773 protein-coding genes, 3 tRNA genes, 13 pseudogenes and 2 CRISPR repeat arrays (2 of these 791 cut by a window edge) are annotated in these 922,746 nt (G+C 39.5%); of the genes and pseudogenes, 432 read left to right on the top strand and 357 right to left on the bottom strand.

The window, feature by feature from the left end:
* Both NMK36_RS06075 and NMK36_RS06070 read right to left on the bottom strand, forming a co-directional pair.
* Window positions 1-114, bottom strand: partial view of a ubiquinol-cytochrome c reductase iron-sulfur subunit gene (locus NMK36_RS06075; RefSeq protein ID WP_254173301.1) — the 5' portion only. 249 nt of this gene lie to the left of the window's left edge; 114 of the gene's 363 nt are visible here — the first part of the coding sequence; the start codon lies at window positions 112-114; the stop codon falls past the left edge of the window.
* 447 nt (window positions 115-561) lie between these two features.
* A complete protein-coding gene (locus NMK36_RS06070; RefSeq protein WP_254173300.1) occupies window positions 562-6,033 on the bottom strand; it encodes a CHAT domain-containing protein in 5,472 nt (1,823 codons plus the stop codon).
* A gap of 128 nt (window positions 6,034-6,161) precedes the next feature.
* On the opposite strand from NMK36_RS06070, the gene coaE reads away from it, so the two are divergent.
* The 6 genes from coaE to NMK36_RS06040 all read left to right on the top strand — a co-directional run bounded on the left by coaE (window position 6,162) and on the right by NMK36_RS06040 (window position 11,149).
* The gene (gene coaE / locus NMK36_RS06065; RefSeq protein ID WP_254173299.1) at window positions 6,162-6,797 is read left to right on the top strand and encodes a dephospho-CoA kinase; all 636 of its coding nucleotides are present in this window, start codon (window positions 6,162-6,164) and stop codon (window positions 6,795-6,797) included.
* Between the two features lie 113 nt (window positions 6,798-6,910).
* On the top strand, window positions 6,911-7,540 hold the full coding sequence (locus NMK36_RS06060) for an adenylate/guanylate cyclase domain-containing protein (protein ID WP_254173298.1): 630 nt from the start codon (window positions 6,911-6,913) through the stop codon (window positions 7,538-7,540).
* Between the two features lie 136 nt (window positions 7,541-7,676).
* On the top strand, window positions 7,677-8,027 hold the full coding sequence (gene psb28 / locus NMK36_RS06055) for a photosystem II reaction center protein Psb28 (RefSeq protein ID WP_072717242.1): 351 nt from the start codon (window positions 7,677-7,679) through the stop codon (window positions 8,025-8,027).
* A 46-nt stretch (window positions 8,028-8,073) separates the two neighbouring features.
* Window positions 8,074-8,574: an ureidoglycolate lyase gene (locus NMK36_RS06050; RefSeq protein WP_254173297.1), complete on the top strand. Its 501-nt coding sequence runs from the start codon at window positions 8,074-8,076 to the stop codon at window positions 8,572-8,574.
* 436 nt (window positions 8,575-9,010) lie between these two features.
* Window positions 9,011-9,457, top strand: a complete 447-nt coding sequence (locus NMK36_RS06045; protein WP_072717244.1) for a T3SS (YopN, CesT) and YbjN peptide-binding chaperone 1 — start codon at window positions 9,011-9,013, stop codon at window positions 9,455-9,457.
* 276 nt (window positions 9,458-9,733) lie between these two features.
* Entirely contained in the window at window positions 9,734-11,149 is a 1,416-nt protein-coding gene (locus NMK36_RS06040) for a hypothetical protein (protein WP_254173296.1), read from the top strand.
* Between the two features lie 19 nt (window positions 11,150-11,168).
* Here the strand turns inward: NMK36_RS06040 and NMK36_RS06035 are convergent, their stop codons facing one another.
* The 4 genes from NMK36_RS06035 to prfB form a co-directional block, all read right to left on the bottom strand.
* A complete protein-coding gene (locus NMK36_RS06035) occupies window positions 11,169-13,862 on the bottom strand; it encodes a C1 family peptidase (protein ID WP_254173295.1) in 2,694 nt (897 codons plus the stop codon).
* 155 nt (window positions 13,863-14,017) lie between these two features.
* Window positions 14,018-17,962: an nSTAND1 domain-containing NTPase gene (locus NMK36_RS06030; RefSeq protein WP_254173294.1), complete on the bottom strand. Its 3,945-nt coding sequence runs from the start codon at window positions 17,960-17,962 to the stop codon at window positions 14,018-14,020.
* Window positions 17,963-18,535: 573 nt separating this feature from the next.
* The gene (locus NMK36_RS06025) at window positions 18,536-19,810 is read right to left on the bottom strand and encodes a caspase family protein (RefSeq protein WP_254173293.1); all 1,275 of its coding nucleotides are present in this window, start codon (window positions 19,808-19,810) and stop codon (window positions 18,536-18,538) included.
* Window positions 19,811-19,850: 40 nt separating this feature from the next.
* Window positions 19,851-20,973, bottom strand: a protein-coding gene (gene prfB, locus NMK36_RS06020) for a peptide chain release factor 2 (protein ID WP_254173292.1) whose coding sequence is annotated in 2 segments (ribosomal slippage) — window positions 19,851-20,900 and window positions 20,902-20,973 — 1,122 coding nt in all. Because the reading frame shifts where the segments join, the coding sequence is not laid out codon by codon here.
* A 39-nt stretch (window positions 20,974-21,012) separates the two neighbouring features.
* Between prfB and NMK36_RS28755 the strand changes: the two genes are divergently transcribed.
* Together NMK36_RS28755 and NMK36_RS06015 are read left to right on the top strand one after the other, a co-directional pair.
* Window positions 21,013-21,135: a hypothetical protein gene (locus tag NMK36_RS28755; RefSeq protein ID WP_255528368.1), complete on the top strand. Its 123-nt coding sequence runs from the start codon at window positions 21,013-21,015 to the stop codon at window positions 21,133-21,135.
* A 3-nt stretch (window positions 21,136-21,138) separates the two neighbouring features.
* The gene (locus NMK36_RS06015; protein WP_254173291.1) at window positions 21,139-22,821 is read left to right on the top strand and encodes an ArnT family glycosyltransferase; all 1,683 of its coding nucleotides are present in this window, start codon (window positions 21,139-21,141) and stop codon (window positions 22,819-22,821) included.
* Window positions 22,822-22,892: 71 nt separating this feature from the next.
* On the opposite strand, the gene NMK36_RS06010 is transcribed toward NMK36_RS06015, so the two are convergent.
* Complete coding sequence (locus NMK36_RS06010; RefSeq protein WP_254173290.1) at window positions 22,893-23,588, bottom strand: hypothetical protein; 696 nt, start codon at window positions 23,586-23,588, stop codon at window positions 22,893-22,895.
* Window positions 23,589-23,825: 237 nt separating this feature from the next.
* Here NMK36_RS06010 and NMK36_RS06005 point away from each other — a divergent pair, with 237 nt between their 5' ends.
* The 6 genes from NMK36_RS06005 (at window position 23,826) to NMK36_RS05980 (ending at window position 30,216) form a co-directional block, all read left to right on the top strand.
* Window positions 23,826-24,311: a DsrE family protein gene (locus NMK36_RS06005; RefSeq protein ID WP_254173289.1), complete on the top strand. Its 486-nt coding sequence runs from the start codon at window positions 23,826-23,828 to the stop codon at window positions 24,309-24,311.
* 61 nt (window positions 24,312-24,372) lie between these two features.
* Window positions 24,373-25,569, top strand: a complete 1,197-nt coding sequence (locus NMK36_RS06000; RefSeq protein WP_254173288.1) for a caspase family protein — start codon at window positions 24,373-24,375, stop codon at window positions 25,567-25,569.
* Between the two features lie 13 nt (window positions 25,570-25,582).
* Entirely contained in the window at window positions 25,583-26,026 is a 444-nt protein-coding gene (locus NMK36_RS05995) for a DNA-binding protein (RefSeq protein ID WP_254173287.1), read from the top strand.
* 244 nt (window positions 26,027-26,270) lie between these two features.
* Complete coding sequence (locus NMK36_RS05990; RefSeq protein ID WP_254173286.1) at window positions 26,271-26,495, top strand: hypothetical protein; 225 nt, start codon at window positions 26,271-26,273, stop codon at window positions 26,493-26,495.
* The gene (locus NMK36_RS05985) at window positions 26,492-26,914 is read left to right on the top strand and encodes a type II toxin-antitoxin system death-on-curing family toxin (protein ID WP_026794820.1); all 423 of its coding nucleotides are present in this window, start codon (window positions 26,492-26,494) and stop codon (window positions 26,912-26,914) included. Before NMK36_RS05990 ends, NMK36_RS05985 begins: the two co-directional genes overlap by 4 nt.
* A gap of 113 nt (window positions 26,915-27,027) precedes the next feature.
* Window positions 27,028-30,216 (top strand): CHAT domain-containing protein, encoded by a 3,189-nt coding sequence (locus tag NMK36_RS05980; protein WP_254173285.1) that lies wholly within the window; start codon window positions 27,028-27,030, stop codon window positions 30,214-30,216.
* Between the two features lie 98 nt (window positions 30,217-30,314).
* Here the strand turns inward: NMK36_RS05980 and gap are convergent, their stop codons facing one another.
* A complete protein-coding gene (gap, locus tag NMK36_RS05975) occupies window positions 30,315-31,337 on the bottom strand; it encodes a type I glyceraldehyde-3-phosphate dehydrogenase (protein WP_072717256.1) in 1,023 nt (340 codons plus the stop codon).
* A gap of 323 nt (window positions 31,338-31,660) precedes the next feature.
* Between gap and NMK36_RS05970 the strand changes: the two genes are divergently transcribed.
* A complete protein-coding gene (locus tag NMK36_RS05970) occupies window positions 31,661-32,815 on the top strand; it encodes an ATP-dependent 6-phosphofructokinase (RefSeq protein ID WP_072717257.1) in 1,155 nt (384 codons plus the stop codon).
* A gap of 2 nt (window positions 32,816-32,817) precedes the next feature.
* Here NMK36_RS05970 and NMK36_RS05965 read toward each other — a convergent pair whose 3' ends face one another.
* From NMK36_RS05965 to NMK36_RS05915, 11 genes are all read right to left on the bottom strand, one after another.
* On the bottom strand, window positions 32,818-33,186 hold the full coding sequence (locus NMK36_RS05965) for a cyclic nucleotide-binding domain-containing protein (RefSeq protein ID WP_072717258.1): 369 nt from the start codon (window positions 33,184-33,186) through the stop codon (window positions 32,818-32,820).
* 166 nt (window positions 33,187-33,352) lie between these two features.
* A complete protein-coding gene (locus NMK36_RS05960) occupies window positions 33,353-33,925 on the bottom strand; it encodes a Uma2 family endonuclease (RefSeq protein ID WP_072717259.1) in 573 nt (190 codons plus the stop codon).
* Window positions 33,926-34,025: 100 nt separating this feature from the next.
* A complete protein-coding gene (locus tag NMK36_RS05955; protein WP_072717260.1) occupies window positions 34,026-34,604 on the bottom strand; it encodes a Uma2 family endonuclease in 579 nt (192 codons plus the stop codon).
* A gap of 282 nt (window positions 34,605-34,886) precedes the next feature.
* Window positions 34,887-36,785 carry a CASTOR/POLLUX-related putative ion channel gene (locus tag NMK36_RS05950; RefSeq protein WP_254173284.1) on the bottom strand — a complete coding sequence of 633 codons (1,899 nt, stop codon included), beginning with the start codon at window positions 36,783-36,785 and terminating at the stop codon, window positions 34,887-34,889.
* Between the two features lie 73 nt (window positions 36,786-36,858).
* Complete coding sequence (gene glgP, locus NMK36_RS05945) at window positions 36,859-39,342, bottom strand: glycogen/starch/alpha-glucan family phosphorylase (RefSeq protein WP_254173283.1); 2,484 nt, start codon at window positions 39,340-39,342, stop codon at window positions 36,859-36,861.
* A gap of 156 nt (window positions 39,343-39,498) precedes the next feature.
* Entirely contained in the window at window positions 39,499-40,677 is a 1,179-nt protein-coding gene (locus NMK36_RS05940) for a transaldolase (RefSeq protein ID WP_254173282.1), read from the bottom strand.
* A 304-nt stretch (window positions 40,678-40,981) separates the two neighbouring features.
* Entirely contained in the window at window positions 40,982-41,479 is a 498-nt protein-coding gene (locus NMK36_RS05935) for a DUF1269 domain-containing protein (RefSeq protein ID WP_072717265.1), read from the bottom strand.
* 314 nt (window positions 41,480-41,793) lie between these two features.
* The gene (locus NMK36_RS05930; RefSeq protein WP_254173281.1) at window positions 41,794-45,117 is read right to left on the bottom strand and encodes a DUF4347 domain-containing protein; all 3,324 of its coding nucleotides are present in this window, start codon (window positions 45,115-45,117) and stop codon (window positions 41,794-41,796) included.
* Window positions 45,118-45,693: 576 nt separating this feature from the next.
* Window positions 45,694-46,419, bottom strand: coding sequence for a serine O-acetyltransferase (cysE, locus tag NMK36_RS05925; protein WP_254175166.1), 726 nt, complete (start codon window positions 46,417-46,419; stop codon window positions 45,694-45,696).
* Between the two features lie 379 nt (window positions 46,420-46,798).
* Window positions 46,799-48,685, bottom strand: a complete 1,887-nt coding sequence (locus tag NMK36_RS05920; RefSeq protein ID WP_083579857.1) for a cysteine desulfurase — start codon at window positions 48,683-48,685, stop codon at window positions 46,799-46,801.
* Window positions 48,660-50,105: a family 2B encapsulin nanocompartment shell protein gene (locus tag NMK36_RS05915; RefSeq protein ID WP_254173280.1), complete on the bottom strand. Its 1,446-nt coding sequence runs from the start codon at window positions 50,103-50,105 to the stop codon at window positions 48,660-48,662. The genes NMK36_RS05920 and NMK36_RS05915 overlap by 26 nt, the downstream gene beginning before the upstream one ends.
* A gap of 662 nt (window positions 50,106-50,767) precedes the next feature.
* Between NMK36_RS05915 and NMK36_RS05910 the strand changes: the two genes are divergently transcribed.
* The 6 genes from NMK36_RS05910 (at window position 50,768) to vapC (ending at window position 55,596) form a co-directional block, all read left to right on the top strand.
* A complete protein-coding gene (locus NMK36_RS05910) occupies window positions 50,768-51,790 on the top strand; it encodes an ABC transporter ATP-binding protein (RefSeq protein ID WP_072717270.1) in 1,023 nt (340 codons plus the stop codon).
* 527 nt (window positions 51,791-52,317) lie between these two features.
* A complete protein-coding gene (locus NMK36_RS05905; protein ID WP_254173279.1) occupies window positions 52,318-53,277 on the top strand; it encodes an RNA polymerase sigma factor, RpoD/SigA family in 960 nt (319 codons plus the stop codon).
* Window positions 53,278-53,443: 166 nt separating this feature from the next.
* A complete protein-coding gene (locus NMK36_RS05900; RefSeq protein ID WP_072717272.1) occupies window positions 53,444-53,785 on the top strand; it encodes a DUF760 domain-containing protein in 342 nt (113 codons plus the stop codon).
* A 65-nt stretch (window positions 53,786-53,850) separates the two neighbouring features.
* Window positions 53,851-54,930, top strand: coding sequence for an A/G-specific adenine glycosylase (gene mutY / locus NMK36_RS05895; protein WP_254173278.1), 1,080 nt, complete (start codon window positions 53,851-53,853; stop codon window positions 54,928-54,930).
* Window positions 54,931-54,958: 28 nt separating this feature from the next.
* Window positions 54,959-55,198 (top strand): hypothetical protein, encoded by a 240-nt coding sequence (locus tag NMK36_RS05890; RefSeq protein WP_254173277.1) that lies wholly within the window; start codon window positions 54,959-54,961, stop codon window positions 55,196-55,198.
* Window positions 55,195-55,596, top strand: coding sequence for a type II toxin-antitoxin system tRNA(fMet)-specific endonuclease VapC (vapC, locus tag NMK36_RS05885; protein WP_254173276.1), 402 nt, complete (start codon window positions 55,195-55,197; stop codon window positions 55,594-55,596). Before NMK36_RS05890 ends, vapC begins: the two co-directional genes overlap by 4 nt.
* An 8-nt stretch (window positions 55,597-55,604) precedes the next feature.
* On the opposite strand, the gene NMK36_RS05880 is transcribed toward vapC, so the two are convergent.
* The gene (locus NMK36_RS05880; protein ID WP_072717276.1) at window positions 55,605-56,753 is read right to left on the bottom strand and encodes a histidine kinase; all 1,149 of its coding nucleotides are present in this window, start codon (window positions 56,751-56,753) and stop codon (window positions 55,605-55,607) included.
* Window positions 56,754-57,006: 253 nt separating this feature from the next.
* Between NMK36_RS05880 and NMK36_RS05875 the strand changes: the two genes are divergently transcribed.
* Entirely contained in the window at window positions 57,007-58,686 is a 1,680-nt protein-coding gene (locus NMK36_RS05875; RefSeq protein WP_254173275.1) for a DUF2079 domain-containing protein, read from the top strand.
* Between the two features lie 559 nt (window positions 58,687-59,245).
* On the opposite strand, the gene NMK36_RS05870 is transcribed toward NMK36_RS05875, so the two are convergent.
* The 7 genes from NMK36_RS05870 to NMK36_RS05840 all read right to left on the bottom strand — a co-directional run bounded on the left by NMK36_RS05870 (window position 59,246) and on the right by NMK36_RS05840 (window position 80,057).
* Entirely contained in the window at window positions 59,246-59,992 is a 747-nt protein-coding gene (locus tag NMK36_RS05870; RefSeq protein WP_072717278.1) for a matrixin family metalloprotease, read from the bottom strand.
* An 89-nt stretch (window positions 59,993-60,081) separates the two neighbouring features.
* A complete protein-coding gene (gene secG / locus NMK36_RS05865) occupies window positions 60,082-60,309 on the bottom strand; it encodes a preprotein translocase subunit SecG (protein ID WP_072717279.1) in 228 nt (75 codons plus the stop codon).
* 78 nt (window positions 60,310-60,387) lie between these two features.
* Window positions 60,388-61,986 (bottom strand): 2,3-bisphosphoglycerate-independent phosphoglycerate mutase, encoded by a 1,599-nt coding sequence (gene gpmI / locus NMK36_RS05860; protein WP_072717280.1) that lies wholly within the window; start codon window positions 61,984-61,986, stop codon window positions 60,388-60,390.
* 154 nt (window positions 61,987-62,140) lie between these two features.
* Window positions 62,141-70,894 carry a putative Ig domain-containing protein gene (locus NMK36_RS05855; protein ID WP_254173274.1) on the bottom strand — a complete coding sequence of 2,918 codons (8,754 nt, stop codon included), beginning with the start codon at window positions 70,892-70,894 and terminating at the stop codon, window positions 62,141-62,143.
* A gap of 113 nt (window positions 70,895-71,007) precedes the next feature.
* Complete coding sequence (locus tag NMK36_RS05850) at window positions 71,008-75,840, bottom strand: beta strand repeat-containing protein (protein WP_254175165.1); 4,833 nt, start codon at window positions 75,838-75,840, stop codon at window positions 71,008-71,010.
* Window positions 75,728-76,417, bottom strand: coding sequence for an FG-GAP repeat domain-containing protein (locus NMK36_RS05845; protein WP_254173273.1), 690 nt, complete (start codon window positions 76,415-76,417; stop codon window positions 75,728-75,730). Before NMK36_RS05845 ends, NMK36_RS05850 begins: the two co-directional genes overlap by 113 nt.
* A 70-nt stretch (window positions 76,418-76,487) precedes the next feature.
* On the bottom strand, window positions 76,488-80,057 hold the full coding sequence (locus tag NMK36_RS05840) for a TIGR03032 family protein (protein WP_254173272.1): 3,570 nt from the start codon (window positions 80,055-80,057) through the stop codon (window positions 76,488-76,490).
* A gap of 291 nt (window positions 80,058-80,348) precedes the next feature.
* On the opposite strand from NMK36_RS05840, the gene NMK36_RS05835 reads away from it, so the two are divergent.
* The gene (locus NMK36_RS05835) at window positions 80,349-81,461 is read left to right on the top strand and encodes an IS630 family transposase (protein ID WP_254172743.1); all 1,113 of its coding nucleotides are present in this window, start codon (window positions 80,349-80,351) and stop codon (window positions 81,459-81,461) included.
* Window positions 81,462-81,505: 44 nt separating this feature from the next.
* Window positions 81,506-82,951, top strand: a complete 1,446-nt coding sequence (locus tag NMK36_RS05830; protein ID WP_254173271.1) for a hypothetical protein — start codon at window positions 81,506-81,508, stop codon at window positions 82,949-82,951.
* Window positions 82,952-83,198: 247 nt separating this feature from the next.
* Here the strand turns inward: NMK36_RS05830 and NMK36_RS05825 are convergent, their stop codons facing one another.
* A complete protein-coding gene (locus NMK36_RS05825; RefSeq protein WP_254173270.1) occupies window positions 83,199-84,578 on the bottom strand; it encodes an NB-ARC domain-containing protein in 1,380 nt (459 codons plus the stop codon).
* Window positions 84,579-84,771: 193 nt separating this feature from the next.
* On the opposite strand from NMK36_RS05825, the gene NMK36_RS05820 reads away from it, so the two are divergent.
* The 9 genes and pseudogenes from NMK36_RS05820 (at window position 84,772) to NMK36_RS05780 (ending at window position 92,361) form a co-directional block, all read left to right on the top strand.
* A complete protein-coding gene (locus NMK36_RS05820) occupies window positions 84,772-85,017 on the top strand; it encodes a hypothetical protein (protein WP_254173269.1) in 246 nt (81 codons plus the stop codon).
* Window positions 85,018-85,170: 153 nt separating this feature from the next.
* The gene (gene grrM / locus NMK36_RS05815; protein WP_254173268.1) at window positions 85,171-86,322 is read left to right on the top strand and encodes a cyclophane-forming radical SAM/SPASM peptide maturase GrrM/OscB; all 1,152 of its coding nucleotides are present in this window, start codon (window positions 85,171-85,173) and stop codon (window positions 86,320-86,322) included.
* A gap of 1 nt (window position 86,323) precedes the next feature.
* Window positions 86,324-86,704: a hypothetical protein gene (locus tag NMK36_RS05810; RefSeq protein WP_254173267.1), complete on the top strand. Its 381-nt coding sequence runs from the start codon at window positions 86,324-86,326 to the stop codon at window positions 86,702-86,704.
* 29 nt (window positions 86,705-86,733) lie between these two features.
* Window positions 86,734-87,564: an SAM-dependent methyltransferase gene (locus NMK36_RS05805; protein WP_254173266.1), complete on the top strand. Its 831-nt coding sequence runs from the start codon at window positions 86,734-86,736 to the stop codon at window positions 87,562-87,564.
* An 86-nt stretch (window positions 87,565-87,650) separates the two neighbouring features.
* A pseudogene (locus tag NMK36_RS05800) lies at window positions 87,651-88,196 on the top strand (2OG-Fe(II) oxygenase); the annotation flags it as partial.
* Between the two features lie 102 nt (window positions 88,197-88,298).
* Window positions 88,299-89,153: a hypothetical protein gene (locus tag NMK36_RS05795; RefSeq protein WP_254173264.1), complete on the top strand. Its 855-nt coding sequence runs from the start codon at window positions 88,299-88,301 to the stop codon at window positions 89,151-89,153.
* 1 nt (window position 89,154) lies between these two features.
* On the top strand, window positions 89,155-89,871 hold the full coding sequence (locus NMK36_RS05790) for a hypothetical protein (RefSeq protein ID WP_254173263.1): 717 nt from the start codon (window positions 89,155-89,157) through the stop codon (window positions 89,869-89,871).
* 15 nt (window positions 89,872-89,886) lie between these two features.
* Entirely contained in the window at window positions 89,887-91,623 is a 1,737-nt protein-coding gene (locus tag NMK36_RS05785) for a TrbI/VirB10 family protein (RefSeq protein ID WP_254173262.1), read from the top strand.
* 30 nt (window positions 91,624-91,653) lie between these two features.
* Window positions 91,654-92,361, top strand: a complete 708-nt coding sequence (locus NMK36_RS05780; RefSeq protein ID WP_254173261.1) for a hypothetical protein — start codon at window positions 91,654-91,656, stop codon at window positions 92,359-92,361.
* A gap of 53 nt (window positions 92,362-92,414) precedes the next feature.
* On the opposite strand, the gene NMK36_RS05775 is transcribed toward NMK36_RS05780, so the two are convergent.
* Window positions 92,415-92,690 (bottom strand): lipase, encoded by a 276-nt coding sequence (locus tag NMK36_RS05775; RefSeq protein WP_072717409.1) that lies wholly within the window; start codon window positions 92,688-92,690, stop codon window positions 92,415-92,417.
* 158 nt (window positions 92,691-92,848) lie between these two features.
* A complete protein-coding gene (locus tag NMK36_RS05770; protein ID WP_072717408.1) occupies window positions 92,849-93,172 on the bottom strand; it encodes a helix-turn-helix domain-containing protein in 324 nt (107 codons plus the stop codon).
* 628 nt (window positions 93,173-93,800) lie between these two features.
* Here NMK36_RS05770 and NMK36_RS05765 point away from each other — a divergent pair.
* Entirely contained in the window at window positions 93,801-93,968 is a 168-nt protein-coding gene (locus tag NMK36_RS05765; protein ID WP_254173260.1) for a hypothetical protein, read from the top strand.
* On the top strand, window positions 93,961-97,269 hold the full coding sequence (locus NMK36_RS05760) for a DUF3987 domain-containing protein (protein WP_254173259.1): 3,309 nt from the start codon (window positions 93,961-93,963) through the stop codon (window positions 97,267-97,269). The genes NMK36_RS05765 and NMK36_RS05760 overlap by 8 nt, the downstream gene beginning before the upstream one ends.
* Before the next feature lie 54 nt (window positions 97,270-97,323).
* On the opposite strand, the gene NMK36_RS05755 is transcribed toward NMK36_RS05760, so the two are convergent.
* Genes NMK36_RS05755 through NMK36_RS05745 form a run of 3 tightly spaced genes read right to left on the bottom strand, consistent with a single transcriptional unit; the run spans window position 97,324 to window position 105,258 of the window.
* Window positions 97,324-100,488: an RNaseH domain-containing protein gene (locus NMK36_RS05755; RefSeq protein WP_254173258.1), complete on the bottom strand. Its 3,165-nt coding sequence runs from the start codon at window positions 100,486-100,488 to the stop codon at window positions 97,324-97,326.
* A 2-nt stretch (window positions 100,489-100,490) separates the two neighbouring features.
* Window positions 100,491-103,901, bottom strand: coding sequence for a hypothetical protein (locus NMK36_RS05750; RefSeq protein ID WP_254173257.1), 3,411 nt, complete (start codon window positions 103,899-103,901; stop codon window positions 100,491-100,493).
* A complete protein-coding gene (locus tag NMK36_RS05745; RefSeq protein WP_254173256.1) occupies window positions 103,891-105,258 on the bottom strand; it encodes a hypothetical protein in 1,368 nt (455 codons plus the stop codon). Before NMK36_RS05745 ends, NMK36_RS05750 begins: the two co-directional genes overlap by 11 nt.
* Before the next feature lie 461 nt (window positions 105,259-105,719).
* Between NMK36_RS05745 and NMK36_RS05740 the strand changes: the two genes are divergently transcribed.
* Window positions 105,720-107,135: an ATP-dependent DNA helicase gene (locus NMK36_RS05740; protein WP_254173255.1), complete on the top strand. Its 1,416-nt coding sequence runs from the start codon at window positions 105,720-105,722 to the stop codon at window positions 107,133-107,135.
* Here the strand turns inward: NMK36_RS05740 and NMK36_RS05735 are convergent, their stop codons facing one another.
* A complete protein-coding gene (locus NMK36_RS05735) occupies window positions 107,136-108,467 on the bottom strand; it encodes a hypothetical protein (protein WP_254173254.1) in 1,332 nt (443 codons plus the stop codon).
* Window positions 108,468-108,484: 17 nt separating this feature from the next.
* On the opposite strand from NMK36_RS05735, the gene NMK36_RS05730 reads away from it, so the two are divergent.
* The 4 genes from NMK36_RS05730 to holA all read left to right on the top strand — a co-directional run bounded on the left by NMK36_RS05730 (window position 108,485) and on the right by holA (window position 113,201).
* A complete protein-coding gene (locus NMK36_RS05730; protein ID WP_254173253.1) occupies window positions 108,485-109,357 on the top strand; it encodes a hypothetical protein in 873 nt (290 codons plus the stop codon).
* Between the two features lie 72 nt (window positions 109,358-109,429).
* The gene (dnaN, locus tag NMK36_RS05725) at window positions 109,430-110,824 is read left to right on the top strand and encodes a DNA polymerase III subunit beta (protein ID WP_254173252.1); all 1,395 of its coding nucleotides are present in this window, start codon (window positions 109,430-109,432) and stop codon (window positions 110,822-110,824) included.
* Between the two features lie 14 nt (window positions 110,825-110,838).
* Complete coding sequence (dnaX, locus tag NMK36_RS05720) at window positions 110,839-112,221, top strand: DNA polymerase III subunit gamma/tau (protein ID WP_254173251.1); 1,383 nt, start codon at window positions 110,839-110,841, stop codon at window positions 112,219-112,221.
* The gene (holA, locus tag NMK36_RS05715; RefSeq protein WP_254173250.1) at window positions 112,218-113,201 is read left to right on the top strand and encodes a DNA polymerase III subunit delta; all 984 of its coding nucleotides are present in this window, start codon (window positions 112,218-112,220) and stop codon (window positions 113,199-113,201) included. The genes dnaX and holA overlap by 4 nt, the downstream gene beginning before the upstream one ends.
* A 115-nt stretch (window positions 113,202-113,316) precedes the next feature.
* On the opposite strand, the gene NMK36_RS05710 is transcribed toward holA, so the two are convergent.
* A complete protein-coding gene (locus NMK36_RS05710) occupies window positions 113,317-113,478 on the bottom strand; it encodes a DUF6364 family protein (protein WP_254173249.1) in 162 nt (53 codons plus the stop codon).
* A 215-nt stretch (window positions 113,479-113,693) separates the two neighbouring features.
* Between NMK36_RS05710 and NMK36_RS05705 the strand changes: the two genes are divergently transcribed.
* The 3 genes from NMK36_RS05705 (at window position 113,694) to NMK36_RS05695 (ending at window position 116,976) form a co-directional block, all read left to right on the top strand.
* Entirely contained in the window at window positions 113,694-114,971 is a 1,278-nt protein-coding gene (locus tag NMK36_RS05705) for a ParB/RepB/Spo0J family partition protein (RefSeq protein WP_254173248.1), read from the top strand.
* A gap of 123 nt (window positions 114,972-115,094) precedes the next feature.
* Window positions 115,095-116,237: an AAA family ATPase gene (locus tag NMK36_RS05700; protein WP_254173247.1), complete on the top strand. Its 1,143-nt coding sequence runs from the start codon at window positions 115,095-115,097 to the stop codon at window positions 116,235-116,237.
* Window position 116,238: 1 nt separating this feature from the next.
* Window positions 116,239-116,976: a hypothetical protein gene (locus tag NMK36_RS05695; RefSeq protein WP_254173246.1), complete on the top strand. Its 738-nt coding sequence runs from the start codon at window positions 116,239-116,241 to the stop codon at window positions 116,974-116,976.
* Window positions 116,977-117,202: 226 nt separating this feature from the next.
* Here the strand turns inward: NMK36_RS05695 and NMK36_RS05690 are convergent, their stop codons facing one another.
* The gene (locus tag NMK36_RS05690; RefSeq protein WP_254173245.1) at window positions 117,203-119,104 is read right to left on the bottom strand and encodes a type IV secretory system conjugative DNA transfer family protein; all 1,902 of its coding nucleotides are present in this window, start codon (window positions 119,102-119,104) and stop codon (window positions 117,203-117,205) included.
* A 237-nt stretch (window positions 119,105-119,341) separates the two neighbouring features.
* Between NMK36_RS05690 and NMK36_RS05685 the strand changes: the two genes are divergently transcribed.
* A complete protein-coding gene (locus NMK36_RS05685; protein WP_254173244.1) occupies window positions 119,342-120,319 on the top strand; it encodes a DUF5895 domain-containing protein in 978 nt (325 codons plus the stop codon).
* 63 nt (window positions 120,320-120,382) lie between these two features.
* Here NMK36_RS05685 and NMK36_RS05680 read toward each other — a convergent pair whose 3' ends face one another.
* The 3 genes from NMK36_RS05680 to NMK36_RS05670 form a co-directional block, all read right to left on the bottom strand.
* Window positions 120,383-121,045: a hypothetical protein gene (locus tag NMK36_RS05680; RefSeq protein WP_254173243.1), complete on the bottom strand. Its 663-nt coding sequence runs from the start codon at window positions 121,043-121,045 to the stop codon at window positions 120,383-120,385.
* A 25-nt stretch (window positions 121,046-121,070) separates the two neighbouring features.
* Window positions 121,071-122,594 carry a M23 family peptidase gene (locus tag NMK36_RS05675; protein ID WP_254173242.1) on the bottom strand — a complete coding sequence of 508 codons (1,524 nt, stop codon included), beginning with the start codon at window positions 122,592-122,594 and terminating at the stop codon, window positions 121,071-121,073.
* 81 nt (window positions 122,595-122,675) lie between these two features.
* Complete coding sequence (locus NMK36_RS05670) at window positions 122,676-124,010, bottom strand: IS701 family transposase (protein ID WP_254173241.1); 1,335 nt, start codon at window positions 124,008-124,010, stop codon at window positions 122,676-122,678.
* 142 nt (window positions 124,011-124,152) lie between these two features.
* On the opposite strand from NMK36_RS05670, the gene NMK36_RS05665 reads away from it, so the two are divergent.
* On the top strand, window positions 124,153-124,647 hold the full coding sequence (locus NMK36_RS05665) for a methyltransferase (RefSeq protein ID WP_254173240.1): 495 nt from the start codon (window positions 124,153-124,155) through the stop codon (window positions 124,645-124,647).
* Window positions 124,648-124,679: 32 nt separating this feature from the next.
* The gene (locus NMK36_RS05660) at window positions 124,680-126,437 is read left to right on the top strand and encodes a bifunctional 3'-5' exonuclease/DNA polymerase (protein WP_254173239.1); all 1,758 of its coding nucleotides are present in this window, start codon (window positions 124,680-124,682) and stop codon (window positions 126,435-126,437) included.
* Window positions 126,438-126,528: 91 nt separating this feature from the next.
* Here NMK36_RS05660 and NMK36_RS05655 read toward each other — a convergent pair whose 3' ends face one another.
* Together NMK36_RS05655 and NMK36_RS05650 are read right to left on the bottom strand one after the other, a co-directional pair.
* Entirely contained in the window at window positions 126,529-126,915 is a 387-nt protein-coding gene (locus NMK36_RS05655; protein WP_254173238.1) for an aspartyl protease, read from the bottom strand.
* Window positions 126,912-127,232: a hypothetical protein gene (locus NMK36_RS05650; protein ID WP_254173237.1), complete on the bottom strand. Its 321-nt coding sequence runs from the start codon at window positions 127,230-127,232 to the stop codon at window positions 126,912-126,914. The genes NMK36_RS05655 and NMK36_RS05650 overlap by 4 nt, the downstream gene beginning before the upstream one ends.
* A 137-nt stretch (window positions 127,233-127,369) precedes the next feature.
* Here NMK36_RS05650 and NMK36_RS05645 point away from each other — a divergent pair, with 137 nt between their 5' ends.
* Window positions 127,370-128,230 (top strand): hypothetical protein, encoded by an 861-nt coding sequence (locus NMK36_RS05645; RefSeq protein ID WP_254173236.1) that lies wholly within the window; start codon window positions 127,370-127,372, stop codon window positions 128,228-128,230.
* A 32-nt stretch (window positions 128,231-128,262) separates the two neighbouring features.
* On the opposite strand, the gene NMK36_RS05640 is transcribed toward NMK36_RS05645, so the two are convergent.
* The 3 genes from NMK36_RS05640 to NMK36_RS05630 all read right to left on the bottom strand — a co-directional run bounded on the left by NMK36_RS05640 (window position 128,263) and on the right by NMK36_RS05630 (window position 130,866).
* Entirely contained in the window at window positions 128,263-128,565 is a 303-nt protein-coding gene (locus NMK36_RS05640) for an HNH endonuclease (protein WP_254173235.1), read from the bottom strand.
* Between the two features lie 346 nt (window positions 128,566-128,911).
* A complete protein-coding gene (locus NMK36_RS05635) occupies window positions 128,912-129,805 on the bottom strand; it encodes a DUF4435 domain-containing protein (protein WP_254173234.1) in 894 nt (297 codons plus the stop codon).
* 2 nt (window positions 129,806-129,807) lie between these two features.
* Window positions 129,808-130,866: an AAA family ATPase gene (locus NMK36_RS05630; protein WP_254173233.1), complete on the bottom strand. Its 1,059-nt coding sequence runs from the start codon at window positions 130,864-130,866 to the stop codon at window positions 129,808-129,810.
* 204 nt (window positions 130,867-131,070) lie between these two features.
* Here NMK36_RS05630 and NMK36_RS05625 point away from each other — a divergent pair, with 204 nt between their 5' ends.
* Window positions 131,071-132,177 (top strand): ParB N-terminal domain-containing protein, encoded by a 1,107-nt coding sequence (locus NMK36_RS05625; protein ID WP_254173232.1) that lies wholly within the window; start codon window positions 131,071-131,073, stop codon window positions 132,175-132,177.
* Between the two features lie 245 nt (window positions 132,178-132,422).
* On the opposite strand, the gene NMK36_RS28750 is transcribed toward NMK36_RS05625, so the two are convergent.
* The 3 genes from NMK36_RS28750 to NMK36_RS05615 form a co-directional block, all read right to left on the bottom strand.
* The gene (locus NMK36_RS28750; protein ID WP_302184655.1) at window positions 132,423-132,545 is read right to left on the bottom strand and encodes a hypothetical protein; all 123 of its coding nucleotides are present in this window, start codon (window positions 132,543-132,545) and stop codon (window positions 132,423-132,425) included.
* Window positions 132,526-133,068: a hypothetical protein gene (locus tag NMK36_RS05620; RefSeq protein ID WP_254173231.1), complete on the bottom strand. Its 543-nt coding sequence runs from the start codon at window positions 133,066-133,068 to the stop codon at window positions 132,526-132,528. Before NMK36_RS05620 ends, NMK36_RS28750 begins: the two co-directional genes overlap by 20 nt.
* A 138-nt stretch (window positions 133,069-133,206) precedes the next feature.
* Window positions 133,207-133,602, bottom strand: coding sequence for a DUF4351 domain-containing protein (locus NMK36_RS05615; RefSeq protein ID WP_254173230.1), 396 nt, complete (start codon window positions 133,600-133,602; stop codon window positions 133,207-133,209).
* Between the two features lie 82 nt (window positions 133,603-133,684).
* Between NMK36_RS05615 and NMK36_RS05610 the strand changes: the two genes are divergently transcribed.
* The 3 genes from NMK36_RS05610 to NMK36_RS05600 all read left to right on the top strand — a co-directional run bounded on the left by NMK36_RS05610 (window position 133,685) and on the right by NMK36_RS05600 (window position 136,647).
* Window positions 133,685-135,088, top strand: coding sequence for a Uma2 family endonuclease (locus tag NMK36_RS05610; RefSeq protein WP_254173229.1), 1,404 nt, complete (start codon window positions 133,685-133,687; stop codon window positions 135,086-135,088).
* Between the two features lie 138 nt (window positions 135,089-135,226).
* The gene (locus NMK36_RS05605) at window positions 135,227-135,490 is read left to right on the top strand and encodes a hypothetical protein (protein ID WP_254173228.1); all 264 of its coding nucleotides are present in this window, start codon (window positions 135,227-135,229) and stop codon (window positions 135,488-135,490) included.
* Window positions 135,491-135,534: 44 nt separating this feature from the next.
* Window positions 135,535-136,647 carry an IS630 family transposase gene (locus NMK36_RS05600; RefSeq protein WP_254172743.1) on the top strand — a complete coding sequence of 371 codons (1,113 nt, stop codon included), beginning with the start codon at window positions 135,535-135,537 and terminating at the stop codon, window positions 136,645-136,647.
* Window positions 136,648-136,659: 12 nt separating this feature from the next.
* Here NMK36_RS05600 and NMK36_RS05595 read toward each other — a convergent pair whose 3' ends face one another.
* The 3 genes from NMK36_RS05595 to NMK36_RS05585 all read right to left on the bottom strand — a co-directional run bounded on the left by NMK36_RS05595 (window position 136,660) and on the right by NMK36_RS05585 (window position 140,267).
* On the bottom strand, window positions 136,660-136,860 hold the full coding sequence (locus tag NMK36_RS05595) for a hypothetical protein (RefSeq protein WP_254173227.1): 201 nt from the start codon (window positions 136,858-136,860) through the stop codon (window positions 136,660-136,662).
* Window positions 136,861-137,030: 170 nt separating this feature from the next.
* Entirely contained in the window at window positions 137,031-138,617 is a 1,587-nt protein-coding gene (locus NMK36_RS05590; protein ID WP_254173226.1) for a glycosyltransferase family 39 protein, read from the bottom strand.
* A gap of 39 nt (window positions 138,618-138,656) precedes the next feature.
* Window positions 138,657-140,267 (bottom strand): alpha/beta hydrolase, encoded by a 1,611-nt coding sequence (locus tag NMK36_RS05585; protein WP_254173225.1) that lies wholly within the window; start codon window positions 140,265-140,267, stop codon window positions 138,657-138,659.
* 161 nt (window positions 140,268-140,428) lie between these two features.
* Here NMK36_RS05585 and NMK36_RS05580 point away from each other — a divergent pair, with 161 nt between their 5' ends.
* Window positions 140,429-148,009, top strand: coding sequence for a type I polyketide synthase (locus NMK36_RS05580; RefSeq protein WP_254173224.1), 7,581 nt, complete (start codon window positions 140,429-140,431; stop codon window positions 148,007-148,009).
* 2 nt (window positions 148,010-148,011) lie between these two features.
* On the opposite strand, the gene NMK36_RS05575 is transcribed toward NMK36_RS05580, so the two are convergent.
* Window positions 148,012-149,625, bottom strand: coding sequence for a glycosyltransferase family 39 protein (locus NMK36_RS05575; RefSeq protein ID WP_254173223.1), 1,614 nt, complete (start codon window positions 149,623-149,625; stop codon window positions 148,012-148,014).
* Window positions 149,622-151,364 (bottom strand): hypothetical protein, encoded by a 1,743-nt coding sequence (locus tag NMK36_RS05570; protein ID WP_254173222.1) that lies wholly within the window; start codon window positions 151,362-151,364, stop codon window positions 149,622-149,624. The genes NMK36_RS05575 and NMK36_RS05570 overlap by 4 nt, the downstream gene beginning before the upstream one ends.
* Window positions 151,365-151,384: 20 nt before the next feature.
* Here NMK36_RS05570 and NMK36_RS05565 point away from each other — a divergent pair, with 20 nt between their 5' ends.
* The gene (locus NMK36_RS05565) at window positions 151,385-152,611 is read left to right on the top strand and encodes a glycosyltransferase (protein ID WP_254173221.1); all 1,227 of its coding nucleotides are present in this window, start codon (window positions 151,385-151,387) and stop codon (window positions 152,609-152,611) included.
* 67 nt (window positions 152,612-152,678) lie between these two features.
* On the opposite strand, the gene NMK36_RS05560 is transcribed toward NMK36_RS05565, so the two are convergent.
* From NMK36_RS05560 to NMK36_RS05550, 3 genes and pseudogenes are all read right to left on the bottom strand, one after another.
* On the bottom strand, window positions 152,679-153,233 hold the full coding sequence (locus tag NMK36_RS05560) for an SRPBCC family protein (RefSeq protein WP_254173220.1): 555 nt from the start codon (window positions 153,231-153,233) through the stop codon (window positions 152,679-152,681).
* A gap of 107 nt (window positions 153,234-153,340) precedes the next feature.
* Window positions 153,341-153,961, bottom strand: a complete 621-nt coding sequence (locus tag NMK36_RS05555) for a CurL C-terminal domain-containing protein (RefSeq protein ID WP_438822837.1) — start codon at window positions 153,959-153,961, stop codon at window positions 153,341-153,343.
* Between the two features lie 30 nt (window positions 153,962-153,991).
* Window positions 153,992-155,145, bottom strand: a pseudogene (locus NMK36_RS05550) (type I polyketide synthase); the annotation flags it as partial.
* A 239-nt stretch (window positions 155,146-155,384) separates the two neighbouring features.
* Between NMK36_RS05550 and NMK36_RS05545 the strand changes: the two are divergent.
* Entirely contained in the window at window positions 155,385-156,305 is a 921-nt protein-coding gene (locus tag NMK36_RS05545) for an IS5/IS1182 family transposase (RefSeq protein ID WP_072717485.1), read from the top strand.
* A 99-nt stretch (window positions 156,306-156,404) separates the two neighbouring features.
* On the opposite strand, the gene NMK36_RS05540 is transcribed toward NMK36_RS05545, so the two are convergent.
* Together NMK36_RS05540 and NMK36_RS05535 are read right to left on the bottom strand one after the other, a co-directional pair.
* Window positions 156,405-157,520, bottom strand: coding sequence for an IS630 family transposase (locus tag NMK36_RS05540; RefSeq protein ID WP_254173219.1), 1,116 nt, complete (start codon window positions 157,518-157,520; stop codon window positions 156,405-156,407).
* Window positions 157,521-157,572: 52 nt separating this feature from the next.
* Window positions 157,573-164,913 (bottom strand): type I polyketide synthase, encoded by a 7,341-nt coding sequence (locus NMK36_RS05535; RefSeq protein WP_254173218.1) that lies wholly within the window; start codon window positions 164,911-164,913, stop codon window positions 157,573-157,575.
* A 460-nt stretch (window positions 164,914-165,373) separates the two neighbouring features.
* On the opposite strand from NMK36_RS05535, the gene NMK36_RS05530 reads away from it, so the two are divergent.
* From NMK36_RS05530 to NMK36_RS05520, 3 genes are all read left to right on the top strand, one after another.
* A complete protein-coding gene (locus tag NMK36_RS05530) occupies window positions 165,374-166,486 on the top strand; it encodes an IS630 family transposase (protein WP_254172743.1) in 1,113 nt (370 codons plus the stop codon).
* A gap of 32 nt (window positions 166,487-166,518) precedes the next feature.
* A complete protein-coding gene (locus tag NMK36_RS05525) occupies window positions 166,519-168,774 on the top strand; it encodes a tetratricopeptide repeat protein (RefSeq protein WP_254173217.1) in 2,256 nt (751 codons plus the stop codon).
* 157 nt (window positions 168,775-168,931) lie between these two features.
* Window positions 168,932-170,053, top strand: a complete 1,122-nt coding sequence (locus NMK36_RS05520; RefSeq protein WP_254173216.1) for a CHAT domain-containing protein — start codon at window positions 168,932-168,934, stop codon at window positions 170,051-170,053.
* 42 nt (window positions 170,054-170,095) lie between these two features.
* On the opposite strand, the gene NMK36_RS05515 is transcribed toward NMK36_RS05520, so the two are convergent.
* The 3 genes from NMK36_RS05515 to NMK36_RS05505 form a co-directional block, all read right to left on the bottom strand.
* Entirely contained in the window at window positions 170,096-170,452 is a 357-nt protein-coding gene (locus NMK36_RS05515; RefSeq protein WP_254173215.1) for a HepT-like ribonuclease domain-containing protein, read from the bottom strand.
* On the bottom strand, window positions 170,442-170,732 hold the full coding sequence (locus NMK36_RS05510; protein WP_254173214.1) for a nucleotidyltransferase family protein: 291 nt from the start codon (window positions 170,730-170,732) through the stop codon (window positions 170,442-170,444). Before NMK36_RS05510 ends, NMK36_RS05515 begins: the two co-directional genes overlap by 11 nt.
* Before the next feature lie 77 nt (window positions 170,733-170,809).
* Entirely contained in the window at window positions 170,810-171,397 is a 588-nt protein-coding gene (locus NMK36_RS05505) for a Uma2 family endonuclease (protein WP_254173213.1), read from the bottom strand.
* Window positions 171,398-171,524: 127 nt separating this feature from the next.
* Here NMK36_RS05505 and NMK36_RS05500 point away from each other — a divergent pair, with 127 nt between their 5' ends.
* The 13 genes from NMK36_RS05500 (at window position 171,525) to NMK36_RS05440 (ending at window position 184,711) form a co-directional block, all read left to right on the top strand.
* Window positions 171,525-172,232: a hypothetical protein gene (locus tag NMK36_RS05500; protein WP_254173212.1), complete on the top strand. Its 708-nt coding sequence runs from the start codon at window positions 171,525-171,527 to the stop codon at window positions 172,230-172,232.
* A gap of 137 nt (window positions 172,233-172,369) precedes the next feature.
* Window positions 172,370-173,662 carry a hypothetical protein gene (locus NMK36_RS05495; protein WP_254173211.1) on the top strand — a complete coding sequence of 431 codons (1,293 nt, stop codon included), beginning with the start codon at window positions 172,370-172,372 and terminating at the stop codon, window positions 173,660-173,662.
* A gap of 78 nt (window positions 173,663-173,740) precedes the next feature.
* Window positions 173,741-175,120: a hypothetical protein gene (locus NMK36_RS05490; RefSeq protein ID WP_254173210.1), complete on the top strand. Its 1,380-nt coding sequence runs from the start codon at window positions 173,741-173,743 to the stop codon at window positions 175,118-175,120.
* A gap of 70 nt (window positions 175,121-175,190) precedes the next feature.
* Window positions 175,191-176,507, top strand: coding sequence for a DUF1822 family protein (locus tag NMK36_RS05485; protein WP_254173209.1), 1,317 nt, complete (start codon window positions 175,191-175,193; stop codon window positions 176,505-176,507).
* A 211-nt stretch (window positions 176,508-176,718) separates the two neighbouring features.
* Window positions 176,719-176,982, top strand: a complete 264-nt coding sequence (locus NMK36_RS05480) for a hypothetical protein (protein ID WP_254173208.1) — start codon at window positions 176,719-176,721, stop codon at window positions 176,980-176,982.
* A gap of 129 nt (window positions 176,983-177,111) precedes the next feature.
* Window positions 177,112-177,225, top strand: a complete 114-nt coding sequence (locus tag NMK36_RS05475; RefSeq protein ID WP_438822816.1) for a DUF433 domain-containing protein — start codon at window positions 177,112-177,114, stop codon at window positions 177,223-177,225.
* 104 nt (window positions 177,226-177,329) lie between these two features.
* On the top strand, window positions 177,330-177,584 hold the full coding sequence (locus NMK36_RS05470; protein WP_254173207.1) for a type II toxin-antitoxin system RelN family antitoxin: 255 nt from the start codon (window positions 177,330-177,332) through the stop codon (window positions 177,582-177,584).
* A gap of 40 nt (window positions 177,585-177,624) precedes the next feature.
* Entirely contained in the window at window positions 177,625-177,828 is a 204-nt protein-coding gene (locus NMK36_RS05465; RefSeq protein ID WP_254173206.1) for a DUF433 domain-containing protein, read from the top strand.
* A 17-nt stretch (window positions 177,829-177,845) separates the two neighbouring features.
* Window positions 177,846-178,178 carry a DUF5615 family PIN-like protein gene (locus NMK36_RS05460; protein WP_254173205.1) on the top strand — a complete coding sequence of 111 codons (333 nt, stop codon included), beginning with the start codon at window positions 177,846-177,848 and terminating at the stop codon, window positions 178,176-178,178.
* Between the two features lie 186 nt (window positions 178,179-178,364).
* Window positions 178,365-181,205 carry a pentapeptide repeat-containing protein gene (locus NMK36_RS05455; RefSeq protein WP_254173204.1) on the top strand — a complete coding sequence of 947 codons (2,841 nt, stop codon included), beginning with the start codon at window positions 178,365-178,367 and terminating at the stop codon, window positions 181,203-181,205.
* A gap of 186 nt (window positions 181,206-181,391) precedes the next feature.
* Window positions 181,392-181,913: a hypothetical protein gene (locus NMK36_RS05450; protein ID WP_254173203.1), complete on the top strand. Its 522-nt coding sequence runs from the start codon at window positions 181,392-181,394 to the stop codon at window positions 181,911-181,913.
* 106 nt (window positions 181,914-182,019) lie between these two features.
* The gene (locus NMK36_RS05445; protein WP_254173202.1) at window positions 182,020-183,015 is read left to right on the top strand and encodes a S1C family serine protease; all 996 of its coding nucleotides are present in this window, start codon (window positions 182,020-182,022) and stop codon (window positions 183,013-183,015) included.
* Window positions 183,016-183,277: 262 nt separating this feature from the next.
* Entirely contained in the window at window positions 183,278-184,711 is a 1,434-nt protein-coding gene (locus tag NMK36_RS05440; protein ID WP_254173201.1) for an nSTAND1 domain-containing NTPase, read from the top strand.
* Between the two features lie 22 nt (window positions 184,712-184,733).
* Here the strand turns inward: NMK36_RS05440 and NMK36_RS05435 are convergent, their stop codons facing one another.
* Window positions 184,734-185,945, bottom strand: a complete 1,212-nt coding sequence (locus NMK36_RS05435) for an ISAzo13 family transposase (protein ID WP_072721577.1) — start codon at window positions 185,943-185,945, stop codon at window positions 184,734-184,736.
* A 126-nt stretch (window positions 185,946-186,071) separates the two neighbouring features.
* On the opposite strand from NMK36_RS05435, the gene NMK36_RS05430 reads away from it, so the two are divergent.
* The 10 genes from NMK36_RS05430 to NMK36_RS05385 all read left to right on the top strand — a co-directional run bounded on the left by NMK36_RS05430 (window position 186,072) and on the right by NMK36_RS05385 (window position 206,078).
* Window positions 186,072-189,059 (top strand): WD40 repeat domain-containing protein, encoded by a 2,988-nt coding sequence (locus tag NMK36_RS05430; protein ID WP_367997205.1) that lies wholly within the window; start codon window positions 186,072-186,074, stop codon window positions 189,057-189,059.
* Between the two features lie 232 nt (window positions 189,060-189,291).
* Complete coding sequence (locus NMK36_RS05425; protein WP_254173199.1) at window positions 189,292-189,885, top strand: GNAT family N-acetyltransferase; 594 nt, start codon at window positions 189,292-189,294, stop codon at window positions 189,883-189,885.
* Between the two features lie 132 nt (window positions 189,886-190,017).
* Window positions 190,018-195,285 (top strand): HEAT repeat domain-containing protein, encoded by a 5,268-nt coding sequence (locus NMK36_RS05420; protein WP_254173198.1) that lies wholly within the window; start codon window positions 190,018-190,020, stop codon window positions 195,283-195,285.
* A gap of 31 nt (window positions 195,286-195,316) precedes the next feature.
* Window positions 195,317-195,526 (top strand): hypothetical protein, encoded by a 210-nt coding sequence (locus tag NMK36_RS05415; protein WP_254173197.1) that lies wholly within the window; start codon window positions 195,317-195,319, stop codon window positions 195,524-195,526.
* Between the two features lie 16 nt (window positions 195,527-195,542).
* Window positions 195,543-195,971 carry a PIN domain-containing protein gene (locus NMK36_RS05410; RefSeq protein WP_254173196.1) on the top strand — a complete coding sequence of 143 codons (429 nt, stop codon included), beginning with the start codon at window positions 195,543-195,545 and terminating at the stop codon, window positions 195,969-195,971.
* Window positions 195,972-196,548: 577 nt separating this feature from the next.
* A complete protein-coding gene (locus tag NMK36_RS05405) occupies window positions 196,549-197,898 on the top strand; it encodes a sigma-70 family RNA polymerase sigma factor (RefSeq protein ID WP_254173195.1) in 1,350 nt (449 codons plus the stop codon).
* 5 nt (window positions 197,899-197,903) lie between these two features.
* On the top strand, window positions 197,904-199,100 hold the full coding sequence (locus NMK36_RS05400; RefSeq protein ID WP_254173194.1) for a DUF1822 family protein: 1,197 nt from the start codon (window positions 197,904-197,906) through the stop codon (window positions 199,098-199,100).
* Between the two features lie 148 nt (window positions 199,101-199,248).
* A complete protein-coding gene (locus NMK36_RS05395) occupies window positions 199,249-199,767 on the top strand; it encodes a COP23 domain-containing protein (RefSeq protein ID WP_254173193.1) in 519 nt (172 codons plus the stop codon).
* A 186-nt stretch (window positions 199,768-199,953) separates the two neighbouring features.
* On the top strand, window positions 199,954-201,066 hold the full coding sequence (locus NMK36_RS05390; RefSeq protein ID WP_254172743.1) for an IS630 family transposase: 1,113 nt from the start codon (window positions 199,954-199,956) through the stop codon (window positions 201,064-201,066).
* 125 nt (window positions 201,067-201,191) lie between these two features.
* Window positions 201,192-206,078 (top strand): tetratricopeptide repeat protein, encoded by a 4,887-nt coding sequence (locus tag NMK36_RS05385; protein WP_254173192.1) that lies wholly within the window; start codon window positions 201,192-201,194, stop codon window positions 206,076-206,078.
* 203 nt (window positions 206,079-206,281) lie between these two features.
* Here the strand turns inward: NMK36_RS05385 and NMK36_RS05380 are convergent, their stop codons facing one another.
* Window positions 206,282-207,898, bottom strand: a complete 1,617-nt coding sequence (locus NMK36_RS05380) for a CHAT domain-containing protein (protein WP_254173191.1) — start codon at window positions 207,896-207,898, stop codon at window positions 206,282-206,284.
* 295 nt (window positions 207,899-208,193) lie between these two features.
* On the opposite strand from NMK36_RS05380, the gene NMK36_RS05375 reads away from it, so the two are divergent.
* The 5 genes from NMK36_RS05375 (at window position 208,194) to NMK36_RS05355 (ending at window position 211,955) form a co-directional block, all read left to right on the top strand.
* Window positions 208,194-209,087: an XDD3 family exosortase-dependent surface protein gene (locus tag NMK36_RS05375; RefSeq protein ID WP_254173190.1), complete on the top strand. Its 894-nt coding sequence runs from the start codon at window positions 208,194-208,196 to the stop codon at window positions 209,085-209,087.
* 69 nt (window positions 209,088-209,156) lie between these two features.
* Window positions 209,157-209,846, top strand: a complete 690-nt coding sequence (locus tag NMK36_RS05370; protein WP_254173189.1) for a choice-of-anchor W domain-containing protein — start codon at window positions 209,157-209,159, stop codon at window positions 209,844-209,846.
* 55 nt (window positions 209,847-209,901) lie between these two features.
* The gene (locus tag NMK36_RS05365; protein ID WP_254173188.1) at window positions 209,902-210,105 is read left to right on the top strand and encodes a hypothetical protein; all 204 of its coding nucleotides are present in this window, start codon (window positions 209,902-209,904) and stop codon (window positions 210,103-210,105) included.
* Between the two features lie 54 nt (window positions 210,106-210,159).
* Window positions 210,160-211,272 (top strand): CAP domain-containing protein, encoded by a 1,113-nt coding sequence (locus tag NMK36_RS05360; RefSeq protein WP_254173187.1) that lies wholly within the window; start codon window positions 210,160-210,162, stop codon window positions 211,270-211,272.
* 155 nt (window positions 211,273-211,427) lie between these two features.
* Window positions 211,428-211,955, top strand: a complete 528-nt coding sequence (locus NMK36_RS05355) for a hypothetical protein (RefSeq protein ID WP_254173186.1) — start codon at window positions 211,428-211,430, stop codon at window positions 211,953-211,955.
* A 97-nt stretch (window positions 211,956-212,052) separates the two neighbouring features.
* On the opposite strand, the gene NMK36_RS05350 is transcribed toward NMK36_RS05355, so the two are convergent.
* Window positions 212,053-212,946: a tyrosine-type recombinase/integrase gene (locus NMK36_RS05350; RefSeq protein WP_254173185.1), complete on the bottom strand. Its 894-nt coding sequence runs from the start codon at window positions 212,944-212,946 to the stop codon at window positions 212,053-212,055.
* A 60-nt stretch (window positions 212,947-213,006) separates the two neighbouring features.
* Between NMK36_RS05350 and NMK36_RS05345 the strand changes: the two genes are divergently transcribed.
* The gene (locus tag NMK36_RS05345) at window positions 213,007-213,501 is read left to right on the top strand and encodes a helix-turn-helix domain-containing protein (RefSeq protein ID WP_254173184.1); all 495 of its coding nucleotides are present in this window, start codon (window positions 213,007-213,009) and stop codon (window positions 213,499-213,501) included.
* Between the two features lie 27 nt (window positions 213,502-213,528).
* Here NMK36_RS05345 and NMK36_RS05340 read toward each other — a convergent pair whose 3' ends face one another.
* The gene (locus tag NMK36_RS05340) at window positions 213,529-214,011 is read right to left on the bottom strand and encodes a DUF3368 domain-containing protein (protein WP_083616722.1); all 483 of its coding nucleotides are present in this window, start codon (window positions 214,009-214,011) and stop codon (window positions 213,529-213,531) included.
* Window positions 214,012-214,016: 5 nt separating this feature from the next.
* Entirely contained in the window at window positions 214,017-214,259 is a 243-nt protein-coding gene (locus NMK36_RS05335; RefSeq protein ID WP_231516620.1) for a hypothetical protein, read from the bottom strand.
* A gap of 330 nt (window positions 214,260-214,589) precedes the next feature.
* On the opposite strand from NMK36_RS05335, the gene NMK36_RS05330 reads away from it, so the two are divergent.
* From NMK36_RS05330 to NMK36_RS05300, 7 genes are read left to right on the top strand one after another with little or no spacing between them, the layout of a single operon-like run.
* On the top strand, window positions 214,590-214,778 hold the full coding sequence (locus tag NMK36_RS05330; RefSeq protein ID WP_254173183.1) for a hypothetical protein: 189 nt from the start codon (window positions 214,590-214,592) through the stop codon (window positions 214,776-214,778).
* Between the two features lie 46 nt (window positions 214,779-214,824).
* Entirely contained in the window at window positions 214,825-215,427 is a 603-nt protein-coding gene (locus NMK36_RS05325) for a ParA family protein (protein WP_254173182.1), read from the top strand.
* A 43-nt stretch (window positions 215,428-215,470) separates the two neighbouring features.
* Window positions 215,471-215,761 carry a nucleotidyltransferase family protein gene (locus NMK36_RS05320; protein WP_254175163.1) on the top strand — a complete coding sequence of 97 codons (291 nt, stop codon included), beginning with the start codon at window positions 215,471-215,473 and terminating at the stop codon, window positions 215,759-215,761.
* A gap of 28 nt (window positions 215,762-215,789) precedes the next feature.
* Window positions 215,790-218,213 (top strand): BsuBI/PstI family type II restriction endonuclease, encoded by a 2,424-nt coding sequence (locus NMK36_RS05315; protein WP_254173181.1) that lies wholly within the window; start codon window positions 215,790-215,792, stop codon window positions 218,211-218,213.
* A gap of 4 nt (window positions 218,214-218,217) precedes the next feature.
* Window positions 218,218-218,403, top strand: coding sequence for a BsuBI/PstI family type II restriction endonuclease (locus NMK36_RS05310; RefSeq protein ID WP_254173180.1), 186 nt, complete (start codon window positions 218,218-218,220; stop codon window positions 218,401-218,403).
* A 47-nt stretch (window positions 218,404-218,450) separates the two neighbouring features.
* A complete protein-coding gene (locus tag NMK36_RS05305; protein ID WP_190521038.1) occupies window positions 218,451-218,723 on the top strand; it encodes a papain fold toxin domain-containing protein in 273 nt (90 codons plus the stop codon).
* Window positions 218,724-218,729: 6 nt separating this feature from the next.
* Window positions 218,730-219,107 carry a hypothetical protein gene (locus NMK36_RS05300; protein WP_190525207.1) on the top strand — a complete coding sequence of 126 codons (378 nt, stop codon included), beginning with the start codon at window positions 218,730-218,732 and terminating at the stop codon, window positions 219,105-219,107.
* 173 nt (window positions 219,108-219,280) lie between these two features.
* Here the strand turns inward: NMK36_RS05300 and NMK36_RS05295 are convergent, their stop codons facing one another.
* The gene (locus NMK36_RS05295; RefSeq protein ID WP_254173179.1) at window positions 219,281-219,658 is read right to left on the bottom strand and encodes a hypothetical protein; all 378 of its coding nucleotides are present in this window, start codon (window positions 219,656-219,658) and stop codon (window positions 219,281-219,283) included.
* Between the two features lie 128 nt (window positions 219,659-219,786).
* Between NMK36_RS05295 and NMK36_RS05290 the strand changes: the two genes are divergently transcribed.
* The 6 genes and pseudogenes from NMK36_RS05290 (at window position 219,787) to NMK36_RS05265 (ending at window position 223,723) form a co-directional block, all read left to right on the top strand.
* Window positions 219,787-220,158 carry a hypothetical protein gene (locus tag NMK36_RS05290; protein ID WP_254173178.1) on the top strand — a complete coding sequence of 124 codons (372 nt, stop codon included), beginning with the start codon at window positions 219,787-219,789 and terminating at the stop codon, window positions 220,156-220,158.
* A gap of 63 nt (window positions 220,159-220,221) precedes the next feature.
* Window positions 220,222-220,557: a XisI protein gene (locus tag NMK36_RS05285; RefSeq protein ID WP_072722395.1), complete on the top strand. Its 336-nt coding sequence runs from the start codon at window positions 220,222-220,224 to the stop codon at window positions 220,555-220,557.
* A gap of 149 nt (window positions 220,558-220,706) precedes the next feature.
* Window positions 220,707-221,309, top strand: coding sequence for a hypothetical protein (locus NMK36_RS05280; RefSeq protein WP_254173177.1), 603 nt, complete (start codon window positions 220,707-220,709; stop codon window positions 221,307-221,309).
* Window positions 221,310-221,641: 332 nt separating this feature from the next.
* Window positions 221,642-221,968: pseudogene (locus NMK36_RS05275) on the top strand (AlbA family DNA-binding domain-containing protein); the annotation flags it as partial.
* Between the two features lie 48 nt (window positions 221,969-222,016).
* Complete coding sequence (locus NMK36_RS05270) at window positions 222,017-223,306, top strand: DNA glycosylase AlkZ-like family protein (protein WP_254175162.1); 1,290 nt, start codon at window positions 222,017-222,019, stop codon at window positions 223,304-223,306.
* Window positions 223,307-223,375: 69 nt separating this feature from the next.
* Window positions 223,376-223,723 (top strand): XisI protein, encoded by a 348-nt coding sequence (locus NMK36_RS05265; RefSeq protein WP_254173176.1) that lies wholly within the window; start codon window positions 223,376-223,378, stop codon window positions 223,721-223,723.
* Between the two features lie 18 nt (window positions 223,724-223,741).
* Here the strand turns inward: NMK36_RS05265 and NMK36_RS05260 are convergent, their stop codons facing one another.
* From NMK36_RS05260 to gntT, 4 genes are all read right to left on the bottom strand, one after another.
* Window positions 223,742-224,581, bottom strand: a complete 840-nt coding sequence (locus tag NMK36_RS05260) for an SWIM zinc finger family protein (protein ID WP_254173175.1) — start codon at window positions 224,579-224,581, stop codon at window positions 223,742-223,744.
* Between the two features lie 36 nt (window positions 224,582-224,617).
* Window positions 224,618-227,779, bottom strand: a complete 3,162-nt coding sequence (locus NMK36_RS05255) for a DEAD/DEAH box helicase (protein WP_254173174.1) — start codon at window positions 227,777-227,779, stop codon at window positions 224,618-224,620.
* 226 nt (window positions 227,780-228,005) lie between these two features.
* Entirely contained in the window at window positions 228,006-229,511 is a 1,506-nt protein-coding gene (locus tag NMK36_RS05250) for a DUF2330 domain-containing protein (protein ID WP_254173173.1), read from the bottom strand.
* Window positions 229,512-229,674: 163 nt separating this feature from the next.
* Complete coding sequence (gene gntT, locus NMK36_RS05245) at window positions 229,675-231,024, bottom strand: guanitoxin biosynthesis MATE family efflux transporter GntT (protein ID WP_254173172.1); 1,350 nt, start codon at window positions 231,022-231,024, stop codon at window positions 229,675-229,677.
* A 97-nt stretch (window positions 231,025-231,121) separates the two neighbouring features.
* On the opposite strand from gntT, the gene NMK36_RS05240 reads away from it, so the two are divergent.
* Window positions 231,122-231,487, top strand: coding sequence for a hypothetical protein (locus NMK36_RS05240; protein WP_254173171.1), 366 nt, complete (start codon window positions 231,122-231,124; stop codon window positions 231,485-231,487).
* A 163-nt stretch (window positions 231,488-231,650) separates the two neighbouring features.
* Window positions 231,651-231,803, top strand: a complete 153-nt coding sequence (locus NMK36_RS05235; RefSeq protein ID WP_254173170.1) for a DUF433 domain-containing protein — start codon at window positions 231,651-231,653, stop codon at window positions 231,801-231,803.
* A gap of 1,842 nt (window positions 231,804-233,645) precedes the next feature.
* Here NMK36_RS05235 and NMK36_RS05225 read toward each other — a convergent pair.
* Window positions 233,646-233,918 carry a hypothetical protein gene (locus NMK36_RS05225; protein ID WP_254173169.1) on the bottom strand — a complete coding sequence of 91 codons (273 nt, stop codon included), beginning with the start codon at window positions 233,916-233,918 and terminating at the stop codon, window positions 233,646-233,648.
* 347 nt (window positions 233,919-234,265) lie between these two features.
* Here NMK36_RS05225 and NMK36_RS05220 point away from each other — a divergent pair, with 347 nt between their 5' ends.
* Genes NMK36_RS05220 through NMK36_RS05195 form a run of 5 tightly spaced genes read left to right on the top strand, consistent with a single transcriptional unit; the run spans window position 234,266 to window position 249,027 of the window.
* Complete coding sequence (locus NMK36_RS05220) at window positions 234,266-237,511, top strand: helicase-related protein (protein WP_254173168.1); 3,246 nt, start codon at window positions 234,266-234,268, stop codon at window positions 237,509-237,511.
* On the top strand, window positions 237,501-242,666 hold the full coding sequence (locus NMK36_RS29080) for an Eco57I restriction-modification methylase domain-containing protein (protein WP_438822815.1): 5,166 nt from the start codon (window positions 237,501-237,503) through the stop codon (window positions 242,664-242,666). Before NMK36_RS05220 ends, NMK36_RS29080 begins: the two co-directional genes overlap by 11 nt.
* Complete coding sequence (locus NMK36_RS05205; protein ID WP_254173167.1) at window positions 242,663-242,899, top strand: hypothetical protein; 237 nt, start codon at window positions 242,663-242,665, stop codon at window positions 242,897-242,899. Before NMK36_RS29080 ends, NMK36_RS05205 begins: the two co-directional genes overlap by 4 nt.
* Entirely contained in the window at window positions 242,884-243,246 is a 363-nt protein-coding gene (locus tag NMK36_RS05200) for a type II toxin-antitoxin system PemK/MazF family toxin (RefSeq protein ID WP_254173166.1), read from the top strand. The genes NMK36_RS05205 and NMK36_RS05200 overlap by 16 nt, the downstream gene beginning before the upstream one ends.
* Before the next feature lie 18 nt (window positions 243,247-243,264).
* The gene (locus tag NMK36_RS05195) at window positions 243,265-249,027 is read left to right on the top strand and encodes a DEAD/DEAH box helicase (protein ID WP_254173165.1); all 5,763 of its coding nucleotides are present in this window, start codon (window positions 243,265-243,267) and stop codon (window positions 249,025-249,027) included.
* A gap of 47 nt (window positions 249,028-249,074) precedes the next feature.
* On the opposite strand, the gene NMK36_RS05190 is transcribed toward NMK36_RS05195, so the two are convergent.
* Both NMK36_RS05190 and NMK36_RS05185 read right to left on the bottom strand, forming a co-directional pair.
* The gene (locus tag NMK36_RS05190; RefSeq protein ID WP_254173164.1) at window positions 249,075-251,492 is read right to left on the bottom strand and encodes a S8 family peptidase; all 2,418 of its coding nucleotides are present in this window, start codon (window positions 251,490-251,492) and stop codon (window positions 249,075-249,077) included.
* A complete protein-coding gene (locus NMK36_RS05185; RefSeq protein ID WP_254173163.1) occupies window positions 251,492-252,493 on the bottom strand; it encodes an AAA family ATPase in 1,002 nt (333 codons plus the stop codon). The genes NMK36_RS05190 and NMK36_RS05185 overlap by 1 nt, the downstream gene beginning before the upstream one ends.
* Before the next feature lie 543 nt (window positions 252,494-253,036).
* Between NMK36_RS05185 and NMK36_RS28745 the strand changes: the two genes are divergently transcribed.
* Complete coding sequence (locus NMK36_RS28745; protein ID WP_302184653.1) at window positions 253,037-253,165, top strand: hypothetical protein; 129 nt, start codon at window positions 253,037-253,039, stop codon at window positions 253,163-253,165.
* 129 nt (window positions 253,166-253,294) lie between these two features.
* Here NMK36_RS28745 and NMK36_RS05180 read toward each other — a convergent pair whose 3' ends face one another.
* Together NMK36_RS05180 and NMK36_RS05175 are read right to left on the bottom strand one after the other, a co-directional pair.
* Window positions 253,295-253,588 (bottom strand): hypothetical protein, encoded by a 294-nt coding sequence (locus NMK36_RS05180; RefSeq protein WP_254173162.1) that lies wholly within the window; start codon window positions 253,586-253,588, stop codon window positions 253,295-253,297.
* Window positions 253,589-253,669: 81 nt separating this feature from the next.
* A complete protein-coding gene (locus tag NMK36_RS05175) occupies window positions 253,670-253,858 on the bottom strand; it encodes a ribbon-helix-helix domain-containing protein (protein ID WP_254173161.1) in 189 nt (62 codons plus the stop codon).
* A 277-nt stretch (window positions 253,859-254,135) separates the two neighbouring features.
* Between NMK36_RS05175 and NMK36_RS05170 the strand changes: the two genes are divergently transcribed.
* The 10 genes from NMK36_RS05170 to NMK36_RS05125 all read left to right on the top strand — a co-directional run bounded on the left by NMK36_RS05170 (window position 254,136) and on the right by NMK36_RS05125 (window position 263,393).
* Window positions 254,136-254,375, top strand: coding sequence for a hypothetical protein (locus tag NMK36_RS05170; protein ID WP_254173160.1), 240 nt, complete (start codon window positions 254,136-254,138; stop codon window positions 254,373-254,375).
* A 178-nt stretch (window positions 254,376-254,553) separates the two neighbouring features.
* Entirely contained in the window at window positions 254,554-254,790 is a 237-nt protein-coding gene (locus NMK36_RS05165; RefSeq protein ID WP_190521066.1) for a hypothetical protein, read from the top strand.
* A gap of 68 nt (window positions 254,791-254,858) precedes the next feature.
* Complete coding sequence (locus tag NMK36_RS05160) at window positions 254,859-256,571, top strand: hypothetical protein (protein WP_254173159.1); 1,713 nt, start codon at window positions 254,859-254,861, stop codon at window positions 256,569-256,571.
* A gap of 450 nt (window positions 256,572-257,021) precedes the next feature.
* Window positions 257,022-257,561 carry a RusA family crossover junction endodeoxyribonuclease gene (locus NMK36_RS05155; protein WP_254173158.1) on the top strand — a complete coding sequence of 180 codons (540 nt, stop codon included), beginning with the start codon at window positions 257,022-257,024 and terminating at the stop codon, window positions 257,559-257,561.
* Between the two features lie 56 nt (window positions 257,562-257,617).
* Window positions 257,618-257,974, top strand: a complete 357-nt coding sequence (locus NMK36_RS05150; protein ID WP_254173157.1) for a hypothetical protein — start codon at window positions 257,618-257,620, stop codon at window positions 257,972-257,974.
* A 734-nt stretch (window positions 257,975-258,708) separates the two neighbouring features.
* Window positions 258,709-259,098, top strand: a complete 390-nt coding sequence (locus NMK36_RS05145) for a hypothetical protein (RefSeq protein WP_254173156.1) — start codon at window positions 258,709-258,711, stop codon at window positions 259,096-259,098.
* A 2-nt stretch (window positions 259,099-259,100) separates the two neighbouring features.
* Window positions 259,101-259,730: a hypothetical protein gene (locus NMK36_RS05140; RefSeq protein ID WP_254173155.1), complete on the top strand. Its 630-nt coding sequence runs from the start codon at window positions 259,101-259,103 to the stop codon at window positions 259,728-259,730.
* A 586-nt stretch (window positions 259,731-260,316) separates the two neighbouring features.
* Window positions 260,317-260,832, top strand: coding sequence for a hypothetical protein (locus NMK36_RS05135; protein WP_254173154.1), 516 nt, complete (start codon window positions 260,317-260,319; stop codon window positions 260,830-260,832).
* 5 nt (window positions 260,833-260,837) lie between these two features.
* A complete protein-coding gene (locus NMK36_RS05130; protein WP_254173153.1) occupies window positions 260,838-261,143 on the top strand; it encodes a hypothetical protein in 306 nt (101 codons plus the stop codon).
* A gap of 54 nt (window positions 261,144-261,197) precedes the next feature.
* On the top strand, window positions 261,198-263,393 hold the full coding sequence (locus NMK36_RS05125; protein ID WP_254173152.1) for an FtsK/SpoIIIE domain-containing protein: 2,196 nt from the start codon (window positions 261,198-261,200) through the stop codon (window positions 263,391-263,393).
* 131 nt (window positions 263,394-263,524) lie between these two features.
* Here the strand turns inward: NMK36_RS05125 and NMK36_RS05120 are convergent, their stop codons facing one another.
* Window positions 263,525-264,298, bottom strand: a complete 774-nt coding sequence (locus NMK36_RS05120; protein WP_254173151.1) for a peroxiredoxin-like family protein — start codon at window positions 264,296-264,298, stop codon at window positions 263,525-263,527.
* 206 nt (window positions 264,299-264,504) lie between these two features.
* Here NMK36_RS05120 and NMK36_RS05115 point away from each other — a divergent pair, with 206 nt between their 5' ends.
* Together NMK36_RS05115 and NMK36_RS05110 are read left to right on the top strand one after the other, a co-directional pair.
* Window positions 264,505-264,861: a DUF3768 domain-containing protein gene (locus tag NMK36_RS05115; RefSeq protein WP_254173150.1), complete on the top strand. Its 357-nt coding sequence runs from the start codon at window positions 264,505-264,507 to the stop codon at window positions 264,859-264,861.
* Window positions 264,862-264,956: 95 nt separating this feature from the next.
* Window positions 264,957-265,493, top strand: coding sequence for a hypothetical protein (locus tag NMK36_RS05110; RefSeq protein WP_254173149.1), 537 nt, complete (start codon window positions 264,957-264,959; stop codon window positions 265,491-265,493).
* Here the strand turns inward: NMK36_RS05110 and NMK36_RS05105 are convergent.
* Window positions 265,490-267,082: an AAA family ATPase gene (locus NMK36_RS05105; protein ID WP_254173148.1), complete on the bottom strand. Its 1,593-nt coding sequence runs from the start codon at window positions 267,080-267,082 to the stop codon at window positions 265,490-265,492. The two genes, NMK36_RS05110 and NMK36_RS05105, sit on opposite strands and share 4 nt — an antisense overlap.
* 255 nt (window positions 267,083-267,337) lie before the next feature.
* Between NMK36_RS05105 and NMK36_RS05100 the strand changes: the two genes are divergently transcribed.
* The gene (locus NMK36_RS05100; protein WP_254173147.1) at window positions 267,338-268,030 is read left to right on the top strand and encodes a hypothetical protein; all 693 of its coding nucleotides are present in this window, start codon (window positions 267,338-267,340) and stop codon (window positions 268,028-268,030) included.
* 256 nt (window positions 268,031-268,286) lie between these two features.
* The gene (locus tag NMK36_RS05095) at window positions 268,287-268,712 is read left to right on the top strand and encodes an aminoacyl-histidine dipeptidase (RefSeq protein ID WP_190521094.1); all 426 of its coding nucleotides are present in this window, start codon (window positions 268,287-268,289) and stop codon (window positions 268,710-268,712) included.
* Between the two features lie 726 nt (window positions 268,713-269,438).
* Here the strand turns inward: NMK36_RS05095 and NMK36_RS05090 are convergent.
* The gene (locus tag NMK36_RS05090; protein WP_254173146.1) at window positions 269,439-269,639 is read right to left on the bottom strand and encodes a hypothetical protein; all 201 of its coding nucleotides are present in this window, start codon (window positions 269,637-269,639) and stop codon (window positions 269,439-269,441) included.
* On the opposite strand from NMK36_RS05090, the gene NMK36_RS05085 reads away from it, so the two are divergent.
* The 3 genes from NMK36_RS05085 (at window position 269,638) to NMK36_RS05075 (ending at window position 271,149) form a co-directional block, all read left to right on the top strand.
* Window positions 269,638-270,003 carry a hypothetical protein gene (locus NMK36_RS05085; RefSeq protein ID WP_254173145.1) on the top strand — a complete coding sequence of 122 codons (366 nt, stop codon included), beginning with the start codon at window positions 269,638-269,640 and terminating at the stop codon, window positions 270,001-270,003. The genes NMK36_RS05090 and NMK36_RS05085 overlap by 2 nt on opposite strands.
* A gap of 18 nt (window positions 270,004-270,021) precedes the next feature.
* Window positions 270,022-270,264: a hypothetical protein gene (locus NMK36_RS05080; RefSeq protein ID WP_254173144.1), complete on the top strand. Its 243-nt coding sequence runs from the start codon at window positions 270,022-270,024 to the stop codon at window positions 270,262-270,264.
* Between the two features lie 144 nt (window positions 270,265-270,408).
* Window positions 270,409-271,149, top strand: coding sequence for a DNA-binding protein (locus NMK36_RS05075; protein ID WP_254173143.1), 741 nt, complete (start codon window positions 270,409-270,411; stop codon window positions 271,147-271,149).
* 150 nt (window positions 271,150-271,299) lie between these two features.
* Here the strand turns inward: NMK36_RS05075 and NMK36_RS05070 are convergent, their stop codons facing one another.
* Window positions 271,300-272,730: a hypothetical protein gene (locus tag NMK36_RS05070; protein WP_254173142.1), complete on the bottom strand. Its 1,431-nt coding sequence runs from the start codon at window positions 272,728-272,730 to the stop codon at window positions 271,300-271,302.
* Window positions 272,731-273,049: 319 nt separating this feature from the next.
* On the opposite strand from NMK36_RS05070, the gene NMK36_RS05065 reads away from it, so the two are divergent.
* The 4 genes from NMK36_RS05065 (at window position 273,050) to NMK36_RS05050 (ending at window position 276,692) form a co-directional block, all read left to right on the top strand.
* Window positions 273,050-273,817: a ParA family protein gene (locus tag NMK36_RS05065; RefSeq protein WP_254173141.1), complete on the top strand. Its 768-nt coding sequence runs from the start codon at window positions 273,050-273,052 to the stop codon at window positions 273,815-273,817.
* Window positions 273,807-274,730 (top strand): ParB/RepB/Spo0J family partition protein, encoded by a 924-nt coding sequence (locus NMK36_RS05060; RefSeq protein WP_254173140.1) that lies wholly within the window; start codon window positions 273,807-273,809, stop codon window positions 274,728-274,730. The genes NMK36_RS05065 and NMK36_RS05060 overlap by 11 nt, the downstream gene beginning before the upstream one ends.
* A gap of 325 nt (window positions 274,731-275,055) precedes the next feature.
* Window positions 275,056-275,613 (top strand): hypothetical protein, encoded by a 558-nt coding sequence (locus tag NMK36_RS05055; RefSeq protein ID WP_254173139.1) that lies wholly within the window; start codon window positions 275,056-275,058, stop codon window positions 275,611-275,613.
* Window positions 275,610-276,692, top strand: coding sequence for an ATP-binding response regulator (locus NMK36_RS05050; protein ID WP_254173138.1), 1,083 nt, complete (start codon window positions 275,610-275,612; stop codon window positions 276,690-276,692). Before NMK36_RS05055 ends, NMK36_RS05050 begins: the two co-directional genes overlap by 4 nt.
* Here the strand turns inward: NMK36_RS05050 and NMK36_RS05045 are convergent.
* From NMK36_RS05045 to NMK36_RS05015, 7 genes are all read right to left on the bottom strand, one after another.
* Window positions 276,633-280,511: a sacsin N-terminal ATP-binding-like domain-containing protein gene (locus NMK36_RS05045; RefSeq protein ID WP_254173137.1), complete on the bottom strand. Its 3,879-nt coding sequence runs from the start codon at window positions 280,509-280,511 to the stop codon at window positions 276,633-276,635. The genes NMK36_RS05050 and NMK36_RS05045 overlap by 60 nt on opposite strands.
* Before the next feature lie 42 nt (window positions 280,512-280,553).
* Window positions 280,554-281,108: a DUF6753 family protein gene (locus NMK36_RS05040; protein WP_254173136.1), complete on the bottom strand. Its 555-nt coding sequence runs from the start codon at window positions 281,106-281,108 to the stop codon at window positions 280,554-280,556.
* Window positions 281,105-281,950 (bottom strand): mobilization protein, encoded by an 846-nt coding sequence (locus tag NMK36_RS05035; protein ID WP_254173135.1) that lies wholly within the window; start codon window positions 281,948-281,950, stop codon window positions 281,105-281,107. The genes NMK36_RS05040 and NMK36_RS05035 overlap by 4 nt, the downstream gene beginning before the upstream one ends.
* 80 nt (window positions 281,951-282,030) lie before the next feature.
* On the bottom strand, window positions 282,031-282,441 hold the full coding sequence (locus tag NMK36_RS05030; RefSeq protein ID WP_254173134.1) for a hypothetical protein: 411 nt from the start codon (window positions 282,439-282,441) through the stop codon (window positions 282,031-282,033).
* A complete protein-coding gene (locus NMK36_RS05025) occupies window positions 282,434-283,282 on the bottom strand; it encodes a hypothetical protein (protein WP_254173133.1) in 849 nt (282 codons plus the stop codon). The genes NMK36_RS05030 and NMK36_RS05025 overlap by 8 nt, the downstream gene beginning before the upstream one ends.
* A 13-nt stretch (window positions 283,283-283,295) precedes the next feature.
* Entirely contained in the window at window positions 283,296-284,096 is an 801-nt protein-coding gene (locus NMK36_RS05020; protein ID WP_254173132.1) for a retron system putative HNH endonuclease, read from the bottom strand.
* Window positions 284,093-285,397 (bottom strand): AAA family ATPase, encoded by a 1,305-nt coding sequence (locus tag NMK36_RS05015; RefSeq protein WP_254173131.1) that lies wholly within the window; start codon window positions 285,395-285,397, stop codon window positions 284,093-284,095. Before NMK36_RS05015 ends, NMK36_RS05020 begins: the two co-directional genes overlap by 4 nt.
* A gap of 53 nt (window positions 285,398-285,450) precedes the next feature.
* On the opposite strand from NMK36_RS05015, the gene NMK36_RS05010 reads away from it, so the two are divergent.
* The 7 genes from NMK36_RS05010 to NMK36_RS04985 all read left to right on the top strand — a co-directional run bounded on the left by NMK36_RS05010 (window position 285,451) and on the right by NMK36_RS04985 (window position 294,331).
* On the top strand, window positions 285,451-286,062 hold the full coding sequence (locus NMK36_RS05010) for a hypothetical protein (RefSeq protein WP_254173130.1): 612 nt from the start codon (window positions 285,451-285,453) through the stop codon (window positions 286,060-286,062).
* A gap of 678 nt (window positions 286,063-286,740) precedes the next feature.
* Window positions 286,741-286,863 (top strand): hypothetical protein, encoded by a 123-nt coding sequence (locus tag NMK36_RS28740; protein ID WP_281250378.1) that lies wholly within the window; start codon window positions 286,741-286,743, stop codon window positions 286,861-286,863.
* Window positions 286,863-290,531 (top strand): hypothetical protein, encoded by a 3,669-nt coding sequence (locus tag NMK36_RS05005; RefSeq protein ID WP_254173129.1) that lies wholly within the window; start codon window positions 286,863-286,865, stop codon window positions 290,529-290,531. Before NMK36_RS28740 ends, NMK36_RS05005 begins: the two co-directional genes overlap by 1 nt.
* Before the next feature lie 284 nt (window positions 290,532-290,815).
* Window positions 290,816-291,154: a hypothetical protein gene (locus NMK36_RS05000; protein WP_254173128.1), complete on the top strand. Its 339-nt coding sequence runs from the start codon at window positions 290,816-290,818 to the stop codon at window positions 291,152-291,154.
* A 336-nt stretch (window positions 291,155-291,490) separates the two neighbouring features.
* A complete protein-coding gene (locus tag NMK36_RS04995) occupies window positions 291,491-292,816 on the top strand; it encodes a M48 family metallopeptidase (RefSeq protein ID WP_254173127.1) in 1,326 nt (441 codons plus the stop codon).
* Between the two features lie 48 nt (window positions 292,817-292,864).
* Window positions 292,865-293,638, top strand: a complete 774-nt coding sequence (locus NMK36_RS04990; protein WP_367997170.1) for a helicase-related protein — start codon at window positions 292,865-292,867, stop codon at window positions 293,636-293,638.
* Between the two features lie 81 nt (window positions 293,639-293,719).
* Window positions 293,720-294,331 (top strand): Uma2 family endonuclease, encoded by a 612-nt coding sequence (locus tag NMK36_RS04985; RefSeq protein ID WP_254173126.1) that lies wholly within the window; start codon window positions 293,720-293,722, stop codon window positions 294,329-294,331.
* Between the two features lie 13 nt (window positions 294,332-294,344).
* On the opposite strand, the gene NMK36_RS04980 is transcribed toward NMK36_RS04985, so the two are convergent.
* A complete protein-coding gene (locus tag NMK36_RS04980) occupies window positions 294,345-295,364 on the bottom strand; it encodes an endonuclease domain-containing protein (protein ID WP_254173125.1) in 1,020 nt (339 codons plus the stop codon).
* A 197-nt stretch (window positions 295,365-295,561) separates the two neighbouring features.
* On the opposite strand from NMK36_RS04980, the gene NMK36_RS04975 reads away from it, so the two are divergent.
* The 11 genes from NMK36_RS04975 (at window position 295,562) to NMK36_RS04925 (ending at window position 301,256) form a co-directional block, all read left to right on the top strand.
* Window positions 295,562-296,056 carry a hypothetical protein gene (locus NMK36_RS04975; protein ID WP_254173124.1) on the top strand — a complete coding sequence of 165 codons (495 nt, stop codon included), beginning with the start codon at window positions 295,562-295,564 and terminating at the stop codon, window positions 296,054-296,056.
* On the top strand, window positions 296,040-296,246 hold the full coding sequence (locus NMK36_RS04970) for a ferritin-like protein (RefSeq protein ID WP_254173123.1): 207 nt from the start codon (window positions 296,040-296,042) through the stop codon (window positions 296,244-296,246). The genes NMK36_RS04975 and NMK36_RS04970 overlap by 17 nt, the downstream gene beginning before the upstream one ends.
* 3 nt (window positions 296,247-296,249) lie before the next feature.
* Window positions 296,250-296,939, top strand: a complete 690-nt coding sequence (locus NMK36_RS04965) for a siphovirus Gp157 family protein (protein ID WP_254173122.1) — start codon at window positions 296,250-296,252, stop codon at window positions 296,937-296,939.
* A gap of 164 nt (window positions 296,940-297,103) precedes the next feature.
* Complete coding sequence (locus NMK36_RS04960) at window positions 297,104-297,766, top strand: hypothetical protein (RefSeq protein ID WP_254173121.1); 663 nt, start codon at window positions 297,104-297,106, stop codon at window positions 297,764-297,766.
* A 34-nt stretch (window positions 297,767-297,800) separates the two neighbouring features.
* Window positions 297,801-297,992, top strand: coding sequence for a hypothetical protein (locus NMK36_RS04955; protein ID WP_254173120.1), 192 nt, complete (start codon window positions 297,801-297,803; stop codon window positions 297,990-297,992).
* Window positions 297,993-298,000: 8 nt separating this feature from the next.
* A complete protein-coding gene (locus NMK36_RS04950; protein WP_072722562.1) occupies window positions 298,001-298,249 on the top strand; it encodes a hypothetical protein in 249 nt (82 codons plus the stop codon).
* A gap of 1 nt (window position 298,250) precedes the next feature.
* Window positions 298,251-299,063 (top strand): hypothetical protein, encoded by an 813-nt coding sequence (locus tag NMK36_RS04945; protein WP_254173119.1) that lies wholly within the window; start codon window positions 298,251-298,253, stop codon window positions 299,061-299,063.
* Window positions 299,036-299,743 (top strand): prokaryotic E2 ligase family D protein, encoded by a 708-nt coding sequence (locus NMK36_RS04940; RefSeq protein WP_254173118.1) that lies wholly within the window; start codon window positions 299,036-299,038, stop codon window positions 299,741-299,743. Before NMK36_RS04945 ends, NMK36_RS04940 begins: the two co-directional genes overlap by 28 nt.
* A 134-nt stretch (window positions 299,744-299,877) precedes the next feature.
* Complete coding sequence (locus tag NMK36_RS04935) at window positions 299,878-300,726, top strand: ThiF family adenylyltransferase (protein WP_254173117.1); 849 nt, start codon at window positions 299,878-299,880, stop codon at window positions 300,724-300,726.
* A gap of 48 nt (window positions 300,727-300,774) precedes the next feature.
* The gene (locus tag NMK36_RS04930) at window positions 300,775-301,026 is read left to right on the top strand and encodes a FitA-like ribbon-helix-helix domain-containing protein (protein ID WP_072722566.1); all 252 of its coding nucleotides are present in this window, start codon (window positions 300,775-300,777) and stop codon (window positions 301,024-301,026) included.
* Between the two features lie 5 nt (window positions 301,027-301,031).
* Entirely contained in the window at window positions 301,032-301,256 is a 225-nt protein-coding gene (locus tag NMK36_RS04925) for a hypothetical protein (protein ID WP_072722567.1), read from the top strand.
* Window positions 301,257-301,261: 5 nt separating this feature from the next.
* Here the strand turns inward: NMK36_RS04925 and NMK36_RS04920 are convergent, their stop codons facing one another.
* The 3 genes from NMK36_RS04920 to NMK36_RS04910 all read right to left on the bottom strand — a co-directional run bounded on the left by NMK36_RS04920 (window position 301,262) and on the right by NMK36_RS04910 (window position 302,318).
* Window positions 301,262-301,702, bottom strand: a complete 441-nt coding sequence (locus NMK36_RS04920) for a putative toxin-antitoxin system toxin component, PIN family (protein ID WP_254173116.1) — start codon at window positions 301,700-301,702, stop codon at window positions 301,262-301,264.
* On the bottom strand, window positions 301,656-301,892 hold the full coding sequence (gene vap15, locus NMK36_RS04915; RefSeq protein ID WP_254173115.1) for a type II toxin-antitoxin system VapB15 family antitoxin: 237 nt from the start codon (window positions 301,890-301,892) through the stop codon (window positions 301,656-301,658). The genes NMK36_RS04920 and vap15 overlap by 47 nt, the downstream gene beginning before the upstream one ends.
* A 120-nt stretch (window positions 301,893-302,012) precedes the next feature.
* Window positions 302,013-302,318, bottom strand: a complete 306-nt coding sequence (locus NMK36_RS04910) for an NACHT C-terminal alpha/beta 1 domain-containing protein (RefSeq protein WP_254173114.1) — start codon at window positions 302,316-302,318, stop codon at window positions 302,013-302,015.
* Window positions 302,319-302,680: 362 nt separating this feature from the next.
* Here NMK36_RS04910 and NMK36_RS04905 point away from each other — a divergent pair, with 362 nt between their 5' ends.
* Window positions 302,681-303,730: a ParA family protein gene (locus NMK36_RS04905; protein ID WP_254173113.1), complete on the top strand. Its 1,050-nt coding sequence runs from the start codon at window positions 302,681-302,683 to the stop codon at window positions 303,728-303,730.
* On the opposite strand, the gene NMK36_RS04900 is transcribed toward NMK36_RS04905, so the two are convergent.
* Window positions 303,705-303,953, bottom strand: coding sequence for a hypothetical protein (locus NMK36_RS04900; protein WP_254173112.1), 249 nt, complete (start codon window positions 303,951-303,953; stop codon window positions 303,705-303,707). The two genes, NMK36_RS04905 and NMK36_RS04900, sit on opposite strands and share 26 nt — an antisense overlap.
* A gap of 71 nt (window positions 303,954-304,024) precedes the next feature.
* Window positions 304,025-304,228, bottom strand: coding sequence for a hypothetical protein (locus NMK36_RS04895; RefSeq protein ID WP_254173111.1), 204 nt, complete (start codon window positions 304,226-304,228; stop codon window positions 304,025-304,027).
* Between the two features lie 364 nt (window positions 304,229-304,592).
* Between NMK36_RS04895 and NMK36_RS04890 the strand changes: the two genes are divergently transcribed.
* The 3 genes from NMK36_RS04890 to NMK36_RS04880 all read left to right on the top strand — a co-directional run bounded on the left by NMK36_RS04890 (window position 304,593) and on the right by NMK36_RS04880 (window position 308,048).
* The gene (locus NMK36_RS04890; protein ID WP_254173110.1) at window positions 304,593-305,666 is read left to right on the top strand and encodes an IS630 family transposase; all 1,074 of its coding nucleotides are present in this window, start codon (window positions 304,593-304,595) and stop codon (window positions 305,664-305,666) included.
* Between the two features lie 383 nt (window positions 305,667-306,049).
* Window positions 306,050-307,246 (top strand): hypothetical protein, encoded by a 1,197-nt coding sequence (locus tag NMK36_RS04885; protein ID WP_254173109.1) that lies wholly within the window; start codon window positions 306,050-306,052, stop codon window positions 307,244-307,246.
* A gap of 73 nt (window positions 307,247-307,319) precedes the next feature.
* A complete protein-coding gene (locus tag NMK36_RS04880) occupies window positions 307,320-308,048 on the top strand; it encodes an MORN repeat-containing protein (protein ID WP_072722774.1) in 729 nt (242 codons plus the stop codon).
* A gap of 11 nt (window positions 308,049-308,059) precedes the next feature.
* Here NMK36_RS04880 and NMK36_RS04875 read toward each other — a convergent pair.
* Window positions 308,060-308,322 (bottom strand): annotated as a pseudogene (locus NMK36_RS04875) (zinc ribbon domain-containing protein); the annotation flags it as partial.
* A gap of 260 nt (window positions 308,323-308,582) precedes the next feature.
* Between NMK36_RS04875 and NMK36_RS04870 the strand changes: the two are divergent.
* From NMK36_RS04870 to mdh, 4 genes are all read left to right on the top strand, one after another.
* Window positions 308,583-308,900 (top strand): photosystem I reaction center subunit IV, encoded by a 318-nt coding sequence (locus NMK36_RS04870; RefSeq protein ID WP_072722773.1) that lies wholly within the window; start codon window positions 308,583-308,585, stop codon window positions 308,898-308,900.
* Between the two features lie 3 nt (window positions 308,901-308,903).
* Window positions 308,904-309,773, top strand: a complete 870-nt coding sequence (locus NMK36_RS04865) for a DNA-formamidopyrimidine glycosylase (RefSeq protein WP_072722772.1) — start codon at window positions 308,904-308,906, stop codon at window positions 309,771-309,773.
* Between the two features lie 224 nt (window positions 309,774-309,997).
* Window positions 309,998-310,213 carry an NAD(P)H-quinone oxidoreductase subunit O gene (locus tag NMK36_RS04860; RefSeq protein ID WP_072722771.1) on the top strand — a complete coding sequence of 72 codons (216 nt, stop codon included), beginning with the start codon at window positions 309,998-310,000 and terminating at the stop codon, window positions 310,211-310,213.
* A 120-nt stretch (window positions 310,214-310,333) separates the two neighbouring features.
* Window positions 310,334-311,311: a malate dehydrogenase gene (gene mdh / locus NMK36_RS04855; protein WP_254173108.1), complete on the top strand. Its 978-nt coding sequence runs from the start codon at window positions 310,334-310,336 to the stop codon at window positions 311,309-311,311.
* A 47-nt stretch (window positions 311,312-311,358) separates the two neighbouring features.
* On the opposite strand, the gene NMK36_RS04850 is transcribed toward mdh, so the two are convergent.
* Together NMK36_RS04850 and NMK36_RS04845 are read right to left on the bottom strand one after the other, a co-directional pair.
* Window positions 311,359-312,324: a DUF362 domain-containing protein gene (locus NMK36_RS04850; RefSeq protein ID WP_254173107.1), complete on the bottom strand. Its 966-nt coding sequence runs from the start codon at window positions 312,322-312,324 to the stop codon at window positions 311,359-311,361.
* A gap of 56 nt (window positions 312,325-312,380) precedes the next feature.
* On the bottom strand, window positions 312,381-312,701 hold the full coding sequence (locus NMK36_RS04845) for a hypothetical protein (RefSeq protein WP_072722768.1): 321 nt from the start codon (window positions 312,699-312,701) through the stop codon (window positions 312,381-312,383).
* A 114-nt stretch (window positions 312,702-312,815) separates the two neighbouring features.
* On the opposite strand from NMK36_RS04845, the gene NMK36_RS04840 reads away from it, so the two are divergent.
* Together NMK36_RS04840 and NMK36_RS04835 are read left to right on the top strand one after the other, a co-directional pair.
* Window positions 312,816-313,436, top strand: a complete 621-nt coding sequence (locus NMK36_RS04840; protein WP_254173106.1) for a Uma2 family endonuclease — start codon at window positions 312,816-312,818, stop codon at window positions 313,434-313,436.
* A gap of 10 nt (window positions 313,437-313,446) precedes the next feature.
* Entirely contained in the window at window positions 313,447-314,376 is a 930-nt protein-coding gene (locus NMK36_RS04835) for a 2-hydroxyacid dehydrogenase (protein ID WP_072722766.1), read from the top strand.
* A 19-nt stretch (window positions 314,377-314,395) separates the two neighbouring features.
* Here the strand turns inward: NMK36_RS04835 and NMK36_RS04830 are convergent, their stop codons facing one another.
* The 4 genes from NMK36_RS04830 to NMK36_RS04815 form a co-directional block, all read right to left on the bottom strand.
* Window positions 314,396-314,953, bottom strand: coding sequence for a Uma2 family endonuclease (locus NMK36_RS04830; RefSeq protein ID WP_254173105.1), 558 nt, complete (start codon window positions 314,951-314,953; stop codon window positions 314,396-314,398).
* 71 nt (window positions 314,954-315,024) lie between these two features.
* Complete coding sequence (locus tag NMK36_RS04825; protein WP_254173104.1) at window positions 315,025-316,302, bottom strand: glycosyltransferase; 1,278 nt, start codon at window positions 316,300-316,302, stop codon at window positions 315,025-315,027.
* A 292-nt stretch (window positions 316,303-316,594) separates the two neighbouring features.
* Complete coding sequence (locus NMK36_RS04820; protein WP_254173103.1) at window positions 316,595-318,157, bottom strand: WD40 repeat domain-containing protein; 1,563 nt, start codon at window positions 318,155-318,157, stop codon at window positions 316,595-316,597.
* Entirely contained in the window at window positions 318,154-318,858 is a 705-nt protein-coding gene (locus NMK36_RS04815; protein ID WP_254173102.1) for a hypothetical protein, read from the bottom strand. Before NMK36_RS04815 ends, NMK36_RS04820 begins: the two co-directional genes overlap by 4 nt.
* Before the next feature lie 8 nt (window positions 318,859-318,866).
* Between NMK36_RS04815 and NMK36_RS04810 the strand changes: the two genes are divergently transcribed.
* Window positions 318,867-319,835, top strand: a complete 969-nt coding sequence (locus NMK36_RS04810; protein WP_254173101.1) for an NB-ARC domain-containing protein — start codon at window positions 318,867-318,869, stop codon at window positions 319,833-319,835.
* Between the two features lie 199 nt (window positions 319,836-320,034).
* Here the strand turns inward: NMK36_RS04810 and NMK36_RS04805 are convergent, their stop codons facing one another.
* Window positions 320,035-321,279, bottom strand: coding sequence for a lipid-A-disaccharide synthase (locus tag NMK36_RS04805; RefSeq protein ID WP_254173100.1), 1,245 nt, complete (start codon window positions 321,277-321,279; stop codon window positions 320,035-320,037).
* Window positions 321,280-321,299: 20 nt separating this feature from the next.
* On the opposite strand from NMK36_RS04805, the gene NMK36_RS04800 reads away from it, so the two are divergent.
* Window positions 321,300-321,488, top strand: a complete 189-nt coding sequence (locus NMK36_RS04800) for a hypothetical protein (protein WP_254173099.1) — start codon at window positions 321,300-321,302, stop codon at window positions 321,486-321,488.
* A 22-nt stretch (window positions 321,489-321,510) separates the two neighbouring features.
* On the opposite strand, the gene NMK36_RS04795 is transcribed toward NMK36_RS04800, so the two are convergent.
* Window positions 321,511-322,422, bottom strand: coding sequence for an alpha/beta hydrolase (locus tag NMK36_RS04795; protein WP_254173098.1), 912 nt, complete (start codon window positions 322,420-322,422; stop codon window positions 321,511-321,513).
* Between the two features lie 50 nt (window positions 322,423-322,472).
* Window positions 322,473-323,255 carry a TIGR01548 family HAD-type hydrolase gene (locus NMK36_RS04790; protein WP_254175159.1) on the bottom strand — a complete coding sequence of 261 codons (783 nt, stop codon included), beginning with the start codon at window positions 323,253-323,255 and terminating at the stop codon, window positions 322,473-322,475.
* 157 nt (window positions 323,256-323,412) lie between these two features.
* Here NMK36_RS04790 and NMK36_RS04785 point away from each other — a divergent pair, with 157 nt between their 5' ends.
* Both NMK36_RS04785 and NMK36_RS04780 read left to right on the top strand, forming a co-directional pair.
* Entirely contained in the window at window positions 323,413-323,712 is a 300-nt protein-coding gene (locus tag NMK36_RS04785) for a 30S ribosomal protein PSRP-3 (protein ID WP_072720109.1), read from the top strand.
* Between the two features lie 213 nt (window positions 323,713-323,925).
* Window positions 323,926-324,621, top strand: coding sequence for a Mo-dependent nitrogenase C-terminal domain-containing protein (locus NMK36_RS04780; RefSeq protein ID WP_072720110.1), 696 nt, complete (start codon window positions 323,926-323,928; stop codon window positions 324,619-324,621).
* Window positions 324,622-325,022: 401 nt separating this feature from the next.
* Here NMK36_RS04780 and NMK36_RS04775 read toward each other — a convergent pair whose 3' ends face one another.
* Together NMK36_RS04775 and NMK36_RS04770 are read right to left on the bottom strand one after the other, a co-directional pair.
* Window positions 325,023-325,232 carry a hypothetical protein gene (locus tag NMK36_RS04775; RefSeq protein WP_072720111.1) on the bottom strand — a complete coding sequence of 70 codons (210 nt, stop codon included), beginning with the start codon at window positions 325,230-325,232 and terminating at the stop codon, window positions 325,023-325,025.
* An 80-nt stretch (window positions 325,233-325,312) separates the two neighbouring features.
* Window positions 325,313-325,918 carry a superoxide dismutase gene (locus tag NMK36_RS04770; RefSeq protein WP_072720112.1) on the bottom strand — a complete coding sequence of 202 codons (606 nt, stop codon included), beginning with the start codon at window positions 325,916-325,918 and terminating at the stop codon, window positions 325,313-325,315.
* A gap of 286 nt (window positions 325,919-326,204) precedes the next feature.
* Here NMK36_RS04770 and NMK36_RS04765 point away from each other — a divergent pair, with 286 nt between their 5' ends.
* Entirely contained in the window at window positions 326,205-328,436 is a 2,232-nt protein-coding gene (locus NMK36_RS04765; protein WP_438822814.1) for an ATP-binding protein, read from the top strand.
* Between the two features lie 184 nt (window positions 328,437-328,620).
* Window positions 328,621-329,997, top strand: a complete 1,377-nt coding sequence (locus NMK36_RS04760) for a response regulator (RefSeq protein WP_254173097.1) — start codon at window positions 328,621-328,623, stop codon at window positions 329,995-329,997.
* A 110-nt stretch (window positions 329,998-330,107) separates the two neighbouring features.
* Here NMK36_RS04760 and NMK36_RS04755 read toward each other — a convergent pair whose 3' ends face one another.
* Window positions 330,108-331,994, bottom strand: coding sequence for a methyl-accepting chemotaxis protein (locus tag NMK36_RS04755; protein ID WP_254173096.1), 1,887 nt, complete (start codon window positions 331,992-331,994; stop codon window positions 330,108-330,110).
* 345 nt (window positions 331,995-332,339) lie between these two features.
* On the opposite strand from NMK36_RS04755, the gene NMK36_RS04750 reads away from it, so the two are divergent.
* The 10 genes from NMK36_RS04750 (at window position 332,340) to NMK36_RS04705 (ending at window position 341,032) form a co-directional block, all read left to right on the top strand.
* On the top strand, window positions 332,340-334,745 hold the full coding sequence (locus NMK36_RS04750; protein ID WP_254173095.1) for a dynamin family protein: 2,406 nt from the start codon (window positions 332,340-332,342) through the stop codon (window positions 334,743-334,745).
* 186 nt (window positions 334,746-334,931) lie between these two features.
* The gene (locus NMK36_RS04745; RefSeq protein ID WP_254173094.1) at window positions 334,932-335,693 is read left to right on the top strand and encodes a KGK domain-containing protein; all 762 of its coding nucleotides are present in this window, start codon (window positions 334,932-334,934) and stop codon (window positions 335,691-335,693) included.
* 271 nt (window positions 335,694-335,964) lie between these two features.
* A complete protein-coding gene (locus tag NMK36_RS04740) occupies window positions 335,965-336,453 on the top strand; it encodes a hypothetical protein (RefSeq protein ID WP_254173093.1) in 489 nt (162 codons plus the stop codon).
* A 125-nt stretch (window positions 336,454-336,578) separates the two neighbouring features.
* Window positions 336,579-336,824 carry an HNH endonuclease gene (locus tag NMK36_RS04735; RefSeq protein ID WP_254173092.1) on the top strand — a complete coding sequence of 82 codons (246 nt, stop codon included), beginning with the start codon at window positions 336,579-336,581 and terminating at the stop codon, window positions 336,822-336,824.
* 67 nt (window positions 336,825-336,891) lie between these two features.
* Window positions 336,892-337,164, top strand: a complete 273-nt coding sequence (locus NMK36_RS04730) for a hypothetical protein (RefSeq protein WP_072720120.1) — start codon at window positions 336,892-336,894, stop codon at window positions 337,162-337,164.
* 11 nt (window positions 337,165-337,175) lie between these two features.
* The gene (locus NMK36_RS04725) at window positions 337,176-337,433 is read left to right on the top strand and encodes a cytotoxic translational repressor of toxin-antitoxin stability system (RefSeq protein WP_072720121.1); all 258 of its coding nucleotides are present in this window, start codon (window positions 337,176-337,178) and stop codon (window positions 337,431-337,433) included.
* A gap of 168 nt (window positions 337,434-337,601) precedes the next feature.
* The gene (chlP, locus tag NMK36_RS04720; RefSeq protein WP_072720122.1) at window positions 337,602-338,825 is read left to right on the top strand and encodes a geranylgeranyl reductase; all 1,224 of its coding nucleotides are present in this window, start codon (window positions 337,602-337,604) and stop codon (window positions 338,823-338,825) included.
* 142 nt (window positions 338,826-338,967) lie between these two features.
* Entirely contained in the window at window positions 338,968-339,321 is a 354-nt protein-coding gene (locus NMK36_RS04715) for a histidine kinase dimerization/phospho-acceptor domain-containing protein (RefSeq protein WP_254173091.1), read from the top strand.
* Between the two features lie 44 nt (window positions 339,322-339,365).
* Window positions 339,366-340,478: an IS630 family transposase gene (locus NMK36_RS04710; RefSeq protein ID WP_254172743.1), complete on the top strand. Its 1,113-nt coding sequence runs from the start codon at window positions 339,366-339,368 to the stop codon at window positions 340,476-340,478.
* A 98-nt stretch (window positions 340,479-340,576) separates the two neighbouring features.
* The gene (locus NMK36_RS04705) at window positions 340,577-341,032 is read left to right on the top strand and encodes a sensor histidine kinase (protein ID WP_254173090.1); all 456 of its coding nucleotides are present in this window, start codon (window positions 340,577-340,579) and stop codon (window positions 341,030-341,032) included.
* A gap of 14 nt (window positions 341,033-341,046) precedes the next feature.
* Here NMK36_RS04705 and NMK36_RS04700 read toward each other — a convergent pair whose 3' ends face one another.
* On the bottom strand, window positions 341,047-341,601 hold the full coding sequence (locus NMK36_RS04700) for a Uma2 family endonuclease (protein ID WP_072720124.1): 555 nt from the start codon (window positions 341,599-341,601) through the stop codon (window positions 341,047-341,049).
* A gap of 84 nt (window positions 341,602-341,685) precedes the next feature.
* Complete coding sequence (locus NMK36_RS04695) at window positions 341,686-343,083, bottom strand: NB-ARC domain-containing protein (protein ID WP_072720125.1); 1,398 nt, start codon at window positions 343,081-343,083, stop codon at window positions 341,686-341,688.
* A gap of 418 nt (window positions 343,084-343,501) precedes the next feature.
* On the opposite strand from NMK36_RS04695, the gene NMK36_RS04690 reads away from it, so the two are divergent.
* The 4 genes from NMK36_RS04690 to NMK36_RS04675 all read left to right on the top strand — a co-directional run bounded on the left by NMK36_RS04690 (window position 343,502) and on the right by NMK36_RS04675 (window position 344,881).
* Window positions 343,502-343,660 (top strand): hypothetical protein, encoded by a 159-nt coding sequence (locus NMK36_RS04690; RefSeq protein ID WP_186440395.1) that lies wholly within the window; start codon window positions 343,502-343,504, stop codon window positions 343,658-343,660.
* A 96-nt stretch (window positions 343,661-343,756) separates the two neighbouring features.
* Complete coding sequence (locus NMK36_RS04685; protein ID WP_072720127.1) at window positions 343,757-344,158, top strand: type IV pilin protein; 402 nt, start codon at window positions 343,757-343,759, stop codon at window positions 344,156-344,158.
* Between the two features lie 230 nt (window positions 344,159-344,388).
* The gene (locus NMK36_RS04680) at window positions 344,389-344,631 is read left to right on the top strand and encodes a DUF4160 domain-containing protein (RefSeq protein ID WP_072720128.1); all 243 of its coding nucleotides are present in this window, start codon (window positions 344,389-344,391) and stop codon (window positions 344,629-344,631) included.
* Complete coding sequence (locus NMK36_RS04675; protein WP_072720129.1) at window positions 344,606-344,881, top strand: DUF2442 domain-containing protein; 276 nt, start codon at window positions 344,606-344,608, stop codon at window positions 344,879-344,881. Before NMK36_RS04680 ends, NMK36_RS04675 begins: the two co-directional genes overlap by 26 nt.
* Before the next feature lie 648 nt (window positions 344,882-345,529).
* Here the strand turns inward: NMK36_RS04675 and NMK36_RS04670 are convergent.
* The 5 genes from NMK36_RS04670 to NMK36_RS04650 form a co-directional block, all read right to left on the bottom strand.
* Entirely contained in the window at window positions 345,530-345,826 is a 297-nt protein-coding gene (locus NMK36_RS04670; protein ID WP_072720130.1) for a type II toxin-antitoxin system RelE/ParE family toxin, read from the bottom strand.
* Complete coding sequence (locus NMK36_RS04665) at window positions 345,823-346,053, bottom strand: addiction module protein (RefSeq protein ID WP_072720131.1); 231 nt, start codon at window positions 346,051-346,053, stop codon at window positions 345,823-345,825. Before NMK36_RS04665 ends, NMK36_RS04670 begins: the two co-directional genes overlap by 4 nt.
* A 132-nt stretch (window positions 346,054-346,185) precedes the next feature.
* On the bottom strand, window positions 346,186-346,797 hold the full coding sequence (locus tag NMK36_RS04660) for a PIN domain-containing protein (protein ID WP_254173089.1): 612 nt from the start codon (window positions 346,795-346,797) through the stop codon (window positions 346,186-346,188).
* Window positions 346,794-347,417, bottom strand: a complete 624-nt coding sequence (locus tag NMK36_RS04655; RefSeq protein WP_254173088.1) for a hypothetical protein — start codon at window positions 347,415-347,417, stop codon at window positions 346,794-346,796. The genes NMK36_RS04660 and NMK36_RS04655 overlap by 4 nt, the downstream gene beginning before the upstream one ends.
* A 37-nt stretch (window positions 347,418-347,454) precedes the next feature.
* Window positions 347,455-347,706, bottom strand: a complete 252-nt coding sequence (locus NMK36_RS04650) for a UPF0175 family protein (RefSeq protein ID WP_072720133.1) — start codon at window positions 347,704-347,706, stop codon at window positions 347,455-347,457.
* Window positions 347,707-348,060: 354 nt separating this feature from the next.
* On the opposite strand from NMK36_RS04650, the gene NMK36_RS28930 reads away from it, so the two are divergent.
* On the top strand, window positions 348,061-348,204 hold the full coding sequence (locus NMK36_RS28930) for a hypothetical protein (RefSeq protein ID WP_367997169.1): 144 nt from the start codon (window positions 348,061-348,063) through the stop codon (window positions 348,202-348,204).
* Between the two features lie 42 nt (window positions 348,205-348,246).
* Here the strand turns inward: NMK36_RS28930 and NMK36_RS04640 are convergent, their stop codons facing one another.
* Window positions 348,247-348,501 (bottom strand): DUF433 domain-containing protein, encoded by a 255-nt coding sequence (locus NMK36_RS04640; protein ID WP_367997168.1) that lies wholly within the window; start codon window positions 348,499-348,501, stop codon window positions 348,247-348,249.
* 740 nt (window positions 348,502-349,241) lie between these two features.
* On the opposite strand from NMK36_RS04640, the gene NMK36_RS04635 reads away from it, so the two are divergent.
* The 5 genes from NMK36_RS04635 to NMK36_RS04615 all read left to right on the top strand — a co-directional run bounded on the left by NMK36_RS04635 (window position 349,242) and on the right by NMK36_RS04615 (window position 355,421).
* Window positions 349,242-350,390, top strand: coding sequence for a LamG domain-containing protein (locus NMK36_RS04635; RefSeq protein WP_254173087.1), 1,149 nt, complete (start codon window positions 349,242-349,244; stop codon window positions 350,388-350,390).
* Between the two features lie 119 nt (window positions 350,391-350,509).
* Entirely contained in the window at window positions 350,510-351,298 is a 789-nt protein-coding gene (locus NMK36_RS04630; RefSeq protein ID WP_254173086.1) for a hypothetical protein, read from the top strand.
* A 788-nt stretch (window positions 351,299-352,086) separates the two neighbouring features.
* Window positions 352,087-352,986, top strand: a complete 900-nt coding sequence (locus NMK36_RS04625) for a LecA/PA-IL family lectin (protein ID WP_254173085.1) — start codon at window positions 352,087-352,089, stop codon at window positions 352,984-352,986.
* A gap of 97 nt (window positions 352,987-353,083) precedes the next feature.
* Window positions 353,084-354,178, top strand: a complete 1,095-nt coding sequence (locus NMK36_RS04620) for a LamG domain-containing protein (RefSeq protein ID WP_254173084.1) — start codon at window positions 353,084-353,086, stop codon at window positions 354,176-354,178.
* Between the two features lie 136 nt (window positions 354,179-354,314).
* Window positions 354,315-355,421, top strand: coding sequence for a LamG domain-containing protein (locus NMK36_RS04615; protein WP_072720138.1), 1,107 nt, complete (start codon window positions 354,315-354,317; stop codon window positions 355,419-355,421).
* A gap of 69 nt (window positions 355,422-355,490) precedes the next feature.
* Here the strand turns inward: NMK36_RS04615 and NMK36_RS04610 are convergent, their stop codons facing one another.
* Entirely contained in the window at window positions 355,491-356,045 is a 555-nt protein-coding gene (locus tag NMK36_RS04610) for a hypothetical protein (protein ID WP_254173083.1), read from the bottom strand.
* A 126-nt stretch (window positions 356,046-356,171) separates the two neighbouring features.
* On the opposite strand from NMK36_RS04610, the gene NMK36_RS04605 reads away from it, so the two are divergent.
* The 3 genes from NMK36_RS04605 to NMK36_RS04595 are packed head-to-tail and all read left to right on the top strand — an operon-like array spanning window position 356,172 to window position 359,946.
* On the top strand, window positions 356,172-357,269 hold the full coding sequence (locus tag NMK36_RS04605; protein ID WP_254173082.1) for a polyprenyl synthetase family protein: 1,098 nt from the start codon (window positions 356,172-356,174) through the stop codon (window positions 357,267-357,269).
* A 26-nt stretch (window positions 357,270-357,295) separates the two neighbouring features.
* Complete coding sequence (locus tag NMK36_RS04600; RefSeq protein ID WP_254173081.1) at window positions 357,296-358,882, top strand: hypothetical protein; 1,587 nt, start codon at window positions 357,296-357,298, stop codon at window positions 358,880-358,882.
* The gene (locus NMK36_RS04595; protein WP_254173080.1) at window positions 358,879-359,946 is read left to right on the top strand and encodes a hypothetical protein; all 1,068 of its coding nucleotides are present in this window, start codon (window positions 358,879-358,881) and stop codon (window positions 359,944-359,946) included. The genes NMK36_RS04600 and NMK36_RS04595 overlap by 4 nt, the downstream gene beginning before the upstream one ends.
* 7 nt (window positions 359,947-359,953) lie before the next feature.
* Here the strand turns inward: NMK36_RS04595 and NMK36_RS04590 are convergent, their stop codons facing one another.
* Both NMK36_RS04590 and aroA read right to left on the bottom strand, forming a co-directional pair.
* Window positions 359,954-361,273, bottom strand: a complete 1,320-nt coding sequence (locus tag NMK36_RS04590) for a glycosyltransferase (RefSeq protein WP_072720142.1) — start codon at window positions 361,271-361,273, stop codon at window positions 359,954-359,956.
* Between the two features lie 116 nt (window positions 361,274-361,389).
* Window positions 361,390-362,739, bottom strand: a complete 1,350-nt coding sequence (gene aroA / locus NMK36_RS04585) for a 3-phosphoshikimate 1-carboxyvinyltransferase (protein ID WP_072720143.1) — start codon at window positions 362,737-362,739, stop codon at window positions 361,390-361,392.
* 104 nt (window positions 362,740-362,843) lie between these two features.
* On the opposite strand from aroA, the gene NMK36_RS04580 reads away from it, so the two are divergent.
* Window positions 362,844-363,329: a hypothetical protein gene (locus tag NMK36_RS04580; RefSeq protein ID WP_072720144.1), complete on the top strand. Its 486-nt coding sequence runs from the start codon at window positions 362,844-362,846 to the stop codon at window positions 363,327-363,329.
* A gap of 154 nt (window positions 363,330-363,483) precedes the next feature.
* Here NMK36_RS04580 and NMK36_RS04575 read toward each other — a convergent pair whose 3' ends face one another.
* Window positions 363,484-363,966 (bottom strand): helix-turn-helix domain-containing protein, encoded by a 483-nt coding sequence (locus NMK36_RS04575; RefSeq protein WP_254173079.1) that lies wholly within the window; start codon window positions 363,964-363,966, stop codon window positions 363,484-363,486.
* A gap of 122 nt (window positions 363,967-364,088) precedes the next feature.
* Here NMK36_RS04575 and NMK36_RS04570 point away from each other — a divergent pair, with 122 nt between their 5' ends.
* From NMK36_RS04570 to urtE, 5 genes are all read left to right on the top strand, one after another.
* Entirely contained in the window at window positions 364,089-364,442 is a 354-nt protein-coding gene (locus tag NMK36_RS04570) for a hypothetical protein (RefSeq protein WP_254173078.1), read from the top strand.
* Between the two features lie 142 nt (window positions 364,443-364,584).
* Window positions 364,585-364,923 (top strand): hypothetical protein, encoded by a 339-nt coding sequence (locus tag NMK36_RS04565; RefSeq protein ID WP_254173077.1) that lies wholly within the window; start codon window positions 364,585-364,587, stop codon window positions 364,921-364,923.
* 4 nt (window positions 364,924-364,927) lie between these two features.
* Window positions 364,928-365,407, top strand: coding sequence for a hypothetical protein (locus NMK36_RS04560; RefSeq protein WP_254173076.1), 480 nt, complete (start codon window positions 364,928-364,930; stop codon window positions 365,405-365,407).
* Window positions 365,408-365,600: 193 nt separating this feature from the next.
* Window positions 365,601-365,855 (top strand): hypothetical protein, encoded by a 255-nt coding sequence (locus tag NMK36_RS04555; RefSeq protein WP_254173075.1) that lies wholly within the window; start codon window positions 365,601-365,603, stop codon window positions 365,853-365,855.
* Window positions 365,856-366,011: 156 nt separating this feature from the next.
* Complete coding sequence (gene urtE, locus NMK36_RS04550; RefSeq protein WP_254175157.1) at window positions 366,012-366,713, top strand: urea ABC transporter ATP-binding subunit UrtE; 702 nt, start codon at window positions 366,012-366,014, stop codon at window positions 366,711-366,713.
* Window positions 366,714-366,967: 254 nt separating this feature from the next.
* Here urtE and NMK36_RS04545 read toward each other — a convergent pair whose 3' ends face one another.
* A complete protein-coding gene (locus tag NMK36_RS04545; protein WP_072720147.1) occupies window positions 366,968-367,288 on the bottom strand; it encodes a DUF433 domain-containing protein in 321 nt (106 codons plus the stop codon).
* 119 nt (window positions 367,289-367,407) lie between these two features.
* Between NMK36_RS04545 and NMK36_RS04540 the strand changes: the two genes are divergently transcribed.
* The 3 genes from NMK36_RS04540 (at window position 367,408) to NMK36_RS04530 (ending at window position 370,381) form a co-directional block, all read left to right on the top strand.
* Window positions 367,408-368,055 (top strand): ABC transporter ATP-binding protein, encoded by a 648-nt coding sequence (locus NMK36_RS04540; RefSeq protein ID WP_072720148.1) that lies wholly within the window; start codon window positions 367,408-367,410, stop codon window positions 368,053-368,055.
* Window positions 368,056-368,077: 22 nt separating this feature from the next.
* A complete protein-coding gene (locus NMK36_RS04535; protein ID WP_072720149.1) occupies window positions 368,078-368,884 on the top strand; it encodes an ABC transporter permease in 807 nt (268 codons plus the stop codon).
* Window positions 368,885-369,034: 150 nt separating this feature from the next.
* Window positions 369,035-370,381 carry a glycosyltransferase family 4 protein gene (locus NMK36_RS04530; RefSeq protein ID WP_072720150.1) on the top strand — a complete coding sequence of 449 codons (1,347 nt, stop codon included), beginning with the start codon at window positions 369,035-369,037 and terminating at the stop codon, window positions 370,379-370,381.
* Between the two features lie 249 nt (window positions 370,382-370,630).
* Here NMK36_RS04530 and NMK36_RS04525 read toward each other — a convergent pair whose 3' ends face one another.
* The 6 genes from NMK36_RS04525 to NMK36_RS04500 form a co-directional block, all read right to left on the bottom strand.
* Window positions 370,631-371,374, bottom strand: a complete 744-nt coding sequence (locus tag NMK36_RS04525; RefSeq protein WP_072720151.1) for a HEAT repeat domain-containing protein — start codon at window positions 371,372-371,374, stop codon at window positions 370,631-370,633.
* A gap of 108 nt (window positions 371,375-371,482) precedes the next feature.
* Window positions 371,483-371,956, bottom strand: coding sequence for a GNAT family N-acetyltransferase (locus NMK36_RS04520; protein WP_072720152.1), 474 nt, complete (start codon window positions 371,954-371,956; stop codon window positions 371,483-371,485).
* Entirely contained in the window at window positions 371,949-372,128 is a 180-nt protein-coding gene (locus NMK36_RS04515) for a hypothetical protein (protein WP_072720153.1), read from the bottom strand. Before NMK36_RS04515 ends, NMK36_RS04520 begins: the two co-directional genes overlap by 8 nt.
* Before the next feature lie 100 nt (window positions 372,129-372,228).
* Window positions 372,229-373,098: a lipoyl synthase gene (gene lipA, locus NMK36_RS04510; protein ID WP_072720154.1), complete on the bottom strand. Its 870-nt coding sequence runs from the start codon at window positions 373,096-373,098 to the stop codon at window positions 372,229-372,231.
* A 111-nt stretch (window positions 373,099-373,209) separates the two neighbouring features.
* Window positions 373,210-373,551, bottom strand: a complete 342-nt coding sequence (locus tag NMK36_RS04505; RefSeq protein WP_072720155.1) for a hypothetical protein — start codon at window positions 373,549-373,551, stop codon at window positions 373,210-373,212.
* A 230-nt stretch (window positions 373,552-373,781) separates the two neighbouring features.
* Entirely contained in the window at window positions 373,782-374,687 is a 906-nt protein-coding gene (locus NMK36_RS04500; RefSeq protein WP_072720156.1) for an MBL fold metallo-hydrolase, read from the bottom strand.
* A gap of 238 nt (window positions 374,688-374,925) precedes the next feature.
* On the opposite strand from NMK36_RS04500, the gene NMK36_RS04495 reads away from it, so the two are divergent.
* A complete protein-coding gene (locus NMK36_RS04495; protein ID WP_072720157.1) occupies window positions 374,926-375,876 on the top strand; it encodes a hypothetical protein in 951 nt (316 codons plus the stop codon).
* Here NMK36_RS04495 and NMK36_RS04490 read toward each other — a convergent pair.
* Window positions 375,818-376,408 (bottom strand): hypothetical protein, encoded by a 591-nt coding sequence (locus tag NMK36_RS04490; RefSeq protein WP_139295100.1) that lies wholly within the window; start codon window positions 376,406-376,408, stop codon window positions 375,818-375,820. The genes NMK36_RS04495 and NMK36_RS04490 overlap by 59 nt on opposite strands.
* 414 nt (window positions 376,409-376,822) lie before the next feature.
* Here NMK36_RS04490 and NMK36_RS04485 point away from each other — a divergent pair, with 414 nt between their 5' ends.
* The 5 genes from NMK36_RS04485 (at window position 376,823) to purC (ending at window position 380,779) form a co-directional block, all read left to right on the top strand.
* Window positions 376,823-377,731, top strand: coding sequence for an alpha/beta fold hydrolase (locus NMK36_RS04485; protein ID WP_072720160.1), 909 nt, complete (start codon window positions 376,823-376,825; stop codon window positions 377,729-377,731).
* A gap of 39 nt (window positions 377,732-377,770) precedes the next feature.
* The gene (locus NMK36_RS04480; protein ID WP_072720161.1) at window positions 377,771-377,956 is read left to right on the top strand and encodes a PCP reductase family protein; all 186 of its coding nucleotides are present in this window, start codon (window positions 377,771-377,773) and stop codon (window positions 377,954-377,956) included.
* A gap of 234 nt (window positions 377,957-378,190) precedes the next feature.
* A complete protein-coding gene (gene tpiA, locus NMK36_RS04475) occupies window positions 378,191-378,916 on the top strand; it encodes a triose-phosphate isomerase (protein WP_254175156.1) in 726 nt (241 codons plus the stop codon).
* Between the two features lie 153 nt (window positions 378,917-379,069).
* On the top strand, window positions 379,070-379,951 hold the full coding sequence (folP, locus tag NMK36_RS04470) for a dihydropteroate synthase (RefSeq protein ID WP_254173074.1): 882 nt from the start codon (window positions 379,070-379,072) through the stop codon (window positions 379,949-379,951).
* 96 nt (window positions 379,952-380,047) lie between these two features.
* The gene (gene purC, locus NMK36_RS04465) at window positions 380,048-380,779 is read left to right on the top strand and encodes a phosphoribosylaminoimidazolesuccinocarboxamide synthase (protein ID WP_072720162.1); all 732 of its coding nucleotides are present in this window, start codon (window positions 380,048-380,050) and stop codon (window positions 380,777-380,779) included.
* 140 nt (window positions 380,780-380,919) lie between these two features.
* Here purC and NMK36_RS04460 read toward each other — a convergent pair whose 3' ends face one another.
* Window positions 380,920-381,693, bottom strand: coding sequence for a class I SAM-dependent methyltransferase (locus NMK36_RS04460; protein WP_245824285.1), 774 nt, complete (start codon window positions 381,691-381,693; stop codon window positions 380,920-380,922).
* A gap of 784 nt (window positions 381,694-382,477) precedes the next feature.
* Here NMK36_RS04460 and NMK36_RS04455 point away from each other — a divergent pair.
* From NMK36_RS04455 to NMK36_RS04445, 3 genes are all read left to right on the top strand, one after another.
* Window positions 382,478-383,818 carry a bile acid:sodium symporter family protein gene (locus NMK36_RS04455; RefSeq protein WP_186440396.1) on the top strand — a complete coding sequence of 447 codons (1,341 nt, stop codon included), beginning with the start codon at window positions 382,478-382,480 and terminating at the stop codon, window positions 383,816-383,818.
* Between the two features lie 106 nt (window positions 383,819-383,924).
* Window positions 383,925-384,866, top strand: coding sequence for a spermidine synthase (locus tag NMK36_RS04450; RefSeq protein ID WP_072720165.1), 942 nt, complete (start codon window positions 383,925-383,927; stop codon window positions 384,864-384,866).
* A gap of 264 nt (window positions 384,867-385,130) precedes the next feature.
* A complete protein-coding gene (locus tag NMK36_RS04445; RefSeq protein ID WP_072720166.1) occupies window positions 385,131-385,727 on the top strand; it encodes a M23 family metallopeptidase in 597 nt (198 codons plus the stop codon).
* A 243-nt stretch (window positions 385,728-385,970) separates the two neighbouring features.
* On the opposite strand, the gene NMK36_RS04440 is transcribed toward NMK36_RS04445, so the two are convergent.
* The 3 genes from NMK36_RS04440 to NMK36_RS28735 form a co-directional block, all read right to left on the bottom strand.
* Entirely contained in the window at window positions 385,971-386,435 is a 465-nt protein-coding gene (locus NMK36_RS04440) for a VOC family protein (protein ID WP_072720167.1), read from the bottom strand.
* Between the two features lie 4 nt (window positions 386,436-386,439).
* The gene (locus NMK36_RS04435; RefSeq protein ID WP_083580076.1) at window positions 386,440-386,817 is read right to left on the bottom strand and encodes a hypothetical protein; all 378 of its coding nucleotides are present in this window, start codon (window positions 386,815-386,817) and stop codon (window positions 386,440-386,442) included.
* A 207-nt stretch (window positions 386,818-387,024) separates the two neighbouring features.
* Window positions 387,025-387,150, bottom strand: coding sequence for a hypothetical protein (locus NMK36_RS28735; RefSeq protein WP_281250340.1), 126 nt, complete (start codon window positions 387,148-387,150; stop codon window positions 387,025-387,027).
* 207 nt (window positions 387,151-387,357) lie between these two features.
* Between NMK36_RS28735 and NMK36_RS04430 the strand changes: the two genes are divergently transcribed.
* Both NMK36_RS04430 and NMK36_RS04425 read left to right on the top strand, forming a co-directional pair.
* Window positions 387,358-388,827 carry a CIA30 family protein gene (locus tag NMK36_RS04430; protein WP_254173073.1) on the top strand — a complete coding sequence of 490 codons (1,470 nt, stop codon included), beginning with the start codon at window positions 387,358-387,360 and terminating at the stop codon, window positions 388,825-388,827.
* A 161-nt stretch (window positions 388,828-388,988) separates the two neighbouring features.
* Entirely contained in the window at window positions 388,989-389,876 is an 888-nt protein-coding gene (locus NMK36_RS04425) for a carbohydrate ABC transporter permease (protein ID WP_072720169.1), read from the top strand.
* Between the two features lie 45 nt (window positions 389,877-389,921).
* Here the strand turns inward: NMK36_RS04425 and NMK36_RS04420 are convergent, their stop codons facing one another.
* Window positions 389,922-390,308, bottom strand: coding sequence for a winged helix-turn-helix transcriptional regulator (locus NMK36_RS04420; protein WP_254175155.1), 387 nt, complete (start codon window positions 390,306-390,308; stop codon window positions 389,922-389,924).
* Between the two features lie 426 nt (window positions 390,309-390,734).
* Here NMK36_RS04420 and ppsA point away from each other — a divergent pair, with 426 nt between their 5' ends.
* Window positions 390,735-393,278 carry a phosphoenolpyruvate synthase gene (gene ppsA / locus NMK36_RS04415; protein ID WP_072720170.1) on the top strand — a complete coding sequence of 848 codons (2,544 nt, stop codon included), beginning with the start codon at window positions 390,735-390,737 and terminating at the stop codon, window positions 393,276-393,278.
* 130 nt (window positions 393,279-393,408) lie between these two features.
* Here the strand turns inward: ppsA and NMK36_RS04410 are convergent, their stop codons facing one another.
* The 3 genes from NMK36_RS04410 to NMK36_RS04400 all read right to left on the bottom strand — a co-directional run bounded on the left by NMK36_RS04410 (window position 393,409) and on the right by NMK36_RS04400 (window position 395,876).
* A complete protein-coding gene (locus NMK36_RS04410; RefSeq protein ID WP_072720171.1) occupies window positions 393,409-394,185 on the bottom strand; it encodes an RloB family protein in 777 nt (258 codons plus the stop codon).
* Window positions 394,186-394,196: 11 nt separating this feature from the next.
* Window positions 394,197-395,600, bottom strand: a complete 1,404-nt coding sequence (locus NMK36_RS04405) for an AAA family ATPase (protein ID WP_254173072.1) — start codon at window positions 395,598-395,600, stop codon at window positions 394,197-394,199.
* Window positions 395,601-395,717: 117 nt separating this feature from the next.
* Complete coding sequence (locus tag NMK36_RS04400) at window positions 395,718-395,876, bottom strand: hypothetical protein (protein WP_186440397.1); 159 nt, start codon at window positions 395,874-395,876, stop codon at window positions 395,718-395,720.
* 78 nt (window positions 395,877-395,954) lie between these two features.
* Between NMK36_RS04400 and NMK36_RS04395 the strand changes: the two genes are divergently transcribed.
* Window positions 395,955-396,887: a restriction endonuclease gene (locus NMK36_RS04395; RefSeq protein ID WP_254173071.1), complete on the top strand. Its 933-nt coding sequence runs from the start codon at window positions 395,955-395,957 to the stop codon at window positions 396,885-396,887.
* 64 nt (window positions 396,888-396,951) lie between these two features.
* Window positions 396,952-398,169, top strand: a complete 1,218-nt coding sequence (locus NMK36_RS04390; protein ID WP_254173070.1) for a putative lipase — start codon at window positions 396,952-396,954, stop codon at window positions 398,167-398,169.
* Window positions 398,170-398,198: 29 nt separating this feature from the next.
* On the opposite strand, the gene NMK36_RS04385 is transcribed toward NMK36_RS04390, so the two are convergent.
* The gene (locus tag NMK36_RS04385) at window positions 398,199-399,014 is read right to left on the bottom strand and encodes a carbohydrate ABC transporter permease (RefSeq protein ID WP_254173069.1); all 816 of its coding nucleotides are present in this window, start codon (window positions 399,012-399,014) and stop codon (window positions 398,199-398,201) included.
* Between the two features lie 277 nt (window positions 399,015-399,291).
* Between NMK36_RS04385 and NMK36_RS04380 the strand changes: the two genes are divergently transcribed.
* Together NMK36_RS04380 and NMK36_RS04375 are read left to right on the top strand one after the other, a co-directional pair.
* Window positions 399,292-399,987 carry an aldehyde oxygenase (deformylating) gene (locus tag NMK36_RS04380; protein WP_254173068.1) on the top strand — a complete coding sequence of 232 codons (696 nt, stop codon included), beginning with the start codon at window positions 399,292-399,294 and terminating at the stop codon, window positions 399,985-399,987.
* A 128-nt stretch (window positions 399,988-400,115) separates the two neighbouring features.
* Window positions 400,116-401,141: a long-chain acyl-[acyl-carrier-protein] reductase gene (locus NMK36_RS04375; RefSeq protein WP_072720176.1), complete on the top strand. Its 1,026-nt coding sequence runs from the start codon at window positions 400,116-400,118 to the stop codon at window positions 401,139-401,141.
* A gap of 148 nt (window positions 401,142-401,289) precedes the next feature.
* Here NMK36_RS04375 and NMK36_RS04370 read toward each other — a convergent pair whose 3' ends face one another.
* The 3 genes from NMK36_RS04370 to NMK36_RS04360 all read right to left on the bottom strand — a co-directional run bounded on the left by NMK36_RS04370 (window position 401,290) and on the right by NMK36_RS04360 (window position 402,865).
* Window positions 401,290-401,760, bottom strand: coding sequence for a DNA phosphorothioation-associated protein 4 (locus tag NMK36_RS04370; RefSeq protein WP_072720177.1), 471 nt, complete (start codon window positions 401,758-401,760; stop codon window positions 401,290-401,292).
* Window positions 401,761-401,777: 17 nt separating this feature from the next.
* Window positions 401,778-402,464, bottom strand: a complete 687-nt coding sequence (locus NMK36_RS04365) for a hypothetical protein (protein ID WP_139295102.1) — start codon at window positions 402,462-402,464, stop codon at window positions 401,778-401,780.
* A gap of 71 nt (window positions 402,465-402,535) precedes the next feature.
* Window positions 402,536-402,865, bottom strand: coding sequence for a nucleoside triphosphate pyrophosphohydrolase (locus NMK36_RS04360; RefSeq protein WP_072720179.1), 330 nt, complete (start codon window positions 402,863-402,865; stop codon window positions 402,536-402,538).
* A gap of 241 nt (window positions 402,866-403,106) precedes the next feature.
* Between NMK36_RS04360 and NMK36_RS04355 the strand changes: the two genes are divergently transcribed.
* From NMK36_RS04355 to NMK36_RS04340, 4 genes are all read left to right on the top strand, one after another.
* Window positions 403,107-403,859: a class I SAM-dependent methyltransferase gene (locus NMK36_RS04355; protein WP_072720180.1), complete on the top strand. Its 753-nt coding sequence runs from the start codon at window positions 403,107-403,109 to the stop codon at window positions 403,857-403,859.
* A 124-nt stretch (window positions 403,860-403,983) separates the two neighbouring features.
* Window positions 403,984-405,432, top strand: a complete 1,449-nt coding sequence (gene gltX / locus NMK36_RS04350; protein ID WP_072720181.1) for a glutamate--tRNA ligase — start codon at window positions 403,984-403,986, stop codon at window positions 405,430-405,432.
* A 19-nt stretch (window positions 405,433-405,451) separates the two neighbouring features.
* Window positions 405,452-406,537, top strand: coding sequence for a CAAD domain-containing protein (locus tag NMK36_RS04345; RefSeq protein WP_254173067.1), 1,086 nt, complete (start codon window positions 405,452-405,454; stop codon window positions 406,535-406,537).
* 17 nt (window positions 406,538-406,554) lie between these two features.
* Window positions 406,555-407,052: a hypothetical protein gene (locus NMK36_RS04340; protein WP_072720183.1), complete on the top strand. Its 498-nt coding sequence runs from the start codon at window positions 406,555-406,557 to the stop codon at window positions 407,050-407,052.
* A gap of 88 nt (window positions 407,053-407,140) precedes the next feature.
* On the opposite strand, the gene NMK36_RS28730 is transcribed toward NMK36_RS04340, so the two are convergent.
* From NMK36_RS28730 to NMK36_RS04280, 13 genes are all read right to left on the bottom strand, one after another.
* Complete coding sequence (locus NMK36_RS28730; RefSeq protein WP_281250341.1) at window positions 407,141-407,269, bottom strand: hypothetical protein; 129 nt, start codon at window positions 407,267-407,269, stop codon at window positions 407,141-407,143.
* A gap of 51 nt (window positions 407,270-407,320) precedes the next feature.
* Entirely contained in the window at window positions 407,321-407,965 is a 645-nt protein-coding gene (locus NMK36_RS04335; RefSeq protein WP_072720184.1) for a Uma2 family endonuclease, read from the bottom strand.
* 160 nt (window positions 407,966-408,125) lie between these two features.
* Window positions 408,126-409,571: a mechanosensitive ion channel family protein gene (locus NMK36_RS04330; RefSeq protein ID WP_072720185.1), complete on the bottom strand. Its 1,446-nt coding sequence runs from the start codon at window positions 409,569-409,571 to the stop codon at window positions 408,126-408,128.
* Window positions 409,572-409,646: 75 nt separating this feature from the next.
* Entirely contained in the window at window positions 409,647-411,749 is a 2,103-nt protein-coding gene (locus tag NMK36_RS04325; RefSeq protein ID WP_222425251.1) for an adenylate/guanylate cyclase domain-containing protein, read from the bottom strand.
* A 318-nt stretch (window positions 411,750-412,067) separates the two neighbouring features.
* The gene (locus tag NMK36_RS04320) at window positions 412,068-413,327 is read right to left on the bottom strand and encodes an aspartate aminotransferase family protein (protein WP_254173066.1); all 1,260 of its coding nucleotides are present in this window, start codon (window positions 413,325-413,327) and stop codon (window positions 412,068-412,070) included.
* 221 nt (window positions 413,328-413,548) lie between these two features.
* On the bottom strand, window positions 413,549-413,923 hold the full coding sequence (locus tag NMK36_RS04315) for a hypothetical protein (protein ID WP_072720188.1): 375 nt from the start codon (window positions 413,921-413,923) through the stop codon (window positions 413,549-413,551).
* A 17-nt stretch (window positions 413,924-413,940) separates the two neighbouring features.
* A complete protein-coding gene (ruvC, locus tag NMK36_RS04310) occupies window positions 413,941-414,462 on the bottom strand; it encodes a crossover junction endodeoxyribonuclease RuvC (protein ID WP_072720189.1) in 522 nt (173 codons plus the stop codon).
* Window positions 414,463-414,594: 132 nt separating this feature from the next.
* Window positions 414,595-415,686: a magnesium chelatase ATPase subunit I gene (bchI, locus tag NMK36_RS04305; RefSeq protein ID WP_072720190.1), complete on the bottom strand. Its 1,092-nt coding sequence runs from the start codon at window positions 415,684-415,686 to the stop codon at window positions 414,595-414,597.
* 152 nt (window positions 415,687-415,838) lie between these two features.
* Window positions 415,839-416,048 carry a type II toxin-antitoxin system HicB family antitoxin gene (locus NMK36_RS04300; RefSeq protein WP_072720191.1) on the bottom strand — a complete coding sequence of 70 codons (210 nt, stop codon included), beginning with the start codon at window positions 416,046-416,048 and terminating at the stop codon, window positions 415,839-415,841.
* The gene (locus NMK36_RS04295; RefSeq protein WP_072720192.1) at window positions 416,045-416,263 is read right to left on the bottom strand and encodes a type II toxin-antitoxin system HicA family toxin; all 219 of its coding nucleotides are present in this window, start codon (window positions 416,261-416,263) and stop codon (window positions 416,045-416,047) included. Before NMK36_RS04295 ends, NMK36_RS04300 begins: the two co-directional genes overlap by 4 nt.
* Before the next feature lie 60 nt (window positions 416,264-416,323).
* Complete coding sequence (locus NMK36_RS04290) at window positions 416,324-416,722, bottom strand: helix-turn-helix domain-containing protein (RefSeq protein WP_072720193.1); 399 nt, start codon at window positions 416,720-416,722, stop codon at window positions 416,324-416,326.
* A 116-nt stretch (window positions 416,723-416,838) separates the two neighbouring features.
* Window positions 416,839-417,141, bottom strand: a complete 303-nt coding sequence (locus NMK36_RS04285; protein WP_072720194.1) for a type II toxin-antitoxin system HigB family toxin — start codon at window positions 417,139-417,141, stop codon at window positions 416,839-416,841.
* Window positions 417,142-417,441: 300 nt separating this feature from the next.
* Complete coding sequence (locus NMK36_RS04280) at window positions 417,442-418,671, bottom strand: molybdopterin molybdotransferase MoeA (protein ID WP_254173065.1); 1,230 nt, start codon at window positions 418,669-418,671, stop codon at window positions 417,442-417,444.
* 397 nt (window positions 418,672-419,068) lie between these two features.
* Here NMK36_RS04280 and NMK36_RS04275 point away from each other — a divergent pair, with 397 nt between their 5' ends.
* Together NMK36_RS04275 and NMK36_RS04270 are read left to right on the top strand one after the other, a co-directional pair.
* Window positions 419,069-419,332 (top strand): hypothetical protein, encoded by a 264-nt coding sequence (locus NMK36_RS04275; RefSeq protein WP_072720196.1) that lies wholly within the window; start codon window positions 419,069-419,071, stop codon window positions 419,330-419,332.
* Between the two features lie 354 nt (window positions 419,333-419,686).
* On the top strand, window positions 419,687-419,830 hold the full coding sequence (locus NMK36_RS04270) for a chlorophyll a/b-binding protein (protein WP_072720197.1): 144 nt from the start codon (window positions 419,687-419,689) through the stop codon (window positions 419,828-419,830).
* 556 nt (window positions 419,831-420,386) lie between these two features.
* On the opposite strand, the gene NMK36_RS04265 is transcribed toward NMK36_RS04270, so the two are convergent.
* The 5 genes from NMK36_RS04265 to NMK36_RS04245 form a co-directional block, all read right to left on the bottom strand.
* On the bottom strand, window positions 420,387-420,770 hold the full coding sequence (locus tag NMK36_RS04265; protein ID WP_072720199.1) for a response regulator: 384 nt from the start codon (window positions 420,768-420,770) through the stop codon (window positions 420,387-420,389).
* Between the two features lie 51 nt (window positions 420,771-420,821).
* Window positions 420,822-422,813 carry a PAS domain S-box protein gene (locus NMK36_RS04260; protein WP_072720200.1) on the bottom strand — a complete coding sequence of 664 codons (1,992 nt, stop codon included), beginning with the start codon at window positions 422,811-422,813 and terminating at the stop codon, window positions 420,822-420,824.
* Window positions 422,814-422,896: 83 nt separating this feature from the next.
* On the bottom strand, window positions 422,897-424,759 hold the full coding sequence (locus tag NMK36_RS04255) for a response regulator (RefSeq protein WP_072720201.1): 1,863 nt from the start codon (window positions 424,757-424,759) through the stop codon (window positions 422,897-422,899).
* A 121-nt stretch (window positions 424,760-424,880) separates the two neighbouring features.
* A complete protein-coding gene (locus NMK36_RS04250) occupies window positions 424,881-425,120 on the bottom strand; it encodes a NifU family protein (RefSeq protein ID WP_072720202.1) in 240 nt (79 codons plus the stop codon).
* Between the two features lie 113 nt (window positions 425,121-425,233).
* Window positions 425,234-425,884 (bottom strand): DUF3386 domain-containing protein, encoded by a 651-nt coding sequence (locus tag NMK36_RS04245; protein WP_072720203.1) that lies wholly within the window; start codon window positions 425,882-425,884, stop codon window positions 425,234-425,236.
* A 153-nt stretch (window positions 425,885-426,037) separates the two neighbouring features.
* On the opposite strand from NMK36_RS04245, the gene NMK36_RS04240 reads away from it, so the two are divergent.
* On the top strand, window positions 426,038-427,201 hold the full coding sequence (locus NMK36_RS04240; protein ID WP_254173064.1) for an IscS subfamily cysteine desulfurase: 1,164 nt from the start codon (window positions 426,038-426,040) through the stop codon (window positions 427,199-427,201).
* A 49-nt stretch (window positions 427,202-427,250) separates the two neighbouring features.
* On the opposite strand, the gene NMK36_RS04235 is transcribed toward NMK36_RS04240, so the two are convergent.
* Both NMK36_RS04235 and NMK36_RS04230 read right to left on the bottom strand, forming a co-directional pair.
* Complete coding sequence (locus NMK36_RS04235) at window positions 427,251-427,679, bottom strand: hypothetical protein (RefSeq protein WP_072720205.1); 429 nt, start codon at window positions 427,677-427,679, stop codon at window positions 427,251-427,253.
* Window positions 427,680-428,035: 356 nt separating this feature from the next.
* Complete coding sequence (locus tag NMK36_RS04230) at window positions 428,036-428,917, bottom strand: alpha/beta fold hydrolase (RefSeq protein WP_254173063.1); 882 nt, start codon at window positions 428,915-428,917, stop codon at window positions 428,036-428,038.
* A gap of 147 nt (window positions 428,918-429,064) precedes the next feature.
* Between NMK36_RS04230 and NMK36_RS04225 the strand changes: the two genes are divergently transcribed.
* On the top strand, window positions 429,065-429,499 hold the full coding sequence (locus NMK36_RS04225; protein ID WP_072720215.1) for a GNAT family N-acetyltransferase: 435 nt from the start codon (window positions 429,065-429,067) through the stop codon (window positions 429,497-429,499).
* Window positions 429,500-429,569: 70 nt separating this feature from the next.
* Complete coding sequence (gene map / locus NMK36_RS04220; protein ID WP_072720216.1) at window positions 429,570-430,403, top strand: type I methionyl aminopeptidase; 834 nt, start codon at window positions 429,570-429,572, stop codon at window positions 430,401-430,403.
* 300 nt (window positions 430,404-430,703) lie between these two features.
* On the opposite strand, the gene NMK36_RS04215 is transcribed toward map, so the two are convergent.
* From NMK36_RS04215 to NMK36_RS04195, 5 genes are all read right to left on the bottom strand, one after another.
* Entirely contained in the window at window positions 430,704-431,696 is a 993-nt protein-coding gene (locus NMK36_RS04215; protein ID WP_438822836.1) for a pentapeptide repeat-containing protein, read from the bottom strand.
* Window positions 431,697-431,726: 30 nt separating this feature from the next.
* A complete protein-coding gene (locus NMK36_RS04210; RefSeq protein ID WP_072720217.1) occupies window positions 431,727-432,554 on the bottom strand; it encodes a pentapeptide repeat-containing protein in 828 nt (275 codons plus the stop codon).
* A 267-nt stretch (window positions 432,555-432,821) separates the two neighbouring features.
* Window positions 432,822-433,178 (bottom strand): hypothetical protein, encoded by a 357-nt coding sequence (locus tag NMK36_RS04205; RefSeq protein ID WP_254173061.1) that lies wholly within the window; start codon window positions 433,176-433,178, stop codon window positions 432,822-432,824.
* A gap of 196 nt (window positions 433,179-433,374) precedes the next feature.
* Window positions 433,375-434,016, bottom strand: coding sequence for a TIGR04282 family arsenosugar biosynthesis glycosyltransferase (locus tag NMK36_RS04200; protein WP_072720219.1), 642 nt, complete (start codon window positions 434,014-434,016; stop codon window positions 433,375-433,377).
* A 43-nt stretch (window positions 434,017-434,059) separates the two neighbouring features.
* Window positions 434,060-435,103, bottom strand: a complete 1,044-nt coding sequence (locus NMK36_RS04195; protein ID WP_072720220.1) for an AI-2E family transporter — start codon at window positions 435,101-435,103, stop codon at window positions 434,060-434,062.
* A 292-nt stretch (window positions 435,104-435,395) separates the two neighbouring features.
* On the opposite strand from NMK36_RS04195, the gene NMK36_RS04190 reads away from it, so the two are divergent.
* From NMK36_RS04190 to NMK36_RS04155, 8 genes are all read left to right on the top strand, one after another.
* Window positions 435,396-437,231 carry an APC family permease gene (locus NMK36_RS04190; RefSeq protein WP_072720221.1) on the top strand — a complete coding sequence of 612 codons (1,836 nt, stop codon included), beginning with the start codon at window positions 435,396-435,398 and terminating at the stop codon, window positions 437,229-437,231.
* A 470-nt stretch (window positions 437,232-437,701) separates the two neighbouring features.
* Window positions 437,702-439,192 (top strand): ammonium transporter, encoded by a 1,491-nt coding sequence (locus NMK36_RS04185; protein ID WP_254173060.1) that lies wholly within the window; start codon window positions 437,702-437,704, stop codon window positions 439,190-439,192.
* Between the two features lie 427 nt (window positions 439,193-439,619).
* Window positions 439,620-440,381, top strand: coding sequence for an SGNH/GDSL hydrolase family protein (locus NMK36_RS04180; RefSeq protein WP_083580088.1), 762 nt, complete (start codon window positions 439,620-439,622; stop codon window positions 440,379-440,381).
* Window positions 440,382-440,385: 4 nt separating this feature from the next.
* Window positions 440,386-441,555: an FAD-dependent urate hydroxylase HpxO gene (gene hpxO / locus NMK36_RS04175; RefSeq protein WP_072720224.1), complete on the top strand. Its 1,170-nt coding sequence runs from the start codon at window positions 440,386-440,388 to the stop codon at window positions 441,553-441,555.
* 53 nt (window positions 441,556-441,608) lie between these two features.
* Entirely contained in the window at window positions 441,609-441,971 is a 363-nt protein-coding gene (gene uraH, locus NMK36_RS04170) for a hydroxyisourate hydrolase (RefSeq protein WP_072720225.1), read from the top strand.
* Between the two features lie 2 nt (window positions 441,972-441,973).
* Window positions 441,974-442,492, top strand: a complete 519-nt coding sequence (gene uraD / locus NMK36_RS04165) for a 2-oxo-4-hydroxy-4-carboxy-5-ureidoimidazoline decarboxylase (RefSeq protein ID WP_072720226.1) — start codon at window positions 441,974-441,976, stop codon at window positions 442,490-442,492.
* A 37-nt stretch (window positions 442,493-442,529) separates the two neighbouring features.
* On the top strand, window positions 442,530-443,855 hold the full coding sequence (gene guaD, locus NMK36_RS04160) for a guanine deaminase (RefSeq protein ID WP_254173059.1): 1,326 nt from the start codon (window positions 442,530-442,532) through the stop codon (window positions 443,853-443,855).
* A 35-nt stretch (window positions 443,856-443,890) separates the two neighbouring features.
* On the top strand, window positions 443,891-444,547 hold the full coding sequence (locus tag NMK36_RS04155) for an SH3 domain-containing protein (RefSeq protein WP_072720228.1): 657 nt from the start codon (window positions 443,891-443,893) through the stop codon (window positions 444,545-444,547).
* A gap of 13 nt (window positions 444,548-444,560) precedes the next feature.
* Here the strand turns inward: NMK36_RS04155 and NMK36_RS04150 are convergent, their stop codons facing one another.
* The 3 genes from NMK36_RS04150 to larC all read right to left on the bottom strand — a co-directional run bounded on the left by NMK36_RS04150 (window position 444,561) and on the right by larC (window position 447,456).
* Window positions 444,561-445,088: a Ycf51 family protein gene (locus NMK36_RS04150; RefSeq protein WP_254173058.1), complete on the bottom strand. Its 528-nt coding sequence runs from the start codon at window positions 445,086-445,088 to the stop codon at window positions 444,561-444,563.
* A 144-nt stretch (window positions 445,089-445,232) separates the two neighbouring features.
* The gene (locus NMK36_RS04145) at window positions 445,233-446,018 is read right to left on the bottom strand and encodes a slipin family protein (RefSeq protein ID WP_254173057.1); all 786 of its coding nucleotides are present in this window, start codon (window positions 446,016-446,018) and stop codon (window positions 445,233-445,235) included.
* A gap of 124 nt (window positions 446,019-446,142) precedes the next feature.
* Complete coding sequence (gene larC, locus NMK36_RS04140) at window positions 446,143-447,456, bottom strand: nickel pincer cofactor biosynthesis protein LarC (protein ID WP_254173056.1); 1,314 nt, start codon at window positions 447,454-447,456, stop codon at window positions 446,143-446,145.
* A gap of 68 nt (window positions 447,457-447,524) precedes the next feature.
* Between larC and NMK36_RS04135 the strand changes: the two genes are divergently transcribed.
* On the top strand, window positions 447,525-448,190 hold the full coding sequence (locus NMK36_RS04135; RefSeq protein WP_072720232.1) for an L-threonylcarbamoyladenylate synthase: 666 nt from the start codon (window positions 447,525-447,527) through the stop codon (window positions 448,188-448,190).
* 4 nt (window positions 448,191-448,194) lie between these two features.
* On the opposite strand, the gene NMK36_RS04130 is transcribed toward NMK36_RS04135, so the two are convergent.
* Both NMK36_RS04130 and NMK36_RS04125 read right to left on the bottom strand, forming a co-directional pair.
* Window positions 448,195-449,802, bottom strand: a complete 1,608-nt coding sequence (locus tag NMK36_RS04130; RefSeq protein WP_254173055.1) for a tetratricopeptide repeat protein — start codon at window positions 449,800-449,802, stop codon at window positions 448,195-448,197.
* 83 nt (window positions 449,803-449,885) lie between these two features.
* On the bottom strand, window positions 449,886-450,482 hold the full coding sequence (locus NMK36_RS04125; protein WP_072720234.1) for a hypothetical protein: 597 nt from the start codon (window positions 450,480-450,482) through the stop codon (window positions 449,886-449,888).
* 331 nt (window positions 450,483-450,813) lie between these two features.
* Here NMK36_RS04125 and NMK36_RS04120 point away from each other — a divergent pair, with 331 nt between their 5' ends.
* A complete protein-coding gene (locus NMK36_RS04120) occupies window positions 450,814-451,083 on the top strand; it encodes a zinc ribbon domain-containing protein (protein ID WP_072720235.1) in 270 nt (89 codons plus the stop codon).
* Between the two features lie 13 nt (window positions 451,084-451,096).
* On the opposite strand, the gene NMK36_RS04115 is transcribed toward NMK36_RS04120, so the two are convergent.
* The 5 genes from NMK36_RS04115 to NMK36_RS04095 all read right to left on the bottom strand — a co-directional run bounded on the left by NMK36_RS04115 (window position 451,097) and on the right by NMK36_RS04095 (window position 456,220).
* A complete protein-coding gene (locus NMK36_RS04115; protein ID WP_139295106.1) occupies window positions 451,097-451,627 on the bottom strand; it encodes a hypothetical protein in 531 nt (176 codons plus the stop codon).
* Between the two features lie 275 nt (window positions 451,628-451,902).
* Window positions 451,903-454,119: a DUF3769 domain-containing protein gene (locus NMK36_RS04110; protein WP_254173054.1), complete on the bottom strand. Its 2,217-nt coding sequence runs from the start codon at window positions 454,117-454,119 to the stop codon at window positions 451,903-451,905.
* 3 nt (window positions 454,120-454,122) lie between these two features.
* Window positions 454,123-454,275 carry a hypothetical protein gene (locus NMK36_RS04105; RefSeq protein WP_186440398.1) on the bottom strand — a complete coding sequence of 51 codons (153 nt, stop codon included), beginning with the start codon at window positions 454,273-454,275 and terminating at the stop codon, window positions 454,123-454,125.
* A 52-nt stretch (window positions 454,276-454,327) separates the two neighbouring features.
* Entirely contained in the window at window positions 454,328-454,444 is a 117-nt protein-coding gene (locus tag NMK36_RS04100) for a photosystem II reaction center protein I (protein WP_072720239.1), read from the bottom strand.
* 198 nt (window positions 454,445-454,642) lie between these two features.
* Complete coding sequence (locus tag NMK36_RS04095) at window positions 454,643-456,220, bottom strand: hypothetical protein (protein WP_254173053.1); 1,578 nt, start codon at window positions 456,218-456,220, stop codon at window positions 454,643-454,645.
* Between NMK36_RS04095 and NMK36_RS04090 the strand changes: the two genes are divergently transcribed.
* Complete coding sequence (locus NMK36_RS04090) at window positions 456,201-459,401, top strand: alpha-mannosidase (RefSeq protein WP_254173052.1); 3,201 nt, start codon at window positions 456,201-456,203, stop codon at window positions 459,399-459,401. The two genes, NMK36_RS04095 and NMK36_RS04090, sit on opposite strands and share 20 nt — an antisense overlap.
* Before the next feature lie 13 nt (window positions 459,402-459,414).
* Here the strand turns inward: NMK36_RS04090 and NMK36_RS04085 are convergent, their stop codons facing one another.
* From NMK36_RS04085 to NMK36_RS04075, 3 genes are all read right to left on the bottom strand, one after another.
* The gene (locus tag NMK36_RS04085; RefSeq protein ID WP_072720242.1) at window positions 459,415-459,936 is read right to left on the bottom strand and encodes a phycobiliprotein lyase; all 522 of its coding nucleotides are present in this window, start codon (window positions 459,934-459,936) and stop codon (window positions 459,415-459,417) included.
* 175 nt (window positions 459,937-460,111) lie between these two features.
* Window positions 460,112-460,267, bottom strand: a complete 156-nt coding sequence (locus tag NMK36_RS04080; protein ID WP_186440399.1) for a hypothetical protein — start codon at window positions 460,265-460,267, stop codon at window positions 460,112-460,114.
* Window positions 460,268-460,487: 220 nt separating this feature from the next.
* Window positions 460,488-461,588 carry a YheT family hydrolase gene (locus NMK36_RS04075; RefSeq protein ID WP_254173051.1) on the bottom strand — a complete coding sequence of 367 codons (1,101 nt, stop codon included), beginning with the start codon at window positions 461,586-461,588 and terminating at the stop codon, window positions 460,488-460,490.
* Between the two features lie 215 nt (window positions 461,589-461,803).
* On the opposite strand from NMK36_RS04075, the gene NMK36_RS04070 reads away from it, so the two are divergent.
* Window positions 461,804-462,670 (top strand): DNA adenine methylase, encoded by an 867-nt coding sequence (locus tag NMK36_RS04070; RefSeq protein ID WP_254173050.1) that lies wholly within the window; start codon window positions 461,804-461,806, stop codon window positions 462,668-462,670.
* 5 nt (window positions 462,671-462,675) lie between these two features.
* Window positions 462,676-463,968: a type II restriction enzyme gene (locus tag NMK36_RS04065; RefSeq protein ID WP_254173049.1), complete on the top strand. Its 1,293-nt coding sequence runs from the start codon at window positions 462,676-462,678 to the stop codon at window positions 463,966-463,968.
* A 14-nt stretch (window positions 463,969-463,982) separates the two neighbouring features.
* On the opposite strand, the gene NMK36_RS04060 is transcribed toward NMK36_RS04065, so the two are convergent.
* A tRNA-Cys gene (locus NMK36_RS04060) sits at window positions 463,983-464,053 on the bottom strand.
* Window positions 464,054-464,069: 16 nt separating this feature from the next.
* Window positions 464,070-465,047: a 7,8-didemethyl-8-hydroxy-5-deazariboflavin synthase subunit CofG gene (gene cofG, locus NMK36_RS04055; protein ID WP_254173048.1), complete on the bottom strand. Its 978-nt coding sequence runs from the start codon at window positions 465,045-465,047 to the stop codon at window positions 464,070-464,072.
* 193 nt (window positions 465,048-465,240) lie between these two features.
* Here cofG and NMK36_RS04050 point away from each other — a divergent pair, with 193 nt between their 5' ends.
* Window positions 465,241-467,301: a prolyl oligopeptidase family serine peptidase gene (locus NMK36_RS04050; protein ID WP_072720246.1), complete on the top strand. Its 2,061-nt coding sequence runs from the start codon at window positions 465,241-465,243 to the stop codon at window positions 467,299-467,301.
* 78 nt (window positions 467,302-467,379) lie between these two features.
* Here NMK36_RS04050 and NMK36_RS04045 read toward each other — a convergent pair whose 3' ends face one another.
* The 9 genes from NMK36_RS04045 to NMK36_RS04005 form a co-directional block, all read right to left on the bottom strand.
* Complete coding sequence (locus tag NMK36_RS04045) at window positions 467,380-468,108, bottom strand: hypothetical protein (RefSeq protein WP_254173047.1); 729 nt, start codon at window positions 468,106-468,108, stop codon at window positions 467,380-467,382.
* A 107-nt stretch (window positions 468,109-468,215) separates the two neighbouring features.
* Window positions 468,216-468,887, bottom strand: a complete 672-nt coding sequence (locus NMK36_RS04040) for a Fe2+-dependent dioxygenase (protein ID WP_072720248.1) — start codon at window positions 468,885-468,887, stop codon at window positions 468,216-468,218.
* A 6-nt stretch (window positions 468,888-468,893) separates the two neighbouring features.
* Entirely contained in the window at window positions 468,894-469,178 is a 285-nt protein-coding gene (locus NMK36_RS04035) for a hypothetical protein (RefSeq protein WP_072720249.1), read from the bottom strand.
* Window positions 469,179-469,292: 114 nt separating this feature from the next.
* Complete coding sequence (locus NMK36_RS04030) at window positions 469,293-470,156, bottom strand: SPFH domain-containing protein (RefSeq protein WP_072720250.1); 864 nt, start codon at window positions 470,154-470,156, stop codon at window positions 469,293-469,295.
* A 187-nt stretch (window positions 470,157-470,343) separates the two neighbouring features.
* Window positions 470,344-472,248, bottom strand: coding sequence for a S9 family peptidase (locus NMK36_RS04025; RefSeq protein ID WP_254173046.1), 1,905 nt, complete (start codon window positions 472,246-472,248; stop codon window positions 470,344-470,346).
* A gap of 149 nt (window positions 472,249-472,397) precedes the next feature.
* Window positions 472,398-473,120: a M15 family metallopeptidase gene (locus NMK36_RS04020; protein WP_254173045.1), complete on the bottom strand. Its 723-nt coding sequence runs from the start codon at window positions 473,118-473,120 to the stop codon at window positions 472,398-472,400.
* A 137-nt stretch (window positions 473,121-473,257) separates the two neighbouring features.
* A complete protein-coding gene (purB, locus tag NMK36_RS04015; RefSeq protein WP_254173044.1) occupies window positions 473,258-474,553 on the bottom strand; it encodes an adenylosuccinate lyase in 1,296 nt (431 codons plus the stop codon).
* 455 nt (window positions 474,554-475,008) lie between these two features.
* Window positions 475,009-476,616, bottom strand: coding sequence for an SdrD B-like domain-containing protein (locus NMK36_RS04010; RefSeq protein ID WP_072720254.1), 1,608 nt, complete (start codon window positions 476,614-476,616; stop codon window positions 475,009-475,011).
* Window positions 476,617-477,281: 665 nt separating this feature from the next.
* Window positions 477,282-478,274 carry a ribose-phosphate pyrophosphokinase gene (locus NMK36_RS04005; RefSeq protein WP_072720255.1) on the bottom strand — a complete coding sequence of 331 codons (993 nt, stop codon included), beginning with the start codon at window positions 478,272-478,274 and terminating at the stop codon, window positions 477,282-477,284.
* Between the two features lie 23 nt (window positions 478,275-478,297).
* Between NMK36_RS04005 and NMK36_RS04000 the strand changes: the two genes are divergently transcribed.
* The 4 genes from NMK36_RS04000 to NMK36_RS03985 all read left to right on the top strand — a co-directional run bounded on the left by NMK36_RS04000 (window position 478,298) and on the right by NMK36_RS03985 (window position 482,755).
* The gene (locus NMK36_RS04000) at window positions 478,298-478,444 is read left to right on the top strand and encodes a hypothetical protein (RefSeq protein ID WP_186440400.1); all 147 of its coding nucleotides are present in this window, start codon (window positions 478,298-478,300) and stop codon (window positions 478,442-478,444) included.
* Window positions 478,445-478,626: 182 nt separating this feature from the next.
* Window positions 478,627-479,082, top strand: coding sequence for a GatB/YqeY domain-containing protein (locus NMK36_RS03995; RefSeq protein ID WP_072720256.1), 456 nt, complete (start codon window positions 478,627-478,629; stop codon window positions 479,080-479,082).
* A gap of 213 nt (window positions 479,083-479,295) precedes the next feature.
* A complete protein-coding gene (locus NMK36_RS03990) occupies window positions 479,296-481,302 on the top strand; it encodes a serine/threonine-protein kinase (protein WP_254173043.1) in 2,007 nt (668 codons plus the stop codon).
* Window positions 481,303-481,381: 79 nt separating this feature from the next.
* Window positions 481,382-482,755 (top strand): 2-succinylbenzoate--CoA ligase, encoded by a 1,374-nt coding sequence (locus NMK36_RS03985; RefSeq protein ID WP_254173042.1) that lies wholly within the window; start codon window positions 481,382-481,384, stop codon window positions 482,753-482,755.
* On the opposite strand, the gene NMK36_RS03980 is transcribed toward NMK36_RS03985, so the two are convergent.
* Both NMK36_RS03980 and menA read right to left on the bottom strand, forming a co-directional pair.
* A complete protein-coding gene (locus NMK36_RS03980; RefSeq protein ID WP_186440401.1) occupies window positions 482,733-483,149 on the bottom strand; it encodes a DoxX family protein in 417 nt (138 codons plus the stop codon). The genes NMK36_RS03985 and NMK36_RS03980 overlap by 23 nt on opposite strands.
* 185 nt (window positions 483,150-483,334) lie before the next feature.
* Window positions 483,335-484,234: a 2-carboxy-1,4-naphthoquinone phytyltransferase gene (menA, locus tag NMK36_RS03975; RefSeq protein ID WP_072720260.1), complete on the bottom strand. Its 900-nt coding sequence runs from the start codon at window positions 484,232-484,234 to the stop codon at window positions 483,335-483,337.
* A gap of 325 nt (window positions 484,235-484,559) precedes the next feature.
* On the opposite strand from menA, the gene NMK36_RS03970 reads away from it, so the two are divergent.
* Both NMK36_RS03970 and thiL read left to right on the top strand, forming a co-directional pair.
* Window positions 484,560-486,041, top strand: a complete 1,482-nt coding sequence (locus NMK36_RS03970) for an isochorismate synthase (RefSeq protein ID WP_072720261.1) — start codon at window positions 484,560-484,562, stop codon at window positions 486,039-486,041.
* Between the two features lie 110 nt (window positions 486,042-486,151).
* On the top strand, window positions 486,152-487,153 hold the full coding sequence (gene thiL / locus NMK36_RS03965) for a thiamine-phosphate kinase (protein WP_254173041.1): 1,002 nt from the start codon (window positions 486,152-486,154) through the stop codon (window positions 487,151-487,153).
* Window positions 487,154-487,300: 147 nt separating this feature from the next.
* On the opposite strand, the gene NMK36_RS03960 is transcribed toward thiL, so the two are convergent.
* The 7 genes from NMK36_RS03960 to NMK36_RS03930 all read right to left on the bottom strand — a co-directional run bounded on the left by NMK36_RS03960 (window position 487,301) and on the right by NMK36_RS03930 (window position 496,907).
* Complete coding sequence (locus tag NMK36_RS03960; protein ID WP_072720263.1) at window positions 487,301-488,317, bottom strand: type I glyceraldehyde-3-phosphate dehydrogenase; 1,017 nt, start codon at window positions 488,315-488,317, stop codon at window positions 487,301-487,303.
* Window positions 488,318-488,592: 275 nt separating this feature from the next.
* A complete protein-coding gene (locus NMK36_RS03955; RefSeq protein ID WP_072720264.1) occupies window positions 488,593-492,132 on the bottom strand; it encodes an AAA-like domain-containing protein in 3,540 nt (1,179 codons plus the stop codon).
* A gap of 73 nt (window positions 492,133-492,205) precedes the next feature.
* Complete coding sequence (locus NMK36_RS03950) at window positions 492,206-494,284, bottom strand: hypothetical protein (RefSeq protein ID WP_072720265.1); 2,079 nt, start codon at window positions 494,282-494,284, stop codon at window positions 492,206-492,208.
* A 183-nt stretch (window positions 494,285-494,467) separates the two neighbouring features.
* Window positions 494,468-494,671, bottom strand: coding sequence for a phycobilisome linker polypeptide (locus NMK36_RS03945; protein WP_072720266.1), 204 nt, complete (start codon window positions 494,669-494,671; stop codon window positions 494,468-494,470).
* Window positions 494,672-494,893: 222 nt separating this feature from the next.
* Entirely contained in the window at window positions 494,894-495,379 is a 486-nt protein-coding gene (gene apcB / locus NMK36_RS03940) for an allophycocyanin subunit beta (RefSeq protein ID WP_072720267.1), read from the bottom strand.
* 68 nt (window positions 495,380-495,447) lie between these two features.
* Window positions 495,448-495,933 (bottom strand): allophycocyanin subunit alpha, encoded by a 486-nt coding sequence (gene apcA, locus NMK36_RS03935; protein WP_072720268.1) that lies wholly within the window; start codon window positions 495,931-495,933, stop codon window positions 495,448-495,450.
* A gap of 803 nt (window positions 495,934-496,736) precedes the next feature.
* The gene (locus NMK36_RS03930) at window positions 496,737-496,907 is read right to left on the bottom strand and encodes a hypothetical protein (protein ID WP_186440402.1); all 171 of its coding nucleotides are present in this window, start codon (window positions 496,905-496,907) and stop codon (window positions 496,737-496,739) included.
* A 77-nt stretch (window positions 496,908-496,984) separates the two neighbouring features.
* On the opposite strand from NMK36_RS03930, the gene NMK36_RS03925 reads away from it, so the two are divergent.
* From NMK36_RS03925 to NMK36_RS03865, 13 genes are all read left to right on the top strand, one after another.
* On the top strand, window positions 496,985-497,509 hold the full coding sequence (locus NMK36_RS03925) for a thylakoid membrane photosystem I accumulation factor (RefSeq protein ID WP_072720270.1): 525 nt from the start codon (window positions 496,985-496,987) through the stop codon (window positions 497,507-497,509).
* A 121-nt stretch (window positions 497,510-497,630) separates the two neighbouring features.
* Complete coding sequence (locus NMK36_RS03920; protein WP_072720459.1) at window positions 497,631-497,810, top strand: DUF3285 domain-containing protein; 180 nt, start codon at window positions 497,631-497,633, stop codon at window positions 497,808-497,810.
* Between the two features lie 127 nt (window positions 497,811-497,937).
* Entirely contained in the window at window positions 497,938-498,507 is a 570-nt protein-coding gene (gene ybeY / locus NMK36_RS03915; protein WP_072720271.1) for an rRNA maturation RNase YbeY, read from the top strand.
* Between the two features lie 203 nt (window positions 498,508-498,710).
* Window positions 498,711-498,914: a hypothetical protein gene (locus tag NMK36_RS03910; RefSeq protein WP_254173040.1), complete on the top strand. Its 204-nt coding sequence runs from the start codon at window positions 498,711-498,713 to the stop codon at window positions 498,912-498,914.
* A gap of 10 nt (window positions 498,915-498,924) precedes the next feature.
* Window positions 498,925-499,173, top strand: a complete 249-nt coding sequence (locus NMK36_RS03905; protein WP_222425253.1) for a zinc ribbon domain-containing protein — start codon at window positions 498,925-498,927, stop codon at window positions 499,171-499,173.
* Window positions 499,174-499,390: 217 nt separating this feature from the next.
* Window positions 499,391-499,810 carry a diacylglycerol kinase gene (locus NMK36_RS03900; RefSeq protein WP_245824297.1) on the top strand — a complete coding sequence of 140 codons (420 nt, stop codon included), beginning with the start codon at window positions 499,391-499,393 and terminating at the stop codon, window positions 499,808-499,810.
* 3 nt (window positions 499,811-499,813) lie between these two features.
* Window positions 499,814-500,401 carry an anthranilate synthase component II gene (locus NMK36_RS03895; RefSeq protein ID WP_072720273.1) on the top strand — a complete coding sequence of 196 codons (588 nt, stop codon included), beginning with the start codon at window positions 499,814-499,816 and terminating at the stop codon, window positions 500,399-500,401.
* 59 nt (window positions 500,402-500,460) lie between these two features.
* Window positions 500,461-501,264: an MBL fold metallo-hydrolase gene (locus NMK36_RS03890; protein WP_072720274.1), complete on the top strand. Its 804-nt coding sequence runs from the start codon at window positions 500,461-500,463 to the stop codon at window positions 501,262-501,264.
* Window positions 501,265-501,382: 118 nt separating this feature from the next.
* Window positions 501,383-501,943 (top strand): fasciclin domain-containing protein, encoded by a 561-nt coding sequence (locus tag NMK36_RS03885; RefSeq protein ID WP_072720275.1) that lies wholly within the window; start codon window positions 501,383-501,385, stop codon window positions 501,941-501,943.
* A gap of 27 nt (window positions 501,944-501,970) precedes the next feature.
* The gene (locus NMK36_RS03880; RefSeq protein ID WP_072720276.1) at window positions 501,971-502,567 is read left to right on the top strand and encodes a fasciclin domain-containing protein; all 597 of its coding nucleotides are present in this window, start codon (window positions 501,971-501,973) and stop codon (window positions 502,565-502,567) included.
* 48 nt (window positions 502,568-502,615) lie between these two features.
* Window positions 502,616-503,809 carry a glycosyltransferase gene (locus tag NMK36_RS03875; RefSeq protein WP_072720277.1) on the top strand — a complete coding sequence of 398 codons (1,194 nt, stop codon included), beginning with the start codon at window positions 502,616-502,618 and terminating at the stop codon, window positions 503,807-503,809.
* 132 nt (window positions 503,810-503,941) lie between these two features.
* Window positions 503,942-505,003 carry an N-acetyl-gamma-glutamyl-phosphate reductase gene (gene argC, locus NMK36_RS03870; RefSeq protein WP_072720278.1) on the top strand — a complete coding sequence of 354 codons (1,062 nt, stop codon included), beginning with the start codon at window positions 503,942-503,944 and terminating at the stop codon, window positions 505,001-505,003.
* Window positions 505,004-505,221: 218 nt separating this feature from the next.
* On the top strand, window positions 505,222-507,810 hold the full coding sequence (locus NMK36_RS03865) for an N-6 DNA methylase (RefSeq protein ID WP_072720279.1): 2,589 nt from the start codon (window positions 505,222-505,224) through the stop codon (window positions 507,808-507,810).
* Window positions 507,811-508,000: 190 nt separating this feature from the next.
* On the opposite strand, the gene NMK36_RS03860 is transcribed toward NMK36_RS03865, so the two are convergent.
* Together NMK36_RS03860 and NMK36_RS03855 are read right to left on the bottom strand one after the other, a co-directional pair.
* The gene (locus tag NMK36_RS03860) at window positions 508,001-508,783 is read right to left on the bottom strand and encodes an SDR family NAD(P)-dependent oxidoreductase (protein ID WP_254173039.1); all 783 of its coding nucleotides are present in this window, start codon (window positions 508,781-508,783) and stop codon (window positions 508,001-508,003) included.
* 128 nt (window positions 508,784-508,911) lie between these two features.
* The gene (locus NMK36_RS03855) at window positions 508,912-509,439 is read right to left on the bottom strand and encodes a DUF2062 domain-containing protein (RefSeq protein ID WP_254173038.1); all 528 of its coding nucleotides are present in this window, start codon (window positions 509,437-509,439) and stop codon (window positions 508,912-508,914) included.
* Window positions 509,440-509,607: 168 nt separating this feature from the next.
* Between NMK36_RS03855 and NMK36_RS28925 the strand changes: the two genes are divergently transcribed.
* The 9 genes from NMK36_RS28925 to NMK36_RS03815 all read left to right on the top strand — a co-directional run bounded on the left by NMK36_RS28925 (window position 509,608) and on the right by NMK36_RS03815 (window position 520,855).
* Window positions 509,608-509,745, top strand: a complete 138-nt coding sequence (locus NMK36_RS28925; RefSeq protein ID WP_367997167.1) for a helix-turn-helix domain-containing protein — start codon at window positions 509,608-509,610, stop codon at window positions 509,743-509,745.
* Window positions 509,681-510,820 carry an RNA-guided endonuclease InsQ/TnpB family protein gene (locus NMK36_RS03850; protein ID WP_367997166.1) on the top strand — a complete coding sequence of 380 codons (1,140 nt, stop codon included), beginning with the start codon at window positions 509,681-509,683 and terminating at the stop codon, window positions 510,818-510,820. Before NMK36_RS28925 ends, NMK36_RS03850 begins: the two co-directional genes overlap by 65 nt.
* Before the next feature lie 226 nt (window positions 510,821-511,046).
* Window positions 511,047-511,238, top strand: a complete 192-nt coding sequence (locus tag NMK36_RS03845; RefSeq protein ID WP_190518251.1) for a hypothetical protein — start codon at window positions 511,047-511,049, stop codon at window positions 511,236-511,238.
* Between the two features lie 88 nt (window positions 511,239-511,326).
* The gene (locus tag NMK36_RS03840; protein ID WP_254173037.1) at window positions 511,327-513,771 is read left to right on the top strand and encodes a response regulator; all 2,445 of its coding nucleotides are present in this window, start codon (window positions 511,327-511,329) and stop codon (window positions 513,769-513,771) included.
* Between the two features lie 221 nt (window positions 513,772-513,992).
* On the top strand, window positions 513,993-514,388 hold the full coding sequence (locus NMK36_RS03835) for a four helix bundle protein (RefSeq protein WP_254173036.1): 396 nt from the start codon (window positions 513,993-513,995) through the stop codon (window positions 514,386-514,388).
* Between the two features lie 258 nt (window positions 514,389-514,646).
* Window positions 514,647-519,305 carry a PAS domain S-box protein gene (locus NMK36_RS03830; protein WP_254173035.1) on the top strand — a complete coding sequence of 1,553 codons (4,659 nt, stop codon included), beginning with the start codon at window positions 514,647-514,649 and terminating at the stop codon, window positions 519,303-519,305.
* Window positions 519,283-519,657, top strand: coding sequence for a response regulator (locus tag NMK36_RS03825; RefSeq protein WP_254173034.1), 375 nt, complete (start codon window positions 519,283-519,285; stop codon window positions 519,655-519,657). The genes NMK36_RS03830 and NMK36_RS03825 overlap by 23 nt, the downstream gene beginning before the upstream one ends.
* Before the next feature lie 265 nt (window positions 519,658-519,922).
* Window positions 519,923-520,324 carry a response regulator gene (locus NMK36_RS03820; protein ID WP_254173033.1) on the top strand — a complete coding sequence of 134 codons (402 nt, stop codon included), beginning with the start codon at window positions 519,923-519,925 and terminating at the stop codon, window positions 520,322-520,324.
* Window positions 520,325-520,402: 78 nt separating this feature from the next.
* A complete protein-coding gene (locus tag NMK36_RS03815) occupies window positions 520,403-520,855 on the top strand; it encodes a hypothetical protein (RefSeq protein ID WP_254173032.1) in 453 nt (150 codons plus the stop codon).
* 122 nt (window positions 520,856-520,977) lie between these two features.
* Here the strand turns inward: NMK36_RS03815 and crtD are convergent, their stop codons facing one another.
* From crtD to NMK36_RS03795, 4 genes are all read right to left on the bottom strand, one after another.
* The gene (gene crtD / locus NMK36_RS03810; protein ID WP_254173031.1) at window positions 520,978-522,507 is read right to left on the bottom strand and encodes a C-3',4' desaturase CrtD; all 1,530 of its coding nucleotides are present in this window, start codon (window positions 522,505-522,507) and stop codon (window positions 520,978-520,980) included.
* A 57-nt stretch (window positions 522,508-522,564) separates the two neighbouring features.
* On the bottom strand, window positions 522,565-523,173 hold the full coding sequence (locus NMK36_RS03805; protein ID WP_254173030.1) for an RloB family protein: 609 nt from the start codon (window positions 523,171-523,173) through the stop codon (window positions 522,565-522,567).
* Window positions 523,160-524,578, bottom strand: a complete 1,419-nt coding sequence (locus NMK36_RS03800; protein ID WP_254173029.1) for an AAA family ATPase — start codon at window positions 524,576-524,578, stop codon at window positions 523,160-523,162. The genes NMK36_RS03805 and NMK36_RS03800 overlap by 14 nt, the downstream gene beginning before the upstream one ends.
* Window positions 524,579-524,702: 124 nt before the next feature.
* Window positions 524,703-526,214, bottom strand: coding sequence for a CPBP family intramembrane glutamic endopeptidase (locus tag NMK36_RS03795; protein WP_254173028.1), 1,512 nt, complete (start codon window positions 526,212-526,214; stop codon window positions 524,703-524,705).
* A 145-nt stretch (window positions 526,215-526,359) separates the two neighbouring features.
* Here NMK36_RS03795 and NMK36_RS03790 point away from each other — a divergent pair, with 145 nt between their 5' ends.
* A complete protein-coding gene (locus NMK36_RS03790) occupies window positions 526,360-527,718 on the top strand; it encodes a histidine phosphatase family protein (protein WP_254173027.1) in 1,359 nt (452 codons plus the stop codon).
* Between the two features lie 81 nt (window positions 527,719-527,799).
* A complete protein-coding gene (locus tag NMK36_RS03785) occupies window positions 527,800-529,161 on the top strand; it encodes a dihydroorotase (RefSeq protein WP_254175153.1) in 1,362 nt (453 codons plus the stop codon).
* A 186-nt stretch (window positions 529,162-529,347) separates the two neighbouring features.
* On the opposite strand, the gene lepB is transcribed toward NMK36_RS03785, so the two are convergent.
* Window positions 529,348-529,950, bottom strand: coding sequence for a signal peptidase I (lepB, locus tag NMK36_RS03780; protein WP_254173026.1), 603 nt, complete (start codon window positions 529,948-529,950; stop codon window positions 529,348-529,350).
* A gap of 134 nt (window positions 529,951-530,084) precedes the next feature.
* On the opposite strand from lepB, the gene NMK36_RS03775 reads away from it, so the two are divergent.
* Window positions 530,085-531,422 carry a dihydroorotase gene (locus NMK36_RS03775; protein WP_254173025.1) on the top strand — a complete coding sequence of 446 codons (1,338 nt, stop codon included), beginning with the start codon at window positions 530,085-530,087 and terminating at the stop codon, window positions 531,420-531,422.
* Between the two features lie 15 nt (window positions 531,423-531,437).
* Here NMK36_RS03775 and NMK36_RS03770 read toward each other — a convergent pair whose 3' ends face one another.
* From NMK36_RS03770 to NMK36_RS03760, 3 genes are all read right to left on the bottom strand, one after another.
* The gene (locus NMK36_RS03770; RefSeq protein WP_254173024.1) at window positions 531,438-532,067 is read right to left on the bottom strand and encodes a retron system putative HNH endonuclease; all 630 of its coding nucleotides are present in this window, start codon (window positions 532,065-532,067) and stop codon (window positions 531,438-531,440) included.
* The gene (locus NMK36_RS03765; RefSeq protein WP_254173023.1) at window positions 532,064-533,401 is read right to left on the bottom strand and encodes an AAA family ATPase; all 1,338 of its coding nucleotides are present in this window, start codon (window positions 533,399-533,401) and stop codon (window positions 532,064-532,066) included. The genes NMK36_RS03770 and NMK36_RS03765 overlap by 4 nt, the downstream gene beginning before the upstream one ends.
* A gap of 149 nt (window positions 533,402-533,550) precedes the next feature.
* Window positions 533,551-534,021, bottom strand: a complete 471-nt coding sequence (locus tag NMK36_RS03760) for a DUF2141 domain-containing protein (protein WP_254173022.1) — start codon at window positions 534,019-534,021, stop codon at window positions 533,551-533,553.
* A 60-nt stretch (window positions 534,022-534,081) separates the two neighbouring features.
* Between NMK36_RS03760 and NMK36_RS03755 the strand changes: the two genes are divergently transcribed.
* On the top strand, window positions 534,082-534,255 hold the full coding sequence (locus NMK36_RS03755) for a hypothetical protein (RefSeq protein WP_186440405.1): 174 nt from the start codon (window positions 534,082-534,084) through the stop codon (window positions 534,253-534,255).
* A gap of 70 nt (window positions 534,256-534,325) precedes the next feature.
* On the opposite strand, the gene tsaE is transcribed toward NMK36_RS03755, so the two are convergent.
* On the bottom strand, window positions 534,326-534,787 hold the full coding sequence (gene tsaE / locus NMK36_RS03750) for a tRNA (adenosine(37)-N6)-threonylcarbamoyltransferase complex ATPase subunit type 1 TsaE (protein WP_072720306.1): 462 nt from the start codon (window positions 534,785-534,787) through the stop codon (window positions 534,326-534,328).
* 86 nt (window positions 534,788-534,873) lie between these two features.
* Window positions 534,874-536,250, bottom strand: coding sequence for a gluconeogenesis factor YvcK family protein (locus tag NMK36_RS03745; protein ID WP_083580080.1), 1,377 nt, complete (start codon window positions 536,248-536,250; stop codon window positions 534,874-534,876).
* Window positions 536,251-536,477: 227 nt separating this feature from the next.
* Here NMK36_RS03745 and NMK36_RS03740 point away from each other — a divergent pair, with 227 nt between their 5' ends.
* Window positions 536,478-537,350, top strand: a complete 873-nt coding sequence (locus NMK36_RS03740; RefSeq protein ID WP_083580081.1) for an ABC transporter ATP-binding protein — start codon at window positions 536,478-536,480, stop codon at window positions 537,348-537,350.
* 155 nt (window positions 537,351-537,505) lie between these two features.
* Here NMK36_RS03740 and NMK36_RS03735 read toward each other — a convergent pair whose 3' ends face one another.
* Both NMK36_RS03735 and NMK36_RS03730 read right to left on the bottom strand, forming a co-directional pair.
* Window positions 537,506-538,618: an IS630 family transposase gene (locus NMK36_RS03735; RefSeq protein ID WP_254172743.1), complete on the bottom strand. Its 1,113-nt coding sequence runs from the start codon at window positions 538,616-538,618 to the stop codon at window positions 537,506-537,508.
* A 44-nt stretch (window positions 538,619-538,662) separates the two neighbouring features.
* Window positions 538,663-538,992 carry a hypothetical protein gene (locus NMK36_RS03730; protein WP_254173021.1) on the bottom strand — a complete coding sequence of 110 codons (330 nt, stop codon included), beginning with the start codon at window positions 538,990-538,992 and terminating at the stop codon, window positions 538,663-538,665.
* Window positions 538,993-539,892: 900 nt separating this feature from the next.
* On the opposite strand from NMK36_RS03730, the gene NMK36_RS03725 reads away from it, so the two are divergent.
* From NMK36_RS03725 to NMK36_RS03705, 5 genes are all read left to right on the top strand, one after another.
* Entirely contained in the window at window positions 539,893-541,383 is a 1,491-nt protein-coding gene (locus NMK36_RS03725) for a hypothetical protein (RefSeq protein ID WP_254173020.1), read from the top strand.
* A complete protein-coding gene (locus NMK36_RS03720) occupies window positions 541,383-543,575 on the top strand; it encodes a Cas10/Cmr2 second palm domain-containing protein (RefSeq protein WP_254173019.1) in 2,193 nt (730 codons plus the stop codon). The genes NMK36_RS03725 and NMK36_RS03720 overlap by 1 nt, the downstream gene beginning before the upstream one ends.
* A 759-nt stretch (window positions 543,576-544,334) precedes the next feature.
* Window positions 544,335-545,315 carry a hypothetical protein gene (locus NMK36_RS03715; RefSeq protein WP_254173018.1) on the top strand — a complete coding sequence of 327 codons (981 nt, stop codon included), beginning with the start codon at window positions 544,335-544,337 and terminating at the stop codon, window positions 545,313-545,315.
* 10 nt (window positions 545,316-545,325) lie between these two features.
* On the top strand, window positions 545,326-546,102 hold the full coding sequence (locus tag NMK36_RS03710) for an RAMP superfamily CRISPR-associated protein (protein ID WP_254173017.1): 777 nt from the start codon (window positions 545,326-545,328) through the stop codon (window positions 546,100-546,102).
* A gap of 12 nt (window positions 546,103-546,114) precedes the next feature.
* Window positions 546,115-546,549 (top strand): hypothetical protein, encoded by a 435-nt coding sequence (locus NMK36_RS03705; protein ID WP_254173016.1) that lies wholly within the window; start codon window positions 546,115-546,117, stop codon window positions 546,547-546,549.
* Window positions 546,550-546,788: 239 nt separating this feature from the next.
* Window positions 546,789-547,113: direct repeats of the CRISPR family, unit length 36 nt; unit sequence GTTTCAACACCTTTTCTTCCTAATAGAAGTCGCTAC.
* 184 nt (window positions 547,114-547,297) lie between these two features.
* Here the strand turns inward: NMK36_RS03705 and NMK36_RS03700 are convergent.
* Both NMK36_RS03700 and NMK36_RS03695 read right to left on the bottom strand, forming a co-directional pair.
* Window positions 547,298-548,803, bottom strand: coding sequence for an RAMP superfamily CRISPR-associated protein (locus NMK36_RS03700; RefSeq protein WP_254173015.1), 1,506 nt, complete (start codon window positions 548,801-548,803; stop codon window positions 547,298-547,300).
* A gap of 290 nt (window positions 548,804-549,093) precedes the next feature.
* Window positions 549,094-552,567, bottom strand: a complete 3,474-nt coding sequence (locus NMK36_RS03695; protein WP_254173014.1) for a GAF domain-containing protein — start codon at window positions 552,565-552,567, stop codon at window positions 549,094-549,096.
* 185 nt (window positions 552,568-552,752) lie between these two features.
* On the opposite strand from NMK36_RS03695, the gene NMK36_RS03690 reads away from it, so the two are divergent.
* On the top strand, window positions 552,753-553,175 hold the full coding sequence (locus tag NMK36_RS03690; RefSeq protein WP_254173013.1) for a mannan-binding lectin: 423 nt from the start codon (window positions 552,753-552,755) through the stop codon (window positions 553,173-553,175).
* Between the two features lie 78 nt (window positions 553,176-553,253).
* Here the strand turns inward: NMK36_RS03690 and NMK36_RS03685 are convergent, their stop codons facing one another.
* A complete protein-coding gene (locus tag NMK36_RS03685; protein ID WP_245824289.1) occupies window positions 553,254-555,167 on the bottom strand; it encodes an AAA-like domain-containing protein in 1,914 nt (637 codons plus the stop codon).
* Window positions 555,168-555,338: 171 nt separating this feature from the next.
* Window positions 555,339-555,536 (bottom strand): annotated as a pseudogene (locus NMK36_RS03680) (IS701 family transposase); the annotation flags it as partial.
* Window positions 555,537-555,709: 173 nt separating this feature from the next.
* Between NMK36_RS03680 and bchM the strand changes: the two are divergent.
* Both bchM and NMK36_RS03670 read left to right on the top strand, forming a co-directional pair.
* The gene (bchM, locus tag NMK36_RS03675; RefSeq protein ID WP_072720465.1) at window positions 555,710-556,396 is read left to right on the top strand and encodes a magnesium protoporphyrin IX methyltransferase; all 687 of its coding nucleotides are present in this window, start codon (window positions 555,710-555,712) and stop codon (window positions 556,394-556,396) included.
* A 109-nt stretch (window positions 556,397-556,505) separates the two neighbouring features.
* Complete coding sequence (locus tag NMK36_RS03670) at window positions 556,506-556,922, top strand: hypothetical protein (protein ID WP_072720316.1); 417 nt, start codon at window positions 556,506-556,508, stop codon at window positions 556,920-556,922.
* On the opposite strand, the gene NMK36_RS03665 is transcribed toward NMK36_RS03670, so the two are convergent.
* Window positions 556,884-557,375: a GNAT family N-acetyltransferase gene (locus NMK36_RS03665; protein WP_072720317.1), complete on the bottom strand. Its 492-nt coding sequence runs from the start codon at window positions 557,373-557,375 to the stop codon at window positions 556,884-556,886. The genes NMK36_RS03670 and NMK36_RS03665 overlap by 39 nt on opposite strands.
* Before the next feature lie 12 nt (window positions 557,376-557,387).
* Complete coding sequence (locus NMK36_RS03660; protein ID WP_254173012.1) at window positions 557,388-559,067, bottom strand: glycoside hydrolase family 10 protein; 1,680 nt, start codon at window positions 559,065-559,067, stop codon at window positions 557,388-557,390.
* Window positions 559,068-559,305: 238 nt separating this feature from the next.
* Between NMK36_RS03660 and NMK36_RS03655 the strand changes: the two genes are divergently transcribed.
* Together NMK36_RS03655 and NMK36_RS03650 are read left to right on the top strand one after the other, a co-directional pair.
* Window positions 559,306-559,752, top strand: a complete 447-nt coding sequence (locus NMK36_RS03655) for a hypothetical protein (protein ID WP_072720318.1) — start codon at window positions 559,306-559,308, stop codon at window positions 559,750-559,752.
* Window positions 559,753-559,757: 5 nt separating this feature from the next.
* Window positions 559,758-560,597, top strand: a complete 840-nt coding sequence (locus NMK36_RS03650; protein WP_072720319.1) for an Rpn family recombination-promoting nuclease/putative transposase — start codon at window positions 559,758-559,760, stop codon at window positions 560,595-560,597.
* An 11-nt stretch (window positions 560,598-560,608) separates the two neighbouring features.
* Here NMK36_RS03650 and NMK36_RS03645 read toward each other — a convergent pair whose 3' ends face one another.
* Both NMK36_RS03645 and NMK36_RS03640 read right to left on the bottom strand, forming a co-directional pair.
* On the bottom strand, window positions 560,609-561,328 hold the full coding sequence (locus NMK36_RS03645) for a M15 family metallopeptidase (RefSeq protein ID WP_072720320.1): 720 nt from the start codon (window positions 561,326-561,328) through the stop codon (window positions 560,609-560,611).
* Window positions 561,329-561,391: 63 nt separating this feature from the next.
* A complete protein-coding gene (locus NMK36_RS03640; RefSeq protein WP_254173011.1) occupies window positions 561,392-562,054 on the bottom strand; it encodes a methyltransferase domain-containing protein in 663 nt (220 codons plus the stop codon).
* A gap of 156 nt (window positions 562,055-562,210) precedes the next feature.
* On the opposite strand from NMK36_RS03640, the gene NMK36_RS03635 reads away from it, so the two are divergent.
* A complete protein-coding gene (locus tag NMK36_RS03635) occupies window positions 562,211-563,794 on the top strand; it encodes a DEAD/DEAH box helicase (protein ID WP_254173010.1) in 1,584 nt (527 codons plus the stop codon).
* Window positions 563,795-563,905: 111 nt separating this feature from the next.
* A complete protein-coding gene (locus NMK36_RS03630; RefSeq protein ID WP_072720323.1) occupies window positions 563,906-565,129 on the top strand; it encodes a DUF790 family protein in 1,224 nt (407 codons plus the stop codon).
* Window positions 565,130-565,839: 710 nt separating this feature from the next.
* Here NMK36_RS03630 and NMK36_RS03625 read toward each other — a convergent pair.
* From NMK36_RS03625 to NMK36_RS03595, 7 genes and pseudogenes are all read right to left on the bottom strand, one after another.
* A pseudogene (locus NMK36_RS03625) lies at window positions 565,840-566,933 on the bottom strand (ISAs1 family transposase).
* Window positions 566,934-567,013: 80 nt separating this feature from the next.
* Window positions 567,014-569,951: a CRISPR direct-repeat array (repeat unit 37 nt; unit sequence GTTTCAATCCCTGAAAGGGATTATAGCTGATTTCAAC).
* A 314-nt stretch (window positions 569,952-570,265) separates the two neighbouring features.
* On the bottom strand, window positions 570,266-570,556 hold the full coding sequence (locus NMK36_RS03620) for a hypothetical protein (protein ID WP_072720324.1): 291 nt from the start codon (window positions 570,554-570,556) through the stop codon (window positions 570,266-570,268).
* A 57-nt stretch (window positions 570,557-570,613) separates the two neighbouring features.
* Entirely contained in the window at window positions 570,614-571,606 is a 993-nt protein-coding gene (locus NMK36_RS03615; RefSeq protein ID WP_254173009.1) for an ABC transporter permease, read from the bottom strand.
* Window positions 571,607-571,660: 54 nt separating this feature from the next.
* Window positions 571,661-572,176 carry an adenine phosphoribosyltransferase gene (locus tag NMK36_RS03610; RefSeq protein WP_254173008.1) on the bottom strand — a complete coding sequence of 172 codons (516 nt, stop codon included), beginning with the start codon at window positions 572,174-572,176 and terminating at the stop codon, window positions 571,661-571,663.
* Between the two features lie 71 nt (window positions 572,177-572,247).
* Complete coding sequence (locus NMK36_RS03605) at window positions 572,248-572,643, bottom strand: phosphomannose isomerase type II C-terminal cupin domain (protein ID WP_072720327.1); 396 nt, start codon at window positions 572,641-572,643, stop codon at window positions 572,248-572,250.
* A 130-nt stretch (window positions 572,644-572,773) separates the two neighbouring features.
* A complete protein-coding gene (locus tag NMK36_RS03600) occupies window positions 572,774-574,789 on the bottom strand; it encodes a CHAT domain-containing protein (protein WP_072720328.1) in 2,016 nt (671 codons plus the stop codon).
* Between the two features lie 55 nt (window positions 574,790-574,844).
* Window positions 574,845-575,957, bottom strand: coding sequence for an IS630 family transposase (locus tag NMK36_RS03595; RefSeq protein WP_254172743.1), 1,113 nt, complete (start codon window positions 575,955-575,957; stop codon window positions 574,845-574,847).
* 277 nt (window positions 575,958-576,234) lie between these two features.
* On the opposite strand from NMK36_RS03595, the gene NMK36_RS03590 reads away from it, so the two are divergent.
* Window positions 576,235-576,798 carry an NUDIX hydrolase gene (locus NMK36_RS03590; protein ID WP_254173007.1) on the top strand — a complete coding sequence of 188 codons (564 nt, stop codon included), beginning with the start codon at window positions 576,235-576,237 and terminating at the stop codon, window positions 576,796-576,798.
* Here NMK36_RS03590 and NMK36_RS03585 read toward each other — a convergent pair.
* From NMK36_RS03585 to NMK36_RS03565, 5 genes are all read right to left on the bottom strand, one after another.
* Window positions 576,785-577,639: a GGDEF domain-containing protein gene (locus tag NMK36_RS03585; protein WP_254173006.1), complete on the bottom strand. Its 855-nt coding sequence runs from the start codon at window positions 577,637-577,639 to the stop codon at window positions 576,785-576,787. The genes NMK36_RS03590 and NMK36_RS03585 overlap by 14 nt on opposite strands.
* A 95-nt stretch (window positions 577,640-577,734) precedes the next feature.
* On the bottom strand, window positions 577,735-578,583 hold the full coding sequence (locus NMK36_RS03580) for a diguanylate cyclase (protein WP_254173005.1): 849 nt from the start codon (window positions 578,581-578,583) through the stop codon (window positions 577,735-577,737).
* Window positions 578,584-578,662: 79 nt separating this feature from the next.
* A complete protein-coding gene (locus NMK36_RS03575) occupies window positions 578,663-579,016 on the bottom strand; it encodes a slr1659 superfamily regulator (RefSeq protein ID WP_072720333.1) in 354 nt (117 codons plus the stop codon).
* A 50-nt stretch (window positions 579,017-579,066) separates the two neighbouring features.
* Window positions 579,067-579,642, bottom strand: a complete 576-nt coding sequence (locus NMK36_RS03570) for a slr1658 superfamily regulator (RefSeq protein WP_072720334.1) — start codon at window positions 579,640-579,642, stop codon at window positions 579,067-579,069.
* Between the two features lie 436 nt (window positions 579,643-580,078).
* Complete coding sequence (locus NMK36_RS03565; RefSeq protein WP_254173004.1) at window positions 580,079-582,634, bottom strand: adenylate/guanylate cyclase domain-containing protein; 2,556 nt, start codon at window positions 582,632-582,634, stop codon at window positions 580,079-580,081.
* Between the two features lie 273 nt (window positions 582,635-582,907).
* Between NMK36_RS03565 and NMK36_RS03560 the strand changes: the two genes are divergently transcribed.
* Complete coding sequence (locus tag NMK36_RS03560; RefSeq protein WP_072720335.1) at window positions 582,908-584,026, top strand: glycosyl transferase; 1,119 nt, start codon at window positions 582,908-582,910, stop codon at window positions 584,024-584,026.
* Window positions 584,027-584,073: 47 nt separating this feature from the next.
* Window positions 584,074-584,490 carry a secondary thiamine-phosphate synthase enzyme YjbQ gene (locus NMK36_RS03555; protein ID WP_072720336.1) on the top strand — a complete coding sequence of 139 codons (417 nt, stop codon included), beginning with the start codon at window positions 584,074-584,076 and terminating at the stop codon, window positions 584,488-584,490.
* A 422-nt stretch (window positions 584,491-584,912) separates the two neighbouring features.
* On the opposite strand, the gene hemL is transcribed toward NMK36_RS03555, so the two are convergent.
* The gene (hemL, locus tag NMK36_RS03550) at window positions 584,913-586,208 is read right to left on the bottom strand and encodes a glutamate-1-semialdehyde 2,1-aminomutase (RefSeq protein WP_072720337.1); all 1,296 of its coding nucleotides are present in this window, start codon (window positions 586,206-586,208) and stop codon (window positions 584,913-584,915) included.
* 167 nt (window positions 586,209-586,375) lie between these two features.
* On the opposite strand from hemL, the gene hisE reads away from it, so the two are divergent.
* The 5 genes and pseudogenes from hisE to NMK36_RS03525 all read left to right on the top strand — a co-directional run bounded on the left by hisE (window position 586,376) and on the right by NMK36_RS03525 (window position 590,592).
* On the top strand, window positions 586,376-586,951 hold the full coding sequence (gene hisE, locus NMK36_RS03545) for a phosphoribosyl-ATP diphosphatase (RefSeq protein ID WP_072720338.1): 576 nt from the start codon (window positions 586,376-586,378) through the stop codon (window positions 586,949-586,951).
* A gap of 128 nt (window positions 586,952-587,079) precedes the next feature.
* Window positions 587,080-587,235: pseudogene (locus NMK36_RS03540) on the top strand (IS630 family transposase); the annotation flags it as partial.
* Between the two features lie 234 nt (window positions 587,236-587,469).
* Complete coding sequence (locus tag NMK36_RS03535) at window positions 587,470-588,201, top strand: class I SAM-dependent methyltransferase (RefSeq protein ID WP_072720339.1); 732 nt, start codon at window positions 587,470-587,472, stop codon at window positions 588,199-588,201.
* A gap of 124 nt (window positions 588,202-588,325) precedes the next feature.
* Window positions 588,326-588,850 (top strand): hypothetical protein, encoded by a 525-nt coding sequence (locus NMK36_RS03530; RefSeq protein ID WP_190517979.1) that lies wholly within the window; start codon window positions 588,326-588,328, stop codon window positions 588,848-588,850.
* Window positions 588,851-589,197: 347 nt separating this feature from the next.
* Entirely contained in the window at window positions 589,198-590,592 is a 1,395-nt protein-coding gene (locus NMK36_RS03525) for an NACHT domain-containing protein (protein ID WP_254173003.1), read from the top strand.
* A 595-nt stretch (window positions 590,593-591,187) separates the two neighbouring features.
* Here the strand turns inward: NMK36_RS03525 and NMK36_RS03520 are convergent.
* The 9 genes from NMK36_RS03520 to NMK36_RS03480 form a co-directional block, all read right to left on the bottom strand.
* On the bottom strand, window positions 591,188-591,631 hold the full coding sequence (locus tag NMK36_RS03520) for a DUF29 domain-containing protein (RefSeq protein ID WP_254173002.1): 444 nt from the start codon (window positions 591,629-591,631) through the stop codon (window positions 591,188-591,190).
* 22 nt (window positions 591,632-591,653) lie between these two features.
* On the bottom strand, window positions 591,654-592,469 hold the full coding sequence (lpxA, locus tag NMK36_RS03515) for an acyl-ACP--UDP-N-acetylglucosamine O-acyltransferase (RefSeq protein WP_072720344.1): 816 nt from the start codon (window positions 592,467-592,469) through the stop codon (window positions 591,654-591,656).
* Between the two features lie 41 nt (window positions 592,470-592,510).
* Entirely contained in the window at window positions 592,511-593,014 is a 504-nt protein-coding gene (gene fabZ / locus NMK36_RS03510; RefSeq protein ID WP_072720345.1) for a 3-hydroxyacyl-ACP dehydratase FabZ, read from the bottom strand.
* Between the two features lie 81 nt (window positions 593,015-593,095).
* Window positions 593,096-593,956, bottom strand: a complete 861-nt coding sequence (gene lpxC / locus NMK36_RS03505) for a UDP-3-O-acyl-N-acetylglucosamine deacetylase (protein WP_254173001.1) — start codon at window positions 593,954-593,956, stop codon at window positions 593,096-593,098.
* Between the two features lie 293 nt (window positions 593,957-594,249).
* Window positions 594,250-595,428: a nucleotidyltransferase domain-containing protein gene (locus NMK36_RS03500; RefSeq protein WP_072720347.1), complete on the bottom strand. Its 1,179-nt coding sequence runs from the start codon at window positions 595,426-595,428 to the stop codon at window positions 594,250-594,252.
* Window positions 595,429-595,456: 28 nt separating this feature from the next.
* Complete coding sequence (locus NMK36_RS03495; RefSeq protein WP_367997165.1) at window positions 595,457-596,488, bottom strand: peroxiredoxin family protein; 1,032 nt, start codon at window positions 596,486-596,488, stop codon at window positions 595,457-595,459.
* A 208-nt stretch (window positions 596,489-596,696) separates the two neighbouring features.
* On the bottom strand, window positions 596,697-597,347 hold the full coding sequence (locus NMK36_RS03490; RefSeq protein WP_254172999.1) for a PqqD family peptide modification chaperone: 651 nt from the start codon (window positions 597,345-597,347) through the stop codon (window positions 596,697-596,699).
* 30 nt (window positions 597,348-597,377) lie between these two features.
* Window positions 597,378-597,950 (bottom strand): PqqD family peptide modification chaperone, encoded by a 573-nt coding sequence (locus tag NMK36_RS03485; protein ID WP_254172998.1) that lies wholly within the window; start codon window positions 597,948-597,950, stop codon window positions 597,378-597,380.
* Window positions 597,951-597,996: 46 nt separating this feature from the next.
* A complete protein-coding gene (locus NMK36_RS03480; protein WP_072720351.1) occupies window positions 597,997-598,872 on the bottom strand; it encodes a hypothetical protein in 876 nt (291 codons plus the stop codon).
* 591 nt (window positions 598,873-599,463) lie between these two features.
* On the opposite strand from NMK36_RS03480, the gene NMK36_RS03475 reads away from it, so the two are divergent.
* A complete protein-coding gene (locus NMK36_RS03475) occupies window positions 599,464-600,303 on the top strand; it encodes a 2OG-Fe(II) oxygenase (protein ID WP_245824292.1) in 840 nt (279 codons plus the stop codon).
* Window positions 600,304-600,527: 224 nt separating this feature from the next.
* Here the strand turns inward: NMK36_RS03475 and NMK36_RS03470 are convergent, their stop codons facing one another.
* The 4 genes from NMK36_RS03470 to NMK36_RS03455 all read right to left on the bottom strand — a co-directional run bounded on the left by NMK36_RS03470 (window position 600,528) and on the right by NMK36_RS03455 (window position 605,362).
* Window positions 600,528-601,145 carry a CP12 domain-containing protein gene (locus NMK36_RS03470; RefSeq protein WP_072720353.1) on the bottom strand — a complete coding sequence of 206 codons (618 nt, stop codon included), beginning with the start codon at window positions 601,143-601,145 and terminating at the stop codon, window positions 600,528-600,530.
* 425 nt (window positions 601,146-601,570) lie between these two features.
* Window positions 601,571-602,491 (bottom strand): transposase, encoded by a 921-nt coding sequence (locus NMK36_RS03465; RefSeq protein WP_254172698.1) that lies wholly within the window; start codon window positions 602,489-602,491, stop codon window positions 601,571-601,573.
* A gap of 429 nt (window positions 602,492-602,920) precedes the next feature.
* Window positions 602,921-604,435 (bottom strand): serine hydrolase, encoded by a 1,515-nt coding sequence (locus NMK36_RS03460; protein ID WP_072720354.1) that lies wholly within the window; start codon window positions 604,433-604,435, stop codon window positions 602,921-602,923.
* Window positions 604,436-604,561: 126 nt separating this feature from the next.
* Window positions 604,562-605,362, bottom strand: a complete 801-nt coding sequence (locus NMK36_RS03455) for an RNA methyltransferase (protein WP_072720355.1) — start codon at window positions 605,360-605,362, stop codon at window positions 604,562-604,564.
* Between the two features lie 47 nt (window positions 605,363-605,409).
* Between NMK36_RS03455 and NMK36_RS03450 the strand changes: the two genes are divergently transcribed.
* The 15 genes and pseudogenes from NMK36_RS03450 to NMK36_RS03380 form a co-directional block, all read left to right on the top strand.
* Complete coding sequence (locus NMK36_RS03450) at window positions 605,410-605,583, top strand: DUF2256 domain-containing protein (RefSeq protein WP_072720356.1); 174 nt, start codon at window positions 605,410-605,412, stop codon at window positions 605,581-605,583.
* Window positions 605,584-605,616: 33 nt separating this feature from the next.
* On the top strand, window positions 605,617-606,549 hold the full coding sequence (locus tag NMK36_RS03445; RefSeq protein ID WP_254172997.1) for an isoaspartyl peptidase/L-asparaginase: 933 nt from the start codon (window positions 605,617-605,619) through the stop codon (window positions 606,547-606,549).
* Window positions 606,550-606,924: 375 nt separating this feature from the next.
* The gene (locus NMK36_RS03440) at window positions 606,925-607,344 is read left to right on the top strand and encodes a response regulator (protein ID WP_245824293.1); all 420 of its coding nucleotides are present in this window, start codon (window positions 606,925-606,927) and stop codon (window positions 607,342-607,344) included.
* Window positions 607,345-607,429: 85 nt separating this feature from the next.
* Window positions 607,430-609,559, top strand: coding sequence for a chemotaxis protein CheA (locus tag NMK36_RS03435; protein ID WP_254172996.1), 2,130 nt, complete (start codon window positions 607,430-607,432; stop codon window positions 609,557-609,559).
* A gap of 45 nt (window positions 609,560-609,604) precedes the next feature.
* On the top strand, window positions 609,605-610,060 hold the full coding sequence (locus NMK36_RS03430; RefSeq protein WP_254172995.1) for a chemotaxis protein CheW: 456 nt from the start codon (window positions 609,605-609,607) through the stop codon (window positions 610,058-610,060).
* 155 nt (window positions 610,061-610,215) lie between these two features.
* Complete coding sequence (locus NMK36_RS03425; RefSeq protein ID WP_254172994.1) at window positions 610,216-612,300, top strand: methyl-accepting chemotaxis protein; 2,085 nt, start codon at window positions 610,216-610,218, stop codon at window positions 612,298-612,300.
* A gap of 214 nt (window positions 612,301-612,514) precedes the next feature.
* On the top strand, window positions 612,515-613,018 hold the full coding sequence (locus tag NMK36_RS03420) for a PAS domain-containing protein (protein ID WP_254172993.1): 504 nt from the start codon (window positions 612,515-612,517) through the stop codon (window positions 613,016-613,018).
* Window positions 613,019-613,062: 44 nt separating this feature from the next.
* Window positions 613,063-614,175 carry an IS630 family transposase gene (locus NMK36_RS03415; RefSeq protein ID WP_254172743.1) on the top strand — a complete coding sequence of 371 codons (1,113 nt, stop codon included), beginning with the start codon at window positions 613,063-613,065 and terminating at the stop codon, window positions 614,173-614,175.
* Window positions 614,176-614,204: 29 nt separating this feature from the next.
* Window positions 614,205-614,951, top strand: coding sequence for a HEAT repeat domain-containing protein (locus NMK36_RS03410; protein WP_254172992.1), 747 nt, complete (start codon window positions 614,205-614,207; stop codon window positions 614,949-614,951).
* 93 nt (window positions 614,952-615,044) lie between these two features.
* The gene (locus NMK36_RS03405; protein ID WP_254172991.1) at window positions 615,045-617,126 is read left to right on the top strand and encodes a HEAT repeat domain-containing protein; all 2,082 of its coding nucleotides are present in this window, start codon (window positions 615,045-615,047) and stop codon (window positions 617,124-617,126) included.
* Window positions 617,127-617,359: 233 nt separating this feature from the next.
* A complete protein-coding gene (locus tag NMK36_RS03400; protein WP_254172990.1) occupies window positions 617,360-618,214 on the top strand; it encodes a CheR family methyltransferase in 855 nt (284 codons plus the stop codon).
* A gap of 71 nt (window positions 618,215-618,285) precedes the next feature.
* Window positions 618,286-619,338: a protein-glutamate methylesterase/protein-glutamine glutaminase gene (locus tag NMK36_RS03395; RefSeq protein ID WP_072720363.1), complete on the top strand. Its 1,053-nt coding sequence runs from the start codon at window positions 618,286-618,288 to the stop codon at window positions 619,336-619,338.
* 67 nt (window positions 619,339-619,405) lie between these two features.
* Window positions 619,406-620,035, top strand: a complete 630-nt coding sequence (locus NMK36_RS03390) for a hypothetical protein (RefSeq protein ID WP_072720364.1) — start codon at window positions 619,406-619,408, stop codon at window positions 620,033-620,035.
* A 555-nt stretch (window positions 620,036-620,590) separates the two neighbouring features.
* The gene (locus tag NMK36_RS03385; protein WP_254172989.1) at window positions 620,591-625,603 is read left to right on the top strand and encodes a PAS domain S-box protein; all 5,013 of its coding nucleotides are present in this window, start codon (window positions 620,591-620,593) and stop codon (window positions 625,601-625,603) included.
* Between the two features lie 4 nt (window positions 625,604-625,607).
* A pseudogene (locus NMK36_RS03380) lies at window positions 625,608-626,291 on the top strand (GGDEF domain-containing response regulator); the annotation flags it as partial.
* Here the strand turns inward: NMK36_RS03380 and NMK36_RS03375 are convergent.
* A complete protein-coding gene (locus NMK36_RS03375; protein ID WP_254172988.1) occupies window positions 626,287-629,121 on the bottom strand; it encodes a bifunctional acetate--CoA ligase family protein/GNAT family N-acetyltransferase in 2,835 nt (944 codons plus the stop codon). The pseudogene NMK36_RS03380 and the gene NMK36_RS03375 overlap by 5 nt on opposite strands.
* A gap of 729 nt (window positions 629,122-629,850) precedes the next feature.
* Between NMK36_RS03375 and adhE the strand changes: the two genes are divergently transcribed.
* Window positions 629,851-632,520, top strand: coding sequence for a bifunctional acetaldehyde-CoA/alcohol dehydrogenase (gene adhE / locus NMK36_RS03370; protein ID WP_254172987.1), 2,670 nt, complete (start codon window positions 629,851-629,853; stop codon window positions 632,518-632,520).
* Window positions 632,521-632,600: 80 nt separating this feature from the next.
* On the opposite strand, the gene NMK36_RS03365 is transcribed toward adhE, so the two are convergent.
* The gene (locus NMK36_RS03365; protein ID WP_254172986.1) at window positions 632,601-637,412 is read right to left on the bottom strand and encodes a glycosyltransferase; all 4,812 of its coding nucleotides are present in this window, start codon (window positions 637,410-637,412) and stop codon (window positions 632,601-632,603) included.
* Window positions 637,413-637,886: 474 nt separating this feature from the next.
* Between NMK36_RS03365 and NMK36_RS03360 the strand changes: the two genes are divergently transcribed.
* A complete protein-coding gene (locus NMK36_RS03360; RefSeq protein ID WP_254172985.1) occupies window positions 637,887-644,072 on the top strand; it encodes a pre-peptidase C-terminal domain-containing protein in 6,186 nt (2,061 codons plus the stop codon).
* Between the two features lie 528 nt (window positions 644,073-644,600).
* Complete coding sequence (locus tag NMK36_RS03355) at window positions 644,601-648,365, top strand: beta strand repeat-containing protein (RefSeq protein ID WP_254172984.1); 3,765 nt, start codon at window positions 644,601-644,603, stop codon at window positions 648,363-648,365.
* Window positions 648,366-648,827: 462 nt separating this feature from the next.
* Here NMK36_RS03355 and NMK36_RS03350 read toward each other — a convergent pair whose 3' ends face one another.
* Window positions 648,828-650,054: an NAD(P)/FAD-dependent oxidoreductase gene (locus tag NMK36_RS03350; protein WP_254172983.1), complete on the bottom strand. Its 1,227-nt coding sequence runs from the start codon at window positions 650,052-650,054 to the stop codon at window positions 648,828-648,830.
* Window positions 650,055-650,169: 115 nt separating this feature from the next.
* Here NMK36_RS03350 and NMK36_RS03345 point away from each other — a divergent pair, with 115 nt between their 5' ends.
* Window positions 650,170-651,435: an RNA-guided endonuclease InsQ/TnpB family protein gene (locus NMK36_RS03345; protein ID WP_254172982.1), complete on the top strand. Its 1,266-nt coding sequence runs from the start codon at window positions 650,170-650,172 to the stop codon at window positions 651,433-651,435.
* 59 nt (window positions 651,436-651,494) lie between these two features.
* Here NMK36_RS03345 and NMK36_RS03340 read toward each other — a convergent pair whose 3' ends face one another.
* Window positions 651,495-652,031: a hypothetical protein gene (locus NMK36_RS03340; RefSeq protein WP_072720374.1), complete on the bottom strand. Its 537-nt coding sequence runs from the start codon at window positions 652,029-652,031 to the stop codon at window positions 651,495-651,497.
* Between the two features lie 344 nt (window positions 652,032-652,375).
* The gene (gene glgA, locus NMK36_RS03335; RefSeq protein WP_072720375.1) at window positions 652,376-653,851 is read right to left on the bottom strand and encodes a glycogen synthase GlgA; all 1,476 of its coding nucleotides are present in this window, start codon (window positions 653,849-653,851) and stop codon (window positions 652,376-652,378) included.
* Window positions 653,852-653,872: 21 nt separating this feature from the next.
* Between glgA and NMK36_RS03330 the strand changes: the two genes are divergently transcribed.
* Window positions 653,873-654,142, top strand: a complete 270-nt coding sequence (locus NMK36_RS03330; RefSeq protein WP_254172981.1) for a hypothetical protein — start codon at window positions 653,873-653,875, stop codon at window positions 654,140-654,142.
* Window positions 654,143-654,205: 63 nt separating this feature from the next.
* Here the strand turns inward: NMK36_RS03330 and NMK36_RS03325 are convergent, their stop codons facing one another.
* Complete coding sequence (locus tag NMK36_RS03325) at window positions 654,206-654,463, bottom strand: hypothetical protein (protein ID WP_072720377.1); 258 nt, start codon at window positions 654,461-654,463, stop codon at window positions 654,206-654,208.
* Between the two features lie 168 nt (window positions 654,464-654,631).
* Here NMK36_RS03325 and NMK36_RS03320 point away from each other — a divergent pair, with 168 nt between their 5' ends.
* From NMK36_RS03320 to NMK36_RS28725, 3 genes are read left to right on the top strand one after another with little or no spacing between them, the layout of a single operon-like run.
* Window positions 654,632-654,952, top strand: a complete 321-nt coding sequence (locus NMK36_RS03320) for a DUF433 domain-containing protein (RefSeq protein WP_072720378.1) — start codon at window positions 654,632-654,634, stop codon at window positions 654,950-654,952.
* Window positions 654,936-655,271, top strand: a complete 336-nt coding sequence (locus NMK36_RS03315) for a DUF5615 family PIN-like protein (RefSeq protein ID WP_254172980.1) — start codon at window positions 654,936-654,938, stop codon at window positions 655,269-655,271. Before NMK36_RS03320 ends, NMK36_RS03315 begins: the two co-directional genes overlap by 17 nt.
* Window positions 655,272-655,313: 42 nt before the next feature.
* Window positions 655,314-655,445 (top strand): hypothetical protein, encoded by a 132-nt coding sequence (locus NMK36_RS28725; protein ID WP_302184643.1) that lies wholly within the window; start codon window positions 655,314-655,316, stop codon window positions 655,443-655,445.
* A 126-nt stretch (window positions 655,446-655,571) separates the two neighbouring features.
* Here the strand turns inward: NMK36_RS28725 and NMK36_RS03310 are convergent, their stop codons facing one another.
* Window positions 655,572-656,030, bottom strand: coding sequence for a hypothetical protein (locus NMK36_RS03310; RefSeq protein WP_254172979.1), 459 nt, complete (start codon window positions 656,028-656,030; stop codon window positions 655,572-655,574).
* 214 nt (window positions 656,031-656,244) lie between these two features.
* Between NMK36_RS03310 and NMK36_RS03305 the strand changes: the two genes are divergently transcribed.
* Window positions 656,245-657,606 (top strand): ATP-binding protein, encoded by a 1,362-nt coding sequence (locus NMK36_RS03305; RefSeq protein WP_254172978.1) that lies wholly within the window; start codon window positions 656,245-656,247, stop codon window positions 657,604-657,606.
* Here NMK36_RS03305 and NMK36_RS03300 read toward each other — a convergent pair.
* Entirely contained in the window at window positions 657,603-657,755 is a 153-nt protein-coding gene (locus NMK36_RS03300) for a hypothetical protein (protein WP_186440410.1), read from the bottom strand. The two genes, NMK36_RS03305 and NMK36_RS03300, sit on opposite strands and share 4 nt — an antisense overlap.
* A 47-nt stretch (window positions 657,756-657,802) precedes the next feature.
* Between NMK36_RS03300 and NMK36_RS03295 the strand changes: the two genes are divergently transcribed.
* Both NMK36_RS03295 and NMK36_RS03290 read left to right on the top strand, forming a co-directional pair.
* On the top strand, window positions 657,803-658,066 hold the full coding sequence (locus NMK36_RS03295; RefSeq protein WP_072720382.1) for a hypothetical protein: 264 nt from the start codon (window positions 657,803-657,805) through the stop codon (window positions 658,064-658,066).
* Between the two features lie 2 nt (window positions 658,067-658,068).
* Window positions 658,069-658,500: a putative toxin-antitoxin system toxin component, PIN family gene (locus tag NMK36_RS03290; RefSeq protein WP_072720383.1), complete on the top strand. Its 432-nt coding sequence runs from the start codon at window positions 658,069-658,071 to the stop codon at window positions 658,498-658,500.
* A gap of 93 nt (window positions 658,501-658,593) precedes the next feature.
* Here the strand turns inward: NMK36_RS03290 and NMK36_RS03285 are convergent, their stop codons facing one another.
* Window positions 658,594-659,721, bottom strand: coding sequence for a quinone-dependent dihydroorotate dehydrogenase (locus NMK36_RS03285; protein WP_072720384.1), 1,128 nt, complete (start codon window positions 659,719-659,721; stop codon window positions 658,594-658,596).
* A gap of 246 nt (window positions 659,722-659,967) precedes the next feature.
* On the opposite strand from NMK36_RS03285, the gene NMK36_RS03280 reads away from it, so the two are divergent.
* Together NMK36_RS03280 and recN are read left to right on the top strand one after the other, a co-directional pair.
* The gene (locus tag NMK36_RS03280) at window positions 659,968-662,793 is read left to right on the top strand and encodes a sensor histidine kinase (protein WP_254172977.1); all 2,826 of its coding nucleotides are present in this window, start codon (window positions 659,968-659,970) and stop codon (window positions 662,791-662,793) included.
* A gap of 51 nt (window positions 662,794-662,844) precedes the next feature.
* Window positions 662,845-664,575, top strand: coding sequence for a DNA repair protein RecN (gene recN / locus NMK36_RS03275; protein ID WP_254172976.1), 1,731 nt, complete (start codon window positions 662,845-662,847; stop codon window positions 664,573-664,575).
* 311 nt (window positions 664,576-664,886) lie between these two features.
* Here the strand turns inward: recN and NMK36_RS03265 are convergent, their stop codons facing one another.
* Window positions 664,887-665,201 (bottom strand): HigA family addiction module antitoxin, encoded by a 315-nt coding sequence (locus NMK36_RS03265; RefSeq protein ID WP_072720387.1) that lies wholly within the window; start codon window positions 665,199-665,201, stop codon window positions 664,887-664,889.
* Window positions 665,202-665,215: 14 nt separating this feature from the next.
* The gene (locus tag NMK36_RS03260) at window positions 665,216-665,500 is read right to left on the bottom strand and encodes a type II toxin-antitoxin system RelE/ParE family toxin (RefSeq protein WP_072720388.1); all 285 of its coding nucleotides are present in this window, start codon (window positions 665,498-665,500) and stop codon (window positions 665,216-665,218) included.
* A 444-nt stretch (window positions 665,501-665,944) separates the two neighbouring features.
* On the opposite strand from NMK36_RS03260, the gene NMK36_RS03255 reads away from it, so the two are divergent.
* The 11 genes from NMK36_RS03255 to NMK36_RS03205 all read left to right on the top strand — a co-directional run bounded on the left by NMK36_RS03255 (window position 665,945) and on the right by NMK36_RS03205 (window position 678,795).
* Entirely contained in the window at window positions 665,945-669,064 is a 3,120-nt protein-coding gene (locus tag NMK36_RS03255; RefSeq protein WP_083580092.1) for an adenylate/guanylate cyclase domain-containing protein, read from the top strand.
* 262 nt (window positions 669,065-669,326) lie between these two features.
* Entirely contained in the window at window positions 669,327-669,902 is a 576-nt protein-coding gene (locus tag NMK36_RS03250; RefSeq protein ID WP_072720389.1) for a hypothetical protein, read from the top strand.
* Window positions 669,903-670,076: 174 nt separating this feature from the next.
* On the top strand, window positions 670,077-670,262 hold the full coding sequence (locus NMK36_RS03245; RefSeq protein ID WP_072720390.1) for a hypothetical protein: 186 nt from the start codon (window positions 670,077-670,079) through the stop codon (window positions 670,260-670,262).
* Between the two features lie 123 nt (window positions 670,263-670,385).
* Window positions 670,386-670,904 carry an inorganic diphosphatase gene (locus NMK36_RS03240; protein ID WP_072720391.1) on the top strand — a complete coding sequence of 173 codons (519 nt, stop codon included), beginning with the start codon at window positions 670,386-670,388 and terminating at the stop codon, window positions 670,902-670,904.
* A gap of 59 nt (window positions 670,905-670,963) precedes the next feature.
* On the top strand, window positions 670,964-671,323 hold the full coding sequence (panD, locus tag NMK36_RS03235; protein WP_072720392.1) for an aspartate 1-decarboxylase: 360 nt from the start codon (window positions 670,964-670,966) through the stop codon (window positions 671,321-671,323).
* A gap of 507 nt (window positions 671,324-671,830) precedes the next feature.
* A complete protein-coding gene (locus tag NMK36_RS03230) occupies window positions 671,831-672,739 on the top strand; it encodes an MBL fold metallo-hydrolase (RefSeq protein ID WP_072720393.1) in 909 nt (302 codons plus the stop codon).
* A 72-nt stretch (window positions 672,740-672,811) separates the two neighbouring features.
* Window positions 672,812-673,393, top strand: a complete 582-nt coding sequence (locus NMK36_RS03225; RefSeq protein ID WP_072720394.1) for a hypothetical protein — start codon at window positions 672,812-672,814, stop codon at window positions 673,391-673,393.
* A gap of 166 nt (window positions 673,394-673,559) precedes the next feature.
* Window positions 673,560-674,876, top strand: coding sequence for a HAMP domain-containing protein (locus tag NMK36_RS03220; protein WP_254172975.1), 1,317 nt, complete (start codon window positions 673,560-673,562; stop codon window positions 674,874-674,876).
* Between the two features lie 52 nt (window positions 674,877-674,928).
* Entirely contained in the window at window positions 674,929-676,041 is a 1,113-nt protein-coding gene (locus NMK36_RS03215) for an IS630 family transposase (protein ID WP_254172743.1), read from the top strand.
* Window positions 676,042-677,541: an ATP-binding protein gene (locus NMK36_RS03210; protein ID WP_302184686.1), complete on the top strand. Its 1,500-nt coding sequence runs from the start codon at window positions 676,042-676,044 to the stop codon at window positions 677,539-677,541.
* A 6-nt stretch (window positions 677,542-677,547) separates the two neighbouring features.
* Window positions 677,548-678,795 (top strand): sensor histidine kinase, encoded by a 1,248-nt coding sequence (locus NMK36_RS03205; protein WP_072720396.1) that lies wholly within the window; start codon window positions 677,548-677,550, stop codon window positions 678,793-678,795.
* A gap of 78 nt (window positions 678,796-678,873) precedes the next feature.
* On the opposite strand, the gene NMK36_RS03200 is transcribed toward NMK36_RS03205, so the two are convergent.
* From NMK36_RS03200 to NMK36_RS03170, 7 genes and pseudogenes are all read right to left on the bottom strand, one after another.
* Window positions 678,874-679,071, bottom strand: a complete 198-nt coding sequence (locus tag NMK36_RS03200; protein WP_072720397.1) for a hypothetical protein — start codon at window positions 679,069-679,071, stop codon at window positions 678,874-678,876.
* 105 nt (window positions 679,072-679,176) lie between these two features.
* Window positions 679,177-680,796, bottom strand: coding sequence for a 2-isopropylmalate synthase (locus tag NMK36_RS03195; RefSeq protein WP_254172973.1), 1,620 nt, complete (start codon window positions 680,794-680,796; stop codon window positions 679,177-679,179).
* A 191-nt stretch (window positions 680,797-680,987) separates the two neighbouring features.
* A complete protein-coding gene (locus NMK36_RS03190) occupies window positions 680,988-681,509 on the bottom strand; it encodes a LabA-like NYN domain-containing protein (protein ID WP_072720399.1) in 522 nt (173 codons plus the stop codon).
* 706 nt (window positions 681,510-682,215) lie between these two features.
* Window positions 682,216-682,860: pseudogene (locus NMK36_RS03185) on the bottom strand (response regulator transcription factor).
* Between the two features lie 337 nt (window positions 682,861-683,197).
* Entirely contained in the window at window positions 683,198-683,635 is a 438-nt protein-coding gene (locus NMK36_RS03180; protein WP_139295114.1) for a (2Fe-2S) ferredoxin domain-containing protein, read from the bottom strand.
* Window positions 683,636-683,813: 178 nt separating this feature from the next.
* Entirely contained in the window at window positions 683,814-690,494 is a 6,681-nt protein-coding gene (locus NMK36_RS03175; RefSeq protein WP_254172972.1) for a DUF4347 domain-containing protein, read from the bottom strand.
* Window positions 690,495-690,890: 396 nt separating this feature from the next.
* Entirely contained in the window at window positions 690,891-691,745 is an 855-nt protein-coding gene (locus tag NMK36_RS03170) for a sulfotransferase family protein (RefSeq protein ID WP_254172971.1), read from the bottom strand.
* Between the two features lie 464 nt (window positions 691,746-692,209).
* Between NMK36_RS03170 and groES the strand changes: the two genes are divergently transcribed.
* On the top strand, window positions 692,210-692,521 hold the full coding sequence (groES, locus tag NMK36_RS03165; RefSeq protein WP_072720402.1) for a co-chaperone GroES: 312 nt from the start codon (window positions 692,210-692,212) through the stop codon (window positions 692,519-692,521).
* Between the two features lie 125 nt (window positions 692,522-692,646).
* A complete protein-coding gene (groL, locus tag NMK36_RS03160) occupies window positions 692,647-694,284 on the top strand; it encodes a chaperonin GroEL (RefSeq protein WP_072720403.1) in 1,638 nt (545 codons plus the stop codon).
* 131 nt (window positions 694,285-694,415) lie between these two features.
* Here groL and NMK36_RS03155 read toward each other — a convergent pair whose 3' ends face one another.
* Complete coding sequence (locus tag NMK36_RS03155) at window positions 694,416-695,342, bottom strand: DUF1517 domain-containing protein (RefSeq protein WP_072720404.1); 927 nt, start codon at window positions 695,340-695,342, stop codon at window positions 694,416-694,418.
* Window positions 695,343-695,537: 195 nt separating this feature from the next.
* The gene (locus tag NMK36_RS03150; RefSeq protein WP_254172970.1) at window positions 695,538-696,584 is read right to left on the bottom strand and encodes an SIS domain-containing protein; all 1,047 of its coding nucleotides are present in this window, start codon (window positions 696,582-696,584) and stop codon (window positions 695,538-695,540) included.
* A 297-nt stretch (window positions 696,585-696,881) separates the two neighbouring features.
* Here NMK36_RS03150 and NMK36_RS03145 point away from each other — a divergent pair, with 297 nt between their 5' ends.
* On the top strand, window positions 696,882-697,175 hold the full coding sequence (locus NMK36_RS03145; RefSeq protein ID WP_083580085.1) for a GNAT family N-acetyltransferase: 294 nt from the start codon (window positions 696,882-696,884) through the stop codon (window positions 697,173-697,175).
* Here the strand turns inward: NMK36_RS03145 and NMK36_RS03140 are convergent.
* The 10 genes from NMK36_RS03140 to NMK36_RS03095 form a co-directional block, all read right to left on the bottom strand.
* A complete protein-coding gene (locus NMK36_RS03140; protein ID WP_072720406.1) occupies window positions 697,158-698,258 on the bottom strand; it encodes a hybrid sensor histidine kinase/response regulator in 1,101 nt (366 codons plus the stop codon). The genes NMK36_RS03145 and NMK36_RS03140 overlap by 18 nt on opposite strands.
* Window positions 698,255-700,015, bottom strand: coding sequence for a PAS domain-containing sensor histidine kinase (locus NMK36_RS03135; protein ID WP_186440407.1), 1,761 nt, complete (start codon window positions 700,013-700,015; stop codon window positions 698,255-698,257). The genes NMK36_RS03140 and NMK36_RS03135 overlap by 4 nt, the downstream gene beginning before the upstream one ends.
* Window positions 700,016-700,307: 292 nt before the next feature.
* A complete protein-coding gene (gene acsF, locus NMK36_RS03130; protein ID WP_072720408.1) occupies window positions 700,308-701,384 on the bottom strand; it encodes a magnesium-protoporphyrin IX monomethyl ester (oxidative) cyclase in 1,077 nt (358 codons plus the stop codon).
* 314 nt (window positions 701,385-701,698) lie between these two features.
* Entirely contained in the window at window positions 701,699-703,747 is a 2,049-nt protein-coding gene (locus tag NMK36_RS03125) for a prenyltransferase/squalene oxidase repeat-containing protein (protein ID WP_072720409.1), read from the bottom strand.
* A 19-nt stretch (window positions 703,748-703,766) separates the two neighbouring features.
* Window positions 703,767-706,373: a hypothetical protein gene (locus NMK36_RS03120; protein WP_072720410.1), complete on the bottom strand. Its 2,607-nt coding sequence runs from the start codon at window positions 706,371-706,373 to the stop codon at window positions 703,767-703,769.
* A 169-nt stretch (window positions 706,374-706,542) separates the two neighbouring features.
* Complete coding sequence (locus NMK36_RS03115) at window positions 706,543-708,495, bottom strand: hypothetical protein (protein WP_139295111.1); 1,953 nt, start codon at window positions 708,493-708,495, stop codon at window positions 706,543-706,545.
* Window positions 708,496-708,503: 8 nt separating this feature from the next.
* A complete protein-coding gene (locus tag NMK36_RS03110; protein ID WP_254172969.1) occupies window positions 708,504-711,377 on the bottom strand; it encodes a hypothetical protein in 2,874 nt (957 codons plus the stop codon).
* Between the two features lie 274 nt (window positions 711,378-711,651).
* A complete protein-coding gene (locus tag NMK36_RS03105; RefSeq protein WP_072720413.1) occupies window positions 711,652-713,208 on the bottom strand; it encodes a hypothetical protein in 1,557 nt (518 codons plus the stop codon).
* A gap of 317 nt (window positions 713,209-713,525) precedes the next feature.
* On the bottom strand, window positions 713,526-715,325 hold the full coding sequence (locus tag NMK36_RS03100) for a hypothetical protein (RefSeq protein WP_072720414.1): 1,800 nt from the start codon (window positions 715,323-715,325) through the stop codon (window positions 713,526-713,528).
* Between the two features lie 131 nt (window positions 715,326-715,456).
* Window positions 715,457-717,670 carry a DNRLRE domain-containing protein gene (locus NMK36_RS03095; protein ID WP_139295112.1) on the bottom strand — a complete coding sequence of 738 codons (2,214 nt, stop codon included), beginning with the start codon at window positions 717,668-717,670 and terminating at the stop codon, window positions 715,457-715,459.
* A 539-nt stretch (window positions 717,671-718,209) separates the two neighbouring features.
* Here NMK36_RS03095 and NMK36_RS03090 point away from each other — a divergent pair.
* Window positions 718,210-719,304, top strand: coding sequence for an NAD(P)H-binding protein (locus NMK36_RS03090; RefSeq protein ID WP_254172968.1), 1,095 nt, complete (start codon window positions 718,210-718,212; stop codon window positions 719,302-719,304).
* A 12-nt stretch (window positions 719,305-719,316) separates the two neighbouring features.
* Here NMK36_RS03090 and NMK36_RS03085 read toward each other — a convergent pair whose 3' ends face one another.
* Entirely contained in the window at window positions 719,317-720,636 is a 1,320-nt protein-coding gene (locus NMK36_RS03085; RefSeq protein WP_254172967.1) for a DNA-processing protein DprA, read from the bottom strand.
* An 18-nt stretch (window positions 720,637-720,654) separates the two neighbouring features.
* Window positions 720,655-722,760, bottom strand: coding sequence for a RecQ family ATP-dependent DNA helicase (locus tag NMK36_RS03080; protein ID WP_254172966.1), 2,106 nt, complete (start codon window positions 722,758-722,760; stop codon window positions 720,655-720,657).
* Window positions 722,761-722,960: 200 nt separating this feature from the next.
* Here NMK36_RS03080 and NMK36_RS03075 point away from each other — a divergent pair, with 200 nt between their 5' ends.
* The 6 genes from NMK36_RS03075 to NMK36_RS03050 all read left to right on the top strand — a co-directional run bounded on the left by NMK36_RS03075 (window position 722,961) and on the right by NMK36_RS03050 (window position 728,358).
* On the top strand, window positions 722,961-724,058 hold the full coding sequence (locus NMK36_RS03075) for a permease (RefSeq protein ID WP_072720421.1): 1,098 nt from the start codon (window positions 722,961-722,963) through the stop codon (window positions 724,056-724,058).
* Window positions 724,059-724,082: 24 nt separating this feature from the next.
* The gene (locus NMK36_RS03070) at window positions 724,083-724,868 is read left to right on the top strand and encodes a TIGR03943 family putative permease subunit (protein WP_072720422.1); all 786 of its coding nucleotides are present in this window, start codon (window positions 724,083-724,085) and stop codon (window positions 724,866-724,868) included.
* Between the two features lie 76 nt (window positions 724,869-724,944).
* Complete coding sequence (locus tag NMK36_RS03065) at window positions 724,945-726,468, top strand: hypothetical protein (RefSeq protein ID WP_254172965.1); 1,524 nt, start codon at window positions 724,945-724,947, stop codon at window positions 726,466-726,468.
* 43 nt (window positions 726,469-726,511) lie between these two features.
* Window positions 726,512-727,075 carry a hypothetical protein gene (locus tag NMK36_RS03060; RefSeq protein WP_072720424.1) on the top strand — a complete coding sequence of 188 codons (564 nt, stop codon included), beginning with the start codon at window positions 726,512-726,514 and terminating at the stop codon, window positions 727,073-727,075.
* Window positions 727,076-727,162: 87 nt separating this feature from the next.
* On the top strand, window positions 727,163-728,176 hold the full coding sequence (locus NMK36_RS03055) for a succinate dehydrogenase/fumarate reductase iron-sulfur subunit (protein ID WP_072720425.1): 1,014 nt from the start codon (window positions 727,163-727,165) through the stop codon (window positions 728,174-728,176).
* Window positions 728,173-728,358, top strand: coding sequence for a chlorophyll a/b-binding protein (locus NMK36_RS03050; protein WP_254172964.1), 186 nt, complete (start codon window positions 728,173-728,175; stop codon window positions 728,356-728,358). The genes NMK36_RS03055 and NMK36_RS03050 overlap by 4 nt, the downstream gene beginning before the upstream one ends.
* 75 nt (window positions 728,359-728,433) lie before the next feature.
* Here NMK36_RS03050 and NMK36_RS03045 read toward each other — a convergent pair whose 3' ends face one another.
* Both NMK36_RS03045 and NMK36_RS28720 read right to left on the bottom strand, forming a co-directional pair.
* Window positions 728,434-728,772 (bottom strand): hypothetical protein, encoded by a 339-nt coding sequence (locus NMK36_RS03045; protein ID WP_072720427.1) that lies wholly within the window; start codon window positions 728,770-728,772, stop codon window positions 728,434-728,436.
* A gap of 385 nt (window positions 728,773-729,157) precedes the next feature.
* On the bottom strand, window positions 729,158-729,283 hold the full coding sequence (locus NMK36_RS28720; RefSeq protein ID WP_281250344.1) for a hypothetical protein: 126 nt from the start codon (window positions 729,281-729,283) through the stop codon (window positions 729,158-729,160).
* A gap of 157 nt (window positions 729,284-729,440) precedes the next feature.
* On the opposite strand from NMK36_RS28720, the gene NMK36_RS28715 reads away from it, so the two are divergent.
* The 8 genes from NMK36_RS28715 to NMK36_RS03010 all read left to right on the top strand — a co-directional run bounded on the left by NMK36_RS28715 (window position 729,441) and on the right by NMK36_RS03010 (window position 735,075).
* Window positions 729,441-729,575, top strand: a complete 135-nt coding sequence (locus tag NMK36_RS28715; protein ID WP_281250345.1) for a hypothetical protein — start codon at window positions 729,441-729,443, stop codon at window positions 729,573-729,575.
* Between the two features lie 81 nt (window positions 729,576-729,656).
* Complete coding sequence (mtnA, locus tag NMK36_RS03040) at window positions 729,657-730,712, top strand: S-methyl-5-thioribose-1-phosphate isomerase (protein WP_072720428.1); 1,056 nt, start codon at window positions 729,657-729,659, stop codon at window positions 730,710-730,712.
* Between the two features lie 193 nt (window positions 730,713-730,905).
* Entirely contained in the window at window positions 730,906-731,214 is a 309-nt protein-coding gene (locus NMK36_RS03035) for a BMC domain-containing protein (RefSeq protein WP_072720429.1), read from the top strand.
* 72 nt (window positions 731,215-731,286) lie between these two features.
* On the top strand, window positions 731,287-731,631 hold the full coding sequence (locus NMK36_RS03030; RefSeq protein WP_072720430.1) for a carbon dioxide-concentrating mechanism protein CcmK: 345 nt from the start codon (window positions 731,287-731,289) through the stop codon (window positions 731,629-731,631).
* Window positions 731,632-731,853: 222 nt separating this feature from the next.
* A complete protein-coding gene (locus tag NMK36_RS03025) occupies window positions 731,854-732,924 on the top strand; it encodes a glycosyltransferase family 4 protein (protein ID WP_254172963.1) in 1,071 nt (356 codons plus the stop codon).
* 39 nt (window positions 732,925-732,963) lie between these two features.
* Window positions 732,964-733,863, top strand: coding sequence for a S66 peptidase family protein (locus tag NMK36_RS03020; RefSeq protein ID WP_072720432.1), 900 nt, complete (start codon window positions 732,964-732,966; stop codon window positions 733,861-733,863).
* Window positions 733,864-733,900: 37 nt separating this feature from the next.
* A complete protein-coding gene (locus NMK36_RS03015; RefSeq protein ID WP_254172700.1) occupies window positions 733,901-734,143 on the top strand; it encodes a hypothetical protein in 243 nt (80 codons plus the stop codon).
* Window positions 734,144-734,175: 32 nt separating this feature from the next.
* The gene (locus NMK36_RS03010) at window positions 734,176-735,075 is read left to right on the top strand and encodes an IS982 family transposase (RefSeq protein WP_254172701.1); all 900 of its coding nucleotides are present in this window, start codon (window positions 734,176-734,178) and stop codon (window positions 735,073-735,075) included.
* 202 nt (window positions 735,076-735,277) lie between these two features.
* Here NMK36_RS03010 and NMK36_RS03005 read toward each other — a convergent pair whose 3' ends face one another.
* Window positions 735,278-735,868 carry a PRC-barrel domain-containing protein gene (locus NMK36_RS03005; RefSeq protein WP_254172962.1) on the bottom strand — a complete coding sequence of 197 codons (591 nt, stop codon included), beginning with the start codon at window positions 735,866-735,868 and terminating at the stop codon, window positions 735,278-735,280.
* A gap of 518 nt (window positions 735,869-736,386) precedes the next feature.
* Here NMK36_RS03005 and NMK36_RS03000 point away from each other — a divergent pair.
* Both NMK36_RS03000 and NMK36_RS02995 read left to right on the top strand, forming a co-directional pair.
* Window positions 736,387-738,015, top strand: a complete 1,629-nt coding sequence (locus NMK36_RS03000; protein ID WP_072720434.1) for a glycosyltransferase family 39 protein — start codon at window positions 736,387-736,389, stop codon at window positions 738,013-738,015.
* 353 nt (window positions 738,016-738,368) lie between these two features.
* Window positions 738,369-739,421, top strand: a complete 1,053-nt coding sequence (locus NMK36_RS02995) for a glycosyltransferase family 2 protein (RefSeq protein WP_254172961.1) — start codon at window positions 738,369-738,371, stop codon at window positions 739,419-739,421.
* Window positions 739,422-739,455: 34 nt separating this feature from the next.
* Here the strand turns inward: NMK36_RS02995 and NMK36_RS02990 are convergent, their stop codons facing one another.
* The 5 genes from NMK36_RS02990 to NMK36_RS02970 all read right to left on the bottom strand — a co-directional run bounded on the left by NMK36_RS02990 (window position 739,456) and on the right by NMK36_RS02970 (window position 741,477).
* A complete protein-coding gene (locus NMK36_RS02990; RefSeq protein ID WP_193870817.1) occupies window positions 739,456-739,860 on the bottom strand; it encodes a hypothetical protein in 405 nt (134 codons plus the stop codon).
* A gap of 227 nt (window positions 739,861-740,087) precedes the next feature.
* Window positions 740,088-740,414, bottom strand: a complete 327-nt coding sequence (locus NMK36_RS02985) for a type II toxin-antitoxin system RelE/ParE family toxin (protein WP_254172960.1) — start codon at window positions 740,412-740,414, stop codon at window positions 740,088-740,090.
* Window positions 740,398-740,688: a type II toxin-antitoxin system Phd/YefM family antitoxin gene (locus tag NMK36_RS02980; protein ID WP_190523532.1), complete on the bottom strand. Its 291-nt coding sequence runs from the start codon at window positions 740,686-740,688 to the stop codon at window positions 740,398-740,400. Before NMK36_RS02980 ends, NMK36_RS02985 begins: the two co-directional genes overlap by 17 nt.
* 100 nt (window positions 740,689-740,788) lie before the next feature.
* A complete protein-coding gene (locus tag NMK36_RS02975) occupies window positions 740,789-741,226 on the bottom strand; it encodes a type II toxin-antitoxin system VapC family toxin (RefSeq protein WP_254172959.1) in 438 nt (145 codons plus the stop codon).
* Window positions 741,220-741,477, bottom strand: coding sequence for an AbrB/MazE/SpoVT family DNA-binding domain-containing protein (locus NMK36_RS02970; protein WP_254172958.1), 258 nt, complete (start codon window positions 741,475-741,477; stop codon window positions 741,220-741,222). The genes NMK36_RS02975 and NMK36_RS02970 overlap by 7 nt, the downstream gene beginning before the upstream one ends.
* A gap of 150 nt (window positions 741,478-741,627) precedes the next feature.
* On the opposite strand from NMK36_RS02970, the gene NMK36_RS02965 reads away from it, so the two are divergent.
* Window positions 741,628-741,855: an antitoxin family protein gene (locus NMK36_RS02965; protein ID WP_254172957.1), complete on the top strand. Its 228-nt coding sequence runs from the start codon at window positions 741,628-741,630 to the stop codon at window positions 741,853-741,855.
* Window positions 741,842-742,285, top strand: a complete 444-nt coding sequence (locus tag NMK36_RS02960) for a PIN domain-containing protein (protein WP_254172956.1) — start codon at window positions 741,842-741,844, stop codon at window positions 742,283-742,285. The genes NMK36_RS02965 and NMK36_RS02960 overlap by 14 nt, the downstream gene beginning before the upstream one ends.
* A gap of 123 nt (window positions 742,286-742,408) precedes the next feature.
* Here the strand turns inward: NMK36_RS02960 and NMK36_RS02955 are convergent, their stop codons facing one another.
* The 3 genes from NMK36_RS02955 to NMK36_RS02945 are packed head-to-tail and all read right to left on the bottom strand — an operon-like array spanning window position 742,409 to window position 744,072.
* The gene (locus NMK36_RS02955; RefSeq protein ID WP_254172955.1) at window positions 742,409-742,804 is read right to left on the bottom strand and encodes a hypothetical protein; all 396 of its coding nucleotides are present in this window, start codon (window positions 742,802-742,804) and stop codon (window positions 742,409-742,411) included.
* A 13-nt stretch (window positions 742,805-742,817) separates the two neighbouring features.
* Window positions 742,818-743,165, bottom strand: coding sequence for a hypothetical protein (locus NMK36_RS02950; RefSeq protein WP_254172954.1), 348 nt, complete (start codon window positions 743,163-743,165; stop codon window positions 742,818-742,820).
* Between the two features lie 4 nt (window positions 743,166-743,169).
* Window positions 743,170-744,072, bottom strand: coding sequence for an ATP-binding protein (locus NMK36_RS02945; protein ID WP_254172953.1), 903 nt, complete (start codon window positions 744,070-744,072; stop codon window positions 743,170-743,172).
* A gap of 275 nt (window positions 744,073-744,347) precedes the next feature.
* Between NMK36_RS02945 and NMK36_RS02940 the strand changes: the two genes are divergently transcribed.
* The 5 genes from NMK36_RS02940 to NMK36_RS02920 all read left to right on the top strand — a co-directional run bounded on the left by NMK36_RS02940 (window position 744,348) and on the right by NMK36_RS02920 (window position 753,153).
* A complete protein-coding gene (locus tag NMK36_RS02940) occupies window positions 744,348-745,715 on the top strand; it encodes an ATP-binding protein (protein ID WP_254172952.1) in 1,368 nt (455 codons plus the stop codon).
* 410 nt (window positions 745,716-746,125) lie between these two features.
* Window positions 746,126-747,187, top strand: a complete 1,062-nt coding sequence (locus tag NMK36_RS02935; protein WP_254172951.1) for a ribbon-helix-helix protein, CopG family — start codon at window positions 746,126-746,128, stop codon at window positions 747,185-747,187.
* Window positions 747,188-747,392: 205 nt separating this feature from the next.
* Entirely contained in the window at window positions 747,393-749,786 is a 2,394-nt protein-coding gene (locus tag NMK36_RS02930) for a DUF1565 domain-containing protein (RefSeq protein ID WP_254172950.1), read from the top strand.
* A gap of 213 nt (window positions 749,787-749,999) precedes the next feature.
* Window positions 750,000-751,493, top strand: coding sequence for an IS5 family transposase (locus NMK36_RS02925; RefSeq protein ID WP_254172949.1), 1,494 nt, complete (start codon window positions 750,000-750,002; stop codon window positions 751,491-751,493).
* Between the two features lie 166 nt (window positions 751,494-751,659).
* Window positions 751,660-753,153, top strand: coding sequence for an IS5 family transposase (locus tag NMK36_RS02920; RefSeq protein WP_254172948.1), 1,494 nt, complete (start codon window positions 751,660-751,662; stop codon window positions 753,151-753,153).
* Window positions 753,154-753,285: 132 nt separating this feature from the next.
* Here the strand turns inward: NMK36_RS02920 and NMK36_RS02915 are convergent, their stop codons facing one another.
* Window positions 753,286-753,621, bottom strand: coding sequence for a hypothetical protein (locus tag NMK36_RS02915; protein WP_254172947.1), 336 nt, complete (start codon window positions 753,619-753,621; stop codon window positions 753,286-753,288).
* 455 nt (window positions 753,622-754,076) lie between these two features.
* Between NMK36_RS02915 and NMK36_RS02910 the strand changes: the two genes are divergently transcribed.
* On the top strand, window positions 754,077-755,411 hold the full coding sequence (locus NMK36_RS02910; protein ID WP_072718077.1) for an IS701 family transposase: 1,335 nt from the start codon (window positions 754,077-754,079) through the stop codon (window positions 755,409-755,411).
* Between the two features lie 57 nt (window positions 755,412-755,468).
* On the opposite strand, the gene NMK36_RS02905 is transcribed toward NMK36_RS02910, so the two are convergent.
* Both NMK36_RS02905 and NMK36_RS02900 read right to left on the bottom strand, forming a co-directional pair.
* A protein-coding gene (locus tag NMK36_RS02905; protein WP_139294985.1) for an IS630 family transposase occupies window positions 755,469-756,505 on the bottom strand; the annotation gives its coding sequence in 2 pieces (ribosomal slippage) (window positions 755,469-756,373 and window positions 756,373-756,505; 1,038 coding nt in all).
* 75 nt (window positions 756,506-756,580) lie between these two features.
* Complete coding sequence (locus tag NMK36_RS02900) at window positions 756,581-757,618, bottom strand: IS630 family transposase (RefSeq protein ID WP_072718165.1); 1,038 nt, start codon at window positions 757,616-757,618, stop codon at window positions 756,581-756,583.
* Between the two features lie 179 nt (window positions 757,619-757,797).
* Here NMK36_RS02900 and NMK36_RS02895 point away from each other — a divergent pair, with 179 nt between their 5' ends.
* Window positions 757,798-758,772, top strand: a complete 975-nt coding sequence (locus NMK36_RS02895; RefSeq protein ID WP_254172946.1) for a carbohydrate kinase family protein — start codon at window positions 757,798-757,800, stop codon at window positions 758,770-758,772.
* Between the two features lie 155 nt (window positions 758,773-758,927).
* Window positions 758,928-759,329: a photosystem II protein Psb27 gene (gene psb27 / locus NMK36_RS02890; protein WP_190523507.1), complete on the top strand. Its 402-nt coding sequence runs from the start codon at window positions 758,928-758,930 to the stop codon at window positions 759,327-759,329.
* A gap of 220 nt (window positions 759,330-759,549) precedes the next feature.
* Here psb27 and tgt read toward each other — a convergent pair whose 3' ends face one another.
* Window positions 759,550-760,713: a tRNA guanosine(34) transglycosylase Tgt gene (tgt, locus tag NMK36_RS02885; protein WP_072720442.1), complete on the bottom strand. Its 1,164-nt coding sequence runs from the start codon at window positions 760,711-760,713 to the stop codon at window positions 759,550-759,552.
* Between the two features lie 142 nt (window positions 760,714-760,855).
* Entirely contained in the window at window positions 760,856-761,308 is a 453-nt protein-coding gene (locus tag NMK36_RS02880) for a hypothetical protein (protein WP_072720443.1), read from the bottom strand.
* 168 nt (window positions 761,309-761,476) lie between these two features.
* Between NMK36_RS02880 and NMK36_RS28710 the strand changes: the two genes are divergently transcribed.
* The 3 genes from NMK36_RS28710 (at window position 761,477) to cobS (ending at window position 763,568) form a co-directional block, all read left to right on the top strand.
* Complete coding sequence (locus NMK36_RS28710; protein WP_302184641.1) at window positions 761,477-761,599, top strand: hypothetical protein; 123 nt, start codon at window positions 761,477-761,479, stop codon at window positions 761,597-761,599.
* Between the two features lie 72 nt (window positions 761,600-761,671).
* A protein-coding gene (locus NMK36_RS02875; protein WP_254172945.1) for an IS630 family transposase occupies window positions 761,672-762,729 on the top strand; the annotation gives its coding sequence in 2 pieces (ribosomal slippage) (window positions 761,672-762,064 and window positions 762,067-762,729; 1,056 coding nt in all).
* Between the two features lie 41 nt (window positions 762,730-762,770).
* Window positions 762,771-763,568: an adenosylcobinamide-GDP ribazoletransferase gene (gene cobS, locus NMK36_RS02870; RefSeq protein WP_072720444.1), complete on the top strand. Its 798-nt coding sequence runs from the start codon at window positions 762,771-762,773 to the stop codon at window positions 763,566-763,568.
* Window positions 763,569-763,709: 141 nt separating this feature from the next.
* Here the strand turns inward: cobS and NMK36_RS02865 are convergent, their stop codons facing one another.
* Together NMK36_RS02865 and NMK36_RS02860 are read right to left on the bottom strand one after the other, a co-directional pair.
* The gene (locus tag NMK36_RS02865; protein ID WP_072722640.1) at window positions 763,710-764,930 is read right to left on the bottom strand and encodes a hypothetical protein; all 1,221 of its coding nucleotides are present in this window, start codon (window positions 764,928-764,930) and stop codon (window positions 763,710-763,712) included.
* Between the two features lie 101 nt (window positions 764,931-765,031).
* On the bottom strand, window positions 765,032-765,640 hold the full coding sequence (locus NMK36_RS02860; RefSeq protein WP_072722641.1) for a ribonuclease HII: 609 nt from the start codon (window positions 765,638-765,640) through the stop codon (window positions 765,032-765,034).
* 69 nt (window positions 765,641-765,709) lie between these two features.
* Here NMK36_RS02860 and bchH point away from each other — a divergent pair, with 69 nt between their 5' ends.
* The 10 genes from bchH (at window position 765,710) to NMK36_RS28920 (ending at window position 780,166) form a co-directional block, all read left to right on the top strand.
* Window positions 765,710-769,381, top strand: coding sequence for a magnesium chelatase subunit H (gene bchH, locus NMK36_RS02855; RefSeq protein WP_254172944.1), 3,672 nt, complete (start codon window positions 765,710-765,712; stop codon window positions 769,379-769,381).
* A gap of 77 nt (window positions 769,382-769,458) precedes the next feature.
* Window positions 769,459-769,800, top strand: a complete 342-nt coding sequence (locus NMK36_RS02850) for an ArsR/SmtB family transcription factor (RefSeq protein WP_072722750.1) — start codon at window positions 769,459-769,461, stop codon at window positions 769,798-769,800.
* Window positions 769,801-770,072: 272 nt separating this feature from the next.
* Window positions 770,073-770,306, top strand: a complete 234-nt coding sequence (locus NMK36_RS02845) for a DUF7219 family protein (RefSeq protein ID WP_072722643.1) — start codon at window positions 770,073-770,075, stop codon at window positions 770,304-770,306.
* A gap of 424 nt (window positions 770,307-770,730) precedes the next feature.
* Window positions 770,731-772,083 carry an oligosaccharide flippase family protein gene (locus NMK36_RS02840; protein ID WP_254172943.1) on the top strand — a complete coding sequence of 451 codons (1,353 nt, stop codon included), beginning with the start codon at window positions 770,731-770,733 and terminating at the stop codon, window positions 772,081-772,083.
* A 55-nt stretch (window positions 772,084-772,138) separates the two neighbouring features.
* Window positions 772,139-772,483: a glycosyltransferase gene (locus NMK36_RS02835; protein ID WP_254172942.1), complete on the top strand. Its 345-nt coding sequence runs from the start codon at window positions 772,139-772,141 to the stop codon at window positions 772,481-772,483.
* Between the two features lie 125 nt (window positions 772,484-772,608).
* On the top strand, window positions 772,609-774,174 hold the full coding sequence (locus NMK36_RS02830) for a hypothetical protein (RefSeq protein WP_072722646.1): 1,566 nt from the start codon (window positions 772,609-772,611) through the stop codon (window positions 774,172-774,174).
* Window positions 774,175-774,229: 55 nt separating this feature from the next.
* The gene (locus tag NMK36_RS02825; RefSeq protein ID WP_072722647.1) at window positions 774,230-775,960 is read left to right on the top strand and encodes a cellulose-binding protein; all 1,731 of its coding nucleotides are present in this window, start codon (window positions 774,230-774,232) and stop codon (window positions 775,958-775,960) included.
* Between the two features lie 157 nt (window positions 775,961-776,117).
* Window positions 776,118-777,125 carry a glycosyltransferase gene (locus NMK36_RS02820; RefSeq protein ID WP_367997164.1) on the top strand — a complete coding sequence of 336 codons (1,008 nt, stop codon included), beginning with the start codon at window positions 776,118-776,120 and terminating at the stop codon, window positions 777,123-777,125.
* Between the two features lie 48 nt (window positions 777,126-777,173).
* Window positions 777,174-778,445, top strand: a complete 1,272-nt coding sequence (locus tag NMK36_RS02815; protein WP_072722648.1) for a glycosyltransferase family 4 protein — start codon at window positions 777,174-777,176, stop codon at window positions 778,443-778,445.
* Window positions 778,446-778,576: 131 nt separating this feature from the next.
* Window positions 778,577-780,166, top strand: a complete 1,590-nt coding sequence (locus tag NMK36_RS28920) for a glycosyltransferase (protein WP_367400308.1) — start codon at window positions 778,577-778,579, stop codon at window positions 780,164-780,166.
* A gap of 53 nt (window positions 780,167-780,219) precedes the next feature.
* On the opposite strand, the gene NMK36_RS02800 is transcribed toward NMK36_RS28920, so the two are convergent.
* From NMK36_RS02800 to NMK36_RS02785, 4 genes are all read right to left on the bottom strand, one after another.
* Window positions 780,220-780,308, bottom strand: a tRNA-Ser gene (locus tag NMK36_RS02800).
* Between the two features lie 152 nt (window positions 780,309-780,460).
* Window positions 780,461-782,917: a ComEC/Rec2 family competence protein gene (locus NMK36_RS02795; protein WP_254172941.1), complete on the bottom strand. Its 2,457-nt coding sequence runs from the start codon at window positions 782,915-782,917 to the stop codon at window positions 780,461-780,463.
* 55 nt (window positions 782,918-782,972) lie between these two features.
* Window positions 782,973-783,449 (bottom strand): DUF4079 domain-containing protein, encoded by a 477-nt coding sequence (locus NMK36_RS02790; protein WP_072722650.1) that lies wholly within the window; start codon window positions 783,447-783,449, stop codon window positions 782,973-782,975.
* 381 nt (window positions 783,450-783,830) lie between these two features.
* A complete protein-coding gene (locus NMK36_RS02785; RefSeq protein ID WP_254172940.1) occupies window positions 783,831-785,186 on the bottom strand; it encodes a tetratricopeptide repeat protein in 1,356 nt (451 codons plus the stop codon).
* A gap of 142 nt (window positions 785,187-785,328) precedes the next feature.
* On the opposite strand from NMK36_RS02785, the gene cofH reads away from it, so the two are divergent.
* Window positions 785,329-786,471: a 7,8-didemethyl-8-hydroxy-5-deazariboflavin synthase subunit CofH gene (cofH, locus tag NMK36_RS02780; protein WP_254172939.1), complete on the top strand. Its 1,143-nt coding sequence runs from the start codon at window positions 785,329-785,331 to the stop codon at window positions 786,469-786,471.
* Window positions 786,472-786,540: 69 nt separating this feature from the next.
* Here the strand turns inward: cofH and NMK36_RS02775 are convergent, their stop codons facing one another.
* A complete protein-coding gene (locus tag NMK36_RS02775; protein ID WP_254172938.1) occupies window positions 786,541-788,097 on the bottom strand; it encodes a WecB/TagA/CpsF family glycosyltransferase in 1,557 nt (518 codons plus the stop codon).
* Window positions 788,098-788,668: 571 nt separating this feature from the next.
* Between NMK36_RS02775 and NMK36_RS02770 the strand changes: the two genes are divergently transcribed.
* Window positions 788,669-789,265, top strand: a complete 597-nt coding sequence (locus NMK36_RS02770) for a class II aldolase/adducin family protein (protein WP_072722653.1) — start codon at window positions 788,669-788,671, stop codon at window positions 789,263-789,265.
* 69 nt (window positions 789,266-789,334) lie between these two features.
* On the opposite strand, the gene NMK36_RS02765 is transcribed toward NMK36_RS02770, so the two are convergent.
* The 3 genes from NMK36_RS02765 to NMK36_RS02755 form a co-directional block, all read right to left on the bottom strand.
* The gene (locus tag NMK36_RS02765; RefSeq protein WP_254172936.1) at window positions 789,335-789,727 is read right to left on the bottom strand and encodes a hypothetical protein; all 393 of its coding nucleotides are present in this window, start codon (window positions 789,725-789,727) and stop codon (window positions 789,335-789,337) included.
* A gap of 7 nt (window positions 789,728-789,734) precedes the next feature.
* Window positions 789,735-790,913, bottom strand: coding sequence for an AAA family ATPase (locus tag NMK36_RS02760; RefSeq protein ID WP_072722654.1), 1,179 nt, complete (start codon window positions 790,911-790,913; stop codon window positions 789,735-789,737).
* 142 nt (window positions 790,914-791,055) lie between these two features.
* The gene (locus NMK36_RS02755) at window positions 791,056-791,922 is read right to left on the bottom strand and encodes a DUF4231 domain-containing protein (protein WP_254172935.1); all 867 of its coding nucleotides are present in this window, start codon (window positions 791,920-791,922) and stop codon (window positions 791,056-791,058) included.
* Window positions 791,923-792,180: 258 nt separating this feature from the next.
* On the opposite strand from NMK36_RS02755, the gene NMK36_RS02750 reads away from it, so the two are divergent.
* Window positions 792,181-793,269 carry a nucleotidyltransferase domain-containing protein gene (locus NMK36_RS02750; protein ID WP_254172934.1) on the top strand — a complete coding sequence of 363 codons (1,089 nt, stop codon included), beginning with the start codon at window positions 792,181-792,183 and terminating at the stop codon, window positions 793,267-793,269.
* A gap of 58 nt (window positions 793,270-793,327) precedes the next feature.
* On the opposite strand, the gene NMK36_RS02745 is transcribed toward NMK36_RS02750, so the two are convergent.
* The 3 genes from NMK36_RS02745 to NMK36_RS02735 form a co-directional block, all read right to left on the bottom strand.
* Complete coding sequence (locus NMK36_RS02745; protein WP_072722656.1) at window positions 793,328-794,404, bottom strand: S-layer homology domain-containing protein; 1,077 nt, start codon at window positions 794,402-794,404, stop codon at window positions 793,328-793,330.
* A 269-nt stretch (window positions 794,405-794,673) separates the two neighbouring features.
* The gene (locus NMK36_RS02740; protein ID WP_072722657.1) at window positions 794,674-797,211 is read right to left on the bottom strand and encodes a glycogen/starch/alpha-glucan phosphorylase; all 2,538 of its coding nucleotides are present in this window, start codon (window positions 797,209-797,211) and stop codon (window positions 794,674-794,676) included.
* 603 nt (window positions 797,212-797,814) lie between these two features.
* On the bottom strand, window positions 797,815-798,639 hold the full coding sequence (locus NMK36_RS02735; RefSeq protein WP_072722658.1) for a hypothetical protein: 825 nt from the start codon (window positions 798,637-798,639) through the stop codon (window positions 797,815-797,817).
* Window positions 798,640-798,891: 252 nt separating this feature from the next.
* Between NMK36_RS02735 and NMK36_RS02730 the strand changes: the two genes are divergently transcribed.
* A complete protein-coding gene (locus NMK36_RS02730; RefSeq protein ID WP_254172933.1) occupies window positions 798,892-800,451 on the top strand; it encodes an AAA-like domain-containing protein in 1,560 nt (519 codons plus the stop codon).
* A 16-nt stretch (window positions 800,452-800,467) separates the two neighbouring features.
* The gene (locus NMK36_RS02725) at window positions 800,468-802,171 is read left to right on the top strand and encodes an AAA-like domain-containing protein (RefSeq protein WP_254172932.1); all 1,704 of its coding nucleotides are present in this window, start codon (window positions 800,468-800,470) and stop codon (window positions 802,169-802,171) included.
* 91 nt (window positions 802,172-802,262) lie between these two features.
* On the opposite strand, the gene NMK36_RS02720 is transcribed toward NMK36_RS02725, so the two are convergent.
* Window positions 802,263-802,859: a pseudouridine synthase gene (locus tag NMK36_RS02720; protein ID WP_072717394.1), complete on the bottom strand. Its 597-nt coding sequence runs from the start codon at window positions 802,857-802,859 to the stop codon at window positions 802,263-802,265.
* Between the two features lie 336 nt (window positions 802,860-803,195).
* On the opposite strand from NMK36_RS02720, the gene recA reads away from it, so the two are divergent.
* The gene (gene recA / locus NMK36_RS02715) at window positions 803,196-804,281 is read left to right on the top strand and encodes a recombinase RecA (protein ID WP_072717393.1); all 1,086 of its coding nucleotides are present in this window, start codon (window positions 803,196-803,198) and stop codon (window positions 804,279-804,281) included.
* Window positions 804,282-804,851: 570 nt separating this feature from the next.
* On the opposite strand, the gene purE is transcribed toward recA, so the two are convergent.
* A complete protein-coding gene (purE, locus tag NMK36_RS02710; protein WP_186440288.1) occupies window positions 804,852-805,331 on the bottom strand; it encodes a 5-(carboxyamino)imidazole ribonucleotide mutase in 480 nt (159 codons plus the stop codon).
* A 72-nt stretch (window positions 805,332-805,403) separates the two neighbouring features.
* Here purE and nagA point away from each other — a divergent pair, with 72 nt between their 5' ends.
* The 6 genes and pseudogenes from nagA to NMK36_RS02680 all read left to right on the top strand — a co-directional run bounded on the left by nagA (window position 805,404) and on the right by NMK36_RS02680 (window position 811,306).
* A complete protein-coding gene (gene nagA, locus NMK36_RS02705; RefSeq protein ID WP_254172931.1) occupies window positions 805,404-806,642 on the top strand; it encodes an N-acetylglucosamine-6-phosphate deacetylase in 1,239 nt (412 codons plus the stop codon).
* Window positions 806,643-806,698: 56 nt separating this feature from the next.
* Window positions 806,699-806,911 (top strand): DUF2839 domain-containing protein, encoded by a 213-nt coding sequence (locus NMK36_RS02700; RefSeq protein ID WP_072717390.1) that lies wholly within the window; start codon window positions 806,699-806,701, stop codon window positions 806,909-806,911.
* A 396-nt stretch (window positions 806,912-807,307) separates the two neighbouring features.
* A complete protein-coding gene (locus NMK36_RS02695; protein WP_072717389.1) occupies window positions 807,308-807,658 on the top strand; it encodes a DUF1815 family protein in 351 nt (116 codons plus the stop codon).
* Window positions 807,659-807,829: 171 nt separating this feature from the next.
* Window positions 807,830-808,705 (top strand): alpha/beta fold hydrolase, encoded by an 876-nt coding sequence (locus NMK36_RS02690; protein ID WP_072717388.1) that lies wholly within the window; start codon window positions 807,830-807,832, stop codon window positions 808,703-808,705.
* A 179-nt stretch (window positions 808,706-808,884) separates the two neighbouring features.
* Window positions 808,885-810,209, top strand: a pseudogene (locus tag NMK36_RS02685) (IS4 family transposase).
* A 149-nt stretch (window positions 810,210-810,358) separates the two neighbouring features.
* Window positions 810,359-811,306, top strand: coding sequence for an AAA family ATPase (locus NMK36_RS02680; protein WP_072717387.1), 948 nt, complete (start codon window positions 810,359-810,361; stop codon window positions 811,304-811,306).
* On the opposite strand, the gene NMK36_RS02675 is transcribed toward NMK36_RS02680, so the two are convergent.
* Entirely contained in the window at window positions 811,307-812,338 is a 1,032-nt protein-coding gene (locus tag NMK36_RS02675; protein WP_072719935.1) for a transposase, read from the bottom strand.
* Between the two features lie 119 nt (window positions 812,339-812,457).
* On the opposite strand from NMK36_RS02675, the gene NMK36_RS02670 reads away from it, so the two are divergent.
* Window positions 812,458-812,877 (top strand): AAA family ATPase, encoded by a 420-nt coding sequence (locus NMK36_RS02670; RefSeq protein ID WP_254172930.1) that lies wholly within the window; start codon window positions 812,458-812,460, stop codon window positions 812,875-812,877.
* 11 nt (window positions 812,878-812,888) lie between these two features.
* On the opposite strand, the gene NMK36_RS02665 is transcribed toward NMK36_RS02670, so the two are convergent.
* The 3 genes from NMK36_RS02665 to rsmI form a co-directional block, all read right to left on the bottom strand.
* Window positions 812,889-813,092 carry a hypothetical protein gene (locus tag NMK36_RS02665; RefSeq protein WP_072722659.1) on the bottom strand — a complete coding sequence of 68 codons (204 nt, stop codon included), beginning with the start codon at window positions 813,090-813,092 and terminating at the stop codon, window positions 812,889-812,891.
* 43 nt (window positions 813,093-813,135) lie between these two features.
* Window positions 813,136-814,395, bottom strand: coding sequence for a serine hydrolase (locus tag NMK36_RS02660; protein WP_072722660.1), 1,260 nt, complete (start codon window positions 814,393-814,395; stop codon window positions 813,136-813,138).
* A gap of 81 nt (window positions 814,396-814,476) precedes the next feature.
* Complete coding sequence (gene rsmI, locus NMK36_RS02655; protein ID WP_072722661.1) at window positions 814,477-815,325, bottom strand: 16S rRNA (cytidine(1402)-2'-O)-methyltransferase; 849 nt, start codon at window positions 815,323-815,325, stop codon at window positions 814,477-814,479.
* A gap of 164 nt (window positions 815,326-815,489) precedes the next feature.
* On the opposite strand from rsmI, the gene NMK36_RS02650 reads away from it, so the two are divergent.
* The 5 genes from NMK36_RS02650 (at window position 815,490) to NMK36_RS02630 (ending at window position 825,128) form a co-directional block, all read left to right on the top strand.
* Window positions 815,490-819,815 (top strand): AAA family ATPase, encoded by a 4,326-nt coding sequence (locus tag NMK36_RS02650; protein ID WP_254172929.1) that lies wholly within the window; start codon window positions 815,490-815,492, stop codon window positions 819,813-819,815.
* On the top strand, window positions 819,794-820,975 hold the full coding sequence (locus NMK36_RS02645; protein WP_254172928.1) for a hybrid sensor histidine kinase/response regulator: 1,182 nt from the start codon (window positions 819,794-819,796) through the stop codon (window positions 820,973-820,975). The genes NMK36_RS02650 and NMK36_RS02645 overlap by 22 nt, the downstream gene beginning before the upstream one ends.
* 165 nt (window positions 820,976-821,140) lie before the next feature.
* Entirely contained in the window at window positions 821,141-822,874 is a 1,734-nt protein-coding gene (locus NMK36_RS02640; RefSeq protein ID WP_072722664.1) for a putative bifunctional diguanylate cyclase/phosphodiesterase, read from the top strand.
* 46 nt (window positions 822,875-822,920) lie between these two features.
* Complete coding sequence (locus NMK36_RS02635) at window positions 822,921-823,790, top strand: sugar kinase (RefSeq protein WP_254172927.1); 870 nt, start codon at window positions 822,921-822,923, stop codon at window positions 823,788-823,790.
* Window positions 823,791-823,976: 186 nt separating this feature from the next.
* A complete protein-coding gene (locus NMK36_RS02630; protein ID WP_072722666.1) occupies window positions 823,977-825,128 on the top strand; it encodes a cupin-like domain-containing protein in 1,152 nt (383 codons plus the stop codon).
* 45 nt (window positions 825,129-825,173) lie between these two features.
* Here NMK36_RS02630 and NMK36_RS02625 read toward each other — a convergent pair whose 3' ends face one another.
* Complete coding sequence (locus tag NMK36_RS02625) at window positions 825,174-826,418, bottom strand: MFS transporter (protein WP_254172926.1); 1,245 nt, start codon at window positions 826,416-826,418, stop codon at window positions 825,174-825,176.
* A gap of 104 nt (window positions 826,419-826,522) precedes the next feature.
* A complete protein-coding gene (locus tag NMK36_RS02620) occupies window positions 826,523-827,224 on the bottom strand; it encodes a Uma2 family endonuclease (protein ID WP_072722668.1) in 702 nt (233 codons plus the stop codon).
* 189 nt (window positions 827,225-827,413) lie between these two features.
* Between NMK36_RS02620 and NMK36_RS02615 the strand changes: the two genes are divergently transcribed.
* The 4 genes from NMK36_RS02615 to NMK36_RS02600 are packed head-to-tail and all read left to right on the top strand — an operon-like array spanning window position 827,414 to window position 831,795.
* Window positions 827,414-828,196, top strand: coding sequence for an SDR family oxidoreductase (locus NMK36_RS02615; protein ID WP_072722669.1), 783 nt, complete (start codon window positions 827,414-827,416; stop codon window positions 828,194-828,196).
* 58 nt (window positions 828,197-828,254) lie between these two features.
* On the top strand, window positions 828,255-829,148 hold the full coding sequence (locus NMK36_RS02610; RefSeq protein WP_254172925.1) for a glycoside hydrolase family 31 protein: 894 nt from the start codon (window positions 828,255-828,257) through the stop codon (window positions 829,146-829,148).
* 44 nt (window positions 829,149-829,192) lie between these two features.
* Window positions 829,193-830,305: an IS630 family transposase gene (locus NMK36_RS02605; RefSeq protein ID WP_254172743.1), complete on the top strand. Its 1,113-nt coding sequence runs from the start codon at window positions 829,193-829,195 to the stop codon at window positions 830,303-830,305.
* Window positions 830,306-830,328: 23 nt separating this feature from the next.
* Window positions 830,329-831,795, top strand: a complete 1,467-nt coding sequence (locus tag NMK36_RS02600) for a glycoside hydrolase family 31 protein (protein ID WP_367997163.1) — start codon at window positions 830,329-830,331, stop codon at window positions 831,793-831,795.
* A gap of 88 nt (window positions 831,796-831,883) precedes the next feature.
* On the opposite strand, the gene NMK36_RS02595 is transcribed toward NMK36_RS02600, so the two are convergent.
* The 4 genes from NMK36_RS02595 to bchB form a co-directional block, all read right to left on the bottom strand.
* Window positions 831,884-832,432 carry a hypothetical protein gene (locus NMK36_RS02595; protein WP_254172924.1) on the bottom strand — a complete coding sequence of 183 codons (549 nt, stop codon included), beginning with the start codon at window positions 832,430-832,432 and terminating at the stop codon, window positions 831,884-831,886.
* A gap of 512 nt (window positions 832,433-832,944) precedes the next feature.
* On the bottom strand, window positions 832,945-833,496 hold the full coding sequence (locus NMK36_RS28915; RefSeq protein ID WP_367997162.1) for a type II toxin-antitoxin system Phd/YefM family antitoxin: 552 nt from the start codon (window positions 833,494-833,496) through the stop codon (window positions 832,945-832,947).
* 21 nt (window positions 833,497-833,517) lie between these two features.
* Complete coding sequence (locus NMK36_RS02585) at window positions 833,518-833,976, bottom strand: hypothetical protein (protein WP_254172923.1); 459 nt, start codon at window positions 833,974-833,976, stop codon at window positions 833,518-833,520.
* 57 nt (window positions 833,977-834,033) lie between these two features.
* The gene (gene bchB, locus NMK36_RS02580) at window positions 834,034-835,560 is read right to left on the bottom strand and encodes a ferredoxin:protochlorophyllide reductase (ATP-dependent) subunit B (RefSeq protein ID WP_254172922.1); all 1,527 of its coding nucleotides are present in this window, start codon (window positions 835,558-835,560) and stop codon (window positions 834,034-834,036) included.
* A gap of 275 nt (window positions 835,561-835,835) precedes the next feature.
* Here bchB and NMK36_RS02575 point away from each other — a divergent pair, with 275 nt between their 5' ends.
* Window positions 835,836-835,973: a hypothetical protein gene (locus NMK36_RS02575; RefSeq protein WP_242048842.1), complete on the top strand. Its 138-nt coding sequence runs from the start codon at window positions 835,836-835,838 to the stop codon at window positions 835,971-835,973.
* Window positions 835,960-836,148 carry a hypothetical protein gene (locus tag NMK36_RS02570; RefSeq protein WP_254172921.1) on the top strand — a complete coding sequence of 63 codons (189 nt, stop codon included), beginning with the start codon at window positions 835,960-835,962 and terminating at the stop codon, window positions 836,146-836,148. The genes NMK36_RS02575 and NMK36_RS02570 overlap by 14 nt, the downstream gene beginning before the upstream one ends.
* Window positions 836,149-836,269: 121 nt before the next feature.
* On the opposite strand, the gene NMK36_RS02565 is transcribed toward NMK36_RS02570, so the two are convergent.
* The 8 genes from NMK36_RS02565 to NMK36_RS02530 form a co-directional block, all read right to left on the bottom strand.
* Window positions 836,270-837,391 (bottom strand): Rid family detoxifying hydrolase, encoded by a 1,122-nt coding sequence (locus tag NMK36_RS02565; protein WP_254172920.1) that lies wholly within the window; start codon window positions 837,389-837,391, stop codon window positions 836,270-836,272.
* Window positions 837,392-837,598: 207 nt separating this feature from the next.
* Window positions 837,599-837,964 (bottom strand): Uma2 family endonuclease, encoded by a 366-nt coding sequence (locus NMK36_RS02560; protein WP_254172919.1) that lies wholly within the window; start codon window positions 837,962-837,964, stop codon window positions 837,599-837,601.
* A gap of 3 nt (window positions 837,965-837,967) precedes the next feature.
* Window positions 837,968-838,318 carry a Txe/YoeB family addiction module toxin gene (locus tag NMK36_RS02555; protein ID WP_254172918.1) on the bottom strand — a complete coding sequence of 117 codons (351 nt, stop codon included), beginning with the start codon at window positions 838,316-838,318 and terminating at the stop codon, window positions 837,968-837,970.
* On the bottom strand, window positions 838,290-838,586 hold the full coding sequence (locus NMK36_RS02550; protein WP_254172917.1) for a type II toxin-antitoxin system Phd/YefM family antitoxin: 297 nt from the start codon (window positions 838,584-838,586) through the stop codon (window positions 838,290-838,292). The genes NMK36_RS02555 and NMK36_RS02550 overlap by 29 nt, the downstream gene beginning before the upstream one ends.
* 85 nt (window positions 838,587-838,671) lie before the next feature.
* Complete coding sequence (locus tag NMK36_RS02545) at window positions 838,672-840,240, bottom strand: NAD(P)H-quinone oxidoreductase subunit N (RefSeq protein ID WP_072722679.1); 1,569 nt, start codon at window positions 840,238-840,240, stop codon at window positions 838,672-838,674.
* Window positions 840,241-840,494: 254 nt separating this feature from the next.
* Window positions 840,495-841,727, bottom strand: a complete 1,233-nt coding sequence (locus tag NMK36_RS02540; RefSeq protein ID WP_072722680.1) for an adenylate/guanylate cyclase domain-containing protein — start codon at window positions 841,725-841,727, stop codon at window positions 840,495-840,497.
* Window positions 841,728-842,021: 294 nt separating this feature from the next.
* Window positions 842,022-842,444, bottom strand: coding sequence for a ubiquinol-cytochrome c reductase iron-sulfur subunit (locus NMK36_RS02535; protein ID WP_072722681.1), 423 nt, complete (start codon window positions 842,442-842,444; stop codon window positions 842,022-842,024).
* Between the two features lie 114 nt (window positions 842,445-842,558).
* Window positions 842,559-843,269, bottom strand: a complete 711-nt coding sequence (locus NMK36_RS02530; protein WP_072722682.1) for a rubrerythrin family protein — start codon at window positions 843,267-843,269, stop codon at window positions 842,559-842,561.
* 419 nt (window positions 843,270-843,688) lie between these two features.
* Between NMK36_RS02530 and NMK36_RS02525 the strand changes: the two genes are divergently transcribed.
* Together NMK36_RS02525 and NMK36_RS02520 are read left to right on the top strand one after the other, a co-directional pair.
* On the top strand, window positions 843,689-845,053 hold the full coding sequence (locus NMK36_RS02525; RefSeq protein ID WP_072722683.1) for an NAD-dependent succinate-semialdehyde dehydrogenase: 1,365 nt from the start codon (window positions 843,689-843,691) through the stop codon (window positions 845,051-845,053).
* 94 nt (window positions 845,054-845,147) lie between these two features.
* Window positions 845,148-846,785, top strand: coding sequence for an acetolactate synthase large subunit (locus NMK36_RS02520; protein ID WP_254172916.1), 1,638 nt, complete (start codon window positions 845,148-845,150; stop codon window positions 846,783-846,785).
* A 179-nt stretch (window positions 846,786-846,964) separates the two neighbouring features.
* Here NMK36_RS02520 and NMK36_RS02515 read toward each other — a convergent pair whose 3' ends face one another.
* The 7 genes and pseudogenes from NMK36_RS02515 to NMK36_RS02490 all read right to left on the bottom strand — a co-directional run.
* Window positions 846,965-848,299, bottom strand: a complete 1,335-nt coding sequence (locus NMK36_RS02515; protein WP_072718077.1) for an IS701 family transposase — start codon at window positions 848,297-848,299, stop codon at window positions 846,965-846,967.
* A 790-nt stretch (window positions 848,300-849,089) separates the two neighbouring features.
* Window positions 849,090-850,130 (bottom strand): 4-hydroxyphenylpyruvate dioxygenase, encoded by a 1,041-nt coding sequence (gene hppD, locus NMK36_RS02510; RefSeq protein ID WP_072722686.1) that lies wholly within the window; start codon window positions 850,128-850,130, stop codon window positions 849,090-849,092.
* A 78-nt stretch (window positions 850,131-850,208) separates the two neighbouring features.
* Window positions 850,209-853,415, bottom strand: a complete 3,207-nt coding sequence (locus NMK36_RS02505) for an AMP-binding protein (RefSeq protein WP_072722687.1) — start codon at window positions 853,413-853,415, stop codon at window positions 850,209-850,211.
* A gap of 320 nt (window positions 853,416-853,735) precedes the next feature.
* Window positions 853,736-853,862, bottom strand: a pseudogene (locus NMK36_RS29075) (IS4 family transposase); the annotation flags it as partial.
* Window positions 853,863-854,015: 153 nt separating this feature from the next.
* Window positions 854,016-854,255 carry a Tn3 family transposase gene (locus NMK36_RS02500; RefSeq protein ID WP_437126738.1) on the bottom strand — a complete coding sequence of 80 codons (240 nt, stop codon included), beginning with the start codon at window positions 854,253-854,255 and terminating at the stop codon, window positions 854,016-854,018.
* A pseudogene (locus tag NMK36_RS02495) lies at window positions 854,248-855,581 on the bottom strand (IS701 family transposase). Before NMK36_RS02495 ends, NMK36_RS02500 begins: the two are co-directional and overlap by 8 nt.
* Before the next feature lie 72 nt (window positions 855,582-855,653).
* Window positions 855,654-856,428 (bottom strand): annotated as a pseudogene (locus NMK36_RS02490) (IS701 family transposase); the annotation flags it as partial.
* 305 nt (window positions 856,429-856,733) lie between these two features.
* Here NMK36_RS02490 and NMK36_RS02485 point away from each other — a divergent pair.
* The 6 genes from NMK36_RS02485 (at window position 856,734) to rpmF (ending at window position 861,771) form a co-directional block, all read left to right on the top strand.
* Window positions 856,734-857,144, top strand: a complete 411-nt coding sequence (locus NMK36_RS02485; RefSeq protein ID WP_072718777.1) for a hypothetical protein — start codon at window positions 856,734-856,736, stop codon at window positions 857,142-857,144.
* A gap of 50 nt (window positions 857,145-857,194) precedes the next feature.
* Entirely contained in the window at window positions 857,195-857,998 is an 804-nt protein-coding gene (gene xth / locus NMK36_RS02480) for an exodeoxyribonuclease III (protein WP_072718765.1), read from the top strand.
* A 364-nt stretch (window positions 857,999-858,362) separates the two neighbouring features.
* Window positions 858,363-858,662: a hypothetical protein gene (locus NMK36_RS02475; protein ID WP_072718766.1), complete on the top strand. Its 300-nt coding sequence runs from the start codon at window positions 858,363-858,365 to the stop codon at window positions 858,660-858,662.
* A 219-nt stretch (window positions 858,663-858,881) separates the two neighbouring features.
* Window positions 858,882-860,018: an imelysin family protein gene (locus NMK36_RS02470; RefSeq protein WP_083579968.1), complete on the top strand. Its 1,137-nt coding sequence runs from the start codon at window positions 858,882-858,884 to the stop codon at window positions 860,016-860,018.
* A 90-nt stretch (window positions 860,019-860,108) separates the two neighbouring features.
* Window positions 860,109-861,509, top strand: a complete 1,401-nt coding sequence (locus NMK36_RS02465; protein ID WP_072718768.1) for a di-heme oxidoreductase family protein — start codon at window positions 860,109-860,111, stop codon at window positions 861,507-861,509.
* Window positions 861,510-861,591: 82 nt separating this feature from the next.
* Window positions 861,592-861,771: a 50S ribosomal protein L32 gene (gene rpmF, locus NMK36_RS02460; protein WP_072718769.1), complete on the top strand. Its 180-nt coding sequence runs from the start codon at window positions 861,592-861,594 to the stop codon at window positions 861,769-861,771.
* 260 nt (window positions 861,772-862,031) lie between these two features.
* On the opposite strand, the gene NMK36_RS02455 is transcribed toward rpmF, so the two are convergent.
* The 8 genes from NMK36_RS02455 to NMK36_RS02420 form a co-directional block, all read right to left on the bottom strand.
* A complete protein-coding gene (locus NMK36_RS02455) occupies window positions 862,032-862,517 on the bottom strand; it encodes a hypothetical protein (RefSeq protein ID WP_072718770.1) in 486 nt (161 codons plus the stop codon).
* Entirely contained in the window at window positions 862,514-863,659 is a 1,146-nt protein-coding gene (locus NMK36_RS02450; protein WP_072718771.1) for an AAA family ATPase, read from the bottom strand. The genes NMK36_RS02455 and NMK36_RS02450 overlap by 4 nt, the downstream gene beginning before the upstream one ends.
* Before the next feature lie 147 nt (window positions 863,660-863,806).
* On the bottom strand, window positions 863,807-864,457 hold the full coding sequence (locus NMK36_RS02445; RefSeq protein WP_072718772.1) for a GDYXXLXY domain-containing protein: 651 nt from the start codon (window positions 864,455-864,457) through the stop codon (window positions 863,807-863,809).
* A 27-nt stretch (window positions 864,458-864,484) separates the two neighbouring features.
* The gene (locus NMK36_RS02440; protein WP_254172915.1) at window positions 864,485-865,888 is read right to left on the bottom strand and encodes a DUF2157 domain-containing protein; all 1,404 of its coding nucleotides are present in this window, start codon (window positions 865,886-865,888) and stop codon (window positions 864,485-864,487) included.
* Window positions 865,889-866,083: 195 nt separating this feature from the next.
* The gene (locus NMK36_RS02435) at window positions 866,084-866,929 is read right to left on the bottom strand and encodes an ATP-grasp domain-containing protein (RefSeq protein ID WP_072718774.1); all 846 of its coding nucleotides are present in this window, start codon (window positions 866,927-866,929) and stop codon (window positions 866,084-866,086) included.
* Window positions 866,930-867,172: 243 nt separating this feature from the next.
* The gene (locus NMK36_RS02430; protein WP_072718775.1) at window positions 867,173-867,817 is read right to left on the bottom strand and encodes a hypothetical protein; all 645 of its coding nucleotides are present in this window, start codon (window positions 867,815-867,817) and stop codon (window positions 867,173-867,175) included.
* A complete protein-coding gene (gene coaD / locus NMK36_RS02425; RefSeq protein ID WP_254172914.1) occupies window positions 867,787-868,278 on the bottom strand; it encodes a pantetheine-phosphate adenylyltransferase in 492 nt (163 codons plus the stop codon). The genes NMK36_RS02430 and coaD overlap by 31 nt, the downstream gene beginning before the upstream one ends.
* A gap of 231 nt (window positions 868,279-868,509) precedes the next feature.
* Window positions 868,510-869,724 carry a type IV pilus twitching motility protein PilT gene (locus NMK36_RS02420; protein ID WP_083580239.1) on the bottom strand — a complete coding sequence of 405 codons (1,215 nt, stop codon included), beginning with the start codon at window positions 869,722-869,724 and terminating at the stop codon, window positions 868,510-868,512.
* A 283-nt stretch (window positions 869,725-870,007) separates the two neighbouring features.
* Here NMK36_RS02420 and NMK36_RS02415 point away from each other — a divergent pair, with 283 nt between their 5' ends.
* From NMK36_RS02415 to NMK36_RS02400, 4 genes are all read left to right on the top strand, one after another.
* Complete coding sequence (locus tag NMK36_RS02415; RefSeq protein WP_072722689.1) at window positions 870,008-871,183, top strand: DUF58 domain-containing protein; 1,176 nt, start codon at window positions 870,008-870,010, stop codon at window positions 871,181-871,183.
* Window positions 871,184-871,323: 140 nt separating this feature from the next.
* Window positions 871,324-871,689: a ferredoxin-thioredoxin reductase catalytic domain-containing protein gene (locus NMK36_RS02410; protein ID WP_072722690.1), complete on the top strand. Its 366-nt coding sequence runs from the start codon at window positions 871,324-871,326 to the stop codon at window positions 871,687-871,689.
* A 100-nt stretch (window positions 871,690-871,789) separates the two neighbouring features.
* On the top strand, window positions 871,790-872,206 hold the full coding sequence (locus NMK36_RS02405; protein WP_072722691.1) for a DUF309 domain-containing protein: 417 nt from the start codon (window positions 871,790-871,792) through the stop codon (window positions 872,204-872,206).
* Between the two features lie 232 nt (window positions 872,207-872,438).
* Window positions 872,439-873,512 (top strand): D-alanine--D-alanine ligase family protein, encoded by a 1,074-nt coding sequence (locus NMK36_RS02400; protein ID WP_254172913.1) that lies wholly within the window; start codon window positions 872,439-872,441, stop codon window positions 873,510-873,512.
* Between the two features lie 157 nt (window positions 873,513-873,669).
* On the opposite strand, the gene hpsU is transcribed toward NMK36_RS02400, so the two are convergent.
* The 4 genes from hpsU to NMK36_RS02380 form a co-directional block, all read right to left on the bottom strand.
* The gene (gene hpsU, locus NMK36_RS02395) at window positions 873,670-874,230 is read right to left on the bottom strand and encodes a hormogonium polysaccharide biosynthesis acetyltransferase HpsU (protein WP_254172912.1); all 561 of its coding nucleotides are present in this window, start codon (window positions 874,228-874,230) and stop codon (window positions 873,670-873,672) included.
* Between the two features lie 81 nt (window positions 874,231-874,311).
* A complete protein-coding gene (locus NMK36_RS02390) occupies window positions 874,312-875,253 on the bottom strand; it encodes a glycosyltransferase family 2 protein (protein ID WP_072722694.1) in 942 nt (313 codons plus the stop codon).
* A 64-nt stretch (window positions 875,254-875,317) separates the two neighbouring features.
* A complete protein-coding gene (locus tag NMK36_RS02385; RefSeq protein ID WP_083580240.1) occupies window positions 875,318-876,262 on the bottom strand; it encodes a glycosyltransferase in 945 nt (314 codons plus the stop codon).
* A gap of 48 nt (window positions 876,263-876,310) precedes the next feature.
* Entirely contained in the window at window positions 876,311-879,484 is a 3,174-nt protein-coding gene (locus NMK36_RS02380; protein WP_254172911.1) for a hybrid sensor histidine kinase/response regulator, read from the bottom strand.
* Between the two features lie 415 nt (window positions 879,485-879,899).
* Between NMK36_RS02380 and NMK36_RS02375 the strand changes: the two genes are divergently transcribed.
* A complete protein-coding gene (locus NMK36_RS02375) occupies window positions 879,900-880,784 on the top strand; it encodes a YihY/virulence factor BrkB family protein (RefSeq protein ID WP_193870552.1) in 885 nt (294 codons plus the stop codon).
* A 292-nt stretch (window positions 880,785-881,076) separates the two neighbouring features.
* Here the strand turns inward: NMK36_RS02375 and NMK36_RS02370 are convergent, their stop codons facing one another.
* Window positions 881,077-881,682, bottom strand: a complete 606-nt coding sequence (locus NMK36_RS02370) for a DUF3611 family protein (RefSeq protein WP_254172910.1) — start codon at window positions 881,680-881,682, stop codon at window positions 881,077-881,079.
* A 191-nt stretch (window positions 881,683-881,873) separates the two neighbouring features.
* The gene (locus NMK36_RS02365) at window positions 881,874-883,262 is read right to left on the bottom strand and encodes a hypothetical protein (RefSeq protein WP_254172909.1); all 1,389 of its coding nucleotides are present in this window, start codon (window positions 883,260-883,262) and stop codon (window positions 881,874-881,876) included.
* Window positions 883,263-883,391: 129 nt separating this feature from the next.
* On the opposite strand from NMK36_RS02365, the gene NMK36_RS02360 reads away from it, so the two are divergent.
* The 6 genes from NMK36_RS02360 to NMK36_RS02335 all read left to right on the top strand — a co-directional run bounded on the left by NMK36_RS02360 (window position 883,392) and on the right by NMK36_RS02335 (window position 894,229).
* Window positions 883,392-883,904 carry a hypothetical protein gene (locus NMK36_RS02360; RefSeq protein ID WP_254172908.1) on the top strand — a complete coding sequence of 171 codons (513 nt, stop codon included), beginning with the start codon at window positions 883,392-883,394 and terminating at the stop codon, window positions 883,902-883,904.
* A gap of 4 nt (window positions 883,905-883,908) precedes the next feature.
* Window positions 883,909-888,696, top strand: a complete 4,788-nt coding sequence (locus tag NMK36_RS02355) for a tubulin-like doman-containing protein (protein ID WP_254172907.1) — start codon at window positions 883,909-883,911, stop codon at window positions 888,694-888,696.
* A gap of 6 nt (window positions 888,697-888,702) precedes the next feature.
* Complete coding sequence (locus NMK36_RS02350) at window positions 888,703-890,682, top strand: hypothetical protein (protein WP_254172906.1); 1,980 nt, start codon at window positions 888,703-888,705, stop codon at window positions 890,680-890,682.
* 404 nt (window positions 890,683-891,086) lie between these two features.
* Window positions 891,087-891,680 carry a Uma2 family endonuclease gene (locus NMK36_RS02345; protein ID WP_254172905.1) on the top strand — a complete coding sequence of 198 codons (594 nt, stop codon included), beginning with the start codon at window positions 891,087-891,089 and terminating at the stop codon, window positions 891,678-891,680.
* Window positions 891,681-892,105: 425 nt separating this feature from the next.
* Complete coding sequence (locus tag NMK36_RS02340; protein ID WP_254172904.1) at window positions 892,106-893,287, top strand: HetZ-related protein; 1,182 nt, start codon at window positions 892,106-892,108, stop codon at window positions 893,285-893,287.
* Between the two features lie 174 nt (window positions 893,288-893,461).
* Window positions 893,462-894,229 carry a PHP domain-containing protein gene (locus NMK36_RS02335; protein ID WP_139295195.1) on the top strand — a complete coding sequence of 256 codons (768 nt, stop codon included), beginning with the start codon at window positions 893,462-893,464 and terminating at the stop codon, window positions 894,227-894,229.
* 392 nt (window positions 894,230-894,621) lie between these two features.
* Here NMK36_RS02335 and NMK36_RS02330 read toward each other — a convergent pair whose 3' ends face one another.
* The 4 genes from NMK36_RS02330 to NMK36_RS02315 form a co-directional block, all read right to left on the bottom strand.
* The gene (locus tag NMK36_RS02330) at window positions 894,622-895,359 is read right to left on the bottom strand and encodes a response regulator transcription factor (RefSeq protein ID WP_254172903.1); all 738 of its coding nucleotides are present in this window, start codon (window positions 895,357-895,359) and stop codon (window positions 894,622-894,624) included.
* A gap of 183 nt (window positions 895,360-895,542) precedes the next feature.
* Window positions 895,543-896,937 carry an argininosuccinate lyase gene (gene argH / locus NMK36_RS02325; RefSeq protein WP_072722703.1) on the bottom strand — a complete coding sequence of 465 codons (1,395 nt, stop codon included), beginning with the start codon at window positions 896,935-896,937 and terminating at the stop codon, window positions 895,543-895,545.
* A 605-nt stretch (window positions 896,938-897,542) separates the two neighbouring features.
* A complete protein-coding gene (gene mazG, locus NMK36_RS02320) occupies window positions 897,543-898,367 on the bottom strand; it encodes a nucleoside triphosphate pyrophosphohydrolase (RefSeq protein ID WP_254172902.1) in 825 nt (274 codons plus the stop codon).
* 42 nt (window positions 898,368-898,409) lie between these two features.
* Window positions 898,410-899,081: a metal-binding protein gene (locus NMK36_RS02315; RefSeq protein WP_254172901.1), complete on the bottom strand. Its 672-nt coding sequence runs from the start codon at window positions 899,079-899,081 to the stop codon at window positions 898,410-898,412.
* Between the two features lie 76 nt (window positions 899,082-899,157).
* On the opposite strand from NMK36_RS02315, the gene NMK36_RS02310 reads away from it, so the two are divergent.
* A tRNA-Val gene (locus NMK36_RS02310) sits at window positions 899,158-899,229 on the top strand.
* A gap of 543 nt (window positions 899,230-899,772) precedes the next feature.
* Here the strand turns inward: NMK36_RS02310 and NMK36_RS02305 are convergent.
* The 3 genes from NMK36_RS02305 to NMK36_RS02295 all read right to left on the bottom strand — a co-directional run bounded on the left by NMK36_RS02305 (window position 899,773) and on the right by NMK36_RS02295 (window position 903,407).
* Entirely contained in the window at window positions 899,773-901,164 is a 1,392-nt protein-coding gene (locus tag NMK36_RS02305; RefSeq protein WP_072722706.1) for a serine/threonine-protein kinase, read from the bottom strand.
* A 122-nt stretch (window positions 901,165-901,286) separates the two neighbouring features.
* Window positions 901,287-902,321 (bottom strand): LysR family transcriptional regulator, encoded by a 1,035-nt coding sequence (locus NMK36_RS02300; protein WP_083580242.1) that lies wholly within the window; start codon window positions 902,319-902,321, stop codon window positions 901,287-901,289.
* 96 nt (window positions 902,322-902,417) lie between these two features.
* Complete coding sequence (locus tag NMK36_RS02295; protein ID WP_072722707.1) at window positions 902,418-903,407, bottom strand: LysR family transcriptional regulator; 990 nt, start codon at window positions 903,405-903,407, stop codon at window positions 902,418-902,420.
* Window positions 903,408-903,538: 131 nt separating this feature from the next.
* On the opposite strand from NMK36_RS02295, the gene NMK36_RS02290 reads away from it, so the two are divergent.
* The 4 genes from NMK36_RS02290 (at window position 903,539) to ndhD1 (ending at window position 908,953) form a co-directional block, all read left to right on the top strand.
* Window positions 903,539-904,252, top strand: a complete 714-nt coding sequence (locus tag NMK36_RS02290; protein WP_072722708.1) for an NnrU family protein — start codon at window positions 903,539-903,541, stop codon at window positions 904,250-904,252.
* Between the two features lie 48 nt (window positions 904,253-904,300).
* Window positions 904,301-904,678: a thioredoxin family protein gene (locus NMK36_RS02285; protein ID WP_072722709.1), complete on the top strand. Its 378-nt coding sequence runs from the start codon at window positions 904,301-904,303 to the stop codon at window positions 904,676-904,678.
* Between the two features lie 273 nt (window positions 904,679-904,951).
* Entirely contained in the window at window positions 904,952-907,006 is a 2,055-nt protein-coding gene (locus NMK36_RS02280; RefSeq protein WP_254172900.1) for an NAD(P)H-quinone oxidoreductase subunit 5, read from the top strand.
* Between the two features lie 360 nt (window positions 907,007-907,366).
* Window positions 907,367-908,953: a photosynthetic/respiratory NAD(P)H-quinone oxidoreductase subunit D1 gene (gene ndhD1, locus NMK36_RS02275; RefSeq protein WP_072722757.1), complete on the top strand. Its 1,587-nt coding sequence runs from the start codon at window positions 907,367-907,369 to the stop codon at window positions 908,951-908,953.
* A 71-nt stretch (window positions 908,954-909,024) separates the two neighbouring features.
* On the opposite strand, the gene NMK36_RS28910 is transcribed toward ndhD1, so the two are convergent.
* From NMK36_RS28910 to NMK36_RS02265, 3 genes are read right to left on the bottom strand one after another with little or no spacing between them, the layout of a single operon-like run.
* Window positions 909,025-909,111 (bottom strand): PIN domain-containing protein, encoded by an 87-nt coding sequence (locus NMK36_RS28910; protein WP_367997203.1) that lies wholly within the window; start codon window positions 909,109-909,111, stop codon window positions 909,025-909,027.
* 20 nt (window positions 909,112-909,131) lie between these two features.
* Window positions 909,132-909,521: a PIN domain-containing protein gene (locus NMK36_RS02270; protein ID WP_222425311.1), complete on the bottom strand. Its 390-nt coding sequence runs from the start codon at window positions 909,519-909,521 to the stop codon at window positions 909,132-909,134.
* Between the two features lie 33 nt (window positions 909,522-909,554).
* A complete protein-coding gene (locus NMK36_RS02265) occupies window positions 909,555-909,929 on the bottom strand; it encodes a hypothetical protein (RefSeq protein WP_072722711.1) in 375 nt (124 codons plus the stop codon).
* Between the two features lie 74 nt (window positions 909,930-910,003).
* Here NMK36_RS02265 and NMK36_RS02260 point away from each other — a divergent pair, with 74 nt between their 5' ends.
* The 3 genes from NMK36_RS02260 (at window position 910,004) to NMK36_RS02250 (ending at window position 911,490) form a co-directional block, all read left to right on the top strand.
* A complete protein-coding gene (locus NMK36_RS02260; protein ID WP_072722712.1) occupies window positions 910,004-910,270 on the top strand; it encodes a DUF433 domain-containing protein in 267 nt (88 codons plus the stop codon).
* 100 nt (window positions 910,271-910,370) lie between these two features.
* Window positions 910,371-910,841, top strand: coding sequence for a DUF29 domain-containing protein (locus tag NMK36_RS02255; protein WP_072722713.1), 471 nt, complete (start codon window positions 910,371-910,373; stop codon window positions 910,839-910,841).
* Between the two features lie 265 nt (window positions 910,842-911,106).
* Window positions 911,107-911,490: an HPF/RaiA family ribosome-associated protein gene (locus NMK36_RS02250; protein WP_072722714.1), complete on the top strand. Its 384-nt coding sequence runs from the start codon at window positions 911,107-911,109 to the stop codon at window positions 911,488-911,490.
* A gap of 122 nt (window positions 911,491-911,612) precedes the next feature.
* Here the strand turns inward: NMK36_RS02250 and NMK36_RS02245 are convergent, their stop codons facing one another.
* Window positions 911,613-912,689 (bottom strand): hypothetical protein, encoded by a 1,077-nt coding sequence (locus NMK36_RS02245; protein WP_072722715.1) that lies wholly within the window; start codon window positions 912,687-912,689, stop codon window positions 911,613-911,615.
* 514 nt (window positions 912,690-913,203) lie between these two features.
* Here NMK36_RS02245 and rpsP point away from each other — a divergent pair.
* The 7 genes from rpsP (at window position 913,204) to NMK36_RS02210 (ending at window position 917,920) form a co-directional block, all read left to right on the top strand.
* Window positions 913,204-913,491, top strand: coding sequence for a 30S ribosomal protein S16 (gene rpsP / locus NMK36_RS02240; protein ID WP_072722716.1), 288 nt, complete (start codon window positions 913,204-913,206; stop codon window positions 913,489-913,491).
* A 19-nt stretch (window positions 913,492-913,510) separates the two neighbouring features.
* Window positions 913,511-913,888 carry a KH domain-containing protein gene (locus tag NMK36_RS02235; RefSeq protein ID WP_254172899.1) on the top strand — a complete coding sequence of 126 codons (378 nt, stop codon included), beginning with the start codon at window positions 913,511-913,513 and terminating at the stop codon, window positions 913,886-913,888.
* A 307-nt stretch (window positions 913,889-914,195) separates the two neighbouring features.
* Window positions 914,196-915,155, top strand: a complete 960-nt coding sequence (locus NMK36_RS02230; RefSeq protein WP_072722718.1) for a PhoH family protein — start codon at window positions 914,196-914,198, stop codon at window positions 915,153-915,155.
* A 100-nt stretch (window positions 915,156-915,255) separates the two neighbouring features.
* Window positions 915,256-915,660: a ChuX/HutX family heme-like substrate-binding protein gene (locus tag NMK36_RS02225; RefSeq protein WP_254172898.1), complete on the top strand. Its 405-nt coding sequence runs from the start codon at window positions 915,256-915,258 to the stop codon at window positions 915,658-915,660.
* 100 nt (window positions 915,661-915,760) lie between these two features.
* On the top strand, window positions 915,761-916,573 hold the full coding sequence (locus tag NMK36_RS02220) for a DUF6816 family protein (protein WP_072722720.1): 813 nt from the start codon (window positions 915,761-915,763) through the stop codon (window positions 916,571-916,573).
* A 64-nt stretch (window positions 916,574-916,637) separates the two neighbouring features.
* Window positions 916,638-917,501 carry a transglutaminase-like domain-containing protein gene (locus NMK36_RS02215; protein WP_072722721.1) on the top strand — a complete coding sequence of 288 codons (864 nt, stop codon included), beginning with the start codon at window positions 916,638-916,640 and terminating at the stop codon, window positions 917,499-917,501.
* Window positions 917,502-917,536: 35 nt separating this feature from the next.
* The gene (locus NMK36_RS02210) at window positions 917,537-917,920 is read left to right on the top strand and encodes a Lin0512 family protein (protein WP_072722722.1); all 384 of its coding nucleotides are present in this window, start codon (window positions 917,537-917,539) and stop codon (window positions 917,918-917,920) included.
* Between the two features lie 151 nt (window positions 917,921-918,071).
* Here NMK36_RS02210 and NMK36_RS02205 read toward each other — a convergent pair whose 3' ends face one another.
* On the bottom strand, window positions 918,072-918,581 hold the full coding sequence (locus NMK36_RS02205) for a hypothetical protein (protein WP_072722723.1): 510 nt from the start codon (window positions 918,579-918,581) through the stop codon (window positions 918,072-918,074).
* 649 nt (window positions 918,582-919,230) lie between these two features.
* Here NMK36_RS02205 and NMK36_RS02200 point away from each other — a divergent pair.
* The 5 genes from NMK36_RS02200 to NMK36_RS02180 all read left to right on the top strand — a co-directional run.
* A complete protein-coding gene (locus tag NMK36_RS02200) occupies window positions 919,231-919,536 on the top strand; it encodes a WGxxGxxG family protein (RefSeq protein ID WP_254172897.1) in 306 nt (101 codons plus the stop codon).
* Window positions 919,537-919,551: 15 nt separating this feature from the next.
* On the top strand, window positions 919,552-919,833 hold the full coding sequence (locus NMK36_RS02195; protein ID WP_083580243.1) for a WGxxGxxG family protein: 282 nt from the start codon (window positions 919,552-919,554) through the stop codon (window positions 919,831-919,833).
* 180 nt (window positions 919,834-920,013) lie between these two features.
* Window positions 920,014-921,333, top strand: a complete 1,320-nt coding sequence (locus NMK36_RS02190; RefSeq protein WP_072722725.1) for a YcjF family protein — start codon at window positions 920,014-920,016, stop codon at window positions 921,331-921,333.
* 10 nt (window positions 921,334-921,343) lie between these two features.
* Window positions 921,344-921,775 carry a DUF29 domain-containing protein gene (locus tag NMK36_RS02185; RefSeq protein WP_254172896.1) on the top strand — a complete coding sequence of 144 codons (432 nt, stop codon included), beginning with the start codon at window positions 921,344-921,346 and terminating at the stop codon, window positions 921,773-921,775.
* 137 nt (window positions 921,776-921,912) lie between these two features.
* Window positions 921,913-922,746: the 5' portion of an aldehyde dehydrogenase family protein gene (locus NMK36_RS02180; RefSeq protein WP_254172895.1), read on the top strand. The gene runs 639 nt beyond the window's last position; 834 of the gene's 1,473 nt are visible here — the first part of the coding sequence; it begins with the start codon at window positions 921,913-921,915; its stop codon lies off the right edge, out of view.

Here is a 922,746-nt window from a genome sequence, read left to right as displayed (position 1 = left end):
TGACTTGATCAAGATTTTGCCACTACTTTTTAATTGGGAGACTGTCGCAAGTTGCTTATAGTCAGCTGCATTAGCAGGTTGCTGATCTTTTAGAGAAAAAGTTGCAAGTACCACAGGGAAAGAACTTGCTAGGCATCCAACCCCGACCCAATTTAAAAAAGTTCGTCTATCCATAAAGGTGAAATTTTAGCGATTTTTTAGGTTTCTCAATTATAAAATAAGGGTGATAGAAAATCAAGCCGAAACCTTCAGCAAACAAGGCAAAGAAAATCAAACTTAATGATTCAAAGAATTTGCTAACAACCTCTCAAGCTGATATCAAATTTCCCTCGCTCCTCTGTCCACAGAGAACCCCTTTGATCGCTTTTCCGTTGCCCCAGTTAATAATGCCATGATTCGGGGCGGTTTAGCCTTTGCTAGGGCGAATATGTGGCGACAAGGACAACAATAGAAACCAGAAACCGGGTTTCTGAAGATATCTTGATGGGAAACAATCAATCTCAAAGAGAAACCCGGTTTCTTAAGCTTGGAATTAAAAATAGTATTGAACAAAATTTAATCTTACCAAGGACTACCAATTAACGTAAAACCTGCCCAATAAAAAGGATGAGATAAATTAACATTTCCACGAGAGGCAATTTCTGGGGGAAGAGGAATTTTAGCGGTTTTAGTTCCAGTTTCATCGATTAAATAACCCTGTTGTAAACGAACTTTTCCTTGTAACATTGCCAGTTGAGATTGTCGCAGAGCTTCTGCTTTAATCGGACTCGTTGATAAGGCTTCATAAAAGGTATTCATTAACCCTAATGTGCCCGCATCACTGACATACCATAAACTCGCTAAAGCTGATTTAACCCCGGCTTGAACTGCTAACCCTGCAAAGCCTAATTCTGCTTTTTCATCCCCCACAGCCGTTGTACAAGCACTCAAAACTAATAATTCAACGGGAGGTTGATGTAATTTCAACTTTCTGAGTTCAGTTAAGCGTAATTTTTGATCCCAAAATTGAATATAAGATTGATCAGACCCTCCCGTTTGAAATTCTCCATGTGTTGCTAAGTGAACAATTGAAAATTGATGTTGATTGCGTTGGGATGTGAGATTATCAATTGTAAATTTATCATTTAAAAACGAAAGCCCTTGCCAAATATTTTGATTAATAATTAAGTTCAATTCCAGGGGAACCGCCGGGAGAGGCTGTTGATCAGAATTGGGGAAAATAGAAGCTCCCATCGCTAAAACTTTTGAATTTTTAATATTAACATAGCGCGTATCAGTTAAACTTAAACTCGGAATAAGCCCTAAACTATAGCGTTCTACAAGAAACTGTTTACCATTATATAACGCGGCTAAGGGTAGAGTTCTTAATCCTGTATCCATTGAAAAAACCAGGGTATTAATTCCTTCTGCTTCTAATTGGCTTTCCAGAGGTTTAATTAACCAATCATGTAATTGTTTACCATTCTCTTTATAACGGGTATCTTCTAAATTTTCGGGGGAACGAATTTGATTAGAAAAGGTTCTAGCGGTTTTTAATACGGTTTCTCTGGAAACGGGGATACTTTTAAAGATCGGTTGTCCTTCGGGTAAAATCAACCTTAATTCTAATTGATTAGATTGAGCCGATACATACACAATAGCAGATTTAGAGTTTGTTAATTTATAAATTTCATTTAAGGTTTTACGAATACTTTGATCTGTAACGGGGGGATTTTTTAAGTTTGATCCTAAATAATTAGAAAATTCAATTCCTCGAAACGTATCAATTTGAGCTAAAGAGGAAATCACGGAGCCTGAACTAATTTGATCTGTGGGAATAGTGGGAGTATTTAAAGGAATAATTGGGTTTTCTGAAATTTCTTCTGGTTGGGATGATGGTTCCGAGGTGGAATTTAAGGAAGAATCCGATGTAGAATTGGTTAAAACTGGGGTTGTACTTCCATCTGTTTGAGGGGTTACAGGTGGCGTTTGGTTATCTTGATTATTAACTTGTAATTCGGAATTAATTTGATTGACAATAGCTTGTGTTGATCCGGTTGTTCCCGTAGAATTAGGGTTAGTATTAGTCGGAGGTAAAATCGTAACTAAATTACCATCGGTAATCGCTCCAGTGGTTCCATTTAAAGTTGCATTTCCGACGGTAAAGGGAATATTACTACATTCAGAAGTGCTACAATAATCGCCACCTTGTTGAATCACAATAGATCCCCCTTCTTCTCCGCCTACACTGGAAATACTGGCATTCATTTGATTGCGACTATTAAAGGTTCCTGTTACTCTAAATAAGCCGTGAGTGGCAATTCCAATATCACCACCTTGAGTTTTTCCTTCCCCCCGAATAGAAATAACATCAATATCTTGGGACGCATTTAAACCGATATTGCCACTGCTTCCTTCGGGAGAACTTGCATCAATTGTTCCGGTATTAATGCGATCGCCTGCAACAACAGTAATAGTCCCCCCCCGCGTAATTCCGACGGTATTTAAGTCTCCTGACTGTACACTCCCCGTGAAACTATTAAGAGTAATATTACTACTCATTCCCGAAGGCGTTGTAGTATTAATATTATCCGTTTTAATACCCCTATATCCTGTTAAACTAATTCCTTGACTTTTTTCTATTCCTTGCAAGGTTTGTAGATTTCCCGTGATAATTTGACCTTGAGAACTGGTGAGATTAATCCCCCGATAGGCAGTAATATTTCCGGTTATAATTGCTCCGGGTGCAAACAATTCGATAGCAACTGTATCCCCCTCTAAAGATGAATTATTAATCTCACCATTGACTCTGATAGTTCCATTGCGACTCATTAAATTAATATCTTGACCATTAAGGGAAAGGTTACTATTCCCTGTAATTTTTTCCACAGAATTAACCCGAATTTCTCCGGTTTCAATATTTCCGGCTGCTGATAAATTAATATCTCCAATTCCGGGATTTCCAGAAACTAATTGTAATGCGCCAGTCCGAATATTTCCTTGGGAACTACTGAGTTGAATCGTTCCTCCTTGGGTACTCATATCCCCAATTAAAATATCAGATCCGGCGGATAAAGTCAGAGAAGCGTTATCAATACCAGTGAGACGACCTGTTCCTAAAATAGATTGTGCTTGTAAATTGAGCGGATCAGAAATAGTAGAATTTCCCGCTAAAGTTAGGGTACTGATACTATCTGTACGACCGATTTTAATGGAACTAAATCCGTCGGCAAAAGTTTCTAAATCTCGGCTACTAATATCAAAGCTAGAAGACTGTTCCGACCCCGCTAACGTTATGGCTTGTGTGTTACGACTCGGTTGTAAAAGCAGTGTTCCTAAACCCTGAATAGAATTTAATCCTCCTAATAAATTAATTTCTGTTCCTGTTAATTGAATTGTAGCAGAGGCAGAATTCCCCGTAGATAAGTTTTGAGTAGAAATAGTTCCCAATTCACTGGTAATTAAAATATTTTGACCGTTTGTAACTAAGGTTCCCAAGGTAATATTTTCTGAGGCAAATAGCTTTAAACTAGCATCATCTAATCCTGTAAGCGTATAAAACTGTTCACGCAATGGCGTTCCACTGGCAATTCCGCCTTGAGGAGATTGGATGACAACGGGATCTTGAAATGAAATATTCCCGGCAATAAAAATTGTACCCTTGCTTTGAGCTCCTCCAATAATAATTTCCGTAAACCCATTTTCTAAACTGTTTAAATCACTGGAAGATAAATTTAATGTGAGTTCTGCATTATTATTTTGACCTGCGATTTCAATATCTTGAGCATTAGTTGCAGGTTGTAACAAAATTTGACCTTTGCCTTGAATTGAGTTTTGACCCCCTGTGAAATTAATTTCATCACTGGTAATTTCGATATTACCAGTCGCATTTTCTAAACCATTAAATGTCCCGGTACGCAGTCCTTGAATTTCCGTCGCTAACTCTGCATTTAAGATAATATTTCCTCCGGTTTCCTGACCTCTAGTATCAATTAAATTCGTGGTCAAAGTCCGAGAAGTATTCACCAAAATATTCCCTCCTGAACCCTGACTAGAAGTAGCATCAATACTATAGGAATCTCCCTCTAAAATAATATCTCCTTGTAAACTGCTGAGGGTAATATCTCCAGCTTGAACTTGACCAGAGGTATTAATATTATTGGTTTGAATTCGGTTTAATGTACTTAAATTAACTGTCCCCCCGCTTCCATTTCTATTAGAAAAAGTGGAAATCTTATCGGTGACAATATCCCGATCACTTTTAATTGTTAAATCTCCCCCATTTCCTGAGTTAGAAGTGGATAAATTTTCTGTCCGAATTCCCCCATTATTTGTTGCAGTTAGGTCTAAATTTCCCCCTTGAGTGATTATATCCCCGGTGACTAAATTAACACCTGTAATCGCAATAGCAGCACCGGACGTGCGGAGGTTATCTCCCGAATTCATGGTAAATCCACCACTTCCTGATTGATCTGCATCGGCGGTAAAAGTTAAGGTTCCTGTGGTGGCTGGAAACCTTAATTCATTATCGGCTAGATCCGCAATGGTAATATTATTTTTAGCTTCTATAATCACATTTGCTGTGGTGGCAAAATCTTCTAGGGTTTGATCCGATAGGGTAATATTAGCATTGCTTTGATCCTGATTTCCTATATTAATTTCTGCTGCATTAATCACTAAATTTCCTAGCTTTCCATCGCTTCCTTTGAGGTTAATATTTCCAGCTATATTAAGATTATTTTGACTAAAAATAGTAGCAGATCCTCCTAATCCTTCACTCGTTTGGGAATTGGAAGATCCTTGGGTACTAATATTTCCAAAAAATCGAGTTAAATCATGGGAACCAATGCTTACTCGTCCCCCATTTCCATTGCTCAAGGCATCCGCTACAATTGTGGATTGATCATTAATGAAGGTACGGGAAGCCGTAGGAAAAAAACCATTTCCTTGATAGTCACTCCCAATTCTAATGGTTCCCCCTCCGTTAGCAGCAGAAGCATCAATTTCTGCGTTCGATAATTGAATATCATTACCAATAATATTGATTTGGGGAAGCGTTGAGGATGATGAATCTAAACTGGTATTTCTGGTATTCAAAAAACCTGAAATTAAAGCTACCCCTCCTTGAGGTGGTAAATTAGCACTCGAAGCAGTGAGTTCTACGGTTCCATCGGGTAAAATATTCACAATAGAAGCTTGATTATTTTCTGCTGTTCCTGTTAATAATTCAGGGAGAGAAAGAGGATTAATGGCAGATTGTTCGGTTTCAGAAGTCGGGGTAACGGTGGCAATTTCTAAATTGAGTAAATAGCCATCTTGACTAATTCTAACTAAGTTATTTCCTTCAATCGCTGCAATTGTAATTTGTCCTCCTGGTGCGTTTAGAGTTCCGGTATTAATTACATTTCCTCCGACTAAGGTTAAGGTTTGTCCAGAGGAAACGGTGAGTTCTCCTGCATTAATAATATTACCCGGATTGGAGGTAGAAAAAAGAAAGGTATTCGGTTCACCGGAAAGGGCGTTATAATTATTAGAATCTACAGCATTAAAAAACCCTGAATTAAATCCAATTCCAGTGGCAGTTGTAGCGGTAAATGCAGCAGGAACATCTAAACGGGCTCCCGATCCAAAAATGATTCCGGCTGGATTTAAAATGAAGAGATTAGAATTACCTCCGGTGACTTGAATTAACCCGTCAATTAATGAAGGTTGTCCTCCTACTACACGGCTGAGAATATTTTGAATTGAAGGATTAGAAACAAAATTGACCGTTTGACCTTGGGGAACGTTAAATTGAGTAAAACTATGAAATAAATTTCCGCCATCTCCTGAAGCTTGACCTCCAGTAATATCAACACGATTTCCTACGGAATTGGTTAGGGTATTGGTACTATTCGCTTCAGGAATAATAGATTGTGCTAAAACTTTATTGAGGGAAAAAATAACCTTTTGATTCCCCCTGAATATTTCCCAAACTCCATTCATCCCAACCGTCCATAATCCTGTCAACGGTAGGGAGATTAAAACTAACTTTAAAAAACGTCTAGGCTGCATAGGGGTTTATGCCTTTAACGAACAATCACGAACCGGAAATCTACAACTAATATCTCGACAGAAGCTACCCAAATAGATTATTCTGATTAAAACCGCATTAATAATATTATAGATTGAAAAACCAAAGTATGCGTTTAATTGGTCTGACCGGAGGGATAGGAACTGGTAAAACGACTGTATCCAACTATCTTGCTAACACTTACCAACTCCCCATTTGGGATGCGGATTTATATGCTAGGGAAGCAGTGAAACCCGGTTCACCCATTCTCCAGTCAATTATTCAGCGTTATGGGAACGATATTTTACTTTTTGATGGTAACTTAAACCGCCAACGATTAGCCAGTCTGATTTTTTCAGACTCATCAGCAAGAACCTGGGTAGAACAACAGATTCATCCCTTTGTTCGCCATTGTTTTGTTAACAATATTCAACAATTAAACGCGAAAATCCTCCAAAATCTTGATAGGAACACCCCCCAATATGCGGATGGAGTGTTAGTCATTCCGTTATTATTTGAATCCAAAATGACGGATTTAGTGACTGAAATTTGGGTGGTTTATTCTCCTCCCAAACAACAATATTCTCGGTTGATCCAACGAGAAAAAATGATTTCTAATCGAATTTTAACTTTTGAAGAAGCTCAAGCTCGAATTCAAAGTCAAATGTCATTAGAAGAAAAGTGTCAGCAGGCGGACGTAATTTTATATAATTCTTCAACTCCAGAGGAACTTTTTAAACAAGTAGATGCAGCACTCCAAGGTTAATGAAGTAGTCAAAATCAGAAAATAGGGGGTAAAATAAACATCAGTAAGGTTAGGGATAAACAGTGAGTCTCCTCACCTTCCTGCATGCTTCTATCTCTAGGCATAAATAGCTAATGATGTATATTAATCAAATTCATACCAGTGCTTCTCAAATTCGATTGGAAAAATTAATCAAGGAACGTTTAAACCCTGATGCTGATACCGAAAAAATTGATGCTCAGATCTGGGATTTATTTGGAGAAGTTTGGGCAATCATGTTTACGGATTTATGCGGGTTTTCACGAGGGGTTGAAAAATTTGGAATCATTCACTTTTTACAACTCATTTATGAGTCTGAACGATTATTTGTTCCTTGTATTGATGAACATAATGGAATTTTAATCAAATCTGAAGGAGATAGTTTAATGATTGTTTTTCGCTGGGTTAATAAAGCCATAGATTGTGCGATCGCCATGCAAAAAGCAGCCCAAGCTTATAATCAAGATAAAACCGATGAAGAAAAAATTTTATTATCTATTGGATTAGGGTATGGGAGAATCTTAAAAATTGGCGATGCTGATATTTTCGGGGCTGAAGTTAATGCGGCGAGTAAATTGGGAGAAGATATTGGAAAAGCTTGGGAAATTTTAGCCACCGTAGCCGTTACTGAACAAATCAAAAAACGTTCGGATCTTCAACTCGAACTCCTCTCAACCAGTATCCCTGGTACATCACAAGCCTTTAAAATTATTTATCAATTGTAAATTAACAGGCGGAATTGCTTATCAAAATAGGTCAAATCCGCTCAAATCATGCTTGATTCAATAAGTTTTTTTTCAGTGAATTGAGCTTTTCGGAAAAACAAGATAAGCTAGAATAAAATACTAGAGGGAAAATCCTATGACAACCTCTGTACAATTTATTGATGGATTAGATGAAGAAATTAGTGGGATTAGTCTGCGGAAACTCAAACATTCCCAGACCAAAATCGTTGTCTTGGTATTTGAGCACCTTCAAGCCATAGAACGATTAAGAGCCTATCGCAAGCAAATCACGAATTTGTGGCTTCGGGATGAAGAAGGACAAATTAAAGTCACCCCCAGTGGCGTTAAATTCTTTTTTGCTGAGAATGAGGATCTATCTAAAGTTGAATGTACCTTTGAAGTAGACTCAGAGGAAGTATTTGAACGAGTCATGCGGTTTTTACACCGTTATGCAGATGAAAATGAATTTCAATTTCAGTCTACTTAAAAGAAACTGATTCATTGATATTCAATTCTTAAAAGCTGAGGTTCAAATGCGCGAATTAATCAAAATTCAACAGTTATCTGCTGAATGGATTACTCCTGAACAATTTAAACCCTATGGACAAGTCATTTCAGCCTCGGCTGATGATAAATTATATAACGAGGAGGATGCCCAACTCAATTTAAACAACGGTATCCCTCGTTTTTATATTATGCGGGTTCAACAAAAAGGTTTAAAATTTCATCACATTACTCGCCACAGTCAATGTACTCAATGTTTAGGATCATTAGAAGGAAAAGATTGGTTTATGGCTGTTTGTCCTCCCTCTAAACATGATCAACCCTCCTTAAAGGATTTAGTCGCGTTTCATATTCCAGGCAATTGTTTTATTAAATTAGAAGTCGGAACGTGGCACGCTGGGCCGTATTTTACCCATGAAACCGTTGATTTTTATAACTTAGAATTAATCGATACTAATCTTGTTGATCACTTTACCCACAGTTTTGCTAAAAGTCATTATTTAGAATTTGAAATTTTAGAGAGTAAGTAATAGGCAATAGGCAATGGGTAATAGAAAAGACAGAAAATAAAAGTTTTCTTCCCCATTCCCTATTCGTAATTCGTAATTCGTAATTGCCCATTGCCCATTGCCCCTGTCCTATTTCTCCAATTGTTTCAACGCTTGAAACGTCACGAAGAAAAATCCCAAAGAACCAATAACTGTAATAACTTGAGCAATTAAATTAGCTGTTGCCATTTCATCCATTGTTCATCCTCCCATCAAACTAAACTTAGGATTTCCTATTCTTAAGTTTACCGGATCAAATCAACCTATGGTTTAAGAACTTAGGACAACTCCCTTCTACACAGAACTAAACAAATTGAATCCCGTATTTCATCCCCGTGTTGAGAAATAATACAAACCCTCGTTTTCCTGACCTCAAAAGTGTTACAACAAAGGAAAAATCACCAGGAGAAATCTCACCATGCAATTTCAAACCGCAATGCACGAAGCTTGTTACAACAAAGTTGCCACCTGGATGCGAGAATTATACGGCAAATTCCCTTGCGCTAGGGAAGATGTCCCTGGATTAGCAATGGTCATGGGTTCAGCATTGGTTGAGGTATTTGTGTTTCCTTGGGAAAAAGATGATGCTGTTATTAATGCCCGGTCTTATGTTGTAACCGATGTAGAACTTTCCCCAGATTTACTACATTTTCTGCTTCGAGAAAATAACATTATGAGATTCGGGGCTTTTGGAATTGATGAACACGGAGACATTGTTTTTGAACATACCATTGTTGGCTCAACTTGTGATAAACTGGAGTTAGAAGCTTCTGTGAATGCGGTGTTAGAAATTGCCGATGAATATGATGATAAAATCGTAGAACGTTGGGGAGGAAAAAGAGCATTAGATCGCATCGCTAGTTAAAAAAACTATCATTTTAGGGGCGGTTTTACTTCTATTTTTTCAGTCTTGATTAATTTGATAAATCCGCCCATCGTCATCATATTTTAAAGCGGGAATGGTGCTGAACTTAGCATCATTAAATCATTCAGTCCCCTGAGAACCTCTTCGTCGATATTGTCGAACCGAGCCTAAAAAAATTTAATTAATCCTGAAAACTTCCGTTTAGAATATGAATGATTAATATAACATCAGATTCAATCAACCCTTTAACTTAATATTTAGATTGCACCTTCAACCATGAAAAAATATTTAGCCGGACTGATCTTACCGATTCTTTGTTTCTTATCCCCAACGGTAGCAAATGCTCAAGTGGAAACCACCCTGCAACCCAATCAAATTACAATTACAGGAAACCGCCTCGAAAAACAACCCCCACGTCAAATTTTTGTGCAAACAAATAGCCCAATTCAGGATTTACGGGTGCTGGTATTAGATTTGAATCGTCAAGATGGAACTACTGTTTTTCCAGCATCGGGGATTGTTGCTAATAAGCAAAATTGGCAGACGATTAAATCCAACCAAATGTTAATTCCGCTTGAATTTAATTTAAGTCAAGCTCCCAGTAGTGGCGAATATAATGGAACCATCCGTTTTAGTTATACCGGAGGAGAATTAACCCTACCCATTACCCTACAAGTTAAGGATTTTTGGTTACTTCCTTTATTAGTATTATTCCTGGGAACTGGATTAGGAATTCTCGTCTCCGTTTATCGTGCCCAAGGACGACCCCGTGATGAAATTTTAGTGCGGGTTGGACAATTACAAACTCAGATACAGGAAGATATAGAATTCGGAAAAATTGCTGGATTTAAACAATATATTGAAGGGTGTTTAATTGAAATTAAAATGGATTTACAAACGGAAAAGTGGGAACAAGCGATCGCCACTTTAGAACAAGCTGAAAACGTTTGGAAACGATGGGTAAAAGGACGAAATGATTGGTTACAACAATTCGATTATTGTCAACAACTCAAACATCAGTTAGAAGATAAAAATCCCAACGATTTAGAAGTAAAAGCCATATTACGGGATTTAGAAGCGACAATTAACGATGTTCCAGAACTCGAAACCCCCGAACAATTCCGAGAACGGTTAGAAAAAATTGCTCAACAGATGAATCAGTCCATTTTGGAGAATCAAAAGCAAGATTTAAAAGCGTTAATTGCCGAAATTCCCTTAGAAAAACGGACTACTATCCTTCCTGAATTTGAACAATTAGAAGCAAAAATTGCCACTGAATCTCTGGCTAATCCCAAACAATTTAAAGCGTTAACAACAGAGTTAAATGATTTAACTGTAAAAGCCCAAGACATCGGAAATGAATCTTCAGCAAGAGGAGTAATTTCTAAAAGTCTGTTTGGGTTTACTGGGGTTATGTCTCCGCCTCCAGTAACGAATCGTTCCATAACTTCAACGCCGGAAACAACCAAAGCGGGAGTGCGATTAAAGTTATTTACTTGGACAAGTTATGCGATCGCCGTTATCTTTTTAGCCGGAACCGGATTCAGTCAATTATACATTGATAATCCCACCTTTGGCGCTAATCCCTGGAAGGATTATTTTGCATTAATGGCTTGGGGTTTCGGTGCAGAAGCCACCCGTGATGCGATTACAAAAGTTGTTCAAAGTTGGAATTTACCGGGGTTGAAGTAAAGAATTTTATTAATTAGAACTATTTGCCTTTCTGTTTAGGTTTATCATCCCCTCTGATATCATTATGTTTCCAATCATTAGCCCCTAAACCAAAATTCTTAGTTTCAAACCACTTGGCTTTTAACAAAGACCACCAATCTGATGTTAAGCCCTTAAGAATATAATCATAAGGCAACCAACCATAACCCTGTTCACCCCAATTAGTTCCCCAAGAATTTCTAATCAGTAATGCACCTACTGAGTTTGGTGCGTCTACTGAGTTGGGAACAATTTTATGATCATCATAGCCTACAGCAACAACAGCATGACCCCCTTCGACGTGATCTTTTTTGTTTGGAATCGGGATATAGCCTCTTTTGTAGTTAAATTCTTCATAAATTGAACTGTAAATCGTTAACCCAAACATTGAGGGAATACCCGCTACCAAAGTCATTTTAATTTGAGCCAACAAATCACTAGCAGGAAGACCAGGAGTATCGAGCCTGAAATATTGAATTGTCTGATAATTTTGAGCATAGGAGTAACAAAAACCACTGGGTTCTTCATCAATTTTACTGGGTTCATAAGGCCAATATTCTTCTGGGGGAATTCCAAACAAAACCATCGCTTTCATGGTTTCTCGAATGGATGCACCGACATCTCCCTGACGGTGCATGAGTTTTCGTGCAACTTTATATAAAAAAAGGACTGAAGCATTAGTATATTCATCACAATTTCTATTTTGAAAATATTCAACTAGAGCAATGGCGGCACAGGCGGTACAAGAGTTCAATGGTTCTTGATTTCTAATAGGAGAACACCAATGACTTAAATCGACAAATTCTGGTAAACATAAATAAACAGGAACTATAGAGGCTGGATACATCTTGATATGGGTTTCTAGTTCAGATACTAATGGAATTTGTAATTTATTTTCTTGTCCTTGATTACAAATTCGCAAAACCGTCTTATTATTAGATATCTTTTCCAGACAAAAATCCAAGTCGCTTTCCTCTAATTTAGAGTTGTCTAACATATCTTTTAATTGACATAAAATATTTTTCTTGTTATTCTTAATGGTGGTTATTAACTGTTTCAAATCAATTTTGTTGGTGACTTCAAAAAAATGTTCTTTTATTTCGGAAATTATTGATTCAATTTGATCCAGGGTTATAAAAATCAAAAAAGTCAGCCTTTTTCTTTCAACTTGAGATAGGGAATGATAGATGAGCTTTAAGTCAACTTCACTCTCTCCCGATTTTTTCCCTCTGATAAATTCAAACAAAAATTGTGTACGCTGATCCGTATCATTTGAAAGTTGCTGATCTTGAAGATAATTTTCTACAGAATTATAAGGGTTAGACAATGATGAATTTTGATCAGAAGCTAGAATTGTATTGATTAAGTTTATAGCCTGAGCAATCATTTTTTCATAATCTAATTGACCATGAATACCCATGTCGGATAAATTTTTAATAATTAACTGAATCAATGGATAAATAATGGGTGTAATGATCATATAATCATTATTTTTGATCCCAGGCTTAATAAAATTTAATTCCTTTTTAAAAATGTCTATAATGTTTTTAGAAATAGGTTGCTCGATCATCAATAAAGTAGAATTTTTATGATTATTATTTTTATTGTAATTTTGGGCTAAATCAGAAAAAACAACAGTTTGAGACAAGCAATATTTTTTGGAACTTTCAGCTTTTTCAATTATTGCTATTAAAAACTTTTTAACACTTTCCATCGTAATGCCTGAATCATCCGAAGATTTAATAATTTTATTAATTTCTTGTTTCGTAAAATCATCTAATTCCCCAGTGACTTTAACTTCACTACCAAAATCTTTAGACAGCCTTTTTTGTAAATATGTAATCCCACTTTTATGGATTTTTTCATCTTTTTTTACTTCACTTTCTTCTAATTGCTTTAGTGTTACTTTGCCTACAATACCATCGGCTTGCAAGCCATTAAATCCTTGAAAAAACTCAACGACTAAATCTGTTTTATACCCATAAAAATATTTGGATTCTTTATAGTTTTCTTGCTGTGAAAATGTAAAATAGTTTAATCGTTCTAATTTTTCTTTGATGGCAAATACCTCCTCTCCAAAATTACCAAATTGAATTAGACTTTTGTTATTTTTTGTCTGGGAAATTTCCTGATAAATTGTATTTAAAATTCCATAAATAGTTGTATTTGGAAAATATTGATAATATTTTATTTCTTTTAGATCTGAATTATAATCAAAATCTACAATACTACTTTGACTAGGAAGTTCCCAAATTTTCTTAAAATAGATCATGAGATGATGAGTAGCTTCTCCAAAATAGCCATTTTCAAGGGGTAAATTTTCTAAATACTCAGGATTTAAGTCTAAATATTGATTACAGTTTTCAAAAATTAAATCTAATTTTTTTTGTATATCTTTAATCCAATAATTTTTCATTCTTCTATACAAAAAAACTTTTGTTTCAGACTGATATGGTAAAAACACAATTTGATTCTGATCTTTTTTTATAATTTGCTTCAAATTTTCTATTGTTTTTTTGTGTTCTGGATTATCTAAAACAAGTTGTTCAATTAGTTTTACGATCTGCAATTCTGTACAATCTTGACTTTGAGATCTATTTTCTTTGATAATATTTTCACTCATGTCATTTAGTGTCATATCCCTAGAGTCAGGATAATCCGGTAGCCAGCCTAATGGATTGATGTTTAATGGCATAACTTTATTCCTATTTTCTTCAGTAAATGAACAAAAAATTATGGCTATCTATGTCACTTATTTACGATATTTATACTAATAAATGCGAATTTCTTTTTCATCATATTATAAAATCAAACAAATACCATGAATTTTAATTTTTTCTTCAGCATATCCTAAAAAGAGCAAAGTTTCTGAACTTGATTGGGGTGATTAGAATTTTCCTGGGAACTTTCTAAATAATTTTTGAGCCAATTGCACCCTTGGGTTAAAAGCTGATCTAAACTGGTTACAGTATCAACATTCCAGAGAATCACTGTTTTGTCTGAACTGGCAGAAGCTAAAGTTTGACCACTGTGACTAAAACTAACATCATTCACTTCATCCTGATGCCCCTTAAGAGTCACAATTCGAGTTCCCTCAACTGTCCAAAGGTTTATCGTTTTATCATCACTTGCAGAAGCAATAATTTGACCATTAGGACTAAACATCACACTCCAAATAGCAGCTTGATGTCCGATAAAGGGAGGTTTAATTTGATCACCCTGTAAATTCCAAAGCTGAACCTGGTTATTTTCGCCTCCTGTTGCTAGAGTTTTACCATTAGGACTAAATGCTACACTGTAGACTGAGGTTCCATTATCAATGGTTTTACGTTCGTTCCATCGTTGATCGTTCTGTTCGTCCCAAAGTTTTATTGTACCATCTTCACTCGCCGTTGCCATTAACATCTGAATTGGACTAAAACTCAAACTATAAACTCGGTTTTTACTCTGTCTCAGAGTCTCTATTTCCTGACCTTTTTGGTTCCAAATCTTAATCGTTCCATCATAACCTGTGGCTGCAATGATTTGGTTATCAAAACTAAAATCAATACTCCGAACTTGCTCCCCCTGATCTAGGAGTTTTTTGTAATTTGAATCCTTCTCTATATCCCTAATAAAAGCTGTTCCGTTCGCACTAGCAATTCCTAATAGCTGACTTTTGGCACTAAAGCTTATATCCTTAATTTTACCCTGATTTTCAATAATAGTTTCTTTGAATGTTCCCTCTTTCCAGAGTTTAACCTGGCTATCATCGCCACCTGTTGCAATGATCTGATCAGTGGGACTAAAACTTACACTTCTTACCTCAGCAGTATGTCCTTTTAGTTGTCTAATTTGAGTATTATTAAACTGCCAAATTTTAACCATTTTGTCACTACTGACAGAAACCAAAGCCTGGGTCTTAGGATTAAAATTGAGGCTATTAATTCGGTCTTGATGGGCTTTAATTGTATTCAGAGTTTGGCCTTGTAAGTTCCAAATTTTAAATGTATTATCTCGACCTCCTGAAACTAATGTTTGACTATCAGGACTGAAAGTCACTGCAAATACTTCATTAATATGTCCCCTAAAATCTCGGATAAACCTCCCATCAGATGTCCAGAGTTTTATTGTTCCGGTTGCGTCAGCAGAAGCCAGCATTTCACCATTTGGACTGAAAGTTACACTGTAAACTTCATCCTTATGGTCGGTTAAATTTTTCATTTTAACCCATTCTTTAGGGGTTCTTTTCCAAAGAATAATTGTATGATCTTTGCCCGCCGTTGCTAGAGTTTGACCATTAGGACTAAAACTCATACTATAAACACTTTCTGTGTGTCCTGTAAGTATTTGTTTTGTTTTTCCATCAGGTGTCCAGAGTTTAACTTTACCATCTTCACCCCCCGTGGCAATAAGATTATCCTGGGGATTAATACTAACACTATAAATGGATGTATTATCTTTTAAGGAACTTAATGTATCTTGCCAATTTTTTCCTTGTTTTTTCCACAGCCTAACGGTTTGATCTAAACTAGCTGTTGCAAGTAGGTTACTATTTTTGTTAAAACTTACACTCATCACTGCATCATCATGTCCGTTTAATTCTTGAATTAATTGGTCATTCTGATCCCATAGTTTAACTGTATTATCATAACTACCCGTCGCCAGGGTTTCACCATCAGGACTAAAACTAACCGTCTCAATTGTGTTATTATGCCCCTGCCAACGATTTTGTTCCTTAACCCAATTGATTCCTTGAGCTAATACAGTTAAAACATCAGCCTTCAGTTGAGGGTTATTCCGATTAAAAATCGATTTATTGAAAAGTTCTCCCGCTTCTAATGCTGCGACTAATGAATCAAAACTATCAGGATTTTCCGTAAACCGAGCATTGGCTGTTTCAATTTTAGCAATAATTTGACCTTTATCTGCTTCTTGCCATTGATGTTTTGCAATCCCAGCAACTACAATAGCAACAGTAGCAACTCCTGTAATCACCGTCAAGGCAATTCTAGTAATCCATAAATTTTTTTGGCTGAGTTTTAACTCCCGTTCTTGAGCTTCTATTTCTCGTTGTTTTTCATCCTCTATTGCCGTTTTACTTGATTCAACTAACGCGACTAATTGATCATCACTCCCTAATTCGATTGCATCAGAACTCTCTAACCAATGTTGGGCTTCAGCCAGTTCAAATTCATCTAATAATCCCCCTTTATCTTTCCCTAATCTCACCCATTCTTCCACTTTTGCAATGAGTCGGCGACGGGTTTGTTCAGCATCTCGACGTTGAATAATCCAATCTTGTAACTGGGGCCAACTGCTAATTAAAATTTCATGAGCAATATCAACTTTTCGGGTTTTATCCTCTTTTCCACTTAAGGTTAATAATCGACGATCTGCTAAATAACGTAAGGTTTCTTCAAAGATTTGATCATTATCTCCCCTGGCTTTTAAGGCTTCTACAGATTCTTGTCTTCGGGTATCTGCCCGCCCTTCCCCAAACTGAATTAAACGTAAAAATACCCGACGGGCGATGATTTGTTGTTCATCAGTTAAACGAGCGATCGCAGCATCTGCCCGTTGCGCGATCGCCACTTGAATTCCGGTTAATTTATTATTGGTATTAGAGCTAGTATTATGATAAGATAAAACTAACGCTTCATAGGCTCTTAAGGGTAAATATCGCCGTTCTATTTTTTGCCATAATAAGACTAATGTTTCTTGTAATAACGGTAAAACTCCGGGTTCGCTCGCGGCTGTGATAATTAATCGTTCTAATAATGCCGCTTCGATAAAAACACCCGCCTTTTCCGCAGGCTTAAGAATGGCTTCTTGCAGTCCCGTTTGATCTAAGGGTAACACTTCAGAGCGATGGGCTTTAATTTCTCGCCAGAAAGTAGGAGATTCCATCAGTTGAGGATAAAAATCTGCTCGAACCGTTATAACAACATAAACATTAGGCTGTTTATAGAGATTTAATAGGATTTCTTCAAAGGAATTTGCTTCTTGAGGAGATTGGGTAAAAACTTCTTCAAATTGATCAATGACTAATAGGAATTTTTGGGAAGGATGGAATTTTGTTGTGATAGCTTCATCAGAAGTTGGATCACAGCCTAATGTTGCGGTTAATGTGGTTATCGGTGTTGTGCCCGGACGCATGGAATAGATTTGCCAGGGTTCTTTTCCTAATAAATTAGTTTTTTGCAACTGGGGAATTAACCCAGCAAAAACCAGGGAAGATTTACCGCTTCCTGACGCTCCAATGACGGCTAAAAAGGGAAATAATCGTAACTGTTGAATTAAATCATTAACTTCTCGTTGTCGTCCAAAAAAGCGATCGCTATCTTCTGATTTAAAGGGAACCATCCCCGGATAGGGACAATCAGGAATAGTGGCTAAAGTCGGAACTGGTTTTTTGAAATCTTCACAAATTCGTTGAATGACTTCCTGTTGTTTTGTCGCATCCGTCGCATCCAGATACCCTAACATTTCTAGGCGCATGGGTAATTCTTGAACAGGATGCAAAATAATCACAACAGTCGGCCAAATATCCGTATGGCGTCCGTAGATTTGGGAGAGTAAATTAACAAATTCTGCAAAATTATCGTTTAAATAGGCGGGGGAAATCACTAATAAGGTTCGTTCACTATTTTTAACCGCACTTTCAAATTCAATTAATCGCGGTACACCTAACCGAAACATCGCCTCGGAATGACAGGTTAACCCGGCTTCTTCTAAAGCATTTAATAAATAACCTTCTACCCAGGCGCCATCCTCGTCTGCGTAGGAAACAAATACAGAATATTGTTTTGACATAGCAATCCCTCTGGTTTGTTTGGGGGTGAAAACGGTATTCAATGCGATCAATTCACCTGCTTTCTATTACAGTGCTATAAAAGGAAATTCCTGTACAATTGTTTGCGATCGTTTTTTAAATAGTCTCTCCTAATATTCTGTGTTAACGTTTCTAATCCCTAACTCCAATTATAGGCTGTTACCCATTTAATCTTGATATTCTAGCGAGCGGGGTCACTTACACGACAAGGACTTCACGATTTCAAAATCACTAATTTAGGTACTTAACAGGGTGAGGTAAAGTAGTGCCAGCGTCCTCGCTGGCTGGAATTCGTAGAAAAACCGGGCTGGAATTCGTAGGAAAACCGGGCTGGAATTCGTAGGAAAACCGGGCTGGAATTCCTAAGCTGTTACCCATTTAAACTTTATATCCTAGCGAGCGGGGACGCTCGCACCACAAGGACTTCACGATTTTTATTAATAACCAATTTCGATGATAAACAACTTAGAATAGGCTGACTGGAATTCCTAGAAAAGGGTTAACTCTACCTCTCAACGACAACAATATGCCAAAATTTGCGATTTTTTGATTATTTATTCGTAAAGCCCTGACGCACTGCGATGAGGAAGAGGTTGTTTTAACTGCTCAATTAACTTTTGAAATTCCCGTTCAGCCCGTCGAGGATGATTGAGTTTAGCCATAGACCCTAACTTCAAACGTTCAGGAAGTTTAATGGCATCAACAGCCTCTTTCTCAACACAAAATATACGAGCTTTCCCTTCCTCAATTCCTAAGTTTTGAGCCAGGGTATTCTCAAATTCTGCCATATTATTATCTAAGTATAAATTCGATAAAATGACAAGGGTTCGTTTAGAAAACTTAACACCCCGTTCTATATTAATCACCCGTGCGACCCCTAATAAATCCACATCTCCTGAAACTGCAACTTTTAGGTTTTCTGCTTCTAATTTTGGCACTAAGAAATCCCAAACCCAAGTTGAATCTGGTTCTTCATCCACATAACTAATATAAACATCATAGCGGAATTCTTCTTGAGGTTGAGGAGAAACCGGACTTACCCCTTTTTGCCCGCCTAAATAGAGGGTTAGGGGAAAATTTTCCTCAATATCAGATTTAAAAATCGGGTGTTGATTCGGTTGTTCGGCGGTAACTTTCGGTTGTAAATATTCAAAAATATCAAATATTCTAATTAATCCATCATTGCTAGTAATTCCTCCTTTTAACCCGGCGATTAAATGTTGAGTAAAAACACTATTATTTGCGCCCCGATTCACATAGGATTGTTCTGTATTCCGAGAGGAGGCAAATATAACCCGACCTTTTCCTTGAACTAATTGATCATAATAATTATCCGGTAATCCTCCTTTGATTTCGGGTATGGTTGGATCTTTAGGTTGACCAATTCCTCCAGAGTGACAACAATCAAAAATTACAACTAATTTTCGGGCGGGAATTGCTTTTAATGCGTCTGTAAATTGGGTTCCTGAAATAGCGGTTTCTACTAAGGATGCACCGGAGGTATAAACCGTATCAACGGGTAATAAATATTCTCCAGCAGTCGGGCCAAATTCAACTTGTCCTCCATGTCCTGAATAATAAATTAATACCGTTGAATCTGGGTTTGTTTTGGTTGATAAATCAGTTAAGGCTTGAGTTAATGCTGATTTTGTGGCTTTTTCATCTAATAATAATTCAACATTTTCAATTAAATAACCACAGAATGAAGGTTCTGTTAATAAACTATAAATATCCTTGGCATCGTTGAGAACCGTTGACGGTAAACGATTTATTTTTTGATAATTAGAAATTCCGATAATCAGAGCGTAACAGTTGTTTAGGGTTGTCATATTATTAGGGTGGGCGGGAAAACCCCGCCCCTACAGTAATTTAGGCAGTTTGGGGTTCTAGGAGTTGGTGTTCTTGACGTAAATAAGCTTGAATGAAAGCGTCTAATTCTCCATTCATCACATCTTGAATTGCTGTTGTTTCTTCTGCGGTGCGTAAATCCTTCACCATTTGATAGGGATGAAAGACATAGTTACGGATTTGATTTCCCCAAGCCGCTTCGACTAAATCACCTCGAATTTCTGCGATCGCTTTTGCCCGTTGTTCTTGAGCAATAATTAATAATTTTGCCTTTAACAACGCCAGAGCTTTTTCTTTATTTTGCAATTGAGAACGTTCTTGGGTACAACGTACTGCAATTCCTGTTGGTAGGTGAACGACACGCACGGCTGTTTCCACTTTGTTAACATTTTGACCGCCTTTTCCGCCTGAGCGAGTGGTGGTAATTTCTAAATCCTTATCAGGAATATCTAACTCAATAGAATCATCCAAAATCGGCATAATTTCTACCCCAGCAAAACTGGTTTGTCGCTTACCATTGGCATTAAAAGGTGAAATTCTAACTAAACGGTGAGTGCCTTTTTCTCCTTTTAAATATCCATAGGCATAACGACCTTCAATTTCCAAAGAAGCAGATTTAATTCCGGCTTCATCTCCTTCAGAAATTTCGGTTAAATGTACTTTATACCCCTGAGATTCTCCCCAACGAGTATACATTCTCAACAACATTTCTGCCCAGTCTTGAGCATCGGTTCCACCTGCGCCTGCATTAATCGTTAAAACTGCACCATGTTGATCATAAATTCCTGAAAGCAGTTGTTGTAATTCCCAGTGATCAAATTCTCGGTTGAGTCGAGAAACCGTAGCTGTTGCTTCTTCTAAGAGAGCATCATCGGTTTCTAACTCCAACAGTTCTAAGATGGCTTTGGTATCTTCGAGGGCTTGCTGCCAATCATCCTGTTGCTGCACAATTGATTTAAGATCATTCAACTGTTGAAGGGTTTGTTGTGCTGTTTTTTGTTCATCCCAAAAGTCGGGTTGTGCTGCAATTTGCTCTAAATCTTGAATTTTGGCTTGAAGTGCAGGCAGGTCAAAGATAGTCCTGGGTTTTACCCAGGTGCTCAGATAACAGTTCGATTTCCCGTTTAATTTCTAAAACATCCATTGCGATCGCTAACCGTTTTTCTATGAGTACACTGGCAGGATGCCAATGCTACAAGGTACACTTTTAATTTTAGCGGGAATGATTGCAAATTTGAGTGATCTATTGTTAGTTTTCCCCAGTCGGTCAACCGTCAACCGTCAACCGCCAACCGTCAACACCTAAATTATGTCGCGTCAAATTTTCACTGGGAATCGTCCTTTGCGTCAAATGCGCCCCCTTGATCGTTGGGTTGATTTATTATGGTTTTTGGGTTTATTAATAGCAGCACTAACCCTCTATGGGTTACATTTAGGGGGAGTCCCTTTGCGAGATTGGGATGAAGGATTAGTCGCTCAAGTCGCCCGTGAAATTCCAAGAGGACAACAAAATTGGCTGTATCCAACGCTGCATGGAGTTCCCTATTTTAATAAACCTCCGTTAGTGCATTGGTTAATCGCTTTTGCCTATCAAATTGGGGGTGTAAATGAAGGGATGGCGCGATTTCCTTCTGCCTTATTAACGGCGATTTCTGTGCCTTTATTATATAGCATTGGTTTAGAATTATTTCGCCATCGCACCTCGGCAATTTTTTCGGCTTTAGTTTATCTAACGTTATTACCTGTTATCCGTCAAGGACGGTTAGCGATGTTAGATGGAACGATTCTATTTTTATGGTTAATTTTGGTATGGTGTGTGTTACGTTCCCGACGGGATTTACGCTTTGCACTAGGGTCAGGATTAGCCTTTGGATTATTATGTTTAACGAAGGGTATTTTTTTAGGATTATTGTTGGGATCAATTGCCTTTTTCTTCCTGTTATGGGATACTCCTCGCCTGTTAACAGCACCTTATCTGTGGATGGGTTTAGGATTAGGTTTTCTTCCAGTCGGTTTATGGTATGGGGCGCAATGGCTTCATTATGGACAAGGATTTATTCTGGGAAATTTATTCAATCAATCCCTACAACGAGTTTGGAAACCGGTTGAAAACCATTCTGGGCCGATTTGGTATTATCTATTAGAACTGATAAAATATGGCTGGCCTTGGCTACTATTTTGGCCCCAAGGATTACGATTAGCTTGGCAAAATCGGAATTTAAGTTGGGCTAAATTAATATTAGTTTGGACAGGGATTTATTTGGGTGCTATTTCGGTGATGACAACCAAATTACCTTGGTATGTTTTACCCATTTATCCGGCTTTAGCCTTAGCAGTGGGGCGATATTTGGCGGAAGTTTGGCGGGAAGGAGATCGAGATATTGGACTGTGGAAATTAGGAAAAGTAGAACGCGGAAAGCATGAACATTTTGTTAAACCGACACCGGATCAGCTTGTCCCCATTTTTATTTTATTAGCCATCATTTCTGGCATTGGATACTGTTATTTTGGAGGAATGTTTTATTTTATTAATTCTAATTTTATCCAGATCAGAGATTTACAATTCACTTTCGGATCATTAATGTTAACTTTTTCTTTTGTGGCCGTTTTAATTAGTCAAAAAGATAGACAGTTTTTAATTGTTTTATTTTGGGGAATGTATTTATCTCTGCTGCTATTTTTTACTTCAAATTATTGGGTTTGGGAACTAAATGAAGATTTTCCCGTTAAACCAGTGGCGGCTATTCTTCGGGAAGGAACACCCCTCGGACAAGAAATTTATCTGGATCATCCCCTTGGACGGCCTTCGTTAAATTTTTATAGCGATCGCCATATTCACGCCGTTGATCATACCACCCTTAAAACGAAATGGCAAACCCTGGATCAACCTTACTTTTTAGTCAAAGCAAATAACCTGAATAAATTACAGTTAAACCCGGTTGAAAAAATTTCTCAAACATCAGATTGGATATTAATCACGAAGAAACGTTAGCAGAAAGAGAACATCATTAAATCAAAGGCTTGTCCGCACTGCTTCCCTGAATTCAGGGAGGATAAGAAGTTTTAAACTTTATTTTTCTTCATTAACTCACTGATTTTACCGATTTTTTTCTTAGGGTTTTGGGGGGAGAAGCGTTTAGTTTCAGCAGAATAATTCCAAGGGATGGCTTCTGGGTCACGTTGATAACTCCAGTCAGGAAATTCGGGTTTTGTTTTCCATTTGCTGAGGGTATTCGGATGTACCCCTAACCGTTGGGCGAGTTCCGACTGGTTCAATGTCGAGGGTAAAACGGTACTGGATGTAGGTTTAACTGGAAATAAAACCACGGATTTCGGGTTTTCCACAGGAGGGGAAGGGAGAGGGTCTTCAGCCGTTGCGGAAGGTTGGGCGGTAGGAAAATAATAAATCATTCCCCCAATATCAGTAATTTCATACTGGGCGGCGAACTCGGTGGCGCGTTGGTCGAGATAGGCTTGGACTTTCGTACCCGACTGTTTCGAGTGCATCGCTAAATCTAACGCCGTGATGCGTCCTTGGTTTTCCCGAATGAGTCGATAAAAGACTTCATCCAAGGTCGCTAATTGATGCTGTTGACGCTGTTGATAATATTTCCACATCTGCCAAGACCCCCATCCGCCAACGGTTAAAATGGCTAAGGGGAATGCTTTCTGAAGGACAAACAAAACCACCGCAATGGGGAGGATAACCGTCAGATATCCCCGTTCAGGCGGGTTGAGGTTTGGGTTTGAGTCTGACATGGATAAGACGTTAGCAAAGGTAACATCTTCAAATATTGAATAAAAAGTCTATTTTTGCAAGGTGGGCGGTAAAGACTATATGGTTAAGTGGAACTTGACAAACTGTCTTTTGACGGGTTTATCTAGGGGGTCGAAAATGGGTCGGGTCTATTAAGTTTCTTCTTTTATTTAGCAACTGGCTGTCCTGAACCAGTCCAGCTTGTTGTATCTGCAAGGGTTCGTAGGAGACTAGCTTGTATGAAATCTAAATTGTCTTATGTTTTTGCTGCTTCACTCTTGGCTGGGTTATTAGATTGGGGTGTGATTACAAAACCAGCTTACTCAGAAACCCCATTAGCTCAAACTACGGAAAAGGCGACAGAATCAAGAGCACTGTTTATTAATTTGACCACTGATGATACATGGACGGCAAGTATGGCGATTTCTATTGCCCACAATGCCTTGCGAATGGGACATAAGCCTGTCACCATCTTCCTTAATGTTCGTGGGGTATATCTGGCTGATAAACGGCGATCTCCAGCAACAGAAGGTAATGGTGATTTAACGATTCATCAAAGGTTACAAAAGTTTATAGAGGATGGGGGAACAGTGATTGCTTGTCCCAATTGCTCTCGCAAAGCCGGCTTAACTCAGGAGGATCTTATTGAAGGTGTTGTGCTTGGACAAGAGGGAGGAATATTGCCACTTCTTTTTGCTCCAAATACGGTAACGATCTCATATTGATTCCTAAAATTAGCTCCTCTGAATTGCTACAATTGATTCAGTTGATTCATTGTAAGTTAAAATGACTCGTAATACTCGTCGTCATTTCCTCAAATTTGCCAGTTCAGCACTAGCAACTCTGGGAATTAATCAATTCCTATTCCAACAAAAAGCTGAACAAGCTGGCAAAGTCCTTGCCCAAAGTACACCCCGCAAATTAGCTTTATTAGTAGGGATTAATCAATATCCTTTCTCTCCCTTAGAAGGATGTATCAACGATATTGATTTACAACGCTATTTGTTAATTCATCGCTTCGGGTTTAATCCCAAAGATATCTATATTCTACCCCAAACAGAAGCCACTCGTACAGGAATTTTAACCGCCTTTGAAGAACATTTAATTAAACAAGCCCAACCCGGAGATATTGTGGTTTATCACTATTCTGGGCATGGTTCCCGCATTTTTGATCCCGATCCAATTATAACCAGATTAGGAGATAGACAAGGATTAAATGGAACCTTTGTTCCTATTAATAGTAACTTACCCACCGGATATCCTGAAGTTGGGGGAGTTGTGCAAGATATTATGGGGCATACCTTATTTTTATTAATGTCAGCCCTGAAAACCGAAAATGTGACGGTGGTTTTAGATAGTTGTTTTTCCGGGGGAGCAACCCGAGAAGTCCGGGTGCGTTCCCGCGCAGGAGGCAAGAATATTTTAGTTTCTTCTGACGAAAAAAGCTATCAGCAACAGTGGTTATCTCGATTAAATTTATCTCCTGAACAATTTGTTAAAGGCTATCAAACCGGGGTAGCTAAAGGGGTCGTATTAGCGGCAACTTCCTCCACTCAACTGGCGCATGAAGCAAATATCAATAGTTTTCAATGTGGTCTATTTAGTTATTTACTAACTTATTATCTCTGGCAAGAAGACAACAATATTAAACAGATATTTCAAAATATTCTCCCAGAAATTCCTGAAAAATTTAACCAAGTCCCCCGTTATGAAGTTAAAGTGGGGAGTGGGTATCAACAACAACTGCCCTATTTTATTGATTCTCCCAAATCTCCGGCCCAAGCAGTTGTAACGGCAGTCAGTGGGGACACAGCCCAATTATGGTTAGGGGGAATTGACTTAAGAAAGGTGACAACGGGAACAATATTTACTGCTATTAATGGTACAGGACAAGTGAAAATGATTTCCCGTGATGGGTTAGTAGGACAGGCAAAGATTGAGCAACCCGTAACCGTAGGAACGCTTTTACATTTGATAAGTTAAGAGGAATATTAATATGTTAGAAAAAACCGGATCAAGCCAGGAATTTTTATTAACAACAGGGGAGAAAGAAGAAATTGCCGAAATAGCTCGGTTTTTAAATTCAGAAATAGCACCCGCAAAATTAATATTTAATAATGGTCAGGAAGCCATTATTTCTGAATCAATTTATCGGCTGTTACGACAAATTATTCAAGTAATGGAATCAGGGAAAACCGTTTCAGTTTTACCCCCAGATTATCAAGTGACAACTGAGACAGCAGCGAATATTCTTAAGGTTTCCCATGCTAATTTGTTGCAACTTTTAGAAACAGGAGTTATTTCTTGTGTCGTGGTTAATTCAGAAATAAAAATTCCCTTACAGGATTTAAGGGATTACAAAATAAAACGAGATGAAGCCAGGGAAAAACTGTTAGACGAAATTATGGAAATCAGTCAAGAAGCAGGTTTTTATGAGTAAAGCAGATATAGCAATCCTAAATCAATTGTGATAAAAACCTGTAGGGGTGGCGTCCCTCCCAACCCTCTTTGCGCCTGGGTTGGGAGGGACGCCACCCCTACGATAAAATATTACAACCTATTTAGGGTTGCTATATTTTAGCAATTGATCTAAAAGTTTCTTCGATTTTGTTATAATCATTGTGATTGATGTAAATCAGTAGTGACTCAATCCTTAATAATTTAAAATATCTTATGCAATAACTATGACTCAAGAAATGCGCCAACAAATCGTTACCTTAGCCAGAGAATTACCTGATGAACTGTTAGCAGAAGCCCTGGTGTTTTTGCAGTCTCTCGCAGAGAAAGCACAAAATAATCACTCCGATAATTCTTCAACTATTGATCAATCTGAATTTGACAAAGCAATGGCAGCTTATCAAGTGATTAGCGAAAAGTATAAAAATGCGTTAAGGGAATTAGCCCAGTGAATGAACCCTTATGGATTTTTGAAGAAATTGTTCGAGTTATTCATCAGGATCAAATTCAGCAGCATGGTGGCAGTTTAGGACTCAGGGACGAAAATCTCCTTTCTGCGAGTTTAGCTAGACCCAGACATTTATTTGCTTACGGTCAACCTGATTTATTTGACCTGGCAGCCGCTTATGGTTATGGTTTGGCTAAAAACCATCCGTTTATTGATGGTAATAAACGCACAGCTTTTGCAGTAATGGCAACTTTTTTGTTGGTGAATAGCTATTTATTAGAAGTTCCAGAAATCGAGGTTGTGCAAATCATGGAAGGGTTGGCAACTGACCAAAAAACTCAAGAATCTTTAGCCCAATGGTTAAGGCAAAATTCTGTTAATTCATCTGTTGGAAAATACTTGAAACCGAAAAATAGTTCTTGACATTGGCATAGTTTTATCCCTTCAGCAGTGCGAGTGTCCTGACTCGCTGAAGAATAGGGTAAAAATTAGTGTATAATAATGTTAAATAAAAATCAAAAATATTCCCTAAACTAATGAATAAACAAAATACGTTTTTGGGGACTGTATTACTAACAATTATATTATTCCTTTTCCCTGGAGTGTTAGCGATCGCCACACCCAAACCCATTTTTAATCAAGGCAAAAGACCAATATCAAATATAGCACAACAGCCAGCTACTACCGAACAACAGACAGCTAAAGAACTTGCTGAAAAAGCCTTTGCTGAAGCCTTGCAACTCCAAAATCAAGAAACTGTAGAATCCTTGAAACAAGCGATCGCTAAATATCAAGAAGCGATCCAGTTATTTCGAGCCGCAGATGATCAACATGGAGAAGCTAAAACTTTGGGTAGTATGGGTATTGCTTACTCCCAATTGGGCGAACAACAACAGGCAATTAACTATTTAAACCAGTCATTAAAATTATCTGAAGCTGAAAAAAATATTCCCAATCAAATCACTTCTTTAGTCAGAATTGGGCTGGCTTACCAAGAATTGAATCAACTACAGCAATCTATATCTTACTATGAACAAGCATTACCTCTGTTGCGAACCACAGGAGAAAAAGCTCAAGAAGCTCTCATTTTAGCAAAAATTGCCTTAGTGTACCAATCTCTAAGCAATTTCGAGCAAGCGATCGCTTATTTTAACCAATCCATCACCCTCTATGAAGCCGAAAAAGACTCTGCAAATGCTGCTAATACCCTGAAAGGCTTGGGATTAATTTACACATTATCAGGCAATAATCAGAGTGCGATCACTCAATACGAAAAAGCACTTTTATATTGGCAAGCTATTAACTCCAACAGCGAGGCAGCTCGCGTGCTAACACTTATGGGTAATACTGCCAGCAATTTAGGTAATTATCAGCAAGCGATTAATTACTACAACCAAGCCATTTCTATTTGGCAAGATCTGGGAGAAAAAGATCAGATAGCTCAGTCTTTCCAACTTTTAGGTCAACTTTACAGAGAGCTAGGCGATATTGATACCAGTTTATCCTACCAAAAACAAGCTCTTTCCCTCTGGGAAGCTCTCAACGATTCGGCAGGTCAAGCCCAGATGCTATCAGAAATTGGTTTAACCTATCGCACAATTTTAGACGATACAAAACAAGCTATTTCCTACTATGAACAGGCACGTTCACTCTGGCGATCATTGAATAACCAGTCAGAAGAAGCCCAGATTCTCAATGCTATCAGTAGTATCTATTATTGGTCAAAAAATTACCAACAAGCGCGGGAATATCTAAATCAGTCACTGCAAATATTCCAAGCTCAAAAACTCCCTAGTTGGGAAGCAGAAACCTTGGTAAAACTGGCTATGGTATATAGCTTGTCAGGAGATAAAGATCAAGCACTAATATATCTCAACCAGGCAATTTCAATCATTGAAACCTTGCCCCATCCAGATTTTAAAGCTCTTGAGTTTTCCCGTGCTGCTAATACCTATTACTTGTTAAAAGATTACGAGAAAGGACTTAAATACCATAACCAATCCCTGCAACTATGGCAAGGGATGGGAAATCTTAGTAATCAAGCATTCGAGTTAGCAATAATCGCTCGAATAGAAAGAGATAGAGGAAATTTTAATCAATCTCTGACTAACATTGAAGCTGCAATTAAAATTATTGAAGACCTCCGCACTAAAATCGGTTCTCAGGAACTCCGGCAATCCTATTTTGCCACTGTCCAAGATTATTACCAATTTTACATTGACCTATTAATGCAACTGCATCAACAAAACCCCCAAAAAGGATATGATGCTTTAGCTTTTCACGCCAGCGAACGTTCTCGCGCCAGAAGTCTGGTAGAACTCCTGACCGAAGCCGGTGCTAATATTCGTCAAGGGGTAGACCCCAAACTATTAGAACAAGAACAGAATTTACAACAACAACTCAACACGGTCGAAAATCAACGATATCAACTCACTCAGGGTAACTATACTCAACAACAACTTGATGAAATTAAACAACAATCTCAATCTTTACTCAATCAACTCGACGAATTAGAAGCGAAAATTCGCCTTACCAGTCCCCGTTATGCTAACCTCAAATATCCCCAGCCTCTCACCCTGCAACAAATTCAAGAAAAAGTCCTTGATGATGATACCTTACTATTAGAATATTCCTTGGGAGAAGAGCGCAGTTATCTCTGGGCTGTGACTAAAAATAGTATTACCAGCTATGTTTTACCGAAACAAAGTGAAATAGAAGAAATTGCCCAACCTTGGCGAGAGATGAATGAATCTACTTCCGTAGAAAGCGGACTCCCCCTCAGTGAAATATTACTAAAACCCGTCGCTTCTCAACTGGGAAATAAACGTTTATTAATTGTGGGGGATGGGGTATTACAATATATTCCCTTTGCTGCTTTACCCATTCCATCTCAACCTAATACACCCCTTTTAGTAGAGCATGAAATTGTTACCGCTCCCTCAACTTCAACCATTGCTATTCAACGGGAACAACTACAAAATCGCCCCACCGTAGCCAAAACTGTCGCAGTATTAGCCGACCCCGTTTTCAGCCTTAATGACTCTCGCGTTACTAGAAATGCACCCCAACAAAACCCGCAAACCCTCAACAACTTAGCCCTGACTCGTGCGGCGCGTAATTTAGGTATTGGGGAAGGGGCGAAAACATATAGCCGTCTGGAGTATACCCGCACCGAAGCCGAGGAAATTATAGCATTAGTTCCCGAAAATCAAAGGTTACAAGCCCTAGACTTTCAAGCCTCCCTAGAACAAGCCAAAAATCCCCATTTATCCGAATATCAAATCGTTCATTTTGCTACTCATGGTTTACTGGATTCTGTTAATCCTGAACTATCGGGAGTAGTGTTATCCTTATTTAATCAACAAGGACAAGCTGAGGATGGATTTTTGCGCCTTCAAGATATTTTTAACTTAAATTTACCTGCGGAATTAGTGGTATTAAGTGCCTGTCAAACGGGCTTAGGGAAAGAGACGAAAGGCGAAGGTTTAGTGGGAATAACTAGGGGATTTATGTATGCTGGTGCGCGGCGGGTTGTTGTTAGTTTATGGAGTGTTAATGATGCTTCGACTTCTGAGTTAATGAGTCGATTTTATCAGCCGATATTGAAGGAAGGTAAGAATCCAATTATCGCTTTAAGAGAGGCTCAGTTAGAGATGTGGAAATCGGGAAAATGGCAATCTCCCTATTATTGGGCAGCGTTTACAGTTCAGGGAGATTGGCGGTAGAGTATTAACCTGCACCCAGTTCTTAGAAACCGGGTTTCTGTATTAGATTCATTGTAGGAAATGAAGATATCTTGAGAAACCCGGTTTCTGTGAATTATTTACAGAATTCCGTCTTTTTTCGCCATTGAAATCATCAAATCAACAACACGACAAGAATAACCCCATTCATTGTCATACCAAGCCACAATTTTGAAGAAATTAGAATTCAGTTCAATACCTGCTTTAGCATCAAAGGTACTGGAACTGGGATCTGTGGTAAAATCTGAAGAAACCACTTCATCTTCAGTATAGCTTAAAACTCCTTTCATCGGGCCTTCGGCTGCGGCTTTCATCGCGGCACAGATTTCTGCATAGGTGGTAGCTTTTTCCGTGCGGAAGGTTAAGTCAACCACTGACACATCGGGGGTGGGAACTCGAAATGCCATTCCCGTCAATTTTCCTTTTAACTCCGGTAACACTAAGGTAACAGCTTTGGCTGCGCCTGTAGATGCCGGAATAATATTTTGGGCTGCGCCACGTCCTCCCCGCCAATCTTTCTTACTAGGGCCATCAACGGTGGGTTGAGTTGCGGTCATGGCGTGAACTGTGGTCATTAACCCTTCGGCTAACCCAAAGTTATCTTGAATGACTTTCGCAACGGGGGCTAAACAGTTGGTGGTACAACTGGCATTAGAAACAACTAAATGCGCTTTCGGGTCAAATTCTTCATGGTTGACCCCGACTAACAAGGTTTTCACTTTATCCGGGTCTTTGGTGGGGGCGGAAATAATCACCCGTTTTGCACCCGCTTCAATATGTTTGTAAGCCCCCTCGTAGTTGGTAAATAACCCTGTACATTCCACCACATAATCAACGGTATCTTCTTTCCAAGGAAGTTGGGTGGGATCTTTAATAGCGGTACAGCGAATAAAACGTCCATCTACCAGAATGCCATCTTCTTTCGCTTCTACTGTACCCGGAAACACCCCATGAGTCGAGTCATATTTGAACAAATAAGCTAAGTTATCCGGGGGAACTAAATCATTAATTCCCACAAATTCCACATCGGGGTTATTAATGGCAGACCGCATGACCAAACGACCAATGCGACCAAACCCATTAATTCCTACTCTTAACGGCATATAATTTACTCCTTTTGACCAAATGAAAAGTAACCTGATTGTTCAAGCCACAACTAGGGATAGACTGTAGCACAAGTCTTGATTGTTCAGGTTAATTCTTCCTGTTATCTTAAGAAAATGCCCCTCTGAATCCAGATTTTTTTAAGATAAAATAGAAGAAATTTCAGGAAGAGGAGATATTGTCTGGAAATCTAAAAAAACTTTTTTGACTGAACGTTAAGAAAGGATAAAAAAAACTAATTTTATCGCTTAAGGTGTTAACAAATTGGGAAAAAATCGGTAGGATTCAAGTGTAGACAATTTGGCTTCAGCCAAAAGTAAATATGAACAAACGTAAACGGATTGGCATTTTAACCAGTGGAGGAGACTGTCCCGGTCTCAATGCCGTGATTCGAGCCGTTGTCAATCATGCCACATCTGAATATAACTGGGAAGTGCGAGGCATTCCCTATGCGACTCAGGGGCTCATTGAACGGAAAAGTGTTGTATTAAATTCTTATGGTTTAGAACGGCATGGTACTGATCCTTTATTAAGTATGGGCGGAACGATTTTAGGTTCCATTAATAAAGGAGATACAGAAGGCAATACAGATGATGTTATTCAGGGATATTATGATTTAGGACTTGATGCCCTGATCGCCATTGGCGGTGATGGTAGCCTTGCTATTTTGCAGAAACTGGCTGAAAAAGGCAATTGGAATTTAGTCGGTGTTCCCAAAACTATTGATAATGATGTCGCCCATACAGAATTATCCGTTGGGTTTAACTCCGCCGTTACGACGATTTTAGATTGTTTAGATCGGTTGAGTTATACCGCCGCCAGCCATGACCGGGTGATGGTGGTGGAAGTTATGGGACGGACAACGGGACATTTAGCCTTAAATTCGGGGATTGTTGGGGGGGCGGATGCGATTTTAATCCCAGAAATTCCCTATTCGATTAAAACCCTATGTAAACAGATTCGAGAACTCCGCAACCTCTATGGACGAAAATTCGCCATTGTGGTGGTTGCAGAAGGAGCAAAAACCGCCGACGGGGAAAGTCGATATTATAAAGATGCCCTCGGAGAAGTGCGACTGCGGGGAATTGGGGAATATATTGCCACGGAAATTGAAAATAATATTGGGGTAGAAGCGCGAGTGACTGTCCTGGGTCATGTTCAACGGGGTGGAGCGCCTTCAGCTTTGGATCGATTAATTGGAACAGCCTTCGGAAAAGTAGCTGTAGATTTAATTGCGGAGGAAAAATATGGCGTGATGGTGGCTTGGAAAAACAACACTGTCGCCACCGTTCCCCTGGCGCGGGTGTTTGCAGATAGCCCCCGACTGCTCAATCCTAACGGATTTTGGGTGGAAACCGCTAGATCCCTGGGAATTTATGTCGGTGAAGAAGTCGATTGTAGTGAGGATGGTTCAGGGATCTCAAATCTCAATGGTTTGAAACCCTCTGAATTAGAAGTGATGAATCAGATTAATTAAGTTTAAAGAGAACGTTTCATCCGACGTAAACGATCCGAATAACTTTTGAGAACTTCTAAGGCAAACATGGGCGTTTGCTGAACTGCAAACAAAAATCGAGATTGATCCATAATTGCTAAAAGACAATCGGTTTTAGCAATAGCAGTAGACGCTCGTGTTCTATCGGGTTGAACTAAGGCTCCTTCCCCAAATACATCTCCCGCAATCAAGGTTTCTACCACTTTCCCATTCACCCATAATTCAATTTCACCTTGGAGGATGCCAAACATGACATCCCCCAATTTGCCCTCTTCAAAAATAACTTGACCTGCGGCATAATGTTGTTCGGGTTGTTTAACAAACAGTTTGACGGTTTCGGCGGGTTGCAGCATTGAATTGAAACTCCCATTCAGTGAAAATAGAGATTCTTATTAATTTTTCCTTAATAATATCCCAATTTCATAAATGTTTTTTCGTTAAAATCAACCGCCCAGCGATCGCTGTTGATCCTAAAAAGAGCGATCGCTCTTGAATTGAACTAAAACTGGGGTTTCTTTTTTAATTAAAATTCAAAACCTCAGAAACCTTCAAGTTGAGTTTCCCAAATCCAGGCGATCGCACTAAATCATCGTTACTAAAATTACCTACCGTTGTATAAATATTATCCATCAGTTCTAATACCAAGATAGTTTGAGTTTGGGGATCAATAATCCAATATTCAGGAATACAACAATCTTGATACTGAATTCTTTTAGCAATGTAGTCCCTCTCCCTTTGTATCTCTCCAGGGCTAACTATTTCCATAACCAACAGAGGCGGGGCCATGTTCAGACGAATGGTGTTACGCTTTGATAGTTGTTGAATATGTTCTTCTCGGATAATAGTTAGATCAGGATAGCGGTTTTTGGGTTCGCCTCTGACTTCTAGTTCCAACCCGTGTCCTCTAACGCGATCGCTTCCTAACATTAAGGCAAAAACCATAAAGAGACGATTAGCAATTTGGATATTAAACCCTGATTCTGGCGGCACTTCTATCAATTCTCCATTAAATAGTTCATAGAGTTTTTCCGAATTATCGTCATATTTTAGGTATTCTTCAAAGGTTTCAAAGCGAGGTTTAATCGTTAGCATCTCATATCTATTCCCTGAACGTTTACCCCATTATAGCTTAACTCAATAGCATCCTGTTTTTCTATCACTAGGGAACAGCTTAGAAGACTATTGTGTCATTTTAAAATAGAGGTAAGTTTAAAATAAAGTCTGGTAAGACATTTTCCCCTGATAAAGTTGTGGGTAATTGGACAATTTCAAGAGGTTGATGAAGACGATAAATTTCTACTTGTTGTGCTTGAGGATTAATTAACCAACCTAAACGCAAACCACTGTTAAGATATTCCTGCATTTTTGCTTGAAGTTGGGTTAGGGAGTCAGTACGAGAACGTAATTCAATTACAAAATCAGGACATAAGGGGGGGAATTTTTCTTGTTCTTCTGCTGTTAGTAATTCCCAACGTTCCTTCGCAACCCAAGCCACATCAGGAGAGCGATCGCCACCATTAGGTAAACGAAAGATAGTAGAAGAACTAAATACTTTTCCGAGTTGAGTTTGACGATTCCAAATGACTAAATCAGCATTCAAATCTGATTCTCGATTACCACTGACTCCACCAACGGGGGGCATAATTATCAATTCTCCTTTAGCGGTTCTTTCCAACTGCCAATTTTCATTATCTTGGCAAAGTTGATAAAATTGATCATTGCTTAAGGTAACATTTTTGAAACTTAAAATAATAGGTTCTGAAGTAATCATTTTGCCCTCCCAATACTAGGGTATACATAATAATCGTTTTATTGTACTGATTTTTAATAAATATTGGCTGCAATTTATATATAGCAATCCTATTTGATTTGTGGTAGGGGTAATTCATGAATTACCCCTACAGTAAGGGTTTTAGTCATAGAGGTTATTACAACCTATTTGGGATTGCTATATTGTAACATTTTATTTAAAAAAGTGCTATTCCTTGTGACCCTAAAGAAGTAGAAGAATAGGAGAGAATATTAAAGAATTGAGATGGCACCCTGATTAACTTTAGCAATCCGCTAAAACAATAATCCGATCTTGAGGGGAAAATTTTACCAATTCATCTTTCTTTGGATTCAGTACAATTCCATAACCTCTGGCTAAATTTTGAGCATCTTTTAAACAGCGATAACCAATGGCTGATTCTCCCCGTTGTTTGGCAGCTTCAACAACAGTATAAAAATTAATCGGTTCGTTAAGATTCACATAGTTACTAACCGGTTTGAGGTAAATTTCCGACCCTTCAGGACTAAATAATTCAGCAAATACAGAATTTAAGCTTTTCTGTTCTGAAACTTGGGCTAACATCCGACTAATAATTTGTTCGGTAATTACAAAATCATCGGGACGCGCTACCTGAGCTAAGGCTTGATTGCGGGTATCTAACATTTCAGTGACAATCTGTATATTAGGATTTTTGCGATCAGCAATATCTCGAAGATAGATTAAGGTAATTAACGTTTGAGCGTCGGCTTCTTCCGGGTCTAAATCAGGATTAGACAACACAATAACATGGTGATATTTTTCTAAACTTAGAGACTCTAAAACGTTCCGTTCTGTGATTGATCCTTGATAATAATGGAGGGTTTGTTGTTGCAAATTCAAGGTCTTTAAATAGTCGATGATGTCAGTTTCAGGAAAGGGTGAAACTAGAGTTACACTGGAGTTGCTGGCAACGTATTGATCGAGTTGAAGCACAATCCGAGGAATCCGATCATTCCATCCTAAAATTAATGTATGTTCAGACGTTGCGATCGCTGTTTTTTGGGTGAGTTGAATACCCTGGTGATTAATCGCAGATTTGGAAACACCTGATAAACGAATCGTGCTATCATCTTCACTTAAAAGCACTAATTTTTCTGCGGGTTGTAAGATTCTCTCAATTGACGGATTGAGTTGAATTGTTCCATCCGTTAATTGCATTCCTATCACCGCAGAATCTTTATAAGCTAGGAGAATATCTCCATAGGATTGTCCCTGTAAAGCAGGTTCTTCGTGAATATAAATTTCAACCCCGGTAAAATCCAATAATTCCAAATAAACAATCGATAAACCCGATTGGCGGCAAGTTTGAACAATAATCCGGGAAATTAAATCCTGAGTGAGTAATCCTTCAATTTCATCCTGTCCAATCAGTTGAATAATATCGAGGGTATTAATATCTTGAACTTGTGCTACAATATGATAGGGTTGAGACTCTAACCGAGGTAAATTTTTAATCGCTAAAAGAATCTTAATTAAATTAATATCTGATTTGGCGGGAGACTCATTTAAAATAATAATTGAGCGGGCTGCCTGAATATTCACCATGCCTAAATCAGCTAAATTACTGGGATTTCCCGTGCGACAAACAAGGCGAACTTGACGCAATTTCCCTAACTGATCATACAGATGATCTTCCATCTGAACTTTATCTTCAGGACTGAGAATCACAATGCAAGTATCTGAACGATTAGCATTTGCTAAAATCAGTTGATTAATTAACGTGATAATTTGTAATGACCAACCCAGGATCACAATATGATCTGTTTCAATTACCCGTGAACGTCCCTTCCGTAAATCTTCTAACTTGGTATCAATGCCACTACTGAGCACACCAATTAGGGTACTAATAATAAAGATGCCCCCAAAGGTAACAAATAACATCGCCAGACGAAATGACCAGCCTTCGTCTCCTCCCATGGTTCCCGCGTCCAAGGTACGCATTAAAACAGCCCACATCGCCTCAAAAGGATTCAACCCTGTATCGCCTTGGGGTGCAATTCTGGCGAGACTGACTAAAAATCCCATGAGCACAATAAAGGCTAAGGACACTAATGCTAAACCACTGACTAAAGCAATGGTTCCTTTTGACATGAAATTATCAAATCTGTAGCGAAACTGCTCTGCAAACGTAATCTTACTCATTCGGTTATGATCTCCTCTGGAAATGTCAAATTAGCGGGTTAAACTGGGTACAAAACTTAAAATTAATAATATCCTAAACCGGATGAATCTGCCAAATATTCTCAGAGTAGGTTTGGACAATTGCATCGGAAGAAAAACAACCCAAACGCGCCACATTTAAAATTGACATTCGCGTCCACTTTTCCCAATCTCGATAGGTTTGGCTGACTTGATCTTGACAATCTATATAGGATTGATAATCCGCAAACAGCATATATTCATCATGGTATAATAAGGCATCAATTAAGGTTTTAAATAAATTTGGATCGCCTTGGGAAAAATAACCCGATGCAATTTGATCAATACATTGTCGTAGATTTTCATTCCCATGATAATAACTCCAAGGATTATAACCCTTGGCTTTTAGTGCTTCTGTTTCGGGTAAATTTAAGCCAAAATCAAAGAAATTTTCTTCTCCCACAGCATGGCGTAATTCTGCACTGGCACCATCTACAATTCCCATGGTTAATGCGCCATTGAGAGCAGGTTTCAAAATTGCCAGTCCTCCAGCTTTTTTACCCGCCATCGCTAAATGTTCAGACACATCGGCGGCTGGATAGATACGTTGACTTAAGGTTATATTAACATTGGGAATAAATACGACTTTTAAGCGATCGCCAATGATCGAATCTGAATTCACCACTTGACCCACCGCATGGATTAATTTAATCATTAATTTCCCCATCACATAACCGGGGGCTGTTTTTCCTCCAAAAATAAAGGTTTGAGGAACATAATCAAAGTTGGGATTTTTCCGAATTCGATTGTAAAGAGTAATAATCTTCAAAATATTAAGATGTTGGCGTTTATATTCTTGAATCCGTTCTATTTGAATATCAAAAATAGAATCAGGATTCACTTTTATTCCACAATTTTCTTCAATATAATTTGCAAGTTGTTGTTTGTTTTCTTGTTTAATATTACGCCAAGCCGATCGGAATTCGGGTTGATCTGATTCTGCTTCTAAGCGATGCAAATCCGTCAAGTTTTTAATCCAGCTATTGCCAATTTTAGAAGTGATTAAGTGGGTTAAATTGGGATTAGCTAAGACCAACCAACGCCTGGGGGTAATTCCACTGCTAATTGTTCTAAATTTTTCCGGTGATAATTCATAGAAATCAGGAATAATTGCTTGTTGCAAGCGTTCAGTTTGCCAGTTAGAAATCCCATTAATGGCATAGCTTCCCACACAAGCTAAATGAGTCATCCGCACATAACGTTCTCCCGTTTCATCAATTAAAGATAATCGGGCTAATTTACCAAAATCTGCCGGATATTGGCTGCGAATATTAATTAAAAATCGGTTATTAATTTCATAGATAATTTCTAAGTGACGGGGTAATAAACTTCCTAATAATCCAATCGGCCATTTCTCTTGAAGTTCGGGTAATAGTGTGGGGTTGACATAGGTAAAGGTTTGTCGGGTAATTGACCAAGCTTGTTCCCACTCTAAACCATATTCATCAATCAATAATCGCATTAATTCTGCAATAGCGATCGCACTGGGAGTATCATGAAGTTGAATTGTATAAGACTGATCAAAGGTGTCTAACGTCTTTCCCGTTGCTAAATGATGCCGAATCATATCTTGCAGGGAACAGGACACAAAAAAGAATTGTTGTTCTAAACGCAGTTGTTTTTCTTGAATCGGTTCATCATGGGGATATAAGACTTTTGTAAGTAATTCCACATAGGGTTTTCCCTGAACTGTTCCATAATAATCCCCCATATTAAAATCTTGATAATTCAGGGAAACAATGGGTTCGGCTTTCCATAATCGTAAGGTATTAATCCGATGGCTTTGATAACCGGAAATCGGGGTATCATAAGGAACACCTTTAATCCGACGAGGGGATATCCAACGCACTCGATAGCGTCCTTGCTCATCATAATAAGCTTCCGTATGACCCCCTAATTTAACCTCTACCATGGCTTCTGGACGAGCAATTTCCCAAGGATTTCCATAACGTAACCATTTATCGACTTTTTCGACTTGCCAACCTTGATGAATTTCTTGATCAAAAACGCCAAATTCATAGCGAATTCCATAGGCAATAGCCGGAAGATTTAAAGTAGAAAGAGAGTCTAATTGATCAACAGGTAATTGTGAAACATTTCCATAACCTAAACTGGGTTGGATTTCTTGCTCAATTAAGGTTTGTAATTGTAAGTTGAAGGGTTCAAGAATCTGTTGTAGAGGTTCCCATAAATTGAGATTGATGATATGATTAGCCAGGTGACAGCCAAAGGAATATTCGGTAGAAAAATAGCAAACTCGTTTAATATTGTTTTGAGCATCCCGTTGAATCGTTTTCACCCAATCAGGCATTAATACTTGTCGAACAGTATAAGCTAAGGCTTGATATAACTCTTGGGGGGTTGCTGTTGTCGGTAATTGACCTTGAAGATAGAGAAGATTTGCAGCAAAGTTTCGTTGCAAATCATCTAAAGAGCCTAGCCTTTCAGGATCATCGGCTATTAGATCGTTTAAAATAGAATCGGGAATCGAGGGACTCATCTTGAGATTTAAGTATAGATTTCATAATAATAAAACTTTATGGCGCATCAGTCATCCGTAAAATTACTAAAAAATCGGTTTAAAGCCTGATCTTTCTGGCTATATGTAGAGACGTTTCATGAAACGTCTCTACAACATTTTGAGGGTTTTGGGTATTTAAACAGTGGCTAAATGGAACGATACTCCCAGTCCAGCCGCCATTTCTTCGGCGGTAATTTGACCATCATTATCTTGATCAAGGGCATCAAAAACAGCATCGGTTCCTGACCATTCTTCACGGGTAATATAACCATCTCCATCTAAATCATAGGCGCGAAAAATATCTTCCGCCGCATGACTAATCACTTCTTCCCCTTCAATTCTAGCTAATCGATCTGCTAAGAATTTTTCCAACGCTTCTAAGGCTTTAGAAAATCCTTTAATTCCTTCTTCTAATTTTTCCGAAGCCATCCGATCTTCGGCGTGCATTCGGTTAAAGGTGTCTTGATCAATGGAGATTTTTTCCATCTCAAAAGTTGTAGCAGTTTGGGGATTGAGTTTGCGAGGTAACTCACCCACTGTAGATTGTAATTCTTCTAATAAAGCGGGAGAAATCGTTAGTAAATCACAACCTGCTAACTCGGTAATTTCCCCAATATTGCGGAAACTAGCCCCCATGACTTCTGTTTGATAACCGAATTTTTTATAATAATTATAAATTCGGGTGACAGATAACACACCGGGGTCTTCCTCTGGGGGATAGGAATCTCGTCCACTTTCTTTTTTATACCAATCTAAAATCCGCCCCACAAACGGAGAAATTAAAGTTGCACCCGCTTCGGCACAGGCGATGGCTTGATGAATCCCAAATAAGAGGGTTAAATTACAATGAATCCCTTCTTTTTCCAAAACTTCTGCGGCTTTAATTCCTTCCCAAGTGGAGGCAATTTTAATTAAAATGCGATCGCGAGAAATGCCATTGGCTTCATATTGTTCAATTAAATAACGACCTTTAGCAATGGTGGCTTCCGTATCATAGGATAACCGAGCATCCACTTCCGTTGACACCCGCCCTGGAATAATTTCTAATATTTTTAACCCAAAGGCAACGGCTAATCGTTCAAAGGCTAAAGTGGCAACTTCTGAAGGGGAAGCACTTTTCCCTAACTCCTGACGCGCTTTTTTGAGGGTATTATCCACAATTTCCTCATATTGAGGCATTTGGGCAGCAGCGGTAATTAAGGAAGGGTTGGTGGTTGCATCTCTGGGGGTATACATTTCAATGGCTTGGATATCTCCCGTATCCGCCACTACAACGGTCATTTCGCGTAGTTGTTCGAGTAGAGTCTGTCCCATTGTTTTCCGTCCTCTATAATTAGGTCGTTAACCGTTAACGGTCGGCTATTTTAATATAAATGCTAAAGTAAAGTATATCAAATCTAATTTTTTTGACACTCTACTAAATGCTTGAATTCTGATATAATCTTAACAATTATGATCAAAATTTCTATGATTATAAACGATTATAAAAATTCTAAGGCTAATCTTTATAAAAAAATTAGAATTGTTAAAAATCGGGTGCGTCAGCTTTGTTTTACGCACCCTTAAAGCAATTTTAGCTAATTTTACCTATGACACAGAATCGAATTCAAACAGTGGATTAAACCGTTACGCCTCGGTTGGTGAGAACTTCCTGTAATTGGGCTTCTTCATCTTTACTCAGGGAGGTTCTTAATACTTTCCCCCCATAGGGTGCGACTTCTTCTAACACTTTATCGGGGGTGACTTTCCGCACTAAAACAAACAGCGCAGAGGTTCCGGGTTGCATTGTTTCCCCCAAAGACTTCATAAAGTTATCATCAACACCAATATCACTTAATGCGCCACTAGCAGCCCCAGCAGCAGCCCCGACCGCAGCCCCTAAAACTGGACTCAGGAATAAAGTTCCAATTAATAAACCCCAAAACCCACCACTGACCGCACCAGCCGTTGTTAAGTCAACAGCCTGTTTGAGTTTAACTTTCCCTTCAGCATTCTTGACAACAACTGCTGCGTCTTCTAATTCGATTAAATGTTCTTTTTGTAATTTAATCAAGGTTAGACGCACTTCTTCGGCTTTGTATTCGTCATCGTAAGCGATCGCAATTAAGTCACTCATGGTAAAAAAATAATAAAATTAGTCTTTAAGACTTTAGCACAAAATCGTTTTTCTGCCCCTAACAAAATTATTAATTTAACATCCTCCTTAAGGAAGATTTTATCAATTTTATCTCTCAGTTAGAAAAATGCTATAGCAATCCTAAATGATTTGTGAAAAAGTTTTGTAGGGGTTTGGTTTCCAAACCCAGGCGCAAAGAGGGTTTGGAAACCAAACCCCTACGATAAAATATTACAGCCTATTTAGGACTGCTATATAACCTCAGAAACCCAGTTTCTACCAGAAACCGGGTTTCTCTATCTCTCAATTGAGAATTAGGCTTGAATTACAAATTGAGTTGCTGTTAAGACAGGTTTAGTGGTTAAGGTTAAGAATTGAGCACCTGTGCCAAAACCTGCGGCTGTGCCGTTTTGATTGTAGAATAATCCGCCCGTCGCGGTATTATAAACAATATCGGCGGCACTGGTAGCAGCGAGAGCATCCGTTGTTACCTTAGCAAATTCAGTAGCAACAGAAAACCCAGTTCCCGCAATACTGCTAATACTGGTAAAGGTGGTTTTATCTAATACAATCAGATCCCCTTGGGCTATGGTAAAATCGGTAATAGAATCCAAACCTACCGCAGTAGTCGTAAAGGCTGCATTAGTATTATAGATAAATTTATCCGCACCGAGTCCACCCGTCAGGGTATCATTAGCGGCATCTCCACTGAGGGAGTCGTTGCCATCACCACCTAATAATTGGTCAGCACCGCTACTGCCAATCAAGTTATCATTTCCGGTACTGCCATTAAGAATATTATTAGCAGTATTTCCGGTAATAATATTAGCTAAAGCATTACCTGTACCATTAATAGCAGTAGTTCCGGTTAAGGTCAGGTTTTCGACTTCCACAGGTAAGGTATAAGTTACAGAAGATTGGACTAAATCTGTGCCTCCAGAAGCTAATTCTGTAACAACATCTAAGGCATTATCAACAACATAAGTATCGTTTCCTGTACTGCCTTTCAGTTGGTCGGCTCCGGTACTCCCATTCAGGATATTATTAGCAGTATTTCCGGTAATAATATTAACTAAAGTATTACCAGTACCATTAATAGCAGTAGTTCCGGTTAAGGTTAGGTTTTCGACTTCCACAGGTAAGGTATAGGTAACAGAAGATTGGATTAAATCTGTACCTCCAGAAGCTAATTCTGTAACAACATCTAAGGCATTATCAACAACATAAGTATCGTTTCCTGTACTGCCTTTCAGTTGGTCGGCTCCGGTACTCCCATTCAGGATATTATTAGCAGTATTTCCTGTAATAATATTAGCTAAAGCATTACCTGTACCATTAATAGCTGTGGTTCCGGTTAAGGTCAGGTTTTCCACTTCCACAGGTAAGGTATAAGTTACAGAAGATTGGACTAAATCTGTTCCTCCAGAAGCTAATTCTGTAACAATATCCCCAGCATTATCGACAACATAAGTATCGTTTCCTGTACCGCCTTTAAGTTGGTCGGCTCCGGTACTGCCATTGAGAATATTATTAGCAGTATTACCCGTAATGATATTCGCTACCGTATTCCCTGTACCGTTAATGGCAGTAGTTCCAGTTAAGGTTAGGTTTTCAACGTTGACAGGAAGGGTATAGCTAATAGAAGATTGAACTAAGTCGGTTCCTTCGTTGGCTAATTCTGTCAAAACATCCCCAGTGCCGACAATGTAAATATCATTACCTGCATTGCCTTTGAGTAGATCGTTACCTGCTCCGCCATCGAGAGTATCAATTCCATCACCGCCATTTAAAGTATCATTACCACCATTACCCAAAAGTTGATCATTTCCGCCTAAACCGTTAATGATTTCTGGGTTGGCGGTTCCTGTGAGAATATCATTATTAGCCGTACCGTTAATTGTTCCTGAAGCAGTATCATTTAGATAACGGACAACGGCAAAGTCATTGCTAGAAGAACCAGCCAGAACAATCTTGCCATCAGACTGCAATGCGACACTACCGCCGTACTCAGAACCCCCTAAGTCCGTCGTGAGTTTTCCATCCCCACTCAAGGTGGTGTCGAGACTACCATTACTGTTGTAGCGGACTACAGCAAAGTTACTATCAGAATCACCAGCCACAACAATCTTACCATCGGGTTGTAATTCTACACTTTGGCCAAAGTCATACCAACTCCCTAAGTCCGTCGTGACTTTTCCATCCCCGCTAAAAGTGGTGTCAAGACTACCATTACTGTTGTAGCGGACGACAGCAAAGTCAGCAGGGTGACGAAATGTGCCGTCTCCGGTATTACCAGCAAGAACAATCTTACCATCGGGTTGCAATACTAAGCCTGAAGACCACTCAAACTCATCACCCAGGTCGGTCGTGACGATACCATCGTCGCTAAACGTAGTATCAAGACTGCCATTACTGTTAAGACGTGCCACGACAAAGTTTTCCAGAACAGCGTCGAAAATACCACCAGCGACAACAATCTTACCATCCGCTTGCACTGCTATGCTGATGCCATTATAGCCATCAACTTCCCAGTTCACAGGAAAGGTTTTGATGCCATTCTCACCAAATGTGGTATCGAGAGTGCCGTTACTGTTATAGCGTAATAGTTGATTGCTACCACCGACAATAATCTTGCCATCAGACTGCAATGCGACACTCTCGCCAGACTCATAACCCCCTAAGTCCGTCGTGAGTTTTCCATCCCCGCTAAACGTGGTATCAAGACTACCGTTGCTGTTGTAGCGAACAACTGCAATATCAAAATTAAAATTGGGATAACCCAGGCGACCAACCACAACAATCTTACCATCGGGCTGCAATACCATACTGTTGCCGAACTCCTCACCCCCTAAGTCCGTCGTGAGTTTTCCGTCTCCGCTAAACGTAGTATCAAGACTGCCGTTGCTGTTGTAGCGAACAAGTGCAATATCATCGTTAGAAGTACCAGCAACAATAATTTTTCCATCCGGTTGCAACGTCATAACACTTCCATTGTCTTCAGTCCCGCTACCCAAGTCTGTTGTGACGATACCATCCCCACTGAAGGTTGTATCTAAATCCCCTGCGGCTAAAACTCCCGAATAAGTTGCCATGACTTCGGGTTTAAAAACAGACTTAATTTCTATCGGATGAGTTGTTTGATTCAGTTGCCAATTTTGTCCGAATTCGGTTTGACCAATGGGGTGAGAAGATGCCGCAATTTTAGCGTTTGTGTGGTGATGTAATTGCTGTAAAAACGCCTCTCCGGTTTTCCCATCCGCCACATTGCAAGCATAAATTAACAGTTGACGGATATTCCAAGTCTTCAGGAGTTCGCTAACCGTAGGCAAGGTTTCCTGATGAAAAATAGTATTGCCTAAATATAAACACCCCGGTTTACCATGAGCAACTAAATAAACCGTTTCAATAGCGGCGTGTTGTTGCAGAATTGTCGTAATTTGTGCAATGCCGTTTTCTTGGGGATGGAGAACATAAACGGCTGTATTAGGTTGGACTCCGGCAATGAGTTGATCGATGTCAGAAACATTAGAGTCAATAAAGATCATCTCTTGGGTTTGCTTGAAAGTAGATGAATCTGGGTTAAATGCTAATCCGAAATGACCCAAATTATTCTGGGTTAGATGCGTACTTGAATACATAACCTTAATACCCCCTCCAGTAGTCTTTAAGGTCATAAGCTAACCGTGACAAGGATTATTCAGCTTGGTTTAGAGCCAACTATTCTTATGACCCTTTAAGTATAATTATCTAGTCTGATCTTGTTGACCCGTCAATTCTGTTACCAAACGTTACAAAAAACAGCTAGATTTAGGCTTGAATTAAAAATTGACTTGCTAATCTCAAAGAGAAACCCGGTTTCTAACAACTTAGTGCAGGCTACCAGAAACCGGGTTTCTAAAGTGATCTTGATTTCTGACAACAAATTGAACAGAGAAACCCGGTTTCTAACAACTTACTGCTGACTCACAGAAACCGGGTTTCTGAAGTTATCCTGATTTCTGACAACAAATCTAACCGAGAAACCCGGTTTCTAACAACTTACTGCTGACTCACAGAAACCGGGTTTCTGAAATTATCCTGATTTCTGACAACAAATTGAACAGAGAAACCCGGTTTCTAACAACTTAGTGCTGACTCACAGAAACCGGGTTTCTAAAGTGATCCTGATTTCTGACAACAAATCTACCAGAGAAACTCAGTTTCTAGGAATTGATTTAAATCCCTGCTCCATTCAGAAATTCTTCAATAATTTCGTTAGCCTGAATATTAGCGAGCGCATCTTGTTGCGAGCTATCTGGAACTTCCGTCACAGAATTTAAAGCCTTTAAACTAGCTAATTCCTGTTCTAAAAGTTTAATTCGTTCAAACAAATTCCGAATCACTGTAGCTTCAGGATCAGGTAAATGATCGGATAATTGTAAATCATCCGTTTCTTTAGAATTGCGCGTAATCCGCCCCGGAACACCAACAACTGTACAATGACTGGGAACATCTCTTAAGACCACCGAACCCGCACCAATGCGAACCTGATCCCCAATATAAATATTACCTAATAATTTAGCACCTGCTCCCACCATTACATGATGACCTAAAGTAGGATGTCGTTTGCCTTTTTCCTTCCCCGTTCCGCCTAAAGTTGCCCCTTGATAAATTAAAGCATAATCCCCAACAATTGCAGTTTCTCCAATCACAACTCCCATGCCATGATCAATAAAAACCCCTTTACCAATCTTAGCACCGGGATGAATTTCAATTCCTGTGAACCAACGGCTCAGATGAGAGAGAAAACGGGGTAAAAATGGAATCCCCCAACGATATAAACGATGGGCAATTCGATGCCACCAAATCGCGTGTAATCCAGGGTAACAAAATAGGATCTCTAACCAATTGCGGGCAGCCGGATCACGTTTGGAAATGGTTTTTAAATCTTCCAAAAACATCTGAAAAGCATTGGCTTTATTGGGCAAGCTATCAGAATGTTGGCTGGGAATTGCAGAGGTTTTTTGAGGGGTATTGAGCAAACTGGAATTAGACATAATAGCGGTTTTTCGGTAGGTAATGTACAGAGATTTTTTTCAGAAGCCACAAAGATACAAAGACACGAAGAATGACTCAGGGGGTATTTAAGATTGATTGGGTTTTTTAGGGAAACAGGACTTACGCACTGCCTCTATCAGTAAGGTGTTTTAGTGGAAGTTTAACGCACTAATACACTATATATGGAGTAGCTGCGTAAGTCCTGAGAAAATAATCCTGTTTTTAACAAAAGGAAAAATTTCAAAATCCCCCTAAAAAAGGGGGATCTAATCCTACAAGGGTTTAACGAAATCTAAGAGTTTGTAAAACCTCTATTAAAGTGTCAATTTCTGCACAAGTGTTATAAAACGCTAGAGAGGGTCGAACTGTACCCGTTAAACCATAACGCTGCATTGTCGGTTGAGCACAATGATGACCTGCACGAACGGCAATACCTTCTTGAGCAAGGCGTTGACCCACTTGTTCTACCGGAATGTCATCGAGAATAAACGATAACACACTGACTTTATGGGGGGAAGTGCCAATTTGACGCAAACCCGGTATTTCCGCTAGGCGTTTTGTGGCATAACAGGTGAGCTTGTGTTCATACTGCTCAATATTGTGCATTCCCAGGCGAGTAATATAGTCAATGGCTGCTCCTAGTCCTACCGCATCCGCAATATTGGGAGTTCCGGCTTCAAATTTAGCTGGGGGGTCGCTGTAAACCGTCTTTTCAAAACTAACACTGCGAATCATACTCCCTCCACCTTGCCAAGGAGGAAGATCTTCTAAAATTTCCCGTTTGACATACAATGCTCCAATACCTGTAGGTGCAAACAGTTTATGACCAGACAGGGTATAAAAATCACAATTGATGTCTTGAACATTGACAGGAAAATGAGAAACCGCTTGGGCACCATCCACCAGCACCGGAACACCATGACGGTGTGCCACTTCAGTCATTTCCCGCACGGGGAGAACCGTTCCCAAGGCGTTAGAGACTTGAGTAATTCCCACTAAACGAGTTCGAGGGCTGAGGAGTTGAGCATATTCTTCCAAGAGAATCTCACCGCGATCGCTCACCGGAATCACTTTAATGATAGCCCCCGTTTGTTGGGCTAACATCTGCCAAGGAACGATATTGGCGTGATGTTCCAGGGTGGAAAGCAGAATTTCATCTCCTTCACCAATGTGTTTGCGACCGTAGGTTTGAGCCACTAAATTGATCGCTTCCGTTGTCCCCCGCACAAAGATAATCTCGGAGGCTGAACTCGCTCCTAAAAACCGTTGTACCTTCTCTCTAGCGGATTCGTAGGCATCCGTTGCCCTTGCGGCTAGGGTGTGAGCTCCTCGGTGAATATTGGAGTTGTCTCGCTGATAGAACCGCGATAAACTATCAATAACGCTTTGTGGCTTTTGAGTGGTTGCAGCGTTATCCATCCAGATCAGGGGTTTACCGTTGACGTTTTGGTGCAAGATTGGGAAGTCTTTGCGAATTGCCTGAACATCAAAGGGTTCCCCTGATTCTAACCCCAGGTTTTCTACCTTTGGGGAAGAGAGAAAATAAAAAGACGGTTGAGAGGGTTCCTGGGCTGGAAGCGGATTATCCTGAATCTCTGTAAATACCTGTTTCCAATCCAAGTCGCTAATCGGTGCAATTGCCGTTGGATTCCCAGAAGTTGGAATTCCAGGATCAGGTTGAGCGATGGGCAACAAAGAAGGAATCTCAGTTAAATACTCTTTAGGAACCGGATTGAAGGCTTCGGAAGTAACATCCGGGGCTGGTAAGGCGGTCGGTTGTGAGCCCAAGGATGGACTGATGGGTTCTGGCTGGGTCAAGGCTTGTTTGAAACTGGTTTCGAGTTGAGTCGGTAACAGCGTCGCCACAAACTGTTGCGCCATCCGGGTTAAGGCTTCTTCCGTTAACACTTGGCTGGGTGCTGCACTTCCCAGGAATACGACTCCACCAACATCTGATCCTCTGCTGTCCGGTTGGGGTAGGGGCGGGTGGGTAGGCGCTGCGGACTGAGGGGGAGTCAGGGGGGCAATATTGTTTTCAACGGGTAAGGCAGTATAAAACTGATTTGCCAGGGTTGCCACACTTAGGGGGTCAAATATCTGATTCCCCTCAGAGGGTTCGGGCAAATAATCGAGGTTTTTGCCGTTAGACTCTGGCATATTCATAGTCATGGTAGTATCCCACTTCGACGTTTTCCAGAACAGCTACCGCATCATCGGTTAAGACCGCGCAGGAGAAATATAAGGTGAGCAGGTAAGACGCTAAGGATTGGGAATCAATACCCATAAACCGCACGGATAAACTGGGGAGTTGTTCACCCGGAATCCCGACTTTATGCAAACCGACGACCCCTTGTTCTTTTTCACCCACTCGCACTAACAGAATATTAGTTTTACCGGGGCCTTGGAGGTTGCCATTGTAGCCTTTGATTTCTAATTTATCGCAGGGAACTAATGGCACACCGCGCCAAGTGATGAAGGGTGCTCCAAATATATTAATGCTCACAGGTGGCACACCCCGACGAGTGCATTCCCGCCCAAAGGCTGCGATCGCACGGGGATGAGCTAAGAAGAAGGCGGGTTTTTTCCAAACCCGGGTTAACAGTTCATCCAGGTCATCGGGAGTCGGGACATCATAGCGAGGTTGAACCCGCATTAAGGGCGAAATCGAGTTGAGTAAGCCAAAGTTAGGGTTATTAATGATTTCCCATTCTTGACGTTCTTTTAAGTTTTCGACGGTGAGGCGAATTTGTTCGCGGAGTTGATCAATGGGTTCGTTATAAATATCGGTGACATGGGTATGAACCCGCAGGATATTCTGGGCTAGGCTCAGATCATATTCTCGCGGTTCAATTTCATAGTCAATATAGGAGGCGGGAAGTTCAATTTCTCCTTGATAATCAGAGATCACCGGGATTTTTTCTTCGCCATAAACATTAACAACGGATTTTAACCGACTTTGTTCTTCAATCGCCTTTTGTAAACTTAATCGAATATCTGGAGACTGACTCAGAATTTCGTCAAAGCAGGGTTTGGAAAGGGCTAGTAAGCGACAAGGAGTGAGGGTACGAATTGTGGAATGACTGATTACTTCTGGAGCTAAACCCACCGCCCCAAAGTAGTCTCCGCTTCCGAGCACCGCCACTCGCAGATTTTCTCCTTCATCGCCGGAGGTGGAAACTTCTAATTTTCCTTCAACAACGATATAAAATTTTTCTCCGGGCTGACCTTGTTGGATAATGGTTTCGCCAATATTGAAGGATTCACTTTGGAAACGATTGGCGATCGCTGCTGCATCCGATGGGTCAAGGACGGATAACATCGGAATGGTGCGTAATTCTTCAGGGGAAATACTGGAATGTCCGTTATTATTATTAACCCGAACTTTAGGACTGGGTTTGAGAACAACTTTTGTACGGTTTACACGATAAGTACCCGATTGTACCTGTACCCAAGGCAGAAAATGTAATAGCCACCGAGGGGTAATTCCGGCCATTTGAGGCACGGTGTTGGTGGTGATGGCTAGATTGCGAGCGGCTTTTGTATCGATGCTTTGCCGTTGACGGGTTTGATTTGGGTTGATTGTTACCATAAGATTTCACTCTTTTTTGAGTAGAAAAAGTTTCCAAAACTTTACCTGTCACCTAATATTTTTAGGTGTTTTTTTGTTTAGAAGCTTCTTCTTTATTTTTTCTGACAACTAACAGCTTATAGCAAATAATCAGAATTGATAATCACAATTATCTATTAATAAAAATCTAACCATTCAGAGCTTTTATTGACACAAATATATTAAAAAAAGTTACAATTGTATCTAGGGCTGCAAACAGCCACAGTATAGGCTTTTTAGGCCTTAAAAATCGACGATTTAACTGGGTCTAACCTCTATCTTGGGTCGCCTTTTACTTCATCCCTAGCGGATTATGATAGTTTTTAAGGGGTCAATATCCCTACTATAATTCGTCATCAAGAGCAAATTTCTCAAGGATTTCTTAAGGGTTAGAGATACAAACCCAACTCTCTCTCGTTTAAAAGTAAGGATAGAAGGTTCCCCTGAATAAATTGCACCTGCTTATTCAAATTTTAAGTGATGAAGCTCAATAAATCCGATAAATTAGAGAAAGGGTATGAGACGCATTTCAAATTTGCCTTGGCTTAGAGTTACAGAAGAGCTATAGGATAGTAACTGGGGAGTTGAGTCAAATTCAGACTAAAATTAAAATAGCTAGATATTATTTTATTCTTTATAAAAATATGATAATCAATTCTGAAGAGAAGCTCAAATCTGAGCAAAAAAATACTTTCTTAATTCGGGTTGAAAACTTACAAAAATACTTTCCCGTGATGCAAGGAATTTTGCTACAACGTCAAGTTGCCGCCATTAAAGCTGTTGATGGGGTTACGTTTGATATTCAACGGGGAGAAACCTTAAGTTTAGTCGGGGAGTCGGGGTGTGGAAAAAGTACAACCGGACGACTAATTTTACAACTCACTCGTCCGTCCGATGGAAAAATTTACTTTGAAAATACCGATTTAACTTGTTTAACCGAGAAAGAATTACATCCCTTTCGCCGACGAATGCAAATGATTTTTCAAGATCCCTATTCTTCTTTAAACCCTCGAATGACCGTCGGTAAAATTATTAGTGAACCTTTAATCATTCATCAATTAGCAAATCCAAAAACAGCACAAAATCGAGTCAAAGAATTATTGGAATTAGTCGGATTAAATTTCGATGTGATGAATCGTTATCCTCATGAATTTTCCGGCGGACAACAACAACGCATTGGCATTGCCAGAGCCTTAGCCATGAATCCTGATTTTATTGTTTGTGATGAACCTATTGCTGCCTTGGATGTTTCTATTCAAGCACAAGTCATTAATTTAATGCAAAATTTACAGAAAACTCTAGGATTAACTTATCTGTTTATTGCCCATGATTTAAGTGTAGTTCGTCATATTTCTGACCGAATTGCGGTGATGTATTTAGGGAAAATAGTAGAAATTTCAGATCGGATTTCCTTGTATGAAAATCCACTCCATCCCTATACTCAAGCTTTATTATCCGCCGTTCCCATTCCAGATCCCGAATTAGAAGCCAAACGACAACGAATTTTATTAACCGGGGAAGTTCCTAGCCCGATGAACCCTCCAACAGGATGCCGATTTTGTAGTCGTTGTCCTTATGTTATTGAACAATGTCACATTGAAGAACCTCTCTTAAAAAATATAGGTTCAAACCATTACGTTGCTTGCCATTTGGTCAACTCTAATTAAATTTAAGCTATAGCCATCCGCACCAAGATTGTAATCATTTACAACCGACATGAAACAGCCAGCAGTATTATCTACTGTTCCCTATTCCCTGTTCCCTATTCCCTGTTCCCTGTTCCCTGTTCCCTGTTCCCTGTTCCCTGTTCCCTGTTCCCTGTTCCCTGTTCCCTACTCCCTAACATTTCATGAAATTTGTTCTGTGTGATGCAATCAAAAATGGACTTAAACGCTACCCTCATAGGAGTAGTGCCTTGAGGTTGGGCAGATTAGGCCCTAGGGGGGATAGTCATTATTTTTAAGAAATGTTAAACTTCTTAACATATAATTGAGTTATGTTAAGTGTGTAACTGCAAGCTTGGGTTACAGTCCTTAACATTGGAAAAAATCCCAGGTTGTAACACCTAGGCTAACCGTCCGTACTTTAGACGAAAGAATTGCATCAAAACCTGCTTGCTGTTCTTTCGCGCTTCGAGTAGGGGCTTGACGTATCAAACCTTTATAGGTTAAAGGTATCCAGCCGGAGATGAGCCATGAAAACTGCTAAAATCTCAGACACAGACTCTGTACGCGCTTATCTACGAGAAATTGGTCGTGTTCCCCTGCTAACCCATGAGCAAGAAATTCTCTACGGCAAACAAGTTCAACGCTTGAGTGTCGTTCAAGATGAATGGGAATACTTAGCGACCCGTTTAGGTCGAGCACCCAGCCCAGCAGAATGGGCAGAGGCTGTGGGGCTCTCAGAAGCCGAATTAGAACGAGTGCTTGAACTAGGCCAAAGTGCGAAACGTAAAATGGTGGAAGCCAATTTGCGTCTGGTAGTATCCGTTGCGAAAAAGTACATCAAGCGTAATGTAGACTTGCTGGACTTAATTCAAGAAGGGACTATTGGGATGCAACGCGGCGTTGAGAAATTTGATCCCACCAAAGGATATCGCTTTTCCACCTATGCGTATTGGTGGATTCGTCAAGCGATTACCCGTGCGATCGCTGAAAAAGGCCGTACCATTCGTCTCCCGATTCATATTACGGAAAAACTCAATAAAATCAAAAAAGCTCAACGTCAACTGGCTCAAAAATTGGGGCGAGCCGCTACGATGGGCGAACTCGCGGCGGAACTGGAAATCACTCCCCGACAAATCCGAGAATATTTAGAACACGCTCGTCTTCCCCTGTCGCTGGATCTGCGGGTGGGGGATAACCAAGATACGGAGTTAGGGGATCTTTTAGAAGATACGGGAGCATCTCCCGAAGATTTTGCCCTGCAATCTTCCTTACGCACGGATTTAGAAGTGATGATGGCCGATCTCACCGAACAACAGCGTCAGGTGCTATCCTTGCGATTTGGTTTGGAAGATGGGCAAAGTTTAACCCTGGCTAAAATTGGCGATCGCCTAAATATTAGTCGAGAGCGAGTTCGACAAATTGAACGAGAAGCTTTAACAAAACTGCGAAAACGTAAAAAAGATATTGACGACTATATGGCAAGTTAAACAACGAGTGATCCCTCTGCGGTGACACTTATTAAAGCAGTAGAGATGTTTATCTAAAACGTCTCTACATCCTGCTAGATTAGAGTAAAGAATCACTGGAGTTGAAAATCCTCTTAATTGATCAGATTAAGAGCCGTTTCAACTTTTGCATAAGGGAGAGAAAGGCATGAGCGACGCATCCAATCGAAATTCGGAGTTTTTTCAGGAGGAAGGAGGAGAAATTGGGAACTTATTGTGGCAATATGTCCAATCTATGAGTCCTGATACGGTTTCTCAACTGTCTAAACCCAATTCTCCTGAAGTTTTTCAAGTGATGGAACGAAATATTATCGGACTATTAGGGAATTTACCCTCGGAACATTTTGGCATTACAGTCACAACCAGTCGAGAACATTTAGGTCGGCTGTTAGCTTCAGCGATGATCAGTGGCTATTTCCTTCGCAACGCCGAACAACGCATGGCATTTGAACGATCTATTCAAGTCGGTGAAAAAGCTGCTGACGAATAATGAAAACCCTTGATTTTTTTCCATTCCTTGATGCTCAAACCGACAAAAATTCGGCAGTCTGAACCATGAGTTTGCCGGAATTTGATAGTGTTCAATTAAGGCACTCGCTTCTGAGTTGGTATACTCAAACCGGGCGGAATTTACCGTGGCGAAATAGTCGTGATCCCTATCAAATTTGGATTTCTGAAATCATGCTTCAGCAAACCCAAGTTAAAACGGTAATTCCCTATTACCAACGTTGGTTAGAAACGTTCCCTACGGTTAAAGATTTAGCTGAAGCGGATTTACAAGCCGTATTAAAAGTTTGGCAAGGGTTAGGATATTATGCCAGAGCTCGAAATTTGCACGCCTGCGCTCAACAAATTGTGCAACAATATGACGGGGTTTTCCCGAATCAATTAGAAGCAGCTTTGAGTTTACCGGGTATTGGTCGCACCACCGCCGGAGGAGTTCTCAGTGCTGCTTATAATCTTCCGGTTTCTATTTTAGACGGGAATGTTAAACGAGTCTTAGCTCGGCTCAGGGCTTTATCGGTACCCCCAGCGAAATCATTAAAATCTCTGTGGGAATGGTCTGATAGTTTGCTTGATCCTGACCATCCCCGTGAGTTTAATCAAGCCATTATGGACTTAGGCGCAATGGTGTGTACACCGAAAGCACCCAACTGTTCAGAATGTCCTTGGAAACGGCATTGTCAAGCTTATTTATTAAATCTTCAATCTGAAATTCCCATGCGTGAAATCTCTGCTCCTTTACCCCATAAAATGATTGGTGTTGCTGTTATTTGGAATCAACAAGGACAAATTTTAATTGATAAACGACCTGCTAAAGGATTATTAGGGGGGTTATGGGAATTTCCAGGAGGAAAATTAGAGGCGGGAGAAACCCTAGAAGAGTGTATTAAACGAGAAATTCAAGAAGAATTAGCAATAGAAATAGAAGTTAAAGATCATTTAATCACCATTGAACACGCTTATACCCATTTTAAAGTCACATTAAATGTTTATCACTGTCGTTATATGAGTGGAGAACCCCAACCTTTAGAATGTGATGAAATTCGCTGGGTGACTTTAGATGAAATTGAACAATTTCCCTTTCCTAAAGCCAATGAAAAAATTATTGCAGCTTTGAAAAATAATTCTTAAGTCATCAATAATTAGGATGATTACCCCTATGAATTCTAAAGATCAACTGATTCAAGAACTCGAAAATCTTCCCGATCAACTCATCGATCAAGTCTTAGATTACATTGCGTTTATTAAGCATCGTCATTTTTTACAATTAGAGAAGCAACCGGACTTGAGATCAAGTTTAGACGAAAACTGGTGGAATAATTTATCTCAATTTACACCTGATTTTCTCGATGATCGAGAACAACCTAATCTCCCCCAGCGAGAGGATATTTTTTTATGAAATATCTGCTTGATACGAATATTTGTATCTATATTATCAAACAAAAGCCTATATCAGTTAAGCAGCGTTTTGAAGTGATTAACTCCTCTGATATCGGTATTTCTATTATCACTCTTGGGGAACTTGAGTATGGTGCCGCAAAAAGTCAAAATCCCTCACGCAACCGTAAGACTTTAGCTATATTTTGTGCTCCCTTCGAGATCGTGGGTTTGAATCAAGAAGATGCGCAAATTTTTGGCAATATTCGGGCTGATTTAGAGAGCCGAGGACAGCCCATCGGAAGTTACGATTTGTTGATTGCTGCCCAAGCCCTCAGTCGCGGTCTGACGGTAGTAACAAATAATGTAAAAGAGTTTGGTCGCATTAACAAATTAAAGATTGAAAACTGGGTAGAATGATAGACAGCTTAATGATATACAGGTAAGGTAAAGTGAAAACAACTGCCTTTTGTAAAGCTAGAATCAACCCAAATATTGCCATAATGGGCGACAATAATTCGTTTACAAAGAGATAAACCAATACCATACCCCTCTTGAGCTTCATCCCGTGCTAAACGAAAATGTTCTTGAAAAATGCGATCGCGATTTTCTTCAGGAATTCCTGGCCCACTATCACAAATACTCACCTGCACTTTTTGACTGGTGCGGTGTAAAACACTAACTTGTAAACTTCCCCCTCTGGGGGTATATTTAATCGCATTATCTAATAAATTAACCACCACTTGTCGAATCCGTTCTTGATCTGCATAAACACAGGGCGTATCATGGGGGATATCTGTTTTGAGATTCAGAGATTTAGATTGGAACTGCGAGTCTAATTCCGTTAAAATTTGGTTTAGAAAAACCGTTAAATCTAACTGATTGGGTTGAATTTGTAAGCGAATATTAGGACTGCTTGCTGTTTGGAGAATATCCGTAATCATCCGATCAATAATATGAATTTGAGAGCGAGCCTGTTGAATTAAACGCACTTTCAAAGCCACCGTAATTTGATCAGAAGATAAAGTTTCTAAAGCCAAAGAAGCTGCGGTGAGAGGACTTCGCAGATCATGAGCCAAAATTTCAATAATCCGATCTTTAAACTGTAATTGTTGCTGTAGCAGTTCTTTCTCTTGTTTCAGGCGAAACGTCTCATCACTGAGTTTCATCAGTTCCCCCGCATAAACAACGGAATTTACCGAATTTGTCAGGGGATAAGCGGGAGCCACAGGGGAAGATAACTGTTCATCCGACTCCAATAACTCCGTCGTTTGTTGCCAACGGGGCCACCAATGTTCGAGTTGAGTCACTAAGTTACTTCCGGCCAAAACCTGCCGAGGTTCAGGGTGAATTTTGATTAACGTGGGGGTGGCAATCAGTTTAAAATGTTCAGCCAGATACGGCTGTTCACCCACATCAATAATCTGAAGCTCAAATTCATCTTGAACATTTAACTCCTCTAGGAACTGACGAACTTGCCGAATATGCTCTTGAGAGCTAGGACGTTGATCAACGAACAGGAGAAGTTGTAAGGACACTTCTGGAGACGGAGACTGTTTTTCGGGAAATGCCTGCATGAAATAGGTTTGAAGCAGGAGCGGTAAGCTGTTGTCACTATCGGTGAAAGAGGAAGGATGGTACATGGGCAACTGCTTTTTATCTTATAGTTTAATTTAAGATCTTCTTAAGATTCGATTTTTTTTGGGGATAGGGTAAGTTGGGAGGCTGAAAGAGAGTGGTAGACTATTCGGTGTTTGTTGTTTTGTCCCTCAACGGTCTTGAGTTTTTGGGGGATAAGATCACCGTTGCAAAAATTTGGGTTGATCCAGAATGTTCCTAAGCTGGCAAAACTGGCAGAAAAATTCAGCATTGAGATGGGTCGTAGGCGTTGCGATCACGTTCTTTTTCCTTTGTTTAGGCTTAACTCTACACCGTTATTTCAGTTTTTATGCCTCTTATGACCAAGGCATTTTTAATCAAGTGTTTTGGAATAGTAGTCACGGACGGTTGTTTCAAAGTTCCCTGTCTTCTGCACTATCTACTAATGTTGTCCACCAGGGAGAGTTTCCTAACGTTAGCTACCATCGTTTAGGACAGCATTTTACTCCAGCATTGTTACTGTGGTTACCCCTGTATGTATTATTCCCCTCCCCAGTCACTCTAACGGTATTACAGGTTACGTTAATCACGGTTGCTGGGTTGGTGTTGTACATTTTGGCGCGTCAGTATCTGGAACCTCCTTTAGCCGCATTCATAACGGTCAGCTTTTATGCTGCCAATGCCGTCATCGGCCCGACGTTGAGTAATTTCCATGATATCTGTCAAATTCCCTTATTTATGTTTACAGCGCTACTAGCGATGGAAAAACGCTGGTGGTGGTTATTTTGGGTGTGTGCCGTTTTAATTTTAATGGTTCGGGAGGATTCGGCTATCAATTTATTTGGGATTGGGATTTATCTAATTTTAAGTAAACGTTATCCCGTGCAAGGGGTTTTAGTTTGCTTTCTGAGTTTTGGCTATATTTTAGCTTTAACTAATTTTATCATGCCTTTGTTTTCGGCGGATATTTCTGAACGGTTTATGATGGAACGGTTTGGTCAATATGCCGATGGAGAAGAAGCTTCAACCTTAGAAATTCTCTGGGGAATTGTGAGTAATCCGGGGCGATTAATCGTTGAACTTTTTACACCGTTTTGGGGAACATTAAAATATTTATTAGGTCAATGGTTGCCCTTAGCCTTTATTCCCGCCATTGCTCCGGCTTCTTGGATGATAGCAGGTTTTCCCTTATTAAAACTCTTCATGGCGAAGGGAGAATCCGTATTATCGATTACGATTCGTTATGCCTTAACCGTAGTTCCAGGGTTATTTTATGGAACTATTTTATGGTGGGCAAATCGACAACAACAGTTACAGGATAAATCAAACTTGCAACTGAACTTAGAAGGGGGAGAAATTTCTGAATCTAAAGTTACTTTACCGTCGGTCAAATTCCGTCGATTTTGGCTATTTTGTATTGGCTTATCCTTATTCTTTAGTTTCACCTCTAACCCCAATCGTACCCTCTATTTTATTATTCCCGATTCTATTGATCCGTGGGTTTATATTCCCGTAACCACTCAATGGTCGCACGTTGCTCAATTTAGACCGTTAATGGATGCCATTCCTGCTGATGCCAGTGTCGCCACAACGACTTATATTGTGCCCCATTTATCCGGTCGCCGAGAAATATTAAGGTTTCCCTTATATCAGTTAAGAAATGATGCGGGAGAGGTGATTTCTGTTGAATATATTTTAGCGGATTTATGGCAGTTACAAAAATATGGTCTAGCATTTTCAGGCGATCGCAATTCCTTCAATGAAATTACTCAACGGATTGAACAGTTAACGAATAACAAAGAATACGGCATTATTGATTTTAGAGATGGAGTCATTTTGATGAAAAAAGGTGTTCCCTCTAAACCGGAAGCTGTTAAAAACTACACCTCGTTTCTAGCTTCTAGCCATTGATTATATTACATCCTGAAATGTAGGCTACAATTTTAGTAGGAAAGCATAGAACAACAGTCCATGCAAACATTGATAGTCATCTGTTGAGATCGGGGTCTAAGGTTTGATGAATTATTACGGAATATTAAAGAGTGTCAAATTTAGTAAATTAGGGTTGGCAACCCAGAAACTTATGTTATGTTAATAGTCATAGGGCACAACTCAATAACACGAATATTGAGAACAACCCCATCGGATTAAAAGCTTGTGTCCGTCGTGCTTTAATCCAATTGCAACGCCGTCAGAGGCAATGTGAACTACCAAAACAAGTTGACGTTGTAGAGGGTCTGTGACTCGCTTGAGGCTCTAAAACGATAACGATTTAGTTTGCTTCGGGGTCAATGTCATAAAAAAGGTCTGTATCGACTTTGCTAGTACAATACTCCTGATTGGAATCGTTGCAATGTCTTGTCCACGTTAGTTGAGTATCTTGATTTTTTTATCTAACTTACCTGAAATCTGCTTGAGTCAACTTAGTTTACATTCTAAACGCTAAGGTCTGGTCATTCTGTACCAGGCCTTAAGTCTTGGGAGGAATTAATACCGGCCATCCTAAACGAGTGGGTTGTTGATAAATTCGTTTTAAAGTATTAATATCTCTAACAGAAATTGGCGGAGGTTCTCGAACTTGGGAAAAATACATCACGTCTGTTTTTTCAGGACTATGACCCCAAATTCCTAACGCATGACCAAATTCATGAAGGACGGCGGCTTCAATATATTGTCCGGTTTGGGTCGGACTTAACCAAATGGTGAAGTGATGGGATAAATAGGGAAACCCTTCAGGAGTATAGTTAACGGAAACTTGATACCGAGTTTCTGCGGAACTTGCTCGTTTTTTCTGAGGGTCTAGGGGCGGATTTTTTCTAATAATTTCAATATCCGCATCTTGCGGTTGTTCGACAAGACTTAAAGGTAAATAATTATTCCATTTTAAAATAGCAGATGAAACCGTTTCTTTCCACTGAAGATTAGAATCAGGATTCTCAATATAAACTTTAAGGGGAAATTTTGAAAACACTAAATAACCAACAGTCGTAGATTCAATTTGATCAAAATAATCCCCTTTATTACTTAAATCGTTCCAATTTGCTAAAAGTTCTGGTAATGGATGAGGTTTAAACGGAATTTTATCGTCAGTCCCAAGGGTTGATATTTGGCTAATTAAAATAATCAAGCCTATTATTATAGCAGTCGCTATTCCGCTTAGGGCATAGATTCTCCATTTCGGGGAAATGACACGCTTATATTTTGTCCTAATAGCCATGTCCGTTGCTATAACATTAGTTTAATTGACTCCAAAGTCTTGACTGATAACTGATAACTGATAACTGATAACTGATAACTGATAACTGATTATTTAATCCAACCTGCACTTAAAATAACAGTAATTCCCATAAAAATAATGGCTAACATCCAAGTAATGCGATTTAAGGTAGTTTCAGCACTTTTAGCGCTAGTAAAGAGTTGAGCTTGTCCACCAATACCCCCAATTCCATCTCCTTTAGGACTGTGAAGTAGAACTAAAATAATAATTCCGAGAGCAGATAAAGACCAAATGGCTTGTAAGACTTGAGTAATCATGGTAAGAAGTTGATAATTTGAACGAAAAAAATTAAACCGTCAAACCCTTAAGTTTAAACTATTTTTTCAAGAATTGGGTTACAGTCGCATCCGTATTGGAGTTCGATTTTCTCGAACATCATAGGCTGCCGATTCAATCATAGAACGACCTGTCATTTCCGGGGGTTGGGGAATTCCCAAAATCTGCAAAATCGTGGGGGCGATATCCGCTAAACAGCCATCTGTCCGTAAGGGAACATCAGTTCCATAACCCGGTATTTTGCGTTTTTCCCCTTCTATTAGGATAAAGGGAACCGGGTTTGTTGTGTGGGCTGTCCAAGGATTTCCCTCAGCATCGGACATATATTCAGCGTTACCATGATCAGCAATAATAATCGCTGTTCCTCCGGCTTTACTAATACTTTCTAACAATAACCCTAAACAGTGATCAACAGTTTCAATGGCTTTTACCGTCGCATCGATCATTCCCGTATGTCCGACCATATCAGGGTTAGCATAATTAATTACAATGAGCGAGTAAATTCCCTTTTCAATTCCTTCAATCGCCACATCCGTGACTTCAGCCGCCGACATTTCCGGTTGTAAATCATAAGTAGCAACGGAGGGACTAGGAATTAATTCTCGGTCTTCCCCAGGAAAAGGTTCTTCTAAACCGCCATTAAAAAAATAGGTGACATGAGCATATTTTTCCGTTTCTGCGGTTCGCAATTGTTGTAAACCGTGTTCAGCGATAACTTGTCCGAGAATATTATTGAGATTTTGAGGTTCAAAGGCGACTAATACGGGGAAATGAGGGTCATATTGGGTAAACGTGACAAAGCTGAGGGGTTCAATATAAGAACGTTCAAATCCAGAAAAATTGGGGTCAACAAAGGCTTGAGTTAATTCTCTAGCTCGGTCAGGACGGAAATTAAAGAAAATTACCCCATCACCGGCTTCTACCGCCCCTGGTGCGATGCGAGAAGGAACCACAAACTCATCGTTAATGCCTTCGGCGTAGGACGATAACATTAGATCACCAGCCGATAATCCATTGCCTTCCCCATCAAAGGTCATAATATCATAAGCTTGTTTAACTCGATCCCAGCGTTTATCTCGATCCATTGCATAATAACGGCCACTAATCGTCACAATGCGACCCATCCCAATGGCATCAATTTGTTCTTGAAGCTGCTTAATATATTTAATCCCATCTTTAGGATTGGTATCGCGACCATCCATGATGGCATGAATGCAAACATCTCTAATATTTTTGGCTTTGGCTAAGTGTAAAAGTCCGATTAAATGGTCGATATGGGAGTGAACACCGCCATCGGAACACAAACCGATCAAGTGTAATTTACTATTTCTCTCTAAAACATCTTGACAAACTTGTAACAATGCGGGGTTATTTTGAATGGTGCCATCTTCCACCGCATCGGAAATTCTGACTAACTCTTGAGGAACAACCCGCCCCGCACCAATATTCAAATGACCGACTTCTGAATTTCCCATTTGACCCTGGGGTAAACCCACCGCCTTCCCAGAGGTGCGAATTAAGGTTCTCGGATAAGCTGTCCATAGACTATCCATCACAGGAGTATTTGCAACGGCTATGGCATTTCCGTCGGTTTGTTCACGATAACCCCATCCGTCTAAAATGATCAGTACAACGGGAGATACAGACTTTGGTGCCATGCCAAGTTACCTTTTCGTTTGTTGTGGTAATTTTCCCATCTATCATACCATCGTGAGTTAGTAGAAGAGTGGAGATGGTGAAGAAAACCGTAGAGAGACTAAGCAGGGCTTAATCTCTCTTTTAAAAAATGATTGAGAATAACTTTGAGATTTCTTAGAAAATAGAAGTCGTAAAGTTATCAAAGGTCAACAAGTTAGGATCAACGTTATTAAGAGTTGCCAGAATTTGATTATTGACCTGAATTTGAGTCGAACCATTGACCAGGGTTAGAGTCAGTTGTTCAAAGGTGAGACCATTATCAAGGACAATCATGTCCACCCCAGAAGTAAAGTCAGTAATGGTATCGGGGCCAAATCCTGAAACCAGAACAAAGCGGTCACTGCCTTCGCCTCCAGTCAGGGTATCAGCACCGGAGGCCCCTACCAGGATATCGTTGCCTTTGCCTCCGGTGAGAAGATCGTTGTCTTGGCCACCATCAAGGGTATCATCACCGTCATCGCCCCAGAGTGCATCATTGCCCTCGTTCCCGTCTAGGAGGTCGTTGTCGGCACCACCGTAGATCAGATCTTGACCGGAGTTACCAGAGATTGTATCACTATCTCCGTTACCAAAGAGGGTATCGTCACCGTCGTTTCCTTCAAGTCGGTCTGTTCCTTGGTTGCCGAAGATGATATCATCTTGATTACCACCTTTAACAAAGTCATTATTCTGACCTCCGAACAGTTCATCTTTGTCATCACCACCATCAATCAGGTCATCTCCTTCATTCCCATTAATCGAGTCATTGCCAGTATTTCCAACAATGGTATCGTTACCCAGGTTGCCAAACAAGTCATCATCATCATCGCCGCCGTCGATTTGGTCGTTGTCTTTGCCACCCAAGACGGTATCATTGCCTTTACCAGCATCAATAAAGTCCTCACCTTGATTACCGTTAATGTAGTCATTCCCATCTCCGGTTTGGATGTTGTCGTTACCTTCTAAACCAAAGATTTGATCAGATTCGGCTGTACCTAAGATCTCCTCATTGCCATTAGTGGAAACCTGGGATGGGGAGGTTGTGTTAGGTTTTAAAGCAGGAAAATCAAGGGTTTTAATGAAATTACTAGGCTCATAAATATCATGAGTGGGGTTGGGTGTGGGCTCCGGTGTTGGTATCGGCGTGGGTTCCGGTGTGGGCGTTACCGTTGGTGTTGGTGTAGGTTCCGGTGTGGGCGTTACCGTTGGTGTTGGTGTAGGTTCCGGTGTGGGCGTTACCGTTGGTGTTGGTGTAGGTTCCGGTGTTGGTGTTACCGTTGGTGTTGGTGTAGGTTCCGGTGTTGGTGTTACCGTTGGTGTCGGTGTGGGTTCCGGTGTTGGTGTTACCGTTGGTGTTGGTGTAGGTTCCGGTGTTGGTGTTACCGTTGGTGTCGGTGTGGGTTCCGGTGTGGGCGTTACCGTTGGTGTTGGTGTGGGCTCCGGTGTTGGTGTTACCGTTGGTGTTGGTGTAGGTTCCGGTGTTGGTGTTACCGTTGGTGTCGGTGTGGGTTCCGGTGTTGGTGTTACCGTTGGTGTCGGCGTAGGTTCCGGTGTTGGTGTTACCGTTGGTGTTGGTGTAGGTTCCGGTGTTGGTGTTACCGTTGGTGTCGGCGTGGGTGTTACCGTCGGTGTCGGTGTCGGTGTTGGTATAATGCTCAACAGGAAACTATCGCTAATACTTGCCCCGCTTTTATCGGTAGCAGTAACATTAATAGTCAACGCATCAACATCACTGTTACTGGGTGTTCCTGTAAATTCTCCCGTTGTGCTATTAAACGTTAACCAACTGGGTAAAGTTGTACCATCGGCTAAGGTGGCGGTATAGGTTAAACTATCTCCTGCATCAATATCGTTAAAGTTATTAGCAATATTGAGATTGAAATTGCTATCTTCGTTAACGGTTTGGTTGCCAATAGCAGTCGTAGTCGGAGCATCATTAACGTTATTAACGGTGAGTTGGAAACTATTTTCAACCGTTGCATTACTACTATCGGTTGCGATAACTTTAATGTCAAGATTTCCGACATCACTGTTACTGGGTGTTCCTGTAAATTCTCCCGTTGTGCTATTAAACGTTAACCAACTGGGTAAAGTTGTACCATCGGCTAAGGTGGCGGTATAGGTTAAACTATCTCCTGCATCAATATCGCTGAAATTATTAACAATATTGAGATTAAAATTGCTATCTTCGTTAACGGTTTGGTTGCCGATAGGAGTTGCAGTCGGAGCATCATTAACGTTATTAACGGTGAGTTGGAAACTATTTTCAACGGTGGCATTACTACTATCGGTTGCGATAACTTTAATGTCAAGATTTCCGACATCGCTGTTAGTCGGTGTTCCGGTAAATATTCCTGTTGTGCTATTAAATGTTAACCAACTGGGTAAAGTTGTACCATCGGCTAAGGTGGCACTATAGGTTAAACTATCTCCTGCATCAATATCGCTAAATTTATTAACAATATTGAGACTGAAATTGCTATCTTCGTTAACGGTTTGGTTGCCGATAGGAGTTGCAGTCGGAGCATCATTAACGTTATTAACGGTGAGTTGGAAACTATTTTCAACCGTTGCATTACTACTATCGGTTGCGATAACTTTAATGTCAAGATTTCCGACATCACTGTTAGTCGGTGTTCCGTTAAAAGTTCCCGTTGTGCTGTCGAAAGTTAACCAACTGGGTAAAGGTTTACCATCGGCTAAGGTGGCGCTATAGGTTAAACTATCTCCTGCATCAATATCGTTAAAGTTATTAACAATATTGAGATTGAAATTGCTATCTTCGTTAACGGTTTGGTTGCCAATAGCAGTCGTAGTCGGAGCATCATTAACGTTATTAACGGTGAGTTGGAAACTATTTTCAACTGTGGCATTACTGCTATCTTTAGCTGTCACTTTGATAGCAATATTCCCGACATCACTGTTAGTCGGTGTTCCGGTAAAAGTTCCCGTTGTGCTGTCGAAAGTTAACCAACTGGGTAAGGCTTTACCATCGGCTAAGGTGGCGGTATAGGTTAAACTATCTCCTGCATCAATATCGTTAAAGTTATTAACAATATTGAGACTGAAACTGCTATCTTCGTTAACGGTTTGGTTGCCAATAGCAGTCGTAGTCGGAGCATCATTAACGTTATTAACGGTGAGTTGGAAACTATTTTCAACCGTTGCATTACTACTATCGGTTGCGATAACTTTAATGTCAAGATTTCCGACATCACTGTTAGTCGGTGTTCCGGTAAAGGTTCCCGTTGTGCTATTAAACGTTAACCAACTGGGTAAGGCTTTACCATCGGCTAAGGTGGCGCTATAGGTTAAACTATCTCCTGCATCAATATCGCTAAATTTATTAACAATATTGAGACTGAAACTGCTATCTTCTGTTGCGGTTTGAGCCGTGATAGGAGTCGCAGTTGGAGCATCGTTAACGTTATTAACGGTGAGTTGGAAACTATTTTCAACGGTGGCATTACTGCTATCTTTAGCTGTCACTTTGATAGCAATATTCCCGACATCACTGTTACTGGGTGTTCCGGTAAAGGTTCCCGTTGTGCTATTAAATGTTAACCAACTGGGTAAAGGGTTACCATCGGCTAAGGTGGCGCTATAGGTTAAACTATCTCCTGCATCAATATCGTTAAATTTATTAACAATATTGAGATTGAAACTGCTATCTTCGTTAACGGTTTGGTTCCCGATAGCAGTCGCAGTTGGAGCGTCGTTAACGTTATTAACGGTGAGTTGGAAACTATTTTCAACTGTGGCATTATTACTATCGGTTGCGATAACTTTAATGTCAAGATTTCCGACATCACTGTTAGTCGGTGTTCCGGTAAATGTTCCGGTTGTGCTATCGAAAGTTAACCAACTGGGTAAGGCTTTACCATCGGCTAAGGTGGCGGTATAGGTTAAACTATCTCCTGCATCAATATCGTTAAAGTTATTAGCAATATTGAGATTGAAATTGCTATCTTCGTTAACAGTTTGGTTGCCGATAGCAGTCGTAGTTGGAGCGTCGTTAACGGCCGTAACCGTAATGGAGGCGTTGGCAGTGTTGACGCTAAAGGCCGTTGTACCGCCGTTACTGGTGGTGTCGGCTGTACCTCCGACTGTACCTGTGGACTTATCCCAGGCGCGGAAGGTGAGGGCAGTGGTAATAGTACCGTTGTAGTTGGCAGTGGGCTGGAAGCGGACTTTGTTACCTGCATCTAATAATAGGGCGTTACTGTCGCTGACGGCGGGGAAGTTTGTCCAGGTTGTGCCGTTGTCAGTGGAATATTGCCAAGTACCGTTATTGTCGGCGGCTGTAATCGCAATGGCTTCGGTGATGGTGGGGTTGGTGTCTACATCGGATATAGAAAGAAAATCATTATAGATTTTGCTGATGGGGTTTCCTGAACTATCGTAGCCCGTGAGCAGGATATCGGTGTAGCCATCAGAGTCAAAGTCAGCCGTGGTGACGGAACTATCGTAAACACCAGTGAGGGAGATGTTGGTGTTTTCGCTAAAACCGCCACTGCCGTTGTTGCTATAGATTTTACTGATGCGGTCAGAACCATCGAAGCCCGTGAGCAGGATGTCGGTGTCCCCATCATTGTCAAAGTCAGCCGTGGTGACGGAACTATCGTAAACACCAGTGAGGGAGATGTTGGTGTTTTCGCTAAAACCGCCACTGCCGTTGTTGCTATAGATTTTGCTGATGGGGCCAGAACCATCGAAGCCTGTGAGCAGGATATCGGTGTCCCCATCTTTGTCAAAGTCGGCCGTGGTGACGGAACTATATAAAACACCCGTGAGGGAGACGTTGGTGTTTTCGCTAAAACCGCCACTGCCGTTGTTACTATAGATTTTGCTGATGGGGTTATCAAAACCATCTTTGCCCGTGAGCAGGATGTCGGTGTACCCATCTTTGTCAAAGTCGGCGGTAGTGACGGAACTATAGCGAACACCGGTGAGAGAGACGTTGGTGTTTTCGCTAAAACCGCCACTGCCGTTGTTACTATAGATTTTGCTGATGGGGTTATTAAAACTATCCTTGCCCGTGAGCAGGATGTCGGTGTACCCATCAGAGTCAAAGTCGGCCGTGGTGACGGAACTTCTGTAAACACCGGTGAGGGAGACGTTGGTGTTTTCGCTAAAACCGCCACTGCCGTTGTTGCTATAGATTTTGCTGATGAGGTTATTAGAACTATCTTTGCCCGTGAGCAGGATATCGGTGTCCCCATCTTTGTCAAAGTCGGCGGTGGTGACGGAACTATAACCAACACTGGTGAGGGAGACGTTGGTGTTTTCGCTAAAACCGCCACTGCCGTTGTTGCTATAGATTTGGCTGATGGGGCCAGAACCATCTTTGCCCGTGAGCAGGATGTCGGTGTCCCCATCATTGTCAAAGTCCGCCGTGGTGACGGAACTATAGCGAACACCGGAGAGAGAGATGTTGGTGTTTTCTTTAATACTTCCAGATGGAATTATATCTTTGATAACATCCCCACTAGAATTGTTATCATCTTCGTTAATGGTGGTGAGGGTATAGGTGAAGTTGGTATTATCTAATACAGGCGCGTCGTTAACGTTATTAACCGTCAGTTGGAAGCTATTTTCAACGGTGGCATTATTACTATCGGTTGCGATAACTTTAATGTCAAGATTTCCGACATCACTATTCGTGGGTGTTCCGGTAAAAGTTCCCGTTGTGCTGTCGAAAGTTAACCAACTGGGTAAAGGTTTACCATCGGCTAAGGTGGCGCTATAGGTTAAACTATCTCCTGCATCAATATCGCTAAATTTATTAACAATATTGAGATTGAAATTGCTATCTTCGTTAACGGTTTGGTTGCCGATAGCAGTCGCAGTTGGAGCGTCGTTAACGGCTGTAACCGTAATGGAGGCGGTGGCGGTGTTACTGCTAAAGGCTGTTGTCCCGCCGTTAGTGGTGGTGTCGGCTGTATTTCCGGCTGTACCTGTGGACTGATCCCAAGCGCGGAAGGTGAGAGCGTTGGTAATGGTTCCGTTGTAGTTAGCCTTGGGTTGGAAACGAACTTTATTCCCTGCATCTAATAATAGGGCGTTACTGTCGCTGACGGTGGGGAAGTTAGTCCAGGTTGTGCCGTTGTCGGTGGAATATTGCCAAGTACCGTTATTGTCGGCGGCTGTAATCGCAATGGCTTCGGTGATGGTGGTGGTGTCTACATCAGATATGGGGAAAAGATTGTTATAGATTTTGCTGATGTAACCAGAATTACTGTTGCCCGTGAGCAGGATGTCGGTGTCACCATCAGAGTCAAAGTCGGCGGTGCTGACGGAACTATTGTAAACACCATTGAGGGAGATGTTGGTGTTTTCGCTAAAACCGCCACTGCCGTTGTTGCTATAGATTTTGCTGATGAGGTTATTAGAACTATCTTTGCCCGTGAGCAGGATATCGGTGTCCCCATCTTTGTCAAAGTCGGCGGTGGTCACGGAACTATAGCGAACACCAGTGAGGGAAACGTTGGTGTTTTCGCTAAAACCGCCACTGCCGTTGTTGCTATAGATTTTGCTGATGCGGCCAGAACTACTGTAGCCCGTGAGCAGGATGTCGGTGTCCCCATCATTGTCAAAGTCGGCGGTGGTGACCGCACTATTGGAAACACCGGTGAGGGAGACGTTGGTGTTTTCGCTAAAACCGCCACTGCCATTGTTGCTATAGATTTTGCTGATGGGGCTAGAACTCTTGATGCCCGTGAGCAGGATGTCGGTGTACCCATCATTGTCAAAGTCGGCGGTGGTGACGGAACTATTGTAAACACCGGTGAGGGAGACGTTGGTGTTTTCGCTAAAACCGCCACTGCCATTGTTGCTATAGATTTTGCTGATGGGGATAGAACCATCGTAGCCCGTGAGCAGGATGTCGGTGTCCCCATCTTTGTCAAAGTCGGCGGTGGTGACCGCACTATAGGAAACACCGGTGAGGGAGACGTTGGTGTTGAGGCTAAAACCGCCACTGCCGTTGTTGCTATAGATTTTGCTGATGCGGCCAGAACTATCTTTGCCTGTGAGCAGGATGTCGGTGTCCCCATCTTTGTCGAAGTCGGCTGTGGTGACGGAACTCAAGTCAACACCAGTGAGGGAGACGTTAGTGTTGAGGCTAAAACCGCCACTGCCGTTGTTGCTATAGATTTTGCTGATGCGGTTTCCTGAACTATCCCGGCCCGTGAGCAGGATGTCGGTGTACCCATCATTGTCAAAGTCGGCGGTGGTGACGGAACTCCCGGCAACACCCGTGAGGGAGATATTGGTGTTTTCTTTAATACTTCCAGATGGAATTATATCTTTGATAACATCCCCACTAGAATTGTTATCATCTTCGTTAATCGTGGTGAGGGTATAGGTAAAGTTAGTATTATCTAATACAGGCGCAGCATCGTTAACGGCCGTGATCGTAACTTGGGCGGTAACTGGGGTAGCGGACTCTAAACCATCGTTATCTTTAGCTACCACTTGCAAAGCGTTGACCGTGCCGTTAACGTTAGCATCCGGTGTCCAATAAGCTTTTTTCGTGGCATCTATCGTATCATTACTTCCTGCAACCCAAGCTGTGGCGCTGGCTGCATCGTTGCCAATTTTTAACGTCCCACTACTGACGGCTTTCACAACAAAGGCATCCACCGTGCCATCACTGTCCGCTTCATTTCCTTGGGCAACAAGGTCAGCAAAGGTGAGTTCGACTTCTGTATCTTCGTTGGTGGTGTCAACCGGGCCAGCAAAACTGTTGAAGGTGGGGGGGGTGGAGGTGGGGGTGTTGTTATAGATTTTGCTGATGTGGTTAGATGAACTATCAAAGCCCGTGAGCAGGATGTCGGTGTACCCATCAGAGTCAAAGTCGGCTGTGCTGACGGAACTAAAGGCAACACCAAGGAGGGAGACGTTGGTGTTTTCGCTAAAACCGCCACTGCCGTTGTTGCTATAGATTTTGCTGATGTAGTTAGATGAACTATCCCGGCCCGTGAGCAGGATGTCGGTGTCCCCATCTTTGTCAAAGTCGGCTGTGCTGACGGAACTATAGTAAACACCATTGAGGGAGATGTTGGTGTTTTCACTAAAACCGCCACTGCCGTTGTTGCTATAGATTTTGCTGATGGGGTTATTAGAACTATCCCGACCCGTGAGCAGGATGTCGGTGTCACCATCAGAGTCAAAGTCGGCTGTGCTGACGGAACTAAAGGCAACACCGGAGAGGGAGACGTTGGTGTTTTCGCTAAAACCGCCACTGCCGTTGTTGCTATAGATTTTGCTGATGGGGTTAGATGAACTATCCCGGCCCGTGAGCAGGATGTCGGTGTCCCCATCTTTGTCAAAGTCGGCGGTGGTGACGGAACTTGTATAAACACCGGTGAGGGAGACGTTGGTGTTTTCGCTAAAACCGCCACTGCCGTTGTTGCTATAGATTTTGCTGATGCGGCCAGAACTATCCAAGCCCGTGAGCAGGATGTCGGTGTCCCCATCTTTGTCAAAGTCGGCGGTGGTGACGGAACTATAGCCAACACCGGTGAGGGAGATGTTGGTGTTTTCGCTAAAACCGCCACTGCCGTTGTTGCTATAGATTTGGCTGATGGGTTTCCATGAACTATCCTGGCCCGTGAGCAGGATGTCGGTGTCCCCATCAGAGTCAAAGTCGGCGGTGGTGACGGAACCCTTGTAAACACGGGTGAGGGAGACGTTGGTGTTTTCGCTAAAACCACCACTGCCGTTGTTGCTATAGATTTGGCTGATGGGGTTATTAAAACTATCGTAGCCCGTGAGCAGAATGTCGGTGTCACCATCAGAGTCAAAGTCGGCTGTGGTGACGGAACTTCTGTAAACACCGGTGAGGGAGATGTTGGTGTTTTCGGTAAAGTTAAAACTAGAAGTCATTTTTTTAATCCTCTTTAATGAGGTAGTTAGTTGATGGAAGAATGGGTCTCAAACCTATTCAACTGAAGAAAACCGTAGAGAGACTAAGACCTGCTTAGTCTCTCTCTACTTTGTTAGAAAATAGAAGTCGTAAAGTTGGTGACAGTCAACAAGTTAGGATCAACGTTATTCAGGGTAGCGAGAATTTGATTATTGACCTGAATTTGAGTTGAACCATTGACCAGGGTTAAAGTCAGTTGTTCAAAGGTGAGACCGCCATCAAGGACGATAATATCCACCCCAGAAGTAAAGTCAGTAATGGTATCGGGGCCAAATCCTGAAACCAGAACAAAGCGGTCACTGCCTTCGCCTCCAGTCAGGGTATCAGCACCGGAGGCCCCCACCAAGATATCGTTACCTTTGCCTCCGGTGAGAATATCGTTGTCTTGGCCACCATCAAGGGTATCATCACCGTCATCGCCCCAGAGTGCATCATTGCCCTCGTTCCCGTCTAGGAGGTCGTTGTCCTCGCCTCCGTAAATCAGGTCATCCCCGGAGTTACCGGAGATTGTATCGCGCTGTTCGTTACCAAAGAGGCTATCGTCACCGTCGTTTCCTTCTATTAGGTCAGTTCCCAGGTTGCCAAAAATCAGATCAGTTTCGTTACCACCTTTAATTGAGTCATTATTCTCACCTCCAAAGAGTTGATCCTTGCCATCGCCACCATCAATTAGGTCATCTCCTTCGTTACCATTAATCGAGTCATTGCCAATATTTCCAGCAATGGTATCGTTACCCAGGTTGCCAAACAAGTCATCATCATCATCGCTGCCGTCGATTTGGTCGTTGTCTTTGCCACCCAAGACGGTATCATTGCCTTTACCAGCATCAATAAAGTCCTCACCTTGATTACCGTTAATGTAGTCATTCCCATCTCCGGTTTGGATGTTGTTGTTACCTTCTTTACCAAAGACGGTATCAGCTTCTGTTGTACCTGCTATGGATTGATCGCTGACAACGTTGGCTTTTAGGGTGGGAAAGGCGATGGCTTTCACAAAACGGGTGGGGTCGTAGATATCCCCACTGGAGTTTGCTGGCAAAGTGTCAGAAGTTGGTTCTGGTGTGGGTGTGGGTGTGGGTGTGGGTTGGACAGTTGGTTCTGGTGTGGGTGTGGGTGTGGGTTGGACAGTTGGTTCTGGTGTGGGTGTAGGTGTGGGTTGAGGAGTAGCTTCAACCGTCAGTTGGAAACTATTTTCAACGGTGGCATTACTACTATCTTTAGCTGTCACTTTGATAGCAATATTCCCGACATCACTGTTAGTCGGTGTTCCGGTAAAAGTTCCCGTTGTGCTGTCGAAAGTTAACCAACTGGGTAAGGCTGTACCATCAGCTAAGGCGGCGCTATAGGTTAGGATGTCTCCATCAATATCGCTAAATTTATTAGCAATATTGAGATTAAAACTGCTATCTTTTGTTGCGGTTTGAGTCGTGATAGGAGTTGCCGTTGGAGCGTGGTTAACGTTATTAACGGTGAGTTGGAAACTATTTTCAACGGTGGCATTACTACTATCTTTAGCTGTCACTTTGATAGCAATATTCCCGACATCACTGTTAGTCGGTGTTCCGGTAAAAGTTCCCGTTGTGCTGTCGAAAGTTAACCAACTGGGTAAGGCTGTACCATCGGCTAAGGCGGCGCTATAGGTTAGGATGTCTCCATCAATATCGCTAAATTTATTAGCAATATTGAGATTAAAACTGCTATCTTTTGTTGCGGTTTGAGTCGTGATAGGAGTTGCCGTTGGAGCGTGGTTAACGTTATTAACGGTGAGTTGGAAACTATTTTCAACGGTGGCATTACTACTATCTTTAGCTGTCACTTTGATAGCAATATTCCCGACATCACTGTTAGTCGGTGTTCCGGTAAAAGTTCCCGTTGTGCTGTCGAAAGTTAACCAACTGGGTAAGGCTGTACCATCAGCTAAGGCGGCGCTATAGGTTAGGATGTCTCCATCAATATCGCTAAATTTATTAGCAATATTGAGATTAAAACTGCTATCTTTTGTTGCGGTTTGAGTCGTGATAGGAGTTGCCGTTGGAGCGTGGTTAACGTTATTAACGGTGAGTTGGAAACTATTTTCAACGGTGGCATTACTACTATCTTTAGCTGTCACTTTGATAGCAATATTCCCGACATCACTGTTAGTCGGTGTTCCGGTAAAAGTTCCCGTTGTGCTGTCGAAAGTTAACCAACTGGGTAAGGCTGTACCATCGGCTAAGGCGGCGCTATAGGTTAGGATGTCTCCATCAATATCGCTAAATTTATTAGCAATATTGAGATTAAAACTGCTATCTTTTGTTGCGGTTTGAGTCGTGATAGGAGTTGCCGTTGGAGCGTGGTTAACGTTATTAACGGTGAGTTGGAAACTATTTTCAACGGTGGCATTACTACTATCTTTAGCTGTCACTTTGATAGCAATATTCCCGACATCACTGTTAGTCGGTGTTCCGGTAAAAGTTCCCGTTGTGCTGTCGAAAGTTAACCAACTGGGTAAGGCTGTACCATCAGCTAAGGCGGCGCTATAGGTTAGGATGTCTCCATCAATATCGCTAAATTTATTAGCAATATTGAGATTAAAACTGCTATCTTTTGTTGCGGTTTGAGTCGTGATAGGAGTTGCCGTTGGAGCGTGGTTAACGTTATTAACGGTGAGTTGGAAACTATTTTCAACGGTGGCATTACTACTATCTTTAGCTGTCACTTTGATAGCAATATTCCCGACATCACTGTTAGTCGGTGTTCCGGTAAAAGTTCCCGTTGTGCTGTCGAAAGTTAACCAACTGGGTAAGGCTGTACCATCGGCTAAGGCGGCGCTATAGGTTAGGATGTCTCCATCAATATCGCTAAATTTATTAGCAATATTGAGATTAAAACTGCTATCTTTTGTTGCGGTTTGAGTCGTGATAGGAGTTGCAGTTGGAGCGTCGTTAACGGCCGTAACCGTAATGGAGGCGGTGGCGGTGTTGACGCTAAAGGCTGTTGTACCACCGTTAATGCTGGTGTCGGCTGTACTTCCGACTGTACCTGTGGACTTATCCCAAGCCCGGAAGGTGAGGGCAGTGGTAATCGTCCCGTTGTAGTGGGCAGTGGGTTGGAAACGAACTTTATTCCCCGCATCTAATAATAGGGCGTTACTGTTGCTGACGGTGGGGAAGTTTGTCCAGGTTGTACCGTTGGTGGAATATTGCCAAGTACCGTTATTGTCGGCGGCTGTAATCGCGATGGCTTCGGTGATGGTGGTGGTGTCTACATCGGATATGGGGAAAAGATTGTTATAGATTTTGCTGATGCGGCCAGAACTATCTTTGCCCGTGAGCAGGATGTCGGTGTCCCCATCAGAGTCAAAGTCGGCTGTGGTGACGGAACTACCGTAAACACCATTTAGGGAGATGTTGGTGTTTTCACTAAAACCGCCACTGCCGTTGTTGCTATAGATTTGGCTGATGGGGTTATTAAAACTATCGTAGCCCGTGAGCAGAATGTCGGTGTCACCATCAGAGTCAAAGTCGGCTGTGGTGACGGAACTACGGAAAACACCATTGAGGGAGACGTTGGTGTTTTCGCTAAAACCGCCACTGCCGTTGTTGGTATAGATTTTGCTGATGGGGTTTCCTGAACTATCGGAGCCCGTGAGCAGGATGTCGGTGTCCCCATCAGAGTCAAAGTCGGCTGTGGTGACGGAACTATAGGAAACACCAGTGAGGGAGATGTTGGTGTTTTCGCTAAAACCGCCACTGCCGTTGTTACTATAGATTTGGCTGATGCGGTTTCCTGAACTATCCCGGCCCGTGAGCAGGATGTCGGTGTACCCATCTTTGTCAAAGTCGGCCGTGGTGACGGAACTATAGAAAACACCGGTGAGAGAGACGTTGGTGTTTTCGCTAAAACCGCCACTGCCGTTGTTGCTATAGATTTGGCTGATGGGGTTATTAAAACTATCGTAGCCCGTGAGCAGGATGTCAGTGTACCCATCTTTGTCAAAGTCGGCCGTGGTGACGGAACTGTAGAAAACACCGGTGAGAGAGACGTTGGTGTTTTCGCTAAAACCGCCACTGCCGTTGTTGCTATAGATTTGGCTGATGGGGCCAGAACCATCTTTGCCCGTGAGCAGGATGTCGGTGTTGCCATCAGAGTCAAAGTCGGCTGTGGTGACCGAACCAGTGGCAACACTGGTGAGAGAGACGTTGGTGTTTTCGCTAAAACCGCCACTGCCGTTATTGCTATAGATTTTGCTGATGGGGTTAGATGAACTATCGTAGCCCGTGAGCAGGATGTCGGTGTTGCCATCAGAGTCAAAGTCGGCTGTGGTGACGGAACTTAAGTAAACACCATTGAGGGAGATGTTGGTGTTTTCTTTAATACTTCCAGCCGGAATTATATCTTTGATAACATCCCCACTAGAATTGTTATCATCTTCGTTAATCGTGGTGAGGCTATAGGTGAAGTTAGTATTATCTAATACGGGCGCATCATTAACAGCCGTGACCGTAACTTGGGCGGTGACTGGTGTAGGGGACACCAAACCGTCGTTATCTTTGGCCACCACTTGCAAAGCGTTGACCGTGCCGTTAACGTTAGCATCCGGTGTCCAATAAGCTTTTTTCGTGGCATCTATTGTATCATTACTTCCTGCAACCCAAGCTGTGGCACTGGCTGCATCGTTGCCAATTTTTAACGTCCCGCTACTGACGGCTTTCACAACAAAGGCATCCACCGTGCCATCACTGTCTGCTTCATTTCCTTGGGCAACAAGGTCAGCAAAGGTGAGTTCGACTTCTGTATCTTCGTTGGTGGTGTCAACCGGGCCAGCAAAACTGCTGAAGGTGGGGGGGGGTGGAGGTGGGGGTGTTGCTATAGATTTTGCTGATGGGTTTATTAGAACTATCTTTGCCCGTGAGCAGGATGTCAGTGTTGCCATCAGAGTCAAAGTCGGCTGTGGTGACGGAACCCTTGTAAACACCATTGAGGGAGATGTTGGTGTTTTCGCTAAAACCGCCACTGCCGTTGTTGCTATAGATTTTGCTGATGTAGTTAGATGAACTATCTTTGCCCGTGAGCAGGATGTCGGTGTCCCCATCAGAGTCAAAGTCGGCTGTGGTGACCGAACTAAAGTAAACACCGGTGAGAGAGACGTTGGTGTTTTCGCTAAAACCGCCACTGCCGTTGTTGCCATAGATTTGGCTGATGCGTTTATAAAAACTATCGTAGCCCGCGAACAGGATGTCGGTGTTCCCATCTTTGTCGAAGTCGGCTGTGGTGACGAAACTATAGCCAACACCGGAGAGGGAGACGTTGGTGTTTTGGCTAAAACCGCCACTGCCGTTGTTGCTATAGATTTGGCTGATGGGGTTATGTGAACTATCGTAGCCCGTGAGCAGGATATCGGTGTCCCCATCTTTGTCAAAGTCGGCTGTGGTGACGGAACTATTGTAAACACCGGTGAGGGAGATGTTGGTGTTTTCGGTAAAGTTAAAACTAGAAGTCATTTTTTTAATCCTCTTTAATGAGGTAGTTAGTTGATGGAAGAATGAATCTCAAACCTATTCATGGGAGTTATTAGCGGTTTCCCATTTGTCGAAATGCCGATTCTAAGTGGCTGACAAACCCTGATACATTAAATAACGGGGCATCTCGTTTTTGTAACCGTTGACGCAACTGTTGCAACTTTTGGGGATGGGTGGCCCAGTCAATCGCCTTTTGTTCGTACTCCTCCACACTGTTAGCAATCATTTCTGGGAGTCCGGCGCTGGCACAAATACTCGCTCCCATGCGGGAGGCGTTGGTGTCACCGGGTTTTGTCAGTACAGGTACACCCGCCCACAACGCTGCTACAGTGGTGGAACCGCCACTATATATCCACGTATCTAAGGCTAAATCTGCCAGTTGTAAGCGGGCGAGATATTCGGGGTGGGGCTGTTTTTTGGCAAAAATTAGTCTTTCGGGTGCTACCCCCATTTCCCCAGCACGGCGACGGAGGTTTTGCATTGTCTCTTCTACTGCCAAAGATAACCACAACACACTACCTTCAACTTGCTGCAAAATTCCCATCCAAACGGCAAATAAATCCGGCGTAATTTTAAAGTGTCGGTTGTAGCAAACAAAGACAAAACCATCTTCTGGCAACCCAAATTCAGCCCGACTAAATTGTTTGTTGGAAATCTCCATCGGTGAACAGATAAACTGATGGGGTAAATAGATAATTGACTCGCTGTAATTTTTAGCTAAATCTGCTGGTACTACCCATTCATCCGTTAGCAAATAGGGGATAAAATTCCCTCCCATTGTATTGGGATATCCCAGAAAACTTGCCTGTATAGGTGCAGGTTGATAAGCCAATATTTCCGGTTTACCGTAACCTGTATAACCCGCTAAATCGATTAAAATATCAATGCCATCAGCGTTAATTTGCACAGCAGCATCAGAGGCAGAAAGTTGAGCAATATCTCGAAATTGATCACAGCCATTTTTAATGATTTCTGTGACTTCATCGTTGACATTTAATAGGTTATAGCCAAAGATTTCAAACTCGTCTCGGTTATGAGTTTCAAAAATTTGATAAATTAAACGTCCGACGGCGTGACTATAGAAATCTGGGGAAACATAACCCACCCGCAGTTTATCGGTTTTTTGAGAATAGATGAATTTAGGTTTTTTCTCAGCTATTGATTTCTCAATTCCTGCGGCGTGTTTTTGGGCAACGGCTAGGGATAATTCTGAGGGAATAGGAAGGGCGTTTAACTGAAAGGGAGCTAAGGTAAACCCTTTCTTGTCTTCCTGTATATATTGGGTCGTGGAATTTATCAAATCTTGGACAAAATTATCATAGTTTTCCCAGTCGCAGAGATTCAGTTTCACAAACCCGATATGGGGATATAAATATTCAGCATTAGGGTTGAGGCTTTGCACTCGTTCATAGGCGAGTTTTGCTAAGGTAAATTGACTCTGAAATTCCCAAATTTGCCCAAGTTGAAAATAGGCATCGGCGTAGTTTCGTTGGTGTTTAGCTGCGGTTTGAAAGAGTTGAATCGCCTCGTCTAATTTAGCTTTTTCTTTATACAACAAACCTAAATTGTACAACGCCGGAACAAGCTCAGGGTTTAATTCCAAGGCGCGTTTTAATAACTCCTCGGCTTGATTTAGCTGGGTTTTAATTAGATAAATTGACCCTAAGTTAGTCAAGGTTAACGCTGAATCTGGGTTAATTTTTAGAGCGTTTTGATAACAAGTTATGGCTTCAGATAAGCGATTTTGCTGTTGGAGTAAGGTTCCTAAATTATTGTGAGCAGGAATATAGTTTGGGTCGGCTGTTATAGCGTTTTGGAAACAAGTGATCGCTTCTTCAATTTTTCCTTGTTTTTTGAAATCTTGCCCCCGTTCAAATTCAGCTTTTGCTACTTTTAATTGTGGGTTTTCTAACGTCCTTAAGTGTTGTTCTAGGATGTCATCTAATTCTGAAATTGTCGTCTCATCTTCTCGAAAAATCTGCCCGACATATTCAGTATTTTGACGAGAAAGTGGAAAGGGTTTTCCTTCAGAAAATTCATCATGAACCAAACTTTGATATTGAGCTAAAGGATAAATGACATCGTTCAAAAACAGTTTATCAATGCCTTTTCTTAAAGATTGAGAATGAGTTTTAACATAATTATTGATAGCAGTTTTGATCTCTAAATTTCCTTTAAATCCCCACATTCCTCCCATAATTTTGCTTCGATGCAAAGGATGATCTCGCATAATATGAAAGGGAAAAGGACTGGTTAACCATTCATCAACGGCGGCTTTTTCTCGTTGATTGAGTCGCGAGTCCGTATCCCGAATAATTGTAATTTCGACATCGGGATCATTCAGGGCTAGAAACCGCCAAAATAATCCGGTACAATTTTGAGAGGGGGTTTGCATCGGAATAATTTCAACATGACTCCAAGCCGCTAAACGTTCTAACGTTTCTTTGGGAACAGTTTCATCTACATAAAACCGACAAATCCAACCTGGATAAATTTTAAGCGCTAATTCCGCATTTTTAATCGCACCAATATTGTACATAGGATCATTGCCCCAAATACTAAAAGAGATGACTTTTTTCTGGGTTTTTGTGGGGCTACCAATAGTTACTAATTTAGCAATATTTCCACTTTTAAACCCTAAAGCCATCGGACATTGAACTTGGGGCAAAATCGCCACATCATAAAGTTCTGTGGCTTCGGTATCCATATCTAGCCACTCGACAATATCCCCGGTTTTTATGTCAATAATTAAGATGCCACAACGAGCTTCTGCTTGTTTTTGTTGCAGTTTTTCTCCGAGTAATAAACCGGAAAAATGATAATCTCTAGGTTTAGATAAACCAACAACGGCAAAATCTCCGACAAAAGCTAACCCCCGTCCATAACCGGGACAAAAGGTAACTGCCACAAATTCTTCGTTATCAATGTAGCCAAAATCTCCTGTTCCTGAGTTCAATAACCACAATTTCCCTTGATACCATCGAGGTGAATGGGGCATGGATAAACCCCTAGCGATGATATCGTTGGTTTGAATATCGATTACCACTCCCCCATCACTCCTTCGATGTCGCCAACCCGATGCCACATCCGAACAACTCACCGCCGTTACATAGCGGGGAATACCGTTAACGGCGGCTAACCCGTTAAGGTGACAGCGATCTTCCGGGGCGAGTTTGCTGATAAAATTCGGTTGCCATACAGGGGTAAAGCTGTGTTGGGGATGGAGCGTTGCTAAACAGCTATATTCGGTATTGGCAAAGATGATGTTACCTTGAGGATCAACTACAAGGTCATGTACGTCTAAATCTCCAGTGGTGTAGGCAATTCGAGGGACATAAACGCGATCATATTTCTCCTGTAAAAGTTCCCCGTTTTCTAGGATATTTTCAAACTGCCAAATTTGATAGCGGGTAGCAAGGTAAAAGCGTTCTGTAGTTGCATAAAGTCCCATAGGTCGCTCAAATTCCCAAACGGGGGTGGAAATTTGGCCGTTCGGTTGGACTCCAATCAAACCAAGGCGGTTTGTTTGGTAGGTAGTTAGGGCGAGGCTGACTTGCTGTTGGTGCAGCCATTCCAGAAAGTGCCGCGAGAAAGGAACTGTTAGGGTTTTAGGATTGTTCATGGGTTGTTGCTTGAGCCAAGTCCAAAAAGTTGAATTAGCTCAGATGTTAAGTGCTTATGTAAAATCAATGACCGAGTTGAGAAAAAAACCGGGAAGCTGGAATCACCAAATGTGCAAATAATTATGTTTGGACACTTATTGAGTCCCTAAATAGGCCATTGGGAAATCCTGAAACTCTTGTAATACAAGTGGCCTTGCTTGAAGCAGATACAGAGTTGAAAATGTTGCTAAGCTGTTAAGCATCTAAATAGGGTATAATGAAAAACCAAGTTTAGAAAAATCAATCAAAAGATGCCTGCTAAAAATCATTTAAATGAAAAGCAAGTAGAGAAACTACAGAAAAGATTGAAAGAGGAAGAAAATGGACAAATCCGAGAAAGAATCTTGATTTTATTATTGCTAAATGATGGTAAAAAGCAAAGTGAAATTGCCAAGTTTTTGGGCTGCTCATTAAACAAAGTATGTTATTGGTGTGTACATGGAGACCCTGACAAATTAGAAAGCCTAAAAGATGAAAGAATGAAAGGAAATTATAGAAAAGCCACAGACAAATATATAGAGATATTATTAGAAACAGTAGAAAAAGAACCGGAAGAATTAGGATATGAATTTGGGAGATGGACAGGAGAAAGATTGGCAACTTATTTAGAACAAATCACAGGAATCAAATTAAGTAGTTCACAAGTGAGAAAGATATTAAAGGAAAAAAAGTATGTTTATTTGTGGGCAAAGTATAGCTTAGAAGAGAAAAGAGATCCAGAAAAAAGAAAATTATTTAAAGATAAAATAGAAGAATATTTGAAAATAGCAAAAGAAAGTCCAGAACAATTACAGGTATGGTTTTGGGATGAAAGTGGATTTAATTTAAGAGTGATAAAAAGAAAGAATTGGTGTAAAAAAGGGAAGAGGAAACAGATTAGAGGAGACAGGAGGAAAGGAAGAGTTAATGTGATGGGAGGATTGAGGTACTCGGATAAAAAAAGATTTGTAGAATTTCTGGATAAAGGAAATGCAGATAATTTTTATCAAGTGTTAAAAAGTTTTTATCAAGAGCTAATTTATGAATGGGTATTAGCGGGAAATCAAGCAGAAGAATTTGTAGAAAAAGGAGCTAAGATCCTGATTATTCTTGACAATGCAAGTTTTCACAAAAAAGAAGAGTACCTAGAAAAAATTAAAGCAGAAATGCCGAATGTCTATTTAGAATTTCTTCCAGCATATAGTCCAGATTATAATTTAATTGAATTAGTCTGGCATTCAGCTAAAGAATATATAGCTCATCGACTCTTTAAATCAGTTGATGAGCTAGAGTGTTTATTACATCAGCTTTTAAATGAAGGACAGTTATCTATTAAATGGGGACGTAAACTTAAAAACAAAGGTAATGCTATAATCACAGTTTAAATACACAACAGCTTATCTACGAACGAACAGGCAATGATATCAAAATGCGAAAGGAGGAAATCGGCAAACTTTATGACAGTTATCGAGTTGAAATTGATGAAATTTGGGATACCCCTGAACGGAAAACCAGAGCCGCTCATGCCCTGTTCCAAGCTACCCACACTTGTGATAACCTCAGCAAACACCGGACAGTCGGTCAGAAAGTCGCAGAGGAACTAGAAATTACCTTTTCCCTTCAGCAAGATTACGAGTTACTTCACGAAGCGTTGCCACGAGATGTTTATGTCCTGCAAGTTCCTTTCAAGAAAGTGAAAACTCAAGACGGCCGTAGTATTGACCTTCCTAACCAATGGAAAGATTCACTGGATAGAAAAGGTATTGAATACGAAGCCACTGCTCATCACGAATTACCCTTAGTTGAATTTGCCTTTAAAGATTTACCCCAGAACATGGTAGCGAAACTTGATGCTAAATACGGAGATAACTCCAACGACCATATCGATCCTGACGCTTTGAAAGTGACAAATTACTCAGGTAATGAAACCCGATTGCTCATTGTACCTCCGGTTGATTGTCGCTGGATTGAATCTCAAGATAAAGCGGGTCGAGGCGCACTGGTCTATAAACTATTTATGGATGAAATTTGCCATGCGTTGTCCAATTATCAGGTTAACCAAATCGAAGTTGTTAATGTTAAACATCCTGATAACGACTACTCCCAGGAAGATTTCTGCAAGTCTAAATGGAAAGACCGCAAAGTGACTCTGCAAGTGGGAACCCTAGACTTACCTCCTACTCACGAGAAATATTACCGATTTCAAGGCACTCCTATTATTCAACTGGACGAGAAAAAATTGGGAACCTTCTCCCCCGATAGTCCAAAATTACCCCCTGGAACCACGTTTGAAGCCACGATAACGCTGAATCAAAGTGGCAGGTCACTGATGCTGAAGGTTGATTCTGAATCAATTCAATTGCCTCAAACCCAATTGCCACCCATTGATTCCCCTGAACCTTCTCACCGTTTTGTTTCCATCGTTGACAATGGCAGTCAAAAACCCGCTTTAAAACCAGAAAGAATAGGGAATAACGGAAAGTACAGTCCCACGCCTGCTAACACTGACCACTGGCGGCTTTCTCTCCAAGATCTGCTTTTTAGCGTTGTGTCAGACACATACCAACAACGACAAGGGCAACTTACTTCCGATGGCGACGCCGCCTGTCAGCATGGCACCCAGCACTTCAAGTTTGGGGACAACCAATGGACAGCTTATGTGCAACCCAACGGGGATTGCTTTGTCAGAAACGAGTCTAAGCGCACCGTGTTTAAAGCCAACGTTCATACCGGAGAGGTTCAAATTCCCTTGACAGAAAAAGCGGCAACTCGTTTCCAAGACATGATTATGGCGCGAGAGAAAGCGTTATCCCAACCTCAAACAACTCTCCTGTCTACGGCGAAAGCCAAACCAAAAGAACTAGAACTGGTTTAGGCGAGTCGAGAGGGTTGGAGATCTTAAGGCGATGCCGCAAGGCGGCGGCTACGCCATCGCACAGGAGTCAATGGAAAATTTTCCATTGGCTCTTGTTACATTTGTAGTATAAAAATTACATTTCCCCTCTTTCTTTCCACACAAGTCCAAAAAACGGCTAAAAACAGGTAGGGAAAAGTAGGGAAAAAATGCACTATTTTCTCTCTTATTTCCTACTGTAGCCCGTTGAATATATACTCCAGAAAATTTACTCTAACAATTCTAAATTTTCAAGATTAGTCCTGATATACTGTTTGAATACAGGAGATAAATTAAATAAAATTTTTTCTTTTTCTATTCTTTTGAGCAAATAACGTTGACTCAATGATTGTAATCCATTTATTAAATCCGTTGATGATAACGGTAAAACTTGTTTTAAATCTTCTCGTGATACGGGTTCATCTAGTTTACTAATTTGCACAACAATCTTTTGTTCTAAAATTGATAGCCGATTAAATATTTCTGTTAACCTAGATTTTATGTCTTTAGTTATTATTAAACTATTTTCTTTCAAAAAATCATCAGCTTGACCAGCAAAAACTATTTTAATTAAATTCAAAATGTCTTTTAAGTAAGCCGGATTCCCTTCATATAAGTCTATAATTTTTGCTCCATCATGATTATTTTTTAACCCATTATCTTTTATAAATTCGCTGTTATGTAAACCATTTATTTCTAAAGATTTAATTGGGTATAATTCCTCATCTAAGCAAACCATCTCTTGACACTGTTCCTGACTAATTAAAATTAAACTACTTTGATTTTCTATCTCCGTCATCATCGTAAAGAATTTTTGGTAATTCTTATATTCAGTTTTAAACTGTCCTGCTAATTGTTCACTGATAAATAACTCTTGCACATCATCAAGGATAATTAAACATCTTTGATGACGTAAAACATTAAAGAATTGAGTAATTTTGTTTTCACCGTCAGTCACATCACTATCGATAGCTGTTAAAGTTTCAGTGAAAATACTATCTAAAGATTCAGAGAGCTTGATACTTTTCCAAATAATGATATCAAAAAGTTGCAAGTTTAGATCAACAAACTGTTTAACTAGAGTTGTTTTACCAATTCCTAGTAATCCTAAAATTGAAATTAAGCGAGTATTTTGACTCTTCAAACAATCGGATAGAATTTTAAGTTCTATTTCCCGTCCGTAAAACTGATTTATTTTAGGAGCTAGGGTTAAATTATGATATAAGTAGTGGTTATTATTCTTTGTATTTATACTATTAGGATTATTTTTATTTTCAGCAGATGAGCAAAAATTAAAATGATGATTATTATTCTGGTGATTGTTATTTTGTATAATGATGGGAGATGATGTGAATTTTAACCTTGATAAAGTAGAGCGAAAATTACGTTTATTAATATCTTGCTCTAATTGCTCTGAAAAGACTTGCCACAGTTTATAACCAATGTCCCTAATGTGACTTTCACTTCGATTGCACTCTGCTGCGATTTTCTCATAAGTCTGCCCCTCCCAAACTCCCTTAATCACAATTTCCTGAATATCATCTAAATGCTTTCCGGTTTGGGCAAGCACTAGCTCATTCGCAAATTGTAAAATTTCTGTAACATCCATACAAACTCTATCATTTGAGCATTTCAGGCATTATAGCTGAAATTTGGGCAGGCATGATCAGGCATTTTCGGACAATTAGATTAATATTCTGTAACACAACTCAGGATTTAATCAGGCATTTTCCTCTGGTAGTAACTTAGTTTTTTTGCTTAACTAGATAGCAATCCACCAGTTAGGAGTAACCTACAGTATTATGTCAATCACTACTAATATTCCTCAAACCAGCAATTCTAATAACTCTATTACCGCTCGTGTCTTGCAGTTATATGATAAGGTTACTCAAGATAACAATAGTGCTATCGAGACTTCGCTCCTTAATTTAGCTGGCAGTCAAAATAAAAATATTGATAAATCAGAAATAAATTCAGATAGTTATTTAACAAGATATCAAGGATTTGCTGATTTTAGTAGTTGGGGAAACTTTAGTAGTTGGAAATAGAAAAAGGACTTACATACTAACTTGATAATGCTATTATTGTAGGCAGGTTCAAGTAAGCTATTGCCTTTTTTATAGAGTTTACACTGTATACTGTATAGCAATTGATATTGGGGTTTATGAGTAGAAATAATTAATATGTGGAGTTAAGTACCAATGAATTTAAACATTGAAGCGTTTAGATCGCATAGTCCATTAATTATACTGCAACCGACCCCTTTTTGTAATCTTGATTGTAAGTATTGCTATCTACCTAACCGCAATCTAAGACAACAAATGTCCTTAGAGGTTATGCAACGCATCTTTGATGAAGTTTTAAAAAGTCCATTACCTGATCCGATTGAATTAGTCTGGCACGCTGGTGAACCTCTGGCCGTACCAAAAGATTTTTATAGAGACGCTTTTCGGCTCTTAAATCATATAAACTTAAAATATCAACGTAAGTTACAGCATGGTATTCAAACTAATGCTACTCTAATTGACGAAGAATGGATTAGTATTTTTCAAGCAAATAAGATCAATATAGGAGTTAGTATTGATGGGCCTGAATTTATTCATAATAAATATCGAGTGACTCATACAGGATATGGAACACATAAAAAAACCATGCGAGGGATACGCTTACTTCAAGAAAATAACATTCTATTTACTACAATCTCTGTGTTGACAGATTTTTCCCTTAATTATCCCGATGAAATGTTTAATTTTTTTGTTGATAATGGAATTCAGTGTATCGCCTTTAATATTGATGAGGTTAGTGGTCAAAACCTATCATCATCTTATCAAGTTAATGAATCTATATACCAGTATAAAAAATTTATCAATAAATTTCTTGAACTTGTAGATGCTAATCAGGGTTTCCCAGAGGTTAGAGAATTCCTTCAAATTGCATCAATTATTAAAAATAACCCTCATGGGAAAGGCATACTAATCAATAGCACTAATACCCCTTTGCATATTCTAACTTTTGATTATCTAGGAAATTATACAACTTTTTGCCCTGAACTATCAGCAACACAAAGTTCAAAATTTAAAAATTTCATTATGGGAAATATTTTTGATAATCCCATAAATTCTATTTTTGATAATCCTGTTTTTAAAGCGGTTAATATAGAAGTTAAAGCTGGATTAAAAATTTGTCAAGAATCATGCAATTATTGGTCTTTTTGCGGGGGTGGTTCACCCTCTAATAAGTTTTCTGAAACAGGAAGATTTGATGTTGCAGAGACTCTTCATTGTAAGGTTCATACAAAAGCATTAGTAGATAGTATGTTAGATTATCTTGAGTTAAAGGGGAGACAGATTTAGCATGAGTATGGAAAATACTAAGAATAATAAAGGCAAACATTTTATAGTATATACAATTAATAATAAAACCTATAAGTTCGATGTATTCAACCTTTGGAACTTTGTATCTGGGATGAAGGTTGAAGAAGTACCAATTAAAGATTTTAATTTGGATATAGATATATGGTTTAGAGAGTTTGAATTACCAACAGTTTTAAATGTTATCAAGCACTGTCAGAGGATGCTTGATGCAGATTTAGATTTTCCTATAATCATCGCACCAAATGGAATAATTTTGGACGGAATGCACAGAATTGGAAAAGCGTGGATTTTAGGATATTCTACAATCAAAGCCATTCGTCTTGAAGAATTTCCTATATCTGATTTACTTGATCATTGTTAGTTAACTAGATTTTTTTGAGGTTTTGTATTATGGAAAATGCCATTTTTGAAAATGATTTACCTGACATATCAATAGTAGGTTCTGGAATAAAGTTCCCAGAACATTTGACCTTAGAAACAATTGCAATTTTAGAACACTGTCAATCAGTTTATACAATTGCAACACATCTCAATGATGAAAAAAATACTCCTCTGGGTTTACACAAAAAGATCAAAAACTTATGGCATTTATATAAGCCAGATCGATTGCGTCGAGAAAACTATAAGGCTATGGCTCAAGTAATTTTTGATGCCGCCCATCAAGAGCGTCCAATTGCTTATTTAGCGAGTGGGAATCCAGTAGTATTTGATAGTGTAACTCAGTGGATTATTCAAGGTGCAGAAAAGCAAGGTTTGACAGTTAAGATTTTTCCCGCAATCTCGTCTATTGATACAATAATGGTTGACTTAAAATATGAAGTAGCTCCTGGTTTACAAATTTATGATGCTTCTATGCTTGTGGGTTTTAATCTTGAGCCAAGAGTTAATGTCCCTTGTATCTTATTACAAATAAGCACATTTGGAACTTCTTATACAACAGCATATAGAATTCCCAAAAAAGATGTTTTAAGTCCCTTGAAAACGTATTTACTGCGCTTCTATCCTTCTAATCATCAGCTATTCCTAATTAGTTGTCCTTTAAGTAGCGAAAATACTTCAGAGATTATGCCTATTTGCTTGGAGGAGCTTGATTCTACTAACCCTGAACACATTCGAGGTTCATCTCTTTTTATTCCTAAACTTCATAAACCTAAAGAAAATTTGGAGTTTTTAACTAAAATGCAAGATCAAAATTATTTTAGTAATAATTACTCAATTTAATTTTAATGCGTTAAAACCACTGGTTTTAACGCATAATTGCTCTATTATTCAAGTAAATTAAATATTATAATTAAAAACTATTTAATCATACAAACATGGATAAATTGGCTAATGGTATTTGGCAAATTAAAAAGATGTTAAATACTGAAGAATGCAATTTAATAGTTAAAATAGCTTGTTCGGGGGGCTTTACAATAGCACATAAGCAAGCAATGGGACGTTATAATCAAGAAACTTTTATTGAGTCTTCTGAAGTTTATTTGATGCTTTTTTACCATCTACAAAGGTGTATTTGTGAATGTCATGAAATTGCAAGCATCATTTCTATTCAACAAATTATTGAATGTTATCGTTACTATAAAGGAGATTATATTACTCCACACTACGATAGAGCTAGAGAAATTGAACCTAATATTTGGTCAACCCATACCCTTTTAGTATACTTAAGCGATTCTGTTATAGGAGGAGAAACAGCGTTTCCAAAAAAACACATTAGAGTTATTCCTGAACTTGGAAAAGCACTTCTTTTTGAGCATGGTGTCTTGCACCAAGCAATTGAAGTTTTAGAGGGAGTAAAATATGTATCACGTGCTAATATAGCCTTAGCTAAATATAAGCTTGATTCATTGTAAACACTTTCCCTTGGTGATATTGAAGTCTCTTGTTAACAATATTAGTAATTAAAATTTATCTTGAACTAATTCCGAAGTTGGTGTTAAATTTTCTCATTTTTCTTGGCTAAACCGATTTTTATTAATTTGTTTTATAATCAAATTAGTCTAGCTTTAATTATCGGAGAATCGGGTTCTGGAAAAAGTGTTTTAGGATGGCGATTTGCCACAGAAGCTCAATTGGGAGAACTCACCTTTAGAGATGCAATTACTAACGTTACCCTCAGTAGTATTGGTAAACAGCAGCTTGAAAATCTCTATAGTGAATGTCGAAATCAAGTCGGTGAAGAACTCGTAACCTGTTGGAATTCTAAACGTGAAGCGGCGCAAAAAATTGTTGATGAAGCTGAAAGACAAGCGGCGGGTTCTGTTCCTTTGCAAGCATTACGAACCTTTGGACAAATGCTTTGGAATCGTACTTTATTCGGTGCTGCTGAAGATGCCGTTACTTTCGTCACTGACCCGGGTTCAGTGTTTCGCGAAAAAGCCATACCTATTCTTCGTTTTATTCTGTACAGCATTCAGTGGGCCTTCGTCAACGTTCTTGAAGCGGCTTTACTGCTGACTGGTTTATTTGCACCGATCGCAATGGGGTTGTCTCTTCTGCCTCTGCAAGGTCGTCCGATTTGGGCTTGGACAACAGGTTTTCTCAGTTTATTTGGTGTCCAGCTTGGCTACAACATTATCGTTGGACTGGCTGCCGTTGTTCTGGTGAACTCAGGAGCAGAACTGGCCAGTGATGTTGCTTTCCTGTTCTTCATCAGTATTTTTGCCCCTGCATTAGCTCTTCTCATCGCCGGAGGAGGAGGAATTGCTTTATACAACGGCATTGCGGGTCATGCCAAACAACTGGTCGATTTATTCAGCAATGCGCTTGGAGCCGCAAGTAATCTGATTATTTACAAAGGATTCCGATAATATGAAGCTTCAAAAATTAACACAACCTGCACTACTTCCCGAAGCCAAAAATTGGCTTGCCTTGTGTTTTGTGATTTTAACAGCTATCAATTTTGTCACGCTAATTCTACATTTGTTTATTGCCTCCCGTATGAATTCATTGGCTAGTTTAAGAACAACTCAAGTTCAACTCATCAATGGTCAAACTTATTATGTTTCTGAACGAGACCAACGGTTTCGCTATCCATCAGTTATCCAAAATTTCATCAAGACTTGGGCTGAATTAACCTTTAATTGGGATAGTAAACTTCCGGGTACGAATGAAACTGACTCAGGGATCAAAGTCAATTCAAAACGAGTTCCAACCAGTACCTACTTTGCTTCTTTATTAATGGAACCTGAATTTGGCAAGGCTTCTCTTGATAAAATTGCTGAATTGGTTCCGAGTAACGTTTTTTCGGGTCAAGTTCGCTCGACGATTATTATTTCGTTTCTTTCTGAACCCAGAGAAATTCGCCCTGGAGAATGGGAAGTTGATATGATTGCCACTCGGTTAATTGTTGATCGGAGTTTAGGAAAAGATGAAAGAATTCCGTTCAATCGAACCTTTAGAATTAACGCCGTTGAGATTCAAACGGCCCCATTAGGCGAGCAAGCATCCGCATTTGAGCAAAAAGTTTATGAAATCCGCTCTGCGGGGTTAGAGATTAATAAAATCACTGAATTCAATCCCCAATAAAGTGAGGTCAAAATCATGAGTAATAATGGTTTTCAATATCAACCTGATTTTAATTCTGAACCTGATACGATTGAAGAAGGATTAACTAGGTTTAATTTAAAGCAGCAAAATTCCTCTAAAACATCGATCTCTAGCTTTTCAGAAACAATGGATGAACTTAGCCCTGATGAAGAAAGATTATTAGCGGGCTATGATCAAGATGCTTTAGAATTGTTAGCTTCCGAATACAGAATTAAACAGGATGATGAACCAGTAGAAAGTCGAGAACTTTCTCAAAAACCATCTGTTCGGATGTTTTCTGTTTTGACTGCTACAGGTTTGGTTTTAGGCGTTTTTGGTTTCTTATGGTTTGTCTTTTTTGCTCCTAAACCTGTTGCTCAACAACCGAAAACTTCAAAACCCGAAGTAACAACATTTTCCCCTAAAGATGAATCAGGCGAACTGAAAAGTCAACTCGCTTTTCAAGATCAGCAACGAACCCTAAACGCTCAATCTCCAACGCCTAAAAAACTGCCTACTTCAAATGCAGCGCCACCTTCTAAACCCCAACCTACACCTGCATCTAATGCTGCAACCCCCCAACCTGTAAGACCTGTTCAAGCGGCACCACCACCCAGACCCAGAACAGTACAAGTTGTTCCTCCCCCTGTACCGCCTGTACCTGCCCCTCGTCCTGCACCACCCCCCGCACCAACCGTAGCATCTCGCCCTTCAAATCCCCCATTAGAAGAAGTTGACCCCTATCAACGCTGGGCGGAGTTAGCCTCTTTAGGACAAAGCCAAGCCGATGTTACAGACTATCCAGCGATCGCCCGCAATTCTATTACACCTCCGTCTTTTGGGATGACAACGGCCGTAGCAGCACCAACATCTATTCCTCAAACTGAACAATTTATGCAGATTAGTTCACCCACCATCTCTTCTCCAAAACAGTCTGAACAACATCAAGAAATCAAAACAGTTGTTATTGGTAATCCTAGCCCAGAACGTTTAACTTCTGCTTCAACGGTTGATGAAATGAGTGCCGGAGAAATCGGTATTCTTAACCGCACAATAGTTGACGAGAATGGAACTGAATATACTTCTCCTAAACAGATTGCAATTGGTTCATCTGTTAAGGGAAAAGTGATTGTACCGATGATTTGGGATGAAACAAACCAAAGCCCAACGGCGGGAAGATTTGCAGTGGAATTAACTGAGGATTTGTTAGCTACTGATGGGGCGATCGCTTTACCCACTGGAACTATTTTAATTACCGAAGTTGATAATGTTACGCCTGGTAATCGCTTGGTTTCTCAAAGTGCTGTTGCAATAGTTTATCCCGATTCTACTGGCAATATTCAGCAGATGCCTATCCCTGAAGAAAGCTTACTGATTCGAGGTTCAAATAACAAACCGTTGATTGCTCAACGATTATTTGAGCGGGGTTCTACAATTGCTAAAACCGATATTTTAGTTGGTGTATTAAGTAGTTTAGGACGGGTTGGACAAATTATTAATCAACCCACTCAACGCACATTAAGTCAACACAGTGGGCTATTGGGAAGTAGCAGTGTGGAAACTCTTACTGGACGCTCTCAACCTAATATTTTAGCCGCAGCTTTGGAAGGTTTCTTTACACCTACGGCTCAACGTTTACGTGAACGTTCAGATCAAACGTTAGAAGAACTGATGAAGCGAGGTAATGTGGCAATTGTACCAGAAGGAACGGAAGTTTCAATTTTTGTTAATGCTTTTATTACGGTCAATTAATCACTGAATTTAATTCGAGGTTATTGCATCATGAAAAAACTTCTTCAAAAGATGGGTCTAATTGTACTTTCTCCTGTTCTCTCAACAATTCTAATCACCAGTTTATCTTCCCAAAGTTCTGCTCAAAATCCAGCTTTACAACCGATGAGTCGGGATACGGCAACTCGTACAACCACGAATCTCCCCGTCTGGCCAGGTCGCTTTAGCGTGATTGACTTTAGCCAAACCGATGAAATTGTTACTTATATTCGATTAGCTGACCCTTCTAAAGCAGTTTTTAATACTGATATAGAATTAAAAAGTAATCAAGCTCGGATGGTATTAGTTCAACCCATTCAACCTTTAAATTTTCCAGGGGCAACCACCACTTCTATTACTAATCTTGTCATTAAAACTCGCTCTAGTCAAGGTATTGAACGTCTCTATTTGTTTAATATTATTCCCCATTCAGGACAGCCAACCAGTAATGGAATTGCGATGACTACGGGTACACTAGGGCAGGAATCGACAGTGTTTGTAGATCATCAGCGTATTGCTACACTCCAAGATATTGAACAAGGTTTAAAAATTGCTATTCAAAAAGGTTATACTCCTGCCACAGATCCGGTTGTTTTCAAAGTTCGAGAGTTTCTAACGTTGGTCAGAAATGGCATGGGAATTTCTGAAGCATCAGCCAAAACTCAACTGTCTATGCCGATTCTTATTTCCTTGGGAAAATTGGGGCTTGAGAAGCTATAAATTTGATAGAGCTATAGGGAAGAATATCGTACCTTAAAGTTCTCAAAAACTAATTAAGCAACACCTGGTAAGTTCTGTTGTGTTGAAGAGTTAAATTGTAAATCTTCAATGAGTTGGCTTATGTTGTTTTGGTAAGAGCTATAAGGTAATTTAAAAACAGGTCTTAATTCTTCCCAAGTTTCTACTTGAAAAAGATAAGAAGCAAGTTGTTCTAAGTTGAAGCGAGAAAAATTAAAATTCATGTCTAAATGTCGGATCTTTTCCCACAATTTTTTGGGAATCGTTGTTTTCTTCAAAACCTCAACTTCTGAAATATTCTGAATTGCCATACTGTCTATCAATAAGACAAAAAGCTTCTTACGAGAGCTAAGATTGGGTAATAAATCAGGTTGATTGTATTGTAAAAATAATTCACGTTTTTGAATCTGTTCTGGAGTGAATGTTGTTGTTAAATATTCCAGCAGTTGATCGTTCTCAGTTTCTGTCGTTAAGATGCTTTCTGGTACTGTTGGTATTGGACTTTTTTTTTACGCGCGATCGCTTCATAGGGATCTTCATCCCCTTCCGCATACTGCATGAGTTCTGTCATTGACCAACCAATCGCATAAGCAAACTGCATGAGCTTTTGCAATCTGGGGTCAGATTTTCCTTCACACCAGTTAACTAGCGTATTGAAAGAAACTCCGGTGAGTCTTCCTAACTCTCTAGAACTACCCACACGCTCATCTTCCACTAACGCCTCTATCAACTGACCAATGCGTTTGTGGATTCGGATATCTAATGCTAGGTTTTCTTCTAGTTTTGCTGACATTACAGTTCCCAGGCAGCCAAAAGTTAACAACCGATTGAATGAAGCAATCAAGCAGCATTAATGCGCTTTATAGCCTTATATCGACTATCGGATAGGTTGACACATCTTCCATTATAGCTCATTCCCCACTTATAAGGGAATGTGCCAGCAGAAGTAAATCTATTGACCTGAACCTTAACAATTCTTAACTTGATAAAAGTTTTTATCAATTATAAGATTAGTAAATGAAGAATTTTCTAATCAGTAACGCTGAACCCAGTTCAAATAAGCTGCTTTAGCATTCTACTTGTTTAGGGAATTTTGCCTCACTGAGACTCTGAATAAAATTATCAGTGAGGCTTGGATCAAATTTAAAGCCAACAGTTAATCAGAAAAACAACCTAAGAATCCCCATTCTGAGTTTTTCCTTTACCGTTGCTTTTTATCCATTCAACAATCGGGGTATTTTTACAGTCATCACCACCGATGCCTGTAGTCCTTGCTCTACTGCCAATGTACCGGCAATGGGCAGTAAACCTATGCCAATCTTTTTCAGCAATAGTTTCTATTGCCATGCCAATGCTTGGGCAATCAGCAGTAGCTTCATCATACAGAATCAGAAGCTCTGATGCAATAGGTACATCCCAAAATGTTATCCATCTGGGATATTTTAGCTGGAAACTTTGGCTCCTTAAAAAACCCTTTTGCTGTAGGAGCAAACGTGACTGACATCTGTATCCAAACGAAACAAAGAAAAAGTGCTGTTATTTGTTTTGAAAACTTAAATTTTAATATTGAAGGGGCGCATCATGAGTAATTCCCATTTCCAAAATGACCTCAAAGCCCGTCTTCATCAAGGGCTATCCCGCATTCCCCCCAATTGGTCATTGTGTCTACTCGATGGGAAAAAAGTTCCCCAAGGCATCGGTTGGCAGCAAAATCCCTTAACTCCTGAGCAAATGAAAACAGCCATTATTCAAGGCTGGAAGGTGGATAAAGCTGATGGCACTCAGTACCAATGTTATCCCAAAGGTTATGGGCTGATTACAGGTACACCTGTTGAACTGGAAGGGAACATTTATTATTTAATGGCTCTCGACCAAGATGGCGCCAGTGCCAGAGCAAAAATTCTCGAACTCTCTGGCGGAGAATCTTTACCTGCAACGGTTGCATTTACTTCGGGTCGCCCTGGGCGTTGCCAATACTTATTTTTAGTCCCGCAACAGTATGCTCAATCACTGCGAACTCGCAAATTCCCGACGGTCGTTAGAGGGGATGATGGCAAAGACGAACAGCTTGAATTGCGCTGGGTTGGTTTGCAATCTGTTTTACCTCCGAGTGTTCACCCCACAACGGGAGAGTATGTTTGGGTGAGCGGTTGCGCTCCTGATGAAATTGCAATTGCCATCGCTCCTTTGTGGCTCATAGAAGCAATGCTTCAAGAGGAGACAGAACCTGCTACCGCAGCAAAGCCATATCCCCTTCACAATGAAGTTAACATCTATTATTCCCCAACTTCAAACAACTCTCAACTGCAATGGACTGATGCAGATTGGGCTTTGTCTTATCTAGCCGCGTTATCCCCAAGTCGGGCTGATCATTACGAAGACTGGTGTACCGTTGGTATGATTCTTAAGTCCATTGATGAGTCTTTACTCCATGAGTGGGAAAGTTGGAGTCGCCAATCTTCTAAATATAAACCTGGAGAATGTGATAAGAAATGGAAATCTTTTAACAAAAGTGGAGTAGGAATTGGGACTCTAGCATTGATGGCAAAACAAGATGGCTGGAGTTCACCATTTCGAGGGCAATCGCTGTTTAATGGGAGTCATACTTTTCATCTAAATTCACCTCAAATAATCCGTACTGAAAATGGGCATAACAACCATAATAGTATGTCTGATGCTTCTAATCATTCAGGCGATCGCACTTTAAATAACACTCCGTCTTTATATGATCAAGTTACGACTATTTTAACAAGTGACAATAACCCTCCTCAACAAAGTGCTGCTTTTGTTGAACTCTCATCAGCGAAAGGCTATCCGCTCAGAGGTGTTAAACAGTTAGCCGTTGAGATTGAAACTTATATTGGTAATCAAGAAAGACGTACAGAAGATGCCCGCGAACTGAATAAACTCCTCAATTACCGTCAACAAAAACTTAATATTACCCAAATTTTACCCGCTCCTCTCGCCCAAGCTTTATTAACAAAAGCCGATTCTGACCGACTTGATCCGGCTTATCTTTATCAATATCTCTTAACAGCTTGTGGTAGTGAAATGGGCGGACATATTGGCATTGTTGGTAAACAAGGTGCAACGGTAGCTGATAGTTGGATAGAATACCCTATTTTTTGGACAATGGTTATTGCCTTGGCATCAGGTGGAAAAAGTCAGACGATGCGCTCTATTTTTGATCCCATTAAACATCGCTATAGGCAAAGTAAAACAGAATATAAAAAACTCAAAACCGAGTTACAGGGTTTAGAAGAAGCATGGCAACAAAAGTCATCAGAAGAGAAGGAAGAACTCAAAAATAGTCAACTCAATCCTACGGTATTTAAAGCCACCATGCCACCGCCACCACCCAAAAAGTTAATTGAAGCTGGAACTCCAGAAGGAGCTTTAAGACGATTGAGTGAATTAGCTTCGAGGAGTGGCTGTGTTTGGGTTTTTGATGAATTAGTGCGATTGTTAAAATTAGATCAATATAAAGATAAAGGGGGAGATACCCGTCAAATTTTATTACAAACTTGGAATTCTCCATCAGATCTCGAATTTGAGCGTTCCAATGAAGAAGATTCTTTTGAACTCAAAGATTTGTGTTTAAATTTAACAGGTGCAACTCAACTTTCAAAAATTAAAACCTTGTTTAGTGATCCTGATGATGGAGATGGTCTAATTAGTCGCTTTTTAATTGCGGTTCCTGCCAGTCCCGATAACTTTGCGGTTTGGTCAGATTCAGTCGTTGCAATTAATCAAGAATTACAAGATTTATATGAGCATCTGCGGGTGTTACATCAGCGATTACGAGAATTTTGTAAAGGTAGAAATAAGGAAAATGAATCTTTAATCGGCAGGGATGAAGCAGTTGCAATGCAAGAGGATGGGGATCTGTTCTCAACTTCTTCCGATGATTCTCACGAGGAACAACTGCCTTTTTTATTATCTTTTACTCCCCAAGCACGGCGACGGTGGCAGCGATGGTGGGAGGAAGTTCGGCGCAATCAACAGGGGGTAGAATTTGAGAATCCGGCATTATTTGCCTATTTGGGCAAAATGCTCAGTCAAACCTTGAGATTAGCACTGCTGTTGCACTGCATGGAATTAAAATATGAGCAAAAATCTGACCCCTTGCGGGTGGGTATCGAAACTTTAGAACGAGCTATTTTAGCGGCAAAGTTTAGTATCGGACAGTTCCGTATTATTCAAACGAATAACCATCAATCCGATTCTCTCCCTGGGCGATTGTCTTCAATTCACGCCTATGCTTTAAGAAAAGGAACAGAAGTCTCGGCGGTACAAGTTCAAAATACTGTGTTTAAGCGTTGCAAACCGAAACCCACCCTTGCGGAAATCCGACAGGATTTTGCTACCCTGACTGAGAATGGATATGCAGTTTTATCTGGGAAAGGCAAAGACTTACGAATTAGAGCAATTCCGATTTCTCAAGCAAATGTCGGAATTCCGAATCATTCCGACTGCTATTCCGACACCCCTCAAGTGAATGAAAAACCGAATGGGAGTTCAATCCAACCGTCACTCGTCAAAAATTCCGACAATTCCGACCCAAAAACATTTTTTTCAACCCAGCTTGAAAATAACTCTAGCCAACTGGGGGATGAGGAAACTTCTAAAGTTATTCCAGTAGCCGAAAGCAGTCTTTCCGAGTTAGGGGAAAGGTTATTTGATCAAAATTGTCGGAATTGTCGGAATTCTGATGATGAAAGCTCTCCAGATCTTTATGAGCAAGGAATTTTAGACGATGAAAGGCTGTCGGAAACTTGTCGGAACGATGTCGGAATTTCCGACAATCTGTTGGAAGAAAATTCCGATTCAGTAGAAAATTTGCAGCACAGGGTAGATCCCGATTCGGGGTTTGAACCTAATGGGACTTAGATATTTTCTCGCCGTTAAAGGTGCTGAAAATGATTCTAGTGAAGGAAAGCTACATTATTCTTCTAAATCACCCTGCCCCGTCTCCATTTCCTCATCTTCAATTGCAAATTCGCTAATATAGTCTCGAACAACACGCTCAAAAAAGAGCGGAGCGGGTAAGCTCGACCAATCACTATAATGGCCGAAACCATAACGTAGGGATTCTACAAGCGCAGCAAGGCAATCGGGATTATCTTCAGGTTGTCGTAATGTAACAACGATTTCTAAAGGATTAGGAGTTGGCCATTGACCTGTACATGGAAGATAGGTTCCAAGATTGTGCAATTCTAACCCAGCTTTGTTATAAACTTTGACTTTAAAACCATCAGTTTTCTTAACAGGAGTGTTGATATCTATTCTTCGATAGCAACTTTGCCCACGTTTTTTTCCTGGCTTGTTATTTCTTACGGATAGATAAGCAACACAACCTGTTGAATTAGTTTCACCCTTTTGATTATTTATAGTCAGTTGAAATAACCCATTTACAGGAGAAGCTGAATCAATTGTATGAGTAGTAGTTAGTTCTTTTTTTGTTCGAGTATCTTTCAAAGAAGTTTCTGCTAACTCTCTTACTTTTTTCTCAATAATTCCAGGGGCGAGGTCTTGACGAATGCGAACTAGACGTGCACCTTGCCACTCATCTTGCATTCGCTCGTACTGTTGACCAAGGTTAATTTCATTTGCATTCATCCTGGCATCGGCAAGCCAAGGCCAAAGTTGTACGCAGTTAGAAGAATCGATCATAACTAATGGTTGATTTCCTTCCTCTACAGAATTGGAAATAATTTGCTTAACAAATTCCATGAAACGAGTTTGACGCACTTCTTTTTTATCAGCTAGTTTCACGGGGGAAATTTTGGAGATAAAGGCGATCGCATCAGAAAATTTACTCCAACGACTAATTTGTAAACTATCTCCTTTCTCATAAGCACAGCATAACTCACACTCGCCTGTCTCTATATTGAGTCGCATCGCAATTGGCAAAAATGTGTTGTCAATAAAACCACGAGCGCGCCCTTTCTGTTTACGGACAATGGTAATCCCGATAATTTCTTTTGGTCTGGCTTCTGCTGGAATATCTTTTAGGTATTTGTCAACCTTTTCTTTAACATTATCAATCCGACCACAATGAGCAGAAAGTAAGTCTTTTAGAGCAGCTTGTACTCGATGGAAAAAATTATCAAGTTTGAGAAGTTGTTTCTCTTTAGTTGTTTCAATGGGTAGAAGAAACTGCACGCAAGAACCCGCAAGTTGAGCCAGTGCTTGACGGGTTGAGGGTTTATTCACGCGATCATCAGGTCGATTATTTGGATAAAAGTCTCGTGCCATCACTAGGCAAAAAGTTCGCTGGTTCCGTAAAGCAAGTTGTTTTACAATAGGTTCCCAGGCTTCTATTCGGTGACGTGATCGGGCTTTAGCTTTCAAGTTTGCACCCTCTAATAATTCTCTAGGCCCATGAGTCTTTGCTGGCAAACGATTAGCTATCAGTTCAAACGCTCCACCCCAAAGAAGGTGAATTATTGTTTTTAACAGTTTTAATTCTGTTTGAAATTGTTCTTCATAAAAGACGACGAGCAACAGTTTTTCGTTCGGATAAAGTCGTCGCACCGCTTGTTGATTTGCCTGGATTAAAGCTTTGAGTTCTTTGACTTGACACAGTACTTTACTTGTAAACTGAAGAGATTTTTTACCTCCTTGAATATTGTCTAAATTGAGATTGAAATGCTTATTCAATAAGCTATTTAACTGTGCATCGTCAAAGCTTTCGAGGAATTTTGAAGTAAAACTAGAAACTTTACCTTTTTCCAGATTTTCTAAGGCAGTGCCTAAGAGTGTAGGCAAATTAATCATGCGGGAAGCTGTATCGTCTAATTTGTGGCTTTCACCTCTCTTAAACTTTACTGGTGAGTAATTTTCAAAGGGTTGAAAACCGATTATTTCAACAATTGTGGCGATCGCCTCAAATGCTTCTAACTTATCAATTTCTGGTACGCCCACATTAATTTCGTGTTTTCCTCCTTGTAATCCGTTTCGGTAAGTTAGCATAACTTGGCAGCTATCCGTTGAAGCCTTACCTAATGGAATTTGTTCGCCATCAATATTTTGACCATCAGGCGTTTTTATGGGAAGTTTTAGTTTACGACGCAAGGCTTCAAAATCTTTATCAATTGTCCAACGCCAAATTTTATTTTCACCCTGTTTTTCTTGCTGACAAAGGACTTTGTAGCTAAAGGCGCGATCTTGATAATTATTAGAGAAGACAAAACCACTAAGATTACCAGAGTTAAAACGTGCAGCTTTTAAACTACTAAACCATCGGCGCTTAGAAACATCAATCTTCAATAAAGGCTGGTGTAAAGAAGGATATGTTACCACTTCTAAGCGTATTACCAGACTAAATTTATCTTGATGCTCGGGTAGAGTTATAGGGTTGGTAATCAATTCTGCTATACCCGTCGTGAAACTACCACTACTGGAAATAACGCGCTTCATTGTTCCTAACCCCTGAAAGATCTCTTTTCCAGAAATCGCACGCGCTACATAATCTACTAGAGCTTGAAAATCATGAGTCTTTCCCTGGGTTGTTCCTGTTTCTTCAGACCACTTCCAAGGTATGACTTGAGATTGTAACGGATGAATTGTTAACAACTCTCCTGTGTCAAGCAAATCTTCCAAACGGCCAATAACTTCAGATGGCACATTTTCTTTTTCAGCGAAAGGTTTAATAAAACCTGTGATCCACTCGTTGAGAATTATTCGCAAAGTCTTATGAATATCTTCTAGATTATTCCCATTTAGATAAATAAATGGATTTGGCTCTTTTCCATTTCTTCCGCTCAAATCAAACCGACTCAAACCCAAATCTGATTTAATCCGCGCTACATCATTAAGTCCTACCTCTAACAAACCTCGCAACGATACATAAGGAATATTTTTGATGATTGAACCCCCATCGGAAGTCGCTTTTTGGATTTCTGAAAGCTCCCGCAAAGCAGATTTTGTCCAAGCTATTGTAAAGCCTGTGACTGTTATTGGCTCGACATTATCTGGGACGGTAAAGGCTAGGGGAATCTGTTTAATACTCTTATTTGTTAGAGCAATGTAAAGGGTGTCTGAAACCAAAGTAGCTTTAGTTTCTTCATCATCTAATCCAATTTCGTCAAAAATTTCGTCATTCATGGTTACATCTCCAAAAAAGGTGAATCATCAAAACCGTCTTCTTCATCTGCCAAATCTTCAGAATTGCGTAAGTTTTCTGGGTAAACTACGCCTTGAATTCGTTGTAATGGATAGAGAAATGCCCCGTAAAGTTCTTGATAGATTTCTCGAACTACTGGATCTGAATGTTTGACGCATTCTTCTAAAATAATTCGCATCTGAACTAACATACTGTCTCGTCCAGAGTCAGGTTGATCTTGGGTGGATTTAATCGCCCAAGCTGCATCGACAAAATAAACTTGTACTGGGCATCCATTTCGCATCCCACGTCCAATTGTTTGTAAAATCGCAACCATTTGATTTGCTGTGAATGGTTTAAATAAATCTTCACCCAAACGGCTAGCCATGAGTGGTTCGCGTAAAAGACGATTTGTTGTTTTCCAGAGTTGTTTTCTGGATTGTTTCCAAGCATTAGAAAGTTTTTGCAAATCTTCTTGCTCAGTAAACATTTGACTGTCAAATTCTTGGGTGGCTTTTCCTGCTAGGCTATACAAAAGCTGCATATCATCTGTCGTCGGATGCGGACGAGTCAGAAAATAAATTGTGCCAATTGCTGCATCAAGTTTTCGATAACCTTTGGTGAAAACAATATTCACCCCTCGACCAATTGCCAACATTGGAAAGATTATAATATCACAAGTTTCGTCATCTCCTAAAGCCTCGCACTGAGCCGTTGTCACAAAATCAGTTGGTTTATCTCGGCTTTTGAGGGAGCGAACAATTGCTTTTGTTCGTTTACCAACGTCTGGATGATAATTATTGATAAATTCTTTAATAGTGCGAGCTTGTTCATAGCTATTGACGATTAAAGCGGCTTTGCGGTAAATACCATCTCGCACGTCAAAGTTACGGATGGATTTGTAAATCTCAGATTTAGTGGTTCCTCCCCTTACTAGAGTCTCTACCATTTTTTCTAAATTGCGATCGCGTAGTTCCCCTGCACCACTATATCGAAGCGGTTCCGAACCCCGCTCGCGATCGCTCAACCATTTGAAGCGGTAAATGCTATTTTGTGGAGCGTGTTCTGTTTGGCGGGGTTTGAGCAAATAGTGGGGGCCTGAATTGATATGATAAGCAGGACTTGCTTCTAAAAAAGACGTAGCTGAAGTCATTAAAATTGCTGGCCCTGTACTTCCACTCTCTGCCTCAAACAATCTGTAAAAGCGGTGCATTAACATCCGAGGTGCGCCGACAAAGATAATATAAGAAAGTTCTACATTTCGGGCTTGAGTTCGAGTTGTTTCTGCTGATTTTAAACTATATTTAACACCTGAAAAAGACCCTAAAATATTTTCTGGAATAACTTTTCGCAATTCGGGTGTTGCCGTTGATTCAACAATAGGGTCACGAATTAGTCCTTCAGCTACCATTGTTCTTGTTCCTGGAACAATCCTCTGATAACTTAAAATCACAAATGTAACACAAACAAGTAACGTAATTGTATCATACGCTTCGGCTGATACTGTGCTATCCTTAAAACACAAAGGTATAAATAATTCTGCAATTTCTTTGATAATATTATCACGACGTTCGATCAAATTTTCTGCTAAATAACGGCAGAAATGGCGGATCAAACTTTCCCAACGCTGTTTAAGCGGATCAGAATTTATACCGAGTGTTTTAGCGCACAAATCTAAGTTAAGTCGATCATGGGATTCAATACCAGTGCGATCATAAAAAGCATGGTAAGCTGCTGTTTCCCAAAATTGAGTTAAGGCTCGACTTTTGCTAAATTCTTCTTTGACTTCCTGTTCATCAAGGCGATCACGTTTAGAAGTTTTCTCAAAGCCATCTAGTAAATCACTCACAATTCTTAAAACGGTTAATAACTGATTTTCATACCGTTTGCTGACTCGTGATGATGGCATATTTTGAACGGCAGAAACCAAGCTTGTATTATGATTACCAAATTCTGCTAAATCGCGACTATAAAGTTCTATAGTACGGTCAAAAAGTCGATAGTTTTCACCCCGAGCAAAGCGATTATGAATCTGTTCTTGTATCACTAAATGAATGGAATCTTCTGCACCTGAAAGTCTTAAAGTAGCTGCTCCATAAGTATCGAGAGTTGATTGCACCATATCAGCTTCATCGAAAACTACGACATCGAATGTGCGGGCAATTAATTCAAAATAACGAATGCGTTCTGCAATTGCATGGGGTGGAACTTCTGTATCCATTGAAAGAACGTGACCCACCCAAATATCAGCGTCTATCAAATCACGGGGTGCTTTGTTGCGACCGCACATCGTCCAAACCGGACAAAGGCACTTCTTCATCTGCCCTTTTTTGCCCCCGCTTTGTAAAATTTCTTGGCAGGGTGCATAACCAAATCCCCACAGGGTAGTATCGGCTGTTGAAAATGCGGGTAGGACACAATTTAAGCCAAAAGTTTCTGCTTGCTCTAGACTATAAGCAAAGCCACCATTACCTCCTGAAGCAGCAATGGCTTCCGCAATATTGTCAGCGTGTCGGCGACGAGTTCCATCGCTTTGACCGACTAACATTCCCACTTTGATTTCGTGAAATGCTAGAGTTGCCATATATTGTCTAGCAACTTCAATCGAGGGAAATACAAACATCGCTTTGTAACCCTTTTTTCCCAACCAGATCGCGATCAAGACGAGCAAGGTTGTTTTGCCTGCACCAGGTAATCCAATTAAGTGCTTAATACCTTCTAATTCAATGACTTTTTCTTCCCGCAACCCCTTGCCAATTTCTGGCACCATGAGGGCAAAATGTTGCAACCGTTTTACCCAATTGCCTTGTCTTATTTCGGGATAATTTGCTTCCAGGTCATCCATCTCAACCGCTAACTCGTGTAATTCCGAAAGAGGAATACAGATTTTTTCTTTTGGTATGCGGTTGAGAGAATGGGTGCGACGTTGAGCAAGCGGAACAGTAATTGGGCTGATTGGAACTCTTGTGGCTGTTGTTTCTTCGCCTAAAGCAACTGCCATTGGCTGACGAGCATCGGCAAAAGTTGCACTATAAAATTGGTGTGCTAAAGGCTGGCTGAGAATTTGACGCGCTTTAGTAATCAAGGGATCTTCTAGGGGATCTGTACGTTCAAAGTGAAGTGTTTCTGAGTTAATTTTGTAGGTTCCCTGAGTTTTATTACGGTAGTGGTGATCGTTATAAATCGCAACTGCGTGTTTAATTGATTGCGCTGTGACATAAGCTGCTGAAATTTGCCGCATATTGAAAATGGCTTGACGAGCTTTTTCTAACCTTGGCGCATTGAAAATGCTAGCCATCCCTGACATTACTAAAGGCGCAAACTCTAGGGAGTTAATATCAAGAAATTCTTCCATCAAAATGCAAAGCCAACAGATTCGATCTACCCCTGTCCAAAAATCGAGTTTAATTCTCATATTTCATGCCCTTTAGTAACTGAATAATTTCCGAAACAGATAAAATTTCCAAATTTGCCGGATCGCCCTTTTTATCGAGGGTTGACTGCAAGGTAGAGAGATAATACGGGTTATCTTCGATAAGTTGATCGCTAACGGCGATGATGCGACGGCGGTAGTAACTTAGCCCCCCAATGCTACGGTTGAGGCGCAAGGCAAGAGAAACCGGGCTGCTATAGGATTTGGCATCAATACCAATACTGCGATCGTTGATGGCGATATCACAGAGGTCGGACTCTGGATACAGTTCGGCATTCAGTCCATAATTTCTAGCTGTATCAAAAATTTTTACTTCATCAATTGCAGGCCCAGTCCAATAGGTTAAAATTTGCGGTTTGGCAATGAGCAATGAATCTTTATTGGGATCTAATTTTTCGCCAATTTTTGCGTTTGAAGGCTCATGACCCTCACATTGGCGAATGGGACATCGCCCCTGTGGAAAAAGTTTTTGATTGGGATAGGGTCGCATTAGAGTCCCACAAGAGGCGCAGCGATGAGCAGATCCGTCAATTAACCAGATGTCAGGGACACGATCAAAGAAAGTGTCAATAATCATCCCTTGCAAAGGGGTTAAATCTTTTTCAACTAAGTAATCTAGTAGCTGATGTTCTCCGATTAACGAATTCCTAGCAAATAAATCTCGCAAAGCCGTATAAGCTTTGTGCTGACGACGACTTCCTAATCGTTCTGTTGCCTCACGCAACCTTTCGTGCAGACGATGCTCAATGACATTATCTTCGCCAAAAGTTCCTTTGGAATTGGCAATTTCTGCACAATCTGAGGTTGGTACTCGCAGGTCTGGATCGATGAGAATTGCTTGTCGAAAGCGAAAATCTGGGTGACGAAAAATATCTAAATCCCACTTTTCCAGAGGATATCTACCACGTTCGAGAACAGTATGCACGCAAGCGGCGCGATCAGGTAATCCTTCTTCGATGTAGAGACGACCCAATTTGCACATCGCCCGGTACAGTTCCGCAGGCATACTATCGTCCTGACGCACAATCTCTCGATTGAGAGTTCTTGTGAATTGTCGCACAACTCCCTGCGCTAGTAAGACAACAGCATCTTCTGCCAAATCCTGCGTGCTAGCGTGTCCTATGGGTAATGGTAATGCTGCTGTGTGGATTGGTGGCGACCAAGTAGGGTCTTGGCCGTTAGTCTCAGCCATAATTTGTTGCTCCAAGACTAAATCAGGGAATGATGGTAAAACTTGAGCGATCGCTGTCAGTGTCCAACCTTTCTTGAGCAAAAGTGTTGTTGCCAGTCCTTCTAAAATTTGCCGAAACCCAAATTCTTGGCCTTTTGGTTGTGACAAAAGTTGCTTGGATCTCCACGAGCGCACAGTTCTTACTGCTGGTGGTTCCACTGATAACCCAAGCTGCTCAATCTGTCGTTTTAGTTCTTGTGTCAGGGTCTCAGCAGTTCCTTGCCACTGGCGAACGTCTTCAAAGTACATAATCGAACAAATATATCACTGACTTATGTTTACATTAAACGATGTAAATTAGAAATGTCAATAGAAGTTACTCAAAATACTTGCGTTCAGGGGCAAACAAGCAAACTGTAAGCTACATAGGGTAACAGTTTCAGCTTTTGCAAAAGCTCTGAAGATATAGGTAGGCTTTAAGCTGATGTTAGAGACCTGATAATGTATGAAGCCTACTTTTGGCTCTGTGTCAGCTGAGTTGTTGTTAATTTAGCTTAAATAAAATATTCCATAGAGTATTTCACAGCTAACGCTGAACCTAATTAGTAGTCAACAAAAACCTAACCGTTATGACACCAAATTGGGTTCAACTCTCTTTTCAACTCACCTTCCAACAAGATCAAGCCTTAAAACAAATTGAGCAATTTCTCAACAGTCCTCAACAAATCTTTGGATTATTTGGATATGCAGGCACAGGAAAATCAACGATTATTAATTTAATTGCTCAACAGCTTGTCAATGCAGGAAAACGAGTTGCATTTACCGCTCCCACTAATAAAGCTGTAGGAGTTTTGCAACGCATGGCAACTGAGAAAAAAGTTAGAGGAGTAGATTTTATGACCATTCATCAACTCTTAGGATTAGCTCCTGTTAAACAAGGACAACATAAAATCCTCAAACAAGTTTTACCTTCATTACTGCATTTATACGATCCAATTTTTCTGGATGAATGCAGCATGGTGACAACCGAATTGTGGAATATTATTCAACACCGAATCCAGAATACTTTACTTCTTGGTAAAAATCGCCAACTCATCGTTATGGGAGATCCCGCTCAATTATCCCCAGTTAACGAGGATAATCATGAACGAATATCACCATCTTTTAATGTAGAAAATAAAGTCGTCTTAACCGAAGTTGTTCGTCAAGGCAAAAATAGCCCTCTCCTAGAATTTGTAACCGCTTGTCGAACTGCTGTTAAAAGCAAAACCGTTTTTAAACCCTTCTCCAAATTTGACTTAGAGCGCAAAAATGGAGCTTTCATGGTTCGAGAAGAAAGGTTTCTCAAATACGCATTAAAAAAATTCTCGGCAACCTTTCCTTCAGATCCAGATTGTTTCCGAATTCTCTGCTACACTAACAAACGAGTTGCTTACTGGAACCATAAAATTCGAGCAAAACTCTACGGAAAAAATGCACCTAGATTTGTGGTGGGAGAAAGACTCATTAGTAAAGCTCCTGTGATTGCTCCAGATGGAAAAACCGTTATTCTTTCTACCTCAACAGAAGTAGAAGTGATGGAGGCAGTAGAAGATCGCTATTCGGGTTATAAAGCCTGGAAACTGAAGGTTAAAATCGAGAATAATGGTAGTTTTTATGCTTCCGAGGATCTGCGACAAATCTATCTGCTTCATGAAGACGATGCTCAAAAGTTTCACAAAGATAATATCAAATTATTACGAAACGCTAAAACTAATCCTAGCCTTTGGAAATCTTGGTATAATCATTGTGAAATTTTTGCAGATCTGCGAAATTGTTGGGCTTTAACGGTTCATAACGCTCAAGGTTCTACTTTTCGAGAAGTCGGAATTGATAGCAACGACATCTCTAAAAAAGTTGCGACTAAGTTTTTGTATTTAGCTCAACATCTTCCTAACCAAAAACTTGACTTTTTAAGAGAATATCGCAACAGTGTCTTAGCGTGTAACCAACTTTATTATGTCAGTTGTAGCCGAGCTAAAAATCGAGTTTTCATTATTCATTAATTAGAAGCCACCTACCCAATAGCTTGCAACCAACCAAGCACCAAGCCCTGAGCCAATCCAGCCCAATAAAGCCATTGCAATCAATGCCATGATTGCTTGACCTAACCCTCCAAACGACCCCGCTTCAGATGGCCCTGTTTGACGCTCCTGAAGCTCGAAGTTGTAGTTGCACCAATACATCGCAGCGATCGCCATCAGCACAAACCCAACAATCCCACCGACCGGAATCAACATTAGCCTCCAAGTCAACCCAAATCGCGCCACAGCACCCCAGAGAATCAAAAGGGTTGGACTCAGCAAAATTATCAAACCCACCATCCAAGGCAATAAAGCTCTAATAAAATCGGGGAGAGAGTCAACCCATTCAGTAACCACCCACTTCCAGGGTCGATGCACAACTGGGGCTGTGTCAATCTTTGAGGTAGGACGATCTCCAATTGTTTCTAGTGTTTCGGGGCTAGAATCAAACTTACCAAACCAGCCTCCGGTGTCCCCTCCAGCCCATCCTTCAACGCCAAACGTTTTACGACATAACGCTTTGAATTCTGACACCGCACTGATGTCTTGATTTAAGTAGCCTTCAGGATGAAAAATTCGACCGATATATCTACCCTTAAGCCGAATTTGTCCCACCACATAAATCCCTCCCCCGACTGAATACACAGCATTAGCTGGATCTCGCGAATAAAACGCCACATATCCACCGTCTGCACCCTTGTACTGATTGACGGTCGGTAAAATTCGCGGCTCAACTTCCTGCCCCCCACCTGAAGCAATGCCAACGATGCCACTATCGCTGGTAAAGACGCGGAAATCTTCTGGGAGCCAGTAGGGAATGACATCCGATTGCGATGGTTCTTCTGGGATTAAGCTAGGAATCATCGCATCAGACTGCGGTAGGGAATTGGCGGTTTGTGAAGGTACTTCGGAGCGTGTCCCCATTTCTACAAACGGACTCCCACTCATGAACAAACTGCCATCTTCTTGTACAAGTAGGGTTTCAGTAAAGGGATCGGTTGCCCAAGCTAGTAAAACCGAACGACCATCGGCTAAGATGGTGTACTGACCTCGGCGATCTGTGCTTAATAATCGATAAGAGCCATCGGGTTCAAATAGATAACAGTATTTGTTCTTGTGCAGCCAGATTGAGCGGATCAGTTTCTCCCGAAGACTGTTTTCTGGCTCTGTTGTGAATGAAGGTGAGGAATTGCTAGGCATAGATGACTTGCACTTTTTTCTTCTTAAATCTAGCTCAAACTCAATTAACGGTATTCTAAAATATTTCTGAATCGATAACGTTTCTTCCTCCTGTAATGGTCTATTAGATTTCACTCTAACCCAGATCACTGATGCCACAAATTCCCATCTCGGCAGTTACACCTGGATACCGCTCTCAGTCAGAAGACACCAGCATTGATGCAGATGTGCTGATGTTTCAACTGCTTCGACAACTGACACCCCAACAGAGAACCCAAAGATTTCGACACTTCAATCAAGCTACTCGCGAACTAACGATAATAGCCATTAAAAATCATTATCCTAATGCTTCTTCATCCAAGATTTATCAAGAATTCATCAGAAGGCATTTAGGCTCAGAATGGCTAACCGTTCTAAAATTAAAAGCAACAGAATTTGAAGAAAAATTTAGGATTGAAGATCCTTTGGAACTCGCTATTCAAATGGCAATCCTATTTGAGACTTTAAATATTCCCTATTTAGTGGGTGGGTCTGTAGCCAGTTCCCTTTTAGGAGAAAGCCGCTCAACCCAAGATTTAGATTTAGTCATCAGCATTTCGCTGTCAACAGCACAGCAACTCATTCGAGTAATGGAACAGGAGTTTTATATTAGTGAATCGGCGGTTGTTGAAGCGGTGACTGAAAAACGCTCTTTCAATGTTATTCATTTAACCTCATTAGAAAAAATAGATATTTTTGTGATTGGAGATGATGCTTTTTCTCGTTCTAAAATGAATCGTCGCCAACTTTATAAAATTGATGAATCAGAAAAAGGTATTTACATTTATTCAGCCGAAGATATCATTCTACAAAAGTTGTATTGGTATTTACTGTCTACTACAGAATCTCAAAAACAGTGGAGAGATGTCTTGGGAGTTTTAAAAGTGCAAGGAGAACGTCTGGACTTCAACTATCTTAATCAATGGGCAGAAATTCTTAAAGTCCAATCTCTTTTAGAGTTAGCTTTACAACAAGCAGGGTTATAAAAAATAATAATAATGCCTCAGTTTGTAAGCAGCTATCGCTGCTAGGTTTTGATCTATATATTAATGGGAAAAATGCCAACTAAAACCCGACGTTCGGCAACTCAAAGCCGAATTAAAAAGAATAAATCCTCTGACCTTCAAACTGTTCCTTCTCAAACTTACAAGATTTTAACAGAAGAAAAAAGCCAAGTTGTTAACACCTCTAAAACTTCCCCCTCTTCCTCAACTTCAGATGCTACTCTGCAACTGCTTTGCACACAAAATGATTTAGCAACTCACCTCGAACTCGTTAGCCATGCTGTTCCTGCTAAACCAACCCATCCCATATTAGGTAATGTTCTGTTAGTAGCTTGCGCTAAAACTCAGCGTGTTTACTTAAGCGTATTTAATCTGAGTTTAGCCATTCAAACTTCCTTTGAAGCTAAGGTTAACACTTCAGGAGAAACGACAATTCCCGCCGAACTACTAAGTGAAATTGTTCGCAAGTTTTCTTCGGGTGATCTCCAATTAACTAACTCAATTTCCTTGAACGCTGAAAATAACCAGGATCACCCTTTAAATACAGCTAAACCCGAACAAAATCCGATTTTAACTTTAGTTTCCGCCAGTGGACGCTACCAAGTTCGAGGTTTATCAAGCGATGAATTCCCCTCAATTCCTGAAGTCAACCCTTGCCAAAATCTGGCTATGGCTGCGGAAGCTCTAAAAAGTGGTATTAAAGGCGCATTATTTGCAACAGCGACCGATGAAACGAAGCAAATCTTAACCGGAGTACATCTAAAAATTAACTCTAATACCTTAGAATTGGTGGCAACAGATGGTCATCGGTTAGCGGTGGTGGAAACCTCCATTCAAGGGTTCAAAAAAAAGAAAGAAACGGAGAATACAGAACCTTTGCAATTTACTCTTCCTGCTAAATCTCTATTGGAACTAGAGCGAATTTTAGCGAGTCGGACTTCTGCTGAATCTGTACAACTATCTTATAACCTGACCACGGGTTATGTAGAATTTTCTTGGGGCGTGCAACGGCTGATTACTCGTTGTTTAGAAGGGGAATATCCCGCTTACCCAGATCTATTAAACCACGACTTTAAACATCAAGTTTACCTGGAAAAGTTGCCTTTTGTAAAAGCACTGGAACGGCTCTCAGTCTTGGCGGATAAAAAGGAAAAAATTATCAACATTGACTTTAGCCCTGAAAACCAGCAAGTTTCCTTATCCTTATTAAGGGAGTTTGGAAATGGAAGAGAAGAAATGACAGCGATTATCAACTTTAGTCATTCTTTTTCCATTTCTTTCAATATTAAGTATTTGTTGGAAGGAATTAAAGCGATCGCTAGTTCTGAAATTTCAATTCATCTCATTGATAGTGATCATCCAGCTATCTTAAAACCCTTTGGCAATCGAGAACAACCCCATCTTTTAATCGATAGCCAATACTTGTTAATGCCTGTTGTCAAATCTTAACCCTTCTTGTCATTATGTACACTCCATTTCCTCAGAAATATCGTCCCCGTACCCTATCCGAATTAACCGGACAAAAGTACATCCAAACAACCCTTTCTAACGCAATTCAAGCAAACAAAATTGCTCCTGCTTATTTGTTTACAGGAGAACGAGGGACTGGAAAAACTTCAACAGCACGAATTTTAGCGAAGTCCTTAAATTGCACCGCTACCGACCAACCCACTGTTACTCCCTGCGGTCAATGTCAGTCCTGTCGTTCTATCGAAAAAGGAAGCAGTTTAGACGTCATGGAAATTGATGCAGCTTCCCACAACGGAGTTGAAGACGCTCGGAATTTGATTGAACGAGTCCACTTTGCTCCCGCTATCGGTCGTTACCGAATTTTTGTCTTAGACGAAGTTCATTGTCTCAGTTCCCAAGCTTTTAACGCCCTTCTCAAGTGTCTTGAAGAACCACCCGCTCATGTTGTCTTCATTCTCTGCACAACAGAAGCACACAAAGTGCTACCTACTATTGTCAGCCGATGTCAAGTGTTTCGGTTTCAGCCGCTTTCTGTTGCTGCGATTGTTCAGCATTTAACCATGATTGCTGAAAAAGAAGCTATCTCCATTACTTCATCGGCTAAAATTGCGATCGCTCGCGCCTGTGGGGGTGGACTGCGCGACGCCTTGCAATTACTGGGTCAGTTAAGCTTATTGGGAGACGAAATTACCCATTCTCAAGTTCTAGCGGTATCGGGTCGAATTTCAGAGTCCGACTTGGTAACAATACTGCACTGCATTAACACCGGAGACACCCTGAAACTGCTACAACTGTCTCGTGAACTCCTTGATAGTGGAAAAACGCCCCTAACTTTGCTAACTTCCTTGCTGAGTTGTTATCGAGACTTGTTGCTAGTCGCCAACGTCCCTGACTGTTCATCCTTACTCACCAGTGGTGTTTCTTATTCAAAACTGAAGGCGATCGCAAAAACTTGGAGTCAATCTTCAATTCATCAAGGTTTTGAACAGTTAAGTGCTTCAGAATGGCAGCTTAATAAAAGTGTACAACCGAGTTTATGGCTAGAAGTTTGTTTCCTGGGATTAATTCCTAAATCTTCTAAAAATAAACCTCGTAATAATCAAACTCACAAGCGAAATTCAACCTCTGTTTCCGCCTCAAAACCCATTGATCTAAAAACTACCATTTGGGAAACCGTGCTGTCAAAAGCATCTGAAAAGAACCGAGTTTTCCTGTCCGTTGCTTTCCTTGCTGAACTAACTGAACAAAAAGCCATCTTAGCTGTACCTCCCCCATATCTTAACAAATTTAACCGCAATATTCAGAAGGTACAAAAACTATTTTTGGCAGCAACAGGAATTAACTATCAAGTCTTAATTCAGGAGGGAAATCAATGATTAGTTTGTTAGTCGGCGATGATCGGTATGCAATTTCTAAAAAACTCTTGACTTTCAAAAAAAGCCTTAACCCCGCTTGGCTTAGTTTCAACTATCATCGCTTTCATGCTTCTGCTGTAGATGAAGCCATTTATTGTGCTTTAACTCCAGCTTTTGGTTCGGTTAAAGCTAAATTAGTTATCGTGGAGGACTGCAACTTTAAACAGTTTGATGAAGCGGTGATGGATATTCTTCAATTGCTCCCAAAAGTTCCTCAATCAACTCATTTGATTTTTGTAGCTTCCAGCCTTGACAAACGATTAAAAGTCTCAAAATTTCTGCTCTCCCAAAGCCAACTGTTTGAATTCAATTTGATTGCACCTTGGCGAAGTGATCTCATCACCCAATATATCCGTACCCAAGCCCTTCGCATCGGTTTATCATTAGATCAAAATAGTAGAGAATATTTGGCTGATGCTATTGGCAATGATTCAGCCCGAATTGAATCTGAACTGCAACTTCTAGCTCTCTATAGTAACGGCGCAAAGCTGAGTTTAAAACAAGTTCGTTCTCTTATCCCTTCCACCACCCAAAATAGTCTCCAATTAGCTAAAGCAATTCGAGAAAATAATGCCCAAAAAGCAGTTGATTTACTCCAAAAGCTCTTGACAAAAGAAACGTTTCCTGCTGCTATTTGTGCCACGCTTATTACCCAATTTAGAACTTGGCTGTGGGTTAAAGCAACAATTGTTAAGGGAGTTAAATCTGATGCTGAAATTGCCACGATTTGCCAAATTGCTAATTTCAAACGAGTCTATTTTCTTAAACAAGAGGTGCAAACGATTCCTTTGCAATCTTTAGTAAAAGCTGTATCTTTGTTACTGGATTTAGAAATAGCTTTAAAACAAGGAAAACGAAACTTGCTGCTGTCTTCTATTCTGGCAATTACCCAACTGTTTGCAAGCCAACCTATTAAAACAGCAGCTAAATCGTTTGAATGATTAATATTTCCTTTCTCAATCTCAGGATTTTGTTAGCTAAGAATTAACAAAACTCTGGGATTATTTTTTTATTAATATCAAATTTAATAGAGCTTGAAAGTTTATTGATAAAACATCAACTGGAAACGGATTGAGCAAAATTCTGCTCTGGGGGATAGTGCTTGATCAAGATTCTCTCCACCTCATTACTGATTTTGCGGTCATCTTTTTGCGCCGCTTGTTTGATTCGTTCCAGCAAATCTTCATCTAAAGATAAGGTAATTCGTTTTCTTGCCATTGCATCCTCCTTGCGAATCCTCTGTTACTATATTGCACTTTCTGAGGCATTTTCGCGACATCTCCTGTAGAGACGTGCCATGGCACGTCTCTAACCGTAACGATCACCCTAATGTGCCTAAAAGTATGATCTTTATGAAACGTATGATTATTATGCTATCTTAAGGAGAGACTGGCAGCAAGCTCAATCCCCAGATCAACGTCAGGGCGATAACTATGAATACAAGCCAAACACAATCGCTGAAAAGCTTTGAGGTGATTGAGTACGTTCCGCTTAATCACCTCAAACCCCATCCCCGCAATGAGGCGATCTACGGTCGCAACGAGAATCTGACGGACTTGATGGAGGCGATCGCCCTCAAAGGTTATGTCCGTCCTTTACTGATCAAAACCGATGGGACGATTATTAGCGGTCATCGGCGTTGGCGAACCTTGCTGGCGTTGGGATGGGAAAAAGCTCCGGTTCAAGTCTGTCACTTTGAAAGCGAGGACGAGGAATTATTTATCTTGATTGCAGAAAACCGCCAGCGCCAACAGACAACGGTGCAGAAAATTCGAGAAGGCATGATTGTAGAACCCCTCGCCCGCAAACTCAGAAATTGTTACGCTTTTCAAACTACGCCACGCACTTCCGACTCAGAAATTACAGTTTCATCCCAAAACCCTCAACATTCTTCAATGGAAAATTTTCCATTGGCGAGGTTTAATCTGAATTTGAATGGAAAACAAATGCAACTGACTGAAAATATTGTGGCAGCGATTGTGGGGTTAGGTTGTGGTAGAACTTACCGAAAAGGGCGTGTAGCGATTCAAGCAGCAGATCTCCTCCACATGGATGAACCTAAACTGGCAGAGGTTTGGCTGGAGATGATGAATCAGCAAAGTATTGATGCGGGGTATCAGTTGGTGAAGATACCAGGGGAGAAACGGAAAATGATTCTTGATGCGATCGCCACCGGTGCAGCAAAAACCCCCAAACAAGCTAAAATTTTGCTCAAAGAACAGACAATTTTTAACCCCATTGATATGAAAGCAGAACCCGATTCACAATCCCCAACTTCCGCAGAAAATCAATCCCTAACCGACAAACCCGATGATATTAAAACAACTCAACAAGAATGCACTCCCGCCATTGGAACTTGGGTGATCATTAAAATTCCTTTAGTACCGAAAGAGAGAATTCCTCAACGGAAATGGAATGGATTTTGGGGTCGAATTACGGCCGTAGGAATGACCGTCAAGGTTGATATGGGAAGCGAGATTTTATCGCTGCTTTTATCCGATGTTGAAGTGATTGAAAATCCCCAACCAGATTTTTGCCAAGTTGCAGAGCGAATTCTCAGATTGCAACGCTTTGATACTGTGCATGAGTTTGGAAAAATAATCTTAAACCGAATGCAAAAACGGTTATCCTGGGATGCAGCCACTTTAACTTATCTTGATGCGGTCGAACAAATTGAATTAGCGCATCGAGCTATTGAACAAGCGTTTTAGATATAGTTGTGTTTTCCAGTTAAAAATTTACCTGATTAGGTAAGTTTGCAAACATCAGCAATTTTCGCTTAATATAGGTTTGTTTAAAGTTACTTAGAGATCTAAGCAAAAATTTTAAAATTTATGAAGATTATTTCATTGCGAGTAAAGAATAACTTTTTGGGTTGGGATTTTAATGAAATCAAGTTTTCATCAAATTTAATCCTTTTAGTAGGTATATCAGGTGCAGGCAAAACCCAAATTCTACGTGCCATTATCGATTTAAGACATATTGCAAATGGAAAAGCTATAAATGGGTTTGAATGGGAAATCATATTTTCTACCGTAGATGGGACTGAATTTGTTTGGGAAGGTAGCTTTGCTACTGTTGAAAAAAATCAACTAAATTTTGATTATGCTGAAAAAGAAAACCAAGATGATAAAGAAAAACCATCATTAATTTATGAGAAACTCAGTTCAAAAAATGAAGTTTTAAGTGAGCGAAACCAAGAAGAAATAAAGTTTAGAAATAGCCCCATGCCCAAACTTTCTTCCCATCAATCAATAATATATATTTTTAAAGAAGAACCTATTATTAAGAAAGCCTTTGATGCCTTAAATAAAATAGAATATCGTGACCACACAAGACACGGTGGTTTCCCCCTTAGAATTCAGGAAAAATCTTTGCATTCTCTTAAAAGCAAGTATAAAACTTTAGAGAGTATAGTAAATAGTGATGAAGATATTAGGACTAAACTGTATCTGACTTATGAAAATAAATTAGATATTTTTGATAAAATTAAATTGACATTTATTGAAATTTTTCCACAAGTGGAAAATATAAAGATTGAACCACTTGAAACAGATGATGTACTAAAAAAAATCTCTGACAATGTTCCTGTTATTTATATCAAACAAAAATCTGTCCACAAATGGATTAGAGAAGATAGGATGTCTTCTGGTATGTTACGCACAATTATTCATATTAGTGAAATTTTTCTTGCCAATGAAGGGTCGGTAATATTGATTGATGAATTTGAGAATAGTTTAGGGATAAATTGTATTGACATATTGACTGATGACCTTATTCACGAAAATAAAACCTTACAATTTATTGCCACAAGTCATCACCCTTACATTATTAATAATATTCCGTATGAATATTGGAAAATAGTGACCCGGCAGGGCGGACACATTAGCATTTGTAATGCTTCAGATTATCATCTGGGTAAATCTAAACAAGACGCATTTATTCAATTAACTAGAATTCTCGAACAACAGTCGTAATATGAACCTCTATTTTGTATTTGAAGGGAAGACAGAACCGATTGTTTATAAGAAGTGGTTATCTGTACTTCTTCCAGACTTGACAGAAGTAAATAGTTTTGATGCGGTAATCCAGAATAACTATTATTATGAAAGTGATATGGGCGTTCCTAGTTGCTACAGAGTTGCTGCTAATGCTATCCAAGAAATTAACGAATTTCCTCAATATGATTACTTGGTGCTATTCACAGATGCAGACCGTTTTACTGTTTCAGAAAAAAAAGCGGAAGCTTATGAGCAAATTAAATCAGAATTAAAAGATAAACCTTTTAAAACTCTACCCAAAAATTGCAAATTAGAAATTATTGTACAAAAAGTTTGTATGGAAACTTGGTTTTTAGGCAATAGGAATTTTTTTGTCAGACATCCACAACGTAATCAAATCTTGAAAGAGTATATCAAATATTTTGATGTTAGTCAAAATAACCCTGAAGATTTAGCAAGTGAATTTGTGCAAGATGAAGAGAACTCAAGGGATATTTTTGGCTATAAAACGAAAGCTTTGTTTCACGAAGGCTATCTGAGAGAGATTTTCAAGGAACGTAATCTGTCTTATAAGAAATATAGACCCAAGGAAGTACAAGAAGAATATTACCTTAAACAACTCAGAGCGAGAGTTGAGACCAATTCAGATCACTTACTTAGTTTTCAAGAATTTATAAATTTCTGTTTAAAAATCCATAGGCAACAAAATCAATAACCCATAGCAAAAAAAAACCTTGCTATGGCTTAATTTCAACAGGGGGAAGTTTTACATTTATTAAATTATTTAAAAACGGTAACTGGAAATACGCAAATTCTAAAGTTTTTGAGCTTCGTAACCCGGGTAATGATTTGCACCAGGTTCTTCGGATTCTCAAACATCTTAGCCAAATTGCTCTTAACTAATCCCCAACTCCAATGGAAAATTTTCCATTCGTGAAGGATCAATCGTCTCGTTTCCCAATCCCTCCAGTGGAAAAAACCCGTTTAGAACGTCCTGTCTGATGAGCGATCACATCTAAAGGATCTGAGCCGTAATTGCGGTTTACCTCCAATGTGTCTGGCGATTGCAGGGGAACATTTCCCCCCGGATCAGGTAACGGTAACATCCGTTCAGCCTCCTCAATACGCTCGTATAATGCGGCGGTAAGTCCCTCCAGATCAGTCAATTTAACCCGACTTTCCAAACGAGGTCTAACTTGTTCATCCCACAACGCCTCACTTTCATCTTTGCGCTTCAAATCCGCTTTAGGAATCGGGATAGTTAGTGCGTAAGGAATCGACCCTTCGCCACCGGAACTGTAACCGGGATTGGTAATCACACATCGTCCTTGGGGAAATCGCAAAATTTCATCAATGGAAAATAAAGGCATTTTTTGTAGAGATTCGTTCCAACTAATTGAGCGATTACTGGCAGATTGACCGCCAAAAGACCGACTGGTAGACTTACTTTTAATCAAAATTTCTTGATCACCATAACGCTCTGAATATTTTTTTGCCGTGTCCGTATTTCCCGGGTTAAATAGAATGTGGGTACTGCAAGCAGAGGCGATCGCTGCTCCCATTTTCTCCCCATACCCTTCATAAAGTTGTTCCAAACTTTGAATTCCTAACAGAAAACAAGCTCCATTAGAACGATATTCATTAATCCATTGTGGCATCCGTTCTAATCGAATTGATGGAAATTCATCCAATGAAATAACTAACGGATCTTTTCGGGGACGACTTAAATTAGAAACTACCAACAAGTGAATAGCCGCCGCCAACAAAGGCCCAACAACAGAGCGTCGCTCATCATCAAGTTTAAAAATAATCATTTGACGACCTTCAAGCCGAGTCGGAATATCCGATTTCCCCAAAAAAGCTCGCAGTAAATCAGCTTGAATAAAATTACTAAACGTTCCGGCGGCAGTTGTTAGAATTCCTGAGATGGTTTTTTCAGCATCTTTCGCACTCAAAAATTGATTAAAACTCGTAGCAACCCACTCATCAATTTGCCGAGATTGAATCGCATAATCAAGCCGTTTCACTAAATTCGGCAACCTCAAAATTGCATACAGCATTGCCATATCAGGATACTTTGACCCTTTCACTAATTGTAGTAAAGCTTTCGCTAATAAATCTCCCGCTTTTGAGAAAAACTCATCACTTTTTCCTTGATTAGAACTTGCATTTCGATTAATAACTTGCCCAATTTCTCCCGCCATTACAGAATCTTGAGGAGATTTCATAAAATCAAGGGGATTAATTACGCCTGAATAAGCTTCCCCAGGTGCAAACACCCAAACTTTATAACCGTAACGAGCAGCTAAAGGAGCATGAAGTTTAAGTTGATCTCCTTTTTTATCATAAAGAAGAATCGGAAATCCTTGCACCATTGCACTTTCAATTGCTCGATCAATCGTTGAAAATGTTTTACCAGATCCCGGCGCTCCAATCACTAAAATTGAGCGTTCTGCATGGGGTAACCAAACCGTCGGACTGGCGCCTAAAGCCGTTTGAAGAGTTGCTACAAAACCTCTTAATTTTAATCCCCGCCACCAATAACGAGGACTCCCACACCACAATGTTACTTTATTAGGTTTATTTTCTTTAATTTGTTGAAGTGCTAACCGAGTTGCACCCACTTTTTCCAGGGTTCCACATTGTTTTCCGGTGGTAATTTTACCCCGATTTCCTCCTATAAATCGAGAGGCTACCAGTAGAACAATAAACATCCCTAGGGTTAAATATCCTTCCGGGTTATTATACTCTTGAAACAAACCTTTAAAATCTAGTGAAAATAAAGGAATTGGTTGTTCTGTTTTTTGAGAAGTCTGAGCCAGAACCAAATTAAAATTATTCATATTACAACTCCAATAAATTATCCTTAATTTACTGAATTAAGACCAATTCACTATTCAAACCTAAGACAGATTAAATTGAACTTAGAATTACACCTCAAGAATGAATTAAAATAATTGCTTGATAACTGATAACTGATAACTGATAACTGTTAAGAGGCTACCGCCTTGTAAGGGCGGAAAATTTATCTCTGTTTTTAAATGGTTAAGACGAATGGTAAAGTTAGAGCTAAAAGCTCTATGAATCTAAAAACGGCTGAAGATCAAACTTCTTTACAGCCCGAAACCCTGAATTTTGAAGTTGATCCAGAACTTTTAGAATCCCGTTACAATTTTGTTAGACGACCCATTCTTCCCTATGGGATTGTTGTTAATGAACAAGTGGCAGGTATTTTGATTCCCGAAGATCAATTAGAAAAAGCGAATTGGTTAGTTTTCCCAACCGATGAGGAAATGACAACCATTAGTTTAACAGAAGACGTAACGGGTTTATTACTGTCTAAATGTCGCTTTTGTGTATTAGCATTTATTCCTGAATACATTCGTTATAAAAACGATATTCCTGATTTGGGAGGTAGTGTTGTTGGCTTATATGAAGAATACAAAAGTCAACTGAACAAAAAGACAATGGATGTTGTGAGTGAACACGCGCTCGTCTTTTTAGATGAAATGAACCGTCCTTTACACAATAATCCGATTGTTGTTAGGTTTAAGAACGTTGCACTGTGGAGTTTTAAGGCGGTTCGAGAAGAATTTTATCGCTTACTGGAGAAAGCATTTTCTGACTACTTGCAAATTCCATTTAGTAGCAAAAACGATAAATGGCGCAGTTTGGGTATTCTTGATGTACAATTTAAAGGAGTTAAGGAAGGTGAAGGCTCTAATAAAAGCTACTGCTGTAAAACTGTTAGCTATATTAAGCCAACCGTTAACAATTTTCCTTCCCTCTATTTAGGAAAAACTCAGCAGAAAAAGTCAATTTGGGGGCTGCATGATACCATTTTAGGGTTTACAGAAACACCTTCATTACCGGGAACATCTGAACCTCAAATTCAAGTTCTTCCTCCCTCTTTTGCTGAAGAAGAACTTGGGAAAAAAGCAATCGCTTCCTCTAAACCTCCTCGTAAAATTGTTGCATCTGTTGTTGAAGATGATGATGAGTTTGATGAAGATTTAGATTTGGATGAATTTGATCAATATCTTGATCAGGATGAATAAAGCTAACTCCAATTATCTTAGGCAAAATTCCCTTTTTCCATTAGGATGAGGGGATTTTTTTCTTTACTTTTGTTTAGCAGTAGATTCAATTACAGAAGTTTGTACAATTTGGTATTGATGATTATTAAAACACCATTTACTCTGTCGTATACTCTTTCCAATTGATTGCTGTATCTGTAAGCAAGGTAAATCCGAGGAGAGGGAAGGATCTCGCACGATTTTAAATAATGGAGTTTGGGGAGGTAAGTTAGGGTTAAGATAGGTTGCTAATACACGAACAGGGGTAGTATTTTTAGAAATTAGATAACCAACATATAAACACTTGACTTTTCCACATACTCCTTGATGATTGAAGTTAAAAACAATTAACTGACCTGCTTTTCCTTTAACGGTAAAAGCGTTTACACTGGATAAAACTTCTTGAGGATTGAGTTGAGAATTTTCAGTAATCACTCTTTTGACTAAATCAACTGGAACAATCTCAGTGGCTTTTAACCAAGATACTGATGTCGAGTTTGAACTACAACCGCTTGTTCCTAATAGCATTGATAAGAACAGAAACAACGCCACTCCAAACCGAAACCATCTTCCTACCCATAAAAAAGAACGAGGTGGTTTAGGTTCTATATTTTTAGGTCGATACACAAGCTTTAATGCTCGATATCGAGAATTAATCGAACGATTATAAACAATAATTTTGGGTTTTTGTCTGTTTTTTAGTAACATTTATTTAGCCTCCTTAACAGATTAATCACTGGCTATTCAAGCTTGTATTGCTGCTAATAACGGTTCCACCATTAACTCGATAACGTCCTAAGACATCAAGACCATAACTTTTTAAAGTCAACCGACCAAAAGCATCTGTGGCTTGACCATCAACCTGAGAAGAATCACCGCCAAAGTGTTTTTGAGCGACTCGTTCAATTAAACGTTCACCTTCAAATAATTGCCCTGTTGTTGGGTCAATTTCTGCAACGGTGGCGTTAAGTTTATCACTGAGACTTTGGACAAATACCGCCTCTTGATCCGCAGGGGGAAAATATTGAAATAGTTCTGTTTCTGTCGGTTGATATCCCTTAGCAAGTTGGGCTAAAAATGTTTCTCCTCCAGGTTTTGAGGCAATTACACCGCTTGCATATTCGTTGTAACTCATGAATTGATATTTGCCTAAAGCCATACCACAATTGCGATTGTTATCTGCACAAACATAAGGGCCAATAGCTAAGTCTAAATTGCTGCTTTCTAAACTAGCGATCGCTTCAGACAAAACTTCAATATCAACGCCTTGCACCTGTCCATAAGTTAACTTTGATTGAGTTGGACGAGAACGCGGAGAAAGCGAATTCTTTTGGGACATAACAGAAGATTCTGTTGAAACATCTGCTTGTGTTGGGATTGAGGGAAATCCAGGTGGCGAGGGTTCTAACACTCCAACAAACATGGGAGAATTGACTCGATAGGTGAAGAAGGGAACAGGCCCAATAAAATAGGGAGAGCAACCACAGGGGGAACAGAACCGAAAGAATAAAGCGGTTGATACGGTGTCGGTTTGTTCGTCGGGTTCCATCACAACAACTTTAAAAGCACTACCAAAAGGTAATCTACCTGTGGGTTCCTTACCTCCGTTGATTCCCTGAAGACAACCCCAACCGCCCTCAACTTCTTGGTATTTCCCACTCATCCATTGTTTCCCTTCCAAAGAACCCCGCGCACTGCGACCGATATTTTCTAAATCATCCAGTTCGATGTAAGCACATTGACTCCCCTGACAATTGACAGAAAACCCTTGAACATCAGAACCCGAAATGGTGTTGGTTCGTCGTCCTTCTGCGGGGCCATAAATAGTATCAATTCGCATGACTAAATCACCAAATTCAGTCACAGAATTGGGAAAATCAGACAGAGGTAAAGTGTTCAGTCCTGGTACATCTTGAATGGGAGTGGTTTGCCATCCTGACAACGCACCGAGTTGGGTACTTTCTAAGTTAGGAAGAGAAGACATTGAATAGGAAGACAAATCAATTTGTCCAAGTTTCAATTCTCCAAGTAGGGGGTTGCTACTGAGTACCTGAGTTAACGTTTGATTCCTCCAATTAAGATTAGCAGCTTGGGTAGTGAATAGGTCTGCTACTGGTGCAATTTCTTCAACTTTGAATTGAGCTAAAAGGGGAATTGCTTCAATGAGTTGGTTTAATGTTTGTTGACCGATTAGGGGGAAAGCACTTAAAGCAACCTGCTCTAAATTTAGTCCTGTTTGCTGTGCAATAAAACCCACTGACAAAAGTTCTGGTTTTAATGCTACGCTAATATCCCTCTTCTGTCACTCTCCGAAATCAACAAGTAATAAAAAGTAGAGTTATCCATTGGGAAAATAAGATTGAAATTGATTAATATTCTCAATTAATTTATGAAAACCCACTAATAAATGGCGGTCGGGAAAAATATCTAGCCACGGGACAATCAACCACAATATAATAGTAGGCTGAATTATTAAACGCAGATTATTTAAAACATTTTTCCATCCCTCTTTGTGATTCCATTGTTGATGAGTTGAGCAATCGGTGGTGTTTTTTTTGCTCTCAGATTCTCGGGGACTGCCTTGACTTAAAGACCGGAAAACTTCGGAGTTGAAACTAATCATTAAATACACACAGAAAATGATTTCCCACCATTTTTCTATATCGGGAAAATCCGTCAACCGATAATCAGTCCAACCCAGTTCTTGTTTACATTGTCGAAATCCATATTCCACCCATGTTCTTAACCCGTATAAATTACCTAATGTCTTTTTCATCTGGCTTCTCTTCTCTGTTAAATTTGTCATGACAAACGAAGTTGATGTTTCTGGCATCGTTTCTGGATCTGTGGTAATTTCCCAATAGGTTCTTGTACTTCTTTTCCCAAATATGATTTCTCTAATATATCTGGTTTCTGATTCTTGATTGCTAAAAATCCTCTCAAATTTACACCATTTGTTGGCTCTAACTTTCTGCTCGCTTGACATCCAGACTCCATGATTACTTCTTATTGCTAGTACCCAAGGAATTTGAAATTGATCTAATGTACTGATAAACGAACTACTTTCACCATAAAGGCTATCTGCTAATACCAATTCAATCTGAAATCCCCAATCAACCAATTCTGTTAGAATTTCTGATGCGATTTCAATCTTAGTTTTGTAGACATCTCCTTCTTTTAATGTTCCTTTGGGTTTAAATACTCTAAACACTAAAGGAAAGGTTATATTTTTATAAACACCGTAAGCATTAACTGATACTATTCCCCGATCTGTTTTGCCCACACTTCCCAAGTATTGTCTAGCTATATAGTCGGTTTTTTTTCCCTTTCTCCTATCTCCTGTCTCATCAATTATTACTATAATCTTCTCTCCTTTCAATGCTTTTAGAGTTCGGGCTAATCTTCTTTCCTTTAATTCCCTTGCTGACCAAGGCGAATTGGCTAAGAAATGATGCAGTGATTGTGGCGACCTAATTCCTACTATTTTAGCAATTTCCGGTAAAGATTTTCTCGGAATTGGTGAGATAATTCCTAGATGTAAGTATTTAAAACATTCGTAACTTCTCACTTCTGGGAATAGGTCTTTATAACCTTGACAATATTCATCAATCACTGAAACTGTTGGTTGTGCATCTCGGGCTAAATGTTTGAGCATCTGTAATTCTACATCCATTACCCTATCCCCCTTCTAGCTACCCATCTGGTTTATTTTCTAATTTTACTCCTCGGAGACTGACAGAAGAGGGATATATCAGAAAGTTAAAGAAACTCCACCTTATTCTTGGTTTCCGTCTTCCCCTCAACTGATTGAAATCATGCTGAAAGAAGCACAGATTACCCCAGGATTATATAGTTTAGAACCGATGGCGGGAGATGGGGTTTTAGCTGAAGCAATGGTTCAAGCGGGTGCAATTGTAGATGTGATTGAAATTGACCTTCTATTGCGTCAGATTCTTTTTCAAAAAGGATTTAATTTAGTGGGGAGTGATTTCTTAACATCTCAACCTCAACGCCAATACAACCGGATTTTAATGAATCCTCCCTTTTCTACTAATAAAGTTCGGGGAATTGATTTAGCGATGATTCAACGCGCTTATCACCTATTTTTAGCATCTTCTGGTCGGTTGGTTAGCGTTGTCAGTAATTCAATGAATATCAAAAACGATGAACGAGGGCAAACTTTCCGAGGATTTCTTAAACAAACGAAAGCCAACGTAATCAAACTCCCTTTAGAAATTTTTTGGGGTACTCTTCGTCCGGTTACAGTTGAGACTTACCTCATTGTAATTGATAAAGCTTCTGAATTCTAATTTTTTACCCTTTTCTTCTCCATCTCCTGCTTATGAACTATAACTTTATTACTAATTCTGATCAGCTTAAAAAGGCTTTATTTCCTTTAATGAACGCTCCTGTTCTGGCTATTGATACTGAAACAACCGGACTAGATCCCTTCATAGATCGGATTTGTCTGGTTCAAATTGCTGTCCCTCAACATCCTATTATAATTATTGATTTAACTGCTATAGGAACGAGGGGATGTCAACTGTTAAAAAAACTCCTCAATAGCCGTGCGCTGAAAATTTTCCAAAATGCTAAGTTTGATTGGCAAATGCTAGAAATGGCAAATCTCCGTCCGTCAGGGCCTTTTTTTGATGTAATGTTAGCCAGTCAAGTGTTACGTTCAGGACTTAAGAAAGACCATGATCTTCAATCTTTAGCTTGGGAATTTTTAAAGATTAAACTTGATAAAAGTTTACAGTTTAGTAATTTTGCGGGTAAACTTTCAACGGCTCAGTTAGAATATGCAGCATTAGATGCGGCTGTCTTACTGAAACTGAAAACTCGACTGCATTCTAAACTTGAAAAAGCAGGATTATTAGAAACGGCTCAAATTGAGTTTGATGCGTTGCCCGCCGTTGCCCAAATGGAACTGAATGGAATGCGACTTGATGCAATAGCATGGCAGCAAGTAGGTGCTGAGTTAAAAGCTCAAGAACAGAGGGTATTAACTCAATTAATCAATGCAGGTTTAAAGCCACCCCCTAGTCCCCAATTGTCTCTATTCCCCGAATTAACAGAAACGCTTAATCCTCGTTCTACTTCCCAAGTTTTACAAGCTCTTCGTGCGCTTAATATTCCGGTTCAATCAACTCGTAAAAATGAATTAATTCCTAAAGCTCGTGAATATCCAATTCTACAATTTCTCCTCCACTATCGAAAGTTAGCGTCTTTATGTTCTAACTTTGTCGAAGCTTTGCCTAAACATATTCACCCCAAAACCGGGAGAATTCACCCCAGTTATCGGCAGTGCGGAGCGCGTTCAGGTCGCTTTAGTTGTCAACAACCGAATCTACAAAATATTCCCAGAAATTGTACCGCTCAAGGAATGCGAACCTGCTTTATTTCAGCACCAGGCTATCAAATTATTAAAGCAGATTATAGCCAAATTGAACTCAGAATTGTTGCTGAAATATCGAGTGATCGCCGGATGTTAAATGCTTATTCTAAAGGGGAGGATTTACACGCTTTAACGGCATCTTTAATTACAGGGAAATTGTTAGAACAGATTACACCTGAAGATCGGCAAATTGCTAAATCTGTGAATTTTGGCTTAATTTATGGCATGGGGGCAGCTAAATTGCAAGCTTATGCTGAGGAAAAATATGATGTTTTGTTGACGTTGGAGGAAGCTAAACTGTTTAGAAAAAGGTTTTTTACGGCTTATCAAGGGGTTAAGAATTGGCATGAGCAAGTCAGGAAAACGGTGTATGCTCAAGGACAAAGAGAGATTCGCACCATTGGTGGACGTCGAAGACGATGGGCATCTAAACCCCGTCTGTGTGAGTTGCTCAATCATCCGGTTCAAGGAACTTCAGCCGATTTATTGAAAGTGGCGATCGCTCGTTTGTTTGAAGTTTTACCGGATACAGAAGCTAAGTTAATTGGTGTAGTCCATGATGAAATTCTCTTAGAATGTCCCCAACAAACTCTTAAAAAAACAACTCGCCTTCTTAAAACCGTAATGATTGAGGCAGGACAACAATATTTGCATCAAGTTCCGATTGAAGTGGACGTGAAAACTGCCTTGAGTTGGGGTTAAGAATAGTACAGAGCGGAACATGGTGGAAAATTTTCCACTATGTTTCCCACCCAGAAAATTTGCCAAATGCTATTGGTAATCAACACATTCGTCACCGATTCATATCTATAGACTCTAAAGTTAAGATTCCTAGCTGATAATCTACACTTAACCGCATCAACTTCAACCACTTAACACCGATAAGAATTTCAGGTAAATCTTTTCCCACATGAACGGGAACAATAAATTCTCTGCTATCTATAATTACCTGACCTTCATAAATATCAAACCGACCCACACCTTGAGCCGTTTTCATCCGAATATCCGATTGCAATTTTTGCCATCCTAATGCAATAATATCCTGCTGGTCAATCGCCAAGTAACCTGCCGTAAAACCCGTATCTAACATCACGTCAACTGATATAACTTCTCCATTTTTGGTCATTAACTCAATCTCAAAAATTAACTCATCATTCTCTCCAAATTGTCCCTCAATCATATTTTTCCGCAGGTTCCGGTTTCGTTAATTCCGTAGAGCATCAGTTGGCTTTTAGGACAGTAAATCTTCACTCTCCAGACTAAACGCTCCCAATTTGAATCTAGCAAATAATAACCACTTTCAGGCTCAATAGCAACACACCAATTATAATGGGTTTCAAGTAAACGATTCCGAATCTTTTCAAAGTATTTATAGCATCGTTGATCTAAGTCTTCTTTTTCAGCTTCCCGTTTGTTGATTTCTTCAGGTGTCAGGGAATCGAAATCAAAAATTCGAGACCTAGAACGAGCAGTACGTTTGGCAACTAGAGGAGCCATATCGGTAACGAGTAAGATGTTGGGACAGTTCTATTATAATTGTCATTTGTAGCCAATCAAGGAGAATAACTCCCCATTACTCCGTTAAGTATTGATTGTAATTCTGGCTGATAACTCCTAGCTCCTGATTTCATCTTATGGCTCCAATTCTTCCTAAATTTGCAATCAAACCGGGTTATCGACCTCAATCTTCTGATACAACACCCGAAGCCGATTTATTAGGATTCTGGCTTTTAAAACAACGAACGCCCGAACAGCGACTGTTGATGGGAAGCTCGATGAATCAAAATGCTCGTCGCTTTGCTATTAACTGCTTCCGCCAACGCTTTTTTGAGCTAAAAGAACCAGAATTTGCTCGAAAACTCGCCCAAGCTTGGTTAGCAGAAGATTGTCCACAACATTATATTCCCACCGGAGATGAAATGACTTGGGTTCAAGATTCCATTAGTCTGGCTGAAATTCTCCACCCAATTTTTGAATCCCTATATATTCCTTATTATATTACAGGCGGTGTTGCTGCAATTGCTTACGGGGAAGTCCGCACAACACGGGATTTAGATATTGTCATCTCAATTATTCCTCAACATTTAAGTACATTAATTTTAGAATTAGAACAAGCGGGCTTTTATGTTTCCGGTGTAGATGATGGGGTTTCTGGTCGAATGCAAACCTTGCCAATTACTCATATGGAAACCATTTCCCGGGCTGATTTAATCATAGCCTCTGATTCAGAATTTGAGCGTCTGAAGTTGGAACGACGACAACAATATCAAATTCCCACAGGTGCAACAGTTTTTCTCGCCTCACCTGAAGATCTAATCCTTAATAAGTTGCAGTGGCGAAATTTCAATCAGTCCCAAAAGCAATGGCGAGATGTATTGGGGATATTAAAAGTGCAAGGAGACTCTTTAGATAAAGTTTACCTCAATAACCAGGCTGAATCTTTGGGGTTAGTTGAGGATTTAAACCGAGCTTTAATTGAAGCCGGACTTGAATAAATAAGCACAAAACTTCAGTATTAAATTCTGAATTAGGATAATTTTAAGTTAAGGGATAACTGTCCTGGGGAAATATTTCCTCGGCTTCGACGATGACAAGCTAAATGGCAACTACTACACAACGGAACCAAATTTTCTAAACGATTATCAGCCGGGTTATGATTCCAGTGATGGACTTGCAGTGTATAAGCTCGGCGTCGAGATTTCATAGCATCTGATAACGGTTCTCCCGGCTTGATACAGAATAAACCACATTTTTGACATTGCCAATTCGCTGCTTCTTTAACTGCCAATGCCAGTTCCTTCCAATTTTTCGGATAACGATTTGAAGCCATGAACAGATTGGGTGATTTTCCTTATTTGCTCTTTCTCTATTATTAAATTATCATAACTAGCTTAGAAGAATCGATTGTTTTAACCATTTTTCTATTAATTTATGGGAAAGCGTTTCCACTCTCTGAAAAATATCTGCTAGCATTGGGGGTAAGAGAAGATGCGATGCCTTGGCAGGCGGCTAACGCCATCGCCACAATCTTACCCTTTTTTGATACCAATATCTTCCCGCATTGATGCAGAACTTAAACCATCAAAAATTAATCCGTTTTGAATTAGCAAATCTAACATGATTCTTGGTTCTTTTGATTGTTAGCTGTAATTAATCTTGGTGCAATAAAAGTTAAACTATAACTGTTCGATTCTTGATCGTAATTCCATAATATCGGGATATTGCGTAATGTCAAAATTATTAGTTCCCCAACGAAAAAAATCGGTTAGAGAAATATAGTGATGTTTTTGTTGCTGCAATTGCTTCTGCATTTCCATTTGCTTTTGAATATCTTTTCCATGAAACCATATTAAATACTGTTTCTGTGTCCAGAATTTCTCTTGTTCAAACTGATTTTGATACATGGCAAGGCTCTCTTCAAATTTTTCTGTTGTCGCTGTTTCAACAGCTTGTCTAAATTGGTTAATTAACCCTAAAGCTTCACTTTGACAATCTTGTAAATCCAATGAAGCGGGTAGTATACCACTATTGCCTGTCCATGTCGTTTTGAGTTGTTGTCGTGCTGCACTCATGTTAACCAAGTCACCCAATGCCCAGCGTACAGCTTGGTAAGCTTGCAGGTTCTTGGCACTACTTTCAATCCATTCTGAAATGAGATCAATTCCTGGTGAATCTCGATGTCCCCACTTAGAAAGTTTAGGATTTTCCTGCTTCTCCTTGTACTTTTCTACCCAATAGGTGTGAATTAAATTAGGATCTAAAAGATAGTTTTCTACACAAGCGCGATAAGTTAAATTAATAGATCTATTACCGAGTTGGAGTAATTGACAGTTAGGAGTTGGTTGAACATCAAAATCGCGATCGCGAAAAACAATGTATTTCTGATTTACTGCTTGATTTCTAGAGAAATAGCCTTCAGCAAAACTTGAAAAAGAAAATTTACTACCCGCAGGAATAATCGTGCATTTTTCACCCGGGATACCATCAACGACTTTGTTAAGTAACTGATAGTCTAAGCTGGTCGCCTTCCCTTCACAAAAAATTATTTTTCCGCCGCTAACAACACTCACAATTACACCTCAATGCGGACAATGGATGCTTCAGGTACTAACTGCTCTACATAATCGGAGTGGGTGGTAATAATAAATTGATTATTTTTCCCTAATTTAGGTAAAGCTCTTAACAATGCTTGCTGCATTGGTGGATGTAAATGTAACTCAATTTCATCAATCAAAATAACCGAATTATGAATATTCCAATTGGCAAAGTCCATTAAGATGGGAAAGGTAGCACGCTCACCCCCAGACATCTCAGAAATTTCATACTGATTTTTACCATCGTAGAGATAAAACCAAGGTTCGCTGAGAATATCATCGATACCCTCTCGTGGAATTGAACCTTCAAAGCTACGTTCTGGAAAAACGGCTTTATAAGCTCGTTCAATTTCAGCATATAAGTCTTTCTGCCCAGGACGCAATTGCAGATTTTTATCTTTCACATCTTGATGAAATATTCGCCACTTTGATAGGCGATCGCGTAAAATATCATCTGTGATTTCAATTTTTCCATCCAGGTTTTCAGTAGTTAGGCTAGTTGAAGTTCTTTGCTCTGTGTACCAAAAAACTGTGCCAACTCGTTCAAACACCTGAAAGCCTTCTGAACGAAGTAATTGCTTTGCATATTCTCGCCCTTTGAATTGAAACAATTCAGCCGCCGTGTTTGCTTGAACTCGCTCACCTTGCCATCTTAGAAATATAACATTTTCGTTAGCAGGAGAAACTGGTAAATTCCGCCCTATCTTTTGTAATTCATGGTGAAACTCGCCCACGGCTTCGATTTCTGGGCTAGGAAATTGTACTTTTAGAGTTACTTCTGGTTCAAACCTTCCCCAATTATGCCCAAGTAATTCATAGTTAAATCCTGGCCATTCTAAATCGGGAAGTTTCTGTAATCGCCCAGTGGCTACTCCCAGAGTAGCAGCAATTGCTTGTAAAAGACTTGTTTTTCCAGCACCATTCATCCCTATTATAACTATAATATCTCGTGCTAATCCAGTTTCTGGATCGGTGAAATCGAATGACCGCTCCCGAAATTTTTTGAAATATTTTAACTGGACAGATTGAACTTTCATGTCGGAAGTTTATTGAAAAGGATAGACACTATTTGTATAGAGTTACTTGATGATTATTTTAATCGAATTGGAAAACTGCTGATTCCAGTAGGTCTCAAATTCTTGCACCTTATGAAACACCAGATTCGGTTTGATTCATTTCGTTCAGTGAAGCGATCGCTTAAAATGGCGAGTATACTTTAAACTGTCAACGAACTATCCCGCTTGCCCGCTCTACCCGATACCCACTCCACTGTCACAACCCTAGACCCCAAAACCCTCAAACCCCATCCTCGCTACCTGAAAATCTATGGTCGGATGAACATCGAGGAATTGGTCGAACAAATTCAATTGTCCAATTGGATTAACCCCATTCTCATCACCCCAAAACAGATAATTGTTAGTGGTCATCGACGCTGGCAAGCTGCCCTACAATTAAAGTGGAACACCATTCCCGTTGAAATTCGAGCCTTTCCCAACCGACTGTCAGAACTCGAAGCCCTCCTGAGTGAAAATCTCGCCCGACCCAAAACCCGGGAACAAAAAGTTCGAGAAGCCAACTCTTGGAAAGAAATCGAATCGGCTCGCGCCAAACAACGCCAGGAAGCCGGAATCAAGATTGATGAACCCGACAACCTTATGGATATATTTTCAGAAGGTCGCAAGGGTACCACCCGTGATTTAGTTGCTGCTAAGGTCGGTTTGGGTTCCGGTGTCACCTATACCAAAGCTGCCAAAGTTGTCGCTCAAATTGATACAGAAACAAAAGCCGGAAACCAAGAATGGGCAGAAGTTTGGCGTTCAATTCTCAACACTGTCAGTATTCAAGCGGCTTATTCCTTACTAAAACTGCCTCGAAAACAACAAAAACAAATCTTAGATTTAATTGCCACCGGTGCGGCTCGGACTCCCAAAGAAGCTGCCCTACTGCTCGCCGAAGAAGCCAGTCTCGATGACCCCCGCTTGTTTGTATCGGGGGACTTTGCCATTGTCAACATCGACCCCAACTTAACCTTTGCTCCCTCCGACCAGCGCTGGAATGGGTATTGGGGAAGGGTAGAAGGCACAGGAACTTCTGGGTTGATTTTGATGAACTTGGGCAGTGAAATGCTGCAATTTTATAGCCGAGATTTAGTAGAAATTGATGAGCCTAGTGATGAATTATTACAGGTCGCTTCAAAGGTATTACAACTCCGAAGTTTGGACTTAGATGAACTGGAAATCGCGTTGCTGGATGTGTTGCAACAGCGTGTAGAATTTACGCCTCGACAACTGCTGTATCTGGAATATTTGGAAAAAGTTTTAACGTTACCTCGGCTTTCTGGCTCTTAATTTCTCAAAGAGTGTGAAAACAGCCTTAAGCAACAGAGGAAAGCTGTGTTGCTTGCTTAGGAATAATTAGGGAGAGTTAGGTTAAGATAATACGGCTTATCTTAAGCCGAGTTTTTCATCTACGAAGAGTACGTCAAGAGTGCGGAGTGCGAAGTGGATAGGGGCGAGATGTTATATGCTGCTTTTCTTAAATAACCCTACTCAAACGTTCAATTAAATCAATCACTAAATCTTTCCGTTCCCCACTAGAAGCTGGCAAAAAAGTTAACACCGCTTCCTGTAGCTCCCCCGGTAAACACAAAACGCTCTGGTACAGAAGCCAAAACTGTCGCTACCCTTTCTAAATTCCTAATTTGAGGATGAGTCATACAGCCGTTTTTTTAACTCCTGTGCAGCCAATTCTTGCTCTCGCACCTTACCCACCCGCAAACTATCCACCAAACACAATAACTCATAAAATAAAGGATCATCCCCTACAATCTCTGGTACAGAGCGATATAAAGGCGTAATTTCCTGACCCTTTACCTTCCCCTTAGCAAAGGGCCATACATAGAGATTTTGATCATCCGTCATCAACAGCCCCTTCAACGGTTCCGCAGAATGAGCCGTGGGTACACCCCGTACCAATGCCCCAGGATAGGCTGGAAAAACGTATTTTAAACCATGTATAAGATATTCCTCCACAGCCGATTTTAAGACTTTCCTTCTTTTGCTGTTATACAAATGGCACTGTTCACAACGTTGTAAAGCCTCATACACGACAGAAGCACTGGTCTTTAAACTTTTTGCCAAGTCATCATAAGTCCACATCGAATTTAAACAGTGAACTTTGAGCAAGATGACGATATCTTGAGGTTTTTGAGCCGATTTCATTCGAGAGCTAGTCAGCAATATTCTTTATTCATGAATTACGAATAAAACTATTATAACTTAAATGATTTGACTTGAAATTGACGTTTGAATGGCGGATGAAAACCAATTATAATATCTGAAGTGGGTAAACTTATTTCGACATGATCTCATTCAGGATTAATCGTTGTGAGTCTGCAAATAGGCACTTAGATCTTCCAAAGAGTTAAAATTGAGGACAGCTATACTTAAGTCTTCAAGTTGTTCAATCGATAGTGCCTCCACCTGGGCTTGTATTTCTGGCGGTAGCCCATTTACGAGCAAAGAAAAATCTTGTAATTTATGGTAGAGTTGATTGAGAATAATAGCCAGAGCCGCTTCTTTACGAACAGTAAGCCTCGTTTGAGTAATCAACGCTTTGATATCGCCATTGAAAGAAATCTCTTGGGCAGTAATACTCGCCTCTTCAACAATCCTATTGCCCAGACGAATATTATGGCAAGCATCCCACTCCGTTTCTGCCATCAACTCGGTTTCATAGTGGACAACAATCCAATAACGTTTCAAGTCACTCATACAACTTCACCATTTCAAGGGTTGATATTCTAAACTCTTTAAAAGTAAGGGTAGAACATCAGTACAAAAAATAGATGTGGCAATGACATCAAACCTGTTCAATGAATTTATCGACGCCGGCCCAGAAGCCAAACTAGAATTGATTGAATCCCAGCTAATCGTCGGTAATACCCTAGTTGGTAGCCGTCTGCTACTCAAACAACTTCTCACCGGATGGGGAGCGAGTGCCGCCATCGCCCTAGCCCCCATACAACAATGGTTAGAAGCTCTCCGTCTTACCTATAACGCGCCCATTCCACCTGGATTAGACAGTACAGAAACCATCGCCACCACCTTACAAACCTGGGCGGCTAGTTTCCCCTACCAACCTCAAGACCTGCTACCCGGTTCCAGAGCAGAAGAAAACTATCACAATCCCATCCGCAGTTATATCAGCCACTCCTTCTGGGAAATCGCAGAAAAACTAGGAGGACAATCGTTCAGTCGCGATTTTGTCATGCGTCTAGGCAACAATGGCTTCACCCCAGACATCCTCTTATTTTTAGGGCCGCCGCGCAACACACTCAGAGAATACTACCTTGAAGGGCCAGCCGAAATGGTACTCGAAGTGCTGCGACCCGGACATGAATACGCAGACCGCATCATCAAACGAGACTATTACGCCGCAGGTGGAGTACCAGAATACGTCATTCTCAATCCAGTCCGAAAAGAAATCGAATTTTGGCGCTTAATCGACGGAAAATATGAGCGAATGGCTCCTGACCCATCAGGATGCTACCGACCGCAGAGCGTACCGGGGTTAGTTTTTCTCCCCGATAATCTGTGGAGAGAAGATGAAGACTGGTATCGCTGGCCCCAAGACCCCCCAATTGTTGATATTGAAGGCACACAGCCAGAAGGTCGAAGACTGCGAACGGTAGAGAATGGTTTAGATTGGGGATGTTTACCATTTAATCTGCAATTGCAGTTAGAGCCAGTACCGATTTCCTTTGAACAGTATATTTCTTGGTGTCCAGAAGCCAAGTTTGAGTTTTGGGATGGGAAACCCCAAATTGGCGGTAAAGAAGGCATCCGCAACTTAATTGGAATGTTACTGATGACATGCGGTTTAGCAGATGCTTTAAAGGTCTTGTCGCCCGTTGAGTGGGTAACCGCGTTATTAGAAACAGAAACTTTGAGACAGCAAGATGCCCAACGGAAAGCAGTTTGGTGGGATTTGGCTCGTCAAGCAGCTACCTTATTACGTTCTAAATATGGGGTAACTCGCTTGGGAGTCATTGGAGATTTGGTCAAACCTGAACCCTTAACTTTTTGGTCAGAGATTACGCTAGTTGTTTGGGATTTACCAGAGAGGAAAGGTTACGAGATTTACCAGGATTTGTCTAATTTGAGCAAGGAACCTGAGATTAACTTAATTGAGGCAGAGAGCGAGTATGCTACGCTGGCTCAACAGCAGGCAATTTCTCAATTTTTGGTTGAGATTTAGTTCCCATCGATTTCTTCTTGAAGTGTTTGACCAGAAAATTGGGATAAAATCAAACCTAAATCCTATTTTTGTATTCCTCAACTCTATCTAAATCGCACTCCGCACCCCGCACTCAGAACTCCGCACTCTATAATCCCTATGAACACCCTCCCGTCTCATTCTGCTGTTGAAATTGTTCCAGTTTCTGTTGCTGGGACATTAGCTGAACGTAATGTGATGGAGGATTTGTTAGCTACAAAGCGTTCGGAGAATACTCGGAAAGCTTATAATCGGGATTTGAAGGATTTCTTTTGGACTATTGCTCATCAAGAACCAACCGCTCAGTTGGTGATTGAGTTTTTACAGTTATCTAAAGAACAAGCTTTAAGTTTGGTATTAGGTTATAAGCTGTTAAGCATCTAAATAGGGTATAATGAAAAACCAAGTTTAGAAAAATCAATCAAAAGATGCCTGCTAAAAATCATTTAAATGAAAAGCAAGTAGAGAAACTACAGAAAAGATTGAAAGAGGAAGAAAATGGACAAATCCGAGAAAGAATCTTGATTTTATTATTGCTAAATGATGGTAAAAAGCAAAGTGAAATTGCCAAGTTTTTGGGCTGCTCATTAAACAAAGTATGTTATTGGTGTGTACATGGAGACCCTGACAAATTAGAAAGCCTAAAAGATGAAAGAATGAAAGGAAATTATAGAAAAGCCACAGACAAATATATAGAGATATTATTAGAAACAGTAGAAAAAGAACCGGAAGAATTAGGATATGAATTTGGGAGATGGACAGGAGAAAGATTGGCAACTTATTTAGAACAAATCACAGGAATCAAATTAAGTAGTTCACAAGTGAGAAAGATATTAAAGGAAAAAAAGTATGTTTATTTGTGGGCAAAGTATAGCTTAGAAGAGAAAAGAGATCCAGAAAAAAGAAAATTATTTAAAGATAAAATAGAAGAATATTTGAAAATAGCAAAAGAAAGTCCAGAACAATTACAGGTATGGTTTTGGGATGAAAGTGGATTTAATTTAAGAGTGATAAAAAGAAAGAATTGGTGTAAAAAAGGGAAGAGGAAACAGATTAGAGGAGACAGGAGGAAAGGAAGAGTTAATGTGATGGGAGGATTGAGGTACTCGGATAAAAAAAGATTTGTAGAATTTCTGGATAAAGGAAATGCAGATAATTTTTATCAAGTGTTAAAAAGTTTTTATCAAGAGCTAATTTATGAATGGGTATTAGCGGGAAATCAAGCAGAAGAATTTGTAGAAAAAGGAGCTAAGATCCTGATTATTCTTGACAATGCAAGTTTTCACAAAAAAGAAGAGTACCTAGAAAAAATTAAAGCAGAAATGCCGAATGTCTATTTAGAATTTCTTCCAGCATATAGTCCAGATTATAATTTAATTGAATTAGTCTGGCATTCAGCTAAAGAATATATAGCTCATCGACTCTTTAAATCAGTTGATGAGCTAGAGTGTTTATTACATCAGCTTTTAAATGAAGGACAGTTATCTATTAAATGGGGACGTAAACTTAAAAACAAAGGTAATGCTATAATCACAGTTTAAATACACAACAGCTTAAACCATTAAGGCTCTAGTTCCTTGGAGGTTTAAAGTGTTGAGTTGAGTTGCGATCGCTCTTGATTTTTTATCTAATTGTTGATAAGTTAATGGGGGTAATTCTGTTTCTCCATTTTTTAGGAAAATATAAGCGGTATCGTGGGGTTGATGTTGCGATCGGTATTGAAGCAGTTCAACTAATGTTAAAAATTCAGCCATTATTTTAGCCTAATTTAGTAGGATGAGGTTCGCGCATCATTAAGTTCGTAGTTGGGTTTTAGCCCTTAATAGTAGCGCCAGTGATCGCCCTAAAGCGATACATTTGAATCAGCATTTTAACATAAATTGCATTGTTCTCAATAGAGGCACAAGTGATCGCGCTAAAGCGACTACGAACAGGACTTTTTAACTGTCCAGAGGGAAAGATATATTTCACTGGGGATTAAAAGTTTGGGTTTGTAAACTTGATCTAATTTTAAAGTATTTTGTTTAAGAAGTTCGGTTTGTAACTGTTGGGAAGGATTGAATAGGAATAAGGGTTGGCAAGTATTCGAGAAATTAAACGTTTCAGCATTATAGATTTTGGTATTGGGTTTAAGAAGATAACTTAAGGAGAGAATATCAATCATTTGCGATTTCTCAGTAATGATAATGGGAGACTCAATTTGATTGATGATCTGAGCAATGGGAATATTACTGAGGTTACGGGTTTTTTGATATTTTGGGGAAGTATTCATAAGGTAAATACAGGAAAAAATCCCGATTAATAGAACCCCTATCAAAATAATTTTCCCAATTTTCCGATAGGTCGGGTTTGCTAATTTATTAAAATTTAGCTGATAGCTGAAACAGTAAGCAACGGCTAAGTTAATCCCTAAATGATAGGGGATAATATATCTCGCTGCGGTTGAACGTTGTCCCCCCATGATTAAATCACTTAGAATTAAAATAATATGGGGAATAATCATTAAACTTAGAACATATAACCAAGTTTTTTGAGGGGTTTGACGACAAAGGCAAACCAGGGACGTTAAAACTAAGATGAGTAAATTAAAATCAAGAATAATTCGAGGAATAACGGAAGTATCTAAGCTTACGGGAGATTCAATAAAGAGAATAAATGTATTATAAATCCATAGAGGAATCATGAATAAAAAATCGAGGGAGACTCGCATCCAAATTGTGTTATCTTGTAGATTATCCCAATTTTTTAACATCACCCATAACCAGGGAGTAAAGCTTAAAAAGCCTAACGTGGATGCAATCGCATAGCGTCTAAAAAGTTGATTAATCTTGAATTTCTCTAAAGCTAAAATATAAACGGTTTGGGCAACCCACAGAAAAATTGATAATAAAGAGGTATATAATCCTAATGTTAAGGTTAAAGCATAGAGTCCCCAAGTTTGCAGAGTATTGAATCGAATCGCTTTTAATAAGGTTAAACTGGAGAGAAGAATAGTCACTACCCATAAACTATAGGGACGTGCTTCTTGGGCGTAGGCGACATAAAAGGGGGAAACCGACCATAAAGCAACGGCAATTTTCCCGACTATGGGAAGTTGAAATAACGCTAAACATAGCCCATATAAGCAAGGGAAAGCCAATAAACTCAGAACAATTGATAAGCTACGAATAGCCATCATTGAACTCCCAAAAATCTGAACCCAAAATTTAACTAAAATAAAATACAGTGGGGCGTGTTCGGGACTTTGGGTTAAGGCGTGCATTGTGTCTTGAAATGTTCTTTCTCCGGGTTTCTGATACTGTTGTAAATCAGTAATGGTAATCACAGGTTTTTTAGAGATTTCTTGAACAAATTCCGGTTGAGTATAGCCATAAATTCGCAATGTGGTTGCTACTTCATCCACCCAATACACTTTTTGATCTAAATTAACACAGCGAAAAATTAACCCTAAAATTAAAATAATAATGAGCCATTTTGATTGAAGTTGAGAGATTATTGATTTTAGCTGCATTGGAGAGATGATAATAAGTTGATAGGTAATCTGAAGGATTTAAGGAAGCGATTGCACAAAAACCAACGGATAATTTTTATTACTTAATTGCTTCATATAAGCAGCAGTTAAATAAGCAGAATATTGTTGATCTTGACTTAAATAAACTTTAAAAAAAGCGGTAGTTAAGGTATTATGATACCCTTCACTTAACTGTTTTAAATAGTCCCAAGTAATTCCTTGATTCATCCATCGGTTAAACAGTTCAAAGGTCACTCTCGTATGGGGAATTCCCGTCGCGACTGCAAAGTATTTATTCGGGGTTGCTAATTGCTTAAACCCAGGAACTTGTTCTAACACCAACGGAGTTAAAACATCTTCATTCGTTGCGTGCCAAAATACCGGAACTTGAACGTTACTCATGCCAACTTTTCCAAATATACTTTTCCCAAACGGAACAAATAAAAATAAAGCTTGAATGCGATCATCTTTAAAAGAATAGGTTTTTCGAGGTAATTCTAACGCCCGACATTGATAGAGGAGAGAAATATTAAACCGTTTATTGTCAGGGGTGCAATCTTGTTCTAATTGCTCAAAATTAATTTCTGCCCCTGCTAAGGCTAATGCCGTCGCACCTCCAAAGGAATAACCAAATAAACCGACTTTTTGCAAATTGAGTTGATGATTAAATTGACTTGAATTTAGGGTTTCAAGTTGATCTAAAATAAAGGTAATATCTAACGGTCGATCTATAAATTCCTGCACTTCAAAGTTATCTTGATGAATGCCCGCAAAAAAGTCTTGTTGCCATTTTTGGTTACTCCCAGGATGATCCGCAATGGCAACAGCAAAGCCTTCAGACGCGAGATTTTGAGCAAAATCACTAAAGCGATTTCTAGTAGCACCGATGCCGTTTGAAATGATAATTAAAGGAACTGAATCCTTCTGAATTTGTTGGGGTAAATATAAATCTAAAAAGAGTTGACGATTTCGACTTTTATCAACAAATTCTAAGGTTTGCTTAGTCACTTGAAAAGAACCATTTTGTCGTAAATCCGGCAGTTCATTGAAGTTTTGTACAGGTTGAATCTTCGCTTCCTCAACGGTCATCTCCATTAGAGAGTTAACTGAATTTTTCGTTTCTTGAATTAAGCTGAAAAGCTGCCTTCGCACCTCGATAATTTGATTAACATTAATTAAAATATCCGTGGGAAATTGTGCCAGAATATTAATCGGGGTTAACCCGTCGGGATGAACCGCCGCTGTTGCTAACGCAAGCCGCATTGCTTCTGCCCCATTTTCGCCTTGTTCAGTTTGAATAATTTCTCCAGCATTATCAAATAAACTTCTTCCCGCCTTAGCGACAAAAATGCGATTAATTTTAGTCGCATCCATCTCATAGCGAGTATTGAGAAAATTTCGTAACAATGCTTGCTGTTGAGGGCTTAAAAATTTCAGATAAATGCTTAATTCTTCTTCAGTTTTTCCCGTTTTAGCAAAAGTTTCTAATTCTTCAATCTCAATCGAAATTTTTGCAATACCATATTTAAAATCTATTCTTTCCGCCGTCTTCCCTGGTAAAATACTGAAAACGTTGACAAGCAAGCAGGTAGTGAGAGAAAGTAACAGTTTAGAATATCGCGTTTTCTGAAGAAGTATAATAGGCTTCATAACGATTAATAAATTTTATCTTTCACTGAGTCGCATTTTAGCATTGACAATCGCTCCAAAATCATGTAAGATGGACTGACGCAAAATTAAAAATCTAGTCTCGCCTTGGATTCTTTTAGGCGCTTCCTCATTCGTAAAATTCACGTCAGATTGTCACCCCTATGGAAGTCAAACCCATCGCAATTATTGGAATTGGATGTCGCTTTCCTGGTGCTAATAATCCGCAAGCATTTTGGAAACTATTGCAAGATGGGATTGATGTGATTACAGAAGTTCCGAAATCTCGATGGAACAACGATGAATTTTATCATCCAGATGCTACAATCCCGAATAAAACCAATAGTCGTTGGGGTGGATTTTTAGACCGAATCGATGAATTTGATCCGCATTTTTTTGGGATTTCGCCACGAGAAGCCCTCACCCTTGACCCGCAACATCGTTTATTAATGGAGGTGGCTTGGGAAGCGCTGGAAGATGCACTGCAAATTCCTGAACAGCTTGCCGGAAGCCAAACGGGGGTTTTTGTAGGCATTGGAACCCATGATTATTCGGTGCTGTTGTGGCAAAACCCCGTCAGCGATTCTCATGCTACCACAGGCACCGCTAACTGCATTGCGGCGAATCGTCTCTCCTACCTGTTCGATTTTAAGGGGCCAAGTTTAGCCGTTGATACCGCTTGTTCGTCGTCGTTGGTTGCTGTCCACCTCGCTTGTCAGAGTTTATGGCGCGGCGAGTCAACCTTGGCGTTAGCGGGTGGGGTGAATGGGTTGTTGATGCCAACGATTATGGTTGGGTTTAGCAAAAGCGGATTACTGTCCCCCGATGGCCGTTGCAAAACCTTTGATGCCAGTGCCAACGGCTATGTCCGCAGCGAAGGGGCGGGAATGGTGGTGTTAAAACCGTTGGAACAAGCGTTAACGGATGGCGACCCGATTTATGCAGTGATTCGGGGTAGTGCGGTGAATCAAGATGGCCACAGCAACGGCCTCAGCGCTCCTGATGTCGAAGCTCAGAAAGCGGTACTGCGCCAAGCCTACAGGGTGGCGGGGGTTTCGCCCGGTCAGGTGCAATATATTGAAGCGCACGGAACTGGAACGAAAGTGGGGGATGCGGTGGAATTGCAAGCGTTAGGGGAAGTTCTGGCTGAAAACCGTCCTGATGGGGAGTTCTGCGCCATTGGATCAGTGAAAACAAATATTGGACATTCAGAAACGGCCGCCGGAGTTGCCGGATTAATCAAGGCTGCTCTGATCCTTAAATATCGACAAATTCCGCCGAGTTTGCATTTCCAAAATCCCAATCCTGCGGTGAATTTTGAGCAACTACCACTCCGGGTGCAACAGCAGTTAACGCCTTGGCCCAACCCTTCTGATCCGGCGTTGGTGGGGGTTAGTTCCTTTGGGTTTGGGGGGACAAATGCCCATGTTGTGTTGCAAGCAAACGTAGAAACGCGCCAGAATGTAGAGACGCGCCATGGCGCGTCTCTACAGGGGTTGGGGACACCTCATCTATTAACAATTTCCGCAAAAACACAAGCCGCCTTCAAGGATTTAGCGCATCGATATGAAGTTTTTTTTAGGAATAATTCTGATATTTCTTTAAAGGATATTTGCTATTGTGCTAATACCAGGCGATCGCAATTTTCTCACCGCCTCACGATTATTGCTGACTCTCACCAACAATTTCAAGACCGCCTCAATGCTTTTGTTCATGATCAAGAAACTTCTGGAGTTCGCTACACAACCACCACTCCTAAAACGTCTCCCAAGATTGCCTTTTTATTTACAGGTCAAGGGTCTCAATATCTTAGGATGGGGCAAAAACTCTATGAAACTAATTTGATATTTCGCCAAACATTAGATCAATGTGATCAAATTCTCCGTCCTTATTTACAACAATCTTTATTATCCGTAATTTTCTCAGAAAATAACGATTTACACAAGACGGCTTACACCCAACCCGCTTTATTTTCCCTGGAATATGCGTTAGCTCAATTCTGGATATCTTTAGGCGTTACTCCCTCCGTTGTTCTCGGTCATAGTGTGGGGGAATATGTGGCGGCTTGTTTGGCGGGGGTGTTCAGTTTAGAAGATGGCTTAAAACTAATTGCCACTAGGGGAAAATTAATGCAAGCCTTACCCGAAAATGGGGGAATGGTTGCTATTTTTGCAGATGAAGAAACGGTGCGATCGCTTATTAAAGAAGATGCGACAATTGCCGCCTTTAATACTCCTAATACTCTTGTTATTTCTGGAACCCTTCAAAACCTTTCAAATATTATCGAAAAATGCAATAGCCAAAACATTAAAACCACCCCGTTAAACGTGTCTCATGGGTTCCATTCCCCGTTAATGACTCCCATGTTAGGAGAGTTTAGAAACATTGCATCAGAAATTACTTACCATCAACCGCAAATTCCGATTATTTCCAATGTTACCGGAACATCGATTCATCAGGATATTGCTACTCCTGAATATTGGTGTGAACATATTATTAAACCGGTTCGGTTTGCCGATAGTATTAGCACATTAAAGCAATTAGACGCTAAAATTTGGCTAGAAATCGGCCCTCAACCCGTTCTTTTGGGGATGGCGCGTTCTTGCGGTTCTGATCTTGATCAATCTTTGTTACCCAGTTTGCGTCCTGAACAAGAATTACAGCAAGTTTTATCGAGTTTAAGCGAACTTTATCTTCAAGGAATCTCAATTAATTGGGCTAAATTAGATCCAGATTATATTCCTTATTTAATACAACTTCCCACCTATCCCTTTCAACGTCAATCCTATTGGTGGTCAACGGCTAAATTTAACCCTCAAAAATCTCTGACTGTTTCTCCTTCTCTGCATCCCTTATTAGGAGAAAAGTTACAGTTAGCAGGAACAACAGAAATCCGCTTTCAGTCTCGGTTGAGTTCCCAGTCTCCCCATTATTTACAAGATCATTGTTTGTTTTCTCAGCCTGTTTTACCTGCAACTGCTTATCTGGAAATCATCTTAGCAGCAATCAAGGCAATTCGAGAAGACGTTACCTTATCTCAATTAACCATAGAACAACCGCTAAAGTTATCCCCCACAGAAACAACCGTTCAAGTTATTTTAACTCCCAAATCTCAGGGAGAATATGAATTTAAAATTTATAGTTTTATCGCAGAAGAAAATATCCCCTTAACAGAAACCCTTCACGCTAGGGGACGCTTAACCCAAACTAACTTAGAAAATAGGCAATTCAGGAATAATTCCCTTCAACGAGAAGGGGGAGAACTTGCCTCTATTCCCGACTATTATGAACAAGTCAAAAAACAGGGGCTTAATTATGGTAAATCCTTTCAAGCGATCGCCCAAATTTGGCAAAAAGAAAACGAAGCATTAGGCTTAATTCAATTACCCGAAGGGTTAAGAACTGAAACCGATCCCTATACCTTGCATCCGGTTTTATTAGATGCTTGTTTCCAAGTTTTAGGTACAATTTTACTTAAACAAAGCGATCGCACAACCTATCTACCCGTCAGTATCGAAAATCTGCATATTTATCAACGACCAAGCGATAAGGTCTGGAGTTCTGTTAAAATCAAAACGATTAATTCTCAACAAATCACTGCCCAACTTCAACTATTCGATGATAACGGAACAATATTAGCAGAAATTGAAACGTTAACGCTACGGGCAATTAACCTAAAATCCTTACAAGAACTCATTCAAATTTCCGATAGTTCCTCCCCAGAATTGCCAGATTTATATCGGTTAACTTGGAAACCTAAACCCCGTTTATCTGCTAGCCAAACTCGTAAAACCGCCAATTGGCTGATTGTTTCAGACTGTCCAAAATTCGGCGTGAAATTAGCTAAAAGTTTAGAGGAAAAAGGCGATCGCTGTTCTATTATTTACCCTCAAAACGTCTCAGGACAACTACAACCTTGTGACCAGATTATTTACCTCTGGAGTTCTGATCAAACCTTTGACGAAACAGGCGCGAGTTTACTTAATCTGGTTCAACGTATTACTCAGCAACCAGGGATAACACCCCCTCGACTTTGGATCGTGACTTATTCCTCTCATTTATCCAAACAAACAAAACATTATGCGTTTGGGTTAGCAAAAGTCATCCGTTTAGAACATCCAAATTTACCCTGTATTTGTATTGATTTGGAGTCATTTAAGTTAATTTTACCCGCAAGCCAAAAGACGTTAAAACCAAACGATAGTTCAAACCAAAATTTCCAAACTTTATTAGAAGAATTAGAAAACCCCGACGAAGAAAACCAAATTGCCTACCGTCAGGGAGTCCGTTATGTCCCTCGGTTAAACGCTTATCAACCTGATCGTAAAACTTTAGAACCTTATCAACTCAAAATTGCTAATCTTGGAACCTTAGATCACTTTGATTTTGTTCCTTTAACCCGAAAAAAACCTGGTTTTGGAGAAGTAGAAATCCAAGTTCGGGCGGTGGGATTGAATTTTCGAGATGTTCTCAACGGGTTGGGAATGTTGAATCAATATTTAGAACAAATGGGAATTTCTAACGCTTCAGAAATTCCGTTAGGAGGGGAATGTTCAGGAATGATTGTTGCCGTTGGGACAGGCGTTAAAAACTTAAACATTGGAGATGAAGTGATCGCAGCCCCTGCGTTGGGAAGTTTAGGCAGTTATATTACCGTTAATCATCAATTTGTTATTCCTAAACCGACTCATATTAATTTTGCTGAAGCCGCTACCCTTTCCACCGCCTTTTTAACTGCTTATTATGCCTTAATTGTCCAAGCTCAATTAAAACCTGGCGATCGCATTTTAATTCATGCCGCTTCTGGGGGAGTCGGTCAAGCTGCCATTCAAATTGCCCAACAAATGGGGGCAGAAATTTACGCCACGGCATCCCCAGGAAAGCAAGAGTTTCTCAAGTCAATAGGGATTAAATTTGTGATGAACTCCCGAACTTTAGCCTTTGCTGACGAAATTCGCGAGTTGACAAACAATCAAGGCGTTGATGTCGTTCTCAATAGTTTAAATGGAGAATTCATCCCCAAAAGTTTAGAAATTTTATCTGCCAATGGTCGGTTTATTGAAATTGGGAAAATCGGAATTTGGACTCAACAGCAAGTTCAAGAAAAACGGGCTGATATTACCTATAAAGCCTTTGATTTATTAGAAATTGCGGAACAAAACCCCCAGTTAATCAACCAAATGTTAACGGAATTAATGCCTGGGTTTGAAGAAAAACAATTACAACCTCTTCCTTATACTGTTTTTCCCGTTGAAGAGGCTTCAAATGCCTTCCGATATATGGCGCAAGCAAAACATATCGGAAAAGTTGTGATGACGTTACCCCCACCCATTCAAGACATAACGATTCGAGAAGATAGTACCTATTTAATTACCGGAGGATTAGGGGCATTAGGGTTACAAGTTGCCCAATGGTTGGTGACAAAACAGGCAAAAAATCTATTATTAGTTGGACGCAGTGAACCTTCTCAACACGCTAAAAATGTTATTGAAAAGTTAAAAAATCAAGGCGTTACGATTCAAGTCATCAAAGCAGATATTACGGATTTAGAAGCCGTTGAAACGGTCATTAAACCCTATACCATTTCTAATCAATTACCGCCACTACGGGGGATTATTCATGCCGCAGGGGTTCTGAATGATGGCATTCTGGAAAAACAAACTTGGGAACGATTTAGAGAGGTTTTAGCCCCCAAAGTAACCGGAACTTGGAATTTACACACCGCCACTTTAAATTTACCCCTCGATTTTTTTGTGTGTTTCTCTTCAATTACTGCCTTAATCGGTTCCCCCGGTCAAAGCAATTATGTGGCTGCAAATTCGATCATGGATGGGTTAATGGAATATCGCCGCCAACTCGGTTTACCAGGGTTAAGTATTAACTGGGGTGCTTGGGATGAAGCCGGAATGGCAGCCCAATTAAGCAATCAAAATCAAGGGCGATTATTAGCGCAGGGAATGAAAGCGATCGCACCCCAACAAGGATTAAAAATTCTTGATCAATTACTGTCTGAAACTATCCACCAAATCGGCGTATTTTCTGTTGATTGGTCAGCTTTTACCCAACAAGTGCCGGATAGTGTTGCTTTTCCCTTCTTAGAAGATCTGATTTCCCAGGATAAGGCAACTGAACCCGAAGTTAATTCTAACCCAAAATTAGACTTTTTACAACAGTTAGCAACAACTTCAACGTCTGACCGTAAAACAATTTTATCGGAAAAAATACGAAGCGAACTGGCAACCGTTTTAGGGTATAGTTCCCCTGAATCTATTAACTTAGAAGATAATCTCAGCGATTTAGGAATGGATTCTTTAATGGCGGTTGAATTCAAGAACCGTTTACAAAATTGTTTGGGTAGTACATTTTCCCTCAGTTCAGTCTTTGATTATCCTGATTTAGAAGCATTGGTTGATTATTTCTTAACCGATGTTCTCAGCGAAGATGTATTAAATCAATCTCTTAAAACCCGTCGTATTGTTACCCCAACCCCGCCCTCCAAACCCTTAACCCCGCCACCGCCTACCCCTGAAATAATTGCAGAAGAAATTCCCGCAGAATATTATCAATTTGAACGCTCTCCTGAATATTTAACCTTAGAACGAGATGTGGAAAAAGCCGAAAAATTAGGCAATCCTTTCTTTAGGATTTATGATAGTGTTGCCCGTGAAACTATTCAAGTTGAAGGGCAAGAATTAATTAATTATGCCAGTTATAATTATTTAGGACTCTGTGGTGATCCGCAGGTTTCAGAACTGGCAAAAACAGCCATTGAACATTATGGCACGTCCGTTTCTGCGAGTCGAATTGTGGCTGGAGAGCGATCGCTTCATCAAGAATTGGAGCAAGAAATCGCTCAATTCTTAGGAACAGAAGACTGTATTGTTTATATTGGCGGTCATGCCACGAACGTTTCAACCATTGGGCATTTATTCGGCGAAAAAGACTTAATTCTTTATGATGCCCTCAGCCATAATAGTATTCGCCAAGGGTGTCTGTTATCCGGTTCAACTTCAATTGAATTTCCCCATAATGATTGGCAAAGTTTAGAGAAACTATTACAACAAAAACGGCGACAATTTGAAAAAGTGTTAATTGTGATTGAAGGCATTTATAGTACAGAAGGCGATATTGCCCCGTTACCGGAAATTGTTGCCTTGAAAAAGCAATATAAAACCTTTTTAATGGTGGATGAAGCCCATTCAATCGGCGTATTAGGTCAGCAGGGGCGAGGCATTAGTGAATATTTTAAAATTCCCGCTTCAGACGTTGATTTATGGATGGGAACTTTAAGTAAATCTTTTGCCAGTTGTGGGGGTTATATTGCGGGAAGTAAGCAACTGATTAAATATTTAAAATATACCGCCCCTGGTTTTGTCTTCAGCGTTGGGATGTCTCCCCCTAACACCGCCGCCGCCCTTGCTGCTTTGCGGATTTTGCAAAAAGAACCCCAACGGGTTAGACATTTATGCGATCGCGCTCAACGGTTTTTAACCTTAGCAAAACAACAGGGACTTAATACGGGAATTAGTCAAAATTCTCCGATTATTCCGATTATTGTCGGGGAATCTCAAAAAGCGGTCACACTCTCTCAAGCGTTATTTAAACGGGGAATTAATGTTTACCCAATGGTTTATCCTTCTGTTCCTTATAATGGCGCTCGTTTACGGTTTTTTATGACCGCAACTCACACCGAAGATCAAATTGAATTTACGATCAAAACTTTAGTTGAGGAGATCCAAAAGTAATGTTATCGAATGGGATTCTGAACTTTTTTAATTTTCCAAAGGGCTAGATAACGATCATTTGGGGTTAATAAATCCGGTTTATAAATTTCCTCTAAATCAAACTGACTTTCTTGATTACTTGTATCTTTTAATAGAGAAGAAGGATTAAATAAAAGTAAGGATTGATCAGGATTTAAAATTTGTTCTAAATCCGTTTGAGGTAATAAATAAATGGTTAGATTCGGGTTAAGTTGATAACTTAAGGATAAAATATCAAAAATTTGTTGCGTTTCGGTGATTAATACCGGAGATTCACTTTGGTTAATTAAACGAGCTATTGTCAGATTATGCCGATTTCGACCTTTTTGGTAAATGGGAACCGCCTCTTGATATAAAATACAAGAAATTAAACCAACTGATAGGATCAGTATTAAAATAAACTGCCAAAATTGACGTTTTTTAATCGAATGAAAATCAAAAATTTGAGTAGCGAGTAAGTAAGCAACCGCTAACAATAAACCCAGATAACAAGGAATCAGATATCGAGAGGTTGCTGAAGCTTGTCCTTGGGAAATCCAATCGATTAACAATAATAGTAAAGGATTCACTAAAATTAAACAAAAAACGAATAACCAGATTGATTGAGGTGTTTTTTGATACAGGAAGTAACAAGCGAATGTTATTAACCCTAAAACAAAAATGGTGAGGAGAGATCCTAAGATCATAACGAACAAGCTGGGTTGTTCTGAACTTAGAAAATCAAAAAATAAAATTGAAAGGCTATAAATAAAAATAGCAACTTTTGGTAAAAACTCCATAGGTGCTTTCACCCAGGTCGTATTATCCTGGAGTTGTCGCCAGTTCAAGATAATTATCATCATCCAAGGAAGAAAAGCGAGTAATCCTAAGCCAGAATAAACGCTATAATTCTTAACCAGCTTTGTTAATTTTAATTTTTCGAGGGTTAGAATATAAAGGGTTGAACTGATTAAGGTAAAACCTGAGAATAAAGACGTATATAACCCTAAAATTAAGCTGAAGGTATATGCTAACCAAGATTTAGGATGATTGAGGCGAATTGCTTTTAATAAGGTTAAACTGGATAATAGAAGAGTTAACATCCATAAACTATAGGGACGAGCTTCTTGAGCATAAGCCATAAAAAAGGGAGAAACCGCAAACAACATAACGGCTATTTTTCCGACTTCTACAACTTTAAATAATTCTAAACACAATAGATATAATAACGGGAAACACAAAATATTCAATAAAACCGATAAAGTTCGGATGACGACGACCGAACTTCCAAAGATTTGTTGCCAAATTCTGAGGAGAATAAAATATAAAGGCGCGTGTTCTGGACTTTGAGTTAAGGCAGAAATTGTATCTTTCCAGTTTCGGTCAGGATTTAATTGTTGATATTGTTTTAATTCCTGAATCGTAATAGAATCTCGTTGAGAGATGTCTTGAATCAACGCTTGTCGAGTGTAACCAGAAACTCTTAAAGAGGTAGAAACTTCATCAACCCAATACACTTTTTCTCCTAAATTAATTACTCGGAGTCCTAAGCTGATGAGTACAATAATTAATAGTAAAACGGTCAAGGGTTGATGTCGGATAGCTTTTAGGTGATTCATCTTTTAAGTTCCTTTTGGGTTATACAAGTTGTATCTAATACTTGAAAATTTGAGTGAGTAAAAACTGAACAAGGTTCTATTAAGGGAGTAATCGCTAATTTTTTTTCTTGTTTAAGCTGTTCAACGGTTTCCAAAACTACTTTTTTAAATGAACTGTTCACAAGCCAAGGCTTTTCTAATAAGTAATTGGGGTTATTAAAATTAAATTCCAGTAGCAAAAAATTAATGTTATATTGATTAATAAAATTAGTAATTACCTCTAAATCAGAACTATACTGAGCTTTAATTAAATCAATGGTTCGCTGTTCAATTTCCTGATAATATTTGATATGATGGGGAAGGGCAAACTCTCCACCCACTAAAACGGAACGTTGGGAAAAGGCTGGTAAATTATCGATTTCATCCGCTAAAGATGCAATTAAGGTGTCTTTCGGCTGAGTTGAAAAAAATTGATACAGTTCAGGATATTCACCCATAACCCATCCTTGGAAAATAAACGGAACAATTGGAATAAACGGTAAGATTAAAGAAGCGGTGAGGACTATTGCTGCGATTCTCAAACTGATGATTTGTAAAGGTTGGCTTTTAGGTGATTCTCTTTGCAGTTTGTGGTAAAAATTTACGCCATAATCTAACAAAATAAACAAAACAATCCCTGAACTTATTGCCATTATAAAAATAAAGCTATGGTAAGTATAGCGACTGGGAAAGTAAAGTTTAAATAGGAAAATATGAGCCAGAAAAAACAGACCTAAAGAAGCTAAAATTAGAGAGAATAAAATCTGGATTTTAGAGGTAATGAACTGGGTTAAGGGAAGTTTAAGCTTTAAGAATAACGGTAAAGCTAAACTCAATAAAATCGGGAAAGGATATAAGGGAAGATTTAAGCCACTATTCCCATCGAGAATAAAATAAAGAAGGTTGACCCCGAAATATTCGACCCGTCCGTTTAAACCGAATTCTGGCATTATTTTCATCTGTGCGTTATTAAAGGTTTCACCAAATTCGGATAGTTGGACAGCAAAAATAGAAAGAATAATCGCAGCAATAATGAGTCCTGACATCCAAAAAATATAGTTTTCTTTGTTTTTGGAAAGCCGAAGTGCTTTCCCTTTCAATTGAAATAGTTGAACGGTAAGCAATGCTAACGCAACGAATAAAAACTGGGGAAAAAATAAGCCTAGCAAGGCTAGGGTTAATAGGGTGTAAAAAAGCGATCGCTTAATTAAATAATACATAAAAGCTGCAAAAATTGGATATAAAAAAGCTCTCGGTGTTGCTGAAATTAAATCATCATTCATCCAGAGATTTTCATTTAAAATTAATATTCCTAAAAATGCTGCTTCTGGACGGGGGAAAATATTAAGAGAAACGTGAAAAATATAAACAGTTGTGATTAATGCTAAAACAGTGGGTAAAATTTTCGCAAGCGTAATAGCACCGATTCCCATTTGAGCGATTAACCAATAAATAAACTTATATCCAGCAGGCGCAACACCATAAAAATAATCAGCAATAAAATCTTCCGTAAACAATTGCAAATCAACGAATTTTTGTAACCAAACTACATGATGTCTAGCATCATCTTGAATAAGATAAGGATGAATTAGATAAAAACCTATGGACATTAATCCAAAATAAATCGGAATTAATAAACTGAGTATTAACCAAAATCGAGTTGAGCGATTTTTAAAGAAATTAAAAAGGTAAATCGAAGTTATAATTTTATTTTCGCTCATTGTTTTTAAATGAACTGAACATGAAAATTGCAATCATTAGCTCAGGATTTCTTCCCGTCGTTGATGGCGTGACCATAACAGTTTTTCAGCGAATTCAAAAGCTGAGTCAACTCGGACATCAGGTTTTATTATTTTGTCCTGATTATAGTGCATTACCAACCATTTATCCCCATTGGAAAGATTATACCGGAGATATTTTACCTGGAGTTCGGGTTATTAATTTAGACAGTACCGCCTTTATGGGGGTTGATTTTGAACGGAATGTGAGCCAAAAATCTTATCAAATGGTATTAGAAGAATTAGAACAGTTTCAACCAGAGATTATTCATGTTGATGAACCGGAAAGACTTTGGTTAGGGTTTTTAAAACGACCTGGAATCGATTTTTCTAAACAATATAATATTCCCTGTGTGAGTTTCTTTCATAGTAATTTAATGGAATATTTAGAGGATTATTTACCGTTACCATCCGTTATTATTGCAGGAATTCAGTTTTTATTAAAATTTCATTTTAGATGGACGTATAACGGCTATAATGCCACGTTAACCGCTAGTTCCTCTAGTGCTAAAAAATTGGTTAAAGTGGGACTGCATAATGTAATTTATGGGAATTTATTAGGGATTGATTTAGAACAATTTAATCCCCACAAACGGGAAGACAACTTTTTTGCTAAACATTATCATTTATCTAATGTTGATGACAAGGTTAAACTCATCTTTTTAGGACGGTTAACGCCTGATAAGGGGTGGAAGTTTACCCTTAAAGCTTTAGCAAAAATACAAGAATTGATTGATTTAGATCAAGTTAGTTTTATAATTGCAGGGGATGGGGAATTGAAAGATGAAATTGCTCAGAACTTTAAATTTTTTACCGCTAATATTCATTTTTTAGGACGGCTAGAACCGAGTCAAGTTGCAGGACTTTTAGCGAATAGTGATATCCATATTACGACATCGGAAAAGGAAACCAGAGGGTTAACCATCTTAGAAGCATTTGCATCCGGTATTCCGGTTTTAGCACCTGCTGCGGGTGGGGTTATTGATAGTATTGAATCGGGGAAAAATGGGTTATTATTTACACCTAAAAATGCTGATGATTTTGCTAAAAAGTTAAAGGTTTTAGTGGAGAATTCAGAGTTGCGGGAACAAATGGGACAGCAAGGGAGAGAAACTGTTCAAGATTGTAGTTGGGATGAGGCGGTTCAAAATTTATTAGAGATTTGGAAACAACAAATTGAGCAGAAGTAATACAAGGGAAGTGAAGCAATCTAAAAGGTTTTGAGATTGCTTCGTTTCTCTCACAATGACAATAAAATTAATTACGACGTTCGGATTCTTTCTTAATGGCTTCTAACGTCATTTTCAATGTATTTTCATAGATAGTATAAAATAAAGCTCTGGTGCGGGTTGAACCGGGATCAACATTAACTTGATGCTGAATAATCACTTGTTTAGAGGAAATCGGTTCAATTGTCCAGCTTCCTTGTAACGATTTCACCTCTCCTTCAACAAGTTTAAATGCAATTTGTTTAGGATAAGTTTCGCTGGCTGAAAGGCGAATTCGGCTTGTTTCATCAACAATAAGTGCTTTAATTCTATACACTTGTTCAAAGACTTTTTGATTTCCTTGAACTTTTAACAGTTTGCTACTGGTAACATTGGGTAAAAATCGATAAAAATTATTATAATCTGTTAACACTTTCCAAGCGGTATCCGCAGAGCTATTGACAACAATTTTAACCACATATTGCCCATTTCTTCCGGTTAATATTGCCCGTTGAGGCTGGCTGGCTAACAGAACAGGATTAAGGCGTTCAGCAACTGCAACAGGGCTATTGATCAAGGTGAAACTTAAACCAATAGCAGACATAAAGGTAATCCAAGATTGCCAAGAGTTTTGAGACTTAAAAAACATCTATTGGTAGTGGCGCTGAGAGCGCGGCACACAAAGATTAACCTGGTCAATTATATCAAAAACTAGATCCAAAATTGTTGTCTCTGAAACGGATAATTAGGTAACACCACTTTACAACCTGAATAACCTTGATAGAATTTCTCCCAATTAACCGACCCTCCATTAACGTAAAATTCTGCTAAATCAAATAATAATTTTGCGTCATTTTGTAAGGATAGAAACTCTAGGTCTGGGAAAAAACGATGATTAACTTGATTTTCCCGCACTCGTCCTTGAAATAGTCCTTCTGGGGTTCCTCCACTACAAAATTGAGTGAATTGTTGTTGTAATTCTTGTTTAGATCGGGTAATAATAGCTAATCGATGGTTAAAATGCGATCGCCCGATATTCGCAGTAAAACAAATATCGGCTAAAGCGTGATTCCTATTATTTTTTAAGTAATTTTGATATCGGACAGCTAACTGTTGTAAAGCGGTTGAAGTTTTTGCCGATAAAGTTAATAGATTAACAGGGGGTTCTGTTGTTATTGATTTTGCCTCTAATAACGGAGCTTCTGCTAAGATTACATGGGCATTAGTTCCGCTAAATCCGAAGGAACTGACCCCTGCTATTCGGTCTTGATTTCCTCTCACCCAAGGTAAAATAACGGTTGGAACTTTAACCGCTATTTTATCCCAATCAATATGAGAATTAGGGGTATTAAAATGTAAATGAGGTGGAATTTCTTGATGTTGTAAGGCTAAAATAACTTTAATTAATCCAGCCATTCCTGCCGCCGCTTCCAAGTGACCAATATTAGTTTTAACAGAAGCGATAATTAAAGGAAAATGATTCGCTCTATTGTCGCCATAAACAATATTTAAAGCATTCACTTCAATCGGATCTCCTAATGGGGTTCCAGTGCCATGAGTTTCAATATAACTAACTTGTTCCGGCTTGACTCGACCATTCTCTAACGCTTGCCGAATCACGGTTTGCTGGGCGCGACCATTGGGAACTGTTAAGCCACTGGTACGACCATCATGGTTAACGGCAGAACCCCGAATAATCGCTAATATATTATCATTTGAAGCGATCGCATCGTTTAACCGTTTTAATACAATGACCCCGCAACCTTCCCCTCGAACAAATCCATCCGCCGCCTGATCAAATGTTTTACAACGTCCTTCTGGGGATAACATTTTTGCCCTAGAAAAGTTAATGCTCATTTGAGGAGAAATAATTCGGTTAACGCCTGCTGCGATCGCCAGATTACACTCCTGATTTCTTAAACTTTGGCAAGCGGAATGAACGGCAACTAATGAAGAGGAACAAGCGGTATCTAATGCTAAACTAGCGCCAGTAAAACCAAAGCTATAGGAAATTCGACCCGCCGCCAAGCTATGGGAATTTCCAGTAGCAAGATAGGCGTCAATTTCAGTGTTTTGGCGGCTGAGTAACCGATGCCAATAATCGTTTGCACAGATGCCAACAAAGACTCCGGTTTGGGTTCCCACGAGGCGATCAACGGCTAAACTCGCATTTTCTAATGCTTCCCAACTCACTTCTAAAAGCAGGCGTTGTTGGGGGTCGAGACTGGCGGCTTCTCTGGGAGAAATGCGGAAAAATTGAGCATCAAAATCCTGTAAATTGCCGACAAACCCCCCAGACGGTTACAAATCGTTCCTGGGGTGTCGGGGTTTGGATGATAGTATTCATCGATATTCCAGCGATCTTGGGGAACAGGTGCGATCGCATCAACGCCATTCCGCAGCAGTTGCCAAAATTGTTCGGGACTCTCCACACCCCCCGGAAAACGGCATCCCGTCCCAATAATGGCAATGGGTTGATGGTGGCGGTTTTCCAGCGCTTCTAGTTTGGCTTGCATTTGTTCGAGGGCCAAAAGTGCTCGTTTGGTTGGGGATAGTTCAGTCGGTGGGGTCATGGTTGAGGGTTGATGCAGTTAAAGTTATTTGAATTAAATTATATTAAGCTGTTGTGTATTTAAACTGTGATTATAGCATTACCTTTGTTTTTAAGTTTACGTCCCCATTTAATAGACATCTCCAAAATAGAAAAAAGGAGGGGTAAAAAGATGATAAAATTAAATTTTACCCCGGATTAGAGATGAGTAAATTAAGAGACTATCTGGACAAGAATCCCCAGCAAGCAAAAAGGCTATTAGGGATGGAATATGAACAGATGATAGAACTCATTCAAGCTGCGGAGTTATTAGAAGAAGAAAAACGACAGGAAAAAGAAAAAACTAAAATCAGGTTGATTAAAGCAGGTGGGGGTCGTCGGCAGAAATTATCTGTGGAGGAACAAATCTTACTGACTCTAATTTATCTGCATCAAATGCCGACATTTCAAATGTTAGGGTTACAGTTTGAAGTCAGTGAATCAACAGCGAATGATATTTTCCATAACTGGATAAAAATCTTGAGAGAATTACTACCAGCGAGTTTGCTAGAGCAAGTAAAAAAAAACGAGAGTGATTGGGAGTGGGTAGAAAAAATTCTGGTGGAATTTGAGTTAGTAGTAGATAGCTATGAACAGCCCAGGGAAAGACCAACAGACAATGAAGAGCAGAAAAAATATTACTCAGGAAAGAAAAAGACACATACCTTTAAAAATCAAGTCATTGTCATGCCAAACGGAAAAGAAATAGTGGATGTAGCTGTGGGTTATACCGGAGCAACAAGTGATCTGAAATTGTGGAGAGAAAGAAGCCAGGAATTGGGGAATAATCAAAAATACAGAGGGGATAAAGCTTATGTAGGAGAAACAGCAATTAATACACCGTATAAGAAACCGAGGAATCAAGAGATGTCGGCGGAAAAGCGAGAAGAAAATCGGTTAAAAGCCCAACAAAGGATTGTAGTTGAACATTTAATAAGACTGATAAAAATTTATCGAGTTGCTTCAGAAAGATTTCGGTTAAAGAGGCAAAATTATGAAGCAGTAATCTTGACAGTATGTGGATTAATAAGATGGCGAATAGGAGCGATTGTATTACCATCTAAGAATTGCCCAGAATTCTTTTGAGAAATAATTGTATATCAGAGATAAAATTCATTAGTTATTATTAATGTGACTGAAAAAGCCTATGAATCCGTTACTTTTGGAGAAGCCGGCACAGGAGTGCTAGAGATTCCAAAAGTAGCGATAGAGGGCATTTGGAGATTTTCGGAGATGTCTAATAGATAACTGTCCTTCATTTAAAAGCTGATGTAATAAACACTCTAGCTCATCAACTGATTTAAAGAGTCGATGAGCTATATATTCTTTAGCTGAATGCCAGACTAATTCAATTAAATTATAATCTGGACTATATGCTGGAAGAAATTCTAAATAGACATTCGGCATTTCTGCTTTAATTTTTTCTAGGTACTCTTCTTTTTTGTGAAAACTTGCATTGTCAAGAATAATCAGGATCTTAGCTCCTTTTTCTACAAATTCTTCTGCTTGATTTCCCGCTAATACCCATTCATAAATTAGCTCTTGATAAAAACTTTTTAACACTTGATAAAAATTATCTGCATTTCCTTTATCCAGAAATTCTACAAATCTTTTTTTATCCGAGTACCTCAATCCTCCCATCACATTAACTCTTCCTTTCCTCCTGTCTCCTCTAATCTGTTTCCTCTTCCCTTTTTTACACCAATTCTTTCTTTTTATCACTCTTAAATTAAATCCACTTTCATCCCAAAACCATACCTGTAATTGTTCTGGACTTTCTTTTGCTATTTTCAAATATTCTTCTATTTTATCTTTAAATAATTTTCTTTTTTCTGGATCTCTTTTCTCTTCTAAGCTATACTTTGCCCACAAATAAACATACTTTTTTTCCTTTAATATCTTTCTCACTTGTGAACTACTTAATTTGATTCCTGTGATTTGTTCTAAATAAGTTGCCAATCTTTCTCCTGTCCATCTCCCAAATTCATATCCTAATTCTTCCGGTTCTTTTTCTACTGTTTCTAATAATATCTCTATATATTTGTCTGTGGCTTTTCTATAATTTCCTTTCATTCTTTCATCTTTTAGGCTTTCTAATTTGTCAGGGTCTCCATGTACACACCAATAACATACTTTGTTTAATGAGCAGCCCAAAAACTTGGCAATTTCACTTTGCTTTTTACCATCATTTAGCAATAATAAAATCAAGATTCTTTCTCGGATTTGTCCATTTTCTTCCTCTTTCAATCTTTTCTGTAGTTTCTCTACTTGCTTTTCATTTAAATGATTTTTAGCAGGCATCTTTTGATTGATTTTTCTAAACTTGGTTTTTCATTATACCCTATTTAGATGCTTAACAGCTTAATCCTCCAGTAATTAAATAAGACGAGTCTTCCCAACTGCTTTTAGAACGATCCGAGTTGGTTAGTTCTAGAGGAGGAGTAATAATAATTTTACCAATATGTTTCGCTTGCTGCATGAACCGAAACCCCTCGATTATCTGTTCTGCGGAGAAAGCTTGATAAGGTAACGGTTGAAGTTGAGACACAGCAAATTGATGGATTAATTGAGAAAATAAGGATTGAATTAAACTCGGATTTTGCTGAATAATCTCGATTAAATCAACAATAAAATAAGAAATATTCGGTTTGAAATCAGCAACTTGTTCTGGTTGCCAAATATTTTGTTTTCCAATTTCTATAAAACGACCGTTTTCTTTAAGGATTGAAAGGCTTTTAGGAATAAAATCTCCCGTTAGGGAATTTAAGACAATATCAACGCCTTCACCTTCTGTTAGCGTGAGAATTTGTTCCGCAAAGTCTAATGTTCGGGAGTTCATAATATACTTAACTCCCATAGATTCTAGCAGTGACCATTTACTCGGAGATGCAGTCGCAAAGACTTCTGCACCTGCTTTTTGAGCAATTTGAACCGCCGCTAACCCCACGCCTCCAGTTGCAGCATGAATGAGAATGCGATCGCCTTTGGTAATATTTGCTAAAGAATATAAAGTATAGAAAGCGGTTAGAAATGCACCGGGTATTGTTGCGGCTTCTACAACAGATAAAAATTCAGGTTTGAGGACAAATAATTCAGCATTAATTGTAATATATTGGTTAAAGCTTCCAGGTGCGATCGCTATCACTTGATCACCGATTTTAAAGTGGTTTACTCCATCCCCAATTGCGATAATTTCTCCCGCACATTCTAACCCTAAATCTCCCGCTTCCCCTGGATATAAATCTAAAGCATTTAAAACATCTCTAAAATTTAATCCGGTTGCTTGCACTTTGATTTCCACTTCCCCAAAACTGGGTTGACGGCGAGAAATGGGTTGCCATTTTAAATGTTCTAAGGTTCCTCGTTGCGTAATTTGTAGTTGTAGTGACGTTTGAGGAGATGAATGCTGCTGAGATTTTTTAATCAGTCGAGGAAGCCAGCGATCACCCTTTCTAAACGCAATTTGATCTTCAGAATTTTCTGTTATAATTTCTGTGAATAACTGTTCCGCCTCATCCGCTTGGGGAGAGACATCTAAATCAATTAACCGACACCGAAATTCAGGATGTTCTAAAGCGATGATTTTTCCCAGTCCCCAAAGAGTTGATTGAAGAATTGCGGGTTCTTGAATGATACTATTATTAATGGCTTGTGTTCCTCTAGTGACGATAAAAAGTTGAGGCGGTTCTGACCCTTGTTGAGATGCTAAACTTTGAATTAAATTAAGAATAATTTCCCATTCCGGTTGAGAGGAACTTTCAAGACACCCTAAATAAATCACACCTTGTAAGGGAAAATGCGATCGCCTAAAATTAAATAACGTCTCAAAATCAATCGATTCTGTTAAATCAACTAACTGACAAGTTTGGTTGTGGGACGTTAACAATATTTCTAACGATTTTGCAAGCGTTGAAGGTTGAGTTAAAATTAACCAATTCCCTGCTTTTGTCGTTAAATTAGAAAGAGTTGCAGAGACAGATTGATTTTGTTTTTGCCACTTAATTTCATATAACCAATTTTGCCAATTTTCTAACGGTTGTTGAGGCATTTCTACACCGAGAAGTGTTTGGGAAGTCACTTTTTTAGACGTTAACCCTTTGACTTCCATTACTAAATCACCTGCGGTGTTAAAGAGTTGAACATCAGCAACTAAGGAATTTGAACGTAACCTGACATAACTCCAGACGCAGGTTTGAGGACGTTGATAAATTGTTAACTGTTCAAGCGCGACGGGTAAATACAGATCCGATAAATTAGAATTTGGTAAAATCGTTACTAATACTTGAAAACATCCATCTAATAAAATTGGATGAATGTGATAATTATCAGTGTCCAAACCATCAGGTAATTCTATCCTACCTAACGCTTGTTCTTCCCCAACCCATAATTGTTTTAAAACTTGAAAAGTCTCGCCATATTCTAATCCTTGTTGTTGACAGTTTTGATAATGTTCCTGGGGGTCTTTTTGTTTTAAAAGAGTTATATAGAATTCAAGATTAATCGATTCTAAATTTTGAGGTGGAGAGGGGAAAGTAATTTTTCCTGAACAATTTAAGCTCCAATCCTCTTCTTGATTTGAAGATTGGCTATAAATTTTAAATGAAGATTCTGTTGGATTTTTTTCTAAAATAACTTGAATTGTTGTTTCGATTTCGGTTGGGGTTGGGCAGGGAGACCCTGCCCCTACGGTGTTGAGGAGGTTTTCTGTTAAGAATAATGCTTTTTCAAAGGTAATAGTTTCTAAGCATAGATTTTGATGATTAAAAAGTTTGATTCCTGCGGATAAGGCAATTTCTAAATAAGCCGTTGCTGGTAAAACCGCTTGTTGATAAACTCGATGATCCTTCAGAAATGTAGGATTATTTGGACTAAGTTGGGATTGAAATAAGATTTGCTTTAAAGGGGAAGATAGTTTTTCTCCGAGTAAAGGATGAATCAATCGAGAGGGTTTAATTAAACGTTGTTGGATGACTTCTTTGGGAGGATCAATCCAATATCGTTTCCGTTCAAAGGGATATAACGGTAAACTGACTTTATGATAAGAATAATCTTGATTAAATTTTTTCCAATCAATCACCACACCCTGAATATAAAGTTGACTCAAACTCTTTAAAATTTCTTGCCAATCTGTTCCTTCTGACCATAAGCTAGGACAGCAAATTACCTCCTGATTAGAGTAGGAAAAACGCGCAATTGCTGATAAAATCGGTTTAGCACCGCATTCAATTAGAACATTGTAACCTGCTTGTTTTAAGGTTTCCAAACCCGCAGCAAATTGAACTGTTTCTAAGAGATGGCGACACCAATAGTTAGGTGTGGTAATTTCTTCATGAATGATTTCTCCGGTTAAATTAGAAATCAAGCTCATATTAGGACGGGAAAAGTTAACTTGGCTTAAAATTTGCTTGAATTCATTAACAATCGGTTCCATTAAGGGAGAATGAAACCCATGAGAAACTGTTAAATACTGAGTTTTAATCTTATTTTGGTTACAAATTTCTACAATAGAGTTAACGGCGGATTCAGTACCGGAAATCACGATATTTTCCAAATGGTTAATAACAGCGATCGCCACTTTACCCCCATGGGATTCAATTAATGATTCAACGGTTTTTTGATCGGCAAAAATAGCGAGCATTTTCCCAGGAGGTAATTGTTGCATCAGTCGTCCCCTCGCCACCATTAATTTTAACCCATCTTCTAAACTAAAAACCCCCACCACACAAGCCGCAACATATTCTCCAAGACTATGACCTAAAACGGCTTCTGGTGTAATTCCCCAAGATTTCCACAAGGTAAATAACGCATATTCAATCGCAAATAAAGCGGGTTGGGTGTAGGCGGTTTCGTTGAGGGGAGAAGGTTGATTTTGTTGAGGATAAAGAACAGAAAGCAACGGTTTTTCTAACTCAGATCGAAGAATTTGATTGCAATCATCTAAAGTTTGGCGGAAGGTGGGTTGGGTTTCATAGAGTTGACGACCCATATTAATATATTGAGAACCTTGTCCGGTGAATAAAAAAGCGATTTTGTTCCGGGAATGGCTGATTTTTCCGTGAACCCAGTTGGGATTTGCTTGATGATTTTGAATAGCGGTTAATTGCTGCTGTAAGTTCTCAATAGAATCGGTAAGAATGGCTAATCGATGGTTAAAATGCGATCGCCCGATTTGAGTCGTAAAAGCAATATTTTCTAATGATAGCTGAGGATGATTATTCAAAAAATTAAGATAACGATTAACTAACGCCTTTAAAGCAGTTTCTGTTTTAGCAGAAAGGGTTAAAAGAAAATGAGAAGGTTTAATTTGATCCGCTATTAACGGTTCTGGTGCTTCTTCTAAAATTACGTGAACATTGGTTCCTCCCACCCCCAAAGAATTGACTCCTGCACGACGGGGGCTGTCGGTTCTCACCCAGTCTTTTAAATCCGTATTAACATAAAAAGGACTATTCTTAAAATCAATTTTTGGATTCGGGTTTCGGAAGTGCAAACTGGGGAGTAATTGTTGATGATTCAACGCTAAAACTGTTTTGATAAACCCAACAATTCCCGATGCAATTTGTAAATGTCCGATATTCGTTTTAACTGAACCAATGGCGCAGAAATTCTTGTGATCGGTTGTCATTTCAAACGCCTGACTTAAGCCGCCAATTTCAATCGGATCACCTAAAATTGTTCCGGTTCCGTGCGCTTCGATATAATTAATTGTATCTGCTGTAATATTAGCGATCGCCATTGCTTCCGCCGCCACTCTCGCTTGTCCTTCTCCATTGGGTGCTAAATATCCGACTTTTGTGGCGCCATCATTTCCCATTGCAGACCCTTTTATGACCGCATAAATTTGATCTTGATCGGCGATCGCTTCCTCTAATCTTTTTAACACAACTAACCCGACACCACTGCCGAAAATTGTACCTTTCGCCTCCGCATCAAAGGCGCGACAATGACCATCATTAGAAACGATCATTCCCTCTTGATAAAGATACCCTTGTTTTTCAGGAACTCTAACCGAAACACCCCCCGCTAATGCTAAATCGCACTCGCCATTCAATAAACTTTTACAAGCAACATGAACCGCCACTAATGACGTTGAACAAGCGGTTTGTAAATTCACACTGGGGCCTGTTAAATTTAATTTATAGGAGATACGAGTGGTTAGATAATCTTTATCATTAGCCACCATGAGTTGAAAGCCACCCATCGAATCTAAAGTCAATGTTTGTAAGGTTTCATTCGGATCAAATTGATGGCGATTGGGATATAAATTATTGAAAATATAAGTATTCATTGCCGCGCCCGCATAAATACCAATGGCACCGCTATAATTCAACGGATCATATCCAGCATCTTCTAAACTTTCCCAAGCGCATTCTAATAATAAACGCTGTTGCGGATCAATTAATTCTGCTTCTTTGGCAGTATACCCAAAAAAGTCAGCATCAAACAATTCTATATTGGATAAAATCGGACTAGCTTTAACATAATTGGGATTTTTAACTAAGTTTGGATCAACACCGGATGCGAGGATTTCTGCATCGGTAAAAAAGGAAATGGATTCAATGCCGTTTTGTAAATTTTGCCAAAATTTCTCTAAATTATCCGCCCCCGGAAATCGCCCCGCCATACCAATCACTGCAATATTAAATGGTTGCGAACCCGTCGAATGATTGCGAGTCCGATTAGAAGTCGCTTTCGGTGTGGTTTTAGAGGTGCAGAAATCCGCTAACGCTGCAATGGTTGGATAACGGAAAAAGTCAATAATGGCTAAGTCATGGCCTAATTTGTCTTGAATTTGCTGTTGAACTTGAATTAATAAGAGAGAATTTCCCCCTAACTCAAAGAAGTTTTCCGTTAATCCAATTGAAGATAAACCTAAAACAGCTTGCCAAATTAAGGTAATTTGTTCTTCAAGTTCGGTTGTGGGTAGAGTATTAACAGCAGTTGAACGTTGAAACTGTTGCAGAATCTCGTTAAATTCTCCGGCTTCAAATTGTTGGGTTAACTGTTGGCGTTGAATCTTGCCAATGGCTGTTTTAGGAATACTTGTTTTGTCTAACGGAATAATATAGTCAGGGTTTATCCCAATTTTCGTTAATAGTTTTTCTCGAATTTTCTGACTTAAACTTATAATATTATTACCGCTAATCGGATGAAAGAAAACCGCTAATTTTTCTGTGCCATTCTGATGAGTTGGGCGCACTGCACAAGCCGCCGTATAAGAAACAGCAACTTCTGGTAAAGTTTCTACGACGGCTTCAATTTCATGGCTATAATAATTTACCCCATTGATAATAATCGTATCTTTAGCCCGACCCACTAGCGTGAGTTTGCGATCGCTAATAAACCCTAAATCCCCCGTGATAAACCAACCTTCATTGGTAAATGCTTCTTGATTCGCTTCAAAATGATTATAATATCCTGGGGAAACTACATCCCCTTTTACTTGCAAATGACCGATGGTTTCTTCGGGGATGACGTTATTTTCTTCGTCAACAATTCTAATTTTTACCCCTGGAATCGGTTCCCCTAAATCAACAAACGAGTTAGAGTTAACATCCGTACTTTCTACTCGTTTAATCCTTCCACTTAAACAGGCTTTATCTAGGCAGTGAATTTTAAAAGCTTCGGATTGATTGGGGATAAAATAAGTAATTCCTGATCCTAATTCTGCCATCCCAAACGCTGGACGAATTGCCGTTGCGGGTAAGTTATACCTCACCAAATTTTGTAAAAAAGTTTTAATCGCATCAACGCTAATAATTTCACCCGCCGTTAATAAAAACTTAACGCAGGATAAATCCCAATTTTGGCGAGGATTTTTTTCTAAGTGTTGGTTAATTAAACTATAAGCAAAGTTAGGTGCCCAACTATGGGTAACTCGATATTGATTAATTAATTCAATCCAATTGAGGGGAGAAGCGAGAATATTTTCTTTAGTTGTATAAATCAGTTGACAGCCTAATAAAATTCCCCGAATATGCCAATCGCTAATACTGCCAATATGGTCAAAGGGTAGCCAATTTAAAATAATATCATTTTGGTTATGGTTATTGATAATATTTGCCCCGATTCCCCGACTAATTAAATTCCGATGGGTGAGTTGGATACATTTAGGAATTCCCGTACTCCCAGAGGAAAGGCTGAGAAATGCTACGTCATCAGGTTGGGGAGAATAATAGTTAGAATCTGGGGAAAATTGCCATAAATGTTCAATCGAAACTAACCTTAGATTCTGTCCGGCTAAGTTTTGCAGATCAGGTGCCTGAATTGGGGATGTTAAAATAGTGGGAAACTCTAAAAACTGCCAAATTAAAATCAGTTTTTCTCGAATCGGGTTAGATTCTTGATAACTGGGGGGAACTTCGAGAATAACGGGAATAAACCCACCTAAAATACAACCCCAAAACGCCGGGATTAAATCAAAATTCTGTTCAAGTTGCAGGATAATTTTATCCCCTGGTTGTAATCCTTGGCTTCTTAATCCGGCTAAAATTTTTTCAGCGAGTTCTAACAGTTGACGATAGGATTGATGGATAACTTCGCCCTGGGATTGCCAGTAAACAATTTGTTGTTTGATTGAAGTTTTAGTGGCTGTTTGTAATACTTCAATTAAAGTTTGAGGGGCGTTGAGATCTACGGAAAGAGAACCGCCATCAACAATTGCTGGATTGAGGGGGGGGAAGTATTCTTGCATGAGTTACGGAGTTGGTTTCATCCTTTCGAGATATTTTACCAAGAATAAGGTTAACTTCTCCTCTTCTTTTCCTAATTTTCAGGAAAGATGCGTTGCCATTAGATTTTTAGGATTAATAAAAGTGGAAATTGGTGTGCTTCAGCAATTAACAGGACTCCATAAACAAAAGCCTGACTCATCTAAATATTTTAATCTGACCAAACCTTCTTCTTCATAACGCTTTAACGTCTCCAAGTCTCTTTTTTTCATCGCGGTTTTTTCAGGATTCTGTTTTTTCTTTAAACTTGATTTTGTCCTTTTCCAGCGCCAGTCTTTTTTTTTAAGATTTTTCTAATTCTTTCTGCGCTTAATGCGATCGCTCTCTCTTGGAGAAGTTTTTCTGATAGTTGACGACTGTTAAGCTGTTAAGCATCTAAATAGGGTATAATGAAAAACCAAGTTTAGAAAAATCAATCAAAAGATGCCTGCTAAAAATCATTTAAATGAAAAGCAAGTAGAGAAACTACAGAAAAGATTGAAAGAGGAAGAAAATGGACAAATCCGAGAAAGAATCTTGATTTTATTATTGCTAAATGATGGTAAAAAGCAAAGTGAAATTGCCAAGTTTTTGGGCTGCTCATTAAACAAAGTATGTTATTGGTGTGTACATGGAGACCCTGACAAATTAGAAAGCCTAAAAGATGAAAGAATGAAAGGAAATTATAGAAAAGCCACAGACAAATATATAGAGATATTATTAGAAACAGTAGAAAAAGAACCGGAAGAATTAGGATATGAATTTGGGAGATGGACAGGAGAAAGATTGGCAACTTATTTAGAACAAATCACAGGAATCAAATTAAGTAGTTCACAAGTGAGAAAGATATTAAAGGAAAAAAAGTATGTTTATTTGTGGGCAAAGTATAGCTTAGAAGAGAAAAGAGATCCAGAAAAAAGAAAATTATTTAAAGATAAAATAGAAGAATATTTGAAAATAGCAAAAGAAAGTCCAGAACAATTACAGGTATGGTTTTGGGATGAAAGTGGATTTAATTTAAGAGTGATAAAAAGAAAGAATTGGTGTAAAAAAGGGAAGAGGAAACAGATTAGAGGAGACAGGAGGAAAGGAAGAGTTAATGTGATGGGAGGATTGAGGTACTCGGATAAAAAAAGATTTGTAGAATTTCTGGATAAAGGAAATGCAGATAATTTTTATCAAGTGTTAAAAAGTTTTTATCAAGAGCTAATTTATGAATGGGTATTAGCGGGAAATCAAGCAGAAGAATTTGTAGAAAAAGGAGCTAAGATCCTGATTATTCTTGACAATGCAAGTTTTCACAAAAAAGAAGAGTACCTAGAAAAAATTAAAGCAGAAATGCCGAATGTCTATTTAGAATTTCTTCCAGCATATAGTCCAGATTATAATTTAATTGAATTAGTCTGGCATTCAGCTAAAGAATATATAGCTCATCGACTCTTTAAATCAGTTGATGAGCTAGAGTGTTTATTACATCAGCTTTTAAATGAAGGACAGTTATCTATTAAATGGGGACGTAAACTTAAAAACAAAGGTAATGCTATAATCACAGTTTAAATACACAACAGCTTAGTATCGCAGCTTACCAAGTGTGTTTAGAAATTTATACCCGTGAAGCATTTCCTGAAGATTGGGCAATGACTCAAAATAATCTGGCTGTTGCCTATAAGAATAGAATCAAAGGGGAAAAAGCCGATAATATTGAAAGGGCGATAGAAGGCTATCAAGCTGCTTTAGAAATTTATACCCGTGAAGCATTTCCTGAAGATTGGGCAACCACTCAAAATAATCTGGCTGCTGCCTATTTGGATAGAATCAAAGGAGAAAAAGCTGATAATATTGAATCGGCGATCAAAGCCTGCCAAGCTGCTTTAGAAATTTTCACCCGTGAGGCATTTTCTGAACAATGGGCAGAAACTCAAAATAACCTGGCTAATGCCTATAAAGATCGAATCAAAGGGGAAAAAACTGATAATATTGAATCGGCAATCGAAGCCTGCCAAGCTGCTTTAGAAATTTTCACCCGTGAGGCATTTTCTGAACAATGGGCAACCACTCAAAATAATCTGGCTCTTGCCTATTATAGTCGAATAAAAGGGGAAAAAGCCAATAATATTGAATCGGCAATCGAAGCCTACCAAGCTGCTTTAGAAATTTTCGCCCATGAAGTATTTCCTAAACAATGGGCAACCACTCAAAATAATCTGGCTGCTGCCTATTTGGATAGAATCAAAGGAGAAAAAGCTGATAATATTGAATGGGCAATCGAAGCCTACCAAGCCACTTTAAAATTTTATACCCGTGAAGCATTTCCTCAACAATGGGCAGAAACTCAAAATAACCTGGCTGCTGCCTATAAGGATAGAATCAAAGGGGAAAAAACTGATAATATTGAACAAGCGATCACAGCCTGCCAAGCCGCTTTAGAAATTTTCACCCGTGAGGCATTTCCTCAACAATGGGCAGAAACTCAAAATAACCTGGCTAATAGCTATCAGGATCGAATCGAAGGAGAAAAAGCTGATAATATTGAATCGGCGATCACAGCCTACCAAGCTGCTTTAGAAATTTTCACCCGTGAAGCATTTCCTCAACAATGGGCAAGGACTCAAAATAATCTGGCTCTTGCCTATAAGGATCGAATCAAAGGGGAAAAAGCCGATAATATTGAACAAGCGATCACAGCCTGCCAAGCCGCTTTAGAAATTAGAACCCGTGCAGCTTTTCCTGAACAATGGGCAGACACTCAAAATAATCTGGCTATTGCCTATTCTGATAGAATCAAAGGGGAAAAAGCGGATAATATTGAACAAGCGATTAAAGGGTTTCGGTTAGCATTAGAAATTAGAACACCACAAGCGTTTCCTTTCGGTTGTTTACAGTCGGGTCGAAATTTAGGAAATACAGCGTTTAATGCGGGGTTGTGGGAGATTGCTATAAAAGGGTATGAACAGGCAATTGAAGCGGTAGAAATTAGCCGCAGTTGGGCGATGACGGATGAACGAAGACAGGAAATTATGGCGCAAGCGGTGGGAGTTTATCATAATATTGTCCAGTGTTATATTAATCTGGGTCAAGTTGATAAAGCCATTGAATATGCAGAACGTTCTCGGTCTAAACGCTTAGTGGATTTAATGGCAAGTAATGACCTTTATGCTGACGGTGAAATTCCTCCAGAAGTGCAGAAGTATTTGCAAGATTATGATCTTCTGCAACAACGGATTGATCAAGAACGGGAACGTTTACGGCGAGAATTTGATGGGAATAGAACCTTAGTAGAAAGTGTCAGTCGTCAGCACCAGCGAGAAGCAGTTGAATTCAGTAAAGATACAATTCAACAATTAGAAGAGGAAAAACAGCTACTCTGGGAACAAATTCGCAGTCATGATCGGGTGTTATCAGGACAAATTCAAGTTGTTCCTCTGGATTTTACCAAAATTCAAGCTTTAATTGAAACGCCCAAAACCGCGATTCTAAATTTCTACACCACCAACAACAAAACCCACATTTTTATCCTCTATCAAAACAAACCGCCCCAACTCCATACCTGCAATAATTTAGGTTATGCTGAATTGGTACAATTGGGGGGTTACGAGTGGTTAGTTCCCTATTCAGAATCAAGACAAGACTGGATCACAAACATGGGAGATTTCTTACAAAATCTAGCGCAAGAGTTAGATCTAAACACCTTAATTAATCGCTATCTTTCCGATATTGAAGAGTTAATTATTATCCCCCATCTGTTTTGGCATCAAATTCCCTTTGCTGCGTTACCTATTACTCTGTCTAACCCCCCCCAACCCCCCAGGGCTGTTTCATTCTCGGATCTAAAATGCGATCGCTAAACTCTAAAAGCCTTTTTCTGTAAAGAAAAGGAGAATTATTTCAACAGTTTTGATATTTTCTGTTTAAATAGGGTCTAAAACTTGCCCCAGATCAAAGGTTTAGCGATCGCAAAAAATTAGAATGAAACAGCCCTGCCCCCAACCCCAAGACGGTTTCATGCTACAAACAGATTCCTCTGTGACCTCTCCCCCAACCCCTCTCCTACAAGGAGAGGGGAGAAGAATTTTAAATAACTCCCCCTTCCCTTGCAGGGAAGGGGGTTGGGGGGTTAGGTCACAGGGGGAGTTAGGGGGGGTATCTTCCTTTAACCGACTAGAAAAACCCCAAAAGCAAACCACCCATAGCGATAATGTTCCGGTATCAACTGTTCAAGAAAATTCTAAATATTTCGGAGATAAATTCCGCTTGCGTTATGTTCCGAGTTGCCAAATCTTGAAATTCTGTCAAGATCGACCCCAACTCAATCTATCACATTATGGAACCGTTGAAAACCCTGATGGCACGCTTCCAGGTGCAAGTTATGAAGGAGAAAAAATTGCTCAACTTTATAAAATTCCCGATGACAACCGTTTAAAAGGTCGAGAACAAGGAACCGTTAAAAAATACCGCAACCTGTTAGAAAAAGTCCAGGTATTCCATTCTAGTCATCATGCGTCCTCCCGTTTAGATAATCCCTTAGAATCTCGATTAATCTTAGCCGATGGTACAATTACATTAGGGCAAATCATGACCCCCGGTTGGCGGCTTCCCCAGTTATCGGATATTTTTCTATCCTGTTGTGAAACGAATCTAGGGGTTGCTAAAGTCACCGATGATATTCTAACGTTATCAACAGGTTTCCTCTGTGCTGGGGCGCGAAATGTCGTGAGTACGTTATGGGCAGTTGATGACTTAGCAACGGCGTTATTTTCTATCTTCTATTATAAAAATCGTAAACAGGGTCATAACCGTTCAGTCTCTTTACAAATGGCTCAGGTTAAGTTAAGAGGGTTAACGAAAAAAACGTTAAAAAATCAATATTATGACGAGTTAGAAGCCCGTTTTACTCAACAGTTTAACCAAGCTAACGCCCAGAAAGAACAAGCTAAGATAGAGCGAGATCAACAATCAAAAGGAACCCCAGAATATGAACAATGCCAGAAAGAATATCAATATTGGAATCGAATTGCAACTAAAAATTTTAATGCCAAAGAAAGTTTAAAAGATTTTTGTAATCAAGAATATCCCTTTGATCATCCGGTTTATTGGGCGGGTTTCATTTGTTCAGGATTAGAATAGGGAATGGAAGCCCTGAAGGGCTTACTACTAATGATTTTTAACTTAATTTTCTCTACCTTTCTCCTCTAATAATTCCTGTAATAATGGTACAAGCGGAGGTAAATGATTTTGAATTGTGTTCCAAACTAATCTCTGATTAACTTGAAAATATTCATGAGCGATCACATTTCTCATGTCACCCATCAGTCGCCAGGGAATCTGTGACGAGCGAGATTGAATTGTGATCGGAATATTGACAGCAGCTTCACCGATAATAATAAAGTTGTAGAGAATGCCTTGTAAAATGATTTCTTCTGTTTTTTGAAAGTCAGAAAAGCTCATTTCCTCAGTCGTTTTTTGAATGCGAGCGATCGCTTCTAAAATATCTTGAATCCGCATTGACCATTCCCTAGAAGGCACGAATTGCCTCCTTGAGAACAGGTTCTCGCAAATGTTCTCTCAAAGCATCTTTTGTTCCTAAATCAATAGGAAGTCCCAAAATATCCTCTAAATAGTGTTGTACCCGAAACAAATCAAATAAACTTGCTTCTATGGAAAAATCAACTAAAAAATCTACATCACTATTTGGTTGCGCTTCATCCCGTGCAACTGAACCAAATAAATCTAAAGACTTCACACCCAAAGCTTTTAATTCTTCTGTGTGATTCGCTAAAATTGCCAGTGCTTCGTCTCTTTTCATAAGAGTCTAAAGTGCTATTTTTTCTATTTTAGCATGGATTATGATTTAGATCGTAGCCCTGAAGGGCTTACTACGTTTTACCAAATTAAGGTTAAATCTAAGATAAATCCGGGGAGAACATTTTCCCCGGATAAGGTGGTGGGATTTTCCAGAATTTCTACTTCTTGATCGGGACGATAAATTTCAACTCGTTGGTTTTTCGGATCAATTAACCAGCCTAATTTTGCCCCATTTTCTTGATATTCTTTCATTTTATTTTGTAAGGGTTTTAAAGCATCACTCGCTGACCGTAATTCTACGACAAAATCAGGAGCTATGGGGAGAAATTTTTCCTGTTGTTGGGGGGTTAAATTATCCCAGCGATCGCGTTTAATCCAAGACGCATCAGGAGAGCGATCGGCACCATTAGGAAGTTTAAATCCGGTCGAAGAATCAAACGCTTCACCGAGATTAGTTTTACTACTCCAAATTTCGAGTTGAGTCGCTATTTTAATACTGCGTCTCCCTGTATTTCCTCCCGTTGGTGACATAATCGTTAAAACTCCTGATGCAGTCCGTTCAAATTTTAAATCTCGATTGTTTTGACATAACTCAAAAAACTGATCATCGGTTAAATCAATCGTTAATTGCAGAGGAGTTGATAAATTAATTGTGGCAAATTCCATCACCTTTCCCTCATCGAAATTGACTTATTAATTCAAAAGAAACCCGGTTTCGAGGTTTCTAGTTTCTATTTTGCATAACTCTAACAGATTTCTACGATATAGCAATGTACCCAATAGAAAAACTGTTATGAGTCGCACCTATTCCCGTCGTCACTATCAACCCTCACCCCCAGTTGAGAATCTCCCTTGGTGGAAATCCCCCTTAATCTTAGGATCTATTATAGCAGGAATTGGGATCATTGGTAGTACCCTTTGGATTGAATATACCACTCAACGAGTTATCCATATTCGTGCTGATGATAGTTCCGATTCTGCTGAAAAATATAGCCTAGAACGACAACAACATTGCCGCGCCAGTATTCAACAGTATAAACCCGGTGATGTTGCCATTACTACGGCTTTTGCAGACCGTCCAATTACTACTCAAAATATCTCGATTTTCAATAGTTTATCGCTTTTGGGTCAGTGTAATAAAGCTCAACGTCCAATTAAAAACCAACAACCCGGCACTTCGCTCATTTTACTATTAGAAGACGTTAACAGACTCATTAAAAAAGAGCGCGATCGCCAAAATTATAATCCGGTTGTTGTCACCATTACCTTACAGGATACTGAACCAGGGCCGAATCAACCCCCACCGGATGATCAACGCCTTCAAGAATTAGTACATCAAATTACAGCCGATCAAGGAACAATTATGTTGATGGTGGAAAACCCCAATGTTAATCATCAACTGAGAACAGTTCTAACTGAGGAAACCTCCGCCGAAATCTGCTCCTTTGCCGATATTTCAAATTGTGTTAATAAAGCTTTTGAAATCGGACGGAAATTATAAAATTTTATCAGAGTTAAAACCTTTGCATAACGTCCAAAAGCTTTCTCGATAGTAAGGTAGAACAAAATAATTGTTAATCGATCAAACCTAATCGTTAACGCTCTCAAACATTTGCTAGTCATTAAGGAGTATTGATCATGAGTTCTAATTATTCTCATCACCATCAAAAACAGTTTCAAATTGATCAATTAGTTGATAGTTGGCGACATCTTCCCCAAGAAGTTATCGCCCGGTTGCCAAAAGGTTTTCGTGCTAAAATGAGTGAACGACAACAGCGATCGGGTAAATCTCGTGTGGCAGAATCTCGCATTGATGACTTAAAACCTAGTGCTAACCATCAACCCTCCGACTCTGCTAAAAAAGCCACTAAAATTATTGTTGTGATGATTGGTGCATTAACCTTTAGTGCTGGAACCCAAGTATTAACTTCCCGTTTAGGGTCAATGGCGTTACCTGCGGCAATGGCTGGGGGTGCTTTAGCAAGTTTTCTCGTTGATGACCGTGCAACTAAAGTCACAACAAAAGCTCGTTTAGCTCACAGCACAAATCAAGCACTGAGTAGCATTATTAAGCAAAAAGAATCCCAATCTTTTATTAATGAATTAGGAGAATTATACTACAGCAGTCAAACCGCATTAATCCAAGAAATTGAAGGTAAAAATTTAGGTAAACAACTCTGGATTGATGGGGTTTTAGCGGGGTCATTAAGTGCGGCAGAATTCACCGTTAGTTTTTGGATTGTGGCACAATTAGGATTACCCGGAGGATTGTTAATTGAAGGAATTGCTGCTAGTTTACCTGTAACATTAATTTGGATTGCTGCCGCTTTTCAGAGCGATCACTTTGAATTACCGGAAAAATTTGCTGAGTTAATTAACAAATATGAACCTGCTTTATTTCCCCCTTTAGGAATGACAGAAGAAGAATTGCAAGACCTGCTGACGATGGAAATTGCCCAAGAACAACGGATTGATTATTTAGTGAAATTCGTTGCAGAAGGAGATGATAGCGGACGGTTAAAGAACTTACCAATGGCTGAAGCAGATTATGATATTAATCAAATTCGCAAGCGCAAACATCAGTTAGAACAAGAACGAGATCAGGCTGTTGAGCAACGTTTATTTGCTCATCGCGCTGAAGTTGCTAATCTGCCGAATCAATTCCCTATTCCTGAAGTTAATTTGACGGGTTTGAGTCCCCAACAAATTAAGGAAAAGGAGGAAAGAATTAAACAGCAAAAAGCGATTTGGGTACAGCAAAAAACGGCTGATTTAAAAGCCAATTTAGAGCAAGATTTAAAAATAATCGCTCACCGTTTTGAAACCCAGATCAAGCAATGTGAGGAAGACCTGACAGAAGTTCAGAAGCGGTATCATGAGGGATATGATCGCTGGCAAGAAGACGACGAACCGAGAAGCGACATTGCTTAAGAGAATTGAGAGAGCATTAAGCGAGGGGTGCTTTTCTGATATAATTCCAGCATCCCTTTTTTGCTTGACCTTTCAACTATGCACCCATTAGATGAAAAGCTTGAAGAGTTGGTATTAAAAGCGCAGCAATGTCCGCGATGCGCCAGAGAAAGAAGACAAAGAATTGTACAGGAGTTATGGAACACTATGTTACCATCAGGACACCGACCACCACAGCCTACTGATGATGAGGCAAGGCGTAGATTAAAAGGTCTTAGAACATGGGCTCATGGCAGATATGGAAATCAATTAGCAGGTGATTTTAATCAAGATTGGCCTGATGTTTTACAGGAAGCTCAAACAGAAGTTTTAACGAAAATTGATATTTATAAAAAAGGAGTAGATTTTGAGTTATACAATCTCTGGTATGTTTTATCCGAAATTCAATTCTTAAAAACAAACCCAAATTTGCAAAATCAAAAATTTATTCAGCACCGAAAAGAACTTTGTATTCGCTTTAAAAAAGTAAAAATAAAATCTGTCAATTTTTGTGAAGCGTGCTGCAATCAAAAGGTAAACAATAACGCAGATTTGCTGGGAGTCTGGGATACTTGTTATAATGACATACAGCAAGGTTTTCCTGAAGAAGTCGCAAAATTTCGGAATCGTTTTATCCAAAGACGAACAAAAAAGAAAGACGGAATTATTATTAGACCCTATCCGCCGGAAAAAGCCCAACAGCTATCTCAAATTTGTGAAAATTTTTGCAACAGCATTCAAACTAATGAAATAGATTTACAACAAGTCTGGAATACTTTTTGTGAACAAGTTCAGCAGCTTTTTCAACCTCGCTCTTTTTGGAATTGGTTTGAGCGTTATATAAAATTCCGTTTTTTTGATATTATCCGAGAGCGACAAAGGGTAATTTTAAATGACGGTCAAAATCCACCACCAGCACCACCGTTGCCGCCACCGCCACCACCGAACCCCTTACCCCAAATTATTTCTGAAGATCAAGATGGGATTTTTACAAATAAGCATATTAGAAATTTCCCCGAGGAAAATTTTAGAATTATTGCTATTTTAAAAATGGGGGGAGCTACGTTAAAGGATCTTGATGATTATTTTAAGCATCCTATTGACCCTAAAAAAAGCTATGCTCAACAAACGATTAGCCCTTTTTACAGTCGTTGTGTCAAGTATTTTACACCTATTTTCAAAGAATATATTGAGGAGTGTAATACAGAATTTAAACTTGCTTTAGATTCGATGACTGTAGAGCAAATTATCGATGATGAGCAAGGTAAATTCAAAAATGAAAGACTTCGTAAAACAGATATTAATTTTCAGCAAATCATTTTAATGCAACAAGAACGTCCTCGGCCTTGGAGGGATTTAGCACAAGAGTTGAAAATTGATGTTAAAGATCTAATTTATTTTTACCTTGATTGCATCAGTTATTTTCAACTGGCTACCTAAACCCAAGACCCGAACCCGTAAAAGTGAACCAACACCCAATCTATAGATTAATAATCAGGAGTTCAAAGCCATGACTTACGCAAATCGTTCAATGTTTACAGTCCCCCTAACCTCAAAAGCCTATAAGTTAGCTAAGTCGTTTCAAAGTCAATATGAAAATTCGACGAAAGCTGAACAAGTTTATCTGAATACCCTTGCGGTTTATGCCGTAGAAACCTATTGTCAATGTTTAGGAATTGAGACAGATTTAGAAAATTCTGATAGTCTAAATCCTGTAATGCAGTCGTTAATGAATATCGCCGATTTAGAAATAGAAGGAATTGGCAAAATAGAATGTCGTCCTGTGTTACCAGAAGATGAATTTTGTTATATTCCCGTTGACACTTGGGAAAATCGCATCGGTTATATTGTTGTAGAAATTGATGAACCCTCAAGAGAAGCAACCCTATTAGGATTTTACCCTCCGGTTAATGCTTTAGAAATGATGGAAGAAATTTCTCTTGATAGTTTTCTTTCTTTAGAAACATTCATTGATTATCTAAACCGACTCGAATCAGCTTTGGTTTTTTTTCAGAGTGATGATGAGGTCGTGGAGACAGTTAAAACCCGACTTACAGAACAACCTCTAACAGAAATTATTGCTGGACTTGAACAAATTTATCGCATCCGTCCTAAAGAAGAATGGCCCTATGCTGGTGCTGAATTTTTAGCGAATGCAGCACAAGAAGGTATAGCTTGGCGTGGAGGGAACCGAGAAGATAATTCCAATAATGAGGAATGGCAAGAGTTAGCAGAAGAATTAATGAATAAATTAGATGAGATTTGGAAGGATAAAGTTGATATTTTATCAGAAACTAACGTTGTAAATCAGCCCTTACCTCAACCAATGATTAATGCTCAATTTAACACCATTCCCTCACAATTTATTCGGTTAAATGACTGGTTACAACCGAATCAGATTCAACTAAACGGTGATTTTGTGGCTTTAGAAAGCTTCTTAGAAAATTTAGCCGAAAATTTGGTTTTTAGATATGCGACTGCACCCCGTTCTCGCCGTGCAGAAACCGAAGATATATTGGAGAGTATCAGTGGAATTCGACAATTTCAACTGGCAGAATATCCCTTAGCATTGGTTTTAGCATATCAAGTCGAAACGGAGGAACAACGCACAATTATTGCCCGATTATATTCTAATGGGGAAGATGCTTATTTACCTCCTGATCTGAAATTAACCGTTTTAGAGGATACGGAAGTAGTGTTTTTAGAGGCAACTTCTCGCAGTGCTGATAATTGGATTCAATTACAATTTCACGGAGAACCCGGAGAACATTTTAGTATTAAAATAGAACTGGGAGATATCAGCATCATAGAGAATTTTATGATCTGATAACAGGTGTCGGGTGTCGGGTGTCGGGTGTCAGGTGTTAGGTGTTAGGTGTCAGGTGTCAGGTGTCAGGATTAACAAAAACAACTCTTTAACCTGAAACCCGAAACCCGAAACCCGACACCTGCTATAATCGCTTCTTTCAATTTTCTGCATAACTTTCAATTCGGGTAACGATAAATAGGCATCAGACAAAAATACAAGGAGTTTTAATATGGCTGCTTCGGAAATTGTCATGCACCGGATGTTTGTCGAAATCGTTGACCAGTATCACCCCTTTGCTGAGTATATCGGTTATCAAGAAGCTGAAGATGGATTTATTATCTGCTATCGAGGTGCGAATGGGGAACAATATATGGCAATTGATACAGAAGGGAATGTGTTAGGGGATACCACAATGGGAACAACAAGAACAATGGGAATTGTAGCCATCGGTGCCGCTATTCTCGGTGCAATGTTTGGGGGTTCAAATTCATAGCTAAGTCAAGAAACCCGGTTTCTCGCCTACTACTGAGGGGTTCAGAAACCGGGTTTCTCATGTTATCTCTCGACTCCAATCAAAAGTTTTGTAAAGAAACCCGGTTTCTCGGCTTACACCAGATGTCCAATGACTTATCAAGAGATTCTTGATGATTTTCCTTATCTGACTCAAGAGGATATTTTAGCTTGTTTGAGCTATGCAGCAGATCGGGAGAGACAAATATTATTAATTCAGGCATGAAACTACTGTTCAATCATAATCTATCTCCTCGATTGGTTAATCGACTTGTAGATATTTTTCCTGACTTGATGTGATAGAATAGACGCAAATTTGAGGACAACCAAATGAAAGCTGTTGAAGTCACAGGAACCCTGGATGAAAAAGGTCAATTGTCCCTCGATTACCCCATTGAAAAATTTCCCCCTAGTCGCGTGCGAGTGATCGTACTTTTTCCCGAAGTAACTGAGGAAGTTGAAACCGATCCTGATGATACTCCCATTGAAGAAGTAAAAGCCAGTCTCCGGCGAGCATTAAAGCAAGCTAAATCAGGACAACGCATCCCCCTTTCTGAAATGTGGGAGGGAATAGATGTCGAATAACACGCCTTTTGTCCAGATTTATTTAACACCTGAATACAATATGAACTATCACGAACGGATCACGATTAAACCAGGTATGCGAAGTGGTAAACCTTGCATTCGCGGAATGCGGATTACAGTTTACGATGTGTTATCTTATCTGGCATCAGGAATGACTTATCAAGAGATTCTTGATGATTTTCCTTATCTGACTCAAGAGGATATTTTAGCTTGTTTGAGCTATGCAGCAGATCGGGAGAGATAAATATTATTAATTCAGGCATGAAACTACTATTCGATCATAATCTATCTCCTCGATTGGTTAACCGACTTACAGATATTTTTCCAGAATCAAATCACGTTGATAACTTAGGACTGGCGCAAACAGATGATAGTGATGTATGGGTTTATGCACAAAATAATGGTTTTGCGATCGCTACCAAAGATAGCGACTACAATGAGCTTTTGATGTTGCGTGGTTTTCCACCTAAAATCATTTGGATCAGACGCGGAAACTGCTCAACTTCAGAAATTGAAGCGATGCTGAGAACACACATTAATGATATTCAAACATTGTTTGATGATTCATCGTTGGGGATATTAACCCTGTACTGAACTGCTTATTTTATTTACAAATTTATAACTAACTAACAAAGGTTCAGAAACCGGGTTTCTCATGTTATCTCTCGACTCCTATCAAAAGTTTTGTTAAGAAACCCGGTTTCTACGGTTGACAGTTACTAGCCCTTAAGCTCTACTATAGTATCAATCATTATAAGTCTTTTTATTCCTATCACTAATATGCCTCAAGACTTCTCCGGCCAAAATCTCCGAGGACGCAATTTTAAAGATCGTAAAGACCTAGCAGGTGCAGACTTCAGCAATGCAGATATCCGAGGAGCTAATTTTAACAATGCAATTCTGATAGGAGCTAATTTCAACAAAGCTAAAGCGGGAATGCAACGCCGTTGGGCAACTATCTTGGTAATCTTCTCATTATTACTGTCGCTAATAGTAGGATTCTTTTCAGGATGGGGTGCTGGTTTTATCGGACTGTTTTTCGCTCCTGAAATTAATAAGGAATATGCTATCATTTCCGTCACAATAATCTTAATAATACTTGCAGTTTTCTTTATTGTCACTATCCGCCGAGGTCTGGGGGCAGCGGGAGCAGCAGTGGCAGTGGCAGTTGCAATTGCAGGAGCAACGGGAGCAGCAGTTGCAGGAGCAGCGGGAGTGGCAGGGGCAGGGGCATGGGTAGTGGCAGGGGCAGGGGCACTGGCAGACGCATTTGCAGGGGCAATAGCAGTGGCATTGGCAGTGGCAGCGACATGGGGAGGGGCAATAGCAGTGGCATGGGGAGGAGCAATAGCAGTGGCATGGGGAGGGGCAATAGCAGTGGCAGCAGCATTGGTAGCAGCATTGATAGCAGCATTGGTAGAACCATGGACAGTGGCACTGGCTGAGGCAGTGGTAGTGTTGAGTATTTATATTGCTTGGCGTGCCTTAGTTGGAGATGAGAAGCACGATTTTATTCGCAAAATAGCCGTTTTCTTTGCCTCAACAGGTGGCACTAACTTTCGTAATGCCGATTTAACCGATGCCAATTTCACCCAAGCAACCCTCAAAAGCACGAAATTTACGGGGGCAAATCTAACTCGCACTCGCTTTTATGAAGCAAAAGAACTCCACTTAGCCAGAGTCGGTAAATCTATTTTAGATCCGTTACCCATTCGCTCTTTATTGGTTACAAGAAACGGTCACAATAAATCTTATATTAATGCAAATCTTAGAGGTGCAAACCTCATGGGTGCAGACCTGAGTGGGGCTAATTTAAAAGGCGCAAATATTAGTGATGCGACTTTCCAAAGTGCTAATTTAGAAGAAGCTAACTTAACCCTAACTGAAGCCATTAATACCGATTTTACCCGTGCTTTGATGACGGGTGCTTGTATAGAAGCTTGGAATATTGAAAGTAATACTAAATTAGATCATGTTGATTGTCGATATATTTATCTTTTAGAAGATCCCAAACCAGGCACAGAAGATGACCGTGAAGTCCGTCCTAGCAGTGGTGAATTTGCACCCGGAGCATTTACAAAACTCTTCCAAGAAGTTCTAACAACTGTTGACTTTATTTTTGGTAAAGGCGTTGACTGGAAAGCGTTTATTGCTGCCTTCCAAAAAGTGCAAATTGAGAATGAAGACACTGAACTAACGATCCAAAGTATTGAAAATAAAGGGGATGGGGTTGTTGTTGTGCGAGTGAGTGTTCCTCCCGATACGAATAAAGAAAAGATTCATCGAGAATTTACAGAAAACTACGAACTCGCATTAAAGGCAATTGAGGAAAAATATCAAGCTAAACTAGAAAGCAAAGATGAACAAATTACCCTTTATCGTCAACAGTTAGAAGATTCTCGCCAGAGAGAGATTCAGCAGAATTATCAAATGGATAAAATTATTGATATTCTCGCAGCGAAGACAGCCGTTAATGTTCCAGTTAATGAACGTGAGGTAAAAGCGATCGCCCAACACCAAACAGCTATTAATTTAGTGATTCTCACCTTATTAAAGGGCAATTTTGAAACCGGATTTCCTTCGATCATCGTTCAAGTTTGGACAAAAGATGACCAACTGCCAACCCAACATCCAGGGGAGTTAGAACCCCGATTAGATTTACTTAAAGTTTACCACAGTTGGCAATCAAAATACAATGATTTTATCAAACCTTTAATCGCAACCCGAATAGGGAAATCCTCAGCGAGTATTACAAGTGGTTCTAAAGTAGAAATCGATCAATTCGCTGAACAATTAGAAGAACAACTGAATAAATGGTTGAACACTGACCAATTTCTGGCTATTGATAAAATCTTACGCGAAAAATTCCAACGTTCTGATGAAATTCAAGTGATTATTCAATCCGATGATATTAATGTTCGACGACTTCCTTGGCATTTATGGGACTTTTTCAAACCTTATCGGAAAGCGGAAATTGCGTTAAGTTCTCCGTTTTATGACCGACCTGTTAGAACACCTCCCCAAAGAAATCAAATCAGGATTTTATCAATATTAGGGGATGACAAAGGAATTAATCTTGATAAAGATAAAGCTTCTATTGAAAAAACAGGTGCAGAACCCGTCTTTCTCCCTAAACCCAACCGCCAAGAATTAGAGGAACAATTGTGGTGTCAACAAGGTTGGGATATTCTGTGTTTTTCGGGTCATAGTTCGAGTGATATGGATGGCAGTAACGGCTGGTTTTATATTAATGATATCGATAAAATTACAATTGCTGAATTAAAAACCGCTTTAACAACAGCTATTGAAAACGGTTTACAAATTGCCATTTTTAACTCTTGTGATGGTTTAGGATTGGCAAATCAATTAGCAACGTTACATATTCCTCAAATTATTGTCATGCGGGAACCTGTACCTGATGCCGTTGCTCAGGCATTTTTAACGCATTTTATGAATGCTTTTGCTAGTGGGAAATCGTTTTATTTATCAGTACGAGAAGCGCGAGAAAAATTGCAATCTTTAGAACAATATCTTCCCTGTGCATCTTGGTTGCCCATTATTTGTCAAAATCCGGCTGAAATTCCCCCAACATGGGATTCATTACGCCGTGCTTTATCGTAAAGAAGCCAAATTTCTAGCAGTTGTTTCTGAGCAAAAACTGAGAGTTTAGTCAACAAACCCTATTTCTCGCCACTAGGTGCGATCAGTTGTCACAAAAAGCATCAGCCAGAGTCGATTGCTTCTGCATAATCCCGCCTCACTCACCCGATTAACAAACAGAACAAATCACTCAACGGAGTACAGACGATGAAATTGCTTACTCTGCCCTCTGGCTGGTTGCGACCTCAGTTTAGCTTAGAGAAACTTCCGATTGTCCTATTGGTTGGCAGTTCCTTGACCTTGATGGCAACAAATCCCGCCAAAGCCCAACTCAGGCTAGGCAACCCCATGTCTTGCGGACAAGTGCGGATGCACGGCGGGATGGGAGGAGTAGGCTTCAATGGTCAAGTGATGAATATTTGCATCCCCACAAGTACCCTTGAGCGTTCCTTTCAGCCCACCGCCAACCCAGGTGCTGATTTAACCATCCAGCCCACCCGTTGCGGTACAGGGGCTGCAACTGGTGTCATTCCCATCTCCCTTCCCAACGGTAATGGCTTGTTTGCTGAAGGTGGACTCATGCTTGATCAAATGTTCCCGATGAATCAGATGGGTGGAGGCTGCCCACCGATGTCGGTGATTATGCAGCTTGCAGGCGAATGTAGTCGGGGAGATTCGGACTCTTGCGGTGGGTTAAACAGAATTCGCCGTTCGGGTTGCGCGATCTAAAATTTCCTTAATTACAAACAGAACAATTAGACGGGAAGCTTTTGCAAACGACTAATTGTTTCTTCGCTCAAAAAAACTGATAAATTTGCCATTCCTCGCTGACACTATGAAAGGTAAATCATTGATTGTTACATCCGTTTTTTCGGTAGTAACGATCTCGCTGTGTGCTTGCAGTGAGGCTCAAGCCGCGAGGCTCGAACCCATAGTAGCAACTAACTTCCCTCCCCTGCTAGTTCAGAACCGCCCAACTATACCAGAGTCTACAATAGCTTCTGACTCCGAACAGGTAGGCATCCAAGTTTATCAAAGAGCACTTCCAGCCTTTGTTACCATCAATGCAGGCAGCAGTTCAGGGTCGGGAACTATTGTGCGTGCAGACGGCTTAGTTCTCACAAACGAGCACGTTGTTCGAGGGGCAGGGCGGGGAATAGTGATAGTAGTAACAAATAATAGTGATCGCTATCGGGGACGAGTCCTAGCCACCGATGTAGCTAACGATTTAGCCTTGATTCAACTGAAAACAAACAATCGCTTTCCTGTAGTCCCCCTAGCTGATGCTTCCGGGATTCAAGTTGGTCAGCGAGTGTACGCAATTGGCAGTCCCTTTGGATTGTCAGGAACGCTGACAACTGGAATTCTCAGCCGCATTGGGCGCAATGGCGATTTACAGACCGATGCGAATCTCAATCCAGGGAATTCTGGTGGCCCGCTGCTGAATTCTCAAGGACAGTTGATTGGGGTAAATAAAGCAATTCTTAGTCCTGACGGGCGCAGTAATTCCGGGATTGGGTTTGCCACTTCTGCGCCGATAGCGAGGCAGTTTATCCAACAAGTGATTTCAGCAGTTTCTTTGCCACAGTCGGGTTCATCCCCGCGTTTAGGAGTTAATATTGACCGGGAAACTCTGGTGATTGAATCAGTGGAACCGGGTTCTGTAGCTGCCAGGGCGGGGTTGAGACGCGGCGATCGTTTGGTAGCTGTCAACGGTCGTCGATTGCGGGAGATTGACCAGTTGTTGAGGTTTTTAAACAGTCGCCCTACTCCAGCAGTGCTGACAGTGGATCGCAATCGGCAATTAGGGGAGGTTCGCATCAATTTTTAAGGAAAAACTATTTTGTAGGGCTGGCGCGATCGCAACTCCCAGCCCCTCCCATTTTACACAGTTAGTAACGTTTCACAGTCACAACATAAAAATACTGATAGATCGTAAATATGAGTAAGTTAATCATTCTCACAGTCGCAGAGGGTAACTTTGGTGATGGTTTTCCGGTAACGTTGCAAATTGGGGAAGAGGGAAAATCTCCCAGTATCGAAGTTTCTGGCAAGTTGCCATCAACTCCCGAAATTCCCGAAAGTTACAGTCAGTGGCAGTTAAGACTCCGACTTATAAAGATAAAGTGAGAATTCTGGCTATTCTGGGAAATAGTCAGGGAATTGATACTCACAAAGACCGGGAATTATTAGAACAATTACCCGATGCTGAAATTACTTTTTTAGTCGAACCTGGACGCAAGGAAATTAGCGACCAGTTGTGGGAACAATCTTGGGATATTCTGTTCTTTGCAGGTCACAGTAAAACTGAGGCAGAAACGGGTCGAATTTATATCAATCAAACGGAAAGTTTAACGATTAATGAGTTAAAATATGGTCTAAAAAAAGCCATTCAACGTGGATTGCAATTGGCGATTTTCAATTCTTGCGATGGGTTGGGGTTGGCATGGCAGCTAGAGGAATTGCACATTCCGCAAACTATTGTGATGCGCGAACCAGTGCCGGATTTGGTGGCGCAGGAATTTTTAAAGTATTTTCTGACTGCTTTTGCTGGTAAGAATCAAGCTGTTAGTTATTCCTATTCTCTCTATCAGGCGGTGCGAGAAGCAAGGGAACGATTGCAAGGTTTAGAAAATAGCTTTCCCTGTGCGAGTTTGTTGCCTGTAATTTGTCAGAATTCTACTGCTGTTCCGCCGAAGTGGGAGAATTTGGGGCGACGACCTACGGATATCTGCCCCTATCGCGGTTTGTTTGCGTTCGGAGAAGAGGATGCGCCGTTTTTCTTTGGTCGGTTTGATTTTACCGCTAAGTTGGTGGAAGCTGTGACGAATCAATCTCTGGTGGCGGTAGTTGGGCCATCTGGGATTGGTAAGTCTTCGGTGGTGTTTGCGGGTTTGATTCCCCAGTTGCGGCGAGAAGGAAACTGGCAGGTGGTGCGGTTGCGTCCGGGCGATCGCCCTTTTACAGCGTTAGCTTTTGCGATCGCATCTGTGCAAGAACCCAATTTGCACACAACCCAACAGCGGCAGAAAGTGCAAGACTTGGCGGCATATTTGCGGGATAGAAACGGTGCGTTGCGGGATGCGCTGGAGGGGATTTTGTGGGATATCCCCAACTGTGATTTGCTGCTGGTGGTGGATCAGTTTGAGGAATTGTACACGGTTTGTCAGGATGAGGAGGAACGTCTGTGTTTTCTTGATCGCTTGTTGGAAGTAGTGGGGGCGATCGCTAATTTTAAGCTGGTGCTGACGCTGCGGGCGGATTTTTTGGGACAGGCGTTGTCTTACCGTCCTTTTGCCGATGCCTTGCAGCATCAGGATTTGAAACTTGGCCCTATGAAGTGCCTGGAGTTGGAAGAAGCGATCGCACGTCCGGCAGAAAAACTGGATGTGGCGATCGAGGAGGGGTTGACAAAACGCCTTTTAGATGCGGTGGAAAAACAACCAGGGAATCTGCCGTTGTTGGAGTTTGCCCTGACTCAGCTATGGTCGAAAATGAGTGAGGCGACACTGACTCACGCTGCTTAGGAATGAAAAATCAATAAATGGATTAATGAGTGAGTTGAGGTACGGCTCGATAGTTCCATTTGGGTAAATATTCATCAAAAACAATTTTCAGAGTTTTTTTGAAATGATCAGTTACCTTCCGACCCGTTTGATAGACCTGATCAACGACATTAACAACGACAGATAGCCCTGTATTAGTACGAGTTTTTTCCATGAGAGTTTTGACCAAACCAAGACTGGTAAAAATCACTCCTTGACAAGCTCGAGTTAGATGAGGAAAAAGTCGATGTTCAATGGGATTATATTTAGATGTATAGGGAGGGTAATGAGCAATTCTGATCTCAATTCCAATTTCATCCACTAACTTTTGTAAATCTTGTTTAAAAATATAATGATTAGCATTATTACTGCCACCCCCATCACACTTAGCTAAAATCGAATTGGCATGAGGATAGAGAGCTTTTCCATAATGATTCCACCAATGTTTAAGAGCATTACAAGCAAATTCACTGGTATCTTTACTGTTACCTAATGTTACATATCCTCGGTTTTTTTGAGTATCGTAAATGCCATGGGGAATGACTTTTCCATGACCTAAGCTCCAAAAATCATGATCCCAAGTAGTAACAGGCTCAGTTGTATACAGAGTACCTGGACGATATAAATTCCCTAAAACTTCTTTCTTTTTAGTGTCAAAACTAATAATAGGATTACCGGCTTCTCTATACAGGGTATCGAGTCTAGCAATATTTTCAAATTGAGCATTTCGGTCTTTATTAATTCCTGTAGTTTGCTTTTTTTGTGCTTTTCGCTTGACATACCCATGCTTTTTTAAGAGTTTCTTTACGGTGGGAGGACTGATATTAAATCCGGCTTCCTTAAGTCCCAAAGCAATTTCTTTGTGGGTTAAATTAGTCCATTTAATTGACTCGTTCATAGGATCTCCGGCTGTGCGGGACTTTAACACTTCTAAAAAGGCTTCATCTATTCCAATTTGGGTGGAAAAAATACTTTTTCTTCCTCCTCCTTTTTTTCTAATTCTTACATCATTAATAGTCTGTTCATCCAGTTCTTTTAACTCTTTTATTCCTCGGACGATTGTGTTTCGAGTACAACCCAACAGTTTGATGATATAACTAATTCCTCCCCATCCCAGTTTTTGAGCCTCTATCGCTGCATATCTTCTTTTATCCTTTTCTGATAAAGAGTTATAAAACTTTTTCATTTCTTCCTCAATTGAACTAGAATAAAACATAGGTTTTAAGTTAAGTTGTGTAGTTTAATCGAAAAATCCGTTGCCCGGTTCTCTCAATTTTTGTAAAATCTGCCATCAGTGCCTATACTTCATTATACCTGAAGCCCATCAAGTTATTACTTTTTCATTCCTTACGATGACATCGGTGGGGTGGAAAAGGCGCTGGCGAACCATGCGGAGGCGGTGTTTGCCCAGTTTCCAGAAGAACAGGAACGGATGCGGCGTATTTTCATCCAGTTGGTACATCCGGGGGAAGGAACTTGGGACACGCGCCGGGTGGCAAGTCGCGCCGAGGTGGGGGAAGAGAACTGGGATTTGGTGACGCGGTTGGCATCTGAGCGACTGGTGGTGAGTAGCGGCAAGGAGGCGACAGGTTCGGAAACGGTGGAAATCGTGCATGAGGCGCTGATTAGCGGATGGGGACGATTGCAAGAGTGGATTCACGCCAACCGCCGTTTTCGCACTTGGCAAGAACGACTGCGGGTGAGTTTGCGCCAATGGGAGGAAAATCACCGCGTTGATGGGGCGCTGTTGCAACGGGTTCCTTTAGCTGAGGCGGAAGGTTGGTTGCAAGAACGCGGGGGTGAGTTGAGTGGAGGTGAGCGAGAGTTTATTCGGTTGAGTTTGGAGTTGCGCGATAGGGAACAGGCGGAAAAAGAGGCAACTGAACAGGCGCAGAAGATATTAGATAAAGCTTATCAAAAGGCGAAACGGAGAATTGGAATTGGTTCTGCGATTTTGGCAGTTTCTTTAGTGGGGGCAACTATTGCTACCGTGATAGCAGGTCAGGCTTTACGTCAGCTGAAACAAGGTCAAGAAACTGCAAGATTAGAACAAGAGGCAGTAGCAGCTTTACAGCAGTTTGAATCAAAAACTGGGGAAATTGATGCTTTGATTTCTGCTATGCAAACTGGACAAAATTTGCAAGCTTTAGTCAAAGATGATCGCTCTCTAGAAGATTATCCAACAACTAACACTATTTTTGTTTTACAGCAAATTCTTGACAATATTCGTGAAAAGAATCGCTTTGATAACTTGATGCCTAAACTTAAACTCGAACCACATTTCCTTTGGCCGCCGAGTACGAGTATGCAAGTCGATTGGATTGGTTTTTTTCCTGATGGACAGCGACTCGCCATGAGTCTACCAAATCTCTGGATTCAGATTCGTGATCTTTCTGGTAAGCATTTAACTGCATTGTCTTCAATCTCTGGCAACTTCAGCTTTAGTCCTAACGGAAAACTGCTGACTATCACCGAAGGTAATGATTCTGTTGAAATTCGAGACTTATCCGGTAAGCAGTTAGCTAGGTGGAAAGTGGGTCAAAAGATAAAAGACTGTGATCTATACGGAGATTTATACGGAGCAGATGATTTCGGCTGTGGCCCTAATCGGGTTAGTTTTAGTCCTGATGGTAAGTTGATTGTTACAGGAGGATATGATGGCAGAGTTCGTCTTTGGAACCTATCTGGTAAGCTGCTTCATCAATGGCAAACTGCTAAAAATGGGATTGACCGGATAACATTTAGCCGTGAAGGGGAAATGTTAAGACTAAGGTTTAGTCCGAAAGGGGAAATGTTAGCAACTATTAACAACGGAATTATTACACTATGGAAACTATCTGGCAAACAGATTGCTCAATGGGAAAGTTTGAATCAAAACGACTATCGTCTTGACTTTAGCCCCGATGGAAAATACCTGGTGACAACAGGAGAAACTGATTCAGCAAGAATTTGGAATCTTTCTGGGAAAAAAGTAGCCGAAGTTAAATATCCTTACGGTAATATACACAGTGCTCAGTTTAGTCCGAATAGTCAGTATCTTATTCTAGCTGGAGATAGAGGTGTTCAACGATGGGATATTCAAACACAACAATTTGATCCAATTATCAAGACAATCGATAAAATTACAAGTATTAGTCTAAGTCCAAATGGACAATATTTGGCTACAGCAGGATGGTTTGATTTACCTCGCCTTTGGAAGCTGACAGGACAGCAAATTGCTGATATCAAGCGTCAACCTATTAATCCTACTCACGATGTAATTTTTAGCCCCGATAGCCAAAGAATAGCTGTAAAAGAACAAGATAATTTAGTCAGTATTTGGAATATTTATGGTCATAAAATGACTGAAATTAAAACTTCTAAACATAAAATTGCTGGCTTATTTTTTAGTCCTGATAAAGAACATTTTGTAACTGTTGTGGAGCAAATTATTGCAGAAAAAAGTATCATAAAATCTTTACAACCAAAAAAAATCCAAATTTGGAGTTTGTTAGGACAGCGATTGCTTGAATTTGAAGAGCAGGGTAGTTTATCAGATTTTATATTTAGTCCAGATGGAAAACAGTTCGCGATTCAAGTTAATGTCCCTTCAAAAGGTTCACAAATTCTGCTTAAAAACTTATCGGGAAAACTCATAGCTGAACTGCCAGGTACTAATATCATTATTAGGAAAACTAGCAACTTGCAGGATTACCTAATTACAACAGACGATAATGGCTCCTTAATTAAAATTTGGGATTGGTCAGGAAAACAATTAGCACAATTAAAAATCAACAAAAATAGTCTGGATTTTTTGGCTTTGAGTCCAGATGGAAAGCAAATTGCTACTCTAGAGCATGATGGAACAGTTCTTATCTGGAGTTCATTAGGTGAAAAACTAGAGCAATGGAAAGAGAAAGATGCTTCTACGAGATATCTAAGTTTTAGCCCAGATGGACATAAGTTACTTTTAGGCAAAGAGCATAGTATTGAGGTCAGGACTTTATCAGGAGAACGACTAGCTCAATTTAAAAATAATAATAGTTCTTTTGCAGTTTTCGCTCCAGACGGGAAACGAATTCAGACAATGGGATTAGATGGTACAGCCAGAATTTTAGATCTGTCAGGTCGTCCCTTAGCTGAGTGGAAAAGCAAATTTAGCCTTTTTAGCCCTGATGGAAAGTATGTTGCTACTGTGGAGGAAGATAAAATACGGCTATGGCGGGTTTCTCAAAGCTTAAATGATTTACTCTCCAGAGGTTGTGATTGGTTAAAAGATTATTTTGCCATTCATCCAGAAGCAGCTAAGGATCTTCAAGTTTGTCGATCTCCTCAGTCATTAACTCCATAATATTGATATTAATTAGTAGAAAGCGATCGCACATTTATCACCCGCACCCAAAATGTGATCGCCAATATCAGGCTATTCTGACTCAGAAATAGCCATTATTGCTTTTCCTATCCCTCAATTATCCTATCAATATCAATATTAATATTAACAATTATTCTCAACAAAGCTTTTCCAACTGCATAATCATTCCCAATCTTCGCGATTAAAGGTTAGTTAAGTCGGTACAAAAGCTATGGAAACTAACCCTATAAGTGGATTGAACGCCACTTTACCTCTGCATCAATACCAGCCTAACACTTGGGAAACAGAACGGCTATTTCTCCGGCCTTTTATTGGTGCAGATTTGATGGATCTTCATCGAGTGTATAGCAATTCCGAAGTCATGCGTTTTGTTGTCAATAAAACGAAAAGAAACTTAGGGGAAACAGAGGCAGAACTAAAAAGTTATCTTGACCACTGGCAACAACATAAATTTGGTCATTTTGCGATTATTCACAAAGAATTGGATGTGTTGATTGGTCGTAGTGGACTCTATTTTAATGAACGCTCTCCCTATCCCCAATTCGGTTATATTTTAGACAAACCCTACTGGGGTCAAGGTTTAGCAACAGAGTTAGCTTTAGCTAACTTAGACTATGGCTTTAATATCCTAAAATTTGAAACGATTGCTGCCTTTGCAATGGTGGAAAATTTGGCTTCTCGGAAAATTCTATCAGAGAAATTGAAGATGCGGTTACTAACAGATGAATTTCACTATTTACAGGGGACTTTAGCTTATTACATTATTGAGCGATCGCAATATTTAACCCAGCAAATGTTACATTAGTTTACAGCAATCCTATTGCCTGTTGCGCTCTGATGCTAACATAATAATTACAAGTGAAAGCGCAAAATTTTGCTTATTTAAGTTAGTCAAAGAATTGCGATCGCCCCGCTCACACATTAACTTTACAAGGCTATGGCTATGGGGAAGCTAGTCGTTATCAAAATCGGGTCAGGCAGCTTTGAGCAAGGGTTTCCGGTAACGTTGTACATTGGGGAAGACGGCGCAAGCTTCCACACTTCCCTTGATGGTAACTTACCCCCGAATCCCGAAATCGACTTTCTGTATACGACTTGGCAGTCGGAGTATCGCAACTTTCTCAACCAGCCTAAAGCAGAACGGCCATCGCTGGGAAAAAAGCCAACTACACAACAAAGGACATCATATTCTGTTGCTGATGTCAATGAAAAAGCTGAAGATTTAATTAACAACCTAAATCAATGGCTCAATTCCGATACATTTCGCCCGATTAAAGATAAGTTACTCGAAAAATTAAAGACAGATGACACCGTGCGGGTGATTATTCAGACGGAAAATCACCGGTTACGGCGACTACCTTGGTATTTGTGGGATTTTTTTGCAAGTTACCGTTTGGCAGAGGTGGCGGTTTCCTTACCTACATCTGAGCGGGTGAAGAAGTCGGTGCAACCCAAAGCGAAGGTGAGGATATTAGCTATTTTAGGCGATCGCTCTCACCCGCAGACAGGTATCCCCATTGACATTGAGGCAGACAGGCAGTTTTTGGAGAGTTTACCCGATGCTGAAACCGTGTTTCTGGTGGAGCCAAACCGACAAGAATTTAACGAAACACTTTGGGATGAAAACGGATGGGATATCTTATTTTTTGCCGGACATAGTAGCAGTCAACCCGATGCAACTACCGGGGAAATATATATTAATCCTAATGAAAGCTTAAGGATTCCCGATTTAAACCTTGCTCTACAAAAGGCGATTGAACGAGGGTTGCAGTTAGCAATTTTCAATTCCTGTGATGGTTTAGGAATTGCTAAAAAATTAGCGGAATTACACATTCCTCAAATTATCGTCATGCGGGAACCAGTACCCGATATAGTGGCTAAAGATTTTTTGAAATATTTTTTGAGTTCGTTTTCTAGCGGTCAATCTTTATATATTTCTGTCCGAGAAGCGCGAGAACAGTTACACGGATTAGAGAACTATTTTCCTTGTGCATCTTGGTTGCCTGTTATTTGTCAAAATCCCGCAGAAAATCCCGTCACTTGGCAAGGGCTGCGGGGAATTGAAGCCGTGATTAATTGGCGCGAAGTCTGTCAAAACGCATTAACAGAAAGACAACGACTCACCACTAATCCTCTCACTACTGGCGACGGGGTAGAGTTTACTTTTGATGATATTTATGTGCCCCTGGGATTGGTGGAAAAGGTAAAAAAAGAAAAACGTCCTGGGGAGGTTTCGCCAGAGGAAGGTTCGCAATTTTATCAGCCAGAAGAAGTCACCCGCACTTATAAAAATGATGAGTTTTTCGCGCAAGTGCTGAAACAGGGGCAAAGTCCGAAAAGTCAAGGGCGCAGGTTAGCGGTGACGGGGGAACCAGGCGCGGGGAAAACCACGCTGTTGCAGAAAATAGCCCAATGGGTAGCCGCAGAGACAGAGCAGGATGTAGCAATTTGGGTGTCTTTGGCAGATTTGCAGGGGCGAACTGTTGAGGAATACCTGTTGCAAAAGTGGCTTAAGGATGTTCTGGGGGCGGTGCGGGTAACGCCAGAAATGGAAGACGCGCTGGAATCGCTCTTTAAGAGTGGGCGAGTGTGGCTGTTGCTGGATGGGTTGGATGAAATGGCGGCGGATGGCAACCCCCTGGTAACAGTGGCAAATCAGATTAGTGGGTGGGTTGCTTCAGCGCGAGTGGTGGTAACTTGTCGCCAGAATGTCTGGGATGCGGGGAAAAATGCCCTGGAAGGGTTTGATGTTTATCGCAATCTCGATTTTGACTACCCGGAGGGGGTGGGGCAATTTATTCAGTGCTGGTTTGCGCGTCACCCAGAGTTAGGGGAGCGGTTGCTGGCAGAATTAGCCCAATCAGGAAAAGAGCGGATTCGGGATACAGTGCGAAATCCCCTGCGGTTGGCGCTGTTGTGTCGGGCTTGGCAAATTCGTCAGGGGGGTTTACCGGAAACTAAAGCAGGGTTGTATAGGCAGTTTGCCGAGGCACTGTATGAGTGGAAGCAGGAGGCATTTCCCACGACTTTCCAGCAGCGACGGGAGTTAAATGCGGCGTTGGGCAGGTTGGCGCTGCGGGGGATGGAGCAATCAGAGTCTCGGTTTCGGTTAAGGGAAAGTTTGGTAACGGAGGTTTTGGGAGAAGCGGATGAGCCGTTGTGTCAGTTGGCGTTGCAGTTGGGTTGGTTGAATTTGGTAGGCGTAGCGGTGGAAAATCCCGATGAACGGGTGTATGCGTTTTATCATCCGACGTTTCAGGAGTATTTTGCGGCGTTGGCGGTGGATAATTGGAGTTATTTTTTGCATCATGTACCCAATAATCCCAGTTTAGGGACTTATCGGATTTTTGAGAAGCAGTGGAAAGAGGTGATTTTGCTGTGGTTTGGGCGGGAGAATGTGCAGAAGCAGAAGAAAGAGACATTTATTGAAAAGTTGGTCAATTTTGATGATAGCTGCCATAAATTTTATCACAATCAAGCCTATTTTCTGGCAGCATTATCGATTTCTGAGTTTAAAGATTGCCACAATAAAGATACAATTTTAGAAAAAATTATACAGTTGACCTTTGGTTGCTTTTATACTAATGATGGAAGCATAAATCAGGAGTTAGAAATAGAAGTAGAAGCAGTAAATCAGTTACCTCGAAAAAATATTGTAGATAAAATCCCTTTACTTGAAAAAAAAATCGTAGATAAAATTCCTTATTTCATGGTTGATTTAGGTTCTATTTTTTTCGATGCTAATGTTGTCGATAAAGTAGTTAAAACAGGAGTTGATTTTATTGATGCAGTTAATGGTTTCGTTAGTCAAACCGTCAAAAAAGGCTTAGATATTCTTGATTACGAGAATATCCGATGGGTATATTTTTTACAACCAATTCGAGAAGATGCAAGAGCAGTATTGCTGCAAATGGATCAGGAAAGAACCATTAACTACTTTATCAAACTATTAGATGGAACTTCATCTGAAGATACTTGGAGGTGGATTGTTGAAATTTTTAGCCAAATAGCTATAGGAAATCAAGCAGCCACTACTCGTTTAATTCAACTGTTAGATGAAACTTCCGATGAACGGACTCGTGGGACAGTTGCTAGTAGCTTAAGCGAAATAGCTATAGGAAATCAAGGAGCCATTGCTCGTTTAATCCAACTGTTAGATGAAACTTCCGATGAACGGACTCGTGGGACAGTTGCTAGTAGCTTAGGCCAAATAGCTATAGGAAATCAAGGAGCCATTGCTCGTTTAATTCAACTGTTAGATGAAACTTCCGATGAATGGACTCGTAGGGAAGTTGCTAGTAGCTTAGGCCAAATAGCTATAGGAAATCAAGGAGCCATTGCTCGTTTAATTCAACTGTTAGATGAAACTTCCGATGAATGGACTCGTAGGGAAGTTGCGGAGAGTTTAAATCAAATAGGAGTGGAAAATCTGGGTGTACTCGACGATTTAATCCAACACATGAATGCTATTTTAGCACCAAATTTATTTGTTGATTTTGTGAATAGTTTGGGTGAAATAGTAGTAGGAAATAAAAAAGCAATAAACTGCTTACTCCGATTGCTATTTGAAGCAAAAGATGAAGAGATTTTTAGTAGAGTTACGTCTAGTTTGAGTGAAATAGCAGTAGGAAATAAAACAGTAACTAACTGTTTGATTGAACTTCTTCTTAAAACTTCAGAGCGTGAAAAACAAGTTAATATTGGCATTTGTTTAGGCGAGATAGCTGTAGAAAATCAAGAAGCAATTAATCGTTTAATTCAAATATTTTTTGAAATTTATGATAATGATTTTTATTACTCAGTTGGCTGGATTTTAGGTGAAATAGCTATAGGAAATAAGGAAGCTATAAATTGCTTAATTCAGTTAATCGATGAAAATAAAGAGCAAAATATGCGTTTATGTATTGCTTATATTTTAGGTAAAATAGCAGAGGGAAATGAGCCTGCAATCGCCCGCTTAATTCAATTACTAGATGAAACTTTTGATGAAAGTAGCCGGACAGAGATTGCCAAAAATCTGGGTAATATAGCAACTCTAGGAAATATCGAAGTAATAAATCGTTTGATTCAAGTGATAGATGAAACTCAAAACAAAAAAAATTATCGTTATATGGCTGAGAGTTTAAGTAAAATAGGGGTAGGGAATCAAAAAGCAATCAACTGTTTAATTGGGCTACTCAATGAAACCTCAGATTATTACGAGCGTTGTTATATGGCTGAGAGTTTAAGTAAAATAGGCGTAGGGAATCAAAAGGCAATCAACTGTTTAATTGGGCTACTCAATGAAACTCTACCAAATGATCGTTGGAAAATCGTCCGTTTTTTAGGCGAAATAGCTCCTAATCATCAGGAGAGCATTAACTGCTTAATTCAACTTATAGATCAAACTTCAAATGATTTAACCCGTAGTATAGCTTTTGACAGTTTAGGCAAAATAGCAGAGGGAAATCAGGAGACTACTAAATTTTTAATACAGCTACTAACTCAAACTTTCAACAAAAATACTCGTGACAAATGTACAAATATTTTAGAAAAAATAATTGCTAGTAAACATCAATATTTTCAGGAAGTTTATAATCTTAAATATAACTTAAATGACGAAATTTACAAAACCAACTTCGACCTTTATAAAAAATCTTACAAACTTATTTGGCAATGCGCCCAAAACCTCACCTATCCAGAATTTTATACGGCATGGCATCATCAACTGACAAGCACTCATCCAGAAGCACCCAATAACATTTTCGTTGGCAACACGGTTTTAACTCAATCTTTAGAAACCCAAATTAATAATATTCTCTCCCAACTCCAACCTACTGCCCAAACTTACCCCCTACCTATTAACATTCAATCTTTAGCCGATGAAACAGACACAAGTGCTATTTATCAAGAACTTTGCACCCTAATTTACGCCTTAGCCCTCCCCGATACAGACATCCCCACTGTCAGCAACTTTGCCCAACTCAAACAACAGATTCTCACCGTAAAAAAACAACTGCAAAAACGCCACCTCGCCCTAATTCTCCATAACTGTAAACCTCATCTCCCACTCCTCAACTGCTGTCGCAAAATTGCCGATACTAACCTGGGTTTACACATTCTCTGGATAACCGATGAAGCCCTGGAAGCACCTTTACGGGGTTTTCCTCCCAGTCAGGATAATTTGTTAGGGGCGATTCAAAGTTGGTTGGAGGAATTGTGTTAAAATTATCCCATCCTATCAATCCACATAAACTATGATTAAAACTATTAATATCAGTGGGTTAAAACCCGAACAAATTACCCAAATACAAGCTATTATTGAGGCATTTAAAGCTAAAAACCTACTCGATAATTTAGCCAGTTCTCAAGTCAACATAAAAAACCTAGATATCATTGATACTTTAACAGAAAAGCCGATTAAAGTTAATGGTTTTCTCACTCGCGAAGATATTTATGAACGTTAATCGTGGATGAGGTCTGATGACACTTAGCTTTATTGATACTAATATCTGGCTCTATCGCTTGTTTGACGATCAATCTATAGCAGCAAAAGAAAGAGAAAGAAAGCGAAATATCGCTATTTCGATTACAAACCAATCAAATCTAATTATCAGTACCCAGGTAATTAATGAAATTTCAGCCAATTTAATCAAAAAAGCTAAAATTGATGAAAACCAAATTAAAGCTGTGATTCAATCTCTCTATAATCGTTGTCAAGTTGTAGGATTTGACTTAAATATTCTGGAATCTGCTTCTGATTTACGCACTCAATATAATCTCTCCTTTTGGGATAGTTTGATTGTTGCTAGTGCCTTAGCGGGTAGCGCAGAAACTCTCTATTCTGAAGATATGCAAGATGGGTTAATTGTTTCTCAAAAACTCACGATTATTAATCCGTTTAAATCATAAGTGTAACCCTCATCTCCTACTTTTCACCTGCTCCTTGAAACCAGAAGTATTAGGAAAAAGGCGATCGCCAAGTGGCAACCCTAAAACCATTCTTAACACCCCACCATACCAAATTCCCTCACAAATTTATAAAACTTTTCCAACAAACTGCATAAACTCCCCCACCCGCCACGACAAACCTGTAGCAAACAACAACAGACGAGGTTTTCATGGCGACAGCACTCAACCCAATTGCACAGTATTTCAATAATTTTCCTGAAACCATTGGAACAAGCACTGTCTAACCGCAAACAACTCGGTGCTGCTTAAACGTTGCATAAAACCGACCCAAGTTTACGAAAAGATGATATAGCACTCGAAGTTCAGATTAGGACATTTTGGAGCACTGTGATCTAGATGTATTAAGTGCTACCAGATCCCTGATTCCTGACACCCGACACCTGCTATATCGGCTGAAAAGATTTGCGGAGTAACAGCCCCCATGAAAAAACGTTATACAAATCTTCAAAAGTGCTCCAGCTTCTATCAGGTTCATCCTTCCCCTCGCTGGGTTACTGACCCAGCCCTGGAAAAGAACATGAAAGCATTAATACAGCAGTATCCAGAACAAGACGAAAAATTCTGGGTGCAATACTGGCTAGATATCGCTAAAAACGGTACAGACTCTCTTGCAGCGCGGCACTTGTGTGCTTACTTGGAAGAAACCTGCTGGTACGCTGCCAAAGTGACTTATCGTGAGTTTTCTAGCCCAGATTTTACGGAGTCCGATTATTGGCAAATTGCTAGACAAGTCGCTAGCAACCCTGTGCGAATCTTCAATAATTATAAAGCCGAGCTAAGTTTGCCCCGTGTCTACGCCCAAACAAAACTCAGGGGTGCTATTCTGGATGTTATTCGCAAAGGGCAAGAAACCCAGAGAGCATCTGATTGGGGACTTCTGCGAAAGTCGTCGAAAAAAGCTTTAAAAACTGCCTTGCAAATGGCGGGTATTGGAGAAGCGCAACAGGCTGATTATTTGTTAGCTTGGCAAGGATTTCAGGAAGTTTACAAGCCTCCTGCTATCCGACGCAATCAACCTTTACCTGCACCAACGGATGCACAATTAACGGCAATTGCTGATTATTATAATCAACAGCGATCGCCCGCCTCTGCGGTGAATGCAATCAAAATCCAAGAAATGCTGGAAATTTGCATCAAGGTAGTACGGAAAAAGCACACCATTGAGTTACAATCCCTCGATGCCGATAACCGAGCGTTAGAATGTGAGGTGACTGATTACTCTGAAGTGCAACAGAGGCAACAAGAGACTGATTCTGAGCAATGGGAACAGATTACAAGAGTCTTATCCCATGCGATCGCATCCCTTCCACCGACTGCCCGTCAGATGTTAATTTTAGAGCATGGATTAATCGGACTGAATCAAACAGAAATTGGTAGAGCCTTTGGCATCAAGCAATACAAAGTCTCGCGACAACTCTCGCGCCATAAACGCCCTCTATTAGAAGTGTTGGCAAAATGGAGTGAAAATCAAGGGGGAATAACCCTGGATGTGGAGAAGATTGATGCTCTTTCTCAACATTTAGATTCATGGCTAAATTGGTATTGCCAGACAACAATTTTACACCGATTTTTGTACACAACCCTGTGGCTGCATCCCACACTGTACACAGAAATTTCTCTGTTGAGTTGTTACTATAGCGAGAACAAAAATATCGCTGTTATCAAAGAATTCCAACTTACAGAAACCCAGCTTGAAGAGAAACTAATCGGAATCAAACAAGTTTTACAGGTACAGTTGCAAAAATTCTTTAAACAAACCCTCAATTTTAATCTGAGTTCCCCTGACACAACACAACCTTTGGCTGAACTTGTGGAAACTTGGTTACAAACAGCGCCTTATGGCATTTTAGAACTAGAACGGAGATAATAAAGATGACTTTTACACTTGAACAACTCAATCAAGCTTATCCCGATCAACTGGTGTTGGAATTCACGCCAGAAGAACAAGCACAAGCATTGCCCTCAGCAGAAGATTATTCTTATGATGCTGCTTATTATCGAGCTTATATTAACCGTCTTTGTTTGAATAGTTTATTACCTGTATTGCAAGACGAAGCCGAGCAAAATCAATCTCCTCAAGTGTTTCCTTCTGCGGAATTCTTGCCGAGTATTTGGGAATTTATTAACGGTATGGCGATTAATATAGGAAAAAGCCGGCTTGTTATTATTCCGAGTGAAGCAATGGATACTGAAGAAATTTGTGTCCCTCAAGAATGGGTGGATATTCCTGAATGGGCGGGTGATTATTATTTAGCGGTACAGGTTAATTTAGAAGATCAATGGTTGCGCGTTTGGGGATTTACGACTCATCGAAAACTTAAAAGTGAAGGAAGATATGATCCGAGCGATCGCACTTATTCCCTAGACTCAGAAGACTTGTTTGAAAACCTCAATACTTTGTGGGTTTCTCTGAAACTTTGTCAGGAGGAGAAAGCAGTTATTGAACCTTTACCAAAATTATCGACTAATCAAATAGAAAGGTTCTTGTCTGAACTGAGTAAACCTTCATCTTATTCTCCACGATTAAAAATACCTTTTGTACAGTGGGGGGCGTTTTTAGCGTCGGATAATTTGAGGGAACAGCTTTATTACCGGCGAATAGGAAAAGAATCTACAATGCACAAATTGGTGAATTTGAGTGAACATATTTTTCATCAATTGTGGTTATCATTGGATGAGTTAGTACAGGTACTTAATCTCAATCTTGCTGTGGCTAGATCGAGATCTGGAGATGCTGAAAATCGCACTCCTGAAATCAGTCGCGGACGAATAATTGACTTAGGTATTCAATTAGCGGGTCATCCTGTAGCACTAATATTACGTTTTACGAACGAATCAGACAATAAACGCAACATTCTTTTACAGTTGCATCCAGGTCGCGGTTATCCTTATTTACCGCCAGATGTGGAACTGATTGTGCTAGATGATACGGGGGGTGTGTTTTTGGAAGCGCGATCACGCAAAGCAGACAATTGGATACAACTGGAGTTTCGAGGAGAGCCTGGGGAGAAGTTTAGCGTTAAAGTCGCTTTAGGCGATGCTAGTATCATAGAAAATTTCATCATTTAAACGCTTTGAAGGTTCCCCGGTGAAATATGACGAATGGATGACGATCAAAACTACCATAGGGGAACTTGACTGCATCTTTACCAACCTCAGTTCGCTTTATGATAAACTAAGGTAAAAATCATTATGCCTGAGCCTTATTAATCTTCCTATGAAAACTCGGTTGTTTGCTCAGTTGCTAACGGCTTGCACCTTGGTTTTGGGGTCAGTTCCTTTCTTGGCTCCACCCGGTGCAGCGCAGAATACGACCTATTTTTGTGGTCAGTCCCGTGATGGGGTTCCAACGACCTTTGCCCTGACTTCTACCGCCCGACGAGTTGCAGTGATACGCTGGCAGAAAGACTGGGGAACGATTAGTCGAGAAGCCCGATGTAAAGAGGTTTCGTCTCGGTTTCAGAAAGCTTATAACAATGGAACCCTAAACTTTCTCACTCATGGGGTGATGAGTGGACAAAAAGTGATTTGTACCGCAAGAGAATATGGTGGCCCTTGCAGTAGTTTACTCTTCACCCTTAGACCTGAAGATAATCCTAGAGAAGTCATTAACAGCTTGATAGGTATTGCCTATCGCGCTCGTGGCCCCGTTGTACAATCGGAGGATGGCGAACCTCAGATTTATATTGACATGAATTTTTTACTGCAAAATGCCCCTAACACTACTGAAAAATAATCGGAAAATTGTGGAACAGGCATCTTGCCTGTTAAGCAGGGTGTCGGGTTTTTGGTTATGCTTGATTGTGCAGCCAATGTCCGCAGGGTTAGGAAATTTTAGAAGGCTATAATCCTAAATTGTTAAGCTGTTAAGCATCTAAATAGGGTATAATGAAAAACCAAGTTTAGAAAAATCAATCAAAAGATGCCTGCTAAAAATCATTTAAATGAAAAGCAAGTAGAGAAACTACAGAAAAGATTGAAAGAGGAAGAAAATGGACAAATCCGAGAAAGAATCTTGATTTTATTATTGCTAAATGATGGTAAAAAGCAAAGTGAAATTGCCAAGTTTTTGGGCTGCTCATTAAACAAAGTATGTTATTGGTGTGTACATGGAGACCCTGACAAATTAGAAAGCCTAAAAGATGAAAGAATGAAAGGAAATTATAGAAAAGCCACAGACAAATATATAGAGATATTATTAGAAACAGTAGAAAAAGAACCGGAAGAATTAGGATATGAATTTGGGAGATGGACAGGAGAAAGATTGGCAACTTATTTAGAACAAATCACAGGAATCAAATTAAGTAGTTCACAAGTGAGAAAGATATTAAAGGAAAAAAAGTATGTTTATTTGTGGGCAAAGTATAGCTTAGAAGAGAAAAGAGATCCAGAAAAAAGAAAATTATTTAAAGATAAAATAGAAGAATATTTGAAAATAGCAAAAGAAAGTCCAGAACAATTACAGGTATGGTTTTGGGATGAAAGTGGATTTAATTTAAGAGTGATAAAAAGAAAGAATTGGTGTAAAAAAGGGAAGAGGAAACAGATTAGAGGAGACAGGAGGAAAGGAAGAGTTAATGTGATGGGAGGATTGAGGTACTCGGATAAAAAAAGATTTGTAGAATTTCTGGATAAAGGAAATGCAGATAATTTTTATCAAGTGTTAAAAAGTTTTTATCAAGAGCTAATTTATGAATGGGTATTAGCGGGAAATCAAGCAGAAGAATTTGTAGAAAAAGGAGCTAAGATCCTGATTATTCTTGACAATGCAAGTTTTCACAAAAAAGAAGAGTACCTAGAAAAAATTAAAGCAGAAATGCCGAATGTCTATTTAGAATTTCTTCCAGCATATAGTCCAGATTATAATTTAATTGAATTAGTCTGGCATTCAGCTAAAGAATATATAGCTCATCGACTCTTTAAATCAGTTGATGAGCTAGAGTGTTTATTACATCAGCTTTTAAATGAAGGACAGTTATCTATTAAATGGGGACGTAAACTTAAAAACAAAGGTAATGCTATAATCACAGTTTAAATACACAACAGCTTATCCTAAATTGTTAAGCTTTCTGCTTCCGAAACTCTACTTAATAGGCATCTTGTCTGTTCCACTTTACTTAACAGGCAAGATGCCTGTTCCACATACCCTTGAAAATGCTAATGAAACCTAGTTATTTCTATCAATCTCTGAGTTGGATATTGGGACTGGGAACGTTGTTTTTGTTGCCGATAACAACGGTTCAACTCATGGCTTTTCCCCCGGTTGCGGTTGCCCAATCTTCTCAGAATTCTGCCCGGTCTGAGAATCAAATTCAAGTTATTGCTGAAGGGATTACTGTTAAAGTGATTTCTGGGGAAAGTAGCGGTTCTGGGGTGATTATTAAAAACCAAAATCAAGTTTATACGGTTCTCACCAATCAGCACGTTATTGAACCGAATCAACCCCTACAGATTCAAACCAATGATGGCAAAATTCATCCCGCAACTTTAGTTAATAATATTGATTTCCAAGGCAAAGATTTAACTTTAGTTCAATTCCAAGCTAATGAGAATTATACTGTTGCCAATTTAGCAAATTTAGCGGCTGTCAAAATTAATGACTCTATTTATGCCGCAGGTTATCCCTATGAAAGTGAACCGAATCAACCCTTTGTTTTTACCACTGGACAAGTTTTATATATTCCCCCCAAACCCTTTCGAGAAGGTTATCAAATCGGTTATAGTAATGATATTCAAAAAGGCATGAGCGGTGGCCCGATTCTGAATGTTTACGGTCAGGTAATTGGGATTAATGGTATCCACGCTGAACCCTTATGGGGGAATCCTTATATTTATGAAGATGGCTCTAAACCGACGGCTGCCGAACAGGATTTAATGAGTCGTTATAGTTGGGGAATTCCTATCGAAACCTTTGCAGAATTGGCGGGAAATTTTTCCTCCACTGCCAGTTTACCCCAAACCCCTCAGACTCCAACGGTTCCTAATAATATTGTATCACCGATTGCCAATGATGTTAATAATATTGCCAAAAAAATTACCGTTAAAATTGAATGGCAAAATGGCAATGGTTCGGGGGTCATTGTAGCAAAACAAGGAAACACTTATTATATTCTCACGGCCGAACACGTCGTTAGAAATAAGCTGAATTTTCAAGTTGTTACTCCCGATGGCAAATCCTATCCCGTAACGGTTAATGAAACTACTGTTAAAACTCTACCTGGGGTTGATTTAGCGGTAATTCAGTTTGTCAGTAATGAAATTTATCCCGTTGCAACTCTGGCTAATTATGATTTTAAAAATAGTGGTTTTATCTTTGCCTACGGATGGCCAGCCAATCAATTAACGAATACTCAAACCCCAGATTTTTTTAGTGCAGGTAAGATTTTTAGCCAAAACGATAGCAATTTTTTGGGTCAATATTCCACGTCTTTGAGTTATGGCTATGAATTAGTTTATACGAATATTACCGCCTCCGGTATGAGTGGTGGCCCTTTGTTGGATAATCGGGGACAACTCATCGGAATTCATGGACGCGCCGATGGAGAAATTGCCTCCGAACAGGTGGGACAGGGGGGGATTTCAATTCAGTTAGGTTATAGTTTAGGGATTCCTATTCGTTCTTTTTTAACTCAGCTTCAACCATTAGAAATACAGCCAGAATGGTTAAAAGTGCAAACGGGGATTCCGCCAGCTTTTACGGAAGCAGAAATCAACACAATTATTACAGCCATTCTTAAAAATGTTGCCACTCCTACAGATAGTCAAGATATCGTTGCTTGGTTAAATTATGGCAATCAGTTATGGCGGTTAGGTAAAAATCAAGAGGCTTTAAATGCTTTTGATCAAGTTGTCACCCTGCAACCCAAGTCCTATCTCGGTTGGTATGGTAAAGGATTAACGCTTTATTCCATGTCCCAATATACCGAAGCCTTAAATGCTTTTGACCAAGCTATTCAAAATAGTCCCCAAAACTTTGCCCCTCCTTGGTATTGGCGAGGGCTAGCTTTAATTGGATTAAAACGATATGAAGATGCCTTAGCTGCGATTGAAGAATCTCTAAAACGGGATAGAAACAACTTTACCTTTCATTTCCAAAAGGGTTATATTTTGATAGAGTTCTTAAAACGTTATCCAGAAGCAATTGTTGCTTACACAGAAGCCATTAAAATAAATTCCCATTCCTTTCCCTATATCAGCCGGGGTAATGCCTACTCTAATTTAAAAGAATATGAAAAAGCGATATCGGATTATAACAAAGCCATTCAACTTAATCCTAATTATGCTTTAGCCTACATCGGTCGAGGCTTGACCTACTCTAATTTAAAAGAATATGAAAAAGCGATATCGGATTATAACAAAGTGATTCAACTTAATCCTAATGATGCTGATACATACATTCGTCGAGGCGTTGCCTACTCTGACTTAAAAGACTATGAAAAAGCGATATCGGATTATAACCAAGCACTTCAACTTAATCCTAATTATGCTGATGCCTACAACAACCGAGGTAATGTTTACTTAAAATTAAAAGACTATGAAAAAGCGATATCGGATTATAACCAAGCACTTCAACTTAATCCTAATTATGCTGATGCCTACAACAACCGAGGTAATGTCTACGATGACTTAAAAGAATATGAAAAAGCGATATCGGATTACAACAAAGCCATTCAACTTAATCCTAATTATGCTTTAGTCTACGCCAACCGAGGCAGTGCCTACGATGACTTAAAAGAATATGAAAAAGCCATATCGGATTACAACCAAGCGATTCAGCTTAATTCTAATAATGCTAATACCTACTACAACCGAGGTAATACTTATGTTAGCTTAGGAAATCAAAAAGCAGCTATTGCTGATTTTCAAAAAGCAGCCGAACTTTATAAACAGCAAGGAAGCACAACCGAGTATCAAAGTGCTTTAGATAGAATTACTCAACTCAATAATACAAATCAGACGGCAGAATCTAATTCATCTTTAGCCTATATTCAGCAAGGGAATAATTATTATGGCAAAGGTGATTATCAAGCAGCAATTAATGAGTATAATCAAGCTATTAAGATTCAACCAGATTCTGCTGATGGCTACATCGGTAGAGGCAATGTCTACGATGACTTAAAAGAATATGAAAAAGCCATATCAGATTACAATAAAGCAATTCAACTTAATCCTAATTCTGCTTTAGCCTACAACAACCGAGGCATTACCTACAGAAACTTAAACCAATATGAAAAAGCGATTGCTGATTGTAGTAAAGCTATTGAACTTCAACCTAATAATGCTGATTATTACTTATCGAGAGGTATCGCTTACTTCTATTTAAAACAACATCAGCAAGAAATAGCTGATTATACTAAAGTTATTGAACTCAAATCTGATTATGCTTTGGCTTATGCTAACCGGGGTAATGCTTATGTTAAATTAGGAAATAAACAAGCGGCTATTGCTGACTTTCAAAAAGCAGCCGAACTTTATAAACAGCAAGGAAGCACAACCGAGTATCAAAGTGCTTTAGATAGAATTACTCAACTCAATAATACAAATCAGACGGCACAATCTAATCCATCTTTAGCCTATATTCAGCAGGGTAATAATTATTATGACAAAGGCAATTATCAAGCTGCAATTAATGAGTATAATCAAGCCATTAAGATTCAACCGGATTCTGCCGATGGCTATATTAGTCGAGGCAATGTTTACTCTAGCTTAAAAGAATATGAAAAAGCGATATCGGATTACAACAAAGCCATTCAACTTAATCCTAATTCTGCTGATGCCTACAACAACCGAGGTATTACCTACAGGAACTTAAAAAACTATGAACAAGCGATATCGGATTATAACAAAGCGATTCAAATTAATCCTAATTATGCTCATGCCTACTACAGCCGAGGCATTGTCTACTCTGACTTAAAAGACTATGAAAAAGCCATATCGGATTACAATAAAGCGATTCAACTTAATCCTAATGATGCTATTGCCTACATCGGTCGAGGCAATGCCTACTTAAACTTAAAAGAATATGAAAAAGCCATATCGGATTATAATAAAGCGATTCAACTTAATCCTAATGATGCTATTGCCTACATCGGTCGAGGCAATGCCTACTTAAACTTAAAAGAATATGAAAAAGCCATATCGGATTACAACCAAGCCATTCAACTTAATTCTAATTTTGCTGATGCCTACATTGGTCGAGGCATGGCTTACTCTAACTTAAAAGACTATGAAAAAGCGATATCGAATTACAACCAAGCCATTCAACTTAATCCTGATTCTGCCTCTGCATACAATAAACGAGGCAATGTTTACTCTGACTTAAAAGAATATGAAAAAGCCATATCGGATTACAACCAAGCCATTCAACTTAATCCTAATGATGCTGATGTCTACAACAACCGAGGTATTACCTACAGAAACTTAAAAGACTATGAAAAAGCGATATCGAATTACAACCAAGCGATTCAACTTAATCCTAATTTTGCTGATGCCTACATTGGTCGAGGCAATGTTTACTCTGACTTAAAAGAATACGCAAAAGCCATATCAGATTATAGCAAAGCGATTCAACTTAATCCTGATTCTGCCTCTGCCTACATCGGTCGAGGCTTGACCTACTCTAACTTAAAAGAATATAAAAAAGCAATATCAGATTACAACCAAGCCATTAAACTTAACCCTAATTATGCTTTAGCCTACTACAGCCGAGGCTTGACCTACTTAAACTTAGAAGAATATGAAAAAGCCATATCGGATTATAGTAAAGCTATTGAACTTCAACCCAAAAATGCTGATTATTATTTAATGAGAGGTATTGTATACTTTTATTTAAAACAATATCAGAAAGAAATAGCTGATTACACTAAAGCCATTGAACTTAATTCTACTTTAGCTTTAGCGTATAGCAACCGAGGAAATGCTTATGCTAACAAAGGCAATAAACGAGCAGCTATTGTTGATTTACGCAAAGCAGCAGAACTCTATCAACAACAAGGACAAACAACAGAATATCAAAAAGTATTAAGGAGGATTGCTCAACTTTCATGAACTAACGGCTACCGAAAAACCCCGTTTCTATCCCAAATCTAGGGAATGCAGTAATAAATTGATATGGAAACCGGGTTTTTGACTCCCTGCAATAACAGAAATCATTACAATCTTGTTATTATTGATCTAAATCAGGGAACAAAGATAACACCCGATACCCGACACTACACTTAACAGGCAAGATGCCTGTTCCACATACCCATTTAATTAATTTTAAGCGATCGCATCATCTTTTCTACCTGTTGTTCAAACTGTTCAAACTGTTCAATATCAGCCGTATAAGTAATAATATAAGCCTGATTATTTTTAACCATCCAAATTTGCTTTGTTTTTAACTTTAAATTATCCTTATTGTAATAAACAACTTGATCAGCTTCTAACCCCGCTACTTGTGTTTTGATAGCAGAAATCGGGTCATTTGTCAAAAATTGACTAATCCGTTGCACTATATCTTGACTATAATCTTCCAAAGAAACCATCGACGACGGTAAAGGTTCTATCGTAATTCTCACATTTTCTTGAAACCCATCCGATGACCCCTCAACTGGAACTACAAATCGCGCCACCTCTCCTAAAACTGGATCTTTTTTCAATTGCCAACTTTTTGGATATTTTAACTCTATGCCCTGTTCAGAAAACGGTAAAGCCTGATTAAACTGCTGGCCAACAGCTACCCCAATTACCCCCAGTAAAAACACCCCAGCAATTCCTAAAGAAACCAAGCTTTTTAACGGTGCTTTCGGCCAAACCAAAGGCATCACTGCCGGATTTTGACACAAAATCGGCAACCAAGTACCCCCAGGAATATATTCTTCTAATCCCTCATCCTCTAACCGTTCCTTTGCCGTTCTAATCGCTAAATGTAATGGTTCCCCTTGAGAAAAACTCCGTAAAAAATACTTCAAAAATCCTTGAGCAACTCCATCAGGAACAGGTTCGCGCATCACGATTACCTGGGGAATATATAACTCTTCTAACGCTTGAGCAATTCCCAACCCATCACAGGAATTAAAAATCGCTAATTTTAATCCTCGATTAATGGATTTACTCAAACCATTTTTTAATTCTAATAATCCTAAACTTTCAGTTTCATTAATAAAAATCTTACCCTTCTGTTCTTGGGTCAAACTATGTCCGGCAAAAAATAAAATATCCCAAGCTTGCTCCCACAACTGATCCGTAATTTCCTGACGTTTTGGTTTCACTAAAAAATTGACTTTTGCTCCTGGTAATTTCTTCTCTAAAAATTGTCGATCCGCATCGACATTAATTCCTCGACTATCCCCTAAAATTGCTAAAATTTTCAATTCTTTTTTAGAGGAATTCAAAATCGGTGGCTGGTCGGGATCAAACAGGGGGGCAGCCAGGATCACTTCCGCTTGTTTATAGCTTCTAAAAAGATCCCACAAATGCCAAGGCAACCGCCTCAACTCTACATTATTAGTTTGAATAAATACCCGCACCGACTCAGAACGATTCAAGTTGTGTAATAATCGTTCTTTTAGAGGTCGAAACGTCTCAGAATTTAACCAATCGTTAAGACTCTCTTCCAACTTCTGCGCTGCTTCACGACATTGATCAAGAATCTCCGATGAATTGGTCACCTGATTTTTAGATGCTTCTAACCGCAAAGGACTGGGAAGTTGACGATAACTCGACTGCCAAAGTTGATAAAATTGCAGAACATCAGCACTCCCTGGGAGTTGACCTGGAGGAAAATCAGCCAAGAAACGTTCTCCCTCCGTCCCAATTCGTAACCTCACCGGAAACCCTTGTTCCCAATTCCCCTCTGCGATCTCCAAAATTACAATTTTACTCATCACCCGTTCCCCAAACTCTTGTGTAGTGCCTCAGAATAGCAACTATGTGATCTCCCATTTCTCAAAAATAACTCTAACATCAAACCCATCCTGCACCAGTTTGAATTTTTAAGCATTAACCCATTCACAGAAAACGTTTTGAGAGCCCCCTACCTGAAACCTAACACCCAAACTTTTATTTAGTTTTGTTACAAAAAAGCCAACTCGACGTAAAACCCATGGGTAAACCTCCATAGACAGAATGAACAACATTTGTTCAACGGTTTATTACGTTAATGTAATGAGAAGATCTGCTATGGCATACAAACCTCTGAAAACTCTGGCTTTGGGTTTAATTTCCGCCAGTGTTAGTTTAATTCCTTTTCTGTACCCCCAAGCTGCTCGTGCTGCTACGCTGTCAGGAGATTGGAACTACAGCATCGATTCCTTTAACGATAGTATGTCAGGCTATGACGTCGGTAATACCATCTACGAAATGTACGGCATGGCAATGAAGCAAACCGCCGATGAGGTGATTTTTGCCATTAACACCCACCTACCCAGCGCAGGTGTCACCGATGGCTATGCCCAGGATGACCATATTGGATGGGGTGATCTGCTTCTGAATTTTACAGGACAAGCTTTAGACGCTGCTAGTAGTGCGGCTCAATTAGTGGGAATTCGCTGGGCGAATAATGGTTCCGGTGTTCCTGAACTCGGACTTTATAACAACGTCACCGCCAAAAGCGTTGCTCAAGAAAACGGTTTACTGTTGTGGGATGCCAGTTTACGGGGTTACAACAACTGGATCAGAAGTCATGGCGGCAACCCCACCATCGGCGACTTAGGGGCTGAAGACCCCTACTTTAACCAAAATCACCACATTCAAAACGTCATCGCCTCTGGAAACAAAATTGGTGATGTCAATCTGATCAGCGATATCGGCAGTTTAGGATTAAATTTTGGTCAATTTGGAGCCACCGGAACTCAGACTATCGCCTTCAGTGTCGCCCGTTCTTTACTACCCGATGGTTTGTTCACCGCTCACCTCGCCCCCGAATGTGATAACGACGTGATCGCTTTAGTCAGTGCCATTGAACCGAAACCTGTCCCAGAACCTTCCACGGCTTTACCTCTCCTCGCTCTGGGCTTAGTTTTCGGAGGCTCTCGACTACGACGAGGACATCGCCCCACCCCTAAACTCGGTTAAATCTGCCCTAACCTGACCTTTAAACTCACAATAACAAGGTCAGGTGTTTAAAATTTTGGAGTTCATTTCATGCAAATACAAAAATTTCTGGTTCCATTTCTCCTGAGCACCTTCGGTTTAGGATTCAGCACCCCATCCGTAGAGGCTTTTACCCTAAATCATCTCTCCTCTGATAGCGAAATGAATGCTTTAATGCAAGATATTGCCTTTGTTGCAGAAGGAAGAATTGGCGATCGCAGTGCCACTGCCACCCACGAACTGAATTTACACGAATTTGATCCCGGTCATCCTCAAGTCACAGACCAATTTAACTGGCTTTCAGGAGTTGCTCAACCCTTTGAACTCCTTTATGATGCCGTCTCCCATTTAGTTCATTTTACTGTGGGCGATCGCACCCTCACCCAAGTCTACACCGATCCCTTTTCCGACTTCTTCCTCCGCACCCGTGCCACAAAACCCGGAAGTTCGATGCTCCTGAGTAACCTGCAACTTGATGATATTTCTCTCAATGCTCAATCCCATGCTATTGCTGATACAGGCGGACTCGATATCCTGCGAATTTCTGATGTCATGGGCAGCTTTAAACTCACAGGAGAATCTATCATGACTTGGCAAGGAACTCCCCCCGTTCAATCTCAATTAGCCTTCCAAATTAAGGTCGCTCAAGCCACCCCACCGAAAGAAGTTCCTGAACCTAATTTAGCAATTAGTTTATTGATTTTGAGTCTAATTGGAATCACTTTTCAACGTTCATCTTGAGAATAAATTAACCTCTATATTAATAATTGTTTTGAAAGTTCGAGAAATTCAACAAATGAGCAAAATTTGTGAAGTTATTCAACATAGTCTAAAAACGGGTTACTTAACCCAAGACGCTGAAGAAGAATTGCGACAACTGTTGCAAAATACAAAATATGGAGCCTCTGAACTTAATGCCTTTGCTCAGTTACAACACGCTGCCATGCAAGGTCAAGTGAGGCAACAGTCACGGGAAAACTTAAAGTTAACGTTATCCTGAACGGAAAATTTAAACTCTCTAAATATTTTAAACACTGAACCCCAAAGTCTAACTATGAGCTTAATTCCAGATTTTTCCATTGGTGCTTTAGTCGGAAATGATTCCTCAGAAATGATTTCCCTATTTCCAGGGCAGTTATCCGGCTATCCTGGAGGCGTATTAGTCCTTGATGGTAATGATACTGTCTTTGGTTCAAGTGATGATGATTTGATTTTAGGTAACACAGGCTTTGATCAATTATCCGGTCGTGAGGGTGCTGATACCTTATTTGGTGGTAAAGATGGAGATCTCCTCAACGGAGAAGGTGGCAATGATATTCTATTTGGCAATCTCGATGCGGATACCATCAATGGCGGTGAAGGTTTTGATAGTTTGTTTGGGGGTAAAAGCGATGATGTTCTCAACGGCGATGGCGGAAACGATACCCTATCGGGAGATTTAGGCGCAGATACCCTCACCGGGGGTAGTGGCGAAGATGTGTTTCTATTGCAACAACAAGGTCAAGGTCGTGACTTCATTACTGATTTTGAATCAGGTATTGATTTAATTCAGTTGCCTAATAATGTTGGGGAAGTGCAAGTGCAGGCTGTGGGTAGCACTCAAACTCGTCTTGTGGTGACTGCAAGCAATGAAGAATTAGCACTCCTTGATGGTATTACTCCATCCCAGTTAAATTCAGGAGACTTTATTGGCCAGGGATTTACGTTGCAGCTTGATAATAATCCTCTTAATCCCCCTAATCCCCCTAATCCTCCTAGTCTCCCCAGTTCAGATTTTACACAACAGGTCTTAGAGTTAACCAATAACTTCCGCAGCCAGAATGGTTTACAGCCTCTTACTTTAAATACTCAGTTAAACTCAGCAGCCCAGGAACACAGTGAGGATATGGCACTTGAAGACTTTTTCAGTCACACTGGGTTAGATGGTTCTACTCCCTCAACCCGCGCCCAAGAGCAAGGATACCCCTCTTCGTTTGTTGGCGAAAATATTGGGGCTGGTTATCAGACACCAGAAGAAGTTGTACAAGGGTGGATTGATAGCCCAGGACACCGCGCTAACTTGCTAAACCCTGATTATACCGAAATTGGCATTGGCTATTTCTATTTAGCAAATGATACGGGTGTTGAAAATTGGAACTACTATTGGACACAGGTGTTTGGAGCGTAGTGTTCAGAAACCTTGGAAAATCCTCGCCCTTTTAAACCAGGTGGTGATGCCATTTTTCCCGATTCAAGCGGAGACTTTTGAGTGAGAGATTTTTTGAAGATTTTGTTAGCTTTTAGCCGATAATAAAATCAAGAGACCTCTACAAATCAAAATCAATGCCTAACCAACTTTTCAAACTCTTAGTCGGTATCAGCATCTGTTCAGCACTACCACTTTCCCTGGATTTCACAAATCGTGCTTGGGCAGATGTGCCTTTTCCCGTCGCCGAAGTCGAAAGTTCCTTTGCTGGAAAAATATCAGTTCCCCTCTTTCTGCCAGAAAGCTTACCCTTGGATCGTGACATTTATTTCACAGCCAAAGTCACACCAACAGGCTACAACATTGAAATGAGTGCTACCCCTAACTGTCGAGGCGTAACAGCCTGTTTTATTGGCTCATTGGTTGCAGAACGGGGTGGAAAGCGCTCTGAACCCACATCAGGCCCTAGACAAGAATATCAAGCGTTAACCTTAACAGGTGGGATTGAAGGCTCTTTTTCCAAAGGCTGTGGGGCTTACTGTACGGCTTTGGTGGAATGGGAGTATCAAGGCGTACTGTACCGAGTTTTCATGAAAAATGGGGATTTAGAGACATTACAGGAAATTGCTAATCGGGCGATCGCGTCTGGGCCACGTTCCCTGTAAATCTTGATTTTTTTATCAACATTTCTGATCACCCCCATCCCCAAGAGTAGTATTAATACTCTTGAGTTTAAGGTTAATTAACATATTTTAGGGTCAATTAATCCAGCAACTTATCTAAAGCCGTTTGAGCAATCAATTCCGCTTTCTCTGATGTCACTTTTTGATACTGTAACGTGGTCTGAATACTACTATGTCCCATCAACGCCCGTAATTCTTCTAAACCCATTAATCCGACTCGCTCGGTAGCAAAAGTATGTCTTAAATCATGTAATCTAGCGTCTTGAAGTGGGGGGACAAGAGCGATCGCCTCTTTCCAGTCTTGATAAGCTTGGCTGTAGCTGAGGCGGGTGAGGTGTAGGGTTTTGGGGTGCTGGGCGACGAATAAGGCAGTGGCTTGGGGAGGGCGAGTTCCCTGAATATAGCGGTTTAAGGCTTCGGCGGCATCAGCACTGTAGAAGCACCAGCGTCGTTTATTGCCTTTACCGATGACTTGGAATTTGCGGTCGGAGAAGTTGATTTGGTCGAGATCTAAGGCGAGGACTTCACTGACTCGAGCGCCACTACGGTGCAGCAGGCGCACTAACGCCATCAGTCGCCAGTTGCAGAGATGGCGGATGGCTTGATACAGGGCGTTGAGTTGCTCCGGTTTGAGGTAACGAATTGTGCTGTCTTCATGGTGTTCTCCTTGTTCGGCATCGGGTTTTCTCGGTTTGAGGCGGGCGATGGGGTTGAGGGGGATATAGCCTTCATCGACGGCAAAGTTCATGAAGGCGATGAGGATACGTTGATGGCGACGGTGGGTGGTGTAACTCAGGTGGGTTAAGGAGTCGAGGTAGTCGCGCACTTGTTGACGATCTAGTGTTTTAATCTCCCAATACCCATACTGTTGCAGGAAGGGAATTAGGGTGAGTTCATAAGACTTTTTAGTGGCAGGGGAGAGTTCAGAACGCTGTAAAAATTGGCTGGCAATTGTAGCAATTGTGGTTGTCATAAAATCGGAATTATGCTGAAATAAGAAGAGGTTAATAATTACTGTTTTTAGCATATTTTAATGCACACTTTAACATCGGAATTTCTGCCCCAACCCGAGGAAACGCTGGGAGAATACGTGCGACGGCTGCGAGGACTGAAGCGTCTGAGTCAAGAACAGTTGGCGCAGGGGTGTGGGTTGCATTTGCAAAGTATTGGTAAGATTGAGCGGGGGTTAACGACTCGCTTGAGCCAGAAGGCGAAACGGGGTCTGGCTCAGGTGTTGGGGGTTCCGGTGGCGTATTTGGAGGCGGCGGTGCGGGGGACGGGGGTGGAGTTGTCTCATTCCCTGAAACTGTGTCTGCACTGTTGGACACCGGGGACGGTACCGGAGTTGGGATGGACTGACCCCAGGGCTAAGTTTTGTTTTTTGTGTGGGGAGGGTCTGTGCGATCGCTGTCTAGGGTGTTCTCACCCCATCACGTCTGAGCAATATCGGTTTTGTCCGATGTGTGGTCAGTCTTATCGAGATGGAAAACACAACGCTGTTGAGTTGAGAAAGACAGAGCAGAAATAAGAGTTAGAAAATGTTGAGGTTAGGGAGTTAATTCAAAAAAATCCCCTCAAAAACAGACCGAGACACCCGAAAATTAATGTCCCTAAGTTTTTGATATAATTCATTTTTATCCGCAATATTAATCTTACCCGTTTGGGTTAACTTTTTGATAATTCCTAAAGTTCCTTTAACATTTAATCCTAAATTAATCGCTTGTTTTCGAGCCGCTAAGTCATCTAATATGATATAATCCGCTTGCAGTTCTGTTGCTAAAGAGATCGCTTCCGACTCCCCTTGTCCTAAACTTTGATTGATGCGGTTTAATAAAGACAGTAAAGTTGTACGCCTCACCTGAAGTTTTCCCGTTTCAATTAACGGATTAATCACTGAAATAATCAAATCATCCTTCGCTTGAATTTCTTCAATAACAGCCGTCGGGACATAAAATTCATCCTCCGTTTCCAGAAATAATTCTAAAAACTCTAATTTACCGAGAAAAATTAACGGGGATGAGTTAATCACAATTTTCACAACGTTTACCAGTCCTTTTCCCGTTGAATATCTTCATCCTCTAAATAGGAAAATTCGATTCCTAATAAATCTAAAATTTGCAATAATCCCGCTTCATCTAAATTCATCACTTCCGCAGCTTTCCTCAAACTTATCACTCTAACGGTTAATGCACCCAAAACAAATAAAAATCGTTCTTTCTGTTCCACGTCCGTAAAAACAGGTAAAGAAACTGCGATATTTTGTAAAGCTATTGTAGAAGTCATCATTTACTCCTAAAATTGAACAAATTTATAATTCTCCAAAACGTTCTTGATACAACGCTAACCGTTCTTCTGGCGTTAAATAGCGAACGCCTTGTTGATTATACCAAGATAAAACCTCTAGGGAACAGGGAACAGGGAACAGGGAACAGGGAACAGTAAGTAATGAAAGGGTTTAGAATTGTCCTAACTGTAATGCGTAGCTCTATAGAGTTGCGATGCCGTCCCAGGCGGCGGCTACTAATCGCCTACGAACAAGCTAACGAACGGTGCTACAGTAAACGAGTGGGTGAGTGCTTGTAACTTGCGCGATCGCTATTGGCTTGATATCGATTTATGGATAATTCGCAATTAGAGAGTTTATTACAAGATTTAGAATCTGATATCTTAGAACAAAATCAAAGAACTGTTGAACAACAATTAGCATCAGTTCGGTTTACAACCCGTATCCAAACTCCTATTTTTCCAACTAACTTAGGTGCTTTAGTAATCGGTAAAGAGCCCAGAAGAATGGTCAGGATGTAGGGATAGAAAAGAACGTTCTTTTCGGGTCATTTCTGCTTTTTGGCGATTGCTACAAGCTGCTGGTCAAACCCATCAAGCTGATATTATTTTGGCAGACCTTGGCCCCAATTTAGGAGCGATTAATCGGGCTGCTTTAATTGCATCTGATTATGTTGTTGTTCCTCTATCCCCTGATTTATTCTCACTGCAAGGATTGAAAAATCTCGGCCCCACTCTTAGACGCTGGCGAGAAGAATGGAACGAACAATTAGCAAAGAATCCTGTCTCTGATTTAACACTTCCAACGGGTCAAATACAACCGCTTGGGTACATTGTCCTGCAACATTCTGTAAGGCTAGACCGTCCAGTTAAAGCTTATCAACGATGGATGGCTGGAATTCCTAATGTTTATCGGGAAGCCGTATTAATGGAAGAAGGAAATAGTAACCTATTGCTATCAGAAGATCCCTACTGTTTAGCCTTACTAAAATACTATCAAAGTCTCATGCCTCTGGCTCAAGAAGCTCACAAACCGATGTTTCATCTTAAACCAGCAGATGGAGCGATTGGTGCTCATCTTCAAGCTGTACAAAGTGCTTACCGAGACTTTAATCAACTCGCTCAAAAAATTGCTGCATTAGTAGAAACTCCAATAAACTATTTAACATAAGAAATTATGCTAAAATTGAAAAAAATTATCAAGAGTTTAAATGATGAATTTAAGAAACTTATTACAACAAAAACGAGAAGAAATTCTCAACCTGGCTACTCAATATGGTGCTTACAATGTGTGTATCTTTGGGTCAGTTGCACGAGGGGAAGAACGGGAGGATAGTGATATCGATTTTTTAGTGGAGATTGAACCCGGACGAAGTTTGTTAGATTGGATTGGGTTAATGCAAGATTTGGAAGATCTTTTAGGTAGAAAAGTAGATGTGACAACAGTTAAGGGATTGCAAGAGTATTTCCGAGAACAGATTCTTAGAGAAGCGGTTTTACTATAACGAATGATCTGATATAATATAATTTAAAATGGTTTTAAACTTAACGTCAAGTCAAATTCAAGCCTCCAAACCGATTCAATATTCTTCTAATACCGCCTTCCTTAAGGAAGTTGATTTATTGCGTTTGAGGATTACTCCAAAAATCGATAAGGTGAAGCAAGAGAAATGGGGTCAGTTTTTTACACCTTCTCCAGTGGCAGACCTGATGGCCCGAATGTTTCAAAACTTAAATTCACCTGAGATTTCTTTGTTGGATGCAGGTGCGGGAATTGGGTCTTTATCTGCTGCTTTTGTATCAACGGTTTGCCAACAACCTAAACCTCCTGATTCTCTGCGAATTATTGCTTATGAAATTGATCCCTCTCTCAAGGAATATTTAAAACAAACTTTGAATTTATGTGCCCAGCAATGTGAATCCCACAAGATTTCATTGCATTGGGAAATTCGGACGCTCGATTTTATCGAAGAAGGTGTTAATCAATTACAACCAAATTTATTTAGCGGTTCAGAAAACCTCTCCTTTACCCACGCTATTATTAACCCGCCTTATTTTAAAATCAATGCTCATTCAAAATATCGCTCTTTACTTCGTTCAATTAATTTAGAAACCAGTAATATTTATCCCGGTTTTATTCAAGTTGCAACTCAACTTTTGAGTGATGGGGGAGAACTCGTTGCGATTACCCCTAGAAGTTTTTGTAATGGTTTATATTTTCGGGAGTTTCGGAAGCGGTTTTTAAGGGATATGGCATTACGCCAAGTTCACCTTTTTGATTCTCGACTCTTGCCTTTTAATGACCAAGCTGTTCTTCAAGAAACAATGATTTTTTATGCTGTTAAACAGGTAGAAAAAGAATCTACAGTGTTAATTAATAGCAGTTGTAGTGCAGATGATGATTTGATCAGAACTCATACTGTACCTTACACAACAGTTGTTCATCCTGATGATCCTGAACAGTTTATTCGTATTGTACCGGATGCCTACAGTCAAGAAATCCTAGAACAGATGGCTTCTTTTCAGTGTACCTTATTAGATTTAGGGCTGTGTGTTTCAACAGGACGAGTTGTAGATTTTCGGGCTAAAGAATACTTACGACTTTTACCCGAAGCTGGAACTGTTCCTTTGATTTATCCAGTTCATTGTTCTAAGGGGTATCTTGAATATCCAACATCAACCCAAAAACATCAAGCTTTAGTTCAGACTGAACAGACGGCTAATTTGTTGCTTCCGAATGAACATTATGTTTTGACGAGGAGGTTTTCTGCTAAAGAGGAAAAGAAACGAGTTGTTGCTGTTGTTTATGATGCTAATTCTTTAAATAGTCAATGGGTAGGTTTTGAAAACCATTTGAACTATTTTCATCACCAGGGTAAAGGATTATCTCTTTGTTTAGCAAGAGGACTAACGGCTTACTTAAATTCAACTTTAGTCGATTCATTCTTTCGCTTATTTAATGGGAATACTCAAGTTAATGCAACTGATTTGCGAAATCTCAAATATCCCACCTTAAAACAACTTTTAGAGTTGGGAGAAAAAATCGGCAATTCATTTCCATCTCAGCAAACTATTGATGAACTGATTCAGCAAGACATTTTAAAAATGACAAATTCCAGAGAAAGTAATCCTATTGGCATTAAATCCCACATTAATGAAGCTTTAAGTATTCTTGAGCAATTGGGGTTTCCTACAACACAACGCAATGAACGCTCTGCATTAACATTACTGGCTTTACTCAATTTAAAACCTAATGAAACTTGGCAATCTGCTACATCTCATCTGATAGGAATTACACCTATTATGGAATTTATGGCACAGCATTATGGTAAAAATTATAAACCGAACACTCGGGAAACCGTTCGTCGCCAGACAATTCACCAATTTTTAGATGCAGCCTTAATTCGGGTTAATCCAGACCAACCTCTACGAGCTATTAATAGTCCAAAAACTGTATATCAAATAGAAGATAGTGCTTTAGAATTATTAAGAACTTATGGCACTCCTGAATGGGAACAAAGCCTTAAAACTTACCAAGCTTCTGTACAAACTTTAAAACAACGCTATGCCAATGAACGACAAATGGCTCGAATTCCAATTGTAATTGAAGGAGAAGTAAAAACTCTTTCACCTGGAGGACAAAATGTTTTAATTGAAAAAATTATTCATGAATTTGCGCCTAGATTTACACCGGAAGGTAAATTACTTTATGTTGGAGATACAGATGAGAAATTTGCCTACTTCAATGAAGATGCAATCGCTGAGTTAGGTCTCCAGATTGATTCTCACGGTAAAATGCCAGATGTGATCATTCATTTCATAGAGAAAAATTGGCTGATTTTGATAGAAGCTGTGACTTCTCATGGCCCTATTCATGCAAAACGGAAGAATGAGCTTGAAAATTTATTCAAAAATTCAACAATTCCTCTCGTTATGGTAACAGCATTTTTGAAATAAAGCGATGGTGGGATTTCTGACAGAAATTGCTTGGGAAACAGATGTTTGGGTTGCGGAAGATGCTACACATTTAATTCATTTTAACGGTCAGCACCTTTTACAACTTTATAAAAGTGGTAAGATCGAAAACGCATCTTTAGCCAACAAAAACGGAAACACGATGGAACAAAAGGTAGATTACAAGAATTAAGTGTGATCGCTCAGACGCTACAATAAAACCAACTTATTGCTCAGGAGGTGCTTTGCCTGACAGAACCCGTAGACGATACAGTCATTGCGGAACTTTACGAAACCATCGGCAATATTGTCATTCGATTTCCTCTGCTTCATTGTCAAGAATGTGCCAGCACGCTCAAACGATGGCTTAAACAACGTGAAGTACCGGGAAAACTCTGGCGAATTTCGACCCGATACGATAATGAAGATTTTATCCTTAGCGATCGCCTTGAACAACAGGGTTGCTTTGAAAGCATTACAGAAAATGGTGTTTATTTATGCCAGCCTACTTAATTCAGAATGAGTACATTATTTGAGCTACTAGAAAAAATCAAAAGCAAACCAGGATTATACCTGGGATTATCCTCTATTACAAGTTTGCGGATGTTTATTCAAGGCTATCGCTTTGCACGCTCAGAAGTAGGTATCGTCAATACTGAAGCCGAAAGTGACTTTTACAAAAACTTCCAACCCTGGCTACAAAATCGCTTATCAATTCGTACAGTAAATGCTTGGGACAAAATTATTTTGCTCACCTGTATTGATGAAAAAGCAGGATTTGATTATTTCTTTCAACTTTTGGATGAGTTTATTCAACGAGATAAAAGCCAAGATATCGATCCAATTTTGGCTAAATCAACGGCACAAAATACCGAAAAAGTGGTAAGAAGTGCCTAGGCGCAGCCCAGTGCAGGCATCGCCTGATGGGTTAGTTTGTAGGGTGCGTTAATGAAATATAACGCACCATAATTGTATTGCTTTGACAGAATGCGATCGCCTAAAAACCTCCTCCATCCCAAAGAATATATCGTATTTTTTTTGAATTTCATATGGCTTGACTAAGTTTGAAGTTAATCCCACCAAGCATACAACTTTTGAGAATTGATTTCAATTTCATCGCAACCCCAAACGAATCGCACAAATTCACCCGCGAAATCTAAGTCTTTTACACCAACAACTGTTATTGCATCTATTACTAAATCTGGCGTTACTTCGTCAGGAAATGCTATACCATCAAAAGTTGGTATGACTCCTTGTTGTTGACATCGTTGCCCAAATTCAATACATGAACTTACAGATGGAGCCGCATTAAAATTTGCCGAGGGTGTGGTGTATCCCTCTTCAAGAATCTGTTGTAATGTCTCTAAGGACAAGCCTTGAAATTTAATGGCATTGGGAGTATACTCAGTAATTGTCGTACCCAATATTTCCTCTATCCGTTGAACCATAAAGTTACCCAAAAGTTAAAGCTAAGTTAGGTTTTATTGAGCGTTAAACCTATTTTATTGTAATTCAAGTCCACTATAATTAATAACGACTAACTCAAGTCTCTCTATCAAAACTGTTTGACTAAACAATGGCTCAAATTACCATTGAAGTTCCCGACGATCTCTCCACCCAACTGCTGCAACTAGGAGACCAACTTCCTGAACTGTTGCGTCAATGTTTGGTGAAACCGCCCCTTCCCGCCCAAGTTTATCGCTACATTCTCAATTTCCTTAGTAGTCAACCTACCCCCAGCGAAATTGCCCAATTTCGTCCTACACCGGAAATGCAGTCTCGGTTACTTACTTTGTTAAGTCGTCGTCAAGGCGGAGATTTAACTCCCGCCGAACAACAGGAACTCGATGAATATGAACGCATTGAACATTTGATGATTTTGTTAAAAACAGGTAATTTATCTTTTCTAGCAGGTCAATGTGGAAATCACTTAGATGTTTTCCCATAATGAACAGAACAAATTTTATTTTTATCTAGTACAAATTCTAAATTTAAAAGTGGAGGTTGTAAAATGGATAGAGTAGATGAATATCGAGATATTATTGAACGTATTCTCGAAACGCACCATCGCATTCCTTACAGTCATGGACAGATCGAAAGTAAGTTGATTATTGATCGAGAGCGCAACAACTTCTTACTGATGAATTCAGGTTGGGATGGCAAGCGCAGAATTCACGGTTGTGTTGTTCACGTCGAAATAATTGATGGCAAAATCTGGATTCAAAGAGACGGCATAGAAGACGGTATTACTGGCGAACTGGTTGCTGCTGGAGTTCCCAAAGATAAAATTGTTCTGGCGTTTCATTCACCTGATGTGCGACAACACACTGGATACGCTATTGCTTAAAATTTCAATATGAGTTGGAAAGGAATAAGCCTAAAAATAATACTCGATTAGCTTGTCAAGGAGTTGTATAATTTAGGGCATCAACAATCTGTTAGGAGAGTGTCAAATTCGAGGACTTTTAAATTTATAAACAGATTGGGAAAACTTTTATGCCTTATAGTAAATTTACACTCAGTAAAGCGGTAGATGATTTTCAACTCACCCTCGTTGAAGGCGATCGCTTTCTGCCTGAGATTTCCCCAGTCAATCCAACTGCTTTGCTCAAAGATACGTTGAAAGAAACGTTACCTTGGGCGATTGCAGTGGGGAGTGAAAAAGCTCGTTCTGAAGCAATTATCAATCCCGTTTTGTTAGAAGTCAAACGTCAACTTAAGGGACAAGTTAGTGTTTTTTCGGGTGAAGAATTCAACGTGCAGCCAGAGGTTGATTTGACGGGTTATGTGGATTTTCTAATTAGCCGCTCTCCAGAACAATTGTTTATTAAAGCGCCTGCGGTGGTTTTGGTGGAAGCGAAGAAGGAAGATTTGAAGCCCGGACTGGGACAATGTTTAGCAGAAATGGTGGCTTCCCAACGGTTTAATCAACAGAAACAGCAGCCGATTTCAACGATTTACGGAACAGTGACGAGCGGTACAGTTTGGCGGTTTCTCAAACTAGAAGAGCAAACTGTGACGATTGATTTGACTGATTATCCACTACCACCAGTTGAGCAAATTTTGGGTTTTCTGGTTTGGATGGTGCAAAATGGCTGAGGATTGCGATTTGGTATAATAGCTTGGAACTACACCTCTAGCTCAGAGCGAGGAGAGGAAAAAATTGCGGTGGAAGTTAAAAGTTTTTTGGAGCTTTACATCGGCAATTTCTAAGTTTCATACAGCGTTGGGTACATCATTTTGTAATACATCTTGATATTCGGTTGGCAGAAAATTTGGATTTTTTACAATGGTTTTTGTTGGAGACATAGTATTTGCTTTAAGGGCAATAGTTTGCAAAGTTCTACCAGTTCCTCAAGAATTGAATGGCTCAAACTTAACACAAGGAACAGCGAAAATATCACCTCATAAGAATCAAGAGATAGCCACCCATGACTCCAGCCTTACCCCCCCAGGAAACCCTAACCATTGAATTCAAAAGCGACAGAAACAAACTTTCAGATCGGGACTTGATCGAAGCAATTACCTGCCTTGCCAACACCGACGGCGGCGAACTGTGGCTAGGGGTTGAAGATGATGGCACTCCCACCGGGTTACATCCCGACCATCAAATGGTTGAAGGAGTTATCGGACTGGTCGCAGCACGAACCTCCCCCGCGCTCACCGTACAAGTTGATCGCCTCACCATTCAGAGTGTCCAGGTCGCTCGGATTTTAGTCCCCCAAGCCAAGGGTGAGGTAGCCACCAGCAACGGGGTGTATGTGCGTCGTCGTTTGCGCCCTGACGGCACTCCCGAATGTGTTCCCATGCTGCCCCATGAGCGCACCAGCCGCGCCACGACCTTCGGACTCCTCGATGCCTCTGCCCAACCTGTTTTAGGTAGCACCCTCCAAGATTTTGATCCCATCGAACGCGATCGCTTGCGCCAAGCCATTCAAATCTATGGGGGAGATCGCATCCTCCTCGACCTTGATGACGAAGCCCTGGATGGTGCTTTGGGCTTAACCTCTCGACAGTCCGATGGCAGCCGCATTCCCACCCTAACCGGACTATTACTAATCGGACGGGAGCCAGCCCTGCGGGATCTTGTACCTACCCATGAATTTGCCTTTCAGGTGTTAGCCCAGGAAGCCGTGCGGTTTAACGAATTTCGGCGCTTCCCTCTCCTCAAAGCCTTAGATTGGCTCGAAACTAACTTTCGCCCCTATAACCCAGAAGAAGAGCTACAAATTGGACTGTTTCGGGTGCCTGTCCCTAAAGTTGATCTGGGTGCTTTTCGGGAGGCGATTGCCAACGCCCTCGTTCATCGGGATTACCATCAACGGGGAGCCATCCACGTTCGCCTGGAAGACGAAGCCCTGGTGATCAGTAACCCTGGCGGTCTAGTCGATGGTGTCACCCTTGCCAACCTCCTGACGACTGAACCCCGTCCCCGCAATCCCCGCCTTGCCGATGTCATGAAACGAGTGGGAATTGTCGAGCGCTCAGGTCGTGGCATTGATAACATCTATCGCGGGCTACTCCGCTACGGCCGCACTGCTCCAGACTACAGCCGCACCAATACCAATAACGTCGTCCTCAGCCTCTCCACTGCTGAAGCAGATCTTGAATTTCTCCGGTTAGTTGTTGAAGAGGAAAACAAGCAAACCAGACCCTTACCTATTGATAGCCTGATTGCCCTTTCCGCGTTACGAGAGAGCAAGCGCCTGAGTGCTGATGAATTAGCAACCCGAATCCAGCGAGACACTCATCAAGCTCGAAAAACCCTTGAAATTTTGAATGAAGCTGGGCTCGTTCAAGCGCATGGAATAACGCGCAGCCGTACCTATACCCTTGCTCCCAATCTTTACCAAGCAGCAGGCAACAAAGCAGAGTATACCCGACAAGTTGGTTTTTCAGATCTGCAAAACGAGCAACTGGTGATGAACTATGTAAAACAGTATGGTCAAATTAAACGAGCAGATGTAATGCAGCTTTGTCGATTAACTAAAGATCAAGCAGCCCGCCTTCTGCAAAAACTCTACAACGATAGGCGACTCGTTCGCCAAGGTAAAAGCCGAGCAACTTTTTATGTCTTAGCTCCACCCGATACATGAAGTTATGAGCAGTTATGAGCGGTTATGAGCGGTTATGAGCGGTTAAATTGAATTGGAGCAAATTTCACAATGGAAGGAGTAACGGATAAATTAACAAACTATCAGCAAATTGTGCAGCAGTTGTTGATGGGTTACGCAGAAGTTAAACCGGCTTATGGCGATTTTGAGGTGGAGACTATTTTTGATACCCAGCGAAATCACTATCAAATTGTGCATCTAGGTTGGCAGCATAAACGCTGGGTACATCACTGTATAATACATCTGGATATTCGGAACGAGAAAATCTGGATTTTTTACAATTCAACGGAACATGATATTGGGGCAGATTTAGTTGATTTGGGTGTACCAAAACAAGATATTGTGCTAGGTTTTTATCCTCCTTTCATGCGGGAAATGAGCGACTATGCTGTGGGCTAAAAGTTTTTCATTCCCAAGCTAAATCAAGTTCTTATTTTTAGTTTTAACTCGTTCATAAAACTCTTCCATAACTTGAATAAAAGAATACTCTTTTTTCCAAAAAGCCGGAAAATCTCCTTGTTTTTTAATCAAAATTGCTGGTAAACTCACAGAAGAAGGTTCTTCAACAATTTGAGGAAGTCGATGGGTTCCTAACCAAAACTCTCGCGCACTCATTTTCTCTGGAACCCCTTCTATTTCAACAGTTGTATAGAAAGATATTGAGGGTTGTACAGAAATTTCCTGGGTTGTCAATTCTTGAGATAAAATCTGCCCTAAAGGGGATTGAGATAACTCAGCTTTGAGGACATCTTTCGATAAACCCCTCAATTCAAACAGCAAAAAAGGATCATCATCTAACTGGAATGCGACTAAATAATAAACCCCCGCAATATGTTTACAAGGATTTGACCAATCTGGACAAGAACAAGTCGTTTTAAAGTCTTTTTCGCTTTGGGGAAGTAAATGTAACCCTAACTCTGAAAAAACCTCTTCAATATTATCAGGAACTTCATTCATTAATAATTTAGACACAAAACTCGCTTTTGAAGACAAAACTTTAATCGCTTTCGACCAATCACTAGAACTAATCGGTTTAATTTCAATCGTCGTATTATATCGAGGTTCTTTATAAACCCCAAAGTAGGGATTAATTGAACCTTTAACGGTTGCTGTAATTCGATTTTGATCAATACTCGACTTCAGAATCTTACCATTTCTTGCATAAGAACGTCCTCGACCCAAACGTGCGGGGTCACTAAAAGCTTCTAATGCTTCAATAAATTGTTTTCCCCACCAAGTCCGACTAAATTGAGCCATAATAGATTATACTCCTTTTAAACACAACAAAATTAACTATTCCAATAAAGCAACTTTATTCAATTGAATAAGCTGTTTAAACGCTTCATTATCCAATTCCGTTAACCAGGATTCATCACTCCCAACAACTTGAGAAGACAGTTTTTTCTTATCTTCTATCATCGCGTCAATTTTTTCTTCCAAAGTTCCCAACGCCACAAATTTATGAACAAATACATTTTTCGTTTGACCAATCCGAAAAGCTCGATCCGTTGCTTGATCTTCTACCGCCGGATTCCACCACCGATCAAAGTGAAATACATGATTGGCTTTAGTTAACGTAATTCCCACACCCCCCGCTTTCAAAGAGAGAATAAAGACAGAAGGTTCTGTTTCAGGATTTTGAAATTCAGTAATCATTTGTTCTCGTTTTGTGCGATTTGTACCCCCATGAATATAATAGGTGTTATAATGATAATGATGTTTAAAATGTCGTTCTAAACCATCACAAACTTCTGTAAATTGGCTAAAAATTAATAAACTTTCCCCTTCGGAAATGGCTTCTTCTGCCATCTCTGCTAATCGTTGTAATTTCTGCGATCGCTCTGCTGAAAATTCACTTCCATCCTGTAAAAACTGAGCCGGATGGTTACAAATTTGTTTTAACTTCATCAGCGTTGATAAAATTAATCCTCTTCGTTTAATCCCTTCAACTTCATTAATTTTTTCAGCCACATCCTTGACTAACGCTTCATAGAGAGACGCTTGTTCTTTGGTTAAATTACAATACACTTTCTGCTCAACTTTATCGGGTAAATCATTAATAATTAACGGGTCAGTCTTAACTCGTCTTAAAATTAACGGTTCTACTAATTTCTTTAACGTTATAGATTTCATGCGGTCATTATCCTTTTGAATGGGGATTTCAAAGGACTTCCGAAATTGAGCTTCTTTCCCCAAATAACCGGGATTTAAAAAATTAAATATTGACCATAAATCTAGGAGACGATTTTCAACCGGAGTTCCCGTTAATGCTAATCGATATTGAGCCGAAAGTTTTAATATCGCACGAGTTTGAGCGGTTTTGGGATTTTTAATATTTTGAGCTTCATCAACAACAATTCGTCGCCATTCCAGATGATTGAATAATTTTTCATCTTGACGAATTAAAGTAAAAGAGGTAATCACAACATCACAGTTCAGACAAGTCGATTTAAACGCTTCTAGGTCTTGAATTCGACTGCTACCATGATGTATAATAGTTTGCAAATGAGGAGCAAACTTTTCAATCTCTTTTTGCCAATTGCCAATCACTGAAGTGGGTGCAATTAATAAGGTGGGTAACGTAGAATCTGTTGTTTCTTTTTCCTGAACTAATCGAGCAATCACCTGAACGGATTTTCCCAGTCCCATATCATCCGCTAAACAGCCATTTAATCCTAAGTTTTCTAAGTATTGTAACCAAGATACTCCCCGTTTCTGATAATCTCTTAACGTTCCTTGCAATTGAGGAATATCAGCCACCATTGTCAGTTGACTTTTATCGTGCAATTTCCCCATCAAATCAGATATCATTGAGTCATGTTCGATTTCTAATTCATCTTCTAAGGAAGCCGACATTTTGACGAAATCTAACAGCTTGATTTCCGGTTGTTCTTCGGTATGTTTTTGCCAGAATTCAAGCATTTGCTGCATTTTCTGTTGATCTAATTCCATCCACTGACCCCGAAATCGAATCAGAGGTGTTTTAGCATTAACGAGTTGTTCCCATTCTTTGGGTGTAACAAGTTCACCGCCAATGGAGAGGGAATATTGATATTGAATTAATGTCTCTAAATTAAAAAATCCTTGACTCGCTGATGCTTTTCCTGAAGAACGAGAAGAGGTTTTTAAACGAATTTTAGCACGACGACGACCTTGGGGTGTCCACCAAGCGGGAATGATGACTTTATATCCTGCATCTTCTAGTATCCAAGCACTTTCTTTGAGAAATTCAAAGGCTTCAATCAGATTTAATTGTAATCCAATGGGTTGATCTGTTTCTAATCCTTCCCAAAGTTTAGGATACATTCTCGCTGCATATCCTAAATTGAGTAACAAATATTTCTCGAAATCTTTTCCTACATAATTATACAGTTCTTTTTTCTTTTTTTGAGGTTGTTGCCAATAATCTTTTAATAGTAATTTAAAAGAGGGATCTTGTTTTGAGGAAACTGAAAAATGAATGAGCCAATTGTCTTGTTCGTGAGTGGCTTCTTGGAGTTGAAAGCATAGGTCAAAGGCAGCGGCGGTTTGGCTGTGGGTGAGTTTTTCTTTCCAAGTTAACCATTGTTGATATTCTTCTAAATCTGCTGGATTGGTTCTAGGATTCTGGGAATTTGGACGAATACAATGCTCTACTAAGGTATCAGCAATTTGTTGATTAAATTTAGCGGTTAAGGGAGTTTGGGTAACAATTTCATTCAGTAAAGATTCAGAAAAGTGGCGCAGTAATGTTTCTTTGTTATAAAATTTAATTGGATTTTGAGGAGCGAGAGAACCTGATACACAGGCTAAAGGCATTGAGTTAATCGATTGAGTAATTAAGGATTGATATTGTTCTGATATGATTTCCCAGCCGGAATAAATTTCAAATACAGGAGTTTGGGTTGAACGTTTGCTTTTACCTTTGGTTTTAGCAGCAGTAAGCTGACGATATTTAAGGGCGGGAATATATTGATCTTTGTAAAGGATTTGTTTAAAGGATTGGGTATAATGATACCAAAAGAAGAGGTCTGAACCGAGGCTCATTTCTGAGGGGTTTTGTTGAGCGAAGAAGTGAATTTCTTTCAGAAGTTTTATAATTGTGTTGAGGGCATTAAATCTATTCTGACTTGATGTCAATTGATAAGTTGTAATTTCCCAAGTGGCAAATTCTTCAAACTCTAAGCTCAAGTCAGTTTCTAAGTATTTTGCTAATTCAGGGGAAGGAAGGGGTTCCTGATTAACGGTTGGTAGGGTAAAGTATTTTAGGGAAATTAGACGGGAATCCGGTTCAGAAATCCCCAGTTCATCTCGCACAAATGCTTCTAAATTTGAGGCTGTTAGATGTTGGGGATGAAGTCTATCTGAGTTTTGCTTGGTTTTGCGGGTCGGAGTTTCAACCCAAAGGTAAAATGCACCTTTTTCGATGAAATCACCTGTTGTTTCAGGAATCCAGGTTCCGTGCAGGATTTTCATGGTGGGATGTTATTTTAATTTGTTTATATTTTATATTGGGTTGTAACAATCATACTCGATTTTCTCCGGTTGAACAAATTTTGGGCTTTCTGATTTGGATGGTGCAAAATGGCTGATGCAGGTGATATCAGATCGCCCTGCTTGAAGTGGAACAACGGATCATCTTCCCAATAAACCACTTTTCGTTCTTTTTGTCGAGTTGCTTATTTGAGTGACAGTCTGCAATTTAACGGGATACCATTTTATCGATTTCTTTTATATCCCAACCTGTCAATTTCTTAAGATTCTCTGTCCAATTTTGGTTCCATTTTCGATATCTTAACCCAGCGAAACAATACGCATTTCCTTTAGGACGACGAATCACATATCGCCCTTGAAAAATATCTCCTCTGGAAACTTTTGGGGCGATTGTTTCATATTCAGTAAAGGCATTAACCGAGGTTCCCACCATGCGAAACTCTAAATCTTTGGGAAACTTCTCTTGAGTATAACGAATATGTAAACGAGTTACATAACCCGACTCAAATGGATCAAGTGTTGGCAGTAAATTCAGCAGTTTTTCAATTTCTTCTGGGGGCAAAGTACAGGGATCACATTTGGTAAAGCGCATACTCGGATAGGCTATATTGGGTAAGTTCATTCCGGTACCAATATAACCCGCATATTCTAAGAAAACAGCATTTTTTCCTTGTCGTTCATATTCTTGTTGAAACATCGCGTCATAGAATTGACTAAAATTATTTTGAGTTTTGAGAAAGTAGGGTAATTCTTGCCCTGATGGTTGAAATTGGTGTGAAGTATTATCCGTTGGGATGGGTACAGTTCGATAATTACTAACTTCTGCAAAACCCTCTGGGGACAGAATGTGAACAATTAAATTTTGTTCTCCTGTGGAGTTTAAAGTTCCTAATCGAATCGGAAGCATAAATTTGGGAGATTCATACTCTAAAACAATCGGACGCAGGAACCCATAACCTGTTTTTTCAAATTCGGTTAAGTTAACTTTAACAACAAAAAACTTCATCCCTTCCTCAAGATAAGATTGCAGCATTTGTTGTGCTTCGGTAGGGACTTTATAGCCATTCTGAACAAGCCAAGTGATCAAACCATTTGATTGTTCAGCACTGAGAATAACAACATCATACTCGCCGACTGTGAATTGATCTTCAACAGTGACATTCAACGCGGAATCAGGAAAAGGTTGTTTCGCTTTGTTAGCTTGATGCAAAAATGAAGGCCATGAAATTGCTATCAAGATTCCAATGATAAAAAATACGATTAATAATTCTATCAAACGTCCGGCTCGTCTGGCCCAGATGCTCATCCCAATCAGAATTAATAAACTGATTGCTAAAACGATACCAGTAGCAAATAAGCTGGATTCTGTACGGCAAGGTTCATCAATATATTCTACCAACCGAGGGGCTGTAAAATCATTGAGGGTATTGACCGCATCTAAGTTACCAATTCTAACTTGATTCCGGTTTGGAACAACGGGAATGGGTACAATGCGAGCAAAATCTTTAACATCTCCCTGATAATCATTCGCCATACTAAAAATACTTTTATTACCTTGATGAGCAATAACAACTTGCGAGGAAGAATTTTGGAGTTGCGTATCAGATTGAGCGACAAAAAAACCACAAAATGCTAAGGCAGTTGGTGTATTCCCCAGCAACAGGAAAAATACACATAACAAGATGAGTAGGTAATTAATACAAGGTTTTTTCATGAGGAAAATAGTAATTGAATTATGATTTTAAGCTCTCTTGACAAATTTTAGCTGGCTTTGGCTCTGTCTCGATTATAATTTGGCTATTCTAATTTAGGTTAGTACGCTATCATCCCGAATATTTTCAAGAAATCCTGAATTTTCTCACCTCTGAGAATTTGGATTAGTCCACAAATTCCCGATTGTCAATTAAAGTTTTAGGTACCTGCAAACCCAAAGTAATTGTTCTAGCTGCCATAAAGGAAGATAACCCAAGCCATAACATCTGATTACTACGAAACTGCCAAGCGGCAATAACCCAAGGCGCAAATCCAAATATTGCTGACAGCACCATTGAGGTTCGCAAGATTCGACCTTCTGTTAACCCTAAAAAATATCCATCTAAAATATAAGCGATTGAACCAAATCCCAACACAGGGATTAACCAAACGACATCCGCCTGAATTCCTTCAATCACATCCAAGTGATTCGTTAACAGTTGAAAAATAGAATTGGGAAATACAATAAATACCGTTGCAAAAGTTAAGCCTAAACCCAAACTAACACCACAAGACATTCGCAAAAGATTTGCCTGTTTCTGTTGATCATTTTTACCTTGAAAAATCCCAGCAAAACTTTCAGTCGCAAACGCTAATCCATCAATAAAGTGTGCAGCTAAACTGACAACTTTTAATAATAATGTATTCGTGGCTAACACCAAAGTTCCTAAACCTGCACTTAAATTAGTAAAGACCGCAAAGGTAGAAATTAAAGCTAAGGTTCGCACTAAGATATCTTTGTTTAGTTTGAAATTAGCCAGCATGGCATCCCGTTCAAAAATGCGAAAACTAACCCGTGATACTTGACTAAACCATCCCTCACTCCTAACTAAAATTATCCCTACCAATAATATTAAATATTGACTCGCCGCCGTTGCAGCACCCGCCCCGGCACTTTCCCATCCCCACTGCATCATGAATAAGTAGTCTAGGACTACGTTTCCCCCGTTAGCAACAGCCGACAGCAGCCAAACTTTACCCCCTTGTTCACGACCGAGAAACCAACCCATCAAGACGAAATTAAGGAGTGTAGCAGGTGCGCCCCAAATCAGGGCATCATAATAAGCTCGACCTGATGCTTTTACTTCCGGTGTGGCATTTAATAAAGCAAATCCCAACTCTCGCAACGGATGCTGCAAAATTAAAATAGTTAACCCTAAGCTTAACGCGAGCAATCCATTCCGTAAGCCAGCGAGTAGGACAGCATCGGGGTCGGAACGTCCCACAGCTTGGGCGGTTGTGCCTGTTGTCCCCATGCGGAGGAACCCAAATGTCCAGTAAATATAGCTAAATAAGACAGCAGCGAGCGCTACCCCAGCTAAATGACGAATTTCTGCTAAGTGTCCTAAAAATGCCATGTCTACTAAACCGGACAAAGGAACCATCAGATTAGATAAAATATTGACAACGGATAGTTGGAAGAAGCGATGCTTGAAATCGGGTTCATTAAGATTAGATGTTGGGTGAATGGACATAAAAAAAATTGTTCTAATTTTTCTTTTTAAAATGTTAGAGGAAAACTTGATTTGCTCATGCTCTCTCACAACCTTTTGTAAGGATAACATTAATTTTATGACGGGATATTTTGAAAAGGTTTATGAAGAAGTTTACAAAGGCTATTTAATTGAAATTTATAAGCACTCCAGTTTTGCACCGGGAGGAGTGGGTTCAATTCACTTCACTGTCCGAGTTAATGGTAAGTATTTGCCGGGAAGTTTTGACGGATACTGTTATAATCATTTTCAGCAGTTGGCGAAGATAAACTCTCCGCCAAATCCAGAGGAATCATTCGCATTGATGGAGGCAAAAAAGTATTGCGATGCTGCTATTGAAGCCTTAGAGCAACGCGGAAATGAACGGATTTCCTTGAATTTAGCTGATTTTTTCTCTCATGTATTTAGGAAAATACGTCACTGGATTGGGATTAAGTTCTTCTAAGCACAAGTGCTTTCGTTGGTGTTGATAATTAAAAAGGGCGATGCCGACAGGCGGCGGCTACGCCATCGCTTGATGATTTTGATCAATTTCTAATCGAATCGTGTTGGGATTTTTCCATTGTTATAAAGGTTAGGATGATGGTGTTTAAGCCTAACGAAAAACCATGCGATATCAAGACATCATCACCCTCGAACCTGGAAAGCGAGGTGGCAAACCTTATATTCGTGGAATGCGAATCACAGTTTATGATGTATTGTCCTATTTGGCTTCAGGCATGACCCATATTGAGAACTTACGCAACTCAATAGCTCTCTAAGTTCGGCTTCCTTTTCTACCGAAATCAGTGAATCATCAACAATTTCTAAAAACTTCTTCTTGTCAAATTTATTGTTTTTTACAAAGTTTTTATTGTTTGACAGGAATATTATTACTACTATTAAAACTCGAAGATAGTCAAGCAATTCTATCAAAAATAAATTTGTTTCTTGTTTATTTTTGTTTATCTTCCTTAGCTTCTTATCAAGCTCAAGATCATCCCCATGAACAAAGGTACTTCTAATGTCATATGCTGTTTTCAAATTTTTCTTGACTTCTAAAGGCGAGTAATTTAATAAGCCAAGTATCTTAGCCCCACGCACCCAGAATCGGAAGGAGATTTCCTGATTTTCAGCTAAGAGTAGAGATTCTAAGCCGATAACAGCATTTGTAATTTTTTCTTCTATTCTAATCTGACTTAAAAGAGCTTCAGAATAATGGCGATATGCTATGGCTAAATGAATCATAGCCTTTTCCTGAAAATCTGATTGATAAATTTGTGTTGGAATTTTGTTTTTAATATCTCTATAAAACATAACTAGATCGGAAGCGTTTTCTTTTGTAATCTTAAGCTTTTCTAAAATATCAATCTCTTTATCGCTGCCAAACGTCGCGCCTAGTATGCTATCCCATAAAATGGCTTCAGAATCCATACGGTAAGACTTGTAATCAGTGCTAGAAACTCTAAAAAGCCGTAATACTGTAATTATTTTTTTAATTTCATTGCGAATTTTATAAGGCTCATTACCATATAACTCTATATCAATTATTGCGGATGGAATCAACCATTTTCTCGTTGAAGAGAAAGCTATAGCTGGATATGGATAAATAGGTTGCTTTTTTTCTAAGTCCTCAATTTTAACCTGCCTTATAATGACCTTAAAGATATCAGAATCTAATTCAAGGCTTTCTAAATCAATAACTACTCCTACAAGTTCAACTACTGCACTCGATTGAAATGGTTCTTTATATATGTTCTTTAGGAAGGTTGTTATTGTTGTGTCAATTATTTCTTCAGCATCAGCTTTGTTGAGTATAGATCCAGCTATTACCTCGACAAATCTATCTAATGACTTTCTGCTTACTAGAGGTTGACTTGCATTTATGTCTTGCAATACAGAATTATACTCACAGGTGTTTCTAATTGAGTCAAATATAGTGCTTGGAACTCTATAAAAACTTTCTGTGATGTATTCATTCTGAGTTTTGCTAAAATGTGTTCCTTCTTTATTATACTCAAAATCCAGAATCTTATCGACAATAAATATGTAGGCTTCTGGTTTGACTTCCGAGATATTAGCCTGAAGTTCATCTTTTATCTTTAAGGCTAAAGCTTTTAATTGAACTACTAACGCATCTTGAGTATTCATATCATTTTAAAAAATATTTGTTAATATAAAATAAAAGAATTGAATTGATTGGCGAAGTTGATATACTAGCTAGGAAATAAGCTTTGAACGCATGATTAGGGGAAAGTTCATTTATTTATAGATGAACTTTGCCCATTGTATCTCATCTTTACCTATCCGCTCGCACAGGTAACAGCGTATCGAGAATCTCCATCAGCAGATCTAAACGAGAAGGGCTTGTCAAAAGCGGTATTAAGGTTGGTTGGGCAAGCTGTAGCTGTCTCCAGCAAAAGTGAACGTTCCTACAGGTGCTTGCTATCCTTTCAGTTGGCTCTTTGCTTTAGCAAGTTGATTCCGAATTAATCGAATTTCTTTTTTGCTACATTGCTGTTTTCTAGCCGCATACATTCTCCGAAGGAAGAAAAGGCTATCTAAGCCCTTTGGACTACCAGTTAACTACAAGTAAGAATACTCACTAGATTTTTTTGTTGATTTCACAATCCCAAAACCCCCATAAGCTTTTCAAACGTGCTAACCTGTTTATTTTCTAAAGCCCCTATAGTCCACCGATCTTTGCTTCGCAGCTTAACTTGGTGATACTCCAATTTACCATTTCGATTCAGAAAAAACTCTATACCGTCTATACCTAGTGGTTCTAGACTAATCGAAGCAGCTTTCTCGTTCATGACATCAACCATGCAATGCACAGTCCACCAACCTTCGTAGCGATTGCCCAGTTTGTCTGCTACTCCACCAGCAAATGTCATATCGTTCCTCTCTTTTTTAAGTAAGCTGCTGCTCTTAAATAAGGTTGCGGTATAAAACTTGCCAATGGGCAAATTTGAATACTAGCGTAGCCCAAAAGTCTGGATGGTTGGTTTTGCTCTACTAACCATTGTACGGAACACTTAGTAAATCAACGGCTCGAAGTTTTGCTATTTCGACACCATCTCGGTATGGAATTCAAGCGATATGGCAGAATTTTTCATGAATCGTTGCAATACCCCAAATTCTTGATAATTGATTTACTGTAATCTTATGAATAGCTAATTGTGCGATTGAGAGTCTGCCCTCGCCATCTTAATCAATTCTTTCAAATAAGCATCAATGGAATATGACAAACCTGTTAACTGGTACAGAAGTTGAAGCGCGATCGCTACGCTGGGAAGTCGTAAGCAGTACCCAACTAGGGCAGCAAACACTTTACCGTCTGCGCTGCTTAGAGGGAGAACTGCGCGGGGAAGAATTTGACATCCTCTATCCCTTTGAATCTATTGAACCAGTAATTCGCGATTTGCGTCCAGACCGCGCTGCACCCTTAAGTAATTGGTTGGTTTACCACCAAGCTTTTCTTTTGGAACAAGCACTGGGAACGGATGCGCTGCTGGCAGTTCAACCAGGTCGTCTGTACCTTGAATCTTATCAACTGGTTCCGGTTCTGCGTGCTATTCGCATGAGTCGGGTGCGGTTGCTGTTGGCAGATGGAGTTGGTTTGGGGAAAACTATTCAAGCAGGGTTAATTATTACTGAGTTGATGGCGCGGCGAGTGGCGCATCGGATTTTAATTGTTTCCCCGGCAGGGCCATTGTTGGAACAGTGGAAACTAGAAATGGCAGAACGGTTTGGTTTGCGGATGGATGAAATTAACCGCGCTAGGTTGGAAGAAATTCGCCGGGGGACGGAGTTAGGCGCAAACCCATTTGACCATATTTCCTTGGGCATTGCTTCGATCGATTTTCTGAAACAGGAAAAAATTATTGATTTGCTCGAAAGAGCGAGTTATGACATGGTGGTGTTGGATGAAGCGCATCACTGTATGGACTTAGGTGCGATCGAGGATCGGGAAGATTCTCAACGTCGCCGACTGGCCCAAGTGTTAGCGCGTCGCTGTGATTCGTTACTATTACTAACGGCGACTCCCCATGATGGCAATGACCGTTCCTTTGCCTCTCTGTGCGAACTGTTAGACCCTTCTTTGATAGATGGAAGAGGAAGTTTGAGAGGCGATCGCTATCGTCGCCATGTTGTCCGTCGCTTGAAATCCCATATTCCTGGACGCTTCAAAACTCGCATTGTCCGACCAATATCAGTAACAGCTTCGCCAACATTACATCCTAATTTTGTAGCGTTACAACAGGGGTTACTGGAATTAATTGCACCAGAACTCCGTCGCGCTTTTAGGAATAAGCGTTATAACGATGTGCTGGCATTTATTGCTTTACTCAAACGTAGTGTTTCCACGGTAGCAGCTTGTAAATCAACATTAACCGTGGTAGCAGAACGATTTCAACAGTTGCTAACAGAAGGTTCGGAAACTCAAGAAAGTAAAAGGCAGAGGTTAAAAACATTACGAGATTACTATCGAAAATTAGAACGATTTGGCACGGTTAGTTTTGAAGAAGAACAAGAACAATTTGCCTTAGAAGCAGAAGAGTTAGCGCAAAATTTAGCCGAATTAGAACGGGAAGTTCGGTCTGGTTCGCGGAGTGTGGCTAAAATTTCTAATTTAGTAGAAGCACTGGATAACTTAGTTGAATTAGCTGAGGCGGCAGTTGAACAAGATCCAAAACTGCACCAATTAATTGAAGAAATTCAACAAATTCGCTCTTCTGAACCAAATGCTAACGTACTAATTTACACGGAGTATATTACCAGTCAACGTGCAGCAGTAAAAGCAATTCAAGCTACAAAAATGGGCGAAGTATTGATGCTTTCTGGTAATGATACAGACAAGGTACGCTTAGAAATTACCGATCGCTTTCGCACAGAAACTAATTTAATATTAGTTAGCACTGATACCGCAGCAGAAGGTTTGAATTTACAGCAACGCTGTCATCATTTAATTCATTTAGAATTACCGTTTAATCCCAATCGATTAGAACAACGTAATGGTAGAATTGACCGCTATGGGCAAGAACTCGATCCAATTGTCAGTTATTTGTTTTTACGGGGAACTTTTGAAGAACGCATTTTACTGCGGTTGATTGCTAAGTATGAAAAGCAACGAGCGATTTTAACTTTTGTGCCGAATACTTTGGGTTTAACAACGTCTACAGATGCAACCACTGCTAAATTATTAAAGGGATTGATGGATGAAGATGCAAAACTTTTTGAAGATGATACGCCGTTGTTAGTTAATTTAGAAACGGCAGATGAAAATGAGGGAACCGATCCAGCAACTCGCGAATTATTAGAAGAAATTGACCATTCTTTAAAAGGATTTCGGGAAGCAGCACGCACTCATACTTGGTTAGGCGATGCAGGGTTAAATGCAGAGTCGCGACTGCTGACGGAAGCAGGGGAAGCAAAGGAAAAAGGCGATCGCACCCTATCAGTCAATCTCCTAAGTTTTGTCCGCGATGCCGTTTATCTCGATGGTGGCGACTTTCGGGAAACGTCACAAACTGACATTTTTGAGGTGCGACTTCCCTCAAATTGGTGTTATGGGTTGGAGGAATTACCGGGATATGATGCAAATACGCGCTATTTGCGATTAACTACGAATTTGGACATTACCCGCGATGCCCAAAACCGCCCTGTAGGATTTTTGGGTCGCGCCCATCCTCTAGTCAGACGCGCTTTAGACCGAGTACGAAATTTGTCTTTTGGCAATGGAGATTCCTACAGTCAAGACCCCCGCGCTAGTGTAGTAAAAGCAGATGTTCCAAGTCCTACTTTATTATTTACGTTTTTGGGTCGGGTTGCTAGTGGAGCGGGGTCAGAATTTGAGCGAGTATTGGCAGTGAAGGTGTCAGGTGTCAGGGGTCAGGGGTCAGGGAAAGAAAGCTTAACACCTGACACCCGAAACCTAACACCTGACACCTGCACTGAATTTTATTTGCAAGCTAACCAATGGTTATGTTTGATAGATCCAAAACGGGCAATGAATACGACCGATATTTGGCAAAATTATTTTCAGCAGGGATGGGAAACGGCTAAGAGTTCGGCGCACTCAACTGCTGAAGCAGGTTGGCAGGTAGCAGCGAAAGAATTTGTTCGGGGATATACCCTTGAGTTAGAACGGGAACAAGATGCGATCGCTCAATGGTTACAACTGCGAACTCAGGAAATTACCGGGGAAGTTGTCACTGCTGTTCAGATGAATTTATTTGATACTGCTAACTCGGAAGAGCAAACTTTTCAGTCAGAATGGATGTATCTCAAAAACCCCGTGGAAAGGTTAGCTGCTTATGCCACTGATGTCACTCAACCTGCGAAACTGCGTAGCGAAGCGGATGGGGTGTTACGCATCTATCACCAGCGTTGGGACATGATACAGTCAAGATTAGCACTGAGTAACCCAGAAATTTTGCCCTTGGGTGTTTTGATGCTGGTTCCAGAGGTAAATTATGACGCTTGAACTACTCCAACATTGTACTTTCACCGGGCCAGCACTACCTGAACCTTTTGTGCGGTTTGAGTTAGAAAAGGAACTGACTAAGGCGAAACTTTTACCCAAAACAACGGGGAATGAAGGCAAGGAATTAGACGAAGCTTGGCAAGTTTATCGTCGCAAGTTGCGAGAATTGGCGACGAGAGGCGGTGCATTGCGGGTGAGAAATCATGTTATTACCCCTTTGGTGAAGTTATTGGGGTACGATGGCATTGAGTCAGGCGGTGAAGTGGAAACCCGCGAAGGTTTGGAGTCAGGCGGTGAAGTGCTGGTAACTGCCGATAATTCAACTAAATTAAGGGTTTGGTGTACTGATTTTGAAACAGATTTAGATGCCCCAGCAAGACGGGGTGCTGCTTATCGCTATAGTTATTTACGCATTGCCCAAAGAGTATTACTAACTTGTGGGGAACGGTTGGGACTCTTAACAAATGGGGTGGAATTACGGTTATTAATTTCCGATCCGGCTCGTCCAGATTCCCAAATTACCATTGCTATTGACCCTTATTGGAAACGCAGCAGAAATATTCCCGATTCTTTTTTATTACTGTTGGCGTTAGTGTCTCCCAATGGGGTGAAGGCATTACCGGAATTGGTGGAAAAAGCGCGGTTGCAGCAGGCGCGGGTAACAAAGGAATTACGAGTACAGGCGCGACGTGCGGTAGAAAGGTTTATTCAGGAGATTTTGGAACAGGTGTCAGGTGTCGGGGGGTTAGGTGTCAGGGGTGAGATTTCAGGAACAGAAAACCTGACACCTGACAGCCGACATCTGACACCTGCACTTGATACCTCTTCCTTCGCTAAACAACTTTGGAAAGAAGGATTAATTATTGTTTATCGCTTACTATTTATCCTCAAATTAGAAAGTAGTGATAACCCTGCACAAGCATTTAGTTTTGCTTCTACAAGTTTGTGGCGCAATACTTTTTCTCCAAGTATGGCACTGGCAAATTATGCTCGCAAAGTGCTAGATGATGGATGGGAAACTGGCAGTTTTTTAGAGAATGGATTGCGTTCTTTATTCCGTTTATTTGCTGAAGGTTTATCATGTACTGAGTTAAATGTCAAGCCTTTAAGCGGTGTTTTATTTGGGGCTGATAGTACACCTATTTTGTCGAAATTGAAATGGGGAGAACGGGCAATTTCTCACCTGTTTGACCAACTTTTGTGGACAATGCCACAAGCAGGAAAAGCAAGGGAAAGAGTACATTATGGTTCTTTGGATGTAGAAGATTTAGGGCGCGTTTATGAAGCTTTGTTAGAATTAGAACCTGGAATTAGCACTGAACCAATGTGTCGATTAAGGCGGCAAAAGTTAGAGGTAGTTCTTCCAGTTGATCAAGGTGAAAAGTATCGGAAGCAGGTATCAGGTGTTAGGGATCAGGTGTCAGGTGTTGAAGTTCAGGAGTTAGAAAAAAATGCAGGAGGTCAAAAGTTATCGGGATCTGAAAGTTTGGAATCGGGCGATGGATATGGTAGTAGAGTGTTATCAAGTGACGAAACAGTTTCCGACAACCGAAACTTACGGATTGAGCAGTCAGATTCAAAGAGCAGCAGTATCAGTTCCAGCAAACATCGCCGAGGGAAAAGGGAGGGATCATCTGGGTCAATACATCCATCATCTATCAATAGCGAACGGATCTCTGATGGAATTAGAGACACATCTATTGATAGCGGGGAAACTTTCGTACCTGACACCTCAAGAATTGGAGGAAATTCTGACAATAACAGCGGAAGTGGGTCGGATGCTGAATGGTTTGAGGAAGACACTGAAGGAACGGATGAAGAAGACAACCTGACACCTAACACCCGAAACCGGAAACCTGATAAGGTTGATTGGATAGAAGAAATTCCACCAGGGCGTTTTTATTTACGGGTGGGATTGGGTAGAAAAGCGAGTGGATCTTATTATACGCCTCATTCCTTTGTGCGTTTTTTGGTCAAGGAAACTTTGGAACCGCAAATTAATGAAAAATCGCCTAAAGATGACCCAAAACCAGGGGAAATCCTCAAGCTGAAGGTGTTAGACCCAGCGATGGGAAGCGGTCATTTTTTAGTAGAAGCTTGTCGGTTTTTAGGGGATAAATTATATGAAGCTTGTCGGTTATGTGATGAGTTAGCGACGGAGGCGGAGAAGCAGGCAGAACAGGTGTCAGGGGTTAGGTTTCAGGTTTCAGAACAGGTTTCAGGGGTTAGGTTTCAGGTTTCAGAACAGGTGTCAGGGGTTAGGTTTCAGGTTTCAGAACAGGTTTCAGGGGTTAGGTTTCAGGTTTCAGGTATTAGAAATAATCGCGTTTCAGAAACAAAAAATCTGACACCTGACACCCAACACCTGACACCTGACACCCAACACCTGACACCTGATAGCTATTTACAAAAAGCAAGAGAACTACGTCAACGGATCATAGATTTACCCGATCCTGATGATAAATTGTTGAAATATTTGCCTTCTTCTGCACCGGAGAAAGAGGAAACTGGTTATTCTCAAACTGAGGCGATCGCTTTGTGTCGGCGGTTAGTGGCGGTGCATTGTCTTTATGGTGTGGATAAGAACCCGTTAGCGGTGGAATTGGCGAAATTATCTTTATGGTTAGAGTCTCATGGGGAAGGGTTGCCTTTGACTTTTTTAGATCACCGTTTGGTAGTGGGAGATTCTTTAACGGGGCCATTTTTTGAGCATTTACTGAAGGAACCAGGTTCGCAAGATGATGTACAAAAGTTAATTTGGCAAGGGGTGAATCAACAGTTTAGAAATGCAATTAATGAGGCATTAAAGCACGTCCGAGATTTGGAAGCAACTATCGGGGTAAATATTTCCGAAATTCAGGCGAAGGAAGCTGCAAAGGCAAGGTTAGATCGGGCTTTAGCTCCTTTTAAGATTGTAGCGGCAGCTTGGGCTGGTGGGGTAATGTTAGGTAAGGATAAGTGTGACGATCTTGCTTATTCTCAGTTAGTGCAAATAGTGGGAAAAATGGGAGATTTACCAGAACAGGTGTCGGGTGTCGGGTTTCAGGTTTCAGGGCAGGTTTTAGGGGTCAGTAATCAGGTTTCAGGGATGAGTTTGGATAGTAGAGACTCAATGACAGATATTAGAGATTCAAACCCTGAACAATCAAAACTTTTGGCAATGATTGCGCGGGGGTTGGGTCTGCAAAGTGTACCATCTAAGCGTGAAGATTTAATTGCATTGGTATCAGGCAATAGTAGATATCAAGTTTCAGAAAATACTGACACCAAATACCTGACACCTGACACCTGCGTTCCAGCTTTGTCTTATGATTTGACGTTTGCTGAGGTGTTTTATCCGAGTGGAAATTTAGGAAATAGGCAGGGGTTTGATGCGGTTTTGGGTAATCCGCCTTGGGATGCAATTCAATTTAAAACTAAAGAATTTTTAGCAGCATTTGATATCACCATTCTTGATGCTCCTACCAAGCGGGAAAGAGATAAAATAGAAAAGCAACTTATGGAAGATGAAAGCTGTAAAAAGCTGTTTGAAATTTATCAAGAGGATTTTGAGCAACAAAAACGAGCTAATGATATTATTTACCACTATCAAAAGGTTCGTATAGAAGGAGATTTAGCTGGTAGACAGTTAGATGCTTTTCGCGTCTTTATGGAACGAAATGCACAATTATTGAAAACATTAGGATTAACAGGTGTTGTGGTTCCCTCTGCTTTTCATGCTAATGAAGGTGCAACTGGAATTAGACAACTTTATTTAGAAAAAATGAATTTACAATGTTGTTATTCATTTGAGAATAGGCGGAAATTATTTGAAATTGATTCTCGGTTTAAATTTGCTGTTGTAATTGCTCAGGAAGGAAAACTTACTGATGAATTTCCTTGTGGTTTTTATCTCCATGATGATGAATACTTATTTCGTGATCGAAGAGAAAATTTATCACTTAACTATAATCTCGATTTTGTTAAAAAAACAGGTGGTAATTATCTAAGTTTGTTAGAGTTGCGATCAGAAAAAGATTTAGAAGTTGCTAAGGTTTGTTTTGCTAACGGCGAACCTTTTGGTAACGTTTGTGATCGCTTAGGTATTAAACTAGGCAATGAGCTACACATGACTCATGATTCTTGGCGCTTCACATCCACTTCTAAAATTTTACCGGAAGGCAAAGATCCACGTGAGCCAGATGTAGCCAAGCAACTATTAAAAATGGGTTATCTTGTACTACATGAAGGTAAAACTTTCTGGCAATATAATGATCAATGGGAATCATTACCAAAATATTTGATATCAGTTAAACATATATTTGAGCGAACAACTTGGCAGAAACCGCCTAGTTTTTATAGATTAGCTTTACGAAAAGTATCTAGTTCAACAAATGAGCGGACTTTAATAATATCTCTTCTTCCTACTTTATGGCTATCAGGAGATAGTATTTTTGCAGAATTAGAACCTCATCAGCGTAAATTATCCTATGCCATGATACTATCTGCGTGTTGTTCATCTTACATCACAGATTGGCTTACTCGTCAGTTTGTATCTGCTAACGTTAATCTATTTATTGTCAATCGTATCCCGCTACCTGACACTCAACACCAAACATCTAAAACCTTTCTCTCTCATTCCGCCCTTCGCCTCACTTGCAACCACACCGGATACTTACCCCTTTGGCAAGAACAACTTGGTAACGAATGGCGAGAATATGAAGAGGTGTTAGGTATCAAGGATCAGGTTTCAGAAACAAAACACCTGACACCTGAAACCCGAAACCTGAAACCTAAATTCACTTTTCCGGTTTTATCAACTGATAACGAAAGATGGCAAATACGCGCCGCCATTGATGCAGTTGTTGCTGATGCTTACGGACTCAACCGCGAACAATACGCCCACATCCTATCAACATTCAGCCACAAAAGTTACCCCAAAGCACCCCAACTCTGCCTCGCTTGCTTTGACGAACTGAAAAACATCGGGCTAGAAGCATTCACCCGAAAATATGATCCTTATTGGGATATTCCCCTCAATAAAAATCTACCAAAACCCGTGATAGAGTTACCCATTCCAGAAGTAAATACAAATGCTGTTTCTACCGAGGATGGCAGTTTTCAACTTACCGCACCCCCAACTGAAAAACCTAAATCAAGGAGGAAAAAGAAATGAAAGAACAAACCTTTAAACTAAATGAATCTCAAATCAAATTCCTTGAACGTTGCAAAGAATATGGATTTAAAACACCCAATGAACTCGTCATAACTGCTATTCAGCGATTACAGTCAGAGTTAGAGTCAGAAAATTTGCAAGAATCTGCCGAACTCTATGCAGAAATCTATGCCGAAGATGAAGAATTACAAGAATTAACTGAATCTGGTTTAAAAGAATGGCCACAGGAATAGAAATTAAACGAGGCATGATTATTGATGTGAATCTTGACCCCACGAAAGGATCGGAAACCGGAAAAATTCGCCCTTGTATTGTTGTTACCAATAATACCTACAACGAGCGTGTTCCGGTTATTCAAGTCGTCCCTATCACTGGTTGGAACAGTAAAAAAGCAAAAATTAAAACTAATGTCGAAATTGATACTTCTGAAATGAACAAATTAACGAAAAAATCAATTGCTGACTGCTTACAAACACGACCCATTGATTATCGTTCTCGTTTAGTAAGCATTCGAGGGGAACTTGAACCCGAACTCATGCTCAAAATTGATCAAGCCCTCCGTATTGTTTTTGCCCTATAGTAAATTATTTAAAAAATCATGAGCTTTAGTTTTAAATTGCAAGAAATCATAGAGAAAGGTGACGATTCCCTAGTTGCGACTAGCACTTTTCTCAGCCAAAAAATGGCAATTTTAGATTGTACAGGAGTTGATATAATTTCCCCTAACCAACTCGATTTACTATTTTCAAGAATTCCCGAAACTTGGGATTTTGCCCAACTAGGAGAAATTATTGATGCTTCCACTCTCAGCGACTCTTTAGCATCTCAGTTTTCCCAATATATTAATCAGCAGGTTTCAGGGGTCAGGTATCAGGTGTCAGAGGAGGAGCCAGGGAGCAGGTTTCAGGGTAGGTTTCAGGAATTAGAAACCGAAAGCCTGACACCTGACACCCGAAACCTCACACCTGCACCTGCTCTCCATCCCATTCAAATTCTCGACAAATTAACAGAAGAATACAAAGACTATCTCAAAACCGAATTTCGGGCTAAAGATTACCAACTAAAAGCAGCATTAGAAAGAGAATTAGATACACCCTTATTTTTAGCTCAAGAACCCTTTTATCAAGCCCATCGCCCATTCAAAGACGGTGTTAAATGGCATGATTTACCAATTGATTCCCAATTGGCAACAGTCATGAAAAAAAGGACAAAAAGCGAATATGCTTACTTACACCAAAGTCAAGCAATTTCTCACCTTTTAGGTGCTAACACTTCCCCCTTAGTTGTCACCACCGGAACAGGTAGCGGTAAAACAGAATCTTTCCTATTACCAGTTATTCAAAATGCCATAGAAGACTCGATTCAATTCAAAAAATCGGGATTAACTGCCATCTTAGTTTATCCCATGAATGCCCTTGCCAATGATCAAGAATTGCGGATTAATGATTTCCTGCAAAAATCCGGTTGGCAAAGTGCAATATCTGTTAGAAAATACGACAGGGGAACGAAACAAGCAGAACGGGAAGAACTTCGGAAAAATCCGCCTCATATTCTTTTAACTAATTACATGATGCTGGAATATTTGCTAGTTCGTCCAGCCGATAGAGAAGCAATTTTTGCCAACCATCGTTGCCACTTTTTAGTTTTAGATGAAGTTCATACTTATCGGGGAACACTAGGCAGCAATATCGCCTTACTCGTGCGACGATTAAAAGCGCATTTAACTAATGCCAAACAAGATTATTTTACTAATATTTCTCCCGATATTCAAACCCGTCGCTATCCTCAACTAATTCCCGTTGGTACTTCCGCCACAATTAAAAGGGAGGGTTCAGGTGTCAGGGGTCAGGGATCAGGAATAGAAAACCTGACACCTGAAACCCAAAACCTGACACCTATTCAAGATTTTTTCAGTAAACTAACAGGTGCTAATAAAAATACAATTCGAGTCATTGGTGAAGAACTGCAAGATATTCAAACTCCTGAAACCGCTATCTATTCTCCTCAACCTATCACAATCAAAGACTTCGACCTCACCAACCCCGAAGCCGTTAGACAAACCCTCTGTGCATTAGGCAACCAACCCCCAGACACACCCTTAGAAGTTGCAGTACATCACGCCCGCTTGCTATGGGACTTAAATCGCTGGTTGACGCGATCGCCCCTATCCATATCACAAATAGTCGAAAAAGTCAAAGCAGAAATTCAAGAACGCTCTCAATGTAACGATAGCGAACTCAGAAGCGAAGTAGAAACCGCCCTGCTAGTTGGTGCAGCCTTACCAGAAGGCACCCCCGGCGCATTGCAACTCCGCGCCCATCGCTTAATTCGAGGCGGTTGGCAATTCCACCGTTGTATTAACCCCACCTGCGGCAAACTTTACCCAATGGGCGAAGAACGCTGTCAATGCGGACATCAAACAGCACCTTTATATCTATGTCGTAACTGCGGTGCTGACTACCTACGCTTTATTGGTGAACCCACTTCTCAACCCCTACAACCTTCCGCCGTCCCTGATGATAGCTCAGAATGGATGCTCTACGACCCCAGTCGTTTCGATATCCAAGCAGATAGCGAGGAAGACAGCGAAGAAGAACCCCAACCTCGTACCTCTCGCAAAGGTAGCCAAAAACAAACCAAACAAATCAAAAAACGCCCCGTTCTCCAAGGTTCCTTTGATACCTCGACTCTCTCCTTCAGTACCAACCCCAAAGACTACCCTTGGCAAGTCACCCTCGCCCCCGCCCGTACCCGTTGCCTGTGTTGTGGTGGTACAGCCGGAAGCCGAAACGTAATTACCCCTGTAGCATTGGGAACTTCAGCCGCCGTAAAAGTGCTGAGTGAAGGATTAGTAGAAGCCTTAGCCCAAGCCAACTCTAACCAACCTAACCATGATGGCAAAGAACGCTTGTTAGTTTTCAGCGATAGCCGTCAAGATGCCGCCCACCAAGCAAGATTTATTGTTTTTACCAGTCGGTACGATCGAATGCGACGACGGGTGGTACAAATTTTAAAACAGGTGTCAGGGGTTAGGGATCAGGGGTCAGGGAAAGAAACCTTAACACCTGACACCCAAAACCTAACACCTAATACCTCTTGCAAATCACTTTCCTTACAGCGAGTCGTAGAATTGCTGGGAGAAAGGGGACTGCAAGAACATGATAATCAATACGCCCCAGCTAACCCTAGCGGCTTTCTAACTGATGAAACAAAGCACAGAATTAGTGCTTGGGAAGAAGCACCTTTACTTGATGAACTAGCAGTTAATGCTGGATATCGTGCAACATTAATGAACTTGGGCTTAGTGCAAGTTAAATATCACCGTTTAGATGAATACGTGCAAACTAACGGGTTAGAAATTGCCAAAAATTTAGGTATTTCTCAGGAAATTTTAGAATATATTTCTCGTTGTTTGTTAGATGAAATTCGCATTCGCGGCTGTCTTTCTCGCGAATTATTACGTTATCATCCTCAACATCCCAGTTGTCCCAGCTACACAAAAGCCGCTGAATGGGAAAGACGGATGAAACAACCCCAAGGTTATGCTTTTTTAAGTGAACAACCTGTCCCTTATTTAGATAGTGCCACCATACCTTATGGCATTAAACTAAATAACCCTTGGCGCAAACCAAAAACAGGTGGTAGAGGGCCAAGTTTAGAGCGCATTCTTAAACACTTACTCACTCGCTGTGGCGGCACTGAACCAACAGAAGAACAGATGGTAGAACTGTTAGCGTGGTTGCAAAATGGCAGTTTCTTAGTCGCTTCAGAATTATACGGTGCTAGAGACAAAATCCATCTTTTACAAGTGAATGCGGAAGTAGTTCATCTGCACTTAGCCACCGCACAACAACGCTACCGTTGTGAAGTTTGTTCTACTCATAAGTTAGGAGCAAAAGAAAATTTACCTTGTCCTTATTGTCACGGTAATTTAAAACATTGGTCAGAATCAGAAGTCTTACAAAATCGCAATGTTAAACGGATTCTAGCTGATCAATTTATTCCTTTAGAAGCTGGAGAACATACTGCCCAAGTTCCTAACGATGTTAGAGTAGAACTTGAAGAAGATTTTAAAGCACCAGCAACAGAATCAAAAGTTAATTTATTAGCTTGTTCTCCTACTTTAGAAATGGGCATTGATGTGGGTGGGTTAGATGCAGTAATTTTGCGAAATGTACCGCCTCGCCCCGATAATTATGCTCAACGGGGAGGACGTGCGGGACGGCGCACTCGTATCGGTTTAGTCGTCAGTTATGCCCGCAGTACACCCCATGATCAATATTTTTACGATCAACCAGCAGAAATGATCGCTGGGGAAGTACCTGCACCCGCCTTAGCATTGGGCAACCGAGATGTAATTTTTCGGCATTTGAATGCGATCGCATTTGGTGCAGCCGAACCAGGTTTAGCTGGCAAAATGGTTGAATATGTTTCCCCGCAAGGTGATATTAAACAAGAAGCGGTAGATGCTTTAATTAATGGGGTGCAAGCACAATGCGATCGGGCTGTTACTCTAGCACAAGAAGCTTGGGAAGAAACAGTCTTAAATGAAGCGGGACTGAGTGAAACCCAGTTGCGTGAACATTTAAAAACCTTATCATCACGTATTCAAGATGTCATTAACCGCACCGCCCGACAAGTCAAAGAACTACGAACCGCCCTCGATACCTACTCCGCCGAACTACAAGGAGAACGCGCTGGCACCCGCGCCGCCCAATTAATAGCCCGAATTTTAGGGATTGAAACCGATAAAAAACGCAATGCTAATGAAGCAGATGATCGTTCTGCTGGGTATCCCCTACGCCGTTTCGCCGAATTTGGCATCCTTCCCGGTTACGAATTTCCTACCCAACCCGCAGCACTGCGATTGTTAGGCGACGAACGAGAAGATGACCCCATCAGCGTAGCCCGTCGCTTCGGTATTGGACAATTTCAGCCCAATGCTCAAGTTTTCGCCCGTACCAAACGCTGGAAAGTCATCGGTTTGGATAACGCTTCACCTTGGAATCCCAGAACCGAAAGTGCTACTTGGTTGTATCGATTATGTAATACTTGCGAGTTACGATTTGATGGTAACGAACCGTCTTGTCCCCGTTGTGGAAATAATGCGCCTGGAAAATCATTCCCGGCGGGTGAATTTGCGGGATTTTTAGCACGACGGGACGAAAGTCCAATTCTCGACGAAGAAGAACGCTATGCTACACGCAATTTAGTAAAAACTCATCCGCAATGGAACGGACAAGTAATAGCAAGGTGGACTGTCACCCCAGGATGGGGACTGCGCCTAAGCCGGGATGAAGAAGTTCGCTGGATTAATGAAGGTTTACCTGCTACTGACAAAGAACGTACTGATGGTATTCCTCTACTACACAACGATGCAAAGGGATATTTACTTTGTAGCGATTGTGGACGAATTTTAGAAGATCCCGATCGGCAAAATACCACACAAGGACGGCGAAAAGCACGCAAATCTGGTCAAGATGACCCCTTTGGTCATGCAGATAAATGCCCCCAAGCTGGCAAGTCACCGCAACCATTAGCGATCGCCACTTCTAGTAAAGCAGAAGTATTACGGCTAGTGTTACCCGTACCCAGTTCTATGCCAAAAGAGGATTTCCAGTCTTGGGGATTATCTCTAGGCTATGCACTGAAAGCTGGAATGCAGCATCTATATATGCTAGACGGTTCGGAGGTTGATTTTGAGTTTGAGGGAATGTGGCAAGTTAATAATGGCGGAAAACGTTACGGTCTAGTATCGTTAACATTTATCGATCCGAGTTTAGGTGGAAGTGGTTATCTGCGTCGCATTGCTACTGAGTTTGATCAAGTGGCGAAAGAGGCGATCGCTCATTTAGATCATCCTAATTGCGAAACAGCCTGTTATCGTTGCCTAAAATCTTATCAAAATCAACGCTATCACGAACTACTAAACTGGCTGCAAGTAATCCCCGCATTAGAACAATTAGCACAATCACCCCCGGTTACTCGTCCTTTAGAAACTGGCGACCTTGACGATCCGCTTCCTTGGTTAGAAGCCTATAATGCGGGTGTGGGTTCGCCTTTAGAACTCAAGTTTTTACGCTTATTTGAACAGCATGGATTTCAACCTGAAAAACAAGTTCCCGTGCCAACTAATAACCCAATTTCTATTGCTGATTTTGCTATACCAGAACGAAGATTGGCAATTTATATTGATGGGGCAGCATTTCATAAAGGTGTGAATCGGAGACGCGATCGCTTTATTCGCGACCGGCTTACCAATGATAATCCGCCTTGGCGAGTAGTAGTGTTAGGTGCAGTTGATTTAACAAAGGGTCAAGCATTGGTAGAAATGTTGAAGGCAGAAGAGTTAAGAAAGTGAATGTTTATGCTAAACCTCAAACCGATTTCAACCCACATAACGCCTTTTTATACTCTAGTTCTTGTCTGGATTTCAAGTTGCGTTATGATATTCTGCACTTCTGCATAGACTTGAGCCGTTTGCGTCGTGTCTTCGAGGCGTACAACGACTGCATAAGGTACAGGTTGATTGTCCCATTTCTGATAAGCAGCTATAGCTAATGTGTAGCAATTTTGGCTGTATTCTAACTTATGTTGTTTCCACTCGTACACTCCATGTTGAACCGTTCCTCTAGAACGCAGGTTAATACCTGGAATAAAATCTAAGTCTTTCTGTTTCTTTGCTGTTTCTTCATCATCTTCATCTCCTTCGATAGACATAGATTGAATAATATCCTCCTTATCCACATTTCCTCGATACATTCGCCATTTAAACGTTGTTCCTAAATAGCTTTCCAGACCCCATCTCTGAACTTGAGGTGCGTGAACTACTGTTACAGTTAACCGTTTTATCCCGGTTTGTGCGTCTACCAAACACTCAGGAACAGGAATATCAAAATAAGCAACTGTATTCGGTTCAATTTCACCTTGAAACAATAGAATTGCTGTATAAGGATCGCATTCTGTTGCTCTGATATCATCTGGTATTCCGTAACCAACAACATTTAACCAATGCTTAGACTGTACCTCATCCATTGCTTGTTTAAAATTATCAAAATTTCCATAATAGGGTGGATAAATAGCAGAATTAACAGTTAATGCTTTCAATAAAGAGGCAGAAATATTATCAAAGCCCAAAAGCTGCATATCATAAAGAATACGCGCCATTTTGTGAGCAACACGAGGAGCAGCAAAGCTTGTTCCCGAATGATGAGCAATTGCAGGTGTAAGTTTGTGACTCGCCATCATTACATTCATTCCTGGATTTTCTCGCACTGAGCCATTTTCATCGATTAAATAATTACCACCATATTCGACCAACTCAGGTTTAATTTCGCGGTTAATTCCAGGCCCACAACGAGTAAAAGGAGAGGGTTGATGTTGTTCAGCAATTGCCATCGCTGTTGCTACTTGACCCACTGCTTGAGTACCAGGAACAATAGAGCCTACTGTAATAGCTAATGCTGCTTGACCGGGATCGTAGATTGAGGATTCATCATCTATAAAATATTTAGGATAAGATAATCCATCCTCATGATAATATTTGACATCGTAAGTTGATATATTGCCTGTAACTGTAATAAAAACAACATCGTATTCTCTTGAAAGTTTGTCAATCGTTCGAGCTATCCAAGAACGACGAGGAACGGTTCGTTTAGCTTCTTCATGCCATTTTCGATTAGTAAATTGAAGAGAGAGGTTAAAAATTTTAACATTTAATAAATCGAAGTTGCCTACAATTTCTGCTAAGATTTTGGAAAATAATCTTTCATCTTCAATTTCATTATCTTTATTCAAAATTCTGGCACTGGCGATCCAAATTTTTCCTTTATTTTCTGCATTTGGGTATAAATTCAAGGCATAGTAAGAAACTAAAGAAGCAACACCCGAACCATGTCCACATTCATCATAAGGATTATCCTTGTCAGATTCAGCTTTGAGATAAGAGCGAATCAAATCTTCTCTAACAACAGGTTTCAGGAAAGGATTTCCAATCGTCACTCCCGAATCTACAATGCAGACCATTGGAGCATCTTGAGGAGGGCTAACGAATTCGCCTAAATTTTGAATTTGGAAATTTTTAAGCGTTTGATGAAATGTTTCAAATTCTGGACGGGCATCAAAATACACTATTTTATTCTGCCATTTTTTACCTTCTACTAATTCTTGAAAAATCTTCCCAGTACATCGAATTACAGCACGGCAAGTTCCTTTGATTTCTTCATGCTCAAATAAATTGCCTTTAGTCCCACTCTCAAATAAGTTGCCTATCTCTATTCGTATTTCTAACAATTCTCGGCTTTGTTGGTTTTTTCCTGTTTGTAAAGACATCATTTCAATTTCACAAATCATCAAGTCTTGCTGAATTAATTGGTCATATTGTTCAAAAAATATTTGACAAAGACGATCCTTGGGTGAAGCTTCTTTAATAGTATTAAGATATGCTAAAGATGGATTAAGCGGTTGACCTTTTTTTAATTCCCCCTCTCCAAAATCTTCAATCTTTTTTTCTAGTTGATCTAATTTTTCAGTACGAGGAACGGCAAGGGTAAAATTTTTAGTAGATTCTGAAATTGGCTTTAAACCTGTGCCATCTAAAGAAATTTTTTGTTCATGTTCTAGTTTAATTAATACTGCCTTTCTTTGCTCTTCAGACATTTCTTGCAATTTTTGAGAAAGTCCTTGAACTTGTTGTCTTAAATTGTTAGCTTTCTCTTGTCGCTGCTCAATTTTTTCTAGGGGGAGGGGAACAAAAGAAGGTCTTTCTGAACGACGTTGAGCAGTTTGCGGTTGAGTTAGTGAAAAGAGAGGAAAATCTTGATTCATTATAAAGTATTCCTATTTTTAGCTTGTGCTTCAAAAGTGGCTTTTTTAAAAGCTTTAAGTTGCTCAGAAATATCCTGGCTTTTTAAATTTTCTCTCCCTTCAAGAATCATCGTTTTAATAGCTTCAACAGTAATGCGCTGAATATCTGCATAAGAAAGTGAACTCATATTCTTAACTATATATTCTAGCGAGCCATCAAAATTAACGCCATTTAAAAGGCGTTGAAGATAAATCTCTCGTTCTGTTTTACCAGGTAAAGGAAACTCAATCAGATCATCAAAACGTCTCCATAAAGCGGGATCGAGCAAATACTGATGATTACTAGCAGCAATAATAACACTTTTAGATGAATCAAAAGTATCCATTGCCTGTAGTAAGCTATTCACAACTCGTTTAAGTTCTCCAACGTCGTTGGGATCATCTCTATTTTTTCCCACTGCATCGACTTCATCTAAAAGAAGTACCATTGGAGTTGTATTAGCCAAATTGAAAACCCGATGGAGATGAGAAGCGGTATCTCCTAAAAAACTAGAAATAACTGCATTTAACCTCACAATGCCTACTGGAAGGCCAAGTTCATGAGCCAAATACTTCGCAGTAAAAGTCTTACCACATCCAGGTAGACCCCAAAAAAGTAGCTTGGTCTTAGGCAAGTATCCATACTTACTTAATTCTTGGCGTTTACGATGCTCATCTAAAACTCTCTCGATTTTCCCCTTAGTTTCCTGATTTAAAACGACTTGAGTCGAATCTACGAAGCTTTCTTCTAATATAACCAAATCATCGCCACTGCGACGATCTTTAGGGAGGAGCCTCAATCCATTTTGTGTTATCTGTTTCATCGGTTGCCTTCCTAATGCTTGCTGTAGCTCCTGAGCAAGAGCATGATGATTAGCAATGAGTTCATCTGCAATCAAAGCTTCTGCTGCTCTGTAAAAAGCATTGTCATCCCGCTCTTTGAAAGCTTGAAATAGCCTCTTGAGTTGTTTACTTGATACCATTATCTCATATCATGAATAATAATTTTCAATCTAGGAACTTGTTCAAAAGGTAAAATCTCTCTTTGATGTTTATAATGTCATGTTAAATGTAATCACTTTTTTTATTCAGAAATTAAAATCGTTCAACCTAATTATAGCATTAAAACAGAACATATAAATTTATTTTAGCTTCGTTCTCTTTTGATTTTTTGTTATGGGCATGAGTGTAAATACAGATATCAAGTACAATTCTGATTAAGACTATGGGCAAAAATAGTATCACCAAAACTTAGCTCGATATGAAGATAGTTTCTATATAATTATGGCTCAATACTCTTGTTATCTAGAGTATCATTGAATAGCATTTGAATATTTTACATTAGCTATATTAAAAATACCTATAACTTAGTTATACAAGATCGAAACATTTCTCTTAAATCACTGTTAAAACTATTAAAGTTAAGAATACTGTAAGAATAAAGAAATCGGTTTAGTTAAACTACTTTTCAAAAAAGTAAAACTTTTATTCAAAAAAGAGTTATGAATTATTTGAGTTAAAATCAAATGGAAGATACTTATCGAGAAAAACTTACAGAACAAGCACAGTCAATTTTAATCAAGCAAATTGGACGGCCTACTATTTCAAAACAGAAAAGTGAATACTTTCGTGGGCGTTTTGAAATAGTAGGCTGAGAATGTTGAAAATAATGTGGTAGCAGAGAATCAATTTATAACTATATATCTTTACCGTTTTAGAAGCAAGAGTATATTTACGGAAATTTACAAATTTTAAATTTCAGTGGTTCTACTGAAATCCTAAGTCTATAGAAATAAAATTGCACAAGTGATAATTTCACCATCAGTAGGCATTTCTCCCTCAATCAGTTTATTGATCAGTAGAGTAATCGGTTGAAGACGAGCCTCATCAACTTCACTATCGCTTTGATACGGTTTAACTCCAGGGCGAGGCTCAATTAATCCCCTAGCTACTAAAGCTTCATCAACCAAAAGCCTAATTTGGGCACCTTTAGAACGACGGCCTTCATCAGCCATCTGTCCTATTAGCTCATAGATATCATCAACTTCAACCGTAATTCGTTTTTTTTGCGTTGCCACAGCATTGTTTAGAAAATCTCCAGCTATTCAGTGTAACTCTGTGTGTTTTTGTTTATAAGCATCAGCTTAATCTCCTTAGAGTCATTCATCATCCTCTGCCAGTTCCCCGGTAGTCTTAGCTTGTTTGACAGCCTGCTCTAACAAATAGCAAACCAACGCAGACAGCGAACGGCGCTGCTTCTTCGCCAGTCTTTCAGCATCACGTTTCAACTCAGGCTCAATATATACATTAAATCGGGGCAGACTAGATGGCACTTTTTCTAATTTCATGGATGTTCCTTAACAATCCTACATTGTTATATTCCGTTTCTGGGCTATTACTGAGCTATTGCAGTAATGCTCCAGTAATGTTACTATAGTCGAAGTCCCGCAAAAATAGGTAAATGACTCAAATGAACGTCCTTGTGAGTAGCAATATCAAAGTTAATCAAAAGCCAATGTTGGCTTGCTCAATTTAATACGCAAATTAAGTAAGTAGCAATGGTCTCAATTCCTAAAGCTGTATGATGATAGCGAAACATTTGAAAAGACAACATAAAAAGCCACCTTGGAACCGAAAGAGTTTTGTTTGCGATGGGTTAAAACCCCAAATCCTGGAACAAGAGGGTATTACACAGCCTGTGTTAGAGACCTTGCTAAAGCAACGGGACTCTCTGAACGCACGATTGAAGGTTGGGGGCCAGAATTCCGGGATAGACCAGACTATATATTGGTCGTCTTGGAGAAGGAAAACACAATCCGTCAAATTCGACAGCTTGTTCAGCTTCCCTCCGAAGATCCCTCTTGACTTAAATACGTTTTTTGCGTATATTGTATTCAATCTTGAGCATTGACCCAATCATCAATCAGCTTACTGAAGTTGGCTCGGATTTAAAACGTTAAAGTGTTGACGTATGAGTGTAAACGTATTAGACTATAAACATGGCAGGATCAAGGTAAGCACTATCAATTCAAAATTCAATTTGATGGAAGTTTACGTTGATTTACGTCCTTACTGGCCCAAAGGCTTATCGATCAATGCTGCCTATGAAGAACTCTTACTCAAAGGTCTCAAAGTAGATCGCCGAACTCTATCTGCTGCTAAGGCAGGAACTCTAACCAAAAGCGAGTTCATAACTTTAGTCAAACTTAGAGATTGGATTAGGCAACTCACAGGAAAACCTGAAATCACAATTGACGACTTATTACGGATTGAAGATTAATTCAATACAAAAAGCTGACCCGGCTAGGCCAGCTTTTCACAAAAAATAATTACAAGGAACAACTTAACATGACAGCAGCCACCCTTGCATCTCCCCCGGCTCATCAAGTTGATTTTAACCTTCCGACCCACTTTGAGCTTTCTGACTCGTTTTCCCACAACTACGACTATTCAAGTTTTGGTGAATTGGCTCCCCTTGCCCAACAAACCCTCAATCAAACCTTAAACTTTGTGCAGCGCACCCTCAGCGAAGGGCTTGAACTCGGTCGCCAACTGAGTCAACTCCTGAGCAATTTATGCGCTCGCACGACTCCCCAAGACGGCCAAAAACGCTTCAAAAATTGGCTCAATAGTAGCGACTGGGGAGCCTCCAAATGGATCGCCGAATCCTTAATCAAAATCAGCCAATGGTTTGATTCCCTCAAACCTCGGTTGCAGCAGCGCATCCTCAACAAAGTGCAACACTGGAGTTTAGCAGCCCTGCGAGAGTTAACCCACGCCTCAGAAGCTATTGTAGAATCCCTAACCCAGCGAGGGAAGATCACAAAAAAAGAAGTCCGAAAAGCCAAAGCCGAACAAATCGTTACAGAGCAAGATTGGCAAAAGATTTCTAAACGTTACAACCTCACCCCCCAAGAAGGACAACACCTCCAAACCCTTGCTCAAGAATTTGCTCAGGCTGATACAAAAAATCAAGCTGAAGCCGTCATTAAACTCAAACACCTGGATCAAGCCTTAGCTCAAAAAGGCTACAAAACATCCTCTCCAATACCCCAACAGCCTTCAGAATCCGCCCTTCGCCTAGCTCGTCTCACCCTGCATAAAGTCCAACTTGAACAAGAACTCTCCGAAGCGGTTACTGGGGATGCTCAAGCCCAGTTAATTTATGACATCAAACAAACCGAACGGGAAATCAAACACCTGTGCGCTCACCTTGACCCCCAAACCATTGTTATCCCGCCACAACCTCAAAGCCCTCCCACAGACGACCTTGAAGCTGCATTAGCCACCGAACGTCAGAAAAACGCTGAATTGATGCAAAAACTCGAACAACTAGAGCAAAAACTTTCCCAAACTTATTTGCAACAACTCGAACAATTGCAAACCCAACTTCAGCAAAAAGACGAACTCATTGCTCAACTACAACAACCCACTTCCTCCCCCGACCACGAACCCACCATATTCAAACCGAAGTTCGTCCCAGTGCCTTTAAGTGAATTAAAAGTGGGCGATCGCATTCGAGTTTATTCCCCAGAACACAAAGGCGTTGTTGATGACTTAATCCTTGAATTAGATACCTACAACCGCCCTAAAACCAAATGGCTCGGTGTGCTTGACCAAAACGATGTTAAAGCCGGATGGACATTCGAGCGCATGAGTGGTGTTGAACAAGCTCAAAGTCAACTCAGTCTTCTCAAAAGCGAAAATCAACACCTCAAACAACAGCTTGCTCAACAACAACAGGACTTAGAAACGCTACTCAGTGAACCCAGTCACATCCGACTTGAACAAACCGCTCAAACCCAGCAATTAAAAACCCAACTTGAAGAACTATTGCAATGGCGTGAAAGCCTTAATCAACAAATTCAACCCGACCTACAACCGGGTGTTCAAGTGCGAGTCAACTTTGACCCCAAAAACATCTTCACTGGGATGCAAGGAATTATTCACAAAGCATATCAACAGCGTCCCGGTTATTGGTGGGTCAGCATCACCCATCCCGTTAGCGGACAAACCTACCAAGAACTGTTTGAACCTTGTCAACTCCAACCTCTGGTTTAAGAAAGAGTGCGGGGTGCGGAGTGCTTTAAGAGTGCGGAGTGCTTTAAGAGTGGGATGTGCAGAGTGCGGAGTTGGGGGATTGTTAGTGAGTGCCTGTATATTTAAGGCTAAAGAACAAGGAAAAAGGAAGAGTTAAAGCTTATTAAATCGGCTATATGATTGATTGGAAAATTGAATATTTTTTTAAAATCTGGGCTTTTTAAATTCTTTTTTTCCTTAATTTTACTTTATTTAATTTTCCCTAAATTTAACCTTTATCTTTTCAGCCTTAAATAATATCTTCTTCACCTCTAACTCCTCAGTTCTAACTCAATGATCGACCGTCTACTTCCTGCCCTCCACACTCCTAACTCCGCACTCCGAACCCCCCGCACATCGCACTTCTTAAAGCACTCCGCACATCGCACTCTGAACTCCGTACTTCTTAACACACCTCGTACTCTCTCAATCATGATGTTTGAATCCCCAAATCAAGTTGTTTCTTCGACCCTGATTTCACCTGAACTTTCAGCCGAGTTTTTCTATGCTGTAGATGCTCGAATTTGGCTACCTGGTAAGTGCTATAGCAAACTTAGACCTCGAACTAACTTTAAAACCAAAACCATTCATCTCGATGCTAATTATAAACGCTGGAAAACTTGCACTCAATTAGCAATTAAACGTTCCATTACTCACTGGCAAAACTTAGAGTATGCTCCCGAATTTAACCCAAATTCTATCCAAACCAACCTGAGTTGCTATCATCAATTTCCTCTATCTTCGGCGGAGATTCGGGTTCTATTTGTTGGCAACCATGCCGGAGATCCCGATAATCGCTATGCTGCCTTACTTGATGTATTAGTTGGCATTGCAATTGCTAACGATACAGTGACTTATGCTCCTCATGGAAAATATGAATCCCAAAATTTTAAAAGTAATGGAGTATTACTCGTCATTCAACCCACACAACGGCAAACTTTTGATTGGCATCAAATCCCAACTTGGTTATAAGTTCTAATTTCTTAAAATTGGCACTTCGCACTCTTAAAACACTCTCTATTAAAACTATGCCATCCCCATACTTCCCTAACAAGTCTCCATCAATTCAAACTGAAAAATTACGGCAAATTCGGACAATTCGTCAACTGTTATCGGTTCCTCTCCACCCTACAGAATATTGTGCGCGTTGGGTTCCAATTCTCCACAATATTCAACCTCAAGACTGGGGATACACAGCCGCTTGTGTTCGAGAACTCTGTCAAATTACCGGACGCAAAGAACGCATGATTTACAGATGGGTTGAAACCGATTTTAAATCTTGCCCAGAAAGTGTTCAATTAATGCTGAGACAACAAGACTTACTCCTGCAAATTATTTATCACGGCAGGATTGTTCAGACTGTTACACAACCTCAACCTGAATAAATAGGTAATGGGCAATTACGAATTATGAATTACGAATTACGAATGGGTAATGGGCACTCTTGCAATAGGGTCAATACTTTTGGCTGTTTCATAGATGTTTAAAATTATTACAACCTCCGTCTTGAAGGCGGAGATTTCTATAGGTTAACTTCAATTCTATTGATTCTCAACCTTAACGCTCTGTCTCCTTAAAGCTAAGGAGATTTTTTTATGCCAATCTCTAACTAAAGATCCTTAGCACACCTCCAAGATTAATCACCAAAGACGAGCTTAATTTGAAATTATAAACGTGTTTAGGCGATCGCTTACTCCGTCCCTTGCTCTATCTCCAACAATTATTTCAAATTCTCAATTCCTCCCCCTATTTTCTAATCTGCTGACTCAGCACTCAGCAACACTCCTAATTAACGACAGCCTTTCAACTTGAGAACAACTTCTTGCTGACTCAGCAAATCTTGCATCAATACTCAGCAAGACCCCCAATTAACGACAGCCTTTCAACTCCAAGAATAATTCCTTGCTGACTCAGCAAATCTCGCCTCAATTGAATTAGAAAAATACCGTATTCATGACAGCAATAAATTGACGACACCCTGGTTTCTTTAATAGGATGTTCACCAAGACCAATGGAAATTAGTTTGAACGGGGTTTCTTCTGACCTTCAATTCAATTTCTAAGATTTGAGAAATTAGAATTGACCCAGATTCACCTGAGAACAAACTTAAATCAGTCGAATGAGTGAAACTATCGAAATCTGTTTAGAAATCAAAGAAGCTCAAATTATTGACCCCAGAGTTGTCTTTGTTAACAACAGAGCCTATTACCCCGAACAAGTCATTTATGAGTCGAGCCTGTGGAATGTTAATCGTCCCCAATTCCGTAAAGTCTATCGCCTCTTAAAAGCGGTCATGCCTCAACTTAATGAAGGCGAATACGGAACCTTAATTTCAGAAGAAGGCAAAAAGATTCTTGATGGGTTTCGGATTATGTCCCTAACTCTGGGAGAGAAAAAAGCCCTTGATGAAGTGAAATGGGGTCGATTTAATCCTGATGAATGGCTCGCTTATAGCCCCAATTTATTAAACCGAGTTCGCAATTTTTCTAAACGTCAAAATCGAGGTTAAATATGACAAACACAACTAATGGAACTTCAACGGATTACAGCCAATATGGCATTGATTTAGAACAGTTAGGTCAATCGGTGACCTCTAAAGGACAAGCAGTGGGGAGTAATGTGATTCGTTATATCCTCAGTGAATTGTGCCAAAAGTTTCGGATGAATTTGGAATTAGTAAATTCTGAACAACTAACCATTTGGCTGAATCAAATTATTGCAATTCGTGATAGCCGCAGTGAAGGACGCAAACAACTCCGAATTGAAGAAGCCATTGCATTTTGGATTGAAGAATTACAAAGTCAAGTCAATACCAATACAACAACTCATTCTGTGTATGATTCTTCCGGTGTAGGGTTGTACGAACGTTGGGAGCAGAAAACTTCTCAAATTGCTCAAACGGTGGCTCCCAAAATTCAAGAAATGTTGGATGATAAGATTCTTTTAGAGGTTTTTGGATTTGGGTCTACTGATAATGGCAATGCCAAACTAGAGGATACGGTGTCACAGTTTGTAGCGGCTTTCAATACCGCCGCCGAACAAGGTAAACAAGAGCGCCGTAACTTAGAATCTCCCACTCCACAAACTCAATTGGGAGGGCAAGTGCTCAACTGCTTTCCAGCACTTAAAAGCGCATCTTGAAGCCAGTGAACATCAGACCGATACCATTAACACGTTGTTGGAGGAAATCTTAAGCCTCCAACACACTCAGCTTTCTCAACAACAAGATTTGCTGGGTGTAGTGACTGAACTCAAAAATACCCTTTCTTCCTTGTCTACTTCTACTCCATCTCAGGATATGAAACACCTCAAAAACCTCCTCAATCAATTACAAAGCTATTGCTTACAGCCAACTTCTGTATATCCTGTCAGTATGACCTCAACGTTGATGTTTGGGTTGTCCTAATGAATGAATACACTCGAAAACGGCAAAAATGCGGACAACAGCAAGTTCGACAACTTTCGATAGCAGTTACTTTGATAACGGCTTTGATTGCCTTCATTTGCCAGAAATACAAAGTAGTGTTTCCAACGGCTTTATCATCAATTTTCCACTCAATTTTCCAGATGATTTCTATTCAATGGTTATCTCTGATTGCAGTTAGTGCCATATCAGCCAGTATTGGTTACATTCTGGGACGAAAACAGATTCCTATGACCACCCATCGAGTCTATATCGAGGTTATGGCAACCCTAGTTCTTATTCAAGTTTTAAGGAGAAATATTGATGGGGATTTTAAATCGCATTTTGGAAACCTGGAACCAAAAAACAAGAGACAGAAACGCCGGCTATGGTTCTCATCAAATTGATAAATCTCTAGTCTTACAACCGACAGATTCCACTGTTTTTTCTCCGACTAATCCGGGTAATTTTGCCTCAATTCGTTCAGTTCCTGTTTTAGATTCACCTCGCTATTTTTCTAAAGAGGAGAAAGTGGTTCTCAAACAAGTAGCGAAACAGAGAAAGGAATCGGCAAAACATACTCAAGAATCTTATCAAGCCCTTAAGCAAATTGATGATGCAGATACAACAGTTCATTTAGCTCATTATGCCTATAAAGGTCAACTTGCAGGTAATGAAGTCAAAAAATTAGGGGCTAATTCTAATTATGCTCAGAAATTACATGGACTTCGACCTCAATATGCTCAGATGTCTCTCAATATTGATCAAGCTGACCGACAAGCGGTTAATAAGATTGCTCAGTATCGTCAACAAATCCAAAAATCTTGGGAGAATCAATAAGAGCAATGAATTGGAAACGAGCTTCACTTCTTTGCCAGCTTTTAATCGGAGCTAATTTATTCCTGATCGGAATTAGCTTAACATTAATGTTAGCGATCGCCAGTGAATTCAATACAGCAGGGTTAGCGATCGCTTGCTTCTTTTTAATTGCATTTATTCTAGCTCAAATAGTCGGTTGGGTTGGGGATGATGCTTGGGTCAAGTTATTGAAAATTGAGCCAATGGAACTTTATGGAATTCTCATCTTTACGGGTTTATCGGCTGTGATGGGAATTCTGCTTTGGCTGTTGAGTCGGTGGGTTCAAAACTAATTCAAAAGGGAAAGTCGTTTTTAAGTTTAATCTTGGGTTAGGATTTATGCTGTTATGTTCCAACCTCGACAACTCAATTATCGCAGTCGCTTAATTAATCAAACGCTGGAATCTGCTTATAAAATTAGTGGTTTGTATTTGTTTTTGGGGAGTTTACTGTTATTTATTCCTCCGTTTATTTTACCCAGAAATACCACTACTTTAAAAGTGCTGCAATTAGCGTTAACCGGCAGTGGTATTGTTTTGTCTGGGGTGAGTTTATCCCATGCACTTCGGATTAGTAAACTAGAACCCTTAGTACGGGCTGAAGAGCAACAGGAAGAAGAGGATTATCAACATCAATTGGCGGTGACTCGCTATTACCAAGAAACTCAACGAGAACGGGTGATGGAAGCGATGCTTGAACAGTCTTCTTATCCGACTGAATCTTTACAACCTGCGGCTTCTAACGCTGTTACCTTACCCCCAATTAATCATCCTTTAGCACCTATAGGACAAGCTTTAATTGAAGCGTTACTGCATTACAATTTGCCTTGTGATTGGGTGGAGGGACATCGAGGGCCGACTACTCAACGGTTGGTACTTAAACCGGTGGTGAATGCTCACGTGAAGGTGAAGGTGGCTGACCTAAAAAATCGAGAACGAGATCTTCAAATTGCTTTGGGTTTATCACAACCGCCTTTAATTCAGGCTTTGACGCAGGGGGTGGCGTTTGACTTGAATTTGAGTGAACAAGAACGGCAGTTTTGCTTCCTGGAAAACTATATTTCTTATCGAGTTTTATCGGATGAAGAACCGGTGCGGATGGCGATGGGGGTTGATTTATATGGGCAATTGGTGGAAATTGAATTAGCCAACCCGAATACTTGTCATGTTTTGGGGGGAGGGGCAACGGGTTCGGGGAAGTCGGAAGCACAGAAGGCGATGTTAGCCAGTTTGATTTTACGTTATCCTCCTGAACGGGTTCAGGTGTGTTTAATTGATGTTAAACGAGTTACGTTTGCTAAACAGGAATTTGATGCTTTGCCTTGGTTATGGCATCCGGTTTGTCGGGATACGGATAGTGCTTTGAATTTGTTGGAGGATTTAGATGCCCAGCAGCAAGAACGGTATGAACGGTTTGAACAGTTAGGGGCAAATGATTTGGAGGATTATAACCGGAAGGTGGAACCCCAGTTGCGGTTGCCTCGGATTGTTTGTTTTATTGATGAAATTCAGTATTTGACGAAGGAGAAGGAGGTAAAGGGGCAGTTTGAAGCTTTGGTGGAGGGGTTGGGTGCTTTAGCGAGGGCGGCGGGGATTCATTTGGTGTTGTTTACTCAGTACCCGAAGGCGGATGTGGTCAGTACGAAGATTAAGGTGAATATGGGGGTACGGTTGGGATTGAGATTGCAAAGTGCGAAGGCGGGGGCGGTGATTTTGGATGTGGAGGAATGGGGAAAGCTGTGTACGGGGTTATTAGGTAAGGGGGATTTGATTTTTTCGGATGGGGGAACAATGTTGCGTTTGCAAAGTTTGTATGTGCGCTCAATTCAGGAGTTATTACCGTCTCAATTGAGAGGTGCAGTTTCTCCTTCTCTAAAGTCTGACAATTCTAAACCCTTATCTTCACATTCTCAAGCCCCCAATAGAGTTAGTTCTCCTCAAGCTCATTTTAAATCTCCTGCTAATTGGATTAAGAGGTTGAAGCACATATTGTATCCAGATTCGTCCGATTATACAGTTTATCAATTTTCCGATTCTATTAAAATTCAAGAGATTCTCCCAGAATTGGAACATTTAGATTCAGGTTTAATTCCTGATGATTCTGGGATTTTGATTTTGCATGATGCGGATTTGTTGGAGATTTTTGAATTTCAGACTCGTGAAACCTTACCAACTGTGATTCCGAAAGGAGTTTGTGTTTCTCTATTTCGGTGTGCTGAGGAGGAAATTGAGGCATTTCTTCAACAGTTTGAGCAACAAATTTGGGGAAATGCAACTGAAAGTTTGGCTTCTGTCAGAGATGGAAATTTATCCAAAGGGTTGAGTGAGTTGACTCGTAAGGATTGGGCAATTTATAATTATGCGGTGAGGATTTGTTTGAAGAATCAAACTCCTTCAATGGCAGATCGGGATTTCTTATCGGGACGAGTGGCGAGTAATTTAACGGATTTGTATGACAGTTGGCAGCGATTGGAAGCGAATGGATTAGGCTTAATTGATGGCAAGAGTTTTATTCCTAATTTACCTTCAAGACCGAGAGATTGAGGAATACAGCTATAGCAATCCGTGCCGAGGTTATAATAATTTTAAACGTCTATGAAACAGCCAAAACTATTGATCCCATTGCCCATTCGTAATTCATAATTCGTAATTCGTAATTCGTAATTCATAATTGCCTATTCCCTACCTGTAAGAAAAGATAACGGATTACTCGGATTAGTAGCGAAGCCTAGAATGGCGCGGTCTCGATGCTCATAGAGTAATTCTCCTTGCTGGTTAAATAAGAAAGTTGCCCCTCGTTGGGTTAGATAAGCTGAATCGGGAACGTAACTTTTCCAGTGACTTAGCACTTCTCCCATATTTCGCAGTCGCAACGTGGCTAACTCAAAGGGGCGCTGAAAACCTTGACCTCCTGCTAAGTTGAAGAATGAACCTTTCAATGGGGGTAAAGGAGGAGCTTGAACAATTTCTTCATCCCCAATTAATTGAGGGGCTTTTTTATCACCCCGATAGCCTCGGAACACTTCGGCTAGAGTCCCTGGGCTACCCAGTCCAGCACACATCAGTATTAAGTTGAGCCAAGCGTTAATACCGGGTGACAGACCGGGGAATTTGAGGGATAAACCGGGATAAAGATTTAGGGTTCGGTGCAGTTCGGCGGTGGGATCTATAAATAAAGAATCTGGGGGAAATCCTGTATAGTCACAGAATTGCTGTCCTGAAGTGCGGTTGCCAATTCCTACGGCTCGGATTGCAATTCCTTGGGATTCAAGTTGTTTTGCCTCCCGTTGTAACCACCAAGCATATTCTAAGCTATCGAAATCTCCCAGTTGGGGCCAGATTAGCACGAGTTGTCTGGGTGAGGATTCACAACCGCTTAATAGAGAGGTTACGGCTCCATCACTGACCCGTTGCCGTTGAGTTTGACTTAAGAGGGTATAGATATCCATCTCACCTACCGATTTAATCACCGAATGAGGAGAACAGAAAACGAATACGGTTCTAAAAAGTTCAAACCCGCCTCGTGAATTCTCCTAACTGTTGAATTTTACTGTAATTTATCGATTTCTCTAATTCTTGGCATTCAGGAATCTGTTACTAGGCTCAAACTAACGCGCTAACGCGCCCATTGAGGGTGAAAAGTCAGGAAAAAACAATGAGTGAAACCTTAACAAAATCTGAACAGATTGCTCGTCTTAATGATCAATTACGCGCTCAGAATTCACAAGTCGGGGCTATTCATTTGTCCCGTAGTGTTGGACTTCTGCCTCCCCAACAGCAACAACAACTTCTCCAATTATTGAAAGAATTTAACTCGTTTTCACCGGATAATGATCCTTACGGAGAACGAGATTTTGTGACTTTAGAGTTAGATGGCGATCGCTACTTTTTCAAAATTGATTATTTTGAGAAATCCGCTTGGCTTAACGGGGAAGAAATTGGTGCTGACACTCCTGAAGATGTTAATACCACTTGGAGAGTTGGAACTTTAATGGAGAGCAATGAATATTAATTTCTCAAACAAGCTGTGCTTAGAGAATTGAAATGGAAAATTTTCCATTCCTTCCCCATAACGGGGACTCAGAGGGACAAGTTGAGAGAAATTTTATGCCTGTCCCTCGCACAATTCCGTTTTATGGAACCGTTGATGAAGCTTTAATCCAGTGTGCTTACCACCGAGTTAAAAACTTCCTCCAAGCTGGGCCAGAACATCCTAAAAAATATGATGCCTTAGCTTATTTGGAAATCGCTTCAACCTTAGCAACGGCTCGAAAACATTTAGTGCATTCGATTTTTTGGCAAAAAGCCAGCTACGAAACTCGCCTTCAGATTTCTCTGCAATTAGATTGCCTAAGCGAACAAATTCAGAAGAATATTGAACAGTTTGGAATCCATTGGAACAAATATATTGAAACCTTAGATTACCAACCTGTAGACATCATTGAACTGCCAGATTATATTGAGCCGAATAATACTGAACAAGTGCAACGCTATCAATCTATTACATTAGGGGAGTTGAGCCATTCAATGTCTACTCTTCAAGAATTGACTAAGACTTTCAGCCATCAGATTATCCCTAAAACTATACAACAAATCAAACCCACCCCAACCTATCAACAAAAGAATTTGTTTGAGCAATCCTAGCCAAACAATTCTTGAGGAGGAATCGCAAATTTGGAAACATCTACACCCGCCGCCGGACGAGCATAAGTGGCTTGATTACGAATTGCTAAAATCTGTTCTTCATCTCGAATTAAAGCTGGCGTAAATTGGTCACGTTGCTGTCGTAAATCTTCTAAAGTGATCTTTAATTGTTGCGGTTGCTTGCCTTGCTGATAGTTGCGATAGTAAATTTCCTCGGCGCATTTTTTAACGGCATTGCCAATTTCAGCCGGGGTACAAAGCCGATAATCCCGTAACAAAATTCGCCACTCCTCATCTGTCCAAGGAGATTGAGATCCCTTGCGGAACTCTGGGAAATACTTTTGCAAATGCAGGTTAAAAATTTCATACATTGCCCCTTCATGGGGTAAATCAACGAAGAAAATATCATCAAAGCGACGAATTAATTCTGGAGGTAACATCCCTAATCGATTAACCGTTGCTACCATATAAATCGGCTGTTGTACTTCCTGCATCCAAGTCAACAATTTTCCCGACAAACGCCTTGAAACTCCACCATCTGCATTAGAATTCCAACCTGCAAACCCTTTATCGAAATCATCCCAGTACAAAATTGTTGGGCTTAAAGCTTGGGCCAATTCTAACAACTCCCGCAGTGCCAAATCTGGCTTTTGGGAACCGATAATTGCACCCCAATCAGCCGCTAATAAAGGCACTCCCATCTTCTTGGCAGCTAACTTGGCACTCAAACTTTTCCCAGTGCCAGGTGGCCCCCAAAGAATCATTCCTTTGGGAAATCTAAGCCCATATTTCTCGGCTTCTGGATTGAGTAAAGAAGCAACTTTTGAGAGGAACTCGTCTAGCAATTCTAACCCTCCGGTTTGGGCAACATCCGGTTCAGAAATTAACTCTAACCCTCTCCCTCGCAATTTGTTAACTTTGTAGTTGAGTACCCAATCAGGTATGTCTTCAAAACTGTTAGTAAATGCTAAACTTTGTTGTAAAATTAACTCAATTTCTCCTTGTGCCAATCCTAGACAAGATCGCACTAAACTTTCTTGAATAGCAGTATCTTTTTTTCCCAGCATTAAGGAAGTGTCACGGCAAAATGAAGCCACCTTCTGTTGTACCCAAATGCGATCCGCAATAGGAGCTTTCAACACCGGAATTAAAGGTTGTAAATTGGGAGGTAAATTGATATTATTTTCCAATAAAACCCAGAATTGACGATGCTTATCTCCCGATAAGTGATAGTAGGCGTTAACCAGTTGAAATTCACGCTGTTTATCCGTCATATTTGATCCTGATAACTCTAAAATTCCCTCCATAATAAAAATTCCTTCACTTTGATTTTCTAATAAATCTAAAAGGGGGTCGGAGTTAGCTTGTAAATCAGTGTTCTCTAACCGACACCCGTCTTCATTTTGACAATTAATTTGCTGAAAACATCGGTAGCCACAATTCCAAAAGAAAACAGGCAATTGGAGGTTTTGACCCCATTCATAGAAGTGAGTTAAAATCCTGACTCGATCCGTTGTACAGTATTCTAATCCCACTATCTTGATTCCTCGGTTTGCCAATAAGAGCCAATCTTTAAAAGGATGGATCATAAAAGATTAAGAAGTATTAAGCAGACTAATTTCTATTGAGCTTTCTTAATCGGCATTTTCCATCCCCCTATTGATCTATCTAACTGACTTAGCTTTTATTCCTTAAGTTAGATGAATACTTTAACTCAATCATTTAATGATAAAATCGAAAATAATTTTAATTAATTTAAAATTAACCATTAATAATCAATTGGGAAACTTGAAAGCGCCTAGCGGCGCAGATTGCCACGAAGTAATTAAATTCAATTGAACTTCATGGTAACTACAACGAATAAAAATAACTCTCGCACGTCTAATGGTGCAGCAACTTTCAATGGAAAAACCAACGGTGTGACTCCTAAATCAAAAAGCACCGGATTACCTGTTCCTAGCAATGGGAATGGAACCCGTCGTTCAGTTGCTTCAGTTGAAGAGCAAGCTAACGCACTGCTTGAGCGAGTCAGAACGACCATTGTTAAAAAGTTTGGCGTGAAGCTGCAACTTCGCGAAAAACGTCTTCAAACAAAAATCGGTCATGCCATTAAAGAAAAGATCGGTTTGGATATTGCTGCTCAATTGAAAAAACGCGGCAAAACCATGAACTGGCAGCGTTGGAATAACGAAGTGTTCCCTGCTTTGTTCGGACAACCGGATGCCCTGCGTCATGATATCGAAACTTTAGCTTTGGTTATGGCAAAACTGTACGATGTTTTCGAGTTAGATCCTCAAGAAGCCATTAAAAGCCTCGTTAAATTCAATCAAGAATCCCTTGCCAAACGCAATAGTTATCTTCAGCAAGAGCAATCTAACACTGATGATGATATTGATGATTTGGAAGATGATGATTTGGAAGATGAAGATGATGATGAGGAACCAGAAGATTTTGAAGACGAAGAAGACGATGACTTTGAGGAAGAAGACGAAGATGAAGAAGATGAAGAAGATGAGGAGGAGGAAGATTTAGAATAACTAATTTTCTGCTCTGATTTAATTCATTTGATTGCATATCCATTTTACTATTACTCTACCTTAAGGTAGGGTAATTTTTTTTAGAATGAGAAATTTTAAACTAAATTAATTTAATCAAGAATTGATTTTCATAGTTTCCAGAAAAAGAAGAAAATAGCGATCGCCATCATACAAAAAACTTTAATTTAAAAATTGAACTGAAGAAGACAGCGATCGCTGCTTTGGGTGTGAACAACATTTGAATAGGAAGATCAAAATGATTGTAACTTCTAAAAATCGTAAGTTCGATTCCGTTAAAACCACAAAGTCTCAAAAAGCTTATACCAAGGCTTTAGACCAGTGCATCAGCTATAACGAAAAACTACGTTTGATGGTGCTGGAAGTTTTGAGAGAAGAATGTGGCCGTGAGCTTGCGAGTGCTGCACGTTTTAATAACCACGATTTTGACTGGGAAACCCACAATGCTCAGTTTCGTGAAGACTATGGCACGACTTCCTTGAAAGAACTGATGCGCGCTGCACAAGCTCTTTATGGCTTGAACGATATTGATGCCATTCGAGAACGTCGAGCCAAGCATCGGGGCATCCGCAATGAACGGATGGCTCGCCAAAACATGGTCATTGCCCAAAATGCGTTAACGCTAGATGACGGAATCGATGATCATGAAATTGAGATGGAGTGAACTACCCACACACAGAACCAGCCTTTATGACCAAAAAAATGGGATACAAGCCTCGCCCTTCTAGGGCGGTGAGTGTCAATCCTTAATCATGCTAACTGCCAACTTCCCCACCAGAGGGGAAGCTTTTTTTGCCCACCCACCCGCCACTAAGGACATAGTGAATAATCCCCACAGGCATTGATGGAAAATTTTCCATTAGCTTTGTTACTTTTGTAGTACAAAAAAATACATTTGAGATTGAGTGACTTTCTAATGGGATACACAGCCCAAAAAATGGCTAAAAACAGGTAGGGAAAAGTAGGGAAAAGTAGGGAAAAAATGCACTATTTTCCCTCTTATTTCCTGCTGTAATACGGTGTACTATATCAAATTTGGTATCTTTTGTAACATTTTGCCATTTAATCTAAATCACCAAGAGGGTGAAAATGCACTGTTTTCCCTTCTTTTTCCTTCTTTTTCCTCACCTGTGGAACAGCAAGCCATGTCAAAATTCCGTATTCCAATTTAGTAAGTAAAACTACTCATTTGGCATAGGTCAGAACTTTTGTTTTTTTGAGATTATGGGTTGCAATTGGATCACCGGGAAAATAGTACGACCCTTCACTAACGACTTTAAGACAATACCACTTTCACCCAACACCATGAAATAGCTGTTAGAGGACAAGCGTTCGCCTCATGGTTGCATTCTCCAGTTGATTCATTAACTGAATTCATCGCGATCGCTCGCTAATCCTTCCCATCCAGTTCTTTTCTGACCTGTTGCTCACCACAATTTGCCACAACACTCACCGAGACGCTACCGCGTTGTTTTTTAGATCGCCATTTGAGATCAATTCCCTTGCTGTTTAACCCAAAACCTACCGAACCAACCGACCTAGCTAGCTGTTTTCCGGTTGGTTCTTTATTAACGAAGGAGCTAACTTTCATGACGTCACAACTTAACACTGCTATCAACACTAAAATTGCCCGCAGTTACACTGATGACAACGGGTTCAAAATTGATGTGATTGAGATAGTTTATGCGGATGGGTTGGTTGAGCAACACCTTGGATGGACTGAAGAAGACTTCGACAGCCAAACTGTTTTCTACATCCAAACTTCTAACGGTATCGTTCTCAAATCCACCTTAAAAACAACGGAGAATGAGCAATTAATACTGGTTTATCGTGAGCTTTGGATGAAACGACACAGCCAACAAACTACCCAAACTATTAATCCTGAAGAACAAGAAGAAATCGAACTTATACGAGCAGCGGAACTCGCTAAATTTGACTTCGGGTTTGATTGCTAATTGGAGATACTGAGAACGATGAATCGCATTAACAAATTTGATCGTTCTCAGGTGGCAATGATTCAGCATCTGAGAACAACTAAAACGCTTGATGCAAGATTGCTTTCACTCGACTTAAACCGAATCATTAACCCAGAAGACATTATGATTGGTGCTGCTTTTTACAATGGCTTAGTGGCTTGGTTATTGCGAGATGGAGAGCAAGTTTGCATGACTCAAAGCCAACTTGCACAATACCTTGAGGACTTAGCCGAACTTTAAAACCCTTATGGGGGAAAATCAACCCCCCAACACTTCAAAATATCTACTTCCCAATACTCGCATCTCATCTATTGCAGCAGAGTTTGCACAGAAAATTCTAGAATTCAATCAACACAAACTACTTACCTTAAGGAACTCACTACCTTGAAGACACACAAAACACTATTTTTGGCATGGCAAGATCCAAACAGTCGCTTTTGGTTTCCCATTGGTCGCTTAACTTTTGACGGAGCTACTTATCAATTTGTTTACACACAAGGAGTCAAAGAAGCTCAAGAAAAATCTGGTTTTACCCCCTTATCCTCATTCCCGCGTTTCGATGAAGTTTATACATCAACTTATTTGTTTTCTGTGTTTTCTAATCGATTAATGCCTCGAAGTCGTCCTGATTACTCAAGCTTTATTGAATGGTTAAACATTCCCAAACATGAAGATGATCCAATTACTTTATTGGCTCGTAGTGGTGGACAGAAGAAAACGGATACACTGACTGTTTTTCCTTGTCCCATACCAGATGAAGAAGGGCGTTATCATCTTCACTTTTTTCCTCATGGAATGCAACATTTACCACCATCTTCAATTGAACGAATTAACTGCTTTGTTCCAGGGGAGAAGTTATGGTTAAGCCATGAATTCCAAAATATTTATGATCAGATGGCTTTGACTCTCAACACAGAAGATCACTATATTGTCGGTTATTGTCCCCGATACTTGAATCCTGAAATTTTTGAACTCATTCGCAGGACTACCTACGAGGTTAATGTACAGGTAGAACGGATTAATCAACCTCCTACACCACGACAGTTTCGCTTGTTGTGCCATCTAACGGCAAAAGGGGATGATGGTTTTTCTCCTTTTTCCAGTAAAATATATCAACCTCTCTAGGAAAAGTTACGGGCCAAAACCTTAAACGATTGTTAGGGTTTATAGGTTGCGACTAAGATATTGTTTTCAACCCATCCCAATTTCTTCCAACGATTGAGTTTTATCTTCCCCTGTACCTCTAGAATTAAGGATTCATGCGATCGCAAAAACTCAAAGTTCAATCTCTCTTGAGTGTTGAGCAGGTTGGGATTCAACAGTATTCAAATCGTCTGCCATTTGAAGCCAAAATTCAACATCTTCAGATCGAATTCCTTGAGCTAGAACTAAATGCTCCCCACACACTCTCAACAGTTCTCCTCTGCCAGATGCTCTCAAAGAAGATACAGAAACCCCTTCAACATCTGTGGCAATTAACTGGTAAACCTCGGCAACGGAAATAATAGTCAAATCATCCGTTTCTTCTACCCCTTCATCTCCTAAGTTCAGTTTGTATTCAAATACTTTTTGGGCAATTGGTAAAATCAATTCAGCTTGTTTAACTTGTTCACGCTCTAAAGTGAACATTAACGGTTCAATAGTTGAGTTGGAATTATTGTCTAAAACTTGGACTTCACTCAACAGTTCAGGTGCTTCCTGAGTGAGTTTTATCTTTAACTTTTCTGCATCTAAATTAGATAAAGGATTTTGAACTTCACCCTCTAAATTGATCTTGAAGACCAAGTGATGATCGATTTGAGAAACTACTCGAATTGATTCTCCTTCCTGCGATAATATTGTCCAATCTTCCATCAACTCTAACTGTTCTAATTTCTTAAATTGATGATCCTCTTTTAATAAAAGATCCACCAATAATCTTTCCAGTTCTAATCGTTGCTCTGCTGATCTGCCAACTTCAATCAAACCTTCTCCTTCTTTTGAATCTTTGGGATCATCCTCTAATCTAACTTGTTCGGAGTCTTCAGCATAGTCTGAGTCATTTATTCCCGACTCAATTAGTGTTTCAGAGTTAGTTTCTGGAGAAACTGGAGTTGCTACTCCTGACTGATAAACTGGTAGGAGAGAACTAAATCTTCTGGGTTTTCGAGGTTGAGACAAAGATAGATCTTGAAGGGTAGGACGAGCGACTTGGCGATCGCTTTGGGAAGATAACTCGATAAAATGGGCAGCATTCGTCTTAAGCAAACTAATCTGAGCATAAGCATATTTTTCCTTAGATAAAGATATAGAAAAATCTAAAGCTGCTAGACAACCGTGATAGAAATCTTGAGTTTCAGTAGCAGGAACACAAGCTAATATATTTTCATCAAGTTCAGTAGATAGCCCTCGTTGTTGCAGTTGAGCAATAGACGCTGAAGATAATCGATGAATTACCGTTGAAGGGTTCGGCTGTTGGCTGGGAAGATTATCTAGGTTGATAAAAGTTGCAACTCTAGCCTCTAAGTCTTTTAGCGTTTCTATCCCCTGCTCTTGATCAATCAGTTTAACACCCCAATCTAACCCAACCAATAATCCTTGATAAAAATCTTGAGTTTCTCCAGCCAAATTAGAATCTGTTGCAATTTTTTCAAAAAAGGCTAGTCCAATTTGTTGAAGTTGGTAGATTGATTGGGGAGAAAATCGCTGCATCTGCCTTGTCAACATAAATCTTATATTTCCCGATAATTAACTCATCCCTCAACCTATCACGACGACAAGCCTTCCTAGTCTCTCTTCAGGATTAAACCCGCCAGGATTGAATTCAGAAATAGGGTAGATGGAACTATAAATCTAAAAATTTTTGATTCGCTTCAACATCTTCTCCCAGGATATGAGATATTATTAACACTCATGGAAAATTTATTGTATTTTTCTAGCAAAATATTCTGAAATATTCATCTTAAATCGATATGTGTATAGTCCCAACTGTAGCTCCAAATCTTTTTCTCAACCGCAACATTGGCACGCTGCTGGAGAATAGCCCATGACCCAGACAAAAGTGATTTCGCTGTTCAACCAAGCTGGTGGTGTGGGCAAGACAACGATTACGCTCAACTTAGGCTACCACCTAGCTCAACGAGGGAATAGAATTTTGCTCGTTGACCTCGATCCGCAAGCGTCTTTAACCTTATTTATGGGTCTTGACCCTCACAGCTTGGAAAAAACCGTATTTGATGCCATTGTTAATGAAGAACCCCTCTTCATCCACAAAGCAATTCATCGCATGGATTTAGCTCCCACCAACATTAACCTCAGTGTGGCAGAAATCCAATTGGTGAATATGGACTTTCGAGAACTTCGTCTCAAAGATGCCCTAGAACCCATTCGAGAGAACTATGATTTTATTTTGATTGACTGTCCGCCTAGCTTAGGGTTATTAAGCTACATTAGCCTTGTTGCTGCCACCCATGTTTTAGTCCCCATTGAAACTCATTACAAAGCGTTTGAAGGAACCAACCTGCTCTTACAAACCGTCGCCAGAGTCCGAAAAAAAGGAAATCGCTCTTTGCAGATTGCTGGATTTGTTCCCTCTCGCTATGCTGCCACCAACTCCCAGGATAAACGCACTTTAAACGCGATTCAAGAACAATTTTCCACCGTGGCAACAGTTTATGAGCCGATTCCTCGCTTAACTGCTTTTGTTGATGCTTCTGAACAGCAGGTTCCCTTAGCTGTTTATGACGCGAGAAATGCAGTGGTTAAAATATTAGATCGTTTAGCTGCCAAGATGGAGAAACTCAATGCCAAATAAAAGTAATCAGCCTTACAAAGGAAAAGCCAATTTAACCGTTTTGTTCGGCGATGACGAAGCTGAAAGTCTACCTAACAGTTCAGTTCCTTTTGATGCTATTCAGCTTCCAGCTACTCAACCCCGCCGCTATTTTGATCCTCAAGCGATGCAGTGTTTAGTTGAGTCTGTCAAAATTGATGGAATTCTGCAACCGCTATTAGTTCGTCCTTTACCAAATGGAAAATATGAGTTAGTTGCCGGAGAAAGGCGCTTAAGAGCGGCGAAAGAAGTGGGGTTGAAAGAAGTTCCTGTCATCATTAAAGAACTGACAGAACAACAAGCTTTACAAATTGCTTTGGTTGAAAACCTGCAACGAGAAGATCTTAACCCCGTTGAAGAAACAGAAGGGATTTTAGGGCTACTCGCTAATCGACTAGATTGTTCTATACAGGAAGCTGAACGCCTTCTATATCGAATGCAAAATCAAACACTTCGAGATAATGATAACGTTATCATTCAACCTGAATCTGAAGTTGTCGCCCAACTTTTTCAAGACTTAGGCAAGATGTCTTGGGAGTCTTTTATTAGTAATCGGCTGCCTCTGTTGAAGCTTCCTGAAGAAGTTTTAGCAAGTTTACGAGAAGGCAAAATTGAATATACTAAAGCTCGTGCGATCGCTAAAGTTAAAGATGAACAGGCACGAGTTACTTTACTAGAAACGGCAATTGCAGAAAATTTGTCTTTAACTCAAATCAAAGCTCAAATTTCTGCGCTCAAATCAGAATCCCAATCCGCACCCCCCGAAGATTCTCTTCAAACTCGAATAAAAGTCGCCCTCACACAAGTCAATAAGTCAAAAGCTTGGAGCGATCCAAAAAAGCAAAAACGTCTCCAAAAACTTTTAGTAGACTTAGAATCCCTGTTATCTAGCTAAGAAAAGAAATTGAAATCAACAACTGTCCTTAGATATAAACTGAGGGAAATTTAATATTCTTTTAAAAATGCTCCAGGATGAATGGGGCATTATTTATTTTTATGGTTTCTATTTAAAAAGCGGAAACAAAAGATAGGCACGAAACCGGATGATCGGTTCCTAGATTAACGACTTTTTTTTAAACCCCCAACTTTTTTAATAAATCAGCTTTAAGGTAGAACTTTCTTAATCTATGCCATTGCTAATTTAGGATCTTAGATAGAAAAAGCAACTTCAACCTACCTTTTCCTTCTGAGTAACTTCGATATAAAGGAAGCGACCAATTATGGCATCAATTAAGATCCTCAAACCCAAGCTGCTTTCAGGGACAACTTCTTCCCAAGCTGCCATTGAGCATTTCACTCGATTTCAGAAAAAGCTAAAAAGTTTAATTGACCTCTGGAGCAACTACCCGCCTAATGATGCCCTTTCTCCTTTAAGAAAACAAGATTTAGAATGGCTAATTTCAATGGCAGAACACTATCGGCTTCGTATCCAACCTTCATCTCAATCTCTAGAATTTTGGCAAGGCTATCGAGATGGGAAAAAAAGTAGACGAACCATTCCGGCTCCTGACTCTCGATCCTTAGCTCCAATCTTGCTAAAATCTGTGAATCCCAGCAAAAGCGAGCAAATCTATGCACTGGGGATGCGCCTGGGATGGTGCTATGTGCGATTAAAAAACTACTTACTTCGGGTTACAAAAGAACAAAAACTAAACGCTGCCAAACAATTAAAAAATTCCCAACCGATTTTATCTATCATTCAAGAAATTCAGGCTATGGACAATACAGACTCCCTTGTAAGTTGGGGAGGGTTAGCCGAAAGGAGATTCAATTCATGAAAGATAGACCCAGCCAAATTTTTGCAGCCGATCAGGAAACGGATACCTTATTGATTTTGGAAACGATTTTAACCGAGGAAGGATATTCTGTTAACACCAGTTCATATGGAAAAGAAGCGATCGCCTCTATCAACGCCCACCCTCCCGATTTAATTCTATGGGACGTGATGATGCCAGATGCGGACGGCTATGAAGTCACTTACAAAATTCGTTCTACCCCTCAATTGCCCTTTATTCCCATTGTCCTTCTCGCGCCAGATCCCTCCATTCCTTCTACCAATGGATTAGAATTGGGAGCCGATGATTTTCTCTGGAAACCCATTCACGTTAACGAATTACTGGCCCGTGTCCGCAACCTGCTCCGTCTCAAGCATAGCCTCGATTCAATGCGAGAAATGGCCTTAGCCCGTGAAGATTTTGTTTCTCGTCTAACCCATGATTTGCGTAACCCTCTGATTGCCGCTCAACAAATGCTGACTTTACTAGGGCAAGGAAAATTTGGAACCTTACCCCCCACAGTAAAAGAGGCTCTCCAGACTATCGCTGTTAGCAATGACAACTTAATTACGCTGGTTAATACCCTCCTAGAAGTGCATCGATTTGAAGCGGGTTGCAAACCAATGGCTATTACAACTTTTGATCTTTACAAACTTATTGAGGAAGTGGTTAAAGAGCAAGAGGCGCTTGCGGTCAGCAAAAACTTACGTTTAATTTTTGAAACCCAACAACAGTTTTTTCGGATTCAAGGCGATCGCTTAGAACTGCGCCGAGTTTTAACTAATTTAGTGAATAATGCCATTAAGTTTACCGAGCACGGTCAAGTCAAGATCACTGTTGAGTACAAAGCTCAGAGCGTTTCCATTCAGGTCAAAGATACGGGTTCTGGAATCCCAGAATCAGAGCAAAATGCAATCTTTGAACGCTTTCGCAGTGGAAATCAAAAAGGAGCCGGAAGTGGTTTGGGGTTACATCTGTCCCAACGTATTGCAGAGGCCCATTCAGGTCGTTTAGAAGTGACCTCACAACTGGGGGTTGGAAGTATTTTTACGTTGTATCTCCCTCGGAACCCGAATTGCTAACGTTGAAGTTTCACCCTCAAAATGAAGATTATCTATTTTTAATTTTATAATTTCCATTGTTGGATTTGTTGTAACATTAAACACTCTGGCAATTAGATATTTTTCTGCTATTTCCATTAGTTGAAGTTCGTCTTTTGAAACATAGAAAGGTACTTTTTTCTCTGCACATTTGCCATAAGATGTCGCTTTGCTGTCAATGTAAATTTCTTTTCCATTTTCCACAATTTTAAAATCGTACTCCTTATTTGTATTCTCTGACTTATTCACCCAAATTACTTCTACAATATTCCCTATTTTAAACCCAGTTTTGGTTTCTTGTATAGGAGAACTATATTTTTGACTGTAAATTCTTTTTAGCTCTTCGTAAACAAATTCCTCACCTTTTCTACCTAAAGCTTCATCAGATTCGTTATAAGGTCGGTTTCCTTGATTGATTGCAGCATTCTCAGGCTCTTCTTGATTTAAAAAATGTGTCGGAATAAGTGTTACATCATAACCTTTTTCCCTTAAATACTCTATGCCGTTTGCAAAAGTTTCTAATAGCAACACAATCAAAAGCCTTTCTGCATATCGTATGCCTAAAAATTTACCCAAAGGCTCAACTAATCCATCTAAAACCCTCGGACTCCACCAATTACCTACATAGTAAAAATCATTTTCTTCTGCCCAAGAACTTCGTTTTTGCTTATCATCTTCGTTGCCATAAGATAAATAAATTTCAGAGGTTTCAAAAAAACGAATATTTTTGAGCTTTTTGTTTATACGTTCATATTCTAATTCCCAATCTTTGTGATTTTTAGATTTATTAACAGAAATCAATGCTACTAATGATGAAATACGATTGAGTTTATTTTTCAGAGTTTGAATTTCACTCTTGCTGTTAGGAACTGAAAATGTTATTTTGTCAATTATTACTACTCCCAATAAACGCAATAAATCAATAATTTCAGAATTTATTTTTTCAGTATATGCTAAATTTGAAGCCCTAAAACCTTCAACAGTAACAATATACAAATCTCTTGGATAAAAAAATGCACTTCCGCCTTTAGATAAAAGTTTATTTCCTTGACCCCAAACTTTTATTTTCTCTTTGTCTGAAATATGTAAACTCATTGAGGCTAATTTTTCATAAATCAGCGCTATTCGTTTTTGATTTTCTTTTTTTTCTTCTTCGCTTAAGTTTGTATCCTGCGATATGCTTTTAAGTATTTGCAAATAGTCATTTAATTCTAAATTATTTTTGAAATTCAGATAACTTGACCAATTAGGAGGAATAGGCTCGTTATAATCAAAAATAGGTAAATACTTTCCTGCTATTTCTTTTATTTTAGGTATATCACTGCTAAAAATTTCTGAGGCTTTTAAGCAATTTTGTTGATTGGTGGGAAAAATTGATAAATTTTTTATTATCCAATCACTATATCGCCCTTCATTTAAGTTTTTCCATTTGAAATAGAAGCAATAGCCTTGGTCATCGCCATGTGTTATTGGCAATCCACTTTTAAAAACATTACTCCAAAAAATTCGGCTGAATGAATGCTTATTACATTGTTCTATAAATGAAATTTTATTTATTCGGTAATGTGATATTATATTTGGGTATCCCCAATTTGGAAACCCTCTCTCATTTTCAAAAAAATCTTTGTCGGGTCTATCGGCAGGATAATTAAATTCTTCTTTAATCCAAGATAGATTTTGATTTACACCTATTCTCAAGAAAAATGTTTTCCACTCACTTTTGAGGTCTTTGCCTTCAAAATAATCATCTGAAACATAAAAATCATTTTCATAAATACTTTCTAATCTTAATTCAGGTTCATAAAAATCTGATAAGAAGGCTTTATTTGAGGCAATTAAATTTTTCCCTTTAGTAATAAGTTTAAATTTATACAAACCCTCATAATGCTGTTCTCGTAATATCCCTTTTTTATGAGCATTAAAGAGATATCTACCAATTTGTAAGGCATTTTCTTTTATAATGTAAGTATCTGCTTGAGCAATAATCGTTTTTTCGATAAAACTCAAATCTGAAGGCTCTTTTACTCCTAAAAAATCAAGCCAATTTTTTATACGTTGATTTTGGTTAACTTTTTCTAATATATTACTGTGGATTATGCAAATATCTGAACTAAACTTCTCACAGAACTGTACTGAAGGAAAATAAATATCTTTAGGACTTTTCAGTTTTTGGGATGCGTCAAAAATAAAAGGTATATTTTTTAATTTTTCATTCCAAATGTTATTATCATTTTCTTTTGAACGTTCTGCTTGTTCATGCAAAAATGAAATGAGTTGAAAATTTTCTTCTAATTTGTGTTCCCCTACAAAAATATTAGAAGCAAAAAATCCTTCTAAATCATCAATCTCAAACATTTGAACGCCTATTTTATCTAAGGTGCTTATAGGTTCAAGATAAGGCAAAAAAGACTGAATAGTAAAACTTTTTTGCAGTTTTTGATTGATATAATTGATCAGTGTTAGCTTGCTGATAATATGAGAAATACCTGTTTTGTCAAAAATGCTTTGACTGACTTTGAGCAAATCACCGTTTTGATTTGGAACAAAAGCAATTGTGTCAATAGCTTGTTTGTAGCCTTCGTTAAAACTTTTTTCTAATCCACTATATCCATGTAACTTATGAGGTAAGATACTCAAAAACTGCTTATTATATTTGCTTGATTTATTGGCGATTTCGGCAACCCACCCAAAAAACTTTAAAGGAATTTGTTTAAAAATCCAATTATTCCAAGAAACGTCTTGATGCAAATATTGTCTCCCTGCATCAGTTAAAAAACTTGCATTTACTAAGAAAGGAAAATCGTAGTTAATAGAAGTTGGTAAATAAGTGAATACTAAACGGTTTTCTTTATCAACAGCTTTCAGTTTGCCTTGTTCTAATTGAATAGCAAAAGACATTTCTGTACGCAATGCGTCTTTCAGCTTTTTTGGTGATTTCTCATCTGCGTTTATTTTTTTTCTTACATCTTCGGGAATATCAAACTGTTCTGTTTTGATAATCCATTCGCTTTGTAAAATACCGTTTCTTTTTAATGTGGTATTTTCTCCATTTTTGCATTTTTCAATTATTAATTTTTCGCTACTATTAACTGTAATTTTAACTTCCTTACTACGCAAAAATAGTACAATTTGCGTATCTGAAAGCAAATTAGCCAAATCTTTTTTTAAGTCAGCCAAATCTTTTTTTGATTTTTCAATATTATCGTATTTGATAACCGTTGAAACGTTAAATTCCCTAAAAGCAGAAAGTTGATTTAATTCTCTGGGTAATTCTGTCCAAATAGGTATAATTTGCCAAGGCATTTTAGGCTGTTCATCTTTATGCTTGGATCGTCTTTCATTCTGCCAATCAATTTTATTGCCCCAAGTGTTATTCCAATAGTCTTTCCAATAATTTCTATCATAGCGAAAACAAAATTTTTTGCTTTTGATAATTACACAAGTAGAATGAGAGAAAACAGACTTAAAGCCAATTCCCTTAAATCCTGTTTTATTACAATCTCCTGTTTTTGTTCCATCACCTGCACTTGATATACTTTCAATATCAATTTTTGAAAAAGGCTCTCCCTTATGGGAAACTATCACATAATCACCTACAAAATCTATTTGAACATCAAGACTATTATATTGATTGCTTGCATCATCAGCATTTTGAAGAAGTTCGTAAATAAAACGCTGACTATCAGTATTTATATCTCTTGAGATTGTATCACAGAGATTTGCGGTAGTAATAGCTAATTCAGGATTATTGTAATCTGAATTGTTGTGGGTTAGCTTTTCAATGAATTGTTTTTCTTCCATCGTAAATATCTCTCACAGTTAAGTTAAATTAATTGCTTCCTTCTAGTGGCGGTATAGCTCAAAATTCCCCCTAGCAAACTTCCCTTCAAAAAAGCTAGTCGCCCACCGCAAAGCCTCCGTCTGTTCCTGAGTCAGATGAACCGCTTCCCCCGGTGCAAACCCTCCTTGCGACCAAAGCACACCCATCCATCCCATTAAAGCACCGACACCCAACGTCGTCAACAGGATACCCGTCGCCACCATCAACGAACGAGCAGAAGTCACTATTTTTGTTAATTCCGTCTGACGTACCAGAGAATTCACCGCCTCAGCAATTTGCCCCTCTTGCTTCTCAACGGCTACTCGTTCGTAAGTTACTAGTGTCTTATTAATCCGCCCGACCCAACGCTCAAATGCCAACTCAAAATCTTCTGGTTTCGGGCTTTCTTGAATCAATACTTCCAATCGCCCCGTTGCTAATAAAATCAAAAATATGGGGTCAGTTGGCTCAATTTTCCCCTTAAAAGCCAATTCCAAAACCTTACGCCGATATTCCTCAGATTGACCTTCTAGGGCAATATCCAGTAAAGATTTAGTATCAACAGCACCATAACTCACGGTAACATCCCCGTCGTTTCAAACGCTTCGTAAGCTGACAACATAAACGATTTAATTCGTTGCCGTCCCAACACCCCAAATTCTTGACTATTGCGAGCTAATTCAAACGTAATTCCCCCCGCATCAATAGCATTTCTTTCTCGCGAATAAAGCTTAGGGAAATCAATCACTTTAACATCATATTTTTTAATCGCATTTTGGACTTCCTCCATCTCTTCTATAGAACTCCAATCGTCCTCTAACCCAAAATTACGAACTAAAATATGAGCTATTTTTTTGTCAAAATGTTGCACTGATTTCAAAAATAACTGCACGCTATCATAACCTCCTGTACAAACAAACCACTTACAAAATGTAATTTTGGACTGTTTGCCTAACTCAATTAAGTTATTTTTTTCAATCCAACTCGTCACCACCGGATAAACCTGAGCCGGTAAATTGACAATAATGCTATTGTCAAAAGCCCACTCAAAAATTTTGTCTGCTTCATAAAATTTCTTTTCATCTTCACTAAATAAAGCTTCGCGACAAACACTTTCGTAAATTCGAGAGACATCGGGGTTAGACCTGTCCGCATCTACGGCTAAAAACGGATATTTTTTATCCATAAAATACTGAATTAAAACCCTTGCAAACAAACTCTTACCTACACCGCCTTTTTCTCCATCAATTAAATGAATTCTAGTAGCGTGTTTCTCAACAGTTTCCAATCCATTTTCGCCTAAATGACTTGGGGATTTTATTGTTACTGTCATTGATACTTCTCCTAATGCTTCAGCTTGTTCAGTTGTAGGATCTACCTGTTCTAGTTGAGATTTTGTTCTTCTACTCCGACCTGGCATTTTGCTACTCCATTACTTGATGTTCTAGAAATAAAAATGGGTTTTACTCCTAATCAACGCCTTACTTTTTTAGCTTCTAATCATGAAAAGCCCGAATCATTAAACTCATCGCCTCCTACTAACTCTAATAAATTCTCAGTTGTTAGATTAGGGTGAATCGAACTAGAATCCCAAGTCGCTTTGATTCCATCTTCTCGGCAAAGATTGGGGAAATTGGAAGAATAATCAATACCCACTTGGTCACACAAATACAAAGCGTGCTTCTCCAAGGCATAAACGGCTTTTCTAAATAGTTGTTCCAACAAAACTGGATCAAATTCCCCTGTTTGTTGATAAGCTAATGGTAGCCAGTAAGCTCGCAATGACTGGAGAATCACTTCTCTAACTGGTAAAATTTCATTTTGTTTAATGTAAGTAAGTAACACGGCATCAGCCGTATTTTTTAAGGGTTGATATCGCCAAACGAAATCTATTTTTTCTGGGTTAGCCATGAGCCTTAACCTCCTGCTTCTGGGAATCTTCTGATAAAGACTCAAGCGATTGATAAGATTTAGAATTGAACTGTTTCTTCAAAACCGTTTTAAAGTAGACAAACATTCCATAAACGTCACTGAGGCGATCGCCCAGTCCTTTTTTATCTAAAGCAACTGGAATAGAAATATCCGCATTCCAAATAATCGGGAGACGATCATAGTATTCGTTTAACTCTTTTTTGAAATAAGTCGCCGTTCCTCCACAAAACACCAACTCATCACAATCTGGGGGTAAATTTTCATCTAACCAACTGGTTAAACTTCGGACATATTCAGGACGAGCTTCCTTGATAGCCAGGAGCATTTGCTGCACTTCCTCCGCCCGTCCTTCCCGAGACGTGCTGCGGGCTAATCGCATTAAAGGTGCCGCCTTAAATTCACTTCCTGCTGTAACAATTGCTGGGGTTAATCGCTCCGCAGTTTGTCCCGATGTTTTAACCATGACTTTCTCAACCATCCGAATAAAGCCCAAATCACTCATTTTTCCAGGGGCTACATCTCCCCGTTGAGCAACTAGCAGACTCGCGTTGCGGTAGCCAATCATGGCGATCGCACAAACCCGTTCTTTAATTCCAGAACCCGCTTTCTTGTTGTGCATTAAATAAATGCCACCACCTTCGGGTTTACAATTAAATACCAATAACTCCACACTCATGCGACCCGTCGGAGTTTGATAATCTGCTAATGCTTCGCGCAGTACCCGCTCAAACCGACTTCGGTCTTCATATTCTCCAGGGGGTAACAACGCGGCGATCGCCACTGTAAAATTCCCAGGTAGTTTTTGTTTTTCCTTAATCACCCATAAATTTAAGTTATTCTTTTATCTTCGCAACATTATACTGCTGGTTGAGATAATATAAAATTGCAGCACAAAAAGGTACATATTCACCTTGATCACTAAGTTTATCATATCCTTTAATTAGTTTTTCTAACTGTTGACTGGAAAATTGTTTGGTACGGATCAGTTTTAAAATATGTTGAATTACCTTTTTTCTGGAGCTTTGTAGGTTTGTGTTGTTTAGCCCTAAGTGTTTAATTGTTTCTTCTGCGGCTTTTGTTTTCATTGTTTCTTCTGCGGTTTGTTTTTTCGTTGAATCAACTCTCGGAGATCGAATTTCTCCAGCCCCAGTATAAGTAAAGTATTCAGCACAGTTTTCTATTAAAGGAGAGACTGTAAAATCTTCATCATACCAATCATCTTTTTTAGCTCCACAGGATTCTTGTGCTGGGGCTGGCGTGGCTCGATTTTGTTGTAACTTTTCATTATATTCCGACTCCTGCTCTTCAGTATATCCATTGCAAGACGCTAACAAATTGGAATATGTCACTACTAGATGTGCATAAGAAGGCTTACGCTTTTTAGATTTAGGTTTTAGATGCTCAATGTGGCTATTATCCTTACTTATGCGTCTTCCACAATAGCAACAAATATAACCTTGTTCTCTCCGCAGAACATCAATAAGTTGAGCTTTATGGGGATTTTTAAAATCATCATCCCAATTAAGTTTACTAAATTCCCACAATGGGTCATCTGTCTTTTTCCATTGCAATAACGTTTTCTTGAATTCAGTAAGACAATCAGGCTCATTATCTTGTTTTTTTATGTATCTCATTCCGCTAAAATCTCCTGGCTCCTTATCAACATATCTGCACTAGCAAACTCTGGATCATCATCTCCAATTTCTTTTTCGAGTTGCTCTTGCTTTTGTTTAGCTTCAGTAATTTTACCATCATCAATGAGTCTAAATAGCTCACGAAGCCTGTTCTTGATATCCTGTGGACGATCTGGTACACCCATTAGTTCTTCAAGAATTCGACTGCTATCTTTTCCAAAAGTTCGTCGCTGTTCTGCAACAATCCCTTCTGGTATTGATCTTAAAAGGTAGACTGACTTTACATGACTAATAACCTGTGGTGAATGGGTTGTAATAATAAACTGACAGTTAGGAAATGTATGTTTAAGGCTTGGAATAATTTCACGTTGCAACTTAGGATGAAGGTGTAACTCAATCTCGTCAATAAGAACAATTCCCTCGCCTTGAAGTGGATCTGGAAAGCCGGGATTTGCTATTGCCAAACGTCTTGCCAGATCTCCTGCCATTGCGAGTAAACCTTTTTCCCCATCTGATAGTTGTTGGTTAATAATCAGTTCATAATTTTTTTTCATCATAGTCATTCTTAATGGAGAACGGCGTATTCGCAGCATTGATAATTCTTCCCCTAAAAGTGAATCGATCGCCCTCCTCACTGCTTCTAGTAAAGGATTACAATAACTAGAATTGTAACGGAATAACTCATTTTCCAAATCTTCAAGCTCTTTAAACCAATCGAAAAATTTCTTAAAACTAATTCGTGTTCCTGTAAGAGCTTGATCATAAGCTTCGATTTGATTATATTTATATTCTTTTTTTTCTTGACTCGTATCTTGGCTATCAAAAAACTCTCTATTTACGTGGTAGTAAACTAGCAAAGGTAAATTTTTGTAAGAATCTTTTTCTAGTTCACTTTGTATATGTAAAGCAATCCCTTGTAACTTTGTGACATCCGCTCCATCAGGACGAAAGCGGTTTTTATCTTTTGATCTATAAATATTCCATGTAATTTCTTGAGAGTCAATCAAAATTGAAATTTTATTATCTGTCTTATCTTTTTTATCTGTAATATCCTCATCCTTAAAAAAAGTTCTTTCTAATACTTTTTCTACAGTATATTGATCACTAATAGAAGCTTGATAACCACCAGGATTTTGAATTTCGCTAATAAAATGTGACAATAGAGTTGCGAGGCAGTCAAGAATACTTGATTTCCCCGAACCATTAATGCCAACCAATAGAGTAGGTTCAGTAAAATCAAAGTCTAGAGTTAGATCTCCGATTCCTCGGAAGTTTTTCATTTCTAAGGTTTTAACTTTCATTTAGTTTACATTAAACCTGTAGGATAATATGATTTCGCTTTTTACGAGAAGGATTGATAGAAAATACCAGTTTACCATCTGAATTGATAGATTTGTTACACCACAAGGGATGGATTAATATAGACGAACACAACCGTGCTGTATTTACCCTCCGCACATTGGCTGGAGAGGACACGGGAACTTGTACTTTAGAGTCTAATGGAAAATTTTCCATTAACTCTGATGTCAAAATGCCGTTGGCCAAGACTGAGGATGACGAAACAGGTATTTTCTGGATAGCGACTCAACATAATATTGAACGAGCTATTATTACCAGTAATCCGATAGAAACTTTGTCTGCGATCGCTTTAGATCCTGATTTTAATATTAGACCAACGTTATACTTAAGCCTTGATACTGTATCTTCATTACCCACAGATTTTTTAATAGATATTCCCACTATAGTCGTTGGTTTAAAAGGAGATGAATTCGGTGAACAACTCTCTCAAGAAATTATTGAGGTTCTACCTCAAGCTCAACGAATTAATCCAGGTATTAGAGGCTGGAACCAAATTTTAATCAATTCAGACCGAGAAATAGAAAAAATATTACCTGAAACCGATCAAACTCAGAATCTAGTACAGCAAGAATTAGAGCAATGGACTCAGGGTATTAACTTAAACTAATAAAATATAAACTATTTTGAATTTTAATAAATTTTTTCTATTTTAGGATTATTTTTTTATTTTAAACTAAGTTTAGAATAAAGGGATATCTCAGAGGAGATAATCAAAAATCTTCTTTTAGATAGAGTACATTAAAAACATATTTTTATCTAAAAATATTGTTGTAAAACCTTAAAAAATAGCAAAAGTTCTCATTGATGCCAGAAATTGTGTCCGCTTTCAAAGATTTATAGTATATTGGTAAAAAGAATTCACTATAGCAATCCCAAATAGGTTGTAATATTGGAGCCTTGCTGTGCTTGGGTTTTAGGCTAATTTATCATCATGACTCATTTAGGATTGCTATATTTGTCAAAGCTTATGGCCAGTTCTACTAGGGTTTCATCTGAACTTAATGTCATTCTTGACCTATTTAAGGCATCAACCGGGAAGTCTAACTCACGACCGTTCGGTAGTTGTATGGTCAATCGGCTGGGTCGATTCTGTGATCAAAACAAAACCGTGTAACTGCTACAACAGCTACACGGCCAGTTTTTAACTATTTTCAGAAAAAAACCCAACCTAAAACCTAATCTCTAACAAGCTGTATTAGTTTTGTAGGCTTTTCCAGCAAGTTAACCGAAGGCAAAGGTTTGGGATGTTCATCACCCAAGAAGGGTGCATTAAAAAACCTTAATTATGATTATATACCCTAACACCTCAAAACCGCAACAAAACTCCACAAAAAATTATCCCTGTCCAATTCATCAACGGGATAAAGCACTCACCTCCCTCAATACAACAACCGGAGGTGAAGGCTAATGACCAAAGGTTACTACGTCAATCGCCTTAATCCCTGTCCCGTCTGTGGAAAAGATCACGGATGCCAGATTTTGTCCGATGTCGCTGTCCTCTGTCTGCGAACCGATAAAAATAATGTCCCCTCTGGCTGGGTTTGGAAAAAGGAACTCAAAGGCGGTATGGGTTCCCTGGTCGTCGCTTCTACCTCCCAAACCGAACAAGAGCGCCAACAACAACGAGAACAATGGAAACAGCAACGAGAAGAACGGAAACAACAGCAGAGAAAGCGTCAAGCAACGGCTTTAACCGATGAACAACGAGACAAAGAAGCTCGAAAACTCCTCAAACAACTGGGATTAAGTACCCGTCACCGTCAATCTTTACTCAATCGCGGGTTAACAGATACAGATATTGAAGCAATTGGCTTTAAATCGGTCGAACGCTATCAACATTTAATGATTCCTGTTAACCCTAATTTTCCAGGTATCAGTGTCGATGGACTAACTTTACAAATTAAAAATGATGGATTCCTTATTCCTTTATTCAGTTTTAGTGGGTTAATTATTGGGTTTCAACTCGCATCTGATAATCGGGAGGAGGGGAAATATAAACACCTGATTCAGCCTCACCTAAAAAACGGAGAACTACCGTTACAGTTCTATCCGAGTTGTTCCCAAAATTTAGACATTATTGAAGGAACCCTAAAACCCTTAATTGCTTCACGACGACATCACTTAACCGTAGTCGGTGCGGGGGGAGTCAATTGGCATCATTCTCCTGAACAATTCCAAGCGATTCTTGAAGAAATTCAACCAGAAAAAATTATCTTAAATCCTGATACGGGTTCTCTCCTCAATCCCCAAGTTTTGAGGCAATATCGAGAACTTAATCAGTTTATCAAACGATTAGGATATACCCTTGAAATTAGAGATTGGGGTCAAGGAAACCAACCTAAATCTCAAGGGTTAGATATTGATGAAATTGATATTCAAACCTTTAATCAAGCTACTCTGATCTCCTTTGAAACTTGGGCTGGAATTTCCGAACTTGATTCTCATTCTTTAACTCTTTCTCAAACAGAATGGTTTGAACAGTTCAAGTTTCCACAACTCCAACAGGAATTAACCCAAACCCTAAAACAGTTTTATAGCCACCATCTCCGTAAACGTAAAAAACGTAATCAAAGTACAGAATTTGCAGCTAGTTCAATTCCAAAAACTGCTCCTACTCCAACTCCTCCATCAACAGCAATTGTTCTTTGGAAACCTCAGATTCTAACTTCTGTACCTTATATCCCAGGACAACTCCCAATGGTTGAGGAATGGCAACAATTAGGACATCCTCAATTTATTATTCAACAAGGAGAACGATTAACTTTCTATCAAGAAGCCTATGAAAGAGGATATAAATATCTTAAAGATTCAACTCCTGCTGGACATGGTAAATCTCATGATGCTGGATTAATTAACTTAGAAACCTTTGGAATTGAACCCCATCAAACTGAGAATAAAACTCGCATTTTCTACTTATCTCCTGACCATCGAAACCCCACCAATGCTACCATTGAAGGCAATTATATTGACCTCGAATCACGCCATAATGGTTTAGTTTATGATTTCAGTCGGCGTACTCCATTGGGTAAGCCTTACATCATTCGCGCTACAAGTTTAGATCAAAAAAATGGAACTGTTACTATTCCTTCTAATTGTCCTGAAAATGACACCTTTTTAACGGTTTCTGAACTGGGATTACCTGTTTTTGGAGGGAAAGACTCACCAATTTGTCAATCTTGCCCACTACTGAGTCAGGGCTGTCCTTTTCTACTCAATCGTAGGGAGACTTTAAGCTATGAACCTTTAATTCGAGCCGATATTAATTCGATTCCAACGCCTTCAAAAGATGACATTTTAATTGTTGAAGAATCGGATAAAAACATCAAAAATGCTCATCAAATCACTATTAAAGTTGATGAGATTATTAAAACAGCAGCTAAATTGCAACTTCGAGAGGATGAACGCATTTTCAAGGCATTACGTCCCCTTTTAATGGCAGTTTATCAAGCGTTAGAAGAAGTTGATCAAGAAAAATATAAATGGGGTATTTATCATCATCAAGTGATGGAATTAATGCCATCTATTGATGAGCTAAACCAAACAATCTGGGAACTTTATGCGGATGATTGGTTGAAAGCAGATAATGTTTGGGGTACTCCCATCTGGGATTATGAAATCATTGATGGTGAAGTTACTGCGATTAAAATTAGCGGAACCAATTGGATTGCACCTTCTCTCAATGATTTGAAGAAAGAATGTTATAAAATGTTTGAAAATTATGAAAAATACCTTAATTCTCTGGAAACCCCTCAACAAAAACAAGCAGCAATTAAAGCGAATATTATTCCGGCTTGGTTGCCTATTTTAATTGATTGCATAACGGGAAATAAAAGAATTAATTTAAGGATTAATAATGGTAAATTAATGATAACTAAATTAGCTAAACGCCATCGCAATATTATTAAAAATGCAGGGTTTTCGATTGCGTTAGATGCGACTCAATCTAAAGAAGATTACGCCTTCAGTTTAGGGATTAATCCGAATGAAATTTTAGAAGTAAGAGAGGTTCAACGTTGTACACCTAACTTGCATATTCATCTAATTAAAGGCTTAGGAAATTGCGGTAAACAACGACGAGAAACCCAACAGCAACGGATTAGAATTGGCATTGAAGCGATCGCAAAAATTCACAAAGAACAAGGTCACAATATCGGATTAATTGATCATAAATCCGCCATTGAGCATTATCAAGACTTAGTGGATGATTTGAAATTGGGGTACTGGCATCGGGATACCAGGGGTTCAAACCAGTTCCTCAATACTCAAAGCCTGATTAGTATTGGTAGACCTGTTCCTAATTTAGGGGGAATTGGGGCTGAATATCACATTTTAGGAGGATGGGTTAACTGTCCTGAAAAATTAATCGGGCAATATGGCCAATGGGTCAACCGCAAAATCGCCTCAGAACTTATTCAAGACGTTAGCCGACTTCGCGCCCACCTCCGACCCAATGAACAGCTTCACAGTTACTTAGTTGCAGACTTCGATAACTATACCATCAGTCAAATTCGGTTAGCCTTCCCCGGCGCAACCGTCACCGTTGAGAAGATTGATGATTATGCCCCTCAAGCAGCTTCTAAAGGCGCTCAAACCGAACGGGGAATTATTGAAGCACTTTGGCATTCCATTCAAAGCGGCACCGTCGCCACTATCGACGAAATCGCCTCCTTACTCGGAATTACTAAAAGTGGGATCACCAAGAATCTGAAAGACCGATTGGGTATAGGATTCAGGCTCCTGAAAAAAAGTTTACTTCTGTTATTAGAAAGTATTAATAGCAAAAGTCAACTTTCTGATCTGCCCGATGATGCCCGATGGATTGCTGAAACTTATCTCCCCCTCGTTGTCCAATCTCTCGAAAGTGGAGAAATTACGCCATCGGATGTGGTTGTTGAAGTTGTCACTTGGGCGCAAAGTTATGGCCGAAGGACATTCAGGCGTATTTTAGCGATGGCTTCTATACCAACCCTTTGTAAGTTATTGGGTGCTGTGATGTGCCTGTTGCCCAATGCCATCAAAACTGAAATTCAAAACTATCTTTGCAGTTACCAGTTACCAGCTATTATCAGTAAATAAATTACGAAAAACTCAATTATGCCGATTTATTGATTAACAAAGTTACGCCCTTTGGGCTTAATTCAAATTAGGCTTTTCTCTCAAAGTGATAAAAGAGGGATAACCCACAACCTAAAATAATAAATTTTTATTAAATTTTGGAATAACGGGGATAAATAAATTATAATCGAACACAAGAACACTAAGTATGTCAAGTTACTTTAGTTTTCTTTAGAAAGATTAGCGACCAATAGTATAATACTGGAAAATACTAATTTATGTTTACTTGGGAGTAAAGAAATTATATGGTTAACCAGCCTAAAGACCCAGTTAAAAAGAGCGCTACTTCAAAAGCTGTAAGCTCTGGAATGATATCGCTACCAGGTGAAATGTCTGAAGAAACTAAACAAATGGCTATACGCTATCAGTTTATCTACTCAACACTTGGTTTGTCGCTTGGTCTAATGTGTATGATTCTAGGTACTTTTCTTTTCTTTAATGGTATTGGTGGTTCCACTAGCTGGACAGCAAAAATAATGGGTGCAGACAGTAAGATTTCTGATGCTGCTCCAGGAGCTCTACTTTTTTCTGTTGGCTTGTTCTCTGTAAGTATTACACGATTTGGCATAAAAATCCAAAAGTAGCTATAAGCGAAGAAATTTTTTACTCCTTATTTTAAATATGAAGTCAACTATGAACCTTTACAGCCAAATATTTACTCAAAAACCCAGTTTTAATTTTAATGAGTATTCTATTTACATCATTAAATTTTATCAGTGATAACGTAAATAATATTACTTGTAGTATTTCAAATTATTTATAGAAAAAGATCTCAATAACATCTCTGTAGTATTATGAAGCTTAGATATAATAAGTATTTCAATTTATTGCTATCCTGGTTATACACTTTAACAAGTATAACTATTTTTATTATTTTACAAATATTTGCTTGTATAGGGCCATCGATATTAGGATTTTTGATGTTTTCCACCCTATTAAAAAAAGATTCTCATCGTTATTTTTATCTGGTCGGTAGCTTCTTGACCTCTATTACCATGTTTATTAACCTTTTAAGATGTTTGAAAGATGCTGTTCGTATACCTAAACAAGATAATATAGCCGATAATATAAAAATACTTTCACTTGTGGAACAAGTAGCTGATGATGTTGGCATTTCTCGATTTGAAGCAGTGTACCTCAATTCAGAACTGGATATATCTACTTTCTACATCGGTCGTGGAAGATACTTAAATCTTAGTGTGATTGCCTTAACATATCTCACCGAAGACGAATTAAAAGCAGTCATTGCTCATGAATGTGGACACCATCATCATAATGCAATGCTTATTAATAGGAGTTATTATAGAAGTTTTCTATTTTTTGAAAGCTTTGTAAAGGCTTTGACAGAGACAATATCAACTATTCAGAGACGTGCAAAAGAAATTTCATTCTTTATGTTTTTTTATTGTTATAGCCCTATTGCTCTTTACGGCATTTTACCATCTTTATACATATATGACTTATTTCTCTTTTTCATGGGAATTTTAATAAGAAATTCAGAATACGAGTATTACTGCGATTTGGTTGCCGCTAAATATTCTGGAGGAAATATTCTTGCATCTGCACTTCAAAAGGTTTTTGATTTACATATAGCATATAATACAATTAGTAAAAGATCTATAAATAAGGAATATAAAATCATACCTAATTTAAATTTAAATAATATTGAAAAACTATATTTAGAAAATATGAATCGAGAATTTTTGAATGTTCGTTACCTCAACCCAAAAGAAAGAACTGAAGCAGCAGGAAGAAAAACAGATACACACCCTCCTTTATTATCAAGAATAAAAAAAGCACAATCCATTAGTTTTAAAATTGATCTATCTGAACCTCTATTTTCTGAATCAGAAGCAATTTTATGGTTGAAGAAGCTACCAGGAGCTTCATTTATTGAACATTTTAAACAAGAAATTAAACAAAAAATAGAAAATGAAAGTAGACTAGATTCTATAAATAAAGCTCAAAACAGCACTGGTCAAGTGGTAATTGTCTTAAAAAGGAAAAAAGAATCTATTGCTATATGTAATAAATATAATTTTTTTGATAATAATGATAAAATTGGGAATATTGGTTTTAATAGTACAAAATCTTTTTTTGTTGACCCAGGAGTTCATACTTTTTATATGAAAGCTTTACACAAAAAAAGCAATGAATTGGAGCTAATATTATCGGGTAATGAGAAGATAGAGTTAGAATGTGGGAGCGACTCTACTGCTGAATTATATATAAGGTTGATAAGATAATAATGCCCTTTCCAATTTCAGCATTCATCTTTTCCTAGTTATCTTCCCTTGATTATACAAAGGTTTTGGCAACCGGATTTAGTATTACCTTCTGGGCGACAGAAAATCCAAACCAAAGTGATTAACCAAGGTACTCCCGCTTATAATTTCATTCGTCATCAGGTACTTCAATGTCGCCAAGCCTATATCATTCTGCCTTTGGTAGAAGAATCAGACAAACTAGATCTAAGAGCGGCTGTTGTAGAATATCAGCGACTATCAACCCAAATTTTCCCTGAATTTAGGGTGGGATTGCTGCACGGTCGCATGACATCAGCCGAGAAAGATGACGCTCTCAGGGCATTTAGTGACAACACAACCCAAATCTTGGTTTCTACTACGGTTGTGGAAGTTGGGGTAGACGTTCCCAATGCTACCGTTATCTTAATCGACCATGCCGAGCGCTTTGGTTTAGCTCAACTGCACCAGTTAAGAGGTCGTGTTGGCCGAGGTTCCCATTGTTCCTATTGTTTATTGCTGAATACCAGCCAAACCGCACAAGCCAAAGCGCGGCTTCAAGTCTTAGAAAAATCCACTGATGGGTTCTTCATCTCAGAGATGGATTTGCGATTGCGGGGGCCAGGAGTGGTTATGGGCTATCGCCAGTCGGGAATTTCAGAATTTGCACTAGCTAATATACTGGATGATGAAGACTTACTGAATTTAGCCCGTGAAATGGCAATAGCAATTGTCAAAAGTAACCCGAATTTAGAACAGTATCCCTTAATTGTTGCAGAACTCAAACGACGAAGACTGACAATTTGGGATTGTACCCTTAATTAATCAGTTAACAGCTATCAGTTTCAATTATTGCGGTAATGAACTGATACCTGATAACTGATAATTCTCTATAGGAGTTTTACAATGACTTATACCTTAGAAACACTTTTAACGTTTGAAACATTTCTAGCTCAATATGGTGATAATCCTCGCTATGAACTTGCTGACGGAGAATTAGTTGAAATGGAACCAACCGGCCCCCACGAGACTGTCAGTGGTAAACTTGCCACTCAAATCGGTATTGCCATTACAACAGAAAAACTTCCTTGGTTTATTCCCCGAACTTGTTTAATTCGTCCTTTTACTGATGTCGCAACCGCCCGTCGTCCTGATATTGTTGTTTTAGATGAAACAGCACTTTCCAGTGAACCCTTATGGGAAAGAGAACCTGTTATTACCCTAGGACGTTCTATTAAATTAGTGGTAGAAGTTGTGAGTACAAACTGGGAAACAGATTACGCCCGAAAAGTTGAAGAATATGCTCTTTTTGGAATTCCTGAATATTGGATTGTAGATTATCGGGGTTTAGGTGGCGTCGCTTTTATTGGTAAACCCAAACAACCAACTGTTACGGTTTGTCAACTGATTGACGAAGATTACACCCAGCAACAATTTCGTCTCGGTGAACCGATTATTTCTCCTCTGTTCACAAGTTTGCAACTTCGCTTAGATGATGTTCTTCCTCGTTTTAATTAAATAAAATTCTATACTACAGTAGAAAATTATTTTTTAAGTAAGACTGACGAAATTTAGTCTTAGCCATATAAACAGCTTCTTTATTCTTCCATTGTTTATGAGGGAGTAAATCTTTGATACTTTGTAGTTTAATTAAACCGCTATAATCACCTGTAATTTGAAAAATAACTTGAGCGATCGCTTTACAACACCCCTCTGGACATTTAACAACCTGATACTCAGAAAACCGAATCACAACCCAATTTCGTTCTAAAAAAAATCGATTGCGTTGCTGATCTTTATTTTGATCCACGCAATGATGAGGCTTTCCTGTTTTTCCATCATAAGGTTCATCAATTTCAATATCTATCGCTAAACCTGTTGCTTGATGAATTAGAATAAAATCAGCCGTATAACAGAAAGAGGTATTAGGTATAGGAAACTCAACACCCATACAGAAGTCATAAACACCAGAGAAATAACGACATAAGTAAATAAAAAATTGTTTTTCACTGACTCCTTGCTGTACTCCTGTATTCCCTTGATTAGATGGAGGCTGAACAATTTTACTCAATAAAAATAAAAGCTTCTTAGAACGGTCTTCTAACAAATTATTATATTGTTCAATCTTCTGATTTTGGTGCTGTAAACGGTGTAATAAATTACTTTTAGAGTTAGATATTTTTTGCTGATTTTTAGTAAGTTTAGGCTGATATTGCTGGCACAATTTAAAATTAACAAATCGCAAATAAAAACAAGCTGTTACTGCACTCACTGACGCACATATCAGTGATAACCAAAAAGCTAGAATGCTCATGCCAAATAGTTGATTAACTAACAGAACTATTACAACACTCACGACCCAAATTACAATAACCCCATATAAACAAGAACTAGGATAAATATATTCTTTTGAGGACAATTTTATTTCAGAAGAAAATTCTGCCACTGAATTAGGACTGCTATTCAATACGGGTATTGGGTTATTAATGCAGAAATAACGAATTGAATCAGGAATCAGAATAACGGGATAAAAACCTCTAACTGAATTCATGACATTAAGAATTGCTAAATTTAATAAAAGTTATAGGCTTTATAGTTTAATCAATTCCTACGCTACAACCTATCAGCACCTAACTTGATCATCCTTAAGAATTAAATAAAACTAAACTTCCTGTTGATTTTAATAAATGATTACTGGGCTAACGCCCAAGCCCAGAGGTGAAAATAACATTTTCTTAGTTATTAACTATGTCTACAAATCAAACCCAGAGTACCCAAAGAACTACCTCTGATCCTCTAAAATCTACACGAGAGAAACTAGCCCGAAAAATTAAAACCGCATTGAAGACAACAAGCCCAGAAGAAACACTTCAAATCTGGATGTTAATCAAACAGCAAGAACTTAAGAGAACGACTCCTGGCTTATCTCAACAGCAAATAGAAAGCGTTCTGCAATCTTTAATTTTAGAGTTAGGCTATGATGTCATCGCCATTCCAACTCTACCATTGACTACTTCCCTAACATCAGAAATACCCATCGATACAACAAACTCCAATCCCTTAGAATCGGATGAAGAACAGGAGGATAATCAAACGGATTTGGATAACTCTGATCTTGAGGATGATGAAGAGAGTTACTCAGAAGTTTATAGAGAAAAAACTTCCTCTCGGAAACAACGAGTTCCTGCTTTGAAAAAAGTTGAGTCGTTAAGGGCTTCTAACCGAAATGGAAAACACTCCTAACAGCCGCGAAATTGATGATGTTCCAAATTATCCTGGTGTTGTAATCACTAATTTCTGTGATGATTCATTCGCTTTGGAACCTTTTTTAGAAAGTTGTGAAGCTGATAATGAACTCACACCAGGAACCTTAGCGATTTTTGTCCAAATTGAAACGTTTGATGAGTATTTTCATTGTTGTGGAAAGTGGTAATTTATGTACTTAGCTAAAAATTTGTTAGCCCGATATTCAATCCAATCGGTTGAACTCTGGACTCAATTAGAAATGGCTGAAACTCCTGAACAAGAGGAGGCGATTGTTAAAGCAATTTGGGATAACCAAACAGACCAAGAAACTGCTGTCGATACTCACGCTGAATTAGCTGATCAATTAGATGCTGAAATTTGTGCAATTAAAGCTCGTTTAAAACATTTAGCTACACTGCATAATCAGGCAATTGAACGATTAGAACGGTGGCGTAGTAACCTTGATAAAACCTTACTCTATATTCACCAAATGGGGGTTATTTCTACTAATGTTGTTGGGCGATCGCGTCACATCCAACTAAAAGAAAATCCCCCAAGTTGTGAAGTCTTAATCGATCCTTCTGACTTACCTAGCGAGTATCGCACAGAAAAGCTTGTTGTTGCGCCCAACAAACGTAAAATCATTGAAGACTGGAAACAAGGCATTCCCGTTGATGGCACTCGTATTGAACGGAAACTTAGAGTAGAATACGCCCTAGTTCCGTCTAATCTAACGGGTACAATTGAAGTTATTTCTAATCGTAGCACTTCCTCAACTACCCGGAATTCTGATTCAATGTCAATACCCAAAACCAAGCGAAAAGGAAAGACATTTTCTAAAAAAAATACTGAGAAGTCTAATCAGGGAATAAAAGCATAATGGTTTGATTCAAACTATCCCAAAATTACAAATGATTGTGCTTCATTGATAGCAGATAGCTTTTATAATCATAGAGCTATCTGTTATTTTTTTATCTTCTATCTTTCCTGTAAAAAGGGGCTAACGCCCATCAATAGGGTGATAATTAACCAATAAGCGCAAAAATGAAATGGTTAACCCCACAACGTGCCGTTGCTTCTGCTAATTTATCAATAACGAGTGAGGAGCTAATTGAATATACTCTTCAATCTGAAGAGGAAGAAACAATAGAAGAAAGATTTCAAAAAGTTGGCTTGTTATTTGATCGCGATCGCTGGCAATCTAACAAACCTTATTTAGCTCTACTTTCTTCAGATAATATCCAAAATGAAGTGGCTATAAAACCTTCTAATTCTGCTACTGATTCAGATTTAATTAATGATAAAAGTTTAGCAGAAGAAGATGAAGAAAATACTGTAACTGAACCAGAAGAACCTTACAATTTTGAACAATGTACTATCGAACTCCATCTAACATTTAAACCTGATGATGGTCATTCTGAGGGGCGGATTGTGATTATTTCAGCCAGCAGTCACGGCGACTTCCCAATGGGTGAAAAAATTAGAGCGTCAGCCTTGGGAGAATTACCCCCTCCTATTCAAACATTATTTAAGGAACTTGTTGCTGATTTTCCAAATCGCCAAGCACGACGACAAATGGCTAATATTCGCACCCAAAAGAAAGCAACTTCTAATCCCAATCAACCTAAAAATGAAACCAGTAAAACGGTTAAATCAGAAACTTCTACCCAACCCAAAACTACTGGAACTCAACTAAGTTTATTCTAAAATTTAACCCCTTACTTAACTTTAGGAGAACCCAATGAATTCCAAAAAGAAAGTGCTAATTTCCTTTGAAGGACAACAGCATCCTGTTGATGAAGAAATAGCCAATGATGATCAAGAACTTCGTAAATTGTTAACAAGTTACTACCCAGATTGTGCTAATGCAGATATTATCAGAAAGCCAGGAGAATTGATTACCATTGCTAAACGGAATGGTTCTAAAGGATGAAAATAATCATGAAAATTAGTCCCCTAGAATTTCTGATTAATGCTCCCGAAGAAGTCAATCCAGCGCTTTCTATGTGCCGAAAGCTTCAACGATTAGAGCTTGCTGGAGAACTCGATAGTACCACAATGAAAGAAATGGTAAAAACGATTGAGTTAGCAATTTCCCAAGCAACAGATGACATAAAAGCAGTTGAACAAACGAAAGAACGGTTGTTTAATAGTCAATCTGTTGCTACAGCTATTCCAACAGGGTTTTAAGATGGCTATAATTTGGAACGCTAAATTAGCTCTGCAACTGTTACGCCAATGCCAACCTATCATCGATATTGAATCAGCCATTGACTATTTATGGTCTAAACTGAACACCTATCAGCTTCTAAATCTTTACCAAGAATTGTTTCCTGTTGAATGGGAAAAAAGCCAATCTGAAATTTACTCTGAAAATAACAGTCATAGTCCAAAAGAGTTAGAGTTTATTTCACTGGTGAATGAATATTTATTTCCCATAGATGACTTGATTATCGAGACTGCTTATGAAGAACGCCTGTATCAAATTCCGGTCTCTCCTAAAGGAATAGATTGGCAAGATGAAGAAGAAGGAATTGATGCTTTGCGAACAGGGTGGCAACTCCTTCTCCCCCTCTCAAAGTCAGGTCGATGGTGGTTGGAAACTGTTGAAGGTACTCAAGGAGAAGCTTGGTACAAATGCACGTTTGGATATAGCTTAAAGGACATTACTCATCCTGAAAAAATTAACCTTAAACTTCTCAAAAAATTAGCTTTTCGGGCGACATCTCCTATTAATGCTTTTCCCATTGCATTAGCACTCCTTGACCTAGAAACAGATAATATTTGGTTAGATCAGATTGCTTGTTCTGAAAGTTATTGGAGTCGTAATATTGAATTAAGACCTTGGAAGCTTGAAGAAGTTCAATTTCTCACTCATCAATGGAATCAAGCGACTCAACTCCTCAATCAAGCTTATGAATTAATTGAATGGATTGAAACCGACCCAAACACTAATTTTTCACACCTTTTAGCATTATGGAATCTGACATTGGATCTGAAATAATTCAGGAAATTCTGACAGTTTCCCCTCGGAAATTGTCTGTGATTCAAGCTGAACTTCTTTTTCTTGAGGGTGAGACTTACATTTTCCATTATCAATCCGAAAATGGTTCTAAATACAAATGTTTGTCTCCAGCAACGCTGAGAACTGCTTTTGCAAATACACCCATTGATTCGGGTTGGATAAACCCAGAATTAGGAATAGTACGTTGGGGAACAGGTAGTAGTGGGGAATGGACAATTAAATTCATTCCCCCACAAAAACATGAAATTAATGTATTGGAATCAAAGTTATTCATTCCTTTACCTGCATTGGTGTTTTTAGGTTTAAAATCAGATTACTGGATTTGGGCAATTAAAGGCTCAAAATTTAACCCAGATGCAGAAGCTTTTCATGTTCCGTTGCCTAACGTTTATTCACAGTCTTATCAATCTTGTGGACGCATCTGTTGGGGAGATCATAAACCGCCTATCGCTTCGCCAAATACCATTACAAATGCTTGGGAATTATTCATCTCAAGTTCCTTCAATGAGCATTTGAGCAATGGTAAATCTAAGGCGAAGCCTAATGATATTCGTCAGCAACTTGAAAAAGCCGTTAACCGTTCATCTTATCCGGTTAAAGATTTAATCAGTACCCACCAAACCATTACAAAATTACTCTCGACAATAATTAATGATTGAATTACCCAGTTTTATTACGGATGTCACAGAGGAAAAAAAAGAGGGATAATTTTGTAATTTTTACTCAAATTCTGTTGCACCACCGTTGTTTGATAAACCGATGCAATTGTAAATGAAAATAGGAGATTTAGCTAATGTTTAATTATGATTATTTGAAAGCTTCGCCACTAATCATCAGACAAACTGATTCAATTGATTTTTGGTTAATTGGGGCTGGAGGAACGGGTTCTTGGCTATCGTACCATATTGCGCGACTGGCGCGGAGTTTGGGTAAGTCAGGGAAGAAGGTGCAATTGGCGGTCGCAGATCCCGATATAGTTGAAGAAGCCAACATCAGCAGGCAGGCGTTTTGTGACAAGGAAATCGGACTACCCAAAGCGCAGGCTCTAGCGTTGCGATACTCTATAGCTTGGGGAGTGGAGACGACGGCTTTCGTACAGGAATTTGATCCTAAACTGATCCGAAGAGCTTACGACAAGCTGACCATCTTGGTCGGATGCGTGGACACGGCTGCCGGGAGAGCGGCTATTAACCAGGCGCTTGAGTTAAACCAATACTACAGCCACTCTGAAATCCCCCGTGTGTGGTATTTGGACTGCGGAAATCATGCCACAGCCGGACAAATCTTGCTGGGCAGTTCTTTGGAAACTGACCTGGAGTTCTATCATTTTGGGGGACTCGGATGTGCGAGGTTGCCGTCTCCGATGATCCAAGCTCCTGACCTTTTGAAACCGAAACCTGAAGAGTTGACAAATAACTTATCTTGTGCTGAGATGGCAATGCTAAACTTGCAGAGCGAGAGCGTAAATGTCCGAGTGGCGGCTGAGGCGGCGGATTACCTGTACCGGATGGCTGCGGGTAATCTCAAGCGGTTTGCGACTTATTTTGATTTGGAGAGTGGGACGGGGCGATCGCTTTACATTACTCAGCAGTCGGTATGGGCAGCGTTGAAATCTACAGCAAGTAAAACAACACCATGCTAACCTGATATTAAGCTTCAAAAAAATGTAGCTTTAACAATTGAATCTACTATGAACAATATCACGATTCAAAACTTTGATGATGATCTGAAAAATCGCCTCCAAAAGCGAGCCGAATATTATGGGCGTTCTCTGGAAGAAGAAGCTAAAGAAATCCTCCGCGCTGTCTTGACAAAAAAAACTCTCGAACCCTTAAATCTTGCCTTGGCTATCGAGCGACGTTTTGCCCATTTTGGCGATTTTGAAATTCCGACTATCGCTAGAGAACTTTTACGCGAACCACCTAATTTTGAAGACTTATAAGGACTATGGCAAGCATTACGATTCAAGTTGATGAAGATATTAAGACAGCGTTTGAAGGGGCTAGTTCTGAGACTCAGAAAAAGTTGAGCTACATTGTTCAATTGTTTTTGAGAGGAAATTTACAAAATAAAACTTTAACTGAAGTTATGGCAGAAATTTCGGGTAAAGCACAAGCGCGAGGGCTAACGCCAGAAATTTTACAGGATATCTTAGCCGAAAATGACGAATAGATTTGTCATATTTTTTGTAAAAAATCTTTGTAAGTTAAAATTTCTGTCCCCTCAAAATTTACCAAACTTAATAAATCTCTATCTCCTGTAATTAAAAAATCAGCTTGACTATCTTTAGCTAAAGCTAATAAATAATTATCTTTAGCATCTCTACAAATAGAAACTTCTGAGGTTGTTTCTATAGATAAACCAATAATATTCAACAATTCCAGCAATTCTTGGACTTTCGCTACTGGAAAATATTTTTGGAGTTTTGGTCTTTGAGTTACTAGATTAATTTCCTCTAGGAGTTGGTTGCAAAAGACAACTTGGAGCGTTTTATTGACGATTAATTCTTGGAGATTGGCTAATTCTTTACCAATCAAGAAGCTAATCCAAAGATTCGTGTCTATAATTACTTTAAGAGGCTGGTTTTCTGGCATAAATTTCGCTTCTAACTGCTTCAACTTCTTCGGTAATAGTTTCTAAAGAAAGTTCATCGGTTTTGAAAGACTCTAAAAGGGCTGTTAATTGGCTGTTTAATACTTCTTTTTCAAGTTCTTGGCTTAACAGCAATTTTTCTGAATATGGCAGTTGTTTGACTAAGGCTAAAACTTGCTCAAAGTTCAGGGAAAGTTGATAGTTGGCTGGAGTCATTGTTCGTTACGCTTAGGGTTTATCGATATTTTATCTTAAATTTTTAGATTGAGGATGGGGTATTTATCCCCAAAACCAGAAACTGCCAAAACCGTCTCAGAAACCCGGTTCCTTATCTTCTCACGTCTCCTCTAACCAAGTTTGAATCGCTGATAACAGATTGGGTTGATGGGGGGGAAAGCCTTTTAACGGTGCTTCTAGGGATTTGTCCGTTAGCCAAGCGATAGACAGAATATTGGTGAGTTTGTGGCAAAAGGCAATAAGTTCATCGGTGGGATGTTCGCAATGGGTGAGCAGAAGGTTGAGTTTCGGTTGATTTCGGGTGAGTTTGAGTTTTTTCAGGTGTTCACGCAGTTTGCTGGGGGTGGTGACTTCTTTAGGATAGTCTTGATCGGGAAAGTTTGGGTTTCGGTTAAACCGTGCCATGCCCGGTAGAAGTCAGTTTATAACACCCAGATCCATTGGTCATGGAAGGAAAAGCTGTAGTAATCCAGAACTATAATTTTCTTGAGTCAAACCTGACAAGACACAAAATAAGTGGTAGTTTAGGGTGAGAGCAAGTGTTGATCCCCAATTTGCGGGTTAAGGCTTAGTTGATTCGACGGCGGGAAGCAGAAGTTTATTGAATACGCAGAGAAATCTGTCAAAGTTAACTGTTTCAAGCAAGGATTATCTCCACTGCGAAATCAACATGACGTTGCAACACGGGTTCGGACTCATCTGTTCGACTTAACAGTGATCGCGCGCAGTTGAACTATGCCGTTAGACGTAAATTAAGAGGCAATTTCATGAATAAGAGTTATGTTATATGGAACAACAAGGGTGGTGTCGGTAAAAGCACCATTACCTTTCACATTGCATCTATGTATGCCGAGAAGAATCAAGATCGAAATGTTGTTGTTATAGATATGTGTCCACAAGCAAACTCATCAATGATGTTGATGGGAGGCGGTACTGGTGCAGAATCTCGTCTTCAGGAACTAATTATTGGAGATGTCCCTAAAACCGTTGTGGGTTATCTGACAGATAGTGTGTTAAAGAATGATACTAGCGATGTGAATAAGTATTTACTTCAATTAAAGGAAAGTAACCAAGAGCTACCGTCAAACCTTTTTTTAATGCCTGGTGACGGAAATCTTGAGTTGATAGCTCCTTTGTTGGCAGAAAGAGCTGATGCAACACCGTTGTCAAGCACTGATTCTCCTTGGGTTGAGATACATTCAATTATAAAAAAGTTGACAGAGCGTACTCTATTTGAAAAGCCAACAACATTTTTTATTGATACCAATCCCAGCTTTTCAATTTATACACAAATAGCAATTCTATCAGGACAAAAGTTATTGGTTCCTATCAATGCAGATGATTCATCAATTTATGCTATATCTGGATTGTTTAATTTAATTTGGGGTACTGAGAAATCACATCCAGTTTATGGAAAGTACACTTTTGCAGCGAAAGTTGATAATTTTCAAATAGAAAGACCAAAAATTGCTCTTTTACTAGGTAATAGATTTACTCAGAAAAAGGGCGCAGCGCGGGCTTTCAAAGCACTATCAAATGAAGCAGTGAAGAAAATGTTTGAGGAGTACAAGAAAAATAAGTCCCGTTTTGTCCAGGGAGAGCTACATGATTATACTCAAGAGGAATTTGAAACTGCGTATAGTTGTGAATTGAGAGATTTTAATAGTGCTGGTGTAGTAGCAGCCAATCTAGGATTACCATTAAGTGAAATGCTAAAACGTGGGAAGTATGAACTGTATGGAGAGAACATCCAAATTAATGAATTACAGAGAGAAAAATGCCATGAAGTGATTAAAAATCTTGTTGAAAAGTTGTGAAAATCTGATTGAAGATTGAGTCTTTAGGGTTACAAAATTGCTTTGCAGACGGCTTTTGATGCAGCATCAAACTTTCCCGCAACCGTAACCGCGAAACCTCATCTTTCTGTTCCATCGCCACCAACGCCAACCGCGCCAAGGCTTTATTAATTGCCTCCCGTTGGTCTAAAATCTCCTCATCAGCCTTAATGTAGCGACTTGACCGATCTGAGATATGCCACAATATTCACAACGGTTATTAGCTCGTTGAATCACCTATCGACGGAGAGTAGCTGGAATCTTTGTCATTGATGATTACTGGCTCACCCGTGTTGAGCGTAACTGTAGCAATGATAAAAATTCCATCAAGTCAACCAGTCCCTCGGCTTCCTGTTGTTCTGCTTGAGATAGGCTGTAACCTTCATCTTGACGATCTAAGAGAAATTGCAAACGGGCTTGAACTGCTGGTGACAGTTGAAAGCGAGTGAGTTCCAGGGGAAGTTTGAGGCTTTCGGGCATAGAACAGTTCACCTTAGTCTGTAATTCTGTGACTCTATTTTAGTAGTTTCAGGGGCAATCGGTTCATACTACCCAACAGTCGGTGTGTGCCGTGCTAAAATTGATAGCTAAGTAAAATGATTATACGTGAGAGATTAACAATGAGTGGTTTTTTAACACAAGAAGACTTTGAAACAATTTTTACATCACATTTGAAAATTGAAACTTATTCAAAATCTATTGATTCCCTTTTTAGTCTACGCAGTTTAAATAAAATTAATTACAAGCCGTATTATCAGAGAAATTATGTATGGGATGATCATAAGCTGTTAAGCATCTAAATAGGGTATAATGAAAAACCAAGTTTAGAAAAATCAATCAAAAGATGCCTGCTAAAAATCATTTAAATGAAAAGCAAGTAGAGAAACTACAGAAAAGATTGAAAGAGGAAGAAAATGGACAAATCCGAGAAAGAATCTTGATTTTATTATTGCTAAATGATGGTAAAAAGCAAAGTGAAATTGCCAAGTTTTTGGGCTGCTCATTAAACAAAGTATGTTATTGGTGTGTACATGGAGACCCTGACAAATTAGAAAGCCTAAAAGATGAAAGAATGAAAGGAAATTATAGAAAAGCCACAGACAAATATATAGAGATATTATTAGAAACAGTAGAAAAAGAACCGGAAGAATTAGGATATGAATTTGGGAGATGGACAGGAGAAAGATTGGCAACTTATTTAGAACAAATCACAGGAATCAAATTAAGTAGTTCACAAGTGAGAAAGATATTAAAGGAAAAAAAGTATGTTTATTTGTGGGCAAAGTATAGCTTAGAAGAGAAAAGAGATCCAGAAAAAAGAAAATTATTTAAAGATAAAATAGAAGAATATTTGAAAATAGCAAAAGAAAGTCCAGAACAATTACAGGTATGGTTTTGGGATGAAAGTGGATTTAATTTAAGAGTGATAAAAAGAAAGAATTGGTGTAAAAAAGGGAAGAGGAAACAGATTAGAGGAGACAGGAGGAAAGGAAGAGTTAATGTGATGGGAGGATTGAGGTACTCGGATAAAAAAAGATTTGTAGAATTTCTGGATAAAGGAAATGCAGATAATTTTTATCAAGTGTTAAAAAGTTTTTATCAAGAGCTAATTTATGAATGGGTATTAGCGGGAAATCAAGCAGAAGAATTTGTAGAAAAAGGAGCTAAGATCCTGATTATTCTTGACAATGCAAGTTTTCACAAAAAAGAAGAGTACCTAGAAAAAATTAAAGCAGAAATGCCGAATGTCTATTTAGAATTTCTTCCAGCATATAGTCCAGATTATAATTTAATTGAATTAGTCTGGCATTCAGCTAAAGAATATATAGCTCATCGACTCTTTAAATCAGTTGATGAGCTAGAGTGTTTATTACATCAGCTTTTAAATGAAGGACAGTTTAACCTGCCGCCCCTTTAAATTGTAGAGTTAGATGCCTGAAACTTTTCTATAGCTTAGATCGGTTTAAAAAATAGATGTGTGACAGCTTAGAAGCATCTCCAATTTCTATAATATTCCTATAGCTGTCACTGTCGGAAAATCTTTATAATTGTTTACCTATAGAGCTTTTGTGTAGGAAGGGATTAGATGTTCTGGTGTCGTAGGCAATCGCCCCATTTTTTTCTAATACCCAATACAAAAACGAAGTTTTTTTAAAAGGACAGCTTGCATTGATTGACGCAAGAGGGGATAAGTGAAACGTTGGTGTTGGTTACTCCAGCGTTAATTTGATAATATGAAGTTGATCCAGATTAAGATTGGGTATCCTTAAATTAATATCAACTGTGTTTTGGGGACTGGCAATGCGTCAACTTTGGTTTCTGATCTCCATCGGTATTTTTGCAGTTGGGCTCGGAGGATGCGGTTCAACACCTGAAGAAACAGCCTCTACACCCAGTCCAACAACTTCTCCTGCGGCTTCCCCTGAAGCTACTGCTTCACCCCAACCCAATGCAACACCCACTCCGGGCAAAATTGCTCCGTTTAAAGATCCGTTAGTCAAAGAACAATCAAACGTCGCTGCGGGTGCAGGTTTAATTCAATCGACTAATCCTGAAGAACGGTTAAATCTTCTGGGGAAACGTCCAACAGGAACCCCCGTAGCACCCGCCACAACAACGGCTCCTAATGCTGCGGTAGATGATCCCTTTGGAGTTTTGCCTCCTGTAATCGTAACCCAAACTCCCGACCCTGGAGAAACACCAGAAGCACCCGAACAAAGCACTCGTACTGTGCCAGATTTACCTAAATTACCCGTTGCTGAACCTCCGCTTCGCTGGAGGACTGCAAGTGTGAGCATTCCTTCGCCACAAACCCGTACCCCCAACACCGGATTTAGCCCATCTGGAATGGCTCCCAATAGAGGGTCTAACCCGCCGAATCAGAGAACAACATCGGGCAATGGAGCGGCTCGTAATCCCTCTCAATCCTTATCTCCTAACGCCAGGGGAACAACACCCACTCAGAGAACAACATCGGGTAATGGAGCGGCTCGTAATCCCTTATCTCCTAACGCCAGGGGAACAACACCAACCCCTCGAACCGTTGCACCTCGGAGAACCGTTCCCACGTTACCGACTTTACCCATTGCCCAAGTTCCTGATTTACCAGCCCTTCCCAATACAGTGGCTCCCCCGTCTTGGCGTGATCCGAATCCACCTCCACCAAAACCTGTTGCCGTTCAACCCTTTGTGCCCCCGCCTCCATCTACAGACTTAGCACAGGCGATGGAAGTCACCGGGGTATTGCAGGTGGGAAATCAAACGAAAGTGATTCTTAAAGCTCCCGCAGAACCTACCAGTCGTTATGTAAGCGTTGGACAGCGTGTGTCTAATGGTCAAGTTCTCGTCAAACGAGTCAAGTTTGATACCGGAGGTGAACCCATTGTGATTTTTGAGCAAAATGGTGTTGAGATCGCTAAATCTGTAGGAGCTACGAATCCACCGGCGGATCAAAAAATTAATAATATTAGTCGGCGATCCTCTGCTCCTGTGAGTTAGTCCAGTTAAAAAGGACTTTAATTCAGGTGTCAACTTCAATCAATTGTAGAATTTTTTCATGGTAGGAGTAACCATGTTGTGTTCGATGCGAAAACTGGGTTCTTTAACACTAATTTTATCGACTTTAGCGATTGCAATTGAGATAGCTAATCCACTGGCTGCGATTGCACAGCAAGCTCAAGGCAAGCGTCCTCCCGTTTGTGAAGGACAATTACCCACCGGAAGAGTCAAGTGTAATTATGAGGGAGGAGATAACTATCAGGGAGAGTTTGTTAACGGTAAACCGGAAGGACGTGGCATTTACGTTTATGCCAATCGAGATCGCTATGAAGGCCAATTCCGCAATGGTTTACCCAATGGACAAGGGGTGTTTATTTTTGCTGATGATGCTCGTGTGATTGGGGTATTTAAAGATGGCAATATCAGTCAGGGAACGGTAGTTTTTGCCAATGGCGATCGCTATATTGGCACGTTTAAACTGGTGCGAGAAATTGGCAGTGGTGCGGTCAGTAGTCAACCTAATGGTCGAGGTCAATTTATTTATGCCAATGGCGATCGCTATGAAGGGGAATTCTTCGCCGGATCGCCCTTTGGTCAAGGGGTGTTTACCCGAATTAATGGGACTCGCTGTCAAGGACAGTTTTTTAATCAAGAACTTGATGGGAAAGGAAACTGCACCTTTGCGAATGGCACTCGCTACGAAGGAGAATTTCGAGGGGGAGTTCCTCATGGTCAAGGGACGATTATTGATGCCAAAGGCAAGCGTTTTCCAGGGTCTTTTCGAGACGGCAAAAAGGTTTGACACTCTCGCCGTCAATCGCAAAGCGATGTGACGGGAGATTCTTTGTTCAACGAATCGACTTGCCCCAACAGGATTGCTCCGGTTAAAGTAGAGGTCAATTCTCCCAAAGCATTTATCGGTTCTAAACCGAAAGTTCCCGTATGTCCTGCGGTACTTAATCCCCTTCTTAAAATATTTTTCGCAGCATTTTCATCCCGATCCAACTGAACCCACAACTACAAACATGGGTTCTCGTTGATAGGGATTTTTTTACGGTTTTACCACAATTTGAACAGTTCCCAATTGAAATCAGAAAACGGAATTTTATACAGGAATTTATTCCCGATTACCATTGACAAAATGTTAAGTTTTGTAACTCAATTCCCAAAAAAACTTGACATTTTTATTGCTATGTTATATATACCTCGGTGATTGTTAAATTCAGTTAGCAATAAAACTTAAAGACTGAAATGAACCCAGACAACCGATCCAGTAGTACCCTGAACATTAAACGTCTTTATCCGTTCTTTTCATTAAAAAGGGGAAGATAAACCAATGGTTCAACGTGGTTCTAAAGTTCGTATCCTACGCAAAGAGTCTTACTGGTATCAAGAAGTGGGTACAGTGGCTTCTGTAGACTCCAGTGGTATCAAATACCCGGTTATCGTTCGCTTTGACAAAGTGAACTATGCAAGCGTCAATACCAACAACTTTGCTTTGTCGGAAGTGGTGGAAGTTGCAGGCCCGGGCAAAGGTTCGGGTCAAAAAGTGAAAACTGGCTCTCAAACACCAGTAGAAGCTAAAGATCGTAAAGTCCCTGGTGGTAGTGCAACTCGTGTCGGTGATCCGAACCAAGGAACCGAAGGAAATTAGTCGGTGCCGGAACTACCGGAAGTTGAAACCGTTCGCCAAGGTCTTAATCAAGTGACCTTGAACCAAACCGTTGTGGGTGGGGAGGTGTTGTTAAATCGCACCCTCGCCTACCCTTTTTCTGTGGATGAATTTTTGCAGAATTTAACGGGAATGGCGATCGCTCAGTGGCATCGCCGAGGGAAATATTTATTAGCAGAATTAGTTAAATTAGACCCAGAGAAAACCCCTGGAGGCTGGTTAGGGGTTCATCTACGGATGACAGGACAATTGTTATGGGTTGATCAAGAAAATCCCTTACAAAAACACACTCGTATTCGCTTATTTTTTGCTAAAAATCGAGAGTTAAGATTTGTCGATCAGCGCACCTTTGGTCAAATGTGGTGGGTTCCTCCTGATCAAAAAATTTCTAATATTATTACGGGATTAAATAATTTAGGCCCAGAACCGTTTGCAGCAGAATTTTCCGTTGACTATTTACAAGACCAATTTAAAAAGCGTCAACGGCCCATTAAATCAGCCCTTTTAGATCAAAAATTAGTGGCGGGAGTGGGAAATATTTATGCAGATGAAGCGTTATTTTTAAGCGGTATTGCCCCAACAACGCCTTGCACATCTTTAACTCGTCCACAACTCGAAGCGTTACGAAGCCATATTATTCAAGTCTTAGAAAAAAGTATTCAAGCTGGGGGGACAACCATTCGCAACTTCCTCAACGTTCAAGGGATAAATGGCAACTATGGTGGCACTGCTTGGGTTTACAACCGAACTGGGGAACCCTGTCGCATCTGTGAAACCCCCATTGAACGCTTAAAGCTGGCGGGACGGTCTGCTCATTTCTGTCCTCAATGTCAAGGGAGAGGGAATAGGGAATAGGGAATAGGGAATTACGAATTACGAATTACGAATTACGAATTACGAATGAGATAGAAAATAAAGACTATAAACCTTTATAGCCCTACGAATTACATTTAGAACAATTCTAAATCCAGCAAACCCTTTCACTCCCTACTGTTCCCTGTTCCCTGTTCCCTGTTCCCTTGCGCGTAGTGCTATAAAATTTGAAAAAAGATTCTATTACCACTTTAAGTTAACGAGCTATGGCGATTAAAAAAGGTGACTTGGTTCATGCAGTTCGGGAAAAGTTAGAAAACAGCTTAGAGGCAAAAGCCAGTGATACTCGGTTTTCTCCTTATATTTTTGAAACCAAAGGGGAAATCATGGAACTGCGAGGGGACTATGCTTTAGTTAAATTCGGACAAGTTCCCACCCCCAATATTTGGTTACGACTCGACCAATTGGAAGCAGCGCAATAGTTAACTTATAGCGGTTCTCAGAATTGCGGTGGACTTCAGATACAAGCCCCCACTGTAGTGGTACTTCGCTCAGTGGCGGGTAGTTAACCTTCTCGTGTTTCAAGTTGTGAGAATCTGATTATGCTATTATCTACTCCGTTTTTTCCTGCCTCTTGTCATTCCACACGGGTTTCAATTATTGGTGCTGGGAAAGTAGGCAGTACCCTTGCCCAACGGATTGTTGAACAAAATATTGCTAATGTTGTTTTATTAGATGTTTTAGAAGGAGTTCCCCAGGGAATTGCGTTAGATTTAATGCAAGCGGGTGCTGTTGAACGTCATGACCGACACGTTACAGGGACTAACAATTATGAAGATACGGCGGGTTCAGATATTGTGGTAATTACGGCTGGAAAACCTCGAATTCCAGGGATGAGTCGAGATGATTTAATTAGTATTAATGCCAAAATTGTAGCGGAGGCTGCGAAAAAGTCTATTCAATATTCCCCTGATGCGGTGTTAATTATTGTCACGAATCCTCTTGATATTATGACTTATATTGCCTGGAATGTGACGAAGGTTGAACCCCATCGAGTAATGGGGATGGCGGGGGTTTTAGATTCCGCACGATTTGAAGCTTTTTTAGGAATAGAGTTAGGAATGTCTGTGTCAAATATTGATGCAACCGTATTAGGAAGTCATGGCGATTTAATGGTTCCTTTACCTCGTTATACCACAGTTAACGGCATTCCCATTACAGAATTAATCGAGCCAGAAACGATTAATAAAATTGTTGAACGTACCCGCCAAGGAGGGGGAGAAATTGTTGAATTATTAAAAACGGGAGGAGCTTATTTTGCACCCGCATCTTCGGTGAGAATTATGGTTGAATCAATTTTACGTCAACAATCAAGACTATTACCCACCTGTTGTTATTTACAAGGACAATACGGTTTAAATGATATTTTCCTAGGGGTTCCAGCTTGGTTAGGATGTCGAGGAGTTGAACGAGTTTTAGAACTCGATTTAACAGAATCCGAACATGAAGCCTTAATGAAATGTGCAGAATCTGTTCGAGGAGGAATTAATCAAGCATTGGAAATGTTAACTGACAACTGACAACTGACAACTGACAACTGACAACTGATGATGCGGATACTTGATAACTAATTACTATTTTGGGTATAAGTTGCCATCGGTTCTTTAATCCAGCGAATATAAAAATGTCGGAAAGTGGATTTTAAGACACGAGGTAAACCAAAATCGATGGGAACTAAAGCATCGGGTAATTTCCAGTCGGAAACTTGTAATTCTTTTGGAGTTAATAACGGATAATTAATGTCTGTTAATTCAGAACATAATCCCAATCGTTGAGAAGCGGCAACAGTAGGAACCAAGCTCGGATCAACCTGAAGCAGATCAACAAGGGTTCTATCGAGGGAAAAAACGTGATCAGAAGCGGCTAAAATCCCTAATTCACGGGGTTCACCTCCACTGGGGCCATTACCTTCATGACCGATAATAGCATCTAAAATCGTTAAATTAGGGTTAATGGCTCTTGCGGTTTCTACTAACATTTCCCCAAACCGATTAACATCTTTTCCGGCTTCTAAATGCCACCAAGCTTTCATTTTTCCGGGGACACAACCAAAGAGGTTTTTAACTCCCATGGTTAGGGTAAGTTGAACGTGGGATTTTAGTTTGGGTAAATTAATCACCACATCCGCTTCCATCGCTTCTTTACTTAACCGTAAATGATCAAACCCTTCACTAACAGTTTGATAACGTTTCCCCTGAAATTCTACAATAGGCAAATTTAACGATTCAATCAAGGGTAAATAACCATTAGCACGGGCGACTCCCAAAGCACTCCCAAAGGCGGGACTATCCCCTAAAAAAGGTTTTCCTCCCGCCTCAATCACCAGTTTAGCAACGGCAGCCACCAATTCCGGTCGGGTAACGCATTCTTTTGTAGGACGACTTCCCGTTAATAAATTGGGTTTGAGAAGAACGCGATCACCCGGTTTTACAAAGGCTGTTATGCCGCCCCAAGGTTCCAGTAATGTTTTCAAGGACGTTTCTAGGGCTTGAGGGTGATAAGAATTAGCCCGAATTAAAGACACAGTTGGCATAAATCTGGAATCCTATAGGATGATTTAATCTATTAAGTAAGATGGCACAAGTTGAGTTATTCAGTAACTTTGAAACGACCGACTGCACCCCGATGTAGGGCGGTTACCCGTTGAGAATTCAGGAAAATTCCCTCTCCTTCTAGTTCCATAACCGGGGGTTTCAACTCGACTTTTTCCACTTTTGCCATATTAATCATGACCGTTTGATCAACCAGATGAAAGGTTAGCCAAGCTTGATTTAACAGTTGGGAAAGTAGGGGGGCTAATTCCGCCGAGGGAATGGGAATGCTAAAGGTTTCATCGTGGCCGTTGTCATAATAAAAGGTGATTTGCGTTGCTGTGGTCGCATTGTATTCTGCAAAAGACCCTTTGGGCATAGGTCAACTTCTCCTAAATGGGGCAATTTCACCAAGGAATTGAACGTTCCCACCTTATCTTAGATCGATATAGAATAATATTAATCATAGTTGTTCACTTTTTTGATTGCGAGAATGTCTAAATCTCCTCATCCTGGTAATATCTTTCTGGAAAATGTCCCTTGGCAGGATTTAGAAACGATTATTTTTAAACGGCAAAAAAATGGAGAGACTTTACTCACCTATGATAATGGGCGTTTGGAACTGATTACTCCCTCGCCTCTTCATCAAGAGTATCGTGAAATTTTAGAAGAATTTATTATTGCTTTATTGGATTTATACAATATTAATTATCGGGGTTTAGGGTTCGCCCTTTGGCAAAGACCCGATTTAAAAATTAGTTTAGAAGTGGATAGTTGTTTTTATATCCAAAATTTACCCAGGGTTGAAAAACTATTGACGATTAGTTTACCTGAAAATCCTCCGCCTGATTTAGTTGTGGAAATTGATTTAACTTATAAATCTCTTTCCAGGCGTTCTCTCTACGCCCGTTTAGGGATTCCTGAAGTTTGGCGGTGTGATGAAAATAAACTGAAAATTTATCAGTTAAACGAGGGAGAATATCAACAAATTTCTCACAGTTTCGTATTTCCTGAAATAGCCCTAGAAGGTTTACCGAAAATTATTAAAAATAATATCAAATCCGGGCGGGTTGCCGTGCGTCGGGAGTTTCAGAAATGGTTAATGACGGTTTAGGAAATCAGCAATGACATTACTATTATTAGGAGAATTTGAAAACCCTGAAGTTTGGGTTTCTGCACTCCAAACTTATCAACCGCAGTTAAAGATTGAGGTTTATCCTGATGTTGAAAATTTAGCAGAGATTGATGCAATTTTAGCGTGGATGCACCCATTGGGAGTGATTGAAAAATTCCCTAATTTAAAAGTCATTATCTCAACAGGTGCAGGTGTTGATCATATTTTACGAGATCCGAATTTACCTCCTGATATTCCAATTGTACGGTTAGTGGATGACTCTTTAACCTCGCAAATGTCGGAATATATTTTATTAGCGGTTTTACAGTATCATCGTCAATTGATAGCTTATAAAACTCAACAAAGTCAAGGGGTATGGCAAGGATTACCTCCTAGAAATACAGCTAATTGTACCGTTGGAATTTTAGGGTTAGGGGTTTTGGGTTTAGATATTGCTCAAAAACTCAAGATGATGGGATTTTCGGTGAGAGGTTGGAGTCGAACCCCTAAAGTTTTAGACACTATTAATTGTTTTTTAGGTGAGAAAGAATTTAAGTCATTTTTAAGTGAATGTGAGATATTAGTGTGTTTGTTACCTTTAACCCCAAAAACCGAAGGAATTTTAAATCAAAATACCTTTTCAGCTTTACCTCAAGGCGCCTATTTAATTAATGTAGCACGGGGGAAACATTTAGTTGAAGAAGATTTATTAAATGCTTTAAAATCCGGTCAACTTTCCGGTGCTTGTTTGGATGTTTTTCAAATTGAACCCTTACCGAAAAATCATCCTTTTTGGGCTCATCCAAACATTACAATTACCCCCCATATTGCCGCAAAAACTATTCCGGCTTGTGTAGCACCTCAAATTATTGACGCGATTAACAAAAGTCAAGGGGGATTATTATTAAATAATACCGTTGATGTATCCAGAGGATATTAATTGACTAGATACAATGATTTCAAATAATCCCGGCTTGTTGAAAAATTTGCTGGGGGGTAAATTGCAATCCTTCTAATAAATTATCCGTTAAAATTGCCTCATCTCGTTTTGTTTGAGGTGGTGCATCGGGATAAAAAATAGTAATGATTTTAGCTTTCGGGTCAATAACCCAAACCCTCAATACTCCAGCATTAAGATAATCAATGGCTTTTTCACTCATTTGACCAAAGGTTTGATCCGGCGATATAATTTCTATCACTAATTCAGGGGGAACTGGACAAGCTTCATCAATAAATCGGTCTAAAGGTAGACGACTATAGGAAATATAAAGTAAATCAGGAATTGGAACCCAATCTCGATTATTTTTTTTCAAAATAACCGCCCATTCTATGCCAATTTCTCCTTGATTTTGACACCATTGAGTTAAGAGGGTACATAAAGTTCCTCTAATTCGAGAATGAAAACGTTTGGGTGGTATTTTGGGAATTGCTTCTCCATTAATCAATTCATAATTTAAGTCGGTTTCAGGAAGGGTGAGAAATTCATCGAGAGTAAGTTGAGTTTTGATTGTTACCATCAGTTGATTGCTCAAAGGGGTGTTAGCTTGAGTTCGGGTATTGAATTGATTATAACAAGATTACAGAACATTTATTTTGTAGCCAAGACAGGCTTTCCAGTCAATACAACCTGTTCGATAATATCCGCCGCTTTCTTAACTCCCCCAGAGCGTGCAATTGCTTCTTGGAGGGCGATCGCTCTTTTTTTATAAGAATCTTCTGTTAATACTTTTATAATTGCTGTTCGCAATTTAGGAACACTTAATTTTTTTAAGGGAACCATTTCCCCAACTCCGGTATAAGCAATACGCACTGCAACTCCTGGCTGATCATTTGCTATGGGAATTGCTACCATTGGAACACCATTACTCAAGGATTCTAAGGTGGTATTCATCCCAGCATGAGTAATCGTTAAAGTTGCTTTTTGTAATAGTTCTAATTGGGGTGCATAGCCAACAATAATCGGATTTCCAGGTAATTTCGGTAACGATTCAGGTGTCGTCGAACCACCGAGAGAAATCACTAATTGAGCCTCTAATCCTTCACAAGCGGAAGCAATTTGTTGAAAAATATCTAATAAGCGATTTTGAATGGTTCCCATTGAAGCATAAATTAACGGTTTTCCATTCAACTGTTCAAAGGGAAAAGGAACAGGTTGACGACTAGCAGAATTATGATAAGGGCCAGTGAAATGAAAATACGAGGGTAAATTGGTTCTAGGAAACTCGAATTCCGCAGGTTGTTGACTAATTTGAGCTAGCTTAGAGTAAGCATCATTGGGGTGAGAATGCAATGGTAAATTCCACTTTTGACGATACTCCGCAATGACTTGTCGAATTGGTTTAGTCGCCTGGGTAATTAACTGATAGCCCAATTGATTGCGTAAACGCCCTTTCCAAGTTGGATTATATTGCCAAGTGGTGATCACGGGTGGAATATTAATATTTCGATTCAATACCAACGCACTACAAATTGTTATAAAAGGAATATTCAGAAACTCTGCAACGGTTCCTCCTTCTGGTGAAACTTGGTCTACCAGCAGAGCCTCTACACCTGCATTTTTAATAGCAGTTGGAGCCTCTTTAAGAACGGTATCTGCACTCTCAGCAAGGAGTTTAATCGTATATTGAAAAGCCGCTAATCCATTAAGTTTTCCTAATTGAGTCAGGGTTTCTGTGATCACTCTAGTAGTGGAATTACCTTGATCTAAGGGGTAGAATTCTAACCCACTTGCTAAGGTTTTAGCTTCAGCATCAAGGAAGTTAAAGACCGTCACTTGATGACCGCGACGCAGCAGTTCACACCCTAACGGGATCATGGTGTTGAGATGTCCAGTAGAGGCTGGACAGAGAATACCGAAGTGGGTCATTAGAAACGGCTCCGTGTGAGTTTAAACGATTTTTAGGATTTAATGATGGGGATGAAATGTTAGGAAAAGGGAATATATGACTTGTGTTAATCAGCGACTTTTAATCACTATAACTATAAACGGACTAAAAACAACTAACGGATAACTTATTTTTAAACAAACTCTGGCGTGGGGGGATAACTTATACTTTTGGCTAGGTACAAAAGCGAACTATCGTAGAGTTACGAGAATAAAAGAACAAGTCCTTTTTCCTTGTTCCAATGCTCTGCATTACAATGCTAACTTTGAGGCTCTACCTCAAATTAACAGGTTGCCAAACTCTAATTTTACGGTCTTTTCCCCCGCTAATTAGCTTTTGACCATCAGGGGTAAATACAACTGCGGTAACAGCATCAGTATGGGCTTCTAGTAAATATTTTTCTTTGGATTGTTGATCTTTTACATCCCAAAGTCCAATTTTATGATCGTTAGAACCACTCGCTAATAAACAACTATCAGGACTAAATGCTAATGTATTAATCGCTTCAGAATCCTGCCAATTGACTGAATACTCTTCCCAATTTTTAGTATCCCAAAGTTTAATTTTTCCCTGATCAGTCCCACTCGCTAACATTTTACCATCAGGACTAAACGCTAATGCATTAATCGCTTGTTTTGGAATCTGTAGCGTCATGATTTCTATTTTACTCAGAGTTCTTAAATTCCATAATTTTATATAACCATCGACATCGCCACTCGCTAAAATAAAGTTATTATGATCAACCGCTAAAGCAGAAATTGGGCTGGAATGGCTAGAAAATTCTACTATTTCTAAATTTTCTTCTTGAGTATCCCAGAGCTTAATCTTGCCATTAATAGTGCTAGTAATTACAAATTTGCTATCAGGGGTTAACGCCACTGCTTTAACTCGAATTGAAGCTTTTTCTGTTCTCCCAAAACGATTGAAAAATGAGTCTTTTAAATCAAAAATTCCTCCATACTCTGCTAAAGTTTTAGGTTTTTTTTCTTCTGGACTTTTTTCTTCTAGGTTTTTAATATCCCAGAGTTGAATCAGATTTACTTCTAACCCTCCAACCATAGCACTAACAATAAATTCTTCTGTTGGACTCAGAGCGATGGGTGTAGGAAATTTAAAGCCAGGTGTCATTTTTGAACCCGAAAATCGCTTAATTTTCCCTTTATTTAACAAATCATAAACAATAATTTCTTGATCACAACCTACTGCTATACGATTTCCATCCGAAAAGCTAACAATAGAACAAATTTCACTATCACACTCTAGCATTTGTTCTACTTGCCATTTTTTGCTAACCGTTGATTTTTGGCGAGTTCCCTGAGATGAAGGTTCAGATTGTTCAATATAACGATTAAGCGTAATATATTGTAAGCTACCTTCATTTTGTTCAAGGTTAGTTAACTTAAAAACTTCAGAAGGTTCAGCAGGAACAGGCTTGATAATTTCCCAAAATTTACGATAACATTCCATCAGAGGTTTGTGAATCTCCTCTAACGTTGTTTGACTTAACCTAAAATTAGGTTGAAATTCTTTAATAACAATCCCTTCAATTAAACGAATTTTTCGACCAAAACCATCGGTTAAAACCCCAGTTTTAGGCAAACCTGTATTATCACCTGTTGCTAAAATAACTCGAAAAATTAAGGTTAATTTGCCAACGGAAGGATGATCAATTTCTTGATAATAAGCAGTTTCAGGCTTTGAAACCTCTCCTATTGCCACTTTTGCCAAAATAATAGAAACATCCGCATTACAGATAAAATCAGGAGCAACAATTGTTCTGTAATCCAGGTATTGATTACGACTGACTAGAAATGACCAAGCTGGTGTATAATTCATGGTAATTCAATTTTAGATTCAGGGAAATTTTTATAAAGTTCAGTTTGCAGGAGTAAAAAACAATCTAAGGCATACTTTAAAGCGGTTTGTTCATCTGCAACTTGTGTCAATGTTTGTTCGCGTTCTTGACGTAGTTCTTCAGATCTTCTCTGAGCGAGTTCTTGTTTTTGGTTTGCAGATGATTGAGCTAATTCTGATGTAAAATAAATCATTTTCTGCAAAGAACCTGTAGCAAACTCATATTTTTTAGGTAAAAAGGTTTCAACAACGGCGGGTACAAATTCTGCAACAACTTTTAGACCTTCACCCACAATTTGACCGACTTGCTCAAAAAAATTGAGGTTAGCTTTTACTTCAGTTTTAGCTGCTTTCATCTCCTGTTCTTGTTTCTCTAGCCTATTATATTCAGCTTGAATTAAATCAGGTAAAACACAAGCTAAAGGTAATTCAACTTGAAACGGTTTAGGTAAAACTCCTGGTGTTTTTAACATACTTCCGTCAGGTTGCAGTGTGGCAAAACCTTTACCCACAGCACTAACCGGAATTAAACGAATAGGAACTCCTGCTTTCTGACAATTCTGTACTAAGTTTTTAAACTCATCAATACTTAATAAAAGATCTAAAACTTCCTGAAGCGAATATTTATCTTCAAGCGCAACAACGGGGTCAGGATAGAGTTTGTGTAGATTGGGGAGATGCACCAGAAATATTGACGTTTTATGGTCGTCAAGAAGAAGAAAATTGTTTACAAGAATGGATGATTAAAAAATCCTACCGTTTAATCGCACTTCTAGGAATAAGTGGAGTCGGTAAAACCAGTTTAGCATTACATTGTGTTGAACCCATCAAATCTGAATTTCACACGATTATTTATCGCAGTTTGCGATTTTGCCCAAGTTTAGAAGAGATTTTAACTCATTGTTTAGAAGTATTTTCTGAGTCTTCCATTATTCCTCCCACTTTAGATGCTAAATTGACTCAACTTTTCAAATATCTCCGTCAATATCGCTGTTTAATTATTCTGGATGATGTTCAGATGTTATTTGCACCTCAAGAATTAGCCGGATGTTATCAAGCGGGCTATGAAAATTATCGCTTATTTTTCAAACAAATTGCTGAGGTTTCCCATCAAAGTTGTTTAATGCTCTTAAGTTCAGAAAAACCCAGAGAGGTTGCAGAATTAGAATTAGAACATGATACTATTTTTTCTTTAGTATTAGGAAGTTTAGGACAAGCATCTAAACAAATTTTAAGGGATCAAAAATTAAGGGATGAAACCGAATGGAATGAGTTAATTAAACGCTACGAAGGTCATCCCCTGGGATTAAAGTTAACGGCGGCTTTAATTCAAGAATTTTTTGGGGGATGTGTCTCTGAATTTTTGCAGTGTTCCCCACCGATTTTATGTGAACCCTTGCAATTTCGATTGTATCAACAACTAGAACGTTTAACAACCTTAGAAATGAAAATAATAAATACATTGGCTCATGAAGATCAACCTTTAAATTTATCTGCAATCAATCACAACATTCAGTTATCTTATCCCGAATTTTTGAAAGGTTTGCAATCTTTAAATTTGCGGTTATTTTTGAAAAAGTTTGAACAAAATAATATAAAATTATTTACTCTTGACCCTTTGTTAAGACATTTTTTAAAACATACTATTTCTTCAGAATAAAAGTGATCTTTTGTCTAAAACTAAAAACAGAGTTTATAATCGTTTTAACCTAACGTATATAATCTCCTATCCTGTCTATAGCGCTACTTGAAGAGGGAACAGGGAACAGGGAACAGGGAACAGTAAGAAGTGAAAGGGTTTGAGAATTCATAAATGTCCTAACCGTAATGCGTAGCGCTATACAAAAATTATCATCTGATTATTCTAAACCACAACATTTAATGATAATAGTTGCTAATTTTTGGGCGGCTCCGGGTTTCCCTCTAACTTGTCGTAAACGCTGGCCCATGGCTTCTAATTGTTCAGGATGGTCTAAATAATTTAAGACTAAATTAGCGATATCTTCGGGTTTGAGTTCTCCGACTAATTCGGGTACAATTTCCTGTTTTGCCCAAATATTCGGCCATGCAAATAGTTTACCTTGTTTTAACACGAATTGATTAATAACTTTAGCAAAAATAGATCCTAAACCGGGTAAATTTGCTAAAATTCCGGGTATCCCATCCCAAGAACGCATGGCATCTAATTGTTGAGTGGGTAATAATACAATCATGGGAACAGCTAATGCTCCTAATTCGGCGGTATTGGCTCCCACTGTGGTTAAACAAATTTGACAGTTTGAGAGTAAATCATAAGCGGGAAAGGATGTATAAAGTTCTATTTTGATGCCGTTTTGAGTTTCTAAATAAGCTGGATCTCCTAAATGAAGTTGTGCTGAAATTCCACCAAATTTTGCTATAATGGGGTTATATTGAGGATCGGCAAAACGAGCTAAGGTTTGTAAATCTAAGGTAGGTGCAACAGGAATAATAAATCGAGTTTTAGGTCGTTTTTGGTGTAAATATTCAACAATGGCTAAGGTTAAGGGGATACCTTGGGTTAATTTTGCTGCTTTAGAACCGGGTAATAATCCAATCATTATATCCGAAGAAATAGGAGAGGAAGAAGCCGATAAAGCTACATCCGCCATTAAATCTCCGATGACTTCTAATTTACTTTGATAGGGTTGGGGAATAGTCTCTAAAATCTCGGATTTCATCACCCCAAAACGATTAATATAACGCCACCAACGCGCCTCCCATTCGGCATAAATAACGCTACGATAGCCTAAGCGTTTACTAACAACTACGGTAAAAAATTGATCTCCTCCTAAAAATAAAACGACACCTTGTTGATACCAGTCCCAATTTTCTGCGGTTTTTCCAAATAACAAAAATTGCCAAAAATATTCTGCCCCTTGAACTCGATCAATTTCTGGGTAAGAACGAGCAATATTAACCTCTTTTCCAGTTGCATTGGGACAGGGAGATAATATTAAAGAAATTCTGGCTTGAAATGGTTGATTTTGTAGCTGTTCTCGTAAGGCTTGAACAACGGGACGCACCCAAGTTGTAATTTCACCAGGGCCATTAGAAAGAATTAAAATATCAATATTATTTTCCATATTAAAGCAGAGAATTACGAATGGAGAATGGAGAATGGAGAATGGAGAATGGAGAATGGAGAATGGAGAATGGAGAATGGAGAATGGAGAATGGAGAATGGAGAATGGAGAATGGAGAATGGAGAATGGAGAATGGAGAATGGAGAATGGAGAATGGAGAATGGAGAATGGAAAGGAAAAGACAGGTGTACTTTAGGTTTGAGGATTAATCACGCTGGCGATCACCATAAATCAAATATTTTGTAATTGCTCCAAATTGATTATATCAACAACAGGAGAATGACGATTTAATATAATATCATTATGTCTTTTAAGCAAGATGATCTGAGCTATAAATACCCAAAATAGTTGTGATAGATTACGAGATTTAACATGATTTTTAAGATCTGAAAGTTTGGCTTTTAAAATTATTTTATTTTCGAGTTTATAAACCCAATTCCTTCCCCGTTTAGAAATTTGAAAACAATAACCCGGAAGATAACCGCCTCGATTTGCCCAAAAGGCATAACGTTCTCCTAATGTAAAATAGTGAAAAATGTTATTAATTCCAGCAATTTTTGCTAATTCCGGTGAAATTCCTAATGAATTATAAGTCACCGTTGAGCGAATATAATCTGAATATTTAATCACAATTTGTTGAGCCACTTTTCCTCCTAAACTTTCTCCAATCATATCGGGTTTTTGTCCTTGTTGGGTATGATTTTTTAACCAAGCGATCGCACCTTTTTTTTCAGCCGATTTTAATTGCCCTTCCCAACTAGCAATAAACACATCGGGCGTATCTTCTATAACGCGATAAAACGGATACCATGACCCATAGCCGCGAATTACTAAAACAGGAGGTTGATCAGCTTTTAAGGGAAGACGACCCTCGGCATAAAATCCGGTTTTTTTATCTTCAAATACTTGATCAATAATATAATCTCCTAAAACTTTTTGTCCGATTTTATGGTTAATATAAATAGACGGAGCATCGGGTTCAAAAAGTCCTTTAACTTGGGGTTTTGCAAATTGTTCATAGAGACGATCCAAACTATGCCGCCCTGTTACTGGATCAATAAAACCCTCTTTCAGAATAGCAGAAGAATTTGAACCTTGATTTTTAGAGAAGAAATTAAACCAATTTTTGATCAGAAATTTCACCGCACGTTAAACCCATTGTGACGCTAATTTTTAATAAAAGGGAAATTAGATTAAGAAATTAATTCCTTAATTTTTGCTGGAGTTAATTCTTCTAACTGATTTAATACAATGGTTGCTCCCGCCTTTTCTAAGTTTTGCTGATACCCTTGACGACGTTCTAAATCAGCTTGTTGAATATGGGGCGGAAGCACCCCGACACCCACCCAAAAACGCTCAGGTTGGAGTTGTTTGGCTTGGGTGACAGTGTATAAATCTGCTACGGTATCCCCAACATAAAGAACGGGAGTTTGTTGATGTTCTTCGGTTTCTAATTCTGCAATCACTTCAAATAATCCTGTTGGGTCAGGTTTCCCCGGAACATCTTCCATCGCCCTTAAAACAATAGAACTTAAATTCAGTTTACCCTGCAAAACATAGAGAGCTTCATCTCGCATCGCCCCACTAAAGAAACCCCAAAGGATCTGATTTTCAGTCAAATTTTTAAAATAATTCGGGGTACAAAGTAAGGGTTCTGAGCAAATATAACCTGTCCATTCTTCGGGGTCTAGCCCTCGATAACGGGACTGGAAAAAATCGATTAGCTGTTGATAATTAAGGGAAATGTCAGTTCTTGTTTTCCCTTGGGCTTCAAAATAACGATAAACTAATTCTTGAGACGCTTCCCAATCATTATTCCAAATTCCCTCAGCTTTGAGATAATCAATATCGGTCAGGGTCGGACGATAGGCGCCGTTTGTAAACTGTTCGACGGTATCAGCAATAGCCCGTCGATAGGAACCTCCCACATCCCGAATGACTCCATCAATATCAAAAACAACAATAGCGGTTTTCATCATTGAGTCCGTTGAGCTTATGTCATGCTCAAGGCTACACCCGAACTGGGTACTCCGGCAAATCTCAATCAAAGTATTGGCGGATTTGGAAAAACATAAGGTATTATAGAGGATTGTAATATTTTTAATTAAGCCTGGGATAGACCTGGAGGTGTAATTGTCAAGGTTCGTACTAAAAGTTCTCTGGCTGGATGAGAATGTTGCGCTGGCGGTGGATCAAGTGGTGGGTAAAGGCACAAGTCCTTTAACCTCTTACTTTTTCTGGCCTCGCAACGATGCTTGGGAACAACTGAAAACAGAAATGGAATCCAAACGTTGGATTTCTGAAGGTGATCAAGTTGAGTTGCTCAATAAAGCAACCGAGGTGATCAATTATTGGCAAGAAGAGGGCAGAAATCGCCCCATGAGCGAAGCCCAAGGCAAATTTCCTGAAGTTATCTTCACCGGGAGTAGCTGATCTCCTTCTCGTTGATTTAATTTTTGATTGTGTGAAGTCTCCAACGCCATAGCGACTGCTGGGCGTTGGTTTTGCATGGATAAAATTTGCTGGGTTCCTTTGAGTTGCAGCTAACATAGAAATAAGCAAAAAAGCTTAGTCTTGTTTTTCCGCATAACCCAACGGAAAATAACAGGGACTGAACCATAGGAGATTTGGCGAAGAGGAAAACCTATGACGAGCACATCTCGAATTTCATACACCACAGAACAAAGTCTGGCGTGGATGCGGGGACTGTTAACCCTGGCTTGGGCGGATGGAAGTTTTGGCGAAGAAGAACATGAGTTAATTGATGCGTTAACCCATGATGAATTAGTCGCGGTCACGGATGTTGATAGTTTAGATCCCATTTCACCGGAGGAATTAGGGGCTGTTTTAGGAACCCATCCTAAACTGGCTGAAAACTTCCTGAGAACGGCGGTAATGGTGGCTTTAGCTGATGGGATTTATTCAATTTGTGAGGATGATTTACTCCATCAATTTTGTCAAGCGTTAAACCTGAAAATAGAAGCCTTAGATACCTTACGCAAAACCTTACAAGATTTATCCCAAATTCAATCGGGGGAGTTAGGGGAAATTTGCATAAGTCACAATAGCCATGATGATCATCATCTGGATGTTCTCTCTCCGGTTAAACATTGGTTAGATGACTTAGAAATTCATGATTCTAAAGTTGCCCATGCGGTGTGTAAATTAATTCCGCCTCAGTGTCCTTTTGAACGAGATCTCACCATATTTGGGCGCAAGATTGTTCATATTCCCCCGATGTGCAAATTGAATCCTTTATATGAACAATTTGTCGGGTTACGTTTCCGGGCGTTGTGTTATTTAGCAGATGAATGTCACGAAGATATCTCTAAATATTGTTAGGAAATAGCCGAAGGGAAAGTTGTATAGCACTACTTGAACAGGGAACAGGGAACAGGGAACAGGGAACAGGGAACAGTAAGCAGTGAATCCTTTTGCTGTATTTAGAAATGTCCTAACTGTAATGCGTAGCACTATAGTAGAGATGCGCTAAAAGCCTTGAAATAAATTTCAGGCTGTAGAGACGCGCCATGTAACCCCCTCTACGTCATCTAAAGATGACTGAAGGCTTGCCTTTCTTAACCCGTTTGAACGGGTTTGAGCTTTTAGCCCGAACTTTAGTTCAGGGCATTATGACTTAAGTAAAGACCAATACATGGCGCGCCTCCACTACATTCAGCAAACTATTCCCTGTTCCCTGTTCCCTGTTCCCTGTTCCCTATTCCCTACCCGAAAAATAGAGTTTAACCAAACACTTCATCTTCTATTCCTAACCACCATTCGCCCAAATTCATTAACTCTTGATGCAGTTGGGCTAACTCTTGAATATACTCTTCGTGGGAAATTTCAGATCGACGCTCTTGAAGCTTTTTTAAGCGCAATTGAACTAATAACCAAGGTTTAGAAATACTATCCGTGCTTTCAATATATCGGGCTAGTTCTTGACTATTCATAACTCGGATTTTAATCCATTAATCGGAAATTATAAACCGGGAATAGGGAAAAAATCATCCCTTCCCCACTCCCAGCTTTTCTATGATGCAGAAGCTAAATTGCTGGCTACAAAGTCCCAATTCACCAAGCTACTCAGGAAGTTGTCAATATAACCCGGTCTAGCGTTTTGGAAGTCGAGATAATAGGCGTGTTCCCAAACATCTAAGGTTAATAACGGAGTCGCCCCATCCACCATTGGGTTAGCCGCATTAGCCGTTTTGGTGACTTTCAGTTTGCCATTTTCCAGCACTAACCAAGCCCAACCACTCCCAAATTGAGTCGCCGCAGCGTTTTTGAATTCTGTTACAAATTTGTCAAACCCACCAAAATCGTGATTAATTTTGTTGGCTAAATCTCCTGTGGGTTCACCCCCCCCACCGGGTTTCATACAATTCCAGAAGAAAGAATGGTTCCACACCTGGGCGGCGTTGTTGAAGATTCCGACTTTGGCGGGGTCATTGGCCGTGGCTTTGATAATTTCTTCTAAGGATTTATTCGCCAGGTCAGTGTCTTTGATCAGATTGTTTAGATTCGTAACATAAGCTGCATGGTGTTTACCATAATGGTAGGAAAAGGTCTGCGCCGACATTTTGCTTCCTTCTAAAGCATCAGGAGCATAAGGTAAAGGCGGAAGTTCAAAAGCCATTGTGTTCTATCCTCTTTAAGTAGGTTCCAGTAACTCTAAACAAATCTTTACATCGTTTTGATTTTATATCAAAAATTACAAAATTTTGCGATTGTGCCTCGGATTTTCTGAGAAAATAGAGTTATCGTTGACTGTTGGCTATTGACGGTGAATGGTTGAGCCACTACTCAAATCTGCTTTGGCTCTTCTCGGCTCTAATATCGTTAAGATTTGTTACATTATTTTTATCCACCCTAATCCAACCTAATTGAGTCCGGCTTCCCCCAGAAACACCATGATTGAAGAGATGAGTAATAGCGAGCAACCGCCATTGGCAATGGATGTCCACCAGTTGCGGGAAGAGCAAGAATTAATTCTGAACCAGATTGATAATGCGATCGCTTTATTTAATTCTTCGCATCATTTAGTTTTATTTAATCAAAAATTAGCTGAAATTTGGGGATTATCTCTCAATTTTTTAACTCAACATCCTCCCTTAGAAAGGATTTGTTCAGAAGTGGTTGCTCAGGGCTATTGGAGTGAACAACAATGTCAGCAACTCACGGCTTGTTTACAGCAAACAGAAATTCCTAATTTATCTTTTTGTATTCAGCAAAGTAACGGCATTTATTTAGAAGTTGAAAGTACCTTAACTTCCCAGGGCGGTCGGTTATTCACGTTTCGAGATGTAACTTATTATCGAAATTCTCAAACCCACTTAAATACAGAAGTTCAGCGATTAAAATTTTTATTAGGGTTAAATGAACGTTTACAAGATTCTGATAATTTACAAGAGGTGGCTCAGTTTGCCTTGAATTATTTAGTTTCCGTTATCAATGCGGCTTTTGGGGATGTGAAAGTCATTTATGGAGAGGGAAGAAATCGCCAAGCTGAAACGATTATGAATCAAATTTCGGGTCAATTTATTGCCACCTATGGAGAACCTGCCATTGCTTTAATGCAGGAAATCTTAAAGGATGGAATTCCCTATGGTCAAGGTTTATTATGGGATGTGGTGGCAACGGGTCAACCTATTTTTGTGCAAAATTATGCTCAACATCCTAAATCCGTTCCTGCATTTCGCTCTCCCGGAATTGGTCAGTTAGGAATTTTCCCCATCCCGGCGACTAATGGAAATATTATTGGGGTTTTAACTTTAGAATCACGGGACTTAAATCGATTTCAACAATATCCTCAACGGGATATGTTAGATGCAGCTTGTCGGACGCTGGGTGCGGCGATTGAACGGACACAAGCACAAACTCGCCTGCGTCAAATTAACGAAGATTTAGAACGAGCTTCTCAACTAAAATCCGAGTTTTTGGCGTCCATGTCTCATGAACTGCGAACTCCCCTCAATAGTATTTTAGGGTTTTCCGACTTACTTAAACGCCAGATTGGAGGGACTTTAAATGAACGGCAACTGCATCACGTTCAACTGATTGAAAAAAGTGGTCAACATCTCTTACAACTGATTAATGATATTCTGGATTTATCCAAAATTGAAGCCGGAAAAACCGAACTTGATTTAACAATTGTCGATGTTCACCGCCTGTGTACTGAAGGCTTAAGAATGATGCAGCCTCGTGCTGACAAAAAACGGTTGGCGATGTCTTTAGAATTAGATTATCGATTCAATCAAGCCTTTTTAGATGAGCGACGGGTGCGACAAATTATTATTAATTTACTGTCTAATGCGGTGAAATTTACACCGGAGGGAGGAAGCATTAAACTCAGTGGATTTTTAGCTTATGGCAGCCAAATTGATCAAGATTATCGACCGGATTGTTCCCCAGTAAATTCCAGTACACCTTATCTTTGTTTAGAAGTAAAAGACTCAGGGATTGGGATTCCAGAAGAACGTTGGCATCTTTTGTTTCGTCCCTTTCAACAAGTAGATTCTTCTTTAACCCGTCGCCATGAAGGAACCGGATTAGGATTAGCATTAGTTAAACGACTGGCAGAGTTACATGGCGGCACGGTTTCCTTCCGTTCAACGGTGAATCAAGGCAGCTTATTTCGGGTGTGGTTGCCTTTAACAGAAATGCGTGAAGAATTAAGTCTGAATCGGCAACCTCAAGCTTTATCTAAAGATCAAAAATCTGATGCTTCTGATAGTTCTAATCTGAATTATCCCAATATTCCTCGAATTTTAGTCGTGGAAGATCAACCCTTTAATCAATTATTAGTTTCTGAAATTTTAGAGTTAGAGGGATATCGAGTTGAATTAATTAGTGATGGTCAAACTATGTTAGAAGCCATTCATTCTCCCCTAGTAACTGAAAAATCCTTACCCGATTTAATTTTAATGGATGTGCAGTTACCAGAGATAGATGGGATAGAACTGATGCGTCAACTTCAAAACCATTCTCTGTGGCAATCTGTTCCGATTATTGCGCTGACAGCAATGGCAATGGCAGGCGACCGAGAACGCTGTTTAGCTGCGGGTGCATCTGCCTATTTAAGTAAACCTTTAGATTTAGACTTAATGCTGTCTCTGGTGAAATCTTTTCTGGGGTCTTCATCGAAGAGGGGATAGACAAAATCTATACAATGACGGATGAAAAGCAGGATTCTGATTCGTTGTAATGATAACATCAGGGTGATGTTCAGAGCGACCAGTTTTTTCTTGAGTTTTGCGGAAACCTAATATTAAAAGTAGGGGCAGCAACCTATCAGCAGGTTGGTTTTTTAAACGTTCAATTTTGATTAAAATTAATCTCATGTCCAACCCATCGCCGTGTATTCTTCTCGTCGATGACGAACCGATGAATCTCCGTTTATTAGAAAACTTACTGGCATCAGCAGGCTATCAAACCCAGTCAGCAACATCGGGAATAGAAGCCATACAGTTAACTCAAACCTGTATTCCTGATTTGGTTTTGTTAGATGTGATGATGCCAGAAATGAACGGATTTGAGGTTTGCCATTATTTTCGACAACAAGAATTCTTAAAAACCATTCCGATTATTTTTTTAACTGCTTTAGATGATGAAGAATCGAAATTGAAAGGAATGGAACAAATGGCAGATGATTATATTACTAAACCGTTTAAGAGTCGATTACTGTTAGCAAAAGTTGCGAATTTGCTTCAGTTACAAGAAATTCGCCAAGCTTCGCACCAGACTTTAATGAAGCGGCGGATTCAAGAAACTACAAAACGTCAACTTTCTGTAGCTTGGCAAATTAATGAAGATTTATCAGAAAAATTTCGTTTATTTGTTCCTGAACAATTTTTAAACCGCATCGCCCCTGAAGGGGTTGAATCGATTCGCTTAGGAAATGTTACCGAAGAAGAATTGACGATTTTATTTTGTGATATTCGAGATTTTACCGCCATTGCAGAATCCCAAAATCCTCAAGAAACCTTTGAATGGTTAAATGCTTTTTTTAATAAAATGAGTGGCTGTATTACCTCCCATCATGGATTTATTGATAAATATTTAGGGGATGCCATCATGGCTGTTTTTGACCGACCTCAATTACAAAGCCAGGATGCACTTAACGCTGCATTAATGATGAAAAAAAGTTTACAAGAATTTAATCATCCTCACTTTAAAAAAAGGCAACATCCGATAAACATTGGGATTGGAATTCATACCGGAAAGGGAATGATTGGGACATTAGGTTCAGAAGAGAGAATGGATTCAACGGTGATTGGAGATGTTGTTAATACCGCTTCTCGATTGGAAGGACTCACGAAAGTCTATGGTTGTACGATTATTGTAAGTCAATCGACTTTAGAACACCTGAATAAAGCAACAACTTGGGTGGAGACCGTTTCGGATTCCTTAGTTACTCAATACCCTGTAACACCTGATTTATTTTATTGGCGGTGGATTGATTGTGTTATCCCTAGAGGGAAACAAAATGCGATTGAAATTTATGAACTTTTGGGAACTCTTTCCTCCGCCTTTTCCACCTCAGAAGTTTTAATTTTATCACAATTTGATCAGGGAATTCAAGCGTGGAAAAACCAAAACTATGAAGAAGCATTAGGATATTTCCAAACCGTTCTACAACATAACCCCAACGATACCATTACCTCTTTATATATTCAACGTTGTCATGAGCAATTAGGGTTAACCGTTTCGAGTTAAAGCAAGATGGGGAAAAAGATTACATAGCACTACACAGTACAGTTAGTACACGTCTAAATCCAGCAAACCCTTTCACTCCTTACTGTTCCCTGTTCCCTGTTCAAATAGCACTATAACACTTCTTTTAAGTTATGAGTTGCATCACTGAGTTTTGCACTTCCGTTTTTAATTTGGTTGACACCGAGAGCCGTTTCATTAGCACCTCGTGTGAGATTATTCATAGCTTGATTAACCTGTTGAATAGCGACGGCTTGCTGTTTAGATGTTAAGGCAATTTGTTGACTACTTTCAACGATTTGTTCCATTGATTTTGACACATCGGAAAAGACTTGAGCCGTTTGGTGAGCGACATGAACCCCAGATTCAACATTTTTTGTTCCTTCTTCAGTCACCACAACTGTTGTTTGAATCATCCGTTGAATATCATTGACTAAGGTATTAATTTTTTGGCTGGATTTTTGACTCGCATCGGAGAGTTTTCTAATTTCAGACGCGACAACAGCAAATCCCTTTCCATGTTCTCCAGCGCGTACCGCTTCAACGGCGGCGTTTAACGCTAACATATTGGTTTGATTTGATAAATCACTCACCACATCAGAAACACTACCAATTTGATGGGTTTGTTCACTTAACTGCACAATTTTTTCAGCAATAGATTCTACTTTGATTTTCAGGGTTTCCATTTCTTGTAACGCTTTTTGAATGGCGACTGTCCCCTGTTCTACCCGAATTAAGGCTTGTTGAGCCCCAAAAACAGCCCCTTCTGCTTGTTGAGAAGATTGTTGAGAGGAAGCACTTAATTCATCCATTGTTACGGTTGTTTCTTGAACTGAAGATAATTGTTGATTGGTAATCCGTTCTTGTTCATTAATTGTGGACACAATCTGACTGGAAAAGGAAGTCACAACCCCGACAACTTCCAAAATAGAATTGACTAATTTCTTTAACAGAATGACTCCCAAAAATACAAAAAATCCCCCAATCACAAAGGTAACAATTACAGCTATCCGAATAAACTGATTGATGGGTTCTAAAACAACAGATTTGGGCGTTTCATAGACTAAAATAAAAGGATTTTTGCGATTAACTGAATCGGGAAAGATGGTATTATAAGTCATAATTGAGTTAGATATATCTGTAATCAAGCCATTTCCTCCTGATAGCACTTGCTTAACAATAGGTTCTGAAAAATCATTTTTGAGATTATAATTTTTATTTAATTCAAACCCCCACTGTTTTTCGGGAAGGGGATGGCTTAAATAATATCCATCTTGATTAACTACAAAAAATTGTTGTTGCAATTCCGAACTTAAATTATCATTATCAGCAAGCTCAAACAACCGTTCAATTAAAATATTAGCAACTAAAACGCCTCGTTTCTCACCAGCTTGATTATAAATGGGAACTCCATACCGAACAATGGGTTTATAAGGAATTTCAATTTGATCATTCTCTCGACTCAAGTTTATAGGAGAAACATAAACTTGTCCTGGTTTTAAGCTTAAAGTTTCCCGAAAGTATTCTGATGAAGTTCTGTTTTTTAACTCTTTGCTGGGAACCACTATAACTTGACCATTAGCAACTTGGACTCTCACCAGTTCATTTCCATCTTCATCCAGATATCGTAATTGATCATAATAGGGACGATTTCTTAAGAACGAAGAAAAAATAATCGTTAATCGATTTATCCAGTTTTCATAGCTAGATTTATCTTGAGGATCAATCCCTTTGTTTTCCCGGGCTCTAACAATGCCTTGAATCGGGGGAGTTTCACTTAAATATAAAATATCAGATTTGAAATTGCTCATGAAAAGATTGATGGTTTCCCCACTATTTTGTTCCTCATTTTTCATCGAGCGAGCAACGGAATCAATTAGATATTGGCGGGAGTTAATAATATTGAATGAACTGACAGCAAGTACGGGAAAAAGAATACTGGCAATCAATAAATATAAAAACTTGTTTTGGGATTTTCCCGGCCATCGAAAGTTAAACATACGTTTTTTGGAACTGGATATTTTTGAAACCCTTTATGAGAGTATTATATCATAGTTTTCACTAACCTCTAAAAGTTTAAAAATTATTTACATCTGTTCTTATAACTCCCTTTTTTGTTAAACAACAAATGTAATAAAACCCACTTTAAAGCCTCTCTAGCTTAATTAAACATAAATTAATTGTCCAAAAATTAGCTAACAGAAGTTAAAATCAACAAATTACCTCAAAATTTGATAGCCACTTAGACTGAAACTGTAAATTAAAGTAAAGTTTGATACCCAAGCTATCGCTTTTGAGGGATAATCTAAACTGAGATATTTTTTATCTAAATTAGAGTTTTACACATGAATACTCCACTCTCGCCTCAGTGCCAAAATCTACAACATCAGGTTGAAGGCTTAGTCAAACTTCTGCATCAAGAACCGTCCCTGCGACAACAGGATATTACGGCGGTGCGTGCATCTTTGAATAAAGTAATCTCCCCCAAGTTTGAAATTGTGTTTGCGGGGGCGTTTAGTGCTGGAAAATCAATGTTAATTAATGCCCTTTTAGAACGGGAATTATTATATAGTGCAGAGGGACACGCCACCGGAACCGAATGTTATATTGACTATGCTGAACCGGATCAAGAACGGGTGGTTTTAACCTTTTTAAGTGAAGCCGAAATTCGCGAACAAGTCGCGGCTTTATGTCAGCTTTTGGGCTTAAGTTCTAATGTTAATATTAATCGCAATGATGTGATTGATTTGCTTTTAGAAGGCTGTGACAAAATTATTCAGCAAGAAGGAGGAGTTAATAAATCTGAACGGGCAAAACAAGCCAAAGCGTTAGATTTATTAATGAAAGGGTTTGTGGAAAACCGCGATCGCATTCACACCCTGAATAATGCGACTTATTCTATGGAACAGTTTAACTTTTCTAACCTCAAAGAAGCTGCCAGTTATGCCCGTCGAGGCAGTAATAGTGCAGTCTTAAAACGGATTGAATACTATTGCTATCATCCCCTATTACAAGATGGAAATGTCATTATTGACACCCCTGGAATTGATGCGCCTGTAGAGAAAGATGCTCAATTAACTTATCAGAAAATTGAGAATCCCGATACCTCGGCGGTGGTCTGTGTTTTAAAACCTGCATCGGCGGGAGAAATGACAATAGAAGAAACGGAACTCTTAGAACGAATTCGTCAAAATCCCAGTATCCGCGATCGCGTTTTTTATGTGTTTAATCGCATTGATGAAACGTGGTATAATGCCCAACTGCGTCAACGGTTAGATAACTTAATTTATTCGGATTTTCAGGATACCACCAGAGTCTATAAAACCAGTGGATTATTAGGGTTTTATGGAAGCCAAATTAAATCAACAACGGGACGCGATCGCTTTGGGTTAGATAGTATTTTTGCCGAAAGTATTAAAGGATTTGGGGGAGAAGAAGAAACCCCTCAATTTGTCTATGCTTTTAATAACTATTGTGGCAGTTCCCGCAAACTTCCGATTCAATTCCGAGTCACAATTAACGGGTTTGAATCTCCCAATCAAAACTATGTCAGGATTTTAGCAGATTGGGGACAACCCCTGATTGATCAGTTAATTAAAGATAGCGGAATTGAAGATTTTCGTACCGCCATTACTTACTATTTAACCCAAGAAAAACGTCCCCAACTGTTTAAGAATCTAGCCGATGATTTAGAAGATATTTGTATTCCTCTGCGGAAGTATTACGAATCAATTCAACGGGAATTAGACAGTCAACCGCGTGAAATTGAATCGATGAAAGCCCAGGAATTACAACTGCTGAATCAACAATTGCAAGAAGCTGGACAGGAATTTCGAGATCATATTGCGGAAGAAGTGAATCGAATTATTACCAGTAAATGTGATGGCTTTGAACAGGATTTTAATCAATTACAATCTCGGATGGTGAGGCGTTTAGATGAATTATTGGATAGTTTTTCTGTCAAAGAAGCTTATAGTCGTGCGACCTTCAGCCATCCTCGGAATGCAACTGCGCCGTTATTGGCGGTTTTAGTGGAAGCATTGTATTTTTTAGCGAACCAATTAGAGGATATTTTAGTGGAGGCGGTTCAATCTGTAAATGCAGGGTTTTTCCGTCGTTTAGTTGAACGAGTTCGCAAGACCGAATATTATCGCAAACTCAATCGTTTATTAGGGAATGATGGCGGAATAGAACTGCGGTTAAAACGGTTAGAAGAAGAGGTTAATCAAGCGTTAGTTGCGATGGCTAAAACGGAATGCGATCGCTATGTGCGAGAAAGTCCTAACTTTTATGATGAACGAACCTTTTCAATTTATCAATTTCGCCAAACTTTATTACAAACCTCATCCAGTTATGATATTAAAGCAATGCTCGATGCAGAACCTGCTATTCGTCAATTGTTGAAGTTAGATTTAGAACCTAAAGTTGCAGAAACGATTAATCAAACCTTCCGCCAAACGGTTAACCAAACCCTGAAAACTCAATTATTACCGATGACGGAAATTCAGGGGGAAGAAATTATGCAGCAATACAGTCAAGCGCGAGTTTATTTGGAGAATACCTTGGAACAGGAAGCGGAGGAGAAAATCAAAACGAATGCTCGATTTCAGTCTGAAGTGAATCAAAAAATAGAGGAATACAATCAATTTGTTTCAGCGATTAATAGTTGTTTACAGTCAATGCAACTATTTGAACATCTATTACCAACTATCTCTAATTCTAACATTAGTGATGAGCGTTTCGATTTTTAACGTTTAGACTCGTTACCTCTCTAAAAACCTGGTTTCTTCGAGAAACCGGGTTTTTGGAAAAACTGAATTTTAATGTATAGTTTTATCAGTAATTTAATGCTCAATCCACTAATATTTTTACATTGACAAAGTATTATCATAGTTATAAAATAAATTGATTGATATTTGATAAAATCACTAATCACCATGAGCGATGTTGTTTATTCAGAAAATTGTGAAGATTATGAAGTTTTATTGTTCGGAAATCATACTTGCCTTGTTGAAAAACTAAAACAAGATCTTGAGTGTGCTTTGAAAGATCGTGCAAATGACATTATAGAGTCAATTACTAGAAAACAATCTAATCAATCATTTTATGTGATTAAAGGTGACAGTCGTTATGATTGGCAATGGTTTGAAGAAGGAATAGAGTGTAAACTTTTAAAGTTAGGAGTGAAGGAATGGCAACCCGGAACACTGAAATTCAAAGTTACTCTCCAATTTTGTCCAGAAGAACCGGAAGAAGATGAAGTTGATGATGAGGAAGAAATTAATAAAATGGATGAAATGACAAAATCCTTAGATGATTATGAAGTTCTATGGTTTGGAAATCATACTTGTCTTGTTGAAAGACTAAAACAAGATCTTGAGTGTGATTTGAAAGATCGTGCAAATAGCATTATAGAGTCAATTACTAGGAAACAATCTAATAAATCATTTTATGTTATTAAAGATGACCTTCGTTATGATAAACAATGGTTTGAAGAAGGAAAAGAGTGTAAAATTTTAAAGTTAGGGGCGAAGGAATGGCAACCCGGAAAAGTTAGAATTAAAGTTACTCTCGAATTTTGTCCCGATGAACCGGAAGAAGTAGAAGTTCAAGAGGAAGAAAAAATAGACGAAATGGATAAAGTAGCAAAATCCTTAGATGATATTCGTCAAAAATTAAACCAACAAAATAATAGTTAAATAGAAATAGGGTTTCTTCATGAGATATCTTAGTTTTACCCTCTATATAGCAAGTCTAAATTAGTTGTAGAAATGACTTAAAATCCAATTCATCGTAAGGGCGAGGCGCGCCTAAAGTTCGTCAAAAATCACGCTAAAAGCCTTGAAATAAATTTCAGGCTAAAAGCTCAAACCCGTTAAAACGGGTTAATGATCTTAGTCATCTTTAGATGAGTTTAGCTATTAGCCCGAACTTGAGTTCAGGGCATTATGACTTAATTTTAACAAAAACATGAACAACACAGCCAAAGTATACACCTTATATTTTGCAATTGACGATATTATAACTTCAATGTGCAATATTATTAATCATCGACAAAATTCAAAAAAAGTTAATAGCGATGAACTGTTTAATAAATTATGGACTAAGGGTAGAAATAAATATTCTGAGCTAAACTATGATCTAGTAGCCGAAATTGGAATAGCAAATTTTAAAGCAGAACAAGAATTTGGCAGAATTGCATCAGTTATCGATAATGCTTTAGGAAAACTGGAAAATGATCAGAATTGCTACTTTATTTACTGTCTGTGGTTTGCCTTAAATATTGCTATTGTTGAGTATTCTTTTGTCAACCCATCAGTCAACCAACATAACCTATATTTGGAGATAGAAAATCAGTTAAGATTAGCTCATGAGAAATATCTTTTGTCGTCCCAGTCAAGTCTGGAAAAGTGGCAGAATATTGAGGCGATAGTCAAATCAAAGTTGGGAAATTTTTAAAAGAGTTTTCAGTAAGGCTAGAAGATAATTATTTGAGAAAGGGTAAGTATATAAGCTGATTTTTTTATCATAGAACATGATCTATAATAAAAAAATAGAAGCTTGATTACAGGATGGTTAAATTAATGAAACCTACCCCCAGAATTGTCATTCCTCAAGAAGTTAGAAGATATGTATTTTTACGAGATAATTATCAATGTAAAAGCTGTGGTAAAACCGAAAATGAAACCCAACTGACAATGGATCATATTATCCCATTAGCAAAAGGAGGGTCTAACGATATTAGTAATTTACAAACCTTGTGTTCTCAATGTAATCAGAAAAAGAAAGCTGATTTTGATCCGCGTTTCAAGCGAAACTTTACAATTTAAGAATTTAAACTAAAAATGTTATAATAGTAGAATTAAACGACCGAGTTAGGGATTTTTATTTCTACAAATGATAAATCCTCTGAGAAAAAAACTGCATTACTTAGTTGATCAGATCTCCGAAGAAGACTTAGGAAAAGCCTGGAAATCCTTGCAAACCCTGTTTTATGATACCTATATGCTCAAAGCGATTCAAGAAGCCAAGGAAACTCTAACACCAGGAGACTCCTTAACCTATGATGAAGCCCTAGAACTGTTGCATTTTGAGTATAGTAGACCCAGTGCCTCTCATTCAGAACATCACCATCCCACCTATCGTCCTATTCCCCAAATGAATGACTGAGTAACCCCATCGTGACGCTTGATGTCCGCTATGGTCGATCTTTTATTCATGACCTAATAAGCTTAGAACCATCCGCTTATTCTAAGGTCTATCATTTTGTCTTTGTTGAATTTAAACAGATTAAAACTCTCAAAGACTTACCCGAACTTAAGCCATTAGGTTCAAGTGCTATTTTTTATCGCTTTACTTTAGAAAATTATTTAATTGGAATAGAAGTAACCGGTCAAATTGTTAAATTCGTCCGAATTCTACCCAAACCCAAGATTTAGAGTAGAAGCAGGGGGAGACAAGCAACCCTCAACCGCCCCTACTTTATTACAAACTGTTAAGGTGTATTGCAAAGCGTCACAACTGACGGGGGAGAAATGGTTTCCAGGTGAGTGTCCGTGATACCATCACAAATTAGTAAAAAGACGAGATAGATTGGGAGAAGACCGTTGACACTACGGGTTGCTGTTGTTGGTTCTGGCCCTGCGGGTTCTTCCGCAGCCGAGACGCTAGTTAAAGCAGGCATTGAAACCTACCTGTTTGAACGGAAGCTGGATAACGCCAAACCCTGTGGTGGGGCGATCCCGCTTTGTATGGTGAGTGAGTTTGACTTACCTGCTCATGTCATTGATCGGCGGGTGAGAAAAATGAAAATGATCTCTCCCTCGAACCGTGAGGTTGATATTTTCATTGAAAAAGAAGACGAATATATTGGAATGTGCCGTCGGGAAATTCTCGATGGGTTTATGCGCGATCGCGCCGTCTCTCTAGGGACAATTTTAATAAATGGTACTGTTCATCAATTAGAAATTCCTAAAACCAGTTCCGAGCCTTATGTGATTCATTATCATGATCATGCAACGGCTGAAGGTGGCGTGGGTACACCCAAAACCCTAGAAGTGGATGTGGTGATCGGGGCGGATGGAGCTAACTCCCGCATTGCTAAAGCCATTGATGCTGGGGATTATAATTATGCGATCGCCTTCCAAGAACGCATCCGTATCCCTGAAGATAAAATGGCCTATTATGAAGATCGGGCGGAAATGTACGTTGGTAACGACGTTTCCCCAGACTTCTACGCCTGGGTATTCCCCAAATATGATCACGTTGCGGTGGGAACTGGAACCATGAAACCCAACCAAGCGCTGATCAAACAATTGCAAGCGGGAATTCGCGCCCGGGCAGCGAGCCGCATCGAAGGCGGTAAGATTATTAAAGTAGAAGCTCACCCCATTCCCGAACATCCCCGTCCTCGTCGGGTTGTGGGACGAGTGGCGTTAGTCGGAGATGCCGCCGGAACAGTTACGAAGTCCTCTGGAGAAGGCATCTATTTCGCCGCCAAGTCAGGGCGGATGTGTGCCGAAACCATTGTGGAACGGAGTAATAGTGGTAAACGCATTCCCACAGAAGCCGATCTGAAGGAATATATCAAACTCTGGGATAAGAAATATGGCATTACTTATCTGGTGTTAGATATTCTGCAACGAGTCTTCTATCGCACGGATGCGACCCGTGAAGCTTTTGTAGAGATGTGTGCGGATAGGGATGTGCAGAAGTTAACTTTTGATAGCTATCTGTACAAAACCGTTGTTCCGGCCAACCCTCTAATTCAGATGAAGATTACAGCAAAAACCCTGGGGAGTTTGTTACGCGGAAGTGCATTAGCGCCGTAATCAGTCATCAGTCATCAGTCATCAGTGTAGAGACGTGCCATGGCGCGTCTCTATCTATGAGTTAAGAGTTAAATGATAACTTCTTTTCTTGACTAATAACTGATAACGGATAGCTGATAACTGATTATAAGGAGAATTTAGTATGAGTTTAACAAACCCGTCAGAAGAACAACTCAATGCGACGGATATTTTGGAATTAGTTCAACAAGAAAAAACAGCTACCTTGAGTCATTTGGTTTCAAGTGTTGTCCATGAAATTAATAATCCGTTAGGGTGTATTGCCGGAAATATTACTTATATTAAAGATTATGTCAAAGATTTATTAAATTTAATTGAACTGTATCAAGAACATTATCCCGATCCTGTTAGTGAAATTGCTGATGAAATTGATGCGATTGATTTAGAGTATTTAACGGAAGATGTGCCGAAATTGTTATCGGCTATGGAAAATGGAGCAGAACGTTTACATCAAATTAGTAAGCTGTTAAGCATCTAAATAGGGTATAATGAAAAACCAAGTTTAGAAAAATCAATCAAAAGATGCCTGCTAAAAATCATTTAAATGAAAAGCAAGTAGAGAAACTACAGAAAAGATTGAAAGAGGAAGAAAATGGACAAATCCGAGAAAGAATCTTGATTTTATTATTGCTAAATGATGGTAAAAAGCAAAGTGAAATTGCCAAGTTTTTGGGCTGCTCATTAAACAAAGTATGTTATTGGTGTGTACATGGAGACCCTGACAAATTAGAAAGCCTAAAAGATGAAAGAATGAAAGGAAATTATAGAAAAGCCACAGACAAATATATAGAGATATTATTAGAAACAGTAGAAAAAGAACCGGAAGAATTAGGATATGAATTTGGGAGATGGACAGGAGAAAGATTGGCAACTTATTTAGAACAAATCACAGGAATCAAATTAAGTAGTTCACAAGTGAGAAAGATATTAAAGGAAAAAAAGTATGTTTATTTGTGGGCAAAGTATAGCTTAGAAGAGAAAAGAGATCCAGAAAAAAGAAAATTATTTAAAGATAAAATAGAAGAATATTTGAAAATAGCAAAAGAAAGTCCAGAACAATTACAGGTATGGTTTTGGGATGAAAGTGGATTTAATTTAAGAGTGATAAAAAGAAAGAATTGGTGTAAAAAAGGGAAGAGGAAACAGATTAGAGGAGACAGGAGGAAAGGAAGAGTTAATGTGATGGGAGGATTGAGGTACTCGGATAAAAAAAGATTTGTAGAATTTCTGGATAAAGGAAATGCAGATAATTTTTATCAAGTGTTAAAAAGTTTTTATCAAGAGCTAATTTATGAATGGGTATTAGCGGGAAATCAAGCAGAAGAATTTGTAGAAAAAGGAGCTAAGATCCTGATTATTCTTGACAATGCAAGTTTTCACAAAAAAGAAGAGTACCTAGAAAAAATTAAAGCAGAAATGCCGAATGTCTATTTAGAATTTCTTCCAGCATATAGTCCAGATTATAATTTAATTGAATTAGTCTGGCATTCAGCTAAAGAATATATAGCTCATCGACTCTTTAAATCAGTTGATGAGCTAGAGTGTTTATTACATCAGCTTTTAAATGAAGGACAGTTATCTATTAAATGGGGACGTAAACTTAAAAACAAAGGTAATGCTATAATCACAGTTTAAATACACAACAGCTTAATGCTTTACGGACGTTTGGGAGATTTGAAAGCGATCGCCAAGTATTATTTAATATTCACGATGGCATTGATAGTGTATTATTAATGTTAAAAAGTCGGTTTAAAGGAACTAAAATCCGATCCCCCATTGAGGTGATTAAGAACTATGGAGACATCCCGGAAATTAACTGTTATCCCGGACATTTTAATCAAGCTTTATCTTATTTAATTAATTATAGCGTTAATGCTTTAGATGAAAAAGCCAAAGCTCAACCCTCTAATCCTGAATTTAAACCCACAATCACAATTAAAACCAGCTTAACTTCAGATTCTGTTATTTTATCAATTCAAGATAATAGTTTAGGAATACCTGAGAATGATCAAAATACAATTTTTGAAGCGTTATTAATCACAAAACCCGTAGAACAAGGAACTGGAATTGGTTTATCTGTCAGTCGTCAAATTATTGAAGAGCGACATCAAGGTACAATTAAATGTCAGTCAGTATTAGGAATTGGAACAGAATTTATCATCGAACTTCCCAGATCATCAGATTCTTAGACTTAATCCTAATTTCAATTATTAAAGACATCTTCATAAATTTGCGCCATTGTCAGCGTTAACCCCACAGATTCTAAGATTAAATCGTCTTTTTGTCCTAAAATTTGGATTGTCCAATTTCCTTGATCATCTTGACGATAAATTTCCACTTGCATTTGATTTTGGGAGACTAAAACATATTCTTTTAAACTGTCAAGGGTTTGATAGTTCATTAATTTTTCTCGTCTATCCGTAGTTTCTGTCGTTTCTGAAAGAACTTCTATAATTAAACTAGGTTGAGTTTTAAAATATCTATGATTATCTTGGGGGTTACAAGTGACCAGCAAGTCAGGATAATAGAAAATATCGTCTTGAACTTTAACTTTCATATCCGACACAAACACCCGACAAGAACTTCCCCGCAGATGAGGACGCAATAAGGCAAAAATATTTCCTGCAATAATATTATGTTCCTCACTCGCACCCGCCATCGCAAAGACATAGCCACCGACATATTCATGGCGAGTTTGACTGTTAGCTTCGGCGTTTAGATAGTCTTCAACGGTCAATAGGGGTAAAGGCGATCGCATTTTTTATTCCTCGTCATTATCTTTTATAAACATTCTATTAACATTATAGTCAAGATTATAGAAGTTAGGATATACGGAAAGTAACTAAATTGAGTAAAGCTGATCTGTTGTATGAAACTGAATATATGCTTTGAATACAGGATTTAATAGAAATAGCGATCGCCCTCCTCCTTCAACTTTTTCAATTAAATTCCGTCGAATTAATGATTGTATCGCTTGCATAAATTCAGGTTTTGATAATACCAGGTTAGCAGGTTTTTGGGAAATATTGACGGGTTGAGCTTGAGTCGCTAACCAATATATTACTTGTTTTTCTAATTTCGATAAACGGTCTAAGTGAGATTCTAAACCAGGTTCTAAATCTCCTAAATAGATATCATTTTGTTCGGCTAAAAACAGGGAAACACTACCATTAAAGAGTTCAATAATTGTTGAAGCAATAATCTTTAACCATCTAGGATGACCTTGATAGATTGTAATTAATTCTAACCAATTTTCCTGATCAATTAACCCTTTTTCTCGTAAGATTTCGGTTGCTTCTTCCCCTAATCCTTTGAGATTTAAGGTTTGTGCGGAGCTATTTTCTGTTTCTAAATTGGCGATTTCTATGGGTTTTGTCCAACTCAGGAGAATTAAACAACTTTGATGGGGAGATGTAGTAATTTGTTTAAAAAATTTACTATAATCTTCATATCCGGGTAAGTATTGACCTGCTAATTCACCACTTTTTAAAATATCCTGTAGGTCATCAAGAATCACTAAACAGCGAGAGTTACGAAAATAATCAATAACTGTAGATAAGAGGGTTTGTTGAGATTGAGAAAAAAAGTCTTTAAGTTCGGTTTGTAGTGTTGAAAGGGTAGGAATATTATTAAAACTTTTCCAGATAATATAATCAAATTCACTATTAATTTCTTCTATCAGCTTAACCGTTAGCGCACTTTTTCCAATTCCACTTAATCCATAAATGGTAATTAAGCGAGTATGGTCTTCTAATATCCATTGTTTGAGGGTAGTTAATTCTGAGGTGCGATCGTAAAAGGTCGTTAATTCAGGTGCTTCTATTAAATTGATAATTGTTGATTGATTTTGGGTTTGGGATGTTTCTGGGGGAGAGGGAGCTAATCTATTATTCATAATTTCTAGTTGTTGGATATTACTATAGCAAAAATTAATATTACTAACATTTATGAATTCTTTTGTAAAACTTGATGAAGTTATAGAAAAATTAGGTTTTTGTAAGGTACGGCGAAAATTATATTTATTAACTTCTTCACCTAAAGCACTGGAAATATTTTGCCATAGTTCCGAGGCAACATTTCTGACGTGACCTTCGGTACAATGTTCCGCTTCTGCTATTTCGCTATATTTCTGACCATCCAAGGTTCCTTTCAAAATGCTCTCTTGCAGACTATCTATATGTTTACCAGTCTGTGAAAAAAATAGATAATCTGTAAATTCTAATACATCTTTTATGTCCATTGATTTGAGATCGATAGATTTCTATCATATTATCATAAATTCTCTGACATCTGATGACATTGGGATGATAGATGACATTTTTGCTGACTAAATTAGTTACTCATCCTTACATCATGTCAGTTGTCTTTACAATTTTTATGTTGGAGAATAAATAATATTGATTCAAGACTTTATTATTTAAACTAGAGGGAATAACTGATGTCAAAAATAGTAAAACTTAGTAAAATATCGATAGCAGTCTTCGTTGGTAGTTTGGTTCTTGTGTCTCACACTCAGCCAGCTAATGCTGGGTGGTTTACAAAAGACACATACCTGGGTCGTATGACTGTGAGCGACAACCTGGCTTATTGGCGAGCGCAAGGAAGAATCGGTCTATCTACACCTCCTTGGGATCGTAATCAGCTTTGTCAATGGAAGTATGGTCGTGACAATGTATGGGGTAAGGCTGTTAGTTCGTGGGGTTCAGCAAATTGGCAGACAGATTGTTACCGTTGGCGATGGTTTTGGCAGTAATTTTACGGTCATTTTATCGTGGCTTAAATCTTTATGGTTGTTAGGCAGTCACGACATACACTAATATTAATCAGGGACTATTCGTGCCAGCTACAGACCTCCATTTGTAGTAGACACGAATAGCTCTTAGTTAGCTTGAATACTTTAATAAAAGTGATAAATGAAATATATTTTAAAAGTTATTTTTCCGGTTTATCGAAAAAAAAAATCAGGGTTTACCCTAGTGGAATTATTAGTTGTGATTACTATTATAGGTATTCTCGCCACTATTTCTATAAAGACAATGTTTAATTTAATCCATAAGGCTAAACAATCAGAAGCAATTACTTACATCAACACTTGTCAAAAAAAACAGATGGCTTACTATGCTGAAACTACCTTGTTTACAGACTCATTAAAATTACTAGGATTGCCAAATGAAACCAACAATTATATGTATCAGGTAGAAATATATCCTCCCACCCAACCTGAAGACGGTAATCAAACATTAGCGTGTTGTATGGCTGCGGAAAAAGGAGGCAATAGCCAGATGGTGTTGACCTGTGTATCATCCGGTAGCTAGAGAATTTCTTGTTTCATCGTTCTACCTTCTTAAAATACTAATCCTAGAGCGATCGCTTTTATTGATAAAAAAGAAGCGATCGCTCTAAATTATTATGACAGGTTAAGAATTTCCTCATTCCCAGGCTCATGCTTAAGAATATATGATCACTAATGTCTGTTTGTTCAACTGAAATTGACAAAATCAAATCAATATGATTAAATATATTAGGGTAAAAATATCTATAAAAAATGCCAACAGTTTTAAGATTTGAAAGCTATCGCTTTTATTTTTACAGCCATGAACCCAACGAACCTCCCCATATTCACATTGATAGAGATAATCTCTCAGCTAAATTCTGGTTATCGACCGTATCTTTAGCCAAAAATATAGGATTTAATGCTAAAGAGTTAAGAAAAATACAATCCCTTGTGGAAGTCAATCAACAAAAATTTTTAGAGGCATGGTATGAATACTTTGGCAATTCAAACTGATATTCGTGTAAAAAATGTTCTCATCCATGAAGATGCTTTTAGTGTGGAATTAATGGATGGACGCACTCTCACCACTCCCCTAGCTTGGTTTCCTCGACTATTAAAAGCGAACCCAGAACAATTACAAAAATGGGAAATTTGTGGTGGTGGTTATGGGATTCATTGGGAAGAAATAGATGAAGATATTAGTACCGAAGGATTATTACGCGGTGCTGCTGCACCTCAAAATCAAAGGCAATCCCTAGTATAAATTCTATTGTCGCTCATTTCAAGATTCTACCTTAAAATACTAATCCTAGAGCGATCGCTTTTATTTATTTAAAAGAAGCGATCGCTCTCTATTTTAGCTCGTCAGCAGTTTGCTCTGTGCCGAGATGCTAAGTTAATAATTCAAAGTAATTTGTTAGCTAATCAGAAAAAAATGATAATTGTCAAGATATGTTTTTTTGTAGCTTAGAGTGTTGTGACATTATAGGGGACTTCACCTAGCTCCCAGGCTCCTGCCTGGGAATATATTATAGAGGCTCTGCCTCTGGTTTTAGGTGGCAGAGCCACCCGAATATCATTTCTAGGTAGAACCTAGAAACGAGAAAATATTAATCCTAGAGCGATCGCATTTATTGATATAATGAGGAGCTAACGCTAACTAGGGATGAGGAATTAAAATTTATGTGTATCGTCCTTATAATCGCAACAATTGCAGCATTTATAATTAGTCTTATTTCTGCATTGACAATAATGCAGGATAATAGTTGGGATAGTGAAACTCATCGATTATTGTTGTTTGTGGGATTTATTGGAGGAATAATTTTAGTATTGACATATAAAATGATCTTAAGTTGTTAAAGATCGGTAGAACCAGGGAACTAGGAACTAAGTAACTCCTGACTTTAGGCGGCTACTCTCGTTCAGCCCAGTATTGTGTTCTACGCTTCTGATGTGCAACCGCTAAAATCCGAATCCGATCATCTTCTAGGATACGATAAAATAGAGAGTAAGAAAACTTAGGCAAAATTATCCGACGAGCAGAACTTTTAACCTTTGAACCAGCTTCAGGATATAGCATGAGGAAGTTTACTGCCTCTTCTACTTCTTCTAAAAACTCTAACCCAAGCCCAGGTTTTTGTTCCTCGTAATAGGCGGTGGCATCAATTAATTCTTGTTCTGCTAGTGGATGAAATATCACATTTTTCATTGCAGAAGACCACGAATCTTGTGAAACACTTGTTCAGCCGGAATGCCAGTAACTTCGCCGATATCCATTTCGCGATCGCGTCTTTCAGCTTCCTCACCCCAGCTTAATTCAACTTCTGCATCGTTTTCCCTACTTTGTCCCAAGTGTTTTAGGAGCCGCGAGAGCAATATTACTTGAGAGTCTTGTGGAAGTGCAAGAACCTCAGCTTCAAGATTTTCAAGTGTCATAGTATTTAATTATTTTTTGACACACTAATTCTATCATACTTTGGGACAAAAAACTATAGCTCTGATTTTCTAGTTTCAAAATTATACCTTAAAATACTAATCCTAGAGCGATCGCTTTTATTATAAATAAATTTAAGGTAAGAGTTGAGATTGTATAAAACTTAATCCCTGATCAAATTGTGATATCATTCTGCAATTAAAACTATTCAATTCTGCTTTAATTTCTGGTGTATCGAAATCTCTTGAATTACGGTTTAAAAAACAAGCAATTGTTGGTTGATTCTGCTGTAGATGAAACAGAACTGAAGCATAGACTAAGGCATCTTGAGGCATCAAAGCATAACAGTTTTCATAAGTTGCTGCTTCAGAGAGAATATTGCCATTTAGTGGGATAATATCTGCATGACTCAATAACCTATTTCTATATTTTGCAAATCGTTTTGTTTCTTCCACATCAATTTCAACCAATAAATTAAAAAACTCTCTAATATTATTTTGAATCCGATTTTTATAGGAAACTGTGCGTTCAAGCTGTTTGAATTCTCGATCAAGAGATTGCTGCAAAGCTTTACGATTTCTAGCTTGACGAATTAATTTTTCATGAGGTTCAGCTAAACTATAGGCGGGAATAATTAATGTTGCAGGTTTTTGCTCACTCAGTAACAGAATTCCTTCACAGCTTTTAAACTGTTCTTGCTCGAAAACTAATTCTAGGACAAAATTAGTCTCAACGTAAATATTCACGCAATATCCTCATATTGAAAATAACCACCTGCTATAGCTGTCCCTAGCCCTGACTCAACTAACCATTGTTGAGATTTATCACCCTCTTTACCCAAGGTTTGAGAATGAATTATTTCTCTTAACCAAGAAGTAACAATCATTTCAAAACTCTGGGGATTGATTTGATCTGCGGTAACTTCAGACCGTTCAAAGTAAGGTTGAAAAATCAGAGTTGCATCAATAATATAAGAAGGTTCTGCGATCTGTTTTTGATGATTCAGATTAGACCATAAATAGATTGAATCAGTAAAAACTAACATAATATAAGGGGTTTTTGGGAAATTTTCACTTTCAAAAATTTTCCAGCCTAATTCTATCACCCAAGGGAGTGGAGGATTAGATCGTCGCTTCACTTCAACAATTAATATTAGTTGGTTTTCACGATTATAAACCGATATATCCCAACCAGAACGTCCAGATGGTTTTGATCCTAAATCATTGCGATTAAAGGTAGCAAGTTGAGAGTTTTTTTCAATATTTTCAACCTGAAGTTCTGCTAAAACACGGGTGGCGATCGCATTTTGTTCGTCTTCTGGAAGTTTTTCTAATTCTTCCATAACTTGCTGAAGTAATTTATTCATTTTCATTTCTCCTGTTCTCATTATTGGTGAAGTATTACTAACTACGAGCATAAGTCAAATCATCATCTAATTCTTCTGGTGTGTAGTGTCGTAAAACTCCACGCTCTCCCAAGAGTTGCCCAAATTGATATTTATCCATAACAGCCAGTTCTCGTGCTTTACCAAAGGATAATAGATCCTGACTATAGAGAGCGATCGCTAATTCTTGCCGCAATTCCTGTTCAATACGTTGTTCTGGTAAACGAATTGCTTGCAAAACTGAATCAGAAATTAAAATTTGTAGTCCCATATTCGTTTAAGGTTTATTGAGTTAACACAGAAACTCATCTGCTAATGTCTTGACTTACCGTTTCAGCTAAAGTACCCCACTCTTGATCTGTTGTTTCCTTGCTTCAATATTATACCTTAAAATACTAATCCTAGAGCGATCGCTTTTATTGATCTAAAAGAAGCGATCGCACTTCTTCAAAAACCTCAACTTCACTTTAGGGGATAAAAAGCCGACTTACACCCATATAACTATTAATATTAAGCACAATCTCAATTAGACGCTCAACACAACGTTCTCGATATTCCGAATCATTGAATAATCTATCAGCGTTTCCTATCGTAATCACAGGTTTGGAATAATATCAAGCCAACCTTGATTAGCAATAGAGCCAAAGAAAATCATGGCGTGTCCATTGAGATTATGATCTATCAAAAAAATCATGCTTTAGCCTCACGTTTTGCCTTAGCTGCTCGCAGTTTTTCCCATGCAACTTCGGTTCCAGGTTGGGGAGGTTGAGCGGCAATTCTAGCAATCAGATCGCGGTTTTTTTCTTCATAATTATAGTCGTAGTTCTTCAGCTTCTTTAAGAACAATTTGATACTCAGCTTCAACATCAGCGCGATTGGCTTCAATATAAGCTAAAGCTGCGTTAATTTGTGCCTCTGTCAAATCAAATAATCCCCTGATAAATTTAGATGGATATTGAGCCGTCACATAATCCATAATATCGTAGATAGTGATGCGTGTACCTGCGATTGTTAATCCTCTTTCTGTACGGATAATAGCTGTTCGTTCGTTAGGTACAGTTGTCATACTGATAGTCTCCTAAAAGTTATTTTTATATTACTAACTGATTTAATCACCTACAACAGGAGCTTGAGCGTGGATGATTCTTTGGATAATAAAATCATCCCTCCTGGCATTAATAGGATAATTAGTCTCTCATTTCCAACCCAAGAGAGCTTTAGCCATCTTGTTACCCTGTAAGCTTTTCCACCTTTTCTGCCTATTAGAGAAACTATATATTAAGTTTTGTTAAAATTGAGTCCTATTATTCGCTTTGCTATTTCAATAATCACCTGTTGTTGGTAAACTCTTTAATTAAAGTTTAATTGAAAATCCCCTTCAAAGAGAACACTAAAGTTGAGTGTTTTCCCCTTTGGTTGATGATGTGTTCAAGTCATATCTAAGCTAGAGGGTGCAGATTTTAATCCCAATCATCACACCTTAACCTATCAACACCGGAAAAAGTTATTGATTTTGTGCATCAACCCTAGAGTTGAATCTTGAAGTTTAACGAAAGGGTAAATAACATTATTATTCCAAGTTGGAATCAAAACATTAGGAGTATCAAGCTTTCACATCAGGTTATGGCAGTTGCCAAATCCATGTTTGACAAAAACTGATGGTAAAACCAAGGGCGGTGAAGTTTCTTCCTCCCGGTTCCCTGCTATCAGTCTGTTGTGAAGTCAGCAGTTTTTAGCCGTTGAGATGGCTAAACATTAGGCTGATTAAATTTAAAACTTTTCTTAATATAAGGAGCATTCAGTTTTATGACCAGCACCACAACAGCATCACTACTGTATTTTAATGGTTCCGATGATAAGATTGATGTTGGCTACAACAATGAGTTAAATCCCCAAACTTTCACAATTGAAGCTTGGGCTTTATCCCTCACCTCAAATACAGGAATTGAACGTTCTGTATTAACTTCCCGTCCCGATAGTTATCGGTGGGGGTATATGTTTTATCAAGCTTGTGTTCAAGATAATTGGGAATTATGGCTGTTATCTCCGAATGGCAATTATCAAAAAATTCACGGGCCAAAAGTTCAAGCTAACGTCTGGACTCATTTAGCCGGGACTTTTGATCCCAGTTCATCCGTAGCACGGTTATATATCAATGGTCAGCAAGTCGCTCAAGAAACCGTAGCCTATCAACCCACCGCGCCGACGGGTTATAACAGCCGGAATATCTTACGCATTGGAGCAGGTTCTACCGAGTCGGGGTATTGTGTTGGGGGAACTTATTTCTTTAATGGTTATATTGATGAAGTTCGCATCTGGAATACCGTTCACAGCGCACAAGAAATTCAGGCAAAAATGAATCAGCGCCTCACGGGTCAAGAAGCGAATTTAGTGGCTTATTGGCGGTTAAGCAATATTTCTGGAGCCCAAGTTCCTGACCTCACAGGTCATGGTCATAATGGCAATATTTGTAAAGGTTCGATGGGTGCTAATATTATTAACCCACCCTTTACTCCTCCGTCCACTCCCGCCCCAACTCCCGCCCCAACTCCCGCCCCAACTCCAGTTCCCACACCCCCACCTGCTCCACTGTTCGGTCAATTTGAAGTGCTGAGTACCTCAGAAATTGGTTATAATTTCACTAATACTTATGGTCGGGAACTGACTGTTTTCTTTACCCCGTCAGGAGAATGGAAACCTGCCTATTTCCTCCCCTACTATACCCCCGCAGGTGCACCTGGTTTTCCCTATCAAGAATATATGGTTTATCCCCAAAATACCTCCTTTGCGCTGTTAGCCATTGACTTAGAAACCAATACGGTTTTAGCCGAAATTACCGGGACAACTCAATTAGTCATTAAAGCCGGACAAACAATTGCTTTCCGCATCAATGATGTGGTGGGTTGTTATGCGGATAATTATGGGGCTTTTACTGTTCAATGGTTAGCTACTTAAGTTAATTCTCAAACATTAAAAGCGAAGAGTGAGGAAACCCAAAAAAGATTAGATTTCCCATTCTTCTGATTCCTAAAACGCATTTTTCACTTAATTCAGAATACAAGGAGAAGCAGCAAATGGTTGTTGAATTGCAATTCCGCACACTATTAAATGGTCAAACTTTTGGAACCGGAACCTTTAGTTATAACGGACAATATGCACCGGGTACTATTCTACATCAAGGAGATTTAATTTCATTTACTTATCAGGATGAAATTGTTGGATCATTTGACTTAAGCCACTTAGCAAATTTTGATTTTGTCTATCAAAGTGTTGACACTATTTGCGCTTTTAATATTATTGTAGCCTCTGCGGATCGCACGCGATCGCTAACGGCTGGCCCCGCCCAACCTCACCTGACCCGACCCGGAACATCGGCCGATGTCGCTAAACCCCGTTCTCAAGTCATAGAATTAGAATGGCCGACTCCCAAAACTCCCGCCCCAACTCCCGCCCCAACTCCCGCCCCAACTCCAATTCCCACACCCCCACCCGCTCCACTATTCGGTCAATTTGAAGTGCTGAGTACCTCAGAAATTGGTTATAACTTCACAAATACTTATGGTCGGGATCTGACTGTTTTCTTTACCCCGTCAGGAGAATGGAAACCTGCCTATTTCCTCCCCTACTATACCCCCGCAGGTGCACCTGGTTTTCCCTATCAAGAATATATGGTTTATCCCCAAAATACTTCCTTTGCGCTGTTAGCCATTGACTTAGAAACCAATACGGTTTTAGCCGAAATTACCGGGACAACTCAATTAGTCATTAAAGCCGGACAAACAATTGCTTTCCGCATCAATGATGTGGTGGGTTGTTATGCGGATAATTATGGGGCTTTTACTGTTCAATGGTTAGCCACTTAGGTCAACCCTAATCTAGTTTTTGCACTCTTTCATCTTGTGAAGAAAAAGAAAACTAGAGCGAGGGGATTAAAGTCCAATTTCACAGGAGATTAAATGGCAACACTTTAAAAGAATAATTCCTAATTGATAACGGTTAGTAGGCTCTAGTACAATTCTGTATTAACAAGAGTTATTTTCTTGATAAAGCAGGATAAAATTGTTCTGGAATTTAATTAAAATTCGTAACAATTATTGATTATTTCTCTTAAAGTGTTGGCAACATTTTCGGCTTTATTTAATATAATGAGAAAATCTACTCATCCGATGCGAGCGCTCACCATTAGAACAGTAGAATGTCCCCCTTTTAAAGCAAGCCCATCTACAAGTTCCACTCAACCCTGTTCTGGAACTGTGGAATTAGAATAGTCAACTCAGAAATTCCCCCATTATTCACACCAAAACAACAGAATATATCTTAAAAATAGATCTTTTGTTTTGCTATATATGCAGAAAAAATTTCAATTGAATTGAAATCAATATGAAATCCCATGATGAAGGCTACGGATAATCCCCCCCAACCCCCCTTAAAAAGTAGGGAGATGTGTAGCATACATTTAAGGATTTCATATAAGGTGATTTCTACTGAATTAAAAAATCTGTATAAACCGTTGAACTCTGCCTCAATGAAGTTGTGGTTGATTACTCCGAGAGATGGAGTTTAGCGACGATTAAATAGGAAAGCGCATTCAATTCAATTGTAAGTCTTCGTTCCAGTCTCTCCCTTCATCAATTATCAGGAGTAAAAATCGATGTCTGATGCTCAACAATGGCCTTTCCCATTACCCAATACAAAAGATTTAGTCAGTTTGTTGAATTGGCTGTATCTTCAAGGAAAACGGGATTTTCCCTATAGCTATCTGTATGAAGCCAATCTAACCAATGCCAAACTCCCCTCAGTCAATCTTAGCTTTTCCTATTTGTACAAAGCGAATTTGTTAGGCGTTGACTTGATGGCAGCTAACTTAGGTTATAGCTTTTTTGCCTATAGCTACTTAGGCTATGCCAATCTCACCTATGCCTATTTAGGGTATGCCTATTTAGCTTATTCTAACCTCAGTCATGCCAATTTAAGTTTTGCCAATTTGAGTCATTCTGATTTAAGCTTTGCAGATTTAAGTTATGCAGATTTAACCAATGCAGATTTAAGTTATGCGGATTTAAGTTTTGTGAATCTGACGGGCGCGAATCTCACCAATACCAAATTGACGGGTGTAACCATTATGGGAATTACACTCACCAATATTCAATTGGTTAACACCTATTTTGCCCAAACCCAAGTCATTGCGAGTGGCAAATTTGAAGTTCCAGCTAACTCGGAAGATGGCGTCGCATTAATGAATAATAGTAACCGTGATGCCTCCGTTAATATCATGCCATCAGGTTCGTGGAAAAACGGGCCAAATACAGCATCTTTCTCATCGGCAGGAGATGCTTCTTATGCAAAAGCTGGAATGAAACATCCTCAAAATACAGCTTTTTCGCTATTAGCCATTAATCCCATCACAAATATAGTCCAAGAAATTTATACCCCAACAGTCATTGCGATTAAACCGGGCGAATCATTAATTTTCAGAATGAATGATGCCCCTGGAGCTTACGGTAATAACGTTGGCAGTATAACTGTTAATTGGTCAGAAGTTGGTCGCTAATTCAGGCATTATTCAAGGGGGAAAATTAGCGTTGATTTGTTATTTTCCCCTTGAATAAGGGTAAGTCAGTCTAACTTATTGAAAAGGAATTAAAGATATGACAACCAGTAATTTTCAAACCTCTCTCTTGTGCTTTGATGGTGTTGATGACTATGTAGAAATTCAATACCAAACCCAATTAAATCCTCCCACTTTCACGGTTGAAGCTTGGGTTTTAGATTTGAGTATTCCTGATACAAACTTAGGAATTATCACTTCAGCACCCTCGATAAAAAGTAGCTCTAACAGGGGATATTATGATTTTGTAGAACAGACCGGACGTTCATTTTTTGCACTTCATGTTCCTGGAGGCAGTAACAACGCTGAGGTAAATAATTCTTTACCCAAAAATGTTTGGATTCACCTTGCAGGAACTTACGATCCAGCAACTAAAAGGCAACTTTTCTATATCAACGGTAAACTTGTAAAATCTTATACAAGTAGCTATAAGCCAGAACCCCCCGAATCTGCTAACATCTATAACCTGTTGCGACTAGGAACAGGAATCATTGATCGATCAGGTTTTGGGGGTAATTTCAAAGGATACATTGACGAAGTTCGCATCTGGAATATCGTTCGTACTGAACAACAAATTCAAGAAAGCTTTAATAAACCATTAACAGGGAAAGAACCCAATTTAGTCGGATATTGGCACTTGAGTAATCTTTCTGGGAATAAAGTTCCTGATTTAACTGGGAATGGTTTAGATGGAATTATTTATGGGAATGCTACCTCTCAATTAATTGATCACTCCCCATTTACCACTCCGCAGCCAGAGAAAACAAAAACTTTTGATGTTGATATCAACTCAACCTCTGGTACTCCCTTTAAAAATGATTTTCAACAGGAAGTTAGCTTCAAAATCTCTGCTACAGGAACCTGGAAACCAGCTACTTGGGCTGACTGTACACCTGCCGGATGGCCCGGTTTTGAATATCAAAGTCAAATGAAATATCCAAACAATACTTCCTTTGCTTTGTTAGTTGTTGATGCTGACACTAACACGGTTTTAGCCGAATTAGGAAGCGAAATTACTTTAGTTTTAAAACCCAGTCAAACGATTACCTTTGTCGTCAATGACGTTCCTGTCAATGATGGCTATCAAGATAATACAGGACATCTCAGCATCACTTCTGTTGCACAGATTCCTTGAAATAGCAATCGGTAAAATTAGATAGGGTTTGGTTCTTGGAGCTAGTTAAATTTTAGCTTTTACCCAACTCTTATCTCGGTCTATTGTTGCCTGTGTTAACTCAATTGAACTTAATCTCGTTGGAGTTTATATTATTATGATCACTCACAATCCCAAAAGTCCTCTATTTCGATTTGATGGCAATAAAGACTATGCAGATATTCCCTTTAAAAACGAATTAACCCCACCTAATTTAACCGTTGAACTTTGGGTTTTACAAATAGAAAAGTATAAATATTCGGCGGCGACCCTTCCCCTCATCAGCACGACCGAACAACAAGAGTTAGGATATACCCTTGGGGAATATAATGCAGCCACAGGCTTACAGATGATCTTTCAAGTCGATACTTTGACCGAGCGTTATCCACTGTTTGTAAAAACCCCTTTACCCCTCAATGTTTGGACACATTTTGCAGGGACGTATGACCAGAAATCCCAAATTTCCTGTTTCTATATCAATGGCGAACTCCTGCAAACTTATAATTTCGCAAACACGCACTATAATCCACTTAAACCCCAGACCCCTGCAACTTCTAATATATTGCGACTGGGAGCGCTAGTCAAAAAGTCAAAAGATGGGAAAAATCTTGTATTTTGTGAATTCAATGGATATATGGATGAAGTTCGCATTTGGGATGTCGTTCGTACTCAACAGCAAATTCAGGAAACCATCAATCAAGAATTAACCGGAAAAGAACCTAATTTAGTGGGATATTGGCGGTTTAGTAATCTTTCCGATAATAAAGTTCCTGATTTAACCGGGAAAGGTTTAGATGGGATAATTATTAAGAATGACAATCCTGTCACGCCTATACCCAAAACCCAAACTTTTGAGGCTGACCTCTGCTCACAAGCGGGAGTGAACTTTACTAATACTTTTGCTCAGGAAGTTTCATTCAAAATTTCTGCGTCTGGAACCTGGAAACCCGCGAGTTGGGGTGAGTTAACCCCCGGAGGCTGGCCCGGTTTTGAATATCAAAGTCAAATGAAATATCCAAACAATACTTCCTTTGCTTTGTTAGTCGTTGATGTTGAAACTAAAACGGTTTTAGGTGAATTAGGAAGCGAAATTACTTTAGTCTTAAAACCCAGTCAAACGATTACCTTTGTCGTCAATGACGTTCCTATTTCTGAGGGCTATACTGATGGCTATAAAGATAATACGGGAAATATCAGCATCACTTGTACTGCACTCATTCCCTAAAATTAGGTTTCAGGTTTCAACTCTTGACGGTTAACTGTCAATACCCCTCTTCCCCTCCCGAACCTTTCTCTATTTCAGAGAAACTCGCAGCACATCTTCTGGTATATTTTCAATTAAATAACCGTAGGCAGGATGTTGTTGTTCTAGGGTAGCAGGAATAGGAGAAACAGAGGTAAGCAACCAAATTTCATCAAACTTGTTCCATAAATCTTGTAACTCTGGATGAATGGCACTATCTGCAAAAAGATTCATCACAACTCCATAAATTGCCGTTAAATCTGATAACGTTCCTTGAACATAAATTTGCCCCCGAACAACGGCAGCATCTAACGATAACTTCCCCTGAATAATCGCCCTTAAGGTTTCAGCATCACTGCGAAAATCGTACTGTAGGGTCGAGGTTCCTTCCCCCCTCCTAATGGGTTCAATTTCAACTTGTAATGGTTCACCCCCATGGGCCTGCAATTGTAAAGGAATGCCGTCGAGTTCAATGAGGGCGGATTTGTCTGAAACCGCTAGAACAAAGTGATCCCAAGTTGACCCTCCCTGAGTGCGAATTTGGCAGACTAATTCCTCTAACCATTCCTTTAATTGTTGCTGACGTTCTCTCACAAAATCAACCATCTTTAGGAGTTAAAAATGAATTTTATTTAAACCGAAATCTAAAACCAACATAGCATAAAAATTAATCCAGTTAAACCCCAGTAATCCCTATTAGCTATTCAAATAGCAACGACTGAGTAAGAACCAATGTTTGATAAAACAATTATTAATGAAGCCTTACAAAATTCCCGTTCTGCTATTGTCAGTAAAATTCAAGAGTTTGTCAATAGCAAACGTCAAGGTACAGGTGCTTATGAGCCTTTATATGATTTATTAACCGACTATCCCTTTCGAGTGGGAAAAATGCTCAGGCCCACAATTTGTATTAGTGTCGCTCGTGCCGTTGGAGGAATAGGACAATCTGCCTTAGCAACTGCTGCCGCCTTAGAACTTTATCATAATGCTTTTTTGATTCATGATGATATTGAAGATGGCTCAGAATCTCGACGAGGAAAAGAAACCTTACATTCTCGAATTGGAATTCCTCGTGCGATTAATGTTGGAGATGCGACTAATGTTTTAGCGGTGGGTTTATTATTAGAAAATTTATCATCTTTGGGAGTTACAAAAACCTTAAATATTCTCCATGAAATTGAAGTGATGGCACAACAATCCGTTGAAGGACAGGCAATGGAGTTAGATTGGGTAGCTGATAATACTTCCAATCTAACAGATCAAGATTATTTTACCATGTGCGTTAAAAAAACCTGTTGGTATTCCTTCATGACCCCTTGCCGGATTGGGTTTATTGTCGGAAATCCTAATGCTAACGCCAGTGCATTAGTCAAACCTTTAGCCGATTTAACTCGATTTGGAATGCTACTAGGAATTGCTTTTCAAATTCAAGATGATCTGTTAAATTTAATTGGAGAAATGGAAGCTTATGGAAAAGAAATTGGGGGAGATATTTATGAGGGAAAACGAACAGTGATGTTAAATCATGTTATTAGTCATAGTAATCCCGGAGAATCACAAGAAATTCTTAAAATATTAGCAACTCCCAGAGAAGATAAAACTTCCGATCAAATTGAATTTATTTTGAAATTAATGCAAAAGTATGGCAGTATAGATCATGGTTGGTGTTTAGCTCGTTCTTATGCAAAACAATCCGCAGAACTATTTGAAACCTTGGATTTTCTTGAGGCTGAAACCCCCTTACGTTCAGAGGAAAAATTTATTTCCGAATATCATGACCGACGATTTTTAAAAGAATTGATTAATTATGTAATTTATCGCAATTTATAATTCCCTAAAAATAGGATATTATCATAATGAATTTAGATTTAAAACCCACTTCCGATTTCCCGATTTTAATTGAAGGTCAACCTGGATTAACCGTAATTCTGAAGTTATCCTGTTGTAATGAGCGCTCAGAAAATTTATTAATTCGTCCAATTTTAGAAGATGGATTCACCGATAGCCAACAAGTTGTATCCTGTCATTATCAAGTCAATCCAGCCTATCTTTACTTATTGCCAAAAAAAGCGGAAAATCTAATTTTAACCTTCCAAATTCCTAAAACTATTTCTGATCAAAATTCGGTGAAAATCGGGTTAAGATTTCCAGGGATAGAAGCAGAAGCGATTCCAATTCTAATCACTTTGGTATCCCCTCAACCTAGTTCTGAAACCCTATCGCCAGCTAACTCAATTGAAAAGTCTCTCAAAGTGACCTTTCCTTTTTCTGATCAAAATCTTCTACCCTCAACTCATCTTTCCCCTCAAAAAACAAGTATAATGGGGAAATTTACATCAAGATTAATGGATTTAGATACAATCCCTTCTCGTTGGTTAATCGTTGAAATCTTAACTCTTTTAGCAATCATTGGAGATGATTATTCTCAAACAAAACAAGGAAATAAAACCCTTCAAGACCTTGAAAAAACAGTCTTTTTTCAACAAGGTGCAACAGCATTTAATTCGGGAGGTATTCCTCAATGGATACTCATCACTTTATCTACAATTAAAACCTATTTAGGTCAAAAATTGGTATTAGAACTTTGGGAACAGTGGTTATACAGTTTAGGAGCAACCGATTTAGAACATGAAAAAAATCCAGAAACTATTTTAATGTCTCCCCTGTTCCCTTCCCACTGGATTTCTCAACAAAATAACCAAACAGAACGCTGGTTTTCTAATATTATTTTAGGCTTAAAACAAATTAATCCGTCTTTTTCTGATCAATTAGAAACCTTGATTTCTCAAACCTCAAAATCGCCAAAAAAACCTGCGTTTGGGCTGGGTTTATTGCCGTTTATTAACCCGAAAAATAATCAGGAAACCCCCACGATTACACCGGAAAAAAATATCACTTTAATCACAGGATTATCAAGTTTTGATACCTTACCTGCTCGTTGGCTGGTTGTAGAATTGCTTTTGATAATCGCTGCTCAAGGAAATCAGTATTCAACGGAAAAACTGGGGATAGAATTGAGTTCTAAATTGCAACGTACCCGATTTTTCAAAAATGGGATTCTGGCTTTAGCTTCTGCACAATTTCCCCGGTGGTTAATCGTCACCCATCAAGCCACATCAGCCTTTCATACTGATACCGGAGGAACCTTAGAAACCCAAGGATTACTTTATTTTTGGGAAAAATGGTTATGGAGTTTAAATTCTCAGCCATTGCCTAATCTTGTGAATTATCATACCTTAACAGAAACCTTAATTCAAAACAATGGAATGGATGTTGAAAAATGGTTCCTTGATCTGATTCTAGGACTGGCTTTAATCTCACCTAGAATTTCAGCATTTATTCAGACTTTAGCCGAGATATCGCCTATTATTTCCCCACAACCAAAAATTGTTAAAACTCCCTCAGAAGATATTGTTAATTCTAATCTATCTTTACAACGATGACTTTAGATCCTTCACTGATTAACCAGATTGAATCTTTACGAATTCCTTTAGATAATCCAGAATCTTCTTTAGATTGGAAAGATTGGTATCATTATATTCTGATTCATCCTGAAACCGGGATGCGAATTCTAGTGAATATTACCCTTATGGGTAGACCCCAACGGGGAGAAATTCAAGTCAGTTTGATTATTAATAGTCCCAATGCTTTATTACCCCCTTCCTTACAAACAAAGGATTTAATAGCGACCTTTGCTACGACTGTTGCGATTCCTTGGAAAGCTAATGATGTTGGTTCTCAACCCTTAGAAATTCAAGCAAAAGGAGTTCATTTACAAATTCAGGGAGAACAATCAAAAATTCAAGTTCAGGACAAGCGATCGCAACTTTATATTGAGTTTAAAACTCAAGTTAAAGCCACTCCTTTATTAGTGACTGAAGATGCTAAATTTGGCAGTGGTTTTATCGGCTGGGGGTTAATTCCTGGGTTAGAAGTTTTAGGCCAATTAGACCTGGGTGAAACTCAATTTAACTTAAATTCTGATTGGTTATGTTATCATGATCGCAATTTTGGGCGTTTTCGTTGGGGAGAAGATATCGGTTGGGAATGGTTTGTAATTTTTGCCCAAACTGAAACTAAAATTCCCCTGACCCTAATCTTAGACTGGAGAACAAATAAAACCCATACTCAAGGCGGTTTACCCTATATTTTTATTTATCAAAATCATCAGTTAAGTAAAATCTTTTTAGGGGAAACATTACGCCTAAATTGGCAGTGGTCAACCGTTCCCTATCAACCTTTACGTTTACCCGGAGTTATGGCATCTTTATTTAGCGATCGCGTCTTAAAAATGCCGCAAAGTTTACAAATTGAAGCTGAAGATGAACAGGATCATTTGTTGTTAAATCTTAACTTTGATGCTACCCTAGAACTGATTGTTCCTGATAATCAATCCCGTCAATATACTTTTATTGAAGAACTCTCAGGAACCGTTGAAACCCACCTAAAAATTAACGAAACCCAATTAATAGCTCAAGGATTTGTTTATGCTGAATATGTGCAGTAAACAGGTTTCAGGTTTCAGGTTTTCTGGTCATCAGATAAGTTTCCAGGACATCAACGGCTTTGCAGTTTCCCTGTTCAGTTTGGATATAGCTGCTGACTTCAGCCACACGGGTAGCATAACTTGGATCACCTAATAACACTTTCAGTTCTGCTAAAACCGTAGACGCTTGATAAAGATGGCGGTCTAATGTTCGCCCAACCCCCATTTGTACAACTCGTGTTGCATTGTCGGGTTGATCATAATGATAAGGAATGACTAACATCGGATGCCCGGCTCGTAAGGCTTCCGCCGTTGTTCCCATACCCCCATGATGGACAATAGCCGCGGCGAATGGAAAAATATCGGCATGGGGTGAGTAGTCAATGGCGATGACTCCTGGGGGTAAACCCAAGGCGTTCAATTGGTGTGCCGCTTTTCCCATCATCAAAACAGCCCGATATCCTAACTTTTGGGCTGCTATCATCCCCTGTTCATAAAAATTCCCTGGAGTTAAAACAGCCGTTGACCCCAAGGTAAATACAATCGGAGGTGGCCCAGCGTGCAAAAACTGTTGGAGTTCTGGGGATAACCCCGACTCAGAATTTTGACGGTAAAAGGGAAAACCCGTAATCTGGGTTTGTGGGGGCCAATCAGGTTGGACACTGGCAAAGGTTTGGGAAAATAAACCCAACACCAGAGGTGCAAATTGTCCTTCGAACAAAGGATCAAATCTGGCTTCTAACCCTAATTCTTCTTGTAATTGTTCCAAAGGCGCACTCCAAAGTTGCATATTGCAGCGAAACAGACGCAGCAAAGAATCCCTAGCCACTACCGCCATTGCTTTTTCATAGCGAGATTGAGTGCTTTTTTCCGGGGGGACATCATAGGCAGACATCAAAACACTGGGAGATAAAATTGTAGAAACCCAGGGAATTCCTGTTTTTTCAGCAACTAAAGAGGCGACTAATGTTAAGGGATGGGTTAAGAGTAAATCTGCTCCTTGTACTGCATTAATTAAGTCAGAATAACTGGTGCGTAAATAGGGCATTAATAAATAATTGATAATGTATTCCATCCCCCGTTGGGAGTCCATCATCATCGATAAAAATTCTATCTCTCCGGGTTCTTGGGGCAAACCATTGGGTCTGAGGAGACAAAACTCTATTCCGGCTGTTTCAATGGTTTTTTGATATTGTTCACAGGTAGCAATGCGGGCGGAATACCCTCGATTTTGCAATTCTTGAGCCAGTGCCATATAGGGATATAAATCTCCTAAAGACCCAAAGGTTGCTAAAACAATTGTTTTTCCTGAACCGTTGGAAGTTTGATGTTTTAATCGTCTGTCCATTAGATTACAGTTATAAATATCAGATTTTTAATCGCACTCAGAAGCCGAGTTTCTGAATCATAATCTCTTAGATAACAACTAGAAACCCGGTTTCTCAAGTTTTGAAACTCTTGATTTTAAACGGTACAAATTTGGCTTAACGTTGCCACAAAATTCGGATAGGAAATTCCTGCGGCTTCCGCTCGGTGAATGGTGGTTTTTCCTTGAGCCGTTAAACCAGCAATTGCTAAACTCATAGCAATTCGATGATCCGTATCGCTATCAACTTCTGTTCCCGTTAAAGGGAAACCTCCGGTAATTTCTAAGCCGTCGGAACGTTCAGTAATATTCGCCCCCAGTTGACTCATTTGAGTTGCCATCACGGTAATGCGATCGCTTTCTTTTACCCGTAATTCTTCCGCATCTTTAATAATCGTTTTCCCTTCTGCAAACGCCGCAGCCACCGCTAAAATCGGGATTTCATCAATTAATCTAGGAATAATATCCCCGCCAATTTCACAAGCTTTTAACGTACTATATTTAACTCGAATATCCGCCACAGGTTCCCCCGCCACAACCCGTTGATTTTCTAATTGTAAATTCGCCCCCATTTTTTCTAAAGCTTCTAATATTCCTGTGCGAGTGGGGTTGACTCCGACATTTTCTACCACTAATTCTGACCCTGGAACAATTGCCGCCGCCACTAACCAAAACGCCGCGGAACTAATATCCCCCGGAACGACAACGTGCTGACCGTGCAGTTCTGCTGGCCCATTAACAATTACACTAAAAGTATCCGGTTCAACGGTTAAATTAGCCCCAAAAGCCTTTAACATTCGTTCACTATGATCCCGTGAAAGAGCGGGTTCTGTTACCGTCGTTTCTCCTTCGGTCATTAACGCAGCTAATAGAATACAGGATTTTACCTGCGCCGAAGCAATGGGGGAAAAATAATGAATGGGACGTAAAGCTTGACCTTGAACCGCTAAAGGCGCATAAGACCCCCCTTGACGACCCCAAATATTAGCTCCCATCTGTTGTAAGGGTTTCGTGACACGGGACATGGGACGACGGACTAAGGAACTATCCCCGGTAACAGTAAAAAATTTCCCAGGGTGGGAAGCGAGAATTCCTAACATTAACCGTAGCGTTGTACCGGAATTTCCGGCATCTAAAACTTCAGTGGGTTCTTGAAGATTACCCAGTCCAATGCCTTTGACTTCTACCCGTTCTGAATTTAACTCCGAAATTTCCGCCCCTAAACAAGTAAAACATTGGGCGGTACTACGGGGGTCTGCCCCTAACAATAAGCCTTCAATGGTGGTGACACCTTTTGCTAACGCTCCTAACATTAAGGCTCGATGGGAGATGGACTTATCCCCAGGAATGCGAATTCGTCCTTGTAACGATAAGCCCGATTTTGGGGGTTGTATTGTTAATATTTGCTCAGTTTCTGTATTTTCAGTTGTTACGATAGTCCCTTGCATTTTATGATTTGAGATAAGGTAAGGATTGCCTTAGTTATCCTACCGCTTTCTCGACTCTAACCCAATTAGAAACATCGAGAATTTTATCCTATATGAGATGACTTATGTTAACACACTATCGTGTGCCCGTGAGTCTGTCGTTAGTATCGATAGACTTGCCTATTCGTTCTTTAGTGGAAGGATCGGCAACCCTGTATCAAAAGGATCGAGATCAGTTCCATTTATTGTTACATGAACCTGCATTAGTGGAATGGGAGTCTGATTCTTTTCCCCCAGAGAGGATTATTCCTGCCCAGAAACCCCGTCTATTATGGTTAGAGGTTTCTCCCTATCGGGCGGTGATGACCATGCAGGGTCAGGGAAAATACAGTTATCGTCACCTCTGGCAACAGGGGATGTATGGCTTAAGTCGATATTATCTGCAAACGGATTTACAAGCAATGGCAAGTCAACTCCGTCTGCGGAATTTTACCCGTCAATTAGAATTAGTCGGACATCCTCTACCTGAATATATGCGTTTAGAATACGAACTTTGGTCAGAAAATGTTCAAATGGGTCGTTATGTTTTAAGTTTAGAAATTCATCATTAACGGGTTTCGGGTGTCAGGTTTCGGGTGCTGGGAGAATAGTGCGGAATGTGAATCATTTCCTACTTTCTCCCCGGTTTTTGCTCAATTTATTAAGTTTTTTTGATAGGAATGACCTTGGTTTTTCCTAGGCTAAAGCTGATCAAATTTTAAAATATTAATTATTTTCTTTTTCCTCATTTTCTAAATTATTGGATAATTCTGTCAATTCTGATGTAGGAACCCGCAGATTAATTTGGAATACAATTTGATCTCGTTCAACATTAACAGTCGCAATATTTACAATACTTTTTTCGGGAAATACACTATTAATTGGAATTTGAGGAGATAGACATTTATAACCAGATTGTTCCAACCATTCAGAAATATTTCGCCAATTTTCTATTTTTTCATCAGTTTTATCTAAAAGAAACTTCACATATTTATAAATAGTCGCACAGAGATCAGTTTCTACACCCCTTGAATTTTTGCTAAGTTGTTCTGCAATCTCTGAGGGGCTATAGCCACATAGTAATCCCCTTAAGTGTAATTTTTCAACAGGAGTTAAGTGTTTTCCCTTAGCTGAGGCTAAATCATTATACAAGGTTTCCAAGTCCCAATATTTTACAGCTTGGCTAAACAGTTCATTTTGATTTTCCATAGCACGTTTTATAAAGAACCCTAACAGAATCCTAACATTACTTCTAACATTTGTCAGTAGATTATTAGCTAAAAGAGTATTATTCTACAAAATATACAGTACATTCAAATCACTATTTTTCTATGTCAACATTTGGATTTGATCGAATCAAAACCGCTTTAAGTCAAGCACTGGAAGGGTTGTCCGATTGGAATCAATTAAACCGCTTTACTAAAGGAAAAGTTATTGATAAAACTTTTAAATCTCTGATGAAAGATTTAATGGAACAGTTTGGAATGAAACCTGGTATAGACTATGTTGATAATTTAGATGATAATGCAAGAAGTGCAGATTTTGTAGCTTTATCTCAACAAGCTGATGAATTAATTAGAGGATTACTTAACGGTAAAATCATTGCAATTTCTGGACATAGTAGAATTAGTAAATTAGGTAATGAGTTTGAAGTTAAAGCTCATTTTCGCAAAAAGGCAGCCTAAAATTTTTCTAGTGGTGTAGAATTATATTAGGTATTGATGGTTATATTTATATCATTATTTGTACCTCATAAAATTTGAAGCCACTATAACATTATTTCCCTTTGAACCTTAAATCTGATCATATTTACTTGAGGTAAAGCCAATGAAACCTGTATATTTTAAAGATGGAAACTATATTTATGAGTGCAAATCTTCTCCTGAACAACAAGGAGGCGCTCTTAATAATAAAAGCCTGAGAATATGGACAGAAGATGTTAAAAAGTTATTGGAAGAGCAGCAACCTACAGCGTTTCGTTACATCTTTCCAGTGAATCGTGTTGATAGTAGTAATAGAATCATTTTAGAAAAACTAAAAAAAGATTGTAGTCATGTTGATATACAATACTATGACTGTGATTCGGTAGATAATCTAATTAAAGCTTTGGAAAAAGTCAAAAGCTTATCTGGGTTAGTTGAATATATCAACCAAGCAAGGAAATAAAAAAATGGCTCAAAATCTTCATTTTTTCACAATTCAGTGTTTTAGTGAAAAGTTCACCCAATCTCTTGACTTCAATGATATTCCGAAAATGCTCAAAGTGTGTTTTGAAAATAAAGGCATACTGGAAATTGAAGATTTAATTTGTGTTGAAAAGATTGATACAAAATTTCCGCCCATCTCTGCGTATTACCCCAAAATAGAGAATTTTTTGAGTACAGATTCTCAAATTCAGTTACATAAAGATTTGGGATATTACTTAGTTGATAAAAAACTATGGGAAGCCATTAAAGATATTATTATTGAAGAGTCAGGAAAAAAGTTGGATGAGTTAAAGAACCCTGCTAATTCAAAAAGCAAAAAATCTAAATCTCCCAAAGATGATAGTAGGAATCAACTTCGTGAAGTCTATGATGCTTATTTTAAAGATTTAGCTATATTAGAGAGTTGGTATAACAAAAAAATGTTAATACTAGAGGTTTCTTAGTCTATATCGCATTTCCCAATAGGTTGTAATATTTTATTGTAGGGGTTGGGTTTTCCAACCCTCTTAAGCTGTTGAATGAGGGCTTGATTCAGTAGGCTAGACGGATGAAGCGATCAGATTCTCCGCTTATTAATTCTCTAGTTAAAGCTTAATTTGCCAGAAAAATAACGGACTCAACTTCTGAGTATTGGGGATGATCCGATATAATAACTTTCAAGTTTTTTCATCTACTTCTGCCAGGGAATTATTCAGTGTGAGTTGGAGTCCCGACAGCCAAACCATCGCTTCTGGAAGTTATGACAACACTATCAAGCTGTGGCATTTGGATTTAGATCAATTAATGGTATCGGCTTGTGAGTGGATGAAGGATTATCTGGAGAATAGTTCGAGTGTGAGTGAAGAGGACAGATGTTTGTGTGAGGGGGTGAGAGTGAATCAGCAACCGTGAGAAATTAAGTGATAGTCAGTCTCAATCTGTTATCCAAATGTATTAAAATCCAATTCATCGTTAGATAAAGTTTTAAGTTTAATCAATCAGGAGAATTTCAAAATGATCGGAGGAACACAAGGGGCGGTGATGGAATCTATTGCACCCCCTAATCTGATGTTACAGGTGTCGGGAGTCAATGTTTATTATGGGGAAAGCCATATTTTACGCGATGTGGATTTAAGTGTTGCGCCTGGAGAAATGGTGTGTTTAATTGGACGGAATGGTGTGGGCAAAACTACCCTTTTAAAAAGTATTATGGGGTTACTCAAACCTAAAACCGGGGAGATTTATTTTCAACGAAAACCCCTGAATAAAGTTTCAACGGATAAACGGGCTAGATTAGGCATTGGTTATGTTCCCCAAGGGCGGGAAGTGATTCCCCGTGTTACGGTGAAAGAAAATCTATTATTAGGGTTAGAAGCATTACCCGAAGGACGAAAAGGAAAACCCGAAATACCTGAAGAAATTTTTGAGTTATTTCCCGTTTTAAAAACCATGTTATCTCGGATGGGAGGAGATTTAAGCGGCGGACAACAACAACAGTTAGCCATCGCAAGGGCGTTAATGGGAAGACCTCAATTATTGGTTTTAGATGAACCCACTGAAGGGATTCAACCCTCGATTATTTTCGAAATTGAAGCCGCAGTTCGACATATTATCGAAACCACGGGAATTTCGGTTTTATTAGTGGAACAACATTTACATTTTGTCCGCCAAGCTGACCGTTATTATGCCATGCAAAAAGGGGGAATTGTTGCTTCGGGTGCTACAAAAGATTTAAGTCAAGAAGTGATTCAACAATTTTTAGCCGTGTAAATGTTGACTCTATAGATAGTCATAATGCCCTGAACTAAAGTTCGGGCTGTAGAGACGTGCCATGGCGCGTCTCTACTTCATCTAAAGATGACTAAGATCATTTTTCATTAACCCGTTTTAACGGGTTTGAGCTTTTAGCCTGAAATTTATTTCAAGGCTTTTGGGGTTATTAACGCTGATTTTTCGTTGGCTATAATCCTTAAAATTCGTTTAATTTCCCAAAAGTTACACAAGAGGGATTATGTTTTTTCTTGTTAATTATTTCTGCGGATAGCTGCCTCAATTTCTTCTGGATGAGTATCAGCATAAATCCAAGCATTGACTAAATTTTCTGCTTTCAAATGAGGAAAATCTTGTAAGATTCGAGCATCAGAAGCACCATTCCGGCGATAATTGATCAATGACCAAACAGGGATACGAGTGTTAGCAATTCTAGCATCCCCACCGCACACCCCAGGAGTTTTTTCAATTCCTTGCCAAACATTACTTAAACTTTGGACTAGCAATTGAATAGCCTGTGCTTTTTCCGCTAGACTTAAGGCCAGCAGTTGAGGTTCTAAGTCTTTTAGAGTCATGTTACTGCCTCCTTTATAATTAGGGTGGATCTAGTTAAGAGTTTAACATCTAGCTTTCCAAATTCCCGTTTTAGTCTGGGTTTTTCCATAAATATCTGTTTAATTTTTAGTTACAGAACATGAGTCAATTATCAGCAATCAACCTCGGTCGTAAAATTAACTCTCGATGGGTTTGGCGTGGGGTAAATTTAGCTTTATCCCCTGGCGTTTGTTTAGGTTTAGTGGGGGCGACAGGAACCGGAAAAACACTCTTATTAAGAACATTAGCGGGGTTAGATCCTATTGATAAGGGTGAAATTAAACTGGGAAATCGCCCTTTAAACCAATGTTATATGCCTCAATATCGTTCTTTTGTGATTTATCTTCATCAACGTCCTATTCTATTAGAAGGAACTGTCGAAACCAACTTAAAAAGCGTTTATAACCTATCAATTCATCGTCAAAAATCTTACAATTCTCAACGAGTAGAAAACTGGTTTTTAGACCTAGGGCGATCGCCTAATTTTCTCCAACAATCGGCTCAAAATTTGTCGGGGGGTGAAACTCAACTGGTTGCTTTAATTCGCGCCTTACAACTTGATCCGTTAGTGTTATTATTAGATGAACCAACGGCATCTTTAGACCCCAGAACAACTGAACAAGTCGAGTCCTTAATTCAACGCTGGTTAACTGAAAACCCTGAACGCGCTTGTATTTGGACAAGCCATGATTCTAAACAATTGCATCGAGTAACTCAAGTTCAACAAGAATTAGTTTCTGTTCATTAATTATATTTCATTTTTTTCTAAAATGTCTAGTTCTTATATTCCAATTAGTTTAGAACAATTAGCCTTATCAGTTTTATTTATTCTGATTAATATTGTCCTATCGTTAGGACTCCAATTAGGTCTAGCGCGAACCTTAGTAATTGCTAGTCTGCGAATGGTGGTGCAGTTATTATTAATTGGATATGTCTTAAATTGGTTGTTTACCTTATCCCATCCTGTCCCGATTATTGCCTTAGCATTGCTGATGACCACTATCGCCGGAATTTCCAGTGTAAATCGCACCTCTCGCAGATTTGCAGGAATTTATTGGCGGAGTTTATTATCGGTTTTTATCTCCTCATTTTTGATTACCAATTTAACAACCCTTGGTATTATTCAGGTTCAACCTTGGTATGATCCGCAATACTTTATTCCCCTCTTAGGAATGGTATTAGGAAATACCTTGACAGGAATTTCTTTAGGATTAGATCGATTCATGGAATCTTTAGTTAATCAACGTCAAAAAATTGAAACCTTATTAGCTTTAGGAGCCACTCGTTGGGAAGCAACCCATGAAGAAGTTCAAGCGGCAGTTAGAACCGGAATGATCCCGATGATTAATTCAATGATGGTGATGGGAATTGTCAGTTTACCGGGTATGATGACGGGGCAAATTTTAGCAGGAGCGAGTCCGTTAGATGCAGTACGATATCAGATTATTATTATCTTTGCGATCGCCTCAGCAACAGCATTAGGAACCTTGGGAGTTGTGTTATTAGCATGGCTTTCTCTGCTAAATTCTTCTCATCAAATTTGTTTAGATCGCTTAATCAAACAAGACATTTACTGATTTAATCTACGCCTTAAGATAGTTTTTTTTAGGGAATTAAACCTCATTATTTATCTCTAATGATAGAGGAAAAATTGCTTTATATATTATTAGATAGAGTGAAAGTTTTTCCAGTTTATAAAACCTTGCAACCCTATCTTAGGAATCATTATGAATACCCTCAAAACCCGCGATGTAAATCAATTACGCCTGTTGATAGTCGCAGATAATATATCGCGGAAAATGGGGGGTGAAGCCGGAAAAAATCTGTATTATTTGCAACTTTTGCAGGAACGGAATGTTGATGTGCATATTATTTGTCATGCACGAGTCCGCGAAGAACTTCAGGAGGAGTTGACAAAAGCAGAGTTTAAAAAAATCCGATTTATTGAAGATAGTCCTTTGCAAAGTAATCTTTGGAAAATAACTCAACACTTACCTCCTCGTATTCAAGTGGGAATGATAGAACAATTGATCCGCCTGAATACTCAACTTCGAGCTAGAAAACTAGCCAAGCAAATCATTCAAGAACACAAGATTAACCTAGTATTTGAACCCTCTCCGATTACCCCAAAAGGCATTAGTTGCCTCTACGATTTAGGTGTACCTGTTGTGATTGGGCCCTTATCAGGAGGATTAGATTTTCCTCCAGCCTTTCAATACATGGATGGGTCAAAAACCCGGACAACAGTTGAGCTTATCAAAGAGTATTCTGAGTTTATTCATCAATTATTGCCAGGAAAACTAAAAGCTGATACTATCATTGTAGCCAATTCCCAAACTAAAGCTGCTTTACCAAAAGGTTGCAAAGGCAAAATTTATGAAGTCATTGAATGTGGAGTGGATTTAGAGATTTGGCAACCTAAAATCTATACTCAGCCTGATCCGAATCAACCGATTCGCTTTATTTATACGGGACGATTTGTAGATTGGAAAGGAGTAGAATTTTTACTCGAAGCCTTTAAAATTGTATCCGAACAAACCTCTGCTGTTTTAGAATTGGTTGGAGATGGAATATTACGACCCCAATTACAAGCCCAAGTTGAACAATTAAACCTTCAAAATAAGGTTCATTTTCACGGTTGGATGAAACGGGAACAGATGGCTACTTTTATCCGTGAGTGTGATATTTTTGTATTGCCTGCGGTACGAGAAGCGGGAGGAAATGTCGTATTAGAAGCGATGGCATCTGCGTTACCTGTTATTGTTGCCAATTGGGCTGGGCCAGCTAAAACAGTACACTCCAGTTGTGGAATTCTCGTAGACCCCTGTTCTAAAGCCGGGTTTATTCAAGGGTTAGCCGATGGGATGCTGCGGTTAGCCAACTCCCCCGAATTGCGGTTTCAAATGGGTCAAGCCGGAATAAAACGGGTGAAACAGCATTATTTTGATTGGGATGCAAAATGCGATCGCATTTTAGAAATATTCCAAGAAACCCTTCATGATTATGGTGCTGTCAGTGAGCAGATCACCCCATTACAACCTACATACAGACCTAAAATTTCTTCAGCGACTTAAGCATTCCCTTGTGAGATGAAATCCTGAAATTAATGCTAGAAAAGGGAACAGGGAACAGGGAACAGGGAACAGGGAAGAGGGAACAGAGGGGAAAAGAAAATAGGGAATAGGAAAAAGTTATTAGCCACCATAGCAATTATGTGTAGCAAACGGGGATAAATGTTAAGAATTTGAGATGATGTCAGTGCGATCAGCATCACCTCAAATTTCTATTCGTTTTAAGTAAAACAATTTCATCCCCAAGAGAAACTATAATAAACCGTCCATTTCTAAGTCTTCAATAATTTGTAATCCTCGCGGATCACCGACTCTTAATAGAGAGGATTTAGCATCATCTTTAACCCCCATATCTGCATCTTCTTCCAACGCTTCAATTAAGGCATCAATCGCCACAGCATAAACGACATTGGAAGGCAGTTCTCGACATAATTGTCCTAACGCCCAAGCACAATTACTTCTAACCGCCGCGATGGGGTCTTGACGCAAAGCTTCAATCATGGGGGGAATGGCTCGGATCACAATCTCATAACCGACTTTCGCCATTTGACCAAGAGAACTTGCCGCCCACAAGCGTACCGCCGGAATATCAGTTTTTAGGGCATCTAGTAAGGGTTCTAAGGCTCTGCGATCGCCACAGGTTCCCAAGGCCCAAACAATTCCTTTACGGACATAACCATTCCAGTCGCGGTTGAGTTGTTCAATTAAAGCTTCAACGGCTTGAGAATTAGAGTTGCGCCCTAAAGCATAGGCGACACTCACCCGCACCAGGGGGCAAGCATCCTGTAATAAATTAATCAAATCAGGAATAGCACGCCCGTCCTGAATTTCGCAAAATGCCCGTGCTGCGATCATCCGCCCTTGGGATTCCGGTGATTTTAACAACAGCAACATTTCCTCTGGATCTGGTTTGGCCACTTCGCCATCATCCAATTGATCCAAAGGACTCTCTAACGGGTCTTGGGTATTGATTACGCTCAGTTCTTCATCCTCCATATCATTAATTTACAACAATTTGTAATCGTTGATGCAATTACTCGCAAGGGAGGGGATCACCAGAGCGCAAAGAAGGTCACAACCCAATCACTCACTCTTAATACGGCTTCAAAGCATCTTCTGCATCAATAAAGATTGAGGTTGATAGCCGAGTTTTTTATAGAGGTTGAGGGCGGGTTGGTTATTCATAAACACTTGCAGGCTAATTTTGCGATCGCCTCGTTGCAGTGCCCACTCTTCCCCTCGCAACACTAACGCCGAACCAATTCCCTGTTTGCGGTGTTCTGGAGCCACATACAATAGAAAAATATGGGCTGTGCGTTCTCCATCTGCTTGATCAATGGCATTCCCTAACCATAAACACCCCACAGGTTCGGAGATTGAACCATCAGGATGTAATTGCTCTACCCACCATAAGGGGGCTTGAGGAGAGAAATACTGCTCAACGGTTTGGGTCAGATGACTTAAATCCTGGTTAGGGAACTGTTCCTTATAGGTACGATAGACAAACTTCAGCAATAATGCCCGATCCAACCGTGATCCTTGACGCAGACTATAACCGGGAATTAGAACCTCAGACACGGGGATTATTAACAGAAGATTGAGTCAATATCGGAGAACCTAGAATGGTACTGATGGGTGCAGGAGCCATCATATCTTCTGGGAGGAAAATTCTCGCACTGACGACAAACAGAGCAAAGAGAAATATTAAAACAACAATCAACGGGGCAATATATTGACGAAAGAAAGCCATATTTAGGATCACTCTGAGAAAACGGATAAACGGTATAGAAGAGATTATTAGGTAGAGATGTAAAATATTTCGTCTCTACCCAGTGTTATCGAAACTTAAACTAACGCGGATATTTTTCCATTAACCCTCGAACTTGTTCTGCGTGGTAGGAACTCCGAGTTAAGGGAGACGCAACAACTTGCAGAAACCCGATAGACTCGCCAAACTCTCGCCAAGCCTTAAATTGTTCTGGTGGAATAAACTCCACTAGGGGCAAATGTTTAGGACTCGGTTGTAGGTATTGACCCAAGGTTAAGATATCACAATCAACAGTCCGTAAGTCCTGCATGGTTTCTCGAACCTCTGCATCGGTTTCACCCAGTCCCACCATAATTCCTGATTTGGTATAAACCTCTGGGGTGAGTTGTCGCGATCGCTTTAATAATTCCAAACTACGTTGATAATCTCCTTGAGGACGAACTCGACGATACAGCCGTTTAATCGTTTCGGTATTATGGTTGAGAACTTCCGGCTTCGCTTGTAAAATCAGTTCCAAAGCGTCCCAATTGCCACACAAATCAGGAATTAACACTTCAATGGTGGTTTGGGGAGATACAGCACGCACTTCTTCAATACACCGGACAAATTGAGACGCACCGCCATCGCTTAGGTCATCCCGGTTAACAGACGTGATCACCACATGATTCAGGTTCATGCGTCGTACTGCTTCCGCTAATCGTTCCGGTTCTGTCGGGTCAAGGGGTTGGGGTTTTTTCTCAAAATCAATATCACAGTAGGGACAGGCACGGGTACAAGCTGGCCCCATAATTAAAAATGTGGCAGTTCCGGCGTTGAAGCATTCTCCAATATTAGGACAGGAGGCTTCTTCACAAACGGTGTTTAAGCCGAGATCCCGCAAAATTCCTTTAACGTTTCCAACGCGCTCCCATTGAGGGGCCTTAACTCGCAACCAGTCTGGCTTGACAACCACGCGCTACCTTTTCCTAATTAACTTACATCTTTATTGATCATTTTAGACGTTTTTCTGTGTGGATATTAAAAACCCCCTGGTGGAATCCAGAGGGTGTTGGTTTATTATTGATTATTTAACAATCTCTTTAAGGAGGGCATCGAATAGCATTTCAGCTACTTTGGATATTAAAGAAGCCCTAGCCTTGCTCCGGTGTTTGCCCTTTGAGATTTTTAGTTCCAGGTATCCCCGCAGCTTTTGACCGAGTTCAGTTCCAAGGAACGGTGAGCGGTTTCGTTCAATGACTCGCAGTGACCATAGGAATAGTTGCTCCCGACAAAGTGCTGAACCTGCCCGCCGGAATTTTTTCTGGTCGCCGGAATCCTCTTCCTTGAAAACTTTACGGTAGCTGTCGAATTCCGGTTGCAGCAGGATGCTTTCTAATTCAATCTCAAGTTTCTTGGCAGCATCCATATAATGACAAAAATGATTTGGAAGTCTTGCTCAACCTCCCGAATATTACGGTGTTCAGTTGCCAAGAAAAAGAAGGTTTTGTTATTCTTAAGTTAGAACTATTAAAGGAATTACACCATTCGTTATGAAGAATATATCTATGTTACTGTAGTAAGTGATCTATCAAATGGTTCGTTATTAGAAGTCATTAATTCTCATAAAAGTTCAGAGATTATCGAATGGTGAAACCCTTACAAATTTCCGGTAACAGCTTGTACTTGTGTAGGATTGATGGCATTCAAGGGAGAACTTAACTGAATTGATAATCCTTCCCGCGCGATTAAACTATTGGGAAACTGTTCGGCAACTTGTTCGCCAATTTTATCCATAAAATCATCATTATGAAGCGGATCATGATGAAAAATGACTAACCGTTTTACCTTGGCGGCTTTAGCGATTTTAACAGCTTCTTGCCAAGTGGAATGTCCCCAACCTACCTTACTGGTTTTTTCGGCATGATATTCTTCATCCGTGTAGGTAGCATCGTAAATTAAAACATCAGCATTCCGAGCTAAAAATAATACATTTTCATCTAAGTGATCGGGAAAATGTTCTGTATCCGAGACATAAGCGGCTGAATAGTTTCGCCAGTTAACTCGATACCCCACCGCTTCACCTGGATGGTTTAATAACGCTGTTTCGACGGTAATTTCATTACTAATATTAATCGAATTGCCTACCGAAATATCGACAAATTTTAAGTCGGCTCCCATAATTTGTAACGGAACGGGAAAATTAGGATGGAGCATTTGATCATTTAAACGATGCTGCACCGTTGAACCATCGGGAGCAATTGTACCATAGATATAAAACGTATTAATTTTAATAAAAGCCGGAACAAAAAAGGGAAATCCTTGGATATGATCCCAATGATAATGAGTAAAAAATAAATGGGCAGTAACCGGCATTTGAGCCAGGAGGGATTGTCCCAGGACTCGTAACCCCGTACCTCCATCAAAAATCAATCGTTCCGTACCCACTCGCATTTCGATACAGGGCGTATTTCCGCCATAGCGCACGGTCTCCGAACCCGGACACGCGATGCTCCCTCTTACTCCCCAAAAATGAACCGTGAATTGGTTTTGTAGATTAGACATAGGTGTTATTACTCGTTGGAGTTAGGCGGTTGAGTGGGTTAGGTTGATTCGGATTAAGTTTTGGTGGAAAAACTTAATTGAAAGCCTCAAAGTTAAGATCCATCCTATCTTAACCGAGGTTGATCTTGTATCAATCCGAAATGATGCGACAGAATGACATAAACTATCGTTAATACCACTCTAATTTTAGATCAAATTTGAGATCACATAATACAATACTTTGGTTTGGATGTTCAGTATGGATAAAGTCAGTAAAACTCTTGATCATCTTCAGCTAATTCGGATTAGCCTATCAACTCAGAGTCAACACGTCCTGCATCAAGTCCAAAGGCTATTATATTCTAGGAATCGGACGGTTATTCCGTCTGAGCATTTTTCCCTGACACCCCCCTTGCAATTCACTCGTCTTGTTAAACCTTGGAAGCGGTTAGGCCAACGTCGGTCTGAACGCTTGAAAACTTGGTTATTCCTGCTAATAGGTTTCGGGATTTGGGGATGGTGGAATAGTAAACTTTTATTTTCAACGGCTTTGGCTGTGGGGGTAATGGCTTGGGTTTACCATCTGCGGGAACTTCCGATTAATTTCCAGGGGTGGAACTGGTATCGACGGTTGGAACCTTCTCAGCGTCAGTTGTTCTTGACGGTTGGTAGTGGGGTCAGTTCTTGTATTTTCTTCTATATTTCTCTATCCCTTTGGACAAGTGCTGAAAGTCCTGAAATGGCTTTAAGTCTAATCGGACAAAATTTAGGGATTTTGGGAATTTTAAGCTTGATTTTGTGGCAATGGTATCAACAAAAATATAATAACGTTCAATCTCAACTGAACCAATGGTTGGGAGATTTAACTCAAGATAATCCCCTGAAACGCTTGATTGCTGTGCATCAAATCACTGATTCCTTTCAGCATTCTCCCCAACGTTCAGGAAATCGACAATTATTATTAGAGGCGCAACGGTGGCAACCTTTACCGACTCTTCAGTCCTTTCAAGGCATTAATCAAACTCATATTGTTGAGTATTTTCAATTAATGTTATACCAAGAAAATGAACCCCTTGTGCGTGAAGCGTTATTAGCAGGGTTACAAATTTTGGAACCCGAAAACCACCGAAGGGATTTTGAGGAATTAAGGGTTAGAATTTCACCTGAAGATGATGTAAAATCAATTGACCATCAAAGGTTTCAAAGATAATTTTGTTAATATTTAATTCGCTTAATTCTAATTGAGCATTAGGGAAATTTAGGGAATCGGTATTGAGATGAGGAGAGACGTTCATCCGGGTTTCTGCTACTTTGTTACCTTCGGCATCATAGGCGAATAAAACGGTAGCGTGAGAACTGGTAATCAGTCCCAAGACTTGCTGAATGGGATATTTAAAGTTAATTTCTAAGACTCCCCCTTTGGGTGCGCCCATAATAACTGTTGTGGCAGGTTTTAAGACAAAAGCGGGATTAGAGGGTTGTAAAGCGATCGCATTATGAAACGTAATTCCCCAATGTTGGAATTGATTTTCAACAACTTCAAAACAATTTAATTCTTCTAAAGCTAATCGAATTTCGGTTGAGGCTTTAACGGTAAATTCTGGATCGATATTTTGGTCTTCTCGTTGAGGATAAACAATAATTTCAGATGAATTAGATTCGCAATCCATAGAAGTTTCTAACTCTAAGGATTGAATAAAATCAACAGCCGGAAAGTCTTCGTCTACCATAAAGTTTTTCATAGTTACCCACAACCAAATAATTGATAGAACAGGGTTATTGAACCATTCTGGTGTCAAACTGCTATCTTTTGGGGGAGTACAACTGGATTGACAGACTGAGATCCTTAAATCAGTTGCCCTTAAAAGATGGGTTTAACCCATGAGGGGTGTCACCCCTCATTATAAACCAGCCCAGACTGTTTGCAAACCCAGATTTAGGATTAACTAGATCCTACAAAGGCTTGGAGGGGAAATCAGGAAAAGAGCAGGGGGAGAAGGGGAGAGGGGGACAAGGGGACAAGGGGACAAGGGGACAAGGGGAGAGGGGGAGGGGGAAAAGAGGAGGAGGGGGAAAAGAGGAGGAGGGGGGAAAGAATCACTGCTGTATTCTGTTTCACCCGACATTCAACGCCGTAATTATTGCAGAGGTCAATTATGTTTGAACCGAATGGATTTGGTCAGCGTTCAATGGTGACATCTTTAGGCAGAATGGTGTATTACACCGCCGAGGGTTCACCTTGGAATTTGAATGAAGTTTCTGCGACATTACCTCCGTTAGTCTTTTTACATGGATTTGGGGGAGGTTCTTCTGCTTATGAATGGTCAAAAGTTTATCCGGCTTTTGTAGATGAATACCGAATTTTAGCCCCGGATTTAATCGGGTGGGGTCGTTCAGAACATCCGGCAAAAACTTATAAAATTGAGGATTATCTCACGACCATTACTGAGTTTTTAGAACAAACCTGTTCACCTCCAGCTACAGTCATTGCTTCTTCTCTAACGGCAGCATTTACAATTCGAGTCGCCATTCAACGTCCCGACTTGTTCAAATCTTTGATTTTAGTAACTCCTTCAGGATTATCGGATTTTGGAGAAAATTATGGACGCACATTGTTCAGCCAAATTGTGAAAACACCCATTTTAGATCGGATTTTGTATTTTACGGGAATTGCCAATAGTGGCGGAATTCAAAGTTTTCTGCAAAGCCGTCAATTTGCTGAACCCAATCGAATTTATCCCGAAATTGTAGACGCTTATTTAAAATCGGCTCAACAACCCAATGCCGAATACGCAGCTTTGTCTTTTGTGGGGGGTGATTTGTGTTTTGATTTATCATTGTATATGACTCAACTGATTACACCAACAGCTATTCTTTGGGGTGAAAAATCCGCTTTTACCAGTCCCGAAACTGGCCAACGGTTAGCTAACTTAAATCCAACGGCGATTAAAGTTTTTCAAAAAATAGATAATGTTGGATTAACTCCCCATTTAGAACTTCCGGCGGTCACGATTGGGGTGATTCGTCAATGTCTAAAAATCCTTGAACCCCTTTCAACCCCATGAGTAAAATAAAGACATGATCCCAAAGTAACTGTTAAGTTTATGTCTAACGCTGATTATTTCGGTGAACTTCAGTGGCTTCCTGAAGCCAAAGCCAAATTGAAAAATATCCCCTATTTTGTTCGGACTCAAGCTAGACAACGGATTGAACAACTAGCCAGAGAAGCAGAACAAGGTATTGTTACCGCAGAACTTGTGGAACAAGCCCGATTGGAATTTGGCCAATAGGGGGGACGGGGAGATGGGGGGACGGGGAGATGGGGAAAAAGGGAGACGGGGGGACGGGGAGACGGGGAGATGGGGAAATTATTAACTTCTGACTCTTTTCTGTGCACTCCGCACTCCGCACTCTACACTCCGCACTCTTGTCTTGACGGTCAAGTTCCGACGATAAAAATGTCCCGTAACGCTTTAAACTGAAGGGTGACATTTTTATTGTGTTTAAGGTTAATTGCATTAGCGGTGAGAAAAGTCATTATTGCGGGTAACTGGAAGATGTTTAAAACCCAAACAGAAGCTCAAGAGTTTCTGCAAGGGTTTACCAGTCATTTAGATGAAACCTCGGAAGACCGGGAAGTGGTACTTTGTGTACCATTTACCGCCTTGGGGATGATGTCCAAAAGTTTACATGGGAGTCGAATTCTCCTCGGTGCTCAAAACATACATTGGGAAGATTCTGGAGCTTACACGGGGGAAATTTCTGGCCCGATGTTACTAGAATTTGGCATCCGCTATGTTGTTGTGGGTCACAGTGAACGACGTCAATATTTTGGCGAAACTGATGAAACGGTAAATTGGCGACTCAGAGCGGCTCAACGTCATGGGTTAACGCCAATTTTATGTGTAGGAGAAACGAAACAACAACGAGATGCTGGAGAAACAGAACGTGTGATTTTCTCTCAGTTGGAAAAGGATTTAATCGGGGTTGATCAAAACAATTTAGTGATTGCTTATGAACCGATTTGGGCAATAGGAACCGGGGATACTTGTGAAACCACAGAAGCTAATCGTGTGATTGGTTTAATTCGCAGTAAATTAATCAATCCTAATGTAACCATTCAATATGGTGGCTCTGTCAAACCGGATAATATTGATGATATTATGGCACAGCCAGAAATTGATGGGGCATTAGTAGGAGGGGCAAGTTTACAACCTGAAAGTTTTGCCCGAATTGTTAATTATCAGTAATCAGTTATCAGTAATCAGTTATCAGTTATCAGTCAAAGCGTTTACCCATTAAATTTATATTTTTCCCATTGCAAGAATGCCTATTCCCCATTTCCTTTTCCCCTCTGTTCCCTGTTCCCTGTTCCCTGTTCCCTATTCTCTATTATAAAAATTATGACGGCTGTTCTTAACCCTTTAACCCTTAGAGAAACTTGTTTTCAATGGGGGAAGCGAACTTATATTATGGGGGTTTTGAATATTACCCCAGATAGTTTTAGTGATGGGGGAGATTTTAATAGTTTAGAGATGGCTTTCAACCAAGCGCAAAAAATGGTGGAAGCCGGAGTGGATATCATTGATATTGGCGGACAATCTACTCGACCCGGGGCGGAAACTGTTAGTTTAAAGGAAGAATTAAACCGTGTAATTCCCCTAATTCAAGCGATTAGAAAGAGTTCGGATGAACTGTTAGCTAATATTCCCATTTCTGTTGATACAACTTCCTCCCAAGTCGCCCAAGCAGCCGTTCAAGCGGGAGGAGACATGATTAATGATATTTCGGGTGCAACCTTTGATCCGAAGATGTTATCGGTGGTGGCTCAATTAAACGTTCCTATTATTTTAATGCACCTTCGAGGAACACCGAAAACGATGCAAAGTTTAACGGATTATCAGGATTTAATCGGAGAATTAAGACAATTTTTAGAAGAACGAATTCAAGCTGCTATTCATCACGGAATTCCTAAAGATTATATTATCATTGATCCGGGAATTGGTTTTGCTAAAACTGTTGTCCAAAATTTAAAAATATTGAGAAATTTAACCGAGTTGCGATCGCTCGATTGTCCCATTTTAGTGGGAACCTCTCGCAAAAGTTTTATTGGTCATCTTTTAAACCAACCTGACCCGAAACAACGGGTTTGGGGAACGGCGGCAACTTGTGTGGCAGCTATTGGGAATTCTGCGGATATTTTACGAGTTCATGACGTTAAAGAAATGGTAGATGTCAGTCGAGTTGCTGATGCCATTTATCGGGTGAGTCTTGAAAAAGAGTAGGAATTATTATCACAGCAAAAGTAGCTATCTCGGTTAAAATTAAGGTAGATCTGATTTATCAATAAGCCGTATTTAACGTTTAAACTCCATATTTCTATGTCTACTCCTGAAAAGCTTTACGAAGGCAAAGCAAAAATTATCTATGCAACGGATGACCCGGAAATCTTACTCGCCTACTTCAAAGATGATGCCACGGCTTTTAATGCCCAAAAACGTGGGACAATTCGAGGCAAAGGGGAAATTAACACCGCTATTTCTAGCCATCTGTTTCAACAGTTAGAAGCTCAAGGCGTTCCCACCCATTATATTGATTGTCCTGCACCTAATGAAATGCGGGTGAAACGGGTAAACATTGTTCCAGTAGAAGTCATTGTTCGGAATATAGCGGCGGGAAGTTTATGTAAACAAACTGGAATTGCTGTTGGGACAGTGATTGAACCGCCAATAGTAGAATTTTGCTATAAAAATGATGAATTAGGTGATCCGTTATTAACTCATGAACGCCTGTTATTAATGAAGTTAGCAACGCCAAAGCAATTAGAACAAATCACCCAGTTATCCTTACTAATTAATCAACTTCTCTCTGACTTTTTTAATGAATGTGGGATTACGTTAGTTGATTTTAAATTAGAATTTGGGATGACCTCGGATGGTCAACTGGTACTGGCCGATGAAATTAGTCCTGATACCTGTCGATTATGGGATCAATCGGAAACAGACCCCGACCGTCGAGTTTTGGATAAAGACCGTTTTCGTCGAGATTTAGGAAATGTTGAATCTGCCTATCAACAAGTTCTTAAACGGGTTTTAGAACATACACCCAACTGATCTTAAAAGGGAGAAGAGGAGAGACAGAGTTCGACTAAGATCACGCCAAAGTGTTAACTGTTGACCCCTGACTCCTCTTTTGATCAACAGTTAATACTTAACCATCAACTTCCCTGTTCTTCAGCAATCGCTAATGGGGTTCACTCCTTATTTTTAGTGGCGACAATGCGAATCCGCTTATAGTCCGCAATCCAAGAGCCATTCTTGAATAATTTGGGGCGCAAGCGAGTTTCGATATCAGTAATAATATTTAGTTGTTTAGAAAGGGGAATCCCCTCAAAGAAATTTCCGGCAAACATCTTCAGCCAATTTCTTAACCCTTTGTCTCCATCATTTAATGGAGTTGGACGTTCCATTAATGTTGCTGACTTGAGTTGAAAGCCTTGTGATTCTAAAAGCATTCCATATTCAGCAATACTCGGAAAATACCAAGGATTTAAGGTTTTGTTTTGAGGATATCCAGCCGCATCTAACGCTGCATAAATTGCGGCAATAATGGTATCAATATTCCCTTTGCCTCCAAATTCTGCAACAAAACGCCCGCCGGGTTTTAAGACACGCCAAACCCCATCCACAACTTTTTCAGGTTGTTGAATCCAATGTAAAACTGCATTCGAGAAAACTGCATCAAACTGTTCAGTCCAGGTTAAGTTAGCTCCATCTGCCACTAAAAAATTTAGACCGGGGTAAGTTTGACTAGCGCGTTTAATCATCGTTGAAGCCTTGTCAATTCCGATCACTTCAGCCCCAGTGTTTGTAATTTTATAGCTCAGATGACCTGTGCCACAACCGAGATCAAGAATCTGCTCTCCTATACGGGGATCAAGCAATTCCAATAGATCTACGGCTAAGTTAGAGACAAAGCTATGATGACTGTCGTAGAGTTTTGCATCCCAATGAGGCACAGGAGCCATAGGAGCATAGTTTACGGTCTTAGTGTTCATTAGGCAGTCAGGCAGAATTTGTTTGTCACTTTTTAGTATGCAACATTCTGTTCATGATTTGCTAAAAATTAAGGAAAGTTTAGACTTATTTCAAGAGGGAGAATTTATACTGACGCCCAAAGGTAGATTCTACCGATAAAAGGGTCTTTTGACCTCCTTGGGATGGGAAAATAGGAATCTTTTTATACCGTCTCTGAACCCTTATTTCATCTAGTTAAAGATAGAGATTTACTCAACCCCTTATTTTACTTTTATAAAAGTCTTTAACAGTCTCAGGAAACGGTTATTACCGAGGGGATAGTTTTTTTTAGGGTTAATTAGAATTGACAAAATAAACTCAATATGATAAAGCTTGCTGTTCACAAATTTGAGTTAAACAAATCTGTCGTAAACACATTTTTACTTTACATAGGGGAAACCCTATTAAGCCCTAAGAAGGATGCAATTTTAAAAGGAAATAGTTTGTAGAAGAAATAGGACAAACTGTCATACTGAGATGAACCTCTTGCGTACTGAATGTGAGGATTTTGGCGTTCTCTTGCTAATAGGGCTGATAATATTAAAGCTATAATCTAACTCCATCAAGGTTTTCAGAATTTATTATCCCGACACTTGTACCAGCAGTTACTTTTGATCCTCAGTACCCAGGACAGCTAAATTTATGTTTTTATGGAAATCCCCTCTTATTTCTAAAAGAGTTTCTCGTCCGGTTTTTCTGATCCGTTTTCTTGCCCTGTTTACACTGATCTTGGCAGTGACCCTGTACTCAGGGACACTCACATCCTCTGCCATTACTCAGAATGCCTATTCTCAGGAATTGATCGCCCAGTCTCCAGCACCAACTTCCGATCAACTGCCCCCAAGTGCGTCGCCTCAGATTCCTACCTCAGATACAGCTTTATTGTTTCAAAATGACCGTTATGTGGTGAGAGTATTTCGAGAAGAAAATAAAGCTTATGTCAATATCTATGACAAGGAAAACAAAACCCTAACCCTTAAAAAAATACCTGTTTCTATTACTCTGGCTAAAAACCCTACAAAAGATCCGATTAAATACGTTGCTGTGATCGGTAATCAACAATATATCGTGTTGATTAGTCCGTTGGGTTCTTCAGAGTTAACTATTGTCAAGGGGGGAACAGTGGTCTATCGCCAAGGAAGTAATCAGGTTGAAGTTGCTCAAAAAGTCCCCGGTGTCTCTGACCAAACTGTATCTGTCAATCCCACCGTTGCCCTGATCAAGACAATATTTATTAATTATGCCAAATTAACCCTCTTTGTTCTGATGTTTTCTATGGCAATTCATTGGAAAATTGAGGATGTCGTCTGGATCTGGAAGCAACCGTCTCTCCTGTTGCGATCGCTACTCTCGGTGTTAATTGCAGTGCCATTATTGGGAGCCTTAACCGTATTCATTCCGGGTTTAACCGTGGCACAACGCATTGGTATTGGGGCAATGATAGCCTGTCCCGGTGCGCCCATGATTCCCTTTAAGAGTATAAAAGCTGGGGGACAGCCAAAGTTTATTGCTAGTTTACAGTTTACGGTGTGCGTTCTAGCCATTGTTAGTATCCCCTTAACGGCTGCTATTCTGAGTCAGTTCTATCCGAATCAAGCCTGGTTATCCCCACAAGACATTGCTAACCAAGTGTTGTTTGCTCAGGTGTTACCCATGGGAATCGGCGTTTTACTGGCTCAATATGTACCCCAGTTAGCAGAAGATTGGGTAGAACCCGTCAACAAAATTGCCAAATTGATGCTTTTGCTGGCTCTAATTATCCTGCTCGCCGTCAGCCTAGAAAAAGTTCTCAATGCCGGATTTATTGCTTACTTGGTAATGGGTTTGCTCTCGATTGCTTCGCTGGTCTGTGGTCATGTTTTGGGTGGGCCGAAACCGGAAACAAGAACAGTTCTAGCTTATGCAACCGCAACTCGGAATGCGGGTTTAGCGGTTCTACTGGTTAGCTTGAATTTCCCCAATTTAGATTTTATCAAAAGTGGCATTATCGATACGCTGATTACCTATGCCTTAATTGCTGCGATTGTTTCCATTCCTTATACAGCTTGGCGTAAACGAACAATGGTTAAGAATTAGAGACAATAAAATTAAGCTTCAGTTAAGGGACATTTAATATTTTGTGGTAGCTCCAGAATGTTCTACCCTAGAACATTGGATCTGTATATTTCCAGGAGAAGTGATTATGTCGGGTAGTGAACTAAAAGCTGATTTTTGGGTAAGCGAGTATATCACACCTTGGGATATTTATGTACATGGAATTACCCAAGTATTAGCGTATAAAAAAACCCCGTATCAAGATATGTATGTTGTGGAAACGGGTGCTTATGGAAAAGCCTTGGTTCTCGATGGTAAATGGCAATCTTGTACGGGAGATGAATTTCTCTATCACGAACCCTTAGTTCATGTCGCTTCGGTCTATCACGGTTCTCCCAAAAAAGTTGCGGTTTTGGGGGGAGGAGAAGGGGCAACGATTCGAGAGGTTTTACGTTGGAAAACTATTGAATGTGTTGCCATGATTGACCTGGATGGAGATGTGGTGGAAGCCTGTAAACAACATCTGCCAGAAATGCACCAAAATGCTTTTGATGATCCCCGCACCCAACTGATTATCGGGGATGCGATTGACTTTTTAGAGCAGACTCAGGAAAAATGGGATATTGTGATTTCGGATTTATCCGATCCCATTGAAGAGGGGCCATCCTTCAAATTATTTACCAAAGAATATTTTGAAAAAATTCAGCAAATTTTAACTCCCGATGGTTATGGGGTGATTCAAGCTGGCCCGGTTTCCCCCAATGAAATGAAACTGCACGTTCGTTTGGTGAATACTCTGAAAACGGTATTTCCCCAGGTTCACTCTTATACCAGTTATATTTCCACCTACGGAAGTCCCTGGAGTTTCATTATCGTTTCTAACCAACCGATTAATACCCGTCCTGACCCCGACACGGTGGATCAACTGTTGCAAGACCAAACCATCGGAGGATTACGGATGTTTGATGGGACAACGATGTTAGGAATGTTACAAGTACCCAAACATTTACGCGATGCGATCGCCTCTGAAACAGAAATTTATACTTTAGCTGAACCTCCGAAATTCTTTGGCAAAGGAGCCAATGCTTAATCAATGATACAAGGAAACAGGAGGGCTCTTCTCGTTGTCCTCCTGTCTCCTGATTCTATTGACGAACTTTAACCAAAATCTAGTACAATACACCCTGAACCCTCGGCAAATGTTCTCAGTGAGCTTAGAACCAGGGAGCATCTGTTGTATAAAGTATTTAAGTTGAGTTTTAGTGAACACCCTGAGATAGTGTTTTTTTGAGTGGAAAAATTAGGCAAAATCCGATTAATAAACCCTTCTTGGTGATTGAGGAGTCAAACCTGAATGACAAAATCTAAATTCTTGCGTCCCCACACACTTCTGTTATTAGCGGGATTAATGGGTGTGAGTTTGGTAGGGTTGGGATGGAAACAACAGTTCGCCAAAGCTCAACCGACTGAAGTAGCAACGGGTTTAAACTGGTCAGGAGCATCGTTTCCCGTTGAAAATTTTCAAGAATATACCTCTCCTTTTGGCTATCGGGGGGAAGGGTTTCACTATGGTTTAGATTTGGCAGCCCCTGAAGGCAGTTATATTCGCAATTGGTGGCAAGGAACGGTTGTGGAAGTGTGGCAAGATGGTCGTTGTGGTAACGGGATTGCCATTCAGTCTGGCCAATGGGAACATATTTATTGTCACGTTCAAGGGACTGTGGAAAAAACCAGTCAAGGAACTTATTTTATTGACCGAGAAGGGGGTATTCAACTTTGGGAAGGTCAGCAAGTTCCTTCGGGGACGAGAATTGCCAGAGTGGGAATGACGGGACGGACAACAGGCCCTCACCTTCATTGGGGTGTCAAATATAGTGGCCGTTGGGTTGATCCCGCTCGTGTGTTACGCTCAATGTACAATCAACAAATTCAACAAGCCAGAGGCAGTTAAGGAGATGGTTTCAGGGACTTAGTGAAGTTTTGTAAAAAAATCGCGTTATGTTTGATACAATAAAATTGTGAGATTTGAAAATTTATACCCGCAGGCAGATTAAGAAAACGGCGTTTAGGTTATTCAAATCGCAACAACAACGGTATTTTTGACACTCCCCCGCCAAGCTATGTACTGGGCTGGGGATTCTTTTTTCAGCGAATCAATTTGCTCTGACAAGACGGATTCTACCAAATTTTGGGGTTAGGATGAAGGATCACAACGTATCTCGATCATAAAACCATCGGGGTCATAGAAATAAATGCCACGTCCAGTGGGTCGGGTGACGGGGCCATGATCAATGAGAATAGAATTTGACTGCAAGACTTCTACCGCTTGCTCAAAAAATTCTGCTGGAATATCAAAGGCTAAATGATTCACACGGGTAAACGCTTTTTTGGGATCAGGATCAGGGGGGTTTAAATCCGGTTCAGCAAATAAATCAATGACTGTCCCGTCAGGGGTAATAAAATTAGCGACTTTTCCCGTTTCAACAAGACCTTTTAAGGTACTGGGAACTTCATCCCCAACTAATTCATGTAACCCTAATATTGTACCATAAAAATCGCGAGATTTTTGTAAGTCAACAACATTTAATGCAAGATGATGAACGCGGCGGAGAAGTCCTGGGGGTAAGATTTTGGGGTATAGGGTTGGCGTAGATTCCATGAATTTAATTGAAGGCTACAGTTTGAATTCTACCCATAATTTTTTGAACCCATAAAACGATTTGTCCAATAATATATCTTAAACTTTTAGGAAATTGAACTGCCCAAATATTAATAATTAAACACGTTGTTCCCAAGAGTAATAAAACATAGGTAGGAATCATCACGACACCAATCATAAACCAGGTGAAAACGTGCAGTACCATCAATCCTGAATATAAACTAGCAAACCCAGAAATTAACAAAATTTGAGATGGAGGACGATTTAAACCGATAAAAATTAGGGTTTGTAAGGTAGCCAGTAAATTAAACGGCACTAAAAAAGCACAAATTCCTAAACAGTTATTTCGAGAGAACTCAGCAATTGTTGTGAAATCCATCATGATCAAAACTCTTCTTTTTCTGTTGTTTGAGATCGGGAATTGAATAATTTTTCTGTTTTGGGCTTCTACACTATAGCGTCTTTATTGAATTTGTGAAATATTCTGTTCCTTTTGATTTTACAGAACCGTCACAATTTCTATCAAATGATTGATGAAATGAGTTTTTGGAGATTAATTTCTGTCCTCCTCCTTAATGTCTATGGTTGACTATTTCTTGTTTTTTAAAGCGGTTGTCCAAAAATTGGTAAACATCATTAAGAAACTACCAATAATAATCAATAAAGCAAGTCCAACGGGGATCGCTGTTTCTAAATCTATACTTTCCATTGTCATTGGCTAAATTTATTCAAGAGATACCTTAACACAGATGTTTATTCTTGGGGAAGGTGAAGCTCGTTATTCTCATTTTGGCTATGTACCCGCTTTAGTTCCCCTTTTCAAAGACCTTGAGCAACTTTGGCTTTCTTCTGTTACCATTAAATTTGTTACATATCTTAATCTATAACACCAGTTCCTTAACAAAATTATACGGAGAAGGCAATGACAGAACCACAAAAAGGACAATGGGATGGGGGTCGGTTCCTGAAAACCCTGGCTTATTTTAAGGTTATTCCCTTTATTGGCAATATTAACTGGATACAAAATTTATTAGGGGGAGGGGCAAAAAAACGGCAAGAAAAACCCAATATTATATTAGTCGTGGGTGCCACGGGGGGAGTGGGAAAACGAGTGGTTCAACGGTTACAACAACAAGGCATTAAAGTGCGTTGTTTAGTTCGGGATGCTAAAAGAGGAAGAACAATCTTAGGAAATTCGGTAGAATTAATTGAAGCAGATTTAACCCTTCCTGAAACCTTAACGCCTGCTGTCTTTCAAGATATTAATGGGATTATTTGTTGTAGTGGTACAAAAGTCCAACCCGTTGAAGGAGATACGCCGAACCGCGAAAAATATTATCAGGGAATTAAGTTTTATATGCCGGAAGTGGTTGATGTACCGGAATTAGTGGAATATAAAGGCATTCAAAATTTAATTAATACAGTACCTAGAACCCTGAGAAATGCTGGGGATAAAATTTTGTTTGATTTTACCCAACCTGCTGAAGATGTTAAGGAAATTTGGGGGGCATTAGATGATATTGTCATGGGGGGTATTAGTGAAAGTTCGTTAAAGTTAACACCAGATGGCGCATTGTTTACAGGATATGTTTCAACAGCGAATTCTGGGGGGTTTGTTTCCGTGCGAACCCGCAATTTTGAACCTCCTTTAAATTTATATGATTATCAAGGGATTGAATTACGGGTTAAAGGCGATGGAAAACGCTATAAATTTATTATTCGCTGTAATGAAGGTTGGGATAGTGTAGGATATTGTTATTCGTTTGATACGGTGTACAATATTCCTATTACCATTCGGATTCCTTTTGATAAATTAATTCCGGTGTTTCGTGCTAAAACTTTAAATGAAGGAAAACCTTTTAATGCCAGTCAGGTATTTTCCTTACAATTAATGTTGAGTAAATTTGAATATGATGGCGCATTAAATCCCAAATTTGAACCCGGACTTTTTCAATTAGAAATTGAATCGATTAAGGCCTACGGTGGAACCGTTTTACCTCGATTTGTTCAGGTGAGCTCGGCGGGGGTAACTCGTCCAGGAAAACCCGGATTAAATTTAGAAGAAGAACCTCCGGCGGTGCGTTTAAATGAACAATTAGGGGGGATTTTAACCTGGAAATTACGGGGAGAAGAGGTGATTCGTTCTAGTGGTATTCCCTATACAATTATTCGTCCCTGTGCATTAACAGAACAACCCGGAGGTTCTGCGTTAATAGTTGACAAAGGAGACACAATTAAAGGACAAGTCAGTCGAGAGGATATTGCTGAATTATGTATCCAAGCTTTAACTCAACCGAAAGCTTGTAATACGACTTTTGAAGTTAAAGCAGAACTGGATAGTCCAGCATCAAAAAATTGGGATGAGTTATTTTCTCAACTTAAATCTGATTAATAGGGAATAGGGAATGAGTTTCAGGATTTGGTAGAGACGCGCCATGGCGCGTCTCTACCACTGTAATGCGTAGCACTTAAAATCAAATTATATTTTGACATGAAGCTAATAAAGATTTAAACTGCTTCTGGAAACCTAATCTCTTGTCTGTTCCGTACTATATGCTAAAGTTTAAATCCGTTTTAACGCCTTATTTATTTTTATTTCCTGCTTTATTAATGCTGACCTTAACCGTATTTTGGCCAGCGTTACAAGCATTTTATTTAAGTTTGTTTAGTTATGACTTACTTACACCGCCAGAATGGGTCGGGTTAAAGAATTTTCAACAGTTATGGACAGATGAGGTATTTTGGGAAACCTTAAAGAATACCTTGCTTTATTTAATCATCGTTGTTCCGATTTTAGTTTTTGCACCCTTGGCTTTAGCGATTTTAGTGAATCAAAAATTACGCGGAATTAATGGCTTTAGAACCGCCTATTATGTTCCGGTCGTGATTTCAATGGTGGTGGCGGGTATTGCGTGGAAATGGTTATATGCAGAAAATGGGTTTTTAAATCAACTTTTAAATGCTATTTCTTTTCCTCCTATTCCTTGGTTAACCAGTCCCCATGTCGCCTTGTTTAGTGTGATGGCGGTGACGATTTGGAAAGGCTTAGGCTATTATATGGTGATTTATTTAGCAGGATTACAAGGAATTCCATTAGAACTGTATGAAGCCGCAACGATTGACGGTTCTGATGGGTTAAAAAAACATTGGGATATTACCTTACCTTTAATGAAACCTTACATGGTTTTAGTGGGGGTCATTTCAGCAATATCCTCAACGAAAGTGTTTGAAGAAGTGTATATTATGACCCAAGGAGGGCCAAGAAATAGTTCTAAAACGATTGTTTATTATTTGTATGAACAAGGCTTCCAACAATTAGAATTTGGTTATGCTTGTACCATTGGATTAATTTTATTTTTAATCGTTTTGGGATTATCGATTTTACGATTAGGGATTGAACGGTTTAGCGAGACTGTTAACAGCAATAGTCCGTTGCTGTAACAGACTCGGTACTCGGTACCCGACAGCCAACACCCGACACCGATTTTAAAGCTTGATGGAACAGTGACAGGGTTCTTGCTGTAATAATTGTTCTCCAGCTTGTTTTAAAGCTATTAATACAGGTTGCAGTTGTCGGCCTTTATCGGTTAAGGAATATTCAACATGAGGGGGTATTTCTGCATAGACCTTCCTTTCAATAATACCATATTTTTCTAATTCTCGGAGGCGAATTGTCAAGGTTTTCGTACTTATTCCGGGTAAAGCCTCTAAAAATTCATGGGTACGACAATTCCTGATTAGTAACTCCCGCAAAATTGAGACTGACCATTTGCTGCTGATGATTTGCACAATATATTGAATCGGGCAAGTGTTTTGATTCTGGGAGCTTGCAGAACCAAAGTCTGGTTTTTCGAGACAAGGGGTAACATTCATTTGCAACATTTGTTAACATTAATCCCAAGAGCCTTAAGGATTCAATCTTTTTTAAGAATAGCCTATAATTCCCAGATGGCAACTATCTTTTACTTTTGGTAACTATGTGAATGAAGGGAACCTATATTGAAATCACGATAGAAAGTAGTACGCTTTGAGATAGAGGGAAAACAAACCCTCAGTTGAGGCCGAAAGTTCACACCTAGAGAGAAAAAAACGGAAAAAAATCTTAAGAACTGCCAAGTTCACCGATTCAAGATTCAGAAGTTCTAAACATTCATATTGAGTATCGAGTGATTTAGAACCAGTTAACTCAGAATGTACGGGTAAGGATAAATACATTCTGACCTAAGTTTGAACTTAAATAAACAATAAAGATTGACTGAATTCTAACAAAACAGTCATTCCAATTGGAGGAATTTAAAAATGGTTGACGCTTATGCAACGACGGGAACAGTAAATTCAGAAGCCAAAGAAAAAGCTTTTGTACTTTGGTTTGATGAAGTTGGAATTTCTGATATTCCGTTAGTCGGTGGGAAAAACGCATCTTTGGGGGAAATGATTCAAGAACTCACCCGCCAAGGTGTAAATGTTCCCAATGGATTTGCGACTACTGCTTATGCTTATCGTTATTTTATTGAGTCTGCGGGTTTAGAGAAAAAACTACGAGAACTATTTGCAGACCTCGACGTTGAGGATATGCCGAATTTGCGGCAACGTGGCAAACAAGCTCGTTCATTAATCCTTGACACTCCGTTTCCAGCCGACTTAGAAGAAGCGATTACCAGCGCTTATAAAAAACTTTGTGAACGCTACAGTACAGATGGGGATTTTTGCAACCAATTTGGCGAAGAATATAAGGAAGAATGCAAACGTTATGCCAACGATGTAGACGTTGCTGTTCGTTCCTCCGCCACCGCCGAAGACTTACCCGATGCTAGTTTTGCGGGACAACAAGAAACTTATTTAAACGTTTATGGCGAAGAAGGCGTATTAGAATCCTGCCATAAATGCTTTGCTTCGATTTTCACCGACCGGGCAATTTCCTATCGGACGATTAAAGGCTTTGATCATTTTAACGTAGCTCTCTCCGTTGGTGTACAAAAAATGGTGCGGTCTGACCTCGCCAGTTCTGGGGTGATGTTCTCCATTGATACCGAAACCGGATTCAAAAATGCCGCGTTAGTAACAGCCGCCTATGGGTTAGGAGAAAACGTTGTTCAAGGTGCGGTGAACCCCGATGAATATTTCGTGTTCAAACCGACTTTATTACAAGGCTTCCGTCCAATTTTAGAAAAACGCTTAGGAACTAAAGAACTGAAGATGGTCTATGACATCGGCGGTTCTAAACTGACGAAAAACGTCTCTGTTCCTCAATCTGAACGGGAAAAATATTGTATTAACGACGATGAAATTCTGCAACTAGCGAAGTGGGCTTGTATTATTGAAAACCACTATTCGCAAGTTCGGGGTACTTACACTCCGATGGATATTGAATGGGCAAAAGACGGTATTACCGGACAATTATTCATCGTCCAAGCTCGTCCTGAAACGGTACAATCGCAAAAATCCGGTTCCGTTCTGAAAAACTTCAAACTCAAAGGAACCAGTAACGTGCTGTCACGGGGTCGCGCCGTGGGCGAAATGATTGGTCAAGGGAAAGCGCGAGTGATTTTGGATGTTCATAAAATTGATGAATTCCAAGCGGGTGAAGTGTTAGTCACCAATAAGACTGACCCCGACTGGGAACCGATTATGAAGAAATCCAGCGCTATTGTTACCAACGCTGGGGGACGGACGTGCCACGCCGCCATTATCGCCCGTGAAATGGGAATTCCAGCCATTGTCGGTTGCGGGGATGCCACCTCTGTGATTAAAAACGGACAAGAAATTACCGTTTCCTGTTCCGAAGGAGAAGAAGGTCGCGTTTATGAAGGCTTAGTTCCCTTTGAAGTTCAAGAAACCGTCCTGGATAATCTGCCGAAAACGCGGACGAAAATTTTAATGAACGTCGGGAACCCGGAAGAAGCCTTTGGCTTATCCAGTATTCCTTGCGATGGTGTGGGGTTAGCGCGGCTTGAGTTTATTATTGCCAACCATATTAAAGCCCACCCGTTAGCATTGTTGAAATTTGACCAACTCGAAGACGAATTAGTCAAACGGGAAATTGCCGACCTGACCAAACTTTATCCCAATAAACCCGACTTCTTTGTGGATAAACTGGCTCATGGTATCGGCATGATTGCGGCGGCGTTCTATCCGAATCCTGTGATTGTACGGATGTCCGACTTCAAGAGCAACGAATATGCCAACTTGTTAGGCGGTCGTCAGTTTGAACCGAAAGAAGAAAACCCGATGATTGGCTGGCGGGGTGCGTCTCGTTACTATGACCCCAACTACCGCGAAGCTTATGGGTTAGAATGTGTCGCCCTGAAACGGGTTCGGGACGAAATGGGCTTAACTAACGTGGTTCCGATGATTCCTTTCTGTCGCACTCCCGATGAAGGTCGCAAAGTGTTAGCGGAAATGGAAAAACACGGTCTGAAACGGGGTGAAAATGGGCTGCAAGTCTATGTGATGTGCGAATTGCCCAGTAACGTGATTTTCGCCGATGAATTCGCCCAAGTGTTTGATGGATTCTCCATTGGGTCTAATGACTTAACCCAATTAACGTTAGGGTTAGACCGTGACTCGGCTTTAGTTGCCCATATCTTCGATGAACGCAACGAAGCTGTCCGGCGGATGGTCACGATTGCCATTAAAGCGGCTAAAAAATATGGTCGCAAGATTGGGATTTGTGGTCAAGCCCCCAGCGATTATCCAGAGTTTGCCCGCTTCTTAGTGGAACTGGGAATTGACTCGATGAGTTTGAACCCTGACTCTGTGATTAAAACGATTCTTGACATTGGCAAAATGGAAGAATCTGGCACGTTGTTAGATGAAGTCATGGACGTTGCCAAAGCCAAATAAATAGTCGTAGAGACGTTGTATACAACGTCTCTACAGGGATAGTTTGCTGAATTTTAAGGATTAAAATAATGAGGGTATGGCGATGCTGTACCCTTTATTTATTGGAGTTCGGAATAAATGGATGGAAGCTTTAATCTAATTGTTCAAATAATTCTGAAAACTGTTCTAAAAGTTTATAAACCATTGTACCGATTCTTTGAGGAAAATCCTCATCAGTAGGCTGGCACTCTCCTAGTTTTCTAGCTCGTTCAATTGCAGCAACTAGATACTTACCTTTAATAAATTCTTTATAGTAATTAGATTTAGATTTATCTGGGTGGATATCATCAAGAACCCTCTTACAAAGTTTAGGTCTACCTTTGATTCCTTCATTTTCAATGGATTCCCTGATTGTAGGTTGTTTGACTTTCCGTTTTTTATTAGTTTTAGATTTTTGGGAATTATTACTTTTCCCCAATTGAGTATCAGCATCTACAAAATGGAGAATTAACCAAAGTTCAAAGCAAGGGTTACTCAATCCCATTTTAAAATTTGTGTTGTCGTGACAGAGTTCTATTAATTGCTGAATTTTAACTTTACGGTTATTATAATCATCTGTATCAATAATCATCCATAATTCATCATACTCTTGGATATCATATTTTTTAACTAGCTCATCATAACATTGCTTTAATTGTGCATAAACAGCAGCAGGAGAAGAGTCTCCAGAATAGGTTTTATCAAGATATTTTAACTTAATATTCTTTCTGTTTAACTGTAAACAGTATTGTTGAATGAGTTCTTTAAAATAAAAATATTCTGTCTTGTCACCTTCTGCTGCAATAACATAAATTTTCCACTTACCATCCTTGCACTCATCTGAAATATCTTGGACTATTCGTTGATAATCATTTCTTTCTCTAGGCATTCGTTTATCCCTTATTTAGCCAAAACTGGTTCTTCATCATTTTTAATCTCTGGGAAAGAATGGATAGCTCCAAACCGACCGTTAATATAACCTTTAGCTAAATCTAAATTTTCTACCTGGGTGTTTGCAAGAGAATAGGCAATTGATTGTCCATGTTTATCTTGTTCAATAAACCAAATTTCATCCTTTCTAAAAAGTTCTTTAATATCCAAAAGAATAGCTTGATGTGTTGTAGCAATTAATTGGCTATTATGCAATTTATCATTTTGATTTTGATTCTCTATTTCAAAATTGAGAAAAATCTCAAATATTTTCCGTGCTAACAATACATGAAGGCTTCTTTCTATTTCATCAATCACAAAAACAGCATCGCCTTGAGACAGTTTAATTAACATTGGGATTAAATCTATAATTCTTTGGGTTCCATCTGATTCTTCTTCAATTTCAAACAAAACTTCTTTTTTATTTTTATCATACTTAATTATAACCAATTTCATAACTTTTAAAGCTTTTGAACCTGGAATAGATCGAATCATTAAACTGCTCCCTTTATTTCTCGATAAAACAAATATTGCATTAGCTGTTTCATCATGATAAGGGAATTCTTCTTGAATCATTTCTTTAACTTCTAGTGGAATTCTCTCATACTTTTCTAAATCAATCTCATTAATATCTACTCTTTCTATTCCTAAATCCAAAGATTGTAATAATTTATTAAATTTTTTAAAAAAACCTTGGTTCAATAATTTTTCATTGTCCTTTAACAGTAACGGAAGTGCAAAAGATTTACTTTCAGGGAATAAAATTGTTAATACCTTTGAGAACCAATTATAAATATTTTCAAAATATGTAATACTCCGCTCTTTAGAATTAGTTAAGAATAATAAATTTTCTCTCGTACTTTTAGATTCATATTTAATTCTGCTTTCTTCTTCACCTTCTATTTTATTAAATAGAGAATGTTTAAAGTTGAATTGATAATCATTACCATTTCTTTCATAAATGCTTTTTTCTTGATTAATACCTATTTCAAATAACCATTCTTCATAAACTTGAGTAGCATCAATGATAAATCCGTAAGCATACTGTTTTTTATCATGTCTAAACTCAAATTCAAACCGAGATGGCTTTTTTAAAGAATCTTGATCACGTTTAAATGGACTAACTTTTATATTTTTATTTTTATCAACACCATCTACAATAAAATCTTGAGCAAATTTCATCGCTTTAATCAAGTTAGATTTACCAGAATTACTAGCTCCATAAATTAAAGAAGTTCTTAATAATCTAATAGATTCTTTGTTATCCTCTTGAACAACATGATCAGGATGATTGTCGTCAGGAGAAGCAATCATCGTAAATTCAGTTCTTTCATTAAAGGATAGAAAATTTTCTACAGTAAACCGAATTAACATTGTTTTATTTTTAATTATATTTAAAGTAAAATCCTAGAGGATTCAACTTTAAATATAAAGATAGCTTATTAGCTCACAAGTGTCAACCCGATTTCCACATTTTGAACAGGGAAACGGTTACTTTTGCTTACGCTGAGGAATTAAGGGAGATTTAGCAGGTTCATAAGATTGTAATTCCTCATCTCCTGTTAGAATTTTGACCTTATAACCTAACTTAAGCTTCAGGATAGATACCGCTAACTTATAATGTAGCGTAGCAGTTTGATCTGATTGCATCAAGCTATAATTTTTCTACAGCCTAATTTTATAGTTGAGAAAAATGTTAAGCTAGATCATATTATTGAAAGTTATTAAATGAGTGCGATCGCAACTTCTCAAACAATGAATCAATCCTTAAATATTCCCTCTCATAACGATTTATTTGAACCCACGATTAAAGCTCTTAAATCTTTAGGAGGGTCAGGAACAGTTCAAGAAATTCATGAGCAAGTCTGTCAACTTCAAAGTTTCTCAGAACAACAACAGAGTATTTTACATAAACAAGGGCCACAGACAGAAATTGCCTATCGTTTAGGTTGGGCGAGAAGTTATTTAAAAGTATATGGAGTTTTAGAAAGTGTAGGACGAGGAGTATGGTCACTCACAGAGAAGGGGAGAAATCTACAAGTTATTAATCCTAAAGAAATTAATCGATTTGTCAATCAAACAACCCGAAAGAAAACTGAAAAGGTTAATTCTGAATCTGTTCAAGATTTTAATTTATTACCCCAAGCTACAATTGAAACAATAGAATCTATTTCAGATCAGGATCAAATTCCTGCTAATTCTGATATTTGGACAGAAAGACTATTAGAAATTTTACAACAAATTCATCCTGATAGTTTTGAACGGTTATGTCAACGAATTTTAAGAGAATCCGGCTTTATTAAAGTTGAAGTAATCGGAAGAAAAGGAGATGGGGGAATTGATGGAATTGGAGTCTTAAAAATTGCCCTATTGAGTTTTCAAGTCTTCTTTCAATGTAAACGTTATAAAGGTTCTGTTGGCCCTTCTGAAATTCGAGATTTCCGAGGTGCTATGGTAGGAAGAACCGATAAAGGTTTATTTCTAACCACAGGAACTTTTACCAGTTCAGCCAAACAAGAAGCAACCCGTGACGGTGCGCCTGTATTGGATTTAATTGATGGGGAACAACTTTGTCAAATTCTCAAAGATTTGAATTTAGGAGTCGAAACAAAAATGATTGAAGTCGTTGAAATTGATCAAAATTGGTTTAATCATTTATAATTGCTATACTATAGTTAGCAATAATTGTTTTTTGAGTCATTAAACACTTTACCAATTCTCGATTATGCTTGTATTTTTTATTCATGGTGTCGCCACAAGAGATGCTTGCTACTCATCAAATTTACAACAACTGATCAAAACAGAATTTAGTCACCGGGAAGAAAAGAATCCTCATTTTTACGCTGGTTTTTGGGGTTCTGCCTTAACGGATATGGGGAAAATATGGAATGGTATTGATGAAGATTTAGCAGCCGTTAAAAAGAAATATCCTAAAATTGATACTGAAGAGATTTTTCGATATAGACCGTTTAGAGAAGGTTTATTTTCTCAATTTCTGGGAGATTTCTTTACCTATATGAATCTTGATAAGGGTCGAGAAATTCGTAAAACAATCGCGCAACAACTCTATAATTTTATTAAGCAAAATCCTGATGATTCTGAACTTCATATTGTTGCCCATTCGTTAGGAACTGTAATTCTATGGGATGTTTTATTTTCAGATCGATTTTCAGCGAAAGACCCCGCTTTATCGATTCGAGCTATGATTCGAGAATTGGAAAATCAGACAGATGTAAAACTTAAACATCAGGTTAATTTGAAGAGTATCACGATTATGGGTTCTCCCATTTTATTGATTAACATGATGTTAGATGTGCGTCCCGAAAAAGTTAATCAATTTGCTCATTCCTATTCTTCTGAACAGCCTTTAAGATGGCTGAATTTAATTCATGCTTCGGACTTAATTGCTTATCCCTTAAAAGCGAGTTTACATTTGGATGAAAATAGTTATCTAAAGTTTGAAGATGAGTATTTATTAGAGGATGTTAACTTAGCTGAAAAAACAGCTAGAAGTTTAGGTCAAAATGAATTAGCAATGGTTTTGGGTTCCAGTGATGCCCATAAGAGTTATTGGAATTGTCCTCAAACTGCTCGATTAATTACTAATAATATTTTGAATCAACGAAAAGTGATTTTTCAAAATTTCTTAAAAACCGTAATTCATCATTTATCTCAAGTTAAGGGGATGACCCCTACATCTGACGAAGTTATGGGAATAAAGCTCAATTATCATAGCAAGAATATTCGGAAGGGAGATCTTTATTTGCAATTTCCTGATAAAAGTGGGAAAATTTATTTATATATTAATGCTATTAACGTGCATCATGTTTATGTCTTAGATAGTGATAATGAACTGCAATTCGGTGGCTATGTGGGTTGGATAGATCAAGAAGGGTTAATGGAAAAACTAGAGTTAATCAAGGGTTTGATGATAAACCGTTAATGGATATCATATCGCTTCTAAACTATTGCTTAATTCTTAATCCCAGTTGTGGCAATCCCTCGAATAAATTGTTTTTGCCCGATTAAAAATAATACAATTACAGGAATTGAAGAAATGACAACCGCCGCCATTAATAATTGCCAACTGCTGGTAAATTGTTCTTGAAATTCCGCTAAAACTAACTGCACGGTTTTTAATTGGGGTTTCGTGGTAAATACCAGAGGTTTAAATAAATCATTCCATTCCCCAATAAAAGTAAATAAAAATAACGTCACTAGGGCAGGTTGAGCTAAAGGTAACATGATTTGCCATAAAATCTGCCAGCGATTGGCTCCATCTAAAGCCGCAGATTCTTCTAACTCAATGGGAATTGTCAGGAAATATTGACGCAAAAGGAAAATTCCAAAGCCATTCACAGCTGTTGGTAAAATTAAAGCCCAATAGGTATTGAGCAGATGTCCCCACTTCAACACTAAAAAAATTGGAATTACCAATAACTGAAAGGGAATCACCAGGGTTGCCAGAACGATCAATAATAGAGTTTGTCGTCCAGGAAACTGTAATCGAGCTAAGGCGTATCCGGCTAAAGCCGAAGTGATGACTTGAAATGCCGTTACTCCTAACGCCACTAACGTCGAATTGGCAAAAGCTAACAGAAAGTTCCCTCGATGCCAAGCTTGCTGATAGTTAGCAACGCTGAACTGAGTTTCGCCAACAACGTTGGGCGTTGAGAAGGAAGTCAGCAAGACCACCAATAAGGGTAATAATACAAGCCCAGCCCCCATCAACAACAGACCCCAACTCAATCCCACTAATATTTTTTCCCGTTCAATTGCTGTTTTCATAAGCCTGTAATGGGTTCTAATCCTAAAGACATCCACTCTCCCTCTTAATTTTGCATCAAAGATCATCCCAGATTGAGAAAAACATCAATCAATTTGAGGGGGAACGATATCCCACGCTGAAAAGACGCGGGTTTTGTGCGAGAATCGCTATAAGCTTAATTAAGTAGTTTCTCAAAAAATCGACTCTCCAACCCTATCTTAAGGTTGCCCCAACAAGGGGTAGGGAGTTTGTAAACTAGCTATAATAACTCATTTGCGATGAGGAGATTGTAAATCTATGCCACAGCTTGAAGCTATTCCAGCGATTGACTTCCAATCGGAAACCTATAAGGATGCTTACAGCCGGATTAATGCCATTGTGATTGAAGGGGAACAGGAAGCTTACGACAATTACATCAAGCTGGGTGAAATGTTACCAGAGCATCAGGAAAATTTAGCGCGTTTAGCCAAAATGGAAATGCGCCATCAGAAAGGGTTTCAATCCTGTGGTCGGAATTTAGCCGTGACACCGGACATGGAATTTGCTCGTGAGTTCTTTTCTTCCTTGCACCAAAATTTTAAGGATGCAGCCGCAGAAGGTAAACTGGTCACCTGCTTGCTGATTCAATCTTTAATTATTGAATGCTTTGCGATCGCAGCTTACAACATTTATATCCCCGTTGCGGATGATTTTGCCCGCAAAATTACCGAAGGGGTGGTTAAAGATGAGTATCTGCACCTCAACTTTGGGGAAGAATGGCTAAAAGCGAATTTTGAAGCCTCCAAAGCGGAACTGGAAGAAGCTAACCGCCAAAATCTTCCGATTATTTGGAGAATGCTCAACCAAGTGGCCGATGATGCTCACATTCTGGGCATGGAAAAAGAGGCCTTAGTTGAAGATTTTATGATTGCTTATGGGGAAGCTCTAAGCAATATCGGATTTTCAACCCGCGATATTATGCGGATGTCCGCCTACGGTCTAGCCGCAGCCTAAAATACCCTTTGGATTTTAGAGTAAATTGATGGGAGCATTGGCAGACTGGAAGCGGAGAACGGTTGTCCACCAGTCTGCGGCTTCTGACGCTAAAATCTAAAATCTATCTTAAAATCTACAGTTGAATCATGTTTGGTTTAATCGGTCATCTTACAAGCCTAGAACACGCCCAAGCCGTAGCCAGAGATTTAGGATATCCTGAATATGCTGACCAGGGGTTAGATTTTTGGTGTAGCGCCCCGCCTCAAATCGTTGATGATATTAAAGTCACGAGTATTACCGGCCAAATCATTGAAGGTAAATATGTGGAATCTTGCTTTTTACCGGAAATGTTAGCCAGCCGTCGAATTAAATCGGCGACTCGCAAAATTATTAATGCCATGGCCCATGCTCAAAAAAATGGTATTAATATCACGGCTTTAGGGGGATTTTCCTCGATTATTTTTGAAAATTTTAACTTAGAACAAATTAAAGAAGTTCGTAATATTAAGTTAGAGTTTGAACGGTTTACCACGGGAAATACCCACACTGCTTATATTATCTGTCGTCAGGTTGAAAATGAAGCGACAAAGTTAGGGATTAATTTAGCCAAAGCAACCGTTGCGATTTGTGGTGCGACTGGAGATATTGGCAGTGCGGTTTGTCGTTGGCTTAATCGTCTGACAGAAGCCGGAGAATTGTTATTAATTGCCCGTGATAAGGAACGCCTAAATGCTTTACAGGAAGAATTAGGACGGGGCAAAATTATGGGGTTAGAAGAAGCCTTACCTCAAGCCGATATTATTGTTTGGGTTGCCAGTATGCCCAAAGGGGTAGAAATTGACCCGAATACGTTGAAGAAACCTTGTTTGCTAATTGACGGCGGCTATCCTAAGAATTTAGCCACAAAAATTCAACATCCTGAAATTTACATTTTAGATGGTGGAATTGTTGAACACTCCCTTGATATTGACTGGAAAATTATGAAAATTGTCAATATGAAGTTACCCGGTCGTCAACTGTTTGCCTGTTTTGCCGAATCAATGTTATTGGAATTTGAAAAAATTTACACCAATTTTTCTTGGGGTCGAAATCAAATTACACTGGAAAAAATGGAACACATTGGCAACGTTTCTGTCAAACATGGATTTAAACCTTTAGCTTTACCTTTGTAAGGGGTTGGGACGTTTAAAGCTTTTCAGGTCTTGCTTATCAACTTTTAATCTTAAGGGTTTATAAGCAAGCTAAACTTTTCCCTATAAACAGACACCAATATTAATCATCAATTATCAATAAATTTTCCATCTATCTTAATACAGAAATTTAACCGAGGAAACGACTTAAATCAAATTCACCTTCCGGTTGACATGGGCGATCGCGTTCAGCCATTAAAATTAATAATAATCGATCTGAATAATCAACTGTCCCTCGACATTCCTCTCGTAATATTTCTAACCCGCCATTGGCATATTCTTCAAAAATTAATGCTCGTTGTTCTTCGGCTTCGAGTTCAAAGGGAGATAAAATTTTAGGGTTTTGGGTTTCGGCGATCGCCACTAATTTAATCATAGCATCATATCCCCTGGAAATAAAAACTTCCATTGAAATCGGCCCTGGATCACGTTTAGAAAGTCCATCAACTGGAATTCGTTTTTTTCGTCGTTTTCCTAATAATGCAGCAAAAGCGATAACATCAGCATAGGTTTGAAACGGCCCTGTTTTGCCTTCAATTTCTGTCAGCGACCGCACTAATTCTGCTTTATCTTTCGCAATTCTAATTCGGGTTACTGCCATGACGGTTAGAGTTAAGATTAATCATGAGTTAATAAAGCAGAATCCTGTAATTTTTGTTTGACTTCATCCTTGAGAACCGCCATTTTTTTCTTTTCTCCTTGAATACTTTGAGGAATTCCCAACGCTTTTGCTAAAGATTTTGTTCGGTCTAAGGTTAAACGGTTGATATCGTTTAATTGAGTAATAGAAAAAGACTGTAATAATTTGATCACTCGTTTGCGATTTTCTGATTTTTGTCGAGGCGAAATCGGAAAAGATGGAGGTGAGGTTTCTGTTGAAATCGCAGGACTTTCTACCACTTCAACTGTTAATAGGGTCAAGGGTTTTTCCTCAACAGTGTTACGTTGTTCTAAGATCAGGGAAACTTCTGCTTCCGCTTGGGGAACAATAACAATCGGTTCAACTACGACTGCTGTTTTGGCTATCTCCTCTGCAATTAGGGTAACAACGGGTTCCTCTTCGGAGGTAGAGGGAGAAGATTTTGGAGATAAATTCGATTTCCAATAAGCTTTCCAGAGTTCGCTGGCATAGATCGAAGGATACACCATTGACCACCCAACCAGTTGGGAATAAACAACAGGTAAGGTATAGGAAGCTTTTAACCAGGGTAGGGAATAATAAGTAAACATTAACCGATCTTGAATCAATTGAAATTGACGTTTTCCTGATAATACCGCATTTTTTTGCAAGAGTACATCAGTCAAAACCCAGAATCCTAACCTGTTGTTTTTTCGGATGATTTTTCTGGAATTGAAAGTCAAGAGTCTTTTCAAATTTAGGCGATGGCTTCTGTCCAGAGTAATTTAATTTTGTGTTCAAAGCCTCCTTTTTCTGCCCGTTTATGATCTCGTTCTAATAAAATTCGTTCATTTTCAATCCCGTAACTTTCCATTAAAGCTTCTACTACCTCTAATAAATCTGCTAATTCCTGAACTAATTCCTGATCAGAAGCTTGGACAACTTCTTGAGCTTCTTCCAGAATTTTATCGCGTAAAGCTTGACGATATTCAGTTTCCGATAATGTGGTAATATCACACTGATACCCTGATTTTTGAATCAGTTCAGGAATGCGATCACGCACTAATTTGTTATAGTCTCGACGCAAGGTATAATTCTCCTATAAAATATGGGGGTTTTAGCTCAATGGAACAGGCATCTTGCCTGTCAACCTGTCAAATATTAAATCAAGTATCGGGTGTGGGATTTAAGAAATCAACAATTCCTGATTATTCCCTAGTTCCTAAAACCTAATCTCTCGCACGGGATCTCCAACACCCAAAACCCATTTAAACAATTGCACCCATTCTTTCTAGTTTAACAACAATTTAAATCGAATGTAAACTACTATGAAACCTGTGTATCAATATTTATCCTTTATTATTTGTAGCGTTGCGGTGTTTTTGGGAGGATATTTACTTAACCCCTATGCCACCCTAGCGTTAACGTCTACTCAAGTTACTCCTGTTTACGAATATCGCACTTTACACAATCCTGATGGTATTGGTAAATTTTATTTAGGTCGGGAAATTGCTCAAGTCATGGGTCATGAAGGCGCAGGATGGTTAGAACGCCCCAGCCGAGAAACCTCTGAACGCCCTCAACAAGCGATCGCAGCTTTAAATTTAAAACCGACGGATATTGTGGCAGATATCGGCGCAGGAACCGGATATTTTACCTTTAGAATTAGTTTCTTAGTTCCCCAAGGAAAAGTGTATGCAGTCGATCTACAACCCGAAATGTTAGAGTTAATTAATTTTGTCAAAAATCAGGAAACTATTCAAAATGTAGAACCCATATTAGGAACAGTTGATCATCCTAATTTACCCGAATCTACCCTTGATTTAGTGTTAATGGTGGATGCTTATCATGAATTTCAATATCCCCAAGAAATGATGCAAGGCATTGTAAAAGCCCTTAAACCAGGCGGACGAGTGGTATTATTAGAATATCGAAAAGAAAATCCTTTTATTTTAATTAAGGAACTTCATAAAATGTCAGAAAAACAAGTTAAAAAAGAAATGCAAGCCGTTGGTTTAAACTGGCGAGAAACTAGATCTTTTTTGCCTCAACAACATTTTTTAGTGTTTGAAAAACCTTAACCTTTAACTCGCTTTGGAGAAAATTTTGCGCTGAGAGGACTAAATAATGGTAAAATTATAATATCTGTGTATTTTCACAACCGATGGGGCAATCCTCCCCTGTTAAATTAAAATTGATATTGATATGAGTGTTAGAGTTCGTCTTGCCCCAAGTCCAACCGGGAATTTACATATAGGAACGGCTAGAACTGCGGTGTTTAACTGGTTATTTGCGCGTAACCAAGGAGGTACATTTGTTCTGCGGGTTGAAGATACTGACTTAGAACGGTCTCGCCCTGAATATACTGAAAACATTCTCACGGGGTTAACGTGGTTAGGCTTAACCTGGGATGAAGGGCCATTTTATCAATCTGATCGTTTAGACTTATATCGTCAAGCCATCCAAACCTTATTGGAAAAAGGGTTAGCTTATCGTTGCTATTGTACCCCAGAAGAATTAGATGCCATGCGAGAAGCCCAAAAAGCTAATAACGAAGCGCCTCGCTATGATAACCGTCATCGCCATCTGACTCCCGAACAGCAAGCACAATTTGAAGCCGAAGGTCGTCAAGCGGTAATTCGCTTTAAAATTGATGATGATCGAGAAATTAGTTGGACAGATTTAGTACGCGGAAAAGTCACTTGGAAAGGCAGTGATTTAGGCGGAGATATGGTGATTGCTAGAGCTTCTAATCAAGGTGAAATTGGGCAACCGCTTTATAATTTTGTCGTGGTTGTTGATGATATTGATATGAAAATTACCCAGGTTATTCGGGGTGAAGATCATATTTCTAATACGCCTAAACAAATTTTACTTTATGAAGCGTTAAATGCAGCAACTCCTGAATTTGGTCATACACCATTAATTTTGAATGCTGAGGGGCGTAAGTTATCAAAACGGGATGGCGTTACCTCGATTTCTGATTTTAAAACAATGGGATATACCCCCGAAGCGTTAGCGAATTATATGACGTTATTGGGTTGGACTCCCCCCGATGCAACTCAGGAATTATTTACGTTAGAAGAAGCCGCAAAACACTTTAGTTTTGAACGGGTCAATAAAGCCGGAGCAAAATTTGATTGGGATAAATTGAATTGGATTAATAGCCAATATCTTCATAAAATGCCCATTCCCGAATTAACAGCTTTATTAATTCCCTATTGGCAAGAAGCGGGTTATCAATTTGACCAGAATACAGATCGAGCTTGGTTAGAACAGCTTACGGCATTAATTGGCCCTAGTTTAACCACCTTAAAAGATGCCGTTGAAATGAGTCAATTATTTTTTACCCAAACCGTAGAGTTAGACGAAGAAGCAAAAATGCAATTACAACAAGAAGGTGCGATCGCAATTGTGCAGGCAATTCAGGATAAAATAACCCAACAACGGGATCAACCCTTAACATCAGATGCTGCTAAAGCAATGATTAATAGTGCGATGAAAGAAACAAACGTCAAAAAAGGTTTAGTGATGCGATCGCTCAGAGCAGCTTTGATGGGAACAATGCACGGCCCAGATTTAATTGAATCTTGGTTACTGTTCCATCAAAAAGGGATTGATTTAATTCGTTTTCAAACTGTTTTACAGGGTTAATTTTAACGAGGCAGATATCATGGCAAATTCTCCCAGATCTCGCAAATCATCCGATGCTAAAGGCAATTCTTCCCAATCTAAAAAACCTAAGCCTACCGTGAATTCAACACCCGCCCAAGCATCTGAAGCAGAAACGGGAGCTAATTCCCCCCTATCCCCATCTTCAGAACCTCCGGTTGCTGAAACTCCCGTTGAGGAGTCTGTCACCCCAGCAGAACCCATCACGGATGAAGCAATTGTAGAGCAGGTGCTTGAAGAGTTACCCCCGGTGGAAGAACCGACATCGGAACCTGTAGCCACCGAACATCCGGTTGTGGAAGAACCGACACCGGAACCCGTAGCCACCGAACATCCGGTGGAAGAACCCACATTAGAACCTATAACTGATCAAGCGATAGTGGAACAGGTTCTCGAAGAGTTACCGCTTGTAGACGAACCTACGCCGGAACCTATCGTTGAGGAGCCTGTAGCAGTGGAAGAACCCACGCCGGAACCTGTCGTCGAGGAGCCTGTAACTGATGAAACAGTCGTGGAACAGGTTATTGAAGAGTTACCTCCAGTCATTGAACCGACACCGGAACCTGTGACGGATCAAGCGATAGTAGAACAAGTTCTCGAAGAGTTGCCTCCTATCGTTGAACCAGAACTTGCTGAACCTCAACCGCAATGGGCTAATACTTCAGCAACGGAGGTTTTATTCAATGCTGAACCCGTGACAACCCCTGCCACTAAAGTTGAGGTGGTTATTGATTCTCCAACTTCATTCTCTTATGATTCTGTTAACCAATCTATACAACCTATGAAAGAAGAAATTCTCGCGTTTTTATCTCAACTTCCCGAAAATTTAGGAGGTTTCTTTAAGGAATACAAGCGTCCTTTAACCACTGTGGGTTTATTAATTGCCCTCTTAGTTACCTTTAAAATTTTAACGGGATTAGTGGAAATTATTAATGAAATTCCTCTAATTAAACCCACGTTTGAAACCGTTGGTTTGGGATATTCAGCTTGGTTTATTTATCGTTATCTCCTGAAAGCAGAGACTCGTAAGGAACTCAGCACCGATTTTAATACCCTCAAAGAAGAAATTCTGGGTAAAAAATCATAAATAAAACAGTTCCAACAATGACTAATGCAACTCTAAAACACTTAGCATTGGGCGTTGTGATGATGACGGTTGGGGTATTACTGCCTCGTACAGTTCAAGCTCAACCGTTTAACGCCGCATCCACCCCGATGTTTGAAAACATTACCCTAACTCCTCAGTTTAGCCCTGACCCGATGCTAATTCGAGGATTGAGTGGAGGGCCAGCTTTAGCAAAAGATATCGCCGGACGAGAAGACACTCAAACCGGAACTTGTCAGGGTTATGTGGATCAACAACCCGATCACACTTTAATTTTAACCAGTTTTTTTGATTATTTAAAACTCCAAGTCCAAAGTAGTGAAGATACGGTTTTAGTCATTCGCGGGCCTGGAGGAAGTTGGTGTAGCGATGATTCTAAAGATATTAATCCTAGTATTGAAGGTCAATGGTTATCGGGAAAATATGAAATTTGGGTGGGATCTTATAAACCCAATACCTATCACCCCTATGTGATTTCAATTACAGATAAACAATAGTGTCGGCTTAAACCCTTGTCACTCTAACGATTTCTCGGTAGGTACATACCATTTAATTAAATCATAGGTCTTCTGGATAATCGGTAATTCACTCATTGTCTAATCTGGCATAACAGGAAATCTGTTGTTGATGGGGGTCAATTCCTAAAGATTGTATTAAATTATTAAAGATAGAATCCAGGTTATGATCGTCGCCATTGTCGAGAGGATTATTCATGGCTATAATCCAAAATATTTAACTTTTTATTATAACGTAGTCATCATTTATTCAACAAGGAATGAACTGTCTAACAAAACTTCTAAAGGCTTTTAACGTTGCAGTTTCTCCATCGATTAAACTTTGACGAATATATTGAGGAATGATTTCTAAAGGTAGCCAGGGAAAATGTAAACTTTGAGTGACTTGCTGATAAGATTGAGTCGTTTTATCTAAAATAAAAACTTCTAGTTTTCTGCCATTATAACGCCACAGTTCAGGAACTCCAAAGGCTGCATAAATCGGACGTTTATCTAAAGAACTGCTGGTGATATCAATTTCTAAAACTAAATCAGGGGGTGGGTCTGATACTAAATCAATATTCTGTTGATTTCTAACTAACGATTCATTTTCTAAATAATAACAAGAATCCGGTTCTGCACCTTTTAAGACTTCTTCTCTTTTTAATGTTAAAGAACCCATTTTTTTAAGATTTAGGTTTAATTCATCAGCTATAGCCCGAATTAAATCATCAATAAACCGATTATTATTTTCATGTTCTCCTAATGGGGTCATAATTTCTAATACTCCCTGATCATAATATAACCGAGCCGAGCGATTATTTCCTAAATCGGTTAATAAATTGATAAACGTTTTCCAACTTACCTGTTTTAACAGGGTACGTTGTTCCGGTAAAAATAAAGTAGATGTAGTCATTGTGGGTTTACCTCCATCTATTTAGAATAACCTCAAATCAGGGGTTTGGCAATGGCAGAAATTTTAAGCAAGTGATAACGCTTATTTTATCTCCGAGTTTATCAACACCATTTTTATTCCTAGTCTAACAGATCATGAATAAAATTTAGCCTTCCTGCAATTAAAAACCGGACTGTTTTACTACCTGAATTGCCTTTCTCCGAACTTCTAAAATTTGACCAATCTCACGCGCAAAACTCGGTTGACGTTCAATCATTTGATTAACAACAGTCGAAGGAATAATCATCACTTCTAAATCTTCAATAGCCGTTACAGAAACTGTACTAGGTTCACCGGAAAAAAGAGCCATTTCCCCAAAAAATTCTCCTGCTTTCAGTGACAATACTTCGCATTCAGTTCCCCACGCATCCGGGGTTGTTAAAAGGGCTTTTCCTGAAATAATAATATAGAGATCATTACCGGGATAGCCTTGCTGAATTACTTTTTCTCCTGTACCAAAGTGATGAAGCATAACCCCTTGAGACAGATTATCTAGGTTAGTTTGTTCTTTTTTTAGGGGGACAAATACCGGAATTGATTGTAGGGTTTCAGCAAATTTTTTAGAAGGATCTTCTGCTGGAGAATTCGAGCCACGAACATGATATAACGTCCGAATTGGAAAAGGAATTTTTAAGTTATTGCGTTGGGCTGCATACCAAATTCGAGTCATAAACCGATCTCGAATTTTTTCCAATTCGCTATAGTTTTCAATAAAAAATTTCACTTCATAAGTTACACTAGAATCATCATAACAAAGGGTAAAAATCTGTGGTTCGGGTTCGCTTAAAATTCCCTGAGTTGAAAGGGCTGTACTTTTTAAAACTTGTTTGGCTAAATTGGGTGGATCATTATAGGAAAATCCAATTTGAATGCGTTCTGCATGAAGGCGTAAGGGTTGGCTAAAGTTATGAATGGTTTCTCCACTAATCACTTTATGGGGAATTACAATCATTTCCCGATCAAAGGTTTGTAGGCGAACTGCACGCCAATTAATATCAATAACTTGTCCGACCGTATCTCCTACTTTTAACCAATCTCCAACGGTAAATGGACGCTCAAATAACAGTGCAATTCCTGACATAATACTGCCCAATGTATCTTGAAGGGCTAAAGCAATGACGATGGAACTCACCCCCAATGCGGTTGCTAAACCTGCCAGATCCGCATTCCAAACACTTGATAACGCGATCGCAGTTCCTACCAAAATCAAAAATAGTCGAGAAAGATCAATCAGAAGTTTAGGAAATCTCGCCCGCCAAGTATCAGCTTCTGCTTGTTCAAACAAGATAACATTCAGTAGAGAAAGTGCAGCATGAATCACAAAAACCCATAACAACGTTTGAACTGTTTTGATTAAATTGCTATTAGGATCAAGTTTGAGAACATACTGCATAAACAGCATGAACACCAGCACAGGTAAGACTAAATTTCTGACTACCTGTAACGTTGTTGCTAGAGGTTTACCCCGTCTTTTAAGACGATGAATTATTTCTCCTAAAACGATGATTAAAAAAGGAAACCCTACAGTAAGGATGATTGACCAAATAAATAAATTACTTTGAATCATTGTAAAGTTAATTGATATCAGTTATGGGATAGGAAATAGATATAAGTTTAAATTTGTAATAGCGTATCATCTTATTTATAAAATTCCTAAACCCTCAACTTCTATGGCTGAGTGTTTATTTTTCAATAACCACCCATTCAATTTAGGTTTACCCGTTACTTCTGGCTCAGAGATAGGCTCAAACTGATACAGATCCTGAAGCCGACGATAAACGGTCTGAGATACTAAAATTCTTCCGGGTGGACAGGCATTTTTGAGGGCTGTAGCCCGGTTGATTGTATCACCCCAAACATCAAAAATACAGCGATTTCGACCCACAATTCCCGCAATAATATCTCCAGCGTTAATACCAATTGAAATATTCAAGGATAATCCCCGTTCATGGCTAAATCGACGCACAATAATCAAAATTTCTAAAGCAACATCAAGGGCGCGTTTATCGTGATCCAGATAAGGAATTGAAAGTCCACAAACGGCTAGATAACTATCTCCAATTGTTTTAATTTTTTCCATCCCATATCGTTCAGCAACTTCATCAAATGCAGTGAATAAATCATTTAAAATAGCGACGGATTCATTAGCACTTAAGGAGCTAGATAGTTTAGAAAATCCGGTTAAATCGGAGAACAAAACAGCAACATTTGATACATCTTCAGCCATCTCTTTGTTTCCCCGTTGAAACCGTTTTGCGACTGAAGTAGGAAAAATACTTAACAATAATTCTTCATTTTCTTGATTTTTTTGTTCTACCAGTAAGGTTTGAGCCTGTAGATTCCGTACAATTTGATTGAAGGATTTTGCTAATTCTCCAAATTCATCTTCTGTTTCTAAAGGTACGATCGCATCAAGTTGTCCTGCGGAAATTTTGCGGGTTCCCTTAATCAGTTGATTGATCGGGTTCACAAATAAATTGGCTAAAACCATTGCAATTAATGTTACTAATAACATGAGTAATGTCGCTGAAATTAGAATTTGATTCCGAAAAGAATAAATCGGAGCATACGCTTCTGATATATCTATTTCTGATAAAATTACCCAGTCTAATCCATCAATGCGAAGGGGTGCAAAGGAACTCAAAACCGGAATGTTTCGATAGTCTCTAATAATTCGAGTTCCTTGCTTACCATTTAACGCATCCGCAACGGCTTCTGTTCTTACATATTGTTGTAAAATAGACGTACCATATTGATTAATTCGGTTGATTTCTGTCTCACTCATTCCTAATGATCTCAACGCTTTAGCATAGCCTTTTGGATCTTGTACTAAAAACCTTGAAATGGAACGCATTAAGGTATCTCGTCCGACTAAATAGGTTTCCCCTGTTTGACCTAAACCATCGCTTTCCCAATGCTGATTACCCGTCATCACATTATTAATTTCATTAACCGGAAGTTGAAAAGCTAATACCCCAATTAGCTCAGATTGATTCAAAATAGGAGCCGCGATAAATGCTGCTGGAGCACCATAGGAAGGAGCATAAGCTTGAAAATCAATGATTGTGGCATAATCTCTTGATTGTGATTCTTTTACCTTCTGAAATAGATCAGCGAGATTACTATTTTGATAGGGGCCGTTTTCTAAATTAGTTGTAAAGTCGGTTTCTTTAAAAACGGTATAAACGATATTTCCTTGGGGATCAATCAGGAACATATCGTAATAACCAAACTTCTGAATAATATTGCGAAAAATAGGGTGATAGCGAGCATGAATTTTGCTATATTGGCTTCCATCTTTGGCATAATCTAAGGCATCTTTTTTACTCACTGGATGGGGATTATCAGCGATATAATAATATTGTAAATAGCGCGAAGCGATTGTTTTGGGTAGATAGGATTCTAAAATCGGTGAACCTTCTTCAGTTTGGGTGAGGCGGGGAAGAAATTTGTCACGGTAGTAAGTGATTAATTTGGGGTCAAAACTCTGGGAAATATTAATAGTTTGGAGTTGAGGATAAGCCGTTGCAAATTCTTGCATAGCTGTAATGATTGCTGGATCTTCGCTCAAAGTTTGGGTATGATTGCGAATATTTTTAAAGTAGGATTCAATTTGGTAAGCTTTGGACGCGCGAACACTCGTTAACTGATTAAAAACTCGGTGTGTTAGATTTAATTTTCCACTCCGATACCCTAAATAAGCAGTAACTAAAATTGAACAACTGCTGACGGCTAGCAGCATCATGATCAATTTGGATTTGATACTGACAGAGGTAAGCGATCGCATAATTAAAAAAGTCAAGATAGAGTTTACCTCCATCAATAGAGTATAACCTAAGATTTCAGAACACAATATGTCTTAATCAAAGCTGACCTATTATTATTGTTTTTTTTTAAATTATCAGCAGCACAAGCTACAATTAGAGAAGAAATCAGATGATTCTATTTCTCCGTATCGCTATCTGATTAAAAAGCTAATAAATGATTAAATAGGAAATCAAAAATTATCTGATTATCCCTACCTTCTTTCTCTTCCAGAAAGAAGAATAGGGAATCTATAAAATTAAACTGTTAACTGTTCTAAAGCATTTTCAACTGCTTTTAAGGCTGTATTGACTTCCTCCTCCGTCACAATTAATGGGGGAACAAATCGTAACACTTTCGGGCCAGCCGGAACTAATAATAATCCCGCTTCCATTGCCACTTTTACGACTTCTGGAGACGTTAATTCCACATCTTCTTTTAATTCCAAACCATTAATTAAACCCCATCCTCGCACTTCCGCAATTAAATTAGGATATTTTTGAGCAATTTCTGTTAATTTGCTGCGAAGTTGTTCACCTCGTTTTTGTACATTTTCCAGAATATTTTCTCGTTCTAAGGTTTGACAAACTGCCAACGCCACCCCACAAACAAAAGGATTTCCGCCAAAGGTAGACGCATGACTTCCGGGTTCAAACACATCACAGAATGCTTTACACATCATCGCCCCAATGGGAATTCCACCTCCTAAACCCTTGGCTGAGGTGAAAATATCGGGTTCAATTCCTAAGTTTTCATAACCCCATAATTTACCACTGCGACCCATGCCAACTTGGACTTCATCTAAGATTAAAAGGATGCCTTTATCATCACAAATTTGACGAATTTTTTGGAAATATTCAATATCCCCAGGACGCACGCCGCCTTCTCCTTGCAGTGCTTCTAACATAATTGCGGCAACCCGTCGTCCGTCTTTATCAACTTCAGAAATTGTCGCTTCTAAAGCTTCAATATCATTATAAGGAATATAAACAAATCCCGGTACTAACGGACTAAAACCTTTTTGATATTTCGGTTGTCCGGTCGCCGTAATTGTAGCTAAAGTCCGACCATGAAAACTCGCATGGGCTGTTAAAATAACCGGGTCTTCAATATTGAGTTTTTCATGAGCATATTTCCGGGCTAATTTAATCGCACCTTCGTTTGCTTCCGCCCCAGAATTACAGAAAAAAGCTTTATCTGCACAAGAATGATTTGTTAACCATTTGGCTAATTCTCCTTGCACGGGAACATAATATAAATTAGAAACATGGTGCAAAGTTTTAATTTGCTTTGTCACCGCTTCAATTAACGCAGGATGGGCGTGTCCTAGGGTACAAGTTGCAATTCCGGCGACAAAATCTAAGTATTCTTTACCCTGTGTATCCCAAACCCGACACCCTTCTCCCCGCTCTAATGCAATGGGGAAACGGGCGTAAGTATTCATGACATGAGAATTAAAGTCATCAATACTAAAATGATTGGTAACAGGGGGTTCTTTCACTAAGGTTTCTGGACTCACAAATCACTCCTGAATTCGGTTGGTGTTTGATTCTCAATTTTAGGCTAAAATTTCCCGTTTCGGGGTTATTGTGTTAGCCAATATCTAACTTCGTCAGGGTTTATTAATATTTTTTGCCCGTTCGCCTTAAATAGGAGAATAGACTCTCCTAATTTGGAGTTAATATCCTTAATTTGAGACGCAATAGGGTGCGGACGTTGCCATCTCGTCACCCTGGGATATTACAATTTATATTCTAAGGGTTCACAAAATTCATTAATTCCCGATTTTACCGCATAAAGAACAACGGGAGTAATTAATAAGGCAGGACATTGATTTTCTGCAATTAAAGCTTCTACCATCGCTTTAATATTGCCTTGAATTAATTCTTCTCGGAGGTCTTTATTACACAAACTCACGCGATATCGTTTCGCTAACCCATCTAACCAATTTTCCGAAGTATCGGGTAATTGCCCAACATGAATTGCCATTTCTATAGCCGCATCTTCGAGATCTCCTTCACAATCTTCAATTCGATCTAAAGCTTCTAAAGCAACGGAATATTCAGCCAGTTGTGAGCGAAATTGAGCAATTTCTTGAGACGTTAGAATAATCATAACTAACTCGTTAAACTTCAGGAACTTAATTGGTACTGAAACATGATATCAGGATCAAACCAAGCGGTTAGGGCAACGGCTAAAGCATCAGCAGCATCATCAGGTCTAGGAATTTCTGTTAAATTCAGTTCTCGCGCAACTGCTTGCTGAACCTGATATTTATCCGCATTTCCATAGCCCGTTAAAGCTTGTTTAACTTGACCCGGAGTAAACTCAACTAAGGGAATCTGATGTTGAGCTAAGACTAATAATAACACTCCTTTTGCTTGAGCAACAGCAATAGTATTTGCCATGCGATAAAAAAACAGCTTTTCAACAATGGCTAAATCCGGTTTAATGTGGATTAATAACTGATTTACATCATCATAAATAATACATAACCGTTTCCCTAATTCAGTTTTTGCGGGTGTTTTTATTACCCCAAAATCAATTAAAGAAACCGCTTCTTGTTCCTGAGTTTTATCATTAATTTGACATTCAATTGCCCCAAATCCTAATATTGCCAAACCCGGATCAAACCCTAAAATTACTTTTTTCATAAAGCGAGACAACAATAGGACACTGAACGATTCAGGAACACAGCCATCATTAATATCCTAATTGTCCTAGCTACTGCTATAACTCTTACACTGATAACTGATAACTGATAACTGATAACTGATAACTGATTATTATTCTTCCGGTAAACCAAACACTTGACGGAAAACCTTCTGCACTTTAAAACCAGAATCAATCGTTTCTAAAGGATCTTTCCGCAAACGGTGACGTAAACATAAGGTAATTACCCGTTGAATATCATCTAGGGTGACTTCTGTACGTCCTTCAAAGGCGGCTAAAGCTTTTGCAGCCCGGTTTGTAACAATATCTCCCCGTAAGCCATCTACATCTAATTCTGAACAAACTTGGGAAATTTTGACCCGTAAATCATAATCAATTTGCACAGAAGGAAGAAGGGTTTGAGCCTCTACAATTTTATGTTGTAATTGGTGTTGATCGTTAAGATGATTTTGTAAAAAAACTTCAGGATTTTGATCAAAAGAAGTCCGTTCTTCAACAATTTTAACCCGCAAATTCGGCTCTTTTACCGTTCTAATTTCGGCGTGCATTCCAAACCGATCTAATAATTGGGGTCTTAATTCCCCTTCTTCCGGGTTTCCAGAACCCACTAACACAAACCGTGCGGGGTGACGGATGGAAATTCCCTCCCGTTCAACGGTATTCCAGCCACTTGCCGCCGAGTCTAATAACACATCAACCAAGTGATCATCGAGGAGGTTGACTTCATCCACATATAAAATACCCCGGTTAGCTTTGGCTAAAAGTCCCGGTTCAAAAGCTTTTACCCCTTCCGATAACGCTTTTTCAATATCAATCGTACCGCAAACCCGATCCTCTGTAGCCCCCAACGGCAGATCCACCATGGGGACTTTTTTACGGGATACCGGAACATCCTGATGCTGACTCAGGCGTTCCCGGACGTTATCACTCATCAATTCTGCATCGGTGGGATGGCTATTAAACGGGTCATCTGCAATAACTTCAATTTCGGGGAGTAAGTCGGCTAAAGCGCGGATAGTCGTTGATTTTCCCGTCCCGCGATCGCCCATAATCATCACACCACCGATCTTGGGATCGATAATATTTAAAATTAGAGCCAGTTTCATTTCTTCCTGGCCGACAATTGCGGTGAAGGGAAAAACAGGGCGACGAGCCAGGTTGACCGTTGTTGGTGTTAGATTTGGGGTGACGACAGTTGAACTCACAGTTTACTCTCAATTTCTAAATATTACCGTAATTTATTTTTGCACATTCAGGGGACAATGGATTCAGTTATCAGTCAAACTTCAGCCATTAAAAATTATTTCATTTCTATTTCATCTTTTTAAAAATGCTTAAACATCTCTATGAATATCTACTAGACTTGAATTGTCAAAGGCTTCGGAAGTTCTTTTCCTCTCGCCTGATAATCTTCAATTAAAAGTTCTAATACTTCCTGACCACTTTTTAAAGCTTCTTCATAGGTTTCCCCGTGAGTATGAGCATAAGGCCCAAATTCAGGTAAACTCACTACATATTTTTGATCTGCTTCTGACCATTGAATTAAAATACTATATTGAGAGTTCATTGTTCATCCTCCTGTTGTAACCGTTTTAAATCTCTAAGTGCATTTCTAACGTCTCGTTCTTGATAAGGATCTGCATCACTGCCATCTTTACCAGAAAGGGTTAGACTATATTCCAATAAAGAATGATTCCATACGGTATGACTCCCTTTACCGGAACGATATAAAAATCCTGCTTTGAGTAGCATAGCCTTTAATTCTCGAATTTTCTTGGGCACGAATTCATTTTCCTCCTTAAGACAATTTCCTTAACCTAAAATTTTCATCTACTTCCTAATTTAATTTCTAGGGAAGAAAACAGCCGGAGAAACATGAAAAAATTCAGCCAATTCTTCAATATGTCGTCTCGTGAGTTCTCGTTTTCCATTTAAAACATCGGATACAATAGATTCAGTTTTAAAAATTGAAACCAAATCTTTTTGGCGTAAACCATTATCTTCAATTAAACTTTTGAGCAATTCTACCCCATAAATATCAGGAATGGGCTCTTGTTGTTGTTCATATTCATAAACTAAAGCACCTAAGACATTCAAATAATCTTTCTCATCTTGAGTAAGTTTCCCTTTATCTAATAATTGATCGATAACAGTTTGAGTCAATTCTAATTCTTCCTCAGACGTTATGGGACGCGGAGGAAAATTTGCAAGCAATTTAATATAATCATTATAAATTAGCATTTTTAAACAAGTGGAAATTTGAAATTTTGATAGAAGTAGGGCTGAGTTTGCCTTATTTCTATTACCGAATCAGTGGTTAACATCAACAAAATATACTTTTGAATGAGAATTTCAGCTTACTGATACCATTGATCTTGTTGCCATTTGCCTTTATCATATTCTTCATGAGTGAGAATCTGACGAATAAAGACTTTCCTATATTCATAATCTATATAAGCAATTAACCGATAGTTATTTCCCCCAATATCAAAAACCGTAAAGTTACCTACAAAATCTACAGTTCTGAATGTTAAACGCACATCAGCAGTCGTTTTCCACTCAGCTTTTTCAGTAATTTTGTACCAACTTTTTAAAGAAACTTCAGCTTTAGGGTATTTTGTCCAAAACGGTTTAAGTTTTGATTTTGAAATAATGTGCATATTCTATTAAGGTTAAAAAAAATGTTTCCATAGTAAAACCCTCATCAGTAACTCAACAAATTTATCTTAGCAAAATGCGAATAAATTTGCAACCTTGATCTTGAAGTGGTTTCAGAAAACACCAAAAACCTTGACGGACAAAGATTTTAACCTTGTAGAGTCCCTGCACATTGCTTACGCACCCTATAGAAGTGATTGGCAAAAGGCGATTTACCAGGCTTTTAGATATCTGTCAAGTTTCCTTTACTAAAAGTTACAAACTTGAGAGATTAGTGTTAACGTTTAAGCCCTATCCAAAAATTACCGAACTTTCAACACCTGAACAAAATCACCCGCTTTAACTTCAGATTGACCAATAGGTAAAACCGCTAACCCCGTTGTTTGAGCTAGATTAATTAAATTACCTGAAATCTGACTTCCCGGTGCTAATTGAAATTCATATTCACCCTTGACTAATTGTAATTGACCCCAGAAATAAATTTCTCGTTTCCCTCCCCCTTTTAAATTTTGAAGCGATCGCGCTTTCACAAATTCAGGCTGCCAAAATTTCGGTAATAATCCCGATTTTTTCTTGATGACAGGTTGCACAAATCGCCAAAATGTAACTAACGCTGAAACCGGATTTCCAGGTAAACCAAAATATAAACAATGGGGAAAACTCGCAACGGTTAAAGGTTTTCCGGGTTTAATTGCTACGGCTTGGATATGAATAGTTCCGCCTAATTCGGTTAAAATTTCCTCAACATAATCATAATCTCCAACCGAAACTCCCCCCGTTGATAATACAATATCGGCTTTTTCTATGGCGTGAGCGATCGCATTTTTTAACACCTCTCGTTGATCAGGAATAATTCCAAAAGAAATGGGTTCAGCCCCTAAATTTGCCACCACCGTTGCTAACGCATACTGATTAGAATCTACCAACTGTCCTCGCTTCAACGGTTCATCTGGAGTAACTAATTCATCCCCCGTTGATAATAACGCCACCCGTAACCTTCTATAAACAGGAATATGGGTACATTGAGCCGCTGCTAATACTGCAATTTCTGGTGCTTCTAAGGGAATTCCAGGGATTAACAAAGGTTCCCCAGCTTTATAATATGATCCTTGATAGCGGATAAAGGCATGGGGTTCTGGAGTCGATAAAATTTTAACTCGATTTCCTAGCCGTTCTGCCTCTTCTTGAATCACAATTGTATCTGCACCTTTAGGTAAACAAGCTCCTGTAAAAATTCGTGCTGCTTGTCCGGTTTGGATGGTACATTGGGGAGCATATCCGGCTGGAATTTCTTCAATAATTTCTAATTCTTGAGGATGATCTATCGAAGCATTCACCACATCTTCATATCGAACTGCATACCCATCCATTGCAGAATTATCCCAATGGGGAAAATCTAATTGACTAACTAAAGGTTGAGCTAAAACTCGTCCAGAAGCAGTTAATAAACCTACAACTTCTTGATCAGATTCACCATTTAGAGGATGTACTAAATTTAATAGAATTGATTCCGCTTGGTCTACAGGTAACATTCTGTTTTCTCCCGATGATTAAGGCAATATTTTAAAGGATTTTATTGCTATAACTCTGAATATTATCCTATTATAAGAGAATTTACGCCCAGGAAGAGGAGAAAGGGGATGAGGAGATGGATCATCTTCAACCGTCAACATCCAGTAGAAACGGGCGATGGCGTGTCTCTACACCGTCAATTATCAACAGTAAACCCCCCTCTGCTTCACCTTTTCCGTGACACAGATCACAAAAATACACGAAATTGATCATCGTTCTTGCCCGCTAAATATCACTGAAATTAATTACAATATCTATCATAATTAGACCAATCTCAGGTGAACAGCGAATACATAAAGCCAACTTCTGAGTTTTACAATAAAAATTTATAAACTCCCTCGCTTTAATGTAACTCCTATGAAACCAAACCGTAGCAAAAGTATCATTCCTGATCCGCAAGATTGGATTACAGAGCATTATGTGTTGGCAAGTTTTGCCCATACGCTCAGTACGCTTAAGCATCTTTTAGGGGATGAAGAGACTCAAACCAATCATGAAATTTCCTATACTCATGAAGGAGAATTAGTGATTGGTACTGAAACGATCAATCTCTTAAAAGAAAGTTATGGAGATGATCATTGGCGTTATGTCGAAACTTATCTTTCAGCCTGTAAATTTTAAATCAACCCAGATTCCGAATTGAATTTCCAGGGAAAAACACTGCCACAGAAACCTGAAAAAACCTGGCAAATTCTTCTATGTGTCGCTTCATAATATCTCGTTTTCTATTTAAAACATCCGATACAATTCATTCTGTTTTAACCATAGAAACCAATCCCTAATCCCCTAATCCCCTGTCCCCCTGTCCCCCTGTCCCCCTGTCCCCCTGTCCCCTTGTCCCCCTGTCCCCTCATCCCCTACTTTCCTTCAAATATTTTGGGATTTGTCAAGCTTTCTTAAAGAAACGTTGCAAAATTGCTGAGGTTATGTTAACTTTTATGTAGTTGACTCAAGCAAACAGGAGAGTTATTGATTATGGAAAGCAAAGACACCAAGTTTGGGTTTACAAACTTCGCAGAAACTTGGAATGGCCGTTTAGCCATGTTAGGGTTCGCCATTGGTTTAGCAACGGAATTAATGACAGGCCAAGGAATTCTATCTCAACTCGGCTTAATGTAATTCTTCTAATTTTTTTTACAATACTCAAAGGTTCTGGGATGAATTTCAGAATCCTTGAGGTAAAAATTCTCTAAAAAGCAAGAATCCCTCAAATATGTAGTGTTTGGGGGATTTTTGTTATTGACAATAGATTAATAGTTTACAAACGGAATCAAAATTAACCCAAGTTAATTTCTTCCGGCATATAAAATTTGTACAAGCGCCACAACCCCAGTACAATTAGTAGCTGAATGCTCCAATGTGCAAAGGCAAAACCCCAAATTAAGCAGACAAGCCCACTAACTCCCGCTAAGACAAAAGGGATATCGTTAGAGGTTTGTGTATAAACCCAGATGGAACTTAAAGCAAAGGTCAGAAGCATAAGATAGACTGAGGGCATGGTCTTCACCTCCTAGGTGAGTTGCATATAGTCTCCTGTTAGAAGTACCAGGTGGACTACACTATTAAAGATAAAAGTAAAACATGAAGATCTTGTGAAGGAAATTAAAATAGTGATAGAAGTTTGTGTTTTGTTACAAAAGTTAATAGTTTTCCGAAAAAATCAGGTAGAAAATCTTTAATTCAGAGTCCATCCTAAAATTTTAGCCACCTGTTCTGCCAAAGCCAAAGGTTCAAAGGGTTTCGTAATTAAACCACTGACCCCTAATTCCTTGAACTTGCGTTGGTCAGCAGATTGAACTTTAGCGGTCAGTAAAATAACAGGAATTTCCTGAGTTACGGGGTTAGCTTGTAACTGCTGAAACGTGGCTAACCCATCTAATTCGGGCATCATCACATCCAAAAGAATGGCATCGGGTTGGTGGGTTTGAGCTTGTTGAATGCCTTGACGTCCTGAATTTGCTAAAAGAACCACCCAACCTCCGAGCATTTCTAAACTCAGTTGGGCAATTTCTCGAATATCATCTTCATCGTCAATCAGTAAAATATGTTTTGGGGTCATGGGATAAATCGTGGAAAGAGCAAAAGTTAATATTCACTTAATTTTAACGGGTCAGGCATGAGGGTCTTCTCCTTCCCCCAAAACTGGTAAACGCACAAAAAATGTACTTCCTTTACCCAAGGTACTCTCAGCCCAAATATGTCCCCCATGTTGTTGCACAATAGTACGGCAAATGGCGAGTCCAAGTCCAGTTCCTCCCTTTTGGCGAGAGTCGGACGCATCTACCTGTTGAAAACGACCGAAAATCGTTTCCAGTTTATCAGCCGGAATACCCCGTCCTTGGTCTTGAACGGCAATTAAAACTTCCTGAGAAGAACGGGAGAGGTTTGAGTGATTTAAGGTAGCATTAAACCAAACATAGCTATCAACATTAGAAAATCGAATGGCATTACTTAATAAATTTGTTAAGATTTGAATAATCCGATCTGGTGCAGCCCATAAACGTACTCCTAGGGGTTGGACTAATACATTTACCCCTGCTTTTTCTGCCATTCCCATCATTTCATTCGTCGCTTGCAGCATTAAATCTGCTAAATTACAGACTTTTTTATCGAGGGTAATTTGTCCCGTTTGCATCCGTTCTAAATCGAGAATATCATTAATTAAACGAACTAAGCGGGTTGTATTTGTAACGGCAATATCAAACATTCGTTTCGCGCGTTCCGGTTGGCTATCTAATAATCCACTGGCTAATAATCCTAAAGCACCATGAATTGAGGTTAAAGGAGTACGAAGTTCATGACTGACAACGGAGATAAATTCATCTTTCATTTTCTCCATCGCTTGCCGTTCCGTAATATCTTTAAAGGTTACCACAGCCCCAATAATTTCTCCTTGATTTTTAATCGGAGTGCTAACATATTCAACGGGAAAAGAGGTTCCATCCTGACACCAAAAAACTTCATTGGTGATATGACGAACTCGACCATCTTGTAAGGTAGAAAAAATTTTAGAACTCAGTTCTGAGGGAGCGGTCTGAAAGGGTTTTCCTTGAGTGATTTTTTGCCAATCAGTCATTAACAGTTCTCTCACTGTATATCCCGTCATTCTAGCTGCTGCCGGATTCACAAAGGTAATTTTTCCTTCTCGATTTAACCCACAAATTCCTTCTCCGGCTGAATCTAAAATTAATTCATTTTGATGACGCAGTTGTTCTAAGGTTTTTTCAATTCTTTTCTGATAACTAATATCACGGGAAATCGTAGAAATTCCCATAATATTTCCTTGATTATCTTTAATCGGAGAAATCGTTAAAGAAACATCTATATGCTGTCCATCTTGGCGAATATGAACCGTTTCATAATGATCAATACTGCCTCCTGATTGAATACTCGCTAGAATTTGAGGCACTTCATTAGACCGTTCAGGTAAAGTTAATAAACCCAATGAATGACCTTTAACTTCCGCTTCAGAATATCCATAAATTTGTTCAGCCCCTTGATTCCAACTAATAATTTTTCCTTCTATTGTTTTGCCAATAATAGCATCTTCTGAGGATTCTACAATGGCTGCTAACCGTTTATAAGTAATTTCCGTTTGTTTCTGTTCCGTAATATTTCGTCCTAAAATCACTAATCCCTTTCGCTCTCCATTGGGATTAAATAAAGGAATTTTAATCACATCAAAAATTTGCCAGGTTCCATCCGGTTTTGGAATAATTTCTTCCTGTTGAGACAACTCTTTTTTCTTCCAAGCTTCTTCATCGGATTCTTGACAGGCTATTAAGGCATCTCGATAAAGGCTTGTTCCTTGCACCTGTTCAACTAATTCCGCTAATTGTATATCGGATTTTCCTTGATAATCTAAGGCATTGAGTTGAAACACGTCTAACATGGCTTGATTCGCTTCTAACCAACGCCCTGAACCATCTTTAAAACAGACTAAATCCGGCATGGCATTAATTAACGTTTTCAAGCGTTCTGAGCTTTCTCGCAAGGCTTCTTCAACTCGTTGACGCTCTTGAATTTCTTCAATTAATCGTTGATTAACGGCTTGCAAGGAAGCAATAAATTGAGTTTCGGTTTGAGAATTGTTATTAATCATTTTGATAAATATTATAATAGTTTTGTAAAACTTAATAACTCAACAATGATTCAGAAAATGCTGATTTAATGAGCTAGAAACAATTAAAATTTTGTGGAGGCTTCTCGTAAGCTTTGAGTTCGCCTTAGTCGGTTTAAAATTCGATTGACTAGAATAGACGCTTCGGTGGTTTTGGTTAAATAATCATCCGCACCGACCATAAACACTTGATGTTTAATTTCTCCATTAGTATGGGCTGTGAGAAAAATTACGGGTAAACTTTTCCAACGCGGATCAGCACGAACAACCTGACAAAGTTCAATTCCATCTAAATAAGGCATTTCAATATCTAATATTAATAAATCGGGGGTAGTGGCTTCCAGAATTTCCCAAAAATGTCGCGGATCTTCAACGGTAACGGTTTGAATTCCCCAGGGTTCAAGGAGGAGTTGAAAAGTCTCTAAAATCTGGGAATCATCATCAACAATTAAAACTTTAGCATTTAAGGTACAGCTTTGACGAAGAACATCCATCATCACTTTAATGATTTGTTCTGAAGTTACAGGTTTTTGTAAAAAGGCTTTTCCCCCAGATTGAGCGACTTTAACCCGTTGACTAAAATTCTTTTGTTCTGTTAAAACAATCACGGGAATAGAGGGGGTTTCTTGGGTCAGTTGGATGAGTAACTCATAGGAATAATAAAAATCAAAATCTAAAAACACGATGGGGGGATGTTGCTTTTCTTGAGATGAGGTTTTGAGGGTGGTAATTAAGGATTGAGCCGTGAGAATTTGGGTTTCAATTCCCAAGTGAAAACTAGCCGTTTGTATAGAATGAATTAAGGATTGATCTTGACTTAAAATCCACACTTGATGACTGGATTTGATCGGGGAAGGTTGAGGCGTTGCTGGGGTTGGAGGCGGAGAATGGGGAGCATTATTTTCAACTTCATGTCGCAGTTTAAAAACTAATTGCCTAAAATGGGGGATTTGTTCAGAACTCAAGGTTTTATATTGACATAATTGTTCAATTTCCCTGGCTAAAACCGAACCTCGTCCTAAACCAAAGGTTCCTAAAGATCCGGCTAGTTTATGGGCTTCTTGTTGGGCTTGTTGTTGCAGATTGGGATCGGTTTTTTCTTGTTGGGCTGCGAGAGAAAATTGTTCTAAAATGGTAATGCGATCGCAAATTTTACCTCGATATCGTTCCCAAATTTGAACAAGGGCTTGATTAAATTTAGGTTGATTTTGAGCTTGTTTTGTACTATTTTTTTTCGGTTCGGGTTGCGGAGGAGACTCTTGTTTGAGACGATATCCTAAACCATAAACGGTTTCAATCAAATTTCCGGGTGCGCCTGCACTTTTTAATTTATTTCTTAATCCTTTAATATGCGCCCGAACTGTATTTTCGGTGGGCGTTTCTTCTAAATCCCAAAGTTTTTCTATAATAATATTTAAACTGAAAACCCGTTGATGATGTTTTAAAAATAGCTCTAATAATCCATATTCTTTTGGGGTTAAATTCAAGGGATTATCTTTATAAGTTACTTCACAGGTATTCACGTTTAGACGAAGTTTTTCCCATTGTAAAATAGCGGTTGGGGTTTGTTGTCTTCGGCGTAATATGGCTCGAATTCTAGCGGATAATTCTTGAATATCAAAGGGTTTAACGACATAATCATCCGCCCCAGCATCAAAGCCTTTGACTTTATCTTCTCGATGGTGATAAGCCGTTAACAGCAGGATGGGAGTGGTAATATTTTGCGATCGCAATTTTTGACACAAACTAATTCCATCTAACTGAGGTAATCCCACATCTAAAATCATTAAATCATAACTTGATTTTTGGGCTTGTTCCCAACCTGAAATTCCATCCATGACCACATCCACAGTGTAAGATTGGTGAACTAAAGCTTCCACCAAAGTCTCAGCTAGATTAGGATCATCTTCTACTAATAAAACACGCATGGAAAGGGCATAGGCTAGGGGATAAGGAGCAGAAAATCTAGGGTTCTATAAAGTTAAAGTTCGTTCAAAGTTCAGAATGGTTAACTCTGGAACTTTGAACATGAAGTTAGGGATGTAACTCTTAAGGAACGGCTACAACTTCAGCAATTTCAGGAATTCTTTCGCGTAAACGTCGTTCAATTCCCATTTTCAAGGTCATAGTCGAACTGGGACAAGACCCACAGGCGCCTTGTAGTCGAAGTTGAACAATCGGGCCATCGATGTCAACGATTTCCACATTTCCCCCATCCGCCATCAGATAAGGGCGTAATTCGTCTAAAACCGTCTCTACGTTATCTTCAGTGAGTGCTAATGTTGTCATGGTTTACCTTTAGTTAATCGTGCAGAAATAGCTGTTGGATAATATAATCCTAGCGTTCTTTGTAGGGAATCGAAACGATAAATTCATCACCGAGGATCGATCACTTCCGGGTATTAAACTCCAACGGGTTCCAGTAGTTTCACCTGGGAATAGTTAAACTCCGTTGTGAGTGGCTGACCCACTTCTTGGGAATGAACGATTTGGCGAGTCATAATGTAATAGTTACCCACTTTCTCAAAGCTATCTTCAAACTCCAGTTCTCGCAGGATTTCTTGAGTTTGAGGGTTACGGAATATGGCACTATAACGATGGGCGATGTAACCTTCTCCAGTGTCTAAACTTTCATGGGTATTAATCACAAATGCCATCCGACCCATAACACGGCTAACCCTAGAAATTTCATGACCGCGAACTGAATAGTTTGAACCCATTGCATCGCCTTCAACAAGAATTTCTACCGCCCCGGTTTCGTCGGTTTTCCCTAAACTAAATTTATTCTTTCCATGAGCTTGTTCAAAGGAAGTTCGCTTGCGATGGGTAATCACATCTCGCAGTTGGGTATAGACACTTTGTTTGACATCTTCGTCTTCAATTCCAGTGACTTCTACACTTAAGTCGGGGTGAATCTGAATCTGACCCGTGTAGACTTCATCTCCCTGTTTAAGTTCAATATCAGCACGATAACCGGGGAAGTTAGCATCCCAAGTATAACGATGTTCGTAGGCAGTCCGAAACAGATCTAAAGCGTTTTGTGGTTCCGTCATAGAATTGTTAGCGAGGAATAGCACTTTATACTCTATTATAGAATATTAAGCGGTTTATGGGTTTAGCAAAAACGAAAATCGATTAAAAATTCATGTTAAACTGAATTAAAAAAATAGAGACTTAAAACCTTTCCCTTATTCTTGAAAACTGCTATGTCTCAACGTCCAATTTATCTGGATTGTAACGCTACAACTCCGATTGATCCTCAAGTTTTAGATGCTATGCTTCCCTATTTTACTGAATACTTTGGCAACGCTGCCAGTATTAATCATATTTACGGTTGGGAAGCAGAAGCTGCCATTAAGCAAGCCAGAGAAATAATTGCCCAAGCGATTCATGCAACTCCTGAAGAAATTGTTTTTACCAGTGGCGCAACAGAATCGAATAATTTAGCTTTAAAAGGGGTGGCTGAAGCTTATTTTAATCAAGGCAGACATATTATTACTACTCTCACTGAACATAACGCAATTCTTGATCCTTGCCATTATTTAGAAACTTTAGGATTTGAAATTACTTATCTTCCTGTAAAACCTGATGGTATCGTGGATATAGCCGAACTCAAAACCGCTATTCGTCCCGATACAATATTAGTTTCAATCATGGCAGCTAATAACGAAATTGGGGTATTGCAACCCTTAGCAGAAATCGGAGAAATTTGCCATACCCAGGGAATTTTATTTCATACAGACGGTGCTCAAGCTGTTGGTAAAATTCCTCTGGATGTTCAACAGATGAATCTGGATTTAATGTCTTTAACCGCCCATAAAATTTATGGGCCAAAAGGCATCGGAGCGTTGTATGTTCGTCGTCGCCATCCGAGGGTTAAATTAGCGGCTCAACTTCATGGTGGCGGACATGAACGAGGAATGCGCTCAGGAACCTTATCTACCCCTCAAATTGTCGGTTTTGCTAAAGCCATTGAACTCGCTTTATCCCAAATCAGATCAGAAAATCAACGGTTAATTCTATTGCGAGAAATCCTTTGGAAAAAATTATCAACCCTAGACGGAATTTATTTAAACGGTCATCCCACCCAACGGTTAGCCGGAAATTTAAATATTAGTGTTGAGGGAGTTGATGGTCAAGCTTTACTATTAGGATTACAATCGATTATGGCAGTTTCTTCTGGTTCCGCTTGTACCTCCACAAAAATTGAACCGTCTCACGTTTTAAAAGCATTAGGTTATAGTGATCAGTTAGCTTATGCTTCAATTCGTTTTGGTTTAGGTCGGTTCACAACAGAATCAGAAATCCATCAAGTTGCAGATTATACTGTTAATACCATTCAATCTTTAAGAAGAATTAAATCTCGTTAGGGATTAGCTGTTAACTGTTAAGTGTCAACAATCAAAATCTCCTCTTCTGCTAATTAGACCCCCGTTGTTCTAACCAACCTAAAACTTCTTCCTCCGAGTTTAAATCATAGGTTTGTCCACTTTTGGGATCATAAATATGCCATTGAATGTCACCCAAAGGATTAGAACTTGTCCAAACATACGGTTCTGATGAAGGATGGAAAAGCTCAGAAAGATTAATCGGTTGATTTAAAAACTGCCAAATCGTTTGAAAAAAATTAAATTTTTCTGTTAAATACGGGTCACAATAATCAAGCTGAAAACAGATGTTGAGATGGGAAACTTTTTGCGTTTCGGATAAATTTTTACTCCAGGAATTGACCAATCCTCTCCATAATTCACCTTTATAGAACGCTGATGTTCCTTTATCGGGTGAAGGTAATAAAACCGTATCCGGGATAAGTTCTAATTGCCGATAAATTTGCCATTGAGTTTTCATACAAGACACTCCACCTTAAGAGGGTTCAGACACCACGCACAATCCCGATCCCTCTGGAAGTGAGTATCAAGCCTGTTTCCCTCGTACTGATACTAAACAAAAAGGTATTGATTCCCTGATCTTCCCCTCCTCTTCTGATTAGAGTTGATGAGCATGGAATACCCCTATAAATACTTTTCTTCTGTATTTATTGTTACAGAAATTTTTAAACTCCTCAAGTACCTGTTAAAGTTTCTTGATAAAATCCTTAACTCCCCTCTCTCCCCTCATCCCCTTGTCCCCTTGTCCCCTTGTCCCCTTGTCCCCTTGTCCCCTTGTCCCCTTGTCCCCTTGTCCCCTCGTCCCCCTCTCCCTCCTCACTCCCCCATTGGTTCTGCATTCAAAAATTCCCAAATATATTGATTAACTAATTCAGGACGTTCTTGTTGTACCCAATGGCTACAATTAGGAATATAACGAATTTGAAAATCTCGGACATATTCTTCTGTCCCATAGGTTAATTCTTGACCCAATGCCAGATCATTTTCCCCCCAAATCATTAAAGTGGGGACATTGAGTAAACCTTGGGTTTGTTGAGTAGCAAACAAACTGGGAAAAAGATTCCGATAATAATTCACCATTGCCGTTAAAGCTCCCCGTTTAGCAGCCGCATCTTTATAAGCATTTAAGTCAGCTTCACTAAAAGTATTTTTATTAATTACCATCTTGGTAAAAGCTTCACCCACAGTGCGATAATCATCCGCTTGTAACAACAATTCGGGTAAAAGTGGCACTTGAAAGAAAAAAATATACCAACTTTTTAATAATTGTTGAATCGTTCCTAAACCCTGCTTAAACTTTGTGGGATGAGGAAGATTTAAGACAATTAATTTACTTAACATTTGAGGATAACAATAAGCAAAATTCCAGGCAATAAACCCGCCCCAATCATGTCCTACTAATACACATTCTTCGTATCCTAACCCTTCAATTAATCCCTTGACATCTAAAATTAATTCTTTGATAGAATAAGCCGATAATTCTTTGGGTTTATCACTCTCGTTATACCCTCTTAAATCCACGGCAACCACTTTATAAGCTTGAGCAAATTCAGGAATTTGATAACGCCAAGAATACCAAAATTCAGGAAATCCATGTAACATCAGTATCAACGGCCCTTCCCCTTGGGTGACATAATGGAGTTTTACCTTATTTGTGGTGATAAAGTCGCTCGTCCAATTTTCTGCTAAAATTGACATAAATTTCTCCGAGGGTGAATATATAATGATGATAACCTTAGATTTTAAAAAGCTCTATTCTGAGGAAAATTTGTAACCATTCATTCCTGTAGAGATAGGCAATTGTACAGATAATCAAATATTGCATAGGGTTAAATAAAATTATTCATGCTATTAGAAATTAAACCCGTAACAAATTCTGATTTATTAATCTTAAATCAGTTATATACAGAAATTGATGGGGAATCTCCTCTATCTCTATCCCACGTTGAGCAAATCTTTGAGCAAATTCAACAAATTCCCAACTACAATATTTATATTGCATGGCTCAACAGTGAACCTGTAGGTACATTTAGCTTATTATGGATTCCTATGATTTTACATGATAGCAAATCAGCCTTAATTGATGCTGTTGTTGTCACATCTGCCTATAGAAATCAAGGAATTGGGAAAGCGATGATGCAGGAAGCCCTCAAACTCAGCCGCAAGGCGGGATGCTATAAAGTGATGCTTTCCTCCAATATTAAACGCACAGCAGCCCATCAATTCTATGAATCTTTAGGCTTTAAACAACAGGGTTGGAGTTTTAGCTTGGAACTGTAACCCAAAAGTTGATATTTTAGGGTAACTTATAAAAAGGTCTTTTATCCGAACACACTCAACCCTGAACAAGATGAATATTCTGGCTGATTTTCTGTCTAAACCGGCTCAACCTAACCCCCCTCAAGTTAAAAAAAGTCGTCGAGGAATTTATATTAAATCCCCTCAAGAAATTGAAATCATGCGACAAGCTGCAAAAATTGTAGCTACGGTTTTAAAAGAAATTTCAGAGCAGGTAAAACCGGGAATGACAACGGCTGATTTAGATACTTATGCAGAAAAACGGATTCGAGAAATGGGTGCAAAACCCAGTTTTAAAGGTTATCATGGCTTTCCAGGTTCCATTTGTGCTTCAATTAATCATGAAGTGGTTCATGGCATTCCTAACCGTCGTAAAGTCATTCGCACTGGGGATATTTTAAAAGTAGATACAGGGGCTTATTATGAAGGATTTCATGGAGATTCTTGTATTACAATTGGGGTCGGTGAAGTGTCCCCAGACGCTGCCAAATTGATTCGAGTTGCGGAAGAAACTTTATATAAAGGAATAGAAAAAGTTAAAGCGGGAGCCTATTTACTTGATCTCGCTGAGGTGATGCAAGATCATGCAGAAGCCAATGGGTATAAAATTGTAGAAGAATTTACAGGTCATGGTGTCGGACAAAATTTACACGAAGAACCCTCGGTTTTTAACGCTCGTACCTATTCTTTACCCAATGTTAAATTGAAAGCTGGGATGACCTTAGCCATTGAACCCATTCTAAATGCGGGATCTCGATTTACCCGAACTTTATCCGATAAATGGACAGCCGTAACCGTTGATAATTCCTTATCTGCTCAGTTTGAACATACAGTTTTAGTCACCGAAACGGGTTATGAAATTTTAACAGATCGTTCTAAAATTTAGCCAGACTAGGATTCAGGAAACAGGAGACTGTGAGACAGGAGTAAGATGCTTAATGATTCAGGATAACAGCAATTATTCATGTCCTATTCTTGCTGTTCCCTGTTCCTTATAAAATCTCTAAGAAAGTTAACTCTCAAGAAAGAAAGGAAACCGGATGTTCTCAATGACAGAACAGGCAACTAAACTAGGAGCCGTGTGCGGTGAAAATCGTAAGTACGGTTCTGAATGTGAGGTGAGGGTTGTAAAGCCCTCATCGACCCCTAATAAGACCCTTAAAAATTAAAAGGGGTCAATGACTTTTTAAACTGCATGAAGAGTGCCATTGGGAAGTGTGACCCCCGCTAGATTAACATTTCTTAAATTAACTCCTTGTAGGTTGGCCCCGCGTAAACTCGCCCCAGAAAGGTTTGCACCTTCTAAATTAGCTTCGGATAAATCGGCTTTCCAAAGATAAGCATTTCGCAGGTCAGCACCCCGTAAATCCGTCTTTCTCAAGGTAGCTAAATTTAAGTTGCTTCTGAGCAGAGTGGCACAGGTTAAACTCGCCTGGGATAAATCAGCCCGCATTAACACCGCATCCGTCAAATTTGCCTGGAAAAGCTGGGCTTCAACTAAATTGGCATCTTGTAACTGAGCTTGTTGTAAATTCGCTTGTTTTAATTGAGCTTGGCTTAAGTTAGCAGCCATTAAATCAGACTCTTGTAAATTAATTCGCGTCATTACGGCTTGAGCAAAATTAACCCCACTTAAATCAAATCCTTGAAGATTAACCTCGATTAAATAGGCGGAACTCAAATTAATTCCTGTCATTTGGGTTTCTTGAAGAATCGCCCCACTCAATTTAGCTTGGCTCAAATTTGCCCAGTTTAAATTGGCCCTGGTTAAATTAGCACCGCGTAAATTTACACCGTAAAGATTAGCACCGCATAAATTGACACCCTGCAAATTGGCAGCCCGGAGATTAACTCCCCGCAAAATAGCACCACTAAGCTTAACGCCACTCATCTCCGACTTGACTAAAAACGCCCCTTCTAGGTTTGCTTTTGTCAAATCAGCATTTTTTAATTGCCCTTTTCCTAACTTAACAAAACTTAAATTACTGCCATACAAAAAGGCATTAGTCAAGTTAATTTCATGGAGCAAAGCCCGTGTTAAATCAGCCCGGGCTAAAGATGCTCCAGCCAGATTAGCCCCCACTAAATTAATTTGATGCAGAGAAGCACCAATCAAGTTCGCATTCTGGAAATCTCGTTCTCCAGCTAAATAACGATACAACAGTTCTTGAGAATCGATAATGGACTGCACTGGCACAGAATTCACCGCCTATTTATTGGGTAAAATCGCACCTCTCATATCTGCATCTCTTAAATTCGCTCGATCTAATTTAGTATCAATCATAATCGCTTCAATCAGATTTACACCACTTAAATTTGACCAAGATAATTTTGTGCGGTAGAGTCTGGCTCGACTCATATTCGCCCCGCGTAAGGTTGTCCAAGTCACGTTAGCTCCTCGCAGGTTGGCTTCACTCAAGTTAGCTTCACTTAAATCCGCCCCAATCATTGTCACTCGTGTTAAATCCGCTTCATGAAAGTTAGCTCCAATCATCATTCCCCCACTCAGGGTTGCATTCGTTAAATTGGCCCCTTCCAAGGTGGTTTCTCGCATAATCACGTTGGTTAGGTTAGCACTTTCTAAAATGGCTCCCGTGAGATTGGCTTTCATCAAATTTGTTCGGACTAACGTAGCATGGGTTAGATTGGCACCGACAAAATTTGCTTGGCTGAAATTGGCTTCGGTGAGGTTAGCTTCGGTGAGATTTGCTTGAGTTAAGGTAACATTTTTAGAAGAAGACCCGCGTAAACTCGCCCCGGTCAAGTTTGTTCGGTTAAACTTCGTATCACTCAAATAGCTGCCAATTAAGTTCGCATCACTCAAGTTCGTGTCAGTCAAGTCAACCCCCATAAACTTGGTTTCTCGAAAATTGACCCCTGTTAAATTGGCTCCAATAAAGGATGTATTTTCCAAGGTAGCCCGGGCAATAATGGCTTCACTGAGATCAATCCCACTTAAATCCACTCCAACTAGGCTAACGGCTCGAAACAACCGCTCTCCCTCTGTATAACGCTTTAATAATTCATTAACCTCCATATCATTCGCCTCACAAATAGTCCCGGTATAGGATGACACTATAGAAAAATCCTCTTTCCATCATCCCAGATTACTTAGGTTTATGCAGGAACAATCTATGGAAGTTAATGGTTGACAATAAACACTTGGCTATTACACCCGTCCCCCTGCTCCCCCTCATCCCCCGTCCCCTCATCCCCCCGTCCCCTCATCCCCTTGTCCCCTTGTCCCCTTGTCCCCCAGTAGGGATATTTGAGGATTAGCAGAAATTTGAGCTTGAAAGAATGTTTATGGAGGTATATCGAGAAAAGTACGGATTTGATTAGCGATTTCAAGGGCTTGATTTTGAAGTAAACTATAATTACTAGAAATCTTGATAGTTTTACCAGCAGAAGGGATTTCTAAAACAACAATATAAATGGGTTCTTTTTGACTGATTAAAATTGAAGAATAGGTTTTGACTTGGAAAGAAGTCCTTTGCACCCTAATATTGAGATTATCAAGGGGATATTCTGCTTTTTTTGTTCCGAATAATCTTTTGGTTTTCAGGGTTAGTTTGTTTTGATTTTTATCTAAATAAATAGTTTGATGAGAGGTAAAAAAAACGCCTAAAATTCCGACCAATAAACAATAAACAAAAAACAATAAACAGACTGGGAAATACTTTTTCAGTAATAACGATAAATAATCCCAGAATTCCAAACATTAAAAATGGAGTACAAACCAATCTAATAAGCAAAACTCTTGTGCTGGAGTCTTTAAGAAGCAGTTGAGTTGAAGTCTGTTCTATTAGTTCCATAGATTTTTTGATTAAAAATTAAGGATTTTAACGGACTAAAGATTAAAAATCAACTCTTTTGTTCTCTATTTCCTTTAAAGCAATAAATTCCATAGACTCTAAATCTTCAGGGCGATCAATATCTGATAAAAGGGGTAATTCACTCACTGATAAATTGAGAGTTTGACAACACTTGATGGTTGTTTTAAAAACCTTTGAAGTTCCCCAAGGAATATCTTGAAAAAGTTCGGGGATATAATGATTTAATCCAATTAAATAATATCCCCCATCTTTTGCTGGCCCTAGAACAACTGCATGAGTTTCTAAAGCCTTAAATCCTTGAACTAAAATATCAACGGTTAAAAAGGGGCAATCTGTTCCCACCATAATAATATGGGTGTTTTCTTCATGAAATGCTGTTTCAAAAGCGTTTCTCATGCGATCGCCTAAATTCCCAAAACATTGAGCATCATAAATTAAATCCGATCCTAACCAATTCTGCATGACATCTAAATTTCCCCCGGTAAATCGAACTTCTATCGATAGGGGATCTAATGCTTGTAATTCTCGGACTGTAATCAGGGTTTTTTCGGTCATGTGACGATGCAAATTAGCGGCACCTTTTTCTCCTAAAATAGGAATTAATCGGCTTTTAGTTTTACCGGGTTCAGGATAGCGAGTGAAAATGATTAAATGTTTTTTCATGGTTGATTTTAATTAATAAAAAAGATAGAAAATTGGCAAATATCTAAAAAGCTTCAGAGGAGGGAGTTTGTAGTATTCCAATTAAGGATTTGAAAAAACTAGCTAGAGGAACAGCAACTATTAAACCGAGAAAACCTGCCACTCTAGCACCAATTAAAAGGGAAATTAAAATCAAAACGGGGTTTAATCCGGTAAATGTTCCTAGGAGGCGTGGAGCAATTCCATTTTCTACAATTTGATCAACAATAATCGCTGTAATTAAAACTTTTACTCCCAACCAAATACTATTTAAAGCCACTAAAAAGCAAACCAAAATAATCCCCAAACTTCCTCCAAAGGGAAAGAAAGCCATCATCCCGATGACAATTCCAAATAACAATCCAAAGGGAACCTGAATAATTAAGAATGCTAAGGTCATAAATCCCCCTAAAAGTCCAGCGACGGAGGCTTGACCAATAAAATAATTCTTAAAATTTTTTCTTAAAGCACTACGAACAGGAACCCGGATTTTAGTTGGAAATAGTTGATAGAAATCATCCCAAAGCGACTCTCCATGTAATAATAGATAAAAGGTCATAGCTGCAATGATCACAACATCTAATACTCGACCAAAAACGGTTAGAACTCCTCCAATTACATCTCCTCCTAAGGTTTGAACTTGACTGGATAATCGTTCCAATAGTTGAACAGTTACTCCTCCAACATTAACAGGGATATTCCGACTAATTGCCCAAGCTTCAAAGGTTTTAATTTGTTGGTTTCCTGACTCAATCCAACTGGGAAGACGTTCGATTAAGGTATTGAACTGTTGAATAATAATTGGAAACAAAGTGATCCCTAAAATTCCAAAAATAATCAAGGTAATCAATAATACGGCTAAAATGGCTGTGGTTCGTTGCAGTCCATATCGTTGCAGTCTTTGGACTGGATAATCTAAGAGAAAGGATAATAAAATTGCCGTTACAAAAATATGAATGATAGACTTAAAGTATTCTAAAGTCAGCAAGAAGACCCAACCATTTAAAACCAAGGTTGGAATCACTAAGGCAATCAATAATAATTTCAGCCAGTTAGGTTTAGGATTCATGAAATGCTCAAATCAATTCAATCAATTTAGGATTGAGGGCCAATCATTGCCTTCGGCTGTCCAAGTTATTGAGAAATTATATAGCTTTAATTCAATTTTGATGTCTTAATCTTCGTTAAATTTTTCTGATCCTCAGTCTAACCTCTATCGATGATTTAGGTCGATTAAAGCTCTGTCCATTGGCAGAATTGTTAAGCAGATGACTTGCACGTTAAAAATAGATTTCTTATCCTGTAGAATACCTTAATCATTAGGTTTTAGATGGAACCTAAGTTTACCCTTTTAAGGATCTATGTTCACCCTATCTCAAATTAATCGTTTTCTACTGGGTAAACCGTTACCCACCAGTGCCTATAGTCATGAACGCCTAACCAATTTTGCAGCCTTAGCCATTTTAGCATCCGATGCCTTATCCTCTGTGGCCTATGCAACGGAGGAAATTTTATTGGTTTTAGTCGCTGCGGGAAGTAGTTCTTTAGGACTCTCTTTACCCATTGCGGGGGGTATTATTTTACTGTTATTTGTAATTACCTTATCTTATCGTCAAACAATTCGTGCCTATCCTCAAGGAGGAAGTGCCTATTTAGTGGCGAAGGAAAACTTGGGACTTCATGCTGGGTTAGTCGCCGCCGCTTCGTTATTAATTGATTATGTTCTGACGGTCACAGTAAGTATTTCAGCAGGAATTGCCGCCCTAACCTCTGCCATTCCTGCTCTTGATGGCTACACCATTGAACTGTGTTTACTTGCGGTGGTGTTGTTAATGGTTGCGAATTTACGGGGGGTTCGGGAAGCGGGACGGATTTTTATGATCCCAACCTATAGTTTTATTATCAGTGTGTTTGTGTTAATGGGTTTAGGTTTTTATAAATACTCAACAGGTCAGGTAATAGCAACGGTTCCCATACTTCCTGTCAGTCAACCCTTAAGTTTATTCTTGGTTTTACGCGCATTTGCGGCCGGATGTACCGCTTTAACGGGGGTTGAAGCAATTTCTGATGGCGTGTTAGTTTTTAAACCCCCGGAATGGAAAAATGCCCGCACGACATTATTGTGGATGGGGGGAATTTTAGGGTTAATGTTTATTGGGATTACCTATTTAACCCAAGCGTATCATATTATTCCCGAAGAAGGACAAACAACGGTTTCTTTACTGGCACGAGAAATTTTTGGTAATGGTTTTTTCTACTATTTTCTACAATTAGCCACCTTATTTATTTTGTTACTAGCAGCTAATACCAGTTATGCCGATTTCCCGCGATTATCTTATTTAGTTTCACGAGATGGATTTTTACCTCGTCAATTATCCTTGTTAGGAGATCGTCTGGTTTATGCTAATGGAATTCGGTTATTAAGTCTTTGTGCTGCTGTTCTGATTATTATTTTTAAAGGTCAAGTGAATGCTTTAATTCCTCTGTATGCGGTGGGTGTGTTTACTTCTTTTACCTTATCTCAATCAGGAATGGTGATTCATTGGTTTAAGAGTAAATCATCCCGATGGCAACAAAGCGCCGTCATGAATGGTGTGGGAGCCTTAACAACAGCAATAGTTTTAGGGGTAATTGTTGCTACTAAATTTTTATTGGGAGCTTGGTTAGTGGTCTTGGCAATCCCTTTATTAGTGATCCTATTTTTAAAGATTCATAGTCATTATGAAAATCTTGCTAAACATTTCCGAGATGAGGAACTTTCACCTTATCGCTGTCCTTTACCTGCCCCAGATACCACTATTAAACATTCTGCCATTGTTTTAGTAGGATATCCCAATCGGGGCACCTTAGAAGCCTTAGATTATGCGCGTTTAGTTGCCCAAGAAATTGTAGCAATTCATGTTGATATTGGGACAACGAATCAAACGGCTTTGCGACGACGATGGGAAGATTTAGAAATTCATGTTCCTCTCGTTATTTTGGATTCTCCTTATCGTTCAGTTGTACAACCGATTCTGACATTTGTGAGTGAATTTGAAGCTGAACGTCCTTACGGTTTTTCAACGGTGATTATTCCCTCAATTGTTACTCGCTATTGGTGGGAAGAACTGCTACACAACCAAACGGCTTTATTTATTCGTCAAGCCTTGCGAAGTAATCAATGTCGGATTGTAACTACTGTGCGATACTATGTTTAAAAAGAATGCTACAAAAGGGAACTGGGAACTCGGAACTGGGAACAGACAGCAAAAGAAAATAGGGAATAGGAAAAAGTCATTAACCACCCGCGTTCCCCGTTCCCTTAATCACCAGCCCCTTCAATAACCGAAAAGAGGCTCAAAAACAGTATTGTTGAATACAGAAAATCTGTTAAAAATCTATCAAAAATTGTTAACACTTTAGTTAACAATCAGCCACCTACTAGCACCCCTTTGAAGGTGTTGAACTAGCCGTAACTTCTAGTTGATGATGTCAGCCCTTCATCAACTAGCACAAACTGAGAGTTAAGCACGGGGCTTTTCTCGAAGGGTGATTAACACTATCACTCGGATATAACGTTGAACTCAAAAAATAGAACCCGTGATTGATTCTGTAACTGATTAACCATCACTCCCTAGAATTGTGCGATTCATTTCCTGTACTGACATCAATTCCTAAATCCAACACAATGTTTATTCCGAAAACACCTCAATATCCAGGAAAACGGCGACAGCAAAGGACAAGTCGTTTCACCGCTAAAATCAATAGTCTAATCCTGAAATTACAGCATTCTCGATGGCTGTCTCCAAGTTGGTTAGCCTGTATCCCGTTAACGGCGATTATCGTTGGGGTATGGGGTTTTGCCGCCGTTGCTCAAGAAAATGCTCCCCCCCTCACCCCAGAAATTGTTCAGGGTTATTTAAACATTGCGTGGGTTTTAGTCGCTTCCATTTTGGTGATTTTTATGAACGCGGGTTTCTGTATGTTAGAAACCGGTTTCTGTCGCCAGAAAAATGCGGTTAACGTTTTAGCGAAAAACTTAATTGTCTTCGCCTTAGCGACCCTAATTTTCTGGGCTTTTGGATTTTCCTTTATGTTTGGCGGGGAAAACCCCTTCATTGGAGGTGGTGGCTATTTCCTCACCGGACAGTCAGAAACCTACGGTTTAAGCCCCTTTCCCGCAGGATTACCTGTTCCTTTACTGTTCCTGTTCCAAGTCGCTTTCGCTGGCACAGCTGCAACCATTGTATCGGGGGCTGTGGCTGAACGCATTGAATTTATTGCCTTTTTGCTTTTTAGCTTGCTTCTGGTTGGGATTTCCTACCCCATTACAGGTCACTGGGTTTGGGATAGTGCGGGATGGTTAGCCCAAGCCGGATTTAAAGATTTTGCAGGTTCAACGGTGGTTCACTCCGTTGGTGGTTGGGCGGCCTTAATGGGGGCTGCGTTCCTTGGCCCCCGTTTAGGGAAATATGGGGCTGATGGACAATCTCGCGCCATTCCCGGTCATAACATGAGTATTGCCACCCTGGGCTGTTTAATTCTGTGGATAGGCTGGTTTGGATTTAACCCCGGTTCCACTTTAGCCGCCAACGAACAAATCCCCTATATTGCTGTTACAACCAACTTAGCCGCAGCGGCGGGCGGGGTTACTGCAACGGCTACATCCTGGTTTAAGGATGGTAAACCCGATTTATCCATGATTATTAACGGGATTTTAGCGGGTTTAGTGGCAATTACCGCAAGCTGTGATTCTGTTAGCTATTTGAGTGCTGTGATTATTGGTGGCTTGGCTGGGGTAATTGTTGTCTACTCTGTGGGTTTCTTTGACCGCATCAAAATTGATGACCCCGTTGGTGCAACGTCTGTTCACTTAGTCTGTGGCGTTTTTGGAACCTTAATGGCTGGAGTTTTTGGCGGTGCTAATTTAATAGTACAAATTCTCGGTATTCTCTCCATTGGCGGGTTTACCGTTGTTCTGAGTACGATTTTCTGGTTAGCCCTCAAAGCCACCGTTGGGTTACGGGTTCATCCTGAACAGGAATTTGAAGGCTTGGATATCGCCGAACACGGGATGGAAGCCTACGCAGGATTCCTCAAAGATGACGTTGGCCCCGGTCTAGGCAGTTCGGGCTCTAGTTTTCCCGGTAAAGGGAGTAGCGTTAGTAGTCGTTATTAATTAGAGTGCGGAGTGCGGAGTGCGGAGTTAGGAGTGCGGAGTGCGGAGTGCGGAGTTAGGAGTGCGGAGTGCGGAGTTAGGAGTGCGGAGTGCGGAGTGCGGAACCCGAACCTAATTATTTCCCCCTCGTCTCCCCCTCCCTCTTCTCCCTCTCCCGTCTCCCCGTCTCCCCCCGTCCCCTTGTCTCCCCGTCCCCCCGTCCCCTTGTCTCCCCGTCCCCTTGTCTCCCCCTCCCCAAGCCGGGGTATTTTTTTTGCCCATTTCAGGGAAAGGGATGTTAAATGTTAAATGGACGGATTAGGTTGAGTCAGTCTTGTTTAAGCAGTATTGGAATCCAGTGTTCATTCGCTCAAAAACGATTCCCCATTGGGCTTGGATATCTTTAATCAGCAATGGGTTACTCTTATTGATCATTCTGGGATTGATAATGCAGAGGCAATCTGTTTCAGGTGCGACTACATCATCGTTAACGGATGCTCTTGGGGCTACTCAGTTACAATCAACATCGGACTCGGCTTTAATCAATGCGGTCGGTGTCCCTCGTCATCGCTGGACGTATGAACAGTGGGTTGAACAGTTGAAGCGGGAAGCGAATGCTATTGCGGAACGCTCACCGGAACATTTACGGATTTTGGCGGGAGATTCCTTAAGCTTGTGGTTTCCATCTGAACTTTTACCCCCAGAACAAACTTGGTTAAATCAAGGGATTTCTGGGGAAACTTCCGCCGGATTATTAAAGCGAATTAAGTTGTTTGATATTACTCAACCGGACACTATTTTTGTCATGATTGGGATTAATGATTTAATTCGGGGGGTAGACGATACAACACTGTTAAATAATTATCGGGAAATTATTCGAGATTTACGTTGGGTACATCCTGATACTCAAATTGTTGTCCAATCTATTCTTCCCCATAGTGGTAAACAGTCTAGTTGGGAAGGGCGTGACCGTTTATTAAAAATTTCCAATGAACGGATTCGGAATCTCAATCAATCGTTAAAATTAATAGCGGAGGAAGAAGGAGCTTATTATTTTAATTTACATTCCTTATTTACCGATGCCGACGGCAATTTAAGGCCGGAGTTAAGCACGGATGGTTTACATTTAAGTCAACAAGGTTATTTAGTTTGGAGTTCGGCTTTAAAACTCTATACTCAAATTGCCTTAGAGCCATCTTCTAACCCTTAATATTATGAATCATCTCAAAGTTATTATTATTGGTGCAGGAATTGGAGGATTAACCGCAGGTTTAACCCTGCGACGGGCAGGATATGCCATTGAAATTTATGAAAAAACAAACGAAATTCGTCCCGCAGGTGCCGGAATTTCAATTTGGTCAAATGGGGTTAAAGTTCTTAATAGTTTAGGTTTAGGTGATGAAGTTGCTAAAATTGGGGGACTGATGGATGTGATGGAATATCGCAGTCATCGCAATGAATTATTAAATCGAATTTCTCTACATCCGGTGATAGAAACGGTCGGACAACGACCTTATCCCGTTTCTCGGACGGAATTACAATCTTTACTCTTAAAAGCGTTTAATAACGAGACGGAAACAGTTAAACTCAATGCTCAATGTATTGGAATTGAGCAAGATGAACATCGAGTCACCGCCTATTTTGCTGATGGATATCAAACCAGTGGCGATGTGTTAATTGCGGCGGATGGAATTCATTCTAAGTTGCGCGATTATGTTGTTGGTCATCCGGTAGAATTGCGGTATGCTGATTATGTTAATTGGAATGGTTTAATCAAAATTCAGGAAGATTTAGGCGATAAAAATACCTGGGTAATTTATGTCGGAGAAGGCAAACGTGCCTCGATGATGCCGATAGGAAATAATCGATTTTATTATTTCTTTGGTTGTCCGATGGCAAAAGGAACTTGGGTTGAACCTGAGTATCGTCAACAGGAATTAAAACAGATTTTTATGGGATGGCCGTTCCCTGTTCAACGATTAATTGAACGTCTTAATCCTTATGAGTCAAACCGTTTAGAAATACATGATTTAGATCCCTTAGAAACCTGGGTTCGAGGTCGAGTTGCATTGTTAGGAGATGCGGCTCATGCTACGACTCCAACCCTAGGACAGGGAGGGTGTCAAGCGATGGAAGATGCCGAAATATTATCTCGATTTTTATTAACGATTAATTTAGGCGTAGAATATGCGTTAAAACGATATGAAACAGAGCGCAAAGAACGCACGTCAACCTTGGTTCTGAAAGCTCGAAAACGTGCAGATATGATTTATGGTAAAGACCCAGAATTAACTCAAAAATGGTATGAACAACTGAAACAAGAAACGGAACGTGATGTTACGGATGCTTTATGCAAAACAATTCTGGGAGGGCCATTTAAGTAAACGATTAGAAACCGGGTTTCTGAAACTTATTTTAACCTTTCAATTTTTATCTTATGGTTGCTAAACTCACAACTCATGTATTAGATACGGCTAACGGTCGTCCTGCTGCTAATTTAAGGATTGAATTATGGCAAATTAATGTAGAAACAGGAGAACGAATTCCGTTAAAAACAGTAGTTACCAATTCCGATGGGAGAACCGACAATCCTTTATTAACAGAAACAGACTTAAACAGAGGAATTTATGAATTAGTCTTTGCGGTGGGAGACTATTTTAAAACCCAATATCAATCTCTACCTCAACCCTTATTTTTAGATCAAATTCCCATCCGATTTGGCATTGCTGACCCCACCGTCGCCTATCATGTTCCGTTATTAGTTTCACCTTGGTCTTATAGTACCTATCGAGGCAGTTAGAGATGACAGCTACTATTTTATTATCCCAACTCAATCAAATGTCTCAAACGGAATTTATCTCAACATTAGGAGCTATTTTTGAAGCATCTCCTTGGGTTGCTGAACAAGCTGGGTTAAAACGACCTTTTGAAGATATCCCCTCATTATATCAAACAATGGTTGATATTGTTAAAAATAGTGATTCACAACAACAACTCGCGTTAATTTGCGCTCATCCTGACTTAGGAAGTAAAGCAAAAATGGCAGAAGCCTCGGTTAAGGAACAAGCAGGAGTTGGGTTAAATTGTTTAACCCCTTCTGAATATGAACACTTTTATCAATTAAATAAAAATTACAAAGATAAATTCGGTTTTCCGTTTATTATTGCTGTTAAAAATCATACAAAAGCGAGTATTTTATCAGCTTTTGAACAACGGCTTAATCATTCTATTGAGGAAGAAAAAATAACCGCTTTAGAAGAAATTTATAAAATTGCTCAATTTCGTCTTTATGAAAAGTTGAACCATAACCTATCTTCGTAACATACACTCTAATATTAGATTAGAACATCGCTCTATCATGACAAACTTAAAACTTTTTCGCTCCTCATTTTTAGACTTTATTGCTGATCCCTTTTATGAATCAGAAGAGAACAGCGTTCGTTATATTCCTGATGGATTATTAGTGGTAGAAGCAGGCATTATTAAAGATTTTGATCATTATAGCATTTTAAAAGACAAATATCAAGGATTTCCCCTTACCCATTATCCCGATTTATTAATTATGCCAGGGTTCATTGATACCCATATTCATTTTCCTCAAACCGAAATGATTGCCTCCTATGGAAAACAACTGTTAGACTGGTTAAATCAATATACGTTTCCCACAGAACGGAAATTTAGTAGTCGAGAATATGCTCAAAAAATTGCTGCATTTTTCCTCGATGAACTCCTCAAAAATGGAACCACAACTGCCTTAGTTTTTGCTACGGTTTTTCCCCAGTCCGTTGAGGCTTTTTTTGAAGAAGCTTATCAGCGAAATTTACGGATGATTTCGGGTAAAGTGATGATGGATCGTCATGCACCGGATTATTTAAAAGATACCCCAGAAACCTCTTATCAAGAAACGAAACAATTAATTCAAACATGGCATAAAAAAGGACGTTTACTGTATGCTATTACCCCTCGATTTGCGATTACATCGAGTCCTGAACAGTTGAAATTAGCGGGAAAATTATTAACAGAATTTCCTGATGTTTATTTACAAACCCATCTTTCAGAAAATCTTAAAGAAGTTGAATTTGTGGCTGAGTTATTTCCCGAAGCTCAACACTATTTAGACGTTTATGCTCAAGCGGGTTTAGTGGGAGACCGTTCAATTTTCGCTCATAGTATTCATTTAAGCGATGATGAATTTAAACGGTTATCCGAGGCAAAATCGGCGATCGCATTTTGTCCAACATCTAATTTATTCTTAGGAAGTGGACTGTTTAAACTGCACAAAGCTAAATCTAAAATTCATCCTATTAACGTAGGTTTAGGAAGCGATATTGGTGCGGGAACCAGTTTTTCCCTCCTTCAAACTGCCAATGAAGCTTATAAAGTTGCCCAATTACAAAGCCAAACATTATCCGCCTTTCAAGCCTTATTTTTAGCAACATTAGGGGGAGCAAAAGCATTAAAAGTAGAGCATAAAATTGGCAACTTTGAAATTGCAAAAGAAGCGGATTTTATTGTCTTAGACTGTAACGCAACCTCGTTAATGGACTTAAAAAATCAACAAATTTTAGACAATCAAACCCGCCTAGAAATAGCCGAAAAAGTCTTTACACTGATTATATTAGGAGATGATCGAGCCATTCAAGCAACGTATATTATGGGAGAGATGGCATATACCAAAAAATAGGATAGAATAAATTCAATTAGCTGGCAAATGGTAATATGAATTCTACTGCTATTGTCACAACTTACGGTGATACCCTCAATGTTCGTTCGACTCCAAATGGTGAAATTGTTGAGGTTTTACAAAATGGAACCCCGGTTACAATTAGTGGAGAGTCTGTGAATGTCGAGGGTGAAATGTGGACACCCATCGGGACAAATCGTTGGGTTGCTGCGAAATTTTTAACGATTATTAACTCTGATATTTTAAACCTTCCAGGCTCTAAAATTGTGGCGACACAAACTCAGGAACAAATTGGAGGCGGTTTACAAGTTTATCAAACCCAATTAATCGATAATATCGGCAAAATTATTAATACTGTGCGTTGTGTTTCCGGGCGCATTGGTCAACAAATTCCCTCCGATGAACCGGGTTCTCAAACGCCTTTACCCTTTGGAATTTATACCTTTGATGCTCCGGGTGTTGTAGAAGAAGCACCCGGAGAATTTGGGGGGGTTTGGTCAGGAATTACACCCACTTTTCCCACCCAACGATTAGGGTTAGGGGTACATTATGATCCTTCGGCTTTTTCCTATGTTTCTCAAACGGGAACATCAGGATGTTTAGCCACCCCAACCATCGAAGAACGAGAGATAATGACATCATTTATTCTGCAATATCAACCGACCCATTTAATCGTTCAAAAGGCGGATTAAACTTGAACAGAATTTAAGAGTTAAACTGTTGTAAACGAGCCAGATTTTTGGTGAAAATCTGAATTTCTAGGTTATCATTTTCTCGTTCAATTACAGAACGTTTCACCTGACCTAAATAGAGGGGTTGAGACACTTCTGCATTCGGGTGAACCAGAGTTCGGGCACGAATTAACAACGCTTCTTGGAATTGTCCACCTCGTCCAGGAGAATATAAATTCGCCGCCGCTTGACGTAATGTGGCGTTTAATTGAGTTTCGGTAATATTAGGAGGAACGGCAATTACAATTTGTCTACCACCATCATCAAAAACACGGGTATAAGGTAATGCGCCCGGAATTTCAACATGATAAAATAGACCTAAACTTAAGCCAAAAACTCCGACGGTTAAAACCCCTGTAAAGGCCGTGATTCCAACTAATCTAAACCGAATTCCCCATTTAAAAATAAAAGCTAAAGCCGTAATTCCGGCAAAAGCTAAAGTCGCAATTCCAACCCACTTAGAAAGCTCTAGCCAATCTGTTGTTGATAACGGGAAGTTCATGATGGTGATTCAAGAAAAAACGTCTAAACTTCTAGCTTAATCTTAAACGGGTTCATTTGGGATGAAAATTAATCAATCTCTCTTTAACCCTTAGATTTGTAGCCTATAGTGCTAGGGAATACGAAACAGGGTTGCAAAACCTTTTTATTCGGTTTTCGCAGGAAGAGAAGTTTTAGACTGGGGTTTAACGGCTAAATTTTGAGTTAATGAGGTTAAATCTGAAGGAAGTACAACAATCGTTGTGGTATTATTTTCGGTGCCAATTTCCGATAACATTTGCAACCGTCTTAACTCTAAAGCAGCCGGATTTTTCATAATCAGTTGAGAGGCTTCTGCTAATTTAATTGAAGCTTCTTGTTCCGCTTCAGCTTTAATTAAACGCGCTCGTTTTTCGCGGAACGCTTCGGCTTCTTTAGCCATAGCGCGTTGCATAGAAGTGGGAATTTCAACATCTTTCATTTCCACCCGTTCAATTATAATTCCCCAGGATTCTGTCATCTCATCAACAACTTCTTGAATTTTATGATTAATTTTATCTCGATTTTGTAAAACATCATCCAAACTGTTTTGACCGATGACATTCCTCAAGGTTGTTAAAGCGGCTTGATAAACAGCTTTTCCATAATTTTCGACTTTAACAATTGCCTTAGACGGGTCAATTAAACGGTAATACAAAACTGCATTGACTCGAATGGTAACACTATCCGATGTAATCGTTTCTTGGGGTTCAATGTCAACGGTTTTTGTTCTAATATCGACTTGAACTTTTTGATCAATGGCTGGAATAATCCAATATAAACCCGGCCCTTTCACCGCCTGCACTCGCCCTAATCTGAAAACAACTCCCCGTTGATATTCTCGATCTAATTTAAACCCTGCAATTGTTAAATAAGTCAGTAGAATAAAAGCAGATCCAAACAGGTAACTCATGATTTTGGCTCTCCAATGCTAATTCTAGTATAAAGAGCAACAGAAATTAAGCTCAAATTCTTAATAAATTTTTAGGATAAGACATAGAAGCCTAATTATTGATCTCTCTTCTCTATCGGCAATTTTAAGGCAAATTATACCAACTTTGTAGTGCTAATCGATGCACTTCTAACCAACTAATCTTATGCTGTTTAGCAAGTTTAGCACAATCTTCATATTCTGGTTGAACATTCGTAATCTTTTCTCCCGAAAATCCGACCTTAATGCGAACAACACCATAAGGGGTTTGAACCGTTTGAATATCCCGTTTGAGAATACTGCGATTTTGCAGAGTATGACGAATTCCTAAAGTTGTCGTTTCTCGAAATAATATCGCTTCACAAGCTTGACGGTCTTCGGGATGACAAATAATCGTCAATAAGACTCCTAAACGAGACTTTTTCATGGTAATGGGTTGACTAAAAACGTCAATTGCTCCCGCTTGAAATAACAACTCAAACGTATAAGAAATTACTTGAGGGCTTAAATCATCAATCTGAGTTTTTAAGACCGAAATTGTTTCTGAAATTGTTTGAATTTCTGGATTAATTTTTGAATCAATATCAGAATTATAAAGTTGGTTCTGTTCTCCAATCCAAAGCCGTAAAATATTAGGAATGGCAAAATCCTGAGAACCTGCCCCTAAGCCAATGGTTTGAATCGATAAAGCCGGAGGTTCTCCAAAATATTGAGCTAAAGTCACCGCAATAGCAGCCCCCGTTGGTGTAACTAATTCCCGTTCAATTCCATTGCTATAAATCGGAACTTTCCCCAGTTCAAATAACTTTAAAACCGCCGGAGCCGGAACGGGTAATTGACCATGAGCCGCCCAAACTGTCCCTCCTCCTGTGGGTAATTTTGAGCAGTAAAATTGATCAATATTCAACCAATCTAAACCCAAACAAGTTCCCACAATATCCACAATGGCATCCGTCGCCCCCACTTCATGAAAATGCACTTCTTCTAAGGGAATGCCATGAACAGCCGCCTCTGCTTCTGCTAATTTCCGAAAAATTGCTAAACTCCAAACTTCTACCTGTTTCGGTAATTTCCCTTTAAGAATAATATCTTCAATATCGGATAAATGACGGGTGGGGCTGAGGTCATGGGTGGGATGAATTTCATCTTGATGCAGATGATTGTGAGCCTGATCCTGATTATGATGGGAATGGATGTTTTTTGGGGAGAGTTGCTGTTGAGTTAAATTGACAGAAACTTTAGTGGCCAACTGTCCTTGACGACGAACAGATTTGACTTTAAACTGATATTCCGCCCCAATTCCCAGTAAATCTAACTTTTCCTTTAAATAATCGATGGGAACCCCGGCATGAACTAAAGCCCCTAGGCACATATCCCCAGAAATCCCAGTGGGACATTGAAAATAAGCAATTTTAGCCATAATTTGTCGTTAGTCTGTTAGTCTTAAAATCACTATAAAATTTATTCTCTAAAATACAACATTTGACTATGGCAATTCTGTACGAGCTTCACCCCCAAAACCCTCAAGAACGCACCCTTGAAAAAATCAAAGATGCCCTCAAGGATGGCGCGTTGATGCTATATCCGACGGATACGGTCTATGCCATTGGCTGTGATTTAACCGTTAAGTCGGCCATTGAACGAGTCCGACGCATTAAGCAACTCTCCAATGATAAACCCTTGACCTTCCTCTGTTCGTCCTTATCGAATATTACTGATTATGCCATTGTCAGTGACTCAGCTTATCGGTTAATTAAACGCTTAATTCCAGGGACATACACTTTTTTATTACCCGCAACTAAATTAGTTCCTAAATTAGTTATGTCTCCCAAACGCAAAACCACCGGAATTCGGGTTCCTAATCATCAAGCGTGTTTATCAATTATTGAAACTTTAGGCAATCCAATTATTTCAACTTCTGCCCATATTACCACAGAAGAAGAAGGTCAAGCTCCGATTGCGCTACCCATAGAAGGTCAAATTGATAAAGCCAAATTGTACGATAGTTTAGGAAAATTAGTTGATATTATTGTTGATGATACCTCAGATCCGGGTTATCAAGTTTCAACGATTATTGATTTAACCGCCGATGAACCTGTTATTGTTAGAAAAGGTCAAGGATGGGAAGAAGCAGAAGAGTGGTTGGAAGGATGAGGGCTTAAACCGTTTTTTGAATCATTAACTGATAGCCTTGATGCAAAGTTTTTACAGGTTTAGAAATAGTGTTCAGAAATTTATCAATGCCTTGACGAGTATCTTCTTCGGGATTTTCAGGATCTCGATATTCGTAATCATCAAAAATCATAATTCCTTCCGGTTTCAGTAATTGCCAAGATAGTAACGCATCTTGCAAAACCACTGAGGCTAAATGACAGCCATCAATATAAACAAAATCGTAGGTATGAGGGCAAAGAGTGGGTAATATTTCTTGAGAATAGCCCTCTAATTTAATTACTTTTTCCGATGCTCCAGTTTTAACGATATTTTGATCAAATTCCGTTTTAAAACTTAAGTCTATACAAGTCATTTTTGCCGTTGGGTGGGTTAAAATATGATCCAGTAACCAACAAGCAGACATCCCTTGAAAACTGCCAATTTCTAAGCCTTGAATCTGAGGACGATGAGCGAAAGCATGAAGGGCTTTATCCCACTTCGGAATATTCACGCTAAACCAATCTTTGGTAAAGTGATAATTCTTCTCGCTGCTGGCATTCCATCCCCTTAATTGATGGGATTTCTGATGACATTGAATCGATCTTTCGAGTTCCCCAATTTCTGATAAAAAGTTACCTAAATGGGTATGAGAATGGGGTAAATTAACGTTTATGTTTAAAGCTTTTTCTGAAACGGCGATCGCTTCTTCCCATTGTTTTGTATAACTATAAGCTCGACTTAAAGATAAATAGATAAATGGGTTCTTATCTTCTAATTTTAGAGCTTCTTGGTAAAAGGTGATCGCCATATCCCATTGTTGTAATTTAAACTTAATTTCTGCAATTTGAAAATAAGGTAAATAAGCTTTAGGATTTAAGGCAATCACACGCTTATAAGCCTGAATTGCATTTTCCCATTTGCCTAATTGTTTATTAATATTCCCCAACGCCATATAAGAGGGAAAAAATTGATCATTTCTTTCAACGGCTTGGCTATAAGCTTGAATTGCATTTTCCCATTGTTGCAGTTGATGATAAGCTTCTCCTAGGTTATGATACGCTTCATATCCCTGGGGGTTAGATTGAATGGCATTGCGATAACAAGAAATTGCCTTGTCAATATCCTGTTTTTGAAACAGTCGATTTCCTAAGACTAAATGTTCAGAAAATAGTCCTAAACTGGGTTCTAAATGAAACGCTTTATACCAGAAAATATCCGCTTCATCGAGTTGATTAACTTGAGTCAGAGCTTTTGCTAAATTTCGATAAACAACGGCTATATTAGGATTACATTGAATCGATTTTTGATAATTTAAAATTGCGGTTTCCCAATCTTTTCTTTCAGCAAAAATATCTCCTAAATTTCCATAAGCTTCTGCATAATCCGGCTTTAATTTTAAAGCTTTTTTATACCAAAATTCCGCCTGTTCAAAATCTTCTTGAACTTGCCAAATTACCCCTAATGTTTTACAAATCGGGGCATACTCTGGATCTATATTCATCGCCGCCAAACACACAGACAGCGCTTCATCAACTTGTTGATGTGCTAAATGATAATTTGCCTGTTGATACAAATATTTAACAAAATTCTTGGGATTTAAAGATGAGTCCATTCGATCAGTATTAATCTGGTTTTGGGTCTTGGGTATTAACAGTTGACTGTTAACGGTTAACAGCCAACACCTTTAAAAAGCATTTAACCTAAGCGATGATTACTTTCCATTTGTACAGTCGTTTCTTCAGGAGAAGGAGATGCTAATAAAGGACTATTTTTAGGTTTAAGTACCGCTTGAATTGTTCTTAAAAAACGATTGGGTTTAGTCGCTTGACCATTTAATAATTGACGTTCTTTAACTTTTTTTGCCAAATGTCGCATCACGGATAAATCTAATTCATCAATAAAATGATCCGCAATGCGTTCCCCCATCAATTCAATAGCTTCGGAATACTGTTCCATTAACGATTCTAACGCTTGAGAGGCTTCTGTTGTAATCTCATCAGGAACAGGATTTTGCTGAACAATAGGGGGTTCCGCTTCTACACTCGATTGTACTCGATTTAGGCGACGATTTAAGAAATTTTGATATTCATCAACAGTCATTCCTAAATTATAAACATGATGATGAACGTGATCAATTAAATCCACTTCTGACGGAGTAAATAAACCATCCTGTTTATAAATTCCATGCAAACTTGCCCAAGTTTTTAAGGCGTTGGCATCATGAAGTTGATAACGATCTAACAGTTGAGTGGTTGTCATATTGGTTTCAGGAGTTGGTTTAAAATCACTCATCGATACATCCTCACCAGAATAGGTTAGAGTCAGAAAATTTTAATATAAACTCAATTTTATAGTGTTAGGAAAATTAAAACCCCCGTCAAATTCATTATTTTTTTGTCACCCTGGAAACAAAGTGGATTTTTTCTTCTCTATCAAGATAGAGGATGAGATGTTGTTGAGCAAATGAATGGGAATCACAACCTCAACTTCCGTATTATCTCTGATTTTGGCAAAATTGCATCCGGTTTGGGTCTTGCCTTTTTTTTGGGGGTGAAACTTTGAGCAAAACCCTCCATAATAGAGATATCAATCCTCACCGACTGTGATAATAGAAAGCCTTGCTATGCCAATCTACGATTATTTCTGTCCGAGCAACAACCAAACGATAGAAGTGATGCACTCCTATAGCCGGGAGATCAAAACCTGGGGTGAACTTTGCCAGTTAGCCCAGTGTGAGACCGGAGAGACCCCTGAAGATGCTCCTGTACGTCGTGTCATCAGTGCACCGATGCTTTCGGTTCCCACCTCTAATTCCGATTATAAAAACGCTGGGTTTACGAAATTAGTCAAACGAGACAAAGGAGTCTATGAAAATGTCACCGCATCCGATTAATAGTAGTCTATAATCAATCCTTCTTTTTTTCTTGAGTTTTATCCCCCATAAATCCCTTTAACTTCCTGTAAAAATCAGGATGTTTAAGGGATAATTTATCCGTTTCAGGGGTTTCTAATTCGGAATTGATTTCTGGTTTAATATCTTTTTCTATTGTTTTTTGTTGGGTTTCCTGAGTCGGTAATGATTCGGGATTTTGACTCCTCAGTAATAAATTTTGCGGAAAGCGATGACAAATTAAACGCTCAAAATCAGAAGTAAAATGATAAATGGCTTGTCCCCGACGTTGCCAATAAATTAAGATTTGTTGTACAGAAATCGCTTTATAACGTCCTTGATATAGTGCTTCTAGGATTGCCAAAAACACCCAAGAAGCTTCATATTGTTCTAGCCACTCAGCCACAATTTGTTCAGAAGTCTGATCCGATAAATCAAAACCATAATACTTCAGTAACGCCGAAGCTTCCATAGAAGGCGGGTTCAAAGTTTCGGCTTGGGTTGGGTGGTCTTCCCCATCCGGGAACGGAAATTCTAAAGCAAACACAGCAATCACCTCCTGGGGGTTATCAGTTATCAGTTATCAGTTATCAGTGTAGAGACGTGCCATGGCGCGTCTGTACCAGTTATCAGTTGTCAGTGTAGAAACTTACCATAGTGCCTCTCTACTGAAGTTAATGATTTCCCCCCATCTCCCCTTGTCCCCCCATCCCCTTGTCCCCCCATCCCCTTGTCCCCTTGTCCCCTTGTCCCCCCATCCCCTTGTCCCCCCATCCCCTTGTCCCCCCATCCCCTTGTCCCCCCATCCCCTTGTCCCCCTACTTAAGGTTCCGGTGGAGTTCCAAAATCCGGGTCAGGGGTTCCTACCCAGTTAAAATCGCTAATTCTTAGATTAATACTACCAATGCGGCGCACTGGATTAATGCGTAGAATCACCCCATAGGTGCGACGGCTATATTCTAAAGTGAACTCATTGTTTAATGATAAACCATTCTCTAAATTCACCGCCGATTCAATTCCAGCCCTTAACCCCCCATAAATTTGTTGAACTAATCCCATACTAAGCACTCGTTGATCTACTAAGCGATCAAACAAAAATGGGGATTGTCCATCTAAGAAAACTTGAGTATAAAAGACACTAAATCCTGTATAGTCTAAAAAGTCTTTAGAAAAATGACCCAATTGTCCTTGAAGTCCGACTGATGTACTTAGGTAAGATTGGGAATAATCTTCACTATATTGGGTTGTGACACCCCTCGTAATAAACGCTAATTTCAAAAAGGGAATCACCGGTTGAGGCGTATACCTTAACCCTTCTGTAGCAGTAGGAGGCAATCTTTCTCCTTGCCATAATAAAATCGGATAAATAAAGGTTCCCAAGGCTTCATAGCGATCTAATGTTACCCGATCATTGGGACGAATGGGTTTCAATAATTCAGGGCGATCGGTTTTCGCGTTCACCGATTGATAGGAAGTTTGAAAGCTAAATTGAGCTCCTTGATCATTTAAACGAATCACCGGAGAGGTGAGAACAGCCCCTAAACTACTATGGACGGTACGATAGCCCAAGGTTCCATTAAACAGACGGTTGCGATAACTATATTCTCCGTTGAGGGCAAATCCAGCCCCCAATTGTTGGCGCACTCGAAAACTCCCCCGGATCGCTTCTTCATTGAGATCGGGAAAATTTTCTAAGGTATTGAGGGATAAAAACCCCCTTAATTCCGTTGTCGGGGTAACGGCTCCTGATAATTGGGCTTCTAACCCTAAAGAGGCGGGTTCAAAGGGGGTAAGGTTATCTTGAAAAATTCGTTGGAGTAACAGTCGGGGAGCGACTTGTAAAGTTAATGGGCCCAGGGGAACGGTCGGAAGATTCCCTTGAATAAAATAGCCGCCAAAATCTTTGAGATCATAGCCAATGGAAAAGGGGAGCGGTTGTTTTTCTGTGCGATCGAGGACAGTTCGTTCTCGAAATAAAGGCAGATTCAAGGATTGATCGAGAACTAAGCGCGATCGCGTGGTAATCAGTTCATCTCGCAGGGGGGAAATGCGGTTAAATCGGGCGGTATCAGCCCTGACTTCTAGTTCTGGGGGGGAAAAGGGATCGTTGGTAATTCGGACATTTTGGGCTTCCCATCCCCCATTGCCGAATAAATCAATGCGCTCGGCGGCAAATCTTAGGCGATTAACCGTACCTTGAACCCCAAATAATGACCCCCCTCCGGCGGATACGGTGGCGTTTAATCCGGTATCGGCGGTAACTTTTTGCACCGGTTGGGCGGCGGTAATGCGATCGCTAATGGGGGAGGGAAGGGTGGAGGTCGTACCCGTAACTAAGGGATCAACAATGGCGAGATCGGTGGCGGCGGTGCGGGTGGAAACGGTTCCTTTAGCTTGATACACTGACCCGGTATTCTGCACAAAGTTATAGTCCATGCGATCGCCCCGAATCACCTGATTTCCTCGTGTTAGGGCGACATTGCCTTCGGCGATCACTTGACGGTTGACTAAATTAATTTGGGCTTTATCGGCATCAATTAGGGACTGACGAAACCGCACCATGACGTTGCCTTCGGCGATGACGATTTGCCGTTGTTGATCATATTCTTGCCGATCTGCGGTGATTTCTACGAGATCTTCTGGAGTTGGAACTGGGATAACGGTGGGTTGTTGGGACTGAGGAGGAGGCGTGATGGCAATTTGGTTACAGGTTGGAGTCGGGCAAGAAGCCTCGGTCTGGGGAAAGGAAAAGCTAGAATTAAAGCGATATTGAGTGGGGGAAACGGTTTCGGGTTCCACCGTTGGACTCACAGGCGGGCCGAGTAAGTCTGCGGAGACTTGATAAACTTCCTCTGGTGTAGCTTGAGGGAGGGGATAGGTCAGGGTGGCGTGAGTTGTAACTTTGGGGGAAATTGAGAATGAAGGCGAAGGTTGCCCTAATTCATTGAGAGCCGTTATCTTCCCTGCTTGAATTGTATCTGATGAAGGCAGGGTACGAATCAAAGGAGGCGGTTCAGGGGGCGAGACCGGGTAGGGCATACTTCAGTAACAGAATTCCACACAATAGCCCGAACTCGACGGCATAAGGGACTGGGCTAAAACAATGCCATTAGCCATAAACTCTAGGGGATCATGACTAATGACAATTAAAGGTTTTATCATATCAAGGATTTTGTTCACAGAGGTTGTCGGCATATTAGTTCAATTTTTATGCCCCAACTTCTGTTGAGACAACTTCCACGCTGCTTTATTCTAAGTCTCTGCGTTTGGGGTTCCGCGCCGGGTCATTGGACAAAAATCCAAATACGAATAAAGCAACAAAGAACAGAACGACGATATTAACGATGATTTTTAGCGTCAGCATTGATGAATTTCTCCGGGGCTGCAAGAGTCTATTTAATAAATGTTATGCCGGAAGCACAACTTTATCATCATATCTCAAAATACCCTTTCCTTTAAGGATTCTTTTTCGCCCTCTTGACAAAGGATAACTTTGTGTTACTATTAAACTGGGGGATCTGTGCGCGCCTACAGGGTCTTTTTCCAATCCCCTCGAGTCTATCTAATTTTTCTGATAATGGGTTAACCAATACCAAGCTTTAGCAATTGTCTCTTCAACCTTGACCATAATTTGATCTAACCACCCTAAAATTCTTTCTAGGGGGTGTTTAATATATCCAGTTGAGGTAACTTGGGCTTCTAACCAGTCGGGTTTTGCTTCTGGGGTCGCTGAATTAGAAATGTTGGGGAATTCTATAGCATGATTTTGAGATTTTGTCAAGGGCTTTGAAGCAACGGGAGACGTTAAGGAGAGATGCTCTTCTGGGGTTGGTGATGGGTTGAAGCGGTTTAAGGAAGATTGGACTTTCTCCCAAACTCGGTTTTGGGTACTATTATTCTTATTGGTTAATGGGTTAGGGGAGAAGGAAGCGGGACGGAATTTAGCAGGTTTAGGTTTTTTAAGCTTAGATAAAATATTCTCAGCTAGAATCTCTGGGGTTAAGCCAGGATCTTCCAAGGGAGTCTGGGGAAGGGGGGAGGCGGGAGAAGAGTTTGGAGTTGAAATAACGCCAGAAAATTGTTCAGGATTTTCTTCGGAAGTTAGGGGGGGATGATGTTCCCCAAAGAAATAATCGATGGCGGCTAAAATTAAGGATTGAATCTTATAAAAATATTCATCAAACCCTTGTTCTAAAGAAGATTCTGATTTGACCGCTACATCAGTTTGAGGGGGTTTTTGCCAAACTTGAATAACCGTTTGTCCCCAAGTTTGACTCTGTTGAACAATGTTGTGGGTGGCGTGGGAAAGGGGAACAATTGAATAATCTTCAACTTGTGCGATCGCTCCATCTAAGGTATAAATCAATTGAGGAGAAAGGTAAGGAAAGGAACTAGACTCAGCAAAATTCGCTTCTCCAAAACAATTGATTTTGACCGCAACCGAACTGGTTTGTACCCAACTCATCACCTGCCAAAACCAACGAATGGGAGCTAAAATATGAGGAGAATGGAGAGCGGGTTTTAATTGAGGTTGAAAAGGTTTTTGCTGTTGGGCTAAATGTTGATAAAAATAGTAATAGTTGGCAATTTCTAAAACAATTTGTTGCTGAAGATGATGTTGTTCTTCAACGGTGAGACTATCTAAAATCACATTATCTTTTTGCACGAGAACCAAAGTTTGGGAGTCAACTTGACTAGCTATGCCTTGAAGGTCTAAGGCGACGGGTGCAGAGGTAATCGAATTTTGAAATAGAGATTCGGTTTGGGTGGCGACTGTATTAAGAACCTGAATAATAGGAGTATCAACGTCTGGTGGTTCCGAGGTTTCAGCTTTGACCTGGGATGCGAGTTGGGGGAAATGCTGTTTAACCGCCGTTGCTAATTTTTGGCGAGTGACTCGAACCGTTTGCAGGAGAAAATAAACCGGATACAGTGCCGTTTGCAAGGTCATCTCGGTGGCATACTTAAAATAGCGCCAAGTTCGACTTCCCTCATCGGTCAATTTCTGAGCCGTTTGAGAGATAAAATTAAATAATCGACTTTTGTAGGGCCCGGAGTCAGCAACAGACATGGCAACAATGGGTTTATTTAGGATTCTCCCCCATTTAATATAACAGATCATGTGTTTTTCTACAGCCACCCTCCTCCTCAAACTAACTCAAGTTGCAGAACAATTGCGGGGGTTGACTCAGCTTAATATTCAACCCCAATGGCAAACCATCAACGCCATGCAGCTTGGAGAACCCGTTGAAATCAATGAACGGGGACACATTGCTTGGGCGGCGGGAAAACAGAATTTGAGATTAAGACAAAAAATTATAGTTCCGGCTGAGTTACGCGGTTATCCGTTAACCAGTTTAAGTTTAAGAATTGTCTTAAGTTGGTGGGCGGAAGATGCTCAAATCTATATTAATCATCAGTTTGTCCAAGCTGGAGATTTATTTGATAGTTATACCCGAATTTTATTAAGTCCCTCGGTACAGCCAGGGGATGAGTTTGAGGTGGAATTAAATTTAGTCAGTCCCGGTCATGACCGAGGAGCATTGGTTTCTTCCTTATGTTGGTATGAAGTCTCGGACGCTTACCAAATTGACCCTGCTTTTTTAGCCGATGAATTAGAAATTTTTGGGATAATTTTAAACGCCGAACTCCACAACCCCAATATTGAACCCAGCTTAATTTCCCTATTAGAACTTTTAGAGATTATTTCTGGCTATTCTCTCCCCCAAGATCTTCCAGAATTTAAAAATAGCCTGAACTTACTTCGTCAAACCTTACAGTCGATTATTCCACAAGTTCCATCCTATCAAATTCGCTTACTCGGTCACGCCCATTTAGATTTAGCTTGGTTATGGTCGATAGCAGAAACGTGGATAGCCGCGCAGAAAACCTTTGAATCAGTTCTAAACTTACAAACGGATTTTCCTGAGTTAATTTTTTGTCATTCATCCCCCGTTCTGTATGAGTGGATAGAACAAAACCGTCCTGATTTATTTAGCAGAATTTTAAATAGTGTTCAACACCAAACCTGGGAAATCGCCGCCGGACTTTGGGTAGAACCGGAACTCAATCTAATTAATGGAGAATCTATTGTTCGTCAGGTTTTATACGGACAACGTTATGTTTTAGAAAAAATGGGTCAACTTTCAACTGTTGCTTGGCTTCCTGATACCTTTGGGTTTTGTTGGCAACTTCCCCAAATCTTTAAACAAGGGGGTATCGACTATTTTATTACTCAAAAACAGCGCTGGAACGATACTACAAAATTTCCCTATGGGTTATTTCAATGGCAAGGGTTAGATGGAACTCAAATTATGAGTTTCATGACCGCTTTAATCGGTGAACGGGTTGAACCAGTTAAAATGTTTAAAGCGGCGGTAGACTGGAAAACCCAAACTGGATTAAATCAGAGTTTATGGTTGCCAGGAGTTGGCGATCATGGAGGCGGGCCGACCCGTGATATGTTAGAAATAACTCGACGCTGGAATCAATCTGCAATTTTCCCTCAATTTACCTTTCAAACCGTCGCCGATTATTTACAAGAAGTCCTAAATAATCCCCCCGCACCTCTTCCTATTTGGCAGGATGAACTTTATTTAGAATTCCATCGCGGTTGCTATACCACTCACGCCGATCAAAAACGCTATAACCGTCGCTGTGAAACGCTATTATATGAAGCGGAACTGTTTGCAACTCTAGCAACCCTTTACGCCCAGTCTTCCTATCCCCTACGGGAAATAGAAACCGCTTGGAAGCAAGTTTTATTCAACCAATTTCACGATATCTTACCCGGTTCTTCTATTTCTTCGGTTTACCAACAGGCGAATCAAGAGTGGGAAACCGCCATCACAAAAGCAGAGGAGATTCTACAACAGTCTTTTGATGCGATCGCTAATTTTACGCCTCTTCCTCCCCCACCCCAACTGAATGCTCAACCCATCTTTATCTTTAATTCCCTGAACTGGTCACGCTCAGAAGTCGTTGCTGTCCCTATTCCCAATGGCGATAATTCTTGGGAAATTTACGATACTCAGGGAATAGCCCAACTGTCCCAACTCCGGGGAGAAAGGTCGGAAACGCCACAATTGTTATTTTTAGCAAAAAATGTTCCGAGTGTGGGGTATCGAGTGTATTGGCTGGGGGTGAAGGAGGCTGAAACCCTTGAAACGTCGTGGAAAAGACCCTATATGACCGCAACTATTCCCCATTTTACTAAAAGTTTAGCAGAAAAAAACGAGTTTGTCAATAGTTATCAGTTAGAACCGGAAAAGATTAGCTTTGACAATGGAATTTTGCGAGTTATTATTAATTCCGAAACCGGAAATTTAGAACAGGTTTTTGACTTAATTCATCACCGTAATATCCTTAAACCAGGAGAAGGAAATCAATTACAAGCCTTTCAAGATTCAGGACAATATTGGGATGGGTGGAATATCGATCCGAATTATCAACAACATCCCTTACCGTCTCCGCAACTGAAATCGATTGAATGGATAGAACAGGGGCCTATAGTTTGGAAATTGAGAATGATTAAACAATTCCAGCAATCAGATTTTTGTCAAGATTATACTTTAGAGCAAGATTCTCCCCTATTAAAAATTGAAACAACGGTCAATTGGCAAGAGCGTCATATTTTAATCAAAGCCGCCTTTCCCCTAACCATTTCTGCGGATACAGCCAGTTATGAAATTCCTTGCGGTGTCATCCAACGGTCTACAAATCCCCAAACCGATTCAGAAAAAGCCAAATGGGAAGTTCCGGCGATTCATTGGGCAGATATCAGTACATCAGATTATGGAATTAGTCTTTTAAACGATAGTAAATATGGCTATGATGCTCAACCGAATCAATTACGATTAACGCTATTAAGAGGTTCAACTTGGCCTGACCCAGAAGCCGATTTAGGATCTCATCAATTTAGTTATGCCCTTTATCCCCATGCAGGAGATTGGAAACAAGCCAAAACCGTTCAAAAAGGCTATGAATTTAATCGTCCTTTACAGGTTAAAGTTTATCCTGCTGTTGCTTCTAGTTTATCTAATCAGACTTCTGAATTATCCGATTCCCAGAGTTTCCTAGAATTAGGATCTGACCATTTAATTTTAATGGCATTCAAACAGGCAGAAACCCAACCGCAACGCTGGATTTTAAGATGTTATGAATCCCAAGGAGAAGAGACTATTTTAAAATGCAATAATTCTCTAGGATTAACCATAGACTATCCCGTCAATCTATTAGAAGAATCCCAGGAAACCAGTAATATGATCATATCTCCTTGGAAAATAGCCAGTTTTGCTTTATCAGGAATAGACAACGGTTAACCGTCAACCCCGATTATTTTAATCCCATGCGAATTTCCGAACAAAAAGACGCTTGAGTTAAACCTGAATTATTTTTAACAATGCTGGTACGAAGCCTAAGATTTGGCATCAAATACCATAACCGTTCTTCCACATAAAAATTAGGAGATTCTGTAATTAAAGTTAAGACCTCATCTTCTCCTAAACTATAACGTCCCGATAAAGATTGATTGGGATTTGTGCCTTGATATTGTAATAATTCCCCTTGCTGAGGATGATCAGGATTAATAATCGGAACTAAAATAGCAGACCCTTTTTCTGGATTGGAAGTTCCTTCTATTGTTCCTTCCCACGTTAATCGAAACCCTCCAGAAATTGTAGTTGGGTCAATATTATGTTGCTGACAAACTTGAATCACCGTCCCATCCGTGTTCGGTAAAGGCTCAATGATTAAATTAGACTTACCCGCTTTTAATTCCCCCGATTTTAAATTGTGTAGGGTGCGTTGAGAAAACCATTTTCCGGCACTTAATTCAAAAAAATCGATAATATTCATCGTTAATTATCCCAAAAAAGCAGAACCCCAATCCTTGTGAATTTTACTATAAATGGGGCTGATTTTAATAGTCCCAGAGGTTAAAGTTTATCCCCTGTTAGGGATGCCTGCGCCACGCTTACAGACCCTACATTGACCCCTGAGACAATTTGTCATCTCAAGCTTAAACACAATATTAGTGATTTCGGCGATATTTAATTCGGGTTTTTGTCTCAATTTCCCATTCCTTATCCCATTTTTCTTTAGGAGGTGGTTCAGGTTTGGGTTTATGAAATTGAGCAGCAATGGCGGCTCCAGTCGATAATCCTAAAAGAATAAGCAGGGTTTCCATCTGGATTGCACTCTGGTAATTGGAAATCAACCGTTTCAAATTCTCATTTGAGTCGGACTTCTGATTGTTCCGTTAACGATTGCCTAAATTCTATCTTATCTTAGTTATAAATCCTAGAATCCGATGAGAAATTAAGCTTTGATAAGCTATTCCGAGTGTTTCGTCAACCGTATATTTCGGTAATTGAGAATTTACTTTTATATCAAAATTCCTCTGAAGTTTACGATAATCTACGGTTGTATTTGATATTTTCATCCGTTCTTAAAGACTGTTCTTGCTGGTTAAACCAATCTAAAATACGATTCCACGCCCACCACCGATCTGGATCATTGAATTGACTTTGACAAGATTTACTACTAATATATCCAACATGACCCCCATATTGAGTCGCGACTAAATCAATGGCAGAATTGTGATGACTTGCATCTTTCAACTCAGGAATAATGGCAGGTTCAAATAAGGGATCATCTTCCGCATATAAAATTAATGTAGGTTTATGGATTTGCGGAATTAACTGTAACCCACTACTGGCTTCATAATACTCTTCAACACTCTTAAACCCTAACCGCCCAATGACTAATTCATGGTCAAAGCCCCAGATAGAATTCGCTCGTTTAATCGCTTCTAAATCAATATCATTAGGATGATACTGATACAGATGTTTGGCTAATTTTTTCAGTTCTTTTGTAATCGCCCGTTCTAAATGTTTTCCCCAAGAATGTTGTACTAAATAACTTAAAGAACGATTAGAATCTAAACTGGGACAAATCACTGCCCCCCCAGCAATATCGGAATCTTTTAAGTTTAAATCTATTCCCCATTGATTGACAGTTTGAGCCGTCTTAATTCCCCATAAGGCTAATTGTCCTCCTAAAGAATACCCCGTAAACCAAAAAGGAGTTGGACAACCAATTTGTTTAGATTGTGCTGCAATTCTAACAAAATCTTCTCCTTCTAATAAGCCATCAGATGTTAAACTTGGAGATAATTCTGCTGTTTTTCCATGGGCTCTCCAGTCAAACAAAACCACAGCATAACCCGCCGCAAATGCTTTTCTTCCCCACAGTTTCAAAAACCATTGATTCTCTAAAGTCCCCGTAATTCCATAGGTGGAAACAATTGTTCCTCTAGGATTTTTAGGTTTAGCAATAATCCCGTAAATAGGAACCCCTCCCGCCCCTGAAAATACCACTTCTTGATAGGGAGGCTCAGGTAAGTTAATGGTCTTTTCCCAAGTTCGACTGGCTCTTAAAGCTCCATAAATGGTCATCAAGAAACCATTTTTGAGATTAAAAGGAGGCTGATAAATCGGCTGAGTCATTTAAGTTTTAGATGCTGTTGGTTAGTTTATCTTGAATAGAATAACAAATAATCAAGCATTTTGGGTAAATACTATCTTAGAAAAGGGAAGTAGTTTTTTTGTCCCTTACCCTTCTACCACAAGGATAAAAGAATTTTCAATAAAATATATTGACTAAAATTTCAATTTAATATAAAATAGACTATGCTCCTAAAATTTGAAGGAATTATTAGTTTGTGACTGTGCAAAAAAATCCCTTAGTTAAACCTTTTTTAAAATGGGCGGGAGGAAAGCGACAATTATTACCTGAAATTTGCAAATATCTTCCTAAAAATATAGGTAAGACTACATACTATGAACCCTTTTTAGGCGGAGGTGCACTCTTATTTGAGCTACAGCCTAAAACAGCAATTGTTAATGATAGTAATAAGGAATTAATTAATTGTTATCGAGTGATTAAAGATAAGGTTGAAGAACTCATAGAAATTTTAAAAGTTCACCAAGCAAAAAATTCCAAAGAATACTATGATTATCTTCGGGGAATTGATCGTTTAAAAGAGTATCGTGAATATTCTGATATTCAAAAAGCTGCTCGAATTATTTATTTAAACAAAACTTGTTACAATGGATTATTTAGAGTTAATTCTAAAGGACATTTTAATGTTCCTTTTGGTCGTTATAAAAATCCGAATATATTAGACGAGGCGGTATTAAGGGGAGTCAATGATTATTTTAATCAAAATACAGTAACTTTTTTAAATCTTGATTTTTCCGAAGCCGTTAAAGATGCAAAAAAAGGCGATTTTATCTATTTTGATCCTCCTTATGATCCCGTTTCTAATACCGCTTCTTTCACCGGATATGATATTAATGGGTTTAATCAAAATGAACAAAAACGTTTAAAACAAGTCGTTGATGAATTAACCGAAAAAGGATGTCATGTGATGTTAAGTAATTCAGCCACAGATTTTATCTTAGATTTGTATAAAGATTATAAGGAAACAATAAAAACTGTTTCTGCAACCCGCAGTATTAACTCTAATGCTCTTAAACGAGGTAAAATAGATGAGGTTTTAGTTTTAAATTATGTTCCCAAACCTTAAAATACATGAACAACAAAAAACCAGGAAAAAATGATATTGCTTGGGAAACCTTATTTCAACGATATAGTATTTTAGATATTATTGCTAAACAAGGTTATTTTGAAATAGAAGCGACTCAAATTAATGAAGAACGAGAAAGTCGGTTAATGGCTAAGTTTGATCATTCAGTTAATTTACCCAATATTTTTAAAGATAATAATTTATCTATACTACCTATTTCCCGTTCAAAATATATTATTGGTTGTTTTGATGCTTACTTGAATGTTAAATATTCTACTGATATAGAACCTATTGATATAGAGTTTCCTTCTTATATAGAAAGTATAGACTATACCCATTTATATTCAGAATCATCTGCTATTGGTTGTGCATTTAATACAGGAATTATTAACGACTTATTAGGAGAGGAAACATCTTTTACACTTTCTGGAAGGATGTCCTCTGGTTGCTTTGATTTCACAATTAAAAATCATTTAAACAATCAAATTTATCCCATTTCAGTCATTAATAGTCAATGCGAAATAGATGCAGGTTTTGAAAGTGAAAATTATTTGATTTTAATTGAAGCCAAGAAATATCAAACTGATGATTTTATAATTAGGCAATTATATTATCCTTATCGATTATGGTCACAAAAAATTACTAAAAAAGTCATTCCTATTTTAATGACTTATTCCAACGACATATTCAGCTTTTTTATTTATGAGTTTAAGAATGAATTTGATTATAACTCCATTCGCTTAATAGAGCAAAAAAATTATATTATTGCACCCGAAGAAATTACACAGCAGGACGTTTCTGATATTTTTGAAACTATTACCTTAATTTCAGAACCTAGTAAACCATTCCCCCAAGCAAATAACTTTGAACGGGTCATTGACTTACTATCCCTTTTAGTAGAAAGAGATTTAACGAGAGATGAAATTACAGAAAATTATCAATTTGATCAGAGACAAACCGGGTATTATACAAATGCAGGTCAATATCTTGGACTTGTAGAAAAATACAAAGCTGTTGGTACAGGTGATATAACCTTTCGTTTAACACAGGAAGCCAGAGAAATTTTAAGCAAAAGACAAAAACATAAATATCTTTCTTTGATCAGAAAAATTTTAGAACGTCAAGTTTTTAATACAGTATTTCAATTAAATTTATCTAGGGGAAAAATGCCATCACAAGAAGAAATTTGCGAAATTATCTTGTCTTCTCGTGCTGAACTTAGCAAGCAGACCCCAGGAAGACGCCAATCTACTGTTAGAAATTGGATTTATTGGATTTTTAAGCAAATCCAAGATTAACAAATCATTTTTAAAGGCGGCACCCGGATTTGAACCGGGGATGGAGATTTTGCAGACCTCTGCCTTACCGCTTGGCTATGCCGCCACGACCATGCAGTTACTTAATATAGCACAGGTGTTTGTGAAATTGCAAGCTTTTTTCGCCATTGGCTCACAATCCCTTGTAGGTTAGGAACAACCCAAGTATCGTATTTAGGATAAACAGGTAGACGCCGCACCAATTGCCACCCATTGGGGGCTAAAATGGCTTGTAAGGTTTGATGATCAGGATGAGGATAATCGGGGTTCACCTCGTCACGGGGGCTAATTCCACCGAGATCTCGCGCTCCAGCGTCTAAACAGGCTAATAAAATATCAGGATGGGTGACTAAATTCGGAGGAATTTGTAAGGTGATTTCTGGAGGTAAAATAGAACGAGCGATCGCCACAACTTCGGGTAACTGCTGTAACTCAAAACTGTCTCTGTGTCCTATTTGTTGACTTCCTAAACTGTGGGGTTGTAAAATCACTTCTTGAATATGTCCCCATCGTTGATGAATACTTGCGATCGCATTTAAAGTATCTCGCCAGTCTTGAGAAGTTTCTCCAATTCCTAATAATAGTCCGGTTGTAAACGGTATGTTTAATTCTCCAGCCCATTCTAACTGTTGTAACCGCAATTGAGGGACTTTACTCGGAGCATGGAGATGAGCGGTTTCTAATAACTTAGGGGTAATTTGTTCTAACATTAACCCCATAGAAACATTCACCCGTTTTAATTGTGACATTTCTGCAAACGTTAACGGCCCGACATTGGTATGAGGTAAAAACCCCAAAGATATAGCTAATTCACATAACGCATAAATCCGTTGAAACCACGCTGAACGTTGAGAACTATGCGGATGAACTTCCCCACTTAACACTAAAATCTCAATAATTCCTGAGTTTTGAAGCGGTTTTAAGAGTTGTTCAGCTTGATTTAAAGTTAACCAAGGACTTTCACCGATATTGGTTCTAAAATTACAATAGCTACAGCGATTAAAACAATCATAAGTCGGGACAAGCGTATAAGCAGGACTGTAAGTAATGTTTCCATTCATACATTTTCAATTTAAGTGTGAGGTTTTTCTCGCTTTTTTCTGGGAGAATAATGATCTATTAGAATTATAATAGGATAAGTCGGTTAATTTAATCATCCAGTGGTATGTGAAGTTGCACTTACGCACCCTATAAGTGTGAGATCAGGTTGATTTATCCCGATAACTTTTGGTTTACCCTTTATTGTTTAATCTCATGTCTGAACAAAATCCAATCCTCAGCTATCCTCATACTCGAAAATGTGATCAAGTTGATAACTATCATGGTGTAACCGTTGCTGACCCCTACCGATGGTTAGAAGATTTAGACTCAGAAGAAACGAAAGCATGGGTTGAAGCCCAAAATGCAGTGACATTTGCTTATTTGAATAATATTCCAGCCAAAGAAACCCTTAAAAATCGCCTCACGCAACTGTGGGATTATGAAAAATATGGTACTCCTTTTAAGCAAGGAACTCGCTATTTTTATTTTAAAAATGATGGACTCCAAAATCAAAGTGTTCTGTATGTTTTAGAGTCGTTAGATGGGGAACCGAAAGTTTTATTAGATCCCAATACCCTATCTTCTGATGGAACCATTGCATTATCAGGAATGTCCATTAGTGAAGATGGAAATTTAATGGCTTATGGGTTATCCACTTCGGGTTCAGATTGGCAAGAATGGAAAGTTAAAGATATTAATACTCAAGAAGATTTACCCGATCATTTAAAATGGGTTAAATTTTCAGGAGCATCCTGGACACACGATCATCAAGGATTCTTTTATAGTCGTTATGATGAACCTCAAGAGGGAAAACCGTTAGAAGAAACAAATTATTTCCAAAAACTTTATTACCATCGTTTAGGAACTCCCCAGTCTGAAGATACTTTAATCTATGAACGTCCTGATCATAAAGAATGGGGATTTAACGGATTTTTGACCGAAGATGGCAAATATTTAATTATTTCCGTTTGGATGGGAACTGAACCTAAAAACTTGGTTTTTTATCAAGATTTAACTCAGCCCAATTCCCCCGTTATAGAACTCATTTCAGAGTTTAAAGCCAGTTATCGGTTTATTGATTATGAAGGAGAAAACTTCTGGTTTACAACGGATTTAGATGCGCCTCGGAGTCGCGTTATAGCCATTAATATTAATACCAAAACTCACACCGAAATTATTCCCCAAGCTCCAGAAACATTAGAAGGAGTTAACATTTTAAATAATCAATTTATTACGGATTATTTAAAAGATGCCCATACTCAAATTAAAATCTTTAATTTAGATGGGTCATTTGTTCGAGAAATTGAATTACCGGGAATTGGTTCGGCGGATGGTTTTGGGGGAAAACGATATGATACCGAAACTTTTTACAGTTACACCAGTTTTACCACTCCTAATACAATTTATCGATACAATCTGGTGACAGGAGAAAGTACAATCTACCGCCAAGCTAACGTTGATTTTAATCCCGATGACTACGAAACCCAACAAATTTTTTATCCCAGTAAAGACGGAACGCTGATTCCGATGTTTATTACGGCAAAAAAAGGGTTAGAATTAAATGGAAATAACCCCACAATTTTATATGGATATGGAGGATTTAATATTTCTCTGACTCCCTCCTTTTCGATCAGTCGTTTAGTGTGGTTAGAAATGGGCGGAATTTATGCGATCGCCAATTTACGAGGTGGGGGAGAATATGGAGAAGATTGGCATCAAGCGGGTATAAAACTGAAAAAACAAAATGTTTTTGATGACTTTATTGGTGCTGCGGAATGGTTAATTGAAAAACGTTATACCTCCTCTCAAAAATTAGCGATTATCGGAGGAAGTAACGGCGGATTATTAGTTGGAGCTTGTATGATTCAACGCCCAGATTTATTTGCAGCAGCCTTACCTGCAGTGGGGGTTTTAGATATGCTTCGCTTCCATAAATTTACCATTGGTTGGGCCTGGTGTTCTGATTATGGTTCCCCGGAAAATCCCGAAGAATTTCAAGCTTTATATGCTTATTCTCCTCTGCATAATTTAAAACCTGGAATTACCTATCCTGCAACTTTAATTACAACGGGAGATCATGATGATCGAGTGGTTCCCGCCCATAGTTTTAAATTTGCTGCAACCTTACAGGAAAACCATGTCGGGGAAAATCCAGTATTAATTAGAATTGAAACCAAAGCCGGACATGGTGCCGGAAAACCCACTGCTAAAATCATTGAGGAAATTGCTGATGAATTTGCATTTTTAAAGCAAGTTCTGAATATGAATTCCTAACTGAACATTGATATTAGAAACCCGATTTCTTGGAGAAAGCGGGTTTCTATTTGTATTGAGAGCCTAATTCAATTCAGTTTAAATTGGTGTTGCAACCCGACCTTCAAACTGACCATACAGGGTATAATGAGAAAACGCATTGCTGACAACTCCACTGTTGATGGCTTGCAGAACATCAGGATTCTGTGCTAAATAAAATCCTGTGTTGAACTGGGTGCTGGGGTTTCGTCCTTCCTCAGCACCTGACATCACAAAATGTTCAAAACCTGAATTAAATACCCCAGCTTGGACAGCATTTGCGACATCAGGATTTGTATTTAAGTAGTAGGATTCATCAAAGAATTGATTCGGTGAACGTCCTTCTGTTTCTCCTAAATAAATATACTGTTGTAAACCTGAAGATAGGGTTCCTTGAGTGATGGCTAAATTAACATCAGGATTGGTTTGTCGATAATAGTTCTCGTCAAAAGTTTCAAGTAAATTCTCTTGATATTGAGGATTTTGTAAGACATCATACCAATGGGTTCCTGTCACAATATCCCAATTTGTTGTTGGGATAACACCTGTTACTGAATTGGGTTGATAATAATCATCCGAACTGTTATTGTCCCAACTATTATCATAATGAGTATAATTTGTTGGGGTAACACCTGTTACTGAATTAGGTTGATAATAATCTTCTGAACTGTTATTGTCCCAACTATTATCATAATGAGTATAATTTGTTGGGGTAATACCTGTTACTGAAGTGGGTTGATAATAATCTTCTGAACTGTTATTATCATCGTTAGATTCATACAGACTCATGATCTTTTATCCTGTTGCGTTTAAATCGAAAACATTGGGGAGTTGAAACTATAGCCCTGATGTAGGGACATTTGATTAAACGCCCCTACATTTTAATGAAATTGGGGTTAAATATCAGCCCATTTCCGCAATAAATTGGCGTGACTTTTAGCAATCAAGTCGAATTCTATAGTTTTGCCATATTGTTTGAAAAGACTTCTACGAGCGGTATCTAAATCAAACAATATTTCTCGTTTAGATGGGTCACGAACTAAACTTTGAATCCAAGTAATAGCCGCCCAGCGAGTACCTTCAGTTACTGTTTCCACACGATGTAAGGTCGAAGACGGATAAACAATCGCCGAACCTGCATCTAACTTAAAACTCTGTTCCCCTAATGAAGTTTCAATCACTAATTCTCCCCCTTGATAGGTATTAGGGTCAGAGAGAAATAAAGTTAATGAAACATCCGTTCGAGAAATAAATTCATCTCCCATCACAGCATTATCGAAATGGGAACCATAATACATTCCCACATCATAACGACTGAAAATAATCGGGCGAATTGCTTTAGGACGTGCTGCTATTTGAAACAGTTCGTTACGCTTTAAAGCTTGGAGAACAATAGTTCTTAGTTCGGACGTAATCTCAGTATCGGTTTTGATTTGTTGATTATTTTTAACTTCTCTAACGTACCGTCCAGCCGTTGTTTTTCCATCTATAAACTCAGCTTGTTGAAGTAGCGTCAAAGTTGTTTCTAGTTCTTCTGGTGTGAGAACATCAGCAATACAAAAAATCATCAGATGTTAGCCTTCTCCACCTTCTCCGCTTTCTCCGCCTTCATCACCTTTCTTGTCTTTTCCTTTATCATCTGTTTTCCCATTTTTGTCGCCTTGAGTAGCTGCTTGTAACATCTCAGAATGGGTGAAAGTAGCCCCTGAAGTCGAAATATTGGATGGAATTTCTGGGTTCAAATTATGAGGTGCAGAAGCATTGGCAACATCGGACAATCCGCTTGTTAGAATATAAGCACCCACTCCCATCCAAATCTTAGTACGAGTAGACAGACGGTTATTTTTATTGCTATTCATGGGTTTAATCCTTAGTCCTTGATTTGAAACTAAGCCCATTGTAGTCATGGAATAGTGACAAAGTGGTGACGAAAGAAAAATAAATTTGGGGTCGTTGGAGTATAGAGCAATATCCTAGGTTTTTGGAGTGTTAGGATTAGATTGAGGTTTAGTGACTTCTTCCAAATTCGGTAAAATAATAGAAGGAGGTGTATTTTCGGATTCATTTTCCATTAAATGAGCAATGGGTTCTGTTAATTGATTCGGGTTCATAAAAATAACTTTAGAATTCGGACTTTGACTTAACTGTTGATTGGCTTCAACATATTGCTTTGTAATTAAAAATTTTAAAAATTCAGAACTATCTGTTTTTAATCCCAAAGTTTCAGCTAATACTTTTATGGATAGAGCTTGTCCTTGAGCTTCTAAAATTTCTGCCTGTTTTTTGCTCTCAGCAACCCGCTTGCGTTCCATGGCTTCCTGTAGAGATTTCGGAGGCGTAATATTCTGAATATCAACTCGAATAATCGTAATCCCCCATAATTTTGTTCCTTCTCCTAAAGCCTCTAATAATCTTTTATTCAGTTCTTTAATTTTAGCTAATAAATCTTCAAAATTAATTAAGCCAATTTCTGCCCGCAGGGTAGTTAAAACCAAATTAGAAATGGCTTCTTTCGTTTTATTGGTTTCAACGTTATAATAAAATTTCTGTAAATCTTCAATTTTCCAAAAAACCGCAGCATTAATTTTCAGAGTGATTTGATCTTTTGTAATTACTTCTTGGGGATCAATATCTAATAAACGTTCCCGGTTAGTATCATAATAAACAATCTTTTCAACCACAGGCACAATAAACTGAAGCCCCGGTTTTAGGGTGCGTTTATATTTACCTAATCGTTCAACAATTGCTAGATCACTGGTACTAATCACTTTAACTGAAGAATTCAGTGTAAATCCAATGATAATCGGAAATAAAATACCCAGAATATACTGGAACATAGGATTTTAAAAAATTAAAATTTAGCAGGAAGTATGTATAGCAGGGAACAGGGAGGAAAGCTTTCTGTTTATTAGAGGCTGATGGTTGATTGATTTCCTAACTTATAGTTCATGCTATTTATCATTTTAGCATGATTTTGAGTCAAGATGCCTTGAAGCCCCCTAAAAAAGGGGGATATTTTCAAGGCTAACTTGAGGATTTAATTACACCGCAATGTCCGGCAATTTCGCCAATGGGTTCAAACCGTCCTCCCAAATATTTAGCTAAAAACTCTTCAGCAATGGCATAAAAATGTAAACGATTTTCAGGACGGGCAAAACCGTGACCTTCATCCGTATACAGAACATATTCCACAGGCTTACCCGCTTGTTTCATCGCCTCAAAAATCTGCTCACTTTCTGCCTGTTTAACACGGGGGTCATTAGCCCCTTGACCAATTAATAAAGGTTTCTCAATTCGGTCAACAAAAAATAGAGGCGATCGCGCTTTTAAAAAGTCCGCTTCCGTGTCTAAATTCCCGACTCGATGATAGAAATTCTTGCGAATGGGTTCCCAATAAGGCGGAATACTTTGCATCAAGGTAATAATATTACTCGGCCCCACAATATCCACACCGCAAGCAAAAACGTCAGGCGTAAAAGTTAACCCCACTAAGGTTGCATACCCGCCATAAGATCCCCCCATAATGGCAATTTTATCCGGCTGAGAAATGCCTTGTTCTACTAACCAATTCACCCCATCAATGAGATCTTGGTGCATTTTTCCAGCCCATTCTCGGTTTCCCGCATTCACAAAGGCTTTCCCATAGCCCGTTGACCCCCGGAAATTCACCTGTAAGACCGCATAACCCCGGTTGGCTAACCATTGTGCTTCCGAGTCATAACCCCAGGTATCTCGCGCCCAGGGGCCACCATGCACTAACATCACCGTCGGGGCGGGAAGTGCAACACCCACAGGTTTTGTTAAATAACCCTGAATGGTTAAGCCATCAGAAGCCGTGTAAGAAATGGGTTCCATTGAGGCTAACGGTAAGCCTTCTAGTTTGGGTTTATTACTAAATAAAAAGCTGTGAGTTTGGGTTGGGCGATCGTAAACATAATAATACACCGGGCCGTCATCAACGACAAAACTAATCAGCCATTTTTCATCGGATAACGTTCGACTAATGCCAAATTCACCCGGACGAATTTGTTTGATCGCCTCAATATCTGCGGCAATACTTTCATCAAGAATATGCCATTCTTCTTTATCTTTATAGAAAGAAACCGCTTCAATATTTCGGGTTATAGGATGGGCTAATAATCCCCCAATATCATATTCAGGATCTTCAGCAATTATTGTTTCTTGACGAGTCGATAAATCTAAGGCAATTAATCGTTCTGCATTGGCATTATGGTTGCCCACCATATACAAAATTTTGCCATCATTAGAAAAGAAAGCTGCCCCCCCTTCTTCATCGGGCCCCCAATGACGTAGGGTTTCCCAAGGATGTTCGGTTGTTTCTCGATATAATAAATCAAACCCCCCATCTTCGGTGCTAGAACTCGCTGCCCGAATTTTAAAGTCAGCATCGGCTGTCCACCCTAAAATATTACCGGGATTTTCCGTATGAAAATCAACAGCCCCATTCTTTAAATTCACCTGATAAACATCAAAAACTTGGGGATCTCTCAGGTTCATTCCCACTAAAATTTGATCCGGGAATTTGTGATCTACATTAACCACTTGTGCCCGAACACCTTGAAAAGGCGTTAAGTCCCGGACAATATGGGTTTGGACATCAACTAAATATAAATGCCAATTTTCATCGCCATCGGAGTCCTGAACATACATCAGTTGATCTGGGTTATATGTCCAGAAAAAAAATCGAATTCCCCGTTTTGGATCACGGGTTAAAGCTTGAGTTTCCTCTTGTCCAACAATTTTTAACCAAACCTGTAAAATATTATTGTCATCGGGGGCAATATAGGCTAAATATTTGCCATCGGGGGACAAACTCGGACTCGTGCGTTCTGGGTTGCCAAACAGGAGCTCACGGGGAATTAAAGGCGGAAGTTGAGTTGCAGGTTTCTCTACCGTTGCAGTTGTCATACTTGATCAGTTCAAAATTTAACTGTCTCTATTGTGGCGTAACTGACGGTTGACTGTTAAATGTTGATGCTTGAGCTTTGGAACAACCCCCCAAGGGCTATTTTATCCTGTTCTAGGGGATCAAACAGCCCTGAAATCAGAAATGAGTTCTAACGAATATTTTCTAAAGGAACATCTAAAAGGCCGTATTTATCCCAACCTGGCGCATCAAAATGCCACCATTCTGTAATTAAAGGGATAAATCCTTGTTGTTTCATTTTAACAGCAAGTAAATCACTATTCCGACGAACTTGAGGAGCATTTCCCGTGTAATCTCTAGCCGCTTTGTCGGTAAAATCATCAAAGGCTGTTGGCATTTCTAACTCCGCCCCCGTGCGTAAATCAACTAAGGTTAAATCAACCGCCGCCCCTCGGTTATGTCGAGACCCTTTAGCCGGGTTTGCAACATAACGAGTATCAGGTAAAATTTCCCACATTTGCCGCGTTACAGACAGAGGACGATAACAGTCATAAACTTTTAAACCTAACCCCATATCTTCTAAATCTTGTTGTACCCTTGATAAGCGTTGGGCAACATCAGAACGCAACAAACAACGAGGAACCGAATAGATTTTTTTCTTTAAAAAATTGTTGGTTGTGGCATAGCGAATATCGAGACGAATATTCAGATTAACACTTCTAATATCGACTAATTTTTCAGCTTCTGAAACTTGATTATAATCTTGAACCACAACAGTAGGAGGGGCAGTAGGAGGGGCAGTAGGAGGAGACGTAACAGGGGGGGTTAAATTTTGAGCATTAACGGGATAACAGTTAATACCCAAAATTATGAATAAAAATAAAAATAATCGCATCATGGGTTTAGAAAGCATAAGGTTAAAGTCCGGGTGATGTAATGAGTTAGAAGCGGGGTTAATTCAGAAAATATATCAATTTACAAACTCCTGTAGGGATGAGGCGCGCCTCGCCCCTACGATGAATTAGGTTTAAAAACCCGGTTTCTTGAGGTTTAAATGTCTAACCGTTGATAAATTTGATCAAGGTTTTTTAAGTGATGTTTGGGATCAAAACAAGCATCAATTTCTTCAGGAGATAATTTTGTCTTGACTTGCTCATTTTCCCTAATTAAAGCCTGAAAATCACCATTGGTTTGATTCCAAGCCGTGTGGGCGCAAGATTGAACAATTCTATAGGCTTCTTCCCGGCTAATGCCTTTTTCAACTAAGGTTAATAACACCCGTTGACTAAAGACAACACCACCATAAAGGTTCATGTTGCGCTGCATATTTTCAGGATAAACTAACAGATTCTTGACTAAATCTGTTAGTTCAACTAACATAAAATGAGCCACCGTTGAAGAATCGGGTAAGATCATCCGTTCAACGCAACTATGGGAAATATCCCGTTCATGCCAGATGGCAACATTTTCTAAGGCAGCAACGGCATTTCCCCGAATAATTCGCGCCATTCCCGTTAAGCGTTCACTGCGAATCGGGTTGCGTTTATGGGGCATGGCCGAGGAACCTTTTTGACCTTTGGCAAAGAATTCTTCGACTTCTAAAACATCCGTGCGTTGTAAGTTGCGAATTTCCACCGCAAACCGTTCAATACTTGCGGCTAATAACGCTAAAGTTTGCACATATTCCGCATGAATATCACGGGAAATCACTTGGGTTGAAGCCGTATCCGGTTCGAGCCCTAAATTGCGACAAGCGATCGCTTCTACCCTGGGATCAACATTAGCATAGGTTCCCACCGCCCCGGAAATTTTACCCACCGCAACGGTTTGACGCAGACGCACCAAACGTTCTCGGTTGCGACACACTTCCGCTAACCATCCGGCTAATTTAAAGCCAAAGGTAATAGGTTCGGCGTGAATACCATGAGAACGACCAATCATCACCGTATTTCGATGTTGTTGCGCTTGATAACGAATGGCTTGACTCAAGGCTTCTGTGCGTTCTAATAACACATCCACACTCGCCACTAATTGTAACGCTAAAGCCGTATCGAGTACATCGGAACTGGTTAAGCCTAAATGAATGTAGCGTCCGGCATCCCCAACATATTCGTTGACATTCGTTAAAAAGGCAATCATATCATGGCGGACTTCTGCCTCAATTTCCAGCACCCGCTTGATATCAAAATTCGCCTTAGCTTTAATTTCTTCAACGGCTTCTGATGGAATATATCCTAATTCTGCCTGTGCCTCACAGACGGCAATTTCTACTTGTAACCAAGTTTGCAGCTTGTAAGTCTCTGTCCACAAATTGCCCATTTCGGGCAAAGTATACCGTTCTATCATATTCTAGGTTTAGATGTTATCACTTTGATGTCAAAAGAGACGTTAATCGGTCAACAGGAGACTCTGAGACAGTTTTAGCTCAATTTCCCCTCTGTCGTATCCGAGCGATGTCACTAACATCCCATTCAGCACAACCGTCTTATTTTAACTTTTGATGGGGATCAGCGATAGCCTTCGGCTGGACGGAACCCATCGCAAACTGTGAAAAACCTCTGACATTATAATAACTGAGAAACAAAACAGCAAAATTATCTCCCAGAAAAATAAAGTTTAAATTGATTGCTGTTCTTAATTAATTTCTGAAATCCTCATCATCAATAATAATTTGGAAAAATATCTAATCCCGATAAAAAATATAGAGACGTGCGAACTCGCGCGCCTCTACAAAAGTTATTTGCAAAAAAGAGAAAACAATTATCTCCTTACCCTGACATTTAATTCATCCTGACTTCTCATTAAGCTTTTGCTGGGGGAACGGTTTGAACCCATCCCGGTTGTTGAACTTCCCGTAGGATATAATTCCCTGGCGGAACGTTAGTGAAAACGTAACTGCCATTTGTTCCGGTTACAGTTGTCGGTTCTGTGGCATCCAAAGTGCCGTTACCATTGGCATCAATATAAATTGTCCACCCCTGCAAAGGGGTTTCACCTGCATCAAACAAACCATTAGCGTTTTTATCATTAAACTTTATGCCACTGACGGAACCAAACTGACGGTTGCCAAAGTTGACGATAGCATTCGTGCCACCACTGATGCCAACGGAGCCAGGGTTAGGGGTCGTTTGTGTCCATCCAGTTTGCTGAACTTCCCGCAGGGTATAATTCCCAGGGGGAACATTCGCAAAGGTATAGCGACCATTAGCGCCTGTAACGGCAGCAGCTTCTGTGGCTTCAAGCGTGCCATTCCCGTTGGCATCAATAAAAATCGTCCACCCCTGTAACGGAGTTTCACCTGCATCAAACAAGGCATTAGTATTGGTATCATTAAACTTTATGCCTGTGATGGTTCCAAATTGGTTATTCCCAAAATTAATTCCGGTGATATTTGCACCTCCGGTCACACTCACCGGGCCAGGGTTAGGGGTCGTTTGTACCCATCCCGGTTGCTGCACTTCTCGAACAGTATAGTTACCTGCGGGAATACTGGTAAAGGTATATCCACCATTAGCATTCGTTACGGTTGTGGGTTCTGTCGCTTCTAACGTTCCGTTACCATTGGCATCAATAAAAATTGTCCATCCCGCTAAACCGGTTTCCCCAGTATCAAAGGTGGCATTGTTATTGAGATCATTAAATTTGACTCCGCTAATGGAACCCAACTGACGGTTGCCAAAGTTAACAATGGCATTGGTACCACCACTGACCCCAACGGCTCCAGGGTTCGGCGTGGTTTGTGTCCATCCCGGTTGTTGAACTTCCCGCAGGGTATAATTCCCCGGTGGAACATTGGCAAAAGTGTAACGGCCATCGGCGCCGGTCACTAACCTTCCTTCTCCCGTATCAGGAACGCCATTCCCGTTACCATCGACAAAAATTGTCCATCCCTGTAATGGGGTTTCACCCGCATCAAACAATCCGTTACCGTTACTATCGTTGAATTTAATTCCAGTGATAGTACCTGATTGGTTATTCCCGAAGTTAATTCCGGTGATATCTGCACCTCCGGTTACACTTACTAGCCCAGGGTTAGCAGTGGTTTGTACCCATCCGGGTTGCTGTACTTCTCGAACGGTATAATTTCCCGCCGTTAAGTTGGTGAAGGCATACCCACCACTGGCATTTGTTAGAGTAGTGGGTTCTGTGGCTTCTAAGGTTCCGTTATTGTTAGTATCAATAAAGATAGTCCATCCGGATAAACCCGGTTCCCCAGGGGTGAGCAGGCTATCTCGATTGAGATCATTAAACTTCGTCCCACTGATGGAGCCGAGTTGCGTATTACCGAAGTTAATCCCGTTAAGGTTTTGTCCTGAAGCCAATGTGATGGGAGCCGGGTTTTGGCGACTTTCCCTATCCAAACCGGAATCGAACAAAGGAATCGGATTAGAGTCGTTTGGATCAAACATAAGATAAATTGTCCTATTATGACTGAATAATCAAATTATCCTCTATGGTTTTCTACTCAAAACTGAGAATCTGGCTATTATGTTACTCTATACTTTATTTTTCATCTAGTTAGAAGCCCTAGAATTAAATTTTATGAATTTAAATGCCCAAATGACACCCGTGAGCCGTCAGGAAATCAAATTATTGATCTTAAACATAATTGCGCCCCGACTCCCCCTCATCAATCCTAAAATCCTGATCTGTTACATTTAGTTAAGCTTTATAGAGTTAGTTTTCATAATTATTAAAATTATTAGTTTTATTGAAATTTTTAGGAATCTGAAAAAAGTTAAAATATTAATAAAGCTAAAACGTTATGGATAGAAACAGTTTATCAAGAAAATAAAAATAAATTGTTTTTTTATCTTTTAAACGAATTTATGTTTGCAGAAAATATCTAAAAAGATTAAACTCATTTACGGAGTCTTCTTTTTACCATTCTCCCGAATAAACCGCTACAATCATGATGGGAATCTGCGATCGCTCAATTTACTCAAAATTATTGATTGATGGATAAACCCTTATTCGGACGACCGCACTATAGTAAGTAGTCAAGAATTTACAACGATCAACGATAAAGGGCCAATTTTTGACTGATAACTGATAACTGATAACTGATAACTGATTATCGGAACATACTGCTTACAGAGCTATCTTCGTGAATTCGCCAAATTGTTTCCCCCAGTAAATTCGCAACAGACAAAACTGTTAACTGATCAAACTGTTTTTCGGGAATAACGGGAATTGTATTGGTAACAATCACTTCTTCAAACACCCCACTCGATAAACGTTCAATGGCAGGGGAAGAAAAGACCGCATGGGTGGCACAGGCGTAGACTTGACGCGCACCTTCTCGACGTAATAAACGAGCACCTTCAGCAATTGTCCCGGCTGTATCAATCATGTCATCGACTAAAACAGCCGTTTTCCCCTTGACATCCCCAATCACATTTAAGACTTCTGCAACATTATGCGCTTGACGACGTTTATCAATAATCGCCAAAGGTGCATCATTCAGTTTATTAGCAAAAGCCCTAGCACGGGCGACTCCACCAACATCCGGGGAAACAACAACAATATCGGATAACTGTTTGCTCATCAGGTAATCTAAAATTACCGGAGAACCATAAACATGATCAAAGGGAATATCAAAATACCCTTGAATCTGAGCCGAGTGTAAATCCATGGCGAGAATTCGACTAGCACCCGCTTCAGTAATCAAGTTAGCCACTAATTTGGCAGTGATGGACTCACGACCTGCGGTTTTGCGATCGGCTCTGGCGTATCCATAATAGGGAATAACAGCCGTAATTTGACGCGCAGAAGCCCGTCTACAAGCATCAATCATGATCAACAACTCCATTAAGTTGTCATTGACCGGATAGCAAGACGGTTGAATCAAATAGACATCACAGCCTCGAATCGACTCTTGAATCTGGATGTAAATTTCTCCGTCAGCGAATCGCTTGCGAACCATTGACCCTAAGTCAATTCCTAAATAACGGCTGACTTCCAGGGCTAGGGGAGTATTTGCCGATCCTGAAAAGAGTCGTAACCGACTATGATCAGCAACTAATGGCTCAGAATACGGAAGGGGTAATGTAGCAGAACGGATCACGGCGAACCCTCACAGTTCATGACATGGCAATCAATCTTAATCATTCCAGAAAAGACTGGAATTCGGAACAGGTTTGGCGAATTGAATTTGGCTGTTGTCTGTTGGTACATCTCAGCAGCCAAGCCAACGGAAAACGACGTTTTTCAGTAAGCGGAAGCACTGCTGCTTGAAATTGTGCAAATCAAACGTCCTCTATATTAATTGTGGAGAAAGAGTGATCAAATTAAAATAGGGAAAATACTGAAATTTATGTTAAGACAGTTTAGCCAATAGATCAAGAAGAAACTGTATATTTGCTCTAGGGGTGTCCCTGCTATGATTTGGGGAGCAAATTGAAGTCCCATTAGAAGCCATGAGTCTCAAAGATCGCATTAGTGAAGATATCAAAGCTGCCATGAAGTCTAAGGACAAGGTGCGGCTAGAAACCGTTCGCAGCATTAAAAAAGTGCTGCTAGAGAAAGAAACCAGCCCTGGAGCAGAGGGAAAAGATTCCCTCACCGAAGCACAAGAATTAGAAGTGTTAATTCAAGCGGCGAAACAACGTCGAGACTCCATTGAACAATATCAAAACGCTGGACGGGAGGATTTAGCCGACAAAGAAAAAGCTGAACTTGCCATCATTGAAGAATATCTTCCCAAACAACTTAGCGATGAAGAAGTGAGTGCCATTATTGATCAAGTTATTGTCGAGGTTGGTGCAACTTCTGCTAAAGATATGGGGAAAGTGATGGGGCCAGCCATGCAACGCTTAAAAGGTCAAACGGACGGTAAAAAGGTTCAGGAACTGGTAAAAGCGAAGTTAGGTTGAGCGTTAACGGTTGGTTGTTGACGGCTTTGCACGCTCGCTTGTCGAAGTGTCGAAGTGTCGAAGTGTTAAGGCTTAACAGCCAACCGTGATTACGGAATCGAGACTGTTCTGTTTGTAGTCAGCCGTGACTGAACCTGTGGAATTGTACCTAAGCTTTATAATACAAAAGGTTAATTTTCATCTGGGTTTCTTGATCACTCACCTGCTAGAAGCATGACGCAAACTGCTATTCCCGTTGGGACAATTCTGCAAAACCGCTACCGCTTGATTGGTGTTTTAGGCCAGGGGGGGTTTGGTCGTACCTATTTAGCCGAAGATCAAGGACGATTTAACGAGCGCTGCGCCTTAAAAGAATTTATTCCCGTCCAAACCGGAACCTACGCCCTACAAAAATCTAAAGAACTGTTTCGGCGGGAAGCCCAAATTCTCTACCAAATTCATCATGCTCAAATTCCTCAGTTTGGGGCGGTTTTTGAAGAAAATCAACGGTTATTTTTAGTTCAAGATTATGTAGAAGGGAAAACCTATCACGCTTTATTAATGGAGCGGAAAAAAGCAGCACCTGGTTTTCCTCAAACCTTTACGGAAGCTGAAATAGTGCTGTTTTTACGGCAAATGTTGCCCGTTTTAGCTCATATTCATAGTTTAGGAATTATTCATCGAGATATTTCCCCGGATAATATTATTTTACGTCATCGAGATCAACTCCCTATATTAATTGATTTTGGGGTGGTGATTGAAATTGCAACTCGCATCAATACCCCTGATTTAACCTTACCTCCGGCTACTCGCGTGGGAAAATTAGGGTATGCTCCTTTTGAACAAATTCAAACGGGACAAGCTTTTCCCAGTAGTGATTTATATGCTTTAGCGGTAACGGCTATTGTTTTATTAACGGGTCAAGAACCGCAATATTTACTCGACCAAACCGCTTTATCTTGGAATTGGCAACCTTATAGTAATGTCAGTCCGAATTTCGCTCAAATTATTAATCGAATGTTGAGTCGGCAACCGAGCGATCGCTATCCATCGGCTCAGGACGTTGAACAAGCGTTACAAACCCTGAATCAACCTTTGAGTTTTCCCCCCACTCAAACTCTACCGATTCCCGTTCCTTCCCCCACACCCCAACCCCCAGACCCGAATTTTTCTCAACTCCCCACCCTAGCGGTTGGACGACCCTTAGTTACTCAACAAGGTCAACAGCAAGCCCAGAACAATAATAGTCCCGTTGTTCCGCCTCCGACCCCTTCCCTATCTCCTAATCCTGATCCGATTCTCTCAAGCCCTCAATCCCTTTGGGATAAACCCATCACCGTGATTATAGCGGGTGTTTTAGTGGCTTGTTTAGCAGCTTGGGGATCTTGGGCTTTAGTGAAAGGATTCCTGAAAATTACTGACCGCAAACCTGAAGAACCCCCGTCCCAGGTCAATCCTCCCCTGGCTAGTCCCTCAAATCCTATACCGTCCCTACCCTTACCTAATTTAACCCCGAACCCCACCCCATCGAATCCAGCATTGATTCCTTCTCCGGTTGTACCCACCCCCACTACAAAGCGCTTGAATTTAGTGGTGGGAGAACCAACGGTCGTTGAAGGTAATCTGAAAGCTAATCAAGCCGCTAACTATGTAGTTCCAGCTGAAGCTGGACAACAGTTTTATGCCTCCGTCAGTGGGGAAGGAGTCTTATTAACCTTACTTGGCCCGGATCAACAACCGATTAATCAGGGAGAAGCCGTTTCTTTATGGCAAGGAACTCTACCCTCTAGCGGGGACTATACCGTAATTCTCAATACTATTCCTGGGCTACCCGAAAGTAACTATAAGTTAGACCTGACGTTAATTAATACCCTTTCCCCCATTACGCCTTCAGAACCTCAACCGGAACCTACCCCCCTTCGTGAACCGGAACCTACCCCCCTTCGTGAACCGGAACCCAGCCCTCAACCAACCTTTGCACCTGCGCCAGCCCCAGCCCCTGTTCCAGCACCGGAGCCAGCCCCGACACCAGCACCGACCCCGCCTCCGACACCTGCTCCTACCCCGCCTCCGACACCTGCTCCTACCCCGGAACCCGCCCCAATTCCAGCGCCAGAACCGACTCCAGCACCGCCCTTGGAACCGAGTCCCACACCAGAACCGACTCCAGAGCCAGTCCCAGAATCTACTCCCCTTCCTTCCCCAGAGTCTCAACCTATTACTACACCTAAGTTGGAATGAAATTTATAGCAGGGAACAGGGAATAGGGAACAGGGAACAGGGAATGAGTTTGCTGGATTTAGAAGTGTCCTAGTTTAATATGGATTTTATTGATAAAATCAAAAGCCAAAATCAGGTTAATTTAGAGCAGAAAGAATTTTTAATAGATCTTTCTAAAACTTATTTGCAAGAGATTAATCACTGGGAAAAATTAAATAAAAATTATCCTAAAATACTAATATCAGAATCTGACCCTATTTTATTTTTAGCGGCTTTTGTAGCTGCGGTGACAGCAAAATGTCCTGTGTTTTTAGGTAATCCTCAATGGGGAAAAGAAGAATGGAATCAAGTTTATGAATTAGTTAAACCTAATTTATTAATATCTCAAGGTCGAATTTTAGATTATCAAAATTCTGCCCCTAAGAATCATGAATTGCTTCAAAATTTGATTATGATTCCCACGGGAGGAACTTCGGGAAATATTAAGTTTGCTGTTCATACTTGGGATACTTTAACGGCTTCAGTTTTAGGCGTTCAACAATATTTTCAAACCCCTGCTATTCATTCTTTTTGTACGTTACCCCTTTATCATGTTAGTGGATTAATGCAGTGGATGCGATCGCTTTTAACCGATGGACAATTCATCATCACATCCTTTAAAACGGTAGAAACAGAAGACTGGATTAATTTTAATCCTCATCACTTTTTTATTTCCTTAGTTCCCACCCAATTACATCGCTTATTACAACAACCCTCCTTAACAAATTGGTTATCTCAATTTCAGATAGTCTTATTAGGAGGAGCCCCCCCTTGGTTAGACTTATTAGAACAAAGTCGTTTTTATCAAATTCCTCTGGCGTTAACCTATGGAATGACAGAAACTGCTTCTCAAATTGTTACCTTAAAACCCTCGGATTTTTTACGGGGAAATAATAGCTGTGGAAAGGTTTTACCCCATGCTCAAATTAAAATCCAGGATCAAAATGGAGCCGAATTAAAAACGAATCAACCCGGACTGATTACAATTGAAGCGGATTCCTTAATGTTAGGATATTATCAAGAGAATTTTGATCCTCAAATGCGGATTAATAGTTTTATACCTGATGATTTAGGTTATTGGGATGAACAGGGATATTTAACATTAGTAGGAAGACAGAGTAATAAAATTATTACTGGGGGAGAAAATGTATTTCCCGCAGAAGTAGAAGCGGTTATTCTTTCTACGGGTTTAGTTCAGGATATTTGTGTAATAGGGAAACCGGATCAATACTGGGGCGAAATTGTGGTTGCGGTCTATGTTCCGGGTTTTAAACAGGTGTCTCTGATGGAATTACAACAGGCAATGCTCGGAAAATTATCCAAGTTTAAACATCCTAAATTGTGGATTCCTTTAGAACAGTTACCTCGTAATTTCCAAGGAAAATTAAATCAAAAACTCCTGCAAGAATTCGTTAGGGATTATCAGGATCAGTAAAGTCAGTATTACTCATCGTAATATGTTCATCAACACTTACTGGCCCTGCTCCAAAATAGGTAATCATCAGTAACCCACCCATAATTGATAAATTTTTGAAGAAATCAATTTTTTCTGAAGGGATATCCCAAAAATTATGAAAGACGAAGGTTGCTGGAATTAAGAATAGAATTAAAAGCCAAGCCCCTAAACGGGTTTTATACCCGACCACTAACGATAATCCTCCGACAATTTCGACAATAATGGTTCCTACTAATAATACCCCCGCAAACGGTAAACCTTTTTCTGTCATCATTGTTTGAGTATTGGCAAAATCAAAGATTTTATTAACCGCAGCGTGAATGAAAATTGTTGCTAAAAATGTCCGTCCTATTAACGGAATAAACTGCATCATTATTGAACCTCTTTTTATAGTAGGGAACGGGGAACGGGGAACAGGGAACAGAGAACAGTAAGTCATGAATAAGCTTACTGGATTTAGAAGTGTCCTAACTGTAATGCGTAGTGGTGGTGTATAACCTGGAAATTTTTCTGGTGGGCAAAGCCCACCAAATCAATAAATAACAAAAGGGTGTTCATTTAATGTAAAATTAACCCTACCCCTAAGAATAAGCTACTCCAAAATTGTAGAGAAATCGCAATAAATTTGCAATTGCTGACTAAGTTAGGCTGGTTATGATATTGACTGACATGACGGCAGAGTTTTATAGCAGAGGGAATTCCAACAAAGCTGAGTAACGTCCAAATGGGTAAAATTCCAAATAGCACTAATCCCCCAGTTAACAAAAAAATGCTTCCACAAACCCAAGGTAAAAGTTTTGCACCTCGTTCTGTTCCTAAACGCACAATGGGAGACTTTTTACCCGCCGCAATATCATCATCAACTTGATGAAAATGGGAACAAAATAAAACTAAGGTGATCGGAATTCCGACAATAATTGATGTCGCTAAACAAACCCATGACCAGCTTTGGGTTTGACTATAATAGGCTGCGGAAACCCCCAAGGGCCCAAAAGCAAAAAAACATAAAAATTCTCCTAATCCTTGATATCCTAACCGAAAGGGAGGCCCTTGATATAAATACCCCAACCCACAACACAGGAGAATTAATCCTAAAACGGTTAAATCCTTTTGCCACCAACAAATTGCTAATAATCCTAAAAGAGCTAAAGCTAAACAACCATTCCCAATAGCAAGAATAAATAATTTATTTCCGGTTAAATTGACTAAAGAATGATGCTTATTTTTATCAATTCCTGTTTCTGAATCAAAGACATCATTCAAAAGGTTTTCCCAGGCTAAAATTAAAATAGCAGCCGTGATAAACGTGGTAAAAATTTTCCAATTGAGGGTAGACGTTTCAAAGACGGCAACGGCAGTGCCAACCCAAATTGGCATAATGGCCACACTATACATCGGCGGCTTAATCGCCGCTAACCATAATTTATTTTTTGAGGCTGCAATCAGTTCTGTGGTCATAGCAGGAAGATTTTAAACGATGAAATGCTATCGTCCCATAACAATAACTGATCAGGGTAGAGAACTTCAAACAGGGGGTGTAGGGGAACAGGGGAGGCACAGGAGACCGGGAGTGGGGTGCAGGGGGAGGAAATAATTAGCTTCTGACTTCTGAGACCTGCTATATAAACTTTTTTTACAGACTGAAGGGAAGATTTTTCCAAGAGAGATTATGAATAAAGGGTAAATCGCGCTGAAAGTCGTTAAGTTATATTACGATAATCAAAGTTAACGATTTTTCGGTAATACTTTTCCCTGTTCTAACCTTTTCTTGTTCGTTTTTTATATGCCAGTTTTTCCTTCTGCAACCCCGTTATTGCAAGATCGCCAAGAACTGCATCGTTTTTTGTTAGAGTTTCAGCATCATGGATTACAGGATTACCAGACTAAAATTCTCAGTATTGCTCATGAAATTCAATGGATTGATCCGTTAGCAGTTTTACAGGAGTTTTATCATCCTAATTTAATTCATTTTTATTTTGAGAAACCTCAAATTGAGGAATCCTTTGTTGCGGTTGATACGGCTATAAAGTTCACCACAGGAGGAAAAAATCGGTTTTTAGAAGCTCAAAACTTTATTCAGTCTTGTTTAGATAAAACTGTTATTATTGGTTCTAAAAACAGTAATTTACCTAAACCTTATTTTTGTTGTAGTTTTACTTTTTTTGATCAACATTTTAATTCTAATTTATCGGTGGACTCTTTACCGGATTCTTCAATTCATCAAGAACGAGTTTATTTTCCGCCAACTACCATATTTCTACCGAAATGGCAAGTGATTCGCAAAAAGAATCGCTGCATTTTAATTGTTAATATTGTTTTAAAGAAAAACTCTAAAATCGAAAATATTTTGAGTGATGTTTGGTATAAAAGTCAACAAATTAATGCGTTAGAAAAAACCTCAATTCTCTCGGTCGCCTGTGAAAATTCTAGTTTATTATTAACAAAACAAGTAGAAACTGACCCCAAACCTTATTTACAGTTTAAACAGTCTGTGAATTCCGCTTTAGATTTAATTCAAGCTAAATCTTTAAAGAAATTGGTGCTTTCTCAACCCATTGATGTGGTTTCTAAAAAACCGTTTAATTTGATTCATTCTTTAAATAATTTACGATTTTTGTACCCAGATTGTTATATCTTTTCAACGGGAAATGGCAAGGGTCAACAATTTATTGGTGCGAGTCCAGAACGGTTAATTAGTTTAAAAAATCAGGAGTTAATTACCGATGCCTTGGCGGGTTCAGCCCCCCGTGGCAAAACGCCTTTAGAAGATGTTAATTTAGGTCAAGAATTACTGAATAGTGAAAAAAATCTGCGTGAGCATCAAGTGGTGGTAGATTTTATTGTTGAACGGTTATTAAATTTAGGGTTAACTCCGAATTTAACGGGTTTACCTTGTTTAAGACAACTCACTAATATTCAACACCTATGGACACCGATTCAATGTCAAGTTTCTAGCCAGATTCATCTGTTAGAAATCTTAGCCCAATTGCACCCGACTCCGGCTGTGGCGGGAACCCCTAGAGATATTGCTCAACAACAAATCCATCATTATGAAGCTTTTGATCGCTCCCTTTATGCGGCTCCCATTGGTTGGATTGATCATCAAGGAAATGGAGAATTTGTTGTCGGAATTCGTTCTGCTTTATTAGATGGAAATCGTGCTAGACTTTATGCAGGAGCCGGAATTGTGGCGGGGTCAGAACCGGAAAAAGAACTCGCTGAAATTCAATTAAAATTACAAGCTTTATTACGAGCATTAGTGTAAAAAGGGAACAGGGAACAGAAGGGAAAAGGAAATAGGGAATAGAGGGCAAGAAAAAGTGTAGGTTTGGGCTTTGCCCGCCCCCTACGACTGTTAACCAACAACAAATAATAATGTTAGTTAAAGAGATTGGAGAACAAGGTTTATTGGCAATTGTGCAGCGTTTTTGTCCTCCCGAAATGGTCGGGGATGATGCGGCGATTTTGTCGGTTCCTAGGGATGAATCTTTAGTCATTACAACGGATATGTTAGTGGATAACGTGCATTTTAGCGATCGCACCACATCCCCCTTTGATGTTGGATGGCGGTCAGCCACCGTTAATTTATCCGATCTCGCCGCCATGGGTGCGTTTCCATTAGGAATTACTGTCGCATTAGGAATAACAGGTGATCAACCCGTTGCATGGGTGGAACAACTTTATCAAGGATTAACAACCTGTTTAAATCAGTACAATACCCCAATTATGGGCGGTGATATTTGCCGATCTTCTGTCACTTGTATTTCCATTACCGCTTTTGGAAGTGTTAACCCAGATTTAGCCATTAAGCGTTCTGTCGCACGCCCAGGGGATGTAATTGTGGTTACGGGATATCATGGGGATTCACGAGGCGGATTAGAATTACTGTTACATCCCGAATTACAAACCCAATTAACGGCTAATCAACGATTATCTTTAATCCAAGCCCATCAACGCCCTCAACCCCGCTTGGATGTTTTACCGAAATTGCAAACCCTGTTAGCCTCCCAACCGTCCACTGCTATTGCTGGAATGGATAGTAGCGATGGACTCGCCGATGCCATTGTCCAAATTTGTCGTGCCAGTCAAGTCGGAGCTCAGGTACAACGTTGTCAAATTCCGATATCCGAAGCTTTACAAACCTTGCTTCCCCCTCAACAAGCCTTAGAATGGGCATTATATGGGGGTGAAGACTTTCAACTGGTGTTATGTCTTCCGGGCGATTTAGCTCAACTTTTAGTTCAACAGTTAGGGACAGCAGCCTCAATCATTGGTGAAATTACATCCCACCCCAATATCTTATTAATTGATGATGCTGAACCCTCAACGGTAGAAGAACTTTCCCTCAGTAGAGGATTTCAGCACTTTTTATCATAACCGTGAGTTATGAATTATTAATTTTAAATTAAATATTCATAACTCGAAGCTATCATCAGCCAAACTGAAATCGGAGTAGGGCGTTTTAAGTTTGAGCATCCCAACGGTCGCCACCAACGAAAAACGCTGCCTCTCTCCTGATTCAATCTATTTCCAATTTGTAGCCACTAATTCGGCTAAATCAACCACCCGTTGGCTATAACCCCATTCGTTGTCATACCAAGCCACGACTTTCACCATGTCGCCACCCATAACCATCGTTAAGCTGGCATCCACAATAGAAGAAGCGTCATGTCCCTTGTAGTCAGAAGACACCAACGGCAGATCGCTGTATTCCAGAATCCCCTTCATATTACCTTCGGCTGCTTCTTGGAGAGCTTGGTTGACTTCTTCGACGAAGGTTTTCTTCTCCACCTGTACCACTAAATCCACAATGGAGACGTTAGGGGTAGGAACTCGGAAAGCAATCCCGTTGAGTTTTCCTTTTAATTCAGGAATCACTAAAGCAACGGCTTTCGCAGCACCCGTAGAAGTCGGAACAATATTCACCGCAGCGGCTCTGGCCCGACGCACATCCCGGTGACTGGCATCTAACAGACGCTGATCTCCAGTGTAACTGTGGGTTGTGGTCATCGTTCCTTTGACAATGCCGAATTTTTCATGCAGCACTTTAGCAAAAGGAGCTAAACAGTTAGTGGTGCAACTGGCGTTACTGAGAATCCGGTGTTGATCGTGATTGTAGTCTTGGTGATTCACACCCACCACAAAGGTATCCACGCCATCTCCTTTTCCAGGAGCCGTAATCAGGACTTTTTTAGCCCCAGCCTGAATATGCTTAGAGGCTCCTTCCTCCGTAATAAATACCCCAGTGGATTCGATAATTAAATCCACACCCCATTCTTGCCAAGGCAAATTCAAGGGATTCCGATCAGACACACATTTAATGGTTTTGCCATTAATAATAATGGAGTTTTCATCGGCTTTGATATCCACGCCTTTGAGCGTCCCCAGCATGGAATCATATTTCAGCAAGTGAGCATTGGTGGTGGGATCAGAAGTATCGTTGATTCCCACAAACTCTAAATTGCTATTTTGCCGAGTTAACCAGCAGCGCAAAACGTTACGTCCAATCCGTCCAAAACCGTTGATTGCGACTTTAATCACCTTGTTCCTCCTAACAATGGCATCGCCCAAACCAGGCTAAAGTTTAACGAGATAGATGTTTCTATTGACCCCAATCATACCGTAAAGGCTGTCGCATTCTTCTGTTTTCTAGCAGGGAACAGGGAACAGGGAACAGGGAACAGGGAACAGGGAACAGGCAATAGGCAATCTTGCTATAGGCAAGAAATAATTTCCTCCCCCTGCTCCCCCTGCTCCCCCTGCTCCCCCTTGTCCCCCTGTCCCCCTCTCCCCTTGTCCCCTTGTCCCCTTGTCCCCTACTCCCCCTTCCCGGCTGTCACCTCGTCACACAAATGTCGGTCGCTTTCTTCTAAGTCCCCATTCGTCTGTAAATAATCTCGTATCCAGTTACATCCGTGAGTAATCAAATGATCCATTGATCGAACTTGCTGAAGATTCCACAAAACAACGGTACTATCCTCACTGGCGGAGGCGAGTTTCTGACCATCGCGACTAAATGCCAGTTCCCAAATTCCTCCGGTATGGGCTTTGAGGGTGGTTAATAAGGTTCCGTCTGGTTGCCACAATTTAATCATGCCATCCCCACTTCCAGTCGCAAGAAGTGTTCCATCGGGACTAAAGGCTACTGCCCGCACCATATCATCATGTCCCGTTAAAGTCTTGACTAACGTGCCATCGGTTTTCCAGAGTTTCACAGTTTTATCATCGCTACCACTGGCTAAAAGTTGGGACTTTGGGTTATAGGCGATTGACCGAACTACCACTTGACTGGCTCTAATCGTTCTCAAAAACTGACCGTCTTTTGTCCAAAGTTTAATGGTGCCATCTCCACTACAGGAGGCAATCTTCTGACCATCGGGGCTAAAAATAGCAGCCCAGAGACCCGCTTGATGTCCCTTTAATTGCATCAGTAAAACCGGAGTTTTTCCTTCAACATTCCAGAGTCCAACGGTTCCATCTCCACTAGAGGTAACCAGTCGCGTACCATCGGAACTAAACTGGCTTTTTCTCAGTGCGCCTTGATGTCCTTTGACAGTTGATAGCAATTTCCCATCCCTTGTCCACAATTGCAGCATTCCTTTGATACTGGCAAGAGCTAACCGTTTGCCATCGGGACTAAACGTGACTCCCATCAATCCCCCATCTGTTTTTAAGGTGCGTAGAGGTAGTACCGACGGTATCCCATCGCGAGTGTCCCAGAGTTTGACCGTTCTATCAAGACTAGCAGAAGCCAAAATTTGGCTATCGGGGCTGAAGGCAAGGCTAAACACCGCAGTTTGATGCGCTTTCAAAGATTTAAGTAAGGGGTTCGCCCATTTCCAGAGTTTCACTGTACTGTCTGAAGACATAGAAGCCAAGGTTTGACCATCAGGACTAAACTCCACATCCATGATCATCCCCCGGTGTCCGGCAAAGGTGCTGCGGAGTTGCGGATGGTTCCAAGTTGTCCCCACTCGTTGCCAGAGTTGAAGGGTTTTGTCATCGGAGGCGGAGGCTAGTTGCGTGTTGTCGGGACTGAAGGTTACATTCATAACCATGCCTTTGTGTTGTTTCAGAGTCGTTAGCAGAACAGGCATATCTCCAGAAAATTCCCACAATTTCAGGGTTCCATCCGCCGAGGCTGTGGCAATGGTATTTCCTTGAGGATTAATCGCTATACCCAGAATCACAGCATTATGACCCGGGACAGTGGCTAAGAGTTGACCGTCAACCCCCCAAATCAAGAGTTTCCCATCTTCTCGACTCGCTAGGATTTTTTGACTATCTGCGGTAAACGCTAGTCCATAATTAATACCGTTCCCGGTAATCAAAGTTCTGATCAGGGTTCCATCTCGTCCCCACAATTTGACTGTTCCATCTTCACTTCCAGAAGCAATCCATTTTCCATTGGGGCTAATCTCCACCGTTTGAACTACTGCCTGATGACCCTTCAAGGTATGGAGTAAAGCCCCATCCCGTGTCCAGAGTTTCACCGTGCGATCGCCAGAAGCGGAAGCAATCAGTTGACCGTCTCGACTGATAGCAACACCCCCCAATAGTCCCTGATGCCCTTTCAGGCTTTTCAACAGTCTGCCTTCTTTTGTCCACAGATTAATGGTATTATCCTGGCCGGCGACGATCATCAGTTCTCCATCTGGGCTAAACTTAATCCCACGAGTTCCTGTCCAAGGTTTGGATAAGCGGTTATATTCATCAGCCCCTAAAATTGCTTGTTGAAGAACTAATTCCACCTGGCTTTGAGTTTTCGGATCAACTCGACCTAACAACAATAGTTTTCTTCTAGCGCGTAACGCTTCTATTAAGGCATCTAAATGATGATTAGACGCAAATAACCCTTCAGAAGAGGAAGCTAGGGCTTGAATTTCGCTGATCCGAGCTTTTCGTTCACTGATAACTACTTTACGATATTGCCAAAAATTCGTTAATCCTAAAGCCGTCACGGTAACAAATGCCACTATTAATACCATCATTAACAACCGTTGTCTGTGAGCATTTTTTTCAACTTCTTTGAGTCGTTGGGCTTCTAAAGCTTGTTGAACTTCCTGCCTATCTATGGTTTCACTAGCTGATAAAAATTGATAATCTAAATCACTTAAACTTTTGTTTTGTGTCCACTCTTGGGCATCTTGTAAGGCTTTTCCCCGTAATAAACGAGATTGATCGGTTTGTTCAGAGGCGACCCAATCCTCTAACAGTTGCCAGTAAGGACGAAGTTTGTTAAATTCTTTTTCAACCCATTGTAGATTAAAAACTTCTTGATAAATTCTATTTTTAATTTTTAGATATTGATTGTCTTGAATCACTAAACCGGACAATATCAGTTCAATTTTTTCTCGGCTATCATCAATGTTTACATCTATTTGATTTAAAATTTGTTGGTAGATACCTAGGAGTCTTCCGGCTTTATGTTCGTTTCTGAGCAGGCGAGCGCGGATTGTTCTTAAATGTTCAGGTTCATCTTGTTTTTCCCAATTGGTGATTAAATATTGTCTAGCAATAGACTCGACTGCATTTTTTTCATGACCGGGGGAAATCGTTAACCTCGATACAGAATTAACGGTCATTAATTGAAAGATTAATTGACTAAATTTATGGGTTAAAAAAGGTTGTCCTCCTGTCCAATTTAAAATTTCTTTTAAAATTTCTGTGCCATTTTCACACTGATCATTTAATCCCACCGCTAAAGGTTGTGCTTCCTCAAAGGTAAAGCCGTCAAGATGAATGGGTTTCCCAATATTAAAAGGGGTTCGATTCCGATCTTGAATTAAATCGCTGGGTGTGGAAACTCCACAAATTGCCCAAGTTATTCGATAATATTGGGGAGCCATGACTCTTTTATTATAAAAGGAGCGAATCAGGGCAAAAAAATCATCGACTTGAAATTTTAAACTTAAAACACTATCAATTTCATCAATTAAAATAATAATATTTTGGTCAGGGAAATATTCTAATAAAATATCTTCAATAAAATAGCCCAATCTTTGCGCTAAGGATAATTCTGCATTGTCTAGCCACCAAGCTTTTAAATTAAATTGTCCAAACAAATGAAAATATCTACATAACTCGGCAACAATTCCTTTATACCACTGTTCGGGTGTAACGGTTTCACTTCCAATCACGGTCAAATCAATGATCGCACACTGAAACCCTTGATTTTGAAGTCGATGAGTTGTCCGCACTAAAAGAGAAGACTTCCCCATCTGCCGACAATTGAGAATATAACAAAATTCTCCCTTTCTTAAAGCTTCATATAATTCTTTATCAGCTTTTCGGGGAACATAACTGGGTATATAAGTGGCAAGACTCCCTCCAACTTGATAATAGGATTTGATCATGTGTCAGTTATCAGTTATCAGTTATCAGTTATCAGTTATCAGTTATCAGTTATCAGTTATCAGTTATCAGTTATTAAAGAGGTAAAGAAGGTGCTGGAGGAGGGTTGACAGAGCGTTCAATCGTGATTTTATTGCTTTCTCGTTGGGTTTGCATTTCAACAGAGATCGCTTCAAAAAGTACCTCTAAACTACTGTAAGGAACTTCTAAATCAATAGTGGTTTCAATTTGATCAAACCCATTGGGTGAAAATTCTGTTAACCACCGAGGGCCATCAACAACACTACGAGTTTGCCGATCAAAAAGCCAAACTTTGACATAAATTCGAGGTAAACCATCGGGAAGTCGCACCCGAACTTTTACCAATCGTCCGGAAATAATTTCTGTTGCTAAGACCTCAATTTCTGGATCAGGAACGGGTTGATCCTCTGATAAAACATAGGGAATCGGTTGATTTGTCGTAGAAGTTTCCGGTTTCGTTTCTTTCCCCAGTTTACGTTTTGAAAAAAATGCGGAAGGAGATTCCAAAGGTTCATCATCAACGACAATTTCTTCTAATTCCTCCTGGGGATGAATCACTTCTGAGAAAACTGGGGAACAGGCATCTTGCTTGTCATGATCAGAACGTTTAACAATATTAGTAGCAGCATTAAACGGAATCTCCGGTAAAGGATTAACGTTAGCGCGTTTAACCCATTGTGACCATTCCTGATCCTGGGCTAAAGAATTTAACCGCGACCAAAATCGATTATTGAGATCCAACGCTTGAAAGGCTTGTTGAACCTCTGGATCTGGTTTAGGTTTAGTAATGGGGGCGGATTCTACTATGGGATCGGGGACGGGTATCGGCAAGGGTGAAATTGAAACGGGGATATCTGTAGACGTTGATTCGGACGTTTCAACACTGATTGATAAATCCTCAGACACCGGAACCCCAGGGGTCTGAACCTCCTGAGTCGTTGAACTCTGGCCAAATGTTGGTAAATCTAGGGGGGTAGAGGGTCGAGAGTCCGTTCCAGAGGGATGTATTTTGGGTGGCAAAATGGTGGAAATCTCAGGAGCAAAGGGTTCAGCAGAGGGGGATTGAGCCGTTTTTATGTTATCGCTGAGGTCGGGTAATTCCAAAACTCCCAAATCCAACGTTGAAAGGTCAGGGAAGTCTTCTTGATCCTGTTGGGTGCCAAAACCTTGATCAATGGCTTCGAGGAGATGTTCAACCTGAGTCACCACGTTAAAAGATTGGGTCGTCACCGGAACCCCATCATGGGAAAAGATCACTTCCCCTAAAATTAAACGGGTTTTGCATTCAAAGGGAATATAAACCACACCGGAAAAAGACAGGGGAAAATCCGAGAACCGAAGGGGTTGGCTTACCTCAAATAACGGTTCTGCGGTTTGGGGGTCGCGTAAACGAAATTGCAGTTCACAGGAAGGAAGGACGGGATAAACAGAAGTTGAAGGCTGAGAGGGGGAAGCGATGGGCAGTTCGATGCGTCCCCATAGGATTACAGGTTGTCCCAAACGGGCAACAAAGGAATCTTGATCGAGGCTCAGGTGCAGCGCATTGAGCAAAGTCTCTACCGGCTGAAGGGGTTGGGGAGACTCTTCAACGAGGGACAAGGGAGTTTCAGGGGTTGAAGCTTGGGGCTGTGGGGGTTCAGCAACCGGATTAGAACGAGAGGTGGGAAATTGTACAATTTTAGGGGAAGGTTCCGGTGTTACCTCAATATCTACCGATTCTGTGGGGATAATATTGACCGTCGGGGGTTGAGTTTCTTCAAAGGGTTGATCAAGGTCTTCTAGGTCTACGGGGAGAACTCGGAGTTGGATTGTTCTTTTACCAACCGTTGATAATAATCCAGAGGTCAGTTGAGGGGAGCAGGAAAACTGCCAATTTCCAGGTTTTAAGGAAGTGTAAGGCATCACCACCATTAACCCTTCGGAATTGGTCGTTAGTGTTCGAGTTTGAACTTGTTGAACAGGTGGAAGGGCTTCAAAATCTTGATAAATAATGCGAACATCAATGGAGGTGTTTGTATAACCAGAACGGGCGACCATCCGATAGCGCCCTTCTAAAATTTCAACATCGGGGGATTCTAAGGTCAGCCAAGTATTATCCCCTTCTTTTTGGACTAGAAATTCCCAACTTGCCATTTCCCGCCTCTATTCAGGTGGTGTTTTATCTCTCCAATATCATAGCCGAATAGGAGTCAGGAAATAGGAGGAGGCAGGAGGCAGGAGGCAGGAGGAATTAAGAATTAAGAATTAAGAATTAAGAATTAATCTCTATTCTTCTTTCCCAGTTCCCTCTACCTTCTGTCCCCTGCCTCCTGCCTTCTACAGTAATCCTGTATTCGTTCCTGGCTTGCCAGTTGCCAGTTCCACTTTGACAATTTTACCGCCCATTTTCATGATGCGTTGTTGTTCTTTGAACCAATTGTCATAGGGAACTAACTTTGTAAAGTAAGTATTTTGTAATTCCCGTTGGGTACGAATCCGGGTTTGGCTTGGCACACAAGCTGTTACTTTGAACATCCGCATTTTTTTTCGTCTCTCCTGAGCAAATTTAACAAGTTTTAGATCAATTTTTAAATGCTCAAAGGCCGGGAGTCAGAAGTCAATACTAGCTCGCTAAAACTTATCAGGAATAACAGACAAGCCTTTGGCGGTCTAGCACTCACTCCAGACTTCCCTGGCCTTGAAGGTTGTTCGGATTTTGAATTGGGAATTTAGAAATTCACCCTCAAAAACCTAACATCGGTTTTAGCTTAAGCCAGAGGAGATATAGTCAAAGTAAATGCCCATTTCTTTGCCAGCATCAGCGCCCACTAAGCTAGCGGTCACTTCTTTCATGGCTTGGATGGCTTGAACGGTAGAACCGATGGGAACACCCAGAGAGTTATAGGTTTCTTTCAAACCGTTGAGAACGCGCTCATCAAGAATGGAAGGATCGCCAGCTAACATGGCGTAGGTGGCATAACGGAGGTAGTAGTCTAAGTCGCGAATGCAAGCAGCATAACGACGGGTGGTGTACATATTTCCACCAGGACGGGTGACGTCAGAGTACAGCAGAGATTTGGCTACTGCTTCTTTGACGATGGTGGCTGCGTTGGCACTGATCGTGGAAGCAGCACGAACCCGCAGTTCGCCAGTGGCGAAGTAGGCTTTTAATTTGCCCAGGGCGCTGGCATCCAGGTACTTACCTTGAACGTCAGAAGAATTGATTACGGAAGTAATGGCGTCTTGCATGATTGTTCTATTTCCTTGTAGTCGCTGAATCTAGGAATCGTTTAAAAAAGGTGATAAAGCAATCGGAACTATGACATTGCACCGATCACATAGTCGAAGTAAGCTGAGGCTTCGGCTGCATCTTCACCAGATAACAGACCAGCAGCAACATTCTTCGTAGCACGAATTCCTTCGACAACGGCTTCAATGGGGGTACCCAGAGATTTGTACATTTCCCGAGCGCCAACGATCCCGATTTCTTCGATGGGGGTAACATCGCCCGCAACGATTCCATAGGTGACCAGACGCAGGTAGTAGTCGAGGTCGCGTAAGCAGGTAGCGGTCATTTCTTGGCCATAAGCATTGCCACCAGGAGAGACCACATCAGGGCGTTTCTGGAAGAGTTGGCTTCCAGCTTCTTTGATGATGCGCTCACGGGCACCTGTCAGCGTTTCGGCGATGCGAACGCGACGCTCACCAGAGGTGACGAAGGCTTTGATTCGATCTAATTCACCAGGGCTGAGGTAACGCGCTTCGGCGTCGGCATTAACGATGGATTTTGTGACGATACTCATTTTCTACAAAAGCGTTTAGCTAACGTTTTCCTGATTGACACTCTCCCGAAAACCCATGTAACTGAGTTGGAGAGTCTCAGAGTGACCTCTGAGCGTTCCTGCTTGTTCAGATACATTCTGGATCAAGCCATGATCTTAGAGTGTATCTGCTTTGTGATCCGCAATCAAATCTATTTTTATTTAAGATTTTTATCGGTTCACTTTTGGCTTGTTCGTAGCCCTCAAAAATTTTTGAGATTTTTAGGGGACAGTTCACAAGCTTGACATCCTCCACTGCCTGAAAGCAAGTGAATTCCCAGCCTGCTCCCTATTCGGGTCTGCATCTGATGGGTTGACGCTTCCTTGATCACAGCCTAAATTCTTAGGTCTTATGCTTTCTTTCTCCACGCCCGTTTAGAGTCTCCGAATGCCTTCCGGCGACTGTAACTCGCTTTGGACATTCGCCCAATACTGTTACTACCTATCGCTTGTATTTTGAGGCATAGAGCCCACATTCTTAGCGGGATTGTAATAGTTTTTAACATTCCACGGGGTGGGAACGATGTCCACTGATTTTGAAGCGACAATTCAATCCCAAAAATCATGAACCCTAAGCCTAGTCAAGAACGATATCGTTGACACTCCCCGCTCTGAAGAGACGGGGATTCTTAAGAGATTTTCACTCTTAAAGGCTGAGTCAAACAACCCCTATCCACTCCGGCAAAACCATTGTGGCTACTTTTCTTTTAGGATGTCTTGATGACGATACCCATCGTAGATCTTCAACAACTGATTTAAGTGGCACAACAAGGGTTGATTACCCATCAAGATCCTTGATGTTCGCGGGGGTCAGTTGCGATCGCGACGGCGGTTGCATTTGTATTATAAAATTCAGTGGAGTTTCTACTCTTTTTTGAGAACACCGGAAAACTAATGTCACAATAGATTCCGTTTCTATCTGAATTGTTGCTTCCAGAATATGCGTCTAACTCCATGGAATTGTCCTCCGTTCAAAATTCTACAACAGTGCTTTCAGGGTTTTAAAGGTTTCAAAACCCTACTGATAACCTTCGTGATTATTAGTGTATTCTTTTTTACCCTTGTCCCAACCGCGTTAGCCAGTTTGGATGATGATCGCTTTGATGGTAATATTTTTGCCTTGTATGGGGGAAATGGTTCCCTAGTCCCTCCCAGAGTTACCTTAGCAGAATCCCGCAGACAAGGCAGACCCGCTTTATTAGTCTTTTTCTTGGACGATAGCAAAGATTGTAAAAAATTTACAACAACTGTATCTGAACTTCAGCGTTTTTACGGAAGGGCTGCGGATTTTATTCCGGTCAATGTTGATACTTTATTACCCGATACCCAGTTTTCTAGTCAGGAACCGGGCTATTATTACAAAGGCTATGTTCCTCAAACCGTATTAATTGACCAGTCGGGGAAAGTGGTTCTTGATCAAAACGGACAAGTTGCTTTTGAACGTGTCGATGATGTGTTTCGTCAAGTTTTTGATTTACTTCCTCGGTCTGAATCTGTGGAATTGCGGCGACGTTCTTTCAATGAATTTAACACCGAGTTAGTAGAAACTCAGCGTTAAAACCGTTGGGGATATTGTGGATGGTAGATTCGACCGGGCGATCGCTTCATAAAATGTTACATTTTTGTTAAGATTGAGTCAGTCGGTCTATTTTCCCCTATTAATTTCTAAACCAAGCGTGATGAATACCCCCTCCTCTCCGGCATCCTCAGAGGTTAAACCCAACGAACCCAAACCCAGCTATGTTAAATTAGCGATGCGAAATATGGTTCGCAAAGGCGGAAAGTCTTTGTTTCATTTTGCATTAACCACCATAGGTTTATTAGGATTTCTCATCGGGATGGCTTACCTGACTCGCTAACCCCTAGAATTTTGATTAAATTTTATCTTATAGCAGTCGTCAGAGACCTATTAAGGCAAAGTAGTGATGCAGCAAAGCTAGACCCTACACCTGTTTTTTCCTCCCTGTTCCCTGTTCCCTTCTATAAATGAGTGTTCAAATTGAAGTTAGTATACAGGACTGTTTTTGGGATCGGTTTGTGTTAGAAAACCCAGAACCTAACTCCAGCCCAGACCAGAGTATGGAGTCTTCGCCCCTAGTAATTGACTGTCCCATCAATGAGACAGAATGGGAAAATTGGTTTCAAATTTGGCTGAATCATTTACATTCTGATCTTCCCAGCGCATCCAGTTATGAATTAAGCTTGCGCCTAACGGATAATACAGAGATAGAAACGTTAAATACTCAGTATCGTTCCCAAAATAAACCGACCGATGTGTTAGCCTTTGCGTCATTAGAGGTCGATTGTCCCCTACCTCCCGAAATTTTATCTTCTCAATCGCTATATTTGGGCGATATTGTCATTTCGGTGGAAACCGCTTATAACCAAGCTCAAGAACAGGGACATTCCCTCAAAACCGAGTTAGGATGGTTAGCGACTCACGGGTTATTACATCTTTTAGGTTGGGATCATCCTGATGATGAAAGTTTAACGGAAATGTTAAACCAACAACGAGTTCTTTTAGAAATTATTGGATTAGTTAACTCGCTACGGTGACTCCCTGAGTACAGCACAAATTCTGAGGTAGAGCCATGAAGCACAGATTTATTATAAAGCCAGGATGGGAGCTTGAAAACCAGCGTGTCTTCAGACAACAGATGAAAAGCGACTCAGGGGAATTTATTCCCCATGAATATTTTTCTGATTTATGTTTTCTGATTTATGTTAACCTATCAACAGGTCGAAAATAAGAGATTTCCATGATAGTTTTAGAATACAAAGTTAAAGACAAGCTTGAGCAATACAAAGCAATTGATCAAGCAATTCGTACAACTCAATTTGTTCGCAATAAAGCGATTAGATACTGGATGGATAATTCCAGAGAATTGAAAATTGACAAATTTGCCTTAAAGCGATGCCTGTTGGTATTTGTTCCGACAATAGATAGAATATTTTGCAGCTAAATTTGATAAATTGGCAATTCCGGTTGCACCCCATTACACTTTGCAAAAATGTTCTAATTGTGGGGTAATTGTTAAAAAATCTCTATCGACTCGCACCCATATTTGTAACTGTGGATGTGAGTTACATAGAGATACAAACGCTGCAAAAAACATTCTCAATCTTGCTAAACAAGCTAGGGATGGGCAATCCCGAAGTAACGCTAATGGACTAGAAACCTCTACTCTTCTTGGGGAAACCCTGGTCGCAGCACGTATCTAGGTCGAAGTTAGAATCCCCGTCTATAAGAGAGCGGGGAGTGTCAAGATAGATTGCTTGCAGTATGCTTATGGAAACTGAATGTGGTTAAAAATGTAATCAGTGAAGGATCTATCCACTAATGCACCTAAACAAACCCTCTATTTCAGAATTTGCAGCCTCATCGTTGATTTCTCTACCTCAAGGAACAACACCAGTACAGCCCAACCGGTCTGATGCTATGGGAAAAAAATATAACCGAGAATTATCTTGGACAATAGCATCTAATTTATTAGTTAGCTTTAAATATGCTTGGGCTGGAATCATTTATGCTTTTAGAACCCAAAGAAACTTTCGGATTCATACTCTTATTGGAACCCTAGCCATTGGCTTGGGTCTTTTTTTGAATTTACCCAAGGTGGAAGTGGCAGTTATTGGCTTAACCATTGGGGCGGTAATGACGATGGAATTATTGAATACAGCCATAGAATCCGTTGTTGATTTAACGGTGGGTCAGTCTTACCATGAGTTAGCAAAAATTGCTAAGGATTGCGCGGCGGCGGCTGTTTTAATCTCTGCTATCGTGGCATTATTTGTGGCGGTAATCTTACTATTACCTCCTTTCATCGCCTGGATTAACGTTACCTTATTAGGAGTTTAAACCTTGATTATTGTTATTGATAATTACGATAGTTTTACTTACAATATTGTTCAATATTTAGGAGAACTCGGTCAAGAATTACCGATTGCTTCTGAAGTTCAAGTCTTTAGAAATGACAAAATTTCTATCGAAGAAATTCGTCAGATGAAACCCGATGCAGTGGTGATTTCTCCAGGGCCAGGTCGTCCAGAAGATGCCGGAATTTCCCTAGAATTAATTCGAGAATTAGGGCCAACTTTACCCCTTTTAGGCGTATGTTTAGGCCATCAAAGTATTGGTCAAGTATTCGGGGGGAATATTATTTCTGCACCGGAACTAATGCACGGAAAAACATCCCCCGTTCATCATACTGGGGTCGGTGTTTTCTCTAATGTTGAAAATCCCTTAACCGCCACTCGCTATCATAGCTTAGTGATTGAACGAGAGACTTGTCCTGATGTTTTAGAAATTACAGGATGGGTGGAAGATGGGACAATTATGGGGGTTCGCCATCGGGACTATCCCCATATTCAGGGGGTACAATTTCACCCGGAAAGCGTTCTCACCCGTTCTGGAAAACAACTCTTAAGAAATTTCCTAGAACAGATATAATTGTTAACTCGGAACTGTCATCCCGGCTTTAATCCGTTGCTTCCGTCAACCCAAATATTATGAAACGGCGAAAATTAATTCAATTAACAACCACGACGCTATTAACAACGTTAGCAACTGGGTTAACGTCTCAATGGCAAAAATCTACAGCCCAATCTGCTTCTGGAAATACTTTAACCGTCCAATGGTTAGGACATACGGCTTTTTTATTTACAGGGGGAGGATTAAGAGTTTTAGTCAATCCTTTTCGCCAAATTGGGTGCACCAGTGGTTATCGCAGTCCACAACAATTTCAAACAGATTTAATCTTAATTAGTAGCCGTCTCTTAGATGAGGGAGTGATAGAAGGATTTACGGGAAATCCCGCTTTATTATATGAACCCGGTGTCTATCAATTTAATGGCACTCAAATTCAAGGGATTCGCACCATTAAAGACCGATTTGAAGGGCGCAGATTTGGCGTTAATGTCGCTTGGTTATGGAAACAAGCCGGGATTAAAATTTTACATTTAGGAGGACTAGCAGCCCCTTTAGGAATGGAAGAACGCATTTTAATTGGTCGTCCTGATTTAATGTTAATTCCGGTTGGCGGGGGGGCAAAATCCTATACCCCGGAAGAAGCCAAAAAAACCATTGAATTTCTGAATCCGCGAATTGTAATTCCCACCCATTATCGAACGTTAGCAGCCGATGCAACAACCTGTGATATTGAACCCATTGATAATTTTTTAACCGTAATGGCGGGAACACCCATACAAATTCAAAAAACAGATACCCTGACATTAACTGCCGATAATTTACCGAAAGAAGGCCCTATAATTAATGTCTTAACTTATAACTTTGATAATAATCCCAAAAGTTAGGTATTCCTTAACAGTTAACGTTTAGCTGTTAACAAGTAAGGTCGGGTTCTTTAAAATTAACTACAATTTTGATGAATCCCCTACTAACTGATAACTGATAAATTCCCCTTTAATTGTTATGAATCCTCAAAATCACACTCAAAAATTGAAACAAATAACGGTATTTTTTAGCGTTGTTGGAGTGATACTCGGTGGAAGTGTGCCCGTTGAAGCGCAACTATACAATCACACCTTAACAAAGTTTGTTAATATTGCCCAAATTCCGGCTACAACATCACTGGATATTGTGGATACGGTGGTGAGTGCGGGTGAGTTTACAATTTTAACCCAAGCCTTGCAAGCAGCGGATTTAGTCGATATCCTGAAAGCAGAAGGGCCATTTACAATATTTGCACCAACGGATAAAGCATTTTCAGAACTTCCGCCAGGAACTTTAGAAAACTTACTCAAACCCGAAAATAAAGCAGAATTAGTCAAGATTTTGACCTATCATGTTGTTCCGGGAAAAGTATTGTCAACTGACCTTAAATCAGGGGAAATCGAAACCGTAGAAGGAGATACCATTAACGTACAAGTGGGTGCATCGGTAAAAATTGATAATGCAACGGTGATTAAAGCCGATGTTCCAGCTATTAATGGGGTAATTCATGTTATTGATACCGTAATTCGACCCAACTAATTTACACAATTTAAAGAGGATTTAATCATGAACAACTTAACAGAATATCAAAACCCAGGTAAACGGGTCGGACTTCTTAGCCTTTTGAGTTTCCTCCTGTTAGGAACAATTTCCCCCGTTGTCGCCGCAGAAGCTCAAATATCTCCTAATTCAAAACTCGTTGACAGCCAAAATATCGCCCAACTTCCAATTCCTAAAGAAGTGATTAAAGCTGTGGGTGGAGATTTAGCTAGTATTATTTTATCCGATGACCGGTTTACAATTTTAGCTGCAATTTTAAAAACAACCGGATTATTAGATGCTCTAAAAAAGGGAGATTTTACCATTTTCGCCCCAACGGATGAAGCCTTTGCTAAATTACCCCAAGAAATTTTAGAAGCTATCCTGACATCAAAAGACTTGAGTAAAATTACTGATTTATTAAAATATCATGTCATTCCAGGGAAAGTCAACGCAACGGATTTAAAAGCAGGAGAAGTAACAACTTTAGAAGGAGATTCTATTACGGTAGGAACCGATAATAATCAAATTCAAGTCGAAGATGCCAGGGTGATTGATTCTGATATCCCGGCGAGTAATGGGGTTATTCATGTTATTGATAAAGTGATGGTATTACCTGAATAAGGTAAAATTAATCTTGATTGCATCTAAAAAACAACTTTATTCCCAGTTATGAAATTAAGCCTTTGCATGATTGTTAAAAACGAAGAGGAGACTTTAGCTAAATGTTTAAACAGCGTTAAAGGAATTGTTGATGAGATTATTATTGTAGATACGGGGTCAACGGATAGAACCCCAAAAATTGCTCAACAATTTGGGGCTAGTGTTCATTTTTTTGACTGGTGTGATGATTTTGCTAAAGCCAGAAATGCAGCTTTAAGTTATGCAACGGGACAATGGATTTTAGTCTTAGATGCAGATGAAAGATTAGCACCGGGAATGGGAGAACACCTCCATCAAATGATGCAAAACCGTGATTTAATTGTGATTAACTTAATTCGACAAGAAATCGGTGCGAGTCAATCTCCCTATTCTTTAGTCTCTCGATTATTTAGAAATCACCCGCAAATTTGTTTTTCTCGTCCCTATCATGCAATGGTGGATGATAGTATTACCGAATTAATTCACCAAAAACCTCAATGGAAAATTGGAACTTTACCGACAGTAGCGATTTTACATGATGGATATCAAGCTGAAACTATTACTAAACGGAACAAATGGCAAGCCGCAAAATCATCAATGGAACGTTATTTAACAGAACATCCCAATGATGCCTATGCAGCGAGTAAATTAGGAGCTTTATATGTCGAAATCGGTGAATTAAATCGAGGAATTGAACTCTTAAAATTAGGTTTATCTCAAGGCAATGATGTAGAAGAAGGGGTTTTATATGAACTGCATTATCATTTAGGAATTGCTTATGGGAAACAACAACAATTCGCAGAAGCAAAACACCATTATCAACAAGCTATTGAGATCAATATTTTACCTCAATTGAAGCTAGGAGCTTATAACAATTTAGGGAATATTTTTAAACAAGAAGAAGAACTAGAATCTGCTAAAATAGCGTATCAAACCGCCATTGAAATTGATCCGACTTTAGCGATCGCTCATTATAATTTAGGCATGACCTTAAGAGCAATGGGAGCTTATCGAGAAGCGATCACAGCTTATCAAAAAGCCATTGAACTGAATCCCAATTCTGCCGAAACCTTCCAAAATTTAGGGGTTTTATTACTCCAAATTGGTCAACTCAGCGATAGTTTTATGATGTTTAAAGCCGCCATTGAATTACACGAACAAAACAACTCTCCAGAAGCTGAACGCTTACGGATGGGACTAGCGGAAATGGGTTTTCGACTGTGAGATATCCCAGAGAAATTTCAAAAGATTTTTCCAAATTTTTCCAGAATCCGCTATCATGCAGCAAAAGCTTGTCCTGAGCCTTGTCGAAGGATTGTCGAACGGATTATATGATTTTACTAGGAGTTAGGTAATATGAGTAATGCAAAACGGATTCCTGTGGGGATTGTGGGAGCATCAGGTTATGGTGGGGTACAATTGGTTCGCTTATTGCAGGATCATCCCCTGGTAAATATTGCCTATTTGGGGGGTGATAGTAGTGCTGGAAAACCCTTTTGCAGTCTCTATCCCCATTTGAATGAATGCGTGGATTTAGTGATAGAACCCATTGATATTGATAAAATTGCCTCTAAATGTCAAATTGTCTTTCTATCTCTCCCCAATGGTTTAGCTTATCAAATGGCTCCACAATTGCTTGAAAAAGGCTGCAAAGTATTAGATTTATCGGCAGATTATCGATTTTCTAATTTAGACATTTATAAAAAATGGTATGGGGGAGAGCGTCAGGATCAAGCGATCGCAGCAACGGCGGTTTATGGCTTACCTGAACTCTATCGCGATCGCCTTTCTACGGCTCAATTAGTCGGTTGTGCGGGTTGTTATGTAACTGCGAGTTTATTAGCGATTGCACCCTTATTAAAACAGGGATTAGTGGTTCCTGATACCGCCATTATTGATGCTAAATCAGGCACTTCTGGAGGCGGTAGACAAGCTAAAGTTAATATGTTATTAGCAGAAGCTGATAGTTCAATTGGCGCTTATAGTGTGGGGGGTCATCATCGTCATACCCCAGAAATTGAAGAGATTTGTAGTGAGTTAGCCGGACATGATATTTTAGTTCAATTTACTCCCCATTTAATGCCAATGGTACGGGGAATTTTAGCAACAGTTTATGCAACTTTACGAGATCCGGGGTTAGTTCGAGAAGATTTAATTACGATTTACAAAGCGTTTTATCGCAATTCTCCCTTGGTGAAAATTTTACCTGGAGGTACTTATCCTCAAACAAAATGGGCTTGCGGAACAAACCTTTGTTATTTAGGAATTGAAGTTGATCAACGCACGGGACGAGTGATTGTGATGTCGGCTATTGATAACTTAATTAAAGGTCAAGCCGGACAAGGAGTGCAGTGTATGAATATTATGATGGGTTGGGAAGAAACCTTGGGTTTACCGCAATTGTGTTTCTATCCTTAAATCTTATGTAGAGACGTGCCATAGCACGTCTCTACAAAGGAATTATTTCTTAGATTTAAACTGTTTTTCCACAATACTAACAATCGTAAATTCATCCCACGCTGACCCTATGCCTACGGCACGCTACGCAAACGGGTTCAGGCGTGAGGCACGAGTGCGTAAGAAGCTAAATCATTTGTATAGTGTACTATTAGCTGTTGCAGTACAGAGAGATACCAATGGATCTGTTTGAAATTCCTCTGAACCCCGAAGGTAAGATTATTGACTTTTTGACTGGTGATGTTTTAGAAGCAAAACCAGAAGAATTTGTCCGCCAACAATATTTAAGAGTTCTTCACTTCGAGTATCAGTATCCGAAGACTCATTTAGCTAGAGAAGTACCCGTTTACTATGGCTCAAAAGAATTAAAGGATTTAGAAGGTAGACCCGTTCGAGCCGATATAGTCATTTATTCAACGGCATCTGCTTGTACCGCACGTGATCAAGGCAGAATCGAAATTATTGTTGAGTGCAAAGCACCGAATGAAACTTCAGGCTATAACCAACTTGTCTCCTACATATTCAATACAAGTGCCAATGGTGGTGTTTGGTTTAATGGTGATGTTAAATATTACCGTCGCTTAAGCACTCCCAGAAATGAATTAATTCCTTGGATAGGAATTCCCAGGAAGGGGGAGGCTTGGGATGCTCTAGGACGTAGAAGGAAAGAAGACTTAAAACGTCCAAAAGATATTAAAGGTTTGCTTCGTAGATGTCACAACAAACTTCATGGACGCGGTGTAGATGGTGAGGAAGAAGACCTCACTATGGATATGGTTCGCCTAATTCTTGCGAAAGCAAAAGATGAGGAATCATCTGATGAGTTTACAACCTTTTACTGTACACCTGAAGAATATGCTACGCCTGAAGGACAAGCTCAAGTAGAACAGCGAGTTCAGATTTTGTTTGCAAAAGTAGTTACCGATAATCCTGATGTATTTGGAGAGTATGAAAGGGTTACTGTTGGTAGACGCGCTATTGCTGATGTTGTAGTTGAGCTTCAAAATTATCGTCTCTTAAGCAACCTTTTGGAGTCAGACGACTGGGACATCATGGGTTATGCTTACGAACAGTACACAGCAACCTACTTAAAACGTCAAAGAGGACAATTTTTCACCAATCGCCTCGTTATTGATTTCATGGTTGGAATATTAGCTCCGACTTATGAGGATAATATTCTTGATCCTGCTGGAGGCTCTGGTGGATTTCTTACAGGAGTAATGCGCTATGTTCGGCGCAAAATTCTTTCCTCAAATGCAACAGATATTGCAAAACAAAGACAATTAGATAGACATAGAACTCGTCTTTTTATGGTAGAAATTAGCAAACGGCTTGTGAAGATTGCTAAAACTGCCATGATCCTCAACGGAGATGGACATACTGGTATGACTCAAGGTGATAGTCTTGGGTCTATTGATAATTTGAACGAACACGTCCGCGCTCTAGCAGGACAGGGCAAACCTACAATTATTCTTACTAATCCACCTTTTGCGGGTGTTGGTGAAGGACGCATTTCAGACAAAAAAATATTAGATAACTTTAACTGTGGTCTTAAATGGACTATGCGTGATGGCAAATATCAAGCAACTTCTGAGCTTGATGATGGAGTACCACCTGAAATGTTATTTTTCGAGCGTTGCTTGCAATGGGTTGCGCCTGGTGGCAAAGTGGGGATCGTTATGCCAAAGAGCTTTCTTGATACCCAAACATACTTTCCAGCCAGACAAATTCTCTTTCGTGATGCCAGACTTTTAGGTGTAGTTAACTGTCACAAAAACACTTTTCAGCCTCATACGGGTGTTAGAACTTGTTTAGTGTTTTTTCAAAAGAACCGACCCAAAGAAAACCCGCCAGATGATTATCCTATCTTTATGGCAATCTCCAAAAAGGTTGGGCATGATAGTGAGGGAATTCCAATCTTCAAAAAAGAAGACAGTGGTTCTGATTCAGAAATTCTTGATCACGATTTAGATGAAATTTTAGATGATTATTATCGATTTCTTCAAAACAATCTCCAACCATCTGAGTATCGTTTTTCAATCAATGTGTCTGATATTAATGGCGATCTCAGAATCAACCCTCAAGCATATCTTCCAGACCTAAATGCAACAATACGCGCACTTGAATCTCTTGATGGTTCTGATAATTGGGCGATCGCAACTTTAGGGCAGATTTGCGCTGGCGTTAAGATATTCAAAGGCCCACGATTAAGAACAGAGAGCCTAATTGTTGAGACTCCTGGCGATCAAATTGAACCCTACTTCACACCATCTGCTGTTTTACAAGAAAAAGGAGATAGCGTTAAATTACTAGATTTATCAAAAGCATCTAAAAGTCAACTTTCAGCGTTAAGAGCGGTTCGTGTTTATCGCGGTGATATTCTCATTACACGATCTGGTTCTATAGGTCGTGTGGCATATATTACTAATCGTTTGAATGGGTTAATTGTGTCTGATGACTTGATACGAGTCAGAATTCCAGATGAGACATTTCGACTTTATGCTTATGCTTTCTTACAATCTAAACTAGCCCTTGATCAAATGATTTTGAATGAATACGGCTCAGTCCAACAGCACCTTGAACCACATCATATTGCAAACATTATTATCGCTATACCAACTGATGAAGCCGCATTAAATAGTGTTGTGGAGAAGACAAGAAGAACCATCATGCTGCGTGAGGAGCTTGAAGCATCCCAAATTGAGATGCAAAGTAGTGTTATTGACTTGTTCGCTCAACTTTCTGACAATCAGCAAGGGGATTCGTAGCTGTCGCCATTGAATGATTTAATACAAATCGAAAAAGTTTACCTCTACTTACTTCCTATAGGGAAGGACTTTTGGAAAGTGTTTTATCGCAATTCTCCCCTGGTTAAAATCTTACCCGGTGGCACTTATCCGCATAAATCGTTGTAGGGCTTTAACCCCAAGATCGGAGGGCTTTAGCCCTACAACAAGATTATTTCTTAGGTTTAAACTGTTTTTCTACAATACTAACAATCGTATCCCTAGGAAAAAATCGAGGTAAATTCACAATAAATTGATTACTTAATCCCCCCGTTACTAAAGTTGAAAACTCTTTTTCTAACGCTTGTAACGTCTCTTCAACTACTTCCTCCGCCGTTGCATAATTTTGTCCGGCACCTGCAAAGGTTTGGGGAAATTCTGCTTCTACAAAAAAGTTAGATTCTGTAGGGCCAGGACACACCACTAAAATTCTCACCCCAGAGTCTTTATTTTCTGCCCATAAGGCTTCTGTAAACGTCAAAACAAAGGCTTTTGTTCCAGAGTAAACGGAAGAATAAGGTAAAGGTTGATAACCCGCAATAGACGCCACATTAACAATTGCACCCGACCTGCGTTTTTTCATATCGGTTAAGAATAAATGAGTCAGTTCAACTAAAGCTAAAATATTCAACTGAATCATTTGAACTTGTTTTTCTAAAGGTCGCTCAACAAACGCTCCATAATCTCCAAATCCAGCATTATTAATCAGCAAATCAACAGTTAATCCCGCTTGAGAGATAGCATCATAAACTGCTTTTGCTGCACCCGGTTTCGTTAAATCTTGAGGAATAACATGAGCTTTAATATTATATTGAGTCTGAAAGTGTTCAGCTAGTTTTTCTAATTTATCTTGAGAACGAGCTACCAAAACCACATCCATTTTGCGAGATGCCAGTTCCTTTGCAAACGCTGCCCCAATTCCAACAGACGCTCCTGTAATTAACGCAGTCTTCATTAATTCTCAATCCTAGAATAACTTTCTAATCCATTATTGTAACGTATTTTTGATATTTTGTTAAGATTACTAGCTTTATATCAGAAATTAATAACCCAGAATCAATTGTAATCAGATGAGTGCATTTTTCAATACCGTCGATAAAATTGTTTTTGATGCAAACGGTGAATAAAATATAAACTTCCCCAATAACTAATAATTGCACAAATTAAGGCAACCGTGAAAGATCCAACCAATAAAGCGATGATAAAATCTGTGCCTAAGTTAAGAATATTATCAAAAGATAAAGATTGTTCTTCTTCTAAAGAAAGGGTAGGAAAACCTAATAACCATTGACCGATATGAAAATTAAACCAATAAATCGGAATAGAAGTAATGGGGTTACTCACCCAAGTTCCAACCACCGCCAACAATTTATGGCCCCGCAGAAGGGTTGCTAAAGCCACCCCTAAAATGATTTGTAAGCCAAAAAACGGAAACCAACCCGTAAACACCCCAACAGCTAAACCTCTAGCTAAGTATTCAGGTTTACCTTGACGGTGGATAAAACGACGATAAAAATATTTCCTCCACTGACGCCATAACTTCTGAACGGGTTTGGGTCGAGATGCAGCCATTATTTGGCGTTGTCGGTGCATCTCCAGCAACGGTCGCATCCCATTGTCCTCCTACTTCTTGATTCATCTTAATTTTAGCTTCTTCCGCAACGAGTGCCCCACGTCTGACCCGTTAGGGCAGCGTGGGATGAATTGCGGTCAGGGACTAGAATGTTCAATAATTGGTTATTATAAAATATAATATAATAAAAAAGGAGGTGATTCAAAGTGCTAAAGGCAACAAAAGTAAGGCTCTATCCAACACCTGAACAGGAGTTGGCATTAGCTAAATCGTTTGGCTGTGCAAGATCGCAAAAGGAATTTTGCCTTAAATGCCTGTATTCAGCACTATCAAGAAACTGGTAAAAGCCTAAAATTAGCATCTTATAAAGGAATGCTCCCTCAACTTAAAAAAGAATATCCTTGGCTCAAAGAGAATTGCTACTCATCAGTTCTTCAATGTGTAGCTATAAATTTAGATAGAGCCTACAAAAACTTTTTTGAGGGACGAGCTAAATTTCCTAATTTCAAATCCAAACATCACAAGCAATCAATTCAGTATCCCCAAAGTGTTACTGTTAATGGTGAATACCTAAAATTTCCCAAAATTGGTGAGATCAAAGCGATATTTCATCGAGAAGTTACGGGAAAGATTAAAACAGTAACAATCTCCAAAACTTCGACTGATAAATATTTTGCTTCAATTTTATGTGAAGTCGAAGGAACTGACGTTAAACAGTCGGGAGATAATATTATTGGGATTGATCTAGGGTTAAAAGATTTCGCAATTACTCATAATGGAGAAAATGCAACTAAATACGCTAACCCCAAACATTTATATCGTCATCAGAAAAATCTAGCCCGGAAACAGAAAAAACTCTCCCGAAAAACTAAAGGTAGTAAATCGAGAGAGAAGTTTAGAAAAATTGTAGCTAAGGTTCACGAAAAGATAACCAACTCCCGCCAAGATTTCTTGCATAAATTATCAAGAAAGTTGGTAAACGAAAGTCAAGTGATTGTCGTTGAAAACCTCAACGTCAAGGGAATGGTTAAGAACCGGAAGTTATCAAAAGCAATATCTGATGTGGGTTGGGGAAAATTTGTCAACTTTATTGATTACAAGTTGAAACAAAGAAACGGTGAACTTGTAGAAATTGATCGCTTTTTCCCTAGTTCCAAAACTTGTTCGAGTTGTGGTCATGTCCTAGATGAATTATCTCTGGATATCAGAGAATGGGTTTGTCCAAGTTGCCAAACTCACCATGACCGTGATGAAAACGCGGCACTCAACATCAGGAATGAAGGGATCAGAATATTAACTGAAGGCGGAGGGAACCTCGTCTTTGCCGATGGAGGCTGTGTAAGACCACCTGCTTGTAAAAGTAAGGGGCATTGGTCTGTGAATTCGGAAGCCTACACCGCCCTAGTCGGGTCGGTGTAGGTAGTTCACCGGGTTTTCTCAACCTCTATCAATGGGTTGTTTTTATGAAAGTGAGAACAGGAATAGAGAATAATCAATCAGAAATAGAAAACACTCAATAAAAATAGAATATTCACAAAATTTTCACAAGTTGAGTCTACATTAGAATTGGATACCGGGAATAACTTTTTAGTCCCAGTTCACTCTTAATAATACTTTACTTTGAATAAAATTTCTTAATCCTCCTATGAATACTTGTCCCTGCTGCTCTGAATCAATGCTTCGTCATACCCGCAACCATCAAGTCTATTGGTTCTGCCGTCATTGTTGGGAAGAAATGCCTGTATTCGAGCTTAAAAATCCGCCCCTCAGCATTTTATCCCGCAAAGAGACTTCTCTCCCTAGTCAACCTTCTCTGGTTCTATCTTTATTACGCTGACCGACCTCCTTTATAATACTTGATTAAGAAGTAGGCAATAGTGCGTAAAATTGAATCATCCCGCATAACATCCACAAGGAATAAAAATGTGAAAATTCTGTGTGTAGAAGATGATCCCAATTTAGCTAAACTATTGGAAACTCTCTTAGTGCAGCATCATTATCAGGTCGATTTAGCCAGAGATGGATTGATCGGATGGAACTTTGCAGAAACCTTTACCTACGACTTAATTTTACTCGATATAGGTTTACCTCAATTAGATGGTTTACAGTTTTGTCAACAACTTCGAGTAAATTCCTCCTCCCCCTCAAGCCGAAATTCTGATACACCCGTACTGCTGATGACCGCTTTGGATACAGTCACCAATAAAGTCATGGGTTTGGATGCAGGAGCAGATGATTATATTGTTAAACCGTTTGATTTACAAGAATTTTTAGCTCGAATGAGGGCCTTATTGCGACGACATCCAGACAGTCGCTCACCCCAATTAACTTGGGGGGAATTGTGTATGAATCCTAATAGTTGTCAAGTAACCTATCAAGATCAACCGATCATATTAACCGCAAAAGAATATGAATTATTACAGCTTTTTCTGCGAAATCCCCATCAGATTTTTAGTGTCAGTCGCTTATTAGATTGTCTGTGGAAATCCGATGAATTTCCCAGTGAAGGAACAGTTCGAGCGCATATTAAAGGATTACGAAAAAAACTCAAAGAGCAGGGGTCTAAAGATATTATAGAAACCCTGTATAAATTAGGCTATCGATTAAGATTAGAAAAACAGAATCAAACCCCAAATAAAGCCCAAAAATCACAAAAAAAACCGGAAGTTTTGAAGGAATTTCCTCAACAATTAGATCCGTCTTTCCTAACTTCAGAAATGCTACCTGAATTGTGGCCCGTATGGCAGGAGTCCCAACCCCTTTACTGCGATCGCTTATCCATTGTTCAACAGGCGATCGCAGCCTTATATGAAGGACGATTAACCCCCGAACAACAACACCATGCAGAACGAGAAATTCATACGTTAATCGGATCATTAGGGTGTTTTGGATTAATGTCAGCCTCGGATTTATCCCGCCAAATTCAGCAGATTTTGAAATCGGGAGAACCCTTGGGATTAGCAGAAGCCGACCAACTCCAAACCTTAACAACCAGATTACGGAACGCGATTGAACAGACTAATCAACACATCCAACACAAAAGTGATCCCCAACCTCAACCTCAATCTAAAACCCCGATTCGCAGCACATTGTTACTTGTAGATGATGATTTTCCCCTGGCTCAAATTATTGCCATTGAAGCCGTGAATTGGGGCTATGAATCCCATATTGCCACGGATCTGCACCAAGCCCAACAACTGTTGACTCGGTATCAATTTGATAGCATAATCTTGGATCTCAACTTCCCGAATTCTACAGAAACGGGATTAGATTTTCTAGCAACGGTACGACATCAATATCCCAATATTTCAGTGGTAATGTTAACGGCAGAACCCGCCTGGATGAAGCGAATTCAGGCGGCGCGGTTGGGAAGTCCCTGCTTCTTGCAAAAACCCTTAACTCCCAATCAAATCATGCAGGCGGTATCCCAAGTTTTAGAGCAAAAAAATTCCCTATCGACTCGGATTTTAGTCGTTGATGACAATCTAATTTTACTAGAAGCTTTAGAAAGTGTATTAGAAGACGCAGGTTATCAGGTCATCTTGCTGAATCAAGCCGAAAAATTTTGGGAAATCTTAGAACAAACGGCTCCTGATTTGTTAATTCTGGATTTGGAATTATCCAACATCTGCGCCTTGAACCTGACAGATCCCATACCCTCCCCCAGTGTCACGGGTTGGGATTTGTGTGAAATTATTCGCCGTGATCCACGCTGGAACCGATTACCCATCTTGGTTTTATCCGGTTATACTGACCCTGAAACCATTCAACGCAGTTTTACCGCCGGGGCTGATGATGTTTTATCGAAACCCATTGGCCCCCAAGAATTGCTGACTCGGATTGAAATTCGACTACAACAGCGACAACGCTGGAAAATGACGGAATTGGATGAGTTAACGGGAGTCAGTCTCCGGCGAAAAGCGTTACAAGACCTAACTTCGTTACTCCATTTAGCCCAACGACAACAACAACCCTTCAGTCTAGTAATGTTGGACTTAGATCATTTCAAACGCATCAATGATCAATATGGACACGATATCGGAGATCAGGTTTTAAGTTATTTGGGCAAACTTTTACAACAATCCTTAAGACAAGAAGACGTGGTAGGACGTTGGGGGGGCGAGGAATTTGTAATAGGGATATATGGGATCATAAAATCCACTGCAATTCATCGATTACAGGAGATTTTTGAGGTTTTCAGCCAGCACCAATTTGGCGCTAAGAATGGAATTCCCTTTCAAGTCACCTTTAGTGGCGGAATTGCTCAGTTTCCTGATGATGGCAAAGACATACAAACCCTTTACCAAGCTGCGGATACAGCCCTTTACCAAGCTAAAGCCCAAGGCAGAAGTCGAATAGTAATCAGTTGACAGGTATCAGTTATCAGTTATCAGTTATCAGTTATCAGTTATCAGTTATCAGTTATCAGTAGAGACGTGCCATGGCGCGTCTGTACCAGTTATCAGTTGACAGTTGACAGTTGACAGTTGACAGTTGAGGCGCGCCATGTCGCGTCTGTACTCAGTTGGGGGTTAGTCTTAATCAATTGGATGTTGGGGAATGAATCATTAGTTAATAAGAGGAGGTATTGATGAGTGATGAAGGATTGTGTCAAAAAAGTTTGGTTTATGATAAAGCTTATAAATTTGCGATTCGGGTTGTTAATGCTTATAAATATCTAACTCAAAATAAGCAGGAGTGGGTTTTGTCTAAGCAGTTAATTAGAAGTGGTACATCAATTGGAGCGAATATTGCTGAAGCTAATGGTGCAATATCTCCAGCAGATTTTTCTGCCAAAATGTCTATTGCATATAAAGAATGTCTGGAAACTAAATACTGGCTTTCTTTATTAAAAGACACAAGCTATTTAGATGAACAAGCTTTTAACAGTATCTATCAAGATGCTGATGAAGTCGGAAAAATTCTTTTTGCCATCCTTAAAAATACTAGGATCAATAAAAACTGTCAACCGATAATTGATAATTGATAATTGATAATTGATAATGGATAATTGATAACTGTCAACTGTCAACTGTCAACTGTCAACTGTCAACTGTCAACTGATAACTGGTACAGACGCGCCATGGCACGTCTCTACTGATAACTGATAACTGGTACAGACGCGCCATGGCACGTCTCTACTGATAACTGTCAACTGATAACTGATAACTGATAACTGATAACTGATAACTGATAACTGATAACTGATAACTGATAACTGATAACTGATAACTGATAACTGATTATGGATCATCTGAAGACGAAAGCACAATTAATCGCGGAGTTAGAGGTGCTACGGGCGCAGGTGGCAACCCTAACACAGGTAATAGAACAGAGCCCGTCTAAACCTTCATTGTTGGTAAATTACTTGAGTTCTGGGGGAAATGGTAAATCCCTGCAAGTTCTATGTGTAGAAGATAGTGAAATTGATGGCAATATTTATCAACGGTTCCTTAGACAAAATCAGGAGTATAATTATCAGTTTATTAACTTTAATTTAGGGGAAGAAGCTTTAATTTGGTGTCAACAAAATCAGCCCGATATTCTGCTATTAGATTATAGTTTACCCGATATGGACGGGTTAGAATTTTTAATCCAATTTCGGACATATTGGGAAAATCATCAATGTCCGGCTCTGGTTATTACAGGACAGGGAAATACAGAAATTGCCGTTGAATTCTTCAAACAAGGTGCTCAAGATTATTTAGATAAAAGCCAGATTACTGCGGATAGTTTAAATCGAGCCGTGACTCATTTAGTTCAAAAAACTCAACTCTTACAGGAACAACAATGGCAACAACAACGCCAACAATTGATTGCTAAAACAGCTTTATCGATTCGTCAGTCCCTGAATTTAGCCGAAATTCTGCAAACAACCGTTACAGAAATTAGACAGATTCTACAAAGCGATCGCGTGATTGTCTATCAATTTCAACCTGATCGCACAGGTATCATCCTACAGGAATCAGTTTGTGATCCAACCTTATCCCTTCTAGGGGCGGTGATGCCAGAAGAACACTTTCCCTACACCTGGGTCACACCCTACGAACAGGGACGAACCAGAGTGATCCAAGATATTTATACCGATCCTGACATCAGTGACTGTCATCGAGAATTTCTCGAACAGTTGCACATCCGCAGTAACCTCATCGTTCCCCTGCTGTTGCGAGATCATCTTTGGGGGTTATTAATTGCCCATCATTGTACCGCTCCTCGATTTTGGACAGCCAATGAAGTTAACTTAATGCAGGAATTAGCTACTCAAGTGAGTATTGCCATTCAGCAAGCAACCTTACTCCAAGAACTACAACAGGAATTATTAGACCGAAAACAGGCAGAAATCGCATTACAACACAGTCAAGAACAGTTAAAAACCGCAGTGGAATCGGCCGATTTAGGAACCTGGTGTCTGGATGTAGCGGCTCAAGTTTCTACGGTGTCTGATCGGTTTAAGTCAATCTTTGGCTTTCCCCTCACCCCTAGAACCGTAACCTTTAACTCGATTATCCAACGTATCCATCCCGATGATCGCCCTCTGATCCTTGAAAAAATGGGACAAACGATCACCCATCAACAACCCTATAACGCCGAGTATCGAATTATTTGGCCCGATGGTACAGTACGCTGGATTTTGGGGAGGGGGAAGGCGTTGTGTGATCAACAGGGTCATGTGGTGATGGTGACGGGTTGCGTGCTTGATCTCACAGAACGGAAACACCTAGAAACCCAGTTACAAATCAGCGAAGAACGCTTAAAACTAGCCCTAGATTTAACAGGAATGGGGTGCTGGGATTGGAATTTGCAAACTCAGGACGTTGTGTGGAATGACAATCACTTCCGCCTATTGGGATTAGATCCTGAAACGGCCGTTTCCGACTATGCAACCTGGCAAAAATCTGTTCATCCTGATGATATCGAAGACGTAGAAGCAGGATTGCAACAGTCCATCCAAACTCAAGAATTGTACTCGGTAGAATATCGAATTATTTGGCCGGATGGGAGCTTGCATTGGATGTGGGGTGCGGGTCAGATTCTCCGAGATCAACCGACTCGAATGTTAGGGGTACTCAAGGATATTACCCCCCGTAAACAAATAGAAATTGACTTGAGGGAACGGGAAGAAACCCTGCGCCTGTTTGTTAGTTATGCTCCGGCGGGAATTGCCATGCTGGATGAAAATCTGCATTATGTTATGGCTAGTCAACGCTGGGTAGAGGATTATCAACTAGAGTCTATTGAATCCATTTTAGGGCGATCGCATTATGAAATTTTTCCTGAAATTCCTGAACGTTGGAAACAAATCCATCGGCGCTGTCTAACCGGAAGTATAGAAAAATCCGATGAAGATTTGCTGGTGCGTTCTGATGGAACTCAACAATGGATACGCTGGGAAATTCGCCCTTGGTCTAACAGCAAAGGTAAAATTTGTGGGATTATTATTTTTTCTGAAGATATTACACAACGCAAACAATTAGAACAAAACCTCAAAATCAGTGAAGAACGGCTTCGCATGACCCTAGAGTTAACCGAGATTGGGTGCTGGGATTGGGATTTGCAAAGTAATCAATTAACTTGTAGTGACAATCAATTAATATTATGGGGACTGCCTTTAGAAAGTCAAGTTTTTGACTTTGAAGCTTGGAAAACTTTACTTCATCCTGATGATCTTCCCCAGATTGAACACAGCCTCCAAAATACCCTAGAAAACCACGATATTTACACTGTTGAATATCGGATTTATGGGCTAGATGGGAGTCTCCATTGGATGTTGGGAAGAGGATATCTGCTGATGGATGCCAACGGTCAATCGAGCCATATTTTAGGAATTACCTTAGAAATTACCGAGCGTAAACAAGCAGAAATTGCCCTACACAATCTGAATACAAAACTAGAAGAAAAGGTTAAACAACGCACAAAAAGATTAACTAAAATCAATAATCGTCTGCAAAAAGAACTGATAACCAGAGAAATCATAGAGAAAAAATTAAAAAAACAGGAACAACTGTTACAAAGTTTCTTTGATGCGGCTTCCGTTGCTAATATTGGCTTAGGAATTGGAGATCATCGGTTCCGCTTTGTGCAAGTCAATCAAGCCTTTGCTGATATGAATGGTTATTCTATTGAAGCCCATCTTAATCATTCAGTCACTGAAATTTTACCCCATCTAGCTTCCTCAATTCTACCTTTATTACAACAGGTATTGGAAACGGGAGAAGCTATATCTAATAGAGAAATTGCGATCGCTTTACCCCAAGAACCCAACGTGATGCGCTATTGGTTAGTGTCCTATTTTCCGATTCCAGGAAACAGTAAAAATCAAAAGGCAATTGGGAATATTATTATAGAAATTAGCGATCGCAAACGAATTGAAATCGAGCGAGAAAAACTAATTGATATTTTAGAAGTAACGTCCGATATTGTGGGAACGGCTGCGGTTAATACCCTGGAGGTAGAATATCTGAACTTGTCAGGTCGTCGAGTGTTTGGCTTTCCAGAACAGACACCACTTGATCAACTTTCGATTCCTGATGTACACCCGCCCTGGGCTTTTTCTATTCTTAAAAATCAGGGAATTCCGACTGCGATTCGAGAAGGGGTTTGGATGGGAGAAACGGCTATTTTGAAATCGGATGGAGAGGAAATTCCGGTTTCTCAAGTGATCCTGGCTCATACATTTGGGACGAATCAAGTTCAATTTATTTCTACTATTATTCGTAATATTACACAGCAAAAACAAACAGAAGCAACCTTACGCGAATCCAACCGCCGTTGGCAATCTCTTCTCGATAATGTGCAGTTAATTGTTGTAGCTTTAAATGAAGAGGGTCAGGTTGAATATATCAATCCTTTTTTCCTGAAATTAACCGGATATTCGGAAGCGGAAGTCTTAGGAAAAATGTGGTTTGATCACTTTATTCCCCCCCATCAAAGATTAGAAGTTAACAAGATGTTCCAAGACATTATGACGGTTGATTTCCATCCCTATTATCAAAATTCTATTCTCACCCAATCAGGAGAGGAACGCATAATCGCCTGGAATAATACTTTATTACAAAATGTTGAGGGTCAGCCTATTGGTACCCTCAGTATTGGAGAAGATATTACAGAACGCTATCAACTCGAACGCATGAAGGCTGAGTTTATTTCTATGGTCAGTCATGAGTTACGCACGCCACTAACTGCTATGCAGGCGGGTTTGAGTTTACTTCATAGCAATATTATTGCACCGCAGTCTCCTGAAGGACAAATTACCCTGGATATTGCTATGACCGGGGTTAATCGGTTGGTGCGTTTGGTGAATGATATTTTAGATTTAGAGCGTTTGGAATCGGGTAAAATTCGTCTGGCAATTCGCCCTTGTGATGTTACGATTTTAATCAATACCGCGATTGCTCAAATGCAGGAGTTAGCCAATCAAGGTGGGATTGTCCTTGAAAGTCAGATTCAACCTTTTGAGATTGATGCTGATCCAGATCGATTATTACAAGTTTTGATTAATCTGCTGAGTAATGCCATTAAATTCTCTCCTAATCACTCTGTAATTCATCTTTCAGTGCATCTTTATCAATCTTCTTCAGATGATGAACAACCCACTATCAATGCACATCAAGCTTCAACCTCCAACAAAATTTATCCGCCCCTAACCTCTGAATTTTTGTTATTTGCAATTCGAGATCACGGACGGGGAATTCCGAAAGAAAACCTGGAGAGTATTTTTGAACGCTTCCACCAAGTTGACAGTTCTGATTCGCGGGAAAAAGGGGGAACTGGTTTAGGATTAGCTATTTGTCGGAGTATTATTCAACAGCATGGGGGACAAATTTGGGTGGAAAGTCGTCTCCAAGTCGGCAGCACATTTTATTTTACAATTCCTATTAATTATGAAGCGAGTTCTTATTATTGATGATGATCGGGCGATCGGTCAAATTGTACAGATTTCCTTAAAAGCAATTGCTGGATGGGAGGTATTGATGGAAACATCTGGTCAGCAAGGCATTGATCGAGCGTTAGTAGACCATCCTGATGTTATTCTATTAGATGTGATGATGCCAGAAATGGATGGTATTACGACCTTTAAAAAAATGCAGGAAACTTCAATTATTGCATCGATTCCCGTTATTTTATTAACGGCAAAAGCTCAGATTCACGAAAAGCAACAATTGATTGAACTTCCTATTACTGGAGTCATTACTAAACCCTTCACGGCTCCTGATTTAGTTCAACAGATGCGCTTGCTATTGAATTGGGAAGAGTAAAATCAGTTATCAGTTATCAGTTATCAGTTATCAGTTATCAGTTATCAGTTATCAGTTATCAGTTGACAGTTGACAGTTATCAGTTATCAGTTGACAGTTGACAGTTGGCAGTTATCAATTATCAATTATCAATTATCAATTATCAATTATCAATTATCAATTATCAGTTATTAAAGTAAATATTAAATTTTTATTAAATTCATAAAAAATTCATAAATTTTTTGTAGATAGAAGATAGTTGTAATTCCTAAGCCAGGAAAAGATTATGTATAAAATATTAACTCTTGAAAATGATAAATTTCTACTAGAAATTTTATCGGAATGGCTAATGGAAATGGGTTTTTATTCTGTAAAAGCTCATACAGTTCAAGAAGGTTATGAACGGCTAAAAGAAGAAGATCCTGATCTCATTTTATGTAGTTACACCCTTCCTGATGGGACTGGATTAGAATTGCTACAAAAAATTCGCAGGGATTTTAAGGATGAAAACACGCCGTTTATTTTAACCACTGGGTATGAATTGAAAACTACTGATAGCTGGCAAACTAATTACTTACCTAATGCAATTTTATACAAACCCTTCTGGCCGGAAATGTTGTTAGAAATGTTGCATTGTTATTTGCCGGATGAACCCAAACAAAATAAAGCTAGTTTTTGCCTCTATTAAAGTTTCCTCAATTCCCGGATAAATCTTAGATGTAAATCATTAGCGTTATTCTTGAGTCCCTAATTAATCATAAAAATTATGTATACCTACTCACAAGATTTTGAAGTAACGATTAATATTGCTATTGCGTTACTGAAAGATAAAAACGTCAATAACCTTTCTATTCTGAAAAATTTTCTCAGCTTTATTCCTAATCCTAATCATATTAAAGAAGTCTTGATCAAGGCTGTTCAAGCCGTCGTTAATACCTGTCCTCAAACAACTCTTTGGTTATTACAGCATCCCCACTGTTTAGAACCAGAAGTTAATGTTAGGGACGTGATTCATCAAGAAATCTCTAACAAACTTCTGTTTTTAGGATTAACCTTAGAAGATTTTACATTTGATTCCGAGGGTTATCTGGTTTTTCCTGATTCTTTCAAAACAGAGTTATTAAAGTCTTCTAAAATTCCCCTTCCGAATGAAGATATAACCCTGATTCTTACCGTTCTCCGTCACTCAGATTTAGACCAAAAAGAACATCAAGAATAAAAAACTATAGCGCTACGCGCGAGGGAACAGGGAACAGGGAACAGGGAACAGTAAGAAGTGAAAGGGTTTTAGAGTTTAAAAATGTCCTAACCGTAATGCGTAGCGCTATATCGCCATTTTATCTAAAATCTCGAAGCTTCAATTTGTCGAACAACGGTTAAAGCGGAATAGGAAACCCCTGCGGTTCCCTCACCTGGATGGGTGGAATCTCCCACTAACCAAAGGTGTTTAATGGGGGTACGATTTGCTAATCCAAAGGGCCCAAAGGTGGAAAGTCGTTGACCCACTCCCCCAACGACTCCTTGATCACGAGCAGTATAGCGTTCAAAGGTGCGAGGGGTGGCGCCTTCTTGATAAATAATTGTTTCTGGAGTTAAGTCAAAGTAAGACCTTAAACGGTTAATGGCGGTGTCTGTATACTGTTGTTTTAATTGTTGATAATCTGAACACTGCCACCATTGTTGAGTATCGGTAAAACTAGAAGCAATAATTGTAGCTTGTCCTTCAGGCGCTCGTCCGTCTCCGGGGTGGCTGACTGACACAAATAAAGAATTATTTTCGCCAATAACGCCTTGATAATCATAGAGAAATTGTAAATGGGGAGGACAATTGGCTGGAAGGGCTTGTTGTTGCACTCCTAAATAAATCACAAATGCGCCAGATGCAGGCGGTAATTTTTCAATTCGTCGTTGATATAAAGGGAATGAAATCGATAAATTCGGTCGAGATTTTTTAGGTTTTTCATCTAACAATTGAATTAAATTCTGTACGGTGACATTAGCAACAATTTGATCTGCTGTTTCTCGCCAAACTTCTCCGGTTTTTTGATTTCTAATTCTAACAGCTACGGCTTGACCCTTTTCTGTTTCAATTCCTTCAACGGTATGCCGCATTAATAGTTTACCGCCATCCCGTTCTAAAGCTTCAACTAAGCGATCGCTTAACACCTGCATACTGCCTTGAAGATGGGATAATCCTTGAGGTTCCTGAGACACTCCTAACGCCGTTGCTGCGTACAATAAAGCCGTTTCTTCCGTATCAACTTGAGAATATAATTTCAGTTGTAAATCTAAAAAGGTTTTGAGGCGAAGATTGTCCTGTAAATTATACAACCGTAGGGCATCAGCCACCGTCATCAAGGTAAAAGGCAATGTAATTAAGGTATCGGGACGCACCGCCTGAATTAACTGTCCCAAATCCCATAAATTCCGAGGCGGTAACACGGGGTCACGGGCTTGAAACCGCCAACTCGCCTCAAATAACGTCGCCATCAACTGCCAAAAGGGTTCACTCCCCGGAAATTGTCGTTGTCGTTCCTGTTGCCATTTTTGCGGATCTCTCCAGACCTGAATGGGTTGGGTTTCTCCGGGTAAAAACACCGCACAAGCGGGATCACAGGGGGTGGCGGCGGGCAATTCTATTCCTAACTCCGTGAAAATGCGGTGATGAATGCCACCCGGTTCCAAACCTGCTACCTGAGTCGCCCCCACATCAAAGGTAAACCCCCGACGTTGAAAGGTGGAAGCACATCCCCCCGGTACGATGGCTTGGTCTAAGATTAAAACGGAATATCCCCGATGAGCTAATAACGCCCCGGCGGTTAATCCCCCAATTCCCGCCCCAATCACAATCACCCGTCGTCCTGTGTTCACCCGTCCTGATCCTCAATGGCTTAACATTTCTTAATATAGTTTAATTTTCTGTTGAAATTAGGGGGTTATAACTTTGAGAATGATTTCTACAACCCGATAAACGTGAGATCCCGGTGTAGGTGGCCAGTCTTGTTGGGGGCTGGGGTGTAACGTTTTAGCTCGTTGAACAGCTTCTTGAATATGGTTTTTGTAAACATCCAAATTCAGATTACTTTTTTGATAACTGCCTAAATGAGTGCGTAATTTTTTTTCATAATCTTTACATTTAATAAAAGTAGAATCGAGATCATTAAAATGCAAATATAACCAAACTTCAAAACAGGGATTGCTAATTGCTAATCGATATTGTTTTTGTCTAGCTTGACGACAGATTTCACTAATATTTTTTTCACCCCATCGATCTATATCAAACATTAACCATAAGGAATCATCTGATGTTAAATCATATTTTTGTTTAAAACTATCTAATCGCTCTAATACATACTTAGGAGCCGATTTATCATCTTCTCCGGTTGACAATATTTCTATTTTGATCCGAGAGTCATGAAACATTCCCTGGAAATATTGTTTTTCGGTATCCCGTCCTTCCGTAGCAATAATAAAAAGCCTTGCATCTCGATTATTATATTTGCGATCTAGTAGTTTAGTTCGATTAATCTTTCCCATGATTGATAGCAGTTTTTTCAGATTCCTCGGTTTCACACTTAAGCCATCCTAAATTCCGAATATCCCCAAAAAATGGAATTGCGCCAAATCGACCATTAAAATAACCTTTCTCAATTTTAAGGTCGGGTGAAATTTTAAATTCAGCTAAAGAATAAAGATGAGACTCTCCTTGTTGATTTTTTTCAACAAACCAAATTTCATCTTTTCGTAAAAGTTCCAAATCTAATAAATTAGTATCATGAGTTGTAAAAATAAGTTGACTCTGACTATTAGGATTTCTACAGTGTAGAGCCATTTCAACAAATCTACGGGAGAGTAGGGGATGAAGTCGGCGATCTAATTCATCCAAAAAAATCACTTTTTCAGGATTTTGTTGAAGCATAAATAATGCAGGAATTAAGTTAATTAAACGCTGTGTTCCTTCTGATTCTTCTTCCATTAAAAAATCAACGAGAACACCTTGATCATCTCGATGTTGGGTTATAATTTTAATTAAATTTAACTGACCGTCTGCTCCTTTGTTGAAAAGATATCTTTCTCCTATATTATTTTCAATAATTGTAACAAGATTTTCATTATCTTCAATAATTTTAAAAATTTCTTTTCTTTCTTCTTCCGATATTTTTTGAAAAAGATTATTAAAATCTAAATCCAGTTTTTGAGTTCCTATTGAATCAATTCCTGTATCTGCAAATTTGAGAAAATCTCTGAGAAAATCCGTAAATTCTTGGCTACTTAAAATTCCCAACTCTAAACCTTGATAACTAGATTCTGCTGGAATAATTGTCAATACATTTTTAAACCAATCAATAACAGGTTTTACCGTCTCAACATTCCGGTCTAAAGCTTCGGTCAAAAATAATTGATTAGGACGAGTTCCTTGGGCAATAAAATCGAGAAATTGTTTATATTTTGAGTTTCTCCCTTTAAGACTCAGCCCATATTCTACTTCTGTTATTTTGTTCTCATTGGTCAGGCGCTCAAAAAATAGAACTTCTCGTTTTTTATCTTTCGGTGTCACATAAAGCCATTCTTCAAAAATCTGAGTTTTATTTAACTTAAATCCATAGGAATAAAGACTTCCTTGATAGGTAAAAATAAATTGAAATTTGCTAGGCTTTTTATTAGAGTCACTCAACTTAAATGGAGAGACAGGAATAGTTTGTACTCCCCTTGTCCCATTTACAATTAAATCTTTGGCAAAATCAATCGCTTTAATCAGATTAGATTTACCTGCGGCATTAGCACCATATATAGCAGAAATGGGTAACAATGACCGTCCTTTACCGGCTTGTTCAACAGCAAGATGATGGACATGATTGAGGTCACTGTTAACACCGACCATACTAAAAGTCGTTTCTTCCTTGAACGATAAAACATTCTCTAGGGTGACTTGAACTAACATGGTTAAGATCCTGATGCTTCTTGTTCAGAAACCAGAAGTAGAGATACAAAATATTGCATCTCTACCTTAATCCTCTCATAAAATCCGAGTTTTTACAAATAGAATTGTTTCGCTTATTATTCGTCTAACTTCCCCCACTTCCGAGAATATACAAACTCAACAAAGTGCCACTATTCCATAGACCGTGCATGAACATAGAGGCTAATAAATTGCGCGATCGCGTATACACAAACCCTAGCACAATTCCTAACGTCATTAACGGTAAAACTTCCGAAATATTTAAGTGGGCTGCGGCGAATAAAAACCCACTTAAAATAATCGCACTCCCTAGAGGTAAATAACGAGTTAAGGAGGGTAATAAAAATCCTCGAAACATAATTTCTTCAAAGATTGGAGCAGCGATAGATGCGGTAATAAAAAATACCGTTAACGCTACACTATCGCGACTTTCTAAGGCAATGGGTAATAACGGATTACTGCCGCCTTGTCCATCCCAAAGTTTCTGATTAATTAAAGAAACTAAAATCACCAACGGTAAAGCGACGAAATACCCCCCTAAACCCCAAAGAAACCAATTTCCTTTAAAGTTTAGGGTAAACCAGCCTTCGGGCAACGGAAAATAGGGTTTAATTGAAAAATACAAAACCGAAAATCCTCCTATCATTAATAATAGATAGGTGATTAAAATATAAACCGCTTGAGTCCTAATTTCAAAACTACTGGGCTGAATATTTAACTCTTGGAAAATGGCTCTTAAGGTTAGAGGAATAAACAGTTGACCCAGTAAAGCAAATCCCACCACAAAAACTTGTAAAATTGTTTCTCCATTCCAAGGAATTAACCAAGCAACATCCATATTCGTTGCGAGGATAGAAGCCTTGCCTTTGAGGAGGGTTTGAATGCCTAAAACAATAGCTAATAAAAGCCCAATAACTAATCCCATCCCTGGAATTGCACTCACAATTATTAACTTAACAACTGCTTGTTCTGCCCGTTGTTGTTCTTGGGTTTCTAAAGCCACTAATGCTTCTGGACGCTGTTGTAAGGTATAGAGCTTAACTAAAGCTTGATAACGAAACCAACCGTCTAACTGTTTTTGTAAAATTGGTTCAGCATCGGGTAATAATCGGGCTGGAGTTTTCCATAATCCCGTTAATACTTGTGCTGTCATTTTTTCAGTCGGAGAAACGAGAAATTCACTATCTTGAGGTTCGATTAAATCCTTCCAGGTTTTTAAGGCTTTATCGGGTTGACCTAACTGAGTTTGTAAGATGCCAATTTGCAATTGTAAATCCTGATTCAGTTGTTGTAATTGTTTTAAAGAATCCGGTGCAATTGAAGTTTCATTAGCTTGAACTTTGGCTAAACTTTTTTCAGCAGATTCTTGTACCTGTTGATATTGCTTATAAGCTTCCTCTACAGGAGTTTTGCCAATTAAATTATCCTTCAATGTCATTAAACTTTCCTCTTGCGTTCCCTGGCCTTGCCATTGGGAGGCATGAAGCAGTAAATTGGTTTGATATAATTCCAAACGGCTTTGAATTTGCGGTTGAGTCCAACTATCAAGTAAAGATAAACTCAAAAAGCTAACCGCTACTACTGTTAAAATTGCTAAAATCCAGCGTTTCAGTGTCATGAGTTCCAAGCGTGAGGGTAAAACATTACCGAGTTTGAGCTAGAAACACAATATTTTAACTGATGCTGTCCTAAACAAGGTACAATGGCATCTGGCTTAAATTCGGCTCAACTCTAGTTTAAAAGTCCAACTCCTCAATTAAAAAATGACGACCCGTGTAATTCTTGTCCGTCATGGTCAAAGTACCTATAATGCCCAACGTCGAATTCAAGGTCGCTTGGACGACTCTGTTTTAACAGAAAAAGGTTCTGTGGCGGCGCAAAAAGTGGGTGATGCCTTGACTGGTTTGACGTTCGATGCCTTGTATTGCAGTCCCCTGCAACGGGCCAAACAAACGGCTGAAATTATTGTAACGCGCCTGTCAAACCCACCTCAACTTCAGCCGCATGATTTGTTGATGGAAATTGATTTACCATTGTGGGCGGGGATGGAACGTCAAGTGGTTCTCGAACAGTTCCCCGATGAATATCAAGCTTGGCAAGAATGTCCCCATGAGTTTTCGATGCGGGTTCCAACACCGGAAGGGGAAAAACAACATTTTCCGGTAATCGCATTATTTGAACAAGCCAAACAATTTTGGCGCGAAATTTTAAGCCGTCATCAAAATCAAACGGTTTTATTAGTAGCTCATAATGGAATTAATCGCTGTTTAATTGCGACAGCTTTGGGCATTGAACCCCAATTTTACCAAGCTTTGCAACAATCTAATTGTGGCATTAGTATTTTGAATTTTACTAATGTTATCCCCGGAGAATTACCGAAACCTGCGGATGTCCAATTAGAGTCCATGAACCTAACCACTCATGTCGGCCATAAATTGCCTTCGGTGCGCCCCGGACATCAAGGGCCACGATTATTATTAGTGCGTCATGGGGAAACGGAATGGAACCGCATGGGGCAATTTCAAGGGCAAATTGATGTGCCGTTAAATGATAATGGTCGAGAACAAGGTCGCAAAGCCGCAGAATTTTTAAAAGACATTAAGATTGATTTTGCCGTAACAAGTCCGATGGCACGTCCGAAAGAAACCGCCGAGATTATTTTGCAAGAACATCCGGGGATAGAATTACAATTAGAACCGGAATTTTGCGAAATTAGTCACGGGTTATGGGAAGGTAAATTCGAGACGGAAATCGAACAGCTTTACCCTGGATTATTACAGGAATGGAAAATAGCACCCCAAACGGTTCAAATGCCAGAAGGGGAGAATTTACAACAGGTTTGGCAACGGTCTTTAGTGGCTTGGAAAAAAATTGTTGAAACCTATAATTATCAACCTGTAACAATATTAGTGGTTGCCCATGATGCCATTAATAAAGCCCTTTTGTGTCAATTATTTAATCTACCACCGGATCATTTTTGGAATTTTAAACAAGGAAATGGTGCGGTGACAGTGATTGATTATCCTCACGGAATTGAGGGTTTACCTGTATTACAAGCTGCTAATATTACAAGCCATTTATCCGGTAGTATTCTCGATAAAACTGTGGCTGGAGCGTTATAGTTATCAGTGTAGAGACGCGCCATGGCACGTCTGTACCAGTTATCAGTTATCAGTTATCGGTTTAACTGTTTTATTCTGAATATGAATTGTCAACTGTTAAAGCAAGTTCGTGTGATTGATCCGGTTTCTAAACGAGATCAAATTGCTGATGTTTTAGTGATGGATGGTTATATTAAGACCATTGAATTTTATATTAATGATTACCCGGAAAATACCCACATTATTAATAGCGAAGGGTTGATTTTAGGCCCTGGATTAGTTGATTTATATAGTCATAGTGGAGAACCAGGATTTGAGGAGCGGGAAACTTTAAATACCTTATTAAATGCCTCCGCAGCCGGAGGATTTACTCGGTTAGCGATTTTACCGAATACGATTCCCGCTATTGATAATCCAGCAACAGTAACCTTATTAAAAGAACGATCTCGGAAAGTTTCTATAAATTCTGGATTTTCGCTTCCAAACTTGCATTTTTGGGGCGCATTCACCCAAGAAGTTGCGAGTCAAAATATGACAGAATTTAGCGAATTAGCTAATGCAGGTGTTGTCGGTTTTGCCGATGGTCAACCGTTACAAAATTTAGCCTTATTACGAAGAATATTAGAATATTTAAAACCTTTAAATAAACCCTTAGCCTTCTATCCTTGCGATCACACATTAGTTGTTAATGGAGTCATGCGAGAAGGCAATGATTCTATCTTATCCGGTTTACCCGGAATACCAGACTATGCTGAAACCGCAGCCTTAGCCGCTATATTAGAGTTAGTTGAAGTCACACAAACCCCCATTCATATTATGCGGGTTTCTACGGCGCGAAGTGTGGAATTAATTGCTCAAGCTAAAGCCCGGAATTTACCAATTACAGCCAGTACCACCTGGATGCACTTATTATTAAATACAACATCCATTAATCGCATTTGGAATCAACCTTTAGAAGATGCTGAAACCTTAGAAAATCTAACTGTTGTTAACTCTATTCCTCTCCCCTATGATCCTAACTTAAGATTAGATCCGCCTTTAGGAAATCCTGCGGATCAACAAGCTTTAATTCAAGGAATTGAAACGGGAGTTATTGATGCGATCGCTATTGATCATACTCCCTATTCTTATGAAGAAAAAACCGTCGCTTTTTCCGACGCTCCTCCAGGTGCCATTGGCTTAGAATTAGCCTTACCCTTATTATGGAAAACCTTTGTAGAATCTGGGCAATGGTCAGCCTTAGATTTATGGCGAGTCTTAAGCAGTCAACCTGCTCTTTGTTTACAACAAACACCCCCTTCTATTCAACCCGACCAACCCACAGAAATGATATTATTTGACCCTCAACAGCCTTGGATAGTAAATGCAAATACCCTGAAATCTCGATCTATTAATACACCTTGGGCAGGACAAAAAATTACAGGTCGAGTTATACAAAGTTGGTCGCCCCAAACAACAAAATAGGGGCTGTTTCATAATCTAGTTTAATCCTACAAATCCCTTGATTTTAAATAGTTCTGATCCCCCTAATCCCCATTTTAAAAGGATTTAGGAAGATCTAAACTTAGGATAAAAACAGAAGTTTCAGGCTAAAATTAATACTAATCGTTCATAATTTAGCCTAGAAACCGTCTTGATTTTATTATTTTATTATTTTTGTTCATCGGGGGGATAATCAGGATCACCGAGTCCACCCATGCGGTCAGGAGGCCAAAAACGAACGGTAGCTCGACCGATAATATTTTCACGGGGGACAAAACCCCAATAATGGCTATCGTAACTATTATTACGGTTATCACCGAGCACTAAATACTGGCCATCTGGGACTGTTCCTGGCCCCCAATTATATTGAGGTTTTTCCGCAATATATTTTTCCGGGAGAGGTTCACCATTAATAAACACTAACCCATTTTTTACCTCCACCGTTTCCCCGGGTAAACCGATAATTCTTTTGATAAACGCATCTTTATATTGTTTTTTGAGTTCATCTGTGGGGCTAAACACCACTACATCACCCCGATGGGGTTCTCCCAACTTATAGCCAACTTTATCAATAATCAATCGATCATTAATTTCCAAAGTTGGTAACATTGACCCAGAGGGAATGTAGCGAGCTTCAGCAACAAAGGTGCGAATGCCTAACGCCAAAGAGCTGCTCAAAGTAATGGTTTTGAGGATTTCTACCCAAGGGTTCTCTTGCTGTTGAGGGGAAGGTTTAACGGGATTTGGCTCTTGATTGGGCGGGCTACTCATACGCAACGGATCACTGGACAAGAAACTACATTCATCATATCAAATTTGTCTGCAATTGGGGAATGATAGTTCCTGATCATCAAAAGACAAATTTGAGGTTAAATCGTTTAATAGTAGATCGGATAAAGCAAATTATGTCTAATTCTTATGGTGTCTTCATTCATCAAGCTCGGATTTTGTTACCGAATGGTGATTTTCTGCTCGGAGATGTCGCCCTTGTTGATGGCAAAATTGTTGAGATTGCTTCAGAGATTGATCATCATGCTTTGGGTCGAAATGATTGGGAAATGATTGATGCAGAAGGGTTAACTGTGTTACCGGGTGTGATTGATCCGCAGGTGCATTTCCGAGAACCGGGTTTAGAATATAAAGAAGATTTATTTACAGCGAGTTGTGCTTGTGCAAAAGCGGGAGTGACTTCATTTTTAGAAATGCCCAATACTCGCCCGTTAACAACAACACAAGCAAATTTAGATGATAAATTAAGACGAGCTTCTGAAAAATGTATTGTTAATTATGGCTTTTTTATTGGGGCGACAGCCGAAAATTTACCCGATTTATTAGACGCTAATCCGACTCCGGGGATTAAAATATTTATGGGGTCAATGCACGGAGATTTATTGGTTTCTCAAGAAGAAATATTAGACCAGATTTTTGCAAAAGGCGATCGCTTAATTGCGGTTCATGCTGAAGATCAAGCTCGAATTAATCAACGTCGTCAAGAATTTGCCGGAATAACTGATCCAGCCATTCATTCTACCATTCAAGATAATTTAGCTGCCTTACAAGCTACTCAACTCGCCTTAAAATTGTCTAAAAAATATCAACGGCGATTACATATTCTGCATCTTTCAACGGGAGATGAAGCGGAGTTATTACGTCAAGATAAACCGGAATGGGTAACGGCAGAAGTCACCCCTCAGCATTTATTATTAAATATTAATGCTTATGATCAAATAGGAACTTTAGCCCAAATGAATCCGCCATTGCGATCGCCTCAAGACAATGAAATATTATGGCAAGCATTATTAGATGGGGTGATTGATTTTATCGCCACAGATCACGCTCCCCACACGTTAGAAGAAAAAGCAAAAGGCTATCCCAATACGCCATCAGGAATGCCCGGAGTTGAGACTTCTTTACCTTTAATGTTAACACAAGCAATGGCTGGAAAATGCACGGTTCAACAAGTCTCTAATTGGATGTCTACGGCTGTGGCAAAAGCGTATAAAATACCGAATAAAGGCAAAATAGAAGTAGGTTATGATGCCGATTTAATTTTAGTAGATTTAGACAATTACCATCCAGTTTTGCGGGAAGAAGTAGTCAGTAAATGTGGTTGGAGTCCCTTTGAAGGGTGGGAGTTAACCGGATGGCCGAAGTATACTATTGTTGGGGGAAAAGTGGCTTATAAAAATGGCAAAGTCAATACAGAAGTTCGGGGTCAGGCATTAAGATTTGATGCGTCTTAGGATGTACTGAATATCTTATAACCGCTTACTTAAATAGTAAATAACAAACTGGCAATACTCATTATATTGCCCTTTTTTATTTTTATTTTGCCATTCATTAATTTTTTTTCGCAAGAATTCTTGAGACCATGTTTTTCCTGGAAACCTTTTATTTAACTCATCAATAATTGTTTCAATAACTTTTTTTCGGTTAGTTTTTAATGTTTGATTATTAAGATTTAGAATATTATCCAACTCATGATTAATTGTTGTATCATCTGCATAAATTTTTCCATCACTTCCATACTTAATAAAATTTTCGCAATTCTTTTGAGGGTCAGTAGGGTTTAAGGTTATTTTTTCATCCCCTTTCCGAGCATTACAATGTTGAATACGTTGAGGTTTTCCTCGATTTCCTTGACAAGAACCTAACAAATTGTGATAATCTAACTGTAATTTTGGATTAACGGATTGGGGTGTGAAGTGTTCAATTTCCATGTTATCTTCGGAAATCCGTTTCATACAATAACAGCAAATATAGCCTTGTTCTGTCAGTAATGCTTTTTTGAGGGGGTCTTTTGGTCGATAATCCTCATAGGTTGCATTTGCAGTTTGCCGATATTTCAACAAACAAGAGGGTTCTGTTATTTTAATAATTTGCTTCATTCTTTTTGGTTAAAAAAATTGATTAGGGTGTAAGCTCTAACTAATTCTGGATCATCTTCTCCCAATAAATTTGTTAAATTTTGTAACTTTATTTGTGCTTCTTGAATTTTATTGTCATCAATTAATTGGAAGCATTCATCTAACTCTTTCTGAACCTCCAGAGGACGTTCTGTAACTCCCATGAGTTCATAAAGAATAGAATTACTATCTTTTCCAAAAGTATAAGGAGTCTCTTCAATAACTTCATAATTTTCTAAGATGAACACATTTTCTTTATGAACTTGGCTTAATACTTGCGGTGAGTGAGTTGTGACAATAAATTGGCAATTGGGGAAGGTATTAGTTAATGCTGGAACAACAATTCTTTGCCATTGGGGATGTAGATGTAAGTCAACTTCATCAATTAAAACAATCCCTTTTCCTTCTAATACTTTTGCAGGTTCCTCTACTGATGGATTAAGTATTGCTAATCGTCTAGCTAAATCTGTTACAACCATTAACAGCATTTTTTCGCCATCTGATAGTTTCTCTAATTTAAAACTTTGACCATTTTTTTCTATAGTAAAAGTTGGATTAAATCCGAGCTTTCTTAATTCTTGGCTTGTACTTACCCGGACAACATGAAGATTATCAAAATGGGTTTTAGGAAAGTTATTCAAGAATTTTGTAATGGCAATTCTCACAATTTCTAAATTTTTATTTCTATAATTTGTATTTTTTCTTAAACGAATTTCATTTTCATAATCTTCTTCGACTTTAAACCATCCAAAGAAATCTTTAAAATCATTCACTTGGTTTGAAAAAGCTCCTTCATAAGAATTGATTTGGTTTCCTTGTCTAATAGTTGTTAGTAAATAATCCAATCTTAGCACAGATGAAGGTGTTACAACCATTCGATTAGTTTTATAATAGACCAATGCTGGGAGACTTAAGGATGGATTATTATCTAAACTTTCTAAAGTATTTTTTATATGACTTAATAATTCTTCTGCTTCAACTTGTTTAATGACTGAATTATCTTTACTTTTTCTAATTGACCATGAAATGTTTTGATGAGGTTCAATAACAACCTGAATTAAATTTTCAGATTCTTGAGCATTGATATAAATATCATCTTCTGTCAACCTTGTTTGATCACTTAATGTTGAGTTTTTTCGTCGTTTTTTTAACAGTAGTTGATTGATATAAATTGATAAAAAAATAGCGATCACATCTAAAATAGAAGATTTCCCCGAACCATTCACACCAATAATAACAGCTAAGTTACGGGGAAACTGAAGCTTTAATTCTTTAAATCCTCTAAAATTTTTGAGATGAAGTTCCTTAATATACATACATAAAGACTGTCAAGGTTAACCTGAGTCTAATGATATCATATTAATCTGGATATGACCTGTCGAATAGATTATTTCTATTCGGCTGACAATGTGTATTGATTTTATATTAACCTTTTTATACAAAGAATTAAAAACTAAATTTATCCTTAACCTCCAAATAAATACTGCAATTTAATATTAATATTAGTATTATCTCCTGCCACGACAACAGCCGCATCATTAAATTTCGGTGGCCCTGTGAGAATAGCGGGATTTTTAGAGAAACCAAATCCTTCAATGGGAATTCCTAACCCATTACGGTTAGCTGTTTTGTCGTTATTCGCATCATGAAGAACCGCAATAGCATAACTACCCGGTTGTAAATTATCAAAAGTCATGATGACAGGAACTTCTGTAATACGGGTACAACGTTTTTGAATCGCATCGTCTCCATTACTGGGAAAGCCTTTATTACTCGCAAATAAACTCACACAAACTTGTCCATTTTTATTTTTTAATCCGTCAATGCTCAGAGTAATTTTGCTTTTAGTTTGAGCTTGAACCGTAACAGATGCCGAAACAATACTCAGAGAAACAAAAGCAGCGAGAAATACTAAGGGTTTTGCTGGGTGAATCATGGGGTTATTTTTGCAATCGGTTAGACTGGAATTTAAGACTAGAATTTCGGAGGTAAAAAAATGGAAATTCCCAAGAAACGCAAAGATCGAGAAAAGTTACTCAGAAGTTGTAAAAAACCGAATGGCGAATGGAATATCAATCAGTTAAAAAAATTAGGGATTCCTTTTTCTTATAGACGGGGATGGGAGCAGGCATTTATTCAATATGGGGAAGATTGGGATCAGTATGTTTAAATTATCCTACAATTGGATGAGTTTGTAAAGTGATTTGAGGATTGCATTTAGTTTCAGTCAAGCTTGAACATTAACAATCATTCCCATTGAGGTTAAAATCTCCCTGACCCATCTTAAAAATGGTGATGATTCGCTCACCTGTTTCTGTATAGGTTAATTCAATTTGCAGATAACTTTCGGGTTTATAAGGTAAACGGTCGGCCCATTCAATGGCAACAATTCCTGGTTCTACTTCGATTCCTTCCCAATATTGGTCTAAATTCAAGTCTTCAATTTCCCAGCCTTCTAGCCGATATAAATCTAAATGATATAAGGGAATTCTGCCGTTTAGATATTCATTAATCAAGGTAAATGTAGGGCTTTCAATCGATTCGGGAATGCCTAACCCTGCTCCTAATCCTTGGACAAAAGTTGTCTTTCCGGCTCCTAAATTTCCTTCTAATAATAGAATACTATTGGCAGGGAGCGATCGCCCTAATTTTTTTCCGAATTCACGGGTGGCTTCAGCGTTGGGAAGATGAAATTGAGTCATATTCAGTTATCAGTTATCAAGTATCAGTTATCAGTTGGGGCGAGGTTTTCTCGCCCATCGTCAGTTATTAATTATCTAGGATAAAGTTAGTTTTTGTTATACCAGCGTAATAGAATTTGAGCTAAACGATAGGGATTATGGCGTAAATATCCTGTCTTTTCGTTAACATCCATAATATTACTCATCACAATTCTTCGGCCTAATTGTTTAACGTTATCTCGATCTAATACAACCGGGTGAGAATCTTCTTGAGCATAACGAATTAAAGCTTGGGCTGGGGGAACTGTCCCTTGAAGTAACACCGCATCAAAGAGTTGATAACCGCAAGCTTTATCAATGGCTTTAATATGATCCGAAACACTGTAACCGTCCGTTTCTCCCGGCTGAGTCATAATATTACAAACATAAATCCGGGGAACATTTCGAGAAGCTACTGCTTCGGCAATTTCAGGTACTAATAAATTGGGAATGACACTGGTATATAAACTCCCAGGGCCGATAATAATAAAATCTGCCTCTAAAATCGCTTGTACGGCTTTGGGAAGGGCAGGAGGATTCGGGGGAATACAACCAATTGTCACAATTTTTCCCTTCGCTTCGGTAATACTAGATTCCCCATGAATGCGCCGACCATCGGCTAATTTTGCCCATAAATGAACGTCTGTTAACGTGGCGGGTAAAACTTGACCTCGAATGGCTAAAACTTTAGAACTGGCTGCAATTGCTTGTTCTAAATCTCCTTCAATTTCTGACATTGCAGTTAAGAATAAATTCCCAAAACTATGTCCGGTTAATCCATCTCCTGCGGTAAACCGATATTGAAATAATTCCGTTAATAATCGTTCTTCATCGGCTAATGCTGCTAAACAATTGCGAATATCTCCCGGTGGTAAAACCCCCATTTCTCGACGTAATCGACCAGAAGAACCTCCATCATCTGCAACCGTAACAATGGCGCTAATATTAGCGCTATATTCTTTCAATCCTCGCAATAAAGTCGATAACCCAGTTCCACCGCCAATGGCTACAATTTTTGGCCCCCGTAATAAACGGCGATGACTTAATAACCGATCAATTAATTGTTCATCTCCGGCTGGATGAAACGCTTCACTAATAGAATTTAAACTCCGGGTTTGACTCCACAGAATCAAAAGAATTCCCAAAGCAATCATCAATGGCCCTGAAATATAATTCGGAATAACAGTGGTAATCCATCCTAAGAAATTTTTCAGCAATTGTAGGATGTAATAAATCGGGGTCATTCCCGTCCAAATCGCTAACCCCAAACTGGTCACTAACACCCCGGTAGCGCTAATCGCCATCCAGCGTTTTACAAATAGTCCGGGTGCTAACCATTTAAACCATTGATTGACCATCCGAGGAGAACGCGAGTTGGAAAAACCCAGATAGAGTCTGAATTTCATCATCCTGCGAAGGGTGTGTTTGAATGAACCAGTTGGCATAAGTATATATCTCAGATGGATAAGCAGGGTTTGACGACCAATTTACAATACAGTATGGGAGGCTGGCCGTAAAATAACGACTAGAGTTGAACTTAACAAGGCTATTTTTCTATCTTATTCTGAGGATTCCCCCAAAAAAAAATCAAGGGGATGAGGGTTATCCTTATTTCGCTCAGAACAAGGGCATAGGGTCAAAGGTACAATGATGAGAAGGGTTTAGCGAGATCATGAAAGACAGCACAACCGGAAAAAGTCATCGAATTGAAGTTGAACCCAGGGATTTGAAAGATAACTTGGTCTTATCTAAACGATCAGAATCCTTAGAACCTTTAATTGAGTTAAAAGGAGTCAGTAAGGCTTTTGGTTCCCAAGTGATTTTAGAGCAGGTTGATTTAACGATTTATCGGGGAGAAGCTTTAGGAATTATTGGCCCTTCAGGAACAGGAAAATCAACGATTTTGCGAATTATTGCTGGACTTTTACCTCCTGATAGGGGGGAGGTTTATGTATTAGGAAAAAAACGGCAAGGATGGGTAGATGATATTACTGATCCGATTGGCATTGCCATGGTATTTCAACAGGCGGCACTATTTGATTCTTTAACGGTTACGGAAAATATCGGTTTTTTATTGTATCAACATACAAAATTACCTCCTCGAAAAATTAGAGAATTAGTCAATGAAAAGTTAGAAATGGTAGGATTACCCAATATTGGCGATCGCTATCCTGCAGAACTGTCTGGAGGAATGCGAAAACGGGTGAGTTTTGCCCGTGCAATTATGCCAAATCCCGAAAATCCCAGGGAGACTCCAGAGGTTATTTTATATGACGAACCTACCGCCGGTTTAGATCCGATTGCATCAACCGTTATTGAAGATTTAATTCGAGATTTACAACAGAGTGGAAAAGGATGCAGTACCTACGGAATTGTGACCCATCAAGATAGTACCATTCGACGCACGGCTGATCGGATTGTGTTTTTGTATCAAGGATTAATTCAATGGCAAGGCACGATTGAGGAAGCTTACACAACCGATAGTGCGATTGTACAACAATTTTTTAGTGGGAGTATTGAAGGGCCGATTAAAGTTGCTCAATAGGATTAAGACCCTATGAATTTCAACTTGAATAATATTTTAACTAATCAGGTGCATTAGGTGGTTCTACTTGTTAGGAATTTCCCTAACAAAGCTTACTCGCCTAACACACCTAATTTTTTATATTCCTAAGTTTGTGAGACTAAGCTGTTGTGTATTTAAACTGTGATTATAGCATTACCTTTGTTTTTAAGTTTACGTCCCCATTTAATAGATAACTGTCCTTCATTTAAAAGCTGATGTAATAAACACTCTAGCTCATCAACTGATTTAAAGAGTCGATGAGCTATATATTCTTTAGCTGAATGCCAGACTAATTCAATTAAATTATAATCTGGACTATATGCTGGAAGAAATTCTAAATAGACATTCGGCATTTCTGCTTTAATTTTTTCTAGGTACTCTTCTTTTTTGTGAAAACTTGCATTGTCAAGAATAATCAGGATCTTAGCTCCTTTTTCTACAAATTCTTCTGCTTGATTTCCCGCTAATACCCATTCATAAATTAGCTCTTGATAAAAACTTTTTAACACTTGATAAAAATTATCTGCATTTCCTTTATCCAGAAATTCTACAAATCTTTTTTTATCCGAGTACCTCAATCCTCCCATCACATTAACTCTTCCTTTCCTCCTGTCTCCTCTAATCTGTTTCCTCTTCCCTTTTTTACACCAATTCTTTCTTTTTATCACTCTTAAATTAAATCCACTTTCATCCCAAAACCATACCTGTAATTGTTCTGGACTTTCTTTTGCTATTTTCAAATATTCTTCTATTTTATCTTTAAATAATTTTCTTTTTTCTGGATCTCTTTTCTCTTCTAAGCTATACTTTGCCCACAAATAAACATACTTTTTTTCCTTTAATATCTTTCTCACTTGTGAACTACTTAATTTGATTCCTGTGATTTGTTCTAAATAAGTTGCCAATCTTTCTCCTGTCCATCTCCCAAATTCATATCCTAATTCTTCCGGTTCTTTTTCTACTGTTTCTAATAATATCTCTATATATTTGTCTGTGGCTTTTCTATAATTTCCTTTCATTCTTTCATCTTTTAGGCTTTCTAATTTGTCAGGGTCTCCATGTACACACCAATAACATACTTTGTTTAATGAGCAGCCCAAAAACTTGGCAATTTCACTTTGCTTTTTACCATCATTTAGCAATAATAAAATCAAGATTCTTTCTCGGATTTGTCCATTTTCTTCCTCTTTCAATCTTTTCTGTAGTTTCTCTACTTGCTTTTCATTTAAATGATTTTTAGCAGGCATCTTTTGATTGATTTTTCTAAACTTGGTTTTTCATTATACCCTATTTAGATGCTTAACAGCTTATCCGTTTCATATAAACTAAATGGTGTTAAATCCAAATCCACCAAGGCTTTAGTCACGGTACCCTTAATAGCAGAGACACCAAAATCAAAGTTCCAATTTGTAAACTCGTCAGTTCCATTCCCCAACACTGAATTGTAGGGGTTTGGTGTAATGGTAAAACCTCCGTTTTGCAAAGAAGTTGTATTTTTAACTTCTGGCTTTGAACTTCCTACCACCTCATCCGAAATCAGGGTCGCGGCTAAAGCTTGACTCGGTATTAATACAAATAAAAAGAATACAGTTGTTAAGGAAAGCTTGTTCAGGTTATTCATGGGTATAGCCTACTAAAGGGTAAAAATAAATCTCCCATTAGATCAGTATTTAGGTTTAATCTAATGTGAGTTTTTGGGTTGCCTGAACACCATCCTAAATTTAAATTATGAGTCGGTGTTAATAAGTTTGAGGGTTTTACTAAATCTTTAATTTAGGCGGGCTTCCATAAAATATTAAATTAACTTATAATTAAAATTCTATTTTAGCTCAAATTCTTTGTGATCTGTCAATTGAAGCACTTCTAAAGCTAAAAGTATTTTCCATTTAGCTTAAAAAATGTAGGATTCTATCTCTAAAAAGAGTGATTTTTTTAAAAAATTTAATTTAATAATTTGTTGCTGAATTCGATTAGATTTGATGATTTATAAGTGAAATTTATATAGTAGAAACACGGATTAAATAAAGTCATTTTTACAAAACTATGCCTTTAGGTCAATAAATTCTCAGTTGTATGCTACAGTCTGGCTATACTTATTGTTGAGCTTAAAGTGATAGATGGAGTCTAAATTTATAGATTGATTTTAAAAGGGTTGAAGGGTTTGTGTACTGGACTTACGCACCCTACGGGGTTTTATTTAATATATGGGGTAAATCAATTCCGACTTGATTATTGAAAATTTCCATATATCTTAAATCTTGTTTATCAAACTCAATAAATCATTGAAGTATTATATAAAAAATAAATTGGCTTTGTTAAAAGTCGTAGATTAATTTTATTCAACAGAATCTAATAGAGCAGGAATAGGAAAAGGCTTGACAGTCTAGGTTTGCTGAATCAGTCTTTGCCCTAACCTCCTTAGCCGTTGGTATATTAAGTAAAAGTAAAGAAACTTACAAACTCAACTCAATTAAGCTTGAATAAAAACTTAGATGTCTTTCCCTTTTTTCACTTAAGCAATATGAGAAAAAATGTTGTTTTACAGATTTTAGGTAACAATGATGTGAGGGTGGATTCAGAGCAAGGAACCTCCCAACTCGGTGCCTGTTATACCTTAGAAGATGTTCGAGACCTGGCGGCGGACAACGATCAAGAATTAGGGAATGACTTAGATCGGATTGATTTTGCTTTAATTAGAAACCTGTGGGAAAGTCGAGAACCTGATACTTTACTTCATTTTGTCATTCTTTTAACGAATCAGCAAGCTTGGATTGAATATCATCATATTTCTGGACAAGAATTGAGTAATGTAATTACGTCTGATGGATATTGGTGGCGAAATCTTTTAGAAGCTTGGTGTCAAAAACTAGGCATTCCCCATGATTTAATAATTTTAGATATTGATCCGAATTTAGATAATGGGGTTGCTAATTGGGATCAAATGGCAAAGTTTGTTGAACAACAATTAAATCCTAAATTTACCTTTAATTCCAAGGGTATTGTTTTCGAGAATACCTCGGATCATCCTAAGATTAATGCTCAGAAATTAATTGTACAACATAGTAGTGGAACCCCAGCCTTAAGTGGGGCGTTATATTTATGGGGACTTGAACAAAAGTTAGCGAAAAATCCGATTGAATTTGTCTATATGTCTCGCCAAGATTCTCAACCCTATTTTCATACGGGAACTCATTGGCAATGGCGGTTAAAAGTTCCACAAATTGAACAGTTATTAGAAACTCAAGATTTTTTGGGGGTAAAAACTTTAATCCAAGATCATCCTGATCATAACTTAAAAACAAAACTCGAACAATTAGATCGGGCTGTTTCTTTTAATTTATCGGCAAAACGGCAAAAGCTATCGGCTGAAGAGGATATTTTAGAACGAATTGCAATTGCTTTATGGAGTGAAAAAGCCTTTCGAGAACGGGGTCAGTGGATGCAGTGGTATTTAAGAATTGCTGGGTCTTTTGAATTAGCGATCGCTTGTTTAGTTCAACATCAAGGCGTAAATGATTATCACTGGGAAAGAGATCATGCCACTCAAAAACCGATTCTAAAATATCAAGAAAAAAACCAAAATTCACCCATAGAGTTTCGACTTGATATTACGCCAACGGTTAAGGATCTCCTCACTCAAGGAATTGCTTCAACCCACAGTAACTATTTGAATCGCAAAGTTAACTATATTACCGCTAAAATTACTGATTCTGCTTGGAACAATTTTAAAGAGTTTTACTGTTCAAACTGGATTACCCTTCAAAATAATACTCGAAAGAGTTTCTTACAACTCAGAAATGAACTGTATCACAGTTTATTAGGGGATTTAATTGATCAAATTTTAGATGAAAAAACCAAACAATTAAAAGGAGTCAATCACGCTGATCATCCGGCTCAAATTGCAATTGATTGGTTAAACTATATTGTCAAATTAGCCAATCTGACAACCCCTATTAATAGCAAAATCAAAGAATTTGAACAACTCGTTAATGATGTTAAACGGAGTCTCTAATGAAATTACAAGACTGGCTGAAACAACAACAACAATATTATGCAGCTTTGCCCCCCGATCAACCCACCTTAGCAACCCATCCTAGCTGCGGTACTTGGCAAACTTCAGAATATTTAAAAAATCAATTTTGGTGGGGGGGTGGGGCTTCTGTAGAAGCCTGCGAACAAATTCAACAACACAGTGATCTCACCCTAACTCAGATCGGCGTTTTGACCTTTGGCCCGGTGCAAAGCTTCCTCGCTGGAGGTCAACGCCTGCGGGACTGGGCCGTTGCGTCGTGGTTATGCCATTATCTCTGCGGGGTGGTTATTTACCATTGGGAGAAACAGGGAGGAAAGGTTTTAGTCCCCTTGCATCAGTCCTCTCCTTTACTGCAATGGTTAAACGGCGAAACCATTACCGATGAAAGCTTCTGGCAAGCTGAACTCCCTAATATTATTACTGGCTTATTTCCCGACGAACCCCAATGGTGGGAAAACTGTCAAACTATTCTCAACAACGAATGGCAACGGTTTTTAACGGCCCTAGAAACCGCTTCCATCCGCCATAACCCCCGGTTAAACGGCTTGGGATGGCAAGTTATTCAAGGAGATAACCTGAGTTTTTGGTCGGTTTATGGGGAGTCTACGCCGTTGCGGTCGGAGCACATTGTCGAAGATATCAAACTGTTGCATCATTCCGTTGATGCTCAAAAATTAGGCCGACAATGGCAAGGGAACTGGTGGGGAGGACGCACCAGTCCGAGTTCGGGGAGTTTATCGATCTGGCATCCGGGTCTGCAACCTGTGGAAGCGGGGGGAACTTGGGGACTACCGGATCAGGTATTAAAGGAATGGTGGGAAGGGATAGCGGAAAAAAGCTCCTTAGCGGGGTTATTTTCCCAAAGCGATCGCCTCAATAGCTTGGAAATGGTGAAACGCTTGGCTTCCGTCCCTGAAATTATCGTTCCCACCTTAACAACTTTATGGGGACAAGAACCCCCCCGATGTCCTTGGGATCAATTTCCAGATCGCACGGCGGCGGCGGCGGCTTGGGTGGCTGATATTGTGGATGCAGAACAGTGGAATACTGAAGTTGAAGCGCTGAGTGAATATTATCAGTCTGGATCGCCTTTTAAACCTTGGGGTATTCCCCAAATGGATCGTCAGTCTCCCCCCTATGCTCATCCGAGAGTTTTAGAGCGTCGCAATATTGATGCTGAGGAGGTGGAAGGTTGGGAAAATGATCTTCCCAACGGGTGGGAAAGTCCCGTGGAATGGACAGTGGGATGGCGCGGCGATGGGGACAATATGGGCAAATGGCTATCCGGTGAACAATATAAAAAACTGAAATTACCTTGGTCGAACTGGCATCCCAATGCCTCAACTATTGAACAATATCAACTCGGTTTTTCACCGCCTAATTTACCGGATCTAACTCGCCAGATGGAACTTCCCCATACTTTAGATCTATCGGTTTTGTTTGGATATTGGAACCGGGTGTTATACGACCTGACGGAACATCACCACAACGGACGGGTAATTTTTGCGGGTGGGGATGACTTCTTATTATTAGGGCCGATCACCGATGCGATCGCTCTCACATCCCAACTTCATCAGCTTTGGACGGGACAACCTACCCCCTTAACTCAACCGCTTGATCCCCCTGTAGCGGGTTGGGTGTCTTATCAAAATCAAATTTATCCTATCCCTAGCCCGAATATGACCTTTAGTTTAGGGGTGGTTATTGCCCAACGGCGTATCCCGCAGTCGTTATGGCATCGGGGGTTAAATGAAGCCTACAAACAAGCCAAACATCTCGGTAAGGATCGGGTTTGTGTGCAGGTTTTGTTTAACAGTGGTCAAAGTTTGGACTGGGTTTGTCCTTGGGTATTGTGGCATTTGTTAATGGCCGTTGAACCCGTCGGGGAGGACAAAACGGATCTGAACTGTTGGGAAAAGTTGTTGTTTTATTTGGACAGTACCCGCCTGGAAGAATATTCTCCCTCAACGGTTCGTTCCCTCATGGATACCCTGTGGGCGAGTGTGCATTTACCCCTGAGTTGGCAACAGATCGACCTTCTCGCCATCGGAAACACTAAGAGTCTGAAAACAGATCTCGGAAGTTGGCAATGGTGGAAAAACTGGATCGCCCTCCGGGGTTTCTTGGCGCGTCAACAGCGAGAACGAAATAACTGGCTTTCTCGTTTCTAGGTTCTACCTAGAAATGCCTCTATGCAGGCTCCGCCTGCTGAACACGGAGGCTCTGCCTCCCATAGACATTCCCAGGCGGGAGTCTGGGAACCAGGGACAAAATAACTGGCTTTCTCGTTTCTAGGTTCTACCTAGAAATGCCTCTATGCAGGCTCCGCCTGCTGAACACGGAGGCTCTGCCTCCCATAGACATTCCCAGGCGGGAGTCTGGGAACCAGGGACAAAATAACTGGCTTTCTCGTTTCTAGGTTCTACCTAGAAATGCCTCTATGCAGGCTCCGCCTGCTGAACACGGAGGCTCTGCCTCCCATAGACATTCCCAGGCGGGAGTCTGGGAACCAGGGACAAAATAACTGGCTTTCTCGTTTCTAGGTTCTACCTAGAAATGCCTCTATGCAGGCTCCGCCTGCTGAACACGGAGGCTCTGCCTCCCATAGACATTCCCAGGCGGGAGCCTGGGAACCAGGGACAAAATAACTGGCTTTCTCGTTTCTAGGTTCTACCTAGAAATGCCTCTATGCAGGCTCCGCCTGCTGAACACGGAGGCTCTGCCTCCCATAGACATTCCCAGGCGGGAGCCTGGGAACCAGGGACAAAATAACTGGCTTTCTCGTTTCTAGGTTCTACCTAGAAATGCCTCTATGCAGGCTCCGCCTGCTGAACACGGAGGCTCTGCCTCCCATAGACATTCCCAGGCGGGAGCCTGGGAACCAGGGAAATTGCCTCTTGCCTGTTCCCTTTCTTAAAGGAGATTAACCCATGACAGGATGGTACAAAATCATTCCCACAGGCCCGATCACCATCGGCAACTTAACGCCCGTCGGACAAAATAGCGGTCAAGTCGGTTGTCGCTGGCCCCCGAATGGGCATCAGTTGGCAGCTTGTTTGAATTTACCCAGTCAAAGTCAACTCTGGGGGCCGTTTTGGGAATATAACTCTAATTTCTATGTTCCCTTACCCTTGCCTGTTTATACCCTCGATCTCAATATCACTTCCCCGAACTTACCCACGAACCTGTATCGAATGCAGTGGAATGAACAGCAACAATGGCAGGTGCAACCGGAACACCGAAGCCAGGAATTTGAGATGATCGGAGGTCAATATTTAATACCGGGTAACACTTTACAGCTATTTTGGCAAGAGCAAAAGTTAATTTTCCAGTCGGGTACAGCCCCCGATAACGTGCTTCAGCCTTTACCTTGGTCGTCTCTAACCCTCAGCCATAACCGTCGCCAAGACTTTCAAGTGGTGGAGGAGGGGGGATTTTTTGCTGAACAAACGACTTTAATGGCCCCCGGATGGTCAATTTTAGTCAAAATTATCGGCGACTATCAACCCCCCGACTGGGGAATATTGGGGGCGGGAACCCCGGTTACTATGAGCCCTATTCAGGAAAAAAATACTTGGAAGTGGTTAACGGCCTCCTGTCCCCAACCCCAAGGGGGAATTTTACTGACGGCGGCTTTATGGCAACAACCGGGACGGAAAATTTCTGTGCCCAAACCCCCAGGGGTCAAGGCTTACGCGGCAGAAATGGGCATTCCTTGGCAGTCGTGGAAGAAGGTACGCGATCGCAAAGACCCTAACCGTCGGGTTTCGGTATTGACGCCTGGGGAATGGATGACGCCTGCGGGGGCGGTGTATTTATGGGAGGGAACGCCTCCGGTATCAGAGTCGGGGCCATATCCTGATGCCTTTCATCGGGATGCCTTGGGTTATGGACATTTATGGTTATTTTGAGGATTGCATCATGACTACAGAATGGTTAATTTGTCAAGAACCTGTGCATATTGGCGGCGCGGATAGTAGCAGTCGAGGAAATAATAACCCGATTTTTCGCCTGAGCGATCGCACTCCGGCTATTCCGGGGAGTTCTCTGCGGGGGGCTTTGCGGGAACACGCGGAACACACCCACGCCAATTTTGTTAATCATTGGTTTGGGGGTCAGGATAACGCTATTTCTCCTGGGGCGATCGCTTTAGGTTGGGGCTGGCCCGTTTGGTGGCCCGTTCATGTTTTGGGTTATGGCAACTGGTGGGTGAGTTGTTTACAATGGTTAAATCGTTTTCAACAATTATCTCAACAGTCGCCTTTGAATTTAGATCGAAATAAGGTTTTGATCACGGATAATTCGTTAAATAATCAAACGGTTTATTTGCGGTGGTTGAAGTTAGAAAAGGTACAATATCGCAACCCGAATGAAGGGCAAAAATTGCCTGTTCCCAGTTCTATTCCCAGCGATCGCTTAATTATTGTTCCTGACACCAGTATTAATTTATTTGTTGATATGGGGTTAGTCCGTCAACCTCGTGTTAGTTTGCATGATGAACCGGACGAAAAGGGCAATTTAGTTAAAAATTTGTTTGGGGTGGAAGGGTTTCCTCCGGGGGCGGTTTTTTTAACGTCTTGGACTACACGGGGTCAGGTTCAAAATGTCGAGGACTGGGAAAAGTTTCTCCATGATGAACATTATTTAGGCGGGTTATGGAGTGTGGGTTTTGGTCGAATTTTAATTGAAAAGATTTAAGGAGGAAAGATCATGTCGGTGACATCCTATGAGTTAGATCGAGAGGTTTTTACCCTCTTAAATGCAGGGGCAAATTCTCTGGGAGACTGGCAAGGCGCCGCCAGTGGAATTAGTGACTATGTGGCAAGTTGGGGCGTGGAACGATTTTGGGCGATGTCTCGTTCTCCGGTGTTATTAGGAGGCGGTGTTCCCAATGCTGCGGGGGGTTCAGACGAACAACGCCGTTATTTTGCTTGGGGTGTGGCGCGAGTGGTGTTGTGTAATATTGTCGGAATTCATCTGAATATTAAGGCGGATATGACAACGGAACAATTTCAAGAACGGTTCAGAAGTTTGAATTTTAATCAGCAGGTTTTATTAACGGATTTGTTAATCGAAATTTCTGATACGATTCAATTCTGGACAATGCGAATTAAGGACGCGAAAGACTCTAAATTGCCTGTTTAATTTGGGTTTAATTAAAATTAGTAGGGGTAATTCATGAATTGCCCCTACTTAAAATATCTTAGCCCTGAACTAAAGTTCGGGCTAAAAGCTAACGTTATCTAAAGATAACTCAAGACTGAATTTTATTAACCCGTTTTAACGGGTTTTCGCTTTTAGCCTGAAATTTATTTCAAGGTTTTTGGCTTCCTAATGGAAGTCGCTACATTAATAGAAGACTTCGACTAATTTGTATTGGCTACGTTTCAACACCTTTTCTTCCTAATAGAAGTCGCTACTGAACTGACAATGAGTTTTTGGAAAACATTCCGAGTTTCAACACCTTTTCTTCCTAATAGAAGTCGCTACCAATGGGGACTTATATGTCCTTGCACTTGAAGTAAGTTGTGGTTTCAACACCTTTTCTTCCTAATAGAAGTCGCTACTTGCTCCTGTTGCTCCTACAACTACAAGCGTTTCTGTTTCAACACCTTTTCTTCCTAATAGAAGTCGCTACACGTTCAAAGCTTACGAATTCTCAAACGGATTAATGTTTCAACACCTTTTCTTCCTAATAGAAGTCGCTACCCCTCTATTCTACAACCTAGACGGGGCAATCTATCCAGACACCGTTTGCGAGACTCAAACAAAACCCAACTTTTCCCCCCAGAAACAACCATTGTAAAAACCCTATAACCCTTACCCAGAGAGCTATCGAGACTCCCAACAGCACAATCGACATCACAGCCATTTTCCCTCAGCCTCGCAAAACTCAACCATAAATTTTTCTAAACTCCAAGTTCGGTAAACTTCTCTCCACATTCGGATCAAAAACCGTCACCAAACAAAAACCCGAATGTTCCCGCACCCCATACCCCGAAGGTCGGTTATTAGAACTCCCGCACCAAACCGGACGGTTAGCCGCCTTAGTGCTACACACCCCATGCACCAACTCTTCCCAGGCGTCCGCTTCCCCCCGCCAAATACTGTAAATGCGTCCCGGTTGCGGCGTTTTAGTCGGTTGAAAACCCCAAACTTTCGCCAGTTGACGCACCTGCTGATCAATACTGTGGCTAAGTTGCTTTAAATAGGAAGCCGGATCACTCGTAAACCCAGAGTCCGACGCCAACGACGTCACCGTAAATTCACTTCCGCGAAACCCACCAAAACGGTCTAAACGATGGGGAGGACGTCGCCAACCGGGGCCAAGTCCCCCCAAACGACTCGCTAAATTTAATAAATCTCCCACTAATTGATAATATTCGGAGTTACAATCCACATTAATAATCCAAGTTTCATGGGCAGTTTTAGCCGGAATATTCGCATAATCATTTCCGGCGCTAATTCTAGGAATTTGATACAGATAACTCGTTAACCGCAATTTTGCTAAAGTTCCCAACCCTCCAAACAATTTTTCTGTTAAAAGTTCGGCCTGTTTCCGGGGTAAAAAATCCAAAGCAAAACGGATAAAATAACCCCTTAAAGTGGCTCGTAAAACTTGCGGACTCCAGCGATATTCTCCCGTTTGATTTTGTTTAGGATTATGCGATCGCACACAAGGTTTCATTCCTGTTAAATGAAGTTCCCATTTTCCCGTCGGAATACTGGTGGCTAACCGTCCAAAACCCGAAGCCGTCCCCCGTCCTATTCCTCGGCGTTCTAACATTTCCTTGAGGCGAATTTCTAACCAAGTTTTTTCCGCAGGTTTCGGGGTATTTTTTAATAACACTTGTAAGCGAAAGCGATCAGGTTGAGGATGGGGAGGTTTAGGAGAAACTTGCCATTGTAGACTCAATTTATTACTTTTTTGATCAAAAATTTGCCATTCCTGTTGAGCATAAAGAGGAAAGGCTTTTAAATCCTTTAATAAAATACTTTCAAACCGAATTTTTAGAGGTTGCCAACCGTTTAAATTGGGTTCTAAAAGAGTTAACCAAAATTGTTGTTCTTCGTGAGGAATTTCTGACCAAATCGTTCTAATATATTTTAATAAAGAACCCCGGACACTGGAACCGGGAATATAGGGAACGCCGCCAATTTGTGCAGGTAAAATTGCTCCTTCTGGAAAACTCCCTCCCCCAACTTGAATGGGACTGAGAATCTGTAATTTATCTAATTTTACCGTAAAATTTTTACCCGCCTCTCGGTAAATTGTTCCATTCCAAGCGTCTCGGACTTCGGGTATATCCACTTGATTTGCTTTCGGTGTCCAACCCTTTTTTTGTTCCTCGTCAAGCTCGTACCATTTGGGTAATTCCGTCGGTAAAGATGATGGCATAATATTGACCTCAAATTGCCATATTTTTTATTATATAATAATATTGTCTATATTCAACATTCAATCTAAAAATTCGTAGGGGTTGGGTCTCCCAACCCTCTTGGTACTATTGGGGTTATAAATTGATTGGAAGGGCGAGAAAACCTCGCCCCTACATTGATTGATTGGAAGGGCGAGAAAACCTCGCCCCTATATTGATGGGAAGGGCGAGAAAACCTCGCCCCTACGGGGAAATCATATATTAATCTTAATATTGGTGGTGCGTGCGCTGCGCTTACGCACCCTACGGGTTAGGTTTTATTCAATACATGGGGTAAATCAATCCCGACTTGATTATTGAAAATTTCCATATATCTTAAATCTCGTTCATCAAAACTGACTTTTAAATAATCAGGAATATCATAAATATCTTTCGGATGATAAGGGGGATAATTTCCGGGTTTGCGTTTATTCAGTAATTGCGTTACTCCTAATAATTCCCCATCAAAACTTAAAATTGGCATACACAATAAACTACAAGTGCGATAACCCGTTTCTTGATCTGTTCCTTTTGCAGTTTGGGACTCAGGATGATCATAAACATCAAAAGGAATCATAATCGGTTTTTTCATTTGGGAAACTTTTCCTGCAAATCCTTCATTTTTATAGATATAAAAGGTTTCTATTGTGCCATCAATTCTCGGAATTCTTGTCCATAATTTATCAGGATCATAAGCATCGACTAACCACAGGGTACTGCGATCCGCATTGGTTAATTTTTTAGCAGATTCTATCACTGTATACAGAATTTTTTCAGGATCAAAGCCAATTTGACGCACGGAATTAATCGCCGATCTTAAAGTATCTGTAGCCCGTTGTTTTTGCAGGGTACTAATTTCTTGATGGAAAGATTGACATCCCTCTAAAACTTTAATAATAAATTCTGAGCGTTTGTGAAGTTGTTGCAGATCTTCGGGGGTAAATCCTTCTTGATTAATTGGCTCAGAATTTAAAACGGGAGAATCTATTAATTTATTCAGCAGACGAATAACTGCAATTACTTGTCCGTCAGAATTAATAAACGGAAAAAATAAAGCATTGTGTAACTGTTCGCGTAAATGAAATCGCACTCCAACTTGAAACCAAGGATCATCTAAGTTAGAAATTGAGTTCAGGACTAAACTAGAATTAGAATTGAGTAGTCTTTGGGATAAGTTAACATCAGCCTCAATAATCACTTCAATTAGATGGTTAGAATTATTGATATCGGGAATAATTGACCAAAATTCCTGTTTATCACTATTAAAAATAAAAATATCTGTTTGAGCAACCCTGAGCAATTTACTAATGGATTGCATCATAAATTCTAAAATATTATATAAAGTGCTATAAAGTTCTTCATCTTTCTGGCTTCCCACCGCTTGACTTAACATCGCCAAGGTATGATAAACCACTTTTTGCGATTGAAATTCAGCTAATTTTTTTAAGCGTTCATGAACTTTTGCATATTGTAAAATCACCCCGACTCGTTCATTAAAAACCTGCATGGACTGACGATCATTTTTATCAAAACTGGCTTTAAATTTTTCGGGAGCTTGGGGCCACAAAGCCGAGTTATAATCAGGATAATTACCCGGATTCAATTTATTAACTAATTGAGTCACTCCTAAGAGTTCTCCATCGGGATTTAAAACAGGCATACACAATAAACTACAGGTGCGATATCCGGTTTCTAAATCCGTTTCTTTGGAGGTTTGGGAATCAGGATGTTGATAGACATCAAAAGGAATAATAATCGGTTCCCTCGTTCGTGCCACTTGACCCGCAAACCCTTCATTAATATGAATTCGTTTTTCAATTAAAGTACCATCCATTTGTCGAATTTTTGTCCAGAGTTCCTGTTTTTCTTCATCCACTAACCACAAGGTACTACGGTCAGCATTCATTAAGTTTTTAGCCGCATCCATCACCCGTTGTAAGATTTCTTTTGTATCTAATTGACTCCCATCTAAAGAACGAGTCGCTTCTGCTAAAGCGGCGGTTGCTTGTAATTTTCGGCTGGCTTGACGACAGGATTGACAACTTTCTAAAAACCGTCGAATATGAGGAGCAAATCGCGTTAATTGTTCTTCATCCGCTTGGTTAAATCCTTCTTCTTTAACCCGTTTAGCTAAGGGTTCGGATTCAAACAGATTAGCTTTGAGTTTATTCAATAATTGAATAACCGCCACAACTTCTTTCGCGTGATTACAAATAGGATACGCTAAGACATTATAGGTATGATAGCCATATTTTTGATCGGCTAATTTGACTAAATTAGAACGAGGATCATCATAGACATTGTGAGGAATATTAATAATTTTTTTGGTTTTTGCGGCTTGTCCAGCAATTCCTTCTCCAACGGGAACTTGAATATTAAGGAATTCATTCGTTTGATTTTCAGCGACTAAAGACCACAGTTCGGTTTTTTCTGCATTTAATAGATAAATGGTAGCGCGATCCGCTTTTAATAAATCTCCTAATTTTAGGGTAATTTGCCGTAATACTTCATAAATGACTTCATCAGAACTGCTTCCCTCAGCGACTCGACGAATTTGGGTTTCTAAGAGTTGAACTTTGAGTTTAGCAAGGGTTTGGATAAATTCGGGTTCAATAATCGCTAATTCATCGCGTAACTCGGCTAAGGCTTTTTGACACCAACTCGAAGTAAATACCTCTTTATAAATCCGATTTCTAATTTCTAAAATTCCTTCTCGCTTACTGACTAAACCCGATAACCGCAGTTCCATTTGTTCAAGACTATTATCGGCTAATATTTTTCCTTTTTCTCTAATTTTTTGATATAATTTTAATAAGTCAATACTGCGATTTTTTTGACGAAGTAGCCGATCTCGAATGGTTCTTAAATGTTCCGGTTCGTCTTGGTGTTCCCAATTATTAATCACCTGCGATCGCACAAATTTCTCGACCCATTCCGCCTCGGAACCCAGGGGAATCTGATCAGGACATTTAACAATTAATTTACAAATTTTTTGGGTTAAAAAGGGTTGTCCTGATGTCCAATCAAGAACGGCATCTAATAACGCTTGGGGATGTTCGGATTTCAGTTTTAATCCTTCCGCAATGGGTTGAGCTTCGTGGGATTGAAACCCATGTAATTCAATGCCATAACCACAATCAAAAGGTAAACTATTATAGTTGGCATCCTTCATCAAATCATAGGGAGAAGCCACCCCTAAAATGGCAAAGGTTAAACGGTTATATTCGGGAAGATCGGCACGTTTATTATAACAAGCTCTGAGTAATCCTAAAAATTCATTGGCTAAGTCTGGTAATCTCAATAAACTATCAATTTCATCAATAAAAATTATAATATTTTTTTCAATTAATAAAGGATGTTTTAATAAAATATCATGAATAAATTTATTAAAGCGATTCATCGGGGATAAATCCGATTCTCGACAGCCTTGTTTAAAACTATCAATGGATTCTAAAAGATTAAAGTTCTCAGCTAAACTATCAATAATATCTGCATAAAATTGTTTGCGGGTTAAGTCGGAACTAATAATTGCCGTTAAATCAATAGACGCACAAGCTAACCCTTGTTCTTGAAGCTTACGCATGGTTTTAACGCGCAAACTAGATTTCCCCATTTGACGACAAGTTAACACATAACAAAACATTCCTCCCATAAGTTGATGATATAATTCATGATCAGCTTTTCTCCAAACATAAGTCGGAGAATCGGGGGGTAAACTGCCACCAACTTTATATTCATAATTCATACCTACCTCCAGGGAATTGTATAGCAGGTAACAACCCTTACCCCAGTATACATTAAGAATAAAAACCCCATAAAGATGTATTGTAAATACTGTAGAGTATGCTATATTATAGAAAAGAGTAAAAAGGTTAACCAACTCGTTTAACCAGACGTTCAAACCAACTAAACCTTTCCCAGTAACAAATCATGTCTACTAATTTCAAACCCTCCAAAATAGAAAAATTCTGGCTATCTATTGGTACAGTAGTTATTGGCTGTTCTGCTAGTTTTGCTGTGTCTAGCCCAGCTTTTGCTCTCGATATTAAAGCTGGCCCAATCTGGAATAATGATGATGCCAAAGTGAAGTGTCCAGTCGCTGTTGAAGTTTATGATGTTGAATGGAATGGTCAGTGGAAAACCACTGTAGAGGGAGAAATGTCGGTTTGTGGTACTGACGCGACCTCTCTACCTAATATTGGCTTACCCGGAGATGTGAATGCTGGCCCGATCTTGAATGATAATGATGCAAAAGTTAAGTGTCCAGTAGCAGCAATCGCAGCGAATGGCACTTGGAACGGTCAGTGGAAAACGACTCTACCCGGAAAAATGTCAGTTTGTAGTATTAAATAAGCCACCTCTTATCATCATAAACTCATAAATAATCAAAGCAGTGGGTCATTGTTTCGACAGTGACTCACTACGGAGTCTTTATTCTACTGAAATCTGATAAACCTGCATAGAACCAATGCCTTTTAACTCTCTAAATTCACTCTTAATAATATTCAAACCCAGATGACGTTTAACAGCTTCATAAACCATTGAAGAAATACAAATTCCCCTCGGATACGCTTCAACTTGCAAACGTGCTGCAATATTTACCCCATCTCCATAGACATCATTCCCATTAAAATAAACCTCGGCGAGATGAATGCCAATTCGATGTTCTAAAACCGCATCAGAGGGTAATTCAGAGGCAGCGGTTATCAATGTTTTTTGAATTTCTTGCGCGCATTGAACCGCTTTTACCACCGAAACAAAATACATCAGTAACCCGTCTCCTACTGATTTTAAGACCTGTCCTTCAAATTGTTGACATAATCGCGTCATTAAATTCAAATCTCGAAAAACTGCTGCTAAGGTTGGTTCCTGATTTTGATGATGTTTTTGTGCGGAATCTTTGACATCAGTAAACATAATAGCCGCTAAAATATTTCTCGTCTGCTCAGGAATAAGTTCTAGGTTTTCTAATCGTTTTTCTGCTGAAGGCAATGTGAGCAGGGAAGATTTTAAACGATCTCGAAAATATTCTCGATATAAGATTTTTCTAATTTCTACTTGATTTCCTTGCAAATAAACTAACCCCATACTATTGAGATCAAAGGCTAATTTTGATTTTAACTCAATAGGTTGTTCCGATTCAACAACGGTTCTAAATGCTTGTGCGAGTTCAGGATATTTTTCTAAATTCCAAAGGTGTAATCGTAAATAATCCGCATAAATTCCCGTATCCTTGGGAGCGTCTTCTAAAATTTGTTTTAAACTTATTTTTTCTCGCACCATTTTATAAAAAGCAACCCGCAATAAATGGGGATGTCCTCCCAACATCTCCATCAATTTCTCTATTTCAAAAGGCGTTAATTTAAACCCATGCCTCCGAGCAAGTTCCTGGACTTGTTGGGTATTTAATTCTGGGAGTTTGGCATCTAATCCTACATTAAAGGGAGATTGATGAATATCTAAGGGAATATAAACTTCCGTTCCGTGAGCAATAATTAAATGCAGGTTTTTCCAAATCTCAATTTGTTTAGATTTTTCATGCCAAGCTCTCAGTAAACCAAAAAAATCATCAGCAATTTTTTCATGTTGAAAAATTCGATCAACCGCATCTAACCCTAAAACCAAAGGCTGTCCTAATTTGGGTAATAAATACCGAGCAAAATAGTTTGTACAATTATTTTTACTTCCTAATTCTTCATCCCAATATTGATTGAGTTGCATGGGGAGTTGTAAATCATCCGCCACCATTGCACAAAAACGCCGTAAGAATCGATTCAAATCCGCAAAAACTTCATTATCCGTTAACTCAAAATTCACAACAACGGTACGACAACCTTGACGTTGAGCATGGTTTAAGAGTCTCGCCATTAAAGAAGTTTTTCCCATCTGTTTTGGCCCTTTAATGCGAATTAAACTTCCGGGTTTGATAATTTCTTCATAAGCTTGAGATTCAATCGGAGGACGTTCAATATAAAAAGGAGAAAATAAATTAACTTGACCACCGGGTAATTCTAGCTCAAAATTTAGGGTTTCCTGAGATTTTTCTAAGGCTTGATTTGAGGAATTAAATTTATTTTGTTTTTTGAATAATTCTTGTAAAATTAACCGCACCGTTTTAATCCCAACTCTTTCTCCCGTTGCGTCTGAAAGTAGTTTCCATAAGTTGGGAGCTAAAATTGTTTGAACCGTATTTTCACTATACCCGATGATCCGAATTTCCTTGAGTTTAGCACCCAGCAGTGCTTGTCTGAGGATCGCCTCTTGAACTTGATCCAAAGGATTTTGAGTTCGATTAATAACCAGATGTTTAGCAAATGTAATTAGCTCTAAGACCTCTACATCCATGATCAGGCCCTCTTGCTTCCCCTTTTTCTTTTACTCTACTTTGAAATTTAACCCGATTTTAAAACCCTACCAAGTTATTTAACTTTAGTAGGGCTTTAGAAGGTTTAGCGTTTAAACCGCTTCAGTAACTCTGAGTAAAGCAAATTAGTAACCTTGCTCATCAATTTAGCAATGATGTAATTGATGATAAACCACGCCAATTGCATTATTTGACATCTGAGTTAAGTTTTTTCGTCCACTTTCGCCCAATAATCCTCCTAAATAGTGCCTAAATCCTTTTTTTTGAGATGGATTCTTCAATATATCATCGAACCTAGCACACCATCTCTCAAAGCATGGTGGCATAGCCGAGGGAGTGGTTTCTTTCATAAGGGTTACTCAATGTGAAATACTTACCCTATTGATATTATAGGCGTTTTATTCCTCTTTTTTGTTTAAGTCCCGCTTAATTCTCAATGCTCAATATCAGAAAGTTAGGCATTTTCGTTGTAGGGATTTGCCTTACAATGAAGGTTTGGACGGAATTTAATTTCAAACAAACCATGAGTGTAGCAGACGAGAAAACCGTAGTTCGGGATTATTTTAATAGCACAGGATTTGATCGGTGGCGACGAATCTACGGTAATGGTCAAGTCAATAAAGTTCAACTGGATATCCGTCAAGGACATCAACAAACCGTTGATCGAGTCATAGATTGGTTGAAAGCCGATGAAAACCTACCCGGTTTAACCATCTGTGATGCGGGATGTGGGGTTGGCAGTTTGAGTATTCCCTTAGCAGAAGCCGGTGCCGTTGTGTATGGGAGTGATATTTCCGAAAAAATGGTAGCGGAAGCCTATGAACGGGCTAAAAACCGCCTCAGCGTGATCCAAAACGTTACCTTTACGGCTCAAGATTTAGAAACCCTCCAGGGTCGGTATCATACTGTGATTTGTTTGGATGTCTTGATTCATTATCCTCAAGATCAAATTCCTGAGATGATTTCTCATCTGTGTTCCTTAGCAGAGTCTCGTGTAATTTTGAGTTTTGCGCCAAAAACCTTAGCCTTAAGTGTTCTCAAAAAAATTGGGGAATTATTTCCAGGGCCGAGTAAAACCACTCGTGCTTACCAACATCGAGAAGCAGATATTGTTAAAATTTTTAGAGACAATGGTTTCTCCATTCAACGACAAGCTATGATTGGCACACGCTTCTACTATTCGCGCTTAATGGAAGCAACACGCACTTAAAATTAGGGTCGGCAGGAGGGAGATCAAAGATCAAAAGATTGTTCTGTATCTTCCCCTGTGATTGTTGCCTTGATGAGTGTTCTGCTCTCTCTGCTGGGGAGGAAAAACAATGCAGTTCCTGAAGGTGATCACTGCGAGTTTATTAGTTCCGGTTGGAATGGGTTGTCTCTTGGCGATCGCCACTGAATTGATCAATCCTCATTCAACGGCTGATAGCAAACTCAGTATTATTTTAGGCGGATTAATCTTAGGTTTACCGTCCTTGGGAATCGGCGGATGGGTGGCTTGGGATTGGTATCAAGAACGCTCTCAGAAAATTCAAGCTCGTTCTCGACGGATTCGTTCTATTTTTTGGCATCTAGTCCAAGTTCAAGGCGGAGAAATTACGGTTCAAAAATTAGCACAATATACCCATTTATCTCGTTTTGAAGCTAAAGCATTTTTAGATCAAAAAGCCCAAGAATTAAATGGCACATTTGAAAAAAAATCAAATGGGGAAATTATTTATCATTTTCAGGTCGAATAAACTTGAGTTTAACATTCTACTTAAACGAATAAATCGGCAAGGATAACCAGAAACATGACTTTTAAAGCTTCCAATTTCTTGAAATCCGGCTTTTTTATAAAACGCGATCGCTCGTTGATTTCCAGCCATAACAATTGTATAAGCGGGGGAACCAATCAGCTTTAAAGCTAAGTTTAATAACCGTTTACCAATGCCTTGATTTTGATAATCAGGATCGATATATAATAAAGCAATACAGTTGCGATCTATTGCAACAAAACCAACAATCGTTTTCCCTTTACAAGCTACAAATTTATCATAAACATAGCAAATTTGATTCGCATTGGGATTGTGCGCTAGAGGGGTCATCGCCCTTAAATCACAAGATCCCAAAAATTCCGCAGGTTGAGCGCGATCGTGAACGCAACAAATTAGTGGCCAATCTTGATCTAAATAAGGGCGAATTTTAATCATTTTTGTTCATTATTAAACAAATTTTGGGCGTTCTAAACCTTGAGAAAATAACGTTTTAAACTCAGCTTTTTGGGTTTCTGATGTCATCATTTGTTTCCAGGTTTCATAGAAGAAAAAGGATGTTCCTGCAAATTTGCGATCACGGGTTAGTTGGATTTGTTCTTTTACAGTAGCAAAGGACATCGGTTTAATTCTAAGCCCCGTTAAAATGCCAATACTCACAGGAATATGGCTTTTGGCTTCTAACAGTTCAGGACGTTTTAAATCGGCTAAAAAGCCATTCATATCCTCTCGATAGACTTGTAAGACTAATTCTTCTAAATAGCCTTCCTGTTCCCAGGTTTTCCAATCTTGTAAAAATTGAGAATAAGCATACAAATAAGGATTGGGAGATAAAGATAGAATACAATTCGGTTTATAATCTTTAATTACCCAGAAAATTCGAGTTAAAAATTCCGTAATTTTTTTCGCCCTCCAACTCACCCAATTTGCCTCTTTAAAATCCCCTGGAGGAGTTGAATTTCCCGTTTCTTTCTGATATAATTTAACGGTAAATTCATCATAGCCTAAATCAACGGGTAAACCAAAGTGATCATCGAGTTGAATTCCATCAATATTATAGGTTTTGACGACTTCAATAATTAATCCTAAAATAAATTGTTGCACTTGAGGATGGAATGGATTTAACCAAACTTGATTAACTTGACTTTCTTTATATCCTTTTGTCCCATCTTGACGACAAGTAATCCAATGGGGACGAAGTTGTGCAATTTTAGAATCTGGGGGAACCATAAATCCAAATTCCAACCAAGGAATGATACTCATTTTTCGTTCTTTAGCTAAAGGAATCATTTCCTGAAGAATATCTCGATCTTTTAATTCAGGAATTGGATCTATTTTAATTCCCGTAAACCGTTCCATTAAAACACTGGGATAAAGGGTATAACCTTCATTCCAAATAGTCGGATAAATAGTATTAAACTTGCATTCTGCTAATAAATTAAACGCTTCTGTTAACGCATTTTTAGACAACAGAACATCACTATCAATATTGGTTAACCAAACTCCTCTTAATTCTCCGGTGGGAACGGAAATAATGGGCGGTTTCACAATATATTGTTCTGGAATGGTTAAAGGTTCATTTTGTTGACGCAAAGCTTGACAAAAAAATACAGCCACTTCCCCACGAGTTGCAGGTTTATTAGGGTTTAAAAGCTTCACCTCTGGATAATTAACCACTAACCCAGATTCAATCGCCGCAGCAACAGCATTTCTCGCATAATTGGGAATATCTTTAGCATCATTTAAGCTTTCATTTAAGGTTTTAACAATAGATTGAGTGGGTTCATAATTTAATCCCTTAACTAATGCGACTAAGGCTTGAACTCTGGGAATATTTTGTTGCGGTTTAAAACTTTGGTCTTCATACCCACTCATAAACCCAGTTCGATAGGTTTTTTGAATCACACTATGAGCCCAAAATTGCGACGAAACATCCTTAAATTCGATGGGTTCTCGATTCTCTAAAAGTTGAGGAAAAGCTTTAATCAGCATTGTCGCAAATTCGGCCCTTGTGACGGGTGCATCGGGTTTAAAACTGCCATCTCGATAACCTGTGATGATGTTTTTATTGGCTAAATTTTCAATACTGTCTTTAGCCCAATGAGTGGTTATATCTGTAAATTTTACCATAAGGAATTCAATTGATCAGGGGTTTTCAGTTGAGGAAGAGATCGTTTATAGGTTCCAGTTTCAGGGTTAATCTTTCAGAACAAAACTACACAATAAGTTAATTTCGCATCAAATTTCATTCTAAAAGAATATAATATAAGTAAGAATTTTACCCTAAAGTAGGATAAGTTACAATCCTTGAAGATGTTAACTTATTCATAGCCTTTCAGTTATTGTTTTATAGCTTCAGGTCTAAATTATGAAATTCATTTCTACACTGGTTTCTGGAATCACAACCGCCATGACAACTCTCACGTTAGTGACAAGCGTGGGAATGGCTCAAATGGCCGAAGTCCCAACACCTAATGCTAAAGGGGATTTTATCACCGCAAAAGTTCAAGGAAATCGAGGACTTTATAATAATATTCATTGGTTGGTTGTTGACCCCGAATCTCTCAACTGTCGGAATACTCCTGAAGGAACCGTTAAAGTTAAATTAGTGACTGGTGCAATTATTAATGCTATTTTTTCTAATAATGGCAAAGGAGATGCAATTGTTCTCAAAAATGGTCAACCTTGGATGAAAGTAGAAAGTATTAATCCGGCTGGCTATCGGTTTAATTCTGGAGTGTGTTATGTTCGGGCTAATTCAAAATATATTGCTCCCATTAATGGAGATTATTTGGATATATTCAAAAAGGAATAAAAGCGATGCGGTTTATTAATCCTAAAACAGATTTTGCCTTTAAAAAAATCTTTGGATCATCGGAAAGTAAGGATATTTTAATCAGTTTCTTAAATGCACTGGTTTATAATTCTGACTCAATAATTCAGGATTTAGAAATTTTTGATCCTTACTTTTCTCCTAAGATTACTGGATTAAAAGATACCTATTTAGATGTTAAAGCCCAACTCAATACCGGTGAAATTGTAATTATTGAGATGCAGGTTTTAAATGTAGAAGCCTTCACCAAACGAGTGTTATACAATGCAGCTAAAACCTATTCATTGCAATTAGATGCTGGACAAGGCTATCGATTTTTAAAACCTGTTATTGCTCTAACGATTACCGATTTTATAGAGTTTGAAAATACTGATGAACTCATTTCTCGCTTTGTATTTAAAGAAAAAGTTCAAAACTTTAATTATTCCGAGAATGAATTAGAGTTAGTATTTGTGGAATTACCTAAATTTCAGAAATCCTTAGAAGAATTAGAAACGTTAACGGATAAATGGATTTATTTCATGCAAAGGGCTAGATTATTAGAATCGGTTCCTGAAACGTTGGAAAGTGTCCCTCAAATTCAACGGGCGTTTCAAATTGCTAATCAAACCAATTTAACCCGTGAAGAATTGGATGAAGTTGAAAAGCGAGAACTGTTTCTACAGGATCAAAAAAATGCGATTACTTTAGCTCAAAATGAAGCAAAACGTGAAAAAGCAATAGAAATTGCTCGTCAACTCTTAAATATTTTAGATGATCAAACCATCAGCCGAACAACAGGATTGAGTTTAGAAGAAATTCAAAATTTGCGTTATTTCCGTTCTTAAACTCTTAACTATCAACACAGATATCGACCATATTTTGCAATAATAGGGGTCTTATTTTGTTGTTGATTCGTTAACCAAGCCCATAATTGATCTCCCCAGGAAAAATGCCACCATTCATTCGGATGTTGTTGAAACCCTGCGGTTTTCATAACTTTGGATAAAATTTGACGATTTTGATGATAGTTTTGTTCCGTTGGGTCTGAACTGTTTTCAAAATAGTTGGGGTAAGATCGAGGAGAAATTTCATCAATTTCCGAACCCATATTCACCCATGTTCCCGTTTCATTCACTAACGTAATATCCAGTGCTGCACCTGTACTATGGGGAGGCGGTGTGGCGGGATCTAAACTCGGAGCAGCCCAAAATTGATAGACTTCTGTTAAGATAGACTGGTGTTGTTCTGCGGAAAGAGAGTGTTGATTTAATCTCCGTTCTTTTAATAACTGATTAAAAGAATAATCTACCATAAATTGTTGCACTTCTACGGGACGGTAGGCATCAAAAATGAGGATTTTCCAGTTAGGATAATTGTCTTGTAAGAGCAATTGTGCGGTTAGTAAACGCTCTAAAACACTTTGTCTTAAATAATAGGGAGAATCTATCGCCGAAAGATGATAAGGCGCACCTAATTTTTGATACGCATGGGGAGTTTCTACGACAAATGTTTCTAAGGGAATCTTAACAAGAGGTTCACCGCAGTCTTGAATAATAATTTGTTGATAAGGTTTCATAATATTTGTTAATTTTAAGTAGTAAACCTTGAAGGGCTTAGAGTCCTGAAGGACTCACTACGGTTAAGAGTTTCGGGATGCAATGACCGCATAAAAGGGATCGCTTCCTCCCATTCCTAACATTTGCATAAACAGAGGCGTTTTAGATTGGTTAGAAATAACTTCTGGGGAACTAAAACCGGGTAAATGATTGATTTGAACTGAATTAAAATATCCTTTTACTAATTCAATACGATTTGCTTCTGTTTCTTCTCGCCAAGCTGCGATCGCTTTTTGATAAAACATTCGATTAGAAAAGCTAATAATGGAAATTCCACCGGGTTTTAAAATTCGATGAATCTCTGATACAATGGCTTCAGGATATTGTAAATATTGAATCGAGACACAGATTAAAACCGCATCAAAATCTTGATCTGATAGGGGAAGTTTAGGATTTTGGTTTAAGTCTTGAATAAAATAATGATCAAGTTGAGAATTTTTAGCTAATTCTTCTTCGTTCATTCCATGTCCTTCAACATAAGCAAATTCAATGTCATTGGGAAGATGGGACACCCAACTACTCATTAAATCTAAAATGCGTGTTTGGGGTTTTAAACGGTTTCGATAGAGAGTAGTTAACTGATCAATAAAGGATTCATCGACGTGGGTAACAAAACGAGGAAAAGAGTAAAATAGAGAGTCGTCTGTCTCGTCTAATTTAATCCGTTGATGACGTTGCAGTAACATAATGGGATTGATTAAGCGTGAGTTCAATTTGATCTGGCAATCTGAATATTAAGAATTGTATCCTATTTTCAATTAAATGGCTATAATGATTCTAATATTGATTTATTAGTCAAAAAACAAGATTCAGAATCGATCTGAAAAATACGATAGGAACTCATGCCTCGTACACCTATATTAACCTTTGATCGGGGTACATTATTATTACATCCACCTCCACAAGGGAAAAGCTGGATTGATTTTGCGACCTGGGATGATCGGGTAGAAAAATTTAGAATTCCTGCTTATTATTATCGTAGCTTAGTGGAAACATTACGCAAAAATCAAGTTGATTTTATTGATCAAGCTCAAAGTTTTAATACTTTAGAATTAACCCCTAGTTTTGAAATGCCTCCCTATCTTCATCAACAGGAAGCCTTAGAAGCTTGGCAACAGGTGGGAAGCCAAGGGGTTGTTGTTTTACCCACGGCTTCTGGGAAAACTTATTTAGCTCAATTAGTCATGCAAGTGACAGGATATAGCACTTTAATTTTGGTTCCGACATTGGATTTAATGCACCAATGGTATGCCCATTTATTGGCAGCTTTTCCTGATATTGAAATCGGATTATTAGGGGGAGGATCGAAAGATAGAACCCCAATTTTAGTGGCAACTTATGATAGTGCAACGATTCATTGTGAAACGTTAGGAGATAAATATGGGTTATTGATTTTTGATGAATGTCATCATTTACCAACGGATTTCTATCGCGTCATTGCTGAATATTCCCTCGCCCCTTATCGGTTAGGATTAACAGCAACCCCTGAGCGTTCTGATGGTAGACATAGTGATTTATCGATCTTAATTGGGTCTACCGTTTATCGAAAAACACCGGAACAGTTAGCCGGAGGAGCATTAGCAAGCCATAAAGTTGTTCAAATTTTAGTTAAACTTTCTCCTAAAGAACGAGAAATTTATCAAGAACAAATGAAAATCAGAAATGAATTTATTAAAGAGAATAATATTAAATTATCGAGTTTAGATGGATGGAAACAATTTGTGATGTTAAGTGCGCGATCGCCTTTAGGAAGACGGGCAATGTTAGCCCACCGACAAGCGAAAGATATTTCATTATGTACCAAGGGAAAATTAAGAATATTAGCTGATTTACTGGCTCAACATTATCCTGAAAAAACCTTAATTTTTACTGCGGATAATTCTACGGTTTATCGGATTTCTCAAGCCTTTTTAATTCCGGCTATTACTCATCAAACCCCCATTAAAGAACGCCATGAAATTTTAACTAAATTCCGAGAAGGAGAATATAAAACCCTGGTTGCATCCCATGTTTTAAATGAAGGGGTTGATGTTCCCGATGCTAAAATTGCAATTATTTTATCAGGAACCGGATCAGAACGGGAATATATTCAACGGTTAGGGCGAGTTTTACGCAAGGGAAATACCCCCAATAAACAAGCGATTTTGTATGAAGTCGTTACGGAAGATACCAGCGAGGAACGTACCGCCCAACGTCGTAAAGGAGAAACGAAATCTAAACCCCAACCCCCGAAAAAAGCCTCGAATTCTGGTTATCAACAATTAGATATTTTTCAACCCACTCCTTTATATAGTCGCCCCAATTCTCAAAGCAAACGAGTTGCTGAATCTTCTGAACAATGGAATTCTTCTGAAGAATCTGAATATAATAGGGAACAGGGAACAGGGAACAAGGAACAGGAAGACGGAAAAGACTTTAATATCTAGTTTTTTTGATCAGGTTTTGTTAATCACTGTGTTTGTCTGACTACTCTATGATATGATTTAAAAATATAATTTTTTACAACAATCTTGTGAATTTAGGAACCTTAATTTCTAATGCTACCTTCTGAACTTTTAAGTTATAAACAACAGGGAGAAACGGTTATTCCCCTCCGTTTAAATATTGATACAAAACATATCAATCTAGCAACGGATGTGATTCAATGTTTTGAAGAATCTGTGAATCAAACCCAAGGAGAACTGAATAAAAAGTTACAGGAATTTGAAGGGGATAGTCCTGACTATCGGTTGAAACGAGGATTAGCACATTTATTAAGGAGTAGTTTTTGTACCTTTGAGGTTGTTAGTCCCTTAGAACCTGTAGAATTACGACAAAAAGTATTTGCATTAGCGGCGAAAACTGTACCCAGTTCGGTGGCGACAGAACACACCTTAGAACAGGTAGCGACTCAACTCAGCCAAGACTTAAATCGAGAGGTTTTACCTTATCAAATTTTAGCGGGTCTTTATGCAGATTTACAGGAAAATCGGATTTTAACCCAATTAGATTCTCCCACTCCAGAAGCGTTATTACATCGGTATAATTTATCTCAAGTTCAGGGTATTTTCTATCAAGCCAGCCAAATTATTATTAACGCCTATCGCAATGACCCAGGGGAATATAAATTATTATTTCGATATTTAAAATTATTCCAATTAATGACTTATATTGAAGGAGATGCAGATCAAGGATTTACCTTAACCATTGATGGGCCGACCAGTTTATTTAAAGCTAGTACCCGCTATGGTTTATCTTTAGCTAAAATGATTCCGGCTTTACTTCATGTCACAAAATGGAGTTTAAAGGCAAAATTACAACAACGTGACCCCTATACTCGTGTGGTGAGAACGGGTTATTTTAGTTTGAATTCGGATTGCGGTTTGGTCAGTCATTATCCACCGGGTAAACCCTATGATAGTATGATTGAACAATCCTTTGCTGAACGTTGGAATAAGTTAAAAACAGAATGGAAATTAGAACGAGAAGTGGATTTAATTCCGCTTCCGGGGAGTGTAATGATTCCTGATTTTCGGTTAGTTCATCCTGATGGACGAGTGTTTTTATTAGAGATTATTGGCTATTGGCGACCGGAATATTTACAGAAGAAGTTTTATCAGGTGCAACGTTCTGGATGTGATACTTTAATTTTAGCGATTTCTGAACGGTTGAATTTAGAAAATGCTGGAATTAATATTAATCGTCTCCCGGTTCCTGTGGTATGGTTTAAGGATAAGTTATCGCCTAAAGCAGTATTAGATATTTTAGAAAATCAAGCCTAAAATATTAATCATACCCTGATAAAGATTATAGTCAATTTCAATCTATGTAGTAAGCCCTTCAGGGCTATCTTCTTGTAGTTTCAATCCCTGATAGGGATTATAGTCGATTTCAACGAAATCATAGCATGAAATTAAAAAAGGCTGAATCAGAGTTTCAATCCCTATCAGGTGCTGAAACTCTGATTTCAACATCGAGTTAATTAGTTTCGTATATCAAGGATTATGTTTCAATCCCTGAAAGGGATTATAGCTGATTTCAACTTACCAAATTCAATGGAGCAAAAAACAATGTTTTTGTTTCAATCCCTGAAAGGGATTATAGCTGATTTCAACAATCCATAATAGGCACCACTGCAAAAAATTAGTATGTTTCAATCCCTGAAAGGGATTATAGCTGATTTCAACAGAGGCTGGGGAAGTGGTCGGCAGAATTTGTGGGTTTCAATCCCTGAAAGGGATTATAGCTGATTTCAACTTCGTCTTTGACACCCCCTAAATACCCAGGGCTGTTTCATTCTAATTTTTTGCGATCGCTAAACCTTTGATCTGGGGCAAGTTTTAGACCCTATTTAAACAGAAAATATCAAAACTGTTGAAATAATTCTCCTTTTCTTTACAGAAAAAGGCTTTTAGAGTTTAGCGATCGCATTTTCGATCCGAGAATGAAACAGCCCTGGGGTTGGGGCCAGGGCTGTTTCATTCTAAAAAAATTAGGTACACAAAAGGCAAAGATAATTGATATTGTCGGCTATCATTCTTTGAGTTGTTGTGGGAGAATGATAGCCGTTAATTCTGAGAAGATTAAGGACAATACTTCTGATAATGGCGAAGTTTTGTGCAGCCCAACCTGAGCGAATCTTAGAACTATCTTCACGGAATAAAACATCCCTTATCCAATGATTTTGGTTTTCGATTAACCAATGTTCTCTAATCTTCTCCCCGAATTCTTCCGCACTAATCAGTATACTGCTAATGTAGTAAACTCTCTCGTAGTAAGGCTTTGCTTTTCTAATTCCGCTTCGAGTTACACAAACAAAGCTCTTAATTCCTTTCCAATAATTTTGATTAATACAACTGAGATTATCGAAAACTTCTACCCTTCGGGTAATCTGTCTTCCCTTTGTATTATCTTGACTAATATGCTGGTCTACACTTTCACAGCTTTCTCGTTTCATCTCTAACATTTCATACAGCTTTTTTTGGTTCTTCTTGACGGCGATGATATAGTGGTTTTTGCTCTTAATAATAACTTCTGTGGTTTTTTTTGGCAATGAAGGGCATCTAAGGTAAAGACTGCATCCTCTAATCCCAAGGTTTTAATTAAGTTTTGCACCACTATTAGTTCACTATTAGACTGACTTAACCATTCTGCCATTCCCGCTATTAATCCTTGAGTTGTGCTATACACTGACACAACTTGTACAAATTGTGTATAATTTTCTTCTAAGGTTTTCTGGCTTCCTCTTAGAGTTTTTCCATCCACTGCATACCACCTCCTCCCTTCCGGTTCCATCGTCGCGATCGCCCAATTATTAAACACCGATAAAAATTCTTCAAAGTCTATCCCCATCATCACTCTACGGATTGTTGAATAAGAGGGTAGACGGTTTTTAGGGACTTTCAATGTTTGAATTAATGCTTCCTTATGTCTTGTTACAAAATCTCCTAATGCTCTGTATCCTAAATATCCGCTCATTGTTCCCATAATTACAATCAGCAATACTAACCATAACGGGTGTCTTCTCCCTTCATTAATTCGGAAGTCTTTAATTTTTTTCAGTTCTTCTACCAGATTTGTTTCCATTGTTCATTCCCCAGAAGTTTCTCTTCTATTTTAGCAGTCTCTTCTGCGGAATGAAACAGCCCTGCCTAAATACCTTAATTGTTTCAATCCCTGAAAGGGATTATAGCTGATTTCAACAATCCCACGTAATTAGCTATAATTCTAAGTCCTTAGTTTCAATCCCTGAAAGGGATTATAGCTGATTTCAACTTTGGATTAGGGAGATCACCTTCAGTAATCACCCGTTTCAATCCCTGAAAGGGATTATAGCTGATTTCAACGGACGTTCATTAATGATAGAAGCCAACCGCATAAGTTTCAATCCCTGAAAGGGATTATAGCTGATTTCAACGTTTTTTAGGGTCTGGAACTGAGATAGCGCCACCTAGTTTCAATCCCTGAAAGGGATTATAGCTGATTTCAACTTCTATAAGAATTTAACTGACTTAACGACGCTTGTGTTTCAATCCCTGAAAGGGATTATAGCTGATTTCAACGTTTATTGATGCTTTTGAGCAAGAATATCAAGAGGGTTTCAATCCCTGAAAGGGATTATAGCTGATTTCAACTAGCCTTGCATAAATTATCATCAAATTGTTTAGAGTTGAATCCGTTTCAATCCCTGAAAGGGATTATAGCTGATTTCAACGTCTCCAATCAACATCACGGATTTTGCATTCATACGTTTCAATCCCTGAAAGGGATTATAGCTGATTTCAACTTAAGCCTTTACCTTTTTTAAAAACTACAAGAATGTTTCAATCCCTGAAAGGGATTATAGCTGATTTCAACTTCAACGCCCTTTTTACAAATCATTGGTGCTGTGTTTCAATCCCTGAAAGGGATTATAGCTGATTTCAACCAACCAGATGAAGCCTTTTAGTGAGCGAGGGAGGCCCTGCGTTTCAATCCCTGAAAGGGATTATAGCTGATTTCAACAATTGCGGGTTTCAAATTCCTTGATTCCGAGGGCGTTTCAATCCCTGAAAGGGATTATAGCTGATTTCAACGACAAAGTACGAGAGTTTTTCTGGGAAGAATTAAGGTTTCAATCCCTGAAAGGGATTATAGCTGATTTCAACGATAGGGAACCCCCAAGTCATCGGTAAATTCATTGTTTCAATCCCTGAAAGGGATTATAGCTGATTTCAACAACTGATACACTTGAAGCAACATATAGAAACCAATTGTTTGGTTTCAATCCCTGAAAGGGATTATAGCTGATTTCAACTATCCCCATTTTTTCGCCTTCGTAGTCAGGGCAAAGTTTCAATCCCTGAAAGGGATTATAGCTGATTTCAACTTTATAGAGCCACGTCAAGGGTTCGGACTTCGACGTTTCAATCCCTGAAAGGGATTATAGCTGATTTCAACTAGACTTGCTTAATATAATTCCATTGTCATCAACGTTTCAATCCCTGAAAGGGATTATAGCTGATTTCAACATCGCTTCTGGCAATTCCAAAAAGCATGGCGGTTGTTTCAATCCCTGAAAGGGATTATAGCTGATTTCAACGAGAGGGAAAATTGAGGGGCCTCCATAAATATTGGTGGTTTCTGTTTCAATCCCTGAAAGGGATTATAGCTGATTTCAACTTTGATGTAAATGATTTAAGAAACATTCCTTCTAGTTTCAATCCCTGAAAGGGATTATAGCTGATTTCAACTTATTATATTTGATGGATTAGAACCTAAAAACTGGTTTCAATCCCTGAAAGGGATTATAGCTGATTTCAACAGGAGTGGAATAAAATTTATGCCAACTAAATTACAGTTTCAATCCCTGAAAGGGATTATAGCTGATTTCAACTATTTCGGGGGAAACTTTAGCCAATCCTTTGAGGCGTTTCAATCCCTGAAAGGGATTATAGCTGATTTCAACTGATGAAATCACCACGATTGAGGTGATTAACCAGAGTTTCAATCCCTGAAAGGGATTATAGCTGATTTCAACGCATACTTAGTCAAGGTCAGGGAGAATTAACAAGTTTCAATCCCTGAAAGGGATTATAGCTGATTTCAACTAAAACCACAACAACATCAGGAAGAAGTACAACAGGTTTCAATCCCTGAAAGGGATTATAGCTGATTTCAACCAGGGTTGTTATTTTCCCATTCCCGATAATCGATGTTTCAATCCCTGAAAGGGATTATAGCTGATTTCAACTCTTGAGTTGCAGCGACGTGGACTTGGTGCCCGAATTGATGTTTCAATCCCTGAAAGGGATTATAGCTGATTTCAACACTTTATTAAAGGCGGCACTGGTGCGGGTGCGATTAGCGTTGTTTCAATCCCTGAAAGGGATTATAGCTGATTTCAACACATTCCAGCTTCAAATCTAGCATACGCGCGCGAGAGTAGCGTTTCAATCCCTGAAAGGGATTATAGCTGATTTCAACTCTGGTCTTGCGCTAACTGATATGTGCAAATGTGTTTCAATCCCTGAAAGGGATTATAGCTGATTTCAACGAGGAAATCATTTACCCTTACATCTGAGCAGAGATGTTTCAATCCCTGAAAGGGATTATAGCTGATTTCAACCCAAGAAGCTACAGAAGAAGTGAAAGAACCAAAGGAGTTTCAATCCCTGAAAGGGATTATAGCTGATTTCAACCTGGGATGCTCGTTAGGTATCGCTGAGAGAATCGTTTCAATCCCTGAAAGGGATTATAGCTGATTTCAACAATTCCGGCAGAAACGAACGAAGCGGTCAAGCTGTTTCAATCCCTGAAAGGGATTATAGCTGATTTCAACGTTGAGGTCTTAAAGTGAGCCATTGGATTAAGGTACAGTTTCAATCCCTGAAAGGGATTATAGCTGATTTCAACTCCCCTGTCATTGACCGAGCGTGCGACATGAGAGTTTCAATCCCTGAAAGGGATTATAGCTGATTTCAACCAATCCAGTCGCATCCTCTAGATTCTCTGGTTTGTTTCAATCCCTGAAAGGGATTATAGCTGATTTCAACGCAATAAATAGAGGGGATATGCTGAGAAGTACAGTTTCAATCCCTGAAAGGGATTATAGCTGATTTCAACCGCAGGCTTCTGAGAGCCTTAATCTATGCAGTTTTCAAGGTGCGATCGCGCTAACCTGATCTGAATATACCATTTCAGCCATCGACTTAGCAACAGGCAAAAATCAAAAAACGCTAAAACCCTCTTCAGATATAGCGTTTAAGAATTGCGACAACCTAATTTAACCTTGAAGAAGCCCCAAACCCAGAACAGACAACAGTTTCAGACGTGAATTTCAGCCCTGGTAATTTCAACAGCGATAGGTTAGCGCAACTTCGGGGGATGCTCAAATATTAGAGGATGAGACGGTTTATGACTTCAATTTGAATAATCTCTTAATTTTGTTGAACTCGGATAAATTCAATATGGGGTAAAAGGGGATCTTTAATCATACCAATTCCCGCAAAACCCCAGCGCTGTAAAATCGGTTTAATTTGCGAACCTGTAATTGATTCTACCGCAAATCTATCTTTCAAATCCCCCGCGTGTTTGTTTAAATAACCCAAGGCATCAAATTGTTCTGAAAATAATAATAAATAACTTGATGGCTTATCCGGGTCAGGACGGGCGGTGACATAACGGCCATCAGATCTCGCTCGTAAAATATAATAAACTTCTGAAAACATTTTAACACAATCCTCAGCGTTTTAAAACAAGATGAAACGATGGAGAACCCTCGGATTTTAACGTAAATCTTCTAACTTTATTCGCGGGTCAACGGCTTTTAAGAGTAAATCTGCTAATAAATTACCGATAATTAACATCACCGCCCCCATCATTAAACTTGCCATAACTAAATATAAATCCTGCTGTTGTACCGCTTGCAAGATTAATTTACCTAATCCCGGCCAATTAAAAAAGGTTTCCGCAATAAAAGCTCCTCCTAATAAACTGGCAAATTCAAAGCCTAATAAGGTAATTAAAGGGTTAACTGCATTGCGGAGGGCGTGAATATAAATAACGCGATTTTCAGGGAGTCCTTTCGCCCTAGCGGTTTGAATATAATCTTGACGTAAAACATCTAAAAGCTGCCCCCGCATTAACCGTTGTAACCCAGCAAAACTGGTAATACTTAAGGCTAAGGTTGGTAAAATACTATGCCAAGCAATATCCGCTATTTTTCCCAAGGGAGATAAATCTGGGAAATTAATACTGGTCATCCCGCCAACGGGAAATAAGGGGGAGGTTTTTTGAGCTAAAAACAATAATAATAAAGCTGTGATGAAACTGGGAAAGCCTTGTCCGGTGTAACTAATCACTTGTAAAAATCGGTCAATGAAACGGTTTTGATGAACCGCCCCAACAATGCCTAACGGAATTCCAATTGCCCAAGTGATAATTAAGGATAAAATTGCTAATAATAACGTAGCCGGAACTCGTTCTAAAAGCAAAGAGGTAACAGACCGTTGATTGGCAAAACTATAGCCAAAATTGCCGTAACCAACAATTTGCCCTAACCAAAACCAATATTGTTCTACAGCCGATTTATCAAGGTGAAATTTTACTCGCAGTTGGTCTAAGGTTTCCTGGGAAATTTGAGGATTATTTGAAAGGTTATCTAAATAATCTCCAGGGGCAAGCTGAGTAATGGTAAAACATAAAGCGGAAGCTAAAAATAGCGTTAAAATGGCTTGTAATAATCGCTTACCAATATAGACAAATGTTTCATTCATCATCTGGCTTTTCCCCTTTTATAACCTGCAAATAACGTCACGGAAAACCGATAAAAATTAATCGTATTCTAACAAACTAATCACCGGAACATCGGGCAATTGTACCCGACCGTTTAAACCCGTGAGTTCCACAACAAAACAAAATCCAGCAACGGTCGCCCCCGCTTGTTGAACTAATTCAGCCGTCGCTTTTGCTGTCCCACCTGTGGCAATTAAATCATCTACAATTAACACCCGATGTCCTGATGAAATTGCATCTTGGTGCATTTCTAAACAATCCGTGCCATATTCTAATTCATATTCAGCCCGATAGACGGCGGCGGGTAATTTTTTCGGTTTACGGATAGGAACAAACCCCACGTCTAATTGATAAGCTAAAGGCATTCCAAATAAAAATCCCCTCGACTCCATTCCGAGAATATAGTCAGGAGACAAAGGACGACATTTTTCCGTTAAACAATCAATGGTATACCGCAGTCCTTGGGGGTCTTGTAACAAAGTCGTAATATCTCGGAATAAAATTCCGGGTTTAGGAAAATCGGGAATTTCCCGAATGAGAGACTTTAAATCCATGAGTATTGTAATCAACGAGAAGATCGAATAGACTCAGGGAAATTGTCTCTCATTCTGTGCGCTCTGTCGAGTTATTTTTTCCCTTTGTGTTTGCTGTCTTCATCAGGAAAACGAATAATATCATCGTCCCCCAAATATTCGCCATTCTGCACTTCAATCATCACCAAAGGAATCACCCCAGGATTTTCCACGCGGTGGGGGGTATTCATGGGAACATAGGTGGACTGTTTCGGAAGCAGTAAAGTTTCCTCACCCCCACAAACGACTTTAGCGGTTCCTGCCACTACAATCCAGTGTTCACTGCGATGATAGTGCATTTGGGTACTGATATGATAACCTGGATTGACGACAATGCGATTAATTCGGTAGCGATCGCCTTCTTCAAGTAAACTCACCTGACCCCAAGGCGGTGTCCGAGTTGTACTTTCTTCGGAAATAGGGGTTTGTGCAGTTTTATCTGTGCTCATAATTCTTGTCAGTATCAGAGAATACCAATTTTATAACCTAATTTTGGGGTTAAAATCCCTCTTCATCTTACCTATTCATGAATCCGAATTCAACAATTATTGTTCAAATTCAAGAATCTGGTCAAAATATTTACCAAGGACTGCCAATTAAAGTAAACGCTGACCAATAATAAGGATGAGTCAAAGTTTGAGGCGGTAAATTTCCCAGTTCTGGCGGCAGCAGAATCCTTTGTTTCTCATCGAGTTGTAAATAACCTGCTTCTAATTTTACCTCCCCTTTCAAAAGTTTAATTTGAGCTTTTCTTAATGCCTCAGCTTTAATTTTAGACCCCTGTAATTGACGATAAAACTCAGTCATTAACCCTAACGTTCCCTCATCACTAACATACCATAAACTCGCTAAAGCTGATTTTACACCCGCTTGAACCGCTAACCCTGCAAATCCGAGTTCTGCGTGTTCATCTCCTAAAGCAGTACGACAAGACGACAAAACTAATAACTCCACTGCGGGTTTATTCCATCCTAACTGTCTTAACTGATTTAAACCCAATCGTTCCTTATCCCACAATTGTATAAAAGAATTATCAGGACGTCCGGGGTTAAATTCACTATGGGTCGCTAAATGAATAATTTGATAGGGATAATCTCGCCGTTGACGAATTAAATTATTAATCGTAAAGGCTTGATTCATAAACACATGACCCGACCACATCCGTTGAGTAATTAAATTTAACTCAGTTTCTACCGCAGGTAAGGGTTGTAAATCCACAAACCGACTCGCTCCCATAGCTAAAACTTGCGTATTTTCCAGAGAACGATAACGAGTATCTAATAAACTCAAACTCGGAATTAAACTCAAACTATAATTTTCGACTAAAAAATGCTGACCGTCATGGAGTGCAGCCATCGGTAAACTGCGTAATCCAGCATCTAAACTCAATAATAATGTTTCAATATTACCCGCTTTCAATTCAGATTCAATCGGAGTAATTAACCAGCGATACAGTTGTTGAGAAGCCGATAAATAACTTTCAGAATTTCGATCTCGTGGATTCGTAATTCCAGTTCTAAACTCCTGAACTTTTGCCATTAATTCGGCATGAGAAACATCAACTCGTTTCAATTGCGGTTTTCCATTTTCCGTTAAAATCACCACATCTAAATCATTTTGTCTCAACATCACATAAACCACCGCCGCATGGGTTCCCGTTTCTCGATAAATGCGTTTTAAAACCGATGCTGCATCAGCCGTTGTTAATGAAAAACCCACCACGTCTTGACCGAAATATTCGGCAAATTCATCCCGACGTAATTCCTCTAATCCAGTAAATCCCCCCCAATTTCTATCCTGCAATTGAGTTTGATTAGCACTAAAGATTAAATTATTAACTTCACGAATGGGAATCTCTAATTTTTGTTGAGAATTAACTTCTTTTAAACCCGGAAAACCCATCATCGGAGGCATTCCCGGTGCGCCATTTCCAGGAACTAATCGAGAATCCAACTGCAAAATCCCCGGAGAATGATTTGAAAACGGCCCAGAAGTTATCCCTATTGGGGAGGGGTTAGTATTACTTAAAATCATCTGACCTTGAGGATTAACACTCACATGATTCGCCGGACTATTAAAGGGAGAACCTGTTAGTAATTCAGGTAAGGCTAACGGACTCACCGACCCATTTCCCAGAGTTGCTGTCACCGGGACTTCTAAATTTAACATTTGTCCCATTCCTGATAACTGAACAAAATTACCATTCCCCCCTGGAGTGGGTTGGGGTGCTGCATTTCCTGGTATTGAATGGGGAGAAGGTGAGAGGGGACTGGTTGAAAACATCGACGGAGAATTAGGCGGTAAAACAATATTATTTCCACCCATCGGTTGATTTTGAATCGGTAGAAAATTCCCCGGCATTGCAGAGGTAGAGTTAGGGCTAAAAATAGTGGAATTATTAACAGGAATAGCTGGAAAAAACAGTGCGGAATTTAGATTGGAAATTTGGCTAGGGGGGACAGCACGCCCCTGATGTTCCCCAGGGACAGCCATGACACCCCCAGAAACCCCAGGCATTTCAGCCATCGCCGGACAAATAAGACCATTTAAAACCAAAAGGGGGATCAATTTTGCAGTGAATCGATGGGTTTTCATGTCGTCTAAACTCCTTAGACATCCGGCGAATCCAGACGCCTAAGCTGTTGTGTATTTAAACTGTGATTATAGCATTACCTTTGTTTTTAAGTTTACGTCCCCATTTAATAGATAACTGTCCTTCATTTAAAAGCTGATGTAATAAACACTCTAGCTCATCAACTGATTTAAAGAGTCGATGAGCTATATATTCTTTAGCTGAATGCCAGACTAATTCAATTAAATTATAATCTGGACTATATGCTGGAAGAAATTCTAAATAGACATTCGGCATTTCTGCTTTAATTTTTTCTAGGTACTCTTCTTTTTTGTGAAAACTTGCATTGTCAAGAATAATCAGGATCTTAGCTCCTTTTTCTACAAATTCTTCTGCTTGATTTCCCGCTAATACCCATTCATAAATTAGCTCTTGATAAAAACTTTTTAACACTTGATAAAAATTATCTGCATTTCCTTTATCCAGAAATTCTACAAATCTTTTTTTATCCGAGTACCTCAATCCTCCCATCACATTAACTCTTCCTTTCCTCCTGTCTCCTCTAATCTGTTTCCTCTTCCCTTTTTTACACCAATTCTTTCTTTTTATCACTCTTAAATTAAATCCACTTTCATCCCAAAACCATACCTGTAATTGTTCTGGACTTTCTTTTGCTATTTTCAAATATTCTTCTATTTTATCTTTAAATAATTTTCTTTTTTCTGGATCTCTTTTCTCTTCTAAGCTATACTTTGCCCACAAATAAACATACTTTTTTTCCTTTAATATCTTTCTCACTTGTGAACTACTTAATTTGATTCCTGTGATTTGTTCTAAATAAGTTGCCAATCTTTCTCCTGTCCATCTCCCAAATTCATATCCTAATTCTTCCGGTTCTTTTTCTACTGTTTCTAATAATATCTCTATATATTTGTCTGTGGCTTTTCTATAATTTCCTTTCATTCTTTCATCTTTTAGGCTTTCTAATTTGTCAGGGTCTCCATGTACACACCAATAACATACTTTGTTTAATGAGCAGCCCAAAAACTTGGCAATTTCACTTTGCTTTTTACCATCATTTAGCAATAATAAAATCAAGATTCTTTCTCGGATTTGTCCATTTTCTTCCTCTTTCAATCTTTTCTGTAGTTTCTCTACTTGCTTTTCATTTAAATGATTTTTAGCAGGCATCTTTTGATTGATTTTTCTAAACTTGGTTTTTCATTATACCCTATTTAGATGCTTAACAGCTTATCGGTTTAGAAGAGGATTCAACTGTTGTACAAGCTCCTAAACTTAAGGTCAGAGAAATTCCGAGAAGGGAAGATAACAAGTCAGGGTTAAATTTCATAGATTTTGGGTTCAAAATTCAGAATAGAAAGGGAATCTGTTAGAATAAAAGCGGAGTTAATCTAAGAGGTAAACTCCTCAGTTTTAGTTTGACATTCAAAAATGAAATCAGGATGAAATGGTCAAAAATCATCAACCCTCATCGTCTCCTTGGAAAGTTATTCAACTTTTAGCCGAGATTCGTTCTCCTTGGGTAACGGTAATTGCGGAACAATTACAAGATGATCAAGGTAAAATTGTAGACTATTGGCGAGTGGAAAAAGCTGATTCTGTTGTGATTTTAACGATTCAGAATCAAACCTTGATTTTGCCTAAACCTATGTATCGTCCAGGGGTCGGAAAAACCACACTTGATTTTCCAGGAGGACGAGTTTCCTCAGAACAAACACCTTTAGAAGCGGTTCCCTTGATTCTCCAAAAAGAGTTAGGAATTCAATCTCATGAAATTGCTAAAATTCTCACTTTAAATTATGAGGGATGGGCTATTAATAGTTCTTTTTCTAATCAAAAATTGTATGGATTTATGGCTGAGATTTTACCAAATATTTCTATCAATCCCGAACAAATTGGAGCAATTTACCCGATTACAACTCAGGGAATTGAAGCGTTACTCAAGGATTTAGTTTGTCTTCAATGTCGAGGAATTTTATTAGAATGGAAACAGAAATTTAAAATAAATTAGCCTTTGAAATATCAACTACAATAACCCGATCTCGTCCCTGTTTTTTAGCTTGATATAAAGCAATATCTGCCAGTTGTAATAACTCATCACAGGAGTTTCCATGATCAGGAAACACAGCAACTCCAATAGATACCGTAATTCCTTCTAAAAAATGATAGGAATATTCCTCTTGTAAATTTTTAACTTTCAGGCGGATTCTCTCAGCAATCATTTGCGCGATTTGAAGATTGGTATTCGGTAAAATAAAGACAAATTCTTCACCACCATAGCGATAAGCCATATCAGAAATACGGAGAACATCTTTTACCGTTTTACTCACCAATTTCAGAACAATATCTCCGGCTTTGTGACCAAACTTATCATTAAACCCCTTAAAATAATCAATATCTGCCATTAAAACACTTAAACATTCTTGCACCTTTTGGGCCGAATTTAGTACCTGGGGAAATACGGTGTCTAAATATCTTCGATTAAATAATCCTGTTAGGGAATCATGAATACTATCATAATGTAAGCTTTCTTCTACCAGATTACTATGTTCAATCGTGGTTTCCAAAATTAACTCTAAATCATTTTTTTCCTGACGTAATAAACCGACTAACGATTGCAGGTGTTCTTGAGAAGCTTGGAGTTTAATTTGTGCTAAATGACGTTCGTGAATTTCTGCTTTTAGTTGTTGATAGGATTTCTGTAATTGAGCTTCTACTAAATCCCCATGAGCCGTCGTAATTTCTAATAAAATTTCTAGGTCAGCTTTTTCCTGCTTCAGGGTTTTAATCTTCTGGCGGAGTTCGTGAATATAGTTTAGTAGTTGTTTTTCAGAACAAGGATCATTTTCCATTAATTTATGCTGGTCTTAAAGGATGAAATAATAAGCAAAGTTCTCTAAATTCAATATACATTTAAAATTCATCCTATTCAAATTGGATGAGTTGATTATAGCAAGAGTTCATTAGCCGTAATCGCACGGTTTCGTCCTTTGGCTTTCGCTTCATATAAAGCGGCATCAGCCGATTCTGTGAGTTGCAAACTCGATAATCCGTGGACTGGAAAACTGGCAATTCCCAAAGAAATTGTCAGTTTTTCCCAAAATGCGTCATGCTTTTCTATCCTCAATCTTTCAACTCCTGAACGCAGTTTTTCTGCTAAATTTTTAGCTTCTTCTAAAGACGTTCTGGGTAAAATCAGCATTAACTCTTCTCCTCCATATCGACAAGCAATATCTGATTGACGAATATTATCAATCAAAAATTGACTGATTTCCTGTAGAACCACATCTCCAACTTGATGCCCCCATTTATCATTAAACCTTTTAAAATAATCGATATCAATCATAATAACACTGAGGACTTGCTGATGTTCCTGGGCATATTTAAGATGACGGTCTAAGGATTTTTCCTGATAACGTCGATTAAACAAACCGGTCAAGGGATCTCGAATACTAAGATTGTGAGTATATTCTTCAATAAAATCTCCATGAGCCGTTGCTGTTTCTAAGATAATTCTCAAATCATGATTGGCTTGGCTGACAGTTTCCAGTAAGAGTCTGAGTTGACGTTCTGATGCTTTTAATTTAGCTTCAGCTAGTTTTCGTTCTCGGATTTCAAAGTGCAATTGTCGGTTGGATTCATATAATTGAGATTCTACTAAATCAGCATGAACGGTTGTTGCTTCTAATAAAATTTCTAAATCCAACTTTTCCCGTTTCAAGATTTCTAACTCTTGAGAGAGTTTTTCCGTTTCCAAGAACAGTTCAGAGAGTGAGTGGGGGGTGGTTTGCTGCATCTTTAAAGTATCCCTCTGGTCTATAAATAAATACTTTAGTTTAGCCTTTAGCCTTCATGGGTCATGGAAATGAAAGAAATTATTTAATCTTGAGTTCCAAAGTGGGCATTAATCGTTGTAAATTTTTTAGGGATTTTCCTTGCCAGGGAATTGTATTAGAGGCTAAAATGATTAATCCCATTTCTTTCTTTTGACGAACTTTAATAACAAATTTAGACAGCATATTAATCCCCGAACTATTCAAAAACTCTAACTCTTGGAGATCCAGGGTAATCAAGGTGGGTTCTTCTAGCAAAATATCATTCAGTAACTTAATCACAGGATTAGTATCTTCAAGACCACTCAAACGCAATGAACCTGATAACGTGATGGTATGGGTATTACTCTCATAGCTCACTTGATAATCTTCCGTTTTAAATTCTTTCATTACCATTGTTATAATCCTTATATTTTGGGGGTAAATTAAACGTGGAATTTTAAAGTTTAAATGGCAAGTTGAACCATTGTTGTGACGTTGACAATTTTAGGTTCTGTTTGAATGGTTTCAAATTTCCATCCCAATCGAGCGAAGTAATCATTAATCATGGTTAAATATCCCAAGCCAGACTGGGTATCATTTTCTAAATTTTGTTCGATTTGCTTAATATACAATTCTTCGATATCAGAATTTATCAGTTTTTCAATAAACTCTTGAAAGGGTTGAACAGCTTCAGGAGTAATGCTATTCACGACAACAAAGATTAGTCTATCTGTTTTTAAATACAGTTGAATGCTAATGGGTTGATTGACTGTATCATCGCTAAATTTCATCGCATTTTCTAATAATTCATTTGCAATAAAACTAACGGAACTTTTAATGTCATTTTGTCGAGAGGAAGTCGCTTGATCATATTCACTTTTTGGGAAAAATGTTGTTACATAATCAGCCATAAAATTAGCTGACAAACCATTATTACGCCAACGCTGTTTGAGCGGCATGGAATAGGGAGAGAAACCAATCATCAGAAATTCATTGCTGACGAGAGGAACTTCAACAAAGTCGCCAAAAATCTCGGTCATAAATTCTTTAAGTGATAACAAACCAAAGGCTATTGAGCTAATCATTTTACTTTTTTACGAAAAGTAAACAAGGGTAAAATAAATAAATTTAGGGAAAAGCACTAAAACAGTGGGAGTCGAATCTCTAAGTGTAACTGGGCTAGGGTGAGTGTAAACAATCTAACCCCATAAAGCAGCTTGGTGAACTGTTGTCAACTTCCCGATTGAAATCTTAGCAAAAGCTGTGGGAGCTTATTTTATCATACAATGTTAAAAACATTAATCCAATTTTTAAAGGATAAAGAAAGATTTAATCCAGATTCTGCAATGACCTAGATTACTAAACTTGTGTACAAGCTGTCAAGAAACAATTGATCTAGATCCTCCCGGTCTAAAATTTAACTCCTTTTCTGTTTCTTTCAAGCTGAATTTGCTGATCCTGTTGAAACAATGCAGATTACCTTGAGAAAGATTGCAGCACACGCTGTAAATAAATTTGAGCAACTTGATCCGATGGATTTTCCCGCAAACAGGTTTCAAAACAATGAGCAGATTCAGGAAAAGCTTCCAGATGATAGAGGGTTAAGGCTTGTTCAAATAACGTTTTTGTTGCCACTTTTCTGCGATATAAATCGGGCGGATCAGCATCAAAAACTTCAAAAACTGATACCATTTCTGATTTTCCTTTCACCCTAACTTTATCAATCACACGGAAGGAATAGATATTAGGATCTTCCAGTCGCAAAAAGGTATGTTCACTAATTAATAAAGGGATGCAATAACGTTTACTTAATTCCTCTAGTCGAGCTCCTAAATTTACAGCATCGCTAATAACGGTACTATCCATTCTGTGTTGTCCACCAACAATCCCTAACATTAAATCCCCCGTATTAATTCCAATGCCAATTGTAATCGGAGGACGATCAGGACGTTGACGAGTGAGATTATATTCTGACAAGCGTTGTAACATTGAAATTCCAGCTTTGACGGCATCATCAGCACTACCTCCAAACAGTGCCATAATCGCATCGCCAATATATTTATCAATAAATCCTCGATTTTCAGTAATCGCAGGTTCCATCCGCGATAAATAAGCATTAATAAATTTAAAGTTATCTTCAGGAGTCATCCGTTCAGACAGTTGGGTAAAACTGCGAATATCTGAAAATAAAATGGACATTTCTTTTTGTACCGCATCCCCCGATTTAACATCCACTAAACTTTCATAGCCTAAAAACGATAAAAATTGATTCGGAACAAATCGACCCCCCGCATCCGTTAATTGTTCTTCTTCATCTAAGGCTAATTCTAAATTACAATTAATCTCAAACATTTCTTCAATAAACCGTTGCCGTTCTTCTTCGGCGCGTCGGCGTTCTGTAATGTCTTGAAACACGCCAATGGCATAGGCAATTTGTCCCCATTCATCATAAATTGGCGTTCCCCAAGTTTGTAAGGGAATAATTCGCTCTAAATATTCAATTTCTAATTGATCAACACTGCCAATTCCCTCATGCAAAGCTTTAAAAATAGGTAAATTTTCTAAGGGATAGGGTTTCTTAATATCTGAGGAGGAATTAGAATAAATATTCAATTTTAAAGGGGGATCAGAAAAGAAAACTTTGTTTCCTAATAATTCTTTAACCACTTGATTCGTATAGTATAATTTTCCGGTGGCATCCACAACCACGACTCCTAATGGAATCGCTTCTAAAAGTTGATAGAGTCGTTGATTTTGTACTCGTAATTCCGCCATTAAATCCAAATTTTCGGTTTTAAGGCGTTGGTTGAGTAGGGTAATTTCTTGATAGGCTTGGGTTAATTGAGTTTTCTGAGCTTCAACGGTTTGTTTTTCTTTTTTTAATTGGGTGAAGCTGTCTCGTAATTGAGCTTCTTTCTGCTGAAGAAGGGCAACTTTTTCTTCTAAACCTGCATAAAGACGGCGTAATTGTCGAGTCATTCGGTTAAAAGCGATCGCTAATTGTCCGATTTCATCATCGGTTGTCACTGGCGCAACTAAGGTTAAATCTCCATCCGATACTTGAGTTGCCGTCTGGGTAATTGCTAAAATGGGACGAGTAATTTGTCGAGCTAGAATATAGACTCCTACAGCTAAAATAACCGCCGAAGTTAATCCAACTGATAAAATAATCCAAGCCAATCGATGGGCAGGTGCATCGGCTTCTGATTGGTGCATTTCTACTAATAATGCTAAGTCTTGTTGATCTAACCACCGATAAACCCCAATGACTGGAATTCCTGCATAGTTTAAATAGATTTTGCGACCGTCTTGTCCCGCTAACGCCGCTTCAATTCCCCGGCTATGAATCTGAGTCGGAAAGTCATTTCGACCAAAACCTTCGGCGGTGACAAACCTCTGAGATCGATCTACTAAATAAGTTTCCCCACTCTTACCTAAACCGGTTTTATCAAAAACAATTTCTTCCATTTTTTTCAGGTTTAAATGAGTGACTAGCACCCCAAAGACATTTTGATCTTGTCCAGTAATGGGTGTGGAAATAGTTAAAGTGGGTTTATGGGTGATCGGCGAAAAATAAATATTTTGTACAAAAGTATGGTAACGACCTTCTTTAAAATATTGTTCGTTAAATCGATATTGGCCTTCAAATTCGGGATTGGTCGAAAAAATAACTTTTCCGTCCTTAGCTGTCAAAAGCTGCACTTTCTTTAAGTCTGGTTTAGCAGCTAGAGCAGAAGCCATATATTGCTTAATTTGAATATAGGCATCCCTCCATTGGGGGGAACGCGCATCCACCGTCAATAGAATCGCTGCGGCTGTTTTGAGATCGGGTAATTGTGCTAAAGAAACGGTTGCATTTTTTTGATTCTCCACCCATAGATTTAACGCTTCTTCTTTCAGGGTAGCCGTCACTTCCAATCGGTCAAACACCAACTGTTGAATGGAGGCTTTGGCGCTTTGAAAGGCGATGGCCCCCACACAGAAGACGGTTACTACAGATAACAGTAAAAAGTAGACCACAAGCCTGGACATCAGGCTTTTTGTCCAGAATTTCATTCAATTGGCCCTTCATCACCTGTCACAACTCACGTTTTCAAGGTCTTTTGTCTGGCTAAGGACTTTCTTTTACCTATATTAGCTAGTTCCGAAAGAACTCATTGCAGCAGCCTCAATTGGTGATCCTTATTTTATCGGGTTTCGGTTGACCCTTGAGTATTGAGGCTTTATTGTTGACAGCGAATCCCTCACACCTGACCCTTGAGTTCATGCCAAAATTGAAGAACTGTTAACTTGAAATTTACCTTTATGTCAAGACCTACTGTCTATTTAGCGATTACAAATCATGGATTTGGTCATGCTGTGCGATCTGCTGCGGTTGCTAATGAAATTCAAAAGCGTTGTCCTGATGTGTTATTAATTCTGGTGACAACAGCACCTCGATGGTTATTAGAATCTTATCTGGAGGGGGATTTTATTGTCCGTCCCCGTGGGTTTGATGTGGGGGTAGTGCAGTCTGATAGTTTAACGATGGATAAAGCTGCAACTTTACAGCAATGGCAACAAATTCGCCAACAAGACCGTTCAATTATTGCCGGGGAAGTCAGTTTTATTAAACAAAATAAAGTTAATTTAATTTTAGCAGATATTCCCCCCTTAGCTTCAGCGATCGCCTCATCTGCGGGAATTCCCTGTTGGATGATGGGGAATTTTGGTTGGGATTTTATCTATCGAGATTGGGGGGAAGAGTTTATGGAATTAGCGGATTGGATTTCGGGTTGTTTTAGTCAATGCGATCGCTTATTTCGCTTTCCCCTTCATGAACCGATGACGGCTTTTCCCCATACAATTGATGTGGGTTTAACGGGGGGAAATCCTCGGTTTAATTTAGAAGCTTTGAGAGAAAAATTAGGAATTACGACTCCTCCTGAAAAAACTATCTTATTAACTTTTGGCGGTTTGGGATTAAATGCAATTCCGGTTCATAATTTTGAACAATATTCTGATTATACCTTTATTACCTTTGATGTAAATTTACCGTCTTTCCCGAATTTAGTTCAAGTAAGTAATTTTTTGCAATTACCGGATATTGATTCCCATTTATTTCGTTTGCGTCCGGTGGATTTAATGCCTTTGTGTGGACGAGTTATTTCTAAACCGGGATATAGTACCTTTGCGGAAGCATTACGGTTAGATATTCCTTTAATTTCTTTAACAAGAGATGGATTTGCCGAAGCCCCCGTTTTATTAGACTGGTTACAAAATTATGGGACGCATCAACTGATCCCGTCGGCTGAATTTTTTGAAAATAATTGGGATTTTATCCATCAACCTCTACAACCCCCTCAGCTTTCTGAAAGATTAGATAAAAATGGCAATGAAGCGATCGCTCAAGCGGTTGTTGACTATCTTTTGAATTTACCTTAAAATTTAAGGATAATAAAGCCATAAAGGGCTTACTACGGGTTTTAATTATGGCGCATTATCAGGAAATTTTAGAGATTCAGACCAGTGGTAAATCATTTTCTAATATTACCCATTATGTGCAGGAAATTGTTAAAAATTCGGGGATAAAAATCGGAATTTGTCATTTGTTTTTACGACATACTTCCGCCAGTTTAATTATTCAAGAAAATGCTGATCCTGATGTTTTAAGAGATTTAGAGAACTTTTTATCGAAATTAGTTCCTGAAGGTAATTATTATATTCATGATGCGGAAGGCTTAGATGATATGCCAGCCCATATTAGAACCGTTCTCACCCATACCTCTGAACAAATCCCCATTTCCCAAGGACGATTATTATTAGGAACCTGGCAAGGAATCTATCTCTGGGAACACCGTCGCCATCGTCATAGCCGTGAATTAGTCGTACATATTATGGGGGAATAATATTAACATATTATTTGATGGCAATTATAGGTTATAATTTTGATTAATACGATTTGAGGTTAATCGTTATGGTACAATAAACCCATCCTATTCATGACGAATATCCTGAACCCAAGGGAACTTTAACCCGTTCTCTGAAATATTATGCGAGAACCCCTGAAGAACCGAAATTATTAGCTAGGGGGGTTTATTTTGTTTCTTCTGAACTCTGTTTTTATGAAATAAAACGCAGTTTAGTATTATCTATTAAAACTGGGGCTACCGATGAAGGACTCGAAAAATTAAACGCTATTAGTACCATCAATGTCAAGCATTTAGGGTTGTTTTCCAATGCTCAAGAATGGCAAAATATTAGTTATTAAATCTCTAGTAACGGTGGGGTGAGTCAGTGGATTTTTTCTAACTCACCCCAACCCCAAAACTTACAAACTAGACATCACTTCTCTAGCCGCTGCTAAGGTTTTTTCAATGTCTTCATCCGTATGAGCTAAAGACGTAAACCCAGCTTCAAATTGAGAAGGAGCTAAATAAATTCCCCGCTCTAACATTCCACGATGGAAACGGCTAAATTTAGCTAAATCGGATTTTTTAGCATCCTCATAATTGTGGACTGGCCCTTGGGTAAAAAATAAACCAAACATTCCACTAATTTGTCCCCCACAAGCCGCATGACCGGTTTCTTTAGCTATTTTTAACAACCCCTCACTTAATTTTTTGGTGATTTTATCCAAATATTCATAAGTTCCAGGTTTTTGCAATAACTCTAGGGTTTTGATTCCCGCAGTCATCGCTAAAGGATTTCCTGATAAGGTTCCCGCTTGATACATCGGGCCAGCCGGAGCGACCATTGACATAATATCCCGACGTCCACCATAAGCACCAACAGGTAAACCGCCACCAATGACTTTTCCTAATGTCGTTAAGTCCGGTGTCACCCCGAATTTCTCTTGAACTCCGCCATAAGCAATGCGGAAGCCAGTCATCACCTCATCGAACACTAATAAAGCCCCATTTTCCTTTGTCAGTACCCGTAGACCTTCCAAAAACCCAGCATCGGGAGGAATAAAGCCAGCGTTGCCTACAATCGGTTCTAGGATGACTCCGGCAATTTCACCTGGATTTTCAGCAAATAGCTGTTTGACGGCTTCTAGGTCATTGTAGGGGGCTGTGAGGGTACTACTGGTAACGGATTTGGGAACTCCAGGAGAATCAGGTAAACCCAATGTAGCGACCCCTGAACCTGCTTTCACGAGGAACATATCTCCATGTCCGTGATAGCAGCCTTCAAATTTAATTAATTTATCCCGTCCGGTGAAAGCCCGCATCAAACGCAATACGGATAAACACGCTTCCGTTCCTGAATTGACAAATCGTACCATTTCAATGCTCGGAACTGCATCAATTACCATTTCAGCTAGAACATTTTCTAATACGCAAGGAGCACCGAAACTGGTTCCTTTGTCTAAAGCGTCTTTGAGGGCGTTGATGACATCGGGATGGGTATGACCGCAAATGGCTGGCCCCCAGGAGCCAACATAATCAATATATTGATTACCGTCAACATCCCAAACATAAGCCCCTTTGACTCTATCAAAGACAATGGGTTGTCCCCCGACGGACTTAAACGCCCGTACTGGAGAATTAACGCCACCCGGCATTAGTTTTTGGGCTGCGGCAAAAATTTCTTCTGATTTTGTAGTTATTAAGGGTAGGGTCACTCTGAGATAATCTCCTTGAATGGTAAAATTGTTTAGGTTAATGCGTTAAAAGCTGTATGAATATCGCTTTTTTACAGCTTTTTAACAGGCAGGATGCCTGTTCCACAGGAAAACCAACAAGATGATATTGTAGTCAAGTTAGGGTTCTGGTTGTATTGGTTAAATTTATGTCAAGCTCAAAACCCCTAGAGTTAAGCCTGTTGAGTCCTATTGATACAATTCGTTACAATGAAAAAGGATTGATTCTGGCCGTTATCCAAGATTGTTTAGAAGGAACGGTGTTTACCTGGGTTTGGATGAATGCAGCAGCTTTAGAAAAAACCCTATCCTCTCAGCAAGTTTGGTCTTGTCAAGAGGCAGAAATTGTGTTATGGAATGCAGAAATTTTAGTCAAAGAAATTCGCTACAGTGATGAAAATCCAATGGTGATTATTGGAGTTGAAGAACAACATCAGGAATTATCAGGAAATACCTTATCAGGATTATTTGATGTGATTTGCGATCGCCGTGACTATCCCCAACTCGAATCCTATACTTGTAAATTATTAGCGGGGGGAGATAACAAAATTCTCAAAAAAATTGGGGAAGAATCCGCCGAAGTGGTGATGGCTTGTAAGGACAAAGACAAAGATGCGATCGCCGGGGAAGTTGCTGATTTATTTTATCATACTTTAGTGGCTTTAGCGTATCATGATGTAGATTTGAGAGAAGTTTATCAAAAATTAGAAGAACGACGAAAATAAACCCGTAGGATGTGTCAGCAACTTTAGAATTGTTCTATCTCAAGCCCTCTAAGTAGGTAGGCAAGAAGAAACGAAAGTATGTAAAGATAAATAAAGAGGAAGAAGAAATCTACCGAGGTCATGAAAATATGGGTGCTCGTTTAAGGGTATTTCTGACTCGTGAGCAAGATAAAACCCTGTTCAAGCTGAGAACGGCAGATGTGCCACAGAAAGTTAAAGACCGAGCGGAAGTGATTCGCTTAAGCTCACAAGGTTGGTACGTCGAAAAAATAGCAACTTATTTCAATTGAAATTTCACTCGGAGCAACAACCCCGTTAACTTTTCGTTACATACTTGTCGATTTTCTCGCCTACCTACTTAAATGCGACATTTAATTTGATAATCGACAGGTTAAAAGATTTTCTGAGAAACTGCACAGAAGTGATCGCAACTCTTATCGTGCGTATGCTCTAGTGATCTTTGCTAAATTGTAATAAATTTAAGGGAAATAACGCCTTGAAGCTAGGATATTTTCACCATGTCTCAAACCTATGAAGTCTGGAAAACTGCTGAACTCTCTCAAGCCTTTTTAGAGGGAGTCCGGGGAGCAATTCCCTTAGCGGCGGAACAAATTGATATTTTATTAAGAATACTCAGAAAAGCTCAACCTCATCTCGATAATTTTTTAGATTTAGGCTGTGGAGATGGAGTTTTAGGACGATCTATTTTAAGGGAATATCCTCATGCAAAAGGGGTGTTTTTAGATATTTCTGAAACAATGGTTAAAGTCGCACAAGAGAAAGTGGATCAGTCTTCGGGAAATCTTTCTTTTATTTTACAAGATTTTAGCCAAAAAGATTGGGTTAATCAACTTCAAAATCAGGCTCCCTTTGCTGCAATTGTATCCGGGTTTTCCATTCACCACCAACCCGATGAACGTAAAAAAGAATTATATCAGGAAATTTTTGATTTACTCAAACCCGGAGGTATTTTTCTCAATTTAGAACATATTGCCTCAGCGACCCCTTGGGGTGAGCAGTTATTTGATGAATTATTTGTAGATTCTTTATATGCCTATCATCAACAATTAGGCAATAATTTATCACGGGAGGAAGTCGATAAAAAATATTATAATCGGTCGGATAAAACTGCCAATCTTTTAGCTTCTGTTGAATTGCAATGTGATTGGTTACGCGAGATTGGATATCAAAATGTGGATTGTTTCATGAAATTATTTGAAATCGCCTTATTTGGAGGAATCAAACCCTAACTCAGGTGGATGTCTTCTGGAGTATAGGGTGTAAAATCGTCTTAATTCCTAAAGTTTTCTGGCTGATTTAGATTTGTTTCAAAAGTAAAGCCTATAATAGGAGAACTATTTTACTGGATTGATTATGAAACTTTCCTCTGATATCAAGATTCCTTTCCCCCGTCCCCTTGTCTTTAATACCTATCGAGATCGATTAATTGAGGTTGTTAATTTATTACCCCCTAAAAATGCTGTGAAGTTAGTTTCTCGTCGCGTTGAAGGAGATACGGTTTATACCGTTTATGATTGGGAATCATCAGAAGATGTTCCAGCACTGTTTGAAGATATATTAAAATATGACAAACTGCGATGGACAGAATCAGATACTTGGAATGGGCAGAATTTTACCTTAGATTGGCACATTAAAACCCAAGCTTTTACAGAAGCATTCCATTGTTCAGGTAAAAATACCTTTTTAGAAGATAAAAATTCTACCTTGATTCAAACGCGAGGAGAAATTGAACTAGACCCAGATAAACTAGAGGGAATTCCTGTATTTCTCAGAAGTCAATTAGCCAATGTATTTGAGGAAGTTCTAGGAAAGAAACTTGAACCCAATTTAATCGAGATGGGGAAAGGAGTACAAAAATACTTAGAAAAACATAAATAAATTTTACTTTCCCCAGAAGTTGTTCAGTTCTGAGGGTTGGGGGATGGTTTCGACATGAGAGACTAAACAGTCATTCAGGGAACTGTCACCCCAGCCATAAATTGGGCTACACCTGCTATGATCAGTTGGCTAGGTTGAATCGATATATGGCTTAACCTTGTTTGTGGCAAATGGTGATAGCATAATTGGTGAGGAATATCTCTGGATAAAATGGCTGAGTTTGTGAATTTTAATGTTATGTTTCAGGATATCCCGATAAAATTTAACAACTGGATTTTCTAGGGATATACTAATTATAATTTCTGAAAACGGATAGGTTGTTGTTTTTTACAAATTCTAAACCTTCAATGGCAAAATTGGCTTCTTCCAAGATTGAGTTACAAAATCGTCAAAAGGTACTGCTTCAGGTTCAAAAAGAAGTAAAGCAGTATCGGTTACAGTCGTTACATCGCGCAGTATTAACCCATTTAGCGCAAGAAACCCCGCCGTTAAAAATGCGACGAATTTGGGATGTGGAGTTAAAAGTTAGCCATCAACCTAGTGTTCGTTTAACACCGGATACGGGAATTATTCAAGTTTTTGATCGCTTAAATGGGAGATTATTAATTTTAGGTGCTCCAGGTTCAGGAAAAACAACGACGTTAATCGGATTAACTAAAGTATTGCTTAGTCGCGCGGAAAGGGATACGGAAGAACCTATTCCAGTTTTACTAAATTTATTAACCTGGAAAAATCCACAACAAACTCTCGCGGATTGGATTTTAGAACAACTTCATCTGAAGTATTGGATTGCTATTAATCAGGGTGAAAATTGGATGCAGCAACTTAAAATTTTACCCTTATTAGATGGATTGGATGAACTTCCTTTAACAAAACAAGTTCAATGTATTCAACAGATTAATCAACTATTAAATGGAGAGATCGCACCGTTACATTTAGTCGTTTGTGCCAATGTTTTGAGTTATCAAAAACTTCCAGAACGCTTAGTTCTCAATGGTGCAATTTTTTTACGTCCTTTAACCTCTCTCCAAATTCAAGATTATCTGATTAATTCTCGTAGTCGAGAATTGTGGCAAAATATTGAAACCGATGAACCGTTATTAAAGTTAGCAAAAGTTCCGTTATATTTAACAATAATGACGTTAGCTTATGAAGAAATTTTAATGATGTCTTGGAAACATCTAAATTCTTTTGAAGAACAACGTCATTATTTATTTAATGCTTATATTCGTCGTCAACTGAATCAAGATATTTATAAATCAGAATATCCCCAGGGAAAAGCACCGAAATCTGAGAGTTTTAGACGGTGGTTGGGGTGGTTAGCAACTCATCTTAAAACTGATGAAGCCACAGAATTTTGTGTTAAAAAAATCCCGATCCATTGGTTAAATGATGAAGGACAAAAGCAACGTTATAAATTAACTTTAAAGATAATTTTAGGGTTAATCTGGGTGATGATTTTGCTGATTATATTAGCCGGAGTTATCTTACGTCAAACTCCACTATTAATTATGGGAATGGGTCTAGGATTATTGTTTGCAATTTTATTAGAAAAATCAGGTTTAAAGGAAAAAATAGAACAGTTTGCTATCCGATGGGTTTTATGGAAAGATGGGAATATTCCTTGGAATTATCAACGGTTTTTGAAGGATTGTAGTCGTAAATTATTGTTACAAAAAATAGGCGATCGCTATCGTTTTATTCATCGTTTATTACAGGAACATTTTGCAAATAAAATTTAAGCGTTAAATTAGAAGAATTGAAGTCTTTGTTATGTTGAGTGAAATGAAGCATCTCAGAAAGTGTTTATTGTTGATGCAGATTTCAACCCATTGGACAATCCATATCATAGAAAATTAATCTTGACAAGAGGTTATATTTGGTTTACTATAGTTTTCGGGAATCGAAGCGGGAGCCAAAACCCGGGGGGATTCGCGAAAAACGCCAGAACCTCGACAATTCAATAGTTTTTATTCTTGAGTTCGGTTATTTATTGCGAATGGGTTGCAATAATGAAGGCTGAAATCAGGCTAAAAATGAGGTTCACGAAAAGTGGCTTCAAAATGCCTACTCTATCCCAGTTTCAGGGGACAGTCTTTCAACTAATAGAATCCCGCTTGCGGGACTGAAACTTTGTCCAACTCCGACACCGACACCAACTCCTGAGCCACTTTCAACTAATAGAATCCCGCTTGCGGGACTGAAACGAGAAAACTTAGAATTGTTTGCAAAAGATATCGCCTTTCAACTAATAGAATCCCGCTTGCGGGACTGCAAAAAATCTACTATTTTATATCAAAATTGTTATTGGTTACAGGAACATTTTGCCAATCAAATTTAAACCGGAAACCATTCAATATTCAGTAATTGCTCAAGGGTGTAAGGACATTCTAAAGGAAAATTAACAGAATTTTGAGTTTTAATTTTCACAAATCCTAACGCATCTTGATAAATAGAATCTAATTCTGATTCTAAATAATTACGGAGGTTTGTTGTGATTTTTCGTCTCAACTGAACTCTAAAGGTATAAATTTCTTCTTTCCATTGAACAGAAGTATATTCAGCTTCACTTGTCCAATATTCCAGTAATAATAAATGACGAATTATCTGTTCTAAAAGGCTGGCTACCGCGTTTTTCTTTTCTCTTCCCAACTCTTCTAATTCCTCAATTAAATTGTCTATATCTAAATCTCCAAATTGGTTATTCTTAATCAATTTAACAGTTTCTTCTAACCATTGAGCATCATCAATTTCATAAAGCTGTTTTAAATCCGTAATCATTAATGACTCACCTCCTGATTCATTAATCTTCCGTTATTTTCCGTTTTCCCCCTGGAATAATTCCTCGCCGTTGGGGTTCCGTTTGAGAACATCGAATAAACTGACGCAAATGTTCAATCGACGGATTATCGGGTAATAAATATAACTGTTCTAATCCCTGAGTAAAGGAATAATCAGAGCGATATAATAGACGAAATGCCTTTTTCAATAAACTAAATTCTTCTGAAGTAAATCCGGCACGTTTTAACCCGACTAAATTGAGCGATCGCACCCGTGAAGGATTGCCTTCAACTAACATAAACGGAGGCACATCTCGATCAATTCGGGTCATCCCTCCAATCATGGCTAATTGTCCGATATGCACAAATTGATGAACCCCTAAAACGCCGCTTAATCGTGCTTTCGATTCAATATACACATGACCTGCTAAAGCAACAGAATTGGCAATCACCACCTGATCTTCAATGACACAATTATGAGCGACATGAACATAAGCCATTAATAAATTTTGATTGCCAATAATGGTTGCTTCTCCGCCATTGGTTGCCCGATTAATCGTGACATATTCCCGAATTAAATTATCATCCCCAATTTTAACTAAACTTAAAGACCCATCATATTTAAGATCTTGAGGTTCAGAACCAATGACCGCACCCGGAAAAATTTGATTACGTGCGCCGATTTCCGTGCGTCCATTAATCACAACATGGGAACTAATCACCGTATCAGAACCGACCTTAACGTGCTCCCCAATGACAGCATAAGCCCCAACTTGAACCGTTGGATGGAGTTGTGCACCAGGATGAATGACAGCAGTGGGGTGAATTAAGGTCGTCATAGGAAATTAAAATCGGTTAAAACCTAATAAGGAATAAGGGTTTAGTCCACAAGAGAGAACATTAGTTCTCCTTCACAGGCCAGTTTACCATCGACTTCAGCGCGAGCTTGCATTTTACCAAAACGGCGTTGTTTCACGGTCAATAATTCTGCGGTCATAATTAATTGATCCCCTGGAACAACGGGACGGCGGAAACGGCATTTATCAATTCCTGCAAATAAAAATAGACTGCCTTTGAGATCAGGAAGTTGCTTTAAAACCACCCCTCCGACCTGCGCCATCGCCTCCACAATTAACACCCCTGGCATAATTGGACGTCCGGGGAAGTGACCTTGAAAATGGGGCTCATTAATGGTGACATTTTTTAAGCCAACGGCTTTTTGACCAGGGATATATTCAATAATGCGATCTACCAACGCAAAGGGATAGCGATGGGGTAATAAATTTTGAATGTCTTCAATCATGAATACGGTTTGAGTCGTTTCACCGTTCAACGCCGTATCCGTATCCGATGAATTTAATGTAACGTCAGATCTCGTCATCATCAACCGTGATAATAGGGTTCACAGGGGAAAGGGGGTCAAGGACTGAGAAGACACAACCTTTGTTCAACTTTAGAGTTCTGGTTAACACTCAACCGTTAATTTCTGATCTTGATGAATTTCCTGAACCAGTTGAACATGAAGATGATGTCCTGCTTTGTATGCCAAGTAATGAGCTTGAGGGATAACACCCAATAAACTCAAATCCCCTACTAAGTCTAAAATTTTATGACGCACGGGTTCATTTGCATATCTTAAGGGTGGATTTAACCATCCTGAGTTTCCACAGACAATGGCATTATCGAGGCTCCCGCCTTTAATCAGTCCCGCTTGGCGCAACTGTTCCACCTGTTCTTCCAGGGTAAAGGTTCGAGCCGGAGCAATTTCCTGAGCAAAAATTTCAGGGTTAGCGGTGTAACTATACCATTGATTGCCAATGGCGGGAACGGAAAAATCAATTCCATAGGTAAATCGCGTTTCTGATGCGGGATAGGCTGTGACAAACCCATCTCCTTGTTGAACGGATATGGGATGGGTGATTTTAAAAGGGTTGAATTCTTGAGATTGACCTTCGAGTATTTGGCGGCCAACGGTTGCGATCGCTTCTACCCAATTTTGAGCCGACCCCTCTAATAACGGAACTTCCGGGCCATCAATTTCGATGCGAGCGTGATCAATTCCCATTCCGGTTAAGGCGGCTAACAAATGTTCAACGGTTCTAACGGTTGCGTTTGTATGACCTAATTCTGTGGATAAAGTGGTGGATAATACCGATTTTAATTGTGCAGGAATAATCGGAGTTTCGGGTAAATCAACCCGCACAAAATAGCGTCCTTCCCCCAAATTTGCGGGTAAAACTCTAACCGTTGTCATTACTCCCGTATGTAATCCCACACCGGAACAAGTAAAGGCTTCTTTTAAGGTATATTCGCTGTTGTTTCTCAAGGTTCAATCCTCGTAATTTTTCTGGATTTGTAGGTTTAAGTATTGCATATTTATTTGTTTTATGATTATCTTAAAATTTAATTAATTATTGTTAGATTTTTTTACAACTATCTTCCCCTTTCTCTCAATCTTTATCCCCCAGCAATTATTAAAGAGTATTGATAGCTATAGCAATCCTAAATGTTGCAATATATCTTGCTTGACGCTTTTGGGTTAAGTTACTCACTTGTTTCTCTCCATTTATCCTGACTAAATGCACCGCTTGAAACATAGATATATAGAAAGTGCTGAAATCATCTTAACATCAATTTTATGACTACTCGGGTGGGGCGGATTAAATAGTAGAGAAAAGATAGAGAAGTTGGCAACGGAAGGAACGCCCGATCTGTTTCGCTTGGAGCTATCCAAAGGTGGACGAGGTGGGCTAAGTAGGGAACTCGATCTTGAAAACGCTCTCTAACTTGAAAATAAAACCGTTTTTTTTCTCTGCCTCTAGTTGGGTTTTCGGCTTGACAGAACAGCCATTTACAGACTAAGGATACAAGGGATTTAACTATTTGCTCTGCTTGAACCCTCTTCAACACTTCTTCTGGAAGATTTGCTCCTAGAAGATCGTGTGCTAAGAGAAGACCAAGGAAGAGCATTCGCAAACTATTCAACTGACTAGCCCGTTTTATAACCTGTTCCCAATTCATTTCCTGGTAAACCCGGATCACTTCAGCAACATCACAAATCTGTACCAATCGTTCTCGGTCTTGCCAAGAATCCCTGGCGATGTTAATGCAGAGAATTAAGAGCAAGTCCTCTGGAGACAAACTCAGTACGTTTATACCAGCAAGAGATACTGATTTAACACCTTTCCATAAGTCATCAAAATAGATTGAAACCGGAAAATCGTTCGGTGTGATTGCCTGGTGAAGATCTACACTAATCCTGCCATCGTGTGATATGAGATTACACTCCCAACCCCATTCATCATCTAGTCTATATCCCTGAGAAATCAGTAAGTCTTTAGCTGCCAGAACGTCTTGTTGGCGTACTAAGATATCTAGGTCGCAGAACTGTCGCAATGCCAAATTGCCGTAAGCGGAAGCGGCTAGAATAGCACCTTTAAAGGGGATGGAAGGAATTTCATGAGTTGCAAATAGTTCCAAAAGCCTGAGCAGTTCCCCAGTCAAAGTAAGACTCCACCCGGCGTTAGCCTCAAAACTAGCTCGTAGTTGAGCCAAAGTAGCCTTGGGAACTGCTTCTGGGCAGGTCGTATTAAGATTCCAGTATAGAAGTGGCATTAACCCCTGAAGATTTGCTGTCTGAATCAGATACTCCCAATCAATATTTTCGTGCAGCAAAATCTTGAGCCGTTCAGCATTTTTAGAGTCCATGCAAGTTCTAGCACAGCAAACCAAGATTTCGACTTCAGTACGAATATCTACTATTGGCAAATTAGCAGAGATGGAAGTTAAGCTTTTCATAAAGCCCTCAGTTAGAACTTTTGGGGATTCAAGATGAGATGGGTTCTGTCTTCTTCAACAAAACTCTCTCATACATCTGTTTAATTCGGTCTAAATAAGCTTCAGGAAGTTCTCCAATCCATGTTTGAGTTATGACTCCATCTTCAATTAAAATAGCAGTGGGATAGGCATCTGCCATATAACTAAATAAAAGTTTATCCATTGAAACTAGGGGAAAGCGCACCATCTGTTCATCTTTAAAGGCTTCTAATTCATCAGAGGGGAGAGACATAATTCCCAGAACTTGGGGTAAATCTTTTTGGGTATTCATCATATTGAGAAAAGGAACCCATCGTTTACAGTAAGGGCAATCTTTGCTGAGGAATACAACAAAATGGGAACCCTGTTGTAAGTCGTTGGGGCTATCTTTTAACCAACGACGTTTCCAATGATTTCCAAGTTTTAGGCGAGAGAAGTCTACAAGAGGCTTCTGTCGAGATAGCCAACCGAGGGTGCTAGCGGATATTCCAACAATTAATGCAAGTATCCATTGCCAAGTTTCTGTATGGTGGTTGGGTACTGGATAAAACCATGCTATTGCTAGTAACAGAATATATCCTAAATTCAACAGGATACTTTGTTGGGGCGTGATGATTACAAGACCTCCATAGCAACCGCAATCTTCTGTTTTACCAGAGGAGGTAGACCAAAGAATTAACCCTGATGAACCGATTAAGAAAAGGATTGATATAGGAATAAGCCATTGGGGAAATTCATGGAGAATTAGAGCTAATCCTAATGCTGATTCTAAACCAATGAAGGTAGTCGCTACCTGGGGGACAATTTTTTGGGGTAGCAAACCATATCTGTAATTATGATGGATGAATTGTTCTGAACTGAGGGCTTTAGCGATTCCTGTTATTAGGAATATAGACCCTATAATTAATGTACTAAAATAAGTGATCAATTTTCTAAATTGTATAGGGAATAGTTTTACGGTAAGTAAACCATATTTGTCAGGCAATTTTGGATGCAAGGAATTTAGATTGATGCTATGGATAAATTCGGGGGCTTGTACCATCAACGAATTATTTGTTAAGTAGGTAGGCAGGATTAAGCTATACCATGTAACAATATGTAAAGAAGCCTCGATCAACCATTACAGAGCGTTAGAGCGGTTTGCAATCGTTTACATAGTGGCGTTTTATAGAGCCTACCTACTTAGAGCGCGAGATCAATTCATACTCTTAATCAGCAACGTTTTAGAGTTTTAAGGTTCGCCTGTGAATCTATGGAATGGGTTTATTAGCTGGCTTGCAAGAAGTTGTATAACCAGTTGGGGAACCATCAGGTTCTGTTATGCGCTCACAGTACTGATTAGCTGGAAGAAGATCACCAGGTATACAACTCCCTGTAATTATATTTCCTATCATTGTAGGTTCTAGGCAACAGGCTACAGTCTTTAATTTTTTCTTTGTACAAATTTTATTTTCCTTTGGAGGAGGAGGATCACCAGTAGGAGAATTGTGATCACCTGGTTTTGGTGCATTAGCAAGTGATTTAACAGCAGGAAACATCGAACCGATCGCAAATCCTCCAACCAATGTAGCTGTCTTAATTGCCTGCCGACGTGACATCCCTGCAATTACATTTGTAGCAGGTTGTCGTAAATACTCTTTAATCAAGGAATAGCGTTCTAATTCTTCCAATGTCAGCCAAACCAAACCCCGCATATCCACATCACTATTCCCAGGCAGATTAAACTCCTTTTCCAGTTTCTTAGCAATATCATTAACTGTATTTTGACCATTCGATAATTCCCAGACTCTCACTGCCAGTGGCGTTAAACAATGGGAGGAATTATTATCTTGATCATAAATAATCAATTCATTACCAATATCTTGCAGTAACAGATTTTCAGTTCGAGCGACAGGTATCATGGTTTTTTTCCTACTTATATCAATGAATTTTTAAACTGGTTTTAAACATACATCTCTTATTGCCGTAGGAGTACATATTAATCCAGCACAACAGTTATTCTGTTTATTCGTGCCTTCAATTTGAACATTACAGGTTTGTCTCTCGGTTCGACACGCACCACCACTATTATTACCACCAGTAGGAGAATTGTGATCACCTGGTTTTGGTGCATTAGCAAGTGATTTAACAGCAGGAAACATCGAACCGATCGCAAATCCTCCAACCAATGTAGCTGTCTTAATTGCCTGCCGACGTGACATCCCTGCAATTACATTTGTAGCAGGTTGTCGTAAATACTCTTTAATCAAGGAATAGCGTTCTAATTCTTCCAATGTCAGCCAAACCAAACCCCGCATATCCACATCACTATTCCCAGGCAGATTAAACTCCTTTTCGAGTTTACGAGCTATATCATTAACTGTATTTTGACCATTTGATAATTCCCAGACTCTCACTGCCAGTGGCGTTAAACAATGGGAGGAATTATTATCTTGATCGTAAATGATCAATTCATTACCTATATCTTGCAGCAACAGATTTTCAGTTCTGGCGACAGGTATCATGGTTTTATCCTCGTTAATCAATGAATTTTTTAAACTGATAGTCAACTTAATCTTTTAAGTGTTGCAATAATGCGATCGCAACATCTTCTGCCTCATCTCGTTTCCCTTCAAAACATAAAGCACTAGAAACAGCACTTGCCAAAATAGGAAGGGCAAAATCAGGACGAAGACTCGCAACAATTGTGTTATCTAATAGTGCCAATACCCCATGTCCTAAAGACATTGGTTTTAAATTCCATTGCACTCCAGACTCATATTGAGCATGAACAATCAAACCCACTGGTAAAGGTTCTGTTCCTGCTGTACCCCCCAATTCTTCCACCGAACACCGTTTGACTCGCTGCCCTTCTCCTCGCCGTATGGATAAACGTCTCGGATAGGGATGAACCCGTCCATCAGTATCCAATACCGCATACTCATCCGAGTAATAGGTTGCTCCAGCGTTAACTAACGCCTTTACCAGAGTTGTTTTGCCACTAAAACTGCGCCCCGGAATGAGAATTGCTTTCCCCCGCCAACCCACAACACCCGCATGGACAAATAGCCAATCTTGTACGGCAATGCCAACCTGCAAGCGCAAGTCAGAGTCCAACGTCTCGAAAATAGTTTCAAGCTCTATACTTTCGGTAAGTTTGTCTTGCCCTCGATAGATCTGGTGATCAATGTAACCACTAGAACCTTTGCCAACTTCACCAACAATTAGCGAGTACAACTCATCAACTGGTGATGATGATTTCTCCCACCCAGGCGGCAGGTAATCCAAAAGCGGTTCCAAAATAGTGGGTTCGTTGACACGGATACCAATGTGAACACCATAGCTGACGAGAGAAATTCCAGCTTTCCAACTGATTTCGTCAAGTTCAGGGTAAAAGGGTACGCATTCAGTTTGTTGTTTTAATAGAGGCAAAGTAGAAGTCTGCATTGCAGCTTGTCCAAGTTTTCAAAGCTAAAGTTTTTCCTTGAACTAAACGGATAAAATTTCGGGTTTGGCACTATTCCTTTGCACCCCAACTGATAAAGTCAGACCAAATTGGATTTTTGATGTCTGACTAGAATAGCGATGTTATGCCAATAGACTTACGCAAAAACCCGATTTCTGAACATTACATCAAGCTCTTAGCTTAAAGCCAAGACGAGAAACCAGGTTTTTTAACCCTCCGGTGTGTAAGTTGTAACTCAAATCTTTAATGCTGCAATTATAAAGTGGATGAAAAAAAATACAATCGGTTTGTCTCCATCTTTACTAAATCTTTACTTTTTACAGAATTTATTGGTCTTGTTTCCACATCCTAGAAACTCTTAAGCATATTTGCTGATGCCCTTGAAGCCTTTCGCACCGCGATTTCTTTTGGATTTGTGGAGTGGCTCCAGTATGCGGAGGGATGTATTTGTAGCCTACAGACAGTTTAGGCTTGATTCGGGCTTAATCTTTGTTTTAAGTCCTATTAAAACCGAGTATATTTAATAAAGTAGTTTGAGCAAAAATTTAATGAAAAGGAGGAAACAATCTCTAATGTTATTCAATTCAGAATATAATATACAATTTGATGAGATTTTTAGTCAAGCTTTAGATTTGGTAAATTCTAGCCTTAATCAACCTGAAATTCCCTACAATGAAAGGCTGAACGCAGCCTTAAAAGTATTAGAGATCGGAATATTATCATCACAACAAAAGCAGTTGAATTCATTGTTACCCGAAGTTATCCCATCTTCAGATATTTCTCCTGATCCTTTCTTGCAGCATCAAGAAACAGAAGCCATTATTTTAAATCCCGATTATGTACAACTGGATAACTTTCTCTCAGAGGAAGATTATCAGAAACTTTTAAAGATGACTTTAGCTAATCAAGATAAATTTTTTCCTTCAGAAGTGATAAATGATCAGTCAAAATATCGGGAATCTTATATTTTACTTCCTCAACACTTTGTCGAGTTCCATGAACTTCTGACTCATCAGATTCTCTCTGCTAGACCCAATGTTATGCAGCAATTACAAATGTCGATGTTTTTAGTGTCCCATTTAGAAATGCAAATCACGGCGCATTTACATGGGGGATATTATAAAATTCATCAAGATGTGGATGCCGGAAAAGCTGCCAATCGAAGATTAACCTATGTTTATTATTTTTATCAAGAACCTAAACCTTTTTATGGAGGAGACTTAAGATTATATGAAACTAAAATTCAAGACAATCAATCTCTAATTCAAGAAAGATTTAATCAAATTGAACCGCGTAATAATAGTATTATCTTTTTTGATAGTCGTTGTAAGCATGAAGTTTTACCTGTTTATTGTCCCTCTCAACAATTTACGGATGGTCGATTTACAATTAATGGTTGGATTCATGGTTGATTAAGAATTGTTGATTTGATTCTCTAGGACATTGAAAATTAGATCCAGTTTTGTTCTAACCGTTAGCCACAACTGCTATACTATCGGCTATAAATAATTCTCAATTCCCCATATAGAATCTATTAAAAGCAGAATTCCCCCTCTATATTGATCTGTTAGAGGGGGAAACTGTGACGGTCAAGAGAAATGAGTTAAACCACAACCTGAACTGAAGTCCTCAAGGATTAGGTGTCATACACCCGAGCTTCTACAGCATCAGGATTTTCTTCACAATACAAATCAAAGGCTGTTTTTTCCAAACGTTCTGCTTTTTGGTGAGACGCTTCGGCTTGCAGTTCTTCCACGATATCCCAGGCGGCGGCACATTCTTTCGAGGTAGCTCCTTTTTCTGAACAAGTCGCTCTAGCTTCTTCAATCGCTTGTTCAATGCGTTCTTTTAACAGAATGCCCTTCGGATTTTCGACAAAATCACCTTTGCTAATAATATCGGTGACCGAAATAATTCCCAGCAATTTATCGTGAATCACTGGAGCACGACGAATTCCCGTTTGAGCAAAGAGTCTCGCCACATATTCCACACCGAGGTCAGGATTAATCGCAATGCAGGGTTTGGTCATAATTTCACAAACCCGGACTTGTGTTGGGTCTTTCCCGTAGGCGGTGACTTTGTAAACAATGTCGGTCTCAGTAATAATCCCAAAGGCATCTTGTTCGTAACGTCGCTCAACGAGCAATGCCCGTAAGCACATATCATTCATCTGCTTCACGGCTTCGGCAACCGTAGCGGAACCTTTGATCGTTACGACTTCTGTAGTCATAATATCTTTAGCTTTGAGCATCATAGTAGCTGATCCACAAAAAACTCTATACTTCTAGCTTGCCTCGAATTGGCAATAAAAAAAAGGATTGTTTTATTTTATTTAAAATGTTAGAATTGTTAAAATATAAAAATTTGTGCGAGACGTTCTTGTTAAAGTTGAAGGATAACACCTAAAACGTCAACGGGGAGACAGATATAAAACAATTGGTTAAACCCAACCGAATCTGTCTTAACTTTGAAAATGTAACCCTAAAGGAGGGTTAATCTCGGAGTCAATGGTGCGACTTTCCTAATAGACATCTCCGAAAATCTCCAAATGCCCTCTATCGCTACTTTTGGAATCTCTAGCACTCCTGTGCCGGCTTCTCCAAAAGTAACGGATTCATAGGCTTTTTCAGTCACATTAATAATAACTAATGAATTTTATCTCTGATATGCAATCATTTCTCAAAAGAATTCTGGGCAATTCTTAGATGGTAATACAATCGCTCCTATTCGCCATCTTATTAATCCACATACTGTCAAGATTATTGCTTCATAATTTTGCCTCTTTAACCGAAATCTTTCTGAAGCAACTCGATAAATTTTTATCAGTCTTATTAAATGTTCGACTACAATCCTTTGTTTAGCTTTTAATCGATTTTCTTCTTGCTTTTCAGCCGATATCTCTTGATTCCTCGGTTTCTTATGTGGTGTATTAATTGCTGTTTCTCCTACATAAGCTTTATCCCCTCTGTATTTTTGATTATTCCCCAATTCCTGGCTTCTTTCTCTCCACAATTTCAGATCACTTGTTGCTCCGGTATAACCCACAGCTACATCCACTATTTCTTTTCCATTTGGCATGACAATGACTTGATTTTTAAAGGTATGTGTCTTTTTCTTTCCTGAGTAATATTTTTTCTGCTCTTCATTGTCTGTTGGTCTTTCCCTGGGCTGTTCATAGCTATCTACTACTAACTCAAATTCCACCAGAATTTTTTCTACCCACTCCCAATCACTCTCGTTTTTTTTTACTTGCTCTAGCAAACTCGCTGGTAGTAATTCTCTCAAGATTTTTATCCAGTTATGGAAAATATCATTCGCTGTTGATTCACTGACTTCAAACTGTAACCCTAACATTTGAAATGTGGGCATTTGATGCAGATAAATTAGAGTCAGTAAGATTTGTTCCTCCACAGATAATTTCTGCCGACGACCCCCACCTGCTTTAATCAACCTGATTTTAGTTTTTTCTTTTTCCTGTCGTTTTTCTTCTTCTAATAACTCCGCAGCTTGAATGAGTTCTATCATCTGTTCATATTCCATCCCTAATAGCCTTTTTGCTTGCTGGGGATTCTTGTCCAGATAGTCTCTTAATTTACTCATCTCTAATCCGGGGTAAAATTTAATTTTATCATCTTTTTACCCCTCCTTTTTTCTATTTTGGAGATGTCTAATAGAATAGACATCTCCGAAAATCTTCAAATACCCTCTCTCGCTACTTTTGGAATCTCTAGCACTCCTGTGCCGGCTTCTCCAAAAGTAACGGATTCATAAGCTTTTTCAGTCACTTTAATAATAACTAATGAATTTTATCTCTGATATGCGATCATTTATCACAATAATTTTGGCAATTCTTAGGTTGAAATTTATCGCCTTGAAAAACCTGTAGAATTGAGGAATATTCCTACAGAATTATCCAGTGAGAAGATCTGACCGGGGTTTCGTTTAAATTTATTGCTGTTTTGAGACAATATTATTGTTTGTGAGTCAACAATTTAGGGGTGCGTGCGCTGCGCTTAAACACCCTACGGTTTATTGTTGATCATCTTGGCTTTGAACTTCATCGGGAGCAGGTGAGGAATCAGAATTAGGAACAGGGTTAGTAGAGCTATCAAAATATTGATAAATCGTAGAAGAAATTTGACGAATCAATTCTTCGGCTTGGGGATCATCCGCTTCTCGTTGAACTAAAACCCCAACTAAATATCGTTTCCCATTTGGCATATCAACTAACCCAATATCCCCAGAAACCGTGTCAATATTGCCTGTTTTATGAGCAATAAACGCACCCTCTCCTAAACCACTGGGTAATAAAGAACGATTACGAGTTTGCTGCATAATTCGTAACATAAAATCACGGGATTTCACAGACACCAACTTCCCTTGATTGATTTCTGCCATTAATGTTACTAAATCTTTGCTACTGGTTTTATTGGTTCCTTCCAAATCAGGCAGGATATTTTGCATTTGAGTTTGTTTTAATTGCCAGGATACAAATTGTTGATTTAGGGATTCAATACCGCCCAAACGATCAATAATCATATTGGTAGCCGTATTATCACTATTAGTAATCATTAAAGTAGCCGTTTCTAAAGCCGTAAATTTACTACCAACAGGTTTATCTTGGAGTTCTCCAGACCCTTTCGCAATATGTTTTTCCTCCATTGTCAAAATTTCATCCAGGCGAATTCTACCTTCATCAACGGCTTGAAAAAATGAAACTAAAATTGGCACTTTAATGGTACTGGCAGCAGGAATGGGGGTTTCTCCTGAAATATCAACATAATTTCCCGTATCTAAATCAACCAGAAATACCCCCGGTTTTAACTTAGGTGAATCCTGAGCTAAAGCCAGAATTGCTGTTTTTAAATCCGCCGCTTCTTGAGTTAGTTGTAACGGTTGAACCTGAGTGTTAGACGGGTTGGAATTAGGGTTTTGTTGTTGTTCTAAAGTTAAATTAATGGTTTGATTCGCTTCTGCACTCGAACGTCCCAACGCATTTAAAATTGAAAGAATCGTCCCTGAAATCACACCAATGCCAATCCCCAAAATCAACAAACGAGTTGCATAAACCATCGGAGACACCCGACGTTTTTTCCGTATTCGTTTTACAGATTGATCCCTGGGTGTACCAACCGAAGTTGTCGCGACTCGATCCCTTGGAAGACGCCGAGATCGTTGCGACCCCGATATCGGAGGCTTCAGAAACGATAAAATAGAAGCCAGGGTCACTTTCTGGCGTGGCCGTTTACCCGGTTGAGATCGGGTTTGACGAGATTTGGGTCGCCTAGGAGGTTGTTGTCGTAGTTGAGAAACCAGGGGTTCAAAAGACTCTAAACGGCTGGGATCAACGTTCTGACGGGATTCTGGTGAGCGATCCCGACGAGGAACCGGTTGAGGTTGAGGAGGAGTTGAACGACGAGAACGGCGTCGAGGCTGTGATTTCGATGAATTGTCATTGCGGGACTTTGGCCCAGAGGACGCAGAGCCAGAGTTAGAAGAAGAAAGTTTTGAGAAGAACGACTGACGCGGAGATCGTTGAGCCACACCTAACACCTGACTAGGATTTTAAGACTGTTTTTAAGACGATGCAATCATTTTCCACCCGACCTGATGATGAGCCATCCCCTCTCCTCTAACTCATTAGTCAAGGAAAGGGGGGTCTGTTTAAACTTAATCGGGCGACGCTTTTAGGGTATCATCAATTGCAACAAAATTGTTACAGTTTATTGCCCATTCGACTTGACTGAGGATACCGCGTAACATTGTGACTTCTTCCCCCGTTAAATTAGCACGATTAAACAAACGCCGGAATTTTTTCATGCGGCTATTGCTGGTATGGGGATACAAATATCCAACCCGAAGTAACAAGGTTTCCAACTGTTGATAATATCCTTCTAAGACCTCTAAGGGAACGGTCGAAGGGTTGGGGTGTTCCATCCCCTGTGCTGGAGTCGGTTGGATTTCTAACGCTAAATATCGTAATTCATAACAACACACCCCAACAGATTGAGCTAAATTTAAAGACGGATAACAGGAACTCGAAGGAATGCGGAGAAATCGTTGAGCATAACTCAATTCATCATTATTTAAACCTCGATCTTCTGGGCCAAAAATTAAAGCTGAAGGACAATCTAATAACCAAGGTAAAACCGTTCTGGGATCTTCTAAATCAGTGGGTAACGCTTGGGATCGAGATCGGGCTGTTGTTGCGATCGCGCGTTGACATCCGGTTAAGGCTTCGGGTAGAGACGAAACAATAATGGCCTGTTCTAAAATATCAACCGCATGAACAGCCATTCTTTTGGCTTCATCCCCCAGGGGATCACAATGGGGATTGACTAATATTAATTGCTCTAATCCCATATTTTTCATCACCCGTGCAACCGAACCCACATTTAACGCTCCGGCGGGTTCAACTAACACAATGCGGATGAAAGTTAATCGGGTGTTCTCAGAAACGGTCTGTGACATGGAAATGATATGATCATCCGAGATTCAAGCAACTCCAATAACTTAGCATGGTGCGCGTGCCATCCAAATCCGACTTACCGACGAAGATTTGTCCTGTTTGCGATCGCCCCTTTACCTGGCGAAAAAAATGGGCGAACTGTTGGGATGAAGTCAAATATTGTTCTGAACGCTGCCGTCGCCGTCGTTCTTCTTCTACCCCAGAGATAGAACACCCCCAATAACACCCCGATCTTTGTTCACTTTACAATACATTCATGGTGGTTCAACCTAAACTGATTATTCATGGTGGTGCTGGCAGTTCTCTCCAAGGGAAAGGAGGGTTAGAAGCCGTTCGTAAATCCCTGTATCAAGTCATTGATGAAGTCTACGCCTTACTGCTGACAGGAGCTAGTGCTAAAGAAGCGGTGGTACGGGGCTGTCAACTCCTCGAAGATGATCCCCGATTTAATGCGGGTACAGGTTCCGTTTTACAGTCCGATGGCCAAATCCGCATGAGTGCTTCCTTAATGGATGGAACCTTAAAACGCTTTAGTGGCGTGATTAACGTTTCACGGGTCAAAAATCCTATCGATTTAGCCGTTTTCTTACAAAACGCCTCGGATCACGTTTTATCCGATTATGGTGCGGCTGAATTAGCACGGGAACTGCAACTTCCCCTGTATAATCCCCTCACGGATCAACGATTACAAGAATGGTTAGAAGACCGTAAAGATAATTTTAAACGCAGTATGGCCAATGTCGTCTCCGAATCGGCGGGAACCGGAACCATTGGGGTTGTCGCCTTGGATCAAAATGGCCAATTAGCCGCTGGAACCTCAACGGGAGGAAAAGGGTTTGAACGTATTGGTCGGGTGAGTGACTCGGCGACTCCGGCGGGAAATTATGCTACGGATCAAGCGGGGGTGAGTTGTACCGGAATTGGGGAAGATATTCTTGATGAATGTTTAGCCGCCAAAATTGTAACGCGGGTCACGGATGGTCAAACCTTAAAAGCCGCCTTTGACAAATCCTTTGCAGAAGCTCATGATCGTCAACGGGATTTTGGGGCCATTGGCATTGATGCAACGGGTGCGATCGCTTGGGGAAAAACCTGTGATGTGATTCTAGCTGCCTTTCACGACGGTCAAAATAGAGGTGATAGCCTGGAAGCACCTCAAGGAACTCAAGTGTTTTCTGGGATTTCTTGATAGGAAGTCGGGGGAGAAAAGGGGAAGCGGAGGGGAAATCCTTAACTTCTGACTCCCCATTCCTCTATGAACAGTCAACAGCCAACACCTAGTTCTGTTAACTTTTCAAACACAATTCATAATTCCTAGAAGAGGATGATTTATAATTCAGGTGTGATTATTTTGCGAATTACTATGCCCGTTTATTCCTGGCAGGATAGAGTGCAGAAATTAATTGATTTACCCGCAAGCAATAGTGTCCTTTGATTGATCTTAAGAATCCTTTAACATCACCCTGAAGAGATCATGAAAAGATCGAGCTATTCCCTCTGTACTTATTGGGGATTGTCAAAATATCAAGCTCTACATCTATTCTGTTAATAAACGAGTATAGGAATGCAAACTATTCTTGCCTTATCCGCTCAAGGAGTGTGGATTATGAGACGGATTTTAGTGGTTGATGATTCAGCAACGATGCGAAAAATGGTAATCGCGTCTTTGCGAGATTTAACTGATGTTAGTTTTAGTGAAGCGGGGAATGGTTTAGAAGCAATTGAACAACTTGAAGTGGCTCCCTTTGATCTGATGATATTGGATTTGAATATGCCCGATATGCACGGGTTAGAAGTTCTAAAATTTGTTTTAGGGCATCCCAGTTATCACGATACACCGATTGTGATTCTGACGACCAAGGGTGATGAAAATAGTCGGAGTGAAGCCATTGCAGCAGGTGCAGCTTGTTATTTAACCAAACCCTTTCAACCTAAATTCTTAGCGAGTGAAATTCGCCAGTTACTAACTTCAGTTTCAGTGTGAAGGGGTTTTACTTCTGAGTCAATTAAACCCAAATTCTTGTTTTAATGAGAAATATTAATATCATTCTTGCGAGGAAACTTCCATTGTGTCCAATCCGCCTAACAAAAATTTTTTCGAGGATTTCCTAGAAGATTATTTTGCAGAATGCGAAGAACATTTAGCCGTCATTAGACGAGAACTTCTAACCCTAGAATCCTGGATTAATCAATCACAGATTGAGCGTTCTCATCTCAATGAATTATTTCGTTGTTTCCATTCCATCAAAGGATTATCAGGAATGGTCGGAGTGGGGCTGGCGGAAGAATTAGCCCATCAAATGGAAAACTATTTACGAGTCTTACGGGATCAAAAAATAGCTCTATCTTCTGAAGGATTTGATGCTTTAATTGCGGGAACAAAACTTCTCGAACAAGTGATCACTTGTCACCGAACTCAAGCCCCACCCCCCGATATTACCGACATTAGCACCCAACTGAGGGCGGTTATTCCTAACGAAAACGTCGAAAACCCCTTATCTGGCCTGGTTACCCCGGTAGAATTCAAACTCAAACCCCAAGAACAAGAAACATTCAACATAGCAATTAACAACGGCGAAACGCTTTGGCACTTTGTATTCTCACCGAGTACCCAACTCTCAGAACAGGGAATCCGAGTTAATACGATTCGAGAACACTTACAAACCTTCGGTCAATTAATTTATACTGCACCTCGCATGAGTGAGGGCAACAAAATTCTATTTGATTTCATCCTCGCCACCACTTTGCCAGAAATTCCCTTTCCAGAAACCGAGCAACCGGGCTTAACCTGGCAGCTTTACTTAAAAGGAAGGAAACCGGAAACAGCAGACCAGGAGACGACCCCACCCAAAGAAGATCACACAATTCCCCCCCCTCCCCCGCTCCCACTCCCCCCTTCTCCCCTTCCCCCCCTCTCCCCTTCCCCCCTGCCCCTTTCCCCCTCCTCAAATGTGGTGCGTGTAGATTTACCCAAACTGGATGATTTGATGCGAATGGTGGGGGATTTGGTCATGAGTCGTGCCCGTTTAGAGGATCATTTCAAATCCATCACGTCCTATCTTCCCTCCCCTCAAATTCGAGCCTTACAAGAAATTAACTTAATGCTAGAACGACAATTACGAGATCTGCGCCAAGGGGTGATGCAAGTTCGTTTAGTTCCCATTGGTGAGATTTTTGCTCGGATGCAATTTGTCGTTCGGGATTTAGTTCGGGCCAGTGAAAAACAAGTCACTCTGGAAATGAGTGGACAGGAAACCGAAATTGATAAATTCGTTGTCGAACGAATGCTTGACCCCCTATTACATCTGGTGCGAAATGCCGTCAGTCATGGAATTGAATCTCCCCAAGAGCGTCTTGAAGCCGGGAAACCTCCCCAGGGAACCCTCAAACTGCGGGCAACAACCTCTGGGGAAACCGTCGTGATTGAAATTGAAGATGATGGTCGCGGTGTTGATGTTGAAACGGTTATTGAACGAGTCACGACCCAGACCCAACTCACTGAAACTCGATCCTTTGTTTCTCTGCTCGAAAACAAATATGGGGAAGCCGGAAAGCCCGACCAATATAATATGATGGCGTTATTAGATATTCTGTGCAGTGCCGGATTTTCCACCAAAAATGAAGTGGATTTAGTGTCGGGACGGGGGGTGGGAATGTCAATTGTTAAAAATACGGTTCAGGAGTTAGGGGGGTTCCTGAGTTTAGATACCCATAAAGGTCAAGGAACTCGATTTACGATTCAACTTCCCCTCACCTTAGCAATTACAGATGCTTTGATTATTTCTGTATCCCAACAAACCTTTGCCATTCCCCAAGCGGCGGTGCTGGAAGTGCTAGAAGTTTCGACATCCCAAATTATTTCTTTTGAGAAGAACGAAATTGTCAGCTATCGCAACACGGTTTTACCCGTGATCCGTCTAGCCTCAATTTTCCCTCTTTCTGCGACCTATCCCCAGTCAGACCCAGCCTTGTGTTCCCTAGAACCGTCATCCTTAATGATGATCGTGGTAGGAAGTGGAGAAAATACCGTGGCTTTAGTCGTTGATCGGGTGACGGGACTACGCGAAATCGTGGTGACACCGTTAACCGATCCCTTTGTCCAAGTGACAGGAATAGCTGGCGCAACAGAACTTGGAGATCGCCGGGTGGTTTTAATTTTAGATGTGGGTGCTTTAGTCCGACTTGCCACGTTTGGTTGACCTTAACCGTCAACCGTCAACTGTCAACCTTAGACTCTAACTCCAATGTCAGACGTTTTAACTTCAACTCAACCCTATATTTTATTTGAACTGGCTGACACAACCTTTGGCATTCCCTCTCAAATTGTGCAGCAAATGGAAATGATTGAACAAATTACCCCCGTTCCTAACACTTTACCTTTTGTGGAGGGAGTTGTTTTTTCTAGGGGACAAGTGATTCCCGCCATTAATTTACGAGTCCGATTTGGACTGGAGAAAACCTCTTATAATCTACGAACTCGTTTAATTGTGATTCATTCCCATCATCGTACCGTTGGATTAATTGTAGATACGGCTAGGGAATTTATCGCAATCCCAGAGCAAACTATTCAACCCCCACCCGAAGGAATCTCTAATTTAAGCGGTCGATATTTAGCGGGAATTGCCACTTTAGGACAACGAGTTATCCTGCTCCTCAATGTTGAACAATTACTGATCAATCAGTTATCAGTTGTCAGTTAACAGTTATCAGTTAATACTAATCTATTATCTGTGTAGAAATGTGTTATCCCCTGTTTTTACCTCAACTGATAACTGATGATGCGGATACTTGATAACTGACAACTTATAACTGATAACTGTTAACTGATGACTGATAACTAATAAAGGAGAAAATAATGGCTAAAGTCAATAATAAGCAACAAAAAAATTATAAAAATCATCAAAAAAACTTCTCTGAAGTTCCTGATAAAAACGCACCTGAGTTGATTGTTCAACAGCTACGAGAACAAAATCAGCAAATCCTGATTAAAACCAAAGATATTGTACAAACAGTAGAACATCTTTCAGAGGGGATGAAATCCCAAACTCGCCTAGCAGAAGAAAGTAGTAGCCAAATTCAGACCCTAACAACCTCATTAAAACATACGGCAACCCAAGCTCAATCCGTTGCTGTTTCCGGGGAAGAATTGGTGTCTTCTATTAATGAAATGGCAGCGTCCATCGAACAAGTAACCGCGAGTAGTGCCGAACTGGCAACGGCCATTAGACAAACCTCAACGTCCGTTCAACAAAGCAGTGTTTCTACCCATAATGTTGCCAATAGTGCTCAAGAAATGGCAACTTCAGCGTCTCAAGTCACCGCATCAATGGTACAAGTGGCTGCATCGATTAAAAGTGTCAGTTTGGACACAGAAAACCTAGCAGCCGCCGTCAACGAAACCGCCGCTTCCATTGAAGAAATGACCAGTTCCATTGGCGGGGTTGCTCAAAATGCCGATGATTTAACGGCCGCCTCCGAAGAAACCACCGCTTCAATTAACGAAATGGCAGCTTCCATTGAAGAAGTGACTGCTACCACAGAAAATTTAGCTTCTACCGTTGAACAAGTTTCAACGTCAATCGAAGAAATGGCGCAATCTGTTGTAGGTGTCGCTCAAAATGGAGAACGAATTACCGAAGCCGCCACCAGTGCAGCTACATCCGCCGAACAGTTAGATCGATCCATTCGTTCGATTACCACCCTGACCCAACAAGCCGATGAAATTACCCGTCGAGTCATGCAGGATGCCGAAGTGGGCGGTAAAACCGTGGAAAAAGCGATTCAAGGGTTAAGTCGGGTACGGGAATCAATGGTTAAATCTTCCGACGTGATTCGAGATATGGGCAAACGCACGAACGAAATTAGTAGTATTGTCGATACGATTAACTTAATCTCAGAACGTACCAATTTGCTCTCTTTAAATGCTTCAATAGAAGCAGCTAGGGCAGGGGATGCCGGACGGGGATTTGCCGTTGTTGCCGAAGAAATTCGTAATTTAGCTGATCGCGCAGCCCAAGCCACTTCCGACATTGCCTCGATTATTAAAGCCTTACAACAGGTTGCCCAGGATGCAGTTAACACGTCTAATGAAGGTTTAAGGGTAGCTGAAGATAGTGGGAGTCTAGCCGAAGAAGGATTAGGAGGATTAAAAAAAATCCTATCGGGGATTGAAAAAACCACTCAATTAGTTAGTCAAATTACCGTCGCCTCCGAGGAACAAATGATTGCGGGTCAAACCGTTGTTAATTCAATTAATACCACCGCCAACCAAGCACGAGAAGTTGCCAAAGCCACCATTGAACAATCTAAAACCACCCAAGGAATTGTGGTTTCTACCCGACAGATGCAGCAAATTGCTAAACAAGTCACCCAAGCAATGAATGAACAAGCTCGTGCTGCCCGTGATGTGATTAAAGCGGCTCAAAATACCACGAATTTAGCCGGACAAGTCCGTAAAGCGACTTTTGAGCAAAATAAAGGGGCATCCCAAATTATGCAAGCGGTAGAGTCCATGAGGCGGGGAGTCATGACCACTTCACGAGCCATTGCAGAACAGTCCGTAGCCGGGGAGCAAATCTCTAAAGAAGCCGAACGACTGGGCAGCTTGATTAATAGTGTTAGCAAAGACATGACTGAACAAGCCACAATGGCATCTCAAACAACCCAAGCCGTTGATAATATGCGGATACAGTCGGAGCAACTGGCGAAAGCCATGAGGGAACAGTCAAAAGCCATTCAAGAGATGACGGGGGCGATTCAAAGCATCACCCAACAAATTAAGTTAATTCGCAGTTCCAATGTAGAACATTCTGCTGTTTTAAGTGAGACACTGCAAGGCATAGAAAATATAGGACAAATTAGTGAACGCCACCGACAAAGCAGCAAGATTATTATGACTGCTGCCACAACCCTCCTCGAAAGTGTTCAAACCCTCATTTAATCAGTTATCAAGTATCCGCATCATCACTAATCAGTTATCAGTTGAGGGTTAGTATTAATCAATTGGATGTTAGGGAATGAATAATTAGTTAATAACAGGAGGTATTGATGAGTGATGAAGGATTGTCTCAACTGATAACTGTCAACTGATAACTGTCAACTGATAACTGATAACTGTCAACTGATAACTGATAACTGATAACTGATAACTGATTATGGCTATTGGTATTTTTACAACTGATATCAATTTAACGATTCGTTCTTGGGATTCTCGATTAATCGAACTCACGGGAATTACTGCGGCACAGAGTTGTGGACAAAAAATTACCGATCTGATTCCTGATTTGGAACAACGGGGTTTACTGGAGCGATTTCAACGGGTGATTACCCAAGGAGTCATTGAAACCCTTGCACCTGCGTTCCATCAATACTTAATTCCCTGTCCCCCTCCGGCGAACTCCAAGCACTTCCAGTATATGCAGCAGCGCGTTACAATTACGCCCTTACGCGAGAAAACAACCATCGTCGGAACCATTGTCACCCTTGAGGATGTCACGGTGCGACGGGAGCGAGAAATTGATCTGGCTCAACATTATCGTCGGGAAATCATTTCCTCCGAAGTAGTTTCCTCTGACGCCGAGGCTCAAGAGCGGAATTTAATGTTTTCCATATCCGATGATCTCAATAAAGGCCTGTATGCTAAGCTGTTAAGCATCTAAATAGGGTATAATGAAAAACCAAGTTTAGAAAAATCAATCAAAAGATGCCTGCTAAAAATCATTTAAATGAAAAGCAAGTAGAGAAACTACAGAAAAGATTGAAAGAGGAAGAAAATGGACAAATCCGAGAAAGAATCTTGATTTTATTATTGCTAAATGATGGTAAAAAGCAAAGTGAAATTGCCAAGTTTTTGGGCTGCTCATTAAACAAAGTATGTTATTGGTGTGTACATGGAGACCCTGACAAATTAGAAAGCCTAAAAGATGAAAGAATGAAAGGAAATTATAGAAAAGCCACAGACAAATATATAGAGATATTATTAGAAACAGTAGAAAAAGAACCGGAAGAATTAGGATATGAATTTGGGAGATGGACAGGAGAAAGATTGGCAACTTATTTAGAACAAATCACAGGAATCAAATTAAGTAGTTCACAAGTGAGAAAGATATTAAAGGAAAAAAAGTATGTTTATTTGTGGGCAAAGTATAGCTTAGAAGAGAAAAGAGATCCAGAAAAAAGAAAATTATTTAAAGATAAAATAGAAGAATATTTGAAAATAGCAAAAGAAAGTCCAGAACAATTACAGGTATGGTTTTGGGATGAAAGTGGATTTAATTTAAGAGTGATAAAAAGAAAGAATTGGTGTAAAAAAGGGAAGAGGAAACAGATTAGAGGAGACAGGAGGAAAGGAAGAGTTAATGTGATGGGAGGATTGAGGTACTCGGATAAAAAAAGATTTGTAGAATTTCTGGATAAAGGAAATGCAGATAATTTTTATCAAGTGTTAAAAAGTTTTTATCAAGAGCTAATTTATGAATGGGTATTAGCGGGAAATCAAGCAGAAGAATTTGTAGAAAAAGGAGCTAAGATCCTGATTATTCTTGACAATGCAAGTTTTCACAAAAAAGAAGAGTACCTAGAAAAAATTAAAGCAGAAATGCCGAATGTCTATTTAGAATTTCTTCCAGCATATAGTCCAGATTATAATTTAATTGAATTAGTCTGGCATTCAGCTAAAGAATATATAGCTCATCGACTCTTTAAATCAGTTGATGAGCTAGAGTGTTTATTACATCAGCTTTTAAATGAAGGACAGTTATCTATTAAATGGGGACGTAAACTTAAAAACAAAGGTAATGCTATAATCACAGTTTAAATACACAACAGCTTAATACCACAGACTTTATGAATGCCCTACAAGATAGTAGTTGGCAAGTCCGAAGGGAAGTAGTAGAGCGATTAACAGCCAGTCATAACCCAGAAATTACCACAGAATTATTACAACTTCTGCGCCAAGAACATCGAAATGCCACCATTGTCAATAGTGTGATTCAAGTTTTAGCCTTGAGTCGGGTGGATTTAATTCCCGCCTTAATTGAATGTTTGCATGACCCTGATCCAGAACTGCGGATTTATGCAACCCAAACCTTGGGACAACGGGATGATATTCGCGCCATTCCTGCCTTAGTTTTGGCTTTAGCCGATACGGATAAAAATGTTCGTTATCATGCCATTGAAGCATTAGGACGTTTAAAAGCGAGAGAAGCCATTGATCCCTTACTCGAAATTGCTCAATCTCAAGACTTTTTCTTAGCCTTTCCCGCCTTAGATGCTCTAATGCAAATTGGTGATCTCTCAATTGCAGGACGTTTAATGCCTTTACTTCAAAAAACTTTGAATTGGCGGGTACGTCGGGAAGCCGTCGATAGCCTAGCAATGCAAGACGATCCTAACTTAACCCAGGATTTGTTACGCTTGCTTCGTGAACAACACCGTAACCCCGACATTCTCAATAGTGTGCTTCAGGTTTTAGTTCTCAGTCATATCGATCCAATTCCCTCCTTAGTGGAATGTTTAGCCGATCCCGATCCAGAACTACGCATTTACACCGCCTTAGCCCTCGGAGAACGCCATGACCCCAGAGCTAAGTAGGTAGGCAGGATTAAGCTATACCATGTAACAATATGTAAAGAAGCCTCGATCAACCATTACAGAGCGTTAGAGCGGTTTACAATCGTTTACATAGTGGCGTTTTATAGAGCCTACCTACTTATTCCGGCTTTAATTCAAGCTTTGGATGATGTTGATATTAATGTTCGGTATCATACCATTGAATCCTTGGGACACCTACGGGCAACAGAAGCCGTCGATAAATTAGTCGAAATCACCCAATCTGGAGACTTTTTCCTCGCCTTTCCCGCCTTGGAAGCGTTGATGAAAATTGGAGACTCGACTATTGGTTGTCGCATTGTTTCCTTATTAGATGATGAGCTATTAGGCGATCAAGTGGCTGAGGTGTTAGGAGAATTGGGCTCTGCTGATGTGGTTACTCCTATCGCCCAGGGGCTGAACAAAACTGATATAGCCAACTCCCCCGTGAGAGCGAATAGTTTAGTCATCGCCCTGGCTAAAATTTATCAACGCTATCAAACTGAATTTGGGGAAGGAAAATTTATTGCTGACCTGACCCGTCGTGCGGTAACAGAGGTGGGAACTCAAAACCTACTGGATACGATTCAACAGGCTAATCCTGAAGAACTCCAGGGGATTGCATTAATTTTGGGATGGTTAGAAGGAGAGAACGTTGCCACCGCCTTAGCCAGACTGTTAAGTTATCCTCAACTGCGAGAATCCATTATTGAAGCCTTAGTTCGCTTTGGGAGTAGCGTAACTCCGTTATTAATTGCTCAACTTGATGTTCCTGATGTCGAAACTCGTAAAGCTGCCATTACAGCCCTCGGTCGCATTGGGAGTAATCAAGCTGTTCCGGCCTTAACCGATTTACTCAGTGCCGACTCGGAATTAGTTATGGTGACAACGGCTGCCTTAGCTCAAATCGGCGATGGGCGAGCTTTTGAAGCATTATTAGATCTCTTAGGACATTCTGATTCCGCCGTGCGTTTAGGCGCGATTGCGGCTCTCAATTCCCTGGGCCATCCCGCCCTACCGCAACGGATTCTACAGTTACTAACTCACCCCAATCCCCTGATTCGGGAGTCAGCCGTCAAAATCGCAGGGTATTTTGCTTTTGGAGAGTGCATTGAAGCTTTATTTAACTGTACCCATGATCCTGAAGAAAAAATACGACGGGCTGCCATTGAACATTTGCCTTACCTGGAGGATGAACGGGTTCTTCCCTATTTAGTCCGAGCGTTAACCCAAGAGGTTCCTTCTGTGCGGGCGGCGGCGGCCCATGCTTTGGGGGATATCGAAGTGAATCAAGCTTTACCCCTTTTATTGAATGCTTTACAGGATAATGATTCCTGGGTGCGGTATCAAGCGGCTCGTTCAATTGGGCGTTTGGAATTTAATCTGTTATCAGAGTCGGAGGCAGAATCCCTTAAACAGGTCTTTGAGATTCTACAACAGCTTGTCAACCAAGATTCTGCCTATCCAGTTCGGGCTGCTGCTACCTCGGCTTTAGGCCACATCGGTGAGGAAAAAGCAATTCCTCTGTTAACGACATTAGTGGGACTGGAGGTCGGAGATGGGGACATTGCCCGGGCGGCGGTAATGGCTTTGGGACGGATTAACAGTACCGACGCTGTTGCGCCTTTGTTAATGGCGTTGAATTCTACCAATGCAGAACGGCGTTTAGATGCCCTTCATGCGTTTCGGGAACGGGGAGGAGAAGAGGCCGGAGTTGCTTTACAATGGATGGCAGCCGCTGATCCAGAGGAAAAAGTGGTTCAAGCTGCGATTGAATCCCTATCTCGGATGGGAACCCCAGAAGCGATTGCTGCTTTGTTGGAATTGTCCGTAGATCCCAGCAGTCGGGAAGCTTGTATTATGGCGTTGGCTTCTCGAAATTTGGAGCATTCCAGCCAGAAACAGGACTATATTGAAGGTATTAGCCAAGGGTTAACCCATCTCCATCCGGCTGTCCGGTGTACTGTTGTTGAAGTGTTGAAACGCCTCAAACATCCTTTTGCTTCGGAAATTTTAATCAGTGCATTGAACGACCAGGATCAAAGTGTCCGTTTATCGGCGGTTAATGCTTTGGTTTATTTGGGAAATCGCTCCTGTACTGAACAGTTGGGGATATTAGCTCGTAATGATCCTTCTGCGGCAGTTCGTCGGGCGGCTCAAAAAGGATTGCATCAATAGTCAGTTATCAGTTATCAGTTATCAGTCATCAGCCATTAATTTTTAGTTTTCAGTTATAGCCAGGAAAAACTTAATTGGGAAGTTCATAGAAACACAAGTTTAGGCTTGCGCTCATCAGTTTATGTCCTAACTGTTGACTAATTACTGATAACTGATGACTGATAACTGATGACTGATAACTGATGACTGATAACTGATGACTGATAACTGATGACTGATAACTGATTACTCATATGCGATTTTCTCCAGAACCCCTGAATTTAAGCGATAATATTTTTATTATTTTGCGAGATCTAATCCATGAACGAACAGGATTATTTTATACGAGTTCTAAGCAAAATATGTTGGCGGATAAGTTATCTAATCGCGTGTTTGAAAATGGGTTAGACTCGTTTTTAGACTATTATTATTTGCTGAAATATGATCCTAAAGCGGATGAAGAATGGCAACAAGTGATTAATAGTTTAAGTGTCCCCGAAACCTATTTCTGGCGAGAGTATGATCAAATCAAGGTTTTGATTGAGGTGTTAATTCCTCAGTATTTAGAGCAGTTTTATAGTCTCTCTTATCCTTGTCAACCCCTGCGGATTTGGAGTGCGGCTTGTTCCACTGGAGAAGAACCATTAACAATTGCGATCGCCTTGAATGAAGCGGGTTGGTTTGAACGAGTTCCGATTGAAATTTGGGCTAGTGATGCTTCTTCTAAGGCAATTGATAAGGCTAAAATGGGATTATATCGACAATATTCATTTCGCAGCTTCCCTGAAGCTTTGAAGCAGAAATATTTTACGGCTGAAGCAGATGGATGGCGGGTTTCTCCTCAGATTCATCGCCGAGTTCATTGGTCAGTTAATAATTTATTGAAGGAGTCTGAAATTCAATATTTAGCTCAAGCTCATTTTGTTTTTTGTCGGAATGTTTTTATTTACTTTTCCGATACTTCTATCCGCCAAACTGTTAATTATTTCTATGAACGAATGTTTAAACCCTCTTATTTGTTTCTGAGTGCTTCTGAGTCTCTCTTAAAACTGAAAACTAATTTTGAATTGGAAGACATTGAAGGAGCATTTATATATGTTAAACATTAAAGGAGCAATTGTGCTGGATTTGAGTCTAATTTATTGATTCCCCTATTGTAATAAAAAAAGGATAAAAAGTCATGAATAAAATTATTCGCGTTTTAGTGGTTGATGATTCTGCTTATGTTCGTAAAGTTATTAAACAAATGCTGTCTCGTAGCCCTTTTATAGAAGTTGTGGGAACAGCCCATGATGGGGAAGAAGCTTTAGAAAGATTAGAACGGACACCGAATGAAATTGATGTGATTACCTTGGATTTATTAATGCCTAAAGTTGATGGGGTAGAGTTTCTCAAAAGACAAATGAAACGACATCCGATTCCGGTGATTATTGTGAGTATTGCCAATGAAGGAGGAGAATTAGTATTAGCAGCTTTAGACGCAGGGGCTGTTGATTTTGTACATAAACCTACGGCTTTAGCGACGGAAAAAATGTATGAATTAGCTGAGGAATTAATTGATAAAGTGAAAGCTGCTGCGAATGTCCCTTTAAAGCGTCTTCCGGTTCCAGCTTTAGGGTCATTAACTTCGGGATTAATTCCGGCTCAACCGGTGTTTAAACCCGGTACAATTGATTTAATTACAATTGGAATTTCCACAGGTGGCCCCCAAGCTTTAGCATTTTTGATTCCTCAATTACCCAGTAATTTTCCGGTTCCAATTGCAATTGTTTTACATATGCCCATTGGTTATACGAAAATGTATGCAGAACGATTAGATCAATTATCCGCATTGAAAGTGGTTGAAGCGGGTGATGGAGAAATTCTCCATCCAGGAATGGTTTTTATTGCCCCTGCGGGACGTCATTTAACCTTTAAACGGGAAGGGAATTCTGTTGTCACCCGTCTGGCTGCACAACCCTTTGATATGCCTCATCGTCCCTCGGTGGATGTTATGTTTCAATCAGCCGCAGAAGTTTATGGTAATCGGCTTTTAGGAATTGTGATGACCGGAATGGGTTCCGATGGAAAACAGGGTGCAGCATGGATAAAATCTCATGGAGGTTTAATATTTACTGAGTCTGAAGAAACTTGTATTGTCTATGGAATGCCACGTTCTGTAGAGGAATCAGGGTTAAGTGATCATTCTTATCCTCTCAATGGAATTGCACAGGCAATTTTAGACGTTTTATGATTGTTCTTGATAACCCCAAAATTAACCTTTAATTTTAATCCTTGATTAACCCTCAATAGGTGTAAAAATGTTACTCACCGAAAAGCAAAAAATAGCCTTATCTGAATTTATGAAAATTGTTCTTTCTCGGAGAACAGCAACGGCATTATCACAATTAATTGGGTCTGATGTGACGATGAAGGTTGCGGAGGTTTCTTTATCTCCGTTGAGTAAATTAATGACCGAATTACCCAACCAGTTCAATGAAGATATTGTCAGCGTTCATCAAATGTTTAAAGGGACAATGAGTGGAGATGCACTCTTACTTTTAAACTATTCTTTTGCGGTCAAACTCACAAACTTACTGCGACCCGATCAAGAAGATTATAATTTACATTTGAATGTTTCTTCCTGTGAAGTTTTAATGGAAGCTGGGAATATTCTCTTAAATTCCTATATTAATATGTTGGGAACTTTAATGGGGAGTCAGTTTACTTTCTCGATTCCAACTTTCCAAATTGAACCCTTACCTGATTTAGTCAAATCTTTAATGATGGGAAAAAATGAAGTCCGTTATGTATTAATGGTGGATACCACCTTCCAATTCTATCATAATTCGGTTCGAGGTTCTTTAGTTTTTGTGTCTGGAGTGATTCCTTTATCTTGTTTAATTAAAGGAATTGAAGCCTCTATTGACTTAGCAATTCCTAATCCCTAATGGCAATAGGAAACAAGAGCGTTTCATTGATTGTCCCGTTTTTTGAGCCGAGTAATAATCCTTTGAGCTTCTTCTTTTCTAGTCCTGAATCCATTGGCACCCTAGAGCCGAATCAGGACGGAACTTGAACCCCATATAGATGGCTCAAATTTGGCCAACATCAGGGGATTCCTTTGATGAAGCTGCATGGGGTTAAACCTTATATTACCGCTAATTTCTCTTCAGCTTGGCGAATTTCCATGATTCATAGTAAAATTAATTCAGCGATTTTAATAAGTTTAATAAGATTTTCTTTAAAACAGTGCATTTTTTTGCTTAATTCATTGATAGCCTTTATTGTCCTTTTTAAGCGTTCCTTTCCCTTTCAATGTTGTTGTTCTTCGGGGTGAGTATAATTTCTCAAAACCGCTCTGAACTGTTGGGATTGAGCTTACGAAGAATGGACAGTTGAGGTTTGACGCTTGACTAATGGGGCGTGGGCTTTTGGCTTAGGCACCCTACAACTTGTTTCCCCCTCCCCCTGTGCTCCCTGCTCCCTGTTTTCGTAGGCAGCTTATGGCTATAATTCAGCTTAACTTGATTAAAATTCTCAGCCAAACACCCTGGAAAAAAGTGTTACCGTTGTTATTAGGTGTGCTGGCTACTGTACCTCTCTTCATTGGCGATGGGCTCCGCCCAGCCGAAGGCTATCGCTTTGATGGATTTATTGTCGGAGTTTTTCACTTCCAAACTCTATTTGATAGCACTTTGAATGTGCCACCCGGTTATAAAGTAGCGATTTATGATGGAACTGAATCAATTTATCGTCAAGCCGGATTTCCTTCTAACTCCACCTTGCAAAAAACAGTTATTGTCAGAGCCTATGGTGCTGACTGGCAAATGGTGGTTGCCTCTACAAAACAAGCAACTAGCCCTTTACCTGTTGTGGTTCTCATCGGAGGCTTAACGTTAATTGGGTTATGTTTATTAGTGGTTTATCTGATTGGAATCAATCAGTCTCAAATTCATCAATTAAAGATAACCAACCAGCAACTGCAACAGGAATTAGAACATAGACAACAGGCAGAAATAGCTCAGACTCAACTGGCTGCCATTGTTGAATCCTCAGAAGATGCAATTATTAGTAAAGACTTAAATAGTATGATTAGAAGTTGGAATCACGGAGCCGAACAAGTTTTTGGTTACACAGCCGATGAAATCCTTGGACAATCGATTAAAAAATTGATTCCCCCAGAATATTACGCCGAAGAACAGGAAATTCTGCACCGTATTCTCCGAGGAGAAAGTATTAAACATTACGATACCAAACGACTCAGGAAAGATGGAACTTTTATTGATGTTTCCATTACGATTTCTCCCCTGAAAGATAAAGCCGGAAATATTATTGGTGCTTCCAAAATTGCTCGAAATATTACCGAAAGCAAACAAGCCCAAGAATCCCTCCATGAAAGCGAACTTCGGTATCGACAACTGATTAATAACTTAAATGCCGGGTTCGTCATTCATGCTCCCGATACTAAGATTCTGTTGTGTAATGCAACCGCTTGTGATTTATTAGGACTCACCATTGAGCAAATGATGGGAAAAACTGCTATTGATCCTGCATGGCATTTTGTTCGGGAAGATGGAACCCGGATTCCCATCGAAGAATATCCCATTAATCGAGTCTTATCAACTCAAACTTCTTTCAAAAATTATGTCCTGGGAATTAATAGTGGTAAACCGAATTTAGTTTGGGTTTTAGTCAATGGTTTTCCAGAATTTGATCATCAGAATAAACTTAAACAAATTGGAATTACCTTTATTGATATTACCAAACTCAAACAAGCTGAAGCTGAACAACAAGAAATGAGCGAGGTGATGGAAAATGCCGTATCAGGGATTTCTAAACTGGATGCCCAAGGTCGTTATCTTTATGTCAATAAAACCTACGCTCAAATCACCGGTTATGAACCGGAAGAAATGATTGGAATGTTATGGCAAAAAACGGTACATCCTGATGATTTAGAGAAACTTATTGCAGCCTATGAGCAGATGCTAAAAGCAGGAAGAGTTGAAGTAGAAGCCACCGGAATTCGCAAGGATGGTTCAATTATTTATAAACAATTAGTCATGATTGCTAACTATGACGAACAGCATCAATTGTTGGGGCATTATTGCTTTATGAAAGATATTAGCGAAAAAGCCCGACTTGAAGCAGAACGCAAACAAGCAGAACTCAAGTTAGAAAAAGAACTGGTGCGAACAAAAACTTTGTTTAATACTTCATTAGATGGCATTGTCGTGATGAATAACCAAGGAGATGCAATCCAATCGAGTCCTCGTTTTGCTGAGATGATAGGTTATACCTTAGAAGAAACCCTGAGTTTAAATGTAGTGGATTGGGATGCCCAATGGACAAAAGAAGAGTTACAGAAAATACTCAAAAACCCCAATTTTATTCCTCTATTTGAAACCCGACATCGCCGTAAAGATGGTTCTGAATACGATGTCGAAATTAGTTACAGTCGCGTCACTTTAGAAGGGGAGGTGATCCACTTTTGTATTTGTCGAGATATCAGTAAACGCAAACAAGCGGAAATTGACCTCCAAATCTCCCAAGCTCGGTTTGCGGGAATCTTAGAAATTGCCAATGACGCCATTATTTCAGTGAATCACCATCAAAAAATTACGTTATTTAACAAAGGAGCAGAACAAATTTTTGGTTATCAAGCTGAGGAAATATTAGGGAAACCCCTGGCGCTGTTGATACCGGAGCGCTTTGCAAAGGTTCATCATCAACATCTTGCTGATTATGCCAAAATCGGAGGGTATGCCAGGCCCATGTCAGAGCGAGGAGGCATCTTTGGGCGACGCAAAGACGGGTCAGAATTTCCGGCCGAAGCCTCCATTTCTAACCTCAATCTCAAGGGTGAGATTATCTTTACCGTGTTCTTGCGTGATATTACCGCCAGACAGGAAGCAGAAGCTGCCTTGCGCGAGAGTGAGGAAAAATTCCGCACAGCGATCGATTTTACCTACGATTGGGAATATTGGCTCGATACAAAAGGTCAGTTTATCTATACCTCTCCCTCCTGTGAACGGATCACGGGTTTTTCACGGGACGAGTTTATCGCCAATCCTAATCTCATCAGTGAAATTATTTATCCTGATGATTTCCCAACCCTAGATAACCATATTTGTAATGACCATTCTGGGGTGGAATTTGCCGAGTTTCGGATTATGACCCGTTCGGGTGAAATTCGCTGGATTTCCCACACTTGTCAACCTGTTTTAAGTCAAATGTCCCACTGTCTCGGCCTACGAATCAGTAATCGAGATATCACTGAGCAAAAGCGAATTGAAGCCGAACGTCAACAAGCAGAACAAGCCCTTCGGGAAAGTGAAGCTCGGTTTCAAGCTTTTATGAATCATAGTCCGGCTCCAGCCTGGATTACTGATATGGATGGCTTGATCCTCTATATCAGCCAAACCTATTGTCACAGTTTCCAGTTACCGACTGAAGATCTTCTCGGTAAAACCATCTTTGAAATCTATCCCACTAACATTGCCCAACAATTTTTGGACAATATCTTAACCGTTAGTCGAACCCGTGAGGTGCTCAAAACGATTGAGATCGCACCCCGTGCCGATGGTAGCCTTGGTGACTTCCTCGTCTATAAATTTCCCATTCCTGACGCATCGGGACAAATCCTGATTGGGGGAGTCGCCATCGATGTCACCCAACAACACCAAGCTGAAACCGCTTTACATCTGAGTGAAGAACGGTTGCAACTGGCCCTAGAAGCGTCTGGAGATGGACTCTGGGATTGGAATATTGAACAGGGAGATATTTATTTAAGTCCTTGCTATCAGGAAATGCTGGGCTACCAAGCGGGTGAGTTACAGATGGATTTTAATCTCTGGGTTGAGATGATTCATCCCGATGATCGATCCTGGGCTTCGGAGTGTTTGAATGCTCATTTAAAAGATAGTTCTGTTCCTTATGCCTTGGACTATCGTTTTCGGTGTAAATCGGGGGAGTGGAAATGGATTGCCAACTATGGGAAAGTTGTGGCTTATAATGCTCAGGGTCAGCCCATCCGCATGATTGGAACTCATAAAGATATTAGCGATCGCAAACAAAAAGAAATTGCCCTGAGACAGGCGATGGAAGCCGCAGAACAAGCTAATCTTGCCAAAAGTATTTTTCTTGCTAATATGAGCCACGAACTTCGTACTCCCCTGAATGTAATCTTGGGATTTGCTCAAGTAATGTCCCATGACTCCTCTTTAACCCCTAACCAGCAAGAAGATCTACAAACCATTCGACGCAGTGGCGATCATCTTTTGAATCTGATTAATGATGTTTTGGATCTCTCCAAAATTGAATCGGGACACTGCACCTTGGAAGAAAGTGATTTTGACTTAATTGCGTTGCTGCATTCTCTTCGGAATATGTTGGCAGAACGAGCCAGTTCTAAAGGACTTGATCTTTATTTTGATATTGCTCCCGATGTGCCTCAGTTTATTAGAGCGGATGCTCAAAAATTGCGTCAAGTTTTAATTAACCTGTTGGGTAATGCGATTAAATTTACCCATCATGGCAGTATTACCTTACAAGTTAGGGGTGAGCTTAGTCCTGAAGAAAAATCGAGTCCGTGCTGGATTCTTCAGTTGGCTGTGATTGATACCGGGGTCGGAATTGCACCGGAAGAACTGGATACGATCTTTGATGCCTTTGTGCAGGCTCAAGCCGGAAAACAAGCTGTGAGTGGAACAGGATTAGGATTAACCATCAGCCGAAAACTCTTGCGACTGATGGGCGGAGACATTGCGGTTCGGAGTACAATAGGCAAGGGAACGACCTTTAGTTTTACTCTTCCGGTGAGCCTGAGTGATGGAGGTGATATTGCAAGCGAACACAATGAGTGCCTGATCATTGGATTAGCTCCCAACCAACCCCATCGTCGGATTCTTGTGGTTGATGATCGCTCCGAAAATCGTTTATTGATTGTCAGACTGTTAACACAATTAGGATTCGAGGTACGGGAAGCGTGTAATGGACAGGAAGCGGTACAACTGTGGCAGGAATGGCAACCGGATCTGACTTGGATGGATATTCGGATGCCAATTCTGGATGGATACGAAGCGACTCGGCAAATTCGGGCGATGGAACAGGGCCAAAGTAGTATTATTATAGCCCTAACTGCACAGGCGTCCCGAAGCGATCGCACTCTCGCCCTGGCTGCGGGTTGTAATGACTATATGAGTAAGCCTTTCCGAGAACAAACTTTATTTCAGAAGATGGCCCAATACTTGGGCATTGAGTATCGTTATGCTGAAGTTGTAACACCGGAAGTTTCCCCGTCGCATTCCAAGCACTTGACTCCAGAAGAGGTAAAAGTGATGCCCCCGGAATGGATTATTCAAGTCCATGAGGCAGCACTGGATCTCAATGATCATCAAATCCTAGAATTGATTGCGGAAATTCCACCCAAACATCAACCTCTAATTGAGGCGATGACTTCCTTAGTTGATAACTTCCAACTCGAAGCGATCGCAATTCTTACGAAGATTGAGGGGTAAGCTAATGACAACTCTACTCAAATACCCGACTCAAACGAATATTTTGATTGTGGATGATACACCGGATAATCTCCGCTTGTTAGCCAAAATCCTAGAATCTCAGGGTTATATTGTTCGGAAATCCCTGAATGGGAGAATGGCACTGCAAGGGGTGCAGCGTGATCCACCCAATCTAATTTTGCTCGATATTAATATGCCGGAAATGAATGGGTATGAAATTTGTGAAAAGTTAAAAGCATCGGAATCGACGGCTTACATTCCGGTGATTTTTATTAGTGCCCTGGAACGTTTGGAAGATAAGGTGCGGGCTTTTGAATTGGGGGGTGTGGATTATATTACGAAACCGTTTCAAGAACAGGAAGTTTTAGCCCGGGTTAAAAATCAATTATTAATTCAACAACAACATCAACAATTAATTGAACAAAATCAACGGTTAGAACAAGAAATTAAAGATCGGTTGAAAGCGGAAGCAGAAGTGAGAAAATTGTCTTTAACGGATGATTTAACCGGACTTTATAATCGACGAGGCTTTTTTTTACTCGCAGAACAACAATTAAAAATTGCACGACGCACCCAAACGCCTTGCTGTGTTTTATTCGCCGATTTAGATGGGTTAAAGAAAATTAATGATACCCTCGGACATGAATTGGGAGACCGAGTAATTATGGATGCGGCTCAAATTCTCAAGGAAACCTTTCGAGATGCTGATATTGTGGCGCGACTGGGGGGAGATGAATTTTCTCTTTCCCTGTTCCCTGTTCCCTGTTCCCTATCAACTGAATTTCAGCCCGAACCATCGGTTCACCGATTATCCGATTTAATGTAAATCTTAATTGTTCGCAAATATGTTGCATAATTCGATTATCACTGAGGATTTCTGCAAAAATCAGAGGCATTTTTTCCTGAGTACCAATGTTAAGCAATTGTCGTAGTAATTCCGTCCCAATGCCTTGACGTTGGTAACTATCACTCACCAGTAAAGAAAATTCTACCTCATCGTTTCCATAGCCTTTACTCAGGCGCCCGACCCCAATAATTTTATTTTCGACCGTTTCGGGGTTTTGATATTCTGCCACTAATGCCATTTCCCGATCATAATCAATAAAACACAGCCGCGATAACCGTTCATGGGTAATTCGAGAACTGAGTTTGACCAAATGAGCATAACGAAGATAGACGCTTTCCTCGGATAAACTTTCGTCAAACTTGACCATTAACGGTTCATCTTCAGGACGGATGGGGCGAATGGTAATTGCTATGCCCTGCTTTGATGTCCAATGGGTGATATATTGGCGAGGATAGGGACGAATGGCTGGTTTTGGTAATGCTTCGGGTTTCGTCTCTGGGGAATGTAACACCACTCGTGCATCTAAGGCGATTAACTCGTTTTCCGAAGCGAGTAGAGGGTTAATATCAATTTCTTTAATCCAAGGGTGTTCAACGACTAAATGAGAAAACCGAACTAATAACTGTTCTAAAGCTTCCATATCCACTGAAAGCCTTCCCCTCACGCCTAATAAAGCTTTATAAATTTTCGTTTGTTCCATCATCCGACGGGCAAGGGTGGTATTTAACGGAGGTAAAGCTAAGGCTCGGTCTTTAAACACTTCTACCAATTGTCCCCCCATGCCAAATAACAACACCGGGCCGAATTGGGGGTCAAGGCTACTACCAATAATTAATTCATAGCCTTCTAATTTAATCATCCGTTGTACCGTCACCCCTTGGAAATGTTCTGGCCCGACTTGTTGGGTAACAAAGGTTTCAATGGCGGTGTAGGCTTGCCGCACAGCTTCGGCGGTATTGAGGTTGAGTTGGACTCCACCCACATCGGTTTTGTGTGTAATCGTTTTGGATAACAATTTCAACACGACGGGATACCCTAACTGCTCCGCCACATCAACGGCTGCATCGATATTTGAGGCGATACAGGTTTGTACGGTGGGAATGCCATAGGCTGAGAGGAGACGTTTGGATTCAAATTCAGTTAGAAGAGTTCGCCCCTCGGCTAAAACAGAACCAATCAGATGTTGGACACAATCACAAACTAGACCATCATCTTCATGGATTTTGGGTAAACTGGGGGTTTCATACAAGCCTTTTAAATTGTAGGTGTAGCGCCACATATAGTTAAACATCCGTACCGCCGAGTCGGGATAGGAAAAGGTGGCAATATTGGCTTGATTGAGAATTTTAATCCCCGATGCCACATCCGCCCCCCCCATCCAACTCGCTAAAATCGGTTTATTGGGCATTTTCATACAACGATATTTCAACTGTTCCGCCGTTTTGCTGGGGTCAGTCATGGATTGGGGAGTTAATATCACTAAAATACCATCACTATTCGGATCTTGAACCACGATATCAAAGGCTTTGGCATAGCGTTCGGGGTCAGCATCTCCTAAAATATCAATGGGGTTATTATGACTCCATTGGGGAGGTAACACTTGATTCAGGGCTTCAAGGGTTGCAGAGGAGAGTTGAGCGAGGGTGCCACCTTCTCCAATTAAGGTGTCTGTGGTTAATACCCCTGGCCCTCCAGCATTGGTTAAAATCGTGAGTCGTGGGCCTTTGGGTCGGGGTTGTTTGCTCAGGAGTTCGGCAATGGAGAACAAATGGGCAATATGATAGACCCGCAGAATTCCGCAGCGTCTAAAGGCGGCATCCAACACATCATCGCTTCCCGCTAAAGCTCCAGTGTGGGAGGCAGCGGCTTTGGCGGCGGCTTCAGTGCGTCCGGCTTTAATCACAATAATCGGTTTGGTTAGGGCGACTTCTCGCGCCGCCGATAAAAAAGATCGGGCATCCCCGATGGATTCCATATAAATAACAATACTTTGAGTTTGGGGATCATTGCCTAAATAATAAATTAAATCTCCCCAACCAATATCTAACATTGAACCAATGGAAACGAAGGCACTAAATCCAACATTTTCTCGGAAACTCCAATCTAAAATAGAAGTACATAAAGCTCCACTTTGACTGATAAACCCAACATTTCCGGGTTTAGCCATTGCACTGGCAAAAGTGGCATTTAATCCCGTTAAGGGATTCATTAATCCTAAACAGTTGGGGCCAATAATTCGCAGTTTACTCGATTGAGCAATTTGCAAAATTTTCTGTTCTAATTCTAAGCCTTTTTGCCCAATTTCTTTAAATCCTGCTGATAGAATAATTACCCCTTTAACACCGACATCGACACACTCTTGGATCACGGCGGGAACACTCGCCGCTGGGGTAGCAATAATGGCTAAATCAACGGGTTCCGGGGTGTCTTTAATACTAGAATATGCTTTGATTCCCAAAATACTATTGCGATGCCGATTAACCGGAAAAACCGTGCCACCAAAGGGACTACTAATTAAATTCCAAAGGAGGGTTCTACCGACACTATTGGGTTTTTCAGTAGCCCCAATAACGGCAACTGTTTTGGGATTAAAAATAGCATTTAGAGATTGATGTTCGTAGCGTAAAACATCATGGGCTGGATCAGAGATTCGCGTTGCTGTGGTTTGCATAGACCACTCCTTATACGGGGCACTGGAATGAGGGAAAAATAACAAAAAATTTTGTAGTTTTAAGCACGTTATTCCAGCTTTTATTCTTTTCCATTATAATCTAATCTTTCAGGAAATCTCTGATCCTTATAAAGTTTCAAGATTTGTCCAGGGATCAGAAAAAGCGATCGCAACTAACCCAAAGGCTGATCACGGTTTCCCTGTAACACTGTAACAAATTTCCGGTTAAGGTTGAATGAAAACTTTCTGGGACTGATCTTTCCTGGCTGTTTCTATCCGTTTAATCAAATTAAGTTAAAAAGTATGAAAATTCTGAGAAAAAATTGTAATAATGAATAAGATCAACAGTCAATTACAGCTTGAGTCATCAGTGGGTTTAGGGCATCCATCCCCATCACCCCGTCCTTTTAGAAAAAATGGGTATCCCGGTTCAAAACTGAGGTCTTATTAAGAAAAATTAAATTAAAACTTTAATCTTAAAAAGATCTTAAATTTTACGCGGATCACATCAGATCATCAACAACAGCCATTTTCAACCCCAACCTTTGAACACACCTCTCTAGGACTGAGTTTTCCCTAGAGGTTCATCAGTTTGACTCACCACTTTAATCTTAAATTTCTATTAAAATTTTGTTGAGTTTCTGAGTTCCAGATTCCAAAATCAATAAAACCGATTATCATATAAAGTCAGGACAAAAAAACCTAAATCTAACCCGAAGGGGACGACTAATGATAGATAAAGTCACAAACATTGATGAACTTGAAGCCCTCATAAAACGGGTGAAAGTGGCAGAAGAAAAGTATGCAAGCTATACTCAAGAACAGGTAGACTATATCTTTAAAAAAGCAGCCCTCGCCGCGAATGCTGCCCGTATTCCCTTAGCAAAAATGGCTGTCGAAGAAACGGGAATGGGGGTAGTCGAAGATAAAGTCATCAAAAACCATTTTGCCTCAGAAATTATCTACAATAAATATAAACACGATAAAACCTGTGGAGTCATCGAAGAAGACAAATCCTTTGGATTCCAAAAAATCGCTGAACCCGTTGGTATTTTAGCCGGGATTGTTCCCACCACAAACCCCACATCAACGGCAATTTTTAAAGCTTTAATTGCGCTTAAAACTCGCAACGGGATTATTTTTTCTCCCCACCCCCGCGCCAAACATTGTACCGCCGCCGCCGCTAAAATAGTTCTTGATGCTGCCATCGAAGCTGGTGCCCCAGAAGATATTATGGGTTGGATTGATGAACCCACTGTTCCCCTGTCTCAAGCTTTAATGCAGCACCCGGATATTAAATTAATTTTAGCCACCGGAGGGCCGGGAATGGTACGGGCTGCCTATTCTTCTGGTAATCCTTCCTTGGGTGTTGGCGCCGGAAATACCCCCGCTTTAATTGATGATACCGCCCATATTAAAATGGCTGTTTCCTCAATTATTATTAGTAAAACCTTTGATAATGGCATGATTTGTGCCAGTGAACAATCGGTGATTGTAGTTGATTCCGTTTATGAAGAAGTCAAACAAGAATTTACCCTGCGCGGCGCTTATTTCCTTACCGCAGAAGAACGGGAACGCATGGCAAAGGTTATCTTTATTAACGGACATTTGAATGGAGAAATTGTCGGTCAACCCGTGCAGAAATTAGCAGCTTTAGCTGATATTACAATTCCCGAAGAAACACGGGTGATTATTGGGGAAGGAATCAATGTTGACGAAAATGATCCCTTTTCCCATGAAAAACTTTCTCCGATTTTAGCCATGTATCGGGCAACAAATTTTGAGGATGCAGTTGCCAAAGCGGATACTTTAGTTCAATTAGGAGGACGAGGACACACCGCCGCTCTCTACACTTCTCCCAGTAATCTTGATCATATTAAACGCTTTGAAGATACCGTTCAAACGGCACGGGTTTTAATTAATACCCCATCCTCTCAAGGGGCAATTGGAGATATTTATAACTTCCGTCTTGACCCTTCTTTAACTTTAGGCTGTGGCACTTGGGGCGGTAATTCCATTAGTGAAAACGTTGAACCTCGGCATTTATTAAATATTAAAACCGTCGCAGAACGTCGGGAAAATATGCTGTGGTTTCGTATTCCTCCCAAAGTTTATTTCAAATATGGATCATTACCCGTTGCCATTCGAGAATTAGCCGGAAAACAACGGGCATTTATTGTCACCGATAAACCCTTATTTGATATCGGGGTAACAAATTCTCTGGAGGAAGTTTTAGAGGAAATTGGGCTTAAATATGATGTTTTCTACGATGTTGAACCCGACCCCTCTTTAGATACAGTACAACGGGGATTAACCTTAATGAATACGTTTAAACCCGATGTGATTATTGCCATTGGTGGAGGTTCTCCGATGGATGCAGCTAAAATTATGTGGTTAATGTATGAACACCCGGATATTGAATTTGAAGGGTTAGCCATGCGGTTTATGGATATTCGGAAACGGGTTTATGAACTGCCTCCGTTGGGCGATAAAGCAATTTTAGTTGCAATTCCTACCACATCGGGAACGGGTTCAGAAGTCACACCGTTTGCTGTTGTGACAGACCGACGCACAAATATTAAATATCCCTTAGCGGACTATGCTTTAACCCCAAATATGGCAATTATTGACCCGGAATTAGTGTTAAATATGCCAAAAAGTTTAACGGCTTTCGGGGGAGTTGATGCCTTAACCCATGCCATCGAATCTTATGTTTCGGTGTTAGCTTCGGAATATACCAATGGGTTAGCTTTAGAAGCGATTCGGTTAATCTTTAAATACCTGCCCAGTTCCTATGAAAATGGGGCAAAAGATCCGAAAGCACGGGAAAAAATGCACTATGCGGCGACGATGGCAGGGATGGCATTTGCGAATGGATTTTTAGGGATTTGTCACTCGTTAGCCCATCAATTAGGCGGAACATTCCACATCCCACACGGATTAGCGAATGCGTTATTAATTAGTTATGTTATTCGTTATAATGCGACGGATGTTCCCTTCAAACAAGCGACTTTTTCTCAATATAAATATCCGAATGCCAAATGGCGCTATTCTCGGATTGCTGATTATCTACGCTTAGGCGGAGAAACGGAAGATGAAAAAATAGATCGGTTAATTCTGGCTATTGAAGAATTAAAACGGTTAGTGGGAATTCCGGCTTCCATTCAAGAGGTTTTAACGGATAAAACCGAAGCAGAATTTATGGCAAAATTAGATGAAGTTGCAGACCAAGCTTTTGATGATCAATGTACCGGGGCTAATCCTCGTTATCCGTTGATTAAAGACTTGAAACAACTGTTAATTGATGCTTATTATGGTCGTCCTTTAGTGTCATCTGATTATAATGGCGATCGCATTTTCCCCAACTTTGAACCTCAACCGATGATGATTGGCGGTTAAAGACATTAAGCTTTAACCTGCGATAGCCTAGCAACCGTCTATTGGTATCGCAGGTTAATTTTATTGATCATTTCTGATTTCTACAGATAACCTTGATAAATCTGCCCTACTAGATTTTTTAGATCATCTGATAAAAATGAATAATCAGGATGAGTATACAGTTTTTGATAAAATTTTCTCAGTTCAGAATAACCTGACTCAGCATTTTTTAAAGTTTGTTGATCAGAATGTAAACGAAAACCGGATAATTTTTGATTGATAAATCCAATTTTATAACAACCCATGAGTCTTAACCAGAGATCTAAATCTAACAACTGTTTAAATTCTGAGTCAAACCCTCCCAGTTGTTCAATTGCTGCTTTTTTAATCAAAACGGTACTAGGTTCGCCAATTTTATTCAGTGGACTCTGAAGTAACTGAGGATCAGTTAATAAATCTTTTCCGGTTTGAATTGATTTTAAGTTCGACCAATTTTGATGTAAATCTTGATAACCATAATAAGCTCTCAGCAAGATTTGATTGGCTGTTACTTCTGGAGATAGAATAATATTTCTAGGTGAAAAAACTAGACCGATTTCTGTATCTGTTTCCGCTAAATTTACCAATTCTTCAAGACAATTTGGCTCTAATAAATCATCTTGGAAGAGAAATTTAATATATTTCCCGTGAGCTTGAGAGATACAATAATTCCAATTTTTGGCTAACCCATATTGTTCATGGTGAAATAGGGATACTTTCAAAGAACAATTTTTCTGAAAAGATTCAAGAATTTCTAAAGTTTTATCCGTTGAACTATCATCAGAGATAATAATTTCTAAATGAGGATAGGTTTGATCAACGACACTTGATAACGCCTCTGCTAAATATTTCTCACCATTATAGGTGGGAATACAAACACTAACTAGGGGAAGTTCTGATTTAACCCCTTTAAATTCAGGTAAAATTTTAGGAGAATCTGAAACGGGAGAACCACTTAAATAAGCTTCTTGTAAAATTTGGCGATAACTTTCTACCATTTGTTCAAAATTATTAAAGCGCTCTAAAACCTTTAAGGAATTTTGAGCGAGGTGCGATCGCAATTTTTCATCCGTTAATAACTGAGTAATAACCTTCGCTAAAGCGTCAATATTACCCGGAGGATAAAATAGCCCATTCACCCCTTGTTTAACTTGTTCTTTGACCCCAAAAACAGGTGTAGCAATAATCGGTAAACCATAATTCATGGCTTCTAAAATCACACGGGGGAAACTTTCAATTCGAGAAGTTAAAATAAAGATATCCGCCGCTTTATAATAACGTTCTGTATCAGGAGTTTCAGGAATAATATTAATTTTTTCCTGTAAAACTATCGGTAAACTCCGTACTAAAGTTTTCAATTCATCACTATAGAAACTAGGGCGATCGCCAACCATCAAAATTTTAACTTTTTTCTGCCATTCTGGAGGTAATTTTGCCAAAGCTAAGGGTAAATCTTTTTGCCCTTTTCGAGATCCCACCGTTCCCAATAGCAATAAAACAATTTCATCTTTTTTGATCTTTAAAGATTCTCTAGCTTTTTCCATCGTCCAAGTTGCATTACTCATTGGGGATGAACTGCGATTAATCCCATTATAAATTACGGTAAAATTATTATGATGATTCAAATCTAAATAATTTTTTTGAGTTTCGGAAGCCACAAAAATAACACGATAAGGAAACCGAAAACACTCTAAAGCATGACGAGTGATTTCTTCATTTAATCCTTGAAAATAACTCTCTAAGGGTTCACTTTCATGTATATTCCAAATACAAGGAATCCCCAATCGTTGAGCGCAATCTACTAAAAAAAAGTTAGGTAATGTATTAATATAAAAAACATCTATCTTGAGTTTAGATAACTGCTGACTTAATTTTTGCATCACCAGATTATAGGTATCTAAATCATATTTTACGTCTAAAGGATAAGGTTTACAAATCATTACCTGTATGCCTTGTTTTTGATAGTCTGTTTGTAGTGGCCCTTCTTGAAATGAAAATACAATCGGTTCAATCAATCCGGCTTTTGCTAACTCCACTGCAATTTCATATTGATGTAAAGGTGCACCTGTTAAATCTAATAAATGACTCGCAATTAAGACCCGCAATCGTTTTTTCATTGACCCTAAGAAAAACCGCCGAGGTTGGATTCTAAAATGTTCATCAGCTAAGGATAAATGAGGACTATAATAAGGATCAACTTTATTTCCGTATAAATGTCGAAATGCTGCTACTTCTTGGGGTGAATCTTGATAACCTCTAGTTGCGCCTTCATGATGAATTAATTCTGCTGTCGGACAATAAACACTTCTCCATCCTTTCTCACTGAGTCGATAGCAATAATCAACATCATTATAAGCCACAGCAAACTGTTCTGAATCAAATCCTCCGACTTCTAAAAATAAATTCCGAGGTGTCAATAAACAAGCAGCACTAACCGCCGAGTAATTGCGAACAACTTGAATATAACTTAAGTAACCATTGGCTTTACTGGGTCTTAATTTAAACCCATGACCTGCTAATCCTTGATGGAGTCCATGAACAACTCCAGCGTGTTGAATTTTTTCATTGGGAAATACTAATTTTGCTCCAACAGCACCGACTCCTTGGATTTGAGCATAACCCATCATTTGACTTAACCAATGGGGAGAAATCACCTCAGTATCATTATTCAAAAATAGGATATAATCACTCTGAATCTGTTGAACCGCTTGATTATGAATTGCAGCAAAATTAAAGGTTTTATCAGGCGTTTCAATTTTTAACACTTGCTGGGGAATCTGTTCTAAATAAGCGAGGGTATCAGGATCATCACTGCCATTATCAATAATTACAATTTGATAATTTTGATAAGTGGTTTTATTTAAAGAAAATAAACAATCTTCTAATAACTGTTTTTGATTTTTAGTCGGAATTACAATCGTCACCGATGGCCCTTGATCGGGAAATTGATGCTCAAAAACCCCGACTTGTTTATGAATTGCCCAGTTAGGTTGTTGAATAATTCCGGCAATTCCCCGACGTTGAAACGCTTCTTGTAACGCTTGAATAGAAGCTTTAAAACTATTGGGTTTTGCAAGGGCTGAATCTGCTGTTGAACCGGGAATTGCTCGCCAATGATATAGAATTAAAGGTAAATGAGCAATCTGATGACAAATTTCCGTTGCTCTTAAGGCAAAATCATAATCCTGGGCTCCTTCAAATCCAATTCTAAATCCCCCCAATTGTTCAAAGATTTCTCGTTTCACTCCCCACAAATGACCGATATACATATAAGATAAAAGCAGTTCGGGTGACCAATCGGGTTTAAATTGAGGAGCAAAACGATTACCTTGACTATCAATTTTATCATCATCGGAATAGAGAAATTCTGTTTCTGGATGTTCCCCTAAATATAAGGCGATTTCTGCTAAAGCATCGAGGGTGAGTTGATCATCATGATCTAAAAACAGTAAAAATTCTCCGGTTGCTAAACTTGCCGCACTATTACTCGCTTGACTAATATTGCCATTTTCTGGGCGAAATATCACACGAATACGTGAATCTTGTTTTTGCCATTGGTTTAATTGTTTTTGAATTTCTGGATGGGTACTTCCATCATCTGCAATGCAAAGTTCCCAATTGACGTAAATCTGTTGAGTAACACTGGCGATCGCTTTTTCTAAATATTCTACTAAAGGATTATATACTGGCATAATCACCGATAGTTTAGGAAGCTTTGATATATCCTTTTTTAACCGAGAATGTAAGAACATCTGGACTCTTTGATTCCACTGATTAACATTTAACCAAGCTTCATAGGGTTTTAAACCTTGGGAACTAACAAAATCAGAGGGTTTAACTGGAATAATTTCTGATGGAATGGGTTGAGTTTTATTCAGCTTTAATTCAGTATTTAAACTCTCAATTTCCCGTTCTAAATTTCTGATTTTTAGCCAATCTTGACAGATCCAGGCTTGAGGAGGATCGGAAGGTTGCCACTGTGACCAGGATAACTGAGGTTCGGCATTTAAAGGGGAAGATTCAGCTTCTAATGCTAAATATAAATCTAAGGCTTTGGGGAAATATTGTTTAATAATTTCAGTTCTATAGCTAGGAATCGATTTAGATTTTAATAAATGAGGTTGAATGATTTGAGCATAGTTTGGATGAGATAAATTCAAAGTAAAATCTTGATTAATTTTATTAATAAGCTCGTGGTTATTATTAATTAAATAATTAATATTGATTAATACACATTTAGAAGAATTTTTACGATAAAACTCTAATATTTTTTGATTGTATAAAATCCATGAATCAATCGCAAGTTGAGGATTTTGTTGAATTAAATCATCTGTTCCTCGACGATACAAAGAATCCACCACTTCCCAAGGGGAGCGATAGACAAAAATAAACTTAGCTTGGGGTATTAAGGTTTGCCAAAAGTTTAAGAATAATGTCGTGCGTGGATCTTTCCATCCCCAGAGATTTCGTTGAGATTTTCGGGTGATTAAGGTTTTAGCGACTGTTACATATTCAGGTAAGATTTGTTTATGGGGTTGAATCATCCACCCCTCAATATTTAAGTTTTGCGATCGCAATACGGTTTGATGAAACTGGACGAACTCAACATCCTCAAAATGGCCCCTAATATTACCTGTATTAGCTCCAATTAATTGATCCCCTAAATAGACACCAGCTTCTTGCAAAATAGTGGCAATTAAGGACGTTCCTGAACGGTGCATCCCCGTAATTACTAATACGGTTGTATGAGGAGTCGTGACAATACTTTGCGGTTGAATTGATGACTCCGTATTAAGGGAAAAAGTTGGGACTGGGGAAGAAATAGAGGGAGGAGATTGGGGTTCTAGGGAACGCAAAATATCAGATTCTCGCATAGATAGTCAGTGTTAATAATTTTACTGCTGTTAGAGTAAAACTTAAATTAATCTTAAGTTTTAGGCTTCGGCTTAAATTTAGCTTTATTAATTCTATCTTTAATGAAATGTATAGTCTCATTAAATTTTGTTTCAAAACCCAGAAAAATTGAAAAATTTTAGATCCAATTCGGAATGAGATGATATACTTAGTTTTAGATTGAATACATCTTCCAACTGTTTTCAGCCTTAAACCTTACTCGTTTTGACTTTCTAAGGGTTCCCTCCTCCCCCACCCCAAATTTCTCACTGACCTGCTACTGAAATTGCTGAAACCGTTCTGCACAACAGGACGCATTATTCCTATTTAATATTTCTCTGCTCAATAAACTTCGTTGCGCTAGATAGTTTGTTGGGTTAGCGATATTCCTGGCTATTAGATTTAATAGCCTAGACTCGACTTGCTTTTGTTAAATAATTGAGGGTGAAAATATTATGCCTGATCTATATGAACCGAATGACTCCCTGGGAGGAGGGGCTACTAACTTAGGAGTAGTCAGTACAGCCTTATCAATACCCAACTTGAGTATTGATTCTTATAACCAAGATTTTTTTCAGTTTCAAACCACAGGTAGCGGTTCAACAAATGTTGAGATTGGTTTTGACCACGCACTAGGAGATTTAGATCTGCGAGTGCTTGACTTTAACGGGAATTGGCTAGGGAGTTCTACTAGCTCTAGCAATAACGAAACCGTTAACTTAAGCTACCTCCCTGCCGGAACCTACTATGCCCAGATTTACGGGTGGAATGGTGCTAGTAACCCCAACTATAGCCTAACTATCTCGCCACCACTTGGGACAGGAACAGGAATAGATGATATCTATGAAGAAAATGATTTTATTGGAACGGGCGATTTAGGATCACTACAAGGACAGAACCCCTACTATAATTTAGTGCTTCAGTCTAATGATCAAGATTGGTTCCAATTTCAAACCACGAATACCGGAACCCTGAATGTTCGTTTAGATTTCCTCCATTCTCTGGGAGATTTAGATTTTGAACTCTATAATAGCGCGGGTGAACGGGTGGGTTCTTCCGGTACTGCGGGAAATGTGGAACAGATCAGTATCCCCAATGCTGCCCCAGGTATTTATCATGCCAAAGTGATTGGATACAATGGAGTGGGTAACTCCAACTATACCCTCACCGTTGATGCTCCCACTGCGACTACCGTTGATGATCGGTATGAACCAAATGACTCCCTGGGAGGAGCAGCACCATTACAACTACAAAATGGTCAATTTTCTGACAACAGTTTAATCTTAGCCGCCAACGATGATGACTGGTTCCAGTTTACGGTTCCCCAAAATCCGAGTCCTGGTAGCAATATTAGTGCGAATCTTGTTAACTCGATAGCCACCCTAGGCTTAACTTTGTACGATCAAAATGGCAACTGGGTTAACAGTTCATATAACTTTTCTAATGGCTACTCGAATGGTGCAACTATTCCCTTAGATTATCTAACTCCGGGAACCTATTATGCCGATGTTTGGGGGTACTCTGATTACGCTAACCCAGCTAACCCCAACGCTGCACCCATTACCTACGGCCTTTCAATTAATGCGACTTCTGCTGGTAGTGGAAATAATAATGGTATTGCAGATTCTTTAGAAGAAGATGACACGAGAGAAACAGCCACTCCCATCAGCCTAGGTTACTACGGTAATATTGCCAACATTCAATCCAACGATCCCGACTGGTACAGATTTGACCTACCAGGAAATCAAGACCCCAGTAGTAATATCACGATTAATTTTCAGAACAGTCTAGGGGATCTCGACTTCTATTTGTATGATCAAAATAATAGCCTGGTAGGCAGTTCAACATCAGGTTCAAATGACACCGAAAGTATTCCTTTAAGTGGACTGGGTGCTGGAACTTACTATGCACAAGTTATTGGTTGGGCTGGAGCTACAAACCCTAATTACGAATTAACACTAAATGCAACTACAGGTGGTACTACTGTTACCGATGATCGGTATGAAGAAAATGACTCCCTGGGAGGAGCAACGCAATTACAACTACAAAATGGTCAATTTTCTACTAACAACTTAGTGGCCAACGATGATGACTGGTTCCAGTTTACGGTTCCCCAAAATCCGCTCCCGGGTAGCAACATTAATATTGGGTTTAGTAACGCTCAAGGCAACCTTGACCTGTATTTATACGATCAAAATGGCTATTACGTTAACGCCTCCTATAATTGGTGGGATGGCGAAACCATTTACTTAGATACCCTACCCGGTGGCACATACTATGCACAAGTGACGGGCTATGGAGCAACAAACCCTAACTATAGTCTGAATATTAATGCCACAGGAGGAACAGCACCACCTACGGGCTACGATGATCAATTTGAAGAAAATGATTCTCAAGCATCAGCAGCTATTTTACCCGTCGGACAACAAACCTTTAACGCTTTGAGGGCTTTAGATGATGATTGGTACAAATTTACACTCAACAGCCCAGCCCAAGCCAGTGATTACGTTAGTATAGATTTTCAGCACAGTCTAGGGGATTTAGACCTGGAAGTAGTAACACCGACGAATCAATATTTGGGTTCCTACGGGGTCGGCAACACTGAAACGATTAGTCTGGTCGGCCAACCCGCAGGCGATTATTATATTCGTGCATACGGCTATGCTGGAGCAACGAATAACTATAACCTCAATGTTGTTACCTCAACTTCCTCAAGCCCGATCAATAATACCGGAGATGATCAATTTGAAGAAAATGATACTTCAGATCAGGCTACCGATCTACAGACAAAACTCCTGAGTGGAGAAAGCAGTTTTACCGATCTGAAGATTAACTCTAATGATGATGACTGGTTCAAATTTACAACAACTCAAATCGGAGGACTCAACGATAAAATTACAATCAACTCAACCCAATCGGGAGATTTAGATTTAGAAATTCTCGCTCCTGATGGGCAAACCTATGGTTCCTATGGTATCTTCGCTAACGAAGAAGTGAGCTTGGCTTATCTTCCCGCCGGAGAATACAAAGTCAGAGTCTATGGTTATGCTGGAGCGGCTAATTCCAATTACAGTTTATCGGTTACTGCTCCGGTGACATCATCTAGCACCGCAGGAATTCAACCCGACGCACGAGAACCGAATGATAGTCAAGCGACAGCAAGCCCTATCCTCAATAACGGGATCATTCCCAGTCTGAACATTCATGCAGCCAATAATGAAGATTGGTTCAAGTTTAACTTAGGCAGTGCGGGTTTATCCTCCCATCAAGTTATTGTTAATGGTTTTGAACACAGTTTAGGGGATATCGATGTTCAACTGTATGATGCTGCGGGAACCTTCCTGCGGAGTTCGGGAAGTACCAGTAACTCTGAAAGTATCTCCTTAGAGGGACTTATCCCTGGTGAATATTATGTGAAAGTCTTTGGCTATGCCGGAGCAACGAACCCTCAATACCAGCTTCAAGTTAATGCTCCTGTGGTGGATACCAATAATCCTAACTCAAACCCTGGGAACATTACAATTAACCGAGACAGCTACGAGGACAATGATACTTTTGAAACCGCTAGTAACCTGGGTACAACTCGTAGTGCTGATCCGACGCGGGTTGTCAGTGCTATTCAAGATCAAATTGATCTCACCGATTTGACCATTGAAACTGCGGACGATGATTGGTTCAAATTCCGAAAAACGAGTGCCGGAAATGTCGATGTTCGACTCACTTTTGAACATGACTACGGAGATGTGGATCTGGAAGTTCGGGACAGTAATAACCAACTGATCGGCCGATCCCAAGGAACGAGCGACACTGAAACCGTTTCCTTTAATGCCGCAGCCCAAGGCACTTATTACGTCCGAGCCTACGGTTATGAGGGGGCAACTAATCCCAATTATCGGTTACAGATCACTCCCACCTTTGGAAACGGAGGTTCTTTAGATGTTGCCGCCGATCAGTTTGAACCGGGTAACAACGAACGAACCGGAGCCACTGTTCTTCAAGATTTGACCTCTACTCAAGGCAATTTGAGTATTCACAATGCCAATGATGCCGATTGGTTTAAATTTACTCCCGCAGGAAATAGTACCGAAAACAACCAAATCTTTATCAATTACGATTCTGTCGCTAATTTAACCCTGGAATTGTATGATCAGGCCGGAAATCTGCTCCCGGATCGACCGTTTGTTTCTCAACCCGATTCTGGTTTAGCCAGTATCTCCTTAGCCGGACTGCCTGGTGATGGCAACACCCCCTACTATGCTAAGGTTTCAGGAGCGAATCCTTCCCCCTACAGTTTGTCCTTGAATGCACCGGAAACGGCAAGTGTGAACCCCGGTACATCCACGGATCAGTGGACGATTATGGTCTACATTGCCGGGGATAATAACCTCGCAGAAGCAGGTCTAGTTGACATTAATGAAATGGAATCTATCGGACTGCCCGATAATGTCAATGTTGTGGTTCAGTATGACGGTGCACCGGGTTATGTCTCTAGTGAATGGGTAGATACCCGTCGGGGCGTGATTCAACAAGACTTTACCACCTCTACGGTTTCTAGCAACTTAACCAGTTTGGGTGAGTTGAATATGGGTGATCCCCAAACCCTGACTGACTTTATCCAATGGGGTAAAAACAACTACGCGGCGCAAAACTATGCCGTTGTGGTTTGGGATCATGGCGGTGGCCGCAGTGGTGTGGCTTGGGATGATACAAACGGTAATGCTAATTTATCCGTGAGCGAACTGACAACGGCAATTTCCAATGCTGGTTTAGGAAGTAGCCTGAAAGTGTTGGGTTTAGATGCCTGTCTGATGGCTTTAACTGAACAGACCTACGACCTGAAAGACTTAACCGAAGTGTTTGTGGGTTCCCAAGACCTCGAACCTGGGGATGGTTGGGATTATGAGGGCTGGTTCCGACGTCTAGCCGATGGAGGCGGTCGCTTGAATGCTGAACAAATGGGCGGTGCGATCGTTGATGCCTATGGTGACTTTTATAACAATCGTGAAACTCAATCAGCTATCCGTACTTCCGCGTTAGACAATCTGAAAACTAAATTGGATGCTTTCGTAGATGCTACGGCTAATGCCAGCGATAGTGATTGGCAAGCGATTACTCAAGCGCGTTCAGAAGCCAGAACCTTTTACATTGAAGATGAGCGGGATTTAGGTGGCTTCATGCAGGCGGTTGATAATCGTTTAGATGGCCCAATTGGGGATGCGGCTCGTCAAGTGTCTCAAGCTCTGCAAGCGGCAGTCATCAACCAAGTAAACTACTCTGGAGCAAACGGTCTGAGTATTTACCTGCCTCCTGTGAATGGTTCTGGTTATCAAAGTACCTACAATGGTAATAACTTCCACTTTGCCGCCGATACCAAATGGACTCAATTCCTCACCGCTTTCGCCAGTCGTGATCGTGCTGTAGCCAGCGATCGCAGTCAACGGATTACTCCTGACGCTGCTGAAACCACAGATTTAAGTGGCAATATTACGGGTAATCAAAATAACAACTCGGCCAGTGCTGCCTACTATCTGGGCAATTTAGCCGGATCGGAGTATACATTCTCTAATCTGAATCTGGATACGGCCGCTGATCAAGACTGGTATCGGTTTGAAATGCCGGGTGATGGTGTTGATGGCAATAAAATCTCCTTGGTTGATACGACTCCTGGCCTCACCCTGAAACTTTACAAAGCTGAAGCCAATGGCAGTTTAGCAGCCAATTCAGTGGCAGTGGCAACGGGAACTGATGGAAGCGTCAGTCTTGTCGGTCAAACCGCAGGAACCTATTTTGTTGAGGTGTCGGGTAGTGCAGCTAACCCAGAATACAGCCTGAAGGTCAATGCCCCGGCTGCCGCTATTAGTCGAGGCGGAGAAGGAATTACCTCGGATGCTTTAGAAGGCAATGGAAACAATAACAGTCAGGCAAAAGCGAGTGATTTAGGTGGCTTAGGGCCAAACGATTCCTTGAGTATTCCCGGTCTGAATATTACTGCGGGTGATGAAGACTGGTACATGATCACCCCAACTCGGATTCCTGAACGTTATCCTAACGCGATCACGATTAACTTTGATAACGCTCAAGGCGACCTCAATCTGGCACTGTACAAAGCCGATGGGACTCTGATTGAAAGTTCTTCAACCAGCGATCGCAACTATGAGTCTATTAGTTTCCCCACTGGTAGTGATCCGGTCTATATCAAAGTCTTCGGTAAAGACGGTGCTACTACCAATCCCAACTATACCCTTGATGTTGTGCGTCGGGAGTTGGATATTGATGGGAATGGTGTGGCAGATGCTTTAACGGATGGTGTCATCACTTTAAGCTCTCTGTTTGGTTTCACGGGGGACAGCTTAACCGAAGGGAAAGTAGCTAGTGATGGACAACGGATTTATGCAGATGAAATCACCAATTATTTAGAGCAAGCTCAAACCAATATGCTGGATGTTGATGGCAATGGTACGCCGGATGCTTTAACAGATGGTGTAATTCAACTGGCCTATTTGTTTGGTTTCCGTGGTGATCAACTCGCTAACCCTGCATATATCGGGACAGGTGCAACTCGGACAACGGGTGAACAATTAGCCAACTATCTCGATCTGTATATGCCTCCTGCATCGAATAATTCAACCTCTCTGTTCTAAATTGAGAAATCAAAAGGTAATCTGATGATCACCCTTTGATTTCCTGAAATGAAAAATTACGGTTATTGTCGCTCTTTTATGAGAGTATACTGTCAATAAAGTTTGATTAAAATAGACAAGATCTTTTTTCCAATAAATCTTGTCTATTTTGATTTTTTTGTTATAGCAAACTGAGAACACCGTAACAATATATTACATCGGTTACAAGGTTTGGTATTGCCCTAACTTAAATGGATGCTGTTATACTTGTGTGAAATCTTGAAAGAATAGGATAAATAAGTTTAAAACACAGGTATTGATATTCATTTTAGCTTCAAAAGTAAGGAACAAATTATTCATCTATAGCGTCGTTATCGCATTCATTCTTGATTTAAAAATTTTGGCTTTTTATGGATAAAATAGCTGATTATTAACAAAAGTTAAGACACTCTGATTTACCGTATGAAAAGAGTATATTATAATGAGTAAATAGGTTGTGCATTTGGAAAAATTAGCTGCCTATTTAATATTGTAAGGAGTCTTGATAAAATGCCTGAACAAATTATTAGAACCAACCCATTGACACTCAATGCTTCACCCAACAATCCTGTTTCATTTGATGTCACATATAACACGGCTAACCCAAGCGATCCAACCTTAATAGGAATAGGCTTTCGCTTACACTTTAACTCTCAAGAACTAGATTTCACTAATCTCACTAATATACTCCCCGCTCCCATTCCACTAGGGCCACAAGAACAACTGGAAACAGCACAAACAGATGATGGAGATCCTAGTACAAACTCTTTTGTATTGTACAGTTGGACAGATATTAGCAGTCAATGGCCTGGAGCCGATAAAACTTATCCTGTAACCCTATATACGGCAAACTTTACTGCTTTGCCAGCCTTTGATGGTACTAACATTAACTTCACTAGGTCGGCAACAGCATCCGGTTATACATTTGATGCCCAACCCCTACAAATTAATCTGTTAACAGATACACCCCCGACAATTAGCGATATCACTAACCAAACCACCAACGAAGATACCGCAACAGCCGCTATCCCCTTTACCATTGGAGATGATCAAACTCCTGTTGCTGACTTACAAGTCACATTTACTTCTAGCAATACCACTTTAGTTCCTGCTGCTAATATCGCTTTAGGAGGAAGTGGGAGCGATCGCAATCTCACCGTTACACCAGCCGCGAATCAAGCCGGAAGTTCAGATATTACTGTTACCGTTACCGATGGAAGCAATCAAGCTACATCGGACACCTTTACCCTAACGGTGAATCCGGTTAACGACCTGCCTACGATTACCGATATTACCAACCAAACCACCGCGCAAAACACAGCAACGGCAGCCATTCCCTTTACCATTGGGGATGTGGAAACCCCTGTAGCTGACTTACAAGTTGCTGTAACATCGGATAATTCCACCTTAGTTCCCAATACTAATATTGCCTTGGGTGGCGCAGGAAGCGATCGCACCTTAACCGTAACACCAGCAGATAATCAAAGTGGAACCGCTAATATCACCGTCACCGTCACCGATGCAGATGGTGGTATAGCCACGGATACTTTTGCCCTAACCGTTGGAACTCCCAACCAACCCCCCACCGCCGACGCAGATACAGTTCAGGGTACACAAAATACCCCAGTCACGATTCCCGTCGCCACCTTATTAGACGGTGATACCGATCCCGAAAACGATCCCCTCAGTATTACGGCGGTTAGCAATCCTCAAAACGGGACTGTAGAACTACAAAACGGTAACGTCATCTTTACCCCGACGGCAGACTTTATCGGAAATGGCACCTTTGATTACAGCCTCAGTGATGGTATAAATCCCCCCGTCACCGGAAACGTTACTGTTGAAATTACTGCTCCTACTCCTGCGGGAATTACCGTCACTCCTGACAAAGGATTAACCACCAGTGAATCCGGTACAACCGATACCTTTACGGTGAAATTAGACACTCAACCGACGGCAGATGTCACTATTCCGGTCGTCAGTTCCAACACCGCAGAAGGAACCGTAGCCCCGGAAAGCTTAGTCTTTACCTCAGCGAACTGGGATACCGCCCAAACCGTTACGGTGACAGGTGTAGCCGATAATACCGTTGATGGAGATCAAGCCTATACCATTGAACTGCAAGCTGCTACCAGTACCGATGCGAACTATAGTGGCAAAGATGCAACGGATGTTCAGGTTACGAATACCAACATTGATGTTGCGCCTCCTGCGGGAATTACCGTAGCCCCCACCACCGGATTAACCACCGATGAAGCAGGTAAAACAGCTACCTTTACGGTGAAGTTAGACACTCAACCGACGGCAGATGTCACTATTCCGGTCGTTAGCTCCAACACCGCAGAAGGAACCGTAGCCCCGGAAAGCTTAGTCTTTACCTCAGCGAACTGGGATACCGCCCAAACCGTTACGGTAACGGGTGTAGCCGATGGTATCGTTGATGCAAATCAAGCCTATACCATTGAACTGCAAGCTGCTACCAGTACCGATGCGAACTATAGTGGCAAAGATGCAACGGATGTCTCTGTTACGAATACCAACATTGATGTTGCGCCTCCTGCGGGAATTACCGTAGCCCCCACCACCGGATTAACCACCGATGAAGCAGGTAAAACAGCTACCTTTACGGTGAAATTAGACACTCAACCGACGGCAGATGTCACCATTCCGGTCGTTAGCTCCAACACCGCAGAAGGAACCGTAGCCCCGGAAAGCTTAGTCTTTACCTCAGCTAACTGGGATACCGCCCAAACCGTTACGGTGACAGGTGTAGCCGATAATACCGTTGATGGAGATCAAGCCTATACCATTGAACTGCAAGCTGCTACCAGTACCGATGCGAACTATAGTGGCAAAGATGCCACGGATGTCTCTGTTACGAATACTAACGTTGATGTTGCCGGAATTACCGTAGCCCCTACCACCGGATTAACCACCGATGAATTTGGTAAAACAGCTACCTTTACAGTCAAATTAGATTCTCAACCCACAGCCGATGTCACCATTCCGGTCGTGAGTTCCAACACCGCAGAAGGAACAGCCGCTCCTGCCAGCTTAGTCTTTACCTCAGCTAACTGGGATACTGCCCAAACCGTTACGGTAACGGGTGTAGCCGATGGTATCGTTGATGCAAATCAAGCCTATACAATTCAACTGCAAGCTGCTACCAGTACCGATACCAACTATAGTGGTCAAGATGCCACGGATGTCTCTGTTACAAATACTAACGTTGATGTTCCTATTGATGTTGGGCCTTCAGCCGGAATTACCGTCAGTCCCACCACCGGATTAACCACCAGTGAATCCGGTACAACAGCTACCTTTACGGTGAAATTAGATTCTCAACCGACGGCAAATGTCACCATTCCAGTAGTTAGCTCTAACACCGCAGAAGGAACAGCCTCTCCTGCCAGTTTAGTCTTTACTGCTGCTAACTGGAATACAGCCCAAACCGTTACGGTGACAGGTGTAGCGGATAATACTGTTGATGGGGATCAAGCTTATACCATTGAACTGCAACCTGCTGTTAGTACCGATGCCAACTATAAGGGCAAAAATGCCACGGATGTTCAGGTTACTAATACCAACACCGATACCAACACGCTACCACCTCCCGACGAAATCGATACCTTGCAGGGTGGAGAAGGTGCAGATACATTTGTCCTGACAGGTACTCCCCTAACCAAACCCTCCATTCCTTCACCTACAGACTTTACCGAAGATCAACCCAATCAACTCTTTGGGACTGACAATGATGATGTGATTATCGGCAGTAGTGGGGATGAAACCTTGCTGGGTTTCAAAGGCAATGACTTCCTGAATGGAGAAGGAGGGGGAGATCAACTGTTTGGAGGTGTGGATAACGACACCCTTGTTGGTAGTAGTAGTGATGAACTCCTCTATGGCAATAAAAATAGTGATCTGGTCTTTGGTGGAGGGGGTCTTGATACTCTCTATGGCGGTCAAGACGATGATACCCTGACAGGGGAAAGTGGCAGTGACCTGATATTAGGAGATAAGGGAAATGATGTTCTCTATGGTGTAACTGACTTGGGTTACACTCTGATTTCAGACTTCACCCCCAATCAAGACGTGATTCAACTCACAGGAAGTGCAGATAACTATCGTTTGACCGATGCACCCGCAGGTACGGGTGTTGGTACCGGAATCATCCGTATTGATGATCAAGGAAATCAGCAATATATTGGTGTGATTGAAGGAGTATTGATGTCACAAACAAGTTTAACCACTAGCAACTTCTTCCAATTTGTTTAGCTTTTGAGGAGGTTTGGGGGAGCTACAAATAAATCCCCCCTGTAGAGACGTTGCATGCAACGTCTCTAGGGTTAAGGGGATCTGATCAAAGCTGTAATCAGGGCTTTTTGGCGTTAAGTTGACGGACTTTTGGCACATCTCGCCCCAGGAGATGAATTGGATTTTAAGTCATTTCTACAACTGATTTAGACTAACTATAGCGCTACTTGAAGAGGGAACACCGAACACCGAACACCGAACAGTAAGAATTGAAAGGGTTTCAGGGTTTAAAAATGTCAAACACCGTAATGCGTAGCGCTATATAATATGAAATCCTTTAATGTTTGCTACAAATACTTGATCGGGTGGGTAATAACTTTTTTCTATTCCCTATTCCCTCCTATTCCCTCCTGTTCCCTGTTCCCTGTTCCCTGTTCCCTTGCCATCTGTAGCGCTAATTTAAGGATTTCATATAACATTTAACTAGGTTAAATTCAATTTAAGTTTTAATCTTGTCCAAATCGATACAATTTTATAGCGCAAATATTTAAACCCAGCTTTATATAATCGTTTAAAATCATAATCAAATAAAATAGCCATCATATCTTCTAAAGATAAATCTTTGAGATAGGATACCCCTTTATCAATAGACTGATCACTATATTTTAAATATTTACTTAATCCCATTTGTTCTGACCAGTTCCAAGTTCTAGCATAGCCCTGTCGAATTTCTTGACGATATCCGGCAAAATCTGTTATTTTTCCAGCGAGATAATCTTGAATATATCCACAAGCAATATTAGCATTTTGCATTCCATGACGAATCCCTTCTCCTCCTAACATATTCACCATTGAAACCGCATCCCCAATGGCAATAATATTATCATTATAATAAATATCTTCTAACCCACTACAATATTTTAACATTCCTCCATGATGGTTAATGATTTTATAGGAAATTTCCCCTAAATACTCTGTTAATAATAACTCCACATAGGAACGTAACGTTTGAGTTTGATTAACCCATGCGTGGGAACAATTTAATTGAGCAGAACCCACTTTTAAGCGATTATTTCCCATCGGAAAAATCCACGAATAACCCCTAGGCATCCAGCGATGACCTAAAAAGAAAATTAAATCTTGAGAATACTGTTGATAATCAATTTCTGAAAGTTCAATTAAATATTCTATTCCCGTCCCCGTTAAATAATCCGGTTGCGGTTCTATTTTATTATACATGACTGCCCTAGCTGGGCCTGTAGCATCCACTAAGATTTGCGTTTCTACCTGAATAATTTCGCCCGTAGACCGTTGCTTTAATTCAACAATCGTATTCTGATGATTTTTAATATACCGAAGATAACGACATCCCATCCAAACTTCGCCACCTTGGCTTTTAACTTCTGTAGCTAAAAATTCCCGTAATTTAGCAAAATCAAAAACAGCCCCCAAAGGAGTTGGAGACTGCCATTTCTGATGAATATTCGTTGTAACAATCACTAAATTTTGCCAATAACTCCCGATAACAGTTTCCGGTAAATTGAATTTTTCCAAGGTTTCTAAAGGCGTAGCGGCACTGGAAAAATCATTTTTAGAAAAAGTTTCATGTTGTTCAATTAATAATACCCGTTGACCGACTTGGGTGAGTTGTCTTGCACATTGACCTCCTGCTGGCCCCGCACCAATGACCACAACATCGAAACGTTCCATAAAAATCTCCAACAACTTTTGGGAACTCAGTATCTTTAGATCTCAGAGGAAAAACGAGCTTGCGGTTTTAACCGCCTACCCGCTATAATGATTATATCCTTAGCGGAAAGTCAAAATGCTTCTCACTCAAACCAATCGTTTGAAGCTGAATAAGCAGGAATCGGAGATTGCGAGACAACTTTGCAGATTGAGCAAAAATATGTTCAATGTAGGTCTGTACAACGTTCGCCAGTATTTCTTTCAGGAACGAAAGCATCTCCGCTACGAGGGCAACTATTATCACTCCAAAGGAAATGAAAACTATGAATTGTTAGCAACTGATATCGCTCAACAAACATTGAAAATAGTTGACCGCTCGTTTCAATCATTCTTCAAACTGCTTCAAATGAAACAGCGTGGAGAGTTAAATGTGAAGGTAAACATTCCTGGCTACTTACCGAAAGATGGATACTTTCTGTTGGTTATTCCTATTCGACCCAGAGATCTTGAAAAGATGCCTAGCAAGAATTGGGTATTCACAGTTCCAACTTCTCGTAAATTCAGGCGGGAGGTTGGAACTTTTTCTTTTACAATTCCTGAGAGACTTAGAGGCTTCAACATCAAAGAGATTCGCATTCTCCCAAAAACAGGAGGGCGATATTTTGATGCAGCTTTTGTCTACGAAGGGGCTGAAGAAAAACAAGTGGAACCATCCCAAGAAATGCTCGGTATTGATTTGGGTTTAAACAACTTTGCAACCTGCGTTAGCACTACTCAAGAATCATTTATCCTGAATGGGAGAAAGATTAAATCGATCAATCAATGGTTTAACAAGGAAAACGCACGATTGCAATCAATTAAGGATTTGCAAAAAGTCCAAGGCTTGACACATCGACAGGCAGCATTACTGAATCGTCGAAATCATCAAGTCCAAGATTTTCTGAGTAAATCTGCTCGATACGTTGTGAACTGGTGCATCAAACGAAATATCAGCAAGATTGTTGTGGGGTACAACCCTGACCTGAAACAGTTGATAAATATAGGTAAACGCAACAATCAGAACTTTACTCAAATTCCTGTTTTTACCTTTAAGCGCAAGCTGGAAAGCCTCTGCGAACGGTACGGAATTAAAGTAATTGAACAGGAAGAGTCGTACACCAGTAAAGCAAGTTCGCTTGATGTCGATGTTTTGCCTGTTTGGAATGCTGACAATCCTAAAACCTATAAATTTAGTGGCAAGCGCATTAAGCGTGGATTGTACCGCACCGCTCAAGGATGGGTTGTTAACGCTGATGCTAATGGCGCACTGAATATTTTGCGTAAACACACAAGTAAGCTGGATGAGTTAATCGGACAGTTTAGAGGCTGTTTGGCACAGCCTTTAAGGGTTAATCTCTTTTAAGAATCCTCGTCGCTTGATTCGCGAGGAGTGTCAAAGAGGTCTATAACAATGTGCAAGGTTCAATTTTTAGGACTGATTTCAGCTTTTTGTTGAGGACTTTCTAATCGATTGACACCGGACGAAGATGGCAATATAGTAGCATTGAAAGCCGGAACTTGACAGGTGCTTATATTGGCTTTAGGTAAGCAAGCAATTGGTTGAGTTGTCAAGGAAGGAATCACAACAAATTCCCCTTCTAAAACAAAATCATCAGCATTTAAAACAACCCCTAAAATTTCCTGAGTAGATTTAATTTTAATAATGGCATCATCTGAACGTCCATCCTGATCAAAATCCATCAATTGCAGATAGTCTAAATCAGATTCAGTGAGGCCATCGGTTAAACCAATTTTATCTCCATCATTGAACCAATCAAAATTAGAAATCACCGAAACATTAGATAGATCATTGGTCGCATCTTGAGTTTTGAGGATAAATACATCGGTATTCCCATTACTACTGGGTGTTTGCGCTGTTCCTGGTATGGGAATAAATAAACTAATCATGAAGGGAAAAATGGTGGCAATTAAAAAGGTGCGAACTCGGCTTGAAATCATACATTTTCCTAATGCTTTGATTTCAATCTACGCAGGGGTTTTATTGCTTTCTGACCGATGAGTGCTACTATTCTAAGTTCTACAGTGCTCAAGGGGTTTTATCAGGGTCTAGGAAAAGGGAAAACCCTGATGTTGCTTGAGTTTGTTAGGATTTCAGATGGGTTATGGGTTGATGAGGAAGTAGACACTTGGAAAATTGGAAAATTTGACTTTACATTTCTATAGATTGATCAACGACCGTTTAATATTATTAATAGTTTTTTTACAAAACATTAGCAGAAAAGGGAGGGTTATCATCTTTATTTAGGGTTCTAAAAAACCCTGACTGAACCCCCCCTACATCATTATTTGTGCCGTATGAATTCGTAAATGGCTAAATAATCTGTTCCGGGTTGGTTCCAAGAATAGTCATAATTCATGCCTTGAATTCTCAATTTTTCAAATTCATCAGGATAGTAATTCCAAAGCCCAATAGCGCGATCCATTGCGGATTCTAAGGCTTGAAAATCGGTGTAATTAAAAACATAGCCATTGCGTTTTTCCGGTGTATGATATTGATCATAATCCCGATCAAAAACCGTATTAACTAAACCACCAACCGCGCGAACAACGGGAACAGCCCCATATTTTAACCCAATCATTTGAGTTAACCCACAAGGTTCATAATTACTCGGAACCACAATAATATCGGCAGCCGCATAAATTAAGTGGGATAATTCCTCATTAAATCCTAGTTCTAAATGGCAATCGGGGTTATCATTTAAAAAGTTCTTTTCATGCCAGAACCAAGCATTAATACCGGGTTCCGTTGCCGATCCTAATAACACAAATTGAGCTTGTCGATGCAGTGAATAATAAATGGCATGATGAACCAGATGCACCCCTTTTTGATCGTCTAAGCGACCAATATAACAAATAAGAGGTTTATCTTCATGACTTAACCATAAGCGTTCGCGTAAAGCTTTTTTATTCTTTTGTTTTCCTTCTAAAGTTTTCGGCGTATATTGTTCAGGAATAAATCGATCAACTTCAGGGTTCCAAACCTCATAATCAATCCCATTTAATACTCCACCAAATTTATGTTGATGTAGTTCTAGGGTATGTCCTAAGCCATAACCAAATTCTCCATAATGGGCTTCCCAAGCATGGTTAGGAGATACCGTTGTTACAAAGTTAGAGTAAACAATTCCCCCCTTCATAAAATTCAAGCCAAAGGGGTTAAAATTATCGCGTAAACGGTCATATTCAAAATAGTAGGATTCTCGGTTTAATCCCGTAGCCCAAAGGATATTTGTGCCAGCAATTCCTTGATGTTTAAAGTTGTGGATGGTATAACAAACTCGGATATTTTCCATGCCATGATATTTGTACATTTCATACAACATGACTGGAATTAAACCCGTTTGCCAATCATGACAATGGAGAATATCAGGACGTTTTCCAGATTTAAGTAAAAATTCTAATGCTGCTTTGCTAAAAAAGGCAAATCTTAGATGATCATCGACGCAACCATAATAACAACCTCGGTCAAAGAAATGATCTTCGGAGTGAGGTTCAATAAAGAAGCATAACCGTCCATGAACCCAACCACAAAAAACCGTGCAGTGAATGGCACCATCAAACCAGGGAACATATAAGTCTTGATAGGCTTCATGAAGTCCCCATATTTGGTCATACCTCATGCAGTCGTACTTGGGCAATATAATCTCAATGGTATGACCCCGCAGTTCTAACTCCCTACTGAGTCCGTACACAACATCGCCTAAGCCTCCCGCTTTAATGACCGGGGCACATTCAGAGGCAATTTGTACGATGTACATCCTGTTTCCTCACTCCAAACCGTGATGTTTTGTCTCCCCCATAGTAATCAGGTTGGCTACAATAGTAAACCCCTGAAGGATGATTTTTTTCGAGGTATTGCAGGCCAGAAACCCGGTTTCTTAAGCTATCTTTCGGTGAGGGAACAAAAATCACGACAGAAACCCGGTTTTTTAAGTAGTGGTGGTCAGAAACCGGGTTTCTCTATCAATCTTTCGGTTGAGAAACAAAAGTTATGGCAGAAACCCGGTTTCTCAACGCTATTGCTAGGGGTCAAAAACCCGGTTTCTTAAGTCATCTTTATTATGTTATAATATTAGAAATTTATTAACATCTAGCGAACTTTTAGCCTAAGTTTAAACAGTGGTATATTCCCAAAATTTTGATACTGGAAAGGTTTCTCCTGTTGTAGCAAGTCGCATAGATTCTTGTAGGTCAGCTAATATTTGGGCTTTTGGTTCTTGTTCGTCAATCCAAGCTAAACCACTAACAGGATCAGAGTTTATTGTATTCATCAGTTGTTGCCAAAGTTCAATAGAAACAAGAACATCGGTTGTTTCGCCCTCGGCATTGGTGACATAACGAATAAGATGTTCAATTTGTGCGATCGCCATAGGTTTAACCCTCTTATCATGATCTTATTGTAGAGATGGAACTGTCAGCATATTGCTAATGTCCAGATTTAGAAAAATCAGGGAAAATTTATCTATTATGTAGATTAGCATAATATTTAAAATAATGCTATAATGGTAAAAAAATATCAATACTCCCATCCTACTTTTATGAAAGCAGTCATCTCACAACATATTGACATAACTCCAGGAATCTGTGGTGGAAAACCTCGTATTGCTGGACATCGAATTAAAGTTCAAGATATCGTAATTTGGCATGAAAGAATGGGAATGTCACCCGATGAAATTATTTATCACCATCCTAGTATTACCTTAGCCGATGTTTATGCAGCTTTAACTTATTACCATGACCATCGAGAAGAAATTAGACAACAAATTGAAGCAGGAGAAGATTATGCTAAAGAATTACAAGGAAATCAACCCTCTTTAATTCAAAAACTATTAAAGGGTGAAAATGTTAAACAAGATTAAATTTCATCTTGATGAAAATGTGAGTAATGCGATCGCAAATGGTTTGAGAATGAGAGGAATTGATGTCACAACTTCTCCAGAACAAGGGTTAATTGGTGTATCTGATCAACAACAATTAGCTTATGCTTTATCTCAACAACGAGCGATTTTCACCTTTGATGATGATTTTCTGAGATTAGCTTCTACAGACATTGAACATTGTGGTATTATTTATACTCGCCAAAAACGTCAGTCAATTGGAAAAATCATCGGTGACTTAGTTTTGATTTGGGAATGTTTGGAACCTGAATATATGTACAACAATATTGAATTTTTGTAGAAAATGTCATCTTTTATTAGCTAATATTCTATTAAGTGAGTCATGATTAAAGCGGTTATTGCTGATACAATTCCTCTTTATGCTTTAGTTGATTCTAGTGATCAATACCACCTAAAATCTCGGCAAGAATTATCACAAATTCAGTTATTAAATTTGAAAGTGATGATTCCTTAAGAATAGCCAAAAAATGGGATTCGTAAATGAGTAGAGTGGTGGTCAGAAACCGGGTTTCTCTATCAATCTCTCGGTGAGGAAACAAAGATAATGATAGAAACCCGGTTTCTTAAGATTTATTGGCTACTAAGGTAAACCATCACACGGGGGGGTACCACCAGAACCGATGCCCATAGCGCGTTCAGCATTGTCGCCGATTTGGTCTATAATACATTTAGATGCTGGACATCCAAGCATCACATCATTGACTGTTGAAGCACCCCGACATTTGGCATTTTGAGGTCTAATAATCACATCTCCTTGGCCTGGACATGGTGCCCAGCGTGATGACGCATAATAAAAACATAAGTCTTGGCCAGTGTCAGGGTTAGTGTAAGTTTTCGGAGAAATTCTCTGATTCCAGGGACTATCCCCAGACTGTGCTATAATACTAGGGTTATTCGATTTGAGAATAATACTTGTATTATAAGCATTAATTCTAGGGGTTTCCGGTAGATTAGCATTAGCATTTGGGCTTCCTTTGATAACAGCCCCACCTAATGCTAAAGCACCACTGAGTAACAAAATGATCGCTTTTTTATTCATTGATTTCTTCCCCACTAACGAGTAGGAACGCCATAATTACTTCTAGTTTTAGACACCTTTATTCTAAAGTCTGCTTAAAAAATTAATCCTGGGAAAAAAACAGATTTTCACGGAACTTTTATTACAAAATATTGAGCAAAAACACAGAAAAGTTAGGAAAAATTGGGATCAAGATCAGCTATAATGCTCAAAACCTTTATCCTATATACATTCGATGGATGTAAATGAAGTGTTACAATTTGTAGATCGTCTTGTTTTTGAACAAACTGGAAAACACCTTGATGATGTTCAAAGGGCTATTGTTGAAGGAACTTGGGAAAGACAAACTTATGATAATATTGCCCATGAGTGTCATGTTAATAAAAATTATGCTAGTGATGTAGGTGCGGAATTATGGGAACTTTTATCTCAAGCATTGGGTGAAGATATTAAAAAAAATAATTTTCGTTCTACATTAGAAAGAGTTTATATTGAATCATCACAAAATATTTGTATTGGTACTAATCATAATTTTACTTTTAGTTCACCAACTTTAAATAACCCCAATAAAAATAATCGAGAAACTAATATAAAATCTCAATCACCTTACTATGATTTAACGTTAACTCCTAAAATTATCAATTTTTATAATAGAGAATCAGAACTTAAAACCCTTTTGAGTTGGATATTAGATAATAATATTCGTTTGATTTCAGTTTTAGGATTATCTGGAATAGGGAAAACGACTTTAGTTAAAAGATTTGTTGATTTACACCTAGATAAATTTGAGGTAGTCATCTGGAAAAGTTTAAAATATCCCAAACCTTTAGAATTATTTATTAATGATATATTAAATACTTTTAAACAAGAATTAAAAGCAACTATAAATGACAATTTAAAACAATTATTTGATATTTTCACAGATAAAAAATGTTTGATGATCCTTGATGATGTTCATTATATCTTTACCCAAGGTGAACTTTCTGGACAATATCAAAGTGTTTATCAAGATTATCAAAATTTTTTTAAACTGATCACAGAAACAGAACATCAAAGTCATCTAATTTTAATGAGTCAAGAACAATGTGCAGAAATGAATTGTTTGGATGAAGAACTATATCCGATAAAAACTTTAAAATTATCGGGTTTAGAGAATGAAGAAATATTGTCAGGGATGGGATTAAAAACAGATGAGGATAGCAGCTTGAAATTGATTGAACAATATCAAGGAAATCCGATGTATTTGAAAGATGTTGCTGTTTTAATTAAAGATGTTTTTGATGGGGATGTGGCTGAGTTTTTAGCTGAGGATAGTTTGGTCATTACTAAAGAAATGCGATCGCACTTTAACCAGCTATTTAACAGATTATCACCCGTTGAACAGAAAATTGTTGTAGAATTGAGCAAATTTGATCAACCTGTATCCAGAGAAGAGTTAAGACAACATTTAGACTTGTCCTCAATAGACTTAATTAATGGGTTACAATCTTTACAGCAACGGTATTTAGTTAGTAAAATTAAAGCTGATCCAATTTTATTTAATTTGTCTTTACTTTTTCAGGAACATTGGAGAACACCTGTCAATACTTCCCACTAAATTTGACTTAAATAAAGGTCGCGAATTGTCCGATTTACTAAACTTAAATAATCATCTAATTCTTCATAACCATCTAATTCTTTTTCTTCTTCAATAGTTAATACTGCTTGCTTTTGTTTCTCAAGTAAAGTTTCAATTCTACAAAGCAATGCTATAATAGGAGAAATTTATCAATATTTATTTGTGGTGAGTTACTATGCCCTCTTTAGAAGTTCGTGAGTTTGCCGAAAAAATCAATCAATTATCCCTTGAGGATAAACAATGGTTACTCCAACAATTAAGCCTACAATTAAACAGTCAAGGCTTAGAAATAGAAAAATTAAACCAGAAAAAACAAGCGAGAGAAATTATCTCTGAAACGTTGTTAGAGGTTTTATCAATGTCCGACAATTGTTATGATAAAGTTTGGGGAAGATTTGATGCAGTTTGTACAAAAATATGTCAGGAAAATCTTGAATAATAATGGCAGTAAAACAATTACCTTTAGTTATTTTAGATACATCTGTTTGGATCTCAGCTTTCCTGAGTAAAAATAGAAATAGCGCGCCTTGTCAAATCATTCAATATTGGAAACAAGGTAGATTTAAGTTGGCTATTTCACCTCAACTTCTAGAAGAATTGGTTTGTAAATTATTAGAAAAGAATATTGATAAAACTGATATTAAGGATATCTTAGCAGCAATTTTTTATACAGCTATTCATGTTAAAGGCATTTATCAGGCAACAACATTGGACAACATTGATCCTGATGATAATATATTTTTAGCTGCTGCTTATGAAATCGGCGCAGATTATTTAGTATCTTTGGATAAGCAACATATTTTACCCTTAAAACATTATCATCGGACACAAATTTTATCACCAGATTTATTCTTAAATATTCTTTTGCGTTAGGATATAGCACTACGCAAAAAGGGGTTTGAAATTTCTAAATCCTGAAAACCTTTAACAGCTTACTGTTCCCTATTCCCTATTCCCTATCTATGATTAAGGCTTAAAACCAACGGCTTCAGAAATAGATTTTAACTTATATTGATCTAATTTCTGTAAGAGTCCTTCTAATATTCTTTTAACCATTCCTGGCCCTTCGTAAACCCAACCCGTATAGACTTGAATTAAACAAGCCCCTGCGGTGATTTTTTCCCAAGCATCATCGGCGGTAAAAATTCCCCCAACGCCAATAATGGGTAACTGTCCTTGGGTATTTTGATGAATCCAACGAATCACTTCTGTAGACCGTTTCTTCAGGGGAGCGCCACTAATTCCTCCGGCTTCTTCAGTAATATAACTTCCAGTTTGGGGTAGCCATTGGGTGTTTAATCCCTCCCGTTTTATGGTGGTATTCGTCGCAATAATTCCGGCTATTTTATAGGTTTGAGATAAATGAACAACATCAGCGATCGCATCCCATTCTAAATCCGGTGCAATTTTAATAAAAATCGGTTTATTGTCTGTATTTTCCGTTTTTAAAACCTCTATAATTTTACTTAATTGTTCAGCATCTTGGAGTGATCGCAATCCGGGGGTATTCGGAGAAGAAACATTCACAACAAAATAATCTCCATAATTCTTTAACAATTTAAAACTCCCTAAATAATCTTCTGCGGCGACTTCTAAGGGAGTAATTTTAGATTTTCCTAAATTAATTCCAACGGGAATCATCAATTGTTGTTGGCGTTTTTCTTGTAACCGTTGCGCCAATATTTCCGCCCCTTGATTATTAAATCCCATGCGATTTAAGACCGCTTGATCTTCAACTAATCGAAATAATCGAGGTTGCGGATTTCCTAGTTGCGGATGGAGGGTAACAGTCCCTAATTCTGTAAATCCAAATCCCAAACTTTGCCAAATTCCCGCCGCGACCCCATCCTTATCGAAACCCGCCGCTAAACCAACAGGGTTATTAAACGTTAAACCCCATAATTTCTGCTGTAAACGGACATCTTGTAAACAAAATGAGGGTCTAAGTTGAGATTCTACCCAATTTATCGGAGACTGAGACTGATTTTGGTCAATCCAACTCAAGAGTTGTAAAGCTCGATGATGTGCCCATTCGGGGTCAAGCTTTAATCCATAGAATAAAAGGGGTCTAACAGTGCTACGGTAAATATCCAAGATCGTCTCCTCTGATCATGTCCAGAACATTAAAACTCAGGGATTTCCTAAATCCTGATTGTTAAATTTTAATTTAATGTATTTTTTGAGCAAAATCGTGAAAGACTAAGGGTAAGATGGGATGAGAAACCAGATCAACGGGGAAAGCATTTTTTGACCCCATACCAGAAGATTGCATTTGTTGAAGATCTCCATTAAATTTTTAATTTTAAACCTAAATTAGAGTATACGGTTTGGGAGTTTATTATGGGTCTATCCGAAGAATCGATCGCATTAGATCAACCCATCATGACATTAGGGCGTGTCCTCCAGACCCTACAAGACGAAGATAATGTTGATGTTTTAATCGAAACCACTTTAGACTATATCAAAACCGAGTTTAACTATAGTTTAATTTGGATTGGTTTATATGATCGCTTAGATCATCGCCTCCTGGGAAAAGGGGGAATTATCCCGACAGAAGATTCATGGTTACTCAAACAAAGATTTATTTTATCTCCTGGGGATTTACTCGAACAAGTTGTGATTGAATTGCGACCTGTGGTTGTTCCTGATTTAAGAGAAGAAACCCGTGCGGGGGAATGGCGAAAAGCAGCCCAAGCTTTTAATATTCAGGGTTCAATTTTATTTCCCATGCGCTACAAAGATCGGTGTTTTGGTGTGGCTTTATTAGGCTCAAGTGAGTGGGGAATTTCTCCGAGTTCAATGGAAAAAGAACTGATTTCAATGGTATTAGGAACCTTAGCCACTTCTTTATTCCAAATTGAAACAACTTGGATGTATCAACAAACAAAACGACCTGATCAACCTTTCTTTAAACTGTTAACTCAATTTAGAACGCTAAATACCTTAGATCGCTGTTTAGAAGTAGCCGTAGAAACTACCCATGAATTTATTGAACCTACGCGCACCAATGTTTATTGGTACTATCGAGAAGGACGGTATTTTTGGCGAAGGGCGAGTAATCAACAAAAAATGCCCGGTATCAGTTTAATGAAACAAGCTGCTTCTGGGGTAACGGTACAAGATTTAGGGGAATTTTATCAAGCTTTAATTTCCGATCATTTAGTCTCTATTGGCGAGTCTTATAGTTCGTTAAGAGCCGATACAACGGAACGATTAATGGAGAAAATTCGCGCCCGATCTTTATTAGCGGTTCCCATTGTTTTTAATCAAGAAATGTTAGGATTTATTGCCGTTGAAGGACAACATCCTCGGATTTGGCAAGAAAATGAAAAACAATTTTTGCGAGGGGTTGCTCATTTAATTTCCTTAACTGCACCCTTAGCCGAAATGGAAGCCAAAATTCGACAAATTGAACTCGATCAATCCTTAACGGCTAAAGTTACCCGTGCAATTGTGGATGATCAAGATTGGCAGTTTTCTCTAAAAACCACAGCAAATCTTTTGTGTCAACGATTAAATGCAGGGCGGTTTTTATTAATAGAATATCAACCTGAAACTGAAGACTTTAAGATTATTTATCAACATTATCCGTTAAATCGAACGGCAATTCCTTCCCCTTTAAATGCTCTAACTTATCAAGATTTGCAACGCTTTAAAAATCAAACTGAAATCTTAGTGGTTGAAAATTATGAGGAAGATGAAAAATTAAAATCCTGGCGAACTCAGCTTCGGGATGCAGGAGTGCGATCGCTGATGTTGTGTCCAGTTAATGGTTATATTACAACCGGAAAAAATCAACAGCAAAAAGTTCCCCAAGAATTATTAGTAATTGGTCATGAATCTCCTCGCACTTGGGATCGAACCGAACAAGAATTAGTTAAAATTGTTAGCCAACAATTGAGTGTGATTTTACATCAATGGCAACTTAATCAACAAATTCAATCTCATGAAGACTTTAATCAAGTTTTAGAGGATTGTTGGTTAACCTTACAAAAAACAGACCAATTACCATCTATAGAAAAACAATTTACCCAAGACATAGCCCAATTATTACAAAGTCCTTTAGTTGTATTATTAACCTGGATTGAGGGTGCAAAAAAAGCTAAAATTGTCAGTTGTGTGGCACGTCAAGCAACTCTATCAATCAACACAGAACGATTAATTACGGTAGCTAAAGATCCTTTAATTCAACACGCTTTATCAACCGAAGAATTATTTTGGTGGCCTGTACAGGAATTATCAGCCTATACTCGACAATGGTTTACCAGTTCCGTTGATAAAATATTAGTGACTGCCCTTCGCACAGCCAAGAATCATCAGCCGACAGGTCTTTTAATTATTGCTGATCCAGAGCAAATTCATGATGAATCTCATATCTCTTTAACCATGTTAAATTTGTTAGTCATGCAATTTGCTTGGTCACGGCGCTATTTACGAATTCAAGACACCTTAAAAACCCAACATGAAGAATTACAATGGCTAAATTGGTATAAACAACGGCGCTTAGAAGAATTATATCGAACCGTAGGCGGAGGACTGAAACAATTAAGCGAATTAAATAATTCTCCGTTTCAAGGTTCTGATCCTCAGAAAACCCAACTTTCCCATTTACGTTATCAACAATTATTACGTCAGATGGGAAATGCTTTGGCTTCTACCAGTTCTTTAATTAAACAAGAACAATGGCGACTTCATCATCACCATGATATTGTTCCGATTACAAATTTATTACGATGGGTACGGGAACGATTGAATGCTATTATTCGTAATAAACAAATCCAATTTATTGTCAAACAAGAAGGGAATTTTAATGTCATTGGAGATCGGATTAAACTAGAACTGGTTTGTTATGAAGTTTTATTAACAACCTGTCACCGTTCTGAACCTGGAGGCATGATTGAGGTTGTTAGTCGCCTTTGTACTGATCATGAATTAGAACTTTTTATTACAGATTATGGTAAAATTAACCCGCAACTGATTATTGAGTTAAAAATGGGTTCCCATCCCGATTTACTAGCTCCCTCTCTGTTAACGTCTTCTCCGGGTCAACAGCTTTTAATTTGCCAACAAATGTTAGAAAAAATGGGAGGAAACTTATTACTAGAAAAAATAGAAAATCAACCTTTGATCACCCGGATTATTTTACCCGTATCTTCTTCAAGTTGAAGTATATTTTAAATTCATTTGAGCTTGTTTAGTTTATTTTAGTGTTTTAATATGTTGCTTTCCTTGCGAATCGAAAACTTTGCTCTCATTGATCATTTAGATTTAGATTTAGGAACAGGCTTGAATGTTTTTACCGGAGAAACGGGAGCCGGGAAATCCATTATTTTAGATGCGGTTGATGCCGTTTTAGGGGGGAAAGTAGACCGACGTTCAATTCGGACGGGGGCTACTCGATCTTTAGTAGAAGCAACATTCGAGATTGAAAAAAAATGGCTCAATTGGTTAACAGAACAAGAAATTGATTTAGTGGATGGTAGCTTAATTGTTTGTAGTCGAGAAGTGGTGATTTCAGGAGATAAACTTCGCAGTCGATCACGGGTCAATGGAGTATTAGTAAATCGTAAATTAATTGATCAACTCCGCGATCGCTTAATTGAAATTACCGCCCAAGGACAAACCTTACAATTAGGTCAACCCGAACTCCAACAGGAATGGTTAGATCTCTATGGCGGTCAAGCTTTAATCAAAGCTCGGAAAGAAGTTTCTGTTGCCTATACCCAAGCTCAAACCTGTAGCCATGCTTTAGAAAAACGCCGTCAATTTGAACAGCAACGGTTACAACGATTGGATTTATTAACCTATCAAATTCGAGAATTAGATGCAGCAACGTTAACAACACCCGATGAATTAGAACAATTACAAATAGAACATCAACGGCTGAATCATATTGTTGAACTTCAGCAACAAAGCTATCAAATTTATCAAGCTTTATATCAAAATGAAAGTGGGTTAGCCGCCGCCGATTTATTAAGCCAAGCTGAAGGTAAATTAACGGATTTAGTTGAATATGATTCCCAACTGCAACCGATTTTAGAAATTGTCAGTGAAGCGGTGGCTCAAATTACCGAAGCTGGACGACAAATCGGCAGTTATGGCGAACAATTAGAATCCGATCCTCAACGCTTAGAAGAAGTGGAAGAGCGAATTCGAGATTTGAAACAAATTTGTCGAAAATATGGGCAAAATTTAGGAGATGTGATCGAATATTATGAACGCATTCAAACCGAATTAAAAGATTTAGAGGATGAAGATCAATCCATTGAAGCTCTTGAAGAAGCGTATCAACACACCCTGCAAACCTTGAAAGAAACCTGTCAACAGTTGACCAGTCTGCGTCAAAAAGCTGCCCATCAATTAGAAACCCATTTAATTAAAGAATTGAAACCTTTAGCGATGAAAATGGTTAAATTCCAGGTCGAACTTCATCCGATTTCCCCCACAGCCCTAGGGGCGGATCAAATTCAATTTTGCTTTAGTCCTAACCCCGGAGAACCCCTCCAACCCTTGGGCGCGATCGCATCCGGGGGAGAAATGAGTCGGTTTCTTTTGGCTTTGAAAGCTTGTTTTTCTCAAATTGCCGGGTCAGGAACCTTAATATTTGATGAAATTGATGTCGGTGTATCGGGACGAGTAGCCACCGCCATTGCTCAGAAACTCCACCAACTCAGCCAACGCCATCAAGTTCTCTGTGTTACCCATCAACCTCTGGTGGCGGCTATGGGAGATCATCATTTTCGAGTGACGAAAGAAACTATTCAAACGGACTGTGATCTCAACTCCGAGGGGACTGATCCTGAAACTCGAACCGTTGTTCGGGTCACTCCCCTGACTTCCCCCCAACGCCGGGAAGAACTCGCTCAATTGGCCAGTGGAGAATCGGCCCAAGAAGCGATCGCCTTCGCCGAGTCCCTCTTGAGTCAAGCGGCATTGATGAAAAAATAGGGAGACAGGGGATGTAAACTCTTTCATAACCCATAAAACTCATTAATTTGCGAACATAGTAGTGGCTGTCAGAATCTTTTTGACACCAAAAACTCTAAAATCATGACCAAATAAAGATATTAATTGGTAACTAATAATATATGAGGATAGGACTATGAATGCTTTAACTGTCAATTTGAAATCATTAATAGAAATGACTGATGAGCAGTTTTTTCAGCTATGTCAAGACAACCGCGAATTGAGATTTGAAAGAAATGCAAATGGAGAGTTAATTATAGCGATCACATTCCCCATACCCAAAATTTATCTATCTAAACTTTAACTAACGGCTGATTGTTTATAGATGAACGAGGTTGAATCGTCTTTTTAATTTCTTCTCCCGCTAACTCTTCGGCTAGGCGTAACTCATAAGCTTTTTGCAAATTAAGCCATAGTTCTGCACCCGTGCCAAACCATCGTCCTAGACGTAATGCCGTGTCAGCAGTAATACCTCTTTGCCCTTTGAGAATTTGCGTAATCCGATTTGTGGGTATATGGAGCGATCGCGCTAATTCTGATGCACTAATTCCCAGTTCTTTTAATTCATCAGATAAGATTTCGCCAGGGTGAATTGCAGGTCTTGCCATAGTTGTTTTCTCCTTTAGTGATAATCGACAATTTCGATGTTAAATGGACGATTTTCTGTTTCTGTCCACTCAAAACAAATACGCCATTTATCATTTATGCGGATGCTGTACTGCCCTTTTCTATCTCCACTTAGTGCCTCAAAATGGTTACTTGGCAAAGCTATTAAGGATTCTTTATTAGGTGCGGCTTCTAGGATTTCTAGGCGCTTGTATGCTTGTCTTTCAAATGCCTGAAATTTTTTGACACGATCGCCAGCAGCAAATTTGGCTGTGCGTTTGTCTTTATATTTTTGAGGCATAGGCAAGTGTTATGCGTTACGTTAAGCATAACATTTATATCGCAACTTCGCAAAAAATCAACCAGCGATCGCCTAAAAATCACGACTCACAGGAATAGCGATCGCAACGGTCTACGCAAGCACACTATATATAGCGTGTTTGCGTAAGTCCTGACAGATTAAAATCCGTGATATCCTCTTAAATCTGTGAGTCCGATTGCCTCTAGCCCTATTTTTTCAAAATTGGTACAACAAAACACAGACAGCAATCTATACTAAATGCAACAATAGTCCCACAAACCCCATTCACCCCAAATGAAATTAAATTGAGCAAGTTGTCTATATCCAAAGTAAACTGGTAAATAGTATTTCTGTATGTCTTACTTTCTTTTGATAGTTCAAAGCTTAAATTTTTATTAACTTTTTCCTTGGTATTGTTTTAGCCCTGGTTTATTTAAAATGACTATGAAATCTGCATCCCCAACCAATTCTGTATCGGAAGAATCCACCGTTGTTTCAGCACAAGTTGTTGATGTAACGATTGATGTACCTGCTGTTGAAGACTCCAAACCCAATCGAAATGGCAATCAACCCCAAACTTCAAGAGGGGGTGAAACCCCTCAACAAGCACCTGCTTCATCAGATAAAGGCGGGGGTTTAGTTGTTACGAAGGAACAGGGTGGAAATTTCTCCTCTTTTTTAGCGCCTTTAACTAAAGATAATTTTGTTCAAGTCGTTAAAGAAGTTGAGGACAAACTTAAAACCGTTAATCAAACCCTATCGATGCTGAATAATCTGCTCGATGCTCAAGGGTTTGAGGAAATTCTCAATGAAATGTTGCGATCAATTACCATCAAAATAGGGGAATTGCTCAATGCAGATCGCACCACTATTTGGCTAGTCGATGAAGACAAACATGAACTCTGGTCAATTGTAGCTGGAGGAGCAGAAGGAAAACCCCTAGAATTGAGGATTCCTTCAACCGCAGGAATTGCCGGAGAAGTCGCTACAACCCGATCTGTTGTTAATATTCCTTACGATTTTTACGCTGATCCGCGTTCTGCTGCGGCCAAGAAAATGGATCAGAAAAACGGATATCGGACTTATACCATGCTGGTCATGCCTCTATTAAATGATGAGGATGGACTGGTGGCAGTGGTGCAGTTACTCAACAAATTAAAACTGAATTGTGCTCCCTCACTTCCCTTAGATGAAAAAATAGATTTTGACGGGTTTACTGCCGATGATGAAAAAATATTTGAAGAATTTGTTCCCTCCATTCGCTTAATTTTAGAATCCTCTCGTTCCTTCTATGCCGCTACCGTTAGACAACGAGCCGCCGCCGCGTTAATGAATGCGGTTAATGCCCTGAGTAAGAGCAGTTTAGACTTAGAAGAAACCCTAAAAAATGTTATGGATCAGGCAAAAGAATTAATGAATGCTGATCGCAGTACATTGTGGTTATTAGATCAAGAAAAAGGAGAACTTTGGACAAAAATTCCCATTGGGGGCAAGTTAGTTGAAATTCGCATTCCTCAACACGCTGGATTTGCTGGAATTGTTGCCCAAAGTGGCGATCCGTTATTAATTCCCTTTGATCTTTACAACGATCCTCGCTCTGAAACGTCTAAACAAACTGACCAAAAAACCAAATATCGGACGTGCAGTATGTTATGTATGCCCGTGTATAATGCTGATGATCATCTGATTGGCGTGACTCAGTTAATTAATAAGAAAAAACAAGGGGATTTTCCGCCTTATGATCCCACCAATTGGCCGGAAGCCCCGGAACAATGGAAAGCCAGCTTTAATAACGATGATTTAGAATTCATGCGGGCGTTTAATATTCAAGCGGGGGTCGCGCTGCAAAATGCTAAATTATTCCAAAAAGTAAAAGAACAGGAACAACGACAAAAAGATATTTTGCGATCACTCAGTAATGGCGTTATTTCTACGGATAAAGAAGGCCGAATGATTGCCACGAATGATTGTGCAATGGAACTCTTAGGACTGCGGGAAGAAGATGTCGTTCAAGGGCGTTCAGTTCGAGATTTACTTCAGATTAAAGAAGGAGATTTTGGCAAATGGTTTGATGCAGCTTTAGCCCCGAAAGATTCCAAAGATCGGCAACAATATTATCCCGATCAAACTCTATTATCTGGTGCTTCTCAAGAACCTCGGAGTATTAATTTATCGATTAATTCCATGTCCGATATTAACAACCCTGAAAAAGTTAGTGGGGCGTTAGTCGTCATGGAAGATATTAGTGGGGAGAAAGAAGTTAAGAACTTAATGTATCGCTACATGACCCCAGAAGTTGCAGAACAACTGTTAGCGAGTGGCGATACGGGGTTAGGCGGAAAACGCAAAGACGTAACGGTTTTATTTAGTGATATTCGCAGCTACACAACCTTAACAGAAAAACTACAAGCTGAAGAAGTTGTTACCATGCTCAACTCCTATTTTGAGGAGATGGTAGACACCGTATTAGGGTATAAAGGAACCCTCGATAAATATATCGGGGATGCGTTAATGGCCGTCTTTGGATCTCCAGCCCCCTTAGAAGATCACCCCTGGATGGCCATGCAAGCCGCTGTTGAAATGCGCTACCGTTTAGCGGAATACAATGAAGGTCGAGTAGCCCAAGGGTTAATGCCCATTAGTATTGGCATGGGTCTGCATTCTGATGAAGTTGTATCAGGAAATATTGGATCAAGTAAACGGATGGAATTAACCTCCATTGGGGATGGGGTCAACTTAGCTTCCCGTTTAGAAGGAACCAGCAAACAATATGGCACGGATATTATTATTAGTGAGAATACCTATACTCATTATGCAGATCGGGTGATTGTTCGAGAACTGGATTTCATCACAGTGAAAGGAAAGAGTCAACCCGTAAGAATTTATGAATTGGTAGGAATTCGGGAAGGTAAATTGGTTCGACCGATTTCTGAAAAACAGCAAAGTATCATCGACCATTATCATCAAGGACGGGAATATTACCTCAAACCGGCAACGGAAAAATTAACGGCGGAGGAAATTGTACCAATATTAGAAGAACTGGAAGAAATCACCGAAGCTCAGATGAAAAAACTGTCCTATGATGATAAAGATTTATTAGGGCAAATGTTGTTGAAAAATTCCTTGAAAAAGCTGACCGAGATGTTAGATGAAAACACAATCAAACGGTTAGCACTAGAAGAATTTAAGCAAATGCCCACTGAAGAAGCTTTAGGGGTATTACCGGACAAAATTAAGGGATTAACTCCCCGTGAAACCAAAAAACTATTCATTGCTAAACTGAAACAGTTTACAACGGATGTCAATACCCAAGAAATGTTAGAAAATGAAGCAACGGAGATGGCTTTACCGAAACTGCGGAAAATGATTGATTTAGCTAAACGAAAATTTGCACTTAAAGCCAAAGAATCGTTGAGAAATGCCAAGCGTGAATTTCTGACAGTGCTAGAAATTGATCCCAAGAATAAAGCGGCTAAATTACACGTTGATCGCTGTATTCTCTATGAAACCACACAACCCCCGGATGAAACCTGGGATGGAGTTTGGAATTTAACCGAAAAATAGCACCCGTTAATCGGGGGTGGGATTCTATGAGGTAAAATGACTGTGTAAGTTTTGTGTTGCACAACTATTGTTCAAAGACTGAGGCATGAAAATGGACGCTAATCTCATCGGGTAAAGTCCGGGTTTGACCTGCAAAGTTAAGATTTTTGAATAGGATTTAATCTGATGCAGTTGAACGTCATAAACTAAATTTTAGATCAATAGACGCACTCGTTTCCAAACTTCCCACTTTTTCTTATGATTAACAATCAGAGAGTAAGATATGCCTAGAGTTAGTTCACAATTATCCGATCTTCAGTGGGTTAAGCAAGTTCGTGACTTGTTAATTGAAGTGGCACGGGCTTCTTTAGCCGATAGTCCGAAATTGCCGGAGAGTGTCAGCACTCAAGCATTGCCTTTAGCTCAAAAAGCCCAAACTATTCTGCAAAAAAACACCAACACACCCAATCATCATACGAGTTGGCAATCTCAAAAAAGCCAATGGATTGAGGACGTGCGACAATTGTTGTTGGAACTGTCTCGAATTGCTTTAGCAGAACGACCCAAACTCCCTGAAAATATTGCTCAACGGGCGTTGACTTTAGCGGAAACCGCCCAGGATATTCAGGAAGTTTCAGATGATTCAGGACGAGATGACCTTTCAGGGCATGATGACGATGAAGCAGATGATTCTCCTCCAGAAACAGCCTTGTCCGTTAATGATTTATTCAAGCGTTTAAAAGAGAGTTTAACAATCGAATCTCAAAACAGTCATCAAGTTGGAGATGCTCAATGGCAGCAATTGTTAACATTACTTGACATGGTTCAGGATACCTATAACAGAATCCCAAAATCTTGAGCGATTCTGAGTGCATTGAGAGAGGTAGAGAAATTTATCCTCGGCTTTGAACAGCAAAAATTTCTCCCAATCTCTCTACAAAGGAGGAAACACTTTCCTTGAGTTTGTGCTATATTAGAATTTAGAGATTGTAATTTTTAAACAATTAATATCAAGCAGTCGTAGCTTTTATTTATGGAATCAGATAGTCAACCAGCCAGGTCTAGTGAAAAATCTACTGATAGATTGGCAGACCTCATTGGAACCTTGATCGCTGTGTTAACCTTAACGCTACCTTTGCTTGCGATTGCCCGCTATTCTCCCAGCCAAATTAATCCTTGGCCGTCTTATCCCCCTAATTACCCATCAATTCAGAAGTAGGGGGTATTGGCTATTAACTCCCCTTGTGATCTTCTCCCCCTTGGAGGAAATGCCCATCCCCTTTAGAATGCTATTGGGGGAATGCCCCTAATTTGATTATTGCAACAGCTTGGAGAACGACTCGTGGATTTATCAAAAATTCCGCCCCAACCTAAACCGGGTTTAATTAATGTTTTGATTGAGATTCCCGCCGGAAGTAAAAACAAATACGAATACGATAAAGACTTACAAGCCTTTGCTCTGGATCGTGTGCTGTTTGCTTCGGTGCAATATCCGTTTGATTATGGCTTTATTCCTAATACCTTAGCCGATGATGGAGATCCCTTAGATGGGTTGGTGATTATGGATCAACCCACCTTTCCCGGCTGTGTGATTGCAGCGCGACCCATTGGGATGTTAGAAATGGTAGATGGTGGTGATCGAGATGAAAAAATTCTCTGTGTTCCCGCCGCCGACCCCCGCTATGCAGACGTAAAATCCCTTAAAGATATCGCTCCCCATCGCCTCGAAGAAATTGCAGAATTTTTCAGAACCTATAAAAATCTGGAACGGAAAGTCACGGAAATTTTAGGTTGGCAAGATGTTGATCAAGTGGCTCCCCTTGTTGAGCAGTGTATTCAAGCTGGAAAACCCAAAGGTTAATTCCCGTTCAACTTTAATCCTCTAGGATGACATAGGAGACAAATCCAACTTTCACAACCATGCACCGAACACTACTATACGCTAAGATTCACAACTGTACTCTAACCGCAGCGAATGTTCACTATGTGGGAAGTATCACCATTGATCAATCCCTACTCGATGCTGCTGGAATCTTCGTTCATGAACAGGTACAAGTCGTGAATGTTGCCAATGGGGAACGGTTTGTCACCTATGTTATTCCGGGCGTGGCTGATTCCGGTGCGATCGAATTGAATGGAGCGGCGGCTCGTTTGGGGGTAGTGGGCGATCGCTTGATTGTCATGTCTTATGCACAATTTTCCCTCGAAGAAGCAACCACCCATCAACCTAGAGTCGTGTTTGTCGATGAGAATAATCGAATTGTGGAAATTCGGGGCTAAAATGATTTTAGCTTATTCTGCAACGAGTGTCTCACGCCTGATCGGTAAAGGCAACAGCCATTGAATTGCAGTCGGAACTGTCGATTGCCACAGAAATGAACTGGGTCGCTCACCTCTGTGATAAAATTCAACAGGTTGTCAACCTACCTGCACGGCTGAACAGACCCGGAGTGCAGCCCTGCTCTGGCCGTAACTCGCTAAAAAAAAATCAGGGAATCTATCAGCCCATTGACTCTCTCGGTATTTTAGTCCGATGGCAACGGCTGATAGGGAAACAGAATTGAATAAGCCCCTTGGGGTGCAGGGTGTCTCCCTATGTCATACGGGGCTATTATAGGAGAGAGTGGGATGTATAGATTGCATCACCACGATCTTCAAAGCAAAAGGTCAGCCCCAACTCGCTTTGTCGGGTTAAGGCTCATCCTAATCAAGCAGGAAGCCTACACACAATACCCCTAGGTTAGTGTAGGGTCAGTCACCGTTCTACGTCCAAGGCTAAAACAAACGATGCCAGTTTCTGATCCGCCAGCCCAGAACCCAAAGTCCTCTGATGAAGCAACCCCCATGGACAAGAACTCTTCGACCGATTTTTCCGTGCGATTCTGGGGGGTAAGAGGTAGTATACCCACGCCCGGATCTCAAACGGTTCGATATGGAGGCAATACCTCCTGTGTAGAAATGCGCTTGGGTGAAAAACGCTTAATTTTTGATGCGGGTACAGGCTTAAGAGTCTTGGGGCTGGATCTGCTCAAACAGATGCCTGTGGAAGCCTATCTATTCTTTTCCCATACCCATTGGGATCACATTCAAGGGTTTCCGTTTTTTGTTCCAGCTTTTATCCCCATTAATCGCTTTCACATCTATGGTGCGATCGCCCCAGATGGCAGTACGATTAAAGATCGTCTTTGTGATCAGATGGTTCACCCGAATTTCCCGGTGCCCATTCATGTGATGCAGTCGGATATGAAGTTCTATGACTTATCACCGGGGGATGTGCTAACGTTGGATGATATTAAGATTGAAACGGCTCCTTTAAATCATCCTAATGTAGCGGTCGGATATCGAGTCACTTGGCAAGGGCGCACGGCTGTTTACTGTACCGACACCGAACATTTTCCAGATCGCTTCGATGAAAATGTTCTCCACCTAGCTAGGGAAGCCGATGTTTTCATTTATGATGCCACCTATACCAACGAAGAATATCATAATGACAAATTTCCTAAAATTGGTTGGGGACATTCAACTTGGGAAGTGGGGGTGGAAGTCGCTAAAAAAGCTGGGGTGAAACAGGTGGTGATGTATCAACATGATCCGTCCCATAACGATGATATTCTCGATCAAATTGAAGCTCAGGTACAAGCTGTTTTTCCCAATGGGGTTGTAGCCCGCGAAGGCATGATTTTAAAACTCAACTAACAACCTATCCTCAGACAGAAGGTGTCACTTTGGGCTAGGATTTCAGGTGATGTTGGTAGATGGGTTTTGGTTATGGGTTTTCTTAGTCAAAAGCAAAATCAGCAGCAGCGCAGGCAAACCGGATGGTTTTCTTCCTGGGTGTCGGTTCTGATTGTTGGGATCTGGTGTATCAGCATCGCCTTGGGGATGGTACAATCCCTGAATGCAGCTTCTCCATCACAGAGAAATGATACGGGGCTCACTGTTGGTCAAATTGCGAGTGTAGATAGCATAGAACCCGAATATCAATTAGGATTGGAACTGTATCTCAACACTTGTTCAACTTGTCATATTCCTATTCCCCCCCAAGTCTTTCCCACCCAAACCTGGCAACAAATTATTCAAGATGAACAACATTATGGTGCGACGCTTCAACCCTTAGATGGGCCATCATTGTTGTTAATGTGGAAATATCTCCAAACCTATTCCCGTTCAATTCCGCTTAAGGAAGAAGCTATCCCTTATCGATTCAATCGTTCTCGTTATTTTAAAGCACTGCATCCCCGTGTTGAGTTTTCTCAACCGGTGACGGTGAATAATTGTACCAGTTGTCATCCCGGTGCATCGGAATTTAACTACCGCAATTTAACACCAGAGTGGCAAAATTCTCCTTAAAGAAAATTAATTTTAGTGATAAATTAAAATCAGATGGAGGCATCTATAACACTAGAATTTCTTTTAGACTGTGGCTCAATAATCTGGGTTCTATGTTTCCGTTGGCTGACTGTTCTTGATTGTCTATTCCCCAGTTTCATCTCAGAGATATCATCCTGAAGCTATTATGATATTATCATTATCCCCCTTGTTTCGTTGGTTGAATATCCGGCAAGGAATTCCCCTCCGTTGGGTACTTGTTATTCCCTTTTTATTAGAAATTTCAATTGCTGTGGGTTTAACCGGTTGGTTCGCTTTCCGCCATGGAGAAAAAGCGATTAACGAACTGGCACAACAGATTGAAAATGAAGTGAGTTCTCGGATTCAACAACACTTAAATACTTATCTTTCTACCCCCCATCAAATTAATCAAATTAATGCCGATGCTGTTAACTTAGGATTATTAGATCTTAAAGAATTTTCTCAAGTTGGACATTATTTTTGGAAGCAAATTCAAGCCTTTGATGTGGGTTATATTTATTATGTCCTCCCCACTGGGGAATATGCAGGAGCCGGATATTTTTTAGATTTGAATAAGGCAACTATTGATGAACTTTCTCCGCGTACTCAATGGAAAGCCAATACTTATGCAACGGATCAGCAAGGAAATCGAAGTCGATTAATGGCTTCCTATGATGATTATAATCCTCGAAGTGAAGCGACATATACCGATGCTGTGAGAGATCGAAAACCCGTTTGGAGCCAGATTTATCAATGGGATAATTTTCCTGATATTATTTCTATTTCTGCGAGTTATCCCCTTTATAATACTCGCAATGATTTAGTTGCAGTCTTTGTTACAAATTTACGTTTATCCCAAATTAGTGAGTTTTTAAAACGCTTAAAAATTAGTGAATCTGGACAAACATTTATTTTAGAACGGAATGGGCTTTTGGTGGCGAGTTCATCCTCAAAACCGCCTTATAAAATGGTGAAGGGTGTGGCAAAACGGCTGAATACGGCGGACAGTCAAGATGTCATGATTCGAGAAACTTTTAACGCTTTAACGGAAAAATTCGGTCAAGTTAACTCGATTATGACCGATCAATCTCTTCAGATTTTTATTAATAATCAACATCAATTTGTTAAAATTACCCCTTGGAAAGATCAATGGGGTTTAGATTGGTTGATTGTGGTGGTGATTCCTGAATCCGATTTTATGAATCAAATTAATGCTAATACTCAAAAAACTATTATTCTTTGTATTGTTGCTGTGGGACTTGCTACCTTATTCGGATTGTTAACCTCTCGTTGGATTACTGAAAAAATTCTTTGGCTAAGTTATGCTTCCCAGCAAATTGCTAATGGAAATCTTAAACAAAAAATTAATATTAATGGAATTAAAGAAATTAAGATTTTGGGTAATTCTTTTAACCAAATGGCTCAACAATTACAACAATCTTTTACAGTTTTAGCGATCGCTAATGAAAGCTTAAGCTGTTAAGCATCTAAATAGGGTATAATGAAAAACCAAGTTTAGAAAAATCAATCAAAAGATGCCTGCTAAAAATCATTTAAATGAAAAGCAAGTAGAGAAACTACAGAAAAGATTGAAAGAGGAAGAAAATGGACAAATCCGAGAAAGAATCTTGATTTTATTATTGCTAAATGATGGTAAAAAGCAAAGTGAAATTGCCAAGTTTTTGGGCTGCTCATTAAACAAAGTATGTTATTGGTGTGTACATGGAGACCCTGACAAATTAGAAAGCCTAAAAGATGAAAGAATGAAAGGAAATTATAGAAAAGCCACAGACAAATATATAGAGATATTATTAGAAACAGTAGAAAAAGAACCGGAAGAATTAGGATATGAATTTGGGAGATGGACAGGAGAAAGATTGGCAACTTATTTAGAACAAATCACAGGAATCAAATTAAGTAGTTCACAAGTGAGAAAGATATTAAAGGAAAAAAAGTATGTTTATTTGTGGGCAAAGTATAGCTTAGAAGAGAAAAGAGATCCAGAAAAAAGAAAATTATTTAAAGATAAAATAGAAGAATATTTGAAAATAGCAAAAGAAAGTCCAGAACAATTACAGGTATGGTTTTGGGATGAAAGTGGATTTAATTTAAGAGTGATAAAAAGAAAGAATTGGTGTAAAAAAGGGAAGAGGAAACAGATTAGAGGAGACAGGAGGAAAGGAAGAGTTAATGTGATGGGAGGATTGAGGTACTCGGATAAAAAAAGATTTGTAGAATTTCTGGATAAAGGAAATGCAGATAATTTTTATCAAGTGTTAAAAAGTTTTTATCAAGAGCTAATTTATGAATGGGTATTAGCGGGAAATCAAGCAGAAGAATTTGTAGAAAAAGGAGCTAAGATCCTGATTATTCTTGACAATGCAAGTTTTCACAAAAAAGAAGAGTACCTAGAAAAAATTAAAGCAGAAATGCCGAATGTCTATTTAGAATTTCTTCCAGCATATAGTCCAGATTATAATTTAATTGAATTAGTCTGGCATTCAGCTAAAGAATATATAGCTCATCGACTCTTTAAATCAGTTGATGAGCTAGAGTGTTTATTACATCAGCTTTTAAATGAAGGACAGTTATCTATTAAATGGGGACGTAAACTTAAAAACAAAGGTAATGCTATAATCACAGTTTAAATACACAACAGCTTAGAACAACGAGTTGAAGAACGCACCACACAACTCCAAACAGCTAAAGAAGAAGCTGAATCTGCGAATCAAGCGAAAAGTGAATTTTTGGCGAATATGAGTCATGAACTACGGACTCCCTTAAACGGAATTTTAGGTTATGCTCAAATTTTGCAACGGGAACCGAATCTTAGTCCTAAACACTTACAAGGACTGCATATTATTTATGAGTGTGGTTCCCATCTGTTAACCCTGATTAATGATATTTTAGATTTTTCTAAAATTGAAGCCCATAAATTAGAACTTTATCCGGTAGACTTTAATTTAGAATATTGTTTATGGGGAATTCGAGAAGTTTGTCGGTTGAAAGCTGAACAAAAAGAATTAAAATTTATTGACCTAGAATTAACACCGTTACCTTCAGCAATTCAGGGGGATGAAAAACGGTTACGTCAGGTTTTGTTAAATCTATTAGGAAATGCGATTAAATTTACGGATGAAGGATCAGTGACTTTCTCTGTACAAGTATTATCGGAATCTCCAGAAATTCCATCCGGGGAAGGGCAATCTTTTACCCCTAAAATTTATACTCTGCGATTTCAAGTTGAAGATACAGGAATTGGGATGACTGCTCAACAAATTGAAAAAATATTTTTACCCTTTGAACAAGTTGGAGAACAGCAGCGAAAAGCAGAAGGAACTGGGTTAGGATTAGCTATTAGTCATCAAATCGTACAGATGATGGGAGGCAAAATTAAGGTTGAAAGTACCCTCGGAAAAGGCAGTCGCTTCTGGTTTGATGTAGACTTTCCCGAAGCAGAAGAGCAGCTAGTCAAAACTCCTAAAACTCAACAAAAAATTGTGGGTTATCAGGGAGAAAAACGTAAAATATTAATTGTCGATGATCGCTGGGAAAACCGAGCCGTTCTTGTGAATCTTTTAGAATCTATCGGATTTGAAGTTAGAGAAGCAACTCAAGGACAAGAAGGGTTAGAAATAGTTCAAGAATGGTTTCCCGATCTTATAATTACAGATTTAACTATGCCTGTTTTAGGTGGGTTAGAAATGACTCGACAATTAAGAGCGGATTTAGAATTTTTTGATCTGATAATTATTGCTTCTTCGGCTTCTGTATTTAGTTCAGATCGAGAAGAATGTTTAAACGCAGGCTGTAATGGTTTTTTACCTAAACCCATTCAAGAACAAAATTTATTGAATCAACTCCAACACTTGTTAAACTTAATTTGGATTTATGAAAACTCAGACACGAGCACCGTGACTCCCCGGTTATCCCCATCTGTTGATTCGTTAATGATTCCTCCACCTGAAGAACTGACTCAGTTGTACGATTTGGCAAGGGGAGGCTATATTTTAGAAGTTCAAAGTGAAGCCAATCGAATTAAGGAGTTAGATGATCAATATATTGCCTTTGCAGATTATATTCTGCAATTATCTGAAGCGTTTGAAGATGAAGAAATTATTCGGTTTATTCAACCCCACCTTATTTAAAAAATTATGAAAAATTCCCATCATTCCTATTCCATTTTAATTGTGGATGATAATCTTACCAATATTAAATTATTGCTAGATATCTTAAATCAGTCTGGCTTCCGAGTTTCCATTGCCAAAAGTGGAGAAAATGCCTTAGTTAAACTTCAAGAAAACTTGCCCGATTTAATTTTATTAGATGTGATGATGCCGGGAATTGATGGCTTTGAAACCTGCCGTCAGTTAAAGGAAAATCCAAAAACAAAAGATATTCCCGTAATTTTTATGACGGCTTTGAGTGAATTGGGAAATAAAGTTAAAGGCTTACAAGTGGGAGGAGTTGATTATATTACAAAGCCTATTGAACCTGAAGAAGTATTAGCTCGAATTCATGTACACTTGCAATTAAGAAAAATGCAGCTTCAGTTAATTCAAACTGAAAAAATGTCTTCTTTAGGTCAGTTAGTCGGAGGGGTAGCTCATGAAATTAATAATCCGATTAATTTTATTTATGGAAATATCTTTCATGCTCAAAAATATGTCCAAGATTTATTGAAAACTATCGAGCTTTATGAACAGTATCTTCCCCCTGATATTCCCGAACTTAAAGCTTGGTCTGAAGAAATTGATTTTGACTTTTTAAAAGATGATCTTCCTCAACTTTTATCTTCTATGGAAGTAGGTGCTAACCGGATTCGGGATTTAGTGCGATCGCTGCGCGTTTTTTCTCGACTTGATGAAGCACAATTAAAAGAGATAGATTTAAAAGAAGGGATTGAAAGTACATTAATGTTATTAAGTCATCGCTTTAAACCGACTTCCCATCGTCCTGAAATTGAAATCATTCATGATTATGACAAATTACCTCCCATTGAGTGTTATGCGAGTGAGATCAATCAAGTTTTTATTCATGTTTTCAATAATGCGATTGATGCGATTGATAGTAAAGCGATCATGTTAGGAAATCATTCTAAAACGCTGAATGTATTCGTCCCTCAAATTCGGATTAAAATTGAATCTGTTACTGAGCAACATCTATTAAAAATTAATATTGCTGATAATGGGATTGGGATGTCTGCTGAAGTTCAACGTCGCAGTTTTGATCAATTTTTCACAACTAAACCTGTGGGTCAAGGAACGGGTTTAGGATTAGCAATCACCTATGCTATTATTGTGGATAAACATGGAGGAACCTTAACCTGTAATTCTGAAGTTGGACAGGGAAGCGAGTTTAGGATAACCTTGCCCTTTTCTCAGGAAAAAAGGTTAAGTTAAGGGAAATTAAGGGATCAAAATTTTAAACTCTTCAAAAACTCTATAGAGAAACCTAAAACAAAACAACTCAACTAACCCTTAATTCCTGATTTCTGGGACAGGGGTTCTAGCACTTTGAGAATTCTGATAAATCCACAATCCTAACCCAGCTAATATTAAGCTTAAAATTGCCATAATCACGACAAAAACTTTTTTCATTTTCATCGTTTCGGCTTCATATTCCAACAGCATTTCCTGTTTAATTCTTTTCTTTTCGTCAAAAGGTTCTGGATTCATATTGATTCAGGATTATCGGTTGACAGCTTTGCACTGACTTGTACTGAGCGCAGTCGAAGTGTCGAAGTGTTGACGGTTAATCGTTAACCGCCAACTACCTTTTAATTAACTAACCGAAGTTTCGACAACTTCTGAAGATTGAGGATTAATTCGGGGTTGCAAATCTGCATACAAGCGATTGAGAGCATTCAAATAAGCTTGAGCCGAGGCGACAATAATATCGGTATTCGCCGCATGACCGGAAAAGACCCGACCTTCATGACGTAAACGAATTGTCACTTCGCCAATGGCGTCAATTCCGGCCGTTACCGACTGTACTGAGAACTCAATTAACTCATTAGAAACATTCGTCACGCGGTTAATTGCCCGATACACCGCATCCACCGGGCCAGTACCAATCGCTGCATCCGTTAATTCTTGGCCGTCAGGGGTGCGGACTGTTACCGTAGCGGTGGGACGCGATTGATTTCCACAGGACACCTGCACAAATTCCAAATGGAATAATTCTGGTGTTTGTTGAATTTCATCATTAACAATCGCTTCTAAATCCCAATCAGTGATTTCTTTTTTCTTATCAGCCAATTCTTTAAACCGGACAAAGGCTTTATTCACCTCATCTTCGGTTAATTCAAATCCCAACTCCCGCATCCGAGTTTGAAACGCATGACGCCCGGAATGTTTGCCCAAAACAATCAAGTTATCATTCAACCCAATGGATTGAGCATCCATAATTTCATAGGTGCGTTTATGCTTCAAGATGCCATCTTGGTGAATTCCCGACTCATGGGCAAAGGCATTAGCCCCCACAATGGCTTTATTCGGTTGTACCAACATTCCCGTCAAATTGGAAACTAAACGAGAGGTTTTATAGATTTGGCGAGTATCAATATTGGTTAAGGGCTTTTCCGACTCCTGGGGACGACCCAAGAACGGGTTAAAATATTGTCGCCGGACGTGTAACCCCATGACCAATTCTTCTAACGCCGCATTTCCAGCCCGTTCTCCAATGCCATTAATGGTACATTCCAACTGACGTGCCCCATTTTTCACCGCTTCTAAGAAATTGGCAACAGCTAAACCCAAATCATTATGGCCATGAACGGAAATAATTGCTTGGTCGATATTGGGGACATTATCTTTAATGCCTTTTATAATTGCCCCAAATTCGGCTGGAGTAGTATAACCCACCGTATCAGGAATATTAACCGTTGTGGCTCCGGCTGCGATCGCTCGTTCTAAGACTTGATAGAGAAATTCTGGGTCAGACCGTCCCGCATCTTCGGGAGAAAATTCAATATCATCCACAAAAGATTTGGCATAAGCCACCATTTCCGAGGTAATGTCCAACACCTCAGATCGGGTTTTTTTGAGTTTATATTCCAAATGAATATCAGAAGTGGCAATAAAGGTATGAATTCGGCGATGGAACGCAGGAGAAACCGCTTTGGCCGCCGCTTCAATATCCCCTTTCACAGCCCGGGCTAAACTACAAATTACCGGGCCATCTTCTGTGCCAACCGTTTCGGCAATGCGAGAAACCGCTTCAAAATCCCCCGGACTGGCAATGGCAAATCCCGCCTCAATCACATCCACGCCTAAACGGGCTAATTGTCGGGCAATTACGAGTTTTTCATCGACATTCAAGGTCGCGCCGGGACATTGTTCGCCATCCCGCAAGGTGGTATCAAAAATAATAATTCGGTCGGGGTTGGGTTGAAATTTCATGATTGCAAATCCTGTTGTAAAGGTTAAAGGTTGACCGTTACACCTGGGAGGTTAACAGTTTAAGAACTTCCGTTGCGTTTGATTAGAATCTGTGTTGCTTCCCTGGGGGGAAGGCAGCATATCAGTAGCGCGGATAGCTGATGGCCTATGGATTTTCACAATCATGGGTTTTAGGAATTTAAACGCTAATTTTAGTAATCTGTTTTTTCAATTTGGTCTCGAATATCGTTCAAATCGATATATCGATCCGTAGCATTACGGAGTTCTCTGGCAATCATTCCTTCTGTAGAAACAACAGTAATATGAGTATTTTTAGATCGTAACAGTTCAATTGCCCGTTCAAAGTCTCCATCTCCACTAAAGAGGACAACCCGATCATATTGGTCTACGGTATTAAACATATCTACGACAATTTCAATATCTAAATTAGCTTTTTGAGAATAGCGACCGGAACTATCATCATAATATTCTTTTAAAATTTTTGTGCGAACTGTATAACCTAGACTAATTAACGCATCTCGGAAACCTCGTTGATCTTGGGGGTCTTTGAGTCCTGTATACCAAAACGCATTGACTAAGGTAATCTCCGCTTGTTCTGTTTTGAAATAGGTCAAAACCCTTCGGGGATCAAAAAACCAACCATTTTTTTGTTGAGCATAGAACATATTGTTACCGTCCACAAATATAGAAAGACGGTTTTTTACGTTAGGCATAGAAACTTAAGACCTAATATTTGTAGTAAAGAATTTAATCTAAATATTCTATCTTACCATCCCTAATCAAAGAAAGTCTCTCGTTCAACAACTCCTGTTGTTTCCCCATGAATCTTTCATCGGATAGATGTAAGAATATAATTTGATCCTACCGTATGAATGCAGTACAAACTAGCCCTTAACAGAAGAAACATAAACCTTTATCAATTCGTTGGGTATTGATTGGATTAACCCTTGATTATTTAACGACTTGAGCCATTTTTTAACACACCAAGTTATATCCTGATTTTTAGTGTTAATCATTGGGCTGAGGTTAATTTTACTTCGTGTCAATAGGTGAGAAACCCAGGAACAAGGTAAAACTTCATTGGCTAGTCTTTTGAAAGATTCAGTGTTACAGGAAACTGTTCACACGAAATGAAACTTAAGATTTAGCCCTGTTTGTTTCTATCACTTCTGGGTCTGGACGATGACAACAGTTAAGGATTTGGTTGTTACTGATCTACAATATAGAAATAGTCTATAACCTTTCTAGTATACCGAATAAAGGAACAGTCCTCGTAATCTTAATCACCTCAACGTAAATTTATTGAGGGAATTAGCCATAACTCCCCAGTTATGCTGATCCTATTTCTGTTTTTCCGTCCCCTGTGCTCTGGAATGGTGATTGGATTTTTAGTGTTTCCCTCGGCTGAACCCTGATGTTCTAGGCTTTTTTGCTTTCTAGTGCCCATCGAGCTAGTTCTGTGCGATTATGAAGGCCTGTTTTTCCCAACATATTGCTCACATGGCTTTCAATCGTGCGTTGACTGACTTTCATAATCCGAGCAATATCACGGTTCGCTAAACCTTGGGCCACTAACTGTACAACCCTTAATTCCGTAGGGGTGAGTTCTACATTCCGACGCACCCGTAATTTAGGGCCATTATCCACATTGGGATTTGGGCGCTGAGTCAAACGGGATGCTTGTCGCAGGGAAGATTCCACTTGAGCCACTAATTCTTCAGGTTCAAAAGGCTTAACAGCTTAGACATCGGCTCCGGTATTCAAACCTTTGACTTTATCTTGGCTTTGTCCTTTTGCTGATAAAAATAGAACAGGAATCCATCCGGTACGCGGATCTTCTCTAATTTGCTTAACTAGAGTATAGCCGTCCATTTCTGGCATCATAATATCGCAGATCATCAGATCAGGAAGTTCTTGTTCGAGAATTTCCAATGCTACTCTGCCGTTCTCTGCGGTGATGACATCATATCCCCGAAATTCTAAATAATCCCTGACCAATAAGACCAGGTTGGGGTCATCATCCACCAGCATGAGTCGTTTTTGTTCTCCGTTACTATCCTTCATTTTAAATATGTTCCAATGGAGAATCCTGCAACATCAAGGACAATTTTTGAGATTGATTCAAGGAGCCGGATGAACGGCTTTTTCTTGATCTTGGGACTCAAAAACCTTGATTGTCTTATATTTTGTGACTACCCCTGAGCTAGGGAGACATTTCTCTAAAGTCAGTAGTCTCCTGATTTAGCTGTCAATAAAACAGCGTTCTGAAAAGTAGATATATAGGCAAGTTTACGACATTTTAGTAAGAAGTGATCCAATATCCATCATACCGGAAATCGGATCTATATAAGTTACAAATGCTTAAGCAAAAAAAGACTTAACGTTTCAATAGATTTCTTAGCTAATCCTTGACCTCTGGTGGGACACAAGAAAAACAATCGGGTAGAGGATGGGTGAGAAACACATACTCTTTTACTACTTGAGATCCCAAAATATGCTCTTGGAGAATTCGTTCAATCACAGTTGGTGTTGCAGAATGATACCAAACCCCATCAGGATAAACTACTAAAATAGGGCCATAAGTACAAACACGCAAACAATTGGCTTTGGTTCTGAACGTACAACCGGGTTGAGTCTCTGTCGGCTGATCCAGTTTTAACTCGGCTAATCGTTTTTTCAAATAGTTCCAGGCTTCTAAACTCTCTTCCTTAGAGCAACAGAGGGGTTTAGTTTGATCCGCACAAATCAAAATATGGCGCTGAATTTTATCTAATCCCAAAGCTTGCACCGCTTTCACCAGAGGTTGAGTCCCTAAACCCGACTCAGAAGTGGCAATCATCGCAGATTCAGACGAAGATGACATATAATTACGCCGTTTGATCTAAAAAGCCTTAAAACTATATCCTAACAGTTTTAAAGTGTACAGGTGTTAGCTGTTGATGTGTTGAAGATCGGGTTGATTGTATGAAAAATCAGTATTAGAGACGCACCGTAGCACGTCTCTACACTAATGACTGTTATCCGAGAACAAAATTGCTCTCACCGATCAAGCTACTATCGACTCCAAACAGTTCAGCCAACTGTTGTTGACTACTGGCGATTTTAATCAGAGTCGAGCCGTTAAAAGAGGTAATTTCTAACTGTTCAAAAGTTAGACCTCCGGTTAAAGCGATAATATCCTCTCCGTTAGTAAAGTCGGTAATCAGGTTCTTCCCAAAACTACTAGCTAGATAGAAGCGGTCATTACCCGCACCACCTGTTAGGGTGTCATCGCCCCCGGCTCCGACTAACCAGTCATTACCCTCACCACCAGTGAGAATATCGTTACCCTCACCGCCATCGAGGGTATCATCCCCTAAATCTCCGAATAGGATATCATTGCCCTCATTTCCATCTACAAGGTCATTGGCTTGACCGCCATAGAGGGTGTCATTACCTGCAACACCAGACATAGTGTCTTGGTCTTCTCCACCCAAGAGCAAGTCATCACCTGCATTACCTTCTAAGACATCGCTGCCAATATCTCCGAATAGGCTGTCATTACCTTCACCGCCTCGGAGGGAGTCATCGTTTTGACCGCCAAACAGCTGATCATCACCGTCGCCTCCTTGTAAAAAGTCATCATTTTGACCGCCAAACAGGATGTTATTACCGCTATTTCCGATTAGGACATCTTTGCCTTCATCCCCAAAAATGAGATCATTATCCTCACTACCGATAATATAATCATCTTCTTTACCGCCATGAGCGATGTCATCTCCGCTACCGAGGTCGAGGTAATCATTGCCTTTATACCCGTACACCTGATCATTTCCAGCACCTGAGTTAATCCAGTTATTCTCATCTGTGCCGAATATTTGGTCATCATTACTCGTCCCCTGTTGGGGTTCTCCACTGGGTTCGGTTGTGTTTAACGATAGTCCAACAATAAACTTTGAGAGATCAAATACAGCCGTTGGTTGGGGTGCGGGAGTTGGTATTGGTTCCGGTGTGGGAGCGACTGTTGGTTCCGGTGTGGAAGCTAGGGTCGGTTCCGGTGTGGGAGTTGGTATTGGTTCCGGTGTGGGAGTTGGTATTGGTTCCGGTGTGGGAGCGACTGTTGGTTCCGGTGTGGGAGCGACTGTTGGTTCCGGTGTGGGAGCGACTGTTGGTTCCGGTGTGGGAGCGACTGTTGGTTCCGGTGTGGGAGCTACGGTCGGTTCCGGTGTGGGAGCGACTGTTGGTTCCGGTGTGGGAGCGACTGTTGGTTCCGGTGTGGGAGCTACGGTATCGTTATCGGTATTAGTAACTGCCACATCTGAAGCATCAAAACCACTATAATTAGCATCGGTACTGGTAGCAGTAGCCGTAACAATATTATAGGCAATATCTCCATCATCTACGCTATCATCTACTCCGGTAATGGTGACGGTTTGGGGAGTATTCCAGTTAGCTGCGGTGAAGGTTAAACTGGATTTGTCTATTGTACCTTCGGCGGTGTTACTACTTGTTAATGGGATGGTGACATCGGCTGTGGGTTGACTATTTAATACGACTGTAAAATTAGCTGTCCCCCCGGCTTCTGTTGTTGTTAAACCTGTGGTGGGTGTAACAGTAATGCCTTTGATATCGTTATCGGTATTAGTAACTGCCACATTTGAAGCATCAAAACCACTATAATTTGTATCGGTACTGGTAGCAGCAGCAGTAACAATATTGTAGGCAATATCGCCATCAACGATGTTATCATCTACTCCGGTAATGGTGACGGTTTGTGCCACATTCCAGTTAGCGGAGGTGAAGGTTAAACTGGATTTGTCTATTGTACCTTCGGCGGTGTTACTACTTGTTAATGGAATGGTGACATCGGCTGTGGGTTGACTATTTAATACGACTGTAAAATTAGCTGTCCCCCCGGCTTCTGTTGTGGTTAAACCTGTGGTGGGTGTAACAGTAATGCCTTTGATATCGTTATCGGTATTAGTAACTGCCACATTTGAAGCATCAAAACCACTATAATTAGCATCGGTACTGGTAGCAGCAGCCGTAACAATATTATAGGCAATATCGCCATCAACGATGTTATCATCTACTCCGGTAATGGTGACGGTTTGGGGAGTATTCCAGTTAGCAGTGGTGAAGGTTAAACTGGATTTGTCTATTGTACCTTCGGCGGTGTTACTACTTGTTAATGGAATGGTGACATCGGCTGTTGGTTGACTATTTAATACGACTGTAAATGTGGCATTTCCCCCGGCTTCTGTTGTGGTTAAACCTGTGGTGGGTGTAACAGTAATGCCTTTGATATCGTTATCGGTATTAGTAACTGCCACATTTGAAGCATCAAAACCACTATAATTAGCATCGGTACTGGTAGCAGCAGCCGTAACAATATTATAGGCAATATCGCCATCAACGATGTTATCATCTACTCCGGTAATGGTGACGGTTTGGGGAGTATTCCAGTTAGCAGTGGTGAAGGTTAAACTGGATTTGTCTATTGTACCTTCGGCGGTGTTACTACTTGTTAATGGGATGGTGACATCGGCTGTGGGTTGACTATTTAATTTAACGGTAAATGTGGCTGTCCCCCCGGCTTCTGTTGTGGTTAAACCTGTGGTGGGTGTAACAGTAATGCCTTTGATATCGTTATCGGTATTAGTAACTGCCACATTTGAAGCATCAAAACCACTATAATTAGCATCGGTACTGGTAGCAGCAGCCGTAACAATATTATAGGCAATATCGCCATCAACGATGTTATCATCTACTCCGGTAATGGTGACGGTTTGGGGAGTATTCCAGTTAGCAGTGGTGAAGGTTAAACTGGATTTGTCTATTGTACCTTCGGCGGTGTTACTACTTGTTAATGGGATGGTGACATCGGCTGTTGGTTGACTATTTAAAACTACTGTAAATGTGGCATTTCCCCCGGCTTCTGTTGTGGTTAAACCTGTGGTGGGTGTAACAGTAATGCCTTTGATATCGTTATCGGTATTAGTAACTGCCACATCTGAAGCATCAAAACCACTATAATTAGCATCGGTACTGGTAGCAGTAGCAGTAACAATATTATAGGCAATATCTCCATCAACGATGTTATCATCTACTCCGGTAATGGTGACGGTTTGGGGAGTATTCCAGTTAGCGGAGGTGAAGGTTAAACTGGTTTTGTCTATTGTACCTTCGGCGGTGTTACTACTTGTTAATGGGATGGTGACATCGGCTGTTGGTTGACTATTTAAAACTACTGTAAATGTGGCATTTCCCCCGGCTTCTGTTGTGGTTAAACCTGTGGTGGGTGTAACAGTAATGCCTTTGATATCGTTATCGGTATTAGTAACTGCCACATCTGAAGCATCAAAACCACTATAATTAGCATCGGTACTGGTAGCAGTAGCCGTAACAATATTATAGGCAATATCGCCATCATCTACGCTATCATCTACTCCGGTAATGGTGACGGTTTGGGGAGTATTCCAGTTAGCTGCGGTGAAGGTTAAACTGGTTTTGTCTACTGTACCTTCGGCGGTGTTACTACTTGTTAATGGGATGGTGACATCGGCTGTGGGTTGACTATTTAATACGACTGTAAATGTGGCATTTCCCCCGGCTTCTGTTGTGGTTAAACCTGTGGTGGGTGTAACAGTAATGCCCGCCGTATCATTGTCAGTAATCGTTACACTTTGGTTAGTGGTAGTTCCTAATGCTATTCCTGTTGATGGGTTGCTAATTGTTAAAGTAGCGGTTTCCGTACCTTCAGCAATCAAATCATCCTTAACTGTAATGGTTACTTGTCCGGTATTACTCCCATCTGGGATAGTGATTTGAGTGGGAATAGTACCAGTAAAGTCAGCCGCACTAGCAGTACCCGTTAATGCTAAATCAAGGGTTTGAGCACCGACAACATTACCTTCAGCAGTAGCGGTCAAGGTAATAGCTGTTGTCCCGGCTTCACTGGCAGTATTGGTGCTAACAGTCAGGTTAACTTTTGGTGCGGGAATGGTGATATCAAAAGTAGCTATGTCGGAAAGATCGACACCACCATTGGCTGTACCACCGTCATCTTGCAGTTTCACGCTAACAGTGGCAGTACCAGGTTTACCACTGGGAGTGTAGGTCAACGTGCCATCGATTGCTACAGTTGGTTGAGCGGTAAATAAGGTATTATCGGTGTTAGTAACAGTGTAGTTGAGGACTCTTTGAGTTGATTCATCGGCGGGGCCGAAGATAACAGTATTTGCCCAGTTGCTAACAGTTTGAATTGTGTTTGTCCATGCTGTTAATATCTGGTTGCCAGCGTTACTAAAACTGGGTTTGTCGTTGACAGAGTTAACAGTAATAGTAAAGGTTTGAGTCGTGGAAGTATCCACACCGCCGTTAGCAGTGCCGCCACTATCTTGCACCACAACATCAAACGTCGAAGTCCCATTAGCATCATCCGCCGGAGTGTAGGTGAGTTGACCGTTTGCGTCTATTGCGGGTGCTGTGGCAAATAAACTGGGAGTGCCAATGTTACTAACAGTATATGTGGCTGTTTGGGCGGCTTCATCCGTACCCCCTCCTGGGTTGAAAGTTGCCCAACCCGCTACGGTTTGCGCTCCTGCATCTTCATTAACTGCCGTTGGGTTGGTGGCGGTGAAACTGGGAATGTCATTGACGGGGGTAACGGTGATGGCTGCGGTGTCGGTAGCCGTGCTAAAGGCTGTGCTACCGCCGTTGGTGCTAGTGTCTGCTGTACCACCATTAACACCCGCCATTTGATCCCAGGCGCGGAAGGTAATGCCGTTGGTGACAGTGCCATTGTAGTTGGCAGTGGTTGGTTGGAAATAAATGCGGGTGTTGGCGTTGGCTGCTAGTAAGCGAGCGTTGGTATTGGATACTGCGCCCAAGGCAGTCCAAGTCGTACCGCCATTTGTGGTGTAAAACCAAATGCCATTGGTTGTGTCGGCGACGGTGATGGCTACGCCTGCCACTGCGCCAGTGTCGGGGTCGGTGATGTTTGTACCGATGGCTGCAATAGATGAGATGAGAGTGCCGACAGCACCAGTGGGTGCAACTGCATCTTCTAGGACAGAATTAAGGGTGACGACAGTATCGGCAAGGACGGGGGCGGTATTGCCAATAATCGTGCCATAAACGTCGTTATTATCCTGGCTATTGCCGACACCGTTGGTGGGGGTGTTAGCACCAGGGTTGCTTGCTTGGTTGGCAGCGGTGTTGCCGGTAAATGTAGCTCCTCCTAATGAGATGACGGTAGGTAGCGCAGTCGGCATCCCTAGGTTATTGCTGTTGGTGTTGGTGAGGGATGTCATGACGAATATTCCCCCACCTTTACCTTGACCGTTGTTGAGGCCTGTGCCACCAGTGGCGGTGTTACTGTTGAAAACGGTGTTGTTCAGGGTTAAAGAGCCTTGGCGGATGAAGATAGCGCCACCTAAACCAGCACCGCCGCCGCCGTTAACAAAGTCGCCGCCGCCGCCCCATTGGGGTATGGCGCTGCTGCCAGAGCCACCGCCTCCATAGCCAGCTTGGCCACCAAGACCTAACGTGCCGACACCGCCGCCACCGCCGCCGAAGCCACCATTGCTGCCAAGGTTGCTACCGCCGCCATTGCCACCAAAACCTAACGTGCTGACACCGCCGATACCACCACCGCCACCACTGCCCGCAATGTTGCCAGTAAGGCCGTTGCCACCATTGCCGCCAATGCCGCCACCGCCACCGCCACCGAAGGTAGTGTTGTTGTTCCCTGCGATACCATTACCACCGATTGCCCGATTATTATTAAAAGTGACTGTGTTGAGGGATACCGTGCCATTATAAATGAATAATCCACCGCCCATACCGGCAGCCCCACCACCGCCACCGCGACCGACGCCGCCATCCCCACCTTTGGCACGACCTCCAGATATGGTCATGTTAGAGAAATTGACGATTCCCGATTTGACAAAGAATGGCTGAACGTCACCCGTGTCATTAGTGCCGTTACCATTCACATCCCCGCTGACGGTGAAACCGCCACCAATAAAGGCAATATTGCTGTTAATGGGAACATTAGGAGTTCCTGTGAATCGGACATTTGTTTGGATAGTAATAGTGTCATCGCCGGCTGCGGTATTCGCATCTAAAATGGCTTTGCTTAATGTGCCTGCTACAGTGCCAGTGCCATCATCCGTTGCCGCCGTGACATCGAAGTTAGCCAGTGTATAGTCATAATCTGCCATCGCCTCCTGATTAAAGGGCACAGAGGCTTCTATTTTGCCCGTTACTATTTCTAAATCCCAGTCCCCCCCTAATGTTTGATTTCCGGTTAAGTCGTTAGAGGCGGCGACATCTGCCCCGGTGATTTCACTTAATCGTTTAACAAAATTCTTGCCCGTTTCTCCGGCGGCTACGTTGCATCCATATAATAGGATATCGCCATTTTCTGTTAGAGCATTTCCCCACTGTTTTAGCTGAGTATTAAAATTTTCTATATCATTCCCATTCAGTACATCAGTACCGAGTTTTAAACTGCCTTCGCTACCGTGAGAAAGTATCTGTACAGATTCAATATTTTTTTGATTAGCTAAGGCATTAGTAATTTGTTCAATCCCGCTAGATGTGTTATCTAAAATTACAATTTGAGCGGTATCGGTGTTGTCAATTAGGCTTTGATAGTTTTCTACTGAGGAGTCTACGAAAATGATGGATTTGTTTAGAGTTTGCACGTTCATAATTGCTGAAATCCTTGATATCTATTGTTTATATTTAAGTCCGGCTGGAGTTTCAACCCCGGCCTCAAAGATTAAGTCCTCTTAAGCCGAAAACCTGTGATTACAGCCGAGATCAGATCCCCCTAAATCCTCCTTAATAAGGGGGACTTTGATTTCCTGTTCCCCCCTTTTTAAGGGGGCTAGGGGGGATCATTAACTTGTGATCAGAGCAAGGGAATTCGGGTTTGAGTGCCTACTTTTAGCGTGATTATTGACACTAACTGGGGAGTTAGGGGGACACTCATGGGTGTCAACTTATTAAGCCCAAAATCCGTGATTACAGCCCGGATTAGATCCCCCTAAATCCCCCTTAATAAGGGGGACTTTGATCTCCTGTTCCCCCCTTTTTAAGGGGGGCTAGGGGGGATCAAGAGGCTCATTTTTTACAGTTTCTTTCGCTTTCGCTACAATCATACTAGCGCGACTATTTGTTGCCTCTGTCCAAAAAGATAAGCCATCAAATCGCTCAAATAAATCGGGAGGTAAAATCGTTGTTCTCGGTTTAAACTCGACTTGAGAACGCACTTGATGTAACCCTTTTGTTTTCAATTTATTATCAAATTCTGGCTCTTGATATTCAACATTATTGAAATCATGTTCAAAAGGTTCTTCACCTATAAATTGATAAATCAACGATATGGTTTTAGTCGGATTTTTGGTTAATAAATCGTAATCTACCAAGAGGAGAGATGCACTCTGTTCGCTGTAGAATGCTTCTTTCAGGGCGGTATAGGCATAACCCACTAAACGGGAACCTTGACTTAATGCCTCGGTGCGACTGTAAACTGTAGCTCGTTCTGCGGGATTATTAAATAACCGGGAAACATCAAAGGCGTTGCGCCGAATCAGTAGCTCAATGCTATCCATAATCCAAGCAATATTTCTGACACAGCAGATTACTTTTGCTTCGGGAAATAATTCCAGAATTAATGGCAATTTGCTGCACCAAAGCCGATTGGTATCGAAGATGATTTCTTTGTCAGCTTGCGGATGATAATAAGCAGAAAATATGCTCATAATCAGTGCCCGTTTTTGTTCCGGGGAAATGAATACCGAAAACTCATTATTTTCGCTCATGGCTTCCAACATTCGCTCAACTAACCCCCCCACAGGGCTCGTCATAGCTGCGTGAAACCGGGGATTTTGGCGTAGCAGTGCAGCAAGTAAAGTAGAGCCTGATCGGGGTAGTCCTGATATAAAATGAGCTTTCACTAGCTTCGGTGTTGCAATGCTTATAGGTAGAAAGACTTATTGTTAAGTCAGTCTGGCTCAGTCACTTGACTTAAGTTAAAGAGTGAGATTTATACCTTTAGACAGATGACAAACACAAGTTTCACTATTAATAGAATAGCCGTGTTTATTTCTGTTGTCAATTATTCAGAATAATCGGATCATTCGCCGGAAACGATAATTTAGGAAACAAAAAGGGAAAAAAGTAAGAAGTTTAAATTAACTATAATTTTCAAATATGAAACAGCCCTGTCTGCTTGCCCTGCTCCCTGTCCCCTGCTCCCCCTTCCCCTCTGTTCGGAAACCCGTACAAATTAGGTTGTTGCAATGGGTGGGGTATTTTCGCTAAATTAGCACTCAGGAGTTGAGAGTGCTAATGTGAAATTTCTCAAAGGAAGTAACACAACTCTCGTTCCCAATTATTGCTGTGAACTGGAGGCTAATGAATGGCTGCTGTATCTCTAAGCGTATCAACCGTTAAACCATTAGGTGAGCGCGTTTTCGTCAAAGTAAGTGCGTCTGAAGAAAAAACCGCAGGTGGGATTTTATTGCCTGACACCGCCAAAGAAAAACCCCAAGTGGGCGAAGTCGTGGCAGTTGGCCCTGGCAAACGGAATGATGATGGTTCTCGCTCCGAATTAGAAGTTAAAGTCGGTGACAAAGTTCTTTATTCTAAATACGCTGGCACTGACGTCAAACTCGGCAGCGATGAATTTGTTCTGTTAGCTGAAAAAGATATCTTAGCCATCGTCAGCTAAGTCGCGTTTTCAACCTTTTAGATCGTACACCACACTGGTGTTCTGCGATCTGACTTGTTAAACCCTCAACCCATCTTTTTCCGAATTCGTTTTTACTATTAACCTAAAACCTGAACACAACACCTATGGCTAAACGTATCATCTACAACGAAAATGCTCGTCGTGCATTAGAACGCGGTATGGACATCTTGGCAGAGTCCGTTGCCGTTACTCTTGGCCCCAAAGGTCGCAACGTTGTATTAGAAAAAAAATTTGGTGCGCCCCAAATCGTGAATGATGGCGTCACCATTGCTAAAGAAATTGAACTAGAAGATAACATTGAGAATACTGGTGTTGCCCTAATTCGTCAAGCTGCCTCCAAAACCAACGATGCTGCTGGGGACGGAACCACCACTGCAACGGTTCTGGCTCACGCGATGGTTAAAGAAGGTCTGCGGAACGTGGCTGCGGGAGCCAACCCCATTGAACTCAAACGCGGTATTGATAAAGCTACTAACTTTTTAGTCGAAAAAATCGCTGAACACGCTCGCCAAGTGGAAGATTCCAAAGCGATCGCTCAAGTCGGTTCCATCTCTGCCGGAAACGATGAAGAAGTCGGTAAAATGATTGCTTCAGCGATGGATAAAGTCGGTAAAGAAGGCGTGATTTCCTTAGAAGAAGGGAAATCTATGACAACCGAGTTGGAAATCACCGAAGGGATGCGCTTTGATAAAGGCTATATTTCCCCCTACTTTGCCACCGATACGGAACGGATGGAAGCCATTCTGGAAGAACCCTATCTGTTAATTACCGATAAAAAAATCACCTTAGTTCAAGACTTAGTGCCCGTTCTGGAGCAAGTGGCTCGTTCTGGCCGTCCGTTGGTGATTATCGCTGAAGATATTGAAAAAGAAGCCTTAGCGACTCTGGTTGTCAACCGTCTGCGCGGTGTTCTGAATGTTGCTGCGGTTAAAGCCCCTGGGTTTGGAGATCGCCGCAAAGCCATGTTAGAAGACATCGCCGTGTTAACCGGTGGTCAACTGATCACTGAAGATGCGGGTCTGAAACTGGAAAACGCCAAGCTGGATATGTTGGGTAAAGCCCGTCGCGTTACCCTGACCAAAGATAACACCACCATCGTCGCCGAAGGCAATGAAGCTTCAGTAAAAGCCCGTTGTGAGCAAATTCGCCGTCAAATGGAAGAAACCGAGTCTTCCTACGACCGTGAAAAACTCCAAGAACGCTTGGCTAAATTAGCCGGTGGTGTTGCGGTAATCAAAGTCGGTGCTGCAACTGAAACCGAAATGAAAGACCGCAAACTGCGTCTGGAAGATGCCATCAACGCCACCAAAGCGGCCGTTGAAGAAGGGATCGTTCCCGGTGGTGGTACAACTCTGGCTCACTTAGCACCTCAGTTAGAAGAGTGGGCGAATGCTAACCTCACCCATGAAGCTTTAACTGGAGCGTTGATCGTGTCCCGTGCGTTGGCTGCTCCTCTCAAACGGATCGCTGAAAACGCGGGTGTTAACGGTGCTGTTGTGGCTGAACGAGTTAAAGAAAAAGACTTTAACGTCGGTTACAATGCCTCTTCTAACGAATTTGTGGATATGTTTGAAGCGGGTATTGTTGACCCAGCGAAAGTGACCCGTTCGGCTCTGCAAAACGCCGCTTCGATCGCTGGAATGGTGTTAACAACTGAGTGTATTGTTGTTGACAAACCCGAACCCAAAGATAATGCGACCGCTGGTGCTGGTGCTGGTATGGGCGGCGATTTCGATTACTAATTCGATGATTAATTTGTAATCTTAAAGGAGGTGGCTGATGTCACCTCCTTTTGTTTTAAATAGGGAACAGGGAACAGGGAACAGTAGGTTATTGTTAAACACCTTATATGAAATCCCTGCCCACCCTAAGATTAAACTAAGGTTAAATTGGGATAGTAAGCCAACATATCATCGGTGCTGAGAGTATCCCCACTGGCTTGAGGTGTCCAGAGAATTTCTACAGCTAATAATTGTTCGCTTCCAACGGAACCTAACCGACTTAAAGCTTGACGTAAGGTTTCAGGACTATTGACTTTGGGAAGTTGAATTTGTCCTAATGTTCCGACGACTAACGTTACCACAATATATTCGTTTTCCGTTGGGGTTAAATCGCCAGTTTGATTAACTAAATTCGCGTTATTTCCCGTCAGACTCGGAGCCACCCCACCGATTAACTGATTGTTAACATTAGACAGAGTTTCTTCCGTAAATTTACTGCGTTCTGCTAATGCCCATTGATTAAATTTAGCTTCGGCGGAATTGATTCCGGTTTGTTCAGACTGGGAAGAACCATAGGCCCAATATTCGGGATGGCGTAACAACGCTAAGGTGGTTTCCTGTAAGACTTGGGCGCGACCGGCTGCGGAACCTGTATCGGCGGTTTGGGCTATGCGGTCTAAATCGGCTTGTAATGTTCTCGCTTGAGCCAGTAACCCCACTTGTAAACGGGCGACGGAAACCGTTGGGTTGCTGCTGTATCCCAGTTCATCTTGTTCCATCGTTGACCGAAAACTTCTGAAGATGAACCCCGCAATGGCCATAAAAATCAGCAGGGAAAATAACCCGCCTCCGCCAAATCCAAAGAAGGGAATAATAAACGGAAATCCAAACCCGCCCCCACCATAATATCCCCCTGGAGCACGGCTAGGGCCAGGATTATAACTACGACTCGGTGCTCTAAAGGAACCTCCACCAATGCGTCCCCCACTTCGGGCTGCTAAGGCTCCATCGGCTTGACTAAAAAATAAAACAGCAACCAAACTGAAAACAGCTAAAGGTTTTAAAAGTTTTTTGAACATAAATCACATCTCATTTTCTGAGGACTGGAAACTGGAAAATCCCATTTCAGAGGGAAACAGATAATCTGTTCATTTTTTTGATTGTGGGAGTTTTTCAGTTCTTTTATCTATAATGTAACGTTTTTTTAATTTTGGTTCATTAAGACTTAGGTACGGTATGTACGATTCAAAGGGGGGAATTTTCTCCTGGTGTTCCTAGCGGGTTTCCGTTACTTTTTGCAGTCCACGAGGTTGATCGACATTATAATGGCGTGTTAACGCTAAATTTAAGGCAAATAATTGACCCGGAATAATGGCTACGAGGGGAGAAATCCATTCAGGAATATCAGGCGGTAAAATTAACGAAGTTTGAGCAAATTTTAAGGTTTCTTGATCATCGCTAATAACAATTAACTCGGCTTCCCGTTGTTTTAAAGTTTGCATTAAAGCTTGTATTTCGGGTAAAACTTTCCCCGATGGTGCAATGACAAAAACAGGAAATCCAGGTTCCACAATGGCTAAAGGCCCATGCAAAAAGTCAGCACTGCTATAGGGTTCAACGAGAGTATAGGTTAATTCCTTAAGTTTTAAAGCCAGTTCAAAAGCCGTTGCATAGTTATAACCTCGACCAATGACAACGCAATGTTTCATATAGCGATAGCGTTCTACTAAATGATTAATTTCTGGATTTAAGGTTAAGGTTTTTTGAACTAATTCAGGAACAGTTTGAACGGTTTTTAAGATTGTTGATTGTTGAGAGAGTTCTGCACTTAAAAGAGCGATCGCTAATAATTCAGTGGTATAGGTTTTAGTCGCTGCAATGGATTTTTCTACTCCTGCATTTAAGTTAATCACATAATCTGCTTGTTGGGCTAAGGGGGAGTCGGAAAAATTAGTAATTGCGGCGGTTAAAACCTTTTGAAGACGGGCTTCTGCTAATACGGCTACTAAATCAGGACTTTGACCACTTTGGCTAATTCCTAATACTAATGTATTTTTTAATTGTGGCGTTTGCTGATAAATACTATATAAACTCGGTGTCGCCAAACTCACTAAAAATCCATTCAGGGAACCGAACACATATTGAGCATATCGGGCTGCATTATCACTACTTCCTCGTGCTGCAATCACAATTTGAGAAATCTGGCGGTGATGTAATTCTGTAACTAGCTGTTGGATAATGGGACGTTCCGAGGTTAACAGCCTTTGTAAAACCTGGGGTTGTTGCTCAATTTCTTGTTCGAGATTAGACGAAGTTGCCATTGAATCAACGTTGTGATCAGGTTATGCCTTGTTATTGTATAAGAAAAGTCTGCCATCAGCCACAACAGAGTCCTAGCAAGCTTCCTGCGTTCACCTAGGATATTGATTAAAACAGTATAGAAAAATTTTGCGATTGCTGCTACAATTAGAGATAACTGATAACTGATAACTGATCTAGCCACAGTTGCTACAATCTAGCAACTGTGGTATTTCTATGGGCAGAAACCTTCAACCTCCCCTACGATGACTTCATCACTTCCGGTTACTCCCGTTACCCATCCCTAGGAAGCTCAACAACTGGGTGAAATTTTAGATCAGTGTTTTAACGTTCAGGAATGGGATGAGTATCGAGATTTTATAGGATTAGAAAACTTTCGGATCATTTATCAAAATGGAACCCTAGCCGGAGGGCTATGTATTTTTTTTATGGGTCAATGGTGGGGAGGAAAATCTATTCCGGTTGCTGGACTCGCCTCCGTTGGAATTGCGCCAGAATATAGAGGAGGGGGAGTCGCATTAGAATTATTACGCCAGACCCTTCGGGAACTTTATAATCAACAAATTCCCCTATTTTTAACTAGAAACCGTTGATAAAATAACTCGCACAATTGTTGTTTTTCCTATGGTGCTTTCAATTTCTAATCTTCCTTGATAAAACTGAACTAAACGTTTAACCAAAATCAATCCTAATCCTGATCCTTGTTGTTCATAAATGCGACGTTCAAATTGCTGATAAGCTCCAACTTTAGCAATTTGTTCGGCGGTCATTCCCCGTCCTGTGTTCATAAATTCCAGATAATAATAATTAAAAATTTGATATCCTTTAACAACAATCTGAGTATTATTGGCTGAAAATTTAATCATATTATCAATTAATTCTTCTGTAATTTTATTAAAAATTTCTTCAGGAAGATTAACGTCACATTTTTCGATTTCCAAGCCGGGATTTAGGAAATTTCCTTTAATTTCTTGAATTTTACTTTCAATAATCCTTCTAATTAAACGTTCAGGGTCGGAAATAAATCCTTTAGGAAAATATTGAGATCTTTGCGGATCTCGTTCTAATAATTCTAAATCAGCATATAGGAGAAAATTACAAGTTAGTCGGTATAAACGAGCCGCAGACAGACTAATATTTTCTAACATCTCTTGAATTTCATCCGGTGCCATTTCCTCAAAATCTGCAATTAACAGTTGTGTAGTTCCGATAATTCCATTCAAGGGAGTTCTTAACTCATGGGGGAGAGAAAGGGTAATCTTATTACATAACTCATCCAATTGTTCTTGTGCTTTTTGTTCAAAAACTTGGTATTTTTGAATCCGGCTATGGATAGCTTCTAATAAATCTTGGTGTGTAAAAGGTTTACTGAGATAATCATCAGCGCCTAAATTCATCCCATAGCGAAAATCAGCCGTTGTTGATTTAGCCGTTAAAAAAATAAAAGGAATGGTTGCTGTAGATTTAAACTGTCTTAATTCTTCTAAAACTTGATGTCCATCTAATCCCGGCATCATGACATCACAAATAATTAAATCCGGTAAAATTTCTCTGGCTAATTTTATCCCCTTTTCTCCATCCTCTGCACCAATTCCTAAAAATTCTTCAGCTTCCAAGATATCTAAAATAATAGAGCGAACATTGAGATCATCTTCTATGACTAATACTTTTTTCATGGGTTATACTCTTGATTTGATAAGGGAAAAATGAGAGTTACTGTTGTTCCCAAATTGATTTGACTTTCAATATGAATCACACCTCCCTGAATTTCAACGGATTTTTTAACGATAGTTAACCCTAATCCTGTACCGGGAATTACCCCGACATTTTTTGCCCGATGAAAGGGTTCAAATAAATGCTGCTGGTCTTCTAGAGGAATCCCAATTCCTTGATCTTTTAGTGTTAAAATGGCTTGATTAACATTATAATTTAATTTTAATTCGATGTTTCCCCCTTGAGGAGAGTATTTAATCGCATTGGTAATTAAGTTATATAAAATGTGTTGTAAGAGTTTTTCATCTAAATACACTAGAACGGGTAAAGTTGAGGATTGCCGCAAGTCGGATTCAGGAGGAATAAAATATAAATGTTTTTGATCATCTAAGCCAACCTGCATCTCTTGAATTAAAGTAAAACAAAAATATTCTAAATTAATTAAACTGGGATGAAAGGGTATTTTGTGGGCTTCTCCTTGACCAATTAATAATACCTCATTTAAGAGTTCTGTCAAATGGTGAACCGTTGTTTGAATTCGTCGTAAATAAGTTAAATTCTTCTCTTCATCCCATTTATGGCTATAATGTTCTAAAGCTTCTGCGGATGCTAAAATGGTTGTTAAGGGAGTACGAAATTCATGGGAAATCATGGAGACAAATCGAGATTTAAGTTGATTTAATTCTTTTTCTTGATGTAAGGCTTTGTGAATTTCAGCTTCAGAATATTTGCGCTGAGTAATATCTTTTACGTCTCCCTCATAAGCAATAATTTTTCCCACTGAATCTCGAATGACTCTAGCATTTTCCGAAATCCAAATAATACTTCCATCAGAACGGTAAACCTCAGATTCAAACCCTAAAACTGTTCCTTGTTCATTAATGAGACGTACAAATTCTTCTCGCCGTTGAGGATTAACATAAATTTGATCAGGAATATGGGAAAGATTTTGGATTAAATCTTCCGGGCACGAATAGCCATAAATCCTGGCGAGTGCGGGATTAGCACTAATAAAATGTCCGTCAGGAGTAGATTGGAATAACCCTTCTAAGGAATTTTCAAAAATGCTGCGATATTTTGCTTCTGTTATAGCTAATTGTTCATAAGCTTGTTCTAATTTTTGTCGCGAATTAAACCAAGTTCGTTGTAAGTTTTCATACAAGTAAACGGACAAATTACAAATTAAACAAGTCCAAAATAAAAATAATATTAACATTAAGGAATCATAGTTATCAGGAATAATTTTATTACCCAGTAATTTATTGATTCCGAAATAATAGCCTAAGATAATCGATTGGGAGGTTAAATGTAAGATTAATCGCACGGGAATTAATGTTGCTTGACTGACAAAGGTTAACACCCAACCAAATAAATTCGGGCTAACATTTCCATTGACCGTTTGAATAATTTGTTTTGTTAATTCAAGGGAGATTGATAATCCTAAAAATAGATAACCTAAATGTTGATTTCCCCAAGGTGTTTTTAATAATTTCAAACAAGTTAGTAGACCTAAAGATGCAAATATTTGTAAATATAACGTTTGATCTAAAAAGGGTTGATTCCAAAGAATAAATTGCAAAAAATTAATTAAAATAGCGCTAAAATAAATACAAATTCCGATATAAAACGCCAGATTTAATCGCACTGACAAAAAATGATGTCGCCACCGTTCATAAGACAAATGGTTGAGTGTATTATTATATTCAGGAACTACATTCACAGATTTTAAATAGTTAAAAAGACGTTGAACAATCCGTAAATGCGTTAGTTGATTCCTAAGCATTTCTAACATAGATTAATCAGGGATGGGGGAAAACAAGGAGGAACAGAAAAAGCTATAGCAGGGAACAGGGAACAGGTAGGAAAAGGCTTTTATGTCCTAACCACCTTGGCGATTGCTATATGGTGAATTTAGTATAAACGAGTTCTGTCGAAATGATATCCAAAATAAAGAGGCTCTGTAAAACACAGAACCTCTTTCCGTTTAATTTAGATGTACATTCCAGGATTGATTAATAAACAGCACCTTGAGAGGCGGTAACATCAATCGGTTTCATTAAGTACAGTTTGAGCAACTGCCATCCGTTAGACAGATAGTAGGGCAGTTTTTGGAAGAACTGAACGAATTTAGGGCTATCAGAATTAACAATCGCCGTTAACTGTTCGTTGTTCTTGAGGCAGATATCTAATCGGTTATAGAATTCAGGATTATTCACATCCAACATCACCGGGAAAACGCGACCTGCGGTTTCATTCGTTTTTTCAATGACGTGAATATCATAATCCCGTGCATTTAAACCAATGGCAGCATAAAAATCCGCCCGTTGTAAATCGTTTAAATACATGGTGGCAAACACTGACAACAGGAAGAAACGACACCAAAGCTTCGCTTTCCAATCATTCAACATTTGGGGTTGAGATTGCATCACCGCATCGAAGAAATCGCCGTGACGGTTCTCATCCTGACACCAATTTTCAAAGAAGCGGAAAATCGGATAAATGCGGTTTTCGGGATGGGCTTCTAAATGACGATAAATGGTGATATAGCGCCAGTAACCAATTTTTTCAGATAAATAGGTGGCGTAAAAGATGAATTTAGGTTTAAAGAAAGTGTACTGACGGCTTTTGGTCAGAAATCCTAAATCTAAGGACAGATTGAAATCGGACATCGCTTTATTCAGAAAACCCGCATGACGAGCTTCATCCCGCGACATCAATTGAAAACACTCCGCTAAAACAGGGCTTTTATCCTTGAGACGACGGCTGAGTTCTTTATAGAGCAAGAAACCTGAAAATTCAGCCGTGCAGGAACGCTCTAAAAATTCAATGAATAAACGACGAGTTTCGCCATCAATATGATCCCAGGATTGTTCAAACTCTTGATCCCGGACAAAGTGATTGCGGTTGTAGTCTACCCGAAACTCTTCGAGAATGGCTAAGAGTTCCTCTTCATTGACGGAGATGTCCATTTTCTCCATTTCCTCAAAATCCGTTGTGTAGAAACGGGGAGTGAGGATGGTTTCTTTGGCTGGGACTTTTACCCCAGGTCTGATTTCGTCAAAAGCGGGTCTTTTCAGGGAATCTACCATGTCTGTTGGATCTCTATTCTTATCACAGTGTGTTCTAAAGTCAGGAGTTCACGGGACATTCCGCCCGTCACCCCGCTTAAGGCTATGCTTATTTATGAATCAGCTTAAAATTGCCATGCAATACAGTCTACCAACGTCTACACCCAGAAGGGACAGAATTTGCGTTAAGAATTGCAACAAAAATTCAAAATCGGCTGATTTCTGATGATTAATCTTTCTGACCCAGAGCAAGGAACAGGATTTTGAGTTCAGTTTTTGTTAAGTCTCGGCTTTACGCCAGCTTAACCCACACCCCGTCATCTGCAAGCCCTTATTCAGCAAGCCCTATTTAAAGCTTGTAGTACCGTGGCGGTTGTAAAAACACCGTGCTGATCTAAAGAAATTGCGCTCTCGATCAAACTGTTCAAAACCCAGTTCTGATAATTTTCCGGAGCAGTCATATTGGGAGGAGGAACTCGCAAACCTGCTGAGGGGGGCCAAGAACCGTCTGGATTTTGCTGCTGTACAAGCCAGCGGATCGCCCGCTCCAGGGGTTCGCGGACAGTTTGGGTATCGCCGCCCAGAACCAGTATGCGCACAATCCAGGCAGTGGCGAAGGGAGAGCCGGAAGGTCTCACTGTGGAGGGGACTGAGCCGTCTGCACTGATGCGGCTGAGGGCCCAGCGAACTGCCCTCCCAACTCGCTCGCGGTCTTCCGGCTGCAAGACGTTTGCCAGAGCCTCAGCGGCTTGGGCAGTGGCGTATTCATCTTCACACCACCAGTAACTCTTCCAGCTACCGTCCTCAGATTGTCTTTGCCGCAGGAACTCGCAGGCACCGGCACGCACATCGGGCAGGGAAGCGGCGGCTGCGGTGACGCAGTTTTGGGGTTCGCACCATCCGTCAAAGGGCATCTCCTCCGACGCTCGGATAAAGCCCCGAATCGGTCCATCAGTGGCATAGGTGGCAATGCCACCTCCCATCCGGACGTGCGCGGCGAGGAATTCCCGCCCCGAAAGGGCTTGCTCCCAATCGCCACAACCTGTGGCGTCTGCTAATTGCAGTGCCCAGGCGGTGCTGTCAGCATCTCTTGGCGTCAAGCTGTTGTATCCCCAGCAGCCAGAAGGCTGGCAACGATTGCTCAGCCAGCGCCACGCCTCCTGGGCAGCCGTGAGGGCTTGGGGCACTGCTTGGCTGGCAAGTGCCGTGCCTGTATAACCGGTGACCCACTCGTCACTGCAACCCGGTGCCAGCCTGAAGTCTGACCACCATCCATCGGGATGGCGGGCATTGCAAAGGAATCGAATCGCGGCGTCAACCGATGAGTTAACAGATGAGCGAATACTGCTCGATGAGTGATGGCGGTATCGATTGATTCCCGGCAGAGGAGGGCTCAGAGAGATATGCAACGCGGGGGGGCCTTGCTGCGCCACCAAGAAAGCAATGACATTGTGGTGTTCGAGGGGGTCTGTGCAACCGGCCAGTGGCTCTGTGAAAGCGGCGTAGTTCCTCAAATTCCACCCCTTCTGCTGTGCTAGGGACAGCAGAGCGTGGCGAACGCTCCCGTCAGTTTTGAAGAGGGTCTTGGCGAAGGTAAACACAGAGAAAACAAGTGGTTCGGCTCCCGACGAGAAGGAGAAACTAAAGCCATAAATTCCCTCAGGCAGTCCGGCTCCTGCCCGGTTGAAGGTATAGCCCGATGTTTCCTCAATCAAGCCGAACAAGTCCGCTTGCCTGGACTCCAAGCCCACTCGTTGCAGGAGATTCGTAACCTGCCAGTCCGTCAGATGGGGAGATTTGATTCTGAAATAGAACTCGGTTCGCGACAGGTCTGTCTCCTGTCCGATGGCTACTAGCTGGGCCCCTCCATTGGGCAGCAATGGTTCATTACCCAGAAAGCAGCGAACCATTTCCGCAGCCGCAGGAGATCCCTCCTGGGGAACTTCGACGTAGAGCTTGTAGCGATCGCCTTCCAAACGGTGGCGCACCCCCATCCAAGCTCCCCACTTCAGGCTGCCGGATTCCTGCACTTTGTGCGAGAGGGCACTCACCTCTTCAGGCAGGCGACCCGCCCCCAAAAAGTCCAGCAGCCACTCGGCACGGGAGAGCCGATCTTGTGGCTTCACCTCAGAACCGCCCACCTCGGTTGCGTAGCGCATACCTGTCTCGTGAGACCCAAAGGTAAACTCCACAGGGAAGCCGTTGTAGCTCAAGCTGCCGAATTCCCAAGCAGTGTCTGGTTGGGGGGAACAGCGAATTTCCTCCAGCAGGAGATCCAGAGTTTTTGCCGCCCGCTCTTCCAGATTGGGTATCCCTGCTGCTGCTATCCGGACTGCTCGCGCTACGGCTAGCTGATTTCCCAAGGCTCTGTCTAGCTGAATCATTCCCAGTCCCCCTCGATCGTTACACGAGATTGTCAAGCAAATATTGGTCTAGGTTCAGAACGGTCTGGCGATCGGTTGCCTCCCCTTGTGTGGGATATTGTTTTCTCGTTCCATCTTTTTTCTTACCTCCAACTTTCCACTGGTAAGTGCTAGCAGCAGGGTTGAGGTCAAATACAATGTAATGGGGGAGCTGATCGGGAACCAGCAAGGGTTTTTTCTCTAAATTGTTGTATTTCATAACTACCTGAATGGCTTCGTATCCTCCCACCTTAAACGCTTGCGTTTCCACTTTAACCAGGAACTTGCTAATTTGTCGAGCCAGCGCACTGTCGTCAGGCACAAGTTCAGACAATGCCAAGAAAGGATTTGAACTCGTGCCCCACTTATCTTCCCCCGGTCCTGGCCAGTTAATTTTCGTGTCTAGCGCCTTGTGCTTGATCTCGATTCGATACTTATAGTCGTTGAGTTTAGGGTCATTTACCGGGATAGACCACTCCTCAATCTCCCTTGTTACCTGCGTGTACCTGAACGTTTTCGTCAAGGTTGTACCGTGTTCGTACTTTAAGAAAACGGTTACAGAGTCAAAGCGTTTGAAATCAAGACCGCTCTCATCTACATTTATCGTCAGTACGTTCGGCTGAGTTTCATAGGCTGGCCTTCCCGCAGATTGGATAAAAATGCGCCGATCTTCCCTTCCGTTCTCCGATTGTGTGTACTGCTGGTTGTTAACGCTAACAAAAGTACAGCGGTAGTTGAATTTCCGCTTCGATGCGTCCATCAGAGGAATGACCAAGGGCGGGACGGGAGTTGCCGCCCCTGCTGTCAGCGTCCGATCGCCTGTCCAGTTGTAGCCGTTGGCCTCATCTGTATAAATAACATCGACGAACGCCAGTTGGTCGGTGATGGGATTGAGCAGGGACACAATATCGATATTCAGCTTGCCATTTGTCCGGTCGGGCACGACGAGAGTTGACACTGATGTGGTGACTGGCTCAGTTTTATGAGTGGAGCCGTCCTGCATTTTGTAAACGAAGTGGCTGGTGTAGGAGCGAACTTCCGGATCGCTCAGTCGCAGTTTCCAGTGCTGTTCGGTTGGTGAGTCAGGGAAGAAACGCAGTACCTTTGGCTGGGGTTTCCAGCTCTTGCTTGCATAGCTGAGATGCACTTCGATTTCCTGAATTTCCGCCCAGACAAAATTGCGTTCTAGCGTGGCTGCGATATCCAAAAATCCAAGAGACTTGTATGGATCGATTTGCAGTGACCGGCTCTGGGTTGATTCCGCCTTGATCGGGTAAACATTCTTCTCTCCTTCCCAGCCTGACAGCGTATTTGGTTTGAAGCGGTACTCGAGCTGATAGTCATAGGCTGTGTCCCGCTTAGCGTTGGTAGAAAACTCTTTAGCCCACCGCTGATTATTGTGTCTGTCAAAGGTGAAATCACCTTTGTAGTCGCCACCGTACTTCAGCTCCACACTCACAGACTCGAGGCCAATAGAGTCAAAATCAAGTGGCCCACTGACTGACACCTGAATCTTCTTGAAAAAATCGTCATTCAGGTTAATTTCCTGAAAATGTGCTTTCGGATCGAGGTTTTTGAGCAGGATGCCAAAGAACCCCTGAGGTGCGTAGCGCTGTTTCCAGGCTCGGGTTGAGGAGTAGGTGTAGGTAGCTGTTTTTGTTTCTTCCTTACGAACAAATTTGATCCCCAGAGTTCCCCAGTTGATCGGACTCAGAAGTGGCTTTGGACTCGCGTTCTCAGACGCTGCAGCCCCCTCTGTCTCGTTCTCAGTCAATACAGCGTCCGAGACTGCCTGTGTTACTTGAGCTGCGACTTGCGGATCGCCAGCATCTTTCCACACATCACCATCTTTTATCTGAGGCTTAAAATAATCTTTAAGCAGCTGTTCTGTGAAGTATTGAAGCGCCCACTCTCGTTGTTTTTCTGTATCTGCATCATCGATTTGACTGAGAATTTCAATTTTGAGACCCTGGTTTTCCTGAAGCCATTTCAGTTGCGTACTCAAATCCACCTTCATGGTGTTCATCATGTCTTGACTCAGGGGAATAGTTGCTTTAAATCCAACTCCCAGTGCGTTTTCGATTTGCTGGAAATCAGCAGTAACTTTGACTTCGAGCGCGGGCCGCAAACCAGTGAATTCCAAATCGTAGAAGATTCCTACCGGCTGTCCCTGATTTTGGAACGATCGCTGAAATAGCGTGGCTTGTTCTTCGGTCAAATTCAAGCTAAAGGCTGCACTGTTATCCCCGGCCAAAGAGGGGACTCCCAGACCGGATATGTTTTCCTGACCGACATTCCCAGCGGCCACCTTTACGCTTCCTTTATCAAAGACAACAGGAGCGAGTCTGGGCTTTTTCGAGATTTTACGGAGTTCACTGAGTATGCCATTCCGAGTTTGTTCGTCCAGACTCAGGTCAGCGGTGAAGGCGAGAAACCCCCCACCTTTTTGTGCAGCGTCGGAGGTGTACTTGAGCAACGTAAACTCTGGCTTGCCGTCTTTTTTTGCCAGAGAGATGGTGCCCAGATACCAAAACTGGTCGGGATCTTTATGGTCGGGAAATACAGTGACACCCTGAACTGTTATGGCTTTGTTACTGAATAATAACATGCGAATTTTCCTCGAATTGGTTTGGGTTATGGGACTTACTCAGCGACCCTTAATTATGTGGTGGGGTATGTGCAACACTTGCACGCTCTAGACATAGAGGCTTTGCATAAGTCCTGAGCTTGGATGTGTTGGATCGTGACCTTGAGTTTTTGATTAAGTTTTGACCGCATCACGGTGCTTTTACATCGAGACCTAAAAGAATTCGGTTGCCGACAGTAGCAGATTTCAAAATCTCCTTTGCTCCCTGATTGAAGCAGACAATGACTCTGTAGTCAACTCTTTTGCAGTCCGGAAGGCGCTGGTTCGCCTCAAAGGTTTGGCACCGGGATTTTAGAGGGCTGAATTCGAGACATACACTCTGAATCGGAAGACTGTTTTCTGGGTCTTTATAAGATAATTCTAGATAAACAGTTCTGATTTCGGACCAATTAACCGTAAGCAGGACAACGGTAACTTTGCGTTTGAGCTGAAATGGATCGCGGACAATAATCTGTTCCTGGCATGGCCATTCTGGCGTTTCCCAGAAATCGCCTGCTTGGTAGGGGTAATAGGTTAGTTTGTATAAAAACTGCCGCCGCTTAAAATCCCGCACAAACATTGTCCAGGTCAGCGCAGAGTTGTTCTGACGCAGATTGAAAGTCTGTTCCTGCCGAATTAGATTATCTTCATCGAGATAGCGAACTTCCACCTTTACAGAACGATAGCGATCCCACGGGAAGGACTGGGGCGTAAAAATCGGAATTTGCTCATTTAAGTAGAGGTCGTCGTAGGGAAAAATCTCCAGATTATCGCGGTCAGTTACCGTTTCCCTTGACTCCACCTGCTGAGGGCGTCCGCTGTAGTTACTGATGTTGAAAATAACTTTGTAACTCACCTTCACGTCCCGCTGCATCACCTTCTTGTTCAGGGTGCTGTCCCACTTGGTGCTGGCGCTCCAAATCGCGGTTTCTCTGTCCGTGGAAGACCACAGGAAAACAACTCGCTCTCTGTCTGAAATCTCACCGTAAGTGAGAGTTACCTGGATGTGATTAATGTCATCTCTCTCAAAATTAGCGCGACAAATCACCGCCACTTGGCGCTTTTGGAAAAAGCTATTCTCAAGGTCTATGGAAGTGATAAAGTCATCGGGTTTGAAATTTCCTTGTTGAATGCCCGACAGCAATCCCTGGAGATACCCCTGGGGATAGATGCTGCGCCTCACCGCCGCCTGTTCGTTGATGGCCAGATTGAAAGATCGTCGGTCGATTTGGGTAATATCAAGTTTGTAATAGCTGAATCCCATCGGAAAAGAAAAGCCTCCGCCTCCTGTCTCCTGAATGGGGCCGAATTTAGGTTTAAAAAAGGTGGCCAGCACCATTTGTTTGATTTCCTGGACAATCCGATCGCGACTTTGTGTGGCAGCAGCCGTCTGTTCCTCTAGTGGGACAGCATTTTCCTCCTCAATTTCGAGGACGCTGCTCTCAACCAGTGAGTCCACGATGTTATCGATATTGATGCTGAAAAAAATCAGGTTGATATCATAATGCTCCTCAATATGCTTCTGGACGCGATCCAGTTCAGCGCGGATGCGGAAAGAGTAAGCAGGTCTGGTGGCGAAGTAGTCGAGGCAGTAGGCAACCCCAATCGGCGCGAACGCACTCTGGAAGAGTGCCTGTTTGAGCAGGGTCACCTCATCTCGACCGAGTTCCACAGAAAATACTGCTTGGTTGTCACCAAAGAGCGATGGCTTGGCCGAGTAGCTGTTGTTGAGAATCGTCAGCGTCACCGTGCCATCCACCAGTGGAACTTGTTCGAGGCTGTGCCGGTCTGTTTCGAGTTGCTTGGCGATCTCTCCCAAGGTTTCTTCCTTGACACCCAGATTCACCTCCAGGGTGAAATAGCCACCTGTGATCTCTTGCTTATCATCCCGGTACTGTATCAGTCCGAGCTTGGGTTTGCCCTTTTCGTCGGAGGTCAAGCGCGGCTGTTGCTGGATGTAGTAGTATTTGCGCGGATTTGCATCATCACCAAATAGGGAAACCCCTTTGATTTCCCTGCTGTTGAGATATTGCAGCACTGCCGTCATCTCCATAAATCGGTTAACAATCGCCAAGCGGTTGAGGCGGGGGCGCTGTCGCCCCATTCCTCTACTTAGAAGTCGAAATCAGAAAGACCGCTGGTGGTGCCAGTGCCAGAACCGCTGCCGGTGCCAGAACCGATGCCGGGGCTGGGGGGGGCACCCCAAACATCCAGTACAGACTCAAGATTCACAACAGCATCGGTTGAGGAGATCCAGGTCGCGTCAGAGGGGTGATATTCCATCGAACCATCTTTTTTCTTGATCTGGGCAAGCCACTTATAAGTGCCGATGGCACCTGCTGTGAGACGCTCAGCCACGAAATACTGGACTGGCTGTTGCTGGTTTACCACCAATCGCGTGCGTTTAGAATCGTACTCAATGTTGACGGCGATAGCCAGGTAATTCGGCTCAAACTGGAACAGGTTCCCTGCAGTTACTTTCACCAAGAACTTGCCGTTGGCCGCAGCGATCTCGGCATCGGTCTTGATAATTTCACTTAAGTCTAGGTTGTTGGTATTCTCTGTTGTCAATTCCACCGGCCAATACAAGTTGAGACTTGAACCATTGAATACAGCTTTGTGCCGGATCAACAATCGATACTTGTATGACTTTGGGCCTCCCTCCTTCAGGGGGACAGACCACCGGTCTACTATATTGTTGTTGCCACTTTGAAATATGAATTTGTTCTCGTCCTCTTTACGGATTCCGTTTTTCGCATCCTCGTACAGCAACTGCACCTTTATGCGTTCAAAGCGCTCCGCAAAATTCTGTAGGCCGGTTTCATCAATTACGACATTCAGAAGCTGCTCTGGCGGGATGCCGACCAAGATAAACGAGGTATCCACCGACTCCGAACCCTGATACTTAGAGCGGTTACCATCGTTAAAAACCAGCTGTGTGTCATATTCCAGCTTAGGTGTCATACTCGCTGGAAATGTGGGCACTTTCCAGCTTTTTGATTCGCTGCTGTTCTGGAAGCTCACTGGAAAATTGATTGTGAAGTCACCTAGCGCGGGCACTGTGTACTTGAGGGTGCTTGCGATGAGGAGCACATTGCTGTCTAAACCAGAAGGCAGGATTGTATAGGTGCGAGGTGCCAGAAATGGAGGCTCTATATAGATGTCGGTTTTGTAATCTGTTGCCCAGTCAACTTTCTGTTTTTGGGAACCGGGCGCATACACAAAGCGCGACCCATCTTTCAAGACAAACTCTGTATGGTACTTGACAGGCACGGGTTTGGCTACCAGCAGAGGTTCGACAAACTCATCCGCATTCGGTTTAGCCTGGGTGAGAGTGATCTTCTTCTCGATCGGGCTTAGGCCATCTGGCTCGAACTTATAAGTGACTTGAGCTCGATCAACCAACTGCCAATCTATATTGTCGCCTTTGATGTTGGCTCGGGCAATCCCTATGTCCTGAATATTGATATTCAGAACGCTACCGTCTATTTTTTGAGCCTGCGGGGTGTTGAACGTTTTTCCATTCGCGTACCCGATCTCGTAGGTATAGCTACAGGTCTGAACAGGCTGGCCGTTCTCTATCCCGTAGCTCCACATGACCGGATTTTTCTTGTTTTCCCCGCCATTGGGAGAGGGTTCCGGTTTCCCCTTTGCTTCAAACAGCACAGTTTTGTTTCGATCACTCGTCTTGCAACCTAAGTATTCGATGTCAACCCTCACATAGCTGATCTTCAGCTTCTCAAAGTCGCCATTGACAACTATCTGGAGGGTTTTATCCCGGTAAAAATCATCAACCAAATTATAGGCTTTGAAGTATTTATCCAATGCCTTTTTTAACTCATTGTCGTCTAACAGACCATCAGGATTCAAAATGCTGGAGATTGTGGGAAGCTGCAGTTGAGGGAAAATGGTCTGCTCGACCGCTCGACTCTCACTGTATGTAATATTGATGTCTACAGTCGCGCTGAGGACTTCAGAAACCTTATCCGGATTCTTTTGGAAGTGCTGGCCTAGGTTACTGATATCGAGCCCTTCGGTCTGGTTTTTCAGAATATTCGTCAGTTGCTTATTTCCCCAGTCTCGCAAGTCTTGTTCGAGCTTATTCTTTTGCTCTGGAGTCCAGCCTTGTCCCAAAACAGGACCAACCTTTACACCATAAGTTTGTTTTTGCTCTAACTCCTTTTTGATATTCTCTTCTGTCGCCTGACCCCAGACGTTCCGATCTATTGTATGTGCGAAGGAGGCTACTTCGCTTGACTTGTAGAAAACTGTCACCTCGGCTGGGGGCAAAACGGCCTCAAAACTCATTTCATACCTGACGCCGGCGATAGAGCCTCCCGCTCCTTCCTTGAGGGCTTTTTCCAGGAAGGTTGCCCCGTGCTCCGTAAGTTCCAGGTTGAAGATCGCATTATTGTCTCCAAAGCCTGAGGGTTTAGGAGGGGTTGGGTTGGGTAGTATCAGTCGGCTGTTAGAATCCTTAAGCAGTAGTTCTGTTTTAGTCTGGGTAAAGGGTACGGCGTTCAGCTTGACGTTAGTGGGTATAAACTGCTGCCACCCCTGTGCCGGCTGGTATGTCTTGGCGAGGGCGTCAACTTGCTGATCAGTGTATCCCAGGTTTTTACTGAGAGTCTTCCACTCTCCTTGGGGTTGTTTTTTATAAGCCTCCAACATCTCGACGATATTTTTAGCGCGCTGCTCCAACTGCGGGTTGAGTTCTTTGGATAGCAGCTGCTTGATCAGGTCTTGTTCTTGGGGATTGGGAAAGGGCAGGACAACCGTGAAGGTGCAGAATCCTCCCCCTTCTTTACCTGGGCCTGGATTGTACTTCGTTACAGTGAAGTCTAGGGCCTTTCCGTCCTCCGTCCGTTTGTATGTCGGCGTAGCTGGAATCACGTAAAACTGATTTGGATCTTCGTTATCTCCATAGCACTGGTAGCCCTGTCCTGTGGATAGCTTCAGGAACTTCTGGACATGAGTCGTTAACATTTTCAAACTTCTCCGATTTGAGACATCTACTATTAAGACGCTCGGTTAGGGCAGTTTCTGAAATTTTGGATTGCAGTTATCGCCTGATTTTTCAGATCCTCAGCCCTGATAGGGGCCATCGATCCGATGCGGATAAGTAAAATTGCTCAGACGTTTTGGTTTGCCGGGGTGACAAAATTGAAAGGAGGGCTTCCCTCTGCGGAAAAGCCCTCCCCCACACTCTATCACCGGCTGGTCGCAGGCGGAACGCCGCGCCCTCAACCGCGCATCTGGCTTACAGGGTCACCTGGGTATTCTCTGTTTTAAAAACTTTAGATGAAACTAGACTGCCTTTGGCCGGGGTTTCCTGCCAGCTGTACTCAATGACGCCACTGAGGTTGGGGCTTCTGGTGACAAAGTAAACATTTTTGGTCCATTCCGCATCTCTCTGGTCGAACTCAACGGTCTTGGTTTCCCGATCGCCGTCTCCTGAAGGCTTGTAGGTAACTTTCACCCGCACGCCCTTTGCTCGAGCCACTTGGCGAGCCGAAGCATCGACCACAATCTTTGCCAGTCCCACATTTTCTGGTGCCAGCACCCACTCCCCAGATCTGGTGGGTGGGAGTTGCGCGGTGAAATTCTCCCCTAGAGAATATCCAGTCTCAACTACCAAAGGCTCTCCGGGAGGAGCGGGAAGGGTCACGGAATGGAAACTGGGCTCTTCGAGAGTCTTGGTTTGCCCTGCACAAGTGACCCGGATCGAATAGAGTAAAGTGCTTTCCGGCTCAAACCCCAACCGAACCACTTTCTCTCCCGCAGTTGAGCCAGTCCCCCCAGAAGTGCCCCCTGCTGCAGTTGGGCCAGTCTCACCCAAAACGGGGCGCAATGGCTCATCAATAGTTTCGGGTGAACTTTGGATGCGATCGCGACCGTTTCCGTCAGGAAACCAAGAACTCACGTCAGTCTGTCGCTCGACGGAGTAGCTGTGAGTTTCTGTGTCTGTGAACTGCGCCTCCAAGGTGGAGCTATCGGGGAGGATATTCCCAGCCTGGGCTTGCTGGGCTCGCGGGAGGAGCAGGTCGGCGGCACTCTGCTTGACCTTGCCCTCCACTCTTTGGCGAAGTTCCTGCGACACCGCATTGACTTCTGTGATACTGAGGGTGATACGCCCCTCAGTGATGGCCTTTTCTATTTGAGCGTGGCAGTCCCCCAGAGAAATAGGCCTTTGCTGCTGTTGGTTCCTTTTGGGAAACAAACCTCCTAACCTGGAGGTTGGCTGCTGTTCTCCCCCAGTAGCGGTTTTGACAAGCTCCGCAATATCAGCAGCCACATCCCCCGCCAGGCGGATGGCGATGGCAGCGGTTACTCCAATCTCAGCGCTGTATTTGACGCGCAGGTAATCTGGCTCACCGCCGAGAGCGGAGAGGGCTTGGTGTTTTTCTCCAGCGGTGAGCGTCTCCTGGAAAATGGTGGTGTAGGGCAAGAACCCAGAAGAGGGAGAGGTTTTCAATACCTGAAAGTTTCCTTGACCGTCCCCGATTTCCAGCGACACTTCTGGACTGGAAACCGAAGCCATATCCAGGACGATGGAATGGGAGTTGATCTGGTAGCGCCGGGCTATCTCTGCCTTTAGGTCTTCGAGCAAGCTGGACTCCACATCCCATCGGGTCTGCAATTGCAGTATGGCACCCCGATCGCTGACCCAAAGGCTGAGGGTGGGCTGACCGGAGAAATCTGGCTCGGGTTTTGGTTTGCCTGGGATGTAATATAAAGTCCGGCCATCCGAGCTGGCTGCCTGGTAGCACCGGACGCCATGGAACTCAAAGCCCAGGGTTTCTGGCAATTTAGTCATGTTTAAGAGGTGATTTATTCAGTAAAGATAAGCAAGAAGGACAGGGGGGCTAACTGACCTGTACCGTAGAGGCTGCGGGGTGGGACTGTCTGACCCTTAACTGCTAGGGGTAAAGGTAGGGAACTTTTCCCAAGGTGTAACTGGTGAGTTATTCAGCGCTGATTTCACAAATAAAGCTTCACTGCTCTCTAGCTATTTTCAAGTCAAAGTTACCACAGTAGTGGCAGTCCGTTGGGTGAGATCTCGCAATTGCCCTCCCACAACTATGCAATTTAAGCTTTGCTTCACAAATTGGCTGGCAGTGGCCTGAGAGAAATTCACACTTGAAGGTTCAAAGGTTGCGAGGGGGAGCAGTAATCTGACCAAGGGGACGGTTGGGAACTGGGGCCTTCAAGCTGCTGCCGGTAGCGGTAGCGGGATTGAAAGGGGGATTGAGGCAAATACTTGAGTGCCTGTTTGGGAGTATCGGGCAAGAAAAATAAGGTAATTTTGTCGGTTTCTGGTCTTCCCTCCGGCAGGAACTCAAAGACGGCAAATAGAGTGTTCTTAAGCTCGCAGCTCACCTCAACCTGCTGAGTCCCGTACTGGGGCAGGGAGTGCAAATCCAGCCAAAGGGGATTGGCCGGCACCGGATCGAGCTTAATGGTTCCTAACCCTTCCTTGGAACGAGCTTCAATTTCTAAGGTAGCTCCTTCCGCGCCTTTGGGAATGGCCAGGGCGATCACTGGCCGATCGAGAGTAAGCGCAAACAGATCCTGGATCTGAGACCCGCTGTCAGGGCGTTTCAAAATTCCCTGGATGTCAGCCATCTCCAGCAAAGACCGAGAGGCTTCCACCGGCACGAAATCCACGGGAAAGTCATCGGGATTGAGGATCAGCAAATCTCCCTGATAGGTTTTAACTGTTCCGTTGAAGCGTTGAATGCCTGTTGCGTCTTGAAGGACGGCATAGGTTTGCAAGGTGTACTCTTGCTTCTCGGCAGGAGAGAAGCGGAGGACAACAGCCGGAGTGTCGCCAGATTCGTTCAATTCTTCTGTCTCTACTATGGCTTGGGGACGCCTGGGGATATTGGGTTTTGCCCGAAAGGTCACTCCCAAGGCCACAACCCCCCGTCGCTGTTTCGGAAGGTTATCAGCGAGGTAAACCCGCAGGTGTCCAGTGTTAATCGCCGGAACAACTGTCTGTTTGACCACCTCGTCGATTCCTTGGTCTTGGACGAGCTGTCGGGCGGCGGCAAACGGATCGAGTTGGAGTACCAAGGGGCGATGGGCTGGCGTAGGTTCTGACAGATCCCAGAGGAAACGCCCGGTGCCGGTGTCCGCCGGTGAGAGCAGGGCGATGCGGGGGCCGGCACCAGCGGTCTCCGCTGGACAAAAAGTGCCGAAGCGTTCCCGGACGCGATCCGCGAGCACCTCAGCCACAGCGCTAGGAGCGATGGCATCCAGGTTCCCTTCGACCTTCAGATTTGCGGAGTTAAGGCTGTTTCGGAAGTAATTGACAATCGCATCCCTGGGAACCTGCCTGTTCTGATTGCCCAGATCTGCTAGAGCTTCCAGCAGCTGTTTGGGGTCAAAGCTGACTTTCAGTGGCAGTCGGGGGGACACACCAACTATCTCCATCTCAGCTATGGCTTTTAATCCCAGCAGATTGCCCCCCTCACCCTTCAGGGAATCTCGCAGCAGGAGAGCGTTGTTTTGCGAGAGTTTCAGCAGATATCGCCCTCTGCCGAGACCGTTGCCAGCCAGGGGAACCGGTTGCAGCAATTCTTCCGGCACACGATCTATTTCTGTCAAGGGGCGGAAGCGGAGAAATCCTGACGAGAAGCAAGCAGGGACGAGGGTAGCTCCCGAAGATCTCTCGCGCAGCACCCTCAGCGCTGTGTCCATCTGGTAACGAGACAGAACCGCAAATTCCAGCATCCCATGCGGTTCCGGGGGTCGAGAGAGATTCTCTCCGCGCACGAGTGTTAGCGCGAAATCAGGTTTTCCGTCAGCGCGGGCAGCGATTTCCAAGCCATCGGGCACGAGAACAAAGTTGCCAGTGCCTTCATAGGGGTAGAATATTTTAACTTCTGCCTGGATGGGCGCATAAAAATCAGGCAATCCTTGCAAGGACATGTCACACCTCACTTGGGTACACAGATAATTTCTATCGTGATTTTGTCTTTATGGAAGCTGAATTAAGCTGGGCAATACAAATTCGCCATCTTCTGCCAACTGCTTTTAGACTCATCGGCCCTATAGGTCAATTAGACCTTCCCATCTATGTAGATTATTTCCTCTGTCGTTGTCAGCCAATCAGAGATTGTTTGCTGTCCATCCTTGCGAATCACTCTCTTTTTGTAATGATAGGTTCCCGGATCTTCTTGCCCCCAAAAAATCATACTGATAGGCAACCGAACGGTCACGCTGGCACTCAAGTTGCTGGCGGTGAGTTCTACAGCATCACTCCGATCGAAGTCCACCACAATAGACTGAATCTGTACAAATGTCGCTACAACTGTCCTAAGCGTGATAGACTTAGTAAAAGTTATCGGTACATTTTTCTCAATTGTCCCCCATATCTGCGCTTTGTTATCCGGCAACCGACATTGAAATGGGATACTCTCTCGCCCGAACCCTGGAATTTCAACCGCAACCTGTCCCGTCAAAAGCGTGTTTTGTACTTCGCTGCTGAACATGGCATCCCAAACAGCTTGAAAATCCTTCAGAGATAAGGTCAAACTGTCAAAAATTCCATCCTTAAGGCTGACTCGAGCGTTGCGAACTGAGCCGATCTGTCCGGGAATGGACAGGCTGAACTGGAGCTTCCGCTCGTCGGCGTTCAGAGGCGAGAACTCCAGACCTTCAGCCCCTGACGGCAAAGGAGAGGGCGCATAGTTGAGCAGCGCTCTGGCAGCCGCTTCCAGCCTGTTAGCATCTACAACTGGCGCTGCGTAAAACTCTAGAATCGCTCGGATTTTTTCCTCATCGAACGAACCGTCAGACGACTCAAAGGACAGGGAAATGGTTGGACCTTCGGAGTCCGATCTCCTGCCAATTTCAAAGCTGTCCGGCAGGTAGTAAAATCGATAGCGATCGCTTGCATCCTGGTAGTACCGGTACGAAATGCCCTTCCAAGGGACTTGCCGACAAATCAAAGCCTGTCCTGTAAGAGTGGGTTTGATGGACTCAAATATGTACTGGTACAGCAAAGGAGGAAAAAAGAAGGTGTCGTCTACGATGTTATCCAGGATATTATTCTGTTCCTGATACAAAAAAGGAGTGTAGGTAACGATTAGCTGCGGGCGATAGGCTTCCGTGCTTGACCTGCTCGAATAATATCTCACCCTGTAACCGTAGCTTTTAACACACAGGGAAATCTTCTTATTCCCCGCCAACTTTGCTCTCACCGCAGGTGTGATGTCTGCGGTCATATCGCGGTTATCGATGCTTTTCGGCTCCTGGCGCGACGGTGGCAAACTGTCGAACCCGTACCAAGTCCACCAAGATCCAAGCATCTCGCCAATTTGAGGCTGATTGCCCCAAGTGAGCGAGGTAGGATTCCAATTGTCGTCTAAAACTAAATGTGTGTACTGGTTTCCGTCTCCTCCATAGGCATAACCTGCAAAAGCGGTCATTTGAAAGTTCACACTGTCGATTCTGACGTTATTGGGCAGGGAACTCAGATTGAAGCGCACATAGGCGAGTTTCTGCTTGCCGTCCCCCTTCCATAAGGGTTCGACTTCGAGATACGGCTGGCTGCCGAAGTTACTGCCACTGCTATCTTGGATGACATAGCTGTCCGCTTCCGGATAGAGCTTAACGGTTTCCTTCCAACGCTGAAGATCGGCAGGAGATAATTCCGTCACGGAAGTTGCCACCCTCACCTTGCGCCTGACGACGAGGGCAGCTTCATAGCTTATGTCAGTCAGCACCGCATAAACTTTGTCTCGTTCTTCTAAAGTGTTCACTCGCAAGACGGCTTTTAATGTCTGCTCTCCGTCTCGTTTCGTGACTTCCTGAAATTCCAATGACTGTGGCTGCCCTTGCCACCGATAGTTGATCACTACCGTAACTTGGGGTGCTATCGCTTGGGCATTGCGGATCTGAGGCTCTAGACTCGGGGCAGGATAGGCCTGGAGATACAACTCCAGAACCCACTTCTGACCGTCCGGACGCATCGACATGCGATACCGTCGCTGGCCGGAAACTTCTTCTTCTGCCAGCTGGTAGCGAGGCAGATAGAGCTTTTGTGCCGGGTCAGTCGCTCTCTCAAACAGAATCTCATCTTTGACTTCACCCGTGGGGGAAACCGGAATCCTGAGATCGTTTCTGGGAACGGGAGTCCCCGACACTCCCTCATCCGGCTCTCCTGACTGTACTCCTCCCTCTTCGAGGTCCACGACTCTGAAGATTTTGGTCATGGCTGGCTGAGTGCCAACCATACTTTTTAGGGTCACCAAATTTTGCGACAGTTCCATCACAGCTTTTTTTGATGTCCAAATTACTCGTTGTATTTATAAGACGCTGAAAAAAGGCTATTTTTGAAATTTTTGAGTTTCATGCTATTTCTGGCAGATGCAATGAAACTCCTGGGGAGGATTGGCAAGGTCTTTTTGGCTTTCTAGGGACACCGGCTCCTGAAAAACCTCTAAGGGCGAGAACCGTTGTCAGCAGGAGTTTACGAGGGTTTCATGGCTTCCTCGACCACCCCGCCGATGGGGTGGTGCAAGTAACAGGCGCGCTTAAAGCCCACGGCTTGCACCCAGGGGACTTTTGGCTGCACTGCCTCTGGCCTTGCCAGCAATCACATTGAATGCAATAAAAACTAATTTTTTACAAAATGTATTTTTTCTTAAAACTGTTTAATACAAAAAATTAATTAATCTTAATCCCCAAAGATAGCGAATTTCCCTTGACAGACATCTATCTAAAGGAATAAATTTTTTTTATGTCGGGACAGAGAGATTAGTTTGCCTGTTTCTAATTGGTCGGTGTTGTATCGTTCCGAGGTAAGAAAATGAGTTTAAATACTCTCTCATCTGGCGTTTTAAAATGTTGTGATCATTCGTCAGATATGGGTCAAAATTTTTGGCAGCAATGGCAACAGTATCAAGATTACCTTTATCGTTGCTGCGTCAAGTGGATGGGTGGAAATTCAACCGATGCTGAAGATGCGCTCAGTCAGGCAATGCTAAAAGCTTGGGAGAAGGTGCAAAAATATGCCACAGGAGAAATTACTAATTTTAAGGCTTGGCTGACGACACTTACTCATAATCTTTGTGTGGATCTTCTATGTGATCAGGAAATTCTGGTGCGAGCTTTTGCGCGTTTAACTTCTCGATATGCTCAATTGGAACACCGAGGGGCTCAGATTTTTATTGGAGATTTAACGGAAAAGCGAGATATTGAAAAAGCCTGTCAAGGTATCCAATATATTATTAGTACCCATAGTAACCCCAATGATCCATTAGGGGTTGATTATCGGTCTAATATTGATTTAATTGATGCAGCAAAAGCCAATAATGTTCAACATTTTGTATTTATTTCTGTGTTAGGAACTGATCGAGGCTATCAAGATTCCCCGATTTTTAAAGCCAAGCGAGAAGTTGAGAAATATTTAGAATCTAGTGGGTTAAATTATACTATTTTAAGACCGTCAGCCTTAGCATCTAGTTTATTACCCTTAGCAGAACGCTTTAAACAAACGGGGCTTTATTTATTAATTGGGGATGCTAAAAATCGAACTTCTGTTGTTAGTACCGATGATATCGCTCGAATTGCCATTGATTCAGTCTTTATCGAAGCAGCAAACCAGAAAATTATTCCTGTAGGGGGGCCAGAAATTCTCGCTAGAGAAGATATTTATCAAATTTTTAGTCGCGTTTTTAATCGAGAAGCGATTGTGATTAATCTGCCTTTATTTTTATTTGATGGACTACGAGGAAGTTTAGGATTAATTAATTCTGATTTATATCAAAAATTAGGAACATTACGAGTTTTATTAGGTAATGAATTCTTCTGCACGGCGGAGGAAATTCAAAACTTAGAGCAACTTTTTTCGATTAAAATGGAAAGTTTAGAAAGTTACATTCGTCGGTATTTAAGCAGTTAATAATTGTCTTAATTATTCCATTTCAGGAAGTAGAGACAATTGAGTCAGTTGTTGATTAATAACATAAGCAACGGGTTTCTTGGTTTTTTTTACTTTCCCTTCAGCAACGGCTCTATTTAACCAATCTTGCATTTGTCCTTGTCGGACTTCCAAACGTTCAGCAATGGATTTCGTATCTAAAGGTTGATGTAAATGAGCCAGGATGAAGGGTAAAACTGCTTCATAAATATCCTTTGGACTCATCGGAAAAACTGTCGGGATAGTGTCTGTAACTTGATGCTCAGATCCTTGTGTTTTTTCCTCAAGTTTGGGTTGAGAGAAAGTCGTTTGATTCATATCTTTTAGAGTTAATTGATCTATTGCTTCAACTTCTGAATTAACTGCCTCCAATACCGTTCTTAATAGTCCTTTTAACGAAGAAGATGCAGGTATTATAGGAAAAGGTTGGGCTCCTTGTTTAACTAATTCTTGATTCCCTTCCGGTATAGTATCTTGCATCCGTACAAAAACGGGTATATCTTTAATTTTTGAAAGTGCTTCTGTTGCTCCCGCCCAAGTTCCACCTGTTTGATAACCAGAACTAACAATTAAACCATAATCGGCTAAAGCATAAATATATTTATTTCGACCCATTGCATTACCCGTGTTGAAGCCAGCATTCGGATCATAAGGAGAAATTAAAGTTAATCTACCTTCAGCAATACTATTGCGATATTTACCATTTACAGAGGTTTTAATTAAACTATCAGCTAACACCCCAACAGCCGTTCCACCCGCTTCTAATATCCCTAACATTGAAATTTGATCGACCCCACGAGCACCGCCAGAAATGACCTGTATTCCCTCTTCAGCGCAAGTTTTTGCGATGGTCTGAGTATAGTCAATTTCCTGTTCAGTAACATCACGAGCACCAACAATAGCTAACCCCCCAGCAGAAAGTAATTCTATATTACCAGTTCCATAAAGAATTGCAGGAGCTTTTTGTTTTAATCTCTGCTTCAAACGTTTAGGATATTGACTATCACCTCGTCCCATTATCCAGAGTCCTTGAGTTGTCCATTTTTCCACAGCTAAACTCAGCATTACACCTCGTTCTAGTAATGCTTGAATGCGCTGAATATCCAATTTTTCAATCGCAAGATTTTGTAATTTATTGTTAATATTTGAACTTAATAAATCCCCAGGTCGCATTTGATTGTCCTGAAGCCAACCTGTTAAGAGATTATACTCAGTTAAGGTCAGAGGTTGGGGTTGAGAAAGTCGATTTTGTCCAAAGCTGGCACATAACAACAAAATCGCTTGAGTATCGGGTGATAGGATAGGATGATTCATAATTTTATTATAACTTTTTTAATCGGCTTTTTCCAAATAATTTAACGCTAAAGCAAGGGGAAAAACAGCACCGCTACCCGCTTGTTTTAATAGGGCTGCAATGACCGTCAATGTCCAACGAGAATCGACCATATCATCTATTAAGAAAACAGCACCATTCATGACATTCTCAATATCAACTTCAAAAACCCCATCTAAATTATGCGCTTGTTGGTAACTGTTACTCATCTCTTTTTGTTGTTGATTGGGTTTAATTTTTCGCACCACTGGAATAAAAGGTAAATTTAATTGATTAGCCAATCTTTGAGCAAAATTCGGCACAAGTTCTGGACGATTTAAAGAAGGAACACAAGTAACCCAAGTCGGGAAAGGTTGAGGTTGCCATCGTTGAATCATATCAAAAGCACCCTTCACTAACTCATCATTAAAATAATGATCTTGATATTTTCCTTTTTTAACGAATTCTCCCCAACCTGCATCACCCCAAAGAGATAATGCTCTTCCTGGTTCAGCTTTTAAATTGTTTTTAATATTACCAGAAAAACTGTATGTTAATAAAGCTTGTGATGCCCATTGTTTTCGAGGTTCAATAATTTGATCGCTGCGACGTAAATATTGAATTGCTTGATTAACTAATTCTATTGAGCAAGTTTCTGGGATTAAAGGTTGACCCAAACACACCGCACATTTACCGCAGGAAGTTGGATTAGAATCATCTAAAGCTTCTGCGAGAAAAGCCATTAAACATTGTTGACTTTTCATGTATTCTTGCATTTGAAATTGTTCAGCAAGACGAATTTGAGTCAACTGTTCAATTTTCTCTGTATTGGGTTTATAATTAACTGCTGTAGGGGTAGCATTCCATTTAGATTCTATCTTAGTTATAGGGGAGGGAAATTCCAAAGACAACAATTTTAACACTTTCTCAATTTGTCCCCTAGACAGATTCAATTTTTGCTCAAGTTGAACAACAGATAAGCCATTATCTGCTTGATTAAGAGCATTTAAAACTTCCTGAGTATGGGCTTGGGGGGGAAAAGCAGTTCTAATAAAATAGTTAGTAATATCCTCATCTTCATTCCCATTTAAAAGAATTCCATAAGCTTGTTCTACGGCTCGTCCGGCTCGCCCCACTTGTTGATAATAATGCACAACAGAACCCGGACGTTGATAATGAATAACAAATCCTAAATCCGGTTTATCAAAACCCATACCTAAAGCCGTTGTAGCGACTAACGCTTTAATTTCATTATTCAGAAGTTGGTCTTCTAAAATTAATCGATCTTCGTTTTTTAGCTGACTGTTATAAGCTTTAGCCACAATTCCTTGTCTGTTTAACCAATCTGCAACTCTTTCACTATCCTTAATGGTTAATGTGTAAATAATACCGCTTCCGGGTAAGTTCGGCAGATGTTGGGCTAACCATGCCATTCTAGCGGCTGGACTGGGAATATAAATATTTTGCAGTTGTAAACTTTGGCGAGTTAAAGTTCCTCTGGAAACTTGCAAATTTGTTCCTAATTGAGTTATAATATCATTAACGACTCGATTGTTTGCTGTAGCTGTTGTGGCTATAGCAGGAATATTAGAAGGTAAATCATTTAAAATTCTAACAATGCGACGATAATCCGGGCGAAAGTCATGCCCCCAGTCAGAAATACAATGGGCTTCATCAACAACAAATAAGCCAATTTTTTCAGACATTGGTAAGAGTATTGTTTCCCGAAATTCTTCGTTAGCAAGTCGTTCTGGAGAAATTAATAAAAGATCAATTTCATCGGCGAGTAACTGATTTTTAACTTGTTCCCAATCTTCTGTATTTGTGGAGTTAATTGTTGCTGCTTTAAGCTTAATTCTTTCTGCTGCTGAAATTTGGTTTCGCATTAAAGCGAGTAACGGTGAAATAATCAAAGTTGGGCCGTTTCCTCGATTTCTTAATAAGCGAGTGGGGAGAAAATAAACTAAACTTTTACCCCAACCCGTCCGTTGGACAACAAGAAGACGGGAACGGTTTTCAATTAAAGTTTGAATGGCTTCCCATTGTCCGTCTCTAAATTCAGCAGTTTTATTATTAAGAGCAGTTCTGAGAAGTTCTAACGCTTCTTGTTTAAGTTCGTTGGTCATATTAATCACGAGTTGAGGGAGTTATCAGCTTTTAATTTTAACTGACTCAACAATTGACACCTAACGTCCCACATTGAACAATTCCGCCATCCGATCTGCTAAGTTGGATAAAGCACTGATTGGGGTAAAATGGCTCAAGTCCCCTGCTCCAATTGATCCCCTGGATCATAACAGTGCGTTATTCTCCGCATAGGTAACGGATGTCAGCAACATTCATCCATCAATTTAATAGCGGTTTTACGCTATTCCTCAGCTTACTGGTTGAAGCGATCCCCTTTTTACTCTTGGGGGTGTTATTTTCCAGTTTGCTGTTGTGGTTTGTCGATGAACAGAAACTCTTATCCTATATTCCTCCCCATCCCCTCCTAGGGGCGTTTGTGGGAAGTTTAGTCGGGTTTCTGTTTCCTGTGTGCGAATGTGGGAACGTTCCCGTCGCCCGTCGGTTACTATTGCAAGGGGTTCCTTCATCGGTGGCCATTGGTTTTTTATTCGCCGCCCCCACTATTAACCCCATTGTCATCTGGTCAACTTGGACAGCGTTTCGAGATCAACCGGAAATCGTAATTTTACGGGTTTTATTTTCTTTAACCATTGCTACGATTTTAGGCTGGGTTTTTAGCGTCCAGAAGGACTTAAGGCCCATTGTTCAACCCGCTATCGCCCGTGCGTTACCCATCGTTGACCCTCCTCAACCCTCTGACTCTGAGGTTAAAGGTGCTTCCTTGCTTCAGTCAGGAACCTATTTTTTAGGGGAGTCCGAAGAACGTCTGCGCCTAGAGTCCCTTCCCGCTTGGAAAACTCAAAAACTCCTGAAAAAACCCGCAAAAAAAGCACCTGTCGCTGTTAAACCTGTCCGTGCACCTTGGAAAACAATATTTTTTACTCCCACAAAAGAACGTTGGGGTTCAATGTTAGAAAATATGGTGCAGGAATTTCGAGAATTAGGAGGAGTATTAGTCTTAGGAAGTTTTATCGCTGCACTCATTCAAGTGGCGGTTCCCCGTGAATTTATTCTCAATTTAGGTCAAAGTCCGGTGACATCAATTTTAGCGATGTTATTATTGGCGGGAATCGTTTCCATTTGTTCAACCGTTGATTCATTTTTTGCCCTCTCTTTCTCGTCTGCATTTAGCAGTGGAGCACTGTTAGCCTTTTTAGTTTTTGGGCCAATGATTGATATTAAAACCGTTGGTTTAATATTATCGGTTTTTAAACCCAGGGCGGTTTTTTATCTTGTTATTCTGGCTTTTCAGTTAACCTTTTTATTGACCCTAGCGGTTAACTTGAATTTCAGTTAATTGAGCTTGGGAGTTCTCCACACCATGACGCATCTAAAGCCAAAAATCATCCATTTCTATCAGCAATTTTCCACTAAATTAGACAACCCTTGGTTAGATGTTGTCGCTCTATTCCTCTGGGGAATTTTATTATTAAAATATTGGATCACTGGAAAACTTTATATTCTCATTCATCCCAATTATTTTGGATTAACCGTTGCTGCGGGTGTGACATTGTTGGTGTTAGGGGGATTAAAAGCTAAACAAATAATTCAAGAAACTTCATCCCCAACGGTACAACATATCACCTTATTTCCCAAAGGGTGGAGTAGTGTATTATTAATCTTTACAGCTTGTTTGGGATTATTGATCACCCCCCAAATGTTCGGAGCTCAAGCTGCATTACAACGCGGGTTAACGGAATCTTTACCCATGACTCGTGCTCAACCCCAGGAATTTAGAACCGCCATTAAACCGGAAAATCGTTCCTTAATTGAATGGGTGAGATTACTGAATGTTAATCCTGAACCCGATGCTTATAAAGGTCAAAAAGCAAAAGTTACTGGGTTTGTCATTTATCCTCCTGATTTACCCCAAAATTATATTTGGTTAGGACGATTTATTCTAACCTGTTGTGCGGCGGATGCTTACCCGGTCGGGCTTCCGGTTTTACTTCCTGAAGGCAAATCTCGACAATTATATGCTCAAGATACTTGGTTAGAAATAGAAGGAGAAATGTATACAGAAACTTTTAATAATCAACGCAAATTAACCATTAAAGCTCAAAACATTAAAGCCATTCTTCCTCCTAAAAATCCCTACGACTATTAAATCAGTTATCAGTTATCAGTTATCAGTTATCAGTTATCAGTTGTTAGTTGTTAGTTAAAATCTGGGATGATGATTTATGAATAGTTTTACAAGCAAGTTCAAGACTTTAAAATGGGTTCAGCCGTTAGATCAAGCAGCATTAATTTTAATGGTTGTTTTAACCGTTTTGATCGGAATTGTTTTATTAACAGGTGATCGCACTACTCCCCAAGTTCAAGAATTTACTTGGCAAAATAAACAAATTGGGGCGGAAGATATGGGATTTTTAATGACCTTTAATCGACCCATGAATCGAGAAAGTGTTGAGAAAAATTTGCAAATTGATCCGCCTCTTTCGGGTAAAATTAGTTGGGCAGGACGACGTATGGCCTATACTTTATCAGAACCCGTTCCCTATGGAACACCCTTTAGTGTGCAGTTAAAAGGTGCTAGAGATCATTTATATGGAGAGAAGCAAGGAACATTAATTGCACCCTTTACAGGATTTTTTCGCAGTCGAGATCGGGCTTTTGCTTATATTGGAGTTCAGGGAAACGAAGAAGGACGATTAATCTTAGTTAATCTGAGTCAAAAAGAACCTAAACCGATACCTTTAACCCCTGAAAATTTAGTGGTTTTAGATTTTGAACCTTATCCCAAAGGGGATCACATTCTATTTTCAGCGATTCCTAAAACCGGACAAAAACAAGGATTAATTGAACCCGAATTATATACGGTGACAACGGGAATTAATCCTCAATCTCCCGAAGATAATTCTAAATCCGTCCAACCTCCAGGGGAAATTGAGAAACTTTTAGATAACAAATATTATCGGAATTTAAAATTTGATTTATCTCCCGATGGCAATATAATTGTGATACAACGGGTGAGTAAAACTAATCCTAATGATGCGAGTCCTTGGTTTATTGAAAAGGGGAAATCTCCTAAACCTTTAAATGCTCAGGGTGGAGACTTTTTAATTGCACCCGATAGTCAATCCGTTGTGATTGCTCAAGGGCCTGATTTAACAACAATTTTACCCTTAAAACCCGATGCTAAACCGTTAGAATTTTTACCAAAATTCGGTCAAGTTTTAAGCTTTGCACGCAATGGAAGTGCCGCAGCAATGGTGAAATTTAATCCCGATGGCACGCGATCACTATTTGTGGTGAATAACCAAGGACAAGAACAAGAACTTTATCGCACTCCCCCCTTTGGCAATATTATCAGTGCTGAATTTGATTCCAGTAACAGTATTTTATATTGTTTAATTACTGAAGTTTTGGATAATCCCGAAACCTATCAAGAACAGCCTTATATTGTTGCGATCGATATCAAAACTAAACAAGTGATTCCCTTTGTGATTTTACCCAATCAACAAGAAATCAACATCAGTTTATCCCCCGATGGATTAGCCTTACTGTTTGATCAGACCGTTATCAAAACTGGGGAACCCGATGATTTGGAACAATCCACAAAAACCCAAGGAGGAGATACCATTAAAACCAGTCGAATTTGGATTTTACCTCTCGTCATTGATACACCGACCGATGGATCTAAACCTCAAGTTAAACCCGAAGAATTACCCTTTTTAGGGTTCCATCCCCAATGGCTTCCCTAAACTAAGCCTCTACTGTGTTAACGTTCTTTTTGTAGGAAATTTTATGGAAATTACAGATATTACTCAAATTTTAACCGCTAGATTTGGAACAGCCGTGAGTCAAATTGAAGCGAGTTTATGGCAAGTTGAAACCGAGCAATTTCGTTTATTAGTCTTATTATCAGAAAATCAAAGTTGGTTAAGGATGTTACTTCCCATTGCTCCAGTTCAAGAAGTTCAACTAATTTTAGAACAACTCTTAGAAGCGAATTTTGATCAAACTCAAGAAACTCGCTATGGAATTCATCAAAATGTGGTTTGGGCTGTGTTTCAACATAACCGAGAAACCTTAACAGAAAACGATTTTAACCGAGCGGTTTCTAATTTAATTTCTCTTCAAGAAGCCGGATTTTCAGATTATTATAATCGACTGATTGAAAATCGAATTCAAGAAATTATTTTAGTGGCGAAACAGCAAGGACAATCAATGGAAACCACCTTACAAAATTTAGAACGGTTTTATGCAGAAGGGGTGATGGGAGATTTAACCAATAGTACAGAAGATCGAGAACGAACCTTAACCGCTTGGCGCTATCAATTAGAACGGTTATGGTCAGAAGTAGAATAAGTAGTAAGCCCTTTAGGGCTAAGAGAGTCCTAAAGGACTCACTACGAGTGTGATCAATACTCGATAAACCTGCATCAGTGTAACAACATGGAAATTAAGTTTAATATTGTTAGGCAAAGTCCTAATTCTTTTCCCCAAGTACAAAGTTATTTCCTCGATGTTGAACCGGGAAATACCATTCTGGACTGTCTTAACCGCATAAAATGGGAACAGGATGGAACCTTAGCCTTTAGAAAAAACTGCCGCAATACGATTTGTGGTAGTTGTTCGATGCGAATTAATAACCGTTCTGCCTTAGCTTGTAAAGAAAATATTGGCAGTGAAGTTGCCCGTTTACAAAAAATTGCGGAGGCGAATTCTGAGCCATCCCAGTTCAATGATATTCCAGAAATGACGATTGCCCCAATGGGGAATTTACCCGTTATTAAAGACTTAGTTGTGGAGATGAACCGCTTTTGGGACAACCTAGAAGCCGTTGAACCTTATGTCAGTACCGCAGGACGGGCTATTCCTGAACGAGAATTTCTGCAAACTCCTGAAGAACGGGCTAAACTTGACCAAATGGGCAACTGTATCCTCTGTGGCGCTTGTTACTCTGACTGTAACGCCGTCGAAGTTAACCCCAATTTTGTTGGCCCCCACGCCTTAGCCAAAGCTCAACGGATGGTGGCGGACTTGCGGGATGCTAAAACCGAACAACGCCTCGAACATTATAACGAAGGCACAAAGGGAGTTTGGGGCTGTACCCGTTGCTTTAACTGTAATTCTGTTTGTCCGATGGAAGTCGCTCCCCTAGATCAGATTACCAAAATTAAGCATGAAATCCTAGAACGCAAAGACGCCGATGCGAGTCGTGCCATTCGTCACCGCAAAGTCTTACTGGAATTGGTAAAACAGGGCGGTTGGGTCGATGAGCGCAAATTTGCTGTAATGGTAGTAGGGAATTATTTCCGCGATCTCAAGGGGTTACTCAGCTTAGGGCCCGTTGGAATGCGGGTACTGATGCGAGGTAAGTTTCCTTTCACTTTTGAACCCTCTGAAGGGACAGAAACCGTGCGATCGCTAATTGAATCAATTCAAGAGTTAGAAAAACAACCATGACTTCTCCAACACCCTCGACTTCCACCCCGGACGAACCCAACCCCCAACCCGAACCTGCTATGGGTTGGACTCGCTATGCTGAACAAATTAATGGCCGTTTTGCTATGGTAGGATTTGTTCTATTAATTGTATTGGAATTTTTCACCCATCAAGATTTATTCACCTGGTTGGGTTTACGTTAACTTCTCAAAAATATAGGGGCAAATTCGCCCCTTTTGGAAATGATCATAAATTTTTATGACTTAAATTTAGCAAAATTAAGCAGCAAGAGGAACAACAGTTCTGGAATTTTCAATCAAATCAATGGTGGCTTTCACGGTTTCTAAATCTTCCGCTTCAAACCAGCAATTCATTAAATGATCGTAAGCTTCCCACCCTTGAGTGACTTCAGCATCATACCAAATAAACCAATCCCGATAGAGTTCTCCTTGATCAATATCAGGTGCTAATGACAGCCACTCATCCCCAGTAAATGTGTTCATGTTTTCTATAATGTGTTGTAAATCTGAAAGAGTTAAAGAAACGTCACCAGAATGAGAACAATTAGTAGTAAACTCAGACGTAAAAGTATCGGTAAAATTTAGGTTGGATTTCATGGGTATAAACTTGACTCGATGTTTATACTCTACCGAGATCAACAAGATTCTGGCTTAGGGAATGTGACACTATTTTAACCCTTACAGTTTTGGTTGATTCTATTGACAAAGCTGATATCAGAGAATTAAGCTTAAAGTGCATCGGGTGCAGTAGACAGTTCGAGAAATGGCACAGTTATCTCGTTCGTTTTGGGAAAAACTGTCTGCGGTTTTAGTCGTTTCTGATTGGTTAATCCGCAATCAGGACAAAATACTAATCACAAACAGGGACAATAGGAAAATACAGTTAACTGTGGGTTGGGTCGTGTTATAGGATGCAACCTTTATCACCATCACCCCGTCACCCATGAGGGAAAAAAACCGCTCTCATTAACCGTGTTATCCTTTATGCTGCGGCTACCTCAACATCCCCGCTTTCGGGTTTCACAACAATCCATTTTCCCGTTTCGGGATCACGGTAGGCCATGAAAGGGTTGGGCCGCAGTTCTTTGTTGGAAGATTGAGTAGCCATAAGTAAGCACTCCAAAGACTTAGCCTTATCTTTAAAATTGTGTCATTTATCCTTACGGTTTACCGTGATATTATCCTGATCTGAGTGTGAAATAGATCAGGGGTTTTGAGTGATGGCAGACACAATAAATCAGTGATTTACCTGATAGTGATTTTGGATGACAATATCTATCGCAAGTCTAAGCACTTCCCTGATTTTATCTGCGATCGCAACATTGATTTTGACTATAATTTATCGGGATCATCATAAGCGATCGCAATATCAAGATTGCCAATACAAAATTAACCCTTAATTCTTTAGTGCTTAGAGTTCACTCTAGGTTTATAATTAAATAACTGGTAACAATATTCTACGCTTAAATTTAATCGCCAAAATGACTTCAAATCTAACTCAAGTTGATCCCATTATTTGGGAAAGCGATCGCGCTTCACTCATCGACCAAACCCGTCTCCCCGATGAATATACCCGAATAGAAGTTACAACCTATCAACAAATGGCAGAAGCCATTAAAACAATGATTGTTCGGGGTGCACCTGCCATTGGAATTGCCGCTGCTTATGGGTTATATTTAGGTGCAAAGGAGATTAGCACTTCAGACCGTCAAGTATTTTTAACCCAATTAGAAGAGATTGCCCAAGTTTTATGCGCCACTCGTCCAACGGCGGTTAATTTATTCTGGGCGATTGATCAAATGTTGAAAACGGCAATAGAAACCCCTGGAACAATTAATGATATTAAAATAGCTTTATTTCAAAAAGCAAATACGATTAAAGAAGACGATATTCAAACTTGTTTTGCAATTGGAGAAGCTGGATTAACGGTATTACCTAAAACACCTGAAAAACTAACCATTCTTACCCATTGTAATGCAGGTGCGTTAGCAACAGGAGGCTATGGAACCGCTTTAGGGGTGATTCGTTCTGCTTGGAATTCTGGACGCTTAAATCGAGTGTATGCGGATGAAACCCGTCCTCGTTTACAAGGGGCAAAATTAACAACTTGGGAATGTGTACAAGAGCGAATTCCTGTTACTTTAATTTCCGATAATATGGCTGCTCATTGTATGAAACAGGGGTTAATTGATGCTGTTATTGTGGGAGCAGATAGAATTACTGCTAATGGCGATGCGGCTAATAAAATAGGAACCTATAGTTTAGCCATTGTGGCAAAAGCCCATAACGTTCCCTTCTTTGTGGCTGCACCGTTATCAACGGTTGATTTTAAATTAGCAACCGGAGATGAAATTCCAATTGAAGAACGAGATGCAACAGAAGTTTATCAAGTGGGTTCAACTCGAATTTGTCCTGAAGGCGTGGAATTTTTCAACCCAGCTTTTGATGTAACTCCTGCTGAATTAATTACCGCTATTATAACAGAAAAAGGGGCAGTTATTCCATCAGAATTAAAGCAATTTTCCGTTAGATTTTAATATAAAATCTGATGTTTTGCCGAGTTTTTGGGTGGGTGATAATCGATAAATTGATATTGATATCCCTTACTGCTACTCTATATCGTGAACCTCAGCCGTCCCTGACCAGAAACCCGAAACCTATCTTAATCTTGACGGTACCATTCAGTCGTACAATGGTTTTGATGCGTTCCGTTCTTACTAGGAGACTTCAATGCCAGAGGCAGTTGGTGTCATACAAACCCTGGGTTTTCCAGGGGTTTTAGCCGCAGCAGATGCGATGGTCAAGGCTGCGCGAGTCACCCTTGTTTACTATGATTTAGCAGAACGGGGTGAGTTTATCGTCGCAGTTCGTGGCCCAACATCGGAAGTGGTTCCTGCTGTCCAAGCTGGTGTTGAAGCAGCAGAAAAGACGTTTGGCTGTTCACTAATTACTTACTACGTTGTTCCCAACCCCCCTGAGAACATTGTAGATGTTATGTCAATTGGCTACACAGAACTAAGTGAACGTTTCCGCACTTAACCTAACTTCTAATTTTGCGAAAACTATTCAATCGCAGCACCTTTAAAGTCTAATTAATTCAGGAGAAATTAAATGTCACAGCAAGCCGTTGGAGCTTTAGAAACCAAAGGATTTCCCGGTGTTTTAGCCGCAGCAGATGCGATGGTAAAAGCCGGTCGGGTAACGTTGGTGGGCTATATTCGGGCAGGAAGTGCGCGGTTTACAATTATGATTCGGGGAGATGTTTCCGAAGTTAAAACCGCCATGGATGCCGGAATTGCGGCGGTTGAAAAAGCCTATGGTGCAGCACTAGAAACTTGGGTGATTATTCCTCGTCCCCATGAAAATGTGGTAGCCGTTTTACCCATTGATTTTAGTGATAATGTTGAAGAATATCGGGTAGCGGCGGAAGGACTAACGTTACCGAGAGGTCGTTAATTCACTGAGGAATTAGGGGTTGGGTTGAGTTTCAATTCAATCCAACAATACCTTTCCCAAATACACGGTGCGAAAAATATCAACTTCTCCCCATTTTAGGGATGACGAGAGCGGAAAAGTTTGATAGGACTGGATCATAATCTTGCCTGATCGCCCTCAGTATGGGAGAGGCTCTTTAGGCTTCCTTGCGATTTTAAATTTCCTTTCAAACCTTGATTTTCAATGAATCAACGCTTAGAAGTATTATTGGTATCAACTCCCGTTGGGCCGTTGGGATCTGGATTGGGCGGGGGTGTAGAATTAACAGTCTTAAATCTAGCAATAGTTCTGCGCCAACGAGGTCATAAAGTTACGATTGCAGCCCCGGAAACGTCTCAATTAGAGTCTTTTTCAATAGTAGAAATTCCAGGGGAATTACAAACTTTAGCCCAAACCCAAAACCGTCATGATCCGGTGATTTTGCCTGATAATTCCGTGTTAACGAATTTGTGGAATTATGCTCAACAAGTTGCTGATCAATATGATATTATTTTGAACTTTGCTTATGATTGGTTGCCTTTATTTTTAACGCCTTTTTTTAAAGGTAAATTAATCCATTTAGTCAGTATGGGTTCCTTAACCGATGTCATGGATCAAGCTGTTCATCAAGCCATTCAACAGTGTCCGGGTTCCATTGCTTTTCATACCCATAGTCAAGCAGAAACTTTTGGGTTAAAAGAGGGTTATTTTTGTTTAAGTAATGCGATTGATTTATCTCAATATCAGTTTTGTGCAGAACCCAAAAATCAATTAGCTTGGGTCGGTAGAATTTCTCCCGAAAAAGGTTTAGAAGATGCAGTTGCTGCTTCCCAAAAAACGGGAATTCCATTAATGATTATGGGTAAAATTCAAGATGAAGCTTACTGGCAAACCATTGTTCAAAATTATTCCGATGCTCCGATTCAATACTTAGGGTTTTTATCAACGGAAAAACTTCAAGAACAAGTTCGTCAATGTCGCGCTTTAGTGATGACCCATCGCTGGATAGAAGCTTTTGGAAATGTGGCGATCGAAGCCTTAGCTTGTGGCGTTCCTGTAATTTCCTATAGCCGAGGAGGGCCAACAGAAATTATTCGAGATAGCGTAACAGGTTGGTTAGTGGAACCGGATAATATTAATGAGTTAGTTCAGGCTATTCAAAAGTTAGATCAAATTGACCGTTTTGTCTGTCGTCAACAGGCGGAAACAGAATATTCTTTAGATGCTTTAGGCGATCGCATTGAACACTGGTTATTTCAGGTTATTTCATCGTAAAGTATTCAGGACTTTTTATTATTAATAATATCATTAATTATGACCAATTTTCCAGGATTAAAACCGGGCGATAAATTACGAGTAATTGCGCCCAGTGGCGCGTTAAGAGAATGGGAACCTTTTGAAAAAGGAGTTGAAATTTGGCGATCGCACGGTTATAAAATCGAATTTACACCGGGTTTTGATCAATCCTGGGGATATTTAGCCGGAAACGATGAAAACCGACGACAACAACTTTTAGAAGCCTTAACAGATGAAACTTGTCGGGGTATTTTGTGCGCTAGAGGAGGGTTTGGATCAACTCGATTATTAGAAGGATGGAATTGGGATAATTTTGCTAAAATTGCGACTATTCCTAAATTTTTAATTGGGTTTTCTGATATCACAGGATTATTATGGGCATTTTCCCATCATTCACACATTATCGGCATTCATGGCCCTGTTTTAACAACCTTAGCCACTGAACCAGATTGGTCAATTCAACGTTTATTTGAAGGTGTTGAAACGGGATATTTTGAAGTGTTACAAGGGGAAAGTTGGATCAAAGGTTATGCTTCTGGTCGATTATTTCCTGCTAATTTAACGGTTGCGACTCATTTATTAGGAACAACTTATCAACCGGATTTAACCAATACCATTATCGCCTTAGAAGATGTTAATGAAGAACCCTATCGTTTAGATCGAATGTTAACTCACTGGCGGATGGTGGGTGCATTTAAAGGGGTTCAAGGAATTGCGTTAGGACGATTTAGTCGTTGTGAAGCTAAAGGAAATCCTAATAGTTTTACCATAGAAGAGGTATTACGCGATCGCTTAGGCGATTTAGGAATTCCAATTGTGTCTAATTTACCCTTCGGTCATGAAGGATCGAATGCTATTTTACCCGTTGGTCGGATGGCTCATCTGGATGGAGAACAAGGAACCTTAAGTTTTTCCTAAAGAGGAGAGAAGGAAAGATTAAAGAAACGTGAGTTCGATGGAGTGCGATCGCGACAAAACAGACGACTATTGGACAGGCGATCGCGATAAAACAGACGACTATTGGACAGGCGATCGCGATAAAACAGACGACTATTGGACAGGCGATCGCGATAAAACAGACGACTATTGGACAGGCGATCGCGATAAAGCAGACGGCTATTTGGCAGGCGATCGCGATAAAACAGACGGCTATTTGGCAGATGATCTAATCAGTAAGCGTGGGAAAATAGAGATGTAACCAGCAAATATTAGACAATTAGGGAGGCTTTTATGGATCACAGAGCATCACACTTAGACATGACAGAAGTTTTTTGTGACGTGGATGACTTTTGTCAAGTATTTGAACCCTTATTGGCACAAATGTTGTTACCAGAAGTGGTGGGTCAAAGCCGACCCAAAACCCGCTTGACTTTAAGTGAAATAATGACAATATTGATCGGATTTCATGGTTCACGTTACCGAACATTTAAAGACTTTTACCGATTACAAGTAATGGCATATTGGTCGAAAGCTATGCCTAACTTAGTCAGTTATAATCGTTTTGTTGAGTTAATGTCTTATGCTTTATTAGCACTATGTTGTTACTTTGAGTATTGTTGTAAAGGCGAGGTAACTGGAACAAGTTTTATCGATTCAACCGCCTTAAAAGTCTGTCATAAAAATCGAGCAAATAGCCATAAAGTCTTTGCTGGACTAGCGGAATGGGGGAAAAGTTCAATGGGCTTTTATTTTGGATTTAAGTTACATTTAATCATCAACGACTATGGGGAAATTTTAAATTTTCAAGTCACACCTGCCAATGTTGATGACCGAAAAGTAGTCCCAGAATTAACAGAAGGAATTGTGGGGAAAATTTTTGGAGACAAGGGATATATTTCGGAAAAATTATTTAGGCAATTACATGAAAAAGGTTTACAACTGATAACTAGGCTGAAGAAAAACATGAAAAATAAATTAATGTTGTGGTCAGATAAAATGAAATTAAGAAAAAGAGGTATAATAGAATCAGTGAACGATCAACTGAAAAACTTATGCCAAATTGAACATACAAGACATCGAAGTGTAGCTAATTTTATGGTGAATTTAGTAGCCGGAATGATAGCTTATACTTATCAACCAGAAAAGCCATCATTGTATGACATTGAACAACCCGTTTATCATTTTGAATAAATTTAAATTTCCCGCGCCTTAAATAAACATTAAAACTGACAAGCAAATTTCGATCAAGCCTTAGCACTTACAGCTTGGGGCTTCGCTGTGAGCGTCAGCCGGACGGTGTAGCGATCGAACTCCGTCGAACTCACGTTAAAGAACAGTAATCAGTGATCAGGTTTAACACCTCTAACCGCCTTTCCTCCCTTATTTTCTGATACTAACGAATTATAGAATGGGATTTTTTGAGGGAATTATTGGCAATTAACCGTTCTTCATATCGTTTTAATTGTTGATGATCCCGTTCATTTAATCGATATAAATTCGGTTCAAGATCATAACTATAATGGTCAGGATTGATGGTTTTCCAATCTAACACAGGCGCGGACTGAATTTCGCTCGTATTGGGCATTATATATTCCTGATCACTGCGAATGGGAACTTCACCCATATAAGGGAGACGATAGGTTTTTCTGACTTGTTCTTCGTAATCGTATCCTTTCGTTTCTAAGTGCTGATAAGAAGGAAGATGGGTTGCTTGTTCTTTGGTTAATCCATTAGTATAAACCCGTTGAGATTTATAATCAATTCGGGAACGACCGACCGGAAGTAAAATTGTTTTGCCAAAAATCCAGAAGCCTAAATCAACGATAAAATACCGAAAATGACCGGATTCATCGACTAAAATATCGCTAATACTGCCAATTTTTTCTTCTTGGACATCAGAATATACATCTAAGCCAATGATTTCTTCTCCATCAAACGCATCTTTGTAATGGGGATCAAAATCTTCAATTCGTAGGAAAGCCATATTAAATTCCTCTATTTTTAAGAAATAAATCTTATCTTTCCTACGTTAGCCAAATCAAGATCGTGGATTCATCCTTCTGAAGAAAGATTATCTGATAATTAGGATAAATTATCCTCTTTCTTCAGAATAAAAAACCCATCTATTTGCATCAAATTATCCTCTTTTGTAGACTTTTGATATATAGTTTAAGTGATCTGGCTTAGAGTAGTGATCAAAAAATCTTAGATTACACTTGAAGCTATCCCTCTTCTGTCACTCTCCGGTTTTGCCTATGATTAGTAATTTCCAAAGCCACGTTATAGTCAACGATCTGGGATGGGGCGATCGCATTTTAGCCAATTTCGCGCTCTTCAGAATTTCTACTCGTAAAAAAAGGTGTGGTCGCTTGCTCTGTCTAGGCTCTAGGATTCAGAAGAAAATGCAAGACTTTTCGGAGAGTGACAGAAGCGGGATAGGATTGCTATAATTGTTTTTTGTCAAACAACTCCCCAAATTTTCTCACATAGGAGAGACACTCAGTGAAATTGCAGATTGATCCTAAGTTAACATTGTCTTCTAATGGTAAAAATACTCAACAACTTTTATTTAAACAGATACCGATTCTATTGATTCTGTTACTGGCTACAGGACTGCGGTTATATCAACTCAGTACCGAAAGCGTGTGGATTGATGAAATGCTTAGTATTCGTGATGCTAAATCATTTGAGTTTACTCTCCCTTACGTCCGCCCCTTCTACTACATACTCCTGAAAGCCTGGATGCAGTTTGGCGATAGCGATGCTTGGTTAAGAGGATTATCGATTATTTTTGGTTTAGGGAGTATTTACTTTACTTATTGGTTGGGATGTCGCATTGTCGGAAAGTCTACCGGATTAATTGCCGCATTTATGGCCAGTGTTTCTCCTCTATTTATTAATCACGCTCAAGAAATTCGGATGTACACCGTGATTACCTTCTTGAGTGTAGCGGGAACATTAGCCCTCAGTTACTTTTTAGAACGACCTTCCTATAAAGCTTTAGCGGGTTGGACAATAGCACGAACATTCTTAATTTTAACGAATGCTAATAATATTTTAATTTTGGTGGCCGATATAGTTTTATTGGGTTGGAAATTCCGCAAACAGCGTCAAGTATTACTGGCTGCTGCTGGAGGTTTATCAATTATCGGTTTATTTTTCCTTCCCATCTTCTGGGCACTTACCATAGGAGGTGGAGCAAATGAGTTTATGGAGAAGCAAGTTGCTGACTATTCTAAACCTGGAGTGACTCAAATTATTGGGATGTTAACCCAATTTACCGTATACTGGCCTTTGAGAAATCTACTTGAATCTAATCAAATTATTCTAAATAAAAATCAGTTAACAGATGCTACATTGTTAAATCAATTATTGAGTGTAAAAACTTTTTCTATTTTATTCTATGCTGGTTTTACTGCGATTTTGATTGTTTTATTAGTTATTTCCCTATTAAATATTTTTAGTAAACATCCTTCAGAACGGTTGATTTGGTTGGCAACTTGGGCGATTATTCCAGCTAGTTTAATGTTGTTTTTATCTTATTATAAAAATTCCATCTGGTTTACTCGTTATCTTTTGTTTGTTGCTCCTTATTTTCTCATTCTTATAGCAGCAGGATTTGTTGTCATTTGGAATTGGAAAAAACCGTTAGCGATCGCCATAGCCATTGCTTACTGTATTGGCGTTACAGGCAGCCTTTTCGATTACTACACGAAATTATATCGAAATGATTGGCAAGGAGCCACCCAATATATTTACCAAAATCAGCAACCTAATGATTTGATAGTCATGCACTCTACTCCAGACTTTTTCCCTCTATCTCTGCCTCGCTATTATCCCGAACCTAATAAAGTTCATTTACTGAATCATCCGGGTTCTCAGGACAAGTTAACCCCAGATTATATTAAACAACAGTTCGATAGAACCTTACCTTTAAAATCGAATCTTTGGTTTGTTTGCTGGCTATTTTGCAACGAAACCGAGGGGATGAATCGAGTATTTACCACAGTAGCTGGACAACAATTTAAAGTTGAACAGGAAAAAACATTTAGTAGCCTTGAATTTCAGCCTATTCAAGTATTTAAGGTAACTCCGGCTGTACCGACAACAAAATCTACCACCCCTGAGTAAAATTTTCTCATCTCAAGCTTTTGGTTCCTGGGGTGATGTTATCCTAATATTGGGATTAAGCCGAAAAGATAAATCTTCAAGAGACACTTGATATAATTGGTTTCCTCAGTTATTTTATAGTCAGAAATTATCTACAGGCTAACCCAAGGATATTCTAGCTACTGTTTTTCCTGCACTCCAATTAATCTTTCCCACAGGAACTGAATTTTCTAGGAAGGATAGAGTTCTATCTGATTCTAACTGTGTTTTTTTTACTAACTCTATCCTAGATAAGACAAGACTCAATGAACGTGTATGTGTTCCTAAAATTTCCTAATACAACTATTTCCTTTTGTAAGAACTTAGAGGATAAGATGGATATTTCACAACCCCCAATTTTAAAAACGCCAGAACCTCAGAAACATTATGGAGATTTAATTTTGGGTTCTCACTCCTTAGCTGTTTCTATCGTTGTACCTATCTATAACGAAGTCGAAAGTTTACCCCGATTGATAGCAGCGATTGATAGTAATATGACTTCTTTGGGTTTAAATTATGAATTGGTTTGTGTTGATGATGGGTCAACCGATGGTTCCACGGAACTCCTGAAACAGGAAGCCACAACCAATCCTCATCTCAAAGCCATTATTCTCCGCCGCAATTATGGCCAAACCGCAGCAATGGCGGCGGGATTTAAGTATTCTCAAGGTCAGGTGATTATTACAATTGATGGTGATTTACAAAATGATCCCCAAGATATTCCTCTACTTCTGACAGAGTTGGGTAAGGGTTTTGATGTCGTCAGTGGTTGGCGTAAAAATCGACAAGATGCCAAAATCACTCGTTTACTTCCCTCTCGCATTGCGAACTGGCTGATTAGTAAGATGACTGGGGTACAACTACATGACTATGGTTGTTCTCTTAAGGCTTACCGCACTGAGGTAATCGCCGATATGAAACTTTATGGAGAACTCCACCGATTCTTACCCGCTTTAGCCTTTATTGAAGGCGCGAGAATTACTGAAATTCCGGTTAACCATCATGCTCGTCGTTTTGGTCAGAGTAAATATGGTTTAGATCGAACCTTCCGGGTGGTGATGGATTTATTAACCATTTCCTTTATCAAAAAATTCCTGACTCGACCTATGCACGTTTTTGGTCTATTAGGGATGTTGGCTTTTGTCTTTGGACTTATTGTTGGTATTTATTTGACCTTTATTCGACTGTTTTTGGGCGAAGGAATTGCTGATCGTCCTTTACTCACGTTTGCGGTATTACTGACCCTTACCGGAATTCAACTGTTTTGTTTTGGTTTATTAGCTGAACTGTTAATGCGAACCTATCATGAGTCTCAAGATCGACCTATCTATCGAGTCCGTGAAGTCATTGAATCGGAAGGTAACGGGAATAGCGCAATAACCCGTTAAGTGTTCCGGGTTTCCTCCAAATAGATATACGGGTTTAATCTTCTAAATTGGGCGGTTCACTATTAACCGGGAAGATCTTACACATCATATATTGAGGATGAAGGGTTTGGGACGGGTGACAAACCGAGGATGAGTTAGGGGTTTCTACAGGGTGGTCGTGAGGTTGAATACACAGAGCCACTTGTCCAACTCCAACCATTAAGGTTTGCACTCGTTCAACAATCTGCTCTATATCCGATAACAACTGTTCAGCGACCCCCAAAGCAGGGGTAACAATAAAAAAGGTTTTGACTCCGGTGGGACTGGGAGCAAAACCAAAGCTGCATTCTAACAGTTGAGATTGGCTTGAGGAGGGTAGAGTTTCACGGAAACGTTCAATCAACGCTTGGTACAAAGACTCATTCAGCGCACGATCATCAAATATAGGTTGAGATAACATGGTTAGTCCTTACTTGACCTGTTATGTATTTTACTTTTTAGTTTAACATTTATTAATATCCAATGGGTTGAAATTTTTAATGTAATTGATAAGCAAACCTAGGGGTAATGTCATAAGTTGCTCACATTGATGATTGGGGAAGAGGCAATAGGCAATAGGCAATAGGCAAAATGAGCGATCGCACTTCTAACTCCCTTACACCCCAAGAAGCGATCGCATTAACAACTTTACTCCAAATCAAGGGGATTAAAAGTAATTGTAGATTGGGCACTATGACGAAGATAAAGGATATAAACGATATCCTCTCGAATGGTGAAAATAATTCTGTATTTATTCCTTGATTTCCCATAAATGATTTGTCTAATTTCTTCAGGAAAATCATCGTTTTCTCTAGCTAAAGCAAAACGTTTTGGCTTATCTTGCAAAGTAGCAATAGTATTCATTAAATCTCTAAACCATTGATCAGCATAATTAGGGTTAAGATTTTTTAACCAAAGATAAGCAGATTCTATTTCTAGTTTAGCATTCTGGGTTAATTTAACTTGAAATTCCATGTTTATGCTGCATTTCTTCGATGAATTGATTTAGGGGTTGTGTGTCACCTGTTGCTATATCTTCTAATCCTTTTTGAATCCCAATAATAGTTTCTAATTTCTCTATAAAATCTAGTAATTTTTGATAAGATACAGCATCTTGTACTACTAATTCGGCTTTCCCATTAATAGTTAAAACAATAGGATTACCTGTTTCTTTCATCTGGGTAATCATTTCATTTGTATTCCGTTTAAAGGTTGAGAGGGATTGAATATCTCGATTTAGATTAATCATGGTTGGGGACTTTGCACTAAATTTGCATTAAATTTAATGTTAGCACAAAATAGCAAAAGCGATCGCATCCTCAACAACCCTACAATAAAAAGCGATCATATTATGAGGGAACGTCTACTAATTCAGCAATGTGATCGCCCAGACGAATAAAATGTTTAGGATTAAGGGTTAATATTTTATTAATTTCCCTTTTTATGGCAGCATGAGCGATTAAATTATCATAAATTGCTCCACCAGTCAAGCCCAAATTCACCATATTTTCTATGATTTCATAATAATCATCTTCTGTGAGAGAAATAATCTGAAATTCTTTAAGGTTCTCTTTAATAAGCCTTTGAGTGACTTGAGGGGAAAAACGAGGTTTAGAGGGAAAAGAAGATATAACAGAGAATAATTCAGCTAGGGTATGAGTGACAATAAATCCCTCTATTTTTTGGGTTTTAACCTGTTCTAACCATGACCAACAAGGAAAATGCTGAGGATGTTTAACTAATATAGAAGCGACTAAAACAGAAGTATCAAATAATATTTTTACCATGATGTTAATTGATTTGTTCTTTCATTTCTGAGTTCTTCAATTACTGTATTCGCATCGGTTAATAGTTCTGCATCAGAAACTAATACATGACCTTCATAGTAAAGTAATGGTTCTTCGTAAATCGGGTTTAAGATTATTTTTCCATCTTGAATTTCTAAAGATAGTTTTGATTCATGTTCTAAACCTAACTGTTGTCTAATCACTTCAGGAATTTCAATAAATCCTGATTGATTTAAGGTGACTAAGTTCATTATGTTTCCCTAACCTAAAGTTATTTGTGTATATTATAACAGCGATCGCACTCCTAACTCCCTTAAACCTCAAAAAGCGATCGCACCCTCAACAACCCTACAATAAAATAGGTTAAAATAGAAAAGAGTTAAATAATCACCTAATTCATTATGAAAAAACAAAGTTTTGATGCAATTTTTGAAAACGGGGTTTTTCGACCCTTAGCTGATTTCCAATTAACAGAAGGTCAAACCGTAAAACTGATTATAGAATCGGAATCTATTAAAAAAACGAAAAGCTTTCCTAAAACGGGGATTATTGCTCAATTAACAGCAAATCCTATTGTGATTCCTAACTTTCATTCCTTGACAAGAGAGGAAGCGAATGAGCGTTGGTAAACCTCAACGTTTTTTTGTTGATTCTAATATGTGGCTCTATCGTTTTATCGTTAATCCTAATGATTCAGATGCTAGAGCAAAACAACAAATAGCTACAAGTATTACCAGTCAAGAAAACTTAGTTATTAGCACGCAGGTTGTCAATGAAGTCTGCTCAAATTTAATTCGCAAAGCCAAATTTGATAATTCACAGATTCAAAGTCTAATTGAGGATTTGGGATCGGGCTGTGAAATTTTACCTGTTTCCTTTGCAACAATTCAGTATGCTGTAAAATTGCGGGATTGCTATTCACTTTCATTTTGGGATAGTATAATCATTGCTAGTGAAATTTTAGGCGATATAACTGTTCTATATTCCGAAGATATGCAAGATGGTTTAATCATCGAAGATACTTTACAGATTATCAATCCATTCAGAGATTTAAAATGAGCGATCGCATTCTCAACTACCTTAAACCTTAAAAACCCGGTTTCTTAAAGAAACCGGGTTTTTAATCCCCATCCATTATGCAATTGAAAACCACTATAAATTCAAAATTGCCCACCCGACATTTTAAACTTTTAAACTGAGTTCAATGCGCCCTTTTTTCTTCAGTTCGTCTAACACATCAGGGGGAATGTTAGTTACTCGTCTGACCTCTGCATCAACGGGGATCACAAAAGTTTTATTACCTCTCTCAGCATAAGTCCGAATTTCCATCAAGTTACGTTGATCATCTAAAATGAGATGACTTCCAAGAACTTTATCTCCTCTCGCTTTGAGATTTCTGTGAATTTCTCTGACATCATCTTCAATTTGTTCAAAATCCAGCAATCCGTCTTTAACGCAAACTAAATTAGAAGGTTCTCTGAGTCCATCCTCAACTGCATCTGCGAGCTTTTTGGGAATATTTGTTATGGTATCAAATAGTTTCCCAAATTTGTCTTGAAGGCTTTCTTGCTTATCCATAATTAATTATCTCCTATGTTGATCCGCGTGCAATTTCCAATTTATTATTCATCTTTCTGTTAAGTTCAGCATTGATATCATCAGGGAGATCATAGGGGGATATCTCTTCTTGTCTATATTCAAGTCTCGTACCGCCTGTACGAATATTTCTAACATAAACTTCTATTCTCTTGTAAACACGAGTTCCCTGTTTGACAAGATAAACAACAGCGTCTGAAGTAACTTCAATTAAATAGTTTATGCCATCAAGAATGTAGCCTAAAACTTTACTAGCCCAAGCTTTGATTTCATCCCAAAAATAGCCAATAGCTGCCCCACCCAAAAAGCTTCCTATAATTATTGCCCAAGTAATTGGGTCCATAAAACTACTTCTCCATAATATTTTGATTTCCGTCATTTCCATTCACAGAAGTTTCAGCCCAAAGTTCCTTTCTCTTGTGCCGTATTTTTACTTCTGTATAACGTGCAATTTCCTCTTTGACTAAAGGCTCATCAATAGTCTTTACCTTTCCAGTCAATAATTTTAAGCCTAACTTAATCGTGATATTTTTGATGTCACCCCCACAAAGACCATCACTAATATCTGCCAAATTGTCATAAGTGACTTGTTTTGTCACATTTTCTGACAAGTGGAATCTCCATAGCTGTTCTCTCATTGGAAAATCAGGAGCTAGAAATTCTACATTAAAAAGAATCCTTCTCAGGAAAGCCTCATCATAGTTATCAAAAAGATTAGTTGCAAAAACAATAATCCCGTTGAATTTATCTAAGAGAGTTAGCAATGTGCTTTTTGCTGAGTTAACACCATGATCGGCGGCTTGTGATAAATTGGAGATTCTTCTACTCAAAACAGCATCAGCTTCGTCGAAGAATAACAAGCTTTTGGTTTCTTCTGCTATGTTAAAAACTGATACTAAGTTATCAGAAGTTCCGCCTACTAAAGAAGATTCAAGCTCACCATAGTTGGCTCTAATAATTGACATTCCAAGCTTGTGAGCAATGGCTTCAGCAGTTATACTCTTACCTGTACCCGGTATACCAAAAAAGTTAACGCTCAAACCACTTCCTGTTTTCAAAAAGCGATTAAACTGCCACTCATACAAAAGTTTTTCTCGATTTTGTATATAGGCAATCATCTCATCAATTTGGTCAAGTGTACTTTTGGATAGTGCAACTTCTTCGAGAGTCCATTTTGGCTCCTCTACTAAAAGCTGCGCTTTCTCCTGCTGATTTGACCTATCACTATCTTTGACAATTTCGTACTCCATCTGTTTCTGGTTTTAGTCCTTGAAATTTGGTGTCCTACTATTGCTATCGGGTGCAAACTCCGATTTTATGCAAAACCTCAAAAATTTTTTTTGAGTGCTTTCGCCGTTTTGCTCAACTATACAATGGCACAAGTTTTAGGTATTTAACCACTCTTAAATATCAGATTATGACGTAATTTATGTTACACAATTTTTACAAAAAATCAGATAATGACGGAAAATGACTATGATAAACTAAGCTATAATGGGCAAATTTATTGACTTGTCTAAATCCTATGAATGTAACAGAAGTTTTACAATTTGCGGATGATTTAGTTTTTTCGCAAACGGGGAAACACTTGGATGATTCTCAGCAGGTAGTAGTTAAGGGAGTGTGGAATGGTAAAACTTATGAGGAAATTGCTGATCAATCTAACCGGAGTGAACGCCATGTAAGAGATGTAGGTTATAAATTATGGCAAATATTATCGGAAAAATTAGGTGAAAATATCCATAAATCAAATTTCCACTCTACTTTTGAAAGATTAAAAAGTTCTCATCATTCAACGACACAACAACAGGTAGTTAATATTGGGATTAATAGTAATATAAATTTATATCCTAATGGGTCAAAATTGGATCATCATATCTCTGTCAATACAGAGGATTCGCTTGTTATTAAATCCCCTGATCACGATTTAACTTTAGCTCCTAAAATAATAAATTTTTACAACCGAGAAACAGAACTTGAAACTCTATCTAATTGGATATTAAAACAAAATAGTCGTTTAATCTCAGTATTAGGAATATCGGGAATAGGTAAAACCGCTTTGGTTAAAAGGTTTATTGATTTGAACTTAGATCAATTTGAAGTCATTATTTGGAGAAGTTTAAAATATCCTAAACCTTTAGAATTGCTTGTTAAGGATTTATTGAATATTATTAAACCAGAAGAAAAACAGACTATAGATGAGCAATTCAAAGAATTATTAGATCTTCTCACAAATAAAAAATGTTTAATTATCCTTGATGATGTGCAGAATATCTTTAGTCCGGGTGAATTTGCGGGACAATATCAACCGGAATATCACAGTTACCAAAACTTTTTCACCTTGATCACAGAAACTCAACATCAGAGTAGTTTAATTTTAATTAGTCAAGAACAATGTGCAGAAATGGAAAGTTTAGATGAGGAATTATATCCGGTTAAGTGTTTAGAATTATCGGGTTTATATGATACTAATATTTTGAATCATAAAGGGTTAGAAAATCAAGAATGTTGGTTAAATTTAATTAATCTATACGAAGGAAATTCTAGTTATTTAAAAAGTATTGCTATTTTAATTAAAAATATATTTGATGGTGATGTTGCTGAGTTTTTAGCTGAGAATGAATTAGTGATTACTCAGAAAATGCGATCGCACTTTAACCAATTATATAATAGACTTTCACAGGTTGAACAACAAATCGTTTTAAAATTCAGTCAATTTGAGCAACCCTTATCCAGAGAAACATTGAGAGAAAGTGTAGAGTTATCATCAACGGATTTAATTAATGGGTTACAATCTTTACAGCAACGGTATTTAGTTGCTAAAATAAAACAGGATAAAATTATGTTTAAATTGTCTTCTATTTTTAGAGGATTTGTAAAAAACTTTAGTTAAGGTTAAAATTATTTATTAAGTACATATTTTTGCTTTGGGCTGCTGAGAGCGATGACGGTTGGACTTCCTCTGTCCTCCTGCTCTCCCAGATAAGCTACCCTCCTTTTTTCCATAGACCTTTAGCAGGCGGGACGCCTGCTCCACAAACCCGCCCTCTTGTTCTTCACAAAATTTACACTTTTTTGTCTCTGCACCGCCCTATACTTCTAAATGTAGGCTATTGCAGGATAATGTTGAACAGGAATTCAAAATGTCAACAGTGAGATGCACACCTCACGATTGAAAGTCTACCGCCATCCAATCGATGAATTTGGGATAAACCCTTTTAGATTTTGGGTTGAATTGTTGTGATAACATCCACAATCTAAAATTCTTGTCTCCTAAGTGAAATTTTTAAGGAATATAGTCTCATGTCCACCAATAGAAAAAAACGCACTCCTTCTACTTCCCGTCCTGCTTCTGCCATTAGTGACAAAGTAAAAGTTACGGTTTCATTAACGGCTGATTCAGCACAACAGATAGAATCCTTGGCTAAAGAATTAGGAGTCTCCAAATCTGAGTTATTTGAACGCCTAGGAAAAGGGGAGTTAAATCTATCTACCAAAACTCCAGAAACAGCACCTTCCACTTCCTCTGAAACGGTAGAAACTGCTAATGTAGAGTCTTCTGATCTTTCCTCTGAGACTGTAGCCTTAAAACAGCAAGTTGAAGAACAAGCTAATACCATTCAACAGTTACAGCAGCAACTGACTAGGATATCAGAATTAGAAGCTCAACTGGCGCAAACCGTTGATTCTGCAACCCATGAAGCCTTAAAACAAGAAGCAGAACAGCAAAAACAAACCATTACTAATCTACACCATCAACTAGAACAAAAAATAACACAAACCGTTGATGTAGAAGTGTATCAAGCTTTACAAAAAGCCTCAGAACAACAAAAATCAACGATTGCTCAATTACAAACTCAATTAAATCGAATTCCTGAATTAGAACAGGAATTAGCCGGAAAAATTTCGGCAGAAACCCACCAAACCTTGCAAAACGAATTAGAACAACAACGCACCATTGAAGCACAATTAACTCAGCAAATTCAAGCCCTGGAAAAAGAACTTAATGCCAGTAATGGGTCTCTAGCGCAACTGCAAATGAAACAAGAGAAAATTACTGAATTAGAAGTAAAATTAGCTCACAGTATTTCTACAGAAAGTTATTCCCAGCTAGAGCATATTTGTGCAACCCAAAAAGCTCAAATAGCGACAATGGAACAAAAATTAGCGAGTTTAGTTTCTAGTAAAACACAACAGCCGGGAACGACGAATACAACAGTTAATTATGATGCGTTGAAAACCTATTTGCAAGAACAAGATAACTTAATTGACACTTTGCAAAAACGGGTTTTAGAATTGCAAGGATTAGCTTGCTTTGGAGAATCTCAACTGTCTAAATGGCGTTATCGCACCTATAACAGTTAAGCAAAAGAAGGATGGGCTATGCCCATCTTGAATTCCCAAAAACAGAGCATTAACTTGAAACCAGGGCTGAAACCCCCTAAAGGTATAACCAACAGAACAATATTAAAATAAATTAAGTTTTTCCGGTTTTTTGACCGAATCCCTAACACCAGAGGTGTAACAGAACCTAGGATAAAGCGCAGACGGTTTAATCAAAAACACAATTATGGTAACTCTGTACGTTAACCCCGCCACTGGAAACGATTTCAGTTCTGGGGACTCCAATTCCCCCTTTAAAACCTTAAAAAAAGCCCTGTCTCAAGCTCAGTCTGGAACTACAATTTACCTAGAAGCTGGCACTTATAATAGTTTCAGTGGTGAAACTTTCCCCCTAATTGTGCCTTCAGGGGTCATTGTTATGGGGAATGAATCAGGTAAAGGCAGTGGCATTTTAATCGAAGGAAATGGACTCTATACCAGTCCCAGTGCGGCGAGTCAAAATATTACAATTTTGATGGAAAATAACGCCCAATTGCTCGGCGTAACCGTCACCAATATTCAAACTCGTGGAACTGGGGTTTGGATTGAATCTCAATCTCCTATGATTGCCAATTGTACCTTGACTCGCTGTAAACGGGAAGGGATTTATGCAGTGGGTTCAGGAAATCCTCAAATTCTCAATAGTATTTTTACTCAAAATGAAGGGTATGGCCTATCCATTGAAGGGGAAATCAAAGGAGAAATTCAAGGAAATACCTTTCAAAATACCGGATATGGTCTTTCCATTAAAGATCAAGCTGCTCCCTTAATTCGAGATAATGCTATTGTAGAAAATCGCTCTGGATTATTAATTGCAGATCACGCTAAACCGATTTTGCGTCAAAACCTAATTGAACGCAATAGTGGCGATGGTGTTGTTATCCTAAATCAAGCCACACCCGATTTGGGAACCGTGCAAACTCCAGGGGGAAATACCATTCGCAATAATGGCGGTTTTGATGTTCAAAATGCTGGAACTGCCAGCTTAACTTCTTTTGGAAATATTATTAGTCCTACTCGCGTTAAAGGAACTCTACAAGTCGTGACTCAAACTGTACCGATGGCTGCATCTGCCACCTTATTTGTTAATTCTGCCACAGGCAATGATTCTGCCACAGGTGGGCAATCTGACCCCTTAAAAACCATTGCTAAAGCCCTGAGTCGTGCCCAATCAGGAACCGTGATTCAAGTCGCCCCCGGAAGCTATAACGCTGCTAGTGGGGAAGTCTTTCCCTTAATTGTGCCATCGGGAGTCACAATTCTGGGGAATGAAGCTACAAAAGGCCAAGATGTAGTGATTGTCGGGAGTGGTACGTTTACCAGTCCCAGTGCAGCGGCTCAGAATATTACGATTTTGATGCAAAATAACTCGACGGTTAAGGGTGTCAGTGTCACCAATGAGCAAACGCGAGGAACCGGAATTTGGGCAGAATCCGTTTATTGTACCGTTGCCAGTTGTACTTTATCAAAATCCAAACGAGAAGGGTTATTTGCAACAGGAACAGCCATTCCTACGGTACTTAATAGTGATTTTATTCAAAATGTGGGAAATGGGATCGCTTTAGCGGGAAATGCTAAAGGAGAAATTCGGGGGAATAAATTCCAAAATACCGGATATGCGATCGCTGTGCAAGCCTCTGCTGCCCCATTAATTATTGAAAATGAAATTCTGGAAAACCGCTCTGGGTTGGTGTTATCAGGACAATCTAAACCCGTATTGCGAAAAAACCAAGTTAAGAAAAATCTTCAAGACGGGTTAACGGTGATTGCTGATTCTGCTCCAGATTTGGGTAATCCTCAAGATAATGGTGGCAATGTATTTGTTGATAATGGCAAATATGATGTGCAAAATGCCAGTAAATTCACCTTAGTTTCAGTAGGAAATCAAATTAACCCCACTCGGACATTAGGAAATATTGAATTTAGTGCTAATCAAAGTCCAACGCCTTCTCCCACCCCAGCACCCAGCCCTGGCCCAACTCCCACGCCGACTCCGGCTCCGGGTGGCGCAAAATTCAACGATATTACGTCTCACTGGGCCAGAACCTTTATTGAGCGGTTAGCGGATATGGGGATTATTAGCGGGTTCCCCGATGGTTCATTTAAACCGGATGCGACCTTAACTCGCGCCCAACACGCTGCAATGTTGATGAAAGCATTTACACTCACCCCCATTCGGGAAGCAACGGCTTTTACCGATGTCCCCGCAGATTTCTGGGGGAAAGAAGCCATTAATCAAGCAAATCGGGCAGGTTTTCTGTCGGGTTATCCTGATAAAACCTTCCGACCGAATCAAAATTTAACTCGCTCTCAGGCGATTGTTTCTTTAGTGAATGGGTTGAAATTAACGGGAGGAACACCAACTAATTTGAGTGTTTATACTGACCGTGCTCAAATTCCAGCTTTTGCTGTTAATGCCATGATTACCGCAACGGAATTAAATATGGTTGTCAATTACCCGAAAAAAGAGGTTTTTAACCCGTTAAAAGATGTCACCCGTGCGGAAATTGCGGCAATTTTCTATCAAACCTTAGTGGCCGTTAATCGAGCACAGGCCATTGATTCTCCTTATATTGTTTAATTCCCTCTAGTTCCCTGGTTCTACCAGGGAATTTACTCAAGGAGGCTCTGCCTCTTGTTAACAGCAGGCAGAGCCTGATTAAAGTATTGCTAGGTAGGGCTTGCTGAAAAAAGGGGAAAAGCCAGAACAGGGGGAGGAGAAGACAAGAAAAAATGAATCCGGTGCAAGGAATGGGTGTAAAATAGCGCAAAAACCTTGCAGGAGTCGGGGAAAATGTACCGTAAAGACGAACAACCAAAGACACCAGCAGAGGAGTTCAAACTGCCATTTGAGGGAAAACTCTCAGAAGAGAATCGCTGGGTAATCATGGCGCAATGGATACCCTGGTCAGAATTTGAAGTGGAATATGCAGAATTATTTTCATCCGTGATGGGAGCACCGGCCAAAACATTTAGGATGGCATTAGGAGCCTTAATCATCAAAGAAAAATTAGGGATAAGTGATAGAGAGACAGTAGAACAAATCAAAGAAAATCCTTACTTGCAGTATTTTATTGGGTTGTCAGAGTACAGGAACGAGGCACCATTTGATGCGTCAATGTTAGTACACTTTCGGACGAGAATCAATGTGAATCTAGTCAATAAAGTCAATCGGGTAATGGTCAAGAGAATGCGAGAGGCGAGTAACGAGCCAGTCACCGAAAATCCATCAGAAGCTGAAGAAGGAAGTCACAGGAAAAACCGAGGAAAATTAATAGCAGATGCGACTTGTGCGCCTGCGGATATCACGTATCCGACCGACTTAAAAATTTTAAATAAAGCCCGAGAACAAACAGAAAAAATCCTTGATAGTTTGCATAGAAGTCGTCAGGATAAATCCGAGAAAAAACCCAGAACTTATCGAAAAAAAGCCAGAAAAGACTACCTAGAAGTAGCCAAACAACGCCGACCTTCCCGACAGAAAAGACGAAAAGCAGTTAAAAAGCAACTGCAATATATTAAACGAAACTTAGGACATATAGACCAAATTATCGCCAATAGAGGCAGGCTGGATGGCTTGAATAACAGAGAGTATAAGAGTTTATTAGTAATATCAGAAGTTTACCGCCAACAGCAATGGATGTATGAGAATAACAAACAGAGTATTTCGGACAGAATCGTTAGTTTGAGCCAACCCCATATTCGTCCAATTGTCCGAGGAAAAGCCGGAACTTCAGTAGAATTTGGAGCCAAATTGTCGGCGAGTTGTCTGGATGAATATGTATTTCTTGACCGGATTAGTTGGGATAATTTTAACGAATCCTGTGATTTAAAAACACAAATAGAGGCTTTTAAAGAATATACGGGGCATTACCCTGAGTCAGTCCATGTAGATAAAATTTACCGAACGAGAGAAAACCGAGCTTGGTGTAAAGACAGAGGAATTAGAATCAGTGGCCCCCCATTAGGGAGACCGCCAGCACATCTTAGTAAAGCTACTAAGAAACAGGCGTTAGACGATGAAAAGATTCGGAATTCAATTGAGGGCAAATTTGGGCAAGGGAAAAGAAGATTTAGCCTGAATCGGATTATGAATAAACTAGCTCATACTTCCGAAACGGCCATTGCTATTACTTTTTTAGTGATGAATCTCTCTGTCATTCTTAGGCAGATTTTGGGGTCAATTTTTTTATGCAATTACTTTTTTCGAGTCATAGATTATGACAACTTATCTGTTAACTCCTTACTTCAAAAAAAACTGATTTACCCTTCTAACTTCATTCGCTAGTTAGGGCTTGCTGAAAAAGTAACAGAAAAGGAAACAAATGATTAACTAGGGCTTGCTGAAAAAAGGGGAAAAGCCAGAACAGGCAGGAGGAGAAGACAAGAAAAAATGAATCAGGTGCAAGGGATAGGTGTAAAATAGCCCAAAAACCTTGCAGGAGTCGGGGAAAATGTACCGTAAAGACGAACAACCAAGGACACCACCCGAAGAGTTCAAACTGCCGTTTGAGGGAAAGCTGTCGGAAGATAATCGGTGGGTAATCATGGCTCAATGGATACCGTGGGAAGAATTTGAAGCGGAATATGAAGAATTATTCTCTTCTGTGATGGGAGCACCCGCCAAAAGATTTAGGATGGCATTGGGAGCTTTAATCATCAAAGAAAAATTAGGAATAAGTGATAGAGAAACAGTAGAACAAATCAAAGAAAATCCCTACTTGCAGTATTTTATCGGGTTGTCAGAATACAGGAACAAGGCACCATTTGATGCCTCAATGTTAGTGCACTTTCGGACAAGAATCAATGTGAATTTAGTGAATAAAGTCAATCGGGTAATGATCAAAAGAATGCGAGAGGCGAGTAAGGAGCCAGTCACCGAAAATCAATCAGAAGCTGAAGAAGGAAGTGAGAGGAAAAACCGAGGAAAATTAATAGCAGATGCAACTTGTGCCCCGGCTGATATCACATATCCGACAGACTTAAAAATTTTAAATCAAGCCAGAGAACAGACAGAAAAAATCATTGATAGTTTGCATAAAAGCCGTCAGGATAAATCAGAGAAGAAACCCAGAACTTATAGAAAAAAAGCGAGAAAAGACTACCTAGAAGTAGCAAAACAACGCCGACCTGCGCGGAAAAAAAGACGAAATGCCATTAAAAAACAACTGCAATATATTAAACGAAACTTAGGGCATATAGACCAAATCATCGCCAATAGAGGGACGCTGGATAGCTTAAATAACAAGCAATATAAGAGTTTATTAGTCATATCAGAAGTTTATCGTCAACAGCAGTGGATGTATGATAATAACAAACAAAGTATTTCCGATAGAATCGTCAGTTTGAGCCAACCTCATATTCGTCCGATTGTGCGAGGTAAAGCCGGAGTGTCAGTAGAATTTGGTGCTAAATTGTCTGCGAGTTGTATGGATGACTATGTATTTCTTGACCGGATTAGTTGGGATAATTTTAACGAATCCTGTGATTTAAAAACACAAATAGAGGCTTTTAAAGAATATACGGGACATTATCCTGAGTCAGTCCATGTAGATAAAATTTACCGGACTAGAGACAACAGAGCTTGGTGTAAAGAAAGAGGAATTAGAATCAGTGGCCCCCCGTTAGGGAGACCTCCAGCAAATCTTAGTAAATCTACTAAGAAACAGGCGTTAGAGGATGAAAAAATTCGGAATTCGATTGAGGGCAAATTTGGGCAAGGAAAAAGAAGATTTAGCCTCAATCGCATTATGAATAAACTAGCTCATACTTCCGAAACGGCAATTGCTATTACTTTTTTAGTGATGAATCTCTCTGCCCTTCTTAGACAGCTTTTGGGGTCAATTTTTTTACTCAATTACTTTTTTCAGATCATAGATTATGACAAGTTATCTGTTAACTCCTTACCTCCAAGAAAAGTTATTTATCCTTCTAACTCCATTAGCTAGTTAATCATCCGTTTCCTTTTCTGTTACTTTTTCAGCAAGCCCTAGGTAGAACCTAGCAACAAGAAATATCTGGTCAGGACTTACGCATTTTTTCTTATAGTTTTTGTTGATGAGCTAAAGCTTTTTTTCCTTTTATTCTTCTTTTTTTTGTTGACGAGCTAAAGCTCTTTCTTCTTTTTGTTCAGCTTTTTCTTCAGCTTTAACCCTTTTCTGTTCTTCTTTCAAAAGTGCCATTTGTTGTTTATTCTCTAATTTTATTTTTAATCTTTCAGTTTTTTGATTTTCTTTATTTTGTAAATATTTAAGTCTAGCCTGATAAGATTCCTCACTTTCATTAGAATTTTTAGCAAAAATATTACTGGTTTGAATAATATCTTTAGCTTTTTCACCCGTTACTTTAACAATGTCTTCAATATTAACAAGGCCCCCAACAAAGTCTTTAATAAACTTATTTAATGGATTAGACACAATTATGACTCCTAAAATTTAATTAAATGTTAACAGGACTTGCGTACTCAGTCAAGTGTTAGCTAGTTCCCTGGTTCTACCAGGGAATTAACTCAGGGAGGCTCTGCCTCTTGTTAACAGCAGGCAGAGCCTGATTAAAGTATTGCTAGGTTCTACCTAGCAACGAAAAATGATCAATTAAACAGAAATTGGGCTAAAAAAATCAATCATTTTTTGCTTTTGTTCAGAATCAACTGTTTCCCACTCCCTAACAATATTCAAATCCTTATTAACCTTAGATAATTCTAATAAATTCGGATCTATTTTATTTCTATAATTTTTCTCCTCACATAGCCAGTTCAATATATCTGATAAGTGCCAAATCGAAGGCGTTCCCCCATATCCCTCTTCTGTCAGTCTCCGAGGAGTAAAATTAGAAAATAAACCAGATGGGTAGCTAGAAGGGGGATAGGGTAATGGATGTAGAATTACAGATGATCAAACATTTAGCCCGAGATGCACAACCAACAGTTTCAGTGATTGATGAATATTGTCAAGGTTATAAAGACCTATTCCCAGAAGTGAGAAGTTACGAATGTTTTAAATACTTACATCTAGGAATTATCTCACCAATTCCGAGAAAATCTTTACCGGAAATTGCTAAAATAGTAGGAATTAGGTCGCCACAATCACTGCATCATTTCTTAGCCAATTCGCCTTGGTCAGCAAGGGAATTAAAGGAAAGAAGATTAGCCCGAACTCTAAAAGCATTGAAAGGAGAGAAGATTATAGTAATAATTGATGAGACAGGAGATAGGAGAAAGGGAAAAAAAACCGACTATATAGCTAGACAATACTTGGGAAGTGTGGGCAAAACAGATCGGGGAATAGTATCAGTTAATGCTTACGGTGTTTATAAAAATATAACCTTTCCTTTAGTGTTTAGAGTATTTAAACCCAAAGGAACATTAAAAGAAGGAGATGTCTACAAAACTAAGATTGAAATCGCATCAGAAATTCTAACAGAATTGGTTGATTGGGGATTTCAGATTGAATTGGTATTAGCAGATAGCCTTTATGGTGAAAGTAGTTCGTTTATCAGTACATTAGATCAATTTCAAATTCCTTGGGTACTAGCAATAAGAAGTAATCATGGAGTCTGGATGTCAAGCGAGCAGAAAGTTAGAGCCAACAAATGGTGTAAATTTGAGAGGATTTTTAGCAATCAAGAATCAGAAACCAGATATATTAGAGAAATCATATTTGGGAAAAGAAGTACAAGAACCTATTGGGAAATTACCACAGATCCAGAAACGATGCCAGAAACATCAACTTCGTTTGTCATGACAAATTTAACAGAGAAGAGAAGCCAGATGAAAAAGACATTAGGTAATTTATACGGGTTAAGAACATGGGTGGAATATGGATTTCGACAATGTAAACAAGAACTGGGTTGGACTGATTATCGGTTGACGGATTTTCCCGATATAGAAAAATGGTGGGAAATCATTTTCTGTGTGTATTTAATGATTAGTTTCAACTCCGAAGTTTTCCGGTCTTTAAGTCAAGGCAGTCCCCGAGAATCTGAGAGCAAAAAAAACACCACCGATTGCTCAACTCATCAACAATGGAATCACAAAGAGGGATGGAAAAATGTTTTAAATAATCTGCGTTTAATAATTCAGCCTACTATTATATTGTGGTTGATTGTCCCGTGGCTAGATATTTTTCCCGACCGCCATTTATTAGTGGGTTTTCATAAATTAATTGAGAATATTAATCAATTTCAATCTTATTTTCCCAATGGATAACTCTACTTTTTATTACTTGTTGATTTCGGAGAGTGACAGAAGAGGGATATAGCAATCCTAAATAGGTTGTGGCAAAATCCCATACATAAAAATTTTGGGGAAATCAAAAATTTGACCCTGAGCGAAAAACTCGAATAGCCACTTAATTACTTTAAAAGATGGGCATAAATGATAAAATTTTCTCACGAAATTTTTGGTTTGTAACCAAATATCTTCTACAGGATTTTGTTCAGGTGCATTGGGGGCAAAATTTAGACAAGTAATCCGCCATTCTTCTTCCGATAAATTTTGATTAACTTCAGTTAAATAATCTCTAAACTTTTGAGAACAATGATAAGTGGCATTATCCCAGACTATAGCTAACCTTTTCCCCGGATTTTGCTGCTGTAAATACTGGATAAAGTCTACGGTATTTTCTGTATTTCCCGCCGCATAACCTTTGATAATAAATTCTTTCGTTTGGTAATCTAAAGCTCCATAATAAGTTTGCCTTTCTTTTTGATTTTTGATCGGAATTTCTATTCTTCTATCTGTTCTTCCCCACACATACCCTAAAATATCTCCCCAGAGAAGATGACATTCATCAATCATAAACACCGTCAGCTTTCCCGCCTCTATTTCTTCTTTCCAACTCGCTAACTTTTTTTCAATTTCTTCCTTTTTCTCTTGGACTAACTGCTCATTCTTAGCCGGATTCTTCTTTTGGCTTTTTTTCCAACTGATGCCAGCCTCTTCCAGCAAGCTATAATAACTTTGATGGGATTGAAACACGACTCCATACTCCCTTTCTAACAAAACTTGTAAATCAGACAATCTTAACCAATCTCTTTCCCTTAATTCTTCAATAACTTTCTGTTTATCTTCGGGACTTAGATAGCCTTTTCTTCCTTTATATTGGAGTTTTAAACTCTCTACTCCTTCCACAAGAACCCGATTTTTCCACTGGCTAATAAATCCTTTATAACTTGTAATAAGTCTTGAATTTCCCGGTAGGCTTTCCCTTGTAATTTGAGTTTGACAGCGATCGCTCTTTTAATTTCTCTAGGATCTTTTGTCTGATTGATAAAATTGTCTATTTCGTTGATTAGATTCATTTTCCGTTGCCAGCTTTGGAGGATTATTGCTAACCTTACATTTATTATAACTCATTTGGAAGTGCTATAGCAATCCTAAATAGGTTGTGGCAAAATCCCGTACATAAAAAGCTTGGGAAAATCAAAAATTTGCCCCTGAGCAAAAAACTCAAATAGCCACTTAACTACTTTAAAAGATGGGCATAAATGATAGAATTTTCTCACGAAATTTTTGGTTTGTAACCAAATATCTTCAACCGGATTTTGCTCCGGCGCATTAGGAGCAAAATTTACACAAGTAATCCGCCATTCTTCTTCCGATAAATTTTGATTAACTTGAGTTAAGTAATCTCGAAAGTTTTGAGAACAATGATAAGTGGCATTGTCCCAGACTATAGCCAACCTTTTCCCCGGATTTTGCTGTTGTAAATACTGGAGAAAGTCTACGGTATTTTCTGTATTGCCCGCCGCATAACCTTTGATAATAAATTCTTTCGTTTGGTAATCTAAAGCTCCATAATAAGTTTGCCTTTCTTTTTGATTTTTGATGGGAATTTCTATTCTTCGATCCGTCCTTCCCCAAACATACCCTAAAATATCTCCCCAAAGAAGATGACATTCATCAATCATAAACACTGTCAGCTTTCCCGCCCCTATTTCCTCTTTCCAACTCGCTAACTTTTTTTCAATTTCTTCCTTTTTCTCTTGGACTAACTGCTCATTTTTAGCCGGATTCTTTTTTTGGCTTTTTTTCCAACTGATGCGAGCCTCTTCCAGCAAGCTATAATAACTTTGATGGGATTGAAACACGACTCCATACTCCCTTTCTAACAAAACTTGTAAATCAGACAATCTTAACCAATCTCTTTCCCTTAATTCTTCAATAATTTTCTGTTTGTCTTCAGGGCTTAGATAACCTTTCCTTCCTTTATATTGAAGTTTTAAACTGTCTACTCCTTCCACAAGCACCCGATTTTTCCATTGGCTAATAAATCCTTGAGAAACTTGTAATAAGTCTTGAATTTCCCGGTAGGCTTTACCTTGTAATTTGAGTTTGACAGCGATCGCTCTTTTAATTTCTCTAGGATCTTTTGTCTGATTGATAAAATCGTCTATTTCGTCGATTATATTCATTTTCCGTTGCCAGCTTTGGGGGATTATTGCTAACCTTACATTTATTATAACTCATTTGGAAGTGCTATATATAGTTTATTGTGTTTAAATTGTCAAGTGACAACTTATTATAACTGGGATGGTGCGTAAGCAACGCACACGCACCCTACAATAGAGAAGGTTTATTTTTATTAAAAATCATGAATAATCCTCAAGTTATTTGTATTGGTGAAATGTTGTTTGATCGGTTATCCAATGAATTAGGACAACCGTTAGAACAAGTTAAATCGTGGACAGATTACCCCGGAGGTGCGCCAGCGAATACGGCGTGTGGATTAGTAAAATTAGGAATTCCAACGGCTTTTATGGGGTGTATTGGGGAAGATGCACCCGGAGAACAGTTAGTGAAATTATTGAGGGAAATAGGTGTTAATATTACAGGGGCTCAACGCCATTCTAACGCACCGACTCGGATTGTTTATGTGGTTAGAGATACAGCAGGTGATCGCAGTTTTGCAGGATTTGGAGAACGAGACACAGGGGAATTTGCAGATACTTATTTACAAGCAGAACTCCTTCCAGAAGCATTATTTAAAACCGCAGAATTTCTGGTTTTAGGAACCTTAGAATTAGCCTACCCAGAAAGCCAAAAAGCGATTTTAAAAGCAATTCAGTTAGCTAAAAAATATCAGATTAAAATTTTTATTGATATAAATTGGCGACCGATGTTTTGGTCAAACACGAATGAAGCGATGGGACTGATTTTAAATGTTGTTCAAAATGCGGATTTCCTAAAATTAACGAATGAAGAAGCAGAATTATTATTTAATACCATAGAACCAGAAGCCCTCGCCCAAAAGTTACAAATTCAAGGCGTATTTGTCACTGCCGGAGAACAAGGTTGTGCCTATTATTTAGCCGGAAATTCAGGAAGACTACCCGCATTTTCTGTTCCTGTCGCAGATACCACTGGAGCCGGAGATGGATTTACAGCCGGAATTCTTTATCAATTCTGTAAATTAGGAATAGAATCGATTAATCATGCTAAAATATCTGAAGAAATGGTACAGTTTGCCAGTGCAGTTGGGGCATTAACCACAACAAAACCCGGTGCAATTGCGGCTCAACCGACATTAACAGAAGTTGAAATATTTTTAAACAATTCTAAATCTTAATTAATTTTTAAGATAACAATTCAAGCTGAATCAAGTATTAGAATTGGGACGTTTGACCCTGATCCCATCCCCCATTTTAGCAGTTTATTCCTTCCTTCAGATAGAATAGACCCGGATTTTGACTATAATTTTTAATGCCAATTCTAATAAAGCTCATGAAAAAATACATTTCTCGCCTATTAGCTCTTGTTCTTGTAGCTGCCATTACCTTAGTCGGATGTGGGGGAAGTCCCTCTGGACTCTTAACAGGCAATTATCCTCAAGATACTTTAGCTGTTGTCGATAGCTTAAGAACCGCTATCTTGTTACCTGAAGATGCACCGAATAAGGCAGAAGCTCAAGGTGAAGCCCGCGAGGTGATTAACGAATTTATTGCCCGTTACCGTCGGGATAGCTCTGTAACGACTCTCTCGTCCTTTACCACCATGCGAACCGCTCTCAACGCCTTAGCAGGTCATTATAGCTCCTATCCTAACCGTCCTATCCCCGACAAATTAAAACAACGTTTGGAACAAGAATTTAAACAAGTTGAAGCTGCCGTCAACCGAGGGGCGTAACCAGTTGTAGGGGCGGGGTTTCCCCCAAAGTCCTCAACTTCAGGAAAATTATAGAAGGCACTTACAACGGTTAATGCTAGTTGAAGAGGGCGATTAGTAGCCGCCCTCTCGACATAATTCTGAAGAACGACCATTTTTCAATAATAACCATTAATCCCTGGTAGGGATTGAAACCTTGATAGGGGGAAGAAAGCCCTGAAGCACTTACTACGGGGGAGGGTTAGCCGTGACTGCGTTTATTGATTTCAACTTCGTCTAAAACGGTTTCAGTATCCGGTGCTGGACTTAACCAAAATTGGAATTCTTCTGCAAATCGATGGTTTAAAATGGCGTCTCGAATGCGTTGGGTAAACCGAATCAATTCGGTAACATTATGAATAGAGATTAACGTATAGCCTAATAGTTCCTTAGCTCGGACTAAATGACTAATATACGCCCGACTAAAATTTTGACAGGTATAACAGGGACAAGTTTCATCTAACGGTTGAAAATCCTCTCGAAATTGAGCATTTTTTAAATTCAATCGTTCTCCCTTAATTAACGCTGCGCCATGGCGGGCTAAACGAGTGGGAATGACACAATCAAATAAATCCACCCCAGCAGCAATCGCTTGAGCCATTTCCCGATAGGTTCCTACCCCCATTAAATAACGGGGTTTATTAAAGGGTAAAATTGGCGTTGTCACCTGAACAATTTTTTCAATTAATGTTACAGGTTCCCCCACACTTACCCCACCAATGGCATATCCAGGTAAATCAAATTCAACTAATTCTTGAGCCGCTTTTTGTCGTAAATCCGCATAAATACCCCCCTGTACAATGGCAAATAAAGCTTGGTCGCTACGTTGATGGGCATTAATACAACGTTCTAACCAGCGTTTGGTGCGTTCTGTGGCTTTTAAAACTGCTTCTCGACTGGCGGGATAGGGGGGACATTCATCAAAGGCCATAATCACATCCGCCCCTAATTCATTTTGAATTTGGATAGAACGTTCTGGGGTAAAGTTAATGATTTTCCCATCATGGGGAGAACGAAACGTTACCCCGTCTTCGGTGATGGTGCGAATTTCACTTAAACTAAAGACTTGAAACCCCCCAGAATCCGTTAAAATCGGGCCATCCCACCCCATAAATCGATGCAGACCTCCAGCCCTAGCGACAATATTTTCCCCTGGCTGTAAATGCAGGTGATAGGTGTTGGATAAAACCATCTGGGCACCTGCATCCTTCAGGTGGGCTGGAGTCAGGGTTTTGACATTGGCTAAGGTTCCCACAGGCATAAATCGGGGGGTTTCAACCCAACCATGAGGGGTATGAAATAACCCAACACGGGCTTTTGTTTGACTACAGCACGCCTGAACTTCAAAGGAAAAAGGGTGTGACATAAAAAACTCAAAAAACAGCTTGGAAAAAGCGGGGTAAAAAATAATTTTCCCCGTTCCTTTTTTATTCTAAGGTTCTGTTGAAACAACAAAGTTCAAATTCTGAGTTGAGCCTTAAGAATTCAGATTCTCTTGCTTTTATCCCTTAGAACGGACAGTCATCCTCATCAATTTGAGTATCCCAATTAGAAGACAAAACTTGATCCATAACCGCATCTAAAGCTGCTGCATTAAAATTGCGATTAAATTGTTCTTGTAAGGGATTGTTTAAAGGAATTAATCTTAATAAACGCCCCCCTTCTTGAACTAGATCAAAATAAGTTTCCTTGTCAGGAGACTGTTTGAGTTCTAAGTAATCAAAACTATAAACATTCAAATACAACGAATGATTGGCAACTAATGTTGCTTGTTGTGGATTAGCAAAAACTTCTAGGATGTATCCTTCTGCTTCGGTGCATATTTGTCCGTCTTGAATATGCAAATAACGGACACGACCTAAATCAACAAGCAGTTTTTGCATATCCCGCTTATTGAGAACGATACCCGTATCGATAATGCACGGAGCAGACACCCTGTAGTTTAGTTGGTCGTAACTCATGGAGCAAAAGCCTCAGATGTAATCTGTGAATGACAGAGGAATGAAAAAGTAATAACTTGATGGGCTTCAGGTATAATGAAGTATAGGCACTGATGGCAGATTTTACAAAAATTGAGAGAACCGGGCAACGGATTTTTCGATTAAACTACACAACTTAACTTAAAACCTATGTTTTATTCTAGTTCAATTGAGGAAGAAATGAAAAAGTTTTATAACTCTTTATCAGAAAAGGATAAAAGAAGATATGCAGCGATAGAGGCTCAAAAACTGGGATGGGGAGGAATTAAGTAGGTAGGCAGGAAGAAACGAAAGTATGTAAAGATAAATGAAGAGAGAGAAGAAATCTACCGAGGTCATGAAAATATGGGTGCTCGTTTAAGGGTATTTCTAACTCGTGAGCAAGACAAAACCCTGTTCAAGCTCAGAACAGCAGATGTGCCACAGAAAGTTAAAGACCGAGCCGAAGTGATTCGATTAAACTCACAAGGTTGGTACGTGGAAAAAATAGCAGCTTATTTTAATTGGACAGCACAGACAGTTAGAGAAGTGTTGCACAAATGGGAAAAGTTAGGACTAGAAGGGTTATGGGAAAAACCCGGTCGCGGGGGAAAAGCCAAGTGGAAAGAAGAGGACTTAGTATTTTTAGAAGAATGTCTCAGAAGAGAACCCCGGACATACAACTCTGAGCAATTAGCCCAAAAATTAGAACAAGAACGGTCAGTTAAATTGAGTCCCGATAGATTAAGACGGGTGCTCAAAAAAAGGGGGTGAATTGGAAGCGAGCCAGAAACAGCCACAAAGGAAAGCAAGACCCGATAGTCCGCGCGCAGAAACAGGCGGATTTAGAAATGTTGGAATTATCAGCCGCCACCGGAGAAATTGACTTAAAGTATTTAGATGAATCGGGTTTTTGTCTGTGGAGTGAACCGGGGTATACCTATTATTTTAGAGGGGAACAAAAACGTTTAGAACAAACTCGTCGTCGGGGTCGAAGATTAAGCATTATTGGGTTTTTGCAACAGCAAATCAGTTTTGTTTACGGCTTGGTGATTGGAGGTGTCAATCGCCAGTGTTATATCCAAATGATGGAACAAGAAGCAGCAGAGGCTGAAAAAGCCGGACGGATGAGAGTCATTGTCCAAGATAATAGCCCCATACATCAATGCCATGAAGTCAAAAAACTCTGGCCAAAATGGGAAAGTATGGGTTTGTATATTTTCTATTTGCCTAAATATTGTTCGGAAATGAATCCGATTGAATTAGAGTGGCAACATCTCAAAAAAGATGAACTATCAGGACAAACATTTGAGGATGAATTAGACCTGGCCTATGCGGTAATGAATGGTATTCAAGCTAGGGGAGAAAGAGGAAACTACAGCACACAACGGATGAAATTTCACTCGCAGCAACAACCCAGTTAACTTTTCGTTACATACTTGTCGATTTTCTCGCCTACCTACTTATGTCAGATAATAAGCTGATTCGATCACTTTCTGAATTTTTCCAGCGACAGGGTACAGCGTTAGCGGCGGCAATTGCCTTTTATACCTGTTTTCCCATTCCCCTATCTTGGACGTTGGAGTTTCGCGGAATTGCCCGTTTTGCCCCGGTGATTGGGGTATTAATCGGCGGAATTTTAGGCTTAATTGATGGGGGATTATTCCTACTCGGTTGTCCGGTATTAACCCGTTCTGTGTTAGTAATTCTGGCAGGAATTGGCATCACCGGAGGTTTACACTTAGATGGAGCCATGGATACGGCCGATGGTTTAGCCGTGGCTGATCCGAATCGACGCTTAGAGGTGATGGCTGATAGTGTGACGGGGGCGTTCGGGGTGATGGCTGCGATCGCCATTATTTTATTAAAAGTTTCTGCTTTACAAGATTTGAGTGCGGATCGAGGCTTAATTTTAATGGCGGTGGCTGGATGGGGACGTTGGGGACAGTTAGTGGCGATCGCTCGTTATCCCTATTTGAAAGCCACTGGAAAAGGAGCCTTTCACAAGGATACTCCCTATTCCTCCTGGGATTTAGTTCCCGGTGCGTTATTGTTGATCGCCTTAAGCGGGATTATCGTGATTCTTCATCCCCACTATTGGTTAGTGGGCGTAGGTCTAGCTTTAGGGGGAAGTGCGATCGCCATTTTAAGCGGTGCTTGGTTTAATGCTCGTTTGGGAGGACACACCGGAGATACTTATGGAGCCGTTGTTGAATGGACAGAAGCTTTCCTGTTAGTTTGGGTTGTGGCATTACAAGGATAGTTATCAGTTATGAGGGAACAGGGAACAGGGAACAGGGAACAGGGAACAGGGAACAGGGAAGAAAGGAGGAATGTACGGGGTTCACGCTTACCCTAACAACTAACAACTGATAACTGATAACTGATAACTGATAACTGATAATTACTTCGCTTCGATCCAAACTTTAATTCCTTCTACCCGTAGACCTTGACCTTTTGTGCCGCAGTATTGGCCGTTGGTGCAGACGGGAACATCGCCTTTATTTTGGATGTGGGCCGTATAGAAGACCGTGTAGTTCGGAGCTTGGGGGCCAGTGAGTTCAATGATAAATCCCTCAATTTGTCGGTTTTTGCCCCGTTCTCCTACTAATTGTCCTTCGGAAATCCAGGGGGTATCCCCAACGTTGGCGATATGAGCCATGTAGCGCAGACTTAAACCTGCAATGGGGGGATCAATGTTAATTTGCAGAGCTTCTAAACGCCGTCCTTGACCTCGTGTTCCGGCATATTCTCTGGCAGTAAAGATGCGATCGCCTAAGCCTTGTAAATGCACTAAAATTTTTAAATTAATATTAGAAAGGGTTGCCTTTTCTTGGGATTTAGATGCAAGGGGTGCATTGCCAAAAACAATATTTTTCCCATCAATGGTTGGGGGTAATTTGGTAACATCAATACTGGGAACAATAATTAATTCTGGACTAGCCGATCCTTGGGGTTCATCCAAGATCACAATATCAGGAATTTGCGGTTTAGGAACCGTCGCAACTGGAGCGGAAGGTTGAACTGTAAAATTAATTTTTCCTCTGGAAATTGCCACACCCAGAGACTTACCAAAGCCTTTGGTAATTTGTTCTTCTAAAATCGCCCATTGATTATCATCTAAATGATCTTGTTTTTCGACTAAGTTAACTAATGCTACTAAAGGATGATTTCCAGCCGCTAAAGCCTCTGCAACAGAATGCAGTTGATTTGTTTGTTGAGTAATGGATTGTTGCAATTCTCTTGCTTGATTTTGAGCCGTTTGTAAGGGGGGGAAATCCTGTTGTTCACTGTGGGTCAGAGAGAGAACTTGCTCTAAAATTTGCAACGCTTGTTGGTGAGTCTTCTGATGTCCAGGTGTGGCGGTTAAGGTCTGCAATAAATTCTGTAACTGTTGTACAGAGGTTGCTTGAGCAGCACCTTGTTGTCCTTGGGCGATGAATTTTTGTTGAATCTCGCTAAAGTTTTTAGAATAAGCGATGAGTTCATCGATTAAGGTTTTTGCAGGGGGAGTTCCTGCGGTTTTGAGATGTTGTGCCGCTTCAGCCAGAAGATTGCCTAAATTTGTATAGCGTTGAGATAATGCAGTCAGTTGTTGTTTTAACGTTTCGTAAGTCGGTTCCACAAAGAATAATCCTCCTAGTTCAAAGTTGGGAGCAGCATCGTTAAATATCTCCTCTATTGATTTTACCTGAAGAAGGACAGGAGTGTAAAAGCTTCTGATTTTTAATTTAAAGGTAAGGATAATTGGCAACAACTAAAAGATTGACGATGTTGAGAAGTCACACCATACTGTTGAATGGCTTGACGGTGTTTTGCAGTTCCGTAACCTTTATTTTGTTTTAAATCATATTGAGGATATTTTTCCGATAAACGAGTGATTAATTCATCTCGCCACACTTTTGCGACAATACTGGCGGCTGCTATTACCAAAGATGTACTATCTCCTTTGATGATAGTTTGTTGGGGAATGAATAATTGAGGAATTTTTTGATTCCCATCAATTAAACAAAGTTCGGGTTGAGGATTTAACTTAAAAATAGCGCGTTTCATCGCTAATAATGTGGCTTGTAAAATATTGAAGCGATCAATTTCTCGCACGGAAGCCCAACCAATTTTATAATCAATGGCGATCGCTTTTATTTCCAGGGCTAATCGCGAACGAACCCCAGGGGTTAATTTTTTACTATCTTTCACCCCAGCACGAGTTAATTGCGTCATACTATTCTCAGATAAAATCACGGCTGCTGCCACCACCGGGCCAAATAAAGCACCTCGTCCAACTTCATCCACTCCTGCGATTAAAATCGGAGTTGAAGAATCATCTGCTATCATTTCCTTCAAATTTAGACTTGCTATAATTATCTATCATAGATTAAACCGTATATTTTAAGAACTGATTTTATGAAACGAATTGTTTTGATTGCAGGCTTTGAATCTTTTAATGCTGATTTATATCGAAATTCTGCACAATTAGCCAGTGTTCGCTGTCCTGAATTAGAGATTTTTGTTTTTAGCGATCGCGCTATTTCTACTGAACCGGATACCGTAGCAGAAGCATTAGAAAATGCTGATGTTTTTTTTGCAAGTTTATTGTTTGATTATGATCAAGTTTTATGGTTGCGAGAACGAGTCCAAAAGATTCCTATTCGGTTAGTGTTTGAATCTGCCTTAGAATTAATGAGTTTAACTCAAATTGGAGCCTTTAAAATCGGCGACAAACCCAAAGGAATGCCCAAACCTATACAATTTATTCTCAGTAAATTTTCCAGTGGGAAAGAAGAAGATAAACTCGCGGGTTATATTAGTTTTCTCAAAACCGGGCCAAAATTATTAAAATTTGTTCCGGTTAAAAAAGTTCAAGATCTTCGCAACTGGTTAATTATATATGGCTATTGGAACGCAGGGGGAACGGAAAATGTCGCGGCTATGTTTTGGACAATTGCCACAAATTATTTAGGATTAACCGTTGGTGAAATTCCGCCCCCCGTAGAAACCCCCAATATGGGATTATTACATCCCGATTATAACGGTTATTTTGAATCGCCTAAAGCTTATTTAGAGTGGTATCAACACGAATATCCAGAGGCGGTTAATAATCCCGTTGTGGGTCTTTTATTATATCGAAAACACGTCATTACTCAACAAAATTATATCCCTCAATTAATTCGCTATTTTCAGCAAGATAATTTAATCCCCTTGCCGATTTTTATTAATGGTGTTGAAGGTCATGTTGCGGTTAGAGATTGGATGACTACAACGGATGAATTAAATAAGCGAGAACAGGGAAATATTGAAACCTTATCCTTATCCAAAGAAGCTGTAAAGGTTGATGCCATTGTTTCAACCATTGGGTTTCCCTTAGTTGGAGGGCCAGCAGGTTCGATGGAAGCCGGACGACAGGTGGAAATTGCTAAACAAATTTTAACCGTAAAAAACGTCCCTTATTTTATTGCAGCACCTCTATTAATTCAAGATTTATTATCCTGGACTCGTCAAGGAATAGGAGGCTTACAAAGTGTGGTTTTATATGCTTTACCGGAACTAGATGGTGCTATTGATACGGTTCCGTTAGGAGGTTTAGTCGGAGAAAATATCTATTTAATTCCTGAGCGAGTTAAACGGTTAACCGGACGAGTTAAAAGTTGGATTAAGCTGCGACAAAAATCTCCAAAAGATCGAAAAATCGCGATGATTTTATATGGATTTCCCCCAGGATATGGTGCTACAGGAACCGCCGCATTATTAAAGGTTCCTCAAAGTTTGTTAAAGGTTTTACAAGCGTTAAAAGCACAAGGTTATACCGTTGGAGAGTTACCAGAAACGGGCGAAAGTATAATTCAGAAGGTTAAACAAGCGGATGAAATCTTAGAAGCAAAACAGGATTTTATTTTTGCCGATGGGTCTGTTGTTTCTAATCAAGTCAATGTAGAAAAATTAGAGAAATGGTTAGGGTATTTACAACGAAGTCGAGTTGAAAAACAATGGCAATCTTTAACAGGAACGGGGATTAAAACTTTAGGAGAAGATTATCATATTGGAGGAATTCAATTAGGCAATATTTGGATCGGAGTGCAACCCCCTTTAGGGCTATCCGGTGATCCAATGCGGTTAATGTTTGAACGAGATTTAACCCCCCATCCCCAATATACTGCCTTTTATCAATGGTTACAAAAGGACTTTCAAGCCGATGCTATTGTTCATTTTGGAATGCACGGAACCGTTGAATGGTTGCCGGGTTCACCGTTAGGAAATACGGGTTATTCTTGGTCAGATATTTTACTGGGAAATCTACCGAATTTATATCTGTATGCTGCCAATAATCCCTCAGAATCCATTTTAGCCAAACGTCGCGGTTATGGAGTATTAATTTCCTATAATGTGCCTCCTTATGGTCGCGCCGGACTGTATAAACAATTGGTATCGTTACGAGAACTCATCGCGGAATATCGAGAAGATCCGCAAAAAAATTCAACCCTGCAAGACGTGATTAGCCAGCAAATTACGGATATGGGTTTAGAGGTAGATTGTCCTTTTGAGGAAGGGAAAAAATTAGGGATTGCCTTTACACTGAAAAATGCTCGATTATTTAGTGTGGAAGTTCTCTACAATTATTTTATCAAAATTTATGATTATTTGCAAGTATTAGAACAGCGATTATTTTCTTCGGGATTACATACCTTTGGAGAAAACCCAACAGAAGAGGAATTAAGCAATTATATGAATGCTTATTTCACTGAATCAATGAATGAGTTAACCCCAGAAACAGAAAGTCAAATCCGAGGTTTATTGTTGCAAACTTCCGATGAATTAACGAATTTATTACGAGGATTAAATGGAGAATATATTCCCCCTGCCCCCGGTGGAGATTTACTTCGAGATGGGCTGGGAGTGTTGCCAACGGGACGCAATATTCATGCGTTAGATCCCTATCGAATGCCTTCGGCTGCAGCTTATTTAAGAGGACGAGAAATCGCTCAAAAAATCATATCTCAACAGTTAGCAGAAACGGGGAATTATCCTGAAACTATTGCTGTGATGTTATGGGGGTTAGATGCGATTAAAACGAGAGGAGAATCTTTAGGAATTATCTTAGAATTAGTTGGGGCAGAACCTGTTAAAGAAGGAACTGGACGAATTGTTCGTTATGAATTGCAACCGTTAGAAAAAATAAATCATCCTCGCATTGATGTTTTAGCGAATTTATCAGGAATTTTTCGAGATAGTTTTGCCAATATTATCGAGTTATTAGATGATTTATTTCTGCGGGCTGCCCATGCAGAAGAACCCGAAGACCAAAACTTTATTAGAAAACACGCATTACAGTTGCGATCGCAAGGCATTGAAAACCCATCTGCCCGTTTATTTTCTAATCCATCGGGGGATTTTGGCTCATTAGTCAATGATCAAATTGTAGATGGGAATTGGGAATCTGAGGACGAATTAGGGAATACTTGGAAAGGACGAAATGTATTTAGTTATGGTCGCCAAGACAAAGGACAAGCTCGACCCGAAGTGATGACCCAACTGTTAAAAACCATGGATAATATTGTGCAGGAAATTGATTCTGTTGAATATGGATTAACGGATATTCAAGAATATTATGCCAATACGGGAGGATTAAAACGGGCAGCCGAACAGCAAAAAGGTCAAAAAGTTAAAGCCAGTTTTGTTGAAAGTTTTTCTAAGGATACCACCCCTCGGCAATTAGAAGATTTATTAAGAATTGAATATCGAACGAAATTATTAAATCCCAAATGGGCAGATGCAATGGTGAATCAAGGAAGTGGAGGTGCTTATGAAATTTCTCAACGAATGACCGCCTTAATGGGTTGGGGAGGAACGACTAATTTTAAAGAAAATTGGGTGTATGATCAAGCAGCTAAAACCTATGCGTTAGATGAAAAAAGGGCTGACCAATTAAGACAAGCAAACCCCGAAGCCTTTCGTAATATTGTGGGTCGAATGTTAGAAGCACAGGGTCGTGGATTTTGGGAAACCGATGCAGAAACTTTAGAAAAATTAAGAGCATTATATGATTTAACAGAACAAGAATTAGAAGGAATAACGGTTTAATGTGTACCATTTTTGAGATCGCCGTTTAAAATTGATCAGTGGTAGCAATAATGGCAGATGTAGGAGATTTCTGGATAATGGCAAAACCGTTGATTGTGTCAACAGCAGTTCCCACTCCTAACCCCCTAATAATCGGGGGTTTCCACGCGCTATCTGATTCTTTGCGTTTGAAAGTGATTGAACTGTTGCGGGGACAAGAATTATGTGTGTGTGAACTCTGTGAACAATTAAACGTTCCTCAGTCTAAATTGTCCTTTCACTTAAAAATTTTGAAAGAAGCACGATTAGTTCGGAGTCGCCAAGACGGACGATGGATTTACTATAGTCTCAACTGTAGCCAATTTAGAGTTTTAGAAGCATATTTGGTGCAATACCAGCATCTTAGTTCTATTATAACATCCCACAAAAGTTGTGATTGAAGGTAGCTCAACGGTATCCTATTGGGGAAAATATTGGAATTGGCCGTATTTTTTTTAACAGCCTTGAAAAAGCATTTTGTTTTGATGACTTTCGATACTTCAATTCTTAATATTAATCTCCTTCTTAAGACATACAAGTATATTGTCTTAACTCTCAGAAATGAATTGAATCGGGCTATAATTAAAATATAAAGGTAGATTTTTAAAATCAAGTCTGAAATCTGACATTCTATGTAAAAATAAATAATGGTATACACTGGAGAGTGAAAAAGATGACCAACCGAGGTTCGTTTTACTGGAGTTCCCGTTATCGAGGGAAAGCAACCCCTGAAAATGTTGTGTTTAATGCGAATTTGCAGGAATTTGCTCAGAAGGTTAACTTTATTGTTGCCCTGCAAACCAGTGGAAAACTTTCAGTTGAAGAATCTTATGTACAAATTGAAGCCTTATGGGAACAACTTCGAGAAAGTAAACAACATCTGGGAATTGGAAAAAAAGCAGGATAACCATCTGAATTTAAAGTTATCAAAGAAAGAAAGGGTACAGTTCATCTGTACTCTTTCTTTTTAAGCACAATTTGCAAACCCTTCTCCACCGGGATCAAAACGATAAACAGGAAGTTCTGCTTTTTTAAAGAAAAATGTAAAAGTTTGATAAAGTTCATCTATAATCGTGGCATAATGACCTCAAGTAGTTATACTCTAAACACTAGATGATTTGAAGATTCAAGTCAAAAATTGTACAATAGCCTATCTCAAGATAGACCTAGATCAACCTCATTTTAGCTGATCATTTTAAACTTAGGGATCAAGATGTTATACCATCAGAACCCGGAAATTGATCAGGACGGTTATTTCAAACCCAGTCAAGGCAAAAAGCCACCAGTTCTAAACCCCCTATTTCCAAAATTTATTTACGGTTAACATCCTCATGACATCTCTCAGTAAACAGGCAATTCAAGCCACAATGTGGACTCTCTTTGGCTACGGAGGAAGCCAAGTTTTACGATTAGGAGGCAACTTAATTCTGACTCGTCTCCTCGTGCCAGAATTATTTGGTTTGATGGCTTTAGTCAATACCTTTATTATAGGCTTGAACTTATTTTCTGATGTGGGAATTCACCCGAGTATTATTCGGAGTGAACGGGGAGATGATCCCGAATTTCTAAATACAGCCTGGACAATTCAAGTTTTTCGAGGATTTGGGCTTTGGATTATCTGTCTATTAATTACAGTTCCTCTTGCCAATTTTTACAACGAACCTAAGCTTCTGTGGATTACACCCATTGTCGGTTTTAAAACAGTTATAGCAGGGTTTGAATCCACATCTTTAGCAAGCTTGAATCGCCATTTAAACTTAAAAATCCTGACAATTTATGACTTTATTGTCCAAGGATTAAGCCTGGGGATCATGATAATTTTGGCATGGATTAGTCCTAACATCTGGGCATTAATTATTGGAGCTTTAGTTTCATCCTTATTTGGATTAATTAGAAGTCATTACTTAAATAGCGGAATGCCGAATCGCTTGGCTTTGGATCAAAGTGCTTTTAAAGAATTAATTTCCTTTGGACGCTGGATTTTTATTTCAACAGTGATGACATTCTTGGCATCTCAATCTGATCGTTTGATTCTCGGTAAATTATTAACCCTACAAATTTTAGGGGTTTATACCGTTGCTTCTGCTTTAGCGGATCTTCCCAAATCCCTAGTGGGTTCAGTGATGGGTAAAGTTGTTTTTCCGGTTATTTCTAAACAATTAGATTTGCCTCGATCGCAACTTCAGAAAATTATTCTCGAAAAAAGAAAAATATTATTATTACTCGTCAGTTTTCCCTTAGCTATTCTAGTTTGCTTTGGGGATCAATTAATTTTGAATTTATATGATCAAAGATATGAACAAGCTGCTTGGATGTTGCCGATCCTGACTCTAGGAATATGGCCATTTATTCTCTGCATCAGCATTGAACAAGCCTTATATGCTCTTGGTAAGCCCCTTTATATGGCTGTTGGTAATGTGTTTAAGTTCCTGTGGATGGTAATTTTTCTGCCATTATCATTTTCTATTATGGGAATCGCTGGAACTATCCTAGTAGTTGCATTTAATGATATTCCATTTTATATTTTTGTTAACTATGGGCTTTGGCGAGAAGGACTTTCAGGTTTAAAACAGGATTTGTGGGCAACTTATCTTCTAATAGGGATAATTTTTATTTTAGGAGGAATTCGGTATACTTTAGGTTATGGCTTATCTATTGAAGGTATATTTGATTATCTACCTTAGGTAAAAATCAACTCATTATCGATCAAGGAAAATTTATATGAAAATTACTTTTGTTATGCCCCATTGGCAGGAGTGTTTATCAGGAGGAGTTTTATCCAATGCGGATCTTGCCTATAACTTACAGAAACGTGACCATCAACTTTTTATGGTTTGTACTCAACCACAGCAACCAACCATGTTTCAGCAGATTAAATCGCAGATGGCTTGTCGTACTCCAGTGATTGGTGTGCCATCGGGTGCTGCTCCAGAACTTTTGAGCGACGGAATTGGAATTCTAGTCAAACCTGAAGGCCCAGAAGACATGGCTGAAACCATTGTTAAGATGTGCCAAATGCCTCAAGAACAATGGTGTGATAGGAATATCAACCCAACAAAGAAGTCAAGACTTTACCTGGGATAAAGTAGCTAGTCGTCGCCAGATTGCTCTCCTAGAAAAACTCAAAACCCTCTCCAGCTAAATTCAGTCAATCTTAAATTGGGAAGCTATCCAAATTCTAAAAATACCGGAAATTCTCCACCGCGTTTATGACACCCCAAGCACAACTGGCTTTATTACTCTTGCTCCCCTGTGTTCTGTTTTTATTTAAACGGTTTTCAACAGATAGAGCAGTGGTGATCAGTTTTATTCTGGCGTGGCTATTTCTTCCCCAGCGCACTGCCTTTTCCTTCCCCGGTTTACCTGACTATGATCGCTCCACCGCCACCAGTTACAGCATTATGCTGGCAACTTATTTGTATGATCCCCAAACCTTTCGCACCTTTAAATTGGGATGGCTAGATATTCCCATGCTAATGTCGTGTATTAGTCCTTTTATTTCATCAATAACTAATGATTTAGGAGCCTACGATGGATTTTCATCCGCTCTCACCCAAATTGTTGGGTATGGTATTCCTTACTTTTTAGGTCGGGTATATCTTAATAGTTTCAAAGGTCTTCAGGAATTAGCGGTAGGTATTTTTATTAGTGGGATTATTTATGCCCCCTTATGCTGGTTAGAAAGTGTGATCAGTCCCCAATTGCATCGGATGGTCTACGGCTATCATGGCATTGTTGAGTTCGGACAATCCATGCGTTTAGGAGGATATCGACCCAATGTATTTATGATACATGGTTTAGCCGTGGGGATGTGGATGATGGCTACAGCATTAATTGCTCTATGGTTTTGGCAATCAGGAACATTAAAAAAATTCTTGAATATCCCCATGAAGCTTTGGTTTATCGGACTCTATCTAACTCATATTTTAGTTCGCTCCACAGGTGCTTATGCTTATATGTTCTGTGGAGTGATTATTTTATTCTGTGCTAAATTTTTTCGCACTGCTTTTCCCAAAGTGTTGTTAATTTTGTTATTATCCTCGTACCTCTACCTAGGTGCAACTGGAAATTTCACAGGAGAACAAGCGGATAAAATTGTTCAGGTTGCTACTAATATAGCTGGCCCTGATCGAGCACAGTCTTTAGAGTTCAGATTTGATAATGAAGAAATGTTAGTAAAAAAAGCCCTAGAACGAAAGTGGTTTGGTTGGGCAGGATGGGGACGAAATCGAGTTTATGGGTATGATTGGGAAGGTACATTAGTGGATATTTCCGTCACCGATAGTTTGTGGATTATAACCTATGGGATCAGTGGCTTTTTTGGACTCTTCGGTGTCTTTGGCACTTCTTTGCTTCCTGCGCTCACCTTTGCATTGTTCCGATATCCGGCTAAAACTTGGTTTCGTCCTCAGATTGCTGGAGCCGCAGTCCTAAGTGTGGTAACAGTTTTATATGTCTTAGACAATCTATTAAATAGTATGTATAATCCCGTTTTTATCTTGGCTAGTGGAGGTTTAGCCGGGTTATTGATGAATCCCAATCCCCAAGAATCCCATACCTCTATTGCCGTTTCTACCAACAGTATTTATCGCCCTCGGACATGGAATCGAAAAATACCCTGCCAACCGATTCCAGTTTCTGCTAAGACAGTTAATAGTAATAGAATTTCTAAACCAAATCGCAGAAAGCCACGACCTATTCCAATTTCTGCTAAACCCAATTACGGTATTCCTAAACTAAATCGCCGATCCCATCGACCTCGATCAATTCAGTAAGTTTTTAGAAATCAAGGCTATAAAAGTAAAAATTTGTTTTTTAGGGTGATTATTTATGTTTAATTTATTTCGATTTAATTTTAATAAAAACATATTATTATTCCTGATGTTTTTATTAGGAATTAGTATCGTTTTCTCCACAACAATTGACGGATCTCAGAATAATTTACAAGAGTTTGCCATCAGTCAAACTTTATCAAATACTCAATCTTCTTTAGGAATTAATCTCGGTGGTGTGGCGAGTTACTCCACTCAATTTCCTTTCATTGACCATTTTAAAACTTCCCCTCCCTGGATCACCACCTGTCAAAGCAAAAATACTTCAGACTGTCACAAGGTATGGGACACAGAAGAATCTGACCTGTTAGATCTTGATGAGCAAGGATGGGTTAAATCCTTACCAAAGCCTGAAGATCCACCTCGTTATACTCAAGTTTCCACCATTTTTTTTGCAGATATTCCTAAAAATACCCCCATTGCTGGACAATATCTAATTTTATATGACGGAGAAGGAACCCTAGAATATGGTTTATCAGCTAAAAAAGATCTGGCTCTTTCTAAACCCGGTCGAGATGTGATTAATATTGATTCATCTAACACGAGTATTGCGTTAATTTTGATTGCTGAAACTGATCCTAATCAAACCGGAAATTATCTTCGCAATATTCGGATGATTAGAGCAGAAGACGAAACCAGATATCAAAACGGTGAACAGTTTAATCCCGCCTTTTTGGAGAAGATTAAACCCTTTAAAACCTTGCGATTTATGGACTGGATGCAAACCAATCATTCTCCTCAAAAAGAGTGGAAAAATAGACCTGTACCCGAAAGGGTGACTTATAGTGACGTAGGGGTTCCTTTAGAAGTTATGATTGCCCTTTCTAATCAACAAAAAGCTGAACCTTGGTTTAATATGCCCCATCAAGCAACGGATGAATATATCAGAAATTTTGCCCAGAAGGTTAAAGCCGAATTAAACCCTAATTTAAACATTTATGTGGAGTTTTCTAATGAAGTTTGGAATTGGAATTTTAAACAAACCCATTATGCCTTAGAACAAGGTCAAGCTCGGTGGGGAAAAGATAAAGGAGATGCCTTTTTTCAGTGGTATGGAATGCGATCGGCTCAAATGTGTGAAATCTGGAAGAAAGAGTTTGGAAACCAGGCTAATCGTGTGATTTGTGTGATTTCTACACAAACTTATTATAAAGGTGCAGAATCCCATATTTTAGAATGTTCCTATTGGGTTGCAGAAGGGAACAAACCCTGTTATCAGGGAATGGATGCCTATGCGATCGCCGGTTATTTTAGTGGAGGATTAGGAGAGTTGGAAAATAGCAGTGTGGTTCAATCCTGGGTAAATCAGGGCGATCAGGGAATTAATCAAGCCTTTGAACAGTTAAAAAAAGGTGGATTACTTCCTAAAGATTGGAATAGCTTAGTTGATAATTATAAAATGTTTTTGCGCCATGCAGAAATAGCTAAAGCTAAAGGGTTAAAGTTAGTCGCTTATGAAGGCGGACAACATCTGGTTGCCAATCCCAAAGACCCCAACAAAGAACAGGTATCGAAATTTTTTATTCAACTGAATCGTGATCCTCAAATGTATGATGCCTATTTACAACTTTTACAAGATTGGAAACAAGCTGGAGGAACTTTATTCATGCACTTTTCTGATATCGGTAAACCCACAAAATATGGGAGTTGGGGAGCCTTAGAATCTGTATATCAACCGACTTCACCAAAATATCAAGCTTTAGAAGATTTTATTGATAATAATCCCTGATGGCAGAATGAAAGCTGGTAGATAAGCGTCAATTTAATCAATCACTCTGTTCAAATTGTGATCAAAGGGAGGCAGGTTTAATCAATCCAGTACAATTGAATTTAGAGGCGGAACAGCTTAACATTTTTATCACTTCAGTTAGAATTAATTACAAAACATGAATTCAGGAGATTTAACCTTGAGTAAAATTGGATTAGTTGCGATCGGGCGTAATGAAGGTAAACGGTTACACCAATGTTTATCTTCAATTATTGGGAAAGTTGAAAATGCTGTTTATGTTGATTCCGGTTCAACAGATGGTTCTGTGGAAATAGCAAAATCCCTCGGTGTAGATGTTGTAAAATTAGACTTATCTATTCCCTTTACCGCAGCACGAGCTAGAAACACAGGTTTTGAATTTTTACTTCAGAAAAATACTGAATTAAATTATATTCAATTTGTAGACGGCGACTGCGAAATTGTAGACGGATGGTTAAACAAAGCGCAACAGAAATTAGATGAAAATCCTAATATCGCAGTAGTCTGTGGACGACGACGAGAACGGTTTCCGAATGCGTCAATTTATAACCGTCTGTGTGATCTCGAATGGAATACTCCCATTGGTGAAACCAAAGCTTGTGGTGGAGATGCCATGATGCGAGTAGAAGCGGTTCAACAAGTCTCTGGATTTAACCCCAAATTAATCGCAGGAGAAGAACCGGAATTGTGCGTTAGACTCCGACAACAGGGATGGAAAATTGAGCGTTTAGATGCAGAAATGACGCTCCATGATGCCCAAATGACCCGGTTTAGTCAATGGTGGAAACGCAATTTAAGAAGCGGTCATGCCTATGCTGAGGGAGCTTATTTACATGGGAAAGCACCTGAAAAACATTGGGTGAGAGAAAGCCGTAGTATTTGGTTATGGGGATTAATTATTCCTTTGGTGTCTATTGGTTTAATCCCCTTGACTCAAAACTGGAGTTTACTGTTATTATTGGCTTACCCCCTATTAACGTTTCGGATTTATTGGAACAGGAAACTTCCCCGTGATCTGACAGCTTATCATCGGGGATGTTATTCTTTGTCTTGTGTCATTAGCAAGTTTCCCCAATTGCAAGGACAGTTTCAATTTTACGCCAGCTATCTTCAAGGTAAAAAGGCAACTTTAGTAGAGTACAAGTAGAAATATCTTGATAATTAAGTATTTAATACAAACAGTAAGTTGGAATCTATGAACAAATCAAAAAAAATCAAAGTTTTAATGGTCGTTGAACAATGTAACCCCAATTGGTCATCTGTTCCTTTAGAAGGCTATAAATACTTTCAACAAATTAGTGAATTAGTCGATGTTACCCTTGTTACTCATGAACGCAATCAAAAAGATTTAAAATCTCGTCATAGCGATGACAATATAATCTTTATTCCTGAGAGTAAGCTGGCTCAAAAATATTATCGAAATATCGTGACTTTGGCTTCTAAAGGAACGATTAACTGGCCCCTTGCTCATACCTTAAGTTATCCCATCTATGCTGAATTTAATCATCGGGTCTATCAACAATTTAAAGATGAGGTTTTACAAAGAAAATATGATATTGTTCACGCCCTGACCCCCATGATACCTCGATATCCGGTCAAACTGATTAACGCTTGTCAAAATACCCCCTTTTTACTAGGGCCTGTGAATGGGGGTGTCCCTTTTCCTCCGGGGTTTCAAAAGATTGCTAAAAAGGAATTTGCCAACCTCAACTTTTTGAGAAGTATTGGAAGAATGTTGATACCAGGGTATTTGCAAACTTATCAAAAAGCAGACCAAGTTCTTTCGGGTTCAACCTATACCTTAAATTGGTTAAAAGACTCTTTAAAAGTTTCCGATGATCACATTGATCTTTTTTATGAAAATGGCATTGATCCAACCTTTCTAACGGATCAACCCAAAACTCGAACCTCTGACCGAGTGAACCTCCTATTTGTCGGTCGTTTAGTTCCCTATAAATGCGCCGATATTTTGATTGATGCCATTGCTCAATTAGAAAATTCAATTCAACAGAAAGTCCATCTCACGATTGTCGGTGATGGTTCGGAAAGAACAGCTTTAGAAGCCAGCGTTAAACAATTAAATTTACAAGAATTAGTCACGTTTACAGGCTGGGTCAAACAAGAACAAACTTTAGAATTTTATCAAAACTCCGATCTGTTCTGTTTTCCATCCATTCGAGAATTTGGTGGGGCTGTTGTCTTAGAAGCAATGGCCTGTGGCTTACCCTGCATTGTCGTTAATAATGGAGGAATTGGAGAATATGTGACGGAGACAACCGGGTTTAAAATTGAACCGATTTCACGAGACTTTATTCGAGACGAACTCACCCAAAAAATCCAAACTTTAGTTGAAAACGAACCCCTTTGGCAATCAATGTCAGCCCAATCAATTCAACGAGCTAAAGATTTTCTTTGGACAACAAAAGCCCAAAAAATAGTTAATATTTATCAGCAGCTAAGTAGGTAGGCTAAATTAAACGTAAAATAGACGGGCCTCAAAAGCTTGCTCGACCTAGATCACATCTTGTGTTTATTTATGCCCACCTACTTAATCGCCCATAAAAAACGGAGTCAATGAAACAAAAGGATAATTAAATCATGGTTCATTCCCCAGTCATCACTCATCCCTATCCCCTAGTCATTGTTATTGTTAATTATCGAACAGCTTCCTTAACAATTGATTGTCTATACTCGTTAGTTAATGAAGTTCAAGCGTTACCTGGTACAAAAGTTGTCGTTTCTGATAACGCTTCAGGAGATAATTCTTTGACTCAAATTCAAGCCGTGATTGACCAAGAAAAATGGGGAGATTGGGTTTCTTTAATTCCCTTAGATCATAATGGCGGTTACGCATTTGGTAATAATGCCATTATTCGTCCTATCTTGCAATCTGAGAATCCTCCTTCCTATTTTTTACTTCTCAATCCTGATACGATTGTGCGTTCCGGTGCCTTAATAAAACTGGTAGAATTTATGGAGAAAAATCCCGAAATTGGGATAGCAGGAAGTCGTTTAGAAGATCCTGATGGCACACCCCAACGTTCTGCATTTCGGTTCCATACCTTGTGGGGAGAATTAGATAGCGGACTGCGCTTAGGATTGGTATCTAAATTATTAGAAAAATGGGTTGTTGCGCCTCCGGTTCCTGAACAGGCTTGTCAAATGGATTGGGTTGCGGGTGCAAGTATGATAGTTCGGTGTTCTGTCTTTGAAACGATTGGTTTAATAGATGAAGATTATTTTATGTATTATGAAGAGATGGATTTTTGTTTACAGGCAAAAAAAGCAGGTTGGAATTGTTGGTATGTTCCCGAAAGTCGAGTGGTTCATCTAGTCGGACAAAGTTCAGGTATAAATAATATAAAATCTAACCCCAAACGCCTACCTAAATATTGGTTTGATTCCCGCCAATACTATTTTACAAAAAATTATGGCCAACTCTATGCAGGCGTAACCGATATTATTTGGATACTGAGTTTTATGACCTGGCGAGTTCGTCGCCAACTACAAAATAAACCCGATGCTGACCCCCCTCAATTATTGCAAGATTTTATTCGCTATAGTGTTTTGTTCAACCTAATTAATATTTTTAGGTCAGATATAGATCCAGCCCAAAATACTAACATTCAACCCCAAATTAACCCAACTCAAAATTTAGGACTCTGGGAACAAATTCAGGAAGATTGGATTGCTCATGACCGAGATTGGACGAAACCCGGATTTCGAGCAGTGGTGGTTCAACGCTTTGGGGTATGGAGAATGCAGATTAAATCGTTTATGTTTCGTGCCCCTTTGAGCTTTCTTTATCGAATGTTATATCGGAAAATTCGTAATACCTATGGGATTGAATTACCTCATAGTGTTGAACTGGGTCGTCGTGTAATTGTAGAACATCAACATGGGATTGTAATCCATGGAAATAGTGTGATTGGGGATGATTGTATTATTCGCCAAGGAGTGACTTTAGGAAATCGCTATTTAGATAAACCTTTCGATGCTCCTAAATTAGGAAAACGGGTTAATATTGGTGCTGGAGCAAAGATTTTGGGAAATGTGACCATTGGCGATGATGTTTGCATTGGTGCCAATGCGGTTGTACTTTCCGATGTACCATCGGGTGAAACCGTCGTTGGAATTCCGGCTCAAATTATTCGTTCAAAGTCTGCTCAAAACCCAAACTTAATTTGAACGAAGTTACGCCGTTTCAGCTTACAGATTGATAGATTGAGAAATTCTGAAAACGGAGAGGGTGGGATTCGAACCCACGAGGAGTGCAAGACCCCTAACAGATTTCGAGTCTGCCGCATTCGACCAACTCTGCCACCTCTCCAAACCTGAAATGATTCAGATCGTGTTTTAGACGATTTTTCGATTATAGCAGGGAACGGGTAACAGGGAACCGGAAACCGGGAAAAACATTTCATCATTTAGGTTTACTGCGTCAGCTTATGTTAATTACTGGATTTCATTACCTACAACAGATCAAAGAAAAGACCCATCTGTTTCATCAAAATCTAAAGTTGTTTCAAAACCTTGAGTTGGTGTCCATCTAATGGCTCCATCTCGACCCGTCCAAAAGATTTGAGTTTGTTGTTGACTCAGAGTTTCTACCGTTTTAGGATCAATAGAATTAGAAGAAGCGATCACAATTTTAGGCTTTAATACGGATAAAATTTCTGTACTTAAAGGTTCTCCTGACCACCACAATACTTGAGTCGGGGTTAAACTTTGACTTTCCATCAACTGTTTTTGGTCATTAATAGAGGTTTCTCCTAATAATGTCCAAGTGTTTTGACCAATTTCAAATCGAATGACTGGAGGCTGAGGATTTAATAATTCAAGTTTCACAGAACCTAACATCACAGGTTGACGTAATGTCAAAGGAACATAAGCTCCTTTTTGTTGGGCTAAGGCTTTTAAAATAACTTCATTGGTGGCTTGATAGGTTTTTTTAGGGGCGGGATTATCATAAAACGTTTTAATCGGAACATTCTCTAAAATAAACGGCCAACCAATACTTAAACCCAGTTGGGGATGAGTCGCAACTGACCCTTGAATTTCATTGACACCCTGAGCATTTAAAAACGGTAAAACGACAAATTGGGCTGTGTTCTGACTTCCACTATTAATTAAAGTTACTTTTCCTTTTTCTTCAATCACTAAAATCGGTTCTTTGGGTGTACCGAGAATCGTGGCTTGAAATTGGGTTGTTTTAGTATACCAACCCGGTGTAACCACTATTAATACAGCACAAGTCGCTGCAAACAAAATGGGAATCCACCCTTTTTTAGAAGTAGAAAATTTAAAATTCTCTTGAGGATTTACCCAGATAAAATAACCCCAAATTAAAAGATTTAAACTATAGAGGGTGATCAATTGTATGAGGGAAATTCTGCCCACCGCAATAGAATTACCTGGAAGTTGACTAAAATAATCGGCTGTTTCAATTAAACCCAAAATTGGATAATGAAGAACTTGGGAAATCGCACTTCCAAATCCCGGCATGAATAAGGCGACCAAGGCACTTGCCATGCCTCCCAATGTAATTATTGAAATTAGAGGAGAAGCAATAATATTAACTAGAATACTATAGGGCGATAAAACGTTAAAAACGTAGAGTTGTAGGGGTAATGTCCAAATCATGACGGCTAAGGGCACGGCGATTAAAGAAGCGAAAAAGGGAGGCATCCAATTTAACCGTTGCATTAAAGGAGGAACTGTGACCATTAATCCCAAGGTGGCTAAAAAACTCAGTTGAAATCCGATATCGGATATCCATAGGGGGTTAACGATTAATAATAATATAGCTACCAGTAATAATACATTTAAGGGTTTAGTTTGACGTTGGTTTAAAAGGGCAATTAATACCGCTAATCCCATTAGCGTTGCTCGTAAAACAGAAGGTGAAATTCCTGTTAAACCTAAGTAAAAAAGGAGTGTTAATAATCCTAAAATAAAGCGGATTTTGGGAGAGAATCTCTGAGTAATCGCTAAAATAATTCCTAATAAAAATGAAACTTGAAACCCTGAAGCTGCTAGAATATGAGCGAGTCCAACTTGAACAAAAGTATCTCGAATATCGTAAGGTAAATCAACTGCTAAACGGCCTAATACCATTGCACTCAGTAGCGAACCTTCAGGAACTCCTAATAATTTAGCTTGAGCGCGAGTAATGCGTTGGCGAATTTTCCACAATCCCCAAGGGGGGGGTTGACTATCATCATGACTAATATAACGTCCCCGTAATCCAGCAAAAGATCCTTGTTGAGCAAGGTAGTTGTAAAAATCAAATCCCCCCGGGTTTGAAGGGGGTTGAGGTTGATATAAACTTCCGGTAATAGCAACACTTTCCCCCGGATATAACCCCGTTGCTTTTAATAAAGGAACAGTCACATAAACTAAACCCTTCACATCTCGACTGACAGCAATGGGAGTATTATTATTTGTAATTTCATTAACTTGATTTACGTTTAACCAAAATTGTCCCCGCCCTGAACGAGTTAACCGGGGAATACTACCCACTTCTCCGCGAACCGTAATTAATAAATCTTGGCTATTCCCACTATTAAGAATTAATTGACTAATATCATTTGTCGTCGGTTGAGGGGTTCTAATTTGTAAATAAACACTGGCTAAAAAAGCGGTGATTCCGGCTAATAACCACACCCAAAAGGGCAGTTTAGGGCGAGGAGGTTTAGGGATTTTTTCAGCAAACTCAATCGGGTCAGTGAGGGCATCTTTTCGCGTTTCTTTTTGTTTAATAAACTGTTGAATTCTAGCTTTTCGGGATTGTTTTTGCTGATAAACTTGTTTCAGGGCTGTAACAAGTGCTAATATAATTCCTAATCCTAATATTCCATAATTTCCCCAAGGAATTGCACCCACTAGCAAACCTAACAGATAAGCAAAAGCCAGAATAAAAATCACCGTTTGATTCATTCAGTAATTAGGGAACAGGTAACAGAGAAAAGTAATCAATCAACGGTCAACTCTTTTAGAGAGAAAACCCTAATTGTAAACCTAAAAAAGTATGGACTAACATTAACCCTAGTGCAACGGTTCCCAGATAAGCGTGGGTGCTTCTTAAACCGGGGTTATCTTTGCCAAACCCAGTAAAGGCTATCACACTATTAGTGAGTAATAATCCCAATAATATTGTCCCTGTCCAGAAGTGGGGACTTTCTAAAATCGGTTGTTTTTGCATGACCAGGGATAATAAACCTCCGGTGTAACCTAAAGCCAAAAACAAAAACATCAAGGGGGCGAGTTTGCGGTGGTCAGCCCGATTTTTTAACGCGACTTCCTTATCTTCCGCCAAACGTCCGCGCCATCCTGTCCACCCGACATAAATCCCCATTGTGAAAATAACAGTTCCCATCATCACCGGATGTCCCCAATGGGTAATGGGTTCAGGAATTCCTAAACTCCGAAATACATTCGCAATGGGTTCTAACAGTTCAGCTAAACTCATGTTCTCTCTCAAAAGGCATCAGCATTTCCAGACATTAGTTTAGAGCAATTAGGGTAATCAGTTATCAGTCATCAGTTATCAGTTATCAGTTATCAGGGGTTAGACACGGTTAGAGCCTACGCTATGAACTTGACCAGTCACGTCTTTACAGAAGTTAACCCCTTCCCCTCCCCATCTCCCCATCTCCCCATCTCCCCATCTCCCCATCTCCCCATCTCCCCATCTCCCCATCTCCCCTATCCCCTTGTCCCCTTGTCCCCCTGTCCCCCTGTCCCCTTGTCCCCCCGTCTCCTTGTCCCCCCGTCCCCTTGTCCCCCCGTCCCCTTGTCCCCCCGTCCCCTTGTCCCCTTGTCCCCCCGTCCCCTTGTCCCCCTACTCTTCTCACACTCCACCTTCTTGTTTTTTCTGCACCGAGTCAATACTACGCTGGGTTTCTTGAACGGCTTTTTGATTTCCGGTTTGTTGGAGAATCGCTAAGGCTTCTTTCCAGGTTTGTAAGGCTTGGGGATAGTTTCCTAAGCGTTCATAAACTTGTCCAATATTATTTAAAGTTGTACCGATTTCAGGTTTATTATTGAGGGTTTGATAAATAGATAAAGCTTTTTGGTAAGCTTCTAAAGCTTGGGGATATTGACCTTGACTATAATAAACACTACCTAAACTATTAAAAGCGGTGCTTAAATTTGCCTGATCATTGGCTAATTTCGCCAAATCAATTGCTTTTTGATAAGAAATTAAAGCTTGATCAGATTGTTTGAGTTTTTCCTGAATTTCCCCGATTAAATTATGAACTTTGGCAGCACTCCCATGATCTTCTATTCGGGTCATTAATTCTGAAGCTTGTTTAAAATAAACTAACGCTTGAGAATCATTTCCTAACTGACGATATAATAGCCCAATATTACTTAATAATCGCCCAACTCCAGCTTGATCTCCAATTTGGCGACGCAGGGCTAATGCTTGTTGATAAATCTCTAACGCTTTTTGAGTATCTCCCTGAATTAAATACAACGCCCCTAAATTATTTAATGTGCGACTGAGATCCCGTTTATCTCCAACTTCTTCCCGAATTGTTCGGGCTTGTTGGTAAAAATTTAACGCTTGATCATATTGTTTTAATGTGGTATAATCAGAGGCTAAATTATGAAGAGATTCGCCCATATTCACTCGATCATTAATCGATTGGGAAATTTGTAAAGCTTCTTGATGTAATTTTAAAGCGTCTGAGACTTTATTTTGATTGCGATAGACAAATCCGATTAAATTTAAACTGCGACTAATTCCAATTTGATAATCTGGGTTCTTGTTTTGCGCTTGTTGATTTAATTGTCGATAGGAATTCAGGGCTTGTTGTAAAACTTTTAAGGCTTCTGCATCATTGCCTAAATTACTATAAACTTCCCCAATATAAGTGAGAGTTTCTGCAATTTCAGCCTGTTTCCCTTGCTTCTGTTGCTGTTCTAAAACTGTTTGAAACGTTGCTAAGGCTTCTAGAAATAACCCTTGACGAAATTGCTCAATTCCACTTTTAAATAAAGCTTTAACATTAGTCTGATTAGGGGTTTGAGCCAATGTTACGGTTGATTGTCCGAAGGCGAAATTAAAAGGGGGTGCATGAAGCAGAAACCAACTAATTCCTATACTCAGGGAAACTTGCAACACCCCGGCACTAGCCGTTAAAATACTAAAGGGTTTGAATAAAAAGAACCTTTTTTGAAACAATAACAATTTGTTCATGGCGATATTTTAAGCGTAAATAGCAAGATTCTGGGGAAAATAGGGAAGCTAGGAAAGAGACAGAAGATTAACTTTGTTTCCAGTTTACCCATCCTTCCTGTCCAGAACGATTAAAGTCACTTCTTCTTAATATTGATCAATTATGATACTAAATTTAACGGCTGATACCATTCTTAACCATGCGATCGCAGGAGATGATTTATCCCCAGAGCAAGGGGTGGTTTTGCTTCAGCAAACTGACCCAGCAATTATTGAGAATATTCGGCTGGTGAGTGATACCTTACGATCTCAACAAGTAGGAGAAACCGTCACTTATGTGATTAATCGCAATATTAATTTTACAAATATCTGTGAACAACATTGTAGTTTTTGTGCGTTTCGTCGAGATGCTGGAGATGAAGGAGCTTTTTGGTTAGAACTGGATCAAATTTTAGAAAAAGCGGCTGAGGCGGTTCAACGGGGTGCGACGGAAATTTGTATGCAGGGTGGGTTAAACCTGGAAGCAAAAATTAATGGGAAATCCTTACCTTATTATCTCAATTTAATTCAAGCCCTTAAAACTCAGTTTCCCCACCTCCATCTTCATACTTTTTCTCCTCAAGAAGTTCAATTTATTGCCAGAGAAGATCATCTCTCTTATGCCGATGTCATAATAGCATTACGGGATGCTGGAGTCGGTTCTATGCCGGGAACGGCTGCGGAAATTTTAGATGATTCCGTGCGAAAAATCATCTGTCCTGAAAAAATTAATACCGCGACTTGGTTAGACATTATCGAAACAGCCCATCGTCTCGGTATTCCCACCACCAGCACAATGCTATCGGGTCATATTGAAACACCTCAACAGCAAATGCAGCATTTACAACAGTTGCGATCGCTGCAACAAAAAGCCATTGAACAGGATTATCCCGCTAGAATTACAGAATTTATTGTATTACCCTTTGTGGGAGAAACAGCCCCACCTCCCTTGCGACGACGAGTGGGACGGGATCAACCGATTTTAGCGGATACCTTATTATTAACGGCCGTGGCTCGAATTTTCCTCGGTCATTATATCCCGAATCATCAACCCAGTTGGGTGAAATTGGGTTTAGACGGAGCAACGGAAGCCTTGCGATGGGGATGTAATGATATTGGGGGAACCTTAATGGAAGAACACATTACCACCATGGCGGGAGCCAAAGGAGGAACCTGTATGGAACCGGAAACCTTAGAAAAAGCGATCGCGTCCTTGGGGCGTCCCTATCAACAACGAGATACCCTCTATCACTATCATTCCCGATAAAAAAGACTCGCTGAGATGACTGTTCATCTCTCTCAACGAGCCTCAAGGACACAACAGAAACTTAACAATTTATGCCACTAAAGAATCTTCAAATTCTTGAGTTAAATAATCCAGTACCGTATCCAGGGTTTGCTGTTTGACCCACCCTTTCATCACCGCAATTTCCCCAAACCGCAGTTTTAATTCATTTTGTTCTTCGAGAATTAAATTAATTTGGGATTCATCAAGCAATTTAGCTTTGCAGAGATAATAACCCAAGGGATGCCGATGTTGGGTCTGTTCCAACTGCGGTAAATAATCAGCAAAGAAATCAATGGTGTCTTGTTCCAACCATCCCAACTCAACGACAAAATCACCAAATCGTTTACCGGGTTCTTGTTTTTGTCGTTCTAAAATAGTGTGAACTTGATCACCCGACAGTAACCCGGCTTTTCGTAAGATTTCACCCAAGAAGGGAGACTCCCAATTAATAAATTCTTGTTGGGTTAAATAATCCAGTACCGTATCCAGGGTTTGCTGCTTAACCCACCCTTTCATTACCGCAATTTCCCCAAACCGGAGTTTTAATTCCCGTTGTTCTTCGAGAATGAAATTGATTTGGGATTCATCAAGCAATTTAGCTTTATAGAGATAATAACCTAAAGGATATCGTTGTTTTGATAACCCTAACTGCGGTAAATAATCGGCAAAGAAATCAATCGTTTCCCCTTCCAACCATCCCAACTCAACAACGAAATCGCCAAATCGTTTTTCAGGTTGTTGGGTTTGCAATTCCAAAACAGTCTTAACTTGGTCAGCAGACAATAAGCCCGCTTTTTGTAAGAGTTGTCCTAAGCGGGGAGATTCCCAATTGGCAAATTCTTCTCGGGTGGAAAATGGAGGTGTATAGAGTTTTAACTTTTGTAATAACAGTAACCAAAAGAAAGGAAGATCCTCAATCAGATACCGTTTCCATAAACGTTTGGGTTCGGAAAACAAGCGGTGTAACCATTCCACACCCATATTACTCATCCATTGGGGGGAGCGACCTTTTTCCCCTGCTTCAAAGTCAATCGTTGCACCAATCGCTAAAAATACCTTAATATTTTTGAGTTGACTGCGGTATTTAGCAATCCATTTTTCTTGCTTAGGTGCTCCTACACCAATGGCTAATACGGTAGCTCCAGAGTGATTAATCCGATCAATAATACGTTGGCATTCTACCTCATCTTTTTCAAAGCCAAAGGGAGGGGAATAAGACTCGATGATCATTTTCCGCCCCACCTTTTTATTAATGTTTTCCTGGGCGCGTTGAGCAACTCCCTCAGCGGCTCCCATCAAGAAAATTGTTACTTTTTCATGATTTTTATAATACTCATAGAAGGCTGGAAATAAGTCCGAACCCGAAATTTTTTCTTTGATGGGCTGACCTAAAAATTTAGAGGCATATATCAAGATCTTACTATCACAAACCCGGTAGGTTGAAGCTTGGTAGATCCCATAAAAGTCCGGGTCTTTCTGTAATTTCATTAAGTGATCGACGTTAGGGGTAAAAACGACACCGCCCCTGGAACCTAACCGTTTAAGAAGTTGGGTTTTGGAGATATTATTAATCGGAAGATTGAGGATGTTGATGTCGTTAGCCATAGCGCTTTTCTGTCCTGTTTTAAAAAATAGTCTATTAACTTAGTTCTGGCGAAAGTTGAATTAACGTTATACCACAACGATCAACTGAGCCATCGGCTAAAGTCATGATTATTGAGCAGTTAGCATTTGTTTCCCTTCTGTTCTCTCGACTTTGCTAACCGTTTCTTTGACTCAGAGACTGAGCCCTAATCCGTCGCTGATTCATCAATGTAGCTATATAGAGTAATGAAGGTTTACTACTCGATAGCAGTGTTAAGCGGGAGGATCGAATTTTGAATGCTTAGATTTTACAACAAAACGGCCCAAAAATACGAGATCTTTTTGTAAAACTTCAAATTAATCTCTGTAAAGATTTTGTAAAGGCTAGATTCCGAACCCCTATAGTTGACTCAAAATCAATATTCAGATCAAAAATAGTTTGACATCGCAGCACCCAGAGTAAATACTTATTCCCCTGGATGGAGCCCCTTTCCCATCAACCTTGAATTACTGCTACAAATGAAGATTCATTCCTCAAGTTATTGCTAAAATACTAAAGCAAGTTGGATTTTCCACTGAGAGGTTCCCGATGATGGATGAAGGTGTTGTGAAATATTCCTGTGAATGTATCCCAGGAGAAAACGTTGCGGTTGAATTGATAGCTTCTTTAATGAAATGGCGGGATCATATTCATGAATTAGGATTGATTGGTGTCTATGAAAATGGTATTGGATTTGGCAATATTAGCATCCGTATTGCCAATACTTTACAATTTATTATTTCTGGCAGTCAAACGGGACATTTAGCTAAACTTAATCCCGATCATTATACTGTTGTTACTGAGTTTAATATTGAACACAATCATCTCACCTGTTGTGGGCCAATTCAAGCCTCATCCGAGTCCTTAACCCATGCTGCAATTTATAGTTATGAACCGAATATTAATGCCATTATTCATGTTCATCACCCCCAACTGTGGCGAAAGTTATTAAATCAGGTTCCCACCACTCGCAAAGACGTTCAATATGGAACCCCCAAAATGGCACAAGAAATGTTTAGATTATTTGAGGAAGAAAATTTAAGGGAAAAGAAAATATTAGTTATGGCTGGACATGAAGATGGATTTCTAACCTTTGGTAAAGACTTAAATGAAGCCGGAGAAATATTAATTCAATATTATCATATTTAGTGAGAAGTTCACACTCCTAATCCACTCATAACCCCAACAACAAGGTAATAGTAGCAGGAGGTATAGAGCTTAATTTTCACGATTTGAAGCTTGAAATAAATATTCATCAAATTCTTTTAAAGATGAGTTTCTCTCAATTGTTGTTCTGTTAATTTCAAGATAGTCAGCGATTTCAGGAGATAGGCTTTCTGTATATTTGTGCTTTTTTAGATCTTTCTCTTTTAACTGGGGATTCCTTTTTTCTGCAATTAACACAGAATTATGATCTTTTAAGTAAATTTCAACTGCTTTTTGTAGCCCATCTTCTTCTCTATTTTTAATAGCATGATTATAGGCTTGTTTGGTACCAAGAATTAGTTCAACATTATCTTTTCGATGAAAAGTAACAATTTTTTGGGCTATACAGTGTACTGTTTTAGCATCATAATCTGATTCTGGAGCCCAGAGAAAAATTTTACACATACTTGAATTATTGTTTTTGAATATCATATAAAAGTTGACTATGAAAAATTGCACTTCCAACTCCAAACTCTTGCATCCAGTCTAAAAAACTTTCACGCTTCTGACTAAGTTCATCAATTGGATAAGCGACAGTCCCCTTGTTATCTTTTTTGGTTAACAGGATTAAAGATACATCTGAATTAATTTCATCAACAGTAAAACAATCCAATAATTGAGAACTGTGAGTTGTAATCACAACCTGTGTTTTTTGAGAAAGTTGTTTAATAATAGAGGCAATATCTGACAAAAGACCGGGATGAAAACTTCTTTCTGGTTCTTCAATTCCAATTAAGGGAGGTAATTCATCATCAATTAGCAAAATTAAATAGGCAATTAATCTTAAGGTTCCATCCGCCATACTGGATAAAGGAACTTGAACACCGTCTCCTTCCAAGACTTGAATAAACTTATCTCCATCTGAATCAGACTCAACTTCAAACTCCATATTAACCATATCTTGAAGTTTCTGATTAATCTCTTGAAATTTATTTTTATTTTTTTCTGCCCAGTATAATAAAATTTCTTGTACTTCACCACCTTTTTGATCTAGTTTTGGTGTTTCAGAAACCAAGCTACTACTTGCTTGAATTTGTCTAACTGTTATTCCTTTGCGTCCAATTATCTCCGGATCTAAATTATAAAATTCCCAATGTTTAATAAATTCTGATACTTCCGATGTAAAAGGCTTATATCCAAAATCACCAGCCGTATTCAAGGCTAAGTTACCTGATTTAGAATTATAAGAGACAGGTGCTTTTCCATCCTCATCTTGAACATTTCCTTCCCCTTTTACAATATCAATAACTTCTATCTTATCTACTTTTAATTTTTCACGAGAAAAACTAGGCTTCTCTGTTTCTGAATTAGCTGAAATTGATAATTCATAATCAGCTTTTGTATTTTCATCTTCAATCTTAATTTTATAAATTAACTCATCATTCATTACTCTAAATCTTTTTTTAATAAACTCTGGTGGTGGTGGCGAACCATTATAAACCATTATACTCAGGAGTTCTAATGCTCCTATAATATTCGATTTTCCCGTAGAGTTAGCACCAACAATAATTGTTAAGTCTCTAAATGTTAACGAGACATTTCCTAAGCTCTTATAGTTTTTAATATTGGCTGATTTTAAGTTAAGAACCATAGATTCAGTATAAATTCAACTTTAGTCTTAATATATAAGATACTCTTTTTTGTTCATATTGTCAATTCAGGATGAAAAATTGCTGTCATCAAAAAACCCGCCTAAGCGGGTTGATTTCCTAGGATTAAATAAGGAACGTAAATTAGGCTTTAGTTGGAGGATTCACTTCTATACTAGGAGTTGAATCCGGGGGTTGTTCTTGTTTTTTCTCACTGGCAGATTGAACTTGTTTCAAATGAATCGTATTCACCTGAACAATAAAGTTTTCAATTGCTCTTTGAGCTTTTTTAGACAGTTGAGCATCTTCCATCGCATCATATTGATAGAGGGTACTCACTCCTAAGATAAATTTCTCCTGTTCCGCTTCTAATAATTCCACAGCAGTATTCGCCGCTACCCAATTTTCTTGAAAGGGAAAAGAGGTGACAATACTCGCAACAATTGCTGCAATTGCTGGACAAATTACAGGCAACCATTTTAACCAAGATACCCCAGCTTCTAGTTTATCCACTAACACTAAAATAGGGGTGACACCCGATAAAACAATCGTGGCAGTTTGTGAAACATAGTAAATACTGCGGCAGTCTCTTCGGGTCTTTTTATAGTCATCAATTAACTCCTGAGCATATTCTAATGCTTGGATTCTCGCGGCGGTAATCACCGAGTTATCCATAGGATTATTTTCACCTATTAAATTACTGCTTAAAATCGTATACAGTGCAGCATTTTTCTTCATTTTGGAGAGTTTGTCTGCCTGTTGATAGTTCTGAAAAACTTGTCGGTTAATTAAGAACAAACAAATCCAGGTTGCTGCTAAAATAATTTCATAGATTTTAGCGACTTGCAACTCAGAAACAAAAATGTTAATGAAAGCTGCACCTACAAAACCCGCTAAGGAAAAATACTCAACAATTTTTAGCAACAGTAGCAGGGTGGAGTTGGGTGAACTGGAAGAATCCTCAAGGGTACTGATCATCGACGCTGGGTTCGTCTCTGCACTATTAGTCATGGCTTAAAGGCTAACGGAATAAGCAAAACAATTTTAATTTATATCATACACCCTCTGGAAGGGTAAAATTTTTAAATTATCTCAGAAATGAGAATACTGTTTCAGCAGTCGAAACCTGATCAAAAGCTCTATAGTTAGTTAAATTTTATGGGTTCTTGACAATTTGGTGTTAATATACTACACTTATATTACAGAATAAAATCACCGGAGGGAAATTGGTGGAAATCTTGCCTATCAATTCTTGATTACAAACCTATTATGAACCGTTTAGAGATTGAAAACCGTACTATTTTACTCGCCTTAACAGGTTCCAGAGGCTATGGACTGGCAACAACCACCTCAGATTATGATTATCGTGGGGTTTTTATTGCTACAAAGCCCTATTATTTAGGATTTAGCTTAATTGAACAAAAAGATACAGGATGGACAGATGAACCAACCGATAAATTCTCTTTTTTGTCAAAAGATACCTGTTTGTATGAATTAAAAAAGTTTCTGAAATTATCAGTAGATAATAACCCTAATATTTTAGAATTATTATGGTTTAAAGACTATGTATATCTAACAGAAATTGGGGAAAAGCTGAGACAGAATCGCCAGATTTTCTTGTCTAAAAAGGTAAAACAAACCTATTCTGGCTATGGCTATGCTCAAATTAAAAAGTTAGAATCCCATCGCCATTGGTTGTTGAATCCTCCCACTCATAAACCGACGGCGGCAGAATTTGGCTTAGTCGATACACCGCCGTTAACGGTTAGTCAAATGAATAGTTTTTTAGAATATTTGTATGGGTTAGTGCGCGATCGCATTGAATTTTTAGAACCCGCCAAAGAACTGTATCAGTTGTTAACGGCTGATATTGATTTTAAAGGAATTTTAAAACAATATCCCTTACCCGAAGAAACCTTAGAAACAACCCAAAAATTAGCCAATTCTTCTCAAGATTATATTCAATTGTTGCAAAAAAGTCAACAATATCAACGCGCTTGTCGAGAATATAAACATTATCAAGATTGGCAAAAAAATCGCAATCCTGAACGAGCTAAAATGGAAGCTAAAGTTGGATATGATTGTAAATTTGCGATGCAAGCTATTCGCTTACTAAAAACAGGAATTGAGATTTTACAAACTCAATCTTTAATCGTTGATCGTCGGGAAGCTGGAGATGCAGAGGAATTATTAGCCCTTAAAAAAGGGAAATACAGCTATGATGAAGTCATGGTTATGGCTAAAAGTTTGTATCAAAAATTGGATGAAGCCGAGGAAAATTCCACGTTACCCAAACAAGTCAATGGGGAAACTGTCAATCAACTTTGTATTGAGTTAGTTTCTCAGCAGGGATTTTAAAAGGGTGTGTTGACTGTTATCTGCTTACAGTTAACAGTTAACAGTCAACCATCACCCCTCAGCGTGAGTTCACAATATAATCAGAAGAAATCGGTTCTACTTTTTTCTGATAAACTAACCCTTGGTAAATCATAGAAGCGACTTCACTATAGGTAGCAGATTGATTGGGATTGAGAGTATTTTTATCAGGATAATTAACAACTAATCCGGCTTCCGTTGCGGCGGCAACACCCTCAACTGCCCACTCAGGAATTTGATCTGCATCTTTAAAGAGTTTAAGGGTTTGTTGAGGATTTTTAGACGGTTTTAACTCTAACCCACTTGCCAAAGCGACTAACACTTGAACACGGGTAATTTCTTGTTTAGGTCGAAAGATATTCCCTGGATATCCCACCAAAAAACCCGATTGACTAACCTCTTTCAAAGCAGGTTTAGCCCAAAAGTTTTTAGGAATATCCTTAAATTGAATAGGGGATTGTTCAGGTTGTTCATTAAATGCCCTTTGTAATTGGGCGGCAAATTCTCCCCGTGTAATTTTTTCGTCGGGTTGAAAGGGTTTTTGATCAGACCCGGTGGCCCAATTTTTACTCATAAAATAGGCAACAAATGGACTCGCCCAAGATTTGTCAGGAACTGTAGAAGAGGGAGTTTCCAGAGGCGGTGGAGTCGTTGAACAAACTTTTCCCCCCTGGGATGGAGTCGGACAAAGGGTTTCCGTTGGGTTGATGGTAGTGGTTTGGGGGGGAATTGGAGTAACTTGGGGTGGGGGTGACGTGGCGATGGGTGTATCCGGTGTTGTTTGAGGAATTAACCCCAAACCAACCCACCAAGGTTGATTCACTGTTGGCTGAGGTGTGGTGGAAGGTGTTGCGGGTTGGGGAGTTGGGGGAGATAGAGGTGAAACCCCATCCGGGAGGGAGCGTTCTAGGATTTGGGAGAACGTCTGATCTGTTGTGGAGGTTTGGGTTTCTGGGGGGGTTTGGTTGGGGATGGTCGCTAATTTCCGGTTAGGGTGACTTAAAACCCAAAATAAAATTGTACCCATCGTTGCTAACGCAACAATAATGGCAATAACCTCATCAAAGCGAGGATTAGATCGACGATTGGAGGGATCAGGGGGATAAGATTGTGACATGAGGATCAGTCCCGTTATAGATACACTTATTTCAGCATAAACGATTGATTTTTGGCTATAAAAAATTAAAATGGGGGAATTTTTTTCCTAGCCGTTTGTCTGAATTTTCATCTCCCTACCTATTGTTGTGGGGCGATTCCCTATTGAACATAAATTAACTCGATCAAAAAAGGTACTCCTGATGGGGATGAAGGAGTACCTTTAAAATCGCTATAAAAACAAGGGAATCTATGAGATAAAATTCACCTTATTTTTAATAGGATTCAGAATTAACTAATAACGCGCAATCCAGCCGCTTCTGGGTTATATCCTTCCATTTCCACAGGAATAGATTTCACATTCCAGATTTCGTTACAATATTCACGGATGGTGCGATCGCTAGAGAATTTACCCATGCGAATGGCATTCAGAATTGACATTCTTGTCCATTTTTGTGTATCTTGGAATGCCATACTCACTTGTCGCTGGCAATCAATATAAGCTTGATAATCTGCGAACAGCATATATTCATCATGGTACATTAAGGAATCCACCAAAGGTTTAAATAATTCCTCATTGCCATGGGAAAAATAACCCGATGAAATCCGATCAATCACGCCTTTTAATTCAGGATTACGATGATAGTAATCGAGGGGTTTATAACCTTTAGATTTTAAGGCATAAACTTCTTCTGCGGTTAAGCCAAACAGGAAGAAATTTTCAAACCCAGCTTCTTCGCGGATTTCAATATTTGCCCCATCCAAAGTACCAATGGTTAAAGAACCATTCATGGCAAACTTCATGTTTCCGGTTCCAGAAGCTTCTTTTCCGGCGGTTGAAATTTGTTCGGATAAATCCGCCGCCGGATAGATGCGTTGACCTAAAGAGGCGTTAAAGTTTGCCAAAAACACCACTTTTAACCGTCCCCGGACATCGGGATCTTTATTGACCACTTCTCCAACGGCATTAATCAATTTAATGATTAATTTTGCCATGAAATAGCCGGGAGCAGCTTTCCCCCCAAAGATAAAGGTTCGGGGATAAATATTAATATTGGGGTTCTGTTTGATGCGGTTGTACAGAGTAATAATGTGCAGCACATCCAAGTGTTGACGTTTATATTCATGAATCCGTTTCACTTGAATATCAAAGATGGAATGGGGATCAACTTCAACGCCATTAAATTTCCAAATGTAATCCGCTAACAATTGTTTGTTGTACAGTTTAATTTGACGCCACTGTTCGCAGAATTCAGGATCATCAATTTGGCTTTCTAATTGACGCAGTTGATCTAAATCTTTGAGCCAACCCTCACCCAGTTTAGAGCTATAAAACTGCGATAACGTGGGATTACTCAATAAAATCCAACGCCGAGGAGTCACACCATTGGTTTTATTGAAAAACTTCTCTGGCCAGAGTTTATAAAAATCTCGCAGGGTATCTTTTTTCAACAAATCCGTATGCAGTGCTGCTACTCCATTAATCGCATGGCTGCCAACACAAGCTAAATGAGCCATCCGCACAAATTTTTCTGGCCCTTCTTCAATTAAAGATAACCGTCCCAATAAGCTATCATCATCGGGATACCAGCGATGGACATCTTCTAAGAAACGACGGTTAATTTCATAGATGACTTCCAAGTGACGTGGTAACAAATAGCCAAACAAACCCACTGACCATTTTTCTAAGGCTTCGGGTAACAGGGTATGGTTAGTATAAGCAAAGGTTTTTTGGGTAACTCGCCAAGCCGAATCCCAATCAATCCCATGTTCATCTAACAACACCCGCATTAACTCAGCAATGGCAATGGCTGGATGGGTATCATTCAGTTGAATGGCGGCGGTTTCATTCAGGTTATAAAGACTGCTATTGTGGCGGAGATGGCGTTTAACAATATCCCGCAACGAACAAGCCACAAAGAAATATTGCTGTTCTAAGCGCAATTGTTTCCCTTGGGGGGTGTTGTCATTGGGATAGAGGACTTTAGAGATGGTTTCCGACCGCATTTTATCAGCCACCGCCCCATCATAATTTCCGGCGTTGAAGGCTTCAAAGTTAAAGGCATCACTGGCTTCTGCTTTCCACAACCGGAGAGGGTTAACGGTGTTGGTATCATACCCAGGAACCGGAGTGTCATAGGGAATACCAATGACGGTTTTCGCCGGAATCCAGCGAATCCGTTCCCGTCCTTTCTCATCATGATAAATTTCGGTATGACCGCCAAATTTTACCTCAACGGATTCTTCGGGACGGGGAATTTCCCAAGGGTTGCCAAATCGTAACCATTTATCAGGAATTTCCGCTTGCCAACCATCTTGCATGGTTTGGTGGAAAATCCCAAATTCATAGCGAATGCCATAGCCAACGGCGGGAATTTCCAAGGTCGCCAGGGAGTCGAGGAAACAAGCGGCTAACCGTCCTAAACCGCCATTTCCTAAACCGGGGTCGGGTTCTTGTTCAAGGAGTTCATCTAGGTTGAGTCCCGATTCTTCCACGGCCTGACGGACGCGATCATAGAGGTGTAAGTTAATTAAACTGTTCCCCAAGTGTCGGCCCATGAGGAATTCCGCAGACAAATAGTAAACAATTTTGACGCTATGGTCTTCGTAAGTTTTGACCGTTTTTAACCAACGGCTTAATAACCGATCCCGCAAGGTATAAGCCAACGCCATATAAAAATCTTCCTTTGTGGCGATGGTTTCATACTTGCCCAGTTCATAGAATAAATTATCGGCAAAAGCCCGTTTTAAGGTCTCCACACTCGTTCCAGTGCGATCGTCCTCAATTTGGATGGGACATTCATTAATCGGAATCAAGGATTGAGTCATTCAGTCTCCTATCTAAGCATCAATTAACGTTCAAGGATCATCTGGGTAACAGGATACAGATGGGTTAAGGTTGTTTATGTTGTGTTAATGACTATTGTTGGTCAACAATTCTGTATTCTGCACCTCAATCGGACACAATTTCCTGATCTTCAAGTTTAACTTAATCAAAATACAGATTTTTCCGCTCTTGTCAAGGGACTAACTCTGCGATTGATTTTGTTTAGGATTATAGCAATTCTTTTTAGGTGAACTGAGTATTGGCTTGTATTGTGATCCATTTTATGTTACTGTGATTGGACAGATTATTAATTTGAGCATTTTTTTAAGATTATTAGTTTTTATGGTTGATTTTCCTACGCCGATTGTATTGGAAAAATTTTGGGACAATTTTTGTGATTTAAAACAACTAACAGCCCGATGTTATCGTAAATGGGATAAAAATTCAGACATTTTTTAGCTTATATTTAGTGTATAATGGGTGAGGGAAGCCTCACCCCAATGATCTTATGCTCAGTTTTACTAGCGATCACTGCGTTTTGACGCTTTAGCAGTAACCGATTGAGTCTGTCCTAAACATTCAGTAATTTTATCGGATTGACAATATCAATTAGATAAAATATTTTTCTTTTTCAAGCTTAACGCTATTCCCAATATACCCATGATTAATAAACTCAAAGAAGTTGAAGGTTCAGGTGATTTGACCAATGTTTTACTGTTTTGATAGGTAATTAACGTTAAACTTTGACTTTGACTAAACTCACGAGAATATAATCCCGATAACACAATATTAGCAGAGACTTGATTACCTTGAGCGTTTGTTGTTGTCAACGGTGACAATTGAAAACCCTGACTATTCTCTAGTGATAAATTAAGCTGATTAGAAGAATTGAGTGAGCTATTGAGACTCAAAAAATCTAACAGATTATTGGTCAAATCATCAAATAAATAAAAAGCGATATAATTCTCGGCTTGAGCCGATTCTTTTGAGAACAAACTGGGGAGAACCTCCAAATTTAAAAAAGAGGAAAATTTAAAGGAAAATTCTTGGTTTTCGGCAATTTTAAACTGATAACCTATACCGACTGCTTCACTGTAAGCTAAACCCAGATATTCTTGACCTTCTCCCTGAGCTTTCGCTTGAGAACTATTTTCGGTTAGAGTTAAACAATTTTCAGGTTCCAAACAAACATTAAAATTTGCATTAGCATTCGCTTCGGCTAATGTAATTCCTCGAATAGCTAATGCTGTGGTTTGAGTATCTGTAAACGTGGAAGTGTTTGTAGGAACTTGGCTAAAATCAGAAATTAAAGTGTTTGCTTCAGCCTGCGCTAACGTACCCGCAAAACCTGGAGAAACACTACTTAATAAAGCAATAACGGGAGTAGCAACTAGGAAGAATTTCACAGTTGCTTTGGGTGCAATATTCATGTTAAATCCTCTGGGTAAAATTTTAAATTAAAGTTGATCACGGGATCAATCCCGATAATCGATAGATTTAATCTAGTCTGGGGAGGAGGAAAATTAACAGGGTTTTATTTAAAGATTTTAGATTTTTTTGTAAAGATATCATTATGGTCATAAAAAGATAGATTTCTATCGGGATGACGAGTGTACGATAATATAGCCACTGCCTATCGACATCGCTTATAACAGAAACAACCAACCTCTCAAGTTTCTATCATGAATATTCCTATCCCCCCTAACCAACTCGAAGAACCTGAAGGTCAAGTTCCTTTAGATTCTCCGTTGTATATTGAACGTCCTCCCATCGAAACCGACTGTTACCAAACCTTAGTACGACCGACGGCATTAATTCGCATTAAAGCACCCCGACAAATGGGTAAAAGCTCCCTCATGCAGCGAATTCTCCATTCTGGAACTCAACAAGGATATCACAAAGCTTGTTTAAATTTTCAATTAGCAGATTATGAATTTTTTAGTAATCTGGATCAATTTTTACAATGGTTTTGTGCCAGTATTGCAGAAGAATTAGGATTGGATGATCAACTTGAACAATACTGGAAAGGAGTAATTGGAAGTAAAAATAAATGTACAAAATATTTACAACGATATTTACTCGCTCAACTTGATTCTCCCTTGGTGTTAGGATTAGATGAAGTCGATTTAATTTTTCAACATCCTGAAATTGCCGTTGACTTTTTTGGGTTATTAAGAGCTTGGCATGAACGCAGCAAAAATGAACCCACTTGGCAAAATCTTCGTTTAGTTATTTCCCATTCTAAAGAAGTTTATATCCCTCTCAATATTAATCAATCTCCCTTTAATGTAGGATTACCCGTTGAACTTCCTGAACTCACCCCCGAACAAATTCAAGATTTAATTCACCGTCATGGATTAGAATTTTCCGAAGTCGAATTTACCGCTTTATTCGACATGATTGGCGGACATCCCTATTTAGTCAGAATGGCATTGTATCAAATTGCTAAAGATAAAATTACTTTAGAACAATTCCTGGAAACTGCACCCACAGAAGCCGGATGTTACTATGATCATTTACGTCGCCATTTATCTAATTTAGAAAAAAATGAAGAATTAACTAATATTTTAAAACAAGTGATTAAGAGTGATTATCCGGTTTCTATTCCTTCGGCTGAAGCCTTTAAACTAAGAAGTATGGGATTAGTTAAATTTCAAGGAAATGATGTATTACCCTTATGTAATCTCTATCGAATTTATTTTCGAGAAAAATTAGGGCTCACAACTTCCAGTAAGGATAAGGATATCGCCTTAGCTGCCATTATGTTCACCGATATTGTGGATTCAACATCCCGGATGGAACGCAATCAACGACAAATGTTAGACTGTATTAAACGGGATTTTACGGTGATTCGAGATTTAATTCGTCAACACAACGGACAAGAATTAAAAAGCATGGGGGATGGATTATTACTGTATTTTAGTTCGGCCGTAGAAGCAGTGCGTTGTGGGATAGAAATGCAACAAGCTTTAGCCGCCGCAGAAATTAGCCCAGAAACGAGTTTAAAACATCGCATTGGCATTCATGTTGGAGATGTATTTTTAAGCGGTGGAGATGTATTAGGAATTGGGGTTAATATTGCTTCTCGGTTACAATCTCAAGCGATGCCGGGAGAAATTTGTATTTCTCAAACGGTGTATGATGTGGTGAAGAATCATTTATCCTTGCAAGCGACTTATTTAGGAGAACGGAAACTCAAAGGAATTGAATCTCCTCTCCCTTTATATCGAGTTATTCCTTAATTTATACCTAAAAATTATGGCTGAAATCTCTCCGAATTTTTCCTATCAAGTGGGGGGAAGTTTACCCGTTAATTCCCCCACTTATATTTATAGACAAGCGGATGAACAATTTTATCAAGGATTAAAAGCCGGTGAATTCTGTTATGTTTTGAACTCTCGACAGATGGGAAAATCTAGTTTGCGAGTGCGAACCATGCAACGCTTACAAGCAGAAAATATTGTTTGTGCTGCGATTGATTTAACGGCTATTGGCACATCTGATATTACGCCGGAAGAATGGTATGCTGGGTTAATTGATAGTATTGTTAGTAGTTTAAATTTATATGATCATTTTGATTTAGATGAATGGTGGACTAAAAATCAACGCCTCTCCAATGTCAGACGATGGAATAAATTTATTGAATCAGTTTTACTGTCTGCTATTGGTCAAAAAATCGTGATTTTTATTGATGAAATTGATAGTATTTTAAGGCTAAATTTTAATGTAGATGATTTTTTTGCCTCCATTCGCGCTTGTTATAATAAACGAGCAGAACAACCAGATTTTAACCGTTTAACCTTTGCTTTATTAGGGGTAGCCACTCCTAATGATTTAATTAATAGTCAATATCACAGCACTCCCTTTAATATTGGTCAAGCCATTGAATTAACAGGTTTTCAATTTGAAGAAGCTAAACCGTTAGCATTAGGGTTTATTGAAAAATCTCCTAACCCAGAAATTGTGTTACAGGAAGTTTTAAACTGGACAGGGGGACAACCTTTTTTAACCCAAAAAGTTTGTCAGTTAGTACGGTTAAGTGAGGAAATCATTCCTGAAGGGGAGGAGAAAGAATGGGTTGAGAAGTTAGTGCGATCGCGTATAATAGAAAATTGGGAAGCTCAGGACGAACCGGAACATTTGAGAACAATTCGTGATCGTTTACTTTGGGGAAGTAAGCATTCTGAAAAATTATTAGAATTATATTCTCAAATTTTAACCTCTGAATTTAATCTCTATAAAGAAACTAAGGAATATTTAGAATTACGATTAACTGGAATTGTTATTAAATCTAAGGAAAAAGTCGCAATCTGTAATTACATATATTTAGAAATATTTAATTTATCATGGCTAGAAAATTTAGGAATCATTAAAAAACAAGAATCTTTACCTACAATCTATCAAAAAGTTTTTAAAATTTCTCAAGCAGATTTATTTAAAAATTTATCAAATTCAGAAATGATTCAAACCATTAATAACTCTAAATTGTTAAAAAATATTACTTTTAATCCCGTAACTTTACCGAATCACATAGAAATGGGTGTACAAAAATTTCAAAAAGCTTATGTTAACCAAGATATTAACCTGCTGAATTCATTAATTTCTAAACATTTTAGTGGAAGTTTATGTGGAGCAATCTCCAAATCAACACTAATTGATTTTTACAAAAATTTCTTTATTTACTTTTCCCCTGAATGTAATCTAAGATTAAGGATTGATAAAATTTATATCTTAGATGAATCAGAACTATTTTTTAGATTAATTATTAGTTTTGTTTTAAAGGCTGATAATCGGGACGGAAAATGGCTTTTTAATCAGTTTGATTCGGGTGATTGTTATATCGAATTCGGTTTTGAACCTGCCAATAAACAATGGGAAATTTTACGTTTAGATAAGGTTTATTGGCAAAGTCAAGAATTCATTACTGATGGGAATTGGTTTAATCCTAATCTTCATCTATAGCTTGATTAGAATGATTAATTTATACCCTCGCATAAGGTTCTATCACTCACACTAACATTTAGAAGCGACTAATCCCAGGCTAGAAATCAATTTAACAACTTCCTAAGATTTGCATCAATTTCTTAAGTTCAATAGCGGTTAAATCTCGCCATTGACCCGGTTCGAGTTGGTTTAAACTTAAATGTGCGATCGCCACTCTTACTAACCGTAACGTCGGAAACCCCACCGCAGCCGTCATTTTCCGCACTTGACGGTTACGACCTTCTGTTAACGTCAGTTCTAACCAAGCCGTCGGGACGGTTTTGCGAAAGCGAATGGGGGGTTCACGAGAAGGTAAATGGGGTTCTGGGGAAAGTAATTTCACTTGTGCAGGTTTGGTGCGATAATCAGAGAGTTGTACCCCCTGACGTAACTGTTTTAAAGCTATTTCATCGGGTATGCGTTCCACCTGTACCCAATAGGTTCGAGGATGGGCAAATTTCGGATCAATTAACCGATGTTTAACAAAATTATCATTGGTTAATAATAATAATCCTTCACTATCTCGATCCAAACGTCCAACGGGATAAACTAACGGAATAGAAATAAAATCTTTTAGGGTTTTACGGGGAGTTGTTGTCGGATCTTCATCGGTAAACTGACTCAAAACATCATAAGGTTTATAAAATAAAAGATATCGATAAGCCATAAGTAGAATTCGTTTCTTGCGTCGTTTAATTCCTTAAAAATTTTAAGCGGTTTCGTCTCTAAAATCTCGACTACGGGTGATTGTTATAAAATAATTCTGGAATCCATTATTCCCCATTCCCCGATATTGACGAAAACATCAATCTTTCTTACAATGAGAAGAGGTTCCCTGAGAGCTTGAGCAGACGAACTGCAAAAAATTGTTAAGCTCACTGACGGGAACCCCGATCCCCGATAGTCACAACCCAAGCAAAACTGCTACCATACCAGTGATGCTTGCCTGACATCTAGGGTGGCGAGGACGCTTACCGTTAACCGTTACTAACAATTACAGCGAATGGCTACAGTAAAAGATAATTCTAGTTCTGAAAAGAAAAAAGCTCTAACTCAAGTTTTAAACCAAATTGAGCGAAGTTTCGGGAAAGGTGCCATTGTCCGGTTAGGGGACGCCACCCGGATGAAAGTGGAAACTATTCCCAGTGGTGCATTAACCCTAGATTTGGCTTTGGGAGGCGGTTTACCCAAGGGACGGGTGATTGAAATCTATGGGCCAGAAAGTTCGGGTAAAACTACATTAGCGTTACACGCGATCGCCGAAGTGCAAAGAGCCGGAGGAGTAGCCGCCTTTGTCGATGCAGAACACGCCCTTGACCCGACTTACGCGGCTGTCCTAGGAGTGGATACGGAAAATTTACTCGTTTCTCAACCGGACACCGGAGAAATGGGCTTAGAAGTGGTGGATCAGTTGGTGCGGTCTGTAGCCGTTGATATTATTGTCGTTGACTCCGTTGCGGCGTTAGTTCCCAGGGCAGAAATTGAAGGGGATATGGGGGACGCCCACATGGGGTTACAAGCGCGGTTAATGAGTCAAGCCTTACGCAAAATTACGGGTAATATTGGTAAGTCAAATTGTACTGTAATTTTCCTGAACCAATTGCGTCAAAAAATCGGCGTCACCTATGGCAACCCGGAAACCACAACGGGGGGGAATGCGTTAAAATTCTATGCCTCTGTACGGTTAGATATTCGTCGAATTCAAACCTTAAAACGGGGAACGGATGAATACGGAATTCGGGCTAAAGTTAAAGTTGCTAAGAATAAAGTTGCTCCTCCCTTTCGGATTGCAGAATTTGATATTATCTTTGGAAAAGGGATTTCTACGTTAGGTTGTTTAATTGATTTAGCGGAAGAAACAGGAGTTTTAAAACGCAAAGGGGCTTGGTACAGTTACAACGGCGATAATATTGGTCAAGGACGGGATAAAACCCTAACTTATTTAGAAGAAAATACAGCCTTGGCAACTGAAATTGAGCAAAAAGTGAGAGGGGCTTTAGACAGTGGGGCTGTGGTTTCAGCGAATTCTGTCACCCAAGTTGATAGTCATGATGAAGAAGACTTTGATGGCAGTTCAGAAGAAGAATAATTGATGTTGATGGGGGCAGGTTGATAACGGTTATCTGTTCTTAGGAAATCGGGTTACAAACCCCGCCCCTTCATAGTCATGATAGTAATGGGTTTCTTTGAGGTTGCGATCGCCCTTTTCCCCGTAGAGACGTGCCATGGCACGTCTCTACACAATTTGTTGATTTTGTCAAGAGGGGTGTTTTGGATTAAACCGTTTCTTCTAAAAACTCGTGCATCGCCACACAGAAAATTAGTCACGAAATCCAGAGATTTGACGACAGCATAAGGGCTTCAGCCTTTATTTTGGCATATAGGCACAATAACCCCTTGGGTACTATTTTCTCAAGTGTAGCAGAACCCCTAGAATCTCGTCAACTCTTTGAGAGCTATTCTCAATAAAATATGATGATTTTGTGACAATCTTTTGAAAATAAAATTGATTTAAAATAAATAATTAGTAAAACTAATACAAAAATCCTTAAATGTCTGCTACCAATAATTGCTATGGTGGCTAATCACTTTTTCCTATTCTCTATTCCCTATTCCCTATTTTCTTTTCCCCTCTGTTCCCTGTTCCCTTTAACTCTTATTAATATTCTGCATAACCCACCTGATCTAAACGCTCTTGTTTTTCCAGAACAGATTGCTTGAGATTTTCTCGATAATCTAAAACCTTTTGTAACAGTTCGGGATCATGACTGGCTAATATTTGTACCGCTAATAAACCTGCATTTTTAGCATTGCCAATCGCCACCGTTGCCACTGGAATTCCTCCCGGCATTTGTACAATAGAATAGAGAGAATCAACCCCCTGTAACGTTCGAGTTGTGACCGGAACCCCAATGACAGGTAGAGGAGTTAAAGACGCAACCATTCCCGGTAAATGGGCGGCTCCTCCTGCTCCAGCAATAATCACCTTGAGTCCTCGCTGATGGGCTGTTTTCGCGTAGTCAAACATCCGTTCCGGGGTACGGTGCGCCGAAACAATTGCCACCTCATGGGGGATTCTAAATTCTTCACAAATCGAGATCGCAGCACTCATCGTTGGTAAATCTGAATCACTCCCCATGATAATCCCCACAACAGGAGGAGTAGAGTTAGAAAATAATGATGTAGAGTTCAAAGTCTTAAATTATTCCTCATGACAACAACACCACAGTCATACACTGCTAACCTCGATATTATCAATGTCCGTCTCCCTGGATCACAAAATTTACAACACGTTTTAATTCGCCAAGGTCAAATTGATGCCATTAAACCGATGCCGAGTTTATCTCAATCTTTATCCTCAACAGAAATAGAACAATTAGATTTACAAGGAGATTGGCTATCCTTGGGTGGCATAGATTTACAAATTAATGGAGCGTTAGGATTAGCATTCCCGGATTTAGAACCCCAGGACTTCCCCAAATTAACTCAAATTTGTCAATATTTATGGGAGCAGGGAATTGATGGTTTTATGCCCACAATTGTGACTACTTCTGTTGAGAAAATACAGCGATCGCTGGCAACAATTAGCGACTTTAGGCAAACTGTTCCCCAAAACCAACCCACCGCTAAAATATTAGGGGTTCATCTTGAAGGGCCATTTCTCAATCCCAGTAAACGCGGAGCCCATCCCCAAGAGCATTTGTTACCCTTAACTGTGGATAACGTGCAGCAAGTTTTGGGGAACTATAGCCATTGTGTTAAAATCATCACCCTAGCCCCTGAATTAGACCCAACAGGAACCGTCATTCCCCATTTGACCAATTTAGGCATTATTGTCAGTTTAGGTCACTCCCAGGCTACCACAGCCCAGGCAGAACAAGCATTTATTCAGGGGGCAACAATGGTGACTCATGCCTTTAATGCCATGCCCAGTTTACACCATCGAGAACCCGGTTTATTAGGAGCCGCGTTAGTTAATCATCAAGTCCAATCTGGTTTTATTGCGGACGGACAGCACGTTTCTCCTTTGATGGTGAAGTTACTCTTGCGAATGTCGGGAATAACCCCAACCCAGGAAACGACTAATTTAATCCCCCTATTTTTAGTGAGTGATGCGTTAGCACCCTTGGGACTTCCCGATGGTGTTTATCCTTGGGATGAACGACAAATTGAAGTTAAACAAGGAACAGCCCGTTTAGCGGATGGCACTTTAGCCGGAACCACGTTACCCTTGCTAATCGGGGTGCAAAATTTAGTTCAATGGAATTGTTGTGGAGTGGAAGATGCGATCGCTTTAGCGACAATTGCCCCCAGACAAGCACTCGGCTTATTTTCCCTTGTGGGTGAATCTGCATTTCAACTGTTGCGATGGCAGGTTGATTCATCTTCGGAAATTCCAAGTTTAAGTTGGCAACGACTCCTGAGTTCTGATGCTGCAACTCACGATTAAATACAATACAATAAAGTTGAGTAAATGAGAGTCATTGTTAACTTTTGTATACAAATATGGGTGAAGCTAAACGTCGAAAAGAAACCATGGGAGAACGCTATGGCCAAGAAGAAAAAATCTCCCCTTGGCTTCCCATTACCAAAAACCAAAGCCAACAATTTATGGAAATTACCACTAAAGTCAGTTGGATTGGCATTGGGTTATTAGTAGCGGTCTGGATTACGATTCGATTTATTGGCCCTGGGTTTGGATGGTGGCAAATTGATTAAGATCCAAGGGAACAGCGTTTGATCTGAGCAGGTCTTCAACAGGAACTGATCCCGGAAACTAAAGATCTACTATCCGATTACTAGGGGCTATACTTATATCGAGTATTAAATCTTTATTATAGGTTTAGACGTGATTTCTCAGCTAATCCTTTGCAGAGTAGGATCTTAGTCCAGTTAGAACCGTATAGTTAACAAAAATTTAACGGTATTGTTTTCCTAGATACCTTCTTACGGGAGTAGTTTCGTTAATCTGCAAAACGGTGTGTGTTTTAACCTCCAGGAGGTGATCTTTTCAATTTAGGCTGGTCAGACTAAGATTAATATTTCAGCACCAAAACCTTAAGATTATGTTACATTCTGGAAATAATCTTAGGTGTGGTGATAGGAGGACAATTTATGTTTCTCAGACTTGCAGAGCAACACCGCAAATTTGTTCAGGACTTGGTGATGAACCTCCAAGCTCTAGCCACCGTGCTAGAACGACAGGGGTATCTGGCATCATGCTATACCTGTGGGGGTCAGATGAATAGTGCCTCTTTCATGGTGAGTTTAGGCGAAAATCATCTGATTCGGTTTCTGGTGTCAGACTATGGCATTACCTGGACAGAAATGCGCGATGACCGCGAACTCATGAAGCTTGAAGGAGCCGAGGCCATTCAACAGTTGCAGGAATTAGCCAATTTAGTGATTTACAGAGGAAGCGTTTCTGGCTATGTCATGACTCCCAAACTCGTCCAACCTGTTTAGAAGACCTGATCTTTCCCGGTCTTCGAAGAGCTAATGATGTGAATGGAGTATGACAACCGCCTGTAAGTGGTAATCTGAGATCAGAAGCAACTGTTTAACATTGCTCCAATCCCTTGAGGAAATTCAAGGGAGATGTCAGCATCCCACTTGTGAGCAACAAGATTGGAGTTTATGGTGACACTAGAATCTGATTGGCAACATCTGTTTGTTGAGACGAATAATATTCGCTTACACACGGTAACTCAAGGCGAGGGTGAACTCGTCGTACTCCTGCATGGGTTTCCTGAATTTTGGTACGCTTGGCGCTATCAAATTCCAGCCCTAGCCCGTTATTTTAAAGTAGTTGTGCCTGATTTACGCGGCTACAACGATTCAGATAAACCGGAAAGTGGCTATGATTTAGATACTCTTTGTACCGATATTCAAGGATTAATTGAACGTCTAGGCTATGGCAAAGCTCATATTGTTGGGCATGATTGGGGGGGGTTAATTGCATGGCATTTTGCTCAAAAGTTTCCCCAATCTCTCAACCGTTTGGCGATTCTCAACGCTCCTCCCCCCCATCGATTTGTACAAGAATTAGTCAGTAATTTAGATCAACTTCGTCGCAGTTGGTTTGTTTTTGCTTTTCAAATTCCCGGAATTCCCGAATGGTTAATCCAACAGAATTTAAAAGAATTTGTCACGAATGCGTTGCGAGAACACGCTATCCGTAAAGGCGCGTTTAGTGCAGAGGAAACTCAAATTTATGAAGCGGCTTTAGAAAAACCAGGGGTATTACCCGCCGCCATTAATTATTATCGTCATTTATTTTGGCCGCCGACTTGGTTATTAAATTGGACAAAAACCCCAGCTAAAATTTTGTCTCCGACATTAGTTTTATGGGGGAAGGAAGATTCATTTTTAAGCCATCATCTTACCGAAGGTTTAGACCGATTAATTGCTGCGCCTTTTAAACTACAATTAATTCCTGATTGTGGTCACTGGATTCAACAGGAAGTTCCTCAAACAGTGAATCGAGAATTGTTGAATTTTTTAAGACGTTAGTTAGGAGTAGTAGGGGCGAGGCGCGCCCATTGGTGTCAACTTAAGGAAAGGCGATCGCAACGACTAATGGGAGTTGAAGAGGGCGATGAGTAGTCGCCCTGGCAACGTGGCAACTGTAGGTGTTAGTTTAAAGGGGCGATCGCCAAGGTCAGTGTTAGTGGAAGGGGGAAAGAAATCAGATGAGTAAAACAACAGGGAGAATTTTGAGAAATGCGGATTTAAGGCATCAAAGTCAAATGGCAGGGCCACCATTAGAAGTGCTAGAAAAAGAACTGTATAGACTACTAACACCCGAAAATTTTAAACCGTTAAAGGAAAGCCGAGGAATTCAGGAAAAAAACTGCGTTCGCGAGTATTAAATTTACCAGTGATGATGGCAGTAGTTATTGGCTTAGTCTATAGAAGAATAGCTGGATTGCGAGAACTGTTAAGAATCCTAACGGAAGAAGGAATGCTGTGGATAGAACCGATGCAAGTGAGTGTGGAAGCGTTATCAAAAAGATTAAGAACGCTACCAGCGAGTTTATTTGTAGAAATCTTTGAACAGGTGATAGAGAAATTAAAAAGCGAAGAAAATCTGAAGGGAGTGCCGGAAAAATGGCAAGGGATCTCAGAAAAGTTTACAGGAATTTGGATAGCAGATGGTTCGACACTGGAAGAAATATTTAAAAAGTTAAAAGTGCTGAGAAAGGGTAACACAGTGTTAGGGGGAAAGATGATGGTGATTGTAGAAGCCTGGACATATAGACCGGTGAAAATGTGGTATACAGAAGAATCAAAAGCTAACGATAAAATCTTTACTGACCAACTGTTAGAACAACTTCCCCAAGGGGGATTAATGATTTTTGACTTAGGTTTTTTTAAGTTTGGGTGGTTTGATGAATTTACAGAACAAAAAAAATTTTTTGTAACCCGATTAAGAGAAAAAACAGCCTATCAAGTCAAAAAAACATTAAGCCAAGGGTTATACTATCAAGATGAAATTATCCAGATGGGATTGTACCGTTCTAACCGATGTCATCAGCCTGTACGATTAGTCTCAGTCTTATGGGGAAAAACTTGGTATCGCTATTTAACCAATGTCTTAGATCCAGAGGAATTATCGGCTCAACAAGTTTGTGAGTTGTACCGAAATCGCTGGCAAATTGAACAAGCCTTTTTATTAACGAAGAGATTATTAGGATTAGCCTATCTCTGGGTGGGAGATAGCAACGGAATCCAAATTCAAATTTTATCAACCTGGATATTTTATGCCGTCTTAAATCAGTTGTGTACTGATGTCGCTATGGCTTTAGGTCAACCGAAAGAACGAATTTCTACAGAAATGGTATTTCGCGCTTTATATCATTTTTCTCGAGCTAGTTTACGGGGAGAAACTTCTGATGTTATTAGCTATTTAACCTCACATCAGAAGTTATTTGGCTTGGTCAAATCCACTCGAAAACGACATCGAGAAATCGATGCTCTTACACAGCAGGTTTGGGGCGATCGCTCCTTAAGTTGACGCCAATGGGCGCGCCTCGCCCCTACGATAAATTGGATTTTAAGTCATTTATAACTGATTTAGACTTGCTATATAAATAATTAAACCAGTTTTCATCATTGTATTTATCAGTAGATTTTATAAAAAAATTAAACCCGAAAAAATTTATAATGCTAAAACAAATTAACTTAAAAAATTGGAAAAGTTTTAAAGATGCGACCTTATATATTGATCCACTTACTATTTTAATTGGAACTAATTCTAGTGGAAAATCTAATATTATTGATGCTTTAGACTTTTTAAGTCGCATTCCTGAAGCAAAATCTTTAGAATCAGCTTTAATGGGTGATAGTCATACCCCAGGAATTCGAGGGGGGTTAGAATGGGTGGTTAGAAAACCGGAAACTCAGTTTACTTTAGAAGCGGTTATTAGTGGGGAATATGAACAGGAAAATGAGCAAGTTGAATTTGATTGTCTTTATAGCGTTACAATTGAAATAGAACCTAAAATACAATTAATTAATGAATTTATAAAATTACTTAAATCTAATGAAAATCACAAAAGCAATAACTCACCAGAAAATAAAATTAGTCGTATAGAGTCATTTATATATCCCTCTTCGGGCAGTATCAAAATGACTCTGGGAAAATATGAATTATCAGCATTAAATCAATTATTCCCTAAAAATCAATTCCTTTTGATGAATCAGAAATATCTGCCTTTTTATGATTTTTCTTCTTTGAGCAGTACGAATTGGAGTTATACTACTACTATAGAAGTTCTAAGAACAATATTTATTATTAACCCAATTCCTCAGAATATGAGAAAATATTCTCCCCTATCAAAAACTTTAGAACAGGATAGCTCAAATATTGCGGGAGTTTTAGCAGCATTTCCTGAACCTGAAAAAGAAAAAATTGAACAAACTTTACTAAATTATTTATCCCAACTTCCTGAAGGAGATTTACAACGAGTTTGGGCTGAACCTGTGGGAAGATTAGGTAGTGATGCGATGTTATATTGTGAAGAAAAATGGGGTGAAAATCAAGAACCTTTATTAGTTGATGCAAGAGGAATGTCCGATGGAACCTTAAGATTTTTAGCTCTTCTAGGGTAACTATGATAAATTAGGAGAAAAATGCCAATTTAAGAGAACTCTTCTTCTAAAGTTAGCAAAATTATTTAAGCCATACGCTCTTCTCTTAATTAACTTAATTTTCTGATTGATTCCTTCGACGGCTCCTTGGGTAGTTCGATTGTCGAAATAGGCGAGAATTTCGGCAATCCACCTTTTGATTGTTTGGCAGCTTTTTGGGAAGTCTTTATAAGATGATTCAGTCCATTCTACCAGTTGCCAAAATGCCTCATCTCCCGTTATTTGACTTTCAAATATATCTCTAAATTTCTCTTTTCTATCATACATATCCATTAATTCTGGCATGACTTCTTTGAGAACTGACAATTTTGATTTTTCCGTCTCGTTCAAATCTTCTTTCTTTTTCAGCAAAGGATATTTACTCTCTTTTATTCCTGAGATTTGACGTTCTCTTTCCGTTTTATTTTTGATTTTTTCTGCCTGTTTTTTCTCGGTTTTTCTCCGATAGTCTAACTCTTCATTGACTTGTTTCATGACGTGAAATCTATCCGCAACTACTTGTGCATTCGGCATCAGTTCTTCCACTACACTTTTATAGGGAACCCACAAGTCTATACTGACCGCTTCCATTTCTTTTAATATCGTTTCAATTTCTGCCGGACTCATTCGATTTCTTTTTCCGGTATTCACCACATCTGTTGCTAACACTTCTTCAACCACTTTTTGGGCTAGTCTTTTTGTATATGTTCTTCTTTTCTTCACAAAACTTAATTCTTCGGAAAATACTTTCTGGCAGTTAGGGCATCTAAATTGACGGCGATTTACATTCAGAAAGACATCAAAACTACTCACAGGAATATCTCGCACTCTATGTCGATGTGATTGATGTACTTTACTCGTACTCTTCCCACAATGAGGACAAGTCGCGCTAGTCTGTTTATTTTCTAATTCAATCAGAAGTTCATTCTCCGTAATAAAATGATAATTTGTTGCTTTAAAACCGGGAAAGTTAATGATTTGAGTAATAAAATAAAGTAGGGAGTTAGATGGCATTTTTATAAAAAAGTCATTTTTCTTAGTGATTTAGTCAATATTTAATACCATAAAATATTGTCTATGTCAATCTCCCATTATCAGTTTCACTCAATTCAACTTTAAACATTTTTTCCTTCTTGATTTTTTGTTTATTACTAAGTTATCATAACCAGCCTAGAAGAACCAGATTTTTAGCCATTTTAACCGCTTTATTAACCCGTCCCGAAGGCAGTTTAATTGTGATTGAAGAAGTTGATAATGGTTTACATCCCTCTCGCGCTGGTTTACTTTTACAAATGTTACGAGAAATTGGGAAAAAACGGAATATTGATATTTTAGTCACGACTCATAACCCCGCTTTAATGGATGAATTAACCCCTGATTTTATTCCTTTTGTTATGGTTGCTTATCGAGATCAAGATACGGGAGAAAACCAGTTAATTCCTTTAGATGAAATTGATAATTTACCCAAATTAATCGCATCAGGTTCTTTAGGAAAAATCACGCAACAAGGATTATTAGAAAAAAGTTTAGCTGAACATCGGGAATATCAATAATGGGAAAAGTATTAATTTTTGATACTTCTATCCTCTTGTTCAGAGTCAAGGTTTGTGATTCTACTTTGATCTTTTTCAGGAATAAATTCTCCGGTTCCTTCACAGAAAAAACAAGTTTCTTCCCGTTGAATTTCTCCTGAACAATCTCGAATTTCTATATATCCTTTTCCCTCACAGTGAGGACAGGTTTGAGGAATGATTAGGTCTTTTTTCATATTTATAGAGAGGGGAATTAAGCCCTGAAGGGCTTACTACAATTTAATGCTCGATACCGACTATGGGTAAAGATAAAGAATTGAGTTGAGTCACTTTTTCGGGGGTGCTTTTTAAGGGAGTTTGATTTAAACGGTCAAAAATATAACGGGAAATTTGAGGAAAAACCTTTTCATTTTTTGACCATGCAGGATCATCTCCAAATACGACTAGAATATAAATGGCTTTATCGTTTAAGGTTCTAACAAAGGCAACTTCTTGACGAGAACGACTGGTATAACCTACTTTAGACCCATAGTAAATGTCAGGAGGTAAAGATTCTCCTAAAAATCCTTCAACGGAGTTAGCATCAATATTTTTCCAGGCTTTGGGGTTTAAATCACGAGTTAATAAATAGGCCATTTTGGTACTGGCTACAGGAGAAATGGCTTGTTTTGTATAAATTTCATACATTAATCGTGCGGTTTGGTCTGTGGTGACAAGATTTCCTTTAGAATAGGGGGGATTTTCTCGCAGTTGTAAATCTCGACCTGTGGGTTCTTCTCCTATCCCTGTAATGGGATAATTTTTAGTGGTTAAATTAATCCCTTTATAACCGGATTTTTCAAAAAATTGATTGACTTGACTGCGTTTTTGCACCCATTTATCTAATTGAGGTTTGTCTAAATTTTCCCCCGATTCAGTTTGTGTAATAGCATCAACAATGCGACTAGCGGCATCATTATCGGAAATTCGCATCATGTGGGATAAATCGGTATAAAAGGGGGATTCTTGGGGAATATATCCTTTTTCGGCATAGCCAAAAAATGCCACCATCCAAAATAATTTAGCAACACTGGCGGGAAATCTGAGGGTAGTATTGTTATATCCAGCAATAGTATGGGTTTGAGGATTACTAACATCAATTAAGCTAATCGATAAAGATTCGGTTGGTAATCCTTGGGTTTTGGCAATATTAACAGCCCCATCAACAATAGTTTGTAAGTCTTTACTAGAAGTTAAATTAGGAGGAGTTTTAATATTATAAACAACGGTTTTATCGGTATTGGTAGCTACTGGGGCAGAAATCGTAGTATTTTGAATTTGGGGTTGGGGTTTTGCGGGTGGAAATAATAGTTTAAAAATCCCTCCCATTGTCCAGTTAAAGGTTAATAATAGGGCAATTAAAAATAGAATTCGAGAGTATTTTAACCGTGCTAATGGATGGGGAGGTTTAGTTCTAACTTTAATAGGCGAGTGCCTTAAAGAATAGCCTCGAACAGAAGAACGTCGCACAGACCGACGGTGCTGGGTAAGAGAAGCCATATTAGAGGAAATAGGAAAATTAAATATAGAATAATACAATAGCAGAAGACAGCAATTGTAGAATGATCCATTATCGCCTTATTAACCCAAATCAGGTAAAGTTAAAGCCAGTTGATAGATTTGGCGACGGGAAATGGAGGTGGCTTCGGCGATTTGGCGACTGGCTTCGGAATGGGACATCCCCTCTTGAATTAGACGTTGGAGTTCCGCTTTAATTTGATCTTCTGTCAGAGGAGTTGCCGTTTCCGTAATACCTGCAATCACTAATGTGAGTTCACCTTTGGGGTTATGATCTTGATAGTATTGTACGGCTTCTGCTAACGTTCCGCGCCAAAATTCTTCATGCAGTTTTGTGAGTTCCCGTGCGATGACAATTGACCGTTTTGATCCTAAACTTTGCGCTAAATCGGTTAAGGTTTCCAGAAGACGATGGGGCGCTTCATATAATATTAAGGTTCGAGATTCAGTTTGTAATAAAGTTAAACGGTTTTGGCGCTCTTTATTTTTGGTCGGTAAAAAGCCTTCAAAAACAAATCGATCCGTTGGCAGTCCCGCCGCACTTAAAGCTGTTAAACTCGCACTAACCCCAGGAATGGGAATCACGGGAATTTCCGCTTCAATACAAGCTTTAACCAATTCATATCCGGGGTCAGAAATGCCTGGCATTCCGGCATCAGTCACTAAGGCGATCGCATTTCCCTGACGTAGAGATGCAACCAGAGTGGGAATCCGGCGATGTTGATTATGTTCATAATAACTTAGTTGCGACGTTTTGATGTCAAAATGGTGTAATAACTTGGCCGTATGACGGGTATCTTCAGCCGCAATCCAATCAACACTTTGTAAAATTTTTATCGCGCGTAAGGTTATATCTTCCAGGTTGCCAATGGGAGTACCAACAATATAAAGGGTTCCAGCTTGAATCGTCATGTTTAATTTAAGACCTTACGCAAATATAACTGTGATATAACGCACCATACCTCAAGGATAATATTAGGTATCTTAGAGAAGTATAGAGTACATCTCCAGTTCATTTTTGATCTTGAGATTAAGGCTTGTTGCTCTTGACCCCGAAAATCATGAACTGAACCAGAATGCTGACACTATCAGGATTTGGCACAACTACTTTACTGTATAGCAGTCCCACCAGTTTAGTGTATCGGGGCTATTGGGTTGACCATGAACAGCCGGTTGTGCTGAAAGTCTTGCGGGAACAGGGACATAATCCCAAACAGTTAGCTCGGTTTCAGCGAGAATATGAACTGATTCAGTCTTTAAATCTGCCCGGTGTGGTGAAAGTTTACGGCTTAGAACACCATCACCCTCACCCGATCATGATTTTAGAAGATTTTGGGGGAGAATCTCTGACGAAATTGGGATCGGCGGGTCAGTTGAATTTAATTGAATTTTTGCAATTAGCGATCGCCATTACTAAAAGTTTAGGTCAAATTCATGGATTTAATATTATTCATAAAGATATTAACCCTAGTAATATTATCTTAAATCCTCAGACGGGAATTGTTAAACTGATTGATTTCGGCATTGCGAGTGTTTTATCTCAAGAAAACCTTACCTTTATTTCTCCCAATACCTTAGAAGGAACCTTAGCTTATCTCTCCCCTGAACAAACGGGACGCATGAATCGTCCAATTGATTATCGCAGTGATTTTTATGCTTTAGGGGTAACGTTATATGAATTACTCACGGGTCGATTACCGTTTCAAAGTGATGACCCTTTAGAATTAGTCCATAGTCATATAGCTAAAACTCCGATTTCTCCCCGTCACTATACAGCCTTTAGCTTACCTGACATCCTATCCGGTATTATTTTAAAATTAATGGCTAAAAATGCCGAAGATCGATATCAATCTGCTTATGGAATTAAAAGTGATTTAGAACAATGTTTAGAACAAATTAAAACCCAGGGTGATATTGAACCTTTTCTATTAGGAAGCCAAGATTTATCCGATAAATTACAAATTCCAGAAAAATTATATGGTCGAGAACACCACCTACAAACCTTGTTAAAAGCGTTTGAACGGGTGAGTCAAGGAAACCGAGAATTAATTTGGGTTTCGGGCTATTCTGGTGTGGGAAAATCGGCCTTAGTTCGAGAAATTCATAAACCGGTAACGGCTAAACGAGGCATTTTTATTTCAGGAAAATTTGATCAATATAAACGAAATATTCCCTATTTTGCCATTGCTCAAGCCTTAAATGAGTTTTGCCATCAAATTTTAACAGAACGGAAAGAAATATTAGAGCAATGGAAACAAAAAATTTTGGCTTTTGTAGAAAATAAAGGACATCTTTTAATTGATGTAATTCCCCACTTAGAAAGAGTCATTGGCAAAACATCTGTCCCTAAATCTCTGGATTTACAAGCCACTCCGAATTGTTTTTTATGGACTTTTAAAAAATTAATTCAAGCGTTAATTCAACCTCAACATCCGTTAGTGATTTTTTTAGATGATTTGCAATGGGCAGATTGGGCATCTTTAAACTTGATTAAAACCTTAATTCAAGATGAAACAATTCAATATTTAATGATTATTGGAGCCTATCGCCATCACGAATTAAATCTCAATCCCCCCTTAAAATCAATCCTAGAAGTGATTAAAGAAAGCCAAGATAAAGGGTTTAAAATTATTCTCAATAATTTAAGCTTATCAGATGTTAATCATTTAATTGCTGAAGGATTAAATTGTTCTCTGGAAATCAGTCAATCCTTAGCAAATTTAGTTTATCAAAAAACTCAAGGAAATCCTTTTTTTACTAAAGAATTTTTGAAATCCCTTTATACAGAAGGATTATTGCAATTTCAATACCCAACTCAATTATCGTGGATACAAGGCAACCACAAAGGCAACTGGACATGGAATCTGGAACAAATTCAGGCTAAAAATATTACGAATTATTGTAATAATCCTCCTAAAAACTTACAGAAACCTGATAATATTAATTCATCCAATTCCTTAGATATTGCCAGTATTTTTAAAGCCTCTCAAGCCCTTTCCCGCGAAATTTCTATTGAGCATTTACTCACCAAAATCATGAAAATTGTATTAGAAAATGCGGGAGCCGAGCGAGGATATTTAATTTTAGAATCTGATGAACACTGGTTTATTCAAGCATCGGTAACAACTGTTCCTGATCAAGTTCAAGTTCTACAAAAGATTCCGATTGAATGGATAAATCCCCACACGAATACCCCGGAAGTTTGCAACGCTATTGTTAATTATGTAATTCATACCCAAGAGAGTTTAGTGATTCATGATGCTACGGAAGAAAATAAATTTACCAGTGATGATTATATTCTTCTCTATCAACCTAAATCTATTTTATGTGTTCCCCTCTTGAACCAAGGAAAACTGATGGGAATTTTATATTTAGAGAATAATTTAATGGCTGGAGCTTTTACGTCAGAACGGTTAGAAATTTTAAATTTACTGTCTTCTCAAGCCGCAATTTCCATTGAAAATGCTCGTCTTTATCAAACCTTAGAAGAAAAAGTGACCGAACGAACCCAAGCCTTACAACAAGAGATATTAGAACGTAAACGCATTGAACAAGCACTACGGGAAAGTCAAGAACGATTTGAGTTAGCCATGCGAGGTGCTAATGATGGCTTATGGGATTGGAATATTATTACAGGTGAAGCTTATTATTCCCCTCGATATCAAGAAATGTTAGGATACACCGAAGAAGAATTTAGTTCCAAAATTGATGAATTTATTTATAGAATTCATCCAGAAGATCGAGATTCCGTTCTTAACCAAGTTTATAAATATATTTATCGGAAATATTCTCATTATGAAATTATTTTGAGAATGCGACACAAACAAGGTCATTACATTTGGATTTTAAGTCGAGGAATTGGTTTACCTGAACGTCCTCATAAAATGACTCGAATTGTGGGAATTAATATTGATATTACGGAACGAAAAAAAGTTGAAGAAGCCTTGAAAGAAGCCAAAGAAGATGCGGAAGCCGCGAGTCATGCTAAAAGTGAATTTTTAGCCAATATGAGTCATGAATTACGAACCCCCTTAAATGGAATTTTAGGATATACCCAAATTTTAAAACGTTCAACAACCTTATCTGAAAAAGAACAAGCGGGAATTCAAATTATTCATCAATGTGGAACCCATCTTCTGACCTTGATTAATGATATCTTAGATTTATCAAAAATTGAAGCAGGAAAACTAGATATCTCAGTTCAACCGATCAATTTAGAAACTTTTTTAAAAGACGTTATAGAAATCTGCGCGATTAAAGCTAAACAAAAAGGTTTAACGTTTATCTATATGCCTTTATCTCAACTTCCAACCGTTGTGGAAGTTGATGAAAAACGCTTAAGACAAATTTTAATTAATCTTTTAGGAAATGCCGTTAAATTTACGGACTCTGGAAAGCTAACTTTTAGTTTAAAAGTCATTGATAAAGAAAAATTAACTACTTCTTTATGCACTCATCATCCTATTGATACAACCCTTAAATTTCAAATTGAAGATACCGGAATTGGCATGAATCCTGAACAATTAGAGCGGATTTTTTTACCCTTTGAACAGGTGGCAGAGATGTCCTATCGTGCCGAGGGAACTGGATTAGGGTTAGCGATTACTCAACGATTAATTAAACACTTAGGAGGAGATTTATTTGTAGAAAGTAACCCTGGAAAAGGGAGTAAGTTTTGGTTTGAATTAACTCTTCCGGCTTCAACCCAATGGCAACCGATACCTGACGGTAATTCCTTATCTTCTATTGTAGGATTTAGAGGAAAAAAATTCAAGATTTTAGTCGTGGATGATAAACCTGAAAATCGCTTAGTGTTAGTCGATTTATTGCAACCTTTAGGGTTTGAAGTGTTAGAAGCAAGTAATGGTCAAGAAGGGTTAGAGCAACTGGAAATTACCCAAGCTAATTTAGTGATTGCTGATTTATTAATGCCGATTATGGATGGTTTTGAAATGACTCGCCGCATTCGTTCTTTACCCAAATTCAATAATATTCCTGTGATTGCAACTTCCGCATCTGTTTATGAATGGGATCGACAGCAAAGCCATGATGCGGGATGCAATGATTTTCTTCCTAAACCCTTACAAGTTGAGGATTTACTACATAAACTTAAAACTTGGTTAAAGTTAGAATGGGAATATGATCGCCCCCAAGAAACTTGGCTTCCACCCCTTTCAGAAAATCCGCTTACTTTAGTCATTCCCAGTCCTGAAATTTTAGATAATTTAGTTAAATTAGCCAAGCGAGGGAGAGTTTTAGAATTGGAAGAGGAAGTGATGAAACTCAAAGCTTTTGATCCGCGTTGGAGTTTATTTGCAGATCGGATTAAGTCCATGACTCAAGAATTTCAATTAACACAAATTAAGGAGTTTCTAAATCAATGCACAATCAACTCATTTTAATTGTTGATGATAATCCCACCAATTTAAAAATTCTGTCACAAACTTTAACCAGTGCCGGCTTTCAATTGGCGATCGCAACCAATGGAGAAGAAGCTTTAGAGGAGGTCATGGAAGAATTACCAGAACTGATTTTACTCGATGTAAAAATGCCTAAAATTGATGGATTTGAAACCTGTCGTCGTCTGAAAGCTAACCCAAAAGCTCAGGATATTCCGATTATTTTTATGACGGCATTATCAGAAACGATTGATAAAGTTAAGGGTCTTTCTTTAGGGGCTGTAGATTATATTACCAAACCCTTTGATGAACAAGATGTTTTAGCAAGAGTTCGAGTTCATTTACGGTTAAGAGCCGCCCAAAAACAAATTATTGCTCAAGAAAAATTAGCGTCTTTAGGAACAATTACCGCAGGGGTTGCCCATGAACTTCGTAATCCTTTAAATTTTGTGATTAATTATGCTCAATCTTCTATTGATAGCTTAAATGAATTATTCGTAAATATCCAGGAAAATCCTCAGCTAGAACCCCAGAAAATTATCAATCAATTGCAAGAGGTAATCCAGGATTCTCAGGCGGTTTATGAACATGGAGAACGGGCTAGTCAAATTATTGAAAGTATGATGCAGTTGGCTCGTTCTGAACCGGGAGAATATCAATGTATTAATCTCAATGATCTTTTACCTCAAGCCCTTAAATTAGCTTACCATAGTTTTAGAGCTAAACATCTACAGTTTTTAATGACAATTCATACACAATTTGATTCTAATTTAGAACCCATAGAAGCAATTGCCTCGGATTTACATCGGGCTTTTATTAATATAATTGATAATAGCTGTTACGCCCTTTATTTAAAATTCTTAGAAGAGCAGCATGGAAATACTAATTTTAGCCCTACTTTATCCTTAACGACAAAGAATCAAGAATCTTATATTGAAATTAAAATTCATGATAATGGAATTGGGATTCAACCTGACACGATTGCTAATGTTTTTACCCCTTTTTTTACAACCAAACCCCCCGGACAAGGCATGGGGCTAGGCTTATCTTTAACCCATGATATTATTGTTTTACAGCATGGAGGAAGCATTCAACTTGATACAAAATGGAAACAATATACTGAGTTTACTTTAACTTTACCTAAAATTCAGCAGGAGAATTAATCGCATCGGATTTTGTGTCACGAATAATATCTCATCTAATTCTATTGAACCGGAGGTGATTAAAATAAAAAAATGATGAGGGTCATAAACTACTGTTCCCTGTTCCCTGTTCCCTGTTCCCTGTTCCCTGTTCCCTGTTCCCTGTTCCCTACACGCTATATTATTATGCCTCAAACCCCAGCTTGTATTTTAGTAATTGATGATGAACCGGAGTTACAACGGTTGATAGAAAGACGATTAAAACATCAAATTGAAATTGGAGAATTCCAGTTTTTGTTTACCACCAGTGGTATTGATGCTTTGGATATTTTGCGTTCAACTCCCCATATTTCTATGGTTTTAACCGACTTAAATATGCCGGGGATGGATGGATGGGCATTGCTCGAACAAATCCCTAAAATTGATCCGCTCCTTAAAGCAGTTGTTGTCTCAGCTTATGGCGATATTCAAAATATTAGAACGGCCATGAATCGAGGAGCTTTTGATTTTTTAACCAAACCCATTAACTTTCAAGATTTAATTTTAACCATCCGCAAAACGATTGATATTGTCACTAAAAGTCGCCTGCAAAAAGAACAACTAGAAGCTGCTGTTGAGAATTTACAATATTTGGCTCTTTATGATAAACTTACGGGGCTGCCGAATCAAAATCATGTTTTAGAATGTATTCGAGCCGCTATTGATCAACGGTTAGATTTTGCTGTCTTTTATCTAGCCTTAGATCGATTTAAAGTAATTCGATATGGTTATGGAAAGACTTTAGCTGAAGAGTTTTTAATTCAAGCAGTTGAACGGATAAAATCTTGTCTTCACACTACTGATGTATTAGCTCGAATTTGGAAAGATGAATTTGTTTTGTTTTTACCCGGTATTCAATCAGAAAATATTGCCTTAGAAAGAGCAAATCAAATTCATAAAGCTTTGAAATTATCCCTGCGAGGACACCGAATTATTGCATCAGGAAATACCAGCATTGGGATTGCATTATCAAGTTTTCCCTGTGAACAAGCAGAAGATTTTTTAAGGGTAGCAGATACAGCGATGCACTATGCTAGAATGCAGAATCAAAAAAATTGTACCGTTTTTTTTAATCCTGAAATGCAGATGGCAGTTTTAAATCGATTGCAGTTAGAATCGGATTTAGAATTAGGGTTAGAAAATCAGGAATTTCGGGTTTATTATCAACCGATTTACAGCTTAGACAATCAACATTTAGCAGGGTTTGAAGCCTTAGTTCGTTGGCAACATCCGAGTCGAGGCTTAATTCCGCCCTCAGAATTTATTCCTTTGACAGAAGAAACTGGACTGATTATTCCCTTGGGAGAATGGGTACTTCGAGAGGCTTGTCGCCAATTTAGTCGCTGGTACAAAGAATTTCCTGAACAATTTCCTTTAATACTCAGTGTTAATTTATCCGGTTTACAAATCTTGAATTCGGATTTTACTAGCTTAATTGATAATATTATTCAATCTAATCCCTTGGAAGGATTCACGTTAAAACTAGAAATTACGGAAAGCATTTTAATGGAAAATCCTGAAATTGTAACCCAATACATGAGTCAATTCCAATCCCGAAAAATTCGATTAGCAATTGATGACTTTGGAACAGGTTACTCTTGTTTATCTTACTTGCAATCTCTTCCTTTAGATACATTAAAAATTGATCGTTCTTTTATCTCAAACCTTAACTTAAATCCCAAAAGCTTAGATATTATAAAAACCTTAATTACCTTGGCTCATAGTTTAAATTTGGATGTGATTGCAGAAGGAGTAGAAACAGAACAACAAATTGCTATTTTAAAGGATTTAGGCTGTGAATATGCACAAGGGTATTATTTTTCACCGCCTGTTGATGCCAACTGTATTTTTCGGCTTTTCCAGAAAAAAAAAGTTTATTAAACTCGATTTAACCTTTTGTTAACTTCTCAATTTTTAAAATCATTTTATGGCTAAACAAGGCTTATTTGTGGGATTAATCACCCTTGATTTCATTTATTCGGTTAACACTTATCCCCATAAAAATCAAAAAATTGTGGCTTCAAATTATAGCGTTGTTGCTGGTGGGCCAGCAACCAATGCTGCTGTTACTTTTAACAGTTTGGGGAACCCATCTACCTTACTGGGAGTATTAGGTAGCCATCCTTTAACACAACTGATTCGAGCCGATTTACAATACTATAATGTTAATCTGGTAGACTTAGATCCCACTCGTTTAGAAGCACCTCCCGTCTCATCAATTATTGTGACTCCTGAAACAGGTGATCGGATGGTTGTTTCCATTAATGCGACAAAATCCCAAGTTTCCAACTTCTCAAATTTACCTCAATTTTTAGATAATATTGATATTATTTTAATCGATGGTCATCAAATTCCGATGAGTCAAATTATCATTCAGCAAGCCAAAACCCAGAAAATACCTATTATTTTAGATGGAGGCAGTTGGAAACCGGGATTAGAAACAATTTTACCCCATATCACCTATGCCATTTGTTCTAATGCTTTTTATCCTCCTAACTGCCAAACTTCCGAAGATGTTTTTAATTATCTCAAAGCCTTAAATATTCCTTATATTGCAATTACTCAAGGAGAAAAACCCATTGAATATGCTACCCTTAAAGAAGGAAGTGGGAAAATCTCGGTTCCCACCATTCAAGCTATTGATACTTTAGGTGCAGGCGATATTTTTCATGGTGCTTTTTGCCATTTTATTCTATCCCAAAACTTTACCACCGCCTTAGCTGAATCCGCCAAAATTGCCGCCCAATCTTGTCAACATTTTGGAACTCGTCAATGGATTCAATTCTGGGAAAACTAACCGGGTTGATTGCAGTTTTTTAATTTCCTATGACTCTGATGATTGTTTTTCTCTTCAATTCGGCTAACAAAACTGAGAATTATAGACAATTTGCAACCCTTGGGATATAATTATAGTATGCTCTTGTGTTTTTTGATTTTATTTTATTAAAATATCCTATTTTTAACGATAAAAGGTTGCCACTCTATGACCGATATTCAACCCTTAAAAATTACCCTTCCCCCTTTACAAATCACCTTAAACGATGGCCAGAAAGTCAGTTTACAATGGCTTCCTCAACCTCCCATTCATGAACCCCAACAACCGTCTCAACCGCCTGAAATAGTTCACCCTCCTCAACTTCCTGATGGTTGGAAAAAATGGGTAGCCGCCAATAAATTAATTAATCAATCCGATGAGGCTTTAATTGAATGTATGGTTAAAAATGGGATTGATGTTAAGCTTGCCATTGAAGAAGTTACAGGCATCACCAATCAACCTTATTTTCAAGCCGGACAAGAAATTCTGCAAAAGTTAGAAAAACTAGAATCTCTTTTACAAATTCAAAATCAACTCGCTGCTTTATCTTCCCATTCTAACACTATTCCTCGAATTCCCTTTTTATCAAAAGATGAATTTTTAGACCAATATTATTCACAAAATAAACCTGTTATTTTAACGGGTCTGATGAACAATTGGGCAGCTTTGCACCGATGGACACCTGAATATTTAAAAGAAAAGTATGGTAATGTTAGCATTCAAGTTCAAGGAAATCGCAACGCTGATCCCAATTATGAAATTAATTTAGAACAACATCGGAAAACGATGTTATTTCAAGATTATATTGATTGGGTTGTTCATGCGGGAGAAACCAATGATTACTATATGGTGGCGAATAACCATACCTTAAACCGTGAAGAAATGCAGGGTCTCTTTGAAGATATGGAAATTTTTCCTGAATATTTAAACCCTGATATTAAAGCCGGAAGAACATTTTTTTGGTTTGGTTCAGCCGGAACTGTAACTCCTTTACATCATGATCCTATTAATATCTTTTTAGCTCAAGTTTCGGGGCGAAAACTAATTAAAATGATTCCCCCTCAACAAACCCCATTTCTTTATAATACCATTGGGGTTTTTAGTCCCATTGATCCGGCTAATCCTGATTATAGCCGTTATCCTTTATATCGAAACGTTCGTTCCATTGATGTGATTCTACACCCCGGAGAAGTGATTTTTCTTCCGGTGGGATGGTGGCATTATGTCAAAGCTTTAGAGATCAGTATTTCAGTATCTTTTATTAATTTTATATTTCCGAATGATTATGATTGGAAAAATCCTTCCTTTGGTCACTATTAAACAAAGGGTGTGCCAACCTATTATAGGACTCACACCCCAATAATTTTAATTTAAGCTATAAACATCCTTGGCTTGACCCATAGCAAATTTGAGAGAAAGGTGAACCGTTTTATTAGAAAATCCTGCAAAGGTGATGACCGCTATTAAAGCTAAAATTGCATCCAAAGCAAAAATACTCGAATAACCTAATTGTTCAGCAAGGCTTCCAAAAATAGGCCCAGCCAGGGCAATTCCGACATCAAAACCCGTTAAACAAAGGGAGAAAAATTGACCTCGTTCTTCTGGAAGACACCGATCTGTAATTAAGGTAATCATCATGGGAATAACGATCCCTGCTCCCATGCCTTCTAACAATGCAGCTAATAAAATAATGTTACTACCTGTTGTTTTAGATAAGAGTAACATTGCCAAAAAATAACAGATTAAACCCCCTGTAATAAATATACCTCGACCATAGCGATCAGAAGCTCGACCTGTAGGAACCCGCACTAAAAAACTAGCGATCGCGGCGGTACTATAAAATAAACCTGAATTAAAACTTAACCCAGATTCTTTCACGGATAAGGGTAAAAATGTCACTAAAGTTCCAAAGATTAAACCCACCATTAACATCACAAATGCGGGAATTCGTAGACGGGGACTCCACAACATTTTGCAGTACCATAATCCTTTTTCTAGGAACGAAGTAGAAGATGAAGTTAGTGTCGGTTGATTTCGTTGGGGTTCAAAGACTTGAGAAATTCCTAGAAATGCTAAAAACGCAAACCCCGCACTAGATAAAAAGATGGGGTCATAGCCAAAAGCGGTTTGCAAAAATCCCCCCAATGCTGGGCCAATTGCCATTCCAATTGGGGCGACTAAACTCATATATCCGATGACTTCTCCCCGTTTATCCACAGGGGCAATATCAGCTACTAAAGCACTATAACCGAGGGTAAATGCCGCTACACTGATGCCATGAAATGCCCGCAAAAACAGCATCAATAAAATTGATTGTGTCCATAAATATCCTAGAGGCGCGATCATCGCCACTATCGTTCCAATGAGTAGGACTAATTTACGACTTTTGCGATCTGCTAAGGGGCCAAACCAAAATCGAGAGGGTAATAAACCCAAGGCAAAAGCGCCCATAACCCAGCCAATTTGTTGTTTTGTTCCACCCAAAAATTCAACGTATAAAGGGAGTGTTGGTAACAGTGCGGTTAGACTTGTCCAAAAACATAAACCGGCGATAAATAGTATCAGTAAACTCTGTTGGCTCTTGGAATCAAAACTACGAAAAGCGTTCAAAATACCTATTCCTTAATAGTGTGCAATATCCACTTAAACCCAACAAGAGTTAGGCGCGTGTTTTTCACTGAATTCTTAACTCATTTCTATTGTGTAACAATTTGTTAATTTTTGCCCTGCTCCTCAAGGGAGTTCAGATTAATATTGGCAATTTGTTGATAAAACCATAGGGCTGCCATGCCGTTATCTACTTGAGTTAATTGTTCTAAAGTTTGTTCTAAAAGGAGAATTGGCAAACCCGAAAGAGCTACAGAATATTCAATTTCTTCATATTTTCCGTTTTCTCCTAACCGAAAAGCAATCACCTGTTTCCCTTTAACATTTGTGACCCAATATTCAGGAATTCCTAATGCGGCATACAGTTGTTTTTTCTCATCTAAATCAGTGGCTAAGGTGGTATCAGAAACTTCTCCCACTAAATCAGGAACTCGCCAACGATTTAAGTCAATACGACGGGGTTCTCCAGCTTGCCAACGAGGTGCATTTTCACCAATATATAAAACATGATCGGGGGCAGATGCGCGAGTGTTCGCTTTTTCGAGTTGACAGCGACCGAGTGAACTAAAACTAGCAACGGGAAATCGAGCAAACCAAAAGGCAAATAGCATGGTTAATAAATCGCTAATACTAGCATGATTAATTCCTTCTGAACCCATTTCACTCCATAAATATCCATCTTGATAAAATACTTTAACTCGTTCTAAAGTAGGATGATCTCGATAGGCTAAATAATCATCCCAAGTTGCAGTTTGCCATTGATGAATTTCAGAATTGTATGAAGGAAGTGTTAATGAGGATAGAGTCATAATAGCAACAACCGATGTCAAAAATTAAGAATCCTAAGCAGGTTCTGAAGATTAAGGGGAATTAGAATAATTTTGTTGTAACTATAGCATATTTTTTTGATTTTAGGGGAGTCTTTCTCAGGATAGACGTAAAAACTTGAGAAAACTTGCAATATTCAGACTATGGGAAAATTAAATTGGGGTTAATCCATGTTATTAAAAGATAAAGTTGCTGTCATTAGTGGGGCGGGTTCAGGAATTGGTCAAGCAACAGCATTGTTATTGGCAAAAGAAGGGGCAAAAGTAGCAACCCTAGATCGCACACCTGCCAAAAGTCAACAAACCGTTGATCAAATTAAACAAGCAGGTGGAGAAGCGATGATGATGGTTGCAGATATTTCCCATTGGGAACAAGTGCAACCATCAATGGATAAAATTGCTGAAAGTTGGGGCAAAATTGATATTGTTTTTGCTAATGCGGGGATTAATGGGGTTTGGGCTCCTTTAGATGAACTTTCACCGGAAGAATGGAAAACAACCATTTCGATTAATTTAGATGGAACCTTTTATACTTTAAAATATGCCTTACCTTATTTAAAAAAACAAGGTGGGAGTGTGGTAATTACCTCTTCTGTTAACGGAACTCGAATGTTTAGTAATAGTGGCGCGACCGCTTACGCTTCTACAAAAGCGGCTCAAGTTGCCTTTGCAAAAATGACAGCGTTAGAATTAGCAAAATATAAAATTAGAGTTAATGTCATTTGTCCGGGGGCAATTACAACAGAAATTGATCAAAATACTGAACGAGAAGACTTAGAAGAAGCTCAAGAACCTGTAGAATTTCCTGAAGGTGAAATTCCCTTAACCAATGGTCAACCGGGAACCTCTGAACAAGTTGCACAACTGGTTTTATTTTTAGTCTCTGATGCCTCTAGTCATATTACCGGAACTGAAGTTTGGATTGATGGCGGACAATCTTTATTACAAGGATAAAGTTTTTTAGGATAGAATTAATTAAGTGCTATATTGTTAATCCCTACGGTCTTAGATTATGCCTCAATACTTTGGCCAATTACACACCCTCGATCCCAATTGGTCACAAATTGAATCTGTTAAAACAGTAGAAGTAAGCGATCGCTCTATACTATTTAAATGTGGGAATGTTTGTGTTAAAATTAGTATATTAGCTGATAATTTAATTCGAGTTCGTTATGCCCCATCCGGTGACTTTCTGCCCCGTCGTTCTTGGGCTGTTACGGTGGATGATTCAGACTGGCAACCTATTGAATTTAAAACTCAAGACATCGAACAAACGACAGAAATTGTTACTGAAAAAATTAAAATTATTATTCAGCATCATCCATTCCGTATTCAATGTTATGATAATAATAATAACCCTTTTGCAATTGATGCCGAATTAGGTTTTGCATGGCGACAAGGGTTAATGGCAGTTTGGAAAAAGATTGAAGCAGAAGAGCATTTTTATGGCTTTGGAGAACGCACTGGATTTTTAGATAAAATTGGAGAAGTCAAAACCAATTGGACAGTTGATTCTTTAGATTATGATGCCTTAACCGATGCCATGTATCAAGCCATTCCGATGTTTATGGCATTACGTCCTGAGTTAAGTTATGGCATTTTTTTGAATAGTACCTATTGGAGTCGCTTTGATATTGGAGTTGAACAACCCGGAGTTTGGCGCATGGAAACCCAAGCTTCAGAACTCGATTATTATATTATTTATGGCCCTAAACCTGAACAAATTTTAAATACCTATACCCAACTCACCGGACGAATGCCCTTACCTCCCCGTTGGGCTTTAGGCTATCATCAATGTCGGTGGAGTTATGAATCAGAAATTGTTGTTGAACAACTTGCAAAAGAATTTAGAAACCGCAAAATTCCCTGTGATGTCATTCATTTAGATAAGCTGTTAAGCATCTAAATAGGGTATAATGAAAAACCAAGTTTAGAAAAATCAATCAAAAGATGCCTGCTAAAAATCATTTAAATGAAAAGCAAGTAGAGAAACTACAGAAAAGATTGAAAGAGGAAGAAAATGGACAAATCCGAGAAAGAATCTTGATTTTATTATTGCTAAATGATGGTAAAAAGCAAAGTGAAATTGCCAAGTTTTTGGGCTGCTCATTAAACAAAGTATGTTATTGGTGTGTACATGGAGACCCTGACAAATTAGAAAGCCTAAAAGATGAAAGAATGAAAGGAAATTATAGAAAAGCCACAGACAAATATATAGAGATATTATTAGAAACAGTAGAAAAAGAACCGGAAGAATTAGGATATGAATTTGGGAGATGGACAGGAGAAAGATTGGCAACTTATTTAGAACAAATCACAGGAATCAAATTAAGTAGTTCACAAGTGAGAAAGATATTAAAGGAAAAAAAGTATGTTTATTTGTGGGCAAAGTATAGCTTAGAAGAGAAAAGAGATCCAGAAAAAAGAAAATTATTTAAAGATAAAATAGAAGAATATTTGAAAATAGCAAAAGAAAGTCCAGAACAATTACAGGTATGGTTTTGGGATGAAAGTGGATTTAATTTAAGAGTGATAAAAAGAAAGAATTGGTGTAAAAAAGGGAAGAGGAAACAGATTAGAGGAGACAGGAGGAAAGGAAGAGTTAATGTGATGGGAGGATTGAGGTACTCGGATAAAAAAAGATTTGTAGAATTTCTGGATAAAGGAAATGCAGATAATTTTTATCAAGTGTTAAAAAGTTTTTATCAAGAGCTAATTTATGAATGGGTATTAGCGGGAAATCAAGCAGAAGAATTTGTAGAAAAAGGAGCTAAGATCCTGATTATTCTTGACAATGCAAGTTTTCACAAAAAAGAAGAGTACCTAGAAAAAATTAAAGCAGAAATGCCGAATGTCTATTTAGAATTTCTTCCAGCATATAGTCCAGATTATAATTTAATTGAATTAGTCTGGCATTCAGCTAAAGAATATATAGCTCATCGACTCTTTAAATCAGTTGATGAGCTAGAGTGTTTATTACATCAGCTTTTAAATGAAGGACAGTTATCTATTAAATGGGGACGTAAACTTAAAAACAAAGGTAATGCTATAATCACAGTTTAAATACACAACAGCTTATTGATTATATGCGAGGATATCGAGTGTTTACTTGGAGTGATTATCGCTTTCCTCATCCTCAAAACTTAATTCAACATTTAAGCCATAACGGGTTTAAAACCATCACCATTATTGACCCCGGTGTTAAATATGAACCCGAAGGACATTATACTATTTTTGATCAAGGATTAGAACAAGATTATTTTGTTAGAAAACCCAATGGTCAATTGTTTCATGGTTATGTTTGGCCGGATAAAGCGGTATTTCCTGATTTTTTAAATCCCCAAGTCCAAAAATGGTGGGGAGAATGCCATCAAACGTTAACAGATATGGGAATTGCAGGCATTTGGAACGATATGAATGAACCCGCCTTAGATGACCGTCCTTTTGGTGATAAAGGAACTAAAATTACCTTTCCATTAGATTGTTTACAAGGGCCATTAGAAGAACAAGCAACCCACGCCGAAACCCATAATTTATACGGGTTAATGATGGCTAAATCCTGTGCAGAAGCACTGGTAAAATTGCGACCGCAGGAACGATCTTTTGTATTAACACGGTCAGGTTTTGCGGGAATTCAACGCTGGTCATCGGTGTGGATGGGGGATAACCATTCGATTTGGGAACATTTAGAAACTTCTCTTCCCATGTTATGCAATATGGGGTTATCGGGAGTCGCTTTTGTGGGTTGTGATATTGGCGGTTTTGCGGGAAATGCAACAGCAGAATTATTCGCTCGATGGATGCAAATGGGCGTTTTATATCCCTTGATGCGAGGTCATTCTGCTTTATCAACCGCCCAACATGAACCTTGGGTATTTGGAGAAAAAGTTGAACAAATTTGTCGAGAATATTTAGAATTACGCTATCGTCTTTTACCGTATCTTTATACCTTATTTTGGGAAGCCACCCAAACGGGAGCGCCGATTCTCCGTCCCCTATTTTATCACTATCCAAATGATAGCAAAACCTATACCTTATCCGATCAAGTTTTACTCGGTTCAGCAATTTTAGCAGCACCCATTTATCGCCCCGGTGTTGAATGTCGGGCGGTGTATTTACCTGAAGGTATTTGGTATGATTGGTGGACAGGAAAATCCTATTCTGGATCACAATATATTTTAGCAGAAGCACCCTTAGAACGGATGCCTTTATATGTGAAAGCGGGTTCAATTATTCCCTTACAACCCGTGATGCAATATGTCGATGAAAAACCGATTGATTGTTTAACCTTTAAGGTTTTTCCAGGGACAGGAGAGGGGATTTTATATGAAGATGATGGTCATTCTTTTGAGTATGTTCAGGGAATTTATGCAACAACGAAATATCGAATTTATCAAGAGAATCAAGAATTAATCATTGAAATCGAACCTCGTCAAGGACAATGGACTCCCCCTAACCGTGAGATTATCATTGATGTTGTGGGAGTCGGTGAACAGCGTTTTCAAGATCAGGGTCAGGGGAAACAATTACAGTTTAGTTTGCTCAAAAATTAGAATGATTATCCTTGGAGAGAGAATCATGCTTTGAGGATAAGTTCTATTGATAAAAATGGAAGTATTTTAGATTGAGGTTAACTTTTAACTAAGAACTCAAACTTATTCTCTCACTATCCCAACCCAGGAGAAAAATAACAAGTTTCACACGCGCTCGATTGACAGCATAGTTGACCAAATCTTCACTAATATTAAATTGTTTTGAAGCCATTTTCACAGACATTCCATTGACCTCAACAGCTTCAAAAATGGCAATATCTTGTTTCAACTGAAAATTTTCTTTTCGCTCAAAAAATAGAGGTTTGATTTCATGAATATTTTTTATAATTAATTCTTTTTGATGCTCAATGGTTGAATCAAAACCCTCCACATTTGCGCTCTCACGAATTTCAACCAGTTGCTTTTGGATTGCTTTAATCCGTTCAATCTTGATATGATTGGTGATTATTGGGCTTCTGAAGACTCGGGTATTCGCAATCACTTCCGGGTTGTCTGTATCAAGCTTCACAGTTTGCAGGATCTCCATTATCTCATCCAGAATTGCACCTTTTTGAGAAATTTCACGAATTAAAGCCTGTAATTGGATAGTTAGTACCTTTAACCGTTTGTAATCTGTTTTAGATAATGTGACAGCCATGCTTTAGTCTCTTATGATGTTTAAGTCCCTTTATAGATTGATGGGGATGAATCAGTCAATACCTGACACCGTAACTCAGTTGTTTCACTGGTTTTAGGGAGAGAATTTCTAGGCTATCACAAAGTTGTTCTATCTAGGGGAATTAAGCTGAAGCGTAAATAGAGCAATCCTTGTAGAGATTGTAAGAATTTAAAACTGATATGAAACAGCCAGAAGTTTTGCTATAGAGAATTGGTAAGAATATAAGATAAAATAGATTGACATAGAGATTTTATTAATTTACAATAAAAATAATCTATGGTGTTAATGCCAATAATTAGGGCTTTTGAGGGTGCTGTTCACCCTCAGAAGGCTTTTAGTCTTTTTGTTTAGTAAATTAGTCGGGTGCGTAAGCACAGCGCACGCACCAAAAATTTATTAATCAATCAAAGTTGGTACTTGTGGCCTCGCCTTATGCACCCTATGGGTTTTTTAAGGATGCGATCGCGTAGCCCCTACAATTCTAATAATCTTTATTTACCAATTATTTGTTTTTCATTTTCTAAATGAGCAGTTGTTATTAAATGATTCAATTCCTCTATCGCCATTAAAACCACACTTTCCCCTTCTGGACGATGAATAACAATAATATCTCGATTCGCCACAACTTGCTCACACAATTGAGTGATATTTTCCCTAGCATCTTCCCAAGAAATTTGATTAAATTTCATCAGATTTAGCTTTAGTTTTTCCTCTAATTTAGCCGGATCAGTAAAAACTTGATGAAAATGACTACTAAAATAAACTACTTCATAATCAGGTGATAATTCCTGATCTAACTGTTTCCATAAACTTAATCCTTCCCATTCAAAACGTTCTACTTCTTCCAGTGTAACTTCAGGAGAATCAGAAGGATCAGCCAAGTTTAATCGAGCTTCAAAAGCATCAGCCCAATGATACAAACGTTGAATAATTTCTTGACTTAAAGGTAAAGATTCTGGATCTAAATCCCCCACTTGATCAGCTTCATCCCACCATAAGGGGTAACATCCATAATCTGTCATTAGTCTAATTTTTATAGGCATATAATTGAACCTCTATAAAGATTATTTTAGTTTTGTTCTCGGATTTGCCCCTACAATATATCCATTATTGCCTATTGTAACTGCAATATATTTAATCTCACCCTTATAAATAAATTGATAAACTGGACGGGGGTTAACTGTGTCTCTACCTTGGAAACTAACAATGGTTCCTTTGGTAATTGCTCCCATAACAACATCAACAATTTCATCTGCATCAATTCCTATTCTAGCAAATTGATCAGCTTTCGCTAAAATATGCTGTAAACCTCGGTTTTCATTTCCCATTTCTAAGAATACAATTTGATCATCTGCACATTTAGCGATTCTTACAATCTTTTCAGGATTATGCTTGATTCTTCTGGCTTGAAGTTCTGCAATTAAGGTAGATCTTTCAGTTTCATAGTCTGGCGTTTGAGTCAAGGGCTTACCTACTATAATGTTAAAATTATAGAACAATATTATAACTAATAAAAATTGCACCTTTATTTAAATTGTAACAAAAAAAGGTGGGCATAGCCCACCCTACAGAATAGAAAATTAAGCTCCAACGGCTTCTTTTGCCGCATACATCACTTCTAAAGAAATTTCATTTAAACCGCGTTCACGGGCAAATTTTTCGGTATTGCGTTTAACTTTACCCCGAACAAACCCCGGAACTTTATTCAGTTCGGCTTGAGCTTCTTTCGTCCAATTCAAATCAGAATCCGCCGAAATTCCTTTGGTAATCACTTCTTTTGTATCGTGTCCGCCGAAGATTTCTAATAGGTGATCTTCCATCCCCAACGTAAAGGAATTATAGATTAAATCGGTAATTTGATTCGTACCTTCATAGCCTAAAAAGGGTTTATAACCGATGGGGAAATTTTGAATATGAATGGGGGAGGCAATAACACCGCAGGGAATATCTAAACGTTTCCCAACATGGCGTTCCATTTGGGTTCCAAAAATAGCAGAAGGTTCAATGCGGGCAATCATATCTCCAATTTGAGCGTTATCATCACTGATGAGAACTTCATCGCAATATTCACTCACTTGTTCCTTAAACCAATCTGTATCATATTTGCAATAAGTTCCCGCACAAACAACATGAATTCCCATCTCCCGCGCGAGAATTTTTGTCATCGCCGCAGCGTGGGTATTATCCCCAAAAACAACAGCTTTTTTTCCGGTTAAATTCTGACAGTCAATGGAACGAGAAAACCAAGCAGCTTGGGAAACATACAGGGTTTGATTATCAATATATTCGCTATAATCAACATTAGCCCCTTGAGCATTAATCACTTGTTGAATTTTGCGAATACAACGGGCTGTTTCTACCACACCCATCGGCGTAATATCCACAAAAGGAGTACCGAATTCCGCTTGTAAATATCCGGCTGCCATTAACCCTAATTCTCGATAAGGAACTAAATTAAACCAAGCACGAGGTAGGTTTTTTAAGTTATGAACCGATGCTCCTTCGGGAATCACTTCATTAACTTCAATGCCTAAATCTGCCATTAACCGTTTTAATTCGGTGCAGTCATGTTGGTTATGGAAACCCAGGGTAGACATTCCAATAATATTAACAGAAGGTTTTTCAGTTTTGCCTTCGGGTAATTCACCTTTTTTCTTAGCTTTTTCAATATAAAATTGAACGATTTGTTGTAACGTCCGGTCAGCCGCTTGTAGTTCATTCACGCGATAATGATTAACATCCGCTAACATAACATCGCCTTTGGCATCCAGTTGAGCGCGTTCGACAAAATTTTGTAAATCTTCTTGTAAAATACTGGACGTACAAGTGGGAGTTAAGACAATTAAATCGGGATGTTCTTCTTGATCTTTTCTAACAATATTATCAACAACTTTTTCTTGAGATCCCCGTGCTAAAACGTTACGATCTACAACACTAGCTGTCACCGGGGTATAGTCCCGTTCCCGTTCTAACATAGACCGCATCACGTTGAAGTAATCATCCCCTAAAGGGGCGTGCATGATGGCGTGAACATTTTTGAAAGAACTGGCGATGCGAAGGGTTCCAATATGGGCAGGGCCAGCATACATCCAATAAGCCAATTTCATAGTGTCTTTCTCCGTTGATGGGTGATTAGGATAGCCTTGTTTATGTTCTCAGAAATTGTGCCAATCGCTAGTCGTATTTATACTTAGCGATCGCAATTTAATTTCTATTTTAGGATTTATTTTGACACTAAAACAATAATAATGTTGTTTAATTGCAATGATTCTTAAATTTTGAGCAACATTTTGTTAAATTGAATAGAAATGTTAAGTTCAATTTTAAAAACTTGACATAAAATCAAAAGTGTGTTTTCTAATTAATTTTTATTAGGGAAAAAATGCGAACCTCAGAAGATTGGGAATGGTTGGCTGCGAGTTCTGAATATTTAGCTGCGATCGCTGTTCAAGACTTATTACAGGAGAAAAAATGGATGGAAGCAACAGAAGGGTTAGCGGTTTTAATTGAATCTAGCTGATATTCAAGAAGAAGTTCCCAGTTTAAACCTAAATTTTATTAATTCTATTTGGGAACAATGTTTTAAACGAGCCATTAAAGATGCTGAGGGTGAAATGGGTAAAAAATGCTCGTTAATCTCTTTATCTTGGCAAGAAGTATTTGAAGAAGAATATCGTTTATTGAATGACAATTAAAATCAATGAGTAGGGTGCGTAAGGCAAAGCCGCACGCACCAATTTAACAAAAATTAAACAAAAAATGTTGAATTTTCAGGTATAATTAATGGTGTGTGCATTGCGCTTACACACCCTACGGTTAGAGGACGGCGATACATTCAATTTCTACTAATACATCTTTGGGAAGACGGGACACTTCAACGGTAGCCCTAGCGGGGGCTGTTTCGGTTTTAAAATATTTGGAATAGATTTCATTAACTTGAGTAAAATCGTTCATATCTTTTAAGAAGATTGTGGTTTTAACGACGTTTTCCCAAGTCGCACCTGCTTCGGTTAATACCGCCTCTAAATTTGACATTACTCGTTCGGTTTGTTTGATGATTTCATCGGGATAAACAATTTGGTTAATGCGGGGGTCGATGGCAATTTGTCCTGATAAATAGATCGTGTTATTGACCATTACCGCTTGATTATAAGGGCCGACGGGTTTAGGGGCTTTTTCAGTTTTAATGATTTTACGAGTCATGGCTTTTTCTGTGTCGGATAATGTTTTTGCTGTGTCGGATAAATTAGAAGGGTTATTTTCTAATTTATTACGTTCTCCATTAGGCATTATTGTACCTGTGAAGTCAGCATTTTGAAGATTAGCCCCATAGATATTAGCACCCGTTAAGTCAGCTTTGATTAATTTAGAACCCTCTAAATTTGCGTCAATAAGGTTGGCTTGAATTAAATTAGCTCTTATTAAGTTTGAGTTTTGAAGTAATGCGTGACTTAAGTTACATTCTTTAAAAGTAGAAGATTCTAAATTAATATTGCTTAAATTTTCCCTTGAAAGATCGGCATTACTCCAATTAGCAAATTGTAAGTTAGAGCCTGTAAAAATTATACGATAAGGCTTAGTCTGTGTCCAAGATGTATGACTAAGATCAGCATCTGTAAAATCTGTATTGGTTAATGTAGTATTGTCTAAGTTGGCTCCAATTAAGCAAGCTCTTAAAAAAGAAGCTTTATTTAAAATTGACGAACTTAAATTACTATAACTTAAATTTGAATCATTCAAGCAAGCTTTATTTAATATTGTATTTTGTAAACAAGCCTCTTGTAAATTTGTTCCCTGTAAGTTTGCACTTGTTAAATCTGAACTTTCAAAATTAATGTCTCTTAAATCAGCACCCTGAAGATCAATTCCTTTGAGTTGTTTGTTTCTAAAATCACGTTCACCTGCTGCATATCTTTCTAACAGTTCTTTAGCATCCATAATTCACCTCTTGGTTATCATTATTAGTGTATCATTAATATGAACTCCTCAATATCCTCGTTCCCAGCATCTTGCTTGGAATGCCAAACACAGGCTCTGCCTCTGCTATTATATTGATGATAGTTGATGATAGTTCTGGGGTGGCAGAGCCATCGGAATTGCATTTCTAGGTAGAACCTAGAAACAAGTAAACGAGTATAATTATTGCTAGATTTCTGTTAAATTTAATATAAATTCGGGTAAGATATCTTCACCGGATAAACTTAAAGGTTGTGCTAAAATTTCTATATCCTGAGAGGAATTAAACACTTGACCCAGTTTAGTTTGACAGTTCCATAACCATAATTGTCCTTCAATATCAATATTTTTTTTGCCTATAATTCCTCCGGTTGGGGGCATAACAATTAATTCTCCGGTAGCAGTACGTTCTAATTTTAAATCGCGGTTTGCGATCGCAATTTCCATAAATTGTTCAGGGGTAACAATTAATTGAACCGTTGAAGGGATATTAACAGATAATAGAGAAGATGATAATCCCCTAGTTTTATCCTTTAACTTAAAGTTTATATTCAAGAATCAATGATCGCTATAATGATAACGACCTTGTAAAAACTCTATTCTATCTTCACTTACTAAGTAAACAATCCGATCTTTATCTGTAAGACGGCGTGACCAGACATTAGCATCTTGATATTTTAAGCGTTCTGGTTTTCCTGTCCCATCAAAAGGGATACGTCCAATTTCTTCAACTAATGATAATAGACGTAAGGCAATTTTTCGATCAGTTTTTACCCAATAAGCTATATCTTCAAGAAACTGAGAATCAAAAACCAGATCTCGTTTAATTCTACCTTTAGCTGGAAAAGTATTGGCTAAGGATTCTTGAGATTTTTCATTTTCAGGCTGAGGCTTTTTCTTCTTCGCCAAGTCCGAACTCCTGACGTAATTTTTCAACAGTTTGAGGTTGATTAACTCCAGCTTTTGCACGCCCTAACGCAGCTAAAAGACGGGTTGCATTCTCATGGGATTGAAACAAATAAACTGTTTCTATTAGACTTTCTAGTTCAGCCGTTGCAATCACAGAGACACTTTCCGAACCTTCTCGATGAATTGTAATTCCTTGACGATTCAGAATAGCTTGATTATAGAGAGTTTCAAAATCCTGACACGCTTCAGCATAATCGATTTCAATCATAGGAAAAAACCACGCAATTAATATTCCTATTATAAACCCCCCTAAAATACAAAAGGGGGGTAGGCGAGAAATTCAGAAGTTAAAATTACTTCCGTTTAGTAATGATAGGAGATGTTGTCAGATTAGCAACGGTTTTGGTTTTCACCAATGCGTTTTTAAACATCGGAGTATGGGTAATCGCATCGCTTGATAAGGTAAATAACGGATTCGATAAAATACCTGATAACGAAGTCGCGACCAAAGTTAACACTAAACCCACTTGTAGAGGACGCATTCCGGGTAAATTCCATTGCATAGCCGGATAATTTTTCACCGCATCGGACATTTCTTGGGGCTCTTTCACCACCATCATTTTCACAACGCGAATGTAATAATAAATCGAGACTACACTGGTGACTAACCCTAACAAAACTAAGGCGTATAAACCCGCTTGCCAACCTGCCCAAAACAGATAAATTTTGCCAAAAAATCCAGCTAAGGGAGGAATACCACCCAAGGATAATAGACAAATACTTAAACACAGGGTTAATAGGGGATCTTTTTGATATAACCCACTATATTCACTAATTTGATCCGTTCCCGTTCTCAGAGAGAAGAGAATCACACAAATGAAGCCCCCTAAGTTCATAAACAGATAAATCAACAGGTAAAATACCATGCTGGAATATCCCGCTTCTGTTCCAGCAATTAACCCAATCATCACAAACCCAGCTTGGGCAATAGATGAATAAGCTAACATCCGTTTCATGCTGGTTTGAGCGAGCGCCACGACGTTTCCTAAGATCATACTCAGGAGGGCTAAAGCGGTGAACACAAAGCGCCATTCATCGGCGACGGACGGAAAAGCGTTAATCAGTAAGCGAATAGCCAGGGCAAACCCGGCGGTTTTGGAACCCACGGATAAAAAGGCCACAACGGGGGTCGGTGAACCTTCGTAAACGTCCGGTGTCCATTGGTGGAAGGGAACAGCCGAAATTTTAAAGGAAATTCCAGCAATGACGAACACTAAAGCGATGACAACGCCTAAAGATTCACCGCTAGAAGTTGCTAAAACGTTGGCAATTTCCGTTAAATTGGTTTTGCCTCCCGACAGTCCATATAATAGGGATAAACCATAGAGAAATACGGCGGAACTGGCAGCCCCAATTAACAGATATTTCAATGCGGCTTCGTTAGAACGGGGGTCACGTTTGGTATATCCCGTTAATAAATAAGAGGAGATACTCAGGGTTTCCAACGAAACAAAAATGGTGACTAATTCATTCGCCCCGGACAGGAACATCGCCCCTAAAGTTGCAGTTAATAGAATGGCGATAAATTCTGCTAAGGCGGTTCCCGTTTGTTCAACGTAGCGAATGGACATTAAAATCGTGACGGCTGAAGACAGGGCAATAATTCCCCGAAAGACGATACTGAGATCATCCCCATTGAAACTGCCTAAAAAGGCGATGGTATTGGTTGTATCCCATTGAGTGTACAACACCCCAACCGAAAGCAGTAAACCTGCGATCGCCGCATAAGGCGTCCATTGGGAAGATTGAACGCGCCCAACAATCAAATCACCGACTAACACCACCAAGAGGGTTATGATCACAATCCCCTCTGGCCAAATAATCCCAGCGTTTAACTGCGCTGCAAGAGTCGAAAAATCCATAGCCTAACCTAAATGGATAGTATCGTTTACAACGAATTGGTTCTTGAGATATCCTCTCAACGCCCAATTCCCAATCCTTTGAACATTTCTTAACATAACTTCTTTCTTACCATGTATTTGTTTCAATTGCTGATAGGCATTAATTTGGATTAAAGTTTCCAGTTCCTCCAGAATTCCTCAAATCGAATCTCAGCAAGTTTCCGAGAACAGCGTTGGTTGCGTCTGGGAGTCCATGATCCCTCTTTTTACACGCATTAAGAGGAACTTAAACGCCAAGCAATTAAAGGTTCAACTTTACCTTTAACAAAAATTGGATCACAAGGTTCAACCTTGAGTTTCCGATTTAAAGCTTGATACAGGGTATCCGAAAGAGTAATTTCTCCAGCCGGAGTAATGCCTTCTAAACGTTTACCCGTATTCACCACATCTCCAATAACGGTGTAAGTTCTGACTTCCTTTCCGCCAAATAATCCCTCAATCACTTCCCCACAATGAACGCTACAACCTGCTCCCAAACCATAGGAATTCAAGCTATTTTTAGCGGCTTTTTGCATAGCTTGAGCCGCTTGAATGCCTTGTTGGGGGGTAGCATAAATCGCCATAATTTCATCCCCAGCTAGGGTCATTTTTAAGGGATGATATCGTGCAACTTCTGGTTCTACCATTTGATAATAATGGTTTAAAACCTGGGCAGCAATATCCGGTTGTTTTTCTTCACACCATTGAGTAAAGCCCCGAATATCCATAAATAAAATTGTGCGATCGCATTGTTGAAAGGCTAAGGCTTCAGGATTATTTAACGCTGTTGTAACCATATAACTTCCCATCCCCCACTCTGCCATATTTCCTAATAATCTAGCTGTTTGTTGAAGCTGATATCGTTGTTGGGATAGTTGAAAGGCTTGTAACCCTAAAAGTAGCCCAATTAAAATCATACTTAAAGTCAAAAATAAATGAGTTTTGCTTTGCAGAAAATTCAGAAATGTTTGCCAATATAATTGATCAGAATCCACAGAAATCTCAACAACAATATAAAAAGCAATAATCATTAAAGTTCGGGTAATACTTTCCAGAGGAAAGAATAACCAATCTGCTTTTAAATTGCTATGAAACCTTAATCCTTGAAGCGTAGCAATGAGGAAAGAAAAAATTAAGAATACAATATGAATAGGTTCTTTTAAAAACTCTAATCCATCATAAGGTAAATCCAGGACTGTGTACAAACTAACCCCGACTAAATTTCCCCAAAATCGATGGGTTTTTGGACGAGAGAGAACCCAGGCTTGTACTAACATGGCTACAATTAATAAATATTCTGTTGGGTCAGTTAAATACTCAATCCAACTTTTAGAAATAATATTAGAGAGACTTTTTAAAATTAAAAAATAACCACTATTACTCAAAAGCTCACCCCAGAAAGCACTTTGAGGATTTCCTGTAAATCGAGATTCTAAAAGGGATGTTAGGGAATTAGATGAGGTATACATGAATGCAGAATTTAATGCTGATATCAGTTTTAAGAGTTATGATTCTACCAAGACTGCCATATTATCATCAAACCAACTATAATTTGAGTTAAATTTATCAGGACAAAAATTGTTATTAAGTGGTTTGGATTACGGCAATCATAATTGAACTGTGAATCGTGATTTTATTAATCCTTAGCACCCGAATCGTTAATAAATTTTTGAAAAATCAACTTTTTCTATTATAACAAACTTTTTGATCTTGAATATCAGTCATTAATTTCCACACCCAATTCCCTCTCCGTTAAATTTGGATTAACTGGGTTTGACTAAAACGATATTCCCTTCTAGTTTAGCTAGATAACGTTTTAATCCTCGATCAGCCGGCCCTTTAATCACTGCACCATCTGGGGTAAATTGGGACGCATGACAAGGACATCCAAATTCTTTTTTACTCGCTTCCCATTGCACAACACAATCTAAATGGGGACAAGTGGGATTAACAGCAGAAATCTCCTGGGGATTGTTGGGATTACGAATAATTAAAACAGGAATTTGAGAATTTAAAATAGATCCCTGTTCATCGAGTTCTTGAAGGGTTCCCACTTGGATAAACTGATCAGGGCGAGTGACAAGATTTGACGATTTTTTAGAGTTAGAACAAGCGGCTAAAGCAACAGGAAAGAAACTCGCTAAACTTCCCACACTGACCCAAGCTAAAAAAGTACGACGGTTCATAATTAACCTATAAATTTTAGAGTTCAATCCTGAGAACTATGTAGAGACGTTTCCAGCAACATCTCTACATCAGTAAAATTTCAAAATGCAGTAATAAAAAAATAGCTTAAACCTCTAAGCAACACTCAAGAAAAGATTTTCCGCCGTATTACAATCGGGACAATTGGTAAACCCTAAAGTATTGGTTGTATAACCACATTGAGGACAGACATAAAATGTCATTTTAGCTTCTTGCCACTGGCCTAAATTATCCTTCGCTTGAGTATATAAATTAGCGTGTTGCTTTTCCGCATCAATCGCGTAGGTAAAGGTAACAACTGCATCTTGATTTCCTTCAGCACGCGCTTGTTCAATAAATTGGGGATACATAGTATGTCGTTCATAGGATTCTCCCTTAATGGCTTCTTGCAAATTTTCAGCCGTTGATTTCACAGTGGGAGTTTCAATTTTTGCTTCAGGTGTGACACCCAATTTCCGAATCACTGCGCCATGATTAGCCGCATGAATTGCTTCTGCATCCGCCGCAGCTTGAAATAAAGCAGCAACTTGCAGATATCCTTCATCAGTTGCTTTTTGGGAAAAAGCAAGATAACGAGCATGGGCGTTAGATTCCCCATTATAAGCGGCTTGTAAATTTTTCAGCGTCGCTGACGAAGTATTATTACTAGGTGTAACAGAGTTTTGAATTTGAGGAGTCGCTGGAACCGTTTTCACCGTAGGTTGATTAGAATTACAACCGACTAAACTCAACCCGCTTAACAGCGTCACCGTCACGATACTAACGGTTGGGCGAAAGAGGGAACGCAGATTTAAAGAATAATTCATCTTGATTCGGTTTCCTAACTCAGAATTGAACAGATAACTGTTTTGTTACTGAAATTCAAGGTAAACCTAAAAAGTGGCAATCTGGTGACGCAGATTACAGCAAACCCAGCTTTTTACTCCTCTCCTTCATCGATGAACTTTAAACAGTGAAAATTGAGAGCAATATCTCTTTTTTTCATGATCAGGATGATGTTCAAATCAGAATTTTTCTCCTAAGAGTTCAATGGGTACTGTGGCTTTTTAATTTTCTCTATTAAACTTTTATTCATATTGTTAAGAACCTTGAATTTAGTTATAGTATTGTTCAGTTTTGTATCAAGTAGTGGATGAGTCATCCCTTCCGTGAAAATAGAGAGTTTTAAAGCGTTACCATAAAAAAAGTAAAACTTTAATTCTAACTTAAAACTAAAAAATCAATTATGGGCATTGCTACAATTAACCCGGCAACAGGCGAAACAGTCAAAACCTTTACCGCCTTGACGGATGCCGAAATTGAGAACGCTTTAGCTCTAGCGGATCGTGCCTTTAGAGACTATCGGCGAATATCCTTTGATACTCGATCGCAATGGATGCAAAACGCAGCTAACCTGTTAGAAGAAAACGCCGAAACCTACGCCAAAATCATGACCTTGGAAATGGGGAAACCCATTACTGCCGCGATCGCAGAAGCGAAAAAAAGTGCCTCCGTTTGTCGTTATTATGCGGAAAATGCAGCCCAATTTTTAGCGGATGTTCCCGTCTCCAGTGACGCCAGTAACAGCTTTGTTTCCTATGAACCCCTAGGGGCAATTTTAGCAGTCATGCCTTGGAATTTCCCCTTCTGGCAAGTGTTTCGTTTTGCCGCGCCTGCTTTAATGGCGGGAAATGTCGGTTTACTCAAACACGCTTCTAACGTGCCTCAATGCGCCTTAGCCATTGCGGAAATTTTCCAAAACGCTGGATTTCCTGACGGGGTGTTTCAAACCTTATTAGTCGGTTCTAATAAAGTCGCCCAAATTATTACCGATGATCGCGTCAAAGCGGGAACCTTAACCGGAAGTGAACCCGCAGGTGCAAGTTTAGCTTCGTTGGCAGGTCAAAATATTAAAAAAACCGTCCTAGAATTAGGCGGAAGTGATCCGTTTATTGTGCTAGAAAGTGCGGATTTAAACGCAGCAGTTGAAGCCGCCGTTACCGCACGAATGTTAAATAATGGGCAATCTTGTATTGCAGCCAAACGGTTTATTTTAATCTCAAGTATTGCCGATGAATTTGAACGTTGTATGGCTGAAAAATTTGCAGCTTTAAAAATCGGTGATCCGATGTTACCTGATACCGAAGTCGGGCCGTTAGCAACCCCAGATATTTTAATGGAGTTGGATGATCAAGTTCAACGTTGTGTTGAATTGGGAGCCAAAGTTTTAACTGGAGGTCAACCCCTAAATTGTCCGGGGAATTTTTATCCGCCAACTATTTTAACCCAAATTCCTGAAGGAGCCCCTGCTTATAGTGAAGAATTCTTTGGGCCGGTGGCGTTAATCTTCCGCGTCAATTCTTTAGATGAAGCCATTACCCTTGCTAATAGCACCATTTTTGGTTTAGGTGCTAGTGCTTGGACAACAAATCAAGCTGAACAAGAGCGTTTAATTCGAGAATTAGAAGCGGGTGCAGTGTTTATTAACGGTTTAGTTAAATCCGATCCGCGCTTACCCTTTGGAGGCATCAAACGTTCCGGTTACGGACGAGAATTGAGCATCCAAGGAATTCACGAATTTGTGAATATTAAAACTGTTTGGATGAAATAAGGCAGGCGCAACCGGGTTTGTCAGTTTCTGTATAAGCTCTATCGGGTTTATTGTTTTGGGTTTTAGGTTTCGGGTTCTATTTTTCTGGAAAATTATGAATACAGCACAACTGTTAGTTAAATGTTTGGAAAATGAAGGGGTCGAGTATATTTTTGGAGTACCTGGGGAAGAGAATATGCAAATTCTTGAATCCCTCAAAACATCCTCGATCAAATTTATTACAACTCGCCATGAACAAGGTGCTGCTTTTATGGCAGATGTTTATGGTCGCTTAACCGGAAGAGCCGGAGTTTGTTTATCAACATTAGGCCCTGGAGCGACCAATTTAATGACAGGGGTTGCTGATGCGAATTTAGATGGAGCACCGTTAGTTGCAATTACGGGTCAAGTGGGAACCGACCGAATGCACATTGAATCCCATCAATATTTGGATTTAGTGGCAATGTTTGCTCCGGTTACGAAATGGAATGCTCAAATTGTTCGCCCTAGTATTACCCCAGAAATTGTCAGAAAAGCGTTTAAAATAGCGCAAGCTGAAAAACCAGGAGCCGTGCATATTGATCTCCCAGAAAATATTGCTAATATGGCGGTTGAAGGCTATCCTTTAAAAAAGGATAAGCGAGAAAAAGTTTATTCCGCTTATCAAAGTATGAATGAAGCTGCCATCGCAATTTCTAAAGCGAATAACCCCTTAATTTTAGTGGGAAATGGGGCAATTCGAGCCAATGCTTGTGCAGCTTTCATGGAATTTGCCACCCAACTTAATATTCCAGTTGTTAATACCTTTATGGGTAAAGGGGTGATTCCTTATACCCATCCTTTATCGTTATGGACAACAGGATTACAATTGCGGGATTATATTAGCTGTGGGTTTGACAAAGCCGATTTAATCATTGCTGTTGGCTATGATTTAATTGAATATTCCCCAAAAAAATGGAATCCCCAAGGCAAAGTTCCCATTATTCATATTAGCGAAACGCCTGCGGAAGTTGATAGCAGTTATATTCTGATTGCTGAAATTATTGGGGATATTTCTGACTCTCTCCATGAAATTTTAAGACGTTCAGATCGCACAGGAAAAGCTGAACCCTATGCCTTAAAATTAAGAACTGATATTCGCAAAGATTACGAATATTATGCTAATGATAATGGATTTCCAATTAAACCGCAAAAAATTATTTATGATTTGCGTCAAGTTATGGGCCCAGAAGATATTGTGATTTCTGATGTCGGTGCTCATAAAATGTGGATGGCGAGACATTATCATTGTGAACGTCCGAATACTTGTTTAATTTCTAATGGATTTGCTGCGATGGGAATTGCGATTCCCGGTGCAGTGGCGGCAAAATTAGTTTATCCTGATCGCAAGATAGTAGCGGTGACAGGAGATGGCGGATTTATGATGAATAATCAAGAATTAGAAACCGCTTTACGAGTGGGAACACCGTTTGTTACCTTAATCTTTAATGATGGCGGTTATGGATTAATTGAATGGAAACAAAATGATCAATTTGGTGAATCTTGTTTTATCAAATTTGGGAATCCTGACTTTGTTAAATTTGCTGAAAGTATGGGGTTAAAAGGATATCGTGTTGAAGCTACAACGGATTTTGTTCCTATTCTTAAAGAAGCCTTAAATCAAGAGGTTCCTGTTGTTATTGATTGTCCCGTAGACTATCAAGAAAACTCGCGCTTTAGTCAACGCTCTGGTGGGTTGTGTTGTCCGATTTAATCTCTGTTGTTGTGCTTTAGTATCCCAATAGTTCTTCTGCTTTAGCACTATCATTTCTAACTCAAATATGATAAAAATAGCTTTGTGCGATGCTTCACAAAAAATCGTATAAAGCTATTTTTATAAAATTTATCCCTCTTCTGTCACTCTCCGAAATCAACAAGTAATAAAAAGTAGAGTTATCCATTGGGAAAATAAGATTGAAATTGATTAATATTCTCAATTAATTTATGAAAACCCACTAATAAATGGCGGTCGGGAAAAATATCTAGCCACGGGACAATCAACCACAATATAATAGTAGGCTGAATTATTAAACGCAGATTATTTAAAACATTTTTCCATCCCTCTTTGTGATTCCATTGTTGATGAGTTGAGCAATCGGTGGTGTTTTTTTTGCTCTCAGATTCTCGGGGACTGCCTTGACTTAAAGACCGGAAAACTTCGGAGTTGAAACTAATCATTAAATACACACAGAAAATGATTTCCCACCATTTTTCTATATCGGGAAAATCCGTCAACCGATAATCAGTCCAACCCAGTTCTTGTTTACATTGTCGAAATCCATATTCCACCCATGTTCTTAACCCGTATAAATTACCTAATGTCTTTTTCATCTGGCTTCTCTTCTCTGTTAAATTTGTCATGACAAACGAAGTTGATGTTTCTGGCATCGTTTCTGGATCTGTGGTAATTTCCCAATAGGTTCTTGTACTTCTTTTCCCAAATATGATTTCTCTAATATATCTGGTTTCTGATTCTTGATTGCTAAAAATCCTCTCAAATTTACACCATTTGTTGGCTCTAACTTTCTGCTCGCTTGACATCCAGACTCCATGATTACTTCTTATTGCTAGTACCCAAGGAATTTGAAATTGATCTAATGTACTGATAAACGAACTACTTTCACCATAAAGGCTATCTGCTAATACCAATTCAATCTGAAATCCCCAATCAACCAATTCTGTTAGAATTTCTGATGCGATTTCAATCTTAGTTTTGTAGACATCTCCTTCTTTTAATGTTCCTTTGGGTTTAAATACTCTAAACACTAAAGGAAAGGTTATATTTTTATAAACACCGTAAGCATTAACTGATACTATTCCCCGATCTGTTTTGCCCACACTTCCCAAGTATTGTCTAGCTATATAGTCGGTTTTTTTTCCCTTTCTCCTATCTCCTGTCTCATCAATTATTACTATAATCTTCTCTCCTTTCAATGCTTTTAGAGTTCGGGCTAATCTTCTTTCCTTTAATTCCCTTGCTGACCAAGGCGAATTGGCTAAGAAATGATGCAGTGATTGTGGCGACCTAATTCCTACTATTTTAGCAATTTCCGGTAAAGATTTTCTCGGAATTGGTGAGATAATTCCTAGATGTAAGTATTTAAAACATTCGTAACTTCTCACTTCTGGGAATAGGTCTTTATAACCTTGACAATATTCATCAATCACTGAAACTGTTGGTTGTGCATCTCGGGCTAAATGTTTGATCATCTGTAATTCTACATCCATTACCCTATCCCCCTTCTAGCTACCCATCTGGTTTATTTTCTAATTTTACTCCTCGGAGACTGACAGAAGAGGGATATGTGGTATGAAACTTTTTATTCAGTTTATGAAAATTCATCACAATTGTAATCAATACTATCTTCAAAACCCAAGCTGCGGCGAATGCAAGTTTTAAGAGCGTTCCTTAACGACCCATTCAAACTTGATAACAATAAAGACGGGTAGCGTGTGAATCCTTGCCGAATTGAAATTAACTGCCTTTGAATAGGCAAAGCTTTGACGGTTGATGAAAGCACTTTTTCCACGAGTGTCGGCGTTCGCCCCTATTGCAACTCTCCATATAATCACACAGGATAAGTTTTACGGGTTTGGAATGGGGGCAGCCCCTATTGCAACTCTCCATCTCATCACACAGGAGTCAATGGAAAATTTTCCATTGGCTTTTGTTACATTTGTAGTATTAAAATTACATTTTGACTCTTTCTTTCCACACAAGCCCAAAAAACGGCTAAAAACAGGTAGGGAAAAGTAGGGAAAAAATGCACTATTTTCCCTCTTATTTCCTACGAACAATTCACCCCAATTTAGTAAGTAAAACTACTCATTTGCCGAGAGAAAAGTTTAATTGATTTCAATCGGAATGAATGCAATTTCAATAATTTAAGGTTCCTCTGATTCAGAAGGTTTAACTGTCAGGTCTTAGCGTTACTTTCTGCATGAATGCTACTTAACCCCCTATCCCACAGATTTTTGTTTCACGACCCCAATTTTCCCACATTTCTTTGAGTCACAATCAACTCAAAATCCCCCGACGTTCTTGATCTAATTCAATCGAATCAAAAAGTGCCTGGAAATTTCCTTCCCCAAAACCATTATTTCCTTTACGCTGAATATATTCAAAAAAGATCGGACCAATACTATTTTTAGTGAAGATTTGTAAGAGAAAACCTCCTCCCTGTTCTTCCCCACCGTCAACCAGAATTTTATGTTTATGCAATTTTTCTACATTTTCACTATGGTTTGGTAAACGCTGATCAATTAACTCATAATAAGTATCTGGTGTATCTTGAAACTCAATGCCTTGCATCGATAATTCAGTAACTGTTTGATAAATATTATTACTAGCAAGAGCAATATGTTGGATACCTTCTCCATTATATTCACGAATAAACTCAGCAATTTGTGACTGATCGTCTTTAGTTTCATTCAGAGGAATAATTACACTCCGACAAGGACTTGCTACCACTTCACTATATAAACCTGTTTTTTTTCCATGAATATGAAATGATTTGATTTGTTCAAAACCAAATATTTTTTCATAAAAAGTACGCATACGTTCTACACCACCCTTATTGAGATTATGGGTGAGATGATCTATTCGTTCTAAACAGGTTGCAGGATTAATATTATTAGTACGTTCATAATTAAATAAAGCAAATAAATTTTTCTCCAATTGATCATCGACCAAATAAATAAGAGAAGCACCTACACCTTGAATAGCTGGGAGAGAATAGTCTGTTTTTTCGGCGACAATAGCACCCAAAGCTATTGCTTGAGTAAATGCTTGTTGAGAGTTTTCTACCTTAAAACCAATAGCACTAGCACCTCGACCATGAATACTACGAAATATTTCAGTATTACCACCAAATCCAGGATTAGATATAAAGTGAATATCTCCTTGACAATGCAGTGTAGTAGCAGGTGCTTCACCAAATGATCCTACTTGTCGCATCCCCATTTTGGTAAAAAGAGATAACAACAATTCAGGATGGCTACCGGAAAATTCTAAGAATGAAATAGATGATACTTTAACTTTATCACTTGATTGTAGCATATTTGTAACCTCTATTAAGATAAAACAATCTGAGAGAAATATTAGTTAGTGAAAATTCATTTGCTATCTGTTACAAATTTATAACGTCATATATTTGCTCAATTCTGTAGCTAAACTATCTACATATCCTTTAGTCAATATGCCTAAATGATCACCCTCTATATTAATCACCGTCAATTGCTTAATATATTCTCCCCATCCCAAATCAATTTGCTTGGGTTCAAAATCTGAGCGCTGTGTTGCTCGAAATAATATGACAGGATCGTCGTAAGGCTCTATAACATAAGTATCAATAGCTTTTTTGCGAAAATATTCTCTAACATCAGCAAATTCATCATCTGAATCAGTTTTAGTAGTTAGTTTTCCTTCTTGTCTCACCATATAGTCTTTATTTATCAATTTACTCCATACCTTCGCAGAGAAAGAACCCATGCCCTCATTCATCAAATGAATCATTGCTTTTCGCCAAGTGCTTAGACGATCTGCAAAACCAGGTACATGAGTATCCAGCATGGCAACCAGTTTAACTTCCTCACCTTGCTTAATTAACTCTCGTGCAACTTCTAATGCAATAATCCCCCCAAAAGATTCTCCACACAGAAAATATGGTCCTTGTTGCTGGTATTTTTGAATTGAATTTAAATAAAGTTGAGTAATACGTTTCACATTAGGAAAATCTTGAAACTCCTGTGAATTTACTCCCTTTTGAATAACATCAATTTCTTCTTGCAGGTACACACTACAAACAATATTCTCAATATCCAAACTGCCAGCAAGATCTTTATACAACAACACACCATATAAACAAAATAAAGGGGGTAATAAAACATCTCCCTGTTTTAATATTGTCAAATTTCCCATTTCCGGCACTATAATATCGCCTCTAATAATAGCTGCTATATCTTTAATTGTTGATCGTTCAAGTATAACAGCAATCGGTATAAATTTATCATACCGCTTTTGAACTTCTATGAGAAATTGCACAGCCAGCAAAGAATCTCCACCCAGTTCAAAAAAATCATGATTAACTCCTATTCCTTCAATCTTAAACATTTTTTCCCAGTATGCAATCAATACAGATTCTATATCATCAGTAGATGTTTCAAAAGTTGAACTAACTAAGATGTTATTAATATTTGGTGCAGGTAGTTGACTTCTATCTAATTTAGCATTGTGATTAGTAGGAAGTCTATCCAATTTAACAAAAATAGTTGGTATCATGTAGTCAGGCAGAAATTTATACAAATGCTCTCGGATTTTGATGGCGGTTATATTAGAGTTGATCTTTAAAACTAAATATGCTATGAGAGATATATCGCTATTTTCTTCCATAACTCTGCCAACAACTACACAATCAGCAATCTCTGGAAAACGTTTCAAGTAATATTCAATTTCTGGCAACTCTACCCGCATACCCCGAATTTGTACTTGAAAATCATCTCGTCCCAATAATTCAATATTTCCTTCACTATCAAAACGTCCAATATCACCAATAGAATAAAACCGTTCACCATCAATTTGAATAAATTTTTCAGCCGTCAACTTCTCTAGGTTTAAATAGCCTTTTACTAATCCATCTCCTGCAAAATATAGTTTACCTGGCGTTCCCATCGGTACCATATTGCCATACTTATCAAAAATTCTCACAGACATATTTTGATGCGGTTTACCAACTTTGGTTTTTTGCAAAACCATATCCCTAGATACTTGATAAGTGCAGCCCATACAACTAATTTCGCTAGAACCGTAAATTACATATACTTCGGCATTAATAAAAATTTTCTTCAATTTCTCTAAAACTTCTGGCGGAACCATATCACCACCAGAGGAAACGTGCCTGATATTATTAAATGCACTAAAATCTCCAAAATTTTCTTCAATATAGGGAAGTAACTGTTTTAATAAACTAGGTCCAAAATGAAATACTGTAATCCCTTGTAATTCTTTACATAACTGAGATAAATTGAGAACTATATCCCGATCAACTATTCTCAGTGATCCTCCAACATATAGGGGAGTTAAAATTTTAAACAAACTGATACTAAAAGTAAATCTAGCTGTTGATATAAACCGATCATTACTAGAAAATTTGTATTTGTTGCGAGCAGAAGAAAGGTACTGTACTAAATTTCCCTGGGTAGCAACCACACCTTTCGGTTTACCGGTTGTACCTGATGTAAAAAAGATATGAGATTCATGATCTAAATTAACTTTTATTTCTGGATTATTTACCGGAAAAGCATTGAGAATTTCAGCAGAATATTCTAGGTTGAATTTAGGAATATCAATATTTTCCAGAACTTCCTCCCCTTCCGAGCAAGTCAAAATTAATTGAGGTTTGACTTCTTGCAAAATTGCCAATATTCTTTCTTTAGGAAAAGTTGGATCAATAGGAACATAAACAGCCCCTACTTTATGAATTGCGAAGATAGCGTTGATAATATCTGTTGATCGTGGCAGAAATGCGACAATTTTATCCCCTATAGCAATAGGAAATTGTAGAAAAAAATGAGCTAGTTGATTCGCTTCACAATTCAACTGACCATAAGTAAGGTTTTTCTGACCAGCACTTACTGCCAAAGTATTAGGCGTTGTGGCTGCAAAGAATTCTATATTTTTGTAAATTGGTTTATCAGAAATTTTAACTTTTTCACCTTGAGCAAGTATTAACTGTTGCTTAATTTCATCAGGGCTTAAAATATTAAAAGAATGAATACAATGAGTAGGATTTTTTTCAATATTATTTGCCAGGTTATATAAATGTTCTGGGATCAATTGATAACGACTGGAATCAGTATTTAAAAAAGAAATTTCGACTAATTGTTTACTATTAGTTATGATACAGACAAATTCAACTTTAGTCATTTGCCGCAATGCTTTGGCATCATCTATTATTTGCTGAGAAAGCATTTCCTCAGATAAAAGCACAAGAACGTTTACACTATCATCATTGGTGGTTATTTTTTCAGCAGAAGAACTTTCTAGTGTACACTTAATTGATTTTGATAGTTCATCTAACGTATAGTTTATATTTGAGTCAAATACAAAACTTTTCTTGATAAAATCTTTAGATAGCTCTTCTACATTACTATTGGTATGTAAGTTGGTATATGAGTAAACAGGCACACGAAAAACTTCATTGTATGTGTGTTTATAGAGAACTGTACTTAAAAGGGCTAAAAATGAGGGGACACAAGATTCTACGTATTGAGAATTTATCAACTGAGATAAATCATCATATTGCCGTATTCCAATAGATGTATCAAAGACAGAAGAGGTTTTCATTGTTATCATAATATTTAGTTATGTAAATGGGTTTTAGTGTTTTTTAAACAAACGATATTCTCCTAAATAGATTAAAGTAAACAATATTTAATTCTCGATCCTCTCTTTACATAGTGGTGTTTTATAGAGCCTACCTACTTATAAATAAAAATTGATGAAATTGCAATAGATCAATTGTAAAGATTTGCTGACGGGGTGACAACCCTGTTAAAAGGTTGATAAAATCAAGGACATAGCCCTTAACCCCCTCTGAAAAAAAGGCAACTTGTTACGTCTGATCAGCATTAATTCATTGACAATTTCTTGAAAAAACTCCATTCCTATTACCCAAGATGTGCCGTATAACCCCATCCAAAAACTGCTGTGACGGCGTAGCGATCGCCTTTCTTCTTTCAGACGACCTATATAGTTTTGAATTCCCTTCCTTTTAATCTGTTGACCTTGAAGCCCACATTCCGCAGATAGGGGGCAAATTTTCCACTAATTCTAAAAAATAGAAACCTATTCCAATTTTTCGGTGAACTTCCGAAGCTTTAGGCATCACCGTGCCAAAACGGGAAAATTGTACGCTAAGGTTGAAACCTTTATTCCTCAAGCATTTCAACGATACCTATTTTCTTTCACCCGCAAAGGGCGTAAGTTGTCAAAACCGCTTGCCTGCTTTAAATTCCAAACATAATCACCCGTAAGATTAATATGCTCCCAACCCAACGGCGATAAATGCTGCAAATATTCTTCAGGAATATCCACACCCTGTTGTTTCAAATAATCAACAGCTTTTTCTAACCCTCTTCTGTCAATCTCCGAAATCAACAAGTAATAAAAAGTAGAGTTATCCATTCAGAAAATAAGATTGAAATTGATTAATATTCTCAATTAATTTATGAAAATCTACTAATAAATGGCGGTCGGGAAAAATATCTAGCTACGGGACAATCAACCACAATATAATAGTAGGCTGAATTATTAAACGCAGATTATTTAAAACATTTTTCCATCCCTCTTTATGATTCCATTGTTGGTGATTTGAGCAATCTGTAGTGTTTTTTTGCTCTCAAATTCTCTGGGACTGCCTTGACTTAAAGACCGGAAAACTTCGGAGTTTAAACTAATCATTAAATACACACAGAAAATGATTTCCCACCATTTTTCTATATCGGGAAAATCCGTCAACCGATAATCAGTCCAACCCAGTTCTTGTTTACATTGTCGAAATCCATATTCCACCCATGTTCTTAACCCGTATAAATTACCTAATGTCTTTTTCATCTGGCTTCTCTTCTCTGTTAAATTTGTCATGACAAACGAAGTTGATGTTTCTGGCATCGTTTCTGGATCTGTGGTAATTTCCCAATAGGTTCTTGTACTTCTTTTCCCAAATATGATTTCTCTAATATATCTGGTTTCTGATTCTTGATTGCTAAAAATCCTCTCAAATTTACACCATTTGTTGGCTCTAACTTTCTGCTCGCTTGACATCCAGACTCCATGATTACTTCTTATTGCTAGTACCCAAGGAATTTGAAATTGATCTAATGTACTGATAAACGAACTACTTTCACCATAAAGGCTATCTGCTAATACCAATTCAATCTGAAATCCCCAATCAACCAATTCTGTTAGAATTTCTGATGCGATTTCAATCTTAGTTTTGTAGACATCTCCTTCTTTTAATGTTCCTTTGGGTTTAAATACTCTAAACACTAAAGGAAAGGTTATATTTTTATAAACACCGTAAGCATTAACTGATACTATTCCCCGATCTGTTTTGCCCACACTTCCCAAGTATTGTCTAGCTATATAGTCGGTTTTTTTTCCCTTTCTCCTATCTCCTGTCTCATCAATTATTACTATAATCTTCTCTCCTTTCAATGCTTTTAGAGTTCGGGCTAATCTTCTTTCCTTTAATTCCCTTGCTGACCAAGGCGAATTGGCTAAGAAATGATGCAGTGATTGTGGCGACCTAATTCCTACTATTTTAGCAATTTCCGGTAAAGATTTTCTCGGAATTGGTGAGATAATTCCTAGATGTAAGTATTTAAAACATTCGTAACTTCTCACTTCTGGGAATAGGTCTTTATAACCTTGACAATATTCATCAATCACTGAAACTGTTGGTTGTGCATCTCGGGCTAAATGTTTGATCATCTGTAATTCTACATCCATTACCCTATCCCCCTTCTAGCTACCCATCTGGTTTATTTTCTAATTTTACTCCTCGGAGACTGACAGAAGAGGGATATATCTAGTTTCTGATTCTTGATTGCTAAAAATCCTCTCAAATTTACACCATTTATTGGCTCTAACTGTCTGTCATCTTGACATCCAGACTCCATGATTACTTCTTATTGCCAGCATCCACGGTAATCCAAATTTATCTAATGTACTGATAAACGAACTACTTTCACCATACAGACTATCTGCTAATACCAATTCAATTTTAAATCCTAGTTCAACTAACTCTGTTAGGATTTAGGCACGCGATTTCAATCTTAGTTTTGTAGACATCTCCTTCTTTTAATGTTCCTTTGGGTTTAAATACTCTAAACACTAAAGGAAAGGTTATATTTTTATAAACACCGTAAGCATTAACTGATACTATTCCCCGATCTATTTTGCCCACACTGCCCAAGTATTGTCTAGCTATATAGTCAGTTTTTTTACCCTTTCTCCTATCTCCCGTTTCATCAATTATTACTATAATCTTTTCTTCTTTCAATGCTTTTAGAGTTCGAGCCAATCTTCTTTCCTTTAATTCCCTTGCTGACCAAGGCGAATTCGCTAAAAAATGATGGAGTGATTGTGGCGACCTAATTCCTACTATTTTAGCAATTTCCGGTAAAGATTTTCTCGGAATTGGTGAGATGATTCCTAGATGTAAGTATTTAAAACATTCGTAACTTCTTACTTCAGCAAATAGGTCTTTATAACCTTGACAATATTCATCAATCACTGAAACTGTTGGTTGTGCATCTCGGGCTAAATGTTTGAGCATCTGTAATTCTACATCCATTACCCTATCCCCCTTCTAGCTACCCATCTGGTTTATTTTCTAATTTTACTTCTCGGAGACTGACAGAAGAGGGATATTATGGATACTTTACGTTTACGCTTACTTAACTCGTTAAATGGGTTAAAATTGCTGTTAATGGCATGGTAAAATATAAGGAGGAACAGCCCGATGGCAAGCGTAAATGTGATGCTTAAGATACTCGTATTGATTGGAGAAGAATTGCTCGACAGTTTTGATAAAATGAGTAATTGAGTTTAACAGAATGCCAATTAGAATTGAAAAAACTGTTACTTATGGAGTTAACGATGACTAACACAACTATTACCAATCAAAACCCTGAATTAACCAAAATTCACATTAATCAACTGTTAGATCAACTAATAGTTGATTATCAAAACACTAAATCAGATCGAAAAGCAATCTCTGCTGAATTTTCTATATCAGAAGCTGAATTTACAGTATTAGAAGAAATTGAACTATTAACTACAGATATTCGAGGATACGCTAATCAAATTAAAGTGATAGGTTATCTGGAAAACGTCCAAGAAAAAATTCGGATTTTACAAAAAATGAGAGTATTTGATATTCCTATAATTGCTCAACTTTATTTTCATACTCCTGGAAAGTATGAGAATTTTAAATCTTACTTGCGGATGTTAGATTACCTGCGCTTATTAATCTTAGAATATTTAAACTTATCTCAAGCTATTTCTTGAGTTCGCTCAAAAATATTATGATAATTTTAAGGTTTAGTTAGGAGTTTAGAATGAAAATTGCAACCTGGAATGTTAATTCAATTAGAACCCGAAAAGATCATATTGTGCAATGGTTACAAACTAACCCCGTTGACATTCTGTGTTTACAAGAAACAAAAGTAATTGATAAAGATTTCCCTCGTCCGTTTTTTGAAGATTTGGGTTATGAGATTTATATTTATGGCCAAAAAGCTTATAATGGGGTGGCAATTTTAAGTAAAATTCCTTTGGACTCTGTTTATTGTGGATTTTCAGGATTGTTAAATACTGAAGAAGCTCAACAATTTGATGAACAAAAACGAGTTTTAACGGGAATTATTAATGGAATGGCTATTGTTAATTTATACGTTCCCAATGGTTCTAGTATTGATAGCGATAAATATCAATATAAATTAAACTGGTTAAATTGTCTTAAAGATTATTTAAAAATTCTGTTAACTCAAACAGAAAAGATTTGTATTTGTGGGGATTTTAATATTGCTTTAGAAGATATTGATATTCATAACCCCAAAAATCGAGAAACTCATATTATGGCGAGTGATGCTGAACGTCAAGCTTTACAATCAATATTAGAATTAGGGTTTCAAGACGCCTTTCGCAAGTTCACAACCGAAGGCGGACAGTTTAGCTGGTGGGACTATCGCCAAGCCTCCTTCCGACGCAATACCGGATGGCGCATTGATACCCATTATTTAACCTTACCCCTCTACGAAGTCGCCAGCAATTCTATCATCGATAAAATTCCTAGAACCTGGGAACAGCCGAGTGATCACACCCCTGTCATCTTAACACTGGACTTAATCACAGGAGCATAGGTGATTAATACTCTTGCATTTTGACTAGAGTTATCGTATCTTAATTGAGAAGCTTTATCAACTAATCTTTAAAAACCCAGAGGAATTGAGAGCTTCCAAAACCATCACAAAAGGCACTAGGCTGACAAGTTGAGCAACTTAGCCTAGAGCCTTTTCAGCCGAAAGCGATAATTAATGACCGCTTTTGAAATATCCTTGTGTCTTGATTGAGCGATAACCCTGGAAAGTCCTCGCTTAATTTAGATTGGATAGTTTCATTGTAGGTTTTTTTAGGATTTTCTGTCAAGTCAATCCTTAGAAACGTCAGCATTAATTATCGTTTTCTAAACTAATTGAGAATTAATCTGAATTGGTAAAACCTTCAATGCAAACAAACACCTCAAATTTTCCGCGTTCTCTGGATTTAGCAACGCTGTGTATCTACGGACTTAGTATTTTATCCGCAGGTTTATTTCTGTTTTTACCCTTCGTCAATTTACTACATCCGAGTCCTTGGCAATGCAGTTTAGGAACTCTACATGGCTTTGGTTCCCTATTAGCAACCGTCGTCATTGTTTACACCGGACATTTAGCATTTTCCCTCCTCAGAGGCGCAAGTAAAATTCTGCCTCAAATGCGAACTTTAGCCTTTTGGTCGAGTTTTATTTCCTTTTTAGCCATTTAAGGATTATCTTCAAGAAATTCCCTTATCTCAACTTGAAACAACGTTAAAATCTCCCTCTCCCTTGGGTCAATTTATCGTGGTTTTCACGCCAGATGGTTCCCTAGAACTCAGTTTTTTATCAACGAAAAACCCATAATGATCAAGGGTAATTCGGGAGGATTAAAAGCATTTAAACCCGTCCTCTCGTCATTATTTATTTAAGAAAAACTCTCAAAAACTATGAACAAGACTCTACCCATTCAATCGATGACTTACTCAATATTAAAGTGTTTTAAAACATCTGTGATCGCGAGTTTACTCTTATTGAGTAGTAGTTGCAATAATACGGCATCAACGAATAATCCCTCACAAGCCGTATCACCAGAGATGACGACCTTAGTAGTAAGTAATTTTGCGGATGAAGTGGTCATTCCCACCTATCAACAGTTAGTACAAGAGGCGGGAGAACTGTCGAAAGCCGTTAATGGGTTTGTAGAAAACCCCACCGAAGAAACTCTCAAAGCGGCACAAAACGCTTGGATAACGACTCGTGCTCCTTGGGAACAAAGTGAAGCCTTTGCCTTTGGCCCTGCGGAATCATTAGGTTATGATGGGGATTTAGATGATTGGCCTGTGAATGAAACGGATGTTGTTGCTGTTATTAATAGTCAAGATGAAATCACCTTAGAGTCGGTGAAAAAACTGCAAACAACGCAAAAAGGATTTCATACAATTGAATATCTATTATTTGGTTTAGATTCTCAAAAAACGGCTCAGGATTTCTCTGAACGGGAATTAAAATTATTACAAAATTTAACCTTAGCGTTTAATGAATCTGCCAATAGTTTAACGAAAAGTTGGGCAGAAGGAGTAAATGGGAATCCAGCTTATCGGGAGGTTTTAGCAACCGCAGGAACGAATAATAATCCCGCCTATCCCACCCCACAAGCCGCCGTTGAGGAAATTCTACAGGGGATGTTAGGCTGTTTGGATGAAGTAGCCAATGAGAAAATCGGGAAACCGTTAGAAACGAAAGATCATTTAAGCTTTGAAAGTCGATTTAGCCAAAATTCTCTAACAGATTTTAAGAATAATCTTAAAAGTGTTGAGAATGCTTATTTAGGGCAAATTTCAGGAACCGGAACGCAAAGTAATAGTATTAGTAGTTTAGTGGCTCAAAAAAATCCTGAATTAGATCAAAAAATCAAACAGGAATTAAAAGCAGCGATAGAAGCTGTTAATGCGGTTCCTAGTCCGATTGAAAACAGTATTAAAAGCCCGGAAAAAACGGCTAAATTAACATCAGCTAAATCAGCGATTTTAACCTTGTTTTCTACAATAGAAACACAACTTCTTCCCCTGCTCAAAACAACCTAATATCGGTGTAGAGTATTTTTCTCTATTAAAGTTATCAAAACATACCCAAAAATACCCTAATCAATATCTTTCCCTCCACTCATACAATCAATGCAAACCCTATCCTTAAAATATCCTCCCCGAAAATCGATTAAATTTTTAATCATTTTCGCCATTGCAATTTTAGGAGGAATTACCCTATCTCATCTTTGGCATTTTCAAAATTTGTTTCAACCTGAAATCTCTTTAGCAGGAGGAGAAACAACGGTATTTAACCGTAGTTCTAGTAGTTTTGAACAACCCTTAAGCAATTTAGATGAAGCTGGAAAGAAAAAACATACAGAATCTAATACTGCTTTTGAGGCGAATTTTGTCACTAAACCTGCACAAATTCATCCTGGGTTAGGGCCTTTTTTTAATAATGCTTCCTGTGCAGGATGTCACCTGAAAAATGGTCGAGGTTTACCCGAACCCGGACAATTATTAGTAAGGGTTAGCGCCACAAAAATTAATCCGATTCAACCCGGTAATTTTCATTTAGAAGGATCGGTTAAAATTGATAATTCACCGCCTGTTCTAGGACTGGGAACCCAAATTCAAGATTTCGCCATTTATGGACAAAAACCTGAAGCCACAGTTAATATAGAATGGCAAGAAAAAACGGGTCAATATGGCGATAAAACCTCCTATAAATTGCGATCGCCACAGCCTAAAATTATCCTTCCTAATGGTCAACTCATTGCAACGGATATTCAAAAATCCTTGCGAGTTCCACCGCCTGTTTTTGGTTTGGGTTTATTAGAAGCGGTTCCTGAACAAACGATTTTAAATCTCGCTGATCCTCAAGATAAAAATCAAGATGGAATTTCAGGAAAAGTGAATCAAGTTTGGGATGTTCAAAAACAATCACAAGCATTAGGACGGTTTGGTTTAAAAGCTGGAAACCCGACATTAATTCAACAAAATGCGGGAGCTTATGTCAATGATATGGGAATCACAAACCCCTTATTTACTGAGGGTGAAAAACCAACGGATATTGATCAAAAAACCTTAGATTTAACGACATTCTATGTCCAAACTTTAGCCGTACCCGCCCGAACCTTATTAGATGATCCCAAAGTTAAACGAGGCGAAACTTTATTTAAACAAGCAAATTGTGTTTCCTGCCATTTACCAACCTTAAAAACTGGGAATCAGGCGGTTAAAGAATTAGCTAATCAAACCATTCATCCCTATACGGATTTATTATTACATGATTTAGGTTCTGGATTAGCCGATAACCGCCCGGAATTTCAAGCATCAGGAACGGAATGGCGCACCCCGGCGTTATGGGGAATTGGGTTAACTCAAACGGTGTCTCCCTATTCCGGCTATTTACACGATGGTCGGGCGCGAACCCTCGAAGAAGCGATATTATGGCATGGGGGAGAAGCCGAAACCGCTAAAGAAGCCTTCAGAACCATGAACCAGAAAGACCGAGAGGCGTTAGTCCGCTTTTTGCAGTCGTTGTAAATTTTTGGGGAAAAAATCTTCAGTCAAGGGTACAGATAGGGTAATATAATAGTTTGTGCAAAATCTTCATTAAACTAGGCTCATGGCTGTACCCAAGAAGAAAATGTCCAGGTCAAGACGCGATATGCGGAAGGCGACTTGGAAGCGGAAAGCAAGACTACAAGCTGAAAAAGCGTTATCCCTCGGTAAGTCTGTTCTCACAGGTCGTTCTACAGGATTCTACTATCCCACTGACGACGCAGAAGAAGGCGACGAAGAATAAACCGATTACCTGTGCGAAATTATCAAAGAATCGGGGCGAGGAAGTCTCTCTGTTAGGGTGAGAAAACCTCGTCCTTTTGGTTTTTGGATAGAATTTTAATAAAATTATTTGGATCTGGGTTTACTATTTTAGGAACCTTGATCTATAATTAGTGAACACCTAAAACCCGACACCTTGGGGTGAGGCTTGTCCTCACCCCACCCCCAAGTTTTAAACAGAATTACGATTATCAATAAGTTGTAAATTACAGCGTTAGTTGTCTATCTACCGTGATTTCTTTTTGAGCCTGATTGATAATTATTCCGAACCACAATCGGAATGGTTAGTTGTTTATCTATCGTAATTCCTTTTTGAGCTAACTTACGGGCTTGAACACTACTCGGTAATATATGATTTCCATTAGAGGCAATCCAATGAAAAGACTTTGGTTCTTGATTCAATTCAGGGGCATCATTGATGAGAAAATCTTTTAACCATTGAAGCTTATTCTGAAAACAGTTTACTTCATCTGTTTTAGCACTATGTACTTCGATAAAATAAGTTTTACCATCATAACTAACTGCATAGTCCCAACGTGAAGCATTAGGATATATTGATTTAACTGCTGTATCAATATCAACACTCCCTTCACATTTACTGGTATCAAGAGGTTTTACTTTGCTACTATTTGAACCTAGAGCTTTTAATCCCTTTTCAAAAGCATTCTTTAATAAAGGCGTATTCTCGATCACTTTCTGAAAACTCATTCCTTCTCCTGAATCGCTTGGGAAACAACATCCGATGCCTGACTACTAAAGCTAGTTAATCCCCCCCAGTTGGCGATCACAGGGTCAGGATCAAATGGATCTAAAGATGAAATATTACGGACATAAACGCCGTCTTCTTTTTGGTCAAAATAGTAGGTCAAAAAAGTCTTATGATTGAGAATAGTCTCAAATAATTTTGTAGTTGGGGCAGAGGGCTTCAGAGCAAAAAGTTTATAAAGATATTCGATATCAGGATTCTGTTCTCGTAAGAAACGAATAGCCCAAACCGCTTCTAAAAGGACAGGAGAATGAGTTGAAATGAGTAAGCGATATCCTCGATGCAAAAGTTCCAAGCACATCAAAATTACTGATAAAATTGCTTGAGGATGCAATCCCATTTCGGGTTCTTCAATTACGACCCAATCTATATCAGACTTTTTAGATGCTTTTGATATCGGCATTAGCCAATAAAGACCTAGAAGTAAAGGCATAAATTCTCGTTGTCCAGCAGACCAAGACATGAAGGATAAGCGATTTCCATTCATATTAATTTGGATGCTTTTACTCATTCCGGTGGTGTTAAGTTCTACCTGAGCACCGTGAAAAATACTCTGATCGAGTGCATCACGAAGTTCCTGTTTAAGGCGACCTTTTTGGGGAAAGATTGGGCTACCTTTATTACCCAAACCTTGTTGCATGAGTAGCAATAAATGCTCACTAAAATTGCGAACGACATAGGGAGCTCCATTAAAACTGCGAAACAATCGAGGCCATCCATTTTCAAGAGTTAGCACACGCTGGGCTGGCATAAAGAAAAGCTGTTCTTTTTTGCGACTATTTTCGTTTAATAATTGGTCTAAATCTATACTTTTGTTATTACTATATATTTCTGTGTTTTTACTCCAGAGATTTCGCATTCCATCTCCGAAATAAAACTCGATTAAATTATTGATATTTCCTCCCCAGTCATAGCCATTTTTTTTGATTGTATGCACAATATCTCCACTATCAAGTAAAAGTTTTATTAATTGCAATAAAATACTTTTTCCAGTAGCTTGCGAGCCAATGAATAAAGTTAAATCGCCAAATTCTATGTCTGCTTTTTTAATTTGTCCTAAATTAGTAAGGTTAATTTTTTTCATGTTTTTATCTATTTATTGTTAAAAATAAATTGAATTGAATTGATTTTAAATTAAAGTTAAGGTTTTAAATTAATATTAAAACCCAGCTTCTTAATTGTAACATATTTTTGGAAATTCTATCACAACTAGAAACTAGGTTTTGGGAATTTAAAATTGGTAATTGCGATCGCGCACCCACAAACTAACAGGAATTGCTTTTCCTTGAGCATTAACTTTAACTTCCACCACAAAAGATTGTTGATCCTTCATTTGTGCTTCTGTAATGGTACTATTAATTTGTTCTCGTTGATTTTCTGGCATATAATACCGTTCTAAACCATATTCAATACTCCATCCTGTTGATTTTCCTTGTAAAACAATCTGATTATTAGATAAATTCTGAGGATATTCTGCACTGACTTTTACAGGTTTCCAGGCTGAAGGATGTTGAGATTTTGTTGAATCTTTGGGTTGTTCTAAGGTGACATAAATTAGGGTTCCAGTGGGTAAATATTCTTCACCTTTAACGATTTCTTTCCAACCGGGAAGTGCTTTGAGAGTATTCAGATTAGAAATATCATAACTCAGAGTTTGATAATATCCTCGAAAGAAATCATAGGGGTCAACGGGTGCCGTTTGCAGGATGACTGTTTTTCCTGTTACCTGAGTATAAAAGGCTTGAGAAGGAACCGCTAAAATTAGAATTAACTGAAATAATAACGGTGTCCAAAATTTCCAAGCCGGAATTTGTTTTTTAACAACAGGAAACTGAGTTAAAGTAACAGAAGATTGAGTCTCATTCAAGTTAGCATCATTCATGAGTTTTACTCCTAATAATTAGATCAGTTAACGATTTTGTATTTTAGCAATAGCTAATAAATGGCGTTCAAACCATAAGCCTGCTACAATCACTCCGACTCCACATAAGGTAAACACAAAGGCTTTTAGAATCAATTCGGTATTGTATTCAAAGGTGCGACTCATAATTTGAGAAACTAATAAAATCATTCCCCCCCAAAAGGCAAAGCGTTGAGTTTGGGCGAGTCCAATTCTAATTAATCCTGTTGCTAATAAAAACATTTGTACATTAAACAAAAATGTTGCGATTTCAGGCATGGTATGGATTTGTAAATGCCAGAAACAGATTAATCCCGTTAACCCTAAAAATCCTACAATTACACTGGTAATCGAATCAAATCCCCATTTATTGGGATGAATAGCAGTCGGTTTAACCAGTTGGAACCATTCTAAAAATAGAATGCCTAAAAAGAAGACGAAATCAATTAAAACAAAGTTGCTAATCGGAATTAAATCGTTAGAATCTGTTAAAGGAAAGTTATTCCAAAACCCGTTAAACGAGAGACTAAAAAATAAAACGGCTAACAGAATAATGGATAGGGTTCGCGCTAAAGGTTGAAAGCGTCTACTGTCAACATTCGGCCACAAAGTATCATCATAACCCCACAGTAAAGCGGGAGTAAAGATGAATAAGAAAGCGAATAGTAACCCTTGGGGTAAATCGGAATTAAACAAGGGAATAATACTAATCTGTAAAGCCGGAATTAGAATCAGTAATGTCATCACGAATAGGACACGAGACTGACACCAATAAGCCAGGGAAATAAACAGAAATCCGGCAATTAATGGGGTATGTTCTAAGACTAAATGCAAAATAGAAAATTCTTGCTGTGAGAATAAATTAGAGGTTCCTGTCCAATATCCAATTCCATACAATAGTAGTCCTAAAAATCCTAAAGATGTTAGTTGTAGACTATAGGACATGACTAATACCCCAATTCCCCACACCAGAAAGAGTTCATAGGGAGAACCACTTTGATGAAAAATTTGTCCCATTAAGGCAATATTTGCCCCTAAAATTAATGCGCCAAAAAGTAATAATCCTTCTCCTAACCGTCGTTTTCTTCCCACTTGAAAAGAATCTGATGGCTGTTTCCATAAATAGAAACCAGCCGCATTGACTCCAATAAATAAACTCAGAAGCAGAATCACTTTAACGGCTTTTGACCAGTCCTGCCAATTCGCAGCCACAAAGGTAATTACACCTAAACCTAATAGAATGCTCCCTAAACCGATTAAAATCATCACAAACCGACTACTGGCTGCGGTTTCAAGATGATCAAATTGATAGCGTGTTGCTAACTGTTGATATAGAGAATCATCAATGAGTTGTTCTTCCTGCCAAAGTTTGGCTTCTTGGCGTAGTTGACGTCGGAATTTTTCGTTAACCATTTGAAGTAATATAAAACAATGTTAGGAGAATTAGAGGGCTGTTGATCCGAGGGATAGAATCGTATGTTAGTTTTAACCTAGAGATTCAGAAAATACAATTCTGTTCTAATTGGAAATCGAGGTTAATTGTTAAGGTTTGTGACAGATAGTTAACTTACACAAGCAACAGAGAAAGGAAAAAATCTAAAAATATGGCTAGGAATTTTGATTAGATTTAGAAGCCAGAAAGGTGAGCATTTTTTCAAAGACTTGGACAGCGAGTTCTGATCCATTATCTCTAGTAAAAATATCATAATTAGGATGAGAATTAGCCTCAATAAACCAATATTGATTCTGCTCATCTACTGCAATATCTAACCCCGTATAATCTAAAGCTAATTCTTGAAAAATGGGTTGACAAAACTTTTCTATATCTGATATAATTTGAGGATTATTGATATATTTAGCTTTTCCACCTTCCCAATGTAAAGGGCTTAAATTTCCTATAAATGTCGCTTGACTAATATCTTTTTCATACAGTAAGATTAATTTTTGATTTAAAAAAACGGCTCGATATTCCCGTTGAATTAAAATATATTCTTGAGCGATAGCAACATAATCATAATTTTTATCATGAATATTAAAAATTGTTGTTAATGCTGTTTCAATTTCTTCAAGATCTTGACATAAAAACACATTCTGTCCACTGGAACCAGAATTACGTTTAACAATCACTGGAAATTTAAAAAATCTCTCGATTTCACGGGCAATATCAGGAATAGTTTTAAATTGTAAATACTCTTGATATTTTTCATCACAAAATGGGGAAAGAAAACCTATTGTTTTCGGGATGTTAATTTTCTCCTTTAAAATCGAGTAAGTGTATTCCTTATCCTTGAGAATTTTAAAAACAGATTGATCAACAAAAGGTGTACTATAATTACAGAAATAGTAATTTTTATCGAGCTTAATTTTGATTAAATTCTCATGACTATGGAGAATTTCATAATCAATATTTAGATTTTGGCAAGCTTGAAGTAATAGCCGAATATTATTTAACATATAGCAGGGAACAGGGAACAGGGAACAGGGAACAGGTAGGAAAAGATTTCTATGCTTAGGTTTGCTGCATCAGTCTATGTCTTAACACCCCAGGCGCGACTGCTATAAATAACTGAATGCAATTTTGATCCCTAATAAAATCGGCGAATTAAAATCGGAGATAGCCGAAAAAACGCTGTCAATAACGTCCAAGCTATCTCCTAATTATCATATCGTGACAGATAACATCCCCGATTAATCAAGTTATCGGGTAGGGTGATTTCCCTGGATTTGTTGGCGACCATTCCGAATCACTCGCATCATTTCATTTAACTGTTGCTCGATACTTCCTAAAACGTGATCTGCATAGTCATCTGCACCATTTTGAATTTCTTCACATTCAGCCATAGTCCGCGATCGCATTTCTTCTAATTCCTGTTGAAGACGATAGCGAATTTGTTCAATTTCAGACAAAGTTTGTTGTTGAAGCGTCTCACATTCGTGTTGCACTTGTTGACGCAATTGATCCGCTTCAGCTTTTGCTTGTTGAATTAAACCCATCTCATTCAATATTCGAGCCGCTCTTTGTTCAGCCGCATCGATAATTTCCTGAGCATATTCTTCCGCTTCTTGAAGAATTTCATCCTTATGGCGGACGATAATATCTGACTCTTGAAAAGCACTCGGTAAATTCAATCGAATTAAATCTAATTGATCGAGTAATTGTTCTTCATCGACTAAAGTGCGTCGAGTTAATGGAATCCTGGGACTATCGAGAATCATTTCCTCCAGTCGGTTAAGTTCCCGTTGGATATCAATTCCAGGGGAATTACTCACCGGAGTTTCAGGTTCTACACGGAGTCCATTTTGTTCAGGTTCTAGTCTTGGGGTTGATTCCTGGCGTAACATTTATAGATTTCTTGAGCAACGTGATTAGGAACAAGATGATCAACAGAACCCCCAAATCGGGCAATCTCTTTGACAACACTACTTGACAAGAAACTATATTCCTTTGAGGTTGCCAAAAACACCGTCTCAATTTCTGTTGACAGGGTTTTATTGATGAGAGCCATTTGCAGTTCTAATTCAAAATCTGAAAGAACTCGCAGACCTCGGAGTAAAACTTGAGCGTTCCGTAGTTTTGCATAGTCTACCGTTAGACCATCAAAACTGGCTACTTCTAAATTGTTCAAATGTTGGGTACTGTAACGAATTTGTTTAATCCGTTCCTCTACGGTAAATAAAGGCTTTTTATTCGGATTTCCCAAAACCGCCACAATCACCTGATCAAACAGTTTACAACCTCGCTCGATGACATCTAAATGTCCTAACGTAACCGGATCAAAACTACCCGGATAAAGGGCTATCACGATCAAGGTAAGATGAAAGTTACTGCCAAATTATAGAACGAAGGGGGAACTCCGGGAGCAGGGGGGAAGAGGGGAAGGGGGGAAGAGGGGAAGGGGGGAAGAGGGGGAAGAGGGGGAGAGGAGGAGCAGGGGGAGAAATAATGAACTGCTATCTCTTTTCCCATACATTGCACTCCGCACTCCGCGCTCCGCACTCCGCACTTTGTACATTGCACCCAACCGTCAACACTTTTAAGCACTAAACGGCGATTTACCTTCTCTGAATTGGCGGGCCATACCCGATGAGTCGATCCCGGCAGTACGGAAGCGACGGTCTAAATCGGTAGCATCGGGAGAAGCTTTTTCGGCTTCTTCCATTGTGATCCGTGCAGCAACCACCTGTTCAAATAGCGCTTGGTTAATCAGTTGCATTCCTTCGTAAGTATCTGATTCCATTAACTGTAAGGCACTTTCGTCATCACCTTTCAATAGATAATCTCGCATCGCTGGAGTATTAACTAAAATATCGTGAACCGCCGTGCGTTTATTATCAACAGTAGGAACTAATAATTGAGCAATCACCGCCACTAAAGAATCACAAATTTGAATTCGCACGGCGGGTTGTTCATCAATGTTAAATAGGTTTAATAGACGATTAACCGCGTTTAAAGCGTTACGGGTGTGCAGAGTTCCTAATACTAAGTGACCCGTTTGTGATGCTTGTAACGCTGTATTAACCGTTGTGCGATCGCGCATTTCCCCAATCAAAATCACATCAGGATCTTCCCGCAGAACTGCCCGTAAGGCGTTATGAAATTCTAAGGTATGTAACCCCACTTCCCGTTGGCTAATTAAACACATCTTCGAGGGGTGAACAAATTCAATCGGGTCTTCAATAGTAACAATATGCTTTTTCGCACTTTCGTTTAGGTGACGAATCATTGCTGCTAACGTGGTCGATTTCCCAGAACCCGTTGGCCCTGTGACTAAAATTAAGCCTTGGGGAGAATTAATAATATTTTTGAGAACGGGTGGTAATGCTAACTCATCAATGGAGGGAATCTGCAAATGAATCAGACGCAGAACCATCGCCCCTCCAGTCAGGGAATCAAAACAATTCACCCGACACCGCACTAACCCTGGATAAAATATGGCTGTGTCTAATTCTTTTGTTTCCGCAAACTGTTTGCGTTGATGGGGAGTGAGAATTTCATCTAAATACTGTTCAAATAGTTCAGGCGTGACTTTAACATGATCCTTTGCCCTTGCCATTTGTCCTTGAACCCTAAATCGAGGGGTATGTCCGACTCGAATATGAATATCTGAGGCTTTTTTGCTATAAGCATCTTTCACCATCAGTTTAATCGAGGAAGCCGAGGCTATAGAAACCGAGGAAGACTCCACTGAAACAGCACTAGGGGGTGGAGGCATTTTGGGCAGAGGTTTGGGGGAGGCGGAGTTCGTCATAAGCTTAGGGTTGTTTAGCTGACTTCAACGCAATTTAAGATTAATTGAATTATAGGCAATATATTTCTTACTTGTAGTCTTTGTAAACATTTTTTGACCTTTTCCTTTCCTCGGATCAAGGACGTTGAGGTATTAATAACCTTTATTCGGGGATTTCCATCGAACTTCTGATGTACTAATTCTCCTCTCAAATGACAACTTTATCAATAAATTGAATATTCATATAAAGATACAATACACAGAAACCTGCTACAATCTTTCCAATCCCCAAGGTTTTGAATTCATGAAAAACCATCGATTTCGCCTACAACACTGGTTAGAATCCCATTGGGTCGCCCCAGCTTATGCAGGGGGATTACTCATGGCATTATCCATCTTTTTCTTTGGTGCAGCTACAAATACCATGGCAGGATGGCTTTATGTTATTAGTGGTATTAGTTTTGCTTTATTAGCCATTGCTGCAATTTTACCCCAACGTTCTCTTATTTCTCTACAAGTTCAACGAGAAATCATTAATCCCGTTAGTGTTGGAGACGATTTAACCCTAGAATTAACGATTAAAAATGCCAGCAATCAAGCTAAAACTCTGATTCAAGTTCAGGATTTATTACCTCCGAATTTAGGACAATCGGCAACCGTAATCGAGCTTTTACCTGCCCATAAATCTTATCAATGGGTAACTTATATTCCTACCCAAAAACGGGGGATTTATCATTGGATGGGAGTTAAATTAAGAACCGCAACACCATTAGGATTATTTTGGTGTAGTCGAGAACGAAAAGTTCCTGCAAGTGCCATTGTTTATCCGTTAGTTTTACCGTTAACCACCTGTCCGTTAATCGATGAAATCGGAAAAGAGTATAATCCCAATATTTATGAACATCGTCAGTTTCAAATGGCAACTGAAGGTGTTACCCGCACCTTAAGACCCTATCGTTATGGTGATCCCACTCGTTTAATTCATTGGCGTTCTAGTGCGCGATATGGCGAATTACGAGTTCGAGAATTAGAAACCTCCCACGGAGGTCAGGAAATTATTATTGCATTAGATAGTTCTTTTTTCTGGCAACCCGATGATTTTGAACAAGCTGTAATTGCTGCTGCATCCTTATATTTTTATGCCTGTCACAGTCAATTAAATGTTCAGTTATGGACAGCAAAAACCGGATTAGTTTACGGAAATCGAGTCGTTCTTCATACCTTAGCAGATGTTAATCCTGGGGAAGATGTATTTGTTAAAGAACCTCCAAATTATCCGATTATTTGGTTAACTCAAAATCCAGCTTCCTTAAGAACCTTACCTTTGGGAAGTCGATGGTTACTTTGGCCGTCTGATTCTCAATTAACCAGCCAAACTCACGATCAAATACAAAAATTATCCCATTTAGGATTAGAAATTAAGCTTGATCTTTCTCTACAATCTCAACTTCAATCTTCATTAAAATTATCCAATCTTTAGGTAATAATTCTCAATTTTAATTGAATGTCCATTTTCTGAACAGGCAAGATGCCTGTTCCACAGAGACTCCTAGTTTGCCTGATTGACATCCATTGCGGTACAATTAAAAATAATATTGTTATAAAATTACACGCTGATCCATGACCCCAGAAACTAACGATAAATTAGCCAGCCAAAAAAGCTTAATCGCAATGAAACAGTTCTCGGAACAGTATGCTAGACGCACGGGAACTTATTTTTGTGCTGAACCCTCCGTTACTGCTGTTGTTATTGAAGGGTTAGCAAAACATAAAGATGAGTTAGGCGCACCTCTTTGTCCTTGTCGTCATTATGAAGATAAAGAAGCTGAGGTCAAAAGCACATTTTGGAATTGTCCCTGTGTTCCTATGCGAGAACGTAAAGAATGTCATTGTATGCTATTCCTAACTGATGATAATGATTTTGCAGGAGATCAGCAAGCAATTTCCCTAGAAGAAATTGAAAAAGTTCGCGCTACGATGGTATAATTATTGACTATTGGTGTCGGGTTTGGTGTTAAAAATTAGGGTAATTAATCGTTAATCCATCATTTTTATTATTCTGATTTGAGGTTAAAAATTAAAATCCATGACAGAAGAAATTCCCCTGGCGTTTTGGCAAGGTGTTGAAGAATTTAACCAACAAGAATTTTATACTTGTCATGACACCTTAGAAGCGTTATGGATGGAAGCCTCAGAACCGGAAAAGAAATTTTATCAAGGCGTTTTACAAATTGCCGTCGGACTCTACCATTTAAGCCAAAAAAATTGGAAAGGGGCTGTTATTTTAATGGGGGAAGGACTGGGACGCTTAAACTATTATTATCCTGATTATAGTGGAATTAATGTTGAACAATTCATCGATGAAACCAGCCAACTTTTAAAAGCATTACAAAACGCTGGTGCTGAAAACGTTGAGACGTTTCTTCCTTTAATGCAACCTCAAGGAACTGTTCAAGGTTTAAAATTACCCAAAATTCAAAAAGTGATAGGGAATGGGGAATAGGGAATAGGCAATGGACAATAGGGAATGGGCAATGGCACTCTTGCATTCTTGGAATAGGGAAGAAATCATTGATTCTCCCTCATCCCCTCATCCCCTCATCCCCTCATCCCCTCATCCCCTCATCCCCTCATCCCCTCATCCCCTCATCCCCTCATCCCGCTGTCCCCTTGTCCCCTTGTCCCCTCATCCCTGCTATAGTATTCGAGAAATTTGAAACTGCGTTTTGAGTAATATGACTAAATTACGGGTAGGATTACTATTTGGTGGGTGTTCCGGCGAACATGAAGTTTCCATTAGTTCCGCTAGAGCGATCGCAAAAGCCTTAACAACCGATGAGAATGCAAATCGATATCAAGTGCTACCCGTATATATTCAAAAAGATGGGGTTTGGAAAGATCGGGAAATCGCTCAACAGGTTTTAGAGTCTGGAAAACCTCTATTGATCAGCGATGAAGCTCGACCGGGTGATCGCATTCCTCAGACGATTAATTTATCAGAAATTGATGTTTGGTTTCCGATTTTACATGGGCCTAATGGAGAAGATGGAACCATTCAAGGATTATTAACCTTAATCCAGGTTCCTTTTGTCGGGTCTGGGGTTTTAGGTTCAGCAATGGGAATGGATAAAATTGCGATGAAAATGGCATTTTCTCAAGCGGGTTTACCCCAAGTTAAATATCAGTTGGTGATGCGATCGCAAATTTATTCTAACCCTTGTATTTTTCCGAAATTATGTGATCAATTAGAAGCTGAATTAGGTTATCCTTGTTTTGTGAAACCTGCTAATTTAGGATCATCGGTAGGAATTTCTAAAGTTAGAAATCGTCAAGAATTAGAAACCGCTTTAGATAATGCAGCTAGTTATGATCGGCGGATTATTGTAGAAGCGGGAGTGGTCGCGAGAGAATTAGAATGTGCGGTATTAGGAACTGATTATCCTAAAGCTTCTGTTGTGGGAGAAATTACGTTTAATAGCGATTTTTATGATTATGAAACTAAATACACCGAAGGAAAAGCAGATTTATTTATTCCCGCAAAAGTTAGCGATGAAATCACCCAGAAAATTCAAGAGATGGCGATTCAAGCCTTTTTAGCGATTGATGCTTCTGGATTAGGACGAGTTGACTTTTTCTATGTGGAAGAAACTGGAGAAATTCTCATCAATGAAATTAATACGCTTCCCGGTTTTACAGCCACCAGTATGTATCCCCAACTTTGGGCGACTACGGGTGTTCCCTTTCCTGAATTAGTCCATCAATTAATCCAATTTGCCTTAGAACGTGATTCAGAAAAGAAACGGAACTGAATTCCTCAAAGATGGCTTGCATAAATAGCAATTTGCATTTATAATACTATCATTCCCTTTTCCCATCCTTTATTCCCTTGTTCCAATACGCTGTATTGGAATCCCCCGTCGGAGGCTCTGCCTCCGACCCCTCTGTAAAGTTGATGCAGAATCAGGATTAACTCATGGGTCTGGAATAACAGGGACGACAAGGCGAACCCATACAAACTTGGCCCGAAGGCATATTTTTAAAGACACTACTGCGCGCCCCAATTACAACATTGACTCCAATTTCAACCCCAGGGCCGATAAAGCAATCCGTAGCCACCCAAGCTCCATCTTCAATGACAATCGGAGCCGTTTTTAATTTAAAGTCCGGTGTTTTAATATCATGACTTCCGGTACATAAATAACTTTTTTGAGAGATGACGCAATGTTCGCCGATGGTAATTTGATCTAAACTATAAAAGACAACATCATCTCCAATCCAACTATAATCTCCAATGGTGACTTTCCAAGGATAGGTAAATCGGGCTGTTGGACGAATAATCACCCCTTGACCAATTTTAGCTCCAAATAATCGTAAAATTTGACAGCGAATTCCATTCAAGGGATGTAGTGTTAAGGGAAATATCACGCCTTGAACTAGCCACCAGAATAACACAAACCAACCGGGTTTTCCCCGATCAAAATCCGACTGGTCATATTTACTTAAATCTACAAATGTTGTTTTTTCCATGCTTCAAACCTTCAAAAGTTAGTGTAGTCATCCGTTTAAAAACTGAGTTTGGGCGGGGATAACCCACCCCTACGAATGAAATTAATGGGTAGTTACAGAAGGTTCAACAGAGGATTGAGAGGGTTTTGGAGTAACGTTTAATTGTCCGCCAAACTTACGCAATTCAAATAATTTAACCCCAATTTGATATTCGTATTGGCTTAACAGTCTGCCATAGATGTATCCCGCTTTGCCATCTAAGAATCCCAATTGGATAAAATAGAATAAAATAAACCGCAACAGAGGTTTCAAGGGTAATCTCACCCAAATTTTCTTTAAAAATCGCTTGCGTTTAACCGAATCACCAAAGAGACTGGCTCCAATAGTTTTACTATCATCAGCACCCGTTAAGAGATTATAATAAACTCTTGCTTCCCAATTAGAATAACGGTTATGGCGTTCAATCCAGTGGAATAAATCTCGGAAATCTTCATGCAGCATATCCTCTTTAAGATATCCCACTTTCCCTGAAGACATAACAACGTGCTCGTGAACTTCATTATCTCCAGTATTGGGAACATCTTCCGTTTGTAAGTTTTCATAGCGTCCCAATTTATGTTGAAATAAACGTAAATTCCAGTCAGGATATTTGCCGCCGTGACGAATCCAAGTGCCTAAAAAGAACACCCGACGATTAATATAATATCCCGTATATTCTCGGTTTTTAATCACTTCAGCAATTTCATCCCAAGATTCAGGCGTAATCCGTTCATCACAATCAACAATTAAAACCCATTCATTTCTAAACGGTAAATTTTCTAACGACCAATTTTTCTTCTTCGGCCATCCGCCTTTAAAATAGAATTGAACAACTTTGGCTCCATAACTTTCAGCAATTTCCACACTGCGATCGCTACTTTGGGAATCGACAACAAAAATCTCATCGGCTCTAGCAACACTCGCTAAACAAGCAGGTAAATTGGCTTGTTCATTTCGAGCCGGAATTAACACAGAAACAGGAAGTTTAGATAAGTTAGAAGTCATGGTTAAACTTAACAATAAATCAAAGGATTTCTACGAGGTATAAATTCACCATTCCAAATAGGAGTTATTGCGGGTTATTCCCTCGTTGAGACGTAGAACGAACTAAACCGGAAAGGGCAGCACTAAGATAGCCGATTTGACCGTAAGCATACACGAAATTATCAAATCGTAAGGCAGGATTGCCAAAATATTTAATAGTTTTGTACAATCCTCGCAGAATGCGTTCTCCTCCGCGTCCCAGTTGGATCATGCCGTCTCGTCCCGCTAATTGTTCGCGATAACATTCGCTAATGCCTTGCCACCATCCCCGTTCCATAAACCAAGATCGGTTCACCCGTTCCGGTGCAACATGATGGGCGACTAAGGCTTCAGGAATATAGGCAACTTGCCAACCGTCTTGGAGTGCGAGTTCAGTCATCTGTAATTCTTCATTGGATAACAATCGTTTTCCCACCCGGCCTAAATTAATATCAAAACCGCCAATTTTTTCTAAGAAACTGCGACGGATGGAGTAATTTAACCCTCTGGGTGTCAAACCCGGATTTTTAATGTCCACCCACTGCTCCCCTAAATTATAGACACCCAAATTTCCCGCTAAATTATCCGATAACCAGAGTGGGGAAGTAATTCCTTCTGGCCAAATCAAAGTAACCTTGCCCCCAGCAATGGCGAGTTTCGGATGATTTTCATAAGCTGAATATAACACCCTTAACCATTGAGGTGTGGCAATAGCATCGTCATCTAAATAAGCAAGAATCGGACTTTGAGCAATTTTTGCCCCCGTATTCCGGGCGACCGATAAACCTGTAATCGGTTCATAAATATATCGCAATTTGGCATGGGGAAGACGAGCTTCCACCACTTGACGGGTTCCATCCGTGGAAGCATTATCCACCACAATCACTTCAAATTCCGGGAAATCCTGTTGCAGCAAACTATCAATCGCTAACCCTAAATATTGTTCTCGATTGTGGGTACAAATAATTGCAGAAATAAGCGGTTGTGACATCGCTAAGACTCCATACTTGACAGTCAACCGTCAACCGCCAATTATCAACTAAGTTAACAATTGGGAGATGGCTTTGACTAAGTGTTCAGGATCAACGGGTTTAGAAAGATGCTGCTGAAATCCTGCCGCTAACGCCCGACGTTGATTAAATTCTCCCGCATAAGCGGTTAATGCGATCGCCGGAATTTGTCCCCCAACTTCTAAAGGACGTTGGCGAATCTTGTGCATTAACATATAACCATCCATACCGGGCATTCCGATATCACAAATCAGCATCAGAGGTTGAAAATCCTCCCAAACTTGTAGAGCTTCCCTGGCAGAAGATGTTGTTAAGAGTTTAGCTCCTAGAGGTTCTAAGATGACCTGAATCAAGTCTCGCATATCCTCATCATCATCTACCACTAAAATTCGCATTCCCTCTAAATTAACCGTTGCTTGTGTTTCCTCAACCCTAGCACAGCATTCACAACAATTTTCCATCAGGGGTAAACGCACCGTAAAGGTTGTCCCTAATCCTTCCCCTGGACTTTCGACGCTGACCGTTCCGCCATGAAGTTCACACAAATGACGGACAATGGCTAATCCTAAACCTAAACCGCCAAATTGACGAGTGGTACTGCTATCTTCCTGACGAAAACAATCAAAAACTAAGGGTAAAAAATGACGATTAATTCCCCGTCCATTATCTTCAACTTGGATTTCGACTTGATGAGCAATTTGCTGCAAACGCACTTGTATCCGTCCGCCTTCCGGTGTGAATTTCACCGCATTGGAGAGCAGATTCCAGATAACTTGTTGTAATCGTCCTCCGTCTCCCCAGACTAAACCAATATGGGAAGAAAATACTGTTTCCAGGGTAATATTTTTCGCTTCTGCGGCTAATCGTACCGTATCTAAGGCAGCTTCTACTGTTTCGCTGAGGGAAACTGTACCTACATTCAGCACCATTTTCCCCCGTAAAATTCGAGAAATATCTAATAAATCTTCAATTAGTTGCGCTTGTAATTTGGCATTGCGTTCAATGGTGTCTAATGCTCGGTCGGTGGTAGTGGAATCAAAGGTTCGTGAACGCAGTAACTTTGCCCAGCCTAAAATCGGATTCAAGGGCGATCGCAATTCATGGGACAAAACCGCCAGAAATTCATCTTTAATCCGATTCGCATCTTGAGCTTGTTGATACAGTTGAATATTATCTAAAGCTAAAGCCGCCCGATACGCTAATTCTTCAGCAAAAGTCAAATCAGCATCGGTATAATGACGATGGGATTGGGCCGTTAAACAAAACGTTACCGCCCCTAATTTGCGATCGCGGGCGATTAACGGAACAGATATCCAAGAGGTAGGGGCGACGATATGCAGAAATTCGACTTGTTCAGGAACCGTCGTCATGGTTTCGATCCAATCAGGATCAATCTGGGGCAATAATATAGAGTGACCCTGAGCTAAAACTTGAGCAATGGGATGATGATCATGGAGAGTCAGAACCCAGTTTTGACGTTGACTCAAGTGTTGATTTTTGCTGGAATCACGATGATAAACCGCTAACCGTCGTAAACTGCCATCGCTTCCGGCCACATCAAAGAAACAACAATCGCCTAGAGTCGGAACTAATAATTGGGCTAAATTCATTAAGGTTGTCCGCGAATTCAAGGAACTGACCAAGACTGAACTCGCTTCTGCTAAGACTTGTTCCAACTGTTCCGCCCGTTTGCGGGCTGTCAAATCCATCACGGTCATTCCTACACCCAAAACCTCACCATTGGGTAAACCTACGGGATAATAACTCACTAAACTATATTGAAAGGTTTTAACATGAGGAATTTCCAGATTTAAGGGTTGATTTAATAACGGTTGTTGTGTCTCAATCACCTGGCGTAAGATCGGTGTAATTTGAGCCGCCCATTCGGGTAAAACCGTCGCTAAAGGTTGTCCAATCAATGCACTCAAGGGTAAGCCCTGAATCATGGCTAAGGCTTCATTGGCGTGCACATAGCGTAAATCATGATCCAAAAAGGCAAGACCAACTGGAGAACTGGATAATAATGCTTGTAATAAAGTTTCGCTGCGATGTAGAGCTAATTCAATCTGTTTACGGTCTGTAATATTGATAGCCGCACAGGTGACACCTACCACTTGTTCGAGTTCATTAAATAAGGGTTCTACGGTTAAATCAAAACAGAAGTCTTGACCTTGTGGACTTACCCAAACTTCTTCACGGGTTCCAATTCCTGTCTTTAAAACCCGACCTTTAATCCAAGTCAATTTTTCAGCATCATGAAGATCAAATAGATCGGTTTCTAATAAACCAATAATGTCTTCATCAGGGGGATATTGTTGTTTAGGACAATTGTAGATCCAGGTATAACGCAAATCTTGATCTTGACTAAAAACAGTAATCGGAGAATTTTTTAGCGCCACTCGTAGGCGTTCTTCTGTAAGATGCCATTTCGCCTCAGAAAGCCGTTGTTGGGTTAAATCCAAAACAAAAAAAATCCCGCTATCTAACTCTATGGAAAAGGCTGTACCACTAATTAAAACCGGAATGCGTCGTCCAGAGGCGTGTACATATTCCTTTTCCAACGGTTGACAACAGCCGGATATTTCAATTTCGGCTAAAGCTTTTTCATCTAACCCTTGATATTCTAGGGGGGTTAAAGTTCGCCAGTTAAGTTCACCCGCTTCTAATTGTCCTCGACTATAACCTAAAAGATTTAACAAGGCATCATTGGCTTCTATAATTTCACCTGATTTTGTCCACACTCCAATACCAACCGCATTACATTCAAATATCCGCCGAAAACGAGCTTCACTATATCGTAAAATCTCCTCGGTTTGTTTGCGTTGGGTAATCTCTTGAAAATAAACCGCTAATCCTTCTGTACAGGGATAAGCTTTGAGTTCTAACCAAATTTGTTGAGTCTTATAGAAGGCTTCCCAAGTCAGGGTTTGTTGTTGGGTAATAGCTTGTTGTAACGGAGTCGCGAGAAACGCTAGGGTTTCCCAAAGAATTTGATCTTTTAAAGTTGAAGGGGACAGTTGTAGAATTCGAGTAGCCGCCGGATTCAGGTAGAGACAATAGCCTTGTTGATCTAAGATAACAAACCCGTCCGTAATTTGATCGAGAATATTCACCCCATTCCAATTCATCGTCACATCCTTGCTGGTCTCAGGGGGAGGGGTAATATCGGGGTAAGCTTCCGAGAGGATAAAAGATGGTGTCATTCTAAGTTATGTGCAGAACAGTATATCTTGGGAGATCGGCAGGTTTGAATAGAGGGAATTAAAGCCATAAAAAGTTATTCCATTTATGTTGAACACAGACTTAATTTGAGGGTTTACTCAATGAACATCCCCCTATAGAATGAAAAATAAACCGAATTCCCCCTATTTTTCGTCTCTCTTAGGATAGAAATTGTTCAAAATTGTCATTAAATTTTAAATTAGCTTAAGGATCAAACTTGATGTTAGGTTCTCTCAAAAGACAGATTGAAGCTTAGTCAGAATTGGGAGTATAACGATAAAAGGTTAGCTTTAAAAGTTGGAGATGGGGATCAATGAATTCCTGAAGCAGGATAAACCCTTAACTTGGGACTATTAACCGACAACAGATCATTGATAAACGCCTAAAGGAGGTTGTGTGGTTAGTTGGAGAACGGTTTGGCGACTACTCAAAGAAACCTATCAAGAATGGAGTCAAGATAATGCCTCTCAATTGGCGGCGGCTTTAGCTTATTACACTGTATTTTCTTTAGCTCCTTTATTGGTTATTGTTGTCGCAATTGCAGGTTTTTTCTTGGGGGAAGAAGCAGCACGGGGAGAATTGGTTGGACAAATTCAAGGGTTAGTGGGGAAAGACGGAGCAACGGTTATTCAAACCGCTTTAGAAAATACCAACCGTCCGGGGGAAGGAAATGGACTTTTTGCATCCTTGGTGAGTCTTGGCTTTTTAATTTTTGGCGCGTCAGGGGTCTTTGTTCAGTTACAAGATTCATTAAATACAATTTGGAATATTACCCCTAAACCGACAAATGCAGTGGGTAGTTTTGTCAGAAAACGGGCGTTATCTTTTGCTGCTGTAGTTAGTATTGGATTTTTATTATTAGTTTCTTTAACTGTTAGTGCAGTATTAAGCGGGTTAAGTCACTATGCCAGTGAACTTTTACCGGGTGCTGATAGTTTGTGGCAATTGCTCAATTTAGTGGTTTCTTTTGCGGTTACTACCTTATTATTTGCTTTAATTTTTAAATATTTACCCGATGTTTTGATTACTTGGAATGATGTTTTAATTGGGGCAATGATTACAGCTTTATTTTTTACATTAGGTAAATCTTTGATTGGAATGTATTTAGGAAGTAGTAGTTTTAGTTCAACCTATGGGGCGGCGGGATCATTAGTCATTTTTCTAACTTGGATTTATTATTCTGTACAAATTCTATTTTTTGGTGCAGAATTTACCCAAGTTTATACCCGTCATTATGGCTCTAATATTATCCCAGATCGCCATGCAGAATTTAAAAGCTGATAGAACATCAGTTATCAGTTATCAGTCATCAGTCATCAGTTATCAGTTATCAGTTATCAGTCATCAGTTATCAGTCATCAGTTATCAGTTATCAGTTATCAGTCATCAGTTATCAGTCATCAGTTATCAGTTATCAGTTATCAGTTATCAGTTTATTTCCTGTTTTCTATTCCCCCTTCGTAATTCGTAATTCCCTATTCCCTGTTCCCTATTCCCTGTTCCCTATTCCCTGTTCCCTATTCCCTGTTCCCTGTTCCCTGTTCCCTGTTCCCTGTTCCCTGTTCCCTATTCCCTATTTAGATTGATGAGAACTCACCCGACTTAATAACCACAAACTGACTGCAATTCCAGCTAATTCTGCGGCCATTGCATTCACCATTGCTTGCATCGCAATTAAATTAAAAGGGGTAATAATAGAACCCGCATTTAAAACCGTTGTTCCTGGAAGTGGAGTGAGAAGTTTAGACCCACCCGGAGGTAAGGTAAGCATCCGATATAATAAACTTCCCACCATTAAAAACCCCACTAAAATAACACAAGCCATCCCGATTAAATTAGCACTAATTCCTAACCATAAAGCATGAATCACCTCTGCTTTAGCGGGTCGTTGGTTGGGATCTTCTAATTGATTACCAATTTGACTATATCGGAAACACCAATACAGGGTAAAAATCAAAGCAAATAAACATCCATATCCTAAAACAAGACCCAGGGCAGAATTTTGGGGATTAGAAGGAGAAGCGGGTCTTAAAAACAAAACAAAAATCAATAGAAATATGGGGATTATTCCCAATATAGATTGTACCCAAAATCCAAACCAGCCCAAACGACGAAAATCTTGGGCAATTTCATGAATATTAGGAGACGGAGATTCATAATTCGTATAGGGTTCAACCATCTTTTTTCCTGGATTTAATCTGAATATTGACAGTAATATTTTTTTGTAAAAAAACAATATTAAATAGTTTAATCGAATATCTGAAACAAGTCAAGGATTTTAGACCCTATCAAGGACGATAACCTAACAACGCTTCGAGGGTAGGCCCAGCAGCTATCCAAATCCCCTCTATATAGCCTTGCTTAAGATTTTTAATCCTTCTGAATAATATACACCAACTGACCAATAGCACCAGAGTTTTTGTTTGAATCTGGCGTTTCTGAAACAGTTTGACAAACATCAGCAGAATTTTTGTTTTGAGTTGGCATTTTTAAAACCGTAGCATCTTTTAAATCTGATAAAAGTGGGCTTAATTTATAGGTTTTATTAGGCTTGAAATCTTGAGGCTGTTCAAAACTCCAGTCTTGCCACCATTTAGGGGTTTGGAAATCCTTCACTTTGACATTAATAATTAATTGATAAACACCGGGTTCTGTTAAGGTGCTAAAATCAGGAGAAATGACTAATTTTGTACCATCGGATTTTTCCTGATTAACTTGAATCTTAGGGAGATTCTCACAGGAAGATTGACCATATTTTTTTAATTCTGGTTCAAACTCAAATTCTAGGGGTAAAGTCTCAGGAAGGAGTGAATAGGGAATTTCCCATTGCATTTTTTCGTTTTGATAATCTTTTGTTAATACTATGCGTTCCACTAATTGACGGTTTTTAGTTGTTACTTGCACGGTTCCATTATTAATATTAACATTTCGTTGTACTCCTGAAGCTAAGGAGCTTTTATCTTGATCATTAATATTTAAAAATAACGGCTTTTCTAAAGGATGTGGAAAGAAAATTACCGATTCTTGGGGTTTAATGCTACTATCCTTTTGAAAAAAATCAAAGAATTTATGAACTAAAGAATAATCCCCTAACACCAGAACATAAAAAGGACGAAAGGTTTTTGAATCTTGGGAATTAGTCGTATAATTTTTTTCTTGCTTCCCTAAACCGATATCAAAAATCGTGCCATCAAATTGACTGCGAAATGCCATAATACCAACGGCATAGTTGAGGTTTTGATTAAAATTGTTCTTAATTGGATCTAAAATCTGATTGATTTGAGACTGTTGGGGGTCGGTATACAAATCCGTGACAATAATAGACAGTTGATTGGCTGGGTGCGGATTAGGAATTACGGTTTTAAGGTGAGTCTCGAATAAATTAGAATTATACAAGTTATAAAAACTGGCAGATTGGGCTTCAATAACACCATTATTGTCTTGAAATGGTTCTTTTTTTATGCCAAAACGGTAATATTTTCCACTGGATTTATCTGATAAACTACTTGTTGCTCGCTCTATTGAGCCTAATATTTGATTATACTCACTGTCAGGAATTGTTACAAATCCTAACATAGATGCCGTACCGTCAATATTAATACTGACATCAATAGGTTGGGATGGAGATCTCTGAGACTCGGATTTTGGGAAGGATTCGGGGAAGGACTTGGAGGGATCGGGTGCTGTGATTGTAGTGGTACAGGATGCTACAACTAAGCTAAGGGCGATGATAGTCAAGTTAAACAGAGGTTTGTTCATGGGTTTTGTCTGGGATACATAAAGATTAAGATTTATAAAAATGTATCGAAAGTTACCAAAAAACAACCGATCTTTACTATATTAGAGTGTATCAAAAAAAATAGCAAATTGTTTTAAGCAAAATATCTGATGAAGCAACAACTACTGAAAGGAGTTGTGAGTTTGCTGATCTGGACAACACTGTACGCAGTGATGATAATATTTCAGCCCTTTATTTTTCAAACTCAATGGGCTCCGCTTACCACCGTTGACCCTAATGAATGGATGAGCATTTATAGGAAAAAGATGCTACTCCTGGCAGGAGTCAGTGCATTTTCAACACTTTTATGGTTGGGGTGGGCGCTATGGAAAGAGAGAAATATTCTATCTGCAAAACAAAGCCAGCAAACAATGTATTTTTGGTGGATGTTGTTAGGTTTACAGATGTGGATTGCCTTGTTTTTTTCTCATCAATATTCCCAAACTATTCCTGAGTTTAAGCCCCTGCTATGGAGTACATTGTTTTCATTACTGAATATTTTTGTGTTTTATTGGGTGACAACAGCAATTATTACACCAGGACAACTTGAAGAGTCGGTGTTGTTATCGCAGACAAAAATTTTAGAAAGTATCAGAAAAAAGATCAACCCTTGGGGGGAGTAAAACAATGGCAGCTTATCTGATTGCAGTCGGTGGTACAGGGATGAAAATAGCTCAAGCAGTTGTGCAGTTAGCTGCTGCTGGCTTGTATTCTGACCTACCCAAAAAGACTCTTAATATTTATCTGATTGATAGTGATGAGGGTAATGGAAATTTAGCGGAAACTCATAATAGCATCACCTTCCATCAAACTTGTTATCAATTGCTTAAGGTTTCAAATTCTGAACCTCCTGTTTTCCTAACACCGATTACTCCCACAACGGAGAAATCTAATCATTGGCCAATTTTGGAAGAACAAAATCAAGAAACTTTTATTCAAATCTTTAACTATTCAACAGAACGTAAGGATACAGCCCGTTATCTATTTGATGTTTTTTATAGTCAAGAGGAGCGCGATCCCAATACGAAAACAAACGTCGGCTTTCACGGCAAACCTGCTGTTGGTGCAGCCTGTATTACTAAAATAGCAGAGGAAGAAAACCAAAAAGACAGTGTATGGAACTCTATAAGGACAACAATTAAGACCGATAATCAAGCTCAAGTCGTTATTTGTGGGTCTATCTTTGGAGGGACTGGAGCCTCTGGTTTACCCACAATCGGTCGTTTATTGAAAAAAGACAATACGCCGGAAACATTAACATTAAATGCGGTGTTCATGCTCCCTTACTTTACCTTAGATGAAACTAAAATTTCCCAAAATGGCGAAGAATCTGAGGTAAAAAAACAACAGTCAAAAATTAAAGATCTCTCTGATCAACTGCCCCTCAATGCTAATGCCGCGTTGCGATACTATGACGAAAAAGCCAAGGACATTTTTGACACCGTTTATTTATTAGGAGTACCTGAACGGAAAAAGATTCCTGGGAATAAGGATGGAGGTAGTCAGCAAAAAAATCCGCCGCTATTTTTGGAATTTTATGCTGCTTTAGCGGTTAGAGATGGGTTTATGACTCCTAAAAACGGAAATCAACCCGTTGTTTTAATTGCTAGAAAAAATCCAAATAATTTGATTTGGGAAGATTGTCCTGACAGCCCAACGGTTAAAACAAAACTCACTCATCACATCTTATTTTGTTTAATTTGGTTGTTGTACATTGAGCCAGAATTGAAAATAGCCTCAAAACAAAATAAGATTAACACCCCTTGGATTAATCGCTTTTTTAAAAATCCCAACTCGATTAGACAGGAAATAGACCGACAGGATATTGAAACAATGACTCAATCCTGTCGAAACTATTGGGATTGGTGGGTGAGTATCCATGAAGACTCCAGTGTCAAATTATTTGACCAACTGATTACGCAGTTTAAATCCATAGTTCTCAACAAGCAGAGTGCGATTGATAAATTAGAAACAGCGATCAATCAAATTTATGGCGTTAAATTGAGGGATATTGTAACTAAATTAGCTAAAGCTAACGTTAAACCGACAGATGACCGTTGCACAGAAGAATTAATTGTTCACCTGTATCCCCTGTGTAAACCTCAGTTTGTTAACTCCCCTGACATTTCCGATGGTGGAAACTCTGACCGATGGTTATTACCTACCTTAATAAACGACAACATCGGGATGGGTGACAAAGGAAAATGGCTTCGTAAAAATGGTCTTACCTTTAAAGCTATTGCTGATGATCTGAGTATTTCGCATTCAGGCGATCAGGCGAAAAGCGTTACTTCTATTCCCGATATGTGGGCGCGTCCTTTGTTAGTTCAAATGGCACTTTTAGACCGAAATCATCCCCTCCATCAATCGGTTAAAAAGCAATGGCAAAGAATGTTAGCTGCGATCGCTTTGGCAAAGGTAAGAAATTACCCCATTACTATTCAGAAAGCTGATCTGAAAGAACAAGCAACTGATCCCATAGAAAAGGCGTTGTTTAAACTAATTCCTGATAAAAACAATAGCCTTTATACCTTAGAAAATGGTAAGAATCCTTGGTCAACCTTGTATGTATTTCTCTGGGATGGTAAGGCGATCGGGATCACCTCTGCAACCACCTTAATTTGTCCCTCAGAAGGCGAAAACTGGCCGGAAGTTCCCCGGTTAACACTTTATGAAACTGAACAACTCTACCAGTGGTTGGAGGCTCTTAAAGAGCAATTAAATGATTCCCCTGGAAACCCAAGAATCTCAGAATCAATTACAGAGTTTCAACAGGAATTAAATGGTATCCCAGTTAACAGTGCAGCTAACCCAATTACTGACAAGAATTCTTCCTATTTTAAACAAGAGATTGATCTGGGAAAATTAAAAATCTTAAGCCAACCAATTTTAATAGATAGTAACACCAAGTCCGGCATTGTTTTAAAACCCCGTCAGCTTGAAGGATTACAAAAACTACAAATTATTCCTGATCCTGAAGAAATTAAAACACAATGGGGACGAGAAGCTTTTGAAATTTGTATTGATGAACAAAATCAAGTTAACCTCAATAGTCGCAGCTTAAGGAATTATCGCAACCGAGAGGGATATTTATTTGCTGATGAAATCTTTAACCAAGATTGCTATTTCTTGAAAACCGATCAAAAAGAGTTACCTGGTGCATTACTCATTGAGGGAGAAGATATCAAATATAACTGGGAAGGAAATAATGCCCAGCCCCTAACCTCCCTGTTACCGATTAATCCGAAACTGCTGACCGGAATTAACCCTACGGAACTGATTGAAAAAATAACCGCCACTCAAGAGAGTAAAGGCGGAGAAGTTTCGGTTAAATTTACCCTCAAGTTACGCCTTTCTGGTCATGAAAAAGACTATGAAATTACTAAAAACTACCCCATCAAAAAAGACAATATCTTAACAGCGATTCCTACGTTGGAAATTTGGCCGAATTTCCAAGCTGAAGGCTGGAGTGAATATTATGGGTTTTATGCAGATACTTCCCCGCAGGGAAAAACATTTCGAGTTAAATTTCCTCACCCACCCAACGCAAAAGATATTCGCACTATTCAGGATAAAGCCTACCTCTATGAAATTATCAGTCTGAAAGCATTTCCGGCTTATGGAATTTGTCAAGAAAAAGAAACAGATAAAGATTGTGGGTTACTGTTGTTTAAACAACCCGCACCTCTCAAGCCCGATTTCAATAGTACCTGGAAAGTTGGCATTGACTTTGGAAGCTCCTTCACTAACATTTATTATAGTAATGGCACCAATCCTGACAAGTTAACTCTGCCTAATCTTCGCTATTCTCTTGGTACTAAGTCCCAAGAAGGCGGGGAAATTCGTGATTTGCTTTATGAATATTTCTTGTCAGGAAATCCAGAAGCAGATATTTTGCCCCTATCCTCAATTTTAACAACCAAATCACAAACCAATGAAAACAAGTATATCCTTGATGGACGGATTTATCTAGCTGGCGGTGTTCCTGATTTTGATCCCAATCAAAACTATATTCATACGAATTTAAAATGGTCACAATCAAGAGTTCAAACTGAAAAATTTTTGTATCAGTTAACTTTACAAATTACGGCTCAAGCTGTCTTTAAAAAAGTCCAAAAAATTCAGTGGATTTTTTCCTATCCTTCTGCACTTTCTGATGATGACCAAGATAGTTATTTAAAAACTTGGAAAGACATATTAGCACAACTAAAGGAAAAAACAGGTATAACACACCAATGGGAACAGCAAAATCAAGATGGTATTTGTCACTGGCAAACGGAAAGTTTAGCCTTTGCTTATTATTTTAACCAGAGACATCAAGACGCTGCGACATTTATTTGCATTGATATCGGGGGAACTACATCTGATATTTCAATTTGGCAACAGTATCAATTAGTTCACCAATGTTCAGTCAGGTTAGCCGGAAAACAATTATTTGATGGTGTCGTCAGGAAAAAACCAAAAGTCCTAGAGATTTTGCAGAAAGAATTGAGATTAAAGGATGAACTTCAAACATTGGCTAACAACGTAGGAGGGAATCAAAATCAGGAAATTGATGGCTTTAGTGCTAAACTTGCCGCTTCTTTACGTTGTTGTAATCGGCAGAATTTAATGCGTAGTATTGGGGACATCGACACTCAAGGTGAAAAGCGGGCTTTGGGGGAAATGCGACAGATTAGTCGATTAGGAATAGCAGGACTTTATTATTATATTGGTCTGATCCTTCAAGTTTTGCAATCCCGTGCAGGTGAAGGAGTTTGGAGTGAACCTAGATTAGCTACTGTTTATATTGGAGGTAATGGCAGTCAAGTTTTTCATTGGTTAGTGGCAACTGGAGAATTTGATGAAAATAACCCAGCTTCTAAGTTGTTAAATCGGTTATTTAAGGAAATGTTGAATAAAGGTTCGGGTTTTGAATATCAGAAACCAGTCTCAATTCGCCTCAGTTCTCAACCTAAAGATGAAGTTGCCTATGGTTTAATTTTAAGTGCTCAACAAAATCAATTGCAGATTCCTGACAACTCAGATAATCGGTTAATTGCTGGAGAAGATTATGAATACACCGAAACAGGTGTACTCAAAACAGGAGACTATAGTTCCCGATTGAGTTTGCAACAACATTCTACTATCCAAGGGTTTCAGATGGAGAATTTAACCAATCTCAAACAATTTTTCCAAGATTACCATGAGGCGATCATAACCCTAAACAATTCTAGTATTCAACCTTTTTCAAAATATTCCGATTCGACATGGCAAGATCGACTTTGGTATCAGGTGGCTGAACGTCTAAATGATGTTTATTTACCTGGTAATATGACTGGAAATTCTAGCAATATTCGTCTTGAACCTCCCTTTATTATGGGATTAAAAGTGTTACTGGACGTTTTAATCGATCCGAATCAACTGGAGAACTAAGAATTTATGAAACTCCCTTCTTTTAGTCGAGATAGTTGGCTGATTGCTATTGCTATGGGAGGTTTATGCCTTTTTGCCCTACCAAATTCACCAGCACCAGCAACTTCTGCGTCTGCTTCTCCATCCTCCCAACCATCATCCCCACCAACAAGTCCACCACTACCAGAGTCACCCTTGTTGGATGAGTTGCAAAGTAACTTACCGATGTTAAACTCTAAACTGGACGCGGCGATCAAGGCTCTTGGTAGCGTTAAAACAGAGCTAACTCCTGAGCAGTTGAAATCAGCTTGGACTAATGTTGATGCTCAGGTTGATCAACTTTGTACTCAAACTGTTTCGCCGTTAAAAAAACGAATTGAGGAGGAAAGCAAAAAAGATACAACCTATAAAACAATTGCCGATTTGTTCAATCAGATAGGAACAACTTGCAATAATATCAACAACAAAACTGATCAGTTAAAAGCTAATAGTCAGCAATCTTCTGATCCTCAAGAAACGGTTGATAGTCCTGAAACTAATATTAAACAAGAGTTACAGAGTATTAAGCAACTGTTAAATCAAGTTAAGGAGTGGGTTAATCAAGAACAGGAGAAGAAGTACCGAGAGAGTTTGGAAAAACGATTAGACTTTCAAAAAAATTTACAATATTCGATTTTAGGATTATTATTTGTATTATTATTGGGATTATTTATTAGGGTTATTTTGGATAACGGAGGAGATAGAACAGTGGATGGTGCAGATCAAGATAAATCGGGCGATGGTACAAAAAAAAATCCAACATTTGTGGGACTAAAAGAAAGTGAAGCATTAAGAAAAATCTTGGAATATTTTGATGAGTTTCTAAAAAAACAAACAGAAGCATTATCAAATGTTGAAACTAAACTTCCAAGAACCTTGCTTGAAGAAGTGCAAAAATTAATATCCCAAAAAATTGATGAAAATAATGATCAAATAAAAAAATCTTTTCAAGAAAATTTAGAACATAATTTTCATATATTATGGGAATCTATAAAAAAACAAATAGAAGAAATCTCTATTAATACTGGTAATTCTCAACAGGAATATTCTCATGAGGATATTAAAAAAATAAGCGAACAATTAGCTAATATTCCTGATCTTATTAAGGATCAAAATAAGGATAAAGTTGATCGTTTTTTTAGCGACATGGAGAAAAAATTGATTCCCTTAATAAAGAAATTAATAAGGGAGGAGTATAATAATCAACAATTAACTATAATTGCAGATCATCATGAAGCAGTTGCAACTGGAGAAGATGATCAAAGTAGTTCTGAAGAATTAAATAATCATAATGAGCAAATTCAAGTATTGCAATCGCAATTAGAAAAAATAACGAAAGAAGTTGAACAATTGAAATCAGAAAACAGTCAATCAAAAGAAAATATTAAACAACTACAAACAACATTACAGGCAGAACAAGAAACAATTCACCAGCTACAATCAGATTTAGAAGAAAAGCAAAATACACTAGATAGTTTGGAACAACAGATTACAATTAAAGATAGTACAATCAATTCCCTACAATCTGAAATTACGAATAAAAAACAAAAAAATGAAGCTGAAAAAACAACAAGCCAACAAAATAAAACCCCAAAAATTTCTCAAAAATTACAGAGTTTAGTTGATAAATATAATCAAAATAACGGTGACTTTAATGTTCTGAAATCTAACTCACCTATACCCGTCAAAGATGACTCAGATGCAGCAAAAGGTGTAATCAAAGTGAATAAAGTTAATGAATCTGACGCCAAATTTTATGTGATCAGTTATAGCCAAGAATTGTACTTATTTCCTAAGCTAATAATTGATAGCAATATTCATATAAAAGGATTGGTCAGATACTTTAAGTGTACATTGACAGATAGTACAACAAATATTCAATTAGTTACCCCTGCTAAAATGAAGCAAATATCAGAAGAAGATAGTTGGGAACTGGTTGATGAAAATTCTAAAGGACAAGTTAAATAAGCTGTTAAGCGTCTAAATGGGTTATTAGGTAATCGTGAAACCATTGTAGTACCAGCGTCCTCACGCTGCGTAGATATAGAGTTTAAATGCAATGATGTGATCAACTCATAGATGCAATCGTTTATAAACTCTATGGATTAACAGAAGAAGAAATTGCTATTGTAGAAGGAAGATGAGCTAAATTAATAGTTATATTTCCCTGGTTCCTACGCGGTGGAAACAGAAGCCAAAGCTTTCTATTAATATATGGCAATAAGCAGATTAGTCTTTACAACTTCTTTGTGCCTTTGTGCCTTTGTGGTTAAATTAAAGGTTAACCCTTGTAAAGATACCAGCGCGAACTACTATAAATTATGCTAAAAAAGACGATGGTATTGATGGGATTACTAACGAGGTAAAACTTTATGATTGCTCAAATTGAAAAACAAGACCATAAAACCATTGAACAATACCTAGAATTAGAACTCAATTCTCAAGAACGCCATGAATATTTAGATGGAGAAATTGTTATTATGACAGGTGGAACCCCCAATCATAATCAAATTGCACTGAATCTAAGTGGAGGATTAAATTTTGCCCTCAAACGTCAACCTTATCGGGTATTTGTAACCGACCAACGCCTCTGGATTCCTCAAAAACAAATTTATACTTATCCAGATGTTATGATCATTCCAGGAGAATTACAATTTCAAGAAGGCAGAAAAGACAGTTTAATGAATCCAACATTAATTGCTGAAGTCCTCTCTAAATCTACAGAAGGATATGATCGAGGAGACAAATTTCAGGCTTATCGAACTATTTCCACCTTCCAAGAATATCTTTTAATAGATCAATATCATCACCACGTTGAACAATTCACGAAAACCGATAACGGGAAATGGTTACTCTCCGAATATGAAGGCGAAACTGCCACCTTATCCCTCGCCTCAGTTGCCTTTGAAATTTCCCTAGCGGATATTTACGATAAAGTCGATTTTACCTTGATAGAGCAACAGTAGGTAGATTTGCCGAATCAGAATAAACACAAAGACACAGAGACACGAAGAATACTTTGTGTCTTCGGGGTTTTAGAGAACCCTAGGAACTCCATATTACGGTCTCTCTTCATAAGATTCAGGTAGCCAGTTGCCAAACTGGTCTAGGGATAACATCGACAACCCCAACAAAATTAGGTGTGATCGAAAGCAAAAAAATAGGGTTGTAATACCGATTAAATAAGAGCTTCAGGGTGATGCACAATTGCTTGATGTAGAGGAATGGACAAAGGCATCTACACAGTTACCTCAGAGAGTGGAACATTCTGATCACTACTCCAAAGGGGCTGCTTCTACTATTCAAAGTGTAGAGAGTTGAATCAGGAAACACCAAACCGCCTTTCACTCTCGCCTTCTGTACACCGTGCTTTTACCCCAGGACATCCATCATGTTTGCACAAGAAATTTCTATTCAAGATTCTGAAGTTACCCTTAATTCTATTAATCCTCAAGCTTTAGCTCAACTCTTATTACAAGAATTGCAAACAAACGTCAAAACCCTTCCCGCTAGTGGTCGGGCGGTGACGCTGCGGATGGCGTTAGAAGTCGAACGTATTTGCGAAAAAAGCAACCGCATTCAAAATTCTGGCGAAGTGCAAACCTGGCAACTCAGTTTAGCTCGTCATCGCTTGCAAAAGTGCTTAGAATATTACAAACTCGGTTCTCGTCAAGGTCGGGTGGAACTGCATTCTAACTTAGCGGCGATGGTGTACCGTCACGTTGCTTCCTTTGAGTCTCAGTTAAGCTTTCAAGCTCGTTACAATTTAATTGAAGACTTTCTGCAAGGGTTTTATGTCGAGTGTTTACGGGCTTTCCGTCGGGAACACGTGATGGAAGCCGACTATACCCCCCGCACCCGTTTAGAATTAGCAGAATACATGGCCTTTACCGAACAGTATGCCAAACGTCAAATTGGTTTACCCGGTCGCAACCGTCAACGGTTAATTGTATTACGCGCCCAAGGGTTTGCAAAAGGTCAACCTCCTGAAATGTCTATGGATATTGAGTTAGCCGTTGAAGGAGGTAAAACCGAAGAAGCCGAAGCTCAAAGTCGGACATCCGCAATGCAGCAAATTCGGGAAAAAATGGTATCTGAAACCCCTGACCCGGCTGAAGGTGTTTTACGAGATCGGGTTATTGCTGAACTGGTTCAATATTTAGAATCTCAAGGACAAAGTGATTGTGTCAAATACTTAACCTTGAAAATGCAAGATCTCCAAGCTTGCGATATTGACAAAGCCATGGGGTTAACCGCCCGTCAACGGGACTATCTGCAACAACGGTTTAAATACCACGTTGAAAAATTCGCCCGGTCTACCAACTGGAAACTTGTCCATGAATGGTTAGGGGCTGATATTAACCAAAAATTGGGGATGAATAGCCAACAATGGGAAACCTTTCAAGCTCAATTATCCGCCGATCAACAAACGTTACTGCAACTCAAAGCAACTCAAGAAAGTGATAAAGCGATCGCATCTGCCCTGAAATGTACTCCCAAACAAGTCCAAAAACGTTGGGCTAAACTCCTCGACATGGCTTTCAACTACCGTAACACCGAGGCCTTAGCATAATGGGAACTTGTGTTAGGAAACAAGGAAACCCTCAACACCTTGTTCCCTGTTCCCTATTTCCTTATATAAGATTTTTAAATTGAAAATTGGTCAATCTTAAGGCTGTCTTGTCGCAACTACCGAGTAAATTCGATACAGTAGATTACAGTAACAGTTTATTAAGATTAAGACGCTATGAGTGTTAATCTAACTTCAGCTTCTGAACTTTTGTCGAGGTGGTTTCACATCCAGACCGGATATGTGGAATCATCGTTATTGATACCTCCTGCCCAAAATAGGTTAGCACTGCAACAGGTCTTTCAAACCTTGAATGCCAGAAGTTGCCCAACGTCCTATAACTTTCACCTCCATACCCGACGTTCAGATGGCCAACTTGAACCGGATGAAGTCATGCAACAGGCGATTGATATTGGGTTAAAAGGACTGGCTATTACAGATCACCATACAACCCAAGGGTACAAAGAATCACAACAGTGGTTAGACAACTGGAAACAAAACCATCCCGAACTTGCGAATACAGCCCCTCAGTTATGGACAGGGGCAGAAATTAATGCTCAGTTATTGGGTGTAGATGTCCATATTTTGGGTTATGCTTTTGATCCTGATGCAGCTTGTCTGCAACCCTATCTGCAAGGTGATGCGGCTTTTTTAAAAACCGATGCCTATTATGCTGAAAACGTGATCGCTGCTATTCAAGGAGCAGGAGGGTTGGCTGTTTTAGCTCATCCAGCCAGGTATCGTCGTCCTTTCACTGAATTGATTGCAGAAGCGGCTCGTTTGGGAATAGATGGCATTGAAGTGTATTATGCCTATCGCCATACGAACCCTTGGTCACTTAATACAGAAATCGTCAACCCAGTTAAACAGTTAACCGATAGCTATGGTTTACTAAACACCTGTGGCACCGACACTCATGGTCGTGATATCTTACTTCGGATTTAAGTAATGATGCCAGTTCCTCAAATGTTGAGACAGGAGAGTTTTCCCTATTCTAAATAGGGTTCGACATTTTTTGGACGAACCCTATGCTTTGAGTTAATAAAAATACAAGAAGTAACTCAGGATTTCTGCTAATCATGCTTCAGTTAATTTTTCCCCCCTATAGAAAGTTAAACTCCACCTTTGAGGATCATCATTCCTAAAATTCCCATGAGAAGAATAAAGAACAGAACACTCATCCCGATGGATTGTTGTTCAGGTTGGGTTGAAGGTTTAGACACTTTCATCATCACTAAAAATGATAAGCTCTACTCCCTTACAGTAACAGATCTATATAACTTTTGAAGCAGAATCCTTATAAATTGTAAGTTTATGTAACCTTTCTTCAATATTCCTTATTCGGTTAAACCATGTTCAAGAGCATAACGCACTAATTCTGTCCGGCTATTCGTTCCCGTTTTGGTAAACAGACGACTGACATATTTCTCAACATTGCGAACACTGGTTTCTAAATTACGGGCTATTTCTTTATTCATTAATCCCTTTGCGACTAAATCTAAAACACTTTGCTCACGCGGCGTTAAATCAATTTTAATCGGGGCGGGGGTTTGATGAATTCCGCTTTTGCCTTTTAACATATTTTCAATGCGAGCAATTTGACCTGCTAATGTAGCAATATCTGGATTTCCATCCGCGGTACTACTCCGCAAAGCAGCTTGTCTTGCTAATAAATTTTTGACAATAACCACTAATTCTTCAGGATCAAAGGGTTTGGATAAATACGCATCACATCCAGCTTGATACCCTTGAATGCGATCACTTTTCATGCCTTTAGCAGTTAGAAAAACAACGGGTAACGCTTTGAAACGAGGGTCTTCCCGCATTTGTTGTAAAAATTGATAGCCATCGACTCCCGGCATCATAATATCAGTAATGACTAAATCAGGAAGATTTTGTTGCAACAATTCCCATCCTTGTTTAGCATTACTCGCCACATCAACGGTAAAGTTACTATCTTCTAAATAAGCTTGTACCGCTTCTCGCAGTCCCGGTTCATCGTCCACTAATAACAATCTAGCGGGAACTTGGGAAACTTCAGCCTCAGATGCAGGAGGATTGATTGAACTCGACATCAGATTAACCTAAATTCAACGTTTTTTTCACTTTAGCGAAAATTTTAATTCAATTATACTGATCCAAAGGACGGTTTTTACTTCCTTAACCGTACTTGATAAAATTATAAGATTATGTAAATGCAAAGAACGATCGCCTATTTTCTGGATCTGCGATCGCTCTTTCTCGTTTACCAAATAATATCAACAATTATTCAACCGTTGACGCGCATTTTCTAACGCTTGTTTTACCTGATTAAACCCAGTTCCGCCATAACTATTTCGAGCCGAAACCACTTGACGAGGTGCGATCGCTTCATAAATATCTGCCTCAAATTGAGGATGTAATTCTTGCCATTCTGCTAAGGTTAAATCCTTGAGTAATTTCCCGGCTTCTAAACAAGTTCTGACCACTTTTCCCACTAAATTATAAGCTTCTCGGAAGGGAATTCCTCGTGCGGCTAAATAATCCGCAACATCCGTTGCATTCGAGAAATCTTCCGCCACTGCTTCTGCTAAACGGTTAGTCCGAAATTCTATTCCTTCTTCCATTAAAATCGTCATGGATTCTAAACTGCCTTTCACCGTTTTAACTGCATCAAATAAAGCTTCTTTATCTTCTTGCAAGTCCTTATTATAGGCTAAGGGTAATCCTTTCATAATCACTAATAACCCTTGTAAATGCCCAAATACCCGCCCGGTTTTTCCCCTTACTAATTCAGGAATATCCGGGTTTTTCTTTTGTGGCATAATACTAGAACCCGTTGAACAGCTATCAGTCAAGGTCACAAAACTAAATTCCTGAGAAGCCCAAAGGGTAATTTCTTCTGCTAAACGGCTCAAATGTACCATAATTAAACTCGCAGCCGATAAAAATTCGATCGCCCAATCTCGATCACTGACTCCATCTAAACTATTAGCATAAACCTGCCCAAACCCTAATAATTCTGCACTATAATGGCGATCAATGGGAAAAGTGGTTCCTGCTAAAGCACCACTTCCCAACGGACAAATATCGACTCGTTTATACACATCTCCTAAGCGTTCCCAATCTCGATTTGCCATTTCCACATAAGCCAATAAATGATGGGCTAAACTGAGTGGTTGGGCGCGTTGGAGATGGGTATAACCAGGAATAAAGGTTTCAACATTTGTTTCTGCTAAATCTAATAACACTCGTTGAAAATCAACTAATTGTTGACGAATTTGTTGGATTTGATCTCGTAAATATAAACGGGTATCGGTTCCCACTTGATCATTCCGAGATCGCGCGGTATGGAGTTTCTTTCCTACATCTCCGACTAATTCCGTTAAACGACGTTCAACTGCAAAATGAACATCCTCCGCATCAACACCAGGGTTAAAGTTTCCGTCCCGATATTCTTGACGAATTTGTTCTAAACCGAAAACCAGTTTTTCGGCTTCTTCAGGGGTAATAATTCCTGTTTTCGCTAACATTTTGGCATGAGCAACTGATCCGGTCAAATCATATTCAATCAGTTGGATATCAAACCCAATACTAGCGTTAAACTCTGCAATGGCAGGATGCAGGGATTTTTCAAACCGTTGGCTCCAGGTTTTCGAGTTTGTTGGGGTCATATTCGGGCTTTTTCTGATTCTTTGTCAACTCTACATCTTGACATTCCCCCTAGCTGAAAGCAAGGGGATTCTTGATGGGAAATACTTTTGTCTCGGTTGCTACAAAATTACTGAAAAATTCACTAAGTTTAACAATACTATTGCTAAATTTTCTATAGTGCTACTTGAAGAGGGAACAGGGAACAGGGAACAGTAAGAAGTGAAAGAGTTTCAAGATTCACTCATTGTCCCAACTCTAAATTGAGTCATCAAGGGTGACACTGCATAAAATCTTGATTTTGTCAAGAGGCTGATTTGAAGCTTCAGGGAAACCTGGAAAAATTCGTGTTCTGTTAAAGCTCAATTGTGTCAGAAAATTATAACTTTTTACGAAAGAATGAGAGTTTTAGCCTTTATTTTGACGTTTAGACATAATAAACCCTTGACGGGTGTTTCCTTAAGTGTACCAGAACCCCCATGATTCCGTCAACTATTTGAGAGTAATTTTCAATAAAATATCAAAATTTCCTGACATTATTTTAAATAATAAAATTGTCTATATAAATAAAAAGTTTTATCTAATCTATAATGGCATCTGGGTGGGGAGACCCCACCCCTACAACGGATTATTTTTTGGCTAGGATGGCTTTTGCTTGTTGCCAGAGGGCATCAAGTTCTTCTAAACTGTATTCTGAGAAGGGGCGATCGCAAGCTTCCTCCAGTTTTGATAACCGTTGAATAAAGCGATGATTGGTTTCATGTAATCCCATATAGGGATCTAAATCATGCCAACGAGCTAAATTAATTAAGACAAATAAAATATCACCTAATTCCGCCTGTTGATGCTCTTTATCCGTTCTTTGAATAGCCTCCTTAAATTCAGCAACTTCTTCCTCAAATTTATCCCAAACTCCCTCAACGTTATCCCATTCAAAACCAATGGCTGCGGCTTTTTTAGAAATTTTCATTCCTGCCATTAGGGGGGGTAATTGTCGCGCATAACGGCTTAATTTAGAACTTAAATTCTGGGTTTCAGGTGTTTCTCCTTGTTCATTGGCTTTGATTTCTTCCCAATTTTGTCGAACTTCTTCCACACTATTAACCTCTACGTCACCAAAAACATGAGGATGACGACGAATTAACTTTTCAGTAATATTATTAGCGACATCTGCTATTGAAAATTGTTGAGTTTCGCTGGCAATTTGAGCTTGTAAAATTACTTGTAATAATAAATCCCCTAATTCATCTACAATGGCCTTTTGATCACCACTGCGAATAGCATCAACCACTTCATACGCTTCTTCAAGAATATAGGGAATTAACGTTTCTGGAGTTTGTTCTAAATCCCAAGGACATCCCCCCTCTGGCGATCGCAATTTAGCAACCACATCGATTAAATTTTGTAAGGCAATTAAGTTAGGAGTTAAAGTCATATTTTCAGCGTTGTTCATTACAAATACCTCTATTGTGATCTAAAACCAGGGTAAAAAACTTTATTTCTTAGAACGACGAGAAGATTTTTTAGAAGTTGTTGAATTTGATTTTGAACGTTGGGGTTTAATGGGGGGAAGTTCCACAGAAGCAGTTTTAGAAACTGAGCGTTTGCGTTTTTTCGGTTGTTCAGGTTCTAGGGTAGGGCGAGAAGTTTCTCCTATTTTTAGCCATTTTCTAAATTCCTTATAAAACGAGTTCGACCAATCACTAAAAGAATGGCTCATTGCTCCCATTTCTAATCCTAAATAAACCGCAATACATTCTCTGGGATAACGGGAGAGGGAACTTAAACTATTTTGAGCAATTTCTAAAGGATTTGAGGAAATCAGCCCTAAATATTCTGCAATTAGTAATCCCAAAAGCCCAATTAAACCAAGACCACCCCCTAAATAAAGAATCCTCAACGCCGTACCAATAAACGGCCCATGCGATAAAAAGGAGCGATGACGTAAACTATTTTGATAGGGAACCCAGAACCATCGCAACAGTCCCCAGCGTTGAAACTGTCGGGAGTCGATATCTAAATCTGGCCCAAACATTAACCCACTAAACAGGAAACTTCCTGTCACCAGAAAGGTTAAGTGACTGCTGCGAGTTTGGCTCCAGGTCAAACCCGCAATAAACGGTAAGCTCCAAAGGGTAATACGGTCGTGGGTTTGACCAGAGGGCATGGGGGATGAAAATTAAAAATTGCTAATAGGGTTGTGCTTCTAAAAGTTTATGTTATAATAAATTAATGTATGAATCGGGCGGTTAACTCAGCGGTAGAGTGCTTCCCTTACAAGGAAGAGGCCACAAGTTCGAATCTTGTACCGCCCATTATTGATTATAAACTTGTAAGCCTTTCATTATAAGGGAAGCACTCTACACTGAGTTAACAGCCCTTACTTGTATCCAGTTAGTTATTCTTCAAGGATACAAGATAGATACAAGTTTGACAGTAACCCTTCACATCACCTTTACCCTTACCGGGGCTATCAACTTTCAGATTTACTTCCAGTTGTATGTACTTAGGGAAGTCAGCAGAACTTTTTGCCGGCAGTAAAAATTTTCTCCCCAATCCGTAAGCTCAAAAATGGCTCTCCTGTACCTATGGTGATAAGTAAATCTTATAAAGAAAGACAAGCTAGTAGCTTTTCACGCATCATCTCAAAATTTTTGAAGCCATAGCTTTGACAAAGAATTAATAAGTCTAATTTAAGAACAATAAAACTTTCTTGTTCTTGACAAGTGAACACCGTAATATTCGCTTATGTTGAGCAAACGCTCTAGTTGAAAGTCCATATTCAGTCGGAGTGTAAAACGTAGCTTACGCTACATTTTACACTATTTATTGAGGAGAGCCGTTTTTTCATCCTAGGTTTATAAAATTCGCTGTAGAATCAGATAAACTAACCGAAATAAAGCGGTGACAGCCACAGCGAATATAGCCGTTATTAAAGGAACTATGATTAAAATCAAATAAAATTTGAGTTTTAATAAAATAAAATATAAAATTCCAATCGATATAAAAGGGATAATAATAAAATCAATTCCTCTTTCAATCCAATGGTGATATTGAGCCAATATTAATCCACTCAAACCGACTAAAATTAAAACTAATAGTAGAATAGGGTTAATATTAAAAACCTTAAATAAGGCAAATCCTAAGCAACTGAAAACCCCTAATTCAAACCCGGTAAACGCCGCACCCGATAGCAATTCTAAGGGAGAAGCAAAACGATTACTGACAGCAGGTTGTAGTTGGGTTGTGCGAGGAGAAACCACAGGAGATGGAACTGGGGAAGGTTGAGGAATGGCTAGAATAGAAGGGGGATTTAAAGCACTTAAAACTTGGGGAGCGGAACCAAAGCGATCGCTCGGTGTCGGTAATAACATTTTATCTAAAATTGCAGCTAATTCATCGGAAACCGAAACAAATTGTTTCCATCGCCATTGATCACTATAACTATCAAATAACTCTTGGGGTTCTTTTCCGGTTAATAATACCAGACAAGTTGCCGCCAACGCATATAAATCTGTTGAAGGAAAGACCGTATATCCTCGCATTTGTTCAGGGGGAGCGAACCCTAATGAATAAATTCCCGTCGAGGTTCCCCCCGGACTTTGGGTGACTTGTTTAACCGCCCCAAAATCTAATAAATGTAAACGACCTTGATAATCCCGCATAATATTAGAGGGTTTAATATCTCGATGAATCACATCATGATCATGAACAAATTCCAGAATTTTGAGAATTTCTTCTAACACTTCTTGAACTTCTGCTTCTGAAAATTGTCCTTTTGCAGCGAGTTCCGTTTCTAAGTTTTCGCCATTAATATATTCTTGAACAATATAAAAAAATTGTTGGGGTTTCGAGGAATGCCATCCCGGTGCTTCTAAGGGAAAATAGGCAAATAAATCGGGAATTTGGGGATGTGTATTGCCCAACTGTTCCAACACATGAGCTTCTCGTTCAAATAGCATTTGTGCTGTTGCTAATTGTTGAGAATTGAAATCTGAGGAGGGTTGAAATTGCTTAACAACACAATATTTAAGGGTGGGAGATCGACGATCTTTGGCTAGAAATGCCGTCCCAAATCCCCCTTTTCCTAATAATCTTTCTGGGAGATACCGACCATCTAAAATTAACGGCATTCCACAGGTTGTACAAAATTTTTGCTGCACCGTTTTGAGGGTCATTTGATCCTCTAAATCTATAAAATTATTGCGATCAGCACCCAAACAACCTGGACGAGTACAGTAAATTTTCATAGGATTTTGCAGAAATAGGGAACAGGAAATCGTTATTATTTTTCCATTTTTTGATAAAAATAATGATCATTCAGGATGCTTTTTTAAAAGGAGATTTCGGAAAACCCTAGCAATTTTCAGAATTAAAGTTCTGGTTCCTGGGGATCGTTTAAATCGGAAGGGGGAATAAAGGTGTCAAACGCTGTCGATTTTTTAGCTGCATTTTGAGAAACCTCTTGAGTGTTTAACATCCAATCTTCGGGGGTAAATAAAGGTAAAATATCCCGACTAAAGGCTTCAGCCGCCTTGGATTGATAGCGATTAGGATTAACAATAACTGAAAGCATTCGTTTGACCACAACATCTTCAATCATAACTCGGTGTAAAACGTTCATTTGTAGTTCTTTTTCAATCGCCGAAGTCGAAACAAATGCAGCCCCTAATCCCGCTTGTACCGTATTTTTAATCGCTTCAATAGAATTTAACTCCATTTCCACTTTCAGACAACGGGGGTCAATTTCACATCGGGTTAAAACTTGATCAATGACTTTGCGAATGGTTGACTGAGAATCCAAAGCAATAAATTGTAGTTGATACAAATCTTCTTTTTGAATTGTATTTAATTGGGCGAAGGGATGGGACGGAGGAATAATTAAGGCTAATTCATCTTCAACATAAGGTTGAATCGTTAACGCATCTTGTAATTCCGGTGGAACTTCTCCCCCAATAATCGCTAAATCAATTTGTCCATTCGATACACTCCAAGCCGTTCTTCGAGTTGAATGAACGTGTAACTGTACCGCCACATCAGGATATTTTTCGCGAAATAATCCAATCATGCGTGGGAGTAAATAGGTTCCGGTGGTTTGGGATGCACCCACAATTAATGTTCCGCCTTGAAGATTTTGTAAATCCTCGATCGCGCGGCAGGTTTCCTGACATAAACTCAGGATTTTTTCGCCATAATTCAAAAGTAGATGTCCGGCTTCTGTTAATTTTGCTCTTCGTCCTCCCCGATCAAATAAAGGAACACTTAACTGTCGTTCTAAATTTTGCACTTGTAAACTAATGGCGGGTTGAGACACATATAAACTATCCGCGGCCCGCTTAAAACTTCCCTCAGCCGCGATCGCTTTGAGAATGCGTAATTGATCTAAGGTAAAAGGAACATCTGTCATTGTTGGAAAGGGTAAAAAATTTAGGTTAAAATCCTGTAGAGAATTAGAGCATTACCTCAGCACTAAATCTCACCAGTTAGAAAAAATGGGATAAAATTAATCCGATAAAGGCAATGCCGTATAGTCCAGAGGATGCTGGATATCAATAGAATGTTGGTTAAAGTTAGGGCTGGCAAATTTAGGTAAAATTTCATTGGTAAACGCTTCAGCCGCCTTTGATCGATAGCGATTGGGATTATAAATCACAGATAAAGTTCGTTTAACAATGACTTGATCAATTTTAACGCTTTGGATCACTCCCATTTGCAATTCTTTTTCAATGGCAGAGGTAGACACGAACGCGACCCCTAATCCCGACTGAACGGCATTTTTAATCGCTTCAATAGAACTCAGTTCCATTTCTAATTTAAGCTGGGTGGTATCAATTCCACACCGCGTTAAAACTTGATCAATGACTTTACGAATGGTGGATTGAGAATCCAAAGTAATGAATTTTAACTGATATAAATCCTCTTTGAGAATGGTTTCTTGTTGGGCAAATTCATGGGAAGTTGGAACAATCAACGCCAGTTCATCCTCAGCATAGGGAACAATTTCCAACGCCTGAGCCAGTTCCGGGGCAATTTCACCCCCCACTATCGCTAGGTCAATTTGTCCATTCACCACACTCCAAGCGGTGCGTCGTGTCGAATGAACGTGTAACTGTACCGAAACATCGGGGTATTTTTCCCGAAATAAACCGATCATCCGGGGGAGCAAATAGGTTCCGGTGGTTTGAGACGCCCCAATGATCAAAGTTCCCCCTCGCAGATTTTGTAAATCGTCAATGGCGCGACAGGTTTCTTGACACAGGGACAAGACTTTTTCACCATAACTGAGGAGCAGATGACCTGCTTCGGTCAGTTGAGCGCGACGTCCCCCGCGATCAAATAAGGGTACATTTAACTGTCGTTCCAGATTTTGTACCTGGAGACTGACAGCCGGTTGGGAGACGTACAAGCTATCAGCAGCGCGTTTAAAGCTGCCTTCAGCCGCAATGGCTTTGAGAATGCGTAACTGATCTAAAGTGAATGGAAGGTCAGACATATTCCTCAACCTCGGTAAAATCAGGAAGCGTGATGGCTATTAGGTTTGGGGATCAAGTTCTTTCAGCATACTGCGGGATGATCTGTATTGAAATTAACTTTATTATCTAACTAAATCGAGAAGAGGTAAAAATGTCCGAGAATTGGCTGACTCCGAGCCATTTTGTCATGGTTGGGTTACTGTTGGGATTTGCGATCGCCCATAGTGGGTTAGCAGCATTACGGCCTTGGGGAGAAGCGAAAATTGGCCCGCGATTCTATCGAATTTTATTTGCGTTAGTGAGTATCCCCTTTGCCACCGTCCTGATTATCTACTTTTTTAATCACCGTTATGATGGATTACAGTTGTGGTCTGTGCAGGATGTTCCCGTTGTTAAACCCATTGTTTGGGTGTTATCAGCGATTTCCTTTATTTTTCTGTATCCGGCCACCTTTAATTTGTTAGAAATTGCCGCCATTGCTAAACCGGAAGTTCATCTGTATGAAACGGGAATTATCAGGATTACCAGACATCCGCAAATGGTGGGTCAAGTGATTTGGTGTATCGGTCATACCTTGTGGATGGGAACCAGTTTCACCTTGTTAACCTCCCTAGGGTTAGTTTTGCATCATTTATTTGCAGTTTGGCATGGCGATCGCCGTTTGTTCGCTCGTTATGGACAATCCTTTGAAACCGTGAAATCTCGGACTTCTGTGATTCCCTTCTTAGCCATTGTCCAAGGTCGTCAAACCTTTGAATGGAAGGAGTTTTTTCGCTGGGCTTATTTAGGAGTCGGTCTTTTTATTCTCCTACTCTGGCAAGCTCATCCACTATTAATTCGTGCCACAGGTAACGTAGACTGGTAGCATGATCCCAGGGATATAAAAACATTCATTAATAAAATTCGAGGGATCATGCTATTGTCCGTCAGTGAGCAGATGTTTACGCAAGAAGTTCTCGAAGCTTCTACTCCCGTGCTTGTGCATTTTTGGGCGCCTTGGTGTGGACTGTGTAAGCTGATTATGCCTCAACTGCGTCAATTCCAAGAGGACTGGCGGGGCAAAGTCAAGCTGGTTGCTGTTAATGCAGATCAAAGTTTAAAATTAGCCACCACCTATCGCCTACAAACGTTGCCAACTTTGATTGTTTTTGATCGAGGCCAAGTGTTATATCGACTCGACCATTTCCAAGGACGAGAAGATTTACGTCGTAGTCTGGATTCGTTTATGGTGAGTTATCAAAGTTGTCAACAAACTCGCCAAACCCAAGAAGTTTTACCCTTGGAAGCTTGAATCAGTTATCAGTTATCAGTTATCAGTTATCAGTTATCAAGTATCCGCATCATCAGTTATCAGTTATCAATTATTAAGGCAATTAACCTTAGATACCTAACTCCCACCTCCTGTAAACCCTAGTCTATTGTTTGGTGAAGTCTGCCCTACACATCCTGAGTTAAGACTTCCTCAGAAAGATTTCAGGAATTTTTACCCATAAGGTTCATACTCTATGTCAAAATTATCAACAGTTTTGGCAAGTTCATTAAGAACTATAAAGTTGACATTGTTATGGAACCTCTCTATCAATATGCCTGGTTAATTCCCGTGTTGCCCCTATTAGGTGCAGCGCTGGTTGGAATTGGGCTAATTTCCTTCAACACCGCCACTAATAATTTGAGACAAGTTTGTTCAACCTTTCTCGTCTCGCTGTTAGGGGCATCAACGGTACTCGCTTTCGCCCTATTGTGGAGTCAACTCCAAGGTCACGCGCCCTACACTCATATCATTGAGTGGGCAGCAGCAGGGGACTTTAGACTGACGATGGGTTATACCATTGACCATCTAGCGGCGGTAATGCTGGCGATTGTAACGACGGTAGCATTTCTCGTCATGATCTATACCGATGGTTACATGGCCCATGACCCCGGTTATGTACGATTTTATGCCTATCTGAGTTTATTTAGTTCTTCCATGTTGGGGCTAGTGATTTGCCCGAACTTAATTCAGGTTTATATTTTCTGGGAACTGGTGGGAATGTGTTCCTACCTGTTAATTGGGTTCTGGTACGACCGCAAACCTGCCGCCGATGCTTGTCAAAAGGCATTTGTCACCAACCGGGTTGGTGACTTTGGCTTACTGTTAGGAATGTTAGGAATTTATTGGGCCACCAATACCTTTGATTTTGGCTTGATGGGAGAACGTCTGGAACACGCAGTGGAAACGGGTTCCCTCAGCATGGGTTTAGCGACCTTCTTCGGGGTGTTAGTCTTTCTTGGCCCCGTTGCTAAATCGGCTCAATTTCCCCTGCACGTTTGGCTTCCCGATGCCATGGAAGGCCCGACTCCGATTTCTGCATTAATTCACGCGGCCACGATGGTAGCCGCCGGGGTGTTTTTAGTCGCCCGGATGTATCCCGTTTTTGAAGGATTTCCGACGGTGATGAATATCATCGCCTTTACGGGTTGCTTTACGGCCTTTTTAGGCGCCACCATTGCCTTAACCCAAAATGATATTAAGAAAGGGTTAGCGTATTCGACGATTTCCCAACTGGGTTACATGGTAATGGCCATGGGAGTAGGAGCTTACAGTGCTGGACTGTTCCACCTGATGACCCATGCTTATTTTAAAGCCATGTTATTCCTGTGTTCCGGTTCAGTGATTCACGGGATGGAGGCTGTTGTTGGACATGACCCGATTTTAGCCCAGGATATGCGTCTGATGGGCGGGTTACGCAAATATATGCCCGTCACCTCCGCTTGTTTCTTAATTGGAACCTTAGCGATATGTGGAATTCCCCCCTTTGCGGGTTTTTGGTCTAAGGATGAAATTCTCAGTAATGCCTTTGCTGCGAACCCGATGTTGTGGTTAGTCGGTTGGTTAACGGCTGGGATGACTGCCTTCTATATGTTCCGAATGTATTTCATGACCTTTGAAGGCAAATTCCGAGGCAATGATAACACGATTCAAAACAGTTTATTAGCGGAAGCCAACGGCCCCCAATTTGCCTTTGGCCCTGGGGCGATGAACCCGGAAGAGTTAAACCAAGGTCATGATCACGGTCATAGCCATGATCCCCATGAGTCCCCCATTACGATGACCTTACCGTTAATGTTGTTAGCGGTTCCTTCAATATTAATTGGGTTTGTGGGAACGCCCTTTAACAATATATTTGAGTTGTTTGTTCATGCTCCTGGGGAAAGCCTCAAACAGGTTCAGGAACATCTGGCGGAATTTGACTTAACGGAATTTTTGATTATGGCCGGAAGTTCCGTTGGTATTGCCTTAGTGGGGATTACGATTGCCTATTTAATGTATTTGGCAGGTAAAATTGATCCGGCTGCGATCGCCAAACAATACCAATCCCTCTACAATTTCTCAAAAAACAAATGGTATCTCGACGATATCAACGAGGTGCTATTTGTTCAAGGTAGCCGTCGGTTAGCCCGACAAGTGATGGAAGTAGACTATCGGGTTGTCGATGGAGCCGTTAACCTGACCGGGTTAGTCACTCTGGTTACGGGAGAAGGCTTAAAATACCTGGAAAATGGTCGTGCCCAATTCTACGCTCTGATTGTATTCGTCGCCGTCCTCGGCTTTGTTGTGTTCTCAGGAATTACCGGATAAATCCTCTTCTGAGCGGGGTTTCTCCTCCCCTGACGGTTAAGGGTCAATAGTTAACAATCAAGCTGAAATTAAGAAAGGTTAAATTTCTGTTCTAAATATTGATTCTTGTTTAACAATAGAAATCATGAATTTAGAAAGGAAAATTTTTAACCTTTCTCTGAACTTTATTAGAGGGAAGGTAAATTTAAAGTTTTCCTTTTTAGGGATAACAATAAATTGATCTTCCCTTTAATAATCTAACTTCTGAATTCTACAAATAGGGACTTCATTGACAGCATAACACGGCGCAAATCTTTATTAAGAATTAAGACTATTTTGACTTAATTCTTAATTCTAAGTTCTTTATTCATGACCGAAACTATGGAAAATTTTCCTTGGCTAACAACGATTATCTTATTTCCGATTGTAGCCTCCCTACTCATCCCGATTATTCCTGATAAAGATGGAAAAACGGTGAGATGGTACGCCTTAATTGTGGGGCTAATCGATTTTGCCTTTATTGTTTATGCCTTTAATACCGGATACGATCTGCATACACCCGGTTTACAATTAGCTGAAAAATATGCTTGGGTTCCCCAAATTGACTTAAATTGGTCTGTAGGGGCAGATGGTTTATCCATGCCCTTAATTATTTTAACCGGATTTATCACCACTTTAGCAATTTTAGCAGCTTGGCCGGTTACGTTTAAACCCAAATTATTCTATTTCTTGATGTTGGCAATGTATGGCGGACAAATTGCCGTTTTTGCCGTTCAAGATATGTTGCTTTTCTTCCTGGTTTGGGAGTTAGAATTAGTTCCGGTTTATCTAATTTTATCGATTTGGGGTGGGAAAAAACGTCTCTACGCTGCAACCAAATTTATTCTCTATACAGCAGGAGGTTCCCTCTTCATTTTAGTCGGTTCCTTAGCCATGGCATTCTATGGGGATACTGTTACCTTTGATATGCAGGCGATCGCGGCTAAACATTATCCACTGAATTTACAACTGTTATTATATGGTGGGTTCCTAATAGCTTATGGCGTAAAATTACCGATTTTTCCCCTGCATACTTGGCTACCGGATGCTCACGGAGAAGCGACCGCTCCCGCCCATATGTTACTAGCAGGAATTCTATTAAAAATGGGGGGGTATGGGTTATTAAGAATGAATGCCGAAATGTTACCCGATGCCCATGCAACCTTTGCCCCAATTTTAGTTATATTGGGTGTGGTTAATATTGTGTATGCGGCGTTAACGTCCTTTGCTCAACGAAACCTAAAACGAAAAATCGCCTATTCGTCAATTTCCCACATGGGGTTTGTGTTAATTGGAATTGCCTCTTTTACCGATATTGGGGTGAGTGGGGCGATGTTACAAATGGTATCTCACGGGTTAATTGGGGCAAGTTTATTCTTCTTAGTCGGCTGTACCTACGACCGCACCCATACCTTAATGTTGGATGAAATGGGTGGCGTTGGTGTCAAGATGAAGAAGGTCTTCGCCATGTGGACAGCGTGCAGTATGGCATCCTTAGCCTTACCGGGGATGAGTGGATTTGTTGCCGAATTAATGGTGTTTATCGGGTTTGCAACTAGCGACGCTTATAACTCCACCTTTAAAGTCATTGTGATTCTATTAGCAGCCGTTGGGGTAATTTTAACGCCCATTTATCTGCTGTCGATGTTGCGTGAAATTCTCTACGGCCCCGAAAATAAAGAGTTAGTAGAACATGAAGAACTGGTAGATGCAGAACCCCGTGAAGTGTTCATTATTGCCAGCTTATTAGTGCCCATTATTGGCATTGGGTTATATCCCAAAATATTAACCCAAATCTATGATTCCACAACCACACAGTTAACGGCTTTATTACGTCATTCTGTCCCGACGTTAGCGCAAAAAGCCCCAGAAGTTAAACCGAATAAATGGAAATTCTTCTCTTTGAGTGCGCCTAAAATTGGCAATTAGTTAGTCATCAAATAGTGATTTCATAAACCTGATTTCTTGAAGAAATCGGGTTTCTTTTTATTGGCAATCATTTACCCTACTGTAAGTTGAGTAAGTAATGTTTCTGTTGTCCATGTTGGACAACCACAACCTAAAAAATCGCAATCTAGCGTCCAAATTGCTGCATTCAGGGCTAATGCTAAAGCAACCGTTGACCAATCCTGGGGAGGGGATCTTTAGGAATACGATTTCTGGCTTCTGTTTCCAGGTGAATATAAACTGATTCTTCAATAATAGTAATTTTAGTATTAATCACATTTTGTGCAGCTTCTAGTAACTTTTCTCCCAGTTCTTCAGATGCACCTTTTTTATGAATAATAGCATTAATCCGTTTCCTTAATTCATGAGAAGTTTCTGATAAAACAGATTCGGTCACATACAAAATTAAACCAGGATGTTGAATTAACTCCTTTCCTCTTTGTCTTAATAGCTCAGAAACTAAAATATTAGCATCAACAACTAACTGCATCATTTTAAGTAGGTAGTCATAAATAAACGGTAAAACCGAAAAAGTGAATTCCTTACACACAGAGATTTACAGCGTTTGGGATTTTACGCTTAATTACGCCCATTTACTTAAGGGTTGACTTAAATCTAAAGCTTCAGCTAATTCTTCCTTTGTTATGTCTGTTTCCTCTAAAAATTGCTTAACCGCTTGGTCAAATTCATCTAGTGCTTGTAGAGCTTGCTGTTGAGATGGTTTTTTAAGAGTTACGTTAAGTTTTAATGATGTTTCAGTTTCTCGGTGAAAATTTGAAAGAGCTACTGCTTGAAGCAGATTTTCAAGGACAACATCTTCGACCACTTCAGCAACTAAATTAGAAATCATTGCTTGATCTTCTTGAATAAGTTCTCGAATCGCCTGTTTTAGAGCTTCTCGAATCACCTGTTTTAGAGCCCCTTTGAGCTTATTATCATCTAGGATAATGGAAGTCATAGCCAGTTGAGAGGATAAAGTTAGTTTAATTATAAGCGATACTTAAACAATTAATCTAATTTGAGGCTAAAATCATGCCTGAGAATTCATCGATAATTAGTATATCTACTGAAATCATGGGGGGAACTCCAGTATTTCTAGGGACGAGAGTTCCCATACAAACCCTATTTGACTATTTAGAGGCGGGAGAGTCTATTGATGATTTTTTAGAGGGATTTCCAACTGTTAGTAGAGAACAAATTATTGCGCTGTTGGAAGAAGCTAAAAAACAACTGTTCAGCAGAATTGCTATACTAATCTTTGCGGTAATGGTAACTCCATTTTTATTTCAACAAAGATAATAAAATAGGATCAGGGTTAATTTTATTATAAGCGATCACTTCTCATCCAACAAAAACAGTTAGACTATACAAGACATGAGTGTTGAGAGGTAATTTTTTTATGAATCCTCAGTTATCTCAAAGAGAGTCAAGCGATTTAACCCTTTATGATCAGGATTATTATTTATGGATTGAGAAAACCTTAGAACAATTGCGACAAAACCAATTTCAAGAGATTGATCTTCAAAATTTAATTGCAGAGTTAGACAGTATGGGCAGAAGTGAGAAACGATCTGTTCAAAGTAATTTAACAGTTTTGTTAATGCACTTACTCAAATATAAATATCAGCCGAATAAACGTTCTCAAAGTTGGAGGAGTACAATTGTTGAGCATCGACGACGTTTATTGATTTTGTTTAAAGATAGCCCCAGTTTAAAGGGATATGGTCAAGAAATATTTGCAGAATGTTATCAAGATGCGCGTCAGGATGCAGCAACGGAAACGCAATTAAAAGTTAGTGTTTTCCCTGATGAATGTCCGTTTAATTTAGAATTAGTTTTGAAGGTTGATTATTTAGCTGATGAAGACTAAGCGATCGCATTTTAACTCAACGGATTTAGAAATAGGACAGATAACAGGATAAAAATGATAAAATATCCTTAACTGTGCTGTATTATATTAATATGACCTTAACGGAATTCCAAACTCAACTTTTGTCTCTGACTCTAAAAGAACAAGAAGAAGAAATAAAGTTGAGAATGATTGGGTAAAGGTAAAGACAATTTCCAACTTCTGATAGAGGAATTAAGGGAAAATAAGTCTTTATATTGAATGGAAATTAATAGGAGAAATATTCATGAAAGTTCCTGTTGAAATTACTTATCGAGATGTGGAAAAGACCGATTATCTGGATGAGCTAATCAACAAAAAAGTGGCTAAGTTAGAGCGATATTGTAATTATATGAGTAGTTGCCGAGTTGTAGTTGAAAAAATCCATGATCGTCCTAAAAGTGGTTCTCCCTATCGAGTTCGTTTAGATATTACTGTACCCCCAGGACATGAGTTAGCTGCTTCTGAGAACCCTCAAGAAGGAGTTCAATATGAATCGTTAAAAGCTGTGATTCGAGATGTGTTTGAAGCCGCACGTCGTCAATTAGTGGAATTAGTTCAACGTCAACGGGATGAAGTCAAAACCCATACGGCTGAGGAAGTTGATTCTTATTCTGTACCCCAAATTTAGGGGATTTTACTAAGAATTGGGTTTTGAATCGCTCATAAAAAAACCGGGTTTCTTTGCAGAATTGAATAATTTAAAGTAAATTAAAAACAACAGAAACCGGGTTTTTCTGAATTTAATCTGATTTACAAGAGTAAGATTAGTGTGACTCCTCCGGCTAAGATAACGATATTTGTAGCCAAGAACAATTGATCAAGCTTTTTGACTCGGAGAATGGATTCAGGATGTTCGCTTTTTGCCCAATCTGCCGTAATAATGGTTTCTAAAATTCCTGCAATAATCAAAACGTAAACTAAAGCATAGATTTTATCTACTAAAACCAAATAGCCTACGTCGGGTAAAGCATCGGAATAGGATTGTTGTAGAAAAACAATCGTTAATAAAGCGGTAACGGGAAGAATAATCCGAGAATCAACATAGATAGGATAGAGTAATAAGGAACCCCAACTGGAGAATAAAACGACAAATAACGGAAGTAATAATTTCCAGGTAAAGAAACTTAAGGGACGGGAAATGTTCATTTCAAACCGCACGGTCGAATAAATCCAGTTATTTTTTCCTTCGTCTAAATCCCCAAAATTAGAGGGATATTGATGGAATAAGGTTTTAATCTCAGAATTTCTAATTTTCCACCCAGGAACTGTTAAATCCGCAGCATAGCCAGATTCTTTTGTATCCGCTATATAGACTAATTCAGTTAAGGGATAAACGGCATTTTCAATCGTGACGCCTAAACGTTGTTCATCCAGGGGATAGCGGGAAAATTCAAACGGTTCTCGAAACCGACTTTCGACCCGCATAATTTGATAGAAACTGCCATCTTTGAGTTTTTTCGGTTCTTCATAGGCGGGTTCGATAATTCTTCCCCAGTCTTCAACACCGTTCATAAATTCTAAATTAGTAACGGGGTCAATTTTGCCTTTCCAACGTAACCATAAATAGAAATCCAAGTAATAGGTATTACTGGACGCATTCAGTTCATAAATATTTTGAGCATAAACTCCAACGGTAACTTTTTGGGCTGTGGCGGGAATTTCAGTGAGCGGTTGATAAATCGGTGAATTTTTTTCAGGGGTTGGAGTGCGAAAACTGTTCCCAAACTGTAAACTTAAAATTAGGATCAAAATACCCAAGGCAGGGATCACAAGTTTACGACTATTTTTTTTCAGGTTAATCCAATCGGATAATCGGGATAAGGACATGGGTAGATGTTGGCTGGTTTAGGCTAAGGGGTGAGTCAGGGTAGGGGGGTCAATCGCCCATCCAGCCATTGTTGGCTAAAGTTTCCCTAAACAAATGACTCGGCTGTTGAAAAATAGCTTACCGAAAATTCTGGGTTTAAAGCCTCTAAGTTCCACTTAGGCTTTTTATTGAGTATTGTGGTAGGATGATGTTGGTATGAAAAAACCCACCCAACTTTGCAGTCGATATACCACTGATAGCGGTGTGAAACCGAGCCTGAAGGAGACCGGGGAAGCAGATGTAAGGCAATGGAAATCCAACCTTGAATGCACTTTAAATCTCAATAAATTTTAGTCGCCGGAGGGCATTCGGAGACTTTAATCGGACGAGGAGATTGTATAAGACCTAAATACTTAGGCTGTAATCGATGAAACGTCAACCCCATTCAACGACCCTTGTGGCGTGGCGAAGAATCCACTCGCCTTTAAGCAGTGGAGGATGTCAAAATTCATAGAGGAGTATTTTGAATCAATAATGATCAAACTGCGTTTAAAGAGATTCGGAAAAAAGCGGGAAGCTAGTTACCGCATTGTGGCGATGAATAGCGTTTCTCGCCGAGATGGTCGTCCCCTAGAAGAACTGGGCTTCTACAATCCCAGAACCGATGAAGTCCGATTGGATGTCCCTGGCATTGTCCGCCGCTTACAGCAAGGGGCGCAACCGACCGAGACCGTGCGTAGCATCCTGAGAAAAGCCAATGTTTTTGAACAACTCAAGTCTGGAGTCCAACCCGAAGCCACGACTGCAGAATCCGCAGTCTAATCCCAATTATGACCAACTGGTGCGGTTTTTAATCGAGCCGTTTCTGGATTCCCCAGAGTCCTTGCGGGTCGATTGTGAGCATTTTGCGAGTCTGCGTAAAACTTGGATTCGGTTGGCGGTGGAAGCCGAAGACAAGGGGCGGGTTTATGGTCGTGGCGGACGCAATATTCAAGCCATTCGGATGGTTTTAATCGCACTAGCCGCAGCGTCCGGTGAAACGATTTATTTGGATATCTATAACGATAGTGAATCCGATGAGTCTCATCGGGAACGGGAACCTAGAGAGTCGTTTAGTCATCGCTCTCCAGGGCGATATGCAGGGGGGGAAGGACGTACTCGTCCACCCACACGTTCATCCCCTTCTAAGCCTCGTTTGAACCGAAGATATGAAGAATAACGTTACCCAAATCTGTCCTAAGCAGTAAAACCAACGGCTCAGGATAGATTAAGGGTTAGACGAATTTTTTAATGTTGGGCAGAATTGGGGGTAAATTGACCTCAATAGTTTTGCCCAACCTCTTCTCAGTATTTTTTAGAAGGGAACAGGGAACAGGGAACAGGGAACAGGGAATAGCATATAAAAAAAATTGAGAAAAAGAGGGAAACAAGTTTAGATTTTCTGGGTTCGTTTTTGTTAATGACTGTTAGTTGTGACTGTTATCTATTGGCATCGGATCATTGATTGAAAAAAAATTGATATTATCATGACTGAGCGATTTACCCTTCAGTTACCGAGTATTGAAAGTGCAATGGCGCTTTCGGGTTATCAAGAAGATAATCTAAAAGTTCTATCTCAACAAACAGGCGCTCAACTGGTGATGCGAGGACAGGAATTGCTCGTGAGTGGAACCGCCAGTCAAATTCAATTGTGTGAAAAATTAGTTGAATCTTTAAAAGAATTTTGGAAAGACGGAAAACCGATTACTTCTGTAGATATTCTCACAGCGCGTCACGCTATTAATACCCATCAAGAGGATGCTTTTCAAGAAATCCAGCGTGATGTTTTAGCCAAAACCCGGCGAGGACTAGAAATTCGGGCTAAAACCTTTCGCCAACGTCAATATATTCAGGCGATGCGGACTCAGGATTTAGTGTTTTGTATTGGCCCTGCGGGAACGGGTAAAACCTATTTAGCTGCAATTTTAGCGTTACAAGCGTTATTATCCGATCAATATGAACGATTAATTTTAACTCGTCCGGCGGTGGAAGCCGGGGAAAAATTAGGGTTTTTACCTGGAGATTTACAACAAAAAGTTAATCCCTATTTACGACCGTTATATGATGCCCTGTATGAATTAATTGACCCGGAAAAAGCGGCAAATTTAATGGAACGAGGGGTGATTGAAGTGGCTCCCCTGGCGTATATGCGGGGTCGGACGTTAAACAATTCTTTTATTATTTTAGATGAAGCCCAAAATACCACCCCGGCTCAAATGAAAATGGTATTAACTCGTTTAGGATTTCGCTCTCGAATGGTGGTAACGGGAGATATTACCCAAACGGATTTATTACCGAATCAAACGTCGGGGTTAACAACAGCGTTAAAAATCTTAAAAAATGTGGAAGGAATTGCCTTTTGTGAATTTTCCCAAGCGGATGTGGTGCGCCATTCCCTCGTCCAACGCATTGTTGCTGCTTACGAAAAACATGAGAAAATCAACTAAATCAGGGGGTTAACCTCTAGGTTCAAAAAAATTCAGCCAAAGGTTACAGAATTCTAGTAAAATTTAGAATTAAAAAGAATTTATAACTGGATTTTAGAAAATGAGTAATCTTAAAGAATTTTTAGAAGCCTGCGAAACTTTAGGAACATTACGGTTAATTGTCACCAGTAGTGCGGCGGTATTAGAAGCCAGGGGAAAACTTGAAAAGCTATTTTATGCCGAATTACCCAAAGGCAAATATGCAAATATGCACACCGAGGGATTTGAATTTCATTTGAATATGGATCATGTTAAACAGGTGAAATTTGAAACCGGAGAAGCCAAACGGGGGAATTTTACAACCTATGCGATTCGCTTTCTGAGTGAACAGCAGGAAGTTGTATTAAGTGCGTTTTTACAATGGGGAAAACCGGGAGAATATGAACCCGGACAAGTGGAAAATTGGGAAGGGTTAAAAGCAAAATATGGAGAAGTTTGGGAACCTATTCCCTTAGAAAGTTTATAGGGGAAAGGGAACAGGGAACAGGGAACAGTAAGTTGTGAAAGGGTTTAATAATTTAGACTGTCCTAACTGTAATGGGTAACACTATACAACTTGAAAAAAAATGAAAAAATTGATTTTAATTGTGGGTTTAATTCTAGGTTTAATTCTAGGGGAAACAGACGCGCAAGCGGGAGAATTAGCCGAGCGTTTATCCGAATTTCCAAACTGGACTCACAAACCGATGGTTAAAGTCGCAGAGGGAGATTTGTTTTATCCTGAGTGGATGGAAGGAGAGTGGGACGTTACCAGTACATTAGTGGATAAAGTGGCTCCTCTAGCTCCGCAAATTAGCACTCCTGGGTTTGAAAAAAATTCAACCTTTATGAATCAACCCATTGAGTTTAAGGTTAGATTTAAAACAGTTCAATTGTTACCTAAGCTACAGATTTTTCCCTTAACTTTATTTTTTACCCAAGAAGGTTCTGAGCAGCACGCCGATGGAAAAATCTATCCTAAGATAGTGAGCGATCGCGCTTTTAATGGGTTTAATATGGGTAGAGCCATCTTAGGAGAAAATGGGATTTTATCCGTTAAGGTTGATCCAACAAATCCCAATCGCCTGATCACTGCTTTACCCGGAAATTTAGAACTCGTTTCAACGGTAACAGGTCGGAGTCGTGAAATTCCCAGTGAGGATCAATTTATTGCCAGCGAAATTAGTCAGCAAGTCTTTGAAAGTTCATCTCAAATTTATTTTAATGAAGTAGAAACAACAACGGCTTACAAGGCAGAATTGGATGCTCCGGTAAAATCAATTGTAGGAGATCAAGTGACGGCGGTTTATTTATCTCCTCAAGATCCGAATTTCTTCACAGCTAGTGGTCATCCTGTGGCGTTATATCGATATAAATTAAAGTTAGTCCAGAAGCAGTGACCCATAAATCGGGTTTTGAGGGGGCGATCAATGGCAACAACGACTGATTAAAAGGGGGGTCATTATGAAATTTAAAGTCGGTTGTGAATTAGATTATCAGGTGAGTGCCAATAGTACGTTTATTTTCAATGTTAATGTTGCTAAAACCCCAAATCAAAACATCCTAGAAGAATATCTCTGTTTAGAACCCGATCTAAATCATGAGGAATATATTGCTCCAGTTTTAGATAATCGTTATATTCGGATTAATGTCCCGTCGGGAAATTTACACTTATCCTATCAAGCTTTTGTTGATGTCATTTATGAGGAAACAAATCCCACAACGATTAATGAAGTTCCGATTGCTCAACTTCCCTTAGAATTATTACAATATATTTATCCAAGTCGCTATTGTCAATCTGACCGATTAATGCGTTTTGCTCAATCAGAATTTGGCGATTTATTGCCCGATTATTCCAGAGTAACGGCAATTTGTAATTGGATTTATGATAACGTCACTTACTTATCGGGGAGCAGTGATCAACATACCTCTGCCTTTGATACGGTAACAGAACGGGCGGGAGTTTGTCGAGATTTTGCCCATTTAGGAATTGCCTTTTGTCGATCTTTAAATATTCCGGCTCGGTTTGCATCGGGTTATGCTTATAAACTGCAACCCCCGGATTTTCATGCTTATTTTGAGGCGTATTTAGGCGATCGCTGGTACTTATTTGATGCCACTCGCCTTGCGCCCCGCAATGGATTAATTAGAATTGGAACGGGACGAGATGCGGCGGATATTGCCTTTGCCACTATTTTTGGAATGGCAGAAATGAACCAAATGAAAGTGGAAGTTGAATGTTTAGAAACTCATTCAGATTCTGACTGTCCCGAATATACTTATCAAGCCATTAGTCATCAAGTTTCTGAGAACAATTCGCCCGTGTAGTAGAATTAATTCAGTAAAAAAAAAGCTTGAGAATTATGGCTAAAAAACGGTTTGTAATTGAAATGGGGATGGGCGTTGATCAACATGGACAGGAACCTACGGTTGCCGCGGCTAGGGCACTTAGAAATGCAATTGCCCATAATGCGTTACCCGGAATTTGGGAAGTGGCGGGATTAAATCATCCCAATGAAATGATTGTAGAAGTGCAAATTGCCGTTCCCTATCCTGAACAAGTCAGAACCGAAGAAGTATTAGCCGTTTTACCTTTTGGACAGAAAAAGATTACCGTTGAAACCGGAGGAATGGTGGTACAAGGACGGGCAATTGAAGAATTTCAAGACAAAAATGATGAAATGTTAATTGCTGTTGCGGCGGTAACAGTTTGGGTCGAAAAGGAAGATGAATCTTCAAGGGATTAGAATGATCTTTTGCTTATCCCGCTCTCTAGTTCCTTGATAAATCAGGGAATGATTGCTTTTAGAGATTAAAAATAGAATTTAATAGCCTTCCAGAGCGAGCATAAGCGATAGATTCAGGGTAGGAAAAGGGTGCAATTAGAGTGTAATTAGTTTAAACCGGATAGTACAAACCATCGCCCCGTCTGTGCCAACCAATACCACTGGGATCTTTTTGTTGACTCCAATAGCTAAAATGTTCTGCACCTTTGGCAAATTCTTTGGCAACACTTCCTGTATTCACTCCTAAGCGACGAGTTAATTCTTCTTCTGTTTTGGGTGTCAACCTCAATAAATTTCTAGGATGATTATTATTAGTAGAATTAGCTCCACGACGAGTCGTTTCAGCCGTGACAGTTTTGTCTAATAACTGCTGCATCAAGGCGATTTGTCCTTTTAAAAGGTCAATATCTCCTTTTAAAAGTTTTACTTGGTCTTGTACAATTTCTTCGACCTCCGTTCGCAGTTCAGAATTGAGTTGAGGCTGTTCCCCATCAAAGAACTGTTTAATCATTTGGACTAACGCTGCACTTTCCGTTAAGTTGTGCCGTTTCATGTACTGACGCAGTTTTTTATGATAGTCCGGGGGAACGTAAGTAACGGCTCTGATATTCTTTGTTACCATGAGTATGTTAAATTATGCTACCTCAACACTAACACGACTTGCAAACAAGTAAGCTACTATTAGCATACTATTCAGCTTAAACTCAGTTGATGTATCATTGAGAATCAACAATGGTGATCTCTCAATTTTGCCAATATCAACCGAGATTCAAGGTTCTTGATTTAGCCATATTAGCTTAAATTTTGGCATTTGCACCGTCGCTCATCGATTTAGGGCTTGAAGGTTGCTTGATGAAGCTGACCTCTAACTCTCAGGCTTTTATAATCTGACAAAAACTGGTTTAAGAAAGAATTTCTTATTAGGTAGAAATATTTTATATTCCATCCTTAAATATTTGCTATCAATAATTGATCGGATACCTAATAACTTTTTCCTATCCCCTCTATTACCTATTCCCTATTTTCTTTTCCCCCTGTTCCCTGTTCCCTGTTCCCTGTTCTCTGTTCCCTGTTCCCTGTTCCCTGTTCCCTGTTCCCTAGCTATCTCTTTAGTGTTAACTGTACTTGACTTTATGTTATGGCTAAAGAGGGAGGAAATAGGCAGACAAATCCCCTACATTTAAAACATCGCTTACATTGTTGAAGCACGATTTTAATTCTAAATCGTTGATTCACATCTTAACCGAGCGAATATCCAAGGAGATTAATTCATGAAACTGAATTCTTTACCCAAATTAGTTAGTGCTACTGCCTTAGCTTTAAGTTTAGCAGTTCTGCCATCTACACTGTCTGCTTCTGCTCAAACCACACCCACAGATACAGGCACAACAGGCACAACAGGCACAACAGGCACAGATAACACCAATACAACCTACAGCCAAACAGCAGGAGATCGAGATTTTGATTGGGGTTGGTTAGGTTTACTCGGTTTAATTGGTTTAGCTGGTTTAGCTCGTAAAAATGAAGATCCAGCCCCCCGTTATCGCACCACAGATGAAGCCGCAAACCGCTACTAAAATAGAGGATTACTCATGAGAATTAAACCGTCTGTGCAACAGCTTTTGGGTACAGGAATGATTGCTTTAAGTTTAGCTGTATTTCCTGCATCCTTACCTGCTCACGCTCAAACTAATCCTAATAGTCCCACCGTTGATACGACTCCATTTCAAGAAACAAGAGATGATAATAATAACTGGGGTTGGTTAGGACTTCTGGGGTTAATTGGTTTAGCAAACTTATTTCGTCAACCCAAAACCCATCACGAAACCTATCGTGATCCCAACGTTACCACTCGTCCCGGCTATCGAGAATAAAATCATCAAATATTGGTTAAATGAGAGATTGTAGGGTTAAAAAGCTGGGGTAGGTGATACCTACCCTGATTTTATTTTAGGGGTCTGAATTCAGGGGGAAACAAGGGAGGATAACCGAAACCGAGGAATAGGATTTTAACCTTAAACTAGAATCAAAGTAGAGAATATCAAACCTGACTTATGACTGAAACCCCGGATTCTCAAATCTCCTCCCCGGTGTCTGAAACGCCCCATCAATCAACCTCTGTTAATTCCTCTTGGATGGATGGAATTGCAACTGGTTGGAGTTGGACAACCCAACAACTTAAAGGACTTTTCCCGACTGACCAAATAGCTCAAACCGTTGTGCAATGGTTTAGTGTTAATGAAACTCAAATTGCTGAGATTTTAGAAAAGGTTCGCGCCGAACTTCCTACTACAGAAGCGTTATTAATTGGCAAACCGCAAGCGGGAAAAAGCTCAATTGTTCGAGGATTAACGGGGGTTTCAGCCGAAATTGTGGGTCAAGGTTTTCGTCCCCATACTCAACACACCGAACGCTATGCCTACCCCTCTAATGACTTACCCTTACTGATTTTTAAAGATACCGTTGGTTTAGGAGATATTAATCAAAATACTGAGCTAATTATTCAAGAATTAATTGGGGATTTACAACAAGAAAGCCAAGGAGCAAGGGTTTTAATTCTAACGGTTAAAATCAACGATTTTGCAACGGATACATTACGAACAATTGCTCAAAGCTTACGGAAAAAATATCCTAATATTCCTTGTTTATTGGTCGTTACTTGTCTCCATGAACTTTATCCTTCCCAAATTGATAACCATCCGATTTATCCTCCTGATTTTGAAGATATTAATCGAGCCTTTGCAGAATTAAAATTAGCCTTTAAAGGGTTATATGATCAGGCTGTTTTAATTGATTTTACCTTAGAAGAAGATGGCTATACCCCTGTATATTATGGCTTAGAAGCTTTGCGGGATACCTTAGCCGATTTGCTTCCTGAAGCCGAAGCAAGAACCATTCATCAATTATTAAATGGAGAAGTTAACAATCAACTGGGAAATATCTATCGAGATGTGGGAAGACGGTATATTTTAGCCTTTAGTATTATGGCTGCGACCGTTGCAGCTGTTCCGATTCCCTTTGCTACGATGCCTGTCTTAACCACCCTGCAAGTTTCTCTGGTGGTATTATTAGGAAATCTTTATGGAAAAACTTTAAATCTATCTCAAGCAGGGGGCTTAGTCAGTGCGATCGCGGGAGGATTTTTAGCCCAAATGATCGGTCGAGAATTAATTAAATTTATTCCCGGTTTTGGCAGTGTAATTGCTGCGTCTTGGGCTGCTGCTTATACTTGGGCATTAGGGGAAGGAGCTTGTGTTTATTTTGGGGATTTAATGGGAGGAAAAAAACCAGATCCGCAAAAAATTCAAGTTGTTATGGAAGAAGCATTCAAAACAGCAAAAGAACGGTTTAAAGGAATTAATGAATCCAAATAGAGGATAAACGATGACTCATTTATATGAAAGCGATTTTCAGGGTTGGATAGAAGATCAAGTAAATCTTCTGAAAACTCAACAATGGCAACAGTTAGATACACTGAATTTAATTAAGGAAATAGAAGCCTTGGGACGAAAAGAACGACAAGAATTGAGAAATCGATTAGGAATTCTCTTAGAGTATTTATTAAAATGGCAATTTCAACTTGATAAACGAACGAATAGTTGGTTGGGAACAATCCGAGAACAACGCATTCAAATAAAATTTTTATTACAAGACAGTCCGAGTTTAAAGCCTTATTTGAATCAAATTTTACCGGATGCTTATGAATTAGGATTGGCTTTAGCTATTCGAGAAACAAAACTCGGTGAACAACTCTTTCCTGAAGTCTGTCCCTATACCTTAGAACAAACCTTAGATCCTCAATTTTTACCCATTTAATCTGCTTATATCCGCATAAATACTGACCTTTTATTGATTAAACATCATGAAATTTGTATTAAGATTTGCCAAATCGGGGTTTCAATTAACGAAAATTATAGGAGATCAAAACTTCAATTTTAATAAAGGAATAAATCATGGTGACATCCATCAGACCCGATCAAAAAGTGAAAATTGGGCCAACTCAATTACTGATCAATAATGAATGGGTGAATAGCGTTTCGGGTCGTCGCTTTCAGACCATTAACCCCACGACAGGTGAAATCATCTGTGATGTAGCTGAGGCTGACGCCGCTGATGTTGATCAGGCCGTTAAAGCGGCAAGAACGGCATTTACTCGTGGCAATTGGCCAGAAATGTCAGCGACGAAACGGGGCGAACTGCTGTACAAATTAGCAGATTTAATTGAACAAAACATTGTAGAATTAGCACAGTTAGAATCCTTGGATAATGGTAAACCATTTACGGATTCACTGAATATTGATTTGCCCTTGGTGATTGCTTGCTATCGTTATTATGCTGGGTGGGCTGATAAAATTCAAGGCAAAACCATTCCGATTAACGGTTCTTATTTCTGTTATACTCGCCATGAACCTATCGGTGTAGTCGGTCAGATTATCCCCTGGAATTTCCCTCTGTTAATGCAGGCTTGGAAGTTAGCTCCAGCCTTAGCAACCGGGAATACCGTTGTACTTAAAACCGCCGAACAAACTCCTTTATCAGCGTTACGGATCGGTGAATTGATCGTTGAAGCGGGTTTTCCTCCCGGTGTCGTTAACATTTTATCGGGCTACGGGCCAACAGCCGGGGCAGCAATTTCTCACCATAATGACATTGATAAGGTGGCTTTTACGGGATCAACGGAAGTCGGACATTTAATTATGGAAGCTGCCGCCAAAAGCAATTTGAAGCGTGTCACATTGGAATTGGGCGGTAAAAGTCCTAATATTATTTTTGCTGATGCCAATATG

The organism is Planktothrix pseudagardhii, assembly GCF_904830925.1.
GTDB lineage: Bacteria > Cyanobacteriota > Cyanobacteriia > Cyanobacteriales > Microcoleaceae > Planktothrix > Planktothrix tepida.
This window is presented reverse-complemented; position numbering and strand designations above follow the sequence as displayed.

Bases quoted from the DNA above. Each gene is read 5' to 3' on its own strand.
- NMK36_RS06070 (WP_254173300.1), bottom strand. From the start codon at position 6,033: ATGCAGCCTAGACGTTTTTTAAAGTTAGTTTTAATCTCCCTACCGTTG.
- coaE (WP_254173299.1), top strand. From the start codon at position 6,162: ATGCGTTTAATTGGTCTGACCGGAGGGATAGGAACTGGTAAAACGACT.
- NMK36_RS06060 (WP_254173298.1), top strand. From the start codon at position 6,911: ATGATGTATATTAATCAAATTCATACCAGTGCTTCTCAAATTCGATTG.
- psb28 (WP_072717242.1), top strand. From the start codon at position 7,677: ATGACAACCTCTGTACAATTTATTGATGGATTAGATGAAGAAATTAGT.
- NMK36_RS06050 (WP_254173297.1), top strand. From the start codon at position 8,074: ATGCGCGAATTAATCAAAATTCAACAGTTATCTGCTGAATGGATTACT.
- NMK36_RS06045 (WP_072717244.1), top strand. From the start codon at position 9,011: ATGCAATTTCAAACCGCAATGCACGAAGCTTGTTACAACAAAGTTGCC.
- NMK36_RS06040 (WP_254173296.1), top strand. From the start codon at position 9,734: ATGAAAAAATATTTAGCCGGACTGATCTTACCGATTCTTTGTTTCTTA.
- NMK36_RS06035 (WP_254173295.1), bottom strand. From the start codon at position 13,862: ATGCCATTAAACATCAATCCATTAGGCTGGCTACCGGATTATCCTGAC.
- NMK36_RS06030 (WP_254173294.1), bottom strand. From the start codon at position 17,962: ATGTCAAAACAATATTCTGTATTTGTTTCCTACGCAGACGAGGATGGC.
- NMK36_RS06025 (WP_254173293.1), bottom strand. From the start codon at position 19,810: ATGACAACCCTAAACAACTGTTACGCTCTGATTATCGGAATTTCTAAT.
- NMK36_RS28755 (WP_255528368.1), top strand. From the start codon at position 21,013: ATGCCAATGCTACAAGGTACACTTTTAATTTTAGCGGGAATGATTGCA.
- NMK36_RS06015 (WP_254173291.1), top strand. From the start codon at position 21,139: ATGTCGCGTCAAATTTTCACTGGGAATCGTCCTTTGCGTCAAATGCGC.
- NMK36_RS06010 (WP_254173290.1), bottom strand. From the start codon at position 23,588: ATGTCAGACTCAAACCCAAACCTCAACCCGCCTGAACGGGGATATCTG.
- NMK36_RS06005 (WP_254173289.1), top strand. From the start codon at position 23,826: ATGAAATCTAAATTGTCTTATGTTTTTGCTGCTTCACTCTTGGCTGGG.
- NMK36_RS06000 (WP_254173288.1), top strand. From the start codon at position 24,373: ATGACTCGTAATACTCGTCGTCATTTCCTCAAATTTGCCAGTTCAGCA.
- NMK36_RS05995 (WP_254173287.1), top strand. From the start codon at position 25,583: ATGTTAGAAAAAACCGGATCAAGCCAGGAATTTTTATTAACAACAGGG.
- NMK36_RS05990 (WP_254173286.1), top strand. From the start codon at position 26,271: ATGACTCAAGAAATGCGCCAACAAATCGTTACCTTAGCCAGAGAATTA.
- NMK36_RS05980 (WP_254173285.1), top strand. From the start codon at position 27,028: ATGAATAAACAAAATACGTTTTTGGGGACTGTATTACTAACAATTATA.
- gap (WP_072717256.1), bottom strand. From the start codon at position 31,337: ATGCCGTTAAGAGTAGGAATTAATGGGTTTGGTCGCATTGGTCGTTTG.
- NMK36_RS05970 (WP_072717257.1), top strand. From the start codon at position 31,661: ATGAACAAACGTAAACGGATTGGCATTTTAACCAGTGGAGGAGACTGT.
- NMK36_RS05965 (WP_072717258.1), bottom strand. From the start codon at position 33,186: ATGCTGCAACCCGCCGAAACCGTCAAACTGTTTGTTAAACAACCCGAA.
- NMK36_RS05960 (WP_072717259.1), bottom strand. From the start codon at position 33,925: ATGCTAACGATTAAACCTCGCTTTGAAACCTTTGAAGAATACCTAAAA.
- NMK36_RS05955 (WP_072717260.1), bottom strand. From the start codon at position 34,604: ATGATTACTTCAGAACCTATTATTTTAAGTTTCAAAAATGTTACCTTA.
- NMK36_RS05950 (WP_254173284.1), bottom strand. From the start codon at position 36,785: ATGAGTAAGATTACGTTTGCAGAGCAGTTTCGCTACAGATTTGATAAT.
- glgP (WP_254173283.1), bottom strand. From the start codon at position 39,342: ATGAGTCCCTCGATTCCCGATTCTATTTTAAACGATCTAATAGCCGAT.
- NMK36_RS05940 (WP_254173282.1), bottom strand. From the start codon at position 40,677: ATGGGACAGACTCTACTCGAACAACTACGCGAAATGACCGTTGTAGTG.
- NMK36_RS05935 (WP_072717265.1), bottom strand. From the start codon at position 41,479: ATGAGTGACTTAATTGCGATCGCTTACGATGACGAATACAAAGCCGAA.
- NMK36_RS05930 (WP_254173281.1), bottom strand. From the start codon at position 45,117: ATGTATTCAAGTACGCATCTAACCCAGAATAATTTGGGTCATTTCGGA.
- cysE (WP_254175166.1), bottom strand. From the start codon at position 46,419: ATGTTTTTGGAAGATTTAAAAACCATTTCCAAACGTGATCCGGCTGCC.
- NMK36_RS05920 (WP_083579857.1), bottom strand. From the start codon at position 48,685: ATGACTATGAATATGCCAGAGTCTAACGGCAAAAACCTCGATTATTTG.
- NMK36_RS05915 (WP_254173280.1), bottom strand. From the start codon at position 50,105: ATGGTAACAATCAACCCAAATCAAACCCGTCAACGGCAAAGCATCGAT.
- NMK36_RS05910 (WP_072717270.1), top strand. From the start codon at position 50,768: ATGATAATCAATTCTGAAGAGAAGCTCAAATCTGAGCAAAAAAATACT.
- NMK36_RS05905 (WP_254173279.1), top strand. From the start codon at position 52,318: ATGAAAACTGCTAAAATCTCAGACACAGACTCTGTACGCGCTTATCTA.
- NMK36_RS05900 (WP_072717272.1), top strand. From the start codon at position 53,444: ATGAGCGACGCATCCAATCGAAATTCGGAGTTTTTTCAGGAGGAAGGA.
- mutY (WP_254173278.1), top strand. From the start codon at position 53,851: ATGAGTTTGCCGGAATTTGATAGTGTTCAATTAAGGCACTCGCTTCTG.
- NMK36_RS05890 (WP_254173277.1), top strand. From the start codon at position 54,959: ATGAATTCTAAAGATCAACTGATTCAAGAACTCGAAAATCTTCCCGAT.
- vapC (WP_254173276.1), top strand. From the start codon at position 55,195: ATGAAATATCTGCTTGATACGAATATTTGTATCTATATTATCAAACAA.
- NMK36_RS05880 (WP_072717276.1), bottom strand. From the start codon at position 56,753: ATGCAGGCATTTCCCGAAAAACAGTCTCCGTCTCCAGAAGTGTCCTTA.
- NMK36_RS05875 (WP_254173275.1), top strand. From the start codon at position 57,007: ATGTTCCTAAGCTGGCAAAACTGGCAGAAAAATTCAGCATTGAGATGG.
- NMK36_RS05870 (WP_072717278.1), bottom strand. From the start codon at position 59,992: ATGGCTATTAGGACAAAATATAAGCGTGTCATTTCCCCGAAATGGAGA.
- secG (WP_072717279.1), bottom strand. From the start codon at position 60,309: ATGATTACTCAAGTCTTACAAGCCATTTGGTCTTTATCTGCTCTCGGA.
- gpmI (WP_072717280.1), bottom strand. From the start codon at position 61,986: ATGGCACCAAAGTCTGTATCTCCCGTTGTACTGATCATTTTAGACGGA.
- NMK36_RS05855 (WP_254173274.1), bottom strand. From the start codon at position 70,894: ATGACTTCTAGTTTTAACTTTACCGAAAACACCAACATCTCCCTCACC.
- NMK36_RS05845 (WP_254173273.1), bottom strand. From the start codon at position 76,417: ATGACTTCTAGTTTTAACTTTACCGAAAACACCAACATCTCCCTCACC.
- NMK36_RS05840 (WP_254173272.1), bottom strand. From the start codon at position 80,057: ATGAACAATCCTAAAACCCTAACAGTTCCTTTCTCGCGGCACTTTCTG.
- NMK36_RS05835 (WP_254172743.1), top strand. From the start codon at position 80,349: ATGCCTGCTAAAAATCATTTAAATGAAAAGCAAGTAGAGAAACTACAG.
- NMK36_RS05830 (WP_254173271.1), top strand. From the start codon at position 81,506: ATGCGAAAGGAGGAAATCGGCAAACTTTATGACAGTTATCGAGTTGAA.
- NMK36_RS05825 (WP_254173270.1), bottom strand. From the start codon at position 84,578: ATGGATGTTACAGAAATTTTACAATTTGCGAATGAGCTAGTGCTTGCC.
- NMK36_RS05820 (WP_254173269.1), top strand. From the start codon at position 84,772: ATGTCAATCACTACTAATATTCCTCAAACCAGCAATTCTAATAACTCT.
- grrM (WP_254173268.1), top strand. From the start codon at position 85,171: ATGAATTTAAACATTGAAGCGTTTAGATCGCATAGTCCATTAATTATA.
- NMK36_RS05810 (WP_254173267.1), top strand. From the start codon at position 86,324: ATGAGTATGGAAAATACTAAGAATAATAAAGGCAAACATTTTATAGTA.
- NMK36_RS05805 (WP_254173266.1), top strand. From the start codon at position 86,734: ATGGAAAATGCCATTTTTGAAAATGATTTACCTGACATATCAATAGTA.
- NMK36_RS05790 (WP_254173263.1), top strand. From the start codon at position 89,155: ATGAAGCTTCAAAAATTAACACAACCTGCACTACTTCCCGAAGCCAAA.
- NMK36_RS05785 (WP_254173262.1), top strand. From the start codon at position 89,887: ATGAGTAATAATGGTTTTCAATATCAACCTGATTTTAATTCTGAACCT.
- NMK36_RS05780 (WP_254173261.1), top strand. From the start codon at position 91,654: ATGAAAAAACTTCTTCAAAAGATGGGTCTAATTGTACTTTCTCCTGTT.
- NMK36_RS05775 (WP_072717409.1), bottom strand. From the start codon at position 92,690: ATGGCAATTCAGAATATTTCAGAAGTTGAGGTTTTGAAGAAAACAACG.
- NMK36_RS05770 (WP_072717408.1), bottom strand. From the start codon at position 93,172: ATGTCAGCAAAACTAGAAGAAAACCTAGCATTAGATATCCGAATCCAC.
- NMK36_RS05765 (WP_254173260.1), top strand. From the start codon at position 93,801: ATGTTATCCATCTGGGATATTTTAGCTGGAAACTTTGGCTCCTTAAAA.
- NMK36_RS05760 (WP_254173259.1), top strand. From the start codon at position 93,961: ATGAGTAATTCCCATTTCCAAAATGACCTCAAAGCCCGTCTTCATCAA.
- NMK36_RS05755 (WP_254173258.1), bottom strand. From the start codon at position 100,488: ATGAATGACGAAATTTTTGACGAAATTGGATTAGATGATGAAGAAACT.
- NMK36_RS05750 (WP_254173257.1), bottom strand. From the start codon at position 103,901: ATGAGAATTAAACTCGATTTTTGGACAGGGGTAGATCGAATCTGTTGG.
- NMK36_RS05740 (WP_254173255.1), top strand. From the start codon at position 105,720: ATGACACCAAATTGGGTTCAACTCTCTTTTCAACTCACCTTCCAACAA.
- NMK36_RS05730 (WP_254173253.1), top strand. From the start codon at position 108,485: ATGCCACAAATTCCCATCTCGGCAGTTACACCTGGATACCGCTCTCAG.
- dnaN (WP_254173252.1), top strand. From the start codon at position 109,430: ATGCCAACTAAAACCCGACGTTCGGCAACTCAAAGCCGAATTAAAAAG.
- dnaX (WP_254173251.1), top strand. From the start codon at position 110,839: ATGTACACTCCATTTCCTCAGAAATATCGTCCCCGTACCCTATCCGAA.
- holA (WP_254173250.1), top strand. From the start codon at position 112,218: ATGATTAGTTTGTTAGTCGGCGATGATCGGTATGCAATTTCTAAAAAA.
- NMK36_RS05710 (WP_254173249.1), bottom strand. From the start codon at position 113,478: ATGGCAAGAAAACGAATTACCTTATCTTTAGATGAAGATTTGCTGGAA.
- NMK36_RS05705 (WP_254173248.1), top strand. From the start codon at position 113,694: ATGAATACAAGCCAAACACAATCGCTGAAAAGCTTTGAGGTGATTGAG.
- NMK36_RS05700 (WP_254173247.1), top strand. From the start codon at position 115,095: ATGAAGATTATTTCATTGCGAGTAAAGAATAACTTTTTGGGTTGGGAT.
- NMK36_RS05695 (WP_254173246.1), top strand. From the start codon at position 116,239: ATGAACCTCTATTTTGTATTTGAAGGGAAGACAGAACCGATTGTTTAT.
- NMK36_RS05690 (WP_254173245.1), bottom strand. From the start codon at position 119,104: ATGAATAATTTTAATTTGGTTCTGGCTCAGACTTCTCAAAAAACAGAA.
- NMK36_RS05685 (WP_254173244.1), top strand. From the start codon at position 119,342: ATGAATCTAAAAACGGCTGAAGATCAAACTTCTTTACAGCCCGAAACC.
- NMK36_RS05680 (WP_254173243.1), bottom strand. From the start codon at position 121,045: ATGTTACTAAAAAACAGACAAAAACCCAAAATTATTGTTTATAATCGT.
- NMK36_RS05670 (WP_254173241.1), bottom strand. From the start codon at position 124,010: ATGGATGTAGAATTACAGATGCTCAAACATTTAGCCCGAGATGCACAA.
- NMK36_RS05665 (WP_254173240.1), top strand. From the start codon at position 124,153: ATGCTGAAAGAAGCACAGATTACCCCAGGATTATATAGTTTAGAACCG.
- NMK36_RS05660 (WP_254173239.1), top strand. From the start codon at position 124,680: ATGAACTATAACTTTATTACTAATTCTGATCAGCTTAAAAAGGCTTTA.
- NMK36_RS05655 (WP_254173238.1), bottom strand. From the start codon at position 126,915: ATGATTGAGGGACAATTTGGAGAGAATGATGAGTTAATTTTTGAGATT.
- NMK36_RS05650 (WP_254173237.1), bottom strand. From the start codon at position 127,232: ATGGCTCCTCTAGTTGCCAAACGTACTGCTCGTTCTAGGTCTCGAATT.
- NMK36_RS05645 (WP_254173236.1), top strand. From the start codon at position 127,370: ATGGCTCCAATTCTTCCTAAATTTGCAATCAAACCGGGTTATCGACCT.
- NMK36_RS05640 (WP_254173235.1), bottom strand. From the start codon at position 128,565: ATGGCTTCAAATCGTTATCCGAAAAATTGGAAGGAACTGGCATTGGCA.
- NMK36_RS05630 (WP_254173233.1), bottom strand. From the start codon at position 130,866: ATGAAAGTTCAATCTGTCCAGTTAAAATATTTCAAAAAATTTCGGGAG.
- NMK36_RS28750 (WP_302184655.1), bottom strand. From the start codon at position 132,545: ATGACTCATCCTCAAATTAGGAATTTAGAAAGGGTAGCGACAGTTTTG.
- NMK36_RS05615 (WP_254173230.1), bottom strand. From the start codon at position 133,602: ATGAGTGACTTGAAACGTTATTGGATTGTTGTCCACTATGAAACCGAG.
- NMK36_RS05610 (WP_254173229.1), top strand. From the start codon at position 133,685: ATGACATCAAACCTGTTCAATGAATTTATCGACGCCGGCCCAGAAGCC.
- NMK36_RS05605 (WP_254173228.1), top strand. From the start codon at position 135,227: ATGAACACCCTCCCGTCTCATTCTGCTGTTGAAATTGTTCCAGTTTCT.
- NMK36_RS05600 (WP_254172743.1), top strand. From the start codon at position 135,535: ATGCCTGCTAAAAATCATTTAAATGAAAAGCAAGTAGAGAAACTACAG.
- NMK36_RS05595 (WP_254173227.1), bottom strand. From the start codon at position 136,860: ATGGCTGAATTTTTAACATTAGTTGAACTGCTTCAATACCGATCGCAA.
- NMK36_RS05590 (WP_254173226.1), bottom strand. From the start codon at position 138,617: ATGCAGCTAAAATCAATAATCTCTCAACTTCAATCAAAATGGCTCATT.
- NMK36_RS05585 (WP_254173225.1), bottom strand. From the start codon at position 140,267: ATGAAGCCTATTATACTTCTTCAGAAAACGCGATATTCTAAACTGTTA.
- NMK36_RS05580 (WP_254173224.1), top strand. From the start codon at position 140,429: ATGGAAGTCAAACCCATCGCAATTATTGGAATTGGATGTCGCTTTCCT.
- NMK36_RS05575 (WP_254173223.1), bottom strand. From the start codon at position 149,625: ATGAATCACCTAAAAGCTATCCGACATCAACCCTTGACCGTTTTACTA.
- NMK36_RS05570 (WP_254173222.1), bottom strand. From the start codon at position 151,364: ATGAGCGAAAATAAAATTATAACTTCGATTTACCTTTTTAATTTCTTT.
- NMK36_RS05565 (WP_254173221.1), top strand. From the start codon at position 151,385: ATGAAAATTGCAATCATTAGCTCAGGATTTCTTCCCGTCGTTGATGGC.
- NMK36_RS05560 (WP_254173220.1), bottom strand. From the start codon at position 153,233: ATGTCTGCTATTGGTTTAAGTTTCACCTTGATCAATAGCCCTGTTGCA.
- NMK36_RS05545 (WP_072717485.1), top strand. From the start codon at position 155,385: ATGAGTAAATTAAGAGACTATCTGGACAAGAATCCCCAGCAAGCAAAA.
- NMK36_RS05540 (WP_254173219.1), bottom strand. From the start codon at position 157,520: ATGCCTGCTAAAAATCATTTAAATGAAAAGCAAGTAGAGAAACTACAG.
- NMK36_RS05535 (WP_254173218.1), bottom strand. From the start codon at position 164,913: ATGCAAGAATACTTCCCCCCCCTCAATCCAGCAATTGTTGATGGCGGT.
- NMK36_RS05530 (WP_254172743.1), top strand. From the start codon at position 165,374: ATGCCTGCTAAAAATCATTTAAATGAAAAGCAAGTAGAGAAACTACAG.
- NMK36_RS05520 (WP_254173216.1), top strand. From the start codon at position 168,932: ATGCTACAAACAGATTCCTCTGTGACCTCTCCCCCAACCCCTCTCCTA.
- NMK36_RS05510 (WP_254173214.1), bottom strand. From the start codon at position 170,732: ATGAAAAGAGACGAAGCACTGGCAATTTTAGCGAATCACACAGAAGAA.
- NMK36_RS05505 (WP_254173213.1), bottom strand. From the start codon at position 171,397: ATGGAATTTGCCACAATTAATTTATCAACTCCTCTGCAATTAACGATT.
- NMK36_RS05500 (WP_254173212.1), top strand. From the start codon at position 171,525: ATGAGTCGCACCTATTCCCGTCGTCACTATCAACCCTCACCCCCAGTT.
- NMK36_RS05495 (WP_254173211.1), top strand. From the start codon at position 172,370: ATGAGTTCTAATTATTCTCATCACCATCAAAAACAGTTTCAAATTGAT.
- NMK36_RS05490 (WP_254173210.1), top strand. From the start codon at position 173,741: ATGCACCCATTAGATGAAAAGCTTGAAGAGTTGGTATTAAAAGCGCAG.
- NMK36_RS05485 (WP_254173209.1), top strand. From the start codon at position 175,191: ATGACTTACGCAAATCGTTCAATGTTTACAGTCCCCCTAACCTCAAAA.
- NMK36_RS05480 (WP_254173208.1), top strand. From the start codon at position 176,719: ATGGCTGCTTCGGAAATTGTCATGCACCGGATGTTTGTCGAAATCGTT.
- NMK36_RS05475 (WP_438822816.1), top strand. From the start codon at position 177,112: ATGACTTATCAAGAGATTCTTGATGATTTTCCTTATCTGACTCAAGAG.
- NMK36_RS05470 (WP_254173207.1), top strand. From the start codon at position 177,330: ATGAAAGCTGTTGAAGTCACAGGAACCCTGGATGAAAAAGGTCAATTG.
- NMK36_RS05465 (WP_254173206.1), top strand. From the start codon at position 177,625: ATGAACTATCACGAACGGATCACGATTAAACCAGGTATGCGAAGTGGT.
- NMK36_RS05460 (WP_254173205.1), top strand. From the start codon at position 177,846: ATGAAACTACTATTCGATCATAATCTATCTCCTCGATTGGTTAACCGA.
- NMK36_RS05455 (WP_254173204.1), top strand. From the start codon at position 178,365: ATGCCTCAAGACTTCTCCGGCCAAAATCTCCGAGGACGCAATTTTAAA.
- NMK36_RS05450 (WP_254173203.1), top strand. From the start codon at position 181,392: ATGAAATTGCTTACTCTGCCCTCTGGCTGGTTGCGACCTCAGTTTAGC.
- NMK36_RS05445 (WP_254173202.1), top strand. From the start codon at position 182,020: ATGAAAGGTAAATCATTGATTGTTACATCCGTTTTTTCGGTAGTAACG.
- NMK36_RS05435 (WP_072721577.1), bottom strand. From the start codon at position 185,945: ATGTTTTATTCTAGTTCAATTGAGGAAGAAATGAAAAAGTTTTATAAC.
- NMK36_RS05425 (WP_254173199.1), top strand. From the start codon at position 189,292: ATGGAAACTAACCCTATAAGTGGATTGAACGCCACTTTACCTCTGCAT.
- NMK36_RS05420 (WP_254173198.1), top strand. From the start codon at position 190,018: ATGGCTATGGGGAAGCTAGTCGTTATCAAAATCGGGTCAGGCAGCTTT.
- NMK36_RS05415 (WP_254173197.1), top strand. From the start codon at position 195,317: ATGATTAAAACTATTAATATCAGTGGGTTAAAACCCGAACAAATTACC.
- NMK36_RS05410 (WP_254173196.1), top strand. From the start codon at position 195,543: ATGACACTTAGCTTTATTGATACTAATATCTGGCTCTATCGCTTGTTT.
- NMK36_RS05405 (WP_254173195.1), top strand. From the start codon at position 196,549: ATGAAAGCATTAATACAGCAGTATCCAGAACAAGACGAAAAATTCTGG.
- NMK36_RS05400 (WP_254173194.1), top strand. From the start codon at position 197,904: ATGACTTTTACACTTGAACAACTCAATCAAGCTTATCCCGATCAACTG.
- NMK36_RS05395 (WP_254173193.1), top strand. From the start codon at position 199,249: ATGAAAACTCGGTTGTTTGCTCAGTTGCTAACGGCTTGCACCTTGGTT.
- NMK36_RS05390 (WP_254172743.1), top strand. From the start codon at position 199,954: ATGCCTGCTAAAAATCATTTAAATGAAAAGCAAGTAGAGAAACTACAG.
- NMK36_RS05385 (WP_254173192.1), top strand. From the start codon at position 201,192: ATGAAACCTAGTTATTTCTATCAATCTCTGAGTTGGATATTGGGACTG.
- NMK36_RS05380 (WP_254173191.1), bottom strand. From the start codon at position 207,898: ATGAGTAAAATTGTAATTTTGGAGATCGCAGAGGGGAATTGGGAACAA.
- NMK36_RS05375 (WP_254173190.1), top strand. From the start codon at position 208,194: ATGGCATACAAACCTCTGAAAACTCTGGCTTTGGGTTTAATTTCCGCC.
- NMK36_RS05370 (WP_254173189.1), top strand. From the start codon at position 209,157: ATGCAAATACAAAAATTTCTGGTTCCATTTCTCCTGAGCACCTTCGGT.
- NMK36_RS05365 (WP_254173188.1), top strand. From the start codon at position 209,902: ATGAGCAAAATTTGTGAAGTTATTCAACATAGTCTAAAAACGGGTTAC.
- NMK36_RS05360 (WP_254173187.1), top strand. From the start codon at position 210,160: ATGAGCTTAATTCCAGATTTTTCCATTGGTGCTTTAGTCGGAAATGAT.
- NMK36_RS05355 (WP_254173186.1), top strand. From the start codon at position 211,428: ATGCCTAACCAACTTTTCAAACTCTTAGTCGGTATCAGCATCTGTTCA.
- NMK36_RS05350 (WP_254173185.1), bottom strand. From the start codon at position 212,946: ATGACAACCACAATTGCTACAATTGCCAGCCAATTTTTACAGCGTTCT.
- NMK36_RS05345 (WP_254173184.1), top strand. From the start codon at position 213,007: ATGCACACTTTAACATCGGAATTTCTGCCCCAACCCGAGGAAACGCTG.
- NMK36_RS05335 (WP_231516620.1), bottom strand. From the start codon at position 214,259: ATGATGACTTCTACAATAGCTTTACAAAATATCGCAGTTTCTTTACCT.
- NMK36_RS05330 (WP_254173183.1), top strand. From the start codon at position 214,590: ATGGATAATTCGCAATTAGAGAGTTTATTACAAGATTTAGAATCTGAT.
- NMK36_RS05320 (WP_254175163.1), top strand. From the start codon at position 215,471: ATGAATTTAAGAAACTTATTACAACAAAAACGAGAAGAAATTCTCAAC.
- NMK36_RS05315 (WP_254173181.1), top strand. From the start codon at position 215,790: ATGGTTTTAAACTTAACGTCAAGTCAAATTCAAGCCTCCAAACCGATT.
- NMK36_RS05310 (WP_254173180.1), top strand. From the start codon at position 218,218: ATGGTGGGATTTCTGACAGAAATTGCTTGGGAAACAGATGTTTGGGTT.
- NMK36_RS05300 (WP_190525207.1), top strand. From the start codon at position 218,730: ATGAGTACATTATTTGAGCTACTAGAAAAAATCAAAAGCAAACCAGGA.
- NMK36_RS05295 (WP_254173179.1), bottom strand. From the start codon at position 219,658: ATGGTTCAACGGATAGAGGAAATATTGGGTACGACAATTACTGAGTAT.
- NMK36_RS05290 (WP_254173178.1), top strand. From the start codon at position 219,787: ATGGCTCAAATTACCATTGAAGTTCCCGACGATCTCTCCACCCAACTG.
- NMK36_RS05285 (WP_072722395.1), top strand. From the start codon at position 220,222: ATGGATAGAGTAGATGAATATCGAGATATTATTGAACGTATTCTCGAA.
- NMK36_RS05280 (WP_254173177.1), top strand. From the start codon at position 220,707: ATGCCTTATAGTAAATTTACACTCAGTAAAGCGGTAGATGATTTTCAA.
- NMK36_RS05270 (WP_254175162.1), top strand. From the start codon at position 222,017: ATGCTGCCCCATGAGCGCACCAGCCGCGCCACGACCTTCGGACTCCTC.
- NMK36_RS05265 (WP_254173176.1), top strand. From the start codon at position 223,376: ATGGAAGGAGTAACGGATAAATTAACAAACTATCAGCAAATTGTGCAG.
- NMK36_RS05260 (WP_254173175.1), bottom strand. From the start codon at position 224,581: ATGGCTCAATTTAGTCGGACTTGGTGGGGAAAACAATTTATTGAAGCA.
- NMK36_RS05255 (WP_254173174.1), bottom strand. From the start codon at position 227,779: ATGAAAATCCTGCACGGAACCTGGATTCCTGAAACAACAGGTGATTTC.
- NMK36_RS05250 (WP_254173173.1), bottom strand. From the start codon at position 229,511: ATGAAAAAACCTTGTATTAATTACCTACTCATCTTGTTATGTGTATTT.
- gntT (WP_254173172.1), bottom strand. From the start codon at position 231,024: ATGTCCATTCACCCAACATCTAATCTTAATGAACCCGATTTCAAGCAT.
- NMK36_RS05240 (WP_254173171.1), top strand. From the start codon at position 231,122: ATGACGGGATATTTTGAAAAGGTTTATGAAGAAGTTTACAAAGGCTAT.
- NMK36_RS05235 (WP_254173170.1), top strand. From the start codon at position 231,651: ATGCGATATCAAGACATCATCACCCTCGAACCTGGAAAGCGAGGTGGC.
- NMK36_RS05225 (WP_254173169.1), bottom strand. From the start codon at position 233,918: ATGACATTTGCTGGTGGAGTAGCAGACAAACTGGGCAATCGCTACGAA.
- NMK36_RS05220 (WP_254173168.1), top strand. From the start codon at position 234,266: ATGACAAACCTGTTAACTGGTACAGAAGTTGAAGCGCGATCGCTACGC.
- NMK36_RS29080 (WP_438822815.1), top strand. From the start codon at position 237,501: ATGACGCTTGAACTACTCCAACATTGTACTTTCACCGGGCCAGCACTA.
- NMK36_RS05205 (WP_254173167.1), top strand. From the start codon at position 242,663: ATGAAAGAACAAACCTTTAAACTAAATGAATCTCAAATCAAATTCCTT.
- NMK36_RS05200 (WP_254173166.1), top strand. From the start codon at position 242,884: ATGGCCACAGGAATAGAAATTAAACGAGGCATGATTATTGATGTGAAT.
- NMK36_RS05195 (WP_254173165.1), top strand. From the start codon at position 243,265: ATGAGCTTTAGTTTTAAATTGCAAGAAATCATAGAGAAAGGTGACGAT.
- NMK36_RS05190 (WP_254173164.1), bottom strand. From the start codon at position 251,492: ATGAATCAAGATTTTCCTCTCTTTTCACTAACTCAACCGCAAACTGCT.
- NMK36_RS05185 (WP_254173163.1), bottom strand. From the start codon at position 252,493: ATGGTATCAAGTAAACAACTCAAGAGGCTATTTCAAGCTTTCAAAGAG.
- NMK36_RS28745 (WP_302184653.1), top strand. From the start codon at position 253,037: ATGGAAGATACTTATCGAGAAAAACTTACAGAACAAGCACAGTCAATT.
- NMK36_RS05175 (WP_254173161.1), bottom strand. From the start codon at position 253,858: ATGAAATTAGAAAAAGTGCCATCTAGTCTGCCCCGATTTAATGTATAT.
- NMK36_RS05165 (WP_190521066.1), top strand. From the start codon at position 254,554: ATGGAAGTTTACGTTGATTTACGTCCTTACTGGCCCAAAGGCTTATCG.
- NMK36_RS05160 (WP_254173159.1), top strand. From the start codon at position 254,859: ATGACAGCAGCCACCCTTGCATCTCCCCCGGCTCATCAAGTTGATTTT.
- NMK36_RS05155 (WP_254173158.1), top strand. From the start codon at position 257,022: ATGATGTTTGAATCCCCAAATCAAGTTGTTTCTTCGACCCTGATTTCA.
- NMK36_RS05150 (WP_254173157.1), top strand. From the start codon at position 257,618: ATGCCATCCCCATACTTCCCTAACAAGTCTCCATCAATTCAAACTGAA.
- NMK36_RS05145 (WP_254173156.1), top strand. From the start codon at position 258,709: ATGAGTGAAACTATCGAAATCTGTTTAGAAATCAAAGAAGCTCAAATT.
- NMK36_RS05140 (WP_254173155.1), top strand. From the start codon at position 259,101: ATGACAAACACAACTAATGGAACTTCAACGGATTACAGCCAATATGGC.
- NMK36_RS05135 (WP_254173154.1), top strand. From the start codon at position 260,317: ATGGGGATTTTAAATCGCATTTTGGAAACCTGGAACCAAAAAACAAGA.
- NMK36_RS05130 (WP_254173153.1), top strand. From the start codon at position 260,838: ATGAATTGGAAACGAGCTTCACTTCTTTGCCAGCTTTTAATCGGAGCT.
- NMK36_RS05125 (WP_254173152.1), top strand. From the start codon at position 261,198: ATGTTCCAACCTCGACAACTCAATTATCGCAGTCGCTTAATTAATCAA.
- NMK36_RS05120 (WP_254173151.1), bottom strand. From the start codon at position 264,298: ATGGATATCTATACCCTCTTAAGTCAAACTCAACGGCAACGGGTCAGT.
- NMK36_RS05115 (WP_254173150.1), top strand. From the start codon at position 264,505: ATGAGTGAAACCTTAACAAAATCTGAACAGATTGCTCGTCTTAATGAT.
- NMK36_RS05110 (WP_254173149.1), top strand. From the start codon at position 264,957: ATGCCTGTCCCTCGCACAATTCCGTTTTATGGAACCGTTGATGAAGCT.
- NMK36_RS05105 (WP_254173148.1), bottom strand. From the start codon at position 267,082: ATGATCCATCCTTTTAAAGATTGGCTCTTATTGGCAAACCGAGGAATC.
- NMK36_RS05100 (WP_254173147.1), top strand. From the start codon at position 267,338: ATGGTAACTACAACGAATAAAAATAACTCTCGCACGTCTAATGGTGCA.
- NMK36_RS05095 (WP_190521094.1), top strand. From the start codon at position 268,287: ATGATTGTAACTTCTAAAAATCGTAAGTTCGATTCCGTTAAAACCACA.
- NMK36_RS05085 (WP_254173145.1), top strand. From the start codon at position 269,638: ATGACGTCACAACTTAACACTGCTATCAACACTAAAATTGCCCGCAGT.
- NMK36_RS05090 (WP_254173146.1), bottom strand. From the start codon at position 269,639: ATGAAAGTTAGCTCCTTCGTTAATAAAGAACCAACCGGAAAACAGCTA.
- NMK36_RS05080 (WP_254173144.1), top strand. From the start codon at position 270,022: ATGAATCGCATTAACAAATTTGATCGTTCTCAGGTGGCAATGATTCAG.
- NMK36_RS05070 (WP_254173142.1), bottom strand. From the start codon at position 272,730: ATGTTGACAAGGCAGATGCAGCGATTTTCTCCCCAATCAATCTACCAA.
- NMK36_RS05065 (WP_254173141.1), top strand. From the start codon at position 273,050: ATGACCCAGACAAAAGTGATTTCGCTGTTCAACCAAGCTGGTGGTGTG.
- NMK36_RS05060 (WP_254173140.1), top strand. From the start codon at position 273,807: ATGCCAAATAAAAGTAATCAGCCTTACAAAGGAAAAGCCAATTTAACC.
- NMK36_RS05055 (WP_254173139.1), top strand. From the start codon at position 275,056: ATGGCATCAATTAAGATCCTCAAACCCAAGCTGCTTTCAGGGACAACT.
- NMK36_RS05050 (WP_254173138.1), top strand. From the start codon at position 275,610: ATGAAAGATAGACCCAGCCAAATTTTTGCAGCCGATCAGGAAACGGAT.
- NMK36_RS05045 (WP_254173137.1), bottom strand. From the start codon at position 280,511: ATGGAAGAAAAACAATTCATTGAAAAGCTAACCCACAACAATTCAGAT.
- NMK36_RS05035 (WP_254173135.1), bottom strand. From the start codon at position 281,950: ATGCCAGGTCGGAGTAGAAGAACAAAATCTCAACTAGAACAGGTAGAT.
- NMK36_RS05030 (WP_254173134.1), bottom strand. From the start codon at position 282,441: ATGGCTAACCCAGAAAAAATAGATTTCGTTTGGCGATATCAACCCTTA.
- NMK36_RS05020 (WP_254173132.1), bottom strand. From the start codon at position 284,096: ATGAGATACATAAAAAAACAAGATAATGAGCCTGATTGTCTTACTGAA.
- NMK36_RS05015 (WP_254173131.1), bottom strand. From the start codon at position 285,397: ATGAAAGTTAAAACCTTAGAAATGAAAAACTTCCGAGGAATCGGAGAT.
- NMK36_RS28740 (WP_281250378.1), top strand. From the start codon at position 286,741: ATGATTATATACCCTAACACCTCAAAACCGCAACAAAACTCCACAAAA.
- NMK36_RS05005 (WP_254173129.1), top strand. From the start codon at position 286,863: ATGACCAAAGGTTACTACGTCAATCGCCTTAATCCCTGTCCCGTCTGT.
- NMK36_RS05000 (WP_254173128.1), top strand. From the start codon at position 290,816: ATGGTTAACCAGCCTAAAGACCCAGTTAAAAAGAGCGCTACTTCAAAA.
- NMK36_RS04995 (WP_254173127.1), top strand. From the start codon at position 291,491: ATGTTTTCCACCCTATTAAAAAAAGATTCTCATCGTTATTTTTATCTG.
- NMK36_RS04985 (WP_254173126.1), top strand. From the start codon at position 293,720: ATGACTTATACCTTAGAAACACTTTTAACGTTTGAAACATTTCTAGCT.
- NMK36_RS04980 (WP_254173125.1), bottom strand. From the start codon at position 295,364: ATGAATTCAGTTAGAGGTTTTTATCCCGTTATTCTGATTCCTGATTCA.
- NMK36_RS04975 (WP_254173124.1), top strand. From the start codon at position 295,562: ATGTCTACAAATCAAACCCAGAGTACCCAAAGAACTACCTCTGATCCT.
- NMK36_RS04970 (WP_254173123.1), top strand. From the start codon at position 296,040: ATGGAAAACACTCCTAACAGCCGCGAAATTGATGATGTTCCAAATTAT.
- NMK36_RS04965 (WP_254173122.1), top strand. From the start codon at position 296,250: ATGTACTTAGCTAAAAATTTGTTAGCCCGATATTCAATCCAATCGGTT.
- NMK36_RS04960 (WP_254173121.1), top strand. From the start codon at position 297,104: ATGAAATGGTTAACCCCACAACGTGCCGTTGCTTCTGCTAATTTATCA.
- NMK36_RS04955 (WP_254173120.1), top strand. From the start codon at position 297,801: ATGAATTCCAAAAAGAAAGTGCTAATTTCCTTTGAAGGACAACAGCAT.
- NMK36_RS04950 (WP_072722562.1), top strand. From the start codon at position 298,001: ATGAAAATTAGTCCCCTAGAATTTCTGATTAATGCTCCCGAAGAAGTC.
- NMK36_RS04945 (WP_254173119.1), top strand. From the start codon at position 298,251: ATGGCTATAATTTGGAACGCTAAATTAGCTCTGCAACTGTTACGCCAA.
- NMK36_RS04940 (WP_254173118.1), top strand. From the start codon at position 299,036: ATGGAATCTGACATTGGATCTGAAATAATTCAGGAAATTCTGACAGTT.
- NMK36_RS04935 (WP_254173117.1), top strand. From the start codon at position 299,878: ATGTTTAATTATGATTATTTGAAAGCTTCGCCACTAATCATCAGACAA.
- NMK36_RS04930 (WP_072722566.1), top strand. From the start codon at position 300,775: ATGAACAATATCACGATTCAAAACTTTGATGATGATCTGAAAAATCGC.
- NMK36_RS04925 (WP_072722567.1), top strand. From the start codon at position 301,032: ATGGCAAGCATTACGATTCAAGTTGATGAAGATATTAAGACAGCGTTT.
- vap15 (WP_254173115.1), bottom strand. From the start codon at position 301,892: ATGACTCCAGCCAACTATCAACTTTCCCTGAACTTTGAGCAAGTTTTA.
- NMK36_RS04910 (WP_254173114.1), bottom strand. From the start codon at position 302,318: ATGGCACGGTTTAACCGAAACCCAAACTTTCCCGATCAAGACTATCCT.
- NMK36_RS04905 (WP_254173113.1), top strand. From the start codon at position 302,681: ATGAATAAGAGTTATGTTATATGGAACAACAAGGGTGGTGTCGGTAAA.
- NMK36_RS04895 (WP_254173111.1), bottom strand. From the start codon at position 304,228: ATGCCCGAAAGCCTCAAACTTCCCCTGGAACTCACTCGCTTTCAACTG.
- NMK36_RS04890 (WP_254173110.1), top strand. From the start codon at position 304,593: ATGCCTGCTAAAAATCATTTAAATGAAAAGCAAGTAGAGAAACTACAG.
- NMK36_RS04885 (WP_254173109.1), top strand. From the start codon at position 306,050: ATGCGTCAACTTTGGTTTCTGATCTCCATCGGTATTTTTGCAGTTGGG.
- NMK36_RS04880 (WP_072722774.1), top strand. From the start codon at position 307,320: ATGTTGTGTTCGATGCGAAAACTGGGTTCTTTAACACTAATTTTATCG.
- NMK36_RS04870 (WP_072722773.1), top strand. From the start codon at position 308,583: ATGGTTCAACGTGGTTCTAAAGTTCGTATCCTACGCAAAGAGTCTTAC.
- NMK36_RS04860 (WP_072722771.1), top strand. From the start codon at position 309,998: ATGGCGATTAAAAAAGGTGACTTGGTTCATGCAGTTCGGGAAAAGTTA.
- mdh (WP_254173108.1), top strand. From the start codon at position 310,334: ATGCTATTATCTACTCCGTTTTTTCCTGCCTCTTGTCATTCCACACGG.
- NMK36_RS04850 (WP_254173107.1), bottom strand. From the start codon at position 312,324: ATGCCAACTGTGTCTTTAATTCGGGCTAATTCTTATCACCCTCAAGCC.
- NMK36_RS04845 (WP_072722768.1), bottom strand. From the start codon at position 312,701: ATGCCCAAAGGGTCTTTTGCAGAATACAATGCGACCACAGCAACGCAA.
- NMK36_RS04840 (WP_254173106.1), top strand. From the start codon at position 312,816: ATGTCTAAATCTCCTCATCCTGGTAATATCTTTCTGGAAAATGTCCCT.
- NMK36_RS04835 (WP_072722766.1), top strand. From the start codon at position 313,447: ATGACATTACTATTATTAGGAGAATTTGAAAACCCTGAAGTTTGGGTT.
- NMK36_RS04830 (WP_254173105.1), bottom strand. From the start codon at position 314,953: ATGGTAACAATCAAAACTCAACTTACTCTCGATGAATTTCTCACCCTT.
- NMK36_RS04825 (WP_254173104.1), bottom strand. From the start codon at position 316,302: ATGACCCACTTCGGTATTCTCTGTCCAGCCTCTACTGGACATCTCAAC.
- NMK36_RS04820 (WP_254173103.1), bottom strand. From the start codon at position 318,157: ATGAATTATACACCAGCTTGGTCATTTCTAGTCAGTCGTAATCAATAC.
- NMK36_RS04805 (WP_254173100.1), bottom strand. From the start codon at position 321,279: ATGGAAAATAATATTGATATTTTAATTCTTTCTAATGGCCCTGGTGAA.
- NMK36_RS04800 (WP_254173099.1), top strand. From the start codon at position 321,300: ATGGAGAATGGAGAATGGAGAATGGAGAATGGAGAATGGAGAATGGAG.
- NMK36_RS04790 (WP_254175159.1), bottom strand. From the start codon at position 323,255: ATGAAAACCGCTATTGTTGTTTTTGATATTGATGGAGTCATTCGGGAT.
- NMK36_RS04780 (WP_072720110.1), top strand. From the start codon at position 323,926: ATGACGAGCACATCTCGAATTTCATACACCACAGAACAAAGTCTGGCG.
- NMK36_RS04775 (WP_072720111.1), bottom strand. From the start codon at position 325,232: ATGAATAGTCAAGAACTAGCCCGATATATTGAAAGCACGGATAGTATT.
- NMK36_RS04770 (WP_072720112.1), bottom strand. From the start codon at position 325,918: ATGGCTTTTGAACTTCCGCCTTTACCTTATGCTCCTGATGCTTTAGAA.
- NMK36_RS04765 (WP_438822814.1), top strand. From the start codon at position 326,205: ATGAGTAATAGCGAGCAACCGCCATTGGCAATGGATGTCCACCAGTTG.
- NMK36_RS04760 (WP_254173097.1), top strand. From the start codon at position 328,621: ATGTCCAACCCATCGCCGTGTATTCTTCTCGTCGATGACGAACCGATG.
- NMK36_RS04755 (WP_254173096.1), bottom strand. From the start codon at position 331,994: ATGTTTAACTTTCGATGGCCGGGAAAATCCCAAAACAAGTTTTTATAT.
- NMK36_RS04750 (WP_254173095.1), top strand. From the start codon at position 332,340: ATGAATACTCCACTCTCGCCTCAGTGCCAAAATCTACAACATCAGGTT.
- NMK36_RS04745 (WP_254173094.1), top strand. From the start codon at position 334,932: ATGAGCGATGTTGTTTATTCAGAAAATTGTGAAGATTATGAAGTTTTA.
- NMK36_RS04740 (WP_254173093.1), top strand. From the start codon at position 335,965: ATGAACAACACAGCCAAAGTATACACCTTATATTTTGCAATTGACGAT.
- NMK36_RS04735 (WP_254173092.1), top strand. From the start codon at position 336,579: ATGAAACCTACCCCCAGAATTGTCATTCCTCAAGAAGTTAGAAGATAT.
- NMK36_RS04730 (WP_072720120.1), top strand. From the start codon at position 336,892: ATGATAAATCCTCTGAGAAAAAAACTGCATTACTTAGTTGATCAGATC.
- NMK36_RS04715 (WP_254173091.1), top strand. From the start codon at position 338,968: ATGAGTTTAACAAACCCGTCAGAAGAACAACTCAATGCGACGGATATT.
- NMK36_RS04710 (WP_254172743.1), top strand. From the start codon at position 339,366: ATGCCTGCTAAAAATCATTTAAATGAAAAGCAAGTAGAGAAACTACAG.
- NMK36_RS04705 (WP_254173090.1), top strand. From the start codon at position 340,577: ATGTTAAAAAGTCGGTTTAAAGGAACTAAAATCCGATCCCCCATTGAG.
- NMK36_RS04700 (WP_072720124.1), bottom strand. From the start codon at position 341,601: ATGCGATCGCCTTTACCCCTATTGACCGTTGAAGACTATCTAAACGCC.
- NMK36_RS04695 (WP_072720125.1), bottom strand. From the start codon at position 343,083: ATGGACATAAAAGATGTATTAGAATTTACAGATTATCTATTTTTTTCA.
- NMK36_RS04690 (WP_186440395.1), top strand. From the start codon at position 343,502: ATGGTCGTGACAATGTATGGGGTAAGGCTGTTAGTTCGTGGGGTTCAG.
- NMK36_RS04685 (WP_072720127.1), top strand. From the start codon at position 343,757: ATGAAATATATTTTAAAAGTTATTTTTCCGGTTTATCGAAAAAAAAAA.
- NMK36_RS04680 (WP_072720128.1), top strand. From the start codon at position 344,389: ATGCCAACAGTTTTAAGATTTGAAAGCTATCGCTTTTATTTTTACAGC.
- NMK36_RS04675 (WP_072720129.1), top strand. From the start codon at position 344,606: ATGAATACTTTGGCAATTCAAACTGATATTCGTGTAAAAAATGTTCTC.
- NMK36_RS04670 (WP_072720130.1), bottom strand. From the start codon at position 345,826: ATGAAAAATGTGATATTTCATCCACTAGCAGAACAAGAATTAATTGAT.
- NMK36_RS04665 (WP_072720131.1), bottom strand. From the start codon at position 346,053: ATGACACTTGAAAATCTTGAAGCTGAGGTTCTTGCACTTCCACAAGAC.
- NMK36_RS04655 (WP_254173088.1), bottom strand. From the start codon at position 347,417: ATGAATAAATTACTTCAGCAAGTTATGGAAGAATTAGAAAAACTTCCA.
- NMK36_RS04650 (WP_072720133.1), bottom strand. From the start codon at position 347,706: ATGGGACTACAAATTTTAATTTCTGATTCAGTTTTGCAAGCAATTCGT.
- NMK36_RS04640 (WP_367997168.1), bottom strand. From the start codon at position 348,501: ATGACAACTGTACCTAACGAACGAACAGCTATTATCCGTACAGAAAGA.
- NMK36_RS04635 (WP_254173087.1), top strand. From the start codon at position 349,242: ATGACCAGCACCACAACAGCATCACTACTGTATTTTAATGGTTCCGAT.
- NMK36_RS04630 (WP_254173086.1), top strand. From the start codon at position 350,510: ATGGTTGTTGAATTGCAATTCCGCACACTATTAAATGGTCAAACTTTT.
- NMK36_RS04625 (WP_254173085.1), top strand. From the start codon at position 352,087: ATGTCTGATGCTCAACAATGGCCTTTCCCATTACCCAATACAAAAGAT.
- NMK36_RS04620 (WP_254173084.1), top strand. From the start codon at position 353,084: ATGACAACCAGTAATTTTCAAACCTCTCTCTTGTGCTTTGATGGTGTT.
- NMK36_RS04615 (WP_072720138.1), top strand. From the start codon at position 354,315: ATGATCACTCACAATCCCAAAAGTCCTCTATTTCGATTTGATGGCAAT.
- NMK36_RS04610 (WP_254173083.1), bottom strand. From the start codon at position 356,045: ATGGTTGATTTTGTGAGAGAACGTCAGCAACAATTAAAGGAATGGTTA.
- NMK36_RS04605 (WP_254173082.1), top strand. From the start codon at position 356,172: ATGTTTGATAAAACAATTATTAATGAAGCCTTACAAAATTCCCGTTCT.
- NMK36_RS04600 (WP_254173081.1), top strand. From the start codon at position 357,296: ATGAATTTAGATTTAAAACCCACTTCCGATTTCCCGATTTTAATTGAA.
- NMK36_RS04595 (WP_254173080.1), top strand. From the start codon at position 358,879: ATGACTTTAGATCCTTCACTGATTAACCAGATTGAATCTTTACGAATT.
- NMK36_RS04590 (WP_072720142.1), bottom strand. From the start codon at position 361,273: ATGGACAGACGATTAAAACATCAAACTTCCAACGGTTCAGGAAAAACA.
- aroA (WP_072720143.1), bottom strand. From the start codon at position 362,739: ATGCAAGGGACTATCGTAACAACTGAAAATACAGAAACTGAGCAAATA.
- NMK36_RS04580 (WP_072720144.1), top strand. From the start codon at position 362,844: ATGTTAACACACTATCGTGTGCCCGTGAGTCTGTCGTTAGTATCGATA.
- NMK36_RS04575 (WP_254173079.1), bottom strand. From the start codon at position 363,966: ATGGAAAATCAAAATGAACTGTTTAGCCAAGCTGTAAAATATTGGGAC.
- NMK36_RS04570 (WP_254173078.1), top strand. From the start codon at position 364,089: ATGTCAACATTTGGATTTGATCGAATCAAAACCGCTTTAAGTCAAGCA.
- NMK36_RS04565 (WP_254173077.1), top strand. From the start codon at position 364,585: ATGAAACCTGTATATTTTAAAGATGGAAACTATATTTATGAGTGCAAA.
- NMK36_RS04560 (WP_254173076.1), top strand. From the start codon at position 364,928: ATGGCTCAAAATCTTCATTTTTTCACAATTCAGTGTTTTAGTGAAAAG.
- NMK36_RS04555 (WP_254173075.1), top strand. From the start codon at position 365,601: ATGATCCGATATAATAACTTTCAAGTTTTTTCATCTACTTCTGCCAGG.
- urtE (WP_254175157.1), top strand. From the start codon at position 366,012: ATGTTACAGGTGTCGGGAGTCAATGTTTATTATGGGGAAAGCCATATT.
- NMK36_RS04545 (WP_072720147.1), bottom strand. From the start codon at position 367,288: ATGACTCTAAAAGACTTAGAACCTCAACTGCTGGCCTTAAGTCTAGCG.
- NMK36_RS04540 (WP_072720148.1), top strand. From the start codon at position 367,408: ATGAGTCAATTATCAGCAATCAACCTCGGTCGTAAAATTAACTCTCGA.
- NMK36_RS04535 (WP_072720149.1), top strand. From the start codon at position 368,078: ATGTCTAGTTCTTATATTCCAATTAGTTTAGAACAATTAGCCTTATCA.
- NMK36_RS04530 (WP_072720150.1), top strand. From the start codon at position 369,035: ATGAATACCCTCAAAACCCGCGATGTAAATCAATTACGCCTGTTGATA.
- NMK36_RS04525 (WP_072720151.1), bottom strand. From the start codon at position 371,374: ATGGAGGATGAAGAACTGAGCGTAATCAATACCCAAGACCCGTTAGAG.
- NMK36_RS04515 (WP_072720153.1), bottom strand. From the start codon at position 372,128: ATGGCTTTCTTTCGTCAATATATTGCCCCGTTGATTGTTGTTTTAATA.
- NMK36_RS04505 (WP_072720155.1), bottom strand. From the start codon at position 373,551: ATGGATGCTGCCAAGAAACTTGAGATTGAATTAGAAAGCATCCTGCTG.
- NMK36_RS04500 (WP_072720156.1), bottom strand. From the start codon at position 374,687: ATGTCTAATCTACAAAACCAATTCACGGTTCATTTTTGGGGAGTAAGA.
- NMK36_RS04495 (WP_072720157.1), top strand. From the start codon at position 374,926: ATGGATAAAGTCAGTAAAACTCTTGATCATCTTCAGCTAATTCGGATT.
- NMK36_RS04490 (WP_139295100.1), bottom strand. From the start codon at position 376,408: ATGAAAAACTTTATGGTAGACGAAGACTTTCCGGCTGTTGATTTTATT.
- NMK36_RS04485 (WP_072720160.1), top strand. From the start codon at position 376,823: ATGTTTGAACCGAATGGATTTGGTCAGCGTTCAATGGTGACATCTTTA.
- NMK36_RS04480 (WP_072720161.1), top strand. From the start codon at position 377,771: ATGTCTAACGCTGATTATTTCGGTGAACTTCAGTGGCTTCCTGAAGCC.
- folP (WP_254173074.1), top strand. From the start codon at position 379,070: ATGACGGCTGTTCTTAACCCTTTAACCCTTAGAGAAACTTGTTTTCAA.
- purC (WP_072720162.1), top strand. From the start codon at position 380,048: ATGTCTACTCCTGAAAAGCTTTACGAAGGCAAAGCAAAAATTATCTAT.
- NMK36_RS04460 (WP_245824285.1), bottom strand. From the start codon at position 381,693: ATGGCTCCTGTGCCTCATTGGGATGCAAAACTCTACGACAGTCATCAT.
- NMK36_RS04450 (WP_072720165.1), top strand. From the start codon at position 383,925: ATGTCGGGTAGTGAACTAAAAGCTGATTTTTGGGTAAGCGAGTATATC.
- NMK36_RS04445 (WP_072720166.1), top strand. From the start codon at position 385,131: ATGACAAAATCTAAATTCTTGCGTCCCCACACACTTCTGTTATTAGCG.
- NMK36_RS04440 (WP_072720167.1), bottom strand. From the start codon at position 386,435: ATGGAATCTACGCCAACCCTATACCCCAAAATCTTACCCCCAGGACTT.
- NMK36_RS04435 (WP_083580076.1), bottom strand. From the start codon at position 386,817: ATGATGGATTTCACAACAATTGCTGAGTTCTCTCGAAATAACTGTTTA.
- NMK36_RS28735 (WP_281250340.1), bottom strand. From the start codon at position 387,150: ATGACAATGGAAAGTATAGATTTAGAAACAGCGATCCCCGTTGGACTT.
- NMK36_RS04430 (WP_254173073.1), top strand. From the start codon at position 387,358: ATGACAGAACCACAAAAAGGACAATGGGATGGGGGTCGGTTCCTGAAA.
- NMK36_RS04425 (WP_072720169.1), top strand. From the start codon at position 388,989: ATGCTAAAGTTTAAATCCGTTTTAACGCCTTATTTATTTTTATTTCCT.
- NMK36_RS04420 (WP_254175155.1), bottom strand. From the start codon at position 390,308: ATGAATGTTACCCCTTGTCTCGAAAAACCAGACTTTGGTTCTGCAAGC.
- ppsA (WP_072720170.1), top strand. From the start codon at position 390,735: ATGGTTGACGCTTATGCAACGACGGGAACAGTAAATTCAGAAGCCAAA.
- NMK36_RS04410 (WP_072720171.1), bottom strand. From the start codon at position 394,185: ATGCCTAGAGAAAGAAATGATTATCAACGAATAGTCCAAGATATTTCA.
- NMK36_RS04405 (WP_254173072.1), bottom strand. From the start codon at position 395,600: ATGTTAATTCGGTTTACTGTAGAAAATTTTCTATCCTTTAATGAAAGA.
- NMK36_RS04400 (WP_186440397.1), bottom strand. From the start codon at position 395,876: ATGCAATCAGATCAAACTGCTACGCTACATTATAAGTTAGCGGTATCT.
- NMK36_RS04395 (WP_254173071.1), top strand. From the start codon at position 395,955: ATGAGTGCGATCGCAACTTCTCAAACAATGAATCAATCCTTAAATATT.
- NMK36_RS04390 (WP_254173070.1), top strand. From the start codon at position 396,952: ATGCTTGTATTTTTTATTCATGGTGTCGCCACAAGAGATGCTTGCTAC.
- NMK36_RS04385 (WP_254173069.1), bottom strand. From the start codon at position 399,014: ATGAAAACAGCAATTGAACGGGAAAAAATATTAGTGGGATTGAGTTGG.
- NMK36_RS04380 (WP_254173068.1), top strand. From the start codon at position 399,292: ATGCCACAGCTTGAAGCTATTCCAGCGATTGACTTCCAATCGGAAACC.
- NMK36_RS04375 (WP_072720176.1), top strand. From the start codon at position 400,116: ATGTTTGGTTTAATCGGTCATCTTACAAGCCTAGAACACGCCCAAGCC.
- NMK36_RS04370 (WP_072720177.1), bottom strand. From the start codon at position 401,760: ATGGCAGTAACCCGAATTAGAATTGCGAAAGATAAAGCAGAATTAGTG.
- NMK36_RS04355 (WP_072720180.1), top strand. From the start codon at position 403,107: ATGAAACCTGTGTATCAATATTTATCCTTTATTATTTGTAGCGTTGCG.
- gltX (WP_072720181.1), top strand. From the start codon at position 403,984: ATGAGTGTTAGAGTTCGTCTTGCCCCAAGTCCAACCGGGAATTTACAT.
- NMK36_RS04345 (WP_254173067.1), top strand. From the start codon at position 405,452: ATGGCAAATTCTCCCAGATCTCGCAAATCATCCGATGCTAAAGGCAAT.
- NMK36_RS04340 (WP_072720183.1), top strand. From the start codon at position 406,555: ATGACTAATGCAACTCTAAAACACTTAGCATTGGGCGTTGTGATGATG.
- NMK36_RS28730 (WP_281250341.1), bottom strand. From the start codon at position 407,269: ATGAATAATCCTCTCGACAATGGCGACGATCATAACCTGGATTCTATC.
- NMK36_RS04335 (WP_072720184.1), bottom strand. From the start codon at position 407,965: ATGACTACATCTACTTTATTTTTACCGGAACAACGTACCCTGTTAAAA.
- NMK36_RS04330 (WP_072720185.1), bottom strand. From the start codon at position 409,571: ATGATTCAAAGTAATTTATTTATTTGGTCAATCATCCTTACTGTAGGG.
- NMK36_RS04325 (WP_222425251.1), bottom strand. From the start codon at position 411,749: ATGATGCTGCTAGCCGTCAGCAGTTGTTCAATTTTAGTTACTGCTTAT.
- NMK36_RS04315 (WP_072720188.1), bottom strand. From the start codon at position 413,923: ATGATTATTCTAACGTCTCAAGAAATTGCTCAATTTCGCTCACAACTG.
- ruvC (WP_072720189.1), bottom strand. From the start codon at position 414,462: ATGAAAAAAGTAATTTTAGGGTTTGATCCGGGTTTGGCAATATTAGGA.
- NMK36_RS04300 (WP_072720191.1), bottom strand. From the start codon at position 416,048: ATGAACTCTCAATATAGTATTTTAATTCAATGGTCAGAAGCAGATCAA.
- NMK36_RS04290 (WP_072720193.1), bottom strand. From the start codon at position 416,722: ATGCTAATTTATAATGATTATATTAAATTGCTTGCAAATTTTCCTCCG.
- NMK36_RS04285 (WP_072720194.1), bottom strand. From the start codon at position 417,141: ATGCACATTATTTCAAAATCAAAACTTAAACCGTTTTGGACAAAATAC.
- NMK36_RS04280 (WP_254173065.1), bottom strand. From the start codon at position 418,671: ATGTTACCTGTAGACCAAGCGGAATCAATTCTATTAAATTTAGTACAT.
- NMK36_RS04275 (WP_072720196.1), top strand. From the start codon at position 419,069: ATGAAACCAAACCGTAGCAAAAGTATCATTCCTGATCCGCAAGATTGG.
- NMK36_RS04270 (WP_072720197.1), top strand. From the start codon at position 419,687: ATGGAAAGCAAAGACACCAAGTTTGGGTTTACAAACTTCGCAGAAACT.
- NMK36_RS04265 (WP_072720199.1), bottom strand. From the start codon at position 420,770: ATGACCCCAAAACATATTTTACTGATTGACGATGAAGATGATATTCGA.
- NMK36_RS04260 (WP_072720200.1), bottom strand. From the start codon at position 422,813: ATGATTAATAACAATTCTCAAACCGAAACTCAATTTATTGCTTCCTTG.
- NMK36_RS04255 (WP_072720201.1), bottom strand. From the start codon at position 424,759: ATGCGTGTTTTATTAGTAGAAGATGATCCTAATCTAGCTGAGACTTTG.
- NMK36_RS04250 (WP_072720202.1), bottom strand. From the start codon at position 425,120: ATGACAACATTAGCACTCACTGAAGATAACGTAGAGACGGTTTTAGAC.
- NMK36_RS04245 (WP_072720203.1), bottom strand. From the start codon at position 425,884: ATGACGGAACCACAAAACGCTTTAGATCTGTTTCGGACTGCCTACGAA.
- NMK36_RS04240 (WP_254173064.1), top strand. From the start codon at position 426,038: ATGTCTCAACGTCCAATTTATCTGGATTGTAACGCTACAACTCCGATT.
- NMK36_RS04235 (WP_072720205.1), bottom strand. From the start codon at position 427,679: ATGAAAACTCAATGGCAAATTTATCGGCAATTAGAACTTATCCCGGAT.
- NMK36_RS04230 (WP_254173063.1), bottom strand. From the start codon at position 428,917: ATGTCAATTTTAGCAGAAAATTGGACGAGCGACTTTATCACCACAAAT.
- NMK36_RS04225 (WP_072720215.1), top strand. From the start codon at position 429,065: ATGCTATTAGAAATTAAACCCGTAACAAATTCTGATTTATTAATCTTA.
- map (WP_072720216.1), top strand. From the start codon at position 429,570: ATGAATATTCTGGCTGATTTTCTGTCTAAACCGGCTCAACCTAACCCC.
- NMK36_RS04210 (WP_072720217.1), bottom strand. From the start codon at position 432,554: ATGGAGGTTAATGAATTATTAAAGCGTTATACAGAGGGAGAGCGGTTG.
- NMK36_RS04200 (WP_072720219.1), bottom strand. From the start codon at position 434,016: ATGAAAAAACATTTAATCATTTTCACTCGCTATCCTGAACCCGGTAAA.
- NMK36_RS04195 (WP_072720220.1), bottom strand. From the start codon at position 435,103: ATGAATCCTAAACCTAACTGGCTGAAATTATTATTGATTGCCTTAGTG.
- NMK36_RS04190 (WP_072720221.1), top strand. From the start codon at position 435,396: ATGTTCACCCTATCTCAAATTAATCGTTTTCTACTGGGTAAACCGTTA.
- NMK36_RS04185 (WP_254173060.1), top strand. From the start codon at position 437,702: ATGTTTATTCCGAAAACACCTCAATATCCAGGAAAACGGCGACAGCAA.
- NMK36_RS04180 (WP_083580088.1), top strand. From the start codon at position 439,620: ATGCAGAGGCAATCTGTTTCAGGTGCGACTACATCATCGTTAACGGAT.
- hpxO (WP_072720224.1), top strand. From the start codon at position 440,386: ATGAATCATCTCAAAGTTATTATTATTGGTGCAGGAATTGGAGGATTA.
- uraH (WP_072720225.1), top strand. From the start codon at position 441,609: ATGGTTGCTAAACTCACAACTCATGTATTAGATACGGCTAACGGTCGT.
- uraD (WP_072720226.1), top strand. From the start codon at position 441,974: ATGACAGCTACTATTTTATTATCCCAACTCAATCAAATGTCTCAAACG.
- guaD (WP_254173059.1), top strand. From the start codon at position 442,530: ATGACAAACTTAAAACTTTTTCGCTCCTCATTTTTAGACTTTATTGCT.
- NMK36_RS04155 (WP_072720228.1), top strand. From the start codon at position 443,891: ATGAATTCTACTGCTATTGTCACAACTTACGGTGATACCCTCAATGTT.
- NMK36_RS04150 (WP_254173058.1), bottom strand. From the start codon at position 445,088: ATGAACTTCCCGTTATCAACAACAGATTGGCTAGAGCTTTCTAAGTGG.
- NMK36_RS04145 (WP_254173057.1), bottom strand. From the start codon at position 446,018: ATGAGTTACCTGTTTGGATCTGCTTTTATTCTACTGACTTATTTAACA.
- larC (WP_254173056.1), bottom strand. From the start codon at position 447,456: ATGGCTAAAATTGCTTATTTTCAATGTCCCACTGGGATTTCTGGGGAT.
- NMK36_RS04135 (WP_072720232.1), top strand. From the start codon at position 447,525: ATGGCAATTCTGTACGAGCTTCACCCCCAAAACCCTCAAGAACGCACC.
- NMK36_RS04130 (WP_254173055.1), bottom strand. From the start codon at position 449,802: ATGGACTCATCTTTAAATCCCAAGAATTTTGTTAAATATTTGTATCAA.
- NMK36_RS04125 (WP_072720234.1), bottom strand. From the start codon at position 450,482: ATGAGTGATTTTAAACCAACTCCTGAAACCAATATGACAACCACTCAA.
- NMK36_RS04120 (WP_072720235.1), top strand. From the start codon at position 450,814: ATGCCAATCTACGATTATTTCTGTCCGAGCAACAACCAAACGATAGAA.
- NMK36_RS04110 (WP_254173054.1), bottom strand. From the start codon at position 454,119: ATGCCCTACCCGGTCTCGCCCCCTGAACCGCCTCCTTTGATTCGTACC.
- NMK36_RS04105 (WP_186440398.1), bottom strand. From the start codon at position 454,275: ATGCCGACAACCTCTGTGAACAAAATCCTTGATATGATAAAACCTTTA.
- NMK36_RS04100 (WP_072720239.1), bottom strand. From the start codon at position 454,444: ATGCTGACGCTAAAAATCATCGTTAATATCGTCGTTCTGTTCTTTGTT.
- NMK36_RS04090 (WP_254173052.1), top strand. From the start codon at position 456,201: ATGTGTTTTTCTACAGCCACCCTCCTCCTCAAACTAACTCAAGTTGCA.
- NMK36_RS04085 (WP_072720242.1), bottom strand. From the start codon at position 459,936: ATGAATATTATCGATTTTTTTGAATTAAGTGCCGGAAAATGGTTTTCT.
- NMK36_RS04080 (WP_186440399.1), bottom strand. From the start codon at position 460,267: ATGGAAACCCTGCTTATTCTTTTAGGATTATCGACTGGAGCCGCCATT.
- NMK36_RS04075 (WP_254173051.1), bottom strand. From the start codon at position 461,588: ATGACTCAGCCGATTTATCAGCCTCCTTTTAATCTCAAAAATGGTTTC.
- NMK36_RS04065 (WP_254173049.1), top strand. From the start codon at position 462,676: ATGAACAACAAAAAACCAGGAAAAAATGATATTGCTTGGGAAACCTTA.
- cofG (WP_254173048.1), bottom strand. From the start codon at position 465,047: ATGAATGGAAACATTACTTACAGTCCTGCTTATACGCTTGTCCCGACT.
- NMK36_RS04050 (WP_072720246.1), top strand. From the start codon at position 465,241: ATGTCTGAACAAAATCCAATCCTCAGCTATCCTCATACTCGAAAATGT.
- NMK36_RS04045 (WP_254173047.1), bottom strand. From the start codon at position 468,108: ATGAGTCTGTATGAATCTAACGATGATAATAACAGTTCAGAAGATTAT.
- NMK36_RS04040 (WP_072720248.1), bottom strand. From the start codon at position 468,887: ATGATTTTTTGTATTGCTGATGTTCTCACACCAGAAGAACTAGAAACA.
- NMK36_RS04035 (WP_072720249.1), bottom strand. From the start codon at position 469,178: ATGAATAGCAATAAAAATAACCGTCTGTCTACTCGTACTAAGATTTGG.
- NMK36_RS04030 (WP_072720250.1), bottom strand. From the start codon at position 470,156: ATGTTCCAGTATATTCTGGGTATTTTATTTCCGATTATCATTGGATTT.
- NMK36_RS04025 (WP_254173046.1), bottom strand. From the start codon at position 472,248: ATGACAACTGCAACGGTAGAGAAACCTGCAACTCAACTTCCGCCTTTA.
- NMK36_RS04020 (WP_254173045.1), bottom strand. From the start codon at position 473,120: ATGCTTTCTAAACCCATGATGCGATTATTTTTATTTTTATTCATAATT.
- purB (WP_254173044.1), bottom strand. From the start codon at position 474,553: ATGATAGAACGGTATACTTTGCCCGAAATGGGCAATTTGTGGACAGAG.
- NMK36_RS04010 (WP_072720254.1), bottom strand. From the start codon at position 476,616: ATGTTTGATCCAAACGACTCTAATCCGATTCCTTTGTTCGATTCCGGT.
- NMK36_RS04000 (WP_186440400.1), top strand. From the start codon at position 478,298: ATGGCAATCAATCTTAATCATTCCAGAAAAGACTGGAATTCGGAACAG.
- NMK36_RS03995 (WP_072720256.1), top strand. From the start codon at position 478,627: ATGAGTCTCAAAGATCGCATTAGTGAAGATATCAAAGCTGCCATGAAG.
- NMK36_RS03990 (WP_254173043.1), top strand. From the start codon at position 479,296: ATGACGCAAACTGCTATTCCCGTTGGGACAATTCTGCAAAACCGCTAC.
- NMK36_RS03985 (WP_254173042.1), top strand. From the start codon at position 481,382: ATGGATTTTATTGATAAAATCAAAAGCCAAAATCAGGTTAATTTAGAG.
- NMK36_RS03980 (WP_186440401.1), bottom strand. From the start codon at position 483,149: ATGATGCAGTTTATTCCGTTAATAGGACGGACATTTTTAGCAACAATT.
- menA (WP_072720260.1), bottom strand. From the start codon at position 484,234: ATGACCACAGAACTGATTGCAGCCTCAAAAAATAAATTATGGTTAGCG.
- NMK36_RS03970 (WP_072720261.1), top strand. From the start codon at position 484,560: ATGCCAGTTTTTCCTTCTGCAACCCCGTTATTGCAAGATCGCCAAGAA.
- thiL (WP_254173041.1), top strand. From the start codon at position 486,152: ATGTTAGTTAAAGAGATTGGAGAACAAGGTTTATTGGCAATTGTGCAG.
- NMK36_RS03955 (WP_072720264.1), bottom strand. From the start codon at position 492,132: ATGATCAAATCCTATTATCAAGTTGGAGGGAGTCTTGCCACTTATATA.
- NMK36_RS03950 (WP_072720265.1), bottom strand. From the start codon at position 494,284: ATGGCAAGTTGGGAATTTCTAGTCCAAAAAGAAGGGGATAATACTTGG.
- NMK36_RS03945 (WP_072720266.1), bottom strand. From the start codon at position 494,671: ATGCGGATGTTCAAAGTAACAGCTTGTGTGCCAAGCCAAACCCGGATT.
- apcB (WP_072720267.1), bottom strand. From the start codon at position 495,379: ATGCAAGACGCCATTACTTCCGTAATCAATTCTTCTGACGTTCAAGGT.
- apcA (WP_072720268.1), bottom strand. From the start codon at position 495,933: ATGAGTATCGTCACAAAATCCATCGTTAATGCCGACGCCGAAGCGCGT.
- NMK36_RS03930 (WP_186440402.1), bottom strand. From the start codon at position 496,907: ATGGAGTTAGACGCATATTCTGGAAGCAACAATTCAGATAGAAACGGA.
- NMK36_RS03920 (WP_072720459.1), top strand. From the start codon at position 497,631: ATGAATACCCCCTCCTCTCCGGCATCCTCAGAGGTTAAACCCAACGAA.
- ybeY (WP_072720271.1), top strand. From the start codon at position 497,938: ATGAGTGTTCAAATTGAAGTTAGTATACAGGACTGTTTTTGGGATCGG.
- NMK36_RS03910 (WP_254173040.1), top strand. From the start codon at position 498,711: ATGATAGTTTTAGAATACAAAGTTAAAGACAAGCTTGAGCAATACAAA.
- NMK36_RS03900 (WP_245824297.1), top strand. From the start codon at position 499,391: ATGGGAAAAAAATATAACCGAGAATTATCTTGGACAATAGCATCTAAT.
- NMK36_RS03890 (WP_072720274.1), top strand. From the start codon at position 500,461: ATGAAACGGCGAAAATTAATTCAATTAACAACCACGACGCTATTAACA.
- NMK36_RS03885 (WP_072720275.1), top strand. From the start codon at position 501,383: ATGAATCCTCAAAATCACACTCAAAAATTGAAACAAATAACGGTATTT.
- NMK36_RS03880 (WP_072720276.1), top strand. From the start codon at position 501,971: ATGAACAACTTAACAGAATATCAAAACCCAGGTAAACGGGTCGGACTT.
- NMK36_RS03875 (WP_072720277.1), top strand. From the start codon at position 502,616: ATGAAATTAAGCCTTTGCATGATTGTTAAAAACGAAGAGGAGACTTTA.
- argC (WP_072720278.1), top strand. From the start codon at position 503,942: ATGAGTAATGCAAAACGGATTCCTGTGGGGATTGTGGGAGCATCAGGT.
- NMK36_RS03865 (WP_072720279.1), top strand. From the start codon at position 505,222: ATGGATCTGTTTGAAATTCCTCTGAACCCCGAAGGTAAGATTATTGAC.
- NMK36_RS03860 (WP_254173039.1), bottom strand. From the start codon at position 508,783: ATGAAGACTGCGTTAATTACAGGAGCGTCTGTTGGAATTGGGGCAGCG.
- NMK36_RS03855 (WP_254173038.1), bottom strand. From the start codon at position 509,439: ATGCGACCGTTGCTGGAGATGCACCGACAACGCCAAATAATGGCTGCA.
- NMK36_RS03845 (WP_190518251.1), top strand. From the start codon at position 511,047: ATGAATACTTGTCCCTGCTGCTCTGAATCAATGCTTCGTCATACCCGC.
- NMK36_RS03835 (WP_254173036.1), top strand. From the start codon at position 513,993: ATGAGTGATGAAGGATTGTGTCAAAAAAGTTTGGTTTATGATAAAGCT.
- NMK36_RS03830 (WP_254173035.1), top strand. From the start codon at position 514,647: ATGGATCATCTGAAGACGAAAGCACAATTAATCGCGGAGTTAGAGGTG.
- NMK36_RS03825 (WP_254173034.1), top strand. From the start codon at position 519,283: ATGAAGCGAGTTCTTATTATTGATGATGATCGGGCGATCGGTCAAATT.
- NMK36_RS03820 (WP_254173033.1), top strand. From the start codon at position 519,923: ATGTATAAAATATTAACTCTTGAAAATGATAAATTTCTACTAGAAATT.
- NMK36_RS03815 (WP_254173032.1), top strand. From the start codon at position 520,403: ATGTATACCTACTCACAAGATTTTGAAGTAACGATTAATATTGCTATT.
- NMK36_RS03805 (WP_254173030.1), bottom strand. From the start codon at position 523,173: ATGGGAAAGATTAATCGAACTAAACTACTAGATCGCAAATATAATAAT.
- NMK36_RS03800 (WP_254173029.1), bottom strand. From the start codon at position 524,578: ATGTTAGTTCAAGTCACCCTAGAGAATGTTTTATCGTTCAAGGAAGAA.
- NMK36_RS03795 (WP_254173028.1), bottom strand. From the start codon at position 526,214: ATGACACTGAAACGCTGGATTTTAGCAATTTTAACAGTAGTAGCGGTT.
- NMK36_RS03790 (WP_254173027.1), top strand. From the start codon at position 526,360: ATGACGACCCGTGTAATTCTTGTCCGTCATGGTCAAAGTACCTATAAT.
- NMK36_RS03785 (WP_254175153.1), top strand. From the start codon at position 527,800: ATGAATTGTCAACTGTTAAAGCAAGTTCGTGTGATTGATCCGGTTTCT.
- lepB (WP_254173026.1), bottom strand. From the start codon at position 529,950: ATGAGTAGCCCGCCCAATCAAGAGCCAAATCCCGTTAAACCTTCCCCT.
- NMK36_RS03775 (WP_254173025.1), top strand. From the start codon at position 530,085: ATGTCTAATTCTTATGGTGTCTTCATTCATCAAGCTCGGATTTTGTTA.
- NMK36_RS03770 (WP_254173024.1), bottom strand. From the start codon at position 532,067: ATGAAGCAAATTATTAAAATAACAGAACCCTCTTGTTTGTTGAAATAT.
- NMK36_RS03765 (WP_254173023.1), bottom strand. From the start codon at position 533,401: ATGTATATTAAGGAACTTCATCTCAAAAATTTTAGAGGATTTAAAGAA.
- NMK36_RS03760 (WP_254173022.1), bottom strand. From the start codon at position 534,021: ATGATTCACCCAGCAAAACCCTTAGTATTTCTCGCTGCTTTTGTTTCT.
- NMK36_RS03755 (WP_186440405.1), top strand. From the start codon at position 534,082: ATGGAAATTCCCAAGAAACGCAAAGATCGAGAAAAGTTACTCAGAAGT.
- tsaE (WP_072720306.1), bottom strand. From the start codon at position 534,787: ATGACTCAATTTCATCTTCCCAACGCTGAAGCCACCCGTGAATTCGGA.
- NMK36_RS03745 (WP_083580080.1), bottom strand. From the start codon at position 536,250: ATGCCAACTGGTTCATTCAAACACACCCTTCGCAGGATGATGAAATTC.
- NMK36_RS03740 (WP_083580081.1), top strand. From the start codon at position 536,478: ATGAAAGACAGCACAACCGGAAAAAGTCATCGAATTGAAGTTGAACCC.
- NMK36_RS03735 (WP_254172743.1), bottom strand. From the start codon at position 538,618: ATGCCTGCTAAAAATCATTTAAATGAAAAGCAAGTAGAGAAACTACAG.
- NMK36_RS03730 (WP_254173021.1), bottom strand. From the start codon at position 538,992: ATGAATAACCTGAACAAGCTTTCCTTAACAACTGTATTCTTTTTATTT.
- NMK36_RS03725 (WP_254173020.1), top strand. From the start codon at position 539,893: ATGAGAAAAAATGTTGTTTTACAGATTTTAGGTAACAATGATGTGAGG.
- NMK36_RS03720 (WP_254173019.1), top strand. From the start codon at position 541,383: ATGAAATTACAAGACTGGCTGAAACAACAACAACAATATTATGCAGCT.
- NMK36_RS03715 (WP_254173018.1), top strand. From the start codon at position 544,335: ATGACAGGATGGTACAAAATCATTCCCACAGGCCCGATCACCATCGGC.
- NMK36_RS03710 (WP_254173017.1), top strand. From the start codon at position 545,326: ATGACTACAGAATGGTTAATTTGTCAAGAACCTGTGCATATTGGCGGC.
- NMK36_RS03705 (WP_254173016.1), top strand. From the start codon at position 546,115: ATGTCGGTGACATCCTATGAGTTAGATCGAGAGGTTTTTACCCTCTTA.
- NMK36_RS03700 (WP_254173015.1), bottom strand. From the start codon at position 548,803: ATGCCATCATCTTTACCGACGGAATTACCCAAATGGTACGAGCTTGAC.
- NMK36_RS03695 (WP_254173014.1), bottom strand. From the start codon at position 552,567: ATGAATTATGAATATAAAGTTGGTGGCAGTTTACCCCCCGATTCTCCG.
- NMK36_RS03690 (WP_254173013.1), top strand. From the start codon at position 552,753: ATGTCTACTAATTTCAAACCCTCCAAAATAGAAAAATTCTGGCTATCT.
- NMK36_RS03685 (WP_245824289.1), bottom strand. From the start codon at position 555,167: ATGGATGTAGAGGTCTTAGAGCTAATTACATTTGCTAAACATCTGGTT.
- bchM (WP_072720465.1), top strand. From the start codon at position 555,710: ATGAGTGTAGCAGACGAGAAAACCGTAGTTCGGGATTATTTTAATAGC.
- NMK36_RS03670 (WP_072720316.1), top strand. From the start codon at position 556,506: ATGCAGTTCCTGAAGGTGATCACTGCGAGTTTATTAGTTCCGGTTGGA.
- NMK36_RS03665 (WP_072720317.1), bottom strand. From the start codon at position 557,375: ATGATTAAAATTCGCCCTTATTTAGATCAAGATTGGCCACTAATTTGT.
- NMK36_RS03660 (WP_254173012.1), bottom strand. From the start codon at position 559,067: ATGGTAAAATTTACAGATATAACCACTCATTGGGCTAAAGACAGTATT.
- NMK36_RS03655 (WP_072720318.1), top strand. From the start codon at position 559,306: ATGAAATTCATTTCTACACTGGTTTCTGGAATCACAACCGCCATGACA.
- NMK36_RS03650 (WP_072720319.1), top strand. From the start codon at position 559,758: ATGCGGTTTATTAATCCTAAAACAGATTTTGCCTTTAAAAAAATCTTT.
- NMK36_RS03645 (WP_072720320.1), bottom strand. From the start codon at position 561,328: ATGAAACCTTATCAACAAATTATTATTCAAGACTGCGGTGAACCTCTT.
- NMK36_RS03640 (WP_254173011.1), bottom strand. From the start codon at position 562,054: ATGTTACTGCAACGTCATCAACGGATTAAATTAGACGAGACAGACGAC.
- NMK36_RS03635 (WP_254173010.1), top strand. From the start codon at position 562,211: ATGCCTCGTACACCTATATTAACCTTTGATCGGGGTACATTATTATTA.
- NMK36_RS03630 (WP_072720323.1), top strand. From the start codon at position 563,906: ATGCTACCTTCTGAACTTTTAAGTTATAAACAACAGGGAGAAACGGTT.
- NMK36_RS03620 (WP_072720324.1), bottom strand. From the start codon at position 570,556: ATGTTTTCAGAAGTTTATTATATTTTACGAGCGAGATCTGATGGCCGT.
- NMK36_RS03615 (WP_254173009.1), bottom strand. From the start codon at position 571,606: ATGATGAATGAAACATTTGTCTATATTGGTAAGCGATTATTACAAGCC.
- NMK36_RS03610 (WP_254173008.1), bottom strand. From the start codon at position 572,176: ATGGATTTAAAGTCTCTCATTCGGGAAATTCCCGATTTTCCTAAACCC.
- NMK36_RS03605 (WP_072720327.1), bottom strand. From the start codon at position 572,643: ATGAGCACAGATAAAACTGCACAAACCCCTATTTCCGAAGAAAGTACA.
- NMK36_RS03600 (WP_072720328.1), bottom strand. From the start codon at position 574,789: ATGAAAACCCATCGATTCACTGCAAAATTGATCCCCCTTTTGGTTTTA.
- NMK36_RS03595 (WP_254172743.1), bottom strand. From the start codon at position 575,957: ATGCCTGCTAAAAATCATTTAAATGAAAAGCAAGTAGAGAAACTACAG.
- NMK36_RS03590 (WP_254173007.1), top strand. From the start codon at position 576,235: ATGGTCAAAAATCATCAACCCTCATCGTCTCCTTGGAAAGTTATTCAA.
- NMK36_RS03585 (WP_254173006.1), bottom strand. From the start codon at position 577,639: ATGGAAAATGATCCTTGTTCTGAAAAACAACTACTAAACTATATTCAC.
- NMK36_RS03580 (WP_254173005.1), bottom strand. From the start codon at position 578,583: ATGCAGCAAACCACCCCCCACTCACTCTCTGAACTGTTCTTGGAAACG.
- NMK36_RS03575 (WP_072720333.1), bottom strand. From the start codon at position 579,016: ATGGTAATGAAAGAATTTAAAACGGAAGATTATCAAGTGAGCTATGAG.
- NMK36_RS03570 (WP_072720334.1), bottom strand. From the start codon at position 579,642: ATGACCGAGATTTTTGGCGACTTTGTTGAAGTTCCTCTCGTCAGCAAT.
- NMK36_RS03565 (WP_254173004.1), bottom strand. From the start codon at position 582,634: ATGTCCAGGCTTGTGGTCTACTTTTTACTGTTATCTGTAGTAACCGTC.
- NMK36_RS03560 (WP_072720335.1), top strand. From the start codon at position 582,908: ATGTCAAGACCTACTGTCTATTTAGCGATTACAAATCATGGATTTGGT.
- NMK36_RS03555 (WP_072720336.1), top strand. From the start codon at position 584,074: ATGGCGCATTATCAGGAAATTTTAGAGATTCAGACCAGTGGTAAATCA.
- hisE (WP_072720338.1), top strand. From the start codon at position 586,376: ATGTCAAGCTCAAAACCCCTAGAGTTAAGCCTGTTGAGTCCTATTGAT.
- NMK36_RS03535 (WP_072720339.1), top strand. From the start codon at position 587,470: ATGTCTCAAACCTATGAAGTCTGGAAAACTGCTGAACTCTCTCAAGCC.
- NMK36_RS03530 (WP_190517979.1), top strand. From the start codon at position 588,326: ATGAAACTTTCCTCTGATATCAAGATTCCTTTCCCCCGTCCCCTTGTC.
- NMK36_RS03525 (WP_254173003.1), top strand. From the start codon at position 589,198: ATGGCAAAATTGGCTTCTTCCAAGATTGAGTTACAAAATCGTCAAAAG.
- NMK36_RS03520 (WP_254173002.1), bottom strand. From the start codon at position 591,631: ATGATTACGGATTTAAAACAGCTTTATGAAATTGATGATGCTCAATGG.
- lpxA (WP_072720344.1), bottom strand. From the start codon at position 592,469: ATGACGACCTTAATTCACCCCACTGCTGTCATTCATCCTGGTGCACAA.
- fabZ (WP_072720345.1), bottom strand. From the start codon at position 593,014: ATGATGACGAGATCTGACGTTACATTAAATTCATCGGATACGGATACG.
- NMK36_RS03500 (WP_072720347.1), bottom strand. From the start codon at position 595,428: ATGAAAAGCTTAACTTCCATCTCTGCTAATTTGCCAATAGTAGATATT.
- NMK36_RS03495 (WP_367997165.1), bottom strand. From the start codon at position 596,488: ATGGTACAAGCCCCCGAATTTATCCATAGCATCAATCTAAATTCCTTG.
- NMK36_RS03490 (WP_254172999.1), bottom strand. From the start codon at position 597,347: ATGATACCTGTCGCTCGAACTGAAAATCTGTTACTGCAAGATATTGGT.
- NMK36_RS03485 (WP_254172998.1), bottom strand. From the start codon at position 597,950: ATGATACCTGTCGCCAGAACTGAAAATCTGTTGCTGCAAGATATAGGT.
- NMK36_RS03480 (WP_072720351.1), bottom strand. From the start codon at position 598,872: ATGCAGACTTCTACTTTGCCTCTATTAAAACAACAAACTGAATGCGTA.
- NMK36_RS03475 (WP_245824292.1), top strand. From the start codon at position 599,464: ATGTTATTCAATTCAGAATATAATATACAATTTGATGAGATTTTTAGT.
- NMK36_RS03470 (WP_072720353.1), bottom strand. From the start codon at position 601,145: ATGATGCTCAAAGCTAAAGATATTATGACTACAGAAGTCGTAACGATC.
- NMK36_RS03465 (WP_254172698.1), bottom strand. From the start codon at position 602,491: ATGAGTAAATTAAGAGACTATCTGGACAAGAATCCCCAGCAAGCAAAA.
- NMK36_RS03455 (WP_072720355.1), bottom strand. From the start codon at position 605,362: ATGTCACAGACCGTTTCTGAGAACACCCGATTAACTTTCATCCGCATT.
- NMK36_RS03450 (WP_072720356.1), top strand. From the start codon at position 605,410: ATGGTGCGCGTGCCATCCAAATCCGACTTACCGACGAAGATTTGTCCT.
- NMK36_RS03445 (WP_254172997.1), top strand. From the start codon at position 605,617: ATGGTGGTTCAACCTAAACTGATTATTCATGGTGGTGCTGGCAGTTCT.
- NMK36_RS03440 (WP_245824293.1), top strand. From the start codon at position 606,925: ATGCAAACTATTCTTGCCTTATCCGCTCAAGGAGTGTGGATTATGAGA.
- NMK36_RS03430 (WP_254172995.1), top strand. From the start codon at position 609,605: ATGTCAGACGTTTTAACTTCAACTCAACCCTATATTTTATTTGAACTG.
- NMK36_RS03425 (WP_254172994.1), top strand. From the start codon at position 610,216: ATGGCTAAAGTCAATAATAAGCAACAAAAAAATTATAAAAATCATCAA.
- NMK36_RS03420 (WP_254172993.1), top strand. From the start codon at position 612,515: ATGGCTATTGGTATTTTTACAACTGATATCAATTTAACGATTCGTTCT.
- NMK36_RS03415 (WP_254172743.1), top strand. From the start codon at position 613,063: ATGCCTGCTAAAAATCATTTAAATGAAAAGCAAGTAGAGAAACTACAG.
- NMK36_RS03410 (WP_254172992.1), top strand. From the start codon at position 614,205: ATGAATGCCCTACAAGATAGTAGTTGGCAAGTCCGAAGGGAAGTAGTA.
- NMK36_RS03400 (WP_254172990.1), top strand. From the start codon at position 617,360: ATGCGATTTTCTCCAGAACCCCTGAATTTAAGCGATAATATTTTTATT.
- NMK36_RS03395 (WP_072720363.1), top strand. From the start codon at position 618,286: ATGAATAAAATTATTCGCGTTTTAGTGGTTGATGATTCTGCTTATGTT.
- NMK36_RS03390 (WP_072720364.1), top strand. From the start codon at position 619,406: ATGTTACTCACCGAAAAGCAAAAAATAGCCTTATCTGAATTTATGAAA.
- NMK36_RS03385 (WP_254172989.1), top strand. From the start codon at position 620,591: ATGGCTATAATTCAGCTTAACTTGATTAAAATTCTCAGCCAAACACCC.
- NMK36_RS03375 (WP_254172988.1), bottom strand. From the start codon at position 629,121: ATGCAAACCACAGCAACGCGAATCTCTGATCCAGCCCATGATGTTTTA.
- adhE (WP_254172987.1), top strand. From the start codon at position 629,851: ATGATAGATAAAGTCACAAACATTGATGAACTTGAAGCCCTCATAAAA.
- NMK36_RS03365 (WP_254172986.1), bottom strand. From the start codon at position 637,412: ATGCGAGAATCTGATATTTTGCGTTCCCTAGAACCCCAATCTCCTCCC.
- NMK36_RS03360 (WP_254172985.1), top strand. From the start codon at position 637,887: ATGCCTGATCTATATGAACCGAATGACTCCCTGGGAGGAGGGGCTACT.
- NMK36_RS03355 (WP_254172984.1), top strand. From the start codon at position 644,601: ATGCCTGAACAAATTATTAGAACCAACCCATTGACACTCAATGCTTCA.
- NMK36_RS03350 (WP_254172983.1), bottom strand. From the start codon at position 650,054: ATGGAACGTTTCGATGTTGTGGTCATTGGTGCGGGGCCAGCAGGAGGT.
- NMK36_RS03345 (WP_254172982.1), top strand. From the start codon at position 650,170: ATGCTTCTCACTCAAACCAATCGTTTGAAGCTGAATAAGCAGGAATCG.
- NMK36_RS03340 (WP_072720374.1), bottom strand. From the start codon at position 652,031: ATGATTTCAAGCCGAGTTCGCACCTTTTTAATTGCCACCATTTTTCCC.
- glgA (WP_072720375.1), bottom strand. From the start codon at position 653,851: ATGTACATCGTACAAATTGCCTCTGAATGTGCCCCGGTCATTAAAGCG.
- NMK36_RS03325 (WP_072720377.1), bottom strand. From the start codon at position 654,463: ATGGCGATCGCACAAATTGAACATCTTATTCGTTATGTCACCAATGCC.
- NMK36_RS03320 (WP_072720378.1), top strand. From the start codon at position 654,632: ATGAAAGCAGTCATCTCACAACATATTGACATAACTCCAGGAATCTGT.
- NMK36_RS03315 (WP_254172980.1), top strand. From the start codon at position 654,936: ATGTTAAACAAGATTAAATTTCATCTTGATGAAAATGTGAGTAATGCG.
- NMK36_RS28725 (WP_302184643.1), top strand. From the start codon at position 655,314: ATGATTAAAGCGGTTATTGCTGATACAATTCCTCTTTATGCTTTAGTT.
- NMK36_RS03310 (WP_254172979.1), bottom strand. From the start codon at position 656,030: ATGAATAAAAAAGCGATCATTTTGTTACTCAGTGGTGCTTTAGCATTA.
- NMK36_RS03305 (WP_254172978.1), top strand. From the start codon at position 656,245: ATGGATGTAAATGAAGTGTTACAATTTGTAGATCGTCTTGTTTTTGAA.
- NMK36_RS03295 (WP_072720382.1), top strand. From the start codon at position 657,803: ATGCCCTCTTTAGAAGTTCGTGAGTTTGCCGAAAAAATCAATCAATTA.
- NMK36_RS03290 (WP_072720383.1), top strand. From the start codon at position 658,069: ATGGCAGTAAAACAATTACCTTTAGTTATTTTAGATACATCTGTTTGG.
- NMK36_RS03280 (WP_254172977.1), top strand. From the start codon at position 659,968: ATGGGTCTATCCGAAGAATCGATCGCATTAGATCAACCCATCATGACA.
- recN (WP_254172976.1), top strand. From the start codon at position 662,845: ATGTTGCTTTCCTTGCGAATCGAAAACTTTGCTCTCATTGATCATTTA.
- NMK36_RS03265 (WP_072720387.1), bottom strand. From the start codon at position 665,201: ATGGCAAGACCTGCAATTCACCCTGGCGAAATCTTATCTGATGAATTA.
- NMK36_RS03260 (WP_072720388.1), bottom strand. From the start codon at position 665,500: ATGCCTCAAAAATATAAAGACAAACGCACAGCCAAATTTGCTGCTGGC.
- NMK36_RS03255 (WP_083580092.1), top strand. From the start codon at position 665,945: ATGAAATCTGCATCCCCAACCAATTCTGTATCGGAAGAATCCACCGTT.
- NMK36_RS03250 (WP_072720389.1), top strand. From the start codon at position 669,327: ATGCCTAGAGTTAGTTCACAATTATCCGATCTTCAGTGGGTTAAGCAA.
- NMK36_RS03245 (WP_072720390.1), top strand. From the start codon at position 670,077: ATGGAATCAGATAGTCAACCAGCCAGGTCTAGTGAAAAATCTACTGAT.
- panD (WP_072720392.1), top strand. From the start codon at position 670,964: ATGCACCGAACACTACTATACGCTAAGATTCACAACTGTACTCTAACC.
- NMK36_RS03230 (WP_072720393.1), top strand. From the start codon at position 671,831: ATGCCAGTTTCTGATCCGCCAGCCCAGAACCCAAAGTCCTCTGATGAA.
- NMK36_RS03225 (WP_072720394.1), top strand. From the start codon at position 672,812: ATGGGTTTTCTTAGTCAAAAGCAAAATCAGCAGCAGCGCAGGCAAACC.
- NMK36_RS03220 (WP_254172975.1), top strand. From the start codon at position 673,560: ATGATATTATCATTATCCCCCTTGTTTCGTTGGTTGAATATCCGGCAA.
- NMK36_RS03215 (WP_254172743.1), top strand. From the start codon at position 674,929: ATGCCTGCTAAAAATCATTTAAATGAAAAGCAAGTAGAGAAACTACAG.
- NMK36_RS03205 (WP_072720396.1), top strand. From the start codon at position 677,548: ATGAAAAATTCCCATCATTCCTATTCCATTTTAATTGTGGATGATAAT.
- NMK36_RS03200 (WP_072720397.1), bottom strand. From the start codon at position 679,071: ATGAATCCAGAACCTTTTGACGAAAAGAAAAGAATTAAACAGGAAATG.
- NMK36_RS03195 (WP_254172973.1), bottom strand. From the start codon at position 680,796: ATGAAATTTCAACCCAACCCCGACCGAATTATTATTTTTGATACCACC.
- NMK36_RS03190 (WP_072720399.1), bottom strand. From the start codon at position 681,509: ATGCCTAACGTAAAAAACCGTCTTTCTATATTTGTGGACGGTAACAAT.
- NMK36_RS03180 (WP_139295114.1), bottom strand. From the start codon at position 683,635: ATGATTGCCACTTCTGAGTCGGGTTTAGGGACTCAACCTCTGGTGAAA.
- NMK36_RS03175 (WP_254172972.1), bottom strand. From the start codon at position 690,494: ATGAACGTGCAAACTCTAAACAAATCCATCATTTTCGTAGACTCCTCA.
- groES (WP_072720402.1), top strand. From the start codon at position 692,210: ATGGCTGCTGTATCTCTAAGCGTATCAACCGTTAAACCATTAGGTGAG.
- groL (WP_072720403.1), top strand. From the start codon at position 692,647: ATGGCTAAACGTATCATCTACAACGAAAATGCTCGTCGTGCATTAGAA.
- NMK36_RS03155 (WP_072720404.1), bottom strand. From the start codon at position 695,342: ATGTTCAAAAAACTTTTAAAACCTTTAGCTGTTTTCAGTTTGGTTGCT.
- NMK36_RS03150 (WP_254172970.1), bottom strand. From the start codon at position 696,584: ATGGCAACTTCGTCTAATCTCGAACAAGAAATTGAGCAACAACCCCAG.
- NMK36_RS03140 (WP_072720406.1), bottom strand. From the start codon at position 698,258: ATGAAAAAAGTATTAGTCATAGAAGATGATCTCAATGTTCGCTCTATT.
- acsF (WP_072720408.1), bottom strand. From the start codon at position 701,384: ATGGTAGATTCCCTGAAAAGACCCGCTTTTGACGAAATCAGACCTGGG.
- NMK36_RS03125 (WP_072720409.1), bottom strand. From the start codon at position 703,747: ATGATTCAGCTAGACAGAGCCTTGGGAAATCAGCTAGCCGTAGCGCGA.
- NMK36_RS03120 (WP_072720410.1), bottom strand. From the start codon at position 706,373: ATGTTATTATTCAGTAACAAAGCCATAACAGTTCAGGGTGTCACTGTA.
- NMK36_RS03115 (WP_139295111.1), bottom strand. From the start codon at position 708,495: ATGGGGCGACAGCGCCCCCGCCTCAACCGCTTGGCGATTGTTAACCGA.
- NMK36_RS03110 (WP_254172969.1), bottom strand. From the start codon at position 711,377: ATGTTAACGACTCATGTCCAGAAGTTCCTGAAGCTATCCACAGGACAG.
- NMK36_RS03105 (WP_072720413.1), bottom strand. From the start codon at position 713,208: ATGACTAAATTGCCAGAAACCCTGGGCTTTGAGTTCCATGGCGTCCGG.
- NMK36_RS03100 (WP_072720414.1), bottom strand. From the start codon at position 715,325: ATGTCCTTGCAAGGATTGCCTGATTTTTATGCGCCCATCCAGGCAGAA.
- NMK36_RS03095 (WP_139295112.1), bottom strand. From the start codon at position 717,670: ATGGAACTGTCGCAAAATTTGGTGACCCTAAAAAGTATGGTTGGCACT.
- NMK36_RS03090 (WP_254172968.1), top strand. From the start codon at position 718,210: ATGAGTTTAAATACTCTCTCATCTGGCGTTTTAAAATGTTGTGATCAT.
- NMK36_RS03085 (WP_254172967.1), bottom strand. From the start codon at position 720,636: ATGAATCATCCTATCCTATCACCCGATACTCAAGCGATTTTGTTGTTA.
- NMK36_RS03080 (WP_254172966.1), bottom strand. From the start codon at position 722,760: ATGACCAACGAACTTAAACAAGAAGCGTTAGAACTTCTCAGAACTGCT.
- NMK36_RS03075 (WP_072720421.1), top strand. From the start codon at position 722,961: ATGTCAGCAACATTCATCCATCAATTTAATAGCGGTTTTACGCTATTC.
- NMK36_RS03070 (WP_072720422.1), top strand. From the start codon at position 724,083: ATGACGCATCTAAAGCCAAAAATCATCCATTTCTATCAGCAATTTTCC.
- NMK36_RS03065 (WP_254172965.1), top strand. From the start codon at position 724,945: ATGAATAGTTTTACAAGCAAGTTCAAGACTTTAAAATGGGTTCAGCCG.
- NMK36_RS03060 (WP_072720424.1), top strand. From the start codon at position 726,512: ATGGAAATTACAGATATTACTCAAATTTTAACCGCTAGATTTGGAACA.
- NMK36_RS03055 (WP_072720425.1), top strand. From the start codon at position 727,163: ATGGAAATTAAGTTTAATATTGTTAGGCAAAGTCCTAATTCTTTTCCC.
- NMK36_RS03050 (WP_254172964.1), top strand. From the start codon at position 728,173: ATGACTTCTCCAACACCCTCGACTTCCACCCCGGACGAACCCAACCCC.
- NMK36_RS03045 (WP_072720427.1), bottom strand. From the start codon at position 728,772: ATGAAATCCAACCTAAATTTTACCGATACTTTTACGTCTGAGTTTACT.
- NMK36_RS28720 (WP_281250344.1), bottom strand. From the start codon at position 729,283: ATGGCTACTCAATCTTCCAACAAAGAACTGCGGCCCAACCCTTTCATG.
- NMK36_RS28715 (WP_281250345.1), top strand. From the start codon at position 729,441: ATGACAATATCTATCGCAAGTCTAAGCACTTCCCTGATTTTATCTGCG.
- mtnA (WP_072720428.1), top strand. From the start codon at position 729,657: ATGACTTCAAATCTAACTCAAGTTGATCCCATTATTTGGGAAAGCGAT.
- NMK36_RS03035 (WP_072720429.1), top strand. From the start codon at position 730,906: ATGCCAGAGGCAGTTGGTGTCATACAAACCCTGGGTTTTCCAGGGGTT.
- NMK36_RS03030 (WP_072720430.1), top strand. From the start codon at position 731,287: ATGTCACAGCAAGCCGTTGGAGCTTTAGAAACCAAAGGATTTCCCGGT.
- NMK36_RS03025 (WP_254172963.1), top strand. From the start codon at position 731,854: ATGAATCAACGCTTAGAAGTATTATTGGTATCAACTCCCGTTGGGCCG.
- NMK36_RS03020 (WP_072720432.1), top strand. From the start codon at position 732,964: ATGACCAATTTTCCAGGATTAAAACCGGGCGATAAATTACGAGTAATT.
- NMK36_RS03015 (WP_254172700.1), top strand. From the start codon at position 733,901: ATGGAGTGCGATCGCGACAAAACAGACGACTATTGGACAGGCGATCGC.
- NMK36_RS03010 (WP_254172701.1), top strand. From the start codon at position 734,176: ATGGATCACAGAGCATCACACTTAGACATGACAGAAGTTTTTTGTGAC.
- NMK36_RS03005 (WP_254172962.1), bottom strand. From the start codon at position 735,868: ATGGCTTTCCTACGAATTGAAGATTTTGATCCCCATTACAAAGATGCG.
- NMK36_RS02995 (WP_254172961.1), top strand. From the start codon at position 738,369: ATGGATATTTCACAACCCCCAATTTTAAAAACGCCAGAACCTCAGAAA.
- NMK36_RS02990 (WP_193870817.1), bottom strand. From the start codon at position 739,860: ATGTTATCTCAACCTATATTTGATGATCGTGCGCTGAATGAGTCTTTG.
- NMK36_RS02985 (WP_254172960.1), bottom strand. From the start codon at position 740,414: ATGGAATTTCAAGTTAAATTAACCCAGAATGCTAAACTAGAAATAGAA.
- NMK36_RS02980 (WP_190523532.1), bottom strand. From the start codon at position 740,688: ATGATTAATCTAAATCGAGATATTCAATCCCTCTCAACCTTTAAACGG.
- NMK36_RS02975 (WP_254172959.1), bottom strand. From the start codon at position 741,226: ATGGTAAAAATATTATTTGATACTTCTGTTTTAGTCGCTTCTATATTA.
- NMK36_RS02970 (WP_254172958.1), bottom strand. From the start codon at position 741,477: ATGAACTTAGTCACCTTAAATCAATCAGGATTTATTGAAATTCCTGAA.
- NMK36_RS02965 (WP_254172957.1), top strand. From the start codon at position 741,628: ATGAAAAAACAAAGTTTTGATGCAATTTTTGAAAACGGGGTTTTTCGA.
- NMK36_RS02960 (WP_254172956.1), top strand. From the start codon at position 741,842: ATGAGCGTTGGTAAACCTCAACGTTTTTTTGTTGATTCTAATATGTGG.
- NMK36_RS02955 (WP_254172955.1), bottom strand. From the start codon at position 742,804: ATGGATAAGCAAGAAAGCCTTCAAGACAAATTTGGGAAACTATTTGAT.
- NMK36_RS02950 (WP_254172954.1), bottom strand. From the start codon at position 743,165: ATGGACCCAATTACTTGGGCAATAATTATAGGAAGCTTTTTGGGTGGG.
- NMK36_RS02945 (WP_254172953.1), bottom strand. From the start codon at position 744,072: ATGGAGTACGAAATTGTCAAAGATAGTGATAGGTCAAATCAGCAGGAG.
- NMK36_RS02940 (WP_254172952.1), top strand. From the start codon at position 744,348: ATGAATGTAACAGAAGTTTTACAATTTGCGGATGATTTAGTTTTTTCG.
- NMK36_RS02935 (WP_254172951.1), top strand. From the start codon at position 746,126: ATGTCCACCAATAGAAAAAAACGCACTCCTTCTACTTCCCGTCCTGCT.
- NMK36_RS02930 (WP_254172950.1), top strand. From the start codon at position 747,393: ATGGTAACTCTGTACGTTAACCCCGCCACTGGAAACGATTTCAGTTCT.
- NMK36_RS02925 (WP_254172949.1), top strand. From the start codon at position 750,000: ATGTACCGTAAAGACGAACAACCAAAGACACCAGCAGAGGAGTTCAAA.
- NMK36_RS02920 (WP_254172948.1), top strand. From the start codon at position 751,660: ATGTACCGTAAAGACGAACAACCAAGGACACCACCCGAAGAGTTCAAA.
- NMK36_RS02910 (WP_072718077.1), top strand. From the start codon at position 754,077: ATGGATGTAGAATTACAGATGATCAAACATTTAGCCCGAGATGCACAA.
- NMK36_RS02900 (WP_072718165.1), bottom strand. From the start codon at position 757,618: ATGAATATAATCGACGAAATAGACGATTTTATCAATCAGACAAAAGAT.
- NMK36_RS02895 (WP_254172946.1), top strand. From the start codon at position 757,798: ATGAATAATCCTCAAGTTATTTGTATTGGTGAAATGTTGTTTGATCGG.
- psb27 (WP_190523507.1), top strand. From the start codon at position 758,928: ATGAAAAAATACATTTCTCGCCTATTAGCTCTTGTTCTTGTAGCTGCC.
- tgt (WP_072720442.1), bottom strand. From the start codon at position 760,713: ATGTCACACCCTTTTTCCTTTGAAGTTCAGGCGTGCTGTAGTCAAACA.
- NMK36_RS02880 (WP_072720443.1), bottom strand. From the start codon at position 761,308: ATGAGTTACGACCAACTAAACTACAGGGTGTCTGCTCCGTGCATTATC.
- NMK36_RS28710 (WP_302184641.1), top strand. From the start codon at position 761,477: ATGTTTTATTCTAGTTCAATTGAGGAAGAAATGAAAAAGTTTTATAAC.
- cobS (WP_072720444.1), top strand. From the start codon at position 762,771: ATGTCAGATAATAAGCTGATTCGATCACTTTCTGAATTTTTCCAGCGA.
- NMK36_RS02860 (WP_072722641.1), bottom strand. From the start codon at position 765,640: ATGATAGCAGATGATTCTTCAACTCCGATTTTAATCGCAGGAGTGGAT.
- bchH (WP_254172944.1), top strand. From the start codon at position 765,710: ATGAAACGAATTGTTTTGATTGCAGGCTTTGAATCTTTTAATGCTGAT.
- NMK36_RS02850 (WP_072722750.1), top strand. From the start codon at position 769,459: ATGGCAAAACCGTTGATTGTGTCAACAGCAGTTCCCACTCCTAACCCC.
- NMK36_RS02845 (WP_072722643.1), top strand. From the start codon at position 770,073: ATGACCAACCGAGGTTCGTTTTACTGGAGTTCCCGTTATCGAGGGAAA.
- NMK36_RS02840 (WP_254172943.1), top strand. From the start codon at position 770,731: ATGACATCTCTCAGTAAACAGGCAATTCAAGCCACAATGTGGACTCTC.
- NMK36_RS02835 (WP_254172942.1), top strand. From the start codon at position 772,139: ATGCCCCATTGGCAGGAGTGTTTATCAGGAGGAGTTTTATCCAATGCG.
- NMK36_RS02830 (WP_072722646.1), top strand. From the start codon at position 772,609: ATGACACCCCAAGCACAACTGGCTTTATTACTCTTGCTCCCCTGTGTT.
- NMK36_RS02825 (WP_072722647.1), top strand. From the start codon at position 774,230: ATGTTTAATTTATTTCGATTTAATTTTAATAAAAACATATTATTATTC.
- NMK36_RS02820 (WP_367997164.1), top strand. From the start codon at position 776,118: ATGAATTCAGGAGATTTAACCTTGAGTAAAATTGGATTAGTTGCGATC.
- NMK36_RS02815 (WP_072722648.1), top strand. From the start codon at position 777,174: ATGAACAAATCAAAAAAAATCAAAGTTTTAATGGTCGTTGAACAATGT.
- NMK36_RS28920 (WP_367400308.1), top strand. From the start codon at position 778,577: ATGGTTCATTCCCCAGTCATCACTCATCCCTATCCCCTAGTCATTGTT.
- NMK36_RS02795 (WP_254172941.1), bottom strand. From the start codon at position 782,917: ATGAATCAAACGGTGATTTTTATTCTGGCTTTTGCTTATCTGTTAGGT.
- NMK36_RS02790 (WP_072722650.1), bottom strand. From the start codon at position 783,449: ATGAGTTTAGCTGAACTGTTAGAACCCATTGCGAATGTATTTCGGAGT.
- NMK36_RS02785 (WP_254172940.1), bottom strand. From the start codon at position 785,186: ATGAACAAATTGTTATTGTTTCAAAAAAGGTTCTTTTTATTCAAACCC.
- cofH (WP_254172939.1), top strand. From the start codon at position 785,329: ATGATACTAAATTTAACGGCTGATACCATTCTTAACCATGCGATCGCA.
- NMK36_RS02775 (WP_254172938.1), bottom strand. From the start codon at position 788,097: ATGGCTAACGACATCAACATCCTCAATCTTCCGATTAATAATATCTCC.
- NMK36_RS02770 (WP_072722653.1), top strand. From the start codon at position 788,669: ATGGATGAAGGTGTTGTGAAATATTCCTGTGAATGTATCCCAGGAGAA.
- NMK36_RS02765 (WP_254172936.1), bottom strand. From the start codon at position 789,727: ATGTGTAAAATTTTTCTCTGGGCTCCAGAATCAGATTATGATGCTAAA.
- NMK36_RS02760 (WP_072722654.1), bottom strand. From the start codon at position 790,913: ATGGTTCTTAACTTAAAATCAGCCAATATTAAAAACTATAAGAGCTTA.
- NMK36_RS02755 (WP_254172935.1), bottom strand. From the start codon at position 791,922: ATGACTAATAGTGCAGAGACGAACCCAGCGTCGATGATCAGTACCCTT.
- NMK36_RS02750 (WP_254172934.1), top strand. From the start codon at position 792,181: ATGAACCGTTTAGAGATTGAAAACCGTACTATTTTACTCGCCTTAACA.
- NMK36_RS02745 (WP_072722656.1), bottom strand. From the start codon at position 794,404: ATGTCACAATCTTATCCCCCTGATCCCTCCAATCGTCGATCTAATCCT.
- NMK36_RS02740 (WP_072722657.1), bottom strand. From the start codon at position 797,211: ATGACTCAATCCTTGATTCCGATTAATGAATGTCCCATCCAAATTGAG.
- NMK36_RS02735 (WP_072722658.1), bottom strand. From the start codon at position 798,639: ATGAATATTGCACCCAAAGCAACTGTGAAATTCTTCCTAGTTGCTACT.
- NMK36_RS02730 (WP_254172933.1), top strand. From the start codon at position 798,892: ATGAATATTCCTATCCCCCCTAACCAACTCGAAGAACCTGAAGGTCAA.
- NMK36_RS02725 (WP_254172932.1), top strand. From the start codon at position 800,468: ATGGCTGAAATCTCTCCGAATTTTTCCTATCAAGTGGGGGGAAGTTTA.
- NMK36_RS02720 (WP_072717394.1), bottom strand. From the start codon at position 802,859: ATGGCTTATCGATATCTTTTATTTTATAAACCTTATGATGTTTTGAGT.
- recA (WP_072717393.1), top strand. From the start codon at position 803,196: ATGGCTACAGTAAAAGATAATTCTAGTTCTGAAAAGAAAAAAGCTCTA.
- purE (WP_186440288.1), bottom strand. From the start codon at position 805,331: ATGGGGAGTGATTCAGATTTACCAACGATGAGTGCTGCGATCTCGATT.
- nagA (WP_254172931.1), top strand. From the start codon at position 805,404: ATGACAACAACACCACAGTCATACACTGCTAACCTCGATATTATCAAT.
- NMK36_RS02700 (WP_072717390.1), top strand. From the start codon at position 806,699: ATGGGTGAAGCTAAACGTCGAAAAGAAACCATGGGAGAACGCTATGGC.
- NMK36_RS02695 (WP_072717389.1), top strand. From the start codon at position 807,308: ATGTTTCTCAGACTTGCAGAGCAACACCGCAAATTTGTTCAGGACTTG.
- NMK36_RS02690 (WP_072717388.1), top strand. From the start codon at position 807,830: ATGGTGACACTAGAATCTGATTGGCAACATCTGTTTGTTGAGACGAAT.
- NMK36_RS02680 (WP_072717387.1), top strand. From the start codon at position 810,359: ATGCTAAAACAAATTAACTTAAAAAATTGGAAAAGTTTTAAAGATGCG.
- NMK36_RS02675 (WP_072719935.1), bottom strand. From the start codon at position 812,338: ATGCCATCTAACTCCCTACTTTATTTTATTACTCAAATCATTAACTTT.
- NMK36_RS02665 (WP_072722659.1), bottom strand. From the start codon at position 813,092: ATGAAAAAAGACCTAATCATTCCTCAAACCTGTCCTCACTGTGAGGGA.
- NMK36_RS02660 (WP_072722660.1), bottom strand. From the start codon at position 814,395: ATGGCTTCTCTTACCCAGCACCGTCGGTCTGTGCGACGTTCTTCTGTT.
- rsmI (WP_072722661.1), bottom strand. From the start codon at position 815,325: ATGACGATTCAAGCTGGAACCCTTTATATTGTTGGTACTCCCATTGGC.
- NMK36_RS02650 (WP_254172929.1), top strand. From the start codon at position 815,490: ATGCTGACACTATCAGGATTTGGCACAACTACTTTACTGTATAGCAGT.
- NMK36_RS02645 (WP_254172928.1), top strand. From the start codon at position 819,794: ATGCACAATCAACTCATTTTAATTGTTGATGATAATCCCACCAATTTA.
- NMK36_RS02640 (WP_072722664.1), top strand. From the start codon at position 821,141: ATGCCTCAAACCCCAGCTTGTATTTTAGTAATTGATGATGAACCGGAG.
- NMK36_RS02635 (WP_254172927.1), top strand. From the start codon at position 822,921: ATGGCTAAACAAGGCTTATTTGTGGGATTAATCACCCTTGATTTCATT.
- NMK36_RS02630 (WP_072722666.1), top strand. From the start codon at position 823,977: ATGACCGATATTCAACCCTTAAAAATTACCCTTCCCCCTTTACAAATC.
- NMK36_RS02620 (WP_072722668.1), bottom strand. From the start codon at position 827,224: ATGACTCTATCCTCATTAACACTTCCTTCATACAATTCTGAAATTCAT.
- NMK36_RS02615 (WP_072722669.1), top strand. From the start codon at position 827,414: ATGTTATTAAAAGATAAAGTTGCTGTCATTAGTGGGGCGGGTTCAGGA.
- NMK36_RS02610 (WP_254172925.1), top strand. From the start codon at position 828,255: ATGCCTCAATACTTTGGCCAATTACACACCCTCGATCCCAATTGGTCA.
- NMK36_RS02605 (WP_254172743.1), top strand. From the start codon at position 829,193: ATGCCTGCTAAAAATCATTTAAATGAAAAGCAAGTAGAGAAACTACAG.
- NMK36_RS02600 (WP_367997163.1), top strand. From the start codon at position 830,329: ATGCGAGGATATCGAGTGTTTACTTGGAGTGATTATCGCTTTCCTCAT.
- NMK36_RS02595 (WP_254172924.1), bottom strand. From the start codon at position 832,432: ATGGCTGTCACATTATCTAAAACAGATTACAAACGGTTAAAGGTACTA.
- NMK36_RS28915 (WP_367997162.1), bottom strand. From the start codon at position 833,496: ATGCCTATAAAAATTAGACTAATGACAGATTATGGATGTTACCCCTTA.
- bchB (WP_254172922.1), bottom strand. From the start codon at position 835,560: ATGAAATTGGCTTATTGGATGTATGCTGGCCCTGCCCATATTGGAACC.
- NMK36_RS02575 (WP_242048842.1), top strand. From the start codon at position 835,836: ATGCGAACCTCAGAAGATTGGGAATGGTTGGCTGCGAGTTCTGAATAT.
- NMK36_RS02565 (WP_254172920.1), bottom strand. From the start codon at position 837,391: ATGGATGCTAAAGAACTGTTAGAAAGATATGCAGCAGGTGAACGTGAT.
- NMK36_RS02550 (WP_254172917.1), bottom strand. From the start codon at position 838,586: ATGATTGAAATCGATTATGCTGAAGCGTGTCAGGATTTTGAAACTCTC.
- NMK36_RS02545 (WP_072722679.1), bottom strand. From the start codon at position 840,240: ATGGATTTTTCGACTCTTGCAGCGCAGTTAAACGCTGGGATTATTTGG.
- NMK36_RS02540 (WP_072722680.1), bottom strand. From the start codon at position 841,727: ATGTATACCTCATCTAATTCCCTAACATCCCTTTTAGAATCTCGATTT.
- NMK36_RS02535 (WP_072722681.1), bottom strand. From the start codon at position 842,444: ATGAACCGTCGTACTTTTTTAGCTTGGGTCAGTGTGGGAAGTTTAGCG.
- NMK36_RS02530 (WP_072722682.1), bottom strand. From the start codon at position 843,269: ATGAATTATTCTTTAAATCTGCGTTCCCTCTTTCGCCCAACCGTTAGT.
- NMK36_RS02525 (WP_072722683.1), top strand. From the start codon at position 843,689: ATGGGCATTGCTACAATTAACCCGGCAACAGGCGAAACAGTCAAAACC.
- NMK36_RS02520 (WP_254172916.1), top strand. From the start codon at position 845,148: ATGAATACAGCACAACTGTTAGTTAAATGTTTGGAAAATGAAGGGGTC.
- NMK36_RS02515 (WP_072718077.1), bottom strand. From the start codon at position 848,299: ATGGATGTAGAATTACAGATGATCAAACATTTAGCCCGAGATGCACAA.
- hppD (WP_072722686.1), bottom strand. From the start codon at position 850,130: ATGCTACAATCAAGTGATAAAGTTAAAGTATCATCTATTTCATTCTTA.
- NMK36_RS02505 (WP_072722687.1), bottom strand. From the start codon at position 853,415: ATGAAAACCTCTTCTGTCTTTGATACATCTATTGGAATACGGCAATAT.
- NMK36_RS02500 (WP_437126738.1), bottom strand. From the start codon at position 854,255: ATGGATAACTCTACTTTTTATTACTTGTTGATTTCGGAGATTGACAGA.
- NMK36_RS02485 (WP_072718777.1), top strand. From the start codon at position 856,734: ATGACTAACACAACTATTACCAATCAAAACCCTGAATTAACCAAAATT.
- xth (WP_072718765.1), top strand. From the start codon at position 857,195: ATGAAAATTGCAACCTGGAATGTTAATTCAATTAGAACCCGAAAAGAT.
- NMK36_RS02475 (WP_072718766.1), top strand. From the start codon at position 858,363: ATGCAAACAAACACCTCAAATTTTCCGCGTTCTCTGGATTTAGCAACG.
- NMK36_RS02470 (WP_083579968.1), top strand. From the start codon at position 858,882: ATGAACAAGACTCTACCCATTCAATCGATGACTTACTCAATATTAAAG.
- NMK36_RS02465 (WP_072718768.1), top strand. From the start codon at position 860,109: ATGCAAACCCTATCCTTAAAATATCCTCCCCGAAAATCGATTAAATTT.
- rpmF (WP_072718769.1), top strand. From the start codon at position 861,592: ATGGCTGTACCCAAGAAGAAAATGTCCAGGTCAAGACGCGATATGCGG.
- NMK36_RS02455 (WP_072718770.1), bottom strand. From the start codon at position 862,517: ATGAGTTTTCAGAAAGTGATCGAGAATACGCCTTTATTAAAGAATGCT.
- NMK36_RS02450 (WP_072718771.1), bottom strand. From the start codon at position 863,659: ATGAAAAAAATTAACCTTACTAATTTAGGACAAATTAAAAAAGCAGAC.
- NMK36_RS02445 (WP_072718772.1), bottom strand. From the start codon at position 864,457: ATGAATGATGCTAACTTGAATGAGACTCAATCTTCTGTTACTTTAACT.
- NMK36_RS02440 (WP_254172915.1), bottom strand. From the start codon at position 865,888: ATGGTTAACGAAAAATTCCGACGTCAACTACGCCAAGAAGCCAAACTT.
- NMK36_RS02435 (WP_072718774.1), bottom strand. From the start codon at position 866,929: ATGTTAAATAATATTCGGCTATTACTTCAAGCTTGCCAAAATCTAAAT.
- NMK36_RS02430 (WP_072718775.1), bottom strand. From the start codon at position 867,817: ATGTTACGCCAGGAATCAACCCCAAGACTAGAACCTGAACAAAATGGA.
- NMK36_RS02420 (WP_083580239.1), bottom strand. From the start codon at position 869,724: ATGACGAACTCCGCCTCCCCCAAACCTCTGCCCAAAATGCCTCCACCC.
- NMK36_RS02415 (WP_072722689.1), top strand. From the start codon at position 870,008: ATGAAAAACCATCGATTTCGCCTACAACACTGGTTAGAATCCCATTGG.
- NMK36_RS02410 (WP_072722690.1), top strand. From the start codon at position 871,324: ATGACCCCAGAAACTAACGATAAATTAGCCAGCCAAAAAAGCTTAATC.
- NMK36_RS02405 (WP_072722691.1), top strand. From the start codon at position 871,790: ATGACAGAAGAAATTCCCCTGGCGTTTTGGCAAGGTGTTGAAGAATTT.
- NMK36_RS02400 (WP_254172913.1), top strand. From the start codon at position 872,439: ATGACTAAATTACGGGTAGGATTACTATTTGGTGGGTGTTCCGGCGAA.
- hpsU (WP_254172912.1), bottom strand. From the start codon at position 874,230: ATGGAAAAAACAACATTTGTAGATTTAAGTAAATATGACCAGTCGGAT.
- NMK36_RS02390 (WP_072722694.1), bottom strand. From the start codon at position 875,253: ATGACTTCTAACTTATCTAAACTTCCTGTTTCTGTGTTAATTCCGGCT.
- NMK36_RS02385 (WP_083580240.1), bottom strand. From the start codon at position 876,262: ATGTCACAACCGCTTATTTCTGCAATTATTTGTACCCACAATCGAGAA.
- NMK36_RS02380 (WP_254172911.1), bottom strand. From the start codon at position 879,484: ATGACACCATCTTTTATCCTCTCGGAAGCTTACCCCGATATTACCCCT.
- NMK36_RS02370 (WP_254172910.1), bottom strand. From the start codon at position 881,682: ATGGTTGAACCCTATACGAATTATGAATCTCCGTCTCCTAATATTCAT.
- NMK36_RS02365 (WP_254172909.1), bottom strand. From the start codon at position 883,262: ATGAACAAACCTCTGTTTAACTTGACTATCATCGCCCTTAGCTTAGTT.
- NMK36_RS02360 (WP_254172908.1), top strand. From the start codon at position 883,392: ATGAAGCAACAACTACTGAAAGGAGTTGTGAGTTTGCTGATCTGGACA.
- NMK36_RS02355 (WP_254172907.1), top strand. From the start codon at position 883,909: ATGGCAGCTTATCTGATTGCAGTCGGTGGTACAGGGATGAAAATAGCT.
- NMK36_RS02350 (WP_254172906.1), top strand. From the start codon at position 888,703: ATGAAACTCCCTTCTTTTAGTCGAGATAGTTGGCTGATTGCTATTGCT.
- NMK36_RS02345 (WP_254172905.1), top strand. From the start codon at position 891,087: ATGATTGCTCAAATTGAAAAACAAGACCATAAAACCATTGAACAATAC.
- NMK36_RS02340 (WP_254172904.1), top strand. From the start codon at position 892,106: ATGTTTGCACAAGAAATTTCTATTCAAGATTCTGAAGTTACCCTTAAT.
- NMK36_RS02335 (WP_139295195.1), top strand. From the start codon at position 893,462: ATGAGTGTTAATCTAACTTCAGCTTCTGAACTTTTGTCGAGGTGGTTT.
- NMK36_RS02330 (WP_254172903.1), bottom strand. From the start codon at position 895,359: ATGTCGAGTTCAATCAATCCTCCTGCATCTGAGGCTGAAGTTTCCCAA.
- argH (WP_072722703.1), bottom strand. From the start codon at position 896,937: ATGACCCCAACAAACTCGAAAACCTGGAGCCAACGGTTTGAAAAATCC.
- mazG (WP_254172902.1), bottom strand. From the start codon at position 898,367: ATGAACAACGCTGAAAATATGACTTTAACTCCTAACTTAATTGCCTTA.
- NMK36_RS02315 (WP_254172901.1), bottom strand. From the start codon at position 899,081: ATGCCCTCTGGTCAAACCCACGACCGTATTACCCTTTGGAGCTTACCG.
- NMK36_RS02305 (WP_072722706.1), bottom strand. From the start codon at position 901,164: ATGAAAATTTACTGTACTCGTCCAGGTTGTTTGGGTGCTGATCGCAAT.
- NMK36_RS02300 (WP_083580242.1), bottom strand. From the start codon at position 902,321: ATGACAGATGTTCCTTTTACCTTAGATCAATTACGCATTCTCAAAGCG.
- NMK36_RS02295 (WP_072722707.1), bottom strand. From the start codon at position 903,407: ATGTCTGACCTTCCATTCACTTTAGATCAGTTACGCATTCTCAAAGCC.
- NMK36_RS02290 (WP_072722708.1), top strand. From the start codon at position 903,539: ATGTCCGAGAATTGGCTGACTCCGAGCCATTTTGTCATGGTTGGGTTA.
- NMK36_RS02285 (WP_072722709.1), top strand. From the start codon at position 904,301: ATGCTATTGTCCGTCAGTGAGCAGATGTTTACGCAAGAAGTTCTCGAA.
- NMK36_RS02280 (WP_254172900.1), top strand. From the start codon at position 904,952: ATGGAACCTCTCTATCAATATGCCTGGTTAATTCCCGTGTTGCCCCTA.
- ndhD1 (WP_072722757.1), top strand. From the start codon at position 907,367: ATGGAAAATTTTCCTTGGCTAACAACGATTATCTTATTTCCGATTGTA.
- NMK36_RS02265 (WP_072722711.1), bottom strand. From the start codon at position 909,929: ATGACTTCCATTATCCTAGATGATAATAAGCTCAAAGGGGCTCTAAAA.
- NMK36_RS02260 (WP_072722712.1), top strand. From the start codon at position 910,004: ATGCCTGAGAATTCATCGATAATTAGTATATCTACTGAAATCATGGGG.
- NMK36_RS02255 (WP_072722713.1), top strand. From the start codon at position 910,371: ATGAATCCTCAGTTATCTCAAAGAGAGTCAAGCGATTTAACCCTTTAT.
- NMK36_RS02250 (WP_072722714.1), top strand. From the start codon at position 911,107: ATGAAAGTTCCTGTTGAAATTACTTATCGAGATGTGGAAAAGACCGAT.
- NMK36_RS02245 (WP_072722715.1), bottom strand. From the start codon at position 912,689: ATGTCCTTATCCCGATTATCCGATTGGATTAACCTGAAAAAAAATAGT.
- rpsP (WP_072722716.1), top strand. From the start codon at position 913,204: ATGATCAAACTGCGTTTAAAGAGATTCGGAAAAAAGCGGGAAGCTAGT.
- NMK36_RS02230 (WP_072722718.1), top strand. From the start codon at position 914,196: ATGACTGAGCGATTTACCCTTCAGTTACCGAGTATTGAAAGTGCAATG.
- NMK36_RS02225 (WP_254172898.1), top strand. From the start codon at position 915,256: ATGAGTAATCTTAAAGAATTTTTAGAAGCCTGCGAAACTTTAGGAACA.
- NMK36_RS02220 (WP_072722720.1), top strand. From the start codon at position 915,761: ATGAAAAAATTGATTTTAATTGTGGGTTTAATTCTAGGTTTAATTCTA.
- NMK36_RS02215 (WP_072722721.1), top strand. From the start codon at position 916,638: ATGAAATTTAAAGTCGGTTGTGAATTAGATTATCAGGTGAGTGCCAAT.
- NMK36_RS02210 (WP_072722722.1), top strand. From the start codon at position 917,537: ATGGCTAAAAAACGGTTTGTAATTGAAATGGGGATGGGCGTTGATCAA.
- NMK36_RS02205 (WP_072722723.1), bottom strand. From the start codon at position 918,581: ATGGTAACAAAGAATATCAGAGCCGTTACTTACGTTCCCCCGGACTAT.
- NMK36_RS02200 (WP_254172897.1), top strand. From the start codon at position 919,231: ATGAAACTGAATTCTTTACCCAAATTAGTTAGTGCTACTGCCTTAGCT.
- NMK36_RS02195 (WP_083580243.1), top strand. From the start codon at position 919,552: ATGAGAATTAAACCGTCTGTGCAACAGCTTTTGGGTACAGGAATGATT.
- NMK36_RS02190 (WP_072722725.1), top strand. From the start codon at position 920,014: ATGACTGAAACCCCGGATTCTCAAATCTCCTCCCCGGTGTCTGAAACG.
- NMK36_RS02185 (WP_254172896.1), top strand. From the start codon at position 921,344: ATGACTCATTTATATGAAAGCGATTTTCAGGGTTGGATAGAAGATCAA.